This window comes from Luteibacter sp. Sphag1AF (assembly GCF_014192715.1).
GTDB lineage: Bacteria > Pseudomonadota > Gammaproteobacteria > Xanthomonadales > Rhodanobacteraceae > Luteibacter.
The window spans coordinates 619613-1517221 of the sequence record NZ_JACHYH010000001.1 but is presented as its reverse complement, the minus strand read 5'-3'; the positions used below and the strand labels follow the sequence as shown (position 1 = coordinate 1517221).

The window sequence follows — 897609 nt, the reverse complement described above, 5'->3', positions numbered from 1 at the left end:
GTCGCCCTCTGAACATTTCGTCCCGAGGTGAGCCGCCCATTCTATATCGTTTTTCGTTTCCGTCAACACCCTCGTGAATCTTTTTTTCGAGGTTGTCGCCGAAGCGATATAGCTGCCGTAGCGTTCGTCTTTCGACGTGGGCCGCTGCGGGAGGCGAATAATACCGATTCCTGAGACTCCCGCAACCCTTTTTGTGAATTATTTTTGAAAGCGATGTTAAATCAGGCGGATACGGGCGAAATTTCTTTTGCCGACCTGGAGCACACCTTCAAAACCGGCGTTGAAGACGCGCTGAGCATCTTCTGCAACTTCGCCATCAATCTTCACTGCACGCTCTTTGAGCTTCCGATTCGCTTCTGAATTGCTTGCCGTGATGCCTGCGGCAGTCAAAAGAGCGGGCAGACGAATGCCTTCTGCCGTCACCTGGATGTCGTTGAGCGGAAGAAGCGACGTATCGCCCTCCCCGGTGACCACGGCATGCCATCCCGCAATGGCCAGTTCGGCGGCCGCTGCATCATGGAAGCGGGTGGCAAGCTCGCGGGCCAGTTTCAGCTTCGCATCACGGGGATTGAGGGCACCGGAGGCGATGTCCACCTTCATCTGCGCCAGCTCATCCAGCGACACATCGAAGCTCAGCAGTTCGAACCAGCGCCACATGAGCTCGTCACCGATCTTCATCGTCTTGGTGACGATGTCGATGGCCGGTTCATTGATACCTATGTAGTTGCCCAACGACTTGGACATCTTGTTGACGCCATCCAGCCCCTCAAGCAAGGGCATGGTCAGCACGATCTGTGGTGCCTGGCCGTGATGTTCCTGCAGGGCACGCCCCATAAGAAGATTGAACTTCTGATCGGTGCCGCCCAGCTCCACGTCGCATTCCAGCGCTACAGAGTCGTAGCCCTGTACCAGCGGATAAAGGAACTCATGGATGGCGATCGGCTGCTGGCCGGCATAGCGCTTCGCGAAGTCGTCGCGTTCCAGCATGCGGGCCACTGTGTGCTGGGCAGCCAGGCGGATCATGTCCGAGGCGCCCATCTTGCCGAACCACTCAGAATTGAAGCGAAGTTCGGTACGGGTGCGGTCCAGCACCTTATAGACCTGCTCGGCATAGGTGTCGGCGTTGGCCAGCACGTCTTCACGGGTCAATGGCTTGCGGGTGACGTTCTTGCCCGTGGGATCGCCAATCATGCCGGTGAAGTCGCCAATCAGGAAGATGACCTGATGCCCCAGATCCTGGAACTGACGCATCTTGTTGAGCAGGACCGTATGGCCCAGATGCAAGTCCGGCGCCGTCGGATCAAAGCCAGCCTTGATGCGAAGGGGACGACCCAATTTGAGGCGCGCTTCCAGCTCTTCACGCTTGATGACTTCATCGGCGCCGCGCTCGATGATCGAAAGGGCCTGTTCCAGCTCGCTCATGCGTTCCTCTTATATATATGTACCGGACGCGCTCGACAGTACGTGATTGGCGCGTGGAGGTTAATTGTGCGTTAACCCAATGAATCGTTGCAAAGCCTTGATGTGAAAGGCGTTGACGCGCTTTGCACAAGGCCGCTATGGTACGCGACAACTCGGGGTAAGCGGGATTCTTGAAGCGATGGGTGATGTCAATCGGGTAGCGCACAGCGCACGTCGGCAAGCCATGCGCCGCAAGGCACAGCGAAGCCACTCTCACTTTTACGATCGCTGCGCTCACTGGTCCTTCAGTCGCACCGCCGGTGCCGAGCCCATCCGCTGGAATCGTGAACGCTGGATTCTCGCCGGCACCGCCTTTCTTATTGTTGTGCTGTCCGCCCTGGTGATTCCCGCCTGGGCCGGCGCCATGAAGAAACCCGGCTCGGTTCCTCTGGTCCATGCCGTTGTCCCGCTCACGCTTCCCAAGCTCGATCCGGAAACCGTCAAACCGCTGGTGGCGGCAGAAGACTGGCAGACGGTGCAGGTACAGCCGGGCCAGACGTTGTCCGACATCTTCCAGGGCCAGGGCCTTACGCTGACTGACCTGCAACACGCCATTGATGGCGCCGGCAACGCCCGTGCGTTTCATCAGATCAAGCCGGGCCAGGAATTCCAGTTCCTCCTGGGCGAGAACAAGTCCCTCCTGGGCGTCCGCTTTGACCAGGATGAAGCCAGCATCGCCACGCTTCGCCTCGATGGCGCAAAGCCGGAACTCACCACGCAATCGCGCGACGTTCAACGTCGCGAGCACATCGCCCATGGCGTCATCGACAGCTCACTGTTTGGCGCGGCCTCCAAGGCCGGCATGAGCAACGCGATGGTCCTGAAGCTGGCGGAAGTCTTCAAGTTCGACATCGACTTCGTGCAGGACTTGCGCGTCGGCGACAACTTCACGGTGATCTACGACGACATCTATCGCGACGGCGCCTACGCCCGCGAAGGCGACATCGTGGCTGCCGAGTTCATCAACCAGGGCAAGCGCTACACCGCCTATCGCTTCAAGAACAGCGACGGCAAGTACAGCTACTTCAGCGAGGAAGGCCGCCCGCTGACTGGCTCGTTCTTGCGCATCCCGGTTGACTTCACCCGCATCTCTTCGCAGTTCAGTGCCGGTCGCATGCATCCCATCCTTGGCAAGATGCGCGCACATAAGGGCGTGGACTACGCAGCACCGAGCGGCACCCCCATTCACGCGGCAGGCGACGGCGTGGTCAAGTTCCGTGGCTGGATGAATGGCTACGGCAACTTCGTGGTCATCCAGCACAACGCCACCATCAGCACCGCCTACGGTCACATGTCGCGCTTCGCCAATTTGCGCGTCGGCCAGCGTGTTACGCAGGGCAGCACCATCGGCTATGTGGGCATGACCGGTCTGGCCACCGGCCCGCACCTGCACTACGAGTTCCGCGTCAACAACGCGCAGCGCGATCCACAAACCGTCACTCTGCCCAAGCCTGAGCCGCTTCCGGCTGCTCAGCTGGCGAAGTTCAAGTCGGAAGTCGTGAAGCCGCAGCTGGCCCGCCTCACTCAGGTGGACAGCAGCGTGAAGCTGGCTCGCGCGAAGTCCGATACCCGCAGCGACGACTGACCGGGCATGTCGGATGTACCTGAGCTCTATCTCGGCCTGATCTCGGGCACCAGCGCTGACGGTATTGACGCTGCGCTGGTGCGCTTCGAAGACGAACAACCCTCCCTGGTCAGTGCGCTGACCTACCCCTGGCCCGCCGAATTGCGTGAGCGCATCCTCGTGGTGGCTCAGGACGAGGCTCGCCTCGATCTGGACGGTTACGGCCGCCTCGACGTAGCCATCGGCAGAACCTTCGCTAAAGCCGCTCAGGCAGCGCTGACGAAGGCCGGTGTAAAGCCGGGCGCCGTACGCGCCATTGGCTCACATGGCCAGACGATCCGACACCGGCCGGCCGGTGAACACCCTTTTACTCTTCAAATTGGCGATGCCTCAGTCATCGCTGAAGCCACGCGCATCGAGACCATTGCCGACTTCCGGCGAGCGGACGTCGCGGCGGGTGGTCAGGGCGCGCCGCTGGTACCTGCCTTTCACGCACACATCCTGACGCCGGGCCTTGGCCCACGCGTCGTTCTCAATCTGGGTGGCATCGCCAACGTGTCGGTGCTGGGCACCGATGGGTCGGTCACGGGCTTCGACACCGGCCCGGCCAACGGCCTGATGGATGCATGGTGCCAGCGCCAGCTGGCGCAGCCCTATGATGAGGGCGGCGCCTTCGCCGCCTCAGGCAAGGTAGACGAGCGCTTGCTCGCTGCGCTGTTGGCCGACCCCTACTTCGCGCTCCCGCCGCCGAAGAGCACGGGTCGGGAACACTTCCATCTGGCGTGGCTGGACACTCACCGCGAGTTGGGCGGGCTGCACCCGGCAGACGTTCAGGCCACGCTCCTGGCACTGAGCGCCATCACCATCACTCACGACATTTCCCGCTATGGGCGTGGCGCCCGGGAGGTCGTTGCGTGTGGCGGCGGCGTCCACAACGCCTCATTGATGGACGCCATCGAATCACGACTGGGCGGCCTGCAACTGCGGCAGAGCTCGGACTACGGCATCGACCCGGACTTCATGGAGGCCATGGCCTTCGCCTGGCTGGCGCGCCAGCGCGTACTGGGTCGACCGGGCAATCTGCCGGCCGTAACCGGCGCGTCCGGGCCACGCGTGCTGGGCGCCGTGTATCCGGCGCCACTTCTCTAAGCCACGTCGCCTGCGTCGGCACGCGTACGTGCCGCAGCGGCCAAAGACGACGGCGACGCTTGCGACAGTGCGTTAAGCGCTTCCTGGAAGGCTGCCTGCTCCTGGGCGTCGTAGGCGCCAGTCAGGTGCGCGATATCCCCGGGCTCAAGCAGCAGCTCGCTGAAGATATCGCCAGCCCCCATGCCCAGTCCGTAGCGCAAGGCATGAAGAATGACTTCATTGATCGACCAGCGTCGTTCGCGGGCAAGCGTTTTGATCCGCTCCGCCATCGCCTCGTCGATATGTCTGACCACTATATCCGGCACGTGCGTATCCTCCGTCGCGCGCATGCCCCCTGTGCTGCCGATTCTTGCACACAATCACGGCCGCGCGTGCCCCCTCCTGACGTCATAGACCGACAGTCAGGCAGGCGCCCGCAGGTCGGGGATGCGCCGCCACAACCAGGCCAGCGCCAGCAACGTCGGCACAATGGATACCGTGCTGATGATGAAAAGAGCCGGGTAGCCCAGGCCTGCCACGATGAAGCCGGACATTCCGCCGATCAGCTTGCCCGGCAGATTCGCCAGCGAGCTGAGCAACGCGTACTGCGTTGCCGTAAAGCTGCGGTTGACCAGTGACGACATGAAAGCAACCAGGACCGGCCCCGCGAATCCCTGTGCGAGATTGTCACCGGACAGCGTCAGTACGAAGCTCCAGGTCTGTCCCGGATGGCTCGCCATCACGATGTACAGCAGGTTGGACAACGCCACGCCCAGCGCGGACACCGCCAGCAGGCGACGGATGCCGAAGCGCGCCACGGCATACCCGCCCAGCAACGCACCCACAATGCCCACGATCACGCCGTAAACCTTGGAGACTTCCGCAACCTGCGTCTTGGAGAACCCCGAATCCAGATAGAACGGGTAAGCCATCACACCAAGCATCTGGTCAGGCAGACGGAACAGGCCGACGAACGCGATCAACCCCAAGGCCAGCGGAAAGCCATAGCGGGAAAAAAACTCACGGAATGGTCCGATGAAGCCCTCTTCCACGGCCACACGCATGGATACGCGCTCGCGGACGCGGTGCTCGGGCTCCCGGACGAGAAACACGGTGACCAGCGGCACGAGCAGAAGTGCACAGATGCCGATGTAGGCGCGCTGCCAGCCCAGCGAGTCGGCCATGATCAGAACGCCTGCGCCGCTTGCAATCAGGCCAAGGCGATATCCCAGCGTGTAAGTGGCAGCCAGTGCGCCCTGCGCTTCCGGCGGCGCAATCTCCACACGATAGGCATCCACCACGATGTCGATGGTGGCGCCCGCAAAGGCGGCCAGAAGGGTCATGCAGACGAAACGCGTCAGCGAGGCATCCGGTGGCATGGCTGCCATGCCCGCAAGTCCAGCGGCCAGCAGCATCAGCGCAAACAGCAGCCAGCCCCTGCGCTGCCCGAGTCGGCAGAACAGCGGCAGCCGGAAACGGTCAACCAGCGGCGCCCATACGAATTTGAAGTTGTAGCTGAAGGTGACGTAGCTCGCCAGGCCAATGGCACCGTAGTTGATGCCGGCCTCTTTCAGCCACGCCGACAGCGTGTTGCCCACAAGAAGAAAGGGCAGCCCCGACGCCAGGCCGAAAAACAGCATGGTGATCGCGCCCGGCTGCGCGAATGCACGAAGCGCACCGCGCGCGCCCTTGTAGGGCGAAGGGGACGTTGAGGTCACTCAGCGTAATCCACGATGTAAGGGGCGTGGTCAGAGAAGCGCTGGTCCCGGTAGATGGAGCAGCCTTTCAGCTTGTCCCGCAGTCCGGGGGTGGCCAACTGGTAGTCAATGCGCCAACCCACGTTGTTGGCGCGGGCTTGCCCGCGGTTGGACCACCAGGTGTATTCCACCGCATCCGGCTTGATCGCACGGAATGTGTCCACCCAGCCCATCTCGTTGAACAACAGATCCAGCCATGCGCGCTCTTCTGGCAGGCAGCCGGAGTTCTTCTGGTTCGAGGTCCAGTTCTTGATGTCGTTTTTCGTGTGGACGATGTTCCAGTCGCCGCACAGAACGTAGTCACGGCCGCTGGCAGCCCACTCCCGGAGAATCGGAGTCAGCCATTCCATAATCCGGAACTTGTATTGCTGACGCTCGTCGCCGGATGAGCCTGACGGGATATAGAACGACACCACGCTGAGATTGCCGTACCGCGCCTCGATGTAGCGTCCTTCGCAGTCGAAATCTTCGCGGCCCAGCGACGTGCGCACTTCGTCCGGCTCGCGCCGCGAGTAAATGGCGACGCCGCTGTAGCCCTTCTTGCTGCGCGCATCGTGATAGAAGCAATGATGGCCATCGGGACGGAACATCGCGTCCGTCAGCTGGCTCTCCTGCGCCTTGGTTTCCTGAAGGCATACGACGTCGGCGTTCTGCTCGCGCAGCCAGTCGAACACGCCCTTTGTCGCAGCGGAACGGATGCCGTTGGCGTTCAGGGAAATGATGCGCATGGAACCTTCTAGGAAAAATCGGAGACGCGGCATCATACCAAGCCGCGTGGACGGCCCGGGGATGGCCCACTACGATGGCGGCATGAAAGGCGTCTCGACGCCCGCAGGACGCATATCAACAGCGGCGTCCGCCCACCCTCTTTTCATCCACAGAGCCCTTGCCGTGCACGATTACCAGCGCGAATTCATCGAACTCACCCTTGCCCGCGATGTGCTGCGCTTCGGCCAGTTCACGCTGAAGTCCGGCCGCACCAGCCCGTATTTCTTCAATATGGGTCGTATTGACTCCGGTGCCGCACTGGCCCGCCTGGGTCGGGCATACGCCGCCGCCGCCGAGCGTTCAGGTCTCGCCTTCGACATGCTGTTCGGGCCGGCCTACAAGGGCATCGCCCTCGCGGCAGCTACAGGCATTGCCCTGGCTGACCACCACGGTCGCGACGTTCCCTGGGCCTACAACCGCAAGGAAGCCAAAGCCCACGGCGAAGGCGGCAATCTGGTCGGCGCACCGCTGAAGGGCCGCGTGCTGATCGTGGACGACGTCATGACGGCGGGCACCGCCGTGCGCGAGTCGCTGGAACTCATTCGAGCCAGTGGCGCCGAGCCGGCCGGCGTATTGATCGCACTGGACCGTCAGGAACGCGGTCAGGGTGAACTCTCTGCCGCACAGGAAGTGAGCGCGCAATTCGGCATTCCCGTAGTGGCCATCGCCACCCTCGCCGACGTGCTGACCTTTGCCGGCGAGCGCCCGGAACTCGCTGCCGAGCACGAACATCTGATCGCTTATCGCAATCAGTACGGCGTCAGCAGCATCTGAGAGCGGGCCGCTCACGCTGAAACGGCAACTGCGTCACGCCACGAGCCCGAGGCCCCCGCCAACCGGCTCGTGGTGGCTATACTCCGGCGCAGGAGGGGACATCATGCGATTCATGCTCTACATTGCCATCTGCGCCAGCCTTTATGCAGGCACCGCGGCGGCACAGAACAACACGAACGCCAACGCATTTCGCTACAAATGGAAGGACCCGCAGGGTCACATCTATTTCAGCGACAGCCTGTCGCCCGATGCCATCCAGTATGGTTATGACGTGGTCAATGCCAGCGGTGTCACCGTGAAGCACATTGATCGCGCCCTCACCCCTGAAGAACGCGTGGCCGCCAAAAAGCTGGCCGATCAACGCGCTGCCGACCAGCAGGATGCCCAGAACCGGCAGCGCGAAGACATGCAGATGCTCAACGCCTACCCGACGGAAGCCTCGTTCGCTGCCGCCAAGTCAGCCGAAGTGGAAACGTTTGAGCAGGCCGCCCGCACGACCCGTCTGAATTTGCAGGGTCAGGAGAAGTCCCTGGCCGACCTGCTGTCGCGAGCAGCAGACATGGAGCGCGCCAAGCAGCCGCTTCCGCCGTATCTCAGCGACGGCATTACCCAGCAGCGCAACACCGTGGCCGGCCTGCGCGCCACCCTGTTGCGCCAGCAGCAGGCAAAGGACGCCGCGCAGGCGAAGGCGACTGATCAGTTGAAGCATTACCGCGAGCTGCGTGCTGCCCAGTCGGCTAACGGCGGCTGATTCGGCCTGCCGGCCGATGCCCGGCACTGAAGTCATCGCATGAAGAAAGGGCCTGCCGGCGATGGCAGGCCCTTTTCTTTCAGAACGGCAAAGTAAGCGCGGGCTCAACGGCATGCAGCTGCTGCCGGAATACTTCCTTGATGCGCTCCAGCGCCTTGCCGTTGTCGGCATCGAAACGAAACACCAGCGCGGGCGTGGTGTTGGATGCGCGCACCAGCCCCCAGCCATCGTTCCAGTCGGCACGAATCCCGTCGATATGGGTGAGTCGGGCATCGCCGAAATTGGCTTTGGAGCGAAGCGCCTCGATGAAGCGCGGGGCGCCTCCTTCGCGCATCCCCACCTTGATCTCCGGCGTGGACACACTCTGCGGGATCGCTTCAAACAGATCCTCAGCGGCACCGCCCTCATCCACCTCCCGGCCCACGATTTCCAGCAGGCGGGCGGCAGCGTACATGCCGTCGTCGAAGCCGTACCAGCGGTTGTTGTCCGCAAAGAAGAAATGACCACTCATCTCGCCGGCCAGCGCAGCGCCGGTCTCGCGCATTTTTGCCTTTATCAGCGAATGGCCGGTACGCCACATCAGAGGAACACCGGCCGACTCCTGGATCACCTTGCGCAGATGGCCGGTGCATTTCACGTCATAGATAACCGTGGCGCCGGGGTTGCTACGCAGCACATCCTGAGCAAACAGCATCAGCAACCGATCGGCGTAGATGATCTGCCCATCGCGCGTGACCACACCCAGCCGATCACCGTCACCGTCGAAGGCCACGCCCAGGTGCGCACCCATTTTCTCGACCGAGAAGATGAGGTCCTGCAGGTTGCGGGGGTCAGAAGGGTCCGGATGGTGGTTCGGGAAGGTGCCGTCCACGTCGCAATACAGGGGAATGACTTCGCACCCGATGGCCTCAAGCACCTGCGGGGCAACCGCGCCCGCGATGCCGTTGCCGGCGTCTACCACGATTTTCAGATGACCGGCGACCTGCACATCCGAGGCAATGCGGTCCACGTAATCGGCGGTCAGGTCCTGCGAGCGCAGGGTTCCGCCACCGGTTGTATCCAGATTGCCGGACTGAATCCGGCGGCAGAGGTCCTGGATGCCGTCTTCGGAGAGCGTCTGTCCCGCGATCACCACCTTGAAGCCGTTGTATTCGGCTGGATTGTGGCTGCCCGTGACCGACACGCCGCAACCGGTGCCGAGCTTGAACGTGGCGAAGTACACCAACGGAGTAGGCGCGGCGCCAAGATCAATGACGTCGATACCCGCCGCGCGCAGGCCTTCGGTCAGGGCCGCAGAAAGCTCAGGCCCCGACAGCCTGCCGTCGCGTCCCACCACAATTTCGGTCAACTGGTGCTCGCGCATCACACTGCCGATGGCCTGCCCGATCAGGCGAGCCACACCGGTAGTCAAATCAGTACCCACGACGCCACGAATATCGTAAGCACGGAAAATACCCGGATTGACCGTGGTCTCTTCCAGAAGGGCGGGTTTGGCAGGCTCCGCCGCCTCAAGCGCGCGTACAGGACGCACGGGTTGCGGCCTGTCGCGCACCACGTCGGCGACCATAACGTCTTCGGGCTCCGGTTCCGCCACCACGCGCGGGCGCGACCGCATGTACAGCAGCGCCACGCCACCGCCGAGGCCGACGAGAGCAAGCACCAGCGCCAGCGGCCAGGAATGCGGCAATACGATGAATGCCTTGGGCAGAGCCGCGTACACAAATAGCGCGCTGCCCGGCACCCGCTTTCCTTCGTCTTCCAGCGTGGGCGACGTCGCACCCACACTCAGCAGTTGCAGGCTGGAGCCGCCGTCGCCCTGGCGCAGTTCAATGCGCCCGGCCGCCGGGTGCACCGCCTCGAAGCGCTGACGCACCGGTTCGAACGGGTATTGCAGCCACAGGTATGCGCGGACGGCACCCGGTGTGCCAATGGGCTCCACCACACTCAACTGTCGCTCGTTACCGGCAGCAAAGGACTGCACCGGCGGAATCTCGTCCGAACCGAGCGCCGCCATGAGCTGCGCGGCCTTCGCGTAACCGAACTCGCGATAGTTCGCGCGCACCACTTCGTCCAGCGTGCCGCTGTAAACCTCTATCAGCCGTGCGTCGGGCAATAACTGGTGCAACCGCTGGGCTGCGGCGACGTGATCGTCGATGACCCCTGACAGGGTCGGATCGGCCGCTGCACGCGTCACCTGCGTGTGTCGGGCGGCGATGACTTCGCCGACATCACGTACCGCCTGCTTTTGCGCCGTGCGCACACGTTCGGCCGCATCCGCCTCATCGGCGATCAGCCATGTCTGCCACGCACAGAAGAGCCCGCCCGCGATAAGCAAGGTCGCGCCAATCAGCGGCAGCAACCGGGCAACATCGATGCGAACACTCCCCAAGCCTCCCTTCATCCCCGCCATACGGTACCTCTCCCCTTGGAGACCTCAGCCCACCCCTGTTGAACCGAAGCCACCCTCACCGCGGTGCGACGGTGTAAACCCGTCCACCACGCGGAATCGCGCACGGCCAACGGGCACCAGCAATAATTGCGCGATACGGTCACCCGGCGCGATGGTGTAGTCGGCGTTTCCGCGATTCCAGCACGAAATCATCAGCGGCCCCTGGTAATCGGCGTCAATGACGCCCACCAGATTGCCCATGACCAACCCATGCTTGTGCCCCAACCCTGATCGCGGAACGATCAGCGCGCACCATGCCGGGTCCGCTATGTGAATGGCAAGCCCGCTGGGCACAAGGGCGCTTTCGCCGGGCGCAATGGTCAGTGGCTGTTCCAGCGCGGCCCGCAGATCCATGCCGGCGCTGCCGTCAGTGGCCGGTTCCGGGAGCGGAATGCTGTCACCGAGGCGGGGGTCGAGGATTTTCAGTTCAATGTCGATCAAGAGTTCGATTTCCGTGCATGGCGATAGCGCTCGGCGACCAGAGTCACCAGCTGGCGCGCCAGTTCTGTCTTGGGCATATCGGGCAGGACGGCGTCGCCGTCAGCCCAATACACATGAAGTGCGTTGTTGGTTTGCTCGAAGCCGCGCCCTGCGCTGACGTCATTGGCCGCGATCATGTCGAGGCCTTTGCGCTGGAGCTTGGCCTGGGCGTAATCCGCGACCGACTGAGTTTCAGCCGCAAACCCAACCAGGAACGGATGCGTCGGCATGGCCGCGAGTGATCCGATGATGTCCGGGTTCTCCGCCAACTCCAGCCGCAGGGGCTGTCCTTCCTGCTTCTTGAGCTTTTCAGACGCCGTGCTGTCGGGGCGGTAGTCGCCAACGGCCGCCGCGCCCACATAGATATCAGCGTTCTGCGACTGGCTGAGGACAGCCTCATGCATCTGCCGTGCACTGCGGACATCCACGCGATGTACGCCATAGGGAGTGGGCAACGAGACCGGGCCGGCAATCAGCGTGACGTCGGCTCCCGCCTCGCGGGCGGCAGCCGCCACAGCGAAACCCATCCGGCCCGAGCTGCGATTGCCGATAAAACGGACGGGGTCCAGGTCTTCGTAGGTAGGGCCCGCGCTCACCACGACGCGAGTACCCGCCAGCGTGCGGTTGTTGAAGGAAGCCATCAGCGCATCGCGCAGTTCATTGGGCTCCAGCAATCGGCCGGAGCCGATATCGCCACAGGCCTGGTCGCCATCGGCAGGACCCAGGATAGTGACGCCGCGCTGACGCAACGTGGCGACGTTGGCCTGCACTGCGGGATGCGCCCACATCTGCTGATTCATGGCTGGCGCCACAAACACGGGCGCTGCCGTCGCCAGAACAACCGTCGACAGCAAGTCATTGGCAAAGCCGTGGGCGAGGCGGGCAATGGTGTCGGCGCTGGCCGGCGCCACGATGACGCGTTCGGCCCAGCGTGCCAGTTCGATGTGGCCCATGGCCGCTTCGCCCGCTTCGTCCCACAAGCTGACGCGGACAGGCTGGCCTGAAAGGGCCTGGAACGTGGTGGGGGTCACGAAGTGCGTGGCGCCCTCGGTCATGACGACGCGCACCTCGACATCCCGATCACGCAGCCGGCGCACCAACTCGCAGATCTTGTAGGCGGCGATGCCACCGGTGACGCCCACCAGGATGCGGCGTTTGGCGGAATGCATGGAAGCGATGCCCAGAAGGAACGGGGAGATAGCTTAACGGATGTGTCCATCACGGGCAGGTCGACACAAGCCGCGGGCACGCCCCACGAACAGGCAGCCATCCGCCACGCGTCGCCCCGGGCGGAGCTCATAGGTCGTGTGGGTTCATCCCGGGAAAATAGCGGGATGAGCATCCAACAATGGCCCGAAGGGGAACGCCCCAGAGAACGCCTCCTCTCCCGAGGCGCACAGACCCTGACCGACGCCGAATTGCTGGCTGTCCTGCTGGGAAGCGGCACCCGTGGCCGCGACGCCGTGGCGGTGGCGCGTTCGCTGCTGGAGCAAGGCGGTGGTATCGGGCGGCTGCTTGCAACGCCCGAATCCATACCCTCCATGTCGGGCGTAGGTCCGGCCAAACGTGCGCGCCTGGTCGCCACACTCGAACTGGCCCGGCGCGCGCTGGCGCATCAGTTGCTGGAATTGCCGGTGCTCGCCAACCCCAAGGACAGCGCCGCCTACCTCAGCGCCCGCATGCGGCATCTGCCCTATGAGGTCTTTGTCTGTCTGTTTCTCGACAGCCGGCATCGGGTACTGGCCTGCGATGAACTCTTTCGGGGCACCATCGACGGCGCCAGCGTCTACCCGCGCGAAGTCATCCGTGCCTGCCTGAAACACAACGCCATTGCCGTCATCTTCGCCCACAACCATCCTTCCGGTGATCCTGAGCCCAGTGAGGCGGATCGGAACATCACCCGGCTTCTGCGCAAGGCGCTGGGACTGGTGGACATCCGGGTGCTGGACCACCTGGTGGTCGGGCACGGTGAGCCCGTGTCGATGGCTGCGCGGGGCATGTTGTAACGCCACCAAAGAAAAACGGCGCGGTTGCCGCACCGCGCCGTTATGGGTCATCTTTCGAGGGAGGGGTTCGATGACCCGTGTGCCCGTCGGCCGGGGAGACACCTGAGCACGGAGAGAAGTTTGGCCCCCGGCCATGACAGGCGAATGACGACTACAGGACGGTTTATTACCGTGCCCAAGCATCGGACGGGCCAGAAGGCCCTGGTGCGTGCCCTTTCCGGCCCATTTTGTGCCATCAATCCCAAAGTTATGCACATCAGAGAAATTTCTCACTTGCCCGTAACAGCTGCTGTCCACGGGCAGGTCAATGCGCTAAGCATATGATGCAATTAGCTTTAAGTTATGACGATACCGTGTCTTTACTGTGCTGGCGGCTGAAAGTCCACGGGGCTTGCATATTGCCCACAGAGTTATCCACAGGCTGGGGATAAACGGCCCCAGCACGACGGAACGGCTTGCGCCAGTCCCGCGCGCCCTGTCTGCTAGCATTGCCGGTCCTTTCCGCGCCCTGCCTCATTCAAGTGAAAGAAGATCTCCAACAACTGGTGCTTCTGGCCATCGCTTCTATGCGCCAGAACGGAAGCCTTCCCGCCGATGGCGATTCGCCGGCGTTTGTCATCGAACGCACGCGCAGCCGCGAGCACGGCGACTTCGCCACCAATGTGGCCATGCTGATGGCGCGCACGGCCGGCCGGAAGCCTCGCGAACTGGCTGAAATGCTGGTTGCGGCGCTTCCCGCCAGCGACAAGGTCGCCCGCGTGGAAATCGCAGGCCCGGGATTCATCAACTTCTTTCTGGCGCCCTCCGCGTACCACGCGCAGATGGCCCGCGCGCTGACCGAGGGCCCGGCTTACGGTCACAGCACCACGGGCGGCGGTCGCAAGGCGGGCGTGGAGTTCGTGTCGGCCAACCCGACTGGCCCTCTGCACGTGGGCCACGGCCGTGCGGCTGTCATCGGTGACTGCCTGGCCCGGCTTCTGGCCGCCACCGGCTGGGATGTGACGAAAGAGTTCTATTACAACGACGCCGGGGTCCAGATTGCCAACCTGGCCACCTCGACCCAGGCGCGTGCCCGTGGCGTCACTCCCGCCGATGACGCGTGGCCCGAGGCCGGCTATCGCGGCGACTACATCGCCGATGTGGCCCGCGCGTTCCTTGATCGCGACTCCGTCGAGGCCGACGGCCAGACGGTGACCGCCCACGGCGACGCCAATGACACCGACGATGTCCGCCGCTTCGCCGTGGCTTATCTGCGTCGCGAACAGGATCTGGACCTCAAGGCATTTGGCGTCAGCTTTGACGTGTACTTCCTTGAGTCCTCCCTCTACAGCGACGGCAAGGTCGAAGAGACCGTGCGTGAGCTTGTCGCCCACGGCCATACATACGAGGAAGGCGGTGCGCTGTGGCTGCGCTCTACCGACTTTGGTGACGACAAGGACCGCGTGATGCGCAAGTCCGACGGCACCTACACCTACTTCCTGCCCGATGTCGCCTACCACCTGTCCAAATGGCAGCGTGGTTATGAGCGCGCCATCACCGAACTGGGCTCCGATCACCACGGTTCGCTGGCGCGTGTACGGGCGGGCCTACAGGCGCTGGATGCGGGTATTCCGAAGGGCTGGCCCGAATACGTGCTGCACCAGATGGTCACCGTCATGCGCGGTGGCGAAGAGGTCAAGATTTCCAAGCGCGCCGGCTCTTACGTGACGCTGCGCGATCTGATCGACGAAGCCGGCCGCGACGCCACGCGCTACTTCCTCATTGCCCGCAAGGCGGATTCGCAGCTGGTCTTCGACATCGACCTGGCGCGTTCGCAAAGCAACGACAATCCGGTGTACTACATCCAGTACGCTCACGCCCGCGCCAGCCGCGTGTTCCGTGAACTGGCCGACCGTGGCCTGTCGTTCGACCAGGCTAACGGTGTGGCCCATCTGCATCGTCTCGATACGCCGCACGAGCAGGCGTTGATGGTCGAGGTCTCGCGTTTCCCGGAGGTGGTCGAGTCGGCCGCCGCCACGCTGGAACCACATATGGTCGCGCAGTATTTGCGGGATCTGGCAGGTGCGCTGCACAGCTATTATCACGAACACAAGTGGATCGTGGACGACACGAATCTGCGCGATGCCCGCCTTGCCCAGGTGGTCGCGACGCAGCAGGTACTCAAGAATGGTTTGGATCTGCTGGGCATCAGCGCCCCGGAGAGCATGTAATGGCAACACGCAAGAAGGGCAAAGGCCGCCAGGCTGTCCGTAACGATTCCCGCGGCATGCCCGCATGGAGCTGGGCACTGATCGGCATCCTCGCGGGCGCAATGCTCATGGCGTTTGCCATGCGCGGCACCTGGATGCCCATGATGAACAAGCACGACGGCCCCGAACCCAATCCGCAGGCCACGGCGCAGAAGGGCAGCGACCCGGGTGTGGCCGATCAGCCCGCAGAACCGGACAAGCCCAAGAAGCCGTCCTACGATTTCTACTCGGTGCTGTCGGAGAAGGAAGTGCGCATTCCCGATTCGGAGATCCGCGCACAGGCCAGCGCCGAAGCCCAGCAGCGCCAACAACAGCAGGTCGCCGCGCAGCAACAGGCCCAGCAGCAGGCAGCTGCCGCAGCCCAACAGCAACAGCAGCAACAGCAAAAGGCCGCGCAGGCCAACCTGCCGCAGGCCCAGACACAGACCGTCACGGCAGTGCCGGCAACGCCACTGCCGCAGAGCACCGGCGGCAGCGGCTATCTGTTGCAGGTCGGCGCCTTCCCCAGCGCGGGTGATGCCGAATCACTGAAGGCCAAGCTCGCCCTTCAAGGCTTTGTGGCCAACGTGCAATCGGTGAAGGTAGGCACGCAGACCTACAACCGCGTACGCCTCGGCCCCTTCAAGTCCGCGACGGAACTGGAAAGCACCAAACAGCGCCTGCAATCGGCCGGCATCAACGCCATTGCACTGAAAGAAGGCAGCTAAGGGGCAAACCCCCACGGACGGCGGCGCAACGCCGCCGTCCCGACTATCGTTCCACCCCGCTCCATTCGCTACACTTGCGACCCGCGCGGGCCTATAGCTCAATGGTTAGAGCAGAGGACTCATAATCCTTTGGTTCCAGGTTCGAGTCCTGGTGGGCCCACCATGCGATCTTCTGCGCACGGCATCAATGCGCGATCCACCATAGTTTGGCCGATTTGGCCAAACCTCGATGGACGTCCATCGAGTTTGTCCTCGCTGGCACGGCTGGAAATCAGGCGTACGTGCAGCCTGCAGCAATTTCGAATCCCACTCTCTCCTTTCTGGATGCTTACGCTCCCGGCTGAGGCATTGCGCCATCACCGTCATTCGCCCCGACACGCTCGTCGAGCGCAGCATGGATCCATGCCGGGAGGTCCATCACCTGCCCTGCCTTTCGCGCAGCATCTGCTGACCCGTCAATCATCACGGCGCCGACGTCGCGTCCATCGTGTGACCTCGCTGACCTCCCGATCAGACCTCTAGAGGGGCGGGTGCGGCAGGGCTTCCATGACGCCTGGCAGGAGTTCTTCGGGCCGGAAAGTAAAGGGAGCGCATTCAGAAGCGCGTCTCAACCCGACCAAGAGAAAGTTGCCGAGGCGTACATGGACGACCTGCCAAAGGTCGGGGATCTTCCGACGAGTGCTGCGCCGGGGATTGCCGCCCGCGCGTGGTTTGCCTGCTACCTGGACAAATTGGCCAAGGGTGATAAGGCAGGCGCCGAGCGAATCAGGGACACGTTCCGCTGAGGCCTCCGGCACGGGGTGACTCTGAGCGGTGCCCCGAGCGGGTATGCGTATCTCAGGATTCGAGACGGCCTTCCGGCATCGTCCTGGCATCACAGGAGGACGGCGATGGACGCGACATTCACGCAGGCGGTTCTGGCGCTCTCGGGCATTGTAGGCAGCGGCGCTCTCTGGGCTGGGCTGAAGGTCTTCATCGACTTCGTTACAAAAAACCGCGAATACAAGGGAGCGAAGGTCAATGCGTGGCGCCATCTTCTTGAGGGTCAGCGGTGGAAGACGGCTGCCCCCGCCTTACTCGAATCGACCTTTGCTGATGCCCACGGCTATCTGCTCGGCGACCGGGAAATCCGCTTCGGCCTGTCGCGACACAACACCACGGAATTTTTCCTTCGCCTGTCGCGGTGTCGGGTGATGCTTGAAGTCAACGCGGAAGGCTTGGGATTGACGCATCGTCGTGGACTGAAGTTCGCGCGCTGGGATTATCGTGTCCATGGCATCGGCGCCATGGTTGCTGCCTGCGTCCCGCTGCTGGGTCTCGCGCCGCTGGCAAAGCTCCTTGCCCACGTTCTTGAGCCCGCCGTGGTCGGCTGGCTGTTTGTACTCTCTGGGGCCTGGTTCTTCTTTCATTTTCTCGCCGCCCAGCGGTACGAAGCCGCTCACGTGGTCGTCAGTCGACTCGACCGGTTCTTCCCCGCCTGGTCCGATAGCCAGTCCGTTTTTGCGCCGGCCCCAGGATCCAGGTCGGTCACGCCTATCCGAGGAAGGAATGTTGGTGGCGAGGACAGGGATTTGGCGGCCGGGGGATAGCCTAGCGCTTCTTCTACCGGGCGACAGCTGTTGTATAACGACGCGGCCCCTTCTTTTTGGATGCAGCCCATGGACCGACCGCTGACCGATGATGAGCGTGTGACGCTTCATGCGAGTGACACGTTTGCGGAGAGGTTTGCCGGCGCTGCTGAACCCGTGCCACAACGGGCGCAGGAGAGCGATGACGACGCGTGGGTCGCCCTCCACAACGCCGGGCGCGTCAATTTGCTGGAGCGCTGCCGCAGTGCCCTCGACGGCCTCGACTGGGATGTTGCCTATCCATTCGGCCAGCGGATGGCGAGAGTGTTGCCCGCCCTGCAATCGAGTGCGATGGCGATGGCGGACTTTCTTGTCGCCGTCGAGGACACGCATCTTGGCATGGGCCTTGTTGCTCCGGCGGTGACGGCCTGGCTTCGTGCCAACGCAGATGTTTGCCAGGCGGTGACGCGCGCACCGGCTGAGCGCCATTTGCAGGCGCGTCTCTTCACCCTTGCACTCCAGGCACGAGGTACGCCCCAGGTCGCGCGGGATTGGCTTGGCGACGAGGCGAAGGAGGTCCGTGTGCAGGCGCTCGATGCGCTGTCGAACATGACGGATGATGCGGCCGGCGTCCGTGCGACCGTCGCCATCCTCCCGTCGTTGCTGGCTGAGGCGTCGGACGAGGAGCGCCTGCTGCTCATCAAGGTGGTCATCCACCTGACCGACCTCATGGAAAATGTTGATATTGCCGATGTGGTGACCGCCATCCTCAATGGAGGGGACGCGGCCTGTCTGCGCCAGGCGAGCTTGGGGCTTCGCATCTCGCCGGCCTTCATGACCTCGAACGCGCGGGAGCCGGTGGTTGATGCGCTCGGTGCTCTGGGCGCCGACGCGTCATCGGGGGATGTGACCGAGGTGGTCCGAAAGCTCGCCAGCGCCGGTCATGTGGATTCTGCGGTGCGCCTCTGCGAGATGGTCGGTACCAATGCAATCGTCGCGGTACTTCTCGACACGCTCGATGCTGACACCCGGTGCGATGTCGTCCTCGGCTGGTTGCGGCGTGATGATTTGCGGGTGCTCCCGGGAATGGCGCACTTTTTCACCATGCGTGCGATGGGTGGCGCCGACGACTTTTGTGTTCCATCGTCCTCGGTCGCGCCGATGGCCGACCGGCGATTGTTTGTCGGGATGAAGGCCGTCGCCTGGATGCTTCACGCGCCGCAGAGTGCCATGGCCGTTCTCCTTGCCCTGCTCGATGGCGCGGAAGAGGTCGCCCGCGCACCTTTGCTGACCCTGGTGCGTGATCTCCTGCGCGACGACCAGGGCCTTCGAGTCCCGGTCCAGGCAGCTGCTGATGTGCGGGGTGACGAGCGATTGCGGGAACTCGTACGTGAGCACGACGCGCATATGCACACGCTTGACGGCATGGCACCCTTGCCTGAGTTGCGGCCACCGCCGTCACACAGAGCCGTCATGGTCATGCTCAATCAGCGCGACATGCAGGCATCGTCCCGTGCGGCGGAAGCAGAATCGGCATTTTTGTCGTTTGTCACGCGAATCGAGGTGCTCCACGGGGCCGGCACACTGGGTTCGGTGTACGCACCGGACGGGGCGGCGCACTTCTCAAAAAACATGATGGCGACCATCAAGCGAGGCTATTTATTGCCATCGACAAGCGTCCTTGACCCGGTCGGATACGAAATGCGTCTTGTGACCTTTCGCCTCGCAGGAGTCGAGTGATGAAGGCACTCCTCCGTGAATACCTGACAACCCTCGGCGAGCGGGGTGGGCTCGACGTCCTCCTTCCTGACTTGCTTGCCGAGTCGGGCTTCCGGGTACTCTCCCGGCCGCAGGTGGGGACGACGCAAAAGGGCGTGGATGTCGCGGCTGTCGGTTCGTACAAGGGGACCGAGGCGATGTACCTCTTTTCCATCAAGCCTGGCGACTTGAAGCGTTCGGAGTGGGAGGGGGGCCCCCAGACTGTCGCACCATCGCTGCGCCAGTTTGCGACGTATCGCAGGAACCGGATTGCCCCGGAACACCAGCACCTCCCGGTCGTCGGCTGCCTCGTCACGGGCGGGCAGATGCATGAGACGTTGCACGACGACTGGACCAGGTTCGCGGAGGGCGAGGAACGGCGGGAGAACATCGCCTTTGTCCACTGGAACGGGGACTTGCTCGCCGACATGCTCCTGACCGGGCATCTGCGAGAGGAGGTCATGCCCCGGGAGATGCGCAGCATGCTGCAAAAGGCGGTCGCGATGGCCGACATTGCGGACGTGTCGGCGCACCATTTCGAAGAGCTGACGCATGCGCTCATCTCCCGCAACGAATCGGGGGACGTTGCCGAACGGATGACGGCCATCCGCCAGATCACGCTGGCCGCTTCCATCGTGCACAACTGGTGCCGGGAGATTGGCAATCTCGATGCCGCTTGGCAGGCCACCGCGCTCGCGGTGCTTTGTGCCTGGGAGCTCGCGCGCCAGGCGCTGGCCGACAAGCCGCGTCAACGCAAGAAAATCCTCGCCGCCGTCGCGCATGCCATTGACCTGCACCGGACGGTGGGGGAGGCGTACGTGACCCGACTCGGACGCCACGCCGATGTCCTCAACGCTCTTTCCTTCCAGGTCGCCTCGAAGGAATACCTCGACCGGAACCTTGCGCTGTTTGACGCGCTGGGGCGCGTGGCGATGACCGGACTCTGGTCGTTTCACCATGCCGCGCAGCCACCCATGGCGGAGGCGGCCGATGGGGACGTGTCTGATGGAGGCGCGATCGATGAGCAGGCGCACTCGGTCGAGGTGGTGGGGCTTTGCGTGAACACCGGTCTGGCGATGATTGCCGCCAATCCGGTGCTCTGGCTTCCCTGTCACGACGGCCAGGCCACCGACATCACGTTGTTTCTGCTGCTTTGCCAGTACACCGGCAACGGCGAGCATGTGCGCAGCTGGCTTTGCCGCATGGTCGAGCGCCTGGAATTTACCGTTGTCCGCCGTCAGCGCCATCCGGTGACATACACGGGTTACGAAGAGCTTGCGGCCCAAGGCAGTGGAATGTCTGACCAGGCGTTCCGGCAAGGCACCGGTTCGAGCACGCTGCTTCCTCTCCTTGGAGCCTGGCTGCATCTCCTCGGCGAGACCGCGTACTTCGACCGCCTGGCGCACCTTGTCGAGGCGAGGCTGCCGCATTGCGCGCTGCAGCTGTGGGTGCCGTCGACGGATTCCGACGAGCGGTTGTACACGCACGACCCCTCCCACGGGCTCGCCCTGATAGACGCAGGTCTCGGGAGGGGGGGTGAGCATCTGGTCAAGCACATCATCGCTGCTTGCGAGTTCGAGCCGTCGCTGCGCCAACTCTCTGCCGTAGTCCACCACAACTGGCCCATCGTCCTTACCGCGTGTCGCCGCCAGGGCCTGCCGGTGCCGCCGCATCTGTGGATACCGCCGGGTACCGATGGCGCCGACGGGACCAGCGAATACGGCCGACCCTGACGCCGGTGCATTCACAGGCGTACAGGATGCAGGAGTCGAAACAAAGCGAGCCAAAGGAGGACTTTGTAATGACCCAGCACTTCCTGCACAGGTCAGGCCGCTAAAGCATGAGCCTCAGCGGGTGTTTTCATCTTCAACGCCTGGTGCGGTCGCTGGTGGTTGTAGAAGTGGATCCAGTCGCCGATCGTGCGCATGAGGTGGGTCAGACTTTCGAACCGATGGCGATGCACGCATTGCTCTTTCAGCGTGCGGATCACCCGCTCGACCATGCCGTTTTGCTGCGGGCAATGCGGCGTGATGAACTCTTGCTGGCAGCCATAGCGTCGGACCAGGTGGGTGTATTTGCGGCGGGTAAACACCAAGCCGTTGTCCGATTGAAGCAGGAACGGCGTATCAACCCTCCCCAGCGTGCCGAAGCGACTGATCAGGGCTTGCTCCAGGGCACCCGCCGCCGTGCTTGCCTTGCCAATACGCGACAGGTGCCAGCCCAGTAGTTCGCGGGTATGGCAGTCAATCACCAGGGCCAGACTCAGCCATCCATCCCCCCCCCCCCCACACACGACAGAGGTCCGTCGACCCACGCTCGCTCGGCTGGGTAGCGACCGAGGGCAATGCCTGGATACGCAGACGTTGACCGAGGGGACGTTTGCGCACCTGCCAGCCCTTGAGCGGGAAGATGCGTTGGACCGTGTTCTTGTTCATGCCCAGCAGGCCAGCGACGGTTCGGCCTCGATCAGGGCCTTTACAGGCAAAGCGAGAGCCTCTTGCACCTTCGGCGGCGCCTTGGTCGGGCGGTAATAGATCGTCCGACGCGCCACGCCAAACCAGCGGCACAACTGGACCATGGAGACACCGAAGCCATCGGCAGGCAGTCCCTGCTGACGTGAGACCATCAGGTCTCGTCCTTGCCCAGCAGGGAGCTAAATTTTTTTCTTGCGCGCAACTCCAGCACAGCCTCGCCATAGGCTTCCTGCAGGTCCTTCAGCCGTCGCTCGTACTGCTCGCGCACATCTTCCGGATTGGCGCGTAGCGCGTTCTCCATGCCGCGCTTCGCGTCCTCGACCCAGCCTTCGATCTCAGAGGGGCGGCAAGTCGAACTGGCGACTGGCTTCCGATATCGACGTCTTGTCCTGAATCACTTCCAGGAACAATGCGGACTTGCGGCGGCACGTCCAACGTTTGATGTCTTCTTCCATCACGATACTCATGAGGATGCTCCTTTGGGAAAGTAACACCTGAGCAGGACTTCAGTGGGTCGTTACACGCTCGCATTGATGGGTGAGAGCCCCTTGTGCCGATACTTCGATGACGGCTCTCCCTTGTTGGATATGGTTAATGGCATTCAAAACTCCAATTAGGTAGTAGTACACTTATTCACAGGTCGCTATTAAACCAGCAGGAAGCGTAAGGATGGGGACGGAAAATAACACCGATACTGAATCGTCGCGCGCAGTACTGCGAGCAGCAATATTGCCAAGTCTTCGAAAGGGACAGAGGGCCGCGCTCGAAGCAGCCGACCGATATCTTAGTTCCAGCTCAGGCGACAAAGCATTTCTTATTTGCATGCCTACTGGTGCTGGGAAAACGGGGGTGATAGCGACGTTAGCCCAAACATCACAGGCCCGTCGTGTGTTGCTTATCAGTCCTAGGAAGGCTGTATGTGACCAGCTTCGTCGCGAAGTCGGTGGAGCATTTTTTGCCAAGATTCTTGGTGATCGACCTGCAGGGCTCAGTCGGGTCTCTTGGTTACACACGGTTGACTCAAAGGCCGAGATCCTTGTCTCGACGTTCCAAAAGCTAAGCTGCCTAAAAGAGACTGAGCTAGATCGACTGCAAGCGAGTATCGATCTTGTAATCGTCGATGAAGGTCACTCGGAGCCCGCACCAGTTTGGAATAAGTTGGCGCGCCGCTTTCGCTGTCACCGTTTCATTATAACAGCGACGCCGTATCGGAACGATCTGTTCCAGTTCGACATCGATACTTCGAATGCATATCTCTATACCTACAGCGCAGCGATCCATGATGGCGTTCTTGTAGCCCCGGTGTTTCAGCAGATCTTGCTCGCCGAACTTGTAGCAACCTTAAAAAAGGCAATCGGGGATCAGCCTGGATCAAAGTGCTTGGTTAAATGCAAGAGTTTTGATGACGTCGTTCGTTATAGAGAAGCATTGAAGTCTGGAGGCTTTCGTGTTGCTGCGGTCCACGAACGATTCAATTCCAACGAGCCAGGACTTCATACGGTCGTGCCACCGGATGTTGCTAATGGCGATATCGAGGTCTGGGTCTATCAGAGAAAGCTCGATGAAGGGATTGACATTCCATCAGCGAAAACGATGGTTTTCACATATCCGATAGCCAGCGGCAGAGAGCTAGTTCAAGCCGTAGGCCGCGTTGTTCGAACCAAAGACGACATGCAGGCGGTGGTATTAGACCTGGCCAATGGCGTCAATGAGAAGATGTGGCGCAACTATCAAGACTTCGATGAGTCCATTTCAACCTCTCAAGGGTGGAACAACTTTCTTAAGTCACTGGATCCTTTCCACCTCATTGATAGCTACTTGAGTGTCTTCCCTCGAGTTGGCTATTTCGGCGGTGGTTTCAAGAAGACGTTTGACATCAGCGAGTTGAGCCCTCCCGATGACCTGACCATTCCATCGGCATCTATCTGCTTCGTCGAAAAGGCAGATGAATTCTCGATAGATGGGTTCGTCGATGAGTTGTGGTGGCGTTACCATCGAAACGGAGAGTTGGTGAGACGCTTCAAGGCGGAAGAGTTCGAGGTGCTGGTTAGCATCCGATTTGAAAACTCTAAATTTCTCAAAGACAAGCTGTTCTTCCAGCCTTCCTTGGAAGTGCTTCTCGTTCGTGAGGTTGGCGGTCTATTGGCTATTTATGACAGTCGCTCTGTCGATCATAGTCAAAGCAAAGACCTCGGTACTCGGGCGTCCGTTCCCACAGATGCGATGTTGGCTCTGTCGGGCCGAGACGTACGTGCAAGGCCCAAGGAAGCGCACGCCGTTGCCGTAGGCACCACCCACAGGCGAGCAGAGCGAGTGTCCGCTGCAGGCAACTTGAGCCAAGTTACCGCAGGTCAGTCCAATTCCGCGTACGCGCTTTCTATGCTCCGAGTCGATAACCTTGGAGTTGCCGGGGCTGTTACTTCGAGCTACTACCTTGGAATTAATACTGGTCGAGTTTCCGACCAAAAACGAAAGAATTTTTCGCTGGCCGCATTGCGAGATTGGCTCGATGACATAACCGGCGTCATGACTTCAAGGTCAAATGGCGGAAACGACTTCATCCAATCGTTTGCTCAGCCGGTGAAGTACACGCCCCAGGAAGCTCCTAGCTCGGTAATTCTTGACTTGTCTGACCTTGACCAAGCTGTACCCATCAAGATTGACAATAAGAAATACTTGATGCCGGCCGACTTCATTTATCTAAAGAACAACGGCAAGAGTTTGATCGGCCACCATTTAGCTCTGACTATCAAACTTGACGATTCGAGAAGGATCGAGCTTGAAACTCCCCAGCAAATTGTGTTCGATCCTTCTGGTGAGGACTTCGTTGACTACTTGAACCGAGCGCCATTGAAGGCACTGTATAACGACGGCACCACCTACATCAATGGGCGTTTTTACCGTGTACTGCTGCCGTATCAGAGGGAAATAGATTTGAAGACAAGCGCATTCGCATCGTCAATGACGGGTGTGACTGAACTTGGTTCGAATGGCCTTACTGAAAAAGGGGTACTTCATAAGAATTCCTACTCGGGCACTCAACCAGACGCGTTTGATCCTGGTTCAATCTTTGCGTTGCTGGATCGTTTGCGACTGCCAAAAATTGCAAGTGATTCGCCAGGTCTTTTGGCCATGCGGAACTCGTTGCCAGGCATGGACATAAGCCTCTGCACGGACATGGGTACGGAGCCCGCTGATTTTGTTTTGGCGTCGCCGAGCAAAGTTTGCTTTGTGCACGTTAAATGCGGCACCGCGAATGCTCCAAAATCCGCAGCCGGTTCCTTAGTCGAGGTAGGTGGGCAGGCCCTAAAGAATATCTCCCACTTGATCTCCTTCGCAGAATTTTCCCCGGCCAACCTCTCCTGGCTCCAAGAGGCTTGGCCATCTAAGGCCGCGAAACACCAGCTAAAGCACAGAATTAGATTGTTCGACGGCCTATCAGCTGACGATTATTTGGCAACACATGGTGGTACGTCGTCAGACCTGTTGACTAAGGTATGCAGTGAGCTTAGCCAGCGAATCCGTTCCAATGCCGTAAGCAAGGAGATCTGGATCGTTGCGGGCCGCTCATTTTCCCTCTCGCACTTTTTTACGGAGATGGGAAAAGGTCCCAATGCTGCGCCTGAAACAGTCCAATCGTATCAACTCATCGATTCATGGCGGACGTCCGCTTCAGAATTCGACATCGGCTTGAGAATATTTGTCGCTGATTAACTCACGTCGCTGAGGTTTTCGAGCTGCTCAGATGGACATCCATTGGCGACTCTATCGCCTGGACGCCCGGACGGCGCATGGACCGTGTGTGGATGATGCGCGGTGACAAACTATGGCGGACCCGCATGGCCAAACTTTGTCGGATCGCGCATCAACGCGCAAGTGCTCGTAGCATGGCTGCATGAAATGCGCGACTTGGGGGAAACTCGTAAGAAACCTGTTTTCCCAGCAGCGTCCAAGGTCGCGAATCCGAAGCAGTCATCGTAGTACTAGGCGCCCCGCTCCTTGCACAAAATGGGGCCCGGCAGTGGGCAGGGCACCTGCCGAACCTGTTAAACGTCGCAGCCACGAGAGCCAAAGAAGCGATTTACATCGTTGGCAATCGCGATCATTGGGAAGGTGCGGGGTACTTCGGCGTGCTCAGCACGTACTTGCCCTGACCTTGCGCGCAACACGAAGCGGCGTCCCGATTGCACCCCATGGCACGCCAACGTGCGGGGATCGCGCGTGCGCCAACCAAAGCTTTTCGCGATAAGAAGGGCTTGGGGCCAACCCCGCCATTCTGCCAACCGAACTCCATCCCGGCGGCAAAACCTCCGTCGCCCGGAAACGCCAACCGGACGGCCCGCCCCTGCCCTCCGGCACCCGCCGCTGAATCCATTTGCCCGCCCGGCAGCATCCAAGCCTCTGAAGCATCCCGCAGCGGCCTTGACGGCCGGCGCGGGGCTGACGCAACACTGCGGCAGATGATGTGTGCATCTGCACACCAAGCCCACTCAATCTACGGACCACCTGGAGCGCGTTCATGGAATTCATTGCCATCCCCTTCTTCCTCACCCTGGCACCGGTGCTCATACTTTTCCTGACGTTTCGCTATCGCGCCGGGCAGACTCGGGAGCGCTACCAGACGATGTTGCAGTTGGCCGACAAGGGCGTGGAGCTACCCACCGCTTTGCTGGTGGAGCCGAGGTTGGCGTATAGCGAGCGCCGTCGGGCACTGGTGCTGATTGGTGGCGGCCTGGGATTGAGCGCCATGTTTTTTGCGCTGCCCGGCCATTTTGAGAACGGTCAGGCGGTCAGCGGTCTGTGGGGGTTCGGGCTTCTGCCGCTGATGACGGGTCTGGGTTACCTCGCCAGCTGGTGGCTCAACCAGCGCGAGGGTGCCCGTGGCTGATAGCGCTGCTGAGGCGCGCATAGATCAGGCGCTGGTTGCCCGCGTGCTCGCGGGCAATGATCGTCGGGCGTTCGAGCAGCTGCTGCGACGTCATCAGGGCCTCGTGCGTGCGCAACTGCGCCGGCTGGTGCACGGCGACCATGCCGCCGCGGACGATCTGGCTCAGGAAACGTTCCTGCTCGCCTGGCGGAAACTCGGGCAGTTCCGCGGCGACGCGCGATTCGCCACGTGGCTCTATCGCATCGCTTACTCCTGCTTTTTGCAGGCCTATCGAAAGAAGTCGTGGCACGAAGAAAGTGCAGACGATGAGATCATCCACCAGTTGACCGCGCCCTCGCACACGAACGATCTGCACGTTGATCTTGAGCGGGCCATGCAGCGCCTCTCGCCAGCCGAACAGACCGTTCTGCTGCATTGTGTGCAGTTGGGCCTCAGCCATGAGGAAGCGGCGTATGTGCTGACCATGCCGGTGGGCACTGTGAAAAGCCACGCATTGCGCGGAAAGGCAAAACTGAAACTGTGGCTCGCTCCCTGGAGCGATGCCGTCAATGAGGAGCAGGCATGAATCATTCAGACGATTCCATCGAGATGCTGCTGCGCAGGCAGTTTGAGGGCCATGTCGCGGACGACGGATTCACCGAGCGCGTGATGGAAAGCATCCCCGCCCGACGCCGCCGTGCGGCATGGCCGATATGGACTGGCGTGACACTCGGCATCGCGGCGTGTGGATGGTGCATCGCCGACCTGCCCCATACTCCATGGCGCAATGCACTTGATGGTGCGATGTCGACAGGCACCATGGCAGCGCTGTTCGCTGCGGCGGGCATCTCGCTGCTGGCATGCTGCTGGGCGCTTGCCGAGGCCGATGATCGCTGAGTTTGGCAGTGATCACGGCCTCACGCCGTAACCGTCACCTGCCCTGCCCGTCCGCCGCCTGGCGCAACACAGCGATATCCAGTTTTTTCATGTCCATCAGTGCATCGACCGTGCGGCGTCCACGTTCGCTGTCCGGATCGGAAAGCAACGCAAACAAAGCCACGGGCACCACCTGCCAGGACAGTCCAAACCGATCTTTCAGCCAGCCGCATTGCTGGGCCGCTGGATCGCCTCCTTCGGAAAGCCGGTTCCAGTAGTGGTCCACCTCTTCCTGCGTATCGCAGTTCACTACGAGTGAAATAGCCTCGGTGAAATGGAATGCCGGACCACCGTTCAAGGCAGTGAAACGCTGGCCGGCGAGATCAAAAGCCACCGTCATGACCGAGCCCTCACGTCGGCCCGATGCTTTTGCAGACTCTGCGCTGTAGCGCGTGGTGGTGACGATGCGCGCATCGTCGAAAACCCGGATGTAGAAATTGACGGCCTCTTCTGCGTTTTCGTCGAACCACAGAAACGGCGTGATGCGTTGAATGCGATCTTTCATGGCGCACTCCTTTTCGTCGTGTCGTTTGACGATGGACGGATCAGTGCAACATCGGCATGCGTCTACTCTTCTTCGTCCAGTGCATGCGACGGATCACCCGAGCCGGTCGTCACCGGTTCATCGGCCAGCTCCCGTTCGCGATGAGACGGATCACCGGACCCGGTCGTTTCTTCCCCGGGTCGAACGCGCGGCATCGTTGTGCTCGTCATGGCTGGCTCCTGTGAACTGGCCTGCCGACTCTACAACGGCGTCCATGATGCGCGGGTGGACGGGAACTCAGAACCAGAGGCGAAGGCCGGCGACCCATTGCAGATCGGTGATCCGGTCACCCCGGGCACGCGTGAAACGCGCGGTTTGACCGAAGTCATGGGTGATTTTCACCCCCACGTACGGCGCGAACGAGCGGGAAAACTCGTAGCGAAGCCGCAGTCCCAGTTGCGCGTCAGACAGCCCGCTACCGGTGGCGCGTGCCCTGTCTGCGTTGCCATAGGCGTTGAACTCCAACTCAGGCTCAAGAATCAGCCGCTGGGTGAACAGCAGTTCGTAGCTCGCCTTGAAGCGAGCAGCCGTACGACCCGAGGGCCCGGCATATGCCGTCGCCTCCAGCTCAAACCAGTACGGAGCCAACCCTTTGATTCCAAAGGCTGCCCACTGGCGAGCCGGGCCTTCGCCTGTATCGTGACGAACGCCCAGCTGTGTGTCCCAGAAGGTCGAAACGGCGTGGCTCCAAAGCAGCTCCACGTCTGCCTCATCCAGCGAGCCACGCGTGCGCTCGCCTTCCGTGCGAATCCACAGCTTGTCGACGTCGCCGCCATACCAGCCTTCCGCCTCCCAGCGCTGCCCCTGGCTGTCGCGGCCACTCCATGCTTCGAGCTGGTCGATCATCAGCGTGCCGCGCGTCGCCGCATCGTTCATGTCCATGGCTTGCATGGAACCGTGATGCAATCCGTCGGAATAGTCCGGATTGCGCGCATCGGCCGGTGCAGAGCCGCCCTGCATGGGCCCCATCGACATGCCATCCATATGCGCGTGGTCCATGTCCATGCCGTCCATCGCGCCGTGATTCATCGACGAATGATCCATGCCGCCGGGGTCCGCAGGCGTCGGGTCATCGCCGGCTTTGTCCGTCGGCGGCGGTGTGGCGGCGGGCATGTCCATGCCGTGCGACATGGATGAGTGGTCCATGCCTGCCATGCTGTCCTGCGCATGTGCGGTGCCAGCCAGCAGAAAGACAAAGGCGGCAACGTACGTCCTCACGACACCACCACTTCGCGAAACATGCCCGCTTCCATGTGGTAGAGCATGTGGCAATGAAAGGCCCAGCGCCCCGGCGTATCCGCGCTCACCAGCCACGTGATGCGCTGCGCCGGCTGCACATTGATGGTGTGCTTGCGCACCTGGAAAGCGCCTTCCGGCGACTCCATCTCGCTCCACATGCCGTGCAGATGGATCGGATGATTCATCATGGTGTCGTTCACCAGAATGAAGCGCACGCGCTCGCCGAGGTGAAGGTGAATCGGTTTGGCCTCGGAGAACTTCTGGCCGTCGAACGACCACATGAAACGCTCCATGTTGCCGGTGAGATGCAGTTCGATGTCCCGCGTGGGTGCCCGCGCATCGCGTGGACCGCCTACCGTGCGCAGGTCGGCATACGTGAGAACGCGTCGGCCGTTGTCGCGCAAACCGATGCCCGGGTCATCCAGGTTCACGCGTGGCATGTCCACACGCATATCCACGCCCACGCCGTACTCGGTGCGCGCGTGGTGGGCCATCGGGCCGTCGCCATCCATCGCACCCATCATGTCGTCCATGCTGAGCCATTCGCGCGCATCCACCGCGGGCACCGCAGCGGTCATACCGTGGCCCGGCGACAGCGTGCCGCGCGCGAAGCCGGAGCGGTCGATGGATTGGGCGAAGATCGTGTATGCCCGGTGTTCAGCCGGTTCGACCAGCACATCGTAGGTCTCCGCCGGGGCAACGCGCATCTCGTCAACATCCACCGGTTCAACGTTCTGTCCATCCGTGGCGATCACCGTCATTTTCAGGCCGGGAACGCGCAGGTCGAAGATGGTGGACGACGAGCCATTGATGACGCGCAGGCGGATCTTCTCGCCCGGAGTGAACGCTCCCGTCCAGTTTCCCCGGGGCGTCGTTCCGTTCATCAGATACGTGTACGTGGCGCCGGATACGTCGGACAGATCCGTAGGACTCATGCGCATGCGGTTCCACATGCCACGCTTCGCCATCGCGCCACGCACGCCATCGGCACGAATGTCGCGTACCACGTCGCCCACCGTCGGCTGGCCATAGTTGTACACGTCGCTGCGGGTCTTCAGCTTGCTGTAGACCCGCTCGGGATCTTCGTCTGTCCAGTCGCTCAGCAGCAGCACGTAGTCACGCTGCACGGGATGCGGCTCTTCGCCAGCCGGATCAATGATGATCGGCCCGTACAGTCCCACTTGTTCCTGAAAACGCGTGTGTGAGTGGTACCAGTAGGTGCCCGACTGACGCACGGGAAACCGATAGGTAAAGGTCTCGCCGGGCGCGATGCCATCGAAGCTCAATCCGGGTACGCCATCCTGGTCGGCGGGCAGAAGAATGCCGTGCCAGTGCAGTGATGTGGGGGTTTTCAGGCGATTGGTCACGCGGATGGTGACGGGCGTGCCTTCTTTCCAGCGCAGCAGTGGGCCGGGCACACCGCCGTTTACGGTGACTGCGCGACGCGCCTTGCCGGTGTAGTTGACCGGCGCCTCCACGATGTCGATGGCGTATTCGATACTTCCGGGGGTTTCGCCAGCAATGGGGCGAACCTGGGCGATGCTGTTTCCCGCGCGCCCCAGGCCTGCGCCCAGCACCAGTCCGCCCACGGCCAGGCCCCGGACAAAACGCCGGCGGGAAATATCCAGATCGCTGGGATGGGAAGACATGGCGCGTCCGTGTGTGCTCGGCCCGGCAGGTTACCGGGCGCCATGGTGACGGCTCAAGGTGGAGCAGGGTTCATGCGGCCTGCGCGACCTCGACCGCGGCTTCACCTGTGCAGTGCGATGGATAGTGCATGACGCTGGCCAACTACCGCCGAAAGCGTGACTTCAGCCGTACCCGGGAGCCCGCGCCCGACCATCCGGCACCGGCCGCTGCGCGCGCCATCTTCGTGGTGCAACTGCATCACGCCAGTCGACGTCATTTCGATTTTCGTCTGCAAGTGGGTGACACGCTGCGCAGTTGGGCCGTTCCCAAGGGCCCCAGTTTCGATCCCACGGTCAAGCGGCTCGCCGTGGAAGTGGAAGACCATCCGGTGGCTTATGCCGACTTTGAAGGCGATATCGAAGAAGGCTACGGCAAGGGTCATGTTGATCTGTTTGATCGCGGCGTCTGGTCCACACAGGGCGACGCAGAGGCTCAACTTCGCAAAGGCCACCTGCATTTCCACCTGGACGGGCAACGGCTGAAGGGCGGCTGGCATCTGGTGCGCAGCGGTAAAAAAGAGCGCCAGCCTGCATGGTTTCTCATCAAGGATGCGGATGCCTGGGCCAGCGACGTCGAGGCTGACGATCTGCTGGACGCAACGATGGTGCGCAGCACACGCAAGGCCGCACGCACGCCCAACGAAAAGAAGGCGGCCAGCAAGCTCTCCGTGGCGCGACGACCAACGAGGCCCGTCAAACGCCGGGCATCTGCGGCTAGTATGCGCAAGGCACTGGCGGCCATGCAGGGTGCTCGCGGAGCGGACGTACCATCCGGATTCTTTGCACCGGAACTGGCGAAGCTGCACGACACACCGCCCAACGGCCCGAACTGGTTGCACGAAGTGAAATGGGATGGCTACCGCCTGCTTGCTTCCATCACCGACGGCGAGGTGACCCTGTGGTCGCGCAATGGCCTTGCGTGGAACGACAAAGTGCCGGAAATCACGAGTGCGATCCGTGACCTGAAGCTGGATTCGGCCCGTCTGGACGGCGAGCTGATTGCACTGGACAGCCATGGCCGCAGCGATTTCAACGCATTGCAGCGCACGTTGTCTGGCGAGGCGCAGGCACCGCTGGTCTACATGCTGTTCGATATGCCCGCGCTGCTTGGTTACGACCTCACACGCGCGAGCTTGCTCGACCGCAAGGCGCTACTGAAGCGCGTCGTGGAACACACGCCCGCGCATCTGGGCTTCAGCGACCATCATCTGAACGATGGCGACGCCGTCTTTCAAATGGCGATGGACCAGCAGCTCGAAGGCATCATGTCCAAGCGGGTGGATTCCGGCTATCGCGCCGGACGCAGCGAGGACTGGCTGAAGATCAAGCGGCTGCAAAGCGACGAATTTGCCGTGATCGGTTACACGCCCGCCAAAGGGGCGCGACTGGCGTTCGGCTCGTTGCTTCTGGGGCGGCCCGGTGAAGGCGACCAGTGGACTTACATGGGCCGCGTCGGCACAGGTTTCACAGACGGACAATTGAAACAGCTCGGCGAAACACTCGCCACGAAAGGTACGCGCGAGCCACCCATCCGCCTCAACAACATCGACCCGTTGCTGAAAGGCGCGCTCTGGATCAAGCCGACGACGGTGGCGGAAGTGTGGTTCCGGGGCATCGGCAACCATGGTCTTCTGCGCCAGCCCAGCCTCAAGACGCTGCGGATGGACAAGCGCCCCATGGACCTTCGAGGAAACGAACCCATGCCAGATACTCCCCGAAAAATCGCCAAAAATAAGGGAAAAACGCGCTCACCGGTTGTCATCACCCATCCCGACCGCGTGGTCTTTCCCGAAGACAACATCACCAAGCAACAGGTTGCCGACTACTACCACACTGTGATGCCGTGGCTGCTTCCCGGCATCGTGAATCGTCCGACGTCGACCATCCGTTGTCCGGGCGGCATCGGCGAGCACTGCTTTTTTCAGAAGCATCTGATCGCAGGCCTGGAGTACGCAGGGGCAGCGAAAATAAAGGAAGAAACAGGCGCTACCGCAACATGGCTCTATCCGAAGAACGAAGAAAGCGTGATCGAGCTCGTGCAGTTTGGTGCCATCGAGTTCCATCCGTGGGGTTCCACCGTTGCAACACCGGACATCGCGGATCGCATCGTCTTCGATCTCGATCCTGGCGAAGGCGTGAGCTGGGCCCGTGTGGTTGCTGCGGCCAGACAAGTACGCACGCTGCTTACTGCCATCGGTCTCGTATCGTTCGTTCGCACCACGGGCGGAAAGGGCTTGCATGTGGTCGTGCCTTTGAATCCGGGATCGCCGTGGGACCTGGTGAAGTCATTCGCGCGGGGCTTCGCCGAAGCCCTGGCGGGCATGCACCCGCTCGAATTCGTGGCGACATCTGCCAAACGACTGCGCAACGGAAAGATCTATCTGGATTACCTGCGTAACGGGCGCGGCGCCACCAGCGTGGCGTCGTACTCTTTGCGCGCACGTGCTGGTGCGCCCGCATCGGTGCCGCTGCGATGGGAAGAGCTGGACAAGATCAAGAGCGGCAGCGCATTCAACATCCATACGCTACCGAAGCGATTGGCGCGCCTTCGCGCCGATCCATGGGAAGGTTTTGATGACGTGCGCCAGAGCCTCGAATCGCTCACGTTTCAGGCAGGGCAGGCGGATGCAACGTCGTGAAGCACCTTTGCCGACGTAAGAATTTTTCCTAAGCACACGCCGGCCCCTGTAACACCCATGAGACACCCGGCTTCGGCAAGCCGCATCACGGCTCAGTTGCGCAAGATAAATCGCTTTCGGCGCAGATACTTACGACACACCCAGACTCTTCCATCGCGGAGACTCGCGAGATAGCTTGCAGGTGGCCAGCGCCCGATGAACAGGGGGTCCCGCGCTGTCGCGATCACCTTCATGGGAGAAACTTTCATGCTCGCGAACTTCCGTCGTCATGCTCTGGCGGCTGCCCTTACGGCCGTTCTGTTGTCGTTCTCTTTCGCCGCTGCGGCGCGCGATAAAGGTCCCACGGTAGATCTTGGTTCGGCCGATCCGACGCAGACGCTTAACGTGACGCTGGTGCTGAAAGTTCAGCACCCCGAGGCACTGGAGCAATTCGTTTATCAGACCGCTACGCCGGGCAGTCCGCAATACGGACATTTCCTGTCGACGGCACAGTTCGCATCGCGCTTCGGGCCCAGCGACAATGACCTGAAGCAAATTAGCCAGTTCCTCCAGAAGAACGGCATCACGCAGGTGGAAGTGCTGCCCAGCCATCTGGCTATTCGTGCCACCGGCACGCTGGGCCAGTTCACCACCGCATTCCAGACCCCGGTGCATGACTACGAGCGCGACGGCCATCGTTTCCATCGGCCCAGCAAGCATCCCGTGCTTCCGGTAGCGCTGTCCGGCACGCTGGTTGTAGCGGCGGGCCTGAGCAACGAGCCGAGGTATCTTTCCCATCGCGTCAACAGCAACAAGGCCGGCACGCTCAGTTCCGCACCTGCCATTGCCACGCTCACAACGGCGTCGGGCAGTACAGCCACCAACACGCCCGGTGAGTACACCGTGGGCGACGTGGCGAATTTCTACAACATCAACCCGCTGTACAAGGCCGGTATCAACGGCAAGGGCTCCACCATCGGCATCGTGACTCTGGCGGGCTTCATTCCGCAGGACGCGTACGACTACTGGTCACTCATCGGCTTGCAGACCAAGCCCAACCGCATCACCCAGATCCATGTGGATGGCGGTGGCGTGATCAGTTCAGATGCGGGCAGCGGTGAAACATCGCTGGACGTTGAGCAGTCCGGCGGTCTTGCACCGTTCGCCGACCTTCGCGTGTACGACGCACCGAACACCAGCGGCGGTTTCCTTAGTGCGTTCTATCAGGCCGTGTCGGAAAACATCGCCGACAGCATTTCGGTCAGCTGGGGTGAACCGGAAGAGTTCTACTTCGACTCACCGTTGAGCGGTGGCGACTACACGGGTGAGCTCGTCGCGTTCCACCAGGTCTTCCTTGAAGCTGCCGCTCAGGGCATTTCGATGTTCGCCGCGACGGGCGATTCGGGCGCCTATGACACCGTCCGTGACCTGGGCAACACGGCCTTCAGCGCACCGCTGACTGTGGACGCGCCAGCCGCTGATCCGTTTATCACGGCAGCGGGTGGCACGACCGTGCCGTTTACCTTCAGCTTCTCCGGCGGCCCCACGGCGTCGATCGACCAGGAGCAGGTCTGGGGCTGGGACTACCTGCAAACCTACCTGGACAAGGTACGCCCGGGCGTGTACGACCTGTTTTCCGTCGGCGGTGGCGGCGGCGTCAGCGTGTTCTGGCCAACGCCGCTTTATCAGCTCTTCACCCCAGGCATCCGCAAGAGTGAGCCCGGGCAATCGCTGGTCGCCCAAAACCCCAGCCAGAGCCTTGAGGGTTACACCCAGACGACCCCGCTGACCCTGTTGAACCTGAAGGCGAATTTTGCCGGCCGCAACGTGCCCGACATCGCATTCAACGCCGATCCTGAAACCGGTTATCTGCTCATTTCCAGCACCGACGCGGAGGATGGCGTGGTGACAGGCGAGGGCGGTACCAGCTTCGTGGCACCGCAGCTCAACGGCGTGGCCGCCCTGTTGAAGCAAAACTCGGGACACCGGATCGGTTTCTGGAATCCCCAGCTGTATCTGCTTACTGACACGGTCAGGTACGGCAAATACTCGCCGTTTACTGACATCAAGGCAGGCGACAACTGGTTCTATCACGGCAAGGGCGGCTATGAGCCGGGCGCCGGCATCGGCACGCTGAATGTGGGTAACTATGCTCAGTTCCTGAAAGCGGGACTCTGACCGGGCACACGCCTGAAGCGTCAACCATCAGCGGGCGGGTCGTCACGACCCGCCCGCTTTGGCGTCAGGGCTGTCGCTTCGGGCCGTCAACCCGTTAGTCTTTGGGCCTTGCATCCCTATTTCTGGCCTCGCATGTTCGCTTCACTTCCTGCCTTTTTGCGCATTCCGCTGGTCTGCCTCCTGCTGGCCCTGAACATCGTCTGCCATATCACGCCGTTGTTCGCGCTTACTTTTGTGAAGCTGATCGTCCCGATCCGGGCCGTCCGACAGCTGTGCACGCGGGGACTGGTGGCGTTGGCAGAAAGCTGGATCGCCAGAAATTCGAAGCTGTTCGACGTGTTCACCCGCATCCAGTGGCGGGTGGACGGCCTTGAGCACCTGCAAAGCCGGGAGAACTTTCTCGTCATCTGCAATCACCAGAGCTGGGTGGACATCCCCGTTTTGCAGAAGCTGTTCAACCGGCGCATTCCGTTTTTCCGCTTCTTCCTCAAAAGCGAACTGATCTGGGTTCCGCTCCTGGGACCGGCATGGTGGGCTCTGGATTTCCCGTTCATGAAGCGCTACTCGCGGGAAAAGCTGGAAGCTCATCCGGAGTTGCGCGGTAAAGATCGCGAAGCCACGCGCCGGGCCTGTGAAAAATTCCGCAGCGTGCCGGTGTCAGTGATGAACTTCACCGAAGGCACCCGTTTCACGCCCGCCAAGCACGCCGCCCAGAAGTCGCCGTACACCCATCTGCTGCGCCCGAAAGCAGGCGGCGTTGCCTTCGTGATGGATGCGATGGGCGATGCCATGCGCTCCCTGCTGGACGTGACCATCGTGTATCCGCAGGGGCCGGGAAGCATGATGGACCTCATCGCCGGACGCATCCGCGAGATCCGCGTGCACGTGCGGCAGTTGCCGCTGCTCGCTGAGCTACGTGGCGATTACGAAGGCGACGCCGCCTTCCGCGAGCGCTTCCAGCTGTGGGTCAACGAGCTGTGGGCCGAGAAAGACGCCCGCATCGGCAGGATGCTGGCGTCGTAACGCACGCTGGCCTCAGTGGGCGGCGCGCTCCTTCGCGAGTCGCGCATCCAGCTTGCCCGTGGCCCAGACGGCATAAGCCTGGCAGGCATGCTTGTCTTCCAGCGATGCGTGCGCGTCCACCTTGCTCATCAGATCGACCACGTCGGGATGGGCCGTGATGAGAATGTCGCAAGGCAGGTTAGAAACCGTTTCAATTCCCTTGCGATAGGCGGCCAGCTTCTTCGCGTCTGCCGAGAAGCGATAGCCGTCCTTCGAGAAGGGCGTGAGGCTGTCGCCGTAAACGATGTTCAGGCAACGCTCTCCTTCGCACGAGCGCCACGTCCAGGTGGTGCCACCGAGCGTGTGTCCCGGCGTCGCATGCGAGGTCAGGGCAAGATCGCCCACATGCACGGTTTCGCCCGGGCTGAGTTCGTCCACCTCTTTCACAGGTGGAAACAGCGGTGCCTCACCGAATTGAGGATCATTCGGGTCGTTGCCGCCGAGGCGCAGTGCATGGGCGCTGGCGGGGCTGGCGCGCACTTCGGCACCACTGTCGCGGGCAATCGCCGCAATGGCGCCTGCATGATCAGCGTGTGCGTGCGAGTTGAGGATCACGCGGATGTCTTCCACCTTGAAGCCGAGCGCGCGCACGTTCGCCTCGATCATGGGGGCATTGACGTCTTCCGTTGCGTCGATCAGCACATGCCCCTTCGGTGAGGTCACGAGGATGGCGGATAACCCGCGCGAACCCACGTAGTACGTGTTGCCGTAGACCTTGAACGGGGCCTCGGGTTGAGTCCACTCGGGCTGCCCTGCATAAGCGGCGAAGGATGCAGCGGCCAGTGCGCTGGCGCAGAAAAGTCGGGCGATCAACATGGCGGGTTCCCGCTGAAAGTGGCCGCTATCTTAGAGGGCCACTTCTGGCGGGGAACAGACCGGTTCAGGGCGGTGCCGGGGCATCACCCTAAAGCGCGGCCGGGCGGGCGATTGCGGCGGGCGCGCCAGAAGAGAAAGCCGGTTACCAGCATGAACATCGGAAGCAGGCCGGTGAAGCTGGCCACCACGCGCCACAGCATGCCCCCCACGGCAGCCGAATGGATGGGGAACAGCGCGTTGGAAATACGCGAACCCGTGCCTGCACGCGTCGCATCCTCACCTCCCAGCACACGGGCGGCCGGCGCATCCATCCACAGCGTGCTGCGGCCCGTGGGATTCCATTCGCCGGGCCGGCGCAGGCGCACGACCAGTGCCGCGCCATCACGCGCAGGCAGGTTCAGGCGGCTGATCTGCGCATCCGGAGCCGCTTCCTGCGCCGCCACCAGCACGGCGCTCCAGTTCACGGGCTTCTCGACCCAGGGCACATCGGGCGGCCGCTGCGATGGCGGCTCGCCAAACAGGCTCATCAGCCCCGCACGCACCGATCCACGGTACGCCATGGTGGTGCCGGTTCCGATCATTACCAGCAACAGTGGCAACGCCATCACACCCACAAAGCGATGCCAGCTTGCCCAACGCTGGATGGGTGGCCGGGCATGCGGACGAAGATGGGTCAGCGCGCGGCGGCGGCCGGGCCAATAAAGCCATACGCCGGAGAGGATCATGAAAAGACCGGTCAGGGCGACACAGCCGAGCACGGTCTCGCCAATTTTTCCGGAGAGCAGATGCGTGTGCCAGTCCATCAACAGCAGCAGTGGGTCCGATGACCCGCTGCGGCGGAGAACGACCTCACCCGTCGTGCCATCAAAGTAGATTTTGCCGCGCCCGGGCAGCGCCCCCTCGAACACGGGAAAGTCATCGTCCGGCAAACTGATGCTGCGCAGCGACTTTCCTTCGGACGACGCCATGATCGTTTGCAGCGCTTTACCCTGCACGCCCAGATCGGGTGATGGACGATCAATCAGCTCCGGATGCATCGCTGCAACCAGCGGATCTTCAAACATCAGCACGCTGCCGGCCATGCAGACCAGCGACAGCACCACGCCAAGCGACAACCCCAGCCACAGGTGCAGGGTTTTCAGCAGAACGCGAACCCGTCGCGGTGAGCGCGATACATTCATGCCGCAGCCTCGCGCACGTGCACGCCATCACGGTGCATGAAAGGGCAGGAGCGTAAGAACATGCGGATCGCCTGGCAAAGGTATCGCGTCATGCTAAGTGCGAATCATTACCGGATCAACGTGGACCCGGGTCAATCCATCAGCGATGCCACGCCGAAGAACTCATAGCGCACGTCGGTCCATGGAATGCCCACCGCTTCCAGATGCACCCGCACCGCACGCATGAACGCCAGCGGGCCAAGCACGTAGACGTCCAATTGGCGCGTATCGGGCAACCATTCCCGCAGGCGCTCCCGGGTGAGCAAGCCTTCGGCGGCCGCGTCGTCCGCCTCCACGCGCTCGTAGCAATAGAACCGCCGCATCAAAGGATAGCTGACGGCCAGGTCATCCACGTGCTGACGGAATGCGTGCACGGCGCGCTCGCGTGCTGCGTGGATGAAGTTGATCGCACGCCCCGCACGCATGCCCGCCTCCAGCATCGCCATCATGGGCGTGATGCCCACACCCGCGCTGATGAGCGCCAGCGGTCGGTCGCTGTCCCGCAGCGTGAACTCGCCAGACGGCGGATAAAGTGACAGCACATCGCCCACGCCGATGTGATCGTGCAGATAGCCGGACACGCGACCTCCCGGCTCGCGCTTTACGCTGATGCGATACGTATGCCCGTTGGCAGCAGACGACAATGAGTAATTTCTCCTGAACTCTTCATCGTTGATCGTGACCGACAAGCCGATGTACTGGCCCGGCACGTGTTGCGACACCTCACCACCATCCAGCGGACGCAGACGCAGCGACACAATCTCCCTGCACTCCATCGTGCGCGACACCACGACGAACGGACGAAGTCCGCGCCATCCACCGGGTGCACGCTCCCGGCCGCCGTAAATCTGAAACTCCGCGCCAACAAGAATGCTGGCAAACTGCGCGTATGCAGCACTCCACGCGGCAATCAGCGCATCGGTAGCCGTACGCTCGCCGAGCACATCACGAATGGTCCGGATCAGACACGCGCCGACCATGGCATAGTGTTCGGGCTGCACGTATTTTGATACGTGCTTGCTGCAAATGGTGGATATCACAGGACCCAGTGTTTCCATGCGATCAATGTTTCGCGCATAGTGCAGCAGGCGATGCGACAGCGCCCGTGCCTGTTCACCATTGGCTTGCCGCACATTGTTGAACATGGATCGCATCGCTGGATGCTTGTCGAGAAGGAGACGGTAGAAGTGGTTTGTCAGTACTTCACCGTGCGCTTCCAGAAGAGGCACTGTGGCCTTTACGATGGCGATATGTTCGGCGGATAACATGCAGACCTCACAACAATGGACGTCGTCGCTCGCAGCGACAATCGTTACTGATGTGCAATCAGAATTCGTGCCATCGTAAGATGCGCAGAAAAGCAAGCTGTTACGTAAGGCTTGCGTCACTATGACTGTCAGCTTTTGCTGTCGAATGGACTCGACGTTGTCGCTATGACTCCCACATCATTGCTTTCCGGCATCCTGCCGCTGGTGGAAGACCTCACCCGGGAAATGGCTGACGACACGCGCTATGCGCGACTCGTCGGCGCACTGCGTGCCCACTTCCCCTGCGATGCGGCGGCACTGCTCCGCCTCGAAAACGACGTGCTCATTCCGCTGTGCGTCGACGGCCTCAGTGAAGACACACTCGGCCGACGATTCTCCATTCACGATCATCCGCGTTTGAAGATTTTCGTAGCCAGCGATGCGCCCACGCGCTTCCCGTACGATTGCGCGCTCCCCGATCCGTACGACGGATTGATCCCCAACCAGAAGGGACGCCTTCAGGTGCACGACTGCATGGGCGCACGCTTGCGTGTGGACGGACGCACGTGGGGCGTCATCACGCTGGATGCCCTCGACCCGGGCCGATTCGATGCGGTGGACATGACCTCACTGGCTTCCTTCGCCGCGCTGGCCGCCGCGACCGTCGTCGCCTCCGAGCGCATGACAGCCTTGCGCGTCTATGCCACGACAGAGCGCCGTCGCGCCGACGCGTTCCGCAAGGCCGCCACCGAACGGTCGCCGCGCGGGCTGATCGGCCGTAGCGACGCCTTCCTCCGCCTGATGGAAGAAGTGCGTGTTGTCGCGGCCAGCGATCTCAACGTGCTGATTCAGGGTGAAACCGGCACAGGCAAAGAGCTGGTGGCCCGCGCCATCCACGCAGGCTCGGCGCGTGCCGCGCGGCCGCTTGTGAGCATCAACTGCGCCGCGCTTCCCGAGAACCTGGTCGAAAGCGAGCTCTTCGGCCACGTGCGCGGTGCCTTTTCCGGTGCCATCGGCGAACGTCGCGGCAAATTTGAGGCAGCGGACAAGGGAACGCTGTTTCTGGACGAAGTAGGGGAGTTGAGCCCCAGCGTGCAGGCGAAGTTGCTGCGAGTGGTGCAGACCGGACATCTGCAACGCGTCGGCTCGGATCGCGAGCACACGGTCGACGTGCGCGTCATTGCCGCGACCAATCGCGATCTGGCGGAAGCCGTGAAGGACGGCAGCTATCGCGCCGACCTTTTCCATCGCCTCAGCGTGTATCCGCTGGTGGTGCCATCGCTGCGCGTGCGCGGACGCGACGTTCTGCTTCTGGCCGGCGCCTTTCTTGAAGAAGCGCGGTCGAGGGCGGGCATTGTCGGCATCCGGTTGTCTGGTGACGCGCGCGATGCCCTGGTCAAGCACAGCTGGCCTGGCAACGTGCGCGAGCTGGAACACCTGATCGGTCGCAGCGTACTGCGTGCGCTCGCATCACGGCCTGACCACGACGAGCCGGTGCTCACGCTCACCGCCGCCTCGCTCGATCTGTCGGACACCGCGCCCGGCGAGCTGGACATGCCCGCAGCCACCTACGACGTGCCCCGCGGCAGCCTGCGCACGATGCTGGCGTTCCATGAACGCCGCATCATCGAAACGCACCTGGAACAGCACGGCGGCAACTGGGCGGCGGCGGCGCGCTCACTGGGCATCGACCGGGCCAACCTGGCGCGCAGCGCGCGGCGCCTCGGGCTACGCTGACGACATGGCGTCCACCCCGCGTCTGCCAGCCTGCCGGCATCCCCTTGAGCGCGGAGCACCCGATGGCCACTCGTCGCACCCCCGGGCCACCCAAAGCTGGAAACATCCGCGCCGGCATGGGCGGCTGGACGTTCGCTCCGTGGCGCGACAACTTCTACCCGGGTGATCTCATCCAGCGCGAGGAGTTGAGCTGGGCCAGCCGACAGGTCACGAGCATCGAGATCAACGGCACCTACTACCGCGCTCAGAGCCAGGCCACCTACGAACGCTGGGCCAGCGAAACACCACCCGGCTTCGTGTTTTCGGTCAAGGCACCCAGGCGCATTGTCCAGACGAGGGCGCTCGACGATACCGGTGAGCAGGTCACCCGGTTCCTTCAAGGGCTGACGGCACTGGGCGACCGGCTTGGCCCCGTGCTGTGGCAATTCATGCCCACGCGCACCTTTGATCCGGACACCCTTCGCCGATTCTTCGATCTGCTGCCCGACGCGATCAACGGCCTGGCATTGCGCCACGCCATCGAGGTACGCCACGACAGCTTCCTATGCGATGAGTATCTGGCATTGGCCCGGACCCGCGGCGTGGCCACGGTGTTTACCGACTCGCCCGACTACCCATCGCTGGCCGACCTCACCGGTCCCTTCGTTTACGCACGGCTGATGCGCAGCGTGGCATCGCGAAAAACCGGATACACCGCCCCGGATCTGAAGCGCTGGGCTGACCGTGCGAAGGCCTGGGCGGCAGGGAAAGACCCCGCCGACCTGCCTCATGTGAGCGACGCCGCGCCGTCACACGGCCCGCGAGATGTGTTCGTCTATTTCATTTCGGCGGCGAAAGAACGCAATCCGGCGGCGGCCATGGCATTCCTTCAGCAACCTGGCATCGCGCACACCGCATAATTGCGCCATCTGTCCCTTACACGTCCAACCGGGAGCCCTATGGAACGGCTGATCCAGAACTATCTGCTCGACCTCTTCGCCGAGCACGGCATCGACCTTGATGAGCCCGAGCATGATGACGAGGGATGGCTGCTGACCGAGGATGACTATCCCGCCATCCGTGGCGCCTGGCAGGAGGGCAAAAATGGCCAGGTCGGACGTCTGGATATCGACGTAGTGATCGACGAAGACCGCCGGATCGAAGAAGTTTTCGCCGGAACGGGTGAGGGCAAGGCGGGTTGCCGTGACGCGCTGGACAACTTTGCGCGCAACGATTTCCACGTGATGCTGGCCGCCTGCTGGCACGTGGCCGACAAGTCGAAACTGGCTATCCAGCGCCTGTCCATTGCGGGCCTGCCGTGGGACGCCTATGTCGGCAACTTCACCCTGCGCGGTGACGATGTGGAACCGCTGGAAGTACCCGAAGAGGCCATGACCGCGCTTCAGGCCGTGATCGCCACAGCGCCCCTGACCCGCGAAGTGCACTGGATTCGTGTGTTCTACGGCAACGTGGGCGACGGCCGCACTCAGATCGAGGTGCTGCTGGACAACGAACCGTGGCCCGCTGGCGACAAGGCACTGGCGTCCGTCAGCTGGCCGCAGGCCGACCGCTACTACAGCCTGCGCAACTTCATTGCCCTGATGCCGGTGGACGACTGACCGCCACCGGGCGCCCTTACGCTCCCCACGCCTCGGGCACCAGCACGGCAAAGCCGTGCTCGCGCTCGGTGCGACGGGACAGGGAGAGCAGTTCGGCGTCGCGGCTGAACAGCAGTTCCGCACCGGCAGACACCGCCAGCTCGACAAACTTCTGGTCGTCCTCGTCACGACACTGCGGACGTACGGGGCCGCTCATGTCGCCCTGGTAAACCGAAACCCGCGCGTCGTAGGCGTCCAGAGCCCGCTGCTGCGCCGCGGCGTCGAGCTTGAGCCGCGGATAGCCCAGCACGTCGATCCATTCGGCGCGGCAGTCCTCGCGGGTCACGGCGATCACGGCGCGCGCATCCAGCGCGTGCCGCAAGGCGGCGCAGCGCGGGTCACCGAATACGAACAGGTCCAGACAGACGTTCGTATCCAGCACCACCCTGGGTGACGTCATGCCGCCTGGCGTCCGGCCAGCGCATCGCGGGCCTGGACAACCAGCTCGAACGAGCGCAGGCGGGCAGCGTGATCGTAGATCTGCGCCGTTACCATCAACTCGTCGGCGCCCGTGCGCCCGATGAAGTCGGCCAGTCCGGCGCGCACCGTCTCAGGCGAACCCACCACCGAGCAGCTCAGTGCGTGATCCACGCCTGCGCGCTCGATGGGCGTCCACACGCCATCCATCGAATGCACGGGGGGCGGCAACTGGCCCGGCGTACCACGGCGCAGATGCCAGAACTGCTGCTGAAGCGAGGTGAACAGGCGCTGCGCTTCTTCGTCGGTATCGGCAGCAAACACGTTGATACCCAACATGGCGTGCGGCTTGTCCAGCGCCTCAGACGGGCGGAACAGCGTGCGGTAGACCTCAAGGGCCTTCATCATCATGTCCGGCGCGAAGTGCGACGCAAAGGCGAACGGCAAGCCCATCTCGGCCGCCAGCCGGGCGCTGAAGAGACTGGAGCCCAGCAGCCACAGCGGCACTTGGGTGCCCATGCCTGGTACGGCACGCACCGACTGGCCGGGCTGCGCCGGGCCGAGGTAATGCTGAAGCTCCACCACGTCCTCGGGGAAACGATCGTCGCTTGGACCGAGCGTACGTCGAAGCGCACGGGCGGTGCCCTGATCGGTACCGGGAGCGCGGCCAAGGCCCAGATCAATGCGACCCGGATACAGCGAGGCCAGCGTGCCGAACTGCTCCGCGATGACCAGCGGCGCATGGTTGGGAAGCATCACGCCCCCGGAACCCACCCGGATGGTGGACGTGCCCTCGGCCACGTAGCCGATGACCACCGAGGTAGCTGCACTCGCGATACCGGCGAAATTGTGGTGCTCGGCAAGCCAGAAGCGCTTGTATCCCAAGCCCTCCACGTGACGGGCAAGGTCGCGCGTGTTGCGCAACGCGTCGCCGGGCGTAGCGCCACGGACGATGGGCGAAAGGTCCAGGACCGAAAATGGGATCATGCGGGGGAAGCCTTGGCTTTTGGCGATACCCCTTATATGCAGCGTCGTTGCGCCGATTCAACCGAACCGGCGCAACGTTTGCAGTTCAGAAATGCACGATCATGTCCATGACCGCCATCCACTGGGTGTGCTTCGTGCCGCCGTCGTAGGCCGCGACGTCGGACGCATGGTCGTAACGCACTTCCGGACGCACTTCCAGATCCGGCGTGATCCAGCGCGTGAGGCCAAGCGTGCTGGTCGTGTAATGAGTCTGATACCCCGAACGCTGCCCGTCGGCGTCGTAATAGAACTCGTTGCGGAATGACATCATCGTGCGCGGATTCAGCTCCACGTTGAAGTAATTGACGATGCCGTAGGCATGGGTGTCCTTTGTCTGCCCGGCAGGAAGGCTCGACAGCGCCACACTATTGACCGTGAGCTGATAAGCCTGCGTCAGCGTGTGCACGCGGCTGTTGAAGCGGTGCCCCCAGGTGACCACGTACTCCTGGAGATTGTTGTACGTCTGGCGCTTGTTGTTGTACGACTCGATGCACGGATACAGCATGTCGTTGTTGGATCTGGACACCCAGCGCACGCAGAGTTGCCCCGTAAGACGCGCATCCTTGTTCCACACGGCCACATCATCGCCGCCATGCAGGCCGACCTGAAGCGTCCACTGATCGTTGAGCTTGGTGGTCGTGAGAATGCCCATGTTGGTATAGGCATCCATCGTGTAGAGCACCGAATGGGTGACCAGATAGTTGTTTGGCGAGAACTGCGCTTCGATGTCCGGCAGCGACAGATAGCGACCAAAGATAACCTGCATGCCCTGCGCCACCCACGGAATGTAGATGTTTCCGTAGAAAATCATCGGGTCATAACCATTCACCCGATTGTTGTTCAGCAGCTGATTGCTGAAGACCCCCTTCATCGTGGTGTAGTGATAGTCGTAACCGTAAAGCTGGTCGATGTGGAAGCCCCAGTCGATGTGATCTGTCTGCACCGTGTCGGGCAGGCGCTCGACACGAAACAGGAACTGGTCGAATTCCACGCGGTTGGGACGACTCACATAGGACACCGGATAATTCGACTTGCCCGACGAACTGAGATTGATCGACGGCGCGATCCACCCGTAAACCTCGATACGATTCCGATCCAGCCACTGTCCCAGTGCGTTGCACGACAACGCCTTCTGCAACGGATAGCGCGCATTGGTATCGGGCACACCCACGTTGTTGTCCACCCCGCCCAGCTGCCACTCCGCCGATGGAAAGGGCGGTGAATCCAGCGGAGCATCCATGGCGCGGCGCGGCGGTGCATCCGAGGGCGCGGACGGCTGCGCGTCCTCACGATAGGCCGATGCCATGCGGGCAAAGAATCCGCGCTCGCAGTCCGAAGACGCGGCGGCCTGCGCGTGCGCCGGTGCGTTGAGGCAAATCGCGACCATGCCTGCCGCGATGGCGGCAAACCAGGGGTGTTTCATGAGCGTGAGTCTCCAGCCCGCGCTTGCGCGGGCGCGTAAAGGGATCGCGGTTGCCGGTCAGATGCCGGCGTAGCCGCCCAGTTCGTATTCGTCCCGATCTTGTGAACTCGTTACAGGGATCGGCGACGCGGTATCGCCCGTACGCATCGGAAAAAGACGGACCACGATGTCGCGGTGGTCCGGCGCCGGGTCCGAAAAGCTGGGGCGGTCGCTATAAGCGTCCATGACGTGTCTTCACTCGTTGGGGAACACCTCCATTGTGGGAAAGCGCACGAAAAAACGGGGTAGCGTTTCCCTGGCCAGGCGTATCGTTTCCGTAAAGAGTGTCGGAAAAGAAACAATCCGTTCCCCAGCCGGATGCTCCACGGCCGGGCGAGAAGCGGAAAATACGCTCCATCAACTACTTCCACGGAGCCAGACCATGATCGACGTGAAACGCTTTGCCAGCCTCGGCGGTGCCAACCACGGCTGGCTCGATGCGAAGCACCACTTTTCGTTCGCGTCTTATCACGACCCCAGGCGCATGGGCTGGGGCACCCTTCGCGTCTGGAACGACGATGTGATTGCCGCAGGCACGGGCTTTCCTCCCCATCCGCATTCGGACATGGAAATCATCACCTACGTCCGCGAAGGCGCCATCACCCATGAGGACAGCCTGGGCAACAAGGGCCGTACGGAAGCGGGCGATGTGCAGGTGATGAGCGCAGGCACCGGCATCCGTCACGCCGAATACAACGCGGAACCGGGTGAGACGCGGATCTTCCAGATCTGGATCATGCCCAACCGAACCGGCGAGAAGCCCGCCTGGGGTGCAAGGCCGTTTCCGAAGGGAGACCGCTCGGGTCGTTTTGTCACGCTGGCCAGTGGTATGGCCGGTGATGAGGACGCGCTGCCGATCCGCGCTGATGCCCGCGTTCTGGGCGCCACGCTGAAGGCCGGTGAGTCTGTGGAGTACGCACTGGGCGAAGGCCGTTTCGGCTATCTGGTGCCTGCCACGGGCTTGATCGAGATCAACGGTAAGCGCGTGGAAGCCCGCGATGGCGCGGCATTCACCGACGAGCCCAGTGTAACCATCACGGCGCTGGAAGACGCCGAACTGGTTCTGGTGGACGCCGACGCACTGTGACGCCGTGGTTACGAGGTGGGTATGCTGACGCGAAGGAGCGCGCATGAACCCCCTCGATAACCTGGTACTCAACACCGATAGCTACAAAGCCAGTCACTGGCTGCAGTATCCACCGCGTACCGACGGCACGTTCTTCTACGTCGAGTCACGCGGTGGCCTCTACGACAGCACCGTGTTCTTCGGCTTGCAGGCCATCCTCAAATCCTGGCTTGCCCGTCCCGTGACTCATGCGGACGTGGATGAAGCGCGCGACTTTTTCGCGGCACATGGCGAACCGTTCAACGAGGCCGGGTGGCGTCACATCGTAGACACCCATGCCGGCCGGCTGCCGTTGCGCATACGCGCGGTGGACGAGGGCAGCGTGGTGCCTGTCCATCAGGCGCTGGTGACCATCGAGTCCACCGATCCGGAGGCGTACTGGCTTCCTTCGTACCTGGAAACGCTGCTGTTGCGACTCTGGTATCCGGTCACGGTAGCCACCATCAGCTGGCAGGTGCGGCGCACCGTCGCGCAGTTCCTGGCTCAGACCTCGGACGATCCGGCCGGGCAGATCCCGTTCAAGCTGCACGACTTCGGCGCCCGTGGCGTGTCCAGCGCCGAGTCGGCCGGCCTTGGCGGCATGGCGCATCTGGTCAACTTCATGGGCACCGATACGGTGTCCGGCGTGCTGTATGCCCGCGCGTTCTACGGCGAGGCCATGGCGGGCTACTCGATCCCCGCGGCCGAGCACAGCACCATCACCAGTTGGGGCCGCGAGCACGAGGTCGATGCGTACCGCAACATGCTGCGCCAGTTCGCCAGACCCGGCAGTCTGGTAGCTGTGGTGTCAGACAGCTACGACATCTACGAGGCCATTCGCGAGCACTGGGGCAAGACACTGCGCGACGAGGTCATCGCGTCGGGCGCCACGGTCGTCATTCGCCCGGATTCGGGCGACCCGGTGGAGGTAGTGCACACCTGCCTCACGCTGCTGGACGACGCATTCGGCAGCGACATCAACGGCAAGGGCTACAAGGTCCTGAAGCATGTACGTGTGATCCAGGGCGACGGCATCAACCCGGAAAGCATCCGGGCGATCCTCGAACGGGCGGTGGGTGCGGGCTTTGCCGCAGACAACCTCACCTTCGGCATGGGCGGTGCGCTGCTGCAAAAGCTCACACGTGACACCCAGAAGTTCGCGCTCAAATGCTCCGCCGCGCGCGTGGACGGGCGCTGGGTCGACGTCTACAAAGATCCGGTGACCGATGCCGGCAAGACGTCCCGACGCGGCCGCATGACGCTTCTCCGGCACGCACAGACGGGCAGCTACCGCACCGTGCCGTTGCCGGACGATGCGCTGTCGCTGGATCCGTCGGCCATCGAAGCCGGCTGGGAGGAGGCGCTGTCCACCGTGTGGGAAGACGGCCGGTTGCTGCGCGATCAGAGCTTCGCCGACGTTCGCGAGCGCGCCGCGCGCTACGGGTGAGCGTGCGGCGGCGGTGGGCTTACTGCTTCGGCGGGGTGTACTTCATCAGCCCGTTGGTGAACAGGTACGACGCGATCTGGTAGTAACTGACCGCTGCCTCTTCATCTGCCTGGTCAATCCGGGGTTCCGGCACGGTGTCGCCGGTTTCCCGGTTCGGAATCACCTGCTTGACCGGCTCGCGCGGCACGATCGAGGTGAGCCGATCGCCGTGCATGTAGCCCAGTTCCTGGTAGGTGCTGATGAAAGCACGCTCACGACCTGGCTCGATGCGGAACAGGTCATAGCCGAAGAAACGGCTGGTGTAGCTGAAGTTGAGCATGCCAAGAATCGTCGGCGGGATGTCGATCTGGCTCATCAGGCGATCCACCCGTCCCGGCGCCACGTGCTTGGGCGAATAGATCAGCAGGGGGATGTGATAGCGGTCCACGGGCAGGCTGGTCTTGCCTGCGCTCGTGGCGCAATGGTCTGCCGTGATCACAAAGATCGTGTCATCGAACCAGGGCTTGGTCGCCGCGCGCTTGAGGAAATCGGCAATCGCCCAGTCGGTGTACTTCACCGCCGCGCGGCGGCTGCCCTGCGGCATATCCACCCGACCCTCCGGGAAGGTGAACGGACGATGGTTGGATGTCGTCATCACGTGGCCGAAGTACGGCTTGCCGGCGGCGTAGGACTTGTCGATCTGGCTGATGGTCAGCGTGAACAGGTCTTCGTCCGCCACGCCCCACACGTTTTCCGCATGGATGTCTTTCGCGTTGATGGCCTTGCGATCCACGGCCTCGTAGCCGTTGGTCGCAAAGAACTGGTTCATGTTGTCGAAATAGCCGTAGCCGCCGTATACGAACTGCGACGTATAGCCCTTGGCATTGAACACGGTCGCCAGCGAGAACAACCCTTCATTGCCCGGCCGCTTCACGATGGACTCGCCCGGGGTGGGCGGTACCGAGAGCGCCAGCGCTTCCAGGCCGCGTACCGTACGGGTGCCGTTGGCATAAAGCTGGGTGAAGAACAGGCTCTTGTCAGCCAGCGCATCCAGGTTCGGGGTCAGATGCTCATGCTTGCCTGTGCGGCCGGCCAGCGCTTCCATGTAATCGCCGGACAGGCTTTCCACGCTGATGAGCACAATGTTGAGCTTCTTCTCAGGCCCCTGCGCCGTCACCTGACGGGTCAGGTCGTGCGGGTCGTTGCTGACGAAGGTGGAATCGGGTGTTTTCAGAAGGCCGCGCAACGTGCGGAACGCTTCATCGTTGTCGATGGTCTTGTAGTACCGCGCGTAGTCCAGCTCGTTGTTACGGAAAGCCGCCACGAACTGGTAGATACCATTGCCCGCCAGCTCATTGACGTAATTGTTCTGCGCCTTGTCCTTCATGGAGGCATCGAAGGCGTAGGAAACGCCCACCGTCACCACCAGCCAGCCCAGCACCACGGCCGTGCGCCCCAGGAATCGCGACCCGTCGTCGCGCGCCTGAAGACGGCGTTGGGACAGCACGAAGATCACGACGGCGGCGATCAGCAGATAGATCGACCAGCGCACGATGGGGTAGGACTGCTGGATGTTGCCGACCACCTCATGCGTGTAGACCAGATAGTCCACGGCGATGAAGTTGAAGCGGGCACCGAACTCGTTCCAGAAGATCAGCTCCGAGGCGGCGATGTAGAGAATCGCGTAGATCAGGACGAAGCAGAACCCGAGGAAAATCGCATGCCCCACGCGAGACAGATAGGCACGTCGGGGCATCAGCCACAGCACCACCAGCATCGGCCAGCCGAAGTACACGAACGTGATGAGGTCATAGCCCAGCCCGACCCCGAAAACATAGAGCCACTGAAGTGGGTCATGGGGTACGTCCTTGCCGGTTTTGATTAACAGAACCAGTCGGGTCACGAAGGCAACAAGGACAAAAACGACACCCAGCCACACGAGAGGGGCGAAGCGCTGGCGCAGCGCACCGGGCTTGGAAGGAAGAGACGGCATGGAACCTCGCGTGGCGCGTGATGGGCGGTCTGGGACGTTCAGGTCCACTTGTGTAGCTCACTAGGTTCAGGCTGTCACCTTACGGCAACCTTTCCGGTTGGCTGACGCGTGCATTGCGTCTACGCCTTACCACGTTCACTGTGGCACCCTACACGACTTTACGAATGCGTTTGGAGCCATCAGGCCAGTGGAGCAGGAAAGGGGAGCGGCGGTTCCAACAAGTGACAGCGCGCTGGTTCGCCCGGCGGTGTTTGTAACCCTGCTGCGTAGGGCGGGAGGCCCGCTGCTGTCCGTCGTTCTGTTGTGCCTGGCGCTGTGGGCGCTGCACGCCATGGCGACCGAGGTCACCTACCGGCAGATCGCCGCCTACTTCCACGCGCTGCCCAACAACCAGATCGGCATCGCCGTGCTCCTTACCGCGCTGGGGTACGGGGTCATGACCCTGTACGACTGGTTTGGCCTGGACAGTGTGGGCAAGCGCCTGCCCATGCGGCGGGTGGGACTGATTTCGTTCATCAGCTATGCCTTCAGCAATGCGCTGGGCATGTCGCTGCTGGTGTCCGGTTCGATCCGCTACCGCTTCTACATCCAGGCTGGCCTGTCGACGGTCGAAGTCGCCAGGGTGGTGCTCTACACCACGCTGAGCTTCTGGCTGGGCCTGGCCGCCCTGACCGGCGTGACCCTGCTGCTGGTGCCGATCCCTGCCGACGTGCCGCTGGCCAGCCTGCGCGTGCCCCTGGCGCTGCTGCTGACGATGGTGCCGCTGGCCTGGTTCCTGGGTTCGCTGATGGTGAAGCGACCGCTCCGCATCTTCCGCTGGCGGGTCTCCCTGCCCGCGCCGAAGGTGGCGGCACGGCAGATTCTGATCGGCGCCCTGGACTGGGGCCTGGCAGCGGGCGTGCTCTACGTCCTGATGCCGGAAGAGATCGCCGGCGGATTTGGCCATTTCCTCGCCATCTTCGTCATCGCGCAGATGGCCGGCCTGATCAGTCACGTGCCCGGCGGCCTTGGCGTCTTTGAGGCCGTGATGCTGGCCGGCTTCGGCGCCACGGGCAATCACGGGCTGGAAGCGCCGATTCTCGGCTCGCTCGCTGCGTTCCGCATCGTGTACTACCTGTTGCCGCTGTGCGTGGCGACGGTCCTGGTGCTGTGGCGCGAAGCGCGCGGCCTGCGCCACGCAGCGCTGCTCACCCCGTGGTTCAACAGCCTGCTCCCGCCTTTCTTCGCCGGCCTGACCCTGGTGTGCGGTGCGGTATTGCTGTTCTCCGGCGCCACGCTGGCCATTCCCGGCCGCATGGAAATCCTCCGGGGGTTCATGCCGCTGCCGCTGGTGGAGGTATCGCACTTCCTGAGCAGCGTGGTCGGCATGCTGCTGCTGATCCTGGCTCGTGGCCTGCAACGCCGTCTGGACGCGGCCTACTGGCTGACGCTGGTGTTGCTGGTAGTGGGCGCGATCCTGTCGCTTCTAAAGGGCATCGACTACGAGGAAGCCACGCTGCTGACCTTGCTGGCCATAGGGCTGGCGCCTGCGCACAAGCATTTCTACCGGCGCGCCTCGCTGTTCCGGGCCACGTTCTCGCTGGGCTGGGTGCTTGCCATCGCCTCGGTGCTCGGCTGCGCCACCTGGCTTGTGATGTTCAGCTTCAAGCACGTCGAGTACAACAATAACCTGTGGTGGGAATTCAGCTTCCACCATGGTGGTGCGCCTCGCGCGCTGCGTGCGCTGGTGGGTGCGGCCGCCGTGGTGATGCTCTTCGCGCTGGCCAACCTGATCCGTCCGGCGCGCCCGCGTCGCTCACCGCCGGGACCTGCCGAGCTGGCCAGGGCACTGCCGCTGATCAAGACCTTCCCTTCGGCGCAGGCCCATCTCGCACTGGTGGGCGACAAGACGCTGCTCTTCGCGCCGGACGACCGCGCCTTCATCATGTATGACATCGAGGGCCGCAGCTGGGTGGCCATGGGCGATCCCGTAGGCGACGACGAAGACGCCCGGCGCGAGCTGGTCTGGCAGTTCCGCGAACAATGCGAACGTGCGGGAGGCTGGCCGCTGTTCTATCAGGTTCGTCCGGAAGATCTGGACCTTTACCTCGAAGTTGGCATGAATTTGCTGAAAATCGGCGAAGAAGCGCGGGTCCGGCTGGAAACGTTCAACCTCGATGGCAAGTCCAAGAAAACGCTGCGCGGCACGGTCAACAAACTGGCCCGCGATGGCTTGCGCCTGGAAATTTTCCCCGCCGAACAGGTACCTGCGCTACTTCCGCAGTTGAAGGTGATTTCCGATGCGTGGATGCGCGACAAGCGCGTACGCGAAAAGCGCTTCTCGCTCGGCCTGTTTGACGAGGCTTACCTGTCGCGTACGCCCATGGCGGTCGTCTGGCAGGGCGACCGGATGGTCGCGTTCGCCAATATCTTCACCAACGACACCCACGAGGAAGCATCGGTCGACCTGATGCGCCACTTGCCGGATGGGCCGTCGGGCATCATGGATTTCCTGTTCATCGAACTCATGGTGTGGGCGCGGGCCGAGGGCTATCGCTGGTTCAACCTGGGGATGGCGCCGCTGGCCGGGCTGCAAAATCGTCGTGCAGCGCCGCTGTGGAGCCGCTTCGGCGCCATGATCTTCGGTCGCGGGGAGCGCTTCTACAACTTCCGCGGCCTCCATCGTTACAAAGATAAATTCGACCCGGAATGGGAACCGCGCTATATCGCCGTTGCTGGCGGCATTGCGCTCCCGCTGGCGCTGGCCAACGTGGCAAGCCTGATCTCCGGTGGTCTCAGTGGTGTTGTCCGTCGATGAAAAAAGTTCTTCGCTATTGCCTGCTCGTGCTTGTCGTCCTGATCGCTCTGCTGGTGCTGCTGTGGCATCCCTGGGTGCGGACACCGATTGCCAAGGCCACCGTGGAAGTGCCGGCCGTGACGGCGCCTCCCGCCGGACACGAAGACCTGCTGACCGTGATTTATTCCGGTGATGGCGGCTGGGCAGACCTCGACCAGCGCCTGGGCAGCGTTTTTGCGACGCGCGGCATTCCGGTGGTGGGCGTCAGCGCCATGAAGTACTTCTGGCGGGAGCGGCCGCCCGAGGAAGCAGCGCACGATCTGGACACGCTGCTGGACAAATACACCGCACAGTGGGGCAAGCACCGCGTGCTGATGATCGGATACTCATTCGGCGCGGACGTGCTGCCGACGATTCTTGCGCACATCAGGCCCGACAACCGCGCGAAGATCGACCAGCTGGTGTTGCTCTCGGCGAGCCGCGACAGCAACTTCGAGATTGAACTCGAAGGCTACATGCACAAGAACCTGTGGACCACGACCACTCAGAATTTCCTGCAGTGGCTCAATCCCGTGCGCCATTACGACGCAATGCCACCGATTCTTGCGCTGGGCGGCAAGCCGCCGGTGGCCTGCTACTACGGCGTGGACGATGCCGACGACAGTGGCTGCACAGACCCCACGCTGCCGAAGTTCGTTACGGTCTACAAAAAGCCCGGCGATCATCATTTCGACTACGACTACGAAAAACTGGCTACCGAACTCATCGAACGGCTGCCGGCACCCGCGCCCAAGCCCTGAACGCACCTCGCGTTGACGCCTGGGTGCGCCATTTTCCGCGCGCCAGATGTCACAAAACGTTCACCGGTACGCCACTGAATTTTTCGCTCTGGCGGCTCACCCTCGACATCCGAGGGCCCAACCGGAGATGACCATGCAGCGAGAACCGCACAAACGCGACTACGGATCGTCTGATCCGGCCACGCTACGCAGCCTGGCAAGCAAGGGCGCCACCGCATCGCCCGTCAGCCGTTCGGCAACTACGCCCGCAAAGCGCGCCAGCAAGCCGTCCGGACACAAGTCAGCGGCCCGACCCACCGCCGGGTGATCTGAAACGACCGCGTGCGCCGGGAACGAGCGCCGCGCGGTCGGGCATGGCGGCGGCCTTGCCAACTAAGGCTTCAGGGCCTCTTCGGCGGTACGCGGTCGCCGCATCTGAAACATCGTGTCGCTGCCGACCGCCACGTAATCCGCCAGATAGCCGGCCCGCAGGATCGGCTGCGCCGCACCGGTATCGAACAATCCCTCTTTGAGAAATGTCTTGTCGATGTGCACGGCCACCACCTGACCGAACACGACCCAGGTGTCTGTGGACGCACCCGTGAGGTCTTCCAGAGGAAGGATACGCAGCAGTCGGCACTCCAGCGCAGCGGGTGATTCAGCGATGCGCGATGCCCGTACCTGCCTGCACGGTGCAGGCGTGAGGCCCACCGCGCGCATCTCGTCTTCGCCCTGCGGGAAGGGCGCAGCGCTTCGATTCATCTGCGCGGCCAGAGAACGCACGGCAAGATTGGCGACAAATTCGCCCGTTTCTTCGACATTGCGCACGCTGTCTTTATAACCAGAGCTCGCAAACGCCACGATGGGCGGCGCATCGCAAAACGCATTGAAGAAACTGTAGGGCGCCAGGTTGCCGCGACCCTGACAGTCCACGGTGGAAATCCAGCCGATGGGGCGGGGCGCGACGATGGCCTTGAACGGATCGTGCGGCAGGCCGTGGCCGTCGGCCACGTTATAGAAATGAGTGTCAGACATGGCGCCAACATAGCAGCCTCCATCGCCCACGAAGCTGCTGCGCCAGTTCCGTACGCATGTGTACGGCAATATCTGGCAAAAAAATAAGAATCTTCCTATTCCGGCGAAGCGCTCGCCTACGCAATATGCAGGTGTGCCCGAAGCGATTCTGTCAGGGCAACGCATTGCCGATGACCGATCTCGATGGCAGGACGCCGTCTCCCGCTTGCGGAAGATCGATCCCCCCTTCATCGGCATAGACGCCGCGTCGGCATTACGCCGGGCCGCGTGCGACGGGTCCCTGTCCCGTCATTACCAAGGAAGGCAAACATGGTCCCACGCGTGAGCGTGAGGACCATGTTTTTTGCGCGGTGATCCATCCTGCGGGAAGGGGTTCCGCTAAGGGACTGAGACTGCTGTGGGGCTAAACCTGTTGTCCCGTGCCGCAGTATCATTGCGCCATGGGTTGCCTTCCGTTGCCATTGTTTCTCCTGCTGGGCTTCGGCGTCGGCTATCTCGTGGACGGCCGCAACGGCTCGTTGTGGGGCAGCATCATCGGTCTGGCTATCGGACTGGCACTCGCAGGCTGGTTGCTCAGCGCCATGCGCCGCGCCAATCGCAAATAGCGCTTCAGCGCTTCCCGAAAAACACCGAGATGCCCAGGCCCGCGATGAAGCTGGCACCGTGGCCCGCGATGCGGTGCAGGGCATACGCATCGAACTGTACGTGATTGCCCAGCGTGTACGCGGCGCCGCCGCCCAACTGCAACGCGTTGCCGTCGTCGGCATCGTGGATGGCGTCGGTCTCTGCGTACATCATGAAGTTCGGGGTCAGCTTGAAATCGAACGTCGGCGCCAGGGTCCAGGTATTGCGCCCGCGCAGACGATCCACGTTGGCGTACAGCGTGGTGAAGTAGCTGTCGCTGGTATTCCATTGCCCGGTGACGCCCAGCGTGTACTGGCGTGCGCCGTTGCTGAAGTCCGCATCACCATTGGCGAAGGTGACCTGACCCAGCGCCGCCCACGAAAATTCGCCGGATGCCGCCGGAGCGAATTTCACGGCTGCACTGCTATCGCCGTGACCGACCGCATGACGGCGAACGCCCGCGCCACGCTCTTCCACCCGATTGAACGCGGAACCGCCGAGCTGAAACTCCACAGGGCCGCCTAGTCCGATGCGGATCAGGCTGTCGGCCGAATACTGGCGATCAAGCAGGCCATCGGAGCGCTCACGGGTATAGGTGGGCAACCCTTGCTCCAGCGCCAGCGTGCCGGCAGGCAGCACGCTGGTGGCAAAGCCCGCACCGGGCCGATCCAGATCAGGAGGATCGGCGCGGGCGGGGCTTACACATGCCAGAGTCAGAAGACCAAGAGCAAATCCGGTACGCATCGGCGTCATCCATGGAGGGCGCGCTATTGTGCCGATACCGCGTCGCGGATTTGTCATGACTCAGGGAAGAACGGACTCCGGCAGCTTCACGTCGGCATGGCCTTCGGTCTTGGTGGCAGACGAACCCACGCGAACATCGTACGTGCCCGCCGCCACGCGCCAGTGGTTCGCCTTGGCATCAAAGCGCGCCACGGTGAGCGGATCAGCCACGATTTCCACGCGACGGCTCTCGCCCGGCTTCAACCACACCTTGCGCCAGCCAGCCAGACGCGACGTTTCGCCAGGAGCGGTGACGTAGAGCTGCGCAACTTCTGCGCCTTCCGTCTTGCCCGTATTGCGCAGCGTGAAGCGTGCGGCCGGACGACCCGAGGCATCGACGGTCGTTTCGAAGTCGGAGTACGCGAAGTTGGTGTAGGTCAGACCGTAGCCGAACGGGAAGAGCGGCTGGAGCTTGCGCTTCTCGAACCAGCGATAGCCGACGTCTGCGCCTTCGATGTTGTAATCGACATGGGATGCTGGCGCTTCTTTCGAACCGAGGCCGCCGCCCTGGATGGTCTGGCGCGGAAGCTGCGACTCGTCCTTCGGCCAGGTGATCGGCAGGCGACCCGACGGGGATACCTCGCCGAAGAGCAGCCGGCCGATGGCCGCACCGCCACCGGAGCCCGGATACCAGGCTTCCATGACGCCAGCGACGCTGTCCAGCCAAGGCATGACCACCGGGCCGTTGGTTTCCAGCACCACGACGGTGCGCGGATTGGCTTTGGCTACGGCCGCGATCAGCGCGTCCTGCTTGCCGTCCAGCACCATGTGCGCGTTGTCCATCGACTCCGCAGCCCACTGCGTGGCGAACACCACGACCACGTCGGCATCCGCGGCGAGTTTCGCGGCGGCGTCCACGTCGGTGCCCGGGTCGAAGGTGACCTTGCCCTTGGCGAGGCTCTTGATCGTGTCCAGCGGCGCCGACGGGTGATAACGCATCGGACCCGGCCAGCCCTGCGGATCGAGGCCTTCGATGGGGCTGCCGTTGACGTCGGCAACCGCCGAAGATCCGCCGCCGGACAGCACGCCCTTGTCTGCGTGACCGCCGATGACGACGATGGACCGGGTGTTGCGCGCTATCGGCAGCACGTTGTTCTGGTTGCGCAGAAGCACGATGCCCGCTTCGGCCGCGCGCTGCGCCACCTTGCGGTCATCGGCATAGTGAACTTTGGAAGGAACGACAGGCGTATCAATCACGCCCTTGGCAAACATGCTGCGCAGAATGCGCCTGGCCATGTTGTCCAGACGCGACTGCGGCACTTCGCCCTTGGCGACCGCGGCACGCAGGGGCTTGTCGAAGTAGACCTCCTTGTCGAAGACCTCACCGGCCGACTGCTGGTCCAGACCCGCCATCACCGACGGGCCGGCGCTGTGCACGGAGCCCCAGTCGGACATCACGTAGCCCTTGTAACCCCATTCGCCCTTCAGGACGCCGTTGAGCAGCCACTCGTCTTCGCAGGTGTACTTGCCATTGAGCCGGTTGTACGAGCACATCACCGAACCCGGATCACCGGTGGCAATGGCGATCTGGAAGGCAAGCAGGTCCGACTCGCGCAGGGCGACCGGATCAATGTCGGAGCTGAGCGTATTGCGCCCGCTTTCCAGGTCGTTGAGCACGAAGTGCTTCACGGTGGAAATGACTTTCTTGCTCTGCACGCCACGCACGGCGTGGCCGGCCATGGTACCGGCCAGCAGCGGATCTTCGCCCACGTATTCAAAGTTGCGGCCTGCACGCGGATCACGCACGAGGTTCACGCCGCCAGCCAGCAGAACGTTGAAACCCTTTCCGCGCGCTTCGCCGCCCACCATGGCGCCGCCTGCGAAAGCGATATCCGGATCGAAGCTGCCCGCTGTGACGGTTCCGGCCGGCAGCGAAATCGTGCCGCTCTTGTCCGCACCCGGACGGGTCACGCCCAGGCTGGCATCCGTTTCCTGGATGGCCGGAATGCCCAGGCGCTCGATACCCGGCGTGTAGCCCGCAGAACCGAGCGCGCCTTCAGGCGGCGCAATGCCGTCGTGCTCCTGGCCGAAGTCGGCGCGGATGATCCGGAACTTCTCCTCCTGCGTCATCTGGGCGACCACGAGGTCAGCCCGCTGGTCCGGCGTGAGGGACGTATCCATCCACGGCTGTTTCGGCGTAGCGGCCGATGCCATCACAGGCAGAAGAAGGGAGGCGATGGACAGGGCCAGCGACGAGCGGCGCACGGATGCGGTCATGAACGGTCTCTTTCGTCCGCGAAGGGATCGGGCAGCGTGGGCCAGTAACGTTTTCATCGCAACCCGTGCGACCCCAAAGGTGTAGGGTGTGGCTTGCCACAGGACGCGTAAGCCCCCATCTAAGTGGTTCAATGAATTCACAAATGTCGATGCCTCTGTCCGCATTCCATCCCGCGGTATCTGCGTGGTTTGAAGGCGCGTTTCCGGCGCCCACACCTGCGCAGGTTGCAGCGTGGCCGGCCATCCGTTCCGGCCGGCATACGCTGGTGGCGGCACCGACCGGATCAGGCAAGACCCTCACGGCGTTCCTCTCGGCCATCGACACGCTGGTATGCGACGGCGTGCGCGACGGCATGCTGCCTGACCACACCACGGTCTTGTACGTCTCGCCCCTGAAGGCGCTGTCCAACGACATCCGCATCAATCTGGAAGCGCCTCTTGAGGGCATTCGTGCCGAACTCGCGCGCCAGGGGCTGCCGGATGTGGAAATCCGCACCGCCGTGCGCACGGGCGACACACCCGCCGGCGACCGCGACCGCATGCGCCGGCGGCCACCGCACATCCTCGTGACCACGCCTGAATCGCTTTACGTGCTGCTGGGTTCAGCGTCAGGCCGCGACATGCTGAGCCAGGTGCGTACGGTGATCGTCGATGAAATCCACGCCGTGGCTGCCAGCAAGCGCGGCAGCCATCTGACGCTGTCGCTGGAGCGGCTGGAGGCACTGGGCGGCCACCGTCTCACCCGCATCGGCCTGTCGGCCACGCAGAAGCCCATCGAGAAGGTGGCGCAGTTCCTGGCGGGAGGCGACGACTGCGCCATCATTGATATCGGTCACACCCGCGACCGTGACCTCGCCATCGACGTGCCGCCCGTGCCGCTGGAAGCGGTGATGTCCAATGATGTGTGGGAGCTGGTCTACAACCGGCTGGCCCATCTGATTGAACAACACCGCACCACGCTCATCTTCGTCAACACGCGACGCATGGCCGAACGGGTGTCGCGCCATCTGTCTGATCGACTTGGCAAAGCGGCCGTCACCGCGCATCACGGCAGCCTGTCCCGCGAGCAGCGACTGGATGCCGAGCAGCGTCTGAAAAAAGGCGAGCTGCGCGCCCTGGTGGCCACCGCCTCGCTGGAACTGGGCATCGACATCGGCGACGTGGACCTCGTGTGCCAACTGGCCTCGCCCCGATCCATCGCCGCCTTCCTGCAACGCGCCGGGCGTGCAGGTCACGCCGTGGACGGCAAGCCGAAGGCCCGCCTGTTTCCTTCTTCTCGCGATGATCTGATCGAGTGCGCGGCGCTGCTTGATTGCGTGCGGCGCGGCGAGTTGGACACGCTCATCATCCCGTCCCAGCCGCTGGACGTGCTGGCCCAGCAGATGGTTGCGGAAGTGGCCGCGCAGGAATGGGACGAGGACGGTCTCTTCCGGATGTTCCGCCGTGCGGCGCCCTATGCGGACCTCACGCGTGAACGTTTTGATGAAGTGGTCCGCATGCTGGCGGAGGGATACACCACGCGCGTGGGGCAGCGCGGTGCGTATGTGCACCGCGACGCCGTGAACCAGCGGCTCCGGGCTCGCCAGGGCGCGCGACTCACCGCCGTGACCTCCGGCGGCACCATTCCCGACACCGGCGATTATTCCGTGGTGCTGGAGCCGCAGTCGCACATCGTCGGCACGGTCAATGAAGACTTCGCCGTGGAAAGCCTCGCCGGCGATATCTTCCAGCTGGGCAATACCAGCTACCGCATCCTGCGGGTGGAGCGTGATCGCCTGCGCGTGGAAGATGCGCATGGCATGCCACCCAGCATTCCGTTCTGGCTGGGTGAGGCGCCGGGGCGCAGTGACGAACTTTCCATCGGTGTGGCGCGCCTGCGCGAAACCATCGCCACCCGGCTCGATGAAGGCGGCAGCGAAGCCGCGCTGCACTGGCTGGTCCAGGACGTTGGCATCCGCCGCGATGCTGCCGAACAGATAGTGGAATACCTGGCCCGTGCACGTGCGGCCCTTGGCGCGTTGCCTACCCGCGAAACGCTGGTGATGGAGCGCTTCTTCGATGAGTCCGGCGGCACCCAGCTCATCATCCATACTCCCTTCGGCAGCCGGATCAACCGTGCGTGGGGCCTGGCGCTGCGCAAGCGCTTCTGCCGCAAGTTCAACTTCGAACTGCAGGCAGCAGCGACCGAAGACGCCATCGTGCTGTCGCTGTCCACCAGTCACAGCTTCCCGCTGGAAGAAGTGGCGCGCTACCTGCATTCGGGTTCTGCCGAACACGTGCTGATCCAGGCGCTGCTCGATGCACCGCTGTTCGGCGTTCGCTGGCGCTGGAATGCCACCAGCGCACTCGCCCTGCCGCGCTTCACGGGCGGCAAGAAAGTGGCGCCGCAGTTGCAGCGGATGAAAAGCGAAGACCTGCTCGCCACGGTCTTCCCCGATCAGGTGGCCTGCGCGGAAAACCTCGTGGGCGAACGCGAAGTGCCCGACCATCCCCTGGTGGCGCAAACGCTGCACGACTGTCTTCACGAAGCCATGGACAGTGATGGCCTGCTGGCCATCCTGCGCGGTCTGGAGTCCGGTGCCATTCGCATGGTGGCACGCGATCTGGCCGCGCCGTCGCCGCTGGCCGCCGAGGTGCTGGGAGCCGCACCTTACGCCTTCCTTGACGATGCCCCCCTGGAAGAACGGCGCACCCTGGCGGTGCAGTCACGCCGCTGGAGCGACGCGCAAGGCGCCGATGATCTGGGCAGGCTGGATGCCGATGCCATCGCGTCAGTGCGCGCGGAAGCGTGGCCTGAGGCGCGTCATCCGGACGAAATGCATGAAGCGCTGATGCTCCTGGGTGGCGCCACCGACGCCGAAGCAAAGGCCAACGATCACTGGATCGCGCACCTGCGCGCGCTGGCAAAGGCAGGGCGTGCCACGCGCATTACCATGGCCGGGCACGCCATCTGGACGGCAACCGAACGACTCCCCACATGGCAGGCACTGCACGCCGATGCCGTTGCCGCGCCGCCTGTCGTTCCGCCAGACGAGTGTCTTGCGACCCCGTGGACGCGCGAGAGCGCGATGGTCGAATTGGTGCGGGGCCGGCTTGCCGCACTCGGGCCGGTTCCGGCGCGTGTGCTCGCCGATGCGCTTGGCGTGAGTGCCAGCGACATCGAGCTGGCGCTGGTGTCGCTGGAAACCGAAGGCTACGTGATGCGCGGGCAGTTCTCGCCCGGCGTCATCGACGTTCAATGGTGCGAACGTCATCTGCTCGCACGCATCCATCGCTACACCATCGGTCGACTGCGTCGCGAGATCGAACCGGTCGCGCCACGCGACTTCATGCGTTTCCTGATGGACTGGCAGCGCGTCACCCCGGCCACCCGCGTCAGCGGGCCGGATGCGCTCGCCGGGATCATCGCTCAACTGGAAGGCTACGAAGGCGCTGCCGCCTCGTGGGAATCCGAACTCCTTCCCGCCCGCGTCACCGACTACAGCATCGGCTGGCTGGACGACCTGTGCCGCGCGGGCCGCGTGGTATGGAGCCGTCTGCGGCAGGGTACGGGTAGCGCCGGCCCGGTGCGCGGCACACCCATCGTGCTGTTGCCGCGCCGCCAGCTCAGCCTCTGGTCGTCGCTTGCCGCCAACGGCAACGAAGCGGTGATGCTTTCGTCGCGCGCTGAAGCCGTCGCTGATGCGCTGCGCCAGGAGGGTGCGCTGTTCTTCGACGAGATCGCCTCAAGCACCCGCCTGTTGCGCACGGAACTGGAAGACGCGCTGGGCGAACTGGTCGCCGCCGGTCGCGTCACGTCCGACAGTTTCGCCGGCCTTCGCGCGCTGCTGATGCCCGCAGCCAGGCGCAACGGCAGCCGTCAGCGGCGCGTCCGTCGGCACATGCTCAACGGCATCGAAGACGCCGGGCGCTGGTCGCTCGCACGACGCGAGGGCGAACGCCGCGTGGATGCCGACCAGCTGGAACACATCGCTCGCACGCTGCTGCGCCGGTACGGCGTAGTGAGCTGGCGCATCCTCGAACGCGAAGCCGCGTGGCTCCCCAGCTGGCGCGAACTTCGTCGCGTTTATCACCGACTGGAGGCCCGTGGCGAGATTCGCGGCGGGCGCTTTGTTGAAAGCCTGGCAGGCGAGCAGTTCGCGCTGCCTGAGGCATTGGCCCAGCTGCGCCAGATCCGCCACCGCGAGCACGACGGTCACATCATCTGCATTGCCGGCAACGATCCGCTGAACCTGCTGGGCACGGTGCTTGCCGGCGCAAAGGTGCCTGCCGTGGTGGGCACGCGTATCGCCTTCCGCGACGGCGTGCCGCTGGCGGCCCTGGTGGCGGGCAAGATCGTGTCGATCACGCCTCTGGAGGGGGACGACGAACGCGATGCCCGCATGGCCTTGCAGCGGCGGGCAAAGATGGTCGCGGCAACCTGAGCGGTTGCCGCGACATCCCGGTCAAAGCAACTGCACGTCGCCCAGCACGCGGATGGTCTGTTCCGGCTTGCCGGTAAAGAACAGGCACAGATCATGCGTTCCGCTGACCGGAGCCAGCTTGCCGTGCAACGTAGTGGCGCCTTCCTTCGGCAGCGGCAGGGTCGCCAGACGCTCGCCGTCGCAGGTGTCCTTGCGGATTTCCAGTTCACCGTTGCGCGTGGCTGTCTTGCGGTCCACGATGCCAGCCGCATCCTTCCACAGCTGGTAATTGAACGGCAGGCGATCAATGCGCACGTCCACAGCCGTCTTGCCATCCAGCGCCGCCGCCTTCCACGTCCAGCACGTATTCATGATGTCGACGCGATAGACCGGACGCGGGCCACTCAACGGCTCGGGCGATTCGATGCGCAGCACCAGCTTGTCGGTGCAGGTGGCCAGCTCGTCGCTGCTGCGACGGGCAAGCGATGCCGCGTCGATGCTGCGATCACGCGGGCCAGCGAGACCAAAGCCGTTGGCAAAGGCATTCGCGCGAACAGTCGTCGGGAGCGGCACCTCAAACGGTGCGGTGTACGTCGGCGACTGCGGCATCGGCGCGCTGCCGTCCGTCGTGTAGTGGATGCTGCCGTAGCCACTCTGGTTGGCCAGCGTCACGGTGGCCTTGTCGCCTGCTGCGGCTGCCACGTTGATGCTCACTGCATAGGCGCTGTCCGCCGGCATGATGCCCGCCTCGCGATAGCGATCCATCTGCGCAGGCAGACGCTGGATGAAACTGTCCCAGTCCGCTTTCGTCGACCACGTGCGCTCGGCAATGGCCGCGATGCGCGGGAAGATAGCGTGCTGCGTGCGCTGCCATGTGGGCAGGTACTCGCTGAAGGCCGTGATCTGCGCACCCAGCACGTGGTCTGCCTTGTCAGCGGAAATATCGGCCGGCACCGGGTCGAAGTCATACACGGTACGCAACGACTGCACCTGCGGACGTCCGGGCTGCTCACTCGGCAGGTCGCTCTGCAGGTAGTCGGTATAGAGCGTGGGCGAGGGCGCAAGCACCACGTCGTGGCCGGCGTTGGCCGCCTTGATCGCCCCCTTCACACCGCGCCATGACATCACAGCCGCAGAGGTCGGTACATCGCCGTCGAGGATTTCGTCCCAACCGATCAGGCGGCGGTGATGCTCGTCCAGATACTTGCCAATGCGGGCGACAAACCAGCCCTGCAACTGCTCTTCATCGTGGAAGCCCAGCGACTTCATTTTTTCCTGCACGGCTCTGGACTGCTCCCACTGGTCCTTGGCCGCCTCATCGCCACCCACGTGGATGTACGTGGACGGGAAGACTGCCATGACCTCATCCATCACGTTGGTCATGAACGTAAAGGTCTTGTCGTCCGGATTGAATAGCCAGGTGTTGACGCCCCAATCGGTGGAGGGTTTCGTCTTCTTGCCGCTGGCACCAAATTCCGGATACGCCGCAATGGCTGCCTGCGCGTGGCCAGGCATTTCGATTTCCGGCACCACGGTGATGTGACGATCGGCCGCATACGCAACGATCTCGCGCGCCTGCGCCTGGGTATAGAAACCGCAATACGGTTTGTTCTTGCTTCCCGTCAGCGCGACATCGGGACCCACCGGCTCGCGACAGCCACCCACGCTGGTGAGCTTCGGATAGCGCTTGATCTCCAGACGCCAGCCCTGGTCGTCGGTGAGGTGCCAGTGGAACGTGTTGAGCTTGTGCAGCGCCATCTGGTCAAGCAGATGCTTGATGTCATCCGTTGACTGGAAATGTCGCGCCGAGTCGAGCATCACGCCGCGCCATGCAAACCGCGGTGCATCCGCAATGCGAACGGCAGGAATGCCTTCGCGCGCGGAAGGGTCGGTCGCAAGCTGCCACAGCGTCACCGCACCATAATAAAGACCGCGTACATCGCTGGCTGCAATGCGCACGCGCGCGCCATCCACGTCGATGGTGTACGCCTCGGCATTCTTGATCGACGGCTCCACCACCAGCGAAATCGCACCGGCTTCCGCGCCATCTTCCACAATGAGGACGGAGATGCCGCGTGCGCTGCGGATGAACTGTGCAAGCTGTTCGGCAACATGCTTTACATCAGGTCGACCTGACGGAACGACAATCCGCGTCGTGGACGACAGGGCGAACTGTCCTGCAATGCGCTCCAGTTTCGCCGGCTGGGGCAACAGCGCCAAGGGAGGGCCAACAGGCGCTTGAGGCGCCGCAGCGCGCTTCGGTTGATTGGCGCACGCCCCGAGGGCGAGGGTGGCAAGAAGCAAAACAAGTCGGGCTGACGAACCGTGGCGCATGCGTACACTCCGTGTTTGACGCCGCATGGTGTCACGAACAGCGCCAGGTAAAACAGTCACCTAAAAAAACGGGCCCGAGCAATGGGGTTCGGGCCCGAGGGGAATGAAATCAATGAATGAGGCGGGACCATCCATGGTCCCCGATCCGTTGAAGCGATGCGGCAATTACATGGCGAAGTGCACGGCGGCCATGTAACGGCGACCGGTGGTGTACTTGCCCGACGGCTGATCCGGCGAGCCGATGTACTGCACGTACTGCTCATTGGTGAGGTTCATGCCGGACAGCGAGAACGAGGTGATCTCGTTCAACTTGTAGCCCAGCGTGGCACCGAGTTCGCCATACGCCTTGGTCGTGCCCAGTGCCGCGCCAGCGATGTAACCACCGGCGAGATACGCGCTGCGCCAGTTGTACGTGACGCGGGCGCTGAACGGGCCCTTCTCGTAGAACGGGCTGACCGTGTAGGAGTTCTTCGAGTTGTACGGCAGACCACCGCCGGAATCGAGCGACGCCTTGGCGTAGGTGTAGTTGGCCGTCACACCGAAGCCCGTATCACCGAACGCCTGCTGGTAGCTGAGGCTGCCACCGCGCACCTTGCCCGAACCGGTGTTGGCCGGACGCGTGACCTGGTAGGTGCAGTAGCCATCAGCCGTGCACAGACCCGATGCAAGCTGGGCTGCAAAGATGTCAGGCGTGTTGATGCTGCCGGAGTTGAAGTGGATTTCCGGAGCCGTGGCCAGCGTGACGTAGTCGGCCAGCTTCTTGTAGAAGCCGGTGACTGCGAAGTACGACTGCGGCGCGAAGTACCACTCGCCAGACAACGAGAAGTTCGTCGACTTGTACGGGCTGAGGTTCGCGTTGCCGCCCGAGCCGGTCAGCGGCGTGTCGTTGAGGAACAGGTTGCTTGCGACCTGAAGGTTGTACGGCACGCGGGCAATGACCTTGGCCGCAGCGAAACGCAGCACCACATCTTCGGCGGCGTCATAGGCAACGTTGACCGACGGCAGCCAGTTCTTGCTGGTGTTGGAGTTGGTGACGAACGAGCCCGGCGGAGGCGGCAGCGACGTCAGGCCCGGCTCGAACGACGAACCATCGGTGACCGTGTGTGCGTAACGGACACCCACGTTGCCGTGGAAGTCGCCACCGGCGAAGTTCAGCTGCGCATAAGCAGCGTTGGTCTTCTCAACAACGTTGTACGTACCGTTGAGGTAGGTACCCGGATCTTCGTTGCCACCGTTGGTCGAGCGCACCCAGTTGTACAGGGCGTTCTGGTCCGGGATCAGGTGGTTGGAGGCGCCGGAGAGAATGCCACTGAAGCCTCCCAGCGTATCGCTGTAGCCGTCCGTACCGAGTCCCGCGAGCGAGATCGGCGCATTACCGCCGTAGACGTGCGCCTGCATGCCTTCTTCGTGGCGATTGAAGCGGTAGCCCACGAGCAGCTGATTGAAGAAGGAGTCGAAGTCCTTGCTGAAATCGAGCTGTGCGTAGGTGTCACGCGAGCGCGCCGAATACTGGCCGTAGTTGCCTGCCCAGCCGCCACCGTTGGGCGTGTCGCCCATGTGCCAGTTGGCCGGGTTGCGTGCGGCATCCGGGCTGTCGAAGGCGAAGCCCTTGTTGATGTCCCAAGTGTAGCCGCCGCTGTACTGCGGCTCCATGAAGGCCTGCGAGATGTCGTTGTTCACCGCCTTGCTGTAACCGGCGGCGCCACCGATCGACCAGCCGTCGCCACGGTACGTGGACTTCAGGTCAAAGGCGGACGTGCGCACGACGGAGTGACGTACCTGGCTGTCCAGCAGCGACGCAGCAGGACCTGCGCAGGTGGGGCTGTCGTTGCCGCAGGCATGACCACCGGTCACCACACCGTTGTTGGTCGTGACCGACGTGAAGTTGTTCGGCGTCGCGCCGAAGAACGGATACAGCGACTGGTTGAAGTTGTTGAAGTTCTCGCGGACAAACAGGCTGTTGAGATCAATGTCCCAGTTGCTTGTCGGATGAATCTGGATACCCAGCGTGGCCGTGTCGCGCTTGCGCTTCTGCTGGAACCAAGCCGAGTTGACCTCATCGGGAACGATCAGGTTCGGGCTCAGCGAGCCGTTCGCAAGACCAGCCGCGACACCGGGGCTGCCGGCGTACTTGGAGATCGGGCTGTAGGTGAAGATTTCGATGCCCTGGCGGTCGATCTTTTCTTCGTAGTGCTGGATGGAGCCCACGATACCGAACGTGTTGCTGTCGTTCTTCCAGCTGTACAGCGCCGATCCGGACGGACGCGTACCCGGCGATGCCTGGTCGTTGTAGTTCAGACCAAACGACGTGCGCACGGTGTTGGCCGGTAGATCCAGCGGGTTGAGCGTGTGCAGCAGAATCGTGCCGCCCAGGCTACCTTCCGGCAGACGCGCTTCGGGCGACTTGTACACTTCCAGACGACCCACGACCTCGGGGGCGAGCATCGTGAAATCGAAACCACGATTCGGCTGTGCGCCGTACTGCCACGGCGTCTGCGAGATCGGCTGGCCGTTGAGGAAGGTGAGGTTGAGGCTGGGGTCCGTGCCATCAATGCTGACACGGTCGCCCTGACCGAACAGGCGATCAATCGCCACGCCCGGAATCTGCGTCATCGCTTCGGCGACGTTGGTGTTCGGGAACTTGCCGATGTCTTCGGCCGTCACGGCTTCGACGACAGCGTCGGCATTGCGCTTGGTATCGAGCGACTTCTCAAGACTGGCGCGAATACCGGTGACGGTAATGCCTTCCAGCTGTTGGGCCTTTGCGGCGTCGGCCTTTTCCTGAGCGGTCTTGGGCTTCGCCGGCTGCTGTGTCGCATCCTGTGCGAGCACGCTTCCGGTGAAACAACAGAGTCCGGCGATGATGCTCGCCGCCAGCAGAGTTCTACGATGCGACATGATGTCCTCCCCTCAGAGGATGCCAGCGACGGTGGTTTCGCTCCCACACACGCTGTGTTGCGATCTGGGCGGATGCCCGGCTTTTGATGCAAAGGTCTTACGCGTCCTTCCTTCCTGCTCTTCAGTGAGCGGTCGGGCCGTGCAGGTAGAGACCGGCAGCGCCGATCACGCCAAGCTGGCCGTGGTCCATCAGACGAACGGGTACTTGCTGGAGAAAGGCGCGCATGACGCCCTTGTTGAAAAACCTTGCTGAAAAACTGCTGGTCAGCAGCACGTCGCGTACCTGGGGCAGGATGCCGCCGGCCAGATACACACCGCCGCGTGCGCCGTAAAGAAGTGCCAGGTCGCCGACAAAACTGCCAAGCAGACCGCAGAAGACATCCAGGGCCTCGACTGCCGCGTCATCGCTCTTTGCGAGTGCCGCACGGGTAACGTCGGCGGGCTCCACCAGCGTTGCCGGCGTGTCGCGCAGCGTGCTGATGGCCTGATAGAGGTTGACCAGACCGGGCCCGGAAAGGGCGGTCTCGTAGGAAACATAATCGCGTCCGCGCGACAGAATGCGCAGGATGTCCATCTCACGCTCGTTGCCCGGCGCGAGACAGATCTGACCTGCTTCGGTCGGCAGCACCGTGGCGTGCTGCTTACCCGGAAGCAGCACCGCCGAGCCAAGCCCCGTACCCGGTCCCATCACCAGCACCGGCCCCGGGGCTGGCGCGGCCGTGGTTTCGATCACGGGGGTGGTGTCGTCGGCGGACAGGAACTGCGTGGCGTACGCCACCGCTTCAAAATCGTTGACCACGGAAAGGTCGGCCAGGCCCAGCGTGCTGCGGATGTCGCCAATGGACACCGGCCACGGAAGGTTTTCATTGACGATGGCGTCGCCCAGCACGTAGCCCGCGCTGGCTACCGAGCAGTGCTCGATGTGCACGGTGACGTCCAGACGTCCAACGAAGTCCTGCAACACCGCCGTCAGGCTCGGCCAGTCGGCGCACGCGTAGCGTTCATAACGAAGCACGGTGATGGGAGCGGCATCACTGCCGCTACGGACGAGGCCGATGCGCGCATGCGTTCCACCGACGTCAGCGGCGAGGAACACGCCGGATGCCGACTTTGCATGCAACTGCTGTTTGGCCGATTCGCCCACTGACTGCTCCCCTGGAGATCCGATGCCGTCACATGAAAAATTTGTGACGCGCCAACTTCTGCCGAGTCTGCGAAAGCAATGACAACGTTGTCAACAGGACAAATTTCCTAGACAGCCCGATATCCATAGCGCGTTGCAACATCGCTCCGGATGGCGTCCCGCCGGGCGGCTGCCGGATTTGCATTTCTTGCCGTATTTATCGCGATCAAAGAGTTTTTCCGCGTCGCATCAATGCCATGACGCATCGCCACATCGAAAGTGCAAATGGGTTTTGGCCGTCCTCTGACCCGCAATGACTTCAATTGACAACGTTACGCTTCCGGGTCAATAAAGGGACATTCGGGGCGTACCGGCACGGCGCCGGTACCGACGCAAGAAGCCAAGAGCACTGGGGAGTCACCACATGTCAGCCACACCGGTCACCGTCGGGGAAACCCGGCATTCCACTCTCCTGCCGATGATCATCATCGGCGTGCTGTTCTTCATCTTCGGCTTCGTCACCTGGCTGAATGGACCACTCATCACCTTCGTGAAGCTGGCTTTCGACCTGAATGACGTCAACGCATTCCTGGTGCCGATGGCCTTCTATCTGTCTTATTTCTTCCTCGCCATTCCTGCCTCCTGGGTACTGAAGCGCACGGGCATGAAGAAGGGCATGGGTCTTGGCCTCTTCGTCATGGCCATCGGCGCGGCGATGTTCGGCCAGTTCATCACCATGCGGATTTATCCGGGCGGCCTGATCGGCCTGTTCGTCATCGGCGCAGGTCTTTCACTGTTGCAGACGGCATCCAACCCGTATATTTCGATCCTCGGCCCCATCGACAGCGCGGCACAGCGCATTGCCTTCATGGGCATCTGCAACAAGGTGGCCGGCGCACTTGCGCCGTTTGTTTTCGGCGCGCTGGTGATGAGCAATATCGGCACGTTCGACAAGCAGATTGCCGATGCCGCATCGCCCACAGAGCGCGATGCCCTTCTAAATGCTTTTGCCGCCAAAGTGCACATGCCTTACCTCGTAATGGCAGCGCTGCTCGTGCTGCTCGCAGTCTGGGTCGTGCGCTCATCGCTCCCGGAAATCAGGCCGTCCGGCGCCAACAGCGAGCGGGAAATCGGTCACACCAAGGGAGGCATCCTGAGCTTCCCGCACCTGTGGCTGGGCGTGCTGTGCCTGTTCCTGTACGTGGGTGTAGAAGTGATGGCGGGTGATGCCATCGGCACCTACGGCCAGGGCTTTGGCATGACGCCCGAAGACACCAAACATTTCACGTCCTACACGCTGTTCGCGATGCTCATCGGCTACATCGCCGGCTTGCTGCTGATCCCGCGCTTCGTCTCGCAACAGCGCTATCTGGCGATTTCCGCGGTACTGGGCGTCGTGTTCTCGGTAGGCAGCTACTTCACCACCGGCTACGCGTCGGTGGGATTCGTAGCCGCGCTGGGTTTCGCCAACGCCATGATGTGGCCTGCCATTTTCCCCTTGGCGATCAAGGGCCTGGGCACGCTTACCGAGCGCGGCTCGGCGCTGCTGGTCATGGGCATCGCTGGCGGCGCCATCGTTCCGCAGATCTTCGCGCACCTGAAGCAGCACTTCGATTTCCAGGCCGTGTTCCTCTGCGTGATGGTGCCTTGCTACCTGTATATCCTTTACTACGGCTGGGCAGGTCACGAAGTGGGGCAGCGCCGGATCGAGCGCTGATCCAGACCTGAAGAGCCGGCCCTGATGGCCGGCTCTTCGCTTGTGTCATGCGGCTCCAGTAAGATGGACCGCTAACCAGTCGAGGCCATCGTTTGCGCAGTCCCACCATCAAGGATGTTGCCGAACGGGCAGGCGTGTCGCTGAAGACCGTCTCGCGCGTCATCAACCATGAGCCGTCGGTCCATGCGCGCACCCGCGACAAGGTGCTGCGTGCCATCGAAGCACTGGATTACCAGCCGGACCAGGCCGCACGCAGCCTTCGCAGCGCGCGCACGTTTGCGCTTGGCCTTGTCTACGACAATCCCAACGCGCATTACGTCATCGCCATGCAGAACGGCGTCCTGTCGGTATGTCGCGAGCGCGGATTCGGTTTGCAGATTCATCCCTGCGATTCGTCAGCGCCGCGACTTGCCGAACAGCTGTGCGATCTGGTGCGACGTTCGCGTCTTGCAGGACTGGTACTTGCACCGCCCATGTCCGAGCAGCCCGATCTCATTCGCATGCTGGCGGAGCAGAACATTCCCTTCGTACGGATCATCTCTGCCCGGCAGGACCCGCAGGATGGTTATCCGTGTGTCTTCGTGGACGACCGTGACGCGGCCTATGCGATTACCGAACACCTGATCCAACTCGGTCATCACCGCATTGGTTTCCTGTGGGGCGGCAAAGAGCATCGTTCCAGTCCCGAACGATATCGCGGCTACGAAGATGCGCTGCGCGAATACGGTCTTCCACTGGACAAGAAGCTGGTGGTGGAGGGCGACTACTCGTTCGACGACGGTTTCCGCGGCGCCCGCAAGCTGCTTGCACTCAAAGAAGCGCCCACGGCGATCTTCGGCAGCAACGATGAAATCGCAGCAGGCGTATTGGCTGCTGCACGCTCCGGCGGCATTGATGTGCCGTGGGAGCTTTCCATTGCAGGTTTCGAGGACAGCCCGTTTTCCAAACAGTCCTGGCCCGCACTGACCACCGCACGCCAGGCGACGGAAGAAATTGGTCGTCATGCAGCGCAGCGGCTTATCGCCGAACTGCAACGCGATCAGGGTGACACCACGCCATCCATCGCCAACGAAGGCTTCAGTCCGGAGCTTGTCGTGCGCGGATCAACTGCACCCCGCAGGCTGTAAGAGGTTTCTTCACAGGGCCTGAATGAGGCCCTGTGTTACTATCGCCGGCTGATGTTCGTGTCGCGTCGTGCTTCGATGCCTTGTCAACGACATCCACGTGTCCTGTTAGGACCGTTCGAGCGACGCACCATCCCCCGCGTTGCGCACCCTTCCCAAAGGCGGCTTGTCGGCTTCGTGCCCGTGTGCCTGCCTGTAAGAACAGGAGCCTCCCATGCAGGATCAATCGGGGCACGATGCCCATTTCGGCTGGTTCAAACGCCGTCGTAAGCATCTTCAGCCGGACGACCTCACCATTGTCGACCAGAGCATGCTCAAGCGCGCCGTGGGTGCCGCTGCCCTGGGCAATGCGATGGAGTGGTTCGATTTCGGCGTGTACGGCTACATCGCGGTGACGCTTGGCCACGTGTTCTTTCCCGGCTCCAGCCCCACGGCGCAGATCATCGCGACGTTCGCGACATTCACCGTGGCGTTCCTGGTGCGGCCCATTGGCGGCGCCGTCTTCGGGCCGCTCGGCGACCGCTACGGTCGGCAGAAAGTGCTGGCTGCCACCATGATCATGATGGCCGCGGGCACCTTCGCCATCGGCCTGATTCCCAGCTACGCGACCATCGGCCTTTGGGCACCCGCATTGCTTCTTCTTGCGCGTCTTTTGCAGGGTTTCTCGACAGGTGGCGAGTACGGCGGAGCCGCTACGTTCATCGCGGAATATTCCACCGATGCACGACGCGGACAGATGGGAAGCTGGCTGGAGTTCGGCACGCTGGGCGGCTATATCGCAGGCGCGGGCGTGGTCACCGCGTTGACTGCATTGCTGAGCAAGCAGGCGATGCTCGACTGGGGATGGCGAGTGCCGTTTCTCATTGCAGGACCGCTCGGCCTGCTCGGTCTTTACATGCGCATGAAGCTGGAAGAAACACCTGCCTTCAAAGCGCATGCGGAAGCCATGGAAGCCAACGACAACACGCAGCGCATCGGCTTTCGAGAAATGGTCGCCGTGCATGGGCGGCAGTTGTTGAAGTGTATCGGCCTGGTGCTGGTGTTCAATGTCACCGACTACATGCTGCTGACGTATATGCCCAGTTACCTCACCGTGACGTTGGGATACTCCGAAGCCAAGGGCCTTCTGCTCATTCTCATCGTGATGATGGTGATGATGCCGTTGAACGTGGTGGGAGGCTTTTTCAGCGACCGCCTGGGACGCAAACCGATGATCATCGGCGCATGCATCGCGATGTTCGCGCTCGCCATTCCATGCATGCTGCTGATACGTACAGGCAATGATGCGCTGATCTTCCTTGGCTTGATGGGTCTTGGCGTGGCCCTGGTGTGCTTCACCAGCACGATGCCATCCACATTGCCCGCACTGTTCTACACGCCGGTTCGCTACAGCGCGTTGTCCATCGCATTCAACGTGTCGGTGTCGCTGTTTGGTGGCACCACACCACTCGTCACGGCGTGGCTGGTGGAGCGTACCGGTGACCCGATGGTGCCTGCGTACTACCTGATGGGCGCGGCGCTGATCGGCATTCTCACGATGGCGTTCGTCGCCGAGACAGCCGGCAAACCACTGCGTGGCTCACCGCCCGCCGTGGCAACGCATGCGGAAGCAAAGGCGCTGCTGGCCAGTGATGCACCGCTGACCGTGGATGAGGCGTTGCCGCCACTGGCGGCAACAACTGGCGAAGAAGCGCTGCCGGAAGGGCGTCCGGCGTAAGGGCATCAGGCCGTGGCGATAATCACAATCGCCACGACCGCCAGCACGATACCGGCGATGTTGAGCCTGCTGAGCCGCTCGCGAAACGCGAGCGCGCCCACCAGCGTGCCGAGCACCACCACGCCGATGTTCATGGACGAGAAAACCAGCGAGGGCTGCGACGCCACGGCCTGATGGCCCTTGATGTAGAACAGGATGTTCGCGAAATTTGCGCCACCCAGCACCACGCCCATGCCGATGTTTCGCCAGTGAATGGCCGAGTGGCCCGCCACCGCGCGGCAGATCACCGCCAACCAACAGAGCACTGCGGCGATCAGGAATGAGGCGAGCATGGCGCTCGGGAAGGGCGCGCCTGCCAGCGCAACACGCTTGAACAGGATGTCGATCACTCCGAAACCTGCGAACACGCCGAGCGGAAGCAGCCAGCCTGCACGGTCCTTCGCTTCAGAGCGCTCACTGCGCATCAGGATCAGCACCACAGCCACCACGCCAGCGGCGATGCCGGCGCCTTTGTGCCATGTGAGCGTGTCGCCGAAGAAGGCAAACGCGGCGATCAGAGGCAGGAAGAGGGAAAGGCGTTGCGCGACGTCGGAACGCACGATGCCTGCCCTGCGCACTGAATAGGCCAGCACCACGAAGATCGACGGAAGTAGGATACCGAGCAGACCCAGGGCGGCCAGCGGCGCATCAGGCGCCTTGAGCGCGTCCAGCGAGGGATGCAGCAATGCCACGGAAAGCGCGGAGGCCACGATGTAGTTCGTGGCAATGGCTTGCACCACATCCACGCCTGCGCGACGCGCCAGTTTCAGGAGAACCGATACCGTGACGCTGAAGGCCACAGCCAGAACAATGTAAAGCATGAGAAGAGCTGCGCCGGGATGGGGTGGCGGCATGGTAGCGCGTCGGGCGTGGACTTAAGCCGGGTGCGGGAATCGCGGGCAAGCCTGCTCCCACAACCCGGTGGGAGCAGGCTTGCGCGCGAATGGACTCAACGAAGCGCCGCAGCCTCGCGTGCCAGCGCTTCGATGGCCGCGTAGTCGCCCGAGGCAAGCAGCGCTGCCGGCGTGAGCCACGAGCCGCCCACGCACACCACGTTGGGCAGCGAGAGGAAGTCCCGCGCGTTGGCGAGGCTGATGCCGCCGGTGGGGCAGAAGGTGATCTGCGGCAACGGGCTGGCCCAGGCGCCAATCAGCTTCGGGCCGCCAGCCGGAACGGCCGGGAAGAACTTCTGGAAGCGATAACCGCGCTCCAGCAGATTCATCGCCTCGCTGGACGTCGCGGCGCCCGGCAGAAGCGGCAGCTCGGAATCGTCGGCTGCATCGAGCAGACGCGGCGCGCTGCCAGGCGACACGGCGAACTTCGCGCCCGCCTTGAAGGCATTCTCCAGATCACGCGCCGTCAGAACCGTGCCCACGCCCACGACAGCACCTTCCACTTCGGCAGCAATCGCGCGAACGGCATCCAGTGCAGCAGCCGTGCGCAGCGTGATCTCGATGGCAGGCACACCACCGGCGACCAGCGCGCGAGCCATGCCCACGGCGCTGGCGGCGTCGTCGATGATGACGACGGGCACAACAGGCGCGAGCCGCAGGGTGTCTTCGACCAGCTTCTGTTTCGCTTCGGTACTCATCGGATCGCTCCAGTTATCAAAATACGCCCGCACCGAGATCGGCGGTGACTGCCGACTGTCGGAACATGGCGAAAAGTTCGCGGCCCATACCGGTGTGGTGAATGGACAGGTCGGTGGTGGCGCACTCGCGCGCCGACCACTCATCAGCGGGAACCAGCACCTCGATGGTGCCGGCGTGTGCGTCCAGACGCACGAGGTCACCGGTACGGATGCGGCCAATGGGGCCACCCGCTTCGGCTTCCGGCGTTACGTGGATCGCTGCCGGCACACGACCGGAGGCACCGGACATGCGGCCATCCGTCAGCAGCGCGACACGACGGCCGCGGTCCTGAAGGATGCTGAGGGTGGGCGTGAGCTTGTGCAGTTCGGGCATGCCGCGCGCACGCGGACCCTGGAAGCGCACCACGGCGACAAAGTCCCGATCCAGTTCGCCGCGGTCAAAGGCGGCCTTCACATCATCCTGCTCGTCGAACACGATGGCCGGCGCCTCGATGACCATGCGGTCTTCGGGGACCGAAGAAATCTTGATGACGCCGCGACCCACGTTGCCCGAAAGCATGCGCAGACCACCGTCATGGCGGAACGGCTCGGAGACGGCCCGCAGTACGCCGCGGTTGCCGCTTTCCTTCGCGATAGGCGACCACACCAGCTTGCCATCGCGCAGTTCGGGCAGCTTGCGGTACGCGTCCATGCCCACGCCCATCACCGTGTTGACGTCGCCATGCAGCAGGCCGGCGTCGAGCAGCTGGTCGATGAGGAAAGTCATGCCGCCCGCATCGTGGAAGTGGTTCACGTCGGCATAGCCGTTGGGATACACGCGGGCCAGCAGCGGCACCACTGCCGAGAGCGCGTCGAAATCATCCCAGCGCAGCTCCACGCCCGCGGCGCGCGCAATGGCGACCAGATGCAGGAGGTGATTGGTCGAACCGCCCGTCGCGTGCAGACCGATCACGCCGTTGACGATCGAGCGCTCGTCCACGATGCGACCCACCGGCATGTATTGCGACCCCAGTGAACTGATGGCCACCATGCGCTCGACCGTAGCCGCCGTCATCGCGTCGCGCAGCGGCGTGTCCGGCGGAATGAAGCTCGCGCCAGGCATGTGCAGGCCCATGATCTCCATGAGCATCTGGTTGGAGTTGGCCGTACCGTAGAACGTGCACGTACCGGCGCTGTGGTACGAACGGGCTTCCGCTTCCAGCAGCTCAGCGCGCGTGGCCTTGCCTTCGGCATAAGCCTGACGAACCTTGGACTTCTCTTCGTTGGGAATGCCCGAAGGCATTGGACCCGACGGCACAAAGGCGCTGGCCAGGTGACCGAAGCTGAGTGCACCGATGAGCAGACCCGGTACGATCTTGTCGCAGATGCCCAAGTACAGCGCCGCTTCGTACATGTCGTGAGACAGCGACACGGCGGTGGCCATCGCAATGAGATCGCGGGAGAACAGCGACAGCTCCATGCCCGGACGACCCTGGGTCACGCCGTCGCACATGGCCGGCACGCCGCCAGCCACCTGCGCGGTGGCGCCGAGCTGGCGGGCCACACCACGGATGATTTCCGGGTAGCGCTCGTAGGGCTGGTGCGCCGAAAGCATATCGTTGTACGAGGTGACAATGGCGATGTTGGCGGCGTGGCCGTTGCGCAATGCGTCTTTGTCATCGCCGCATGCGGCAAAGCCGTGGGCAAGGTTGCCGCACGACAGGTGATGCCGCTTCGTGCCGTGGCTGCGGGCGGCTTCGATTTTCGCAAGGTAGGCGGCACGCGATGCGCGGCTGCGCTCGACAATGCGCTCGGTGACCTCGGCGATCACGGGATGAATGGTCATGGCGAACTCCTGAGCTTTGACCGGCGTACCGCGTGCGACCCCCGCGCGCGATATCCGAAGACACCGCCGGCAGGGCGATATCTGCGCCCGGCGCACATGCGCCAGGCGACTGATGGGCGATTCACATCGTCACGGACTGAAGAAGATGTCGAGCGGAGTGCGCGACTGCTTCAGCACGGCAGCGATGGGATAGTTCTTTTCGATGGCTTCGGAAAGAACGGTGTTCTTTTCGTCGCCTTCAATGTGCAGATACAGCGCACGCGTGGCGAGCACGCGCGGCAGGCTGAGCGTGATGCGCGGCTCGCCGGCACCTTGCGCACGCATGGAAACGACGCCGTGCCTGCCGTCCAGATCCAGCGCCTGGGCGAGATGGTCGCCACCGGGGAAGAACGACGCCGTGTGGCCGTCCGGGCCCATGCCCAGCAGCACCACGTCAAACGGCTGCGGCAGTGCGTCGATGCGTGCATTGACGCTGTCCAGCGCGTCCTCCGGCGTGGGCGCGGCTTCGTACAGCGGCACGAACACGGCCTGCTCGGCGTTCTGCTTCAACAGCATGTCGCGCACCAGGCGCGCGTTGGAGCGCTCGCTGTCTTCACCCACCCAGCGCTCATCAACCAGCGTAACGGTGACCTTCGACCAGTCGATATCTGCGCGGGCAAGCAGCGCAAAAAAGACCTTCGGGGTGCCGCCGCCGGAGACCGCGATGGTGGCGTGGCCGCGCGATTGAATCGCTTCGCGCAGCTGTCCTTCCACGCGGTGCGCAAGCGCGTCGGCAAGCGTCAGGCGGTCGGCGAAATCATGACGATGTACGGTAGCGTTCATCAGCTTGCGTCCTCGGCCCACGTGCGGCCATCGCGTTCGATAAGCGCCACGGCGGCGCTCGGACCCCACGTACCTGCGGTATAGGCCTTTGGCATTTCGCCGCTGGCTTCCCATGCTTCAAGAATCGGACCTGCCCAGTTCCAAGCCGCTTCCACTTCGTCGCGACGCATGAACAGGGTGGGATTGCCACGCACGACGTCCAGAATCAGACGCTCGTAGGCGTCCGGCTGCTGCACGCCAAAGGCGGTGGCAAAGCTCATGTCCAGCGGCACGTGGCGCAGGCGCAGACCGCCCGGGCCCGGGTGCTTGATGGTCAGCCACAGCTTCACACCCTCATCCGGCTGCAAGCGCAGCGTGAGGCGGTTGGGCAGCAGCGGGCCGCTGGCCGGATCGAAAATCGAGTGCGGCAGCTGGCGGAAGGTGACCACGATTTCCGACACCCGCGACGGGAGGCGCTTGCCGGTACGCAGATAGAACGGAACACCGGCCCAGCGCCAGTTGCCGATCTCCGCCTTGAGGGCGACGAAGGTTTCGGTACGGGACTGGTCGCTGCCCAGCTCATCGAAATAGCCCGGCACGCCCTGACCTTCGGCCGCACCGGCACGGTACTGGCCGCGCACGGTCAGCTGGCCGGCGTTGCTGGCATTGATCGGGCGCAGCGAGCGAAGCACTTTCAGTTTTTCGTCGCGCACCGCATCCGGGGACAGCGACGACGGCGGCTCCATGGCCACCATGCAGACCAGTTGCAGGATGTGGTTCTGCACCATGTCACGCAGCGCGCCCGCGCGGTCGTAGTAGCCGGCGCGATGGCCGACGCCGACGGTTTCCGCCACGGTGATCTGCACGTGGTCGATGTGCGAGGAATTCCACAGCGGCTCGAACAGGGCGTTGCCAAAGCGCAGCGCCAGCAGGTTCTGCACCGTTTCCTTACCGAGGTAATGGTCGATGCGATAGGTCTGCGATTCGTTGAACACGCGGGCCACGGCATCGTTGATCGCGTTGGCGCTGGCAAGGTCGCGGCCGATGGGCTTTTCCAGCACCACGCGCGAGCGCTCGCCATTGAGGCCATAGCTGCCCAGGCGCTCGCAGATGTCCACGAAGAGTTCGGGAGAGGTCGACAGATAGAACACGCGGATGTGGTCGGGATGTTCGCCGATCATCGACGCGAATTCGTCCCATCCGTCCGCCTTGCGCGCGTCCAGCGAGCGGTAGCCGATCATCGCGATGAAGGCGTCCAGCGTGGCCGGCACGATGTGCGGCACGGACTTCTCGACCGCCTCGCGCACCTGGTTGCGGTAACCGGCATCGTCCAGACCTTCGCGCGCCACGCCGATGATGCGGCTGGTGGTCGAGATCTGCCCGTCAACAAATCGGTGGTACATCGCAGGCAGCAGCTTGCGCACCGCCAGATCGCCGGTGCCGCCGAAAATCACCAGATCGAAGGGCTCGGTCGGCAGGAGAGAAGCAGTCACGGTGGTCACCTCAGTAGATCCGGGAGGGGGAGGGGGACGGCGCAGTCGATCATACCAGTGTCATACCAGGGCGAACCAGCCCCGTACCAGTGCTGCCGACAATTTACGATTTTCACCGCCATGATTATGAATGTAAGCGTTTACATTGGCCATTTAAATCGTGCAAACGGCCGTTTGAAAATCTGACTGCCCCGGGAAGGGGGCACATGCTTGCTCCAGTGGTCGCCAATTGGTATCTTCATTGGCATGGAAAGCGCTCTCGTCGCCGAGTATCAACGTCTGCAACACGACCCATCCGCACGCCTTCCCCTGGCGTACATGCGGCTGCGTCGTGCCATCCGCAACGTCATCGAAAACGGTGAGGTGCAGGTCGGCAACGCCCTGCCAAGCGAACGTGACCTGGCCCGCGCCCTCACGCTGTCCAGAGTCACCGTTCGCAAGGCCATTGGCGGCCTGGTGGAAGACGGCCTCCTGACCCAGCGCCATGGTGCCGGCACGTTCGTGTCAGAACGTATCGTCAAGCCGCTGTCGCGGATGACCAGCTTTACCGAAGACCTCCGGGCACGCGGTCTCAATCCCCGCTCGGAATTCTTCGAACGCGGCATTGGCGAGGTAACTCCCGAAGAATCCATGGCGATGAACCTGTCGCCGGGCACTCAGGTGGTCCGCCTGCACCGGCTGCGTTATGCCGGCGATGAGCCCCTGGCCATCGAGCGCAGCGCCGTGCCGCTTTCGCTGCTGCCCGATCCGTCGCTGGTGGAAGATTCCCTGTACGAAGCGCTGGACAAGCTCGGCTGCCGACCGCGACGCGCCTTGCAGCGCCTGCGTGCCGTGGTGCTTGGCCCCGCGCAGACGCGCCTGCTGCGTCTGAATGCCGGCAGTGCGGGCCTCAATATCGAGCGCCGAAGCTTCCTCGACGACGGACGCATCGTCGAATTCACCTGCTCCTGGTACCGCGGCGACATCTACGACTTCGTCGCGGAACTGCAAAGCGAATGAGACCATCCACATGACGATCCAGCCGCACGACACCCTGATGTTTCGCGAGGCGCACGAAACCGCCGACGTCGTCGAGCGCCAGCTCGCCGCCAACGAGGAAGTGGTCAGCAAGCTCGCCGCACATCTGCGCGCACACACCCCGCGCATGATCATCACCTGCGCCCGTGGCAGTTCCGACCACGCGGCCATGTACGCCAAGTACGTCTTTGAAACCCAGCTGGGCGTGGTCACCGCGTCCGCGTCGCCGTCGGTCACTTCGGTGTATCGCGCGCCGCAGCAGCTGGAAGGCGCGCTGTATATCGCGGTATCGCAGTCAGGCAAGAGTCCGGATCTGGTCCGCAACGCCCAGGCGGCGAAAAAGGCGGGGGCGTATGTCGTGGCCATGGTCAACGTGGTCGATTCGCCGCTGGCGGAAACCGCCGACGTGGTGATTCCACTCCATGCGGGCCCCGAAAAGAGCGTTGCGGCCACCAAGAGCTACCTCGGCGCACTGTTCGCCATCCTGCATCTGGCCGCCCGCTGGAGCGAAGATCCTGAGGCCAGTCAGGCACTCGTGGATCTTCCCGCCCAACTGCGCCAGGGCTGGGACGCGGACTGGAGTTCGCTGACCGACGGGCTGGTGGATGCACGCAATCTGTTCGTGGTGGGCCGAGGCTTCGGCTTTGCCGGTGCACTGGAAGCGGCATTGAAGTTCAAGGAAACCTGCGGCCTGCACGCGGAGGCTTTCAGCGCCGCCGAGGTGAAGCATGGTCCGATGGCGCTGGTCGGCCCGGAATTCCCGGTGCTGTTCTTTGCCCAGAACGATGACACGCTGCGCAGCGTGCTGGACGTCGCCGCCGAGTTCCGCAAGCGCGGCGCCAAGGTCTGGGTGGCCGCACCTGGCGCGACCGGTGACGACATCCTGCCACTGACCGCCACGGCGCCCATCGCCGCGCCGCTGGTCACCGTGCAGAGCTTCTATCGCGCCACGGCTGCCCTTGCCCTCCGCCGCGGGTTCAATCCCGACGTGCCGCCGCATCTCAACAAGGTCACCGAGACCGTCTGATCCGGAGTTCAGCATGACTATCGCCCTCGTCAACGGCCGCGTACTGACCGATCACGGCTTCCAGAGCGGCTTCGCCGTCCTCGTCGAGGGCGACAGAATCACTGGCCTCGCCCTGCCGTCCGACCCGCGCGTCCGCGCGGCGGAGCGTCACGACCTGGGCGGCCACACGCTGCTTCCGGGTTTCATCGACTGCCAGGTCAACGGCGGTGGCGGCGTGCTGTTCAACGAAGAACCCACGGTGGAAGCCATCGCGCGCATCGGACAGGCCCATCGCCAGTTCGGTACCACCGGCTTCCTGCCCACGCTGATCAGCGACGATGCGCAAGTGATGGAACGCGCCATTGATGCGGTGAACAAGGCCGTGGAGCAGGGCGTACCGGGCGTGCTTGGCATTCATCTGGAAGGCCCGTTCATCGCGCCGGAACGCAAGGGCGTGCACGACGCGACCAAGTTCCGTGTGGCCGGAGCGTCGGACGTGGCCATGCTCGCGCGCCGCCACGGCGGCGTTACCTTGCTGACGCTTGCTCCCGAACGCACCACGCCGGACGTGCTGACTCAACTGGTTGATAACGGCGTGATCGTCGCGGCGGGCCACACTGCTGCCGACTACGACACTACGCGTGCCGCCCTGGTGGCCGGTGTGCGCGGTTTCACCCATCTGTTCAACGCCATGACGCCCTTCACCAGCCGCGAGCCGGGCGTGGTGGGTGCCGCACTGGATGATGCCGGCAGCTGGTGCGGCCTGATCGTCGACGGTCACCACGTGCATCCCGCATCGCTGCGCGTCGCCATTGCCGCCAAGGCAAAGGAACGCATGATGCTGGTCACTGACGCCATGCCGCCGGTCGGTTCGGACAATCCGGACTTCGTGCTCAAAGGCGAAACGATCACCGCGCGCGATGGCATCTGCCAGACCGCCGACGGCACGCTCGCCGGTTCTGCGCTGGACATGGCCACGGCCGTGCGCAACACGGTGGAAATGGTGGGCATCCCGTTCGATGAAGCCGCACGCATGGCCTCGACATATCCGGCAGCATTCCTCGGACTTGAGAAAACCCACGGCCACATCGCCGCCGGCTATCGCGCCGATTTCGTGGTGATGGACGATAATTTCGGCGTCGTGGAAACCTGGATCGGCGGCAAGCTGAGCTGATTCCCCCGCTGAGCAAAAGCCCCGCAAAAAAAACCGGCGCTCCTGCGCCGGCTGATAACAGGGGAGTTGAAGTGCGCGCCCGGATACGCTGCCCGGGCGCGCCGTAGTACGGTTACAGCGAGAAGTCGTAGCGCACGCCGAACCGGAAATAGCGCGGGTTCTGGAATGCCAGCGGACGACGATAGTCCTCGCTGGCAATCGGCAGACCCGTCACCTGTGACACCGTTGCCGTTTCGCCCACGTCCACCTGGCTGACGACACGCTGGTTGCCCGCCACGTTGAACACCGCTGCCGTAAATGCCAGCGGCTGGCTCGCACCAGCCCACAACGGGCGATATTCAGCGTTCAGGTCCAGCTGCCACGTGTACGGCAAGCGACCGCGCGAGCCACGCGGTGCGGGCTTGAATCCGCATTCGAAGTACGAAGCGCCGTACTGAATCGCATCCACCGGGTCCAGGCCAATGCAGTTGGCCGGACGGCCCGATGCGATGGCCACATTCGTACCCAGCAACCATTCCTGCGTGGCCTGGAAGTAGCCGTACGCCTTGAACGCATGCGTGCGGTCGTTCGGCAGCGGACCATTGGTGAACTGCATGATTTCCGGCGCATCCCAATCCTGGGTCACCGACGGATCAAGCTGGCCAATGTCAGACTTCAACTGACCTTCGGAGTTGCCGTAGCTGCGCGAGAACGTGTACTCCGCGCGCCCGTACCAGCGCGTGTCGAAGTGGTGTTCCAGATACATGTTCAACGCGTAGTAGCTGCGTTTGAGCGGAGGGAAGCCCACGCCGGCATCCGTGACGAAGTCTTCCTTGGTTAGCGCGAACGGCACGAAGTTGCCCGCGCCATCCACGTCCACGAGGAACGTGTTCGACTTGCCCGGATTGAACAGGTAGCAACCCGGAATGCTGGCGTTGCTGATATCAATGCCATTGCGCGCGGCGTATTTTTCGAACGGACGCGAGTCGCAGAAGTCGTCGATGGAACTCTTCAGCTTGCGATAGGTGAACTTGGCGCCGAAGCTCCAGTCCGGATTGATCGCCTTGTCGAAGCCCAGGATGTATTCATCCTGGAAGTACGCATCAATGCCCTGCGCGGCCACGGTCTTCGGATTCGGCGTGGAGCCATCTTCGCCATTGAGATACGAACGGCTGCCGAGCTGCGTGAGGCCCGTGGGTTCGCCGTTCGGCGACACACCCGAATAGGTGTAGTACTCGCTGTAGTACATCGACGCGGATGCGCCGCGAATGGCCACGTTGGACGGAATGGCCAGGTGGTAACGACCCGCGTTGGCATAGACCTTGAAGCTGGAGTCACCGAACACATCCCAGGTCACACCCAGGCGCGGTGCGAGCTGGTGGCGCTGCTTCACATAGACATCGCCGGCGCCATTGAGGTTCTTGAACTGCTCATTGCGCAAGCCGATGTAGGCCATCCAGCGATCCGAAATCTGCCATTTGTCTTCGATGAACTGCGCTTCCTGCTCCACCTTGACTGTGGCGCCGGTCTGGAACAGACGCTTTTCAACGACGTACGCGGTGCCCGGCGGCGGCACAATGTCGGGGCGGCCGGTAACCCGGCCGGCATTGCGGTAGACCCAGCGGTAGCCGCCTTCGTAGATGTTGCCCGCCGTGGATTCCAGTGACTGGTTGTCCACACCCGCGCGCAGGTCGTGGTCGCCCAGCACGTATTCCACGTCGAGGCGCCAGCCGTGTGTCTTGTCCTTCGCGCCTTCGCCCAGCACGGTGCCGTTGACCAGGCCGCAGCCAACGATGGGGCTGGTGATGTTGCGGCGGCTGTCCGTGATCCACGGGCAATTCGGCGAGCCGGCGTAGTCCAGATCGCGCACGTGATTGGTGGTGGTGTGGCCGTACAGCGCGTTGATGGTCAGGTTGTCGGTGATGTAACCGGTGTACTTGCCGATGTACACATCACCACCTGGCGCCGAACCTGCGCCTGCATCGAAATTCTTGAGCTTGTCGCGACCGATGTAATTGCCCTGCGTGTTCGTGGCGTAGTTATACACATAGACGCCCCGATCCACGTTGGTCTTGTCGCCGATACCGGTGATTTCGAGCAGGTGGCTGTCGGTGATGTTCCAGTCGACCTTCGCCATCCACTTGGTGGCCTTGGAGGTCTGATGAGTCTTTTGCGGCGCAAGGATGTTGTTGACGAAGATGCTGTCGGAGCTGGTGAAGTCACCCGCGGCATACAGGAACAGCTTGTCCTTGATCAGCGGGCCGCTGATGTAGCCGGTGTACTGCATATCGGTGCTCTTGTTGTCGCCACGATACTGGTAAAGCACACCGTTGCTGCGATAGATGCTGCGCGGCGACTGGCGCAGATACTGCGGCGTCACGTACATGCCGACGCCAGCTTTCCAGTCGTTGCCGCCACGCTTGGTCACGATGTTGATCACGCCGCCCGTCGAGCGACCATATTCCGCGCCGTAGCCGCCCGTGAAGATCTGCTGCTGGTCGATGGCGTCGAACGGCAGGCTGGTGAAACCCAGGCCGGTGAGGGCGTTGGTCACCGAGTAACCGTTGATGTAGTACTGGTTTTCCGACGCCGAGGCGCCACCGAACGAGGCCACGTTGCCGTAACGGCTGTCGCCGCTCACCACGCCGGGCGCCAGCAGGGCAGCCGAGGTGACGTCACGCGCCAGCGGCAACTTCTGCAACTGCTGGGAGGTGAGCACGGTGCGCGAGTCGACCGACGACACGTCGATGGCCGGAAGCACGTTGCTGGTGACCTGCACGCCTTCCAGGTTCTGGGCACTGGTGGCCGTGGGCGCGCCGCCGAAGGACACATCCACGCCGCCGCCCAGTGCGACCTGCACCTCGTCACGGGTTTCGACGGTAGCGCCCCCGCGCTCCACCGACACCTTGTAGCGGCCCACGGGCAGTGAGCCCACGCGGTAGCGACCCTCCGAATCGACGCTCACATCGCGGGCGAAGCCCGTATCGAGGTTTTGCAGATGGACGGTGGCGCCGGCCGGGTCAGCCACGCGGCCGAAAACCACACCGGAGGCATTGGACTGCGCAAGGACCACGCCGCTGGAAAGACTCAACCCCAGGGCAAGACATAAGGCGGTACGACGCAGCACAGGGCTGCGGTAGATAGAACGCTGCATGTTGGCACTCCCCGAATTAACAGCCATAGAGGCAATGGCAAGCCGCCGTCGCACTCTTGTTCTGAGTTCGGTCCATCCATACCGCCGGGCCCATCGCCCCCTCCGGGCAATGCACAAACCGGTTGTATCCCCTGCCACCACGAGGCATCTCGTGACCGGACGCCGGACTCACCCCGACCCTATTCGCAAAAACTTGCGAAGGTCAAGAGATATCTCTCAGCCCATTGGAAGTTGTGACGCAAACACGTTCTTAACTTGCTCGCCGGGAGGGGGGCGGCTAGAGTGGCGCCGTTCGGGTGTCCCGAGGGCGTTCGCCCAAAGGATTAAACGGGAAGCCGGTGCGTCGCCCCATGGGGCTGACAAGGCCGGCACTGCCCCCGCAACGGTAAGTGAAGGGAGGCCGGTACGTCCGGTCTCCGGAAAGGGTGAGATGCCACTGCGCTTTATCGCGCGGGAAGGTGCCCGTTCCGATATGCCTCAAAGCATGTGATTCATGAGTCCGGAGACCGGCCCGATAGCTCGCATGCGTTCTCGCGTGCGCAGTTCCCATTTAAGTTCGTCTGGTTCGCGGAGGGCGAATCGGGAGCATCGTGCCCGGCCGCATTTTTCATGCGCGCGCCGGATCGTGTTCGTTGTTCGCCTTCCCGTGCCGGTCGTGTTGTCTGGCTGATTTCCGCACGTTTTGGGTGCGGCAAAGGAAGAAGAACGCATGAAGAAGACCCTGCTCGCGACCGCCCTGCTGTCGTGCATCGCCGTGGCTCACGCCGCCGACCGCAATGACGCGGACAAGCTTGACCCGGTGGTCGTCACCGCCACGCGTACGGCCATGCCGGTCGATGAAACGCTGGCGCCGGTCACCGTCATCACCCGCCAGGACATCGAGCGCCTGCAGCCGCAGTCCGTCACGGACCTGCTGAAGGGTCTTCCGGGCGTGGCCGTGGTCACCAGTGGCGGTATTGGCCAGCAGACCTCGCTGTTCATGCGCGGCTCCAACTCCAGCCACACGCTGCTGCTGATCGACGGCGTCCGCGTGGGCACCGTGGGTGCGGGCATCCCGGCTTACGAGCAGATCCCCGTTGAGCAGATCGAGCGCATCGAGATCGTGCGCGGCCCGCGCTCCAGCCTGTACGGCTCCGATGCCATCGGCGGCGTGATCCAGATCTTCACCCGCCACGGCCAGACAGGCGAGGCACCGACGCCGTCGCTGACCATGAGCGCAGGCAGCCATGGCCTGGTCAGCGGCCAGTTCGGCCTGTCCGGCGGCACCGCACACAGCTGGTACAACGCCAGCCTCGGCGGCCAGTACACCAGCGGCATCAACGCCTGCCGCGTGGGCGCCGCCGAAGCCTATGCAGGCTGCTTTGCCGACGAGCCGGATCACGACTCCTACCGTACGTACAACGGTTCGCTGAGCGGTGGCTACCGCTTCGACAACGGCACCGAGATCTCGGCCAACTGGCTGCGCAGCAAGGGCGACATCGAATACGACGGCACCTTCCAGAACTACACCCGTCGCACGCAGCAGGTCGCCGGTGCGAAGCTGGCCTTCAACGCCATGGACATCTGGCGCATGACGTTCAACGTGGGCCAGAACATCGACCGCGCGGACAACTACCTGAACGGCCCGCAGTTCGACTACCTGACCAACCTTCCGTTCAACGCCAATATGGAGCGCGCGGGCTACCTGTACTCGAAGCGCAATCAGGCCTCCTGGCAGAACGATTTCACGCTGGCCCCGGGCCAGATCCTGAGTGCCGGCGTGGACTACCAGCGCGAGCACCTGGACAGCGACACCGCCTACGCCCGTGATTCCCGCAACAATACCGGCGTGTTTGCCCTGTACCAGGGCGTGTTCGGCCCGCATGAAATCCAGCTGTCGGCCCGCCACGACCACAACACCCAGTTCGGCAACCACAGCACCGGCGCGGCCTCGTACGGCTTCCGCTTCGACAACGACGTGAAGATCACCGCGTCGTACGGCACCTCGTTCCATGCGCCGACGTTCAACGACGTCTATTACCCGTACGGCGTGCCGGTTCAGCTCAAGCCGGAAAAGGCCCGCAATGCGGAAGTCGGCGTGTCCGGCACGCCGGGCATCTGGACCTGGGCCGTCAACGCCTACCAGACGAACTACTCCGACCTGATCGGCTTCGACGCCAACTACCTGCCGATCAACGTGTCCAAGGCACGCGTCCGTGGCGTGGAAGGCCAGTTCGGTGCGGACATGGACGGCTGGCACCTGCGCACGTATCTCACCTGGCAGCAGCCGCGCAACCGTACGACCGGCGTGCAGGACGGCAACCGGCTCGCGCGTCGCCCGGATCAGATCGGTCGTATCGACCTGGACCGCGACCTTGGCCAGTTCTCGGTCGGCGGCACGCTGAACGGCGCAGGCAAGAGTTTCGACGACGCGGCCAACACCCGCCACCTCGGTGGGTACGCCACGACAGACCTGCGCGCCACCTGGCGTTTCCAGCCGGCATGGAGTCTCCAGGCCAAGGTCGCGAACGTGTTTGATCGTTCCTACGAAACGGCATCGTTCTACAACCAGCTGGGCCGCACGTTCTATCTCACCGTGCGGTACATGCCCGGCCAGTAAGTCGCCCGGCAAACCTCACTCCCGCCCCCTGCCTTCCGGCAGGGGAGCGACTTCAGGCACACGCAACCCCGCTCCACGACAGGCATAAAGGCTGTCGTGGGCGGTTATGCTTGCCGCGCTACAGGGAGTGTTCGTGAATATCTTTGCCCCATTTATCCGCAGACCCATCGGAACGTCGCTGCTTGCGATGGGCCTGACGCTTGCCGGCATGATTGCCTACGCCTTGCTGGGCGTGGCTGCGCTGCCGTCCATCGACGTGCCCGCCGTGTTCGTGTCGGCCCAGTTGCCAGGCGCCAACGCCCAGACGATGGCGTCCACAGTCATTGCACCGCTTGAGCGCCACCTGGGACAGATTCCCGGCGTCGACAAGCTTTATTCCAATAGCACCGAAGGCTCGGGCTTCGTGCAGGTCCGCTTCAACATGGATCGCAGCACCGAGAAGGCAGCACGCGACGTGCAGGCTGCCATCAACGCCGCCATGCCCGACCTTGCGCCCGGCATGCCTTCGCCGCCCCAGTATTTCAAGTTCGACACCAGTTCCATTCCCGTGCTGCTGGTGTCGATCACGTCCAAGTCGCTGCCGCCAGACAAGCTGTACGACACGGTCGACACGCTGCTGGCTCCCGCCGTGGCGCAGATTCCTGGCGTCTCCCGTGTCCAGGTATTCGGCGGCACGCCGCACGCGGTGCGCGTGGAACTGGACACCAAGGCGCTGGCGTCCAAGGGACTGACGGCCAACGATGTGTCCAATGCGCTGCATGCAGCCAACGTGACCTCGCCGCAGGGCATCATCAGCAACGGCGCAACCCAGATGACGGTGCTGGCCAACGACAGCCTGCACGAACCCAAAGACTTCGCCTCACTGCTGATCGCCGTGCGCAACACCGTGCCCGTGCGTCTGGGCGACATCGCCAAGGTGCAGAGCGGCCCCCAGGACGAGTACCAGGCCGCATGGTTCCAGGGCGAGCGCGCGGTCACGATGCAGATCCGCAAACGTCCCGAGGCCAACTCCATCGAGACCGCCGAGGCGATCCGCGAGGCGCTGCCGCGCTTTGCCAGTTCGCTGCCAGCCGACGCGGTGGTCACGCCGATCTTCGACCTCACCCAGACGACGCAGTCCGCACTTCATGAGGTGAAGATCGCGCTGCTGATCAGCATCATGATGGTCGTGGCGGTGATGATGGTGTTCCTGCGCCGCCTCGGCCCGACCATGATCGCCACGCTGTCCGTGCCGCTGTCGCTGGCGGGCGCGTTCGTGATGATGTGGACCCTCGGCTATACGCTGAACACGCTGTCCCTGATGGCGCTGGTGCTTTGTATTGGTTTCGTCGTGGACGATGCCATCGTGGTGATCGAGAACATCGTGCGGCACATGGAGAAGGGTGCCTCGCCGATGGAGGCCGCGCTGGAAGGCGTGCGCGAAATCGGGTTCACCGTCATCTCCATCACGCTGTCCCTTGTGGCGGTATTCGCGCCGCTACTGTTCGGCAACAACCTCATCATCAAGCTGTTGCGCGAGTTCTCGGTGACGCTGGCATCGGCGGTGCTGATCTCCGCAGTGGTGTCGCTCACGCTGACGCCGGCCTTGTGTGGCCGATACCTCAAGCATGAGGAGGCCGATCGCAAGGTGTCCCGATTCGAGCGCGCGCTCGAACGGTTCGACAACGGTTTGCAGCGCATTTACCAGAACGCCCTGGACTGGGCGCTCCGGCATCGCCGCCTGATGCGCTGGCAGCCGTTGCTGCTGCTGATTGCCACGGTGGGACTGGCGATGGGTGTGGTCAAAACCGCCGGCGGCGGATTCATGCCCGAGGAAGACACCGGCATGATGCAGGCGGATGTCACCGCAGACGCCAACATTTCACCGGATGAAATGGCCCGTCGCCTCAAGCGGGTGGGCGAAATCATGCAGAAGGACCCGGCCGTGCAGGACGTCACGACCATTCTGGGCAACGACAATGGCGGCGCTGTTGGCAACAGCGGCACGATGTTCGTGGACCTCAAACCATTCGGGCATCAGCCCGGCCAGCGAGAGGACAAGATGAAACAGGTGATGGAGCGCCTGGGCAAGTCGTACGAAAAACTGTCTGACGTGCAGGTCTTCCTGAGTCCCGTGCAGTTCCTGGGTGGGGGCGGCAACAGCAGCAACCGTGGCCAGTATTCGTTCCAGCTCATCAGTACCAACGGTGAGCCACTTCAGGAATGGGCGCTGAAAACGGTGCGCAAGCTTCGCACGATGAAGGAAATGCGCGACGTCGGCAGCGACTTCGATATCGTGGGCAAGCAGCAGATGCTGAAAGTGGATCGTGATACGGCCGGGCGTCTTGAGGTCGGCATGGGAGACATCGATTCGGCGCTGTACAACGCGTTCGGACAGCGTCAGGTGTCTATCATCTATTCGGACATCAACCAGTACTGGGTCGTGCTGACGGCAGCCTCTGCGCAGACGCTGAGTCCCGATGCCCTGCTCAATACCTTCGTGAAGAACGCCAAGGGCACGATGGTGCCGTTGTCAGCGGTGGCACATATCGAGCCGATTGCCGCGCCCAGCGCGGTGACCCACCAGAACCAGTTCGAGTCGGCCGACATCACCTACAACCTGGCGCCCGGCATTTCACCGGACAAGGGCAACGCGCTGGTGGAGCAGGCCATTGCGGAAATGCAGTTTCCGGAAGGCATCCGCATGGACTTCACGGGTGAGAACCAGCGCCTCAAGGATGCACAGTCCAACGGCATGGTGCTTCTCATCGCCGCGATTCTGGCGGTCTATATCGTGCTGGGCATTCTCTACGAAAGCCTGGGCCACCCGCTGACCATCATCTCCACGTTGCCAGCGGCTGGCGCAGGTGCCTTCCTCGCCATGCTGGTCACCCAGACCCAGCTCACGCTGATGGCCATCATCGCGGTGTTGCTGCTGATCGGTATCGTGAAGAAGAACGCGATCATGATGGTGGACTTTGCGCTGGTCGCCGAACGCGAACATGGCATGACGCCCGTGCAGGCCATCCGCGAAGCTGCGCTGGTGCGTTTCCGTCCGATCACCATGACCACGCTGGTGGCGATGGGAGCGGCGCTGCCGCTGGCCATCGGCTTTGGTGTGGGTTCGGAAATGCGTCGCCCGCTGGGTATCGCCATCGTAGGCGGCTTGCTCGTATCCCAATTGCTGACCCTGCTGAGCACGCCCGCCATCTATCTGTGGAATCACGACCGCAAGGAGCGCCGTGACGCCCGCCGCTACCGCCGCGAAGTTCGCCGCACAAACCGCGAACTCCGCGACCAGGGTGGCCTGCTCAGTCCTGAGGTGTGACCGTGAGGGCGGGCGCTCCGGCGCCCGTCGTCGGGGCCTGTTCCGCTGGCGGTGTCTGCTCTGGCAACAGCATGCGCGCCTTGCGCCAGTTGCCGAACCGGTAGTAACCGATGGCCAGCGTCACCGACACCAGCGAGCCGACCGGAAAGCTCCACCAGATGGCATCCGCGCCATAGCGCGGTTCCAGCAGGGCCGCGAACGGATAGCGCACAAGCCACATCGAGATCACCAGGATCACCAGCGGCGCCATCACGGCACCCGTGGCACGCACCACGCCAAACAGCACGAAGGTCACGCCGAAGAACAGGAACGACCAGACCACAATGGCGTTCAGATGCTGCGCAATGCTGATGGCGTCGCCATCGTCTGGCAGGAACAGGCCCAGTGCCGCACGGTTGAACAGGTAGATCAGCGCCACCAGCGCGCCGGTCAGCACAAAGTTGTACATCACGCCCACCCGGCCAATCGTCGTCACCCGATCCCACAGCCGTGCGCCGACGTTCTGCGCCACCATCGACGACACCGCCGAACCCACGGCCAGTACCGGCATCTGGATGTACGTCCAAAGCTGGGCGGCAGCGCCATAGGCTGCCGTGGTCTGCGAACCATGGCGATTGACCAGCGCGATCATCACGATGGCGGAGGATGAAATCACCACCATCTGCAAACCCATCGGCAAGCCTTTGACGATCAGCGACTTAAGAATCGCCGGGTCCGGGCGAAGCAGGCCGAGTTCGCCCCGCCGTATGCACAGGAAATGTTTGCGGTGGTACAGATGAAAGATCAGGCCGCCCAGCGACACCGTCTGCGCAATCAGCGTAGCGACGGCGGAACCTGCAATGCCCATTCGCGGAATCGGGCCGATACCGAAGATGAAAACCGGGTTCAACGCCACGTCCAGCACGACCGACAACAGCATGAACATGAAAGGCGTGCGCGAATCACCGGCGCCGCGCAGCGTCATCATCAGGAAGTTGTAGAAATACATCGGTGGCAGCGCCACGAAGATGATGCGCAGGTACGCGATGGCGTACGGTTGCGCGTCATCCGGTGTGCCCATCGCGCGCAGCAGCGACGGCGTGACAATGAAACCGAGCAATGCCACCAGTATCGACAGCAACGCGAAGAAACTGGTGCACGTACCCACCACACGACGTGCTTCGGCAATGTTGCCCGCGCCCGTGGTCTGGCCAACCAGAATGGTGGTGGCCATGCTGATGCCGAACACCACGCCCAACAGGAAAAAGAGAATGAGATTGGCGTTGGACGTTGCGGCGAACGCCGATTCCCCGAGGTAATGACCCACCCAGACCAGATTGATCGAAGCATTGAGGGACTGAAGCACGTTGCTGCCGAGGATCGGCAGCGCGAACATCAGGAGTGTGAGCGGGATGGGTCCCCGCGTCAGTAAATCCTTGCCAGCAGCAGGCGGTGCCATAAGGTTCCAGGGTCAGGGAGTGCGGCCGCGCGCAATGTCGGCGAGGTAAAGGATATGGTCGCGCACATCGGCCGGCCACGGTGCGATGAGGCGCTCGAAGGTGTCGCGATCCTGCCGGTTGAACGCACGCGACGCTTCTTCGTAGTCGGGCAGGTTGCCGCCGGTCGCATACATGAAGTTGTACACCGCATCGCGCGCAGCGCGCTGTGCATCGACCGGCGCCGAACCGCGACTGGCGTGCTCCACCAACCGGCGAAGCGCAACTGACGCGCCACCGGGCTGGCCAGCCAGCCAGTCCCAGTGACGGGGCAGCAGGGTGACTTCACGAGCGACGACGCCCAGACGCGGCCGACCCGGCCCGCGTCGCGCGGCCGCAGGCTCAGCGGGCTGTAGTCGTCCCAGCACGTCCTCGACACTGCCGCGGAAGTCGATATCCAGCGCCCGACCGGTCGCATCATCGAACAGCGACACGGTGGCGTCCGGACGTTCATCCAGAAGGCGCTTGCAGTGGCTGGCCACCTCGGCGAGGGGACCTGCGGCGAGGCGGCGCGTGCCTTCAAAGGCGATATAGGAGTGGGGCATGGGAGGGCACCATGTGACGTTGGCGCGATATTACCCGGGTTAAATAGAAGCCACAATATACCCGGGTATAAATTATTTCAGCGCGTGCTGGCGAGCTGCCGGGTCCCCAGCATGTCGGCCAGGCGGTCCAGCGGCACCGGCCGGGAAAACAGGAAACCCTGCATCCGGTCACAACCCGCTGCCAGCAGCCATTCGCGCTGGCGGTCGGTTTCCACGCCCTCGGCGATGACGCCCAGATGCAGGCTCTGCGCCATGAAAATGATCGAGCGGCAGATGGAGGCATCCACCTCGTCGTGCAGCAGCGCGGTGGTGAAGTGCCGGTCGATCTTGATGGTGTCCAGCGGAAGCCGGCTCAGATAAGTGAGGTTGGAATACCCCGTGCCGAAGTCATCCAGTGCGATGGAAACACCCATCGCGCGCAATTCGCGCAGCGTGCGGATGGCGCGATCCGGATCGGTGAGGAACGCGCTTTCGGTCAGTTCGAGTTCCAGACCATCCGCGCTGGCACCGGTGTCTGCCAGCGCCTCAGCAACCACGGCGACCAGGTCGGTATGCACCAACTGTTGCGCCGAGATGTTCACGGCCACGCGACAGGGGTGACCCACAGCCGCGGCAATCGCGCGCTGCTGCCGACACGCCTCGCGCAGCACCCACTTGCCGATGTGCACGATGGCACCGGTCTCTTCCAGAAGTGGCACGAGACGGTCGGCGCGCGACAGCTCCCCGGGGCCGGCAGGCCAGCGCAACAGCGCTTCCACGCCGATTACGCTGCCATCGGCGCCATGCTGCGACTGGTAATGCAGGGCCAGCTCGTGATCCAGCGACGTGCCGGACAAGCGCGACAGCACGGCCAGCCGCGCCATCGCCACATCGTGCATTTCAGACGAATAGCGACGCCATGTGTGCCTGCCCTTGCGCTTGGCGTCATACATGGCGGTGTCCGCATTGCGGATCAGCGTCTCGGCATCGTTGCCGTCGCGCGGTGCGAAGGCGACCCCGATGCTGCATTTGATGTGTTGCTCAGTGCCACCCACGATGAAAGGCGCTTCAATGGCTTGCTGGATGACGGGAAGCACATCGAGTGCGCGAGCGGGCGAACAGGAGAACGGAATCGCCGCCACGAATTCGTCGCCACCAAAGCGGCCGACGTAACTACGGTCGTCGATGGCATCGGTGAGTCGAAGCGTCACGTCCCGCAGCACTTCGTCGCCCAGCATGTGGCCCAGCGCATCGTTGATGAACTTGAAATGGTCCAGGTCGATGAACAGCAACATCAGGCCTGACTGGCTCGCCGCCGCCTCCATGATCATCTCGTCCAGATGCGCCTGAAGGGCGCGCCGATTGGGCAAACCCGTCAATTCGTCGTGCGTGGCCTGGTAGGCCAGACGCTCTTCGTAGCGGCGCTGATCGGTCATGTCACGCACGATGATCTGCGTGCCGCTGCCGCGTGCATCGTGATAATCGGAGAACGCCAGCTCTGCCTCGAACGGTGCGCCCTGATCGGGATTCAGCCATGCATTGATGTGCGTGCCGTGCGGCGCCAGGCCACGCGTAACGTTCAGCGCATCGCTGTCCATGAAGTCTGCGGCGGCGCGCGCGGTCAGCGTGCGACCGTCACGGCCAAGGCGTTCTTCCGCCTGACGGTTGGCGTAGACGATCTCGTCATTACGGACGATCAGCAGCGGCAGCGGCATCTGTTCCACCAGCAACCGGTACGCGGACTCGCGCTCTTCCAGCGCGCGGCGCGCCTGCATCTGAGCCGTCTGATCGCTGAGGCCGCCGACGGAACGTATGGCGTTCCCCTCTTCATCGCGAATGATGTATGCACGCGCCATTACGTCAACGTAGTCGCCCTGCTTGCGGCGCATGCGATAACCCATGCGCCAGGTGAGCGCCTTGCCGCGCACGGCGGCGGCGAAACCATCAACCACCTGCTGACGGTCGTCCGGATGCAGGCGCCCGAGCCACGCGGACAGACCGTTGTCTTCGTCGCGCGAATAACCGTAACGGATATAGAAGGCGTCGCTCCACCACACACTTTCCCCTTGCAGGTCGATGTCCCACACCGCATCGTTGGTGGCGCGCGCCAGCATGCGCAAGCGCGCTTCGCTGGCGGCGAGTTCACGCTCGGCCGTGAACTTGGCGGTGAAATCGAGGCCGACGATCAGGCGCGCCTGCTTCCCGAAGAAGTCGATATGAGCGCCCTGGCAACGCATGTAGATGAGATGGCCATCGCGATGCCGGTGCATCCACGTATGGGCCTCATCGAACGCCGTTCCGTCATCCAGCAGGCGTCGCAGACGCGGCTCTTGATCAGCAGCGTGCAGGTCGTTGATGGTCAGCTCGAGAAATGCGGCCCGCTCGTAACCGTAAGTGGCCAGGGCCGCTTCGTTGACCGCGAGAATCTTCTGCGTATGCGCATCGAAGATCCACGTAGGCAGAGGGCTGTGATCGAACAGGAACCGGTACTGTGCTTTCAGGCCATCCTGTTGCCGGTATGCGCGGCCCAGCCATACGGTGAATGCGACCAGCAGCAGGATGAGCGCGAGGGCGGCCAGCGCCGAGGGCATGGCCTGGCGCTGCCATGCAAGGGTGAGCGCACGCCGGTCCACGCCCACCAGAACAATGTAGGGATGGGTTTCAGAGGCGGCATAGCTGTAAAGGCGTCCCTGCGGCCCTTCCGTATCGAAGTGTCCGGTTTCCCCGGGCGCCGGGACGTGCCGGTCCCAGATGGTCGACTCGTCGCCATGGTTCGACACCAGCACGCGACCATGCCGTGAAAGCACGGCGATGGAGGCTCCCGGCGCGAGGCCGGTATGACGAAGACTCTCGCCGACACGAGCGCTGTCGATCTCGGCGGCAAAGGCCGAAGGCATGCGGATGCGCGAGCCCACAATCACCCGGATGGCGCGCGGGGCATCGTCGCCATTGCCGGCGGCCACCGCCACGCGAACGGGGACACCCAGCATTTCCTGGGGAGCGGTACGCAAAGAAGGCTGCCAGTCCACGGACAACGAGCCGGAACTGGCGACGACTTTCCCCTCGTCATCCAGCGCGACGAAGCTGGAAAGCTCAGGGTGGCGTGCACGCACTTCCGCCAGACGGGTGTGAAGCAGGCCAAGGTCGGGGGAATCCACGGCGTTGCGCAGCGCGATGAGCGGACCCAGGCTGGCGTCCACCTGCAAATCGACCACCCGCACGATGCCTCCGGCTACGCCTTCTGCCTGCTGGCGCGCGGCTGTGACCATGGACCCATAGCTGTCGATCAGGGACGCGCCCACCAGCACGATGATGCCGATGGACAACACCGACGCCACCGACCAGGTGGCACCCCGAAAGCGCCGCGTGCGCGCTCGCGAACCTACTGCGTCCTCCGCCGCTGCCACCACCTGGATTCATCTCCCCTATGCACCCGAGCGCGCGCCCAGACTATCCGGCGAATGTCGCCCGTCTCAAGCTATCGGCCGCAAAGGGGGGCGCTTGAGGGCTGGGCAGGCTAGGCGGAATGCGGGTTTCCGGACATTTTGCGACAAATCGGAAAAATAGTTGTCGTGGCCCCCTTTTTTCACAACCGGCAGACACCATTTACCGAACTATTCGGTTCACAAACAAAAATCTGCCAGGAAATAACGCTCCATGCGCCCGTCCAAACTTGCCCTCGGCCTTGTGGCCGCGCTGTCCTTCGCCGCCACCATCCCGGCAATTGCTCAAACCCATATCGAGGTCCAGGGTGGTCGCAGTTACATGGACGATCACGGCACGGCTGCCTTCTTCATCGAGTCGGTTTTCGCACCCAATCCCATGGGCAACAGCCGGTTTACCTGGTCCCCTGACGTGTCGCTGGGCTACATCAAGGGCCGCCAGATTGAACGCTACGCCAGTTCCAATCCGGGCGTGACCGATCACGTGCTGATCGGTGCCGCCGGTGCGCGCTTCCATTACGGCAGCGCAGGCGACTGGTATCAGCCGCTGTTCTTCAGCTTCCAGGTCGCTGGCCAGACCGGACGCACGCAGGCACTCAGCAGCGCTTACGAATTCGTCAGCACACTGGGCTGGCAGTACAAGAACGTAAGCCTGCAGGTTCGCCACATTTCCAACGGCAGCTTCAAGAAGCCGAACCGTGGCGAGACAATGGCGCTGGTGGGTCTGGGTTTCGATCTCTGACCGGTTTGCACTAAATAAGCCTCCTGCCGGCACGTCTGTTCCGGCAGGAGGTTTTTTTTGTGGCTTGCTGTTGGGGTTACGCGCGTTTCCCTGATGTCGGGGTGCAGTGATCGTCGCCTCGCGCTTCGCCGCACAACCCCATAATCACATCCGAGGGAATGAACTCGACCCGGCTGTAGCGGATCGCGTCAATCGCAGGCTTCGACTCTTCGATGAGCCGCTTCGCCATGCGGGCAGTACGCCGCCATACCGCAGGATTCATGTCGGCCTCGAACGTGTGAGAGAGCACGTCGAGCACATCTGTCGCATCGTTGAGCCGCCCGACAACAGCGCTGTGCAACTGGTCGTTGCTGAGTTCAACGTCGCTGTGGCACGACGGACATGAAAGGGTTTGGCGGGTCGGGTTCATGACGGTTCCTTTTGCCTCGATGAGTCCGCCCCTGCGTGTGCAGGTGGCGGACGTGTCGGGGTGGAAGACCGGTCCATTCGTTCTGTACCCGGTCAGGCGCGAGCCTGCCCGACACGCCCGCCGTAAGCACGTGCGCATAGAACACAGGCGGCGAACCGCCTGTGTGAACAATGGATACGGGCTTCCACACCCGGCCGCCGAGGATTCGGCGACGCGGGAAGCATCCCGACTCGCCGCAGGCGTAGCCATCCGATTATTCCGAAAAAATCGTCGGAATTATTTGAGAGCGCTGAATCGGCGATGCAACACGCATCGCTGGCATGCGATGAGTCAATTCGTAACCACACCGCATGCACGACAACACGATCCACAGAAAACGCCTACACAAGAAAACGCCGCCAAACCCTTGCGCTTAGCCGTTCCAGACGATTGCGTATGACACGCGCGGTCGTTCAACACGATGCACTGTGGCTAGACTCCGCACACCCAACAGGCACGGAGCGCCGCGCAAGTGAACTACCCATGGAAAGCTGTCTGCGCGATAGCGCTGCTTCTGGCGGCCATCGTCGCCGGCGCCTATGCGTCAGGCTATCTTCTGCTCGTTGTCATCAACGCAGACATACCGCTGACCTTCCGCGTCTGGTGGGATAGCTACCGGGACGCGCAACTTCCCGAATACAAACACTTCCGCCTGAAGGTCTACATCACGGGCATCGTGGGTTTCGGCTTGCCACTCTTTGCATGGGTGTGTTGCCTGATGCCGCTACTGAAGGCGAAGCCCCGCTCACTTCACGGTGACGCACGCTTCGCCGGTCTCCGGGATCTGAAGAAAAGCCGTCTGCTGGCCGAGTCGCCCAACGGCATCATCGTGGGCAAGTTCGGCCGCAAGCTGATTCGACTGAGCGGACAGCAGTTCGCCATCCTCGCCGCACCCACCCGTTCGGGAAAAGGCGTGGGCGTGGTGATTCCGAACCTGCTGGACTATCAGGAATCCGTCGTGGTGCTGGATATCAAGCAGGAGAACTTCCAGCTGACCAGCGGCTGGCGCAAAGCGCAGGGCCAGGAGGTGTATCTGTTCAACCCGTTCGCCGAAGACGGGCGCACCCATCGCTGGAATCCACTCAGCTACGCGTCGCCCGACCCATCGCTTCGCATCGCCGATATCCAGGCCATGGCCGCGATGCTGTATCCGGACGCAGGCGAGGCACAGAAATTCTGGGTCAACCAGGCACGCCATGCGTTCATGGCGTTCGCGCTCTATCTGTATGAAAGCTACGACAGGGAAATCACCCTGGCACTGCCCACCTCCACGCACCGGTTTCCGACACTGGGCGAGATCTATCGACTCTCCTCGGGAAATGGCAGCGACCTGCGCAAGCATATCGAAACCCTGCGCAACAGCGATTTTTTGAGTAAGGAGGCCAAAGGCGCCTTCAACAACCTGCTGTCGCAGGCCCGAGACACCTTTTCCTCCATCATGGGAAGTTTCAAGGCGCCGTTGAATGCCTGGATCAACCCGGCACTGGATGCCGCCACCAGCGGAAACCACTTCCGGCTCACCGACGTGCGCAGAAAGAAGATGACGATCTATATCGGCATCCAGCCCAACAAGCTCGCCGAAAGCCAGTTGATCGTCAACCTGTTCTTCAGCCAGCTCATCAACGAGAACACGCGCGAGCTTCCGCAAAACGACGCAACGCTGAAACATCAGTGCCTGCTGCTGATGGACGAGTTCACCTCCATCGGGAAGATCGACATCCTGGCCAGAGCCGTGTCCTACATGGCCGGCTACAACCTGCGCCTTCTGCCCATCATCCAGAGCATGGCCCAGCTGGATGCGACCTACGGCAAGGACATATCCCGCACCATCATCACCAACCACGCGCTACAGATCATCTACGCGCCCCGCGAACAGAACGACGCGAACGACTATTCCCAGATGCTCGGATACACCACCGTATCGAGAGACACGATCTCACGCGGCGAAGCAGGACCATCACGCACACGCACCGAAGAGCGTCGTGCGTTGATGCTGCCCCAGGAACTGAAAGCCCTGGGCACCGACAAGGAAGTGATTCTTTACGAAGGCATCGCCCACCCCGTGCGCTGCCAGAAGATTCGCTACTACCAGGACAAGCGATTCACCGCACGCCTGCTTCCCCCCGTGGAAGTGGCGGCACTCACCATGGAGAGGCCTATGCCCATCGGTAAAAAGACCATCGCCGTCGCTGCCGTCGCAGGACTGGCCGTGGCAGGGTTGTCAAAAGCATCAACGCCCCCCCCGGCACCGCCCGTCCCGGCTATTGAGGCCACGACGGAAACACCACCCCCGCCCTCAGCCAGTGACGTGGCCGAGCAAGCAGCGACGCGCTTTCTCGACTTTGTTGCGGGGTTGAGTCGTACGGCGGATATCACGCAGGCAGCGATGGAGCGTGCGTTCCACTTATCTTTGAGTGAAATTCGACCCGGCACGTACTTTGTCGAACAGAAGATCGGGGCCGGCTGGATTTACTCCGTCGCTTACCGAGCTCCCCGGCCTGATACAAAAGCTGGCTTCGCGTTCGATTTCTATCACCCAGACCGAACATCCGATCCAACGCTCATCTGCGTTATGGATCTGGAGCGAATCCGCTCTGCTCTCATTCCCCGTGGATTCAAAGAATGGACAAATCCTCGGCATCACGGAGGCATCAGCTCATGGAATTTCGAGAAAGAGGACTTGGTTGTCATGATTCTTTCCAGAGATTTTTCAACCGATAGCCATGGCAGGGAGTGTGTGCTGTTGGTGCAAACCCGCGACTTAAAATAAGCAAAGGGATTAACTATGCCAAGGACACATCAGGCGCTCGAAAGCGCCGCCATGCAACTCGCCAGACAGCGAGAGGTACATGCCAATGGGTAACAAAACAATCACCGCCGTCGCTATGGCAGCGATGGCAGTGGCAGGGCTTTCGCAAGCATCTACACCCATCTCTTCATCGCCCGTACTGGACAGTCGGGCCACGTCGAATACACCACCATATCCCCCTGCCAGTGACGTGGCCGAGCAAGCAGCGACGCGCTTTCTCGACTTTGTTGCTGGGTTGAGTAGTACAGCGGATATCACGCAGGCAGCGATGGAGCGGGCGTTCCACTTATCTTTGAGTGAAATTCGACCCGGCACGCACTATGCCAAACGGCAGATCGGGGCAGGCTGGATTTACTCCGTCGCGTACCGGGCACCCCAGCCAGATACAAAGCCCGGTTTCGCTTTGCGCTTCTACAACAAAGATCTCACTGCTGACCCAACGCCTGTCTGTGCATGGATCTGGATCGAATCCGCTCTGCACTCATTCCCCGTGGATTCAAAGAATGGATACAGCCCGAACATCATGAACGCATCAACTCATGGAACTTCGAGAAGTGAGACTTAATTGTCTTCGTCATGTCCACTGACTTTTCGATTGCGGCCAAAGACCGGGAATGCATTCTTCTAGTGCAAACCTTCGACTTAAAGTAACCAAAGGAAATCACTATGCCAAGGACAAATCAGGCACTCGATAGCGCGCTCACGCAGCTTGAGAACCAACCGAATGTGTCGCCCGGACAGATGGAACAATTCAGGTCGACGCTAAAAGCAGACAAGATCCTTCTTGGATTATTGAATGCCGCCGCTGCCTCCGGTGCGGTAAAGCACTTTGCCGTGCAGTCCGCTGACGGACAAGCCATTCCCACCGGGCACTTCAACCCCACGAGCGGTACAGTCACCCTGCCGGCAAGCTCGTTCACCCCTCCCACCACGCGGCCATCCGCCGACCTTCGGGCCGTGTTGCGCATCCAGTCGATGGTGGTCGCTCTCTCCTCGAGGCAGTACGAAGACGAGACAGAAACAAAGCGGCTGCCCTGTGCGGAAATGATCCATAACCTGCAAGACACGTTGAACAGCTCCCCTCATCTGGCCGCCGAGGTCAAAAGGGCCGCCACCACCTACGCACAAGACAACACCGCTCCCATGATCCTGGAGTCGTTCCAGATTCTGGGGCCCCGCGCCGGCGCTGGCGTCGGCGGAAGCTATGACAGTGAGCACCGTGCCCTGAACCTTCCGAGCGCCTCGCTTGTCGTCAAAGGACCCCATCACCCGCAGGGAAGTTACCGGCCCCATGACCTGACATTTGTGATCGGTCACGAGGCGCAGCATGGCTTCAACAGCGCCGCCACCGCCAGGGCGGTCAGAACGTTTGATAACGACGTTCACAAGGTCGCGTCCACCCGGGAAGAGGCACACGACTATACGCAGCCCGTCGGGCGCTTCATTCAGTCGAGCAGAGACGACGAGGCGAAAGCAGAAATTGCTGGATGGAATGCGCTTCATAGTCGTGTCCAGCAATCCCATCCGAATATGACGCTCGACGACATACTCAATGCAGCACACGACCGGGCAGAAGATTTCTTGATGCGAGTAGGTCAGGACAAGTCCTTACCCCGATCAAACATCCACCTCAACCCCGACCTGTCGATGCCCTTCACCCCCACCAACATCGCGGGCATGGGCGAAAACTATTTCAACCGCCCCAGCCCGTTGCACAAACAACCCGACGACACGCGGCAGGTGATGACGCTGGGCGCCAAAGGCATAGGCGACTATCCGGACTTTTACGGGAACTGGGCCGTGAAGATCATCGCAGAGGCGGAACAGAAGAGCCCGACCGTTCACGGCAAGAAACCGGAGGTGCAGATCAACATGGAGCACCTGGGCCTGCATGAAGATGTCATCGAGCCACTGGGCCTCGGCCTGCCCTCCAAGCGATCGCTTCCGTATGCCGATACCAGCCGGTCGCCCGCGTCACGGAGCCACTTCGATCACACGCTGGATGGCCCGCACCAGTTTTCGCATGTTCCCGAGTCACCCATCAACGCGCGACCCGCCCCGTTGATGAACTCCGCGCTGCACCGCGAACTCCGCGACGCCTTGCCCGCCGAGACCTCGCCCGACCGGCTGGCGCAAATTGCGTGGGCGGTAAAGAAAGGCGGCATCGAAGCAGGACATATCCGCACGATGGATATCGAAGGCGAAAGACTGATGCTCACCGGCCTCACCCCCGGCACCCACGCCGTCATCGACCTCAGTACGCCACCACCACCCGCGCTGGAAAGCGACAACCATTTCCATGCGCTCGTTGAGCGACAGATGCAGAGGGACCTGGAGCGGCAACACGAACTGAGCCAGGAGCTACGTGGCCCGTCCATGTCGCTTTGCCGGTAGGCACGTCTCGCGACGAGATGGCGCGGATGGTCCTGGCAAAAAAAAACCTGCTGTCGGGACATCTGTCCTGACAGCAGGTTTTTGGCTCTTCACGAGTGGATCAGTGACCGGCTGCTTCCGGGCCTGCTTTCGCGCCAAAGGGTGGCTTGGCCAGCCAGACGACGAAGACCAGTGCAATGAATATCCAGCCGAGGATGTGGAACACCTCGTTGAACGACAGCTGGAATCCCTGCTGGGTGATCATCTGGTTGATCTGGGCGGCCGCCAGTTGCGTATCGCCGTGTCCCATCTGCTGGATGGCGGCTTGCGCCGTGGGATCGAACGCCGTGATGTGTTCGGACAGTTGCGCGTGATGCACCACGGCTCGTCGCTCCCACAGATACGTGGTGAGTGACGCCGCAAAGCTGCCACCCAGCGTACGCAGGAAGGTGGCCAGGCCCGAACCGCTGGCAATCTCGTTCGGCTTCAGGTCGGACAGCAGGATGCTGAGCACCGGCATGAAGAACAGCGCGACACCCAGGCCCTGCAACAGCTGCACCATGGCCACGTGATAGAAGTCGACCTCAAGGTAGAACTCCGAGCGCAGGAAGCACGTGGCGCCCATCACGATGAACGCGCCGGAAGCCAGCACACGCAGATCGAACTTGTGCGCGTAACGACCCACGAAGGGCGTGAGGATCACAGGCAGGATGCCCAATGGCGCCGCCGCAAATCCCGCCCATGTGGAGGTGTATCCCACGTTGCGTTGCAACCACTGTGGCACCAGCAGACCGATGGCGAAGAACGCCGCGTACGCGAGCACCAGCGCCAGCGTGCCCATCGCGAAGTTGCGATGGCGGAACAGGCGAAGGTTCACGATCGGGTCCTTGTCGGTGAGTTCCCAGATCAGGAACACGGCAAGACCGATGGCGGCAATGATCGAGGTGATGACGATGAACTGCGAGGAGAACCAGTCTTCGTCGTTGCCCTTGTCCAGCACGATCTGCAAGGCGCCCACACCGATGATGAGGGTGATGAGACCGATGTAGTCGACCTTCGGACGCTCGGTGACTTCCGGACGCCCCTTCATCTGGTTGGCGACCACCATGCTGGCGAAGATGCCGATGGGGACGTTGATGAAGAAGATCCAGGGCCACGAGTAGTTGTCGGTGATAAGACCGCCAAGAATCGGGCCCGCAATGGGCGCGACGACGGTGACCATCGCCAGCAGGGCCAGGGCCATGCCTCGTTTGGCAGGTGGATAAATGGAGATCAGCAAGCTCTGCGTGATCGGATACATCGGGCCGGCAACCGCACCCTGGATCGCGCGGAACAGGATCAGCATGCTCATGCTCTGCGCGATACCGCACAGGAACGAGGCGAGCGAGAAGAGCAGCGTCGCCCACACGAACAGCTTCACTTCACCAAAACGGCGGGTGAGGAAGCCGGTGAGTGGCAACGCGATGGCATTGCTGACGGCGAACGACGTGATGACCCACGTGCTCTGGTTGGAGCTGACGCCAAGGTTGCCCGCGATGGTGGGCAACGATACGTTGGCGATGGTGGTGTCCAGCACCTGCATGAACGTGGCCAGCGAGAGGCCGACCGTCGCTAATGCAAGATTGGGTGGACGGAAGTTGGTGCTCATCGTATGGCCTGATCCGGAAGGGGTGACCGGGATGACCGGCGACGCCACGCTTTCACGTCACGTCGCCTGTCACTCCCACGGCTGGGGGTTCTTCCTTCGGTTACTTCGGCGCCTGCTGGCTCTCACCGGCCGCCACGTTTTCATGGATGATCTTTTCGATCTCGACGTCGGCATTCTTCAGCTGCGCGTCGTACACGGTCGTGCTGAAGGCGGGCTTGGTCGGCGCCTGCTGGGCAAGCAGCGCACCGTTCTGGTCATGCAGACCCACCGTTACCTTCGTGGACAGACCGAGGCGCAGCGGATTCTTTTCCAGCTGCTCCGGCTTGGTGAACACGACACGCACCGGCACGCGCTGCACGATCTTGATCCAGTTGCCCGTGGCGTTCTGTGCGGGAAGCAGCGAGAAGGCGCTGCCCGAGCCGATGCCAAGGCTCTGCACGCGCGCGTCGTACTTCACGCCGCTGCCGTAGACGTCTGCGGTAACTTCCACCGGCTGACCGATGCGCATGTGGCTGAGCTGGGTTTCCTTGAAGTTGGCGTCGATCCACACTTCATGAAGCGGAACCACGGCCATCAGCGGAGCGCCCGGCTGCACGCGCTGGCCAACCTGCACCGAACGCTTGGCGATGTAGCCGTCGACCGGTGCCACCAGCGTGGTGCGGATGTCGTCCAGATAGGCCGAGCGCAGCTTGGCGGCTGCCGCGCGAACATCAGGATGCGAGGCAACGACGGTATCGTCGACCAGCACCTTGCTGCTGTTGTACGACTGCTGCGAGGAAGCCAGCGCACTTTCGGCGGAGGTCAGCGTGTCCTGAGCGTGCGACAGTTCTTCGGCCGAAATCGCGCCGGACCTGGCAAGGTCACGACGACGGTTGAAGTCGGCACGAGCCTTGTCGACAGCGGTCTTGCGAACGGCGACGTCGGCCTGGGCGCTGGTCACATTGTTGTACAGGCCACGCACTTTACGCACGGTGTTGGCCAGGTTGGCGCGCGCGCTTTCCAGCGCCACGTCGGCATCGCTGGGATCGAGCTTCACCAGCGTGTCGCCCTGATGCACCAGGTCGCCATCATCGGCACCGATGCTGATGACCGTGCCGTTCACCTGCGGGGTGATCTGCACGATGTTGCCATTGACGTAGGCATCGTCGGTGTCCTCGTACCAGCGACCATCAACGAAGTACCACACCACCCAACCCGCGATGCCGAGAACGACAACGAGCATGAGCAGCTTGAGGAAGAAGCCGCGACGGCTCTTCGGGGGCGGCGCAACGACGGCGCCGGCCGGGGCGGAAGTTTCTTGTGACATCGGGGCAGCCTCGTTACTTAGTTATTGACTGGCGCAGCGCTGGCGACCGGCAGGTCACCTGCCTCGGGACGGAAACCGCCGCCGAGCGCCTGAATGAGTTGGACGGACAGATCGACCTGCTGCGCGCGGAGGGCAGCCATGCGCTGCTCAGCAATCAGAAGCTGCTGGCGCACGCTCAGCGATTCGAGATAGCTGCCCACGCCGGCCTTGTAACGCTGCTGCGACAGGTCGTATGCCTGCTGGGCTGCGTTCTGGGCGCGCTGCTGCGCGTCGATCTGCGTGGTCATGGAATCCAGGCCCGACAGATCGTCCGCCACTTCGTTGAGCGCGCCGACCAGCGTCTTGTTGTACTGGGCCACGGCCAGGTCGTACTCGGCATCCTTGCTCGCAAGATTGGAACGCAGACGTCCGCCGTCGAAGATCGGCAGGCTGACGGCCGGCGCCACTTCATAGAAGCGGTCGCGCGAGCTGAACAGGCCATTGGAACCGCCGCTCGCCAACGCCGCCATGGCACCGAGGCTGATGTTGGGCAGGAACTCGGTCTTGGCCGATGCGATGTCTTTGGACGCCGCTTCGACGCGCCAGCGTGCAGCGACCAGATCGGCACGACGGCCCAGCAGATCGGCCGGCACGGTGGACGGCACCGCGACGGCTGCCGGGTTCAGCGGGGCGGGGCGGGCGATGTCCAGACCGCGATCCGGCCCCTTGCCCAGCAACACCGACAGCGACGAGCGGGCGGAATCGATCGCGCGCTCTGCCACGGCCACTTCGCCTTCGGCGCTGGCGACTTCGCCGTCGCCCTGCTTTAGGGTGATCTGGTTGTCGACACCGGCGGCAACGCGCTGCCGGGTGAGGTCACGCGATGCCTTGCTGCGATCCAGTTCGGCCTGGGCCACATCGAGCTGGGCATAGGCATAGCCCAGCTGCGAGTAAGCGCGGGCCACATTGGCCGACAGCTCGATGCGCGCAGCGCGGGCGTCGATTTCGCTGGCATGCGCGGTGCCTACGGCCGCTTCCCAGGCGTCACGCTTGCCGCCCCATACGTCCAGATCCCACGAGAAGCTGGCATAGCCGTACTTCGCCCATGAGAAATGACCACCGACGGGCTCGGGGATCAGCGAATTGGGCAGGCGGGCACCGGCCACGCTGGCGCCCGCATTGAGCTTCGGGCTGCGTGCGGCGTCGGCCGAACCGGCTTGCGCCTGAGCCTGACGCGCGCGGGCATCGACCGAAGCCAGATCCGGGTTGTTCTTCAGCGCTTCGTCGATAAGGGCGTTGAGCTGACTGTCGCCAAGCCCCGTCCACCAATCAGCAGCGGGCCACGCTGCCGGCGTCACGCTGCCTTTGGAAAGGCTGCGTTCGGCGTGCAGTGAAGCGGGATCGGTCAGGGTGCCTTCGGGGTGCAGGCCGCCGCTGCTTGCGCAGCCGGCAAGAACCAACGCCAATCCGGTGGCCGCCACGAGTGTGTGCAGACGCATAAATAGTTGCCTGGGCAGAAGTTCAGTTCAGTCTTTCTCGCGAAGCGCACGGAGCACGCGTTCGAGGTAATCGTGCAAGCGGTCGCGCTCTTCCTGGTTCAGGTCGCGCTGTGCGCGTTCCAGGGTCGCGGCGTTGCTGTCGTACATGTGCTTCCACAACGCCTCGCCGGCCTCGGTCAGTTCGATGCGCAAGGCGCGTCGATCCTGTTCGTGAGGTGTACGTCGGAGGTAACCCTTTGTTTCCAGCTGGTCCAGCTGGCGAGTCATGGCGCCGCCATCGAGGTCGATGGCGCGGGCAAGCTCGGTAGCGGACTTCGGCCCACAGGTGGCCAGTTTCTTCAGCACCAGGAACTGCGTGAACCGCAGACCCACCCCCTGAGCGGCCAGCTCGGTCTCAAGCCGGCGCACGATCTCCGTACGAACCTGGCCCACGAGGGCGCCAAGTCTCTCCTGGTCGTCGATCGGGAAGCAGAGGGGGGTGTTCATGGCCGTGCATTTTATTGCTCAAAATATAGTTGTCAAGGCAAATAGATCAATAACATGTATTTTGAGTACTTTCTCAAAATCTAGTCAGCTATCAGCCAGAAACGGTCGCCAGTTCGTCGTTTACCAGGGCGGCCAGAGCGGGGTCCCGGATGGAGAACAAATCGAATGCACCCAAGGCTTTAAGCGTGGTCAGCTGGCCCACCAGGCGGCTCTCGTAGGTGCGACGGAGGGGCTCGGGCGTCATCGGATCGAGCATCGCCTGAGCGCAGACAACGAAGACAGTGAGGGCGTCGGAAGCGTCAGCGGTGCGCTCCACGATCTGTAATTGGGCAGGTCGATGCATCGGAATCTCCCGTGGGGATAGGGAAAGCCGGCCTCTGCGCTTGCGCGTGGGTTCGGTTGCCGGAGTCGGCGAGTCGCCATGTTAACCATGCGCAGCCGGGGCCTGATATCGTTATCTGGCCAACTTATGTCGAGATTCGGCCAATGCTCAACGAAGCCCTGCTACGCGCACTGGAAAGTGCGGAAGGTCCACCACTGGTGGCCTACAAAGCCGAACGCTCTATTCCACTGGCGGAATCGGACTGGCATTCGCACGTGCGCGGCCAGTTTTTCTATGTCGAGGAAGGGCTCTTTATCACCCAGACCGCCAAGGGTTCATGGCTGCTTCCGCCGCACCGCGCCGGCTGGCTGCCGCCCGGCGAAATGCACACGGTAAGCATCGCGGGTCCAAGTAGTGGCTGGGGCGTGTTCATTGCACCGGATGCGGCGCAGTGCCTGCCCAACTACGCATGCGTGGTGGGCGTGAATGACTTGCTGCGTTCCCTGGTGACCCGGGCCACCAGCTGGACGTTCGACGAGGAGCTGTCGGCCGAGCAGGAACGCATCATGGCCGTGCTGCTGGATGAAATCAGGCGCGCCCCCGTGGAGTCGCTGCATCTGCCGATGCCGGTGGACCGGCGCCTGCGCCGTGTGGCGATGGCCATGCTGGAACGCCCGGACGATAACCGCGGCATGGAAGAGTGGGCCACGTGGGCAGGGATGTCGTTGCGCACGATGAGCCGACTGTTCCGCCAGGAAACCCAATGCAGCATGGCGCAGTGGCGCCAGCAGGCGCGACTCACCCGGGCGCTGGAACGACTGGCCACGGGTGAAGCCGTGGCCAGTGTGGCCGATGCGCTGGGCTATGCCACGCCCAGCGCCTTCGTCGCAATGTTCCGCAAGGCTTTCGGTGAATCGCCAGGGCGCTACCTGAAGACCGTGGGAGCCCTCTGACGCGACTTACTGGCCCAGCTTCTGCTGGAACAGTTCGTCGATGCGGCGGTATTCGTCGTACCAGGAGTCTGGGTGAACGAAGCCGTGGCGCTCCATCGGGTACAGCGACATCCAGAAGTTCTTCTTGTGCAGTTCGATGAAGCGCTGGTACAGGCGGATGGAGTCGCTGGCCAGCACGTTGTCGTCGATGATGCCGTGCATGATCAGCAGCGGATCGGCGAGCTTGTCGGCGTATTCGATAGGCGAACTGGTGCGGTAGGCGGCCGGGTCGATCTGGGGATCGTTGAGGATGTTGGACGTGTACTCGTGGTTGTACGTGGTCCAGTCCGTTACCGGGCGCAGTGCGGCGCCCGCGGCGAATTCACCCGGCGCGCGCAGCAGCGACATCAGCGTCATGAAGCCGCCGTAGCTGCCGCCATAGATGCCCACGCGCTTCGGGTCCACGCCCTGGTTCTTCACCAGCCACGCCTTGCCATCGAGCAGGTCGTCCAGTTCCGGATGTCCCATGTCGCGATAGATCGCGGTGCGCCACGCGCGGCCGTAGCCTTCCGACGCGCGGTAGTCCATGTCCAGCACCACATAGCCGCGCTGCACCAGCAGGTTGTGGAACATCTGCTCGCGGAAGTACGCGGGATAGGACAGATGCACGTTCTGCAGATAGCCCGCACCGTGCACGAAGATCACAGCGGGACGGCCGGCCGCAGGCGCCGCTTCGGCGGATGCATAGAACTTCGACCATACCGTACCGGCGCCATGCGTCGAGGGCACGCCCACGATCTTCGGCGCGGTCCACGAACGGGCAGCGAAGTCCGGCTTGCGGGTATCGGTGAGATCACGCGGCGATGCACCGTCGCTGCCCTGCACAGCCAGTTGCGAGGGCACGTAGGCCGACGAATGCAACACGGCCAGCTGGGTGCCATCGGGCGACAGGGCGAAGTCGTCCATACCTTCGTAGTGAGTGACACGCTCGGCCGCGCCACCGGTCACCGCCACGCGATACACGTCGTAGCTGTAGGGCGCGGTCTGATTGCTGCGCAGGTAGAACCAGCGGCCGTCGCCGGAAAGCACCGGATGACTGACTTCGAACTGGCCGCGGGTCAACGCGACAGACGAGGCGCCCGCACGACGCGTGTACAGCTGCGAATAGCCCGATTCCTCGCTGAGGTACCAGAGCGTGGTGTTGTCCTTCAGCCAGCCGAAATCGTTGAAGTTCCAGTTGATCCAGGCGGCATCGGTGAGGCGGTGCTCGTTGACCAGGGCGTGCTTGCCAAGATCAATGGAGGCGATCCAGCGGTCCTTGTTGTCGACCGCGCGCAGTTGCACGGCGACATGGTGGCCGTCGTCGCTCCAGACGATGCCCGGGCTGTATTCGGCATTGATGGTCACCGGGCGTACGGCCGGTGCCTTCAGCGCATCGGCTTCGTCGTTCTTGCCAGCCTTGCGCAGCGCCGTGGCGCTCTCCGTGCGAAGCGCGGCAAGCGGGTCCTGGCTGATACCGGGCAACGCATCGGTCTTCAGCGCGAAGTGCTGGCGTGCGCGCACGTCCACCAGCAGCAGTGACTGCGGCGCGGGGTCCTTGCGCCCCACGTAGGTGCGCACGTCCTCCGATTCGGCGTAACCGGAATCGGTCACGTAGTGGGTCAGTTGGGGCGTCTTGCCACCATCCCGGTCCTTCGGCTCGGTAACCACGACCATCCAGCGACCGTCCGGGGACAGTTCGGTATCGACGATCCTGATGTCCTTGCCCAGATACACCGGCCGCGGTGCGCGGCTGGGGTCCGAGGCGGCGAGGTCGCGCTCGGCATCCCGCTTTGCGTTCTTGTCCGCCTTGATCTTGCGCAGGGTGCTGAAGAGTGCCTGCTGCCCGTCTTCCAGCGTGCTGGTGCTGGCCTCGTCCGGATCGTCGCCGACCTTCAGCACAGCCGCGGGCGCGGCAACGGCGGCGGCGATGTCATAGGTGAACCAGTCGTTGCCCACGCGGTACTGCAAGGCATGGCCGTCCGCCGAGAAGCGCGGCGAGGCCTCGTCTTCGCTGGTTCGGGTGACCTGAATCGTGCGGCCGCCATCGCGCAGGAACACGTCACCGTGGCGGATGAAAGCGGCGCGATGGCGATCTGCGTCGAACACGGCCGGGCCATCGGCACCCGCCACGGCGGCCGGGTCCAGGCGCTCGGGTTTGCCACCCGCCGCCGCCACGCGCCACAGATCACGCACGGAACTACCGTCGCGCTTCTGCGAGAAGTAGATGCTGCGACCGTCCACGCTCCAGTAGGGCGATTCCACCGCCGGCCCGATCCAGTCCGGATTGGCCATGATGGTTTCCATGTCGAGCCGGTCCACGGGGGCGGCAACGGCAGAGCCCGCGCCGAGAGCGGCGAACAGGGCAACGACAAGAGGACGCATGAGGGTTTTCCCTTGGGCAAATACTTTGAAGCATAGCGGAGCGGCCCGTGGCCGCAACCGCCAGGGGTCCCGCTGACGCGACGGCCGCGCGGAGTTACCCTCGGGGTTTCACCCCTGTGGAAGTGACGAACATGCGGTCCACCATTCCCTACATCTTTGCCGCCGCGCTCGCGCTGACTGGCACGGCGCATGGCGCCACTCCCGCCGCCCCGGCCACCCCGAAGCACGTGGTGTCTGAAACCCTGGCGGGCGTGCCGGTCAACGATCCGTATCGCTGGCTGGAAGATGCGAACTCCCCGGAAGTGAAAACCTGGATCGAGGCGCAGAACGCGTACACCGAGGCCACCATCGGCGCGATGCCGCATGGCAAGGAACTGGCAGCACGCATCCGCGAACTGGCCATCACCTCCACCACGCGCTCGTCCCCGACGCTGGCAGGCGGCACGCTGTTCTACATGCAGAACACGCCGCCCCAGCCGCAGCCCGTGCTGGTGGCGCAGAAGTGGCCCGACGGCCAGCCGCGCACGCTGGTGGATCTGAATGCCAACGGTGGCGGCACGGCCATCACCGAGTACTGGCCCTCGCCGAGCGGCCGTTACCTGGCCTACGGCACCGCCGAAGGTGGCAGCGAACTGACCACCATCCACGTGCTGGACACGAACACCGGCAAGGCACTCCCCGATTCGCTCCCGTATGCCGGCGGCGGCACCACGCCGCAGGGGCTGGCGTGGGACGCTGACGAGAAGGGCTTCACGTACGTGCGTTTTGACACGCCGGCGGCAGGTGCCGAGGTGAAGCAGTTTGACGCCACGCTGGCGCACCACCGTCTGGGCGATGCCCCGGTGACCGACACCACGGTGTTCGGCAAGGGCTACTCGAAGGTGGCCGAATACATCCTGCTGGAAGGCCCCGCAGGCAAGGACGTTGCCGTGCTCGCCAACGAAGGCGACGGTGGCCCGGCCGAGGTGTATTTCCGCCGCGACGGCAAATTCCAGCGCGTGCTGGGCCGTGATGCCGACGTGCGTTCGGCCAGTTGGATCAACGGCCGCCTGATCGTCGTGTCGTTTGCCGACGCGCCGCGCGGCAAGCTGATCGCCGTGGATGCCACGGGCAAGCGCACCGACGTGCTACCCCAGGGCGACACGGCCATCCAGCACGTATCGCCGATGGGTGATGGCTTCATCGTGACCCGCAGCGCCGGCCCCGACTGGTCGGCGGAGCAGTACGACGGCAACGGCAAGCTGGTGCGTCGCCTGCCGTTCCCGGCCACGGGCGTGGCGATCAACAGCGTCGCGTCGGAATCAGGCCAGGACAAGGCGCTGATCACCTATGCCGGCTGGACCACTCCGACCCGCTGGGTGGAATACGACGGCAAGAGCGGTGAACTGCGCACCGTGTTTGAAGTGAAGCCTGCGGCTGATTATTCAAAGGTCCGCGTGCACCGCATCGAGGGCGTGTCCAAGGATGGCAGCAAGATTCCGGTCACCGTGCTGTCCATGGATGGCGTGGAAGCCAACGGCAAGCGCCCGACCATTCTGTACAGCTACGGTGGCTTCGGCCTGCCGGTCACCCCGGGCTTCGTGGGTGCGAACCTGGCGTGGCTGGAACGTGGCGGCGTGCTGGCCTACGCCAACATCCGCGGCGGCAACGAGTTCGGCGAAGCCTGGCACGAACAGGGCCAGAAGCTGCAGAAGCAGAACGTCTTCGACGACTTCTACGCAGCCGCTCAGGCGCTGGTTGCCAGCAAGTGGACCGACACCAGCCACCTGGGCATTCTGGGTGGCAGCAACGGCGGCCTGCTGATGGGTGCCTCGCTGGTGCAGCATCCCGAGCAGTACCGCGCCGTGGTGGGCAGCGTCGGCATTTACGACGTGCCACGCCATGAAACCGCGTTCGCCAATGGTCCGTACAACGTGAGCGAGTACGGCACGGTGACCGATCCGGCACAGGCCCGCGCCACGCTGAAGTATTCGCCCCTGCACAACGTGAAGCCCGGCACCGCGTATCCGGCCGTGCTGCTCACGACCGGCGCGAATGATCCGCGCGTGGCACCGTGGCAGTCGCGCAAGTTCGCCGCCGCGCTGCAGGACGCCACCACGTCCGGCAAGCCGGTGCTGCTGCTGACACGCATGAATGCCGGCCACGGAATCGGCGCGCCGTTCAGTCAGCGGGTGGGCAATGCCGCGCTGTCCATGACGTTCTTCGCCAACGAACTGGGTCTGTGACAAACCCCCGTGGGAGCGAGGTCGCCCCCACGGGGACGTCATGGCGCTTGAGCCAATGAGCGAACGGACGGGCTACCATCCCCGTTCGTTCCTCTGACTCAAGCTCACCCCATGACCCTGCCTGTCGTCGAAACCGAAACCCGCGCGCAACCGACCCATTCGATCATCTGGCTGCATGGCCTCGGCGCGGACGGCAACGACTTCGCACCCATCGTGCCGGAGTTGGTGGACCCGCAATGGCCCGCCATCCGCTTTGTGTTTCCGCATGCGCCCGTGCGACCGGTCACGATCAACAACAACATGCCGATGCGGGCGTGGTACGACATCATGGGTTTCGGCCTGGAAGACCAGCAGGATGCCGACGGCATCCGCGAGTCCATCGCCCAGGTGCAGGCGCTGATCGCCCGCGAAGTGGAGCGGGGTGTCCCCGAATCGCGCATCGTGCTGGCAGGCTTCTCCCAGGGGGGCGCCATCGCCCTGGCCGCCGGCCTCTGCCACGCCACCCCGCTGGCCGGCATCGTCGCGCTGTCCACCTATGTGCCCATCCGCGATGTGGTGACGGCCGAGCGCAGCGCCAGCAATCAGAACATCGCCATTTTCTGGGGCCATGGCACCGCTGACCCGATCGTGCAGCTGGCACGGGGCACGGCTTCGCGCGACCTCCTGCAAACGCTGGGCTACACGGTGGACTGGCACACCTACCCGATGGCGCATCAGGTCTGCGCACAGGAAATTGCCGACCTGCGCACGTGGCTCGGACAGCGCTTCGCGGCATCCGCCAACGGGTGATCCAACGCACGATGGCCCCACGTGCCATCGTGCATACTCCGCCGCATGCCGACCCGCCGACCGACGCCAACCCGCACACGCGCCCACTCGGCCGATCTGCCCGACTTCTGCAGTCTCCCGGTACTTTTTGCGCTGCTGGTGGTGGGCGCGCTGACGGTGTCGCTGATGTGGCTGGCGCCGGGAAACCAGAGCAGCCTGCGCGGGTATTGCGTCGCCATGCTCTTCGTGGTGTTTGTGGCGATGCTGCTGACCGTGGCGCTGTGCAAACTGCGCCCTGCCATGCAGCGACTGGCAGGGCTCTGGCCCTACGCCGCCGTGTGGCTGGTGCTGGTCACGACCGTGGCGGTCTCAAGCACGGTCATTGGCTGGCTGGACCATGCGATGAGCACGGGCCTGACACCCGCGTCACTTGACGCGTTCGTTCGCGACAGCACGCTGGCGACCGGCCTTCTGGGCGCTGGCCTGCTGCGCTATTTCTACGTGGTGGCGCAGTGGCAGACCCGGCAGGCAGCCGCCGCGCACGCACAGGTTGCAGCGTTGCAGGCGCGGATTCGCCCCCATTTCCTCTTCAACAGCATGAACACCGTGGCGGCGCTGGTGCGCGTGGACCCGGATGCTGCCGAGCGCACGGTGCTGAATCTGGCCGAGCTGTTTCGCGCGGCACTGGGCAGCGACACCTCCACGACCGGTACGCTCGGCGAAGAATTGCTGCTGGTGGAGCGCTACCTGGACATCGAGCTGCTGCGCCTCGGCCAGCGGCTACGGATCGAGCGCGATCTGGATGTGCCGACGGATTTCCCGCTGCCGCGCATGCTGTTGCAGCCGCTGGTGGAAAACGCGATCCGCTACGGCATCCAGCCGCTGCGTGAGGGCGGTACAGTTCGCCTCAGCGGTCGGCGTGTGCCCGGCGGCATAGAGCTGGTGGTGGACAATCCGCTGCCCGATGCGCCGGCCACGGGTGGCACCGGCCACGGTCTGCATAGCGTGCGCGAACGGGTGGCGTACCACTTTGGAACGCAGTCGCTGGTGGACGTGAAAGACATCGGCGGCCGCTTCGTCGTCACGCTTTACCTTCCGGAGAACGCCATCCATGCGCGTGCTGATCGCTGACGACGAGCCGCTGGCCCGCGCGCGACTGGCGACCTTGCTCGCCGGTACCGCCGATGTGGAAGTGGTGGGCAGCGTGGCCGATGGCGAAGCGGTGCTGGCAGCCTGCGCGGATCGCCAGGTGGACCTCATTCTTCTGGACATCGAGATGCCCGGCATCACCGGCACAGCGCTGGCAAGGCGGATCGGCGTGATGTCGCAGGCGCCGCAGATCGTGTTCTGCACGGCATACGACCAGCACGCCGTGCACGCGTTTGAACTGGGCGCCACCGACTACCTGCTGAAACCCGTGCGTCCTGAACGACTGGCCGAAGCACTGGATCGCGTACGCGCCCGCCGCCTCACCCGGCCGAAGCCAGCACCCGCGTTTCTGCGAGCGCGTTCCGGCGCCGATGAAGTGCGTGTCGCACTGGACGATGTCCACTATCTGCTGGCTGACGAGAAGTACGTCGCCGTCCATCACGCGGGCGGCGCGTGGCTGATCGACGATTCCCTGCGCCAGCTGGAACAGGCGCACGGCGAACGGCTGGTCAGGCTGCACCGCAATTGTCTGGTGCCACGGCAGCGTTTGCTGGGCCTGAAGACGCTGGCTGATGGACGCGTGCTGGCGCGGCTGGCAGGGACGGAGGTGATGCCTGAAGTCAGCCGGCGCAATCTGGCCATCGTGCGCCAGATGCTGCGCACCACGGACCTGTGACGCCGAGTCGCGCTGCGTCAGCGCGCGAATTGCGGGACAATCGCTGACCGCCGTTCGCCCTCCCAGGAAAGTTTCCGATGATCCAGCCGCTGCGTATTGCCACCCGTAAGAGCGCACTGGCGCTCTGGCAGGCCGAGCACGTCGCCGCGCTGCTGCGCCAGGCTCATCCGGGACTGCGGGTCGAGCTGGTGCCGCTGTCCACACGCGGCGACGAAATCCTGGATCGGTCGCTGGCTGCCATCGGCGGCAAAGGCCTGTTCCTGAAGGAATTGGAAGTGGCCATGCATGAAGGCCGTGCCGACCTGGCCGTGCATTCGCTCAAAGACATGCCAGCCGAACTGGAGCCGGGCTTTGCCCTGTCCGCCGTGCTGCCTCGCGCGGATGCGGCGGATGGCTTCGTGAGCCTGCACTACGCCAATCTCGCCGAGTTGCCGCCCGGCGCCCGCGTGGGCACGTCGTCGCTACGCCGTCAGGCGCAGTTGAAAGCAGTGCGCCCGGATGTGCAGACGCTGGACCTGCGCGGCAACGTCAACACACGCCTGGCCAAACTGGATGCCGGTCAGTACGACGCGATCATGCTGGCGTGTGCTGGCCTGGAACGCCTGGGTCTGGCCGATCGCATCCGTTCGCGCCTGATGGCTCCCGACTGGCTGCCCGCAGCAGGACAAGCCGCCATCGCCGTGGAAACGCGCGCGGGCGACGCCCATGTGGCGGAGCTGATGGCGGCGCTGGACGATCCGGAAACGCGTCTGGCGGTAAGCGCCGAGCGCGCGATGAATGAGGCACTGGGCGGAAGCTGCTCGGTGCCCATTGGTGCGTGGTGCGTGGTGGCCGAACACGGCCTGACACTGCACGGCATGGTGGGCGACGCCAATACGGGTGAACTGCTGCATGCCCAGGCCGACAGCGCCACCGATGCGCCCCTGGAACTGGGGCGCATCGTGGCCAACATGCTGCTGGAACTTGGCGCGGGCGATTTCCTGACGCCGCGCAAGCTTTAACGCGGGTCGCTCAGAAGTTGTAGACGAGGTTCGTCGTCATCAGCTTGTCGGTGCTTACCGTACCCGGCTGCGTGTTGCTGTTGTAGCGGATCTGGTAACCCACCTTGAGCGCCATCTTGCGGGTCATGCTGACCGACAGGCCGATATCGTTCTGGTAGTACTGATTCTTGGAGCCTGCTTCGACCAGCAGCGTGTCTTCCAGCGCCGTATTGTCCGTCAGACGGTACTTGGCGTTGATGAGGCCACGGCCGACCACTTCGCTCTGCGCATCCGGCTTGTACGACTCGCTGATGGTCGCACCCGGGTTAGCCGGATCAGCCACTTCGCGCGTGCTGTTGGCGGCCTGGTAGCGCTTGAAACCGGGACCGATTTCGAACGACAGCTCAGCGCGCTCGTTCTTCAGGGCAATGTAGCCGTAGCCGATGGAGACGATGCCCTGCCAGAGGTTGGCGCCAAAATCGTCGTGCTCGTAACGCGCGGCAGTGACCACGTAGCTGCGCGGATCAAACTTGTAACCCACCGATGCGCCCGTGTCGTAACGGTTGGCCGTGGTGGTGAACTTGTCCACGGTGTTGCCGTTGCCATCTTCGACGTCCACGTTGCCCTTGGAGCGCAGGCCGTTGAGGTAGAAGTTGTTCTTCCACAGCTCGTTTTCCTGGCTGAGGCCGAGCTTCGCGTTGGCGTTCTCCGAACGCGAGTTGCCGCGGGCGGAGGCAAAGCCGAATTCACCCGAGCCGGACCAGCCACCATTGTTGGCAGCAGTGCCCGACGGCGGCGTGGCGGTCTGGTAGTCGTCGGCCATGGCAGCCAGAGGAAGGGCTGCCAGGATGAGAGCGGCGAGGGAAAGTTTGTTCATCATCGACCCGTGTTTTTAAAAAGAAAAGTTAAAGCGTTGCCCGAGCGCCATGACGAATCACGGCGCACACATTGGCCACATGGAAGGCCATCCCAGCGGGGAAGGGTAGAACGTAACGGCCGTTACGTCTTCGACCCGTTCAGGGCGAAGCCGTAGGCGTAACCGTACAGCCGCTGTTCGAGGCATTGACCGATAACGCAGCTTAACGCGGCCAGACCCGCCATGCTGGCGTGCATCACCCCGCCGTGGATCACCAGCAACAGGCAGGGCAGACCGACGGAAAGCGCCGCGGCCGCAAAGCGGCGACCCAGCAGCGAAAACGCGGTGCCGCCAGCATCCAGACGCACGATCGTACCCTGTTCTTCCGCCAGACGGCGCAGCGCCTGCCAGCGCGCGCCCTCCACGACCCCGAGCACCAGCGCCACGGCCAGCAGGGCCAGGCGCCACGGGCTCACCGGATCGACGGGCGAATCGGCCTGAAGGGCCACGCACAGCCAGAACCACAGGCCACCGGCAAATAGCGCCGAGACGGTGCGCCCCAGCGGCAGGGCGTTGGCGACCGAGGCGAGCGCAGTGGGCAGCCGCCGCGAAATACCCCGGGCGGAATACACCAGCGTGGCCAGACTGCACAGCATCAGGGCGGCGCCAGCCACGCGGGTAGCCCAGAAATCGTTGTCACCACGGGCAAGACCGGCCAGCGCCAGCATCGGAAGGTAATTGGCCATGGCGATCATGCCCTCGCCGGTGGGCATGGTCCGCTTCAGCGGGTTCCAGCCGTGCCAGTCCGGAGCGAAACGCAGGTGCAGACAGGCGGCCACCAGCCCAAGGCTGACCAGAACCAGCCCGAGCGTCAGGGGTGCCAGCACCTCCCCGCGACCGTCCGAGTACAGGCCCATGGCCAGTGCGGTGCCCAGCACCATCCACAGGCCGTAGCCCGTCGCCGTGGCCACCTGCAGGAGTACGCCGGCAAAGGAGAACAGGGATTGCGCCGGGGAAGCGTCGTCCTCACGCATACCGGCATGCTCGCCGGAGCGTGGTGCGTCTTTATTTTCCGCCATGACTTCGGAAGAGCGTCCTGGTGGCGAATGACAAAGGAAGCATTTTTGCGCCTATCGGCATATGACGCAAACTGGCCTTGTAGCCGCTTGCGGTTCGTTGAGGCCGAGCCCATGCTTGACGCCTGCGCGGTACGAAGACGTACATGTGCGCGTCACGCACCCGTGGACACACTTGCAGTACCACCTTCCGCGTTAACAGCCGGCGACATCCATGGACCGCTACGAGCGCATTCTCACCCTCCACCGCCTGCTGAAATCGGCTCATTACCCGGTTCCGCTCTCCCGCCTGATGGATGAGCTGGAGTGCTCGCGCGCCACGCTCTACCGCGATGTGGCGTTCCTGCGCGACGGCCTTGGCGCACCCGTGCAAAGCGTACCGGGAGAGCAGGCCTCGTTCCGCTACGAATCCGGCGAGGGCGACAGCTTTGAACTGCCGGGTCTGTGGCTGACCAGCGACGAACTGGCGGCCCTGATGGCCTTGAACGAACTCATCGGGCGCTCCGACCCGGGAGTTCTGGCCGGCGCCCTGGCGCCCTTCAAGGCACGCATCGAACGCCTGCTGTCCGACCACGGCAGCGGCCGGGCGTTGCCGGTGGATCGCATCCGGGTCATTTCCTGGGGCGCCCGCAAGATGGACCAGCAGGTGTTCCGCATCGTGGCCGGTGCCGTACTGGAACGTCGCCAGTTGCGCTTCCGCTATCGCGCTCGTACCACCAATTCGGATAGCGGCCGCATCGTGTCGCCCCAACGCCTGACCCATTACCGCGACAACTGGTATCTGGACGTGTGGGATCACGACCGCGAAGCGCTGCGCAGCTTCGCCGTGGACCGCATTGCCGAGCCGCAGGCGCTGGACTCCCCGGCCCGCGACGTCGAAGACGCTGAATTGAACGACATGCTGGCCTCCAGCTACGGCATCTTCGCCGGCAAGCCCAAGGCCTGGGCAACCATTCGTTTTTCCGCCCACGCCGCCCGCTGGGTGGCCGACGAGCACTGGCATTCGCAGCAGCGCGGCGAGTGGCTGCCCGACGGACGCTATGAGCTGAAGGTGCCTTACTCCAATTCCCGAGAGCTGCTGATGGATGTTCTGAAATACGGCCCGGACGCTGAAATCGTGGCGCCGCTGCCGCTTCGCGAAGAAATGAAGATCCTGCTCCAACTGGCCCTTACCGGCTACCAGCGCTCTCATTGAGGTTCGCGTCATGAGCGACTTCGATATTGCCGAAACCGGCGCCGTTCCGTCCGCGAGCGGATCGCCGCGCCGTCCGCGCGTGGCCCTGGCACTGGGCGCCGGCGGCGCCAAGGGCCTGGCTCACATTGGTGCGATTGAGGAACTGGAAGCCCACGGCTTCGAAATCGTCGCCATTGCCGGCACGTCCATGGGTGCGCTGATCGGCGGCATCTACGGCATGGGCAAGCTGGACATCTACCGCGACTGGGTTTCCACCCTGGCGCGCTTCGATGTGCTGAAGCTGGTGGACTGGAGCTTTTCCGGCGGCGGCTTCATCAAGGGCGATCGCATCATCGGCGCGCTTCGCGAGCTGATCGGTGAGGTGAACATCGAAGACTTGCCCATCGGGTATACAGCCGTGGCCACGGATATCGACCGCGAGCGCGAGGTGTGGCTGACCCGCGGGCCGCTGTTCGATGCCATTCGCGCATCCATCGCCATTCCAACGATCTTCCGCCCCCACGTGATCGGCGGTCGTCGGCTGGTCGATGGCGCATTGCTCAATCCGTTGCCGGTGATGCCCCTGATGCGCGAGGAGGCCGACTACGTGGTGGCCGTGAGCGTGGACGGCGCCGCCGAATTGCAGGTGCCGCCCGAGCGCGATGCATCCACTACGGACGAGTCGGGCGGCTATCGCCAGCGCATCGGCGCGTTTTTTGGCCGGGTGATGCCGCACAACGGGCACAAGCCGAAAGATCCGGGCGCGTTCGATCTGATGAATCAGGCCATGGACCTGATGCAATCGAACCTGTCACGCCTGCGCCTGGCGGCGTATCAGCCCGATTTGCTGGTCGAAATTCCGCGCAACGTGTCCACGATGTATGAGTTCTATCGCGCCCGCGAACTCATCGAGCTGGGGCGCGAGCGCACACGCAAATCACTGGCGGCATGGAATCCGGCGATGGAACTGGCCCAGTCCGGGCACCACTGAGCACCGCCCGGCGGTGCGTCAGTGAATTGCTGAAAGACTCAGAGTTCTTCCGTCTTCGTGACCTTGCCCCGGCGCATCAGCCAGGCAACACCGCGCAAATCGGCCAGACCGACCCACAGACGATCCAGCATGCCGTACTTGGACGTGCCTGCCGTTCGCGGACGATGGCCCACGGGCACGCTGGTGCTGGCAAACCCGGCGCGCTTCACCAGCGCGGGCAGATAGCGGTGCATGTGGTCGAAGTAGGGCAGGCGCAGGAAGACTTCACGCTCGAACAGCTTCAGACCGCAGCCCGTGTCAGGCGTGTTGTCGCGAAGCATGCGCGAACGCACCGCATTGGCGACTTTCGAGGAAATGCGCTTGTTGAAGCTGTCCCGGCGCGTGACGCGCCAGCCAGCGAACAGGCGCACATCCGCAGCGGCCGAATCGCGGGCGGCCAACAGTTTGGGAATGTCGGCCGGATCGTTCTGGCCGTCGCCATCCAGCGTGGCGATCCACGGTGCACGGGCCGCGCGCACGCCATTCCACACGGCGGTGCTCTGCCCGCTGCGGGTGATGTGGCGAATGACGCGCAACTCCGGATACTGCGCACGCGCAGCAGCGAGCACGGCGACGCTGTCGTCGGTGCTGTCGTCGTCGACGTAGATGATCTCGAAGTCGATCCGGCCGCGCAGGGCCGAGGCAATTTCGGCGAGAAGCGGCGGGATGTTGTCGCGCTCGTTGAAAACGGGCACGACCACGGCGAGCTGAGTCATCGCTTGGGGTCCGGAAGGGTGCAGGCGCGCATTATCGCCTATGAACCTGAGCGATGGGTCATTAAATGCTGGTCAGCGATGGACCGCCGGGTCCATCAATGGCCATGCGCCAGCCCGCCTCCGCCTGATCCAGGGCATCCGGCGAGGCATGCTGGGCCAGGACGACCAGCGTGCCGTCGTTGAGCGGGATTTCCCGCCCCGTCCATCCGCCCCGGCTGAAATGCTCCGGCTTGTCGGTCATCTTGCCGGGCATGTACAGCGCCACGACCGGCTGACCGTCGACCCGGCTGACCACGTGCACCGCCCGGTAAGGACCGACCTGACAGTCGTGAACATAGGTCACGTGCAGAGGCATCGGCCCGCGCATGGTGGTGCCACGCTCGGCGAAACCTTCGGTCACCATGCTGTCGGGAATAGCGGCGGTCAGTGCCAGCGCGGAGATCTCTTTGGGCATGTGCGCAACCGCCAGCACAGGCAGCGAATGGCTCTGCGCCTGACGCCACATCACCGTGCCACCACCCACCGCAATCAGAATGCTGGCCGCCACGGCCAGCCAGCCACGGCGGCGAACCATCTGGCGACGCCGGGCATCGGTGGCCTGGGCCAGCAGGATGCGGTCAGCAAGACCGGCAGGCACAGGTACGTCCATGGCCTGTTCCAGCTGATCTTCAAAGTGCTGTGTGCGCAGCCAGAACGCCTGGCATGCGGGACATTCCTCGCGGTGAGCAAGCAATTGGGGATCGTGCGAACGGGGCTCGGCCATCAACTGGCGGCGGAACTGGAGGCAGTCCATCACAGTGCTCCCTCGGCGGCGGCCCGGCCACCCAACAGGGATTTCAGCCGCTGACGCGCGCGGAACAGCTGCGTCATGACGGCACCGGGCTGTTGCTCGGTGGCGGCGGCGATCTCGTCGCAGCTCATGCCACCCAGCACCTGCATGGCGAGCGGCTCGCGGTATTTGTTGGGCAATTTCATCATTGCGTCGCGCACATGGGCGGCGTCCCCGCTGCGTTCCGGACTGGCCCAGGCCGTGTCTTCGGGAACGGTGTCGTCCAGTTCGACCGTGTCGAATCGTTTGCGCTCGTAAAGACGGGCGTGCTCGCGCCGCAGGATCGTGATGAGCCAGGGCTTGGCCAGCTCGGCATCGCGCAGCGCATCGAGGTTTTTCCAGGCGCGCAGGAAGGTTTCCTGCACCAGGTCCTGGGCCAGCGCTTCGTTGCGGCATAGCCAGAACGCGAACCGGTAAAGATCCGCGGACCATGCCCGCACCATGGCTTCGTATTGTCGCTGCTTCGAGTTCACATCCTTATGGACCGGAGGCATGGCCATTTCCTTTCAGTGGGTTCTAGCGAACCTTGCTGAGGATGCCGTCGAGCTCGTCGAGGCTGTGATAGTGAATCACCAGTTTGCCCTTGCCACCACGGCCCTGCGCCAGTTCCACGCGGGTGGCGAAACGCTCTGCCAGCTCGCGTTCGAGGTTGGCCACATTGGGATCGGGCATCGAGGTCTTTGCCTTGCCCTTGGGTGCCAGCTGGGCGCGGCGTGCCGCTTCTTCCAGCTCACGCACCGTCCAGCCGTTGCGGGCCGCTTCCAGCGCCAGCGGTTCGGCGATGGTGGAGGGCAGCGTCAGCAGGCAGCGGGCGTGACCCATTTCCAGCTTCGATTCGTCCAGCAGCTGCTTGATGGAGGCGGGCAGTTCCATCAGGCGCAGCAGGTTGGACACGGCAGCGCGCGAGCGACCCACCGCGTCAGCCGCCTGCTGATGGGTGAGGTCGAATTCGTCGATCAGCCGCTTGAGTGCCTGCGCCTCTTCCAGCGGGGTCAGTTCCTGACGCTGAATGTTTTCGATGAGCGCCATGGCCAGCACGGACTGCTCGGGAACATCCTTCACCAGCGCGGGAATGTCGCTCATCTGCGCGCGCTGCGCGGCGCGCCAGCGGCGTTCGCCGGCAATCAGTTCATAGCTGTTCTTGCCGATGGCACGCACGACCACCGGTTGAATGAGGCCCTGGGCCTTGATGGAAGCAGCCAGTTCGTCCAGCGCTTCTTCATTCCAGTGGCGACGCGGCTGATACTTGCCCGCCTGAATCTGGTGGATGGGCAACAAGCGCAGTTCACCTTCCTGCTCAACCACGGAAGGGCCGGCTTCACCGCCGCCAAGCAGGGCATCCAGACCGCGCCCGAGGCCACGTTTCTTCGCTGCTGCCATGAGAACTCCTAGTGGGTCGACGGCGTGGCGTCAGACGCCGCATCGTTCGCGGTGTCGTCGGACTCGCGTGCTTCTTCGGCTGCCTGGTTCCGCTCGCGGCGGATGATCTCGCCGGCCAGACCGATATAGGCGATGGCACCGCGCGATCCGCGGTCGTACAGATGGATGGGCTGACCGTGGCTGGGCGCTTCAGCCAGACGCACGTTGCGCGGAATGATCGAGCGCAGCACCTTGTCGCCAAAATGCTGGGTGAGCTGGGCCGATACTTCGTTGCCGAGATTGTTGCGCACGTCGTACATGGTGCGCAGCAGGCCTTCCACTTCCAGCTCCGGGTTGAGGCGCTGGCGCACCGCCTTGATGGTGTCCAGCAGGCTGGACAGACCTTCCAGCGCGAAATATTCGCACTGCACCGGAATCAGCACACCGTGCGCAGCCGTCAGCGCGTTGAGCGTGAGCAGGTGCAGCGACGGCGGGCAGTCGATCAGGATGGTGTGGTAACGGTCGGAAACCTTGGCCAGCTGTTCCTTCAGGCGATGCTCGCGGGCGAGCTGATCCATCAGTTTCAGCTCGGCGGCCGTCAGGTCGCCATTGCCCGGCAACAGGTCGAAGCCGGCTTCGGTCGTGACCAGCACGTCGGTGATGGACACTTCGTCCAGCAGCACTTCGCAGCCGTTGGGCTTGGTTTCGTGCTTGTCCACGCCCGACGCCATGGTGGCGTTGCCCTGCGGATCCAGGTCGACAAGCAGCACCTTGCGCTTCGCTGCGGCAAGCGCCGCGGCGAGGTTCACGGATGTGGTGGTCTTGCCGACGCCGCCTTTCTGATTGGCGACTGCGATGATGCGAGCCATGAAGTCGTCGATGCCGTACGCGGAAAGGGCGCTAGCGTAGCATCGACGGGGGGTGGCTCCCTAGCTTGAGTTGGCGGAACCTCGCGGATCAGCCCGTACGGCGGATCACCACGATGTGCCGCTCGGCATCCAGGCCGGGCACGCGGATGGCTTCAATGCGCTCGACGGTGAAGCCTTCGGGCACGCCATCGAGCTCTTCTTCCGGGTGCCGGCCCTTCATGGCCAGCCAGATGCCGTTGGGCGCCAGCAGATGGCCGCCCCAGCCCAGCATGTCTGCCAGGCTGGCAAAAGCGCGCGCCGTGATGCAGTCGAACGTGCCTTCCACCTCTTCCACCCGGCTTTGCACGGCGTGGGAGTGGGTCAGCTTCAGCGAACGGATGGCCTCCCGCAGGAAGCGGACCTTCTTGCCGTTGGAGTCCACCATCGTGATCTCGCGTTCGGGCGCCGCGATGGACAGCGGAATGCCGGGCAGTCCAGGGCCCGTGCCCAGGTCGGCCAGCGTGTCGCCTTTCACAAAGGGAATGATGGCCAACGAGTCGAGCAGGTGGCGCGTGATCATTTCCGCGGGGTCGCGCACGGCCGTCAGGTTGTAGGCGGCGTTCCAGCGCTGCAGCAGCGCCTGATAGTCCAGCAGACGGTCCACGGCGCCATCGGGCAGCTCGGTGCCCAGCGCGGCGATGCCGCGCTCAAGCTGTTTTTGCAGAATTTCGCGCCCGGACATGCGGCCACCTTGGATTGCGGGGCGGGAAGTATCGCGGCAGTGGCGGGCCTGACGCCAGCCGGATCAGGCGACGGCGTCGAGTTCGACGCGGGTGACCAGCATGCCGTTGTCCCGCAGCGAGCCGTTCATGACCTGCTTGAGCAGCTTGCCGGTGGCACTGCGATCCACGGCGTGGGCGACGGCATCGCGCATCGCGGCCTGGGCGCGCGTGCGGATCAGGTCGGTGGCGTGGTCGATCACGGCGTCAGCACGCTCCGGCTCCAGCACCTGCCAGTACACGGTGCCGCCGTCGAAGTGCAGGATCTGGCCATTGAGGTCGATCTTGTGCGACACGCGATCGATCACCGGCATCACAACGTGGGTACCGGCGCTCAACAGCGCAGCCGGACGACCCAGGCGACGCACGCTGTACACCTTGCCTTCGGGGATACGCTTCACCGACATCGCAACAAGGGCGATGGTGGCGAGGATCACGCTGATGAGGACAGAGAGGTGCATGTCGTTACAAATCAGTTAGTTACTGGATTTCGTTCAGCGGATGCCGTCTAAGTGACTGACATCTCAATGAATACGGCGTGGTTAATTGTATTTTAACGAACCTGGTTAACGCCAGCTTTACATACGCAGCTATTCAGTCAGCGGTCGGTTTGGTCAAAACTTGAGCAGGCGAAGAGCCCACCCGGCACCCTTTCGGCGAGCCGACCGTGCAGGCAGGCAAACGATGACCCCACGTGGGTTACATTGACCCCGCCTCAGCGAATGCTAATAATTATCAATTAGAAAACCTTCCCAGAGTTCCGGCGCCCATGAACCTCCTTGCCTGTGCGATGGCGTTCGTCGCCGTGACCCTGGTCTACCTGACGCTGCCCACTCAGCGGCTCCGGCAAAAGCCGTTGTCCCGGGCATGGCGCGTTGCTGGGGCCGCTCTGACCGTGCTTGCCGTGGCGTTCTGGGCTGCGGAAGAACGCGGGTTGCCCGGCTTCTTCGCCACACTCAGTGCCGCCATGTTGGCCGCCGTGGCGTTGCCCTACCTGGTCTGGTGGATTCGACCGGCAGCCAGCCGCGAACGGAGGCGCGCCTGATGCTCGCGCGTTGCTTCGCTGGCATCGTGCTCGGACTGCCGCTGTCCGTGCTTCTGATTTCCTGTGCCATCTGGGCATGGCCGGGCTCCAGTGCATCGGTGGTGATGCCATTCACCATTCTTGCGTTCTTTCCACTGTGGACCGGCATCATGGCCGCCACGTATCTGTTTCCCAGTGGTCTGCGTGCCTGGAGCTGGCTGGCCGTCGCCAATGTCGGCGCGTTCGCCCTCCTGTGGGCGCTGAAGCACACCCTCCCGGGCCTCTGATCCGATGAAAGCCGCCACGATCCGTACGTTCACCACCGTCCACACCTGGACGGGGCTTCTCGCGGGCTTTGCGCTTTTCATCGCGTTCTATGCCGGCGCACTGACCATGTTCCACGACGAAATCGACGTCTGGGCCGTGCCGCACTCCAGCGAAGCTGCTGCCGACACGATGGATCGGGCGCATCGCATGCTGGATGGCATCGTGGCCACGTCGCCGGCAGCGAAAGAACAGATTGGCGTCACGTTGCCCGGAAACCACCCCTCGCACCACATCGCTGCTTACTGGTTCGACAAGGAATGGAAGACGCAGTCGCTGACCGACGCCGCGCCGACATCCAGTGAAGATCACGAGCACGGCCTTGCCGACTTCGTTTACGAGCTGCACTACACGCTCGGCATTCCGGTGGCAGGCATCTACTTCATGGGTGTGATCAGCATCATTTATGGGCTGGCGCTGCTCACCGGACTGCTGATCCACCTGCCGCACCTGGTTCGCGAACTGGCGGCGCTGCGGCCGGGGCACAACCTCAAGCGCCTGTGGCAGGACGCCCACAACGTGATCGGCATTCTCAGTCTTCCGTTCCACATCATCTTTGCGGTAACCGGCGCGCTGCTGTGTCTGTCGCTGGTGACGCTGCTGGCGTTCGACAGGCTGGCCTTCGACGGCAAGCTGGCGCCCGCCAGCGAACAGATGACCAGCGCCATGCCGGACATCAAACCACTGGGTCGCCCGGCCGTGATGCTGTCGCCGCAGGAGTTGGCTGCGCGTGCGCGTCAGGCTGCACTGGCAGCTGGCGCGGCGGACTTCGAGCCCGATTACATGAGCTACAAACATTACGGCGATGCAGGCGCGGGCGCCGAAGTGCGCGGCACCTCCACCAAAACGCTGGGCGAGTACGGCATGGTGGCGCTGAGCGCCGTGGACGGCAAAGTGCTGGCGATCCAGGTGGCGGGCAAGCGCGATGCCAACCACGCCACGTATTCGGGCATGTTTGGCCTGCACTTCGGCACTTTTGGCAATGTGACCGTGCGCTGGCTCTATTTCCTGCTGGGCCTTGCCGGCGCGTTCCTCTTCTACTCGGGCAACCTTCTGTATATCGAGACCCGCCGCAAGCGCCGCCAGGCCGACCAGCCGCTGAAGGTGCGGGCCATGGCTACAGCCACTGTAGGCGTTTGTATCGGTTCGTGCCTGGCCATTTCCGCGGCCTTCGTCGCCAACGTGGTGTCCCCGTTCCTGGGCTCCCGTCCTGAAGCGGTGGTGCAGCCGGTTTGCTTCGGCGTGTTCGCGGCAGCCGTGGCCTGGACCCTCTTGCGCCGCCCGGCCCGCGCAGCGGTTGAGCTTCTATGGGCCACCGCCCTCCTGTCACTCGCCACGGCCGTTCTGGACATCACGCTGCACCACGATCGGCTGCTACGTTCCATGGCCGAAGGTGAGTGGGCCGTGGCTGGCGTGGATGCCGTCGCCATCGCCATGGCGGTTGGCTTCGGATGGCTGGCTGTGGCGACCCGCCGACGCACAATCGAAGGCGACCCGAATAGCGTATGGGCGGGATCTGGCCGTGCCCCGGAAAAGCTGGTCGAGCATGTTGCCTGACGTGGCAGCTTGTTCATGAAGTTGCACGCCGCACGAAATCGCGTGGTGCATCGCAGCATTTGAGAATTGCCTCGCAAGCTCTTGAGCTAAAATGATTTCTTAACGGGGTAATCTCATTTCACCCCTGTGCCAGGGGCATCCTTCCGCAGTGCAGCAAGCGGTTGATTTAGCACGCTTTACAAGTTCATGTGAAAACGTTTACGTTCCGCGCCGACAGCCCGGTTGGGCAGGGGTAAGGGCAGGCGTACCAGCGTGAGTGTCACCATCAAAGACGTCGCGAAGATGGCCAACGTATCGGTGGCCTCGGTGTCGCGCGCCCTGAATGGACACGGGGGTGTTACCCCGGAAACGCAGAAGCGTATCCGGGAAGTTGCCGCGCGCCTGCGCTACGTACCGCACAGCGCCGCCCGCAGCCTCATCACCCGTCGCACACAGACCATCGGCGCGCTTTTGCCCGATCTGCATGGCGCGTTCTTCTCCGAACTGATTCGCGGCATCGACATCGCCGCACGTGCGCGTGGCCTGTATTTGCTGGTGTCCAGCTCGCATGGCGACGCCACCGAGGCGGCCATTGCCCTGCGCGCCATGCAGGGCCGTGTCGATGGTCTGTTGGTGATGTCGCCCCACGCCGATCAGGTCTTCCTGGACGACAATCTGCCGATCCTCCTGCCCACCGTGCTGATGTACAGCCACGTGAAGTCGGATCGCCATGCCGTCCTCGATGTGGATGATTACGGCGGCGCCCGCACGATGGTCCGGCACTTCCTGGACCACGGCCGCCAGCGCATTGCGTTCATCGCCGGCCCCGAGGTCAACCACGACGTGCAGGAGCGCGCCCGCGGTTACCGCGACGAACTGAGTGCCGCGGGCAAGGCCGACACGATCTGTGTGCTCCCGGGCGACTTCACGGAGGAATCGGGCTACCACGCAGGTCAGCAGATTCTTGCGATGTCACCCCGCCCCGATGCGATTTTTGCTGCGAACGACATGATGGCCATCGGCTGTCTGTCCGCGCTGGAAGAAGCCGGCGTACATGTTCCAACGGATATTGGCGTATCCGGATTCGACGACATTCCCATGGCACGTTACGTGTCGCCCCCGCTGACGACCGTCCGCGTACGGATCGCCGAACTGGGGGCCAAGGCGCTGGATCGCCTGGCCGGAATCATCGAATCCCCCGACGAAGATGGCCCCATACCCCGCGAGACCGTAGGCACCGAACTGGTGATACGCGCCTCCTGCGGCGGCGGCGAACCCTCCAAGCGGCAACTCTGATTGAAAGACCGGCCGGCAAGGTATCGCCGGTCGGTGAAAACGTTTACAGGAAGGCAGTAGATCCAGGGACGCGCGACACCCGCTGTACCGCGACATGGGACGGCTTTGAGACACGGAAAAGAAAACAGCTTCACAAACAACGACAACGACGTCAGCACCCGTGCTCAGAGCCAGTCGCGTCGAAACAACATTTCAGAAACTTTTTGGGAGAGGGGAACAATGAGAGCCTCGATGCAGATCAAGAAGAAAGTCCTTGCCAGCGTGATCACTGCCAGCGTTGCCGCCGCTGCAATGACCTCGATGAGCGCCTTCGCACAGTCGGCTGACGCCAACCTGCGCGGTAAGGCAACGCCGTCCGCTTCGGTTACCGCCAAGAACGTTGCCACGGGCTCCACCCGTCGCACCACGGCCGGCGCCGATGGTTCCTACAGCATCATTGGCCTGTCTCCGGGTACGTACTCGGTCGACGCAGGCGCAGGCACCGAGAAGACGGTCACGCTGACGGTCGCATCGACCGCCACGCTGAACCTGACGCCCGAAGCCGCAGCTGCCTCGACGGCCAACGCCGCTGACGCCACCTCGCTGCAGGGCGTGACGGTTGCCGCCACCACGATGACCGAAGTGAAAACGCCGGAAGTGGGCCAGACCATCTCGCTGCACCAGATCGCCACGATCCCGCAGGCATCGCGCAACTTCCTCGAGTTCGCCGACACCGTGCCGGGCATGGTTTTCAACATCGACGCGAAGGGCAACACCTCGCTGCGCGGCGGTGCCCAGAACGACAGCTCGACCAACGTCTACATCGACGGCGTGGGCCAGAAGAGCTACGTGAAGGAAGGCGGCGTGTCCGGCCAGAACGCCAGCCAGGGCAACCCGTTCCCGCAGCTCGCCATCGGCGAGTACAAGGTCATCACCTCGAACTACAAGGCCGAATACGACCAGGTGTCGAGCGCGGCCATCACGGCCGAGACCAAGTCGGGCACGAACGAATTCCACGGTGAAGTGTTCGGCACCTACACCAACGACGCGTTCCGCGCGCCGACGGCGACCGAAGAATTCACCCGCAAGAAGACCCCTTCGTCCTCCAAGGAATACGGTTTCGCCGTCGGCGGCCCGATCATGAAGGACAAGATGCACTTCTTCCTCGCCTACGAAGAGAAGAAGTTCGACACGCCGATCTCGGTCGTCCCGAACCCGGTGAACAACGCCAACGTCACAGCCCTGCTGCCGCAGGACGTGCAGTCGCAGCTCGGTTCGTCGAACCTGCCGTTCAACGAGAAGCTGTACTTCGGCAAGATCGACTGGGAACTGACGGATCGTGACCGTATCGAAGTCAGCACCCAGGTGCGTCGCGAGACCCAGCGCCAGGGCATCGGCTCGGGCCTGACGGCATCGGCCGGCGTGGACAACAAGAACCACGACACGCGCGCCACCTTCAAGTGGCAGCACAGCGGTGACAGCTGGTTCAACGAACTGATGTTCTCGTACGAGAACGCCTTCGTGAAGCCGACGCCGATCAACGACACCAACGGCTTCAACTACACCTACCAGCCGCAGCAGGACGCCCTGATCATCTCGACGGGCTCGTCCGATCCGCGCGCGACGCAGAACAAGGCACAGGAAGGTCCCACGATCTCCGACACCTTCACGTTCAACGACCTGCAGTGGCAGGGCGATCACGTCGTGAAGCTGGGCTACAAGTTCAAGTCCATCGAACTGACCGCACAGGACGCTGCCGCCAACAACCCGCAGTTCTTCTATGACGTGAACCCGGGCGTCGGCGCTTCGACCACGCCGTGGAAGGTGTTCTACGCACAGAACCTGCCGGGCCAGACGGGCATCGCCCAGACGACCTCGCGCCAGTACGGCCTGTTTGCTCAGGACGACTGGGCAGTGAACGACCACCTGACGCTGAACCTCGGCGTTCGCTGGGACTACGAAGTCACCCCGTCGTACCTGAACTACGTGACCCCGCAGCGCGTCATCGACGCCCTGAATTCGCAGGACCCGTACGCAGGCGCGCCCGCTGGCCAGACCTACGCCGAGTCGCTGGCCAAGGGCGGCGTCAACGTGAACGACTACATCAGCACGGGCAACAACCGTAAGGCGTTCCGTGGTGAGTGGCAGCCGCGTCTGGGCTTCTCCTACGATCTGTTCGCCGATGAGGCGCACGTGATCCACGGTGGCGCCGGTCGTGCGTACGACCGCAACCTGTATGACTACCTGCAGGTCGAGCAGACCAAGCTCTCGCTGCCGCAGACCACGCTGTTCTTCAACACCCCGGGTCACCCGTGCGACACCGGCGCGTCGAACTGCATCCCCTGGAACCCGGCTTACCTCGGTGGCCAGCAGGTTCTGCAGGGTCTCTTCCAGGGCGGCAACTCCGGCCAGGAAGTGGACATGCTGAACAACAAGCTGAAGGCTCCGTATTCGGACCAGTTCAGCCTCGGCATGTCCAACACGGTTGGCGAGTGGCTCACCGACGCCACGGTCACCCGCGTACTGACCCGCGACGGCTTCGTGTTCACCCTGGGCAACCGCTACCCGAACGGCTCGTTCTTCAACGCATCCGGCAGCCAGCCCTGGGGTAACGGCGTACCGAACCTCGGCGGCCTGATCATCGGCAACAACGGTATCGCCACGCGCACCACCCAGGTCCTGCTGTCGGCCCAGAAGCCGTACACGAAGGATTCTGGCTGGAGCACCAGCCTGGCGTACACGTACTCGCACGCCAAGCAGAACCGCGCCATCGCCGAGCACTACTCGTTCGACGAAGCCTCGATCAACGACTATCCGTTCATCACCTCCGATGCCGTGGCGAAGCACCGCTTCGTGGCGACCGGCACGATGGACCTGCCGTGGGGCATCTCCGGCTCGCTGAAGCTGACCCTGGCGACCCCGCTGCCGAAGAATGACATCGCCTGCTACGGTGCAATCGACCCGAACACGGGCAGCGCCTGCCTGCCGGTGTCGGCCACGCCGCACGGTTCGAAGTTCCTGGTCGGTGGCGACATCTGGGGCTACCGCGATATCGACCTTCAGCTGACGAAGGACTTCGTGATCGACCAGGACACGAAGCTCTACGCCCGCTTCGATATCCTGAACGTGTTCAACTGGCACAACTACAGCGACTATCTGACCAACTGGGGCTCCAACGGCGTGCTGAACACCAACGGTGCGCAGTACAACACCGTCGGCAACATCACCTACCTGCCGCGTACGGCCCGCTTCACGGTCGGTCTGAAGTTCTGATGTAGCAACTGGTGGCTCCGGCGCTCCCCGGCGGAGCCACCAGGTAACACCCGTATCAAAGAAGGGCCCGCGAGGGCCCTTTATTCGCCCCTTCGGCGTAAACGTTTACGTGCGTGCCACGGCTGGCTCGCATACTCTTCCCTTCTGGAGGCTTCACCGCCGCGGCCCACTTAGATTGGGTTACGGCTCGCATCGTTTTTTAGGATCCATCCATGATCGCGAACAAGCTCAAGCATCTTTCCCTCGCCCTCGGCGCGCTGCTCGTCTGCGCAGTACCGCTGGTCGCCAACGCCAAGACACCGGCCAAAAAAGGAAAGGAGGTGGCTACGGCGTCGGCACTGAAAGAAGTGCATGCGGTTCCGCCGATGATCGACGATCTTGAGAAGCGGACGTTCCAGTGGTTCTGGGACAGTGCGAACACCTCCAATGGCCTTATTCCCGACCATTACCCGACCGACTCGTTCGCCTCCATCGCCTCGGTGGGCTTCGGCCTCACCGCGTATGGCGTGGGCGTTGAGCGCGGGTATGTCACGCGTGAGGCAGCGGCAAAACGCACGCTGACCACGTTGCGCTTCTTCAACGAATCGGCACAGAACGATTCGGAAGATGACGCCACCGGTTTCCACGGTTTCTACTATCACTTCCTGGACATGAAGACCGGCAAGCGCTTTGCGCGCTGGGTGGAAGTGTCCACAGTCGATACCACGCTGCTGCTTGGCGGCGTGCTGTTCGCACAAAGCTACTACGACCGCGACAACGCGCAGGAACAGGAAATCCGCAAACTCGCCGACGACATCTATCGTCGCGTGGAGTGGACCTGGGCACAGCAGCGCACGCCGCTCATCAGCATGGGCTGGACGCCGGGCGGCAAGTTCATCGAGCACGACTGGAAGGGCTACGACGAAGGCATGCTCGTCTACATCCTGGCGCTTGGCTCGCCGACGCATCCCATTGGCGATGACGCGTGGAGCGCCTGGTCGGCGACCTATTCAAAGACCTGGGGCGAGTTCTACGGCCAGACCCATCTTGGCTTCGCGCCGATGTTCGGTCACCAGTACAGCCACACGTGGGTCGACTTCCGCGGCATTCGCGATGCCTGGAGCCGTGAGCACAACCTGGACTACTTCGAGAACAGCCGTCGCGCGGCGTACTCGCAGCAGGCCTATGCGGTGGCCAATCCGGGCAAGTGGACGGGCTACGGCAAGAACGTGTGGGGCCTCACGGCCAGCAACGGCCCCGGCGGCCTGATCGTCAAGCAGGGCGACACCGAGCGCACGTTCCACGGTTACACCGCACGTGGCGCCGGCATCGACTACATCTCCGACGACGGCACCATCGTGCCCACGGCAGCGGGCGGCTCAATCGCATTCGCTCCGGAAATCGTGATTCCCGCGCTGGAAGAAATGAAGTCGAAGTACGGCAAGTACGCATTCACCAAGTACGGCTTCGTCGATGCGTTCAACCTGAGCTTCCACACGCAGACCGATCTGCGCACCGGTCGCCTGGTTCCCGATGTGGGCTGGTTCGACACCGTGCACCTGGGCATCGACCAGGGCCCGATCGTGCTGATGATCGAGAACTATCGTAGCGACTTCGTCTGGAACGTGATGAAGAAAAACCCGTATGTCCGCAAGGGCCTGGAGCGCGCGGGCTTCACCGGCGGCTGGCTTGAGAAGGGCGCCGACGCAAAATGAAAATGCGCCACGTTCGATCGAGCAGCATCATGGTGCTGGCCCTCACCGGCGCCATGATGCTTGCTGGATGCGCGAAAGAAGAAGACTCCACGCGCACGCTCAATTTCTGGACCATCGGCCGCGAAGGCCAGGCGGTGGAAAAGCTGCTGCCAGAATTTGAGCGCGAACACCCCGGGCTGCATGTCAGCGTGCAACAGTTGCCGCTGACTGCTGCCCACCAGAAGCTGCTTACTGCTTTTGCCGGCAACTCCACGCCAGACCTCACCCAGTTGGGCAATACCTGGGTTGCGGAGATGGCCGCGCTGGAGGCCATCGAGCCTTTGCAGTCGCGCGTGGATGCCTCGAAGATCATCCAGCCGGATGACTACTTCCCAAGCATCTGGGCTACCAACGTCATCGACGGCACGCTGTATGGCGTGCCCTGGTACGTGGATACGCGCCTGCTTTTCTATCGCAAGGATCTGCTCGCCAAAGCAGGCTACGACCATCCGCCGCGTGACTGGGCACAGTGGCGCACGATGATGGCCAGGCTCAGCCAGCCGGTTGGCACCACCTACGGTGTGCTTCTCCCGACCAACGAGTTTGAACAGTTGCTGTCGCTGGTGTTGCAGCAGGACGACGCGCCTCTGCGGGACAACAACCGCTACGGCAACTTCCGCAGCGCGGGGTTCAAGCGTGCGCTGACGTTCTATGTCGATACGTTCAAGCAGCATCAGGCCCCGCTGATTACCAACGTGGGCGTCGGCAATCCGTGGGCTGCGTTCGGCCAGGGTTATTACACGTTCTATCTGTCCGGTCCCTGGAACATTGGTGAGTTCCGCAAGCGCCTGCCGGCGGAACAGCAGAAAGACTGGTCGACCACGCCACTGCCGGGCCCCAATGGTCCGGGTGCATCCAATGCCGGTGGTTCCAGCCTTGTGATCTTCCGTGCGTCCAGGCACAAGGATGACGCATGGGCGCTGGTCGAGTTTCTTTCCCGTCCCGATATTCAGGCGCGCTTCTACGAGATTCTTGGCGACATGCCGCCACGTCGTTCGTCGTGGGAGAAAGATGCGCTGCGCAACGATCCGGAAGCCGCCGCATTCCGCGATCAGCTGGAGCGCGTGAAACCCACGCCACCCATTCCCGAGTGGGAACGCATCGTCACGGAAATGCAGCTGCTCGCCGCCGAAGCGGCCAGCGGCAAGATCTCCGTGGATGACGCCGCGACGGAACTGGATCGCCGCACCGACGCCATTCTTGAAAAGCGTCGCTGGATTCTCGATCACCCCCGGAGTAACGAAAAGTGACGACCACGCGCGCCGCCTGGCTGTTCCTGACGCCCGCGCTGATCGTGCTGGGCATGTTTTTCCTGCTGCCCGTACTTGCCGCGCTGCTGCTTAGCCTTACCGATTACGACCTCTATGCGCTGGCGGATATCCGCAACCTGCGCTTCATCGGCCTGGAGAACTACTGGACGCTGCTGCATCGTCCCCTGTTCTGGTCTGCGCTGGGTCATACCGTCTACTTCGTGGTGGTAGGCGTGCCGCTGTCGCTGGCGGCATCGCTGGGCGCAGCCATGCTGCTGAACTCGCCGCTTGCGCGCTTCAAGCCATTTTTCCGTACCGCGCTGTTTGCGCCCGTGGTCACCACCGTGGTCGCCGTTGCGGTGATCTGGCGGTATCTGTTCAACACGAAATACGGCCTGGTCAACGCCGCGCTGGACAGCATCGGCATCGCGCCCATCGACTGGCTGGGTGATCCGCACTGGTCCATGCCAACGATCATCCTGTTCGCCGTGTGGAAGAACTTCGGATACAACATGATCATCTTCATGGCCGGCCTTCAGGCGATTCCTGCGGACCTCTACGAAGCCGCGCGAATCGACGGTGCATCGGCGCTTCGCCAGTTCCAGCACATCACACTGCCCATGCTCAAACCCACCATGGTGATGGTGAGCATCCTCACGGTGTCCGGTTATTTCCAGCTGTTTGCCGAGCCGTACGTCATGACGGAAGGTGGCCCGCTGCAAAGCACCACCAGCGTGCTGTACCTGATGTACGAAGAAGGCTTCAAATGGTGGAACCTCGGCTCCGCATCGGCTGTGGCGTTCCTTCTTTTCATCATCATGTTCGCCGTCACAGCGGTGATGCTGCGCCTGTCCCGTCGCGGAGATGAAGCATGAACCCGCGCATGGCCAAGGCCATCATCAATGGCTTGCTGACCGCCGCCGCCGTCATCGCGCTGCTTCCGTTGATCTGGATGGTCTCCGTATCGTTCATGACACAGGGCGAAGCAAGCTCGCTTCCGGCTCCGCTGCTTCCACACCACGCCACGTGGGCGAACTACCGCGAGCTGTTCGCCAATGCGGGCATGGGCCGCTATCTCATCAACAGCCTTGTGGTGTCGACGGCCATCACCGCGATCTCGCTCGCATTCAACCTGATGGCCGGCTACGCCTTCGCGAAGCTGGAGTTCAGGGGGCGCGAGCGTCTCTTCCAGGGCCTGCTCGGTGCGCTGGTGATTCCCGCGCAGGTGGCCATGTTGCCGCTGTTCCTGCTGCTGAAGTATCTGGGTCTGGTGAACACGTACGGCGCCGTGATCGTTCCTGCGATGGCGACCATCTTCGGTATCTTCCTCGTGCGTCAGTACGCGCGCGGCATCCCCGATGACCTGATGGAAGCCGCACGCATCGACGGTGCGGGTGAAATGCGCATCTTCGTTACTATCGTGATGCCGCTTCTGAAGCCCATCATGGTGACGCTGGCCATCTTCACCTTTCTCGCCGCATGGAATGACTTCATGTGGCCGCTGATTGCACTGACCGGTCAGGAACATTACACGCTGCCCATCGCGCTGGCCTCACTGTCGCGCGAACACGTGCAGGACAGCGAGCTGATGATGGCGGGCTCTGTGGTCACCATTCTGCCGGTGCTGGTGCTGTTCCTCGCACTTCAGCGCTACTACCTCGAAGGCCTGCTGCTCGGCAGCGTCAAGGGATAAAACATGCTTCTTCGCTCCATGACCCTCACAGCCGCGCTCGCTGCCGGCTGTGTGTTTGGCTGCGCCCACGCATCCGCTCCGCGTGTCCATGTCATCGACAACTTCACCTCGGGTGGATGGACGGCTGAACATACCGATGATGTCAGCGCCACGCTTCGCAACGATCAGGGCAGCCTTTGCCTCGATTACAACTTCAACGGCGTGTCCGGCTCGGCGTCGATCCGACGCAAACTGCCCATCGACTTCCCGGCGAACTTCGCGCTGTCGTTCAATGTGCACGGATCGACGCAGCCAAACACGCTTCAGCTGAAGCTTATCGACGCAAGTGGTGACAACGTCTGGTGGCATCAGCGGCCCGGCTTTGTGGCAGGTGGTGGCGAACATATCGAAGCCCGTCGCAAGGACATCGAGTTTGCATGGGGTCCGACGAAGGATCGCACGCTGTCGCACACCGAATCTGTCGAGCTGATGGTCTACGCGGAGAAGGGTGGAAAGGGCGAACTGTGCTTCAGCCATCTGTCGTTGATACCACGCGATCCGGAGCCTGCGAACACAACGCCGATCACGGCATCCGCACCGCCGAATGTCTACTTCCAGAATCAGGCGCAGAAAGTGCGCCGCGGCCTGTATCCGCGCGGCTTCTCCGGTGAGCAGTCGTACTGGACTCTGGTTGGCGTGGATGGCGGCAGCGCCGATTCCGCGTTGATTTCCGAAGATGGTGCGGTCGAAGTACGCAAGAGCAGTTTCTCGATTGAGCCGTTTCTCGTGGACGGTGGCAAGCTCATCACGTGGGCAGACGTCGATACCACGCAGTCGCTTCTGGACGGCTATCTGCCGATTCCGTCCGTGGCATGGACGAAGGGCCCGTTGGCTCTGACGACCACGGTGTTCGCCGAGGGCGAGCCGGGCGCGTCGCGTACCGTGATGCGTTATCGCGTGCGCAATGATGGCGACGATGCGCGTGATGTCACGCTCGCACTGATGGCCCGACCGTTCCAGGTTAATCCGCCGACGCAGTTCCTCAACTCGCCAGGTGGAACCAGTCCCATTCACGATCTGTCGTGGGATGGCCGCCAGCTCACCGTCAACCAGTCACAGCAGGTGATTTCGCTCAGTAAGGCAGACGATTTCATCGGCAGCCGTGACGTCGATGGGTCACTCAGCGAACAACTGGATGGTGGAAAGGCGCCTTCAATCCGTTCGCTGCACGATGAGCGTGGATTCGCTCAGGGCGCGATGCTCTATCGTTTGCATGTGGCGGCCCACAGCTACGCCGATGTGGTTCTGGTGGCAGCCACGGAGAAAGCGCCAGCGCTGCCCACCTCCAGCAGCAACGCGTGGGCTGAGGCTGCGCTTCAACGCACGGCGGCTGAATGGCGCGAGAAGCTCAACCGCGTGCAGGTTCGTGTGCCGCCCGCGGGCCAGGCCATCGTCGACACGATGCGCAGCGGCGTGGCGCAGATTCTGATGTCACGGCAGGGGCCCGCGCTTCAGCCGGGCACGCGCTCGTATGGCCGCACCTGGGTGCGCGATGGCGCGATGATGATGGAAGGCCTGCTGCGCACCGGGCACGACGACGTCGCCGCCCAGTTTGTTCAATGGTATGCGCCACATCAGTTCTCCAACGGCAAAGTGCCGTGCTGCGTGGATGCGCGCGGATCGGATCCGGTGCCGGAGAACGACAGTCACGGTGAGCTGATTTTCAGCGTGGCGGAACTCTGGCGTTATACGCACAACCGCGCTCAGCTCGATGCGTTGTGGCCGCACGTGGAGCGAGCCGTTGCCTACATGGACATCCTGCGTCGCAGCGAACAGACCAACGCACAGCGCGGCACGCCGTTGTATGGCCTGATGCCGGCGTCGATCAGCCACGAAGGCTATTCCGCCAAGCCGATGCATTCGTACTGGGACGATTTCTGGGCAATGAAGGGCTACGACGACGCGGCGGAGCTTGCGGCTGTTGTGGGCAAGCCCGGACAGGCCTCGACGATGAGCGCGTCGCGGGATGCGTTCCGCACCGATCTGCACGCGTCCATTGCGGCAGCGGTGAAGGCTCAGCACATCGACTTCATTCCGGGTGCGGCGGAACTGGGCGACTTCGACGCCACCTCCACCACGATTGCCATTTCTCCCGGCGGCGAACAGGCGCGTCTGCCCGCCGCGCTGGTGCAACAGACGTTCGAGCGTTACTGGCAGGCCTTCGTGGCGCGCCGGGATGGCAAGCTCGAATGGGACGACTACACACCTTACGAATTGCGCACCGTGGCGACCTTCGTGCGGCTTGGCTGGCGGGATCGGACGCAGGAACTGCTGAGGTTCTTCTTTGCCGACCGCCGTCCGGCCGCATGGAACCAGTGGGCGGAAGTGGTGGGTCGTGATCCGCGCAAGCCGCGCTTCGTCGGCGACATGCCGCACGCGTGGATCGCGTCGGACTACGTGCGCTCGGCGCTTGATCTCTTCGCTTATGACCGCGCGGCAGACCATGCGTTCGTTCTCGCCGCGGGTGTGCCGGCCGCGTGGCTGGAAGGCGAGGGCATCATCGTGCGGGATATGCGTACGCCGTACGGGAAGCTCGGCTACACGCTGAAGCGCGTCGGAAAGGACGCGGTACTGACATTGAGTGGCGATGCGAAACCGCCGGGTGGATTTGTTCTGTCGCTACCGGCTGGGGACAAGGTCGTGCCGGGTGGCGTTACGACGCTGAAAGTCCCTCTCTGAATTCGATGCGGCGCTCCGCAGGCGTCGCAAGCAAGCTCGCTCCCACAGTGACCTGATTTCCAGGGGAGCGAGCTTGCCCGCGAATACCTCAATGGGTAGCGACCCGCGTCCGCAACAACGCATCCACTGACTGCTGCCATTCGGCCGAGCCCAGCTTCTGCTGCGGGGCTTCCTCGCCCAGTTTCGCCTGCACGGCAGAATCCCATTCCGGCGTGCCGGCCTTGGGACCGTGACCGTCATCGCTGATGGCCAGTGTCTTGTCGACCCACGCGTACCACTCGGGCGATCCCAGCGAGGGATTGGCCGGAGCCGTCTTGCCAGGGGCGGGCTCGGATGCCGAGGGAGACGACGACGCGCTGTCGGGAGAAGAGGGGGAACAGGCCGCGAGGATCGCGGCCAGAGCCAACGGGGCCAACGTGAACAGGTGACGCATAGGCGGGTCCTGTAAGAACAGATGTTCACAGCCTAGCGACGAAAGACACCCAAACGATTAACCCCACTTAACATTTGGATGTCAGTGGATGACAGCGTTCAGCTACGCGCCGCCACTTCATCAATGTGAAGCAGTAGGTCGGCCGGGTCGGCGAAGACCCGATAAGCGCCAGCGCGCTCCAGCTCATTTTCGCCGTAACCGCCTGATAGCAGACCAATTCCCAGGGCGCGCGCACGCTGTGCGGCAAGCATGTCCCAGATGCTGTCACCCAGGACCAGAGCGTCCCGGATGTCGACACCCAGGCGTTCAGCCGCCGTCACGAACAAATCGGGGTCCGGCTTGGCGTGGCGTACCTGATCGCGGGTGACGACCGGGATTTTTTCAGGATCGACGCCCAGCGCGGCAATATTGTGTGCGGCCGTCTCCATCCGTCCGCTGGTCGCAATGGCCCAGGGGATGCCCGCTTCCGTCAGCCACGCCAGCAACTCTTTGGCGCCTGGCAGCGGCCGCACCGCGCCAGCTTTAGCCAGTCGTCCATAGGCGGCGGCGTGATTCACGCGCAGGCGCTCGATGCGCTCAGGCGTAATCTCGGTACCGGTTTCTCGCAGAAGGATGTCGGTGAACAAGCCACCGCTCATGCCGATCTTGCGGTGAATGCGCCATACCGAAAGGTCGATACCCTCAAGATCGAGAGATTCCTTCCAGGCAAGGACGTGCTGGTAGACGCTGTCGACGAGGGTACCGTCGAGGTCGAAGAGAAACGCGTGTTTGGCTCGGGACATGCCTTGAAGGGTAAGGGCACAGCCCTACCCGTTCAATGCCGCCAGAAGCGAAGTTCGTTCGCTTCTGGCGTATCGGAACACGTTGTCCGTCAGAACTTGCCTGCGCGGAAGTCGGCGATGGCTTCGTGGATTTCAGCCGGCGTGTTCATCACAAACGGGCCGTAGCGGGCGACCGGCTCATTCAACGGCCGACCCGCCACGAACAACACGCGCGTGGGCTCATCAGCGGCGAACGTGACGCGATCTCCCCTGGAAAGCACTGCCAACTCGCTGCGCGTCAGAGTCTCGCCCGCCACTTCGGCCTGCTTGCCCTCGAACACGTACGCAAACGCGCTGTGGCCTTCCGGAACATCCAGATCGAAGCGCGCACCGGCATCCAGTGCGATATCCAGATACATCGGACGCGTCGCCACGCCGTCCACCGGCCCGCGGGTGCCGGCGATATCGCCCGCGACCACGCGTACGGTGACACCTGGCGCAGGTGAGGTCACCGGAATGTTTTCCGGCGGGATGTCCTGATAGCGCGGCGCGGTCATCTTGTCCGATGCAGGCAGGTTGACCCAGAGCTGGAAGCCCCACATCAGGCCTTCTTCCTGCTGCGGCATCTCGGAGTGCACGATCCCACGCCCGGCGGTCATCCACTGGACACTGCCTGCGGTCAGATCACCGCGATTGCCGTGGTTGTCACCGTGCAGCATGCGGCCGGCCAGCATGTAGGTCACGGTCTCGAAGCCGCGATGCGGGTGCTCGGGGAAGCCCGCGATGTAGTCGCCGGCCTGATCGGAGCGGAATTCGTCCAGCAGCAGGAACGGGTCCAGCATGTCGAGCGCCGGCTGGCCGATCACGCGCTTGAGCCTGACGCCCGCTCCATCGGACGTATCCATGCCGCGGACGCGGTGGGTAATGGTGCGGTCAGTCATGGGACGGTCCTCGGGTGAGAGGCCGTAAGGATGGTGCCTGGCCGGGTGGCCGCCAAGCACCGTACGGTGAACGCTGCGTTCCGCGAGGCGTCAGTGCACCCAGTGACCGCTGCGCTGACGCGGCGGATGGTCGTCGCCCTCGTCCGTGCGCGGCTTGGCCATGGCCTCGACCTCGGCCTGAGTCGGCGCATGGGTATGCCAGTAGTCGCCCACCGCGCCAAGTACCACGGGAACCTGCGCCAGGCAGTCGTCGTACTCGTCGTCGGTAAGCTTCTCGAACTCGGTATCGGCCGCGAGGATGCCCTCGTCCACGGCAAGGGCCATGATCGGCCCCAGGATTTCCATCAATGCCGGATCTTCGGCCAGACGGGTCTCCCACAGCACAGCGCGCATGTCGATGCCCCGGCTGAAACCTTCGCACCAGCCAGCGGCTGTCAGCATCGGACCCTGCTCGGTGTCGATTTCGCCGAGGATGGGCTCGTAGGCGTCCACCTCAAGCTCCGCCCCGATGGAGTCGTTGAGCTTGGCCAGCAGCGCCAGTATGCGATTGCCTTCTTCCTCGTCGGTAAAGGCATCATGCAGCACTTCCGGAAGCCACTCGTCAGGCAACACTTCCAGCGGACCCACCGCGATGGCAGACAGCAGACCATGGACGCCATCGAGCATCAGGTCGCCTTCGCCCCCGTGAGTTCGCAGGTAGCGGTCGAGTTCTTCCAGTTCCTTGTCGTCCAGCGAACTGGGCCAATCGGACTTTGGGGTATTCATGAAAGGGAAAGCTCCAGCGTCACCGGCGTGTGATCCGAGGGACGCTCCCAGGTCCGTGGGGTGCGGTCGATAACTGACGATGTCGCCGCTGATTTAAGCGCATCGCTGATCAAGATGAGGTCGATCCGCAAACCCATGTTGCGCCGGAAGGCTGCCTGACGGTAGTCCCACCAGCTGAAATGGCCGGCCTCGGCCTCGAAAAGACGGAAGCTGTCGTGCAGTCCCAGCGCCGTGATGGCGGCAAGACCGGCACGCTCAGGCGGCGAACACAGAATGTCCTCGCCCCAGGCCACCGGATCGTAGACATCACGGTCGTCCGGGCAAATATTGAAGTCGCCCAGTACCACCATGTTCGGATAGCGGGTGATTTCATCCGCAAGAAAATCACGGACACGGGCGAGCCAGTTCAGCTTGTAGGCGTACTTCTCATCGCCTACGGCTTTGCCGTTCACCACGTAGAGATTGACCACCCTGACGCCACCCACGGTGGCGACAAGAATGCGACGCTGTGGATCGTCCAGCCCCGGGATGTCCGTCATCACATCCGTGATTTCGCCGCGGGCAAGGATGGCAACACCGTTGTAGGTTTTCTGGCCCGAGAAGACGCAGCGATAACCAAGGGCGGCGATTTCGTCGGCCGGAAACTTGCTGTCTTCCAGCTTGGTTTCCTGCAGCGCCACCACATCGGGCTGGGCATCGGTGAGCCACTGCTGCAAATGCGGCAGGCGGACCTTCAGCGAATTGACGTTCCACGACGCGATTTTCATGGCGCCATTGTAGGCGAGGACGCCAGTAAACGCTGCGCCCATCCCGGTCAGGGGATGGGCGCGGCTGACGATCAGGCGAGGCCGTAACTGCGCAGCAGCGCGGCCGGCTGCGGCTCACGACCGCGGAATGCCACGAACGACTCCAGCGCCGGACGAGTCGCACCCACCGCGAGGATTTCGCGACGGAATGCGTCGCCAGTCGTGCGGTCCAGCACGCCCGCCGCCTCGAACCGCTCGAACGCGTCGGCCGAAAGCACCTCGGCCCACAGATAGCTGTAGTACCCGGCCGAATAGCCACCGGAGAACACATGGGTGAACGCGTGCGGGAAGCGCTGCCAGGCCGGCGGATGCATCACGGCGACGTCGTGCCGGACCTTTTCCAGCACATCCATCGGACGAGCCCCGCGCGCCGGGTCGTATTCCAGGTGCAGGCGGAAATCGAACAGCGCGAACTCCAGCTGACGCACGAGGAACAGGCCGGCGTGGTAGTGACGCGCGGCCAGCATGCGCTGATACATCTCCTCAGGCAGCACCTCGCCTGTCTGGTAGTGACGGGCGAACAGGTCCAGTGCCTTGCGGTCCCAGGCGAAGTTCTCCATGAACTGGCTGGGCAATTCCACGGCATCCCATTCCACGCCATCAATGCCGCCCACCGAAGGCAGGTCGACCTCCGTCAGGAGGTGGTGCAGGCCGTGGCCGAATTCATGGAAGAGGGTAACCACGTCGTCGTGGGTCAGCAGGGCGGGCTTGCCATCGCTGGGCGGCGCGAAGTTGCAGGTAAGAAAAGCCACCGGCAGTTGCAGGCTGTCGCCGTCACGGAAGCGGGCAACGCACACATCCATCCAAGCGCCGCCACGCTTGCCCGAGCGGGCATACAGATCCACGTAGGCGCCAGCAAATACGTTGCCCTCGGCATTCAGAACGTCGTAATAGGCAACGTCCGGATGCCAGGTATCCACGTCGGCGCGCTGCGCGAGCGTGATGCCGTAGAGGCGCTGCGTGACCGCAAACAGGCCCTCAATGACAGAGGGCAACGGGAAATAGGGCTTCAGCTGCTCTTCGTCCAGCGCATAGCGCAACTGACGAAGGCGCTCGGACGCGAAGCCGACGTCCCAGGGTTCCAGGTTGTCCAGCTTCAGATCTTCGCTGGCGAAGCGGCGCAGTTCCTTCAATTCTTCCTGTGCGACGGGGCGCGCGCGGCGGGCCAGATCACCAAGGAAATCCAGCACTTCCTGCGGCGAAGTCGCCATCTTGGTAGCCAGCGATTCCTCGGCTGCGTTGGCAAAGCCAAGCAGCTGGGCGGCTTCGTGGCGGAGCGCCATGATGGTTTCGATGCGCTCGGAGTTGTCGAACTTGCCGGCATTCGGACCCTGATCCGAGGCGCGGGTCTGGTAGGCCCAATACACACGTTCGCGCAGTTCGCGATTTTCTGCGTAGGTGAGAACCGCCTGCACGCTGGGCTGCCTGAGGGTGACGACGTAGCCCTCAAGGTCCATTTCCTTGGCGTATTCGCGCAGCACCGCACGGCCCGAGGGCGGAATGCCTGCCAGGTCGCGCTCGTCGGTGATGTGCTCGTGCCATGCTTCGGTGGCGTCCAGCACGGCATTGGAGAAATCGGTGCTGAGCCTGGACAGCTCCACGCCGATCTCGCGGAAACGGCTGCGCGCAGGCTCTTCGAGCGCGACGCCGGAAAGGCGGAAGTCGCGCAGCGCGTGCTCGATCGAGGCCTTTTCGGCTTTCGACAGCGACGCAAAGGCCGGGCTGTCGGCGACGGCCTGCACGGCGGTGTACAGCTCCCGGTTCTGGCCCATCTCGATGCCATGGTCGGTGAGCTTTTCTTCCGCCGCGCCGTGCGCCTTGCGCAAAGCTTCGGAATCGGCCACCGAATGCAGGTGGCTGACGGGTGCCCAACTGCGCGAAAGGCGCTGGCCCACACGTTCCTGCGCCAGCATCACATGGGCGAAATCGCGAGGCGCCCCAGGCGCGGCGATGGCCTCGATGGCGGCCTTTTCGGCGGCAATCAGGGCATCGACCGCCGGCTCGATGTGCTCCGGGCGGATGGCCGAGAAGGTGGGCAGGTCATTTTCGGCAAGCAGCGGATTGCTATCCATACTGGGTCTCCTTTAGACCGCCAAGCGTGGTGCTACGCAGGCGTCAAATCAAGCCGGATCGCCAAGTGTTTGTCATCTTGGCCTGCCAGCCTGACCGCATGCTTCTGCCTGCGGATGTGGACAACCTGCTCTGCCGATCCGCCGAATTCGCGGCGCTGGACCCGTTGGCGCGTGAGGCCATCCGGCGGCGGCTCGTCTGGCTGTCGCTTCCGGGTGGGTCAACGCTGTTCACAAGCGGGGAAATCTCCGATGGCCTGTATGTGGTGCGGAGCGGCTGTCTGGCGTCACTCACTGACCAGGGCGGCACGGATTACCTGATCCCTGCGGGCGGCATCGTCGGCGGCGTAGGTCAGATCACCGGCGATCCGCGGCGCAGAACGGTGCGCGCCGTGCGCGACACCGAACTGCTCTGGCTTCCCTCACGTCACTTCACGGAAGTGGCCGGACACCACGGCGCCATCATGCTCGCGACGGCGCAGGGCGCGATCCGCCAGTTGCGCGACACCTCCACCGACCGGCGCACCGGCCAGCCACGGACCTTTGCCGTACTGGCTCATGACCGCGGCGTGCCAGCACGCACGCTGGCAACACGGCTGGTGCAGGCGCTGTCGCGGCACGGCCGGGCGGCGCTGATCGGCCCGGAACATGGGGCAGGCCGCAGCGGTGCGTGGTTTGCCGAGCGCGAAGCGGAACTGGACTACACGGTCTATCTGGACACCGAGGGCGAGGGCGTCTGGCGCGCACGCTGCATCCGCCAGGCCGATTCGCTGCTTCTGCCGGTATTGGCCGCCCAACAGGCGACGCCGTGGCAGGGCATGGCGCCCGACCATCCCGACGACCGTCGTCCGCACCACCTGATCCTGATTCATCCGGGGCACGACGTACTTCAGGGCGCGGCCGCGCGCTGGCTGATGTGGCTGCCCCCGGGGGCGCGCCAGCATCACGTGCGATCCGGCGCGGATGTGGACCGCATCGCGCGACTGGTTTCCGGACACGGTCGTGGACTGGTGCTCGCAGGCGGCGGAGCGCGGGGCATGGCTCATCTGGGTGCGCTGAGGGCTTTCAGCGAAGCAGGCTTGGCCTTTGATGCCGTAGGTGGCACAAGCATTGGCGCCATCGTGGCCGCCGGAGTGGCCATGGGCTGGCCCGTGGAACGCATGGCCGACACGATGTGCGCCGGCTTCGTATCAGGACGTCCTCTATCTGATTGGACACTGCCGCTTGTCGCCCTGACGCGGGGACGTCGTGCCACGCGCATGCTTCGGCGGACCTTCGGCGCCGTGTCCATCGAGGACCTGCCGATTCCGTTCTTCTGCGTGTCGACCAACCTCAGCGGGGCGGGCAAGGCCGTGCATCGAAGCGGGCCCCTCTGGCAATGGCTGCGTGCAAGTAGCGCCATTCCCGGGGTGCTCCCACCGGTCACGCATGACGGCGGGGTCTTCGTGGACGGCGCGCTGGTGGATAACCTTCCCACCGACGTGATGCGGGCGGACGACATCGGCCATATCACCGCCGTGGACATCCGTGCGGGCACATCCCTGACAGCCAGTCTGGACGAAACGGCCAGTCCGCATCCGCTTCGGGTGTGGTTTCAGGGGCGGCGGGGCATCGTGCGGCCCTCGCTGGTATCTACGCTGGTGCGCGCGGCCATGGTGAACGCTGAAGTCGCCAGTGCAGAACGCCGCGCCCTGGCTGACCTTCTGCTGACCCCACCGCTTGAGCACGTGGGCATGCTGGACTGGAACGGCTGGCAGGCAGCGGTCGACGCGGGCTATGCGCACACAGCCCGCGTTCTCAAACGGGGCGCTTAGCCTTCGGCGAGGTAATCGTCTTTGACGCGAACGTAGGTGGCGGCCGAGTAATACAGCTGCTCCACCTGCGTATCGGTAAGCAGGCGGACCATCCGGGCCGGATTGCCCAGCCACAGTTCCCGCTCTCCGACCACCTTGCCCGGCGACACGACCGCGCCGGCACCGACAAAGCCGTTCTTCTTCACCGTGGCGCCATCGAGCACCGTGGCGTGCATGCCGATGAGACAGGCATCTTCAATGGTGCACGCATGAATGACCGCACCGTGACCGATGGTCACATCTTCGCCAATGATCGTGGGATAACCACCCGGCGAATACGGGCCGTCGTGAGTGACGTGGATGATCGCGCCATCCTGAAGGTTGGTGCGGGCGCCAATGCGGATGTAATGCACATCACCGCGTGCGACCGCACCCGGCCAGATGGATACGTCGTCGCCCAGCACCACATCGCCAATCAGCGTGGCGGCCGGGTCGACATAGCAGCGTGCGCCGAAGGTGGGCAGCACGCCTTTATAGGGTCGAACATTGTTCACATGAACTTCCCGCCGGTGATCCGGCCTTCTGCATCCAGTTGAGCGAAATAGCGGCTGTTGTCGTGGCGAAATTCGCGAGTGGCCATGGTGCCGGGCAGCACGAGCATGACGTCAGGGTAGGTCGCCTTGAACTGATCGGGTGTGGGATGCGTGGCGATGAAAGCATCAAAGGCAGTCATGTCGGTAACCGCTCCGGCTACAGGTCGGGTCGCGGCAGGATGTGCCGCATCGCAACCGGCCAATGACATGCCCGCGAGAGCAAGGGCCAGCAATACTGCGGAAGGACGAATCATGGAATGTCTCCTTGGAAGGTCCGCGTTACTGGAAATTGCCGCCGGTAATGCGGCCCTGGTCATCCAGCTGCGCCGAATAACGGCTGTTGTTCATGCGCATTTCCATGGTGGTGACCATGCCCGGTAGCACGAGTTGCACATCCGGATAAGCGGCGCGGAACTGGTCCGGCGTGGGATGCGTGGCGATGAAGGTATCAAACGCCTTCATGTCAGTGACAAAACCGGCCACGGGCTTGGGCTGCGCGCCCGCAGACGTGGTCTGGCAACCGGCAAGGCCTGCGACGGAGCAGGCCACGACGAAGGCTAAGAGGATAGTCGATCGCATGGGTCACGCCTTGATTGAGGTGTGACCCCATTATGACGCGACGGTCAAAGCGTGAACTGAATCCTGCGTCGCTGAACGCTGCGCACGGGCAGGCCATCGCGGGTGGCGGGAGAGAATTCCCAGCGCTTCACCGCACTTACCGCCGCCAGATCGAAGAGGTTGCGCGGGTCAGCATCGGCGACAGACGCCTGGCTCACGCGGCCGTCCGGCTCCACCGTGAAGCTGACTTCCACCCAGCCTTGACGCTTGAGCCGACGCGCATCGGCCGGATACGACGGAGACACTTCGCGCCGGAGGATCGGTGGCGTTTCGCTGCGGGTGGCGGCAGTTGTGACAGCCGGTGCCGCGGCAGCGGCGGCCGGAGCGGCGGGCGTGGGGGCGCTGCGCACCGGGTTGTGGACGGTCGTCGCGGGAGCGGTCGCCACCACGGGCGCAGCCACGGGTTCCGGCGCGCGGGTGGCGCGGGCAGGATTTGCATCGGCAGCGCGCATCATCGACGCGCGGGCTTCATCTTCAGCCGTGACCACGCGCTGTTGTGCATCGAGCTTCGCACCCAGAATCACCAGCGTGTAGTTGGTGGGATCGAAGTCGCGCAGCAGGGCGATTTCGCGCCGTGCCTCATCCAGTTCGCGCTGATTGATCAGGCGCTCCACTTCCGTGGACGCAAAAGGCAGCGTCTCGCGCAACGCATCCAGCGCCACTACGTTGTTCGGCTGGAGCTGCACCACACTGAGGTAATACTCGTAGGCGTTGTTGCCCTGCGGAGACACCAGCCGGTTGTCCTTCATGGCGTCACGCGCGAGGCCAAGCAGGATCTCCACCTCTCCGCCACCCTTCGCCTGAGTGCCGGCATCAGCCGTATCGTCGGAGGCCGCAACAACCTCACCACTTTCGCCGTGACTCTGATGAAGCGCGAAGACTGCGCCCGCACCCACGACAGCCAGTACAGCCACCGCGATGGCCGCGCGCCGTAGGAAGGAAACGTTCAAATGTGAAGACATGCAGGTGGCGCCAGGGCAATCCCGCATCCAGGACGTCCCCCTGTCGGACGTCCCCGGCGGGCGCGCCACGTTAACGGGATACTGTTGCAGCGGTGTGGCGGCGGGGTTCTGACGAGGGTGGGCGGGACCTGCGCTAGGCTCAGGTGCAGAACCTGTCCGATGCAGCCGGCGCTCGCATGTCAGGCTCGATGTACCGTTGCCGCGAAACATCCGTACTTCGCGTAATGCGCGTGAAGGTAGGCGACATCGTCGCGCGCCAGGAACGCAGCGATAGAGGCTTCCAATGCGCTGCCGTCTACAACGTCGGCCGTCACGATGTGATGGGTGGTGTTGAATGCGCGAAGTGAAATCAGACGTCGCTGCATGACAGCAGGCACCTGGGCTTCAAACCGAGCCGCCACCGTCGCACCTTCGCGTACAAAAATCGCGTGGCTGGATTGATAAGGCGTATTGGTCGGCTGGTGCACGTAGTTGAGCAACAGTAGCGATTCCCCCGGCTCCGCATCACGCAGCTCCACACGCTCGGGGAAACTGCGAGGCTCGTTTGCCACAACGCGACAAACCGCCTGACGCGTCAGTTCCTCGTCGGAAAGGCCATACAGGGAAAGGAATGGGGTGGGATCAACACCGGAAATGACAAAGGACATCGAAGTCGCACTCGCGTGGAAAGCATCAGGGTGAACCTGACCACGCGAGGGCTCCATCCGATTCTTGTGATACTGGCATTCAGCGGCACATTTATCGCATCGTCAGCGCAGGGCGGGCGTAGACGCTTTGCGCGAAAGTGGCCCGCCTGCTGCCTATCTGACGACTCGCGCCGCCTTCGGCGAAGACGGCTTCCCTGGCCAATCCGCAGCGAAATCCGCTCCCATAATGGGATAGGCGCCGAAACCACCGGAGGTAATACGGTAGATATCCGACCCGGGCATTTTGGCCAGGAACAGAAGATATGTCTTGTTCGCTTCACAGCATTCTGGCGTCATCTCGGGCATGTCACTGTCGTAACGAACCTCGATAAATGTTTCGGGATCGCCTTTAAGCACCGTCTCGACGTGCACACGAGCCACCAATTCACGGAAATGCAGGCGATCATCGTAAACACGCTGCATGACGACGGAACCGATAATCACTACGTCGGAATTCGCAACTTTCTGTTCAAGGGGCATATCCGCGCGTACGAAAGCCAATACATTACATACGGCGAGCAGGGAACCCAGTAGCAAAAATCGAACCCACTTTCTTTTCATGATTTGTTCCGCAAAAATTATGATTCTGCCGTGCATCCGATGCCTCTGATACTTCGGGCATTTGATTACCCCCGCCAGCAGATTAAGTTCCCGATCACAGGTTCGCTCGGGACGACGGAAAAGATCTCAGAACTACCCCTCGCCGATCGGCTCTCAATCACTACATACGCTTGGACGTCGAAAGCGCGATCGTTTCCTTTGTCCGAATCGTTCAAGGCGTTTCCGCGCCCCCCGAATGTGCCTTCTTTTCAACTCCGTAAGGAACAGGGAGTGAATAGCCCCAGGGCATGGCCTCTGTGGGGCCGGCCGAGGTAATTTCAGAAATTTTTCCGCCGGTGCGCAAGGCACCAAATGCCGAGACGTCTTCCGCTACCGCGTGATATCTGCCGACTATTTCAACGATCTGATGATCTGAATTTGTGAGTTTCCGGGCTAGCGCAGAGCTTTCAGGCAACACAATGCCGACGCCACTGGCTGCATCGGATGACAAAAACGCTTCTTTGGACACGAAGATCATCGGGTATTCGGCGTACGCAAAGTACCCCGTGACCATGACAATCTTGCCGTCAAACTCTTCTCCGCGGGTAATCAACGTAGTCAACGACACTGAACATATGCCTTCCCTGTCTGCTCCTGTTCGGAAGCAGGACTTCTGTGGACCAAGCGCAACAGCATCGAACGATAGAAAGAACAAGATGAAGAAAAGAACGCGCTTCATGGGTGGCCTTGACTGAAAAACATCAGGTACGGAACTCAGGCAAACGTGACTTGCTGCCGATCAATCCAGATATGGCGCTGCCGGTTCGGACACCTCCATATTCCCTCACGCCTGCTGCTTTCGCGCTGTACATTCCCCTCAGATAAACAATCCGAGGATAAACGCTGAGCGGGCGCTTCAAGAGCGCGGGGGCATCGGGAAATTTAATCATGACGCCTTCCACAGTATCGGATGACTTAAAAGCCTCCCATGGCGCGAGGAGCATCGGGATATCCCAGCTGACGAACGCTCCTTGGCCGATGGCGATCTTCCCATTGGAGTACTCGCTTCATATCAGTGACTGCCTCTTATCGTAAAAACGCTGTCGCCCAAAGCCTCTGGGCCGAAACGGTCTATACGGCTTCGCGTGGATTTGTAATGCCATCCATATATCCCCCCCATTGGGCAACGCCACCATGCCATTAATCCCTAAGGACCAATAGCGATTTAGATCGCCGCGATAGTTTGACCAACAGTTCTCACGTTGTGCTCCATGGGCATACCAAAAGCCGTCATCCCCGAAAAATTTTTATTTTCGGGATGTGTATGGATCTCTGCCACACGGTTGGGAGTATTGGCACTGCGGACGAAGTATGTATCTATACTATTGGTCTCGCCAAAGCTATAGGTTTCGGTGACGAAATATCCCAGCGCAGATCGAAAGAGTCGGATGTCAACCGCGGATACAGCACAATCCGGTACGTTCCGTTTTGGGGCCCGCGACAGCTCATGCTCATTGTTGTGGCGCTTTACGCATCACGCTCGTTATACGGCCGTGACATCGGGATGGGTAGCGACGTCTCAGGGGACCGTCTCGCGTTCCAGATCGGCGAGCCACGTCAGCGCATGAACTCGATCATTTCCACACATGGCAGGTTCGGGACGAAGGCCGCCGCATACCTTCGGGCGTGTGGGCTGATCAAATATGGCGCAGCGATTGTCGTCGGTGAGTTGCACGCAACGCACACCCGCGGGCTTGCCATGAGGCATGCCCGGAATGGGTGAGCTGATGGACGGTGCGATACAGCAGGCCCCGCAGCGGGCGCGGCAAACGAGGCCCACGGGTCAGCCGTAGCGCTGACGGAGTTCTGCGTAGACCGGATCGGTGTCCGGACGCTTGCCGTGCCAGCGCTCGAACGCGTCGGCTGCGGTTTCGATCAGCATGCCGAGGCCGTCGTGAATGTATTCCGCACCCGACGCCTTCGCCCAGCCAATGAACCCGGCAGCGGCCATGCCGTAGCAGAGGTCGTAGCAGAGGGCCCGATTGCCTACCAGGCCGGTCGGAAGATCGAGTCCGTTGCCCACCACGCCCGCCGAGGTGGCGTTGATGATGAGGTCGAAGCTGCCGAGGTCGGCCAGGTCTTCCCAGTAGCGCGTATGCGCGCGCGCCGGTTCGCCGATGGCATCTGCGAGTTCGTCGGCCTTTTCAGGTGAGCGGTTGACGATGGTCAGCGTGCCGACGCCAGCGTCCATAAGGGCCCAGGCCACGCCGCGTGCCGCGCCGCCCGCGCCCAGAAGCAGGGCATTGTGTCCGCGCAAGTCCAGCGAATGGCGCTCAGTGATGTCGCGGACCATGCCGTCGCCATCGGTGTTGTGGGCCTCGATGACGCCGCCAACCAGCGGGGTCAACACGTTGGCCGTGCCGCAGCGTGCCGCCATAGGCGTGTGCTGCTGGGCCAGCGCGAAGGCGCTGCCCTTGTGTGGCAGGGTGACGTTGGCACCCAGGCCGCCATCAGCGAAGAAGCGGCGGACGGCTTCAGGAAACTGCTCGGGGGTCGCGTCGATGGCTTCATAGCTCAGGTCGATACCGAACTGGGAAGCGAACGCCTGGTGGATCTCGGGGGACAGCGTGTGACCAATCGGATGACCGAACACGGCAAAACGGTGCGCAGCTGCGCTCATGCTTTCTCTCCTGGGGCGAACACCGGCGCGAACCAGCGTCCGGCATTGTAACGGGCTGCTCGTTCGGGAAGCAGCCTCCGCGTCAGCGTGCCCGAATGGCGATCAAGGTCGTGTCAGCGGTCGCGATCCCTGAGACGGGCACACGGGAGGATCAGTCCACACCCGGGAGGACCGACCATGATCGACCGCAACGATTCGCTTACCCCGCGCCGCGTACGTGCCCTGATCGCCCTTGGATGGCTGCTGGCGGGCGCCGCCGTATTGACGCTGACGCCTATGCCGCTGCACAGCGAAAGCCTGGGCTGGACACCCACGTTCTGGCTGGTTCTGGCACCGGCCAGCCTGCTCCTGGCACTGCGCCGGCGGGCCTGAGGCCCGGCCATCACTTGCCGATGCCAAGCCGCTTCAGTTCAAGCCGGCGGAGGAACTCCTGCATGATGCGGAGGTAGAGATCTTCGCCCAGGTAGGCATCTTCAACGCCCGCGTCGATGGACGGGTTGTCATTGACCTCGATGACCACCGGACGGTCACCGACCTGCTTCAGGTCAACGCCGTAGATGCCGTCGCCGATGTGCTGCGTGGCCTTGAGCGCCAGCTTCACCACTTCGCTGGGCGCCTCGCGCACGGGCACCGTGCGGAAGCCGCCCGACTTGGCAGTGCCTTTGGCGCCATGGTTGTAAATTTGCCAGTGGCCACGCGACATGAAGTACTGGCATGCGTAAAGCGCTTCGTGATTCAGCACGCCGATGCGCCAGTCGAATTCGGTGTACAGATATTCCTGCGCAATCAACAGCGCGCTGTGCCCGAAGAGTTCGGCGGCGGCCTTCTCCAGCGCCTCCTGCGTTTCCACCTTGACGACGCCGCGAGAGAACGAGCCGTCCGGAATCTTCAACACGATGGGCAAGCCCAAGCGTTCGGGAAGATCGCGCACGCGCCTGGGATCATCCTTGTACAAAATCTCGGTCAGCGGCGTGGCGAGCTTGCGCGACACCATCAGATCATTGAGGAAGATTTTGTTCGTGCAGCGCAGGATGGACGTCGGATCGTCCATCACCACCATGCCTTCCTTTTCGGCGCGATGCGCGAAACGGTAGGTGTGGTTGTTGCTGGCGGTGGTTTCGCGAATGAACAGGCCATCGTATTCGGCAAGACGCTGGTAATCGTTCTTGCCGATGGGATCGACTTCGATGCCCAGATGCTTGCCGGCCTCAATGAAATGCTTCAACGCCTTGCGGTTCGACGGCGGCATCGCTTCGTTGGGGTCAACCAGCATGGCGATGTCGTAGCGGAACCGGCGACGCATGCGCGGCTTGCGCCACAGCTTCTTGGAGAACTTGTCCAGCGCCTGGGCAAAGGCATCTTCCTGCGCGTCGTCCAGCGTGTGCAGTCCCACCGGCTTGATGGCCGACACTTGCCACACGCGGTCGCGCTCGAACTCGATGCGCATGAGTGGGCAGGGGAACGTTTCAAACACCTGCCTCGCAAGATCTTGCAGGTCGGGGTAGGCGGTTTCACCGAAGTACACCAGCACCCCGAAGTCGGTGGTGTCGCGGCCGCCTGCAGGAAGGAAGTTCGCCAACTTCTGGTTGAGGTCTTCGATGTCCAGGCCGTACAGCGAGCGACGGCGCAGGTCGTTCACGCTGCGCACTGAAGGGATCACCCGATGACCACGTGCTTCGGCCAGCAGGGACACGTAATAGCCCGTGCCCAGATACTTGTAGCTCCGGCACAGGTTGATGACGTGCGTGCGCTCGTCGTCACCGCTGACGGGCTCGCGGAGGTAGTCCATCGCTGTAACTACGTCGGTGGAGGGATAGTAGGAGCCCCAATCCGAGGCCTTCTCCACGACGATGACGAGCCGACTCATGTGACCTCAATGGGTGCAGGCGAATCACGTCTGAGGTCCGTCATGGACCCGCGTTTCGCCACTCATGCAGTGTGGCGTCGGCATCAGGCAACCACAAGGCCGTGCGCTGAAGGGCGCGTAAACAAAATTCGGCAAGAGACGTTGTAACCATGAGTCGTGAGGGCTAGAGTCCGCGCGTGTCACTACGATCCCCGGCTCGTCGCCGCCCCACATCGCGCCGGAGTTGATCCGCATGCGTCCACCCCCGGTCACCGCGCCGGTGCGAGTTCGTCGCGCCGAAGTGAGCGATCTCGATGATCTTGTCGCGCTGGAAGAAAGCTCCTTCGCGCACGACCGCCTGAGTCGCGCCCAATATCGCCGTCATCTGGACAGCGATTCCGCGCAGGTACTTATCGCCACAGCCAACCATCGCCGCTTCCTGGGCACCGCGGTCGTGTTTTTCCGTCGCGGCACGCAGGTCGCCCGGCTGTATTCAATTGCCACCAAGCCGGAAGCGCAGGGCAAAGGTGTCGGCTCCGCGCTCGTTGAGGCAGCAGAAGACCTCGCGCGGTCCCGTCGCTGCAATGCCCTCCGTCTTGAGGTGCGTACCGACAACGCTGTGGCCATCCGCCTGTACGAGCGCCTGGGCTACACACGAATCGGCAGCTATCCGGGCTATTACGCAGATGGAGCAGACGCCATCCGTTTCGAAAAGCGTCTCGCCTAGGCCATACTCCGGGGCGTACTCAGAGGATTCGAGCCATGCTCCGAACGATTCCGCTTTTCGCGTTGCTGATCGTCACGCTGACGCTTGCCGGTTGTGGCAACAAGGGACCGCTGGTTCCGGCACCGCCCAAGCCTGCCGCGCCCGGCGCCGCCACCACGGTGAAGCCCACGACCATCGCAGCGCCTGCGGCCAGCACCACCGCGCCGCTGTCGCCGTTCAACAATCACAACGTGCAGTAAGCCGGCCGTGAGCATCCGCTTTACCAAGATGCACGGGATCGGCAACGACTTCGTGGTGGTCGATTGGCGCGAAGACGCAAAGACGCCCAGCGCCGCCCGCATTGCTGCTCTGGCGGATCGCCACACGGGAATCGGCTTTGACCAGTTGCTGAGCATCGAGCCTGCCCGCGACCCATCCTGCGACTGGTACTACGGCATCTGGAATGCCGACGGCTCGCCCTCGGGGCAGTGCGGCAATGGCGTTCGCTGTGTGGCCGCCTGGCTGTATCGCGAAGGCGTTATCGCCCGCAATACGGACGTCAGACTGGAAAGCCCTTCGGGGCCGGTCACCGTCCGGGTGCTGGCAGCCGATCAGGTAATGGTCGACATGGGTGAGCCGGAGTTCAACCCGGAGCACCTGCCGTTTGATGCTCCGCAGGAAGCCGGCTCCTACATGCTCGATATAGATGGCCAGCCGGTCACCATCGGCGCGGTGTCCATGGGCAACCCCCATGCCGTGCTGGAAGTCAGCGACCTGCGTGACCCGCATCTTGAGGCCCTGGGTCCGGCCATTACTGGCCATCCCCGCTTCGCTCGCGGCGTGAACACAGGCTTTGCCCATCGCGTGGACCGCCGCCGCATCGACCTTCGCGTGCACGAGCGGGGCAGTGGCTGGACGCGGGCCTGCGGTACCGGCGCCTGCGCCGCTGCCGCCGTGTTACAGCGCAGGGGTCTCGTGGATGCGGTGGTGGACGTCGCGCTGCCGGGCGGCGTGCTGACCATCGAATGGCATGGTCCCGGACATACACTGTGGATGACCGGGCCTGCGGCGTTCGTGTTCGAGGGCGAAATCCGTCCCTGACTGCGCCGTCAGCCGGTTGTTTTCCTTAACTTTTGTCTGCATCAGGATGTGACCATGACCACTGACACCGCGCTCGACGGCGACCTGAAGCCTGCCATCGTGGCGTCCTGGCTCAGGCGTCATCCGGATTTTCTCGCCGACTATCCGGATCTGGCCAACGAACTGGTCATGCCACGCTCCAACGGCTCCGCCGCATCGCTGTCGGTCTATCAGTTGCAGACGCTTCGCGAGAAGAACGCCGCACTGGAAACCCGGCTCGCCGAACTGGCCGACATCGCCGGCGACAACGAACGGCTGATGCAGCGGGTGCACTCCCTCATGCTTGCCCTGTTGCAGGCAGACAGTGTGGAAGACACCGTCCGGCGCGTGGTCGCCCGCCTGGCTGATGACTTCCATTCGGAGCGCGTTCGCGTCCTGTTCTACGGAGATATGCACGGCTTGCCCGATGAAACCTGGCTGTTGCGCGAGCCGCGCGGGATCGCTGGGCTGCCGGAGTTCGAGAGCTTCCTCGCCCAGAACGACTCCATGGCGGGTCGTCTGGCTCAGCCGAAGTTGCAGCGCCTGTTTGGCGCCGAGGCGGACGACGTGCGCTCCGCAGCCCTCATGCGTATCGGGGATGACGCCATGCTGGCCATCGGCAGTGCTGACCCGGATCGGTTCCAGCCGGGTATGGGCACGCTGTTCCTCAAGATGATTTCCACCACCGTCGGTTCGGCCATCGAACGGGCGCGGAAGGTGGCGTGAGTCCGCGCGAGGCGCTGGAAGCGTTTCTCCGCCATTACGCGGCGGAACGTGCGCCGTCAGCGCACACGCTGTCGGCGTATCGGCGCGACCTGGAAAAGCTCGTCCGCTTCATGGAAGCCGAGGGGCTTGCCAGCTTCGATGGTCTGGCCCCTGACCGCCTGCGCGGCATGATTGCCCGCGAGCACCGTGGCGGCCTGGCGCCCAACAGCATTCAGCGCCTGCTGTCGGCCTGCCGCTCGCTGTTTCGCTACCTGACCCGGGAAGGGCACCTCGCACATGATCCGGCTGCCGGCGTGCGCGGCCCGAAGGTTCGCCGCAAGTTGCCGGAGGTGCTGGACGCAGATGAGGCCAAGGAGCTGGTCGAAACCGATGTGGGCGGATCGCTGGCTCCGCGTGACCGGGCCATGCTCGAGCTGTTCTATTCCAGTGGTCTTCGCCTGTCTGAGCTAGTGGGACTGCGCTGGGGCGATCTGGATCTGGCCGACGGCCAGGTACGGGTACTGGGCAAGGGCAACAAGATGCGCATCCTTCCCGTGGGACGCTTCGCCGTCGAAGCCCTGCGGGCATTGGCCGCACTGGGTGGCGCAAACCTCGAAGCTCCCGTGTTCAAGGGCAGGGGCGGGGCACCCATCAGTCCGCGCGCCGTGCAGGTGCGCATGAAGCACCTCGCACTGGCGCAGGGCATTGCCAAACGCATTCATCCGCACCTGCTGCGACATACGTTTGCCAGCCACATGCTGGAGTCCTCCGGCGATCTTCGCGCCGTGCAGGAACTGCTGGGCCATGCCGATATCGCCACCACGCAGATCTATACGCACCTGGATTTCCAGCATCTGGCCAAGGTGTATGACGGCGCGCACCCACGGGCGCGTCGCAAAACCTGACGCGACTCGCGACAGGCCCCGTCAAGCACACTCTTGGTCTGTCCGCCGACCATCCCCACATCGTGCGTTCTCCCCACAACGGATTTCTCCCGATATGGAATCGATGCACGCAACGACCATCTGCTGCGTCCGCCGCAACGGACAGGTCGTCATCGGAAGCGACGGTCAGGTGACGCTCGGAAACACCGTCATGAAGTCCAACGCGCGCAAAGTGCGACGTCTGGGCAAGGGCGACGTGCTGGCGGGCTTCGCCGGCGCCACGGCCGACGCGTTCACCCTTTTCGAGCTGTTTGACGAGAAGCTGATCAAGCACAGCGGCAACCTCACCCGCGCCGCCGTGGAGATGGCCAAGGAATGGCGCACCGACCGGCGCCTGGGCCGCCTGGAAGCCATGCTGGCGGTGGCCGACAAGGAAGCCTCGCTGCTGATTTCGGGTAATGGCGACGTGCTGGAGCCGGAACATGGCCTGATCGCCATCGGCTCAGGCGGCCCGTACGCCCAGTCGGCGGCGCTCGCGCTGATGGAAAATACGGAACTCGATGCGCGCACGATCGTGGAAAAAGCCCTCAAGATCGCTGGCGATATCTGCATTTACACCAATCACAACGTGTCGATCGAAGTGCTCTGAGCGCTTGAAGCGCCAGCCTCCGATCCCCCTGTCGCCACGAGAGTCCTGCCATGTCAGAACTGACCCCCCGCGAGATCGTCAACGAACTCGACCGTTTCATCATCGGCCAGAACGACGCCAAGCGCGCCGTTGCCATCGCGCTGCGCAACCGTTGGCGCCGGATGCAACTGGACCCGACCATGCGCGACGAAGTCACGCCCAAGAACATCCTCATGATTGGCCCCACGGGCGTCGGCAAGACCGAAATCGCGCGTCGTCTGGCCACGCTGGCCAATGCGCCGTTCGTGAAGGTGGAGGCCACCAAGTTCACGGAAGTGGGCTACGTGGGCAAGGACGTGGAGTCCATCATCCGCGACCTCGCTGACGTGTCGTACAAGCTGGTACGCGATCAGGCTAAAGCCCGCGTGCAAAGCCAGGCCGAAGATGCCGCCGAAGATCGTCTGCTTGACGCACTGCTTCCGCGTCGTCAGGCATCGGGCTGGGACGACAGCGCCAGCACCGCACCGGCCATCGAAAGCGACACGCGCCAGAAGCTGCGCAAGCAGCTGCGCGAAGGCGCGCTGGACGACCGCGAAATTGAGCTCGATTTCGCCGCCAACGTGGGCGTGGAAATCATGACGCCGCCCGGCATGGAGGAAATGAGCCAGCAGCTGGGCAAGATGTTCCAGAACCTCGGGGGCTCCAAGACCCAGAAGCGCCGCCTCACCATCCGTGCGGCCCGCCCGCTGCTGGTGGAGGAAGAAGCGGGCAAGCTGGTCAACGATGAAGAACTGCGCAGCCGCGCAGTGGATGCCGCCGAGCAGAACGGCATCGTGTTCATCGACGAAATCGACAAGGTGGCACAGCGTTCCGAATGGGGTGGCGCGGGCGTCAGCCGCGAGGGCGTACAGCGCGACCTGCTGCCGCTGGTGGAAGGTTCCACCGTTTCCACCAAGTACGGCGCCATCAAGACGGATCACATCCTGTTCATCGCCTCGGGCGCGTTCTCGCTGGCCAAGCCCTCGGACCTGATTCCCGAGCTCCAGGGCCGCCTGCCGATCCGCGTGGAGCTCTCCGCGCTATCGGTGGACGACTTCAAGCGCATCCTCCGCGAGCCGAACAATGCGCTTACGAAACAGTATGTTGCGCTCCTTCAGACGGAAGGTGTGGTTATCGACTTCAGCGATAGCGGTGTGGATCGTCTGGCCGAGGTGGCCTTCCAGGTCAACGAGCGCACCGAGAACATCGGCGCCCGACGCCTGCATACGGTGATGGAGCGGCTCCTGGAGAAAATCTCCTTCGAAGCTGCGGACAAGTCCGGCGAAAAGTATTCGATTGACGCCGAATATGTGGACAAAAACCTGGCTTCTCTGGTCAAGGACGAGGATCTCAGCCGTTACATCCTGTAAACATGACCATGCCCCCCTCCTGCTAAACTGTTGACGTATATGGGCAAGATTATTCAACTGAAAACCAACGGCCAGCGTGCGAGCCTGCGTGAAGCGCAGGAAACGCAGCAGCTGATCCGTCTGTGGCGCGGCGAACTCGAACACGGCAGCTTCTGCGGCTATGTGGGCGGAGTCGGCCGCGAGTTCTTCCTGCTCTGGGTCATCGGCGATGGCATCAGCTATGACGGCATGTACATCATGCGTCACCGCGATATCTCCGAACTGGAAGTACCTGACAAGCACCAGGAGTTCCTGCAAAAAGCCCTGGCGCTGAAGGGCATCGTGCCCACGCCGCCGGCGGACTTTCCGCTGGACGACATCGGGCAGGTCGTTGAAGCGGCCTCGAAGCACGCTCCCGTCATCGGCGTTCACGTCGACAGCGAGGACGAAGCCGAGGTCTGCTACATCGGCCGCCTTGTGAGTGTGGAAGAAGACGGCTTCAACATGCAGGAGATCACCCCCGACGCCGAATGGCTGCGCGAGCCGTCGTTCTTCTCGTGGGATGAGGTATCCACCGTCAGCCTTGAAGACGCCTACGCGCAGTCACTGCTGGCGGTCGCGGGCGATCCGCCGCCGCTTGAGCAGGGCGATGCGGGTGGTGGCGTCGGCCACGCCAACTGATCTTTGTGAACCGAACCCCTGCCGCCCGGCGGGGGTTCTGCTATTTATGGTGCTGACGTTTTCGCGCCTCACGGCGACAGGCAAAGGACGACCATGGCAAAGCGAATCATCGTGATCTACTACGTCGACCCCGATTCCTCCGAAGCCCGTGCGGCCGAGCAGGCCTCAGGCGTCGTCCGGGTCGGGCACATGTCCGATACGCGATCCATCCTCGTGGAACCCGCCCCCGGTGTGTCCTTCGATGATGCTCTGGCATCCATCCGCGCCCAGCCGGGCGTCAGCAACGCCGAGCCGGACACCAGCCTTCGCATCAACCCCGTACGAGCCCCCTCGATCCGACCGTGAAACCGCATCCCACCGATATCCTGCTGCACGCGCAGTCTCGCGTGCTTGAAGTGTCATTCGACAACGGCGAACGGTTCCACCTTCCGTGCGAATACCTGCGGGTGAATTCGCCCAGCGCGGAGGTGCAGGGCCATGGGCCGGGGCAGAAGGTCACGGTGGGCGGCAAGCGCACGGTCAACATCGCCGCCATTGAGCCCGTGGGCCATTACGGCGTGTTGCTGCGCTTTGACGATGGGCATGCGAGCGGTATTTTCGGCTGGGACACCTTGCTGGAACTGGGCCGCAACTACGACGTGATGTGGCCAGAATATCTTGCGCAATTGCAGGCCAAAGGCCTGTCCCGCGACTGACATCCCGGACGGGGAAAGCAGGCAGGTAAAAGCCCACGCCCCGGCGAAGGGTTTATCCTATCGGGCGTCCCGTCCGGATTCCCCTACGTACCGCACGGATGCCTTCCTTTGGTCTGGAGCAGTACATGGCGCGCATTGTCGTCGTCGGCAGCATCAACATGGATCTGGTCACTCTCGCGCCGCGTTTCGCGGGCCCGGGTGAAACCCTGATCGGAACCCGATTTCTCACCATCCCCGGCGGCAAAGGTGCCAACCAGGCCGTGGCTGCGGCGCGTCTTGGTGCGCACGTTGCCATGGTCGGTGCAGTGGGTGATGACGCATTCGGAAGCCAGCTCCATCAGGGTCTGGTGAGCGAAGGCATCGACGTCACGCACGTTGCGCGCATCCGTGATGAGGGCAGCGGCACCGCGTCCATTACCGTTGCTGGTGGCGAAAACCAGATTGTTGTGGTCCCCGCTGCCAACTCCCGCGTGACCCCGGCGCAGGTGGATGCCGCCGCGGCTCTGTTCGCCGAGGCCGACGTCGTGCTCGTGCAACTGGAAACGCCGCTGGACGCGGTGGAGGCAACGCTTCGTCTGGGCAAACGCGCTGGCGTGCCTGTCATTCTGAATCCGGCGCCCGCACAGCGGCTGCCGCCCGAATGGCTGTCGATGGTCCGCTACCTCACGCCCAATCAGCACGAACTCGCGACCGTGCTCAATGCTGACCCGGATGCCGACTTCCGCGAACTGATGCGACGCGCCCCGTGTCCGGTGGTGCTGACGCGCGGCGAAGAAGGTGCGTGGTTCACCGAAAACGGCGAAGCCGTGCATCAACCCGGCTTCAAGGTACAGGCCGTGGACAGCACCGGCGCAGGCGACACTTTCAATGCCGCGCTGGCCGTACATCTGTCCGAAGGACTGCCCACCGCAGTGCGAAAGGCATGCGCCACTGCTGCCATCGCCGTGTCGCGACTGGGCGCGCAGGGCGGTATGCCACGTGCCGACGAGGTAACCCGGTTTCTGGAGACGCAATCGTGAAACGACATGGACTTCAGCATGCCGAACTCAACCGCGTCATCGCCACGATGGGCCACACCGACACGCTGGTGATCGGTGATGTGGGCCTCCCGGTTCCGCCTGGCGTGCCGTGCATCGACCTGGCCGTGGTGCAGGGTACGCCGTCATTTCAGATCGTGTTTGACGCGGTGTTCGCAGAGCTGGCGGTAGAAAGCGTTACTTTCGCCAGCGAAATCCATGAACACAATCCTGAGATCGCAAAACTCGCTGAAAAGCTAAGCAACATGCGCGTGAAGGTGGACGAAGTGAGCCATGACGAATTCAAGCGGTTTACGGCGCGCGCCGTTGCCGTCGTGCGCACCGGCGAAGCCTCGCCTTACTCCAACGTCATTCTGCATGCGGGCGTAACCTTCTGATGAACGCACCGCTCATCCGGATGGAAGGCATACACAAGGCCTTCGGGCCGGTAAGCGTGCTGGAAGGCGTGGACTTCGAGCTGGTTGCCGGCGAAGTGCATGCGTTGATGGGCGAAAACGGCGCGGGCAAGTCCACGCTGATGAAGATTCTCACGGGAATCTACGCGCCGGATGCCGGGCGCATCGAAGTGGATGGCCAGCCGGTTTCCATTTCGACGCCCGCCGATGCAGAACGCTACGGCATCGCGATCATCCATCAGGAACTGAACCTGATTCCATCGCTGAATATTGCCGACAATCTTTTTCTCGGCCGCGAGATGCACCGCTTCGGCCTGCTGGATCGCAAAGCCATGCGCGAGCGCGCGAAGGAATGGCTTGCCCGCATCGGCCTGGATGCACTTGATCCTTCCACGCCCATCGAAAAACTTTCAGTGGGCCAGCAACAGATGGTCGAAATTGCGCGGGCTATTGGCCAGAACGCGCGAGTCATCATCATGGATGAACCGACGGCAGCCCTCACGGAACGCGAGACCGCCACGCTGTTCGCATTGATCCGCGAGCTGCGGACGCAAGGCCGCGGCATCGTCTATGTGTCGCATCGCATGGAAGAAATCTTTGCGCTGTGCGACCGCATCTCCGTACTTCGCGATGGCAAGTTCGTGGGAACCCGTCCGGTGCCGGGCCTCGACCTGGACGAAGTCGTCCGCATGATGGTCGGGCGCACGCTCGAAGCACGCTTTCCGAAGCGGACGTCGGTGCCGGGCGAGGTACGCCTCCAGGTAGAAAATATTGGCGACGCGGCCGTGCATGGCGTGAGTTTCGATTTGCGCGCGGGCGAAGTGCTTGGCGTTGCTGGCCTGATGGGCGCAGGACGTACGGAACTGGCGCGCCTGCTTTTCGGTATCGACAAGCCCTCGCAGGGCCGAGTGCTGCTGGACGGCAAGACGATCACGCCGCGTTCGCCCAGCGAAGCCATCCATGCAGGCTTTGGTTTTGTAACCGAAGACCGCAAGGCACTGGGCCTTGTTCTGGATATGAGTCTTCGCGAAAACGTCAGCTTGCCCAAAGTCCCCGCGCATGCGGGACTGGTGGACCGCAGCGGCGAAAAGAAGCAGACGCACGGCCTCATCGACCGCCTGAAGATTCGCACGCGCGACATGGAGCTGGACGTGCGTGCGCTCTCAGGCGGCAATCAGCAGAAAGTGGTGCTGGCCAAGTGGCTGGCACTGAAGCCACGCGTGCTCATTCTTGATGAGCCGACGCGTGGTGTGGACGTCGGCGGCAAGGCCGAGATTTATCACATCATCAATCAACTGGCGGAGCAGGGCGTGGCCATTCTCATGATTTCCTCGGAACTGCCGGAGGTGCTCGCCATGAGTGACCGCATCCTCGTCATGCATGAAGGGCATGCCACCGCTCTGCTGAATGCAGCAACGGCCACGCAGGAAACCATCATGCACGCCGCCACGGGAGGTAAGTGACATGACCGCGCGTCTTACGTGGAGTGATGCTGCCACGCTGATCCAGCGACTGGGCTCGGTCATCGGCCTGGCATTGCTGTTCATCGCGCTGTCGATCATGAGCCCGGACTTCCTGTCGGCAGGCAACTTGCTGACCGTGCTTCGTCAGGTGTCCATCAATGCCCTGATCGCCTTCGGCATGACGTTCGTGATTCTTGCCGGCGGCATCGATCTTTCCGTCGGTGCGATCCTCGCGCTGTCTGGCGCCATTGGCGCTGGCCTCATGGCGGCAGGCTACAGCATGTGGCTGGCGGTAGCCGCCGCACTCGGACTGGGTGCGCTGCTTGGCGTGGTCAACGGCGTGCTTGTGTCCTGGGGACGTGTAGCACCGTTTATCGCGACGCTCGGCACGATGACGTTGATTCGTGGCCTGACGCTGGTCTACACCGATGGGCGTCCCATTTCGGTAACCAACAATGCCTTCGCGCTGCTGGGCGATGGCTATGTGGCGCATCTCATTCCGATCCCTGTTGTGTTGATGTTCGTGGTGTTTGCCGTATTCGCGTTCCTGTTGCGTGGGACGGTGTTCGGCCGGCATGTCATCGCCATTGGTGGCAATGAGGAGGCATCGCGACTGTCCGGTGTGCGCATCGCGCCGATGAAGCTGGCGATCTACGGTGTCTCAGGACTTGCCTCGGCCTTTGCCGGCATTGTGCTCACATCCCGGCTTCACTCGGCGCAGGCTACGGCGGGCGCAGGATATGAACTGGATGCCATAGCAGCCGTGGTGCTCGGCGGTACAAGCCTCTCAGGCGGACGCGGATGGCTGTTTGGTACGTTGATCGGTGCGTTGCTCATCGGCTTCCTGAACAACGGCCTGAATCTTCTGGGTGTGTCCTCGTTCTACCAGCTGGTGGTCAAGGGCATCGTCATTCTTATCGCGGTACTGCTCGACCGGCGGTAATCGTCCGCCACCTTTTCGGGAGAACATCCATGCGCAAACTTGCCTTGATCGTCGCCGCATCACTTCTGGCAGCGTGCAGCCAGCAGGGACCGGGTGAATCGTCCACTGCATCCTCTTCAACCGCAGGTGGAGCGCCGGCCTCGGGCACGCCAACGATCGGCCTCGCGCTGTCTACGCAGGACAATCCGTTCTTCGTGGAGTTGAAGGACGGCGCACAGAAAGCGGCAAAGGATGCCAACGTGTCGCTGGTGGTCGTGGATGCGCAGAACGATCCTGCGCGGCAGATTTCCAGCGTGGAAGATCTCATCCAGAAGCGCGTGTCAGTGATCCTGCTCAATCCAACCGATTCGTCTGCGCTTGCTGGTGCGGTGCAGTCGGCCAATCGGGCAAACATTCCGGTCATCACGCTTGACCGCGCTGTTGATGGTGCAGATGTCGCTTCGCACATTGCTTCGGACAACATCGCCGGCGGCAAGATGGCGGCGGACTTTCTGGCCAGTAAACTCAACGGCAAAGGCAACATCATCGAATTGCAGGGTGTGGCGGGTACCTCTGCCGCACGTGATCGCGGCAAGGGCTTCGACGATCAGATCGCAAAGACGCCTGGCCTGAAGATCGTTGCACAGCAGCCGGCCAACTTTGATCGCGCACAGGGCATGTCGGTCAGCGAGAATCTGCTTCAGGCGAACAGCAACGTGCAGGCTGTGTTTGCGCAGAATGACGAGATGGCACTGGGTGCCGTTCGTGCACTGGATGGCGCCAAGCGCGGCAACGTGCTGATCGTTGGTTTCGATGGCACGCCTGCGGGCAAGGACGCCGTGCAGAGTGGTTCGATGGCTGCCACCGTTGCTCAGCAACCGGGCGACATCGGTCGTCTCGGTGTTGAAACGGCGAAGAAGCTGATCGACAAGCAGCCGGTGGAGAAGACCATTGCCGTACCGCTGAAGCTCCTGACGAAAGACGCTCCGTAAGCACGGCTATCTGTGGGGGCCAACTTGCTCACGATGGAATGACATCGCGAACAAGTTGGCTCCCACATGCGTTTTCAGTCCACGGGACCGGGCGCGATCACTTCGCGCTGACCGTTGATACCCATGGACGAGACGAGTCCCGCCGCTTCCATCGCTTCGACCAGGCGAGCGGCACGGTTGTAGCCGATGCGGAACTGACGCTGCACGAAGGAGATGGATGCACGACGTGAGCGCAGCACGAACGCTGCGGCTTCGTCATAGAGCGGGTCCAGTTCGGCATCCGTACCGTCTTCGGAAAACATGTCGCCGGAACCTTCCGAAGGCGGGCCTGCAAGAATCTCGTCCTTGTAGTCCGGTTCGCCAAACTGCTTGAGCCATGCGACCACACGATGCACTTCCTCGTCGGCGACAAACGCGCCGTGGATGCGTTGTGGGTAGCCAGTGCCTGGCGGAAGGAAAAGCATGTCGCCTGCACCGAGCAGACTCTCTGCGCCCATCTGGTCGAGAATGGTGCGGGAGTCGATCTTTGAAGACACCTGGAAAGCCACGCGCGTGGGAATGTTTGCCTTGATCAGTCCGGTGATCACATCGACCGACGGCCTTTGTGTCGCCAGGATCAGATGGATGCCTGCGGCACGTGCTTTCTGGGCAAGGCGTGCGATCAGTTCCTCGATCTTCTTGCCAGCCACCATCATCAGATCGGCCAGTTCGTCGATGATGACAACGATCATCGGCAGCGTGTCCAGATGCTCGGGCACTTCCGGATGCGCAGGGAACGGGTTGAACAGCGGCTTGCCCGCCGCGCGGGCTTCACGAACTTTCTGGTTGTAGCCCGCGAGATTGCGCACGCGAAGATCCGACATCACGCGGTAGCGATTCTCCATTTCGGCGACGCACCAGTTCAGCGCGTTGGCCGCGAGCTTCATGTCGGTCACCACCGGTGCCAGAAGATGCGGAATGCCTTCGTAGACAGAAAGCTCAAGCATCTTCGGGTCGATCATGATCATGCGCACGTCGTCAGGCGTGGCTTTGTACAACATCGACAGGATCATCGCGTTGACCGCAACCGACTTGCCGGAACCGGTGGTGCCCGCGACCAACATGTGGGGTGCTTTGGCCAGGTCGGCCACCACCGGCTCACCGGTGATGCCTTTGCCCATCGCCATGGTCAGCAGGGAATCGGACTGCCGATATTCGCCCGAGTCCAGAATCTCCGAAAGCGCGATCATCTGACGCTGTTCGTTCGGCAGTTCCAGACCCATGCAGGTCTTTCCGGGAATGGTTTCCACCACACGAATGGACGTCCGTCCGAGACCGCGTGCCAGATCCTTCATCAGCGCGACGATCTGGTTACCACGTACACCAACAGCCGGCTCCACTTCGAATCGCGTGATCACCGGGCCTGCGGATGCACCAACCACCGTTACCGGCACCTTGAACTCGCGCAGGCGCTGCTCGATGAGATCACCCGTCTCGACCAGCTGTGCTTCATCCAGCGGCGTAGCCGCTTCGTGCGCAGAAGCGGAGAGCAGCGACAGCGGCGGAATGCCCACGGGTGAGGGTACACGCGGAGTCACTGGTACCGCTGACTGCGCTGCTTCGGGAACGACTGGCAACAGTTCCTCATTGGCTGCCCGCCAACGCGCGGGTATGGCGGCTACGGGCGCAGGTGCGATCAGACGGCTAAACGGATCAGCTACTTCGGGCTCGGGTACCGGGACCTCAGGAATCATCTCTTCCACCGGGGTGACCGGCGCTTTCACTTCCGTCGCCACCGGAACGTCCACGGGCAGCACATGTGCTGGCTCGACCGGCGGCGGAGTGGCTGCGGTTGTCTGCGGCACCTCTGCGGCGGCGAGCGCCGATTCGTAACGATCCACCACACGGGATGTGGCGACGCCGTAGGAAACGATGGGTGCGGACGAGCGCGACGACATGTTGCCCGACGACGATGACGTCGCGATTGGCTCGGGTGCGGGGACGTTCCTGGGAGCAAGCCACGGCTCCCGAATCACGGTATCGCTGACCGCGGTGTGGCGGCGCGGCGGCGGAGGAGCCGACACGTCACGGCTGCGCACAGCAGCGGGACGGTGCGTGGACTGCGGTGTGGATTGCGTTTCCGGTACCGCGCGTCGGACCGCTGCCGCGTTGGGACGGCGGCGGGCGGCGGGTCGATCCGCGCGCCGCACGGCACCGGCCGCTTTGCGACCACGGCCACGGGCAAGCACGCGGCGGAAGAGCTGACTCACGCCTTCAATGGCCACAGCACCCATCGGCTCCAGCCCACGTGTGGCGCCAGAGAACGCCTGACGCCACGAAACGCCGATGTACCAGGGCAGCGCTGCCACCATGACGCCAAGCATCAGAGCCGTGGTCAGAACGCCCCCGAGCGCGTCGCCGAAGGCGTGACCCAGCACGCGGCACAGGTAGCCGCCCGCTGCCGGATCATCGGTGAAATGGCTTACGACGAGGCCTTCCAGTGTCGCGCTGGCGATGAGTACCAACAGCGCACCGGTCCAGAAGCGGATGGCACCCGGACCGCGAAGCACGTCCGAACCGCGCCTGAGCAACGCGCGGGCGACGCGCCAGAAGAGAGGAATCAGCCAGAGAACGGAAACGCCGAGGCCGCCGAAGACGAGAGTGAGCATGCGTGGATTCGACTATCGTGAGCGCACGGACATACATACATCCGTGCAAAGTCAGTCAGTTTAACGCACTTGCTGAGGGGCGACGGGGAGTAGTAACGCAACCTGTTGAGATAGCTGACATTTTGCCGACCACACGCCTAGGATACACGTAAGTCGTTCTTTTTAAATGCGGCCACGGGATTCTGTTCAAAATATTCTTTTGTTCTTGTTACATGAACATGCTAAATAATGAACATGCCCGGAGAATGCCATGTTCCCCTCAAACCTCCTGACCGACGCCATCGCAGCTGTAAGAGCCGCATCCCATGACACCGTCCGACTTTCAGTCGTGAGCGAAAGCGAGGGATTGCAGGACGCGACGCTGGCACTGGAACAGCCCGATGGCCCGCTATTCCTGAGGGCAGAGGTCAGGAGCAACGTCCGGGGGCCGGCAGCCGTATCGCAGGCCAGACAACTACGGGACAGACACGAGGGCGAGCCCTTTGTTCTTGTCACCCGCCACATGAGTCCGGCGGCAGCGCAGATGTGTCACCTCCTGGACGTCAACTATCTGGACGCCTCCGGAAATGTCTATCTCAAGTTCCCGGGCACCCTGGTCATGATCGAGGGTCGGAAAGCTCCGGCACTCACAACAGAAGCCCTGGACTACCGGGGAGGCACGAGTGCGAGCGCATTGCGCATGAACTTTGCGCTCGCGTGCCGGCCTGACCTGGCATCGGCGTCGTACAGAGACGTCGTCGAAGCCACAGGAGTTTCATTGGGCGCGGTAGGCAAAATATTTCATGACCTGGAGGTTCGGGAAATCCTCACTGCCAGAGACCGGCACGGCGAGCGACACTTTCTGGACCTTCCCCGTCTTCGCGATGAATGGGCAATCAACTATCCAAACAAGCTTCGACCGAAGCTTGCGGTAATGCGCTTTCGGGCGCTCGATCCGGATTGGTGGCAAGAGGCGAATCTTTCGAAGTTCGATATGTCCTGGGGCAGCGAAGTGGCCTGTTTTCGTTTGGACGGCTATCTGAAACCAGCCACGCAGACACTTTACGTCAACCCGGAACACGCACGTCGGAATGCGGGGGCGTTAGCCGGCACGCACGCCATGAGAGCAGATCCGCAGGGTCCGATCGAGATACTGAAGCGCTTCTGGCGTTTCGATGATGATTACGGCCGTCTTGGGCTCGTACCCCCGTTACTTGTATATGCCGACCTGCTTTCCATCATGGACCCGCGTGCGGCAGAAGCCGCTGCAATGATCAAGGAGCGTTATCTGAATGGCGATTCCGCTACGTGACGGCGCTCCGTTTCCCAAAGCATTTACCGATGTATTGAGTGCAGCGAAAGAAGCGGCCACCGACCTCGATATTCGGGTGACCATCGTGGGAGCCACAGCACGCGATATCGTTCTTTCGCACATCCACGGCGTGGATATCTATCGCGCCACCGCCGATGTGGACATTGCCCTGGCCGTCGCCGACTGGTCGGCGTTCAACGCCATGCTGGAACGGCTGGAACAACTCCCTCATGTCAGAAAGGTCGAGCAAACGCCAAACCGCCTCTGGTTTTCCTATGAAGCCGGAAGCTATCCACTGGACCTTCTTCCCTTTGGTGATTCGCTTGGCAGCCCGTACCTGTGGCCACAAGACACCGACAAGGAGATGAACGTGGCCGGATACGCCGATGCTGCGGCAAACGCCCTTGAGGTGGACCTCGGTCGCGGACTGGTCATGAACGTTGCCAGCCTTCCCGGGCTGACGCTGATGAAGCTGTTTGCGTGGATGGATCGGCGCAAGCAGCACAGTTACAAAGACGCCACCGATCTTGGCTTGCTGCTCCGTACCTACGTAGAAGCAGGCCACAGCACATCCATCTATGAGTCAGAGCCCGAACTGATGGATGCGGTTGACTGGAATCTTGATCGCGCGTCCCCGCGGCTGCTCGGCCGCCACACTGCCATGATCTGCAGCGACACGTCGTTCCGGCAGATCAGCCAGTTTCTCGGCGATGACGCTTCGCTGCGGGAACTGTCCCTGCGCATGTTTGATCGTGACATTGTGGTCATGCAAACGCAGGATGCAGCTCTTGATTCACTGACCGAGTTCTACGCCGGTTTCTCTGAAGCAAGGCGATGAGGGGTAAGGACTATTTCCCGATGCAGAACGAACTGAAGATCGCGCCGAGCAAATCGTCTGACGTATAGGTGCCGGTGATTTCACCGAGTTCCTGCTGCGCGTGGCGCAGTTCTTCGGCGGCCAGCTCGCCGGAACGTGTGGTCTGCAACACGTGATCGGTATGAACCAGATGTGCGGCGACGCGCTCCAGCGCGACCACGTGGCGACGACGTGCGCTGAACGCACCTTCGCCAGCGCCTGCTGTCGCCAGGGTTTTCAATCGTTCCCGCAGTCCGTCGACGCCGGCGCCGCTCTTTGCGGAAAGCCAGAGCCACGTCGCGCCATCGCGTGACTCGCTGTGTGCCGCGCTTCCCGCCACGTCGATCTTGTTGATGACTACCAGGCGTTCTGCGCTTTCTGAAAGTCCCTCAAACAGGGCGAGATCGGCTTCGGCATTTGCCGCATCCGTCACAAGCATGGCGACGTCGCAGCTTTCCAGTTGGGCGCGCGCACGACGTACACCTTCCTGTTCCACCACGTCGTCGGAGTCGCGAAGGCCTGCGGTATCGGCCAGTTCAAACGACACGCCGTCGATGGCGACCGACTCGCGCAACACATCGCGCGTGGTGCCGGGAATGTCGGTGACAATCGCGCGGTCAGTGCCGGACAACGCGTTCATGAGGCTGGACTTGCCGGCGTTTGGACGGCCAACGATGGCGACAGCTATGCCATCGTTGAGGCGTACGCCGCGTCGCGCTTCCACCAGAAGTGCTGCAAGTCGTTCGCGCAGCGACGACAGTTGTGCAGCGATGGCGGGGTCGGCGAGGAAATCAATTTCCTCTTCCGGAAAGTCGATGGCCGCTTCCACGTGAACACGCAATGCAATCAGGTCGCCCAGCAGATCATCCACGCGTGCCGAGAACACGCCTTCCATGGATCGAAGCGCCGCGCGCGCACCGGCTTCAGAACGTGCAGCCACAAGGTCGGCCACGGCCTCCGCCTGGGCCAGGTCGAGCTTTCCGTTGAGGAAAGCGCGTTCGGTAAATTCGCCAGGACGTGCCAGGCGCGCGCCCAGTTCAATGACGCGACGGAGCAGGGCGTCCAGCAGAACCGCGCTGCCGTGTCCCTGAAGTTCCAGGGTGTGTTCGCCGGTATAAGACGCGTTGCCCGGGAAAAACAGCAACAGTCCACGGTCGATCAGTTCGCCGGCGTCGTTGCGTAGCGCCGCGAAGTGCGCATGGCGAGGCGTTGGTTCGCGACCAAGCAACGTGGAAGCGATGGACGGAACGCGCGGACCGGAAACGCGCACGACGCCCACACCGGCGGCGCCGGCACCGGTGGCAATGGCAGCGATGGTGTCGTCGTGATGATTCAATTCAGAAGCCTCATAGCAAAGCGGCGCGTCTTTCGACGCGCCGCTTCAGGTATTACGTGGTGCGGAGTTTCTGATCCGCCCGCTCGACGCTTCGGGTAATCCACCACTGCTGCAGCAGGCTGGTGGCACCGTTCACCGTCCAGTAGAGCACCAGACCCGAGGGGAAGAAGGCGAAGAACACACCGAACAGAAGCGGCATGACCTTCATCATCTTGGCCTGAGTCGGGTCCATACCCGTCATCGGCGTCAGGCGCTGCGTGGCCAGCGTCACCAGCATGTAGAGCACCGGCAGCACGTAGTACGGATCAGACGCGGACAGATCGTGAATCCAGCCAAAGAACGGCGCATGACGCAGTTCGATGCTTTCCGACAACACGCGAAGCAGACCGATGAAGATGGGGAAGGTGATCAGGATGGGCAGGCAGCCTGCCATCGGATTGACCTTCTCCTTCTTGTACAGCTCCATCATCGCCTGCTGCATCTTCACCTTGTCGTCGCCATAGCGCTCTTTCAGAGCCTGCACGCGCGGCTGCAACTTGCGCATGCGGGCACCGGAGCGGAACTGCGCGTCGGTGAGTTTGAACAGCACGGCCTTGATCAGCAGCACCAGCAGGATGATCGCCACACCCCAGTTGCCGCTGATCGCGTGCAGCTGGGAAAGCAGCCAGTGCAGCGGCTGGGCAATGATCGTCAGCCAGCCGTAATTGCTGGTGAGCTCAAGGCCGGGAGCAATCGCGTCCAGCGTGCCCTGAAGCTTCGGACCGATGTACAGACGCGCGACGCTGTCCACGCTCTGGCCCGGTGCAGCCACCAGCGACGGACCGAACGCACGCACGATGTAGCGCGGGGTGGCCGTGTCCGGGTTGACGATGGTGGTGGTGTAGGTCACCGCTTCGGTCGACGGCGGAATCCACGCCACGAAGAAGTAGTGCTGAAGCATGCTGATCCAGCCACCGGTGATCTGGCGGTTGAGCGGCTTCTTGGGGAAATCGGCAAACAGCAGCTGATCGAACTTGGTGTCGGGGCTGTACCAGGCGGCACCGAAGAAGCTGTGCTGCGCCGGATCGGTATATGCCTTGAACCAGTTGACCTTCGCTGCCGGAACACGTTGCAGCTGCTGGTAGGCGTTGCCCGTCCAGGCGACCGAACTGCCGTTCTCGATGCGCTGGTCAAGGTCAACGATGTAGCTCGTGCGGCTCAGCGTGTAACGCTTCACCACCTTGATGCCGGACGCGTCGGTCCAGGTAAGGTTGACGCTTACCGTCTTCTCGCCATTGGCCAGCGTGTATTCGGTCTGGTCGGCGTGGAAGAGGGCGTTGTGGTCCGGTGCGGCGCCCGAACTGCTCACCAGGCCATCCTGCGCGGCGAAGAAGTGTGCGTCTTCGTCGTCCAGCAGGCGGACCGGAGCCGGGTCCGGATTCTTCTTCGTGCGCGGCTCGTTGGGATAAGCCAGCAGCTCGGAACGGACGACACTGCCACCGCGCGTGTTGATGGTCAGGCGCAGGACATCATTGGTGACCGTGATGAGCTGGGCCGGACCGGCCGGCGAAGCCGCTTCGCCAGGAACGCCGGCAGGCGTGGTGGCACCGGGGACGCTGCTGTCAGCAGGGTTGCTACCGGTGGTTTGCGCAGCAGGCGTCGGTGCGGGCGGCGGAGTGACGTAGTCTTTCTCCCATTCCATCCACAGCAGGTACGCCACGAGCATGAGCGCGAAGAAGAGGAACGTGCGCGTTTGATTCATTGCAGGGCCAGATCCGAATGGCATCGCGGCTTGTGGCCGCGGAAGGACGGTGGGTAGGAGAAGTTCAACGCGCGATTGTGCCGCTCGTGGAGTCCGGCTTCAACGGCCGAAGCTTTTTCCACAGGGCATCAAGTTCGGCGAGGAGTACGGTGCCGGACTCGGCGACCGCGATGTCGCGGGCGGTGACCAGTACGTCAACCATGGGAAGACCGGGCCGGGCGCGACGGAAAGATTCGCGCACGAGGCGCTTGATACGATTGCGGTCTACCGCACGTTTGGAGCAACGCTTGGAGATCGCCAGGCCCAGGCGGGCCGTGTCGGTCGGGTTGTTTCCGAAACGCAAAAGAAAGCAGCGGCCGCCGAGGCGACCGCTGACTTTACGTAGGGCGGCGAAATCGGCGGCGCGGCGGAGCCGCGCTTCACGCGGCATGGCTGCGGCACGCACGACGGCGAACCGCTTACGGGATCAGGCGCTTGCGACCCTTCGCGCGACGCGCGTTGAGGATCTTGCGACCATCCGCGGTCTTCATGCGTGCACGAAAGCCGTGGGTGCGGGCGCGCTTGAGCTTGCTTGGCTGGAAAGTCCGCTTCATGGCTCTTACATCCGAGTGAAGATTAAAAAATGGCTTAAAAGTATGCGGGCTTATTGGAGGTGTGTCAAATGGGGGTGATCACCCGGTTACCACACAGTCCCTCTGGGCGAGGGCCAAGACTGGTAGACTTCGTTGTCCACCCCGCGCGCAAGCGCCCCTTCTGTGGCAAGCATACCTAATGAGTGATCTTTGGCGGCGCTGTCTCGAGCGTCTGGAAGGCGAGTTGAGCGCCGAGGACGTGCATACCTGGCTGATGCCTTTACAGGCTCGCGAGGATGCATCGGGCCTCTATCTCTTCGCGCCCAATCCGTACACGTTGGATACGGTACGCGAGCAATACCTGGCGCAGATCGAAACGATCGTTGAGCATCTGCTCGGTCGTGCTGTGCCCGTGCATGTCGAGGTTGGCTCCAGCGGTGGACGTCCGCAGCCGCCACGCACGGTTGTGCCTTCCGCACAGCCGCAGCATCAACAACAGCCGACGTATCCGCCGCCGCAACATCAGCAGCAGCAATACGCCACGCCCTCGCGCATGCCTGATGTGCCGGCAGAAGCGGCTCATATCCACAACCTGGACCCCCACTACACGTTCGAAACCTTCGTTGAAGGCAAATCGAACCAGCTGGGTAAGGCCGCGGCCATGCAGGTCGCGATGAATCCGGGTCGTGCATACAACCCGCTCCTTCTTTATGGCGGCACTGGCCTCGGTAAAACGCATCTCATGCATGCGGCCGGCAACCTGATGATGGAGAACAACCCGGGCTTCAAGGTGCTTTACCTTCGCTCGGAGCAGTTCGTCAGCGGCATGGTGAAGGCGTTGCAGCAAAAGAACATGGACGAATTCAAGCGTCGCTTCCGGTCCGTGGACGCGCTGCTGATCGACGATATCCAGTTCTTCGCCGGCAAGGACACGACGCAGGAAGAGTTCTTCCACACGTTCAATGCTCTTTTCGAGGCGAAGCAGCAGATCATCCTGACCTGCGACCGCTATCCGAAGGAGCTGGACAAGCTGGAGCCGCGCCTGAAGTCGCGCCTCGGCTGGGGACTGTCGGTCGCCATCGAGCCGCCTGATTTCGAGACGCGCGCAGCGATCCTGCTGTCCAAGGCTCACGACAAAGGCATGGCGGTGTCGGAAGACGTGGCCATGCTGCTGGCACGCCGCATCCGCTCGAACGTGCGTGACCTGGAAGGCGCGCTCAACACGCTGGCGGCCCGGGCCAACTTCTATCGCAAGCCCATCACCACGGACTTCGCTGAAGAAACCCTGCGTGACCTGCTCAATACCCACGCGCAGGCCGTGACGGTGCCCAACATCCAGAAGCAGGTCGCTGACTACTATCAGGTACGTCTGTCTGATCTGCTCTCCAAACGCCGTGTGCGCTCCCTGGCGCGTCCCCGGCAGGTGGCCATGGCTCTGTCCAAGGAACTGACCGAGCACAGCCTTCCTGAGATCGGTGAAGCCTTCGGTGGTCGCGACCATACGACCGTGCTGCACGCCTGCCGCACGATCCGCGGTTTCTGCGAGAAAGACGTGCGGATGCGTCAGGACTGGGAGCAGTTGATCCGGATATTGACGGGCTGAGAACCTGTGGATAATAAGTGGATGATCTGAGGGCGCTTTCAGGACTCGAAGTTATCCACAAGGCACCCACACACAACTAACGTTTCACGATGATGGTTAATGAAAGCCAAGTGATTGATAATTAACAAGTTAAATGACTTGTCCAGTTATCCACCGGCCCTACAACCACCACTAATAAATCTTAAAAACTCTTAAAAGCAAAAGCAGGGGATTCGCATGCAATTCAGCATCCAACGGGAAGTACTGCTCAAACCCCTGCAGCAGGTGGTCGGCGTGGTGGAACGTCGACAGACGTTGCCTGTATTGGCAAACCTGCTCGTACGGGTAAAGGACGGAGAGGTGAAGTTCACCGGCACCGACCTCGAAGTCGAAATGGTTGCCACCACGGCCGCCGAATCCATGCAGGAAGGCGAAGTCACCATTCCTGCCAGAAAGCTGTTCGACATCGTTCGCGCCCTTCCTGATGGCGCACGCATTGATCTGAAGCAGAACGGTGAGCGCGTTGCATTGAACGCTGGCCGCAGCCGTTTCACGCTGGCCACGCTTCCGTCCACGGAATTCCCGACCATTGACGACATCGAACTCGTCGAGCGCGTCACTCTTCCGGAAGAGGTTTTGCGTGAACTGATGGAGCGGACCGCGTTTGCCATGGCAAACCAGGACGTTCGCTACTACCTCAACGGCATGCTGCTTGATCTGCAGGAACACACGCTGCGCTGCGTTGCCACCGATGGCCACCGTCTGGCGCTGAAGGAAACGCAGCTGGAAAGCTCTGTTTCCGCGCGTCGTCAGATCATCATTCCCCGTAAGGGCGTGAATGAGCTGGTCGGTCTGTTTGAAACCGGAGAAGGGCAGGTTGAGCTGGAATTCGGGCGCAATCATCTTCGCGTTCGCCGTGGAGGTGTCGTTTTCACCTCGAAGCTGATCGATGGCCGCTTCCCGGATTACGAAGCGGTTATCCCGCTCGGCGCAGACAAGTCGGCCACGATCGAACGGGACGTGCTCCGCGGTGCCCTGCAGCGCGCTGCCATTCTTTCGAACGAAAAGTATCGCGGCGTGAAGCTGGAACTCAGCCCGGGCAAGATGCGCATCGTGGCTCACAACCCGGAGCAGGAAGAAGCCGTGGAAGAAGTCGAAGCCGATACGGTGGTTTCTGATCTCGCCGTGGGCTTCAACGTGGGCTATCTGCTCGACGCGCTTGCCGCACTGCGCGGCGACAAGGTTCGTTTGAATCTGCGTGATGCCCAGTCCAGCTGTCTTCTCCAGGAAGAGGGCAATGACGAGGCTCGCCACGTCATCATGCCGCTGCGCCTCTGACACGTCGTAAACTCATAGTTCGGCTCTCGACGCCGGGGTTGTCTTCGACACCCCGGCGTCTTTGCGTTTTACGGGGTAACACGGGTCCATGAAGTTCGAATCGCTGCGAATTGCGGGTTTGCGTTGTCTCGACGACGTGGCGCTGTCGCTTGCCCCTGGCATTAACGTGTTCACCGGTCCGAACGGCGCTGGAAAAACCAGCGTGCTGGAGGCGGCCTATTTGCTCTCACATGGCCGGTCGTTTCGCAGTGGCTCCCGGGATGTACTTCTCCAGCGCGGCGCGTCGTCGTTATCCGTGTTCGCGGAACTCAGACGCGCCGATAATGGTGTGCATCGCCTGGGGCTTGGCCGGGAGAGCGGCCGTTGGCAGGCGAGGGTGGATGGTGAGAACGCCGCGAGCCTCGGCGCGTTGGTGCAAGCCTGTGCCGTGGTGTGTTTTGAGCCTGGCTCGCACGCCTTGATTGCCGGACCGTCCGAAGAACGCCGACGATTCCTCGATTGGGGTCTGTTCCACGTGGAACATTCTTTCTTGCTGGCGTGGCGGCGCTACCAGCGAGCCTTGAAGCAACGAAATGCGTTGCTTCGATCCGGCGCGGCCTTGACGGACGCTCTCTTCGGTCCGTGGGAAGTGGAACTTGCCCAATCGGGCGAAATTATCGACGTCCAGCGGAAGGCGTACGTTGCCGCGCTTACTCCCCACATCCAGCAACTCGCGGAAACGACGTTGCCCGAGCTGGGCGTGATGACCATCCGCTACAAGCGCGGCTGGGATGATGACGTCGATCTGGCGGAGATGTTGGTTGATCGCCGCCAACGAGATGCCGGGCGAGGGCATACGACCATCGGACCGCACCGGTCCGACTTTGTCGTGTCTTTCGAGCACGCGCCTTTGCGGGAACACCTCTCCAGAGGGCAGGAGAAGCTCTGTGCGCTTGCCTGCCTGCTGGGGCAGGCCTCCCAGCATGCCGAGGCCCGCGGGGAGTGGCCTGTGGTCTGCCTTGACGACCTTGCATCTGAGCTCGACCGTACCCATCAAGAGTGGGTAGTCAGCCAACTTCTCGACCGCGACATCCAGGTCCTCGTGACGGGTACCGAAATCCCTCACGCCTTTCTCAACGCCCCGAAGACTGTGTTCCACGTGGAACAAGGTCGCATAGCGGGCCTGCTATAATCGACCGACTGTCCCGACGCCTTATCGCGCCGTGCCGGGACCGCTGTTTGGCGCCACCATCGGGCATCGCATGAACGAACCTCTCGATCCGAACTCGTACGACTCAAGCAACATCAAGGTGCTGAAGGGCCTGGAAGCCGTTCGCAAGCGCCCGGGTATGTACATTGGCGACACCGATGACGGTACTGGCCTGCATCACATGGTTTTCGAGGTGGTAGATAACGCCATCGACGAAGCCCTGGCAGGCTTTTGCGACTACGTCACGGTCACCATCCACCAGGATGGCTCTGCCAGCGTTGCCGATAACGGCCGCGGCATTCCTGTCGACACTCACCCGGAAGAAGGGCGTTCCACCGCCGAAGTTGTCATGACCGTGCTCCACGCCGGCGGCAAGTTCGACGCAAACTCCTACAAAGTGTCGGGCGGCTTGCACGGCGTCGGCGTTTCCGTGGTCAACGCGCTCAGTGCGAAGCTGTGGCTGACCATCTGGCGCGACGGCAAGGAATATCGTCAGGAATACGCCCACGGCGAACCCCTGCATCCCATCGCCGTATCGGGTGACACGGGCCGTCGCGGCACCATGGTGCGTTTCCTGCCCAGCCAGGCCACGTTTACCAACAACATCGAATTCCACTACGACATCCTTGCAAAGCGCCTGCGCGAGCTGGCGTTCCTCAATTCGGGCGTGTCCATCGAGCTGATCGACGAGCGCAACGATCGCAAGGACGTTTTCGCTTACGAGGGCGGCATCCGCTCGTTCGTGCAGCATCTTTCCCAGCTGAAGACCGCGCTGCATCCCAGCGTGATCTCTTTCAGCTCGGAATCCGATGGCATCACGGTCGAAGTGGCGATGCAGTGGACCGACGCGTATCAGGAAACGATGTTCTGCTTCACGAACAACATTCCCCAGCGCGACGGTGGCACTCATCTGACGGGCTTCCGCGCCGCTCTGACGCGCACGCTGCAGAATTACATCGAAAGGGAAGGCCTCGCCCGCAACGCCAAGGTGGCGCTGTCTGGCGATGACATGCGCGAAGGCATGATTGCCGTGCTCTCGGTGAAGGTGCCTGATCCGAAGTTCTCCTCGCAGACCAAAGACAAACTGGTCTCCAGTGAAGTGAAGACGGTCGTTGAGCAGGTAGTGAACGACAAGTTCGCCGAATTCCTGCTTGAGCATCCGTCCGAGAGCAAGGCCATCGCTTCCAAGGTGGTGGACGCTGCCCGCGCCCGTGAAGCTGCGCGCAAGGCCCGCGAAATGACGCGCCGTAAAGGTGCGCTGGACATCGCCGGCCTGCCGGGCAAGCTTGCTGACTGCCAGGAGAAAGACCCGGCGCTGTCCGAACTGTTCCTGGTCGAGGGTGATTCGGCAGGTGGTTCGGCAAAGCAGGGCCGCAATCGCCGGACCCAGGCCGTGCTTCCGTTGAAGGGCAAAATTCTCAACGTGGAGAAGGCCCGCTTCGACAAGATGATTTCGTCGGCCGAAGTCGGCACGCTGATCACCGCGCTTGGCACGGGCATCGGCAAGGACGAATACAACCCGGACAAGCTGCGCTACCACCGCATCATCATCATGACCGATGCTGACGTGGACGGCTCCCACATCCGCACGCTGCTGCTCACGTTCTTCTACCGTCAGATGCCCGAGCTCATCGAGCGTGGCCATGTCTACATCGGCCTTCCGCCGCTGTACAAGGTGAAGCAGGGCAAGCAGGAGATGTACATCAAGGACGACAGCGTCCTCAATGATTACCTCATCTCCAGCGCGGTGGACAACGCCTCGCTGATGCCGGAAGAGGGCGCCGCCGGCATCAGCGGTGAAGTCCTGGAAAAGCTGCTGCATGACTATCAGACGGCGCTCGACCAGATCACTCGCCTGAACCACCGCTTTGACCCGGCAATGCTCACCTCGCTCATCGAGCACACGCCGATGGACGAGTCGCTGTGGACTGACGCCTCAGCCATGGAAGCCTGGCTGGCCGGCGTTGAGAAGCGCCTGAGTGCCAGCGGTCTGGGCAAGCCGACGTACAAGCTGCGCATGCGCCCGGCTATTGGCGACTCTTCGGCGGCTATCGAGCTGGAGCGTAACCAGCACGGCCTGAGCCACACCTGGATTCTCCCGCACGCGTTCTTCTCGGGCGTGGAATACAAGCCCATCCTCTCGATCTCGCAGCAGCTGCATCAGCTGAAGCTCGAGCCGGGTGCGGTGGTCCGCCGGGGCAATGGTTCGCGTGGCGTGCTCAGCTTCGCCGAAGTCCGCACCTGGCTTCTGGACGAGGCGAAGAAGGGCCGCACGATTCAGCGCTTCAAGGGTCTGGGTGAAATGAATCCGGAGCAGCTGTGGGAAACCACCGTCAATCCGGAGACGCGCCGCATGCTCCAGGTGGGTGTCGAGGACGCCGTGGCAGCCGACCAGATGTTCTCAATGCTGATGGGCGAGGCGGTCGAACCGCGTCGCGATTTCATTGAAGCGAATGCTCTGAAAGTGGCAAATCTGGATATTTAAGGGCATCCGCGGGCGGAAAAAAGGCCCGCCCGCGGACCCCCGTCAATACTCTCTTAACAAGTCATTGTTTTGACTATTCTTTTCTGTCGCACTGCGACTTGTTCTTAGGAATGAATTCAGGTTAACCTCTGTAGTCCCCCGGAGCACAGATGTGTGCGTCGACTCCTAACCAGAGGTCAGTCAATGAAACAGGGTTCCTTCATCAATATGGCGGCCGCGATTGCGCTCGCTCTGTCGTTGGCCAGCGGCGTAGCTGTGGCCAAGGACAGCAACGCTTCCAAGGACAAGAAGGAAGCGCTGTATCCGAATGCAACGCGCCAGGAACCCAAGCTCGACCTGACCAGCGAGAAAGACCAGAAGGCCCTCAACGAAGGCCTCGACGCTGCCAACAACGGCGAGAAGGACAAGGCCCTCGCTCTGCTCCAGCCGATTGCTGACGGCAGCAGCACCAAGAGCAAGTACGCTCAGGCGCTGGCCCTGCAGGGCATCGCCAACATGAAGTACAACGACGGCGACGTTAAGGGCGCCATCGCGACGCTCAAGCAGTCCCTCGATCTCGGCGTAATGCCGAACGACACGTACTTCCAGTTGAAGTACATGCTCGCGCAGTTCTACGTGGCTGACGAAGAATACGCACCGGCTCTGGCCACGCTGCAGTCCTGGCGTGCAGAGGGCAAGAAGGAAACGGCTGACTCCTACGGTCTGGAAGGCAACATCGACTACCGTCTGGAGAAGTACAAGGACGCGATTGCCGCCATCACCAAGGCGAAGTCGATGCCGGACGCCAAGCCGACCTCGATCGACGGCTGGAACCAGATCCTCGCTGCCAGCTACTCGGAAGACGGCCAGGGCGACAAGGCCGCGGATCTCGCCACCGAAGCTCTTGCAAAGAATCCGAACGACCCGACCGCGCTGAACAACGCTGCGTCGACGCTTCTGCAGGCTCAGAAGTATCCGGAAGCGATTGCTCTTCTTGAGAAGGGCCGCGCTGCGGGTGCATTCAAGGACGAGAAGCAGTACGTCAATCTCGCCAAGATCTATCTCGTTGACGGACAGGACCATACCGAACGTCAGACCTCGAATGCCGACACGTCCTTTGCGGTGCTCGAAGATGGTCTGGCCAAGGGCATCGTCAAGCCGTCTGCCGACGTCTACAAGCTTCAGGGTGATGCCGCGCTCACAGCGGGCAACAACTCCAAGGCTATTGCCGCTTACCAGAAGGCATTGCCCCTGGCTCAGGACGGCGAAACCGCTATTCGTGTGGCGCAATTGCAGCTCACGGAGAACAAGTTCGCAGACGCCAGAAAGTCTGCCAACGATGCCATCAGCAAGGGCGTGGCGCATAAAGGCAAAGCCTATATGGTCCTCGCGGAAGCCGAGCGTGGTTTGAAGAACAAGCCGGGTGCAATCGCCGCCATGAATAAGGCAGCGCAGGATCCGGAAACCGCAGCCAAGGCGAATGCCTGGCTGAAAAACGCAGGCGCCGGCAAGTAATTAAGTGGTTGTAAAGTGCCTGAAGTGCGGGTTTGATTACTTCGTAAATCTGCCCTTCAGGTCGCTATACAAACACCAAATGCTGGTGTACCTTGCATCTCTTTCCGCTTGCAGAAACCCGCGATTTCAGCTTATCCAGGCTGCAGTTGCTGGCCAGCAGTGCGGGCTTCACTTCCGCTTGATTAGCTCTTGATAGTGACTGATGGCCTCAAGTAACGAATCAACCGGCCAAGCGCCGTTTAGTTGGGGGCGTACCAGCGCGTTGGCAGTAGCCATCGCACTGCACTCGTTCGCCTTCCTGCTGCTGGCTGCGCCCATGGCGCCGCCGAAGTCGCAGGAAAAGGAGAAGGAGAAAATCGTGCAGGTGGACTTTATCGAGCCGCCGCCGCCGCCTCCCCCCCCGCCGCCGCCGCCGCCGGAACCTCCGAAGGCGCCGCCTCCGAAAATCATTCAACAGGTCAAGCCACCACCGACACCTCCGCCGCCGGCTCCGCCGCCGCCGGCCGTCGATGAGCCCTCGACCGCCGCGATTCCGGCTCCGCCGCCGGCGCCTCCCGCGCCGCCTGCTCCGCCGGCTGATATCGCGCCGAGTGAAAATCTGTCGTACCGTCAACGTAACCCGCCAAAGTATCCGCCGCAGGCGGTTCGCCAGCGACACGAGGGTACGGTGATACTTCTGGTCCTCGTTGGTGTTGACGGTTCGCCGAAAGACATTAAGGTGGATCAGTCCAGCGGTTTCCGTGAGTTGGATCGCGCTGCAGAAGATGCCGCAAGGAATTGGCGATTCAACCCGGGTAAGCGTGGCGGCCAGGCGGTCGAAGGCTATGCGCGTGTCCCCGTTACATTCAACCTAAATCAGCTGTAACTTCCTCATTACAGTTAATTTTTCACGCTTGACTTCCCAAGGGTAGCGTTATGTTGCAAGACACCTCCGCTCAGCCTGCTGCACCAGGCCTCAACTCCAACGCTGACGCGCTGAAGCAGATGGGTTTCGACCATCTGATTCACAACTTCGACCCGCTGGGTTGGATCGTCTTCGTCGTGCTGGTCATCATGTCGGTACTCTCGTGGTACTTCATCGTTGCCAACTTCATCCGCAACAGCTTTGTCCGCGCTCGCGCTGACAAGGTGATCCAGGGCTTCTGGAGCACGAGCTCCACCCAGGAAGCGATCCGCGTTCTTGAAGAACAGCCCAAGGGCGAACCGTTCTCGAAGATCGCGCTCGACGCTGCTTCGGCAGTGGCCCATCACCAGCAGGCTGCTGGCGGCCGTCTGGCCGAGACCCTGTCGCGTTCGGAATTCATCGACCGCGCCCTGCGTCAGGCAGTTGCTCGTGAGAGCCTGCGCCTTGAAGGTGGTCTGACCCTGCTTGCAACGGTCGGCTCGTCCGCTCCGTTCATCGGTCTGCTCGGTACGGTGTGGGGTATTTACCACGCTCTTATCGGTATCGCAGCCAGCGGCAGCGCCTCCATGGACAAGGTTGCCGGCCCCGTCGGTGAAGCTCTGATCATGACCGCGTTCGGTCTGTTCACCGCTATCCCGGCCGTTCTTGCCTACAACTTCTTCATGCGCTCCAACCGCCTGACGTACGCCCAGTTCGACGAATTCGCGCATGACCTGCACGACTTCTTCGCCACGGGTGCCCGCGTCGAAGGCACCGGTACGCCGGTCGTCACCGTCAAGAAGTGAGGAACTGACCCATGGCTATGAGTAGCGGGGGCAACAGCGGCGGTCCGATGTCGGAAATCAACGTCACGCCGCTCGTCGACGTGATGCTGGTTCTGCTGATCATCTTCATGATCACGGCTCCCCTGATGTCCCACCGGATCCAGATCGATCTGCCGAAGGCTAATCCGAACATTCCGGATGACACCCCGGTCGAACCGATGGATCTCGCGATCAAGCCGGACGGCACGTACTTCCTGAACGACGCTGAGGTCACGGAAGCTGAGCTCAAGAGTCAATTCTTGAGCAAGGCCCAGTTGTCGCCGCAGCCTGAGCTGCAGATCCGCGCCGATCGCACGACCGAATATAAGGTCGTGCGCAAGGTTCTTGGCGATGCCAAGGAAGCAGGCATGGTTCATGTCGGCTTCCTCACCACCGGCAAGGAGTGACACACCATGGCATTTAGTTCAGGTAATTCCGGTGGTCCGATGTCGGAAATCAACGTCACGCCGCTTGTCGACGTGATGCTGGTTCTCCTGATCATCTTCATGATCACGGCTCCGATGCTGTCGCATAAGATCAAGATTGATCTGCCGCAGCCGAATCCGAACGTTCAGAACCCCGATAATCCGCCCGACCCCATTCACCTTCAGATCCGTCAGGATGGTTCGCTTTACTGGAACGGTACGCCGGTTGACGAGCTGGGCCTCAAGGTCCAGATCGCAGACGTCGGCCGCCTGACGAACCAGCCGGAACTGCAGATTGATGCTGACGACGCGGTACAGTACGAAGTCGTGGCACGGGTTCTTTCCGATGCCAAGGGTCAGCGCCTGACCAAGATCAGTTTCGTCAATTCGAACTGATCTTTCTGGTCCGTCCCTCCGGTTCCAAGCAAAAACCCCGCTTTCGCGGGGTTTTTCTTGTTCTCAGGCCAGGATGCCCAGATACGCTCGGACCGTGTTGGCCATGCCCTGATACAACGCCTCGCTGATGAGCGCGTGCCCGATGGACACTTCGGCCAGTCCAGGAATCGCAGACTTGAACGTGCCGAGGTTGGCCTGACTGAGATCATGCCCGGCATTGACCGCCAGGCCAGCCCGCTGCGCGCGTTGCGCCGTTTCAGCGAACGATGCCAGTTCGGACCGGGCGTCTCCTTTCGCAAAAGCCTCGGCATACGGGCCGGTGTAAAGCTCGATGCGCTGGATGCCGATGGCTACCGCTTCTTCAAACCCCTGTCCGCCCGCATCCACGAAGACGCTGACACGGCAACCCATCTCGCGAAACGCCGCCACGATGGGCGTCAGCTTCGGCAGGTCGGTAGTGAGGTCAAAGCCGTGGTCTGACGTGAGCTGGCCATCGCCATCGGGTACCAGCGTGACCTGCGTGGGACGCACTTCACGGGCGAGTTCGATCAGGCCCGGATATGCGCCGCGTGCGGGTGCGAACGGGTTGCCCTCGATGTTGTATTCCACCCGCCCGCGCAGCAGGCCGGCCAGCGTACGTACGTCATCCGGGCGCACATGGCGCATGTCTGGTCGCGGATGCACGGTGAGACCGCCGCACCCTGCATCAATGCAGGTATTGGCAGCCGTGGCGATATCGGGTTCGTGTCCGCCACGCGAATTACGCAGGACGGCGATCTTGTTCAGATTAACGCTGAGAACGGTCATAGGACGCCTGAAAAAAAGCGCACGCCGAAAGCGGCGTGCGCAATGACTGTCGTCCCAGCATAACGCGCTACGTCCCTGTAGCGAACTTCCACGGCTTACAGAAATCAGACACAGTTCGCGAAGAAAAGGTTCAAGGCGCAGTTGTGAAGACGGCAGGCTCGCCGTTCATGAAGCGCACGGTTCGCGCAACGCCGCGCCAGGCCACCGATGCAACAAATCCGCGCCCCACTTCCAGCGAGCGCACGCACCATGCATCGGCCGGCGCAATTTCGCCGTCGAATTGTTCGGGAGCAGCGACGCCGCCTTCCATGCGAAACGATGCACGATGAAGGCCATAGGAAAGACCGCCGCCGTTTGCCTTCAGAACCGCTTCCTTGGCAGTCCACAAAGCAAGAAAACCGTCGAGTCGCTCCGGTTCATCGCGCGCGGAAAGCAGGACGAATTCGTCCGCTGAAAAGAATCGCTCGGCCAGTGCCAGCACGCGGGGTCGCGCACGCACCCGCTCGATGTCCACGCCCAGCTGAAACCCTGGTTCGCCCCGCCCCACCGCGAGTAATGCCTGGTCACCGCTATGCGACCAGCTGAAGGACAGATCATCGAACGGGGCTTCCAGCCAGGGCTTGCCGTGCGGTCCGCGTACGACGGAAAGCGAGGACGCATCGACAGATGCATAGGCCGCGAGCCAGGGACGAAACAACGCCTCGGCTGAAACGCCGTTCCATGGAACCTGCCAGATGTGTACGTCCGTGCCCAGCGAGGCAGCGGCAAGCGAAAGCGACGATGCGTCCATGGATGGGATGGTGAGGGGTGAGGCCTCGTCCGGCAAGACGTCCGTTGACGCACTAGAATGGATCGGGGACCACTGGGGAGCACCATGTGATTGCAGGCTGGCTACTGCTGCTCGTATCGCTTGTATATGTCGGACTGCTGTTCTGTGTCGCGTACGTCGGCGACCGCCGTCCGCTTTATCCCAGCAAGCCGCACCTGAGGCCCATCGTCTACAGCCTGGCGCTGGCCGTCTATTGCTCGTCCTGGACGTTCTACGGTGCGGTGGGCACGGCTGCGCGTGACGGCCTGGCGTATCTGCCCATTTATCTCGGCCCGCTGCTTCTGTTCGTGCTCGGGTTCGGACTCATCGAACGACTGGTCCTGGTTGCCCGACAGCGCAACATCACCTCCATCGCCGACTTCATCGCAGCACGCTTCGGCAAGTCACATGGGCTGGCCGCGCTCGTTGCCATCATTGCGGTGCTCGCCGTGGTGCCGTACATCGCGTTGCAGTTCAAGGCCGTGGCCATGTCATTCGGTGTGCTGGCCGATGTTGGTACGACGCACGCGTCATGGTGGCTTCGCGATACGGCGTTGTGGTGCGCTGCCCTCCTCGCCGTGTTTGCGATCCTCTTTGGTACGCGCACCATCGACGCCACTGAACATCATCACGGCATGATGCTGGCTGTCGCACTCGAATCGCTCATCAAACTTCTCGCGTTCGTAGCTATCGGTGTATACGCGTGGGTCAAAGGACCCGGCGCGGTTGAAACGCTGCGCGAGCCCCTGAATCAGATCGACCACGGCGGACTTCCGCCGGGTTTCATCGCGCAGACGCTGCTCGCCTTCTGTGCAATGTTCTGCCTTCCCAGGCAATTCCAGATCGGCGTCGTGGAGTGCGAAGACCCGCGAGATCTCCGCAAGGCGCGCTGGCTGTTTCCTGCCTACATGCTTCTGGTGATGCTCGCGGTGCTGCCCATTGTGAGTGCCGGCATGAGTATCCCGTCGGTTCGCAATGGCGCGGCGGATGCGTGGCTTCTGAATCTTCCACTCGCACTCGGCGACAACGCCGTCGCACTGCTCGCCTTTGTCGGCGGCTTCTCCGCAGCAACAGGCATGGTCATCGTCGCAGCTGTCGCGCTGTCCACGATGATAAGCAACGATCTGGTGATGCCCGCGCTGCTGCGCATTCGCGCGCTCAAACTTGAGCAACGCAGCGACGTTTCGCACATCGTGCTACGCGTACGGCGCGTGGCGATCATCGTGCTCGCAGCCATGGCGTATGCGTACTATCGCATCATCGCGGACGCGGAAAATCTGGCAGCCACAGGCCTTCTCGCATTCGCAGCCGTCGCGCAGTTCGCACCTGCCATTGTCTCGGCGCTGTACTGGCGTGGTGCGAGCCGCGTGGGTGTGTATGTTGGATTGCTGGCGGGTTTCACATGCTGGGCATATACGCTGCTTCTTCCGGCCATGACGCGTTCTGGATGGTTGCCTGGGACCTGGATGGAAGAAGGACCATTCGGGGCGTCGTGGCTCAAGCCGCAGGAGCTGTTTCATCTGAGCGGCTGGGACCCGGTCACGCACGGCACGTTCTGGTCACTGCTGCTCAACGTGGCGTGCCTCATCTTCATCTCGCTGCGTTTTCGTCCAAGCGTTGCCGAACGATTGCACGCTGCCATGTTCGTGGATCCTTATGTGCGTCTGGCATCCGGTGCGGGCGACTGGCGTGGTCGTGTGACGGTGCTTGATCTTGGCACCATCGCCGGGCGCATCGTCGGTGATCGCGTCACTGCCCGCGCGTTCGCCGAGTACGAACAGCGAAACACGGTCACGCTGCTTCCCAGCGATGCAGCCGATCGTCCCCTCATTCAATTCACCGAGCGTCTGCTTGCAAGTGCGGTGGGTGCAGCCAGTGCGCGCCGCATGCTGATGGGCGCACTGTCGGGAACCGGACTCGATATTGCTGAAGCCATGGCGCTGATGGACGAAGCATCGCAGGAGCTTCGCTTCAATCGCGAGTTGCTATCCACGACGCTTGAAAACGTGTCACAGGGCATCAGCGTGGTTGATGCAGACATGCGTCTGGTTGCATGGAACCGTCGCTATCTCGAACTGTTCGACTACCCCGAAGGCATGGTGTATGTCGGTCTTCCCGTTGCTGATCTGATTCGATGGAATGCCGAGCATGGGGAATGCGGTCCCGGTGAAGTGGACCAGCATGTGGAAAAGCGCATCGGCTACATGCGTGCTGGCTCGCCGCATCTGTTCCAGCGTATCCGCCCGGATGGCACGGTGATTGAAATGCGCGGTCGTGCGCTACCCGGTGGCGGATTCGTCACAACGTTCACGGACGTCACGGCGTACAAGCATGCGGAGCAGGCGCTCATCGATGCGAATGAAACGCTTGAGCAACGTGTTGACGTGCGCACCGCCGAACTCTCCGAAGCGCTGACCGCCACCGCGCTCGCCCGTCGCGAAGCCGAAGCGGCCAACGCGTCGAAGACGCGCTTTCTCGCCGCGGCGAGCCACGATCTTCTGCAACCGCTCAATGCCGCACGACTCTTTACGTCCGCGCTTCGTCAGCATCCTGGTCTGGATACCGAGGCTGCGCAGCTGGCTGAGCGTATCGACGCGTCGTTTCGCGCCGCGGAAGATTTGCTGGACGCACTGCTGGACGTGTCGCGACTGGATGCCGGCAGCTATCGCCCGGAAGTTTCTCCCTTCGCGCTGGCGGATTTGTTCGACTCGTTGAAACAGCAGTTTGCGGTAGTGGCGGAACAACGAGGTCTATCGCTTCGCGTTGTTGCCTGCGGCTTGTCCGTCCGAACCGACGCGCAGTTGCTTCGCCGCATTCTGCAAAACTTCATTTCCAACGCGCTTCGCTATACGCAATCAGGCGGCGTGCTACTCGGTGTCCGACGTGACGGAGGCCAACTTCGCATTGAAGTATGGGACAGCGGTCCAGGCATCGCGGACGAGCAGCAGGCACGCATCTTCGGCGAGTTCCAGCGACTGGAACGTCCCTCGCCGTGGGGCGAGAAAGGGCTCGGTCTGGGGTTGTCCATCTGTGAGCGACTGGCGGGAATTCTCGGTCACTCGCTGGGCCTGCGTTCTCACGTGGGGCACGGAAGCTGTTTCAGCATCACGGTTCCGCGCACTGCCAGCGTGGCGCGCAAGCGTGCGCAACCGATGGCGCGACCCGGCGGTGAACAGTTGCCACTGACGGTACTGTGCCTGGACAACGACGAGTCGATCCTGGAAGGCATGGCCGCGCTACTGGGCCGGTGGGGTGTCGATTGCCGCGTTGCACTGACCATCGACGATGCGCTGCATGTCCTCAACGAAACGAGCGTCGACCTCATCCTTGCCGACTATCATCTTGGCGAGGGCATGGATGGTCTTCAGGGACTTCAGTATCTGGCCTCACACGTCGCCTCCATGCCACCTGCCGCGATGGTCACAGCAGACGGAAGCTCGGAATTGAAGCAGCGCGCGCGGGCACTTGGTTACCCGTTGTTACACAAACCGGTCAGGCCCGCCGCACTGCGCGCCATGCTGGTCGCGTTGGTGAAACGATCCGGTGCCCCCGCAGCCTGAGTTCAGCCGGGCGGCAGCGTCATGCCTGGCAGCGCTTCCTTCTCCACATCCAGATGGCTGGCAGCCAGCGCGACCTGCGTGCGATTGGATACGCCGAGCTTTCGCATGATCGCGGTCATGTGTGCCTTGACCGTGGCTTCGGATACACCGAGATCGTAGGCGATCTGTTTGTTGAGCAAGCCTTCCGCGATCATGTTCAACACGCGGAACTGCTGGGGCGTGAGAGAAGCCACGCGCGCGGCAACGTTCGCTTCGTCGGCCACCAGTTCAATGTTGCCGCCGAGTAGCTGATGCGGCAGCCAGACATCACCATCCAGCACTGCACGCACGGCCTGCACGATGTCGTCGACTGCGGCGGACTTCGGAATATAGGCAGACGCGCCGTGCGCCAGGGCGCGTCGCGCCACCTGCGCCTCTTCATGGCCCGACACCACAATCGTCGGCAAACCCGGATACTGGCCTCGGATGTGAGCAAGCGCGGAATAGCCGCGCGCTCCGGGCATATGCAAATCCATCAGCAACAGATCAGCGTCTGGTTGCGCCTCCACCAGGGCAAGCAGCGCATTCACACTGTCTGCCGTGTGCACGGTAGCACCTGGCAATGCCGCGAGCACTGCGCGTTGCAGTGCATCGCGGAAAAGCGGATGGTCGTCGGCAATCAGTACGTCGGGCATGGCTTGAGTTTCGTCGTTACCACGTAAAGAAAATGCAGACGGATCGAGGTTTCAATCGTTTACTTGATCAGTCGCTCATCGACCAGATTCCTGACCACCGACGGGTCGGACAACGTGGAGATGTCGCCAAGCTGATCCGGCTGGTTCTCGGCGATCTTGCGCAGGATGCGGCGCATGATCTTTCCCGAGCGCGTCTTGGGAAGTCCCGGTGCCCACTGAAGGTGATCGGGTGCGGCAATGGGACCAATCTCCTTGCGCACACCGGCGATCAGTTCCTTCAGCAACGCCTCGTCACCCACCACGCCGGCAGTAAGTGTCACGAACGCATAGATGCCCTGACCCTTGATGTCGTGCGCGCAGCCGACCACAGCCGCCTCGGCGACTTTCGGATGTGCCACCAGAGCGCTTTCCACTTCGGCGGTGCCGATGCGATGACCTGACACATTGATGACGTCATCCACGCGACCGGTGATCCAGTAGTAGCCGTCTTCATCCCGCCGTGCGCCGTCTCCGGTGAAGTAGCTGCCCGGGTAGGTCTTGAAGTACGTGTCGATGAAGCGCTGGTGATCGCCATATACCGTTCGCATCTGCGCCGGCCAGGAATCGGTGATGATCAGATTGCCGCTGCACGCGCCGTCCTGCACCTTCCCCTCCGTATCTACAATGGCCGGCTTGATGCCGAAGAACGGCAGCGTGGCTGAGCCCGGCTTGGTGTCGATGGCGCCCGGCAGCGGCGAGATGAGTATGCCGCCGGTCTCGGTCTGCCACCACGTATCCACGATGGGGCAACGCTCGCCGCCGACCACACGCCAATACCAGTTCCAGGCCTCCGGATTGATCGGCTCGCCCACTGTGCCCAGCAGGCGAAGCGACGCGCGGGAGGTCTTTTTCACCGGCTCGTCGCCTTCGCGCATGAGGGCGCGGATGGCCGTAGGTGCCGTATAGAAAAGCGTGACCCTGTGCTTGTCCACCACCTGCCAGAACCGGCTGAAATCCGGATAGTTCGGCACGCCGTCGAACATCACTACCGTCGCGCCGTTGGCCAGCGGGCCATACACCACGTAGCTGTGGCCGGTGATCCAGCCCACATCGGCGGTGCACCAGTACACGTCGTCTTCGCGCAAGTCGAAAATCAGCTCATGCGTCAGGCTGGTATAAACCAGATAGCCGCCACTGGTATGCAGCACGCCCTTGGGCTGACCTGTTGAGCCCGATGTGTACAGCGTAAACAGCGGGTCCTCCGCGTTCATCGGTTCCGGCGGACAATCGGTGGACTGGCCTTCCATCAGGGTGTGATACCAGCGATCGCGCGGCTGCTGCATGCCGATGGCGCCACCGGTACGGCGCACGACCACCACCGTTTCCACGCTGTTGGTGCGCGGGCGTGTAAGTGATTCATCCACGTTGGCCTTCAGCGGAATCCGCTTGCCACCCCGGCACCCTTCATCGGCGGTGATGATGAGCTTGGCCCCGGAGTCAGCAATGCGGCCGGCCAGCGAGTCAGGAGAGAAGCCGCCAAATACCACCGAGTGAATGGCGCCGATGCGGGCGCACGCCAACATGGCGACGGCGGCCTCCGGAATCATCGGCAGGTACACGACAACGCGGTCGCCCTTGCAGACACCCAGGTTGCGCAGCGTGTTGGCGAACTGGCAGACCTCGGCGTGCAGTTCCTTATAGGAAATGCTGCGTGATTCACCCGGGTCGTCGCCCTCGAAGATGATGGCCGTCTTGTCGCCCCGCTCGGCGAGGTGACGGTCCAGGCAGTTCGCCGACACGTTGAGCACGCCGTCTTCAAACCAGCGGATGTGCAGGTCGTCCGGTGCGAACGACACATCCTTGATCCGGGTGGGCGCCTTGATCCAGTCCACCCGCTGGGCCATCTCCTTCCAGAAACCATCCGGATCACTCACCGACTGCGCATACATGCGCTGGTAGTCGTCTTTGCGGATACGCGCCTGGGCGGCGAAGGCGGGATCGACCGGGTGTTTCTCGGACATGCGGGCTCCTGCGAACTCTGATGCTGGGATGTGTTGAGGCGGCAATACGGCAGTGTAGCGTTGCCGCGTCGCGCGGAGGGTGTGCAAGGCTACGACTTTGGTCGAGGTTCGACCTTTGGCGAATGGTCTGGGCGGGCCCGCGTGGTCATGCTCGGCTCGCCAATGGTTGGGGAGACCATGATGAAGACGAACGCAGTCGGCGGCCGGAAGGCTATCGCCTTGAGTATCGCCTGTGCCTTGATGCTGCCACTGGCGGCCCACGCACAATCCACCAGCACCCGCGAAGCGCAACTGGAAACACGCGTCAATCAGCTGGAACAGCAGCTCGCTGAATTGAAGGCGATGATCCAGGAACAGAAAGCCGCCACCGCCCAGGCCACAGCCACGGCTCAGGCGGCGCAGACGCAGGCCCAGCAGACCCAGACGCGTGTCGACACGGTGGCGGCCACGCCAGCCTCCTCAAGCAAGCCTGTTTTCAGCAGTTCGCCGGGCGTATCGGTGGCACTGCATGGCTTCATCAATGCCACGGCCTTCAGCCAGAGCAAAAACTACACCTACGGCAACGGCCAGAACGCGCAGTACCCGATCCCGGGCAACACAGGCGCCGTCAACAATTCGCTGAGTGGCGTGGATGTGCGCAACACGCGTTTCTGGCTGGATTTCAGCGGCGCAAAGTTCGCCGGCGACTGGACCGGCGGCGGCCGTATCGAAATGGACTTCTTCGGCGGCTTCAATGGGACTGGTGCCTACGCGCAGCAGCAGCCCATCAATCGCCTGCGGCAGGCCTATATGGACCTGACCAACGCGGAGACCGGAAGCACCGTTCGCATTGGCCAGCAGTGGGATCTTCTGTTCCCCCTGGAAACGACTCCGACGTCACTGTCGCACGTGGCATTCCCGCTGGGTTACGGCACCGGCATCATCGGCTGGCGCTTCCCGGGTGTGGTGTGGATGCAGGACCTCAACCATGGCAGCGACGGCCCGAAATGGCGTCTGGACCTCGGTGCATTTGAAGGCTCATGGAATGGTCCGGGTCTGACCACCAATTATCTCACTGCGGGCAACGCTGGCTTCAAGCCGCAGATCGAAGCGCGGCTGGGTGTTCGCGACAAGACCTGGATGGTGTTCGCCGCCGCGCACTACAGCAAGGTGGACCTGCACGGTGTAGACGGCGAAACCGTGACGCCGATCGAAAGCAACATCAAGAGCACGGCATACGAAGTGGGCGGCATGTGGTCGCCCGGCCAGTGGGTATTCAAGGGCCTGGTGTACACCGGCACCGCCATTGGTCAGTTGTTTGGCGACCTTTCGCAGTTCGGCGACATCAAGGACAAGGGCGGATACCTGCAGGCGGGTTACAAGTTCACGCCGAACTGGAGCGCTTACGCCTTCTATTCGCAGAGCAAGCCCGATTCGGACGACGTGGTGCGCTGGTTGAACCGTGGCTCCACCGGGCTCCTGAAGAACCGCCAGGCGGCGTTGAGTCTGCAGTACTCGGCCGGCGCCTACGACTTCAGCGTGGAATGGATCCACGCCAACCTTACTTCCACCACCAACGGCATCAACCGTTCGAAGACGTCGGGTAACGAATTTACCCTCAACGGCAACTACAAGTTCTGAGCGAGGGGAAACGCATGTCCACGACCGTCAGCAGTTTGCCAGGCGCGAAGCCCATTGGCTCCAGCCACAAGCGCGTGATCTTCGCGTCCAGCCTCGGTACCGTCTTCGAATGGTATGACTTCTATCTTTACGGCTCGCTTGCCGCACTGATCGGCAAGCAGTTTTTTACCGGCCTCAATGAAACCAGCCAGTTCATCTTCGCGCTGCTGGCGTTCGCCGCGGGTTTTGCCGTGCGCCCGTTTGGTGCCATCGTCTTCGGGCGCGTGGGCGACCTGATCGGCCGCAAGTACACCTTCCTGGTCACCATTGTGATCATGGGCACCTCCACGTTCCTGGTGGGCGTGCTTCCCGGTTACAACACCATAGGCATGGCAGCGCCCGTGCTTCTGATTCTTCTGCGCTTGCTCCAGGGGCTGGCGCTTGGTGGCGAATATGGCGGTGCAGCCACTTATGTGGCCGAACACGCGCCTGCCGGCAAACGCGGCCTGTACACAAGCTTCATTCAGATCACCGCGACCTTTGGGCTGTTCCTTTCGCTATTGGTGATTCTGGGGTCGCGTCTTGGACTGGGTGATGAGGCCTTTCAGGCGTGGGGATGGCGCATTCCGTTCCTGATTTCTGCCGTACTGGTCGGCGTCTCGGTGTATATCCGCATGCAGTTGCACGAGTCGCCGGTGTTCCAGCAGATGAAGGCGGAGGGCAAGGGCTCCAAGGCGCCGCTGACTGAAGCATTTGGTCAGTGGAAGAACCTGAAGCTGGTGATCCTTGCGCTGTTTGGTGCGACGGCCGGGCAGGCGGTGGTCTGGTATACGGGGCAGTTTTACTCGTTGTACTTCCTGACCCAGAGCCTGAAGGTGGATGGCACCACAGCCAATCTGCTCATTGCGGTGGCCTTGCTGATCGGCACGCCCTTCTTCGTTTTCTTTGGCTGGCTTTCTGACCGCATTGGCCGCAAGACCGTGGTACTTGCCGGTTGCCTCCTGGCAGCGGCGACGTATTTCCCGATCTTCAAGGGACTGACGCATTACGGCAATCCCGCCATTGAAGCGGCCGCGGCTGCGGCGCCGGTCAAAGTCACCGCTGACCCGAACGCATGCAGCTTCCAGTTCGATCCGGTGGGCAAGAAGACCTTCACCAGCTCGTGCGACGTGGCCAAGAGCCTGCTGGCCAAAAAGGGCATCCCGTATTCCAATGTTGATGCACCTGCCGGCAGCATCGCCACCGTGACCATTGGCGACGAGGTGATCGAATCCTTTGAAGGTGGCTCGCTCGACAAGGCAACCTTCACGGCAACGAACAAGCAGTTCACCGACAAGGTGAATGCTCAGCTGACCACCGCGGGCTATCCGGAGAAAGCAGACCCGTCGAAATCCAACTACCCGATGCTGGTGATCCTGCTGGCCATCCTGGTGATCTACGTCACGATGGTCTACGGCCCTATTGCGGCCTGGCTGGTGGAAATGTTCCCCACCCGCATCCGTTACACCTCGATGAGCCTGCCGTATCACATCGGAAACGGATGGTTCGGCGGGTTCGTGCCCACCATCGGATTCATGCTGGTCGCCTGGAAAGGCGACATCTACTACGGCCTCTGGTATCCCATCGGCGTTGCCCTGATGACCTTCGTGATCGGCCTTCTCTTCGTGCGCGAAACCAAGGACGTGGCTATCGACCACTGAGCCTCAGGGAAGCACGAAATCACGCGGCTGGATGGGTGCCGGAAGATCGGTATCTCCCAGCAGCGAGAGCAGGTTGATCTCCACGTTGCGGCTCATGGCATCCAGGGGAAGATCGTTGGGCATCAGGTCGAAGGGATCTTCGATCTGATCGCCCAGCGCATCCAGTCCAAAGAACGTGTAAGCCAGCACACCCACCACCAGGGGCGTGGTCCAGCCCATCGTTCCGACCAGGCAGAACGGCAGCAGAAAACAGTAGATGTGCACTGTCCGGTGCAGCAGCAGAATGTACGCGTAGGGAATCGGCGTGCCCTGGATGCGCTCGCAGCCGCCAAGCACATACGACAATCGGCTGATCTGTGCGTCGATGGAAGCCAGCAGTATCGGGTCCACTGCCGTCTGTTTCGCGGTTCCCGTGTATGCGCGGCCCAGCTGACCCAGCACCGTGTTCGGCCGGTTGGGTGTCGCCAGCGCGTCTGCCGCTTCGTCCGCGCTGAGCCAGCGTGAAAGGTCATCGGTGGGGTCCGATCCACGCAGGTGATGGCGAAGGGCGTGGGTGAATGCGATCAGTCGATAGACGAGCTGGCGCCGCGTTGGCTCGTCCTGATCTGCCAGGAAGCCAAGCGTCTGCCGCGTGAGGTTTCGCGTCACGATGATCAGTTCGCCCCAGAGCGTGCGTGCATCCCACCAGCGTTGATATGCCACCGTGTTGCGGAAACCCAGGAAGATGGCCAGCGTAAGGCCCATCAGCGTGAGCGGCGCTGCACTGAGGCCGATGTGCAGGGAAAACGCGTAGCCATTGAGCACCACCACCAGCAGGGAAAACAGGATGGTGTAGAGCACGCGCGGCCAGATCACAGGGATGATTGACCCCTTCAGCGCGAAAAGCAGGGAGGCAACGGACGGCGTGCGGGTACGGGCGATCATGGCGGGCTCGCGGCTAACGATGTGGACATTCTACGCCCCGGCGATTCATCGAACCTGGCCGGTCAACGTCGGTAGGCAAGCCGTGGCGCCGTTCGCAGGACTTGAGACGCAGCCGGATTATGCTCGAGCCATGTCCGAGCCACTCCCCACCACGCGCGTCATCAAGGGCCGCGGCGCCGCCTCCAATCCGGAAGGCCGCTTCGAGCGCATTCGCCACCAGGCTGAAGACGACGGCTGGCTGCGCGAGCCAGCCGAACCCGTTCGCGTCGAAACCAGCGTGCGGGAAGAACGGGCGCGAAGCGTCATCAGCCGCAACGATTCGCCGGACATCCATTTCGATCAGGCACTTAACCCTTACCGGGGATGCGAGCACGGGTGCGTGTATTGCTTCGCCCGTCCATCGCACGCGTACCTCAACCTCTCGCCCGGTCTCGACTTCGAAACCAAGATCTACGCCAAGACGAATCTGGCCGAGGTGCTGCTGGGCGAGCTGACCAAGCCGTCTTATGTGTGCAAGCCGATCAACATCGGCAGCAACACCGATCCTTACCAGCCGGTGGAGAAGCACTGGCGCCTGACCCGTGCGGCGCTCCAGTTGCTGCACGATACCGGGCATCCGTGCACCATCGTGACCAAGAATGCGCTGGTGGAGCGCGACCTTGATCTGCTGGAGCCCATGGCTGCACGCAATCAGGTTCAGGTATTCGTTTCGATCAACTCGCTGGACAACCGCCTGGCGGCGCGCCTTGAACCCCGGGCCAGTGCACCACACCGTCGCATCCAGGCCATTCAGAACCTTGCCGACCATGGCATCCCGGTGGGCGTACTGGTGGCGCCCATCATTCCGGCGCTCAACGAGCGCGACATCGAAGCCATCCTTGAACAAGCCGCGCAGGCTGGCGCCCGTTCGGCGGGTTATACCGTCCTGCGTCTTCCGCATGAGCTCAAGGGCCTGTTCCGTGAATGGCTGGACGTCCATGTGCCCGACAAGGCATCGCACGTGATGAGTCTGGTGCAGCAAATGAACGGCGGGCGCGACTACGATTCCAACTTTGCCACGCGCATGCGCGGGCAGGGCGTCTTTGCCGACCTGCTGAAGAACCGCTTCGAAATCGCATCGCGCCGTTTCGGATTGAACCGCGCACGCGAAACGGTGCTGGACACCTCGATGTTCGTGCCGCCACGGGTGGCTTCGCCGCAAGGCGAATTGTTCTGAATAGCCGGACAGCGCGCTGCTGAGGTGCCCTGTCCGCGGACGATATACCTTGTCCGCGGACACGGATCTTGCGGACACATGCGCGTGTCGTTCCCTCTAAGTTATTGAAACAGAACAGTCCCGTGGACTACCGGGCGATGGCACGGAGCTTGCCAACGCCTTGCATGGGGGATGTCGGTTTCTGCTCGATATGAACGGGCGAGCGGCGGCGCCTGCGTTCATACAAGGAGCCCGATGGCATGTTTGGTTATTACCTGGAGCTCGCGCTGCGCAGTCTGAAGCGCAACAAGGTACTTACGACCTTGATGGTGCTGGCCATCTCGGTTGGTATCGGTACCAGCATGACCACGCTTACGGTCATGCATCTGCTGTCACGCGATCCGCTGCCGGGCCGCAGCGCGCAGATTTTTTATCCGCAGGTGAACCCGGATATCACGTATCCCAATCGGGTCAATCCTCCCGACGTCATGGACTACCGTTCGGCGATGGATCTGTGGAGTGCGCATCGCGCCGACAGGCAAACACTGATCGTCGACAGCGAACTGAAGGTGCGGGCACCGGAAACCACGCTTCCTCCCATGATGAAGAGCATGCTGTCCACGACGACGGACTTCTTCTCCATGTTCAATGTGCCGTTTCAATATGGCGGTGCGTGGAGCGAGGACGACGACACAAAGCACGCGCGCGTGGTGGTTATTTCCGCCGATCTGAACGGTAAGCTCTTCGCGGGTGCGAACAGTGTGGGCCGGACGATTCGCCTGCGTGACACCGACGTGCGCATCGTGGGCGTTCTGGCTCCCTGGCGGCCATCGCCGCTGTTCTACATGGTACGCGGCGGAAGCTTCGCTCATGGAGATACAGCGGACTTCTACAGCAAACCGCACGAGGTGATGACTCCACTTACCAGCGGCCTGGAGATCAACGACGGCCACTTCCAGCAGTACACCTGCTGGCGTGTGCCCGACACGCCGGGTCATCTGGTTAACTCGCCATGCGAGTGGGTGACGCTGTGGGTACAGATCAATGATCCGGCGAAGGTGAGCGCCTATCGCCAGTTTGTGGCCGACTACGCGCAACAACAGAAGACGATCGGACGCTTCAACAGCACGTTGACGCGCATGTTCAGCATGCCGGAGTGGATGGAGTACAACCGCATTGTGCCGAGCGATGTGCGTCTGCAAACATGGCTCGCCTTTGCCTTTCTCACCATCTGCCTGTTCAACACCGTGGGACTGCTTCTCGCGAAATTCCTGCGGCGCAGCGGCGAGATCACCGTGCGTCGGGCGCTTGGCGCAACACGGCGAGCCGTGATTGCGCAGTGTCTGGTCGAGGCGGGAATGATCGGACTGCTGGGCGGCCTGGGCGGCTGGGTGCTGACGTTGCTTGGTCTGTGGTGGGTGCGGCAGCAGCCGGTTGCCTATGCGGACCTCGCGCATCTGGATGTTTCGATGTTCGTGGTGACCTTTGTTCTTGCCGTTGTGGTGAGTCTCCTGGCCGGCGCCATACCTGCGGTGCGCGCGGGCGGTGTGGCTCCGGCCATGCATTTGAAGACGTTGTGACGGGACGCGACGACATGCAGATCAAACCCATTCTCTCGGCTCTGCGTCATCACCGCCTGGCCACCACGCTGATTGCACTCCAGATCGCTCTGGCCTGCGCCGTGTTGTGCAACGCATGTTTTCTGATCGCCAATCGCTGGCATGCCATGGAACTGAGCAGTGGTATCAACGAATCATCGTTGGCGCTACTAAGCATCACCGGGTACGACGAGACCCAGGCGAAAGATATCAATGCGCGCGTTATCGCAGGGCTACAGTCCATCCCGGGCATGAAGTCAGTGAGTGCCATCAATGCCGCGCCGTTTGCGAGGCAAGCGGGGGTGGCCGGTGTCACACTTGATCGCGAAGAGAAGCGTAACGGTGGCGTGGTGGACTTCTACGTATCCGGCCCCGGCACATGGGAGGCGCTGGGGCTGAAGCTGATCGCGGGCGAGGCGCCAAAGCCGGACGACTACGGCCCGATCGACAGCTTCGTGCCGGCGAACGCCAACGTTCTGGTGACCGGAACCCTTGCACAACATTTCTGGCCAGGCGCCAACCCGCTTGGCAAAGAATTCTGGGTCGACAAGTTTCACTTCCGGGTCACCGGAGTGGTCGAGCATCTGGCTACCGCACAGCCGGGCGGCCGGGGACCGGAAAGCGTGGACTGGTCCGTGTTCACGCCCGCACAGCCGGGGACGGCATTCTCGGGAACCTATCTCCTTCGTGCCGATCCTGCCGATATCTCGCGCGTGTTGCGCGACGCCAGCAATGCGATAGCAACCATTGTTCCTGAAGCCGTGCTTGATCGGGACAACACGAAAACCATCGCGGATTTCCGCCACGACTACTTTCGAAGTGATCGCGCGATGGCTCGCATTCTTGTCGGCGTGATCGTGTCGCTGCTATTGGTGACCGCACTGGGTATCGTTGGGCTGGCGAGCTTCTGGGTCGACCGACGCCGCAAGCAGATCGGTATTCGCCGCGCTATCGGTGCAACACGTGGAGACATCCTCCGCTACTTCCAGCTCGAAAATCTGCTGATCGTGACCTTTGGTGTCGTGCTGGGCGTGGCGGCTGCGTATGTGCTCAATGATGTGCTGATGCGCTACTACGAACTACCGCGCCTGCCGGTGGCGTACCTGGTGGCAGGTGCGTGTGTGCAGTGGATACTTGGCCAGCTCGCTGTCCTTGGCCCGGCCATTCGCGCAGCAGCCGTGCCGCCCGTGGTTGCAACACGATCCGTATGATCGCCATCACCACCGGGAGCGCAAGCTTCCGGTGGTGATGATGAGTCGCTATTCGCGGAAGTTCGTTTACAGTTCGTCGGTAGAGCGGAAGCCAAGCCTCTGCTTCACTCGCGCGGACGTGGTTGTTGCAGCCGTCGCGCCGATCACCCGGATATTCTGCGACAGCGCGTATTCGATGAACGCCTGCAAAGCACGTTGCCCGGCGCCGCGAATGGCCTGGGCTGAGTAGGGACGAAGCAGGCTGGCAGGGGCCGACACACTGAACTCGACTTCTGCACGTAGTGCGTTCTGGTAAACATTTGCCAGAAGTAGCGAAACGATTCTTCCACGGTGACGCACAGCAACGACGACGTGGGTATTCCTCCGATCGTTCAGGTCGAGATAAAAGTTTCGACTGATGCCCTCGCCATTGAGCCAGTCATTATTATCCGCCGTTCGCGGAACAACGTCCTGCTGCACCGGAAACCAGCTCAGAAGCTGACTCTGTATATCGGCGATCTGATCCGTCTGGAGATCCCGCATCACCTCTACAGTGAACGCATCGTCCGTCGGTTCCCAGTGGTCATTGGACCATGTTCGGGGGCGAACCTCCGGATAGGCTTCGCGAAAGCTGTCCACCGACATGCCAGAAAGCTGCATTTCGTATTCGCCGATGGCGTTGGCAGGATTCGGTGCCGGCAGCACTACGTCTGAGAAGGTCACTGATGCTGAATACAGAGACGATGCCGTGCGCAGATCCTGCTCAAGAGCATGCATGGCACGACCGCCGGCTTCGTTGGCCTGCTGCTGAGCGGACCTTACCGCGTTGATCAACTCGTTATGAACCTGATCGGTTCCACCCACGATTCCCGTGAAACCGCTGCGCAGAATATTCCGTATCACACGATTGAACACGGTCGGATTGAAGTCGTAATCCATCAGGATCAGATACGGCGTCAGCACGTCAAGGACCATGAAGACGCAATCATCTCCTGCCGACCGCTTCTTTCGATTTGAGAACACATTGCCGAGAGGCACATTGCACGAGACGCTGGCAGCGTGCCCGGCGTACGGATCTCTGCCGTGGGTCAGGGTCAGATTTGCCAGCGACCATTCAAGCTCTTTGGCTTCTGGCATGGAGATCCCTTTCCCGGTGCCAGCGCGACTTCCCTCGTCTCCGGCCACATGCGTAAGTACGTTCTTGATGAGGTCGCACGGTGTGTTCAACAGCTTGTTTGCAATGGCCATCAAGGGGAAAAGACACTCCAGCTGATAGCCGTGGATGGAACGCTTCCCGCGAAGTACCTCATTCTTCCGCATCGCGAACGACACCTGCCCGATACGCAGCGTGCCAAGATCAGCACGATTGTCGATGCTGAGAATATTGGGAAGATCTCCGGGGGAGGCGCCGGTGGCATCGCCGGAGGTGGCGGTGTAGATGGGACTGGACGTCACGTAGTTGTGGTCGCCATCGGTGCCGACCAGCTGGATGGAGTCTATGTTGTTTGACGTGACTTCAAATGCGACAGATACGTGAGCGACGCGATTGCCCCATGTCTCGGTGAAGAGTACGTCTCCCTCGGAGGCAGGATTCGCGGCGCGCCGCCGTATGGTCGCCTGGCCGTGGTCGAACGTTGCAACGAGGTGATCGTTGAGATCGAATGTGAATACGCGCTCGTCCTGCCGGGGAAACGACAAAGCGAATGTTTTTATATCGTCCGACTTCTTTGAATTGTCGTAAAGACGGTCGATAAACACGGTTTCTGTCGCCTTGATCTCGTGAAGGCCATCAAGTGCCTGGTGCGTTTTCGCGTATGCCGCAAACGAAGCGACAGCAACGCATGCGCCTGCCAGAAGGGCGGACAGGCGGCGTCGTGAAGCCGTAGGTCTTGTTGTGATGATGTCCATATCCCTCTCGTTCCGAATGATGTGATTGCATGGAAACACCATCGGAACCGTCATGGTTTCGATGGCGATAATCGCTAAAGCTCGTCTTCGTGCCTGAACCCGAAGCGGAATTTCACCTCAGCCGATACATGCGTCGCGGCATTTGTGGTGATCACGCGGGCGCCGTAACCCAGAGAGTGGTCAATGAACTGTTGAAGAGCCCGCTGGCCGCCGCCACGAATCGCTTCGGTCGTATAAGGCACTCGCAGGCTGGTGGGTGCAGAGACCGCGTAGTAAAGATGCGAGTACGGAGAACCGTTCGCGATGCCGCCCTGCAACAGGTTCACAATGCGTCCCTGGTAGCGAACGATCACAATCACATCGTTCTCGTCCGGAGTGTCCAGATCATTTTCCATGGCGTGCGCAATGCGTGATCCCGATAGAAGCAGCGAATTCTCACCCGTCAGGCCCCTGTCCAGCTGGATGGCGGGATACCAGTCACGGAGTGTGTTCTGCACCATCGTGATTTGATCGCGCGACGGGTTTCTCACCACCTCGGTTGTGAAGAAGTCATTCGCATGCACCCAACGCTGACCGTTCCAGGTTCGCGGCATCACTTCCGGGTACTGCGCGCGAAACTGTGCCTGCGTATAGGCGCCCAGTTGAAGTTCATAGGTACCCAATGCGTGAGACACCCCCGCCGGGGCGCTGGGAACCACCTCCTGAAACGTCAGGGTAGATGCGTGAAGAGTTGATGCCGTGCGGAGTTCCTCGGCCAGTTCACTTGCGGCACGACCCTGGCCAGCGCTGGCTCGGGCCTGTGCGGCAAAGACCGCGTCGATCAACTCGGTTTCGACATCGGGGTTCTGTACGTCCAGGCCAGTTGAGCGGGTCGCAAGAATGGTTTGCACGACCTGGCCGAATGTCTCCCTGTCAAAGTCGTAGTCCATGAGAATCAGGTACGGCGTGAGGACGTCGAATACCTCGAAGACGCAGTCGTTGTCCGGTGCGCGCTTTTTTCGGGTCGAGAACACGGCGCGTAGTGGTACATGGCATGACTCGCTCGCCGCGTATCCCACGTAAGGATCTCTTCCGTGCGTCAGCGTGAGATCCGTCAGCCGCCATTCGAGCTCCTTTCCGTCGAACGCTGGCTTCGGCGTATTCGTGCCACTGATGTTTTCGTTATAGCCGTGGACCGGCGTCAGCACTTCCTTGATGAGATTGCACGGTGTGTTCAGAAGCTTGTTGGCAATGGCAAGAAGCGGAACCAGACATTCCAGCTGATAGGCATGTAGCGACCGCGTGTTGCGAAGATGAACATTTGCACGGGTATCGAACGACACGCGATGAACCTGCAACGTGCCACGGTCGGCATCGTTGTCGATGGCCACAATGTTTGGCAGGTTGCCTGGCGTGTCGTGCCCTTGTGCGGCGGTGGCTACCGTGTAGATCGGACTTGCGTTTACATAGTTGTGCTGCTCGTCGGTTTCGATCAGCTGGATGGCGTTCACGTCATCGGGCATCACCTCAAAGGCGATGGCCGCCTGTGTGGCATGTTCGGATAGCCGAGCCTCGTAGAGCATCTGGCCTGCGACGTTGGTTCCGGCGTTGCGCCGGATGATGGCGGCTTTGCCCCGGTTGAACTTGGCGATCAGGTGATCGTTGAGTTCGAACGAAAAAACCCGGTCATCCTGCCGGTTGAACGAAAACACGAACGTCTTGATGTCGTCCGATTTTTTTGAGTTGTCGTAGACCTTGTCCACGTAAATGATCTTGCTGCCCGTAATGGCCAGGCTGCCGGAGCCGGCATCGCTCGTCTGTGCCAGGGCCAGCGGGCTTGCGAAGACAAGCGAAAGGGCCGCGAGGAAGATCGGGATGCGCTGGTTGCAGCGTGCCGGGCGAGAAGGTTTTGCGATATCCATATCGGAATTCCGTGTGGGAGAAGGCGACTGTTCGCTGCTGATCGGACGGGCTCCGGCCAGCGGTGTATGACGCTCTTTCCCACGCGGGATGTCTGTATGAATCCATTGCTTAATGCGGGGCGAAGATCGACAGTCTTCGTAAACGCATTCTGACGAGGAGCCTGTCCGCCAAGGACAGCAGGCTCGTTGCAAGGGTGAGTCTGCAAGCAGTCCGTGCGAAGCGCAGCTCTGACGCCTACCGGCAAGCATCCTGTCGCGAGCAAATCACTTCCACACATACGGGTATAAAAAAAGGCGCACGGATTGCTCCGTGCGCCTTTCGTGGTAGTGCGAGTCTTTCGACTTACTGGAACGTCTTCTCCAGACCGAACGTGACCGACTGGTTGTCGCGCGTGGTGTTGTCGAGCAGGTTCTGATATTCGAAGCGGATCAGCCAGCCGCGCAACATCTGCAACTGGATGCCGGCACCCAGCAGCATGTGGTTGTGCGACTGGTCCAGCAGGCTGGCGCGATACACCGGGCCGCTCAGCAGATCGGCATAGCGCATCGTGGCATCGCTGGAGCCCTGGAAGTCGTGCTGGTACTCGGCACGCAGCCTCGGCAACCAGATGCCGTAGTCGCGCTTGGCAGCCCACTCAAGACGCACGCCCAGGCTTCCCGTGGTGGTCTTCACCGTCTGGCCGTCGTAAGACAGCGCATACAGGTTGTCACCGTGTTCGGTGTACGGGTCCAGCGTGGCGTGAGCGATGTCCAGGCGCCCGTACGGCGACACCAGCATGTCATCGGCGCGGTGCTCGTAGCCCAGGGCAAACGATCCGAACCACTGCTTGCCATCGCGGCTGCCCTGCACGCGGCCACCGGTTTCGGTCACGTAGCGGCGGGCATCAAGCTGCAGCCACTGGTAACCGATCAGCGCATCGGCATACATCGAGCCGTTCGGGTGGTAGCTGCTGTAAAGAGCGACGTTGTAGCTGTCGATCTTGCTGCGGCTGCCGTTGCGGCCCACGTCGGTATTGTCGTGACCGTAGCCGACGCCACCACCCACCGTGAACTCGTTGCTCAGACGCTTGTCGGCGCCTACCGAGAGACCCGAGGTGGTGAAGTCCGTGCCGTTTGCGGACGTACCCGGCGTGCTGCGACCGAAGTTCACCGCACCGCCGGTCCAGATGGACAGGTCACCGGGCAGCGAACCATCGGCTGCGGTGCCGCTCTTTGCGCGGGCCAGCGAGGTGTCGTCCGGTTGCACCAGGTAGCGGCGGTTGTTGTCTTCCTTGTCGTTCTTCAGGGCCAGCATCGGATCGCGGGTATCACGTGCGCCCGCCGAGCTGAAGCTGATGCCGTTGTTGAACACGCCCATGGCGGCGCCGTCGTGCAGGCTTTCCAGGCGACGCTGGAAGTTGCTGATCTGACCCTGAGCCATGCGGCGCGTGCCGTCAGCCTGAGCCTCCAGGATACCCATCACTTCGGCGTCCTTGGTCGGATCAGGGCGTGAGATCACCGAGATCGACACCGTGCCCGGCGCCGAGGTGGCATACGCGTTGCTCAGCGTATAGGTCACCTGCGCAAGGCCACTGAACGTGGACGCGGCTGCAAAGTTCAGCGTGTAGCCGGTGGCACTGGCCTGCACCGTAGCCGTACCCGCATTGGCCGGCGAGACCGAGACCACGCTGGCGGCCGTGAACGGACCACCGTGCGCGGACGCGGTGAGGTCAACCTGCACCGAGGTACCTGCCTGCGCGCTCGCATTCAGCGGCGGAGCAACGGGCAGCGGGTTCACCGTGACGGTGACCGCGGCGGGCTGCGACACACCGAACGGATTGCTCAGCGTATAGCTGAAGGTCACCGGGCCCGATGCATCAGTGGCTGCGGTATAGACGATGTTCTGGCCACTGACCACCGCTGAGCCGGAGCTCGGGGCCGAGGACAAGGTCACCGCAGTGAACGGGCCGCCCGTCGCACCATCGGTGGCTGCGATCGTGGCCGACTTGCCGGCAAGGAGGGTGACAGTCTTCGGCTGAGCCACCGGTACGGCAGCGGGCGTCACGGTCACCGTGACGGAAGCGGCGGTAGACGTGCCGCCCGGACCGGTGGCCGTGTAGTTGAACGTGTCGGTGCCGAAGAAGTTCGTGGCCGGTGTGTAGATCGCATTGAGGCCGCTGACCGAGACGGTGCCATGGCCCGGTGCCTGGACCACGGTGACGCTGGTGATCGAGCCGGTGTCATTAGTGGTCACCGGGATGGTGACCGCCACATTGGCCTGGGTGGTTGCGGTATCCGCCACCGCCACCGGCGGCGCGAACGCAACCGTGCCCGAGTACGCCACCGTTCCCGTGAAGTTGAGGCTGTCCTTGGCCGTCACGGTGAAGGCATAGGGGCCCGCAGTGGTGGGCGTACCCGAAATCAGGCCGCTGCTGCTGACCGTGATGCCAGCCGGAGTGGCGCCGGAACTCACCGAATAGGTGGACGCGCCGATACCGCCGGAGGCGTTCAACTGTTCGGATACCGGCGAACCAACCACCAGGCTGGGCAGCGTGGCGGGTGTCACCACAATGTTGGGCCCGGCCACCGCGAGGGTGAAGTTGCCGGTGGACTGGTTCGGGCTGGTGGAGTCCGAATCGGTGACGGTGATGCTGAACGGGAACGTGCCCGACATGGTAGGCGTACCGGAAAGAACGCCCGTCGTCAGGTTGAGTGTCACGCCCGAGGGAAGCGCACCCGACGAGATCGCGAAATGGTAAGGCGCCACGCCACCGGAGACCGGGAAGGTATGGCTGTACGCCTGGCCCGCGGCACCAGCCGGAACCGGCGACGTATCGAACGTCATCGTGGAATGGTTCACGACGAAGGTGTAGCTCACCGAGCCCTGCGAACTGCCGGCATCCGTCGACGTGACGGTGAAGTTGTAGGTACCCGTGGCCGTGGGCGTGCCCGAAAGCGTGCCGCTCCCGGTGAACGACATGCCTGGCGGCAACGCGCCGCTGAGGATGTACGTGTACGGTTGCACGCCACCTGACGAGGCGAACGTGACCGGCGGATAGGCGTTGCCTGCGGTTGCCGGCACAAGCGTGGCGGGGGTGATCGCGATGACCACGTCGTCAATGTCCAGCGTATAAGCGCGGGTCATCGAGTACGGCCCCGAACCGGTGGACGAATCCGTGACCGTGACGGTGATCGGGAAACTTCCGTGCTGGGTGGTCGAGCCGTGCAGCCGGCCGCTGGAATCGAGCGTGATGCCGGTCGGCAGCGTTCCACCACTTAACTGGAACGAGTACGGCGCGGTGGCACCAGACGCGATCAGCGTCTGGTCATACGCGGCATAACGCGTGCCATTCGGAAGCGTGACCGGGGTGATGTTGAGGGCAGGCGCATTGACCCTGAGTTGCAGCGTCGTGTTACCCGTCAGCGAAGCGCTATCGGTAACCGTAAAGGACGGATTGAAGGTCCCGCCTGCCGTCGGCGTACCCGTGATCTGTCCATTGGCCGCAATGCTGAGGCCGGGGGGCAGGGCAGTGGCCGAGAAAGTGAGCGGTGCCGTGCCGCCGGTAGCGGCAACGGCGCCGTTGTAGGCAACACCCACCTGCGCATCGCCCAGCGAACTGGTCGTGATGACGGGAGCACCCGGGTCGATGACGACCGTGTAAGACCGCGAGGCGCTGAAGGGACCCGTGCCCGTCGTGCTGTCCGTAACAGCCACATTGAACGAGAACGTGCCGGCCTGAGTAGGCGTGCCGGAAAGCAGGCCGCTGGCTGGATTCAGAGACAGGCCGGTCGGAACCGTTCCGGAGTCGATGGAATAGGTATACGGCGCAGTGCCGCCCGACGCCGTCGTTCCCTGGCTGTAGGCCACGTCCTTGGTGCCATTGGGGAGTGTCGCCGGAGCGATGTTGATGATCGGCTGATTCGGCGTGACCGAGTAGGCCCGGCTGCCGGTGTTGCTCAGCGCATCCGTGGCACGAATGGTGAAGTTGGCCGGTGCCGTGGATGTCGGTGTGCCGGAGATGGTGTTGCCCGTAAGCGTCAGGCCGGCGGGAAGCGAGCCACTGATGACGGCGAACGCGTACGGCCCCGTGCCACCGGATGCCCCAAGCGTCTGGGTGTAGGAAGCGCCCACCTGCGGAGTGGTGATCGTCGTCGGCGTGACCGAGATCGGAGGCGCGGCCTGCACGGTCAGCGTGAAGCTCTGTGCGCCGAAATAGTGGCTCGTCGTGCTGTCCGTGGCCTTGATCGAGAACGTGAACTGCTGGCCCACGGCTGCCGTGGTCGTGCCGCTGACCGTGCCGTTGGCATTGAGCGTCAGGCCGGTGGGCAATGAACCGGAGTCGAGCGTGAAGGTATACGGACCCAGGCTACCCGACGCCGAGACCTGCTCGCTGTACGGAATGTTGATGGCCGGATTGGGCAACGTGGTGAGCGTGATGGTCGGGTTCGGAACGGTGAAGCTGTATGTTTTCGTCGTCGTCAGCGCAGGGGTGGCGCCATCAGTGACCGTGAAGGTCGACGTGAACGTGCCCTGTTTCGTCGGGATGCCGGTGATGGCGGTGCCGGTGAACGACAGACCATCGGGTAGCGTTCCCGACGTCAGGGTGAACGTGTAGGGATCGGTACCGCCCGTTGCGCCCAGCGCCACATTGACGGGGGTTCCCACCTGAACGGCCGGAGCCGACGCCGGGGAAACGACGATGGGCGAAGCGGCTGGCGCGATGGACACGAACACGTTGATGTGAGCGCCATGGTCGTCGGAGAAGACGAACTGGTCGCTCGTGGCGTTGTCGCCGGAGTGCGTGTACGTCACCGTGTCAGCGAACGGGTCGATGCTCACGTAACCATGCGCGGGGTTGGTGATGACGAGACCCAGGCCAAAACCGTTGTCGCAGGCCGTGGCATCAATGACGATTTTGCCGCCATTAGCCATGGGCGAGGTGGAGGGAGTGGTGTTCGCATCCGGCACATGGAAGTCAGGGCAGACCGCCAGGGCGGTGGCTGGCATCGCCAGCAGGGCCAGAAGTGTCAGTGCCGTCCGCGCTGCAAAGCGCCGGATCACAGAGCATGAAAAGCGCATCGCTGAGCGATGCGCCGAAGACGTATGTCGCATTTTTCCCTTCCCCCATGGCCCGCCGATGCCCCGGCAGGTCACTCGTTCCGTAGTTACCCTGGATGGAACGAGCTACCCATGATTGCGGTGCGAGCCCCGTCCCCTGTCATGCCGACGTCATTCAAAGCGTGCGGCACGTCACGCATTTTCGATCCTCCCGGTTGCTTGTCAAGCAACCGGGAGTACGCCAGAGTAGATAAGCACGATAGACCGTATCGATCTGTCGGCGAATCCAAGGGGGAATCCATGGCTGATCCATTTGTTGGACAGATCACACTCACAGCATTGAACTTCGTGCCCAGAAACTTTGCTGCCTGTAACGGCATGCTTTTGCCGATTACGCAGAATCAGGCTCTTTTTTCATTGGTCGGTACGTATTACGGCGGCAATGGAACGACAAACTTCCAACTTCCCGACCTGCGCGGTCGTACCCCGGTGGGCTTTAGCCAACAGCTGCCCCTGGGTACCCCCGGCGGTACGGAGACGGTGACACTGACCGTCCAGCAAATTCCGGCTCACGTGCATACCGCCACCGCCACCACGGCAACGGCCGATGCCCGCAGCCCGGACAAAGCTTACTTCGCCACGACGTCTGTGCCGATGTATGCGAAAGGCAACCCCGTTTCCATCGCCGCCATCGGCAATGCGGGTAGCAGCCTGCCGCATCCGAACATGCAGCCGTACAGCGTGCTCAACTTCTGCATTGCCCTCCAGGGCATCTATCCCTCGCGTAGCTGACGCCGCCCGGAGACAATCATGAGCTCACTTTTCATAGGCGAAATTCGCCTCTTTCCGTACAACTTTGCGCCGATCGGCTGGCTCGACTGCGACGGTGCGCTGCTTTCGATCAGCGACTACCAGACTCTGTATACCCTGCTGGGTACGACCTGGGGTGGCGATGGTGTACATACGTTCGCGTTGCCGGACCTTCGCGGTCGCGTTCCCCTGCACAACGGTTCCGATGCTACGGGCGTCAGCCCGCGTACGCTCGGTGAGATCGGCGGTACGGAATCGGTGACGCTGACCCAGGCCCAGCTTCCTGCTCACTCGCACACGTTTCAGGCCAGCACCGCAGCGGCTACGGATAAGTCGCCGAGCGCGACCAACATACCTGGTGTGGTCAGTGGCGACCTGCTTTACACCCAGGTGCTCAACGGGCTGACCCCCACGGCGCTCAATTCGAGCTCGCTGTCCATCTCTGGCCAAAGCCTGCCGCACAACAACGTCATGCCGACCCTGGCCACGCGCTTCTGTATCTGCTTTGAAGGCGTTTATCCGTCGCGTCCCTGATCCGCTTCGCCAACCATTCATTCACGCATTCCAGGGGAACGTCGCATGAGCGATCCATATACCGGTGAAATTCAGATCTTCGGCTTCAACTTTGCGCCTGTGAACTGGGCGTTTTGTGCGGGCCAAATCATGACAGTCCAGCAAAACACGGCTCTTTTTTCTCTGCTGGGTACGCAGTTCGGTGGCAATGGCACCTCGACTTTCGGTCTACCCAATTTCCAGAACAACGCAGCGTGCGGTCAGGGTCAGGGCCCGGGCCTGTCGCCGTGGGCTGTGGGTGAGCAGGCAGGTGAAGCGACCCACACGCTGCTTTCCAGCGAGATGCCAGCTCACACCCATCCGATCAATATCTATAACCAGCGCACTGCGGCTAACAAACACGCCACGCCCGCCAACAACGATTCCCTCACCGCTCCGGGCACGTTCGTGCCGTTTTCAGCGCAGTTGGTCAGTACGCCGTTCGCGAATGGCGTCCCCGGTATCGTCGGTGGCAACCAGTCGCACAACAACCAGCAGCCCTATCTGGCAGTGAACTTCTGCATCTGCCTGTATGGCGATTACCCGCAGCGTCCCTGATGCTGGCATCGGGCGAACTCAGCTTCCCCGTGGCGTCGCCCGATCCATGGATCGGTGCGGCGCTCGGGCAGTTCGGCCTGTCGCTCAGGCAGGCGTCGTCGGCTGATCTGCCATTTCTTCGGCGACTGTACGGCCAGGTGCGCGCGCCTGAGCTGGAGGCCGCCGGATGGCCGGTGGAGGCTCGCCAGCCCTTCGTGGACATGCAGTTCGCCCTGCAACACAAGCACTACGTGATGAAGTTTCCAAACGCTCATTTCCTGGTCGTGCATCAGCACGGCCAGGATATTGGGCGCATCTACGTCGATGTCGGTACACAGGCAATACACCTGATCGACATTGCCATACAGGTCGAGGCACGCGGGCACGGTGTGGGCCACGCGCTGATCGCATGGCTTCAGTCGATGGTGGGGCCTTTCGGGCCGCCCGCCGTCACGCTGTACGTGGAGATCAACAACACCGCCGCACGGCGCTTATACGAGGCGTGCGGTTTTTCGGCCGGCGCGGTCAATGGGCATCATTTACTGATGCGCTGGGCACCGGGCCGCGCGGATTAGTTGAATATCGCCTGGTAAATGAAGCCGGTGCGGTCGCGGGCGATGGGCACGATGAAGATGCCGAACTCGCCCAATGCGGCGTGTTTCATCGCGTAGGTTTTCTGCGGGAAAACGATGGCAGCCTCGTTGCGGAAAAGCAGCGAAAATGGGTCGCGAACGGCGTCGCGCAGGCGCGCTGCGCCCTCCAGCGGACGGGCTTCCACCAGAACGAATGGCGTATTGCCATCGTGATCCATGTTTACCGTGAACGTTTGATTCAACAGGTTCGCGAAATCACTCAAACTCAGAAACTGCATGCCGCCCCCCACTAGCGCTTGTCGAGGGCGGAAGTGTCGCATGCCGGGCGGTCATCTTGAATACAAAAGTGTCTGGTCCCCACCCATGTTGGTGGAGACGAACGGGCGCCGCGCGAGCAGATCGCTTTCCCCGGGGGCGCGTCCGGGAAACCATCGGTGATACAGCTCGATGAAGGCGAGCCGGCCATTATTCGGCGCGCCGCCCGGAAACGCTTCCTGAGGCTTGCCGGCAAGCTTCGCCATGGTCGACGGGTCATGGATGGACGTCAGCGAGAAATTCACCACGCGCTGCAACGCGCCGTCGCAGGCGTGGATGGCATCCACATGGTTGGCTTGCAGAATGGCCGCCAAGGGCACCAGTGCATCCAGCGCAAACAGGTGATAACTCAGCGCCTTCTTGCCACGCCCCACTTCAAGTGGCAGCGCGCCTTCCGGCGTAGCGCCACAGACAGCGTCGCGATACACACGTGCTGTGCCGTCGAGCAATGCCTGGTCGCCTGTTGCCACCGCGACGCTGGCGGTGCCGAGCGTGGCCCAGTACAGATGATTGTTGCGCGATCCGCGTAAACCCGATGTGCTGTCGAAGTACTGCGCACTCGCGCTGGCAAGTCCGTGCATCCACGAAAGGACGACCGAGGCACGAGGGTCGTCTTTGACGGCTGGCGCAATTTGCAACCATGCCAGTCCCAGCGCGGCCAGTGTGCTGCCGCGCTCAAATTCCGCATTGGCGTTCGTGGGGTGAGTGAGCGCGTTGGCTCCGGCCCATGCATGCAGCAGTGCCAGTGCGCAATCAGCATCGGCGAGGTGACCGCGACGCGTATAACGATTCGCGGCTGCCACGACGTTGCGCGCGTATGCCCGAACGGGCGCCATCTGCGCATCCTGCTCTGCCTCGGCGGCGGCATCTTCCGTGTCGCGTTGCGGACCATCCGAACCGTATCGCGACGTGACGGTCAGCTCGATGACGGGCGTGCCAGCGGACGGGCAGGTGATGTCAGAGGAGCCGGCACGCGGCGACGTGGGTGAAAACGGCACAGACATCGCGCTGGCCGCATGGCTTACCCATGGAACGAACATGGCCAGCAACGCAGTGGCAAGCATCGAAACACGGGACATGAGAAGCACCTTGAGACGCAGTGCTTCAGGATAGCGGGGAAACGGCATAACGTAAGCCAGGCATGGTGTCGAAAGAAATCGCCACGGAATCGTCTGCGTTGACAACGGCGGTGTCCGCCCTGTCCGCGCTGGCTTTGTCCGCGGACAACCGCCTGGCCACGTCATGCCGCATGATGGCTCATTTCAGCGGTGGCACGACGCTTGCAGCCATATTGGTAAAGACGTCTACAGGGACGAAGCATGTTCGGGTATTACCTCCAGCTCGGGTTTCGCAGCCTGCGCCGCAATCCGGTGCTCACGGCACTTATGGTGCTGGTCATCGGAGTGGGTGTGGCGGCGTCCATGACGACGTACTCGGTGTTTCGCGCCACCTCCGGCGATCCCATTCCGCAGAAGTCATCGCAGTTGTACATCGCGCAGCTGGACAACTACGGACCCGGGGAATCAGATAGCGAGCCCATGCCCTGGCTGACCTGGCGCGATTCGCTGGCGCTGATGAATGCGCACAGGGCCAAACGGCAGACGGCGCTCTATCCCATCGGTGCGTCGGTGGTAAGTGATGATCCGACCCAGCTTGCCTCACCGGTCAGGGGCTACGCCGCCTTCGCGGACATGTTCCCGATGTTTGACGTGCCGTTTCAGTACGGTGGCCCCTGGTCGGCTGAAGACGACGAGTCCCGTGCCCGCGTCATTGTTATAGGAAAGACATTGAATGACCGCCTGTTTCACGGTGAAAACAGTGTGGGGCGCGAGTTGGACCTGGATGGGGCGAAGTTCCGCATCGTGGGCGTGACGCAGCGCTGGGATGCGCGTCCGCGCTTCTTCGACCTGGATAATCATCGCGGCTTCGGTGATCTGGGCGAGCTCTACATGCCTTTCCACCGTGCCATCGACGATCACCGGATGCCTGAGGGTGGCAACGTGTGCAATCGCCCGTCCAAGCCGGGCTGGGACAATTTCATCCGTTCCGAATGCATCTTCGTCAGCCTCTGGGTGGAGTTACCTACTGCCGCAGCGGCGGCTGACTATAGGCGCTTCCTGCGTGACTACTCCAATCAGCAACGCGATGCCGGGCGCTTCACCTGGGAGCCCAACGTGCGTTTGCGCAACGTCATGGAATGGCTGGCATTCCGCCACGTCGTACCGCCCGAGGCGCGCATGAGTCTTTTGATTGCACTCGCATTTCTTGTCATTTGCCTGGTAAACGTCGTGGGCCTTCTGCTGGCCAAGTTCATGCGCCGCGCGCCAGAAATCGGCGTCCGTCGCGCGCTGGGAGCGTCCCGCCGCGACATCTATGCGCAATTCCTGGTGGAGGCCGCATCGGTGGGTTTGGCCGGTGGTGTGCTTGGTGTGCTGCTGACGGGTGTGGGTGTGCTGGGCATCGGGCTGGTGTTCGAGCCTGCCATTGCGAAACTGGCGCACCTCAGTATCTCGCTGTTGTGCCTCACCGTTGGTGTTGCCCTGGCCAGTACGTTGCTGGCCGCCTTCTATCCCACGTGGCGCGCTGCTCAGGTGCAGCCGGCGTGGCAATTGAAATCCAACTGACCGACGGCGGCCTCATGCAGATCAAACCGATTCTCGCCGCGCTGGGTCATCACAAGGCCGGCACCACACTGATTGCGATGCAGATTGCGTTGACGCTGGCCGTCGTCTGCAACGCGCTTTTCATCATTCACGCACGCATTGAGCGCCTGTCGCGTCCCACCGGCATCGACGAAAGCAGCCTCATCGTCGTCAACAACAAGTGGGTGGGCCCCATCGCGGATGTGCCCGCGCGCCAGGCTGCCGACGTATCGACGCTGCGCAGCCTGGCGGGCGTGGCGGACGTTTACCCCACCAACAATTTCCCGCTCATGGGCGGCGGCTGGCAAAGCGGCGTGCGCACGAAGCCAGATGTCGGAAACGGCGATCTGGCCACGGCGGTGTATTTCGTGGATGACCACGCCGTCAATACGCTGGGGCTTCGGCTGGTGGAAGGGCGCAACTTCCGCAGCGATGAAATCGGTTCGCTGGAAGAGAATGGCACTCCCGATGCGCCGGTGGTGATGGTGACGCGATCACTGGCAACGCGCCTGTTTCCGGAAGGGTCGGCGCTGGGCAAGGTGATGTACATCGGTAACTCGGCGGCACGACCCAGCACCATCATCGGCATCGTGGAGCATTTGCAGTCGGCTGAAACAAGCATTGATGAAGACGCCCGCTGGAAAGACGTGACGCTGGTACCCATGCATCTGACCTGGTCACAGGTATTTTTCGTCGTGCGGGCGCAGCCGGGCCAGCGTGATGCGTTGCTGAAAAGTGTGCCTGCCGCATTGAAGGCGATCAGCAGGCGTCGCGTCATTCCTGAGCCGCACGGAGTGATCGCCTTTACCGACATTCGCGAAGAGGCTTATCGAAGCGACCGTGGACTGGCATGGATGATGGGTGGCATCAGCCTCATTCTGCTCGGGGTGACTGCAGCGGGCATTGTGGGTCTGACCAGCTTCTGGGTAGGACAGCGGCGTCGGCAGATTGGTATTCGCCGTGCGCTGGGCGCGACGCGTCGCGACATTCTTTCCTACTTCCTCACCGAAAATCTTCTCATCAGCCTGGGGGGCGTCTCGGTGGGCGTGGTGCTCGCGGTGGTGATGAACCGCTGGCTGATGTCCCAGTTTGAAACCTCTGCGCTGGCGCTGAGCTACGTGGTGATCGGTGCGCTGATTCTGTTGCTGCTTGGACAACTGGCGGTGCTGGCGCCGGCGATGCGCGCGTCGAAAGTGCCGCCCGTGGAGGCTACGCGCACCGTTTGATGCAAGGAGGCGGGCGCACCGGCGGAATGGCCGGACACGGATTAGAACCGGATGGGGTGTCCGGTACGCCCACCAGAAACGACTGCCCGATCATCTTGGGCAGTCGCTCCGGCAGGGGGAATCAGAAAATTCTGAAAATTGGCGCTAAATTACCCGAGGGCCTATTTGGCGGCCGCTTCCAGTGCGGCGAAGTCGTCCTCGCTGAGTTCAAGCTGGGCCGCGCCCACGTTTTCCAGCAGGTGGTCCACGCTGCTCGTGCCGGGAATGGGCAGAATCACTTTCGAGCGCTTCAGCAGCCAGGCCAATGCGACCTGACCATTGCTGGCATGCAGTCGTGTGGCGATCTTGCTGAGCACTGAATCGGGCGACGCAAGTTTGCCCGCAGCCAGCGGATACCACGGGATGAAGCCGATGCCGTGCTTGTCGCAGTAGTCCAGCACTTCCTCGCTCTGGCGATTGGCGAGGTTGTAGAGGTTTTGCACGGTGACCACCTCGAAGTGCTTGCGCGCCGCTTCAATCTGCGACACATCGACTTCGCTCAGACCAACGTGACGGATCAGCCCTTCCTTCTGCATGTCGGCGATCACGCCAAACTGTTCCTCGGCGGGCACTTTGGGATCGACACGATGCAGCTGCCACAGGTCGATGCGTTCGACATTCAGGCGGCGCAGGCTCATCAGCACGCACTGACGCAGATATTCAGGACGGCCCACAGGCGCCCAGATATCCGGTCCATGGCGGGTGAGGCCGCCCTTGGTGGCAATCAGCGTGTTCTTGTAGGGATGCAGAACCTCGCGGATCAGATCTTCGCTGATATAGGGGCCGTAGCTGTCGGCCGTGTCGATCAGATTGACGCCGAGTTCGGGGAGTTTCGCGAGCGTTGCCCGCACACCGGAAGGGTTTTCCGGCTCGCCCCAGATACCTTTACCTACGATACGCATCGCACCGAAACCGAGGCGATTGACCTCGATGTCGCCGCCAATAAGGAATTGCCCGGATGCCGCCGCGTTCGCTTGCGTTGTCATGAGTTGGACCCTTGCGTGGAGGATAAGGTCTCAAAGACATCGGGACGTTGAGCCTCACCGACAAGGGGCTGTAGTCCTTCGCCGCATAAAAACGGTTTTTTTCAGAATTTGGCCCTGTTTTGCGTTTGGCTGTCTCGTGACCATGGCGCCTCCTACGCGCGGCTCTGCTGCCGTGCAAAACACTCTGGAGGTTCCATGTTCACGGTTCCCACACACGTGGGCGCGCCGCGGCGCGCGCTTGCGCTGGCTTTGGCCACGTTGCTGTTTCCCACCGTATCGGTCGCACAGGTTAATGCGGGCAGTGGACAGATCGTGTCGCCACCGCCAGGCAATTACTTCACGACAGGAGACGATGAGCATGGGTTCTGGGCGCACGACGGCGGCTTGATCAACTCCACGGGCGGTGCATTCATCAGCACCTCCGGCGCCGATGCCTATGGCGTGACCAGCGAAGGCCTCGACTCGACCATCACCGTGACAGGCGGTGACATTTTCACCTCGGGAGCCAATGCGTTCGGTGCCTCAGCGCAGGCGGGCGCGACCGTTGCCATCGCAGGCGTGGACAGCAGCAACCCCATGCGCATCCAGACCATGGGGCAGGGGGCGCACGCGGTGCGCGCCACGGGTGCGGGTTCCGTGGTCACCATTTCAAAGGCCGAAATCGAAACCATGGCCGACGACGTCTACGGCTTGCACGTGACGGATCAGGCCAGCGCCACGCTCAATGGCAATGTGGATGTGCTCACGCATGGCGCCGGATCACATGCCCTGGTTGGGGACGGCGCGCGCAGCCGCATCACGGTGCAGGGCGGGCGCATTGAAACCGAGGGCCAGGGCGCTGCAGGTGTGGCGATGCGCGATGGCGCGGTGGCCATCCTCGCGGGCTCCACGATCGTTACCGGAGGCGCAGATGCAGCCGGCATCACGGTCACCGGTGTGAGTTCACAGGCCACGCTGTCCAATGGCGGCATCCAGACGACGGGGGACGGTGCGCACGGCGTGGTTGCCGCGGCCGGTGCGCGCGCGAATCTTTCCAGTACCTCCGTCACCACGAATGGGAATGCCAGCGCCGTGTCGGCCAACGATGCCTCGGTGACGGTGGACAACACCCAGCTGCTCAGTCACGGCAATGCCCCGGCCATTCAGGCGCGTAATGGCGCGACGGTGACGGTGCAGAACCGCAGCAGCATTGCCGTGGACCGTGACGGCGCCGTCGCGCTTCAGGTGCACGGCGGCAGCATGGCGCCGACGGTCGTGAATGTGATCAACAGTGAGCTGACCAGCACCACGGGAACACTCATCACGGCGGGTAGCGGACGCAGCCATGTGCGTGCAGAAGATGCGCATCTGCACGGCGGCACCACCCTGCTGGACGCAGCGGCGGGTGCGGACATGACATTGCAGGTGATCCGCTCCTCTGCACTGGGTGACGCCCTCGTGGCGACGGGCGGAGCCGCCCGTATCTCGCTGGAAGACAATGCCCTGTGGACCGGACGTGGCATGGGGCTGGAATCGGTCAATGTCGACGGCAGCAGCGCGTGGGCGCTGACGGGTGACTCGTCCATCGGCGCCCTGGGGCTCGATGGCCTCGTGGCCTTCGAGGGCGAGCCCGATACCTGGTCGTCGCTGCGTGTAGCCAATGATCTTGGCGGCTCGGGCGGCGTCATTTCGATGCGGGCTCGTCTTGGCGACCCCCGCCGCCTGCCAGATATATCGGATCGGGTATTGATTGAAGGCAACGTCACCACGTCCGGCACCACGATGCTCGACGTCGAGGCGCAGGGTTCCGGCGCCCTCACCGACAGCAATCACAACGGCGTTATCGACGCCAGCGAGGGCATCTCGCTCGTGCAGGTCAGTGGCCAGTCGCGTGCTGACGCCTTCGCGCTTCTTCAAGGTTACGTGGCAGCCGGCCCGTTCCAGTACGAGTTGCAGGCCTTCGGTCCCGGCGAGGTTGATCCCACGCAGAGCGCTCTGGCGGGACCGTTGAACTGGGACTATCGACTCGGCAATCGCTACGTTTGTCAGGTTGAGCCTTGCGGCCCCTTGTTTCCGGGGCCCGACCCGGGCTCGGACCCTGGAGCGGGTTCAGGCTCGGGTGCGGGTCCAGGCCCCGGCGAGGGCTTGCCCGAAGGCATGCGTCCGGCCGTAGTGCCGCAGTTGCCGGCTTATCTGGTGACACCGCTGGCGCTGGGAGCGTATGGCGGTCGTTTGATGGACACGCTGCATCAGCGCCTGGGAGAAATCCGCCACGTGGTGCCGTCCGGCGATCTGGGGGGCGAAGTATTCGCGCGTTACGTTGGCGCCCGTCAGTCCTATCGCACGGACCTGAGCTTTGATCGCTTCGGTTACAACTTCCGCCAGCAGGACAACGCGTTGCAGCTGGGCGGCAGTCTTCTTGCGTTTGCTGCTGATACCTCTGTGCTGCGTGCCGGGTGGGCGCTGGACAAGGGCACGATCCACGTCACGCCTTCGGCGGCCGATGGCAACAGCCGTGCACGATACGACGCCAGCGGCGTGTCCGCATGGCTCACCTGGCAGGATGAAAGTGGCTTCTACGCTGACGCCATTGCCGGTGGCCGCCAGTTCCGCGGTGACGTGGGCACCGACCTGCGTGGCGAGAATGTGGCCAGAGTGCGCGGCTCCGACTCGTTTGTTTCCGTGGAGCTTGGACATCCCTTCGCCATGGGCGAGGGCTGGATGGTGGAACCACAGGTGCAGGCAAGCTGGCAGTCCCTGCGGACGCAGGCTTTCACCGATCGCGATGGTGTGGAAGTGGGCGCCACGCGTGTCGGACGGCTGACCCAGCGTGTGGGCATGCGTATCGGCCGCTTCGTGGACCCGACGTTCTCGCCCTATGCGCGCGTCGACGTGATCCGCAACGCAGGCGGTCGCGGTGCGCTGGTTGCCGGCGCCGGCACGTACCGCACGGCGTTCGACATGGGGCGCGCAGGCAATCAGTACCGCGTGGGTGTGGGCGCCACCTGGCGATTCGCGCGGAACTGGTCGCTGTATGGCGAAGGCGATTATCTTGCGCCCATCGGCAGCAACGGCTTCCGGGGTTACAACGCCACCCTTGGATTGCGCTGGAATATCTGACGCACGCTCAGGCGGGCAGTCCGGCATGTGCCGGCTGCCCGCCGCAGTGGTCAGGCAAACGGCGCGAGGTACACGGCCGGGTTGGCATTGAGACCCGCCTTCACGGCGCGGGCCGTGTCGTCAGCCAGCACTTCCTCGGTGCCGGCAGCGATGCCTTCCACGGTGCGCAGGGCCACTTCTTCGGGGCTGACCTTCGGAGCGTCCACGGCGCGGACCATGTCCGTGTCGATGTATCCGGCGTGTACGGCCACCACCAGCGTGCCCTGATCACGCAGCTCGTGGCGCAGCGCATTGGTCAGCGACCACGCGGCTGCCTTCGACACGGAGTAAGCCGGAATGCCGGGCACATGCGTCCAGCTGAGCGCCGAAAGCATGTTCACCAGCGCACCGCCGCCATTGCGGGCAAGAATAGGCGCAAACGCCTGCGCCACCCGCTGTACGCCGTAGAAGTTGGTTTCGAAAACATCCCGCAATGCGCGCTCGCCGTTGTCACTGGCCAGGCCCGAACCGTGACCGCTGATGCCGGCGTTGTTGATCACGATCTGCACATCGCCCAGCGCTGCGGCCGCGGCGGCCACGCTGGCCGGATCGGTAACGTCCAGTTGCACAGGCGTGAGCCCGACATCCCCGGGCACGCTGGCCGGATTGCGTGCTCCCGCATAAACCTTCGTCGCTCCCGCGGCGAGCAGCGCCTTGGCGAATGCCAGTCCCAATCCGCGATTGGCGCCGGTGACAAGTGCGACAGAGCCTTTGATATTCATGGTGATTCCCGGGTCTCGAAAGGAAAGAATGGCGTCGCCGCTGCTTTGCAATGACGACTGTCATCCAATATGATGACCATAATTTGAAAACGCAAGAGGCGGCCTGATCATGCGCTACGACAAAGGGCACAAAGAGCAAACGCGCCAACGCATCCTGGATGCGGCAGCGTCACGTTTCCGTGCTGAAGGCATCGAGGCGGTGGGCGTGGTCAGCCTGATGAACGACGTTGGCCTTACCCAGGGCGGCTTCTACAACCACTTTTCCTCCAAGGAGGATCTGGTGCGCGAAACGCTGACGGGTGGATTCTGCGCCGCCCGTGATGCGCTTCGCGCGCTGGTGGCGACGGGTGATGACGGTCTGGCCACCCTGGTAGACCATTACCTCAGCACGCAGCATCGCGATCACCCCGAAAGCGGGTGTGCCGCAGCGGCGCTGGCGCCGGAAATCGGCCGCCGCACGGCGGCCACGCGCGAGGTATTCACCGGCGGCGTGAAAGCCATGGTCGAGCTGATTGGTGACCAATTGCCTGAAGACCTCACGCGGGAGGCAAGGCAGGCCCGCGCGCTCGCGGTCTATGGCTCGCTGGTGGGCAGCCTTGCGCTGGCCCGTGCGGTAGACGATGAGGCTCTGTCTGAGCAGATGCTCAAGAGCGGTCGTCAGGCAGCCATGGCACTCGGCCGTCCGGCGGCGGGTTGATCAATGCGCTGGAGCAGGCAGCTGCCCCATGGCAGCGGTCTTCTCCGCGATCTTGGCGCGGATGGCGGGAATGGCAGCCAGCGCGGCGCGCTCACCTTCCAGGATGGCCACGTTCTTCTGATCGAAATCGGTGGGGCCGATGGTGCCGACCTTGGGACGAATGACGATGTCGGCGCGGCTCAGTTCCTGCTCGGCCAGCTTCTTGCCCATGATGGTGATCGACTGCCCGACGATGCCCATCATGCCGTCCGGATTGCTGCCGCTGGGTTTGGATGAGATATCCACCGCGATCACGATGTTCGCGCCCAGCTGGCGCGCCGCATCCACGGGAACCGGGCTGACGACGCCGCCATCCACGAAATGCTTGCCGCCGATGGCCACCGGTTCAAACACGCCAGGAATGCTGCTGGACGCCCGCACGGCCTGGCCAGTGTTGCCACGCACGAAGATGGCCCGTTCGCCGGTTTCCAGCTCGGTGGCCACGGCGGCGAACGGCATGCGCAGTTTTTCGATGGGCAGGTGGTGCACCAGTTCGTTGACGTAGTCTTCCAGCTTCTGTCCCTGCACGAGGCCGCCGGAGAACAGGCGCACGTCGCGGATCTTCGACTCATCCAGTGAAAACGCCTGCTGCTGCAACGCGAATGCATCCATGCCGCTGGCATACATCGCGCCCACGACGCTGCCCGCGCTGGTGCCCGAGACTACATCCACATGGATGCCGCTGGCCTCCAGCATCTTGATGACGCCGATGTGCGCAAAGCCCTTGGCCGCACCGCCGCCGAGCGCGAGGCCGATATGCGGCGTCGGGCTCAGTACCGGCAACGGGTTCGGCGGCGTGCTGGGCTTGGTGCCGAAGCAGCCGGCCAGCAGCGCGGTCGTCAAAATGATCAGGAGAGGGCGGGCGCGGCGCAGCGACATGGAAAGCCTTGGGGCAGGGCGTGATGATGCGTGATCGTCACCTGCGCGAGCGACAGGCCGGAGGCGACAATATGGCTTGGAAAGGGCGCGCCCCATCGGGCGCGCCCGGCGACGTCAGTCGCGCGTGTCGTCAGCTTCGGTGTGATACCGCGTGGCAATGGCAATTTCGTTCTTCGAGCCCAGGAACACCGGCACGCGCTGGTGCAGGGCGTTGGGCTGAAGATCCATGATGCGCTCGCGTCCGGTGGTGGCCGCACCGCCCGCCTGTTCCACGATGAAGGCCATGGGATTGGCTTCGTACATGAGGCGCAGCTTGCCGGTATCGCCCTTGGCTTTGATCTTCGCGTCGATCGGGTAAATGAACACGCCGCCGCGGGTCACGATGCGATGCACGTCGGCCACCATCGAGGCCACCCAGCGCATATTGAAATCACGACCGCGCGGGCCCGTGGTGCCGGCCAGCAGCTCGCCGATATAGCGCTGCACGGGTGCTTCCCAATGGCGCTGGTTCGACATGTTGATGGCGAATTCGCCGGTGTCCTCGGGAATTATCATGCCGCGCTTGGTCAGCACGAAGCTGCCGTGCTCGCGGTCGAGGGTGAACTCGTGCACGCCGTGTCCGAAGGTCAGCACCAGGATCGTGCTGGGACCATAAACCACATAGCCGGCCGCCACCTGAGCGGTGCCGGGCTGGAGGAAGTGCTCCACTTTGGGTTCGGTCACGTCATCCGGGCAACGCAGCACCGAGAAGATCGTACCCACCGACACGTTCACGTCGATGTTGGACGAACCGTCCAGCGGATCGAACAACAGCAGGTGGTTGCCCTTCGGGTACATGTCCGGAATGGGCTGCGGATCTTCCATTTCCTCCGACGCACAGGCCGCCAGATGGCCACCCCAGGCGTTCGCTTCGAGCAGGATCTCGTTGGAAATGACGTCGAGCTTCTTCTGCGCCTCGCCCTGCACGTTGTCGGTGCCGGCGTTTCCCAGCACGCCGCCGAGGGCGCCCTTGCCGGTCGCCACCGAAATGCGCTTGCACGCACGCGCGACCACTTCAATGAGAAGACTCAGCTGCGCATTGATGTGACCTGCGCGTTTTTCCTCGATCAGGAACTGGATCAGCGAAATAGGGCGTGACATGAGCGGGGCGGATTCCTGGCGCGAAAGACCGCATTGTCCGTGGGTCGCATGAACCGCGCCAGAGGGGCTGCTGACAGTACGTTGTCAGCAGGAGGGGAACACACTGGTGTCCACGGAATGGGAGAGGGGCACGGTGATGCGCGATGCAGTGTATTTCCTGATTTTCGACGGATTTGCCGACTGGCAGACGGCGTTGGCGCTCTACGAAATTCGTCGGCCATGCGATTGGCGGGTGAGGGTGATCGCGCAGACCATGACCCCGGTGCAGTCAGCCAGTGGCTTGCGGGTCACGCCGGATGAAACGCTCGATGCCCTGGAACCCGCGCACGCGGCGTTGATCGTGTTGCCGGGTGGCCATGCGTGGGAACGCGGTCGTCTGGACTACGCCGCACATGCCGCGCAGCGCGTCCACGATGCGGGAGGCACCGTCGCCGCCAGCGGCTCGGCCATGCTGGCCACCTCTCACCTGGCCGGCGGCTCACGTTATGTGTGCGCGCCCGAGCACGGAGGCTTGGAGTTTGCCCGCGGTGTCATCGCCGCCCTGGATCTGTACGAGCCCGGTGACCGCGAAAGCTGGTACCGGTTGTTCAAGCACGGCCACCCGGCAACTGCCTGAGGGACATTGAAAATGAACCGTTTTCTTGATCGTCTCGCCAAAGCGTATGCCCCGCTCGGTCAGCGCGGCCTCCTGTTTGATGGGCAGTATCAGTTCGCCGCGAAAGAGCCCGCACCTGAGGCTCCCGCCCTCGCGCCGGCCGACAAACGCGTGGCACGGCTCCGCTCCAGCACCGCGCGCACCCTTCGGCTTTATGCCCACCGGCCGCGTGGCGCGGCCCGCTGAAAGTGTGTTCGCAATGCTTCCCATGCACCCTGCCTTCCGGCGCTGGCGCCGGCCTGCTTCTTCCGCAAAGATCAATTCATGCGTCGAGCTGACCGTCTGTTCCTCATCATCAATGCCTTGCGCGGCAGGCGCACGGCGCTGCCAGCGCGTCAGCTGGCAGCCACGCTGGAGGTTTCGCTGCGCACGGTCTACCGCGATGTTGCCGACCTGCAATTGTCCGGCGTTCCTATCGAGGGTGAGGCGGGTGTCGGCTATGTGCTGCGCAAGGGCTCGGATATCCCTCCGCTGATGTTTTCCGCAGACGAACTGGAAGCACTGGTCGCCGGGACGCGTTTTGTCCGCGCGTTTGCAGGCGAGCGGCTGGCGCGCGAGGCGCAGTCCGCGCTCATCAAGATCGAGGCGGTGCTGCCCCCGGACCTGCGCGAGAAGTCGCGTCAGTCGCGCATTTATGCACCCATCTGGCGAGACGCAGAACAGTCCAAGGTGGCCGTGCTGCTCGATCAGCTGCACGCGGCCATCGCTACGCGGCACGTGCTCTGTCTGGATTATCGCGACGGTGAGGGCCGTACCAGCGTGCGCGAGGTCGAGCCGCTGTGCCTGTCGTTCTGGGGCGGGGCATGGACGCTGGGCAGCTGGTGCCGCATGCGGCAGCAGTTCCGCAATTTCCGGCCCGATCGCATCGCCGCCTGCCGTCTGCCGGGTGAAACGTTTGAACCCGTGGCCGGTCGGGACGTGGCGGCCTATCTGGCCATCATGCGCGGCGATTACGACGGCTTCGAGTAACCCGCCGGGGACTTTCGGCACCCCCCAGTCGCGCCCGTGAATGCGATCATCGATGCCTTCTTCTGCTTTTCCCGGACGTTACGCATGAATCGTTGGACCCGATGCCTGCTGCTGGCTGCCCTGGCCACCGGCGCGGCACATGCCACTGAGCCAGCAAGCACTTCCGCCGACGCCGCCTTCAGGAACATCTACACCACCGAGTGGGCGTGGCGGAATGGTCAGTCGGGTATCCAGTCATCGGGCGAATCCCAGCCGGGCAGTGGACGCCTGGATCAGGTCGACGCCGCCAGCCAGGAGCGCAAGCTCCGCTACTGGTCCGACGTGCTGGCGAAACTGGATCAGATGGATCCGAAGTCCCTGAGCCCGAATACGCAGATCGATTTCGCGATCTATCGCGCGCAGATCGCCAATTTCGTCGCGACGCAGCGCTTCGCGCAGTGGCAGATGCCCTTCAACAGCGACTCGGCCTTCTGGTCCGACATTGGCTATCAGCTGGGCGGCGATTCGCTGCACACCAAGGCCGACTATCAGCGCTATGTCACGCGGTTGCGCGACATTCCGGCGTATATCGACCAGGAAATCGCCAACATGCGCCTCGGGCTGGCGCGCGGTTTCACCGTTCCCCGCGAGGTTCTGAATGGGCGAGATGTGTCCATTGCCGCCGTGGCCAACCTCACCGCGCCCGAGAAAAGTGCGCTTTACGATCCTCTGACCTCCATGCCTGCCAGCATTCCGGCGGCCGATGCCGACGCGCTGCGTGCCGATGCCCGCCATGTCATCAGCAAACAGGTGATCCCGGCGTACGCGAAGCTGTTGCGTTTCTTCCGCGACGAGTACGTGCCGAAGGCGCGCACCACATTGGCTGCCGAGTCCTTGCCCGACGGCAAGGCGTACTACCAGCAGCAGATTCTGGAATACACGACGCTGACGCTCTCGCCCGATGACATCCACGCCATCGGCCTTCGCGAAGTAGCGAAGCTGCATGAGCAGATGGTGTCGACCATGAAGGAAACCGGCTTCAAGGGCAGCTTTCCGGAATTCCTGACCTTCCTGCGCACCGATCCTCAGTTCTACGCCAGGACGCCCGACGAGTTGCTGATGCGTACCGCCTGGGTTGCCAAGCAGGTGGACGCGAAGCTCGGCCGTTACTTCGGCCTGCTGCCCCGTCAGCGCTTTGCCATTGAGCCGGTACCGGCGGATATCGCGCCGTATTACACGTCCGGCCGCGGCGGCGCGGACGTGTATCTGGTCAACACCTACGATCTGCCGTCCCGTCCCCTGTTCAACATGCCGGCGCTTACGCTGCATGAGTCCATGCCTGGCCACGCGCTTCAGCTGGCTCTGAGCAACGAGCAGGTGGGACTGCCGGAATTCCGTCGTGACAGCTACATCTCGGCGTATGGCGAAGGCTGGGCGCTGTATAGCGAATACCTGGGTCAGGAGATGGGCATTTACCACACTCCTTACGAGCGATTCGGCTACCTTACCTATCAGATGTGGCGCGCTTGCCGCCTGGTGGTGGATACGGGCATTCACCACCTGGGCTGGACGCGTCAGCAGGCCATCGACTACCTCACCGTCAACACGGCGCTCAGCCAGCGCGAAATTGCCAACGAAGTGGACCGCTACATCAGCTGGCCGGGTCAGGCGCTGTCCTATGAGCTGGGCTATCTGAAAATCCGCGAGTTGCGCGAGCGCGCCGAGCGCGAACTTGGCGAGAAATTCGACCTTCGCGCGTTCCACGACACCGTGCTGGCGCTGGGGTCCGTGCCGTTGCCGGTGCTGGAGCAACAGGTGGATGCCTGGATTGCCGCGCGCCGCTAATCGTGAGGTCGCGCACGGAATCGCTGACTCGCAGCGCCTACGATTCCCTGCAAGCAGGAGCTTTCCCTATGGAGTATGATGTCGCTTAACTTCACAGGGAAAGCTCGCGATGCACGCAGTCGTTCACGGTGAAAGCCCTCCCGCAATGGCGGATCTGGGTGGCCCGGCCCTCCGCGCATTCTTCGCGCTGGCCGAGCGCTGGGATCTGCGTGTTGCCGAGCAGCGCACCCTGTTGGGTGATCCGCCCGAATCGACGTTCTACAAATGGAAACGCCAGCAGGACGGCACGCCGTCACGCGATGTGATCGAACGCATCAGTTATCTGCTGGGCATTTACAAGGACTTGCAGATTTTGTTCCCCGACTCCGATCAGGCTGACGCGTGGATTCGCAAGCCCAATGACGCCTCGCTGTTCGGCGGCGCGCCGGCACTGGCCCGCATGCTTTCGGGCAATGTGGCTGACCTGTATGTGGTGCGCCAATACCTGGACGCCCAGCGCGGCTGGAACGGATGAGCGAATCGCCGCCGATCCGGCGGATTCGCTGGGCGCGTGCCTGGCGGATTGTCGCCAGCCGGTTTCCGCCCGTGGGCGTGTTTGACCGGATTGCCGACCCGGCAGATATCGACGCCGTGCTGGCCGTCGAATCCCTGACTAACCCGCGACTGCGCGAAGAAATCGGCGCGCTGCGCCTGGTGCCGCCAGAGCGTCGGGTGTCGGGCCACGGCACCACGCCGATCATGGCCGCCTTTACTCACCTGAGCCCGGAAGGCAGCCGCTTTTCCGACGGCCATTGGGGTGTGTTCTACGCCGCGCATTCGCTGGCCACGGCCATCGAAGAAACCGTGTTCCACAGGCAGAACTTCCTTGCCGCCACCCACGAGCCGCCCACCGACATCGAAATGCGCTGCTACACGATGGGTATTCAGGGGCGCCTGCATGATCTGCGCGGAGGCTGGCCTGATGCTCACGACCCGGATAGCTACGCCCGCAGCGTGACGCTGGCTCGCCAGCTGCGCGCCGAGGGTTCCAACGGCATCGTGTACGACAGCGTGCGTGACCCCGGCGGCGTGTGCGTCGCCGCGTTCTTCCCCGACCTGATGTCGCCCTGCACGCAGGCCGAGCACCTCATCTACCGATGGGATGGCAAGCGCATTGCCGCCGTATTGAAGGTGCAGGCCGTGGAACGGACCAAAGAATCCAAGTCCCCAGCAAAAGGTAACTCATGAAACGACTGCTCATTGCCGCCGCCGCTCTTCTGCTGGCCGCTCCTGTCCTTGCCAGGGGGCCGGACCACAGCAAGTGGGAAACGGACATCCAGGCTTTCGAAACCCAGGACAAGGCCTCCGCTCCCGCCCCCGGGGCCGTGCTCTTCATCGGCAGTTCGTCCATCCGCTTCTGGAAAGATCTTTCCACGGACTTCCCCCGTTTTCGTGTCATCAACCGTGGTTTCGGCGGGTCTGACCTCGACGACGCCACTGCCTTTGCGGGTCGCATCGTGACGCCGTACAAGCCGGCCGCCATCGTGCTGTACGCCGGCGACAACGATCTGATGAACGGCGACACGCCCGAACAGGTGCGCGATGACTTCGTAGCCTTCGTTGGGCGCGTTCGCAAAGATCAGCCGCACGTTCCCGTGGCTTTCATTTCCATCAAGCCGAGCGTGTCGCGCCGCGCATTGCTACCCAACATTCTGAAGAGCAACGCACTTATTCGCGAATGGGCGTCCAGACAGAAGGACGTCTCGTTCATCGATATCGTTCCGCAGATGGTGGATGCCCACGGCGAGCCGCGTCCGGAGCTTTTCATCGAAGATGGCCTGCACATGAATCGCACGGGCTACGCCATTTGGACGGCCAAGGTCGAACCATGGCTGGAACTGCATGCAAAATCGGCTGAAGTTAAACAGACACCGAATAACGAAGGTCAGTGACACGGGAACTTCACGACTCGCCCCGTATCTATACACGCGATCGCTGCGAAGCGACCTGTTGGCAAGCGGGTTTTGTTGTTACCGATTGCCCCGGACCTGGCCAGTTCCCCTGCTGGCTCGGGTCCGACGTAAACCCCGGCGAATCCTCCCCTGGATGCCGGGGTTTTGTTTTTCCGGCGTTCTTCCCTGAACGAATGGCATCAACTTTCGTCTCCCGCGTTGAACTTCATCCGTGACGCCCTATCTAAGTCAGTGATCGCCGCGAGGGCGACCTGTTGGCAGACGTCGTGTTCCTTTGTCGTCTGTCCCGGGTCCCGCTGGTTCCCCTGCCAGCCTGGATCCGACACAAGGCCCCGGCATTTCCTCCCCTGGATGCCGGGGCATTTTTTTGGGTACGTTTTTTACCTGAACGAATGCCATCAAACGTCCTCGTCTCCTTGAACTTAGTCGCGCTCCCCTTATCTAAGTATTCGATCGCTGCGAAGCGACCTGTTGGCAATCGGCGTTTGTTGTTACCGATTGTCCCGGGCCCCGCCAGTTCCCCTGCTGGCCTGGGTCCGACTGCAACCCCGGCATCTCCTCCCCTGGATGCCGGGGTTTTATTTTTTCCGCTCCCGAAACGTAGCTACATCGTGCGCTGTCGTTTCTCATCACATGCCAAAACCGTGTAGTCCGCGTACGCGGATTGGCCGCGTTTGCGTAGGGCAAAAAAAACGCGCCTCGAGGGCGCGTTTTCTTGCGGGTGTTGATGTGGTCTCAGGAAAGGCGGTGGTACGGCTTGATGGAAGTGTCGAAGGCACGCCACACGCCATCGATGCCTTCAATGTTCAACACCACATTTGAGGTTTGCGTGGCTGCCTCAAGTCGACGGGCCTCGGTGATCGCGCATTCCAGCGCATCGTCACGCGAACAGAACTCCCCGTACTCCGACTCGTTTTTCTGCAGCAGCCAGAGACCGGGACCAACCGATTCAAAGGGAATGTCGAAGACAACCACGGTGCGCTCTTCAATGAGTGGGATTGCCTTCCATCCTACGGGGCTGATTGTTAGGCGGCCGTTGAGATGAGGTTCAGTTGTCCGCGTTTGTGGCCCAGCCTTCGCGATTTCCTGTGGTGAAAACATGATCAGTGGTCAGGATTTGACCAGCGGCGACGGGAGCCCGCTGGGTCAGACGCTCGTAAATGGGTGTGAAGTCCGGGCCGGTGGCGTCAAAAAGCTGCTCAAAGCTGTCGATCACGAAGTACGTCTGCTGGTAGGAATCAATCCTGTAGCGCGTGCTCATCACCCGCTCAAGGTCAAATCCGACGCGATTCGGAGAGGCCGAATCAATGGAATAGATGGACTCGCCCTTGGAGCTGACGATGCCTGCGCCGTAAATGCGCAAACCCGCATCCGTGCGGATCAGGCCGAATTCCACCGTGTACCAGTACAGGCGCGTCAGATTCATCAGCGCCTCCGGCCCGATGGCGTGAGCCTTCATGCCGCCCTTGCCGTACGCCTCCATGTAATCGGCGAACACGGGGTTCAGCAGCAGCGGCACATGGCCAAACAGGTCGTGGAACAGATCCGGCTCGGACAGGTAATCCAGCTGATCCGGCCGGCGGATCCACCAGCTCACCGGAAAGCGGCGATGGGCAAGATGGTCAAAAAACACCTCATCGGGCAGCAGCCCTTCCACGGCCACCACTTCCCAGCCGGTCGCCGCACGCAGCACCTTGTTCAGGTCGTCGAAGCGGGGAATGCCGCCGTCGCCCAGGCCAAAACGCTCTACGCCTTCCAGAAATTCCTTGCAGGCATACCCGGGCAGCATCTCTCGCTGGCGTTTGAAGAGCGTGTCCCACACCTCATGGTCGGTACGCGAGTAGCTGGACCACGGCTGCTCCACAGTTCCTGTGGCATACACGGGCACGTAGCCACGATCGGTCTGTTGGTGTTCGACGCGACGGGGGATGTCCATGGGGGCCTCCTTATAAGGCGCAGCTTGATCTGACATCCAGCGTAGCGCGGCAAACGCGCAATGAGTTTGCTTTGTTGCATGCCAGGGGTATGGTGGTGCAATAAAATTGTGTCAATGTGACTTTGAGGACATTAATCATGCAAGACCACGCCATGGATCGTATCGACCTGCGGATTCTGGCCGCCTTGCAGACCGACGGCCGCATGACTAACTCCGACTTGGCAAATGTCGTGAACCTGTCGGCGTCAGCCTGTCTGCGCCGGGTCCAGCGCCTGGAAGCGGACGGCGTCATTGCTGGCTACGGCGCGCGGGTGAATCCGCAGTCGGTGGGCCTCGGCCTCCAGGCCTTCGTGCGCGTGCAGTTGGCCAAACACGACGGAAGCTCCATCGAGGGATTTGTCGAGCGGGTCCGGGATTGGGAAGAAGTGGTGGCCTGCCATGCGCTTACCGGCGACATGGACTACCTTCTGCACGTCTATGTTGCGGATCTGGAAGGATTCTCGCGCTTCCTGCTCGATAAACTTCTCAATGCCGCAGGCGTGGCCGACGTCAACACAAGCTTTGTCTTGCGTACGGTCAAGGACTCGGGAAATCTACCGCTGTCGACGCGGTAATCGCGGGGCGACAGCGCCTTCGATAGCACGGGATTCTTGCATGCGTCTTAAGAAATTCCTTACTTCCCCTAGCGACGAAGCGCTGGCCTCGTTACTCTTGCACGCTTGATGGAAGCTACCACCGACACCTTGCCGCCTCGCGACCGCGTTCGTCCGCTACGTTATCTGTGGCGGGTGCCGCTGCTGTTGCTGCATATCGTATTCGGCATTTTCGTCTGCGCCTTCATTCTGAGCTGGGCTGGCGGCGTGATGCGCAACGGCCGCGAGCCACTGGCGCACCGGACCATCCGCTTCTGGTCGACCGGCCTGCTGCGAATTTTTGGATTCCGCAGCCGCCGTTTTGGTACGCCGCTGCCGGACCCGGTTCTGTTCGTGGCCAACCACACCTCGTGGCTGGACATCGAACTGGTGCATACCCAGCGCGCCGCCTGCTTCGTCGCCAAAGCCGAGATTGCCCGCTGGCCCCTGGTGGGCTGGATGGCCGCCCGTGGCGGCACGATCTTCCACCGTCGCGGCAACAACCATTCGCTGGCTTCGGTGATGGGCGTGATGGTCGAGCGGATGCGTGAAGGCCGATCCGTCGCCGTGTTCCCCGAGGGCGGCACCGGCCACAACGGTGTGTTGCGCGTTTTCCATGCCCGCATTTTCCAGGCCGCTCTGGATGCCGACGTCCCGGTTCAGCCCGTGGCGCTGCGTTTCGCGCGCAACGGTCGTCGCCTGATCGACATCGGTTTCCGCGAAGGCGAAAGCTTCCTCGGCAACATCATTCGCCTTCTGGGCGAAGCGCCGCTGGACGCTGAAGTGCATTTCCTCGAGCCCGTGCCGGCTACCCCGGACGCTCGCCGCCGCATGGCCGAAACCTCGCGGGAACGCATTGCCGCCGCGCTGGACGCCGATTCGTCGGTATGAGTCTTCCCAGCGGCGCCGACTTCCTTCCTCCGTGGCCACTGCGCAGTGGCCACATCCAGACCATGCTGTCGTCCAGTGGCGTGCGCCGGCAGCTGTTGCCTCGCCGGGCGCAACGCGTCCGTGAGGGTGCGCAGGATGTGCTGATCGACGTGGGTGGCGGTGACAGGCTGAGCGGCAAGTTCACGCCGCAGCACACCGGCGCTCCCAGTCGCGGGCTGGCTGTGCTGTTCCATGGCTGGGAGGGCAGTGTTGATTCGACCTATGTCCTGCAGACCGGCAGCCGTCTGCTGGAAGACGGGTGGGACATTTTTCGCCTGAACTTCCGCGATCACGGCGACAGCTATGGTCTGAACGAGGCGCTGTTCCACTCCTGCCGCATCGACGAAGTGGTGATCGCGCTTCGCGAGATCGCCCGCCTCTACCCGCAGCGCCCGATGGCGCTGGCCGGATTCTCGCTGGGCGGAAACTTTGCCTTGCGCGCCGCCATGCTGGCTGGCTCGCAGGGGCTTCCGCTGTCTTATGTGCTGGCGGTCTGCCCGATCATTGATCCGGGCGAAGGGCTGTTTTCGCTGGAAGAGCAGGCGCCATGGATTTACCAGGCGTACTTCATGAACAAGTGGCGCCGCTCATTGCGCCTCAAGCAGAAGGCCTTTCCGTCACGTGAGTATTTCGAGCTCACCGAGCTGAAACAGAGCCTGCGCGAACTTACCCGCTCGCTGGTGTTGCGGCACACGGATTTCGAGTCGCTGGAGGCGTATCTGGAAGGCTACTCGGTCGCAGGCGACCGGCTTATGGATCTGAAAATCCCGGCCACGATCCTCACCTCGCGGGACGATCCGGTCATTCCTGTCGACGCGTTCGAGCAATTACGCCTGCCTCCCCAAGTGGAACTGGATATCGCCACCTACGGTGGCCATTGCGGATTCATCCGCGATTTCAGCATGACCAGCTTCACCGACGACTACATCGCTGCCCGCTTCGCCGCCGTGGCGAACGCGCATACCTGACCTTCGCGTTCCTTCGTCCAGAATCCATCGTTTCCCCACGCGGCGCGCTTGTGCGCACCGTTAAGTGAAGTACGATCCGGCTTCCAGACACGGAGCACGATCCATGCGCCTTCCGCTGACCCTTGCCCTGGCCTTTCTGGCCACGCCCGCACTGGCTGCCACGCCGCCACTTGACTCGCTGACCCTGCCACCGGGCTTCCACATCTCGGTCTATTCCGATCAGGTGCCCAACGCACGCGAAATGGCGGTGGGTGCCAAAGGCACCGTCTTTGTGGGCTCCCGCGATGTGGGCAAGGTGTATGCACTGACCGACACGAACGGTGATGGCAAGGCCGACACGGTACGGACCATCGCGACCGGCCTGCAACTTCCCGTGGGTGTGGCGTTCCGCAATGGCGATCTGTATGTGTCGGCCGTCAGCAAGATCGTGGTGCTGCGCGATATCGAAAACCATCTCGACGCGCCTCCCCAGCCACAGGTTGTTTACGACAAGCTGCCCACCGAAACCCATCACGGCTGGCGCTTCATCGCCTTTGGTCCGGACAACAAGCTGTATGTGCCCATCGGCGCGCCTTGCAACGTTTGTGATCGCGAGGGGTTCGCCAAGCTCATCCGCATGAATCCGGATGGCACCGGGGTGGAAGACGTCGCCTTCGGTATTCGCAACACCGTGGGCTTTACGTGGCGCCCGGGCGACAAGACGCTGTGGTTTACCGATAACGGTCGCGACGAGATGGGTGATGACATGCCCAGCGACGAACTCAATCACATCACCCACAAGGGTGAGCATTTTGGCTTCCCCTATTGCCATCAGGGCGACACGCTTGATCCGGAGTTCGGCAAGGGCAAGTCGTGCAAAGACTATACGGCGCCGGTATACAAGCTTGGTGCGCACGTCGCCGCACTCGGCCTGCGCTTTTACGAAGGCACCATGTTCCCCGCCAGCTATCGCGACGCGCTCATCATTGCGCAGCACGGCTCGTGGAATCGTACGAAGAAATCCGGCTATCGCGTGATGGTTGCCCGCTTGAACGGCAACAAGGTGGTGAGCTACGAGCCGCTGATCGAGGGCTTCGTCAAAGATGAGAAAGCCACCGGACGGCCAGCCGATGTGCAGGTTTTGCCCGACGGCAGCCTGCTCGTCAGCGACGACCTCAACGGCGCCATCTATCGCGTAACGTATTCAAAGTAAGTAACAGGAGCGACCAGACATGCAGGTAAAAAGCGACAACTTCCAGAACGGCAAGCCGATTCCGCCGCGTTTCGCCTTCATGGCGCCGGGCGATCCGGTGTCGCCGTCCGACAATGCAACGCCGCATCTGGTCTGGACCGAAGTGCCTGCCACGGTCAAATCGTTTGCCATCGCCTGCATCGACACCGATGTACCGACGCGCCCCGACGATGTGAACGTGGAAGGTCGCACCGTTCCCGCCTCATTGAAGCGCGGTGAGTTCACGCACTGGCTGATGGCCAACATTCCGCTGGAATGTCGCGAACTGGGCGAAGGTGCGTGCGGCGAAGGCATCGTGCCGCGGGGCAAGAAGCATCCCGTGGGCCCGCCGGGCTCCGTGCAGGGGCTGAACGACTATACCGGCTGGTTCAAGGGCGATAAGGATATGGAAGGCCATTACCACGGCTACGATGGCCCGTGCCCGCCGTGGAACGATTCCATCGTCCATCACTACCACTTCCATGTTTATGCGCTGGATGTGGAAACCGTGCCGCTCGAAAATGGCTTCTCCCTTCAGGAGCTTCGTGACGTAATAAAGGGGCACGTGGTTGACGAAGCGACGATTACGGGCACTTACAGCCTGAATCCGAAGGTAAAGGCGTGACGAGCGGGTGAACGGACCAGCGCTGGCTGAACGCTCGGAAAGCAAGCTGTACGGAGCCATGCAGCGTTCACGTCGCATGCGCGCCACGCGGGTCTAAATGTTCGGGCGCCAGAGCAAATGTCTTCTCTGGTGAAACCGGCAGTCCTGGGAGACCCGTCATGCTGCACTATGCCCTCGTGTTCCTCGTCATCGCGATCATTGCTGCGGTACTCGGCTTTGGCGGCATTGCCGGCACGGCCGCTGGTATCGCCAAGATTCTGTTTGTCGTGTTTCTGATCCTTGCCATCATTTCGTTCTTCCGCGGTCGAAGCGTGTGATACCGGAAAGGACGGCTCACTGGCCGACCTGCCCACTAACGGACGCGCGGTGGGCGATCCCCACGGATCGCCTGCCGCGACATGTCCATATGGTTCCCATTGCTGCACACCGCCCTGATACGCATGCGCCGCCCTATCGTCCATCGGAGAATCGAGTTATGAACAAGTCCGTCGAATCCGCCGCCAATGCCGCGAATGCAGCCGCTAATGCTGCCACTGCCGCCGAGCGCATCGAGGCTCGTGCCGAGCGCGTCAAGCAGGCCACGTCCGACGCCGTCGACCATACGAAAGAAGCTGTAGACCGCGCCGCTGACCGTGTCGAAGCGGGCCTGCATCAGGCCACCGACAAGGCGGCGCAAGGTGCTACCCGCGCAGCCGAAAAGGCTGAAGAAGTGAAGCTTCGCGGCCAGGAGGTCTATGGGGATGCCGTGGACAAGGCGAACGACTGGCTCGACACCGCCCGTGAATATGTGCGCGAAAAGCCGGTACAGTCGCTGGCTATCGCGGTTGCCGCAGGCTGGCTCGCAGGCCGCATTTTCCGTAACTGATGCTGGTTAATCTGCGTCCAGGGGACGGGCATGCTTGAAGACGGTACCAACGCCAACACAGCTGATCCGGGCGACGGCGAACGCGCAACGGCCGGTTCTGACGGTGTCCCGTTCCAACGGCCGGAATGGCTCGGCGACGTAAGTCGCCTGGGCACCGGGCTGAAACATCTCTTCGCAGCGCAGTGGTCGTTGTTGCTGGCTGAGATTGGGCTTGCCCGCAGCGGCGTCGTGCTGATGCTGTTCATGGGTCTGGCTGCCATCGTGTTTGCGGTGGCGCTGGGCCTGACCCTGCTCGCACTCGCGGGGTGGGGTTTGGCGCAATGGTTTGGATCATGGGCCTGGGCGCTGGGTGCTTTGTCGGCCTTGCAGCTGATCCTGCTGATCGGGGCGATCCTGGTGTTTCGCCGTTGCATGCACTGGCTTACCCTTCCGGCCACACGCGCTGAACTGGCCACGCTGGCCCGCGATGCAGTAAAGCAGGGTCGGGCGGAAGGCGAACGCGAACAGGGGTAAGTAACATGGGAATTCTGAGCAACATGGCGGCGGTGACCGAAGCCCGGGCACGCATGGCGGTGGCGCGCGTGGAAACCACGGAGCCGGCAGCCGCGCTGGTGGCCAAGGGCTACGAACACCCTCTCACTGTCATGGGCATGGCCGCAGGCGTGGGATTTTTCCTCAGCAACGTCAAGATGAATCCGCTTGCCGTGCCGGGTGTAAGCACGCTGGTAGCCGGCGGCGCTTCAGATCTGGTGGGGCAGCTGGTTTCGCTGGCTGCGGGCAGCCTCTTCAATTCCTCCGGTGACACCGATCCATGAGTGACGCGCACAGTCCGCTTCCCACCCCTTTGCCGTCCACGGCGGCGCCGGGTATGGCGGTCACCACGCTGCAACCCAAATCACGACGCATCCCACGCAGCAGCCGCAGCACGCGGCGCATTTCGCGTCACCTGAAAGCCATTCGCATCTCACTCACCGGCATGATTCTGCTGGCGCTGATTTTCACGATCACGATTGGCAAATCACTCCTGATTCCCCTGGTGCTGGCCGCGTTCATCGGCCTGGCACTCAATCCCATCGTGGTAACTGCGGCGCGCTTTCGCGTGCCGCGCTGGCTCGCCGCGTGGGTGGTGATGGTGGCGCTGATCGGCGCGTTGGCCGGTGGCGTCGGCATGATTGCCACGCCGGCCATGAACTGGTTCCATCAGGCGCCGGAGGCCATCCGTACTTTCGCGCCCAAGATCAAACCGATGACGCAGCAGCTGGAGGCGGCCAGCCGCGCCACGCAGAATCTTGTCGGGGGTACGACGGGGCGCGGCGCAGCCAGCACAGGCACACCCGCCGTGTCGTTCACTGCGTGGGATGTGGTATCCAACGCACCGAAGGTGCTCGCCAGCGTGCTGACAGTGGCATTGCTGGTGTTCTTCTTTCTTGTATACGGCGACGAAATACTGCGGCGCGCCGTGGAGATATCGCCCACCTTTGCGTACAAGCGGCACACGGTGTCGATTGTGCGAAGTATCCAGGTAGAAATTTCCAGCTACCTGCTGCTGACGGCAGCCATCAACATGGCATTGGGCCTGCTGACGGCCTGCATGCTCTGGGCGTACAACGTGCCTGATCCCCTGCTGTGGGGCACCGTGGCCATGGTGGCCAACTTCATTCCTTACGTCGGTGCGATCACAACGACCACCATTCTGGCTGTGGTGGGCGTGCTTCACTTCCAGGAGCTGGGACCGGCGATTCTTCCTGCCATGACGTTCGCAGGCATGACGGCGGTCGAAGGCAATCTCATCACGCCGATGTTGCAGGGGCGGCGCATGCGTCTGTCTCCCGTGGCCATCCTTATCTGGCTGCTGGTATGGGGTTGGCTGTGGGGCATTCCTGGCGCGCTGCTGGCCGTGCCAATGCTGACATGCGCCAAACTCATCACCGCGAAACTGCGCGGCTGGGCATGGTTTGCGCACATGATCCAGCGCTGATCCGGTCAGTCGTACGACACGCGAACGGTGATGCTGGCGTTGCCCGGCCCTGATTTCAGTGGCAAGCCATCGCGCACGTAGCGCGCGCGGAAGTCGTAGGTTTGTCCTGCATCGCGCGGGGTGAAAACAATCGGCGTTGCGCCGGACGGGTCTGCCGGCGCATCCGGTCGCACGCTGCGCAACTCGATACCTACGCCGCCACTGCCTCCGGTGGCGGCGAACAGCGCGGGGTTCGCGGCGTCCTTCTGCGCTTCAAACCGCATGTTTACCTGGTTGACGTGCTGGCAACCGCCCGCCGCCAGGCGACCGTCGACCCAGTGGCTGTGACCCTCCCGCGCGATATCTTCGAGGTCGACCACTCCCAGAGGAAAAGCGAGGCTGGCAGAAAGAAATGTACAGGTGGGCAACGGCGCTTCGATGCGCACAGGTGCCAGCCGGACACTGAGCTGGTCGATGCCATCCACACCACCGTTTCCCACGATGCCACCCGCGATGGTGCCGCTGCGGATGTCGCCCGTCTTGATGAGCTGAACGCGGTAGCGGGCATTCTTGTAGACCGCCCACAGCGCACCGGACTGCGACTTGGAAAATGGCAGCACATCCCATGGCGTATTGTCGCCGCCAACATAGATGCGGATGCCGACGCCCGGCACTTCGGTAGCGAAGATGTTTGCTCCTGCCGCCGTGGGCGCTGCATAGGTCACAGGACGGAATGCCGATTGCGGGAAACGGCACCAGAAGCTCACCCGATACGAGGGTGACGATTCGCCCTGCGCAATGACCTCACCGACATTCAGCGTCATCGGTGGAGTCTGCGTGGTGAAGGTCAGTTGCTGTGGCTGTCCCTGCACGGGATAGTCGTCGCAGGACGCGCGGGCAGACAGCGTCACCATCCACCCGGTGGTCACGATGACCACGCCCATCCATGCTTTCATGTCCATGAGATCCGTCTTTACCCAGAGCCGCCACGATAGTCATCGGACGCGCGCGCGGCTCTAAGAGAAATCGGAAAAATGGCACGATTAATTCGTGGCGTGGGTCACCAGGCGATCCGCTGACGGTCGCGGAAGAAGGCGCCGTTGGCCGCTTGCCGGTCTGGCAGGGTCGCGGCCCACACGATGCCATCTGCACTCACTGTCGCGGCACGGCCACCACTTCCACCCATGTCCGTCGCCGTCCAGCCAGGACACACCGCATTGACCAGGATGCCGCTGCCGGTCAGTTCCTCGGCAAGAATCCGCGTATATACGTTCAAGGCGGCCTTTGACACGCGATAGGACGGGCACATGTCTCCGGCGGCCACATTGCTGGCGCAACCGCTGGACACGTTGACGATCCGGCCATACCCATGCAACTTCATCAACGGCACAACGCTTTCGCTCAAGCGCCACGCGCCCAGCAGGTTGGTGTCCAGCGCGGCACGCACTTCATTCATGTCGACGGTCGTGGCACGTTCGCCGTGCGTGTAATGGGCGCCGGCGTTGTTGACCAGAATATCCAGACGTCCATAGCGCGTGCGGATGGCTTCCACTGTCGCATCCACATCTTCCGGCCGCGTGATGTCCAGTCGAAGCGGCAAGAGATCGCCGCCTTCTTCGCGCAATGCACGGGCTGCCTTTTCGCCCCGTGACAGATCACGTGATCCCATCACTACAGTGACGCCAAGCGCTGCGAGTTGTCGCGCCACTTCGCGACCGATGCCACGATTGGCGCCGGTGACCAGAGCCACGCGCTGAGACAGCGGTGGCTCCGGAACGATGGCGCGGCGGCCCATGCGGGAAGGGAAGGGCCGGATATCCGCGCTGCGCGTGCTCATGGCGTTGCGGCCACCTGCGTGCAGCGCGCGTCACCGCACGCTTCCCAGCCGCCACCCAGCGCCTTGTACAAAGCCACTGCGCTGATGTTGATTGCGGCTTCCGCTTCGGCCAGCTGATCTTCAGCCGACAGTTGCGTGCGCTCTGCATCAAGCCATTCCAGATAGTCCGTCGCACCCGATTCATAGCGAATCTTTGCCAGTGCAGCCGCACGCTGACTGAAAGTGGCCTGCTCCATCAGCTTCTGCACGCGTGTGCGCTGCTGGTTGAATGACACCAGCGAGTTATCCACATCCTCCAGTGCGCGAAGCACGGTGCGCTGATAGTTGGCCAGGGCAGCATCCGCCCTTGCCTCGCTGGCTTTCACGCCTGAACGCACACGCTGCACATTCAGGCCCGACCAGGAAATGCTGGGAGCCAGCGACCAGGCACGCGTACCGGGACTGCCAAAATCATTACTCCTTCCCGCCAGAAATCCGATGAAGCCACCGAGCGACACATGTGGAAAGTAATCCGCCTTCGCTACGCCAATGCGCGCATTGGCGGCAGCCAGCTCGCGCTCGGCGACGCGAATGTCCGGACGACGTGACAGCACCTCATCAGCACCACCCATCGGCAGGCTGACATCAATGGGGCGGAACGTCGCCGGTGACAGGTCGATGTCCAGTTCACCCGGGCGCTCGCCCAGCAACACCGCCAGACGGAACGTATCGGCCTGCGCCTGCGTTTCCAGCAACGGGAGCTGCGCTTCCACCGCCGCAAGCCGCGCCTTCGCGCTTGCAACGTCCTGCTCCGATCCCGTGCCTACCTCGGCGCGTGCGTCGATCACCTTCAATGACGCGCGCTGGTTTTCGATGTCACGACGGGTGACCTCCACACGCAGTTGCGTACCGCGAAGGTCAAAGTAATTGCGCGCCACTTCGGCGAACAGGGTGACCTGCGCATCCTGCAATGATGCTGCACTCGCAGCGGCGTCCGCGCCGGCGGCTTCCACCGACCGACGCACACCACCGAACAGATCCACTTCCCAGGACGCATCGAAGCCTGCCTGATAGCTGGTCACCGTATTGCGCTGATCGGTGAAGCCGGGCTGCTGTTGACGGCTGCGCGAGTACGCCGCTTGCGTTTCAATGTCGGGAATCTGCTGCGACTTCGCGGTTCCAAGCAGTGCGCGCGCTTCATCCAGCCGCGCCACGGCAATCTTCAGATCCGGGCTGTTCTTCGCCGCACGACCGATCAGTGCATTCAGGGTGCTGTCGTTGAATTGCTCCCACCAGCGAGCCTGAAACGACGCGCTGTTCTGGTGAGCCGCATCCATGCCCTGAAGCGTGACCGGTGCTTCCACCGGAGCTTTGTAATCCGGCCCCACGCTGGCACAGCCAGCGAGGACCAGGGCCGCGAACAACGCGGTACTACGCCATACGATTGCCATCTCAATGCTCCTCGATCACGGGTGCGCCAAGACCCAGGCGCTCATGGCGAGCGCGGCGACGCGCGTCCATGCGTTCATTCATGCCGCGAATCAGCACGTAGAACAGCGGAGTGAAGATCAGGCCGAAGAAGGTAACGCCCAGCATGCCGGCAAACACCGCCACACCCATGGCGTGACGCATCTCTGCGCCCGCCCCATGCGATACCACCAGCGGTACCACACCCATGATGAAAGCGAACGACGTCATCAGGATCGGGCGAAGACGCAGGCGGGCCGCTTCCAGCACCGCATCCACGCGGCTCATGCCGTGGATTTCCGCTTCGCGTGCAAACTCGACGATCAGGATCGCGTTCTTGCAGGCCAGACCCACCAGAACGATGAGGCCGATCTGGGTGAAGATGTTGTTGTCGCCACCGGTGATCCATACGCCGAAGATCGCAGACAGCAGCACCATCGGCACAATGAGGATCACGGCCAGCGGCAGGCTCAGGCTTTCATACAGCGAGGCCAGCACCAGGAACACGAGCAGCACGCACAAGGGGAATACAAGCACGGCGGTGTTGCCGGCCAGAATCTGCTGATAGGTCAGTTCCGTCCATTCATACGTCATGCCGTTGGGCAGTTTCTCGGCAACAAGCTTTTCCATCGCTGCCTGCGCCTGACCGGTGCTGAAGCCCGGGGCGGCACCGCCGTTGATTTCCGCCGTCGGGTAACCGTTGTAGTGCATCACACGATCAGGGCCATTGGACTGGCGCACGGTGAGGAACGAACCCAGCGGCACAAGATCACCCGCCGCGTTGCGCGTCTTCAGGCCAAGAATGTCCTTGGCTTCATGACGGAACGACGGCTCAGCCGACACGTTCACCTGATAGGTGCGACCAAAGCGGTTGAAGTCGTTGACGTAAAGCGAACCGAGGAACGCCTGCATCGTCTGGAACACGTCGCTGAGGTTGATGCCTTCGGACTTGGCCTTCTCGCGGTCGATGTCGGCATCGATCTGCGGCACGCTCACCTGATAGCTGGTGAACAGGCCTGCGAGACCCGGCGTGGTGTTGCCTGCCTGCACGATGTTCTGCGTCTGCTTGTACAGCTCTTCAAAGCCCATGCCGGAACGATCTTCGATCTGCATGCGGAACCCGCCGATCGTGCCAAGGCCGTTGACCGGCGGAGGCGGGAACGTGGCGATATAGGCGTCCTGGATCGTGGCGAACTTCTGGTTCAGCGCACCGGCAATGGCACCGGCAGACAGATCATCGCTGCGACGTTCGTCAAATGACTTCAGCGCCACGAACACGATGCCCGAGTTGGTGCTGTTGGTGAAACCGTTGATCGACAGGCCAGGGAACGCGATGGCGTTTTCCACACCCGGCTGCTTGAGGGCAATGTCGCTCATGCGACGGATCACGTCTTCCGTGCGGTCAAGCGATGCAGCGTCCGGCAGCTGTGCGAAGGACACCAGATACTGTTTGTCCTGCGGCGGCACGAAGCCGGTTGGCACTTTGGCAAAGCCGAGCCACGCCAGACCGATCAAGCCGGCGTAAAGCACCAGCGCGATGGAACCGAAACGCAGGATCTTCTGCACCGTGCCAACGTAACGATTCGCACCGCTTTCAAACAGCCGGTTGAACGGACGGAACAGCCAGCCGAAGCCACGGTCGATGAGGATGCTGAGCTTGTCTTTGGGTGCGTCGCGGTCCTTCAGCAGGATGGCTGCCAGCGCGGGGCTGAGCGTCAGCGAGTTGAATGCCGAGATCACGGTCGAGATGGCGATGGTCAGTGCGAACTGGCGATAGAACTGGCCCGTCAGGCCGCTGATGAACGCAGCGGGCACAAACACCGCGCACAGCACCAGCGCCGTGGCCACGATGGGACCGGTGACTTCGGTCATGGCCTGACGCGTGGCGTCCTTCGGTGAGAGGCCATGTTCGATATGACGCTCGACGTTCTCCACCACGACGATGGCATCATCCACCACGATGCCGATGGCCAGCACCAGTCCGAACAGTGACAGCGCATTGAGCGAGAAGCCCACCACGTACATCACGGCAAACGTACCCACCAGCGACACCGGAACCGCCACCAGCGGAATGATCGACGCGCGCCAAGTCTGCAGGAACAGGATAACCACCAGCACCACGAGGACGATGGCTTCAAATAGCGTGTGCACCACCGCTTCGATAGAGCCGCGTACGAACACGGTCGGATCGTAGACGATGCTGTACTCGATGCCCTGCGGGAATTCCTTCTTCAGTTCGGCCATCGTGGCGCGTACTTCGTCGGAAATCTGGATCGCGTTGGAACCAGGACGCTGGAAGATCGGAATGGCCACCGCTTCCTGGTTGTTCAGCAGACTGCGCAGCGCGTAGTTGCTGGAGCCAAGTTCAACACGCGCCACGTCGCGCAGATGCGTGACCGAGCCACTGGCATCGCTGCGGACGATGATGTTGAGGAAGTCATCTTCCGTGACCAGGCGGCCACGCGTGTTGATGTTGAGCTGGAAAGCCGACGTGTTCGGACCCGGCGGTGCGTTCAGCGCACCAGCGGCCACTTCGATGTTCTGTTCGCGAATGGCGTTGAGCACGTCACCGGTCGTCAGGTCGCGTACGGCGAGCTTTTCCGGATTCATCCACACGCGCATGCTGTACTCACCCGCGCCAAACAGCTGCACGTCGCCAATGCCATCCAGGCGGGCGAGCTGGTCCTTGATGTGCAGGCGTGCGTAGTTCGACAGATACAGCATGTCGTACCGGTGTGAGGGCGAGGTCAGATGCACGACCATCGTGAGGTCAGGCGAACTCTTCTGCGTGGTGACGCCGAGTCGTTGCACCTCTTCGGGCAAGCGCGGCAACGCCTGCGACACACGGTTCTGCACCTGCACCTGGGCGTTGTCCAGGTTGGTGCCGAGCGCGAAGGTCACCGTGAGCGTCATCGCGCCATCGCTGGTGGCCTGCGAGGATGTGTACAGCATGCCCTCGACGCCATTGATCTGTTCTTCCAGCGGCGTGGCCACCGTTTCGGCGATGACTTCCGGGTTGGCACCCGGATAGCTGGCACGCACGACGACGGTCGGCGGAACCACTTCCGGATATTCGCTGATCGGCAGCTTGAACACCGCGACACCGCCGGCGATCAGGAACAACACCGACAGCACACCCGCGAGAATCGGGCGGTCGACGAAGTATTGAGCGATTTTCATGGATCAGTCCTGCGTATTGAGCGCGACGCTGCCTGCGTCGCGGGGCGTGCCGGCCACTTGCTTCGTGGCATCGGCGCCGCGAGTAGCCATGGCAACGCGCTTGGCGTTTACTTCCACACCGGGACGTACGTGCTGCAATCCGTTCACCACCACCACGTCTTCCGCGGTGAGGCCGTTGTCGACCACTCGAAGCCCATCCACCAGCGCACCGGTAGTGACGCGGCGATATTCGATCTTGCGATCCTTGCCGACGGTGTAGACGAACTTGTTGCCCAGATCAGTGCCGACCGCGCGGTCGTCGATCAGTGCGCGTGGCTGACGCTCGCCGCTACGCAGCTCCACACGCGCGAACAGGCCGGGCGTATAGGCGGAGTCCGCATTGGGAAACACGGCACGCAGGCGAATCGTGCCTGCTCCCGTGCGCAGCTGGTTGTCGATGAAGTCGATCTTGCCGGCGTGCGGATAGCCGTCTTCGTCAGCCAGACCCATGGCCACTTCGGGCGCACGGCCGTTCTGACGGCGCAGACGGTCCAGCTTGAGGAAGGTCTGCTCGTCCACGTCGAAGTAGACGTACATCGGGTCGACGCTCACCACGCTGGTCAGCACATCGGCGCTTGTCACCAGGTTGCCCGGGGTCACTACCGCGTTGCTGACGCGACCGTCGATGGGGGCGCGCACTTCGGTAAAATTGAGATTGAGCCTGGCGGCGTCCAGCGCCGCGCCGGTCGATGCCACCTGCGCACGCGCGCTGGCGGCTGCGGTGTTGAGGCGGTCGGCCTCTTCACGCGACACGGCGTGCTGTTCCACCAGCTTCGCGCCGCGCGCGGCGTTCGCTTCGGCCAGTGCCAGTTCCGAGCGCGCCTGGCTGAGGTTGGCGGCGAGGCGATCAGTCTCCGCACGGAAGGGGCGCGGGTCGATGGTGAAGAGCAACTGGCCCTTCTTCACCATGGCACCTTCGCGGAAATGCACCGTGTCCACGTAGCCACCCACGCGCGGGCGGATCTGGATGGTGTCCACCGCCTGGATGCGGCCTGTGAACGTGTTGGAATCGTCCACCGTGCGCAGCAGAACCTGCGCCACGGTCACTTCCGGGGCGGGCATGGGCTCGGCCGCGTGCGTGGGGGGCGGTCCCCCGGTCAGCCATAGCGCCGAGCCGATGGCCACGGCCAGTGCGGCGGTGCCGAACAGAAGTTTCTTCTTCATGGGGAGTCCCTGGAGGCAAGTCACGCCGGCATACCGGCTCAGGGTGCGCAATCTAGTCCTTGCCTGACAGGCTAAAAACAGGTTTAGAATCACTCCGCCTGTGACCCTGAGTCACTAATCGTTCCGTTGCCTTGTCACTGGAGACCCCCATGGAAGATTTTTCCGCGATCAGCGTGTTTGTCCGCGTGGTTGAGGCCAAGAGCTTTTCCTCGGCGGCCCAGCACCTGGAAATGACCCCTTCCGGCGTCAGCCGGGCCATCTCCCGGCTGGAAGAAGGCCTCGGCGCGCGGCTGTTTTTCCGCTCTACCCGCGCCTTGCGTTTAACCGACGATGGCGCCGCGTTCTATGCGCGTTGCAAGGAGATCCTCGCCGATCTGAGTGAGGCGACGGAGGCGCTCGGCTACGCCCGCACCAAGCCGGCGGGCAAGTTGAGGATCGCCGCATCCTCCGCGGTCGGACGGGCGGCGCTGATTCCGAACCTCGCCGATTTCGAGGAAAAATTTCCCGATATCCGTCTGGAAATGACGATGTGCGACTTCCCGTTTGATTTGAACGAGGAAGGTTTCGATTGCGCCATCCGGATGGGCGAGCTGGCCGACTCCAGCCTCATTGCTCGCAAGATCGGCTACTTCAGCAACGTGCTTTGTGCCTCCCCGTCTTATCTGGCCCGGCACGGTGCCCCGACCACGATCGACGATCTCAAGACCCACCGCTGCGTGAATTTTGTTCACCCGACCACAGGCAAGCCGTACCAGTGGCAGTTCGATACGCCAGGCGGTCGCGTGGGCGTGGATGTGGATGCCCACATGCTCATCAATGACGGCGAGTCGGTGATTCAGGCCGCCATTGCGGGCCTGGGCGTGATCCAGGTGCCCCATTGCCTGGCGGCCTGTGCGCTGGACAAGGGCATGCTGCAAATCGTCATGCAGGACACCATCTCCACCGGTTCGCCGCTGTGGATCGTGTATCCGCAGAAGCGTCACCTGTCCGCGCGCGTCCAGGCCTTCATCGAATGGACCAGCGAACTGTTCCAGCGCACCAGCACCCCGGCCTGCGTACTGGCCAAGGACGCGGCGCAGCGTGCGGCCATGAAGCCCGAGCGCAAGCTGGAAATGGTGGCCTGACGGGCGAAAACGGCCCCTTCAGAATTCTTCATCGGCGCATCAGGCACTTCAGATGCGCCAGTGGCCCACTGGATCTTCCACCACAGGGAGATCCTCGCCATGCGCTTCATCGTCGCGGCCCTTGCCGCCTGCCTCACCCTGCCGGCTCTCGCCGGTACGTATCGGATTCCCGAAAAACAGGCCGATGGATGGACCGTCGGGGACGCCCGCAAGCTGGGCTGGAACACCGAATTGCTGGCCAGCCTGAATGACCGGATGGCCGACGGCACGTACAAGAAAATCAGCAGTGTGCTGATCGTCGATCACGGGTCGCTCGTTTACGAAGGCTATTTCAACGACGGCAAGCCGGACCTGCTGAACGACGTACGCTCGGCCAGCAAGAGCGTGACCGCGATTCTGGCCGGAGCGGCCATCGACCGCGGACTGATTCCGAACGTGCAGGCCCCCGTCTACGCGTATTTCCCCGACCACCATCCGGCCAATCCGGACCCGCGCAAGGCCACGATCACGCTGGAAGATCTGCTGACCATGAGCTCGATGTGGGAGTGCGACGACGAGAACGAGTTCTCCAGCGGGCACGAAGAGCGCATGTACGTCTCCGAGCACTGGCTGGATTTCGCGCTGGGACTGCCCATCAAGGGTTTCGCACCGTGGATGACCCGGCCTGCCGACAGCCCCTACGGGCGCGCCTTTTCCTACTGCACGGCTGGCGCTTTCGTGGCTGGCGCGGTGGTGGAACGGGCGACCCGAATGTCGCTGCCGGCCTTTGCGGCGGAGGTGCTGGAGAAGCCGCTCGGCATCCGCCAGAGTCAGTGGAACAAGTCGCCCGAAGGCATCGGCATGGGCGGAGGCGGCACCCGTTACCGCTCGCGTGATCTCGCCAAAATCGGCCAGATGATCGCAGATGGTGGCCAATGGCAGGGAAAACGCGTGATCTCCGAGGCATGGGTCAAAGCCATGCTGACCCCGCATGCCCAGGCACGGGACGACGCTGACTACGGGTATCTGTGGTGGTGCTTCCACTTCCCGGTACACGGTGTGTCCACGGCGGTGTGGGCCATGAGCGGCAACGGCGGCAACTATGTTTTCGTGATTCCCGGGCAAAAGCTGGTGGTCGTCGTGACCAGTCAGGCGTTCAACCAGAAGATTGCCCACCCTCAATCGCAGGCGATCTTCCGCGACGTGGTGCTCAAGGCGTTGCCTTGAGTTCCGGGGGGCACCACGGTGCCTCCAGCACGCGTTGCCGCTCGGCGGCAACGCGTCGGTCGATGGCGGCCAGCGCGGCGTTGAACGCCGCATCGCCATGCAATCCGGCCAGCAATGGCGTGATGCGCAACCACGCGGCATCGCGATAGCCCAGATCCACCGCCGCCTGCACCGCTGCGGCGGCGGCTTCGCGATCACCCTTGGCCAGCGTCAGTACCGCCAGTTCCACGCGGGCTGGCGCCCATGCGTCGTTTTGAAGGCGGGCTTGGGTTTCCGAGATCCGGTGGCTGATCCACGTGGGGGAAGGCGGGACGGGGCCATACAGTCCGGCCAGCGTTTCGGCCATGGTGGATTCCGGACGCAGCGCGTGCGCACGGGCAAATGCCGTGGCGGCCGCTGCCCGATTGTTGTCCAGCAGGGCAAGCTCACCCGACAACTGCGCAAGCTCCGCACGTTGGGTGCCGTGCGATTCGGCGCTCTGAATGGCCGCCTGCGCCTCCGCGCCACGGCCCCGCGCGAACAGGAACGATGGCCATGCAATGTTGCCGAACACGTTGTCCGGGGTCAGCAGAAAGACGCGGCGCAGGCGGGCTTCGGCCGCGCCCGTGAAGCCCAGCAATTCCAGCTCGCGTGCTACCGCCACGTTGCGAAACCGGACCTTGGCCGGGTCGCCGCGCATGTCCAGATTCGTGCGCAGCGCGTCTGCGAGGCGGCCCTGCTCCTGATAAAGGTAGGCGGCCGACGCGCGGGTCGCATCGTCGGTGGGGTCCAGCACCATGGCGCGCTCGTAGCCTGCCAGCGCTCCGGGAAGGTCACCCAGGCAATCGTGCGCATAACCCGATGCCGACCATGCGGCGGCATCATTGGGCCGTGCACGCAAAACGCGCTCGGCCAGAACCTGCGCCTTCGTGGCCCATTCGGCGCCATCGTTATAAAGACAGGTGCGTGCGCTGTAAGCGCGGCTCAGTCCCAGCAGTGCCTGCGGATCATCAGGGGCATCGGCAAGCGCGTGCTCATACAGGTCGATGGCGCGGTTGTCGTTGTCGCGCTGGCCCATGCTGGCGTACCAGGCCGCGCGGTCCAGCATTTCCTGTGCGGCCGTCGGGGGTGCGGCTTGCGGCACGCGTGTGAGCGTCCACGCCAGCACACCACCCGCCAGAAGCACCACACCCGCCGCCATTCCCAGCCACGCACGGTGCGTCGGCCGATGCGCCATCTCGCCCACAGGCGCTGGCATGGCACCGAGCTGATAACCCTGCCCACGCACCGTCCGCACATAGCGGGGTCGCCTGGCATCGTCGCCCAGCGCCTGACGCAACAGACGCACGCGCTGCGTCACGGTTTCTTCGTTGACGATGGCCGGTGCCCACACCTGTTCGATCAGTTCATCGAACCGGACCACGCGCTGCCCCTGCGCCAGCAGATACGCCAGCAACTGGAAACTCAGACCACTGACGTCCAGGGCGACTCCGTCCCGTTCCACACGCTGACGCGGCAGATCGACGACAAGGTCCAGCAGACGATAGTGGTCTGTCACCGGTTTCAGCCACCCGCCGGAAGCAGCAGCAACAGCGCTGCGCCAAGCACGATGCGGTAGATCGCGAACGGCGTGAAGCGATGCGAGCGGATGTAGCCCAGCAACCACTTCACTGCCACGAACGCGGTGATCGTGGACACCACGAAGGCGATGACCAGCGCGGTCCAGTCCTCCTGCACCGCCCCGCCGTGGCGGAACTGCTTGAACAGCTCATAGGCGCTGGCGGCATACATGGTGGGGATGCCGACCAGAAAGGCGAACTCCGTTGCCGCCGCGCGGTTGCTGGTACCGGCGAGCATCGCGGTGAAAATGGTCGCGGCTGAGCGCGACGTGCCCGGGAACACGCCCGCCACAATCTGGGCCAGGCCCACCAGGATGGCCACGCGCCAGGTAACTTCGGTGCGGTCTGCCTGGCGGGCGGCCAGGCGTTCGGCGGCCAGCATCCACACGCCGCCGATCACCAGCGCCCACGCAATCGGGGTGATGTGGTCGGGAAGTTTGAAGCCCATCTTGGTGACGATAAGTCCAAGCGCTGCGGTGATGAGGAACGCGACGATCAGCTTCATCAGGTAGTCGCGGTTTTCCGGTCGGCGCCAGTTGACCAGCAGCTCCCAGATGCGCCCCCAGTAGATGAAGGTCACGGCCAGAATGGCGCCGGCCTGGATCACCACATTGAACAGGTCGCTGCGCGCGCCGAGCCAGCGTTCGGCGATCAGGAGATGGCCGGTGCTGGAGATGGGCAGAAATTCGGTGACGCCCTCAATGATGCCGAGGAGGATGGCGTTGAGAAAATCGGGCACGGTGCGCTTACATCCTTCAAGGGGCTGGGGCGCATAGCTTAAGTCAGCGCCCCGCCGCATGTTCCTGCGCTCACAAAATACGCACACCCTCCGTTGCTACCTTCGCCGCTTGCCGATCCGGAATCGCCATGCCGCAACTTTCATCGTGGCCCGGACGCGTGGCGGGCTGGTGTGTCCTCGCCGCGTGTCTTACCGCCTGCGCCCCTGACGTTCGCCCGCCGGCATTCGCGCCGCGCGAACAGGTGCCGCTGGCCGGACTTCCCACCGGCATGGCCGGCTGGCCCGAGCCGGAATGGTGGCATCGTTACCACGACCCCCAGCTTGACCGGATCATCGACCTGGCCATGCGCGGCTCCCCCGACATGGAGCAGGCCCAAGCGCGTTATCGGTCGGCACAACGGGCCGTGGAGGCCCAGAAGGCCGAGCTGATGCCGAAGGTCCAGGGCGTGGTCGGCGGCACCCATGGCTACAGCGACGTGACCGTGGCAGGCGGCATTCCGGGCGCATCGGGCAGCGCGCAGGGATTTGAACTAAGCCCTGGCAAAAGCTGGAGCAACAGCGGACTGGCCGGGGCACTGGCCACGTGGGATCTGGATCTTTGGGGCAAGCAGAAGGCTGCCGTTGCTTCCGCGGTGGGCCAGGCCAAAGCCGCCGAGGCAGAGCGTGCGGTGGCGGCCAGTTCGCTTCAGTACAACGTCGCCAACACGTATTTCGACTGGCAGGCGATGCAGGCTCGCCTCGTGATTGCCCGTCGTGCGGAACACGCCGCGTCGCAATACCGGGACCTCGTGGCGCTGCGCGTGCATGCGGGCGTGGAAGATCCGACCACGCTGGACAGCGCCGAGGTGCAACTGGCCCAGCAGCGGCGCAGCCTCGCCTCGGTGGAAGCGGGGGTGACGCTCGATCAGGTGCAACTGGCGGCCCTCGCCGGCGTGGCGCCGGCGGACCTCGGGCCGCTGGAACCGCGCCCGTTGCCCACGCCGGACACTGCCCTGCCACCCGACGCGCGACTGGGCCTGCTGGCGCGCCGGCCGGACATCGCCGCCGCGCGCTGGCAGATTGAAGCGTCGGCGCGTTCGATTGATCAGGCCCGCGCCTCGTACTACCCCGACGTGAGCCTCATGGCCCTGGGCGGCTTTCTGCGCACCTATCCAGACCTGGGCTCGGGCACACGCACGGACCTGGCCGTGGGCAGCATCGGTCCCTCCGTGTCGTTGCCGATCTTCAGCGGGGGACGGCTGGATGCGCAGTTCGAGAATGCGCAGGCGCAGCTTGATCTGGCCGTGGCGGGCTACAACCGCGCCATCGTGCAGGCGGCGCAGGATGTGGCCCAGCGCATTGTCGGCCTCACTCGCCTGGATGCCGAGCGGGTGCAGCAGGATCGACAGCTTGCCGCCACCGCCGCCTCCACCGGGCGGGTGAAGGATCGCCGTGACCGCGGCATCGACGACGACCGCAAGTACCTCAGCAGCCAGCTCCAGCTCATGCAGCAGCAGGACGGCCAGCTTCAGTTGCAGGGCCAGATGCTCTCGACCAACCTGGCCCTGATCCACGCACTGGGCGGCGGCTATCACGCCGACGACCTGCCGGCACTCCCGGCCCCCGCCGCGAAGGACACCACCCGATGACCGCCGAGAACGACGACCGCACACCGCCGGACAGCGAGCGTACGGCGCCATTGCCGTTCAAGTACCGCTTCAAGTATCTGCACAAGTACGGTGATGTGTCCCCGGCAGAGGGTGACCAGGCGCAGCACGCGCACGCCTCGCACAAGCACGAAGACGATGACGACGAGCAGAAAGAAGGGGACGAGCAGAAAGAAGGGGACGAGCAGAAAAAAGACAGCAACAAGAAGTCGCCCGAAGACGAACGCCGCGAGAAGCGCAAGCGCAACATCGTTCTCATCATCATCGCGGCCGTCTTCATCCTCGCCGGCCTCGCGTGGCTGCTCTACTACATCTTCGTGATGAGCCAGCGCGAGACCACGGACGATGCTTACGTCAAAGGCGACATGGTCACCATATCGTCGCGGGTGCAGGGCACCGTGGTGGAAGTGGCCGTGGAGGAAACAGAGCGCGTGCACGCGGGGCAGGTGTTGGTCCGGCTGGACCCGGTGGATGCCAAAGACAGCCTGATGAACGCCGAGGGCCAGCTCGCCCAGGCGGTACGTCAGGCCCAGCAGGCGCGTCATCAGGCGGCCGAGGCCGACGCGGCCATCCCGCAGCGTCGCGCGCAATACGAAATGCAGCGTGACGACTATGAGCGCCGGCGCCCGCTGCTGGCCAGCCGGGCGGCGGCCAAGGAAGAAGTGGACAGCGGCAAGCGGCAGATGGAAGCGGCCTACGCGGCGCTTCAGCAGGCCCAGAAACAGGCAGCGGCGGCCCATTCCCAGGTCGATGGCACAGACATCCATGATTTCCCCGCCGTGATTCAGGCGCGCTCGCAATTCCAGAATGCGTGGGTGAACAGTGGGCGCAACGCCATCGTCTCTCCCATCGAAGGTTATGCGGCGCGCCGGCAGGTCCAGGTGGGGCAGCGCGTGCAGCCGGGGCAGGATCTGCTGACCGTCGTTCCGCTGTCCGATCTGTGGGTGGACGCCAACTTCAAGGAAACCCAACTGGAGCACATCCGCATCGGCCAGCCGGTGAAGATCAAGACCGACATGTATTCGGACGTGACCTATCACGGCAAGGTCGTGGGTCTGAATGCGGGCACTGGAAGTGCGTTCTCGCTGCTGCCGGCCGAGAACGCGTCCGGCAACTGGATCAAGGTGATTCAGCGCGTGCCGGTGCGTGTGTCCCTGGACCCGCAGGACCTGAAGAAGTGGCCGCTGCGCATCGGCCTTTCCACGGACGTGACCGTCGACACGCACAACCGCGATGGTCGGGTGCTGGCGGAAACGCCACGGCAGAAACCCCTCGCCAGCACGGCGGTTTACGAGCAGGAGCTTGGCGAAGCGGACGCCCGCGCCGAGGCCATCATCAAGGCCAACATGGTGGATGACCCCACGCCACCCGTGAAGCGCGGTCGCTGAAATGGCGGCGAGCGGGCAAGGGGCCACCCCTGAGCCATTGCGCGGTGGCGCGCTGGCGCTGCTGACGGCGGGTGTGGCGCTGGCCACCTTCATGGAAGTGCTGGACCTGTCCATCGTCAACGTGTCGGTGCGTACCATCGCTGGCAACCTCGGCGTGAGCAGCACGGAAGGCACCATGGCCATCAGTGCTTATTCCATGGCCAGCGCCGTGATGCAGCCGCTGACCGGCTGGATCGCCCGCCGGTTCGGTGAGGTGCGCACTTTCAGCTTCTCCGTGCTGTTGTTCGTCGTGTTCTCCGTCTTGTGCGGCCTGTCCAACAGCATGACCATGCTGATCGTATTCCGGCTGCTGCAAGGCGCGGTATCCGGGCCGATGGTGCCGCTGTCGCAAACGTTGCTGCTCAACAACTATCCCGTGGCGCGCCGGCCGCTGGCGCTGGCGCTATGGGCCATGACCGTCGTGGTGGCGCCGGTATTCGGGCCCATTCTTGGTGGCTGGATCACCGACAACTATCACTGGTCGTGGATCTTCTTCATCAACATCCCGGTCGGCCTGTTCGCCATCATCATTACCTTCACGCTGCTGCGCGGGCGCGAATCGAAGACAGCCAAAGTGCCGGTAGACGCCGTGGGGCTGTTCCTGCTGGCCGTTGGGGTGGGCTCGCTGCAATTCATGCTGGACAACGGCAATGACAACGACTGGTTCTCCTCGCACCTGATCGTCGTGCTGGCCATCGTGGCACTCGTGTGCATCACGTTCCTTATTGCATGGGAACTGATGCACAAGAATCCGGTGGTAAACCTGCGCCTGCTCGGCCGGCGGAACTTCGCCATTGGCGTGCTGTGCCTGTCGCTGGGCATGTTCGCGTTCTTTGGTGGCACCGTGGTCATGCCTGCGTGGGTGCAGGAAGTGATGGGCTATACCGCGACCTGGGCAGGATTCGTCGTGGCGCCCATCGGCGTGCTGGCCATTTTCCTCTCACCCCTGGTCGGCGCCTTCCAGAACAAGTTCGATCTGCGCCTGCTCAACACCATCGGGTTCGCGATGTTCGCGGCGTGCTCGTTCTGGATGGCCGGCCTCAACACCACAGCGAGCTACTGGGACATGGCCCTGCCACGACTGGTGATGGGCGCGGGCGTCGCGCTGTTCTTTGTGCCGATCAACCAGATCATCCTTTCGGGCATTCCCGACTCCGAAGTGGCAAGCGCATCCGGGCTGTCCAACTTCTTCCGGACCCTGGCCGGCAGCATCGCCACGGCCGTCAGCACCACGCTGTACAGCCATCGCACCACGTACCACCACGCCATCCTGGCCCAGCACGTCGACAGCGGTCAGGTCACCACCGAATACCTCAACCAGATGCAGGCCTTCGGCGTCCAGGGCCCTCCGGCCAACGCAGCCCTCAACCAGATCGTCAATCTGCAGGCCGCGACGCTGGCGGTGAACGATGTCTTCTGGATCTTCGGCCTGATGTTCGGCCTGGCAATGATCGCCATCTGGTTCACCCGCCCGCCGTTTGCGTCCGGTGGTACGCCGGGGCACTGAGTCTCACTTGAGGCAGTAGACCCCGAGCTCAGGTAAGCGACATTACTCGCGACCGGGCGTCCGCCGCTCCACCAGTCTCACCGGACTACCTGACATAACGGGTGGCGCTTACCTTCGCTACCTGCTTGCCTGATGCCGGCCACATGAGGCCCGATTCATGATTGCGCCTCCCCATGGAATGGAAGGCCTCATGCACGGACTGACAGGAATCAGGTTTGCGTTCGCAACGTTGGCGCTGACCGGCATAGGCGCGGAATGACCGAAGGAAAGATCAGCCCCCACGCCGGGCGAGAGCTTTCGCTGATGTTGGCGGGTAAGAAGCCCGCTGCCATGTTCGGCTATGAGAAAGATTGTCCGATGGACGGCAGAGAAGGCGACGTCTTCTTTGCACATGTGCGCGCCGGCACGTTCGTGCACCGGTGGCATATTTGTCCGGCGTGGGGCGTCGAACACCATTATTTCTCATTGCCCGACGAAACCTGGCGAATCGCCGTGTTGCAGATGTTGGCCATCGACAAGTCCACCGACGGGCGCATGCTGAAATGGCTGGGAGCGGATGCGTTCTTCGGTCTGACAGGGCGGTTGCTTGGCTACAGCGCGCGGGACGTCGATGCTTATGTTGCGGGGCGCAACGGCCCTTGCTGACCCAAAGGAGATTAGCCGGGAGCAGCTTCCTCCCACAAAGAAAGGGGCCTTGCGGCCCCTTTCTCAAGGATGACCCATCGGGTCAGTTCTGCGCTTCGATCGCCCTGTTGATGCGCAGGGCCAGCAGCGTGCAGGCTGCGCCGGAGAGCAGGTACACGCTGACGGCTGCCAGGCCGAAGCGGGACGACAGGCTCAGGGCCACCAGCGGGGCGAATGCCGCGCCGATCAGCCAGGCGAAGTCGGAGGTCAGCGCGGCGCCCGTATAGCGGAAGCGGCGGGCGAAGTTGGCGGTCACGGTACCGGCGGCCTGGCCGTACGACAGGCCCAGAAGCGCGAAGCCCACGATGATGAAGGCGTCCTGCGCAATCCGGCCCCCGTCCAGCAGCCATGGCGTAATCAGCGCAAACAGGCCGATGAGGATGGCCAGCGTGCCCAGCGTGTTGCGACGGCCGATGCGGTCGGCGATGCGGCCCGACGCCACCGTGGCGATGATTCCGACCACCGCACCGATCATCTGGACCGTCAGCACGGCCGGGATGGACTGGGCCGAGTGCAGCGCAATCCACGACAGCGGGAAGATCGTGACCAGATGGAACAGCGCGTAGCTGGCCAGGGCCGCGAAAGCGCCAATGAACAGGTTGTAGCCCTGCGAGCGCACCATTTCGCCAAAGCCGATGGGCTCCAGCTGACGTTCTTCCAGAAGCTGGGTGTATTCCTCGGTTACCACCAGGCGCAGGCGGGCGAACAGCGCCACCACGTTGATGGCGAAGGCCACGAAGAACGGATAACGCCAGCCCCAGCCGAGGAAGTCCTCGCGAGACAGCTGCAGCCACAGATAAAGGAACAGGGCGCTGGCAATGAAGAAGCCGATGGGGGCGCCGAGCTGGCCTATCATGGCGTACCAGCCGCGCTTGTTCTTGGGCGCGTTCAGGGCAAGCAGCGACGGCAGGCCGTCCCATGAGCCGCCAAAAGCAATGCCCTGAAGGAAGCGCAGCACCGACAGGATCACGATGACCTTGGAGCCTGCCGTGGCGTATCCCGGCAGGAAGGCGATGCCGACCGTGGCGGTGCCCAGCAGGAACAGGGCGCCGGTCAGCTTGGTGCCCCGGCTCCAGCGGCGCTGGATGGCCATGAACAGCATGGTGCCGAACGGCCGGGCGATGAACGCGAAGGAGAAGATGGTGAAGGAGAGCAGCGTGCCGTCCAGCGGGCTCAGAAACGGAAAAAACACCGCCGGAAACACCAGCACCGAAGCGATGCCGTAAACAAAAAAGTCAAAGTATTCAGAGGCTCGTCCAATGACGACGCCTACGGCAATCTCGCCGGGAGCCACCGCCGCGTGAGCGGCGTGGAGGTTGCGAACATCACGTTCCGCTCCTGCGGAACCCCCGGTACCAGCATGTGCAATGGTCGTCATCGGTAACCCCGATTTTGGGTGTGAGCATCCAGTGACCCCAGCATCGCACCATAGACGTCAAAATTGCTACAAGGTCCCTGCCACAAAACGCCATCACAAAGCGATGAGACAAAATGTCCTATTCTCGAAACTGGGCTATAGGCGTACTTTTCCCCTCTTCCCACGGTTATGTCGTCAGGCAATGTCCATTAAGACTCTGCGCGGACTACTGATCCCGTTCGTTGCCCTCCTTCTCTCGGGCTGCAACGCCGTCCTGCTCTCCCCGGCAGGCGACGTGGCGGTACAGCAACGCAACCTGATCATTATTTCCACGGTGTTGATGCTCATCATCATCGTTCCGGTGATTTTCCTCACCCTGTTGTTTGCCTGGAAATACCGGGCCTCCAACAAGGACGCTGAGTACGATCCGGAATGGCACCACTCCACGGTGCTGGAACTGCTGATCTGGTCGGCTCCCCTGATCATCATCATCGCGCTGGGCGCGGTGACGTGGGTCAGCACCCATAAGCTCGACCCGTTCCGCCCGCTGGACCGCATCTCGGAGGGTCGTGAGATTCCTGCCGATGTGAAGCCACTGGTGATCGAAGTGGTCGCGCTGGACTGGAAGTGGCTGTTCCTCTATCCGGAACAGGGTATTGCCACGGTCAACGAAGTGGCTGCCCCGGTCGATCGCCCGATCCAGTTCAAGATCACCGCTTCCACGGTCATGAACTCGTTCTTCGTGCCGTCGCTGGCTGGCCAGATCTACGCCATGCCGGGCATGGAGACCCAGCTGCACGCCGTGATGAACAAGCCCGGTTCGTATGAAGGCTTCTCGGCCAACTACAGCGGTGCGGGCTTCTCGGGCATGCGCTTCAAGTTCCTGGGTGTCAGCGAGGGCGACTTCGACAAGTGGGTGGCCCAAGCCAAGGCCAGCCCCGACGCCCTGGACCGCGACAGCTACCTGAAGCTGGAACAGCCGAGCGAGAAAGACCCCGTGCACCGCTACGGCAGCGTGTCCGACGGCCTGTACAAGGCCATCGTCAACCGCTGTGTGGAAGCGAACCGCATGTGCGTCAGCGACATGATGGCCATGGACGCCCAGGGCGGTGCCGGCATCGTGGGTGCGTACAACGTCACCTCGCTGGACAGCGCCACGCGCAACCGCCTCGGTCTGGTCGACGCACCGGTCAAGTCTTACGTCGGCGCCCTGTGCGTTGGCCGGGACATCACCGGCTCCCCCGTTTCGCCGGCTGGCCGTCCTCTGTGACGGCCCCCCGGACAACACCTTCGTATTACCGGTCATGACCATGCCAGATCTAACCAAGCTGCTATTCGGCCGCCTCACCTGGGAGGCGATTCCGTTCCACGAGCCGATTCTCCTCGTGACCTTCTGTGCCGTCGCACTGGGTGGCGCTGCTCTTCTCGGTTTCCTGACGTACAAGCGTGCGTGGGGCTACCTGTGGAACGAGTGGTTCACCAGCATCGACCACAAGAAGATCGGCATCATGTACATGGTGCTGGGTATCGTGATGCTGCTTCGCGGCTTCTCCGATGCCATCATGATGCGTATCCAGCAGGCCATCTCGTTCGGTGATTCGGTGGGTTACCTCCCGCCGCACCACTACGACCAGGTGTTCACGGCGCATGGCGTGATCATGATCTTCTTCGTGGCCATGCCGCTGGTCACCGGCCTCATGAACTTCGTGGTGCCGCTGCAGATCGGCGCGCGCGACGTCGCGTTCCCCTTCCTCAACAACTTCAGCTTCTGGATGACCACCGCCGGTGCGGCTCTGGTCATGATGTCGTTGTTCGTGGGTGAGTTCGCGCGCACGGGCTGGCTGGCGTATCCGCCCTTGTCCGGTATCGCGCAAAGTCCCGACGTCGGTGTCGACTACTACATATGGTCGCTACAGATAGCGGGCGTGGGAACAACGCTCTCCGGCATCAACCTGATCGCAACCATCGTGAAGATGCGCGCGCCGGGCATGTCGCTGATGAAGATGCCGGTCTTCACCTGGACCGCGCTGTGCACCAACGTGCTGATCGTTGCCGCCTTCCCGGTGCTGACGGCCGTGCTCGTGCTGCTGGCGCTTGACCGCTATGTGGGCACCAACTTCTTCACGACGGAGTTTGGCGGCAACGCGATGATGTACGTGAACCTGATCTGGATCTGGGGCCATCCGGAGGTCTATATCCTGGTGCTGCCAGTGTTCGGCGTGTTCTCCGAAGTGGTGTCCACCTTCAGCCAGAAGCGCCTGTTCGGTTACGCCTCGATGGTTTACGCCACCGTCGTGATCACCGTGTTGTCGTACCTGGTGTGGCTGCATCACTTCTTCACGATGGGCTCCGGTGCCAGCGTGAACTCGTTCTTCGGCATCACCACGATGATCATCTCGATCCCGACGGGTGCGAAGATCTTCAACTGGCTGTTCACGATGTACCGCGGTCGCATCACGTTCGACGTGCCGATGCTGTGGACCGTGGGCTTCATGGTCACCTTCGTCATCGGCGGCATGACCGGCGTGATGCTGGCGATTCCGCCCGCCGACTTCGTGCTGCACAACAGCCTGTTCCTGATTGCGCATTTCCATAACGTGATCATCGGTGGCGTGCTGTTCGGCCTGATGGCCGGCATCACCTACTGGTTCCCGAAGGCGTTCGGTTACAAGCTCGATCCGTTCTGGGGCAAGTGCTCGTTCTGGTTCTGGCTGATCGGCTTCTACTTCGCGTTCATGCCGCTGTACGTGCTGGGCTTCATGGGCGTGACCCGTCGCATGAGCCACTTTGAAGACCCCTCGTTGCAGATCTGGTTCGAGATCGCTGCCTTCGGTGCGTTCCTCATTGCCATCGGCATTGCGTGCTTCCTGATCCAGCTGGTCGTCAGCTACCGTCGTCGCGAGCAGCTTCGCGATTACACCGGCGATCCGTGGAATGGCCGTACGCTTGAGTGGTCGACGTCCTCGCCGCCGCCGCCGTACAACTTCGCCTTCACTCCGATCATCCACGACGGCGACGCGTGGTATCAGATGAAGCAGCGCGGTCACGAGCGTCGTCTGGAAGGCTATCTGCCCATCCACATGCCGAAGAACACCTGGGCCGGTATCGTCCTGTCGGGTATCAGCCTGGTTATCGGTTTTGCCCTGATCTGGCACATGTGGCCGCTCGCCATCCTCGCTTTCGTCAGCCTGGTGGTGACCGCGATCGTGCATACGTTCAATTACAAGCGCGACTACTACATCCCGGCGGACGAAGTCGCCCGCGAGGAGGCAGCGCGTACGGAGCTGTTGGCCGCCCATGTCTGATACACACGCAATCGCCGCGAACGCCGCGGCCAATCCGGAAAAGCTCCAGTTCTGGATGACCGAGGATCATCACCCGGAAAACGGGACGCTCCTCGGCTTCTGGCTCTACCTGATGAGCGACTGCCTCATCTTCGCCACCCTGTTCGCCGTATACGGCGTGCTGGGTCGCAGCTATGCGGGCGGCCCTTCGGGTGCCGACCTGTTCGAGCTGCCGCTGGTTGCCGTGAATACGGCGATGCTGCTGCTGTCCTCGATCACGTATGGCTTCGCCGTGCTGGAGATGCAGCGCAACCGCAAGAGCCAGACGCTGTTGTGGCTGGCCATCACCGGCCTGTTCGGTGCCGCGTTCCTCGGCATCGAGCTCTGGGAGTTCTCGCACCTCATCCATGAGGGCGCGGGCCCGGGTCGCAGCGCATTCCTGTCGTCGTTCTTCACCCTGGTGGGCACGCACGGTCTGCACGTCACGTTCGGCATCATCTGGCTGATCACGTTGATGGTGCAGGTCGGCAAGAAGGGCCTCATCCATGAAAACCGTCGCCGCCTGATGTGCCTGTCGATGTTCTGGCACTTCCTGGACGTGGTCTGGGTCGGCGTCTTCAGCTTCGTTTACCTGATGGGAGTGCTGAAGTGAGCACCCACACCGACACAACGCACGGTCACGGCCATGATGATCACGGCCACGATCACGACAGCGGCCACAGCCCGAGCACGATGAAGGGTTACATGACGGGCTTCGTGCTCGCCGTGATCCTCACCGCCATCCCGTTCTGGGTGGTAATGGGCCATGTCTTCACCAGCAGCGCGACCACCGCTTCGGTGGTGCTCGGCCTTGCCGCCGTGCAGATCGTGGTGCACATGATCTACTTCCTGCACATGAACGCGCGCTCGGAAGGCGGCTGGAACATGCTGGCTCTGATCTTCACGCTGGTACTGGTGGTAATCACGCTGACCGGTTCCATCTGGGTCATGTACCACCTCAACGACAACATGATGCCCGGCATGATGCACGACGATGCCGCGGCCATGAAAAACATGCCTTGAGTCAGGCTGTGAACGACGAGGTTCAACGCGGGCCGCGCGGTCCCATGGCGCTAACCCTTCTTGGCCTCGTCGGCACACTGCTCTTTGCAGGCTTCATCGCTCTTGGCGCGTGGCAGATTTACCGCCTGGGCTGGAAGCACGATCTCATTGCCCGCGTGAATCAGCGGGTACATGACACGGCGGTCGAGGCACCCGGCCCCGACCGCTGGCCGTCCATCACGGCGGCCAGCGACGAATACCGCCACGTCCGCATTACCGGCACCCTCCATAACGATCAGCAAGCTCGCGTGCGGGCAAGCACCGAGCTTGGCAGCGGCTCGTGGGTGCTCACGCCGCTGACCACCGCCAACGGGCAGACCGTGCTTATCAACCGTGGCTTCGTCACCAGCGACTGGTGCGGCGTGAAGGGTGGTTGTGCGGCTGGCCCCACGGGCGAGGTGACCATCACGGGACTGCTGCGCATCAGCGAACCGCATGGCGCGATGCTGCAGAAGAACGATCCTGCGCAGGATCGCTGGGTGTCCCGCGACGTGCAGGCCATCGCCGCATCGCGTCATCTTGGCAACGTGGCGCCGTACTTCATCGACGCCGAGGCCGATGGGCATGCCGATCCGGCGAAGTCCCCGGTGGGTGGTCTCACGGTGATCTCATTCCCGGACAATCATCTGCAGTACGCCATCACCTGGTTCGTGCTGGCGCTGATGACGCTCGCAGGAGCGTGGTTCGTGGTGCGCGACGAACGCCGCGTGCGTCGTCAGGCCGTCACACGCACTGGCAAATGACCGCGTGGCGTCAGGCCACAATCAACCGGTTGGTATCGTTGTCGGCGATCACGCGATTGCGGCCCGTGCGCTTGGCGCGATAAAGCGCCGCATCGGCGTCGCGGCAAAGCTTCTGCAACTGGTAACCGGAAGCGCCTGTGCAGGCCAGGCCCACGCTGGCCGAGAACGACACCACATGACCGTCTTCCTCCACAGGCGTGGCTGCGATGGCCATGCGGATGCGGTCGGCAATGGCCACGCCTTCCTCGCGTGAGCAACCAATAAGCAGGATGCCGAACTCTTCACCGCCGAGACGTCCGAACAGGTCGGTACTGCGCAGATGGGTCTGGCAGGCCGACACGGTACGTCGCAGCACGGCATCGCCTACCGCATGTCCGTAGGTGTCGTTCACCTGCTTGAAATGGTCCAGGTCGATAGAAACGAGGCAGGCCATGCCGCCCTTCTTTTCCTTCGCGCGCAGCAGGCGTTCGGCTTCACTCATGAAGTGCTGGTGGTTGTGGATGCCCGTGAGCCCGTCGCGGCACGACAGTTCCCTGAAGCGCATCTGCGAGCGCTTCAGGCGGAACAGCAGTACGACGATGGACGCGAGGATCACCAGCAGCAGCGCAATGTACAGCCGGCTTGTTTCCACAGCCTTGGTGTCCAGTGCCTGTTGCAGTCGCAGGATGTTGTTCTGCTTGTTGAGTCGCTCGGTCTCGAACTTCTGCACCAGCATGTGTTGCTGTGCCACTTCGTACGCGAGCGCGCGTGCGCTCACGTCGTTGAGATAGCCCTTGTCCTGGGCAAGATATTTTTCGTAGTACGCCAGCGCGGCGTCCGCGTTACCACGTCGCTTCTCGATGCCGTACAGCACTTCGTACGCTTCTTTCAGCCATTCGCTGATCTCGACAGCGCTACTCATGCTTACCACTTCAAGCGCTGCTTTCCGTGCGCCTTCGTCGTCACCCAGCTGCGCGAGGCTCTGCGCGCGCTGCAAGTACAGCGATAAAAGGTGCGGGAAATACTGGTTGGTGCGGATGCTCGGAGCGATGCGATCTAGCAATGCCAGGGCCTTGGCGGGCTTTTTTTCCGCGATATACAGGCTGTCCAGCACCAGCCAGTTCGTGTTGGCCAGCACCGGCTGGTTGCCGGCGACGCAGGTATCAATGGCGCGCTGAATTTCCGCGCTGCTGGAGTTCAGTCGCCTGCCGTTGTAAAGCGCGGCCACCTGGAGCGAATGCGGATGGCAAAGTGTTTCGCCGGGGGCAAGCGCGTTCTCCAGCATGTGTGAGTACTGGATGGACAAATCGGTCTGGCCCGCCAGGTCCAGCATCTGCGACAGGTTCATCAGCAGCATGGAACGGGCGACGGGGTCCTTTACATCGGGCAACCCGGAAGTCAGGCGATTGGCCAGCGCGTACGCTTCCTCGTAGCGGCGGTTGGCACCCAGGTTGGTAAGCAGCAGGGCCGATGCCTTGGCGACGAGCACGGGATCGCCCGAGCGCTCGATCACTTCATGCAGCTGTGTTTCCGACTTCGGATAGTCGCCACTGAACATCACTTCCCACGCGGTCAGGTAGCGAAGATGCCACTGGACGCTGGGTGCGAGTTCGTCCGCGTGTGCCTGAACCTGTTCCAGCAGGCGCACGAAGCGTGGATGATCTTTGGTGCGGATGCTTTCCGCTTCGTTGAGCGTGGCCGCCGCATCAACCACAGGTGTCGTTGCATGACCGGTCTGCACGAGCACGCACAGAGCCATGCCCGCCAGAGCGGACAGTGCTTTGAATCGGCCCGGCAGCCGGCGCATGCGGGTGCGGTTTAGTGGACGCGCGAAGAAGCAAGTTTGTCGGGAGCCGGCGATTCAGTCGAATCGTTCTCTTCGTCCGGCTGACGCTCTTCTTCCTCGTGACCCGGAGACTGCGAGATCTGCGGAACGACCATCGGCTTGTGACCCAACTCGGCGCACAGCAGCGACGGATCACCGTGAGCGACGGCAGCGGTGAGTGCTTCGGAGGCCTGTGCGTTGGTGAGTGCCGCGGTCAGATCGTCCACAGATGCGTGACGCAGCGATGCGTCACGGCCGATGGCTTCCAGCAAATCAATCGTGTCTGTCATGTGTTTCCCCTGTTCCTGTAATCGTCATGCGATTGCCTGACGTGCCTGAAAAACTTTTGGCAATAAGGCCATCAGCCCGGCAGAGCAGGGTGACGGCCAGCGACGCCAGTTCTTGATAGTGCGTGTTGCGACTCGCCGTTGAAATCAGAACTCGATGAAGAACGTTTGAATGCTCTGTGGCACAAAGGTGTCCGATGCCCTGAATTCCCGTGCCAGTTCCGAAGTGTCGCCGGAAGCCACGGCCCTGGTAAGGGTGCCCGAGGCGTGGGCCTCGTCCAGCAGGATGCTCAGTGCGGCGGGTGATGCGTGGCGTAGCGATGCATCGCGGCCGATGGCCTCAAGCAACTCGATCGTGTCTGGCATGTGCTTCTCCTGGTCCTTAGATGGTCACGTAGCTTGCGGGTGACGCATGCCGATGCCGACCGGCATCGGCTTGATGAAAGTCGATCAGGCGATTTCGCCCTGTGCGTGTTGCTTGTCCAGTGCATCCAGTCGCGCGCGGATGGCCAGGTTCGGCTTCGGCGTGGATACCGGCGGAACGACGACGGTCTCTTCTGCCGTCATCTTCACTTCCGGCAGATCGCGAAGCGCCACGCGGATCACGCGCGGTTTCTCGATGGGCAGCGTGGCCGCGCGATACACGATGATCTCGTGATCCAGCGGATAGTCCTCTGCGAGCAGATCCACCAGCACCTGGCGATACGCCGAGCCGGTCTGGAAGCGCGCGAGCGACTGGTCGCCCACAAGACCCACCTGCCACAGCACCAGATAGCCGGTGGGGTCGATGCGGCGTTCAAACAGCAGCAACTGGCTGGCTTCGAAATGCTGGCAACCAAAGCGGCCCGGGTCGATGCCCAGATCCGCATAGAGGCAGTCTTCTGCCGAGACGCCCGGCTCCATGTGCGCATCAAAGCCTTCGGCACGCGCCACTTCGATGACCTTGTGCGGCGACCAGGCGAAGATGCCCGGATGGCCGTAGAACACGCCACACACGCGCTTGCCTGCACGAACCTCGTCCATCATCAGGTCAACCCACTGACGATACGTCTGCAGGCGCGACTTGCCTTCCTTGTAATAGGGCTGAAGGCTGCGCACATCATCGTTCATGCGCTTGAGCCAGATTTCGACGATGCCGTCGGAGAGTCCCGCGAACACGACGTCAGCCTGCTCGATATGGCTGCGCGACAGCGGCGTCAGATGCGAGCCGAGCGTCATGCCCATCCCCACGCAGGCAATGCTGCCGCGGGACGGTTTGGTGGACGGCGGAATAAGGGGCGTGGTCATGAATGGTCAGTCTGTATGTAGGGGTGTGGCGCTGCGGGATGTTGCAGCGCCTGCATTCTTGTGAGCGTTCGAGGCAGTTACTTCCGGTAACTGATGGCGGTGACCGTGCAACGTCAGAACGTAACTTGGGCGCCGTGCTGGACGAACATGTTGATCGCCGACGCGCGACAGGGCGACGCATCGCTACCGATGGCTTCGAGCAGTCTGATCGTGTCCAACATGCGCTTTCCCCCTGAAATGCCCGGATGTTGTTGTGCCCCCGCAGTCTCCGGTTTTGTCGCCGATACCGGGTATCCGGCATCGGGCGGCGGCGGCATGCTTCCAAAGCGCGCCCAAAGACTGCATATCGCGATAGTAGGGCAACTTCCGGTACGGGCGCACGCGGTTCCGGTGCGCTTGCCAGCGGGTCCATGCTGAGGCGATGGGGATCTGTGCCGCCGTGGTGCGTTTGCGCTCCTTATTGCGCCATATTGGTGCAACTGGTCACCGCAGCCAGGGCCGTCTATGATGCAAAGGCTTGATCCTGCTGGCATCCCCGCTTGGCACACGCCTTGCTAAAAGCATCCCGCCATCCACTGAGGTTTGTTCTATGTCCGCCGCCGCGAAAGTGCTGAACCTGATCCAGGACGAAGAAATCGAATTCGTCGATTTTCGTTTCGCCGACATCCTCGGCAAGCATCACCACGTCACGTTCCCCTCTCATCAGATTGATGAGTCCACGTTTGAAGACGGCAAGATGTTCGATGGTTCGTCCATCGCGGGCTGGAAGGGCATCAACGAGTCGGACATGGTCCTCATGCCCGATCCGGAAACGGCACATCTCGATCCGTTCAGCGCACACAAGCAGCTGATCCTGCATTGCGACGTGCTTGAGCCGAGCACCATGCAGGCTTATGGCCGCGATCCGCGTTCCATCGCGAAGCGCGCCGAAGCTTTCCTGAAGTCCACCGGCATTGCCGACACGGCGTTCTTTGGTCCGGAGCCCGAGTTCTTCATTTTCGACTCGGTGCGCTGGCAGAACGACATGGGCCGCGTGTTCTATGAAATCGGCTCCGAAGAAGCGGCCTGGTCGTCGCGCTACAAGTACGACGGCACCAATACCGGCCATCGTCCGGGCGTGAAGGGTGGCTATTTCCCGGTCAGCCCCGTGGACAGCCTGGGCGACCTGCGCGCCGACATGTGCAAGGTGCTTGAGTCGCTGGGTCAGGTGGTGGAAGTGCATCACCACGAAGTGGCGAACGCGGGCCAGTGCGAAATCGGTACGCGCTTCAACACGCTGGTGAAGAAGGCCGACGAACTGATGACGATGAAGTACGTCATCAAGAACGTGGCTCACCAGAACGGCAAGACCGTAACCTTCATGCCGAAGCCCATCGTTGGCGATAACGGCTCGGGCATGCACGTGCACCAGTCGCTGTCCAAGAACGGCGAGAACCTGTTTGCGGGTGATCTGTACGGCGGCCTGTCGCAGCTGGCGCTGTGGTACATCGGCGGCATCTTCAAGCACGCCAAGGCCATCAACGCGTTCGCCAACTCCACCACCAACAGCTACAAGCGTCTGGTGCCGGGCTTTGAAGCGCCGGTGATGCTTGCCTACTCGGCACGCAACCGTTCGGCCAGCTGCCGCATTCCGTATGTGTCCAGCCCGAAGGGTCGTCGCATCGAAATCCGCTTCCCGGACCCGATGCAGTCCGGCTACCTGACGTTCACCGTGCTGATGATGGCCGGCCTGGACGGCATCATCAACAAGATCGACCCGGGTGCACCGGCCGACAAGGATCTGTACGACCTGCCGCCGGAAGAAGAGAAGAACATCCCGCAGGTGTGCGCAAGCCTCGACGAAGCGCTGTCTGCGCTCGACAAGGATCGCGACTTCCTGAAGGCGGGCGGCGTGTTCACCGACGACTTCATCGACGGCTACATCGCGCTGAAGATGCAGGAAGTGACCCGCTACCGCGCAAGCACGCATCCGCTTGAGTTCCAGATGTACTACGCCATCTGATCGACCGCGGCGGGGTTCGCTCCGCCGCAACCGGAAAAGCCTCGCCCATTCGCGAGGCTTTTTTTGCGCCCGCTCCCGCAGGCGGATCAGCGGTGCAGGGAATCCCTGCTCGCCACGTACATCGTGGGCGCCATGCCCAGCTCCCGCTTGAACATGGCGGTGAAGGCACTTGGGCTGTCATAGCCAAATTCCATGGCGACCTCAGCAAGTGACGCACCTTCGGCGAGTCGTGGAAGACTCAGCAGAATGCACATGCGCCGCCGCCATGCGCTGACCGTCATGCCGAGTTCGCGCTCGAACAGTCGCGAGAGTGTGCGGCCGCTGACGTGGATGCGTGCCGCCAGTTCATCCAGCGAGGGTGCGTGAGCTGGCCGGGTGAGAAGGTGCTGGCATACCGCCATCAGGCGCGGATCTTTGGGAAACGCCACGTGCATGGACAGGCGTGGGGCCTGCTCCAGTTCATCCAGGATCAATTCCATGACACGGCTGTCGCGGCCTTCGCGGGCATAGTTCAGCGGAATATCCATCGCCGCGAGGATGGCTTCCCGCAACAGCGCCGACACACCGATGACCTCGCAGATCTTCGGCAGGCCCTCGCGCGCATCGTCGCGTACAAACACGGTGCGCATGCGCACATCACCCGCCATGCGTATCTGATGCGACATGCCTGCGGGCATCCAGACCGCCTTGCCGGCAGGCACCACCCAGCGACCGCCTGTCGAGGTGACAGTCATTGCGCCAGTCACGCTGTGAATGAGCTGCGCACGCCGATGACTGTGAGGCGAAACCTCTGCGCCGTGCGCATAGTCGTCGGCAAGTGCCGCTACGGGGCGATCACAGGCTTCGCAGGCTTCGAGAGTGCGCGGATTGTCCATTTCGCGACGATTGTGGTCTTACCGAAGCATGGATGACAAGTGATCGCCGTGGCCAAATGAGGGCCGTTCTCATTTCAGGCCTGTCCGATGGTGCGCCGATACATCGCGTTCCCCCTGTTGCTGCTTCTGCTCGGTGCCTGTGCGCGGACAGGCAGTGTCAGTGTTTCTGCCCGCACGCCGGAGAGCGGCAATGTACTGGTGAAGCCGTTGAACGGCGTGTCTTCCGACGCCCCGGTCGACGCCTGGTGGACGTTGTACGACGACCCGGTCCTGGTCCGCGTGGTGGACGATGCGCTGCGCGACAACCTTGATATCCGGGTGGCTGCCGCACGCGTCGCGCAAGCGCGCAGTGTGATCGACGAAAGTCGCCGTGCACGGCTGCCCAGCACGAGTGTGACGGCAGGTGCAGGCTACGGGAGCACCCTGGCCGATCAGGTGGGTGCCGCGCTCAACGACACGCCGATTCGCACCGGCATGCGTTACGACGCGGGTCTGGACTTCGCATGGGATACCGACATCCAGGGCCGCCAGAGCGCGACCATCCGCGCGGCGCGCGCCAGCGCGGCAGAAACGCAGGCGCACGCCGATGGTGTGCGTATCGACGTGGCGGCGGAAGCCGCGCGTGCCTACATCGACATCTGTGCGTTTGCCGTGCGTGCCACCGACGCGCAGCGATCCCTGGATTTGTTGAGCCGAAGCGCGGCGCTGCACGCAAAGATGCGGGCCATCGGCGCGGGCAATCAGCTGGACGTGGTGCGAACACAGGCGCTGGCCGAGGAAGCGGCCGCCGCGATTCCGCCGCTTCAGGCCGCTCACGACAACGCGATCTACGAGCTGGCATTGCTGATGGGCACGTCGGCGACGACGCTCCCGGACGATGTGACGTCCTGTCACGCCGTTCCCCGTCTCACTTCCCCCCTGCCCACCGGGGACATCGCCGGCTTGCTGCGCCGTCGTCCCGACGTGCGTGCGGCGGACGAGCGACTGAAGGTCAGCACGGCGGGCATTGATGTCGCCACGTCGCAGTTGTATCCGTCGATATCGCTTGGCGCAGGTTTGTTGAGTTCAGCGCCGACTATCGGTGGACTGGATCAGCGTTCGTCGACTGTCTGGCGCGTGGGTCCGCTGTTGTCGTGGAGCTTTCCGAATCTCAGCGTGGCGCGTGCGCGTATTGCGGGTGCACACGCCGACCAGCAGGCGACGCTGGCGTTGTTCGACAAGACCATCCTGCACGCCATCGCAGACGTCCGTATGGCGCTGACGAGCTACGCCGCCGCACAGCAGCACTACGCAGCGCTGCAACGTGCAAGCGACCAGGCCAGCGAAGCGCTGCGACTGGCACAAATCGGCCATTCGCTCGGTGCATCCACCGCCATCGACCTGCTGGATGCCGAACGCAGTGACGTGGCGGCGCGCCAGGCCGTTTCTGCCTCCCATGCGGATGTCGCCGTTGCGCAGGTGGGTCTGTTTCGCGCGCTGGGTGGGGGCTGGCAACGCGCCGACACCACAGCGTCGATCCTCCTATCCGGCACATCACACTGATTCCAGGAATATCCATGATCAACCGAAATGCTCCTCACGTGATCGTCGGCGAAGCCGGCTCCTGGGCGCGCAGAAAGCCGCTGGCCGTGCTCGCGATGGCGGCGGGCGTCGTGGTCCTTGTTGCCGCGCTGATGTACTGGTGGATCGTCGCGCGCTATCACGAGAGCACGGACGACGCATACGTGCGAGCCGATATTGTGAGTGTGAGTCCGCGTGTATCCGGCTACGTCGCTACCGTGCTGGTGCAGGACAACCAGGAAGTGAAGGCCGGTGATGTGCTGGCACACATCGACGACCGCGACTACGCCGCTCACGTGGCGTTCGCAACCAGCAACGTGGCCGCAGCCAAAGCAGATATCGCAGGTCGGGAGGCCGCCATCACCCATCTGGATGCGCAGGCCGCCGAGCAGACGAGCCAGATTGCCGCCGCTGAAGCCGAGCTGGAAGCGCGTGAGGCAGCGGCGCGCAAGGCGTCGCTGGAGATGGATCGGCAGAAGTCGCTGCGACGCGAACAGATCGCCAGCGAGCAACAATGGGAAGCCGCGCAGGCGGATGCCGCCATGAGCGCGTCCGCGACCGCTGCCGCGCGCGCACGCCTTTCGGCGGCACGGCAGGCTCTGACCTCGCTGCGTACGGATCGTGTTCGTGCACAGGCGGCACTGGATGGGGCGCACGCGGAGCTGGCCAAGGCGCAGGCATCCTTTGATCTGGCCAGCCTCGACCTTGCACACACCGAGATCCGTGCACCCGCTGCTGGCATGGTCGGGCAGCGCAGCCTCCGCGCTGGTCAATATGTGGCCGTGGGCACGCCATTGCTGGCCATCGTGCCGCGACAGACGTATGTGGTGGCGAACTTCAAGGAGACCCAGCTCGGCCGCGTACAGCGCGGACAGCCGGTAGATGTGGAAGTGGATGCGTTGGGCGGGCGTGTGGTGCACGGCCATGTGGAAAGCTTCGCACCGGCCTCCGGCGCGGAGTTCGCGCTGCTGCCGCCGGACAACGCTACGGGCAACTTCACCAAGGTGGTACAGCGCATGCCGCTGCGCATCGCGCTGGATGGCGACAGCGCAGCGCTGTTGCGTCCGGGCATGTCCGTGGTCACTACCATCGACACACATTCACGATGAGCGCGTCCAGCGAAGACACCGTCTCGCTGCGAACCTGGGTCGCGGTCATTGGCGGGGCAGTGGGCTGTTTCATGGCAGGCATGAATGTCCACGTGACCAACGCGTCGCTGCCGGACATCCGCGGTTCGCTGGGTGCCACATTCGAAGAAGGATCGTGGATCAGCACGGCCTATCTTGTGGCTGAAATCATCGTCATTCCGTTGTCAGCGTGGCTGGCCAGCGTATTTTCGATGCGCCGCGTATTGATGACGGGAACATTGGGCTTTGTCGTCTTCTCCATCCTGTGTTCGGTTGCGCCCAACATCGGCACGATGATTTTCGCGCGTACCTTGCAGGGTGCCTTTGGCGGCGTGCTGATTCCGCTGTCGTTCCAGCTGATCGTCACGGAGTTGCCCCGATCAAAGCACGCGCTGGGCATGGCGCTCTTTGCGGTGTCCAACAACGTGGCTCAGGCGGCTGGCCCGTCGCTGGGCGGCTGGCTCACCGACATGTATTCGTGGCGGTACATCTTCTACCTGCAGATTCCGCCGGGTCTCGCGTTGCTGGCGGCCATCGGCTGGTCCATCCGCGCAAAGCCGCTGGAACTGGCGCGTCTGAAGCATGGCGACTGGGGTGGCATCGCGGCGATGGCGCTGGGTTTGTCGGCGTTGCAGATCATGCTGGAAGAAGGCGGACGCAAGGACTGGCTTTCATCTTCCTTCATCGTGTCGGCAGCCATGGCGGCGGCACTGGGGCTTGTGGCGTTTGTGTGGATCGAGTTGCGCCGCAAGGAACCTTTCATCAATCTGCGCCTGCTGGGCAGCTACAACTTCGGTCTGGCCAGCCTCATGCAGTTCCTGTTCGGGGCCGTGGTGTTTGGCGTGGTGTTTCTCGTGCCGAACTACTTCGCCGATGTGCAGGGCTTCAACGCGAGGGATATCGGCGTGGTGATGATTCCCTACGGCGTCGTGCAATTCATCATGTCGTTCGCCACGCCGCCGCTCATGCGGCGGACCAGTCCACGCATCGCCATCGTGCTGGGCTTTTCCATCATGGCGGTGGGTTGTCTTATGAACATGCATCTCAGCCAGGAATCAGCGCAGAACACAATCGTGCCGTCGTTGATCGTGCGTGGCATTGGCCAGTCGCTGATCGTGGTGGCGCTGGGTGTGATGTCCATCGAGGGCATGAGCAAGTCGGACCTCGGCTCGGCATCCGGCGTGTTCTCCATGGTACGAAACGTGGGTGGCGCCATCGGCATCGCCATTGCCAGTCAGTGGGTGGTGGAGCGCGAGAAGTTCCACGCCATGCGTATTGGCGAGCACGTGACGCCGTTTGCGGAAGCATATCGGGATCGCATCGTTGCACTGGTCAGTCGCTTCGCAGGGCATGCGGTGGCACCTGACGATGCGCTTCAGGGCGCTGCCTTTGCGACATTGCGGCAGCGGGCGCTGGGGCAGATACAGCAGGTGATTCACAAGCAGGCATTACTTCAGGCCTATAGCGATGTGTTCCTGATGGCGGGGGTCATCATGCTGGTATGCGCGGCTGGCGCGCTGCTGCTTCGCGGGCCTCGGAAGAGCATCAAGTCTCTGGACGAAAAGATGGAAACCATGGGAGCCACGACGGAAGTGGCCTGATCAGTGAATCAGGCCTTGCGTGTGGTATCCCGTGTGGCGCGGCCCGCGCGCGATCTGATTGAGGACGGTTCGGGCGCTGGTTTGCGGCAGGCAGGATCGGCGATGGTCACCCGCTCGCTGAAGAAATCAATGAAGGCGCGCAGGCGTGGCGTCAGATGTCGGCTTGATGGCCACAGCACATTCAGCGGGATCGTGCGTTCCATGAAATCGTCCAGCACCGTTACCAGCGTGCCATCGGCCAGCGCATTGCCCACGGCAAAGTCGGGCAGGCAGGCGATGCCCACGCCGCGCTGAGCGAAGCAGAGTCGCGTCTCGATGTTGTTGCACACCATGGAAATGGGGATGCACGGCTCCGGGGTGCCGGGCTCCGTCCGCAGCGGCCAGAGTTCGAGCCGCCCGCTGGTGGGAAAGCGATAGTGCAGACACAGGTGGGTGGCCAGTTCGGCCGGGGTGTGCGGCGTGCCTGCGCGTTCGAAATACCGGGGCGAGCCGACCAGCCGCAGGCGGAACGACCCAACCTGCCGTGCTGTCAGACGCGAGTCGGCGGGCTTGCCGGTACGAACGACGGCATCGAACCCTTCCTCGACGACGTCCACCAGTCTGTCGCTGAAATCGAGATCCAGCTGCACGTCGGGGTAGGCCAGCATGAAGTCGGCCAGCAGAGGCAGCACCAGGCTGCTGACCAGCGGCAGGCTGATGCGCAGGCGTCCCTTCGGCCGGCTGGTGGTGGCCGTGAGCTCGGCCTCCATATCGTCCACTTCCGCGAAGATGCGACGGCATCGCTCCAGCAGGTATTGGCCTTCGGTCGTGAGGGCGATGCTTCGGGTGCTGCGATGGAACAGCCTCACGCCCAGGCGATCTTCCAGGCGCGAGATGCTTTTGCCCACAGCCGAAGCCGATATGCCGAGTGCCCGCCCGGCCGCGACGAAGCTGCGGGTTTCGGCCACGCGGGCGAATACCCGGAAGCTGGCGAACTGGTCCATGAGACCTCCATTGCGGACGATGTTGTCCGTACTCTAGCGAACATCATCCCGCTTTTTCCTCAATAGGGTCGTTTCTATCGTGAGGCTCCTTTTTGCGGAGTCTCATCCATGTCTGCCATCCCACTCCTCCGGCGCGCCATCGACACGCGTGCTGTGGAACACCTGATCGACCGCACTATCGCGGAGGGCCGCCTTGCCGGGGCCGTGGTGCTGGCTGTCTATCGCGGCCAGCCGCTGTTTGCCAAGGCGGCCGGTGTTGCAGACAGGGAGCGCGACGTTCCCATGCAGCAGGACACCCTGTTTCGCCTGGCGTCCGTCAGCAAGCCGCTGGTAACGGCGACCGCGATGGCATTGGTCGGTCGCGGCGCGCTTGAGCTGGATCAACCGATTCATCGGTGGCTAGCTGAATTCCGGCCGAGGCTTGCCGATGGCCGGACGCCCGATATCACGCTACGCCAGTTGCTGACTCACACGGCCGGGCTCGGATATCGTTTTCTGGAGGAGGACACGGAAGGTCCATTTGCGCGGGCGGGTGTATCCGACGGCATGGACGACAGCGCCATCGACCTTAAGGAAAACCTTCGACGCATCGCCTCGGTGCCGTTGCTCTTTGAACCGGGTACATCGTGGCGCTACTCCATCGCGGTGGATGTCGTGGGTGGGCTGATTGAAGCGGCGACCGGCATGGCCTTGCCGGAGGCGGTTCGTCAGCTGATCGCCACGCCCATCGGCATCGTGGATACGGACTTCCATGCGGTCGATGCAACGCGCCTTGCTCAACCCTACGTACTGGACAACGAAGGCCTTCGTCTTCTGCGCGAAGGTGATGTCGTGACGCCGTTCGAAGGTGCGGTCGGCATCATGTATTCGCCCGCGCGCGCTACGACGCCCTCAGCGTTTCCTTCCGGCGGCGCGGGCATGGTGGGTACAGCTCCCGATATGCTGCGTTTTCTTGAGGCGCTGCGCCAGGAAAAGCATCCGGGCCTTTCCCCGATGCTGATCGCGGAGATGGCACGCAACCAGGTGGGCCAGAACGGGCCGCCGGATGCACCCGGCTTTGGCTTCGGGCTTGGCTTCTCGGTCCTGCGCGATGCCGAGGTTGCGCAGACCCCCGAGGCCGCAGGTACATGGCGCTGGGGCGGAGCCTATGGCCACTCGTGGTTCGTGGACGTGGCCCGTCAACTTACCGTCGTCGCATTCACCAACACGCTGTACGAGGGCATGTCGGGCCGCTTCGTGAGCGAACTGCGTGATGTGATCTATGCGGCTATCGACGCAGAGCGTGCGTCATGACCCGCCTGGATCTGGATGCCGCGCCGTTGAACACGGTGGCGTCATCCGCGCGATTGCCGTGGTCTGCGTTGCTTGCGCTTGCCACGGGGGGATTCATCACGATTCTTACGGAAGCGCTTCCTGCCGGCGTGCTCGTGCCAATGGGGAAGGGCTTGCAGGTTTCCTCTGCGTTGGTTGGCCAGTTGGTAACGTTTTATGCATTGGGTTCGTTGCTTGCCGCCATCCCTGTGGTGGCGATGACGCGCGGCTGGCGCCGTCGCCCGCTGCTGATGCTGGCGGTGGCGGGCTTTGCCGTATCGAACATCGTGACGGCGTTGTCGCCCGTTTACTACGTCACGCTGCTGGCTCGCTTCGCCGCGGGCGTGAGCGCGGGAATCCTGTGGTCGCTGCTTGCGGGCATGGCAAGTCGGATGGTGACGCCAGAGCTTCAGGGCAAAGCGATTGCTGTTGCCATGCTAGGTACCCCACTGGCGCTCGCATTGGGGCTTCCGGCCGGTGCCTGGCTCGGGGCTGCAGTGGGCTGGCGATGGACCTTTGGCATCGTGTCGATCATGGCCGCGCTGTTGCTGGTGTGGATGCGCTGGGCAGTGGCTGACATGGCAGCGGCACCGGTGGCGAAGCGACGCAGCGTGTTTTCCGTGCTGGCACGTGCCGGCGTGCGTCAGGTACTACTCACGCTGATCCTGTTCGTGCTTGCCCACAACATTCTCTATACCTACCTCGAACCGTTGCTACAGGCAGCGAAGATCGGGAAGCAGCTGGGTGCGGCGCTGCTTTTGTTCGGCGGGGCGTCACTTCTGGGCATCTGGGTCGCGGGTACGCTTGTTGACCGGCATTTGCGCCAACTCGTGTTGTTGAGCACGGCTTTGTTCCTGTCTGCGATGCTGGGTCTTGTCGTTGCGGGGGCCATACCCTGGGTTGTGTACGTCGCCGTCGGGGTATGGGGTGTGGCGTTCGGCGGATCGGCCACGCTGTTTCAGACTGCGGCGGCGAAAGCCGCCACGGACGAAGCCGACGCTGCACAATCCATGCTGGTTACCGCATGGAACCTCGCCATTGCCGGTGGTGGTCTGGCGGGCGGCATCTGGCTGGACTGGGGCGGTGCGTCCACACTGCCCTGGCTTGCGGTGGTGTTGCTTGTTGCCGGGTGGTACGTGGCATGGAACGCCCGGTCGCATGGGTTCCCGGCGAGCTGAGCCGCGATTTTATGCGGTTGAAAATACCATGACGCTCAAGAAGTTGAATTTCCGGTCGCTATTTAATGCGATAAATAGCCTGCGGGCGTGCCGTCGCCTGCTTCCCGGGGATTTGAATTATGTACAAGCGCCTTCCGGTGCTCGTTTTGTCGTTGGTGGCGTGCACGTCGCTGCACGCCACCAATGGCCCTTATGACTTCAGCAGCAACTGGCCCACGCACTATGTGTTCGCCGACGGAACCGACCTCGGTGTTTCCGTGAAATACCAATACGATGTGGACCGCTTCTCCAGCGATAGAGGCGCATTCGAGGACAGCCAGACCAACCGGCGCAAGGAGTTCGGCGTCTTCGTCCGCAAGAAGGACGTGTACGAAGCGACGGCGGTTTTCGACTTTCAGGCAAGAACCTGGCTCGATGTGTACGCCCGCGTGCAGACCAGGCCGTGGCTTGGTGCGGACTACGGCTCGCTTCGCGTGGGCTACGACAAGACCTTTGTGGGCTTCGAGGGCGTTACCGGCACCGGCTCCACGACCTTCATGGAGACGGCTCTGCCGGTGCAGGCCATCTACGCGGGGCGTCGCATAGGCGTGGACTGGGCGCTGCTGCGTCCGCATTTCGTCCTGAATGTTGGCTATTACTCGGGAGGCGATCTTCAGGGTGACGCAGACGGACGCATGTGGGCCGCGCGTGCTGCCTGGGTTCCATTGAATGCAGCGGGCAACGTGCTGCACCTGGGTGTTTCGGCGTCCCGTGAAGAGCCCGAGGGCACCACCGATGGCCGCGGCGTGTATCACCCGCCGTCTGCGCGTTTACGGGCCCGCCCTGAGGCGGGCCTTCTCAATCAGCGCCTGATTGATTCCGGGGCGCTTACGCCCACCACTCACGTGGATCGGCGTGGTTTTGAATCGCTTTGGATTCGCGGTCCCTGGTCGGTGCAGGGCGAATATCTTAGTGCGAAGGTCAAACTCGACGACGGCCGCCCTGCCTATCACGCGCAAGGCTTTTACGTGTTTGGAAGCTGGGTGCTGACCGGCGAATCACGCGGCTACAGCGGCGGCAACGTGGCCGACCTGAAGCCGAAGGGCGCTTACGGAGCGGTGGAGCTGGCCATTCGTTACAGCCAGCTTGATCTGGACGATGGTCCGATCCTGGGCGGCACCGAGCGTGACTGGACGTTCGGCATCAACTGGTACATCAACCGTTACCTGAAGTTGCAGGGAAACTACGTTCACGCCAACAGCGACCGGCGTGGCGTACGTATCGACCCGAATGTCGTGCAGGTGCGCGCGCAGATCATGTTCTGACGGGGGTGTGCGCCGGCATGCTGCATCCCGGCGCACACGCTCACTCAGAAGTCGCTGGCCCAGCGTGCTGCGTGCTGGGCTCGCAGCGCCTTGATGCGCTGTTCCGTGGCGGCAGAAGACCGCCCGTTTCGACCCTGGCCAAATACCACCGCGTTGCAAGAAGAGAATTTGTGCTCCGGTGTCTTGCCCGTGAGCAGATAGGTTGCCGCACCCTGTTCCACGCACGGTGTGTCGGAGTCGGAGAAAATGCCGTGGCCGGACATGCCGCGCGCCACGATCATGCTGGCGTTGCCCAGTGCATTCCAGGCTATGGACGCATTGGACAGCGGCGTGAAATCGTCGTATTCCGCATGCACCATCAGGATCGGCGGTGCCGCATGCAGCGGCTCCAGCGATGGACGACGGGTGACACGCTTGCCCCAGTAACCGCAAAGATTGAAGGCCTCGTTACGGCTGCCACCCGGATACAGCCGGGCATGGGTTTGTGCCAGCGCGTTCCAGTAGGCCGGATCAGTGGGTCTTTCCGTGTCGTTGCAGTTCACCGCCAGATATACCGACAGGGCGCTGCCACCGGCCATGTAGGAAGGTTCGTTCACGTCACCAAAATAACGCGCGACCAGATGTCGCGCGAACGACCGGATGCCGGCATCGATCCCCAGAACGTGGCTGAACGTCTGCGTTTCGACGCGCTCGGTCAGTTCCTTCTCCGTGATGAAAGGGTGTGCGCGAACCCAGTCGGCCATTACAAGCGCGGCCGTCAACGCTTCGGCACTCGTGATGTGCGTTGCCCATTCGGCCAGCGCGCGCTGCGGCATATTTCGGAAACGGGCGAGGATGGCCTCCTCATCGGTTCCCAGTCCATACAGCGCTGGCTGGGCGATGGCGGGCTTCAGTGCCAGTCGCACGAACCGGCGATGGCGCTCCTGAGCCGTTGCCGTGGCGGCGTCCGCGAAGTTCGCGGTGAAGTTCATGCTCGAATCAAGCAGCATGCGTCCCACGTTCTGCGGGAACATCGCGCCGTACCACGCGCCCACCCACGTGCCGTAAGACACACCGTAGAAGTTGAGCTTGTCTTCGTGCAATGCGCGCCGTGCAAGGTCCATGTCGTAAGCGACCTGTTCAGTGCTCACATAGGCGTGGAATGAATCGCGCGTGCAATGGAAGCCAAGATCACGCGCGGCTTCGTCCGCAGCATGAAGGTTTTCCTTGCTGCGATCAGATGCCAGCACGTGGAAGGTGGAAAGCACAGGAGAGCAGTCGAAGATTCTTCCACCGGGGAGTCCGCGATGAACAACGGCCACGAGGTCATATCGGTCGGCCAGTTCGCGCTGGCCGCCGTGAATGGGATCAGCCGCATCGGTGATGCTCCACAGCTCCGCGAGTTCGATGAGCGGGCCGGATGGTTCTGAACCCGGTCCACCGGGATGGTAGAAAATCGTGCCCTCACGGCGTTGGGGGTCTGCCGCCGTCACCCGGATCAACCCCACGTCGATCGTGCCCACTTCCGGGCGAAGATGATCTACGGGTGCCTCCATGTGCCCACATTGCAGCCGGGCCCCCAGAGCATCAACGGACTGGCCTTGCACGTGTGGGCCACACGTTCCCCAGGAGATGACGGGCGGTGTGGACGGTGCGCCCGGTGTGGCGAATGCGGTGGCCGTGATGGCTACAGAGCAGCCGATGCCAATCAGCCATGTAAAGAAAAAGCCGGCGGGATGTCCGCCGGCATGAAGTGAAGGTACGCGCATCGTTCGTCCATGATCGGAAAAACGAGCACTCTAGCTTTCGGTCGGCCAGATGCGCGTCAGCGAAGACCATCGCGATGGGTAGTCTGCTGACGGAAACCTACTGGCGAAAGCCGGGCCGCCACCCGTTGAATCCTCGTGAGCGCAGCAGATATTCGCGAAGGGTTTTTGCCAGCAAGGGATCGCTATAGCCCGAAGGCAACGGACTCGAACCGGGGGATGGCAACGCGATCTGGCAGTTGGTCAGACGATCCGCCGGTTTGATGCCGTCAAGCAGGAACGAAGCTACTACGCGCTCAATGCATGCCGTCTCCGTGTGGCCAAAAAAGCCGTGCTCATCGGCACCTCTTGCCACGATCATGTGAGCAGAAGGTGTCGCTTCGAATGATCGCATCGCGCTGGTCAGCGGCGTCACCACGTCGTACTCGGAATGGATCATCAGTATGTCCGGCACGTTCACCAGCGCCTGCAATGTTGGCTGGACGGTCTGAGGGCCGCCCCAAAGGGCGCAGTGATAGAACAGATGATCGCCCACCGCGGCCGGGTAGCGATGCGAGTAGTCGGCGATGGTGTTTTGCCACCACGTCGTGTCGCGAACGGTGGGGCTGTCGTTGCACGTCGTGGACAACAGTACGGAGTACGCCGGCGTCAGCGAAATCCGGTTGGCAGCATTGTTGGGCAGGAAATATGACGAAACCATCCTTCGCGCTTCCGCTTGCGCACGCTCATTCACCTGCGGATCGGTGCTGAATACATACGAGGACGCGATACTTTTCATATCGTCGGAACCGAGATCAGGATTCGTGGTAAGCCATTCGGATGCGGCAACTGCGGCGAGTACGCTTTCCGGGTAGCGGTAGTCCGATGCCCATGCTTCACGTACACGCGGTGACAGGGCTCGAATGCGCGCAATGATCGCATCCCGGGTGTTGCCCATGCCGTAGCGTGTCGACGCAGCCGCCATGGGATCTGCCACGGTGCGATTGAAGCGAGCCTGCTGCTCGGGTGCAGAAGCGAGCAGGTTGGTTTCCATCGTACCGGTCCAGTCCATGCTGGAATCCAGAAGCATCCGGCCAGTGGACGCCGGATAGAGGGACGCGTACCAGATACCCATCCACGTACCGTATGAAATGCCGAAGTAGTTGAGTTTCGCTTCGCCGAGTGAACGCCGCACCAGGTCGAGATCAAAGACGTTCTGTTCCGTGGTGATGTACGGGCGGAATGGATGGTCCTTGCACGCAGCGACGTAGCGGCGTACGGCCAGATCCACGGCGGCGATATTGGCGGGACTACGATCCGCTATCACGTCGTTGAAGGCGACATCGGCCTCGGGGGACTGACACGAATACGTGGTACCTCCATTCAGGCCACGCGGCACGACTCCGATGAGGTCGTACTTCTCACCCACCTCCCGTGTAAGCCCATGAATGGGATCACCCGGCGTGATGTTGCTCCAGAGCCAGGCGTAAAGCGGAAGCACGCTCATGGGGCTGCTGCCCGGGCCGCCCGGATTGAAGAAGATCGAACCACGGCGTTCTGCAGGGTTACCGGCGGCAATGCGGACGAGTGCGACGGTGAGGGTTCTGCCATCCGGATTGTGGTGATCCAGCGGCACGTCCAGCTGCCCGCATTGAACGCGACTTTTCAGTGTTTCCGGCGCCGCAACCAGCGAGGAACTGCATTCACCCCACGTGATCGTGGTGGCGGGCACCGACGGAACGGGGCGGGGTAGCGGCTGTGTTTCAGTGGCGGCGACCGATAGCGGCCCTACCATCAGGAGCGCGGAGATCCATTGGCGCAATGTGTGTGTCTTCACTGTCAGGTCCTTCCGTGGAAAAGACCCAACGTTAGTGATCCGGGCGCGCGAGCGAAGTAAGCGAGTCGCCTGCGGAGTGCGGGTCGTCGCCCTAGTTCATCGACCAGCCGTGGCTCACGGTAAGCGACTGCCCGGTCAGCGCGGCAGACCCGAACCCTGCCAGGAAGAGAGCAACATCAGCGATGTCTTCCAGCGTCGTGAACTCACCATCCACCGTATCCTTCAACATGACCTGACGAATCACCTCCTCTTCGGAGATGCCCAGCTCGCGCGCCTGTTCGGGTATCTGCTTCTCCACCAGCGGCGTGCGGACGAACCCCGGGCAGATGACGTTTGCGCGGATGCGATGTTCAGCGCCTTCTTTCGCGATAGTGCGGGCAAGCCCCAACAGGCCATGCTTCGCGGTGACGTAAGGCGCCTTGAATTTCGATGCGACGTGGGAGTGTGCCGAGCCCATCAGGATGATCGAGCCACCATTGCCCGCAGCGGTCATCTGGCGCATGGCGGCGCGCGTGGTCAGGAACGCGCCGTCCAGATGGATGGCCAGCATGCGCTTCCAGTCGGCGTACGCTAAGTCCACGATGGGCGAGATGATCTGGACGCCGGCATTGCTGACAAGAATGTCGACAGGGCCCCACTCGTCGGCAACGCGTGCGAAGCCATCATTCACCTGGTCTTCGTCGGTGACGTCCATCGCGATGCCGAGGGCCGTGCCTCCTGCGTCCTGCAATGCACGGGCTGCTGCCTGGGCGGCGTCAGCTTGTATGTCTGCGATGACGATCTTCGCGCCAGCCTTGGCGTACGCTTCGGCGATGGCGCGGCCGATACCGCTGGCAGCGCCTGTAACGACTGCAACCTTGTTGCGAAGGTCATGCATGAGGACATCTCCCGGAAGTGACTCGCGCCATTATGCGCGGTCGTTCGGGATGACGGCATGAAACACGCGCAGCCCTGCGGCGCACCGGATCAGGTCCATGTCGGGCCTGATCCGGCGGCAATGGATCAAGCCAGCAGCGTGAAATCTGCCGCTTCGCCCTGCGCCGACGAGCCGGCCACCCACACGTGGAACGTGCCTGGCTCTGCGGCGAACGTGCCGTCACGCAGCGTGAACGCCACATCGTGGCGGGTGAGTTCAAAGCTGACCTCCTGAGATTCGCCCGGTGCCAGGTGGATCTTGCGGAAGGCCTTCAGTTCTTTCACCGGGCGCACGCGGCTTGCAACGCGGTCGTGCACGTAAAGCTGCACCACTTCTTCGCCCGCGACCGTGCCGGTGTTGGTGACTGTGGTGCTGATGGTCAGCGTGTCGTCCCAGCCGAGGCTTGCCGTGCTGAGGCGCGGTGCGCTGTAGCCAAACGTGGTGTAGCTCAGGCCATGACCAAACGGATACAGCGCTTCGTGGGTGATCTCGCGCCAGCGCGACTTGAACGCCGGCGGCTGGTCTGCCAGTTCCGGACGGCCGGTGCGCAGGTGGTTGTAGAAGAACGGCTGCTGGCCGGCATCCTGCGGGAAGCTGATCGGCAGGCGGCCTGCGGGGTTGTAGTCGCCAAACACCACGTCGGCGATACCCGGGCCGGTCTGGCTGCCGAGGAACCACGTGACCAGGATGGCGTTAGCGGCGCGAACCGCGCCGGTCAGGGCCAGCGCACGACCATTCTTGAGGAGGATGACGTACGGGGTGCCGGTAGCGGCCACGGCTTCCACCAGCGCCTGCTGAGCAGGCGGCACGATGATCTGCGTGCGCGACTGTGCTTCGCCGGAATAGACCTGGGGCTCGCCCACGGCAAGCAGTACGACGTCGGCGTTTTTCGCAGCGGCCACGGCCGCGTCGATACCGCCCTCGATGGGTTCTTCAATGCCCGAACCCGGGACGACGACGATGTCCGGCGCGGCGGCACGCAGGCCGGTGGCGATGTCCACGTGGCGGGTCTTGTCGCCGAACAGTGTCCAGCAACCTTCGAGGTTGTCCTGATCTTCGGCAAACGGGCCGATCAGCGCGATGCGCTGGCCCGTCTTGCGAAGCGGGAGCACGCCATCGTTCTTCAGCATCACGATGGAGCGGCGTGCGGCGTCGCGCGCCAGTTCGCTGTGCGCCTGACGCAGCGAATCGTCCGCTTCGCGGGCCGGATCAAGCGAGCGGTACGGGTTGTCGAACAGGCCAATGGCCGACTTGACCGAGAGGACGCGGCGCACGCTCTCGTCCAGCATTTCCATCGACACCTCGCCCTTTTCGAGCAGGTCGGGCAGGTGGGCGGCATACAGGCCGCTCTGCATGCTCATGTCCACGCCGGCAATGAACGAGAGGCGGGCTGCGTCGCGCTCGTCGGCAGCATAGCCGTGTGCGATGAGTTCGAAGTCAGCCGTGTAGTCGGATACGACAAAGCCCTTGAATGCCCACTCACCACGAAGGATGTCGGTCATCAGCTCGCGATTGGCTGAGGCCGGCACGCCGTTGATGTCGTTGAAGGCGCTCATCACAGTGAGGGCGCCCGCATCGAACGCGGCCTTGAACGGCGGCAGGTGAACGTCGCGCAGGGTCTGCTCGGAGATGTCGACCGTGTTGTATTCCATGCCGCCCGCGACCGCACCGTAAGCGGCGAAGTGCTTGGGCGTGGACAGTAGCGAATCGTTGGATGTGAGGTCGCTGCCCTGGAAGCCGCGAACGCGGGCGGCAGCGAAAGCGCTGCCCAGCACCACGTCTTCACCGGCGCCTTCGGCACCACGGCCCCAGCGCTGGTCGCGCGCGATGTCCACGGCCGGCGCGTAGGTCCAGTGAATGCCGGCAGCCGTTGCTTCCACTGCCGTGACGCGTGCGGTGCGCTCGGCCAGATCCGGCTCGAAGCTGGCCGCTTCACCCAGCGGAATCGGAAACACGGTACGCATGCCGTGAATCACGTCTGCGCCCAGAATCAGCGGAATGCCCAGACGGCTTTCCTCGACCGCCACGCGCTGCGCTTCGCGACCTTCCAGAGCGCCCACGCCGTTGAACAGTGCACCCACCAGGCCGGCACGAATCTGGTCCAGCACCTCGTTGGCACCCCGGGCATTCACTTCCGGATTGATGTCGGGGGCGAACGGACGCACCGCATCGGCGAATACGCCCAACTGGCCGACCTTTTCTTCGACGGTCATGCGGGCGATCAGGTCTTCGATGCGGGGATCACGGGTCATGGGCAAACACTCTTGCTGCGATGGGGGATGGCGGCCCGAAGGTCGGACTCAGCGCTTGAGAAGCCGCAAAGCATACCGGGATAAAGCCGCTTCGGGGCCATGTAACGCGCGTTACGTGAAAACGATTACGTCGTTGTGCCGCAAAGGTTACAACGGATCGGCCCGGAGGGCGTGTGCGGGGTGTCCCGAAGGGGCGTGAGACTGCCGGAATCGGGCATGCGAGGCCTGCCGGAGCCGCCCGACATGTTGGAAAGCAGCGCCCGCGTTGCGCGGGCACGCGGCTCAGGCTGTGTGCGCCCCGGGGATAAGCGAGGCCATCGTTGTTACGAGCAGTTCCGAGCCATAAGGCTTGGACAATACCGCCGTACGCGCCCCCGCTTCGACGCCCGCGACATTCGCATGCCCGGTGGCAAAGATCACCACCAGTTCCGGGTGTTGTGTCCGCAGCGTGCGTGCCAGTTCCACGCCGGACATGCCGGGCAGGCTCACGTCGGTAATGAGTACGTCGGCCGGCATCTGCGAGTGCAGGGCAAGGGCGGCCAGCGCATCGCCAGCCTCACGCACGTCGTGGCCTTTCATCTGCAACATTTCGACCACCGTCGCACGAATGAGCCAGTCGTCCTCGCACACGATGATGCGCGCGGGCTGTAGCGTCTGTGCTGGCGCAACCTTCGCATCGGCATGCGCGGGAACGCGCCGCTGGGCCTGATTTGCCAGCACCTGACGCAGGCGTCGGGCCAGCATTTCGCGCGTGTACGGCTTGCTGAGCAATTCGACGCCTTCATCCAGGCGACCGCCATGAACGATGGAGTTTTCGGTGTAGCCGGAGGTGAACAGTACGGCGATGTTGGGCAGGCGTTCGCGCGCCTGACGCGCCACTTCCGGGCTTTTCAGCGGGCCCGGCATCACCACGTCGGTAAACAGCAGGTCGATGGGCACGCCACTTTCGATGATCGACATGGCGCTCTGTGCATCCCGGGCTTTGAGCACGCGGTAGCCCAGATCGCCAAGCATCGCCACCACGGTATCGCGCACGGCATCGTCGTCCTCGGCCACCAGAATGGTCTCGGTGCCGCCCGTAACGGGGCCGGTGTCGACGTCAACGATGAGGTCTTCGCTTTGCGTGGAACGCGGCAGGTAAAGCTTGATGGTGGTGCCGTGGCCGGGTTCGCTGTAGATCTTGATGTGGCCGCCGGATTGCTTGACGAAGCCGTACACCATCGAAAGCCCCAGGCCCGTACCGCGGCCCTCTGGTTTTGTCGTGAAGAATGGCTCGAACACTTTGTCGACCACGTCCGGCGGCATGCCGGTTCCGGTATCGGTGACCGCCAGCAACACGTACTGGCCTGCGGTCACGTCTTCATGGGCGTCCACGTATGCGGCATCGAGAAAGGCATTGCCTGCCTCGATGGTCAGGCGTCCCTGGCCATTCATCGCGTCGCGTGCGTTGATTGCCAGGTTTAGCAGTGCGTTTTCCACATTGCTCGGGTCGATCAGCGTGTTCCAGAGGCCGCCCGCGATCACGGTTTCCACTTCGATGGCTTCACCCAGTGCACGACGAAGCAGGTCGTCCATGTCGCGGATGAAGCGCCCGATATTCACCACTTTGGGCGCCAGCGGCTGACGACGTCCGAAGGCAAGCAGCTGCGTGGCAAGTTTGGACCCGCGCGCCACACCGGACATCGCATTGGCCACGCGCCGCTCGGCACGCTCGTTGCCGGCGATATCGGCACTCAGCAATTGCAGGTTGCCGCTGATGACCTGCAACAGATTATTGAAGTCGTGCGCCACGCCACCGGTAAGGTTGCCCAGCGATTCCATTTTCTGGCTTTGCCGGAGGGCATCCTGGGTGCGCAGCAGTTCTCCGGTGCGCTGGGCAACGCGGTCTTCCAGCGTTGCTGCAAGGTTGGATAGTGCGGCTTCCGCCGCTTTTTGATCTTCGATGTCGGTGTTCGTGCCAATCCAGCGGTCAATGCGGCCATCGCTGTCACGTTGCGGTACGGCACGCACGATATGCCAGCGCCATTCACCGTCGTGTCGGCGGATGCGGAATTCGGTTTCGTAGTTCTGCCCGCGTGCAATCGCATCGACCCACGCGCGGGCCGCTTCCTCGCGTTCTTCCGGATGCACCAGCGTGGCCCAGGCCTCGCCATCCAGCGTGCCGTGGGGAACGCCCGCGTAGGTGTAAACCCGCTCGTTGAACCAGTCCAGCAGGCCGTCCGGGCGTGACGTCCAGACGTGGTTGGGCATGGACTGCGCCATGCTGCGGAATCGCTCGGCGCTTTCGGCAATAACCCGTTCGCTGGCCTTGCGCAACGAGATATCCACAAAGAGCACGGCGAAGCGATCACCGCCGGCAGGGCGCACACGCGCCTCGAACCAGCGATCCTCCAGCGCAGCGACCTGCAGTTCGAATTCGTCGGGGACACCGGTCGCAAGGACTTTGGCGTAGCGCTGCATCAGTTCGACGGGTGTGCCGGGCAGTACTTCGCTCAGCGGCCGGCCCATGGCGAGTGAAATCTCCACGCCGGTCTGTTGCTCGAACGCGGGGTTGAGCTCGACGAACACGAAGTCGATCATCTGGCCTCGCTCGTCGCGGACAGCTTCGCCGATGAAGAAGCCTTCTTGCATTTGCTCAAACAGGTTGCGCCAGCGCGACTCACTTTCCCGCACCGCCTGTTCGGCAAGCTTGCGGTCGGTGATGTCCATGGCAATGCCGAGGTAGCGGCTACGCGCATGTTCGGGGCCCGCGATGACCTCGCCACGGCGTGCTATCCAGCGGATGCTGCCGGTAACAGGGTCCAGTCGCCGATACTCGGCGTAGTCCAGCGGATTGGGGCGGTCCAGGCGATTCGTGCCTGCCGCGTGGCGGTCGTCCGGATGCACCAGGCCAACCAGCAGGGATTCGGTGACGGCGACATCGCCTTCCAGCCCCCAGATCCGGCGGTACTCGTCCGACACTTCCAGCCGGCCGTCTTCGGGGAACCACTCAAAGGTGCCTACGCCGCCCGCCTGCTGGGCAATGCGCAGGCGCTGCTCCACCTGGACCCGCTTGGTCGTGTCTTTAACAAGCGTCATCACGGCGACCGGCGTCCCGTCGTCGTCGACGATGGGGCTGTAGTCGATGTGCAGCCAGATGTCTTCGGGCTTGTCGGATCGCAGGATCACCAGATGCTCGTCGCGGTAGGCAAGCGTACCTCCGGCCAGCACTTCATCAATGACGCGGGCGTTGAACGACGCCAGTTCCGGCCATGCCTCCAGCACGCTGACACCCAGCACCTCCGGGTGGCGGGCACCGGCGATGTCGCGGTATGCGTCGTTGTAAATCATGTGGCCTGCCCGTCCCCAGAAAATCACCATGGGAACTTTGGCGCGAAGCATCAGGGCGACCGTGTGACGCAGGTAGGCGGGCCATTCGTCCAGTGCGCCGAGTGGCGTGGCTGCCCAGTTCAGGGCTGCAATCATCGAGCCCAGTTCGCCGCCGCGGGCGAGAAAGGTGGGCGTGGAGACGCTTTGCTCGGCATTCATGGACGGCAGGCGAATCGTTTCGGCGGCGCGTGACCGGGAGCGGGATGGTAGCGCGTCCGTTGGCCCGCAACACTTATCGGTTGGGGTTGCCCGGGATCAGGGCTGGATGCCCAATTGCAGGAACGTTGCTTTTACCTGCGGGCAGGTGGCCTGCTTCGCTTCGTCGATTTCCGTCGGCGACCGCGTCAGCACAGCAGCAATCTGCCCATTGGCCGTGGTCGTGGACGCGTCGTATGCCTGCTGGCCACCCGGCGTTGCGGTGATCACGGCCCGCACGTGGGTGTCATAAGCGGCCAGGTCATCCGCATCCATGCCGCAAAGCTGCCCGGCCATCGCGCGGATGGTGGCGTAGTGCTTCACGATGCCAATGCCTTCCACGCGCGTATCGGATTCCACGCTTTGGGCGGATGCGGTGCCGCACACGAAAAGCATGACGACGAAGGCAAGTCGAAGTACGGGCACGGGCGTGCAGTTCCAGGGTTGGACCGCGGATGCGGCCATCCAGCATACCGGAGCCGGGGGCGCATTCACCACGAATACTTGCGAATTCGCTCAGGAAACCAGCGGGCGCAGATACGGCGCAGTCCGGCTTGATGGGCAGGCGGCGACCTCGGCAGGAGGTCCGCTGACCACAATTTTTCCGCCCTCGTCGCCCGCGCCGGGGCCCACATCCATGACCCAGTCGCTGCCGGCCACGACACGCAGGTCGTGCTCCACCACCACGACCGTGTGGCCCTGATCCACCAGCCGCTGCAATTGCGCGACGAGCTTCTCCACGTCAAAGGGGTGCAAGCCGGTGGTGGGCTCGTCCAGCACATACACCGCATGTCCGCGTTGCGTGCGTTGCAGTTCGGTGGCCAGCTTGATGCGTTGGGCTTCGCCCCCGGACAGTTCGGTGGCCGGTTGGCCAAGCCGCAGATAGCCGAGGCCAATTTGCATCAGAAGCGACAGCGGACGCAGGAGTGCGGTCTCGTCGGCGAAGAACGCGTGGGCTTCTTCCACGGTCATGCCCAGTACCTCGGCAATCGATTTGCCGTTCCAGGTGATCTTGAGGGTCTGCTCGTTGTAACGCGCACCGTGGCAGGTAGGGCAGGGCGCATAAACACTGGGCATGAACAGCAGTTCCACGCTGACAAAGCCTTCGCCCTCACAGGTGTCGCAGCGCCCCTTGGCCACGTTGAAGGAAAAGCGCCCCGCGTCGTAGCGTTTGGCTTTTGCCGCAGGCGTACCCGCGAACAGCTTGCGCACGTGGTCGAACAGGCCGGTGTAGGTGGCCAGGTTGGAGCGCGGTGTCCGCCCGATGGGCTTCTGGTCCACGCGGATGAGCCGCTTGACCTGATCGGCACCCGACGCGATGCGGCCGCCCGTCGTGGCCAGAATGACCGGTTCGCCGTCGTCCGCGTCGGCGCTGTCCGGTTCCTCGTCGTCGTGTCCCAGATGCTGCCCCAGCAGTTCGACCAGAGCCTGGCTGATGAGGCTGGATTTGCCCGAACCGGAAATGCCGGTCACGGCCACGAACACCCCCAGCGGAATGCGCGCATCCAGTTGGCGCAGGTTGTTGCGGGTGATGCCTTTGAGCTCGAGCCAGCCCGATGGCTGGCGCGGCTCGCGCGGCGCGGGAGGTGTGAGGTTGAACAGGTAGCGTGCCGTGCGCGATTCGGCGACCTCGCGCAAGCCGGCAGGCGGCCCGCTGTAGAGGACGCGGCCGCCCCGTTCGCCAGCGTCCGGGCCCACGTCCACCAGCCAGTCGGCGCGGCGCATGGTGTCCAGATCATGTTCCACCACGAAGATCGAGTTTCCGGACTGGCGCAGGGACTCCAGCGCCGCAAGCAGCGCGTTGCCGTCGGCCGGATGCAGGCCGGCGGTAGGCTCGTCCAGCACGTACACCACGCCGAAGAGATTGGAGCGGATCTGTGTAGCCAGCCGCAGCCGCTGAAGTTCGCCCGGCGACAGCGTCGGCGTGCTGCGCTCCATCGACAGGTAACCCAGCCCGAGCGACTGCATGGTTTCGATGCGGCCGACCAGATCATGGGCAATGCGCTGTGCCGCGATACGCTTCTCTTCAGACAGATTGGGCGTGCGGCGCACATCGGACGAACCCACATGCGCGGCCCCGCCTTTTGCCTTGCGCTTCGCGGCATCGCTGATGCCATCGGCGCGGCTGCGGGTCGCAACCTCGCGCGCCTCGTCAAAACGGCCTTCGGCGGCGGGGCGCAGCACCTCCAGCAGCCGATCAAAAGGAAGTTGTGACAATGCGCCGATGTCCAGCCCGGCGAACGTCACCGACAGGGACTCAGGTTTCAGCCGCTTGCCGTCGCACTTCGGGCACACGCTGCCGCGCATGTAGCGCGAAACGCGCTTTTTCATCATGGCGCTTTGTGTCGTGGTGAAGGTATGCAGCACGTAGCGGCGTGCACCCATGTACGTGCCCTGGTAGCTGGGCTCTGTCTTGCGGCGCAGCGCTGCCCGTGTTTCAGCAGGGGTGAAGCCCGCATAGACGGGGACGACCGGCTGCTCTTCAGTGAAAAGGATCCATTCCCGGTCCTTCTTCGGCAGATCGCGCCAGGGAATGTCGACGTCATAGCCCAGAGTGACCAGGATGTCGCGCAGGTTCTGCCCATGCCAGGCCGGAGGCCAGGACGCGATGGCGCGCTCGCGGATCGTCAGCGACGGATCGGGCACCATCGTCTCTTCGGTCACTTCATAGACCTTGCCCAGACCCTGACAATGCGGGCACGCCCCCTGCGGTGTGTTGGGCGAGAAGTCCTCGGCAAACAGCATCGGCTGCTTTGCCGGGTATTCGCCAGCGCGTGAATAGAGCATGCGCACGAAGCTGGACAGCGTGGTCACGCTGCCGACCGAGGATCGTGCACCGGGCGTGCCGCGTGCCTGCTGCAAAGCCACCGCCGGCGGCAGTCCTTCGATGTCGTCCACGTCGGGAACGCCTACCTGGTCGATCAGGCGGCGCGCATAGGGCGCGACAGATTCGAAGTAGCGACGCTGGGCTTCGGCGTACAGCGTGCCGAACGCCAGCGAGGATTTGCCGGAGCCGGAGACGCCGGTGAACACCACCAGCGCATCGCGCGGCACGTCGACGTCGACGTTCTTCAGGTTGTGCTCGCGCGCCCCACGGACGCGCACGAAGCCGGATTTGTCACGGGTGGTGGTCATCGCGCAAGGATAGAACGTCCCTGTCTGTCCCGCGTCGACGAGCCGTCATGGCGGATCAGCCCTGAAGCGCCGCGACGAAGCCCATCCACAGGTCGCAGTCACCATCGCTCATCACGTCCACCATCAGCGCCAGCACCGATGCGCTACCGAAAGCGCGCGCCAGTGCGGCGACTGACGAAGCGGTATCGCGTGCGCCCCGGCCGAGAAAGCGGCCGATGCGGCGCACGAAGCCCAGTCGCTTTACCGCGCTTTCCACTTCGCTGATCACCTCGGCATCGGCCTCTCTGGAGGTGCGGGCCAGGATGCGGGCCAGAAAATCCACGCGGCCGCGGTAATGCTTGCCCATGCCGGCGGCGAACAGAATCCAGTCGCGGGCCTGCGCCTGAGGCAGCGACATCACCTCGCCGGGATCATCTTCAAAGTCGATGAAGCCCACGCCGTTCGGGCCCACGGTGATGTTGCGGGCAAATGCCTGACCCAGATAACCGCCGCGCGCGTGCAGGTCGCCGATGGCACGTGCCGTTTGCTCCACCAGTTCATCGCGCTGACTGGCGGGCAGTTTTTTCAGTTGCGAGGCAAGGGTGGGGCCCATGTCGCTGAGGATCAGGCTGGCAGGGCCTTCGCCGAGAATGTCGGGCACGGTCGCACCGCAGGCACGCAATACCTCAATGCGACGATGTTCGATGATCTTGGCGTCCTCGCCCACATAACGGGGCGGTGAGCGCAGCGGCGTGATGCCGAGCCGGGTGACCAGCGCATTCCACACGCGTACAAGGAGCCGGCGCGAGGCGCCATCGGCCTCATAGCGCTTCAGCCACGCAATGTGGCCACCGAGGGAAAACTGCTGAACCATGACGCTGCTCCGCGCACACATCCGCCGGATTTCCCCCAACGCCGGCGTTGCGTGCGTGTCAATGAGACGGCGCCCATGCGCCGTCGTGTCTCCCGTGCCTCATTTTAGGGCGAATTATCCTGTTTCAACCGCGGCGAAGCGCCGCATCCGCTACATGTGCAGCTTTGCCTCCACCATGAAGGTGCGCGACGGATACGGGTAGTACACGTAATAGCGCCGGTCAGTGAGGTTATCCACACCAACACCGAGGTCCAACTGGTCGGTGGGCCTGTAGACGAATTTCGCATCCCAGGTGAGGAATGCGCTGGCGCCGCCGAACGTGTCCGGATTAATGTCGCTGTGATCAAGCGTGTTGTACTGGCGTCCGGAGTAACGTCCGGCCACCGTCAGAAGGGTGCGCGCGGAGGTGTGCCAGGTGGTGATCAGGTTGGCGCGCCAGCGGGGGATGCGATAGAACTGCTTGCCCACAGACGCTGGATTCTGATCGTTGCGTACCGTTGTCGCCTGCGTGTACGTCGCGTTTGCCGTCACGTCCAGCCAGCTAAATCCCACTCCCTGACCGTCGTAGCTGACTTCCGCCCCGCGTGTGCGCACAAGACCCACGTTCTGCACATTGGTCACGGTGGGGAAAACCGTGGTGTTGGTCTGGCTGAAAAGCGTGTTGCGCGTGTCGCTTCGATACAGCGACACGCGGGTGACGCCGTGGCCGCGATACCACTGGGCTGACAGCTCACGGGAGAGATCGTTTTCAGGCTTCAGGTTCGGATTGTTGTTGATGAGCGCCAGGCCATTGAAACTTCCCTGGAACAGTTCGTTGACGGTGGGAAACCGGTAGGCGCGCGCGGCGGAAAGGCGCAGGACCAGTTCGTCAGCGGCCTGCCAGCTCAGGGACGCCTTGGGCGAGGTATGCGTTTCCTTGCGTCCGGGGTAGCCGATGGAAGCGGTTGCCGTCGAACGTGTGCCGTCGAATGCGCGCCATTGTTCGAAGCGGGCGCCCGTCGTCAGTTGCCAGCGGTCGGTCAGCTGCCAGGCGTCCTGCACGTACAGGGCCTGGGTTTGCGTCGAGCCGGTGTTGCCACCGAGATCCGCCGTGGCGCTACCCGTACGCCATTGCGCCAGCGAGGCGACATCATTGGCCAGCGCATAGCCGTCGTAGTGATAACCGAAGCTCAGCCAGTGCGTGTTGGGCGCGATTGCGTCGGGCCGGTAGCTGGCGCGAAGGTCGAATGTGCGCCAGCGGCTGCCGTCGCCTGCGGTGAGCTGGCCCGCGCCGTTGTACGTATAGGCCGAGGCCACCCGGTCGCGGTTCTGGTCCATGTCGAAGTACGAGGCGTTTGCCTCGATGTTCCAGCCCGACGCCCGATGCGTGCCCAGCGATACGCCGTACAGATAGTTGCGGCTTTGCCGCGTGCTGGGTGCGAAGAAATTCGCCGGCAGCGTGTACTGCTTGCCCGCGATGCTCACCACGCCGGCATACACCGGGTTGCCGGCCGCATCACGCAGCGCGCTCTGCGTGCGGTGGGACATGTCCTGTTGCCAGTAATCGGCGCTGATGCCGGCTTGCAGCGTCGGCGTGATGTCGTAGGTGACCTTGAGCTTCGCCTCGTTCTGGCTCGTCGCTTCCTGTCCTTCGGAGTTGATGCCCAGCACCTGGCGGGGAAGCCCCGTGGTGCCGGTATCCCCGATGGCGCCGCTCACCGGCCGCGTGCTGCCCGTGATGGCCGACGCGTTCTGCGTCGCGTACACCAGCGGCTGACCGTTGGACTGAAGGTGCGAGACGCCCAGCAGGAACGACACCTTGCCCACGCGATCGCCGTAGGTCACCGACTGGCGGCTGCCGCCGTAATTGCGATTCACGCCGTAGGTATCCACGTGCTGGGTGAAGCCCTGCATTTCGGCGGTGATTTCGCGTCGGGTGGGCATCCGCGTGGTCATGACGACCGTCGCGCCGATGGCATTGCCCGGATACAACGCGGAATACGCGCCATAGATCACATCGACACGGGCGAGGTTGTCGGGAAACGCCATCGACCAGCGTGGCGGATTGGCCCAGTTGTTGCCCAGAAGATTGCTCAGCAACAAGCCATCCAGATATACGAGCCCACGGGCGCTTTGCTGATTGCTGGTGCCGCGCACTGAGAACGTGGCGTTTTCGTCGCCGATGAAGCGCTTGCGGATACCGAAGGCCGGCATGTACTTCACGGCATCCTCCACGTTCACCACGTTGAGGCGAGCCAGCTTCTCCGCCGTGACGCTTTCCACCGGCGCCGGCATGTTGGGGTCCACGGCGGGTGCGTTACCCAGCGCGGACACGCGGATTTCCTGAAGGGTTTGCGTGCGTTGCGGCTCGTCGGCATAGGCCGGGGAGATCAGCGCGCAGGCGATGGCGACGGCCAGAGGCCCGCCTTCGTAAAGCGAACGAATCGACATGCAGTCAGTCCAGTAGGTTTAAGAAAACTTCCAATCGAAGCGATCAGGCGTTCTTGAAACCAGGTGGTCCGCGAGCAGGGGCGTGACGCGCAAACGGTGTATCCGTCGCTTGCAGTGACGGCAGGGGGGCGGCAATGAAACCGCTGACAGGTACGAAGGGCGCTACGAAGGCAACGCTGCCGAGCCCGGGTTGCTGGGCCAGCAGCGTGCAGTAGCCACAGGCATCCATGTGCCCGATGTCGTGTGAGTCCTCGGCATGCGACGGTGGGTGGTCGACGAGCCCGGCGCGTCCTTCGCACCAGGCTCCCATGGTGTCCAACGCGTCCGCTGCCGGCATGACCCTGGAGGCCACCGGCGCCAGGATGGCCAGCCAGAGGGCGAACATCGCCATCCCTGTCAGCCACCGGCTTTGCGTCACGTTGCGATGCACCAGCATCCCCTTGAAACTCATACCCTGGACCCGGGTCCAGAGATGATCGCACGACCGCGCCGAAGGGGTTCTGCGGCAAACCGCCGCGCGATGCCCGCGCCATGGCGTGGGCGGGTCCCCCGGTTACTATCGCCACTCACGCTGAAGGAAGCCAAGCCATGCGCCGACCTGTTCCCCGTCTGCTCTTCGCCGTCGTTCTCGCGACGGCAGCGGTCACGGCATCGGCCGGCGATCTGGTGGTATCAGCGGCCTCCAGCCTTACGGACGCCTTCCAGGCCGTGGGCAAGGCCTACGAAGCAAAGCACCCTGACACACATGTCGTGCTGAACTTTGCCGCCTCGGACATCCTGCTCCGGCAGATTTCCCAGGGCGCGCCCGCTGATGTCTTCGCTTCCGCGGATCAGACGGCGATGGACAAGGCCGTCAGTGCGAAGGCCGTGGACCCGGCCACGCGCCGCGACTTTGCCACCAACGCGCTGGTCCTCATCGTACCGGCGGCGGGCAAGCTGTCGATCACGGGCCCGGCGGATCTGATCCATGCGGACGTGCATCGCGTGGCGTACGGCGATCCCGGCTCCGTGCCCGTGGGCCGCTACACGCAGGCAGCGCTGGAAGCCTCCGGCCTGTGGAAGGGCGTTTCGGCCAAGGGTGTGCTCGCCCAGAACGTGCGGCAGAGTCTTGACTACGTGGCGCGTGGCGAAGTGGACGCGGGCTTCGTGTTTGCGACCGATGCCTCTGTAATGAAAGACAAGGTCAGGGTCGTGGCGGTTGTGCCGACACCCAGGCCGATCAGCTACCCGCTTGCCGTTGTCGCCGGGTCGAAACAGCAGGCCGACGCCCGCGCGTTCGGGGACTTCGTGCTCTCGGCACAAGGTCAGTCGATCCTGCGGACCTTCGGTTTCCGCGCGCCCTGATCGGCCGCCATGGGCGAGATCTGGATTCCCCTCGCGCTGTCGCTGAAGGTCGCGCTATGGGCCACGGGCATCAACCTCGTGCTGGGCGTGGCGGTGGCGTACGGCTTGTCGCGCTGGCGCCATCCCGTCCGCGAGCTTGTCGACGCCATCCTGACGCTGCCGCTGGTGCTGCCGCCCACCGTGCTGGGCTATTACCTGCTTGTGCTGCTTGGAACGCACGGCGTCGTTGGGGAGTGGCTGGACCGGCATGGCATCCGCTTCGTGTTCACCTGGCAGGGCGCGGTCGTCGCTTCCACGCTGGTGGCCTTTCCACTGGTGCAGAAGGCGGCACGCGCCGCCTTTGAAAATGTTGATCCTCAACTGGAAAACGCCGCGCGCGTGCTGGGGCTGCGCGAGCTGCCTGTGTTTTTCCGGGTGTCGTTGCCGCTGGCGGCGCGCGGGATCACTGCCGGCGCGCTGCTCGCCTTCGCCCGCGCGATGGGCGAGTTCGGTGCCACGCTGATGATTGCCGGCAATTTGCCGGGGCGTACGCAGACCCTTTCCGTCGCCATCTACGCCGCCGTGGGTGCGGGCCACGACGAGGTGGCCGGGCTGATGGTGATCGTCACCTCGGTCACCTGCGTGGTGGCGCTGTTGCTTGCCGCGTGGCTGGCGCCCGGACATGCACCGGTACGGCGGCTCGATTCATGAGCGTCGACGTCGCCATCTCCCGACAGCTCACGGCCGACGACCGGCGTTTTTCGCTGGACGTGGCCTTCTCATCGGATAGTCGCCGCATTGTGCTGTTCGGCCCTTCCGGCGCCGGCAAGAGCCTCACCCTGCGGGCCATCGCGGGCCTGTTGACGCCCGATGCCGGGCATATCCGGGTGGGCGGGCGAACGCTCTACGACGCGCGGGCGGGTATCAATCTTCCGGCGCGTGATCGCCAGGTGGCGTATCTGTTTCAGGATTACGCGCTGTTTCCGCATCTGACCGTGGCTCAGAACATCGGCTTCGGGCTCACCCGTGGCGTGCTCAACCCGCCGCGTCGGCGCATGTCGCCCGTGGTCGCTCACTGGCTGGAGATGTTCGAGTTGGGCGCGGTGGCTCACAGCTATCCGGCGCGCATCTCCGGAGGCCAGCGTCAGCGCGTGGCGCTGGCACGTGCGCTGGCCGCCGAGCCGGGTATCGTGTTGCTGGACGAGCCATTTGCGGCGCTTGATCCGGCGCTTCGCGAACGCATGCGCAGCGAGTTGCTTCAATGGCAGGCGCGCCTGGATCTGCAATTGATGGTCATCACGCACGATCCGGCTGACGTGGTTGCGCTGGAGGGTCACACGATCGAAATCCGCGATGGACGATTGTGGGAAGATGCGCGATCCACGACATCAGCCGCGCCACCAACGCGCATGGACAGCGACCTCCCGTGACCCGCCGCAACGACGCACCCCGGCCCCGCCGCGCCTGGCTCGGCCCCGTCATTCACTATGCCCTGGCGATTTTCGTCGTGGCTGCCGCCGCGTGGGTGCTCGACAAATACATCTCGAAGATGTCGTGGCGCGACGTGCTGGCTGCACTGGAACGCACGCCCCGCTGGCATGTCGTCGGTTCCGTGGCGGCCACGCTGGTGAGCTGGGCAGCACTCGCCACATACGACCTGTTCGCGGTGCGCACGGTGGTGCCGGGGCAAGTGTCCACGCGGATGGCGCTGTTCTCGGGCACGACGTCGCACGCCATCTGCAACGCGCTGGGCTTCCATGCCATTACCGGCACGGCGCTGCGTTATCGCCTTCTGTCGACGCGCGGCGTCACGGCACCGGATGTGGCGCGCATTGTCGGGCTGGTGGGCTTCAGTGTCGCGATGGGTTTTGCTGCCATCACGTGCATTGCGTTGATGCTGGAGCCATCGATCACGCATGGCTGGGGGCGTTGGCCGGGCGTGGTGCTGATTCTCGCGTTCGCCATTTTGTTGAAATGGTTGTCGGGCAAGCACACCGATCTTCGCATCGGCAAATTCTCCACCCCCGTGCCGTCGGCTCGTTCGGCGGGTGCGCAGATCGTGATCGGCACGGTGGAAATGACCGCCGCCATCGCCGCGATGTATCTGCTTCTGCCCCCCGAGCTGGCAGGCAGCTTTATTGATTTCATACCCATTTACATGGGCGCGGTGATCGCGGGCATTGTCAGCAACGCGCCCGGTGGCATAGGTGCTTTTGAAGCGTTGACGCTTGCCTCGTTTCCGGAAGAAGCGCGACCGCAGGTGTTGGCCGCGTTGCTGGCGTATCGGGTGATCTACGGATTGTTCCCCTTCGTGGTGTCATCGCTGGCCCTGGTGGCGTTCGAAATCCGGCGCCGCTCGCGTGTGCGGCGCGGGGTCAGCGTATCGGCGCACTGAGCGCCCGGCCGGTATAGTCGCGCCATGTCATTCCTGCGCTTTTTTGTTATCGCCACGCTTGGCCTCTGCGCCGCCTGCGCGTCCACACCTCACGCCCGTCGCACCGATGTGCTGTTCTGGAATCAGCCGGATCGCGAAGCCCATTTCCGCGCGATGGAAACCCAGTACGCCAGCAATCGCGTGCCTCACGGGTCCATCGTGCATGCGTTGGTGCCCGGCACCCCCCTTGTGCCGCGCTGGACGGACGGCACCACACTGGACAGCTACATGGCCGCGCACCACGTGGCCGGCATCATGGTGTTGCAGGACGGGAAGGTCCGGCTGGAACGTTACGGGCTGGGGTTTGGCCCGGGGCAACGCTGGACCTCGTTCTCTGTCGCCAAATCGTTCACCTCCACGCTGGTGGGCGCGGCGTTGCGTGACGGGTCCATCCATGATCTGGATGACCCGGTCACCCGCTACATTCCCGAACTGAGTGGCAGCGGCTACCAACACGTCACTGTGCGGCAGCTGCTCAGCATGACGTCGGGTGTGCGCTGGAATGAGGATTACGCCGATCCCGCATCGGATGTGGCGCAGATGTACGAGGGGGTGCGTCAGCCGGGTACGCCGTTGCTGGTGTCGTACATGGCACGTTTGCCAGCTGAGTCCGCGCCGGGCTCGAAGTGGGTCTACAAAACGGGCGAAACCGATCTGATCGGCATCCTTGTGAATCGCGCCACCGGTCGCACGCTGGCGGACTACCTCTCGGCAACCATCTGGAAGCCGTATGGCATGGCCAGCGACGCGTTGTGGCTGAAGGACCCTGTGGATGGCGTGGAAGCCGGTGGCTCGGGCGTGTCCGCTACCCTGGCTGACTATGCGCGCATGGGGCAGTTCCTGCTTGATGGCGGCGTCGCCCAGGGGAAACCGGTTCTGGCGGATGGCTGGCTTGCCGATGCCACGCGCAGCCATGCCGATATCGGTCTGCCGGGGCGAGGCTATGGTTACCAGTGGTGGACGTTTGATGGCGGCCGCTACGCGGGAATCGGCATTTTTGGTCAGCTGCTTTGGGTGGACCCGGCGCGCCGTCTCGTGATCGTGCAGCTAGCGGCATGGCCCGTGGCGACGGATGCGGTGCAGGCGCGTGACCGCCAGGCGTTTGTTGATGCGGTAACGGCGGCGGCTGCGCAGTAGCAGGCCCGCCATCGCACAATGTCGGGGTCTGCACGAACGGATCGCTACCTCGTCCCGCCCGGAGGGCCTAAAATGCCGGTTCCTCTACCCGAAAGACGCTGGAATCCCGTATGGCCCTCACTTGGGACGATCTGATCTGCAAGCCCGACGCTGACGCGATCGCGGCATTGGCCAAGGCCTGGGAATGGCGAGTCGGTACCGCATTCACCCCGCTGCTGTTCTCCGCGCTGGGCGACATGTTCTACGAGGCGGACGAGGGCGGCGTCTACTGGCTCAACACCGGTACGGGTGAGAACGACAAGGTTGCCGGGACGGTGCCTGAGTTCAACGAGCTGCTGCGCGATACCGAAGTGCAGGACGACTGGCTGCTGCCGGGTCTGATCGAAGCACTGCATGAGCAGGGCAAGGTGCTGGCGCCGGGCGAGTGCTACACGTACGACACGCTGCCGATCTTCGCCGATGGCCTGTACGAGCCGGAAAACCTGCGTCCCGTCACCGCGATTCAGCATTTCAGCGAAACCGGTGAGATGATCGAGGCCATCCAGGGGCTTGCTGACGGTACGGACATCGAATTTGAAGTGCCGGACGCTCCCGAGCGTCCGCACTGAGTTCACCCGTTCAGGCCGTCTGCGCACATCCGGGCACGCGCGGTGAGCAGTTGCTGCTCGCGCGCATTGCGGGTGAGCGAGGCTGCGCGATGAAACTCATCGCGCGCTTCCGCCAGCCGGCCCAACCGGAACAGCAGATCGCCGTGGACGCTGGGCAGCAGGTGGTAATGCTTCAGCGCGGGTTCGTCCATCAATGGCTCAACCAGAGCCAGGGCCGCTTCCGGGCCCTCTGCCATAAGCACGGCAACCGCGCGGTTCAGCTCGATCACGGGCGAAGGCGTGAGGTGCTGCAACTCGTCGTAGAGCATGGCAATGCGCTGCCAGTCCGTCTGTTCCGGGGCGAGTGCCCGGGCGTGACACGCCGCGATGGCAGCCTGCAAAGCATAGGGTCCCGGCTCATCGGTCAGTTGCCCGGCGCGCGCCAGTGCAGCCAGGCCGCGCCGGATCAGCAAATGGTCCCAGCGTGAGCGATCCTGTTCCAGCAGCAGCACCGGATTGCCGTGCGCGTCGGTGCGCGCCGCCGAGCGGGATGACTGAATTTCCATCAGCGCGACCAGCGCATGCACTTCCGGATCGCGTGGCATCAGGCCGACAAGCACGCGGCCCAGGCGCATCGCCTCCTCACACAGCGATGGGCGCATCCAGTCGTCGCCCGCCGTGGCCGCATAACCTTCGTTGAAGATGAGGTAGATCACCCGCAGCACGGCGTCCAGCCGCGCCTGCCGCTCGTTGGCGCCCGGCACTTCGAAGGTCACGCCCGCATCGGACAGGCTGCGTTTGGCGCGCACGATGCGTTGCGCCATGGTGGCTTCGGGCACCAGGAAGGCGCGGGCAATTTCCCCGGTCGTCAGGCCGCCCAGCAGACGCAGCGTGAGCGCCAGCTGTGCGTCGATGGACAGCACCGGGTGGCACGCCACGAACAGCAGTCGAAGAAGATCGTCGCCGATGTCGTCATCAAGCGCATCCATGAGGGCATCTGCGGGCAGTTCGCCCAGCGCATCGGCTTCGTACGCCAGCGCTTCCATCTTGCGGCCCGCCATGCGTTCGCGCCGGATGCGGTCGATGGCGCGATGTTTCGCGGTGGTCATCAACCACGCACCCGGGCGGTCGGGCACGCCTTGTGCCGTCCACTGCTCCAGCGCAGCCACGAGGGCGTCCTGGGCGAGCTCTTCGGCAAGCCCCACATCGCGAACCATGCGCGCGATACCGGCAATCAGCCGCGGCGATTCGATCCGCCAGAGTTCATTGATGGTGCGATGGACGTCGGTCGCGGTCATGACCGGGGATCACATCATCGGCACCGAGCAGGTGCAAGGCACGCCGCCGCAAAGGCGGCGTGCCTTGCCGTGACACGTCAGGTGGCAGTTGCCATCAGTTCCGCCAGTTCGAACAGCGGACGGATTTCCACCGTGGCCGACTCACGACGCGGATAGGGGAAGGTTTTCACCCAGGCTACCGCGTCTTCCATGGAGGCCATCCGCACGATCCAGAAGCCCGCCACCAGCTCCTTCATCTCGGCAAACGGCCCGTCGATGAGAGTGGCCTCGCCCCGGGTGAAGCGGACACGCCGGGCGCTGGCACTGGATTTGAGACCTTCGCCAGCCAGCAGGAAGCCCGCCTCGACGCCCTGCCGATTGGCGCGCTCCATGGCCGAAAGCACGGCGCTCCCGGGATTCACGTCCCGCTCGCTGGCTTCGTCGGCTTTCAGCAGGATGGCGAAGCGTGTCGTGGAGGTGTCATCGTCCACGTCCGTCACTGCAATGCCGGCAAGTCCCCCAGGGCAGCCCGCGCTGCGAATGTCGATGCAGACGTTGCCGCCGGCATCGGCCATGGGCCATTCGCGCACCCATTCGGTAGCGTGATCCAGCGAGTCGGCTTCAATCAGGCTGAAGCCGGCCACGAGTTCATGGGTTTCAGCGAATGGCCCCTCCGTCACCGTGATCTCGTCGCCCGCAAAGCGGACCCGGACGCCATGCCGGCTGGCTTTCAGGCCTTCGCCACCGTGCAGGCGGCCTTCGGCCGCCAGGGTGTCGTGGTGCTGGGCCATGGCCACCAGCAGTTCATGGCTGGGGGCCTCGCCCGCTTCGGTGGCGGCATCTGCCTTGCGAACAATCAGGAAGCGCATCGGGACTTCTCAGCGTTCCGGCCCGTTGACCATCCAGGGCACGCCAAACTTGTCTTCAAACATGCCAAAGCCTTCCGACCAGAACGTGGGCGCAAAAGGCATCTCGATCTTGCCGCCCTCGGACAGTGCCTTGTAGACGCGCTCGGCCTCGGCGACGTCGTTGAAGCCCAGCGCCACGCTGCACCCCTGAATGCCTTTGTATCCGAAGCGCGGATGGACGTCGGAGCCCATGAGGGTCTGGCCTTTCACCACGATGCGCATGTGCATGATCCGGTCGAGGAACTCCGGCGGAATCGGCCCCGGCCCCTCACCACCGCCGCCTTCCTCCTGCGGCATGTCGCCATAGCGGGAAAGCATGGTGATCTCGCCCGAAAGTGCCTTCTGATAGAAGTTGAAGGCCTCTTCGCAGTTACCGTTGAACATCAGGTAGGGATTGAGTTTCATCAATGTGTTCCTTGGGTGGGTGAGGGGCGGTCAGTGCTGGGCAGACAGGTGGACGCGGATGCGCTCTTCCTGCTCGCGGGCTTCGGGCGTGAATTCGTTGCCGAACTCCTCCGGCTCAAAGACCTGGCGGATTTCGAGGACCGAGTCGTCCATCGGGCAGCGCTTGACCCATTCAATGGCCTCGGCCATCGAGCCCACCTGGATCATCCAGAAGCCGCAGATCAGTTCCTTCGCTTCAGCAAACGGCCCGTCGATCACTTCGCGCTGGCTGCCGCTGAAGCGGACGCGGGCACCCCGCGACGAAGGGTGCAAGCCATCGGCCGCCAGAAGGATGCCGGCCTTTACCAGCGACTCGTTGTAATGGCCCATCTGCGTCAGCAGGTCAGTGCTGGGCATGACGCCCGCTTCGGTATCGGGACTGGCTTTGACGATCACCATGAATCGCATGTTTTTGCTCCTTGAAGGTCGGTGGCAGGACGCGGGAAATCCGCGTTCTCGTCATGACGTCGAACGAGAGGACCGCGAATCGACATGGGATCAGAAATAATTTTTCTTTTTTTGATCCTCACTCCCGAGCATGCCCCAGCCAACGGGCAGCGGATGCAGAAAAACTCACGCGCGCCGGCGTCGTGCGCCACTGTGGCGCGGCACGATGGGCGCTTCAAACCGGCACTCCAGGCCGTCCGGGGCGAAGCGGACTTCGGCCGTCCCGCCCACCTGGTTAGCCAGCACCCGTTCGATGAAGCGGGTACCAAACCCCCGCTGGGTGGGTGCGATCACGGGTGGGCCGCCGCGCTCCTTCCAGTTCACCGTCAGGATGGGCGGCGAGGCATCATCAATCGTCCAGGACACAGTGACCGTGCCGACCGCGTTGGACAGCGCGCCGTACTTGGTCGCGTTGGTGAATAGCTCATGCAAGGCCATCGCCACGGACACGGCCGTTTCCGGCCGCAGCATGACATTGGGGCCGTGCGTTACGACCCGCGCGCCACCCGGATCGTGAGGCGCTACCGCGGCCTCGATAATGCGTTGCAGGGGAAGGTCCTCCCACGAGCGGGCCACCAGCAGATCGTGCGCATCGGCCATCGCCCGGAGGCGCGCCTCGAAGATCGACAGCGAATCGTCGGGCTGCCGCTCGCTGCGGAAGGTCTGGCTCGCCATCGCCTGCACGATGGCCAGGGTGTTCTTCACCCGATGGTTGAGCTCGTTGATAAGAATGCGCTGGGCGCGGGTGGACTCCCGATGATGGGAGACGTCCACGCAGCTGCCCATGTAGCCGGCGAACTCGCCGTTCCGGCTGAAGGGCGTGCCGTTGTCCAGCAGCCAGACGTATTCGCCATCGGCGCGGCGCAACCGGTACTCCATGGAGAAGGGCTGGCGGGCATCGAAGGAGGCGTTGTAGGTGTCGACGCAGCGGTCCAGGTCATCCGGGTGCACGCCTTCGGCCCAGCCATAGCCAAGTTCCTCGTCCATGCTGCGGCCGGTGAACCGCAGCCAGGACTGATTGAACCAGTCGCACCGCTTGTCCTTGCCCGCTCGCCAGATCATCACGGGCGCGAAGTCGGCCAATTCCCGAAGCTCCGTGTCACGGATACCGGCTGCGCTGGGAAAGTGGCTTCCGGCGTCTTCGTTCATGGATTCACCCTGACGATGCAGCCCCGATCCCCAGACCCGGGCGTCGAACCTTATCCTAGCGCCGCTGTGCAGCCTGTGCACAAGCGGACGCTCATATTTGTCGCTGCCTGTACCACGGTGCAAACCGCTATGCTGACAGGGTCGAAACAGGTGGGCGTGAAGGGGCAATGGAACCGGGCATAGCGCAAGATATCGAGGCAGTGGCTCGCATTGCTGCGGTTCCTGCCATTCTGGAAGTGGTGGCGCATACCACGGGCATGCGATTCGCGGCTGTGGCGCGCGTGACCGAACAATCCTGGGTGGCCTGCGCCGTCAAGGACAACATCGAGTTCGGACTGAAACCCGGCGAAGCGCTGGACCTCCAGTCCACCATCTGCAACGAAATCCGCCAGCATCGCCAGCCCGTGATCTTCGGACACGCGAGCGTCATGCCGGAGTTCGCCGGGCATCCCACGCCCAGGCGCTATGGGTTTGAAAGCTATATCTCCATTCCCATCGTACGTGTCGACGGCACCTTTTTCGGCACCCTGTGCGCCCTTGATCCGCGCCCGCTGTCGCTGGATGAAAAGGTCGTCGTGCCGACCGTGACCCTGCTGGCGCAATTGATCGCCACCCAGCTGGACCTGGAAGAACGCCTTCAGGCCAGCGACACGGCCCTGGCCGATGCGCACTCGGTTGCCGTCCTGCGCGAGCAGTTCATTGCCGTGGTGGGACATGATCTGCGCAGTCCGCTGCATGCCATCCGTCTTGGCACCGAATCACTGGAAGCCATGGCTCTGGATGCCCGTGCCCGGCGTACGGTGTCAGCCATGCGCCGCAGCTGCGACCGCATGTCTGATCTGATCGACAACGTGCTGGACTTCGCCCGTGGCCGTCTGGGCGGAGGCATTCCGCTGGCACTCCGGGCCAGCCACGACCTGGCCGACGACCTGAGGCACGTGGTCGAAGAGAGTCAGGCCAGCCACCCGGCGCGCGCGCTGGACGTCAACATCGCCATCGACCGGCCGGTGACCTGCGATCCGCGACGGGTGGCGCAGCTTCTGTCCAACCTGCTCAACAATGCGCTCGCTCATGGCGATCCCGAGCTGCCCGTGCGAGTGGATGCGAGTGTCATCGGCAGCCAGTTCGTGCTGTCGGTGTCCAATGGTGGCAGGGTCATTCCGCCGCACCTGCTGGCCCGGATGTTCCAGCCGTTCTCGCGCAAGGGAACCAGCCGTCCGCAGCCGGGACTCGGGCTTGGCCTGTACATCGCCTCGGAAATTGCGCGCGCCCACGGCGGCACGCTGGACGTGGCGTCCAGCCCTGAACTCACGCGCTTCACCTTTCGGGTACCCTGCGGCGCATGAGCCCCTACCGCATTCCCGAGCCCACTCTGGCCGCACGCCTCGTGGGCTGGCTACCGTGGATTGCGCTGACCATCGTGGCGCTGGTGCTGCTCGTGTACTTCCTCATGCGCCCGCCGGGAGAGTCCTACGATGAATGCCGGGCACGTCTGGCAACGGCCGACATGACGGCTGAGCAGCGCGTGGCCAACGCCAAGGCGTGTGGGTATGCACCTACCCGGGCCACACTTTCGCCGATCGAGCGTTAAGCGCATTCGCGCACGGTGATGCTGCCAGCACTGTGTCAGAATTCCGGCGCCCTCGTGCCACGACTGGGTGGCAGGCTTTGATGGGGATCAACAATCAGACTCACCGTCCGTCCGCGGCCCGCTCCGCAGGACGGCGCGAGCGTACACGGCCAAGACAGTAAGGATCGGAAGGGACTATGGATCTGCTGCGTTTTATCGCCACGCTGCCCCTGCGCCTCGTGCGCGGGTTGTTCTGGTTACTCGGACGGATCCTGCGCCCGATATTCGGCCAGATGTCCTGGAATGCACCTGGCTGGGTGTCAGCCGCAGGCAACCAGGCTCGCCAGCATCCTGTCCGTTCCTCGGGCATCATCGCCGCCGTGTTCGTGCTGGTGGCCGGTGGCTGGTTTGGCTGGCACTGGTACGAGAACCGCCCCAGGCCGGTTGAGCCCCACCTGGTGACCTTCGACGTCACCTCGCCCCCGCCCAGCGCGTACGAGCAGACGCCGGTCATCATCCATCCGCTGTATGTCCGCTTCTCCGGTTCGGCAGCGCGCATTGAAAGCCTGCAAAAGCCCGTGACCGAAGGCATCGTCATGAACCCGAAGCTGGGGGGCCAGTGGACGTGGGAAGACGACCGCACCCTGAAGTTCGTGCCGGCCGAGGATTGGCCCGTGGGCCGTCACGTCGAGGTCTCTTTCGACAAGGCGAAGGTGTTTGCGCCGCACGTGCCGATGAATTCGGACAAGTTCACGTTCGACACGGCCGCGTTCACCGCGCGCATCGTGCGTGGCGAGTTCTACCAGGACCCCGAAAATCCCACCATGAAGAAGGCGATCGTGCAGGTCGGCTTCAACTACCCGGTGGACGCCGCGCAGTTCGAGAAGCGCGTGCACGCCAGCATGCTCAACCGCGCAGGCAAGCCGCAGGATGATCTGAAATTCAGCGTCACCTACGACGAGCGTCGCCTCAATGCGTTCGTGCATACCCAGCCGCTGGACCTCCCGCGTGACGACGGCGCCGTGGGCGTGTCGCTTGATTCAGGCCTGCGCAGCTCGCGCGGCGGTGATGGCACGCCGAAGGAACTGACCACCTCCGTGCGCGTGCCTGGCCTCTACAGCCTGAGCATCTCGGAGATTTCGGCCACGCTGGTCGACAACGCGCGTTTCGAGCCCGAGCAGGTGATGGTGCTCAACGCCACCGGTGCCGTCAGCGACAGCGATCTTGCGAAGAAAGTGCATGCCTGGCTTCTGCCCGCCACCGGCCCGAATGGTTCCGGTGGTGGTGACGATGGCTATTACCCCTGGTCCGACTCCCAGGTCAGCGACGACGTGTTGCGTCGCTCCACTATCCTCAAGCTCGATGTGGTGCCGACGGAAAACGCCTATTCCCAGATGCAGAGCATCCGTTACCAGGCGCAGCCCGGTCAGCGCGTGTATGTTCGCGTCGAAAAGGGCCTGACGTCGTTTGGTGGCTACATCATGGGCGCGCCGCACGCGCAGACGCTGACGGTTCCGGACTATCCGAAGCTGCTCCGCTTCATGGCGGATGGTTCGCTGCTGTCGATGAGCGGGTCCAGGCGCATCTCGGTCGTTTCCCGCAACATGCCGGGCATGACGCTTGAAATCGGTCGCGTGCAGCCGGACCAGTTGCAGCATCTTGTGTCGATGAACAGCGGCACGACGACGCGTCCGCAGATGTATGGCCTGACCTCCGACCACATCGTTGACCGCTTCGAGCAGAAGATTTCCTTCCCCACCGACGCGCCGGGCAAGGCGCATTACGAAGGTGTGGATCTGGGCAAATACCTCGCGTCCGGCAAGCGCGGCGTGTTCCTGCTGCGCCTGAGTGGTTACGACGAAAAAGCCGAAAAGAAAGCCGCCGCTGAAAAAGCAAAAGTCGACCGTGAACTCGCCGCGCAGCAGGCAGGCGGCACGCCGGAAGAAGTCGCCGCTTCGGCGGACAGCAGCAGTCAGGCCAATGGCGACGAAGAAGGCGACGGTGACGACGAGGAAGGTTCGTCGTCCAACCGCTATACCGGCGATTGGCCAACCGACGACCGCCTGGTTGTCATCACCGACCTGGGCGTGCTCGCCAAGCGCTCTGTCGATGGCAGTCAGGATGTGTTCGTGCAATCCATCCGCACGGGCTCGCCGGTCTCCGGGGCCACGGTGTCCGTGATCGCGAAGAACGGCAGCACGCTGTTCACCCAGACCACTGGCGCGGACGGCACGGTGCATTTCTCCAGCCTCAAGGGTTTCGACAAGGAGAAAACGCCGGAGATGTATGTGGTGCGTCAGGGCGAGGACTTGTCCTTCCTGCCGCTGGGCGCCTACGACCGCGTGCTGGACTACTCGCGCTTCGATATCGGTGGCGAACCCAACGCGCGCAGCCAGGGCCAGTTGTCCGCGTATCTGTTCTCCGACCGTGGCATCTACCGCCCGGGCGATCTTTTCCACATTGGCATGATCGTGCGTGCGTCCAGTTGGACGCGCAGCGTGGCAGGCATGCCGCTGGTCGCCGAAATCGTCGATCCGCGCGGCACCGCCGTGCGACAGCAGCCGGTGTCCATGGATGAATCCGGGTTTGCGGAACTGAGCTACACCCCGGCGGAGACCGCGCCGACCGGCAACTGGACGGTCAATCTCTACATCGCGAAGGACGGCAAGCCGGCGTCGCAGATCGGCAGCACCACGGTGCAGGTGAAGGAATTTCAGCCCGACCGCATGAAGGTCGTGGCACGCCTGTCCGATCAGGTAGCCGAAGGCTGGGTCAAGCCGGCGGACCTGAAAGCGCTGGTGGATGTGCAGAACCTCTTCGGCACGCCAGCGGCCAATCGCCGTGTGGAAGGTTCGCTGACGCTGCGTCCTGCGTATCCGGCATTCCGCAGCTACCGCGACTATCACTTCTACGACGTGCGCCGCGCGAAGGAAGGCTTCGAGGAATCGCTGGAAGATGCCACTACCGACGACAAGGGCCATGCGGAATTCCGCCTGGACCTGACCAAGTACGCCGACGCCACCTACCAGCTGTACTTCCTGGCCAAGGCCTATGAAGCCGATGGAGGCCGTGGTGTCGCTGCGGCAACCCAGGGCATGGTGTCGTCCAACGACTGGCTGGTCGGTTACCGCGCGGCAGACAACCTCGACTACGTGGCGCGCGACGCAAAACGCACCGTCAACCTCATCGCCATTGATCCGAAGGCGAAGAAGATCGACCTCAATGGCATGAAGCAGGCTATTGTGGAAACCCGCTACGTGTCGGTGCTGACCAAGCAGGACTCCGGTGTCTACAAGTACGAATCCAAGGCCCGCGAAACCACGGTAAGCGAAAGCGCGCTGACCATTCCGGCAGCGGGTCTGGATGTGACGCTACCCACCGACAAGCCCGGCAACTTCGCGCTGGTGGTGAAGAATGGCGACGGCAAGGAAGTGAATCGCGTCGCGTATTCGGTGGCCGGCGAAGGCAACGTGTCGCGTTCGCTGGAACGCAATGCCGAGCTTCAGCTCACGCTGTCGAAAAAGGACTATGCGCCGGGTGAAGCGGTCGATATCGCCATCCGCGCGCCGTACGCGGGCAGTGGCCTCATTACCATCGAGCGCGACAAGGTGTACGCGCATGCATGGTTCCATGCCGACTCCACCAGCAGCGTGCAGCACATCACCGTGCCCGCCGGCTTTGAAGGCAACGGTTACATCAACGTGCAGTACATCCGCGATCCGTCGTCGGATGAAATCTTCATGAGTCCGTTGAGCTTCGGTGTGGTGCCGTTCTCGGTCAACCGCGATGCACGTCGCAACGCCATCAACGTGGAATCGCCCGCGCTCGTGAAGCCGGGCGAGGAAGTCACCTTCCATGTCACCGCGCCGACGCCCACGCGCATGGTGGTGTTCGCGATTGACGAAGGCATTCTTCAGGTCGCGCGCTACAAACTGGGCGATCCGCTCGACTTCTTCTTCCGCAAGCGCATGCTGGAAGTGGGTACGTCGCAGATTCTTGACCTCATCATTCCGGACATCGAAAAGGTGATGTCCATGGCAGCGCCCGGCGGCGATGCGGACGGTGGCATCGGCCGCCAGCTCAACCCGTTCAAGCGCAAGCGTGACAAGCCCGTGGCCTACTGGTCGGGCATCGTGGACGTGGATGGCAGCAAGGACCTGAGTTATCGCGTGCCCGATTACTTCAACGGCAAGCTGCGCGTGATGGCCATCAGCGTGTCGCCGGACAAGATCGGCACGTTTGAAGGTTCCACCACCGTGCGAGGCGACTTCGTGCTTTCGCCCAACGTGCCCACCACGGTGGCGCCGGGCGACGAAGTGGAAGTCAGCGTGGGCGTGGCCAACAACCTTACGGGTCTGGGCGGCAAGGAAGTGCCGGTCAGCGTGCAGTTGAAGACCGGCCCTCAGCTTCAGGTCGTGGGCGATGCCAGCCAGAAGCTAAGCCTCGGCGAAATGCGCGAAGGTGTGGCCATCTTCCGCGTACGCGCCACCGACACGCTGGGTTCGGGCAACTTCACCTTTACCGCCAGCTACGGCGACAAGTCGGCGAAGCAGAGCGTGGACCTGTCGGTTCGCCCTGCGTCGCCGTACATGTCGCAGATGAGCTTCGGCAAGGTGGACGCGCACGGCAAGGCGGATGTGACGGATGTACGCTCGATGTACGACGCGTATGCACGCCGTGACGTCTCCCTCTCCACTGTTCCGGTGGTGCTGGCGCGCGGTCTGGCAGCGTACCTGGTCGACTTCCAGCATTACTGCACGGAGCAGGTCGTGTCGGCGGCCATGCCGGCGCTGATTCTTGGCAAGCGGCCGGAGTTCGGCCACATCAATCCGGCGCTCACCGCAGACGGCACCCCGGTAACCGATCCGGTGGCGGCGTTGTTCGACACGTTGCACGGACGCCAGAACGGGCAGGGCGGTTTTGGCCTGTGGGTTGCCACGCCGGACACTGATGCGTTCGTGACCGACTACGCCACGCACTACCTGATCGAAGCGCGTGAGCGCGGCGTGGCCGTTCCGCAGGACATGCTGGAATCGGCCAACGGCGCCCTCCGCCAGATTGCGGCAGACGACAGCGGCAACACGCTCGATTCGCTGCGCGAACGCGCATACGCCATTTATCTGCTGACCCGCCAGGGCAACGTTACCACCAACGACCTGGCCTCCGTGCAGCGCCGCCTGGACGAAGTGTTGCCCAAGGCATGGCACGGCGATCTGGCGGCCGCGTGGCTTGCCGCATCGTTCAAGCTGCTGCATCAGGATCAGCAGGCCAATGCGCTGATTGCCGATTTGCAGAAGCAGCTCGTGCGTACCAACAGCGATGAGCCGTACAACTACGCGCGCTACTACGATCCGGTGATCCGCGATGCCACCACGCTGTACATCCTGGCCAGGCATTTCCCCGAGCGTGCGAAGAGCCTGCCGCCGCAGGTTGTGCAGAACCTCGTGGGCCCGCTGGGCAAGGGTCACTACAACACGCTGTCCTCCGGCATGCTGATCCTGGCGCTTGATGCATGGGCTTCCCAGGCGGCTGATGATGTCAACCAGCTGGCCATCAACGAAGTGGCGGCCAATGGCGCGCTGAAAGCCATCGGCTCGGCCGCAGGCGTGACGCAGCAAGGCCACTGGTCGCCATCGGCTGCACGTTTGCGACTGGTCAACGATTCGGCCAACACCGCGTGGTATGGCGTGGCGCAGAGCGGCTACGACCGCAAGGCACCCATGACGGCGCTGAAGCAGGGCCTGGAAGTGACCCGCGACTACACCGACACCAACGGCAAGTCGCTGGGCACGGTCACCGTGGGTCAGGAGATCGACGTGCACGTGCGCATCCGCACCACGGACAACGCGTCGCAGAGTGTCGCCATCACCGATCTTCTGCCCGGCGGCTTCGAGCCGGTGATCAATCCGCCCCCGGTGGCCGACGACAGCTCCACGGCGGACGCGTCCAGTCCGGACGATTCAGAAGGCGCATCAGAATCCGAAGACGATGGTGCTCCGGCACCGACGCCGACCTGGCGTTCGCCGATCGGCCAGCCGGGCTCGTCGTGGGCGCTGGAGTACGCCGACATCCGCGAGGATCGCGTGGTCATCTACGGCGTGGCGAACAGCAACGTGCAGGAGTTCGTGTATCGCATCAAGGCTACCAACGCGGGCAAGTTCATCATTCCGCCGGCCTTCGGTGAAGCGCTCTACGACCGCCAGGTGCAGGCGCGTTCCGTGGGTGGCACGTACATGAACGTCGAACGGAAGAAGTGATGCCGAAGGCGCGCCACCCCGGTGGGTGGCGCGTCTCCTGAGCGTTTCTCATGAAGTCGCCCCGCCTCATTCTTGCGCGCATCGCGCGCATCCGCTGGCACAACGCACTGGTGGCATTGCTGCTTGTGGCGGCCGTGCCGCTGGCGATGCGCCTGTGGCCGCACGAGCCGCTTCGCGCGTGGCTGCCGTCGTCCACGGCGGTCTACGATGCGGATGGTCGCCTGCTGCGCCTTACGCTGGCGTCCGATCAGCGCTATCGCCTGTGGGTGCCGCTGGAGGACATCTCGCCCGCCGTGACCGAAGGTGTACTGCTGCATGAAGATCGCTGGTTCCGCTGGCATCCCGGTTTCAATCCCTACGGCCTGATGCGCGGTGCGTGGGTCACCTATGTCCGTGGAGGTCATCCACAGGGTGGCTCCACCATCACGATGCAGCTCGCACGCCTGCTGTGGAAGCTGGACACGCGAACACCCGGCGGCAAGCTTCGGCAGATGGCGCGCGCCATGGAACTGGAGCTGCGCTATTCCAAGCACGACATCCTGGAGGCTTACCTCAACGCGGCGCCGTACGGCCGGAACGTGGAAGGTGTGGGCGCGGCGAGTCTCGCCTACTTCGGCAAGGCGCCCGGTCGGCTGAGCCTGCCCGAAGCGTTGACGCTGGCCGTGATCCCGCAGGACCCGTCCCGTCGCCTGCAAAGCGACAGCGATGCCGGTGACGCGGTGATTGGGCCATGGCTGGCTGCGTCGCGCAACCGGTTGTTCGAGCGCTGGATTGCACGTCACCCGGCCGATGCGTCGGCCCGACCCCTGTTCGATCTCCCGCTGCGCCTGCGGCCCCTGTCGCGACTGCCGTTTGAAGCGCCGCATTTTGTGGAGCAGATCCTGGCCGCGCGCCGCCTGGAAGGCGGCGGCGACATGCGCGTGACCACCACGCTCGATCTGCGCCTTCAACACAGCCTTGAGCGCCAGGTGCATCAGTACATCGCGCACGCAGGTGATCGCGGCATCCGCAATGCCGCCGCCTTGCTGATCGATACGCGCGACATGGGCATCAAGGCGATGGTCGGTTCGGCGGATTATTTCGATTCGTCCATTGCCGGCCAGGTCAACGGCACGCAGGCAAAGCGTTCGCCCGGTTCCACGCTGAAGCCCTTCATTTATGCACTGGGTTTCGATCAGGGCGTGTTGCATCCGCAGACGGTGCTGCGCGACGTGCCGACGTCGTTCGGGCCGTACTCGCCGGAAAACTTCGACGGTCATTTCCTCGGCCCCATCACGGCCACCCAGGCGCTGATCCGCAGCCGGAACATTCCGGCGGTATATGTGGCATCGCGTCTGGCCAGCCCGAACCTGTATCAGTTCCTGCACGACGCCGGCGTCAGCCGCATGGCGGGCGAGCAGCATTACGGCCTGGCGCTGGTGCTGGGCGGCGGTGAAGTCACCATGCAGGAACTGGGTGGCCTTTACGCGATGCTGGCCAATCGCGGCAACCTGAAGCCGTTGCGCACGCTGGCCAGTGATCCGCAGACCGCGGGCACGCGCATGCTGAGCGACGAGGCCAGCTTCATGACCATGGACATGCTGCGCCAGAACCCGAGGCCAGATGATGCCGTGGCTGCGCAACCGTCGCGCATGCCGGTCTACTGGAAAACCGGCACGTCATGGAGCTTCCGTGACGCATGGACGGCGGGAAGCTTTGGCCCCTATGTGCTGGTGGTGTGGATCGGCAACTTCGATGGCACCGGCAACCCCGCGTTTGTCGGTGTGGATGCAGCCGCGCCTCTGTTCTTCCGCATCGCTGACGCGCTGCGCGCCGAGCGGCCGGGCCTTGCCGAACCGGTACGCCGCAATCCGGCCAATGTGCGGCGCGTGTCGATATGCCTCGCCAGTGGCGATCTGCCAAACGCGTGGTGCCCGCAGCTTGGCACCACGTGGTTCATCCCGGGCAAGTCGCCGATCAAGGTCAGCACCGTGCATCGCCCGGTGATTGTCGACATCGCAACGGGCAAACCGGCGTGCCCGCCTTTTGATCCGGAACACACGCGCACCGAGGTCTACGAATACTGGCCGTCCGATCTGCAACGCGTATTCGCGCAGGCTGGCATGGCGCGCCGCACGCCTCCCGCGTTGCCCGATTGCCAGGGCGGGGCAGTGGCGGTGGGCGATCCGCCGCGCATCACTTCCCCGTTGCGCGGCAGCACTTACACGATGCGTGCATCGCGCATCGGCGAGCAGCGCATCGCATTCACAGCTACCACCGATGCAAGCAGCCGCCAGCTCTACTGGTTTGTTGACGATGCGTACCTCGGCAGCACACCCGCTGGCCAGACGTTGATGTGGCAACCGGAACGCACCGGCAAATTTGTGGTGCGTGTGGTGGATGACCGTGGGCGCAGCGATTCCAGGCCGTTGTCGATTTCTGCGGACCTGTAGGCATTCTGGTGTGATGGCGGGCAGGGATTGGCCGTTATTTTCAGACTCGTCTGATAGCGCTTGGTACGAAAATGCCAATCGAAACATGTACTTTGACACGTGGCTCAAACGTGACTAACGTCTGGGGCGGTCGCGCTTCCGGCGCCCCTTCACGCACCGCCATTCAGGAGCAACAGGTGATGGATCACAACCGTGCGGAGCGAACGTCACTGCGTCGCCACGCCGCCCCGTACTCCCCGTCCCCCGGTGAGTTGCGCACGCGGGCATTTCATTTGCCGTACTACCTGATTGAACTGGCAGCCATTGCCGGACGTACCGTGTCCGAGGAAGAAGTGGGTTCGCTTGAAGATGCGCAGCGGATGCGCCGGTGTCTGCTGCATCCGCCGCGCCAGGAACACATGGCATGCAACATCCCGTTTGACGAACGTCTGCATTCCCGATTCGCACGATTTATCGGACGGCTGTACGAAGTGGAATCGTCGCCGGTGTACGTGTGGACCGAAAACACCTACCGCTGCGGCACGTTTCAGTTGCCATCGTTGCTCGATATACATGCAGGCTTCGCCTTTGACGCGACGGCCAATCTTTATTCGCTGTCGACGCCCGACTTTCGCAACACATTGTTTCTTGTGCCCGAGTGGGTGCGCGGACGCGGTGAGCGACTGGAATGCATCACGCGTGGCGAGCGCTGGGCATCCATTCGCTATTGACCATGCACTTGACGTTGCCCTTCGTGCGCACGTCATACTTGGCATTCATCACAAGGAATGCCGGCATGACACGTTTTGCGGTGGGGATGGGCGCGTTTCTGGTAGCGGGACTGGCTATCGCCGGGGGGCCGGCGGCGGTGAGAAAGCAGATTGAAGCCAGCATGGTCGTTACCGGCTCCGTGGATGTGTCGCCCGAAGGCGCCGTCACGAAGTACGTAGTCGACCAGCCGGAAAAGATTCCCGCCGACGTGGTCTCGCTGATTCAGCGCAGCGCGGCGCAGTGGCGTTTCAAGCCGGTGCTGCTGGACGGCAAGCCGGTGAACGCACACGCAACCATGAGCCTGCGCGTGGTCGCCTCGCCGAACGGCGATGGCACCTATGTGGCTCGCGTGAAGGGTGCCAACTTTGGCGAAGGCACGCCCAGCGATTCGGTCACCTACGTTGATCACAAGCCGCCGACGTACCCGGAGCTTGCCGTGCGCGCGCGCGTTCCTGCGGCCGTATATCTGCTGCTGCGCGTGGGCCGGGATGGCCACGTCATGAATGTGGACGCCGAGCAGATCAACCTGGAAGCGGTGGCAGCCGAGCCAGACATGCGCGCGTTGCGCCGCATGTTCGCCACCGCCTCGGTGGCCGCTGCCCGCAAGTGGACGTTTGCGCTGCCCACGACCGGTTCGCACATCAGCGACGACTCGTGGGTCGTGCGCGTCCCTATCCTGTTCCGTCTCAACCAGGACGGTGTCGCGAAGCAGGCCGGTTACGGCCAGTGGGAAGCCTATGTTCCGGGTCCGAAGGAGCACATCGCCTGGCTGGATGCTGTGCCGAAGGCGAAAGACGAAAGTGCGGGCGCAGCGGATGCACTGCCCGAAGGCGGCCTGTACCTGGTGGGTAGCGGCCTGACCCTGCTCACGCCGACCGATCACTCCTGACCGGATGGCACAGCACATGAAGCAGGCGGCGGGGTTGCTCCTCGCCGTTCTGGCGCCTGTTGCCGGCATGGCACACGCGGACGAACGCACGCTCATGCCCGCCGTGTATGAAGCGGGCCACTTCTACGTCACGCCCACGCTGCCCGATGGCCGCACGCTGCGCCTGCTGGTCGACACGGGCGGACCTGGCGGTGGCAACGGCCTGTTCCCGTTGTACCGCCACGCAGCCGATGCGCACCAGCTCGCCGTGTCGCCTTGCGGCCATGGCGATGAAGCGATGAACGTCGCGGGCGCGGGCGTCTTCGGCGGCGATGCCCGCATTCCGCTGGTGGCAGGCACGCCCTGCGGCGCGGCGGCGTTCGTGCTCGACAAGGGCATCCTGGTGGACGGCGAGGACGGCATTCTGGGTGCGGGTTATCTTCCCCGTTTCACCTGGACGCTGGACTATCCCGCCAAAAAGATGTGGCGCGAACCGGTCCACTGGAAAGCCACAGAGTCCAGCACGAACCATCGCGCGGACCTGGGTTTGCAACGCAATGGCGCGGGCCATGTGGCCGGGCTCGTGCGCATCGACATGCGGGTGGATGGGCAGGTCATTCCCATGCTGCTGGATACGGGCGCCACAGCCCGCCCGACGCCGGCCGGCGCGAAGGCGTCGGGAACGCCGACGGTGCGTGGGGTCGGGGTCACCAGTTATGTCATCACGAGCACGCTGGATCGCTGGCACGCCGCGCATCCTGAGTGGCGCATCGTCACCGATGGCGACAACCTGCTGGGCCATGGCACGCGCCTGATCGAGGTGCCGCAGGTCAACGTCGCCGGCTGGACCGTCGGGCCGGTATGGTTCACGGAGCGTCCCGACAGCGCCTTTCGCGCGCTGGATGATTACGTGGATCGCCCGCTCCAGGGCGCCATGGGCGGCAACGTGTTTGGGCATTTTGTCCTGACGCTGGACTACGCCCACGCCGCCGCGTGGTTTCGCTGCGCCTCCGGCTGCCAGCCCACTACAGGGCGATAAGTCGGCGTGGCGGGGCAGGGCATGCGAAAATGCGTCTTTCGCGCACTTCTGAAGTCCCCCCGCCATGCTTCGACTCACCGACATCCAGCTCCCGCTCGATCACGACGATGACGCCATCGGCCAGGCGATTCTGGCCAGGCTTGGCATCGGCGCGTCCGCGCTGCGGGGCTATACGGTGTTTCGCCGGGGCTACGACGCGCGCAAGCGCGGCGCCATCAAGCTGATCTACACACTGGATGTGGACGTTGCCGACGAGTCCGGGCTGCTGGCCCGTCACGCCGACGACAAGCACGTGCAGCCCACGCCGGACACCAGCTACCACTTTGTGGCTCAGGCGCCGGCGGGTCTTTCCCATCGTCCCGTGGTGATCGGCACGGGTCCGTGCGGCCTGTTTGCCGGCCTGCTGCTGGCGCAGATGGGCTATCGCCCGATCATCCTTGACCGGGGCAAGGCCGTGCGCGAGCGCACCGTCGATACCTGGGGCCTGTGGCGCAAGCGCGAGCTCAACCCCGAGTCCAACGTGCAGTTTGGCGAGGGCGGCGCAGGCACGTTCTCCGACGGCAAGCTCTACAGCCAGATTTCCGATCCGCTGCACCATGGCCGCAAGGTACTGGTTGAATTCGTGAAGGCCGGCGCGCCCGAAGAAATCATGTACGTGAGCAAGCCGCACATCGGCACCTTCCGTCTGGTGACGATGGTGGAGAACATGCGCGCGACCATCGAGTCGCAGGGCGGCGAAATCCGTTTCAGCAGCCGCGTGGAGGACGTGCTGGTGGAAACCGATGCGGCCGGCGAGCGTCACGTGCGTGGCGTCACTCTGGCCAGCGGCGAAGAAATCCGCGCCGATCACGTGGTGCTGGCTATCGGTCACAGCGCGCGCGACACCTTTGAAATGCTGCACGGACGCGGCGTCTACATGGAGGCGAAGCCATTCTCCATCGGCTTCCGCGTGGAGCATCCGCAGTCGGTGATCGACAAGGCGCGCTTCGGCCCGCAGGCCGGGCACCCCATTCTTGGCGCCGCCGACTACAAGCTGGTGCATCACGGCAAGGGCGGCCGCTCGGTCTACAGCTTCTGCATGTGTCCGGGTGGTACCGTCGTGGCTGCCACGTCGGAGCCGGGTCGCGTGGTCACCAATGGCATGAGCCAGTACTCGCGAAACGAGCGCAACGCCAATGCCGCCATCGTGGTCGGCATCGACCCCGCTGACTTCGCGCCGTACGACAACAGTGGCAGCCCGCTGGCGGGTATCGCCTTGCAGCGCCATTGGGAATCGCGTGCCTACGAACTGGGTGGTGGTGAATATCAGGCGCCCGCGCAGCTGATCGGCGACTTCCTCGCGGGCAAGCCGTCCACGGCGTTCGGCGACGTGCAGCCTTCGTACAAGCCGGGCGTGCGTCTGGGTGACCTGGCCAGCGCGCTTCCGGATTACGCCATCGCCGCCATTCGCGAGGCGTTGCCCGCGTTTGAGCGCCAGGTGCGAGGTTACGCGATGCACGATGCGATCCTCACCGCCGTGGAAACCCGCACGTCGTCGCCGCTGCGCATCAAACGAAACCAGCGCTTCCAGAGCCTCAACACGCATGGTCTGTATCCGGCCGGCGAAGGCGCGGGCTACGCAGGCGGCATTCTGTCGGCGGCCGTCGATGGCATTCGCGTGGCCGAGGCGGTGGCGTTGCAGATCAACGACAACGCCGCCTGATCTTACGACCTGCCGGAAGTCTGCCTTCACCCCGGCCGCGTGTCGGGTTAGGCTCACCGATCATCTGTATTTTCTGACCTCACAGGACTGCCATCCGCCCATGAATGCGCGCCGACCCTTTGCGATGATTCGCGAGTTCCATCTCGCCGACTGGTTCACGCTGGGAAATGCCGCGGCGGGTGTCAGCGCGCTGTTTTCGATGATGTCCTATCTCCAGTATGGCGAGGTCTGGCACATCTATCTGGCCTGCTCACTGGTTGTGGTGGCGCTGGTTTTCGACATCCTGGACGGGCGTGTCGCCCGCTGGCGTCAGAAAAGCTCTGCGCTGGGCCGTGAGCTCGACTCACTGGCCGACGTCATCTCGTTCGGCGTAGTGCCCGCCGCCATCGCTTACGGATGCGGCATGCAGGGTTCGCTGGATCGCGTAGTGCTCGTGGCGTTCGTCGCCTGTGGCGTATCGCGTCTGGCCCGCTACAACGTCACGGCCGAAGCCATGTCGGCCGGTGGCGACAAGGTCAAATATTTCGAGGGAACGCCGATCCCGACCACGCTGATCCTGGTCGCGATGCTGGCCGTGGCGGCGTTCTACGGTGCCCTGGGCGACAGCCTGTGGGGTGGCACGCTGTCTTTCGGTCGGCTCGAACTGCATCCGCTGGTGCTGCTTTTTGCAGGTTCCGGGGCGCTGATGATCAGCCGCATCCGCATTCCGAAGCTTTGACCTGCACGGTTTGCCACGATCCAACCAGCATGCTCGCTACGCAGAATCGGCATGGCTTCACATGGTCTTGACGCTCATTTTTTAACTCATTGATTTGGCGAGGTTTATGTGGCGCGCGGGCGGCCGTCCGGCGTTCAAGCCCCTCATCACAGGGCCGATAACCGACCTCAAGGCGAAGTCCGGAGCATGAGTCCGGGCCGGACCTGTGGGTGGGGGAGGAATGACCGTGACAATGACGATGCTGGCCGGCCTGACGTCGGTCTTCAAACGGGCAGGAGGCCGCACGCGCACGGATGTACGTAGCCAGATGGACGCCTTGAACCGGACCCAGGCGGTCATCGAGTTCCGCGTCGACGGCACGGTGCTCACGGCCAACCAGTTGTTCCTCGACACCTTCGGTTACGAGTTGAAGGACATCGTGGGCAGACACCACCGCATGTTCATGGACCCCGCCGAAGCCGAACTGCCCGCTTACGCGGAGTTCTGGAAAAACCTTGCAGCGGGACGGGCCGATTCGGCCATGTACCGGCGCCTTGCCTCCGACGGGCGCGAGGTCTGGATTCAGGCCAGCTACAACCCTGTGCTGGGGCGCGACGGCAAACCCTATAAAGTGGTGAAGTGCGCGACCGACGTCACCGCGCGACGTCTCCAGATTGCCGACATGGAAGGCCGCCTCGCCGCCATCGACAAGGCCCAGGCCGTCATCAGCTTCACGCTGGACGGCATCATCCTGGAGGCCAACGACAACTTCCTGCAAACCATGGGTTACACCCGTGAGGAAGTGATCGGCCAGCATCACCGGATGTTCGTGGACCCCAAAGAGCGCGAAAGCGCGGAGTATCTCGCCTTCTGGGAAAAGCTCGGTCGGGGCGAATACGACGCATCGCTGTACCGTCGCGTGGATCGCGCCGGCCGGGAAATCTGGATTCAGGGCACCTACAACCCGATCTTCGACATGGCCGGTCGCCCGTTCAAAGTGGTGAAGTACGCCACCGACGTCACGGCGCAGACGCGCGCCACGCGCACGCTGCATACCTCGCTGGCCGATCTTGCCGACACCGTGCCGGCCATCGCGAAGCAGGCGCGCGCGACCAATGATCTGGCTACCGAAGCCAGCCGTTCGGCTGCCGATGGCGGCGAGATGGTCAACGCCGTGATCGCCACGATGGCGGCCATCCATGAAGGTGCGCGCGACATCGCGGAAATCGTCAGCATGATCGACAGCATCGCCTTCCAGACCAACATCCTGTCGTTGAATGCCGCCATCGAGGCGGCGCGCTCCGGTGCGCACGGTCGCGGCTTTGCGGTCGTGGCTCAGGAAGTCCGCCTGCTGTCGCAACGAAGTGCCGAGTCGGCGCGGGAAATCCGCACGCTCATCGAGAAGACGCTGCTGCGCGTGGAAGAAGGAAGCGCGCGCAGTACGGATGCCAGCGCCGCCATGCGGGACATCCTCACCTCGGTGTCTGCCGTGCGCGAGCGGGTGGCAGACGTGGCCCACGCGACCGATGCGCAGGCCGGCGGCATTGACGTGGTGCGCCGCGCGGTGGCGGAACTCGCCTGAGCGCCAACTTCGGCGTAAGTTGCTTCCAACTTACGCCGGAGAACGCCATGTCAACGGGCAGTACGATCATTCCGTGCCTGCGCTATCGCGACGCGCATGCCGCCATCGCTTTCCTCTGCAAGGCCTTTGGCTTCACCCAACAAGCCGTTTACGAAGACGCTCAGGGCCAGGTGGAACATGCCCAGCTGACTTACGGCTCCGGCATGGTCATGCTGGGCAGCGTGCGCGACGACACGCCGTTCGGCCAGCTGATGATGCAGCCGGACGAGGCGGGCGGCAGACAGACCCAGTGCTCATGCATCACGGTCACCCATTGCCGCGCGCACTACGACAACGCCGTGGCAGCAGGCGCGATCATCGTCGATGCCTATTCGGAGAAAGAGTATGGCGGGGCTGGTTACAGCGCGCGCGACCCTGAAGGCCATCTCTGGTACATCGGAAGTTACGACCCCTGGAAGGGGCCGTAACTTCCGTTGTTTTACTTAGGCTTGCGGAACCGATAGACGAACTGGTCGGTCTTCCCGCGAATCTTCGGATCGAAGACTTTCAGCGTGTGATCGTCGGCCGGGTTGCGCAGTACATTGCTTTCGCCGTCGAACACGAAGCCAGCCGCCTCCACCTGCTTGCGCACGATGGCCGGGTCGATGCGATGCAGCGTGTTGGTGTCGCGCAGGCCGGAGCCAGCCTCCGCCACGTGGTCGATCACCACGAACGTGCCGCCGGGCTTCAGCGCGTCGAATACCTGCTTGTCGAACCTGGCCAGGTCCACCTTGCCCATGAAGGGGTCGGGGTAGTCGTGGTAGTTCTGCGAAGTGAATACCACGTCGGCCTTCTCGGGAAGGCTGACGGCAGCAGCCGGCTGCACCAGCACCACGACGTTGTTGTAATGCGGATCGGCAGCCAGCGCGCGCGATCCCTTGACGTCCGACTCCGCTTCCTTCGCGTACTCGGTGGGCCACACGGCAAACACGCGTCCCTTCGGGCCCACGATCTGACTGAACACCCGGGTGAAATAGCCGCTGCCGGGGATCAGGTCGACCACGCGCTGACCCGGCTGCACACCGGCGAACGTGGCCAGTTCGGTGATCTTGCGGCGAGAGTCATTGACGGCATCGGCCTGCCGGGCAGGGTCGTTCACCGCCGCCGTGACGGCGGCCGGAACGGCGCCGGGCGTGGTCGCCTGATCCGCCAGTGCGGCGGCAGGCAGTGAGGCGGCAAGCAACAAAGCAAGAACGTTCAAGCGCATGAGGAAGCTCCATGACGGTGAGTTGCCGCTGCATTGTGCGCGCAATGCAGCCCTCAGGTCAGGCCCCGTTCGCACATTCTCAAACGGATTTCGTCATTGGCGATGGCAGCCAGTGCACGCAGCCCGCGTTCCTGCACCGGGTCCAGAGTGCGAGGCTTGCGGTCCAGCACGCATAGCGTGCCAATCGCGTGTCCGTCCGGAGCGCGTACCGCGTACCCGGCGTAGAAGCGCACGTGCTGTTCGCCGATGACCAGCGGGTTGTCGCGGAAGCGCTCGTCCTCGCACGCGTCTTCCACGACCAGCACGCCGTCGGCAAGGATCGCGTGGTTGCAGAACGCCCATTCGCGCGGCGTCTCCACCATGTCGGTGCCCTGGCGCGACTTGAACCACTGGCGCCTCGCGGTCAGCACGGTCAACAGCGATACCGGTGTGCCTACGATCAGGCTGGCCAGCCAGGTGATCCGGTCAAATGCAGGATCAGCGTGAGAATCCACAAGGCCGGTGCGTGCCGTCGAGCGGAGCCGGGCGTCTTCGTCTGCGGGAGTGACATAGCCTGGCTCGCGCAACGGCTGCATCTCGGCGGCCGTTTCGCCAATTAGATGACGCGCGCCAGTAGACCGCGATCCACCGGCCGTGCGCTGGTCCAGCAAACCAAGCACCGCACTGCGTCGCACGCGACGATGTCCACCGGGCGTTTTCCAGGACGCAAGCTCTCCACTTTCAATCCATTTCTGCGCGGTACTCACCGAAACCCCCAAAAGATTCGCAGCGTCCCGCGTGGTCAGCGTGGGATCGTCGTCGGGAGATAGATCGTTTTTGCTTTGGGTGGCCAAATGGAAGTTCGAGCAGAAGAGGATCAGCCAAACTAACACAGCATCTACGGCACAGTGCTTATGATTTTTTGTGTCGCTGCCGATGATCCCTCCGGGGCACGTGACGTCAGCGTTACGATGTGCAATTGCGATCCATTCTCACAAAGTCGTCACTTTGATCACTTCGCTTTTCCCGAGGAATTGTCCAGGCATGAGCGCGTTCGCGACCTATCCCAGTCTCATCGACAAAGTCGTTCTGATTACCGGAGGCGCCAGTGGCATCGGCGCTTCGTTCGTCGAGCATTTCGCGCGCCAGGGCGCTAAAGTAGGGTTTCTCGATCTGGATCAGCCAGGCGGCGAGCGACTGGCAGCAACGCTGGCCGACGCCATGCATCCACCGCGCTTCGTGCCATGCGATTTGTCCGACCCCGCCGCGCTGGACCGGGCCGTGACCGAGGTGCGTTCGGCGTTCGGCCCCATCGGAGTGCTGATCAACAACGCCGCCAACGACGTGCGCCATCAGTTCGCCGACACGACGCCAGCCGCGTTTGATCAAAGCGTGGCCACGAATCTTCGTCATCAATATTTTGCGACGCAGGCAGTGCTCGCCGACATGCAGTCGTTGGGTGGTGGCTCCGTCATATGTCTTGGTTCCACAGGATGGATGCGCAAGAACGCGGGCTACCCGATGTACGCGATGGCCAAGGCCGCCATCAGCGGATTCGTCAACGGCATGGCCCGCGAACTGGGTCAGCAGCGCATCCGTATCAACTGCCTCGTTCCCGGCTGGGTCATCACCGAGAAGCAGCAGCGCCTTTGGCTGGACGAGGAAGGCGAAGCAGAGATCAGGCGAGTGCAGTGCATGCCCGGACATCTTCTCCCGGAAGACCTGGCACGTGCCGCCCTCTTCCTCGCCGCTGATGACAGCCGCATGTGCACCGGCCAGAACTTCATCGTGGATGGTGGCTGGGCATAGCCCGATCCCTGGCTCGCAATACCCGTGCGGCATGAATCGCAGATGAGGACTAACGCCATGCGCACTTGCTGATGACAGCAAGAACACATGCCACGGCATTCAATTTTCCCCTTCTCACGCTGGGGAATCACCCATGGATGCTCAAGTCAAAGCTGCCACCGTTCCGCCTGAGGTACGCGGAGCGGTGTTCACCACCTGTGTACTGGCTGCCCTCGCTGGCCTGATGTTCGGCCTCGACATCGGCGTGATCTCCGGCGCCACCCAGTTCATCCAGGCGGAATTCAAAGTCTCTGATCACATGATCGAGGCCATCGTCAGCAGCATGATGGGCGGTGCAGCGGTGGGTGCGGTCGGGGCAGGCTGGATGTCTGCCGTCCTGGGACGGAAGCGTTCGCTTTTGCTTGCCGGCGTGCTGTTCGTGGCGGGCTCGCTGTTCTGTGCAGCCGCCTGGTCACCGGAAAGTCTGATCGTTGCACGCTTCGTGCTGGGTCTGGCCATCGGCGTGGCGACGTTCACGGCGCCCCTGTATCTGGCGGAGGTTGCGCCAGAGCACATTCGCGGCGCGATGATTTCCGTCTATCAGTTGATGATCACCACGGGCATTCTGGTGGCATTCCTTTCCGATACCGCCTTCAGTTCGTCAGGCAACTGGCGCTGGATGCTCGGCGTGATCGCGGTGCCGGGTGTGCTGTTTCTCGTGGGTCTGTTCTTCCTTCCCGATAGCCCGCGCTGGCTGCTGATGAGGGGAAGAAAGGATGAAGCCCAGGTGGTTCTGAAGAAGCTGCGCGGCGACGACACCGTGATCGCCCGTGAAATATCCGACATCGAAGAGCAGTTGAAGACGCGTCAGCATGGCCTGAGCCTGTTCCTCGGAAACAGCAACTTCCGTCGCTCCGTGGGACTGGGCGTGTTGTTGCAGGTTGTCCAGCAGTTCACCGGCATGAATGTGGTGATGTACTACGCTCCGCGCATTTTCAAGGACATGGGATACGACACGCATGCGCAGATGTGGTTTACCGCTGCGGTGGGTCTGACCAATGTGCTCGCCACGCTGATCGCGTTCGCGTTCGTTGATCGTCTGGGTCGAAAGCCCATTCTGTATGCGGGCTTCGCCATCATGGCCACGGGGCTGGGCGTGGTGGGCACGATGATGCATCTGGGCATCCAGTCGCACGGCGAGCAGATTTTCACCGTCGCGATGCTGCTGGTTTTCATTGTTGGTTTCGCGATGTCGGCGGGCCCGTTGATCTGGACGCTGTGTTCGGAAGTGCAACCGCTGAAGGGACGCGATTTCGGCATCGCCTGTTCCACCTTTACCAACTGGGCGGCCAACGCCATTGTGGGCGCCACGTTCCTGTCGCTGCTGAGCGGTATCGGCAATGCGCAGACGTTCTGGCTTTATGGCGCGCTCAATGCGCTGTTCATCCTCATCACGTTCTGGCTGGTGCCGGAAACCAAGGGCGTGACGCTGGAGCAGATCGAGCGAAAGCTGATGCACGGCGAACGCCTGCGCAATATCGGTCGCTGATGCAGCGAGGGCCGTCTCGCCTGTATGGCGGTACGGCCTTCGGTCATATTGACTGGAGCGTGGGTCGATCAGACGTCGCGCAGTGGCAGTCAAAACGACGTCGAACGGTCTAAGTGGTTGTTCCGACCGTGTCATCCTTGCTGGCACGGTCGTTGATGTTGTCTGCGGACACCATCGAAGGATCAACCATGCTATCTCCCGAACATCGTGCCATCGTCCGCGCCACCGTGCCACTGCTGGAGACGGGCAGTGAGGTGCTTGCCCGGCACTTCTACCGCACGCTGCTGGCAGAGAATCCACAGGTGCGTGCGTACTTCAATCCCTCCCACCAGCACAGCGGCGCGCAGCAGCGTGCCCTTGCGCGCGCCGTGCTGGCGTATGCGCGCCACATCGACCAGCTTGACGTGCTTGCGGACCTGGTTCGCGTGATCGTGTGCAAACACGTGGCCATGCAGGTACCGGCTTCGTTGTATCCGGTAGTTGGCGCCACCTTGCTGCGTTCCATTCGCGAGGTGCTGGGGCACGAGGTGGCTACCGACGCCGTGCTCGATGCCTGGGGTGCCGCGTACGGACAACTGGCGGCCCTGCTGGTGGAAGAGGAGCGGAAGATCTACGACAGCGTGGCGAAGAAGCCCGGCGGCTGGCGTGGCGCCCGTCAGTTTGTGGTGGTGGCCAAGACCCGCGAAAGCAGCGAGGTAACCTCGCTGACCTTCGCACCGGACGACAACGGCCCGGTGATGCTGCACGAGCCGGGGCAGCACATCGGTCTGCGTGTGGATATTGACGGCGTGGAGACACGGCGCAACTACGCCATCTCATCGTTGACCAATGGTTCCACGTATCGCATCAGTGTGAAACGGCAGCCCGGTGGCGTGGTCTCCGGCTATCTGCATGATCGCGTGAACCTCGGCGATACGCTCGAGCTATTCCCGCCGTCGGGAGACTTCGTGCTTCAGAGCAGCGGTCGGCCGCTGGTGCTTATCAGCGGCGGAATCGGGATCACCGCAACGTTGCCGATGCTGGAATCTGCACTGGCAGAACAACGCCCCGTGCATTTCATCCACGCGGCGCGCCACGCATGTGCGCACGCCTTCCGCATCGACGTGGAAATGCTGGCCAGTGAGCACGCCCATCTGAAGCATTACACCTGCTATGAATTACACGACCAGCCGGACAACCCGCCGGATGCCACCGGTCTTGTCGACAGCGCGCTGCTCGCCGCGTGGATGCCGGCGACACGCGACGTGGATGTGTACGTGCTGGGCCCCATCGCCTTCATGAAGGCGATGAAGGCCGGCATGGATGAGCTGGGCATACCGGCGGAGCGCACGCGTTACGGCTTTTATGGTCCGGCCACCGCGCTCGACTGAACTTCAGCTACCGGCGCAACAGCATGGTGTGTACGCGCGCCAGCAAATCGTCGATGGCATACGGCTTGATGACCATGTCCATGCCTGCGCCGAGAAACGCGTCGCGATCCAGCGCGTTCTCGGCGTATCCGGTCATGAACAGCACGGGCAGGCGCGGGCGCCAGGCTCGGGCGATATCCACCAGCGCGCGGCCGTCCATATCCGGCATGCCCACATCGGTCAGTAGCAGGTCGATGGCGGTATCACCTCTTAGCAACACAAGCGCGGCGTCTACGTCGGCCACGTGCGTGCAGCGATAGCCTGCGTCAGTCAGCAGCTCAGCGGTGAGCACGCGGACGGTCGTGGTGTCTTCCACCAGCAGGATGTGCTGCCCGGTGCCCCGGGTGACTTTGATTGCTGCGACGGGCTCTTCGACGTCCGGTGCTTCCGTGGCGGGAAGGATCAGTGTGACCTCGGTGCCGCGCCCCGGCCAGCTGCGAATCAGTGCTTCACCGCCAGACTGTCGTGCAAATCCGTAAATCATCGAGAGGCCAAGCCCCGTGCCACGACCCAGCGGTTTGGTGGTGAAGAACGGATCGAACACTTTGTCGAGAATGTCCGGCTCAATGCCGGTGCCGTTGTCGCGCACCGACAGCGAGATGTACTCGCCGCCGAGGAGTTCCGCATGGTTGCGCACTTCCAGCCGGCTGGTCGCCACGATGATGCGGCCACCATTGGGTAAAGCATCGCGCGCGTTGATGACCAGATTGATGACGGCATTTTCGAGCTGATTGGGGTCCACGCGCGCATAGGCGCCGTCCACCAGCGCCTCCATGTCGAGCTGGATGGTTTCACCGATGGTTCGCCGGAGCATGTCGCCCAGCGAACGCACGTGCTGGCTCACATCCACCGGACGGGCATCCAGCGGCTGCTGGCGGGCGAAGGCGAGCAGGCGATGTGTCAGCGCTGCGGCACGGCGTGCCGAGCCAAGCACGGCATCGGCGAAGCGCTGCACGCCTTCGTGACGCCCCTCCGATATGCGCTGATTCATGATCTCCACCCCCGTGATGATGCTGGTGAGCAGATTATTGAAGTCGTGCGCGATGCCGCCAGTGAGCTTGCCCAGCGCGTCCATTTTTTGCGCCTGGAACAATTGTGCTTCCGTACGTGCGTGTTCTTCGACCTCGCGTGCGAGCTGCGTGGTGGTCGTGTCCAGTTCGGCCATCTGCTCGCGTTCGCGCTGGCGCTGCTCGGTGATGTCATCCACATAGATGATGCCGGTGCCCAGCGTGCGGTAAGGCGCAACACGCCATTCGGTTTCGCGCACGCCACGACGGGTGCTCAGCAGGATCGTGCCATGCCAGCGGTCACCGCGGGCAAGGTGCTCGCCGAGTTCGGTGAGGGTCGCGTCTTGCCCTTCGACGATGCGTTCGGCCAGTGCAGGCCCTGTGCCCTTGTCGTCAAGAAGGCGTGCGAAAGCCTGATTGCTTTCGTGCACGCAAAGCGTGGCACTCACCACGGCCACGGGGGCGGCAACGTTGTCGAAGATTTCGCGGAAGCGCGCCTCGCTCTCGCGTAGCGCCAGTTCGGCGTCACGCACGCGAAGCAGCGTGCGCAGGGTTGCCAGCAACACGTCCGGATCGACCGGATGAATCAGGTAAGCATCCGCGCCGGCATCCAGCCCGGTGATGAGGTCACCGGTTTCAATGGAGGCGGCGGACACATGGATCACGGGAAGCAGGGCGGTACGATTCTCTGCGCGCAACTTGCGCACGATATCGAAGCCGCTCATGTCGGGCAGGTTTACGTCCAGCACGAGCGCATCCACGCGTGAGTGTTCCAGAAGGACCAGCCCATCGGTGCCTGTGCCTGCTTCCTCGACGTGGTAGCCATGGCGTTCCAGCACGCGTCGCATCGCGTACCGCGTGGCTGCGTTGTCGTCAACGATCAGCAGATGAATGTCAAGCGCCATCGGAGGTCTCCTGCGGTAGCGCCACGGGGACGATCACGAAGAAAACCGAACCCTGGCCCGGCACGCTGGTGGCCCCCACTTTTCCACCCAGCAGGGCGGCGAAGCGGCGGCAGAGCGAAAGGCCCAGACCCGTGCCGCGCCAGCGCTTCTGCAACGGTGAATCCACCTGCGTGAAATCATCGAACAGGCTGTCCATGGATTCCGGCGGAATGCCGATCCCTGTATCGCTGACCGAGAAGCAGACCTCGTGCTCGTTTTCCATGCGCGCGCAAACGCGGATTTCGCCGTGCTGGGTGAACTTGAGCGCGTTGGAAATGTAATTGCGCAGAATCTGCGCCAGCTTCTTGTCATCGGTGAAGAGGCGCGGAATGCCCTCGGGATCTTCAAAGATGAGGTCCGCCGTCGTGGCATCCCCGATGGGGCGGAACATGCCGCGCAGCGCCGCGAACAGATCCAGCATGTCGAACCAGGCAGGCGAAATGGTGATGCGTCCTGCCTCGATCTTGGCCAGGTCAAGCAGATCGTCCACCATGTCGCTGAGCTCGCGGGCGGCGCCACTGACAAACTGGATCTGCTTGTGCTGTTCGTCGTTCAGCGGGCCATCCAGCTCATCGCTGAGCAGTCGCGTGATGCTCAGGATCGAGCCCAGCGGCGTGCGGAATTCGTGGCTCATGTACGACAGGAAGCGGCTTTTCAGATCCGACGCCTGGCGCAGCTCTTCGGCCTGCATGTCCAGTTCGGCGTACAGCGCGACCACCCCGTGATTGGTCTCTTCCAGTTCGGAACGAAGCGCTTCGTTCTCGCGGCGGAGGGCGTCGATGGCAGTTGCGTCGTTATCAGCCACGCGGGGCCTCCAGTGCGATGACCAGAACGGTGACGTCGTCACGACCCCGGCTAAAATCCCGATGAAGCACGGCGGAAATCACCGCCGGATGCCTGTGCCACAGACCGGGGTAGTCCGTGAGCCGCCAGCGGGATTGCAGGCCGTCGCTGTGCATGACGAGCAGTTGCCCTCCCGATTGGGGAAAGTCGAAGGTGTGGGCTCGTCTGAACTGTACGCCAACTATGCCCGGATGCGATGCGAGACCCCGCGAGCTGTCTGGCCCCAGCAGAGTGGCAGAGATGTTGCCGATGCCGCTGAACCGCAGTCGGCCATTCTGGCGCTCATGGCGTGCAATGGCCACGGCGCCGCCGCGCGTGCCGGTCATTGCACTATGCGCATCGGCCAACGTTTCGGAAGGGTCGCCAAACGGGCTCGCGAGGAACGCGGCGATGGCGGCGTGTGCGGCTACCTGAGCATCAGGTCCATGGCCCAGCCCATCCACGACCATGCAGGCAAGCGCGTCGCCGTTGCAGGTGAGGGCCCAGCTGTCGCCGCAGGCGGGATCGTCGTGCAGCGACTGCTGTACCGCGCCGAAGCGGTGGTCTTGCTCCTTGAGCACACGGGGATACAAGCGCGCCAGCAGCACCGAACCGCGTTCATCGGAGTAATGGTCGAATACCTGTGCCTGACGCATGACCGAGCCAAGCCCGATGCCCTGCGTGCCGCGACTGGATACGCCATCGGGCAGGCACTGGGCGAGGTCGAAGCCAGGACCGCGATCCACGGCGAGAATCTCGACTCCCACCGCATCGCGGCCGGGAACGCAGCGCAGGTAAACGGCGCCGTGCCGCCCATGCTTCAACAGATTGCTGGCAAGTTCGGTTGCCACCAGCGCAACGCGTCCGGCGTCCGTTTCATCAAAACCTGCGCCTTCGGCCAACTGCTGCGCAGTGCGCCGCGCCTGACCGACCTGGCTGATCTCTTCAACGGCTACGACGTGCGCAGGCGTGCCTGCAATTCTCATGTCCATCGCGCAATGGTGATGCGCGTCCCCACGCCAGGCCGGCTGTCGATGTCGAAGTCGCCCACCAGGCGTTTCGCACCGGTAAGACCAAGGCCAAGGCCGTTGCCCGAAGTCCAGCCGTCGGTCATGGCCAGCTTCATGTCTGCAATGCCCGGGCCTTCGTCGCGGAACACAAGGCGCAGACCGTGGCGGGCGCCATCCTCAAGAATCTCCCAGTCCATGTCGCCACCACCGCCGTAGACGACGGTGTTGCGCGCCAGCTCGCTGGCGGCAGTGACGATCTTGGTCTGGTCGATCAGTCGAAGACCGCACTCCACGGCAAGCCGGCGCACGGTGTGGCGCGCCAGCACCACGTCCTGCTCGATGCGAACGGGTTGGGTGCCACTGTCGCGAACGATCATTGGTGGTCCAGGCGTGCGCGCAGCAACGTCATGCCGCGTTCCACATTCAAGGCGGTGATGACGCCGGGCAACGTGAGGCCAAGTTCCACCAGCGTGATGGCGACTGCGGGCTGCATGCCCACCAGCACGGTGTCGGCATCCATGATTTTCGACAGGCCCGAGATGTTGCCGATCATGCGACCGATAAACGAGTCGACCATGTCCAGCGCCGAGATGTCGATCAGCACACCCTTGGAGGAACAGGCACTGATGCGTTCGGAGAGGTCGTCCTGCAAGGTCAGCGCGAGCTGATCGTGCATGTCGACCTGGATCGTCACCAGAAGGAACTCACCCATCCTGAGGATCGGGATACGGTCCATGGTGTCAGGATGCCTTGACGACGGTGAGTCCCGAGCGGCGCAGTGCGAGCGCCAGTGCGTCAGCGAGGTTGGCCTTGGTGACGATGCCTTGCAGGTCCAGACCCAGATGCACGATGGTCTGCGCAATCTGCGGACGCACGCCGCTGATGATGCAGTCGGCGCCCATCAGGCGGATGGCGGTGACCGTCTTCAGCAGATGCTGTGCCACCAGCGTGTCGACCGTGGGTACACCCGTGATGTCGATGATGGCGATTTCCGAACCGGTATCCACGATGCGCTGAAGCAGCGACTCCATGACCACCTGCGTGCGCTGCGAATCCAGGGTGCCGATCATGGGCAATGCCAGCACACCGTCCCACAGCTTGACCACGGGCGTCGACAGCTCCAGCAGTTCTTCCTGCTGACGCTTGATGACTTCTTCGCGCGACTTCTGGAAGGTACGGGTCGTATGCATGCCGAGCTGGTCGAGCAGTTCGGTGGTTGCCCACATCTGATCGGCGAGCGTGGCAGGGTCCGTGGCATACGTGCGCTGAAGCAGCGCGAACAGCGGACGCTTCAGCGAAAAGATGAAGTTGGCCGTGTGGTGGGATTCAAAACCCTGCGTGGCGCGCGTGCGCGACAGTTTTTCGAGGAACTGTCTGGCGCTGTCCCAATCGGCTCCGGAGATGTTGGATGCATCGCCGTTTACTGCGCAGGTAATGACCAAGCCCAGAAACTCGGCCGTTTGCCGGGCAAGCTCTTCCGGGCTCAGGCCGCGGGCGGCACCGCTTGCTTCAAGATTGGCTCGCCACTCGGCCAGCAGTGCTGCTTCGTGGGAACCCATTGCGTCCGTCGTTTGCCGGGCAAGTGCCGCCATCGTTGAATCCCCAATATAAAGAAGGTTGATTCTGGCGTGCGGCGCCGGGCAATGGAATAGCCACCCGGACACTATTTTTCACACGGATGTTGACGCTTTCTTCACGTCATTCGCGCATGACGTGGCGTTGCAATTACCACATCAAATCGTCAGGCACCTGGAACTGTTTGTAGTAATCATCTTCGTCATCGGCACTGGGCTGCCCAGGGGTGCCGTGATCCAGCACGATATACGACGCGTCGCGTGCATGAACCTTGTCGGCTGCGGCACGCGGAATCAGCGCATACCCATCGCCATCGCGGGCGATCACCAGCACGCCGCGCGACAACTGGGTGCGAAGCAGTTCGTTGACCAGGATGGACTTGATGCGGTCGCCGTCGGTGAAGCGATAGTCCAGTTCGCCTTCGCGCTTGACGGTGTTGGTCTGGATGATCTGCCGAATCTGCGCGCGGATCTCGCCGGCCTGGGCTGCTGCCTTGCGTTCCGCTTCGATGGCGCGGTCACGTTCGGCTTTCTCGGCCTTCAGTCGTGCGGCATCCACCTTGTCGGCGGACGGCGGTGCCGGGGCTTTGCCCTGCCGCTGTTTGGTCTGCTCGCGAACCGCCTGGGAGACCTTCGATTTTGTCGTGAGGCCGGCTTTAAGTAGTTGTTCCTGGAGAGGGTTGCGCATGATGTCGGTACGTCAGATCAGCAGAGTCAGGTCGATTGTAGCGGCAGCAGCGTCACCCGGCGTGAGCCGATTTTGGAATGCGCACCCGCACCCGGAGCCCCTGGCCGTGGGGTGAATCCAGCAGTTCGATGGTTGCGCCATGAAACCAGGCGGCGCGCTGCACGATGGAAAGGCCAAGCCCCAGCCCGTCACCGCCTGAACCCGGTTCCCGGTGGAAGCGCGTAAACACGTGCTCACGGCGCTCCGGCGCGATGCCCGGACCATCGTCGACGACTTCCAGCGTGACGGTATCGGCATCCTGGGTGACAGACAGTCCGACGTGGCCGCCAGCAGGCACATGGCGCAGCGCGTTCTCCAGCAGATTGCGCAGCATCGCGCCCAGTGCGGCGCCATAGCCGACAAGCGGCACGTGGTCGGGCAGGGAGGTCACGCTGAGTTCCACGTGGCCGGTGGCGATCAGCGGCGTGATGTCGTCCAGCGTGTCGCGCACGACGTCCACCATGTCCAGCGCCACGCGCGGGCCGGCCGCGGCGCCAGACTCCAGTCGCGCCAGCGCCAGCAGCTGCTCCGTACGCCGGGCCAGCGATTCCAGGCATTCGTGCGCGGAGCGGATGGCGAGGTCAGCTTCCGCGCCCTTCGCCAGTGCCATCGCGTTTTCGAGGTTGATCATGGTGGACGCGAGCGGCGTGCGCAGTTCGTGCGCCACGTCGGCGCTGAAGCGGCGTTCGCGTTCCAGGGCGTTCTCGATGCTGGCGATCTGCGTGTTCAGCGCATTCACCACGGGGGCAATTTCACGCGGTGCATCGTCCAGCACAATCAATTCGCGACTGCCCGGCTCGCGTGCGGACAGCGCATTGGTCAGCGTTTCCAGCGGACGCAACCCGCGCCGCACTGCCCAGCCGATCAACAGGGCCAGCAGCGGAAGCAGCAGCAGCGGAGGCAGGCCATGTTCGATCCACAGGGCATGGGTGATGTCGTGGCGACTGTCGTAGCGCTCACCCACGCGAATGGTCACGCCCGCGTCGGTATCGGTCAGCATGTAAACGCGCCACAGGTGCCTGCCGGCCTGCACGTCGTGAAATGTTTCCGCGTCCCCGGCACCGGCAGGTGGCGGCAGTGCGGCCATGTTTTCGGTCGCAAGAATCGTGCTTCCGTGGGCATCGAACACCTGATAGCCCACCTCCGATTCGTACGTGTGCCCCTGAACCGTGAGTGCATTATTGCGCACCGCGTTGATGGGAACGCTCAGGTGTTCGTCCGATCCGCGCGCCAGCGCGGCGATGCCCACGTGCTGTACCAGCACGTCCAGCGTACGCGCGGCCTGGGCCAGGCGCCCATCGGACAGCTCGTCAATTTCGTTGAGTGTCTTCCTGAAACTGAAGATGCCCAGCGGCACCAGGATGAGCAGCATCAGGCCGATGATCAGCCAGCGAAGGCGCGAAAGGATGCTTCGGGAGGTCATCGGGGATCACGCGGAATCATGTAGCCAAAACCACGCACCGTCTGGATGGCGGTGGCGCTGAGCTTGCGGCGCACGCCGTGGACCAGCACTTCGAGCGCGTTCGCGCTCATCGCGTTGTCCAGGCCGTAAATGGAGTTTTCCAGCGCATCACGGCGCACGAGGCGACCCGCGCGCTCCAGCAGCATCTGCACCAGTGAAAACTCGCGACGGGTCAGCTCCACCCGGTTGCCATGCCAGGTCACGTCGGACGTGGCGAGGTTCATCGACAGGGCACCGGCTTCCACCAGATTGTCGGCCAGCCCCTGAGCACGGCGGGTCAGCGAGCGGATGCGCGCGGCCAGTTCGTCCAGGTGAAACGGCTTGACCAGATAGTCGTCGGCTCCGGCGTCCAGCCCCTGAATGCGCGATTCCACGGAATCACGCGCCGTCATCACGATGACCGGGGTGCCGACGCGCGCCCTGCGCGCTTCCACCAGCACGTCCAGGCCGTCTTTACCGGGCAGGCCCAGGTCCAGCAGGATCAGGTCGGCTGTCTGGTCGCGCAGGGCTATCAGTGCCTCGGTGCCGTTGCGCAGCCAGGACACGGTGTAGGTCAGGCGTTCCAGGGCAGCCTGAATGGCCGTTCCCAACGGAATGTCATCTTCGACCACGATGATATGCACCCATCGTCTCCTTCAGCAGTACCGGGCAGACGAGACCATAGCTCAGCGGGTGTCCCGATGCTTCTTCCTAAGCTTTCGATAAGAATCGGGGCACACACTGGCCGGGCAGGCCCGGCGACGGGCCCCCATGCTGACGGAGTGAGGCCACCTTGTTCTCCCGAGTGATCCGATCGTTTCGCCGTGCCCGCGCGATGAAGGCGGCAGCGGCGCTATGCAGTCATGGTCGTCGCGTGGACGCCGTCAATGGTGTGTGGGCGCATTACCAGAAGGACCCGGCACTTGCCCGGGTACTGGAAGCGGCGGGTGGCGATCGCGCCACGCTCAGCCGGATTGTGGTCTCGATGGAGCTTTCCGGCGCCGGTGTGTCCTTGCGTGGTCATTACGTGCCGGTATCGGCGTTGTTTTTCGCCGACACGCTTACCTACTGCCTGCGCAGCCTGGCCGGTCAGGTCGATCCGGCCCACTGCGCGCGCGAACTGATGTGCTATTTCGCCAGCGGTGCCATTGATTTCTCGCCGGAGCGCAGCGTGCGCACCGGCAAGACCGAGTCGTCACGTTTCGCCGCCACGCCCTGAAAGCCGGATTACAGCCCCCTCGCCAGACGCAGGGCGTTGGCCAGATCTTCCAGCCCGTAGGGTTTGCGCAATAGCGGGAACCGCTCCAGATCCTCGGCACCGATCACCGATTCGTAGCCGCTGGTGAGCAGCACGGGCAGCGTGGGTTGCCGCAGGCGAACCTCGCGCGCCAGCTCCACGCCGTTCATCGAGCCGGGCATCATTACATCGGAAAACACCACGTCCACTGGTCGCCCGTTGGCCAGTGCGCCCAGCGCCGCCTCCGCGCTGCTTACGTGCAGCACGTCGTAACCCAGCTGACGCACCATTTCGACAGCCAGTGCAGCCACCCGTTCGTCGTCTTCCACCACGAGCGCGATGCCCTGGGAGTCCGGCGGCGGCTGGTCGTAACGGAACGTGCACGGCGCCTGCCGCTTCGTGGGTATGCCATGTGTGCGCGGGAAGATCATGGCGACTGTCGTGCCCACACCCGGCCGGCTGTCGACATGAATGGCGCCGCCTGACCCGCGCACGAATCCGTAGGTCTGCGCGAGCCCCAGGCCGGAGCCCTTGCCCATGCCCTTGGTGGTGAAGAAGGGTTCAAAGACACGCCGCAACACCTCGGCGCTCATGCCGCTGCCGGTATCGGTAATGGTCAGGTGAACCAGGTCACCGGGCAGTTCCGCGCGTTCGTCACCTGAGGTGTTGTTCGCCTCAATGACCAGCTTGCCGCCCTCGGGCATGGCATCGCGTGCGTTGACCGAAAGATTGAGGATGGCCAGTTCCAGTTCGCCGGCATCCACTTCGATGGGCCATGTGTCTTCGGCCACCCGGATGGACACCTCGATGTCCCCGCGCAGGCTGCGCTCCAGAAGTTCGCGCATGCCGCCAATCTGGGTGGCCAGGTCGATCGGTTCGGGGCGTAGTTGCTGCCGTCGTGAGAACGCCAGCAACTGGCGGCTGAGGCCGGCGCCGCGTTCCACCGCCTGGCGCATGGCGCCGAGCATGCGCTGGCGCCGTTCTTCGGGCATGGGCTGGTCGATCATGTCCAGGCCGCCAGCCACCACGGTCAGCAAGTTGTTGAAATCGTGCGCCACGCCGCCCGTGAGCTGGCCCAGCGCTTCGATTTTCTGGGTTTGCCGGATGCGGTCCTCCGCTTCCAGCAGGCGTGCTTCGTCCATCACTTGCCGGGTCGCATCGCGCGCGATGACGTAGGCACCCAGTTGCCGTCCATCCGGTGCACGCATGGCACTGAATCTGGCGTCGTAGATGATTTGCTCGCCCTGCGGGTCTTCGTACTGTTCGCGAATGGCGAAGTCTTCGCCGCCGAGCACGCGCGTCCAGTGTTTGCTGATGCGCGCCTGGGCTTCAGGGAACGCATCCAGTATGCGAAGCAGATGGTCGCCGGGCTGAGGGCGCATGCCAAACAGGCGCTCGAAGCTGTCCGCGTGCGCGTGATTGGCGGCAAGGATGCGGAAATCCATGTCCAGTACCTGGATCATGTCATCGGTGGCTTCGACTACGTCGGCGAGGACATCACGTTCGGCCACGGCGGTGGCGAACCGGCGCTCCATGGTTTCCGCGCGCGCCTCGTGGCGCTGCTTCTCCAGTACGAACTCGGTGGTCTCGGCGCACACGACAAGTACACCACCCACGCCGTTGCCTGCCGTCACTTCGTTGATCGGGCTGAAGCTGTAGGTCCAGCAGACGTCTTCAAGCACGCCGTGCCGCAGGATCGGAACGATCTGGTTTTCGTTCCAGGTGGAGCCGCGATTGTCCATGACCTGTTCGATCTGCGGCCCGATGATGGGCCAGATGTGCGCCCAGCATTCACGGCCACGCGCCCCGAGCGCGCTCGGGTGTTGCTCCGGGCCCAGCGAGCGGGCATAAGCGTCGTTGTAAAACTGGATGAGCTCATCGCCCCACCATATGAACATGGGATGCTGCGTGCCCAGCAACAGGCGCGTAGCCGTTTTCAGGCCTTGCGGCCATTGCCCGGGTGGACCCAGCGGAGTGGCGGCCCAGTCGAACGCCCGAGTGCGGCGGCCCATGTCGCCGCCACCGATCAGAAAGTCAAAATCGTGGAGTCGCTTCGCCGCGTCGGTCATCTCTGCGTCCCTTCATCCTCGTGACACCCCGATCTTTCACTTTGTGACCCTGCCCCTGTGGCGCATCTTAGCCAAAGGAATGGGGGCGGATGCGCGAACAGGTACGCACGATCGCAATGCGCCGTGCGCTAAGCTGCGTGTTCACCAGAGCGAACGATCATGACTGAAGACATCAGCTTTTCCCCCGAAGACGAAAACCAGGCCGTGCTCGACCAGATGGTTGAACAGGGCGACGACCTCTCGATTCCGCGTGAATTCGATTTCTCCGTGATCTTCACCTCGGAGGAAAATGCGCTGGAGTTCGCGGTGCATCTGCTGCGCAGCGACATGAAAGTGTCGTTCTCGGAATACGAAGAAAGCGAGGAGTTTCCGTGGCAGGTACAGGTTCACCCATACATGCTGCCGACCATCGAGAACATCACGGGGTTTGAAACCCTGCTGGCTGAAGGCGCCCATCCGCTGGGCGGCGAAAACGACGGCTGGGGCTGCGAATCGCAGGGCTGAGCAGTCATGTTATCCATTCGCACGGGGCCTGCGCCCCGTGCGAATGACAGGCCCGGTCAAGCCTTGCTGTGCTGCTCCAGCGCATCCATCACGCGCGCCGAATACACCAGCGCGGCGCCTGCATTGAGTGCAATGGCCACGCCCAGCGCCTCGGTGATTTCCTCCTTCGTGGCGCCGTGTTTCAGCGCCTCGCCCGTGTGCACCGTGATACATCCATCGCAGCGCGTGGTGACAGCCACGGCCAGGCCAATGAGCTCGCGGGTTTTCGCATCCAGATGATTGGTTTTCTGTCCGGCTTTGGACAGAGTCATGTATCCGGCGATGGTATCGGGACTCAATTTGCCGATTTCGCTGATTCGGCCGCCGAGTTCCTTGCGGTATTCAAGCCAGTCGAGCATGGGATGTCTCCTTCAGGTGGGTAGGTGTGCCCACTATGGACCCGCGCCGGCTGGCTGGCACCCCACGTGACGCTATACATTGGGGGGATGGCGCGAGCGCAGGCGTGGCGTCATGGAAGGATCAACGGCTTCGTCACGATGGCCCCCGCATCCTTCGCCGGCCGCCAGACCTTTTTCGGGGAACCGCTTCACGATGACTGCCACTGCTTCCGAGCGTGACGAATTGAATGGCCTGCTCGTCCGCACGGGACGGGGCGATCAGGCATCCTTTGCCGAGCTTTATCGCCGTGCGGCGCCGAAGCTGTATGGCGTGTGCCTGCGCATGGCGCGGGATCGGGGCGATGCCGACGAGGTGCTCCAGGAAACATTCATCACCGTCTGGCATCGCGCCGCCACGTTCGATCCGGGCAAGGCCAGCGCCATGACCTGGCTGACGACGCTGGCGCGCAACAAGGGCATCGACCGGCTGAGGCAGCACCGCGAAGAAACCCTGGGCGACCCGGATCACCTCAATACCCTTGTGGATGAAGACCCTACGCCGGCCGCCGGCGCCGAGGCCAGTCAGGAGTACGGACGACTCGCCCGTTGCCTGGAGGCGCTGGAGCCGCAACAAAAACGCTCGGTGCGTGAAGCCTTTTTCTCCGGCGCTACGTATAAGGAATTGGCGGCCCGGCTGGATGTGCCGCTCGGAACCATGAAAAGCTGGATCCGTCGCGGCCTCCTTCAACTACGTGCGTGCCTGGACTCATGACAACCCCCGACGAACGCAACGAGCTTCGCTACGCCGAATACGTCCTCGGGGTGCTGGATGCCGACGCCCGTGCCGAGGTGGCACGCGAAATCCAGACGCTGCCTGAAGCCGCCACGGCCGTGGCGCTGTGGGAACAGCGGCTGGCCCCACTGACCGGCTCCATCAGGGAAGTGCCCCCGCCGCCGTATCTGTGGGCCCGCATCCGCGAGGCCCTGCAACTGGACATTCAGGCTCGTAGCCGACCAACGCCCTCGATCTGGGACAGCCTGCGCCTGTGGCGATGGGTTGGCGTTGGCGCGATAGCGGTGGCTGCCGCCCTGGCGCTGGTCGTGTCCGTACCTGGCCTGATCCATCCTGCGGCGCCGGTCGGAGAGGCCGCGGGCTACATGGCGTCCACCATTCAGCAGGACAACGGCGCCACGGGCTGGACGGCGACCATGGACCTGAAGAACGCACGCATGATCGTGGTGCCGGGTACGCCGGTTGCCCTGGAGGCCGGCCGGGCGCCCGAACTGTGGCTCATTCCGCAGGGCGGCAAGCCCATATCGGTGGGCATGATCGAGCGCGACAAGCCCACCACCCTCGCGCTGGACCGCGCCATGCTGGCCCGCCTCGGACCCACGGCTGCCCTGGCCGTGTCCGTGGAACCGCTGGGTGGCTCGCCTACCGGCCAGCCGACTGGCGCCGTGATCGCCAGGGGTGCGATCACCGGAGCCCCTGAATCTACCGGGCCGCACACGGCAAGTGTGATCGCCGGCCGGACGGATCGCCCCACCGCCTGAGTTCCCTGCCATGCATCCGGCCGCCACTTTCGTGGCGGCCGGATCGGCTGTATTGAAAATGATTGCCGTCTGCGTGCATCCGGATACGGGTTTTGTCCGTACCTAGCTATGACACGTGCAAAGGCAACGCTCATGGCTTCGTCCAACCCCACCGCGACCCTCCCCACCGCCCGGCCGAACCTGGCGGTGCGCGTGCGCCGCTGGTTCGACAGTGCGGCCGCCGAGGAAGTGGACGCGTCGCGTGAGGACCGTATCGACTGGCTGCGTGCCGCCCCGTTTGTCGCCCTGCATGTGGCCTGCGTGTGCGTGATCTGGGTCGGCGTGTCGCCCATTGCCCTGATCGTTGCGGGTGTCCTGTACGCCGTGCGCATGTTCGCGCTGACCGGTTTTTATCACCGCTACTTCTCACACCGGACCTTCCAGGTGTCGCGGACGGTGCAGTTCGTGTTTGCCGTGATCGGCGCCTCGTGCGTCCAGCGCGGTCCCCTGTGGTGGGCGGCGCACCATCGTCATCACCATCGGGTCACCGACACGCCGGACGACCCGCATTCGCCAAAGATCCATGGGTTTCTCTGGAGTCATATCGGCTGGTTCCTGACGCCACGCAACTTCCGCACCGATCTGTCCCGCGTGCCCGATCTGGCGAAGTTTCCCGAACTGCGCTGGCTGGACCGCTACGACACGCTGGTGCCGGTGCTGCTGGCCGCCGCACTCTTCGGCCTGGGCGTGCTGTTGCAACGCGTGGCGCCAGGCCTGCATACCTCCGGTGCGCAGATGCTGGTATGGGGCTTTGTGGTGTCCACCATCGTGCTGTTCCACGCCACGGTGACCATCAATTCGCTGGCCCATCGTTTTGGCAGCCGTCGTTACGACACCAAGGACGACAGTCGCAACAACCTCTGGCTGGCACTGCTGACCTTCGGCGAGGGCTGGCACAACAATCATCATTTCTTTCCCGGTTCCAGTCGCCAGGGCTTCCGCTGGTGGGAAGTGGACCTGACCTGGTATGGCCTCAAGGCGATGTCGGCCCTTGGACTCGTTCGGGGTCTCAAACCCGTGCCCGCCTGGGTACTGCAACGGGCGAGGAGCTGACGGTCATGCGTATTGCCGTGGTGGGATCAGGCATTGCGGGGCTGGCGTCGGCGTGGCTGCTGTCGCGCATTCACGAGGTCACGCTTTACGAAGCATCGGGCTATTTCGGCGGACACACCCACACGCACGATGTGGTGCAGGCGGGGAAGCGCTATAGCGTGGATAGCGGGTTCATCGTGCACAACCCCGCGCACTATCCGCTGTTGACGCGATTGTTCGCGCAGCTGGGTGTGGCATCTCAGCCCACCACCATGAGCTTTTCGGTGCACAACGAAGCCAGTGGCCTGGAGTACAACGCCGCGACGCTGGACACGTTGTTCTGCCAGCGCAGCAATCTCTTCTCGCCGCGCTTTCACGGCATGGTGCGCGACCTGATGCGCTTCTACCGCGAGGCGCCTGCCGTGCTGGCGCTGCCTGACGATGGCATGACGCTGGGTGACTATCTCGAACGTGGCCGCTACGGCGCCGCCTTCCGTGATGAGCACCTGATTCCGATGGCGTCCGCCCTGTGGTCATCGCCTGCGCAGCAGATTCTCCGGTTTCCCGTGCGCTATCTGATCCGCTTCATGGCGAACCATCAGATGCTGCAAATCAGTGGCCGGCCGCAGTGGCGCGTAGTGACCGGTGGTTCGGCTACCTATGTGCGGGCCATGCGGGCCGGCTGGTCAGTGCGAGAGCGCCTGAACTGTGCGGTGCACGCTGTGCGTCGTCATGTGAACGGCGTCAGCATTGAAAGCGATGGTGGCACGGACCATTTTGATCGCGTGGTGCTTGCCTGCCACAGCGATCAGGCGCTGGCGCTGCTGGATGACGCCAGTGACCGGGAGCGCGACATCCTGGGCGCCATGCCCTATCAGGCCAACGACACTGTGCTGCACACCGATGCGCGGCTGCTGCCCCGTCGTCGCAAGGCATGGGCCGCGTGGAATGCGTGGTTGCCGCGCGATCCGGGTGAAGCATGCACGGTCAGTTACTGCATGAACCTGTTGCAGGGCATCGAGTCACCTGAGCCGTTCGTGGTGACGCTCAATCGCACGGCCGCGATTGATCCGGATCGCGTGCTGGCGCGCATGCGTTACCACCATCCCGTGTACTCCACCGCATCTGTGGCGGCGCAGGCACGCAAGGACGAAATTCAGGGCCAGCGGCATACCTGGTTTGCAGGGGCGTACTGGGGATGGGGCTTTCACGAAGACGGCATGCGCAGTGCCGTGGAAGTGGCCACCGCGCTGGGTGCCGCGTGGCCAATGAATGCATCGGCGCGACAGCCACCGGCGATGCGCGGAGTGGCAGCATGAACACGCCCTGGCGAAGCGCCGTCTATGAAGGGCGCGTACGCCACCGTCGTCATGCGCCACATGCGCATGCGTTCGAATACACCATGGCGCAGCTTTGTCTCGATCTGGACGAAGTGGACGCCGTGTTTGCAAAGCGCTGGCTGTGGTCGGCCGAGCGACCCAATGTCGCCTCGTTCCGGCGCAGCGATTATCTGGGGCCTGGCGATATGCCGCTGGGTGAAGCCGTGCGCCAGCGCGTGCACGAAGCGACCGGCCATCGCCCGGAAGGTCCGGTGCATTTGCTGACGCACCTGCGTTATGCGGGACTCGTTTTCAACCCGGTGAGCTTCTACTACTGCTACGCAGCGGACGGACAGACGCTGGAGAGCGTCGTCGCCGAAATCACCAACACGCCATGGCGCGAACGGCACGCGTATGTCCTTCCTGTGGACACGGCGACCCGTCATGGGCGTGCATGGCATTGGGATTTCCCGAAGACCTTCCACGTGTCGCCCTTCATGCCCATGGACTGCGAATACAGCTGGCGCTTTACGGCACCGGGCGATGATCTGCATGTGCACATGGACGTGATTCGCGAGGGGCAGCGCGCATTCGATGCCACGCTGTCGCTGCACCGCAGGGAACTGGACGCCGCATCGCTCGCGCGCGTTCTGTGGCGTTATCCGCTGATGACCGCCAAGGTCGTCGGCGCCATTCACTGGCAGGCGTTCCGGCTCTGGCTGAAGCGGAATCCTGTCCACGACCATCCGGCACTGCATCGGGACTCCCCATGAACGACATCGCCGCCGCCGTTGCTCCCGCTCCGGGCAGCCTGGACCGCCTGCTGCGCGGACAGCTTCTTTCCACCCTTGGTCAACTGGATCACGGCCAGGTCGTGATCGAGGATGCGCTGGGCCGTCATACCTTCGGCGCTTCCACCCCGGGCGATCTGCCACTGATCCACATGGATGTGCGTGATCCGGCGTTCTATCGCGCGGTAGCAACGCATGGCAGCGTGGGTGCTGGTGAGGCATACATGGATGGACTTTGGCGTTGCGACAACCTGGTCAGCCTGATCCGTCTGCTGGTGCGCAATCGCGACATGCTCGATGGCATGGAAACCGGTCTGGCGCGCGTGGGTGGCATCGCGATGCGCGCATGGCACGCGCTGCGCCGGAACACGGTCGCCGGCAGCCGGCGCAACATCGCCGCCCACTATGACCTGGGCAACGACTTCTTTGGTCTGTTCCTCTCGAACGACCTCATGTATTCCTCCGCCCTCTGGACCCGTCCGGACGACACGCTGGAGGACGCTTCGTTCGCCAAGCTTGAAAGCATCTGTCGCAAGCTGGAACTGGCGCCCACGGATCGCGTAATCGAGATCGGCACAGGCTGGGGCGGCTTCGCCATCCATGCGGCAAAGCACTACGGTTGCCATGTCACCACCACGACGATCTCCCGCGAACAGCATGCGCTGGCCAGTCAGCGCGTTGCCGAGGCGGGATTGCAGGATCGGGTGACGCTGCTGCTCAAGGACTATCGCGAACTGGATGGTCAGTACGACAAGCTGGTGTCCATCGAGATGGTGGAAGCTATCGGCGCGTCCTACCTGGATACGTACTTTGCGACTATCGGCCGGTTGCTGCATCGCGATGGGCTGGCGCTGGTGCAGGCCATCACGATTGAAGATCACCGCTATGCCCAGGCACTGCGCTCGGTGGACTTCATCAAGCGCCACGTATTCCCGGGCAGCTTCATTCCCTCGGTGCAGGCACTGATAAGCGCCAAGTCACGTGCGAGCGATCTTGCGCTGGTGCATATGGAAGACTTCGGCGAGTCGTACGCGCGCACGCTTGAGGCATGGCGCACGCGCTTCATGGCCCGGCTGGCCGACGTGCGCGCGCAGGGCTTCGACGAACGCTTCATCCGCATGTGGGAGTTTTACCTCGCGTATTGCGAAGGCGGCTTCCGTGAGCGATCGATCGGCGTGGCGCACCTGCTGATGGCACGCCCCGGCAACCGACGTCCGTCATCGCTGCCCGAGCGGCAGCAGGTGATGTGAGCATGTCACCGTGGCTTGCCCTTGCGGGAGTGTGGCTGCTGGCCATTGTGGTGATGAGCGCTGGCTGGGCATGGCAGCGCGCGCACCAGAACGCCGGCATCGTGGACGTGTTGTGGGCCAGCTGCGTCGGCGCGTCTGCCGTGTGGCTGGCCATCGTGGGTGATGGGGCCCCGACACCGAGGATCGCCCTCACGATCCTTGGTGGCCTGTGGGGCGCCCGGCTGGCGTGGCATCTGGCGCGTCGTGTCCTCGGCGAGGATGAGGATGGCCGCTACCGCAATCTGCGCGAGCATTGGCAGGGAAATCAGTGGAAGTTCTTCGCATTCTTCCAGTTCCAGGCGTGGCTGGTGATGCTGTTCGCGCTGCCGTTCGTCAGCGTGGCGACCAATCCGGAAACACGCATGCCGCTGGTGGTGCTGGCTGTGCTTGTCTGGCTTCTGGGAGTACTGGGCGAAGCGGTGGCGGATGCCCAATTGGCGCACTTTCGCGCGGTGCCGGCCCATCGCGGGCGCACGTGTCGCGACGGACTGTGGCGCTACTCGCGCCACCCGAACTATTTCTTCGAATGGCTGCACTGGTTCGCTTATGTACTGCTGGCCGCGGGGTCTCCGCTCTGGTGGCTGGCGTGGTCCGGGCCGGTGGTCATGTTTGTCTTCCTGCGCTGGCTGAGCGGTATCCCTTTTACAGAGAAGCGCGCACTGCAATCGCGCGGCGATGACTATCGCGCCTACCAGCGCAGCACCCCGATGTTGTTTCCGTGGTTTCCGAAGAAGGAACGCTCATGAGCACGACCGAACTGTACGCAGCCGAATCAGTGGGCAACCGCCCCTCGGAAGGGTTGTCCGGCCTGGCCGAGCGCGGCTTCATTCCTGATGCGCTGCTGCGCCTCGGCATCCGCCGGCTGTGCGCGCAGCGTCTGCGCGAAGAACGCCAGGGCGGGCTGGACGAGCAGGCTGACCGGTTCCGTGCGCGCATCGAGATGCTTCGTACCAGCCCGGTGGCCATTCATACCGATGCGGCCAACGCGCAGCATTACGAGCTGCCACCGGAGTTCTTCCAGCTTTGCCTTGGCAAGCGCCTGAAGTATTCGGGGTGCTATTACCCGTTCGGCAATGAAACGCTGGAGCAGGCGGAAGAGGCCATGCTGGAGCTGTACGGCGAACGCGCACAGCTGGCCGATGGTCAGGAGATTCTGGAGCTTGGCTGCGGCTGGGGATCTTTGACGCTGTGGATGGCGGCACGCTATCCCAGCGCGCGCATCGTCGCGGTATCCAATTCGTCGCCGCAGCGCGAATTCATCGAGGGACGTTGCCGCGAACTGGGACTGGCCAACGTACGGGTCATCACCCAGGACGTGAACCGCCTCCAGCTGGACGCGCCGAAGTTTGATCGATGCGTGTCCATCGAGATGTTCGAGCACATGCGCAACTACGACACGCTCCTTCGCAACATCGCCGGCTGGCTGAAGCCAGGCGGAAAGCTGTTCGTGCACATCTTCGCTCACCGCACGCTCATGTATCCCTTTGAAACCGAGGGTGACGACAACTGGATGGGCCGGTTTTTCTTTACCGGCGGACTGATGCCCTCGTCGGACACGCTGTTGTGGTTCCAGCGCGATCTGGACATCGAGAAGCGCTGGCACGTGGATGGCCGCCACTACGAGCGCACCGCCAACCACTGGCTGGCCAATCAGGATGCGCATCGCGATGAGGTGATGCGTGCGCTGGTGAAGGCCTATGGTGCGGACGCAGCCCCGCTTTGGTTTCAGCGCTGGCGGATGTTCTGGATGGCATGCGCCGAATTGTTCGGCTACGACGACGGCCAGGAATGGCTGGTTGCCCATTACCGCTTCGTGCGGCCGTAAGGAGACGACAGATGCACCGCATTCCATTTTTTCTTCGCGCAATCGGCCTGTATGTGGCGACCGCCGCTTCATCGGCGATTGCCATGCCTCCGGTCAAACCGGTGGATCAGGTCGATCTGCCGCGCTTCATGGGCAGCTGGTACGTCATTGCGACGATTCCCAGCGTCTTCGAGAAGAACGCAGTCAATGCCGTGGAGACCTACAAACTCTCACCCGACGGTACCATCGCCACGGATTACCGCTATCGCAAGCGGTCGCTCGATGCGCCGGTGAAACATATCGGTTCCACGGGATTCGTCCGCGAGGGCACCAACAATGCGGTATGGGGTGTGCGTATCGTGTGGCCGGTGAAGGCACAGTACGTGATTGCGTACCTGTCGCCCGATTATCAGCAGACGATCATCGCCCGCGATGCGCGCGACTACGTATGGATCATGGCGCGCACACCCACGATCAGCCAGCCGGATTACGACGCGCTGGTCGCGCGGGTCCGCGACCTGGGATACAAGGTCGCGGACATCCAGAAAGTGCAGCAGGTGTGGCCGGAGCCCGAAGGTGGCGGTCTCTGACGCGGCAACTTAACGGCGGCGACGCCTGCGACGCGATACCACAGACACGATCAGCCAGATCACCAGCAGGGCCACCACGACGCCGCCACCCATCAACCACGGCGTCAGGCGGATCAGCAGCGGCCTGGGGCCGCCTGCACGGATTTGTGCCACGCCGGCAGCGTCGATGCGGGCATCCGGGTTACCGAAGTGTGCGGTCACGTAGTTGGTGACCGCCGCGACCTGCTCGTCGTTCATGTCGCGACCGAACGCAGGCATCAGCACATGCGCATCGGCGCCCTGGCGTTCAATACCGTGCAGGATGGTCATCACGACGTTGTCCGGAGAACTCATTCCCGTGGCGCTGTTGTGGCTGAGCGATGGGAAGTACTGGTTCTCGGTGCCCTTGCCGCCCGGCTGATGGCAACTTGCACAGGCGCCGCTGTAGAGCACGGTGCCATCGGTGGTTGAAACGTCGCGCATCGCATCGGGGTTGGCGCTGTTGTCCGGACGCTGCGGCTCCAGTTCGCTGATGGAGGGCAACGGCGAACCGCCGGCGTACTCGTATGCCGCCTTGCTGTCCTTCGGATCGCGTACAGGCTTTACGGTTTTCAGGTACGTGGCGATGGCCGTGAGGTCATCGTCGCTGAGGTATCGCAGGCTTTGCTCCACGGCTTCGGCCATGCCGCCGCCCGCCTGGCCCTTGCCATCCACGTGGCCGTTTTTCAGGTACCGGGCGATCTCGTCGGTGCTCCAGCCGCCAATGCCGCTGACCGGGTCGCTGGTGATGTTGGGGGCAATCCAGCCGTCGATCTTCGCACCTGCGAGGTAGGCACCTGACTGCTCGGCCATCAGGAGATTGCGCGGCGAATGGCAGGAACTGCAATGGCCCAGCGTGTCGACGAGATAGTGGCCGCGGTTGACTGCCGCCGATGCGGTGTCACTGGCCTTGAAGCTGCCGCTGTCCAGATACAGCGTGTTCCAGAAGAACATGACGCCACGCATGCCGTAAGGAAACGGCAGCTTCGTCTTCTGAACAGCATTGTCGACGGGCTGCACGCCCTGCATGAAATACACATACAGCGCATGCATGTCTTCATCGCTAAGGCCGCGGTATGCCGTGTAAGGCATGGCCGGATACAGATGCTGTCCCTTTGCGTTCACGCCTTTACGCAACGCATCGGCGAACTGCTGTTCGGTGTATCCACCGATGCCGTTGGTCGCCGACGGTGTGATGTTGGAGGCATAGATGTTGCCCATCGGCGAGCCGATGGGCCGGCCCCCGGCGAAGGGCTTGCCGCCTGCGTTGGTGTGGCAGGCGGCGCAATCGCCGGCCAGCGACACGTAGCGGCCCTGTTCGATCAGCTTCGGATCGGCCTGTTGTGCATGGGCGGCAGACAGGGCGCCCAGCGCCATCAGGGAGGAAAAGATCGCCCCACGGAACAATGAAAAGGACATGGCGTTCTCAGAGCTCCCTGTGGATGGTGTCGGCGATGCGGATGCTCAACGCCACGCCGGTCAGCGTGGGGTTGATGACGCCCGATGCAGGAATCACCCCGGTGGTGGCCAGGAACAGGTTGTCGTGATCGAACGTGCGGCACTCGCTGTTGACCACCGAGTCCTTCGCGTCAGAGCCCATGATGACCGAGCCCATGATGTGGTCGCGATTCTGCCAGCCGGTTTCGTCTTCGATGACTTCGGCGTTGAGGATCTTTGCGAACTTCGCATAGTCCTGTTTCGCGATGACCTTGCCGGCCTTGGTGTAGTCACCGACGTCGTAGTTCACCCGCAGCATCGGGATACCGAGGGCATCCTTCTTGTCGCTGGGTGTCACGCGGTTGCCGGCTTCGGGAAGCATTTCAAACACGGTGCCCACATCGACCCAGCGCGCGGCGTCGTGGCGAATGCGCTCGTCAAGCTCCGGGCCGACAACGCCTTTGTGCAACAGGCGATTGGTCACGGCAAGATTCGGCACCGCGTTGGCCATGGAATGCTTCACCGCCGAGTGCTGCTTGCGGAAATCACCATCGCGCCAGTTGAAGATGCCGCCCTGCTGCACGGCGCCGCGACCCGGCCACAGGGGTTCGTCGGCAATCATCGTCAGACCGATACCGGTGTGATCCATGAGGTTGCGGCCCACCTGGTCGGACGAGTTGGCGACCCCGGAGATCAGCAGCAGCTTGGGTGTTTCCAGGCCGTGCGCAGCGACCACGAAGTAGCGCGCGGTGATGCGGATGTCCTCGCCCGTGGGTTTCTTGTAGTGCACGGCCACGATGCGCCCGCCGGCGCCTTTTTCCAGCTTGTACGCGGTGGATTCGGTGAGCAGCTTCACACCTGCCTTCTCGGCATGCGTGGCGTGCATGTCGCCGCTGTACATCGCGCCAATCGGGCATACCGGCATGCAGTTGTTGTTGCCGCAGCAGGCAGGGCGCCCGTCGTACGGGCGGGTGACCCGGCCGTTGGGCTCGTGGATGTAGTGGTAGCCCTCTTTGGCCAGCCGCTCGTTGAGCCGCTGGTTCATGTACGTGGTGGCTTCCGGCGGGAGCGGATAGGGCCTGGAGCGCGGCGGCCAGGGTTTGCCTGCCTGACCACTCTGGTCTTCGTCACCGTTGCCGCTGACGCCGAGCGCCTCCTCGGCGCGCTGGTAGTACGGCTCCAGCTCCGAATATTCGATGGGCCAGTCGCGGCCCACGCCGTAGAGCGTCTTGAGCTTCATGTCGTTGGGCAGGTAGCGCCAGCAGGCGGCGGCCCAGTGCCAGGTGGTGCCACCCACCAGCTTCAGCATGCCGGGCTTGAAGTTGAATGAGCCGGTGTTCTCGATGTAGTCCGGATCGTAGGAGGTATGTGCCCACGGCTCATTCGGATAGGGATCGTTGAAGTTGCTCTTGCGCGAGGACGTGCGGAAGTTCTCCACGATCTTCCAGCGCGGGATGCGCGAGCCGGCTTCCAGCATGATGACGGAGCGGCCTAGCTTGGCGAGCTCATAGGCAGCGTTGCTGCCCAGTGCGCCGGAGCCGATAACGATGACGTCGGCGTCGTATTGGGGATTCATGGGGGTATGGCCTTGAAGGAGGCAGGGCGGCGCAGGTGCGGCCAGCCGTTGTGTCGATGTCGTCGATCAGTCGGTAGCGATGCTGGCGGGCGGATGGGCCCAGTAGTCGGTACCTGCGCGCGCATACGTCGGAATCACCGTCACGTCGCGGGTGGGCGCGAACATTAGGGCTTCCGTATAGGTGATGAAGCGCGTGTCATCGACCGATGTGAGCGACTTCGGCGTACCCGTGTATCCGTGATACCAGGCCGAAACGATCAGCACGACCAGCGCTTTGCTGTCCGGGTCTTTATCGACGGCCGAATCCTTGAACGCCTTCATGTCGGTGATGCCTGCACGGCCCAGGGCATCGGCAAGCGAACGCACTTTGAAACCGAAGTTGCGGTCTCCGTCGGCCAGTGCCACGAAGACCCGCTGCGAAAGAGCCGCGTCCAGATGCGGCCGTGAGGTCAGGAGACAGGACAGTGCGAGGAATCCGGCCAGCTCCGCAGGACTGGCCTGAGCGGGCGACTGCGCATAGGCCATGCGCGACCAGGGAAGCAGCGCGGCGCCGGCGGCAACCAGGCTGGCAGAAACGATCAGCCGGCGACGTGACGGACTGGATGGCGCGTCGGCGGGCGACGGCGCGGGGGGCACATGCATGCGGCACCTCTGGCGATGGCTGGAGTGGCGGCGGGGCGTCATCGCGCAATGGCAATGGTGCGGCGCACAAAGCTGCACGAGTGTAGCTACGGCGGTTGAGGTAAAACCCTCAGCCTTCTCCGCAGGATCGGGAAATTTGCGGCAAATTCGCGTGAAGAACCACGCTCACGGGGTAGGGACGCGTCACCGGCCGCGCCGCTCGCCCGAAGCTCGCAAGAACATGCTGCATGGCTTCAGCGGCCTGAGCCCCGGGGTTTTGCTCCAGCACGACGTCCATGGCACGGCGTGCCAGCAAATCTGTGTTGCTGCGCGTCAGATCGTGGCCAATGAAAAAAGGGCGCACGCCCGTATGGCGGCTCAGCGTCGCGGCCACTCCCTCGTCGCCCACCGAGATGTTGTAGATGCCGCGCAGGTCCGCCCGTGCGTTGAGTGCCGCTTCCACCACGGTCACGGTGGAAAGTGGGTCTTCATGGCTCATCGCGGTGGGCAGCACCTCGATGCCGGCAAACCCGGCGATGGTCTGGCGGAACCCGTCTTCCCGTTCGGCATGGCCGAGGAATCCCCGTGATCCCGTGATGACCAGAACGGTCCCGGGCTCACGGCCGATGAATCGACCCATCAACTCGCCTGCCACGCGGCCTGCGGCCAGGTTGTCGGAGCCGACGTAAGCCAGTCGGCCGCTGTCCGGAATGTCGGACGCCAGTGTCACGACGGGCATGCGGGCTGCGATATCGGCGATGGCCTCGTTCACGAGAGGGTGCTGATAGGCCACCGTAATCAATGCATCGGCATGCGTTGACGCTTCACGCAGTGCCGCCGCTACGACCGCCGGCTCAAGTGATGGATAGAACGACATGCCGCAGCGCACGTGCTGCGCTTCCAGCGAAAGCTCCAGCGCTTCGAAAGATTCTGCGAGTTCGGCATAGAAGTGGATCGTCGGCGCCTGCATCAGCACAGCCACGCGCAGCCAGCGCCCGGGCGTGGCGTGCAATACGCGGTCGATCTTCAGGCGCCGGGCGGCTTCAAGCACGCGTACATGCACGCTTTCACTCACGCCACCGCGTGCGTTGAGCACGCGATCCACGGTCGCCATGCTCACCCCTGCTGCGGCGGCGACATCGGCAATACGGGTCTTGGACTTGCTCATCGCACCGATTATCGCAGGCGGGCATGCCTGGACAGGGTGCGACGCATTGTCTCGGGCGGCCCCCTTGGAGGCTTGCTGCGATGGGAGTGCCAGCCCCATCGCAGACAGTCAAAACTCAATGCCCGGAACGCGGCACCACGGTAATCGTGATCTTCGACGGATGTTCTGCGTCGTGATGCACGGCATTGCGGGCGATTACCCACGCCGTTTCATCTACGTTGTTGCCGCCGGTATTGAGGTTGCGGTCAAAGCGCGGGAAGTTGCTGCTGGAAACGGCAACGCGCAGTTTGTGCCCCGGCTTGAAGAAATAGCTGGTGTCGATGGGCTGGAAGGTCACTTTGTAAACCTCGCCATCCTTCATCCATACCGGCGGCTTCTCGTATCCCTCGCGGTAACGCATGCGCTGGATGTTCTCGGTGATGTTGAAGGCCTTGCCGTCCGGCATCACGTCCATCACCTTGAAGGTGAAGTCGGTGTCTTTCGCGCTGGACGATACGTACAGCGTCACCGTCACCGGGCCGCTGACCTCGGTGCCTTCACTGAAAGGCGTGGAGTCGTAAACGAGGATGTCGTTGCGGGCGAGCTGCGGATTCTGGTCGAACGAACCGAACTTCACCGAAGGCCCCTGGCAGCAACCGCCACCTCCCAGCGTGGGAACCGGATTGGCCGGGTCATAAATGAAGGTATCCGGATGGTCGCTGCCACCGGCCGCCTCTACCAGCTTGCCGTCGCCGTACAACGTGTTGGCCTTGCCTTCGCTGGTGAAGTACAGGTCGCGCGTGACGGCGCCAGCGGGAGGCCAGCTGGGTGAGTCATGCCATTTGTTCTCGCCCATCACGTAGTACATGACCTTGGACTGCTTGTTCAGGGCCGGGCTGTCTTCGCCCTTCAGGAAGTGATCGAACCAGCCGTAGACCAGGGCGTCGTAGTCGAACCGCGAGTCGCCCACGTCAAGATCGCCGATCATCGTGTGTTCCGTGGCGCGGGTGTAACCGCAGTGGAGCGAGGGCGCAATGATCGCGTACTGCTGATCGGCAACGGCCTTGGGCGCGGTGGCGCGCACGTGATTGTAGGCCGCGAGATTCGGAGACACCGACACGTCGAACCAGCTCATGAACCACAGGCCGGGCTTCTTGATCGACATGGTGTCGTGCCACAGGCCGCCCTTGTACCAGTCCGGACTGTTGGGCGTGCGGGCAATCATGTTGCCGCCGGTCGGCACATCCATGGCGTCGGCGTAAATGCCGCGTGGCGCATCTACCGACTTCATGATGTCGCGCACCGGAAGATGCCAGAACGCCTTTTCCCAATCGACAGGCGGCATGGCCGGGTCGAGGTCGAACGCTTTGGATGCACGGATGAGGTCGGCCTGGGTGGTGTTGGCCGGGAACATCGGCCGCACCTGGTTCTGCTCACCGTAAAGCCAGTCGATGAAGAGCATCTGCACGGCACCACCGCGATACCAGTTGCCCTGCTCGTAATACGGTCCCACACGACCCACGCCCGCACCGAAGCCCTGAACGTTGAAGGTGGCGAAGCCAGGCTCGTCCTGCGCGACCACCGCCATCTGCCATTCCGCGGTGGACGAGCAGCCGGTGGTGCCGACCTTGCCGTTCGACCACGGCTGCGTGCTCAGCCAGCGCACGGCGTCCACGCCATCGCTGACTGGCGCGCCGAGAATTTCGTAGTTGCCTTCGGAGAAGTAGTGGCCGCGCTCGTTCATCTCCACGTATGCGTAGCCATGTTTCACGGCCGCCAGCTCGCGGGACATGTCGCGCGGGGCGCCGTTCTTTACGTCCCAGAAATTGAAGTTGTAGGGTGTGCGCGAAAAGATGACCGGCACTTTGCCTGTTGCATTCTTCGGTCGGTATACGTCGGCGGCCATGCGTTTGCCGTCACGCATTTTCACCATCACCTTGCGGTCGATGATGGCGATGTCTTCAAGCTGCTTCTCAAGATCGTTGCGCCTGGCCACGAGCGCCTTCTGTTCGGCCGTCTGGACGGCCTGTGCCGTGGACGCACCTGAGAAAGCGGAGAGGGCGGTAAGTATGCCAAGTGACAATGCGGTGCTGACGGACGAAGGGGCAGGGCGCATCGGTCGCATGGCGTGTCTCGCTTGAATGATCGCCCGAGTCTGGCACGGCCCATGGCCGTACGAAGCATGACTGATGGCACAGTCAACCGGTATGGCGGTGGCCGGTTGGCAACTGCGCCGGGGAATGTACCGTGTCGAGCGAGGTGCCGAGCATGAGAGGGTGCGCGATGGGTCATCACGCGGTGTCGGCCAGCCTCCTACGCACAGGCAGTTGATTTCTGATCGAATTGGAGAGAACGCCTCCAGGCATGTGGTGTGTCAATGCAAATAATCACCCGTTGCGGCTCCCCCAGTTATCCCGACTGACGCAATGAGGAAAAAAATGAAAACGACACGTCTTCGCCAGTCATTGATGGCTTTCGCCATCGCCATGACGTTAATTGCGGCACAGGGCGCACAGTCCTCGGTCGTGACGGAACAGCACGAGTCCACGGTTGCTCCGTCATTCGTCCAGCTTTTCGACCGTCGTGTGGCCGAAGGACTTCCCCAGTCCATCTCGCTGAGTCCTTCGCGTCATCACCGTAATGCAGTGGCACCCAGTGAGCTGACCATAACCTCCGAGCTTCCCGTGCATGTTGTATTTCCCGACGATACGGGCGGCCAGATGTTTACGGGAACGTGGAATGACGCTCCCGTCGTCGTCACGCGAAGCGGCGACCGGATCGACATTGTGGAGAAGGACACATCAGGCATCCGGGTCAGGGTGATTACCGAGGAAAGCAACGACGTCGAGGAAAACTGGTTCGCCGCGCCGCCATCTGCGGGCATGCCCGATGATGTCGAACCGGCACCCTCTCCCATCACCGCGGGTGGGGGCACCGGAAGGTCAGGGTCCCTGGGCGATATCACCGACATCGCGCTCAATGGAAAGCCGTTGATGCGCTTCTGGATATTCACGCACGACGATACGGGGGCCGACATGTACCGGACGTTGCAGAACAATTATGTGTCCTGGTGGGTTGCCGATCTCGCCAGGAACGTCCTTCCGTACAAAGTCATTCACGTCATTTATCGTCGCAATATTAAAGGCGTGACTAACATGTCCTACGGAGACGAGGACAGTCTGGACAGGTGGGACAACGTCGTGGATCGTTTCGTGTCGCGCGAAGGCCTCGCACGCACGGGCCACCGACGGTTCCTGCTCTTTACGCAGCATTCTCCCAATGGGAAAAGTTCTGGCGTGGCTTATGAATATGGCGACGCTGCCCTGGCTTCTGCGGTTGGACCATACAGCGTGATCGCGCATGAATTCGGACACACCATCGGTGGCCTTCATGGTCTTGCCCATACGGACTTCACCTGGTGGCTTTGCCGTACCAACATGGCAGCCGATTCGAACGCACTGCTTGCCAATTGCGGTTACTACAGCCGTGCGAACATAGAGAAGATCCGGGCTTTCCTCCCGGAGGTGAAGCCGTGAGCGGGCCGGGCCATCGCCAGGCGAAGCGCAGCATGCTTGGCGTCGCCTGGCGAGCAAATCAATGTTTCGACAGGAAAAATTCTACGGGCACCAGTACGTCTACCGGGTCGCCCGGAATCTGTGCGGGAGGCGGCGGTACAGGGCTGGCGCGCTGGGCGGTCTCTACGCTTTCTTCGTCCAGCAGGGTGTAGCCGCTGCTTCGCTCCACGCGCGGCCCGATGACATCGCCCTGCCGGGTAACAGCAAAGCGGACATACGCCACGCCGCTCTGGCGTGCGCGCTCGGCCATGCGTGGATAGCGGCGGAAGCGCTTCAGATGACCAAGCAGCATCCCTTGCCAGGTGACTTCGGCCTGACTGTGTACCGCTGCGGAGGTGACTGGTGCTGCCAGTCTCGCCGCCACCGCAGCCTCCACGTGCGGCGGCGCGGTGGATTGATCCACCGCTTGCGACGCCACGGCAGACGCCTCTGCCTGCCCGACCTCTTCGCTCTGTGCTGGCGCATGCTGTGCGGGCAGGGGTGAGGGTGTTGGGGGAACCTTCGCGGGGCGGGATGCTCTCGCGGCAGAGGCAGCCTGAGCCCGTCGTGGCGGGCCGGGAGGCAGCTCCATGGCGGGGGCGGGTGGCGCCGCAGGGATCATGTCCATGTCGATGCGTACAACCTGCAATGCGGCTGTCGGGGTAACGGGCGGTTCGTCCCGGCGCGCCGCCAGCAGCACAGCGAGGGCAAGCGCGTGCGCAACCGTCACGCAGGCCATGCCTGCCACGCGCGGCCAGCGCTCATCCCGCTGCATGCTGCGCAGGGTCCGCATCAGAACTGATGCTCAAGCTTGAAGTTAACGACACGACGATCGTAGGAGTACAGCCAGTCCACATTGCTGCGCACGTGGTTCCATTGAAGACTGAGGCTCGGTGTCAGTCCGGCGAAAGCGAACTTCGGCATTCCCAGAATGAGAATGACATTGCGCTCATGATCGCGACGGCGCGCTTCCAGCAACTCGCTCCATGCGCCGTAGTTGCGCGAGCGCAATGACGTGGACAGGTACGCGTTGAAGCCAGGGCCAAGCGGACGGGTCACGCCAAGGCGCAATCCGCGCTGGGTGTATGCATTGGTGTCGTCGCGGGCTTGCTTGTCGATGTAATCCACCCCACCAAAGACAGTCCACTGGCCGGGAAGCGCGTGCCACACGGTGGCAAACACGTCGCTGAAGCGGCCGGTGAAGTCGTGATACGCGCGCTGCCGGTAGCGCATCTGCCGTACGTCACCTTCCAGGCGAACCATCGTCTGCGGCGACAGGTTGCGAATCCATTCGCCATGCAGACCCCATGCGGTATAGAGAATGCCTGTGCCGAAGGTGCCGGTATCGAACGTGGGCGCCACCGCGTAACTGCCGCGCGCCGTACGCACGTCGTAACCCATCTGCGTGGTGATGGTGCTCTGGTTGTACTGGGTCTTGCTGTCGTAGACATCGCCATACGCCACGCTGCGCAGATACACGCCGCCGTGGCCGGCCAGCGGGATGCGCCGGTTGAGCGTGGCCTCGTAGTCGAGGCCGCGTGCGGATTCCGGGCCGGGAATGGTCCGGTTGATGAAACACAGGCCGTCCATGGCGAGCAGGCAGGTTTCGCTCGCCGAGGTCTGGTTGAGGTTGTCGTTGAATCCGGGGCCCAGCGCGAATGAGCCCTGCCAGGCGCGCCGCCGTTCCAGCGCGGCGATGAACGTGGCCACCGACTTGCGCACACCCGTCGTCTTCGGATCGTGGCTGTCGAGGGATGCCTCGATGCGGCGAAACAGGGCCAGCGCTTCGCGGTCGGATTGATTCTCGAACAGCACGCGTGCCAGCTCCAGCTGGCCGGGTAGAAAGTCCGATTGCAGGTCAAGCAGGTCGCGGAAGTTTTTCTCCGCGTCGTCCAGCTTGCCGTCCTCGCGCGCGAGCGCACCCCGCGCATACAGCACCAGCATCGGATCGCGCTCGGGCATCGCTTCGTACATCGCGAAGAAGCGGCGAACGTCGGGCCATTGCCTGCGGACGATCGACACGTAAAGTGCCTCCCCCACGTCGCTGACGTTGTGGGCTACTTCGTAGCGCGTTCCGTCGATCACCAGAGCATCGGGGCCTGACGCGTCCGCGTCTTTCACGCGATCTTTTTCGTCGTCCGCTGCCTTCAGTTCAATGCCCTGGTCCAGGCGAAGGCGCGTATCCTGCGCCGATTGCGCGTGTGCCCCTGTCGCGGCCCACACCAGGACAAGCGAAAACAGGAGCCTGCAAGCAGGCCCCTGTCCGTGGTGGCGCGGGTGACGGACTGTCACCATGCGTGCATCACTGCTTCGTACCGCCAAACGAGGCGTTGTACTGGCGAGCGTTCGCGAACGATGCGATACCGGCCAGCGAGGCGGCGTTGGCACCGAAGAAGCGACCGTTGACGGCACCGCCCGTGGCGACGTTGGCGCCGCCGACGCTTGCCGTGGCGCCGTTGCCCGTGAACACGGCGCCGCTGATGAGCGCGGTGCCGATGTTTACGGCGTACGAACCGTTGGTCACGCTGCCGGTGAGGGTGTGCGCGCCGAAGTTCGCGTTGAAGGTACCGGCGAGTGCGCCCTTGTTGGCGTAATCGCTGATGCCCTGCACGGCATAAGTTGCGGTGCCGGTGGTCGGCACGGTCGTGCCGGTCGTGTCACCCGCGAAATAGGTGGCGTGCGTGCCATCGGTCGCGCTGACCGTCTGCGACCATTCGCCGTAATACACGTTGGCGCCGCTGACCTTGGCGAAGTGGAAGAAGCCGAGGCTGGAGTGGTCGGGCGGCGAACCTTCCGGCGGGGTCGGGCTGGCGAAATTCAGGGTGGTGACGCCCTTCGCATCCGTCACGCCATAGGCGGTAAGGCCAGCAAAATCGACGCGCTGGTCGATGCCGGTGGACGGAACGCCGATGCCGGGCAGGCCAGCGTGGTGCGGCCCGCCGTTGACGACGGACGCGCCGGCCGTGATGTTCGTGTTGCTGGACGCGCCGACAACCTGTGCCTGCGTGGCGCCAGCAAAGGCGAAGGCGGACAGTGATACGAGGCCGAAGGCCTTCATGGTGAGACGTTTCATGGTACTTCTCCAACAATGAGGGGATTGATCAGTACTGGAACGTTGCCGCGTCCCTGCGGCCCATCCTTGAACTCCATGGATAGGTTCAGAAGCTGGCGGTCACGCTCATGCGCAACGTGCGGCCGGGCGCAGGCATCAGCGAGCGCGTGAGCGGGTCGACGTAGTAGCGGTTGCTGAGGTTGGTGCCGGCCAGTTCGAAGGTGAGGCCGTTTTTCAGCTTGTAGTCGGCGTATGCGTCGTACGTGACGATGGTTCCCCACGTGTAGGGGACGTTGAGGCCGTAGCCGCTTATCTTGTCTTTCTCGACGAACTGCGTGAGTTGCGGGTTGTCGTAGGCGCGGTAGTAGACGCCTCGTGCACCGATTTCCAGTGCTTCATTGAAGAACCGCGCGCCCAGCGTCCAGTTGACGGAGAGCTTCGGTGAGGCCTGCGTCAGCAGGTAGCTGCCGATGAAGCCGTAATTGACGCAGGACGGAACGCGGCCAAAGTTCGGGTCAAGAAGGATGGCGACGCTTTCGTCGCAGGCTTTGTTCTTCAGCGTTTTCGCCACGCCGATATCGGTGAAGAAACGGCCGTTGTCGTAACGCGCCTGGAATTCCAGCCCCTGGATGACCTGCTTGTCCAGATTGGTGAATTGCAGATTGTTGCCGCGTTCGATCACGTCCGTGGTCTTGTTGCGGAAGTAGGTCAGCTTGACGTCGGCGCGGTGGTCGTCGGTGAGGCTGAAGACGTCGCGCAGGTCGTGGATGTACGCCACTTCCCAGGTTCGCGCATGCTCCGGCCGCAGTTCGTTCAGAGGGTTGATCGACGCAGAGAATCCGATGGTGCTTTCGAACATGCTGGGGAAGCGGTATGCCTCGGCATAACGGATGTATGCGCGGCTGTTGCGGGTGAAGTTGAATGTGGCCGAGAGCATGGGCGCCCAGGCATGTCCACGCCGCGTGCGCGGTGAACCGGTTACGAGGTCGTACTTGCCGCCTGTGGTGACCATGCAGGTGTCTGCCACATAGTTGGGCAGGTTCTTCACCGTGCCGTTCACGCAGGGATCGGCGCCACGGCTGTACTTGCCCTTGCTGTCCGGCAGCCACGGCACCGTGTTGGTCAGCTGATAGGTCTGCCCTTCGTATATCTGGCGAACGATGTCTTCCCACGCGGCGATGTCTTCCGGCGTGGAGCCTGCTTCCACCAGGCTGGGTCGGTAAGCCTTGATGAAGGCTTCAGGCGAGGTTTCCATGGTGTCGTAAGAGAACTCGCGGCTACTCTGAGCCACCACGCCGAACTGCGATCCCTTTCCTGCGCGCACTTGCGATGCAAGGAAATCATCGTGTGCGCGGTATGCGGAATAGCGCATGCCCGCGTCCAGCGTGAGGAACGACAGCGGTCGCCACTGTGCGGCAAAGTTGATGTTGTATTCGTCGCGGCGGCCGGCGCGCGGATATTGGCGCCATCCGTCCACCACGCCGTTGTACACGTCGCTGGAGCTCAGCTTTTCATGCTGCATGTCGCCGCCGATCGTCAGATCGACGTTTTCGCCGAAGTGCATCTTGTTGCTGACGGTGAAGCCGACGCGGTTGTTCTGCGAGTTGGCCAGTGCCGTGTTGTAGATGATCGGGTTGTCCGGGCCCTGCGCGTAGTTGGGGAAGCCGCCGGAGGTATACGTGTGGCTGGCCGTGCGCGTGGTCCACACGTTCGCGTGCAGATTGATGTACGGGCTGTTGTCGGGATTCCAGCGATATTTGAGGTTGTATGCCTTCGCATCAACCTTGCTTTCAGGCCACTGGATCGCGCCAATGTCGTTGACGCCCGACACGAAGATGCGCGACGGCATGATTTCGCCGTAATGGGACAGGCTGTCGCGAAGGCCGAGTTCCAGGCTCTGGTCGTCCGTGATGTGCCAGGTCGTCTTGAACAGCCACGACTGCATCTTGCTTGAGGTGTTGGGGATTTCGTCGCCCGGGCGATAGTCGTTTGCCAGTCGGCGGATCAGCGTCTGCGTGTTCTGGGGCAAGCCTTCCTGCTCGTAGTACTGCGCATCGTTGCGGCCGGAGTAGTAGTTGCCGCGGTTGCGGTACGCGTACGCGCCCAGGAGGTCGAAGTCACCGGTTTTGCCCGCGATGGCCGCGCGCCACGCGCGATCACCCATCGACAGCGTCTTGTTGTCGCGGTCGGTTTTCAGCTTCTCGCGAAGGGTGGGGTCGGTGTAGGGGGCATTGGGCGACGACCATGCGGCGCTGCCGGTATTGCCTGGAAAACCCGGGACGTTGCGGTAGTCCTGTCCGGTGAGCAGTGTTGGCAGGCGTGGGGACGTTGAATTGTTGGCGCCTTCAGCTTTCACTTCGATGCCGAAGTTCTTGCCGGGCTTCACGATGTCATCGACGCTGAGCGTCTTCACCACTACCGCACCGCCCACCGAACTGTTGACGTCGCGGGTGATGCCCGGCCCTTTCAGCACCTGGATGCCACCGATCAGGCTGGGGTCGATGTAGCTGCGGTTGTTGGCGCCGTTATAGCCACGCCATACGGTCAGTGCCTGTTCCGTGCCATCAATGATGACCGGCACGCGGCCGGGGCCTTCGATACCGCGCACGTTGGGGTCCAGTGCACCGCCGTTGCGCATGTCGCCGCTGAAGACGTTGACCATGCCTTTGAGCGCGTCTGCCGGTTGCGTGCCGCGATAGTGTTCAAGCTCGGCCTTTCCCTTGTAGACACTGGAGAAGTCGTTGTCGAAAACATCGTTGGCTCCGCGCATGTCACGGCTGTCGCCGCCCGGCGCGGCGTCGCCTGCGCCCACGGGCAGCGAGTCGGTGACAACGGTGCCGGCGGCGGGGAGGTTGTACAGCTGCACGTTCACCCGCGCGCCATTGTTGCTGACGCGCTGGCGATAGCCCACGCCGCTGCCCGCCAGCAAGGCTTCCAGGCCGCCGAGTGCGGTGTAGTTGCCTTCCATAGCCTGGCTCTGGCGGCCTGCCAGCGCGGCGTCGTCCACGTAAACGTCGATGCCTGCCTGGCGTGCATACGCCAGTACGGCTTGCGAGAGCGGCTGCGCAGGCACGTTGATCACGTGCATGTTTTCGCTCGCGCCCGCAGAAGCGGCCTGCGTTTGTGCATGCGCCGCGCTGTGGATGGCAACGGCAATGGCCAGGCCGAGCAGCACCCGGCGGTGTGTACTGTGTTTCCTCACGCGCAAACCCCAACCATCATCGAGCGATGCAAATGCGCATCGTTCTCATTGACGGGTGGGGTGAGGCAAGCGAGTAAAAAAATCCGCGGAGGACGATGCTCGCGCGTCGGCTGGGGTCACCGCACAGCGGAAAGCTCAGTAAATGACCGTGACCTTCCCCACACTGCGAACCTTCAATCCCAGGCCACGCCCCAGCGTCGTCACGGCCTCGTCCAGGTTGTCGATATGAAACAGTGCGCTCACCGGCCGCTGTCCGGCCGATGTATTGGCCAGCACCACCCAGCCGCGGCGGTAGTGATTGAGGCGCTCAACCACCTGCGACAGCGGCACCCTGTCGAACTGCAACGTGCCTTGGGTCCAGTCCGCCGCCAGCTCCGGTTCAATGTCCGAGCGAACCACGCCCGCCGCGCTGTACACCGCGCTTTCCCCCTCACCGAGCGTCATTTGCGAGGTGGCGGGCGCGGGTGTCTCGTCCACGCGCACCTCCACGGTGTGCTCCAGCACACCCACCCAGGTGTTGCCGTTACTTTGCCGCTGCACAAGAAAGCGCGTGCCCAGTGCCGTGGTGTGGCCATCGGCCGTATCGACGATGAAGCGGCGATGTTCGTTGCCGGTGCGCGGCAGTGGCGCAAACGCCGCTTCGCCGCGAAGCAACTGAACGCGACGCACATGGTTGTCGTAGTGCACGGCCAGTGCACTGTCACTGCCCAGCGTGACGTGGCTGCCATCAGGCAGCGACACGTCGCGAATGTCGCCGGTGCCAGTGATGTAATCGGCACGCAGAGAGGTCAAGGGATGCAAGGCGGCCACTGCCAGCCATACAAAAGCGATGGTGGCCGCCACGCCGGCCCAGCGCACTGGCATGAGCGGCTGCCACTGAAACAGACCGCGCATGAAAGCGCCCATCGACCAGGGCCGCGCACGCGGCACAGCCTGCGCAAAGGGCGGCGCATCACGCAGCGCGCCTGCGATATCCCATGCGGACTCCGCGCGGGCGAGCCATTGGGCGTGCACCGGATCGGCGGCAAGCCACTGGCTCAGTGCGTGCAGCTGGTCATCGGAAAGCGTTTCCATGCGCACTGTGACGGCCCACCGGCTGGCCTGGAGGCGTTGATGTGCATGGCTGGCGGGTGTGCTGGCGGACATGGTTGCGGCTCCGGCTTCCTGTTGGCTCACGACGAGGCTGGCTCACATGGGTAAGAACGGATGGGACATGCCAACAAGGTAAAGTTGTTCGTGCAGGTCACGCGTCACGCTCCGGTGCATTGAGCGTTTCGGTGATGAAGCGCAGCGCGAGCGCAAGATGCTTCTGCACCGAACTGACCGAGATGCCCAGATGACGCGCTGCCTGCGGATAGGTCATGTGCTGAAGGCGGCACAGCTGAAACACATGACGTGTGCGCACGGGAAGTTCGGCCATCGCTTTGCGCAGGGTTCGGAGACGGTGCGCGGTCTCGGCGGTGGCGTCCGGTCCAGGTGCCGCGTCATGGATGTCGTGGAGATCTTCGATAGGCACAGACGCGGTTCGGGATTGCTGGTGGTTGCGGCGGTGATCAATCAGCAGATGCGTGGCGACGGTGTACAGATACGCCAGCACGTTGTCCGGCACGCCATCGCGCAGGCGAACGATCAGGCGTGCAAAGCATTCCTGCAGAATGTCCGCGCTGAGTTCGGGCTCACCGGTGCGCGCGAGCAGAAACCGGCGCACGCGTTCGGCATGCGCCTCGTACAGGCGGCCTGGGTCGTTCTCTGGCACCACCGCTAACCCTGAAGGTCAGGCGGGCATGCGCCACGGGCAATAGTCATGGGTGTATCCGGCAGGTAGAGATGAGTTACCTGGCGGAGCGCTTCGATGAGCGGCTGGCTGGGTGGGGACGACGTGGCATCCCGCATGAAGTTGCGGCCGGGATCATAGCGAGAGGGGCCCCTGTGCGTCCATCGCGCAACAGCCCCCGATCACCGCCCTGGGCGCCGGAAGCCGGATGCTTTCGACGTCCAGGGGGGAGAGGAACCGGTTGAGGGCCCGGTTCCTCCACTCCCTTGAACGTCAGAAGTCGAAGTTGGCCGACAGCAAGTACGTGCGGGGTGCACCCTGCGTCAGGTAGCCACCAGTTGCCGAGGCCCAGTAACCCTTGTTGGTGAGGTTCTGTACCGTGAGGCGGAAGGTCACAGGCACGCCTTCCAGCGTGCTGGAAACGCGTGCGCCCAGGTCGAACGTCGTCCACGCCGGAATCTTCAGCGTGTTGTCGGTGTTGACGTACTGCTGGCCCGTGCGCACGGCACGGGCGCTCAGCGTCAGGTTGGTTGTGTTCGGCACGTCCCACTCCACGCCGGCATTGGCCTGGAAACGCGGCACGCCCACCGCTTCGTTGCCGTTGTCTGTACCGTTCTGGGTCTTGGTGAGGGTGGCCTGGATGTAGTTGGCACCGCCCAGCAGGCGAATGCCCGTGACCGGTTCACCGAAGAAACTCCACTCCACGCCACGGTTTCGCTGCTCGCCGTTGACCACGTAGGTGTTGCTGGCCGGATCCACCAGGCCGCTCGGGCGCTTGATCTGGAACAGGCCGAGGCTGCTGCCCATGCTGCCGCCATCCCACTTCACGCCCACTTCGTTCTGGCGCGACTTGTAAGGGGCGAACACCTGACCTGCGTTGGTCACCGGAGCATTGTTGAAGGTGGCGGGAGCCGTGTCCCCTTCGGTCAGCGCCTCGATGTGATTGGCGTAGATGGAGAACTGGTCGCTGAGGCGATAGTTGATGCCCAGCATCGGGCTGGTCGAATACTTCAGGTATTCCGCCGTCTTCGCACCGTCCACGCCATTGACCGAATAGGCGTAGCCCAGCACGTGCAGTTTCTGGCGACGCGCGCCTGCGGTGACCTGCAAGGCATCGTCGAAGAAGCCCAGGGTGTCGGACAGCGACACGCTGCGAAGCTGCGTGCGGCCGGTGATGCCCGGGTTGCTGATCGGGCCCACGTCATAGATGTACGAGGGCAGTGGCACGGCAACCGGGTTGTAGATGTTGGTATTGAACGTGGCAGAGCCAGCGTAGCCCGCGGCCTTGTTGGTCGATAGCGCCGAGAAGCCCACATTTACCTTATGGGTGACCGGGCCGGTGTCGAAGTGCGCATTGAGGCCTGCTTCGCCCGTGCCTGTGTCTGCGACGTAGGGCACCGTGAAGCGCGATTCGGTCGCGTCGCCTGCGGCGTTGATGACCGACGGGCTGACGTAGTCGCCGAATTCGTGTCCGTGATGCGCGCCTGCCGCCACGTAGCCGGTGAGCCAGGGCGTGAAGTCGAACTCCGCGCGGACGACGCCGAAGGTGTCTTCCAGCGACGAGCCGGACCAGGGCTGCGTGTAGTTGGTGGTGGCCGACGGCACTTTCGGCACCACGTCAGTGACGTACACCACCGAGCGGCCGCCGCTGATGACCTGCTTCTGATAGCCCAGATCGGCGGTCAGGCGGAAACGCTCGCCCGTATAGTCGAAGCCGACGGAAAGGGCGTTGACGCGACGATTCTCGCCGTCGATTGCGGTGCTGCCATCACGCGACACCGCATTGATGCGCAGGCCGAACGCATCCCCAGCACCGAAGCGACGACCGATGTCCACGCTTGCGCCCACCTGGCCATCGCTGCCGTAATCCACGCCGACGCTGGTAATCGGTGCGGCAGTGGCGTGCTTCGGTGCCACGTTGATGCTGCCGCCCACACCGGAACCACCCGGCGACACGCCATTGAGGAACGCGCTGGCGCCTTTGAACACTTCCACGCGGCTGACCAGCTCCGGCGCGATCAGCTGGCGAGGCAGCAGGCCGTAAAGGCCGTCGAACGAAATGTCGTCGCTGTCCAGCTGGAAGCCGCGGATGACGAACGTCTGCGAATAGTTGCCGTAGCCGAAGCCCGTGCGCACGGCCGGATCATTCGACACCACATCGCCCAGCGTGTGCGCCTGCTGATCGCGGATCAGCTTGTCGGTGTAGCTGGTCATGCTGAAAGGAACATTCATCAGGTCCTGGTTGCCCAGCACGCCGAAACGTCCGCCCTGTGCCACCTGACCGCCCGCATACGCGGCGGTGGGAGCGGCCACGTCGGCGCGCACCTGGATGCCGGAGAGCGACGTCGCGTTGTCTTCGCGCTTCTTCGCGGTATCGGCTGCGGCCGCATCATCGGAGGCGAAAGCCGGACCTGCGATCAGGGCCGCGGTGACGAGGGCCGTCCGGATGGACAGGACGAGGAGGCGACGGAACTGCGGCGAAGACAACACGGGCGGTCCTTGAAAGGCGATATAATGAATGCGAATTACTCGCATTATCGTCCTGTCAGGGCTGTTTCGTCTATCTGGCAATTACTTACGACAATCACTTGCCGTATTTGTATCACTCAAGGCTCTCGGCATTCATGAGCTGTCGATATAACGGCAAGCGATTTGCCCCTCTGACTGGAAGGACGCCACCGCCGTAGCATGGGGTGTTCTGCCGACCCGCTGGCCCATCACGCATCCGGAGCTTTCCCATGAAAACGTTTGGTTACGCCGCTCAGTCGACCACCTCGCCGCTCGCCCCCTTCACCTTCGAGCGCCGTGCCCTGCGCGCCAACGACGTGGCGATGGACATTCTCTACTGTGGCGTCTGCCACTCCGACCTGCACACCGCGCGCAACGATTGGGGCTGGACCACCTATCCGGTGGTTCCCGGGCACGAAATCGTTGGCCGCGTCACCCAGGTGGGGCCGGACGTCACCCGTTACAAAGTGGGCGATCACGTGGCCGTGGGCTGCATGGTCGACAGCTGCATGCATTGCGATCAATGCCGCAAGGGCGAAGAGCAGCTTTGTCGCGAAGGCATGACGGGCACCTATAGTGGCGTGGATCGCATCACGAAGGAGCCGACGCATGGTGGCTATTCCAAGCATCTGGTAGTGCGCGAGGAATTCGTGCTGCGCGTTCCCGATGCCCTGGACCTCTCCCGCGTCGCGCCCCTTCTGTGCGCAGGCATCACGACCTATTCGCCGCTGCGCACGTGGAATGTTGGCCCGGGCAGCCGCGTTGCCGTGATCGGTCTGGGCGGCCTTGGCCATATGGCGGTGAAGCTTGCCGCTGGCCTGGGCGCTGACGTAACCGTGATCAGCCGCTCGCCGGACAAGAAGGCGGATGCGCTCTCGCTGGGCGCGGATCACCTGCTGCTGTCCACTGACGACAAGGCGATGGCTGGCGCCGCGTCGCACTTCGATCTCATCATCGACACCGTTCCGGTGAAGCACGACCTCAATGCGTACCTGCCGTTGCTTGATGTGGACGGCACGCTGGTGATCGTGGGGCAGGTGGGCCCGATGGCCGAGTACAACACCGTGCCGCTGCTTCTCGGCCGCCGTCGCGTGGCGGGCTCGCCGATTGGCGGTATTCGCGAAACGCAGGAGATGCTGGATTTCTGCGCGAAGAAAAACATTCTTCCCGAATGCGAAATGATCCGCATGGATGAAATCAACGGGGCTTACGACCGCATGGAACGTTCCGACGTGCGCTATCGCTTCGTGATCGACATGGCATCGCTTGATACACCCAAGGCCTGAGCCGGGTCGTGAGCGGAGAACTCATCATGCACAAACGCAAGCTCGGCAACACGGGGCTTGAGGTATCGGCCATTGGCCTCGGATGTATGGGCCTCAGCTTTGGCTATGGTCCGGCAGTGGAGCAGCAGGCCGGCATCGCACTGATTCGTCGCGCGTTTGAACTGGGCGTCACGTTCTTCGACACGGCCGAGGCCTATGGGCCAGGCGCGAACGAAGAGTTGCTTGGTGCAGCCGTGCAGCCGTTCCGCGATCAGGTGGTCATTGCCACGAAGTTCGGCTTCGTGGACGGCGTGCCCACCAAGGGTGTGGACAGTCGGCCGGAGACGATTCGCGCGGTGGCCGATGCATCGCTGAAGCGGCTGAAGACCGATCACATTGATCTGTTCTATCAGCACCGGGTTGACCCCGACGTGCCGATGGAAGAGGTGGCAGGTACCGTCAAGCGGCTGATTGAAGAGGGCAAGGTCAGGCACTTCGGGCTTTCTGAAGCGGGCGAACAATCCATTCGCCGCGCGCATGCCGTGCATCCGGTGGCTGCGTTGCAGAGCGAGTACTCGCTTTGGTGGCGTGAGCCGGAACACAAGGTGTTCCCCACGCTGGACGAACTGGGCATTGGCTTCGTTCCGTTCAGCCCGCTGGGCAAGGGCTTCCTCACCGGTGCCATCGACAAGGACACATCGTTCGACAGCAGCGATTTCCGCAACGTGGTGCCGCGTTTCTCGGAAGAAAATCGCAAGGCTAACGCCGGGCTGGTGGAGGTGCTGGGCAGCATCGCAGATGGAAAGGGCGCCACGCGGGCCCAGATCGCCATCGCGTGGCTGCTGGCGCAGAAGCCTTCGATTGCACCGATTCCTGGCACGACGAAAATCAGTCGTCTTGAGGAGAACCTGGGTGCGGCTGCGATTTCACTGAGTGCCGACGACCTGACGGCTATCGAGGCGGCGCTTGCCCAGATCACCATTGTGGGTGAGCGGTATCCGGCGCATTTGCAGCAGCGCGTGGACAAGTAATTTCATCGCCGGCCGCAGGCAAGCTCGCTCCCACACGAAAGGCGGGAGTGAGCTTGCTCACGATGGGGTGCCAGCGACTCAGCGGCGCCCTTCGACGGGATATCCCGGATCGGTATAGCCGTGTGTGGAGGTATGTCCCGGACGCACCAGCGAATCTACCAGGGCCTCATCCTCGTCATTCAACTCCAGCGACAGCGCAGCCATGTAACTGTCCCACTGCGCCTGTGTTCTTGGCCCGGCAATGGCCGCACTCACATGCCTGTTGCGAAGTACCCATGCCAGCGCAAATGCAATGGACGTGGTTCCGCGCTTCGCAGCGTGTTCCGCGATAGTCTGCGCGATCTTCAATGATTCGGGCCGCCATTCGGTCTGCTGAATGCGTTTGTCACCCCGGCCAGCGCGCGAGTCCGGGTCAGGCGCGGCGCCTACTGCGTATTTTCCGCTCAACACACCTCGTGCCAGCGGACTGTACGGAACCACCCCCAGCCCGAAGTGCGCAGCGGCAGGAAGCTGTTCCACCTCGGCGCTGCGATCCACCAGGTTGTACAGCGGCTCGCTGACCGTCGGGCGCTGGATATTCAACTGGTCGGCAATGCGCACGATGTCCGCAATTCGCCAGCCGTGAAAATTGGAGACGCCGTAGTAGCGAATCTTTCCCTGAGCAATCAGGTCGCCAATGGCGCGCACACCCTCTTCAAGGGGTGCGTCCGTCAACGCGCGATGGAAATACAGGATGTCCAGGTAGTCGGTGCCCAGGCGTTTCAGGCTCTCGTTCACCGACTGCACGATCCACTTGCGTGACTGTCCCTGCGTGTTCGGCTCCTGCCGTCCGGGAAAGCCGAACTTGGTGGCCAGGACCCAGCTGTCGCGACGTGCAGCCACGGCGCGGCCGACCACTTCTTCGGACTTGCCAAGGTGATACACGTCGGCCGTATCGAGAAAGTTGACGCCTTGATCAAAGGCCATATCAATGATGCGCCGGGACGTGGCTTCGTCGGTCTCGCCACCGAACATCATGGTGCCAAGGCACAGCGGCGATACTTTGAGCGCACTGCGCCCGAGATAGCGGTAATTCATGGAATACAGACTCCGGTCAAAGTCCGCGCTGCCTGAACACGTCTTTTGCGATGTTCAGTGCGGTCATGGCGGTGGGCCAGCCTGAGTAGAAGGCCAGGTGCGTGATGATTTCGATGACTTCGTCACGGGTGACGCCGTTGTCGAGCGCACGGCCGATGTGAAAAGGCATTTCGTTGGTGCGGTAAAGGGAGATGAGGCTGGTGATGGTCACCAGGCTGCGGTCGCGCGGCGAGAGTCCGTCGCCGGCCCACACGTCGCCAAACAGCACCTTGTCGCTGATTTCGGCGAGCTTCGGTGCGACCTCGCCAAATGACTCACGCGCGGCGGTCGGTTCTTGCGTCATCGGGGTGTCCTCATGGCTGAAAACCCATGCTAAGCCCGCGCCGTTCATGGATAAATCCCATATGGCCGCAAGGTCCTATATGTAGAATTCATCAATCGACCGGTGATGCGAGCCGCGTTTGCCTGATGCACGCACTGCTACGATCAACGCGGGCTTATGAATGAGGGGCATCAATCATGCGGAAGGATGTGTACGACCTGATGGCCTTCCTCGCCGTGGCCCGCGAGCGCAGCTTCACCCGTGCCGCCGCGCGGCTGGGCACGTCGCAGTCGGCGTTAAGTCACACCATTCGCGCGCTGGAAGCGCGGCTGGGGGTGCGTTTGCTGACGCGCACGACGCGCAGCGTGTCGCCCACGGAGGCAGGCGAGCGTCTTTTGCAGAGTGTGGGCCCACGGTTCGAGGAAATCGAAGCGGAGCTGGCCTCGCTGAGCGACCTTCGTGATCGCCCCGCCGGCACCATCCGCATCACGACGGCGCAGCACGCCGTAGACACCATTCTGTGGCCGGCACTGGAAACGTTCCTTCCGCAGTATCCGGATATCCAGGTGGAAATCGCCATCGACTACGGCCTGGTGGATATCGTGGCTGAGCGCTACGACGTGGGCATACGAATTGGCGAGCAGGTCGCGAAGGACATGATTGCCGTGCCCATCGGTCCACCGCTGCGCATGGCCGTCGTGGGCACTCCCGCTTACTTCGCCGGCCGCAAGCGTCCCAAAACGCCGCAAGACCTCACCGGTCACAACTGCATCAACCTGCGCGTGCCAACGCGTGGCGGGCTGTACGTGTGGGAGTTTGAAAAGAACGGTCGCGAAGTCCGCGTTCGCGTGGAAGGCCAGCTGGTGCTCAACGGTTTCACTCAGATCCTGCACGCAGCGCGGGCGGGATTGGGACTCGCATGGATTCCCGAAGACGCAGTGCTGAAAGACGTTGAAGACGGGCGGCTCGTGCGCGTGCTGGAGAACTGGTGCGAACCGTTTGCTGGTTATCACCTGTATTACCCCAACCGCAGGCAGGCAGCGCCGGCACTGAAACTTTTCGTCGAGGCTCTTCGTTACACGCCGTGAAACGCAGTGGCGTCCGCCAGGTTCTGAACGATGGCGGGGCGCGCTCGGATTCGGTACGACCTGGCGTCACGAACGTCAGGCGGTGGCGTTGCCCGCGGCAAGCATCAGTTCGGCCACGACGCGCGCTGCGCGCTGCGATAGCGGCCACTCCGAGCGGCGCACGATCCACAGCGTGTCGCGCACGGGCGCACCGCAGATCAGGACTTTGATCGCCGCCGTGTTGGTGAAGGCGCGGCGCGCATATTGCGGAATGACGGTGAAACCGAGGCCTCGTGCCACCGGCTCCAGAATGAGGCCGATCTGGTTGGTGAAGCCGTGCTGCGGCAGCGAGCGAACGCCCTTGTTGCCGGGGAACATGCGCGCAAGCAGGCGCGTGGCCATCGCGACGCCGTCGGGATGATCAATGAAGCCGAGCGCTTCCAGATCACTCCATGCTTTCACCGAACGGCCGGCAGGGACGACAAGTTCGAGCGCGTCTTCCGCAAGATGCGTGGCGTGCAGGCGCTCGTCGTTCGGCCGCGTGGTGACCACTCCGATTTCAGAGCGCCCGGCCAGCACGTCTTCCAGCACGCCGGGATCGGGTGCGAAGCGATGGCGGATGGCGAGGCCCGGATGAGCTTGCTGAAGCGACAGCAGCACGGGATACGCCCATAGCCCGACACTGCCCGGCGTGACCACGGTGACCTCGCCCTTCAGTTCATCGGTGTCGCCCAGGCGTTGGGCGAGGCGGGCTCCCGCCAGATCCATCTCGCTGGCGTAGGCCAGCAGCGCGTGGCCACCCGGGGTCAGTTCAATGCCGCGCGAGCGGCGAATCACCACTGGGCCGAACTGGTCTTCCAGGCGCCGCACATGCTGGCTGATGGCGGCCTGGGTGACGCCCAGCCGCTCGGCCGCGCGGGTGAAGTTGCCCACGTGGGCCAGGGTGGCGAAGCTTTTTAGCCAGGCGGGATTGACCATAACGATACGTTATCAAGTCCATAAGTCATTATGCCTTTTGATTATAGTGGCCTCGCCCAACCTTGGCTGGCTTGCCTGATTCGGAAGTCGTCCCATGTCCTCGCTGTTTACCCCGTTCAAACTTAAAGATGTCACCCTGCGCAACCGCATTTCCGTGCCTCCGATGTGCCAGTACAGCGCCGTTGATGGCGTGACCAGCGACTGGCACGCCGTGCACTACGCGGGTATCGCGCGTGGCGGCGCAGGTCTGGTGATCGTGGAGGCCACGGCGGTGTCGCCGGAAGGTCGCATCACCCCGTCGTGTGCCGGTCTGTGGGACGACGGTCAGGCCGAAGGCATGGCGCGCATTGCAGCGGCCATCAAATCGGCAGGCGCCGTGCCTGGCATCCAGCTTGCCCATGCGGGTCGCAAAGCCAACGCGAACTCTCCGTGGGAAGGCGACGATCACATCGCGCCGGACGACGCGCGCGCATGGGAAACGATTGCTCCCTCAGCGATAGCCTTCGGCGGCGGCTTGCCGCGCGTGCCGCGTGCGATGACGCTGGACGATATTGAACGTGTGAAGGCTGACTTCGTTTCCGCGGCAATCCGCGCGCGCGACGCCGGCTTTGAATGGCTGGAACTGCACTTCGCACATGGCTATCTCGCGCAGACGTTCTTCTCCGCGCACACCAATCAGCGCACCGACGGCTACGGCGGCGACTTCGCCCGGCGCAGCCGCTTCCTGCTGGAAACGCTGTCTGCCGTGCGCGCCGTGTGGCCCGAAAGTCTGCCGTTGACGGCCCGTTTCGGCGTCCTCGAATACGACGGTCGCGACGAAGAAACGCTGAGCGAGTCCATCGCTATCACCCGCCACTTTGTCGAGCGCGGTCTGGACATGCTGAACGTGAGCGTGGGCTTCACCATCGCGGAAACCCGCATCCCGTGGGGCTCCGCGTTCCTGGAGCCGATTGCCGCCCGCGTGCGCCGCGAAGCCGGCCTGCCGGTCGCGTCGTCCTGGGGCATGGATGATCCGGCTGTGGCCGAACGCGTGATCGCCAACGGCTCGATGGATCTGGTGATGGTTGGCCGCGCCCACCTGGCCGACCCGCACTGGACCTATAAAGCCGCACAGCAACTGGGTGTGGAGAAGCCGTCGTGGGTGCTTCCCGCGCCCTATGCGCACTGGCTGGAGCGTTATCAGGTACAGCGCCGCACGGCGGCCTGAGCCGAATAGGCCTTATCATCGGCTCACCCTCTTCGGGAGCCGAAGCCTCATGTCCCCTCGCTGGATCTGGCAACAGCCTGATTGGCCTCAATTTCATTGGCAAGCTGACGAGCTGGCTCCCCTTCTGCGTGCCTGCCAGCAGGCGCAGGGGCGATTGCTGGGCATGGCGGGCGCCGCGGCAGACGATTTTCAATCGCCACGTGCGCGTCGGCTGCCTTCGGGGCAATGAGCCGATGCAGGTCGTATCCGGTCGCATGGATCGTCCGGTTGTGCACTTTGAAGCACCTCTGCGCGATGGGCTGGAAAGTGAGGTCGATGCGTTCCTTCAGTGGTTTGACCGCAGCCGCCGTGACGTTGCACTTGATCCGCTGCTACGGGCAGGGGTGGCGCATTTCTGGCTGGGGACGTTGCATCCGTTCGATGATGGCAACGGTCGCCTGACGCGTGCCCTGACCGATCTGGCGCTTGCGCAGGCCGAGCATCAGGCCATTCGTTTCTATGCGATGTCGGCGAGCATCCTCGCGGATCGCGCAGGCTATTACCGCGTGCTGGAATCCAGTCAGAAGGCCGGTTTGGATATCACTCACTGGCTGCGCTGGTTTCTGCAAACGCTGCACGACAGCCTGCTTCATGCACTGGAGCGCATCGAACGGGTGCTGATGAACGCGCGGTTCTGGCAGGTCCATCGACAGATCGCGCTATCGACCGAGCAGACGCGTGTACTGAACCGGTTGCTCGATGGTGGCGAGCGTGGATTCGCCCACGGCATCAGTGCTGCGCACTATCAGGTAGTGGCAAAGGTGTCGAAGGCGACGGCGACGCGTCACCTTGCAGACCTTGTTGAAAAGGGATGTCTCGTGCGCTTGCCCGGTGGCGGGCGCAGCACGCGCTATCAGATACCCGTGTTGGTTGAAGCCTTAGGGGCTGGCGCTACGCGCGTTCATGCCGGATGATCCGCGCCTGGGGATGGCAGCGCACGCGCTGCCGTAGCGTGAAAGAACAGGGAGCAGGGATGGAACATATCTGGGGCATCGTCATCCTGGCGGGCATGGCGTCGATGGTGCTGGCGCAGGGCATCGCGGGCGTGATGTCGTTTGTGATGGACCCCATGAAGGCGATGCTGTGCTTTGTGATCCCGGGCTTCATGTTCTGCGTGATCAATCGCACCCGCATGTACCGGCCGATGTTGGGCCTGTGGCTGGGCGGCGCCCTGGCCATCTTTGCCGGAGCCATTGCGCTGGCCGCCTGACGACCTCGCCTTCCATCATCCCGAATTTGTCAGAAATTAAGCCCCGATTATTCGTGAGGCGTCCCTATGATGCCGCCACGCCACTCAACCTGAGTACCAAGGACGATTCATGAAAGCCGCGTTTCGCATGCAGTATTCCGCTCTCGCACTGCTGTTTGCCACCGTGGGTGCCCACGCTGCCTCCGTGCAGGTGTTGAGCGCCACCGTAAAGGACCAGGTCATTCCTGGCGCCACCGTCATTCTTCAGAAGAATGGCGAGGCATCCGCCTCGGCGCTCAGTGACGCGCAGGGCAAGGCGCAGCTGGCCCCGGGCTTTCCGGACAATGGCGAAACGCTGATCATCCTGAAGAAAGACGGTTACTCCAACCTCGTGGCCAAGTGCCCGTGCGAAGGCATGACCTATGCCATGAGCCCGGTGATGCGCAACCTCGACGGCATGCGCATCGTGCTGACCTGGGGCGCGAATCCGCGCGATCTGGATTCGCACATCGTATATCCGGGCAACAACATCTATTACGCTTCCAAGCGTGGCACGGACGCCAATCTGGACGTTGACGACACCGACAGCTTCGGCCCGGAAACGATCACGCTGGAGCGCAAGCACGAAGGCGAAACGTATGTTTACGCCGTGCACGATTACACGCATCGCGGTTCGCCCAGCTCCACTGATCTGTCTGCAAGCGAAGCGAAAGTGTTCGTGTATGTGGGTCAGTCGCTGGTGCGCACGTACTACGTGCCGACCGGCAAGGTGGGTAACCTGTGGACGGTGTTCCGCATCACGGGTGAAGGCGAGTTCCAGGACATCAACACGGTGCGCGGCGTCAACACCGATTCGCAGAACGTGATCGGTCAGGTGTCCAGCTACACCAACGAGCAGACGGCCGTGGTTGCCGCCAACGAAGGCCCGGCAAACCCGGTGCGCTCTAAGGCGCAGAACCTCGCTGGCGAATCGGCGTACCACGCCGGTCGTCTGGATGACGCCATCGCGCTGTTCCAGAGCGCCATCGAGCTCAACCCGAACAACGGTCAGGCGTACAGCAACCTTGGCCTGTCGTATCAGAAGGCGGGTCGCGCAGCCGAAGCCATCTGGGCAGACCGCAAGGCAATTGCGCTGGCATCGGGCCCCAACGCCGCGACCATCCGCGCCAGCTCGTACTTCAACATCGCCAAGCTGTATGAAGACGCCGGTCAGAACGAAGACGCGCTGAACAACTACAAGTCGGCCCGTCGCGAGAAGGCGAACCCGGTATACGACAAGGCCATCCAGCGCCTTGGCGGCACCCCGTAACTCCTTACGTTTCATGCGTGACAACAAGGCACCCACCGGGTGCCTTGTTTCTTATAAGGAACGAGACATGATCAAGCCATTCGTTATTGGTGTACTTCTGTTGATGAGCGCTCCGGCCTTCGCCGTGGGCCCCAGCGCGGTGGCTGCGCCCGATCGCACCCTCTGGCCGGACAGTGTGGACAGTACTGCCGCCTTCGATCGCGCGTCGCGCGCTGAAATGCTGGTGTTCGGACACGAGCTGGCGGAAAGCGAAAAGCTCAGTGACGACGATCTGATGGCGCTGCTGAAGATCAAGCAGGTGGATCACGCTTCGGTGGAAACCATCCGCAGCAAATACTGGAAGCGCCTCGCCACAGGCTACGCGCTGGCTTCTGCCCGCTGCGCAGGTGACGAGCCGTTCTGCCCGAAGGCCAGCGACGAGACATCGTTCCGCAAGGCCGCGATGGCATTCGCGTCAGCACCGTCCGCACGCTACGACGCCTGGTTCGCCAACGCGCGCGAATTTCATCGCGTCTATCTGAACGAGTTGCTGCGTCTGGGTGCGCTCTTCCCACACATCAGCAGCGAAGTGGACACGTTCTCTGCGAAGGAACTCAGCGGCAATGAACCGGCCGACCGCACCTTCCTCCTGACCTTCGACGATGGTCCGACCCGCGCGGATGGCACCACCGACAAGACGCAGGCCATGCTTCGCAACGCGCATCTGAACGCAACGTTCTTCGTGCTGGGCGGCAATCTGGAGGCGCGCCTGAAGCAGACGCCCGCAGCACAGCTCGCGCAGAACTATGCAGGCATGTGCGTGGGTGCCCATGGCTGGGAACACAAGTCGCACAGCTCATGGGTGGACTGGCAAAGCTCGGTGACGCGCACCACCGCGCTGGTGCACGACACCATGCCGGCAAGCTACCAGCCGCTGTTCCGTCCGCCCTATGGCCAGCGTCGCGCAGACAGTGGCGAGTTCTTCGACGCCCAGGGCATTCGCGTGATGCTGTGGAACATCGACTCGCAGGACTGGAACAACAAGGTCAATGCGGATCAGGTGAAGCAGCGCGTGCTCACATTGATGCTGCTGTGGCGCCACGGCGTGATCCTGTTCCATGACATTCATCCCAAGGCGCTGGTCGCCGTACCCTGGATTCTGGATCAGACGCGCGGTTCCGGCGTGACCTTCATGGATTGCCACTCGCCGCTGTAATTACGACGCGTGCGGCCTGACCGAATGCAGGAGTGTCGGGCCGCACCGCTTCCCCTATGCTGGCGCCGTTGCCCCGAAGCTGACGTCTGCCGCCATGACTTCCACCGATACCTTCAAGTTCGTTCTCATCCTGCTGGTTGCCATCGTGGCGCTGGAGCTGATCGCGCGGCGCCTGCGCCTGCCGACCGCCGCCGCGTTGCTGGCAGGCGGCATCGGCATCGCCTTTCTGCCGGGTGTGCCGCCGGTCACCTTTGATCCGGAACTGGTGCTGGTGGTCTTCCTGCCACCGCTGCTGATGGACGGTGCGTTCTATACCGTGTGGGCGGACTTTCGGCGTTATCTGGGCGGCATCCTGTGGCTGGCCGTCGGTGCGGTGATCTTCACCACGCTGGTGGTGGGCGCCACGGTGCACTGGGTGCTGCCGTCGTTGCCCTGGGCTGCGTGTTTTGCGCTGGGCGCGGTCGTGTCGCCGCCCGACGCCGTGGCCGCCAAGGCGGTGCTGGGCAAGGTCAGGCTGCCGCGCCGGCTGATGGTGCTGCTGGAAGGCGAGAGCCTGCTCAACGACGCAACGGGCCTGGTCCTGTTCCGCTTTGCGGTGGCTGCGGCGTTGACTGGTGCCTTCAGCGCACAGGAAGCGGTGATGAGTTTCGGCTTGCTCGCACTGGGCGGCATCGCGGTGGGTGCCGTCATCGGGTTCGCGGTGGTGCAGGTGCTGAAGCGGATCGACCACATGTTCCTGGCCATCACCGTGGCCTGCCTGTCGCCATGGGCGGCGTACATCGGCGGCGAGTCGGTGCATGTGTCCGGCGTGATGTCGGTGGTCACGGCGGGCATCATCTTCGGCTGGTTCCAGCATGAAATCTTCTCCGCGAACGTGCGTGTCCGCGCAACGTCGTTCTGGGGAGTGATGATCTTCCTGCTCGAGGCTCTGGTCTTCATCCTGATTGGCTTCTCCCTGCGCGGTGTGGTGCAGCGCCTGGGCGGTTTGGGCGATGCGCTGCATGCGCTGGGCTATCCCATTCTTGCCGTGCTGGCGGCCGTCATCGTGTCCCGCTTTCTCTGGGTCTACGCCACGGACTATCTGCGCGTGTCCCTCGGCCGCCTCGTTGGGCGCAGACCCGCGCCGCCGTCACCCAGGGGATCATTCCTGCTCAGCTGGGCGGGCATGCGCGGCGTGGTGACGCTGGCGATTGCGCTGTCGCTGCCCGAAGCCATGCCCGGCCGCGACCTGACCCTGGCGGCCGCATTCGCCGTGATCCTCGTCACCGTGGTGGTGCAGGGCGGCACCATGGCCCCGATCATTCGCTGGCTGGGACTGGATCGCCTGAGCGAAAGCGACGCGGGCCACTTGAACGAAGGGCAGGCGGGCTTGCTCATCGACAAGGCGCAACTGGCGGTCATCCATGCACACGCGCACGACAGCGAGGGCCGCGTGATCCATCCGCGCCTGCTGGAGCAATACAGCTATCGGGTGAAGATCGGCGAGGAATACAACCTGGCACCCGCCAATTTTGCGGGTGGCCGCGAAGCGCACTACACGCTCATTCTGGAAGCGATCCGTGCAGGCCGCGCTGAACTGCTGCGGTTGCATCGCAGCGGTCAAATCCATGACGAACTACTGCACTACTTCGAACGCGATCTGGATTTGCAGCAGATCAGTGCGGAGAATGATCGGGCGGGTGTTTAAGCGCATGCAGCGGCCTGGTGCAATGTCGCGTTTCCCCTCGCGGCATTGCGTCCGGTAATCGCGGACACTATTCCTCGATTTCCCCGCCCACCGAGCGCAGGTGCTGGCGGAATGTGAGGCTGGGATTCGCGCGTCGCGCGGCAAGAAACGCATCGAAGCGGGTCTGCTCGCGCAGCGACGTACCCATGAGCATCAGCGCAGCCTGGCTCCGTTCGGTGTCACGAATGGTAGCGGCAACCTCAGCCACTTCGCTTGCGCGAGCGAGCGGAATGAAAAGCACGCCATCGCTGTCGCCGACGACGACGTCGTCGGCAGTGACGCGGTGCGGGCCGCACAACGCGCAGGCAAGCGCATCGTCTTCCTGACGGTCCAGCCGCTGTGGCCCGACGGGAAGCGTTCCCGTGCTGAAGACGGGCAGACGAATGGTCTTCAGGTCAGTGGTGTCGCGATGAAGACCCCAGATAACGATCCCCGAGATGCCCGCGCGACTCGCCTCCAGTGCCACCAGATCGCCCACACAGGCCTCGTCCTGCCGGTTGCCGTTGTCGATGACCAGCACATCCCCGGGCGACGCATGGCTGATGGCTTCGAGAAACACATCGACGCTTCCGTAATGCCGTGCCGGCCGCGCACGCCCAACCACCCGCGCGTTCTCCCACAGCGGCCGCATGCCTGCTGGCGCAAAGCGAACGGGGATGCCCAGTCGCATGCAGGCATCGGCGATGTGCGGGGTGGTCAGGTCGAGGAAGGTGCGGCGAAGCTGGACTGCGTTCATGTGTTGTCCCGTGGAGTCGGCAAAATGCACATGCGGCGTCGGCGGGTGAGGCTGTCGCGGAGGCGACTATCTCACAACAGGGAAGCGCGTTCTTTTCGCGCCGTGCGCATCGCCACGATCAGAGACACACGGGCAGCCAGCCGCTCCGGGCCCCAGACAGCGAGTCGACCGGGAATCCACAGCACCAGGGCCCCGAGCGCCAGAACGAATGGGAGTAAGGGCTGCTTCCGATCTCTGGCTGCGCTGAGATGTTCTATAGAACAGCTACCACCGACTGATGAATCAATTGGTTACACGTGAGGTCAGAGTTTTGCGTATTCTGTGCATTCGGAGGAAGGAGGCACGAAAATGTCGAAGAATGGCGAGATAAAATCTGAAGGTCAGAAATCGTTCGCAGCTTTCCGGAATGCTAAGGACGGCGGCGTTTCCACGGATAGGAAAAAGCTTCACGAAAGTCCCGAATACAAGCGTCAGGTATCTGCCCTCGCTGAACTCTCCAGGCAGATGGCCGCCAGGAAGTCTTAATCCATAGTCGCATGAGTTATTCCGGGCGGGTCGCTCGCACCTGGGAAGCGTTTCAAGGATGAATAGCACGACTTATGCATTGCTCATTCTTGCGGCAGGATACCTTCTTGCGCGTCGGAGCTTGATGTGGCGGCCCCACGTTTTCCGCAGTGATGGGCACGCTCTGTATTTTCTAGTAGTAATCGCCGCATTGGCGATGGCGGCATTTAGCGCGTTTACGGTGCACGAGGTATTCCTGGCACCTATTGCTGGCTCGTTCTTCCAGGGCTGCATTGCACGACTACTTAAGGCGTTCGGAAGCGATGCAGGCTCGAGCTCATTAGGTTCGGTGGCAGTTGCATCTGTTCCCTTGGCTATAGCCCTCGCCTGGGTATTAAACTTTCCCCTCATCTTATGCAAATCCTTACGGGTCGCGTTATTGATGCGGTTAAGCTGCCTAAGTGAGCTCGAGGAATTCCTTTGGGCCACGAGCCCGTAAACTTCCTGTGATGCTCACGATGGCCTCCGGAAAGGTGTACGTCGGCTACGCGATTGACACCTCAACCAACCGCGGCGAGCGTGAATGGGTTCGAATTGAACCATTTCTATCAGGCTATCGAACTGAGAGGCACCAATTCGAACCAGTCACCGACTACTCGTGGTTGCACGCCGGGTCGGCTGACCCAGATCAGCGCCCTATCGAGGATTTCGACATCCTGCTTCCTGCGGAAGAGATCCGGTCGGTGCACGCATTCGATATGCCAACTTACTTGTTGAAGTTCAAGCAGAGCGAGGTGTTCGAAGGGCCGCTAATGCCACTGCGCGACAGGAGGGATGTTCAGGCCGGCCCAAGCAAAGCTGAGTGCTTTTACTTTGCTTATGCGTTCTTGGTGTTTGCCGTTCCGGCTTTCTCGTTGTTTGGAGGCGCATGGGGTCTCATCCTCGTACTTATTGGGGTATTGATCACTGGTTGGGCGGCTTCACTGGACGAAATTTCTGCTACTGAAATGGCTGATTGACTCGACTGCCGTCCAAACTCCACGGCCGGACCTGGAGTGCTCCGTGCAAAAGATCGGCCTGCCGACAAATCCTAAAACTTACGAGTCGTAGGCGCGTTCCAAGGAAGGGCCTTCTGAGCACCGTGCTTGATCATCGTCGGAAAAACGATCAGCGCTCTCTGAAACAGATGTCCAGTCGCAGGAGCGACTGCAGCGCTTCGAATTCCAATCGGGCGAATCCCAGCCGGAGGGCTTGAAGCCACGGCAATTGCCAAATTCCGGAGCATTGTGATTCCCATAGTTGGTACGCTGCAATTCTCATAGTTGGTGCAGCGACATCGCGGCCTTCGGCGCCACGGGATGGTCGGCAGGCATCACACAACTCTGCAGATTCGGACAGGTGCCGGCCCGGCCTTGATGAAGCGTGGCCGAGACCGCGCACTGGCTGGCTACCGGTTGCCGATGCAAGGCGAGGCGCCGGCGAGACGCTGCCTAAAGCATTGCGACTACAGCCGCCGCTCAAGCCTGGACCCTGGTCCAGCTGATGGCCTGGTCTTGCCGTAAGCATCCAGGCGCGGCACCGTGCCACAGAGCCTTGGACGCACGCCACAGGCATCATGTCCGTGCGGCCGTCCGCCGCCAGGGGATCCATGCGCACTCGCAACCGCCCATATCAGCGTATCTTCGTCTGGCTCGCCTTCGTGGCGATGGGCCTGGCGTCGCTGATGCCTGTGGTTTCGCAGCTGAACATGGCGCACGCCATGCCGGCAGCCAAAGTCATGCAGGGCATCGGTGGCATGCCCGACATGGGCCCGGATTGCTCCGGCCACATGGCTCACGCGATCGTTCCCGCGGCCCAAGCCCCGACTCATCCCAACCAGCACGTTGCTGCGCCACTGGACGCCTGCGGCTACTGCAGCTTCCTGGCTCACTTTGCCGGGATGCCGCCGCTGCCCGTCATGGTCATGCGTCCGCCGCTGCCTGCCGCCGAGACACCGCTCGCTGCCTTCTCCACCCGCGCGCGCATGGCGCCGTGGCTGCTCGACGCCGCGCCCCGGGGCCCACCCAATCAGGCCTGACCCGCTTCGCTCCGGCCTAGATGGCCGGCGTTCTCACGTCAGGACCTATTTATGAATTCGCATCCTCGCGCGGCTTGCCCGTGCGCATCCGCTCGCCTTCAAGGCTGGGCGCGTCGCCCTTTGCCCTTTGTTTTCGCCTTCGCGTTCCCCGCCTTTGCGGGAGCCACAGCTGTGCCATCCATGGATGCCGAAACGCCAGCCGTGCAAGCCTCGGCGGGGAAACCGTTGACGATAGCCTCAGCCCAATCCATCGCCGGAAAGCCCAGCTGGACCAGCTCGCCGGTGGTGGTGACGGCCAACGCCGATAGCTACGCCGCGCCTAATACCAGTGCAGCCACCCGCACGGATACCCCGATCATCGAGGTACCGCAGTCCGTACAGGTGCTTACCCGATCACTGCTCGACGAGCAGGACCGCCGTACCCTCGGCGAGGCCCTGGTCAATGTCTCGGGTGTGACGCCCACGCGTTCGGATGAAGTCCTGTTTATCCCCCCGATCGTGCGCGGCTTCCCGGCCGAGGTTTACGTGGATGGCCTGGCGCTCTTCGCGGGCAACCAGCAGGCCTACGACCCCAACGGGCTGGTGGGCGTCGCGCGAATCGAGGTGCTCAAGGGGCCAAGTGCCACGCTGTACGGTGGCGGCCTCGGCTCCCCACTCGGCGGCGTCATCAACCTCACCACCGAGCGCCCTGACGATGCGTTGGGCGGCTATGTGGGCCTGCGCGCAGGCAGCTTCTCGACGTGGAGTCCCTCGGCGGACATCAATGTGCCGCTGGCACCGGGCATCGCCGCGCGCATCGCCGCCGACTACCAGAGCAACGACAGCTGGATCGACAGGGTCCACGGCAATCGCCGCTCCGTGCAGCCCGGGCTCGCGTTCCAGATCGACGATGCTACTGACCTTCTGCTCCAGGGCCAATTCAATCGCCGCAATAGCCTCGAATACTCCGGCTTACCGGCCGATGAGGCGCTGGCCGGCCGGCTCGACCGCTGGGCCTTGCCCGGCTCGCCGATCGACCAGCCCCTGACCGAGATCGATAGCCGCATGGGCACGGCCACCCTGCGGCACACTTTCTCCGATAACGTGAAGCTGACCGTCATCGGACGGTATTACCGGAGCACGGTCGACGAGAGCGGAAGCTTCGTCTATCCAGGCCTGGTCCCGTCCGACGCCATGCCTCCGGTCTATGACGTGTTCCCCATCACGATGGCGACGCGGACCCGGGAAACCACCTTTGATGCCAATCTGGCCGCCAAGACCGAGATGCTTGGAGGAACCCACGAATGGCTAGGCGGGGTCAGCTATGACCGGACCCGCTTTTACAGCGCCATGGGTTTGTTCGTCAGCGATAGCCCGTCGGGCACCATCAACCTCGCCGACCCGAGCTACAACCTGAGGTACACCGCCCAGACGCCGGTGAATTCGTACACCGATGATCGATATGAGACCACCGCGGCGTATGTGCAGGATCAGGCCACCTACGGCCCGCTGCACGTGACCGCCGGCGCGAGACTGACTTCGCTGAAATTCGTCGAGCACAGCGATTTCGGCGTTGCCAACGACTCGACGTACAGGCACGTCTCCCCGCGCCTTGGCGCGACGGTTGACATTGTGAGCGGTATCGCTTTGTTCGCCGATTATGCGACGTCTTTCCGCGCGCCCTTTGGCTTCATCGGGCGGCAGGCGCCGAAGCCGGAAACCTCGCGCAACATCGAGGGTGGTCTCAAGCTGGCCGTCCCCGAAACGCACGTCTCCGGCACGCTTGCGCTATTTCGCCAGACTCACCAGAACGTGGTCACCTCCGATCCCGACAACGTCGGCTTCTACCTCCAGAGTGGCCGTCAGCGGGCACGGGGCGCAGAAGCCGACGTCGTGTGGGAGCCGACGCCCGCCTTCTCGCTCCTGGCCAACTACGCATTTACGCAGACCCGCGACGACGGCGTCGCACCCGATGACACGCTCGCGCGGGTGCCCACGCGTAGCGGCCGGATCGCCGCGCGCTACCGAATCCTCAACGGGCCTGCCAAGGGGCTTTCCTTCGGGGCAGGCATGACTGCCTTCAGCGCGCGCGAACTGACGCTGCCCAACACCATTTCGGTGCCCGGCTATGGGGTCATTGATGCGCAGGCGGCCTATGAGATCGGGCGATTCACGCTCGGTGTCTCAGTGAGTAACCTGGCTGGTCGTCGAACCTGGGACCCCTACTCGTACATGGGCTACCCGGTCGTGGCGCCAAGCCAGGAGCGATCCGGGTATGTCACCCTCAAGGTGAGGCTCTGATCATGGCTATGTTCGCGAAGCATGTTGCGGCCATGGCGGGCCTAGCGCTGGTGGCAGCGGGGATGCCGATCGCGGTGGCCGCCCAGGCGGATAGGGGTGGCACGATCATTCCCCTGTACGCGAGGGGTGCCGTTGGTTCGCTCGGCGTTCCGGAAAGCCGTGATCGCATGGGCGATTCGGGCGAGACGATGATCTTCAACGTCAGCGATCCCACGCTTGAATTGTTCCGCCCCACGCCCGGGCGCGCCAATGGCACCGCCGTGATCATCGCGCCTGGTGGCGGGTTCGTCGGGCTGGCCTACGAGCACGCCGGCACGGCCATCGCGCGGCAGCTGGCCCAGCGCGGCGTCACCGCGCTGGTGCTGAAATACCGCACGATCCGTAGTCCGGATACGGCGATGCACATGCCCGAAGTCCACATGACGGAGATGGACGAGATCATGGCCCGTGCAAAGAGTGGCACACCCGTAGAGATGCCACGCTTCGCCGGGGAGCCGCACGCGGTGGAAGATGGTATGCGCGCCATGATGATCGTGCGTGGCCATGCTGCGGAATGGGGCATCGATGCGCGGCGGGTCGGTGTCATCGGCTTCTCGTCCGGCGCCTTTCTTGCCGCAGACCTTGCCATTGGCGACAAGGCGACCCGTCCGGATTTCGTCGGCCTGATCTATGGCGGGCTCCGCACGCCCGTGCCGGGCGATGCGCCCCCTGCCTTCATCGCAGCGGCGGCGGACGATGAATATGTGCCGGCCGACGGAGTGCAACTATTCACGGCGTGGCGAAAGGCTGGTGTCCCTGCCGAACTCCACATCTATGAGCGGGGCGGACACGGCTTTGACCTCACGCCGAAAGGGGTGACAAGCGACCACTGGTTCGACGAACTGGTCTGGTGGATGCAGTCACGCGGCCTCATGAAGGCGGCCGTCGATCACGCCCCTACGACGGGGGTGACGCCATGAATCGCTCATCCCGGTCACGGCTCAACGCACTTGCCTGGGCCCCGGTGCTCCTGCTCGCCCTGAACTCGGCTCACGCGCAGACCAGTCTGAAGCTGCGGCGCCCGCAGCCCAGTGCAGCTGCCTCAACTATGGGAATCCGTCCAGTCGGGCTCTGACGTTCCGATTGCGCCGCTCTCGGGTGCGCCCTACATTGGTGCAATGAATGCACCCACCTCGCTCGACCTCACAACGCTCATGGGCACGGGTTTGGCCGTGGTGGACGGGGCGTTGCGGGTGGTCTGGCTGAATCCTGCGTTGGGGGAGATTCTCGATGTGGGGCCGCGTACGGCCCTGGGGCAGGAGGTCAGTGGGTTGATGCGGGAGCCTTCGTTGCCTGGGCAACTGGGGCGGGCGCTGGCGGAGCAGCGGGCGTTTCATTTGCGCAACGTCACGCTGGGGATCACACGGGGGCGGGAGTTGGTGGCCGATCTGGCGGTGCAGCCGTTGGACAACGGGCTTCTGTTGCTGGAGCTGCATCCCCTGGCGGCGGGGTTGGATGCGGCGTCAACGCCGTTGTCGGCCACGCTGCGGGGCTTTGCACATGAAGTGAAGAATCCGCTGGCGGGTTTGCGCGGAGCTGCGCAGTTGTTGCAGCGGCGCGTTGTCGAAGCGGATCTGAAGCAGCTCGCTGCGATGGTCATTGCGGAGGCTGACCGGCTTGCTGCATTGGCCGACGGTCTGCTGCGGCACGGTGGCGCGGCGCGGATTGAAGCGGTGAATGTGCACGAGCTGCTGGAGCGTCTTGAGGCGCTGGTGGAGGCGCAGCCGGATGCGCCGCGTATTCGGCATGACTTTGATCCGAGTCTTCCTGATTCGCTGGGCGATCCCGACCGCCTGTTGCAGGTACTGCTGAATCTGGCGCGTAACGCGACGGAGGCAGGTGCAGCGTCGATTCTTCTGCGCACGCGTGTGGAGCATGGTGCGCGCCTTGGCGAGCGCACGGTGCGCAGCGCCTTGCGTATTGATGTCGTGGACGATGGTCCGGGCGTGCCGGACGCATTGCGCGACACGTTGTTTCAACCGTTGGTATCGGGCCGGCCCGATGGCACGGGGCTTGGCCTGGCGCTGTCCCGCGAAATTGCGCGTGAGCATGGCGGTGAGCTGCGCTTTACCAGTCGCCCGGGCGAGACCGTGTTCTCGCTATTCCTTCCCATGGAGCGTCACCATGACTGATATCTGGATCGCCGACGATGATCGCGGCGTGCGCTTCGTGCTGGCCGAAGCGCTGCGCGATGCAGGTCATGGCGTGCGGGAGTTTGGCTCGGCGGACGCGGTGCGTGCTGCGCTTGATGAAGATCGCCCCGCGTTGCTGCTGACAGATGTGCGGATGCCTGGCGAAGATGGTCTGCGTTTGCTGGAAGACCTGAACGCGCGCGGCATTGGCCCTGTAATCGTCATGAGCGCGTTCACCGACGTGGCCACAACGGCGGCTGCGTATCGGGCGGGTGCGGCGGATTACATCGCCAAGCCATTTGACCTCGATCAGGCGGTGGAAGCGGTGGAGCGCGCACTCGCCAGTGTGGTGACGACAGATATCGCACCCGCGCCCGAGCCTGATGCGCATGCGTTGCTGGGCGAAAGCCCCGCGATGCGCGAAGTATTCCGGCTCATTGGTCGCGTTGCGGCGAGTGATCTGAATGTGTTGATCACCGGCGAAACCGGAACGGGCAAAGAGCTTGTGGCGCGTGCTCTGCACGAAGAGAGTGCGCGCCACGGTCACCCGTACGTCGCATTGAATACAGCCGCCATTCCGTCTGAGTTGCTTGAGAGCGAACTGTTCGGACACGAGGCGGGCGCTTTCACGGGAGCAACGCGCCGACATGCTGGTCGCTTCGAGCAGGCCAACGGCGGCACGCTGTTCCTCGATGAAATCGGCGACATGCCGATTGCCTTGCAGACGCGCCTGCTACGTGTTCTGGCCGGTGGCGAGTTCTATCGTGTGGGCGGGCGCGAGTTGATGCGCGGCAACGTGCGCATCATCGCTGCCACGCATCAGGATCTGGATGCGCGCGTGGCAAGTGGTCTTTTCCGCGCGGATTTGAAGCATCGTCTGGACGTGGTGCGCATCGCGCTTCCATCATTGCGCGAGCGGCGTGCGGATATTCCACTGCTTGCGAAACACTTCCTCGCGACGGCTGCTGTCGAGCTTAAGCTACCGCCGAAGCGCTTCTCGCGTGGCGCAATGAAGTTGATGGAGCAGCGCGACTATCCGGGCAACGTTCGCGAACTGGAAAATCTTTGCCGCCGGCTAGCAGTGATTGCGCCCGGGCAGGAAATCCTGGCAGCGGATCTTGGCGATGTGTCGGCGAGCAGCACGCGTGATGCTGATTGGACAGATGCACTGCGCCGCTGGGCTGAAGAGGCGTTGGCACGCGGCGACGAAGACGTTCATGCGCACGCGCGCGATGCACTGGATCGCACCCTGCTTCAGGCCGCGCTGATCGCCAATGACGGTCACCGCCAGCATGCGGCGGCGGCACTCGGCGTGGGCCGCAACACGCTTACCCGAAAGCTTGGCGCCTCGCGCAAGCGTCGCACTTCGACATGAGAACCGCCCCGTGACCATGGCCTGGCTTCTCCGTATCTATTGACACGCCGCGTCGCTGGCTGAACATTGCTCGTCGCCGGAACGAAGCCCGGCTCCGCATGTTGTTTCAGAACACTTCATGCCCACAGGGGATTGAGAGGTGCGCTGTGAATGCCGTCGATGACAATACGTTTGATTCCATCGTGGACACTGACCATCCGGTTCTGGTTGTGTTCGGCAACAAGAACAATAGTTCGTGTACGAGCATGCTCTCGCAGATAGATGGGATCAGATCCGATTACTCGAATATCACCTTCAATTTTTGTGATGCGGCAGAGGATGTTTCCTACGACTATTACATCGGCGTTTATGCCAGCTCTTTAAGCCTGGTGATGTTCAAGGGTGGTAAGAATGTCGATTGACGCGAAGTAAATAGCTCTGACGCTGGGGTTCTCGATTGTGTGAAATCGTTATGCGGCAAGTGGAATCAGCCGCCCTGATGCCAGGGCTCCCGTCGCGTTGCATCATCGTCTGTCGATTTGAGGGGCTATCGCGACATGAAGAGCGAACTTCCGGCTAAGCCCCTTTTTTCTGTTGTGATTCCCACGTTCAATCGGCCCGACATGCTCGTGAGGGCGATAACGAGCGTGATGAGCCAGACTTGTGATGACTTCGAAATCATCGTTGTGGATGATGGTTCGGATGTGGATGTGCGTGTCGCTGACCACGCAGGCTGGGGAAAGAAGGTCATCGTGATCCGCAGCCAGTGCAATATGGGCGTGGCACACGCAAGAAATACAGGCATTCGCCAGGCGCGCGGCACATACGTATCATTTCTGGATGACGATGACGAGTTTGCTACTGATTTTCTTGAAAAAACCGCAGCAGCTCTTGCTTATACGCCGACGTCGATTGGTTTCAGCTGGACCCATGTGGCGTACGTTTGCTACTCGCGATTTGGTGGGCTGACGCGACGAAGGGAATTCGCGGGCCGATATGCCGACGACGAAGATCTTCTTTGTGATGCAGCATTCATCGGAACGGGTTTCGGTGTCACGATAAAGAGGGCATGTTTTGAACGTGTTGGCTGCTTTGACGCTTCACTGCAATTCGTCGAGGACACGGATTTTTTCGTGCGTTTGCTCGCGGCCGGCTTCCGCCCGGTGCTCGTGGATACCTTTGGCGTGCGCGTGCACAATCATCACATGCGCCGTCTTACAGCGCCCGAGCACTATCCTCAGCGGTTGATTGAATGCGACCTTCTGATGAAACGTCATGAGGTCTTCATCAATAACCACCCGCGCGTACTGGCGAGGTTTTCCGAGTCAACGGAGTTGATTCGTCGGAGGATGGCGAGGCGTTTGGAGCAGGGGCGTTGATTGCATCGATAGCGCACTGGCGATGCCCTCATCGAGTACACGCTGCCCCAGGTAGTGTTGCTCACTAACCTGCGGCGCTCTCCTGCGGAACAAACGATAGTCATGAGCACGATGCGTAAGCGCGCATCTCACCGGAATAAGCCCAACGATGGGCGTCTGGCCGCGGCAGGCATCCTGTGTGCCATGCATCTATTGACACTCGTGGCCACCCGCCGAACATTAGTAGCCGCAGGATCGCGACATCATTCCGCTTTTTGGACGGAAATTCAGAGCATCACCCATCGGTGAGGAGTGTGTCGTGGACACTGTTAACGACAGCAATTTTGATGCGACGCTGAATTCAAATCATATCGTGCTGGTGGTCTTCGGCGACCAATACAACAATTTCTGTACGAGGCTGGTGTCGGGTATCGACAGCAGCGCCAACCAATACCCGAACCTGGCCTTCAGATTTTGCGATATGGATGAGGCGATTGCATCTGATTACTACACAACCGTGTACTCGAACGACGCGGCAATCGTGATATTCAAGGATGGCGCCGACGTTGACGATATTGACGTGGATGCCACCGCAGCCGACAGCCTGTATGACGTGGCGGATTTGTGTGCGAAATGGAATTCATCGAGCTGACGTGTCACGTCGGCATGTCCTCGGTGGCCCGGAGTAGGGCCCCGGCGTGAGCGCCTGAAGGGCACACGGGCGTCCTCTCTGTGTGGCGGTGGAGCAACCGGGCCGACTTTTCGAGACTCTGAGGATATGCATAATCATTGTCCAGATCGTCCGGTTTTCTCCATTATCATCCCCACGCTCAATCGCCCCGACATGCTCCGGCGCGCTTTGCGAAGCGTGATGAACCAGACGTACCAGGCGTTCGAGGTCATTGTTGTGGACGACGGCTCTGAGCTTGAACTACGCGCCGCTGACCTGATCGACCCGGGCTGGCGGCAGAAGGTCACTATCGTCAGGAATGAGCGCAGTCTCGGTGCGGCGGCGGCCCGGAACAGGGGAATTCGTGCGGCATGCGGCGAGTACGTATCCTTTCTTGATGACGACGATGAGTTCTTTCCCGATTTCCTCGAAAAAACAGCCATGGTCCTTTCGGGCACGCCAGAATCCATCGGATTCAGCTGGACCAATGTGAAGTTCATTAACGACGCGGGGTCGCGTTCTGTCATGCGTGGAAAGGAGTTCCGGGAAGACTATGCAAGCGACGAGGAGCTTGTTTTCGAGGCGACGTCCATCGGCACGGGCTTCGGCGTCACGGTCAAAAGGGCGTGTTTTGCAAAAGTCGGCTATTTCGATCCCTCGCTTCGATTTGTCGAGGACACCGAGTTCTTCATACGTCTGCTCGCCAGCGGGCTACGCCCGGTTCTGGTAAAGACGTTCGGGGTTTGCATTCACAACCATGACCTGGACCGTCTTACCTCGACGGAAAAGTATCCTCAACGGTTGGTCGAATGTGACTTGCTTATGGAGAAGCACGAAGACTTTTTGAACCGCCATCAGCGCGTGCTGGCCCGCTTGTCGATGGTCAAGACGGCCATCCATCGCCGGATAGTAAGGACCCGGCAACGGGAGGCTGTTCGGCAGAGGTGGGGCACCGGCTGAGGGAGAGATGTCGTGGGGCCGCCCGGCTCTGGGCGCCAGGAGATACACTTCATCGCATGCGGTTTGCCTCGTTGTGTCCATCCCCTCGGGTGCGCCGCTGGGATGCGGTCGCAGCGCTCGCGCCTGCCGCCCTGCCTTTCCCTGAAAAACAGGTGCGCCGTGGAAGCGGCGCGCCACGCGGAGTGAACCGATCGTCATGAACACCATTCACATCCGTCGGGCCGAAGTGCTCGACGCAGCGCACATCGCCCGCTGGAACGCCGCGATGGCGTGGGAAACGGAAGAAAAACGTCTCGATGACGACGTGCTGGCGCGCGGTGTGGCCGCGATCTTTGATGAGCCGCGGCGAGGCTTCTATCTGATCGCGGAACTGGACGGCGTGCCGGTCGGTTGCCTGATGGTGACTTACGAGTGGAGCGACTGGCGCAATGGCGACTTCTGGTGGATTCAAAGTGTTTACGTCGTACCCGAGGCACGTCGCGCCGGTGTGTTCCGGGAGATGTATGTGCACGTGAAGTCGATGGCCGATGGTGCCGGTGCGGTGGGTATTCGCCTGTACGTTGAGACGGAAAACGAACGCGCCCAGGCTACCTATGCGGGCCTGGGGATGGAGCGTTGCCATTACTACATGTACGAGGCGATGCTTTAGGCGTCACGTCGGAGCAACGGGGTTGCCCGTGTCGATGGCGGCGATACGGGCCTCGAAGTCCTTCGCGGATACCGCCTTGCCGAAAAGAAAGCCCTGCATTTGCGGGCACCCGGCTTCGCCGAGCAGCGTGGCTTGCTCCATGGTTTCCACGCCTTCGGCCAGCACCTGTTTGTTGAGGCTTTGTGCCATGGCGATGATGGCGCTGGTGATGGCGGCGCTGTCGGGGTCCAATGCGATGTCGCGAATGAAGGCGCGGTCGATCTTCAGGGTGTCGATGGGAAACTGCTTCAGGTACGACAGGCTGCAATAGCCTGTGCCGAAGTCGTCCAGGCTGAGTACGACGCCCAGCTCCTTGATGCGTCGGAGCAAATGGGCGATATGGTCGCCGCCTTCCATCACCATGCGTTCGGTGAGTTCCAGCTCCAGCAGGGTGGGTGGCAGGCCGCTTTCTTCCAGCGCATCACGCAAGGTTTCGTAGAAGCGGGTTTGCTGAAATTGCAGGGGTGATACGTTGACCGACACCGAGATGGGCCGGTAAGTCCGTGCCCATGCTTCCGTTTGCCTGCATGCCTCGCGCAGTGCCCATTCGCCAATGGGGATGATGAGTCCGCAATCTTCGGCGACCGGGATGAATTGCTCTGGCGTATAGATGTCCACGCCATCCACCTGCCAGCGCAGGAGCGCTTCGGCGCCCACAATGCTGCCAAGGCGTATGTCGATCTTCGGCTGGTAGTGCAGGCACAGTTCGTTTCGTGCGAGTGCCTTGCGCAAGTCCACTTCGATGCGTACGCGCGCAGCGTTGCGCTCGTTCATGGCAGCGTTGAAGAACCGGAAGCCGTTGCGTCCCTGCATCTTCGCTTCATACATCGCCGTGTCGGCGTTGCGCAGCAGCGACTCCGCGTCGCTGGCGTCGTCGGGAAACAGGCTGATGCCGATGCTGAAACTGATGGCCAGCTCGGAGCCTTCCACGGCCACCGCCTGGCTGCACACCTCCAGTACCTTTTCCGCCACCGCAGATGCGTCGCGCTGCGATTCAATATGGGGCAGAAGTACCACGAACTCATCGCCGCCCAGGCGACTGACGGTGTCTTCCCCGCGTACGCTCATGCGGATGCGTCGCGCCACTTCCTGAAGCATGGCGTCGCCTGCGGCGTGGCCCAGGCTGTCGTTGATCTGCTTGAAGTGGTCGATATCCACGAACAGCACCGCGGCGCGCTGGACACGACGTCTGGCCACGGTCACGGCAAGCTCGATGCGTGATTGCAAAAGTGCGCGATTGGGCAGGCCGGTCAGTGTGTCGTGGTGCGCCAGATGCGCCATTTTCAGGGCAAGTGCGCGGGTTTCGCTCACGTCATGAAACACCACGACACCACCTACCACGTTGCCTGCGTGGTCGTGAATGGGGGCGGCGGAATCTTCAATCGGGCTGTCGAATCCGTTGCGATGGACCAGGATGGCATCCGTGGTCAGGCCCACAATGGCATTTTTTGCGACTGCCGCGAGCAACGGATTGGGAATCGGCTGCCGCGTCAGTGGATCGCGCAGATGGAAGATCTCATCCATCGGCCGACCGACGGCTTCGTGGCTGGGCCACCCCGTCATCGCTTCGGCAATGGGATTGAGCGAGGTCACGATCATGTGCGGGTCGGTGGTGATGACCGCATCGCCGATGGATTTCAGGGTGACTTCCGCCAGTTCGCGCTCGCGGAACAGGGCGTCTTCAAAGGCCTTGCGTGCGGTGATGTCCTGCAACTGGGAGACGAAATACAGTGGCTGATGATTTTCATCGCGCACCAGTGACACGCTGAGCAGCGAATGCACCACGTGACCATCGCGATGGATGTAGCGCTTTTCCATGTGGAATGACGGGATCTCGCCGTCCAGCAACTTCTTCACCTGCGCCAGGTCTGCCGCGAGGTCGTCCGGATGGGTGATGTCCTGGAATGCGGAGGACAGCAATTCGTCGGTGCTGTAGCCCAGCATGTCGCAGACGGCGCTGTTGACCTGGAGCCAGCGGCCATCCGGTCGCACCAGTGCCATGCCGATGGCCGCATATTGGAATGCCTGCGAGAAACGCTTTTCGCTTTCGAGCAGGCGCATTTCCAGATGGCGGCGCTCGGTGATGTCGGCCACCGCGATGATGACGCCGCGCACGGTGCCGTCGGGTGCAAAGTCGGGGTTGAACGTGGCCTGCGCGTAGCGGATGTTGTCGCCGCTGCCGAGCTCCCGATCAGACACGACTTGCTCACCGCCCAGTGCGGCGATCAGCCACGGCTCGATATCCGTGTACAGGTCGGGGGCCATCACGTCGGACAACCGTGCGCCTACGGCGGAGACGGCATCCACGCCCATCCATTCAAAGTAGCGGGCATTGGCGTACTGGTAGCGGAGTGTGGCGTCGACATACGCGGCCAGCGCAGGGGCGCGCGCCAGAACGTAGGCAGGCCAGCCTTCTTCGGGCTCGGGGTAGATGTCGGCCGGGTCGCGCATGAGTGAGCCATCGGGGCGATGGCCCACTCTAATCGGTGGCGGGGCGGTCGTATATCCATACAAACCGGCCACGCGTGAAGGCGTGGCGCGCCTTCAGTGCAGGGCGGGCGCCGGAGCCGTGAGCGTCGCGTTGTCATCCAGCAGAACGCGGCCAAGCGCGTGAACATCGGTGTCGCAATCGTACCGGGTGGCCAGGGCGTCCAGCATGGGGCCAAGCGCATCCGGTGCCAGCGGGTAGCCGTGAGCCAGGACGTTGGGGCGGCCCGGGGCAGGCTGCGCCACGGTGATGGCCACGATGCCCAGGCCCGCGGCCTCATGGGCGAACAGCTGCGGACGGGGAAGCGAGGCGTCAGCCTCGGCCAGCGCTTCGATCAGATAGCCCGCCGTCTGGGCCGGGGCGCCTTCCAGATGCAGCGGTACATGGTGGGCTGCCAGAAGGGCGGCGTACTGACGCAACTCGAACAGGGTGCCTGCGAATTCGTGGTCGGGGCGCTCGCGACGGGCGCCGGAGGCGGCGAACCAGGTGGCCGGGCCGGGGATGCCTATGCGGCCTTCCGCGTAACGCAGGGGCAGGCCGCGTGAGCCCAGCGCCGTTTCCTCCCGATACGGCGTGAGCAGCGCGGCTTCCAGCACCGTCCACAGGGGCGCGAGGTTCACATGCTCGTACTGCACGCACGTCAGCGCCAACAGGTCGTCGCGGCTTAGATAGCGCGCGTGCTCCAGGCGGACACCGAGGGTGCGCATGATGAAGTCGGCGGTGGCCGCACCGGCTTCGCCGCGGCCTACCAGCTCGATTTCCATGCGTTCAGTCAGCGATTCGGCAAGATCCGCCGGTGCCAGCAGCATCCAGGGCATCAGACGCATGGGGCCGTCGGCATACATCGCGTCGGGAACCAGCGGTTGTGCCGGCATGTGGCCTTCGTGGGTGCCAAATGAGACAACGCCGCCCGCGGTAGTGACGCGGGGGACGCGCCGGGCCAGTTCTTCCAGCGTGGCGTACACGGGGAACCCGGGGCGCAGCAGCTCCACGCCATCAAACAGGGCGCCGGCCAGGGCAAAGCGGGATGCTTCCACGCCGGGCAGCAGGGCCCGCAGGTCATCGGCGATCAGGGCGCCCAGCGTCTGGGCTTCGTCGCGGGTCAATTCCAGTCGCGAGGGCCGTTCGCCCTCCGCCAGTTCCAGCGCCAGTACGGCGGGGCAGGCAATCAGGGGCTGGTTCACGAAGGGCAATCCGAACGGTAAAGGAACGTAAGTCTAGCATCCGGCCAATCAGGGCTTTCGCCACGGGGTGATGCGGGTTAGCCTTGCTGACACGCGTTCGTCGGCGATCTTCGCCGTCTGCGCTCCTTTTGGCCGGTATCGGCTCTCCCTTGGTTTCGGATTGTCCTTGAGCATGGAAAAGACGCAAAAGCGTGTAGGTGTGGTCGGCGGCGTCCGCATCCCTTTCTGTCGCAACAACACGGCTTACGCCGACGTCGGCAACTTCGGCATGTCGGTCAAGGTGCTGGGATCGCTGGTCGAGAAGTTCGGGCTGCACGGCGTGGAACTGGGCGAAGTCGCCATGGGCGCCGTCATCAAGCATTCCTCGGAGTGGAACCTCGCCCGTGAAGCCCTGCTGTCGTCGGGCCTGGCGCCCACCACGCCGGGCATCACCACCGCGCGCGCCTGCGGCACCTCGCTGGACAACGCGATCATCATTGCCAACAAGATCGCCACGGGGCAGATCGACGCGGGCATCGCCGGCGGCTCGGACACCACCAGTGACGTGCCCATCGTGTATGGCCAGCGCCTGCGCAAGCGCCTCCTGGCGATGAACCGCGCCAAGACATTCAAAGAGAAGTTCACGGCCGCCACGCGGGGCTTCTCGTTCAAGGAACTGAAGCCCTCGTTCCCGGGCGTGGCCGAGCCACGCACGGGCAAGTCCATGGGTGACCACTGCGAAATGATGGCAAAGCAGTGGCACATTTCCCGTCAGGCGCAGGACCAGCTGGCGATGGAAAGCCACCACAAGCTGGGTGCCGCGTATGACTCGGGCTTCTTCGATGATCTGGTGGTGCCGTTCCGTGGCCTGAAGCGCGATGGCTTCCTGCGTCCGGATTCCACGATGGAAAAGCTGGCTTCGCTGAAGCCGGCCTTCGACAAGACCTCGGGGCAGGGCACGCTGACTGCCGGCAACTCCACGGGCCTGTCCGATGGTGCCGCCGCCGTGCTGCTGGCCAGCGATGAGTGGGCTGCCGAGCGCGGTCTTACCATCCAGGCGTACCTCACCCACGCCCAGGTATCGGCGGTGGACTTCGTGCATGGCGAGGGCTTGCTGATGGCGCCGACGGTCGCCGTGCCGCGCATGTTGAAGCAGGCGGGCCTCACCTTGCAGGATTTCGACTTCTACGAGATCCACGAAGCCTTCGCGGCGCAGGTGCTCTGCACATTGCGTGCATGGGAGTCGGCAGATTATTGCCGCGACCGCCTTGGTCTGGATGCCCCTCTGGGCAGCATCGACCCGGCAAAGCTCAATGTGCTCGGCTCCAGTCTCGCCACGGGTCACCCGTTTGCGGCGACAGGTGCGCGCATTGTGGCCACGCTGGCCAAGATGCTGGAACAGAAGGGCTCCGGCCGTGGTCTCATTTCCATCTGCACGGCAGGTGGCATGGGTGTGACCGCCATTCTCGAACGCCCGTAACACCGGCTTGTCGAATCGGCGCCTCACGCGTTCGCGCGTGGGGCGTCTTTGTTTACAGAGGTTTTTGATGGTTTCCATGCGCAGTACCACGGCCCTCAGCCTGATGGCACTGATCGTCGGCATTGCCGGCACCACCTGGCTCACGGCGCTGACGTATGATCGCGGGCCGCTGGCGCGCCGCGCCGTGGGCACGCTTCCGTCGCGTCCCGCCATGGACGTGGCCACGGCCATGCGTCCCATCCCCCGGGATGAGGTGGCGACCGTCGATGCCAGTGTTTCGCAGCCGCGCCGCGTGGAGCCGCCTGCTCCGGCGCTGGTGCCGGTGTACATGCCGTCGCCCCGCTACCCGATGTCAGCGTTGCGCGCTCAGCGCGAAGGCAAGGTGGTGCTCAGCGTGACGGTGACGCCGCACGGTGATGTGTCCAACGTGGCTGTCGGTCGATCCAGTGGCGATGTGGAACTGGATCGGGCGGCGCAGCAGGCCGTTCGCACCTGGCGATTCGCGCAGGTGGAGCATCGGTTCACGTCGTATACGGCCGAATTGCCGGTACGGTTCGAGCTGACTCGGGGCCTCTGAGGCCCCCAGTCGTCCGTCAGAGAATGCCTGCGGCGGACGAGCCGAAGGCGGTAATCATGCGGGTGTAGATCAGCTTCAGCGAGACGTCCACTTCCGGGAAGTCACCCACCGGCGTGTAGCACTCGAAGAACTTCTCGTCGGTCCAGCGCATCGGGATGCACCCCGGTTTCAGGTCGTAGCTGGTGGCGTAACGGAATGGCCACAGATCGAAGAAGGGCAGGCGTTCGGAAACATTGCCGATGGCTTCGTTGATCTGTGACAGCACTCCGAGGGTTTTTTCGCGCGGCCCGATGACCCAGGCGCGGTCAGGGCCGGTGTCCTGCATGATCGACTGGCGCAGCCGATCCGCGAAGCGCTTGTCGTAGATGATGACGCCCGACTCGGTGTTGTAGTGATCCGAACGCGGGTCGAAGTTGTGCGAGCCCACCATCGCGAACGTGTCGTCGATGACGATGGACTTGGCGTGCAAGCCGATGCGCACGCCTTCCGTCAGCAGTGGCGCCGGCCGGTTGCGGGCGCCACGACGCGACCGGCGACCCGCGGCCAGCAGGCCACTGCTCTCGCTGGGCGCGCTCAGCGTCTCTGTGCGGCGGTCGCGGCCGCCGCTTCCACTACCGCTGCCCATCGTGGCCAGATACGGCGGAGGCGCGCTTGCAGCGCCGTCAGCGGTGTCGCCATCGCTGCTGACCGGATGCGGCTTCATCTCGTAAATCTCGAACCCGTACGAGTCCAGGTAACGCTTGCGATGCTTGTACGACATCGCGTACACGGCGAAGGCGTCGGTGGAGGCCAGTGAGTTGGTGGACACGATGACGCGGGGCGGCTGAGCCCGGTCGTGAATGTCCTTGAACACTTTGCGCGCGGGCTTGCTCAACACCAGATACGGTGTTTGCAGCACGATTTCCGTCCTGGCATTGCGCATCAGGCCCATCAGGTGACGGGTGAGTGCGCGTGCCTCGCGAAGCTTGGGCTCTTCCGTTTTGCCGGGCAGGTCGGACTGATATTCCACGCGGTTCATACGCAGGGCATCGCGTGCGATGTGGGTGTCCAGCCAGTCTTTGTCGTCCGACTCCTGCAGCAGGCGGGTTACGCGTGCCGGGTTCTCGTAAATCGGGGGCGTCCAGCGTAACTGGCCCTCGTCGTCCGAGGTGATGGCGCGGTTGACGTCGCGCAGATGCGTCAGCGGCACCGAGCGCGGGTGTTCCCAGAACAGATTGAAGCTCGCGGCCATGCTCTGGGCAACCGGGCCGCCGACCATGACGTCGCGGTCGATGTAATCGAAGCTGCCGTCCCAGTCGAAGTAGCGATCTTCGTAGTTCCGGCCGCCGGTGATGCCCACCAGACTGTCCACCAGAAATAGCTTGTTGTGCATGCGCTGGTTGAATTTGTAGAAGCAGCACAGGATGCCCGCGGCAAATTCCAGCGGCGGGGTGCGCGCGCTTTGAAACGTGGGGTTGTACAGGCGGATCTGCATGTTGTCGCTGGCGCGTGCCAGCCTGGCCAGCAGGGTGGCATCGCGGAACGAGAACAGCTGGTCGGCGAGGATGCGCACCTGCACGCCGCGCCTTGCGGCCTTGATGAGTTCGTCCAGCACCAGATTGCCGGCGTCGTCCTGTTCCCAGATGTAGGTCTGCACGTCGATGGAGCGGCGGGCGGCGTGAATCAGGTTGACGCGGGCGGCCAGCGCGGTTTCGCCATCTTCCAGCAACACAGCCAGATGCACGGGGCGTTCGGTGGTGGAGGCGGACACCGCTTCTTCGGCGCCGGCGATCAGCGGAGACGGTGTGGCGCAGTGGTCCGGCTGGTCGCAGGTCTGTTCGCGGTCCACGGTCTGGCCCACGACGACGTCCGCCCGATGGATTTGCGCGCGCGACAGCGAGCACCCTCCGAGAAGCGCGGCGGTGACAAGGACAAAAACAATAACGAGTTGTCGCATCGCCGCATGATAGGGGACAGCGAGGGCAATCAGGGAGTTGGATTCGTGACCGGCAACGTCACGACGATCACCATGCCGAGGTTGACGCGGTCGGACAGCGCGCCCCTGCGTCCCTGCATGCCGAAACGCGTGCGGTCGATGATGCCCTGAACCTGGATGGTGCACTCACGCATGGTCGCCGGGTCGCAGGGGCTTGCGATCAGGCGGAAGTCCACTTCGTGGGTGATGCCGCGAATGGTGAGGTTGCCGTGCAATGTGCCGCCATGGATCAGCGATTCCAGTGGCGTGGGTGCGGAGACGAAAAGAATTTGCGGGTAATGCACCGCATCGAAGAATTCGGGCGCCAGAACCCAGCGGCGCAGTCGCGCCGATTCCATGCGAATGCTTTCAGCGTCAATGACGGCGTTGACGATGGCGGTTTCTTTCGTGTGGTCGACCGAGACATCACCGCGGATGTTGTCGAACACGCCGGAGACGGTACTTACCCAGAGCAGTCGCACACCGAACTCGGCGTGTGACTTGTCCGGATCAATGCGCAGGTCGGCGGCGCATAGCGCCACCGACCACATCAGCAGAACCGCCGGGACGAGATGGCGGATGACCCGTTTCAAGGCGACCAGAACGCGTCCAGTGTGGCGACGCCGGGTTCGATCGAGCCTTTCTTGTGGATCGTTAGCCGGGCCAGGCCGCCGGGCGGCATGCCTCGGTAGTCTTCCGAGCGGCCGTCCACCAGCAGGGCGACGAGTTGTTCGATACCGGGGTTGTGACCCACCAGAACAACGCGGCCGACGCCATGGTGCTTGTCGAGCACGGCCATCAGGTCGCCGGGGGTGGCGTCATAAATATCGTCGACCAGTTCGGCCTCGCTGTGTGGGAGGGCGAGGATGGCGGTTTCGCGGGTGCGTGTGGCCGGGGAGCACAGCACGCGGTCAATCTGCACATGGTGTTTGACCAGCCAGTCATGGGCTGCGCGGGCTTCTTTCTTGCCGTGCTCGGTCAGTTTTCGCGAGCGGTCGTCTTTGCCCTCCGGGGGCTCGGCCTCGGCGTGACGCAACAGGATGAGTTCGTGCATGGTGTTGCCTCCTGCAAGCCGCGCGGGCGCGGCGGAATCGTGTCGCGCGGGTTCGGAGCATAGGCCTCAACCATGACGCTTTATCCAGCGCAGCAGTTTGGCCCAGTCCTCCTGATGTCCGCGCACCTGTTCGGAGTGATAGTCGAAGATGCCTTTACCGAGCCCTGTGAGCAAGACGTACGCCTGAGAATCGCGTAGTTCCGCAACCACAGGGAAGGGGGCGCGCTCCGCAAGCTCTGTCAGGGAATTCTGGCTGGCGTTCGTCCAGGGCTTCAGGCGGTTGCCTACCAGCCCGACGGGCAGCTTCCCGCGCTTGATGCGGCCGATGCCGCGCAGCATGTGGAGGAAGTCGAGTGTGGCCTCCAGATCGAAGCCGGATGGCAGCACGGGCACCAACAGGACGTCGGCTTTGTCGAGGTAAGGTTCCAGATCGCGCTCGGTGACGCCGGCAGGCGTATCGACGATGACGCGTTCGGTGTTGTCGGGCACGCGGTCGAACGCTTTGCGGCTGCCTTCGACGGCGGCCACGGATGGGCTGTTCTCAGGGCGTCTTCCGGCCCAGCGCAGGCTGGACTGCTGCCTGTCGGCATCCACGATGGCGGTGCGTTTGCCAGCCTGGGACCAATAGGAGGCCATCTGGGTCACCAGTGTGGACTTGCCACAACCACCCTTGCTGCTTGCTACCACCGTCGTGAGCATCGGCTGTCACCTTCCCCGAACGATGGTCCAAGGCTAACCCACCCGTGCGGCCGATGGCGAGGTGGAAACGACGCTGCGGCGTTATGGCCGCAGCGTCGCCAGGCGATCAGCTTTCTGCTTTGGCCGGTTCCCAGCCAGCAGGCGCTTCGGCAGGGATGCCGTACGCGCGAAGAGCGGAAAGGACCACGCTCATTTCGGTGCCACCCGTACGGGCGAGCGCCAGGAGCTTCTGTGCGGTGACCTTGTCGCCCTGGCCCTGCATGGTGAGCTGGGCAAAGCGCTGCATCTGCCACACGAGGTTCTGGCGAGCGACTCTGGCGCCCTGCTGCTGAGCGGCGTCGGTGGACAGCGTTTCACGCAAATGCAGGCCCAGCGAGCGGCCGAGCGGGCTGCTGCCCCATTCCAGTACCTTGGCCAGCTTCAGGCAGTCGGCCGTAACGCCGTCGTCGGACTTGTTGTCTTCACAGAAGCGCGCGGTGACCTGGAAGCCGGGCATGGGCTGAGCGGCGCCCAGGCCGTACACCAGCACCATCTGTACGCCAGCGGCGCCCGCGCCCTGCAACGGGCTGAAGGTGTCCGCAGGTGGGGGCAGCTGACTCACCGAATTGGCGAGCGCTTTCAGGCTGTTGCCCATGTAGTCATCGTAGAGTTTGGCGCTGGCCGCGCGGGTCAGGTCAGCGCGGACGCTGTCCTTGTTGCCCGCGTGGTCGTCAACGGCAAGCTTCAGAAGCCACACGGCGGCGTTGTCCGGGGCCTGCTGCTCCAGCTTGGCCAGGGCGTCGGTATTGGGGCAGTCACCGCTCTTGTTGCTGCAATCGGCCAGCTGCGCCCAGGTGACGGCCGGGCCGGCGTCCTCGTTGCGCGAGGCACGCTCAAGCAGGGCGTGGTAGCTGAGTACTTCCGGAGTGCCGGTCAGAGGGCGGGCCAGCAGTGCTGCGGCCAGCAGGGGCTCCGCATCCGTGCGCAGGGCAATGACCGACGCAAGATCGCGCTGGAACTGCAGCAGCGCCTTGGTCTGGTCTTTGGCCGGAGCCTTGGAGGTTGCCGGCGCCGCCTTGGGCGTTGCGGCAAATACGGGAAGCGATAACGCGGCCATCAGGGCCAGAGTTGCAACGCGCCATCCGCGCATGGGGCCATCTCCGTCACAAAAGGGTAAGGATACGGCTATCGCATGAACGGAACGTGGGTGACGAACCGTGCGATGTCGTAACGTCTTGCTACTATCGGCGTTCACGTCGGGGGACGTGCAGCCTTGGCCGACCCCGCGCTCATATCAATCCTGCGACAGAACAGGAGAACACGATGGAACAATTAGCGCTGATCGCCAGCGACCGGGGTGGCTGGCTTGCTGGCTGGGGCACGTTGATGTTGGTCAACGCGGGCCTGGCACAGGGCAAGAATCGTAGCGGGCTGGTGTGGTTTCTGCTGTCAGCTTTGCTCGGGCCAATCGCTACGCTGATTCTGGTCGTGCTGCCCAGGGTACGGGCCAAGATGTTCTGATCGGCCGTTGCGCCGCCGCGAAGGGATGGCGCACATGCGGGTTTCCATGGAAAAACCGCCCCATGCGGGGCGGTTTTTCTGCTGCGCGGGGGCTTATTCGCCCAGCGCTTCGCGCATGAACTCAGGCTGCGCAAGCGCGCCCTTGTGGATGTCGGCGTTGTAGTAGCGGGTCGGGAAGTTCTTGCTGAGGGCACCGCGCTCGCGGAAGCCGGACAGGTCGCCACCCTTGCGTGCCATGGTGCAGCTCCACCAGCCGGTGGGGTAGCACGGCTGCGGGAAAGGCAGGGTTTTCACCGCCTGGAATCCCGAGGTGCGCATGGCCGAACGCATCGCCTTGATCAGTTCGACGTGGGCCAGCGGTGATTCGGACTGCTGCACGAGGATGCCGCCGTGGCGCAGGGCCTTGTAGCAGCTGGCGTAGAACGCGGCGTTGAACAGGCCTTCGGCAGGACCGACCGGGTCGGTGGAGTCCACGATGATCAGGTCGAGCGATTCCGGCTCGGCGTCCGCCATGTACTTGATGCCGTCGATGAACAGCAGCTCGGCGCGCGGGTCGTTGTTGGAGTCGCACAGTTCCGGGAAGTACTGCTCGGCGAGGCGGGTCACGCGCTCGTCAATCTCGACCTGCACGGCCGATTCCACTTCCTCGTGCTTGAGCACTTCACGCAGCGTGCCGCAGTCGCCGCCACCGATGATGACGACGCGCTTGGCGCGGGCGTGGGTGAACAGCGCCGGGTGGGTCATCATTTCGTGGTACAGGAAGTTGTCCCGGCCGGTCAGCATCACGCAGCCGTCGATGACCATCAGGTTGCCCCAATCGGTCGTCTGGTAGATCTCAATCGTCTGGAACGGCGTTTTTTCAGCATGCAGCAGGCGCTCGACGCGGAAACCAATGGAGGAGCCGGAGGCCTGAAAGGCTTCGGTGAACCAGCTGAGCTGCGACATGACGCTGTTCCTGGGGATCGTGTAGGGACGGAATTGTCTGATTGTACCGGCTATCGGGCGCGTACGCCGTTCCCGGCGATACCTGTTCTTTGAGCGGCTACCCGTACGGGGTGCTACGCACCCGTCATCATCGGCTATTACAATAGGCGGTCTGTCAGGCGCTCCGGCGCCGACGGGCCCTGTCTGGTTGGCCCCGCGGCGTGCGAGGCTCCCGGCCGCCAGACACGCTTCAGGTCAAGGTTCGCCGCTGCGACTGCTTCTGGCCCCCAGGGGGCACGACCATTTTGCAAGGAGATCGGACGCTTATGGCGACCTGGAACATCGAACGCGCGCGACAGACCTACGCGATTCCCCACTGGAGCAACGGCTACGTAGACGTTGCCGCCAATGGCAATCTTCTGATGCGCCCGCGCGGCGAAGAGGGTCCGTCACTGGATCTCTCGGACATCGTGAACGAGGCGAAGGCCCAGGGTTTGCGCCTTCCGCTGCTTGTGCGGTTCCCTGACATCCTGGCCGACCGGCTGGCCCGCCTGCAGCAGGCGTTTGCCAAGGCGATCGACGATATCGAGTACGCCGGCAGCTACACGGCCATCTACCCGATCAAGGTGAATCAGCAGCGCGGCGTCGTCAGCGAGCTGGTGGCTGCCGGCGAGCAGGGATTCGGTCTTGAAGCCGGCTCCAAGCCGGAGCTGATGGCGGTGCTGGCGCATGCCCGCCCGGGCAGCATGGTGGTGTGCAACGGCTACAAGGACCGCGAATACGTGCGTCTGGCCCTGATCGGCCTGAAGCTGGGCCTGCGCGTGCACATCGTGATCGAGAAGCTTTCGGAGCTGGATCATGTGTTTGCCGAGGCCAAGGCGCTCAACGTCGAGCCGCTGCTCGGCGTGCGCGTGCGTCTGGCTTCCATCGGTGCCGGCAAGTGGCAGAACACGGGCGGGGACAAGGGCAAGTTCGGCCTCAGCCCCGGTCAGGTGCTGGAACTGATTTCCCGCCTGGATGCCGCCGGCCTCAAGCACACGCTGAAGCTACAGCACTTCCACATGGGTTCGCAGATTTCCAACGTGCGCGACATCGCCGCAGGCATGCGCGAAGCCGTGCGCTACTTCGTTGAACTGCACCGCCTCGGCGTCGGTATTGAAGTGGTGGACGTGGGCGGCGGCCTGGGAGTGGATTACGAAGGCACCCGTTCGCGCAGCTACAACTCCATCAATTACAGCCTCGGCCAGTACGCTGCCAGCATCGTTCAGCCGCTGGCTGAGGCGGTGGCCGAGTACGGCATGCCCGCACCGGTGATCTTCACCGAGTCCGGCCGCGCCATGACCGCGCATCACGCCGTGATGGTGGTCAACGTCAGCGAAGTGGAAGCCGTGCCCGCGGGCGCCATTCCGCCGGAACGCGATGGCGAGCCCACCGTGCTTCGCCACCTGCGCGAAACCCACGCGGAACTGGACTCGCGTCCGCCGCTGGAGCTGTTCCACGAAGCGCAACATCACTTTGCCGAAGGTCAGGCGCTGTATGCGCTGGGCCAACTGGATCTGGAAGACCGCGCGCGCCTGGACGACCTGTTCTATGCCATCGCCAATGCGGTGCGTCCGCGCCTGCTGCCGGCGGAGCGTGCGCATCGCCAGGCACTGGATGATCTGGACGAGAAGCTGGTCGACAAGTACTTCGTGAACTTCTCGGTCTTTGAGTCGGTGCCGGACATCTGGGCCATCGACCAGATCTTCCCGATTGCGCCGATCAACCGCCTGAACGAAGAACCCACGCGTCGCGGTGTCATCGCCGACCTGACCTGCGATTCGGACGGCCGTATCGACCACTACGTGGACGCCGAGGGCGTGGACGTGAGCCTGCCGTTGCATGAGCTGCGCGCCAACGAGTCGTATCGCCTTGGCATCTTCATGGTGGGCGCCTATCAGGAAACACTGGGCGACATTCACAACCTGTTCGGCGACACGGATGCGGTGAACGTGCGTGCGACTGACGAGGGCTATGAGTTTGCCCATATCCGTCGCGGTGACACGACCGACCTGATGCTGGACTACGTGGGTTACGACCTGAAGGCACTTCGCCAGTCGTACGCCGACCGCCTCGCCGCCGCTGGCATTGGGGGCACGGAAGGCGAGCAGCTGTACGCTGCACTGGACGCCGGGCTTACGGGTTACACCTACCTCGCCGAACATACCGGCCCCTGACCGCGGACAAGTACATGACCATCAAAGCAGCCTTTATCGGCCTGGGCGCCATGGGTGCGCACATGGCTGGCCATCTGAACGATAAGGGCCTGCTGGCCGCCGTTGGCAACCGGACGCAGTCCAAAGCCGATGACCTCGCCGCGCAATGGCAGGTGGCTGCGCCCGATGCGGCAGGCATTGCCGCATCGTGTGACGTGATTGCACTTTGCGTGAGTGCGGACGCCGATGTGATCGGTGTGGTGGATGCGCTGGCGCCCTCGTTGAGGAAGGGCGCCATCGTGATTGATCACTCGACGGTGGCGCCTGCTACGGCAAAGCGCGTGGCGCGGCGTCTCGCGGAAGTCGGCGCCCACTTCCTCGATGCGCCGGTCTCCGGCGGTGTGGAAGGCGCGAAGAACGGAAAGCTTTCCGTGATGGTGGGTGGCGACGCCGATGTTCTTGAACGGGCCATGCCGGTGCTGGAAGCCTATGGTGCGCGTATCACCCACATGGGCCCGGTGGGTGCAGGGCAGGCCACCAAGGCCGTGAATCAGGTACTGGTGGCCGGCATTGCGCAGGCGGTGACCGAAGGCCTCGCACTCGGCGAAGCCCTGGGTCTGGAAGCGGATCGCCTGATTCCCACGCTGGCCGCTGGCGCTGCGGGCAACTGGTTCCTCGACAGGCGTGGCGCCACGATGCTGCGCAACGAGTTCTCGGTGGGCTTCAAGCTGGCGTTGCTGCACAAGGATCTGGGCATTGTCCGTGGCATCGCGGACGAAGCCGGCACTGATCGCAGCGTCATCGAGAAATCGCTGGCCGACTTTGCCGAACTGAAGGCGCAGGGCTATGGCGATGACGATATCTCTGCACTCATTCGGTTGAAGCGCACTCACTGATCGTCAATACCGATCGTTGATGGGCAGCCTCAGGGGCGTGCGGACGACGATGGCAGCGGCGATGCGTTCAAAGTACTCCGTGAATCGCCCGTTGTAAGTGGCGCGGATTTCGTCCGGCGACGCATGACGGGAGCCCATCCATTCGTGCACGCCGTTGTTCACGCAATACAGAAACATGCGGCCGCTGCGGAGTTTGAGCAGGGCAATGGCATGGCATCTTTGTTCAAACTGAAGAATCAGGATCGTCGCCACGTTGTGTGGTGAGCGCAGCGCGCGGGCGAGATGTTTCGGGGGTTCTTCATACGTGGTGAAGCAGTGGGATGAGCGAAGACTCCACTCCACCACCGACGCGCCGTACTTCCACGGATTGACGTCGAACGTCCACACGCGGTCGTAGTGCCGCTGATACACCGCGGCGCGACGCGCTGCCACCACATCCAGATGCCGCACGGCGCCGGACATGATGTCGGTCACCCAATGCACTGCGCCACCCATGCACATCCCCCTCTCCACGTGATGCACCATTTTCATCAGCGCAGTGATGTGCTGGTGCGCATCGTTGTTTTCCACGACAGGACGGAACATGTCAGGCGATGCCGTTGATGGGGAGGGTGTTGCGCGTCGTGCAGATGATGCCCTCCGTGACGGTGCGGAATTCCTGCCGGGAAAGCTCGTTGTACTCGCGCATCAGGTCCCGCACCGAGTTGGCGGGTGAGCAGACCCATTCGTGCACACCTACGTTGATGCAGTAGAGGAAGCGACGACCGCTGCTCGTTCGCATCAGCGCAACCGAATGGCTGGATTTGCTGTTGGCGAACCCCAGAAGAGCGCCTGTGTTGCCGGGCATGTAAAGCGCGGCATCCATGGCCGGTACCGCTGTTTCAAACGTTGTTGTGCAGCCATAGGGCATGAGGAAGTGCTGCACGGCGCGGTAGACGCTGCGAATGCCCTTCGATGGCGGGGCGATGTTTTCGTAGTACGCCTGGTAGTGGATGGCGCGTAAGGCGGTGACAAGTTCGAAGGTGTCTGTCTTGCCGCACATCAGGTCCATGAGCCAGTGCGCCGTGGCACCCAGGCACGCACCTTTCAGGCCCCGTGACATGACCCTGTCCATAAGATGCACGCGATACATGCGTGGTGGTATTTGAATTGGCTTGAACATCGTTCGCTCCGTGAACATGGGCGCGTGAGAATAGGCTCAGCGGTCCTGATGCAATGCGGAGGGCGTCACGTTCTGTGTTGAGCAAATTCGTAGTGCACGCCTGTCACGTGCGGGCTGGCCAGAATGTCACACAAAAAACGCCCGCTTTCGCGGGCGTTGTTCTTGTCTGCCTTGTCGAAACCGATCAGTCGATATCGAGGAACGAGCGCAGGGTTTCCGAGCGGCTGGGGTGACGCAGCTTGCGCAGGGCCTTGGCTTCGATCTGGCGGATGCGCTCGCGGGTGACGTCGAACTGCTTGCCGACTTCTTCCAGCGTGTGATCCGTATTCATGTCGATGCCGAAGCGCATGCGCAGCACCTTGGCTTCACGCGGGGTGAGGCCGGCGAGCACGTCGCGCACGGTTTCCATCAGGCCGGTTTCCGTGGCCGACTCGATGGGCGAGCTGGCGTTGGTGTCTTCGATGAAGTCGCCAAGATGCGAATCTTCGTCGTCGCCGATCGGGGTTTCCATGGAGATCGGCTCCTTCGCGATCTTCAGGACCTTGCGGATCTTGTCTTCCGGCATCTCCATTTCCTTCGCCAGTTCTTCCGGCGTCGGCTCGCGGCCGAACTGCTGGAGCATCTGGCGGGAGATGCGGTTGAGCTTGTTGATCGTCTCGATCATGTGCACCGGAATGCGGATGGTGCGGGCCTGATCGGCGATGGAGCGCGTGATGGCCTGGCGAATCCACCACGTGGCGTACGTGGAGAACTTGTAGCCGCGGCGGTATTCGAACTTGTCCACGGCCTTCATCAGGCCGATGTTGCCTTCCTGGATGAGGTCGAGGAACTGCAAGCCGCGGTTGGTGTACTTCTTGGCGATGGAGATGACCAGGCGCAGGTTGGCCTCGACCATTTCCTTCTTCGCGCGACGGGCCTTCGCCTCGCCGACCGACATGGCGCGGTTGATTTCCTTGATGTCGGTGAGCGGCAGGTACAGCGTGCGCTCGATCTGGGCCAGCTTTTCCTGCTCGCCGTCGATGACTTCGCGGAAGTTCTTGATGTTCGGCGACCACTTCTGACGCTTGCGCGACAATTCGGCAGCCCACTCGAGGTTGCCCTCGTTGCTCGGGAACGTTTTCAGGAACTCGGCACGCGGCATCTTCACCTGCTTGACGAAGATGTCCATGAGCAGGCGCTCGTGGTGACGGATGTCGTTCACCACTTCGCGCAGCTTGCGCACGAAGCTGTCGATGAGGGCCGACGGGAGCTTGAGCTTGAGGAATGCTTCCGACATCTGCTCGCGAACTTTCGCGACCTTCTTGTCGTTGATTTCAGCCTTCGGTGCGGACTTCTGGAATTTCTGGTGGAGCGCGCGCAGTTCTTCCATGCGGCGCTTCACTTCTTCCGGGTCCGGGCCGCTGGGGCCGGCTTCTTCTTCGTCGCCTGCCGCCTCGGTGTCGTCTTCGTCTTCCACATCTGCGTCATCGGCAGGCGGGAGTTCGGCGGCGGCTGCCTGGGCAGCGTCAGCGGCTTCTTCCAGGTCGGCAAAGCCGGCCAGGATTTCGCTCAGGCGGCGCTTGCCCTCGACGTGCTGGTCGTACTCTTCAAGCAGCAGCTGGATGGTCAGCGGGAAGCTGGCCAGGGCGGTCTGAACCTGGTTCAGGCCTTCCTCGATGCGCTTGGCGATGGCGATTTCGCCTTCGCGGGTCAGCAGTTCAACCGTGCCCATCTCGCGCATGTACATGCGGACGGGGTCGGTGGTGCGGCCGACTTCCGCGTCGACAGCGGACAGCAGCGCCACGGCTTCTTCAGCTGCCGACTCGTCGTCGGTGCTGGTGCCGGGTGCCGCGCCATCTGCGATGGTGTCGGTGTCAGGGGCGGAGTCGTGCACTTCAATGCCGACGCCCTTGAGCACCGCCATGATGTCTTCGATCTGCTCCGGGTCGACGATGTCGTCCGGAAGGTGGTCGTTGATCTCGGCATAGGTCAGGTAGCCCTGCTCCAAACCCTTGGAGATGAGCTGTTTGATTTCCGACTGCTGCTCGTGAGCTTTATTAGTCATGCCGACCGCCGCGGGTTACAGGAACCGATCAGTATAGTCATTTGATGATTTTTTGACCAGTTTTCAAGTGGATCGGCCTCCGCGCACCAACGCAAGAATCGCGCCAGATGGCCGCATGTGGCCGGACGCGCCACGTGGGCGGGAGGGGAAAGGGTGGCTTGCCTGCCATGCATGGTTCAACGCACTTCCAGACGGAAAGTGACGGGGCCGTCGTTGACCAGGTGAACTTTCATATGGGCACCGAACTGGCCGATTTCCACCCCCGGGTGGGCCTGGCGGGCCAATTCCACCAGTCGATCGAACCACCGGCGGCCGTGTTCGGGCGGTGCCGCAGAGGTAAAGCTCGGGCGCATGCCCTTGCGGGTGTCGGCCGCCAGGGTGAACTGGCTGACCAGCAGCAGGCCGCCACCGGTCTGGCCGAGGCTGAGGTTCATGCGGCCTTCTGTGTCCGAGAACACCCGATAGCCCAGCAGCCGCTCCAGCATGCGGACGCACTGGGTCTGGCCATCGTCGGGCTCGACTGCCACAAGGGCAAGCAAGCCCGGGCCAATGGCCCCCACCGTCTGGTTTTCTACATCGACGCGCGCGGAGTCGACCCGCTGGATCAGTGCAATCATGGGGTGCTGTAACGGCGAGGTGGCCCACAGCTTAACGGAAGGGCGCGCGCGGGGAAGGGGGATCTGTCGCGCATGCCCTAAACTGTGTGGATGCGTCCGGACATCTACCTCGTTTATCTCCTTCTGCGGCTCGTGAGCCTGACCCCTTTGCGCACCGTTCATGCCGTCGGTGCGGCTATCGGGCGGTTTTCGCTGCGTCGTGGCACCCGCGCCTCGCGGTACACGGCGGTCAATCTCCGGCTCACCCGCCCCGACCTCACCGACACTGCGCAGCAGGAATTGCTGACGCGGACGATGGAGGAAAGCGGCAAGTCCGTGACGGAGATGGCCAGTATCTGGGGCGCCGGCGCCCCACGTGCGCTGAAGCTGATCCGCGACGTGCGTGGCGTGGAACTGTTTGATGCGGCGCTGGCCTCCGGGAAGGGAGTCATCATCGCCGCGCCGCACCTGGGCTGCTGGGAATTGCTCAACTACTGGCTGTGCAGCCGCACGCCGATGGCCATCCTGTATCGGCCGCCCCGCATCGCCGCCATTGAAGCCCTGTTGCGCAAGGTGCGTGGAGCGCTGGCGCCGGAGCAGGTGCGGGCTGAGGGTGCGGGCGTGCGGGCGTTGTACAAGCGTCTGGCGGCCGGCGGGTCGGTGGGCATTCTTCCGGACCAGAAACCCCGCGAAGGCGAGGGCGAGTTCGCGCCGTTCTTCGGCGTGGACGCGCTCACTGGCGTTCTCCTGCCCCGCCTGGCAGCCAGGACGGGGGCGACTGTTCTGTTCAGCTTTGCCGAGCGGCTGCCTGACGGGGCGGGTTACCGCATTCACATCCTGCCCGCGCCGGAAGGACTGGCCAGCAACGATCTGAAGGTGGCGTGCGCTGCGCTGAACCGTGGTGTGGAGGCGTGCGTGGAGCGGGCTTTTCCGCAGTACCAGTGGCACTACAAGCGCTACACGGCGGGCGACCGGCCGAGCCCGTATCGCTGATCCGGTGTCCGGCTTGCGGTTACTGGCCAGGAAGCCGACGCAGGAACACGGTCATTTCTTTCTCGGCCTGCTTGTCGCCGCGGCGTACCGCCGCTTCGATGCCTGAGGTCCAGGCGGCGGCAGCGCCGGGTTCGTCGTTTGCCGCCAGCAACGCTTTGCCCAGCAGCTTCCACGCGGCCGAGTACGTCGGGTCGAAGCGCAGGGCTTCGCGAAATTCGTCCGCCGCCTCGGCATAACGGCTGAGTCCCAGCAGCGTGTTGGCGATGGAGAACCGCAACAGGGCGCCATCGCGGACGCCGCCGGTCTGGGCGCGAAGCCGGTCGAGCATGTCGTCGTTCAACGCACCACCTTGTAGCGCCAGTAGTCGGTGGGATACATGAGCGTGGGCTGCCTCGGGTCAGGCGGCACCCGGCCTGCGCGGAGCGCTGCCAGGGTGCGCGCGTCCCAGATCAGCAGCCAGCTGGAAAACGCCGGTTGGACCAGGCGCGCGTAGCGCAGGTCGGTCGGGGTCAGTTTGCTGGCGTAGGAGACGACGACGCCATTGGGGCTCTTGCGTGCAAATTCGTACAGGCTGTCGCCATTGTGCGGCGTGTTGTCGTCATCGTCGTCGTCAGGCGCATCGTTTGATGCGTTGCCGCTTTCGTTGATACGCACGATGGGATGCATCAGCCGCCCGGCGAAGTGGTACTGGCCGTTGTAACCGCGACCAAGGTTCGCGATGGGCTGGCCTGCCGCGTCGGCTGCGCTGAGGTAGCGTGCCGCCGGGTGGAAGTCGTAGTTGTGCCAGGCGCCCAGCGTCCACAGGGCATTGATGGCCACGGTGCCGATCAGGCCGGCGAAGGCCAGACGTCGCATTTCGCCGCGTCCGTGCAGAAGCAGGAGTGCGCCCAGCACGACGAACACCACGGCGAAGAAGCGCGCGTAGGGCGCGAGGTCCACGACCCATACGCCGGTCAGGTGTCCATGCGCCACCAGGGTGGGCATGGCGAACAGGGCCGCTGCCAGGACAAATCCGCCCACGGCGAGCGGCCAGGTGCCCAGCAGATAGCGCGAGGCCATCCGGGGGTGGTGTTCGCGCAGGTGAGCCACGCCTGCCGCGATCAGCATGACGGCGCCCCCGAATTCCGGCAGCACGTAGTAAGCCTGCTTGCCGGTAATCAGCGAGAAGACCAGCAGGGTGGGCAGCAGCCAGCACAGCAGCATGCGCACACCCGGCTCAAGCGGCTGGCCAAGCAGGGCGATGAACAGCGGCAGGATGAATGCGATGACCAGTATCTGGGGCAGCCCGTTGGGCACACTCAGGTGAGCCAGGCCAATCACAAGCAGGGCGACGCCGGATATCGCCGACAGGGCGAGCGCGGGCGCGACCAGGCGGTTCCACGGGCGCTGGAACAGCATGCCGGGAACACCGACGACGGCACGCAGCCAGCCGATGGCCGGGAACAGGAGGGCCGGCAGCCACAGCAGGTAAGTCCAGGCCGGGCGCGCGTGATTCTGCAATGCGTGAGCGTGTGCACCATCCACAACCCGACCGGCGGTCTGGGTGAAGAAGAGGCGCTGACGGTATTCATCGCCCCCCGCGAAGCCGGCCGGGATGGCCCATGCAAGCAGCAGGGCGAGGCCAAGGAGGATGCCCAGCAGGCCAAAGCCGTACCAGCGCGCCTTGTTCTGACGTGCCCAGTCGTTCCACAGCGGCCCCAGAAGAAGGGGGAATACCACGTGGACCAGCATCACCGGTCCCTTGGTGAGCAGGCCCGCGCCCACCAGCAGGCCGAACAGCCACCAGCGCGGTTCAGCCCGACGGCGTGTGGGCGTCAGGCACAAAATGGCGCCCAGCACCCAGACGGACAGCAGCACCTCATACATGATCTGCTGGCCGAACAGAAAGGCGTACGACAGCGACATCAGCAACCAGGGCGTAGCGCGAGCCACCCACGGACGGGTGGGGAACATGCGCGCCGCGAGCACGGTAGCCAGCACAAGCTGGATGCCGCCAAACAGCACTTCGAGCACGCGCGGCCAGATGTCGTTGACGCCGAAGACGAACCAGCCCGCATGGATGAACCAGAACAGCAGCGGCACCTTCTCGCTGTACGGGGCGCCGTTGATGTAGGGCACCAGCCAGTGACCGTGCGCCCACATTTCCCATGCCACGGCGAGCGTCCGCGTGGAGAACATCGGCATCGGGCCATGCGAGAAAATGGCCAGAAGGGACATCGCGGCCCACAAAGGCAGCCAGGGCCAGAGGGCGCGAAGGTGTTCGGAGCGGGTAAAGGCGCTGGCGGGCAAGGGTCTCGTCACCGTTTTCTAGTGTGGGTCAGTCTAAACGCTTGAAGGTGCATATCGCTTACGACGTGCAACTGCGTACCGCGGCGGCCGTCAATGGACGGTGCAGGGGTTCAGGCCGGGCCCCAGTAACCGATGCGGCGACGGATCTTGAGCTTGCGCCAGAAATTCATGGGCTTGCGTTTGCGGCTGCGCCCGCCAGCCGCGATGAACCGGTCGATGGCGTCCAGCACCCGCTCACTCGAATGGCCATCCCGGTAGGGGTGGATCGAATCGGCGTAGTCGCGGATGGCCTTCATCAGCTCGGGCGGACGGGAAAGTGCTTTCTCAATTGCCGGCTCGAACTGCGCCGGATCGTCGATGTCGATCAGCTGCGGACCCGGCCGGCGATTCTTGAAGGTGACCACGGGCTTGCCCGTGAGCAGGAATTCGTTGAGTGCCGAGGAGGTGTCCGAGCACATCATGTCGACCTGACCGAACAGATCCAGGATGTTGTCGTCGTCGGCGAAGCGCAGGTGCTCGTTTTGCAGCGCGCGGAATTTCGCCGTGGTTTCCGGGTTCATCTTCGGATGGAAGGTCACGATCCAGCGATAGCGGCCATCGCGGGACATCTGCCGGACCTTGTCGTACAGGATTTCAGCCGCGCTCCACGAGGGCGAGAACGTGGAGTGGTACAGGATCACCGGCGGCTGGCGCACGGGCGGCACCGGCCCTTCGCCGATTTCCTTCATGAAGGGATCGAGCTTCGGCCAGCCGGTTTCCATCACCGTGAAGTGCCCCACCTTGCTGGCGATGTCGCCGAAGGCCTTCGTGTCGCGGGGGCCCGTGGTGCAGTACAGGTCGAAGAAACCACGGATATAGATATGCCGGGGCTTGCCGGCATCGAAACCATGGAAGGTCTCAACCTTCACACCCGGGAAGAAATGCGGCACCGCATTGCTGGAAGTGACCACGGCGATGGGGTTGAAATGCCGGACCTCTTCGGTCGTGCGCAGCCAGGTTTCGCCAGCCACCAGGTCTTCGCCACCGGGGCCGTCGAAGAACCACGCCGCCTCATCACCGCGCGCCCGGATGGCCTCCTGAAGCGGGCGAAGAATCGCCAGCGCGTAGCGCTCCGAGCCATAAAGGAGGTAATGCTTCTTTTTATCCGGCATGAGTCAGCGATCAATCTTGTGGCGGGTGAGGGCGGCCTTGGCCATGCGTACCGAATCGGGGTTGTTGCGCATTTCGTAGTAGCGCATGCGCTTGTACAGGGCATAGCTGGCCGCGGTCTGCGCGATCATGAAGCCGCGCCAGCCGTCCAGAAAGGCCAGTCGGAACAGATAGTCCTTGATAAAGGCCAGGAAGAAAACAAACGGCGCCTGCCACATGCGAACCGGCTTGCCCTTGTCCAGCCAGTCGATGCACTTGAGCTCCGAGTAGCGAAGCACCTTGAGCTGCTTGTGCACGAGAGTGGGGTTATTGGCGTGGTTGAACGGTGTTTTCATCACCGGCGCCGAGCCTTCGTAGCGCAGCGACTCATGCACCCGCACATCCGCCCAGCGGGCGCGGGCACGGTGGTAGATGCGCGCCATCTTTTCGCCCATGGCGGGCCGGTACCAGCGCATGGGGCGGCCCATGTACACAGTGCTGCGGCGAAGGATGATGGCGGGGCTGTTGCCCGCCATCAGGGCCGGAAGCTTTTCGGCGAGCTCCGCGGCCAGGCCCGGAGACAGGTATTCGTCAGCGTCCAGCGCCAGAATCCAGTCGTGGGTGCAGTGCGTGGCGGCCGCGTTGCGCTGGGGGCCGAAGCCCAGCCAGTCCTGATGAACCACCCGGGCACCATGCGCCTGCGCTACGGCTACCGTGTCGTCCTCGCTGCCGCTGTCGATCACGAGTTTTTCCGCCGCGAACGGCACGCTGTCCAGGCAACGGGCGATGTTCTCGGCCTCGTTGTGGGTGATGACGACGAGGGTGATGGGGAGCGTGGGCATGTCGTGTATTCTAGCTACAGGGCATCCCGAATGTGATTTAGTGGATTGAATTCGTGGCAGGTTTTCGTGGTCGGCTGGTTTTCAGGTCAGATCCCGCAGTATGTGCGCCGCAATATCCACTTTAAAATGAGCCACTTGATCTACGGAGTTGAGCGTCGGGAATGTCTGTCCGTATGAGTGATCCGGTTCCTTCGCCGCAGGGAGTCAAGCGCGACCTGGCGGACGCGCAAGGGACGACGCGCATTTCAGGCACGACCGTCGCCGACATGCTGACCTCGCTCCGTCGCGATCCATGGCGTTTCGTGCTCGGTTTTGGCGTGCTGTGGCTCCTGCTCGGCATGGTCGTCATGCCCGCTGGCGCGTCGTTCAATCCGGGCAAGGCCTATCAGGGCAGCCTGATTGTGCTGATGTACCTGCCAGCGCTTTGCCTGGCCTTTGCGCATCGTGGCCGCCTCTGGCGCCGTCTCTGGCCCCTGCCGCTGTTTCGCGTGTTCCTGCTGATGCTTGCGTGGGCAACGGTGTCGCTGGCGTGGGCCGCCCTGCGCCGACCCGGTGATGAGCTAGGGCGTCTGCTCAGCGTGATGACCTTTGTGCTGGCCTGGCAGATATGGGACGCCGACACCGACGACTACCCCAATGCGCTGCTTTTCGTGGGCGGCATGGGCGTGGCGCTGTGTGCGGGTTTCTATTGCGTGCTTTTCCTGCTGCACCCGGACCCGTCCGAGCGCATCTCGGGCGACGGGACCATCGCCACTACGAATTACGCCGCTGCGCTGATGGGCGCGGTGGTCATCTGGCTGACCCAGCTGCGCCTGCCGATGCGCACGCTGTCCGCGCTGCGCTGGCTTGCCATCCTCGCGCTGCTGGCCTTTGTGGGCATGACCCATACCCGCGGCGTGTGGCTGGCGCTGGGTGCCTGTGTGGTGCTGGCGCCTCTGTGGCAGTCGATGCGGCTGCGTCACTGGCTGATCGCCATCGGTCTTCTGGTGCTGGCCGTAGCCATCGCGATTCCCACGCACCTGCTGACCGAGCGCGGCACGTCGCTGCGCCCGCAGTTGCTGGAGCAATCGCTGCTGCAAATCGCGCAGCACCCCTGGCTGGGTCAGGGGCAGGGCACGCCCATCTCGCTCTGGGTCGCCGGCCAGGTCTATACGCACAGTCATAACGTGCTGAGCCAGGTGCTGCTGGAACTGGGCATTCCCGGGCTGGCACTCACCCTCGCGCTGTGGTTCCTGACAGGCTGGCAGGGCTGGCGTCAGCGTCACGAATTCCGGGGCAGAATCCTGCTGGGCCTCTGGGTGTATGCCTCGGTCGTTCTGCAGTTCGACATGCCGCAGTTGCTGGACAGCCCCCGGCCGGGCTGGATTCTCGTCTGGCTTCCGGTGTCCCTTGCCGTGGCTCTCGCTCTTCGCAAGCGCGAAGCGGGCAGCCCGGATATCATTCCCGGTAATTAACAACCCGCCGTGTTCGCTCACGGCTTCGAGATGGTGTAATGAGCAGAGTTCTTGTGACCGGTGGTGCCGGCTTTCTTGGGTCGCACCTGTGTGATCGACTGATCCGTGATGGCCACGAAGTGCTGTGCGTCGACAATTTCTATACGGGCAGCAAGCAGAACATCGCTCACCTGCTGGGCCATAGCCAGTTCGAGATGATGCGCCACGACGTCACGTTCCCGCTGTACGTCGAAGTGGACCGCATCTTCAATCTGGCCTGCCCCGCATCGCCTGTTCACTACCAGTACGATCCGGTTCAGACGACCAAGACCAGCGTGCATGGCGCCATCAACATGCTGGGTCTGGCCAAGCGGCTGAATGCCCGGATCCTTCAGGCGTCTACCAGCGAAGTGTACGGTGACCCGGAAGTCCACCCGCAGCAGGAAGGTTACTGGGGCCGCGTCAATCCGATCGGCATCCGCAGCTGCTACGACGAAGGCAAGCGCTGCGCCGAAACGCTGTTCTTCGATTATTACCGTCAGCACGCGCTGGCGATCAAGGTCGTGCGCATCTTCAACACCTACGGCCCGCGCATGCATCCCAATGACGGGCGCGTGGTCAGCAACTTCATCGTGCAGGCGCTGAAGGGCGAAGACATCACCATCTACGGTGATGGTCAGCAGACGCGCAGCTTCTGCTATGTGGACGATCTGATCGACGCGATGACGCTCATGATGGAGACCGACCCCGACTTCCCCGGCCCGGTAAACATCGGCAATCCGCACGAGCACACCATCCGCGAGCTGGCTGAAAAAGTCATCGCGATGGTCGGCGGCAAGTCGAAGCTCATCTTCCAGCCGCTGCCGCAGGACGATCCGCGTCAGCGTCAGCCTGATATCTCTCTGGCCCGCGAAAAGCTGGGCTGGGAGCCGAAAGTGCACATTGACGATGGCCTGCGCGAAACCATCGGCTATTTCCGCCATATGCTGAGCCAGTGACATGGCGCAACTGACGTTCTCGGTTGTCGTTACCAATTACAACTACCGCGACTTCGTCGTTGAGGCAGTCAACAGTGCACTGGCCCAGAGCCGCGCGCCACTGGAAGTGATTGTTGTCGACGATGGTTCGACGGATGGCTCGCTCGAACTGCTTGGCGAGCACTATGGGAACGATGCGCGCGTTCGCCTGATCACTGGCCCCAATGGTGGCCAGCTAGCCGCATTTCAGCGGGGATTGGCGCAGGCTGCTGGCGACGTCGTGTGCTTCCTGGACGCGGACGATCGCTGGAGTACCCACTATCTGCGCGAGCTGGCAGCGGTTTTCGACACCCGTGCAGACATCGACTTCGTGTTCTCGGACGTGCAGCTGATTGGCAACGAGAGCGGTCGCCAGGGATATGCCGACGAAGCGCAGGACATCGGGTATACCGTGCTTGCCACCTGGGTGCGCGGACACTGGTACGGTGCTCCCACCTCCGCGCTGGCGTTGCGTCGCACGCTGGCCAATCGCGTGCTGGATCTGCCGCCGGACTTCGTGGCGCAGTGGCGTATTTCCGCCGACAACTGTCTGGTGTTTGGTGCAAGCGTGCTGGGCGCGAAGAAATATTTTCTTCCGACCGGACAGGTCGATTACCGCATTCACGGGCGTAACGGCTGGTGGCACGATCAGAAGAAAGCGGGCGAGTTTCTTGCGAAATTCCGTTCGCGCAGCCTGATCAACTTCTACGCTGACCGCATGCATCTGGACGTCCATACGCTGGATCTGGTCAAGCAGGAGTTCAAGTCCCGGGCGCGCCCTGACTGGAAGGAAGCCTGCATGTATGCCGACATTGCACTGCGTGGCCCTGCCACCTGCTGGAAGCGTCTGCAGCGTGCGGTGGCGATTCTTGCCCATGGCATGCGCGGTGGAAAGAAGTAAGCCCGCATGAAAGTCAGCCTCGTCGTCCTTACCTACAACTGGCCCGATGCGCTTCGTGTCGTGCTTGACAGCGTGGCGGCGCAAAGCACGCTGCCGGACGAGGTGATTGTGGCCGACGACGGCTCAGCCGCGCAGACGGCCGAGCTGGTAGCAGGCTTTGCTGCACGCTTCCCCGTACCGCTTCGCCATGTGTGGCAGGAAGACGCCGGCTTCCGTGCAGCGCGTGCGCGAAACCGCGGGTTCGCTGCTGCGCGGGGCGATTACGTGATCCTCATCGACGGCGACATGCTTCTGCATCGCGACTTCGTCGCCGATCATCTGATGCTGGCTGAGCGTGGCCATTTTCTTCAGGGTGGTCGCCTGAAGGTCACGGATGCAGAGACGGCGCGACTGTTGTCCGGTGGCAAGCCCGTGTTTGCGCCGTGGATTCCCGCTGATTTCAACGTCTTCGATGGAACCCGTCGCCTGTACGCGTTCCATCAGCCGATGCTTGCGCGCTGGAAGGCACGCAAGCGCAATGGCGGCCGCGTGATGAGTTGCAACATGAGCTTCTGGCGCGACGATCTTCTGCGTGTGAACGGCTTCGACGAGCGCATGGAAGGCTACGGCGCGGAAGATCGTGAGCTGGCGGCGCGCCTTGGTAACGCGGGTGTGAAGCGGCGTCAGCTCAAGTGGGCGGCGCTGGCGCTGCATCTTGAGCACGCATCGCGTGCCCAGCCCGATGTCAACGACATGAGTCTGTCGAACAACAGGCTGTTTCGTGACACGGTGGAGCAGCATATCGTTCGCTGCGAACGCGGCATCGACGGACATCTGGCCGAGTTTGGCGCGGCACGCTGAGTCATTGCCGGGTGTCAGTTCAGTGCGACAAGCGCTTCCTGCAAACGTGCGGGGAATGAGGCGCGATTGTCTTCAAACCATTGCCTGGCTGCCTGCCCCAGTGCGGCGGTGGTTTGCTCGTCCATGGACAGGCAGTGCTCAATGGCTGCTTCCATGGATGCATCGTCGAACGCATAAAGCGTGGCCAGATCCTGCGTACCGCCCTGGCGTGCGGCAACCAGCACCCCTCGCTCTGGTGTGACCAGTTCATTCATCGGGGCGGCGTCAAGCGTGATCACCACGGCACCGCAGCTCATTGCCTCGGCGATGTAGTGTCCATAGCCCTCGGTTTGCGAAGGACACAGGTGGAAACGGTGTTCGTTTTGCATGCGGCGATAATCGTCGTCGCTGATGTGTTCGCGTAGCAGCGTGACGTTGGGCGGGACGGTATCGAGGTTTACGCGTTTGCGTCGCCACACGACGTTAAGCATGGGCCATTCAGGATGCTTCGCCCACAGCCGGAGCAGCGCCTGTGTGCCTTTATTGCCACTGCGCCCGGGGCCATGGAAAAAGGCGTGCTTTCGTGGCACGTCCAGGCGCTGGCGATCTTCACTGTCAAAGCCAATGAAGTGCGTTTCGACGCCGAGCGCTTCAAACAGATGAGCCGCGTGACGCGTCTTTACCCACACCGCATTCATGTCCTTGAGCGCAGCGCGGTCCTCCGGACGAAAGTATTCGGGGTTGGGTATGAGCACATTGCGCATCGCGGCCCGCAGGTACTCGGGGCGAATGCGCTCCAGCATCAGGTTCAGGTCGAATGCGGGCGCGCGACGACTCCATGCCAGCCGCGTCATCCATTCGGCAAGGCGGCCCCGGTGTGGAAGTCCAAGCGGAGTGGCTTCGTTTCCGCAAGCACGCAGGGCATCGGCTATGCGTAGAACATCACGACTCAGTCCTGCGCCATTGTCTCGCGCGATCAGCTGGCACCGCTTGTTAGTCGGGATCATCCGGATTCGTAGGCTGGTTGTCGTCTTTGGCGGGCGTGCAGCCAGGCACGACGGCATCAGATCGGAAGAGCCACCATTGGCGCCGGTTAGCGTAGCCCAGATCAATAGCCTTGTCGCGGCGGATGCATTCGCCCAGCGCACCATCCTGTCCGAACAGCCAGCGCGTGTCCGGCGCTTGCGCCTGCCATTGCGTACCGGCGGTGAACTGCTTTCGCGTGGACTGTTTGATGCCAAAATCGACAGCGGGTCGGCCCAGCATGAGGAGGTTCTGTTCGGTCCAGTCGATCAGACCGATATCGTCACCGGGTGCCAGATGCGAGCGCACGTCACGCATCATCCCGGCGGATGAACTGGAGTCATTGAGCAGTGGGGACGCCCACAGTCCCCATGCAAGCCAGAGCACGGCCATGCCGCTGACCAGGGCCCACACGGCATGACGCACGCGGAAGATGGCTGCGAGCACCAGTTGCGCCGCGCCCACCGTGATGCACATCCACCACATGGAATGTTCGCCGCCGCTCAGTCCCCGAGACGTGGCGAGAGTGGCAGCAAATCCGGGATGTCCCACCAGTGACCACACTCCCACCACCAGCATGGCGGTGCCGAGCAGGGCGATGAACGCGAGGCCTGCGGTACGTAGCCAGCGCGTGGCGAGCAGTTCGTTGAGATAGGGGGCCGTGATCAGGGCCAGCATGGGCACGGCAGGAAGAATGTACACATCGCGCTTGCCAGGCGATGCGCTGAAGAAAATCAGGATCAGCACGATCCATGCGAGCGGCAGAAGAATGCGCGCATCTTTGGCCTTCAGTGCCTGCCACCAGCGTGGCACCGTGCCCGGATACACCAGCGACAGCGGCAGCCAGCTGAAGAGAATGACGGGAATGAAATAGAACGTCGACTGCGCATGCTGCCACGGATGGGCATAGCGCCCGGCCGTCTGGCGGAACAGGATGTCGTTGACGTACGCGGTGTATTCCGGATTCGTCTGGGCGTGCGCCCGCGCGGCGAGCAGCATGGGAACGAGCCACAGCGAGATGGCGAGCAGCATGGCGGGAAGGCCCAGCAGCCAGCGCCACCATGCGCCACGGCCCATGACCGGCACACCGTTCCAGCGCCACCGTGCCGCTATGGCATACGGGATCAGCATCAGCAGCGCAAGAACGCCAACGCCCTTGGTGATGACGCCGAGGCCTGCGCAGAAGCAGCCGAACCAGTACATGCGCCAGTTGGGGCCGAGCAGCGTATGCCGCAGCAAGCCGTAGTTGGCTGCGGTAATCAGGAAGCCCACCAGCGGATCAATCTGCGCGCGCTTTGCCTGATACACGAACTGAAAACACATCAGCATCGCCATGCCCGCGTACACGCCAGCCTGGCGATTCCACAGTCGGCGGCCGAGGTCGTACACCAGCAGCACGCTGCCCAGCGTGGCGAGCAGCGACGGCAACAGGAATGCAATGCGCCAGTCACGCACCAGCAGATAACTGGTGGCCTCAAGCCACATCAGCATCGGTGGCTTGTCCGAATACAGTTCCGAGCCGCGGTGCGGGAATAGCCAGTCCCCGCTCTCGATCATGTAGTGAGCCACCAGTGCGAAGCGCGGTTCGTCCGATGGCCAGGGATCGCGCAGGCCGATACCTGCGCCGATCACAACCAGCGCAAACAAGAACATCAGCCAGAAGGCGCGACGGTCAGCCGGAGTGGCGGGCGTGGACGAATGCATGGAGTCGAGCAGTCTCTTGATGCGAAGCCGGGGATGGGTACGACTTTTCAGGGTCGTGCTTCGAGCAGTCAGACCCCTATGGTACACAGTGCGACGCTGATCGCTCTTAGTGGAGACTTAGCAGCGACGAAAGTTGTGCGCAAGAGCACAACGCAGCGCACGACACGACGTGGTGTCGTGCAAATGCACTCAGAGCTTTTCGATTACCGCGAAATACATGCCGTCCAGATCGCCGTTGCCGGGCAGAATCTGCCAGCCCACGGCGGCGGCTTGTCCGACAGGCAGCGTGATGTCGACAGCGCGCGCGTCGCTTCGTGTTGAGAGCCAGTGCAGCACGATGGCTTCGTTCTCTGCTCGCAGTAGCGAGCAGGTGACGTAGACCAGCCGGCCACCGGTAGCCAGCGTGGGCCAGAGGCCATCGAGAATGCGGTATTGCTGTGCATTGAGTGCGGCAATGTCATTCGGGCGACGGTGCAGCCGAACGTCGGGACGACGGCGAATGACGCCCGTAGCCGAGCAGGGCGCGTCGATCAGGATGCGATCAAACGGAACACCATCCCACCAGGCATCTGGAGCGCCAGCGTCGCCAATGATGATGCTCGCGCGGAGGCCGAGACGATCAAGATTTTGCTGAATGCGTGACGCGCGCGATGCTTCGAATTCGACGGCGGTCAGCGTGACATCCGCGCGTTCAAGCACGTGACATGCCTTGCCGCCGGGAGCCGCGCACGCATCAAGCACGCGCTGGCCATCGCGAACGTCGAGCAGATCGACGGGCACCTGGGCGGCGCCATCCTGCACGGCGAAATGGCCTTCTGCAAAACCCGGCAAACGGGTGACATCCGTGCTGTGCGGCAGCACCAGCGCGTCGGTCAGCCAGGGATGAAGGGCAACGTTCTGGCCGGAAACGCGCAACGCCTCGGCCACTTCTTCACGGTCGGCGCGGTGGCGATTCACCCGGAGCATCAGCGATGGCTCCTGGTTGTTGGTGGCGAAAATGTCTTCGGCGTGGCCGGGCCAGTCGCTGGATATCGCTTTGGCCAGCCATGCCGGATGGGCGTGGCGGGTTGCCGGCGTGGCGTCCAGTGCGGTTATCAGGGTGTCCCGTTCGCGCTGCCAGCGGCGCAGCACCGCGTTGACCAGGCCGGCCAGTCGCGGGCGGCGCAGTTCGCGCGCGGCCTCCACCGTGGCGGCCACGGCCGCGTAGCCAGGCAGTTCCAGCACTTCAAGCTGAATGATGCCGAGGACCAGCAGGGCGTGGATGGTCGGCTCGTTGCGGCGCAGGGGCTTGTCGAGCAGGCGATCAATGGCGGCGTCATAGCGCGGCCACCAGCGGGCACCTTCGCTCAACAACGCCATGAGCAGCGCGCGGTCACGGGCGTCGGGGATCTTTTTTGACGTGCGGTCGATGACTTCGCGCAGCGAGTGGCCGGCCAGCGCCACATCGGCCATGGCCTCGGCCGCCAGGGCGCGGGTCGACAGCGTGGTCACGCGCGGGCCTGGCGAAGCTCGGGCCGCGCATTGAGGTAATCCGCAGCACCGATGCGGCGGCCGCCGGAGCGCTGGAGCGAGAGGATGCGCAGCGCGCCCTCGGCGCAGGCGACGTCAATGCCGTGCTTGCTGGCGGCGATGACCGAGCCGGGCGTCGCACCCGCCGCGCCTTGTACCGGGACGGCAGCCCAGATGCGTACGCGCTCCCCGGCCAGATCGGCTTCAGCCACCGGCCACGGGTCGAACGCGCGGACTTTGCGTGCCGCGTGGTCGGCGGGTAACGCGAAATCAATGAGCGCCTCGGCCTTGTCCAGTTTGTGCGCATAGGCGACGCCTTCTTCCGGCTGCGGCCGGGGTATCAGCGTTTCGCCTGCCATTACCCGGCGCAGGCCTTCAAGAAGCGCATCGGCGCCGAGCGCTGAAAGGCGGTCATGCAGCGTGCCGCCGGTTTCCTCGCCCGAAATGGGCGTGCGGCGCTCAATCAGCACGGGACCGGTATCCAGCCCCGCTTCCATCTGCATGAGGTCGACGCCCGACTCGGCATCGCCCGCCAGAATGGCTCGCTGGATGGGGGCGGCGCCGCGCCAGCGCGGCAGCAGTGACGCATGGACGTTCCAGCAACCCAGTTGCGGGATGGCCAGCACCTTGCGGGGCAGGATCAGGCCATAGGCCACGACGACCATCAGGTCCGGCTCGTAAGCGGCCAGCGTATCGCGGTCGGTATCTGCCTTGAACGATTCGGGCTGCTCCACCGGGATGCCGGCGGCCAGGGCCGCTTCTTTCACCGGGCTGGCCGTGAGCTTGCGGCCACGGCCGGCCGGGCGATCCGGCTGGGTGTAAACGGCGACCACATTCGCGCCAGAGGCGCGGCAGGCTTCAAGGCAGGGAACGGCAAATTCCGGCGTTCCCGCAAAAACGACGCGCAAGGGGCTGGTCATGGGGTCAGGCACTGGCCCGACGCTGTTTTTCCATGCGCTTCAACAGAAGGCTGCGCTTGAGCGGCGACAGGTGGTCCACGAACACCTTGCCGGCCAGATGATCCATCTCATGCTGGATACATACGGCGAGCGGGCCTTCGGCGTCCACCACGATCTCCTTGCCGGTGACGTCCTGCGCGCGGACCTTGACGCTGAGCGCGCGTGTCACGTCGGCGTAGATGCCCGGGAACGACAGGCAGCCTTCCTGGTAGACCTGGCTGCCATCCTTTTCGAGGATTTCGGGGTTGATCAGGACCAGCGCCCCGCTGCGGTCGTCGCTCATGTCGGCCACCAGCACGCGCTGGTGAACGTTGACCTGAGTGGCGGCAAGACCCACGCCGTTGGCGGCGTACATGGTCTCGTACATGTCGTCGACGAACTGCTTCAGGTCGGCGTCGAACACGGTCACGGGAGCCGCAACGGTGCGCAGGCGCGGATCGGGAAATTCGATGATGGTCAGGACGGACACGGTGATACCTGCTTCGGTCTCGGATCGGTGTGGGCGATGTGCTCGATTTGCGGGCAAATCGGCGAAATCCAATCATCACGACCCGGTAGGATGGCCGCGTATTCTACGCCGGCCCGGCAGGCCGGGCGAGCACGGCAACGTATTGTGCCCTTTAACGATTCAGTTACACTCGCGACAGCACCGGGGAAGGGGGAAATCCCGCATGATCAAGAAGTTCGCCATGCTGCTGGGCGGCATGTTCTTTACTGTGGCCGTTTACGCAGCCGCAGCCCAGCTCCGCCCCGATCACCCGGACACCTACACGGTGCGCAAGGGTGACACGCTGTGGGGCATTTCGGCACGCTTCCTCAGCAAACCCTGGCTCTGGCCGGAAATCTGGCAGGCGAATCCCCAGGTCAGCAACCCGCACAAGATTTATCCGGGCGACGTGCTCAATCTGTCGATGTCGGGCAACAGCCCGCATCTGGGTCTGCAGCCGCGCGTACGTGAAGAGGGCGAGCCCATCACGGCCATTCCGCTGAACGAACTGCGCATGTTCCTCAAGGACACCCGCGTTCTGGACCCGGATGCTGTTGAGCAGTCGCCGTACGTGGTCGGCTTCGAGGAGGGCCGTCTGCGCGCCGCGCCGGGCCAGAAGATTTACGCCCGTGACCTCGATGCCCAGCCTGGCCAGCGTTTCGCCATTGTTCGCCCGACCCATCGTTTCCGCTCCTTCAAGGATGTGGGCACCATGGATCGCGGCAGCTTCGTCGCCGATCCGCTGGACAGCGACGTGTCGATGTCCAACAGCCCCTGGCACGAGGATTCGACCAACAACGGCCACTTCGGCAGGGGTGATTCGCGCGGCCTGGAAGTGACGGTGGTGGGCACGGCAGAGACGCTGCGTGCAGGCGATACCGCATCGCTCATCCTCGTTGATTCCACCCTTGAGATCCGCAAGGGCGACCGTCTGCTTCCTGTGGATGACGCGCCGTACGATCCGTATTTCTACCCGCACGCACCGAAGTCCATGCCGTCCGATCCGCGGGTCATCGCGTTCTCCGACGCGCTGGATGCCGTGGGCAGCCGCCAGGTCATCGCCATCTCGGCCGGTTCGGCGGACGGCATCGACAACGGCACCACGTTCACCGTGATGTCGGCGGGTGAAACCATTCCCGACGACGTCGCCAGCAACAGCGAGCGTCGCGGCACGGGTCGCAGTGTGAAGCTGCCGGATGAGTTTGGCGGCCACGTGATGGTGTTCCGCACCTTCGAGCACGTGAGCTACGCACTGGTGATGGACAGCCTGCGCCCGCTGCACAAGGGGGACCGCGTGGTCGCGCCGGAGTAACTCCCGGTCGATCAGGTGGCGCCAGACCCCGGTCCCAGACCGGGGTTTTTTTTGCAGGCCATGGGCCAGCACCGAGTCGCTGCTGACGTTGTCTGGCCAGCGCTACAGCGGCCCGCGTTCCATCCCGTCTCCTCGTCGCGGGCGGATCCCATGCCGCGCCGAACCAGTTCAGACCCTACACTGCCGGGATGACCAACACCGAAGACCGCGACTGGCTCGTTCTTTTGCGTACCCCGCATCTCGCTCCGCAGGCCCTGCGCGAGGCGTTGGTCGCCACGCGGCGGGCTACCGGCGCGCTGGAGCGTCTGCGTCGGCACCCGGGGGTGCTTCCCGATGAAGCGCGCGCCTGGCTGGATGCCCCGGACGAGACGCTGCTTGAGCGCGACCTGGCCTGGCTGGCCGAGCCGGGGCACCGGCTGCTGCGCTGTACGGAAGAGGATTTCCCGCCACAACTGGAGTCCATTCCCCAGCCACCGGCCGCGCTGTTCGTGGTGGGCGACGCGTCGCTCCTGCTTCGCCCACAGGTGGCCATCGTAGGGTCACGGGCAGCCACGGCGCCCGCGCTGGCCAATGCGCGCTGGTTCGCCGCGGAACTCGCCAGCGCGGGCCTGATCGTCACCAGCGGCATGGCCGACGGCATTGATGGCGCCGCCCACGAAGCCGCACTCGACGCGGGCGCACCCACCATTGCCGTCACGGGTACAGGGCCGGACAGGGTCTATCCCCGTCAACATCACGCATTGGCCCGCAGAATCGCCGAACAGGGCGCGATCGTCACCGAACATCCGCCAGGTACGGGTGCGAAGCCCTACCACTTTCCGCGTCGCAACCGGATCATCGCGGGTTTGAGTCTGGGCGTGCTCGTCGCCGAGGCCGGTTTGCGCTCCGGCTCGCTCATCACGGCCCGCCAGGCGGGCGAGCAGGGCCGGGAGGTCTTTGCGCTGCCCGGGTCCATTCACAACCCGCTGTCGGAGGGCTGCCACGAGCTGATTGGCGAAGGTGCCAGGCTGGTTCAGCGTCCGCACGATATCGTCGAGGCCCTGGCCCCCGCGGCCAGGGAACTGGGGGCTGAGCTGGCTGCCCGGCTGGGGCTGTCACCCCAGAAAGCGGGACGTGGGCGTCATTCCCAGCCTTTCGACTGGCGGTCTGATCCTGAATATCGCCGCCTGCTCGACGCCATGGGTTACGATCCCGCCCCGCTGGACACACTGGTTCAAGCCACGGGCTTTGCTCCCGGTGCACTCTCCTCCATGCTGATGATGCTTGAGCTGGAAGGTCAGGTCGCAGGCGTGGGTGGTAACCGTTACCAAAGGCTTCCTGAATCCCCTGTCGCTTGACAGTTATCACGGCGCTGTGTCTCTAACTAGATATATAGAAGAGTGAAGCCGTCCCGCCGTGGACGGGAGATCTCCTCCCGCTTCCCCACAATTCGTCAAACAAAAACCGGCTGTTCGCCGCGGCCTTGCCGGGTGGACCAGGAAACGCGTTATCCATGGCAAAAAACCTGCTCATCGTCGAATCGCCGGCCAAGGCCAAGACGATCAACAAATATCTGGGAACCGATTTCCAGGTATTGGCATCGTATGGCCACGTCCGCGACCTGCGCCCCAAGGAGGGCGCTGTCGATCCGGACCACGGCTTCGCCATGGCATACGAGGTCATCGACCGTAACGAAAAGCATGTGGATGCCATAGCGAAAGCGGCAAAGCAGGCCAGCACCATCTATCTGGCAACCGACTTGGATCGCGAAGGTGAAGCCATTTCCTGGCACATCAGCGAGATCCTGAAAGAGCGCGGCCTGCTTGAAGGCAAGGAAGTGGTACGCGTGGTCTTCAGCGAAATCACGCCCAAGGCTATCAAGGAAGCGGTGGCCAATCCGCGCAAGCTGTCGCACGACCTCGTGGATGCGCAGCAGGCACGTCGTGCGCTGGATTACCTGGTGGGTTTCAATCTGTCGCCGGTGCTGTGGCGCAAGGTTCAGCGCGGTCTTTCCGCCGGTCGCGTGCAGTCGCCCGCGCTGCGCATGATTGTCGAGCGCGAGGAAGAAATCGAAGCCTTCAAGGCGCGCGAATACTGGACGATCGAAGCGGCGCTGGGACACACCGACGGTGCGTTTACGGCAAAACTCACGAAGCTGCACGGCAAGAAGTTCGAGCAGTTCGACCTGACCAACGAAGCCGACGCGATGGCCGCGCGCTCGTCGCTTGAGAAAGCAGCCGCCGGCAAGTTCACCGTCAGCGAAGTGACCAGTCGCGAGCGCAAGCGTCGCCCGGCACCGCCCTTCACCACATCCACGTTGCAGCAGGAAGCCGCGCGCAAGCTTGGCTTCACCACCAGTCGCACCATGCGCATCGCGCAGGGCCTTTACGAAGGTGTGTCGCTGGGCAGCGAAGGCAATGTGGGTCTGATCACGTATATGCGTACGGACGCCACGGCGTTGTCGAACGATGCGGTGGCAGAGCTTCGCGAGCTGATCGCCCGCGACTACGGCACGCATGCGCTGCCCGATGGTCCGCAGGTCTACAAGTCCAAATCGAAGAATGCGCAGGAAGCGCATGAAGCCGTGCGCCCGACGTCCGCGATGCTGACGCCGCGCAGCGTGGCCGCGTACCTCAACGACGACCAGCGCAAGCTCTACGAACTGATCTGGAAGCGCACCGTCGCCTGCCAGATGATTCACGCCACGCTGAACACGGTATCCGTGGAGTTTGCCGTGGCCGATTCCTCGTTCCGTTCTACCGGCACGACGGTGATCGACCCGGGCTTCCTCGCCGTGTACGAGGAAGGCCGCGATCAGAAGAGCGACGACGAAGACGATCAGCGTCGCCTGCCGCGTCTGGCTGAAGGCGATGTCGTGGATGTGACCGGCATCGCAGCCGACCAGCACTTCACCGAGCCGCCGCCGCGCTACTCCGAAGCCAGCCTGGTGAAGACGCTGGAAGAATTCGGCATTGGCCGACCGTCGACGTATGCCAGCATCATTCAGGTGTTGCTCAATCGCGAGTACGTGTTGCTGGACAGTCGCCGCTTCAAGCCCACCGATGTGGGTCGCGCGGTCAGCAACTTCCTCTCCGGGCACTTCACCCGCTACGTCGATTACGACTTCACCGCGAAGCTCGAAGACGAACTGGATGCCGTGAGCCGTGGCGAAGAGAAGTGGGTGCCGTTGCTTGAGCGTTTCTGGCAGCCGTTCAAGACGCTGGTAGACGACAAGACCGAAAGCGTGGATCGCAGCGAAGCTACCGGTGCGCGCGAACTCGGCGCAGACCCGAAGTCGGGCAAGCCGGTATCGGTACGCCTGGGCCGCTACGGCGCATACGCGCAGATCGGCAGCAAGGACGACGAAGATAAGCCGACCTACGCCAGCCTGCGTCCGGGTCAGAGCATGCACACCATCACGCTGGAAGAGGCGATGGAACTGTTCAAGCTGCCGCGCAATCTCGGCCAGTCTGAAGCGGGCGAAGACGTGACGGTGGGCATCGGCCGCTTCGGACCCTTCGTGAAGCAGGGCAGCGTGTATGCGTCGCTGAAACCGGAAGACGATCCGTACGTGATCGAACTGCCGCGCGCCTTGCAGCTGGTGCAGGAAAAACTCGAAGCTATCGCGAACCGCATCATTCAGGACTTCGGCAACGACGTACAGGTGTTGAACGGCCGTTACGGCCCGTACATCACCGACGGCGAGAAGAACGCTCGCATTCCGAAGGATCGCGATCCGAAGACCCTCACCGAGGCCGAGTGCCTTGAGCTGCTTGCTGCCGCTCCGGTGAAAAAGCCGCGCGGTGGACGTGCTGCGAAGAAGACAGCGACCAAGAAAGCTGCTGCGAAGAAAACTGCCGTGAAGAAGGCCCCGGCGAAGAAGGCAGCAGTCAAGAAGACGGTGGCCAAGAAGACGGCGACCAAGAAAACGGCCGTAAAGAAGGCGGCAGCCAAAAAGACCGCAGCCGGCAAAACCGCCGTGAAGAAAACGGCTGCCAAGAGCGCCGCAACAAAGACAGCAGCAAAATCGGCGTCGTGACGTGAAGCGCTTTGATCTGACTGACGTGGATGCCGCCGCCGCGCTAATGCGCGAGGGCGGTGTGCTGGCGTATCCGACCGAGGCCGTGTTTGGTCTGGGCTGCGATCCGCATAATCTCGTGGCCTTCGAGCGAGTGTTCGCACTGAAGGGCCGCCCTGCCACGCAGGGCGTGCTGCTGATCGCCGCCGATGTGGCGCAGATTGAGCCGTACGTCGACATGGCAGCTGTACCGTCGGCCGTGCTTGATGAGGTCTATCGTTCCTGGCCGGGCCCGAATACCTGGATCTTTCCGCGTACCGCCCGCGTTCCGTCGTGGGTCGCCGGTGCGCATGCGGGCATCGCGCTGCGCGTCACGGCGCATGAACCTGCGGCGGCGCTTTGCAGGGCCTTCGGAGGGGCCATCGTTTCCACCAGCGCCAACCCTCATGGCGTGCCGCCGGCACGGGATACCGGTCCACTGGCAGGCTGGTTCGGCGATGCGCTCGATGGCGTGCTCGATGGCCCCACAGGTGGCCTGGCCTCACCTACCATCATTCGCGACGCGCTCAGCGGCGCTATCATTCGCGCCTGATCCTGGAGCTGAAGCACGTGTCGATCGTTTGTGAAACTGCGGGGCAGGAACCGCATGCTGCACTGAGCCTTCTGGCAGGCCCCGCACATCGTGTCGTCGCATGGCGCCACGGCCATCCGGTTACCGCCGCGCAGTTCCTGCATCACGTCAGGACGGTTGCCGCGCAGCTTCCCGAGGCTCCCGCCGCGGTCAATCTCTGCGAGGACCGCTACGCGTTCCTGGTGGGTTTCTGTGCACTGGTGTCGCGCCGACAGGTCAATCTTCTTCCACCGTCACGCGCACCGCGCGCCGTGGACGAAGTGATGCAGGCGCATGCAGGCTGCTACGCACTGGGTGAGCAGGCATTGGAGCCGGCGCCGGTAGGCTATGTGCGGATGATGCTCGACGATGGCGCAGTCGATCCCGCTGCGGATTTCTCGCCGCCGCATGTTCCCCGTTCCCAGATTGTCGCGGTGGGCTATACGTCCGGTTCCACCGGCAAGCCCAAGCCGAATGTGAAAACATGGGGCAGCTTCCATGCCAGCAACCTGGGCAACGTGGAACGCATGACCGGCATTGCCGGTGGCCCGTTCCACGTGGTGGCCACGGTGCCGCCGCAGCACATGTACGGCATGGAAATGTCGGTGGTGATGCCGCTCTTCAGCGACGTGTCGGTCCATGCTGACCGGCCGTTCTTCCCTGCGGATGTGGCGCAGGCGCTTGCCAGCGTTCCGTCGCCGCGCATTCTGGTGACTACGCCGGTTCATCTGCGCGCTCTGGTGGAATCGGATATCCAGTTGCCGGAACTGGCGGCTTTTGTATCAGCCACCGCACCTATGCCGGTGGAGCTTGCCCGTGCGGCCGAGCAGCGCTTTGGTGCGCCGTTGCACGAAGTGTTTGGTTCCACGGAGACCTGCGTGTTCGCCAGTCGCCGTACGTCCATCGAGGACGACTGGGCGATTTACGACGGTGTTCATCTGCACCCGCAACCCGATGGCACGCTGGTGGAAGCACCGCAGCTCGACGAGCCCATCGCGCTGGCCGATATCGTGACGCTGCACGACAACGGGCGCCGTTTCCGCCTTTGCGGCCGCAACACCGACCTGCTGGAAATTGCGGGCAAGCGTGCCTCGCTGGGCGATTTGAACCGTCGCCTGCTCGCCATTCCCGGCGTGCAGGACGGTGTGATTTTCCAGCTCGATGACACGGACATCATCGGCGTGCGTCGCATTGCCGCGCTGGTGGTGGCGCCGGACCTGGACGAACACGCCATCATCAGCGCGCTGCGCGCGTCGATTGACCCGGTGTTCCTGCCGCGTCCATTGCGGCGGGTGGCTGCGCTGCCGCGCAACGAGACCGGCAAGCTGCCCCGTGGGCAGCTGCTGGACATGATCGGTCGCGGTCAGGGCTGAACCGGCGGAATCGCACCTTCCGCCGCCAGCACGCGCTTGGTGATGAGTACGCGCTGGGTGCCATCGGAAGAGGGCTTCAGATCCATGTTCGCGGCGAAGAACCAGCGGCGTCCCTTCGCTTCCACCCAGCCGACGTACCAGCCAATGCCGTCTGCCTTGTGACCCTTGCTGCCGTTCTGCGCAGCCTCGGGCAACCAGCCGGTCTTTGCGTGCAAAACGTATTCGGGCTGCGATTCGGTGATGGAAATACGGCGCACGGCCTCCTGCGCACGTTCTGAAAAGGGCAGCTTGCCGTCCGCCAGCCTGCGCAGGAAAGCGACCTGTTCCTCGGCCGAAATGCGCAGCGTGTCATTCAGCCAGAACTGGTCGATGCCGCCTTCCAGGGTTTCGTTGCCATAGCCCACCCGATGCAGCCAGTCGTGCATGCGCGGTTCGCCGGCGCGACGTGCGACTTCCTGGAAGAACCACACGGTTGAATAGCGCATGCCGCTGGCCAGCGAGTTGGGCCGATTCCATTCGACCTTTGGCGCGCCACCCATCATGCGCACCTTGCCGTCCCAGGGAATGACGTCGAACTCGTCCGTCACGGCACCTGTGTCCAATGCCACCATCGCGTTGAACAGCTTGAAGGTGGAGGCTGGCGAGTAGCGCTGTTTGGCACGGGCTGCGTCAAACACGTCCATGCGATCGGCCTGCTCGTCGTAGACGACGATGGTGCCGCGGGTCTTCGCGTCATCAAAAATCGCGGCCCACTCGGGACGCTCTTTGATGGTCGTGGCCTGTGCCTGGAACGCGGCCAGGGGCAGGAGAAGGGCTGGAACGAAATAGAGCCATGAGCGCATGACGGTGCTCCTCGGGGTGGAATGGCGCGAGTCTGCCCCGACGTTGCGACCCCCGGTGGGCGGGAAAATGGCGATACCCGGGCATGCCCCCGGTACAATATGGTGTTACGCCTTCGTTGGCGCGCCCCTATTCCCGGAGCAAAAGCATGAAAGTCCTCGTCATCGGCAGCGGCGGTCGTGAGCACGCCCTCGCATGGAAGCTCAGCCAGTCCCCCCGCGTTACTGACGTGATTGTGGCGCCCGGCAACGCTGGCACGGCGCGGGAGCCGGGACTGCGCAACGCCGCCGTGGCGGTCACCGACATCGATGGTTTGCTGAAACTTGCCCAGGAGGAGGGCGTTGAGCTGACCGTGGTCGGTCCCGAGGTGCCGCTTGTGGCTGGCGTGGTGGACCGCTTCACTGATGCCGGCCTGCGTTGCTTTGGACCGCGCGCCCACGCGGCGCAGCTTGAGGGCAGCAAAGCCTATGCGAAGGCATTCCTTGAGCGCCACGGCATTCCCACAGCGCACTACGCCGTGTTTACCGAACTGGCGCCCGCGCTCGCTCATGTGCGTGAAAAGGGTGCGCCCATTGTCATCAAGGCGGACGGTCTGGCGGCGGGCAAGGGCGTGGTCGTCGCCATGACGCTTGCCGAGGCCGAAGACGCGCTCAACGACATGCTGGGCCAGCAGGCGTTCGGGGACGCCTCGTCGCGCGTGGTGATCGAACAATTCCTGGAAGGCGAGGAAGCAAGCTTCATCGTGATTGCCGACGGCAAACAGGCGCTGCCGATGGCCACCAGCCAGGACCACAAGCGTCGCGATGATGGCGACCAGGGTCCCAATACCGGCGGCATGGGCGCTTATTCGCCTGCACCGGTCGTCACCCAGGACATTTCCGACCGGGTGATGCGCGAAATCATCCAGCCGACGCTCGATGGCATGGCGAAAGATGGCGCGCCGTTTACGGGCTTTCTCTACGCCGGCCTGATGATCGACGCTTCCGGTGCGCCGCGCGTCATCGAGTTCAATGTGCGCTTCGGTGACCCGGAAACGCAGCCCATCATGCTGCGTCTGAAATCGGATCTCGTGGCGCTGATCGAAGCGGCACTGGACGGCGATATCACCCGCGTCGATGCCGAATGGGACCCGCGTCCGTCGCTGGGCGTGGTGCTCGCGGCAGGCGGCTATCCGGGCAAGGTGCGCAACGGCGACCTCATTGAAGGTGCCGATGCCGACTTCGGCCCGGACGTGAAGGTGTTCCACGCGGGCACCGCACAAAATGCAGAAGGCCTCGCTGTGTCGGCGGGTGGTCGCGTGCTGACGGTTTGCGCGTTGGGTGATGATCTTGCCCAAGCACGGGCCCGTGCGTACGAGGCGCTGACCCACGTGGGCTTCGCCGACGCGTTCTACCGTCACGACATCGCGCACCGCGCGCTGCGCTGAGGCGCACACGGGCGGCGATGTTGCCGCCGCCCGTCGCGAAAACGTAAACCACGCCTGGATCATTTCCAGTTACGCTGGGCGCCACCATTCCGCCATGAAGGCCTTATGAGCCAGTTCAGCCTGCTTGGAAAGCGCCGTTTTGCCCCGTTCTTCTGGACGCAGGCCCTGGGTGCGTTCAACGACAACGCGTTCCGCAGCGCGATGGTCATGCTCGTAGCCTTCCAGATGGCACTGGATGCAAACACGGTTTCGCTCTACACCAACCTCGCGCCAGCCCTGTTCATCCTTCCGTATTTCCTGTTCTCCGCCACGGCCGGGCAGCTGGCGGAGAAGTTTGAAAAGACACGCATCATCCGTTACGTGAAGCTCTTCGAGATCGTGGCGATGATGATCGCGGCCATCGGATTCTTCACGCATCACGTGTCGCTGCTTCTGGTCGTGCTGTTCCTGATGGGCGTCCATTCGACGGTGTTCGGTCCCATCAAATATTCCATTCTTCCGCAGGCGCTCAGTCGATCCGAACTGGTAGGCGGAAACGGGCTGGTGGAAACCGGCACGCAGCTGGCGGTGCTGATCGGCATCATCGTGGGCAATTCGCTGATGCTCATTGCGGGATATGGGCCTCTGGCTTCATCGGTCACGACCATACTTGTTGCCGTGGTCGGTTACTTCGTGAGCCGTTCCATTCCTGTTGCTCCGGCGACTGCGCCAGATCTTCGCTTCAACTGGAACCCGCTCACGGAAACCATGCGCGTGCTACGCATCACACGCGAAGACCGCGCTGTGTTCAACGCGGTGCTGGGTATTTCGTGGTTCTGGTTTTTCGGCACCGTAATGATTGCGCAACTGCCCAGTTACACGCTGCTTCACCTGGGCGGCGACGGTTCGGTAAGCACGCTGGTGCTGGCGCTGTTCTCGCTGGGTACGGGTGTGGGTTCGCTGCTCTGCGAACGGCTGTCGGGGCGTCGCGTTGAAATTGGCCTGGTGCCTATGGGTGCCTTTGGCCTCACCGTGTTTGCGGTGGACCTGTACTTCGCGCGTACGGGATTTGCCACGGTCACGAAACTGGACTGGCACGGATTCCTTGCATCAGCGGGTGCCTGGCGCGTGGCACTGGACCTCACGATGATCGGTGTGTTTGCCGGCTTCTACGTGGTGCCGCTGTTCGCGTTTGTGCAGAGCCGTGCGCCAGCTGATCGCCTGTCGCGCGTGATTGCCGGCAACAACATCGTGAATGCGCTGCTGATCTGCATGGCGTCGGGCTTCGGTATCGCTCTCACACGCTGGGGCTTCACGGTGCCGCAGATTTTCCTGGCGGTGGGCCTTATCAACGTGCTGGTGGCGATCTACATCTTCACGCTGGTGCCCGAGTTCATGATGCGGTTCATCACCTGGATGCTGGTGAATACGCTTTATCGCGTGCGCGTGGATGGTCTGCGCAACATTCCGGAAGAGGGTGCGGCGTTGCTCGTGTGCAACCACGTGAGCTTCATGGACCCGCTGATCCTGATGGCCAGCGTGCGGCGCCCCGTGCGTTTCGTCATGTACTACAGGATCTTCAACATTCCGGTGCTGCGTTTCGTGTTCCGCACGGCCAGGGCGATTCCCATCGCGGGGCGCAAGGAAGATGAGGCGCTGATGGAAGCAGCGTTCGAGCGCATCGACGAAGCGCTGGCCGATGGCGAACTGGTCTGCATCTTCCCCGAGGGGGCATTGACCCGCGATGGTGCCATCGCTCCTTTCCGCCCGGGCGTGGATCGCATTCTGGCGCGTCGACCGGTGCCTGTGGTGCCGCTGGCGCTGCGCGGCATGTGGGGCAGCATCTTCAGTCGCCGCGACACCGCGCTGCATCGCATGCGTGTGCCAAGGCGATTCTGGTCGCGCATTGAGCTGGTGGGCGGCGAACCGGTGCCGGCTGATCAGGCGAATGCAAGCACGTTGGAAACGCGCGTGGCCGCGTTGCGCGGTGACCACGCGTAATCACGGGGTGGGTCAGGCGAACCAGCCGCCCACCACGATCACGGCCACCACCGCCAGCCACACGATCAACACGCGACGAATGACGCGGCGCGCATCGCTGAGCTCTGCAATCGGGTCGCTGACGTCTTCCACGTAGCCATCGCCGGCTTCGACGTCGGCATCTACGCTGGCACGTGCGACGGCGCCGAGGAAGTCTGGGTCCAGGCGTGTGCGCGGGCTTCCCGAATGGTGATGCCAGTGGCGCCACGAGCCCACCACCGCATCGAAGTCCGAGACCAGCGCCATGGCGAACACCATCAGGTGCGCGGGCACCCAGTCCAGCGCGTCAGCCACGCGTTGTGCGACGACGCGGGTGGCGTCATCCAGTCGCGAGGCCAGGTCGCGGCCCATCAACTGGACCAGCCTGTACGCCAGCGCGCCGCATGGGCCCAGCAGGAAAAACCAGAACAGCACGCCGAAGCGGCGACGCAGGGCAGCAAAGAAAGCGGCTTCCACAAGCGCCGGCGCGAACCAGCGCAGGGGCTCGTCGCCTGCACGCAGTTGCTGAATGGCTTCATCGCGGCGCAGCGTGTCGGGTGCTTTCAGGATCGCGTCGATGTCGCTTTCGACTTCGCGCGGTCCCAGTGCGTAGACCAGTACGATGACGGCGAAGGCGAGCCACGCCAGATCGAAGAAGGGCAGGGTGCCGAGAATAGCCCCGAATACGGCGCAAAGCAGCACGGGAACCAGGATGGTCACGGCGACGCGTGCGGCACCTGAGCCGTCTCCGAGTCGATTCACCCATGCGCGGAACCAGCGGTCGTCTCGCCAGCGGGCCAGCTGTGGCAATCCGTAGGCCAGAAGCAGGGCGATGAGGGCGGCGAGAAGTCTTAGAGCCATGGGTGCGATCCGAAGGGGACGCGCCGATTGTAGCCAACCCCGCGGGGTTGGCTACGCCTGTTTGTGGCCAGTCAGCTCGCCGAGGTCAACGCCGCGCAATGCCAGCCAGTGTTCGATCAGCCTGTAGGACACTGACAGTGGCGGCGGCACCGCCAGCGTGCCGCTTTTCATGCCATCGACAATCTGCTGCGCGGTGAACCAGCGGGCGTCTTCCAGCTCATCGTCGCGCAGGCGGATATCGGTGGTGCGCGCTGTGGCGGTGAAGCCCACCATCAGCGACGCGGGCAACGGCCATGGCTGCGAGGAGTGGTAGGTGGCATGCGCCACTTCCACGCCGGACTCTTCGCGGACTTCGCGGCGCACCGCGTCTTCCAGCGATTCGCCCGGCTCGATAAAGCCGGCCAGCGTGGAATAGCGACCCTTGGGCCAGCCGCGCTGGCGGCCGAGCAGACACGCATCGCCATGTTCCACGATGACGATGATTGCGGCGTCGGTGCGCGGGAAATGCATGTGCGCACAGTCGGCGTTGGTGCACTGGGCGCGATGTCCTGACGCCACCAGAAGTACGGGCGACCCGCACGAGCTACAGAAGCGCGTCTGTCTCTGCCAGTGCGTGATGCCCTTTGCGTACGCGAAAAGGCCCGCCTCGAACGTGGGGAACAGCAGGCCGGCATCGCGCAATCCGACGCGGCGTGCATGGGAAAGCGCGGTGAAGATTTCTGCGTGAACTTCGTCGACCACCAGCGTGAAGTACGCGCGGCCGTTGGCGATGCCCAGCAGCGTGGCGGGCACATCGCCGAAGCGTTCGGAGCGCATGGCCGGTGTCATCCATGCGATGCGCTCGTCGTCCGGTGCACTGAAGGCCATGCCCTCGCTGTCCAGCACGAGAAAGTGCGAATCAGCACTCGCTTCCAGTTCGTCGACCCAGAGGCGGTCGTCGCGGCGTTCGGCCATCCGATCCATGTCGATGCCGGCAAACACATTTTGCCGCGCTCGACCTGCGACGGCGCGGTCGCGTTCCTGTTCGACGCTCATCGGGAAGTCACTCAGGCGCTGAAGGAGGAGCCGCAACCACAGGTCGTCTTCGCGTTGGGATTGCGAATGACAAACTGCGAGCTGCTGAACGATTCCGCGTAGTCGATTTCCGCGCCCGTGAGGTATTGCAGGGACAGCGGGTCAACCACCAGCGTGACGCCATTGCGCGACACGGCGAAGTCGTCTTCGGCCTGATCTTCGTCAAACGTGAATCCGTACTGGAATCCCGAGCAGCCACCACCGCTGATATATACGCGCAGCTTGAGGCTGGTGTTGCCTTCCTCTTCAATCAGCTCGCGCACCTTGCTGGCGGCGGCTTCGGTGAAAACGAGCGGCGCACCGCTGCTACGGTAGTCGGGGGCCATGGGAAACGGATTATTCATGCTGACCATAATGGCGCCGATTGGCTGGAGGTCAAGCCTCGGCGAGTTCGGGAACAGCGTCGGCGACCGGCCCTTCGAGATGGCGCGGGGCTTCCGGGCTGCGATGAGCCATCTTTCCGTTGACCTGGGCGCCGGCGGCCATTTCCAGCACCTGGTAGCGCACGTCGCCCTCCACCCGGGCCTGTGCTGCCAGTTCCAGGCGGTCAAAAACCTCGATATCACCCACCACGTGGCCATTGACGACCGCATGCGGCACATGAATCTGGCCATTGACCCGCCCCGTCTCACTGATGGTGAGTACGCTGTGGTCGCCGGCGTCGGAATGGATCGAGCCCTCAATGACGCCATCCAGGTGCAGCGTGCCGCTGAAGCGCACGTCGCCGCGGATGGTCATGCCACGCGAAATAAGGCTGGTATCGGACGCGCTGACGCTGGGGCCCTGGTTCTTGCGATTACCGTTGAACATCGCTTTCCTTTTCGCCTTGAGTGACCTCGGCCCACGCAAGGCTGCGTGTCACCGGAGTGCTGCCGTCGGCGGTCACCGTGATCCGCAGGCGGGTGGGTTTGAAGTCCGCGGGAAGCACAAAGCTGCCGTGGACCTGCTGGAAATATTTGAACGAGAACGCGAGGCCGTCACCCTGGCCGGTTTCCCCCAGCGCGCTGCCTTCGAGCGTCACGACCTTGTCGCCCCGGATGCCCTCGATGGCGAGCGTCGCCTTGCCCTTGATGTCGTCGCCGCGCCGGGCGTTCTGCGTAAGTGTCAGCACGATATTCCAGGCCCGTGGCGTGCCTGTGACGGCGGATACCCGGGTGTCCTGAATCTGCAGACCTTCCCGCTGTGCGCCTCCCCCTACCAGGCGTGAGTAGAAGGCGAGGTCGGTGCGCAGTCCGCTGATTTCCTCGTCGCGCTCCGCCAGGTTGCGTTTGAGTTCTTTGGTGGCGATGTCGCTGACCTGGCCGGAGCGCTGCACATTGGCCAGCTGCTGCAGCAACTCGTCGTTCCGGGCGGTGAGCTTCGCGATCTGTCCGCGATGGGACGAAAGCGCGGGCGTGTGGGCGGTAAGCGCCCAGGTGATGAGGCAGGCAACCAGCAGGCTTGTCGCCCAGGCTCCGGCCAGAAGCAGCCGCGTACGGCGCTGACGGCCGACATCGTCGGCCGTGCGCACAACAAAGCGGGGCGGCGGCGTAGAGGCCATGGACGATTCCGTGCAGGCGGCGTGAAGGTATACCCGCAGCTTTCGGCGCCCGTCAAGAAAAGAGGCCCCGCTTTGCAGCGGGGCCTCTCAAACCGTGGATCAGCTCTCGATCTTGCCGACCTTGCTGAGCATGTAGCGCTCCGGACCAATGTCCTTGATGACGCTGAACTGCGTTTCCAGCCAGTCGATATGCTCTTCTTCCTCGGCCAGGATGTGGCGGAAGAGGTCACGGCTGACGAAATCGTGGATGCCTTCGCTGTAGGCAATGGCCTCGCGCAGGTCCTTCGTGGCAACCATTTCCAGATCGAGATCGCCCTGAAGGGCTTCGACCACGTTCTCGCCGATACGCAACTTGCCGAGGTGCTGCAGGTTGGGCAGGCCATCCAGGAACAGAATGCGCTCGATAAGCTTATCGGCGTGCTTCATTTCCTCGATCGACTCTTTGTACTCGTGGTCAGCCAGCTCGTTGTAGCCCCAGTCCTTGAACATCCTGTAATGCAGGAAGTACTGGTTGATGGCGGCCAGCTCGTTGTAGAGGACCTTGTTGAGGAATTCGATAACCTTCGCGTCGCCCTTCATGAGGGATCTCCCTGATAGCTCAGGCCAGACTATACGCAAGAGAAAAAGGAGAGGGCGAAACGAGAATGAACATGGTTCGCTTGTGCGAGCCGGTGCTCAGCAAGCGGCCTGGATCAGGCTGTGACGTGGACGAATGACAGGGAGGCCCGGACTTCGCTCACCGCATCGGACAGGCACTGGCGTGCCTCGGACTCGCAGGTGCCACAGCAGTCGGAACAGCCGGTGCGCGCCTGGAGATCGGCAAACGAATGGACTCCGTCAGCCGCGGCGCGGCGGATGGCGTGGTCGGTGACGGCATTGCACATGCAGATGTACATGGGGGCGGATTTTGAACGCGAATGCGAACGATTGTCAACCGCGCAAATGTGAACGGGCGGGCTCAGCCGGCAGCACGTTCCGGAGGGGCTGACTGCGGGCAGTTGCCCACGCTGACAGAGCAGACCGTTTCCACCATCGGGGCAAACTGGCGCAATGCGCGTTCATAGACCTGGCGCTTGAAGTTCACCACATGGTTGGCCGGGTACCAGAAATCCACCCAGCGCCACAGGTCGAATTCCGGCTTTTCACAGGCATCCAGTTTCAGGGCGTCTTCGCTGCCGGTGAGGCGCAGCAGGAACCACACCTGCTTCTGGCCAATGCAGGTGGGGCGCTGATGGTGGCGGACAAACCGGCTGGGCAGCCGATAGCGCAGCCAGCCGCGGGTTGCGGCCAGCACTTCCACGTGATGGGCCGAAAGGCCGGTCTCTTCCTCCAGTTCGCGATACATGGCTTCCAGCGGGGTTTCGTCGCTGCGCATGCCGCCCTGGGGGAACTGCCAGCCGTCGCGATTCACGCGGCGCGCCCAGAACAGGCGGCCATCCGCGTTCAGCAGCACGATCCCCACATTCGGTCGATAGCCATCAGCGTCGATCATCTCGCCTCCTCACCCGGAGCCATGCGGCCAGGGAAGTGTCCCTAAGGTCGCGGCAGCGTGTGCTCGCAGCCCGATTCAACCATAGCCTACAAAGAACCGGCAAGGCGCTACTTGAACGGAACCGATACCCCGATTAAACTGCCCGGCCTCCCTGAGCCGAAAGGCCCATGGCGACCAGGTTCCACGGCTAGGTAGCTCAGCTGGTCAGAGCGCGGCACTCATAATGCTGAGGTCGGCGGTTCGAGCCCGCCTCTAGCCACCATATAGCGATACCGCGCCGGGCTTGCCCGGCCAAAAAAAACCGCGCTTCGGCGCGGTTTTTTTGTTCGTGAATCCGTATTGCCGTCAGACGGTCATGGCTGCCGAGGCGGTGGGTTGTGCGTTCAGGCCGGTGTCCAGAACGGCCCTGGTCAGCTCAACCACGTTGTGTACGCGCAGCTTGGCCATCAGGTTGGCACGATGCAGCTCAACGGTTTTCTGGCTGATGTTGAGCTCGCCGGCGATCACCTTGTTGAGCTTGCCGCGCATGATGCCGTCCAGTACCTGCGTTTCCCGGGGCGTGAGCGACACATCGGGGCGCAGTGCTGTCAGGGCCTCGCGGGCCCGGTCGTAACCCAGCGGGGGCTCCTCGGGCAGCGGTTGCAGGAATACGGCATGGAAGATGGTGGGCGACAGGTCTACCGTCTGCCGGGTCACCCGGTAACGGCCGCGAGGTGCGCCTCCTGCCAAATATGTGCATTCGCCATCGTCGCCGGAAGGCTGCATGCAGTCGGAAAGCCACGCCGGTCCAGCCTGGCCCTGGCCCACACCGAACTCCCGCTCGAATGCCGCGTTGACCATCACGGCATCGCCTGCGTCGCTGCGCCATACAAGGCAAGGTAGCGGCGAGGCGGCAAACACTTCTTCTGCCAATCCACATGTGTGTTGTGACGGCGGACCAGGCAGCGCGTTAATTGTCAGGCACATCGAAGCCTCCGTGGCGGCGAGACACCGGGAACTTACGAGAGTCGCAGAAGATTGCGGAAGATACCACTGCATCCCGATCCGTGCGAAAAGTCCATAACTTCGCGCCATGAATGGCGGAAATTGAGAACTGTGTTGTGAATACCACTTAGGAATTTTTCCTAGGTCGTCGCCCGGTACAATAGGCGCTGTTTTCCGTAAGCCATTGCGAACCCATGCGCATCTTCAAGATTTTCCACGTCGAGGCAGCGCACCGCCTGCCAAACGTCCCCGAGGGCCACAAGTGCTCCCGGCTGCACGGCCATTCCTTCAAGATCGAACTACACGTGGAAGGTGGTGTTGATCCGCATTTCGGCTGGGTGATGGACTTCTCCGAGCTGAAGGCCCGCTTCGCCCCGCTGTACGACCGCCTGGATCACCACTACCTCAACGACATCGAGGGCCTGGAAAATCCCACGAGCGAGAATCTGTGCCGATGGATTTTCGAGCGTCTGCGCGTGGACGTGCCGGGCCTGGTAAAGGTCGTGGTCCACGAGACCTGCACTTCGGGCGCCGAATTCGGTATCGCCGACCTCTGAGTGGCTGTGTGCCGGAAGGCGGATGGTGCGCCGCAGCAGCAGTCGTTACACTCGGGCACCTTCTGCCCTCGGGTTGATCCATGACTTTCGCTGATACCCGTTCGTTTGCCGCATTCGTTGAGCAGGCAGCTCAGGCTCAGGCTGTGGCGTGGCGGGGTCTGGAGCGCATGACCGACCTGCAGTTGCAGGCCATTGAGGATCAGGCGCGATCGGTGGCCGGCCTCTTTGCCGACGCCGTGGTGTGTCAGGACGCGGATGCGTTGCGTGCGGTGTGGGAGAAGGGAAGTGACTGCCAGCGTGATGGCGTGGCTCGCGCCACTGCCGCTGCCGGCGAAATTTTCGATGTGGCCCGGCAGACTGCCGGTACATTGACCGCCATGGTGGTGCCCACGCCCGGCGCGTGAGTTTTCCACCCCGATGTGCCCCGTCCGGCGCGATCTTCGTCACGCCGCCGTGTCTTGTCGCCACCCGGCAGCTTGTCCGCAAGTTTGCGGCACTGGTATACTTTTCCAGATTAGACCGTGGCCCGTTGAACCATCTGGTGCCGCCTTTGAGCGAAACCTCACGGGAGCCTCGCGTTGCTGAACAGTCTTGCCGCAAGTCGTCGTTTAGCCATGCGCGTTGTATTCGCGCAGCTGGTGGTGGCCGTGTTGGTGGGCATCGCATTCTTACTGCAGGGACGGTCGGCTGGTCTGGCCGCCTTTGCGGGCGCCTTGATAGTTGCTTTGGGTAACGCGCTGTTCGCCGCGCGATTCTTCAGCACACTGGGCAGTGCGACAGTTGCGACGGGGAGGTTGCTGATGGGGATGTTCCTGAAATGGATCATCTACATTGGTGGCATTCTGCTGGTCCTGGCTTACTGGAAGTTGCCGCCGCTTGCTGCCTTGACCGGGCTCGCGGCTGCCTTCGCGGTCAATGTATTTGCATTCAGATTCAAGGGTTGAGGCATGGTGAGCGAACCGCAGGGCGGTCTGACCGAATACATCCAGCATCACCTGAACCACATGGTGATCAACTTCCGTCCGGACGCAGGTGCGTTCTGGAACGTGCGTGTCGACTCGATCGTCGTCTCGTTCGTCCTGGGCGCGTTGTTCTGCCTGTGGTTCTGGCTGTATGCCCGCAAGGCCACGTCGGGTGTCCCTTCCAAGGGTCAGGCTTTCGTTGAAATCATCGTCGAGTTCGTCGACACCCAGGTGAAAGACACCTTCCACGGCGACCGTCGCACGGTTACGCCGCTGGCGCTGTCCATCTTCATGTGGGTGTTCTTCATGAATGCAATGGACCTCCTGCCGGTGGATCTGGCGGGCTGGGTCGTGCACATGGTTGGCGGCCCCGAGACGGCGCACCACACGTTCTTCCGCATGGTGCCCACCGCAGACATCAACACCACCGTCGGCCTGTCGGTCGCCGTGCTGTTCATCGTCATTGGTCACGGCATCAAGGCCAAGGGCGGCTTCGGCTTCGGCAAGGAACTGGTGACCGCACCGTTCCACGCGGAAAACCCGGTGTTCAAGGCTATCCTCGTACTGCCCAACTTCTTTCTCAACGTCGTCGAAACTCTGTCGAAGCCTGTGTCGCTCGCCATGCGACTGTTCGGCAACATGTACGGTGGCGAACTGGTGTTCATGCTGATTGCCGGTCTGATGGTTAGCTGGATCAGCTTTGTTCCTGGCGTCGTGTTCAACACGGCGTGGGCGATCTTCCACATCCTGATCATCGCCTTGCAGGCGTTCATCTTCATGATGCTGACGATCGTCTACATCGCCACGGCGCGTGAACACCACTAACACCGCAGCACTGACGTTAGACCCTTTAGTCCCATTCTGTTTCGTTTAGTCCACCTTTAATAATTACGCATCGCAGGAGAACACCATGGAACTCATCGCACACGTGCAGGGCCTGACCGCCATTGCCATCGGCATCATCATCGGCCTCGGCGCGCTGGGCGCCTGTCTCGGTATCGCGCTCATGGGTGCGAAGTTCCTCGAGTCGGCCGCTCGTCAGCCGGAACTGGTTCCGCTGCTGCAGGGTCGCATGTTCCTGCTCGCCGGTCTGATCGACGCCGCGTTCATTATCGGTCTGGCCGTCGCCCTGCTGTTCGCCTTCTCGAACCCGCTGATCAGCGTGCTCCAGGCTGCCCTGGCTCACTAATAGTGTGATCGCCGTTGCCGTGGCGTTTCGCCACGGCAACCGTTCGTCCAAACGCGTTCGGAGTAAACGGAGAGATCATGGAAATCAACATGACCTTCCTGGGCCAGATGATCTCTTTTGCGATCCTGGTCTGGTTCACCACCAAGTTCATCTGGCCCCAGATCAGCGGTGCCATCGAAGAGCGTCAGAAGAAGGTTGCCGATGGCCTCGCCGCCGCCGAGCGTGCCCGCGCGGAACTCAAGGACGCGGACGCCAAGGTCGCCGTTGAGATCAAGCAGGCTCGTCTGCAGGCTACCGAGATCATCGACAAGGCCCAGCAGCAGGGTAACCAGCTGCTTGAGAAGGCCCGTGCCGAAGCTACGGAAGAGATCAACCGTCTGAAGGCCCAGGCCCAGGACGAGATCGCTTCGATGGCTCAGCGTGCGCGTGAGCAGCTTCGCGAACAGGTGGGTGCACTTGCCATCAAGGGCGCCGAGAAGATCGTCCAGCGCGAAATCGATCCGGCGGCCCACAAGGCGCTTCTCGACCAGCTTGCTGCCGAGATCTGATCATGGCCCAGGCTCTCACCCTTGCCCGCCCCTACGCACGTGCCGCCTTTGAAGTGGCGCATGCGTCGGGTTCGCTGGCCGACTGGTCCCGTGCCCTTGGCTTCGCTGCCGCTGTGGCGGCGGACGTCCGGGTGGCCGGCCTGATTAACGACCCGCGCGTGCTTCCGGCACAGCTGGTCGCGCTGCATCTTCCCGAAGGCATGGGTAACGACGCTCCGTTCGCGCGGTTCCTTGAGGAACTGGCCGAGAACGGTCGCCTGCACCTGATGCCGGAAATCGCCGCGCTGTTCGACGAACTGAAGCTTGAGTCCGAGTCGACCATGAAGGTCCGGGTCACCAGTGCCCTGGATCTCGATGCCGCCCAGACCGAGTCGCTGCGTGCCTCGCTCAAGCGCCGCTTCAAGCGCGAGATCGAGCTCGACACGCATGTGGACGCGGCGCTGCTTGGCGGTGTTGTCATCGACACGGGCGAGCAGGTCATCGACGGCTCTGCGCGCGGTCGCCTTCAGCGGCTCGCCAGCGCGCTGACGCACTAACCAGATTCTCATAGCACCGGGCGCCGCTAGCGCGGCTCAACCCAAGGAACCGACCATGTCCAGCACCACACTGAATCCGTCCGAGATCAGCGAGCTGATCAAGACCCGCATCGAGCAGTTCAAGCTCGGCGCCGAGGCACGCAACGAAGGCACGATCATCAGCGTGTCCGACGGCATCGTGCGCATCCACGGCCTGGCCGATGTGATGCAGGGCGAAATGATCGAACTGCCGAACAACACCTTCGCGCTGGCGCTGAACCTCGAGCGTGACTCGGTGGGTGCGGTGGTGCTGGGTGAGTACACCCACCTGCGCGAAGGCGATGCCGCCAAGACCACCGGCCGCATCCTCGAAGTGCCGGTCGGCCCGGGCCTGCTTGGCCGCGTCGTTGACGCGCTGGGTAACCCGATCGACGGCAAGGGTCCGATCGACGCCGTGGGCACCAGCCCCATCGAGAAGGTTGCGCCGGGCGTCATCTGGCGTAAGTCGGTCGATGAGCCGATGCAGACGGGCTACAAGTCCATCGACTCGATGATCCCCATCGGTCGTGGCCAGCGCGAGCTGATCATCGGTGACCGTCAGACGGGCAAGACCGCCGTCGCCATCGACGCGATCATCAACCAGAAGAACTCCGGCATTAAGTGCATCTACGTCGCCATCGGCCAGAAGCGCTCGTCGATTGCCAACGTCGTGCGCAAGCTCGAAGAGAACGGCGCGCTGGCAAACACCATCGTTGTCGTGGCGTCGGCATCGGAAGCGGCTGCCCTGCAGTACGTCGCACCGTATTCCGGTTGCGCCATGGGCGAGTACTTCCGCGACCGCGGCGAAGACGCACTGATCGTTTATGACGATCTGTCCAAGCAGGCTGTGGCTTACCGCCAGATTTCGCTGCTGCTGAAGCGTCCTCCGGGTCGCGAAGCCTACCCCGGCGACGTTTTCTATCTCCACTCCCGCCTGCTTGAGCGCGCTTCGCGCGTCAGCGAGGAATATGTGGAGAAGATGACCAACGGTGAAGTGAAGGGCAAGACCGGTTCGCTGACGGCCCTGCCGATCATCGAAACGCAGGCCGGCGACGTCTCCGCGTTCGTTCCGACCAACGTGATCTCGATCACCGACGGCCAGATCTTCCTGGAAACCGACCTCTTCAACGCAGGTATCCGTCCGCCCGTGAACGCCGGTATCTCGGTGTCCCGCGTCGGTGGTGCCGCGCAGACGAAGATCATCAAGAAGCTCTCCGGCGGCGTGAAGCTGTCGCTCGCCCAGTACCGTGAGCTGGCCGCATTCGCCCAGTTCGCCTCGGACCTCGACGCCGCCACGCGCGCGCAGCTTGACCGTGGCCAGCGCGTGACCGAGCTGATGAAGCAGTCGCAGTACTCGCCGCTGTCCATCGCCGAGCTCGGCGTGTCGGTCTATGCCGCTGAAAAGGGCTATCTGGACGACCTGCCGGTCAACAAGGTGCTCGCGTTCGAGAAGGGTCTGCACGCATTCATGCGTTCGAACCACGGCGAACTGATGAGCAAGATCGACAAGTCCGGCGACTGGAACAACGACATCGAGGCCACCTTCAAGGCCGCCGCTGACGAGTTCAAGAAGACGGGCAGCTGGTAAGGGTGTAACCGTCACCTGAGGTTGCCCGGCACTGCCGGGCAACGTGACGGATTCACGCTGTACGACCCGACGAATCACCAACTGCGAGTACGAGATGGCAAGCGGACGCGAAATCAAAACCAAGATCAAGAGCACGCAGAACATGCGCAAGGTGACGCGCGCGCTCGAAATGGTCTCGGCCTCGAAGATTCGCAAGGCGCAGGACATGATGAAGGCGTCGCGTCCTTACGCGCGCCTGATGCGCAAGGTCATCGCACACGTGGCCCAGGCAAGCACCGACTTCACGCATCCGTTCCTGACGGAACGTGCGAACGTTGCGCGCGTGGGTTTTCTCGTGGTGTCGACCGATCGCGGTCTGGCCGGTGGCCTCAACTCCAACCTTTTCCGCCGCACGCTCACTTCGATACGTGAGTGGCAGGGCAAGGGCGTCGAAGTCGATATCGTCGCCGTGGGCCAGAAGGCTGTTCAGTTCTTCCGCCGCATCAAGGGCGTGAATCTGATCGGCAGCGCCACGCATCTGGGCGACCGTCCGAAGCTGGAAGACCTGATCGGCGTCATCAAGGTGGTGCTTGACGCATACACCGAGAACCGCCTGGATCGCGTGTTCCTCGTTTACAACGACTTCGTGAACACCATCGTGCAGAAGCCGACCGTCCACGCCCTGCTGCCGCTGCAGCTGGTGGCGACGGAAATGGAAAAGGCCGAAGGTGCCGGTGCCGATAACGTCAAGGTCGAGCAGACGCACGACTGGGACTACATCTACGAACCGGATGCCCGCACGGTGCTTGAGCACGTGATGGGTCGTTACATCGAGTCGGTCGTGTACCAGGCTGCGCTGGAAAACCTCGCCAGCGAACATGCTGCGCGCATGGTTGCCATGAAGGCAGCGTCGGACAACGCGAACAAGGTGATCGACGAACTGACGCTGGTCTACAACAAGGCCCGTCAGGCAGCGATTACCCAGGAAATCTCGGAAATCGTCGGCGGCGCTGCCGCAGTCTGATCCACTCCATCGTTGGCGACGTTTCGGCGGCGCCGCAACACATACCTTAGAAAGATTCATCCGGAGCTATACCCATGAGCCAGGGCAAAGTTGTTCAGATCATCGGTGCGGTGGTTGACGTTGAATTTCCGCGTGACCAGGTGCCGAATGTTTACGACGCACTGAAGATCGACGGAACCGAAATCACGCTCGAAGTCCAGCAGCAGCTGGGCGACGGCATCGTCCGCACGATTGCCCTCGGTTCGACCGACGGTCTGCGCCGCAACCTTCTCGCCCGCAACACGGGTGAAGGCATCAAGGTGCCGGTCGGCGTCAAGACGCTCGGTCGCATCATGGACGTGCTGGGCAATCCCATCGACGAAGCCGGCCCGATCGGCGAAGACACCCGCTGGGTCATCCATCGCGAAGCCCCGTCGTACGACGACCAGGCTGCCGCGAACGAACTGCTGGAAACAGGCATCAAGGTCATCGACCTGATGTGCCCGTTCGCCAAGGGCGGCAAGGTCGGCCTGTTCGGCGGCGCCGGCGTGGGCAAGACAGTCAACATGATGGAGCTCATCAACAACATCGCCAAGGCGCACTCGGGTCTTTCCGTGTTTGCCGGCGTGGGTGAGCGTACGCGTGAAGGCAACGACTTCTATCACGAGATGAAGGACTCCAACGTCCTTGATAAGGTCGCGATGGTCTACGGCCAGATGAACGAGCCGCCGGGCAACCGTCTGCGCGTGGCACTGACCGGCCTGACCATGGCTGAGTACTTCCGCGACGAGAAGGACGAGTCGGGCAAGGGCAAGGACGTCCTGCTGTTCGTCGACAACATCTACCGCTACACGCTGGCCGGTACCGAAGTGTCCGCGCTGCTCGGCCGTATGCCGTCGGCCGTGGGTTACCAGCCGACGCTCGCCGAAGAAATGGGCGTGCTGCAGGAGCGCATCACCTCGACGAAGACCGGGTCGATCACCTCGATCCAGGCCGTTTACGTTCCCGCCGATGACCTTACCGATCCGTCGCCGGCCACCACGTTCGCGCATCTTGATGCGACCGTGACCCTGAGCCGTAACATCGCGTCGCTGGGTATCTACCCGGCCGTGGATCCGCTCGATTCCAGCAGCCGCCAGCTTGACCCGGCCGTGATTGGCCAGGAGCACTACGACGTTGCCCGTCGCGTTCAGGGCACGCTGCAGCGCTACAAGGAACTGAAGGACATCATCGCCATCCTCGGTATGGACGAGCTGTCGCAGGAAGACAAGGAATCGGTGTCGCGTGCCCGCAAGATCGAGCGCTTCTTCTCGCAGCCGTTCCACGTGGCCGAAGTCTTCACCGGCTCGCCGGGCAAGTACGTGCCGCTGAAGGACACGATCCGCGGCTTCAAGATGATTCTCGACGGCGAAGTCGATCACCTGCCGGAGCAGGCGTTCTACATGGTCGGCGGCATCGACGAAGCCATCAAGAAGGGCGAGGACATGGGCGCCAAGAAGGCCGCCTGAGGTCATCGGACGGACGGCGCCGCATAGCGGTGCCTCCCGCCGGCCCCGGACACCTTCTTACCCCGATACCTCCTCGTTTACGGAAACATGCCCATGAACCACACCATTCGTGTCGACATCGTCAGCGCCGAAGCCGAGATCTTCTCGGGCGACGCCACGCTGGTGGTCGCCACCGGTGAACTCGGTGAGCTGGGTATCGCACCCCGGCATGCGCCGCTGATCACCCGCCTGAAGCCCGGCCACGTTGACGTGGTGCTTGCCAGTGGCGAACGCCAGCAGTTCTACGTGTCTGGCGGCATTCTTGAAGTGCAGCCGCAGGTGGTCACCATCCTCGCCGATACCGCGGCGCGCGCCGCGGACCTGGACGAGGCTGCTGCCCTGGCTGCCAAGAAGGAAGCCGAGGACGCCCTGGCCAACCGTGGCGACACGCTGGACGTTGCCGAGGCACAGGCCAAGCTGGCCGAAGCCCTGGCACAGTTGCAGGCGCTGGAGCGCCTGCGCAAGACGCTCAAGCACTAAGTCGCGGTTACCCGCGTTTCTGCGAAAAGCCGGCCTTGCGCCGGCTTTTCGTTTTTTCCGGCGTTCGTCTTCATCTTGCGACCACCGTCGTCCTGCGACGCTTCGCGCCATGAAGACCCGTTACCGCCGCAGCCTGTGGATCCTGGGCATCGTTGCCGTCGTACTGATTGCGGCGCGCATTGCCCTGCCCTATGTGGTGCTGAACTACCTCAACGGTCGGATGGCCAGCATGGGCTCGTACTCGGGCCATATGGCTGATATCGACATCCATCTGTGGCGCGGCTCTTACAGCATCAACCAGCTGGTCATCACCAAGGTGGACGGCAAGGTGCCGGTACCTCTGTTCAATGCGCAGCGAACCGATATCGCATTGAGCTGGCGTGCTCTCACGCGCGGTCGCGTGCGCGGCAAGGTCGACTTCTTCCATCCCGAACTCAACTTCGTGGACGGCAAGGGCGAGGGCGACACGCAGACCGGCAAGGGTGTGGACTGGCGCGAACAGTTGAAGGCGCTGTCGCCCATTCGCCTCGACGAAGTGAATGTGAGCGATGGCGTGGTCACGTTCCACAACTTCGTATCCAGCCCGAAGGTCGATCTCAAGATGACCGACGTCAACGGAACGGCTACCAATCTGACCAACGTGGACAGCCAGGCGGGCTCACGCGTGGCCCGGCTGCACGTGACAGCCAGGGTGCTGGGCGATGCGCCGCTGGAAGCCACGGCGACGTTTGATCCGCTGGAGCGGCTGGGCGATTTCAAGTATTCGCTGACCGTGCGCAACATCAAGCTGGTGAAGGCCAACGATCTGGCACGCGCTTATTCAGGTCTCGACTTCGCGGGTGGTGAGGGTGATTTCGTCATGGAGCTGGAAGCCCGCGACCGTAATTTGAATGGCTACGCCAAGCCGCTGTTTCACGGGTTGAAGATCTTCAGCTGGAAGCAGGATGTGGAGCAGGACAGGAAGGGGCCGCTCAAGATTGCCTACGAAGCGGTGGCTGAAGGCGTGGTGCAGATTTTCAAGAACCACGAGAAGGACCAGTTCGCCACGCGCGTGCCCATCAGCGGCCACATTGACGAAAAGAACCTCGATACGTTCGCTGCCATCGTGGGCATTCTTCGTAATGCATTCGTGCAGGCATACAAGCCCAACCTGGAACACCTGACTGCCAGGCCGGAGAAGGAATAAGCCGCCATACTTGGCACGCCTGCCAAAACCGGCGAAAGTGGCGCCCTGTCACCGAAACATCGAATCTGCCCATGACTCCCGCTCCCGTCCACGTCGTCATCCTCGCCGCTGGCGAAGGCAAGCGCATGAAGTCTGCGTCGGCAAAGGTGTTGATGCCCCTCGCAGGCCGTCCTCTGTTGCAGCACGTGATTGATGCAGCGCGCACGCTGAACCCTGCCGGTATCCACGTCGTGCACGGGCACCGGGGTGACAAGGTGCTTGCCGCTTTCGCGCATGACTCCAGCCTGGACTGGATCGAGCAGACGGAACGTCTGGGCACTGGCCACGCGGTACGCACCGCGCTGGAGCACCTGCGCGAGCGGGGCGTTCTGGAAGGCCGTGTACTGGTGCTCTACGGTGATGTTCCGCTGATTCGCGGTGACACGCTCGCACGTCTGGTCACGGCCGATGAGCCGCTGGCCATGCTGGCCACCCGCCTGGATCAGCCCAAGGGCTACGGCCGCGTGATTCTTGATGCCAGCGGCCACGTGCGCGCTGTGGTCGAAGAAAAAGATGCCACTGCTGCGCAGCGCGCCGTGGATCTCATCAATACGGGTATCGTGGCCGGCGATGCAGCGCAGCTGCTGGCCTGGACATCGCATCTGAACAACAGCAATGCGCAGGGCGAGTACTACCTCACCGACGTGTTCGCCATGGCGGCAGACGAAAACGTTCCTGCGCTGTGCGTTGATTGCGACGAGGTGGAAGCCGCCGGTGCGAACGACCCGTGGCAACTCGCGGGCCTGGAAGCGATGTATCGCGAGCGCATGGCACGCGAACTCGCGCTGGCGGGCGTGCGCCTGGCGGATCCATCACGTTTGGACGTCCGTGGAAGCGTCACGGCGGGAAGCGATGTCGAGATCGACGTCAACGTCATTCTGGAAGGTGTGGTCACCCTGGGTGATGACGTTCGTATCGGGCCATTCACCCGCATCCGCAACGCGCAGCTTGCGTCGGGTACGGTGGTGCTGGCGCATTGCGATATCGACGGCGTAGTCACGCATGGCCCCTGCACCATCGGCCCGTTTGCGCGCCTGCGTCCGGGCACCGTGCTGGCATCCGGCGTGCACGTCGGCAACTTTGTTGAAACCAAACAGACGTCCATAGGGGAGGGCAGCAAGGCCAACCACCTGACATACCTGGGCGATGCCGTGATCGGCAAGGGCGTGAATATCGGCGCCGGCACGATCACCTGCAACTACGATGGCGCGAACAAGAGCACCACCACCATCGAAGACCACGTTTTCGTGGGTTCCAACAGTTCTCTGGTGGCCCCCGTCACCCTGCACGAAGGCGCGACCATCGGTGCCGGTGCGGTCATCACCCGTAATGCGCCTGCTCATGCGTTGACCGTGGCCCGCGTGCGGCAGTCGTCCATCGAGGGCTGGCACCGACCGGTGAAGAAAAAGTAAGGCCGCGGGTTTCTGCCATCCGATCCCTCCCGCTGCGCGAGGCACGCAGATACACTGCGCGCCATCACAGGGGCCAAAGGGATTTCCATGTTTCGCTACGTGCACAGGCCGCTTCTCGCGGTCGCGCTGCTTCTCATCAGTGGCCTGGTTGTGGCGGCCACACGCGAGAACACGCTGGGCGGCCCGCCATTCCGCGACCCGTCCGTGCAGGGCGAGGACTATCGACTGGTTCCGGCTGTCGCGAAGGACGCCACAGGGAAAGTCATTCCTGGCGTTACCGTGCAGCGCATTCTGCTCAAAGACATGGAAGGGGAGTGGGAGTCGGCTGACGAAAAACTCCCGCCCTTCAAGAGCACCCTGACCCCGGACGTCCTGGCGCGCGTCCAGCTCTTCTTTGCGAGCGGCGGTGGCTGGATGGTCACGCCACGCGGCTGGAAAGTGTATGCCGCCGGCTTCGGCGTCGACGGCACCAGCTCGTTCCTGTTCACGGCGGCCAGCGGTCCCGCGCAGGGTTGGTTGTCGACCTATGACATCCCCGCATGCCTTGGCTGCATCTACGATGCCGCCGACATGTTCTTTCCGCAGGTGCACGCCATGCGCGAGGACATGGTAGGCCCCACACCCCGGCCGGCCATCCTGCCCAGGCCTAAGTCGATGACCCGCCCGGACAAGTGCACGGTATTGCTTCGCTACGACACGCCTGATTCGCCGCCGGTTCGGGAAGCGGCGACTTTCGATGCGTCCGGTGATCCGTTCTGGCACAGCATTGACGTGGCGATTCCTGATGCGGATGCGGCGCTGGCCGATGCGTTGATGCTCTATTACCGCCAGCAGGTGCCACGCTGCGGCACGAGGTGATGCCTCAGGTGCGGTAGCGCCAGCCGTCGATTTCCACCAGCAGGTCGTCGCGGCAGATATCGCCATGAAGCAGCAGTGCCGGTGCATCGGGCAGGCGTTGAGCGAGAAAGGCGCGCACGCGTGCCTCGTGTTCCCTGTGGCGCACGTACACCTTCAGCGGTGCGCGTGCGTCGAAGCTACGGGGCAGTGCGCTGGCGGTTAGCAGCGTTTCCAGATTGACCAGTGTTTCGTCCAGCTGGGCGTCAAGGTTGCCGGCATGCGCAGATGCATGCCCCACGACAGACGCGGTGCCGGAAATGGCAAGCACGTCGCCCGCAGGCAGAAGCGTGGCCCGTGCAAAACTGGGCGGAGTGCGGCCGTACTGACGCGGGTACTGCCATGCGCTGACCTGGCGCGGATTCTCGATGCGCGTGCCCGGCTGGCTGCTGGCCAGCAGGTACACCTGCAGACGATGCGCGGTGGCGTGGTGACCGATGGCCGTGGCAGCCGGAAATCCGTGGGCAAAGATGTCTCCCATGCCTTCCATGCGACCCTGGCAGAAGTGCTTGTAGCGCTCATCGTCACCCTGGCCCTGATTGATGGCGCCGAGGTAATTCCAGATGCGCTGGACATGGCGCTCCGGTGAGGCGGCCACAAATTCGGACAGCGCAGCATACGCAAGGCGGGCTGTTTCTTCGGCACCGCCGTGGCGGCCTTCATCCAGTTCAATGGCAGCGAACAGCCAGCCACCGCCACGCGACCACTGCAGGGCACCGTCAGTGCCGGATATGACCGGGCCGGTGACATGCCATTCTTCTGCGACAGCGGTTCCCAGAGGCTCCAGGGCCACGTTGAAACGGCGCGGGTCAGCGGAGCTCAAAGCCGTGGCTCCAAAACCCAGCGAGGCGAGGACGCCCTGGGTCAGCGGCTGGTCGTGCTTTACATAGCGGACGTCGGGCGCGGCATGGGCTGCGGTCGGATCACATTCCCTTAGTTCACTGCCGGATGTCATCAATTCTTCCGTTCTTCAAGCCTGGCGTCCATCATATAACGTCAGGTATCCCTGACGACGCAGGCTACTGATAATTGACGCTTTTCACGTCTGTGAATCCGCCCGCCAACGGGGCCGCATGCTACACTCCGCGGCCGCTGCCATCCGGGGGGAGGCAGATCTTGGGGATTTGGAACGAGCATGGCAGAACAGACCGCAGCAGAACACGAACTGGCTACCCTCATTGTGAGTAGTCTTAATCTTGAAGGTACCGAGCCGGGGCAGATTGACCCCGATGCACCGTTGTTCGGCGGTGATCTCGGCCTCGACTCCATCGACGCCCTGGAAATCGCCCTGGCGGTCTCCAAGCGCTATGGCTTCCAGTTGCGCTCGGACAATCCGGACAACCGCCGGATCTTCACCAGCCTGCGCACGCTGTCCGAGCACATCGAGCAGCACCGGGCACCCTGATGCCGCCGCGATGAGCGTCACGCGCGCTCGTCCGGCGATGATCGTGTGCATCGGCGTATACGCCGTGCTCGCCCTTGTTGGCGCGACGACCCATCGCTCGTGGATGTCCCTTGTGGCCATGCTTGCGCTGCTGACGGCACTGCTGTTGCCGGCGCTCGTCGCCCGCCGTGCGTATGCCTTCGTTGCATGGCCCGTGCTGGCCCTTGCGCTGGTGGCCCTGGCGTCGTCTGGCTGGCTGGGCGTCCTGATGGACGCGCTGCCTGCGGTCATCAACGGTGCCATCGCGTGGTTCTTCGGTCGCACGCTGATGCGGGGGCGTCAGCCACTGATCGCGTATTTCATCGCCACCATTGAAGGCCGGGACCGGCTCGAACTGCCCGGTGTGGCGCGTTACGCGCGATGGTTGACAGCTTTCTGGGCGGTTCTGCTGGCCGTTCAGGCGTCGCTCCTGGCCCTCGTGTTTTGCTTCGCCGTGCCGGGTGGCCTGCTGGTCGCCCTTGGCATCGAGTCGTCCATCCGGTTGGGAGGAAGCTTCTACATGGCGTATGCCCATATCGGCTGCTACCTGGTGATAGCGGCGGCCTTTATCCTGGAATATCCCGTGCGCCGACTGATACTTCGGGGTGTGCCGCATTCCGATCCCGTGGCCATGGCTGCGCAGATCGCGTTGCGCTGGCCCGACCTGCTGCGCAACTGGCATCGGGGTGGTCCATGAGCACGCCTGCCGAAATCACCCGCGGCATACATTTCCCGGCCGATCATCCCAGCTTCCGGGGACATTTCCCGGGGCGTCCGATCGTGGCGGGGGTGTTGCTGATGGAACAGGTCGCCACGGCATTGCGCGAGTGGCGTGGCCTTCGTCTCAAGGCGATTGTGGACGCAAAATTCGTGGCGCCCCTGCTGCCTGGGCAGGACGCAACGCTCACCCTCACTGAAATCGCGGAACATCGCATGCGCTTTACGATCGTTCATGCCGGCACCACGCTGGCACGCGGCACCGTCGAAGGATCGACATGACCGAACACTGGCAAAATCAACGGGAAGGTGGCGGCCGTTTCGCCATCTGGCTCATCCGCGCCATCGCCCTGCATGTGGGGCGTCCCGCCGCACGGTTGCTGCTGCATCCCATCGCCTTCTATTTCTATCTTCGACGCCGCCCTGAGCGGGAAGCGTCGAAGGCGTATCTGCGGCGGGTTCTCCATCGCGAACCCACTCCCGCCGAAGTGATTCGCCACTTTCACTGCTTCGCGGCGACACTGCTGGATCGCATTTTTCTGCTGGCAGACGGTGAAAAGCGCTTCCAGATCGATACCGAAGGCCTCGACGTGCTCGACGCGCGCATTGCCATGGGCAAGGGCGTGCTGCTCATCGGATCGCATCAGGGCAGCTTTGAAGCGCTGCGTGCGCTGGGCGCGCGCCGGCCGGACGTTCCCCTGCGCGTGGTGCTCGACAAACAGAAGACGCCCGCACTGACCATGCTTCTGGAAGCCCTCGCGCCGGATGTGGGTGAGCGCGTGATTGATGCGTCGCTGGACGGCACCTCCATTACGCTGGCCATGGCTGAGGCCACCCAGGCCGGCGGCATGGTCGCACTGCTGGCGGATCGTGGCCGCGCTCACGAAGCGCTCCGGCATGCGCCGCTGCTGGGCTCTCCCGCACCGTTTCCCGTGGGCCCCTGGCTCGTCGCATCCGCGTTGCAGGTGCCCGTGGTGCTGTGCATGGGCCTGTATGAGGGCGGCAACCGCTACCGGCTGGTCTTCGAGTCGCTGAGTGATCGCGTGGACATCCCCCGGCAGAGTCGTCAGCAGGCACTGGACGACATCATTACCCGGTACGCTCAGCGTTTAGAACATTACGCGCGCCTGGCCCCCTACAACTGGTTCAACTTCTATGACTTCTGGCAAGACACTGGCGCTGATCCTGGCTCTGACGCCGCTCACCTCGGTCATCGCGCAGACGCCTCAGGCTGATGACGCGCACACGCTGATTGCCACGCTGAAGCGCCCCGCGCCCGCGCGCACGCCGTTTGCCGAAGCGCGCTTCATGCGCGTGCTGGACAAGCCGCTGGTTGTATCCGGCGAGCTGTCGTGGCTGGGCGGTGATCGTCTGGAACGTCGTGTGGACCTGCCCACCAAAGAGACGGCAACCATCGCCGATGGCCAGGTGACTCAGCAACGCGAGGGCAGGAAGCCGCGCAGTTTTTCACTGGAACGCGCGCCCCAGCTCAAGGTGCTGCTCGACAGCTTCGTTGCTCTGCTGGGTGGTGACCCGTCCCGTCTGGCCGATTCGTTCGATGTCACCGTGGCCCATGCGGGTTCGCAGTGGACGTTGACGCTCAAGCCGCGCGATCCGCGCGTGGCCAAACAGATTGCGTCCATCCGCGTCGATGGTGCCGGTACCGAGGCGCGCTGCATGCGCATGGAAGAGCCCGACGGTGATGTGACCATGGATCTGCTGGGCGACCTGGCCACGAAGATGCCGGATGCCCCCACGCGTGATGCCATTGCTGCGCTCTGCGGCGGTACGCCGTGACGGTGGCTTGCTGAATGCGGGGCGGCGCACGTTTCGCCTTGCTGCTTGGCTGGTTGCTGGTGCTTGCGGCGCTGGGTCTGTTGATCTCGCAGCGCCTGGTCATCAGCACGGACCTGCGCAGCTTCATGCCGGCTCCCACTACGCCTGACCAGACACTGCTGATGGAGCAGGTGGGCGAGGGTCCCGGCTCGCGATTGCTGCTTGTTGCCATTGACGGTTTGCCTGTGGAGCAGCTGGCGCAGTTGAGCCGGTCGTTGCGCACCAGTCTCGTGAATGACAGCCAGTTCACCCAGGTGGTGAATGGCGACTTCGACATGGGCGTGCTCGATGACAGGCTGTTGCCTTACCGGTATCTGCTTTCGCCCACGCTGGATACGCAGGCGCTGGACGAGGACTATCTGTCCGACCAGTTGCAACAGCGTCTGGACGATCTGAGTTCGCCTGCCGGTACCTTGCTCAAAGGCCTGTTGCCGCGTGACCCCACGCTGGAAGTGCTGAAGCTTGCAGAGCTCTGGACGCCCGTACGTTCACCCGAGGTGCGTGACGGTGTGTGGTTCTCGTCCCGCCACGAAGCGCTGATGCTCGTGCAGACGCGCGCTGCCGGTTTTGATCCTGAAGCACAGGGCGTTGCCATCGACCACCTTCGCAGCGCATTCGCTGCGTTGCCGGGCAGCGCGGGAGCGCACCTGACGTTGAGTGGCCCCGGCTACTTCAGCGTGCTGGTCAATGCGCAGACCCGTGAAGAAGCGGATTGGATCGGACGCATTTCCACCATGGGCTTCATCATCCTGTTGCTGCTGGCCTATCGCAGCGTGCGCAGTCTGTTGCTGGGCGCGTTGCCGGTGGTCAGTGGTGGCCTGGCAGGCATTGCAGTGATGACGCTGGCCTTCCCGCAGGTGCATGGCATCACGTTGGCGTTCGGCTTCACGCTGCTGGGTGTTGCGCAGGAATATCCCATCCGGCTGCTGAGTCATCGTCGTGCGGGTGAGTCGGCTGTTGAAAGCGTGCGTGGTCTGTGGCCATTGTTGCTCACGGCCATCGCGTCGGCCTGTATCGCGTACCTTGCGTTTTATGCATCCGGCGTGGGTGGGCTGAAGCAGTTGGCCGTGTTCACCATTACCGGCTTGCTTGCCGCGGGCCTCACCACGCGTTACGCGTTGCCCTATCTGCTGCCGGACACTGTGCGCGACGTGGAAAGTACGCCCGGTCTGGGCGCGTTCCGTCGGTGGCTGGACAACCTTCCGCGTCCTCGCTGGTTGCCCATTCCCATCGCGCTGGTTGCAGTGGGCATGCTTGTGTTCGCGCCGGGTCCGTTCTGGCAGAACGACCTCTCCGCGTTGACGCCGCTGCCTCGCGACCTGCTGATGACGGATGCGCGTCTGCGCGGCGAACTGGGTGCGCCGGATGTGCGCTACCTGCTGGTGATGCAGGGCAAGACGGCTGACGATGTCATTGCGTTATCGCAGTCCGTTCAGCCGCGCATGCAGGCGCTTGTGTCTTCCAAAGCGCTGGACGCGTTTGAGCTTCCGTCGACCTATCTGCCCAGCGAAGCCGTGCAGCGTGCGCGTCAGGCAAAACTGCCCGATCAGGCGACACTGGACGCGGCACTGACCGCTGCTCTGTCCGGCATGCCTTTTCGCAAGGATCTGTTCGCGCCCTTCGTACACGACGTGGAGGCAGCACGCACTGCGCCGCTGCTGACCCCGGAGCTGTTTGCCCAATCCGCACTGGGTCAGCGACTGGCCGCTATGCTGGTGAAGCGTGGCGACCATTGGGTCGGACTTGCCACGTTGAGTGGCGTGCGTGACCCCGAGGCCATTTCGGCGCTGGCGCCGCAGTTTGGTGGTCAGTTGCGTTTGCTTGACCTGAAAGAGGCGTCCGAGTCACTGGTGGCGGAATACCGCACGCGCATCCTTCATGCGCTGCTGGCTGCCACGGCGCTGCTTCTGGTAACGATCACGCTGGCGCTTCGCAGTGTGCGTCGTGCCTGGCACGTGCTGGCACCGATGACGCTGGCTACGTTCCTCGTGCTTGCGGTGGAGCGCGTGGCAGGTATTCCGCTGTCACTGTTTCATCTGGTGGCGCTGATTCTTGCCGCCGGCCTTGGCTTGCACTACGCGCTGTTCTTCGAGCGCGACACGGGCGACCCTGCCGAACAGAGGCGCACGCTGCACGCCACGGTCGTTTGTGTGGTGTCTGCACTGTTGGTGTTCGGCATGCTCGGCTGGTCATCCATACCGGTATTGCGCGCCATCGGGCTCACCGTGAGTCTCGGTGTCGCATTCCATTTCTGCCTGTCCATTCTCATGGCTCCCCATGCTCGACAAGACTGACTGGATCGACCTGATCCCGCATGCCGCTGACATGTGCCTGGTGGACACGGTGCTGTCTTGGGATGAGCGCGTGATCCACGGGCAAAGCACCAACCACACATCGCCCACGCATCCGCTGCGCGGCAGCGGTGGCCTCCATGCGGTGCATCTTGCTGAGTACGGCGCACAGGCCACGGCGGTACATGGCGCGCTGCGCGCACGCGCGGCCGGCGAGGGCGCCGCGCGTCCCGGCATGCTGGTAAGCCTTCGTGGTGTGGAACTGACCGTGGAATATGTCGATGCGCTGACTGGCCCGCTGGACATTCATGCGGAATGTCTTTACGCCGACACGTCAGGTGCGCAGTACACCTTCCGCATCGAACACGCTGGCGTGCTGCTCGCCAGCGGCCGGGCTGCTGTCATTCATCCCTGACGATCACGCCACTTCTGCAAAGAGGTCGGTGCGTTCGGCGGCGGGTGTGACCAAGTGCGATGCGCCGTCAAGCAATGTGGGTTCGTGCGCTGCGGCGCGTTCCACAATCGTGGCTGCAAGTGAGCGGAGCAGTTCCACGTTGTCGCGCAGGCGTGCCATCAACGCGCCATCATCCAGCACATCGTGCAGCGTGCGATTCATTTCCGAGAACCAGGCCAGTTCGCGCTGATCGAGCATGGCCTTCGGATTGCGCCCGCGCGATACGCCGTGCCAGCGACGGAAGAACGCCTGCATGTCTTCGTTGAGCACCTTCGCCACTTCCAGCTCGGGCGCCAGGCTGGCGATCAGCGCGGTGTCGCCCAGTCGCTTCTGGAACACCAGCTGGCAAAGGACGCCCCAGTAATAGGCGTAATCCCAGATGACCTTGATGGGAAGCACCTCGGCATCGCCAAACAGCGGGTACTGGTGCCGGTACATTTGCAGCGTGTTTTCGTAGAACGACATGAACAGCCGCTCGTAGATGCGTGCATACGGAGCCAGCGGTTCGCCGCGCAGGTCCAGGTCGACCAGCATGCAGATATACGTGTTGGAGATGGCGATGAAATCGCTTCCGGGCGAATAGAAAGGGTCGAGGAATGCGCCGGCCTCACCGGTCAGTGCCCAGCGGTCGGCGGAGTACATTCGCGAGCATCCGTACGAGAAGTGCCGGAAGAAGGCGAAATCCAGCAGCTTGTCGCGGCGCTTGTCGATTTCCCGATAGACCACCGGCTGGTGGATCTTCATCCATTCCATCGCCTTGTCGAAGTCGCGCATTGTTTCGATGGGGTGCATCTGCGCATCGGCCACGATGCCCACCGAGTGAGCGCCCGAGGACAGCGGAATGAGCCACAGCCAGTAGCCGGGGCCACAAAGGTGATTGGTGGAGCGCCAGCGTTCCGGCGGCGTGCAGCGGCTTTTCCATACGGTGTCGTCGCACCAGCCGTCGATTTCGAGGCGGTCGTTGATGCGGAACCACACAGCGTTGGCGTGATGGCCGTTGTCGCGGGTCAGGTCCAGCTTGCGCCGGATGAAGGCCGTGCGGCCGGATGCGTCCAGAAGCCAGCGGCAGGACAGGTGATGGGTCGCTCCCTGCGCGTCGGTGTAGCGCACTGTGTGTTCGTCGTCACCGTGACCGATGTCGAACGCCTTCACGTTGGCACCATCGCGGAAGTCGATGCCGCGCCGAAGCGCCTCTTCGCCGAGAAAGTTTTCGAGGATGCCGCGGTCAAGCTGATAGCTGGGTGTGGGAAGCACCTGACTGACGCCCAGTTCGGTCACATCGCCCAGATCGTTGCGGCCTTCGGAGAAGAAGAACCGGAAACCGAACTTGCGGATGTGATCTTTTTCAAGGTGCTCGCGTAGCCCCAACGTGTGTGCGAAGTAATGCGCGGCGATTTCCACCGTGGACTCGCCGACCTTGTGTGCTGCCACGGGCAGGGGATGCTCGCGCCGCTCCAGGACCACGATGTCCAGCTCCGGGTGCTGAGCCCTCAGCTGCATGGCGAGGGTAAGCCCGGCGAGGCCGCCGCCAAGAATCACGATGTCGTGCCGGACAGACGTAGCCATTGGTTCGTTCATGCAGATCCCCGTTTTGATCCGCCATTCACGCACGGAACATGTCTGTGAAACATCAAGATCCCGCTATGCGTTCCTGTCGGCGTGTGGCCTGCGCTTCCGTGGGACGACGCTTCATGAACCACATAAGCATTGGCGTGGTCATCACCGTGGTGACGATGGCCATGACCAGCAGCATAGTGAACATTTCCTGGCCGATGACGCCAGCATCCAGGCCGACGCGGATCACGATCAATTCCATCAGCCCCCGTGCATTCATCAGTGAACCGATGGCGAAGGAATCCCGCCAGCTTTGCCCGGCCCAACGGGCGCCGGCCATGCCGCCGAGTACCTTCCCGGCGATGGCCACCAGCAGGATCAGGAGCAGGGCGAGGCCTGCCCCGCCGGCAAAGGCGTCCCGGCTGGTGTTGAGGCCTGCCAGGGCGAAGAAGACAGGAAGCAGCAACAGCACGGCCACATGTTCGATGCGCTCGGTGAGCGTGGCGAGCAGGCGGTCATCGCGGGGCAGGCATGCGCCAAACAGGAAGGCGCCAAATACGGCGTGCAGGTTCAGCCATTCGGTGGCGGCAGCACAGGCCAGCGCACCCACGAGCAACACGACCAACGTGCCGCCATGCGGCCGACCGTCGGCTGCATGGCGGGCCAGCATGCGGGTCAGGAGAGGACGGAACAGCCCGAAGCACAGGGCCGCCAGGCCGAGCATGCCGCCAAGCGTCTGCCAGAACGGAACCCAGTTGCCATGCGCCGAGATCAGCGCGACGACCATGGCCAGAGCCACCCAGGCCAGTGCGTCGGCCACGGCGGCCGAGGCCAGCGCAAGCCGTCCCGGTTCGCTTTGCGTGAGCTGACGTTCTTTGAGGATGCGCGCCATCACGGGCAATGCGGTGATGGCGACGGCGGTGGCAAGAAACAGGGCGAACGGCCAGAACGCCACGCCCTCCGGTGCAAAACGCGGGTAGAGGGCGGGGGCGGCGGCGACGCCCAGCAGCATGGGCAGGGCGACTGCCAGCACGCCGACGCGCGTGGCATGCCCAAGCTGACGCCTCGCGCCACCAGGCATGCGCAGTTCGGCCCCCACCACGAACATGAAGAGCACGAGCCCCAGGGTGCTGAGGCTTTGCAGGGCCGGCAGGCTGGCTTTGGTGAACAGTGCGGCCTGGGTATCCGGCGCAATGGCTCCGAACACGAGAGGCCCCAATGCCAGGCCCGCGATCATTTCGCCGATGACCGGCGGCTGGCCGAACCATCGAAGCACCCAGGCAAGCGCCCGCGCCGTAAGCAGGATGACCACCAACTGCACGAGCAACAGGGCAGCGCCCATGGCCTTCTCCGATGATTACGTTTGCGGAATATCCACAATGGTGGGGGGGCGGGCGCGTGAACGGCGGTAGCTGGCCATGACGTTACCGTAGTGGAATGCACGGCCCACGGTATAGACGGTGATGCGCGTCACGTCGCGAACGGGGCTGAAGTGGCTCAGGCGAAACTCGCCCTGATAGCGCGAGGGAATAGGCACGGAAACGACCTCCATGCCCAGTTCACGGGATGCGCTGATCAGTAGTGCAGCCTCGAAGACGAAGTGTTCGACAGGCAGGTCGACCAGCGCCAGCGCTGCACGCGGATAAAGGCGCTGTCCGCTCTGCGTATCGGCGATGGGCTGGGCGCACGCGCATGAAATGCCCCAGTCAGCCACCGCGTTTGCGCGACGCCGCCCCTTGGGTTGCTGATCCCGGTCGAGCAGGCGGGCGCCCACCACGATGGCACCGGGGTGCCGGGCGGACGCGGCAAGCATGCGCGGGATGTCAGAGGCCTGATGCTGTCCGTCGCCATCCATCGTCAGCACCGCGTCATAGCCCTCGGCCAATGCGTGGCGAAAGCCGGTGCGCAATGCACCGCCCTTGCCTTGCCGCGATGCGTGACGAAGCAGGGTGACAGGAAGCTCGCTGACTATGTCCGGTGTGCGGTCGTCCGAGCCGTCGTCCACCACGATGACGGGTAGCCCCAGGGCCACCGCTGATTCGACGACTCCGCGTATGGCCTTCTCTTCGTTGAGACAGGGAATCAGTATGCATACTCGCGTCGTCGTCTGGTTCACCGGAGTGACTCCATATCCACGTGCAGGTCGAGGTTGCCTGCCGCAGCGATCCGCACGGCCTGTGGCGCACCGCGCGCCAGAGCTTCCATCAGCGGAAGTCCCAGGGCGGAGGGATTGCTGCGAGCGATGGGAGCAAGCACAGACACGTCGCCCGGTCCTGCCGCGATGTTGCCGGCAACCAGAGACACGTCTACGCGGATGGCGCCGGGCTCCTCATGCGGACTGAGCACCAGGCTGGCGGCGAAGGCACCCGTCGAGCGGGTCATTTCGCCGAGCAGGCCTGTTCCTGCAATGTCGTACGCCACGAACAGCACGTCGCGATCATCGGCAACGGCCAGCGTGGCCGCTTCCAGAAGGCCGGCACCAAAGCTGAAGTCAGCGGCCGACACAGCGCTCGACGCTGCGTGGCAATGCGTGGCGATGGTCCAGTAGCCCGCCGGCGCGTTATGCACGGAATTGTGGAAGCGGATGGGGGACAGCTCCGTCGGAGCCGTTGCCAGCGTTTCGCACATGTAGTCGGTGATGGTCTGATCGCCGTGGCCGGACACAAACACGCACGGCAGGTCGGCGGCGGAACGTCCGCTCATCGTTACGGCCTGTCCTGCGGCGGCGGCGGCAAGCAACACGCTTTCCGGCGCACGGCGACGCTCGTTCGGCGGCAGTGCATCGGCGAGCGGGCGGGTCACTTCGCCAGGCGTCGCGTTGCCACGAACCACGTCGCAAAACTGCGACCAGTCAGCGATGCCCGGAGCCCACAGGCCCATGCCTTTTACCCAGAGGGTCAGTGCGGCGCTCATGCCAGACGCTCCGCGGCAGCGAAGGCGAGGCAGGCGTTATTGCCGCCAAAGCCGAACGAGTTGCTCAGTGCCACGCGGACGGGACGCTGTTCGCGCGTCCATGCCATCTGCGGGCCACACTGCGGATCGGGCGTGTCCGCATGGATGTTCGCGGGCACCTGGCTGTCGCGCATCGCCAGCAGCGTGATCACCGCTTCCAGAATGCCGGCGGCACCCAGCGTGTGACCGGTGAAACCTTTGGTCGAGCTGGCACGTGTGCTTTCCCGGAAGCGTCGTGTGACAAGCGCGGCCTCCACTTCGTCGTTCTTCAGGCTGGCCGTGCCATGCAGGTTGATGTAGTCGATGTCGGTGGGGGAAAGTCCTGCGCGGGCCAGTGCATCGTTGAGCGCAAGCTCCGCGCCCAGACCTTCCGGATGCGGGGTGGACATGTGGTGCGCATCGCTTGATTCGCCATAGCCCACGAAACGCGGCGCGTCGGGCGCGGCCTCGATGCGTTCCAGCAGGGCAAACCCGGCCGCTTCACCGATGGAGATGCCCCGGCGTGCCGCATCAAACGGACGGCAGGGTTCGGGCGACACCAGCTCAAGCGAGTTGAAACCAAACAGCACGCTGTCGCAGAGCGTATCCACGCCCCCTACGACAGCCGCGTCGACCAGACCCAGGCGAATCAACCGTTCTGCCGTGGCAAACACTTTGGCGCTGGACGAGCACGCCGTGGCCACGGTGATGCAGGGGCCTTCCAGTTCCATCGCCGTCGCCACGAAGCCAGCCAGCGAATGCGGGGTGTGCAGGTTTGCGAACGCCATGTCACGGGGCAGCCGGCCGTCTTCCTTGCGACGATAGCCTTCTTCTGTGGCGCCGATGCTGGAGGTGGACGTACCAAGAAGCACGGCGACGCGCGAGGCACCGTAGGTTTCCCGGGCCGTGCGCACGGCATCCATGAAGTTGTCCTGCGCGAGGCCGGCCCATGCAAGGCGGTTGTTGCGACAGTCCCAGGAGGTGAAGTCGTCGGGCAACGGTTCGTTTTCCAGTCCGTCGACGCGTCCGATCCAGCAATCCAGGGGAGCGGAGCTGAAATCATTGCGGCGCAGGCCGGTCTGGCTGGCGGCAAGTGCAGCCGCATGGGCGTCAACACCGCGGCCGAGTGCGGAAGTTGCAGTAAATGCGCGTATGGCAAGAGGAGGCATGGAATGAGGCATGCAGGCGAGCCTAGCGGGCGCCTTCGCACTTGCCTAGCACAGCGGTGTGAAAAGGCAGCCATCGTTCAGGCATTGCGCATCGGGTCGCCGCTGCGCAGACTTTCGTTATTGCCCGCTTCCGTCCCTTCGATGACCCGACTTCTGAAGCCGTTCCGCCGTGGCGTATGGCGATATCTGTCCGATACCGACATCCTCCACGCGGGCCTCGTCACCCTGGTGGCCGTGCTGGCCAGCGGCGGGCTGGTGTACGTGGGGTATCTGATACACGTATGGCGCATGGCGTCGCGCAGCGCGATTGTGCCGCCCTCGGCCATGGTGCTGCTGGTCTTCGGCCGGCGGCTGGAGGATGACCTTCCCGAACACGACTACCAGGGCAGGCTGCGCCGTGGGCTGCTCTCGGCGCGGATGGGCCGCGCTGGCCGCGTGCTGCTGCTGGGCGGCATAAGCAGCGGCCATGTCTCCGAGGCCGAGGCGGGGCGGCGCTGGCTGGTCACGCAGGACTGGCCGGGCGACGTGCCGCTGGAACTGGAAGAGGCTTCCATTGATTCGCTGGAAAACCTGCGCCACGCGCGCAACATGCTGCGCACGGGTGAAGGGGCGCTGCCGCCCGTCGCACTGATCACGAGTCGTTATCATCTTGCCCGCTGCATGCTGCTGGCCCGCAGGCTGGGTTTCGACGCCATGCCCATCGCTGCGGAGTCGCGTTTGCCCCTCTCGCGACGATACGTCGCACGTATAGCGATGGAGGCCGGCTACATCATGTGGACCGACATCGGCCTGCGCTGGGCCGCGCTTATTGGCAATCGCCGCATGGGCGAGCGCATTTCCTGAGAACGGTCCCGGCTCCCCCGCGACTGCCTGCCGCAGGGACGCGCGTCGCCTCCTTGCTAAGCTTCTCCACGAACTCAACGACCAAGAACCGAAGTCATGTCCGAGCAAGCCGACGTTGCCGAATCGTTCCTTCGGGAACTGCAGGACCGCATCTGCGCCGCCATCGAAAAGGTGGATGGCTCAGCCCGTTTTGAGGAAGACGCATGGACTCGCGCTGCCGGCGGCGGTGGTCGCACGCGCGTGCTGCGCGATGGCGCTGTGTTTGAACAGGCGGGCGTCAACTTTTCCCGCGTTTACGGCACGCAGCTTCCCCCCAGCGCCACGGCACATCGTCCGGACCTCGCCGGTGGCAGTTTCGTGGCAACCGGCGTGTCGCTGGTGCTGCATCCGCGCAATCCGCATGTGCCGACCACGCACGCCAACGTCCGTTACTTTGAAGCGTCCAAAGAGGGCGTGGAGCCGGTGTGGTGGTTCGGCGGCGGGTTCGATCTCACGCCCTTCTATCCGGTGGATGAGGACATCACCCACTGGCACACGGTGGCACGCGACCTGTGCGCGCCTTATGGCGACGACGTATACGCTGACTACAAGCGCTGGTGCGATGAATACTTCTACCTGAAGCATCGCCATGAAACGCGCGGTGTCGGCGGACTCTTCTACGATGATCTGAACGCCGGTGGCTTTGACCGCTGCTTCGCACTGACGCGCGATGTGGGCCAGGGTTTTCTGGACGGCTATCTGCCTATCGTGGAACGCCGCAAGAACACGCCGTACACCGAGCGCGAGCGGGAGTTCCAGCTTTATCGGCGCGGCCGGTATGTCGAATTCAACCTGGTTTACGACCGCGGCACACTGTTCGGGCTGCAGTCGGGCGGCCGTACCGAGTCGATCCTGATGAGCCTGCCTCCGCGCGTGCGCTTTGAATACGCGTACGCACCGGAGGAAGGCAGTCCGGAAGCGCGGCTCAACGATTACCTCAAGCCGCGCAACTGGGTGTGATGCGTTACGGCGTGGCGCCGGAGAATTTGACCGGCGTGGCGCCCGTCACGGGGCCAATGGTGGCCTTGTCGCTGACGTGCAGTTCCACGTCGCGGCGGAATTCCAGGGGGCCCTGAACCACGGCGTTGGGGCCGATCACCACGCGCGGCAGGCGGCTGGACGAGCTGAACCAGCTGGGCTTCTTGACCAGAATGCCGCCCTCGACGCGCGAGTTGGCGCCCACGTCGATATCGCCATTGACCGTCTCCAGGCCACCACCCACGTGGGCAGCCTCAAGCACGATTGAGCCGTTGACGTTGGACGCGCGGCCGCGCACGTCCGCGCCCTGATTCAGATGAATGCCGCCGTTGACCGTTTCCACGGTGGTGGCGACCTGGGCTTTGGCGCCCATCGAGATGGCGCCATTGACCGTTTCCAGCGCGTTGGCCGTAGCGCTGTCGCCGAGGTTCACGGAACCGTTGACGGTATCGGCCTTTTTCACATGTGCGCCCGCTTCCACCTGCACCGATCCATTGACCGTGCTGACGTCGCCAGCGGTCTGGCCGGCCTCGACGCGCGCAGCGCCATTGACCTTGCTGACGTCGGTGTCCCCGGCAAACGCGGAGGCAGAAAGGGTAGCGGCGACCAGAAGGGACAGCAGTTGGCGATGCATGGGTGACTCCGCGGCGTTGAATGTGACGCTAGGATGCGCCAGATCCGCGCTTCGTTTAGCGTGACCTTCGGCAGGGGCGCCAAGTTGACGGCCCGCACCCGAGGTTCCAACATCTCCGTTTTAGCCCTCAAGCTGACGTTGCCATGTACAAACTCGTGATGATCCGCCACGGTCAGTCGACCTGGAACCTCGAAAACCGCTTCAGCGGCTGGGCCGATATCGACCTCAGCGAGCAGGGCGTCGAGGAAGCAAAGGAAGCCGGCCGCCTGCTCAGGGAAGCCGGTTACACGTTCGACGTCGCGCACACGTCGTATCTGAAGCGTGCCGTCCGCACGTTGTGGCACGTGCAGGACGTGATGGACCTGATGTGGATTCCGGTGGTTACCGACTGGCGCCTCAACGAACGTCATTACGGTGGCCTCACCGGCCTGAACAAGGCTGAGACGGCAGCGCAGTACGGCGAAGATCAGGTCAAGGTCTGGCGCCGCAGCTACGACATTCCGCCGCCGGCCCAGGCCGAAGCCGACGAGCCGGCTGATCTGCGCTACCAGCGCCAGGGCATTGCCGTGCCGCTGACCGAATGCCTCAAGGACACCGTCGAGCGCGTGCTGCCGTACTGGCACGAAGTGCTGGCTCCGGCCATCAAGTCTGGCCAGAACGTGCTGATGGCGGCCCACGGCAATTCCATGCGTGCCCTGGTCAAATTCCTCGATGGCATCTCCGATGACGACATCACGGAACTCAACATCCCCAATGGCATCCCGCTCGTCTATGAGTTCGACGAGAACATGAAGCCGGTCAGGCACTACTACCTCGGCAACGCCGAGGAGATCGCGGCGAAGATGGCCGCCGTGGCCAATCAGGGCAAAGCGAAGTAATCGCGTTCCCTTGCGGGTGTCTGCCCTGGCTTTGTGGCGGGCATGACACCCGTCACGCGCGATGGATGGCGCCCGACAGTCGGAAGGCCTGGGGCCGCCAGCTAAAGTGAACCCACTTACCAGTCAGGGGCACACATCATGCATTTCGATTTCGGAACCTACGCGCCGTTTCTTTTTGCCCCGCTGATCGTCCTGATGCTCTACCGGCGCCTGCGCAGCCACTTCGGCCAGCAGCCCATCCGGGTCAGGCGAATGACGACCCGACTGGTCATTTTCTCCATGATTGCCTGCGCCATGCTGTCATCCGTCCTTCAGGACGTGCGTCTGGGCGAGGGTGCGGCAGGCGGGCTCATCCTCGGAGCGGCGCTCGGTCTGGTGGGGCTGCGGTTCACCAGATTCGGACGCAATGAAGCGGGCGATACCTACACGCCCAATCCGTGGATCGGTGGCGCGCTGTCGATGCTGTTGATCGGTCGCCTCATCTGGCGCTTCGCCGCTCTGGCTCCGGTGTTTGCCGGTGCGGAGCATGCGGCCCAGGTCCACGGCCCGGCGCCGGGCAACAGCCCGCTGACCATGCTGGTCATTGGCCTGAACATTGGTTACTACATCGCTTACCTGGCTGGCGTGCTGCTGCGTCACCGCCAGCATCGCCTGGCCGCTTCGGCGGCCTGAGGCCTACAGGGCGTCGTTGTCCAGCTCGCCCGTACGGATACGGATGACCTGCTCCAGCGAGCTGACAAAGATCTTGCCGTCGCCAATCTTGCCCGTGCGGGCGGCGGCTGAAATAGCCTCAAGCACGCGCTCCAGCATATCGTCGGCGACCGCCACTTCCAGCTTGATCTTCGGCAGGAAGTCCACGACGTATTCCGCGCCGCGATACAGCTCCGTATGGCCCTTCTGCCGGCCAAATCCCTTGACTTCCGTGACCGTGACGCCCTGCACGCCGACATCGGCCAGTGCCTCACGGACGTCGTCCAGCTTGAACGGCTTGATGATGGCCACCACGAGCTTCATTGCTTCACTCCCATGGGGCGCGCCACATGCGCACACCCTGACGGGGCATTGTGCCACCTGAACGCGACGCCGTCCCGGCCCACCATCACGGGGAGGACTTTTGTAGGAAAAACCCTACACTACACAGCGGCGAGCGCCTATGGCAGCTTTCTGTGACTCATCTAGAATTTTCACTACGACATCGGGGTGCGCAAGATGGATGTGCAGGGTATCGATCAACTCGCACAGCGGTTGGCATCGTTGGTTCCGCCAGGATTGGCGCAAGCGCGTGAGGATCTGCACGCCAACTTCAAAGATATTCTGGCGCAAGGTTTGCGCCGCCTCGATCTCGTAACCAGAGAAGAATTCGATGTCCAGAGCCAGGTACTGGCTCGGACACGTGAGAAGCTGGAACAGCTGGAAAAGCGCCTCGCCGAGCTCGAAGCCGGTGCAGCAGCTCGCGGACAGTAGCCTGTTCGCCACCTCCCGGGAGCCGCCCCCGATTCGTCACCCTCACCCCGAGAGCGGTCGGGGGCGGTTATTTATCCAATGACGCAAGGAGCGCGTATGTCAGCCAGATCGACGTTCGGTCAGGCAGGCTCGAAGCTCCCATGAGCCTTGCGGTCACTCTGTCGCGTGCCCAGCAGGGCGTTTCCGCGCCACAGGTGGTCGTGGAAGTTCACCTGTCAGGTGGCCTCCCCAGCACGTCCATTGTCGGTTTGCCCGACTCCGCGGTGCGCGAAGCGCGCGACCGGGTCCGCGTGGCCATTCAGAACACCGCGTTTGAATACCCCAACCGTCGCGTCACCGTAAATCTCGCCCCTGCTGAATTGCCCAAAGATGGTGGTCGCTTCGACCTGGCCATTGCGCTGGGCATCCTTGCGGCTGGCTCGCAGGTTCCCAGGGAGCGGCTGGATGACTGTGAATTCCTCGGTGAGCTGGCGCTCTCCGGCGCCCTGCGTCCGGTACCCGGCATCCTGCCTGCCTTGCTCCGTGCCCGTGCACGTGGTCGCAGGGTCGTCGTTCCCCGGGCCAACGCCGCCGAAGCCGCCCTGGTCGGCCCGGCAGACATCCTCCTGGCTGACAGTCTCGCGGAAGTCTGTGCGTGGCTTCGCGGGGTAGGGGAGCTGGCGTCGCCGGAGGCATGCGACCTTGACCACCCGCCGTTCGCTGGCCCGGACATGCGCGACGTCCGCGGGCAGTGGCAAGCGCGGCGCGCGCTGGAAATAGCCGCCGCCGGCGGCCATCACCTGTTGCTGATGGGGCCGCCAGGCACGGGCAAGACCATGCTGGCCGAGCGACTGCCCGGCATTCTGCCGCCGATGACGGAAACCGAAGCGCTCGAAAGCTGTGCGCTGCGCTCATTGAGTGGTGAGGTCATTGATCCTTCCCGCTGGCGCCACCGCCCGTTTCGCGCTCCGCACCACACGGCGTCAGGCGCTGCGCTGGTGGGTGGCGGTTCATCGCCGCGGCCAGGCGAAATTTCGCTTGCCCACAACGGTGTCCTCTTTCTTGATGAGCTGCCCGAATTCAGCCGCCACGTGCTGGAAGTGCTGCGCGAGCCGCTGGAGTCCGGCGAAATCGTCATCTCCCGCGCCGCACGTCAGTGCACATTCCCCGCCGAGTTCCAACTGGTCGCGGCGATGAATCCCTGCCCCTGCGGTTACACCGACGACAGTCGCCAATCCTGCCGATGTACCCCGGACCAGGTGCAGCGCTACCGCTCGCGCATCTCCGGCCCGCTGATGGATCGCATCGACATGTGCGTGGACGTGCCGCGCGTGCCGTTATCGGCACTCAGCGCCCCCCCGGGACCCGGCGATGACGACACCGCCACCGTCCGCGCCCGTGTCATTCGCGCAAGAGAAAAAGCCCTGCTTCGCGCAGGTCAGCCCAACGCCAACCTCAGCGTCGTCAATCTTGAGCGCGACTGCGCGCTACCGCCCACCGAACGTCGCTGGTTCGAACAATCGCTGGAAAAACTGGGTTGCTCCGCCCGCGCCTATCACCGCGTGCTGCGCGTAGCACGGACCATCGCCGACATCGAGGGTGGCACCGGGTGCGTGGAGAAAAATCATCTGGCCGAAGCGTTGATGTACAGGCGGGGCTGACCGGCAACGGATCACCATTCATCCGTCCACGCCACCGTCCATCCGCTCTGTGGCGTTACTGGTACAGAACGCGCCACATCCCACCGACACCTGATTGAACAATGGGCTCCGTCATTCAACGGAGTCGTTTGCTCATGTCCGACATCTTTTCGTCCTCAGCGGTATTGGCCGGGGCGTCTGCGCGGCCTGCACGGCCCAGAATCTCTCGTGCCAGCCGGGTGCTCAGGATCGCTGCCACGGCGTGGGTGAGCATGGCGGGAGCGAGTCAGCTGGTGTTTGCCAGTTACGTGGTGCTTTTCTATGGGCGCGCGCAACTGGCATCGCAGCCGCAGCGCTGGAACGAAATCATGAATCGCGGATACGTCAAGGGCGACGTGGTGTTCAATGCGGTGCTCGGTCTGCATCTGGCGATGGCGGTAGCCATCATGCTGGGGGGATTTCTTCAGCTGATGCCGCGATGGCGGCAACTGGCGCCTGGATTTCACCGCTGGAATGGGCGTATCTACATGTTGCTGGCGCTTGGCATGGGTGTCGGCGGCCTTTCCCTGATATGGATTCGCGGTGGCGCTGCGGGCGACCTGTCGCAACATCTGGGTACGAGCTTCAATGCTGTTCTGATCATTGCGTTTGCCGGAGCGGCATGGCGACACGCCCGCGCCCGTCGCTTCGATGCGCATCGTCGTGCTGCGTTGAGATTGTTTCTGGTAGTGAGCGGTGTGTGGTTCTTCAGGGTGGGGCTGATGCTCTGGCTGGTGGTGAATCAGGGGCCGGTGGGGTTCGATCCCAGGACGTTCACCGGCCCCTTCCTGACGCTACTGGCCTTCGCGCAGACGCTGTTGCCACTGGCTGTGCTTGAGGCGTGGCTACGTGCAACCAAAGAAACCCGTCCCGTCATTCAGTGGGCCACGGCCGGCATGCTGATCGTTTGCGGTCTGGCCACGCTTGTCGGCTCGGCCGCCGCCGCGGCGATCATGTGGTGGCCCAACATGCTGCCCACCGCCGGCTAACCGGGCCCATCGAGCGGCCACCCGTTCTTTGGCTATGCTTGGCTTTCACTGCACCCGAGGCGTCCATGCCGTTGTCGCAAACACTGCCATCGCCGCTGAGCATCCGGCGTCTGCTGACAGTGGCAGCCCTGTGCGCCGTTTTCGGTGCTCTTGTGTCGCTAAGTTGGGATCACTGGATGCAGGCAGTCGTACGGGTGTTTGCACTGGGCTTTTCTGCGTTGCTGGTGTTCGCCGCGTTCGAGCGCTGGCCGCGTCGCCTTCCATCCTGGATCGCGCGCTGGGTGCTTCAGGTGGTGGGTGTGGCAATCATCATCCCGCTGGTGGCTCTGATTATCTATATCGCGTCGACAAAGTCGGGAGCGCCGCCGTTCTGGCACGATGGCGACCGTATGAGCGGCTTCTGGACTCTGAGTGTCGGTGGCGTACTGGTCGCTCCGTGGATCGCGTTGACGGCACTGGTGAGGCAGAAAGACGCGCTGGCGCGCTATCAGGCTCTGGAACTCGACCTTCAGCGTACTCAGCTTGACCGTGTGGCGGCTGATGCGAAGCTGCAACTCATGCAACGTCAGGTTGCACCGCACTTCCTTTTCAATACGCTGGCCAACATCCAGGCGCTTATCGACTCAGGTTCGCCAAAATCGGCGGAGGTAATGCGCAACCTTGTTGCCTATCTGCGTGCGGCTGTGCCGCGCCTGCACACCCCTTTGGTTCCTCTGGCCGACGAGCTTGCTCTGGTCCGCGCCTATCTGGCGCTCATGCACATGCGCATGCCTGATCGACTTACGTATAGCGTGGATGCCGAGGGCGATACGGCTACGCCATGCTGTCCGGGCCTGACCTTGCTCACGCTGGTGGAAAATGCAGTGAAGCACGGCATTGATCCCAACGAAGAAGGTGGCCGGATCACAGTCACCGCGCGATCTGATGCGGGGCGATGGTGTCTGCGGGTGGACGACACGGGGGCGCAGGTCGCGACGGCTTCGCCGGGCCTGGGGACCGGATTGAACACGTTGCGGGACCGGCTCTTTCTCGAGTTCGGGAACGAGGCCCAATTGCGCATGGAGCCCCTTCAGCCACGTGGCATGCGCGCCGAAGTGTTCGTGCCCGTACGGGAGGTGACATGACAAATACGAGGCCCACCGCGCTGGTGGCAGACGACGAGCCGCTGCTTCGTGAAGCGCTGATTCGTCAGCTCGGCGTGGCATGGCCCGATCTGCGCATCGTGGCAGAAGCGCGCAATGGCAAGGACGCGATACGCCTCTTTGACCTGCATCATCCGGACGTCTGTTTTCTGGATATCCGGATGCCGGGCCTGTCGGGCATCGATGTGGCACAGGCTGTTCAGGGGCGCTCGCATGTCGTGTTCGTTACTGCCTACGACGACTATGCTGTGCAGGCGTTCGCGCACGCCGTGCTCGACTATCTGGTGAAGCCGGTGGAATTGTCCCGGCTGATCGACACCGTCGCGCGCGTGAAGGCCCGGCTTGGCTCAACCTCGGTGACCGTCGACATGGCCGAACAGTTGCGTCAATTGAGCGTCCGCCTGGACGCTGCCACGCGCCCTGCCGAAGCACCACTGAAGTGGCTGAGCGCGCAGATTGGCCAGACGTTGAAGATGATTCCGGTGGAATCCATCGACTATCTTCGTTCAGACGCCCGATACACGCGCGTGGCCTGGCACGATGATGCGGGCCATCCGCGCGAGGCCATTCTGACTATGTCGCTGAAGGAACTTGCCGCGAAGCTCGATCCCACGCGATTCCTGCAAGTGCATCGCTCGGTGCTCGTCAATGTGCACGCGGTGTCACACGTTGTTCGCGCTGGAAACGAAACGGCCGAGATTCATTTGCGCAGCAGGCAGGAAATCTTGCCGGTCAGTCGAGCGCATGTGCATCTGTTTCGGGCGATGTAGTCGGGTTGCCATGTTCAGTCATCGTACTCTTGGCCTTGTATTGCCATACCTGCGGCCCGCGCACTCTGCGCAATGAGGCTTCCGCACAGGGACCGTTGTCTCGGTTGGGGCAGGTTGTTGCGTCGTCCGTCATGCTCTCCACGATGATGGTGCGCTGGTAAGCCAGCGATATGGGCACCGTGAAACCCTCGATGGCGAGCGTATTCTCGTCTTGCACCATTTCATCACCGGCGATGAGCGCGCTCGCCATCTTTGCGCTGCCCAGATCCGCATCGGTGAAGTCAGCACCCAGCAGGCAGGCGCCGGTAAGTATCGCCTGCTGCAGCGAAACGCCCTTGAAGTTGCAGTTGACCAGACAGGTCCCGGCAAAGTTCACCCCTGCCATCGACTTCAACTTTGCCCCGCTGAAATCCACAGCGGCCAGATAGGCTCCCGTGAACACGGCTCGTGTAAGCGTGGCGTCCGCCATCGTCCCGCTGAAACGTACGAGACTGAGGTTCGCACCCAGTGAATCCGGAGATCCATTGAGGTAGGCGCCCTTGAAGTTGGTTTCAGTCAGTCTGGCCTGGCTCAAGTCCGCAACCAGCGATGCCCCCGCGCGCTCACCGGGCTTCGAATCAAGACGCGCCCCATTGAACATGGCGTAGGACAGTTCCGAGCCCGACAGATTTACGCCATGCATGATGGCGTTCGTGAAGATAGTGCGCCAGATGACGCAGCTGGCCATCTTCGCACTGGTCAGATCTGCTCCCGTGAAGTCAGGGAAGGTTTCGGGCTTGCCCGACACAGCGGTTGCTTTCGCACCGCTCAGTCGTGCGCCGCGCAACCGTGCACCCACGAATTTCGCTCCGGTCAGGTCGATGCCGTCCGCAAAACTATAGTTGTCAGGAAGGATGGCGTAATGCCCCTGGAAATTCCTGAGTGTTTTCAGCGACCCATGAATCGTTGCACCGGTCAGGTCGAGCATGCGCCAGTTCGTCTCGCCGATGACGGCCAGGGGCACCTGGGCGCTTTTGAATCTGGCATAGTTCGTTGAGCTATCCGGTGAGGGTGCGTCGCTTCTGTGAAATGCAGGACGTCCGACAATCGTTGCCATTCGCAGATCGCAACCACTGAAATCGATGTGGTACAGCGTTGCGCTCGTGAAATCCACGAGCGGCGAGCCGGCCGGCAGGTCGAGCGAGGCATTTTCAAATGACGCGTCGGTAAGCGTGCTCGCCTTGAATGTGCTGCCACCGATTCTGGTTTTGCGGAACGTGGCTCCGGTCAGGTTGGCGTTCTTGAAAAGGGCTCCGGCGGCATTGGCCTCATCGAATGCGACGCGCGCAGCGCTTGCGTCCGTGAAGTCTGCATGGAGAAGATCGGCTTTCTTGAAGCTCGCTTCGTCGAGCGTGGCTCCCGTGAAACAGACCTTGCCAAGACTGCATCCATCAAGAACAGCCTTGGTGAGCACGGCTTTCTCGAAGCGGGTATCGAACATCGCGTAGGTGCGATCAAAACTCTTTGCAGAGAACTTCGCACCGGGAAATTTCGCACCCCGTGCGTCAACGCCGCTGAAAATGGCATCGGTGAGGTTGGCGCCCGTGAAGTCCGCACCGGCCAGGTCGGCATTGTTGAATGCCGTTCCCACGCAGCTGGCGCCGTTGAACCTGGCATTCCCCAGGAAGGCTGACGTGAAGCTTGCGTAATCAAGCTTCGTTCCCTTGAACGACTGCCCCGAATGAATCCTGTGACGCAGCCCGAGGACATAACTCAGGTCGGCATTGTCCATGGGGCCGTCGCGCCACTCCTGCACGGCGTCCAGTCGCCATGGTGCATCGTCGAACTGATTCTGAGGAGCTAGCCAGAACGTGGGGCTGCCTCCCGTCGCGCGTACGGTAAGGCGGCGGTTGCGGCGCCGATGCATCAGTCGAAGTTCGCCCGGCCCACGCGGTTCGGTGATGAATTGCGTGGCCTGGTGATAGTCGAACATATTCATGCCGCTTACGGCGTCGCTATCTCCCATGATGACGACAAAGCCACCAGACATGGGCAGCGTCAGATTTCCAGGCATCGCCTGGAGTACGACGACGTTTTTTGTTCCATCCGGAAAGCGTAAGTCATACAGGGCGAACAGCATCGCTTCGGTCGCGTTGGTGGTCAGTGCCACTTCCGCACTGTTGTTCTTTCCGGCAAGAAAGTAGCGATGGGGTGCGACCTCCATCGACAGCCTGTACTTGCCGCGAAAGAGCAGGTCGAAATCGGCCCCGCCTCCGGAGCCGATGTGTTTGTCGAGCGATTTGTGCACAGATGTTTCCATCAACTGGCAGAAGGCGCGGGGGGAATCCACAGACTGACGGAAGGCTCCGGACGCCCGTCCTTGCCGTAGATGACCTCGTAGTTCAGCGAGAACATGTTGCGCAAAAGATCAACCGTGATCTTGTCCGCCGTCACCCTCGGTGTGGACGTCAGGAACGTGCCATCGGGCTGATAGAGGTCAACCATGTAGTTCTCCGGCCTGACCGGGCTCCGGCAGCGCAGTACGTACAGATACCCCTTGGCCTCGACGGCTAGGTCCAGATACGTTGAGTTCTCCGAATCCCTGAGCGCCATGATCGATGTCTTCTGACCGCTTTTCGCATCCTTGAAATACGCGACAGGCTTTCCCTGAAGATCGAATGCCTGAATGCGATTGTTGCCGCTCTCCAGAATCAGCACGCGACCATCCAGGCCGGTGGCAATGGCACGCGGCCCGCTGAGCATTCCCTCGCGAAGCCCTTCGCCCGATGCCATTGTCGCCAGCGGTGCCTTGTCATCAGTGGTATGGGCGGTCGGCAATTGCAGGATGTAGATCTTGTGCGTGGAGTAGTTGATACCGATTACCGCACCCTGCGGATGCAGGATGTAGCGATCCATCGCCATCGGGAAGCGCCCCCAGCTTTCATTGCTTCGTGTCTTGAATGCGGGTGGCTGGCCCCGGTAAGTCAGCGCAACGCGGCGGATGTGCATGCCACCGGCGGGGTTTCGTACGGCGTCGAAGTCGCCGCGCGTGGAGTCGGCGAAGAAGTTGCGGCCGGTGCCGTTCTGCGGGCTGGCAACGTCATAGAACACGCCCGGAGGACTGTTGAAGCCGACGGCCGGCGTGGCATAGGCGCTATCGGGATCTTCCAGTGTCGACAGATTCTGCAGCGTATACATCGACTGATTGACTGGCGTCGCGGACGCGTCATCCAGGGGAACGTTGAGCCCCGTGGCCTGCCACGCATAAGCCATCATGGCCGGACGTTGCGCGGTGGTGATCGACATCAGCCGCTGAATGGACTTTTTCGGGTCCGTTGGCGCAGTGGCCGAGGTGGCATCCGGGGACACCTTCACAGCATGCCAGTAGTGTCCGCCACGGGCCTGGTCGTAAGCGATTTTCGATGCGTGCGTGTAGACCGAGTCTTTCGTCAACGGCACTTCGTTGGTGGTGATCTCCAGGCCATTGATGACGAGGGTGGCATCCTTTGTGCCGCGCGCGTCGATCCAGCCCGATTCGCCCTGGCCCGCCTGCCAGCCGTTGGCCGCGTAGAAGAACACGTAGACCTTCAGGCGTCCGCCTGCCGGAATGTCCTTGAACATCACCTTGATCGGTTTGCTCCACGGCGGCCCGTTGCGCAGCTGGAATTCCTGCTTGGGCAATGTGGCGCCCTTGTCGTACACCACGGCTACCGAGTAGCTGGTGGCAACGTCCGGGAAACGATGGAAGTTGTGATCCGGAACAAGCGTCACATCCAGGTCAATCGCTCGGGTAATCTCGGCGTTGAACACCCATGGCGATGATGCGACTTCGATACTGGTCTGCGCCAGCTGGGCCGCCGTGACGGCACCGCTGACCACGGTGGTCAGCACGTTGAGGAAGGGAACCGCGCGCGCGGCCATGCCGGCGGCGTATTCCTTCAGCAGATATTGGCCAAGTGCAGTCGCGGGCGACAGCAGCATCGGTCCCAGCGTAATCGCGCAATTTTTCACCGCGATCATCGGGTCCTGTGACGTGCCGATATATGCCGCAGAGCCTCCCGCCACCAGGAAGGCCGCGACGGTGCACACGGCGAACAGGACTTCCGTATTGGCCACAAGTTCAACCACGGTCTTGGAGTTGGTCACCGCCGTGCCGGCCACCAGAAGTATCATGGGGACGGCCATCTCCATCACTACCGTCAGCGCGAAGCCGACCGGACACACTGCACCGTCATAGCTGCCGCCGCTTCCCAGACCCCCGAAATAGATCTGCACCGACCGCGCGTCTGCTGGAACCGGAATGGAAATCCGCGTCGGATCAGGCGGTACAGGAATGGCAAATACCGTGCGTACCGGCGGCACCAGGTCCAGGAACTTTGTGTTGTCGTCCTGTTGAAACAGCGAGCGCAGGCCGCTGGGAATCTTCTCGGACCAGTTCGTGGGAGTGATGACTTTTCCGCTTTCATCCAGATAGCGCACGCATGCAGAAAGGTGGCGAAGCCATTCGTTCGTGCAGGTGAGCGTCAGCGTGCCATACGCGCTGTCATCTGCAATTGGAAACGGGCGAACGTCTTTATCGCGCTGGCCAGGAATGCCGATACCCAGCATGCCCGTGGGCGAGGGGCCCAGTTCCCTGGCCGCAATGCTGAAGGTGAGCGCCGTGCGCAGGTCGTTGAGCTTGAACCGCCCTGTCGCGCTGGCCTTGCTGGATACCGGAGGCACGGCGGCATCGCCGCTGAATACGGCATCGAATTCCACTTCCTTGCCGTCGACAACCGGGCCCCTGGGCAGAAGTTGCGCACGCAATATGCCGCTGGGATGCTCCGGCGTGCACAACGAAACAAACATGCCGCCAGCCAGAAGTTCCTTCACTGCTTCGGGGCTAAGCGCGGCCTTTCCTGGCTCGGAGTTCAGCCAGATGTCCGTCGTGTTGAAGACCTTCTGCTGAGTGGCAGGCTTGAATTCCAGCGACGGATTGACCGACAGGCCGGAGCCCGGCGTGCGATTGGCCAGCGACCACTTATAGGGACCGGCGGCCACCGCGCTGCTATCGCTGGCCAGGAGCGCCTGATGCGGGGCGAGGCCATCGTCGGCAGAAGCGCCATAGGTATCGGTGGTGGTGCCGTACTGCAAGCTCCACTTCACATCGCGCAGAACGTTGTCGCTCTTGATGAGCTTGATTGCATAGGCGAGCGGGGCACGCAGCGCGGCTTGCACTTCGGGATGCAGCACGCGCGTGTAGACCGGGTTGCCCGCTGCGTCCACCAGCGGTTTGTCGTCCGGACCCTTCGCGACCTGGGTATCCACCCAGTCATCCCCCAGCATGCTGATGATTTCGATCAGCTCGCCCGTCCGCATCAATGCTTTGCGGATGCAGCGCTCCATGATGTAGCCGGGCTTGTCGTCGGTGCCGTTCTTGGCATCGAGATAGATGATGTCCGGATGCTGGAAAAGCAGCGAGGCGGCGCACTCGTAAGGCGTCTGCCACAGAGCGAGATCCTCCGGCTCTGCGTCATCGACGTGCGCGTCATTCGCCAGCAGCTTCGCCAGCCGGATGAGTTTCGGATGGCTTTCCATCTCCGTGCCGGGTTGCTCACGAATGGTCTGCACCGCATTGCGCAGACCACTTCTGGGAAGGTGGATGCCCAGATGCACGGTCTTTTCGGCGGGCAGGCCATTGACCAGAACGACCCGGGTCACCTCCATCAGCGCAACCGCGTCTCCGGGCAGTTCCACTTCGATGTAGTGGGTCAGGTCATCATTCGTGGCGTGGCGCAGAAAGCCATGTTTTGCGCGCGCCGCGAGTCGCGTCGCTTCGGTATGCGGCTTCAGCGGGAAGCGTTGCAGGCACACGTTCAGTGTGAGCTCGTGCGATTCCTCGACCTTCGGCAGGCTGAAGTGCAGAAGGTGGGATTCTTTCGGCCGTGACTGCCATGCGACGCTCATGCTGACTTCCCCTGTTTGAATGACGTTCTGTTCCCCGGGTAAACGCATCCGGGGCCTCAGTCCGCGCGAGCATATGGCAAGGAGGAGGGCCCCGGCTTCCGCCAGAACAAAAGTGAGACGCACGGTTAAGAGGGCGCCCTGGCACCCTCACAACGAGGCTGAATTTGCATACTGATCTGAGATAGCATCGCCCTTTCAGGGCGATCCGCTCCCACACCGTTTCACCACGTCAGCAAACGCATATGGGGCAACCCACTCCCCCCATCCGGGCGTACTCCGAGGCCGTTCTTCAGGCCATGTCTGCCCGTTACCTGAGGCACACGCGCATGGCTTCCGGCGACGCAGGGTCCACGCTCATCCGTGAGCAGTTTTCCGTGGCCAATGAGCGGGTGGATTTGCAGATGCTGGCGTGGAGCGATTACGTCGGTCGCATCCTCGACGTGCCGATCTCCCGTGCCCATGTGAAGCGCGGTTTCGACGGGCAGATCGAGACATTTGTGCTGGATGGCCTGATCTATCTGGACAGCCGAACCGACCCTGTATCGCAGGAACGCACCCTCGCGCGGATTTCCACCGACAACATGACGGACTTCTGTTTTCATGTGGCCGTGGAAGGCATTGCCGATACCCAGACCCTGTCGTCCCATCAGCGCAAGTCGACCCAGTACGTGCCGGGTATTCTCGCGCTGGACATGAGTCAGCCGATGCTGATGAAGCGCCCGACCCGTGCGCGCGTTCTTGCATTCTTCTTTCCGCGCAGCGTGGTGAATGCAGCCATTCCCGAGGCTGAGTCGATTCACGGGCAGGTGCTTGGTTACACGTCCCCGCTGACGATGCTGTTGCGGCAGTCGTTGCTTGACCTGTGTGACGAGCTTCCAGGCATGGCGCCCGCTGAAGCCGAACGGGCACTGCGCACCTGTGCCGGGCTGATTCTTGCGGCATTCGGCAAGCAGGCACGCGCCAGCGGCCAGGTGAGGGCGGCGGCACGCGATGCGATGCTCGGGCGCATCAAGCACTACATCCATGGGAACCTTCATCGCCGTGATCTGACGCCGGATAACGTGCTCAGCATGTTCCCTCTTGCCCGCCCGACGCTCTATCGCATGTTCGAGCACGAGGGCGGCCTGCACGCGTACATCCGCAATTCGCGTTTGCGTCAGGCGGCAGACGAGCTGGCGCAGACGGCGCCCGTTCCCATTGCGCAGATCGCCTCGCGTCTGGGCTTTCGCTATGCCTCCGATTTCACCCGCGCCTTCCGCCGCGCCTATGGCATGGCGCCGGCAGAATTCGGTGCCATGAAGCTGGAATGGCTCACCCTCTGAGGCGCCGTGTGTTCAGAACCTGAACACCCCGCGTGCTACACCCGGGATGCCACAAGGCCGAAGCGGGCGTTGTCAAAGGTCCAATACCCAATCCGTGCCCATGCGCTCCCAATAGGGCGACAACACATCGTGAGAGGGCTCCATGGACACCACGCACCGCACCTCCCTCTTGCCGCCAGACGTGCTCGACGGCAAGTTGTTTACAGGCCAATGGACGAAGGGCGCCCTCGGCGCTGCTGACGTCGTAGAGCCCGCCACCGGTGAGATCCTCGCAAAGATCGGCATGGCTGATGCCAGCCAGGTCAACCAGTCTGCCCGTACCGCGTCCGTGGCGCAGATCGCATGGGCAGCGCTTGCTTATGATGAGCGGAGTGCCACGTTGCGCCGCGCGGCATCCTTCGCCGAGGCGCATCAAGCAGAGATGGTCGAATGGCTTGTGCGCGAAAGCGGCTCTACCCGCCTGAAGGCGCAGTTTGAAGTGGCAGTATCCATCAAGGTGCTGCATGAAGCGTCGGCCCTGCCGTCCAGAAGCGTAGGCGAGGTGCTTCCGTCCAACGCAGGACGCATCAGTCTCGCGCGTCGACGCCCGCTGGGTGTGGTGGGCGTAATCTCACCCTTCAATTTCCCGCTGTACCTCGCCATCCGCGCGGTTGCGCCTGCGTTGGCCCTGGGCAACGCGGTGGTGTTGAAACCCGATCCGCGCACGTCCATCTGCGGGGGTTTCGTCATCGCCCGGCTGTTTGAACTGGCTGGGTTGCCCGAGGGTGTGCTTCATGTCCTGCCGGGTGACGGCGCGGCGGGTGCGGCACTGACCAGTGCACCTGAAGTGGCCATGATCCAGTTCACCGGTTCCACGGCAGCTGGACGGAAGGTGGGTGAAGCGGCGAGCCGCAATCTCAAGAAAGTATCGCTGGAACTGGGCGGCAAGAACTCGCTCATCATTCTGGACGACGCCGACCTCGACCTGGCGATCGCCAATACGGCCTGGGGTGTTTACCTGCATCAGGGGCAGATATGCATGGCGACGGGCAGGGTGCTTGTGCAGCGTGGCATTTACGACCGCTTCCTTGCGGCGTTGGTCGCAAAGGCAGGCAGTCTGGTCGTGGGCGACCCTGCCAGGGGTGACGTCGCCATCGGGCCGCTCATCAACGCCGCACAGCGTGACCATGCTGCCCGCGTGGTTGCGGCAGCGAAAGCCGCAGGTGCCACGGTCGAAACGGGTGGCAACTACAGCGAGCTTTTCTTCGAGCCCACGGTGCTGAGCGGCGTGACGCGGGAAAACCCGGCGTTCCACGAAGAGATCTTTGCACCCGTGGCGGTGTTGGTGCCATTCGACACTGACGAAGAAGCGGTGGAGCTTGCCAACGATACCGAGTACGGCCTGTCGATGGGTGTGATGTCGCGCGATGTGGGGCGTGCGTTGAAGCTGGGCGAGCGGTTGCGTACCGGCTTGCTGCATATCAACGATCAGACCGTTAACGATGAAGTCATCAACCCGTTCGGCGGCGTGGGCGCATCGGGTAACGGAACGAGCATCGGTGGCCCGGCCAACGGGGAAGAATTCACCCAGTGGCAGTGGCTGACCATCAAGAGCGACGCACCCGCGTACCCGATCTGAACATTAGGAGGAAACCCATGACAGCTTCTCAGGCATTGCGCGACATCACGGTTGCCGTCGTCCGCTCCAAAGGCGCTCCGTTCACCATCGAGAAGGCGCGCATCCGTGCCCCGAAAGACGATGAAGTGCTTGTTCGTGTCGTAGCAACAGGGCTTTGCCACACCGATCTGATCGTGCGCGATCAGTACTATCCCGTGCCGCTTCCGGCCGTGCTTGGTCATGAAGGCTCGGGTGTGGTCGAGGCGGTCGGTCCCGGTGTAACCACACTGGCCGTGGGCGATCACGTCGTGCTGACCTACGGCGCGTGTGGTCACTGCAACCCATGCAGCGGTGGGCATGGCGCATATTGCCGCGATTTCTTTGGCCTCAATTTCAGCGGCGCCGACCTGCATGGCGATACCGCCATCCAGGACCCGGATGGCCATGCGTTGCACGACCACTTCTTCGCGCAGTCGTCTTTCGCCACCTATGCGATCAGCCGGCAGAACAACGCGATCAAGGTTCCCACCGATGCGCCGCTCGAACTGCTTGGTCCGTTGGGCTGTGGCATTCAGACCGGTGCCGGTGCGGTGATGAATTCGATGAAGGTGCGCGCCGGAAGCAGCTTTGCCAGCTTCGGCGCAGGGGCCGTGGGCCTCAGTGCCGTGATGGCGGCGCGCGCTGTGGGCGCGACGACGATCATCGCCGTAGACGTTGTGCCTTCACGGCTGGAACTTGCCATCTCGCTGGGTGCGACGCACACGATCAATAGTCGTGAGGTTGATCCGCTGGAGGTCATTCGTGAGATCACGGGAGGCGGTGTGGATTTCGCCCTTGAATCGACGGGGCGCCCGGACGTGCTTGCGGTGGGCATCGAAGCGCTGGGCGGCCTGGGCGTCATGGGGGTTGTCGGTGCGCCGCCACTGGGCACGAAGGCCGAGTTCGACGTCAATAATCTTCTGTTGGGTGGCAAGAGCATTCGCGGCATCGTGGAGGGTGACAGCGTGCCGCAGATATTCATCCCGCAATTGGTCGCTCTGTATCAGCAGGGAAAGTTCCCGTTTGACCGGCTGGTGAAGTTCTATCCGCTGTCCGAGATCAATCAGGCCGCCGAAGACAGCACGCGTGGCGTGACGCTGAAGCCCATTCTGAAGATCGGCTGAGATCGCTGGCGGAGGGGTTTTCTGCGCGGGTGTATTCTTGTGAGGGACGGCGCCGGGTCCGGCGCTGTCCCTGACTTGCTGCCTGCGGTGACGCGAACGATGGGAAACTCCTTTCAGTCGAAACAGCCTGATCTGACAACGGCGCGTCAGCGCTTTGCGGAAGGTGATTCCTTGCCCGCCCAGCTTCTTCCCGAGCCCGTGCGCAGATCATGGGAGCGCTCACGCTCAGCGGGCGTGCGGCCTTCGGATTCCCCGGTGTTTGGCTACGCGTCGCGCAGCGTTGATGCGGAAATTTTCGAGGGTGAGCGCTACTTCATGCAGAGCGTTCGCGATGAAGTGGAGCAGCTTTGGGGTAGCTTCGGCGGCCCTGAATGGACCATTTTCTGTGTCAATCCGCGTGGTGTGATCGTGCATGCGCGCCACAGTGGTGTTTCGGTGCCTGCCGGTCTGCGCGCCATCCGTAATGGATGCCGGCTTCTGGAGGCGGATGTCGGAACCACGGCGCCGGCATGCGCACTGGCCGAAGGCGCGACGGTCACGGTGCTAGGCAGTCAGCATTACCTTACTGAATTCGAATCCATCTTCTGCCTGTCCACACCATTTCGTGACGTGGATGGCGAGGTGGCCGGCGCGCTGGATATCACGGGCGTCGGCGAGCGCGACATGGATCTTCTGGGCGGCTATTTCCGCCAGGCTGCCTTTGCCATCGAGAACGCGATGTTTGCCCGGCTGCATGGTTGTTACCTCGTGGCCATTCAGCACGACATGCGCTGGCTCAACACGCCACTACAGGGCCTGATCGCCATCAGCGAAGGAGGGCGCCTGCGTGCGGCCAACAGCATCGGTCGCCGTTTGCTGGGTCTGGCCCCGACAGGAAGTGTTGAAGGCGTGACGCTGGCATCCCTCTTCCCGCACGCGTCTCCTGCCCAGCGGCGTCGGCTGCTTCAGTCGGCAAGCATCCCCGGACGTTTGCCGTTGCCTGACCGCTCGCACGTGTTCACTCACGTAATTCGTGGCCCGCTTGCGTCGACCGACCGTCGCAACAGCCTGCGGTGGCGCCCGGCTTTGACCGGAGGGCGCACCGACAGCGTGCGTGAGCACGAGCCCGGGGTGCTGACGGCGCCGCCGCTGCGCGAGCAGGTGAGGGATGCAGTTACCCACGCGCTTGAGGCCAATGGCGGCAATGTTGCGTTGACGGCTCGCCAGCTCGGCATCTCACGCACCACGCTGTACAAGCGGTTGGGCAGGGGCCGCCCGGCTGTCCGGGAACTGCCGACGGAAAAGGGCGAATAGCCTCACGCTTCTGGTGGGTGCTCCCATAGCGCAGGCTCTATTTCTGTACTTGGTAGTTGACGAATAGCCAGGGCGCGCGGATAATCTGTACCGGGCAGTTCTTTAATGTACTGCCCCGCCCGCCCCGGTATCGGATCCCCTCCCTCCCCCGCTTCGATACCGGGGCTCGGCCTTTCTTCACGGCCGCCTGCCTACTATCTTTCCCTTTGCGTCGGCCCGGCCGACACACCTGACAGGGAAATGCCGCATGGGACTTGAACCCGGATTGGTCCTGATCCTGATGCTTGTCGTTGGCTTCGCTTGCCAATGGCTTGCCTGGCGCGTCCGTCTTCCGGCCATTCTCTTTCTGCTGGTGGCAGGCATTGGCCTGGGGCCCGTCAGCGGTGTGCTGATACCCGACAAGCTGATGGGCGATCTGCTCTTCCCGGTGGTGTCGCTTGCCGTGGCGATCATCCTTTTCGAGGGCAGCCTCACGTTGCGGTTCTCCGAGCTGTCAGGCATCGGGAATGCGGTGCGCGGGCTGGTCTCCTACGGCGCTGTACTTGCGCTGCTTTTGCTTGCCGTCGCCGCCCACGTGATCGCGGGGCTCAGTTGGGAGTTATCGTTGCTGTTCGGTGCGCTTACGTGCGTCACCGGCCCGACGGTGATTGCGCCCATGCTCAGAACGGTTCGTCCTAACGCGCGCATCGCCAACGTGCTGCGCTGGGAAGGCATCGTCATCGACCCGATTGGTGCGCTGTTCGCGGTGCTGGTTTACGAGGCCATCGTGTCGCGCCGGGAAGGGCATTCGATACAGGTGTTTCTGGGCACCATCGCCTGTGGCGTGCTTGTCGGGGCCATCGCGGCATTTGTCCTCGGGCGCCTGCTGCGGCGTCAGAGCATTCCGGAATATTTGCAGAACTACGGCACGCTCGCTGCTGTACTCGGTGCGTTCGGAGTGTCCAATTACGTGGCGCACGAGTCCGGCCTGCTCGCCGTCACGATCATGGGCATTGCGCTGGGAAACATGCGTGGCGTCCACGTCGACGACATCATGGACTTCAAGGAACACCTCACCACGCTGCTGGTGTCATCGCTGTTCATCATGCTGGCCGCGCGTCTTGGCTGGCCATTGCCGCCAGGCATCCTGTTTGCCGGTATCGCCATTTTCCTCGTGGCGCAGTTCCTCATCCGCCCCCTTTCCGTAGTGATTTCGAGCGTCGGCAGCGGCCTCACGTGGCGCGAGCGCGCCCTGATTGCATGGGTCGCACCACGCGGCATCGTCGCGGCATCCGTGTCGGCGCTGTTCGCGCTGCGTCTGGAGAAAGCGGGCATGGCCGGAGCCGATCGACTGGTGCCGCTGGTGTTCCTGCTGATTATCGGAACCGTGGTTTTTCAAAGCGCTACCGCCCGCCCCATCGCGCGCTGGCTCGGTGTGGCTGAGCCGGAGCCGCGGGGCGTACTGATTTTTGGTGCCGATGAAGTGGCATTGGAAATCGCCCGCGCGCTGCAACAGGCAGGTGACTTCCGCGTGGTGGTGGCCGACGACGACTGGAACGGCATTCGCCGGGCGCGCATGGATGGCATCACCACCTTCTTCGGCAATCCCGCGTCGCAGGCAGCGGATCGCAAACTCGATCTCACCGGGGTGGGGCATCTGCTGGCGATGTCGACCCACCGCGAACTCAACTCGCTGGTCAGCGTGCATTATCGCGAGACATTTGGCCGGGACAAAGTGTATCGCCTGCGCAATCTCTCGCCGGAAGAAAGCCACGGCAGGGCATCCCTCGCGGGCAGCCTGCTGGCGCCCGCGCTTTTCGCCGAGGACATGACCCACGCGCGCTTCGGCGAATTGCTACATGAGGGCTGGCACATCAAATCCACGCGCCTCACCGAGACATTCGACTGGCCGCACTTCATCGAACAGTACGGTTCTCGAACGGTGCTGCTGTTCGGTGTGGATGACAAGCAGCAGCTGCGTATCGCAGGCGGCATGCATGACCTCGAGCCGCGACCTTCCTGGACCGTGATTGCGCTGGTTCCGCCTTCCGAAAACGACGGCGCGCGCTGAATTCCTTTCAGCACGCGCCGGTGATGCTGCCGCAGAGGTTACGCCGCGGACGCGTGGAACTGTTCTTCTTCGGTTGAACCACTGAGTGCCGACAGCGAACTGAGCGAACCGGCGATCACCTGATTCACCTGGTCGAAGTAGCCGGTGCCTACTTCGCGCTGATGCTTCGCCGCCGTGTAGCCGTACTTCTCGGCAGCGAACTCGGCTTCCTGAAGTTCCACGTAAGCGGCCATCTGGCGTTCCTTGTAGCCGCGCGCCAGCTCGAACATCGAATAGTTCAGCGCATGGAATCCTGCCAGCGTGATGAACTGGAAGGCGTAGCCCATCGCCCCCAGTTCCTTCTGGAAACTGGCAATGGTCTTCTCGTCGAGATTCTTCTTCCAGTTGAAGCTCGGCGAACAGTTGTAAGCCAGCATCTTGCCGGGATACTTGCTGCGAATTGCCTGCGCGAACTGACGGGCCTGTGCCATGTCGGGCGTGGAGGTTTCACACCAGATGAGGTCGGCATACGGCGCATAGGCCAGGCCGCGGCTGATGGCCTGGTCAATGCCCTGCCTGGCTTCGTAGAAGCCCTCCACCGTGCGCTTGCCGGTAAGGAAGGGCTTGTCATGGTCGTCCACATCGGACGTCACCAGGCCTGCGCCCATCGCGTCGGTGCGCGCAACGATGAGTGTCGGCACGCCTGCGACGTCGGCGGCCAGGCGTGCGGCGATCAGCTTTTGTACGGCTTCCTGCGTGGGGACCAGCACCTTGCCGCCCATGTGACCGCACTTCTTGGCGCTTGCCAGCTGATCTTCAAAGTGCACGCCCGCCGCACCGGCCTCGATCATGTGGGCCATCAGCTCGTAGGCATTGAGGACACCACCGAAGCCGGCTTCCGCATCCGCCACAATCGGAACAAGCCAGTCCACACCATCCTTGCCTTCGGCATGATGGATCTGATCGGCGCGCAGCAGCGTCTTGTTGATCTTGCGGACCACGTTGGGCACCGAGTCCACCGGATACAGCGACTGGTCGGGATACATTGTGCCAGCGGTGTTCGCGTCAGCCGCGACCTGCCAGCCCGACAGATAGATCGCCTGGAGGCCGGCTTTCACCTGCTGCATGGCCTGATTACCAGTGAGAGCGCCCAGTGCGTTGACGTAAGGCTGCTCGTGCAGCGAATGCCACAGGCGTTCTGCACCCCGGCGTGCGAGCGAGTGTTCCACCTGCACCGTACCACGCAGGCGGACGACGTCCTCTGCGGTATAGGGCCGCTGTACATTGTTCCAGCGATCATTGTTCTTCCAGTCCAGCGTGATCTGTTCGGGGGTCTGCGTCTTCATGATGAATCTCCGTCAGAGTGGTCGGTATCAGGCCAGCTGGTCGTAGGCGGGCAGGGTGAGGAAATCGCGCAGCTGATCGGCGTGTGTCAGCATGGAAATCAATGAGGCCGCTTGTTCCGCGCGCTGATGGCCGGGATGCTTGCTGTGCTTCAGTCGATAGGCGTGGGCGGCAAGCGCCTGGTCAAAAAGGGCGCCAGTGATCTGCGCGTGGTCGCTGAATTCCACGGGCCCGTGATGCAGCCACTGCCAGATTTGTGCGCGTGCAATTTCAGCGGTCGCCGCGTCTTCCATGAGGTTATGGATAGGTACGCATCCCAACCCGTCGAGCCACGCGGCTGTGTAGCGCAGGCAAACTTCCACCGCGTTGTCGAAGCCTCCACGGGTCACGGTGCCGATGGCCGGGGCAATCAGTTGATCCCGCGTCACACTGACGTCTTCGCGCAATACATGAAGCTGATTGGGTGAAGGCATGTGTTCGTCGAAGATACTGCGGGCGATGGGCACCAGCGCCGGGTGGGCCACCCACGTGCCGTCGTGGCCTGCGGTGACTTCACGCAGCTTGTCGGCGCGAACTTTGGCCATCGCCGCCTCGTTGGCTTCATCGTCGCCACGAATGGGAATCTGTGCAGCCATTCCTCCCATCGCAAAAGCGCCGCGTCGATGGCAGGTGCGAATCAGAAGCTCGGAATATGCCTTCAGGAAGGGCACCGTCATGACGACCTGTCCACGTTCCGGAAGCAGGCGGTCTGCGTGCGCGCGGAAGGTTTTCAGGTAGGAGAAGATGTAGTCCCAGCGGCCGCAGTTCAGTCCGACCACGCGGCGACGCAGCGCGTGCAGGATTTCGTCCATCTGGAAGACGGCGGGCAGCGTCTCGATCAGCACCGTTGCCTTCATGGTGCCGCGGGGGAGGCTGAGCTCCTGCTCGGCGAACGTCATCACGTCTTCCCACAGCGCGGCCTCTTCCATGCTCTGCAACTTGGGCAGGTAGAAGTAGGGGCCCAGGTCGTCGGCGTGCAGGGTCGCGGCGTTGTGAAACGCGAAAAGTCCGAAGTCCAGCAGGGCACCGGCCAGCGTCTCGCCATCGACCGATACGTGGCGCTCGGGGAGATGCCAGCCACGCGGGCGGACCACGAGTACGGCCGGATCAACGCCGACGCGGTAGGTCTTCCCCTCCGGACTGGTGTACTCAATGGACCCGTCAACGGCGTCGCGCAGATTCCGCTGCCCATCCAGCTGATTGGTCCAGGTCGGCGCGCTGGAGTCCTCGAAGTCGGCCATGAATACACGCGCGCCCGAGTTCAGCGCATTGATGATCATCTTGCGCTCGACCGGCCCGGTGATTTCCACGCGACGGTCCTGCAAGGCCTCGGGGATGGGTGCCACCTTCCACTGGCCTTCGCGGATATCCACGGTGTCGGCCCGGAAATCCGGAAGGGCACCGCTGTCCCACGCCGCCTGGCGCGCCTCGCGCTCGCTCAGGAGCTGTCGGCGACGCGTGTCGAAGCGGCGGTGGAGCGCACCAATGAAGGCCAGGGCGGCGGGGCTCAGGATGTCCGCGTAGGTGTCGCGGCCGGTCGGGCGGACGACGATGCCTGCCGTCGGGTCAATCAGATCTCTGGGTACGGCCATGAGCTGCTCTCCGGGAAGTCCTGGATTGCAAGCTAGGCCTGTGCATGCCATGTTGACAAAGCAAATGTTTCAATTGGTTTAATTAACTAAGTTAATGATGGATGTATTTCACTGTTTGGCCTGGGAATTTCCTGTGGTTCGTAAGCTGAATACTCCCGCATCGACGCGCCCCGCACGCTCCGCGCAGCCCCGTATCGCCACGCGGCGGGAGGGCTCGCCCCCCGAAAGCATCGAGCGCTTCTACTACAAGGGAAACCGGCTCAAGCAGTTGCGGGCGTTCGTCTATACCGTGCGGCTTGGCACGCTTACCCGGGCGGCGGAGGCGCTGTATCTGTCCCAGCCCTCCATCAGCCTCCAGTTGAAAGCGCTTGAGCGCGAACTGGGCATGCCCTTGCTTGAGCGCACCCGTCGCCGCATCACACTGACGGATGCGGGCGAGACGCTCTACGACATGGCACGCCCGCTCGTCGAAGGCTGGGAAAACCTGGATAAGGAGTTCCACGCGAAAGCCAGGGGTGCCCAGACCGGCCGACTCACCATTGCCGCCGGCTCATCCACCATCCAGTACCTGCTGCCAGAACTGGTGAAGGCCTACCGCGAACGCTACCCGGACGTACAACTCCAGTTGGCCAACGTCACCGGCAAGGACGGGCTGGCGCTATTGCGGGCCGACGAAGCTGATATCGCTGTGGGATCCATGATTGATGTGCCCAATGACATTGCGTGGGCGCCCTTCCAGCAATACGACCCGATGCTCATCATGCCGCCGGATCATCCGCTGGCGGAACGGGCCGGGCTACGCCTGGAAGACCTTTCACCCTACGGTCTGATTCTTCCGCCCCAGCGACTGACGACCTATCGCCTGGTGGACATGGTGTTCCAGCAACGCCAGGTGCCTTATACCGTTGCCATCGAGGTAGGCGGCTGGGACGTCATCAAGCAGTACGTCGCGATGGGGCTGGGCATTTCCATCGTCACCGGCATCTGCATCACGCCCGCCGACCGCGAGCGCCTCGTGGTGCGCAACATGCGCCAGTACTTTCCTCAACGCAGCTACGGCGTGGTGATGCGCAAGGGAAAATTTCTGAGTCCCGAAGCACGGGCATTCATTGATCTCATCAAGCCGGGCCTGCTGACGCACCGCGATTACGATGAGTCGGGGCATTCGGAGCGTTGAAGCGCAATAGTGCGCTTCGTGCCGCGTGTTGCGGGTGCGCGCGTTGTCGCACACCCGCAGTGACACCCGTGTCGATACTAGCACCGCGATAGATTTTGTATTCGCTATCAGCCTATGCCGTGACTATAGGCGACTTCAAAATCTACAGATCGCGTCCACGAGTTGTAGGTGACAATTCGATACGTACCTGCCCCTACCATCGGCAGGTACGTATTTGTGCCCGTAGCCTGGCTGTCCGCGATCGTCCGCCAGTTGTTGCCGCTCAGTTCCTGAAGCCGGAAATGCACGGCACTACCGGTGACGCGTACATTGACGAATCCCTCGCAACTCGTGCTCCAGCGATACGACTCCATTTCTTCCCGGTTACCCAGCTTGCCGGTGGCTCTGCCGTTATGTATCCGAAACGGGCAGCCGCGTTCTGCGATCGAATGGTTGACCTCGACGCTACGAGGGCTTCTGGTGTCAGGGGTGGTCTGATCTTGTGCGATCGCGCTCATCACGAAGGCGGAAGTCAGAAAGCCAATCAAAAATCTCGAGTGAGTCATCACCATCACATCTCCTGGTGCGCTTTATCGCGCCGCATAAACATAGACAATCCGATTGCCATCCTGGATGGGGATCACACGCGTCAATGGATTCGCTTACGTGTTCTCTTTCAGGATGCCCACGCGTCAGAAATTGGCGGTCATGACAGGCCGGAAAGCGGGCAGCGCTGCGCGGCGTTTTCCGGGTGGAAGGAGGCTCGCGATGTACCAGAGTGGCCAGACAACTCTCTTCGCAGGATGCGCCGCATGGATGTGCCACCGATTCACCGTCCTTCTTATGACTCGTACGGCAAGAAGTACCTTGCGATCGAACCAAGCCTGCGTGGTTACGTCGACAATCCTCTGGAGTTCGCACCAGCGAGAAAGGCGCTTGCGGGTATGCCCGAGTCAACGCGGGAATATTTGAAGGCCGTGGACCTTCATCATATTCGTCCCAAAGATCTCGCACAGGTGATGGGGCGCCTCTTCGACGAAGGCCATCTGTCCAGTCGATCCTCGGGAACGTTCTTTGTCCTTCCCGCCGATGGCAACGAGCCCATTGACGCGGTGGCATTCATGGCTGAGGCGGCTCGCTTCTGGAGCAAGGATTTTTCGCGATATGGGCCCGAGACGGCCAGGGAATATGCGTGCGCTTCCCGCGCGACCACGCAGCTGAAGGAGGTTATTGATTTGCTCCGGTTGCAGCCGCGCATTGACGTATTCGCATGAGACGCAGGCGGATGGCGCCTCTACGTGTAAGTTACGCGCCGCGGTGTTTTCCGCGATACGGCGCGTACATTGACCTTATGGCCGCCATGTCGGCTTCGTCATTGCCTGTGGGATGGAACAGGGCGCCCAGGGTGAATGTCTTGCTGGGATAGTCGAAGAAAATTGGCAGGATGGGCACGCCTGCGCCGCGGGCGATGCGCAGGAAGCCTGACTTCCATGTGGTCACGCGCTTGCGGGTGCCTTCCGGGGCAATACCCAGCCACATGCGGTCCTGCTGATGGAACCGCTCGATCATCTGACCCACCACGTCGGTGGCGGCTTTGCGATCAATGGGCACCATGCCCAGGCGGCGCACGATGGGGCCGAATGGGCCGTTCAATACTTCGCGCTTGATCATCACACCGATGTCGATGCCGACACCGGATTTCATCATCAATCCCCACACTCCATCCCAATACGAGGAATGCGGAGCGCCGATTGCCACGAGCTTGGGCACGTTGGGCAATTCGCCGGCAAGGCGCCAGCCGCTTCGCTCGATGACCCAGCGGCAAAGCCGCATCCAGAGCGAGGGCGGCAGCGAGGGGGCAAGCGGTGGGGGTGCGTCAGGCAGCGCGCTCACTCACGTCCCCAGTCTTTGCTGCGATTGCTCTTGATGGTGCCGCGCTTCTGTTTGCCCACGAGCCGCCGTTCCTTCGATGCGCGGGTAGGTTTGGTCGCCACGCGCTTGCGAGCCACGACGGTGGCTTCGCGGATGATGTCGACGAGACGGTCGCGGGCATCTTCGCGATTGCGGCCCTGATCCCGGAACCGGCGCGCCTGGATGACAAGAATGCCCGCGTCGGTCATGCGTCGGTCGCGGCGTGCCAGCAGGCGTTCGCGAACTGCATCGGACAGCGACGGTGAGGAGGCAACGTCGAAACGCAGCTCCACAGCGCTTTCCGTGCGATTGACATGCTGGCCACCCGGGCCGTCGGCACGCAGGAAGCGCTCGACCAGCTCGTTCTCGGGAATGGCGATGGATGTCGTGACGACTAGCATGATGGCGACGATTCTAGCAGTCGTCAGTCAATGCAGATGTAAGCGCGTCACTCCAGGTAAAGCGGTCCAGCAGGCGATTCCAGGTGTCATCCAGACCGGCCTCGATGGCCAGCGGCTGGCCGGAGACGGGATGCAGGATGTCCAGGCGCAGCGCATGGAGCAACAGCCGGTGCGACGAGAAATGCTGTTTGAACAGGCGATTGTGGTCGCCGCGACCGTGCTGGCTGTCGCCAATCAACGGATGGTGTATGTGGGCGAAGTGCTTGCGAATCTGGCGGAAGCGTCCCGTGCGCGGCTCAGCCAGCACGAGGCTGTAGCGCTGGCGCTCATACCGGCCCAGCGCAATTTCCACTTCGGTGGTGGCCAGCGTGCGGTAGTCGGTGCTCGCTTCGCGTCGTGGGCCTGTGTCGCGCGATCCAGGCAGCGCGTAGTCGATGACCCCTTCACCGGGATCTGGCCAGCCGCGTGCCACTGCCAGATAGCGCTTGCGTACCGTGCGCCCCATGAACTGCTCACCGAGCGCAGCCGCTACTTCTGGCGATCGTGCAATCAGCAGGACACCTGACGTGGCGCGGTCCAGCCGATGGGCCAGATGCACGCGTCCGTCGACCTGTTCGCGGACCATGTCGACGAGAAACGCATCGTCGGGACCCACGAACTTCGACCGGTGCACGGCAAGGTTGGCCGGTTTGTTGACGGCGACGATGTCGTCGTCCTGATAGAGAATTTCCAGCATCGACAGTTCAGCGCGCGCTGCGCGGCCAGCCAGCGAGAAACGCCAGGGCGCCCGCTGCGGCCGTCAGCCCTGCCGGCCAGTGGCCATGGGGCAACAATGTGGCAAACAGAACGGCACATACAAGCAGCGCGCTGCCCAGCATCGAGCAGGCCAGCAGGCGGCGGGTGCGCCGGGCATCGTCGCGGGCGAGCGCAAGCGCTGCCGGATCAGCCACCTGGCGGAACTCACCGCTACCCACGCGACGCAGGGCATCGCGAACCAGCTCGGGTACCTGTGGCGCCATCTGAATCCATTCCGGTGCGCGGCGACGGAACTCGCGCAGTGTGGCGCGGGGGCTGTAGCGTTCGCGGAGAATTCGCTTCAGTACCGGATGCGCCACGGCCCAGATGTCGATTTCCGGGTCGAGCATGCGGCCGACGCCTTCGATGTTCAGAAGGGTTTTCTGCAGCAGGATCAGCTGCGGCTGCAGCGTGAGCTGGAAGCGGCGCGCTGTCTGGAACAGTTTGACGACCAGCTCGGCAATCGAAATCTGTGCCAGCGGTCGCGTGAAGTAGGGTTCGCAGACTGTGCGTACAGCAGCTTCCAGCTCGTCGATGCGCACGGTACCGGGCATCCACCCGGCAGCGACGTGCAATTGGGCGATGCGTGCGTAGTCGCGCTCGAACAGCGCAATGAAATTCTCTGCCAGCCAGTACTGATCGGCCTCGGGAAGCGATCCCATGATGCCGAAGTCCAGCGCGATGAAGCGCGGCTCATCCACGCGCCTGACATCCACCCAGATGTTGCCCGGGTGGGCGTCGGCGTGGAAGAAGTTGTCGCGGAATACCTGTTCGTAGAAGAGCCGCACGCCCTTCGCGGCCAGCCGTTTGCGATCAATGCCTGCGGCTTCGATGGCCGTGACGTCATCGGCGCTGACACCATAGACGCGCTCCAGTGTGAGCACGCGTTCGGTGCTGTAGTCCCAGAAGATTTCCGGCACATACAAGTCGACGCCGCTGGCGAAATTGCGTCGCAGCAGGCTGGCGCTGGCGCCTTCGCGCTGGAGATCCAGCTCGTTAGCCAGCATTTTTTCCACTTCCGCCACGACATCCATCGGGCGAATCTTGTCGGCATTGGGATGCCAGCGTTGAGCGAGCGTGCCCAGCGCATGCAGCAGATCCACATCACGGGCGATGCGCTGGTCGATGCCGGGGCGAAGCACCTTGACCACGACGTCGCGCCCGTCATGCAGCGTGGCTGCATGTACTTGCGCGATGGAGGCGGAGGCCAGGGCGTTCTCGTCGAACTGCGCGAACAGCGTGCTTACCGGTGCGCGCAGCTGACTTTCCACAATGGCGCGCGCTTCGGCACCCGGAAAGGGCGGAACCTGGTCCTGCAACAGGGCAAGCTCGTCCGCGACGTCGGCGGGCACAAGGTCGCGTCGCGTGGACAGAACCTGGCCGGCCTTCACGAAAATGGGCCCCAACTCGTTCAGTGCCAAGCGCAGGCGGGCGCCGCGCGGCATGGTGCGCACCTCGGCCGTTGGCTTGGGCAGGAATACCCGCACAATTTTCAGCGGGCGGAACAGGTGTGCACCGTCGACCAGGTCGTCCAACTGGTAGCGCAGAAGAATGGCAGCGACGCGCAGAAGGCGCGGCGCCAGGCGCAGAGGCGTCATGCGCGATGTCCCTTGAGAGTACGTTCCAGGCGCGCGAGGCGCGCTTCGAGGCGTTCGGTGCGTTCGCGGGCGGCGTCCACGCCGTCGAGGTAGCCGTCCATTTCACCGGGGGCCACGGCAACGCGGCCTTCGTCGCGCAACCAGTCGGCGCCGTCTTCGGTCAGGTGAGTGGCCGTCGTGCGTGCGTGGGCGAGCGCTTCACGAAGAGCGCGGGCCAGCGGCACGCCGATCACATCGCCAAAGCGTTGCGAAAAAGCCTCTTCCACGTCCGGCGCGTACTGACGAGCCAGTCGTTCCAGACGACGGGCCAGTTCGGCGTCACCGGCAATGTCCACGGAGCCGGGGGCCACGCCGTCATCGTCCCGGCGCAGTGCCATGGCCAGAAGGCTTCCTGGCGACGCGGCGACGCGCAAGTTGCTGCCATCTTCTTCAGCCGGGCCCACGCGCAGACGGCCTTTCTCCACGCTGATGCGGAGCGCGAGTTCGGGGCCTCGCAGATGAATCTGGATGCTGCGGCCGTCCAGCGCGTCGAGGCGCTGGCGGGTTTCGACGTCAAGATCGACGGCGCGGTTCAGTACCGATTCGAGCGCGCGCCCGGCCAGGACGCGCAGCGGTCGGGGTAGAAACCGCGAGGGGCCGGCATCGGCCGTGGGGCGTGAAGGAGTCATCGCCCGATTGTAGCGTGGGCGCCCGTTTTCATGGTCGTCAGGACGCCGCACCTTCAAAGCCGAATTGCCGCCAGGCTTCAAAGACGGCGATAGCGACAGTGTTGGACAGGTTCAGGCTGCGGCTGCCCGGACGCATGGGGAGCCTCAGGCGCTGATCTTCCGGCAGCGCGTCCAGTACAGCATCGGGCAGGCCTGCGGTCTCGCAGCCGAAGAGCAGGGCGTCACCGCGAACGAACCGGGCATTGGTGAGGCCGACGCGGCCTCGCGTGGAGAAGGCAAACACCCGTGGCTGGTCCAGCGCGGCGAGGCAGGTATCCAGGTCGTCGTGTACGGCCAGTGTGGCGTACTCGTGGTAATCGAGGCCGGCACGGCGCAGGCGCGCATCATCCAGCTCGAAACCGAGTGGTCGTATCAGATGCAGCGCTGCGCCGGTATTGGCGCACAGGCGAATGACATTGCCCGTGTTGGGCGGAATTTCGGGACGGAAGAGGATGACGTTGAGCATCCCCGCATTATGAGCGTACCCGCGGGCAGATGACGCCATCGGGAAGTACGGCGCAGCCACCCTTGGCGAAACCGACCGCGGCACCGGTGCTGCCATGGCTGGCAAGCTGAATGGCGGTGTAGGGCGAAACCAGCATGTTGCCGAGGATCAGCCCGCAAACCAGCAGCGAGGCGACAAGCAGGCCGCGAAGCATCAGCAGTTCGTATTTCATGACCATATCCGTATCTCCAGAAAGTGAGGTTGTCGGTTCCGACAGGGCTAGTAAGGCAAACGCCATGCCACAAAACCACGCACTGCAATAAGCTGATTTACATGATGTTTGTCAGGTGATGCCCCGTTGGTGCGGCGTCCGCGGACACCGGACGCGGTCACCCGGACACTTGCCGCTTTCTGCCCATGGGCAATTGCTTCGTGTGAGTGAGGCGGGCTAGCCTCAGGGGAGTGCCGCCATCAGGGCCGGTAAGGAAACCCGCATGAAAAAAACCATCGTGTTGCTTGCCGCGAGTCTCGTGGCCTTCACTGGCTTGTCCGTGGCGTGGGCGGCTCCGTCCGCGCAGGTCGTTCCCGACATCCCTTTCTCGCGCTTCACCCTCCCCAACGGATTGACGGTAGTGGTGCATGAGGACCACAAGGCGCCCGTGGTCGCCGTCAGCGTCTGGTATCACGTGGGCTCGGCCGACGAGCCGAAGGGCAAGACAGGCTTCGCTCACCTGTTTGAACACCTGATGTTTTCCGGCTCGGAGAACCACAAGGGCACGTTCTTCCAGCCATTCGAGCTGGCGGGCGCTACCGACTTGAACGGCACCACGTCCTACGACCGCACGAACTACTTTGAAACGGTGCCGACCACGGCGCTGGACATGGCGTTGTGGATGGAATCGGATCGCATGGGCCATCTGCTCGGCGCCATCGGCCAGAAGGAACTGGATACTCAGCGCGGCGTTGTCCAGAACGAAAAGCGCCAGCGCGAAAACGTGCCGTATGGCCGCACGGTCGAGAACATCCTGCTCAACACCTTCCCTGCGAATCACCCGTACCACCACACGGTGATCGGCTCGATGGCGGACCTGGACGCCGCCTCGCTGGCTGACGTGAAGGGCTGGTTCCACGACTACTACGGCGCGGCCAACACCACACTGGTGCTCGCGGGCGACATCACGGTGGCCCAGGCGCGCGCCAAGGTCGAAAAGTACTTCGGCGACATCCCGTCGGGGCCGCCGGTGCCCCGCCAGCAGCCGTGGACCACCCCGCTGACCACCTCAACCCGGGGTGTTCAGCACGATCAGGTCGCGCAAACGCGTATCGAGCGCACGTGGGTCATCCCCGGTGCAGGAACGGACGACAGCGTGCAGCTTGATCTGGCCTCCACCGTGCTGGGTGGCGGCAAGACCTCACGCCTGTATCAGCGTTTGGTCTACCAGGACCAGCTGGCTGACGACGTGTCGGTCAGCATTGCTCCCTACGCCCTGGCCGGTCAGTTCGATCTGACGGTGGACGTCAAGGAAGGTGTGGATCCAAAGAAGGTCGAGGCAGTTGTCGCTGAAGAATGGAAGCGCTTCCTTGCCGATGGCCCGACGGCCGACGAGCTGGAGCGCGCGAAGGTGACCAACCGTGCAGGTTTCGTGCGCGGGTTGGAGAAGGTGGGCGACAAGGCGTCGTTGCTCGCCAGCGGTCAGGTGTACCGGAATGATCCGTCCGCCTACAAGAAGGATATTCAGCGCTCTGACGATGCCACCATCGCGACGGTACTGGCGGCTTCGCGCAAATGGCTGACGAAGGGTGATTACACGCTGACGATTCTGCCGGCCAGTGAGGGTTTTGATCCGGTCGCAGAAGACAAGGCGGTCAAGGGTCTTGGTGTGGCACCGGACAGGCCCGCGCCGATTCGTCCGGCGGCTCAGGCCTACACGGTGACGCCGAGCCAGGTGGATCGCTCGAAGGGCCTGCCTACCGTCGATTCGTTCCCGTCGCTGACCTTCCCGGCGCTACAGCGCGGCAAGCTGAAGAACGGTATCGAAGTTGTGCTGGCAGAGCGTCACACCGTGCCGGTCACCCAGATCAAGCTGCTGTTCGATGGGGGTTATGCGGCAGATGAGGGCCGCAAACCCGGCACCGCGAGCTTCACTGCCGCGATGATGAACGAAAGCACCACCAGTCTCGACTCGGTGGAAATCACCCGCCAGAAAGAGCGCCTGGGCGCGATTATCAGCGCGTATTGCTCGCTGGATACCTGCTCGGCCGGCCTCAACGCGTTGAATGCGGACTTCAAGCCGTCGCTCCAGCTGTTTGCCGACGTGGTCCGCCACCCGGCCTTCAAGGCTGACGACATCGAACGCGTTCGCCGGCTGTGGGTGGCGGGCATTGCCCAGGAAAAAACCGAGCCTACGACGCTCGCCCTCCGTGCGCTGCCGCCGCTGCTTTATGGCAAAGATCATGCGTATGGCATTCCGCTCACCGGATCGGGCAACGAAGAGGCCATCCGCTCGCTCACGGTGGCAGATCTGAAGGCGTTCCAGACCGATATCCTGCGTCCCGACAACGCCCGCATTCTGGTCGCGGGCGATACGACGCTCGCGCAGATCCTGCCGGAACTGGAAGCGGCCTTCGGTGACTGGAAGGCACCCGCTTCGCCCATCCCGGCACGCAACATCGGCAAGGTAGCCGTACAGCCGAAGCCGCGTGTGTTTCTCATCAACCGCACGGATGCCCAGCAGTCCCTGATTCTGGCCGGCTTCCTGGCGCCCTCCACCGAAGCGAAGGATGCGCTGGCGCTGGGTCTTGCCAATGATGCGTTCGGTGGTTCGTTCACGTCGCGGCTGAACATGAATCTTCGTGAGGAAAAACGTTGGGCGTATGGCGCCAACAGCTTCCTGATCGACGCGAAGGGTCAGCGTCCGATGCTGCTCTACGCACCGGTGCAGACCGACAAGACTGCCGATTCGGCGGCAGAAATTCTCAAGGAAGTGCAGGGCGTTGTAGGCAATCGTCCGCTCACCGAGGATGAAATCAGCAAGGTGCGTGCGCAAAGCGTTCGCGCCTTGCCCGGCAGCTACGAGACTATCAGCGAAGTGCTTTCCTCGATGGGTGGCATCGTCGTGTACGGCCGCCCGGATGACTACGTGCAGACCCTTGTGCCGCAGATTGAAGCCGTGCACCAGAAGAGCGCGCAATCGGCACTGGCCGGCGTGGTTTCCCCCAGTGCGTTGACCTGGGTGATCGTGGGTGACCTGCGCAAGATCGAAGCCCCTGTACGTGCGTTGAAGCTGGGTGACGTGCAGATCATCGACGCTGACGGGAAGCCCGTGCATTAACGGACACGATGGCGCGGCCCTCATGGGGCCGCGCCATCGGCTACGATAGCGGCGTCCGCACGTTCATGGAGCCTTACATGCGCAAGATCCTCGTCCTTTTCGTTCCCGTTGTCCTGTCCGCCTGCACGTGGGGCATCAAGCTCGACGATGACGCCAGGAGCGTTCGCACCGCATGGAATGGCGATGTTTCCAGTTGCCAGGAATTGGGCAAGGTCACCGTTCAGGTCATGAATCGCGTGGGTCCGGTGGACCGCAACGACCTCAAGGTGCGCGACGAGCTGGAAGTGCTGGCCCGCAACGAAGCGGCCAAGATGCACGCCGACACCATCAAGCCGCTGTCCGAACCCTCCGAAGGCTCGCAGCCCTGGGGCGCGTATACCTGTGGTGCCCGTGGCCCGGCTCCGGGTCGCAGCAACGCTCCTGCACCGACCCCGCCGCCGTCGGGCGCTGCACCGCAGGGTGGTTTCGAGACCGTTCCGCTCAAGAACTGAGTCGGGTGTAGTCTGGCACCCGGTCAGCTCCGGGGTTCAGGCCCCGGAGACGTATTGTGTCGGCGGGGGCGGACGATGGGCGGAATCAGTCAATTGCATGTGTCGGGCTACGCGCCGCGTTCCATCATGGATGCGCACGAGCACGATGAGGCGTGGCTTTGTCTGGTCCTGGAAGGAAGCTACGAAGAGCGCATCCGTTCCCGTACGCACGAGCACCGTGCCGGTGATCTTCTGTATTGCCCGGAATTGACCACGCATCAGCAGAGCTTCGGTGACGACGGTGCGCGCAAGGTGCTGTTCGCCCCGGACGACAGCCTGCAAGACGTGTTGTCAGAGGGCGGCGTGCGCCTTGCCGATGCACCCTTCGTGCGAGGCTCCCGCCCTTTGCTGGCCCTGGGCCATCGTCTGGCCACCGAACTCGAACTGGCCGATCCCTTCTCGCAGATGGCGGCGCAGGGCATCGCGCTGGAACTCATTGCCACATGGGCCCGGGCGCGACGCGAGGCCCGCCGTGAACCGCCTGTGTGGTTGCGCCGGTTGCGCGACGTGCTGCACGAAGATCCTTCCGCTGCGCTGTCGCAGGAAGCATGGGCTGCGGTGGCCGGGCGGCACCCGGTCCACGTGTCCCGCGCATTCCGCGCGGCATATGGCGTGCCTATGGGTGAATACGTGCGCCAGCTTCGCGTGGAGAGCGCCGCGCGCCTGCTGCGCGAGACGCGTCAGTCGGTGCTGGATATTGCACTGGGCTGTGGATTCACCGGGGCGGCGCAATTTTCGCGCTCGTTCCGCGCCGTGATGGGATGTTCGCCGTCGCAATTCCGGGCATCGTCGCGCTAGACGGACGCAAACACGCTAACCGGTGCAAAGCCTCGCGCGTGCAGATCGCGCAGCATAGAGCGCTATCCACAGGGAGCGGCGCATATGCGTTTGATCGGGAAACTCGCGTTGGCTGGCGCGCTTGCGGCCGCCATGACCACGGCCATCGCGCAAGACGTGCACATCGACCAGACGGCGTACTTCGCCAGCCCGGCTGCTGAAGCCACGGATCGTGCCGCGCTCATCGCGAAGATGACGGGTGAGGCCATGCCACAGGCGCCTTCGCCGCGCGAACTGCTTGATGCACTGCACGGGGTGGAATCGCTTCTGGCTGCCTCGCAGCGCCATGTCGCCTGGCTGCACCTGCGCTCTGCACTGGACATCGACGACCACGCCACCGCCGACGCGCTGTCGTCGGTCAGCAGCGCCCAGAGCCAACTGGTCGACAAGGTGCTCGCTTGGCTGCGCGCACTTGGCAAGCCCGGATTTGATGCCGCCGCACAGCGCGAGCCGGCACTCAGGGGGTACGCATACCTGCTGGATCGCGCTGTCCGCGGTTTGCCACATGAGCTTCCAGCGGCCGAACAAAAGGTGCTCGATGAGGTTGGAGACACGGCATCAGACGCCCTGTGGAGCACGTATCAGAAGACCCGGCGCAGCGCCCAATTCGGAAAGATCACCACGGCGGCAGGCGAGAGGGACATTGGAAAGGACGCCGACGCGCTGGCTGCTGATCCCGACCGGGCCGTTCGCGAAAAGGCATGGACGGGCCGCTGGGACGCCTATGCGCGACAGGGTGATATTTACGCCAGCCTGCTTCTGGGCGTGGTGCGGTTGAACGATCAGTCTGCGCGGCTGCGTCATTTTCCGGATGCACCCTCTGCTGCCTATTTCGGCCGACGCTTCAATCGCGCTGACGTAGATGCTGCGACGCACGCTCTCGAAGCACGCGCCGACGCATGGCAGGACTACCAGCGCCTTCGCGCATCGCACGCCGCGAAGATGATGGGCGTGGCGCAGGCGCACTCGTGGGATATGGACTTGCCTCACGGCGCTACGCCGCCGAAGTTCACCTACGACACCATGCGCACATCCATCCTTCATGCGCTGCGTCCCCTGGGCCCGTCCTACGTGGCGAGCTTCGCGTCGCTGCTTGATCCGACGGCGCACCGCACGGATCTGGCCAAAAATGTCGGCAATCGCGTCAGCGACAACTTTTCCATTGCTGCACCCGGCGTGCCGTCCGGTCTGTTCGTGTCGACCTATAGTGGAAGCGTGCGTAACACCAGTGTTGTAGCCCACGAGGGTGGCCACGCCATTCACTCGCAATGGATGAACGATCACGGCGTGTCGCCATTCTTCAATCACGGCCCTTCCTGGATGCACGAAGGTTTCGCCATCCTCAACGAGATGCTGTTCTACGAAGACCTCTATCAGTCCACCCGCGATCCTGCGCTGCGCGCGTTCTATCTGGAAACCCAGCTCGAAGAGATGACTTTCGAGATTTACGGCTCGGCGGAAGAGGGCGAACTGGAGCAGTCCATCTACGACGGCGTGGTCGCCGGCAAGATCAGCAACGCCGCCGATCTGGACGCACTGACCCTCGCCACAACACGCCGCTTTGAAATCTGGCCCGACCGCGATCCGCAGCTGGCTCATGTGTGGATGACCAAGCGGCTGATGTACCAGGACCCGCTATACCTGGTGAATTACCTCTACGCGGGGCTGCTGGCCACCAGCCTGTTCGACAGCGCGGTACGCGACCCGAAGGAATTCGCTTCCCGCTACGACCGTCTGCTGGCTGGCGGCTTCGATGCGCCACCCGAGAATGTGCTGGCCCGGTTCTACGGCAAGCCGGTGAAACCGGTGGATTTCGTGGACGCCGACGTCGCCGTGATCCGCGCCAAGACGAAAGAACTTGCGGCTCTCTATCGGCAAATTGAGGAAAAACAATAAGATATAAAGTCATGGCGGGCTTGAAAGTTATCCATATATTGATAATTCAGAACTGAACTATATACTGGTCGTGTAATTCATCCGGACACCGTCCCATGGCCAGTTTTGCCCCGACCGAACAACGCCTGGATGTCACCCTGGGCAAATACCCCGCCTTTCCGCGTCAGCCGGCGGCGCTCGTGCGTCTGGTCAAGCATCTGTACAAACAGATTCACGACGAAGCCAATGCGATGCTGCGCCCCTACGGGCTCAACCATCCTGAGTACAACATCCTGATGATGATGTACGGCACGCCGGACACCGCCATGAATCCGTCCCAGCTGACTGAGGCGGCGGGGGAGAAATCGGCCAACGTCACCCGGCTGACCAACGAGCTGTGCCAGAAGGGGCTGATTGCACGCACTGGCAGCGACGGCGACCGCCGCAAGGTCACGTTGACGTTGACTCCGGCCGCCATTGCGCTGATCGAGAGCTTCCTTCCCGATATCACGGCTTTGTTGAAGCGACAGACCGGTCACCTCGACAGCACCGAGCAGGCCGATCTGGAGCGTCTGCTGAAGAAAATGGTGGAGGGCTTCCCGGCCTGATAGCCGGCGACCGTCATGTCCACCGTCGACATCGAAAATCAGGCCCCGGCGACGCGCCAGATCGTCGTCGACACGCTGCGTGAGCAGGCGTCGGTATGGCTGTTTGTCTTCAAGACCATGCTGGCCTTTTTCCTGACCGGCTGGATTGCGATGCGCCTGTCGCTGCCGGCACCGGCTACCGCGATGCTCACCACGATCATCGTGGCCAACCGTCAGTCCGGCATGGTGCTGGCGAAGAGCTTTTATCGTGCCATCGGCACGCTGGGTGGCGCCGTGGTGGCGTTCATCATCGTTGCGGCCTTCCCGCAGCAGCGGGACATGTTTTTGGTTGCGTTGTCGCTCTGGCTCGGCATCTGTTCCGGTGGCGCCACGCTGTACCGCAACTTCAAGTCGTATGCGTTTGTTCTGGGCGGCTATACGGCAGCCATCATTGCCATTCCGGTGATCGACAATCCGCCCGGCGTGTTTGATTCCGCGACGTCGCGCATCAGCGAAGTGCTGCTCGGTTTGCTGGTCAGTGGCGTCGTTAACGACGTGGTGTTTCCCAGCCGCATGCGTGATGTGCTTCGTCGCACTGCCCGCGAGCAGTTCGCCCACTTCGTGGAATTCGTGCGCGCGGCCACCTCCGGTTCGCAGCCGCGCGGCACCATCGAGCGCGCCCACCTTCGCTTCGTGCGTGCGGCCGTCACGCTGGAAGATCTGCGCAGTTCCGTGATCTTTGAAGACGCTGAAGCGCGTGCACGCAGCGGTCATCTGCAGGAGTTCAACCAGCGCTTCATGGCGGCGTCCACCAGTTTCCAGTCGCTGCATCATCTGGTGAATCGCCTGAAGCGCGCGCGCCGTGACGCCACCAGTGAAGCGTTGATCGAGCTCTACACCCCGCTGAGTGTGGCGCTGGATGCCCCCATTGAGGCCGGCGCCGCTGCTCGGGTGCTGTTGCCGCGACTGATTGACGCCCGCCGCATCATGGCGGCTGACAGCAGCAGGCTGCGCTCTCGTCTCAGCGATCCGCAGGACGTGCGCGACTTCGACACGGGCGCCGCGCTTCTGCGTCGCTTCTCTGATGAGCTGTACGCGTATGTGGACAGTGCGGCCACGCTACAGGCGCCGCGCATCACGGCTGCCTCCGCCGAGCGCGTACGCTTTGCGCGTGGCAATGATTATGCAGGCGCGTTGCTGGCCACGTTCCGCACCACGCTGACCATGCTGGCGCTGGGTACTTTCTGGATACTGAGCGCGTGGCCCATGGGGTCCAGCGCGATGCTGCTGGCGACGATCTTCGCAGGCCTGTTTGCCGCGGCACCCAATCCCACGCGCGTCACCGGCGTTGTCACCATCGGATATCTCGTCGGCATGGTGATGGGGTTCATCTGCGTGTTCTTCGTGCTCACCCAGGTGGATGGCTATCCGTTGATGGTGATGGGCATCGCGCCCTTCCTCATGATCGGGCTAGCCATGATGATGAGCAGCACGTGGGGCAGCGTGGGCCTCGGTTATTCCATGGGTTTTGCGTACATCCTGGCCCTGAAGAATCCGATGGTTTACGACCCGGTGCACTTCATCAATGATGCCATCGCGCAGATCGTCGGTCTGAGCGCCGCGGCCATCGCCTTTGTTTTTGTGCCGACCATCATCGGCAGCCGCTGGCTGCGTACCCGTCAACTCGCGCGACTGCGCGGCCAAGTGGCGCTTGCTGCCGAAGCGCCGCTCCCGGGTCTGCGCCATCGCTTTGAAAGCGTGAACCACGATCTGGTCAGCCAGGTGGTGTCGCACACGGAGCCGGGTAGCGCGGACTCGCGTACGTTGCTGGCCTGGGCGCTGGCGGTGCATGAAACCGGCCGCGCGCTGATCGCGCTGCGCCATGACCTCGCCCGTGGAGAGGCGTCACCCGAGGTGCGCAGCTACGTCACCACGGCCATCGCTGCGCTGGCTCGTTTCTACGAGTCTCCCGATGCTGCGAAATATCTTCTGGCGCGCGACGCCACCGCCACGGCCATTGCCGCGGCCAGCGAGCAGGAATCCTCACAATTCCTGCTTGAACATCTTCATCTGATCCGCATGGCGCTGCTGGACGGCGAATCGGTCCTGGCCGCGTACATGCCCACGGCTCCACTTTCGAGGGAGGTGTCCAATGCCCCGTGAAATCGCGCTCGGTGACGCACTGGTCCCCGGCATTCTCGTGCTGTTCGTCCTGACCCTGGCCATCCTGTGGCTCCTGGACTGGCTGGCTGGCCGCTACGGTCTGTACCGGCTTGTGTGGCATCCGCCGCTTTTCCGTCTTGCGCTGTTTGTGTGCGTCTTTGGCGCCATCGCCTTCACCCTGTTCTGAGTCCATCCCATGAAACTCCCGACCCTCATCCGTTTTGCCGTTACCGCGGTGGTTGTCATCGTCGCGGCACTCATCGGTCATGCGCTCTGGAAGCACTACATGTACTCGCCATGGACGCGGGACGGTCGCGTGCGCGCGGAAGTGGTGCGCATCGCACCGGACGTCGCCGGGCTGGTGACCGAAGTGCGGGTGGTCGACAACCAGGCGGTGAAAAAGGGCGACCTGCTCTTCGTGGTAGATCCAGCGCGCTACCAGAATGCCGTCGCTCAGGCACAGGCCAACCTCAACGCAGCGGAAGCCGCCGCGCGTGCGGCTGGCGCCACCATCAATGCAGCCACCGCCGGCATCGCGCAGAGCCGTACCAACTTCGAGATGTACGAAGCGCAGGCCGAGCGCCGTCAGAAACTCATCAACAACGTGATTTCCGCCGAAGACAAGGCCAACGCCGTTGCGGTGGCCAACGCGGCTCGTGCTGGCTGGCAGCAGGCTCAGGCCAGTCAGAAGCAGGCCAGCGCCTCGCAGGAACAGGCGCTGGCAGCTGTGGCGCAGGCTCAGGTCGAAGTGGCCGCAGCACAACTGAATCTGGATCGCACGCAGGTGCGTGCGCCCGTGGACGGCTATGTCACCAACCTGGACGTACGCGTGGGTGATTACGCCAACGCGGGCACGGCACGACTGGCGCTGATCGACAGTCATTCGTACTGGATCTACGGCTATTTCGAAGAAACCAAGCTCCCCAGCCTGCGCGTGGGCGATCCGGTGGACATTCGCCTGATGAGCGGCGGCGTGCATCTGAAGGGCACCGTGGAGAGCATCGCGCGCGGCATTACCGATGCCGACAATCCCACCGGCTCGGACCTGCTGGCAGATGTGAATCCCACGTTCAACTGGGTGCGTCTGGCGCAGCGGGTGCCGGTGCGCGTGAAGATCGACCCCGAGCACCTTCCCAAGGGCGTGGTGCTGGCTGCCGGCATGACCGCGACCCTGGTGGTGCACCCCAGCGGCGACCCCACCACGACGCCCTGAGGGGCGTCAGGTCAGGCGCGACAGGCGCAGTTGCAGCCAGCGATTCACGTCGGTCCATTCGGTGGCCAGGATGCTGAAGCAGACCGTGTCGCGCAGGCTGCCGTCCGGGCGCCTTTTGTGGGCACGCAGCGTGCCCTCGCGTTTCGCGCCCAGGCGCTCGATGGCGCGCTGGGAGTCGAAGTTGTAAGCGTCCGTGTGGAATTCGACGGCGACCAGGCCAAGGTTTTCAAAGGCGTTGGCCAGCAAGAGATGCTTGCAGGCGGTATTGAGATGGCTTTTCTGCCAGCGCTTCGCGTACCAGGTGTAGCCGATGGCCGCCCGGGCCGGATCCGGCACGATGTCGTAGTAGCGCGTGGTGCCCGCAATCTGGCCGGTGGTCTTTTCGCGGATGGCGAAAGGGCGCATCAGGCCCTCGTCCTGGCCCCTGAGCGCCTTGTCCACGTAATCGCTCATGCCGCCGGGAAAGGGGACGGAGGTGAACCACAGATTCCACAGTTCGCCGTCGGCGGCGGCGTTTTCCAGCTCCTGGATGTGGGCCCGGGTCAGCGGCTCCAGAACGGCGTGGGCATTTTCCAGGGGTTCGGAAGGCGTCATTCAGGCATCCAGATCGGGGATCAGCCGGCTTTCGATCCGGGCGATCGTGTCTTTGAGCAGCAATTTGCGTTTTTTGAGGCGCGTGAGCTGAAGCTCATCCCGACCAATGCTGGCGGCCAGCTGGTCGATGGCCGAATCGAGGTCGCGGTGTTCCACCTTCAATTCCGCAAGGCGTTGAGCGAGCTGGGCTGGATCCTGAACCTGCATGGCAATGGCCGGCGCGGCTGGAGAAGATCCTGAGTGTACCTCGCCGGGCGGGGGCTTCGGCAGCGGCTACAATGGGGGGCCCTCTTCCTGTTTCCGAGCCCATGTCCGCCCGTCCTGAAATTCAACGCAAGCAGTCCTACGAGGCCGGCAAGCTGGCCAAGCGGCTGCGCCATCAGGTCGGCCAGGCCATTGCTGACTTTGGCATGATCGAAGATGGCGACAAGATCATGGTGTGCCTGTCCGGCGGCAAGGATTCCTACACGCTCCTGGACATGCTGCTGTCGCTTCAGGCCAAAGCGCCGGTCAGGTTCGAGCTGATTGCCGTCAATCTCGACCAGAAGCAGCCTGATTTCCCCGCGCACGTGCTTCCGGAATATCTCAGCGAGCGCGGTGTGCCGTTCCACATCATCGAGCAGGACACCTACAGCGTCGTCACGCGGGTGATTCCGCAGGGCAAGACGATGTGCAGCCTGTGTTCGCGCATGCGGCGCGGCGCGCTTTACCAGTGGGCCGCAGATAACGGCATCACCAAGATTGCGCTGGGTCATCACCGCGACGATATTCTTGGTACGTTTTTCCTCAACATGTTCTATCAGGGCAGCCTGAAGGCCATGCCTCCGAAATTGCAGTCCGACGATGGACGCCACGTGGTGATACGCCCCCTTGCGTATTGCCGCGAAGACGACATTGCCGCGTATGCGCAGTCACGTGCCTTCCCCATCATTCCGTGCAACCTTTGCGGGTCGCAGGAAAACATGCAGCGCAAGGTCGTCAAGCGCATGCTTGAGGATTGGGAAAAATCCCACCCCGGCCGCAGTGAGACCATCTTCCGCGCCATGGGCAACATCGCACCGTCGCAACTGGTTGATCGCCAGTTGTTCGATTTTGCGTCGCTGGGAGCCCGCGAGGGCGCTGCCCGTGCAGATGCGCATGCGTGGCTTGCCGGTGGTGACACCAGCGACGAACCTTCTTCCGAACCGTAACCGGCATACCGACCATGACTCTCTTCTCTTCCGTCGAACTCGCCCCGCGCGATCCGATCCTCGGCCTGAACGAAGCTTTCGGTGCAGATTCGCGTGCCGATAAAGTCAATCTTGGCGTGGGCGTCTACTACGACGATAACGGCCACGTGCCTCTGCTGCGCGCCGTGCGCCAGGCCGAAGAAGCGCGTCTGAAAGCGCAGTTGCCGCGAGGCTATCTGCCCATTGACGGCATCGCCCTGTATGACCTGGCCGTGCAGCAGCTGCTGTTCGGCGCTTCCTCGCCGCTGATTGCCGAACGCCGCGTCGTCACCGCGCAGGCGCTGGGTGGCACGGGTGCGCTGCGCGTGGGTGCAGATTTCCTGTATCGCCTGAACCCGGGCGTGCCGGTCGCCATCAGCGATCCCAGCTGGGAAAACCATCGTGCCCTGTTCGAAGCAGCGGGTTTCGAGGTGGTGCAATACCCGTACTACGACGCGTCCACGCACGGCGTGAACGTAGACGGCATGATTTCCGGCCTTGAAGCGTTGCCCGCCGGTTCGGTCGTGGTGCTGCACGCGTGCTGCCACAATCCCACGGGCGTCGATCTGACCGACGCGGACTGGAAGCGGGTCATCGCAACGGTCAAGGCGCGTTCGCTGACGCCGTTCCTGGACATCGCTTATCAGGGCTTTGGCGACGGCATCGACGCCGATGCGTCGGCGGTACGTCTGTTCGCTGAGTCGGGCTTGCCGTTCTTCGTGGCAAGTTCGTTCTCCAAGTCGTTCTCGCTGTACGGCGAGCGCGTTGGCGCATTGTCCATCGTGACGGCGAGCCATGACGAAGCGGTGCGTGTGCAGTCGCAGGTCAAGCGCGTGATCCGCACCAACTATTCCAACCCGCCCACGCACGGCGCGGCGGTGGTGTCGGCAGTGCTCAATCACGCGGAGCTGCGCAGCACGTGGGAAGCCGAGCTCGGTGAAATGCGCGAGCGCATCCGCGCGATGCGCCGTGGTCTGGTCGAGCGTCTGGCAGTTCACCACGCGCAGGGCGACTACAGCTTCATTGAGGCGCAGCGCGGCATGTTCTCCTACTCGGGCCTCACGGCCACGCAGGTGGAGCGTCTGCGCAGCGAGTTTGGCATCTACGCCGTGAGCACGGGGCGCATTTGTGTCGCGGCACTCAATCACGGCAACCTTGATCGCGTGGCCGAAGCCATCGCGCAGGTCAGCCGCTGATTCTTCGATCTCCCGCCTTGAGGGAGGTCTTTCCCGAGCGGGCGCACGGCGCCCGTTCCGGTCACCTATTTGAACGAGATCCGTCCACGCATGTTTTTTCGTAATCTGACGCTCTTCCGTTTTTCTGCCCCTGTTGCCACCGATCTGCAGCGCCTCGACGAAGTGCTTCCCGAGCACCGCCTGCGCCCCGTAGGCCCGCTTGAGATGGGCACGAAGGGATTCATCTCGCCGCTGGGCCGTCAGGAAGAAGCGCTGACGCATAATGTCAGCCACAACACGATGATCACCGTGGGTGGCGAGGACAAGCTGCTGCCTGCTGCCGTCGTCAACGACGAGATCTTCCGCCGCGTGCAGAAAATTGCTGACGAAGAGGGCCGCAAGGTCAGCGGTCGTGAGCGCAAGCGCATGAAAGACGACATCATGAACGAGCTGCTGCCGCGCGCGTTCGTGCGCAGCTCACGCATGTCGCTTTACGCGGACAAGAAGCATGGCTGGCTGGTGCTCGACACCTCCAGCCGCAAGTCGGCCGAGAACGCCCTGACCCAGGTCCGCGAGGCCCTGGGCAGCTTCCCCGCCGTGCCGCTGGCGCCGGAGGAATCCCCCCGCGTGCTCATGACCGACTGGGTGTCCTCGGGCAACCTTCCGGCCGGGCTGGCCCTGGGCGATGAGTGCGAATTGCGCGACCCCGCGACCGCCACGGGCGCCATTGCCCGCTGCCGCCGCCAGGATCTCGACACGGATGAGATTCGAGAGCATCTGCGCAACGGCAAGCAGGTATTCCAGCTGGGTCTGGTGTTTGACGACCGCATCACTTTCACGCTCGGCGAAGACCTGATCCTGCGTAAAATCAAGTTCACGGACGTGGTGCTGGACGAGCAGGGCGACAGCCACGAGTCGCAGGCCGCGGAAATGGATGCCAATTTCGCCCTGATGGCGCTGGAGTTCGAGCGCCTTCTGGGCAAACTGGAAGAGTGGTTCAAGCTGCCTCGTCCGGAATAAGCCCCGCCGGGTGTCGCGGTCGCTGAGATGGGGTTGTGGGATGTTCGTCGGGACGACTACGAGACGGGCCGCATGACGTACGAACAAGGCGAATGGCTGGAACTGGCGACGCCGACGGGAGGCACCATCCGGGTGCTGAAGTCGGCGCACCCGCGCGCGCGCCGCCTGCGTCTCACGGTCACCCCCAAGGGCGCACGGCTCACCTATCCCAACGGTACGCACACGGCGCAGATGACGGCCTTCCTGCGCCATCACGCGGACTGGCTGGAGCGCAAGCTGGGTGAGTTCAACCTGGACGCCGAGCCGCTTCCCCCCCTGAAGGTCGGCCACGACACCTCGTTCCCGCTGCGTGGCGAGGCCGTGGAGCTCGACTGGGCGGAAGGCGCTTATCCCAAGGTGGAACATCACGGTAACCGGCTCACGCTGGTGCTGCCGCGTCCACACACGCGGGCGCTGATGGTCGCACGTGGCCTGTTGGCCACATTCTTCGAAATGCAGATTCGTCGCGACGTGTCGCGCTGGTTGCCGATCTATGTGCCGCTGATCAACGCGGCACCGACGGCGTTGCGCATCCGTCCGCTGAAAAGCCTCTGGGGCAGCCTGGACACGCGCGATCGCATCAATCTGGATCTTGCCCTGGCGCTGGCGCCGCCGGCCGCGCTGCGCTACGTGCTGGTGCACGAGCTGTGTCACCTGAAGGTGCGCAACCACTCGCCGCGCTTCTGGAACTGGGTGGGCAGCATTCTGCCTGACTACAAGGAACAGCGAGACTGGCTGAGGGTCAACGGCAGTGGCATGAAAGCACAGCTGGACCGTCTGGTGGCAGACGTCGCCGACTGAAGCCTGTTGCCCGCATATGTGCAGGCAACAGGCCAGTCATCACTCAGTGAGCGATGGCGAAACCGGTAAGAATCTGCGCGGTCTCGGTGGGGCGTTCCATCATCGGCATATGGTTGCAGCCGCTCAGTACCGTGGCGCCGATGGACGGCGACGACTTCAGGCCGTTGCGCAGCGTATCCAGTGCCGACACGTCGATGATCTTGTCGTCGTGGCACCACACGCCCAGCACGGGCATGGTGAGCTTGCCGATCACCGGATCAAGTGCGAGGAACTGCGACTTATCATTGAGCTGAGCAAACGTGCGCTCGATGAAGGCGCGGTTGTCCTGGTTCTCGGTAATCAGCGCATCTTCCAGACGACCCGGAATCTTGCGCGGATGCAGGAACGCAAGTTCGGAAGCCTTCTCGAAGCCCGCGCGGTCGTCAAAGATGAAAGGGTTCTTGCCCGCCAGTGCTTCGCGGGCGAAGTCGTTTTCCTTGAACGTGAGGCCCAGCGAATCCATCAGCACGAGGCTGCTGAGACGATCGGGGTGTTCCGCCGCGAAAACGCCGGCAATGGCGCCGCCCATCGAATGGCCCACCAGCACGAAGCCCTTCATGTTGAGCGTGCTGAAGAAGGTCTCAAGGCGATCCGCCTGCGCGTTGATGTTGTAGTTGCCATCAGCGACGCGTGAGGACTCACCCCAGCCGGGAAGGTCCGGGATGATGACGTGGAAATGATTGGTGAGGTCTTTGGCCGATTCCAGCCAGACCTCCTTGCGCGCTGCAAAACCATGCAGCAGCACGAGAGTGGGGCCTTCGCCGCCTTCGTAATACGACCACTGGGTGTCGCCGGCCTGGACGGTGTGTTTTTCCAGATGCGCGGCCATGGCCATGCGCGCGTAGTCCGCCTTGATCAGCAGGCGCGGCGCGAACATGTAAACACCGCCAAAGCCAACGCCAAGCAGGATGGCCACCACGGCCAGAAACTTCAGGCGACGGTAAAGGAGGCGCTTCCAGAGCGGGCGCGTGTCGGTCTTGCCGACGGTGATGGATTTGGGCTTGGCCATGGTTGAGCGTCTTGTGTGATGTGCCTGACAGATGCGGGAGAAGGGCGGCGCTTTTCAAGCACCGCCCTTACCGTGTTTACTTCGCGGCCGGCTTCTTTGCCTTCGCGAAAATGCGCTCAACCGCTTCCTGCGTCATGGGGTGATAGCCCGACCTGGCCTTGGCATAGATGCCTTCGGCAAACGCGAGGCCTTCCGGCGTTCTGGCAAAAGCACGGTAGACCGGGGTGGTCAGGTACAGGCGGCCGATGCGGGTCATGTGCTCACCGGCAGCGTTCCACACGTCCTTGTCGCCCGCGGCAATGGCGTGCACGTACCAGCGCATGCCGATCTCGGCATTGGGCGTACCGGTCAGATGCCAGGCAGCGTCGATTTCCCGGATCTTGTCCAGCGGCGTCACGTCCGGCAGGCGATCAAGGAAGAACATCCATTCCTGGGTGTTCCACGTTTTCGCGTCCAGCTTGTCGGCGGCGAGCTTGCCGGCGAGGAAATCCGCGCGCTCCTTGTCGATGCCGTCAAAGCGTGCCGACTGAGGCAACGGCGCATCCTTCGGAATGCCCGGCTGCCAGATCCACTGGCGTGCTTCGGCTTCGCTCATCTTGCCCGGGTACTTGTCGAGCAGATTGGCCTTCAGGTACGCAAACATCGTGTCGGTGTCGATGCTCTGGAACGCGAAGTGCGCGAAGTAGCCGCGCAGGTAAGCGTCAAAGGTTTCGCGACCGAAGCGCTGTTCCAGCGTGCGCAGGAACCAGGAGCCCTTGTCGTATGCGACGGCAGACAGTGAATCGTCGGCACCGACGCCACGCGGGTCGGGCGTGAGCTTCTGCGAGTTGGCCGACATCTGGCCAATGGACTTCTGCAACGCACGCGCAGACAGCAGATCTTCTTCGTCAGCCAGCGTCTTGCCGTACACCGCCTCGGTGATGCGCCCCTGCACGTACGTGGTGAAACCTTCGTTCAACCAGATGTCGCGCCAGGCAGCACTGGTGACCAGGTTGCCGGACCACGAATGCGCAAGCTCATGCGATACCAGCGACACGAGGCTCTTGTCGCCCACCAGCACCGTCGGCGTGGCGAACGTCATGTTCGGGTTTTCCATGCCGCCATAGGGGAACGACGGCGGCAGCACGAGAATGTCGTAGCGGCCCCATGCGTAAGGCCCGTAAAGCTTCTCGGTGGTGGTGATCAGCTTTTCCGTGTCTTCGAACTCGTGCGCTGCCTTCGCCACCACGCTTGGCTCGGCATACACCGCGCTGCGCGGGCCGGTTTCGCGAACGTCGATGCCACCGGCCGCGATGGCCAGGAGGTAGGACGGAATGGGATGCGGCTGCGAGAAGCTGAAGTCGCCGTTGAGCGGATGCTTTGCGTCGTTCAGCGCGCTCATCACGACGCGAACGTCCTTCGGTGCGGTGACGTGCGCGTTATAGGTGAAACGGATGGCCGGCGAGTCCTGCAGCGGAACCCACGAGCGCGCGTGAATCGACTCGGACTGCGAGAACATGAAGGGCAGCTTCTTGTCGGCCGTCTGTTCCGGCGGCAGCCACTGCAGGCCCGAGGCCTCAGGCACCGTGGTGTAGACGATGCGTACCTGTGCCGGGTGCTGCGGCGCCTGGATGGTCAGCTTGCTGCCCAGTTCCTTGTCGCGCGGAGCCAGAGCGAACTTCAGCGGCTGGGTTTTGCCGTCAGCGCCCACGGCGTCAACGCTGGCGATCTTCAGATCACGCGTATCGAGGACGAGGGACTGGGCCTTGGGATCTTTCCAGTCGAGCTTGAGCGTGGCGCCGCCGTCCAGCTGACGCTGGGCGAAGTCGACTTTCAGGTCCAGGTCCAGGTGCGTGACACGCACCTGGGCGGGCTGTGCGTAGCTGTGCGGGTCAGCGGCGAATGCCACGACGGGGAAGGCCAGGGTCAGGCCGAGCAGCGGAAACAGGCGCATCGATTCGATCCGATGGGGAGGACAGCCCCCAGTATGCCATCGCGGGGATAGCCGGACCCGTGCTGGACGTCGTTGCGCGGCCCGGGTGGGCCGCGCGGGCTTTCAGAGCTTGTAGGCCCTGTGAATGGCCACGACACCGCTGGTGAGGTTGCGCACTTCCACATGGCCAAAACCGGCATTCAGCATCATGCCCTTCAGCGTTTCCTGGTCCGGATGCTTGCGGATGGACTCGGCAAGGTACTGGTAGCTGTCGGCGTCACCGGCGAAGAGGCTGCCCAGTTTGGGAAGGATCTTGAATGAGTGCACGTCGTACAGCTTGCTGAAGAGCGGGCTGGTCACCTTGGAGAACTCCAGGACCAGCGCACGACCGCCCGGCTTCAGGATGCGGTGCATGTCCGCCAGCGCCTTGTCCTTGTCGGTGACGTTGCGCAGGCCGAAGGCGATGGTGACCGCATCAAAGCTGGCGTCCGGGAACGGCAGGGCTTCGGCATTCATCTGCGCCCAGCGCAGACCCGACACGAGGCCGCGATCCGTGAGGCGATCACGACCCACGCCAAGCATGGCCGCGTTGATATCGCCCACCACCACTTCGCCTTCGGTACCGACCACCGGCTTGAGCAGTGCGGCGATGTCGCCGGTACCGCCGGCCAGGTCCAGCACACGATCACCGCGACGAACGCCGCTGACTGCGACGAAATGACGCTTCCAGAGACGATGGATGCCAAAGGACATCAAGTCGTTCATCAGGTCGTAATTGCGCGCGACGGACGTGAACACCTGGCCGACAAGTTTCTGCTTGTCAGCCAGGGGAACGTCGCGGAAGCCGAAATGGGTGGTTTTTTCGTTGTCCATGCCCGCGATGTTACTCGGGTTGGCGGGTATGGGCGAGGTCAGGGAGACGCCTGGGGAGGCGTCATGGTCCGGTAACCCAGCTTGAACTCGCTGGCATTCAGGACCACGTCCGGCCGCACCCGGCTTCGGGATGGAGACAGCGGAGCGTAGGCATTCGTCGGCGCCGGCTGCGTGGCCCGGATGACGAACTCCTTCGGGCCACGGTTGGTCACCGTGTAGAGGTTGAATTCGTAGGTGCCATCGAAGCGCTGCCGGTTGCGCAACTGGGTCATGTCGATCTCCACATACGCGCCTGCCATGGTGTCCACGCGACTCTCGGAGAAGCTGGAGGTGCGCCGCCGGCCACGCATGAGGGTGACAATGTCCCGCGACGGGCTGGTCGGATCAAGCGTCATGACGTGCACGCCTGCCGGGCCGCCTGCGCTCGGTTGCGACTGGCGCAACGACAGCGGGTGTCCCTTGAATTCGTCCAGCCGGCGGGGTGTCGTGTAGTGCCATACCGTGGAAGGCCAGCGACTGCGTTCCAGCTTTACCAGCTTGTAACTGCTGCTCTCTGGTGAAGTGGGAGGCGAGGGGGTGAGGTCGGGGCTGCCGAAGCGCACCTCGTCCAGGGCAGCCTCCCAGCGTCGGGCAAAGGTGGCGCTGGTGGGCAGGTCGTGCGTGCGGTCGTAGATCAGCCGCTTGGCGGTGGCATCCAGAAGGCCGTCGCTCTTCAGCTTGCGTACCAGCCGTTGCATGGACGCCTCGGAGAGGCCGGCTGTCTCGGTGCTGAGGCTTCGATATTCCCGAAGGACCTCCAGGGCATCCTTGTCGCTGAGGTCCGGGCGACGGCCGCCGCCCAGAAGGCCAACGGAACGGTTGTGGCTCCAGTATCCGTGGGCATCGCGGATTACCGGCGCGCCGTAATCACTGGCGGCATGCTGTGGTTTACGCAATCGCCAGGTGCCGTTGGCCCGATCAAACTGTGCGCCGTACAGCGCGCCGCCATGCTGGATGTAGAACTGGTCGTTCACCGTCAGAATCCCGGGGCCCGCCGCGCGCGCATCTTTCAGGCGCACGCCCGTGGCCAGATAACGGGCGTCGAAGATGCGCTCCGTGTCGGGCAGGCGCGACGGCGTACTCACCAGTGCCCGTGTACGCCCAAGCCGGGCCAGCCCCACACGGCCGATGGCATGCTTGAACGAGTGCTGGCTCATGAGCGATGTGGCTGAGGCGAACGCGCTGATGAAATCTTCCACCGCTTCGATCCGCGTGCCGTGAGCGACGTTGCGCGCGCCTTCCCACACCGACCACAGGGCCTGAGCTCCCGCCACGGCCAGGCTCACGCGCATCGGGGCAAAACCTGAGGCGGTGCGCAGTGCAAGCACGCCAAACGACTGCGCTTTCTCAAGGTCGGCAACAACGGTCGAACGGCTCAATCGCTCCGCATCGAGCCCCAGCTGGGCCAGTGCCGTGTCGTAGGACGAAAGAAAGACGTCGTTGGTGATGACTTCGTCGGCGAAGCGCGCCTGCGTGGTGTCGATCGCCTCGTCCTGCGTGGGAAGGCGTGCACGGAGGTAATCTGCAAAATCGGGGTGGTTGAAGAACTGTTGTGTAGCCGTCTGCCTGTCCGCGAATTCGCGAAAGTGGCGGTGATCCGGTGCATCTGGCGTATACAGCACGATGCGCGGCACGCTTTCCTCGTTCTGCGCTCCGATGGAAAGCACGTCCTTCATGCGCATGCCGTTGAGCAGAATATGTCGTGCTGTCACGATATGGCCGTCCGTACGCGGACGGTCAGACATCTTCGGCGCGTCTGTGACCGACTTCACCCAGTGGTAGCCGCGCTCCGCGCGATCGTCGAGAAAGGCGGGCGTTTCTTCCGCGATGTAATTGGCAGCGCGCGCATCTTCCAGCTCGAAACGCATGCGGCTTTGAAGCAACCGGCTCATGGCTGAACGTGCGACCTGGCCTTCCGGCGAGGTTTTCATGCGTTGGGAAAGATAGCGCTGATAGCGATTGCGCAGATCGAGGTCGCGGATCATGCCGATCACATCGTCCCGTCGTAGCTGCAGAAGGAATCGACCGTTCACCGTCTTTGCCTGGATGGCGCGAAGGTCGATGAAGCCGAAGTTCTGCCGTGCCAGTTCGATGATTGGCAGGATTTCGACATCCGTACCCGTGTAGCCATTGGACGGCACGACCGTCGTGGCATAGATCTCGATGTTGATGTCCGCGGGGTCTTCCATGACGCCCAGGGACTGAAGCCGGATGGCCAGCTCGCGGCGGGCGAACTGATCCAGTGACTCCACATCATTGAAGCCGCTGGCTTCCAGGATGGTCTGCGTGTCTTCCCGATCCCGGGCATAGTGGGTCAGCGCATCGAGCCAGCTGGCGCGCAGCATCACGGGAAGCTTTTCCAGGCGCCATTGACTGGCCGTGGTCAGCAACCGTGCCTGGCGACTCAACAGCATGGACGGAACGTCCAGCAAGGCATCGGGCGACATGGCCTCCTGAATGCGATCGGCCTTGCGCGACGCATGTCCTTCGCTGCGGTCAAGCACGCCCCATGCGTCGTTCACTTTGCGCCGCTGCACATCAATCATCTGGCGTACCAGCGCATCCATGACGTTGCCGGTCAGCGCATCGGACGAGACCTCCAGCGATGCTTCCAGTCCTTCCATGTCGTCATCGGACAAGCCGGGAAGCTGCTGCGTCGTTGCAAGCGCTTCGCGCATGCGTTCTTCAAACTCATCGTGAAGTGCATCCAGATGGCTGAATTCCTCCCATCCCCGGCCTGGTGTGAAAAGCAGGGCGAGATCCCCTGCCTGGCTGTCTTCCAGTACCAGCGCGCCAGCGTAGGTGGCGGACCCGGCGCGCAGCGCTCGGGCGGTGAGATGGCTGGGGAGAATATGGCCGTGCGCGGCGGTGAGTGCATGCACTGCATCGTTTGCACGTGCACTCAGGAAGCCGTCGGCGGCAAGCAGGCTGGCGTTGTCGCGCATCACGGCACTGAGGCGAAGGGCCAGCGCCGCAGCACGGGCGACGTTTGGGCCATCCGACGAGACAGGAGCACGCCAGTACGCCGCCAGTTCGTCCATGAACAAGGGCTGCCGCGACATGTCGCCATCGGTGGGTGGCAAGGGGAGATACTGTTGTTGATCGGAAAGCCACTGATGACTTTCGCCCAACCGGTCGATGAGGGCGGCGGCGTCATCCGCCGTGGTGCGGGTCAGCGCCGGCGGCGCTTGCGGGGGTGCCATATCCATGGGCGGGAAGCGTCCTTTGGAAACAAGGAGCGCATTCTAGGCAGGGGATGGCGCCTGCTCTGATGTCACGGTGCCGGTATTTCCCGCACGGTGCTGTGCCGATTTCCTGCACGTTGCGATGGGGTCGCAGGGTTCAGGGCGCTGATTCCGCATGGCACGCGTCGCTGCGCGTGAGGATCGGCGGCCTGTGCTTCGGGGCGTTGATGCGCGGCAAAAAAGGCGCGGTTCCTACATGTGGCGGCGGCGCGGGTTGCGCGCCGCCGCTCGTATCGCTTTCGTCAGTGCTTTGCGTGACGCGTCTGCTCGTTGGCGACGTGACGATCATGCAGTGAGTCGCCAGCCGACGAGCCGTCAGGATCGACCGGAGGGCGCGCGTCGAGGTCACGGTCGCCCTTGTCACCCGGCGTGATCTTCAGGATGGAATGACGCACTTCACGCGCCAGGATGACGCGGGCATCGCGCACCATGTCTTCGAGCACCGCGTCGAAATCGAGTTTGCCTTCCTCATCCGTCCACACGATCCGTGCTTCACGAAGCTTCTGGATGAAGCCGCGGAAGAGGGCCTTGTCGAAGAACTCCGGTGCAGACAATTCGTTGAGCAGGCTCAGACGCTGGGCCGTGAGCGTGCACGCGTTTTCAAGCTCCGCCGAACTCATGGTGTGCGGACCATTTTTCACCAGCGCTGCGATGGCGATGTAGTAGCGCTCGAATGCCTGCAACATGCTGCGTGCGATGACGCGCAGCTGATAGGCACCGTCATCCTGTCCAGGGCCGCGCTCCAGCAGGCGACCGTCGCCCGTGGATTCGAGGATGCCGCGGCGCACGAAGAAATCGATGGTGTCCTGCACCTGCTGCGCGAAGCCTTCCCCGTCCCACGGCAGGAACAGTTCGCCCTGGATGAAGGGATAAATGATGCGGCCAAGGCGCAACACCGACGAGCGAGACATGCGGCGGTTGTTGAGGAAGCACGTGGCAACCCATGCGGCGCTGGCGTTGAGATGCAGCACGTTGTTGCGGAAGTACGACAGCAGTACGGCCTGCTCACCTTCGGCGACGAGAACATCGCCCAGCGGATGACGCACGCGGCGAATCCAGCCCATCTGTTCGCCGTAAGCGATGATGCCCGCGGGATTCATCGATGTGACAGTCACGCGGTCGGAATACGGCAGCTCGATGAGCATCGCCTTGGTCAGCTCAAGCTGTGCCAGCAGGTCGCTTTCGGCCATGGCGTGCTTGGGCGTGGCCAGGAGCGCCAGCGCCAGCAGGTTGATCGGATTGACGTCGGCGGCGCGGTTGATGTTGATCTGGATGCGGTCAGCCAGATCGTCCACCACCCGGTTGAGCCACTCCGGTTTCGCATCGGCATCGCCGGTGACATCGCGCCAGTCGGGCGAGGCCACTTCCAGCATCGGGGTCAGCGCGATGGGCTCGCCGAAGTTGATGGTCACGTGGCCGTAGCGCTGGCGCAGCACCTTCAGGCCGCGAATCAGGCCGAGCAGAGATTCCTTTTCTTTTGCCTTGCCGGACAGCTCGCCCGCATAGGACTTGCCTTCCATGAGCTTCTCGTAGCCGATGTATACCGGCTGGAAGAGCACCGGGCGACGGGGCGCGCGCAGGAAGGCGCGCACCGTCATCACCAGCATGCCGGCGCGGGGCGCCAGCAGGCGGCCGGTTCGCGAGCGGCCACCTTCAATGAAGTATTCCAGCGGCACGCCGCGGTCCACGAGCTGAGCCAGGTATTCGTTGAACACCACCGAATACATCGCATTGCCCTTGAAGCTGCGGCGCAGGAAAAACGCGCCGCCGCGACGGAGAATGGGGCCGATGCCTGGCAGGTTCAGGTTCACGCCCGCCGCGATGTGCGGTGAAACCACACCGGAGTAATGCAGCTGATAGGACAGCAGCAGGTAGTCGGCGTGGCTGCGATGGCACGGCACGTACACCACTTCGTGTCCCGGCGCCGCAGCGCGGGCCTTGTCGAAATGATGCATCGCGATGCCGTCGTACAGCTTGTTCCAGAAATTGGACAGGAGGAACGACATCGAACGAACCACCGGATGCGAGTAATCCGCGGCGATTTCCAACGCGAAGTCACGTGCACGGCGCTGCGCCTTCGCGAGCGGGATGTTCTCTTTGGTGGCGGTGGATGCGATGGCGGCACGCACGGGCTCGGCATTGAGCACGGCATCGACCACGGTGCGGCGATGAGACAGATCCGGCCCGACCACGGCCGCGCGAATGCGGCGGAAGTGTGTGCGCAGCACGCGGGCAATCTTGCGGGTGAGGCGCTCGGGCGTCAGACCATTGGATTCGGTCATCACACTGCGCAACGACACTGGTGCCGAAAAGTGCACCACGGTATCGCGGCCGTTGAGCAGCAGCGCGATCATCCGGCGGAAGCGGCCGACCACGATCCAGTTCTCAGCGAACAGCACACTGAACCAGCCGCTCTCGCGGTTGGGTGCGCGACCCACGTAGATCGACACGGGCACGACCTGGATATCGCGCTCCGGCGCATCTTCCAGCGCCTGGATGAGCTGGCCGATGGGTTCCTTGGGGCCGCGCGCATCGGTGCGACCGAACAGCCAGCCATCGCGGCGGCTCAGCGAAAACACGGAGCGCCTGCGGCGACCGGGCAGGTTAAGGATCTGCATCGGGCTGGGCAGGCCAGCCTCGCGGCAGGCCCGCTCAAGAATGAGGGCATCGGAGACGCCATCTCGCTCGATGGCGTAGCAGACCGCCGTCTGTCCGGCGAGCAGGGTGGCGGGTTCCGCGGGTTCGCGCTTGATGCGCACCCAGGGTTCGAGCAGCTTTCCCAGCAGGTTGAACCACCAGGGGGATCGCGCGCGGTGGACGCGCTGGTCCGGAGTCATAGGCATATCAGGCATTCGCGCATTGTAAGGCCTCAGCGGCGAGGTGCATCGGCGACCGGTGCGCTGACCGGGCTGGCCACCGTCGCAGCGGGCGCCGGCACGGTGGCCGGCGCGGCAGGAGCGGGCGGATTCAGGCGTGCGTGCTGGTCGCGCACCCGTTGCAGTACATCACTGTCGTACCAGTGCCCGTCCAGAAGCACCATCGTCGCGTCGGTCTCCATGGGCTTGTCCAGCAGCGTGTAGCGGATTTTCAGATGGGCCGAGCCGTCGCTGGTCTCCAGCGTTTCGATTTCCACGGAGTCGAAGCTCTTATCCAGCGAGAGGCCATACACGTTCAGCGCGCGCTTGATGCCGTCCCAGCCGATGGCGTAGCGGGCCATGCTGGTGTCGTAATCCAGGCTGCGCAGCGCTTCGGGAGTGGACAGATCCAGCTTGCGCGCTGTTTCGGTCAGGATGGCGATGACCGCTTTGGCACGCGCCTGGTCGCCCCAGGGCACGGTCTGCGCCCACGGATTGATGATCGTCATCGCTTCGCGAAGCTGGCGTTTCTGGGAGAGCGAGAGGTCTTTGGCCTGGTCGATGGCGGTGAGCGCCACAGACTGGAACACGCCAAGGATGAGAATCATCTGATCCTTGTATTCCTTGTCGTAGGACACGAGCTTCGGGCGAATATCGGCGAACAGCTTCTTTTCGGCGTCCGGATCAGTCAGCCGCTTCACGCCGGCAATGAAGCGCTCACGCTCCTCGGTCGTGACCGGATCGGTGGCCATCTCGCGATGCGGCCAGTCGGCCTTGAGGTTGCGATAGTCCGCAGGCGGCAGCGAATGGCGCCAGTACGCGTCGAACTGGCCATCGCGCAGCATCAGCAAAGAGGCGCGTACGGCTTCCTCGGGCGAGCCGGGGGAGGCGACAGCGGGGGCTTCTTTTTTGCCGCAGGCAATGACGAGGGCGATGATGAGCAACGGCGCGAACCACAGGGAACGCAAAAGCAGTCGGCGGCGCATGGCGGAATCTCGACAGGCGTCCGGGACGCATGGGGTCAGTCAGCGTACGCGGGCGACGGGGCGCCATACAACAGGCAAAGAAAAACCCCGGAGGCGCAAGGCCTCACGGGGCTATCCGGCCCGAAGCCGGTAAGGGAAATGGCCTCGCCCGCGTGGATTTGCGGATCAGCGGGTTTCGGCGAGTGCGATGATAGTTGGGAGACATAGCTAAAGCAATGCTTTAGCTATGTCTGTGTAACCTGTTGTTTTTGTTATTTGACGCGAAGGGCGTCAATCTTCTTCTGGCGGCGATCTTCACGCGGCGCCGTGTAGTCGTTGTCGAACAGGGCCGGCTCCCACGCGCCGTAGGTCGGGTTCGGCAGCATGAACCAGCGCTGGCCAAACCAGGCACGGTACGGTGCGATCGACTTTTCACGGCCTTCGTCGTTGTTGGCCAGCACGTTGACGAAGTCACCGATCTGATCGCCGAACTGCATCAGCACGCGGTACTGGCTGGCGACGCGCTGGCGACGGCAACCCTTCTCGGTGCCCACCTGCTCGCAGTCTTCCACGAACGTGCCCAGGCCCAGGAACGCATCGGGTCCGGAGACCGGGAAGCCGGCGCTGCGCAGATTGGCCAGCGTGGCCTGATCCAGATCCTTGGCGCGGTTGGAGATGTAGATCACGGCGACGCCATGGTCAGCCGCAAACTTCGTGAATTCAACGGCGCCGGGCAGGGGACGGGCGACCGCTTCCTTGCACCAGGCCGCCCAGTCAGCTTCGTTGAACTCGCCGCCGGAGCGGATCAGGCGTGCCTGATAGGGCGAGTTGTCGAGCACGGTTTCGTCGATGTCCAGGACGATGGCGGGCTTCAAGCCCTTCAGGTCCTTGTGAATGGCGCGATCATCTTTTGCCAGGGCGTCCCAGGTCGAGTCTTTCTTTGCGATGAGAAGGCGTTCCTGGGCCTGGCGATAAACCTCCGAGTAGATGAGGTCGTGCTCGACGGCGCGCTGCGACCAGATCACGGCATTGAGGTTGTCGTCACCGGCCGGACCCTTGGGAGCGGCCGCCTTTTCTGTCGCTACAGGCGCGGCATCAGCGTGTTTCGGCGGATTGGCCGGCGCAGAAGCGCAGCCAGCGAGGACGAGGGCGGACGCCAGTGCGAGCGCCTGGAACTTGTACGACATAGATGGGGAACCCTGATTTTTTTAGCCGACCGATGATGCGGGGAGTTTACGACAGCGGCAAGACATCGCCGCATGCCCGGGGCGCGAGGTCATCGCCCCCACTGGTTCCCGGGCATGGCACCTGCCAGACTCGGTGCTCCTGTTTTTGCGGTGTGTCCCATGGGTGTCGAAAAGAAGCCGTCGAACGCTGTACGCATTGCCAGTTATATCGGAGCCGCCGCCGGTCTCTTTCTCGTACTTTATCTGCGCCTTTTGCCTGCCTTGCTCGCGGGGCTGCTGGTCTACGAGGTGGTGGTCTCTGTTGCGCCCCTGATGGGCCGGCGGCTGGCGGGTGACCGTGCCCGCGTGCTGGCCGTGGCACTGATTGGCGTGATCGTCGTGGGGCTGTTGATCGCGTTGATCCTCGGCGCCATCAGCTTCTTCCGCAACGAAGTGGGCAACCCGGAAGACCTTTACCAGAACAAGCTCATGCCGCTGGTGGAGCGTGCACGTGCCCAGTTGCCGCAATCCATCGTGGCTCATTTGCCCGACAGCGTGGACGATCTTCGCCTGACCGCACTGGAGTGGACGCGTTCGCACGCGGTTGCCCTGCAACTGGCCGGCAAGGAAGCGGCGCGCGTGTTCGTGCACATCATCATCGGTCTGGTGCTGGGCGCCATCGTTGCACTGAGCCGCGCCCGTCCGGCGCATCAGGTGGGGCCGTTTGCCGCGGCTTTGAGCCTGCGTGCCGCGCGTCTGGCCGATGCGTTTCACAACATCGTGTTCGCGCAGATCAAGATATCGCTGGTCAATACGCTGTTTACCGCGATTTTCCTCGTGGTGGTGCTGCCCATGTTCGGTGTGCACATGCCTCTGACCAAGACCCTCATCGTTATCACCTTCATCGTCGGACTGCTGCCGGTGATCGGCAATCTGCTGTCGAACACGGCCATCACCATTGCTGGCCTGTCGGTGTCGCTGTACGTGGGCATTGCGGCGCTGGGCTTCCTCATCCTGATCCACAAGCTCGAATACTTCCTCAATGCGCGCATCGTGGGTACACAGATCCGCGCCCGTGCGTGGGAGCTTCTGGTGGCCATGCTGGCCTTCGAGGCGGCGTTCGGCTTGCCCGGTCTGGTGGCTGCGCCCATCTACTACGCCTACCTCAAGAGTGAGCTGGAAGCGGAGCGATTGATCTAGGATTCATCCGGTGGCTGCTGAAATGCCGCCACCACGCCCGCCGGGCGTTGATGCCGGAAGGACTGCATGATCGCCACGCCCGCGGACGCCCGCATGGTTCGACTTGCCAGCTACGTGCTGGCCGCGCTCGCCCTCTGGGGCGTGCTGATGCTGCATCTGGTGTCCGCGCTGCTGGCCGGACTGCTGGTCTATGAGGTGGTGGAGTCGCTGACCCCGCTGCTTCGCCGCTTCCTGCCGGGCGAGCGGCAACGTCTGATTGCCGTGGGGTTCGTCAGCGTGATCGTGGTGGGCGCCATCATCCTGATCGTCGCGGGCGGGCTTGGCTTCTACCGCCGGGATCTCGGCAATCCCGACGAACTGTGGAACACCAAGCTCCTGCCGCTGCTGACCAAGGCGCATGAGCAGCTTCCCGTTTTTCTCACCTCGCATCTTCCCGACAGCCTCGGCGACATGCGTGAGCGGGGAATGAACTGGGCCAAGAACCATGCCGTAGACCTGCGACTGGTCGGCACGACGGCGGCGCGCGTCTTCGCGCACATCCTTATCGGCCTAGTGCTGGGCGCCATTGTGGCGTTGAGCCACGGGTCGGCCGGGCGTCCCACCCGTCCGCTGGCCTTTGAACTGTCCACCCGTACCAAGCGGCTGGCGCAGGCGTTCCACAACATCATTTTTGCCCAGCTGAAGATTTCCGCGATCAACACCGTGCTCGCTGCGCTGTTCCTGCTGGTGGCATTGCCGCTGTGCGGCATTGAAGTGCCGCTGGCCAAAACGCTGGTGATCCTGACGTTCGTGGTCGGCTTGCTGCCGGTGGTGGGCAACCTCATTTCCAACACGCTCATCACCATAGCCGGGTTGTCGGTATCGCTGTGGGTGGGCGTGGCGGCGCTGGGCTTCCTGATCGTGGTGCACAAGCTCGAATACTTTCTCAACGCCCGCATCGTGGGTGGTCAGATTCGTGCGCGCACCTGGGAGCTTCTGGTTGCCATGCTGGTCTTCGAGGCCGCGTTCGGGATCGCCGGCCTGGTGGCCGGCCCCATTTACTACGCTTATCTGAAAAGCGAGCTGGAAGCGCAGCGCCTGATCTGATCAGGCGCCACCACCGGCAAGCATCGCCTTGATCCGCGCCATGTGCGTGGCGGCGGTTTCGCGCACCACCTCCGCGTCGGCTTCCGGGTCCTTGCCGTCCCAATGCAGGTCGTCCTGCGGCAGTTCCTGAAGGAACCGGCTGGGATCATTGGAAAGTACCTCGCCGTACTTGCGGGTGCGTGCGGCAAAGGACAGCGTCAGCAATTCCTTGGCGCGCGTGATGCCCACATACATCAGGCGACGTTCTTCATCGAGGCGCCCCTCGTCCAGCGCGCCTTCGTGCGGCAGCGTGCCGTCTTCGCAGCCGACGATGAATACGAAGCGGAACTCCAGCCCTTTCGCTGAATGCAGCGTCATCATGCGTAGCGCATTGCCAGGATCGTCGCGATCAGCGTGACTGAGCAGCGCAAGCTGCGCCGTGAGATCGCCTGTGCGACCGCCATCCTTGCCCATGGCGCGGAACCAGTCGGACAGTTCGCGCAGATTGCCCAGCTTGCGGTCGCGCAGCGTGGGGTCGGCTACCGTGGCGGCAATCTGTGCGGCGTAACCGGTGCGATCAAGCACGGTGTCCACCAGATCGGCAGCGGTCTGGTGAATCGACGCGCTGCGCAGTTCATCCATCAGGCGCGAGAACGACGCCAGCGCGGACGCCGAGCGCGGTGCGATGGTTTTCAGCACGGCATCGCTGCGCGCCGCTTCCAGAAGCGATGCGTTGCGCGTCTGAGCCATGGTGCCCAGACGTTCCAGCGTGGTCGCACCGATTTCACGCTTCGGCACGTTGACGACGCGCAGAAACGCCGCGTCGTCGGTGGGATTGGTGAGAAGCCGCAGATAGCACAGGATGTCTTTGACTTCCGCACGGTCCAGGAACGACAGCGCGCCGCTGAGGTGATACGGCACGCGCGCCAGGCGCAGTGCTTTTTCCAGTGCGCGGGCCTGGAAATTGCCGCGGTACAGGATGCAGAAGTCGCTCCAGCGGACTTTGTCTTTGTACTTCTCGTGCAGGCTGGCCGCGATGGAAGCGACGCGTTCGGCTTCGTGTTCGTTGTCCTTGCATTCCAGCACGCGGATTGGCGGGCCTTCGGCGTGATCGCTCCACAGGCGCTTTTCATGCACGTGGGGATTGTTGGCGATCAGGTGATTCGCGGCGCGCAGGATGCGTTTGGCGCAGCGATAGTTCTGCTCCAGCTTGATGACGCGAAGCTCGGGGAAGTCCTTGCCCAGCTGGTCGATGTTTTCCGGGTTGGCGCCGCGCCAGGCGTAGATACTCTGGTCATCGTCGCCCACGCAGGTGAAGCGCCCTTTGGTGCCGGTCAGCGTGCGCAGCAGACGGTACTGGGCATCGTTGGTGTCCTGGTACTCGTCCACCAGCAAATAGCGCAGGCGTTCCTGCCAGATGGCGCGGGCTTCTTCATCGGCTTCCAGAATGCGTAGCGGCAGGCGGATCAGATCGTCGAAATCCACCGCGTTGAACGCCGCCAGGCGCGTCTGGTACATGTCGTAAATCTGCGCCGCTTCCAGTTCGCGCGGGCTGCGCGCGGCGGCCATCGCCTCGTCGGGCGTGAGCCCGGCATTCTTCGCGCGGCCCACGAGGTTGCGGATGCCGTGCAAGACGTCGGGCTTGATGCCCTTGGGCGACAGTTCCTTGATCATGTTGCCGCTGTCGTCCGCATCCAGCACCGAGAAGCCGCGGCGCAGTTGCGCGCGGTCGTGCTCGATCTGCAGGAATTTCAGGCCCAGCGCGTGGAACGTGCAGACCGTCACTGCCTTGGACGCATCATCGGAAATGAGCTTCCCGACTCGCTCGCGCATTTCCTTCGCCGCTTTGTTGGTGAAGGTGATGGCCGCGATTTTCTCGGGCGCCAGATGTCGCCGGGTGATCAGGTGCGAGATTTTCTCGGTGATCACGCGTGTCTTGCCGGAGCCGGCGCCAGCCAGCACGAGAAGCGGGCCGTCGCAATATTCGACCGCCGCGTGTTGTTGCGGATTGAGCATGGAGTGGGCGCCGTCGGGCGTGAATGGGGTCAGGCGGGGGCCGATGGTAGCAGAGCCGGGGATCGCGTCCCGTGGGACCGCCGGCACGGCCGTTTCGTGCCTTGGGGGCTCGCGGGTTACCATGCGCGGTCACGTTCGGGGCGCAACCATGGCCAAGCTGTATTTCTACTATTCGGCGATGAATGCCGGCAAGACCACCACGCTGCTGCAAAGCGCTCACAACTACCATGAGCGGGGCATGCGCACGCTCATCCTCACCCCGGCGCTGGATAACCGCTATGGCGAGGGGATGGTGGCGTCGCGGATCGGGCTGAAGGCCCGCGCGGTGCGCTTTTCCGGGGAGGAAGACATCTACTCCACCGTGGAAACAGACATCGCCACCCGCGGCCTGCTCAATTGCGTGCTGGTGGATGAGGCCCAGTTCCTCACCAAGGCACAGGTATGGCAGCTCACCGATGTGGTGGATCGCCTGAACATTCCGGTGCTGGCCTATGGCCTGCGCACGGACTTTCGCGGTGAACTGTTCGAGGGCAGCCAGTACCTCCTGGCCTGGGCCGACAATCTTGATGAAATCAAGACGATCTGCCACTCCGGGCGCAAGGCCACCATGGTTGTGCGCGTTGATGAACACGGCCGCGCCGTGACCCAGGGACCGCAGGTTGAGATTGGTGGCAACGACCGCTATGTCTCCGTGAGCCGAGCCGAGTTCAAGACCATCACTGCGGGCGAAGGCCGAATCGAGCTGCAACAACCCGTTCTCCCGCTGGGCGAAGCCTGAAGCGACCTGAAAGGAATTTCGCGTGACTGACACCACCAACGAAGCGCAATGGCCCCGTCCCTACTGGCAGGAATCCAACGAGGAAGGGCTGCTGCTGTTCTTCGTATTCGGCGCGTTTCCTGAAGACCTGGTCATTCCCACCTCAAAATACGGTAGCCCGGGCTTGCCCGACGGCGTGGAAATGCAGCGTTTCCAGAACACCGTGCTGGCGCGTTGGGAAGGCTATCCGCTGGCCGGTGCGCTGGGCGAACTGCTGAAGGAAGACAATCCGGAAGCCTGGGCGGCCGCCAAGGCCGCACCGCACGTGATGGCCATTCGTGGACGCTTTCCGGACAGCCCCCAGCTCGACTATCTGCGCGACACACTGGGCGTGATCGCCGGGTTGACCGACATTGGTGGCAAGGTCGTGATCGACCCGCAGATCCTCACCCTGTTCGATGCGCCGTCGTGGCGCGAACACTATCTGGTGCCCGGTGGCGCGCCTCCGCGTCATCATGTGCTGATCCTGTGCAGCCCCGAGGAAGTGCGTGGCCGTTCCTGGGTGCGCACGCGCGGCATGCGCAAGTTCGGTCGCCCGGACATCAGCCTGTCCAATGTCCCGGATCGGGAGATTGATCGTGCCGGTGCGCTGGCCGAAAACCTTGTGGAACTGCAGGCACTGGGCGCTCGCTTTGACGACGGGCAGTCAGTTGAAGTCGACGGCATCGCCGGCGGCCTGACGGTGAAACTGGGCGGTGACGAAAGTGATCCCCGCTACAACAACAGCCACGCGGACATGCGCTGGCCGGACTGACGCCGTCCCAGCCCGCCATCAGCGGCTTGATGCCGCTGATGGCGGTACAACAGTGACGTACGAGATGCTGCCGTCCAGACCGTTGCGATAGTGCACCGTCAGCTCAATGTCCTCCGTGCGCAGCGAACGGTTGAACGATGGGATGATCGCCGTCCGGTTGTCCAGGTCACGAAGCACGCGCACGACCGCGTAATCGTCCTTTGTGGACGCCTGGGGTGAGTCGAAAACAGTGAATTCGGTGCCGGCCGGCACATTGGTCACTGTGGCCGAACGCGCCTGATCATTCTCGCAGCCACGCCGGTCACTGCTCTTCATGCTGATGCCCGTGGCCATCCGGCCAGGCACGCCGCACACTGGCGTGCCCGTCGCATCGCGTCCTTTGTAGAGAACGATGCCGCCCTGGCGAATCACGCCTGCCAGTTCAAACGCGTCACCCTGCTCGTAGTAGTCGATGGCCAGATAGTTCGGCACGCGACCCGCTGCATCCATGCAATGCCCGTACACGCGATCGCGCAGGACGTCGTAACGATTGTCCACTCCCGCATGGAAGTACTCGCTGAGCGCGTGAAAGTGATTCATTACGAAGAGCCGCTGCCACGTCTTTCCCTCAAAGGCCACGGGTGCCGGACCCAGGCCGACATCCGGCCAGCGCGAGCGGCAGCCGTTGTCGTGCGTCAACGTGGTTTTTCCCAGTTCCCAGAAATTTTCACTGGTACCGTCCTGACTTGCCAGGATGGTCGCGGTTCCGTCCAGCAAGGGATAGTCCCCCGCATTTTCCCTGTTCAAATCGAAGATGACGAGGCGCTGATGGCGCGCAATCATTTCGCGCAGCGTCGGCCATTCCGTCGAACTCCATCGTTGCGGATCGAACGTCAGCGCACCAAGTCCGGGCACCCTCAGCAACTCGCTGTGAAGCTCCCTGCGCGTGGAATGATCTTCCAGGTGCAGCGTCAGTACGGCTTCCGGGTTGCGTGCAAGGAACGGAATGATGTGCTGGTTGAGATAGTTCGACAGCGGGTAGCCTCCCAGCAGGCAGCTGGCGTGACATACCCACACGCCGCCCTGATGCTCATGCAGATCGAGCATCAGGGCTCGCACGCCATCGTTCAGTTGCCGGGTGATGTTGCGGCTCTGATTGGGTACGGGTGACAGCCACGTGTTGAACGCGTTGTGCGTAGTCACCCATGTGTACTGATCGAAGCGCCTGTCCAGATCGTGCACGTAAGGGCGTGGAGCAACCTGTGCCTCGCCCGTGCCGGATGCGAGCAGCGCGAGCAACGTCGCAATGATTCCTGCCTTCATGAGCCAGTCCTTCCGTGGACAATGGGTGGATGTCTACTTGCCGGGATCAATGTTTCCGTTATTGATGCCTTCCACAAAGCGCATGCCGTCGCCGAGGTTGTAGTAATCCAGCGCAACGAAATTGGGTTTGCGACCGGCGGCCGGATAGCAGTAATCGTTCAGGCGCTCGGTCAGGGTGTTTAGGCGGTTGTCGTGGTGGGCGTCGCTGAGCAGCGAGATGCCGTGAAAATGATTCATCACGAATACGCGTGACCACGCTTTTCCTTGCCACGACACGTTGGCGGTGGTTAACGGCAAGCCGGGTTTCCACCGACTGACGCAGCTGTAGTCATGCGAAAAGCGGGTCAGTCCCAGACTCCAGTAATTCTCGACCGTGCCGGCGGTGCTTGCCATAACGCGCACCGCACCTTCCGGCGTGTTGTACCGGCGTGCCGTCGGGTGATCGAGCTCATAGCTGAAAATGAGCAACCGCTGGCCACGATCAATCATGTCGCGCAGAGTGGGCCATTCCGCTGTGTCCCACGTATCCGGATCGAATACCAGCGGTGCGAGGCCCAGTGAGTTGTCCAGTTCCCTGTTGAGCACTTCGGCGCTGACGTGGTCGTCGAGGAAAATGGTCACCACGGCGTCGGGGGTGAGCTGCAGGAAGGGAATGACTTCCCGGTTGAGCAGGTCAGCCAGAAACTCGCCCCGCGTCACGCGGGTGTGGCGAACGACGGCGCGACCATCCTGATCGTAAATGTCGATCATGAGGCCGCGGACGCCATCGGCCAGCTGACGGGAGATCGACTGGTCCTGATTGCCACCTGTGCCTACGTTGAACGAGTTGTGCGTCGTCAACCACGCTACCTGGTCGAAGCGGCGGTCGAGAAGCGGAGGTGATGCCTCATGGGCCGCCGTATGTGCCATGAGCAGCATTGCGCTGCCCATGGCGAAGACTTTTCCGAAGAACATCACGGGGGCGGGGTCCCTGCGTGCTTCGCCGTGGTGGGCACAATGACGCGAGCGTACGACACTTTGCCATCCAGACCGTTGCGTCTACCCGCAAGTACGACGACGTCTTCGTTCATATACGAGCGCTCAAACGAAGGGATGGTCACTTTACGACCTGTGAGATCACGCACTACCTTAACGCTGAAGTAGTCGTCATTCCCGCTGGCGGAGGGAGAGTCATAAAGCTGGAAGATGGTTCCTGCCGGCACGTTCTCGATGGTGGCAGAACGAGCTTCGTCGTTCTCGCAGCCGCGACGGTCGCTCTGGTTGAAGCTGAAGTTCGCGGCCATGCGGCCGGGAATGCCGCACACCACATTCTGCGAGGCGTTGTTTCCTTCATAAAGAACGATGCCGCCCTGCATCAACACGCCGGCAAGCTCGAAGGCGTCGCCTTTTTCAAAATGGTCGATCACCAGATAGTTGGGTGCGCGTTTTGCTTCAGCTTTGCAGGTGCCATCGACGCGCGCGCCCAGCACGTCATAGCGGTTGTCGTAGCCCGAATGCGAACTTTCCGCGCCTCCATGGAAGTGGTTCATCACAAACGGACGAGTCCAGGTCTTGCCAGCGAACGCCACCGGTGACGGCGCCAGGGGGATGCCTGACCAGCGACGCTTGCATGACCAGTCGTGCTCGAAGATGGTCTTGCCCATTTCCCAGTGATTCTCGGTGGTGCCGGCATTGCCGGCCAGAATGGTCGCGGTGCCATCGGGAAGCGAATAGTCGCCGGCGTTCTCGGGCTTTTGCACATCGAAGAACACAATGCGCTGGTTGGCATCGACCATCTGCCGGAGAGTAGGCCATGTGGTGGTGTTCCACGTGTTGGGTTTGAACGTGATGCGCCCGAGGCCAGGTATCCGGCTGAGTTCGCGTTGCAGGGCGGTGCGCGATACGTAGTCTTCCAGAAAGATGGTCAGCACGGCGTAGGGTTCCTTTGTGAGGAACGGCATCACCGACTCATTGAAGTATTCCGATAACGGCTTGCCACCGGCCAGGCATGAGCCGTGACATGCATAAACACGGCCTCCCACCTCGTGGATGTCGAAGCCGAGGCCGCGAACGCCGCTGTCCAGTTGCGCGCGCACGCCAAGAAGCTGGCTGGGCAGTGGCGAAAACCATGTGTTGTACGAGTTGTGGGTCGTGACCCAGGTGTACTTGTCGAACGGCTGATTCATGTCATGGATGTAAGGCCGCTTTGCAGCCTGAGCGTAAGCGCCGCTGCTTGCGGCCAGTGCGAGACTCACCCATATGGACGTCCATTTCTTCTTCATGCGTGCCTCCGTTCCGTGGAGGCACTAGCGTAGGCTTACGCTCTTTTTTTTCGATTCAGGGAATAACGGGTTCGCGGATCGGGCGACGCCGACTCTTTGTGTGGGTCAGCGCTGACAGGTGGGGCAGAAGAATGACGCGCGTTGTCCGAGGGCGACGGAGCGTATGGGGCTGGCACACACCTTACAGGCCTCGCCTGCGCGTCCGTACACAAACAGTTCCTGATAGAAGTAGCCAGGCAGGCCATCCGGGCTCAGGAAGTCACGCAGCGTCGTACCGCCGCGCGCGATGGCGTGCGCCAGGATGCGTTTCACTTCCTGCGCAAGCGCACCATAACGTGCGCGCGACACCTTGCCCGCCGGGCGGCGCGGGTCGATGCCCGCGGCAAACAGCGCTTCGCTGGCGTAGATGTTTCCCACGCCCACGACGATGGCATTGTCCATGAGGAAGGTCTTTACCGGTGCGCTGCGACCGCGCGAAAGATGCCACAGCAGGTCGCCGTCAAAATCGTCGGTCAGCGGTTCCGGGCCCAGGCTGGTCAGCAAGGTGTGCGTTTCGCCTTCGGCCTGCCACAGCACCGAACCGAACCGGCGCGGATCGGTGTAGCGCAGCAGCTGGCCGGAATCGAGAAGAATGTCGACATGGTCGTGCTTGCCGGCGGGTACGTCGGGCGACAGCACGCGCAGCACGCCAGTCATGCCCAGATGGACCAGTGCGCTTCCGATGGCGGTTCGCAGCAGCAGGTACTTCGCCCGGCGCCCCACGGCGTCAATGCGTTGACCGGGCAGGTCGCTGGTGATTTCGGGCGGAATCGGCCAGCGCAGATCGGCGCGGCGCAACACCACGCCGCTGACGCGGCGTCCGACGACGTGAGGCTCGATGCCCCTGCGGGTAGTTTCGACTTCGGGAAGCTCAGGCATGAGCCACAAGATGGAGGCAGGCGCGGCGGGAAGCAATTGCCCCGTACGCTCACGCGGGATCAGGGGGCGTTGGTGGCCGTGGGTAGCGAGGCGGTGCGGGGTGCGCGGGGCAGGGCCTGTGCGGGTACGAATGCGATGCGCTCGCCCACGCGGGCATAGCGTTGCTTGCCCAGCGCCGTCATTTCGCCGAACTCCACGCGCTGATCGTTCAGTACCAGAATGGCCGAGGGCGGCGCCAGGCCGATGCGCGCGGGCACGAAGTCGCTGGCAGGTTGCCAGTGATCCACGGGCGTAGCGGCCAGCGACGCCAGCTCCTCAATGCGGCCCAGATCCTCCGGGCTGTGCGCATCGCCAGACCAGCGGCCCTCACGGCGCTCGAAGTGCTCCGGTGGGTGGCCCTGAAGCGTGACCTCGATCCTGTCCACTGCCTCAGGCTCCAGTGGGAGAAGCGTGTAGGCGCGCATGTCCGCGATGTCTTCATGGAACTGCCACGCCACGCCGCCAAGCAGCGTGGCCAATACCAGGGCGCCGATAACGCGACGTCGCAGCATGCGGGACATCAGCGTTTGCGCCTGCGCCAGGCGATCAGTGTGCCGGCGATGATCAGCGCCAGTGGCAGCGCGAGGAGCCCGAATGTCAGCGCGTTGAGCGTTGTCTGGGTCAGAGGCACGACACGGTCGGGTGCGCCGCGCGACGGCATGTCGATCAGCACGTCGTCGCCAAGCAGCCAGTTGATCATGCGCTCGCCCAGCGCCCGGTTGCCGCCGTTGCCGAGGAACGTGTTGGAGAGGAAGTCGCCGTCGCCCACTACCATCGCACGTTGTTCGCTGCGATCCGGGCGCGGGGAAAGACGATTCAGTGCGAAGCCGAAGTCCAGCGGGCCTTTCAGTTCACCGGCTGCGGCGTCGAAGCGGATGGTGGAGGGCTTGTCATTGTCGATACCGTGGAATGCTGTCCAGCTGCGATCCCCCGAGCGGAGGAACGGTACGACGGCCCAGTCGTGATCCGACACCTGGGCCAGTGCGGCCACTTGCGGGAACAGGGTCGTGAGGCGGAAGCCCCGGGTCACGGCATGGAACGGATAGTCGCCCAGTGTGATGAGGCGCGGGTCCTGCAAGCCGAGCGCGGCGCCCTGGCCATCGACAAGCACACCCGGAAGCACGCGTACGCCCAGCACTTCGGCCAGGGGACCGGTGCCCAGATCTTCATCGCCCGGTTCGGTCAGCCAGAGTAGGTTGCCGCCACCGCGCACGTAGTCCACGAGCGCCTGCACGGCGCCCGGAGGCAATGGCGCGGATGGGCTGGCGAGCACGACCAGATCGGTGTGTTCGGGAACGCCCATCACCTGGGTGAAGTTGAGTGGCACCGCGCGCAGACCGCGGCGCTCCATGTCGCTCATGAACTGGCCAAGGTCGGCATTGGCCTTGCCGTCCGGCTGACGTTCGCCATCGCCGGTGACAAACGCGACGATGCGCTCGCCGCCACGTGTCAGGCGTTCCAGCGCATTACTGATGCTGCGTTCGTTGACATCGCTTTCCACGCGTTCTTCGCGCGTGCCATGACGCACGAGAATTGCGCCGTTGCCCGTGATGCCCAGCTGACGTGATGCGGCGGGGTCGAGGTCGGGATCGACGAAGCTCAGCTTCAGATCCGGTTTCTCACGCGTGTAGCGTTCCATGACGGCGGCGATCTGTTCGCGCAGTGGGCCAGCAGGCGAGAGATAGGCGACCACATCGACTGGGCCGTCGAGTTTCTTCAGTACCGCGACACTTTCGGGCGCAAGGCTGGCGCGCGCGCCGCGCGTCCAGTCGGCGACCCAGACATGGCGCGTGCTGAGGTAACCGATGCAGCCGGTGCCAATGATGAGCGCAAGAAGGACGAGCCAGCGATCAAGGCGACGCATCAGTGACGCTCCCGGTCGGCCGACAGTCGTCGGGTGGCCAGTACCAGCGACAGCGCGATGGCCAGCGCAAACCAGATCAGGTCACTGCTGACCACAAGGCCGCGCTGCAGGTTGTGCAGGTGCGTGTCGAGGCTCAGCCATTGAAGGAATCCGCCACTGGCACCCGCCATCTGCGCACCGCGATCCACGGCCCACAACGCCAGCGTGATCACGAGCGTGAGTGCCGCCGCGATGGCCGGATAGCTGGTAGCCGCGGAGCAGGCCATGCCGATGGCGGCGACGGTAGCCAGCGTCAGTGCCGTGCCCAGCGTGGCGGCGGCCAGCTTGCCCCAGTCGGGTGTGCTGGATGCGGCCAATACCAGCGGCATGGCCAGCGTGACCAGCAGCCAAAGCATGAGCCACGCCAGCACGGCGAGATATTTGCCCGTTACCAGTTTCCACGGCGCGATGCCGGTGGAGACCAGCAGCGGCAGCGTGCCAGCACGTCGTTCGCCGGCCAGTGTCGACATCGTCAGCAGTGGCACGACAAGCAGCGACATGCCCACCAGGGCGGCCAGTAGCGGGATCGACACGTAGTCGGTGAATCCACCTGCATCCGGGCTGGCAGCGAGCTTTACCTGGATGGCCAGGAAGGTGCCGAGCGACAGCGTGAATGTCCACGCCAGCCACGCGATGGTGAGGGCGGCCAGGCCCCAGGCGAGCGGGCGCACCCACAGGCGCCGGAGTTCCAGGCGGGTAACAGCGGTGAGGCTCATGCGGCGGCCGCTCCCGTCGCGATGGAGAAGAAAGTGGTTTCCAGGGCGTGCCCGTCCGCGTCGTGGCGCAGCGGCGCATCGTGACGCAGTTGCCCCTCATGAAGAATGACGGCGCGATCGCACACGGCCGTGACTTCGCTCAACACATGCGTGGACAGGATCACGCCACAACCGGCGGCGGCCTTCTCCCGGATGAGCTTGCGCAGTTCGCCCACTTGCACCGGATCGAGCGCGTTAGCCGGCTCGTCCAGGATGATGAGGGCGGGGGAGTGGACCAGGGCGCAGGCCAGGCCGAGGCGCTGACGCTGCCCGTGGGAGAGCACACCCGCCAGCCGGTGACGCAGATCGCCCAGCTGAAGCCGGGCGATGATGGTGTCGGCGGCCGTGCGCGCGTCTTTTCGGGACGATCCGCGAAGGGTCGAGAACGCTACCAGGTGCTCGTGTACGGTCAGCTCGTGCCATAGCGGCGCCGCTTCCGGCAGCCAGCCGATCAGCGTGCGTGCCAGTTCCGGGCGCGTCATGAAGTCGCGCCCGTCCAGCAGAATGCTGCCCGAATCAGGCGCCAGGGCTCCGGCAAGCATCGACAGCGTGGTCGATTTGCCCGCGCCATTGACGCCAAGCAGCCCCAGCACTTCGCCGCGATTCAGGCTGAAGGTGAGGTTGGCCACGGCCTGACGACCGGCACGGCGGCGGGAAACGGCCGTAATATTCAGCAAAGCAGCGCCGGTCATGCGGCTACGTCGGCGAACGACGGTAAACGTGCAAGCATCAGGAGCGCATCCACAAGGGCGGGACGGGCAAGCTGAACGAGGTGGCATCGGGTCATGTGGCGATTGTCGCGGGCGCCCCCATTTCATACAACCGACCCCTTCACAAATAGGCCCGCCACCGTGCTGGTGGGTATGGAGTGGTACGGCTAGACTGACATTGCACGACTCCTTCACTTGCCGCGTGGTTATCGCCTACATGCTCGATTCCATTCTCGATTTCCTGGCCAATGGCCTTACCCGCGCAAGCTGGGTGGGGATGCTGGTCTATTTGCTCGTGGTGACGCAGCTCACGATCTTTACCGTGACGCTCTACTACCACCGTAGCCAGACCCATCGTGGCGTCGACTTTCACTGGACCCTCAACGGTTTCTTCCGTTTCTGGGGCTGGCTGACGACGGGCATGGTGGTGCGCGAGTGGGTGGCCATCCATCGCAAGCATCACGCCAAGGTGGAAACCGAGGAAGACCCGCACAGCCCGCAGATCTACGGCATCAAGAAGGTGTTCTGGGACGGCGTGTCGCTTTACCGTGAGGCCAGCTACAACAAGGCCGACATGGAGAAGTACGGCCGCGGCACCCCGGGCGACTGGATCGAGCGCAAGTTGCTCGGCGGTCATCCGTACTGGGGTCCGACCCTCATGGCCATCATTGATCTGTCCCTGTTCGGCGCCGCTGGCCTGGCGATCTGGGCTGTGCAGATGATCTGGATTCCGTTCTGGGCCGCAGGCTTCGTCAATGGCATCGGCCACTGGTGGGGCTACCGCAACTTCGAAAGCTCCGACACCGCGACGAACATCTCGCCGTGGGGCTTCTGGATTGGCGGCGAAGAATTGCACAACAACCATCACGCGTTCCCCAGCTCGGCGAAGTTTGCGCTGCGCAAGTGGGAGTTCGATATTGGCTGGGCAGTGATTTGCGGTTTGCGCGCCGTGGGTCTGGCCAAGGTGTTGCGTGTGGCTCCCACGCTCGACATTCGCCCCAATGTGCATCTTCCGGATGCCGAAACCCTCAAGGGTGTGCTGGCGCTGCGTTTCCAGGCCACCACGGACTACTACCGTGACGTGATCCTGCCGACGCTGCGCGAAGAAGTGGGTCACGCCGGCGAGAACATGAAGGCCGTGCCGCGTCGCATGCGTCGTGCGCTGGCTGATGGTGGCCGCTGGCTCGACAGCGAAGGTCGTGAGCGCCTGCAGGCCGTGATGGCCAAGCGCCCGACGCTGACCACCGTGTGCGAGTTCCGCGCCCGTCTGGTCGCCCTGATGGAGCAGCGTGGTGCCGACAACGCACTGAAGGCGCTTCAGCAGTGGATCGTGGAAGCCGAAGAAAGCGGCATCCGCTCGCTTCAGCAGTTCGCTCAGCGCCTGAAGGGTTATTCGGCGGTCGGCGCTGCATAAGCGGCTTCGCAAGTTATGGAGAAGCCCGCTTCGGCGGGCTTTTTTTTGGTCTTCGCGAAAGGCTCCGGTGGGCGCGCTGATCAAGCCGCGGAGCAACCGATCCGGGCGGAGCGCGGACCCCCAGGGCTGTCTCACCGATCACACAGGCAAAAAAAAACCCGCCTTGCGGCGGGTTTCTTCAATTACTTGATCTTTGCTTCTTTGTAGGGGACGTGCTTGCGGATGACGGGGTCATATTTCATGAACTCCATCTTTTCCGGCATGTTCTTCTTGTTCTTGTCCGTGGTGTAGAAGTGTCCCGTACCCGCGGTAGAAACCAGGCGATGCTTATCACGCTTACCAGCCATGTCTCATGCTCCTCAGATTTTCTCGCCACGGGCACGCAGGTCGGCGATCACAGCCTCGATGCCCTTCTTGTCAATCGTGCGCAGCGCGTGGTTGGAAACGCGCAGCTTGATCCAGCGGTTTTCGCTGGCGACCCAGAAGCGGCGCTCGTGCAGGTTCGGCAACCAGCGGCGACGGGTCTTGTTGTTTGCGTGCGACACGTTGTTACCGGTCTGCACACCCTTGTTGGTGACTTGGCATCTACGGGCCATGATGACCTCCGTAATTCGTTGGACCGCCCTTTGGCCAGGACGGCATCGGCCCAGCGGCGAAAAGGATCGCCACGCGATGGCTGGAGGGGGTAAAGCAGTCCTGTCCGTAAGGCCCGCATCGCGTGGCGGACTTGCCCGAAGAATCGGGTCGGCATAGGGAAGCCGGGCATTCTCTCAGAATTGCCCGTCCTGACGCAACCCGGGGCTGTGCGGGGCTGCGGGTTCTATGAAACAATCGACCCCTTTCGTGTATCCGTCTTTCATTCATCAAAAGCTTCCATTCCGAAGGGGTTAAGCGCATGGCAGAGATCAACGCAAACGGCCAGGCAGGCCAGCCGCAGCTCGTGCTGCAGAAGATCTACGTAAAGGACGCGTCGTTCGAGGCGCCCAACGCGCCTCAGATCTTCCAGGAAATGGGCGATAACGAGCAGCAGCCGCAGGTCCAGCTGAACCTCGGTCACAAGGCCACCGATATCGGCGGCGACATGTACGAAGTGGTGCTCAGCCTCACGCTGACCTGCAACCTCGGCGAGCGCACTGCATATCTGGCGGAAGTCCACCAGGCAGGCATCTTCGGCATCGCCGGCTTCAGCGATGAAGACCGCGACGGCATCCTCGGCAGCTACTGCCCGAACCTGCTGTTCCCGTACGGCCGCCAGATGGTGTCCTCGATGATCCAGGAAGGCGGTTTCCCCCCGTTCCTGCTTCAGCCGATCAACTTCGACGCCCTGTATGCCGAACAGCAGCGCACCCAGGCCGTTGGCGGCAGCGAAGAACCGCGCACGCTCAACAGCTGATCCATGACCACCGCCGCTCATCCCGTCGTCGCCGTTCTCGGCGCCGGCTCGTGGGGGACCGCGCTCGCCGCCTTGCTGGCACGTAACAACGTGCCAACGAGGCTGTGGGGGCGCGATGCCGCAGCGTTGGCCGCGATGGCAGAAACCGGCCGAAATGCCCGGTATTTGCCGGATCTGGACCTGCCGCCCGAGCTGACTTACGAGCCGGACCTGGCCAAGGCACTTCGCGGTGCCGGCGTGGTGCTCATCGTCGTTCCCAGTCACGCCTTCGCGTCCATGCTGGACGAGATTGCGCCCTTGCTGGACGAAGGTGCTTCCATCTCGTGGGCCACCAAGGGTTTCGAGACGGGCACGGGCCGCTTCCTGCACGAAGTGGTGCACGAGAAACTGCCGGGTCGCGCGGCCGCCGTGGTCACGGGGCCGTCGTTTGCGCGGGAAGTGGCAGCAGGACTGCCCAGTGCGGTGACCGTGCATTCGGACGAATCCGACTTCGCTCACCAGCTCGCCACCATGCTGCATGCGCCGAATTTCCGCGCTTACACGGGCAGCGACATCCTGGGAGCGGAGCTCGGTGGCGCAATGAAAAACGTGCTTGCGGTCGCCACGGGCGTGGCTGATGGCATGGAGCTTGGGCTTAATGCACGTGCGGGTCTCATCACGCGTGGAATGAACGAGATGCTGCGCCTCGGCGTGGCTCTCGGTGCCCGGGCGGAAACGTTGATGGGCCTGGCCGGTCTCGGTGATCTGGTCCTGACCTGCACGGGCGACCTGTCGCGAAACCGCCGCCTGGGCCTCGCCCTCGGTCGGGGCATTCCCATGGATCAGGCCGTCCGCGAGATCGGTCAGGTCGTGGAAAGCGTGGTTACGGCTGACGAGGTGGCCCGTCTGGCCGCCAAGCACCAGCTGGATCTGCCCATCGCCGCTGGCGTCCGCTCCGTGCTGCACGGAGACGTCACCCCGGTGGAGGGGCTGCGTACCCTCATGGCGCGTGAGCGCAAGCCTGAATATCCGGTCGATCTGTTCGGATCGTCCCGCTCCTGAGGCCTTCAGCGACGCCGGACGAGCTCCGGCGTCGCTGAACCTTTCCGTTCCGGAAGGGCCAAAACAGGAAATAGTCCTACAAGTCTTCGAGCTCGCCCCTGCTAAGCTTCCTGTTTTGGTCGCGCAGGCGGATCGAAACGGATGCACCAGCCGGACGACAAACGGAGTCGGTTTGATGCCTCGGCCGGACAGGCGGAATCTCTGCCTGCGGCCTGGCGAAAGGCATTGGAAGCGCCGACGGCTGCTCGCGTGGCCGACAGGGTGGTGCTGGGGTTCTTCCTGGAGGCGGTCAACGACGACCACGAGCCATCGGCTCACCTCGATGTAGCGCCCGTCCTGCTGACCGTCGCGGGCGAAGGCCGCTATACGCGACCGACGCCGCTGGACAGCAAGCATCTGCTCCAGTCCCTGCTGACCCCCATTGAACAGCGCCTCGCCGCCACGGTGCTGGGGCTGCCGCAGACCCTGCGCAAAAGCCGGACCTACGCCCGTTTTGCGGGAGCACTGGGCGACTCGCTGCTGACCGAAATTCTCGACACCGCGCCCTGCTTCTTTGGCGGAGTGGCCGGCCTGCATCTGTCGCACGGCAAGGCGCATGCGCTGAGCTGGCGCTGGAATCTGGAAAAGGACGGCAGCCAGAAGCTGGTGCCTGTGGTGCCGGCCAGTCAGCGCCTGCTTCGCGTGGGTGCTCTGTGGTTTCTGGACGCCGAACATGCCGAAGTCGGTCAGCTGGACGGCGCGCCGGAAGAAAGTGAGTGGCTGGACCTCCCCGCGCTACCGCCGGAAAACAGCGGCATCTTCCGCAGCACGCTGGCGCGCACGGCACTGTCCGAGCGCATGCCGGCGCCTCAGGTGTTCGAGGACATGCGCCGCGCTGAGCTTTCGCCGCGTCCGGTGTTGGTGCTGCACGCATTGACCCGTCACGCGCGCCTGGCGGCAGGCACGCCGCCACTGGCCTATGGGCGGCTGGCCTTCGATTACGCAGGCGAGCGCCTGCCCGGTCGCGGGGGCGAGCCGCTGGTGCGCCGCGTGCGCAACGGCACGCTGCATGAAATCACCCGCCGTCGCGCCGAAGAACTGGCGTCGATGGAGCATCTGGAATCCGCCGGCCTCAATCCCGCCGTGGATACCGAGGGCCTTCCCTGGGACATGGCCGATACGCTTCCCGACGATGCGTGGTTGTTTCCTGGCAAAGGCTATGCCGGTGCGCTGGAAGTGAACACGCCCGCCCGGTGGCTGGCACTGCGTCCGAAGCTGGAAGCGGACGGCTTTGTGCTGGAGTACGCGCCGAGTTTTCCGTTCGAAGTGCTGGAAGGTCCTGTTCACTGGTACGGACGCGCGGCGGAGGACGACAAGGATCAGGCGTTCGATCTGGAAATCGGCATCGAGGTCGAAGGGCAGCGGGTCAACCTTTTGCCCGCCGTGGCGCAGGCTTTGGCTGAGCACCAGCTCAGTCTCAGTCCCGCCCCCAACGAGGCGGAAGACTCCGTCTGGTATGCCCCGGTCGATGAGCGTCGCCGCGTACCCGTGCGCCTGAAAGAGCTTCGCGGCCTGCTGGCGCCGCTGGCCGAGTATCTGGAAAAGCCGCGTCAGCAACTGCATCTGCCGCGTGTACAGGCAGGCCGCCTGGAAGAACTCGCCCAGGCTCTGCCTTCGGGCGGTTCATTCGAAGCGCCCGAGCGGCTGCGTGGTTTCACCCGCCGCTTGCGCGAAGCGGCCGAGCGCGCCAGTGACGCGGTGCCCGCCGGCCTGCGCGCCGAATTGCGCCCGTATCAGCGCGACGGCCTTCGCTGGATGAATGCTCTGGCCGAAGCCGGCACGGGCGGTGTCCTGGCGGACGACATGGGCCTGGGCAAAACGCTCCAGCTCATCACGCATTTGCTGGCCCTGAAAGAAAGCGGTTCGCTCAATGCGCCTGCACTGGTCGTTGTGCCTACCAGCCTCGTACCCAACTGGGTTGCCGAAGTGGCGCGCTTTGCCCCGGACCTGCGCCTGCTGGCGCTGCATGGTCCGCAGCGCGCAGAAACCTTTGCGCGCATCGCCGAACACGACGTCATCCTCACCACGTACGCGTTGCTCCCGCGCGATGTGGAGGCACTGAAAAAGCAGCCGTTCTCGCTGGTCGTGCTGGACGAGGCGCAACAGGTGAAGAATCCGCGCACGCAGGCACGGCGCGCGCTGCTTGCGTTGCAGGCGCCGCGTTGCCTCTGCCTCACTGGCACACCGCTGGAAAATCATCTGGGCGAACTTTGGTCACAGGTCGATCTGGCCGTGCCCGGTTTGCTGGGCGACGAGGGTGCATTCCGCCGCCATTACCGCATTCCCATCGAGCGTCAGCAGGATGTGGAGTGCCAGGAGCGCCTCAACCGGCGCATCGCGCCGTTCATCCTTCGTCGCACGAAGGGGCAGGTGGCTTCGGAGCTCCCGGCAAAAACTGAAATTACCCGCCGTGTGGTCATGGAGCCGCGTCAGCGCGACCTCTACGAAAGCCTGCGGTTGTCCCTGGCTGAAGAATTGCGCGAGGTTATTGCCCAGCGCGGCATCGCGCACAGCGGCATCGTGGTGCTGGATGCACTGCTGAAGCTCCGTCAGGTCTGCTGTGATCCGCGCCTGGTGAAGCTTGAAGCGGCGCGCGGTGTGCGCGAGTCGGCGAAGTTCGAATTGCTGATGGACATGCTGCCCGCCCTGCTGGCCGAAGGCCGTCGCGTGCTGCTGTTCAGTCAGTTCACCGAAATGCTGAAGTTGATTGCCTCCGAACTGGATCGCCGTCGCCTGAGCTACGTGATGCTGACCGGCGAAACGCGTGATCGCGCCGAGCCGGTTGAGCGCTTCCAGAATGGCGACGTGCCGATGTTCCTGCTGTCGCTGAAAGCCGGTGGCGTGGGCCTCAACCTTACTGCCGCCGATACCGTGATCCACTACGACCCGTGGTGGAATCCGGCCGCAGAAGCGCAGGCCAGCGACCGCGCGCATCGCATCGGTCAGGACAAGCCGGTGTTTGTGTATCGCCTGATTACGGCGGGCACGGTCGAGGAGCGCATCGAAGAACTGAAAGCGCGCAAGGCGGAGCTTGCCGAAGCCGTGCTGGAAGGCGGCGGAAGCCGCGAAAAACTCAGCTTCGACGAAAACGATCTGGACGCCTTGCTGGCGCCTGCGCAATAAGCGATTCGTTCGTATGACCGAAGGATCGCGTCGCGATGGCGACGCGATCCTGAAAGATCCGGCTTAGCGCTTCAGCAGCGACCGACCCGATTCAACCACCGCCAGTGCAGCGCCGCCCACCAAGCCCGGTTCCGGATTCATGATGGCTTGCGTCGGCACTTTCTCCATCGTGTCGCGGAAGCGGCCCTTGGCTTCGAAGCGTTCACGGAAGTGACCGCGCTCCAGCCACGGCAGCAGGATGGGAATCATGCCGCCGGTGAGGTACACGCCGTCCCAGGCGCCAAGCGTCAGCACGAGGTCGCCTGCCACGCTGCCAAAGATACCCGCGAAGGTTTCAACGGCGCGCACGCACATGGCGCAGGACTCATCCTTCGCACGATCAGTCACATCTTCCGGCGTCAGCGTTTCCGCCTTCTGGCCGGCAATCTGGCAGATGGACTCATACAGGTTCACGAGGCCCTGACCGCAGATCAGGCGCTCATTCGAGACGCGGCCGTAGCGCAGGTTCAGGACTTTCAGAATCTCGATGTCTTCGGCGGTATGCGCCGCGAAGCCGGCATGGCCACCCTCGGTCTGCAACACGCTGACCTTGTCGCCACGGATCAGCAGGCCACCGACGCCCAGACCCGTGCCCGGGCCCACGACCACAAAGGTCTGTTCGTCCGTCGCGCCAATGCGCGGAACGGGCGGGGAGCCGACCTGGATGAGGTCCGTGCCGCCCTGGTCCTGACCCTTCAGCAGCATCACGGCCATGCTCTGGGCCGCGAAATCGTTGACCAGATGGACCCATTCCAGGTCCAGCTCAGCCGCCGTCTTCTTTGCCGAGATGGCCCACGGATTGTTGGTGACCTTGACCGTCTCACCGTCGTCGATACGACCTGCGGCCGCGATGATGGCGCGATCGGCGTTGTGGCCGGTTTCCTTGAAATACTCGCGCGCAGCGTGCGTCAGCGACTCGTAGTCCTTCACGCGATAGCGCTTCACAGTGTCGAGCAGAAGCGGCTGATCGAGGGACGGATCGGCGATGCCGAAGCGAACGTTGGTGCCGCCTAGATCGGCGAGCAGGGTCTTCGCCGAAGCGCTACCGTTAGCCATTATCAAGAACCTGTCATGTCACTGAGCCCGCAAGGGTGCCTCGCGCGGGGGCTGACGTCTAGTGACAGTTTCCGGTGGCGCATCTTTGCGGGTCCGAGGGCCGCTTCAAAGAACGATTGCTGGAGCCAGCACTTGGACGTAAACGATTACATCGGCAGAATACCGGATTGTCCCGGCAAAGGGCAGGTCTTCCATGGCCCGCCATCCACGGGTTGACGATTGATCAATGGCGTTGCGCAGCGCGCGCGTCCACGGAGAAGAAAATGGCTGGTGTTCGGCTCGACAAGGTACGCAAGGTTTACCCGAACGGGCACGTCGCCGTCGCCGAGGCCAGCTTCGAGATCGCCGATGGCGAACTGCTTGTGCTCGTCGGACCCTCCGGCTGTGGCAAGACCACATTGCTGCGCATGATCGCTGGCCTTGAATCCATCTCCGGTGGCGAACTGAGCATTGGTGACCGCGTGGTGAACGATGTGGCACCGAAGGATCGCGATATCGCGATGGTGTTCCAGAATTACGCGCTGTATCCGCACATGACGGTGCGTGAAAACCTCGGCTTCGGTCTTCGCCTGCGCGGTCAGCCCAAGGAAGAAATCGACCGTCGCGTGGCTGAAGCCTCCGAGATGCTGGGCCTCAACGAGCGCCTGACGTCGAAGCCGGCCGCGCTTTCTGGCGGCCAGCGTCAGCGCGTGGCGTTGGGACGCGCGATGGTGCGTGATCCGGCGGTGTTTCTGCTGGACGAACCGCTGTCGAACCTGGACGCCAAACTGCGTCTTTCCACGCGTGTGGAAATTGCGCGCATTCATCGCCGCGTCGGGGCCACGATGATCTACGTCACCCACGACCAGATCGAGGCGATGACACTCGGCCAGCGTATTGTCGTGTTGAATGGCGGCGTGATCCAGCAGCTGGATACGCCGATGAATCTGTACAACAAGCCGGCAAATCTGTTCGTTGCAGGTTTCCTTGGCAGCCCGGCGATGAACCTCTTCCGAGGTACGCTGCGTCGCGCCGACGGCCTGGTGCTGGAGATGGCCGAAGGCACCGTGAAGCTCGGCACGGAAGCGGACGCTCTGGCCGCATGGATCAACAAGCCGATCATTGCGGGCATTCGTCCGGAAGATCTTCTGCTCGCCGGTGCGGGCGACGTGGAAAGCCGCCTGCACGCGCATCTGGAAGTGGTCGAGCCGGTGGGCAACGAGATCTTCCTCAACATGCGTTATGCCGGTGGTGAACTGGTGTCGCGCGCGCCGCCGCATTCGGTGGTGCATCCGGGCACCGATGTGTCTTTGGGTTTCGCGCCGGAACGTCTGCATTTCTTCGATCCGGAAAGCACGCGTCGCATCGACGTGTAACAAGTGCGTCGCCGGGACGGTTGTAAATAGGAATGGTTCTCAATACCATGTGAGGGCGGCGTCCACGAAAGTGAAGACGCCTGTCCCCATCACCGGTCGCCAGCCCGGAGGCCAGACCTCCTTCGCAAGCCCCGATGCGCGCCATATGAGCGCGCGCCTGAAAATGCGAAGGAAGTACCGTGTTCCAGAAAACCTCTCTCGCCGCGCTCATCTGCGCGGCGCTCGGATGCGCCGTATCCGCGCACGCGGCCGATGTTGCCGTTGCTTCCGCGCCTGCCGCGCCGTCCACTGACGACACCCAGCAGCTCCCGCGCGTCACCGTTACCGCCATTGGTTCGGCCTTCCGCTTCGATGTGCCGGCCACCGTGTCGGTCATCGACCGGGAGACGATGGATCGCCATCTGGTTACCGACATTCGTGATCTGGTGCGCTATGAGCCCGGCGTATCTGCCGTGGGTACGGCAGGGCGCTGGGGTCTCGATGGCTTCAGCATCCGTGGCCTGGACGGCAATCGCGTCAATATTCAGACCGACGGCGTGTCGGCGGCGAACTCCTTTGGCTTCTCCACCACCGGCATGCGCGCCGGTCGCGACTTCGTGGATCTGGACTCGGTAAAGAGTGTGGAAATCGTGCGCGGCCCGGCCTCCGCACTGGACCCGTCCGACGCACTTGCAGGCACCGTGCGCTATGTGACGCGCGATCCCATCGACTATCTGCACGACGGTCGCGACACCTATGTGTCGGTGAAAGAGCAGTACAACAGCGCCGACCGCGGGCTCGGCACGTCGCTGACGCTGGCCGGTGGCGACAAGACCAACGGTGTGGTGTTCGTGGCCAATCATCGCGAAGCCAACGCGCTGAACAACAAGGGTGATGTCGACACCACCAATTATCTGCGCACGCGTCCGGACCCGATGACGTCTACCACCAACAGCGTGCTCGGCAAGTACGTGCACACCGCGGCATCCGGTCGCGAAGACCGCTTCACCGTCGACCTTTTTCGCAACGAGAACAACACGCACATCTACAGCGCGATGAACCAGGCGGGCGGTACCACCAGGCTGCTTGATGACCGTGCGCAAGACCGTGCCTCGCGCATTCGCGCGTCGTTCGAACAACGCTACAAGAATCTGGACACCGCGCTCGCCGACCGCATCGAGTGGAACGTGTACTGGCAGAAGACGGAAACCGAGTCGCAGACGCGCACGCTGGCCTATGTGCCGTCGCGGGCCGCAACTTACGACCGCCTGTATCTGAGCAATCTTGACGAGCGCCTTTTCGGCGGCAAGCTCAGTGTCTTCAAGTCACTGACCGGCGGATCTGTCGAGCACACCATCGCCTACGGCGTGGAAGTGTCACGCACCACGCCCACGGGTCAGCTTGGCGGTGAAGGACGCAACATTGCTACCGGCATGGTGTCCAGCAGTACGCCGTACATGCCCGAAAATTATCCGCTGAACTTCTTCCCCAGGAATGACACCGATCGCTACGCGATCTTCGCGCAGGACGAGATGGCGTTCATGGATGGACGTCTTCGCGTGACGCCGGGCGTTCGCATGGACCGCTATACGTTCAAGCCCGACGCCAACGATCCGTACTACAACAATTCGTTCGCGCAGAGCGGTCTGGGTGACGTCCGGCACAGCCGCATCTCGCCGAAGCTCGGTGTCGAATATGCGGTTACTGATGGCCTGAGCGCTTACGCTCAGTATTCGCAGGGCTTCCGTCCGCCGCTGTACAGCGAGCTGGCCGTGGCCTGGGGTACGCCGCGTGCGTACGGCATCGTTCCCAATCCGCAGTTGAAGCCGGAAACCAGCCGCGGCGTCGAACTTGGCCTGCGCGGCACGGGTGACATCGGCTACTTCACGGCCAATGTCTACTACACGCGCTACAAGGACTTCATCTACGGCGGTTACACCCTGGACCGTTCGCAGTGGCCGCAGTGGGCCATCCAGCAGAACCTGTTCATCGTCATGCAGGCCGTGAATTTTCCGAAGGTCACCATCAAGGGCGCCGAGGCGACCGGTGGTCTGAACCTCGGCTCGCTGAACGACTCGCTTGCCGGCTGGAAGCTGGAAGGCAGCCTCAGCACGTCGAAGGGCGACAAGCAGGTCTACGGCACCGCCGGCTGGTCGCCGCTGAACAGCGTGGACCCGGGCTCGGCCGTGCTGGGCATTTCATATGACGCCAGGAACTGGGGCGTGGAGCTGATCGGCAAGGGCGTCCGGCGCAAAGATCGCCTGGATAACCCGACCGCATTCTCCGCACCGGGCTACGCGACGCTGGACTTCTACGCGCACTGGACGCCGCTGCCTGCACTGGAGCTTTCTGCCGGCGTCAGCAACATCGCTGATCGCCGCTACTGGGATTGGGGCAGCCTGCACGGCGGTGTGCTCGCCAATGTCGCCACGGGCGGCGGTGTGGACGACGTGCAGCAGGCGTCCGCACAGATTCAACGCCTGACCATGCCGGGACGCTCTGTCAGCGTATCGGCCCGCTACAGCTTCTGAGGAGACGAAGCCATGCTTGAGAATACGAATTCCCAGCCGACCCCCGTTGATATCCCCGCCCTCCGGATGGGTTGGAAGCAGTTGCGCGAGGACGAGCCCATGCTGCGCGCACGCGACGTGGCCACGCGCCTGGGCGTGAGCGAGGCTGAGTTGGTGGCAAGTCGCTGTGGCGATGGCGTGATTCGCCTGGATGGCGAATTTGCCGACCTTCTGCGCGAGCTTCCCACGCTGGGTCGCGTGATGGCGCTGACCCGCAACGACTACTGCGTGCACGAAAAGAAAGGGCGCTACGAGAACATCGACATCACCGGCCCGATGGGCATCGTGCTGGCCCACGACATCGACCTGCGCCTGTTCATGCGCCACTGGCATTTCGGATTCGCGGTGCGCGAAACATCGCGTGGCCGCGAATTGGAAAGCCTGCAGTTCTTCGATGGCGACGGTCGCGCCGTGCACAAGATCTACCTCACGGACGACACGGATCGTTCCGGCTGGCGTGCGCTGGTGCATCGTTTCACCGCCGCCGTGCAGTCGCCGTTGATCGACCTGAAAGAAGTAGCCGATCCGTTGCCCGCCGCGCTGGCCGATGACGCCATTGATGTGGAATCGCTGCGCGCGGGCTGGCGTGCGCTGCGCGATCCGCACGATTTCTTTGCACTGCTCAAGCGTCACAAGACCACCCGCATGCAGGCGGTGCGTCTGGTTGGCACCGAGTTTGCCGAACGCGTGAGCAACGCGGCGATGCGCACGATGTTGGAAAACGCCGCAGCGAAAGAAGTACCGCTGATGATCTTCGTCGGCTCGCCGGGCGTGGTGCAGATTCATACCGGGCTGGTAGTGAACATCAAGGTCGCAGGTCCGTGGCTGAATGTGCTGGACCCGGGTTTCAATCTGCATCTTCGCGAAGAGCTGATCGTTGAATCGTGGGTCGTGCGCAAGCCTGTGCCCGAGGGCGTGGTGACATCGCTGGAGCTCTACGCCGGGGACGGCACGCAGATCGTCCAGGTGTTCGGCAAGCGCAAGCCCGGCATCCCGGAGCGTGATGACTGGCGTGCACTGCTCGCTGATCTGGAGCGTGCACCGTGAAGCGCCTGGTCCTTGCTCTCGCCCTGATGGCCGCAACGGCCAGCGCCACCGCCGCGACACGTTTCGTGTCGCTGGGCGGCGACATCACGGAAACCGTGTACGCGCTGCACGCCGAGGACGGCCTGCTGGCGGTCGACACCACCAGCCAGTACCCGGCAGCGGCAACCAGACTGCCTTCGGTAGGTTACGTGCGTCAGTTGAGTGCCGAAGGTGTGCTCGCGCTGCATCCGGAGCTGATTCTGGCCACGCACGACGCGGGCCCGGCCACGGCCATCGCACAGTTGCACGATGCCGGCGTCCGCATGGAAACCATGCCCGCGTCGCGTACGGCGGCTGATGTGTCGGCGAAGATCCGCCAGATCGGCAAGGCACTCGGTCGCGAGAAGGATGCCGAGACCCTTGCCAGCGACGTGGACGCCCGCTTTGCCGCGCTGGCCAGATCCGTGGCCGCCATGCCGACGCATCCGCGTGCCGTGTTCCTGATGTCCACCGGCACCGGGAGCCCGATGGCGGCTGGTCGTGAAACGGCGGCGGATCGTGCACTGGCACTGGCTGGCGGCCGCAACGCGGTAGACAGCTTCCCGGGCTACAAGGCCATTTCGGCGGAAGCGCTGGTGGCGCTGGCACCTGACGTGATCGTGCTGATGCGCGAGAGCGAGAAGGCCGTGGGCGGTGTGGATGGCGTGCTGGCCATGCCCGGTGTCGCGCAGACGCCTGCGGGCCGTGCGCGTCGCATCGAGTTCGTGGATGGGCAGGCACTGCTTGGCTTCGGCCCGCGCATGGCCACCACCGCGCAGGCGCTGCAATCGACCTGGGCTTCCTTCAAGCCATGAACGCGATCCCGCTGCCCGGCGTGATGCGACGGAGTGGGCGCCGGTGGAGTTTGCCGGCGCTCTGGCTGTTGCTGTTGGGCGCTGCGCTGTGGAGCCTCACCACGGGCGCGATGGACGTGCCGGCCAGCGAGGTGGCGGGCGCCATCGGCCGCTGGCTGACGGGGCACGAAGCGGTGGGAGATGACCACGTGGTGCTGATGCTGCGACTGCCGCGCCTGCTGCTTGGGGTGCTGGTTGGCTCGGCACTCGCCACCAGTGGCGCCACCATGCAGGGATTGTTTCGCAATCCGCTCGCCGATCCGGGATTGATCGGTGTTTCAGCAGGCGCCGCGCTGGGCGCGGTGGCAGCCATCGTGCTGGGAGGTTCGGGTCACACGGCTGCCAGCGCATTGAGCATCGCCGCGTCGGCGTTTGTGGGTGGCCTGCTCACCACGGGCATCGTTTACGGCATCGGCCGTCGACGTCCGGGCGTGGCCAATCTGCTGCTGGCTGGCGTGGCGATCAACGCCATCGCCATGGCGGGAGTGGGCTTGCTGACCTTCCTCGCGAACGAAAACCAGCTGCGTGACCTGACGTTCTGGTCGCTGGGCAGTCTGGGTGGCGCCGACTGGAAGCGTCTGGGAGTAGTCGCGCCGTGGATCATCATTCCGCTGGTTCTGCTTCCGCGCGTGGCTCGCGCGCTCAATGCTCTGCTGCTGGGCGAAAACGAAGCGTCGCTACTTGGCTTCCGCCCGGATCGACTGCAACCGATGCTCATCTCGCTGGTGGCGCTCGCGGTGGGCGCATCGGTCGCCACGACCGGTGTGGTCGGGTTCGTCGGCCTCGTCGTGCCGCATCTGCTGCGCATGATCTGGGGTCCGGATCATCGTCTGCTGCTTCCCGCCTCGGCAGTGGCTGGCGCCACCCTGCTCGTCGCTGCCGACACGCTGGCACGCACCATCGTGGCGCCTGCGGAGCTGCCTATCGGGGTGCTCACGGCCATCGTGGGCGGCCCGTTCTTCCTGTGGCTGCTGTTGCGCAGCCGGGTCGGGGAGGGCGTGCGATGAGCGCAACGTTCCTGCCGAAGGGCAGTCTGGTCTGCCACAGCGTGGACGTGGTGCGTGGCACGAAGCACGTGATCGCCGACGCCAGCCTCGTTGCACAGCCGGGGAGGGTACTGGTGCTGGTCGGCCCCAATGGCGCGGGCAAGAGCACGCTGCTGAGTGCGATGGCGGGGCTGCTTCCGCTTGCAGCGGGGCAAGTGTCACTGGATGGCGTGGCGTTGACCGCCCTGCCGCCGCAGGCGCTGGCACGCCGTCGCGCCATGCTGTCGCAGCGCGTGCAGCTCACCTTCGGCTTCTCGGTCGACGAAGTGGTGGCGCTCGGGCGCAGCCCGCATCCGCAAGACGCCAGGCGTGATCCGGAGATCGTGGATGCGGCCCTTCGCGCCGCTCATGCGTGGGCGTTCCGGGGCCGGAACTTCCTTGAGCTTTCCGGCGGCGAGCAGCAGCGTGTGCAACTGGCGCGCGTGCTGGCGCAGATATGGGACGCCGCTGCCGATGGCGCGTGGCTGTTGCTGGACGAGCCGGAAGCCGGGCTGGATATCGCCCATCAGCATTTCATCCTGCGACGTGCCCGCGAACTGGCCGCCACGGGTTTCGGCGTGATCGCCGTCCTGCATGACCTGGACCTCGCCGCCCGCTACGCCGACGACATCGCCGTGGTGGCCGGGGGCCGCATCGTCCGGCATGGCACCCCGGAGCAGGCACTGGACGCGCCCATGCTGTCGGAGGTCTACGGTATTGCTCTGGAGCGGCAGACATACAGCGCAGGCGGCTGGGCCATCGTGCCCCGCTGACCTGCGACGCCCTGCCACCCTCGCTGGCGGCGGGGCAGGAGTAAAATGGCGGGATTGTTTCCCTCAAGGCTCCTGCCCATGACCTTTCCTGCCGTCCGTATGCGCCGCATGCGTCGTGATGCCTTCTCCCGCGCGCTCATGCGCGAGAACGTGCTCACGACCTCCGATCTGATCATGGTCGCGTTCGTGGTGGAGGGTGAGGGCGTGCGTCAGCCGGTGGCCTCGATGCCGGGTGTGGATCGTCTTTCCATTGACGAACTGCTGAAACTTGCGCAGGAGTGCGTTGATCTGCGCATCCCCGCGCTGGCGCTGTTCCCGTCGGTGGACGACAGCGTGAAGACCGAGGACGCCCGCGAGGCGTGGAATCCGCAGGGCCTGTTCCAGCGCGCCACGCGCGCCCTGAAAGAGCGCTTCCCGGACCTTGGCCTCATTGGTGACGTGGCGCTCGATCCATACACCACACACGGCCAGGATGGACTCATCGACGAAACGGGCTACGTGATGAACGAGCCCACTGTCGAGGCGCTCATCAAGATGTCGCTCGCGCAGGCCGAAGCCGGCATGGACTTCGTGGCTCCCTCGGACATGATGGACGGCCGCATCGGCGCCATCCGCGAAGCGCTGGAAGATGCGGGTTACATCCACACCCGCATCCTTGCGTACTCGGCAAAGTACGCGTCCAGTTTCTACGGCCCGTTCCGCGATGCGGTGGGTTCGTCGGGCAACCTCGGCAAGGGCAACAAGCACAACTACCAGATGGACATCGGCAACAGCGACGAAGCATTGCGCGAAGTGGAGCTGGACATCGCCGAAGGCGCCGACGCGGTGATGGTGAAGCCGGGCCTTCCGTATCTGGATGTGGTGCGCCGCGTGAAGGACAGCTTCGGCGTGCCGACCTTCGTGTACCAGGTCAGCGGCGAGTACGCGATGATCAAGGCCGCCGCACAGAATGGCTGGCTGGATGAGCGCGCGGTGGTGATGGAATCGCTGCTGGCCATGAAGCGTGCCGGTGCCGATGCGATCCTCACCTATTTCGCCATCGACGTGGCCCGCTGGCTCAGGGAATGACCGCGACGGCGGTTTTCCCCCAAACCTGACATACCCCACGTGACATAATCCCGGGCGATCATCCGGGAGCGCGTGGATGGAAAACCATGAATTCTTGAAGACGGCCGTCGTCTTCCTGTTGGCGACGGTTGTCGCAGTACCGCTGACCAAGCGTTTTCGTCTTGGGGCGGTGCTGGGCTATCTGCTGGCAGGCGTTGCCATCGGGCCGTCTGCGCTGGGCCTTGTTGCCGATACGGAAGGCGTCGCCGCCATCTCCGATTTCGGCGTCGTGCTGATGCTGTTCGTCATTGGCCTGGAATTGTCGCCATCGCGCCTGTGGGTGATGCGTCGGGCCGTGTTTGGCAGCGGCTCGTTGCAAGTGGTGGTTTGCGCCACGGCGCTGGGCGCGGTCGGGTATCTCCTTTTCGGTCTCACTTGGAAGGCGGCCGTCATCGTCGGCGGCAGCCTCGCGCTGTCTTCCACGGCCTTTGGTTTGCAGATTCTTGCCGAGCGCAAGGAAGCCGGCTCGGTCTACGGTCGCCAGGCCTTCGCCATCCTGCTGTTTCAGGATCTGGCGGCCATTCCGCTCATCGCGGCCGTACCGTTGCTGGGTGCGGGCGCAGCCAAAGGCGCGCATCCGGTCGACCTGATGGGTGTGTTGCAGGTGGTCGGCGTGATCGTTGCGGTGATCGTCGGCGGCCGCGTCGTATTGCGCCACGTGTTCCGTTTTGTGGCGCGCGCCAAAAGCGTTGAAGTCTTCACTGCCACCGCCTTGCTGGTGGTGATGGGCACGGCATGGCTGATGGAAATTGCTGGTGTGTCCACTACGCTGGGCGCATTCCTCGCCGGTTTGCTGCTTGCCGATTCCGAATACCGTCACGAGCTCGAATCGAACATCGAGCCGTTCAAGGGCCTGCTGCTGGGCCTGTTCTTCGTCAGCGTGGGCATGTCCGTGGACCTGGCCCTGCTCGCGTCCAAGCCACTGCTGGTATTGGGCATGGTGGGCCTGTTGCTGGCGGTCAAAGCCTTCCTCATCTGGCCCCTCGGGCGCGTGGTGGGCTCGCTGACCAACGGCGACTCGTTGCGACTGGCGGCTATCCTTGCCAGTGGCGGTGAGTTTGCTTTCGTCCTCCTCAACCTTGCGTTGCAGAACCGTCTCATCAACGGCAGCCAGCGCAATCTGATGGTAATGGCCATTTCGCTGTCCATGGCGTTCACGCCGCTGCTGGTCATTGCCGCCTCGAAAATCGTCAACGAGAAGGCAAAAAAGCCCGACCGGGAATTCGACGAAATCCAGGTCGATGCACCGCGCGTCATCATCGCGGGCTTCGGTCGCATGGGTCAGATCGTGGCCCGTCTTCTACGCGCCCAGGGCATTCAGTTCGTGGCACTGGAAAGCTCGGTGGAGCAGGTGGAAACCTCACGCCGCTTCGGAGGCACGTCGCTGTTTTTCGGTGATCCGGCGCGACCGGAAATGCTGCGCGCTGCGCAGGCCGACAAGGCAGAAGTGTTCGTGCTGGCCACCGACGATCCGGAAGCCAACATCCGCACCGCCCGACTGGTGCGCCGCCAGTATCCGCATCTGAAGATCGTGTCGCGCGCGCGCAACCGCCAGCACGTGTTCCGCCTGATGGATATCGGCGTGGAAGAACCGGTGCGTGAGACCTTCCATTCCAGTCTGAAGATGACCCGGCAGGTGTTGCAGTCGCTGGGCTTCTCAGAGGACGTGGCGCGTGCGCGCGTCGAACGCTTCCGCAAGCACGACGAACAACTGCTGCGCTCGCAGTATCTGGTGTACGACGACGAAGCGGCGCTGGTGCAGTCTTCGAAGGACGCACTGGTCGATCTGCAACAGCTGTTTGAGGCCGACTCGGCGGAAGAGCGCGAGCGCGCCAACTGATGTTCTTTCGTTACATAAGAAAGGGAGCGATGATCGCTCCCTTTCTTAATGTCGCTCATTCCGACGGATGGGCCGGTTGTCGCAGCGTTTGCCGCACGCTGGGAATGGCCGTGTTGCGGGCGCCCAGTTCGTGCGCGATGTCCACGAAGCCCAGGTGACGCGCAACGTCAGAGGCGGTGCGGCCGAAGGCATCGGCGGCGTTGCGGTCGGCGCCGCGCGTCAGCAGTACACGTGCGGGCGGAAGCAGGGCGTGCATGGCGCAGGCGTGCAACGCGCTGACGCCGCGCTGGTCGGCGTGCTCGATGCGCGCGCCGGCATCCAGCATGGCGGGAAGCAGGGCACCCAGATGCGTGGCATCGGCTGCGCTACCCGGCCGCATGTGCGCCCCCAGCAGCAGAAGCAGCGGCGTCTTGCCTTCGCGGTCCACCTTGTTCACATCAGCGCCGTGACGGATCAGCACGTCGAGAAGACGGCGTGCTCGCAGGCTGTCGGTGCTGCCAAAACAGTACTGGGCAGCGGCATGCAGCGCGGAGTGTCCGTGTGCGTCTTCTGCGTTGGCATCGGCGCCTGCATCCAGCAGTGCCTCCACCATTTCCGGGAATCCGAGCGTCGCAGCCACCATCAGTGCCGTGGCATCGCCGGGCAGTCGCTGATCCACCGGGACCTTGTGTCCGATGAGCAGGGCGGCCACGGCTTCGCGCCGTGCGTTGACCGCAGCGGCCAGCGGCGTGATGCCGCTGCTGGCCGTGGTCGTGGCATCGGCGCCCGCAGCCAGCAGATGGGCCGCCACGTCGGTCTGTCCGGCGCCGCAGGCGCGCAGCAGCGCTGTTGCGCCCTGCGGGTCGCGCGTGTCGATGGCGAAGCCGAGTTCAAGCATGCGGTCAACGGCGTGCGTGTCGCCTGCGGCCGCGGCGGCGGGCAGGTCGTCCGGGCGCAGTGCACGGCGCGGCAACTGCCACTGCGGCCAGGTCAGCCAGCGCTCGACATCGCCATGGCCGATACCGAGGCCAAATGGCGTTTCGCCATTGACGTCAGAGGCTTCCGGATCAGCGCCGTGCGACACCAGCAGACGCACCAGCGGCAGGCTGTCGCCGCCCTGTTCCAGCGCAGCGTGCAGCGGCGTGCGGCCGCCCATGTCGCGTACGTTCGGATTGACGCCGCGCGACAGAAGGGCGCTCAGGAGATTGGCGCGGCCGGTGGCGGCAGCCATGTGCAGCGGCGTGCGCCCGCGGGCATCGGTGCCAAACGGGTCGGCGCCGGCTTCCAGCATCGCCAGCGTCAGGGGTTCGTCGGTGTTGCCTTCCATCCGGCTGATTGCCAGAGCGAGCAGGCCCGCGCCTGACGGGCTGGCCCCTGCACGCATCAGCTGGGTCGCGGCATCGGCGGCGTTGGGCAGCTGGGTAAGCACAGCATCGAAAAGACGGCGCCCGGCGAGCAGTGTGGGAGCGTCTTCCTCGGCTGCAATGGTCGCGAGACGCGCTTCCGGCTGCAGGCCATGGTCGAGCAGCCAGCGGCGCGCCCCTTCCAGGCCGCTGCCGCAAAGGTCGATATACATGGCGGCCAGCTCGTGCTGCGGCCACTCCCGTACGCGACCGGCAAAGGTCGACGCCACGGCCCAATGACCGAAGCGCAGCGCGTCCACCAGGTGCTCCGGGGAATCGGCGCCTGCCTCGGGCATCACGGCCTCGCTGAGCGAGGTGGGCAGTGGTGTGTCCGGGTCCAGTAGCGCGACGAGGTCCCAGCGACCCGTCGAAGCCGCGTGGTCGAGCGGGCTGCGCCCGTCCGGGCCGGCGTCCTTCGGCTGGGCACCGAGCGCGAGCAGTGCGCGGATGGTGGCCGGCTGGGCGCGGGAAGACTGGCAGGCCAGGATCAGTGCATCCCGGCCGTGACTGTCACGGGCGCGCGCATTGGCCTGGGCTTCCGCGAGCAACTGCACGATGCCGTGCGCGCCCGCGCGGGCGGCTTCCATCAACGGCGTGGTGCCATTGCGATCAGCAATGTTGGGATCGGCGTGGGCGACGCACAACGCGCGCACGATCTGCTCGTGACCTTCGCCAGCGGCCACCAGGAGCGCTGTGCGGCCCTCGGCATTCGTGGCGTTGATCGGCGCCTTGTGGCGCAGCAGCAGTTTCACGCCTTCGGCGTCGTCATCCGGAATGCCGGCAGCGGCAACCAGGGCCGGCTCGGCATCCGCCACGGCGGCGCGTGCCCCGTGTTCCAGCAGGAAACGCAGCAGCGTCCAGTTGGCGGCGCGGCAGGCCACGCCAAGCGGCGTGACGCCGGCAGCGTTGACGGCGCTGATTGGAGCGCCTGCATCCAGAAGCATGGCAGCCACGATGGGTTCGGCACTGAGTACGGCGCCGTGCAGCGGCGTGTTGCCTTCGGCATCGGCCAGAGCCGCGTCGGCACCATTGGCCAGCAGCGTCATGACCGCATCCGGTCGGCCGTGCCAGCTGTCGCGCGTGGCGGCCAGCAACGCCGTGATGCCGCCGTGGGAGCGATTGATGTCCGCGCCCCGCGTAATCAGTGCGCGCAGAAGGCGCGTATCCGGCAAAAGAGCGGCCAGAGTCAGTACCGGTCGCTGGTCGCGGTCGCCGGTTTCTGCCGAGGTGTTCGGGTCGGCCCCGGCTTCCACCAGGGCGATGGCGCGCTCGATGTCGCCCGCGCGGACAGCGGCAAGCAGCTCGGCCTCGCGCTGTCCCGGCTGGGTTTCTTCTGCCGTCAGCACCGGGATCTCCCGGGCAACGACCGGCCTGGGTGCTTCAGCCTGCGCTGCGGGCGTGCTGGCCGGTACGAGCGCCGGGCGGATGTGGCCACGGCGGTCGCACAGCAGCGCGCGCAGGGTGCGATTGGCAATGACCATGCAGGCCAGGGGCAGCAGCACCACGCCATAAATGGCGAGCGCGGCAATGCGCATTTCGGCGGGCAACACGCCGTACAGGCCGCTCAGTGCCACGGCACAGAAGGCCAGCACCAGCAGGCTGAGCGCCGCAGGAATGAAGTGCGAGAAGAAGCGGTCTTCTTTCGACAGGTGGCGCCCGAACGCGACGCTGCGGGCCACGGCGGTGAAAATCCAGGAGCCCTCGCCGCTGTGTTCCGGGTAGGCGTCGTCCCACAGGAACAGCAGGCCAAAAGCAGGCCACACACGCCACAGCGATGCGAGCGCCACCACCAGCATGCCGGCGAGCATCAGCGCATAGCCGAGGCTGGGCGTCTGGGTCAGCTTCAACAGAGGCCAGGCCACCAGTACGAACACGGCAAACGTGTAACCGGTGAACAGGACAACGTGGGCCGAGCCCCTGCGCAGAACGGTGCGGATGAAACTCGGTTCCGGATCAAACCCTATGGCATGGCAGACCGCTCCCATCGCCAGCGCATTGGCCAGCAGGAGTGGGATCAGCGCAAGCGGATGAGCGGAAAACCCCGCACACGCCACGGCGGCGATAGCGGGAAGGAACCAGAGCAGCGCTTTGTGCAGCGGCGGACGTCGACGTTTGGGATTGGCCATACGCCGCAGTATACGGAGCGCGAAACGCCTGCGCGGTAACGTCGTGTTAACCGACGCTACACACAGCACATAGGAACCGGTTCCGGGTCAGATGCGGGCGACGTCTTCGTCGATGTTCAGTTCGCGGTTGTGGTTGGGCTGATTGCAGACGCTCAGCGTTTCATTGGGGGGCGACTGCAGATACCAGCCGTTCTGACCCAGGGTTTCAAGCACCCGCTCGGTGTCCTCATGTGGCAGCTTTCGCTGCGGAGTGAGATTTACCTCAAGGATGAAGCGCAGGTCGCCGAGCAGCAGGGCCAGGGGCTCGGGCAGCAGATCGTAGCCCTCGCGACGCGAGAGCCATACGTATGTGTCGGGTTTTCGCTGGCTGGCATAGACATAGCACTGCATAAGCGTCGTCTCGCAGGCGGCTCGGCAGGTCATCTTACCAACACTACATGTGAGGGTGGCGCGCGTTCGACAACAACATTTCGGCTTTGTTGCACCAGCACTTGCAAAATCGCTGTCAATCCCGTCAGAGTTCCACGCCAAGATGTTAAACGCGCGTATGAATGCGGTGAGAATTTCGCTGCGTCGTCACGCCCAGCCCGAAGAAACGCAGGAGCCTAATCGCATGCAGCCGAATTTCCTCAGCCGTACCCGTCCGCTGGTACTTGCAGCTCTTACCGTCGCCATCGCTGGTGCCCTGATTGCCCCGCACGCTGCACATGCGAGCGCTTTCCAGCTGAAAGAGAACAGCGCCAAGGCGCTCGGCCGCGCATTCGCCGGCTCCACGACCGCGGGTGACGACGCCTCGGCCATCGTGAACAACCCGGCAGCGATGACCCTCCTGAAGGGCAACGTCTTCCAGGCTGACATCACGGGCATCAACTTCAGCACCAAGTTCCACGGCACGGGCACCGACGCCCAGGGCCGTCCGCTCACCGGTGGCAACGGCGGCGACGCCGGCACGACCATCCCGGTTCCGGCCATCTACTTCGCGACCCAGTTCGCCGACAAGTGGCACGCGGGTGTGGGCTTCACCGCCCCGTTCGGCTTCAAGACCGAATATGACTCCAACTGGGTTGGCCGCTACAACGGCGTGAAGTCCGACTTCAAGTCGCTGGACGCTACCCTGTCGCTGTCCTACGACGTGACGGACGACTTCTCGCTCGGCGTCAGTGCCATCGCACAGAAGACCAGCGCCGAACTGACCAGCGCCATCAACTTCAACAGCGTCGGCCTGGGTCTCATCCAGCAGGCTGCAGCCTCCGGCCAGATCCCGGCCGCGCAGGCCCGCGCTCTGGCCACCACCTGGGCCACCGTGGTCCCGCCGGGCAGCGACGGTACCGCCCGCATCAAGGGTGACGACTGGGCTTACGGCTGGCAGCTCGGCGGTCTGTGGAAGCTGACCGCGAACGATCGCATTGCTCTGAACTACCGCTCGAAGATCGACCACACGCTGGAAGGCACCGCCAACTACACCGTGCCGGTCAACGTCAGCGCCGTTCTGTCGAACCCGGCCATCGGTTCGCTGCTGGGTTCGGGCCAGGCCCCGTTCACCCACACCACCGGTACCGCGGGCTTCACCACCCCGGCCGTGGCAACCGCCAGCTTCTGGCATCAGGACGTGAAGTTCGGTCTCGGTATGGACCTGTCGTGGACGAAGTGGGATTCCTTCAAGGAACTGCGCGTCAACTACGGCAACCCGTCGCAGCCGGCCAGCGTCGAAGTCTACAACTGGCGCAACAGCTGGTTCGCATCGGTCGGTGGCGAGTACTACGTCAACGACAAGCTGACCCTGCGCGCCGGTGTGGCCATCGACAGCACCCCGACCTACGACGACACCCGCTCGCCGCGCGTGCCTGACTCCACCCGTCAGTGGATCTCGTTCGGTGTCGGCTACAAGGCCTCCGAGAAGTTTGAACTCAACGCCGGCTTTGCTCACATCTTCGTGAACAGCGCACACATCGGCGGCGCGAAGAGCGCCACCAACGACCTGCTGGTCGGCGAGAACGATGACAAGGGCAACCTGCTCAGCTTCTCGGCGAAGTACGCGTTCTAAGCGTCGCTTCCTCGTAAAAGCAAAAAACCTCCCCGGCGACGGGGAGGTTTTTTTTTGCAACCAGGCAAATGGTGTTGCCTGCTTTGTGTGCCGGCGGCGAGGTTACCCGGCGCCGCAGCACTTCTTGTATTTTTTGCCGCTGCCGCAAGTGCACAGGTCGTTGCGGCCAACCTTGTCGCCCTCGTGGCGGATGGTGCCGGGATGGGCGGCGCGTACACGTCGACGGTGAAATGCCGACAGGTAATGCGGGATGACGTTGAGCAGCGTCATGCGCTCCTTGAAGGAGGGCAGCTTTGCGCCATCTTCGTCGACTCCTGAGGGTGCCTGATCGCTGGACAGCGTGGTCACGATGCCCAGGAACTGGCTGGTCTCGTCATCTTCCAGCTCCGACCACTCGCTGACCCACTCCTTTACGCCCATGCGGAAACCGACGGCCCAGTCGCTGGCAATCGGGAAGTCGCCCTTGTACTGGTCGATATCGTCCAGTTCTTCAAACTCGATGGGCATGTCGAGCAGCGGCATGGCCTCGTCTTCCAGGTCGTCCGGGTCGCGGCTGACGCGCCAGGCGATCATTTTCCAAAGCGCCTCCAGCAGAGCGTGGGCTTCCCGTTCGTCGGCCGCCGATGCCCAGGGCTTGACGCTGTCGGCGTCCAGGATGGCGATGCAATCTTCCAGCTGCGCTTCGGCGGGGCCTGTAATCGCTGCGCTGAAGAGGCCATCAATGGTCTCGATGGAAAAGCGATCAGTGCTGGACAGCAGGGCGTCCAGCCGCTCCAGTTTTTCCTCGGAAAGCATCATGGAAAAAGTCTTCTTTATCAGTAAGCGAATTCACGGAAAACCGGGTCGACGCTGCCGGCCCATTCTCCGTGGAAAAGTTCGAGCTTGCGCTCGGCGGGCGTCTGGTTAGCCAGCGCGAATTCAAAAAGCGGATCAATGTAGACCGACTCGTCAGCGCCCTTGCTGTTGATGCGTGCGCGGCGCTGTAGTCCGCCCTTCGCGATCTTCAGCGCTTCCAGCGCGAGCTCGCGCACGGTGTGTTGGCGGAAGCGCAGCTTGAGGGCATGCTTCGGAACGCCGTCGCGCAGCGCATGACGTTCTTCGCGGGAGAAGTCCTTCACCAGGTCCCACGCAGCATCCAGTGCTTCGTCGTCGTACAGCAGGCCGACCCAGAAGGCGGGCAGCGCGCACAGTCGATTCCACGGGCCGCCGTCAGCACCACGCATTTCCAGGTACTGCTTGAGGCGTACTTCGGGGAAGGCGGTGGTCAGGTGGTCTGCCCAATCCTTCATGGTGGCCTTCACGCCGGGCAGGGCGGGAAGTTCGCCCTTCATGAAGCGCTTGAAGTCCTGGCCCGACAGGTCGACGTACTTGCCATCGCGATACGTGAAGTACATCGGTACGTCGAGGATGTAGTCCACGTACCGCTCGTAACCGAAGCCGTCCTCGAACACAAAATCGAGCATGCCCGTGCGGTCATTGTCGGTATCCGTCCACACATGTGAGCGATACGACAGATAGCCGTTGGGCTTGCCCTCGGTGAATGGCGAATCGGCAAAAAGTGCGGTGGCGATGGGCTGAAGCGCCAGGCCAACGCGGAACTTCTTGACCATGTCCGCTTCGGAGGCGAAATCGAGGTTCACCTGCACGGTGCAGGTGCGCGTCATCATGTCCAGACCGAGCGAGCCGACCTTGGGCATGTATTCGCGCATGATCTTGTAGCGGCCCTTGGGCATCCACGGCATCTCGTCGCGGCGCCACTTTGGCTGGAAGCCCATGCCGAGGAAGCCGATGCCCATCGGGTCGGCCACGGATCGCACTTCGTCCAGGTGGGTCATCACTTCCACGCAGGTGTCGTGGATCGTCTCCAGGGGAGCGCCGGAGAGTTCCAGCTGGCCCGCCGGTTCCAGTGTGATGTTGGCCTTGCCGCGGGTCAGGGCGACGGGCGTTTCGCCTTCACGTGCGATATCCCAGCCGTAGCGCGAGGCCACGCCTTCAAGAATCGCCCGGATGCCGCGCTCGCCTTCAAAGGTGGGCGGCCGCAGGTTGTCGGTGTGAAAACCGAACTTCTCGTGCTCCGTGCCAATACGCCACGCGTCGCGTGGCTTCTCTCCCTGCGCCAGGTAGTCGACCAGTTCATTGCGGTCGCCAATCGGCGTGCTCTTTGCGGCGGAGGGAATGGACACGGGTACTTCCTTGACGATGGCTGGCCTTCAGGAGCGCCCTCAATGGGGGCGACCGGGCGACTTCAAAAGGCACGACGGAGCGCAGCGTATCGCCTGCCGGTGGCAATGGAAACCATTGCTGTACCGGGAGGCCCCGGCAGTAAAGAGAGCGGGATGTGAAGGAGGGTGCCCACGACGAGCCGCAGACAAAAAAAGGCCGCCCGGAGGCGGCCCTTTCTTCATGAATCGCCGGATCAGCGCTTCATCGAGGCGAAGAACTCGTCGTTCGACTTGGTGTTCTTCATGCGCTCAAGCATGAACTCCATGGCGCCCAGTTCGTCCATCGGGTGCAGGAGCTTGCGAAGGATCCAGATCTTCGCGAGGAGGTCCGGCTCAATGAGCAGGTCTTCGCGGCGCGTGCCCGAACGGTTGATGTCGATGGCCGGATAGACGCGCTTCTCGGAGATGCGGCGGGACAGGTGCACTTCCATGTTGCCCGTGCCCTTGAACTCCTCGTAGATCACCTCGTCCATCTTTGAACCCGTGTCGGTCAGCGCCGTGGCGATGATCGTCAGGCTGCCGCCTTCCTCGACGTTGCGCGCGGCACCGAAGAAGCGCTTGGGGCGCTGCAGTGCGTTGGCATCCACACCGCCGGTCAGCACCTTGCCGGAGCTGGGAACCACGGTGTTGTAGGCGCGGGCGAGGCGGGTGATGGAGTCGAGCAGGATCACCACGTCCTTCTTGTGCTCAACCAGGCGCTTGGCGCGCTCGATGACCATTTCGGCAACCTGCACGTGGCGCACTGCCGGCTCGTCGAACGTGGAGCTGATGACTTCGGCGCGAACGGTGCGGGCAATTTCCGTCACTTCCTCAGGGCGTTCATCAATCAGAAGCATGATCAGATGGACGTCCGGATGGTTGTACTGGATCGCCTGTGCGACGTTCTGCAGCATCATCGTCTTACCGGACTTCGGCTGCGAGACGATCAGGCCGCGCTGGCCGCGACCAATCGGCGCCACCAGGTCCAGAATGCGGCCGGTGATGTCCTCGGTCGAACCGTTGCCGCGTTCCAGCTTGAATGCCTTGCGCGGGAACAGCGGGGTCAGGTTTTCAAAAAGCAGCTTGTTCTTCGACGCTTCCGGCGGATCGCCGTTGATGTCGTCGACCTTCAGCATGGCGAAGTAACGCTCGCCCTCCTTCGGGTGACGCACGCGTCCGGTGATGTAGTCGCCGGTGCGCAGGTTGAAGCGGCGAATCTGGCTGGGCGACACGTAGATGTCGTCGGGGCCGGCGAGATAGGACTCATCGGCCGAGCGCAGGAAGCCGAAGCCGTCCTGCAGGATTTCCAGCACGCCTTCCGCCCAGATGCCGCCGCCGGAGCGGGCATGCGCCTTCAGGATATTGAAGACCACATCCTGCTTGCGCTGGCGGGCCACACCTTCACGGACACCCAGCGACTCGGCAAAGTCCAGAAGCTGGACCGAGTTCATGCGCTTGAGTTCGGTAAGGTTGATCAGGCGATCGTTGCTGCCAGCGTCGGCGTTCTCGTCGTCATCGACGGGATAGCCGTTGTTGTTGCGCGGGTGATTGTTGCCACCACCCTGACGCTGCTGGTTATTGTTGTTGCTGCCACGCTCATTGCGGCGACGACGGCCACGGCCATCGCGACCTTCGCGCTGCTCGTTGCGGTTGTTCTGCTGCTGATTCTGGCCGCCACCCTGATTGTTCGGGTTCGGGCTGTTGTTCTGAGCCTGACCGCTGCCCTGGCCCTGCGGCTGGGGAGCGCTGCCATTGCCGTTGCCTTCGCGAGGCTCCGGCGGGCGGGTCTGAACGTTGCCGTCCTGCGAGCCGCCGCCGAGCGCGAGCTCAGCCTGCGGCGCGGGTGCCGGAGCGGGTGCCGGTGCCGGTGCCGGTGCTGGGGGAGCGGGCGGACGAGCGACGACCTTCGGCTCAGCCGGAGCCGCCGGAGTGGCGTCCGCGCTGCGTGCCGGAGCATCCACAGCGGCTTTCGCCCTGCTGCGGGTCGCGCGGGGGCGCGGTTCGGCCGCAGGCGGGGTGCCGGCGCTGGTGGCGTCGTTGGAATTCTTGGTTTCGATATCGGACACGGGCAAACCTCACGGGGCGCCGTTGGAAGAAAAAGGAGGGGGTTCGCCCAGAAGGGAGGACAGAACAGTCCTGGCGAACCAGAAAGAGCCTAGCACCGGGTGAGGCGCCCCGTAAAGCGCCTCACCGCGGAATCGGTGGTCAGACCACCTTTTTGATCAGTTCCTGCAACGCGCCCTTGCCGACGGCGCCAATCTGCGTGCCTTCCACCTTGCCGCCCTTGAATACCATCAGGGTGGGGATGCCACGCACGCCGAACTGGCGCGGGGTCTGCTGGTTCTGGTCGATGTTGATCTTCACGACCTTCAGCTTGCCCTGATACTCGGCCGCCAATTCGTCGAGGATCGGGGCGATCGACTTGCAGGGACCACACCATTCCGCCCAGAAATCGAGCAGGACGGGGGTCTCGGAATCGAGGACGTGGCGCTGGAAGGCCTCGTCGCTCACATGGGTGATCAGATCGCTCACCGCGTTCTCCAGATAGTTGTTAAGAGGGGTTGACGACCGCGCGGCCTGCTTCGGCTACACTTATGGAACCTTGTTGCGCGGTTTGAACCGGGACGGAAGCCTTTGGCCATTGCGGCCCTGTGCTTCATTCCAACGCAACTCGGGGCGCGATTCAAGCGATTCAAGGGCGCCGGCGGACGGTTTCCGTTGACATAGGTGAGGTGGCTCGCGGGCGTTCAGCCTGCGGACGAAGCCTCCTGACCTATGCCAGCGGGAACTGTCGGGTCGGGCGCCAAGCGCCGCCCGCCTCCGGCCTGATGCCAGGAGCGTGTCGCCGGCAGGCGAAGCCAACCGGGCTTTGCCGCCGCCACCTCCCGACGTTGTCGTCGGATCACCCCACCGTCCCTGGCCCTCCTGGCCCCATGGGACCGGCGCCCGCCTTCGCGGCCGCCCGATCCGGTCATTACCTACCCATGTCCCAAACCGTTCTTACTGACATCTTTTACGAAAACCTCGATCTTCATCCCCTGCTTCAGCAGGGTCTCGCCGATGCCGGCTTCACCCGCTGCACGCCCATTCAGGCGCTGACGTTGCCCGTCGCCCTCACCGGTCGTGACGTGGCGGGTCAGGCCCAGACTGGCACGGGCAAGACCTGCGCGTTCCTCGTGGCATTGATGAATCGCCTGCTGAGCACGCCGGCCCACGTTGACCGCAAGGACAGCGACCCCCGCGCCCTGGTCATCGCCCCGACCCGCGAGCTGGCGATCCAGATCGAGAAAGACGCCAAGGCCATTGGCGCCCACACCGGCCTGCGCACCGCGCTGATTTACGGCGGCGTCGATTACGACAAGCAGCGCCAGCAGCTGCGTGACGGCTGCGACATCATCATTGCCACGCCGGGTCGCCTGCTCGATTACTACAAGCAGGACGTCTTCAGCTTCGGCAGCGTCGAAGTCATGGTCATCGACGAAGCCGACCGTATGTTCGACCTTGGCTTCATCAAGGACGTGCGCTTCATCTTCCGCCGTTTGCCGGCGCGTGAAGCCCGCCAGGTGCTGCTGTTCTCCGCCACCCTCAGCCACCGCGTGCTGGAGCTGGCTTACGAGCACATGCACAACGCCGAAAAGCTGGTCGTGGAGACGGAAAACGTCACCGCCGACCGCGTTCGTCAGGTCATCTACTTCCCGTCCAAGGAAGAAAAGATGCCGCTGCTGCTCAACCTGCTGGAGCGCACCGGCGTCGATCGCAGCATCATCTTCGTCAACACGAAGGCCGCCGCCGAGCGCATCACGGATCGCCTGAAGCGTCACAACTATCGCGTGGGTGCGATCTCCGGTGACGTGCCGCAGGTGAAGCGTCAGAAGCTGCTCCAGCGTTTCCAGGACGGCCAGATCGACATGCTGGTGGCCACCGATGTGGCCGCGCGCGGCCTGCACATCCCGGCCGTCAGCCACGTATTCAACTACGACCTCCCGCAGGACGCCGAAGATTACGTGCACCGTATCGGCCGTACAGCCCGTCTGGGTGCGGAAGGCGACGCCATCAGCTTCGCGTGCGACCTGTACGCGATGGCGCTGCCGGACATCGAAACCTACATCAACCAGAAAATTCCCACGGCGTCGATCGACGCCGAACTCCTGGTGATGCCCGCTCCGCGTCCGCGTGCCGATGGCCTGCAGGACGAAGTGGAAGACAACGACAATGGCGGCCACATCCCCACCCGCGGCGCGCCGCCGGAGAAGGGTGGTCGCGGTGCGTCGGCGGGTGGTCGTGGCGGTCGTCCGGGCGAGCGCTCGCGTGGCCCCCGCACCCCGCGTCCGCCCCGTGAAGACAAGCCGGCTGCATCGACCGAAGTGCCGGTCACCACGGTCGTTGTCGCCGAGACCGTGGCTGATCTTCCCGCCGCTGCCGCCGCCGTTGCTGCTGAGGGTGCTGCCCCGCGCAAGCGTCGTCGCCGGCGTGGTGGCAAGGGCCGGGGTGGCCAGGAAGGCGCAACGGGCGAGAACAGCGCACCGCGCAATGCCGAAGCGCGTCCGCACGGCGAGCGTGAACAGCGTCCTCGCCGTGACAACGCGCAGGGCAGCGAGCAGAAGCGTCCGTCGCGTCACGTCGCTGCCGTTCCTGCTCGTCCGTCGCAGTCGGCGCCGGCTGTAGAGAAGGTCGGCTTCTTCAAGCGCCTGGGTCGTCTGTTCGGCGGCAAGTAAGCTCGAGCCCGGCCATCCGGTCGGTTCCATGAGGCCCGGTAAGCCCCGCTCACGCGGAGGCTTGCCGGGCCTCATGTCGTTCAGGTGGTCGCACGTCGTGGCCGTTGCCGCTTATGTGCCGTTCCCCCAAGGCCTGTCTGCATCCCGTATGCTTCGCGCTGGTGCTGCGCATGGGTGATTCGGTGATCGGTTTCGATCTGGTAAGCAAGCGATACGAGGGCAACCATCAGGCCCTGAGCGATGTGTCGTTCAAGGTCGAGGCCGGCGAAATGGCGTTCGTCACCGGTCATTCCGGTGCGGGCAAAAGCACCCTGCTCAAGTTGCTGGCGCTGATTGAGCGCCCGACCAACGGCATCGTGACGCTGGACGGCCAGAATCTCTCGACCGTTCGCCCCGGCGATGTCCCCAGGCTGCGCCGCAAACTCGGCATGGTGTTCCAGGATCACCGTCTGCTGCTGGACCGCACCGTGTTTGCCAACGTGGAGTTGCCGCTGGTCATCTCCGGCGTGGCTCCCGCTGATCGCGGTCGTCGCGTGCGTGCCGCCCTGGAAAAAGTCGGTTTGCTCAGCTACGAGAAGCAGTTGCCGTCCGCACTTTCCACGGGTGAGCAGCAGCGCGTGGGTATCGCCCGCGCCATTGTGGCCAAACCTTCCGTGTTGATCGCCGACGAACCCACCGGCAACCTCGACCCGCAGTTGGCCATGGAGATCATGGGCCTGTTCGCCGAATTCCAGCAGGTAGGCACAGCCGTTCTTGTGGCCAGCCATGACCTGATGTTGATCAAGCGGATGAAGAAGCGCGTGGTCGTTCTCGATCACGGCCGCCTGATGGCCGACGTGCCCGCGACGGAGATCGTATGAACGCGACCCGCGAACCTCGCCGTGCCGAACCTGCGCCGAGCAAGCGCAGCGGCCCGCAGCATTTTTCTGCCTGGCGCGAGCACCACCTGTGGAGCCTCGCTTCCAGCTTCAAGCGTCTGCGGGCCCGCCCGCTGGGTACCGCGCTGACCATCGCCGTGATGGGCTTCGCGCTGGCCCTGCCTCTGGCGTTCTATCTGTTGCTGGGCAACGTCCAGCGCATGAGCGACACGCTGGGTCGGAACCAGTCGATCAGCGTTTTCCTCAAGTCCAGCCAGAATGCAGGCGGCGCCGAGACGGCCGCCGCCGCGCTGCGCGAACGTCCGGACGTGGCCGAGGTCACCATCAAGACGCCCAAGGACGGCATGGACGAACTGAGCCAGATGCAGGGCTTCTCCGGCGCCATGCAGGCGCTGGACAGCAATCCCTTGCCGTTTGTTCTCCAGGTCCAGCCCAGGCCCGGCCAGTCGGCGGAGGCTGTCGATGCGCTGATCAAAGCCATGCACGACATGCCGGGCGTGGATCTCGTGCAGGACAGCGGCTCCTGGCGTCAGCGCCTTGATGCACTGATGAGCGTCGGCACGCGCGCCGTGTCGGTGCTGGCCATACTGCTGTCCATCGCGGCGCTCCTGGTCGTGGGCAACACCATTCGCGTCGACATCCAGAGTCGCTCGGAAGAAATTGGCGTGCTGTTGCTGATCGGCGGAAGCCGGTCGTTCGTGCGGCGCCCGTATCTGTATGCAGGCATCTGGCTCGGCCTGTTCGCGGGCGTGCTCGCCGTTGCGCTGGCGGTATTGCTCGAACTTGCGATGGCCGGCCCGGTTGCGCGACTCGCGGCCGCGTACGATGGCAGTGTTACGTTCGGCGGTCTGCCGGCATGGTTGCTTCTGGTGGTTCCGCTGGTCTCGGCCGTGCTGGGCTGGCTGGGAGCGCGTCTGGTCAGCGCCCGTCAGTTACGCCGCGCGGCCGCGGCCTGAAGTTGGGGGAGGGGGAATGGATCGTCAGATTGGCTCGCGTGCTGCGGGGGCGGCGCCGAGAATCCTTGTGGTCGACGGATCCCGGGTCGTCCGCCAGCTGATTACCCGCGTGGTTACTGCCGAAATGCCCGACGTCGAAGTCATCGGCTGTGGCACCGGCGCCGAAGCGCAGATCGAATTGCAGCGTGGAGTGATGGACTTCGTGACCATCGCGTTGCGCCTGCCCGACATGGACGGTCTGGAGCTGGCGCGCTTCGTGCGTGAATCCGCGCCGCAGATCTACATGCCCATCGTCGTGGTGTCCGGCGACGTGGAGGCGCGCCTGCACCGGCGTGAACTGGGCGAGTTCGTCACGGATTACTTCGACAAGTCGCTGGGATTCGGCGCGCTGGCGGAGTTCATCCGGGGCTACGTCCGTCCTGAGGGCGGCGCCGAAGGCGAGGTGCTCTATGTGGAAGATAGTCGCGTCGTCGCCCTGGCCACCCGTCGGATGATGGAGAAATATGGCCTCACCGTGCACCACGTCATCAGCGCGGAAGACGCCATCACCCGCCTGACTGAATCGCGCCACAAGGGCGAGGTGGGGGCGGACATCGTGCTGACCGATGTCAGTCTCAAGGGCGAGCTTACCGGCGGCGATCTCGTCGAATGCATCCGTACTGAATTTGGCTATGGCAAGGGCCGCCTGCCCGTTCTGATCATGACCGGCGACGAAAATCCGGCCAACCAGGCAGCGCTGTTGCGCGCCGGGGCCAATGATCTGGTGGAAAAGCCGATTGAAGAAAAACTGCTCATCACCAAGCTCTTGTTCCAGCTTCGCGTCGCGCTGCACCTGCGCGAACACAGGGCCGCATCCGAATGAGTGATCGGGTGAAACTGGAGCCTTCGTGGAAGGCGAGGATCGGCGACTATCTGGATCGCCCCGACATGCGCTCTCTGGGCGATTTCCTTCGTGAGGAAAAGCGTTCGGGCAAAACCATCTTCCCGCCCGGCCCCGACATCTTTGCCGCTTTCGACCGCACGCCCTTCGACAGGGTGCGGGTCGTGATCCTGGGGCAGGATCCCTATCACGGGGCAGGGCAGGCCCACGGCCTGTGCTTTTCAGTGCGCCCCGGCGTGCGGACGCCGCCGTCGCTGGTCAACATCTATAAGGAGATCGACCGCGACCTCGGTTTTCCTCCGCCTCGCCACGGCTGCCTCACTGCCTGGGCCGACCGCGGCGTGCTGCTGCTCAATGCCGTGCTGACGGTGGAAGAGGGCAAAGCCAACGCCCATCAGGGCAAAGGTTGGGAGGGCTTCACCGATGCCGCCATCGAAGCGCTGAATCGGGAGCGCGAGGGCATCGTCTTCATGCTGTGGGGTTCCTACGCACAGAAGAAAGGCCAGCTCATCGACCGCAGGAAGCATTGCGTGCTGACATCGGTCCATCCGTCGCCCCTGTCGGCCCATCGGGGATTCATTGGCTGCGGGCATTTCAGCAAGGCCAACGAATACCTCGTGGCACATGGCGAAGAGCCCATCGACTGGTCGCTGCCTGCCACGATGTGAGTGGGGTTCGCGCGGTCAGCCCGCCGCCCCTTTGAAATCCGGGGCTTAGCCCCCAACTTTGATCCATGAGCAGGCCGACTTCCTGCTCTCTCCTGAATGGCCGTGGGCTCCCTCTGGACACCGGCAGGGTATTTCTGTACCATTGCGTACAGTTAACCGATGAACCTTTATCGGACTTAGCACTCTCACATTGACAGTGCTAACCTGCAGCAGACTTTTCAGGAGGTTCCAAGATGTCCCAAGCCCTCGCCACCCGTAATTTCGGTGTCCCGAGTGTCGTTGGCAGCCTGGATTCCTACATCTCGGCGGTTCACCGCATCCCGGTGCTCAGTCTGGACGAGGAACAGGCGCTGGCGCGTCGTTTCCACGAGAAGACCGATCTCGACGCCGCCAAGCAGCTCGTCATGTCGCACTTGCGCTTTGTCGTCCATGTGGCCCGCGGCTACAACGGCTATGGCCTGCAGCTGTCGGACCTCATCCAGGAAGGCAACATCGGCCTCATGAAGGCGGTGAAGCGCTTCGACCCGGATCAGGGCGTGCGCCTGGTCAGTTTTGCAGTGCACTGGATTCGCGCCGAAATGCACGAGTTCATCCTGCGCAACTGGCGCATCGTCAAGGTTGCAACCACCAAGGCTCAGCGCAAGCTGTTCTTCAACCTGCGCAAGAGCAAGAAGCGCCTGGGCTGGATGAACGCCGAAGAAGTGCGCGTGGTTGCCCAGGATCTGGGTGTTCCCGAAGCCACCGTCCGCGAGATGGAATCGCGCCTGTCCGGTCGCGACATCGGTTTTGAGGCCCCGGCCGACGCTGATGACGACGACAAGCCGGCGCCGGCCGCCTTCCTCGTTGACGAGGGCGCCGACCCGTACGACAACGTGGCTGATGAAGACGCCAGCAACAGCCAGATGGGTGCGCTGTCCTCGGCACTGAGCAACCTGGACGACCGCTCGCGCGACATCATCCAGCGCCGCTGGCTGGCAGAAGACAACAAGGCCACCCTGCAGGATCTGGCCGACGAATATGGCGTCTCCGCTGAGCGTATCCGTCAGATTGAAGCCAATGCCATGAAGAAGATGCGCGTCGCTATTGCGGCTTGATCGGCCTCAAGGCGTAAGATGACAAACGGCCCCCACGCGGGGCCGTTTCGTTTTTCCCTGATCTGATGGGTTGGAGTGCAGATGGCACGGGTGCTGGTCATAGAGGACGACGAGGTCACCGCACGCGAAATCGTGACGGAGCTGGCGTCGCATGGCATGAATGCCGATTGGGTCGCCGACGGCCGCGAAGGCCTGACCCGCGCCCTCAACGATGGCTACGACATCATCACGCTCGACCGTCTGTTGCCGGGCATGGATGGCATCGACGTGGTTGCCGCCTTGCGCGACCGGGGCAACGACACTCCTGTTCTGATGATCAGCGCCCTCAGCGATGTGGACGACCGTGTCCGCGGCCTGCGGGCAGGTGGGGACGATTACCTGACCAAGCCTTTCGCACCGGACGAAATGGCCGCGCGCGCCGAAGTGCTGCTGCGCCGCCGCCAGCCCAATGCCGAGTCCAACCGGCTGCGCGTGGGTGAGCTGGAGCTGGACCTGATGCGTCACGTTGCCAATCGCAACGGTCAGCCGCTGACGCTGCTTCCCACCGAATTCCGGCTGCTCGAATACCTCATGCGCAATGCGGGTCAGGTGCTCACCCGCACGATGATTTTTGAGCAGGTCTGGGGCTTCCACTTCGATCCGGGCACCAACGTGATCGACGTTCACATCGGCCGGCTGCGTCGCAAGATCGACGGGCCGGGGCAATCGCCGCTCATCCGTACCGTGCGCGGCTCGGGGTACTCCCTTGCGCCCGCTGATTGACGTCTGGCGTTCCGCCACCTCGCGACTCATCCTCATTTATGGCGCGCTGTTCGCCATCTGGTCGGTCATCCTGCTCGGCGTTGTGCAGTGGGAGACCTCCCGCTACCTGGTCCGCGTCATCGACCAGATGCTGCTCCAGCGCATTCATTACCTTGAAGTCTCCGATCCACGACGCCTTCAGGCCACGGTGGAAGCGGCAAGCATCATCGACCCGAAGGGCATCATGTGGGTCGGGCTGTTCGACGCGAACGGCAAGCCCCTGGCAGGCAACATCACCCGTTTGCCGCACGAGCTTGTGGAAGACGGCGTGGTGTATCCGTTGCGTGCCAGCCTTGCTGACCCGGATGCCAGGCGGCCAGCGCGCGCACGCGGTGTGGCCGCTCATCTGTCCAATGGCCAGCGCCTGGTGGTGGCCAAGGAAAGCAACACCATCGACGGCGTGGGCACGATCATACGCCGTGGGTTGTTGTGGGGTTTGTCGCTGACGCTGTTGCCCGGTTTGCTCGGCGGCATCCTCATTGCACGCGGGCCCGCACGTCGCATCCGTGAAATTCAGGAGGCCACCGCTCCCATTCGCGAGGGGGACCTCACCAGGCGCCTCCCGGTGAGTCGCCGCGGCGATGAACTGGATCTGCTGGCGGGCATCGTCAATGCCATGCTCGGTGAAATCGAACGACTGCTCGGTGAAGTGAAGGGCGTGTGCGACAACATTGCGCACGATCTGCGCACACCGCTTACGCGCCTGCGCACGCGCCTGTATCGCACGCAACAGCAGATTGGTGATCGTCCCGAGGCAGCGCTGCTGGATGCCTGCGTGGAAGACATCGACACGGTGCTCACCCGCTTCCGTGCGTTGATGCGCGTGTCTGAGCTGGAAGACCGCCAGCGCAGCGCCTGCTTCGCTGATATGGATCTCTCGCAGGTGATTCGCGACGTGCACGAGTTCTACGCGCCACTGGCCGAAGACCGCGGGCTGCACTTTGATCTGGACATCCGCGAGCTTCCGTCGCTGCGTGGTGACTCGCAATTGCTGTTTGAGGCACTGGCGAATCTGGTCGGCAACGCCATCAAATTCACGCCGCGCGGCGGCACCGTGGGGCTGCGCGCTGGCGTGGATGCCACGGGCAATGCACGCATCGACATCTCCGATTCGGGCCCGGGCATTCCCGCCGACGAGCGTGAAGCCGTGCTGCGGCGCTTCTATCGCGGTGACAACACGCGTGCGCAGCCGGGTTCAGGCCTTGGCCTCAGCATCGTCAACGCCATCGTGAAACTGCATGGTTATTCACTGGAAATTGGCGGTGACGATCATGGCGCGCAGTTCACGGTCATCTGCTATCCGAAGGCCGCCTGATTGCCGTATTCGCGGTGACGTGAGCCTTTTTAAAACCAGCATGAATTATTCTTCACTACGCTGAACAGGTATTCAGGGGCAAAATTTGCGCGTCGCACCATCGCGCACGGAACCCGTCCTCATGCTTGGCATTGTCCGGATCGCTCTCACGCGACCGTATACATTCGTCGTCCTCGCCCTGCTGATCCTGATCGTAGGCCCGCTCTCGGCATTTCGCACTCCGACCGACATTTTCCCGGACATCAAGATTCCGGTGATTGCGGTGGTCTGGCAGTACACGGGCCTTCCTCCCGACCAGATGGCCGGACGCGTGTCCTCGCCGTTCCAGCGCGTGCTGACCACGACGGTGAACGACGTGGAGCACATCGAAGCGCAGTCCATCGCAGGCTTCGGTGTCATCAAGATTTTCTTCCAGCCCACTGTCGATATCCGCACGGCGAATGCACAGGTCACCGCCGTCGCGCAGACCCTGCTCAAGCAGTTGCCGCCGGGCACGACGCCGCCGCTGATCCTCAACTACAACGCGTCCACGGTGCCGATCATCCAGCTGGCGTTGTCCGGTAAAGGTCTCACCGAGCAAAACCTCGGCGATCTTGGCCTGAATGCCGTGCGTCCGAACCTGACCTCCGTGGCGGGTGCCTCGATACCGCTGCCGTTTGGTGGCAAGACGCGTCAGGTGCAGATCGACATTGATCCGGCCGCCTTGCAGGCGCGCGGATTATCGGCGCAGGACGTGGCCAATGCACTGGCGTCGCAGAACCTCATCACGCCTGTCGGTACGCAGAAGATCGGATCGATTGAGTACACGCTTCAGTTGAATAACGCACCGTCGGACATTCAGGAGCTGGGCAATCTGCCGGTGAAGAGCGTGCGCGGTGCGATGGTCTATGTGCGCGACGTGGCCAACGTGCGCGACGGCAATCCTCCGCAGACCAACATCGTGCACGTGGACGGCAACCGTTCGGTGCTGATGACCGTGCTGAAGAATGGTTCCGCATCCACACTGGCCATCATCTCCGGCATCAAGGAGCGCGTGGCGGCGATGAAAGACTCGCTGCCCGACACGCTGCAGATCGCGCCCATCGGTGACCAGTCGCTGTTCGTCAGCGCGGCAATCACGGGCGTAGCGCGCGAGGGCATCATTGCTGCCGCGCTTACCAGTCTGATGATCCTGCTGTTCCTTGGCAGCTGGCGCTCCACCGTCATCATCGCGACGTCAATTCCGCTTGCCATTCTCGGCTCCATCGCGGCCCTGTCTGCCGTGGGTGAAACGCTCAACATCATGACGCTGGGTGGTCTTGCGCTGGCCGTGGGCATCCTCGTGGACGATGCCACGGTCACCATCGAGAACATCAACTGGCATCTCGAGAACGGCAAGGATGTGGAGACGGCGATTCTCGATGGCGCAGCGCAGATCGTGACGCCTGCCTTCGTGTCGCTGCTGTGCATCTGCATCGTGTTCGTGCCGATGTTCTTCCTTGATGGTGTGGCGCGCTTCCTCTTCGTGCCGATGGCCGAGGCGGTGATGTTCGCGATGATCGCGTCGTTCATCCTGTCTCGCACGCTTGTGCCGACCATGGCGAAGTATCTTCTTCATCCGCACGAACCGCACACCGATGAACACGGAACCGGCGTCGGCAAACCGCGCTCGCGCAATCCGCTGGTACGTTTCCAGCAGGCTTTCGAGCGTGGATTCGAGCGCGTGCGTGCGACCTACAACGATCTGCTGATCATGGCGCTGGAACACCGTCGCGTGTTCGTCATCGGTTTCATGAGCTTCGTGATTCTTTCCTTTGCCCTGCTGCCGATGCTCGGGCGCAACTTCTTCCCCTCGGTTGACTCGGGCCAGATCCTGATGCACGTCCGTGCGCCAGTCGGCACCCGCGTGGAAGAAAGCGCACGCATTTTTGCGCAGGTTCAGGAGTCGATCCGCCGCGTCATTCCCGCAGACGAACTGGGCACCGTGGTCGACAACATCGGTCTGTCTGCCAGCGGCATCAACACGGCGTACAACAACACCGGCACCATCGGTGCGCAGGACGGCGACATCCAGGTGTCGTTGAAGGAAGGCCACGCGCCGACGGCTGACTACGTGCGCACGTTGCGCGAAAAACTGCCGCGCGAATTCCCGGGTACGACGTTCTCGTTCCCGCCAGCCGACATCATCAGCCAGATCCTGAACTTCGGTTCGCCCGCGCCTATCGACCTGCAGATTCGTGGCTCGAACCTGCCTGCCAACTTTGCCTACGCGAACCGTCTGCTTCGGGAAATCCGTCGCATCCCCGGTGTGGCCGATGCGCGCATCCAGCAGTCGCAGGCCAATCCTGGCTTCAACGTGGACGTGGATCGCTCGCGTGCCCAGCAGGTCGGGATCACCGAACGTGACGTCACCAATAGCCTGGGTGTGAACCTGGCCGGCTCCAGTCAGGTGGCTCCAACCTTCTGGCTGAATCCGCTGAACAACATCTCCTACCCGATCGTGATGCAGACGCCGCAGTACGCGCTGGACTCGCTGCCGGCGCTGGAGAACCTGCCGATCAGCTCGACCTCCGGCGGCACCACCCAGGTGCTGGGTGGTCTGGCAACCATCACGCGCCAGATGAGCAATGCCGTTGTCAGCCAGTACAACATCCAGCCGATGGTCGAAATCTTTGCCTCGACGCAGGATCGCGATCTGGGTGCGGTAGCGGCGGATATCCAGAAGGTCGTGGATGCCAACAGACAGTTCCTGCCGAAAGCCTCGACCACTGCGTTGCTGGGTCAGGTGCAGACGATGAACAAGGCATTTTCCGGCCTGATCTTCGGCCTGCTCGGCGCCATCGTGCTCATCTACCTGCTGATCGTCGTCAACTTCCAGTCGTGGAGCGATCCATTCGTGATCGTGACCGCGCTGCCGGCCGCCGTTGCAGGCATCGTGTGGATGCTGTTTGCCACGCATACCACGCTGTCGGTGCCCGCACTGACCGGCGCCATCATGTGCATGGGCGTGGCCACCGCCAACTCGATTCTGGTCGTGAGCTTCTGCCGCGAAAAGCTTGCCGAGCATGGTGACGCCACGCGCGCTGCCATCGAAGCCGGTTTCGTGCGCTTCCGCCCGGTGCTGATGACCGCGCTTGCCATGATTATCGGCATGGCGCCCATGGCGCTGGGGTTGGGCGAAGGTGGTGAGCAGAATGCGCCGCTCGGCCGTGCCGTCGTGGGTGGCCTTATCTTCGCCACCGTCGCCACGCTCATGTTTGTTCCCGTCGTTTTCAGCATCATCCACGCGCGGCATGGCCGCGCTTCATCACCGGCGCCCGCTTCCGGAGAGCCCGTCCATGTCGTCTGATTCGTTCCAATCCCCGTCCCCGACCCCGCGCCGCCGCTTGCGCGTGGCGGGCATCATCGCTGCCATCGTCATCCTGGCCATCGTGGTGGCAGGTGTGGCCACGCGCGCCAACGATGCCCGCACCATCAGCAAGTGGACCGACGAGCAGGCCACGCCCACGGTCGCCGTGGTGGAGCCTGAAAGTGGTGACAAGGGCCATGACCTCCAGCTACCCGGTCGTCTGGAGGCCTATGCCCGTGCACCGATCTATGCGCGTGTGAGTGGTTATCTGAAGTCCTGGAGTGCCGACATCGGTGCGAAGGTGAAGGCTGGCCAGTTGCTCGCGGAAATTGAAACGCCGGACCTCGATCAGCAACTCCTTCAGGCACGCGCTGATCTGGCCAGTGCCCAGGCGAACGCTGCGCTGGCAGGCACCACGGCGAAGCGCTGGGAAGGGATGCGTGACTCCGACTCCGTATCCAAACAGGAAGTGGATGAGAAGACCGGCGACTTCACGGCCAAGCAGGCGCTCGCGCGTTCGGCGCAGGCCAATGTGGATCGCATCATGGCGCTGAAGAGTTTCACGCGAATCGTTGCGCCGTTCGATGGCGTGGTGACGGCGCGCGAGACCGACGTCGGCGCGCTCATCAATGCTGGCGGCGGTGGCCAGGAGCTGTTCGTGGTATCGGACACGCATACGCTGCGCATGTACGTGAACGTGCCGCAGAACTACGCGCCGTCCATTCGCGAAGGCGCCAGCGCCACGCTGAGCGTGCCGGAATATCCGGGCCAGACGTTCACCGGCAAGGTCGAGGCATCGGCAAACGCCATCAATGCGGCGACGGGCACGACGCTGGTGCAGGTCGCTGTGGATAACCGCGATGGCAAGCTGCTTCCGGGCAGCTACGCCAGCGTCAAGTTCGATCTTCCCTCCGACGCGGGTTCGTTGCGCGTGCCGGCCAGCGCGCTGGTGTTCGACGACAAGGGTCTGCGTGTTGCCGTGGTGGACGCGCAGAACAAGGTTGCGTTCAAGCAGGTGACCATCACGCGCGACTATGGCAAGAGCGTGCAACTCGGTTCGGGCATCGCGGCCGGCGACCGCGTGATCGAAAGCCCGCCCGATGGTCTGGCGGATGGTGACACGGTACGGATTGCGGCTCCGGACAAAGCGAAGGCAACCCATGCGAAAGCTTGAACTCGTGGCGGTGCTGGCGATTGGCCTGTCCGGCTGCTCGCTTGCACCCACCTATAAAGCGCCGGAGGTACCGGCTGCCCCCGAATATGCGGGTGCCCAGACGCCGTGGACAGATGCCCGGCCTGCCGATCATCTGGATCGCGACGGCTGGTGGAAGCTCTACGGTGATGGACGTCTGAATGAGCTTCAGGCGCAGCTTGTGGCGAACAACGCCGACCTCGCTGCTGCGTTCGCGCACTATCGCCAGGCGGAAGCATTCACCTCGCAGGTGCGTGCCGGGCTGTTCCCGCAGGTAAGCCTCAATGGCAACGGACAGCGTGATCGCCAGTCCGATACCAAGCCGCTTCGTGGCACATCGCCTGCGATGTACGACTCGTACACCCTTGGTGGCGAAGTTGATTACGAGGTGGATCTGTGGGGCCGCGTGCGTGACACCGTGGCAGCAGGCACGGCCGAACAGGTGGCTTCGGCGGCCGACCTGGCTTCGGCACGGCTGAGCCTTCAGGCGCAGCTTGCTGACAACTATCTCGCGCTCAATGGTCTGGACCGGCAGGTGAAACTGTTGCAGGAGAGCATCAACGCCTTCGAGAAGGCGTTGCAGCTCACCCAGACGCGGCACACGGGTGGCATTGCGTCCGGCCTGGATGTTGCGCGTGCACAGACCCAGGTGTCGTCGGCACGCTCGCAGTTGCAGCAGGCACAGGCGCAACGCGCACTGGTTGAACATGCCATTGCGGTGCTGGTGGGCGCGTCGCCATCGTCGTTCCATGTGCCGGTGCAGACAGACATCGTCGCGGTACCGACCATTCCGCTGGATGTACCGTCAACCTTGCTTCAGCGCCGTCCGGATATCGCGGCCGCCGAGCGGCGCACGGCGGAGGCCAACGCGCGCGTGGGTGTGGCGCGTGCGGCGTTCTTCCCGCAGGTGACGCTGACCGCGCAGGGCGGATATCAGAGCAGCGCCTGGGGCGGCATCATCGACGCACCCAATCGCTTCTGGGCCATCGGCCCCAGTCTGCTGTTGAACGTGTTCGATGGCGGTCGTCGCAAGGCGGGCGTGGAAGCCGCGAAGGCGGCTACGGATGAGGCGGGCGCGAAGTATCGCGGCGTGGTGCTTTCCGCATTCCAGCAGGTGGAAGACAACCTCACGCTTATCAGGGATCTGGGTTCGGCACTCACCGATCAGAAGGCGGCAGCGGACGCGGCGCAGCGTTCGGTGGATCTGTCGATGGATCGTTATCGTGCGGGTGCGATTGGCTATCTGGATGTAGTGCAGGCACAGACGGCGTCGCTGGATGCACAGCGCAGTGTGCTTGATTTGCAGACCCGCCAGCTTCGGGCGAGTGTGCAGCTGATCCGTGCACTGGGTGGTGGCTGGTCCGCGACGGGCGCCTGAATCCTTGCGTGGGCGTTGAAAAAGAAGGCCGCGTGAGCGGCCTTCTTTTATCAGCATTTGCAGCAGATCAGAGCTTCGCGCCCAGCAGCGCTTCCAGCTTGCGCTGGTCAACCGCGAACTTGCGAATGCCGTCAGCCAGCTTGTCGGTGGCCATCGCGTTCTCGTTATGGCCCCAGCGGAACTTGGCTTCCGACAGGCGCTCACCCGGCTCTTCCTTCTTGCCGCCGTCTTTCAGCGCAACCGGCAGATCGTTGGTGTTCGCTTCCAGCTCGCCCAGCAGTTCCGGGCTGATGGTCAGGCGGTCGCAGCCGGCAAGGGCCTGAATCTGGCCGATGTTGCGGAAGCTCGCACCCATCACCACGGTCTCGTAGCCGTGCAGCTTGTAGTAGTCGTAAATCTTGCGCACCGACTGCACGCCCGGATCTTCTTCCGGTGCATAGATCTTCTTGTCGGTGTTGGCGACGTACCAGTCGAAGATGCGGCCGACGAACGGCGAGATCAGAAACACGCCCGCTTCGGCACAGGCCACCGCCTGTTCAAAGCTGAAGAGCAGCGTGCAATTGCACTTGATGCCCTTCTTTTCCAGCTTCTCGGCGGCACGGATGCCTTCCCACGTGGAAGCGGTCTTGATGAGGATGCGGTCTTTCGAGATGCCGGCATCGGCGTACATGCCGATCAGGCGCTCGGCCTTGGTGACTGTGGCATCGGTATCGAAGGACAGGCGGGCGTCCACTTCGGTCGACACACGGCCGGGCACCACGTCCAGAATCTTCCTGCCCACCAGCACCGACAATTTGTCGCCTGCGTCCACCAGCTGCTGTGCGCGGTCGTTGCCCTGGGATTTGGCCCATGCAATGGCTTCGTCCAGCAGCGGCGCATACGCCGGGATGCTGGCTGCCTTCAGCAGCAGCGACGGGTTGGTGGTCGCATCGACGGGCTTGTACTTCGCGATGGCTTCGATATCGCCGGTGTCGGCGACGACGGTGGTGATCTTGCGCAGTTGTTCGAGCTGGTTCGTCACGAGAGCGGTTCCTGTGCCGGTAAGACCCCCATTGTCGCGCCGATCGGCGGTCGGGGGTAAGCACCCATAGGTTGGGGGTAGAGCATGTCCAGACAATGTCGAGACACGGTTATTTCATCGTGGTGGGTCGTCACGACTGATGGCTCCCTGCACGATGCGCGCATGGCGCTGATAGGTCCAGTAGGACGATGCCCAATCCATCAGCACGACCAGCCGGTTGCGGAAGCCGATCAGGAAGTACACGTGGGCAATCAGCCAGACCCACCAGGCCACGATGCCGGAAAGCTTCACTTTGCCAAACTGCGCCACGGCGGCCATGCGGCCGATGGTGGCCAGCGAGCCATCGTCCTTGTAGCGGAATGGGGCGCGCGGCAACTTGCCCTGCACGCGGTCAGCGATGACTTCGCCAGCATAGGCGCCCATTTGCTTGGCTGCGGGGGCAACGCCTGGCACGGGCTTGCCGTCAGTCGATACGCTGGCAAGGTCGCCAATCACGAATACGTGGGGGTCATCGGGAATGGTGAGATCGGGGTTCACCTGCACACGGCCGGCGCGGTCCAGCGGTACGCCGAGCAGCGCGCCCAGCGGTGAGGCGGCTACGCCCGCAGCCCACAGCACGGTGCGCGCGACCAGGCGTTCCTCACCCAGTTCCACACCGTGCGCATCAATGGACGTGACGGCCTGACCCGTACGCACCTGCACTCCCAGCTTTGCCAGTTGCTTGCGGGCTTTCTCGGAGAGGTCCTGATCGAACGCCGGCAATACCCGCGGCCCTGCTTCCACGAGCAGAATGTTGGCGTTGCGCGGCTCGCTGTTGCGGAATTCGCGGGGAAGCGTGTGCCGGGCGATTTCGGCGAGCGTGCCGGACAGTTCCACCCCGGTCGCGCCGCCGCCCACGATCACGAAGTTCAGCCATGCCTGGCGCTTCACCGGATCGGTTTCGCGCTCGGCATTCTCGAAGGCAAGGAGGATGCGCCGACGAATGTGGAAGGCGTCTTCCAGTGTCTTCAGGCCGGGAGCGTACTTTTCCCACTCATCGTGCCCGAAGTACGCGTGGCCGGCGCCCGTGGCCACGATCAGCGTGTCGTACTCGCGTTCGCCGTGGGCGAAGCGCACCACGCGCCGGGTGCGGTCGATTTCCAGGGCCTCGTCCATGTAGACGAAGGCATTGGCTTGCTCACGAAGGATGAAGCGCAGTGGCGCCGCAATCGACGGGGCCGACAGACCTGCCGTGGCCACCTGATAAAGCAGCGGCTGAAAGAGGTGGTGGTTGCGGCGGTCCACCAGCGTGACATCGACCGGGGCGCGGGCCAGTGCACGGGCGGCGGACAGGCCACCGAACCCGCCGCCAATAATTAGGACACGGTGTCTGGGCGCTCGCGTTGCATCGTCGTTCTGCATGGAAGCTCCGGCCGTTGGAGGGATTCAATAGAGGTCGATGGGGTCCACGTCGAGCGACCACCTTACCTTGCGCGCTGTAGGCAGCGCGTTTAGTGCGGTCTGCCAGGGGCGCAGGAACGCGTGCAGGCGCGCCCGCGTGGTCGCCTCGATCAGCAGCTGGGCGCGGTGGCGTCCGGCCCTGAGCGGCATGGGAGCGGGCATGGGGCCCGCCACGCGCAGGTCGCCCGGATCGCCCGTGGCCTCGTGCGCCTGCGCCATGAAGGCGTCCACCTCGCGGCGGTCATGGGCATCCGCGCGCAGCAGCACCTGATGAGCGAACGGCGGCAGTTCAATCATCTTGCGCTCGGCCAGCAGCGACCTTGCCACGGCGCCATACCCGGACTTCAGCAGCGTGTGCAGCAGCGGGTGATCCGGGTGGTGGGTTTGCAGCAGCACGCTGCCGGGCTTGCGGGCCCGGCCGGCCCGGCCGGCGACCTGCACCACCAACTGGGCCAGGCGTTCGCTGGCCCGGAAATCAATGCTGTGCAGTCCTTCGTCCACGCCGACGATGGCTACCAGGGTGAGATTGGGCAGGTCGTGGCCTTTGGCCAGCATCTGCGTGCCCACAAGGATGGCGGGCTTGTCCTCGCGCAAACTGGCCAGCAGCTGATCGAACGCATCGCGGCGCTGCGTGGTCTCCCGGTCCACCCGGATGACGGGCGTATCCGGGAATCGTGCGATCAGCGCTTCTTCCAGCCGCTCGGTGCCCTGGCCCTGGGGGCTGATGTTGGCGGACTTGCACTGCGGGCAGGCCTCGGGAACCGACGCGGTGTATTCGCAGTGGTGGCAAATGAGCCGGCGGCGCCCGGCATGCAGCGTCAGCGGCTTGTCGCAGCGCGGGCAGTCGGCGTGCCAGCCGCAGTCGTAGCAAAGCAGTACCGGCGCGTAGCCACGGCGATTGCGGAACACCAGTGCCTGCTCGCCGCGCCCGATGCATTCGGTGACGGCCGCCAGCAGCGTGGGCGACAGGCCGTGATCCAGTCGCTGCGCGCGCATGTCCACGATACGCACCTGCGTGGGCTGGGAGGCGCCCGGGCGTCCCTTCAGGGAAACCCGTTCGTAGCGTCCGGAATCCACGTTGGCGAGTGATTCCAGCGACGGCGTGGCCGAGCCGAGCACAACGGGTACGCCGTGCGCCCGGGCACGAACGAGGGCGAGATCGCGCGCGTGGTAGCGGAACCCTTCCTGCTGTTTGTAAGAAGGGTCGTGCTCTTCATCCACGATGATGAGGCCGGCCTTCGGCAGCGGCGTGAATACCGCCGACCGCGTGCCGAGCACGACCCGCGCCGTGCCATTGCGGGCTCTCAGCCATGCGCGGGCACGGTCGCCTTCTGCAAGGTTGGAGTGCAACACCTCGATGGCGACGCCAAGGCGTTCGCGCAGTCGGCGCACCGTCTGCGGTGCCAGGCCGATTTCCGGCACGAGCAGAAGGGTCTGTCGTCCCTGCGCCAGTGCCTGTTCGATCAGCGCGAGGTAAACCTCGGTCTTGCCGCTGCCAGTCACCCCGTCCAGCAGGAAGGGCTGGAACCGGCCGAGGGCCGCGGCCACGGTGTCCACGGCCAACTGCTGTTCGTCACTGAGGGCGGGGCCTGGCGCGGGGGAGGGCGGAAGGGCCACTTCTTCCAGATCCATCTTCTCTACCAGGCCGCCTTCGGCCAGTCGACGGGCGGCGGCGCGCCAGCCGGGGAGTGTGTCGTGCAGTTCGTCGGCGGCCCGTGGGCCGTCTGCGAGCGCGGCCAGTAGCGCAGCGCTTCCTGCCTTGCGGCTGCGGGCGTCGTGGGCGCTGCGCCCTGCAAGAGTCATCGCCCAGACTTCCCGGCCTGTCGCAGGAAGCTGGCGCGGTTCACGCAGGGCCAGCGGCAGCGCATTGGAAAACGCCTCGCCCGGTGCTCCGGCCCAATACTCAGCCGCCCAACTGAGGGTGGTGAGCAATTCGGCATCCAGCAAGGGTGCGTCATCCAGCACTTCCAGGGCGCGCTTCAGGCGCCCTTTGCCGACCGCCGTTTCGGCGGCCGGGTCGATCACGATGCCGACCATTTCTCCCCGGCCAAAGGGCACACGCACACGCGACCCAGCCGCTGCGACGCCCACCTCAGGGGGCAGGTAGTCGAACAGGGTGAGCAGGGGTACGGGAAGGGCTACACGAAGGACGGCGGACATGGCCTGCAAGTGTACCTGTGGTCACCTGTCGGGCTGGTCAATCTTTGACCAATCCTTTGCGGGCACGATCATGGGGTTGCCGTGGGATGACGCGGCGTTCCGCAGGAGTCGGAGGTAAGTGCCCGCCCGTATGGAGGTTTAAGAGTTATCCACAAGTCCTGTGGATAAGTCTGTGGATGAGCATCGTATGGGGGCCATCCAAGGCGCATGGTTAGGCCCTTCGAGTCAGCTTGGGTACATTTTAACCAGACTGAAATATAATCTGAAATCAATGACTTAAAAAATTGCCGGGATCGCCTGAGATCCGATGTTGCCGAGATATTGACATCTTCGAAGACACCACGCTGCCTGTGCACAACCTCGTTTCGCTAGGAAAAAATCCTATCCGTCAATGGGCAAGTGAGATGACCACGGCGATGCAGAGGGCGGCCATAAGCAACCAGAAATAAATACTGCCCACCAGCCAGAATTTGATCACCGTCATGGGCCATCCCTGCCGGTAAATCCGCTTCTGCATGATCAGCAGATAGATGGGTATCCACAGGAACATCACGAGCTGGATCAGCCCCAGGGCCGAGGCCAGAGGGGCAACATGGGGTTTCGCCCAGCCGGCGAGCATCCCCAGCACCGACAGCAGCAACAGGGACAGGAACATGAACGCATGGCTGTGCAGGCAGGCGATGAAATGCTCCATGTAGAGCCGCCGCCTGAAGACGTAGAACAGCTTCAGGATCAGGGCGAAAATCGGCAGCAGCACGAACATCACCTGGGGCAGGACGCCAAACACGCCATCCAGAATCCGTCGGGCTGCCTCTTTCTGCTTCGGCCCGCCGTTCTTCACCAGGATGATGTTGGCCTTCATGTGCGCCATGCCCTCGCTCAACCGCTCGTTGACGGCGTCAGGCAGCCAGCTGACGTGCACAGTTACCGGAAACGTCGACATGTCACTGTCGTGGCCGTTGCCGGGCAGGGCGTCGGGCGGTGGAAGCGCCTCGGCCTTCATGGCGATCAGGCGCTCGTTGGCCGATTTCCACAGCATCGTCTGCCCGGCCTCCATGCCCATCCGGGCGATGGTCGGCAGCTCTTCATTGTCCGCCGCGTTGCGCATTTCTTCCGAACGCGCCGCGTAGATGCTGCGCACTTCCTCGGGCGTTGTTGCCGCGGCAAACGCGGCGGCGGCGTCTTTGGGCCGGGTGGCGGAGTCGCCGGTGCTCTCGGCGGAGGGGGCGTTACGCTCGTGTACGGCAACATCCTTGCTCACATTCATCGCCATGTGGCTGAAGAAGAACGCGAGCAGACAGAACACGAACATCAGGCGGAACGGCGCGATGTAGCGCACGCGGCGGCCTGCAAAGTATTCGAGGGTCAGGAAGCCCGGACGGAAGTACAGGGCAGGCAGCGTGTGGATCACGCGCTCGTCCAGATGGAACAGCAGGTCGCCCACGTCTTCCATCATGTGCGAGACAGGACGCAGCACGCTTTTCACTGACTGGCCGCAGTGAAAACAATATTCCCCCTGGAGCTCCGTGGCACAGTTGGCGCACAGCAGCGCCGGTGACGGCTTCAGCTCGTTCATTTGCTACGTGTCCCCCGACATGAGTGGGAATGATGGCATGGCGCGGACACAGGCGGGAGGTACACTAGCGTGCCGACCCTCTGAGCCAGTCCATGTCCATCGACCGTGCCCGCGCCAGGCGCGACATTGGCGCCACCCTCCGGCTGGCATTGCCGATGGTGATTGCCCAGTTGAGCGCGATCGGCACCAACGTGGTGGACGCGGTACTTGCCGGCCACTTGAACGCACACACCCAGGCGGCCGTCGTCACCGGCGCCAGCATCTGGGCGCTGGCCATCGTGGCCGGCATCGGCACCATGATGTCTGTGCCACCGACAGTCGCTCAGCTCGATGGCGCAGGTCGTCGTGGCGAAGTGGGTGCCGTGTTCCATCAGGCGTTGTGGATTGCCTGGGGTCTTGGCGTGCTGCTCTGGTTTGGCGTGCGCCATGCGGCGCCACTGATGAGCGCGTTCGGCGTGGTGCCTTCGCTGCGTCCGGACGTAACCGGCTTCCTGCATGCCATCAGTTGGGCTGCGCCCGCGCTCACCACGTATTTCGCGTTGCGCGGCCTGTCCGAGGGTCTGTCGATGCCGCGCCCTTCGATGTATTTCAGCTTCGGCGGCCTCATGGTGCTGGCGCCACTGGGCTACGTGCTGATGTACGGAAAGCTGGGCTTTCCTCCGATGGGTGCACGTGGCAGCGGCATAGCCACGGCCATTGTGCTGTGGCTGGAGATGATCGGCTTTGGCATCTACGTGCTGAAGCACCGGAACTACCGCGATCTGAATCTGCGCCAGCGTTTCGTTGGCCCGCGGCGCGAACCGATCGGCAAGCTGCTGCACATCGGCGTGCCCATGGCGGTGACGCTGCTGATGGAGGGTGGCCTGTTTGTCGCCGTGGCCCTGTTGATCGGACGCCTCGGTGAAACGGTCACGGCCAGTCACCACGTGGCTCTGAACGTGGCCTCGGTCGCCTTCATGATTCCACTGGGCCTGTCCATGGCGATCACGGTTCGCGTGGGCAATGCCGCCGGTCGCGGCGATGCGCTGGGAGTTCGCTATGCGGGATTCTGCGGCATCGCGTTGATCCTGGTGACCCAGCTGGTGTCGTCCGGCGTGATGCTGGCCATCCCCGGACACATCGCGCGGTTGTACACCGGTGACCCGGCCGTTATCGCCATGGCATCGCAATTGTTGATCCTGGCGGGCTTCTTCCAGTTCTCAGACGGCATCCAGGTGGCGTCGAACGGTGCGCTGCGTGGCCTGAAAGACACCCGCGTGCCGATGGTCATCACCATGTTCGCTTACTGGGTGGTGGGCATGCCCGTCGGCTGGTGGCTGGCCTTCGTGCATGACATGGGCGCGCGCGGCATGTGGATCGGCCTGATTGCCGGTCTGTCGATGGCGGCCGTGCTGCTTTTCGCAAGATTCTGCCGGATCAGCGCCACCGAACGCTGGCGGCAGAATGTGGACTCATCCGCGCCTGTGTCCTTCCACACGTGATGCTGACCTCCTGACACGTTACGCTGCACACAACTTCACGAGGAACGCCCCATGACGGATCGCCACGATGCCCTCCCGCCGCCCTTGCCGCGCGCTGCACCACCGCCGCGTCGCCGCGGGTTTTTCGGGGTGCTGGCCGGTATTGGCCGCGGCATCAATGTGGTGCGGCTCATCGTTATCAACGTCATCTTCTTCGGCCTGCTGCTGATTTTTGCCATCGGCATCTGGGCGGGTGGCAAGGCCACCAGTATCGAAGACAAAACGGTGCTCGTGCTGGCGCCCGAAGGGCAGCTGGTCGAGCAGTACAGCATCGACGCATTGTCCCGCGCGATGAGCCGCCTTTCCGGTGAGCAGCCCAAGCAGACGCAGGTGCGCGACCTTGTGGGCGCCATCGACGCTGCCGCGAAAGACAATCGCATCAGTCGCATTCTGCTGAAGCCTGACCAGCTGGAGGCAGGCGGTTTCGCCGGCCTGCGCGAAGTGGGCGAGGCGCTTGATCGCTTCCGCAAGAGTGGCAAGAAGGTGCTGGTGTGGGGCGTGAATCTGGACCAGGGCCAGTATTACCTCGCCTCGCACGCCGACAAGATTCTCATCGACCCGCAGGGCGGCGTGCTTCCCACCGGTCTGGCCAATTACCGCCTGTTCTACAAGGATCTGCTCGACCGTCTGGGCGTGCAGGTGCACCTGTTCCGCGTGGGGCAGTTCAAATCGGCCGCCGAGCCCTTCATCCTCGACCACGCATCGGACGAATCGAAGCAGGCGGATGCCTTCTGGCTGGGCGGCCTGTGGACCACGTGGATCGACGAAGTGGCCAGGCGCCGCAACATCGACCCGGCGGTGCTGCGCGCCGACGTGGATCAGTTGCCTGACCGCATCAGGTCGACCAACGGCGACCTCGCGCAGCTGGCCATGGACGAGCACCTGGTCGATGGCATCGCCACCGAGCAGCAGCTCGTCGACATGCTGCGCAAGGACGGCGTGCCTGCCGGGCGCCGCGATCAGCCTTTCCGTGCCGTGGGACTGACGGGTTACCTGGCCGACCGCAATGTGGGCGCCGATCCGCTGTCGACCACGCCAGGTGTGGCCATTGTGGTTGCCGAAGGCGAAATCGTCGGCGGCAAGCAGGGCCCGGGCAAGATCGGCGGTGAGTCCATCGCGCTGCTGATCCGCCAGGCGCGCAACGACAAGAAAACCAGCGCTCTCGTGCTTCGCGTGAATTCACCGGGCGGCGAAGTGTATGCCGCCGAACAGATCCGTCGCGAAGTGGAGCTGACCCGCGAGGCCGGCATTCCCGTGGTGGTGTCGATGGGTGACACCGCGGCGAGCGGTGGCTACTGGATCTCGATGAATGCCGATCGCATCTACGCCGAACCGAACACGATCACCGGTTCCATCGGCATCTTCGGCATGTTCTTCACCGTGCCTGACACCTTGCAGAAGGTGGGCGTGAAATCCGATGGCGTGGGCACCGGCCCGCTGGCTGGCGCATTCGACATCACCCGCCCGCTGGACCCGAAAGTCGGCGTGCTGATCCAGAGCATCATCGACAAGGGTTATCGCGACTTCGTCGGCAACGTGGCGAAGGCGCGCAACAAGGACTTCGCCGCCATTGATGCGATTGCGCAGGGTCGCGTGTGGACCGGGCAGCAGGCGCTGGATCGCGGCCTGGTGGATCAGCTAGGCAACCTGACCGACGCAGTCAACGATGCGGCGTCGCGGGCAAAGCTCGGCAAGGACTTTACCGTTCGCTACGTCGAACCGCCGATGGGCGCGTTCGAGCGCCTGGTGGCCAGCGTGGGCAGCAGCTCGTCGGCACAGATTGCGCTGGCCTATGGCGTGCGTCTGCCGTCGTGGGTTGCCCGTCTGCCGCAGATGGCGCCCGAGCTTGAACTGTTCCGTGAAGCGGTTCCGGGCAAGCCCAACGTCTACGTTTACTGCTTCTGCTCGCCGCGCTAAGTACCTCCAGGCACCCATCGGCAACGATGGGTGCCTACTGAGTCTGCTGTTCGACCGCGTCACGCTGGCGCTTCGCCTGTTCGTCGACGGTCTTCTGCACATCCTGTGCGCGCTTCTTGTCTGCTTCCAGTGCATCCCACGGTGTGGCAACGCGCGGCACGGAGGCGGCGGCCACCGGCGCGGGGGCCTGTGGCTCGGGTGGCTTGGAGCAGCCTGCGCACGCAAGCGTGAGCACGGCGATGCCAATAGACATGCGGATCATGGCGCAGCCCTCCCTTCCATTCGTCCGCAGTCTAGCGTAGCCGCGCCGCATAGAATGCGTCGTCGGTATCAACGGCGATATCCCAGTCGAACAAGGTCGAAAGGCGTTCGTCGCGAAGCAGGCGCACTTTGGGGCCCTGATCGAAAAGCGAGCCGTTGCGCAGCATCACCACGTGGTCGATCTCCGGCACGATTTCCTCGATGTGATGGGTCACCAGGATCAGCGTGGTGCCTTGGTGGGCGAGTGCGCGCAGATGGTCGAGGAACCGCCGCCGGGTTCCCGGATCCAGTCCTGCGCAGGGCTCGTCCAGCAGCAATGCGCGGGGACGGTGTACCAGCGCACGCGCGATGAGCACGCGCCGTGCTTCGCCCGTGGACAGCGTGGCCACTTCGCGATCAGCAAGCCCCGCCGCGTCCACACGTTCCAGCGCAAGCATCGCTTCGCGCCGCATGTCATCGGTTACCTCGTGATCCAGCCCGAGCGTCAGCGATGCAAAAAAGCCGGAGAGCACCGCGTCGCGTGCATTCTGCTGCATGCCTTCGAACTCGCGCCGGAGGTCCGATGACACCACGCCCAGCAGGCTGCGCAGTTCCAGCACGTTCCAGCGGTCACGACCAAAGACGCGCACCACTGGCGTGCCATCATCGTGAACCAGCGGGTAGATGCGTCGTTCGATCAGCTTCACCAGGGTGGATTTTCCCGACCCGTTGGGACCGAGGATCGCCGTGTGCTGGCCGGCTTCGATGCGCAGCGAAAGGTTGTCGAGTAAGGCGTGGCGGTCGCGCACGACGGTGGCGCGGTCGATGTCCAGCAAGGGTTCGGCGGCTTCCAAAACACGTCTCCGGCAATGGCATGGCGTCAGGCATCTTCGCACGTTGTACGATGCGTGCATCACGACGGAGACTCACCATGCATCCACGAATCGCCAGCTGGCGACTGGACGGCCGGACGGCCATGGTTACCGGTGCGAGCAAGGGCATCGGCTATGCCTGCGCGCGCGAACTGGCTGCGCTGGGCGCGGACATTCTGCTGGTGGCGCGCGATGAGCTTGCGCTGGAACAGGTGCGCAGCGATCTTCAGGACGAATGCCCTGACGTCAGCGTACTGGCTTTCGCAGCAGACCTCGCCGACCAGGAAGACCGCCTTGCGGTGTTCGACTGGGTGGCCGACCTGGATACCAATCTGTCGCTGCTCGTCAACAACGTGGGTGGCAACGTGCCGCGCGCCACGCTCGACTACGCGGAAGACGACTATCGGCGGCTGTTCGAACTGAACGTGTTTTCCGCCTTTGAAATGTGCCGCCTGGGTTACCCGCACCTGGTGCAGCACGCTCATGCTGCCATCGTGAACGTTGGCTCGGTATCGGGCATCACGCACGTGCGCACCGGTTCGCCATACGGCATGACCAAGGCAGCGCTACATCAGCTCACCCGCAACCTCGCCTGTGAATGGGCTAAAGATGGCATCCGCGTCAACGCCGTAGCACCCTGGTATATCCGTACGCAGCGTTCCGAGCCCGCACTGGCTGATGCCGAATATCTGGAGGAGGTGCTGGATCGCACGCCGATGCGCCGCATCGGTGAGCCTGCAGAAGTGGCGGGCGCCGTGGCATTCCTCTGCCTGCCGGCATCCAGTTATGTCACCGGCGAAATCATTGCCGTGGACGGCGGATTTCTGCGTTACGGGTTCTGACCGCAGCCGGCCATGCGTGACTTCAGGCGCGCAGCTTCCTGTTCGAAAGGGGGCTGCTGGCTCTTGAATGCGTTGCGCAGTTTGCGGTCGTTCTGCTCGTACTCATCGCGCAGCGCGCTGCATGCCTCGGCGGGGGTCAGCTCGCGGCACTGATCCTGTACCCAGACATAGTTGTTGGCCACCAGGGTGGAGGTCACCTGGCCCCGGTTGAATTCGGGCGCCGATCCGCCACCACCGTTCGCTCCGCCATAGACATCCGCGAGGGGCTGCTGCACCGCGCCCAGCATGCCAAAGGGAGCGAGATACGGATCGGGATGGCCGTTGGCGCTGGTATAGGGCTTTCCGTCGGTTGCGCGGATGCAGCCATAAACACGCGGAGGGGGTACGTCGGGAGGCACCGGCTGAAATGTGGCTGGTGCAGGTTCCTCGCGCGGCTTGGCGGGCGCTGTCGGGAGAGCCGCAGTTGGGGCCGGAACGTCGGCCACGGGCGCCGCGTCGTTCAACTCGATGGTCTGCTGCTTCTGCCCGCGTGCGCAGGGCTGCTGCTGGTAAATGGTCTGCCCCTCAGGGCCCGCGCACTTGTACACGGTGGATGCCGTGGCAGGTGCGCTTAGAGCCAGCGCCAGCCAGAGGGCGGCCGCGCCGGCCTTCATGTGAAGTCGGCCACGTGATCTTCAGAAGCGAATCCGAGGGTCAATGCGCCTTCACCGACATTCACCATGCCGGTGATGCTCATCGGGCTTTCCATGAGTTCCACACCCGCATCGCCGCAGGCGCGGGTCAGCGCGTGGTAGCCGACAAGGTTGCGCATTTCGTCCAGATCGCCGCCGTAGCTCAGGGACAGCGAAGGCACCAGCAAGCCGGCCTGCACGCGCCTGGCTGCGTAGTCGAAGAGGGTCTGCGCTCCCTGCTCAAAGCCACGGACCTTGCCCACAGGCGCCGTTTCCCCGCGATGCGCACGCAGGATCGGCTTGATATCCAGTGCGGAACCCAGCATGGCGCTGAACGCGCTGACGCTGCGGTCGCCCTTTTTCTTGGCGCGGGCACGCAGGTAATGCAGATCGCGCGGCATCATGTAGCCGTACGAATGGTTGGCGATGTGCGCCACCCGTTCTCGCAACTGCTGCGGTGGCTGATTGGTCTGGATCAGGCGCACGGCTTCAGCCACTGCAGGCCCGGACCCCGCAAACACGCTGCGCGTGTCGACCACGCGCATGAGAAACGGCCCCGTGATGCCAGCGGCTTCGCGGATCGGCCGGTAGTTTTTCAGGATGGCGAAGCTTGCCTTGATGACGTTGTCGTGGATCGGGCTGCGGGTGGCCATGATGGTCAGGCAGATCACGCAGTCGTACTCCTTCACCATCCGGTCAAGGAACAGGTTCTGCACGTCTTCGACGGTGCTGGGCTCGGTTTCCGCCGAATGGCCCCGGCTGCCCAGCTTGCGGTCAATGAATCGCTGGATTTCAACCGGGTCCCGGGCGTCCTTGAACACCTCACCGTCCACCCGCACCGTAATGGGCATCACGGCGATACGATTGCGCTCCATGAACTCCTGCGGCACATCGCAGGCCGCGTCGATTGCCACGCCAATCCGCATCAAACTACCCCTTCTCTCATGCCCGCAGGCGGCGGCAAGGCAGTGAGAAGCTCATGCTCCGCTTCGTCTGCCCCTGTGAGCCGGATGCTACACTTGCGCAAATACTTTGGCACCTCGCCGGCGTGGCGTCGCCGGTAACCCAAGGCCGTCCCACTCTCCATCCGGTCATGCCGTGGTGCTGCGGGCGTCTTCAAGCCCATCGTGATCCCCATGAAAACCAAGAATGAAATCGTTTCCAACTGGCTGCCGCGTTACACGGGCACCCCGCTGGAGGCTTTCGGCGAGCACATCCTGCTTACCAACTTCGGCCATTACGTCGAGCGCTTTGCAGAAGAGCATGGGGTCCCGGTCAATGGCCGCGACCGTCCCATGCCCAATGCCACGGCCGATGGCATCACCCTGATCAACTTCGGCATGGGCAGCCCCAACGCCGCCACGGTCATGGACCTGCTGGGTGCCATCTCGCCCAAGGCCGTGCTGTTCCTCGGCAAGTGTGGTGGCGTGAAGAAGAAGAACGCCATCGGCGACCTGGTGCTTCCCATCGCGGCCATTCGCGGCGAAGGCACGTCCAACGACTACCTGCCGCCCGAAGTGCCTGCGCTGCCGGCGTTTCAGTTGCAGCGTGCCGTTTCGACGATGGTGCGCGACCTCGGCCACGATTACTGGACCGGTACGGTGTACACCACCAACCGCCGCGTCTGGGAGCACGACGAAGCGTTCAAGGAATACCTGCGTCGCACGCGTTGCATGGCCGTGGACATGGAAACCGCCACGATCTTCGCTGCTGGCTTCGCCAACCACATTCCCTGCGGTGCGCTGCTCCTCGTATCCGATCAGCCGATGATTCCCGAGGGCGTGAAGACCGAGCTCAGCGACAAGAGCGTGACCGCCAACTTTGTGGAGCGGCACATCAAGGTCGGCGTTGAAGCACTGAAGCTCGTGCGTCGTCACGGCCGCAGTGTGAAGCACCTGCGCTTTGAAGACGAAGGCGACGGCGAGTAAGTCGTGGCAGATGCGTGCGCCCGCTTCAGTCCGAGGCGGGTGACTTCGCATCCATGATGATGTATTTCGGCTCATCGGGTAAATGCGGGATGGACGGAATCGTCCATTCCCGCGCGACATGAACGCGCATGTTGCGTTCGTTCTTCGCCGAGTACCGATAGCAATTGGCGCGCAGCACGCTGGTGACCGGGATCATGTTGGTTTCGCAGGGCCATCCTGATGCGTATCGCACTTCGGCATCGTCGTGCACAGCGGCGAGGGTGTGTCCGAATTCGTGGGCGATCACCGAATAGCGGCCATTGAGGGATGCCATGGCCTGTTCACCGCCCTGCCACGCCTGGCCTGACGTGCCCGGCGCTGTCCTGTCCCGTGTGATCAGCATGAACTTGAAGTCCAGTGTGGCCGAAGGCCGGGGCGTCCGTTCGCGGGTGTTCCAGGAGTCGATGGCGTCCGTCCAGTCCTGCAAGGCCAGCGTGTGGCCGTACGGTATGTCGGTGACACCGGCGATCTGCTGACTGTAGATCGCCCACAGGCGATGGCTGGGGAGCACTTTTGCCAGGTCTGCAATCCACCAGGCCACGTAGCGGGCATGGATGTGCTGGCGATCCACGTCCAGTACGTCGTCGTGAAGAAACATCCAGAACGTGATCTGCGGTAGCGAAGACGCCCGAGGGTTCATGGCACGCGACGTTGAAGGGGAGGCGGGTGGCGCCGTTGTCTGTCGCTGGCCCTTGTCGAAAGTCAGCGATGTATCAACGTGATGGGGCACATCACTTTCATTGTCGAACCCGGTCACAACGACGCCCTCGGCAGCCGGCACGCTGATGTCCAGATGATCGCCCGAGCGCGTCACGACAGCATGCTGGCCCTGCCAGGTCGCGACGTACATCTTGCCTGGCACGTCACCGGGAAATCGCAGGCCGACGTCCAGCTCGGACTCGATCACCAATTCGCCATCGTCCTTCGCATGGCGTGCGTGATGTTTTGTCGTGGGTAGACGCATGCTTCGTGGAAGCCCGGCAGACACCGCGTCGTCGAACGACGTGACGACATGCGCAGCGGGTCGGAACCGCTTTTCGCCTGCAAACGAAAGCATCGAAAAAAATGCGGAAAGAAGCAGGACGAACAAACACGAAGTGACGCGAAGCATGGCCATCAGCCCTCCATGGCTGGTTCTTGCAACGTCGGCTGCAAGTGATGGCGAAGGAGTCTAGGCGCTTACCCGTGCTGCGGAATCGCCGGGACGCGTGCGGAGACAAAGTCCTACGGGCTCATCGGCACAATCGTCGCTGAACCCGTGCGCATCACCATTCGGCAACGCTGCCGTCCTTGTGGCGCCAGAGCGGATTGCGCCAGTCGGCCGCATCTTTTGCGCGCTCGAGGATCATGGCTTCATCCAGTTCGATGCCAAGACCAGGCTTCGTCGGCGGCAGCGCGTAGCCACCATCGTCCAGCTTGAACACCTCCTTGTTCACTACATAGTCGAGCAGGTCACCGCCCTTGTTGTAGTGAATGCCGAGGCTCTGTTCCTGCAACGTGGCGTTCCAGCTCACGAAGTCCACGTGCAGGCACGCGGCGAGTGCGATCGGGCCCAGCGGACAGTGCGGTGCCAGCGCCACGTCGTACGCTTCGGCCATGCCGGCGATCTTCAGGCATTCGGTGATGCCGCCTGCGTGCGACAGGTCCGGCTGAAGGATGGCGATGCCGCCCTGTTCCAGCACGCGCTTGAACTCGAAGCGCGAGAACATCCGCTCACCCGCTGCGAGAGGGATGTGTGTCTGCGCCGCCAGGCGGGGGTAGTACTCGGCCTGCTCGGCAAGCACGGGCTCCTCGATGAACAGCGGCCGATACGGTTCCAGCTCACGGATAAGCACCCTGGCCATGGGCGCCGAGACGCGGCCGTGGAAGTCCAGGCCGAACTCGATGTCGTTGCCGAACGCCTGGCGGATTTCGGCCACGCGCGCCACGGCAGCATCCACCGCCTTGCTCGAATCAATGATGCCCATCTCTTCGCAGCCGTTCATCTTGAACGTGTCGAAACCAACGGACATGCGTTGACGGATATGTTCGATGACATCGGCCGGGCGATCACCGCCCACCCAGCAGTACGTCTTCATGCGGTCACGCACGCGGCCGCCCAGCAGTTCGTAAACGGGCGCGTTGAGCACCTTGCCCTTGATGTCCCACAGCGCCTGGTCGATACCGGCGATGGCGCTCATGAACACGGCGCCGCCGCGATAAAATCCGCCGCGATACATCGCCTGCCAGAGGTCGTTGATGCGCGCCGGGTCCTGCCCGATGATGAACTCACTGAGTTCATGCACGGCCGCTTCCACGGTTTTTGCGCGCCCTTCCACAACAGGCTCGCCCCAGCCAGTAACGCCTTCGTCAGTTTCTACCTTGACGAACATCCAGCGCGGCGGAACGCGATAAGTGGTGACTCGGGTGATCTTCATGGGTGGCAGCTACGGTAGGCGTGGATGAAAGCGTCAGCGCGTTCGCGGGTGACTTCGGGAGACTGGCCCGGCTTGTACAGGTCGCTGCCCAGTCCCGCGCCAATGCAGCCGGCAGCGATGAACTCATGCAGGTTCTCCGGCGTGACGCCTCCGACGGCCAGCAAGGGCACGTCCTTCGGAAGCACGGCGCGAATGGCCTTGATGTATGCCGGGCCGTAGATCGTGGCCGGAAACAGCTTCAGTGACTGCGCACCCGCTTTCAGCGCAGCAAACGCCTCGCTGGGCGTGGAGAAGCCGATGGCGGTGTACATGCCGCAATCACGGGCCTGGGCGATCACGGCAGGATCGGTGTTGGGCGTCACCATGAGTTTGCCGCCCAGGCTTGCCACCGCCATGGCGTCTTCCGGGGTCAGTACCGTGCCCGCGCCAATCAGCGCCTTGTCGCCAAAGCGGGCCACGGCGGCAGAGATGCTGAGGCTCCAGTCGGGCGAGTTGAGCGGGATTTCGATGGCATCGAACCCGGCATCCATCAGCGCGCCAACGTGGGCCAGCGTCTCTGGCGGCGTGATGCCGCGCAAAATGGCGATAAGAGGAAGGGCAGTGGGCCAGGTCATCTCGGTCACTCGTGGTAGAGCTGTGATCGGCCGCCATCAATGAGGATGTCGGTGGCGTTGATGAAGCGTGCTTCGTCGCTGGCCAGGAAGAGGGCGGTATAGGCCACTTCGTCCGGCTCACCGATGCGTTTGGTCGGAAGGATGTCTGCCTGGCGCTTCTTCTCGGCGGCCGGATCGGCTGCGGCGGCAAAGCCGGCCTCGGCGATGGCCGTGAGGATGAGACCCGGCGAAATGGAATTCACCCGCACGCCCTGCGCCGCGTACTGGATACCCAGCGCGCGCGTGAGGCCGATCAGCCCATGTTTGGCGACCGGATACGGGAAACAGTTGGGGATGATCTTGTGACCGTGCACGGAGGCGATGTTGACGATGCTGCCTGCCTTGCCCGCGAGCATGTGCGGCAGCACCGCTTTGGCGCAGTTCCATGCACCCTTGAGGTCCACCTCAAAACAACGCGACCACTCATCGTCGCTCAGCGCCAGGGGATCGTTGAAGACATTGATGCCTGCGTTGTTCACCAGCACGTCGGGCGGGCCGAATCGCTGCACGGTGGCGTCCACCATGCGGGCGATGGCAGCCGTATCGGTCACGTCTGCCTGAAAAAGCATGGCATCAGCTGTGCCGATGGCGTCCAGTGTTTCACGCGCGGCGGCGTTGTCTTCCAGCACGTTGATGACGACCTTCGCGCCATGCGCGGCAAACAGGCGGGCTGTCGCCGCGCCGATGCCCTGCGCTGCGCCGGTGACGATGGCCACCTTGCCTGCGAGCCTCGGCAGCGGGGTGATGCGCGGGTCCGCGCGATGAGCCGATGCGGTCATGCGTGCGAGGCCTGTGACGCGTGGCCGTAGCGACTTTCACGGAGGCCCCGTCCCGTCGGCGCCTTGCCAAGAAACACGGCGCCGTGCAGCGGATGGGACGAAAGCTCCAGATCTTCCAGGCCCTGACGCGCAGACGTGATGGCAAGCTGATCGAGTTCGTGGCCTACGAAGGCGACGCAACTCGGCTGGCGCGCATCCACGTGCACGACGGTATCCATGCGGCCATCAGGTGCGTAGCGCACCACGCGCGATGCGCCCCACTGGGCATTCCACAGGAAGCCGTCGGCATCCACGGTGGAGCCATCGGGCTCACCACCCAGTGTGGGGTCCAGTTCGGCGAATCCACGGATGCGGTCGATGTCGCCCGTGCGTCCGTCGTAGTCGCAGGCCATGATGCGCAGCGTCGGCGAATCGGTGAAGTACATCGTTTCGCCATCCGGGCTGAAGCAGATGCTGTTGGTGATGGCGGCCTTGGGCAACGCAAGCCGGCTCAGCACGCCCTGCGCGCTGTAGCGGTAGAACGAGGCGATCTTGTCGCTGCCGCCTTCGTTGAGCGTGCCGAACACGAGATTGCCTGAGCGGTCGCAGCGACCATCGTTGGCACGGGTGAACGGCACTTCCGGCTCGATGTCTTCAAGCACCACGAGCTGACCTGTCGCGGTGTCGAAACGGGCGAGCTGGTTCTCCAGCGCGAGCAGAAGATGACCGGGGCGATGAGTCAGGGCAAAGCAGGCCAGGCGCGCGGGAAGCGCCCAGTCGCGGCTCTCGCCCGTTGCCGGATCAAACTGCCACAGACGGGAAGCGTGGATGTCCGTCCAGCGGATAACGCCACACAGGTCGTCCCAGAGCACGCCTTCGGCGAGCGCGTGGCGGGAAGGGCCGAGTGGATGAAACGGAGAGGTTTGATTCATTAGCGGGACTGCCGGCGATTCTTGAGCTGGTCGACCAGCACGGCGATCAGGAGGATCGTGCCGCGCACGAGGTACTGATAGAACGCATCAATGTTCATCAGACTCATCGCATTCTGCACAGTTCCCATGATGAGAACGCCAACGAGCACGCCGCTGATGCTGGCCCGGCCACCCATCAGGGACACGCCGCCCAGCACGCATGCGGAGATCACGTTCAGCTCGAAGCCTTCACCCGCATTGGGCTGGCCGCTGGTCATGCGCGACGCGAGGATGATGCCGGCGAGCGCGGCCACCGCGCCCTGGATCAGGAAGATCATGATGCGCGTGCGGTCCACCGATACGCCCGCCAGCCGGGCCGCATCCGGATTGCCGCCGATGGCCAGCGTGTTGCGACCGTAGATCGTCTTGTTGAGCAATACGCCAAACAGCACGAAGCAGGCGAGCGTGACCCATACCGGCGCAGGAAGACCGAAAAGGATGGCGCTGCCGATGCTGAAGAATGCTTCGTTTGATACACCGACTGCCTGGCCCTGCGACGAGATGAACGCGAGACCGCGTACGATCTCCATGGTGGCCAGCGTGGTGATGAGGGCATTGATCTTCAGCTTGGCGATCACCGTGCCGTTCACGAAGCCAATCACGGCGCCTGCCACCAGCGCCGCGGCTATGCCGAGCGTCACGCTGCCGGTGGCATTGGACACGATGGCACAGAGCACGCCGGCAAACGCCACCGTCGATCCTACCGACAGGTCGAAATCACGCGAGGCCAGGCAGAACATCATCGTGCAGGCGACCATGCCGATCTGCGACACGGAAAGCGCGAGGCCAACGACGTTGTCCCACGAGAAGAAATATTCCACCGTGCAGCTCAGTACGGCGAACAGGGCAACGAAAATGAGAATCAGGCTGTAGTCATCGACGAACTGCCAGAGGGCAGCGTTGCGGCGCGCGGGCTGGCTACCTGCCGCAGGGTCCAGGGCCGTGGCGGTGTTGCGGTCAGTCATGGTCAGGCGGTCCTCGTGGAATGCATGCTCGGTTGCGCCGCGCCTTCGGGCAGCGCCCGGCCGAGCACCGCTTCTTCGTTGGCTTCGTGGCGCGCAAACTGGCCGGTGATGCGACCACCACACATCACGATGACACGGTCGGACACACCCAGTACTTCGGGCAGTTCGCTCGATACCATCACGATGGCTACGCCGCGTTCGGCCAGTTCGTACAGCACGTTGTAGATTTCGTTTTTTGCGCCCACGTCGATGCCGCGTGTGGGTTCGTCCACGATCAGCACGCGGAGGTCTTTCTCCGCCAGCCAGCGGGAGAGCACGGCTTTCTGCTGATTGCCGCCCGACAGAAGACGGATCTCCTGGCGACGGTGCGGCGTACGGATGCGCAGGCGCTGGATGAAGCTGTCGGCTGTGCGGGCTTCGTTGGCATCATTGACGAACAGGCCCGCGCGAAGGTGATTGCGACGCGCGCTGATGTTGATGTTCTCTGCAACCGAGCGCACACCGATGATGCCGTCTTCCTTGCGGTCTTCCGGGCAGAACATCAGTCCGGAACGGATGGATGAACGGATGTCCGACGGGCGCAGCGTCGTGCCGTCGATGGCTACCGTGCCACTTTCGCGGCGGTCGGCACCGTACACCAGGCGCATCGCTTCGCTGCGACCCGCGCCCACCAGTCCGAAGAAGCCAACGATTTCGCCAGCGCGCACGTCGAAGCTGACCGGCTCCTTCACCGCGTGACCGGTCAGATTGCGCACGGCCAGCCGCACGTCGCCCTGTGCGCGTTCGCGGTAACCGAAAATGTCGGAGATTTCGCGGCCTACCATGCGCTGAACCAGCATGTCGCGGGTAACGCCTTCCAGCGTGTCGAAGTCGGCGACTTTACGGCCGTCGCGGAAGATCGTGGCGGCGTCGCACAGCTCGAAGATTTCATCCAGGCGGTGCGAAATGTAGATCATGGCCTTGCCCTGCGCCTTCAGGTCGCGGACGAGGCGGAACAGCACGTCGGTTTCACGGTGTGACAGTGAGCTGGTCGGTTCGTCCAGTGCGAGGATCTTTGCATCGCGCAGCACGGCCTTGCAGATTTCGACCATCTGGCGCTGTCCGATGGACAACTGCTTCAGTCGCGTCCGGGGATCAAGATCGACGCCGAGGGCATCCAGTTTCTCACGCGTCCACGCCAGCGCGCGGCCACGATCCACGAGGCCAAAGCGCGTGGGGAGGCGGCCGAGAAGCAGATTCTCCATGACCGTCAGTTCGGGAACGTATTGCAGTTCCTGGTGAATGATCGCCACACCTGCGTCGATGGCGTCAGCGGCGGAGCGGAACGCGCGGGGCTGGCCATCAATGACCAGCTGGCCCTCATTGGGAATGTATTCGCCGCCCAGGATTTTCATCATGGTCGACTTGCCCGCGCCATTCTCGCCGAGCAGGCCGTGCACGCCTCCGGCGCGCACGGCGAAGCTCACGTCCGACAGCGCACGTACGCCGGGGAACGTCTTGCCAATACCCTGGAACTGAAGAAACGACATCAGAGGCCCATTTCCTTGCGCACTTCGGTGGCGTTGTCGCGCGTGACCAGCTTGCCGGTGGTGAGGGTGAGCATCGGCGGCGCCTTGTTGCTGGTGATCCAGTTGTACATGTTCATCGAGGTCTCGTAGCCGTGACGCTTCGGGCTGATGAGCACGCTGCCGAAGAAGCCGGTGGGCTGCGCCTTGGCAAACTCGTTCAGTGCCGAGCGGCTGCCACCGATACCGACACCGATCACGTTGTCCGCACGGAAACCACGACCTTCCGCCGCACGTACCGCGCCGAGCACGGCTTCGTCGTTCAGGCCGAAGGCGACCCAATGCTTGAAGTTCGGATGCTGGGTGATGGCGATGTTCGCGGCGTTGAATGCGTTTTCTGTGTCGGTTTTGGCTTCCGGCGCGGTGACCACATTGGCTTTCGGGAAGCCGGCGGCGGTCAGCGCCGCAACGGCACCATCGGTGCGGTCACGGGCCGTGGGCAACTGGTCGTACGAAATGCGCAGCGCACCGGTTTCTTCCGGTTTCCAGCCGCGTTTTTTCATTTCAGCGGCGATGGCCTCGCCTACCTGTTCGCCGATCTTGCTTGCGGAGATACCCATGTGCGGCACGGCCTCGATGGGCTTGCCGGAACCATCCACGAGCCGGTCATCGACCGTCATCAGCTTGAGATTGTTGATCTTCGCCTTCGCGACGATGGACGGGCCGAGCTTCACGTCGGGCGTGCAGATGATGAAGCCCTGGGCATGCTGGGCCTTCAGGTTGTCGATGGCGGTCAGCACCTGGTCGCCGCTGGGCGCGCCAATCTTCACCAGAGTGAAGCCTTTCTCTTTGGCTGCCTGTTCGGCGTACTTCCATTCGTCCTGGAACCAGGGTTCCTCGGGCTGCTTGACCACGAAGCCGATTTTCACGGTGTCGGCAGCAAAGGCGGGAGCACTGGCCATGGCCAGGGCGACGGCGAGTGCGCGCATTGCAAGAGCGAATCGGATTTTCATACTTCCTCCCTCGTAGGATCGTTCGTCACGCTAAGCCGGGCATCAGCCAGGCGCGTGCTCATGGGGTGCGACCAGACCACGTGCGCGGGCGACGGCGATGACGCCATGACCTGCGAGGTCGCGCTGTTCGTCGTCGCTCAATACGGTGACGGCGCCGGAGAAGAAATCGTCGCCTTCCACCAGCAGCGCGATGGCTTCGCGCAGGATGGGTTTGCCACTCACCACGAAGCGCGTACCGGGGCTCATGCGGATGGCGCTGGAATTCTTCAGCGTGAGAAGATCAGAGCCGAGCACTGCACCCAGCAAGAAGTTGGCGCGTGCGTTGGCGTCGTACACCGCGAACTGGTCAAGAATGCGTACGCTGAAGCAGGCGCGTCCGAGCCCGATCTGCCTGGCAGAACGGGCACCGGTCAGAAGCATCTCTTTGTCGATGCGCTTGGCGAAACCATCTTTCAGCGAGCTGGCGAGAATCGTGTCGTGCGAAATCACATGAAGCAGTTCGCCTGCCAGGGTGGTGACGCAGCCGGCGATGCGTTGCGATCCGTCGATACTCACGAATTTGGAGTGCGACCCCGGAAGCACGATCACGGCGGGTTCGCGGATGTCGAGCCGCTGCACGAGCGCAAAGGACTCGACCTCCTCGCCGCGCATCATGTCCATGGCCTCGCAGTTGTGCAGGCCGATGTGTTCCACGTTGTTGCGCACGCCGGGAACGAACCAGATGGGCCGCTTCCATACGCCGGGAATGATCGACTCGCGCATGCCGCTGGCCAGTGCATCCAGACTGACAGGGGCGGTGACATGGGGAATTTCGCACAGGCCCATGTTCGAGGTAATCATGCCGGACGCGAGCACCAGCTCCACCTCGTCCTCGTGAACGCCTGCGTTCGCCAGCGCCTCTTCGATGGTCGCGCGTACCGCGCCTTCCAGCTTGTCGCGGTTGCCGGTGATGGCGGTGTCGCGAACGCCAACCTGGCGAGCCGCGTTGGCCACAACCTGACCGTTGTGCCAGAGACAGACCCGGGTGTTCGTCGTGCCGGTGTCGATGGTGAGGATGTTCATGCGCTGTCCGCTATGTATCGCGGCGGATTGTTGGCAGCGGCGTCAGGCGTGGCAAACTAGATTTCGTCGGGGGCTTCCCCAAGTTTTTCTTAATGAGTATGCGATGAAGCGTTCGCTTCCCCTCAATGCGCTGCGTGTGTTTGAGCTTGCAGCGCAGCATTTGAGCTTCACCAAAGCCGGGGAAGAGTTGTCGCTGACCGCCGCTGCTGTGAGTCAGCAAGTGAAGTTGCTCGAATCGTGGCTTGGTATGCCGCTGTTTGTGCGAAGCAACAACAGGCTGTCACTGACGCCGGCCGGTGAAAATTATTTTCCCCGCATCCGCGAAGGATTTCGTGCGTTGCAACACGCGACCGACCAGCTTCTGGATCACCAGAACGCGTCGTTGCGGGTGTTGGTGCCCCCGACATTTGGCACGAAGTGGCTCGTGCCGCGTCTGTTCCGCTTCTTCGATCGCTACCCGGACATCGGCGTGGAAGTGGTCACGGACGGTCAGCCAGATGCCTCAGGGTGGGATATCGCCATTGATGACCGGCTCTCCGAAGGCAGCGATCAGGTGCTTTTGGTCAGTACGGGATACACGCCTGTGTGCAGCCCCGCGCTCGCCGGGGGATTGCACGGCCCCTCCGATCTGGCCGCCCATACGCTGCTGCACGAACGGCAGAATCGTCGCGCCGCTCCGTCGCCCGGTTGGGATCAGTGGCTTGCGCGCGGCGGCATGGATCTCGGTGACGTGTCACGTGAGATGGGATTTGGCGACGGCACCATGATGTTGCAGGCCGCCATTGAAGGGCAGGGCGTGGCGCTGGCGCAGGAGTTGCTGGTGGCCTACGACGTGGCCGCAGGGCGTCTTGTGCAACCGTTCCAGATGGATGTCCCGCTGCGTCACGCCTATTACCTGTGCGTGGCGCGGGATGCGCAGGGGCGTCCGGAAACGGACATCTTCCGTGAGTGGCTGTTCGCCGAAGTGGCTTAGCTGCCGGGCTACACAGGGTCAGTCTCACGGCCGTGGCCGTGGGACTGACCCTGCGCCGGTTATCAGAACATGCGACGCATGCCGGCGGAGGCCACGGCGGCCTGCACGTCACCGCGCGCAGCCTTGGCGTCCACATTCAGATACCAGCTCCAGTGGTCGCTGAATTCAGTATTCATGCCGACGCCAACCCATGCAGAGCGTCGTGGCATGTTCACGCCTGACGCCACGAAGCTGGCGTCCGGCGTGCCTTCGAACGATGCATTGAACGTCAGCGCGTTGCCGGTGGCGATCTGCTGATACAGGGCATAGGCGTGCCAGGTGGTGTCGCCACCGCGCCAGGACCACACACGCGACATACGCACGCCGACCTGTGCCGTGAGCTGGCCATACGATGCACTGGCGGCCTGAATGCCGAGATCGCCTGCGCCTTCTTCACGGAAAGCATCCCGCTTCAGGCGGTCGTAGTTCAGCGCGATGAACGGCATCCAGATGGTGTGTCCGGCATAGCCGCGCAGACCGCTTTCGATGCGGGCGGAGCCCAGCGTATCGGTGCGCGAGCTGTTCGTGTGCAGCGTCAGCGTGCCGACGTCTGGAACACGCGTGGCGCTGGTGTCGGCGTCGATGCTGGCACCGCCTGCGGTCGCCGTGGCATACCAGGTTTCGCCTTCCAGCTTGCCGTAAACCGTGGCGCCTGTGCTCTTGGCCTTGGCGCGCCCGGGCAAATGGTCGAAATCGGCGGACGAGCTGTCGGCCTGAACAACGATGCCGACGAGGCCGTTTTCGCCCACCTGCATGTCTGCACCGATCATCAGGCCGTGGGCGTTGTAGCTGCCCTTGTCGTAGCCACGTTTTTCGAGGTCGCCGCTGCCATCCGTGAGCCCAGCCCACACACCGCCACCATCAGCAGGCGTGATCGCGGTCAGGCGATCGGAAATCGTGTGCTGGGTGCGTTCGGCCTGATCCAGAACCAGTGCCTGAGACGAAACGTGAATCTCGGCCGGAGAGGTCTGTGCTCTTGCTGCGCCGGCCGTGAAGGCCAGTGCCACACACATCGCTGCCGCCAGCTCGCGTCGATGCGAGCATTCCATGAACACCATTGCAGTCCCCTGTCATTCCTTCCATCGAGCGCCGCGCCGCAGGCGGGCCGCCATTCCGGCGCCGATGGTCGCACAAATGGCCGGGGTGACGAAGTGGCGGGCCCGGACATCCGTCACAGGATGGAAGGTTGTGAGCGCCGCGAAAGAGTCATGAGGCGGGGTAATACCAGCGGATCAGCCGGGTAAGCATCTTTTCGTCCATCTGGGGCACCCTCGCGGGGGCATGGATGGCTTCATCCAGTTTCGTGCGCTCGAAGGACCAGGAGCCGTCGGCGAAAAACTTGTTGACCGCAATGGATGCATTGATGGCTTGATCGATATCGGACACGGGTGCGCCAAACGTTACCCGCACGCCTGCGTGTCGTCCGACAAGCTGAAGCATCCGAAGCGTGCTCAGCAGTTTTCCGGTCGATGAATGAAACACCTCGAAGGCGTAGCCCTGATCGTCGCGCTGACTGAGCGCCACCGCATCGGCTATCACCTGATCCACGGGTACGAGGTCAGGGTGACCCTCCAGTGACAGATCCAGTTGCAGGGAGTGGTGGCCTGCCTTGCCTGCCTCCACGATAGCGGAGGCAAACATGTAAAAGGCATAGTCATTGCGCACGCACCATCCCGTGCGCGCGTGTCCCACGACCGCTGTGGGACGGAACAGCGTCACGGGCACGCGGGGCGCTGCATGCATGCTGCGAAGCATGTGCTCCGCACCCCACTTGGTCATCTGGTACGCATTGAAGCAGGGATTGGAGGCGGCGAGCTTCTCGGGTACCACCGGCACGTTCGCGCCTACGGTGTACGCGGTGGACATGTGATAGAAGCGCTTGCAGGCGGGCGCTTCCGTGTTGACTCTGTCATAGAGGATCGCCGTGTCTGCGACATTGGTGTCGAACGACGCCTGGATATGGCGGAACGAATAGCGCATGTCGGCCGCACAATGCCACACGAGGTTCACCTTGCGCAGTGTGCTGTCGTCCACGGCATCGGGCAGTCGTTGATCCGCAGCATTGATCACTGTAAGTCGCGCCATCGCCTCGTCGTTCGCAGGAAGCTCGAAACCCGCGATGGCTTCGGCGATGGCATCGCGCGTGCGTTGCCCGTCTGGATCGTTGCGCGACACGGCCACAACGTGATCGCCGGCATGCAGCATGGATGCCGCCAGTGCGCTTCCCACAAAGCCCGTGGCGCCGGTAACAAGTATCGTCTGCATGGCCGGTGGCTCATCTGGCACGATGGCATCCGATACTAGGCGCCGCACGAGGGCGGGCGTATATGGCGTTGGTTGTAGGTGCGCCTGGCGCGGGTCAGCAGCAGTTCTTTTTCTTCTTGCTGCGCCACCAGAGCACGCTGATCACAACGACCAGTACGGCCAGCCCGATCCACAGACTGGTTTGCCCGCGCTTGATCCACGTGGTCAGCCATTCATGATTGTTGGCACCGAAATAACCCAGATACACCCAGATGGGCACGCTGATCAGTGCAGCGAAGCCATCGAGGACGAAAAAGCGCAGGAATGTCACCCGGTGCGTCGCGCCTGCGGTGATGTACACAGCCGTACGCATGCCAGGCAAGAAGCGGGCGAAGAACATGAGGCGATTGCCGTAGCGCTCGAACTTCTCCTGCACCTTCGCGTAGCGCGCCGGGGTGAGCAGTCGTGCGACAAACCTCAGCTTGAGAATGCGCGAGCCGTAGTGGCGGCCAAGCAGGAACATGGTTGAGTCGCCCAGGAGCACGCCCACCATCGCAATGGCCACCATCGTGTGCACGTTGCCGTAACCTAAGCCCGTGATGATGCCGCCGGCCACCAGCGTGATGTCTTCAGGCAGCGGCGCTCCCGCGCCACACAGCATCAGGGCGAGGAAGACGGCCGCATAGCCGTTCTCGCCAAAAATCTCTACGAGTCGTTGAAGCAGATCCATCAGCGTCGCTCGTGCCCTGTGCTTGCCGGGCCATTATCAGGTTCGGTGGGCGATGATCCCACGGAATGCATTACGAGCGCGCACCCGAGCGTCATTCTTCAACAGTCCTGACCACACGTGCTGCCAGCAATACCCGCAGCTCGGCCTTCTCCGTGTCATCGAGTACGCTTTCGCGGCTCTTGGCGATCAACGCCTCGCGGCGCTGCACCACGGCCTGATGCTGCATCTGGCGCAGTGCGTCCATGAATTCCACCTTCTGCATCTCCGCTTCGCCGATGACATCAGCGTGAGCGAGCTTTTGCAGGGAGGCGTACTCGGGGCGGTCCACGAACTGCTCCACCAGCAGGGCAGGATTGATGCCGGGGCGCGCACGGGCGATGTCGATCAATTCGGCAAGCAATGGCACGCCAGGTTTGTCCAGGCGCAGGAACGGGTAGGGCGTTTCCACTTCTTCGGCCATGGCCGGCTGCGCGAGCAGCAGCGTGATGGCGGTGCGGACAAGGCTGCGCTGCACGGCCGCGTTGCGTGGGGCGTGGCGGACGGGCTTCTCAGGTTCCAGCACGGCGCGGGCGCCGGTGCGGCGTTCCAGTTCCTGCGCCATCAGATCGCGGAAGGCGCCATCGGGGAATTTGGCAATCAGGGGGCGTGCGCGCTCGGCAAGGCGTGCACGTCCGTCCAGGCGGGTGACATCGACGTCGCGCGCCAGTTCCTCGAAGAAGTACTCCGACAGCGGCATGGCGTCCTTCATGCGCTTCTCGAAGCCGTCTTTGCCCTCCTTGCGCACCAGCGTGTCCGGATCTTCGCCGTCGGGCAAAAACAGGAAGAACGCCTGGCGTCCGTCGCGCATGCGCGGAAGCACGGATTCCAGCGCGCGCCACGCTGCGGCTTTGCCTGCACGGTCGCCGTCGAAGCAGAAGAACACGTCGGGGGCCGCACGGAACAGCACTTCGGCGTGATCGGGCGTGGTCGCCGTGCCCAGTGTGGCGACGGCGATGGGAAGTCCTGCCTGATGCAGCGCGATGACGTCCATGTAGCCTTCCACCACCATGATGCGAGTGAGGGTCTGGTTGGCCTGCTTGACCTGCCACAGCGCGAAAAGCTCGCGGCCTTTGTGAAACAGCGGCGTCTCGGGTGAATTGAGATATTTCGGACTCTGCTCGGCCGACAGCACGCGTCCGCCAAAAGCGATCACGCGTCCGCGCCGGTCCAAGATGGGAAACATGACCCGTTCGCGGAAGCGGTCGTAGCGCGAGCCGCGCTCATTGCTGGCGACCATGCCCGCTTCGTTGAGCAGCTGGCGACGACGGTCGTTGGTGCCCAGCGCCTTCATCACGCCGTCAAAACCGGCGGGAGCCCAGCCAATGCGGAAGCGCTTGATGGTCTCAGGATCGAGCCCACGGCGGTCCACGTAGGCGGTTGCCTCCGGACTGTTGCCCAGTTCCTTCTGATAGAAGGTCGCGCAATCGTCCAGCAGGCCGTAGAGATCGGTCTTGTCTTCCCTTGGCGCGTTGTCGCGACCGCCCTCGTAAGGGACTTTCAGGCCCGCCGACTGGGCCAGTTCCTCGATGGCGTCCGGAAATTCCAGGCGCTCGTAGTCCATCAGGAATTTGATGGCGCTGCCGTGGGCCCCGCAGCCGAAGCAGTGGAAGAACTGCTTCTGGGGGCTGACGTAGAACGAGGGCGAGCGCTCATTGTGGAACGGGCAGCACGCCGTCCATTCGCGGCCCGCCTTTTTCAGCGGGACGCGCCGTTCGATCACGTCGACGATGTCGACGCGGGCGAGCAGTTCGTCAATGAAGCTGTCAGGAATTCGGCCACGCATAAGACGACTAGGATGCCATGCGGTGCACCCGATGGGAGCACCGCATGGCGCCCCCGTCAGAATGCGAGGTGGAGCACTCCGAAGATCGCCAGCAGGGCAATCAGGAAGAGGATCAGGAAGATGGCAAAGCAGATTTTGGCAATCGTGGCTGCCGCGCCGGAGATCCGGCCGAAGCCGAGAGCGCCGGTAATGAGCGCGATAAGACCGAAGATGATGGCGAACTTGAGCATGGGTTCCTCCTTTTGGAAGCGGAGGATGCGCAGGCTTCCGTGCCGATGCCGTGAAGTAGTGGGGGGGATGCCGCCGTCAGCCAGGGCCCGAGGCGGCATCCCGGCCATGCGTCAGGCGAGCTTTGCCTTCACTTTTTGCGCGACCGTGCCCATGTCGGCGCGGCCGGCGGCCTTTTCCTTCACCAGGGCGACGACCTTGCCCATGTCGCGCGCCGAGGTGGCGCCCGATTCGGTGATCGCGGTCGCAATGACCGCATCCAGCTCGTCGTCGGAGAGCTTGGCGGGCAGGTAAGCGTCGATCACGCTCATTTCGAAGCGCTCGATATCGGCGAGATCGCTGCGGTTGGCCTTGTCGAACTGGTCGATGGAGTCGCGGCGCTGCTTCTGCATCTTTTCGAGCACGGTGAGCACGTCGGTGTCGGTCAGCTCAATGCGCTCGTCCACTTCGCGACGCTTGATTTCCGCCTGCACAAGGCGGATGACGCCCAGCCGCGGCTTGTCGCCGCTACGCATGGCGTTCTTCATGTCATCGGTAAGCTGTTGTTTCAGGGACATAATATTCTCCGGAACGACGAAAAGCCGGCTTTGCCATGGGCAAAGCCGGCTCGGGAGTTCGCCATGCGTACGGCGGCCGCGTTACCGCGCCTGCCGTTGGTCACACCTGCCCTGTAAGATAGGGCAGACGGGATCAGTACATGCGGGTCCGACGCGTGGTATCACGCGAAAGGCGACGCAGGTGACGCTTCACAGCAGCGGCGCGCTTGCGCTTACGCTCCTGAGTGGGCTTTTCGTAAAATTCGCGCTTGCGCGTTTCGGCCAGCACGCCAGCCTTTTCGCACGTACGCTTGAAGCGGCGAAGGGCAAGCTCAAACGGCTCGTTCTCGCGGACTTTAACGCTCGGCATGGAAACTCCACTAATGTTTAAACTGACCCGTGAGATCGGGCGAGCCGTGGATTATAACGTGACCGAACAGAATTTTTCAAAGCCCATATTGGGAATCGAGACCTCCTGCGATGAAACAGGGGTCGCCTTGCTGCGCTGGGACCCTGAAAAACCCGGTCGCGGGCTGCTTTCCCATGCGCTTTTCAGCCAGATTGCGCTGCACGCCCAGTACGGCGGCGTGGTGCCGGAACTGGCCAGTCGCGACCATGTCCGCAAGCTGTTGCCGCTGGTCAGGGAGGCCTTGAAGGAGGCCGGGCTGACCACGGCGGACCTGGGCGGCGTGGCCTATACGGCCGGCCCCGGCCTGGTCGGGGCCCTTCTGGTCGGCGCCTCGGCGGCCCGTGCCATGGCGTGGGCGCTGGGTGTGCCGGCCATCGGCGTGCACCATATGGAAGGGCATCTGCTGGCCCCGCTGCTGGAAGACGACCCGCCGGAAACGCCCTTTGTGGCGCTGCTGGTGTCGGGTGGCCACTCCATGCTGGTGGAAGTGAAGGCCATCGGCGAGTACCGCATCCTCGGTGACACCCTGGATGACGCTGCGGGCGAAGCCTTCGACAAGACCGCCAAGATGATGGGCCTGCCGTACCCCGGCGGCCCCGCCCTCGCGAAGCTGGCCGAGCAGGGCACGCCGGGCAAATTCCGCTTCTCGCGCCCGATGACCGACCGTCCCGGCCTGGATTTCAGCTTCTCTGGCCTGAAAACGCAGGTGCTGCTGGCCTGGCAGGCCAGTGATGGCAGCGACCAGACCCGCGCGGATATCGCCCGTGGCTTCCAGGAAGCCATTGTCGACACCCTGGCCATCAAGTGCCGTCGCGCCCTTGCTGCCACGGGAGCGCAGCGCCTCGTGATCGCCGGTGGCGTGGGTGCCAACAAGCGCCTGCGCGAGCAACTGGCGCAGGCCGCCAGTGAGGACGGTTTCAAGGTGTATTTCCCGCGTCTGGCGTTCTGCACGGACAACGGCGCGATGATCGCCCTGGCGGGAGCCATTCGTCTGGCCGCCGGCCAGCATCAGGACGAAACCATCGAGGTGCATCCGCGCTGGAGCCTCGAATCGCTGCCTGCCGCCTGAAAAAGCGGCACGCGCTCTTGCGAAACGGGTCGGCCTCGCCGACCCTGTAGGACTCCGGATTTCAGACAAAGCCATCCCATGGATATCGTCTTCATCGAAGACCTGCGCATCGACGCCGTCATCGGCATTTACGACTGGGAACGCCGCATTCGCCAGACGCTCTCGTTCGATCTGGAAATGGCGTTCGACAACACCCGTCCCGCTGCCACTGACGACATTTCCGACACACTCAACTACAAGTCGGTATCCAAGCGTCTTCAGTCGTACGTGGAGGCATCCAGCTTCGGCCTGGTCGAAACGCTGGCCGAACGCTGCGCCGCTATCGTGCTCGAAGAGTTTGGAGTCAGCTGGGTCAGGCTGAAGCTGTCCAAGCCCGGCGCCGTACGTGGCGCGAAAGCGGTAGGTGTTCGTATCGAGCGCGGCGTGCGACCGGCCTGATGGGACGCGCCTACCTGAGCCTTGGTTCCAATGTTGAACCCCACCGTTACCTCCGGGCGGCGCTGGAGGAATTGCGTGCGCGCTTCGGCGAGCTGACCGTGTCGCCGGCCTATCGCAGCGTGGCAGTGGGATTCGACGGCCCCGACTTCGTCAATCTTGCCGTGGGTATCAACAGCGACCTCGCGCCCGAAGCACTGAACGACTGGCTGCACGCGCTGGAAGATCGCCACGGCCGTGTTCGCGGCGGCCCGCGCTTTTCTGACCGCACGCTCGACGTAGACATCGTGCTGTACGACGACCTGGTGCTGACCGGCGACGGACATCTGGAAATTCCCCGTGGCGAATTGCGCCACGCGTTCGTCCTGCGACCGATGGCAGACATTGCACCGCAACTGCGGCATCCAGTCAGTGGCGCCACCATGGCCGAACTCTGGTCTGCATTTCCTTCTGCCAGCGAGCCCATGCAGGAAGAGTCGCTTGACCATTGAAGCCATGCCAGTTTCATCGGTTGAACTGCCGCGCGTTGCGTGCGGACGTCTATAAGTCCATTTCATCAGAGGATGCGGGATGCGTCATTCAGCGGTTTTCGGCTTGCTTGTGGCAACCATGCTGTTCACGGGATGCGGAAAACAGGTCGATCCGGCCGTGTCTTCTGATTCCACGCAGGCACTCCTGGCCCCGCCGTCGCGCAACGCTGATATCAATGCATGGCGCAGCTTCCTCAGTACCGTGGTTCTCTCCCAGACTCACGACGAAACGGTGCGTCCCTATTCGTTTGTCGTTCCGGCGGGGCATGGCCGTGATGCTGAAGAGAGTCGCGCCGCCATGGTTGATGCCATCCGGGGACTGCTGACCAACACGGCCCTTCCCCACCACATGATCGTACTCACCGGCCCCGACTCGACCGAGGTGACTGACGTCATCGTGGAGGCCTTCAGGGATCTTCCTGAAAAGTCCGGGGCGGGCTTGACGGTGGTTTATGTCGGAGTGGCGGGTGCATCGGCTCGCGCTCGTGAAGCGGCCGTTGCAAACGGCGCGCAATTTCGCCTTACGGCGATTCGCGAGCCGGCTTAGTCGGGCGACTTCGAGGGGGGGGCCTCACCCGTGTTCAGCGAAATGGATTGCAGGAATGCAATGAGTGAGGCGCGCTCTGATACGGTCAGGGAAATGGGATGCCCACTCGAAAGGCTTCGCCAGTAGATCTCCTGATCTACGGCAGCCTCCAGCGTTGGAACGCTGCCATCGTGCATGTAAGGTGCGGTGTCCGCGACATAGCGTAGCGACGGCGTGCGAAAGAGGCCGAGGTCGGACGGTTCGTGGGTGACCGAAAAGCGCCCGGTGGCAGCCAGATCGGGACGCTCCGCAATCAGCCGTCCGATGGCACCGGGATCCGTGGATCCCGTCACAACATCCTTCGCCAGCAAGGGCAGCTGGCCATCAAGCGTCTGCAAGCCTGTTCCTGTGGGATGAAATGTGTGGTCAGTGAACTGAACCGGCTTGCCGGACAGCTTATGGCATGAATCACAACCCGCCTTCCCCGTGAAGAGCCGAAAGCCCTCCCTGGCTTCCCTGCTGAGAGAGGACGGGTTCTTGTCCTCGACATAGCGGTCGAACGGTACCGGCGGGCGAGGAAGATTTCGGATGTATGCAGACAGTGCCCGGGACACGGTTTCCCTGCCAGGGGCCCCGGCGCTTCCCGTGCCGAATGCCCGGGCGAAAGCCGCCCTATACGACGGAGAACTCAGGGCCGCGATGATCTCGTTTTCATCCGAATGTCCCATCTCTCTGGGGTGAATCAGTGGATCGAAGGAAGCGGCTTCAAGCGTGCTTCGTCGTCCGTCCCAAAACAGGGGCGCCTCGTCCGTAAGTGCGAGGAGGCTGGGAGTGTTCCTTGTGCCGATGCGACCAAACGCGCCTCGGGCGGTAGCGCGGCTATCCGCGAATGCGTGTTCTGGCTGATGGCAAGCGGCACAGCGGGTCTGTCCGTCCGAGCTGAGCGAGGCGTCGAAAAACAGCCGCTCCCCCAGAGAAATCATTTCCGCATTACGCGTCTCGGGGCGCTCTCCCTTTGCCCACAGTCCGGTACTAACGAAAATTGCGATAAGCAAAATCGGCAATATGGCTACGCAGATCATCAAGCGCGTCTTGCGAAAATCCATGACTAGAAACATCCCCTGATCAATGCCGAAGCGGTAACGCATCGCAATAACGATGTGCGCTTGACAATTACTTTCGCAATCTCGAATTATTGTACGAGAGAAAGCAGGGTGTCGTGGCAGGGATATCTCCTTGCCGCTCGAAGCGACTCGACAGGGGCGGGAAATGCACAGGGATGTAAACGGAGCAGTTCGCTCCGGGGCGCATGCGCGCCAATCGGTTGTCTGGTGGCGACTCGCGCGATCAGCCGTCGCCCTATTGATGCTTCTGTTTGCTGCTGCCCTGCCTGTCGCGCGTGCGCAGACATATGCCTATGACGGTAACGGCCGCGTGGTGGCCGCGACGCTTGCTTCCGGTGAAAGCGTTCGCTACGTCTACGACGACCTCGGGAATTTGCTGCAGGTGGTTGGCGTCCCGGGCAATCAGCTCACCATTTTCTCTCTCCTGCCGAATCATGGTTCACCAGGTGTTCCCGTAACGATTCAGGGCCGCGGTTTCGCGACACCCTTCAGCTCCAATACCGTCAACTTCAATGGAGCGCCCGCGCCAGTCACGTCGGGAACCGCGACGACGCTTTCCGTGACGGTTCCTGCCGGAGCCATAACGGGTCCTGTATCCGTCACCGCGAACGGCCAGACGGTTGCCAGTGACGAGTCCTTTATCGTGGACGGTTCCGGGCTGCCCCCGGTGATCTCGTCCATTGCACCGACGATTGTTGATGTCGGTTCAAGTGTGCTTGTAAGCGGTTCGCATCTTGCTCCTGTGGTCGGGCAAACCCGCGTAGCCATAAACCAGCAAACCATCGTCACGAGCGCCCTCAGCGACGAGTCCATCGGCTTCGTTGCGCCAGCCAGCGTGGGATCGGGAAAGGTTATCGTCCAGACACCCTTCGGCGTCGCAATCAGCGACTCGGAACTGGTCATTCCGCCTGCCAACGTTAAAGCCGCGAATATCGGTCCTGTAGTCCGGATGGCTCCAGGCGCTCCGCAGTCGATAGTCATTCCCGCCACAAAGACTGGCGTGTTCCTGTTTGATGGCGATTCCACGGCAGAAACCCAGTGGATCAGCCTGCAGGAGCGCGCACTATCAGGTGCATCATCCGCGACTTACACGGTCTACGATCCTCGCAATCGCGTCGTGGTAGCAGGAACGCTCTCGCCAGCCGCACCCTCGATTCATCTGCCAAAATTGATCGTTCCCGGCACCTATGGCATTTACATCCTGGCGGGTACCTCGCAGCCATTGAGCATCACGATGGCCATGGAGGCCGCTCCCACATTGATGGTTGATGATGCGAATGCGGTTCCTGCCGTGGGCGTGGTTGCCAATGAATCGAAGCGATTCGTTTTCCGTGCACGCCCCCGCATTGCGGCGATTCTTCCCTCGATTCTCAGTTCGCCGACGGGCGGTACGGTCTCCGTTGCTGTAACCGATGAAAGCGGTGCGTCGATGGGCTCCTCTTCGGGAACAGCAAACGCAGCTCTGAACCTGCCATCCCTCGCTGATGGGCGCATCTATCAAGCTATCGTCAAGCCAGCGTCGGGTTATACAGAGAACGCCTCGATCCGCATTTCCACGCAGCCGGGAGGCGTGATTGCCATAGACGGCCCATCGGTTGGGATAAGCGCTACGGCGGGCGTCAATGCGACGTTCAACTTTACAGCGTCGGCGGGCGACAACCTTGAGTTCGCACTAAGCGGTATTGCGATGGCCGGCGGACGCTACACACAAGCCAACGTATCGGTCTACGACTCACGTAACACGTACATCGCCGGAACCATTTTCTGCACAGCGATCAATGATGGCGCGTCATGTCGAGTACCGTTGCCGAATCTTGCTGGCGGTTCATACTCAATTACCGTCGCGTCGGGTGATCGTGGCCCCATGGCGTTCCAGGCCACGCTTACGCGTGATGTCACCGGATCACTGGTGCCTGGACAACCCCTTGTTCTTTCTTACGGTCGACCGGGGCAGTCCGGAAGGTTGACGTTCGACGCGTCCGCGGGCGACACGTTGGCTCTGGGTTTAAGCAATATCACCACGATACCCAGCGCGAAAGCCGTGCAGATCAGTGTTGTCCGACCGGATGGCGTGACCCTCGTGGACAGCACCTCGTTTACGGCACCGGGTGCGGTAAACCTGCAAAATTTGCCCGCCTCGGGACGCTATACCGTGCTGGTGAGGCAGTCCTATGGTTTGCCTATGTCGCTCCAACTGGTGCTGGCGCCTCAGGCAGGTGGCTCTCTGACCGTGGACGGGCCATCTCAGCAGCCCGCACCCATTCCCGGGCAGGTCAGCTACTTCACGTTTAGCGCGGCAGCGGCGGACAACCTGGAGCTTGCTGTCACGGGCATAACGCTACGAAGTGGCTGTTCGTCGGCAACGGTCTCGGTCTACGATTCTAAAAACACCTACGTGGGCGGTGGAACAGCGAACACGGGCCGCCTTGGCGTCCATTTGTGGGCGCTGGCGGGTGGCGGCTATTCCGTCGTGATTTCAAACTGCATGACGTCCGGATCGGTAACGCTGACCCGCAACGTCACCGGTTCGATCGACTTCGGCCAAACTCAATCTTTCAATCTGACCCGCGAGGGTCAGGCGCTTCGGCTGAACTTCAGCGGGACATCCGGGCAAACGCTTGCCGTAGGAGCTACGGCATTTACAACCACGCCTTCGGCAACCACGGTCACCACGTCCGTTTACGCTCCCGATGGCACGCGTCTGGCCACGTCTGACGTCGCGACGGCGGGACTTCTCAACGTCCGAAATCTCGCGGCCAGCGGCACCTATACCGTCGTCATCAGTCCAGACAACGGGGCGATCGCTTCCGGGCAAGTGAGCCTGCTGCCGCAGGCAGGGGGGAAGCTTGTCGCTGACGGTCCCAGTTTGTCTCCTGCCGCAGGCTTGGGACAGAACGTCTACTACACCTTTGATACATCGGTTGGGGACAACCTGGAACTTGGATTTGGTGCTCTTTCGATGAGCACGCCTTCGACCGGTATCAACTACTACGTCTACAACCCGAGCGGTTCGTTGTTGACAAGCGGATCCCTGGATAAGTCAGCAAGCGCGGGCGCGAGCAGAGTTTCGCTCTCGGGACTGGCGGCGGCAACGTACTCGGTTGTCGTTTCCTCCTATCCGGGGGCGGCATCCTTCACCGCTGCTGCGACGCTGACCAGAGACGTAACCGGGACCCTGGCGTTCGGTAACTCACTGGGAGTGAACCTTCCTCGTCAGGGACAGGTGGCGCGACTGACGTTCGGTGGAACGGCGGGGCAGGTGGTTTCGATCAACCTTTCCAACTACGTGAGCACGCCTTCCGGGCAAGGCATGGCCGTATCGGTCTACCAGCCAAGTGGCGCGCGTATCGCATCCACGTCCATGACGTCGGGCAAGTACACGCTGCCGAGCCTGCCAGTGACTGGTACTTACACGGTGACGCTGGCTCCCAACAACGGCGTTCCCGCGACGATGACAATTTCGCTCCAGTAGCTTTGCCCAACGAATGCATGTTTATCGACAGGCCGTTCAGTGCGGCCCGTTCGCAGAAGCACTAAAGGACTTTGAATGATCGGGCTGAAGGATGGTTTCCGGATTACGGCGCTGGGCTTGGGCGTTGCGGCGCTCGCTGGCCTAAGCATAGGTTCCGTCGTCGCTGGCAAGTTGCCTCTGGGGCCCGATCTGGTTGTGTCTCCGGAAGACCTGGATGGTATGGCGAGCCAGGCGCAGTCCGTGCTGCTACCGGATGGGCGTTCCCTGAGCGTCGATTCCCGTCACGTTTTCATGCGTCGTGCGAATTCCAGTGAGCGACAGGCGATTCCCTTGCCGGAACGCAGAATGGGCGCGGCTTCTGTCGTTTTGCCCGATGGAAAAGTCCTCATTTGGGGTGGCGCCGACAATGATGGCCGTCTATTTGATGAGGGGCTTTGGTTCGATCCAGAATCGGGCACCTTCGATCCGGCCGTTATTCCCGAGCTTTCCTCTGGCCTGGGATTACGTTTCACGGTTCTGACCGATGGGCGCGTGCTTGTCACGGGCGGCTGGAACAGAACACAGCGATTGTTTGAGCAGGCAAGCGTCTGGGACCCTGTCGGACGCCGGAGGATCAATATTGCGACATCCGCTCAGCCGCGCTTTCTTCAGTCCAGCGAACTCCAGGCTGATGGAAGCGTTCTTGTGTGGGGTGGCTTTGATGCCAGCCTCCACGCGATTCAGGAGGCCCAGCGGTTCGATGCCGTATCCAACACGTTCGCCGACAGCGCAACGGTCGTATCCGATCCGGCGTCGCTGTCGCTTGTAGCTTCCTCTCCTGCGCGAGATGCCTCCGGTGTGGAGGTCGGGCGAACAGTAGGCTTGCGTTTCAGTACCGACCTGGACCCAGCAACCGCGTCACGAGCAACCATTTCCCTGGTCGGACCTGCCGGTCCCGTTGATGCAACGGTTGTCGGTGTTCAGGGGCGGCTGGCATTTGTAACGCCCAAGGCGGACCTTCTACCCGGGACGCATTACACGGTAGCCATTGCGGGTGTTCGGGGCCTCGCAAAGCAGCAACTTCCCTTTACTGCATTTGGCTTCACCACCGAATTCATCGGTTATGCAAATGGTGATGTCTCCGATGCCCGCGCGGCGTCTTCCGCCGCTTCGGCTTCCGCTGCCGTGCGCGGAGCAGGATCGACAGCGCCTGCCGCCATGACCCTTTATCGAAGCACTGGCGATGGAGCACAGGAACGCGGCGACGGCTCTCACGTGTGTACCAAGGGCGCGCGCGGAACAATCCGTTTATGTCGGGACAAGAGCTACTTCGCCGATGGCGCCTGGTATCCGGGTCAGGACAACGCTGGCGCGCCGGATGGCGGACATTGGCGTGTAAACGTGCCCGATATGGCAGCCGGCGATGTGGTTCGCGCACTACCCAAGCGCCAGCAGAAAGTCGCAAAAGCGCTGTTATCGGCCGACGTCTCCTCCGTTTCGGGCCAGGTTCGTCTGGTTGACGGCCGTCCCATGGCCGGTGCGCGCATCAGCGCGGGTAAGGCTTCCACGTTTACCATGGCAGACGGCACATTCCTTCTTTCGGGTGTTCCCGTGGGTGACGCGACGTTGTTCGTGGACGGTAGCTCCGCGAATGACGCGAGCCATCGTTACGGACAGTTCGAGGTCAGCGTCAATGTCGTGACGGGTGGGACAACATTGCCATTCCGCATGTACATGCCGCGGATATTGGAACGGGATCGTATCGAACTCCCTTCGCCCACCATTCACGACATGGTCGTCACCCATCCGGACATGCCCGGCCTGGAAGTGCATATTCCGGCAGGCACGGTATTCCGGGATCGGAATGGAAAAGTTGTCAGTGAAATCGCCATTGTTCCCATGCCAACCGATCGGGCTCCCTACCCGACTCCCGTCAATTTCGCGGTGTACTTCAGTCTGCAGCCTGGCGGCGGGGCGGTTCAGAACGTAAGGTCTGATCAGCCTCAGGGAATTACGCTTACGTATCCGAATTACGGTCATGTGCCTGCGGGTCACGTTGCCAGTTTTATTGCCTATAGCCCGACGGATGGGTGGCGTGCGTACGGAAAGGGCGAAGTCACGTCAGATGGAACTCAACTGAAAGCAGAGGCGGGCGTGCATCTGGCGACGCTCACCGCCGCGAGCTGGGACATGAGCAACCAGCATCCGGGGGATGCCGACGCGGCGAAGCCCGGCGGTGCGTGCTGTGGTGATCCGGTTGACCTGCTGAGCGGCACGCTTGTGGAAAACGTGACGGACGTGGCGATCAAGGACGTCATCCCCATCGGCATCACCCGCACGTGGCACTCCATAGGCAACTCCGCGCTCAAGGACGCAAGCGCCGTTCAGGACCGACGCGGCTTTGGCAGCTGGCGCTCCAACTTCGACACCTATGTAAACGGCGTCTGGACCAACACGGGTGTACGCCTGCCTGACGGCACATTGCTTTCCCCGCTTACTGCCGTACCGCCAAATCCAGGCGGCGACGGAAGCTGGGTATACACGGGTAACGTCAAGGCCTATGCGGGAACCACCATGGACGCGCGACTTACTCCCGCGCAATGTGGCCCTACCATTACCGAGTGCTACGTCGTAAACACACCCGACGGCATGCACTACTTTTTCAATCCCTTCACTGGTCTTTACGAGATCAGGGACAACTTCGACAACCGGGTACAGATCATTCGCGTGGGCGGCCTTATCCAGCAAGTGATTTCGCCGAGTGGTCGCTTTCTGAGCTTCACGTACAACAGCGACAACAATATTGCTTCCATTTCCGACAATATCGGACGCACCTGGACGTATAGCTACCACAAGACCAACTTTCCGGTCGCTGGATGGTCGGCGGGTGGCGCGGGGAGTTCTCCTGTGTCGACGCCCATGTACTTTCTGGACACGGTCACCTATCCCGATCAGACCACGACACGGTACAAATACAACGAAGATTTCAGCTTGCCCACGGCAAGTACAGGTGGCTGCGCCAGTCCTGTGCCGAGCACGATTTCCAGCATAGTGGATCGAAATGGGACCACTGTCGCCGCGAATACCTATTGTGGCGTGCAGGTCGTCAAGCAGGTTGGCGCCGGCGGTGCGGCGCTACAGTTCAGCTATCCGGCAAGCGGGTCCGAAACCGACGTTACCGATGCGCTGGGTCACGTACGAAAAGTTGTCTTCGATGCGTCCGGGTATCCGGCGACCGAAACGGCCGCTGCGGGCAAGCCACTTGAGGCCACCACCAGCTACACCCATGATGCCAATGGCCTCGTGTTGTCGCGAACTGATCCGCTCGGTCGAACGACGAGCTTTACCTGGGACGAGCGCGGCAATCCGCTGTCGATCACGCAACTATCAGGCACGCCGAATGCCGTGACCCGCCGTTTCACCTGGACGGATGACAATCATCCATTGAGTTCGGAGGACGAGCTTGGGCGGGTCACGCGATATACGTATCTGGACGGCTGCCTTCGCAGCGTCATGGACCCGCTGGGACGCAGCACCAGCATTACCTGCAATACAAGCGGGCAGCCGGTGCTGATCACCGATTTCGCCGGGCGTCAGACGCGCTTCGAATATCTGCTGGGTGATCTTCGCAGCATCGTAGATTCGCTGGGCCGGAAGACGCTTCTGTCAACCGACAGCCTGGGTCGAATGACGTCGGTGACGGATCCGCTGGGCAACTACTCGCTTCGACGCTACGACACCAACGACCGTCTTCTGACCTCCACGGATGCGCGTGGCAAGGTCACGCAGCTTGCATACGACGGGGAAGGGCATGTCATGCAGGTGACCTTGCCCGGTGGCGGGAGCATTCAGTACGCCTACGATGCCGCCTACCGTCTCATCCAGAGGACCGATGCGCTCCATCAGTCGGAGCGCTGGTCCTATGACACGGCAGGAAACCCGCTTTCCCACACGGACAGAAAAGGCCAGGTAGCGCAGTTCGATGCCGTGGATGCGCTGAACCGCTTCACGCGGGTGACTTACGCGGACGGAAGCACCGTGTCCGTGGATGGCTACGACGCCGCCGGACGTCCCACCCAGGTCAGCGACTCCACCTATGGCGTCATCACCCGCGCCTACGACGGACTGGACCGGGTAGTCAGTGAATCCTCGCCCCAGGGCGCCGTAGCCTATGCGTACTTCGCCAACGGCCTGCGCAAAAGCATGCAGGTCGGCACGCTGCCGGTGGTGACGTACGGATACGACACAAACAACCAGGTCAAGACCATTGATCAGGGCGCAGCGCACGTTGCATACGACTACGACACCGTCGACCGTCTGGCGACGTTCACGCTCCCCAACGGCATCATCAAGTCGTACGCATACGACGATGCGAACCAACTGACGGCCATCCGCTACGTCGACAAGAACGGCACGACCTTGGGCGACATGGGCTATGGGTACGACGCAAGTGGCAACCGGACAGCGCAGACAGGTAGCTTCGCGCCCAACGTCCTCACTAACCCGACGAGTTCCCTCGCCACATTCGATGCGAACAACAGGGAGACATCGTTCAACGGACGAAATATTTCCTATGACACCAACGGAAATGTCCTCAACGACGGCATTCGCTCATACACGTGGGACGCCAGAAACCGGCTGCTGCAAGTGACGCAGGGCACGCAGACCCTGGCGACATTTACCTACGATCCGTTCGGCCGCCGCGTGTCAAAGACCACCGATGGCATCAAGACCATCTACCTGTACGACGGACTGAATTCCGTGATGGAAACCAAGCCGGGCATGACCACCACATTCTTGAACGGCCTGGGCGTGGACGAGCGCATTGCACGCACGGACGGCCAGTCGACCAGTTATTTCATGACGGATGCTTTGGGGAGCGTGCTCGCACTTGCAGATTCAAGTGGCGCCCTGACGCAGCGCTACTCGTATGACGCTTATGGCAATGGTCACTCGATACTGTCGGCAGACAATGGCTATCAGTACACCGCCCGAGAGAATGATGGGACGGGGCTCTACTATTACCGTGCGCGGTATTACGATCCGGAGCGGGCGCAGTTTATCAGTGAGGATCCCATTCAGCTTGGGGGTGGGCTGAATAGTTATCAATATGTCGGGGCAGCGCCGATTTCGTCCCGAGATAGTATGGGTTTGGCGGCTACAGTAAATGTGAAAGGGAATATTGTGACTATTACGTTGCCAATCACCTACGTAGGTCTAAATGGTATCTCTGTAAGTCAGCAAAAAATTTCCGCTTGGAATAGCAAGATTGAATCTCAGTGGTCAGGAACATGGGGTGGATACGATGTCAGGACTAAAGTTGTTCCTGGCGGACCCGGTGTTAAGGATTCAAACACCATCACTGTTATGCCCGGAAAGGGTACGTCGAAAGTGAGTGAGGTGGGTGGCAATACCGGTATATGGTATGAAGATGGACAGGACTGGGTCGTCTCGCATGAGGCCGGTCATCTAATGGGGCTGCGCGATCATTACATTGAATTCTGTGATGGTGGAGTCCGAGAAACCCAGCCGGCCCCGGGCTGGGAGGGCGACATCATGGGCGACTTCAATGGCACGGTGTCTCCTAGGGATGTAAAGGCAATCATTCAAGCTCATAAACGGTGGTGGCAGCGATGAGGTTAATGAAGGCACTCTCGATATTGATCGTTCCTTTGGCAATGTCCAGCGCCGCGACTGCGAGCGAGGCGTGGTTACCCGAATCTAAGGGTTTCTTCAACGCGCAAGAAGTGCCAGCTGCACTCTATATTGATCTCGGCGATGATCCGGAAGCGCTGGATCGGTTGACGAAAAGTCTTTTTGTGATTGATGATCCTGAAGTTGCAAGATCTGAATCGCTGGTTTGTCCAAAACCGTATAAAAAATACTTAATTAGATCAATTTTTCTGGGAAGATCAACAGCTACTGTCTATCAAGAGCCGCACCGGTTGCTCATTAGTACAGGATCATTCGGATCGCCTCGTGAGCCGGGTAAAGGCGCTGTTGCTATTTGTTTGCTGGCGGCGCCAGAAGTGATTGAAGGTGCGACTAGTTTCTTGAAGTAGGGTCTCGTTGTTTAGATATGATTGCCCAATGGTGCGAATTGGTACTGCGGAATCTACATGGCACACCTGGATTTTGGACAGGATTTGCGTAGGCGCAGGTGCGCTATTGCTCAATGGGTTCATCGCTGAACTGGAAGATCGAAGAAGTGGCAAAAAACGCGGGAACTAGTGTGCACATGCTGCTTGTCCGTAAGTTCGAGCATGCGCTTTCCCTGCCAGTACTACGATGTCGAGAGCGGGGTGAGCTACAACATTCACCGCTACTACGAATCGGCACCAGGTCGATATATTCAGAGTGATCTGATTGGACTCAACTGCGGTCCAGTCACCTATGCCTATGTCGGTGGAAACCCGCTGAGTGCGACCGATCCATTGGGGTTGTGTCCAGCACGTGATTGCAGCACCTATTGGGATCGCTATTTGGACTTCGTGTCGGATCACGCAATCAATGTGGGCCCTGCAGCTGTTGCGCTTGCAGGTGGCGTGATGCCGAAATCCTTTGCCCCTGCTGGTGGCTTTCGCGGTCCCCTCTTGGGATCAAGGAACGTTCTGACCAGTGTCGCGCGCGGCTTTGGGGTGCCTGGCGGAAGCTCCGCAGCAGTGCAAGGAACTGCTGCTGTTATCGGTCTTGCCACTGTTGCAATCGGAATGTACGACGCCACCATTGAACTGGAGGGCTTCATCTATGCAGCAAAGAATGCCCCGCCTTCGGATTCCAAATGCGAATGTGGTAACTAGCGATGACAAACGCCGAGACATTGATCGCAATAGTTCTGGTCGTAACCATGTCCTACTTCGTAGGCCGTTATTGGTCGCGCTGGAAGCTCCTGCGAGGAAGGCACGCGATGGCGATTTCGGAGATTGTTAGAGAGCTTCCGGATGGTGTTGATCATCGTCAAGCTGAAGAAGTTCTGCGTGCGATAGGTCTGTCGTATGGGCTAAAGCCAGAAAATCTAAGGCTGGATGACCCTCTTTCCAGCCTCGAGGCGATTGACTCTTGGGCTCTTGGGAAAGGGCAGGAAGCGCTTGCGAAATGGTTGAAGACCAATGGCATTGACTCTCTTCAGAACGCGCCCGAAACGATTGGCGACCTGATGATTTCCGTTCTTCCTCTGAAGAGAGTGTCACGATTTTCATCTTAGTTTCTGGTTATCTATCACCATCGCCGCACTTGCCTTGCTCATTAACGGCTTTGTTGCAGAGTGGGGAGATCGATCTAGGTAGTGTGGATATATACGCCAATTTGGCCGGTGATCTGCTCAACGCAATCGATCCGCTTGGTTTTGTGTCCGGAGGATAGAATGGCCAGTTGACCAGCTATTTCATGACGGACGCTTTGGAGAGCGTGTTGGCGCTTGCAGACTCAAGTGGCAGTCCGACCCAGCGCTACTCGTAATGATTCTTATGGTAGTGGTCATTCGGTGGTGTCGGCGGACAATGGCTACCGATACACGGGCAGGGAGAATGATGGGAGGGGGCTCTATTATTACCGGGCGCGGTATTACGCTCCGGAGCGGGCTCAGATCGTCAGTGAGTATCGGGCTCAACTTTGGGGAGGGTTGAATAGCTATGCCTATGTGGACGGCAATCCGCTGAGCTTCGTTGACCCGCTTGGGCTGGAAGCAATTGGGTCGTGGACATTTGCACCGGGCCCGCAGCGTGATGAGTATGATGCGCTGAAGAAGTCATACCTGAAGTTCGATTTCGCTGCGTTCGCTGACTTCGTTGAGCAGAATCGATTCGATCCTGTTGCAGTTGCAGGAACCTAAGCTTGACGCTTGGTGTTGGCACCACGCCGAAGGTTTCATCGGAGCTTCGAGGGCTTGGCGTCTCTGTTGATCAGTTGAATCCTTATACGAGCCAGCTCAGTCGTTGGTCGGGTCGTTTTGGAACGCGCTCGCTGCGAATGCTTGGAAGGACGCCGCTCGGTATGGCAGCCGGAGTTTTTGCTACCGGAGCTACAATCTTTGAGGGTTTTTACGATCTCAGCATTGAAGCGCAGGCTATGTACCATGCAGTTTCTTATGAGAATTGCGGGTGCGAAAGGTGATGGATATGGATGCTTTTGAGTCGGAGATTCGGCTTTACTCGCTGCGCCGCATCGCATTGATCTTCTCTATGCCGGTTGAGAAGATTCAGCCGGAATGGAAGTTTGGTGTTGATCTGGAAGCAAGCTCCCGATCGGACTTCAGTCGAAATGAGCTTGATTGTGTGAATGACGATATTCACGATGTTGCTGACCGGGCGACATTGCGTTTATTTGAGCAAGGAAAGCTCGTCGTATCCACGGTGGATGATTACTGCAACCTAATGATTGACCGGGGCAAGACTGATCCTTCGGTGGTCAGAGAAACTCTTCTCATGGGCAAGGACCGTCATTAAGCCAGAGGTGCGCGGCATGCGGACACAGGTACAGCGGGATCACGTTTGGGCTTGGTAATTTGCAAGACGTGAGAGACCTCATGGGCATTGATGGCGGAATAGACCCTTGTTCGGTCGCGTGCCGATATAGCCATATCGCAGGCGAGATCGAAGGCGCTGCAGCTTTAGGAGGGTCGCTGCCATCGAAATCGTTTGTTCCTTGTGGCTGGACGAACAGCAATAGGTACTTGCGTGTCGGTTACGGCAGGAACGGCGGTGCTAAAGTTTTCCGCGTGGCAGGACAATTGGAGAAAGCCGTTACAGGTGATGCACACTTTGATTTCTGGAATGCGGGTAAATGGTGATGACTAGCTTCTCCGAAAGATGCATTGCTGCTCTCGCCAAAGAGATGGCCTTGCGCCGTCTGCAACCTATTCAGTTTGAGTTGGTGCGTGGAAAGCATGAGGTGTACGAATACGCAAAAGTTGTCCAGAGAGATTTATTGGTCGAGCTCTATGTATATACGGATGAAGCCGGTTGCACATTGAACGAACGCGACTGGAAGATATTTGAAAAATGGGACTTCTCTGACGATAACGATCTGATTCGATCATTTGTCGCTTACGTGATCAAGGTGCTTACTACTGGGCCAGGCATCAAAGAAGAGCACCGCGGATGGCTCGATTCCTTGATAAAGCCTCAAACTAGCTAGGTGCTCGTGTTTATGCAGAACGCGGATCGCGTTATCACTCTTGCAATCCTTGGCACACCGAGCAACGCAATCAAGCGTTACGATCCTAACGCTCCGGTGGGACGAGAATCGGTCACTGTCCTTAGAAAGGGATGCCCAAGAAAGGGACGCCATGAACAAGTCACCCTCTTTGCTGTGCTTGGTTTTTATCTTCGTCACCATGGGGGCTTGTAGCGCGCAGCCGGCTCCTCAGACATCCGGCGGCACCAAGTTAAGCGCCACCGCCATCTGTGCCGAGATGAAGAAGGACCAGAGCCATGAGGTGACGTACATCACTGGTTCGATTGAAGACCCGCTCATCAATCAGAAGATTGTCGATATTTTGGAAGGCACTAGACCTGCCTTCGACAAGCGTGATGCAAAGTACCTAAGTTAAGTTGTACGTGGTGCAACACTCTTGCTGGAAAACATCTGCCTTTTTGATGTTTTTTCTGGAATTGGCCGACTGCCGCAATCCCCGACATCGTGCTACAAACGTCGCCACTCGACAGGGGGAGTGTTGGTATGACTGGAAAGTTTGCCCGTAGCTGGGGCCTGATCAAGGTCAGTGCGCAGGTGCTTCAGCAGGACAAGGTGTTGGCGCTGTTTCCGCTGCTTTCGGGCATCTGCTCGATCATTGTGGCGGCAACGTTTTTTGTGCCTTTCCTTGGCTATGGTGAAGGACGAGGTCTGCATGGGGAGCATTTTTCGCCCGTGGCATTCGTTGCGCTGATGCTGTTTTACCTCGTGCAGTACACGATCATTTTTTTCTTCAACACGGCGCTGGTTTCTTCGGCGCTGGTGCGATTGCGTGGCGGCACGCCCACGTTGAAGGATGGCCTGGATGCGGCATGGGCGCGGCTACCGGCGATCATCGGATATGCACTGATTTCTGCCACGGTCGGCGTGCTGCTGCGCGCCGCGCAGGAGCGGATGGGAATCGTTGGGCGTCTGGTGGCGGGCCTTCTGGGGCTTGGGTGGACGGTGGCGTCGTTTCTCGTGGTGCCCGTGCTTGCCAGTCAGAATATTGGTCCGGTGGATGCGTTGAAGCGCAGCGTTGAACTGCTGCGTAAAACGTGGGGCGAAAATCTTATCGGCAACGGTGGCCTGGGCCTGGCTTTTGGCTTGGTCACGTTCGGTATCTTCGTCACGTTTGGTGGCATGTTTCTGCTGCTGGTGTCGATGGAGTGGATGAAGCTGGCCTATGTGGTGGGATTCGCCACATGCCTGGCCTTGCTGGCGGCATCGCTGATCCAGGCTGCATTGCAGGGCATCTATTCCGCGGCGCTGTATCGCTACGCGCAAGAGGGACGCGCGGGCGGCGGCTTCGATACGCTTCTGCTGGAAGGTGCGTTTCGCTCGAAGGTGTGAGGCATGGGTGAGACGGATCTCAAGATTGCATCGACGTGTGGCGCCTAAGATTCGCCTGTCGATGGAGCGATCGTTTCGATGAAGGTGTGGGGACGCACAACCAGCACGAAACTGTCCCGCAAGGACCTGAGAGGGAGCCAGGATGGCTCCCTTTTTTTATGTGTGCCGACGTACGGCGAGGTCTTTGGGCGGCGCGGCCTTGAATGAATGAGGCTAGCGTCCTGTAGCGGTCAAGCTCGCAGATACAGGTTTCGGTAAACCTGATGCACGCAGCTTACTGTGTCAGATCATCAATGCCCGGCCGCCATCCACACGCACGGTCTGGCCCGTGGTGTATTTCGCATCAAACAGCAGCCAGCGCACGGCCTCGGCCACTTCATCGGTCTGTCCCAAGCGACCCAGCGGTGTCTTTTCCATCAGCGCTGCTGCGGCGGCGGCATCCTTGCCCGACTCTGGCCAGAGGATCGCACCCGGTGCCACCGCGTTAACGCGCACGTCGGGAGCGAGGTCTTTGGCAAGCGCCTGCGTCAGCATGCCAAGCGCGGCTTTTGCCATCGAATAGATCGCGTGTCCGGCGAGTGGGCGCTCGCCGTAGATATCCACCATGTTCACGATGCTGCCATGCGCGGCGCGCAACGCGGGTGCTGCAGCCTGGGCCAGGAAAAACGGCGCACGCGCATTTGCCGCGAAAACATCGTCCCACTGGGCCTGTGTCGCCGTGTCGATGGGCGTGGGGTAAAACGATGAGGCGTTGTTGACCAGGCCATCCAGTTGCCCGAAATGCGCCAGCACCTGATCCATCATCTGCCGTGGTGCCTCGGGCGTGGACAAATCCGCGCGGAAGGTGGTCACGCTGCCCGCGCGTCGCGAAGACAGTTCCTCTGCCAGCGCGGCTGCCTCCACGTCGGAGCGAAGGTAGTGCAGCGCGATGTCGCAGCCTGTTTCGTGCAGTCGCCGCACGATGGCGGCGCCCACGCGACGTCCTCCTCCGGTAACCAGTACGACTCGCTTCGCATTCATGGGGCTCTCCCTGTCAGTCATGAAGCGGGAGCTTGCCGGAATCACGCGTGAAGGTCACTGGCTGGCCGCGGGCCGGCGGGCGACGGATTTCTTCGTCGCCTTGCTGGCTGTCGTTTTCTTCGTGGCAGTTTTGCGCGGCGTGGCGGATTTCTTCGCCGCGGCAGTCTTGCCTGCCGCCTTTTTTTGTACGGACGGCTTCTTCGCTGTCGCGGGGCGGGCGGCGGACTTTGCCGCCTTCTTTTTCACCGGCGATTTGGCCGCAACCTTCTTCCGGGCGACCGTGGTCACGGCAGCGGCGGGCGCCTTATTGTTGGCAGCGGCCGCCTTACGCGATTTTTTTGCCGGGGCGGGTGCCTCCCCGTCACCGTCTTCAACGTGGATGTCACCGCTGAAGAGGTCGATCGCCGTCTTCGCTACCTGTCCCGTGTCGTAATACGCATAAGCGCCCACGCCCAGCGCGCCCACAATGGGCAGCCAGCGCGAAATGCCCTTGCCTACGGCACGCTTGGACACGCTGACGCCGATGCGCTGGGCAAGCCGCTGCAGGACGCTGGTAGCCGTGGTGCGGAAGATGAGGCGGTCACCCACGCGAATGGCCACGTCGCGGAAGGCCTGGGCGGCCGTATGCCGGAAAAGGCACCAGAGCATCTGTTCGCGGCCGAGTTTGGGTGTTTTTCCGAACGCCGCGGCGATATCACTGACCATCTGACCCTGAATCCGCCAGATGGCGACGAGTTCGGGCAAGACAGTCAGCCAGCCCAACGGACCCGGCGGCAAGGCCAGTGAGCCCGCAGTAAGTGCGGCGCGGTTGGCGGCGGCACTGGCGATATTTCGGCAAGTTTCTGCGGCATCAGCGCTGCGCGGAACCTCGCTTTCAGGAATGCGACTCACAAATTCCAGTATGGCGCGCGCTACCGGGCTCTCTTCGTGCATCGGGCGTGCAGCCACAATTTCTTTCGACCCGGAGGTCTGTGTGTCTTTCGGCATCATGTTCTCCGCCATGGCGTCTGCGACCATGGTGTCGGCAGCTTTGTGAGCCCTGAATGAAGCGAAAGCCGGACGAAAGGAACCGATCCGGATACTAATGAAACATTATAACATTCAGCTCCATCGTCCCCGACCTCAGAAGAAGACGCTCATGAAGAATGCTCGCCTGGCTTTGGCCATCGCTGTCGCACTTGCTGGCCTGCCTGCTGTTTCCGCCCTTGCGCAGGACGCAACGCCCGCTCCTCAGAAAGCCACCAATCTGAGTGCGGTGGACGTGAGCGCGCGACTGGACGAGGCGCGCAACAGCCTGTCGCCGGACACCGGAAGCAGCCAGTACGTCATGGATCGCCAGACGATCCAGGCATTGCCGCTGGGCGATTCCACACCGCTGAATCAGGTGGTGTTGCAGGCGCCCGGCGTTGTGCAGGATTCATACGGCCAGCTGCACGTACGCGGCGATCACGCCAATTTGCAGTACCGCATCAACGGCGTGCTGATTCCGGAAAGTATCGGTGGTTTCGGTCAGACGCTGGACGCGCGCCTGATCGACAACGTGAAGCTCCTGACGGGTGCGTTGCCCGCACAGTACGGCGAGCGCACAGCCGCCATCGTGGACATCACCACGCGCACGGGCAAAGACGGCACGGGCGGCAGCGTCGGCATGACCGGTGGCAGCTTCGGCACGCTGAACCCCAACGCGACCATCTTCGGGCGCGAAGGCAACTGGAGCTGGTTTGCCACCGCCAATTACCTGACCAGTGACGTGGGCATCGAAAATCCCACGTCCAGCCGCAAGCCGATTCACGACCACACCAATCAGGTGAAGGCGTTCGGTGATGTGTCGTATCTGATCAACAACGATACGCGCATCAGCTTCATGTTCGGCGCGACCAATAATCGCTTTGAAATCCCCAACAATCCGGGGCAGGACGTGAAGTTCGGTTACCTGGATGTCACCCATTTCGACTCCGCCAGCCTCAACGAACAGCAGCAGGAAAAGACCCGCTTCGGCATCCTGTCGTTGCAGGGAAAGATGGGCGAAACCGCGTATCAGGTGTCAGTGGGTGAGCGTTACAGCGGCCTCACATTCACGCCCGACGACATCGGCGATCTGATGTTCAACGGCGTGGCATCGGATGTGCGCCGCAGCAACCGTGCCACCACGCTGCAAGCCGATTTCTCGACGCCGCTGGGCGACAACCACACGCTGCGTTACGGCGCGTATGGCTCGTACGAGAACGCACGCTCCACCAACAACTCGCTGGTTTTCCCGGCAGACGATGCTGGCAATCAGACCAGCACCGTGCCCTTCAACATTCTGGATACCAGCCGCGTTCTGGCGCGCACGTATGCGCTTTACGCGCAGGACGAATGGAGCATCGGCGATCACTGGACGGTGAATTATGGTGTGCGTGCCGACAAGTACGATGCGTTCCGTACCGAAAGCCAGCTGAGTCCGCGCATCGGTGCCATCTGGCAGCCGAACGACAGCACCACGGTGCACGCGGGCTATTCGCGCTACTTCACGCCCCCGGCCACCGAGGCCATCACCACGGCATCCATCGAGAAGTTCGCAAACACGACGAACGCGCTTCCGGCCAACGGCGACAACACGCCGTTGAGCGAGCGCTCCAACTACTACGACGTGGGTGTGTCGCAGAAGCTGGGAAGCCAGTGGACGGTGGGTCTGGATGCCTACTATCGCCGCGTGGCGCGCATCCAGGATGAAGGCCAGTTCGGTGCGGCCGTAGTGTATTCCACGTTCAACTACGATCAGGGTCGCATCCAGGGCACCGAGTTCACACTGAACTACGACGGTGGTCCGCTCACCGCGTACTTCAACTTTGCGTACAACCGTTCGCTGGGCAAGAACATCATCACCGGCCAGTACAACTTCTCGCCGGAAGATCTCGCTTACATCGCATACAACTACATCCATCTCGACCACGACCAGAAGTACACCTCGTCGGGCGGCATCAATTACGCCATTGATTCCAGCACGAAGATCGGTGCGGACTACCTCTTCGGCTCGGGCCTTCGTCGTGATGGCACGGTGCCCAATGGCGCCACCATGCCTGCCTACTTCCAGCTGAATCTGAGCATCGCCCACGACTTCAACTTCGATCACATGGGTGCCCTGCACACCCAGTTGGCCGTCCTGAACGTGCTGGATCGTACCTACGAGCTGCGTGACGGTTCGGGCATTGGCGTGGGTGCGCCGCAGTTTGGTCCACGCCGTGGTGTGTACCTTTCGGTGCAGAAGGACTTCTGAAGCCCTTCCGGCGCGGGTTCAGGCGATCCGTTATCCTTTGCACTGGCCCAACACGTCCGTGCCCTGAATGACTGCCCGATTGCCTGAACCCAGCGCCGACGAGCGCGCCCATTCCGATCACCTGCTGGCGATGATGCGCGAAGACATCGCCGTCAATGGCCCGATGCCTTTCTCCCGTTTCATGGAGCGCGCGCTGTATACGCCGGGCCTTGGCTACTACAGCGCGGGCAAGGCCAAGTTTGGCGCGGAAGGCGATTTCGTCACGGCGCCCGAGCTGGGTCCGCTGTTTGCACAGTGCGTGGTCCGATCGTTGAAGCCCATCCTGGCCAGCCTGGGTGACGAGGCTGAGTTCCTCGAACTGGGTGGTGGAAGCGGTTCCTTTGCCGAGGTGGCCATTGGCGCCATGCAGCGCGAGGGCGTGCTTCCGCGTCGTTACATGATTCTTGAACCCAGCGCCGACCTGCGCGAACGCCAGCGCGAACGCCTGGCTCTCGCACTGGCTCCAGATGTCTTCGCGCGCGTGGTGTGGCTGGATGCGCCGCCTGAAGAAAGTTGGGCTGGCGTGCTGTTCGCCAACGAGGTGATCGATGCACTTCCGACCACGCGTTTCACCATGCGCGACGGCGAGGTGTACGAAGAATACGTGGTACTGGATGGCGATGGCCGCCTTGGGATTACCTATCGCCCTGCGGATGCGCTGGTGGGTGGCGCCGTGCGCCACGTGGAGCGCGATCTCGGGCGCGACTTCGAGGCCGGTTACCGCACCGAAATTCTTCCGCAGCTTCCCTATTGGATGCAGGCGGTCGCGGGCACGCTGGAGAAGGGCGCGATGCTCTTCATCGACTACGGTTACCCGCGTTCGGAGTTCTATCTGCCCGAGCGCACAGACGGTACGCTGCGTGCGTTCTATCGGCATTACATGCATGCTGATGCGCTGCATGCGCCGGGTCTTCAGGACATCACGGCGTCGGTGGATTTCACGGCGTTGGCGGAGGCGGGCAACAATGCCGGCTTCGGTGTGGCGGCGTACGTGCCGCAGGCGCAGTTCCTCATTGCCTCGGGTCTTCAGGAATTTTTTGAAGAGGGCTATATGGGTACCGAGGATGAGGCTACCCGTTATCGACTCGCCCAGCAGGTGAAAAAGCTCACAATGCCCGACGAAATGGGCGAGCGCTTTCAGGCCATGCTTTTCGCGCGTGGCCTGAATGCCGTGGTGCTGCCTGCCGAACTTATGCTCGAAGACCGCGGCTCGCGCCTGTAAGCGCTCGCACAGTGTCAGGCCGGTTTGGGTACCGATGCGATGGCTTTTACGCGTGCACGGTCCAGCGCTTCGCCGATGGCGGGGCCCACGAGGCCTTTCTCGACGAAAGGCTGTGACGACACGGCGGCGGCTGCGTCACGAGCGGCACGCAGGTAGTTGGCCTGGGGATACGCAGCATCCTCGCTGCCCAGCCTTCCGCGCTTGTCCGCTTCGCACGCATGCAGAAACGTTTCCAGGCGCTCCGGGCGGCGCAACGCGCCCAACGCATCCAGCAGCTTCAGTATCGTGCCTGGCTTCAGCTCGAACGCCATATGCGCGTTGAGGTGATAGCGGCATACAGCACTGGCCATGGCGGCGAAATCATTCGGCACCTTCAGGCGCTGTGACATTTCCTGCACGGGCGCGATCCCGCGCTGCTCGTGCATTACATGGCGCGGCAGCACGTCGGCCGGCGTAAGCGCCTTGCCGAGGTCATGGGTCAGCGCGCAGTAGCCCACCAGCGCATCGCCGGGCGCAATGCGTGCAGCCATGTCCAGCACCATCTCCACGTGAATGCCGCAGTCGATCTCGGGGTGATATTCGGCGCGCTGCGGCACGCCATACAGCGCATCCACTTCGGGAAACAGCACGGCAAGCGCATGACTTTCGCGCAGCACCCGAAGGAACGCGGAAGGCTGCGGCTCGGCCAGTGCCTTGCGCGTTTCCGCCCACACGCGTTCGGGCACCAGATGGTCGATCTCGCCATCGGCGACCATCTGCTGCATGAGGGTCATCGTTTCGTCTGCAACGGTGAAGCCCAGCGGGGCATAACGCGCCGCAAAGCGCGCAACACGGAGGAGGCGAACCGGGTCTTCCACGAATGCGGCAGACACATGGCGCAACACGCGCTGCTCAATATCTCGCACGCCTCCGTAAGGATCGACCAGCGTGCCGTCTTCCGCCTCGGCGATGGCATTGATCGTCAGATCGCGGCGTTCCAGATCTTCTTCCAGCGTCACCGACGCGTCGGCCTGGAATGAGAACCCGTGATAGCCACGCCCGGTCTTGCGTTCCGTACGTGCCAGCGCATATTCCTCGCCCGTCCCGGGCTCAAGGAATACGGGGAAGTCTTTGCCCACCGGCTTGTAGCCGGCCGCGATCATCTCGGGCGGCGAGGCGCCTACCACCACGAAATCGCGGTCAACCACCGCACGGCCCAGGAGTTTGTCGCGGACGGCGCCGCCAACCAGATAACGTTTCATGCCGCGATATTAACGGCGCATGCTCCGCGCGTCGTCCAGTCGACGCTGGCGCACTGGTTTGCCCAGCAGGCGTGGCAGCCACGCGGTGAACGATTGGGGCTGGATGCCCAGCATGGCCAGGCCATCCGTCTTGCCCACCGAGTCGGTGCGCAGCGAGCGGAAATTGTCCGGGGTGAACGGTTTGCCGGGCATCCATTGCGCCACTTCGGCCTGGAGCATGCCCAGGCTGTCCGGAAGCGGCAGCACCACACGCTTCAGGCCGGCCGCATCGCGGATGTGGCGCACGATATCCAGCAGCGTCAGCGTCTCGCGTCCGTACAGCTCGAAACTGCGATTCAGCGATACTGCTGGATTGGCGATACATCGGCGCATTGCTTCCGCGACGTCGCCCACGTATACCGGCGCCATCTTTGCGCGCGGCCTGGCCAGCGGCATGACGGGAAGGGTTTTCAGCAATCCGGCAAAGCGTGTGACCAGCCCGTCACCCGGGCCAAAAATGGTGCTGGGCTCATAAAGCGTCCAGTCCAGGCCAGAGTGCTTGATCAGCGATTCGGCCTCGCCGCGGGTCTTCAGATATTTCGACAGACCCTGGCCGGCTTTCAGCGAGCTCATCTGATGCAGACGACGCACGCCGGTATCGCGGCAGGTATTGATCACCGTCTGGGTCAGCTCTACGTGCGCGCGCTGAAAGGTATCTGATCCGCTCTCGTTGAGAATGCCCACCAGGTTGATCACGGTGTCTGCATCGGCGAAATAAGGACGTAACGCGGCGGCGTCGTAGATGTCGGCCGTATGCAGCATCACGCCGGGAGCGACGGAGTGCTGACGGCGCGCCTGCCGGTTGCGCGACAGCAGCACGATTTGATGCCCTTCCGCAGCGAGACGAGGCACCAGCGTGCTACCCACGAATCCCGTGCCGCCCAGTATCACGATACGCTGCGGTTTCATGTGCTGCCTTCAGGGTTGGGCGAGGGTCGGGTCGACATCCAGCATGATTTTGCCAATATGACTGCCATCTTCCATCAATGCATGTGCCGCCGCAGCATCACTTAACAGGAACGTGGCATGGATGATCGGGCGGAAGGTGCCCGCTTCGATCAGGGGCCACACCTTCGCGAGCAGCGAGGCACCGATATGCGCCTTGCGGGCAGGCGGCAGGGCGCGCAGGCCCGAGCCGGTAACGGTAAGGCGGCGGAAGATGATCTTGCCCAGATCCAGCTCCGCCTGGCGGCCATGGGGCAGGGCAATCATGACGAGCCGTCCATCCATGGCCAGCGCATTGATGTTGCGTGGCGCATAGTCGCCGCCGACCATGTCGAGGATTACATCGACGCCTGCACCATCGGTCAGGGACTTCACCACGGCAACGAAGTCTTCATCGCGGTAATTGATGGCGCGTTCGGCGCCCAGCGCAAGGCAGGCATCAGCCTTCGCCTTCGTGCCCACCGTGGTGAATACGCGCGCGCCCAATGCGCGGGCCAGTGGAATGGCCGTGGTGCCGATGCCGCTGCTGCCGCCGTGCACGAGGAACGTTTCTCCCGCGATGAGGCGTGCGCGATCAAACACGTTGGTCCACACCGTGAAGCAGGTTTCCGGGAGGGCAGCCGCTTCGATCCAGTTGAGCCCTTTGGGCACCGGCAGGCACTGGCCAGCCGGTACCGCCACGTATTGGGCGTACCCGCCCCCATCGACGAGCGCACATACGGCATCGCCCACTTTCCAGTCGCCCGCGTCCGCGCCCATGGCGACGATGCGGCCCGACACTTCCAGTCCGGGAAGGTCAGAGGCGCCCGGCGGTGGCGGATAGGTGCCGGCGCGTTGTCCGGTGTCGGCGCGGTTGATGCCGGCGGCCGCCACGCGAATCAGCACGTCGCCCGGGCGCAGCGAAGGCACGGGGCGATCCACCAGCGTCAGCACGTCGGGCGGGCCGGGCCGGGAAATCTCCACGGCTTTCATGGTCGACGGCAGAAGGCTCATGGCTGCTCTCCCACCGACGAAGCCGATGCGGCATCCGGCGCCGACTGCTGCACGGCAGGTACGCTGGGCGGGGCAGGTTTGCTGACGGCTGGTGCGGGGCAGGTGACCTGACGACGGAGCGTGCCAGCGGTGGGCAACGTGTAGGTCTGGCCGATGGCCGTCATGCGCGAGCTGAGCGGTATGGCGCTGCCGTTGACGCGCCAGTCGTAGATGACGGCGAATGCCATCACGCGGGCCACGTATTCGCGGGTTTCCTTGTAGGGAATGCTGACCACGAAGAGGTCCGGGTCCAGCGTGCCGCGCGCAGCAAGCCACTGGTCCACCTTGCCGGGGCCGGCGTTGTACGCGGCGCTGGCCAGCCAGGGTGCGCCGTTGTAGCGCGCGGCCATCTGCGCGAGGTAGCGTGTGCCCAACTGAATGTTGGTCGGCGGATCGTAGAGGCTTTCGCCGCCATTCCACGGCAGCCCGTTACGGCGTGCGACGTTGGATGCGGTATCCGGCAGCAACTGCATCAGGCCGCGCGCATCGGCGCCTGAGCGTGCGTCGCTCATCCATGCGCTTTCAGCGCGAATGATGGCGTAAGCCCAGGACGGTTCGATGCCCGCCTGGCTCGACTGCTCGATGACGCCATCCTGACGGGCCAGCGGGAAACGCTGCTCGTAAAGGCGCAATGCATCACCGGAGCTGAGGGTGAACACCGCGCGGTCGTACCAGCCCTGACGGTAGGCCAGGTCAGCGGCAAGGCGCTGGGTGTCGGGCGTGGCGCCGCTCATGGCCTGGTTCCACTCACGACGGGCCAGCTTTTGCAGGCCCACGGCGTAGAGCTCAAACGCACGGTCCAGTGACGGGTCGGCCAGCAGCGCCCGTTCGCGCGACGGATCGGTGGCGATGGACGACGGGCAGATGGCGTACGCCGTATTCAGGCGGTCGGAGGCGAGGAAGCCGAAGTAGGTGGCCTCCTGGGATACCGACTGATACATCGACTGCGACTCGCTGTTGCGGCCAAGCTTGCCGTAGACCACCGCACGAAAATAACGCCACTCGCCGTCCTGCTTCTGCGATTCACTCAGGGCATCCAGCGCGGCGAGAGCGGCTGTCCAGTCCTGGCGCGCCAGCGCGACGCGTACGCGCCACTCGCGGGTAGCGTCGGTCTGTGCGCCGGGCGGCAGCGCGGCCAGGCGATCCAGTGCGCTTTCGTCGAAGTCGGTGGCGTGAAACAGCGCCAGTGTGTTGAGCACGGCGCCGCGCTGCTGATCGTCCAGGCGGAAGCGCGGTGACAGCGACGTCCAGGCGGCGTCGGCCGCGATGGACTGCCGGCGCGCGAGGCGCTGTACGGCAAGCACCACGGCCTGCCGGTGCCGGGGTGTGTCGGGCCAGTTGGCGGCGTCGGCTACGGCGCGGGTCGGGTCGGTCATCGCCAGCGCAATATTGCGGGCGGCGCTGGCATCGGTCGGTGGCAACCACGGTGCCAGAGAAGCGACGGTGCCCCCTTTGCCAGCATCGGTGGCGATCTGGATGCGCGACCACAACCGATCAGGCGTCAGCAGGCCCTGATCGTGGGCAGCGGCAATCACCGGATCGCATGCGTTGGGCAGGCTGGCCTTTTTCCAGAGGTCTGCGAGGTCGCGATTGAAATCCAGCGGCTCCCCGCGTGCCAGTTTGGCCTGCAGGGCAAAGCAGGTAAGGCTGTCGCCCAGGCCCGGCTGGTACATCGAGGCGAATGTGGTCCAGTCCTTGCGCCGGGCCAGTTCGCCCAGGTAATCGCGGCGCAGGTCGTTCGCCGGGATCATGTTGGGGTAGCGGGCCAGATAGGCGTCCACGGGGGCGCGGTCGAGCTGGCGCAGGTCGTGTTCGAGAGCGGCCGCTTCCAGGTAGGGATAGATCGAATAGCTCTCCAGGCCTTGAGCTTGCGCACGCCAGGCGTCGCCCCCTTGTTGGGCGGCGGCATAGGCCTGACGAAAGCGGGCTCGCTGCGAGTCAGTGCCGACAGCCTGCGCCTGGGCGGCGAGCAGGCAGGCGCCCACAAACAGCATGGCGTGACGGCCGAGGCGGCGCAGTGGGGAGACTGGGCGTCGCGATGCCGGGTGTGCGGGCATGTGCCTTTCCTTCGATAGCTTTCGGGGTCCCGTCCGATTGTAGTTCATGAGTCCGCGCAGACCGGATGAATCTGCGGGGCTTCGCCACGCGCCCTCCTGCCGCTAAGCTTGCCGGGCTTATCGTTTACCAGGACCCGCATGTCGCCCCACACCCCTCTTGCGCGTCTCGCGCGACCGCTCGCATGGATTGTGCTTGTACTGTGCGCGCTGGCTGGCGCCGCTTATTGGTGGGCACTCGGCCGTCCGGTAGACCTTCCCGAAGCGCCCACGTCGCGCATCGCCTGCGTGTCCTATGCACCGTTCCGGCTAAAGGGCGAGACACCGTTCGATGTGTACGCAGTGATTCCGCCGGAGCGGATCGACGCTGATCTCAAGGCGCTCTCCGCCCGTTTTGATTGCGTTCGCACTTACTCGATGGGGCATGGTCTGGACGTCGTTCCGGAAATCGCCGGCCGCTATGGCATGAAAGTGCTGATGGGCATCTGGCTTGCGCGCGATCCGGCCGTCAACGAAAGCGAAATTGCTCACGGCCTGGAAGTGGCCAAGCGCCAGCACGCCAATCTGCGCGGCATCATTGTGGGCAACGAGGTACTGCTGCGTGGCGAACTGACGCCGCGTCAGCTGATGGGGTATATCGAGCGGGTGCGCTCGCACACCAGCGTCCCTGTCACCTACGCCGACGTGTGGGAGTTCTGGCTGCGCAATCCGCAGGTTGCCAAGGCGGTGGACTACCTCACGATCCACATCCTTCCTTACTGGGAAGACGAGCCGGTGGCGCCGGAGCGCGCCGTGGCCCATGTGGCTGGCGTGTATGCGCATATGCAGGCGCAATTCCCCGGCAGGGAAATCATGATTGGCGAAACCGGCTGGCCCAGTCAGGGGCGTACCCGTCAGTACGCCAGCGCGAGCCTGGTCAACGAAGCGCGCTATCTGCGTGAGTTCCTGGCTTACGCCGCCTCCGTGCACATGCCTTACAACGTGATCGAAGCGTTCGATCAACCGTGGAAGCGCGACCTGGAAGGCACGGTAGGTGGCTACTGGGGCATTTTCGATGTAGATGCGAAACCCAAGTTCCCCATGCAGGGCCCGGTGGTGGAAGAGCCGCGCTGGCTGTGGGCGATGGGTGCGGGCGGTGTCGGCTCGCTGCTGTTCCTGGCCGCGGGCTGCGTGCGCCGTCGCTGGCGTGGTGCAGCGGGGGCGCTGGCGCTGCTGCTGGCCGGCTTTGCGACGGGCACGGCGCTGGCTGCGCATGTGCGCTTGCTGTCGTATGCGTGCCGCAACAACACGGAGTGGCTCGTCGGTATCGCTGCGGGCGCGATCGCCCTGCTGACGGCGCTGACGCTGGCCCGTGCGATTGCCACCCGTCTGGCAAGCGTGCGCATCGTGGAAAGCGCCATGCAGGTCACCGCAGCGACGGTCACGGCCCGTCGCTGGACGGTGGATGTATTCACCACGCAGCGCTTCTTCTGGATGTTTGTGCTGACGCTGTACGGGTTGCTGCTGGTGTTCAGCGGCCGCTACCGCGACTTTCCCATTGGCCTTTTCGCCGTGCCGTGCATGGGTTTCGCGTTGCTGGGGCTGCTGCGCACATCCATGGATCGCAGTCTTCCGTTGGTGGAAGAGCGCCTGATGGCTGTCTGGATTCCGGTGCTGGGCGCGTCGATGGTGGTGCAGGAGATGGGCGTCAATCTGGTCAGCTGGACGTGGCTCGTGTTGAACCTTGCGCTGGCATTGCCGGTGCTGCGGGCCTGGTGGCTGGGGCGGCGTGCGGCGGCATCCGAGCCGGCCAGGGTTTGACCTTGCGGAAGTGATCCGGCGAGCGCTTCAGGTGAAGGGCCGGGATGCAGGCATCGGGCGAGTGCCCGGGCGTTAGCGGGCTCACTCCCCAAGAGGAGCGCCGGGCTGGCGGAGCGTCAGGCTGCGGCGGGTGCCGCGCTAGCCGGTTGCGACTGCACGCGTACAAGGCGCAGGGCGCCAATCAGAAGGGCGAGGGCGCCCGCTTCAAAGCAGTAAAGCTGAAGCGCCAGCAGGCCCAGGCCAGCGGCCAGCGCGGCCGGGAACGGATGGCGCCACACCAGTGACAACAGCGCGGCTGCGACAGCGGCGTAGCCGTAGCCATTGGTCAGAAAGCCCACGACAACCGCCTGGCGGTACGAACACCACCACATCGCCACGCCTTCCTCGCACGCGTGCTGCATGTACTGCGGCTCCACCACGTAGAAGCGCAGGACGACGCCAATGGCCCCGATGACGATGGCGGCGATCCAGGGCGCCGCAAGGCGCAGGCGGGTCTTCATGAGCGGGTGTTTCCTTTCGGGGACGCAGCGGCCTCCGCCAGCATGGCTGGAAGACGGATTTCAGCAGCAATCGGCAGATGATCGGAGAATGCGCGGGGCAATGTCCACGTGCGATCCAGCTTGATGTCGGCCGAGGTCAGAATGTGGTCAAGCGCGCGCTTGGGCTTCCAGCTGGGAAACGTGGGCGTGTGCACGGCAGGCATCTGCAACGACGTTTTTTCGAACAATCGCTGCATTTCCGGACTTTCCGGCACGGTGTTGAGGTCGCCCATCAGCACGGCGTGCGGATGATTGGCCAGCAGCTCGGCAATAAACGCCAGCTGGCCCACGCGGGCGGCGGCGCCCAGCGACAGATGGGCGATGACGACCACGAGTGAGGCCGGGCCCTCGCCAAAGCGCACGAACAACGCGCCACGACCGCGGATACGGCCCGGCAGCGGATAGTCGATGACTTCGGTGGGCTCGATGCGGCTGATGAGGCCATTGGCCGAATGCGCAACGCGGGCCATGGGCCGGTTGGGCTGGTGGCTCCAGAACGGCATGCCGGCGGCTTCTGCCAGGTAGCGGGTCTGGTTGAGAAAACCGGAGCGAAGGCTGCCGGCGTCGGCTTCCTGCAAGCCCACGACGTCAAATTCGTGGAGCAGGCTGGCCAGGGAGTCGAGGTTGTCCAGCTTGCTGCGACCCGGCAGCACGGCGTTGACGCTGCGGGTGACGTAGTCGCTGTAACGCTGCACGCTGGCGCCCGCGAGGATGTTGCAGCTCAGCAGTCTCAGCGTGCGCTCGGGAGCGGCATGGGAGACAGCGGCGGGGCGGGGCGTCTCGGGGCGATTCATGGCGTGACTGACAATGCGGACGGGCCTTGGGTGACGAGCATGCCGGGCGCCGTGTGAACGACGGGCATCCGGCGAGGGCCCGCGCGGCGTGTGCCAGCGCGGGCCTTCGAGCTTACTTGCCGCCCGCCAGTTCCTTCTTCACGAGGAAGAGGGTCAGGGCATTCAGGTCGTCCCAGTCCTTGAAGTTGGTGGCGCGGTACTTGCCGTCAACCACGATGGACGGGGTGCCATCGACGCCCCAGGCCTGGATCAGGCGGGTGTCCGCCAGAATCTGTGCCTTGGTGGCGTCGCTGTTGGCTTCGCGCAGGAACGCGGCCTGATCGACGCCCGCCTGGGTGTGATACCAGGCAGCGAGTTCTTCCAGCGTGTGCAGCGGGTAGTTGTCGTTGAATTTCGCCTTGAACAGCGCAGCGTGGGTCTTTTCGAGCACGCCGAGCTTCTTGGCGGCATAGAACGCCTGAGCGTACGGCAGCCATGCGTCGTTGAAGGCAGCCGGGATGGCGCGGAAGGTCACGCCAGCGGGCAGGCTCTTCTGCAGCGCTTCAGCGCTCTGTTCATAGTGGGCGCAATGGATGCAGCCGTAGGAAAACACTTCCACGACTTCAACCTTGCCCTGCTTGCCAGCACGCTCTGGAGCCTTGATGGCTACGTAGTTGGTGTCCTGGGCGTAAGCCGCTGCAGCTGCGCCGGAGTTGTCGGCCGGGCCGGCGGTGCAGGCCGTGGCGAGCAGGGCGCCGCAGACGAGTAGTGCGAGACGTTGGAACATGGGATCTCCAGGAAAAACGGATGTAAGGCGGGTTACTTGCCCGCGGCTTCCTTGCTGACGAGCCACTGCGTGAGCTCGACCGCCTGCGGATAGCCACCAGCGGTAATGGGAGTGAGACGGTATTTGCCGTTCACAACGATGGTCGGCGTGCTTTCGACTCCGTAGGCGCGAATCAGTTCATCCGCGCGCTTCATCTTCGTGTTGATCGTGAACGAGTTGGCCGTGGCCACGAATTCATCCGCGTTCACGCCGTACTTTGCGTAGAACTTCGCCACGTCGTTGATGGTGGGCCATGCCGACTGCGGCTTCGGCTTGCTGGTCTTGGTGTCCATCATGCCCAGTTCGCCGCTGGTGAACACGGCATCGAACATGGCGTCGTGTGCCTTGTCGGCCACGCCAAAAGCCTGCGCGGTGACGTAGGCGCGCTGCAGCAGCGGCCAGTTTTCGTCAGGGCGGAACGAGGCCGGCGTGTAGGTCATGACCGCGCCGTCAGGCAGATTCTTCGCCATTTCATCAACGATGCCGTGGAACTGGAAGCAGGCAGGGCAACCGTAGGAGAAGACTTCGGTGACTTCGATCTTGCCCGGCGTGCTGGTGGGCTGCGACGGCTCGATGCGGAAGTAGTGCTTGCCTTCCTCCCACTTGCCGTTGTCCACGAACGGGGCGGCGGCCACCTTCGGCGCTGCGGGAGTGGGCTCTGGCGCTGCCGGGGCCTGCGTTGCGGCGGCGGCGGTGCCAGCGGTGGCCGGCGCGGCGGCGGTTGCCGGTGCTGCCGGAGCCGTGGCGGCAGGTGCGGGTGCCGGGGCAGACGCGGCGGGCGTCGGCGTGGTTGCCGAAGACGACGAATCGGACTGGCCTGAGCACGCCGCGAGGGCGAGCAGGGAAACGCAAAGTAACGGCAGATGCTTGAGCATGGGGAGTCCTGTGGTCCTTTAACAGGAACGGGCCACTGGGGCCCGTTCGGTATTACTCGGCGGAATGCAGCCCTTCAATGTAGCTGGCGAGCGCCGCGATGTCCTTGTCATCCAGTTTCTGGGCGATGGGCGGCATGATTTTGGCGTGGGCATCGGTGCCCCATGCGCCGCCGTCGTGCCAGGCCTTGAGCGTGGCCTGGATGTAGTTGGCGTGCTGGCTGGTGAGTTGCGGATACATCGCGCCCGGATTGCCGCGTCCATCGGGGCCGTGGCAGGCCATGCATGCGGGAATGCCGCGGGCGACATCGCCTGAGCGGAAGAGCGTCTGGCCCTGCTCGACCAGCGCCTGGTCGGCGACGCCGGGCAACGGCTTCTTCGTGGCGAAGTAGGCGCCGATGTCGTGCATGTCCTGCGGACTGAGCGGAGCGGCGAAGCCCGCCATGATCGGGTTGGAGCGGGTGCCCGCCTTGAAGTCGGTGAGCTGGCGAACGATGTAGGCCTCGCTCTGGCCGGCAAGTTTCGGGTACTGCGGATCGGTGGAGTTGCCATCCATCCCGTGGCAGGCGCCGCAGACGGCAGCTTTGCCTTGTCCCTGCGCGGCATCGCCCGGCTTCACTGCGGCGGTGGCGTCATGAGCGGTGGCGGGAGCGGTGGGCATCCCCGGAGTGGCCGGATCGGCGGCCGGATTGGCACCTGGTTTGGCGGCGCTGGTCGCGGCGGCAGGAGCTGTGCCTGCCTTGGCGGGTGTGGCGGTCTGTGCAGCAGCGGTACTCATCATGACGAGTACAACGGTTATGGCAGCGGCGGCGTGCCGAAACTTCATACACTCTCTCCAAAGGGGGTGCTGCTGGATCGACCGTGTGCGCACACACGTCGCAACCGAAGAATTATTCCTTTTCACACAGGGGGCGGTCAAACGCACGCCGGGGGCAGCATCGCATACACTGCCCGCCCATCCTCAAGCTTTCCGTCGCCGTCTTCGGCTGACGCATGTGCCTCTTATGCCTCCGATCCATAACGTATTGAATGGCGCCACCTTTGTGCTGGCCGCCCACGAGATCACCCAGCTCCCCTACGACGCGGGCGCCGAAGTGGCATTTGCCGGCCGCTCCAACGCCGGTAAATCCAGCGCGCTCAATGCGTTGACGGGACACAACGGTCTGGCGCGCACGTCCAAGACGCCGGGTCGCACCCAGCAGATGGTGGTGTTTGATCTGCCGCCGCTGAAGGGCGAGGAGGGCACGGCGCCGCTGGTGGCGCGCCTGATCGACCTTCCGGGCTATGGCTACGCGAAGGTGCCTGAGGCCATGCGCATGCACTGGCGTGGTGAGATCGACGCCTACCTGAAAATGCGCCGCAGCCTGCGTGGTGTGGTGTTGATCGTGGACATCCGCCATCCGCTCAAGGATTTCGACCGGATGATGCTCGGGTTCTGCGCCGACACCGAATTGCCCTGCCACGTGCTGCTGACCAAGGCGGACAAGATTTCCCGCGGCCAGGCATCCGCCGCCCTGGAAGCACTGCGCAAGCAGATGCGCACCGATGGCGTCCCCGGTACGGCGCAGGTGTTCTCTTCGTCGGCGAAAACGGGCGTGGACGAAGCCCGCGCCCGCATCATCGAGCTACTGAAGACTCCGCGCGCTCACGAACTGTAAGGGCGCGCCGCGCCGATCAGGCCACGCTGGTCATGAACACGCGGCAGAGTTCTTCCATGCCAGCGCGGTCTTCATCGTCGAAGCGACCCACCGACGGGCTGTCCACGTCCCAGACGCCCAGCAGCGTGCCGTCGGCCCTGACCAGCGGCACCACGATTTCCGACTGCGAAGCCGCGTCGCAGGCGATGTGACCCTCGAACTGGTGGACGTCGACCACCAGCTGGGTTTCACGGGTGCTGGCGGCCGCGCCACATACCCCGCGACCCAGTGCGATGCGCACGCAGGCGGGTTTGCCCTGGAACGGGCCGACCACCAGCTCCGTGCCGTCGAACAGGTAGAAGCCCGACCAGTTGATGTCCGGCAGCGCGTTGAACACCAGGGCGGCGAAGTTGGCGGCATTGGCCACCAGATTCGTTTCGCCGGCAAGAATGCCGGAAGCCTGCTGTGCCAACTCCTTGTAGAGCGTGGCTTTGTCGTCGGTGCGGATCGTGGTCGTCTCGAACATGGGACACTGCAGGTTGTCGGGTGAGGCCACCTCTATGGTGGTTTCCTATCCATTGTGCAAGCCCGGAGTCCCATGAATTCCAGTCTTTTTGTCGCCGGCACCGATACCGGCATCGGTAAGACCCACGTCGCGTGTGCCCTGATTCACGCCCTCGCAGCGCGGGGGCAGCGCGTCACCGGCATGAAGCCGGTGGCCAGTGGCTGCGAGCTCACGCCGGACGGGCTGCGCAACGAAGATGCGCTGGCGCTGCAAGCCGCCAGCCATCCGCATCCGGACTACGCGCTGGTGAATCCGCTGGCGCTGGAGCCAGCCGTGGCGCCGCACCTGGCTGCCCGTCAGGCGGGCGTGGTCATCGACCTGCCGTCCCTGATGCCCGCCTTCGATGGCCTGTCTGCCCGCTACGACCGCGTGGTAGTGGAGGGCGTAGGCGGCTGGATGGTGCCGTTGTCGCCCACCCTGTGCGCCAGCGACATTCCGCGTGCATGGGGCTTGCCGGTGGTGCTGGTGGTCGGCTTGCGGCTGGGTTGCATCAGTCATGCGCAATTGACGGCGCGTGCCATCCTGGCGGACGGCTGCCCACTGGTCGGATGGATCGGCAACGCCATCGACCCGGACATGGCGCTGCGCGAGGACAACATTCAGACCCTTCGGGAGCTGCTGCCTGCGCCGTGCCTGGGCATCGTCCCGCATGGCATGTCGTCGAAAGAGGCGGCGTCGTTGATCGACGTGTCCGTGTTCGCCTGACGATTCACGCTCCCACAACGTCCACTGGCTAAGCTCATCCAATGGCTACCACTCACCGTTACTACCTTTCCGTCGCCGATCTGCCCGGCGCACGCGGCAGCGAGCCGTCACTGGCCTTCGAGGGCATTGGCCCGGAAAAGCTGGCCGCCGATCTCGCCGATGCACTCCGCAACGACGCGCTGTTCCAGCGCTGGAAGGCGATGCAGCCAGACCCGGACGAAGTGAGTCCGGCACTGGGTGTCACCGACCCGTCTGCCAGCGCTACCGGCAAGCAGGGCAGTGATCGCGCCGATATCGAACTGGTTACCACGCTGCCGATGAGCATCGTCAGGCAGCGGCTGACCTGGCTGATCGGGCCGAACTGGCAGCTTCGCGACATGCGCTGAGCCCGGAGCACCGCCGGGGGCATGACCGACGGCGGTTGTTGGCGCGGCCGGGCGACGCTAGAGTCGTCGCTTTGCCGTCCGAACAGGGAAATGCGCCACATGCTCCGGATCCGTACTCTCGTGATCGCCTCTTCGCTTGCGCTGGGCGCATGCTCTCAGTCCTCTGAACCTGCCGACAAGGCCGCTCCCGCACCGGCCAGCACTGCACCCGCAGCGCCTGCGTCGGCCGCCACCACGGCAGCGAAACCGATGTCCGAGAACCCGTTCTTCGCCCAGAGCACGCTGCCGTTCCAGGCACCGCCTTTCGACAAGATCCACGATGCCGACTACCAGCCCGCGCTGGAAGAAGGCATGAAGCAGCATCTGGTGGAAGTCGAGGCCATCGCCAACCAGACCGAAGCGCCCACGTTCGAGAACACGCTGGTCGCCCTGGAGAAGTCCGGCGCGCTGCTGACGCGCGTGGTGCTGGCCTTCAGCGCCGTAACCGCTGCCAACACCAACGACACGCTGCAGAAGGTGGAAGAGGAAGAGTCGCCGCGCCTCACCGAACACAGCGATGCCATTCGCCTCAACGACAAGCTCTTCAAGCGCATCGAAACGCTCTACAACGAGCGCGCCACGCTGAAGCTCGATCCGGAATCGGAGCGTCTGCTTGAGTACTACTACAACGATTTCGTGCACGCTGGCGCGCGTCTGTCCGATGCAGACAAGACGAAGCTGAAAGAGCTCAACAAGGAAGAGTCGGCGCTCAGCACCCAGTTCACCAACCGCCTGCTTGCTGCCACGAAGAGTGGTGCGCTGTTGGTGGACGACAAGGCGAAGCTCGACGGCCTCTCCGATGGCGATATCAATGCAGCCGTCAAGGCCGCTGCCGATCGCAAGCTGGACGGCAAGTACGTCATCACGCTGCAGAACACCACGCAGCAGCCGGCCCTGAAAGATCTGAACGACCGTGACACCCGCGAGAAGCTGTTCAAGGCCTCGTGGGATCGCGCTGAACATGGCGATGCCAACGACACGCGCGAGCTGGTGTCGCGCATCGCCCAGCTTCGCGCTGACCAGGCCAAGCTGCTTGGCTTCCCGAGCTACGCCGCATGGAAGCTGGACGACCAGATGGCCAAGACGCCGCAGACGGCCGAGAAGTTCATGGAGCGTCTGGTGCCCGCCGCTGTCGCCCGCGCCACGGTGGAAGCGAAAGACATCCAGAGCGTGATCGACAAGGAAAAGGGTGGCTTCAAGGCCGAGGCATGGGATTGGGATCACTATGCGGAGAAGGTCCGCAAGGCCCGCTATGACCTCGACGAAGCGCAGATCAAGCCGTACTTCGAGCTGGACAGTGTGCTGCAGAACGGCGTGTTCTTCGCCGCCAACCAGCTCTACGGCCTGACCTTCAAGGAGCGCAAGGATATCCCGGTCTATCAGCCGGACGTCCGCGTGTTTGAAGTGTTCGACAAGGACGGCACGTCCATGGCGCTGTTCTACGCTGACTACTTCAAGCGTGACAACAAGGGCGGCGGTGCATGGATGAGCAACTTCGTGCAACAGTCGAAGCTGTTCGGCACCAAGCCGGTCATCTACAACGTGGCCAACTTCACCAAGCCGGCTGATGGACAGCCTGCGCTGCTGTCGTTCGACGACGTGGTCACGATGTTCCATGAGTTTGGCCACGGCCTGCACGGCATCTTCGCGAACCAGCAGTACCCGATCCTGTCGGGCACCAGTACGGCGCGCGACTTCGTGGAATTCCCGTCCCAGTTCAACGAGCACTGGGCTTCCGATCCGAAGGTGTTCGCCAACTACGCGAAGCACTACAAGACGGGCGAGCCGATGCCTGCCGAACTGGTCGAGAAGATCAAGAAGGCTGGCAGCTTCAACCAGGGCTATGCGATGAGCGAGCTCATCTCGGCGGCACTGCTCGACATGCAGTGGCACATGCTGCCCGCCGGCGCTCCGAAGCAGGACGTCGACGCGTTTGAAACCCAGGCACTGAAGAAGGCCGGCTTCACGATGGCGCAGGTTCCGCCGCGCTACCGCAGCAGCTACTTCCAGCACATCTGGGGTAACGGCTACGCCGCTGGCTACTACGCTTACCTGTGGACGCAGATGCTCGATGCAGATGCGTTCCAGTGGTTCACCGAGCACGGCGGCCTGACCCGCGAGAACGGCCAGATCTTCCGCGACAAGATCCTGTCGCGTGGCAACACGGTCGAACTGGGCAAGCTGTACCGCGACTTCCGCGGCAAGGAGCCGAGCATCGAGCCGATGCTCAAGGATCGTGGGTTGAAGTAAGGCAGTTGTTGATGCCTAGAGAGAAGCCGCCCTCGGGCGGCTTTTTTCGTTCTGGCAAGAGGGATCTTGCTCGCGGTGCTTTCCTAGCGCAAAAGCCGGGACGCCAGATTCTTGAATAGACGTCCATATGGCGGCGCCAGCATCTTTGCTCCATTGAGCCGCGCCTGGCGTAGTACCGGCTTCCTGTGAGAAAACCGCTGAAACCCGGCCTCGCCGTGATAGCTCCCCATGCCCGACGGCCCGATGCCACCAAACGGCAAATGATGCTGCGCGATGTGGAACAGCGTGTCGTTGACGGTCACGCCGCCGGCATGCGTGCGCTCCAGCACGTTGCGCACGTTGGTGTCGTTGTCGTCAAAAACATACAGCGCCAGCGGGCGATCATGCCGGTTGATATATGCAATGGCTTCATCCAGCGTGTCATAGGCCACCACAGGAAGAAGTGGCCCGAACAGTTCCTCGCGCATGATGCGCATGCTGTCACTCACGCCGGTTACCAGCGTGGGGGCAAATGCGGCATCTCGCACCGTTGCCACGGTGTGGATGGTGGCGCCCTGTTGTTTCGCGTCATCCAGTACGGCTGCCAGGCGCTCGCGGTGTCGTGATGAAATGATGCTCGCGTACTGCGAGTTGTTGCGCAGGTCGGGATACGACGCGGTAATGGCAGCGGTGGCTTGCTGCACGAATTCATCCACCCGCTCACGTGGTACCAGCGCGTAGTCTGGTGCAATGCAGGTCTGGCCAGCGTTCACCAGCTTCCCATACACGATGCGTTGAACGGCGTTGTCGAAGCGGGCGCCCGGCCCGACGATGGCAGGCGACTTGCCGCCCAGTTCCAGCGTGACGGGGGTCAGGTGCTCTGCTGCCGCCCGCATCACTTCCCGTCCCACGGCGGTCGAGCCGGTAAACAGCAAATGATCGAAAGGCAGGGCAGAGAACGCCTTGCCCACCTCGGCGTCGCCTTGCACGACCGCGACTTCATCGTCGGCGAAATAGCGTGATACCAGTTCGGCGAAGCGCGCGGAGAACGCGGGCGTAAGCTCGGACATCTTCAGCATCACGCGGTTGCCCGCCGCCAGCGCGTCGGTCAGCGGCCCCACCGCCAGATACAGCGGATAGTTCCACGGCACAATCACGCCCACCACGCCCACAGGCTGCGGCGTCAGTGTGGTGCGCGCTGGCAGGAACATGAGGTTGGCCCATTGCCGCTTTGGTTTCATCCAGCGACGGGTGTGCTTCAGGGCATAGTCGATGCCGGAAAGGCTGGGGAAGATCTCCAGCAGATCCGTTTCCTCACGTGGACGACCTGCGAAGTCGGCGTCGATGGCCGCTCCGATGGCATCGCGGTTCTCTATCAGCAGGGCGCGCAACTGACGAAGCCGGCGCTGCCGGGTCACCCAGTGCGGGAGGGGTTCGGCGAGTGCAGCGGCGCGCTGACGCTGGAGAAGGCTCATGAGATCGGTCATGAGCCGCATCCTAGCGCGAGCGCCGTCGCGGATGCGTCAGGAGCCTGCGCGCAGCGATACCGCAGGAAGCGGCGGCGTAAAAAAGCCGCGCCCCTTGCGGAGCGCGGCTCTGGAGGTTGCCCTGACGCGGTATTACTCGCCGATCGTCAGCAGCGAGGCGTTGCCGCCGGCTGCCGTGGTGTTGATCGTGAGCGTGCGTTCGCCGGCAAAGCGGAACAGGTAGTGCGGGCCGCCAGCCTTCGGGCCGGTGCCGGACAGGCCTTCGCCGCCGAACGGCTGCACACCGACGACCGCGCCAATCTGGTTGCGGTTGACGTAGCAGTTGCCCACGCGCGCGCGGCTCTGGATGTGCTCGATGGTGTCGTCGATGCGGCTGTGGATGCCGAGCGTCAGGCCGTAACCGGTGGCGTTGATCTCGTTGATCACCTTGTCCAGCTCGTCGGCCTTCCAGCGGATCACATGCAGCACGGGGCCGAAGATTTCGCGGGTCAGCGTGGACAGGCCCGGGATTTCGTAGGCGCGCGGCGCGAAGAACGTGCCGTGAGCGGTTTCGTCGGTGAGCTTCACTTCGCCGATCTTCTTCGCTTCGCGGTCCATGCGTGCGGCGTGGTCCACCAGGATCTGGCGGGCGTCTTCATCAATGACCGGACCCACGTCGGTGGACAGCAGGCCCGGATCGCCGACTTTCAGTTCGGCCATGGCACCGGCAAGCATCGACACGACCTTGTCGGCGATGTCTTCCTGCACGAACAGCACGCGTGCTGCCGAGCAGCGCTGGCCGGCCGACTGGAAGGCGGACGCCACGACGTCCTTCACGATCTGCTCGGGCAGCGCGGAGGAGTCGGCGATCATCGCGTTCTGGCCACCGGTTTCGGCGATCAGTGCGGCGATGGGAGCGTTACGGGCCGCCAGGGCGCGGTTGATCGCCCATGCCGTTTCAGTGGAGCCGGTGAAGGCCACGCCGGCCACGCGCGGATCGCGGGTGAGCGCGGCGCCTACCGTGGCACCATCGCCCGGCAGGTACTGCAGCACGTCGGCGGGCACACCAGCGGTGTGCAGCAGCTTCACGGCGGCGAAGCCGATCAGCGAGGTCTGCTCGGCGGGCTTGGCGACCACGGCGTTGCCCGCTGCCAGTGCAGCGGCGACCTGGCCGAGGAAGATGGCCAGCGGGAAGTTCCACGGGCTGATGCAGACAAAGACACCACGGCCGTTGAGGAACAGCTGGTTGCTTTCGCCGGTCGGCCCCGGAAGCTGCTCCGGCTGTGCGAAGTGGCGGCGCGCCATGGTGGCGTAGTAACGCAGGAAATCGGCTGCTTCGCGGATTTCAGCGATGGCGTCCGGCAGGCTCTTGCCCGCTTCACGCACGCACATGGCGATGAATTCAGCGCGGTTGTGCTCAAGCTGCTCAGCGGCGTGCTCAAGGATGGCGGCGCGGCTGGCGGCCGGCAGGCGATCCCAGGCGGGCTGGGCGGCCACGCCGTTGGCGAGCGCGCGCTCCACCAGCGACGGGTCGGCCAGCTCCACCGTGCCGACGACGCGGCGACGGTCGGACGGATCGGTCACTTCCACCTTCGTACCGGCGCTGGACGCACCAGCGACGAGGGGAGCGGCGTGCCACGGGCCGCTGTGACGGTTGACGGACTCCGCGAGCTCGCGCAGTTCGTTGTCGTTGGCAAAGTTCATACCCATGGAATTCTTCCGAAGTTCGCCGTAGAGATTGACCGGCAGGGGGATACGGGGGTGGGGGATCGAAGCAAAGGCGCGGACGGTTTCGCACGGGTCGGCGACGAGGTCGCGCACCGGCACGCTTTCATCGACCACGCGATTGACGAAGCTGGTGTTCGCGCCGTTTTCCAGCAGGCGACGCACGAGGTACGGCAGCAGGTCTTCATGGCTGCCGACCGGTGCATACACGCGGCACGGCACATTGAGCTTGTCTTTGCCGATGACCTCGGCGTAAAGATCGGCACCCATGCCGTGCAGGCGCTGGTTCTCGTATGCGCGGCCCTGTGCGATGTGGTTGATCGCGGCGATGGTGTGCGCGTTGTGCGTGGCGAACTGCGGATACACCGCATCCGCACCGGCCGCAAACAGGCGACGCGCACAGGCGAGGTAGGACACGTCGGTATTCGGCTTGCGCGTGTACACCGGGTAGCCGGGCAGACCGTTTTCCTGCGCGCGCTTGACCTCGGCATCCCAGTAGGCGCCCTTGACCAGGCGCACGTACCAGCGACGGCCGGTTTCGCGTGCCTTCTCGGTTACCCAGTCGATGACGAACGGAGCACGCTTCTGGTACGCCTGAATGACGATGCCCAGGCCGTTCCAGCCTTCCAGCGACGGGTGCGCGAACACATCACCGATGATGTCCAGCGACAGTTCCAGGCGGTCGGCTTCTTCGGCATCGACAGACAGCGCAATGCCGTTCTTCATGGCCAGCTGCGACAGTTCAAGCAGCTTGGCGCCCAGCTCGGCGCGCGCACGTGCGCGGTTGGCTACTTCATAGCGCGGATGCAGCGCCGAGAGCTTCACCGAGATGGACGGTGCGTCCAGATTATTGGCGAACGGACCACGCGCACCCAGCGCGTTGATGGCGTCGCGGTAGTCCTGCTGGTAACGCTCGGCGGTTTCCTGGGTGAGCGCCGATTCGCCCAGCATGTCGTACGAATAGCGATAGACCGCGTGCTCTTTTTCGGCGGAACGATCCAGCGCTTCCTTGATGGTGCGCCCCATCACGAACTGGTGGCCCATGATGCGCATGGCCTGACGTACGGCCAGACGCACCACCGGCTCACCCGCGCGACCCACCAGGCGACGCAGCGCGCTGGCGAAGTCGTGGCGGGTTTCTTCGGCAAGGTTCACCAGGTGACCGGTGAGCATCAGGCCCCAGGTGGATGCATTGACGAAGAGCGACTCGCTCTGGCCCAGGTGCTTTTTCCAGTCCGCTTCACCCAGCTTGTCGCGGATGAGCTTGTCGGCCGTGACCTTGTCGGGAATGCGCAGCAGCGCTTCGGCCACGCACATGAGCAGCACGCCTTCCTCGCTGGAAAGATCGTACTGGCGCATGAAGGACTCCACCGCGCTCTGATCCTTGGCGCGCACGCGTACACGCGAGACCAGGCCCGCAGCCACGTCGATCACATGTTCGCGCTCGGTGGGGGGCAGGGTGGCCTGCGCCAGCAGATCGTTGACGGCTTCGGTTTCGTCGCGCAGCCACGCGGATGTGATGCGTGCCCGCGCCGGCTCGCTGCCGGTCGGGAGTTCGGGACTGAGGATGCTTGGGTTCACGGTGGGGCTCGGGTGGACCTGGGGGAATGGATAATTGTACGTGAGGGACGGGAGCCGGGGGTGGGGTGCCTGCGACAACCTGTCATGCCTGTCCTTGCCCGTTCCTCCGGTCACCCCTATCATCCGGGTGTTCCAGGCACGCGGGACTCCCAGTGATCGTGCTTCGACCGACCGTCGCGGGTCATCCGCGCGTGATGTGGCTCCGGCCCAATCGCGCGCTCAGCCGGCGCGGCCTTCGTCGACTCGTTGGGGGGCTTGCTGCGATGGCGTTGACCACGGCAGGGCTTGGGGCGTGGCAGGGGAATGTATTTGCTCCCGTGTTTGCGCTCGTTGAGTGCTTTCTGGTGGCGTTTGCTCTTGGCGCAGCCTGGCGGGCTGGCGGCCGGGGCGAGCGTCTTGTCATCGGCCCGGATACGTTAGAGGTCCGCACGCTTCCAGGTCACCGGACGCGACGGTTCCAGTCACACTGGGTGCGGGTCATGCTCGCACCGGGCAATGGGCGTCACCGCCTGCTGCTCACGTCGCACGGGAACGAGCTGGAAATCGGCGCGTTTCTCGGTGAAGAGGAAAGGGTCGAGCTGTCAAAGAAACTCATGGTGCTGCTGGCAGATGCAAAGGGCCAGACGCGCAGGTAGGTTCATAAAAGGTGCAAGACATGACATCTGGCGTCATCAGGCGATCGGTTACGGCATGGGCGGCAGTCGCCTTTGCGACGTTCGGTACGGCGGCATGGGGCAATCCCGAGCCAAACCAGCTGAACATGACCAAGGGCGTCAGTGAGTGGTCTCCTTATGCGTTGCATATGGTTGGCCTCTGGGTCTGCGTCGCTATCGGCATCCTCGTTTTTGGCGCGATGTTCATCGCCATGTTCCGCTTCCGCAAGTCCCGCGGCGCTGTCGCCGAGAAGTGGACGCACTCCACGAAGCTGGAAATCGTCTGGACGGTCGTCCCCGTCATCATTCTCATCGTGCTGGCACGCCTTGCGACCGGCGGCCTCACGTCGTTCGCCGATACCACCGGCTCGGAAATGACCATCAAGGTCACCGGCTACCAGTGGAAATGGCGCTACGACTATGTCGACTACAAGGGCAAAGCCGTTGAGCAGGTGGGCTTTGTGTCGAGGCTGGAAGAATCCAGCGACCGCACCCGTCAGCTGAAGTCGAACCTCGACCCGGAAAAGATCAAGGTCGACGGCTACAACACCTATCTTCTCGATGTGGACAAGCCGCTCGTCGTGCCCATCCACACCAAGATCCGTTTCGTGATCGTCGGCGGTGACGTCATCCACTCCTGGTGGGTGCCTGCACTGGGCTGGAAGATGGACGCCATCCCCGGCATCGCCAATGCGGCGTGGACGAATATCAAGGAGCCCGGCGTCTACCGAGGGCAGTGCGCTGAGCTGTGCGGACAGGACCACGGCTTCATGCCGATTGTGGTCAAGGCCGTGCCCAAGGCGGAATTCGAGCAATGGCTGGCCACCCAGCAGGAAGAAGCGAAGGCCGCCAAGGCTCAGCAGACCGCGCAGACCGCTCCCGCCCCGGCCAACCAGGGCTAACCGAACACGTATCGCAGGCAGAGGTTCAAGGCTATGGCGCACGCAGCCACCCACGACCATCACGATCACCATGGAGCCCCACAAAGCTTCATTCAGCGCTGGCTCCTGTCCACGAACCACAAGGACATCGGCACGCTTTATCTGATCTTCTCGCTCACGATGTTCTTCATTGGCGGCGCGTTCGCCATGGTTATCCGGGCGGAACTGTTCAAGCCCGGCATGCAGCTCGTGCAGCCGTATTTCTTCAACGAAATGACCACCATGCACGCGCTGGTGATGATCTTCGGCGCGATCATGCCGGCGTTCGTCGGCCTGGCCAACTGGATGGTTCCGTTGATGGTGGGGGCGCCGGACATGGCGTTGCCGCGCATGAACAACCTGTCGTTCTGGATTCTCCCGTTCGCCTTCATCATGCTGCTGTCCACATTGTTCATGCCCGGCGGTGGTCCTGCCGGTGGCTGGACGATGTATCCGCCGCTCTCGCTACAGGGTGAGTCGGTTGCCTATGTGATCTTCGCGATCCACCTGATGGGCATCAGTTCGATCATGGGTGCGATCAACATCATCGCCACCATCCTCAACATGCGTGCCCCGGGCATGGACCTGCTGAAGATGCCGGTGTTCGTGTGGAGCTGGCTGATCACCGCCTTCCTGCTGATTGCAGTGATGCCGGTGCTGGCAGGCGCCGTGACCATGCTGCTGACCGACAAGTACTTCGGCACAAACTTCTTCAATGCCGCTGGCGGCGGCGACCCGGTGCTTTACCAGCACATCTTCTGGTTCTTCGGGCATCCCGAGGTCTACATCATGATCCTGCCCGCGTTCGGGATCATCTCGGAAATCATCCCCACCTTCTCGCGCAAGCCGATCTTCGGTTACCGCGCGATGGTGTTCGCCATTGCTTCCATCGCCTTCCTCTCGTTCATCGTCTGGGCTCACCACATGTTCGCGGTGGGTCTGCCGATGGGTGCCGAGATGTTCTTCATGTACGCCACGATGCTGATCGCGGTGCCCACTGGCGTGAAGGTGTTCAACTGGGTGTCCACGATGTGGGGCGGCTCGATGACCTTCGAAACGCCGATGCTGTTCTCCATCGCGTTCGTCATCCTGTTCACCATCGGCGGCTTCTCCGGCCTGATGCTGGCGCTGGCTCCGGCTGACTTCCAGTACCACGACACGTACTTCGTGGTGGCGCACTTCCACTACGTGCTGGTAACCGGTGCGGCGTTCTCGATCATGGCCGCAGCGTATTACTGGCTGCCGAAGTGGTCAGGCAACATGTACAGCGAGACCTGGGGCAAGATCCATTTCTGGTCCAGTGTCATTTCGGTCAACGTGCTGTTCTTCCCGCAGCACTTCCTGGGTCTGGCCGGCATGCCGCGCCGCATCCCGGATTACAACGTGGCCTTCGCCAACTTCAACATGATCAGCTCGATCGGCGGCTTCTGGTTCGGTGCCTCGCAGCTCATCTTCCTCGGCGTGATCATCCACTGCGTGTACTTCGCGAAGAAGAAGGCAGCTGACCGTTCGTGGGAAGGCGCAAAGGGGCTGGAGTGGACGGTGCCGTCGCCGGCTCCGCACCACACGTTCGATGTGCCGCCCGTCATTCATGACGACGAGCTGGCTCACGGCCACACGGACCACTGAGCGTGCACATGAGTCAGACGCTGCAGGATCAGGACATGGCGGCGCGCAAGAAGCGCGCCCGCCGTACCGCGCTCATCATGGCATGCGTCGCCATTGCGATTTTCGTACTGTCCATCGTGCAGATGCTCCACGTCTGATTCCGGGCAACAGAAACAAGACATCCACGGGAACGTCACCATGGGTCACCAGCAAGACGCTTACTTCGTACCGAGCAAGAGCCAGTGGCCGATCATTGCCGCCGTCTCCATGTTCGTCACCGTATTCGGTGCCGCGCACTGGCTGAATGCACAGCCGGGGCAAGCCCTGTTCGGCAAGAGCCTGTTCTACGTGGGCATTGCGATGATCCTGGGCATGTTCTTCGGGTGGTTCCGCTCGGTCATCCGCGAATCGCTGGCGGGCAGCTACAACGACCAGGTGGATCGCTCGTTCCGCATGGGCATGATGTGGTTCATCTTCTCCGAAGTGATGTTCTTCGGTGCCTTCTTCGGTGCGCTGTTCTACGCACGCATGTTCGCCATTCCCTGGCTGGGCGGCGAAGGTCACGGTGTGTTGACCCATCAGTTTGTGTGGGACAGCTACACCGCATCCTGGGGTGCCAGCGGTGGCGGTGGTCCACAGAAGATCGGCGGTTTCTTCCAGACGATTCCGGCCTGGGGCCTGCCGCTTCTCAATACGCTGATCCTGCTGTCGTCGGGCGTCACGATCACCATCGCGCATCACGCCCTGAAATCGGGCCATCGTGCGCGCCTGCTGGTTGGCCTGGGTGCCACCGTGGTGCTGGGCAGCCTGTTCCTGTGGTTCCAGGCCCATGAGTACATGGAGGCCTATACCCACTTCAACCTGACGCTGCGCAGCGGCGTTTACGGTGCCACGTTCTTCATGCTCACCGGCTTCCACGGCATGCACGTGACGCTGGGCACGATCATGCTGGCGGTGATCTGGTTCCGTTGCGCAAAGGGCCACTTCACGAAGGACAACCACTTCGGCTTTGAGGCCGTGGCGTGGTACTGGCACTTCGTGGACGTGGTATGGCTGGCGCTGTTCCTGTTTGTATACGTGCTTTAAGTTCAATTAGTCCTTCTAAAAAAACCGCTTTATCAGCCTGTGTCAAACGCCTTTGAAAGGTTTTGATACACGCGGATAAAGCGGTTTTTTTATTCATTGATTATGGGCACGTCGAAGTTGATTGCTTCGAATACCGAATATCAATGCGTAAGCCGTAACGGTAATGCACCGAATTTACTTATAGAAACCACGAGTGTGCACGGTGATGAAAACGCGTTACGTGCGTAGCATCGGTCGGTCGCACCTTTGACGTGCGATCTACGTAACGGCTAACGAGGAGTTGTAATGGCTACTGTGGACTACCGCTCGGACCCGGGCATCAGCGAGAAGTGGAAGAAGCGTTTCGCGTTTTTCGACCAGTACGGCGCGCCGAATGCCCCCGCATACAAGGACGAGCTGAAGAAGCTGCCGTTCGGTGAAAAGATCCTGATCAACGCAAACGTCTGGTCGTTTTTCTTCGGCCCGCTTGCCATTGCCATCATGGGCCCGTGGCGCAAGGCGCTGTCGCTGCTCGGCATCATCATTGCGGTGAGCATCGTGCTGGCCGTAGTCGGTGCGCCGCCGGCCGCATCGCGTGGACTGGGCGTAGGCTTCAATTTCCTGTGTGCCATCTGCACGAACTACGCGGTGTACCTCAAGAAGGTGAAGGGCCAGGACGGCTGGAACCCGTTTGAAGGCATGCGCTTGTGAGGAAGTAACCCAGCTGCGCAGATATCGCCACGCGATATCACGCGCGCCAGGACAACCTCAAGCCCAGTTCCGGTCGTTGCCGGGGCTGGGCTTTTTTGTTGTTGGTCGTGTATGGCCGGAAGGCTGGCGGTTGTTCCCGGGAATGCGTAAGGAGTTTTGTGCATTGCTCGCGCGCGCCAGATGCATGGACGAGTGTCAGATAAGCTGCGCCCCACGAGTGGACGAGCCCAACTTGCGCCGCGCTGATCGCTTTACGTCGCGCCACCTCACGAGGACAGCAGGGGTGACGCGTCGAAGGCACATTCCCAAAGCCGATAGGGCAAACATTGAGGGAGCGTGTCATGAAGGTCACCACAGCAGGTTTCCGCCCGGTGCGTCGGGGGCGTGTGCGAGCACTGGCGCTCACCGTGCTTATGGGAATCGCTTGCGCAGTGAGTGCACAGGATCAGCCCGACTATAAGGACTATCTGGGCACCCGCGATATCAGCACGCTTGGCCTGGAAGAGCGCGCGTCACTGGACGCGAAGCTCACGTTGCTTCTCAACGCGGATCTAAACAGATATCGATATTTTCCGGATCAGATCGGGCCCATTGAGGTGACGGCGAAGGTGGACCTCACTCGGGGGTTGGTTGTAGTCGATCTGGGCGAGGTCTACGGGCCGAAAGCCCTGGAATTGGAGATGGAACGTGTCCAGTCGGATCTGGAAAACGCCATATTCGATTGGATACAACAGACGCCGGGAGTCGGCGGCGTCGACTTCCTCTACGGCGGCAAGGAGCTATACCACTGGTTCCCTGAAGAGCGCGGGCCGGAGCCTGTGTCGTCATCCGGCGCTTTTGAAACGGCCCTGGTATCGGCAGCGCATGGTTTCTATTTCGACCACGGATCTGGCGCCTGGCGGCAACAGGGCAACGCACATTCCGGTGCGATTGAAGACGACATCACCCAGGACTTTGCCAGCGAACTGGATGCGCTCCTTCGTTCCGAAAGCCTCGTGTTCGTACATCTGGCTCGCTCGTTGAAGCCGGGCGGCGAGGGAAATGTGCACGCGGCAAGCGGAAAGCCGTGGTGGAAGATTGCCGCGCGCTACTGGCTTCAGCTTGAGCACCCGGATGCACCTGAGGTGTGGAACTCTCTACCCGGATCGACCGCGCCGGACAGGGAGCGGCGTGAGGATGCGCGCAGCCGTCCGCTGGTGGCGAATCACATTGGCGCGGTGGTCGCTTTTCATCTTCATGCGGACACACATGCCGATACCTCGACGCGTGGTATTCGTGTGTACCACCAGGTTGGGCGCGATGCGGACGAAATGCTTGGTGACTGTGTGCTTCGCCACATGCAGAAGCAGATTGCTGCATCGTCAGCAACGTATCGGTCGTATCCGGTGGCACGCCATTCCATGGCTGTGAATCGCACCGAGAACCGGCTGGCGAACATGCCATCGGTCACCATTTCGGTCGGCTCCCTCAGCAACGCCGATGACGTTGCTGCAGCGCACGATCCGTTGTTTCAGGCAGCGGCCATGAGCGGCGTGGAGCAGGGCTTCCGCGCGTTCCGCGAAGGTGGGCAGTGCGCCGATGCCCCACGACCGTGATGCGTCGCGCTTCGGCCATGCCCTATGGCACGGGGGCGGACGGGGCATTCCGTGACAACCTGCCGCAGGTCCCGCCGTGGCGGGCGGCGCGGGTTAGAATTGGCCCACGCCGTGAGGGTGCAGCCAGCCCATGAAGATGCCCAGCGCCACCATGGCAATGAGCAGCAACGACAGGCCGATGCGACGGGTCAACGCCCAGACGGTGCGTTTGCTCTGGCCCTTGTCGGTCATCATGAAGAACAGCGCCTGGCCGAGATTGAACAGAACGACCAGCAGCAATATCACCAGCGCCCACTTGTAGATGGTTTCCACGTGATCGTTCCCTCCCAATGGCATGGCCGGAGTATAGCGGCCGATCCCCGGTGTCTGGCGTGAGCTGGCTACGTCGTCCCACACCCTTTGCCGTGCTGTTGACGGTCGCCGGAGCCTTGGCATTCGTGGGGTTGGGCGTCTGGCAGCTCCATCGCGCGGACGAAAAGGAAGCGCTTCTGCGGCGGTATGCCACATCGGTCAATGCGCCGCAGGAACCGCTGTCCTCGGTGGAGGGTGGGGCGCCCGCTGACCGCTATCCCCGCCTTGCTGTCACGGGCGAGTTCGTCCGTAACCGGGTGTATATCCTGGACGATCAGACCCACGCGGGTCAGGTCGGAATCCACGTTTATGTGCCCTTTCTTCCGGAACATTCGGAGAAGGCGCTGCTGGTGGATCTGGGTTTCCTGCCGAAAGGCAGTGGCGCCATGCCGGCGTTGCCGCCTTTGGCGGAAGGCATGCAGTCGATCCATGGTCTTTATGTGCCGTCGCCCGGCGTCGGCATTCGCATGGGTGGCGACGCGCTGCTGCGCCAGACGGGGGCCAGCAAGACCGTGGTCTACGTGGACCTCGACGAGATCGGTTCCGACTTCGGCCACACGCTGTATCCTCGCGTGCTGTTGCTGGACGCCGATCCGGCCAGCATCTACACGCGCGAATGGACCCCGGGCGTCATGCCTCCGGCCCGTCACCGCGCTTACGCCTTTCAGTGGTTCACCTTTGCCCTCGCGGCCGTGGTGATCTTCGTTCTCCTGCATCGCAAACGACGCCCGACACGGCCCTCATCACCATGACCGAACCGAACGTCTCGCAGCCCGCGCCCGCCTCCCGTGGCCGGCTGAAGCTCATCCTCATCATGCTGGTTTTCCTGGCACCCATTGTCGCGGCGGGCGTGCTGACGCTCAGCGGCTGGCAGCCCACGGGCAAGGGCAATGGTCAGCCCATCCAGCCGCAGCGAAGCTTTGCTGATGTGCGCATTGATCTTGCGAAGGGCGGCACGTACGCGTGGCGCGACAGCGAGCCACGCCTCACGCTGGTGGCGCTTCCGGGCCCGGATTGCAGCACGTCGTGCATCAGCACACTGGAGCTGATGCGCAACGCACGCATCACGCTCAATCGCAACGCGGATCGCCTGCGACTGCTCTACGTCGGCAAGCCGCCCGCCACCCAGCCAGTGGTGATGAACGACTGGACCGTGGGTGCGGACGTTGCCGGCAAGCTGGAGACCTTCCGCCCCACGCAGCCAGATACCGTGTCGGCCGTGTTGGTGGAATCCAATACCACCGCATTGTCGTTGTACCCGGCGGGCTTCGATCCTTCGGGCCTGCGCAAGGACATGCAGAAGGTGATCCGCTGATGTCGGCACGTACGCTGAAAATTCTTCGCACGCTGGGTTTGCTGGCGGCGGTGTTTGCTTTTTGCATTGTGATGTTCGGCGCGTTCGTGCGCCTGTCCAACGCCGGACTGTCGTGTCCGGACTGGCCCACCTGCTACGGCAAGGCCACGTGGCCGGGGCATGCGCAGGACATCGCGCAGGCCAACGAGGCCTTCCCGGATCGCCCGTACGAAAACCACAAGGCATGGCGCGAGCAGGTGCACCGTTTCCTTGCCGGTGGCCTCGGCATGATGACGCTGGCCATGGCGCTGATCGCCGCATGGCGCCGCCGTTGGGCGGTGGCCACGCTGGCGGCTGCTGCGGTGTTCGCCGCCGTGGGTGTGGTCATGTACATGCGGGGCGAGCACATGATTTCCTCTGCGTTGTCCGCGCTCGCCATCGCGTTGCCGCTGATTGTGGCAGCGCGGCTGGATCGTCCGGGCGCGTGGAAGGTCAGCGTGGTTGCGCTGGCGGTCATCATTTTTCAAGCCATGCTTGGCATGTGGACGGTCACGCTGCTGCTCAAGCCCATCGTGGTGATGGGGCATCTGCTGGGTGGTCTGGCCACGTTCGGGCTGCTTGCGTGGGCCGCGTTGCGTTACGCGGGTGTCGGTACGCGTGACGACGCGCTGCGCGCGCTCCGTGCGCCCATCGCTGTGGGCATCGTGGTGCTGGTGATCCAGATTGCGCTGGGCGGCTGGACCAGTTCCAACTACGCGGCGCTGGCTTGCGGTACGGATTTCCCGAAGTGTCTGGGCGCTTGGTGGCCTGATACGGATTTCCATGAAGCGTTCATTCTGTGGCGCGGCGTGGGCGTGAATTACGAAGGCGGCGTGCTGGACATGAGTGCGCGCAGTGCGATCCAGATCACCCACCGCATCGGCGCGCTGGTGGTCTTTTGCTACCTCGGCTGGCTGTCGCACCGCCTCGCGCGGGCGGGGCTGCGCAAGCTGGGCATCGCGGTGGGCGTGGTGCTCGTGGCGCAGATCGTGCTCGGCATCGGCAACGTTCACCTGGGGCTTCCGCTGCCGGTGGCAACGGCACACAACGGTGTGGCCGCGCTGTTGCTGTTCACGCTGCTGGCCGCGCTTGCGCGTGTGCAGCGGCTGCCATCCCTACAACTTGCCTTGACGGCGGGACGCTGACGATGAGCAAGTTCAAGGAATACATGGAACTGACCAAGCCGCGCGTGGTGGCGCTGCTGGTGTTCTGCGCGGTCATCGGCATGTTTCTCGCCGTGGATTCCAACGGCGTGCGTGTGCTGCCCACATGGCATGCCGCGCTGTTTGGCACCATCGGCATCTGGATGGCATCGGCTTCGGCAGCGGCATTCAATCACCTGATTGATCAGCGCATCGACAAGGTCATGGCGCGTACGGCGCACCGTCCGCTGGCCACCGGCAATCTGACGTCGCGCCAGGTGTTCGTGTTTGCGATGTCGCTGGGCATCCTCGCCATGCTGGTGCTGGTGTTCCTGGTGAACATGCTGACCGCGGTGCTCACGTTCTTCTCGCTGATCGGCTATGCCGTGATCTATACGGCTTACCTGAAGCGTGCCACGCCACAGAACATCGTGATCGGTGGCCTTGCCGGTGCCGCGCCGCCCGTGCTGGGATGGGTCGCGGTCACCAATTCGCTGCATCCGTACGCATTGCAGCTGCTGCTCATCATCTTCGTGTGGACGCCGCCGCACTTCTGGGCGCTGGCCATTTTCCGCCGTGACGATTACGCACGTGCCCAGGTGCCGATGCTGCCGGTGACCCATGGCGTCGTGTACACGCGCTGGCACATCCTGTTTTACACCGTGCTGCTTTTCCTGGTGACGCTGCTGCCGTACTTCACAGGCATGAGCGGGCTCATTTACCTGTTTGGTGCCGTGGTGCTGGGCGTTGGTTTTCTCTACTACGCCATCCGCCTGTTCAACCCGCCGGACGAACTGTTTGCAATGAAGGCGTTCAACTATTCCATCGTGTACCTGATGGTGTTGTTCGCGTTCCTGCTGGCGGATCACTGGCTGGTGCAGCCAGTGATCCATCCGGCTTTCAGTCTCGACCCGGTGGTCTGACCTCAGGCGAATGCCAGCGCCCAGGCAGCGACAGCGTCCGGGTGCTCCAGGTGCAGGTGATGTCCGCCGTCCATGGTCTGGACGCGGATGTCTTCGACGCAGTCGATGCGCACCTGCATGGCTTCCGGTTCCAGGTACGGCGCATGCGGCCGCGCCAGCAGCAGGGCAGTGGGCGCGGCAAGACCAAGCAGCAGCGCCATCACCTGTGTTTCCGCAAAGCGGATCACGGTCTGCCCGGACAGGCGCGGATCGCTTCGCCAGCTGAAGCCGCCGGGCACCTCGCGCAGGCCGCGTTCCACAATGAGGCGGGCCAGATGTTCTGCAAGACCTCCGACGGCGACGCGCGCCGCGACGGCAGTGTCGATGTCCGGGAAGACGCGCAGGTTGCGGTCCTGGCGCGGTGGTGCGGACAGCGCGTCGCGGAAGCGGTCCAGCGTGCGCGAGCCATCATCGCCAAGTGGCCCCAGGCCTTCGATCAGCAGCAGGCGTCGCACCCGTTCGGGAGCGGCCACGGCCAGCAGCGTGGCCACACCCGCGCCCAGCGAATGCCCCAGCAGATGAAAGCGCGGAAGACCCAGCGCGTCGACAGCCGCGAGCGCGCCACGTACGTAGTCGATGTAGTGGTAGTCCACACCTGCTGGCAGATGGTCCGAATGGCCGTGGCCGGGGAGATCCAGCGCAATGACGCGAAAGCGCGTTGCCAGCAAGGGCGCCAGCAGGTCGAAGCTGGACGCGTTGTCGAGCCAGCCATGCAGCATCACCAGCGGCTCGCCATCCGGGTTGCCCCATTCGCGTGCGCCGAGGGTCAGGAACGGGGTCTTGATGGTCAGGTCACGCACGGCTCTGCACCTCGCGGGCGCACTGGCGCGAGGCTGCCAGCCGGGTAGCAACCGCAGCGTTGTCGTAGTCCTGGGCGAACTCCGGCCAGCCCTGGGTGTGGCGCAGTACCAGGTCGCCAAGCACATTGACGTGGGCGGCACCGGCATTGAGGCAGGGGATGTAGCTGAGCGTTTCGCCGCCGGCCTCGCGGAAGAATTCGGCGTTCTGCATCGCGATTTCTTCCAGGGTTTCCAGGCAGTCAACGGCAAATCCGGGGCTCACCACGTCAATCCGGCGAACACCTGCCGCGCCCAGTTCGCGCACGGTTTCGTCGGTGTACGGGTGCAGCCACCGCTCGCGACCCACGCGCGACTGGAAGCTGAAAAGCGCTTCCGCTTCGCTGAGCCCCAGCGCTTCGCGCAACAGGCGTGCCGTGGCGTGGCAGTGGCAGAAATAAGGATCACCCGCGCGCACGTAGCGTTCGGGGATGCCGTGGAAGCTCATCAGCAGTTTTTCGCCGCGGCCATGCGTGGCCCAGTGCGCGCGGATGCTGTCGGCCAGCGCGGTGATGTAGGCCGGTTCGTCGTGATAATCGTTGATCGTGCGCAGTTCGGGCGGCCAGCGCATCGTCTTGATCGTGTCAGCCACGGCGTCCAGCACGGTGCCGGTGGACGTTGCCGAGTACTGCGGGTACAGCGGCAGCACCAGCAGGCGTCGCACGCCTTCGTTCTGCAACTGGCGGATCGTGTCGGCGATGGCCGGACGGCCATAGCGCATGGCCAGCGCCACGCGAATCGGGCCGGATCGACGGCGGCCGAGCTCGGCCTGCAAACCCGCGGCCAGCGCTTCGCTGCCGACGCGCAGCGGCGAGCCTTCCGGTGTCCATACCCGCGAATAGGCGTGCGCCGAGCGGGCCGGCCGGACGCGCAGGATGATGCCGTGCAGAATCAGCTTCCACAGCCAGCGCGGATACTCGATCACCCGCGGATCGCCCAGGAACTGCGCGAGGTACGGGCGCACGGCGGCGGCGGTAGGTGCCTCAGGTGTACCAAGATTAACCAGCAGGACGGCTGCCTGCGCCGGCACGTCATGGGAATACCCGGCAAGGCCGGTATAGTTCGGGGTACCTGGCATTTTCGACTTCACAAGCGGTCTGAAGCTTAAGAGTCTGCCACAAGGCTGCAGCCCCACCATGTGGTGGCGATGCCGCAGTCGCCAACGAACCTGAAACTCAAGGAGCTTCTTCGATGACCTATCGCCTGCATCGCCTGCTGATTCTTGGCCTGCTCGCTTTCGTGCCCGCCATGGCGGCCCACGCCGAAGACCCGCCGCTTGTGCGCGCGAAAAACGCGGTGCAGGTGTTGAACGACATGGTCAACGATGCGCCGGACAAGGCCATCCCCAGCGACCTGCTGAAAAACGCCCGTGCCATTGCCGTGGTGCCGGATATGGTCAAGGCCAGCTTTGTCTTCGGCGGCCGCCGGGGTGAGGGCCTCATTTCGGTGAAGGGGCCGGACGGCACCTGGTCCAACCCCAGCTTCATGAGCATCACGGGCGCCAGCGTGGGCTTCCAGATCGGCATTTCGTCCACCGACCTGATTCTGGTGTTCCGCACCGAACGGGGTGTGGATTCGATCGTCAACGGAAAATTCACCCTTGGTGCCGATGCCTCGGCCGCCGCCGGTCCCGTGGGCCGCACGGCCACCGCGTCCACCGATGGCCAGCTGAAGGCTGAGATTTACTCCTATTCGCGCTCCAAGGGCCTGTTTGCGGGCATTGCGCTGGACGGCGCCTCCCTGCGCATCGACAACGACGCCAACGAGGCCATCTATGGCAGCGGCGTGACGCCCCGGCGTATCTTTGAAGGTGGCGTCCAGAACGTGCCGAGCCAGGTCGTCGACTTCCGCGACCGCCTGGAGGAGTACACTCAGCGGTAACACCGTCCAATCCTGCGGTAGCCCGGTAAAGCGATTTTGCCGGGCGAGCGCATCGAGGCCCCTATGAGCATCACCCATATCGTTCTTCTGTTACTCGTCGTCGTACTCATTTTTGGTACGAAGAAGCTGCGCAACATCGGATCTGACCTTGGCGGCGCCATGCGCGACTTCAAGAAGGGCATGGATGGCGGCGACGAAGAGGCAAAGGGCGAGCGTGAGCGTCAGGATGCCGAGCACCTGCGCGCCGACCCGCCGCCGGTCAATCCCGTTCCTCCGTCCAGCGCCGACAACAACGCTACGCCGCGCGACCGCGGCAACTGATCCACCCCGCTCATGATCGAGATCAGCTTCGGCAAACTGCTGCTGCTGGCGATTGTGGCTCTGGTGGTGCTGGGCCCCGAGAAACTTCCCGGGGCCGCACGCACGGCTGGCGCCCTGATACGTCGCATGCGCAACGGCTGGGACAGCGTTCGTGCGGAAGTGGAGCGCGAAATCCAGGCTGAGGAAATCCGCCGAACGCTGCGGGAGACGGCAGAGACGGCACGCCAGGCCCAGGACAGTGTCCGCGACGGCATCCGGGGTACGGCGGAACAGTGGCAGGGTGAGGTCAAATCGGCCCACGACAGCGTTCGTGAGGTGATCGCCGACGCGCGCATTACCTCGACGCCCCAGCCAGCGCCCGACCCGAACGAGCACATGTTGCCGCTGAACAAGGTCCCCACGCCGGTGGATGCGGCGCCCGAACCCGAAACGGATGTCAGGAATTCAACGCATGACCGTGGCTGATCCCGATCCGTCGCCTCAGGACGTGCTTGAGGAAGGACTGTTTTCCCACCTGATCGAGCTGCGCTCCCGCCTGCTGCGCGCGATTGTCACCCTGTTGCTTGTGTTGCTGGCGCTGGTGCCTGTTGCCAACTGGCTGTACGCCGAGCTGGCGCTGCCGCTGGTGGAGAAGATGCCAGCCGGCGCGCATCTGATTGCGACCGAGGTGGCCAGTCCTTTCGTCACGCCGCTGAAACTGGCGTTCTATGTGGCACTGTTCATAAGCATGCCGATGATTCTGTATCAGCTGTGGGCGTTCGTCAGTCCCGGCCTGTACCGGCACGAGAAGCGGCTCGCGCGCCCGCTACTGGTGGCTGCGCTCTTTCTGTTCTACGCGGGCTGCGCATTCGCGTACTACGTGGTGATGCCCGCGGCCTTCAAATTCCTGACAGCCGTGACACCGCAGGGTGTGCAGATGATGACCGACATCACGCACTACCTCGACTTCGTCACGTTGATGTTCTTTGCGTTCGGGCTGTGTTTTGAGGTGCCCGTGGCTGTGGTGATTCTCGCGGCGGTAGGTGTGGTCGATGCGGCCAAGCTCAGCAAGGGGCGCCCTTACGCCATCGTGGGCGCGTTTGCGATTTCCGCCTTCATCACGCCGCCTGACCTCCTGTCCATGGTGATGCTGGCCATTCCGATGTGCCTGCTTTACGAGGTTGGCCTGCTGGCCGTGCGCTTCCTGCTCAAGCCAACACCTGCCACTGATCTGGTTCCCTGACCCACGCGTGCTGCGCTTTGCAGCGCAGTGCGATCATCCACCATGGGCTGGCCGATGATCGCATCTGCAACAGGGCTTCACTGGCACCGGCAGATGCCATGAGCCAGTCAGCCGTCTTTCTGGTTCTTCTCGATGTAGCCGGCGGCGTCGTCAATCGTGGCGAATGACTTCACGTTCAATGTCACGCCGTAGATGCCTTCCAGCTTCTTCACCACAGAGTCGAGCGAACCGGACTCTTCGATGATTCGGACTTCCGTTTCAGGCTTCAGGTCGCGGCATTTCTCGCTTCGCTGAACCGTGTCTCCCAGCTTGAAAATCTGGCTGAGAATCTGTGCTTTGGTCTGCTTGGCCATGGCTTTCTTCCTGTGGTGAGAGGGTGGGTGCGACGATCCACTCAAGCGGATCGCGCGGCCATCCTGCTATCCACAACACTTCGGTGCCATCAGGCATCGGTTGTAGGCAGTGTGCATTTCCATGGCTTGAAACTTGCGTTGCGCGCGTGCGTGCGGGTGCGCCGCGCGCTGTCCAGCGCAGTGCGATCATCCGCCATGGGCTGGCTGATGATCGCACCTGCAAACACGGCTTCAACGGCACGCGCAGATGCCACGAGCCAGTCAGCCGCCTTTGGTCTGGTTCTTCTCGATATAGCTGGCGGCGTCATCAATCGTGGCGAATGATTTCATGTCCAGTTTCACGCCGTAGATGCCTTCCACCTTCGTCACCACGGAGTCGAGCGAACCGGACTCAGAGATGTAGTCGATCTCCGTTTCCGGCTTCAGGTCGCGGCATTTCTCGCTTCGCTGAACCGCGTCTCCCAGTTTGAAAATCTGGCTGAGAATCTGTGCTTTGGTCTGCTTGGCCATGGCTTTCTTCCTGTGGTGAGATGGGGGCAGCGATCCGCTCAAGCGGATCGCGCGACCATCCTGCTATCCACACCATCCCGGTGCCATCAGGCATCGGTTGTAGGTAGCGTCCATTTCCATGGCTTGAAAATTGCGTCGCGAACGTGCCGGGATCAAGGCGGTATGCGTTTGTTACTTCGCGGCTGTGGTGGGGCGGTTCAGCGCCATGCCGCGAAGCACATTCAGCGCCTGCGAGAGGGCATAGTCTTCCATCGCAAGCTTGCCCTCATCGTCACCGGTGGATTGCTCATCGACCGTGGCTTTCTCGTTGACCAGATGATTGGGCAGGTCGGCTTCCGAACCGATGAGCTGCGGCGGCGTGTCTGCCTTGTTCACGGCAAGGTCGGCCAGCGGAATGTCCGGCTTGATGCCCTCGGCCTGAATCGACGTGCCGTTGGGCGTGTAGTAGCGCGCCGTGGTGATCTTCACCGCATGCTCGTCGTCCAGCGGAAGCACCGTTTGCACAACGCCCTTGCCGAACGTGCGACGACCCATGGTGAGCGCGCGGTGGTTGTCTTTCAGTGCGCCAGACACGATTTCCGCAGCCGATGCCGTGCCGTTGTCGGTGAGGATGATCATCGGCGCGCCGTGCAGCAGATCGCCAGGATGGGCATCGAAGCGCAGGTTCGCGTCGGGGAGGCGGCCCTTCGTCGTGACGATGTTGCCGGAGTCCAGGAACGCATCACTGACGCCCACCGCTGCCGTCAGCAGGCCGCCGGGATTGGAACGCAGGTCGAGCACTGCGCCCTTCTGTGCACCGTTCTTCGCGATGAGCTCACCAAGCTTCTTGTCCAGATCGCTGGTGGTGTCTTCCTGGAACTGGCTGATGCGGATGTATGCAAAACCCGGAACCAGTTCGCGCACTTTCACACTGGTGATGGCGATGCGCTCGCGCACCAATGGCATGTCCACGGGCTTGTCGGTTTTCTCGTGAAGGATGGTCAGCGTGATCTTGCTGCCCGGCTCGCCGCGCAGCTTCTTGAACGACTCGTCGATGTTTTGCGCATCAATCAGCTTGCCGTCGATTTTCAGGATCGTGTCGCCCGGCTTGATGCCGGCGCGGGAGGCGGGCGTGTCGTCGATGGGCGACACGATTTTCAGCAGCCCGTCGACCTGCAGCACTTCGATACCCAGGCCGCCGTACTGGCCCGTGGTGTCTTCGTCCAACTCGTCCAGACCTTCCTTGTCCAGGTACTCGCTGTGCGGGTCCAGGCCCGAAAGCATGCCGCTGATGGCCGCTTTCATGATGGTCTTGTTGTCGAGTTTCTCGACGTACGCCTGCCGTACGATCTGGTAAACGCGCGTGAAGTTGCGAATGTCGTCGAGGCTGACCGGTTCGTCGGCCTTGCTGGCTATCGCGGCCGCCGTGGTCGCCGATGCAGCGGGTGCGTCAGGCTGCTTCAGCGCCTGGGCATGCGAGGGCAGGCTGGTGGCAACCAGCCCGAGGGCGATTGCCGTGCAAAGTGCCGTGCTCAAGGGGTTAGGACGCATGCCAGTCTCCGGTACTGCCTTGTGGGGTGTGGGTATCCGCGTTACTTGCGACGGCTCAGCCAGGCTTTGGGATCGACCGGCTTGCCGTTTTGTCTCAGCTCAAAATACACGCCGCTGTTGGTGCCTGCTGACGGGGCGGCGGTACCTACCGATTCACCCGCTTCCACCATGTCGCCAACGTTGTGCAGCAGTGTTTCATTGTTGCCGTAAAGGCTCATCCAGCCATTGCCGTGGTTCACGATGATCATCATGCCGTAGCCACGCAGAAAGTTGGCGAAAACCACGCGGCCGCGCGACACGGCGTGCACCTGCTCGCCGCGCGGGGCGCCGATGAGCACGCCGGCACCGAATGCGTGCACGGGGCCTGATGCCGGCCAGGGAAGGTCGCCGCGCAGGTTGGCGGTGGGCGTGCCGGCGGGCTCCCCCTTCGGGGCGCTGGGCGCGGCGGCCCTGGGCGCCTCGTCGATCACCTTCTGGAGCTTGGCCACCAGCGCATTCATCGCCTCGGCGTCCTGCTTCAGTGCGGCAAGGCGCTGGCCCTGGTCTTTATATCTGGAATCTGCGTCTGCCACTGCCTTCTGCTGCTTCGACCGCTGGACTTCGAGATCGCGCGCGCGCTTTTCCCGTTCCGCCAGAGTCGCCTGCAGCGCATCCTGCTCTGCCACGATGGCAGCTTCGACCTCTTCAAGCCGGGAAAGATCCGCCAGCAGCGAACGAATGCGCGCTACGCGGTTTTCCTGGAAGTAGCGCGAATAAGCCAGCGCACGGGAAATTCTTGCGATGTCTTCGTCGCCCAGAAGCAGTTGGAGGTCAGAACTTCGGCCCAGCGTATAGGTCGCGCGAAGCAGGTCGTTGAGCGCTCCCTTCTGTTTGTCCAGCCCCGATTGCAGGCCGTCACGCTGCTGGCCCAGCTGTTGAAGGTCCTGGCGGTGGGCGGCCAGCTGGGCGTCGGTGTCCCTTACGGCCTTTGCCGCAGCGGACACCTGCTCGGCCTGGCGGGCCAGTTCGGCGTTGGCGCTGTCGCGCGCATTGGCGGTGTCGCGCTGTTCGCGGGTCAGGGCGTCGATGTTCTTGCGAACGTCGTCCAGCTTTTGCCGGGTCTCAGCCTGCTCCGAGCGCGCCTTGGCCTCCTGCGCGGCGGCGGGGAGGGCGGTGGCGAAAGTCATGGCGAGGCAAAGGACGAGGAATCGGGTGCGTGGGTGCATCCGGGGATTATTACCCATGCGGCAGGGCCTGGGGTGGGGATATCCGGCGTTCCTGGCCGCCGATGACGACCGCGCCGCCTGTGCGCTGGTATGTCCCGCGGCCCACGTCGTGACGCCACTCCTGGCCAGTGGTCTGCGCGGACGGCGGGTAAGAATTTCGTTGGCTTCGTGTTGCCATCACGTTTGGACGTCCAGACGTTTTGACGCGCCGCGGCAAATGTGCGTAAAGTGAGGCGCATGTCCGGATCGCTTCACAGTGTGGCGGAACTTTCGCCGCGCGGGGAAGCTGCGCTCCGGACGCCCAGCAAAACCTAATGCCAGGAGGAGGCGGATGGTGAAGCAAGGCATTCCGCGCCTCTATGATGAGGCGTTTGAACACGACAGCTGCGGCTTCGGCATCGTGGCGCAGATAGACGGCCGTGCGAGCGCCGCACTGGTCGATACGGCATTCGCGGCGCTCGCAAAGCTTTCCCATCGCGGCGGGGTCAACGCAGATGGCGTAAGTGGCGATGGTTGCGGCGTACTGATACGCCGTCCGGTGGACTGGCTGCGCGCATTGGCGGCCGGGGCAGACATTGGTCCTGCTGAACGGTTTGCCGCTGGCGTCGTATTTCTTGATCCGGCCGGTGGTGATGACGCGGCGGCGACGCTCGATCAGCACCTTGCCGAGGCCGGTCTTCATGTGGCCGGGTGGCGCGATGTGCCGGTGAATCCCGAGGCGTGCGGCCCCCTTGCGGCATCTGCAATGCCCCGCGTGCGCCAGGTGTTCGTGGATGCCGCAGCAGGCATGGACGAGGCGGCGTTCGAGGTTGCCCTGTTCCGCGCGCGTCGCCGTGCCGAGCAGGCGCTGGCGGACGATGAGCATTTCTATGTGGTGTCTCTGTCAGCTCAGGTCATTGGCTACAAAGCCATGGCGGCTCCGGGGCATCTGCGTGAGGTGTACGGTGACCTCACGCATCCGGCGCTCGTGGCCGATGCGGTGGTATTCCACCAGCGCTTTTCCACCAACACATCACCGCAGTGGCGATTGGCCCAGCCATTCCGCCTGCTCGCGCACAATGGCGAGATCAACACCATTCGCGCCAACCGGCGCTGGATGCAGGCGCGTCAGGCGGTGATGCGTTCGCCACGCGTCGATCTCTCGGACATCGGGCCGCTGGTGCGTCAGAAGGGCTCCGATTCCGAAAGTCTCGACAACGCGCTGGAAGTGCTGCTCGTGGGCGGCATGGATCTGCTCACGGCCATGCGCGTGCTTGTGCCGCCCGCTTATGCGGCGCGCGAAGACATCGACGAGGACCTCGCCGCGTTCTACGAATATTACGCGCTGCACAGCGAGCCCTGGGATGGTCCGGCCGGACTGGTGATGTGCGACGGTCACTATGCGGCGTGCACGCTGGACCGCAACGGCCTGCGTCCTGCCCGCTGGGCACTGTCCGATGACAATCATCTGATTGTCGCCTCGGAGGCAGGGTTGTGGGACGTGCCTTCCTCCCGCGTGGTGGCGAAGGGGCGGCTGGCGCCGGGTGAAATGATCGCGGTGGATTTTCGCGAACATCGTCTGCTGCGCGATGGCGACATTGACGCCATCAACCGTGCGCGCGCGCCGTTCCGCGACTGGCTGCGTGCTGGCGTCAGCTATCTGGAGTCGGATCTCATCGACCCCAGTCTGGCTGCGGAACCGTTGCCCGCTGATGAACTCAAGCGCTATCAGAAGCTCTATGGCCTCTCGCGGGAAGAATGCGAGTCGGTTCTGAAAGTGCTGGCCGAGAGCGAGGCGGAAGCCACCGGTTCGATGGGTGACGACACGCCGATGGCCGTGCTGTCGCGGCAGATTCGTCCGCTGTTTGACCGCTTCCGTCAGGGCTTCGCTCAGGTGACCAATCCGCCCATCGACCCGTTGCGCGAGCGGCTGGTGATGTCGCTGGTGACGCAGATTGGTCAGGAGCGGAACATCTTCGACCTGGGTCCTGAGAACGCGAAACAGATCCTGCTCAATTCGCCGGTGTTGTCGCAGCGCAAACTGCGCCAGATCATGGCTCAGGAGGAATACGCTGATACGCCGCGTTTTGACTTGATGTATGGCGCGGATGAAACATTGAAGTCCGCCTTGCTGCGCATCTGCGACGAGGTGGAGGCGGCGGTTCGCGCAGGCGTGCGCATCGTGTTCCTCAGTGATCGCTATCCGCGCCGCGACCTGCTGCCCATTCACTCCTTGCTGGCTGTGGGTGCGGTGCATGCGCGCCTGATCGACAAGGGCCTTCGCTGTCAATGCAACATCATGGTGGAAACAGCGACACCGCGTGACCCGCACCACTTTGCCTGCCTCCTCGGTTTCGGTGCCACGGCGATCTATCCCTGGCTTGCCTACCAGAGCCTGTTCGACATGGGCCGTAGCGGATACATCCGCAATGGCGAAGGCGCGCCGCGCGAAATCGGCCGCAACTATCGTCGTGGCATTCGCAAGGGCCTGCTGAAAATCCTGTCGAAGATGGGTATTTCCACCGTGGCGGGTTATCGCGGTGCGCAGTTGTTTGAAATCGTGGGACTGGCGCCGGATGTCGTTGAGGTCTGTTTTCCGGGCACGCCGTCGCGCATTGGCGGTTCGACCTTTGCCGATCTGGAGCAGGAGCAGCGTCTGCTTGCGGCCGAAGCGTGGGATGAGGCGCAGAGCCTGCGTGCAGGCGGCCTGTACAAGTACGTTCACGGTGGCGAGTTCCACATGTACAACCCGGATGTGATCGCCAGCCTTCAGGTGGCGGTGCGCACGGGCGCGTGGTCCGACTACCTTCGTTATGCCCAGCACGTGGACACGCGTCCTCCGTCCGCACTGCGCGACCTGCTGGTACCTCGCGAAGGTACGGCGATTCCGCTGGATGAGGTGGAGCCGGTTGAAGCCATCCTGAAGCGTTTCGATTCGGCAGGCATGTCGTTGGGAGCGCTGTCGCCTGAGGCCCATGAAGCATTGGCCATTGCCATGAATCGCCTTGGCGCGCGCAGCAATTCCGGTGAAGGTGGCGAAGATCCGGCGCGTTACGGCACCGAGAAGGCGTCGAAGATCAAGCAGGTTGCGTCAGGTCGTTTCGGTGTCACACCGTCGTATCTGGTCAGCGCCGAAGTGCTTCAGATCAAGGTGGCACAGGGCGCGAAGCCTGGCGAAGGTGGCCAGCTTCCCGGCCACAAAGTGGATGCGACCATCGCGCGGCTGCGTTACGCAAAGCCCGGCATCGGCCTGATCTCACCGCCTCCGCATCACGACATCTATTCGATTGAAGATCTGGCGCAGTTGATTCACGACCTCAAGGAGGTCAACCCGCAGGCGCTCGTGTCGGTGAAGCTTGTGTCGCACGCAGGCGTGGGCACCGTGGCTGCCGGGGTGGTCAAGGCGGGGGCTGATCTGATTACCGTATCCGGCCACGATGGCGGCACAGGTGCCAGTCCGCTCACCTCCATCAAATATGCCGGGACGCCGTGGGAACTGGGTCTGGCTGAAACCCAGCAGACCCTGCGCCTGAACGACCTGCGCGGTCGCGTGCGCCTGCAAACCGATGGCGGGCTGAAGACCGGCCTCGATGTCATCAAGGCGGCGATGCTCGGTGCTGAAAGCTTCGGCTTCGGCACCGGCCCGATGGTCGCACTGGGCTGCAAATACCTGCGTATCTGCCATCTGAACAACTGCGCTACCGGCGTGGCTACGCAGCACCCGGTGCTGCGTCAGAAGCACTTCCTTGGCCTGCCCGAGATGGTGATGAACTACTTCCGCTTCGTCGCGGAAGACGTGCGTCAGCACCTTGCGCGCCTGGGCGTGCGTTCGCTGGGCGAACTGATCGGCCAGAGCGGGCGGCTGGAACAGCGCCATGGTGTCACGCCCGTACAGGATCAACTGGACCTTGCACCGCTGATTTCCGAAGACGCGCTCGGCGAAACGGTGGACTTCGCCTGCACGCTGGCGCGCAATCCCATGCGCGATCCGGCTGCTCTGGCGAACCGCATTTCTGCCGATACCCGTCAGGTGATTGCCGACGGTCTTGGCGGCACGTTCCGTTATGCCATTGCCAATACCGACCGCGCGATTGGTGCGCGGTTGTCGGGCGACGTCGCCCGTCGTTGGGGTGACGCAGGCATGAGCGGAAATCCGGTAGCGCTGCATCTGGAAGGCTCGGCGGGTCAAAGCCTGGGCGCGTGGAACGCGGGGGGCGTGCACATCGACCTGATCGGCGAAGCCAATGACGGCGTGGGCAAGGGCATGGCCGGTGGCCGTATCGTGGTTCGTCCGCCCGCCGATTCGCCGTTCGCCAGTCAGGACGCCTCGATCATTGGCAACACGTGTCTGTATGGCGCCACGGGCGGCGAGCTGTACGCGGCAGGGCAGGCGGGCGAGCGCTTTGCCGTGCGCAACTCCGGCGCGCTGGCGGTGGTGGAAGGCGCGGGCGATCACTGCTGCGAGTACATGACTGGCGGGATCGTCGCGGTACTCGGCGGGACCGGCCTCAACTTCGGCGCGGGCATGACCGGTGGTTTCGCCTATGTGCTGGATCTCGAACGTGACTTCGTGGACTGCTACAACCACGAACTCGTGGACATCGTGCGCATCTCTCCCGAAGGCATGGAGCACTACATGCAGCACCTGCGCCAGTTGATCGCCCGGCACGTCGAGCTGACCCAGAGCGCCTGGGGACGTCGTGTGCTGGGTGACTTCCGCGGCCTGTTGCAGCGCTTCTGGCTGGTCAAGCCCAAGGCCGCCAGCCTGGATGCGCTGGCCGAAGAATTGAGGAGCGCGGCATGAGTTCCAAAGACTTCCGCTTTCTCGACGTACCGAGGCAACCGCCGCGCACCGTTCCTGTGGCTGTGCGTGTGCTGGGTTATGGCGAAATATCCGGCGAATTCGCGCCATCGGAAGCGGCATCGCAGTCCGAGCGCTGCATTGACTGCGGCAACCCGTACTGCGAACACGCTTGCCCCGTCCACAACTACATTCCGAACTGGCTGAAGCTTGTGCAGGATGGACGTCTGTTCGAGGCGGCCACATTGATGCACGAAACCAATCCTCTGCCGGAAATCTGCGGTCGCGTCTGCCCGCAGGATCGCCTTTGCGAAGGGGCATGCACGCTCGAGCAGGGCGAGTTCGGCGCGGTGACCATCGGCAGTGTGGAGCGCTGGATTACGGATGAAGCCATTCGTCAGGGCTGGCGTCCGGACTTGTCGCACGTGAAGGAAACCGGCTCGCGCGTTGCCATCGTGGGCGCAGGCCCTGCGGGTCTTGCCTGTGCGGATCGCCTTCGCCGTGCAGGCATCGAAGCCCATGTGTTCGACCGGCAGCACGAAATCGGCGGTCTTCTTACTTTTGGCATTCCGCCCTTCAAGCTCGACAAGAACGTGGTGCGTACCCGCCGCATGGTGCTTGAGGGCATGGGTGTCGTGTTCCACCTCGGCGTCACCATCGGTCGTGATATCGACTTCGCGGAGGTTCTGGCCGAATACGACGCCGTGTTTGTCGGTACCGGCGCGTACACCTATGTGGATGGCCAACTGGAAGGGCGCGATCTTGGTGGCGTGCATGATGCGCTTCCGTTTCTCATCGCCAATACCGAGCGCCTGCTCAACGAACGCGAACCCTCGCCGGAATACGATCTGGCGGGCAAGCACGTGGTGGTGCTGGGTGGCGGCGACACAGGTATGGACTGCAACCGTACGGCGATCCGCCTGGGCGCTGCATCGGTGACCTGCGTGTACCGCCGTGATGAGGCGAGCATGCCCGGGTCCGTTCGTGAGGTGGGTTACAGCAAAGAGGAGGGTGTGCGTTTTCTCTTCCAGCGTCAGCCGATGGCATTGATCGGTGAAGCGGGCCGCGTGCGCGCTGTCAAGGTTGTGCAGACGCAGCTGGTTGACGAGGGCGATGGGCGCCCACGTCCGCGCAACGTGCCTGGCAGCGAAACCGAACTGCGCGCCGACGTCGTGATCCAGGCCTTTGGTTTTCAGCCCAGTCCGCCTGACTGGTGCGAGGGCCACGGCGTGCAACTGGACAGCAGTGGTCGCATTCTTGTTGGCCAGGACGGAGCGCTTCCGTTGCAGACCAGCCACCCGCAGATTTTTGCCGGTGGCGACAATGTGCGTGGAGCCGACCTCGTGGTCCGCGCCGTGTTTGACGGTCGCGAAGCAGCGGGTTCCATCGTGCGGATGCTCGCTGGCAAGAAGCAGGCGGTGGCGGCAGTCGCCTGAGGTGAAGAGGCGGGTCCGAGCCGCCTCTTCACGCGCCGAGACTGGCCGAGTGCGTGGCTTGGGCGCACAATGGCGCAATGGCTTCGTTACAAAAACGGCGGCATCCATGTGCCTGATCGCATTCGCCTGGAAGGCGCATCCGCGCTGGCGGCTGTTGATGCTTGGCAATCGCGACGAGTTTCACGTGCGTCCGACCGCGCCACTTGCGCGATGGGACGAGGCTCCGGCCATTGTGGCCGGGCGCGATCTTGAAGCCGGTGGTACGTGGATGGGTGTGGCCGATCACGGTCGCGCATGCGTCATCACCAACGTACGCGATCCGGCGGCCGACCACAGTGGGCTGTCCCGCGGATTGCTGGCGGCAGATTATCTGGACGCGTCGATTCCCGCGCGCGATCACGCGCAGGAACTCGGAGCCACGGCCCATCGGTACCGGCCTTTCAACTTTCTGACGTTTGACGCGAACGACGCGTTCTTCATGGGCAACCATCCGGACACGCGCGTCCAGGCGGTTCCCGATGGCATTCACGGCCTTTCCAACGCTGACTTCAATGCTCCGTGGCCCAAAACGCATGCGCTGACTGAGCGTCTTTCGCTGTGGATCGAGAAGGGCGGCGTCGATGAGACGGAGGCGTTGTTCGACATGCTGTCCGACCGGCAGCGCTGGCCGGATGGTTTGCTTCCCGATACCGGTATCGGCGTGGAGCGCGAGCGCTTCCTGTCCAGCGCATTCATCGCCGGTGAGAGCTACGGCACACGTGCCAGCACGATCATCATGATCGACTACGAGGACAACGCCACCATCATCGAACGCCGCTTCGGGCCTGATGGCGTTTTCCTCGGACAGACGCGGGTCGATACCGCCGACGATGTCGCCTGATCCTTTCCCTGGAGGAAAAGGTTCTTTGCGTTTGTCGCCATTGATTCACCTGTGCAACGCCCCGACGCTATGAGTTCCCGTTGTTCACTCATTCCGGACCTGTCATGCATATCAATCTCGCATCACGTCGCGCCATCGTTACCGGTTCCACCGCTGGTATCGGACTGGCCATCGCTCAGGGGCTGGCACGCGCTGGCGCGGAGGTCGTGGTAACCGGACGCACCCAGGCCCGCGTGGATGCCGCCATCGCGCACATCCGCAGCGATGTGGCCCAGGCCCGCCTTATCGGTGTTGCCGGCGATCTGGGTACCCGCGAGGGCGCGGAGCACCTGATTGCTCAAGTGCGTGACGCGGACATCCTGGTCAACAATCTGGGCATCTTCGAGCCCAAGGCATTTGCGGACATTTCCGACGACGAGTGGCTGCACTACTTCGACGTCAACGTACTTTCCGGCGTGCGTCTGTCGCGCCACTACGCCCGTGGCATGGCCGAGCGCGGCTGGGGTCGCATCCAGTTCATCTCCAGCGAGTCAGGTGTCCAGATCCCGGCGGAGATGGTGCATTACGGTGTGACGAAGACGGCGCAGCTGGGTGTGTCACGTGGCCTTGCGGAGACGCTGGCTGGCACAGGCGTCACCGTCAACGCGATCCTGCCCGGCCCCACTCGCTCCGAAGGCGTGGGCGACTTCTTCGGAAAGATTGCCGTGGAGAAGGGCGTGTCGCTGGAGCAGGTGGAGAAAGACTTCATCGCCGACCATCGGCCGTCGTCCCTCATCAAGCGGCTGGCCACCGTGGATGAGGTGGCGAACATGTCGGTGTATCTGGCGTCGGAACAGGCGTCTGCCACCACGGGTGCTGCGGTGCGCGTGGACGGGGGTGTGGTCCGCTCCATCGTGTAACCGTCATGCTCGCCTTAAGCGATATCCCCGTCCACATAGAACCACTGTCCGTTCTCGCGCACGAAACGACTGGTTTCATGCAGTCGTTCGGCGCGACCACCACCGTGGCGCAAGCGTGCAACGAACTCGACGACAGCCGAGTCCGTGCCTGTGACAGTGTGGCGTTTGACGTCCAGTCCTAGCCAGGTGGGTTTCGGTGACTGGATGGCAAGGTCGAGTGACGCGGGGCGTGTATCTGCATGCCACGTTGCCAGCAGATAAGGCTCGTTGCCCAGTACATAGGCGCTATAGCGCGAGCGCATCAACGCTTCGGCAGTGGCTGCCGCTATGCCTTCATGCAGTGGCGCGCAGCATGCGGCGAAGGTTTTTCCGGAACCGCAGGGACAGGTGCTGGCAGTCACTCGACGGTGCCCGAGATGATAAGAGGGGTGAGATCGTAGCCCATCCCTACTGCCCGGGTTTTCAATGTGTCGAATGTGGCGCGGTCGAGCGACGGTTCACGCGACAGTATCCACAGGTATTTCTGCCCCGGCTGGCCGACCATGGCCCAGCGGTAGTGATCGTCAAGGGCGATTACCCAGTAGTCAGCCCACACGAACGGGAGCCAGCTGAGCCAGCGGGGTGCGAAGCGCACCTGAAGCCGTGAGGACGGTCCTTTGGGATCGGCCAGGCGCGCCACCCCATCGGAGGCGATGGAACTGCCATCTTTCTTTACGCAGGCGTTGTGCACCCCGATGGTGCCATCCGCATGAGGTGTATAGGTGGCCGTGACGTTGCGGTCGCACTGACGCTGGAAGTACATCGGCAGGCGCGCTATCTCATGCCATTGTCCGGCGTAACGGGCCAGATCCACGTGGGGCACGGCGGTGACCGTGCCAGCATGGGATACAGTGATGGCCATCAGGCTGACCATGGCAGCAGCAAGTCGCATGAGTAACGCTCCGGGTGGTGAGGCCTGCCATCAACGCCCGGAGCGCGTGAATCGCGCGTCAAGCCACGTGCGCGACGATGGCGAGAGCACCCTCGCCCAGGCGGATGGCCGCTTCGGTGGTGGGGCGCCATGAGTCGCCCGGCTGGAGCAGCACGCCGTCGACGTGGGCTTCCCCGACGACAAGATAGGCCAGCGCGATGGAATCGCTGGCGGACAGCGTCACGTTGCCTGCGCACACGGCGACAAAGCCGCGTGCGTGGGGGCGGCGCGTCATCAGGTTGAAGTCCTGTGTGGGACCGCCGGCCAGTTCGATGTCCACGCGTGATTCGCCCGCGAACTCGAAGGGCTCGTAAGGCGTGGTCAGTGCATGGCGCTCCTTGCCATCCAGCGTCATGTGAAAGCCCGCGCCATTGAGCAGCACGATGGTGCGATCAATACCGGGGAACACCGAGAACGGCGAGGCCGTATCGACCTGGGCAATGCTGACCCGCCAGTGGAAGTCATCCAGCGTGGCGTTCTCGCGGTCGGTGGCAATGACGCGCGTGGTACCGCCGCCGTTTTTCCACGGCACGCTGACCAGGGATTCGGCACGGATGATGGTCATGCGGCACGCTCGATGTCACGGGCGAAGGGCGGTAGGGCGCGGAGGATGCCCGGCCCGTAACGTTTGACGATGACGCGGCGGTCAAGCAGCACGATGCGTCCTGTGTCGGTTTCGGTTCGGATGAGGCGACCGCAGTACTGCGTCAGCAGGCGCGTGGCGTCGGGGATGCTCACTTCGATGAACGGATTGCGGCCGCGTGACTCCAGCCATTCGGCATAGGTGGCACCCACCGGATCGGTAGGCACCGCGAAGGGCAGTTGGGTGACGACAACGGTTTCGCACAGCTTGCCGGGGAGGTCGAGACCTTCGCCGAACGAGGCCAGACCAAACAGGGTGCTGCCCTTGCCGGCCTCGATGTCTTCGCGGTGTTCCGCAATGAGCTGAGCCTTCGACAGTGATCCCTGCGCACGGACTTTGCGCACGTGTTCGATGGGCAACACCTGCAACACGCGGTCGAGTTTCGCGCGCGAGGTGAACAGCACCAGATTGCCCGCCGCCCAGTCCAGATTTGCGGCCAGCCATTCGGACACTTCGCGCGCATGACCTTCGCGGTCGTCCGGCATGGTGTTCATCGCGGGAACGGCCAGCGTGGCCTGCTTCTCCAGATCAAACGGCGATGGCAGGCTGACGGTGACCGCCTCATTGGGCAGGCCCACGGAATCTGCGAAACCGCGGAAATTGCCGCCCGCGCTGAGGGTGGCCGAGGTCATCACTACCGCCGATGCGTTGTCCCACAACACGTTGCGCAGCAGGCCGCCCGCAGACACGGCAGAGGCGTGGCAGACCAGTTGTTGCTCCGGCGTGAGCGTGACCCAGCGGGCCAGCGGCGGGCTGTTCTCGCGGTCGTCGGCAGACCAGGCGTACCAGGTGCGCACCTGGCGCTCCATGCGCTCCAGCGCGATGCCCAGCTCGCGTGACAGCGCATCCTGCGTGGGGCCACCCGCTTCCATCTCCACGACAGTGCGGCGCACGGTGCGCAGCCAGCGCTGGATGTCGCGGGTAAGCAGATGCAGGCTTTGTGCGTGAATTTTCCAGTTGTCCGGAAGCTGCCCCAGCGAGGCGCGGAATACCGGCTCCAGCTCGTTGGACGAGGGCGTCCAGCTCATGCGGATTTCGCGTTCGATTTCTTCCAGCGACGCGGACAGTTCTGCCAGCTTCTCGTCACCAGCATCCAGCGACAGGTTGCCGATGCTTTCCTTGTCGGTCAGCGAATAGGCGGCATGCACCTGGTTTTGCAGGCGACCGATGCGGCGCACGGCCACGGCCAGATGAACATCCGACGCGCCCCGGTCAATCGCCTTGGACGGCACGTGATGCGCTTCGTCGAAAATATAGAGAGTGTCTTCCGGCTTGGGCAGGATCACGCCGCCGAAGGTGTCTTCGTCACGCGGCATGGTGAGGTCGGCCAGCACCAGATCCTGGTTGGCCACCACAATGTCTGCCTCGCCGATGGCGCGGCGTGCGGTAAAGAACGGACACACGGCAAATGAACCGCACTTGCGCCCGGTGCAGCCGCCCGCGCTGGTGGTGACCATGCCCCGCACCAGATCAGAAAGAGGCTCCGGGCTGGTGTCTATGTCGCCATTCCACGCGTGGGACTGAAACGCCTCGGTCAGTTTGTCGATGGCCTGGGTGTCGCGTGCGGCAGGGGGCTTCGCCCAGATGGCCAGTTCGGCGTCAAAACCGAAGCCCGCCTGAGCGGCGGGCTCGGCGCGGGCCATGGCCAGATTGCGCGGGCACAGGTAGCGCTGCCGGCCCTTGGCCAGCGCGATTTTTGCCTCGACGCCGCACAACGACAGGTACTGGGGAATGTCGCGCTGAACCAGCTGTTCCTGCAATGCCACGGTGGCCGTGGCAATCAGCAGCTTTTTCTTCTGCGACCGCGCCACCTCCAGCCCGGCGATGAGATAGGCCATGGATTTGCCGGTGCCGGTCGGCGCCTCGATAACGGCGGCGCCCGCCGGTTCGGCCAGCGCGCGGGCCACTTCGGCAATCATGCGAAGCTGGGACGTGCGCCCACGAAAGCCCGTCAGGCCGTCCTTCAGCCGTCCGTAGGAGGCCCGGATCGCGGTCTTGGTGTCTTCGGTGAGCATGGGCATTCAGATCGGTACGGCAACCCTGTAAGGGTAGCTGAAACCGGTCTCCGGACCCCGGGCCCGTTCATGAAGCTGAGGTCAGCGCGCCGCGCCGTGATGGTTGCCCGGCAAGGGCGGGCTGGCCTGATTAACCAGCCCGGCAGCCACGAACGTGTGTTCCAGCCACGCGCCATCCGCCTGTTGCACGTGGATTTTGACAGGACGGCCCAGGCTTGCCGATAGCGGAGGCGCGAGGGCTTCCGCAGCTTCGATAGCCTGGGCCTGAGACGAATAGCGACCGAGGGGCATCGAGGCGCGCTGGACAATCCATGGCCCTTGCGTGGCGTCGCAGTGGGGAATGAAAAGCTGTGCGGAGCTCGAAGCCATGACGTCCTCGCTCTTGATGTGCCCTGTGAGGACCCACGCTACGCCCGGGTCGGGTAGAAAATCGTTAACCGGTCACGGCGCCACTTCGCGACGACGGAAACAGGTGTTCTCGTGGTCGTTCACCAGGCCGGTTGCCTGCATCCACGCGTAGACGATGACCGGCCCTACGAACTTGAATCCGAGTTTTTTCAGTGCCTTGGACATGGCGACGGAGGCCTCGGTCTGGGTGGGGCGCGGGCCCCGCGTCTGCACCGGCTTGCCGTTGACGAAACTCCAGCAGAACTTACTGAAGTCCTGTCCGGCCGCCTGCATGGCCAGGTAGGCGCGGGCGTTGCCAATGGTGGCCTCGATTTTGGAGCGGGAGCGGATGATGCCCGCGTCGCCCATGAGGCGTTCCACGTCCTTTGCCGTGAAGGCGGCGATCTTCACCGGATCGAAGCCTTTGAATGCGCGGCGAAAGCCCTCGCGGCGCAGCAGGATGGTGCGCCAGGACAGGCCAGCCTGGAATCCGTCGAGAATGAGCTTTTCCCAAAGCGCGCGGCCATCGTATTCAGGCACACCCCATTCCTCATCGTGGTACGCACGCATGGTGTCGTCGGTATCGCACCATGCGCAACGCTTCACGCGCGGCGTACCTGGGTCATGGGCCTGCGTCATGCGGGTATTCCTCGGTGTGATCGTTCCAAGGCTAGTGGCGCCGATGGCCCTGCGGCAAGGCTTCAGGTGCATCCCGCGACAGAGGGCGTCAGGTGGGTCTACCATCGCCCACAGCTGAATTCCCCAAGGACCGGTTTCCCCATGCCAGTGATCGAATCACGGCCGGATGCTGCGCCATCCGCCGAAGCCATCGTTTCCATACGTGGCGTGTCCAAAACCTACAAGAGTGGATTCCAGGCGCTGAAGCGCGTTGATCTGGATATTCGTCGCGGCGAAATTTTTGCGCTGCTGGGCCCCAACGGCGCAGGCAAGACCACGCTGATCAGCATCGTATGCGGCATCGTCACCGGCAGCGAAGGCAATGTGCTGGTGGACGGTCATGACATCGCGCACGACTTCCGTTCGGCGCGAAGCCTCATCGGTCTGGTGCCGCAGGAACTGTCCACCGATGCTTTTGAAAGCGTGTGGGCCACGGTGAAGTTCAGTCGCGGCCTGTTTGGCCGCGCGCCGGACCCGGCGTATCTGGAGCGCGTGTTGCGCGACCTGTCGCTCTGGGAAAAGCGTGATGCGAAAATCATGACGCTGTCCGGTGGCATGAAACGCCGTGTACTGATCGCCAAGGCGCTGGCGCACGAGCCGCGCGTGCTGTTCCTCGACGAGCCCACCGCAGGTGTGGACGTGGAGCTTCGGCACGACATGTGGCAGATGGTGCACAAGCTTCGCGAGGCCGGTGTCACTATCATCCTGACCACGCACTACATCGAAGAAGCGGAGGAGATGGCTGATCGCATCGGTGTCATCAGCCGTGGCGAGCTGATCGTGGTGGAAGAAAAAACCACGCTCATGCGTAAGCTGGGCAAGAAGCAGCTCTCACTGCAATTGCAGTCGCCCCTGAGCGCCATTCCGGCCGACCTGGCCGATTTGCCCCTGGAGCTGTCTGCTGATGGCCAGCAGCTGGTGTACACCTTTGATACCCAGACGGAAGAAACCGGTATCGCTCCGTTGCTGCGTCGCCTGAGCGAACTGGGCATCGACTTCAAGGATCTGCATTCCAGTGAGAGTTCACTCGAAGACATTTTCGTCAGCCTCGTGAGGTCGCGCGCATGAACATCCACGCGATCAGGGCCATCTACCGTTTTGAAATGGCGCGCACCTTCCGCACGCTGATGCAGAGCATCGCCTCCCCGGTGCTTTCCACCTCGCTGTATTTCGTGGTGTTCGGTGCCGCCATCGGCTCGCGCATGGGCGAAGTGGATGGTGTGTCGTACGGCGCGTTCATCATTCCCGGCCTCATCATGCTGTCGTTGCTCAACGAGAGCATCTCCAACGCGGCCTTCGGCATCTACATGCCCAAGTGGGCGGGCACGATCTACGAGCTTCTGTCGGCGCCCGTGTCGTATGTGGAAGTGGTCATCGGCTATGTGGGTGCCGCCGCGACCAAGTCGATCGTGCTCGGTCTGCTGATTCTGGTGACCGCACGTTTCTTCGTGGCATATCACATCGAACATCCGTTCTGGATGATCGGCTTTCTGGTGCTTACCGCCGTCACGTTCAGCCTGTTCGGCTTCATCATCGGTCTGTGGGCTGACGACTTCCAGAAGCTTCAGGTGGTGCCGTTGATGATCATGACGCCGCTTACCTTCCTGGGTGGCAGCTTCTATTCGATCAGCATGCTGCCGCCCATCTGGCAGAAGATCACGCTGTTCAACCCGGTGGTCTATCTGGTCTCGGGCTTCCGCTGGAGCTTCTACGGCAAGGCCGACGTGGATGTGGTGGTCAGTGCCGGCATGACACTGGGCTTCATGGCGCTGTGCCTGATTGCGGTGTGGTGGATCTTCCGCACGGGCTGGAAACTGAAAGCCTGATGCTGAAAGGGAGGTGGGTCATCCACCTCCCTTTCTTTGCGTGCTTACGGCTTGCCGATGAAGTCGGACTTGCCGAGCACCACGCCGACGCCACGCAGGATGGCGTACGCGGTGGTGCAGTGGAAGTACACGTTGGGCAGCACGAAGCCCAGCAGGTAATCCTGTCCCTTGAAGTGCATGTCGCCGGTGCGCATGTTCAGGACGATGTCGCGGTCTTCACTGCCGTCGATCTGCTCGGGCGTGAAGCTCTGAAGCAGTGCAACCACGGTGTCGATGCGCGCGTACAGCTCGGCGAACGTGGTTTCGTTGTCGTCAAGGCGGATCGGCTCGACGCCGGCAAGACGCGCCACGGCACCCTTGGCCATGTCGGTGGCGATCTGCACCTGGCGGATCAGCGGGAACATGTCCGGCGTGATGCGCGTATTGAGCAGTACTTCCGGCGCGATCTTGCGATCCGTGGCGTGGGTTTCGCCTTTTTTCAGAACGGCGGAAAGGGCGTTGAGCGCGCGGACAAGGCCGGGCACTGTGGCGTGATACATCGTGATGGACATCGAAGATCTCACTGGTGGGGTGGGAAGCGGGCCGTTGCCGGGCGCTGAACTCCCGCTATTGTGCGGCCAGTCGGCCTGTCGGGGAATCAGCGCGATACCATGGGGCATTACTCCGGGAGGAGTGGTTGAGGATCATCTTTCGATGACACACAACGAGCGCACCCGCAGCCCCCGCCGTTCGGCGGCCGCTTACAGGATGCTGCGGCTGGACCGGGCAGAGCAGGCGCTAGATTACCTGTTCCGCTCCATGCCCATCGGCCATCGGGTGCTGAAAGGCCTGCTGATGGGCATTCAGGCAGTGCTGGCGTCTCTCACCGCCTACGGCATCGGCCTGCTGCTGCACACCCATCAGGCCTTCTGGGCTGCCATCACGGCCATTGCCGTCACCCAGCTCAACTACACCGATACGCGCACTTCTTCCCGTGACCAGTGCATTGGCGCGGCGCTGGGCGCCGTGGCCGGTCTGCTGGGCCTGTATCTGGATGTCGGGCAGATCTATTCCTACGTGGCGGCGGTCTTCCTTGTCATCGTGGTCTGCTGGATGCTCAACGCTGGCGCCTCGGCCCGGCTGGGCGCGATCACCGCGACCATCATTCTCCTCGTGCCTTCCACCGGGCCCGCCTGGCAGCTGGCCTTCGTCCGGGTGGGCGAGGTGGCGCTGGGCACGGCATGCGCGCTCACGGTGAGCTGGCTGACCGCGCGCGTGCAGGCACGCTTCATCGACCAACAGACCCGGGAAGAGGACGCATGAGGCGCCATTACGAACACCACCGCACCGGCCGGATGGCCTGGTTGCGCGCAGCTGTGCTTGGGGCAAACGACGGCATCCTTTCTACGGCCAGCCTGATGATTGGCGTGGCGTCGGCTGAAGCGGGAGCGGGCGGTGTGCTGGTGGCGGGTGTGGCCGGACTTGTGGCTGGTGCCATGTCGATGGCGGCCGGTGAGTATGTGTCCGTGTCGTCGCAGGCTGACAGTGAACGTGCCGAACTGGAGCTTGAGTCCTGGGAGCTGGCCAATGATCCGACGGGAGAGCACAAGGAACTGACCGAAATCTATGTGATGCGCGGTCTTTCCCGCGAGCTTGCCCACGAGGTAGCCGAGCAGCTGATGAAGCACGATGCCTTGCAGGCCCACGCCCGCGACGAACTGGGCATGCACGACAGCACCGCCGCCCGGCCTTTGCAGGCGTCGGCCGCCTCCGCACTCAGTTTTGCCAGTGGCGCGCTGCTTCCGTTGCTGGCCGCATGGCTTGCACCTGCGGCTTATCTGGCCGCCGCTGTCATTGTGGTTGCCCTGCTGGCGTTGCTGGGGCTGGGTGCCATGTCGGCGAAACTTGGAGGTGCGAATATGATCAGGGGTGCCTGGCGTATCGGCTTCTGGGGGGCGGCGGCCATGGCAGCCAGTTCTGCGGTGGGTTATCTGTTCGGCGTGGCCTGAATCGTGAGGCTGTGTAGGTGAGCAGCCACGCCGGGCAGCGGAGACAGGAAGGGCGTAAAGGGCGCGAAGCTCATGGTGTGCCTGCGCCCACTCTCAAGAAAATGGCTTGCCCTCCGACATTGGAGAGAGTGGCCCGCATGCGAGGAGCAATGACATGAAGCAGCGATATTTCGTACTGCTGGTGATGGCCTGGTTCTTTGGCCTGTCGTTGTCGATGGCCCGCATGGACGAACACGTGGCGCCTTCAGCGGCCCTGTTGCGCGCAGCGAAGGCGCCGGTACATCAACACGACGCAGGCGTCCTGGACGATTGCGTTCATCTTGAGGCTGCCGGGCACAGCTTCCAGAGCGATCAGGCTCCCGCGCATGATCGCGACAGGTTTGTGGAGCGGCAGCGCTTCTGCTGACCGGCGGCGTCAGCCCACCACGCAACGGTTACGGCCGCCGTTCTTGGCCGTGTAAAGCGCCAGGTCGGCGCGTTCGAACACCGAGCGGGGATTGTCGCCGGGCAGGAAACGCGCCACACCGATGGATGCGGTGACCCGCACGGGCTGCCTGCTGGCATGGAAGGACAGGTGCTGAATCTTCCCGCGCAGTCGCTCGCAGACCAGCAGCGACTCTTCTTCATCGGCGTCATCGAAGATCACGATGAATTCTTCGCCGCCATAGCGCGCTACGAAATCGCAGGGGCGTACGTGCTTTACCAGCGCCTGGCCGATGACTCGCAGCACCGCGTCACCTGCCGTGTGGCCGTAGGTGTCGTTGATGCTCTTGAAGTGGTCGATGTCGATGGCGGCAATGGCGAGGTTGCGGCCTGTTGCCTGCCAGTTTTCAAACGCTGCTTCGATGCGCTTTTCGTAGGCGAGCCGGTTTGGCATGCCAATCATCGTGTCGGTCTGGGCCAGTTCGTGCTCGCGTTCCAGTGAACGTTGCAGGGTGGCCCGTTCGGTTTCCAATTGCTCGATGCGCTGGCGCATCGTTTCCGCGCGCTCGCGGTACGCGGTGAGGCGGTTGTCTTCACGTTCGCGAAATTCGCGGAAGCATTCGCCGATGGCATCAAGCCGCTCGTTCACCTGCACGCGCAGGTCGGCGATGTCTTCCAGTTCCACGGCTGCTTCGCCAAGCAGGCGCAGTTCATTGGCGACGCTGGCTTCCAGCGCATGGCCGTGGGATTGCCCTGTCGACTGATCGTTCAGCTCCCGGGACATGTACTGGGTCATCTCATCCAGACGGCCGGTGACGTGGCGCAGGATCGACTGAAGTGCGTCGATTTCCTTTTGCAGGGCCAGTCGCTGTTCGTTGATGAGGTCAGTCAGCTTCTCGCCGCAGGCCGCCAGCGATACAAGGCTGCCCGCGTTGGCGACGTCCCGGCGCAGAGCGGCAGCGCGTTCCGCGAGGCGGGGTACCACGAGAAGGCGATCCAGCAACCTGCTCAAGGCCGACTGGACGGAGGAGCCGCTTTCGTTGAGGCCACCGCGTGATGCCGCTGAAGATCCTTCAGGGGAGGCCCGGGGGCGCCGCAAGGCAGCAACCGCGTCGCTCAGGCCGCTGACAAGAGGAGTGAGGATCGAAACGTCGTAGATGCCGCGGATGGCATGTTCCACGCCATCCAGATGCGGCTCAAGTTCCTCGTGGGTGCCGCGCGCGACCTGACCCAGGCTGCCCACCAGCTGACGCAACAGCACTTCGACCGAGCGCCATTGGCTGGCCTCCCGATCCATGCGCTCAAGCGCCGCGTGGTATTTGCTTTCCCAGAGCTGGTTGTCCAAACGCACGTCCCCGACCGTCGCGTTGTCCTGCGAAGAGTCACATCTTACGAGAATGCCGACAGGGTCGCATTATTCTTGCGGCGGTTGTACAAGTTCGCGCGCATTAAGAAAACCGTCATGATTCCGGTCCAGCTTATGGAACTGCCGGATCAGGTTGCGCTGGAAGTCTTCCAGTCGCACCGGCCGGGCGCCCGGGCGCATGGGACCGTCGCTGGCGTCCAGCACGCCATCGCCATTGACGTCCATGCGCCGGAAGCCTTCGCTCATGTACTGAACGTATTCCGCCTCGCTCACCTTGCCATCGCCGTTGCTGTCCATGCGTTTGAGATACTCGCCGGGACTGCCGGGAAGTGCCTGGGCGCACAGGCCGCCCGCCGCAAACAGCAGGGCGATGGCGATGGCAGAGCGGATCACGCCGTTTCTCCCGCCGTTTCCGGGCGGCGGCGCAGCACGGCCAGTGGCTGCGCCCAGGTGGCACCGGGACGGCGCTTGCTGGTGACCAGGGTAATTTCGGACGGCTGAAACACGTTGACGTTATGCGTGGCCGGCGTCGTCAGGATGTACTGCGCGCTGGTGGTTTTCAGGAACGCACCGACCTTGTCGATGTTGAAGATGTCCAGATGCGCGAACGGCTCGTCGATGAACACGAAACCGCCGGGACGATCTTCGTCGCGCATCAGCGCCACGAGCAGCAGCAATGATTTCATCACCTGCTGGCCGCCCGACGCCTCGCCATCATCCATGCCGATCCAGCCTTTCTTGTCGAACTCGAAGCGGACGTTGAGCGCGGCTGACGCCAGCGCCAGATCGTCGTTGCTGAGTTCGGGGAGGTCCACTTCCACGCCGATGCCAGCCAGCTCTGCCAGTACCTTCAGGTTCTTGGCATAGCGGCGCACGGTATTGCGCAGCACCTGGATGTAGGCACCGCGCGCTTCATTGGTGATGCGCGAGGCGCGTTCCAGATGCACGCGGCGACGCTCCAGATCGTGTTTCAGGCCTTCGTGGTCGGCGCTGAGCTTGTCGCGCAACGGCACGCAGCTGGCGTCGGTTTCCCAATGGCCTTCTTCCAGACGGCGCTCGATGCGTTCGATTTCGCGGCGCACGGCGGCGGGCGATTCATAGCGTTCGCGCAGGGCAGCCATGGCCTTGGGCGTGCGCTGGTCAATGCGCACGTGTTCACGGCGCGCGCGGATCGCCTTCAGGCGTTCGATCTGTTCCGTGCGGCCCTGGGCGTACATGCGCACGCTGTCGGCCAACTGGTTCTGCACCTGACGATGATCGCGCGCTTCGTTGTCGCGCGCCCGCGAGTTGTTGACCCGGCGTTCGCGCACGGCTTCGTAATGGGCTTCGGCGGCTGCATAGCTGTCGGCACAGCGCTGCATGTCTTCACGCAGACCCGCTTGCTGGGCGTGAGCTTCGGCAAACTCGTCCGCACGGTCGGCCAGCTGGCCGCTGGCGTTGGCGCCGCGCAGCACGCTTTCGGCATCGCCGGCTTTTCGCTGCCATTCCTTGCGGGCATCAGCGAACGCGCGCAGATCCTTTTCGATGGACTGCAGGCGCGCTTCGCCATCAGCCAACTGGCGCTCGCGCGCGGCGGCGCCGAAGTACACATCGTCCACGCCCAGGTGACGACCGCCTCGGCGTTCGCGGAAGTAGCCCTGCGGCGTGATCCAGTCCTGGTCCTTCGCGACGCGCGCGCCGTCGGCCACGTCGTCCACGCGCTGGATGCGATCAAGCTGGCGCAGCAGCCATTCGGGTGCGGCGGCGGTGAAGTCCACCACTTCCAGCAGCGAGCCGCGCGTGACCTTGCCGGTGGCGGGCGCGCGATCGGCGACGACGAAATGCTTGTAACGATGGGTTTCGCCCAGCGACCAGGCTTTGTCGCGATCACGCGGATCGTCCAGCAGTACCACGTGGCGGAAGCCCGCCAGCACGGCTTCGACCGCAGCCTGCCAGCGCGGCTCGGTGATCTCCACGATCTCGCTGAGCATGCTGTGGCGGATGCCTGCATCGTCCAGCGCACGGCGGAACGATTGCTCGAACTCCGGCGTGTAGCGGCGGCCACTGCGCCATGCAGACAGCTGCGAGGTCAGCGTGGCCAGTTCGTTGCGCAGCCGGGCTTCGTCGGTTTGCAGCATCGCGAGCTTTGCGCGCGATTCCACCAATACGTTGGCCAGCTGCTCGTGATCGGCGCCACCCTGCGCGGCGACCTGCTCACGCAGGCGGGTCTCCTGACGAAGCAGCAGGTCGTTTTCGGTGAGAGATGCGCGAGCTTCGTCCAGACTCTTGCGAGCGGCCTGACGGGCGATATCGGCCGTGTTCTGTTCGCTGCGCAGCGTCTGTTCGGCGAGGTCGAGTTCGCCCAGTTTCGCCTCGATGTCGCGGTCGCGCTTCTCCAGCTCGTCGCGCTTGCGCTTCAGGCCGATCAGTTGCGGACGCGCGCCACGGATGCCGCCATGCAGTTCGGCGAATTCGGTGCGCGGCAACACGTCGGCCACCAGGTCGACGCGCTCGCGCTTCAGTGCGTTCCACTCCTGGAAAGAGCGGGTGCGGCCGTCCACTTCCTGCAGGCTGACGCCAATCAGTGAAAGCTGGTGTTCGAGGTCGTGCTGTTCGCGGTCGGCTTCAAACTGTTCGTTGCGCGCGCGCTGGTAGTCTTCCAGCACCACTTTGTCGCCAAACACGTCGAAGACCAGATCCAGCAGCGCCTTGGGCGGCATCTGGCAGAGTTTGTCTGTTGCGCCCTGTTCCAGCGTGAGCACGCGACGGATGGCCTGCGACAGGCCGGCGCCTTCCAGGCGCACGCGATACTCGCGAAGGCCCAGCCATTCGCCACGTGCCTCGATGTCATCAATGCTGACGTCGCCACCCATGACCGCGTACTGGCGTTGCCACTCGCCACCCTTTTTCTGGATGCGGCAGGCGAGGGTGACTTCGCGATCCATCAGCGGGAAGAACGGACGCTCACCGCTGGGGCCCGGCGTGTTCCCCACGCGGGCGCGCAGCCATGCGAACGGCTTGCCGTTGTGGCGCAGGTAGCTCTTGTAGTCGCGGTTGCCGGCACAGTCGATGGTCAGCAGCGTGCGCAGCGCGTCGAGCAGCGTGGTCTTGCCCGAGCCATTGGGGCCGACCACGGTAACGATGTTGGTATCCAGCGGCAGGCTGAAGCGCTGCCAGTAGTCCCAATGCACGACTTCCAGGCTGCGGATATCAAACATCGTGCACTTCCTCGTCGGTCGTCTCGGTCAGGTCGTCGAGGTCGTCCATGTCGTCGGCGGTGTCGTGCCGTGTGTCACGGGGCACGGTGTTGGCCAGCAGATCGCCCAGTGCGCCATCCAGAATGCGGCGTGCAGTGCGGTCGTAGTCGAAGGCCAGGTCCAGCAGCGGCCCTTCGGACACTTCGCCCTTGCGCCGCTGCACAAAGCCCAGGCGCGCCAGCATGCCGAGGTTGACGTTGATGCGCATCTTGCCGCCCAGCTTGTCGCCGAAATCGGCCAGCAGCGTGCGTTCGGCAATCACAGGCGCAATGGCCGGATCGCGCGGAATGGGTTTGCCTTCAGCGAACATCTGCGTCTGCGATGCGTCGGCTTCTGCCTGCTGGCGTTCCAGCTGGCGCTGGCGCTTGGGCAGCACGATCAACGCCCAGATCACCACCAGCAACGCGACGGCATCGCGATCCAGTTGCAGCGTGTTGGAAATCCAGCTGTCGCTGCCTCCGAATACGGCGCGTTCGCTGCTGCGCGCAACGGCCAGGCCGATATAGGCGGCATAGGGGTGCTCGCGCAGTTCCAGGCCCACCGATGCGAGGCGGCGGTCCAGTTCTTCGCGGAAAGTGTCGTCCAGCAACGCGCGGCGTGCCTGCACGTCTTCGCGCGGCAGCCAGCGCTGCGCCAGAAGGCGCGTCACCAGGGTGGCGGTTTCGTCATGCATCGGTCTTTTTTCCGTTTGGCGCGCGCGGCACGAGGCGTCCGGCGCTGACCAGCGCGATCCGGGGGAGATCGACGTCGATGAGATGAGGTTCAATGTCGAGTGCGAGCGGGAGGCGCGCAAGCTCCGCGGTGCCACCTTCCAGTGCGGCCGATTCCGGATCGCCCAGCAGGCCCAGCAGCGACAGGCGATACGCACTCAGTGCGTAATCGTCGCCGACCAGCGTGGATTCCAGTGTGACCGGAGCCGTGATGGCCGCCAGTTGGGCATGCCACGATTCCAGATGACGCAGGTCTTCGTCGTCCATGGGTAGGTCGGCGGTGTCCGGGGTGGACTCCGCATCCGGCAGCGCCGTGATTTCAGCGGCGACGCGCTCGCGCTCCAGCAGTTCGAACTCGGCAACGTCCAGCGCGATCTGATCGTGGATGAATGGCGCGGGCAACGGCATCAGCGACTGGCCGTCGGCGTGTGCCGCCAGCGCTTCCACATCCAGCGAGCGCAGCCAGCCAACCAGGTCGGACGAGGACAGGCCGGTGCGACCCAGGTGCACGCGATGCTGGTCGATCTTGTTGAGTTCACGCTGGAACGTGCCCGCCTGCCGCAGCAGCGCACTTTGCGCGCGACCCACCGCCTGGGCAAGACGATGAGCGGCAGGATCAATGTCTTCCTGCTCGCCGATGCGCGACACGATTTCGGTGCCTTTCTCCACCCACGTCCACACCGAATCCAGCCGTTCGGCAGCGCGCCGGATACGGTGTTCGGAGCCGGAAAGCACCGCGCGGTCGAAGTCGTCTTTCAGTTCCGACAGTCGCGATAGCAGATGGCCCAGCTCATCGACGGAGATGCGACCCACGGCCTGACCGGCGGCCAGCTGCGCGGTGAGATAGCCCAGGCCATCGTCATCGTCGCGCTCGAATTCCAGCATGGTGGCCAGCGCGGCGAGCGCCTTGCGGCCCAGTTGACCCAGGCGATAGCGCAGGGTTTCGCTGTCCCAGACCAGGAGTTCGTGGTCCTTCAGGCGCTGAACGACGGTGTCGAGCTTGACCGGATCCACGAAGGCGAGTGCTTCGCGGATTTCCGGGGGTGCCCATTCGGGCGCATGAGAACGGTTGCCCAGCGTACGCAACACCAGAAGGCGCAGCAGCACCTGCGCTTCGCTGCCATGGAACAGTGCGCTGAACGCACGCAGCAGCGCACGTCCGCGCAGCAGCGGGAAGGCGCTGGGCAGGTCTTCAGCGACGATGCCGTCGCGGAAGAGATCCTGCAGACGTTCGTCGGTGGGCGAGTGGTCGGTAGCGTCGGCCAAGGTCAGCGACGATCGACGCCGACGAACCGCAGGAACTCACTGCGGGTACGCGGGTCTTCACGGAAGCTGCCCAGCATCTGGCTGGTGACCATCGACACGCCACGCTTGTGCACGCCGCGGGTGGTCATGCATTCGTGGCTTGCGTCAATCACGACGCCGACGCCACGGGGACGCAGGGTGTCGTCTATGCAATGGGCGATCTGAGCGGTGAGCTTTTCCTGTACCTGGAAACGACGGGCGAAGCCGTCGACCACGCGGGCAAGCTTGCTGATGCCCACGACGCGGTCGGTGGGGATGTAGCCCACGTGCGCGCGGCCGATGATCGGCGCCATGTGGTGTTCGCAATGGCTTTCAAATTCGATGTCGCGCAGCACGACCATTTCGTCGTAGCCGGCCACTTCCTCGAAGGTGCGGCGCAGGTACTCGGCCGGGTCGACGGCGTAGCCCGCGAACCAGTCGCCATAGGCTTTGACAACCCGCTTGGGGGTATCGAGAAGGCCTTCACGGGAAGGATCTTCGCCGGCCCATACCAGCAGGGTGCGAACCGCTTCCTCGGCCTGCTCGCGGGTCACGCTGCCTTTCTTGGCGTCGTCGCTCATCGAGGCAATCCTCAGGGAAAATAAACGGGCATTGTACCTGTCGTGGCTGGAATTTTGGCCCTCAGCTGGACTCGTCGCCATCGTCAGGGACTTCCGGGCTGGCCTCATCGTCCAGTCCGGGCAGCAGGGCCAGGGCGGCCTGGCTGTCGTCGGCACTGAGCGATTCCACGCCCTTCAGGCGGCGCTCGATCTGGCGGGTGCGGACGCCCGCGCTGTCGATGCTGTTGCGCACGGTGTCCAGTTGCTTGCGGGTTTTTTCCAGCACCGTGCCGAACTTGCCGAACTCGCTCTTCACCGCAGCCAGCACCTGCCAGACCTCGCTGGAGCGCTTTTCGATGGCCAGCGTCCGGAAGCCCATCTGCAGGCTGTTGAGCAGGGCGGTCAGCGTGGTGGGGCCGGCGATGGTGACCCGGTAGTCGCGCTGAAGCTGATCGGACAGGCCCGGTCGGCGGATCGCCTCGGCGTAGAGGCCTTCGGTCGGCAGGAACAGGATCGCGAAGTCGGTGGTGTGGGGCGGCGAAACATATTTGCCGCGAATGCGTTTGGCTTCCTCGCGCAGGCGCAGCTCCAGTGCCTTGCCGGCCACCAGAGCGCCGTCAACATCGGCGGCGTCCTGGGCATCGAGCAGGCGCTGGTAATCCTCGATGGGATATTTGGCGTCGATCGGCAGCCACACCGGCTCGCCATCGGTGGTGCCGGGCAGGCGGATGGCGTATTCCACGCGCTCGGCGGAGCCCGGGATGGTGGCGACGTTGGCGGCGTATTGTTCGGCCACCAGAATCTGCTCCAGCAGGGCGCCGAGCTGCACTTCGCCGAAGGTGCCGCGCGTTTTCACGTTGGTCAGCACACGCTTGAGGTCACCTACGCCGGCGGCCAGCGTCTGCATTTCGCCGAGGCCGCGCTGCACGGCTTCAAGGCGGTCGGAAACCAGCTTGAACGACTGGCCCAGACGGGTTTCCAGCGTGGACTGGAGTTTTTCGTCCACGGTGGCCCGCATCTGTTCGAGCTTGCTGGCGTTGTCCTGCTGGATGGCGGTGAGGCGCGTTTCGATGGTGGTGCGCATGTCCGTCAGGCGCTTTTCGTTTTCGGCGCCCAGCGCGGTGAAGCGGTTGTCCAGCAGTTCGCCAAAGTGCTTGAGGGTGAGCGCCGATTCCTCGCGGGTTTTGCGGGAGTCGTCCGCCAGCCCCAGGCGCAGCGATTGCAGGCCGTTGTCGGTGCGCTCGGTCAGCTGGTCGAGGCGGCGGCCGAAGCCTTCGATGCGCTCCTGCTGCTGCTGCGACATGGCGGTGAGCTGTTCCTGCATGTGGCCCCGGAACTGGGCGAAGGTCTGGCCCAGTTCGCCGCGGCCCGCACGCTGTTCTTCGCGCAGTGCGGCTTCCAGCCGGCGGTTGTCTTCTCGCATGGCTTCCAGGCGCTCGACCAGTGCGCCGTCGTTGCGGCCCCGGCCGACCAAAATGACCAGCAGGCCGACGCAGGCAAGTGCGATCAGGAGAGTGAGGATGAGCAGCACAGTGGTAAGAGGCATGGGGCGATCCGTGTGACAGGCACACAGTCTACCCGCTGGCTTCTCAGGGCCTGAGAATTACTGGCGCGGTGCGGCGCCCCAATCGTTCGGCCCGAAGCGCAGATGCAGGACCGCATGCGTCGGGTCGTCGGCGGGCGGGTGGTAGTCGAGACTGGTGCAGCCCTGCGCGCGCTGGCGCTTGCCGGCCAGCGCCAGTGCCTTGCTCAGCTGGGTGGCGTAGCTTGCCGAGCCCGGCTGCGTCTTCAGCATCGCGCGGAAACCTTCCGGGCTGACGCCATCGGACATGTCCGAGGGAAGTGACTGGCCGGGCGCCAGTACCTGGAGATCGAACGAGCGGCCACACGTACCCACGCTGACGATGTCCACGCCGTTGACCACGTCGCGAATGAAGCCATCGGCCATGTCCGACAGCGAGTCCACGGCATCGACGGTCGTGGTCAGGCGGATTTTCAGGAAATAGAGCTTGCGGTAGAACAGGTACGTACGCGACGTGAGCATGTCGTTCTGCGCGTCGAACACCAGCGGCAGGAATCGCCCTGCCAGCTTGTCACCGCCGGTCAGCGGCGTGGCATAGTCCTCTTCCTGACCCCACCAGATGTTCCGGTAGATCGACTGGCGTTCGGCGTAGGCGATGGATTCGCGAAAATCTTCCACCGCCTGCTTCAGCATGCGCTTCGTGTCGCCCTGACCGGCTGGGTAGATGAAGACGTCGGCGATGATCCAGTCCGCGCCCGGAATGCGATAGCGCAGTGACACACCTGCGGCCAGATCGCCTTCGTCGGCGTAATTCTTGACGGCGGCAAGTGTGGCGTGAGGGAGGTTGCGTGGGGCGATGATCCAGCTTTCGTCGACCACGCCCTGGTGCGATGACGCATCGGGAAGCGCCAGCGGCACCGGGATCGGCGCCTCCTGTTGAGCGCGTGCAGGCACGGCTGTTGTGCCGGCCACGCCAAGCGCGCCGCACAGTATCAGTCGAGCTATGAATTGCCGCATGCCGCGCCTCTGCGCTGTCGTCGGTTGTCCCTTGGCCGTCACTATATCGGGGTCCGCTTTCGATGTGCGCCTGTTCCGGCACGAAGTCGCTTCTTGAGCCAGGCCAGTGTCAGTCGTTCCAGCTTGCGCGGGTAACGCGCGCTGTCTTCGGGAACACGTTTGTGCAAATCGCCGTCCAACCATCCGGCAAACACTTCCGGATGGATATACGACCTCCGACATACAGCCGGTGTATTACCCAGGACCTGCGCGACCTCCGCAACGGCCGAAGCCAGCGCCGAACGGATCGCCCGTTCGCCACCGGTCTGGGGAAGCGGTGTGCGCGCCAGTACGGCCACTGCCTGCACGGTACCGCCCCAGGTGCGGAAATCCTTGGCGGTGAATTCGCCCGTGGTGGCCTCGCGCAGGTAATCGTTGACCATGCCTGAGTCCACTGGCTGCCGGTGTCCTTCATCGTCAATGAACTGGAAGACGCGCTGGCCGGGCAGGTCCTGCACTTTGCGCACCGCTTTCACCAGCCGCGCATCGTCCAGCGCCACTTCCCGCCATTGGCCGCTTTTGCCACGGAAGCGGAATTCGATGCGGCCCCGGCGCACTTCCACGTGGCGCGAGCGTAGCGTGGTCAGGCCGAAGGAGTTGTTCTCGCGGGCGTAGGCATCGTTGCCGATACGGATCATCGTTTCTTCAAGCAGGCTCACGATCAGTGCGAGCACTTTGTCCCGTGGCAGGCCCGGCAGCGCCAGGTCGCGTTTCAGTCGTCGGCGCAGGGCGGGGAGTGCCTGACCAAACGCCAGAATGTGCTCGAACTTGCCCCGGTCGCGCTCACTGCGCCAGCGCACGTGATAGCGGTATTGCTTGCGCATGCGGGCATCACGGCCGGTGGCCTGGATATGTCCGCGTGCGCTGGGGCAGATCCAGACGCGGGTATAAGCTGGCGGAATGGCCAGTGCGCGGATGCGGGTCAGCACGTCGTCGTCGGTGATGCGTTTGCCGTCGGCATCCCGATACGAAAATCCCTTCCCCTGTCGACAGCGGGTGATGCCCTGGTCGGTATCGCAAACGTAGATCAGGCCCGCCGCTTTCGCGTGGGCCTGTTCTGCGCTGGCCATGACCTGCGCCTCGGCGGGTGGTTTCTTCGTCATGCCGGCAGTGTGTGCCGGCATGCGATCAAGAGCCGGTGAACGACCCGTCAGTCGACGCGGCAGAACACCGCCTTGAGGTACCGGCCTTCGGGCACGGTGCTCGATACCGGGTGATCGGCGCCGGCGCCGGCGCTTTGCAGGATCTGGATTTCGCGACCGGCATTGAGCGACACGCGGCGGATCATCTCCACGAAGTCGCCCTCGCTGACCAGGCCTGTGCACGAGCAGGTGAGCAGGATGCCGCCGGGAGCCACCACGTCCAGCGCGGTGCGGTTCATGGCGAAATACTTCTTCAGCGCAGCAACGACCTGGTTGCGGTCGCGGGTGAGCTTGGGCGGGTCCAGCACCACGGCATCGTAGGTCTCGCCACGGGCTACGGCAGCACGCAGCCATTCAAAGACGTCGCCCTGTTCAAACGTGGCCTGCACGTTGTTCAGTGCGGCGTTGGCGCGGGCCACTTCGAGGATGGCCGCGTCGGCGTCCACGCCGATGGCTTCGCGCGCGCCAGCCGCCATGGCGTGCACGGCGAATCCGCCGGCGTTGCAGCACAGGTCAAGCACGCGCTTGCCGCGCGCCAGTTCGGCGAAGCGGCGGCGGTTGTCGCGCTGGTCGGCAAAGAAGCCAGTCTTGTGGCCAAGACCCGGTGCCGCGTGGAAACGCAGGCCATGCTCGTGGACTTCCACGGCATCGGGTGCGTCGCCGGAGCGTACGTCGAACGATTCCTGGCGCTGGACGTGCTGCTCAGCGAACCAGTACAGCGAGCTGCCCGGGAAATGGCGCAGCAGTTCGGCGTGGATGGTTTCGCGGAAACGCCACATGCCGGCCGCGAAATATTCCACCACCAGATGATTGGCGTAGCGGTCGACCACCAGGCCGGAAAGGCCATCACCCTCGCTGTGCACCACGCGCCATGCGTCGCTGTGCTCGTCCAGGCGCAGCATCGTGCGGCGCATGTCCACGGCACGCGCGATGCGCGCGGCGATCCAGGCGTCGTCGATGGCTTCGTCGGGCGACGTGGTCAGCACGCGCAGCGCGACGCGCGCGTGGCCATTCCAGAAACCGCGACCGACGAATCCGCCCTTCGATTGCACGATGTCGACAACGCTGCCGGGCGGCAGACGGTCGTCGGGCTTGATGACCTGTGCGGACCAGACCCAGGGATGACCCGGGGCGCGGTCGGTCTTGAGGCGGATGGTGGGGCGGGAATTAGGCGTGTTCATCCGGCAATTGTAGCGGTCTTAGCGGCTGAACCGCAGGATGAACACCGACGCCAGCGCCAGCAGGTTCACGCCGATATGCGATACCGAAGGCCCGTTGAACGCCAGCAGCCAGCCGTGTGTGGCTATGGACCAGTCAAAACCGGCACGCGGTGAGGACTGCAGCGTGAGGAACAGATTGGCGAAAGCGCCGCTGTTGAAGGCATAGCTGATCATGGGAGTGGCGAGCAGGGGCGTCTGCAACAGTTGTGCCCAGAAAGACAGCCGCTCGCCCAGCGCATCGCCGGCAATCAGAAGCACGCCGGCCACCATCACGAAGACGAAGGCAAGAAAGCCCAGCACGGCGATCACGGCATTGATGCCGCCAGCGCCGAGCACGCGATGGATCAGCGCGACCAGGCCAAACAGGCCGCCCGCGATTTGAAAGACACCGATGATGCGAAATAGCAGCGAACGCATGAACACTCCAGTACAGGTAAGGCGTCAGCCGAGGTCGTCGGCCATGTCGTGAAGATCGGCGATGTGTTGCTCCCACCAGCGCGCTTCAGCGGCGAAGGGAAACGCGGCGGGGAAGGCCGGATCATGCCAGCGTTGCGCGATCCAGCCCGCGTAATGCACCTGGCGCATCGCGCGCAGGGCGGGAATCAGGGCCAGTTCGGTGCGGTCGAAATCGCGGAATTGCTCGTAGCCGTCCAGCAGTGCATCCATGGCGGCGTCGTCGCCGGCAAGCATCCACAGGTCCTGCACGGCCGGGCCGGTGCGGGCGTCGTCCAGATCGACGAAATGGGGGCCGTTGTCGGTCCACAGCACGTTGCCCGGATGGCAATCGCCATGCAGCCGCAGGCGGGACACCGGGCCCACGGCATGGATTCGGGCGTCAATCGCATCGCCTGCGCGCTCGCTGGCACGCCGGTAGGCATCATGCAGATGCGGCGGCAGCAACGACGATGACAGGGCGGCCTGCACGGGGGCCGTGACCATGCTGGCGCGATCCAGCGTGCCGCGCGCCTCGAAGCGGGCGCGCGCGCCGATGCCATGCATGCGGGCCAGCAGGCGGCCGAGCCATTGCAGTTGCTCGGGTGACTCCAGCGATGGCGCGCGCCCCCCGCGACGCGGATACAGCGCGTAACGGAAGCCTTCGTGACGCAGCAGCGTGTGCCCGTCGAAAGCCATGGGCGCCACCATCGGGAGTTCCGCGCCGGCCAGTTCCAGCGCGAAGGCATGTTCCTCGCTGATGGCTTCATCGGTCCAGCGATCAGGCCGGTAGAACTTGGCGACGAGGAAGCCGCCATCTTCCAGGCCAATCTGGAAGACACGGTTCTCGTAGCTGTTCAAGGTGAGCAGGCGGCCGTCTGTCCAGGGGCCGGCGGCTTCCACCGCAGCCAGCACGACATCGGGCGACAGCGCCGCATAGGGCGCCCGCGCCGTCACGCGCGCAGGCTCGCCGGGATACCGCCGCGTGCCGCGATCACCGCCATGGTCAGGCGCGACAGGCAAACCAGCGCGCCTTCCTCGTTTTCAATGCGGATTTCCCACACCTGGGTCGTACGGCCCAGATGCACGGCACGGGCCGTGCCGGTGACCACGCCTGCGGTGACGCCGCGAATGTGGTTCGCGTTGATGTCCAGGCCCACGGCCAGTTCTTTCTCGATGTCCAGCGTCAGTAGCGCGGCCGTGCTGCCCAGGGTTTCGGCAAGTACCACCGAGGCGCCGCCATGCAGCAGGCCAAACGGCTGGCGCGTGCGCGGGTCCACGGGCATGGTGCCGCGCAGCCAGTCGTCGCCCACGTCGGTGAAGCGGATATCCAGCGTCTGCATCATGGTGTTGGCGCTCCACGCATTGATGCGTGCGAGCTCGGTCGATTGCTTCCAGATGGACATGCGCCGTGTGACTCCGGGGAAATGATCGGCCAAGTCTACGTGCGTGGCCGCCCGGCGTCAGGGCCTCCCTTGAGTCCGGGCCAGTTCGCCATCATTGTTCCTGGCCCCACCTCCCGCCACAATGCGTACGTGCCCACTGTTACCCTGAAATCGTCCGGCCGCCAGTTTGACGCCGCCGTGGACGAAACTGTGCTCGAAGCCGCTCAGCGCGCGGGTGTCGCACTGCCTTACTCCTGCCGTGGCGGCGTGTGTGGCAGTTGCAAGGCCACGCTGGTGGAAGGCGAGTGCGCCTATCCGCGCAATCCTCCCGTGGCGCTCAGTGCCGCCGCCCAGCGCCATCACGCCGTGCTGCTGTGTCAGGCGGTGCCTTGCGGCGACCTGGTGATCGAGGCCCGCGAGATCGCCTCCGTGGAGGACATTCCGCACCGTCGCGTAGAGGTGGCTGTTTCCGAGCGCCGCATGCTGGCACCGGATGTGGTGGGCGTGTGGCTTGTCCCCGTGGACGGAACGCGTGTGAACTGGCTGCCCGGGCAGTATCTGGACGTGATTCTGGAAGACGGCAAACACCGGCCTTTTTCGATTGCCGGCTGCCCCCGTGCGGATGGCGCCATCGAGCTTCACGTGCGCCACGTGGCCGGAGGCGGTTTCACGTCCTGGGTCTATGAATCCCTGAAAGTGGGCGACCGGCTCACTATTGAGGCCCCCCTGGGCACTTTCGTGCCGCGCGAGGATTCCGAGCGCCCCATCCTGATGATGGCCGGCGGCACCGGCTTTGCGCCGGTCAAGGCGCTGGTCGAGCACTTTCTGGCGCTGGGCACGCGCCGTCCCATCGACATTTACTGGGGCGCCCGCACGGCTGCCGACATTTATCTGCGCGACATGGCCACGCAATGGGCAACGGACATGCCGACGCTGCGCTTCATTCCGGTGATTTCAGATGCTCAGGAGGCCGCTGCAAGCGGCATGCGCGAGGGCCTGGTGCATGAGGCCCTGCTGGAAGACCACCCGGACCTCACGGACTTCGACGTCTACATGAGCGGGCCGCCCGCGATGATTTCGGCGGGCAAGGGGCTGTTCCTCGATGCGAACCTGCCGGAGGAGAGGCTGTACTTCGATTCGTTTGACTACGCGCCAGACGTGCTGTCGGCGATTCTTCAGGGCCGGGCGGGCATCCACGGGCTTTGACCCGTTGATGCCGCCGCGCCGCCAGCGATGCGGCGGCCTTACTTCTTGCCCTTGGCCACCGGCAGCTGAGCCGATTGCCAGGCGTACACGCCGCCGTCCAGCACGAACACCTTCTGGAAACCGGCCTTGATGAGGCGGTTGGCGGCCTTGCCGACGCTGCGGCCATCCTTGTCGACCAGCACGACAGGCAGTTCCTTCGCCTTGACCAGATCCTTGTTGTTTTCCGGATCAAACTGGCTGGGTGCCACGTGACGCGAGCCCGGGATGTGGGCCTTTTCAAAGTCGGCGTAGCTGGACATGTCGATGACCAGCGCGTTTTCGCGGTTGATCATCTGCGTGAGGCCAGCGGGCGTCACGGCCTTCCACTTGCGGAACAGGCGGCTGATTTCGTTCGCGATCAGCGCCGCAAGAATCACCACAAACAATGCCGCGAGCAGCATGTGGTTGGTGAGGAAGGTGGGCAGCTTGTGCAGTACGTCGTTCATTGCATCAGTCCGTGGACGCGCGCGCCCTGAAGGGTAAACGCGCGATTATAGCGGGTTACTGGGGGGTGACGTTGGGCAGGCCGGACACCAGCCACCACTGATTCTTTGCCGCGTCATAGCGCCAGACCTGGCGGTCGATGATCATGCGCTCGGCCTGGGTGTTCACGTTGGTCACGCCGATCTGGACGACCTGGGTCACTTCGTTCTCGCCGCTGGGCGTGGGGCCGTTGCCGTCGTCATACGCGGTGACCCGCAACTGCTGGTAACGGGACAGCTCCAGCGAGGTCAGCGGGTGTTCCTCGCGGTACTTGGGGTCCAGGAACATGGACGCCGTCTCGAAGTCGCCCCAGCGCACCGTGGAACCGTAGCGGTTCAGGGTGTTGGTCATGCCGTCGTTTTTCTTGCTGGTGGCGCAGCCGCCCAGAACCAGAAGCGCGGCGGCAAGAAGCAGTAAAAGGGAACGGGGCATGACGTGTCCTTTGCGATAGGTCGCGCGAATTCTGCCCGATTACGCTGCCCGCCGCTTGGCAACGAACACGGCATCGAGGCTGGCCAGCGGCTTGGCCTGGCCCGGCACGAAGCAGCGGAAGTGCGACCGGGCCCGGCCTCGCGCCGCCAGCGTGGCGAAAAAGGTCTTCCAGCTGGAATGCGGCGCCAGGCAGGCCTCCGCGCGAATGTCGTCCCAGACGGGCGCCAGATAGCGGACGGTCGACTCGCCGACGAACACGTCGCAGTCCTCGCCGCGCTCGCGGCAGGCCAGTTCGACCAGGGCCCAGCAGGCCAGGGTCATCACGCTGGCAAGGCTGCCGCCAAAGGCGCAGCCCTTGTCGTTGATATTCGGGCCAAGCGGCGCCGCCATGACCAGCCGGTCGCCATCGTAGGAGGCAATCGACAGATTCATGGAGCGGGCGAGGGGGATGCCGTTGAGAATGAAAGTCTCGAGAGCAGTGATAGCGTCGGTACGGTCGTTCATAGACCGCCGAGTCTGACCGACGCGCGGCGGCCACGGCAAGCCGGGGTAGACTGATTGGCGTATCAGCATATGCGAAGGAAGCGCCGTGAAGCCCGGTCGCCCGCTCCACAACGTGACCATTGTCGTCACCCGTCCCGCTGGAACAGCCTCGCCGCTGGTGCGTCGGGTGCGCTCGCTGGGCGGCGTGGCGATCACCGTGCCGGGGCTGTCGCTGCGCGCCGTGGATGACGCGGTCGCGACCGGTGAGCTTCTGGCTGCCGCTCTGACCGGCGACATCGTCCTGTTCACCAGTCCTGCCGCCGTGCGCTTTGCGGCCGCTGTGCACCCGCTGGCGACCTCGGCCCGGGTGCTCGCCGTGGGCTACGGCACGGCGCGCGCGCTGGAGCAGGCCGGCGTCTCCGGGGTCATCTGCCCCACGCAGTCGCAGGACAGCGAAGGCGTGCTGGCGCTGGAAGCCCTGCGGGAGATCGCCGGCAAGCGTGTGGCGCTGGTCGGTGCGCCGGGTGGACGGGGTCTCATCCGTGCGGAACTGAAGGCCCGGGGCGCGCAATTGAACGAAGTGCACGTCTACCACCGGGGCGCCCCGCGTTTGGACGGGCGCCACGTGAATCCCCTGCTCAAGCTTTCCCGGCGCGCGGCGGTCATGCTGTCCAGCGCCGATGCCCTCGATCATCTGCAACGGGCGCTGCCCGCGCCGGCATGGCGGCGGCTGGTGGCGTCGGTGGCCGTGGTCAGCAGCGAGCGCCTTGCGGAGGCTGCCCGCGCTGCGGGCTTCACCCGCATTGCCGTGGCCCGGTCGGTCCAGCCCGCCGATCTGGTGGCAGCGGCCGCCGCACTCGATTTCACCCGTATTTGACGTGCGTGAACCTCTCTCACATTTGCCCTGATAGCATGCCCCGATGACGACCGACTCCCCACAGACCGACTCCGTTCCGGCTACGCCGGCCCACGATGCCGCGCCGCGTGCAGCCGCCCCGGAACCCCGCCGCCCCGCACCTGCTGCGCGCCACGGCGGTGGCACGCTGGCCGTTGCCGTGCTGTTCGCGCTGGTTGCCCTGGGCGCAGCGGGATATGCCGGCTATCGCGTGTGGCAGCTTGAACAACGCGACGGTGAAAATGCACGCACTGTGGATACCCTGAAGGCTCAGGTTGCGACGCTCTCTGCCAGTGTGTCCACGATGGGCGACGAGCGTAATGTGCTGCGTCAACGCATGGGTGATTCGGACGCCGTGAACCGCTCGCTGCGCGAAGAAGTGCTGGGTGTGTCCGAGCGCACGCGCAATCTGGAAGATGCCGTGGCCAACCTGTCCGAGCAGAGTCTCTCCGGACATGACGCCATGCTGCTGGACGAAGCGGAGTCACTGCTGCGCATGGCCAAAGAGCGCTTTGCGCTGTTCGGCGATGCATCCGGCGCGCTGTCGGCCTATGAACTTGCAGACAAGACGCTGGCTGCCGTGAACGATGCGGCCTTCTCCGGCGTGCGCCAGAGCCTGGGTGCGGAGCGCGCCGCGCTCGCCGCCGTGCAGCCCATCGCGCGTGGTCATGATCTGGATACGCTGGCGGCGCTTCGTGCGCAGTTGCCGTCGCTTCCCCTGAAACCACTGGACAGCCCGCAGAATGATGCAGCCGCCACCGGGTTCTGGCAGCGCGCGAAGCAGGCGTTGAGCTCCGTGGTCAGCGTGCGTCGCGACGATTCCACGCCGCTGGCTGCCGCCGACGGGCGCATTGCGCGTGAACTGGCCATGCTGGACATTGCCCACGCCGAGGCCGCGATTCTTGCGTACGACGACGTGGCACGCGACGCATCGCTGAAGCGTGTAGCGGCCACGCTGGCCAGCCAGTTCGACACTTCGATGCCGGCCGTGCGCGAGGCGCAGGCAAGCATCACCGCACTGGTGAGAAGTTCGGCGAAAGGTGCGGCTCCGAAGCTTGGCAGCGCGCTGGATGAACTGCGCAACCTGCGTTCCGTGCATGCGCTGAAACCTGTGAAGGGTGGCACGGCTGCGCCGGCGTCGTCGGCATCGGCCCCGGCCCCGGCACATGCGGCCAGCATCGCCGCTGACGCGGCCAGGGGCACGCCATGAAGCTCTGGCGCTGGCTCCTTGCTCTTCTTCTGATTGCAGCGCTTGCCGCGTTTGGCTGGCATTGGGTGGCCGAAGATCCCGGTTATGTGCTGATCCGCATGCGCGGGTACATCGTCGAAACCTCGGTGATTGCCGGCGTCGCCATCCTGCTGGTGACCTGGGCGGTCATAAGTGCGGTGATCCGGCTTGTGCGCTGGCCGTTCGGTGCCATGAACCGCCGTCATCGCCGGCTCAGCCGCCGCCGTCTGGCGGACGGCCTGGTGCTGTTGATCGAGGGGCGTCATGGCGAAGCCGAGCGTGATCTGAATCGCGCGGCGCGCTATCCCTCCGTGCGTGGTCCGGCATTGCTCGCTGCCGCCGAAGCGGCGGAGCGTCATGGGGAAACCACCCGCGCGCTGGAAACGCTGGATCAGGCCGCGCAGGAAACGCCGCGCGCTGCGCGCATCCTTCGTGCGCGCTTGCTCCGTCGCTCCGGACGCGGTGCGGAAGCGCTGGCGTTGCTTTCGCCCGAAGCCGATAGTGGCGCACTGACGCCAGCGGGCTGGGTGGAATTCATTGAAGCCTCGCTGTGGGCGGGTGATGCGCGTGGCGCGAGCCGGGCGCTTGATCCGTTGCAGAAGAGTGGCGAACTGGGTCCGCGTGCGTTTGCCGACATCGAAGCCCGCGTCATTGCGGCACAGATCGAACAGACGCCGGATGGGGCTTCGCTGGCTGCGCTTTGGGCACAGCTGCCGAAAGGGCAGCGCCGTCTGCCGTTGGCCATTGATGCGTATGCGCGCCGGGCCGCCTCGTTTGGCCAGAGCATGGCGGCGATGGACGAGCTGGAATCCGCGTTGCGTCGCGAGTGGTCGCCGCTGCTCATCACCACGTACGGTTCGCTGGGCAGTGAAGATATCGAAGGTCGTTTGCGCCGCGCCGAAAGCTGGGTGGATGCGCACCCCAACGATGCAGCACTGCTGACGGCGCTGGGGCGCATGTGTGTTCGTGTGCGACTGTGGGGCAAGGCGCGCCCCTGGCTGGAACGTGCCATCGCCATCGAGCCGACGCCTGCGGCGTGGGAAGCATTGGGTGATGTGTATGTGGGCGAGGGCAATGCGGAGATGGCGCAGCGCTGCTATCGCAACGCACTGGCGCTCACCCGCGGTGACTTGACCGAGGTGTTGCCTGAGCATCGCAATGTCCGCATCGACACCCGGGTGACTGCGGTGGAAGAGCGCGACGAACATGGCGTGCCACGGCTATCGCCCTGAGGTCGTTCGTTGCCTCGCTGCGCAGGAATCGCGAGCTTGCCCGCGATGGACGCCTCTCATTTTATTTAGCCTGATTTTTGAGAATTTTCGTCTTCTACGACGTGACGACCGAAAGCAACAATGGAGTCCTTCAAGGATGCAGCGTCCGCGCCGCACAGAAGTTCTCCACACGGATGTGGACCCCATTCGGGCCCACACGCGTCAGTCAGCTTTCGGGTGATTCGTAGAGCCGCGTCAGGCGGGGTGAGGCCAGTAGCGCCGAGGGAAGCAGGTAATCGCCCGGTGTGAGCAAGGGCAGATTCATGTGCTCGAAGCGCACGCGCAGGTCTACACCACTGTCCTGATACGCGCGCCACACCAGTTCGGTGCAATAGGTGCCATCCGCTGTCACCCGAAACGGCGTTCCGCGCCGGGCCTGCGCATGGGCCACTGCCTCAAGGCGCTGTGATGGCGTGGCCTCCACGCGTACGACGGCCACGCGTCGCGCGCGGGCGTGCAGCAGGAAATCGTCCAGCGAATCGTCCACCACGCCGTCGATGCGATCCGGTTGTTCGGCCGGCACGGCATGCACGACCTGCCAGTGACCGGGCGATCCCAGCAGCATGCCTACGTGGCTGTACCCACCCATGTCGACGGCGCGAACGGCATCGCTGACCGGCTCGCGCCCTTCGCGGAAAATCAGGTCGCCCGCTTGCAGATCGTTTACGACCGGAGCGGGCAACACGATGGAGCCCGCTGTGGCCGAGGGGCCCAGATAACGCCACGCCGTCAGCGACGCAAGGGCAAGCACGCCCGCGGCGAGGATGGCGTGGCGCTTGCTCATCAACGCAGTTTGATCTTCCAGTGACCGTCTTCGCGCACCAGGTGCAGCGTGTCCTTCTTCTGCGAGCCATCGCCGAACTTCAGCGTGGAGGTGACGTTGGCGGTGTCGTCGTCCGGCTTCTGCACGTTGTCGATGTTCACCGAATCCAGACCCTTGGCGCCGGAAATCGTGGCCTGCATCTGGCCCACAATGACCGTGACCTTGCCGCGCGCGGTGGTCATCTCGGTGTCTTTCAGGTCGCCATAGGAGAACATGTCCACAGCCTTGTCCGTCTTGCCGTCAGCCACGTAGCCGTAGAAATCCTTCGCGGCGCTCTCCGGCTTGCCTGCGCCGCAGGCGACGAGCAGCGTAGTGAGTGACAGCAGCAGCGCGAGGCCAGCGAGTTTGAAGTGCTTCATGGTGTCTCCTTGTGATGAACAGGTGGCAGTGCGCGGCATGCGCGACTGTCGCGATCCAGTGCCAGCGCCTCGGGCGTGCCGGCGCGAGGACGCCATGATATCGGCCCGGCGAGCAAAGCCTGAACCTCGTTACAGCGTGTGGTCGTCACGGCGTCGGCAGGTGTTTCGCGGCGCAGCCATGCGCCTGCCGCAAAGGCGATCAGGCCAAGCGCCATCACGGCGGCCGCGCTGCGCATCAACCAGGCGGGCAGTTTGCGCTGACGCTGCGCCTTACGTGCAGGCGTGGTTCCCGGCGCAGGGGAGTAGCGATCCCGCCATTGTGCGATGCGCCCGGGAGGCAGATACAGGCTGAGGTACGCGGGGTAGCGTTCCGCCAGTGGCGCGAACCACGACCAGTCTCGCACCAGTCGCTCCGGCAGCGTGGCACCGCCGGCCGTATCGAGAAAGTGATTCCAGTCTTTGCGTGATGGTGCGACGTGGATGTCCCATTGCGTACGCTGACTCAGTACGGCATCCACCCAGGCGCCTTCGCGCCCGAGCGAGCGGGTGTGGCCAATTTCATCCCACACGAAAAGCTTTGCCGCGCAGTCGAACAGCATGACGCGATGTGCGATGGCCCCGCTTTCCAGCAGGCTCACCAGCCGGTGCTCGAACATGCCCGGTGCGTCGATGTATTGCAGCCGCAGTGCTGCCAGCGTGGACTCCAGCAAGGCAGGCAGCGCGGCTGGCGGTGTTCGCTGGGCGCGGGTGACGAAGCGTTCGATCAGCTCGCTGGCCAGGCACTCGGCCGTGCTGGCTTCGGGCGCCTCGGAGTTGTCGCGGTTGTCCCGTGCAGGCCCGCTGGCCGCAACTTCTTTCGATGCAACCTCGGCGGTCCAGCGACGCGCCTCATCGTAGGCCGTGCGCAGCCGGATGAAGTCTTCCGGGTCGGCCAGGGGGTCGATGCGGCGAAGCAGCGTGGCATAGGCATGGCGAACCGAGCGCTCGTCGGCCGAGTCCGGCAGTTGCAGCACATCAAGAAACCATGGCGTGTCCATCGGTCGTCCGTCGCGACCCCTGTGCCGCTATAACTTACGAGTCTACCCGACGGAGATGGCCCAGGTAATCACACCAGCGGCGGCCACGGTGAGCAGCAGCGCTGCGAGAAAGATGGTGTCGGCCAGCCGTTCCGTGATGCGCGAGCGGGATGCGCGCACGGTGCGCAGCGACCAATAGGAAAGAAAGCAGGCGGTCACGTAAAGCATGGCGTCGGCAGCCAGCATGTCGTCGGCGATGGTGTCCGTGCCGCGGATACTGATGACCACGCGGATGATGCCGATCACGGTGAGGCACACGCCCGTCATGGCCGCTGACGTCGTGAAGATGTGCACACACAGGTCCTCGTTGAGTGCGCTGCGCTCGTCCGGCTTCAGCCGGTCGCGGATGAATCGCTGAATCATGCGCGGGCTCCGTGGAATCAGGTGGTGGCCGGTGCATCCCTGCGCGGGTTCGCAGCAAGCATCTCGCGTAGCGTGGCCGCGTGTTGCGCGCTGGCAGCGCGGTCGCGCGCAGCCAGCGCATCGCCAAGCAGAAGCATAGCGCGGGCGAGGCGCGCGCGCGTGGGTTGTGGCAGCTCAGCCAGTGCGCGGCCGGCCTCCGTCAATAACATGCGATGTGGCACCGCGTGGCGGGCGGGTACGGTCCATGCGTCCAGTGCCACGCGACGCTCGGCGCTGTGCAGGTCGGACAAGCCTTCGCCTGCCAGAGGAATCCATTGACGTCCCTCGGCCCGCTCCATGCTGACCAGGCCATTCGCGTCATAGCTGAAGCGGATGTCCGTACCTTCGCCGTCTGCAAAGGGCAGGCGCACGCTGGTCACGGGCACGTTGTCTTCGCGCCGTCGGGATTCACCCTGGTAGAGATCCAGCGTGAGTGTCTGGCGGTCAGGAGGCGAGGGCAGCATGCGCCGGGTGTGGCTCGCAGGAATGACGGTGTTGCGTTCGATGGCGGGCGAGTACGTGCCGCCGCTGGTGTCCTCGATGCTGCCCAGTGTGTAGGCACAGACATCCGTGAGCGCGAATCGCGACAGGCCCACGTCGCCCGCAATCATTCCGGCCAGCATGGCCGCCCCGGCTGCCACCGCTTCCATGGCGGGAACACCCTCGACGGGTGGGCGGCCAAACAGCTGTTCGGCAAACGCGCGTACCTGCGGCAGCTGGCTGGTGCCACCGCTGATGATCACCGCGTTGAGGTCGGCGGCGCGCAGGCGTGCATCGCGCATGACGCGTTCGGCAGGACGCCACAATAGCGCCAGCCACGGGGTGAGCAGGGCTTCGAAGGTTTTTACGCCCACATGGACGGTATCGCTGCTGCGCGGAATGACCGGGAGGGTCACATCCCGGCCTGCCGACAATTCACGCTTGACGACTTCCGCGCGTAGCATCAGCCGGCGCATGAAGGCATCGTCCGCGCGCAGTTCCGCAGACGCATGGGCTTCGTCAAGCAGGTGACCGGCAAGCAGGCGCGTCACCGCGTCACCACTGGCCGAACGATCACCCGCGCATGCTTTCACTTCAACGATGCCGTCGAAGGTATCGACCGCCGCCACGTTGACGCCACCGCTGCCGAAGTCCATGACGAGGAAGCGGCTGTTGGTATCGGCACGAGGCTGCGCGTAATGCAGCGCCACTGCCGTGGACGCATTCAGAAGACGCAGCACGCGCACGCCAGCGAGCTTGCCCGCGTGCAGTACGGCGCGCCGTTCCGGATCGGTGAGTGCGCAGGGCACGGCGATCACAACGGCGGTGACTGGCGCGCCGAGAAAGGCGTGCGCATCGGCACACAGCGAGCGCAGGATCAGCGCGATCAACTCGTCCCGCCCCAGTTCGCGGTCACCATCGCGCAGCGGTGGTACTTCGTCGAAGCGGCCCTGCAACGGTCGGGACGTGAGATGCGGATGCGTGGCCCAACGCTCGAACGCGGGCCGTCCGATGGCCACGCTGCCGTCGTCTTCAATGCCAACATACGATGGCGTCAGCACGTCACCCAGCGCGTTGGGAATGAGGCGCGGACGGCCATCTTTCCACGCGGCAGCGAGACAGGTGGCCGTGCCGAGGTCGATGCCGACGATCATCCGTGCTGTCCTTTGCTTACAGTGCGGTCAGGTTCGCGTAAGCGTAGACCAGCCACTTGGTGCCCGCTTCCTCAAAATTGACCTGGATGCGCATGTGCGCGCCACTGCCTTCCGCACTGACAACCGTGCCTTCGCCAAACTTCGGATGCCCGACGCGCTGCCCCAGACGAACAGGCAGGGCTTCTTCGACGGGCGATGATTCCGTATAGCGACCTGCATAAGCCGGCCGGCTGATCTGCACACGGGGACGCAACTCGTCGATGAGTTCCGGAGGGATCTCGCCGAGAAAGCGCGATGGACGAGCCAGCATTTCCGTGCCATGCATGCGTCGCGATTCGGCGTGGCTCAGGAAAAGCCGCTGCCGCGCGCGCGTGATACCGACGTAGGCCAGGCGGCGCTCTTCTTCCAGCCGGTTGTCTTCTTCGGTGGAGCGCTGGCTGGGAAACAGGCCTTCTTCCATTCCGACGAGAAACACGACCGGAAACTCCAGGCCTTTGGCCGAGTGCAGCGTCATCAGCTGCACGCAGTCGTCCCAGGCTTCACCCTGACCTTCGCCCGCTTCAAGCGCCGCGTGCGACAGGAACGCGGGCAGTTCGGTAAGGCCTGCGTCGATGTCCTCGGGCGTCATTTCAAAGCGGCTGGCCACGTTGACCAGTTCGTCCAGGTTTTCCACGCGCGCTTCGCCGTTGCCACGACGGTCGTTTTCGTAGAAGTCGCGCAGGCCGGTGTGAACGATGGCGTGTTCCATCTGTTCGGCCAGGTCCAGCGCGGTTGGCGACTCGGCATCATTGGCGCGGCCGGAGAAGGTGCGCGCCAGATCGTCGATCAATGCCACGAACGCCTTGATCGCGTTCTTTGCGCGGCCAGCCAGCGAGCCGGTGGTGATCTCCGACAGCGACGCTTCCCACATCGAGGTATTTTCGCTGCGGGCGCGACGGCGCAGTTCGTCCAGCGTGCGGTCGCCAATGCCACGTGGCGGCGTGTTCACGGCGCGCTCGTATGCCGCGTCATCGTGACGGTTGGCGGCCAGGCGTAGATAGGCCAGCGCGTCCTTGATTTCGGCACGCTCGAAGAAGCGCTGGCCGCCATACACCCGGTACGGCAGATCACGCTGGATCAACTGTTCTTCGAAGTTGCGTGACTGTGCGTTGGAGCGGTAAAGAATGGCGCAATCGCGCGCATGGCCGTGCTCGGCGATGTGTTCGCGGATGCGTTCGATAACGAAGCGTGCTTCGTCCTGCTCGTTGTATGCGGCGTACAGCGCGATGCGTTCGCCCTCTTCGCCATCGGTCCAAAGCTGCTTGCCCAGCCGGCCGCCGTTGCGGGCGATGACGTGGTTGGCGGCTTTGAGGATGGTGGAGGTGGAGCGGTAGTTCTGTTCCAGGCGGATGGTCTTTGCACCGGGGAAATCGAGCAGGAACTGCTGCACGTTTTCCACCTTGGCGCCACGCCAGCCGTAAATGGCCTGGTCGTCGTCGCCCACGACGAACACCTGGCCGGTGGCGCCCGCCAGCACGCGAATCCACGCGTATTGCAGCGTGTTGGTGTCCTGAAATTCGTCGATCAGCAGGTAGCGCCAGCGTTCGCGATAGTGCGCGAGCACCTGGGGGTCTTTCAGCCACAACTCGTGGGCGCGCAGCAGCAGTTCGGCAAAGTCGACCAGGCCGCCGCGCTGGCAGGCTTCCTCGTAGGCCTTGTAGATTTCCACGAACGTGCGCGTGACCGGATGGTCGCGGTGTTCAATTTCGTGGGGGCGCTTGCCCTCGTCTTTCCAGTTGTTGATCTGCCAGCCGGCCTGACGCGGCGGAAATTTCGCCTCGTCCAGGCCCATGCCGGCCACCACACGCTTGATGAGGCGCTGCTGGTCGTCCGAGTCAAGAATCTGGAAGCCTTCCGGGAGGCCGGCCTCGCGCCAGTGGCGGCGCAGCAGGCGGTGAGCGATGCCGTGGAACGTGCCGACGGTAAGGCCCTGGGTGCCACCGGGGATCAGGCCATCGACGCGCGCGCGCATTTCGCCCGCGGCCTTGTTGGTGAAGGTGACGGCCAGGATCGACCACGGAGGCGCCCGTTCGACCTGGGTCAGCCAGCCAATGCGGTTGGTGAGTACGCGTGTCTTGCCGGAGCCTGCGCCGGCCAGCACGAGGTAATGCCCGGGCGGCGCGCTGACGGCTTCACGCTGGGCATCGTTGAGAGAGTCGAGAAGGTAGGAAACATCCATCTCCGGGATTGTACCGGAGGCATCGGCGGCGGCTTGCGTTCCGTGCAGGCCGCCGCCGGCTTCATCAGCGCTTGCGGGCGATGCCGCCCACGGCCACCAGGCCGCCGATCACGATGCCTGCGATGCCGACCCACTGGGGGATGGCCTTGTCGTGAGTCGCGGTGATTTTTGCCGAGCCGATCTGGGCGACGGTGTTGGTATCCCGATAGCTGCCGCCACCGACTGTGATCCAGATGCCCGCGGCGACCAGGATGAGGCCGACGACAATAAGTCCGATACGCATGGGTGGCTCCGTTGGATGGTGGGATCGGAGCATGCCGTCACAAACGTGAAGGGCGGGTCGGGAACAGACCAAAAAAAGCCCCGGAGGCCAGGGGGAGCCTTCGGGGCTGCGGAGACGAAACCCAGGGGTGAGGTTCGTCGTCCTGAGGTGGCTTCAGGGAGGTGAAGCCCACCGATGAGACGCCGTTGCGACGTCCGAATGATTAGAGGGGGAGGCTGGTCAAAAGTTGCTCAGGAATCTTGCGAAAGTCAGCTTCCGTTCATCCTGAGAATCCTCAGTGCGCCTCGTCCCAGTTCTTGCCGACGCCAATATCCACCACCAGCGGCACGTGGAGTTCGGCGGCCGTCGACATATGCTGGCGTACGCCCTCACGCACCGCCTCAACCGCATCCGCGCGGACCTCGAAGACCAGTTCATCGTGCACCTGCATCAGCATGCGCACGTCGTCACGGGGTTCGATCCACGCGGCCACTGCAATCATGGCGCGTTTGATGATGTCCGCTGCGGTGCCCTGCATGGGCGCATTAACGGCAGCGCGTTCGGCACCTGCGCGATGGGCCTGATTGCGGGAGGTGAGGTTTTCCAGATACAGGCGACGACCAAACAGGGTTTCCACGTAACCGTCGCGGTGGGCCTGGTCACGCGTGGCGTCCATGAACGCGCGGACGCCGGGATAGCGCGAAAAATAGCGGCCCATGTAGTCAGACGCTTCGCCACGGTCCACGCCCAGCTGGCGGGCGAGGCCGAAGGCACTCATGCCATACATCAGGCCAAAGTTGATGGCCTTGGCGGCACGGCGCTGGTCGGTGGTGACTTGGTCGGGGGTGACGCCGAACACCTCCGCTGCGGTGGCGCGGTGCACGTCGCCGCCTTCGCGGAACGCACGCATCAGGCCTTCGTCAGCGGACAGGTGCGCCATGATGCGAAGTTCGATCTGCGAATAGTCAGCGGCCATGACCACCCAGCCCTCGGGCGCGACGAAGGCCTGCCGGATGCGACGGCCTTCTTCGGTGCGCACCGGGATGTTCTGCAGATTGGGATCGGACGAGCTGATCCGGCCGGTAGCTACCGCGCCCTGGTGATAGCTGGTGTGCACGCGGCCGGTGCGCGGATTGACGATGCCTGCCAGCTTGTCGGTATAGGTGGAACGCAGTTTGGCCAGGCCGCGATAGTCCAGCAGGATGCGCGGCAGTTCGTGCGCGTCGGCGATGGCTTCCATCGCTTCTTCGTTGGTGGACGGCTGGCCGGTGGGTGTCTTCACCTTGACCGGGAGTTTCAGTTCATCGAACAGCACGGCCTGAAGCTGCTTGGGCGAGTCGAGATTGAACTCGTGCCCTGCGCTGGCGTATGCCTTGTGCTGCAATTCCACCATGCGCTTGCCCAGATGCTGGCTCTGCCGGCGCAGTTCGTCCGCGTCGATGAGGACACCACGGCGTTCCATGGCGGCCAGCACGGGAACGAGCGGCATCTCGATCTGCTCGTAAACGAAGCGCAGCTTCGGCTCGGCTTCCAGCTTCGGCCACAGGGCGTGGTGCAGGCGGAGGGTGATGTCGGCATCTTCCGCGGCATAGCGGCACGCGGTATCGCAATCCACATGCGAGAACGGAATCTGCTTGGCACCCTTGCCCGCGACCTGCTCGTACTTGATGGTCGTGTAACCGAGATAACGGCTGGCCAGCGAATCCATGTCGTGGCGCGTGGCGGTGGCGTTGAACACATACGACTCCAGCATGGAGTCATGTTTCAGCCCGCGCACGTCGATGCCGTAGTGGGACAGCACGTTGATGTCGTACTTGCCGTGCTGGCCGACCTTCGGGCGCGTGGGGTCTTCGAAGATGGGCTTCAGTGCCTGGAGCACTTCGTCGCGATCAAGCTGTTTGGGCGCGCCCGGATAATCGTGGCGCAGCGGCACGTAGCACGCCTTGCACGGCTCGACGCTCAGCGACAGTCCCACGATTTCAGCCTGCATGGCGTCGATGCTGGTGGTTTCGGTGTCGAACGCGATCAGCTCGGCAGTTTCCAGCCTGGCCAGCCATGCGGTGAGCTGGTCCATGGTGTAGACCAGTTCGTATTCTCCGTCAGCCGCCAGGGACGATTCCGGCGCCGCAGGCGCGGCAACCGCTGCCAGCTCTGGCGTGGCGGCGACGGGCGGTGCGGCAGCGGCATCCAGATCGCTGAGTGCTGCCTTGAAGCCGTAGCGCGCATACAGGGTACGCAGCGCATCAATGTCGCGTTCGCGCATGGTGAGGTCGGTGGGCGAGTGCTCCAGCGGCACATCGGTGCGGATGGTGACCAATTCGCGAGACAGGGGAAGGCGTGGCACGGCAGCGCGCAGGTTCTCGCCGATCTTGCCGCCGATCTTGTCTGCATTGGCCAGCAGCGCATCAAGGTTCGGGTATTCCGCCAGCCACTTGGCCGCTGTTTTCGGGCCGCACTTTTCCACGCCCGGCACGTTGTCGATGCTGTCGCCCATGAGGGTGAGGTAGTCGACGATCTGTTCAGGACGCACGCCGAACTTGTCGACGACGCCGCCGATGTCCATGCGCGTGTTGGTCATCGTGTTGATGAGCGTGATGTGCTCATCGACCAGCTGCGCGAAATCCTTGTCGCCGGTGGAAATGACGACGTGAATGCCCTGTGCCGCCGCCTGGGTGGCCAGCGTGCCGATCACGTCATCCGCTTCCACGCCGGGGACGCACAGGATGGGAAACCCCAGCGCGCCGACGATTTTCATCATCGGGTCGATCTGCGCGCGCAGATCGTCGGGCATCGACGGGCGGTTGGCCTTGTATTCGGGATACAGGTCATCGCGGAACGTGCGGCCCGGCGCGTCGCACACAAAGGCCACGTAATCGGAACCGGCCTTCATGGTGGTGCGCAGCATGTTGACGATGCCGAACAGCGCGCCGGTGGGTTCGCCCTCCGGATTCGTGAGCGGAGGCAACGCGTGGAACGCGCGATACAGATACGAAGATCCGTCGATAAGAGTAAGCATGGGCATGACCGGATTGTCGCATGGGGGAGCACGGCGGTCATGGAACGTATACGTTGACGCGGGTGTCACACCATCCGTTCTTTAGATGCTCATCGTGCGCTGTCGGGCACGGTCCCGGGTCCTGCCCCTGTTATCCTGATCGCCTGCACGGAGATCCCCATGAAACGCATTGCTACCGTTGTCGCCGTCGCGCTTGCCCTGGCCGCTGCCCTGCCGGCCGCCGCTCAGGACAGCAGCTCCCAGAAGCCGCAGTACGCACCGGGCCTGCCGCCGCCGGGACTGAACGATCCGGGCACCAAAGCCGGCGAGCCGGACAAGTCGGGTGCTGCGGATATCCCGCGTCCCGTGCCGTACGACAGTGCCGAGGCGGGCAAGACCACGCCGGCCACCACGGATGCCCAGCCCGAGCGCCGCTCGGGCACGGCCCTGCCGTCGATGACCGACGATGGCACGACCGACCAGCGTGGCCAGCAGCCTCCCCAGGTCACGGTGCGCCAGGAAGGCGACGACCGGGTTGAGGAATACCGCTCGGGCGGCAAATTGTTCATGGTCCGGGTCACGCCCAAGAACGGTGTGCCGCAGACCTACATGGCCGATTCCAGCGGCAAGCTGTACCACGATCCCAAAGATGGTCCGGTCAGCCCCGTGTATTACAAAGTGTACGAGTGGGGCGCCGCGCCCAAGCCGGCGGGCTCGGGTAACTGACACGCCCTCGCGCGCCGAACAGGACGCTCAGGCGTCCAGTTCGGCGTAATGGCGGAAAATGCCTGACTCGTTGAACGGCAACCGTCGCCCTGACGCAAGATACGCCGCTATGTGGGGCCGTTTCGCCACGCGTTCGGCCAGAGCCCGCAACCGCGGGATCTTCGGTGACATGGCCTTCATGGCCTTGGGGAACGCGTAATCCAGCCCGGCCAGTACCTGAAAAAGCGACAGATCCACGTAGGAATGTTCGCGCAATGGGTGCGTGCCGCCGCCGCGTTCCACGGCCTTCTCGAAATAGCTCAGATATTTCGGAATGCGGCTGCTGCGAAAGTCGGCCGAACGCCTCTTCGCCTCGGGTTTCTGGTCTTCGTAATACAGCCCTGACGCCACCGGGTGATGCGTGTCGTGCACCTCGGCGACCAGGTCCGTGATGGTCAGCTCCAGTTGATGGGCGTAGAGCTGCCGGGATTCGCTGGACGGGACCAGCCCGTGGCGAGGCCCCAGATAGTGAAGAATGTTCGCGACCTGCGCGATTACCAGTCGGCCTGACGTCAGGAAAGGCGGCGCGAAGGGCAGGGGGCCCTCGTGATCGCCGTTGAGCCATGGCTGCATGACGTCATCGCCTTCTTCCCGGGCGACGTCCACGTAGTCCGCGCCCGCATCTTCCAGGCACAGCCTCACGAATTCGCCGCGGCCCTGGATGCCCGTCCAGTAATAGAGCTTGTAAGTCATGAAGGTCTCCGGGCCGAATGATCCGCATCAACCTATCGGCGCTGCGTTCAATCTGACGTGAGGATGGTTGCTGCGCGTTGTGCGAGCCACGTCCAGATGGTTTCGGCGGGCGGACTCAGTGACCGCTGGCGACGCCGCGCAAGCACCACCTGGCGCTGGATGACAGGCGTGAGCTGCCGCGCGGCCAGGTCCGGGGTCAGGCCATCCAGCGACAACCCCGGCGTCACCGTGATGCCCAGGCCCGCAGACACCATGCGGAAGGCGGTCTGTGCGTGACCGACCTCAATGCCCACATGCGCGTCGATGCCGTGCGTGGCCAGCGCCTGGTCGATCAGGCGCCGGCTGCCGGAGGCGTGGTCCAGCAGAATCAGCGTCTCACCGCGCAGCCGTTTCCACGCGACCGCATGGCTGTCCGCCAGTGGGTGATTTGCCGGGCACACCAGCCAGAAGGGGTCCATCAACAGGTCGTGCGTATCAAACTCGTCATCTGGCGAGGGTTCGATGGCAAGGCCAAAGTCCACTTCGCCGCTGCGCACCGCTTCCAGCACCTGCGCCTGGTTCTGGTCGCGAAGCAGGATTTCCACGCTGGGATGCTCCCCGGCGCAGCGGGCGATGCACAAGGGCATGATGCTGGCCGACAGCGTGGGCACCGACGCGATGCGGACGCGGCCACGCAACGGGTCGCCTTGCTGCCGCGCGTGGGCGAGCACGGCGTCCAGATCATCCAGCGTGCGCGCCACGGCCTGTTCCAGATAGCGTCCCGTTTCGGTGGGTACCACTTCGCGGGTGGTGCGGTCGAAGAGGCGCACTTCCAGCTCGGCCTCCAGGTCCGCAATGAGGCGGCTGACGGCTGGCTGGGTCAGATGGATGCTGTCGGCGGCACGCCCGAAGTGTTGCTGGCGGGCCACGGCCAGAAAAGCCTTGAGCTGACGCAGGGTCACATTCATGCGATTAATGTATCACCGGATCAGATAAAGCGATTTGTCTTATCAAGCTCCCGGGTGTGCAATAGCAGTGTCCCGTCCGCTACCGACCCCGCCGCCATGCCTCTGCGCCGCTTTCTTCCTGATGGATTTACCTGTGCGCTGATTGCCACGGTGCTGTTGGCCAGCCTGCTGCCCTGCAAAGGCGTGGCCGCGCAGATATTCGAAATCGCGACGGATGTCGCCATCGGCCTCCTGTTCTTCCTGCACGGCGCCAAGCTGTCGCGCGATGCGGTGGTGGCCGGCATGACCAACTGGCGCCTGCACGTAACGGTGCTGGCCAGCACGTTTGCCCTGTTCCCGTTGCTGGGGCTGCTGCTCAAGCCGGTGCTGGCGCCGCTGGTCACGCCGGATCTTTATCTGGGCGTATTGTTCCTGTGCACGCTGCCGTCCACGGTGCAGTCGTCCATCGCCTTCACGTCCATTGCGCGGGGCAACGTGCCTGCCGCGATCTGCTCGGCTTCCGCATCGAGCCTGCTTGGCATCTTCATCACGCCGTTGCTGGTGGGTCTGGTCATCAGTTCGCACGGCGCGGGCGCGCCAATGTCGTGGGACTCGGTGGGCAAGATCGTGTTGCAGCTGTTGCTGCCCTTTGTCGCCGGTCAGATCGCGCAGCGCTGGATCGGCAGTTGGGTCGGCCGTCACATGCCGCTGCTGAGCATGGTGGATCGTGGTTCCATCCTGCTGGTTGTCTACACGGCTTTCAGCGCAGCGGTGTTGCAGGGTCTGTGGAAGCAGATGCCCTTGCCGGTGCTGGGCGGCTTGCTGGTGGTCAACGTGGTGTTGCTGGCGGCCGCCCTGATCGTTACGCGTTACGGATCGCGCGCGCTCGGCTTCAGTCGCGAAGACGAAATCACCATCGTGTTCTGTGGCTCGAAGAAAAGCCTGGCCAGCGGCGTGCCGATGGCGAAGGTGCTGTTTGCCGGACACCCGCTCGGCACCATCGTTCTGCCAATCATGCTGTTCCACCAGATTCAGTTGATGACCTGCGCGGTGCTGGCTCGCAAGTACGCGCAACGAGTGGAGCGCAAAGCGGGGCAGGCGGTGCGCGTGTCAGAGCCGTCCCGATAAAGCCGTCCAAATGAAAAGGGCCGTCCTCGCGGACGGCCCTTTTCATGCGTGAAACCTGGACTCAGTGACGGAAGTGGCGTACGCCCGTGAACACCATCGCCATGTCGTTTTCGTCGGCGGCGGCAATCACTTCGGCGTCGCGCATCGAACCGCCCGGCTGAATCACGGCACGGATGCCTGCTGCGGCGGCGGCGTCGATGCCGTCACGGAAGGGGAAGAACGCATCCGATGCCATGGCGCTGCCCGGCACGGTGAGACCGGCTTCTTCGGCCTTGAGGCCTGCGATTTTTGCGCTTATCACGCGACTCATCTGGCCCGCGCCCACACCGATGGTGCGGCCGTCCTTCGCGTAGACGATGGCGTTGGACTTGACCATCTTGGCCACGCGCCAGGCGAACAGCAGGTCATCGAGTTCAGCGGCGGTGGGCTGGCGCTTGCTGACCACTTTCAGCTCGTCGCGGGTGACTTCGCGATGATCGGCCGTCTGCATCAGCAGGCCTGAGCCCACGCGCTTCACGTCGATGGTATTGCGGCCTTCGCCCAGCGGAATTTCCAGTACACGCACGTTGGCTTTCGCTGCGGCGACCTCGACGGCGCCCGCGTCCACGCTGGGCGCAATCAGCACTTCCACAAACTGACGCTTCAGGATGGTGGCTGCGGTTGCTGCATCCAGCGGGCGGTTGAACGCGATGATGCCGCCAAATGCCGATGTCGGATCGGTGGCATAGGCCAGTTCGTAAGCCGCAAGCGGGTCGGCGGCCACAGCCACGCCGCAAGGGTTGGCGTGCTTCACGATCACGCAGGCGGGCGCGTCGAACTGGCGCACGCATTCCCATGCAGCATCGGCGTCGGCGATGTTGTTGAACGAGAGTTCCTTGCCCTGCAACTGGCGGAAGGTGGCCAGCGTGCCGGCGGCCGGGTAGAGGTCACGATAGAACGCGCCGGCCTGATGCGGGTTTTCACCGTAGCGCAGATCCATCATCTTCACGAAGCGGCCGTTGCTCTGCTCGGGGAACGTTGCATGCGCACCGATGGCCGTGTGCGTTGCATCGAGCGTGAGCCCGGAGAGGTAATCGCTGATCGCGGCGTCGTAGTTGGACACACGATTGAACGCGGCAACGCACAGCTTGAAGCGGGTAGCGCGGGAAAGGCCGCCGTGATTTTCGATTTCCGCCAGCGCGTCGTCGTACTGTGCCGGATCGGTCAGCACGCCGACATCGTTCCAGTTTTTTGCAGCGGCGCGAAGCATTGCCGGGCCGCCGATGTCGATGTTCTCGATCGCGTCGTCCAGCGTGGCATTGCCATCGGCAACCGTGCGCTCGAACGGGTACAGATTCAGTACCAGCAGGTCGATGGGAGCAATGCCGTGCTCGGCCATGACCGCGTCGTCCGTACCGCGACGACCCAGAAGTCCGCCGTGCACCAGCGGGTGCAGCGTCTTCACGCGGCCATCCATGATTTCCGGGAAGCCGGTGAGGTCGCCGACGTCACGCACCGCGATGCCGGCATCGCGCAGCGCGCGGGCCGAGCCACCGGTAGAGAGAATGTCGATACCGCGCGCAGCAAGGCGGCGGCCGAGTTCGATCAGGCCTTGCTTATCAGAAACGCTGACAAGCGCGCGGCGGACGGGAACGAGATCGGGCGTGGGCATGGCAGCATCCGGTACGAAAGCTTGCCATTATAGCCGCCCGGACGGCTGAGCCGGGGCTGGCGTGAAAAGCCTCAGACGAGGCCGTGAGCCGCCAGCTTCTTGCGCAGGGTGGCACGGTTGATGCCGAGGGCAGCCGCAGCGCGGCTCTGGTTGCCTTCGTGAAACGCAAGCACTTCACGCAGCAGCGGACCTTCCACTTCACGGATGACCAGGGCGTGCAGGCCTTCCGCGCATTCGGTGTCACCAATATCTGCCAGATAACGGCGCACGGTCAGGCTGACGCACTCACTGAGGGCGCTATGCATCGAGGTCTCGTTCGCGGCCTCGTTGGCAGGCAGTCTGACGGCGTTCAAGGCATTCCCCTCGTGACACAACGAAGCGGCGGGCGCTTCGGGGCTGGTTATCGTTATGGTTGCGGCGGGCGGGAGTGCCTCTCAAGGAAGAGGGTATCGGCTCGCGAAGGGATCGAGTGTACCCGTCCCGGTCGGCGAATTTAAGGCTTGCGAAATAAAAAAAGTGCAGCTTTATTCAAATGCAAACTCAAAAGCCACGGCCTTCTGGCCCGGGTCTTGCACTTCAAACACCATGGCTGACGTGGCCCCCGCACGCATGCCCCGTGAACGTGCCGACGCGTCGGTGACGTAATCGGCCGGGGCAAATCGCCGCATGGCCAGGCGCTTGCCGTCAGTGTCGGCCAGGGTAATCGTGACTGTCGGGTAGGGCTGGGCGAAGGGCGCGTCGTTGCGCACGCTTGCCGTGATGAGAAGCCCGTCCGGTACCGACGGATGCGCTTCCACATCGCGCGCCAGCATCCGCAGGCGGTGGATGTCGCTGACCAGTGGCAGATCACAGCCGAGGGTGTCGCAGGTCCATTGCAGCCACGGGCCGAACGTGGTGTCGGCAATCAGCGTGTCGCGCTTGGCCCAGGCCAGCTGACCACCGAGGCCCACCAGCAGTACCGTGCAGATGGCCGTCCACGTGAACGCCTGCCATGAGCGGCGCCGGCGTCGGGCAAATTTCGGCGTGAAGACCAGTTCGGAGAAATCCTCCGTGGGTTCATCTGCTGCTGGCACGGCGGCAACGGTGGGCTGTTCCACCGGCTCGGGCGCAGCGGGTTTGGGCCGGAACACGGCAATGTCCAGCGCCGGCGGCTCGCTGTCCAGATCGTGTACTGGCAGCAGGCTGAACGGCTCGGGCGGCAGCTGTTCGGCCAGCGTGCCCAGCGCATTGAACACGCCCGAGCAGTGACTGCAACGCACGCAGCCACAGGCCGGCACAAGAAGCGCGGCATCCAGCTTATAGACGGTGAGGCACTCGGGGCACTGGGTGTACATCCGGCGATTGTAGCCCGATGCCGGTGTCATGCTGGCTGCGCACCCGTGACAGGGTCGGTAGAATCGCAAGCTCAGCCGGTCATCTGTGTGACAGGCTCCCTCTCGATGGACCCGTCATGCCCTGGCTTGAACTCTCCCTTACCGTATCGCTCGAAGATCAGCCGAGTGTCGAATCAGCGCTTGAAGACCTGGGGGCTCTCTCGGTCACCTTGCAGGACGCTCATGCAGAAACGCCGGACGAAGAGGCGATCTTCGAGCCGGGCGTTGGTGAGCTGCCGTTGTGGAACGAGATCGTTCTCAATGCATTGTTTGAAGCGGGCACGGATCGCCGCGGCCTGAGCGAGGCGCTGTTGGACCTGCTGCCCGCCATCGACAGGTCACAGCTTGCCTTCCGTGATGTGGAAGACCAGGACTGGGAGCGCGTGTGGATGGATCAGTTCAAGCCGATGCCGTTTGGTCGCCGGCTGTGGGTCTATCCGTCGAACATCGAGCCACCGGCCGATGAAGACATCGTGGTAGTGCGCCTTGATCCGGGGCTGGCATTCGGCACGGGCACGCATCCCACGACCGACATGTGCCTGCAGTGGCTGGACGGCCAGGACGTGGCGGGCAAGACCGTGCTGGACTTCGGCTGCGGCTCGGGCATTCTGGCCATTGCGGCGCTGAAGCTCGGCGCGCGTCATGCCATTGGCATCGACAATGATCCGCAGGCGGTGATTGCCTCGCGCGACAATGCCGAACGCAATGGCGTCGAGGGCCGTCTGGACGTCTATATGCCGGGCGATGCACCGGATGAACTGGCCGATGTGCTGGTGGCCAATATTCTGGCCGGCCCACTGGGTGAGCTGGCGCCGACATTCGCCGCTTCCGTGAAGCCGGGCGCGCCGTTTGCGCTGTCGGGCATTCTGTTCGGCCAGCATGAAGAGCTGCTGGTGCGTTACGCGGAGTGGTTCACGGACCTGGAAATCGCCACGCTGGAAGACTGGGTTCGCATCAGCGGCGTTCGCCGCTGATCGCTCATCTTGCGGTGGGAGCCTGCTTCGCAGAAAAGAAAAAACCGCCGCTCGGGGGAGCGGCGGCTTTCTTGTAGCGGCAGCGGAGCGCTGAATCAGCCCTGCTGGGCCGCCTGTTCCTTCTGCTCGGCCATACGCTTTTCCAGATAGTGGATGTTCTGTCCACCCTGCTGGAAACCGACGTCCGCCATGATGCGCTGCTGAAGCGGAATGTTGCACTTCACGCCTTCGATCACCGTCTCGGCCAGAGCCATGCGCATGCGCGCAATGGCGGTGGCGCGGTCGGGGCCGTGCACGATCAGCTTGCCGATCATCGAATCGTAGTTCGGCGGGATGCGATAGCCGTCGTACAGATGTGTGTCGACACGCACGCCCGGGCCGCCCGGTGCCTCGAAGCGCTTGACCGTGCCGGGGCTCGGCATGAATGTGTCGGGATCTTCGGCGTTGATGCGGCACTCGATGGCGTGGCCATGAAGCACGATGTCTTCCTGGCGGATCGACAGCTTCTCACCGCCGGCAATCAGCAGCTGCTCACGCACGAGGTCGATGCCGGTCACCAACTCGGTCACGGGGTGCTCGACCTGGATGCGCGTGTTCATTTCGATGAAGTAGAAACGGCCTTCTTCGAACAGGAACTCGAACGTACCCGCGCCACGGTAACCGATGCGCAGGCAGGCATCCACGCAGACCTTGCCGATGGCAGCGCGCTGCTCCGGCGTGATGCCCGGTGCTGGCGCTTCTTCCACCACCTTCTGGTGACGGCGCTGCATGGAGCAATCGCGCTCACCGAGGTGGATGGCGTTGCCCTGGCCGTCGGCGAGCACCTGGATTTCCACGTGACGCGGATTTTCCAGGAACTTCTCCATGTACACCTGATCGTTGCTGAAAGCGGCCTTCGCTTCCTGCTTGGTCATGGTGATGGCGTTGGCCAGGTGGGCCTCGGTGCGCACGACGCGCATGCCGCGACCGCCGCCACCGCCCGCTGCCTTGATGATGACCGGGTAGCCGATCTCACGGGCAATGCGGATGTTCTCGTCGGTGTTGTCGTCCAGCGGGCCGCCGGAGCCCGGCACGCAGGGAACGCCTGCGGCCTTCATGGCCTTGATCGCTTCGACCTTGTCGCCCATGAGGCGAATGACGTCAGCGGTGGGACCAATGAAGATGAAGCCGGACTGCTCCACCTGCTCGGCGAAGTTGGCGTTTTCCGACAGGAAGCCGTACCCCGGGTGGATCGCGCCAGCGTCGGTGATTTCGGCGGCGGCGATGATCGCGGGAATGTTGAGGTAGCTTTCAGCCGAGGGACCCGGGCCGATGCACACCGACTCGTCGGCGAGGCCGACGTGTTTCAGGTTGCGGTCAACCGTGGAGTGCACCGCGACCGTCTTGATGCCCAGCGCGGCGCAGGCGCGCAGGACGCGCAGTGCGATTTCGCCGCGGTTGGCGATGACGACCTTCTCAAGCATGGCCACGGCCTCAGGCGATGACGAACATGGGTTCGTCGAATTCGACCGGCTGGCCGTTCTCGACCAGGATGGCAACGACAGTGCCCGACACATCGGCTTCGATCTGGTTGAACATCTTCATCGCTTCGATGATGCCCAGCGTCTCGCCGGCCTTCACCTGCTTGCCGATGGTCGCGAATGCCGGAGCACCCGGGGTCGACGAGGCATAGAAGGTGCCGACCATCGGTGCCTTCACGACGTGACCGGCGGGCAGCGCATTGGCAGCTTCAGCCGCCGGAGCGGCGGTCACGGGTGCCGGTGCGGCCATCGGAGCGGCAGCGACGGGTGCGGCGACCATCTGCGGGGCGGCGGCCATGGTGCCCTTGGGCACGCGGGACAGACGAACCACTTCTTCGCCTTCCTTGATTTCCAGCTCGGCCAGGTTCGATTCCTCGAGCAGGTCGATCAGCTTCTTGATTTTGCGCAGGTCCATGAGGCAAACCTTTCTAGGGGGTTGGGATCAGCGCGCATGCGCGCCAAGGAAAAATCGTGAGGTCAGGCGTTGACCGCCGCGACGGCGGGTTCCGCCAGCCGCGACAGGGACGCTTCGAGGGCCAGCCGGTAGCTGTCGCCACCGAAGCCGCAGATCACACCCAGCGCCTTGTCCGACAGGTACGAGTGGTGCCGGAACGGCTCACGCGCATGCGGGTTGGACAGGTGGATCTCGATAAAGGGGATGGCGACACCGGTCAGGGCATCACGCAGGGCAATGCTGGTATGCGTGAAAGCGGCCGGGTTGATCAGGATGACAGCCGTGCCCTCATCGCGCGCCTGGTGAATGCGGGCAATCAGCTCGTGCTCGGCATTGGACTGGAACCAGCTGAGGTCATGGCCCGCTGCCTGGGCGCGGGCGCCGAGCGAGGCATTGATGTCCGCCAGAGTCTCGCGGCCATAGACGTCCGGCTCGCGAACACCCAGCAGATTGAGGTTGGGTCCATGGAGGACGAGGATCTTTGCCACGGGTTACCTCAGGGCCAATGCCAGTCGAACCGGAACGCGGCGCAGTGTGCGCCTCGCCCGGAGGATTGTCCAGTTCGGCGCAGATCGCTGAAGTTCGCTGGAGATGGGCGAATTCCAGACGCGCGCGTATGGTCTCAACGATTCATCAGCTCGTCCCAGCCCGGCTTGCCGAGGCGGATGAGCGTGTCCATGTTTTTCTCGAAGATGCTCGCGGCGTCGGGGAAAGCGGCCACGGCGCGGTCGATGCTGTCTTCGCGAAGGAGGTGCAGGGTCGGGAAGGGCGAACGATTGCTGTAGTTGGTGATGTCCTCTGGCAGCGTGTCAGCGAACTGGTAGTCCGGATGGAAGCTGGCTACCTGGATTTCGCCCTCCAGTTTGAGGTCGGCCACGGCGTCATCGGCCACTTCCAGGAATTCGTTGTAGTCCAGGAAGTCGGTCAGCACTTGCGGGTGAATCAGCAGGGTGGTGTCCACGTCCACCGGTTCCGCGTCGCGCAGGAATTCCAGTTCCGCATTCAGGTCATCCAGCAGTGCCTCCGGTGTGGTGGCGTGACTGACCCGGAAGCGCACCTGTCCCTTCTGGGTTACGGCTTTGGCAAACGGGCAGAGATTCAGCCCGATGACGGCGCGCTCAAGCCATTGGCGGGTGGCCGCGATGGCCTCGTCGTCGGTGGGGTGGGTCATGCGATAAGGGCTCCGTAAACGCCAAGGATAAGACCTTGTGTGGGAGATGCCCGCATTGTGGTGGGGGAAGGGCGAGGTTACCGCGGCGGCGCGCCCAGCCATTCGTCCAGATCTTCCTGCGACAGCGGTCCCACCTTGCGGCGCAGAATGCGCCCGTCAGGCCCCAGCAGCACGCTGAAGGGGAGAAGGTGTTGGGCGTTGCCCATCGACTGCGACGACCCCGGCGCATCACTCGGGGCAAGCACGATGGGGTAGCTCACCGGAAAGTCGATCAGGTAGGCCCGCACGTCGGCCGCCGTGTCTTCGGCAATGCCGACGACCACCACGTTGCGGTCGGCCCAGGTTTTCGACGTGGCATCCAGCAATGGCATTTCCTGGCGGCACGGCGAGCACCACGTGGCCCAGAAATTCAGCAGCACGCGCTTCCCATTCCAGTTGGCCATCGGGTGCGGACGCCCGTTGACGTCCACGTAGGTGGCGTTCGGGCGCATGTCACCGATGCCCGCCACCGCCATGCCGGCAGCAGCGGGCACGGGCGCCGACATCCTGTGCTGCACGAAGGCCCCCGCTCCGGCAGCCACGATGGAGGCGATGACAAACCAGAAAGTGGGGCCGCGTGCCATCAGTGGGTCTGACCTTCCAGGGCGGCCTGGACTTTGTCGTACGTCAGCACGGTCGAAAGCTTGCGCCCGTCACTTCCGTCCTTCGGGTAGAACACATACAGCGGCACGCCGACGGAATGGTATTGCTCAAGGAAGGCCGCGATGGTGGCGTTGACGTCAGTCCAGTCGCCCTTCATGTAGACCGTGCCCGTGCGCTTGAGCAGGTCGCGGAATTCGTCGGTGTCCAGCACGGCTTTTTCGTTGGCCTTGCAGGTGATGCACCAGTCCGCCGTCATGTCGACGAACACGGGCGTGCCACTCTTGCGCAGTTCGGCGAGTTTCTCCGGCGAATACGCGACGGCATCACCTGCGACGGCAGCGGGCGTGGCCGCAGGCAGGTGATAGACGTACCAGAGCTGGCTGGCCACGCCGAGGCCCAGCAACAGCACCAGGGCGCGCGACCAGCCCGAGCGTCCGCGGCTGCGCTCGAACCACCACAGGGCCATCGACAGCAGCACGGCACCCACCAGTACGAGGCCGACAGCGTCGGCGCCACGCTGCTTCGCCAGCACCCACAGCAGCCAGACGGCAGTGAGGTACATGGGGAAGGCGAGTGCCTGCTTCAGCGTCTCCATCCAGCGACCCGGACGCGGGAGCAGCCGGGCTACCGCCGGCACGAAGCCGATGATGAGGAAGGGCAGCGCCAGGCCGAGGCCCAGCACGAGGAAGATCAGCAACGCCACGGCCATCGGGGCGGCGAACGCGTAAGCGATGGCCGAGCCCATGAAGGGCGCTGTGCAGGGACTGGCCACGACCACGGCAAGCACGCCGGTGAAGAAGTCGCCCGAGCGACCCGAGCGCGATGCCAGGCCGCTGCCGACGTTGCCCAGCGAGGCACCGAAATTCACCACGCCCGACAGCGAAAGGCCTACGGCGAGCATCACGTACACCAGCACGGCTACCAGCACGGGCTGCTGGAACTGTGCGCCCCAGTTGGCGGCATGGCCCGCCGCACGAATGCCGACCACCGCCAGACCTACAGCGGCAAAAGACACCAGTACCCCGGCCGTGTAATACAGCGCATGACGACGCGCTTGGGCAGGGCTCTCGCCGCTTTCCAGCACCGTGATGGCCTTCAGGGACAGCACGGGAAGGACGCACGGCATCAGGTTGAGAATGAGGCCACCCAGAAGGGCGAGGCCCAGCGCAGCTGCTATGCCAACGCTTGCTTCGCCGGCACCCGGGGGCGGAGGCGTGGGGGCCACCTCCTCGGTGGCTGCGGCGGGCGCAGCAGCCACGGCAGGACCGGATGATGGCGTGCTGACGTGGGCCGTGCCGGCTTCCAGATCCAGGCTGACCTCGCGGGTCATCACCGGATAGCAGATGCCATTTTCCAGGCAGCCCTGATACGAAACATCGAGCGTCAGCGTCCTGGCTTTATCGGCGCCATTGAGGGCAACCGGCAGTTCCACCTGGTCGAAATAGACGATGGTGTCGCCGAAGTGCTCGTCGTGATGAGCCACCCCGCTCGGCCAGTCCGGCTCGCCCAGCGTGACGCCGGGGGCGCCCTTGATCGTCAGCACCGTCTTGTCGCGATACAGGTAGTAGTCCCTGGGCATCGTCCAGCGCAGCAGCAAGCCGTCACGTCCTTTGACCAGGGTTTCAAAGCGGAACGCCTGATCGGCAGGCAGGGCCTGTGCCTCGGTGCCCGGCAGCGCGGCTGGCGCGCCAAGCAGGGCAGCGCCGCCTGTAGCGGAGGGCGTGGATGCCTGTGCTTCGGTGGTCACGGGCGTGCCGGCAGCAGGCGGGGCACCGATGGTCAGGTTCAGGTGTTCGGTGTTGGGCGGGTAGCAGATCTTCGGATCGACTTCGTGGCAACCCTGGTACTGGACAGAGAGCTTCAGCGTCTTGCTGGCCGCATCCGCCAGCGTATACGGCACGGTGGCTTCAATCTGCCCGTGGTAAATCTCCACGTCGCCGAGGTATTCGTCGTGCTTGCGGATGCCGTCAGGCAGCGAGGGTTCGCCCAGCGTCACGGCGGCCGGGTCTTCGGCCTTGATCTTGATCCGGCCCCGGTAGAGGTAATAGTCCGGCGCGATGGCCCAGTGCAGCTTCACCACCCCCGGCTGGCTGGCATCGGGCGTGAGATGGAAGGCATCGGTGACCGGCAGCAGGTCGTCGTCGCTCTGGGCCAGTGCCGGGAAGGCGAAGCCAAGGCAAACAAGGACAAACAGCGTCCGCACGAATCGTGAAACGAGGACCATGGCAACTCCGTGGTTCAGGGCGGCAGCGCGCAGGCGCGCAAGAGCATCAGTCATTATGACCGGCCTGCCCGCGGTTAGCTTGCAGGCGACGGGTCATCTCGACTGCCCTCGCGTAACCACGCCAGATACGGCGCGTGCGCGGCCTCGATGGGCAGGGCAATGATTTCCGGCACGTCATAGGGATGTCGCGCGACGATGAGATGCTCGATGGCAGTGAACGCCTCGCGGGTCGCCTTGATGACCAGAAGCTCTTCTGATTCCGTCACCACGACACCTTTCCAGCGATAGGTGGATGCGATGCCAGGCACGCGGCTGACGCAGGCGGCGAGTCCCGCCTCCACCAGCTCACGGGCCAGGTCATTTGCCACGGTGGCATCGGGGCAGGCGGTAAGAATGACGATGGCGGAAGTCATGAGGTGCTCGGGTGGTCGGATCAGGAAATCTACCCCGATTTCACCCTTGCCCCTTGAACCCCATCGCAGCGCCGCCATCTGTCCTCCGTGGCAGGCTCTTTCGCAGTGCGGATTCCTGGCGCTAAAATTCTGGCACTCACCCTGGCCAAGTGCTAACAGGGTGGATATTTTTCTTTTTACATCAACCACATGGTGAAATAGTCATGAGCAAACTGCGCCCGCTGCACGATCGCGTCATCGTCAAGCGTCTGGAAGAAGAGCGTGTTTCCGCCGGTGGCATCGTCATCCCGGATAGCGCCACCGAGAAGCCCACCCGTGGCAAGGTCATCGCCGCAGGCACCGGCCTCATCCTGACCGACGGCAAGACCCGTCCGATGGCTTTGAAGGAAGGCGACATCGTCCTGTTCGGCAAGTACGCCGGCCAGGAAATCAAGATCGACGGCGAAGATCTGGTCTTCATGAAGGAAGACGACATCGTGGCGGTTATCGAAGGCTGAGCATCGCTCGCCGCGTAACCCCCGATTCAAAACCTCAACTATTTAAGGATTTATCCCATGGCAGCTAAAGAAGTCCGCTTCGGCGAAGATGTACGTGCCCGCATGCTCAAGGGTGTGAACACCCTTGCCAACGCTGTGAAGGTCACGCTGGGTCCGAAGGGCCGCAACGTGGTTCTGGAAAAGAGCTTCGGCGCCCCGACGGTGACCAAGGACGGCGTGTCCGTCGCCAAGGAAATCGAGCTGGCCGACAAGTACGAGAACATCGGCGCCCAGATCGTGAAGGAAGCCGCTTCCAAGACCTCCGACGTGGCCGGTGACGGCACCACGACCGCGACGGTTCTGGCGCAGGCGTTCATCCAGGAAGGCCTCAAGGCTGTTGCCGCCGGCATCAACCCGATGGACCTCAAGCGTGGTATCGACCAGGCTGTCGCCGCCGCTGTTGGCGAGCTGAAGCTGCTGTCGAACCCGACCGCTGACGACAAGGCCATCGCCCAGGTCGGCACGATCTCGGCCAACTCCGATGCCAACATCGGTGACATCATCGCCACCGCGATGAAGAAGGTCGGCAAGGAAGGTGTGATCACGGTTGAAGAGGGCTCGGGTCTCGAGAACGAACTCGACGTCGTTGAAGGCATGCAGTTCGACCGCGGCTACCTGTCGCCGTACTTCATCAACAACCAGCAGTCGCAGCAGGTTGAACTGGACGACCCGTTCATCCTCATCCACGACAAGAAGGTCTCGAACGTCCGTGAGCTGCTCCCGGTCCTCGAAGCCGTCGCCAAGGCTGGCAAGCCGCTGCTGATCGTTGCCGAGGAAGTCGAGGGCGAAGCCCTGGCCACCCTCGTCGTCAACACGATCCGTGGCATCGTCAAGGTCGCCGCCGTCAAGGCGCCGGGCTTCGGCGATCGTCGCAAGGCCATCCTGGAAGACATCGCCGTGCTGACCAACGGCACCGTGATCTCCGAGGAAGTGGGTCTGCAGCTTGAGAAGGCCACGATCACCGATCTGGGCCGCGCCAAGCGCGTCGTCATCACCAAGGAAAACACCACGATCATCGACGGTGCTGGCGAAGCTGAGCTCATCCAGTCGCGCATCGGCATGATCAAGGCGCAGATCGAAGAGACCACTTCGGACTACGACCGCGAGAAGCTGCAGGAGCGTGTTGCCAAGCTTGCTGGCGGCGTTGCTGTCATCAAGGTCGGTGCTGCCACCGAAGTTGAAATGAAGGAAAAGAAGGCCCGCGTTGAAGACGCCCTGCACGCCACGCGCGCAGCCGTCGAAGAAGGCGTGGTCCCGGGTGGTGGTGTTGCCCTGATCCGCGCGCTGAAGGCTGTTGAGAACCTGAAGGGTCAGAACACCGACCAGGATCTCGGCATCGCCATCACGCGTCGCGCTCTGGAAGCTCCGCTGCGCGCCATCGTTGCCAACGCCGGTGAAGAGCCGTCGGTCGTCCTGAACAAGGTGAAGGAAGGCTCGGGCAACTTCGGCTACAACGCCGCCAACGGCGAATACGGCGACATGGTTGCCTTCGGCATCCTGGATCCGACCAAGGTCACCCGTTCGGCCCTGCAGTTCGCTGCCTCGGTCGCCGGCTCGATCATCACGACCGAAGCGGCCGTGACGGAAGTGCCGAAGAAGGACGACGGTGCAGGCCACGGTGCTCCGGGTGGCATGGGCGGCATGGGCGGTATGGACTTCTAAGAAGTCTTTACAGCTTCGCTGTTCTGAGAGGGCCCCGCTTCGGCGGGGCCTTTTTTTGTGTCCTGGGAAAAGCGGGATCTTTCGCGCCCGGTCGCGGCACGCACTTCAGGCAAGACGCAGATCGCGTCATGGCCGGGTTGATCTTCCGCGAGCGAGCCGAACACAGGCTGGGAGCGATGCGCCGCCCAGCCTTTGCCGTTGTTACTGGTGCGCGCCAGCCGCAACCGGATGGTTCGGCTCTTCTTCGTGCTGCGTGGCCAGTGAGCCGGTGTCCGGGAGTGCGAACTGAGCCAGCAGCGGGTCGAGGTGATTCTTGAATCGGAGCAGGGCCACGTTGCTCATCGCCGTGTCGGTGGTTTTCTGCACGGAGTCTTCGTTTGCTTCCGGCGCATCCGGCGCGCGGGTGAGTGCGGCCAGTTGCGGGGCGAGAACCTGGGTCAGTGCGAAGTAGGCGTCATCGTGCACACCTGCGCGCTCAAGCACGAAGCCGGGAAGCATCCATGCGGCGAGATCCTGGCGCTCGGGTGCCGGGCCGTCGCCGTGGGCGTCGTAGAGGATCCAGGGCACCGTCTGCGTGAGCATGCCTTCGCCGTTGGCGAAGCCAGCCTTGTTGTAGGTATCCACGAGCGCCGGCAGGTGATCGCCGTAGAAAAGCAGCAGGGTCGGGCGCTCGCGCTTCTTCAGCAGATCGGCAAGGCGACCCAGTTCTGCGTCGGCATGACGCATGTGATAGATGTAGTTTTGCAGCTGCAGCTTCGCACTGCCGTCGATGCCTGCGGGCACCGGAATGGCATCGCGTTCGTTGGCGTCGATGTTGATGGTCTTGTCGTAAGGACCATGCGCTTCCATGCTGATGGCGAAGACGAGGCGCGGCTCACCGGCATCGGGGAGCTGAGCCATGATCTCGTCGGTCATGGCGCTGTCGGCCATGTATTCGCCGTCTTTCTTATAGTCTTTCGGGAAGTCGGGAAGCGAAACGAAGCGGTCGAAGCCGATCGACTTGAATGCGGATGTGCGATTCCAGAAACCCGCATCGTTGCCGTGCACCGCTACGGTTTCATAGCCGTGCGAGCGCAGCGCGCGCACCATGCCGGGCACGACCTTGTTGTGCATCTGCAGATACGGGAACTGCATGTCCGCGAAGTAGCGCAGCGACAATCCGGTCAGCACTTCAAATTCCGTGCGGATGGTGCCGCCGCCGAACGTGGGAACGTGCAGGGAGCCGTGACTGGACTCGGCGGCCAGGCGATGCAGGTTGGGAGCGAAGTCTTCGTGCTCGTATCCACGAATGATCGACGGATCGAAGAACGACTCGCTTTGAATGATGACGATGTCTGGTGTCTGTCGCGTGTTGGTGGCGGCCTGCTGCATATGGTTGCGCAGCATTTCGTCGGCATCGCCCAGGAACTGCATGGCGGCGGCGGGATCGGCCTTCGGCTTCTTGCCGGTATTTTGCAGGCGGAACTGCATGAGGGTGGTCACCACGCCGTTGTGGCCAGCGTTGGCAGCGGCAGACCACGGCTCCATGCCCAGGCGATTATGGTCATACATCCTGGACCACGCAGGAACGCCGGCGAGCAGCGTGCCAATGAGGCCGATGAGTGCGACAGCGGGAACCAGTCGGCGCCCCTGGGTACGACGCGCGAACAGCGGCGGCTCGAAGCGGGCGAGCAACACCACGATGGCAATGCCGGCGGCCATCAGCAGATACGGTGTGACCTGGTGCGGCAGGTAGCCAGCCAGAAGCGCGAAGCCGCCGTTCTTGAACTGGCCGACCATGCGGAAGTCGGCCGGCATCAGCGGACTGCCGAGGTTCTTCATCTTGATGGCGCTGACCGCCAGCACGACGCCCTGTGCGAAAAATGCCAGTCCGAAGGACAGGATCGCGCGACGGGTGAGCACCAGCAGCAGCGAGGCCAGCATCAGGCCAGGCAGGGCGTTGGCAATCAGGTGGCCCGGACGGTCGCTCCAGCGATCAGCCGCCACGCCCGGATTGCCATCCAGGAAGCCGGTATACAGAACGAACGCGACAGCCAGCAGCAGCGGCAGTGCCACGCGCCGGCCAAGGTCGGCCCAGGTCTTTGATTCGTAAGCCATAAGATCCCAACTCTCGCGGCTGATATGCGATGAACTCCAGAATGTAACGCAGCTGACATGAACCGGTTGTCAGGTGACGTTGAGATGACCGCCCGGCCATCCCCCATTCCCGCACGACTCCGGCACAATGGCGTCTTCATGAATACCGCCCCTGCCCAGCGTCGAGAGAGCGAGGAGTTGCGCGCCCTCATCGACAGTCGTTATGCCGACGTGATGGCTGCCTGCCGTGCTGCCCGCGTTCCTCTTCACGATGATGCGGGCGTGGCCGAGCGCATACGACGCACGTTGCTGGCCAGCGATTTCGCATTCGACGTACTCCGTCGTCAGCCGAAGTTGTTGGCACCCGATGGTCTGGAGCGATTGCGCACCGCAGGTGATGCGGGCACGCGAAGTGCCACGCTGGCGCTGTCTTCGGATGAAGCCGAATGCATGGCCACGCTGCGCCGCTTCCGTCATGCCGAGGCGCTGAGGCTGGTATTCCGCGACGTCAACGATCTGGACAACGTGGGTGAAACGCTTGCTTCCACCAGCGCGCTGTACGAGGCCTTGCTGGAGATGGCGCTGCGCTGGTCGCAACACGCGATGGCCGAGCGTTACGGCAAGGCGCGCAGCCCCGAAGGCGTGGAGCAGCGCATGGTGGTGCTGGGCTTTGGCAAGCTCGGCGGAAACGAACTGAATTTCTCTTCCGACATCGACCTTGTGCTGGCGTACGGCTCGGGCGGCCAGAGCGATGGCCCGCGTTCTCTCGACAACGGCGAGTACTTCATTCGCGAAGCGCGGCAGCTTGTGCGCCTGCTGGCGGAAACCACCGCCGAAGGCATCTGTGCGCGCGTGGACCTGCGCCTTCGTCCGTTTGGCAACGCGGGGCGCCTGGCGCTTCCGTTTGCTGCGATGGAGCAGTACTACCAGCGCGAAGGCCGCGACTGGGAACGTTATGCGTGGATCAAGGCACGGCCTGTCGCCGGTGATCGCACAGCAGGCCGCGAGTTGCAGGACATGCTCCGGCCATTCGTGTATCGCCGTTATCTCGATTACACCGCATTCGCCGGACTGCGCGAGATGAAGTCGCTGATCGACGCCGAGGTGGCGCGCAAGGATCTGGCGGGGAATCTCAAGCTGGGCCCTGGCGGCATTCGCGAGATCGAATTCATTGTGCAGCTGACGCAGATGATTCGCGGTGGACGTGATCCGGCGTTGCGCGTGCGCGGCCTGTTGCCTGCGTTGCAGGTTTGTGAGGCGCGCGGTCACATTCCTGCGTCGCGCGCAAAGTTGCTGCGCGAGGCGTATCTGTTCCTGCGTCGTCTGGAGAATCGTGTGCAGATGCTGCGCGACGCGCAGACGCACGACATTCCCGATGATGAGCTGAGTCGCGAGCGCATTGCGCTGGGTCTGGGCTACGACGGCTGGAAGCCGCTGGAGGCCGAACTTGCGCGTCATCGTGATGCGGTGTCGGAGGAGTTCGCTGCCGTGCTCATGCCGCAGGGTGGCAACGCCACTGGCGCGCCTGCGGCCGACGTGGAGCTCTGGGCCGCGGCGCATGATGAATCGTTGTCGGCAGGCACGATGGAGGCGTCGGGATTCGTGCCCGGTGAAGAGGTCGCTGATGTCTTGCGCAAGTTGCCCCGCGCCAGTTCGGTGCGCGCGATGTCTGCGCGTTCGGGCGAGCGTCTTGAGCGGCTTGTGCCGCAACTGATCGCTGCTGCCCGTGGCAGTGTGGCACCTGTGCCTTCGCTGTTGCGTCTGGTGCGCCTGGTGCAGGCTGTGGCGCGACGCTCGTCGTATCTCGCGCTTCTGGATGAGCAGCCCAATGCGCGGCGCCGTCTCGCGGCAGTGTTTGCAGACAGTGCCTTCCTCGCGGAACGCGTCATTGCGCAGCCGCTTCTGCTGGATGATGTACTTGATCCGCGCATTGATCAGATTCCGCTGCGTCGCGCAGATATCTCGGCTGAAATCGTGCGCGTGCTTGGCGCGCTGGACGAGCGCGATGCGGAGCGCGAACTGGAGCGCATCAATGAATTCCGTTCCAGCATCGCTTTCCGTCTTGGTCTCGCGTTCAACGATGGCCGCGCAGATGCCACGACGACGGCGCGCCGTCTGGCTGGCCTGGCTGAAGCCGTGGTCGCAGCGGTGGTGGGGCTGGCCACGCGTGAGCTGACGGCACAGCACGGACGCCTGCCCGGCGCCGGTACCGGCTTTGCGGTGCTCGGTTATGGCAGCCTGGGCGGCGAAGAGCTGGGTTTCGCTTCCGATCTGGACCTGGTATTCGTTTACGACGGCACGCGCTCGTCGGTGATGAGCGATGGCGCGCGTCCGGTGGACGGCAATCGCTGGTATCAGCGGCTGGCCCAGCGTGTGATGCACTGGCTCAGTGCGCCGACGCACGCGGGCCGTCTGTATGAAGTGGACACGCGTCTGCGGCCGGATGGCTCCAAGGGGTTGCTCGTGGCAAGCCTGGATGCCTTCGACGCATACCAGCGCAGCCGCGCGTGGACCTGGGAGCATCAGGCCTTGCTGCGCGCACGTCTGGTCGCGGGAGATGCCCGGCTCGGTGATGCGCTGGGCAAGGTGCGCCGCGAGGTGCTGGGCGCCGAGCGCGATCCGGCACGTGTCTACGCCGAGGTGGGCAGCATGCGTGCACGCTGGCGCCAGGAGCGCGACCGCTCCGATGCCACGCACCTGGACCTCAAGCAGGGCCACGGCGGCCTGCTCGATATCGAATTCGTCTTGCAGGGCATGGTGCTGGCGCACGCGGCGCGTTTTCCCGCGCTGCTGGATACCACGGCGAACGCGAGCCTCATCGACGCGTTGCGCGACGTCGGCCTGCTGACGGTGGAGCAGGCCGACACCCTGCATGTTGCGCATGCGGACCTCCTGCAGGTGGCCCTGACCTGCACGCTGGACCTGCGCTCGCGCGTGGCAGAGCGGACGCCGGCGCTGGATGCCCTGTGCGCCGGGGTGGAGAAGGTGGTCCTGGATCTCGGCTTTTCGTTCCGGGCGGCCCCGGAGACTGTCTGAACGTCGCAGCCGGGCGTATGCTGTGCGGCCGATCAGAATTGATGTGGCCATGACCCGACCCTTGCTGCTTATCGACACCGATCCCGGCGTGGATGACGCCCTTGCCATCCTCATGGCACACGCCCATGCGGACGTTGCCGCGCTTACCGTGGCTGCGGGCAATGTTGGCCTGGAACATACGGTACGCAATGCGCGCAAGCTGGTGGAGCTGCTGAATGTGGCAACGCCCGTACACCCGGGCTGCCCGTCGCCCCTGGTGCGCGCTCCGGAAGAAGATGCCGCCTTCGTGCATGGCACCGATGGCTTTGGCGACGTGGGTTATCCCGAGCCGCGCCCGCAGGCGAGTGCAGAGCACGCCGCGCTGGCGCTGATACGCATGACCCACGAGAAGCCGGGCGAACTCACCTTGGTGGCGCTGGGTCCGCTCACGAACCTGGCGCTTGCCGTTCGCCTCGACCCGTCGCTGCCGTCGCGCGTGAAGCGCCTGGTCATCATGGGTGGCGCGGTGACCGGTCACGGCAACACGGGCAAGATTCCCGCCGAATTCAACATCGGGTTCGATCCGGAAGCCGCGCACGTGGTGTTCGAGGCCTTCCCGATGTTTGACCTGGTGGATTGGGAGGCGACGGTTCGCCACGCCTTCCCGGACGAGGTGTATGAGTCCTGGTCCGCTCACGGCGACGAGCGCGCTACCTTCTTCCATGCCATTTTTGGCACGGCGCGCCTTTTCAACGCAGAGCACGAGCGTGCAGGTTTCATTGCGGCCGATGCCCTGGCGATGGCCGTTGCCGTCGACCCGTCCATCGTGACTCGTGCCGAAACCCGCCATGTCGCCATCGAGCTGGATGGCCGTCTCACCCGCGGCGCCACCGTCGTGGACTGGCACGGCCGGCTGGGTGGCAAGCCGAACGCCCGGATTGTGCTTGACGTGGATCAGGCCCGCTTCGGCGAGCTGATCGCCCAGGCCCTTGGCGTTCCGGCCTGACCCCTTATGTTGCAGAGGGTGGGCAGGCGGGCTACAATGCCGCTCTTTTCACCCCGCCTTTCTCAGAGTCTGACATGAAAGAAAACATTCATCCGAAGTACCTGCCGGTGGTCTTTCAGGACCTGTCCTCCGATTTCAGTTTCCTCACCCGTTCGACGATGTCGAGCAAGGAAACCGTCGAGTGGACGGACGGCAACGAATATCCGGTGATCAAGCTGGATATCACCAGCCACTCGCACCCGTTCTATACCGGTAAGCAGAAGACGCTGGACGTCGGCGGTCGCGTCGACAAGTTCCGTCAGCGCTACGCCAAGAAAGCCTGATACCCATCCCGCGCGCCTGCGGGGTGCGTGCAAGGATGACAACACGGGGCGAGCCATGCTCGCCCCGTGTTTTTTTGCGTCTGAGAATCGACTTATATCTAACGGTCGTTTGATTCCACGGTGTGCGATAATGGGCAGATTCGGTCGCCAGGGCGGCCGGTACGCCGCCTCTCCCCGGGCGACGTTTTTCCCTAAATCGCAATGGCCGGAGCCTCTACCCCAGGGTCCGGCGCAGACTGAAGGAGCTCGCCGTGTCCGACGCCAAAACCGTCAAATTGGTTGATGAATCCAACGCGACCCAGAGCGAATTGCCGCTCATCAGCGGAACGCTGGGTCCTGCGTGTGTAGATATCGGCACCCTTTACAAGGACACGGGTCACTTTACGTATGACCCGGGCTACGGAAGCACCGCCAGCACCAAGAGTGCCATCACCTACATCGACGGTGACAAGGGCGTGCTGCTTTATCGCGGCTACCCCATCGAGCAGCTGGCCGAGAAGTCGAACTTCCTCGAAACCTCCTACCTGCTGCTGAACGGCGAGCTGCCGAACAAGACGCAGTTCGAGGCATTCGAGCACGACATCACGCATCACACGATGATCCCGGAGTCGCTGACCTCGTTCCTCAACGGCTTCCACCGCAACGCGCACCCGATGGCCATGCTGGCCGGTTCCATCGCGTCGCTTTCGGCGTTCTACCACGACGAACTGAACGTGGACGACCCGGCTGACCGCAAGCTGGCTGCCATCCGCCTCATCGCCAAGATGCCGACGATTGCCGCCGCTATCCACCGTTACTCGGTGGATCGTCAGCAGCGCTATCCGCGCAACAACCTCGAATACGTCACGCGCTTCCTGCACATGATGTTCGAAGTGCCCAGCGAGCCGCTTGAACTGAACCCGGTGGCTGCCAAGGCGCTGGATCTGCTGTTCATCCTGCACGCCGACCACGAACAGAACGCATCGACCTCGACGGTTCGCCTCGTCGGTTCCACTGGTGCCAACCCGTACGCGTCCATCGCGGCTGGTATCACGGCACTTTGGGGTCCGGCTCATGGCGGCGCCAACGAAGCCGTGCTCAAGCAGCTTGAAGAAATTGGTTCGCCGGACAACGTCGAGACGGCCGTCAAGCGTGCGAAGGACAAGAACGACAGCTTCCGCCTGATGGGCTTTGGTCACCGCGTCTACAAGAACTTCGACCCGCGCGCCAAGATCATTCGCGAAATGTGCCACAAGGTGCTGAACGAGCTGGGCGTGAAGGATCCGCTCCTGGACGTCGCGCTGAAGCTGGAAGAAGCCGCGCTGAAGGACGAGTACTTCGTCGAGCGCAAGCTGTACCCGAACGTCGATTTCTACTCCGGCCTGATCTACAAGGCTCTGGGTATCCCGACCGAGATGTTCACGGTGATGTTCGCCATCGCCCGCACCTCCGGCTGGATCGCTCACTGGATCGAACAGCACGAAACCCCGGGATCGCGCATCGGTCGCCCGCGCCAGATCTACACCGGCGCAGACGTCCGCGATTACACGGCTGCCGACAAGCGCTAAGTGATTGCCTGAGAAAAGAAAAACCCCGCTCCGGCGGGGTTTTTTTGCGCCATGAACTGAGGTTTCCTGTCGCCCATCACCCCTCGTGCAATGGGCCGTCCCACCCATCGAGATACTTCGGCAGGTCATCGACGACGTCAATGATGCGGTTGCGGTAATACAGGTGCATGGTGGGCTGCATGTCGGCCGCCAGTACGCCATCCGTGCTTCTGGCCAGCAGGCTGTTCGGCACGATGCGCATGTTCAGCCGGTTCTCGCCAAACACGGTTTCACCACATGCCACGCAGAAGGTTTGCGCGAGTTGCTTCGTGGGGTGAGGGAAGCGCGTGGTCGCGCCTTCGGTGACGTTGACCTGCTGCTCCGGCCACGCTGTGGCGGACAACATGCTGGTGCCGTAGAAATCCCGGCACGATCCGCAATGGCAGTTGGCGCGCGCAACCGGTTCGCCGGTCAGTTCGATGCGGACGGCGCCGCAGAAGCAGTTGGCGGTGAGGGGAGTGCTCATACCTTCCTTGATGATTGCGTTTGTCTGGTTTCGGCGGGCACCCATCGCGAGCTTGCTCCCACGCGTTGCGTGGGTCAGCGGGCTTTGTTGAATTCGTTGAGGTCTTCGTCCGTCAGCAGGGATTGCACCATGGCGATGGTGGCGCGGCGCATGGGGCGTTCGTCGACGCGATCCAGGGGGGCCTGGCGCATGGCGTCAATGGGCAGCACCGTGATGTCGAAAGGGATGCCGTCCGCACCGAACAGAAGCACGGGGTGCTCGGTCTGCTCGGCGTTGGACCAACGCAGGCGGCGTGACTGAGTTTCCAGGGGAATGCCCTGCTCGCGGAGGAACAGCGTGACCGCTTCCGGGTCATCGCTGAATACGTGGAGGCACACGGCAGAGTGTTCGTCGGCAGTACCTTCGAGCACGGCGCCTACCAGTCGCGCGTCAAAGCCACGCATGAACCGCATGGCCTCGATGGCTGCCTCGCGCCGCAGGCGCAGGGCGTGGGGTTGGCTGTCGGCCTGGAAAAGGCGCTGGTGTTCGCGCAGCGCGTCTTCGATTTCGTTGTTCCGGGGCAGCGCCTGGGCATCGAGGATTCCCAGGCGCTCGGCGGCTTTCAGCTTGGCGTGGTGGAAATCCCGAATGCCATGTTCGCTCATGAGGCGGGCTGCCTCCTGGGCGACGAGGACGCGGTTTCGCTGAGTCCGGTCCTGCGCGTGAATACGATGATGCTCGCCTCTTGCCATGACTCACCCCCTTAACTGGTGTTTTTGGCAGGTCACGAAAGGCGCCCGATGTGGGCGCCTCGTGTCAGAAGATATCGTAGGCGTGTTGCTGCTGATCCTCTTCCTGTTTTTGTGCCGCCTGCTGACGCAGACGATCCACATCTTCAACCTTCATGATTTCAGACATGCCACCGGGCGAGGGCATGCCCGACGCTGCGTCGATCTGGATGGTGCTGATGCCCGGCGGCATCGACAGGGTGTGCGAAGGCTTGTCCTTCAGCACGGCGCCCATGTAATCCATCCAGATGGGCAGTGCCGCCTTCGCGCCGAACTCACCACGACCCAGCGAGGTGAAGTCGTCAAAGCCGACCCATACGGCTGCCGACACGTCGCTGTTGAAGCCGACGAACCAGGCATCGCGGTGGTCGTTGGTCGAGCCGGTTTTGCCGGCAAGGTCGTCGCGACCGAGTTCGCGCGCCGCGGAGCCCGTGCCGCGCTTGATCACGTCCAGCATCAGCGAGGTCACCAGGTAGTCGTTGCGGACGTCGATGACGTGCGGTGCCAGGCGCGGTGCGCGCGTGGCATCCGCGTGCGCATCAGCGGGAAGCACGGCATCGCCCGTATCGCTGCCTGACGCGGTGCCCGCTACAGCGGGACGCGCAGCCGCAGCCGGCAGGGTGGCTGCGGGCGGCGGGCCAGCGGGAGCGGGATTCAGCAGGCGCTCCTGGCAATCGGCGCAGGCGCGTTCCGGATTGGCCAGATACACCGGCTTGCCGTCGCGGTCGTCAATTTCAGAAATGAAGTACGGCGTCACGAGGTATCCGCCATTGGCGAACACGGCATAACCACGGGCCATGCTCATGGGCGATACCGAGGCCGTGCCCAGAGCCAGTGAGAGGTTCTGCGGCAACGCATCGGGCGTGAAGCCGAAGCGCTGCATGTACTCGCGGGCGTAGCGCAGGCCAATGGCATCCAGCAGACGCACCGAGACCAGGTTTTTCGACTTCACCAGTGCCTCGCGCAGACGCATCGGGCCGTCGAACTTGTTGTCGTCGTTGGCCGGGGTCCACTGGCCATCGGGGCGCGACGGGTCCGGGAACACGACGGGCGCGTCGTTGACGATGGATGCCGGAGTGAAGCCGCGATCAAACGCCGCCGAATACAGGAACGGCTTGAAGCTGGAACCCGGCTGGCGTGCGGCCATCACCGCGCGGTTGAATTTGCTGCGCACGAAACTGAAGCCGCCGACCAGCGCACGTACCGCGCCGTCTTCGGGGTCCAGCGCCACCAGCGCGGCCTGCACGGCAGGGATCTGGGTGAGTTCCCACTCACCCTTCTCGCCACGCGAGAGGCGGATGATGTCGCCACGATGCAGCACTGAGTCCACCCCCTTCGGGGCGGCGCCGGCGCGAGCTTCGTTGACGTAGGGGCGCGCCCAGGCCACGGTTTCCAGGTCGAGCGTGACCGATTCACGGGCCGACAGGTACACCTTCGCCTCCTTCGGGCCGGTCTCCACCACGATGCCGGGCATCATGCCCGCGATGCTCGTGTAGCTGGCGAGAACGCGGTCGAAGTCTTCCGGGCCGGCCGTGGCAGGCAGTTCCTCATGGCCTTCCGGGCCACGGTAGCCGTGGCGGCGGTCGTAAGAGGCGAGGCGATTGCGCAGGGCCTCATTGGCGGCCTGCTGGCTGTCGCTGGGGACGGTCGTCTTGACCACGTAGCCTTCGGTGAGCGCGTCGTTGCCCAGTTTCTCAAGCACCTGCTGGCGCGCCATTTCGGCCAGATACGGCGCATCCACTTCGATCTGCTGCTCGTGCGGATAGGCGTCGTTGGCCTCGCTGATGGCCTCGTCGTACTCCGCCTTCGTGATGAATCGGTTGGACAGCATCTGGCCCAGGACGTAGTCACGGCGCGCGAGCATGCGCTTGGGGTTGTTCAGCGGGTTGACGACCGAGGGCAGCTGGAAGGTGCCGGCGAGGGTGGCGCTCTCGGCTACGGTCAGCTGGTCCAGCGTCTTGCCGTAGTAGTAAGACGCTGCGGCTGCCAGGCCGTAGGAGCGGTGGCCCAGGAACATCTTGTTGATGTAGAGCTCCAGGATCTGATCCTTGGTCAGCTCGTTTTCCATCCGCAGGGCGATGAAGACCTCGGTGAGCTTGCGCGAGTACAGCTTCTCGGGGCTCAGGAAGAAGTTTCGTGCCACCTGCTGGGTGATCGTGGAGCCGCCGGGGCCCTTGTCGCCACCGGACAGCACGACATGGATGCCGGCGCGGGCGATGCCATGCCAATCCACACCCGGATGGCTATAAAAATCAGCATCTTCGGCAGACAAAACGGCATTTTTGAGCCGTGCCGGCACGTCGGCGATGCGCACGGGGATGCGTCGGGTCTCGCCGAAAGATGCAATGAGTCGGCCGTCGGAGCTCAGGACGCGCAGCGGAACCTGCATATGGTAGTCGCGCAGAACCGCCACGGAGGGCAGGCGGGGGGCGATCAGCCAGTAGGCAACGCCCACGGCACCGACCACCAGCAAGACGCCCACGAGGGCCAGAATCAGCGCAATGCGCAGCAAACGCTTGAGAATTCGCATGGATGCGGAATCGGGTCTTTGACCGGAATGGAATCAGCCAGAGTATAGGGCACGCGCCGGTCCCGGGCGGGGGAGGGGACTTTCCGTCAGTTGTTAAGGGCCGTCGCTAACCCAGTGACTCAACTTGTGATTCAGTTCCTGAAAGGGGTCGTGCAAGCCGTTGCTAAACCGTTAAGTTTTAGATCTAATGCCTTCGCGCCGAAGACTCACATTCCGACAAGGCGCGGGGAAGGGGGACAACGTGGGGCTCTTTACACCCAAAGCGGCGCCGTTGATCGGCGTCGACATAAGTTCGACTGCCGTAAAACTGCTGCAGCTGAGTCAGACAGGCGGGCGCTATCGCGTCGAACACTACGCCGTTGAACCGTTGCCGCCGAATGCGGTTGTGGAAAAAAACATCGTCGAGGTCGAGGCAGTTGGCGAAGCTATTCGCCGTGCCTTGGCCCGATCCGGGGCCAAACTCAAGCACGCGGCGGCTGCCGTGGCTGGCTCCGCAGTCATCACCCGCGTCATTCCCATGTCTGCCGACCTGTCCGAGGATGATCTCGAAGGGCAGATTCAGGTGGAAGCTAACCAGTACATTCCCTACCCGATCGAGGAAGTAAGCCTCGATTTCGAGGTTTTGGGGCCGGTTCGCGACAACCCGGAAATGAACAACATTCTTCTGGCCGCTTCGCGGACGGAAAACGTGGACATGCGCATTGCCGCACTCGATCTGGGTGGCCTGACGGCCCGGGTGATCGACGTGGAGGCCTTCGCCATGGAAAACGCCTTTGGCATGGTGGCCGACCAGCTCTCGGTACCCCGTGACGCCCTGGTCGCTGTCGTGGACATCGGCGCGACCATGACGACCCTCGCGGTCCTGAAGAACCAGCGCACCATCTACTCGCGTGAACAGGTCTTCGGCGGCAAGCAGCTGACTGACGAGATCATGCGGCGTTATGGCCTCTCCTACGAGGAAGCCGGCCGGGCCAAGCGCAAGGGCGGCCTGCCGGAGTCCTACGAGATCGAGGCGCTGGAGCCGTTCAAGGAATCGCTCGTCCAGCAGGTCAGCCGTCTCCTGCAGTTCTTCTTCGCCGGCAGCGAGTACAGCCGCGTCGACCAGGTGGTACTGGCCGGTGGCTGCGCCTCCATCGAAGGCATCGGTGAACTGCTGGAACAGCAGCTGGGCATCCCTTGCATCGTGGCCAACCCGCTCGCACGCATGGCGCTTTCCAGCCGCGTGCAGGCGCAGACGCTCGCGCAGGACGCTCCCGCCTTGATGATCGCGGTAGGCCTGGCCATGAGGAGTTTCGACTGATGGCACGGATCAACCTGCTGCCGTGGCGTGCGGAGCGCCGCAAACAGCGCGAACGCGAGTTCTATATCCAGCTGGGTATGGCGTTCGCGGCCGCGCTGGTGGTGCTGATCGGCTGGAATCTCTGGATGACGGCCCGAATCGACAACCAGAATGACCGCAACAGTTATCTGACCAGCGAAATCGCCCAGCTGGACGTGCGGCTTGCCAAGATCAAGGACCTTGAAAAGGTTCGCGACGGCCTGCTGCAGCGCAAGCAGATCATTGAACAGCTTCAGGCCAACCGTTCGCAGATGGTCCATCTGTTCGACGAAATGGTGAAGACGATTCCGGGCAGCGCGCGCCTGACGGCCATGAAGCAGTCCGGTGATGCCCTGTCGCTTGATGGTGTGTCGCAGTCCAACACCAGCGTTGCCGACTACATGCGCAACGTCGAGACCAGTCCCTGGATGGGTCACGTCGATCTGCGCAAGACGGAAAACATGCACGATGCGTCGCGCATGCCGTATGTCTTCGGTCTGGATGTCCGCCTGCGCAAGCCGGCTGATTCCAGCGAGGCGACCGACACGCCCGCATCCGGAAATGCAGCTGTTGCACCGGCTGGCGCGTCAACCACGGCCACTGTTCCCACGGCGCTTTCCGGCCCCGTGGCTGACATGACCAAGGCGGCAGCAGCACCGACCGCCGTGACCGCGCCTGCCGGCGCAGCCCCGGCCGCCACATTGCCTGCGGCTACGCCCGTCAATGCACCGGCCGCGCCGCGTCCCACTCCTGCCACGACGGTCGGAGGCAAGCCATGAAGTTCCTGGATGATCTGCGCAATCTTGATCGGCACAACGTCGGCGCGTGGCCGAAGTCGGTCAAGGCCTTTTTCACCGGCTTGCTCTTCGTTGTCGTGATCGGCATCGGCTGGTATTTCGTCATCAGCAACCAGCAGGACGACCTCGCCCGCGTTGAAGGGCAGGAGGACGTGCTCAAGTCCGATTTCTCGCTCAAGCAGGCCAAGGCCGCCAATCTCGAAGCGCTTGAGCAGCAGCTGGCCGAAATGAAGGACATGCTGCGCACGCTCCTGCGTCAGTTGCCCAGCCGTACGGAAATGCCCGAACTGCTGGTCGACGTGTCGCAGACGGCGCTTGCGGCCGGCATCGAAGTGGAGCTGTTCCAGCCCGGCCCGGAAACGCCGAAAGACTTCTACGCTGAAAAGCCGATCACGCTGCGCATGGTGGGTACGTACCACCAGTTCGGCACGTTCATCAGTGGCGTGGCCTCGCTGCCGCGCGTGGTGATTCTCACGCTGCACGACGTGTCGTTGAGCCCGAAGATTACGAACGCCAAGGGTGGTGACCCTGTTCCGGGCGGCATGCTGATACTCCAGGGTACGGTCAAGACGTATCGCTATCTCGAAGACGATGAGGCTGCCGAAGCAGGCAAATCGGCAACGTCAGCCAAGGGGGGCAAGCCGTGATGAGCGTCAAGCATGCGGTGTTCCGTCCCTTGCTGCTGGTTGGCCTCAGCGCGCTTGCGCTGGCCGGCTGCACCCGCGGACAGTCGGACCTGCGCGACTGGGTCGCGCACGAAAAGAACAAGAAAGGCCAGCCCATCCCGCCGTTGCCGGTGATCCGTACGTTTGAAACCTTCGCTTACCAGGACCAGAACGAGCGTGACCCGTTCAGTCCGAGCTCGGCGGAAATGCAGACGTCCGGTTCCACCAACGGTCCCCGTCCGGACGAGAACCGTCCCAAGCAGCCGCTTGAGATGTTCTCGCTGGACAGCCTGAAAATGGTGGGCACGGTGGGTGCCGGCAGTTCAATGGAAGCGTTGGTCAAAGATCCGGGCGGGGTGATTCACCGCGTCCATCGCAACGAATACGTGGGCCAGAGCTATGGACGTATCACCACCGTCGCCGAGGATCGAATCGACCTCGTCGAACTGGTGCCCAACGGCACCGGCGGCTGGATGGAACGGCAGGCAAGCATTGCGGTCGGTGAAAAATGAACTCGGGGATGACGCACATGACCACCAATAAGAATCATCTGCCGGGTAGCGTGCGACGCGAACTGCGTCGCTGGATTCTCGGCCTGGCCCTCACCTGTTCGGCTGGCCTGTCCAGTGTGGCTGCGGCAGCGACCGCGCTGCAGAATGTGACTTACGACTCGCAGCCTGGCGGCCGCGTGGAGCTGAAGCTCACCTTCGGCGGCCCGGCACCGCAGCCCAGCGTCTTCACCACCAGCAACCCGCCGCGCATCGCCATTGATCTGGCCGACACGACCAACTCGTTCTCCACCCGTCACCTCGACGTGGGCAAGGGCGCGACGTCGGGCATTTCGGTGATTTCGGCGGGCGGCAAGACGCGCGTTGTGATCGAACTGTTCCGTGAGTCGGCCTACAAGACCCGCATTGATGGCAACAACCTGTATGTGACCGTCAACAACGGCCCGACCGGCGCCACCACAACGACGGCCGTGGTTTCCGATCCGACCAAGTCACTGCCCTCGGGCACGGGCGCGCCGATCTCCAACATCGACTTCCGTCGTGGTCCCAACGGCGAAGGCCGTGTGCTGGTCACGCTGGGCAGCACCGCAGCTTCCCCGGAAATGCATCGCGACGGCGATCATGTGATCGTGAGCCTCGGCGGTGCCAGTGTTCCGGCCAAGCTTGCACAGCGCCTGGACGTGCTTGATTTCGCCACGCCGGTCCAGTCCATCGACACCAAGGCGAATGGCCGTATGGACATCCGCACCAAGGGCGATGTCGATGTGTCGGCATACCAGAGCGGTGGCGATTACGTGGTGGAAGTTGCGCCGAAGAAGGTAGCTCCCGTTACTGGCAAGAATGCCAAGACACAGGAACAGACCTTCAGCGGCAGCCGCGTCACCTTCAACTTCCAGGACATTCCGGTTCGTTCGGCGCTGCAGCTGATTGCCGACATCTCCGGCCTGAACCTTGTGGCTTCCGACAGCGTGGGCGGCAGTGTCACCCTGCGCCTGGTCAATGTGCCCTGGGATCAGGCGCTGGACGTCGTGCTCCGTGCGAAGGGCCTGGACAAGCGCCGCAGTGGCAACGTCATCTGGATCGCGCCGCAGACCGAGCTGGCCAGCTACGAGCAGAGCCTTGCCGATGCCCGCGAGAAAGCCGAGAACTCGGCTGAACTCATCTCCGACTACATTCCCGTCAGCTACGGCAAGGCATCCGATATCGCCAAGCTGCTGACCCAGGGTGCGCTGCAGTCTGGCGGCGGTGGCGGTTCCTCGGGCACCGGTTCGCGTGGTTTCCTCTCGGCCCGCGGCAGCGTCTCGTTCGACGAGCGCACCAACACGCTGCTGGTCAATGACACGCCGGACAAGATCCGTGATCTGCGCGAACTCATCGGCACGCTGGATCGTCCGGTACAGCAGGTGCTGATCGAATCGCGCATTGTTGTGGCCACCGACAGCTTCACCCGTCAGCTGGGTGTGCGTTGGGGCGTCCAGGCAACCCAGACCAACTCCAGCGGCCAGATTATCGGCACGTCGCCGAACCTGAGCGGCGGTACGAACGGTACGGGTACGGCGGGACTGGTCACGGGGCTGCACAACAGCAACGTTGCCTACAATCAGGCCCTGAATCAGGCGGCGGCGGATCGTGCGGCAGCCATCGCGGCCGGTACGGCACCCTCCACGACCATCCCAGTCCCCGGTTCGGTCGAACTGCCCGGTGGCTACAACGTCAATCTGCCTGTTTCCAATCCGGCAGGCAGCATCGGCCTGGCCGTGCTGGGCGCCAACTATCTGGTCGATCTGGAGCTCTCCGCCGCGCAGTCCGAAGGTCGTGGCGAAGTGATCTCCAGCCCGCGCGTCATTACCGCCAACCAGCAGGAAGCGGTGATCAAGCAGGGTCAGCAGATCGGTTATGTGACCTACCAGGCCAGCTCCAGCGGCGGCGGTGCGCAGAACGCCACGGTCCAGTTCAAGGACGCCGTGCTCGAACTGCGCGTGACCCCGACGATCACGGCCGACAGCCGCGTGTATCTGAAGATCAACGTGAAGAAGGACGCGCTGGCAGCCATGGTCCCCGCGCCGGGTGGTGGCTCGGTACCGCAGATCGACACGCGTGAAATCAACACCTCGGTGCTCGTCGACAACGGTCAGACCGTGGTCCTCGGCGGTATCTACGAAATCACCAAGTCCAATGCCACCGACAAGGTGCCGGGTCTGGGTGATATCCCGGGTATCGGCGTCCTGTTCCGCCGTACGAACCGGACCAACAACAAGGCCGAACTGCTGATCTTCGTCACGCCGCGCATCCTCAGCGAAACGCTGCAGTAAGACCGGAGTTCCGCAGTCAGATGAAGGGCGACCCGCATGGGTCGCCCTTTTTTTTGTTTCGCCAGCAGGCGCCGCGCCCGGGTCGTGCCCCCTGCCGATCCCCGGGCTGCCATCCCCGCCGGATAAACTTCTGCGCTACCTTGTTGTCTTACCCTCGTTCCGCGAAGCCGAGATCCCCTATGTCCTCATCCGAAGTTGCCGCCACGCCCCTCCAGGACGCGTTTGTTCGCCTGCGTGACGAATTGGGGCGCAGCATCATCGGGCAGCCGCATCTGGTGGAGTGCCTGCTCATCGCGCTTCTGGCCGACGGTCATCTGCTGGTGGAAGGTGCGCCAGGCCTGGCCAAGACCACCGCCATCAAGGCGCTGGCCACGCGTATCGAGGCAGACTTCCACCGCGTCCAGTTCACTCCGGACCTGTTGCCTGCTGACCTGACCGGTACCGACATTTTTCGTCCGCAAACGGGCGCGTTCGAGTTCGAGCGGGGCCCGCTGTTTCACAACATCGTGCTGGCCGACGAGATCAATCGTGCGCCTGCCAAGGTGCAGTCCGCGTTGCTTGAGGCGATGGCCGAACGGCAGATCACCATCGGGCGCCGCACCTGGCCGTTGCCTGATCTGTTCATGGTCATGGCCACGCAGAACCCGATCGAACAGGAAGGTACGTTCGCTCTGCCTGAGGCGCAGCTCGATCGTTTCCTGATGCACGTGACCATCGGTTATCCGGATGCGGAAGCCGAGCTGGCCATTCTTCGCCTGGCCCGGCAGCAGGCTCGTGAAGCGATGCACCCGGTACCGCCGCCTGCGCATGTGTTGCGGCCGGAAGACGTGTTCGCGGCGCGCGATGCAGTGCTGTCTGTGCATGTGGCGCCCGCGCTTGAGGAATACATCACCCAGCTCGTGGTCGCGACGCGGCGTGCCGAACTCTACGGCCCCGAACTGAAGCGCTGGATCGCATGGGGCGCCAGTCCGCGTGCCAGTATCGCGCTGGATCGCTGCGCCCGTGCGCGCGCGTGGCTTGCCGGTCGTGAGTTTGCGCTGCCGGAAGACGTGCACGCCGTGGCCCACGAGGTGCTTCGTCATCGCGTGTTGCCAAGCTACGAAGCCGAAGCGGAGGGCGTGAAGATCGACACAGTGATCGACCGCCTGCTGGATCTCGTGCCGCTTCCGTGAACGCGGTCGTTTCCACGCCGGGCGACGGCGACGGCAAGGTCCGCGTCAATCTCGCCGAACTGATCGCGCTTCGCGCGCGGGTGGCGCGTGCGCCCACACCACCACGTCTTGCGCGCGCCGCTCGCAGTGGCCAGCAGCCCAGCCGGCTTCACGGTCGCGGCATGGACTATGCCGAGTCACGCATCTACCAGCCGGGCGATGATGTGCGCCGGATGGACTGGCGCCTTACGGCGCGCAGCGGAAGCCTGCATACCAAGCTGTTTCAGGAAGAACGCGAAGGCCGTCTGCTGGTTCTTCTGGACACGAATGCCGGCATGCGTTTCGGCACACGCGTCCGCTTCAAGTCAGTTCAGGCGGCGCGGGTTGCTGCGCTGGCGGCATGGTATGCCGTGCGCGGTGGAGACCGTGTCGGTGTGCTCTCCTTCGGCGCGCAACGGCATCTGTTGCGTCCGCAGGGTGGCGCACGCGGCGCGCTCGCTGCCCTGGGTGCCATCGCCGCGTGGGACGCGCTTCAGGACGACGCGGGGCTTGAATACCTTTCCGGTGCGCTACAGCGTGCGGGCCGGTTGATGCACGGTGCCAGTCGTGTGCTGCTCATCAGTGATGGCTTCAGTTGCGACGATCAGGCGCGCGGGCCGTTGCTGGATTTGCTGCGTCGCGCGGAGGTTGCCGTAGTCGCCGTCGCCGATCCTCTGGAACTGGCGGCGCCACCACCGGGCCGTTATCCCCTCGCGCACGAAGGTCGTCACTACGACGTGCTTCTGCACGCGGAACGGCAACGGAACGAATTTGCACAGGCGCTTGGCCGTGGTCATCGCGCTCTGGAAACCTTGGCGTCATCGCTGGGCATCGCGTCGCGCACGATCGACACCACGGCCGATCCGCTCGACGCGACGCTCGCGTTGCTTGGCGCGGCAGGGCGCAGGCGATGATGGCCCCGCCGAAAGATGGACCTGTGCTGCGCGACATTCACGTGCCCGACGTGAGCATGTGGTGGCCGCTTGCACCGGGCTGGTGGGGACTGATCGTCGTGGTGCTGGCTCTCATCACGTTCGTGGTGGTCGTGCTCGTACGCAGGCGCCGTCATCGCCGCTGGGTTCATGCCGCTCTGGCGGACCTGCGCGACGCGCAGCAGCGTCACGCCGCTGATGGCGATACATCTGCGTGGGTCGCAAAGGTGTCGCAGTTGCTGCGCCGGATTGCGCGACGCGCCCGTCCGGCATCGGTCAGTGAGCGGGGCGCGGCATGGCAGCGCACGTTGAGCGAGCTTGCACCGCGCATGGACGTTGGTCGCCTGGCAGGTCTGGATGAGGCTCTGTATGCACGTCAGGTTCGGGTGGACACCGACGCCATCGCGCGTGATGTGGAAACGTGGGCGGCGCAGGCGCTGAAGCATCCGGCACCGCGTCGCGCAGCCACCACGGAGGTGCCGCATGGTACTGCCTGAGTTTGCATGGCCGTGGATGTTCCTCGTGTTGCCGCTACCGTTTCTCGTGCGGCGATTCTGGCGTGCTGCTGCACCGTCGCAGGCATTGAATCTTCCGCACCCGGGCCTCGTGCTGGTACAGGCGGACAGGCCGCCTGCATCGCGTGGCATGGCGCTGCTGTACGCGCTGGCGTGGTGCTGCCTGGTGGTGGCGGCCGCACGTCCGCAAACCCTTGGGCCCCCTGAGCCGCAGGCGCGCAGCGGTCGCGCCACCATGCTGGCGGTTGATCTTTCCGGCAGCATGTCGCGTGAAGACATGCTGCTTGCAGGCCAGCTGGTGTCGCGCTTTGCTGCCGTCGAAGCCATTGCGGGCGACTTCATCAATCGTCGTGCTGGCGACGAAGTCGGTCTTATCCTGTTCGGTTCACAGGCTTACCTGGTCACGCCGCTCACCTACGATCTGGATGCCGTTCGCGCGCAGCTGGAAGGTTCCGTGGTGGGCTTGCCCGGCACGGAAACGGCCATCGGCGATGCGCTGGCGGTGGCAGTGAAGCGTCTGGCGGCGATGCCGGAACAGGCGCGTGTGGTCGTTCTGCTCACCGATGGCGTGAACAACGCGGGCTCCATTGCGCCACTGGAAGCCGCGAAGGCGGCGAAGGCGGCTGGTGTTCGCATCTACACCATCGGCATCGGTGCCACGCAATTGCGTGTGCCTGATTTCTTCGGCAGCCGCGTCGTCAATCCGTCGGCTGATCTGGATGTGGGCATGTTGACCGACATCGCCAATCAGACCGGTGGCCGTTTCTTCCGTGCCACCGACGCCAACGAGCTGGCTCAGGCCTATCGCGCCATTGACGCGCTGGAGCCCGTGCCGCAGTCCGGGCAGCCGTTGCGTCCTCGCTACGAGCTGTTCCGCTGGCCGCTGCTTGCCGGGCTCCTCATCATGGCGCTGGCTGCATTGCCGCGCATCGGCTGGCGGAGTGCGCGCGCATGAGCAGCTTCTTCACCGTTTTTCATTTCCTGCAACCGCACTGGCTTTGGTTGTTGCCGCTTGTGGTTGTCGTCACCTGGCTTACCGCACGGCGTTCGCCCGGCGAACGCGTGCTGGCGCGCCTGGCTGATCCGGCGCTGTTGCCTTATCTGCTGGATGGCACGCCGAGTCGTTCGCGTGCAGGGCCTGCGGCCGTCTTTGCCTCCGGTGTGCTGGTAACGCTGGCGCTCGCCGGGCCTTCGTGGGACCAGCAGTCACAGCCGCTGTTTACCGAACGGTCTGCACAGGTGGTGGCGCTGTCGATGTCCTCGCACATGCTGTCGCGTGACGTGGTACCTGACCGCCTGAGTCGCGCGAAGCTCAAGGTGCGCGATCTCTTCTCCGCGCATCACGATGGCATGAATGGCCTCATTGCCTATGCAGGAGAAGCATTCACCGTGGCTCCGCTGACCACGGATGCGCGCAGTGTGGATGACCTCCTGGAAGCGCTTTCGCCGGACACGATGCCGGTGGAAGGGGATGCACCGGGCAAGGCCATTGATCAGGCCGCCGATCTGATTCGTCATGCCGACGTGCCCGGTGGGTCCATCGTGCTGGTCACCGATCACGCGGATGCGGATGCCGTCGCAGCGGCCCGTCGTGCACGCGCGGCAGGTCGGCGTGTTTCCGTATTGGGCATCGGCACGCCGCAGGGCGCCCCCATCGCGACAGGCGATGGCGGCTTCGTCAAAGACGCTGGCGGCTCCATCATCATGGCGGGACGTGATGATGCTTCTCTCGCCGCGGTAGCGGCCGCAGGCGGCGGTCAATATGTCGCCATGTCGGTAGGGCACGACGACACGAACGCGCTGGCGGCTCTCGCCGATGCGCCCGATGACCGCGGCACGGAGATCAATGGCGCGAAGGCGGGCGAATGGCAGGATCGCGGCCCCTGGTTGCTACTTCCGCTGCTGCCTCTGTTCGCGCTGATCTTCCGTCGCGGATGGCTGTTGATCCTGGCACTGGCTGTCATGCCGCTGGCCCCCGAGCCTGCCCATGCCGGCGTGCTGGACGATCTGTTCCGCACGCGGGATCAGCAGGCGGCGCGTGCCCTGGCGAAGGGTGATGCAAAACAGGCGCAGGCGCTTGCAGACAACGACGCGCTGAAGGGCGCGGCGGCGTATCGCGCTGGTGACTATGCCGGCGCATCGTCGGCACTGTCTGCTCGCACTGATGCCACGTCGCAGTACAACCTTGGCAATGCCCTGGCAAAGCAGGGCAATTATCAGGAAGCACTCGCCGCTTACGGTCGCGCGATGAAAGCCGATCCGTCGATGGCCGATGCCAAGGCCAATCATCAGGCAGTGGAAGACTGGCTGAAGAAACAGAAAGACCAGCAGAAGCCTCAGGGCGACAAGGACAAGAAGGGCTCGAAAAAGCCGGACCAGCCGGGTCAGTCCGGCGAGCAGGGCGACAAGAGCGATTCGCAGAACGACCAGCAGGGCGGCCAGCCGCAAGACCCGAAGGAGGGTCAGAACGGTACGCCCGGTGACGACAAACAGGGCCAGTCCGGCAAAGACGGCAAGCAGGGCGATCAGAAATCCGACGGCAAGAGTGACGAAGGCAACGCCAGGCCTGCGGCTCCGCCCGAAGGCAATGCCCAGGCCAAGTCCGAAGCGCAGAAGGCCGAAGCGCAGCGTGCCCAGCAGGCGTTGAAGGAGCGGATGGACGCCGAGATGGCCAAAGGTGGCAAAGCCGACAAGCCTGCCAGCAACGACGTCCACGACCTCGGCGCCGATGCACCAGGCGATCCCACGAAAAACCTGCCACAGGACGTGCGCCAGGCATTGCAGCGCGTACCGGATGATCCGGGCGGGCTGCTGCGCAGGAAGTTCATGCTCGAATACCAGCGCCGTCACGGCGGCGTTCCGGAGGAATGATGTTGCACAGGACCGTTTTCTGGCTGGCGCTGCTGTGTGCGCCCCTGTCTGCCCTGGCGCAGGCGCCTTCATTGCGCGCCTCGCTGGATCGCACCGACATTGGCGCCAATGAAACGGTGACCCTCAACATCGAAGCCGACGCGTCCATTGATATCGACTCGCCGGATTTCTCGCCACTTGGTCGCGACTTCGTGGTTCTTGGTACGCAGGTCAGTCGTTCGCTCAGCATCGAGAACGGACAGCGTCGTGCGCGTGCCGTGCTCGGCATTGCACTGCGTCCACGTCACCCCGGGCATCTCGTCGTGCCCTCGCTGGATATCGGCGGCATCCGCACCGCGCCGCTGGATCTGCATGTAGCGGATGCGGCCAGCAGCACGACCACGCCGGACAACGCGCCCGTCGCGGTCGAAGTCAAAACGGACACCACGCACGCGTACGTGGGCCAGCAGATCGACTACACCGTACGGCTCTATTACAGCGTGCGTCTGGCCGAGGGTACGCTCAATGATCCTGTTGCCGACGGCGCGGACATTCGTCGCTCCAGCCCGGACGCCACGTTCCAGACGCAGCGGGGCGGCCGCACGTTCAATGTGATCGAGCGTCATTACGCAGTGTTCCCGCAGCGCGCGGGCACGCTCACCATTCAGCCGGCGTCCCTTCAGGGCACCGCAGTGGATGCGGAAGACCCCGGCGCGTTTTTTGGCACGGGCACGCCAGTCAGCGCCACCGGCCAGGTGCAGAAGATCGACGTGGTCGCACAACCGGCCGCCGCCGGGCAGGGCGCATGGCTGCCCGCGCGCGACGTCAGCCTGAAAGCCGGTGGATGGCCGGAGGACGGCAAGGGCCGCACCGGTCAGCCGATCACAGTGATTCTTCGCGTGCAGGCAACGGGCCTTCCGTTCGAGGTGCTGCCCGCGCTGTCCTTGCCGGCCATCGAAGGCGCGGACGTCTATCCGGACAAACCCAACACGGGAAGCTCGACCAGCGGGCCCTGGATCACGGGCTGGCGCGAGCAGAGTTTCGCCATCGTGCCCAACCGGCCCGGCAAGCTGCACATTCCCGAAACCACGCTGCGCTGGTGGAACGTGCAGACGGACAGCGCGGAGACGGCGACCATTCCGGCCCGGGACATCGAGGTCACGGGCGTGGCGACGGCCGCCACGGCACCGCCTGCGGCGGCTTCGTCATCAGCAGCGGTGGAAGCATCGGCAACGCCCGAAGCCCCCGCAGCTTCCGCTCCCTCGACGCCCTGGCGCGTTCTGTTCATGGCGGCGGCCGCGCTCTGGGTGCTCACGCTGGTTGCGGCGTACTTCCTCTGGCGGCGACGTGGCTCCTCTGCCACCGCACGCCGGTTTGCGAACCCCGCCCGTGATGGCGGCCGGAAAAAGGATGCCTTCATGGCCGCCGCGCAGCGCAATGACCTTGCGGCTACCGAGGCCGCCCTGCTTGGCTGGGCGCGCGTTTATCACCCGGCATTGCGAAATATCGGTGCGCTTCCGTCACTTCTTGGCGATGGCGCGCAGCGGGATGCAGTTGCTGCGCTGCAACGCGCACGCTTTGGTGGGGGGCAGGTGGACGGCGCTGCCCTGCGCGAGGCGTTCGCCCGGGGATTCATCTGGACGGCCGCATCCACGCAGGATTCTTCGGGACCGCTGCCGCCTCTGTACCCGCGTTGAGATCAGGCGCGCGCCTTGAGCGCGCGCCCGAAGGCCCGCGTCGCGTCCTCGCCAAACGTGCACAGGATCACCCGGGAAGGGCGCCACGGCGCATCCGTCAAGGTGTTCACGGCGATGTGTGCGGCCTCGTCCAGCGGATAGCCGAATACCCCGCAGCTGATGGCCGGAAACGCCATGGAGCTCACCCCATGCGTGAGGGCCAGCGCCAGGCTGTGCAGGTAGCAGTTGGCCAATAGCCCGGCTTCGCCGCGCGATCCGCCGTGCCACACCGGCCCGGTCGTATGAATGACGAACCGGGCAGGCAGGTCGAAACCTGGGGTGATGCGGGCTTCGCCGGTGGGGCAGCGGACGCCGGGGCGGATCTCCGGTAGTGCGCGGCAGGCCGCAAGAAGATGTGGCCCGGCGGCGCGATGGATGGCGCCGTCCACGCCTCCCCCGCCCAGAAGCGACTCATTCGCGGCATTCACAATCGCATCCACGTGCAGGAGGGTGATGTCGCGTTGCAACACTTCTATGCTCATCATTCACTCCGTGCTGTCGTGGCGCTCTCAATTGGCTACGATGGGGGTTGCCACGTCGCAGTTCTCACCGCCAGTATCGAAGGTTATGCCCGAGTCCCTTAAATCAGAAGACATGTCGTTCGGTTACCTCATCAACGACGTGACCCTCCTTTTCCGCAAACATTTCGACCGTCGCGCGGTGCGCTTCGGGCTGACCCGTGCCCAATGGCGCGCCCTGAAAGCATTGCATCGCCAGCCGGGGTTGCGACAGAACGAACTGGCCGAGCAGCTGGACATGGAGCCGATTGCGGTCGGCCGCGTCATTGATCGCCTGCAGGCGGCTGGATTTGTCGAGCGTCGCCCGGACCCGCGTGACCGTCGCGCCTGGCGTCTGCACGACACCGAGCAGGCGCGTGGTGTCATCGACGGCATGGACGAAATCGCTCGTGGCCTGCGGCTGGACGCCCATGCAGGCATATCGCACGCGGATCTGGTGCTGACGATGGACGTGCTCACCCGCATGAAGGACAACCTTCAGGCACTGGACAACCCGACCGACGAGCTTTGATTCTCGCCAGGTGCGCGCGTTCCCGCGTTCCGCCCGGATGCGTTCTTCTTCCCTATTCCCAAAGCGTGGGCAGGCACCGGATGAACTCCATCGGGTGTCGCCGGAGCAGACATGCAGCGTTCGTTACGGCAGAAACTACTGATCCTGGGGGCGTTGTTCGTGGTGGCCTCCCTCGTGCTCTACACATGGGGACATGTTGGCCATAAGGCGAAAGGCGCGGCAAAGGCCCCCGCAGACACCTCTGTCCCTGTCACGGTGGCCACCGCCAGCCAGGGCGACGTGGATCTGTCGCTGAAAGTGATTGGCCGTGCAGAAGCCTATTCGACGGTGAACATCCGTTCGCGCGTCAATGGCCAGTTGCAGACGCTGGCCTTCACGCCGGGAACTCTTGTACGCAAGGGTGCCGTGCTGGCGCAGGTCGATCCGCGTCCGCTCAAGGCAGCCCTGGAACAGGCCAGGGGCAATGTGGCCGGCGATGAGGCCCAGCTCGTCAAGGCACAGGCCGACCTGGCCCGCTATCAGAACATGTTGGCCAAAGGCTTCGTGTCCCGCGCCGATTACGATCTGTATCAGGCCAACCTCGGCGTGGCACGCGCTTCGCTGCAAAGCAATCGCGCTGCCGTGCAGGCCGCACAGGTGCAGCTGGACTTCGCCACCATCACGGCGCCGTTCGATGGCGTGACTGGCGCGCCGCTGGCATACCCGGGCGCGACGCTCACCGCCGACACCACAGACATCGTGGTGTTGAATGAAGTGGACCCGATCCGCGTGGCGTTCTCAGTCCCGGAAGACAGCCTTCCGGCCGTACGTGCGGCAGCAGCCCGCGGGCAGTTGCCGGTCAGTGCGCGCGTCACTGGCGACAAGGCTGGCCCTCTGTCCGGTGAGCTGGAATTCATCGACAACGCGGTGGACATCACCACCGGCACCATCGTATTGAAGGCCCGCTTCACCAACGCCGACCGCCGCCTGACCTCGGGCCAGTTCGTGGAAGTGACGCTGCCCACCACACGCATCGAGCAGGCCGTGAGTGTGCCGGTGGTCGCCTTGCAGAGTTCGACATCGGGCACGTTTGTCTTTGTGGTAAAGACGGGCGATGTGGTCGAGCAGCGCCCCGTGGTTACCGGTGCGACCAGCGGGGATCGCGTCGTCATCGACAAGGGACTGACCGCAGGCGAGCGCGTGGTGACGGAAGGCCAGATGCTGCTGGTCGACGGCGCCCGCGTGCGCGTCGCAAAAGGCTGATCGTCGGTGAACCTGCCCGAACTGTGCATCCGCCGTCCCGTGATGACTACGCTGCTGATGGCAGCGCTGGTCATATTCGGTATCGCCGCTTACCCGAAGCTGCCGGTCAACGAGCTTCCCAACGTCGATTTCCCGACGATCAACATCAGCGCGAACCTGCCGGGCGCATCGCCCGAGACCATGGCCTCGTCCGTGGCCACGCCACTGGAAGCGCAGCTTTCGACCATCGCTGGCATTGATTCGATGAGCTCGTCCAGTTCGCTTGGTTCGACGTCGATCACGGTGACTTTCACGCTCGACCGCAGTATCGACGCTGCTGCGCAGGATGTTCAGGCGGCCATTTCCGCCGCGCAGCGACAGTTGCCGCAGGACATGCCCACGCCGCCCACGTTCCGCAAGGTGAATCCGGCTGACGCGCCCATCCTGTTCCTGACCATGCAGTCCTCGACGTTGCCGCTGGCGACGGTCGATGACTATGCGGAAACCGAGCTTGCGCAGCGTCTGTCGATGGTGGACGGCGTGGCGCAGGTCAACGTCTACGGTTCGCAGAAGTACGCCGTACGCATCAACGTGGATCCTGACCGTCTTGCGGCCAACGGCATTGGTGTCGATCAGGTGACCTCGGCAGTCGCCGCGGCCAACGTCAACAAGGCCACCGGTTCGCTCAACGGAAGCCGCCAGTTGCTGTCCATCCGTTCGGATGGCCAGCTGATGCGCGCCGCCGACTACGGGCAGATCGTGGTCGCCTATCGCAACGGTGCACCTGTGCGGCTGGGTGACATCGCTTCACCGCGCGACAGCGTGCAGGACGACCAGAAAGCCAGCTGGTACAACGGCGTACGCGCGATCACGCTGGCCATCCAGCGTCAGCCGGGCGCCAACACGGTGCAGACGGTGGACAACATCCTCACCCTGTTGCCCGCGTTCACCGAATCACTGCCGCCGTCGGTCAAGCTGGACGTGATGTACGACCGCTCACAGTCCATCCGTGAATCGGTGCACGACGTGCAGTTCACTCTTGTGCTGGCCGGCGTGCTGGTCGTGCTGGTGATCTTCCTGTTTCTTGGCAATCTTTCCGCCACGCTGATCCCGGCCATCGCGCTGCCGATTTCCGTGTTGGGCACGTTCGGCGCGATGTTCGCGCTGGGCTACAGCCTGGACAACCTCTCGCTGCTGGCGCTGACCCTGGCCGTGGGCTTCGTGGTCGATGACGCCATCGTGATGCTGGAAAACATCATGCGGCACATCGAGGCGGGCGAGAAACCGTACGAAGCCGCCGTGAAGGGTTCAACGGAAATCGGCTTCACCATCTTCTCCATGACCTTGTCCCTGGTCGCCGTATTCATCCCGGTGATGTTCATGGGCGGCATCGTCGGCCGCTTGTTCCACGAGTTTGCCGTCGTCATCAGTGTGTCGATCCTGATCTCCGGCTTCGTGTCCATCACGCTCACCCCGATGCTGTGCAGCCGCTTCGTCAAGGCGCATGCGCATGACAAGCGCAGCCGCGTCGTCGTGTGGTTCGATCGCGGTTTCATGGCCGTGCAGAACGGCTACACGCGGTCGCTTGGCTGGTGCATGGGCCATCCGCGCTCGGTCGTGATGGTGTTTGTGTTGAGCCTCGTGGCGACAGGACTGCTGTTCTTCATCGTGCCCAAGGATTTCATTCCAGCCGGTGACAGCGGTCAGCTTCGCGTCACCACGGAAGGACCGACCGACATTTCCTATGCCGCCATGGCAGCGCGTCAGCAGGCGCTGGCCACCATCGCGCAGGACGATCCGAACATCGCGGGCACGATGTCCAGCGTGGGTGCGGGTGGCGCGCGTTCGACCGTGAACTCCGGTTCCCTTCTGCTTCGCCTCAAGCCTGCAAGCGAGCGCGACCTCACGCCTGACGAGATCATCCAGCAGCTGCGTCGCAAGTTCGCGACGGTGCCAGGCATCCGCACGTATATCCAGAATCCGCCGGCGATCCAGGTGGGCGGGCGCCAGTCCAAGGCGCAGTACCAGTACACCGTGCAGTCCACCGATCTCAAGGCGCTATATGACTGGTCGGGCAAGCTGATCACTGCGTTCCAGCAGCTTCCCGGTTTTCAGGATGTCACCAGCGATCTGGACCTCAACAGCCCGTCGCTTGTGGTGAACGTCAATCGCGAGAAGCTCGCGCCGCTGGGCCTGACGATGGATCAGGTGCAGACAGCTCTGGGTACGGCGTTCGGACAGGGCCAGATTTCGACCATCTACGGTGCGGCCACGCAGTACTGGGTGATCCTGCAGGTTGAGCGAAAAATGCAGGACGATCCGGATGTGCTGTCGAAACTGTATGTGACGTCCGACTCCGGCAAGCTCATTCCGCTGAGCACCGTGGCGCGCTTCGAGCGCAAGCCACAGGTGCTCACCGTGAACCACCAAGGCCAGCTGCCTGCCGTCACCGTGTCGTTCAATCTTGCTCCGGGCGTGTCACTCAGCACGGCGGTGGAAGAGATCACGGGTGCCACCACGAAGCTCGGTTTACCGGCCACGCTGAGTGGCAGCGTGCAGGGTACGGCGCAGGCTTTCCAGGATTCGGTGAAGGGCATGGGCATGCTGTTGCTGCTTGCCGTGTTCGTGATCTATCTCGTGCTGGGCATTCTGTACGAGAGCTTCATCCATCCGTTGACCATTCTTTCCGGCCTGCCCGCAGCGGCGGTGGGCGCACTGCTGACGCTGGTGCTGTTCAACGCTTCGCTGGATCTGTTCGCCTTCGTGGGCATCGTGATGCTGGTGGGCATCGTGAAGAAGAACGCGATCATGATGATCGACTTCGCGCTGGAGCGTCAGCGTGAGGAAGGCATGGAGGCGGCCAAGGCAATTTACGAAGCCTGCCGCGTGCGATTCCGCCCGATCATGATGACGACCATGGCGGCATTCGCCGGCACGTTGCCGATTGCGCTGGGCATTGGTGCGGGCGCGGAAACGCGTCGTCCGCTGGGTCTTGCGGTAGTGGGTGGCTTGGTCGTGTCGCAGATTCTGACGCTGTACCTCACGCCGGTGATCTACCTGTACATGAACCGCTTGCAGGATCGGCTGGGCAAGCCGCGCGAACTGGCTACCGCCTGATACCACGGGCACAAAAAAAGGAACCTGCCTCCCGACAGGTTCCTTTCCACTCCGGCGTTTAGTCGTGCGCGCCGTCGTTCGAGAAGGCGCCGGGTGCCGAGCCGAAGTCGCCGTTGGCCATGGCAGCCATGTACGAGAACACCGCATACACGGCAACGTTCTGTGCAAGATCGCCGCGGTTGATCTTGTCCAGCGTGTCGTTGGCGTTGTGGTGGTAGTCGAAATAATCGGTGCCGTCCTGGGTGAGCGACAGCGCCGCCATGCCCTTGCCGTGCATCTGCGACAGATCCGAACCACCGCCGCCGGGCTTCGTGGCGTCGTATGCCACGCCCAGCGGTGCGATGACCTTCGCGATCTGGTCGATGGCGCCACGTGCCTCGGGCTTCACGCTGGCCGTCATGCGCCAGATCTTGCCTGCGCCGAAATCCGATTCCGTGCCCAGCTGATGCTTGCCGACGTCTTTCGCATGCTGCTCTGCGTACGCGCGGCCGCCCCACAGGCCCATCTCTTCATTGGCGAAGGCGATGACGCGGATGGTGCGGTCAGGACGCTGTGGCATGTCCTTGATGAGCTTGGCAGCGCCCATGGCGATGGCCACGCCTGCACCGTCATCAATGGCGCCGGTGCCAAGATCCCACGAATCCAGGTGTCCGCCGATGGCGACGACCTGTTCCGGATGCTTTGCGCCGGTGATTTCGCCGATGACATTGGCGCCGGTATAGGTGCCATTGAAGCCGACATCCAGATCAAGTTTCAGCGTGACCGGCTTGCCCATGGCGACGATGCGCTCAAGCTGGTCGGCGTCGGGAAGCGACAATGCCGCTGCCGGGATGGCCTGCTTCGCATCGCGGAAGCCGGTCACGCCCGTGTGCGGCGTGCGGCTGTGCGCATCGGTGCCAGCGGAGCGGAGCAAAAAGGCGGCCGCACCCTTTTCCGCGGCAATCACCGGGCCGCGCGTACGCGTTGCCGAGCCCATGCCGTAGTCGTGGCCGTCTTTCTGCTGCGTCATGTGCGTGCTGACGTAGACGATCTTTCCCTTGATAGTGGAAGGATCGGCGTTCTTCAAACCGTCCAGATCGTTGAAGGCAACCACCTCGGCGGTGAGGCCGCCGGAGGGCGTGCCTGCGGAGTAGCCCAGCGCCGTGACAGCCAGCGGCTGCGGGAACGGAGCCACGATGGCGCCATGCTCGCTGCGACGCTCCCAGAGGGGATAGGTGACGGTTTCGGTGTAGACCTTGTCGAAGCCCAGCGACTTGAACTTGGCCACGGCCCAGTCACGTGCACGCTGATCGTTGGCGCTGCCGGCCACTCGCGGACCCACTTCCGTCGTCAGCGATTCGACAACCTCATAGGCGGTCTGGTCATTCACAGCGCGGTCGCGCAACTGCTCGGCAGCCGTCACCGCTTTGGCAGGAATGGTGGTGGCCTTGTCGGCAGCGTGTGCCGAGAGAGCCAGCGACAGGCCAAGGGCCAGGGCGTTGAAGCGAGCGAGACGATGCATGGGAGCCCCCCGGTGGGAAAGCCCCGATTATGTGGCCATTGCACACATGGGCCCGTAGGCCGAAGGTCACGGGTGAGCGTTTATTGTGGGAGCGCGCCAGCTCGCGAGCGAATACTTGCGACGTGCATCATCGCGAGCCAGCCCGCTCCCCCAAAGGCTGCTTTCACAAACCGCGTTACTTTGCCTGATCGGCTTTCAGCAGGTCGCGGATTTCCTGCAACAGCACCACGTCCGGCGGCGTGACCGGAGCGGCTTCTTCGCGGCGGGTCATCCGGTTGATGGCTTTGACCACCAGGAAGATGGCGAAGGCGATGATGACGAACTGGATCAGCACGTTGATGAATACGCCGTACTGGATGGCCACTTCGGCCGTTTTCGTTGTGGGGTCACCGGGTTTCAACACCCACTTCCAGTCCGAGAAATCTATGCCGCCGATCAGCCAGCCGATGGGCGGCATGATGATGTTGTCCACCAGCGACGTGACGATTTTGCCGAACGCAGCACCAATCACGACACCGACCGCCAGATCGACGACATTGCCGCGCAGCGCGAATTTTTTGAATTCCGCGATAAAACTCATCGTTGGGTTCTCCTCGTGTGCGTGGGGCGAAAAAGTAGCGATTCGGATGTGGGCGTAACGCGAAGCGTCAAACTACCTTACCGGAAAGCGTCGCAAAACCCACCAGCTCGGCCTCGTAGTGATCGCCACGGTGCAACGCTGACACACCGGCCGGCGTGCCGGTATAGATGAGGTCACCGGCTTTCAGCTCGAACAGCGTGGACAGCGCGGCGATGATGTGCGGCACGTCCAGCAGCATGTCGCCAAGCGTCGCCTTCTGGCGAACCTCGCCATTGATCTTCAGCGTCAGCACGGTATCGGCAGACGGCTGGCCGTCCGCCGCGCTACGCAGCGCGGAACAGGGCGCGGAATGATCGAATGCCTTGGCCACATCCCACGGCGCGCCCTTGGCCTTGGCCTGCGCCTGGAGATCGCGGCGGGTGAGGTCCAGGCCCACGCCGTAGCCCCAGATCAGCGCATTGGCATCGTCGACGGCGATATCCGAACCGCCTGCCTTCAACGCCACCACCATCTCCACTTCGTGGTGCAGATCCTGGGTGGCCGAGGGGTAGGGAAGGTCGGCACCGTCTGCCACCACCGCGTCGGCGGGCTTGCAGAAGAACATCGGGTTGGCGGTATCTACCGTGGCGCCCATCTCTTTGGCGTGATCGGCGTAGTTGCGGCCGATGCAGAAGATGCGGCGAACGGGAAAACGAAGGTCGCTGCCCTGGACGGGAAGCGTCGGAACGGCGGGGCTGGGGATGATCGTAGTCATGGGGGAAGGGTAGCGGGCCAGCGCGGCAGCGGGAAGCGCGCTGGCCGTCATGCCTGACATCTGTCATTCGCATGGGCTGATGCCTCGCAATATGTCACGGCAGACCGGCGGCGCATGCTTTCTCCGGGCGACAGGTGTCGCAAGGGGCGGGAAAGCACATGAGCAGCAATGCAGAACTCCTGAAACAGCTCAGGATCGAGAAGTCCCACCGGGAAGCCCCGGCCCGCAAGGCGGGCGGCGGCAAGGTGCTCGCCATCAGCGCCATCGCCGTGCTCGCCGTTGCCGTACTGGGTGCGGGCGGCTGGTACGTGCTGAGCCACCGGCCGATTCCGGTGCATACGGCCACCGCCGTGGCAGCGGCCACCCAGCCTGATGCGGGCGCGGTGCTGCAAGCCACCGGCTACGTGACAGCGCGTCGTCAGGCGACGGTGTCGGCCCAGATCACCGGCACGCTGACCGAGGTGCTGATCGAAGAGGGCGACCATGTGCGCAAGGGCCAGATTCTGGCCCGGCTGGAAGACAACGCCACGCGGGCCAGCCTGGCGGCTTACCGCGCCAGTGCAGCGGCTGGCCACGCGCAGGTGGCGCAGATGCAGGCGCAACTGGACCAGGCCTCCCGTGACGCGGATCGACAGGACGCGCTGGCCCGTCGTGGCCTCGTATCGGCGCAGTCTGCCGAGCAGGCGCGCACTCAGGTCACCACGATGCGCGCGCAGCTCACCACGGCGCGGCGCCAGGCGGAATCCAGCGACGCACAGGTCAGCGTGGCCGACGTCAATCTCGACTACACCGTGGTCCGCGCGCCCTTCGATGGCGTGATTACGGACAAGGCGGCGCAGGTGGGCGAGATCGTCTCGCCGCTGTCGGCTGGCGGCGGATTCACGCGAACCGGCGTGGGCACCATCGTGGACATGGATTCGCTGGAAGTGGATGTGGACGTCAACGAGGCCTACATCGGCCGCGTGAAGCCGGGCATGTCTGCCGAAACCGTGCTTGATGCCTATCCGGACTGGAACATTCCCGCGCACGTGATCGCTATCGTGCCTGCCGCTGATCGTGGCAAGGCCACCGTGAAAGTGCGTGTGGCGCTGGAGAACAAGGATGGCCGCATCGTGCCCGACATGGGCGCTCGTGTGTCGTTCCTGGAACACCGCACCGAACAGACGTCCATACCGCGAGGCGTCCTCATTCCTGCATCAGCCGTCATCTCTCACGACGGTCACGACAGCGTGTTCGTGATGGCCGATGGTCACGCAAGGCGCCGTGACGTGCGTCCTGCAAAGCAGGCCTATGGTGATCTGCGGTTGATTCCCGATGGCATCAGCACCGGCGACATCGTCGTGCTGTCGCCCCCTGCCAATCTCGACGACGGCTCGTCCGTCAGCATCCAGACCGCGCCCTGAAGCGCCGCCTTCCCAAGGAGTTCATGCGTCATGACCACGTTGATCGACATTGAAGATGTTTCCCGTGTGTACACGCGCGGCAAGCAGAGTGTGGAGGTGTTGCACGGCGTGAATCTGAAAATTGCCGAAGGTGATTTTCTCGCGCTGATGGGACCGTCCGGCTCGGGCAAGACCACGCTGCTGAACCTGATCGGCGGGCTGGACACGCCGACCGGTGGCAGCATCACCATTGCGGGCGAGCGTATCGACACGCTGGGCGGCGGTGCGCTGGCGCGTTGGCGCGCAGCGCACGTCGGCTTCGTGTTTCAGTTCTACAACCTGATGCCCATGCTGAGCGCGCAGCGAAACGTGGAGCTTCCGTTGTTGCTGACGAAGCTGTCGGCGGCACAGCGGCGGCAGAACGCATCCATCGCGCTTCAGCTGGTGGGCCTCCATGACCGCGCGTCGCATAAGCCCAGCGAGCTGTCTGGTGGCCAGCAGCAGCGTGTGGCGATTGCACGCGCCATCGTGTCCGATCCCACGCTGCTGGTATGCGATGAGCCAACCGGTGATCTGGACCGCCAGTCTGCACAGGACGTGCTCGGCCTGCTTCGCGAACTCAACCGCGAACACGGCAAGACCATCGTGATGGTGACGCACGATCCGAAGGCGGCCGAATATGCCGACCACACGCTGCATCTGGACAAGGGTTCCCTTGTCGAGCAAGTGCCGGCCTGAAGGAGCCACTTCCGATGAAATATCTTCATCTCATATGGGCGGCGCTGTTCCGGCGCAAATCACGCACCTTCCTGACCCTGGTGTCGATTCTTGCCGCGTTCCTGCTGTTCGGCATGCTGGATGCGGTGCGCACGGCGTTCACCTCCGGTGGTGACAGCGTCATGGGCGTGAACCGGCTGGTCGTGAGTTCGCGCTATTCCATCATCCAGTCGCTTCCGGCAAGCCTGGAAAACCGCATCCGTTCGATCCCCGGCGTGGAGTCGGTGGCGCGCACCAACTGGTTCGGCGGTATCTATCAGGACCCGAAGAACTTCGTTCTGAGTTTTGCGGTGAGTGACGATTACCTGGACATATACAAGGAAATCGAGCTTCCTGCCGACCAGCGCAAGGCATACGACAACACCCGCACAGGCGCCATCGTGGGAGCCGCACTGGCCAAGCGCTACGGCTGGAAGGTGGGCGACAAGATTCCGTTGCAGTCCACCATCTTTCCGCGCAAGAACGGTGACAAGACCTGGCCGTTCGACATCGTTGGCATCTACACGCCCGCGAAGGGCGCCGCCAACGGTACGGATCAGAGCTTCATTTTTCACTGGACGTATTTCGACGAAGCCAACGCATTCACCAAAGGAACCGTTGGCTGGTACATCGTCAAGCTGACCAATGCGAAGGATTCGGATCGGGTGGCATCCGCGATTGATGCACTGTCGGCCAATTCGGATCACGAGACCAAGAGTCAGAGCGAGCAGCAGTTCAATGCATCGTTTGCCAAGCAGCTGGGCAACATCGGCCTGATTGTCGGCGCCATCATGGGCGCGGTGTTTTTCACGCTGATCCTGCTGACGGCCAACACGATGGCACAGGCGGTGCGCGAACGGACAAGCGAGCTGGCTGTACTTAAGACCATCGGATTCTCCAGCACGAGCGTGCTGACGATGGTGCTGGCCGAGGCGATTTTCCTGCTGCTTCTCGGCGGCATGCTCGGCCTTGCCCTGGCTACCGTACTCGTGCCCATCGTCTCGCACGGAAGCGGGGGCATGTTGCAGCTTCCTCCCATTGGTCCCGGTACCTGGGCCTATGGCATCGGCCTCATGGTCCTCATTGGTGCGCTGGTCGGTGCGCTGCCCGCCGTGCGCGCCATGCGCCTGAACATCATCGACGCGCTTGCCGGTCGCTAAGGAAACCCTCCCATGAAAACGTTCCGGAAGTTTCTGTTTGGCCTCGGCATGCTGGCCGTCGTCGCGTTGTTTCTTGTGGTGTGGATTGCGTTGCCGTGGCAGGGCGTCGCCGGTCTGGTGGTTGTCGTTGCCCTCTGGATGCTGCTGACCCGCCGCGGACGGCAGACCGCTTCGGTCACGCGCGTTGGCTTGAGCACGCTGCGTGACCGTATCGGTTCGTCATCCGTGGTGGTGATCGGTATTGCAGGTGTGGTTGGTGTGCTGGTCGCCATGCTGGCGATGAGCGAGGGCTTCAGTGCCACGCTGCAATCGGCGGGCAATGATCGCAGCGCGATCGTGCTGCGCGGTGGCTCGCAGGCGGAGCTCAACTCCGTCATGGATCGCGACAGCGCCAACGTGGTGATGGAAGCCCCCGGTGTACGCAAGGACGCGCAGGGCAAGCCGCTGGCATCGGCAGAACTGGTAGTTGTCGCCAACCTGCCGCGCAAGGGCGAGCCGGGCAGTGACGCCAATGTGCCCATCCGTGGGGTAAGTACGGCGGTGTGGGGTCTGCGCGATCAGGTGCAGATCGTGGAAGGCCGCAAGTTCACGCCAGGCATGCATGAGCTGATTGTGGGCACAGGTGCACGTCATCAGTTTGAAGGGCTGGACGTGGGCAAGGAGATCCGTCTTGCCGGTCAGCGCTGGACCGTCGTTGGCGTGTTCCGCTCAGGAGACGTGCTGGAGTCGGAACTGTGGGGTGACACGCAGACCGTGGCATCGGCCTATCGGCGTGGCAGCAGCGTGCAGTCGGTGACGGTGATGCTGGATTCACCCGCTGCGTTCGACGCCTTCAAGGCCGCACTGGTCGGTGATCCGCGCATCAAGGTGGACGTCAGTACCACGAAGGAATACTTCAGCAAGCAGTCTGAAGGCCTGACCAAGGTGCTGCGCATCGTGGGCCTGGTGGTCGGCACCATCATGGCGATTGGTGCGGTGTTCGGTGCGTTGAACACGATGTTTTCCGCCATCGCGGCGCGGGGCCGTGAAATCGCGACGCTGCGCGCCATCGGCTTTCGCGGTACACCCGTGGTGATGTCGGTGATGCTCGAAACCATGTTGCTGGCGTTGCTGGGTGGCCTGGTGGGGGCGGGTGTCGTCTGGTTCGCCTTCAACGGCTACACCGCATCCACCCTGGGCGCCAACTTCAGCCAGGTGGTCTTTCAGTTCCGCGTGTCGCCCGAGCTTCTGTGGATGGGCGTGAAGTGGGCGCTGGCCATCGGCTTCATCGGCGGACTGTTTCCCGCCGTGCGCGCGGCACGCCTGCCGGTGACCACGGCATTGCGGGAACTGTGAGGAAAGCGGCTGCGGTGCGACTCAACGCACCGCAGCGCGCTGGCGCATCAGCGTGATGATGCCCACGCCCACCAGGATGATGGCCATGCCGGCGATATCGAACGGGCCCACATGCTCACCCGCAAAGGCCACACCGAACAGCACGGCGACGGGCGGATTCACATAGGCGTAGCTGGTGGCCACTGCCGGCCGCACCGTCTTGAGCACATACAGGTACGCGCTGAACGCGATCATCGAGCCGAATACCACCAGATAGGCGAGGGCGAGGGTGGCGCTCGTTTCAGGATGGGCAGGCAGCCGTTCGCCGCGCAGCAGCGCCACGATGACCAGCGCCACGCTGGCGCAAAGCATCTGCGCGGCCACGTTCATCGGGCCTTTGGGCATGTCCTGCCGCTTGCTCCACACCGAACCGAACGCCCATGCCGACGCGGCGCAGATGAGTGCGATGGCACCCAGTCGCGAACTGGAAAGGCCCGCACCCATGTTCAGCACGATGACGCCCACGAAGCCGAGCAGCAGGCCGATGGTCTCCTTGCGATGCGGCCACTCGCCGTACATGCCCGCAAACAGCGCGGCAAACAGCGGCATGCTGGCAACAGCAACCGCAGCGATGCCCGAGCTCACCGATTCTTCGGCAAAGCACACCAGTCCGTTTCCGCAAGCCAGCAGCAGAACGCCGGAGATCGCGGCGTTACGCCACTGCAACGCGGTAGGCAGGGTGGCGCCGCGCAGGCGCAGGAACCCGAACAGCAGCACGCCCGCAATCGCAAAGCGCATGCCGGCCAGAAGAAACGGCGGATAGCTGACCAGTGCGTAGCGAATCGCCAGATATGTCGAACCCCAGATGATGTACAGGGCGAACAGCGCAAGCGGCACCATCCAGCGCGGATCGGCCAGGGCAGTAACAGGAGTTGGAGCGGTCGTACAAGAGGCGCTGTCGTTCATGGAAGTCGTCCGTGGGCACCGCGTGGGGAGCGCGAACGTGAACGATATCGCTGTCACGCCGGCTGCGGTAGCGAAACCTTTCCGGGTCAGCCTTGAGCCTCGCTCATGGCGCGCTCGGCGGCCAGCAGGCGGTCTTTGCGACTGACGCCCCAGCGCCACCCGCCCAGCGTGCCGTCCTCGCGCACAATGCGATGGCACGGGACGATCAGGGCCAGCTTGTTGCTGCCACAGGCCCGGCCCACCGCGCGCGCGGCACGTGGCATGCCCAGTTCGGCGGCCAGTTGGCCGTAGCTCCATGTCTCGCCGCTGGGAATGCGGGTGAGGGCATCCCATACGCGCCATTGAAAGGCAGTAAAGGCGACGTCCAGCGGAGGAAGGGCGGGAGCCTGGCGGTCGCTCCAGCCGAGCTCGCAGGCCACGCGCGCAATAACGGCATCCAGCCATTCCTCGCGCCCCGCGTCCACGCGCTCCAGCGACGCCAGAGGAAATTCATCGCGCAGCCGTTGTTTCAGCGACGCATCGTCATCACCCAGGGTCACCGAGCAGATGCCGCGTTCCGTCGTTGCCACCAGCAGCGTTCCCAGCGGCGTGTCGGTGGTGGTGAAACGGATGCTGGCGCCCGCTCCGCCAGCGCGATAGCTGGCGGGCGTCATGCCCAGAAGGCGGTCGCTGTGTTCGTACACGCGGCTACCTGATCCGAAGCCTGCTTCGTACACGGCATCGGTCACGGCGCTGCCGTCGCGCAGCGCGGAGCGCAACTGGCCGAAGCGGCGGGCGCGTGCGTATTCCGCCGGGCTCACGCCGTAGCGACGACGGAACGCGCGCTGCAAGTGCGACGGGCTGAGTTCGGCAATGCGGGCCAGTTCGGTCAGGTTGGGCGCACGCTCTGAGGTATCCAGTGCGATGCGTACCTGTTCCAGCGGGTCACGGAGCGACCTGGCGGCCGATGATGTAGTCATGCGGGGTCTCCTTCGATGAAGACCAGACTAGGCGGCGGGCAATCCCTGCGCCATCCGCATCTTGTGCTCAGTGGTGGACCGGTCGGCCCTGCTGCTGGATGACCACGAACTCACCTTCCAGCACGTTGGAATCGTGCGGAGCAGCGGTGGTGTTGGCCCGTGCCGGCGGAATGACGCCAGCGGCACGCAGGCGGGCCAGCTTCCACTGCCGCCAGATCAGGAATGCAGCACCACCCACGGCGAGCACACCCAGCACCACGACGCCGAACACCAGCAGAACGCCGAGCACAGCCAGGCCGGCCAGCAGCGAGAGCACGCGAACCAGCGGGTTACGGGAGCGGCGGGGAGAGGGGAATGTGAAGCGCATTGGTTAAAAATCCGTATGGCACAATGACATGCATGCAGGCCTCTAACCTTGGGGCCAATTCCTTCAGGAGACAAGTGCCCATGGACATTTCATCCACGGCTGCCGTGCTTTGCCAATTGGACGACATTCCCGACGGCGGAGCCATCGAAGTTCAGGCCGTGGTCAATGGCGAGGACGAATCGCTGGTGGTCTGGCGTCGTGACGGCCAGGCCCGCGCGTACCTCAATATTTGCCCGCACGCCGGGCGCCGCCTGGACTGGGCGCCGGGCAAGTTTCTGGTGAAAAACGATGTGCTGGTCTGCGCCGCCCATGGCGCCAGCTTCGCCGCCGCAACGGGGGAATGCACCGCCGGGCCGTGCCGTGGCGACCGGCTGCGTGCCGTGCCGGTAGATGTGAGCGAGGGCCGCGTGGTACTCAGCGGTACATGAGATTGATGGTGACCAGGGTCAGCGCCAGCACCAGGATGGTGAGCGGAATGCCTACCCGCAGGAAGTCCTTGCCGCGATAGCCGCCGGGACCCGCCACCATCATCAGCGCCGGGTGGCCCGACGACAGCAGGAATGTGTTCGACGACGATACGGCCACAATCAGCGCGTAGGCCGACGGATTGCCACCCGTGCTCACCGCCACGCTGATGGCGATGGGCACCATCATGACGGTGGCGCCCACATTGGACATGACCTGCGAGAACATCAGCGTGAGCACCGCGATGGACAGTTGCAACGTCCACTGCGGCGCACCGCCCAGCACGTTCAGCACTTCCTGCGCGATCCACGAGGCGGTGCCCGTGGAATCCATCGACCAGCCCAGCGGAATGAGGCAGGCGGTAACGAAGATGGTTTTCCAGTTGATGGCCTTGTAGGCCTCGTCCATGTTCAGCACGCCGGTCAGCAGCATGCCCACGGCGCCGGTCATCATCGCGACCGACAGGTCCAAGTGGGTGAACAGCGCCAGGCACTTGGCCAGCACGAAGAAGCCCACGGCCTGCCAGATCTTGCCGGGGCGGGCTTCCTCTTTCGGAACGTCGGTCACGACCACGAAGTCGCGGTCTTCCTGGGCCTGCATCAGGTCGCGCCACTTGCTGTGCAGCACCAGCGTGTCACCCGCGCGCAGGGTGACCGCGCGGACGTCCTCGCGGAACACCTCGTCGCCTCGATTGACCGCCAGCACGGAAATGCCGAAACGCTTGCGCAGGCGAAGCTCGCCGACCGTCTGCTTGATGAAGCGCGAACTGGGCGGCACCACGGCTTCTGAAATACCCGCCTGAGTGGTATTGAACTGCTCGCCCAGCTGGCGCATGCGCGTGGAAACGCGGCAGAGCTGGTTGTTGGCGAAGGTGTTGATGGCGTCTTTGGGCGCCAGCACGCCGAGCACCGTGCCCACCCAGATCATCTGATCCGAAGGGGGCGCCACGCGGGATTCGTTGCCGTTCTTGATGGCCAGGATCAGCGGCGCGCCGTGAAGCTGCTCCACTTCGCCGATGCTCATGCCGACCAGCGGACTTTCCGCCGTGACCGTGAGTTCGGCCGTTTCACCGACGATGCCGTAGGTATCGGCGAAGTAGCTTTCCGTTCGGCCGGGTGTGACCTTGAGGCGGTCGTCCTCGCGCTCAGGCAGCAGCTTGCGGGTGAACAGGTAGAAGAAAAGCACGCCGGCTGCCGCGAGCACGAGACCGACCGGCGTGACGCTGAACAAGCCGAACTTCGGGATGGTGTGCGCGCCGGGAGGCAGGTTGCTGTTGGCGCTGGCGATCAGGTCGTTGAGGACGATCAGCGGCGAGTTGGCGATCAGCGTGGTGTTGGTTGCCGTGAGAATGCAGAACGCCATCGGCAGCAGCAGCCGTGACAGCGGCACGCCCGTTCGGGCGGACAGTCGGCTGGTCACCGGAATCATCAGGGCCGCCAGCGCCTGGCTGGGAATGACAGCGCTGAACAGGCTGGTGACGCTGTTGACCACCACGCCAAGGCGCGACTCGACACCCCGCGCCATGCGCATCACGAAAGCAGCGGTGAGGTTGAGGACACCCGCACGGTCCAGGCCCGCGCCCATGATCATGATGGCAATGATCGCGATGACGGCGTTACCGGCAAAGCCGTTGAACACCTGGTCACCGGGAATCAGCCCGGTCAGGCCAATGGTCACTACCACCAGCAACGCGACCATGTCGGCCCGGATCCATTCCAGCACGAGCATGACCATGGTGAAGCCCACCAGGCCAAGCACGAGGATCATTTCAGGCGTGAGGGTCAGAGCCACTAGCCGGCGTTCCTGGTCCGGTAGGTGTTGCGAATGCGTGGAGCTGTCGGCATCGTGCGGCCAGGGCAGCGGGTAATGCGTCAGGAGTATACGCTGCGACTGAGATGCGAGGTTGCGTGCGGGCTGAACGAGGGTGCAGGGGGCGGACTTTTTTCGTGTGCCGGAACGGCCTCAAGAACGGCGCTTCGCGGCGGAACGTGAGCAAGCCCTCTTCCCCATCAGGCAGCGCCGTTTTCTCCGCCGCCATCACCCGTCCGCTCTCACATCATTCTGGCCCGATTTTCGGAATGATCGGATAGCTACGCCTGCGGTGAGTCGGGATGCTTTCCGCGCTGCCGACTTCCTCGGCGGCCGGGCCTGGAAACCCGCACTGTTCAAGAAGTACGCAGGTGGCCTCCCTCCGTCCCGGCGCCGCACAGGCAGGCTTTGGGGCCCGCTTCGCTACGCATCACGAGCAAGCTGCGCTCCCACGCAGGACACTTGCCCGGCCGGCTTGCCCGCCTGAGGCGACCTGCGGGAGCGGGTCGCCTCATGTGTGCCGCCAGCGCAGCGATCGACCAGCCTGCGCTTCGCTCAGCGGCTCAGGTTGCTCAACGCCAGATCCACGATGGAATCGCCGCGTCCGCTCATCACGGCCCGCAACGCGTACAGGCTGAATCCCTTGACCTGCGCGGCGCTGATCTTCGGCGGCATCGACAGCTCAAGCCGGTTGCAGACGACATCCAGCAGCGCCGGGCCATCGTGGGTCAGCACTTCGGCGACAGCCGAGGGGAGGTCGCTGGCGCGGGTGACGCGGCGGCCGTGGATGCCCATGGCATTGGCCATGGCGGCGAAGTCGGGGTTGTCCAGTTGCACGCCGGTTTCCAGCAGCCCCGCCGTCTTCATCTCCATTTCCACAAAGCCCAGCGTGCCGTTATTGAAGACGATGACCTTCACCGGCAGACCCTGCTGCGCCAGCGTGATGAAGTCTCCCATCAGCATGGTGAACCCGCCGTCGCCCGATAGCGAAATGACCTGGCGATGCGGATACGCCGACTGCGCACCAATGGCCTGGGGCAGGGCATTGGCCATCGAGCCATGGACGAACGAGCCCAGCAGTCGACGCTCGCCATTCATGCGCAGATAGCGGGCGGCCCAGATCGTGGGCGTGCCTACGTCGCAGGTGAACACCGTATCGTCGTCGGCCAGTTCGCTGATGAGCCGCGCGACCTGTTGCGGATGAATCAACTCATGGCCCGGGTCGATGGCCGCCAGTTCGTCCAACTCGGCACGGCTGCGGTGGTAGTGCGCAAGGCAGCGGTCCAGATGGCCGCGCACCCGCTTCGCTTCAATGCGCGGCAGCAGCGCCGCGAGCGTGGCTTTCACGTCGCCCACCACGCCAAGGTCGAGTCGGCAGCGTCGGCCCAGATTCGCCGGACGCAGATCGACCTGCGCGATGGCTGCGTCTTCGGGATAGAACTGCCGATACGGAAAATCCGTACCCAGCATCAGCAGCGTGTCGCAGTCTTCCATGGCGTGATAGCCGGAGCTGAAACCGATCAGGCCCGTCATGCCCACGTCGTAAGGGTTGTCGTGCTCCACATGCTCCTTCCCGCCCAGCGCGTGCACGATCGGCGACTTGAGTGCCTCGGCCACCGCCATCAGTTCCTTGTGCGCGCCCGCGCAACCGCGCCCGCACAGCAGCGTGACGCGCTTGCCTGCATTCAGCAGGTTGGCCAGCGCATCCAGCTCGGCTTCGGCGGGAATGACGTGCGGCACCGGCGGAATCAGGCCCGCACGCGGCGTCGGCTTCTTCACCGGTGACTTCTTCATGGCCACATCGCCCGGAATGACGATGACCGCCACACCCTTCTGGCCGACCGCCGCACGGATGGCCGAATCCAGCACCTGCGGCATCTGCGCAGGGTCGGACACCATCTCGCAGTACACGCTGCATTCGCGGAACAGTTCGGTGGGATGGGTTTCCTGGAAATACCCGTTGCCAATCTCCGCGCTGGGAATATGCGCGGCAATGGCCAGCACCGGCACGCGCGTGCGGTGACAGTCGAACAGGCCATTGATGAGGTGCAGGTTGCCGGGACCGCAACTGCCTGCGCAGACGGCCAGCTCGCCGGTCAGTTGCGCTTCGCCACCGGCAGCGAAGGCCGCCACTTCTTCGTGGCGGACATGGACCCACTCGATCTGCTGGCGCTGGCGCAGTGATTCGGTGAAGGCGTTGAGGCTGTCGCCAACGATGCCGTAGATGCGCTTTACGCCTGCTTCCTGCAGCGTTTCGGCCATCAGGTCGGCCAGGTTTTCAATGGACATGGACGGGCAGCTCCGGGGGACGATAGCCCCCGCTTATGCCCGAGCGCAGGTTAAGGCGCCGTCGTCGTCCGCTCGTACAGGAAGTCCCACACGCCGTGGCCCAGGCGCGTGCCGCGACGCTCGAAGTGGGTCTCGATGCGCCAGTCAGGCTTGGGTGCGGACAGGCCCGGGCCCAAGCGGTTCGTCCAGCCGGGTGCGGCTTCCATCGTCTCGCGCATGTGCTCGGCGTAGGCTTCCCAATCGGTGGCCAGATGCAGCAGGCCACCCGGTGCCACGCGCGACGCCAGCAATTCCACGAACGCAGGCTGCACGAGGCGGCGCTTGTTGTGCTTCTTCTTGTGCCACGGGTCCGGGAACCAGATGCGCACTTCGGACAGGCTGCCCGGTGCGATTTCGTTCTCCAGCACTTCCACCGCGTCGTGCTTGTACACACGCACGTTGGCGGCCGCGCGATCAGCCAGCGCATTCATGACCCGGCCGACGCCAGGGCTGTGCACTTCCACGCCGATGTAGTCGCGATCAAGGTCGTTCTCGCTGGCCCAGGCCAGCGCTTCGCCGTTGCCGAAACCGATTTCAAGCACGCGCGGCGCATGACGGCCGAACGTGGCATCGAGGTCACGCGGCTGGCCGGTGTAATCCAGGCCAAAGCGCGCCCAGTGATCGTCAAACGCGCGCTGCTGTGCAGGCGTCATGCGGCCTTCGCGCAGCACGAAGCTGCGGATGCGGCGCAGGTACGGGGCGGTTGCCGGTTCGCTGGATTCGGGCGTGTTGTCGTCGTGAGTCATGATGCTTCGTTTCAGCCCACAAGGCCGTCAATGGGACTGGATGCGGAAGCGAAGCGCTTGCGCGGAATACGACCGGCGCGAAACGCGGCGCGGCCCGCCTCCACGGCGAGCTTCATGGCGTGAGCCATCAGCACGGGATCTTTGGCGCCGGCAATCGCGGTGTTCATCAGCACGCCGTCGCAACCCAGTTCCATCGCGATGGCCGCATCGGACGCGGTGCCCACGCCTGCGTCGACAATGACCGGAACCTTCGCGTTCTCCACGATTTCCAGCAGGTTGTAGCGATTCTGGATGCCCAGGCCCGAGCCGATGGGCGCGGCCAGCGGCATGATGGCCACGCAGCCGATCTCTTCGAGGCGGCGGGCAAGGATCGGATCGTCGGAGGTGTACACCATGACGTCGAAGCCGTCGGCCACCAGCTTTTCCGCGGCGGCCAGCGTCTGCACCACGTCCGGGTACAGCGTGCGCTCGTCACCCAGCACTTCCAGCTTCACCAGCGAATGGCCGTCCAGCAGCTCGCGCGCCAGACGGCAGGTGCGCACGGCGTCGTCGGCCGTGTAGCAGCCCGCCGTGTTCGGCAGCAGCGTGAAGCGATCCGGCGGCAGCGCGTCCAGCAGGTTGGGCTGGCCCGCATCCTGGCCGATATTCACGCGGCGAATGGCCAGCGTCACGATCTGCGCGCCTGCGGCATCCGTGGCACGGCGGGTTTCATCGAAGTCTTTGTACTTGCCCGTGCCCGTCAGCAGGCGGGAATGGAAGGTCTTGCCCGCAATGATGAGCGAGTCATCGCTGGTCTGCGCTGGGTGAGTCATGAGTTAAGACGTCCTGATGAATGCGGCGGTCAGCGGCTCAGCCGCCGCCCATGGCGTGCACGATCTCCACGCGGTCGCCATCGGCAAGCGCGTGCGTGACGTGCTGGCTGCGCGGCACGATGTCGAGATTGATCTCTACGGCGACACGCTTGCCGGCAAAACCGGCGTCGTCGAGCAGCTGGGCGAGGGTGGTGCCGGGCGCGCAGTCGCGCGGGCTACCGTTGAGCACGATTTGCATGCCCGGCATTGTAGCCGCTGAGGCCGGTCAGGAGGAGCGCGAGCCGGCGTGGCGAGGTTAATGCCCGGTGCCGGGCTGCCAGCCACCCGGCTGCATCCCGGTGCCAGGTTGTGGGCCGCGCGTTGCGGGCTGGCCCGTGCCGGGCTGCCAGTTTCCACGACCGCCGTTGCCCGGCTGGGAGGGGGCCGTTGTGAAGGGCGCGCCCGTGGACGGCGGCCGGGTTCCGGGAATGGGGCGCTGCACCGTCACCGGTCGACCCATATCCGGGCCGGGCCGACCGCCGGGGCCGTGATTGCCGTCGTGGTCGTGGTCGTGGTCATGGCCGTTGCCATAACCCGGCCGACCACGCCCGCCGCCCCAGCCGCTGAAGCCCGCGGCATAGCCGCTGGTGTAGCCGCCCGATGAGTAGGCGCCGTTACTTTCGCTGTAGTTGTTGTCCAGCACCTGATAGCCGTAGTTGCCATTGCCCGTGGAGACCGTGCGAGTCGCAGGCTGGGCGGGCATCGAGCGCAGATGCGGCGGCGTAGGCAACACGCCGGGGCGTGCGGCCGCCTGCACTTCATCCTGCGCGGAACTGGAAATGAAGCTCACGCCCGGCTTGGGCGAGCTGTTGCCCGGAACCGTCGATACCACCCGAGCGGGTGGATTCGCCGATTGCGCGAACGCCCACGGAGCCGCCATCGACGCGGCCGCCGCCAGGACGAAAAGAGCGAACGGTGCGTTACCCACGATCCTGGCCATGACAACGGACTCCCGAGACGATTTCCCCGCCCCGATTATGCGCGCCCCGACACCCCGCAAGACCCTGCGCCCACAGCCCGTTCAGCCAACCGCCAGCCGCCCCCGCTTCCTGCCACCGCCCACTCGTATTACCATCCAGCCCCACGCGGGTGTAGCTCAATGGTAGAGCTGTAGCTTCCCAAGCTACTGACGAGGGTTCGATTCCCTTCACCCGCTCCATTTCGCGCTTTGATTGCGCCAAGTGCGGTAACTGATCGACCAGGGGGCTGGGCGATGCCATCTATTTCCAACAGGTACCGGCTGCCATGTCGGTGGCTGCGGCTGTTTAGTGGCCAGATTACCGCCACGGTGTCGCTTATCCCTGCAACGTTGTCTGTATCAACCAAGAAAACTTGCCAGAAGCGCTTCAGGCTTCGCTTCCGCCATAAGCGTCGCCCTCAGCGCGTAAGCACGACGTGCGTCGCCAGCTCCATGGGTGTCGTCTCCGTTACCCGGTAGCCGAGGCCAGGCAGGTCAATGCCTGCGAACAGCGATTCACCGTTGCCCAGGACGACGGGTGAGAGTGCCAGGTGCAATTCGTCGATGGCTCCGGCTTGCAGGTATTGGCGAACCGTCGAAACGCCGCCGCCAATCTTCACGTCGAGGTTTCCCGCGGCGGCTTTGGCCTGGGCGAGGGCCGACTCGATTCCGTCGGTGACGAAATGGAAGGTTGTACCGCCTTCCATCACGATGGAATCCCTGGCGTGATGGGTGAGGATGAAGGTTGGCGCGTGATACGGGGGATTGTCGCCCCACCAACCCTTCCACGTGTCGTCGGGCCACTCGTCGCGGATGGGGCCGAACATGTTGCGACCGAGAATGAAGGCGCCGAAGCCTTTCATCGCGGCATCGGCGAAACGGTCATCGGTTCCGTCTGCTTGCCCCATCATGGATCGAAAGGCCCGGGTCGGAAAGAACCAGCTGAGCAACTCCGTGCCCCGTTTGCCGAGCGGATGCTCCAGGCTCTGGTCGGGGCCGGCCCCGAAACCGTCGATAGACACGCCAAAACCCGCTACGCGTACCTTGCCCATGGGGCCTCCGTCTGATGTGAGCGGCAACCCGTGGAGTCTTGCTACAGCCGATGCATATTGCAAGCGGATCGTTGGCAGAACTGCTATGGCTATCTGTTCTTGATGCAAACGGCTGCTGCTGTAAACCCGGCGCCTAAGCGCACGCTCATCTCATGGTTGGTCGAATACCCGGGATGGAGCCAGGGTGTCGCCTTATGAAAGCGAATGATTCGACAGAAGGTCAGGCAACCCGCCGATGGGTTAATGGTTTTGAGGGCCCGCACGTGCAAGCAGGAGCCACAGTCATGCGCGATTGAATGCAATGATTGGCCGTTCTGTCGCACGCATTTCGGTGCGAACGGCAAGTGGTTCAGTCAGATGACTGACTGAGTGTGACCCTGCGACATGTAAGAAGAATTCGTAGTTGACGCCGAGGGTGGCGCTAAGTAGCGTCGGCTTCCGGTAAGGGAATTGCCGATACGCGACTTAAGGAGTTCAGGGATGAGTGTGCGAATAGTTCGCTTTCTTTTTCTGCTGTTTTTCGCTGCTGTCGCGGCTACAGGTTGCAACAATCCAACTCCGAAAAAGAGTTTGATTGAAGGGCAGTATGAGCTCTTCAACGGCCTCATTCCCCATTCCAGAAGTGTCGTTCAGATCGACATCTACGCGGACTTTACTTGTGCCGCATGTCAACAATTCGCCATCGAAACAATGCCTTCTCTGGCTGCCAAGTTCGGTTCGCGGATTCAATTTCGCAAGCACTATCTCGTAGGTACGAAGTCCCCCGTGTTCGCGCAGATTTTTTATGAAGTTGCAGATGCGCGAGGCCGTGGGGAGGAGGCGGCGGAACGACTGTTCAAAGCTCGCCTGGATCATCGTGACGGTGCAAAAAATGCTCCGCTCATCGAGTCGCTCGCCCGGGATATGAATCTGGCAAGCGCGTATCAGTCTTCCCTTGCCAATCCGGACAACGAGGCGCGTATCCGCAAAGCATGGAATGTCGAAGGGTCCCACATAACCTTCTTCCCGAGTGTTGTTCTTGAGAACACGCTGTTGACCAATGGAAATCGGGAAAATCTCGAAACCATTGTCAGTAGCCTGCTTCAGATCCCGGAAGCCAGTTCGGCTGCCCGCGATCCGGCCGGGACAGAAGACGAGCAGGTCTGACGGATCATTCGTCGCTGCATGTGAGCCGAGTTGAAGATCGCATCATGGAAACATTGAGTTCGACGCAATGGAGCGTCGATGTAGCAAGGAGAGCTATATGAAAGTGAAGGCAATGAAGGTGGTCTTCGGTCTCGCCATTCTGGCAGTCGCGGGCTCAGCGTTCGCATATCGCGTGGTTTGCACAGGCTGCCATCCGACGGCCGAAGGTAATCACGTTTGCGAAGAGTGTCACTCGGAGTGAGTGAGGCGCCCATCCTTTGACGGGGTGGGCGTTTTTTACGCGGGATAGCGTGAGGCCTTGCCTGCATGGTTTATTTTCTGAGCCAGATATTCCTGGGCTTTCGCCGAAGCCCAGTGTTCTGCGTATTGATTGTGATCATTATTTCTATGGGGATTGCAGCGAGCACGTCGATGCTTGTAGTTCTTCGCACGCTCCACGCGAACCCGTTGCCGGGTATCAGTGACCGCCTCTTTCATCTGCAGATCGAGCCTTCAGTCGTTGGTCGACCGTCCACCCGGGGCAAGCTCCCGGATTCGCTGACGTGGGATGACGCAGCGGCGCTCCTCCGGGCTACACCTGGTAAGCGGAAGGCGTCCATTCTTGGCGCACAACTCACTTTCGTGCCGACAGAGGGTGTTGGCCATGCGCGATGGGTCAAGTCAACCCTGACGCAGAGCGCTTTCTTCCCCATGTTTCGCGCTCAGTTCGCTGACGGGGGCGCGTGGACAGCAGTGGACGACGATCAGGCCAGCCGCGTTGTCGTGATATCCGACGTTCTTTCCCGGTCGCTTTTCGGTAGTACGAAGACGACCGGGCGAATTATCCGGTTTGGCGATTTTGACTTTCGCGTTGTCGGCGTGTTGAAGCATTGGGCACCAAAGCCCCGGTTCTACGCGCTCAGCGAGGGCGCTTTTGCACCGCCGGAGGACGTATTCATGCCTTTGAGTACGGCAAGAGACATTCGTGCCGCTCTTTCTGTATCGCCCGACTGTTGGGGGTCAGGATTTCCCGATCTCGAAAGACCCGCTAAGGCACCCTGTAGCTGGGTGCCTTTCTGGGTGGAGCTGGATGTGGCAGGGGATGCGCCGGGCTATTTGAGGTTCCTTTCCGGGTATGTGAAAGAGCAGCAAGCGTTGGGGCGCTTTCAACGGGAATCCGTGGTGCAACTCCATAACGTGATGGAGTGGATCGAAGAAAAAAATGTGGTTCCCTCGGCTGCGCGTCTTCAGGCATTCATCGCGTATGGATTCCTGTTCATCTGCATCGGAAATGCTTCCGGCCTTCTGTTCATCATGTTTCTGGGGCGCCGCCGCGAGTTGGGGCTGCGGCGGGCGCTGGGAGCCACGCAGAGGCAGATTTTCAGGCATCTCGTTGCGGAAACAGCGGGCATCGGACTGATGTCGTGCGCGGGGGGGATTGCATTGACTATCGCTGCGATGGCGTTGCTACGGCAGCGACCGGAAGCCCACTACGCCGCAATCGAATTCGATCCGGCGGTCGTGTGCATTGGCGTGGCATTGACGCTCGTTGCGACAGCGGTCGCGACCTGCGTTCCTGCCTGGCATGTCGCGCGCAGCCATCCTTATCGCATGTTGAACTCATAGAGGCTGCTCATGCACCCGATCATCCGTGCGCTCGCACGCCACAAGCTGCCTGCCATGATCATCGTCGTTGAGGTGGCGATGGCATGCGCCGTTGTATCCAATACTCTCTATCTGCTGAGTACGTTCGCTTCGCGCGTGAACTTGAGCACAGGTATGGATGGCGATGATGTGTTGTGGCTGCGCAGCAGCGGACTGCCGACAACCGGAACTCCCACGAGCTCCGACGAGGCCGATGCGGTGGCCGTGCGCGGAGCCGCCCACGTCAGGCATGTCGCCCGCGTCAGCGCGTTGCCTCTGACCAATACGGCGTCTTATCGGTTCAAAGTCGGAGTCGATGGTGACGACGTGGACATCGCCGGTACGGCAGCTGGCATGTATCTGTGGGGTAAGGGAGCGGTGCAGGCGCTCGGAGTGCGTTTAATGAGCGGGCGCGATTTTCTGCCCGAGGAGTACGTGGAATTTTCGCCCTTCTCCGATGGACCTGCGCCAGCGTCGGTTCTGATCACCCGTGCACTGGCGGTAAGGTTGTTTGGTAGCGTGGACGCAGTGGGAAGGCGGTTACGGCTGCAACTGAATGGCCAGCCGTCGGCGACGGTGGTTGGCGTTATTGATGACTTGTTGTCGCCGTCGCTCCGTCACGGAGGAGATGATGCGAATCAGGTCATTCTGCCAGTGTTGCGCGTCCCGGGAGGGTTGCTGGTGGTCCGGGCGGAAAGGTCGCACGCTTCGCAGGCGCTGGATGCTGCGAAGCGCGCGCTCTTTGGGGTAAGTCACGCCAGAATTCTTACAAAGGCCGAGTTGTTCTCGCAGACAGAGCACGAATACTTCCGCGGAGACCGGAGCATGATCTGGACCCTGGCGATGATCAGCGCGTTCCTCACTCTTTTGACGGCGATCAGCATTGTTTCTATTTCGAATTACTGGCTGATCCAGCGACGCCGTTCCATCGGCATCCGGCGCGCTCTGGGCGCCCGCAGGAGCCAGATCATCGCGCACTTTCTTGCCGAGAACCTGGTTGTTGTTGCCAGCGGCGCAGCGCTGGGGCTGGCTGGGGCAGTGGTACTCAACACCGCGATGATGCGCTGGTTTGAAGTTGGCCGTATGCCCGCATCCTGGCTGATCTGGATCGTGTTGCTTCTTCTGGGTTTGGGCCAGGCGGCGGTAATCATGCCGGCGTGGCGCGCGAGCCGAATCCATCCCGGGGCGATTGCGGCGGGGGGCTGAACGTCAGAGGCCGCTCGCCAGCCGCCCCAGCACAACCGCCAAAGTCAGTTGAGCGGACGTAGCAACAAAAGCAGGCATAGCGTTGCCATGAATACGGCAATCAACCCGTCCAGAACGCGCCATGCGCGTGGATTGCGGAAGATGGGTTGCAGCAGTCGTGCGCCGTAACCGAGCGACGTGAACCAGGCCACGCTGGCCACGCAGGCTCCGGCCGCGAAGGCCCAGCGCGCGTCGCCAGGGTAGCGGGTGGAAAGGCTTCCCAGTAGGACCATCGTGTCGAGATAGACGTGGGGATTGAGGAAGGTGAAGGCGAGGCAGGCGAGCAGGATGCGGCGCCAGTGCACCTGTACCGACCCGGTTGCGGCCAGCGCGCCGGAACCGCGCCAGGCGCGCGTGGCGGCCATTACGGCATAGGCGCCAAGAAAGGCAGCGCCGCCGAAACGCAAGGCCTGAAGCAGCCACGGAAACTGTTGCACCAGTGCGCCAATGCCCGCCACGCCCAGCAGGATCAGCGCCATGTCGCTGAGTGCGCAAATGGCGACGATCATACTGACGTGCTCGCGCTTCAGGCCCTGTCGCAGCACGAAGGCATTCTGAGCGCCGATGGCGATGATGAGTCCGGCGCTGGCGACGAATCCGGCGAGGGCGGCGGTGAGAAGCATGAGGTGTTTCCAGGTAAAGGGCCGCACATGCTGTCGTCGGTCCAGTCATTAGCCAAGCTAAGAATTCTGTAGTCTATTAAGCGTAGCTAATGAGGAATCTTCCATGGACCTGCTTCATCCGCAATTGTCCGCGTTTGCGGCCGTCCTTGAGGAGGGTAGCTTCGAGGCAGCCGCGCGGCGTCTTTCGGTGACGTCGTCTGCCGTCTCTCAGCGCGTCAAGGCGCTGGAGGACAGGCTGGGGCAGGTTCTCGTCGTGCGCAAAGCACCCTGCGTTCCCACACCTGCGGGAGAGAGGTTGCTGCGCAGGGTTCGTCCCATGCAGGCGCTGGAGTCGGAGGCGTCGGCGGATTTTCTTCCGGCCGGAGCGCGCGTGGCTCGCGCGCGTCCCATGGCTATCGGGGTGAACGACGATTCCCTGCAGACGTGGTTTCTTGAAGCGCTTGGTCACCTTCACGCCCGTCACGGCTACCTGTTTGATGTGCGCGTGGACGATCAGGATCACACGCTTGATCTGCTGCGCGCGGGTACGGTGCTTGGGGCCGTGACCGCGGAGAAGTCGCCGTTGCAAGGCTGCAACGTGCACGCTCTGGGTGCCATGCGCTATTACGCCATCGCATCGCCAAAATTTATGGCGGAGTATTTCCCCGAAGGCTTTCATGCGACGTCGCTGGCACGTGCGCCCATGATCGTGTTCAACCGCAAGGACGAACTCCAGTGGCGTTTCGTGCGGCGGATAACCCGCGCCCGACTGACACCGCCCATGCACTACCTGCCAACATCGCTGGGCTTTGTTGACGCTGCGGCGCGTGGCCTGGGCTGGTGCCTGGCGCCGGAGTCGCTGATTGTCGATGCGCTGAAAGCGAAAACCATCGCGATCATCGACAGGGCGAGATGGCTGGACGTGCCTCTTTACTGGCAGTACGCCGCTGTTCGATCCAGCACGTTGCAGCACCTCAGCGACGCGTTGCGCGGAGCTGCGGCAGGCACGCTGCGCGGATGAGCAGCACCCGCGCAGCTGGCATGCCTAGCGCGGCGGCATGCGCTCGAAAGCGGGAAGTCCTTCCGGGATGTGATGGAACGGCTGGATGTCCACGGTATAGATGGCCATCTGCGGCCCGCCGTAAAGCGTGGGATCGTCGAGGGTGCCGATCTTCAGCACAATCGCGCCAAGATCCGGGCGTCGCGTGGTGATGTGCGTGCCGCACTCGGCGCAGAATTCGCGGATGACCGGTTGTTCGAGGTCGGTTCGCGAGAACGTCTTCGGTGTGCCCTTGGTATAGCGGAAGCTGCCCGGGGGCATCAGGACAAACAGATGGGGCGCGCCGCCGCTGAGGTACTGGCACTCGCGGCAATGGCACTGCGCTCTCAGCAGTGGTTCGCCGTCGGCCGCGTAGCGAAGCGCGCCGCAATAACATCCGCCCTCGAACTTCGTGCTCTGTTGCGCATTCACAGCGTTCATGCATCGGTCTCCATGGGGTCTTGAAGGCAGCAAGGCGAGTATTTCGCCACCTCTTCAGCGGGGCCGCAAGTGCAGTGGGGTTTGACGTGATATTTTTCAGGTTCGTGTCGGGTCGGGTGAGACCATCCATTGGAAGGGAGCAACACAATGAAGTACGCGCAGCGCAGGGAGCCGACATGAGCGAGTGGAAATGGAAACGCCTGACCCCGGGGTGGGCATTGGTCATCTCCTCGCTGATGGCGCCGATCGTCAGCGTGATCTGGATCATCGCCATTGCGTCGTTTCGCGTCGCAGGGGTGATGCCGCTGCTTGGTCTCGTGTTTCTGTTCGGTGCGCCGATATCCCTGGTTTTTTCGTGCGGCTTTGGCATGCCGCTGTTGCTGTTGCTGAAGAAGTGGCAACTGCTGACAGCACCCATTGTCTGCGCCAATTCCTTGCTACTCGGCGCGTTTTCCTTTTCCCTCGTGTCGTGGTGGGCTTTCGGAACATTCCTGCCTTCGATGGAGGACTGCCTAGCGGGGGCGGTGCTCGCACTCTCCGTTTCTGCCACGTTCTGCCTTCTCGCGGGCGTGCCGCTTCGTTCGCCTCGCCGGCATAATGGGGCCCTCACGCCTGGAGGCACGGAATGATGCGCGGTGGATCAAATTACGTTCGCCTTGCTGCGGCGGCGATGCTGGCCATCGTGGTTGCTTATCTTCTCTGGAAGAAGCACGGCTGAGGCGATGTTGGCGGAAATCGACTAGACGCGCCTACCTCAACCGCGCGGCAGTCCCCTACAACGATTGTCGGCTTCGCCCCTGATCGTGCGCGCGTTGTTGCCCCATCATGTCCGTCGACCATTGCCGTGCCTCGTGGAGGGGCAGGCTGGCCACAGGGCCCCATGGACGGGGCGGCACCGGCAAGGGAATGCTTCATGGATCACAGTCACGATGCCCGCTGTATCACCGGGCTGCTTTTGCATCACGAGCGGCGTGGGCGCGATGTCCGTTCGGATGCGCATGAACTGCTATGTCACCTGCGGGTGGAGTGGCTGTTGCGCACGGGGCTTCCCCTTCGTCTTGTCGTCCCTGTCCTTCCCCGGTTGAGCTGCGACGCCCACCGGGGACGGGTGCTCCTGTTTCTGGAGCATCTGGCGACTGAGCTGGTGGCAGTCTATCCGCCGGGCATTGTGCTGACCGTTTGCCTGGACTCGCGGGGGCCGCGACGCAAGGTCATGCGGGCCGCGGCAACGGAACTTGGGCTCGAGCGCGTGCGCTTCATTGACCTGAGTGGCGTGGACGTGGGCGGGGAGGCGTGGGGGCTGCTGATGGAAGATGTTCTGCACGAGTCTCTGCACCTCACATTGCACTGCCCGGAGGACGGGGGCGGCCCTGTGCTGCGCATTCATCCGGCAGAGGATGTCGGTGGTGTGGCTTCACGTCACATTGATGCAGGTGACGACCCACGTTGCGTCGTCACGCGCGCCAGTTGAATCCCGCTTCGTCCTTGGGCATGCTTTCATTACCGCGTCATCCCGAAGCGGCCTCCGGATCGAACCCCCGGTCCATATCCCGAAGCACACCGGCCGAGCGCGTCTTACTCATGGCGAATGTCATCACCCTCGGCTGGCGGGAACGTCTTGCGATTCCGCAATTCGGTATCGCCACGCTCAAAGCCAAGCTGGACACAGGCGCGCGCAGCTCGTCGCTGCACGTGGAATGGCTGGAAGTGGACGAACGCCCGGGAGGCACATGGCTGCGCTTCCAGGTGCGCACCACCCGCAAGGGCGGGTTGTCGCAGCCCTGCGAGGCTCTGGCTACCGGGCGCCGCACCGTCACCGATTCAGGCGGACACAGGACCGAGCGCTGGTTCATCCGCGCCGCCATTGAACTGGCTGGTCAGCGGTTTCCTGCCGACATAAATCTGACCGATCGCCGCCATATGCTTTTCCCGTTGCTGCTGGGGCGTACCGCGCTTGACGGACGTTTCCGGGTCGACCCCTCTTTGTCTTATTCGCAGTCGCCCGTCCGGCGCGCCGCTTCGGAATCTCAATGAAAATCGCCATCCTGTCGCGCAACGCGCGGCTGTATTCCACGCAGCGCCTGGTTGACGCTGCGCGTAAACGCAAGCACACCGTGAAGGTCGTGGACCCGCTGCGCTGCTACATGAGCATCGCGCCGCAGTCGTTCGCCATCCATTTCAAGGGCAAGCCGCTGGGTGCTGTGGATTGCGTCATTCCCCGCATTGGCGCATCCAGCACGTTCTACGGCACGGCCGTTTTGCGCCAGCTGGAGCTGATGGGCGTGTACACGCCCAATCCGTCCGATGCCGTGCTGCGCGCGCGCGACAAGCTGCGCTGCCTGCAATTGCTGGCGGCTCGTGGTGTGGACATGCCGATCACGGCCTTTGGCGATGCGCCGGACGACACCGCCGATCTTCTGGCGATGCTCGGCGAGCCCCCGCACATCATCAAGCTGAATGAGGGCACGCAGGGGCAGGGCGTGGTTTTGGCTGAAAAGCGTTCGGCATCCCGCAGCGTGATCGAGGCGTTCCGTGGCCTGTACGCCAACTTCCTGGTGCAGGAGTTCATCCGCGAGGCCAATGGCAGCGATCTGCGCTGTTTCGTCGTGGGCAACGAGGTGGTTGCCGCGATGGAGCGGTCCTCGGCACCAGGTGAATTCCGGGCCAATCTGCACCGTGGCGGTAGCGCCCGGTCGGTAGAACTCTCCGACGACGAGCGCGCGGTGGCCATTCATGCGGCCTCGGCGCTGGGCCTGGAAGTGGCGGGCGTCGATCTGCTGCGCTCCAGCCGTGGCCCCCTGCTGCTGGAAGTGAACGCGTCGCCGGGCCTGGAGGGCATCGAAAAGAGCACCGGCGTGGACGTGGCGGGCGCTATCGTGGCCCACTGCGAGGGTCGCCTTGCCGAGCGTCGGGCAGCCGAACCTAAACGCAAGCGGAAGGCTCGCACACCGCATTAACAGCGATTTAAACGACGCTGGTCTATAAGTGACGCGCTGTGAATCCGCGGCGCGGGCTTACGGTATCGGGGCAGTAGCTTGGGCCCAGGTCGGACACCATCCGGTCTGGGCCTTTTCTTTGCCACGGGAAAGCACAGGGGTGCGGCGGCAGAAAGCGTTACGACGCTATTCTCACTCTTCACACTAGACTCTATGCTCTCGACGCGGGGATGATCTCCGCGAGTTCAGGCCATCCACGGAGTGCCGCATGCGCGTACTGGTGATCGAAGACAACAGCGACATCGCGACCAACATTGGCGATTATCTTGAGGATCGTGGCCACGTCGTGGACTTTGCCGGCGACGGCGTCACGGGCCTGCATCTGGCCGTGGTCCATGACTTTGACGTCATCGTGCTGGACCTGACGCTGCCCGGCATGGACGGTCTGGATGTGGCCCGCAAGCTGCGCCACGAGGCACACAAGCAGACCCCCGTCCTCATGCTCACGGCGCGTGACGCGCTGGAACAGAAGCTCACCGGTTTTGAATCGGGCGCTGACGACTACATGACCAAGCCGTTCGCGCTGCAGGAACTGGCTGCGCGCCTTGAAGTGCTGGCGCGTCGCGGCAAGGGCCCGCAGAGCCGCGTGCTGAAGGTCGGCGGCCTCACATACAACCTGGACACCCTCACGGTTAACCGTGAAGGCAAGTCGATCCAGCTCAACCCCATCGGGCTGAAGCTGCTTCAGGCGCTGATGGAAGCCAGCCCCTCGGTGGTCACCCGCCAGGATCTGGAACAGCGCGTCTGGGGCGAAGAGCTGCCGGACAGCGACTCGCTTCGCGTCCACATTCATGGCCTCCGCGCGGCAATCGACAAGCCGTTCGAGAAGCCGCTGATCCACACGCGTCACGGTATTGGGTACCGAATGGTCGATCCGGATGCGGTCCAGGCGTAAGTTACGGTTTCGCCTCATCGTCTCGTTCGCGCTTTTCGGCTTCGGCCTGAGCGCGCTTTTCGCTGTAGCGGCACTCAACATCCGCGAGCGCGTCGGAGACCAGCTCGTCAACGCCAGCTTGCTGGACGATGCGCGGTACGCCAACGAGCAGGTGGTGGCGCACCCGGGTGAGCCCATCGGTTCGCATCTGCTCACGGCGTCCATGTATAGCGAGCGCTCGCTCTACAAGGCGCCGCTGGCCTGGCAGAAGCTTGAAACCGGCGTGCACGACATCTACGAGCCGGAAACGCAGACGGGGCCGAAGCGGCACTACAAGCTGGCGGTCTATCGCGACAAGGGGATCATCAGCTTCCTGCGCTACGACGCGTCCCGTGAGGAACTGGGCAAGCAGCAACTGCTCATCAGCGTCATTGGCGCGGTGTTCCTGTTTGGACTGTTGTCGCTGGCACTGGGTTTCTGGCTGTCGCGCAAGGTGCTCAAGCCGGTGACCGAGCTTGGCAAGCGTCTGCGCGAGTTCCGCAAGCTGGGCAAGGCGGAGCCGCTGGCGCCGCATTTTGCCGACGACGAAGTCGGGCAGCTGGCTCAGGCGCTGGATGAATACGCCACGCGCCTGACGGCCGTGGTAGACCGCGACCGCGAGTTCAATTCCGACGTCAGCCACGAATTGCGTACGCCGCTGGCAGTCATCGCCAGCACCACCGAGTTGTTGCAGGGAGCGCCCGATCTCACCGATAAATTGCGCGAACGCCTCAAGCGCATCGAGCGTGCGTCGCGTCAGGCGACCGAGCTGATTGAAGCGCTGCTGCTGCTTTCCCGTGCGGAGCGTCGTGGTCCCACGCGCGGCGAAAGCACCGATGTGGCACGGGTGGCGGCCGATGTCATCGAAAGCCAGCGTCCGCAGATGGGTGGCAAGCCCATAGAGATCGAGCTGATCGTCAACGACACGGTCACTGTCAATGCGCCGGCGTCCGTGCTGTCAGTGGCGCTTACCAACCTGATCGGCAATGCCATCAAGTACACGATGCAGGGCAAGGTCACGGTGCAGATTCTGGACGGCCGCATCGAAGTGCTGGACACCGGTCCCGGCATCAAGCCGGAAGATGCCGAGAAACTGTTCCAGCGCGGCATTCGAGGTGAGGGCGCCGCAGGCGGTGGTGCAGGTCTGGGCCTGGCCATCGTGCGACGTCTGTGTGAGCTGTACGACTGGGACGTTTCCCTGCGCCCGAGGCCGGAAATGGCCGGTGCGGTTTCCACCATCGACTTCCGCTAAACCCTCTGGAGGGCGGGAGCAAGCAAGCGCTCACTCCAGCCGCAGACAGCAAAACGGGGCGGTAGCCGGTTGCGGCTACCGCCCCGTTTTTTCGTCAGGTCAGAGCTTTTCCAGCCAGCCCCAGCGATCTGCCGTCTTACCGGTGAACAGGCCGAAGAACAGCTCCTGAAGACGACGCGTAATCGGGCCAGCCTTGCCGCTGCCGATCTGCTTGCCGTCCACCGAGCGAATCGGCGTCACTTCAGCGGCGGTGCCGCACATCAGGATTTCGTCGGCCAGATACAGGTACTCGCGCGGCAGGTCGCGCTCGACCACTTCCAGGCCTTCCTCGCGTGCCAGTGTCATCAGCGTGTGGCGCGTGATGCCGGTGAGGATGGATGCGCTGGCGGGCGTGGTGTGCAGGGCGCCGTCGAATACGAGGAACAGGTTTTCACCCGCGCCTTCGCTGAGCAGGCCCGTCGATGCCAGGGCAATGCCTTCGCCGAAGCCAAGGCGACGCGCTTCACGCGCGATCAGCTGGCCGGAAAGGTAGTTGCCGCCAGCCTTCGCGCCTGCCGGAATCGTGTTCGGAGCAAAGCGCTGCCAGCTCGACACGCAGGCGTCGATACCATTTTCCAGCGCCTCGGGACCGAGGTAGGGGCCCATGGGCCATGCGGCAACGGCCACATCGGTGGGGCATTCGGCCGACAGGCCAAAACCGCCCAGGCCGCGGAACGCTACCGGGCGCAGATAAGCCGCCAGCAGGTCGTTTTTCTTCACCACGTCGCGGCAGGCGGCAGCCAACTCGTCGATGGTGTACGGGATTTCGATGTCGTAGATCTTCGCCGACAGATACAGGCGCTTCAGATGGTCGGTAAGGCGGAAGATCGCGGCGCCGTCAGGCGTCTTGTAGCTGCGGATGCCCTCGAAAACCGAGGAACCGTAGTGGAGGGCGTGAGCCATGACGTGAGTGGTGGCGTCGCGCCACGGCTTGATCTCACCGTTTTGCCAGATCCATTCGGGGTAGTTCTGCGACATGTGGGGTCTCCAGGTGACCGCCCATGATAGCTCGCCACGTTCCGGTGGGCATCTTTAGTCCGGCGGTCGCAGCCAGAGACAGCCCGCCTGGCGGGTGATGCCGAAGCGGGTTTGCCGCGTTCCGCCCACGTCTGAGGTGGTCACCGCAATCTCGGATGCGGAATCGGCATCGTCACCCGCGCCGCTGACCGACAGCAGCGGACGCTTGAGCATTCCCGCAATCGTGAGGATGTCAGCCACGGCCCCTCGTGATCCCGAACCCTCCCACAGCACCACGCTGCCGATGCGGTTGGCATCGCGGGCGGCGAAGGCATCCACGACCACCTGGCGCAACTCGCTGACGTGTTTGGCGCACAAGGTGGGCACCGGGGGAGGGGCGTTGCTGGACGCGCTTGCCGGAGCGCCTGTGGGCGGTGGCACGGCATCGCTGGCATTCATGGCATTGCAGGGCTGGTCGGTAAAGACCGGCTGGCCATTGGCGCCAATGCAGCGGCGGATGGGGTTCTGGGCAGCGGCGAGTGCAGGTGCGCCGAGCAGAAGTACGGCGAGGGCTATGCGGAGCGGATGGATCACGGAGGTCTCGCCGAGGTTTGCCGGCTGAGCCTATCGGATCACCCGTTCAGGTCGCGCGCGCTGCGTCACGAATTCACCAGGTGGCCGCTCAGGAAAGCCTCTCCAGCACCGCAGTGGTCGAGCGCGCCCGATTGATCGTGTAGAAGTGCAGCCCTGGCGCGCCGCCATCCAGAAGGCGCTGGCACAGTTCGGCCACCACGTCGGCACCCAGCTCGCGCACGGCTTTGGCATCGTCGCCATGCGCCTGCATGCGCTTGACGATCCAGCGCGGAATTTCCGCACCGCAGGCCTCGGAGAACCGGCGCAGCTGGCTGAAGTTCGCGATGGGCATGATGCCCGGCACGATGGGAATGTTCACGCCAAGTTTCGTTGCGTCGTCCACGAAGCGGAAGTACGCGTCGGCATTGAAGAAATACTGGGTGATCGCACCATTGGCCCCCGCATCCACCTTCGACTTGAAGTGGCGGATGTCGTCCAGGGCATTTTCCGCCTGTGGATGGATTTCCGGGTAGGCCGCCACCTCCACGTGGAAGTAATCGCCGCTGTGCTCGCGGATGAAGCGCACCAGCTCGGCGGCATAGCGGAAGTCACCGGGCGAGGCCATGCCGGAGGGCAGGTCACCGCGCAGCGCGACGATGCGACGACAGCCGCTTTCCTTGTAGGTATCGAGCAGGTCGGCGATCTCGGCGCGCGTGCCGCCCATGCAGCTCAAATGGGGCGCCACGCTGAGGCCATGGCTCTTGCGAAGCCGGGTCACCGTCTCGCCGGTATAGCTGAGCGTGGAGCCGCCCGCGCCAAATGTGACCGACACGTAGTCCGGCGAATGCGGCTTCAGCTTCTTCACCGTGGTGTCGAGCTGCGCCTTTTGTTCATCGGTCTTCGGGGGGAAAAATTCGAAGCTGATCGCGGCCATGGACTCGGCTCCCGGAAATGATGAGCCGAGTATATATCTTTCCATCCAGATGGAAAGATGGCTGATGATTGAGCGAGGTTCAGGGGTTGAATTCTTTTCTGCGGGCCTCCTCGTCAATCAGGATGCCGTCGTCGATCAGACCCTGTACGCAGGCGTTTCGTTCCACTTGTGGCTTGCCGTCTGCGGAAAGGGAATAGCCCTCGAATTGCTCCACAAACTCTGCGTAGTCTTCGAGCATGCTGCTGGCACGGAATTCTTCTATCGTCAGGTAGCCATCGTTATTTTTGTCAGCAGCGTCGAACGGCTTCAGGAATTCGCTTTTGGTCTTCATGCTCCGACCTCCGTTTGGACAAGGGCAGAATGGTCGGGATAGATCGTTCCGGACGACTCCCGCCTCAGATCCATCCCCATCCAGCTTGCGCAACGACGATCCCGCTTTCCATACGTCGTCAGACGTAGGCGAATGCTGCGTATCGGACATTTCCGGCAGGGGGTTGCCGGGGGGTGACCTGGCCAGGCGGTGACACGGTGTCAGGCGTGGGTTGATGTCCGTCCAAAGATGCGAGTTAAACGGCGGAATGCGACACAAATGCCCAACAAAAAAACCTGGGTCCGGTGCAATGACCGGACCCAGGCTTTGGATGCCTTCGTTCTGATGGGTATCAGTTCAGAAGGTTGCAGCTTCCGTTGAGCGGATGACGCACGCTTAGTAGCGGTAGTGATCCGGCTTGTACGGGCCTTCCACCGGAACGCCGATGTAGTCGGCCTGTTCCTGGGTCAGCGTGGTGAGCTTCACGCCGATCTGCTCAAGGTGCAGGCGAGCCACTTCTTCGTCCAGCTTCTTCGGCAGGCGATAGACGGTTTTCTCGTACGTGTCCTTGTTGGCCCACAGGTCGATCTGCGCCAGCGTCTGGTTGGAGAAGCTGTTGGACATGACGAAGCTCGGGTGGCCGTGGGCGCAGCCGAGGTTCACCAGGCGGCCTTCGGCCAGCATGTAGATGCTGCGGCCCGATGCAAAGGTGTAGCGGTCGACCTGCGGCTTGATGGTTTCGCGGGTGACGTCCTTCGCGCCGTTCAGGCGGTCGATCTGGATTTCGTTGTCGAAGTGGCCGATGTTGCAGACCAGGGCGTTGTTTTTCATCGCCGCCATGTGCTCAAGCGTGATGATGTCCTTGTTGCCCGTGGTGGTGACATAGATGTCGCCGATGCCGAGGGTTTCTTCGATCGTGGTGACCTGGAAGCCTTCCATCGCAGCCTGGAGGGCGTTGATCGGATCAATTTCGGTCACGATCACGCGAGCGCCGAAGCCCTTGAGCGAATGCGCGCAACCCTTGCCCACGTCGCCATAACCGCAAACGACGGCCACCTTGCCGGCGACCATCAGGTCGGTGGCGCGCTTGATGCCATCGGCCAGCGATTCGCGGCAGCCGTAGAGGTTGTCGAACTTGCTCTTGGTGACCGAGTCGTTGACGTTGATGGCCGGAACCAGCAGCTTGCCCGCTTCGGCCAGCTGGTACAGGCGATGGACACCCGTGGTGGTTTCTTCGGACACACCGCGCCAGTCGGCGGCAACCTTCGTCCAGAAGCCCGGGCGCTCCTTCGCGACGCGCTTGAGCAGGTCCTTGATGACCTGTTCTTCGTGGTTGGCGCCGGGGCTGTTGACCCAGTCCGAGCCCTGCTCAAGCTCAAGACCCTTGTGGATCAGCAGCGTGGCGTCGCCGCCATCGTCCACGATCAGTTCGGGGCCGAGGTCGCCCGGGTGGGTCAGCATGTCGAGTGTGCAGTCCCAGTACTCTTCCAGCGACTCGCCCTTCCAGGCGAACACCGGCAGGCCGCCAGCGGCCAGCGCGGCAGCGACGTCGTCCTGGGTCGAGAAGATGTTGCACGACGCCCAGCGCACGGAAGCGCCCAGCTCACGCAGCGTCTCGGCGAGAACGGCGGTTTCCTTCGTTACATGCAGCGAACCGGAAAGACGCACGCCCTTGAGCGGCTGTTCTTTCGCGTAGCGTGCACGGATCTGCATCAGGCCCGGCATTTCCTCTTCCGCCATGCGGATGCGGCGGCGGCCGAGGGCGGCAAGCGAGATGTCACGGACGTTGAAGTCCTGGGTGCTGTCTTTGGTGACGGCGTTCATTGGCGTAGCTCCGGATGGTCACGGGGGCGCCGTTGTCGAACACGCCGCGCCGAGCCTGGCCGGTGGGAACCATGGCGGTTCCGGCGGTCGCAGCGCCCCTCGGCGGGCAAAACGGACGCCGATTATATCGCTTAATCGCCATGAGCGGATGAACGCACATTTGGGTACTCTCGGGGTTCGACCAGGCCAGACGAGTTCCCGATGGAAGCTTCACGCGATGCTGAATTCCTCCCTCACGATGGCCCGCTGCGCGAGGACGTGCGCCGACTGGGCGCCCTCGTGGGCCAGATGCTTGCCGAGCAGGGCGGCCAGGATTTTTACGAGCGCGTGGAGCACGTGCGCACCGCTGCCATTGGCCGCCGCCGCAGCGGTGAAGCCGTGGAGGCGCTGGCCAGGCCGCTGACGGGGCTGGACGCCGCCGAGGCCGAGGCACTGGCCCGTGGCTTCGCCACGTATTTCCAGGCAGTGAACACCGCCGAGCGCGTGCACCGCATCCGCCGCCGTCGCGACTATCAACGTGAAGGCTCCGCACCCCAGCCCGAATCCCTGGCAGACGTGCTTGGCCGCCTGAAGCGCGAGGGTGTCACATCCGACGAAATCGTTGCCCTGCTCAACCGCCTGGATGTGGAGCCGGTGTTCACGGCGCATCCCACCGAAGCGGTGCGGCGCTCGCTGCTCGAAAAGGAGCAGGAAATCGTCCGCGCGCTGGTCGATGAATTTGACCCCACGCGCACGCCCCAGGAATTGCGTGACGACGACGCGCGCATTCTCATGGCCCTGTCGGCAGGCTGGCAGACGGCGGAAGCGTCGCCTGTGCGTCCCAGCGTGCAGGACGAGTTCGATCACGTGGGTTTCTATATCGCACGGCCCATCTACCGCGTGCTTCCCGCGCTGTATGAATCGTTGCAGCAGGCGCTGGCGGAAACCTATGGCGAAGCCATCGTGCCACCGCGTCTGCTGCGTTTCGCCACGTGGGTGGGTGGTGACATGGACGGCAATCCGAATGTTGGTGCCGAGACCATTGCTGCCAGCCTTTCTGCGCAGCGTGCACTGGTGCTGGAGCGCTACGGTGAAGACCTGGCCGAACTCGCGCGTTTGCTCAGCCAGACAGAAGACCGCGTGCAGCTGGATGAAAAGCTGGAACGTCGCCTGGAAGACTACCGCGAGCGCCTGCCCGAAACGGCGGCACAGATTCGTCCGCGCCATGCCGACATGCCGTATCGCTGCTTCCTGGCCTTCGTGGGTGCGCGCATCGACGCCACGCGTCACGAACAAAGCGAAGCGTACGCCAACGCCAACGAATTCATTGATGACATCGCGCTGATCGAGCACAGCCTCGTGGTGCATGGCGGCAAGCACGCAGGTGCGTATGCGGTCAGCCGGCTGCTGTGGCGTGCGCGCACGTTCGGTTTTCATCTGGCGCGTCTTGATGTGCGCCAGGATGCGCGCGTGCATGATGAAGCATTGGCTGCGTTGCTGGGCGAAGATGACTGGGCGCAGCGTGAAACGGAACGTCGTGTGACCACGCTGCGTCCGTACGCCAGCGGTGACCGCTCGTTCGTGGCGGGCGACGACAACGAAGCGGCCACCATGCTTCGCGACGTGTTCGCCACACTGGCGGATTCGCGCAAGCGTTACGGCAGCGAAGCCACCGGCCTGTACATCATCAGCATGGCCGAGACGGCCGCAGACGTGCTGGCCGTGCTGGCGCTGGCGCGACGGGGCGGATTGCTGGAAGACGGTCGCGTACCGCTGGACGTGGCTCCGCTGTTCGAAACCATTGACGATCTGAAGGGCGGCCCCGACACGCTTCAGGCGCTGCTGGATGACCCGGTCTATCGCGACCATCTGAAAGCACGTGGTGACCGCCAGTGGGTAATGCTGGGCTATTCCGACAGCGGCAAGGATGGCGGCACGGTGGCGTCGCGCTGGAGTCTTCAGCGCGCGCAGGTCGAGATGCTGGAAGTGGCGCATGCCGCCGGCATCCGCCTTGCGTTCTTCCACGGCCGCGGCGGTTCTGCCAGCCGGGGTGGTTCGCGTATCACGCCCGCGCTGATGGCCTCGCCGCGCGGTTCGGTGGGCGGCGTGTTACGCGTGACGGAGCAGGGCGAAGTCATTCATCGCAAATACGGCATCCGTGCGCTGGCCGTGCGCAATCTGGAACAAACGCTGGGGGCGGTGATGCGCGCGTCGCTTCGGCCGCGCGTGGAAGAATCGCGCGAGGCAGCGTGGAAGGAGACGATGGCGACGCTCTCTGATCGCAGCCGCGTGGCCTATCGCGCGTTCGTCGACACCGATGGGTTCGTTGAATATTTCCGCGGCGCCACGCCCATTGATGTCATCGAGCGCATGACACTCGGCTCACGTCCCGCGCGCCGTCGCAGCATGAAGGGTGTGGAAGATCTCCGCGCCATTCCCTGGGTCTTCGCGTGGACGCAGTGCCGCGCGGTGCTGACGGGTTGGTATGGCCTGGGCAGCGCGCTGGATGACGTGGCCAGGACGTGCGGTGAAAACGCGCTGATTGAGATGGCCCATGACTGGCCGTTCTTCTCCACCATGCTTGATGATGTGGAGATGGTGCTGGCCAAGGCGGATCTCGCGATTGCGGAGGCTTTCTCGAAGCTGGCGGGGGATCGTCACGACACCTTCTTCCCGATGATCCGCGACGAGTTCGAGCGCACGGTGCGCTGGGTGCTGAAGCTGAAGGGTGCCGACGAGTTGCTGGCGGGTGATCCGCGACTGGCAACGTCCATTCGCCTGCGCAACCCATATGTCGACCCGATGAGTCTGTTGCAGGTTGATCTGCTCAAGCGCTGGCGCGCGACGGGTGGTGAGGATGATGGTCTGCTGCGCGCGCTGGTGGCATGCGTGAATGGTGTGTCGCAGGGTTTGCAGAACACTGGCTGATTGAATCGCGGGCAAGCTTGCTTCCACATGCATTGTGGGAGCGAGCTTGCCCGCGATGGTTATCCTCAACCGTTTTCCAGCTCTTCCCACCGCTTGTAAGCGGTCTCAAGCTCAGCCTGCACGCGCGCCAGTTCCTCGTTGTTGCGCGTGATGATGGCACTGTCCTGCTGGAAATAGCCCGGTGCATTCATCGCATCGGTGCGTGCGGCAATGTCCTTCTCCAGCGATTCGAGCTTCTCGGGCAGCAGGTCGAGCTCGCGCTGTTCCTTGAAGCTCAGCTTGCGCTTCGCCGCAGCAGGCGCTGCGGCAGCGGCAGGCGCCGAGACGGGCGGAAGCTGCGCCTTGGACGCACGTGCCATGGCGGCAGCGGCCGCCGGGCGCTGACGCACCCAGTCGTTGTAGCCACCAATGTATTCGCCCACCACGCCATCGCCTTCGAGCACCAGGGTGCTGGACACCACGTTGTCGATGAACGCGCGGTCATGCGACACCAGCAGCAGCGTGCCGCTGTATTCGCCAAGCAGCTCTTCCAGCAGTTCCAGCGTTTCCACGTCCAGGTCGTTGGTCGGTTCGTCCATCACCAGCAGGTTGGACGGCTGGGCGAACAGCTTGGCCAGCAGCAGGCGGTTGCGCTCACCACCGGACAGGCGCGTGATCGGTGCGCGGGCGCGCTCCGGCGAGAACAGGAAGTCCTGCAGATAGCCGATGATGTGCTTGCGCGTGCCGTTCAATTCGATGTATTCGCGGCCTTCGGCCACGTTGTCCAGCGCGTTCAGGCGGTCGTCCAGCATGGAGCGATGCTGATCGAAATAGGCGATTTCCAGGCCCGTGCCCAGCGTGACTTCACCCTGTTGCGGCTGAAGCTCGCCCAGCAGGATTTTCAGCAGCGTGGACTTGCCGGCGCCGTTGGGACCAATGATGCCGACGCGGTCGCCGCGCATGATCGTGGTGGACAGGTCGCGCAACAGCGTGCGTCCGCCGTATGCCTGGGTCACGTTCTTCGCATCCACGACCTTGCGGCCGCCGGACTGCGCGTTGGCCAGCGTGATCTTCGCGGTGCCGGTGGTCTCGCGGCGCTCGGCGCGCTCGTTGCGCAGCGCCTTGAGCGCACGCACCCGGCCTTCGTTGCGGGTGCGGCGGGCCTTGATGCCCTGGCGAATCCACACTTCTTCCTGAGCCAGCTTCTTGTCGAACAGCGCATTGGCCTGAGCCTCGGCGTGCAGGCGTTCTTCGCGGCGGCGCAGGTAGTTTTCGTAATCGCCCGGCCAGCTGGTGACGTTGCCACGGTCGATTTCGATGATGCGCGTGGCCAGCGAGCGCAGGAAGCTGCGGTCATGGGTGATGAAGATGATGCTGCCGCCAAAGTTCTTCAGGAAATCTTCCAGCCATGCGATGGCTTCGATATCCAGATGGTTGGTCGGCTCGTCGAGCAGCAGCAGGTCCGGCGCGCGGACCAGCGCCTGGCCCAGAAGCACTCGACGCTTCATGCCGCCGGAGAGGTCGGCGAAGTCGGCCGTCTCGGGGAGTTCAAGCTGCTCGACTACACGCTGCACGCGGGCGTCCAGATCCCACGCGTTCTGCGCTTCGATCTGGCTCTGCACGTCGCCCAGCGCGTCGAAGTCGCCTTCGGCCAGCAGGTGGTGATAACGGGCCAGCAGGTGGCCCAGTTCGCCCAGGCCTTCGGCCACAACGTCAAAGACGCTGCCGGTGGTGTCCTGGGGGACTTCCTGGGTCAGACGCGCAATGCGCGTACCGCCCTGAACACGGATTTCGCCGTCGTCCGGGTGAATCTCGCCTGCAATGAGCTTGAGCAGGGTCGATTTGCCGGCGCCATTGCGGCCGACAATACAGACCCGTTCATTGGTCTCGATGGAGAGATCGACCTGTTCGAGCAGGAGCGGGCCGCCGATGCTGTAGTCGGCTTTGATGAGCTGGATAAGAGACATTCCCCTAGTGTAACGGCTCCGCCCCTCAGCCGATCGAGATCCTGTAGCTCGTGGACTGCCGGTAGGTCTGTCCGGGCTTCAGGATGACCTCGCCTGAGCGGGGGCTGTTCACCTGGTTCGGGAAGGCCTGGGCCTCCAGTGCGAAGCCTGCAAACGCCTCGTACTGGCCACCTTCACGCCGCGCGGAGCCCGCCAGCTTCTGGCCCGTGTAGAACTGCAACCCCGCCTGATCGGTGGATACGGCAAGCTGGCGCCCGCTGGCCGGGTCGGTGACCAGCGCAACCTCGCGCAGTCCCTTGCCCGGGGCGTTGAGCACGTAGCAATGGTCGAAGCCGCCCGAGACCCTCAGCTGTTCATCCGGCCACAGCAGCCGGGCGCCCACGGGCGCGGCGGTGCGGAAGTCGAACGCGCTGCCCGCCACGCTGCGCAGGTCCACCGGGATGCCGGTGGCGTCGATGGCCAGGAACGCGTCAGCGTCGATGCGGATCATGTGGTCGCGGATGTCTCCGCGCCGGTCGTTCAGGTTGAAATACGGGTGCGAGGTGAGGCTCAGCGGGGTGGGAGCGTCGGTGCGCGCTTCGTAGTCGATCGACAGCGTGCCGTCGTCGGCCAGTGCGTAAGTCACCCGCACATGCACTTCGCCGGGAAAGCCGCTGTCTCCCTCGGGCGAGGTCAGGCTGACGATCAGCGCACCTTCGGAGGTTCCCACGTCCCACAGCTTGCGGTGGAAGCCATCGAAGCCGCCATGCAGGTGGTTGGGGCCGTCGTTGCGGTCCAGCTTGTGAATCACGCCATCGAGTTCGAAGCGGCCGTCACGGATGCGGTTGGCCCAGCGGCCCACCAGGGCGCCCATGAACGCGGTGGCCTTCAGGTAATCGTCCGGAGTGGCGTGTCCCAGAAGCACGTCGCCAAAGCGGCCCTGACGGTCGGGCACGTCCCAGGACAGCAGCGTGCCGCCGAGGTCGCTGATGGTTACAGCCATGCCCATGGCGTTGCGCAACGTCCAGCGATGCGCAGCACGGCCATCGGGCAACGAGCCCCAGGGCTGGGCGGAAAGAGAGGAATTCATGGATCGCGTCCGTGCTTCAGCTGGGCAGAGTCTGCCGGTGGGCTTCATGGTATTGGCGGGGTGTGCAGTCATATTCCCGACGGAATACCGCATACATGTATTGCAGGGATGTGAATCCACAACGCACGGCGATGTCCGCCAGCGGCGTGCTGGAGTGGGCCAGCAGCTCGCGTGCCGTTTCCAGCTTGTGTTGAAGAATGGCCTGGTGCACGGTCTGTTTCAGCTCGCGCTTGAAGTGTTCTTCCAGCACGGTGCGTGAAATGCCGACATAGTCGGCCACCTGTTCGGTCTTGATGCCCAGGCACGCGTACTGCCGGATGTAGTGGCTGGCACGCATCACATGAGGACTCTTCACCGGCTGGTGTTTGCTGGACGCCTGCACGTTGATGCCCACCGGTGGCACCAGTACGCGTGTGCCTGCACAACTGGCGCCGCGCAACATCTGGTGCAGCAGATGGGCGGCCGTACGACCCATTTCTTCCGCGCCCTGAATCACCGACGTGAGCGGAATGCGGGTCAGCAACTGCGCCATCGGATCATTATCAATGCCGACGATGGCCACCTGTTCCGGCACGGAAATTTCGCCAATGACGCAGGCCTGCAACAGTTGGCGCGCGCGGGCATCAGTGACCGCCACAATGCCGATGGGCTTGGGCAGCGCACGCAGCCATGCCACCAGTTCTTCCACTGCATGGCCCCAGCCGCCCGCGCTGGTGGGCGAGCCGCGGTACACGCTGCTTTCCATTCCGTCGGCGGCAAGAATGCGTTCAAACGCACCTTCACGTTCCTGTGCCCAGCGGCTGCGCGGATTCGGCGGCAAACCGTAAAACGCAAAGCGTTGCAGGCCCTGTTCAATCAGGTGATCGTAAGCAAGCCGCACCAGTTTCGCGTTATCGGTTGCGATGTATGGAATATCGGCAGGATAGGCGGCTGAATCGTGGTACGACCCACCCACAGCCACCACCGGAACGGTAAGGTTGGCCAGGGCGTCGGTGGCGTCCGGATCGTCGAAGTCGGCGATGATGCCGTCACCCTGCCAGCGATGAATGTCGCGCATGCGGCAGCGAAAATCCTCTTCCATGAAGAGGTCCCATTCCACCCGCGTGGAGTTCAGGTATTGGCCAATGCCCGCGATGACCTGCCGGTCGTACACCTTGTTGGCGTTGAACAACAGCGCGATGCGGTGAGGGGCCATGACGCTCGTATGGGAAGACCTGACGGCTTGCAGGTCGCTCACGCTAGCACGGCGTTCCCCAGGCCTCATGACGCAGCGCGGCAATGAAAAAGATCATTCGACTGGCGAATTTCGCAATTGCCCGCCCCGGGCCCCGTCGTCAGCATCTTCCCTTATTCGTCATAGCATCACGAGGAAACGCCATGTCTTATTTCGACGCCATCCCGAAGATCCGCTTCGAGGGTACCGAATCGGAGAATCCGCTCGCGTTCCGTCATTACGACCCGAACCGCAAGCTTCTGGGCAAGACCATGGCCGAGCACCTGCGCCTTGCCGTCTGCTACTGGCACACCTTCGTGTGGCCGGGCTCCGATGTGTTCGGCGCCGGCACGTTCGAGCGCCCCTGGCAGCAGGCTGGGGACCCGATGGGCCAGGCCCGTGCCAAGGCGGATGCTGCCTTTGATTTCTTCTCCCGCCTGGGCACGCCGTACTACACATTCCACGATACCGACGTGGCGCCGGAAGGCAACAGCCTCACCGATTACCGCAACAACATGGCCGCCATGATCGACGTGCTGGAAGCGAAGCAGGCCGAAACCGGCATGAAGCTTCTGTGGGGTACGGCCAATGTGTTCAGCCATCCGCGCTACGCGGCCGGTGCTTCGACCAATCCGCAGCCGGAAGTGTTCGCCTATGCGGCGACCCAGGTGCGCACCGCGATGGACGCGACGCTTCGCCTTGGTGGCGCAAACTACGTTCTGTGGGGTGGTCGTGAAGGTTACGACACGCTTCTCAATACCGATCTCAAACGCGAACGCGCGCAGCTCGGCAAATTCTTCCAGATGGTCATCGAGCACAAGCACAAGATCGGGTTTAAGGGTCTGATCCTCATTGAGCCGAAACCGCAGGAACCTACGAAACATCAGTACGACTACGACACCGCGACGGTCTATGGCTTCCTGAAGGATTTCGGCCTCGAAAACGAGGTGAAAACCAATTTGGAAGCCAACCACGCCACGCTGGCCGGACACTCGTTCCAGCACGAAGTGGCCACGTCCATTGCCCTTGGCCTGTTCGGCAGCATCGACGCCAACCGCGGTGATCCGCAAAACGGCTGGGACACCGACCAGTTCCCCAACAGCGTGGAAGAGCTGACGCTGGTGATCTACGAAATTCTGAAGGCCGGCGGTTTCACCTCCGGCGGCTTCAACTTCGATACCAAGGTCCGTCGTCAGAGCAGCGACGCAGCCGATCTGTTCCACGGCCACATCGGTGCCATTGATGCGCTGGCGCTGGGTCTGGAGCGTGCTGCAAAGATGGTTGAGCGCGACGCGCTGGCCGACTTCAAGGCGAAGCGTTACGCCGGCTGGGATGCCGACTTCGGTCGTAAGATTCTCGATGGCGGCTTCAGCCTGGAGTCCATTGCCGACGAAGCCGTTGCACGCAACATTCACCCGAAGCACATCTCGGGCGGCCAGGAACTGCTCGAAAACATCGTCAATCGCTACATCTATGGTTGATATGTATCTCGGGATCGACCTGGGCACCTCGTCCGTGAAAGCCGTCCTGATTGATCAGGACGGTGAGGTTGCCGTCACGGCCTCCAGTCCCCTTGAGGTCTCCCATCCCCACGCGCGCTGGTCCGAGCAGGACCCCGCGTCGTGGTGGAAGGCCACGGAAAACGCAGTGCAGGAAGTGCTTCGCGCGGCAGACCGTGCAGGCATCGACCGTCGCCGTGTCGCCGCCATCGGCCTCAGTGGGCAGATGCACGGCGCCACGCTGCTCGATAGCGCCGACCGCGTACTGCGACCGGCCATCCTCTGGAATGACGGACGCTCGGATGTGGAATGCGCCGAGCTGGAGCGCGTTCCTGACTTCCGCCGCATCACCGGCAACCTGGCCATGCCCGGCTTCACGGCGCCCAAGATCGCATGGGTCCGCAAGCATGAGCCGGAGATTTTCGAGCGCATCGCCAAGGTGCTTCTGCCGAAGGACTACCTGCGACTTCTGATGACGGGCGACTACGTCACGGATGCCTCCGATGCCGCCGGCACACTGTGGCTGGATGTGTCGAAGCGGCAGTGGAGCGACGCCATGCTCGCGGCCACGGGGCTGGATCGCTCGCACATGCCCGAGGTTCTTGAAGGCAGCCAGCCGGGCGGACGTCTGCGCCGTGACGTGGCAGAGCGCTGGGGTCTGAATACCGTGCCGGTGGCGGCGGGTGGTGGTGACAATGCGGCCGGCGCCGTGGGCGTGGGCATTGTGAGTCACGGTCAGGCCATGCTTTCTCTGGGCACGTCCGGTGTTTACTTCGCGGTATCGGACGGATTCCGCGCCAGCCCTGAAACGGCTGTGCACAGTTTCTGCCACGCCTTGCCCGACACCTGGCACCTGATGTCCGTGATGCTCAACGCGGCCAGCTGCCTGGATTTCACGGCCCGCCTTACCGGCTATGCCGATGTGCCGTCGCTGCTTGCCGATGGCGAAGCGGCAGGTCTGCGCGACGATGGTCCGGTGTTTCTTCCTTACCTGACCGGCGAGCGCACACCGCACAATGATGCACATGCCCGCGGTTCCTTCACGGGCCTGGGTCCTGCCACGTCGCGTGCAGATTTTGTGAACGCCACCCTGGAAGGCGTGGGTCTCGGCCTTCTGGATGGCCTTCTGGCGGTGGAGTCCACCGGCCTTGTTTCCAGCGATATCACGGTGATTGGCGGCGGTTCGCGCAGCGCGTACTGGACACAGATGCTGGCCGACATTCTCGGCAAGCCGCTGACCCTGCGCAGTGGTGGTGAAGTGGGGCCTGCGCTCGGTGCGGCACGCCTGGCACACCTGGCAGCAGAGCCTGGTGCTACGCTCCGGGACGTCTGCCCGATGCCTGCGCGCCTGGCCGTGCGTGAGCCCGATGCAGCGCGTCATGCTTATTTCCGCGAAAAACGCCACCCTCTGTTCCGTCGCCTGTACCAGCAGTTGAAGCCGATCTTTTCTGACGTCGTCAACGGCGCCGATATCCGCCCCTCCTGAAGGGCGAACCAGAAAGCTAAGGAGAGACCATGAAGCACAAGGCACTACACACGTTGCTGGCCGTATCCATGATTGCCGCGGGCGTGTTCGCCACGCCGCAGGCACATGCCAGCAAGGACAAGCCGGTTATCGGCTTCTCCATCGACGACCTGCGCGTCGAACGCTGGACCCGCGATCGTGATTACTTCAAGGCCGCCGCCGAAGCCAAGGGCGCCACCGTCACGGTCACCTCGGCCGACGGCAACGAACAGAAGCAGCAGTCGCAGATTGAAAACCTCATTGCCCAGAAAGTGGACGTGCTGGTGATCGTTCCCTTCAATGCCAAGACGCTGACCAATGTGGTCACCGAAGCGAAGAAGGCTGGCATCAAGGTGATTTCCTACGATCGCCTGATCCTCGGTGCCGATGTCGATGCATATATCTCCTTCGATAACGAGAAGGTTGGCGAGATGCAGGCGCAAGGTGTGGTCAACGCCGCGCCCAAGGGCAACTACTACCTGCTCGGTGGCGCACCCACCGACAACAACGCGAAGATTCTCCGCGACGGTCAGATGAAAGTGCTCCAGCCTCTGATCGACAAGGGCGACATCAAGATCGTGGGAAAACAGTGGACCAATGAGTGGCTGGCTTCCAACGCGCAGAAGATCATCGAGAACGCGCTGACTGCCAACAAGAACAACATCCAGGGCATCGTCGCTTCCAACGACGGTACGGCCGGCGGCGCCATCCAGGCGCTGGAAGGTCAGAAGCTGGCAGGCAAGGTCGCGGTGTCCGGCCAGGATGCGGATCTGGCCGGTGTGAAGCGTGTGATGGCCGGTACGCAGACGATGACCGTCTACAAGCCCATCAAGCAGATCGCCACCGATGCAGCTGACCTCTCGGTGCAGCTGGCCAAGGGCGAAACGCCCAAGTACACCAGCAAGCTCAACAACGGCAAGAAGGACGTCGATACCATCCTTCTCACTCCGACGCTGCTGACGAAGGCAAACGCCGATATCGTCGTGAAGGACGGTTTCTACACGCAGGCCCAGCTGAGCAAGTAAGCGCCCGGCGCACCATGGCATCACAGGCTGACCGGTGTGGTCAGGCTGAGCACCAAGTGAGAAGCCCCGCCGGGGAGGTGGGGCTTCTCCGTGACGAGGGATTGGGAGTGAGCGAATACCTGTTCGAGATGCGCGATATCGTCAAGGAATTTTCTGGCGTCCGCGCGCTCAATGGCATCAACCTGGCCGTGCGGCCAGGTGAATGCGTCGGCTTGTGTGGTGAAAACGGCGCGGGCAAATCCACGCTGATGAAAGTGCTCTCAGGTGTGTATCCCTATGGCACGTGGGAAGGCGAAATTCTGTGGGATGGCAAGCCGCTGCATGCGGCCTCGGTGCGCGACAGCGAAAAGGCCGGCATCGTCATCATCCACCAGGAACTGATGTTGGTGCCGCAGTTGTCGGTGGCCGAAAACATCTTCCTGGGCAACGAGATTCGCAAGATGGGCGGCGTGATGGATTACGACGCCATGTATGCCAAGGCAGAATCCCTGCTGGCGCGACTGAAGCTCAAGGGAGTGAATGTGGCGGCGCCCGTCAGCAACTATGGCGGCGGTTACCAGCAGTTGTTCGAGATCGCCAAGGCGCTTGCGAAGAACGCGCGCCTGCTGATTCTGGATGAGCCCTCCTCGTCGCTGACCTCGTCTGAAACCGACACGTTGCTTTCCATCATCGAAGACCTCAAGCGCGAAGGTGTCGCGTGCGTGTACATCTCGCACAAGCTCGAAGAAGTGGCTCGCGTGTGCGATACGGTTACCGTCATCCGTGACGGCAAGCACATCCTCACCAGGCCGATGAGCGAGATGACCACCCACTCGATCATCACGGCGATGGTCGGGCGCGAAATCGAAAACCTGTTCCCGAAGATCGAGCATCACGTCGGCGAGGTAATTTTCGAGGTACGGCATGTCACCTGCTGGGACGTGGCCAATCCCAATCGCAAGCGCGTGGACGATGTGTCGTTCGAGCTGCGCAAGGGCGAGATTCTTGGCATCGCCGGACTGGTCGGGGCGGGCCGCACCGAGCTGGTCTCTGCCATTTTTGGCGCGTATCCCGGCCGCTCCACCGCAGAGCTGGTGCTGGAAGGCAAGCCGATCAAGGTCAACTCGCCACAGCAGGCGATCCGTGCAGGCCTGTCGCTCGTTCCTGAAGACCGCAAGCGGCAGGGTATCGTTCCGCTGCTGGGCGTGGGTGACAACATAACCCTTGCCACGCTTGAACATTATTCGCACGCCGGTCGTATCGACCGGGCAGCCGAGCTGCACACAGTAGAAACCGAGATCAAGCGCCTGCGCGTAAAGACCGCGAGCCCCGAACTGGCCATTGCCGGCCTGTCCGGTGGCAATCAGCAGAAGGCTGTACTCACGAAGATGCTTCTACCCGCGCCCAAGGTCCTGATCCTCGACGAGCCCACCCGTGGCGTCGATGTCGGATCGAAGTTCGACATCTATACGCTGATGTTCGAGTTGGCCGCCAAGGGCGTGTCGATCATCATGGTGTCGTCGGAAATGCCCGAAGTGCTCGGTGTCAGCGACCGCGTGCTGGTGATGGGCGAGGGCAAACTGAAGGGCAACTTCCCGAATGTGGGATTGACCCAGGAGCAGGTGCTTGCTGCCGCTATCGACAGCTCTGTCGACACGCCACACGCCGCCTGACATCACAACAAGCATCCCACAACGCGTATTTCAGGGAACCGACATGCAAGCCCAGCAAGTGCAACAACTTTTCGTACGCTACAAGATCCTCGCGCTGCTGATCGCGGTTGCCGTGATCTGGACCTTCTTCCACGTCAAGACCGGTGGCATCTTCGTCACCTCCAACAACCTGTCGAACCTGTTCCGGCAGATGGCCATCACCGGCATGCTGGCATGCGGCATGGTGTTCGTGATCATTTCGGGCGAAATCGACCTCTCAGTGGGTTCATTGCTGGGATTGCTGGGTGGTGTGGTCGCCATTCTTGCGGTGAACCACGGCTGGGGGACATGGTCGGCCATCGGCGTTGTGCTGGTGCTGGGTCTGGCCATTGGCGCCTTCAACGGCTTCGTGGTCACCCGGCTGCGCGTACCGTCCTTCATTGTGGGCCTGGGCGGCATGCTCGCGTTTCGCGGCATCGTGCTCTATGTAACTGATAGCCAGACCATCGCGCCGGTGCCTGACAATCTGGTGACGCTGGGGCAGGGCTTCGTACCGCCCACGCTGTCCATCTATATCGGCGCCATCATCTTCCTGTCCATGGCTGCGCTGACCATCCGTCGTCGCATGCGTCGCGCGAAGCTTGGTCTGCATCAGGGCGCGCTCTGGATCGACGTCGTAAAGACGCTGGTCATCGGCCTGTTCATCGCCGCGTTCGTCTACATGATGAACGATGCTGAAGGCATCCCCATTCCGGTGATGATCCTGATCGCGTTGCTGGCGGTGTTTTCCTATGTCGCCACCCAGACGGTCTTCGGCCGGCACATCTACGCGGTGGGCGGCAACATGGAAGCCACGCGCCTGTCCGGCGTGAACGTGGCGGGCGTGAAACTGGCGGTGTTCGCCATCATGGGCCTGATGTGCGCCTTCGCCGGCATCATCACCGTGGCCCGCACCGGTTCCGGCTCGCCGTCGGCAGGCACGGGCGGTGAACTGGATGCCATCTCCGCGTGCTTCATCGGCGGCACGTCGATGCGCGGCGGTTCGGGCACCGTGTACGGTGCACTCATCGGCGCACTGGTCATGGCCAGCCTCGACAGCGGCATGCAGCTGATGGACGTGGACAACTCCTGGCAGATGATCATCAAGGGCGTGATCCTCGTGCTTGCCGTGTGGGTGGACGTGCTGTCCGGTTCCAACCGCAACGCCTGATTGCCCAGTTGCTGGAGAGAAAAGGCCGGGCTTTTGCCCGGCCTTTTCTTTTGCGCGCCCGACACAGGATCGCCAACCATGCCCGCCTTCGTATGTGGGCGAGTTGGCAGATTCTCGCGTCAATGGATGAGGCCAACTGCGAATTGCCCTTGCCTCCCCGTATATCCGGATAATCCGCGACGACGTCGGAAAGTCGCTTTCTGACCGCATGCAGGTTGTTCCATATCGCGCCCCGTCTGCATCACGGGCGCATTCGACATCCAGTGCAACTAACCGGAGTTATCAGGGATGAAGGGCTTCGATCTGGCAAGGCACAGCAGGGAATACCAGTACGATTACGTGACCCTGCTGGATGGGGTGATGTCGGCTGAAGTCTGCGCGGACCTTGCTCGGCGCATCAATTCCGTCATTGATGAAGGCGGTGTTTCGCTGGTGGATCATCATGGCGCGGGGACCCTGGCGGTTTCTGATCGGGGCGGAAGGTATCTGCACCACATCTTCCAGGGAGACGACGTGCGCCTCCATCTTCCCGAGATTGCGGTGCTTTATCGGGCTCTTCTGCCACTGGTCTGCGTCTTGACGAATCGCGAGGTGGTGCTGTCGCCGCATGCGCGTTCGGACATGAACGTGAAGATTTATCCACCGGGTGGCGGCACGCTCGGCGAACATTACGACAGTAACGGCATTACCGTCCTTCTGTTTCTGACGACCAACACGGAGGCGCCGCTTCGCATGCAGATTCCCCGCTCGCACCCGAGTCGCGAACCATGGACCGAGCGGCGGAGCATCTACGCACGGGCGGGCACGCTGCTTCTGATGCAGGGGCGCGAGGTGCTGCATGATTGCGAGGCAACGACGCATGAGCAGAAGCTCACGGTCGTGCTGAATTATTATGTGGAAGGTGATACCTGGCGCCACGAGGATTTTGACGACTTCGTGTATCACGGCCATGCTCCCACGGCCGCTGCCTGAGTCAGCGCTTCGCTTCCATACCTGCTACTGCAAGGACACGCATGAAACCGTTGGATCTGGCACTTGGCGTCCTTGTTGCGCTTATCTGGGGCTGCAATTTTTCAGTGATCGAGGTGGGTCTCCATGACCTCAGCCCCTTCCTGTTGACGGCGCTCCGATTCGCGTTCTCGGCGGTTCCGTTGATTTTCTTCGTGCGTCGCCCGCGTGGACGGCAGATGCTTGCCACGGCGGCTTATGGCGTGTTGTTTGGCGTGGGCCTGTGGTGGGTGGTGAACCTGGCGATGACGAAGGGCATGTCGCCAGGGCTTTCGTCACTGGTGCTTCAGTTCAGTGCGTTCTTTACCATCGTGCTGAGCTGGCTGTTTCTGCACGAACCGATCCGGCGACCGCAGATGGCCGGCATGATCATTTCGCTGGTCGGCCTCATCGGTGTCATTGCGTTTGCGGACGCGGTGACCACCGTGACCGGTTCGGTGCTGGTGCTGATTGCCGCGCTGAGCTGGAGCATCTGCAACATCATCGTGAAGAAGAGCCGGCCGGAAGACATGATCGCCTTCATTGCATGGTCAAGCGCCGTTGCGGCACCGGTGCTGTTCGCGCTGGCCTGGCTTGACGCAGGATCGGCTGCGTTCGTGGGGCTGGCGGACCACCTCACGGCCGGTGCGGTGTTCTCGGTGCTGTTCCAGGCGTATGTCACCACGGTATTCGGTTACATGGTGTGGAACCGGCTGATGAAGAAGTATCCCGCCGCGTCGGTGGCGCCGTTGTCGTTGCTGGTTCCGATCTCCGGATTGGTGACCTCCGCCATCTGGTTTGGTGAGGTGCTTTCCACGCGAAGCTGGATGGCGATTGCGGTCGTGCTGGCAGGCATCGCGGTGTTTGTGGTCAGCGGGGCAGTGGCGTTACGGCGCGCACCAGTGGCAGGCGCCGCCGGGTGATCGGGATGCAGCACCTCGCCAGCGCGCTCGCAGGCAAACAATCCATAAAAACGGGGCGCCCCGAGTGAACTGCATCCCTTAACTCTTGAGCTGACGCCTGCTTCTCTTATTGGGGCAGTGAGTCAATAGGAGGAGCCGGGGGATCAATCAGCATTCTCAAAGGCTGCTCGTCACTGGTCCCCGGGCAGTCCTTGGGCAGGTAGGCCGTGATGGTCTCGCCTTTATATGTGCCAGTGGTGAACGTCCCGGTGAGAGTGAGGACGGTGGCGCTATATTTATCGTTTTCGACGCTGACCGAGATCTTGTCAGCTTTGTCGTTCATGGTGAAAGGCGCGAAGGGAGAACTCGAGCGCTGAAGGCGGAGTTCGCCGGAGAACGTTGTCTTGCTGTCACAAGTGATGTTGCCGCTGCCTTTCAAGGAAAAGTAGTTCATGACCATGTTCTCGTCGCGCTCCCGAACAGGTTTTTTGAGATCCTGTTCAAAGCACATCATGGGTTTGGTCATATCAACCGGCGAATCGCCAGTTGCGATGCGAGGCACTGCAATATTTGATCTCTTAAAGATATTGCATTGCACAGACAGCTGCTTTGCTTCGGAAGCACCGTCCGTTACGAAGTGAGCTGCGGCGGGAGCACTCATCCCCAACGCGGTGGAAAGCACGAAAGCAACGAGCAGAACACGCTTTTGCAGGCGCATGTCGAATCTCCTTCTTCCTGGATGCCAGCCGCAACGCGTCTGGCGATTCGCAACCGTTTTTTCCGGCCGGCCGTGGTCGTCCCTGCACTGTGAATAAGTGAATGAGCGGCGCCACTGACGAGGCCACCTTAGGCCCGATGGCGCCGCGCTCACATTGCCCATCGGTTGTAGGTGCTGAAGGAGCCATCCCTCCGACCTTGGTAGCTATGCGGCTTCCACCGAAAGCTGGCCCAACCGGTTGGCTACCGGATAGGATGAGGCCCGGGGAGGGCTCATGACGGCTATGGAAATGGTGCCGGAACGTGGCACGCATACACTGCGCTACCGTTCGTCGCGCGCGGAGATCTGGCGGATGTACTGGCGCGTCTGGAGAAAAAAGCTCTGGGTGACCCATGTGATCGCGGCTGCCGGGGCTGCCTGGCTTTGCAGCAACAACACACTGATGTCGATGGCTGTGTGGTTCGCCGTATGGCTACCCATCGTCGTGGCATGCCTGGCGGCCTTTCCCCAGATCATGTTCAAGTCGCAGGAGCGCATGCTGGAGCTGACTCCGGATGGCTGGTCCAGCACGATCGGAAGCAGGTCCGGATCCATGTCCTGGAAGGCGATCCGTGGCTTGGCGGACACGCCCGAAGGCCTGGTTATTGTTAGCGCCAATGGAAATGCGATGGTGGTTCCGCAGCGGGCCTTCACCGATGTGTCGCATCGTGCCGCCGTGCTTGCGGATGTGAGGCGCTGGTTTACCGCGTCGCGGGCATAAAAAGAAAGGGCGCCCGGTGAACTGAGGCGCCCTTGTCTGTTTTGCTCGATGCTACCGCTTACTTGCGCTTCGATGCACCCAGGCCAGCTGCGTCGCGCAGCGCTTCGGCCTTGTCGGTCTTTTCCCACGAGAACGCGGTGAACGTGTTGCCGTTCGCATCGGTCATGTCGTAGGGCTTGCGACCGAAGTGACCGTTGGACGCGGTCGGCTGGTACATCGGGTGCACCAGATCCAGCATCTGGATGATGCCGTACGGGCGCAGGTCGAAGTGCTTGCGGATCAGCTTCTCGATCTTGTCGTCGGAGATCTTGCCGGTACCGAACGTGGTGACCGAGATCGACGTCGGCTCGGCCACGCCGATGGCGTAGCTGACCTGGATTTCGCAACGGTCGGCCAGGCCGGCAGCCACGATGTTCTTGGCGACGTAACGGGCAGCGTAAGCGGCCGAACGGTCAACCTTGGACGGGTCCTTGCCCGAGAACGCGCCACCACCATGACGGGCCCAGCCGCCGTAGGTGTCGACGATGATCTTGCGGCCGGTCAGGCCGCAGTCGCCCACGGGACCGCCGATCACGAACTTGCCGGTCGGGTTGATGTGGAACTTGGTGCCCTTGTGCAGGAGCTTCGCCGGCAGCACGGGCTTGAGGATCAGCTCGCGCACGCCTTCGATGAGGTCCTTCTGCTTCACGCCCGGATCGTGCTGGGTCGAGAGCACCACGGCGTCGATGGCGACAGCCTTGCCGTCTTCATAACGCAGGGTGACCTGGCTCTTCGCATCCGGACGCAGCCACGGCAGCGGCGAGTTCTTCTTCTTGCGGACCTTGGTCTGCTGCTCGACGAGGCGATGCGCGTAATGGATCGCCGCCGGCATGAATTCGGAGGTTTCGTTGGTGGCATAGCCGAACATCAGGCCCTGGTCGCCAGCGCCCTGTTCTTCAGGCTTCTTGCGATCCACGCCCTGGTTGATGTCCGGGGACTGCTTGCCGATCAGGTTCAGCACGCCGCAGGTCTCGCCGTCGAAGCCGACCTCGGAGCTGTCGTAACCGATATCGAGGATGACCTTGCGGGTCAGGGCTTCCAGGTCGATCCAGGCGCTGGTGGTGATCTCGCCGGCCACGATGGCCACGCCGGTCTTCACCAGCGTCTCGCAGGCCACGCGCGCGCGGGCATCCTGGGCCAGGATGGCGTCCAGTACGGCGTCGGAGATCTGGTCGGCGATTTTGTCCGGATGGCCTTCGGAGACCGACTCGGAGGTGAAGAGGTAGCTGCTCATCGCGAGGATATATCCTTCTTTACGGATAAAGAGATAAAAGGGGGCGAGCTATAATACACGCCCCCCGATCGATTTGCAGTCCCAGCCTACAGCGGCTGGCTTACGGTTGCGTGATATTCAGGCGGAAATGGCTCAGGCAGGTGCTTCCACGCGTTCACGCAACCTCGCTGCGGCCGCCACCATGGCGGTCAGGGCGGCCTCCACTTCGGGCCATCCCCGGGTTTTCAGCCCGCAATCGGGGTTGACCCAGAGCTGATCGGGCCGCAGCACGTCCAGCGCGCGGGTCAGCAGGAAGACCATTTCTTCCTCGCTGGGCACGCGTGGCGAATGGATGTCGTAGACGCCAGGGCCGATGCCGTTGGGATAGCGGAAGCGGGTGAAGGCATCGAGCAATTCCATCCTCGAGCGGCTGGTTTCGATGGAGATCACATCGGCGTCCATGGCTGCCACGGATTCAATGATGTCGTTGAACTCCGAGTAGCACATGTGGGTGTGGATCTGCGTGGCATCGCTGACACCGCCTGCGGCAATGCGGAACGCGTGCACGGCCCACGCCAGATAGGAAGCCCACTCGCCACGACGCAGCGGCAGACCTTCGCGCAGGGCGGGCTCGTCGATCTGGATGATGCCGATGCCGGCCGCTTCCAGGTCATGCACTTCATCGCGCAGGGCGAGCGCGATCTGCTGGCACACCTCTTCGCGCGGCAGGTCGTCGCGAACGAAGGACCATTGCAGCATGGTCACCGGGCCGGTCAGCATGCCCTTCATCGGACGCCGGGTAAGCGACTGCGCATAGGCTGACCAGCGCACGGTCATGGGCTCCGGCCGCGCCACGTCACCATAGATTACCGGCGGCTTCACGCAGCGCGAGCCGTAGCTCTGCACCCAGCCGTTGGCGGTGAAGGCGTAGCCATCCAGCTGTTCGCCGAAGTACTCGACCATGTCGTTGCGTTCCGGCTCGCCGTGCACCAGCACGTCGATGTCGATGGCTTCCTGGAAGCGCACGGCGCGCTCAATTTCTTCACGCAGCACGGTTTCGTAGCTTGCCGTGTCCAGTTTTCCGGCGCGGTGTGCCGAGCGCGCCTTACGCAGTTCATGCGTCTGCGGGAACGAGCCGATGGTGGTGGTGGGCAACTCGGGGAGGCCGAAGCGCTCGCGCTGGGCGACCACGCGGTTGGCGTAACCTGAGCGGCGCTGCGCTGCCTGCGGCGTGAGCTGACGCAAGCGGCTGCGCACATCGGCACGCACCACATCGCTGGAGCGGGCGCGCGCGGCGACGCGTTCGTGCTGTTCTGTCAGTGCCGTGAGCGCGCGGTCATCCCCTGCCAGGCCATCGGCATACAGGCGAAGCTCGCCGATCTTCTGCCGTGCGAACGACAGCCAGTCTCGCAGTGATCCGCGCAGGCCCTTCTCCCCGGTCAGGTCGATCGGCACGTGCAGCAGCGAGCAGGACGTGGAAATCCACAGACGATCATCGCGGATGAGGCTGGCCAGCGTACGCAGCTGGCTCATCACGCGGGAAGGATCGCTGAGCCAGATGTTGCGGCCGTCGATCACACCGGCCGAAAGCACGCGGTCGGCCGGCAGCGCGCTGGCCACCGCTTCCAGCTGAGCCGGTGCGCGCACCAGATCCACATGCAGGCCGGCGACGGGCAGCGATACCGCGAGGTCGAGGTTGTCATCCAGCGCAGCGAAATAGGTGGCCAGAAGCATGCGCGGCCCTGAAGCGGCGGCCAGCGCGGCAAACGCCGTGCGATAGGCCGCGCGCGCCGTGTCGTCCAGATCCAGTGCAAGGCAGGGCTCGTCGATCTGAACCCACTGCGCGCCTTCGGCGGCCAGCGCCTGAAGAATGGATGCGTAGACCGGGAGGATCGACGGCAGAAGCGCCAGCGCATCGCTGCCGTCCGTCGTTTTGGACAGACGCAGGAATGACACGGGGCCAAGGATGACCGGGCGTGCCGTATGACCCGCAGCGGTGGCTTCGCGATACTCGCCAAGCAGCTTGCCAGTACGCGCGGCGAACGACTGCTGCGCATCCAGCTCCGGCACCAGGTAGTGATAGTTCGTGTCGAACCACTTGGTCATTTCCAGCGCAGGCAGGTCCACCGTGTCTGTCTGCACACCCCGCGCCATGGCGAAATACGCGGCCAGGGGATCGGTGGCATTCAGTGCGCGGTAGCGCTCGGGGATCGCGTCCAGAAGCACGGCCGTGTCGAGCACGTGGTCGTATAGCGAGAAGTCGTTCACCGGCACGCTGTCTGCGCCTGCCTCGCGGGCAAGGTTCCAGTGGCGGTGACGCAGGTCGGTAGCCGTCGCCAGCAGTTCGGCGGCCGGGGTTTCACCGCTCCAGAAGCTTTCCAGCGCCCGTTTCAGTTCGCGGCGGCGGCCAATGCGGGGAAATCCAAGGTAGGTAACGTGTGGCATGAGTTGCATCCTCTTTGAAAGAAAGAGGAGGGAAGGGCGGCTGACCGTCATCGACACACAGCTACGCCCTGCCCGGTGAGGGCAAGACCCAAGTCGCATGCCATGGCGGTGTGACCGTCGACCTTCGCCCCCGCGGGCGAACCGGTAGTGCCCTCGGGTTGCAAGGCACGAACCCAGGTCGGACCAGAAGGCAACCGCCCATGACGGCAGCGGCCTTCTTCGGTCGGCGGCAGGTCTTCGGGCTCGTGGACACGGTGCTTAAGGGGGAAAGCACCACCTTACCCTGTCGCTTCCCGGACCCATGAAGGCCCAGTGCCGGGGAATAACCCCTGACAAGGTTCGTTTCCACATACCGCTGCGGGGCAGCGCCGGATTCCCACCGGCTTCCCTCTTAGCTTCATCTCTATATCCGAATATAGAGATGAAGACCGTCAACGCGGCGAAAGTTAGACCTCTGGACGTCCAAAGTCAAACGCTACGTAGACGTTTACCGTGCGAGGATCAGGCCTTTGTCGTAGTACGGGGCTCGCGTGGAATCTGCCCGGATTGTGGTTGTCACTGTGGGTTCTGAAGGGGATCTCTTTCCTTTTCTGGCCTTGGGTCAGCAGCTTGCGCGACGTGGCCATCGGGTCACTGTCGCCACTCATCCCGTGCATCAGGAGGCTGTCGAGCGGGCTGGCCTCACGTTTGCGCGCGCTACCGACGTGCCGATGCCCGAGGACCCGGAAGCTTTCTTTGCGCGGGCCTTCCATCCCCTTCGAGGGCCACGCTTTGTCGTGCGTGACCTGGCTGCGGACGATGTGGCGGCGAGTTACGCGTTGCTGTTGCCGGCCTGTCGGGACGCCGATATGGTGATTACTTCGACGCTGGCGTTTGCCGGGCACATTCTTGGGGAAACCCTGCCGGTGGCCTGGATGTCTGCCGCGCTGTCGCCCGCCGTGTTCATCTCTGCCTACGATCCGCCGGCCACGGGCATGCGCGTGCTCGACCATTTCTTCAGGGCATCCGTACGGCATGGCCAGTGGTTGCGCCGCACGGCAGAGCGCGTGACGGCGGCATGGACCGCACCCGTCCGCGCGTTCCGGCAGACACTTGGATTGCCGGCCGTGTCGGCATCGGGCGATCCGTTTCACGGCGGCCAGCATGCGCGCGATGGCGTGCTGGCCATGTACTCGCCCCTGCTGGGCTCGATTACACCGGATATGCCGGCCCACACGACGATCACCGGCTTCTGCCGCCGCACGGGCCTGCCTGCCGCCTTGCCCGCCGGGCTCGCACATTTTCTGGACGCGGGTTCGCCGCCACTGGTGTTCACCCTGGGCTCGGTCGCGGTGCATGCGGGCGAGCAGTTTCTGCGGGAAAGCCTCGGTGCGGCAAAGCGTCTGAAGCGTCGTGCGGTGCTGTTGACCGGGTCCGAAGCAATGACGGCGCGGCTGGGTGCACAGGCGGTCGATGTCTTCGTGACGGAGTACGCCCCTCACGCACCGCTGTTCTCGCGTGCCGCGGTGGTGATTCACCATGGTGGCGTGGGCACCTCCCAGGAGGCATTGCGCGCTGGTCGGCCGATGCTGGTTGTGCCGCACGGATTCGACCAGCCGGACAATGCAGCGAGGCTCGTCCGGCTGGGTGTGGCCGATGTGTTGCCTGCGCGCCGCTATCGGGCGTCACGCGTGGTGAAGAAACTTGGCCGGCTGCTGGACGACGAAGCGCTGACTCAGCGCGCGCATGCCTTCGCCCGGGTCATTCTTCGTGAAGAAGGTGCTTCGCACGCGGCTGACGCGGTGGAGTCGGTGCTGCGAAGGCGTCAGGTACGCGATTCGGCGATGGCGTGACGCACGGTGCCCAGCACGGCTTCGTCCACTTCGATGTCCACGGCACGCAGCCCGTTTTTCAACAGGCGCAGATCCTGCTGCCAGCCAAGCTGATCGGCAATACGGGTGAGCTTGCGGATGGAGGCGGGGGATTCGTTGACCCGCTCCACCTGCACGCCGCCGCGCTTGCGCAGCGTGTGAAGTGCCTGCAATTGCAACCGTTCGCGACGTACTCGGCGGCGCCAGTCGTGCACGAGCGCGGCGGTGCCTTCCTCTCTGGCCCGCTCCGCCGCGCGATGCACGCGCTTGGAGCTGTACGTCAGTGCGCTGCGTACATCTTTCTTCCTCACCTTCTTCCACGGCATGGCCGCGATGGCATCTGCGGCTCGCTGCACGCGTGCGATGCGCCGGCGAAACTCCGGGTCCAGGCGCAGCGACTCGGTCAGCATGCCGTCACGGCGTAGTTCGAGTGCCGTAATCGCGGCGTTCCAGGCGGCGCGCTCGGAGGGCTTCGCTTCGCCCACCAGCGTTTTTGCGGTAACGACGGCGACGTGTGCATCGCGCAACGTGGACAGCCCACGGCCCAGCGCGCGGAGGCTGCGGTCCACAGCGGTAGCGTGATCGTCGAAACGCTCCAGCCCGATATGCAGCACCGCACGCAACCTGCGTACTGCCTTGCGGGCTTCATGAATGGCCTTGTGCCTGTCACGTGAGCGACCCAGGTCGCGCGTAAGCGCGCGAGCCTCGCTGGCGGCGAGGTCGGCCAGCAAAGGGCCGATGTCGATTTTTTCGGTAGGCATGGCACCGATGGTAGGCGAAATGGAGAGGCGATGGGGAGCTATTGGAATCCCACTACGGCATGCGGCACGTACGGGCGTTCCAGCATCGCGGTTTCCTCAGGCGACAGCACGATGTCCAGCGAGGCCACCGCATCGTCAAGATGATGGGGTTTTGATGCGCCAATGATCGGCGCTGTGACCTCCGGCTTGTTCAGCACCCAGGCCAGGGCAATCTGCGCGCGGGGCACGCCACGATTGGCTGCCACTTTGGCCACCGCTTCAATCACCGCACGATCCGATGCCTCCGCCCCGTTGTAAAGCGTGCTGCCATAGTTGTCCGAGGTCTGCCGCGTGCTGCTGGCGTCCGCATCGCGCGTGAGCCGGCCGCGCGCCAGGGGGCTCCACGGAAGTACCGCGATGCCTTCGTCCTCGCAGAACGGCAGCATCTCCCGCTCTTCTTCACGCTGAATCAGGTTCAGGTGATCCTGCATGCTGACGAACTCCGTCCAGCCATGCAGTCGTGACGTGTAGACCATCTGCGCGAACTGCCAGGTAAACATCGACGACGCGCCGATGTAGCGCGCTTTGCCTGCCTTCACCACGTCGTGCAGTGCTTCAAGGGTTTCTTCAATCGGCGTGGTGTGGTCGTAGCGGTGTATCTGCAACAGGTCGACATAGTCGGTGCCAAGCCTGCCAAGGCTCGCATCCACCGAATGCATAATGGCCTTGCGCGACAGGCCACCGCCATTGGGACCCTTGCGCATCGGAAAGAACGTCTTCGTGGCGATAACCACTTCATCGCGGGGAGCGAAGTCCTTCAGGGCGCGACCGACGATCTCTTCGGAGGTGCCGTCGGAGTAGGAATTTGCCGTATCAAACGTGTTGATGCCCAGATCCAGCGCCTTGCGCAGAAAGGGCCGGCTGGTTGCCTCGTCCAGCGTCCAGGCGTGGTTTCCGCGATCCGGAACACCATAGGTCATGCAGCCAAGGACGATGCGCGACACGTCCAGTCCACTGCGGCCAAGCTTCGTGTATTCCATGGGAGCCGTCCTGATGGAGCGAGCGGGAAGGCAGGCATGATGGCTCCGCTGGTCGCGCAAATTCAAATGAAGGACGCCTTCATGTTGCTTCGATTTCGGCGGCAACAGGGTGGCAGGGCTCGTATTCATCGGTGCCACCGCCGACCACTGGCTGCGCGCCGTGGATGAAAGCACCGGCAAAGTCATCTGGCAGGCCCGTCTGCCGGCCGGTGGTCAGGCCAGCCCCATGTCCCGTCAGGTGAACGGCAAGCACTACGTGCCGATTGCCCTGGGTGGCCACAGCGGGCTGGGAATGAAGTCGGGCGGTTACGTGATGGCTTAATCGCTTCCCTAGGGGCGGGGTCTGTTAATTAAGTTGCATATTGCAACTACTAAAAAAGAGGCGTAGTCTTCGCCGCAACCCAAGGACCCGATATCCCCATGAGCCGCACGCTGCACATACTGATTCACCACGTATCGCCTGTTTCGCAGGCGCAGCGCGGGTGCGTGCGTCGGCGGCGGGGCGGTGACAACGGATAAATCTCCGTCGTCATCGGCCGTCCTTACTCAAAAGCACCCGCAAGGGTGCTTTTTTTTGTTCTTTTTCCCACCGGAGCACACGTGCCATGAAGACCTCCCGCGAGTCCCGCGGCTGATCGCGTACCCGCCAGGGGCAACGTGAAGGCCATCCGGGTTGATCTCGCTTTCCATTCGATTTGATCCGGCCCCTGGCGTCTTGTCACAGGAACGTTTTCACCATGAGTACCCGTCCCCTTATTCCCGTTGAACGTCGCCGCAACCTCGGCATCATCGCGCACGTCGACGCAGGCAAAACCACGCTGACCGAACGCCTTCTTTTCAAGGCGGGCGCGATTCACCGCACCGGCGAAGTACACGATGGCGCGACCACCACCGACCACATGGAACTGGAGCGCGAGCGCGGCATCACCATCGGCGCTGCCGCCGTGCAGGCCGAATGGACGCCCGTTGGCGGAAAGCCTCATCGGCTGACGCTGATCGACACCCCGGGGCATATCGACTTTGCCATTGAGGTAGAGCGTTCACTGCGCGTGCTGGATGGTGCCGTTGCCGTGTTCTCCGCGGTGGCCGGTGTGCAGCCACAATCGGAAACGGTGTGGCGCCAGGCACGTCGACACGGCGTGCCGCTGATGGCGTTCGTCAACAAGATGGACCGTCCTGGTGCCGACTACGACGCTGTGCTGGCGCAGATGCACGAGCGTCTGGGGGCAACGGTGTGGGCTGTCGCGCGTCCGGTGGTTGAGGACGAGCAGATGGTGGCACTCGTTGATCTGGTCGGTGAGCGCACGTGGCACTGGGATGCGGCCGGCAAGCCGCAGGTGTCTGCGTGGACGGCGGCCGCGCGCGAAGCGTACGGCGCGCAACGTCAGGCGCTCGTCGCATCGGTGGCCGAGCACGACGATGTGGTGCTGGACGCTTACGTGGAAGAGCGTCCCGTCGACGCCGCCATGCTGACGGCGGCGCTTCGTCGCGCCACGCTGGCTGGCAAGGGTTCGCCCGTGTTGCCCGGCTCCGCGTTCCGCAACATCGGTGTTGAGCCGTTGCTGGATGCGTTCGTCGCTTATCTGCCCTCACCTGCAGATCGGCCGGCGGTGGTTGCTCATGGTCAGGACGCTGACGAAACGGTGGCACCTGATGCGGATGCACCGCTGGCGGCGCTCGTCTTCAAGGTCGTCAATCAGGCGCATGGCCCGCTGGCGTTTGTCCGCCTGTATGCCGGACGGCTGCACGTGGGCGATCAGGTGTGGCGCAGCGGTACGGATCGCGTGCAGCGCATCGGGCGGCTGGCCGTGTTGCGTGCGGAAGACACCGAGGCCATCGAGGTGGCGGAGGCTGGCGACATCGTGGCCATTGCAGGCTGGAAGGATGTGGCCACGGGCGAAACGCTCACGGCCACCGATCACCGCCTGCGACTGGAAGCGATCGAAGCGCAGCCGGCGGTGCTGGCATGGCGTCTGTCACCGGAGCGGTCGTCCGATCTGCTTCGCCTTGGCAATGGACTGGCACGGCTGGCGCAGGAAGATCCGTCTTTCCGCGTGAGCACCGATCCGGATACCGGCGAAACGCTGGTATGGGGCATGGGTGAGCTGCATCTGGACGTGATGGTCGAGCGCCTGCGTCGTGAATGGGATGTGGCTGTGCGCACGGGCTCGCCGCGGGTGGCTTATCAGGAGACGCCCGCCCGTGACTCCGGCGCCGTGGAAGGCAAGGTAGCCAAGCAGACCGGTGGCAGTGGTCAGTTCGCGCGCGTGGTGTTGTCGGTGTCGCCGCATGCAGGCGAAGGTAGCGTGGTTGAAGACAAGACGACCGGTGGCGTCATTCCCAAGGCGTTCCAGGCAGCGGTGGAGAAGGGCATTCTCTCTGCGTTGCAGGATGGGCCGCGCGGGTATCCGGTGGTTGGCGTCAAGGTCACGGTGCTGGATGGTCAGGCGCATGCGGTGGACTCCAGCGAGATGGCGTTCCACCGTGCCGCTCAGCTTGGCGTGCGTGCGGCGCTGGAAGCGACCGGTACAGTGGTGCTGGAGCCTGTGATGCGGGTATCGGTCAGTGCTCCCGGCGTGGCAGTGGGCGACGTGCTGGGCGATCTGCAACGCCGTGGCGGTCAGGTGACGGGCCTTGCGGACGAAGCCGGCCGCACGGATATCGAGGCGGAGGTGCCGCTGGCGCAACTGGATGGTTACACCACATCCTTGCGTTCGTTGAGCCAGGGCCGCGCGTCGGCCACTGTGGCGTTTGCGGCGTACCGACCGGCGCAGGGTCAACCTGCTTTGGTGAGGAAGCAGGCGTAAGTAGTGGATGGGTGCTTGCCGTCTGGCAAGCACCCATCGCGGGCAAGCTCGCTGCCCTGACGTCTTTGCCGTGCCACATGCACAACAACCATCAGCCCGCGCTAATCTTGCGCCATGATCGACTACGCCACCGCTCTTTCCCTCCTGCTCGACATTGCGCCCACGCTGGAGGCGGAATGGGTTGATGTGGACGCGGCGTCAGGCCGCGTGCTCGCGACCGACGTGCGGAGCACGCTGGCGCTGCCGGGCTTCGACAATGCGGCCATGGATGGGGTGGCCTTGCGTCTGAGCAACGGGCCGGTGCCTGCCGGCACCCGCTATCGCGTGCACGGCATGCAGGCAGCTGGTGACGTCCGCACGCAGCGCGACGACACGGACGCCTGCGAAATCGCCACCGGCGCACGTCTGCCCGACGGCTTCAACACCGTTGTTCCGGTGGAACGCCTCGAATTCATCGCCGACGTATCGGAACATGCGGGTCGCACCATGGTGCTGCTGGACGATGCGCATCCGGGCCAGCACGTTCGTCGCCTCGGGGACGACATCACCGAAGGCCACATCGTGCTGCGTGCAGGCCGGCACGTTGACCCGTCTGCCATCATGCTGCTTGCTGCACAGGGCATCGCGCGCATTGATGTGCGCAGGCGTCCCCGTGTCGCCATCATCTGCACCGGCAGCGAACTCCGTGAGCCCGGCAGCGCATTGAGCCCTGGCGCCATCCACAATTCCAATGGGCCGTTTCTCCGCGCCAGTCTCCGGGCCTGGGGCGCGGAGGTCGTGCATTACGACTCGGTCAATGACGACGGCCATGCCTTCGCGCAGTCGCTGGATCGCGCGCAGCAGGCCGGCGCGCAGGTGATCGTCACGACGGGGGCGGTGTCCGCCGGCCGTTTCGACTTCATTCCTGCCGCCCTTGGCGCCGCAGGTGCACGCACGCTGTTCCACAAGGTGGCCATGCGGCCCGGCAAACCGCTTCTGGCGGCAACGCTTCCGTCGGGTCCGGTCGTCGTGGCGTTACCCGGCAATCCCATGGCTGTGGCGGTGGGGCTGCGGTTCTTCGTGGTTCCGCTCGTGCGGCGGATGTTGTGCATGAGCGACGAAGTACCGTTGCAGGTTGCGCTGGTCGATGTGCCCGATCTGCGCGAAGGGTTGCAGCATTTCGTTCTTGCGAACCTTGCCGGGGATGCAGCGGGGCACGTACATGCCCAGCCTGTGGGCAGGCAGACGGCCTATCGCGTACTGCCCTATACACAGGCGAGCGTGTGGCTAGCCATGACGTCCGGGGAGGGCGCCATCGCCTCGGTATTTCCTCTTGAAGCAGCGGCGGTGTCATGACGACAGGCATTCTTCTGGCGGGCGGCCGTTCCTCACGCATGGGGCGCGATAAAGCGTTGCTTGCCTGGCGCGGCAAACCACTGATCGAACACATGCATGACGTACTGGTAGCCGCAGGCGCCAGGCAGGTGGTGGTGAGTGGCAACCGGCCGGTCTGGGGCGGGGTGCCTGACGATGTACCTGATCTGGGTCCGGTGGGCGGCATCGCCAGTGCGGCAGCGGCGCTGCCGGATGGTGACGTCCTGATTGTTCCGGTCGACATGCCCCGGCTTCGGCCCGGCACGCTGAAAGCGCTGGCCGAATACGCGCCATGCGCGAGTTTCAGCGGTCATCCCCTGCCGATGTGCCTCAGGCTGGACGAGCGCAGTCGCGCCGCCCTGCATCAACTGATCGCCACGCCCGGCCACGAGTGTTCCGTGGCAGCGTTGATGAATCTGCTCGATGGTGTTCGTGTGACGCTCGACGGAGTCGACACACGCGAACTGGTCAACTGCAACACACCCGCCGAATGGCTTGAGGTCCAACCATGAAAGTACAGCTGCAAGGCCATACGGTTCGCCTGCGTATCGACGAGGACGAACTGTCCGAGTTGCTGAGCGGGGTCTCCATCATCGGTACCACGGCGTTTGGGTCGCTGTTCCTCATGCGCTATGCGCTTAGCCTTCACGCGCATCCGCATTGCCGGATTGGCGGACAGGCAGCGGACTGGCGCATTGATCTGCCCGAAGCAGAGGTCCGTGAATTTTCCACGCGCCTGCCCAGCAAGGAGGGCCTGATTTTCGACATGCCCACGGCAGGCGTGGATGCCATGCGTGTGCTGTTCGATGTGGATGTGAAAGACAGCGTGCGTCGACGTCGCGTCTAAAGGGTGACGCGCCCCTTGTCGCTGTAAACCACGAACCGCCCCGGACGCACGAAGCCCAGCAGCGTCAGTTCGCAGGAGCGGGCCAGATGCACCGCGAGCGCCGTTGGCGCCGAAATGGCCGCAAGAATGGTGATGCCAGCGACGGCCGCCTTGGTCACCATTTCGTAGCTGGCGCGACTGGTGATGAGTGCGAAGCCACTGGTGAGATCCACCTTGTCGCGGCGCAGTGATCCAATCAGCTTGTCCAGCGCATTGTGCCGGCCCACATCCTCGCGCACACGACGAATCTCGCCATGGCGATCCGCCCATGCCGCCGCGTGTACCGACCCCGTAACGCCGTTGATGGGCTGGCGCGCCCGCAGTTCCTCCAGCGCCCGCTCGATCATGATGGGCGTGACGGGCCCGCCGCCGGTCACCTGCACTGGGTGGCGCACCACGTCTTCCAGTTCGCGATGGCCACAGATGCCGCAGCCGCTGCGGCCTGGCATCTCGCGGGTGACCATCGGCGGCGGCGCGTCGCTTTGCACGTCGACGAAAATGCCTTCCAGCGTTTCGCTCACGTGCACATTGTCCACGCGCGCGATGCCGCGTTCGGTCAGCGCAAAACCATGTGCGAAGTCTTCAAGATCATCCGGCGTCGCCATCATCACGGCATAAGGCTGGCCGTTGAAGTGCATGGCTACCGGCACCTCTTCGGCGAGATGGTCTTCGGCGGTGCTCAGCAATCCTTGCTCGATGCGGATAACGGGGCGCAGCGCGCTGCCCCGGCGCTCAGACGTCACGCGCCACGCTCCGGGTACTGGGCGTGATGAGGACAGGCACCGACTTGTACGCTGGTGTGCCCGACTTGCGGTCGTGGGTTTCCAGGGCGATCAGCGCGTTGCCTTCCGGGTAATACATGGCAACGGCACCTTCCGCGATGTCGTAGGCGATGGCCACAAAGCCGCGTACCGAGCGCTCGCGTCCATCCTGTGCATTGGGGCCGGTGGCGACGATGTCGATGCGGTCTCCGTGCTTCAGGCCTCGCGCGGCAAGGTCGCTGGCGTGCATGAATACGACGTCGCGCCTGCCGGTGACGCCGCGATAGCGGTCGTTGAGGCCGTAGATCGTGGTGTTGTACTGATCGTGCGAGCGGATGGTGGTGAGCATGAGGTTGCCGACCTCAAGAGGCGTATCTTCTTCCAGCCCGCGTGCCAGCAGGAAATGTGCCTTCTTGTCCGGCGTGGCCCATTCGCGCTGGGACGCGGCAATATGCAGACGGAAGCCGCCCGGCGTGCGCACGCGCTCGTTGAAGCGCTCGAATATCGGGAACACGCTTTCGATGTCGTCGCGAATGAGGTCGTAGTTGGCGACCAGCTTGTCCCAGTTCACGCGGGTGGCAGGCAGCGTCGCCTTGGCCATGCCGGCCACAATCCACGGTTCGGAACGCAGGTGCTCCGATGCGGGTTTCAGGCTGCCTGCCGATGCGTGCACCATCGACATGGAGTCTTCCACGGTGACGGACTGGGGCACGCCATTCTGCTCATCCAGCTCGGTACGGCCCAGGCACGGCAGGATGATCGACTCCTTTGCCAGGATCAGGTGCGACCGGTTGAGCTTGGTGGCGATATGTACCGCAAGATCCAGACCGCGCATGGCCTGGAATGTCTCTTCGGTATCGGGCATGGCCACGGCGAGATTGCCGCCAAGGCAGATCAGCGCTTTGGAGCGACCATCGCGGATGGCGCGCACGGCTTCCACCGCATCGTGGCCATGGGCGGTGGGTGGCTCGAAACCATAGGTGCGACGGATGCCTTCGTTGAGCGCGTCGTTGGGTTTCTCCGTGATGCCGACGGTACGGTCGCCCTGCACATTGCTGTGACCGCGCAACGGGCAGATGCCCGCGCCTTCGCGGCCCATGTTTCCGCGCATCATCAACAGATTGGCAATTTGCTGGACGTTTTCGGTGCCATGCGCATGCTGGGTGATGCCCATGCCGTAGCAGACGATCACGCGTTTTGCGTGCGCGTAGATGGACGCCGCTTCTTCCACGTCGCTGCGGGACAGGCCGGATTTGCGCTCGATGGCTTCCCATTCCGTGGCTTCCACATCGGCACGCAGCGCGTCGAAGCCAAGCGTATGGGTGGCGATGAAGTCGGCGTCGATCACCCGTTCGGTGCCTGCCGCGATGGCGGCATCGTCAGCGGCGAGCAGTGCTTTCATCATGCCTTTCAGTACGGCGACGTCACCGCCGATCTTCAGCTTGTAATACGTCGAGGCGATGCGCACCGAACGACCGGTAAGCATTTCCACCGGGTGCTGCGGCGAGGTGAAGCGTTCAAGGCCACGTTCCGGCAGCGGGTTCAGCACCACGATGGGTACGTTGCGCAGCGATGCCTCGCGCAGCGTGGAAAGCATGCGCGGATGGTTGGTGCCCGGGTTGTGGCCGATGCAGAAGATCGCATCGCAGTGCTCGAAATCGTCCAGTGTCACCGTGCCCTTGCCCACACCGATGGAGGAGGGCAGGCCGACACTGGTGGCCTCATGGCACATGTTCGAGCAATCGGGAAAGTTGTTGGTGCCGAACTCACGCACGAACAACTGGTAAAGGAACGCCGCCTCATTGGACGCGCGTCCTGATGTATAAAACTCGGCCATGTCCGCATGAGGCAGTGCACGCAGCGCGGTGCCGATGCGCTGGAAAGCGTCTTCCCAGGCAATGGGCACATACGTGTCTGTGGCTGCGTCATACGCCATCGGGTGGGTGAGACGGCCCAGCCCTTCCAGGGCGTAGTCGGTCAGTTCCCAGAGGCGGGACACCGGATTCTTCGCGAAGAACTCCGGCCTGACCCGCTTTGCCGTGGCTTCCCAGGACACCGCCTTGGCGCCGTTCTCGCAGAACTCGAACGACGAGGTGTGCTTCGGATCGGGCCATGCGCAGCCCGGGCAGTCAAAGCCCGTGGGCTGGTTGACTTTGTGCAGGGCGACCGACTCACGGCCAATGGCCATCTGTCCGCTCAGCGCCCGGGCGACGGCGCCCAGGGCACCCCAGCCGCCTGCTGCCGCGTCGTAATCCTCAACGCCCGGAACCTTCGTTTCGTCACTCATGCCTGCTCCCACCCCGACGCCAGCTCACCGCCTGAATGGTAACCCCGTTGATGTGACGGTGCTTCACGGAACGCATGCGTCCGGATCGTCAGTCTTCGCGCCGCTGAGGACCCGCCCCGGGGTGCCTTGTGAGGTTCGCTGTGTCCGCCAATCCCCCTGTCTACGCTGCTGTTGGCGACCTGCGCGGTATGGCGCGCATCGCGCCTGACGCCACGCTGGTCGATCTGGTGCTCCATCGCGGAGCCGCGCGGCCGCGCGGCGACCGGCCGTTGCTGAATCTGCATATCGACGGGCAGGCACGCTGGTCTCAGGCCTACGTGCCGGGCACCAACGTCCTTGAAACCACCATTCACGCCGGCGACGGCGAATTGCAGATCGTGGACTTCATGCCCCTGGCCGAAGCGCGGGCGGGGCAGGGCGACAGCGTGGCGCGTGGTGCATTCATCCGGATTATCACGTGCACGGAAGGTTCGGTGTCCCTGCGGCTGGCGCATGGCATCGCCCCGGGCATCGCATTTTCCTGCTCGCGACCCGTGGCTTCCACGGGTGATGTGAGTACCACGGCGGCGCGCCTGTCGCGTGGCGAGAGTATCGCCGTGATGCTCTCGGGCACGGCAGAAACCGTTACGCTGCCGCAGGCACTGCACGACCTGGGCGACACCATGCATTACTGGTCCTGGTGGAGCGATCGCTGCCGATACACGGACGAGGATGCCTCGGAGCGTCTTCGCGAGGCACTTGGCCTCAAGCTCGCGATGGGCGCGAATGGCGAGGGCCTGTTGAACGACGATGGGCAGCCCGCGTCACCCGCGGAGCGTGCACGCGCGGCCTCCCTTTTCGCCGCGCTCGGCTTTCGCAACGAGGCTTCCCAGCTGGTTGACTCCGTGGCAGCAGAGCCGCCGTGCCTGCGGGGCGACGGCGCTCAGGTGCGCATGATGTCCGACAGTCCGCTGCGCTGACGCGCGACGATCAGGGAAAGTCGCGCTGGACCAGCGGCGACATGTTGCCCGCGGCATCCAGGCCAATGGCGCAGAATCGCTGGGGCCGTTCCGCCTTGTACAGCGTTTCCCACATCTTGATGGGAAGAAAATATCCGTCCATCACGTGGCAATCGGTGCTGGCGGCAGGCCCGTGCTTGACCCTCAGCCCCACGATTTCGCTGGGCCGCTTCTGGGCGTACACATACCAGGCCACGTCATTTTCCTTGTCCATGACAATGGCCGGCAGCTCCGTGGGCGGCGTCTCGTCGATTTCGTGCAGCACCACCGTGGCAAAAGCGTCCGGCTGCCACGCTGCTTCGTCGCTGGCCTTTCCTACGACACACAGCTTGTAGATGCCTTGTGCGCTGCCCACCGGCAGGCCGATGAGCGGCTGCGTTGCCGCATCGGTGGCGGGACCGTAGCCTGATGAGTCCGCGCAGTTCACCTGATCGGCCAGGCCACTCTTGTAGCGGATGGACAGGGTGCCTGCTTCCACACGCATCGCCCAGTTGACCGGACGGAGCGTTCCCTGCTCGTCGGCGATGCGGCTTTGGGTCATCCAGGACGGCCGCTCGCGCTTCAGTACCACGCCACGCCCGTTATCCAGCTGGCTGACGTCCAGCGTGCTGTCCGGCCGGATGGCCCGGGCGAGGTTGCTGACAGGAATGAAGTACGTGGCGCCGCTTCGGGAATAACCCACCGGTTGCGCGAGTTCGCAAGGGCGGTTCTCGCCGCAGCCGTTGAGCTCCGCGTCCACGACGGTATTCATTACGCCCACCACCTCGGATGCACCGTTGCGGACCAGTGGCGCACCCGACGAACCGCCGGCGACCTTCGCACAGTTGCTGGCGACCGCGTCGTTCCAGAGCCAGGGTGCGAGATCTTCGTAGACAACGTGGTGCGCGCCTGTCTCGCACACGGAGTGCCGCATGAAGCGCTCCTCGGTGGCGATGCCATTGACCGGGATGTGCGCCAGTTCAACGACGGTGCCCGGCGTCACGGGCACCACGCTGAAATGCAGCGGGGTGATGCCGAGGCGGGCCAGGTCGCCATAAGTTTCACGCAGGCGGAACACCGCGATATCCACGCCTTTCATGGTGGCGTAGAGCGTGCGCTCCACCACCAGCGGGTGATGGTTCGCCTGGTTGTCGTAGAAATAGTCTGGTGTGAAGGTCCACCCGTCCGGAGCGGGTGCGTCGACGGTCACGTCGTTCGCGCCAAACTTTCCGGCACAGTGTCCGGCCGCCAGGACGAGCGCGTGCGTCTGTGGCGATGGCGCGTCGGTGCCTGCGATCACGGTAGCCGAACAGCTCTTGTACGCTGCCAGTTTGCCCACCGCCCGGAATCGCTGGGCGCCCGGTGCCGTGGACGCGATGAGATCGCCGTTGTCACGTGCCGAGCGCGTTGCCTCACGCGGCGCCGCTGGCGAACAGACACCCGATGCGGCTGCGATGGCCATCGCCACCGATGCTGATACGACCCATGACTTGCGCATATGACATTCACCTGTTCGTGTTGGCTGCTTTTCGCATGACGTCGTGGGCAGGCGCACCTGCTGGCTACGGGAAGTCGCGATGGGCGGGCGGTGACGCATTGAGTGCGTTATCGAATCCAAGCGCACAGAACCGCCATGGCGCCTGTTCCTTGCGCAGCACTTCCCACGGCTTTCTCGACGTGAAATAGCCAGCAGGATCGTTGCAGTCCGTTGTATCGCGCGGGCCGAATTTGACCTTGACGCGCGTAATTTCGTTCGGGCTCTTGTAGCTGTTGACCTGCCACACGCTGCCGACTCCGTTGCCAAGAAGGGCAATGCCGGGAGGATGGGACGGTGGCGTGTCGTCGATCTGGTGCAGTACGACAGTTGCACGCGCTTCCGGCTGCCACGGCGCACTTGCGTCGGCCTGTCCAATGACGCAGAGCATGTAGATGCCTTCGTGCTCGGGCACCAGCAGCGTCGTGAGCGGTTGCGTGCCCGCATCAATCTGCGAGCTGTAACCGGCCGGATCTTCGCAGCGCAGCTGATCACCCAGACCGGTTTTGTAGCGGATGAAGCGCGTGCCATCTTCCACGCGTATCGACCAGGTGGCCCGATGCAGCACTCCTTGTGCATCGGGTATCTTGCTCTGCGTGATCCAGTCCTCGGTCTCACGCTTCAATACCACGTCGTGGCCGGTATCCAGCCGGCTCAGGTCCAGCTTGCTCTCCGGCGTGATGGCCCGGGCGATCTCGACGGCCGACACAAAATACTTGGCGCCGGCCTCGGAGTGGCCTGCCGGTTGAACCAGTTCGCATGGGCGCGAGAGGCCGCAGCCGTCCAGCGTGGTCGCGACCATCGTGTTCACGACGCCCACGATCTCCGACGCATCCTTCAGCACCAGCGGCGAGCCCGAAGTGCCTTGAGCCACGCGCGCGCAATCAATGGTTCCCGCATCCGGCCAGATCCACGGCGGATCATCCTCATAGATCCGGTGGTGCGCTCCCGCGTGACATACGGAGTGGCGCAGGTATAGCTCATCACCGGGAACGTCCATCACGGGGATGTGCGCCAGTTCGACGGTAACCTCGGGCACAGCGGCCGTCTGGCTGATGTGCATCGGCGTGATGCCCAGTTTTTCCATGTCGCCGTAGGTGCCGCGCAACTGGAGCACCGCGACGTCCACGCCTTTCATCGTGGCGTAGAGAATGCGGTCAACGGCGAAGGGATGATGCCGGTCCTTCGTGTCAAAAAAATAGGCAGGCGTAAATTGCCACCCGTTCGGAGCGGGTTGATCGACCATCACGTCATTGCCGCCGAATCGTGCCGCGCAGTGTCCGGCCGTCAGTACGAGTGCCGGCGTATCCGGTGACGGCGTTGCGGTGCCAGCCACAAGCGATGCCGTGCAGTGCAGGTGGCCGACCAGCTGGCCGACGGCACGGAATCGTTGGGCACCGGGTGCGGTCGACGCCAGAAGATCACCGTTATCGCGGCTGTTGGCTTTCCCCTGCACGTGCCGCGCGGGCGATGCGGTAGCAGTCCACACCGCGACGGCCAGCACGATGCACGCCGATACCCACCATGACTTGCCCATACAGCCTCCCTCTGCTCGTATGTATCCCTTCGCACGCCGCGTGGTCAGGGAAGCATGCACAGATGATCGTGCCGCGAGCGCAGACGGTAGACCGATTCTGCGTGGCTGGAACATACGTCTTCAGGTGTAGTCCTCGCGCGGCCGAAGATACGCTTTCATCGGTCATGCCCGGATATGAAGGAGCTAAGCCGCCAGCATCGCCCCTGCAGCCAGCGCAGCGAAATACTCGCGGGTCAGGCGCAGTTGTGTGTCGGCGGTGTCGGCGCGGTTGACGACGTCGCGGAAGGCTGCGTTTTCGGGGCGGTCTTTCGCGTACCAGCCCAGATGCTTGCGTGCGATGCGCACGCCCTGGCGCTCACCATAGAACGCATAGAGGTGTTCGAGGTGGCCGGTGAGGATGGTGCAGACTTCCATCGCGTCGGGTTCGGGCAGTGTTTCGCCCGTGGCGAGATAGTGTGCGATTTCGCGGAAGATCCACGGGCGGCCCTGTGCACCGCGGCCCACCATGACGGCGTCCGCGCCAGTCACCGCGAGTACGTGGCGTGCCTGCTCCGGCGTGGTCACGTCACCGTTGGCCATCACCGGAATGCGCACGGCAGCTTTCACGGCTGCGATGGTGTCGTATTCCGCGTGGCCTTCGTATTTGTCCGCGCGCGTGCGGCCGTGCACGGCAAGCGCCGCAATGCCTGCATCTTCAGCGATGCGCGCGATGGTCAGGGCGTTGCGGTTGTCCCGATCCCACCCTGTGCGGATTTTCAGCGTGACCGGTACGTCCACGGCATCGACCACCGCCTTGACGATGCGCGCGACCAGCGGCTCATCCTGAAGCAGGGCGGAGCCGGACCACACATTGCAGACCTTCTTCGCGGGGCAGCCCATGTTGATGTCGACAATCTGCGCACCGTTGTCCACGTTGTAGCGTGCGGCATCAGCCAGCATGCCCGGATCGTAGCCGGCAATCTGCACGCTGATGGGGTCCGGTTCGCCCGTGTGATCCATGCGATGCAGCGACTTGCGCGTTTGCCACAGGCGCGGATCGGCGGTGGTCATTTCCGAGACAGCCAGACCCGCGCCCATCTGCTTGCAGAGCAGGCGGAACGGTTTGTCGGTGACGCCAGCCATGGGAGCGAGCACCACGGCAGGGGAGATGGCATAAGGGCCGATGTGCATGGGGCGCATTTTAGAGCCCCGGAGCGGGCGGGGCCAGTGCGGCCGCCGCCCGTTCCTGAACGGTCAATTTTCCAGCGTGAGATCCGCCGCCAGCGGTACGTTGTTGGACGCGTTGCCCACGAAAATGCGGAATTTGCCCGGATCGACCTGCCAGTCATGTCGTTTCACGTCGTAATAGGCGAACGCACGGCGGTCCAGCTTGAGGGTGACATGGCCGGTCTGGCCGGGTGCCAGGCGCAGCTTTTGGAAGCCTTTCAGCTCACGAGCCGGGCGTGCCACGCGGGCGGACGGATCGCCGACGTAGACCTGCACGACCTCCGCGCCTTCACGCGGGCCGGTGTTGGTCACGTCCAGATCCACCGTGATCGTGTCTCCCACGTGCGCCTTGCTTGCAGACAACTTGAGGTTCGCGAGGCGGAAGGTGGTGTAGCTGAGGCCATAGCCAAAGGGATAAAGCGGCTGCGTCTTGCCAGGGTTGCTCACGTACCAGCGATACCCGAGGAACACGCCCTCACCATAGGACACCGTGGGATGCGTGCCGGCCGGGTGAGGCGGGGCGTCGTAGAAGTTGTGCACCGGGTTGTCCGCAAACTGGCGTTCAAAGCTGATCGGAAGTTTGCCTTCCGGCGAGCGTGCGCCGAAGAGCACCTCGGCGATGGCCTGACCGCCTTCCTGTCCCGGGTACCAGTTCTGCAACAGCGCAGGCACCTTGCCGAGCCAGCGATCGGTGGCGTACGCACCGCCCGAGGTCACGGTGACGATGGTCTTCGGGTTCGCGTGCGCTACCGCTTCGATCAGCGCTTCCTGTCCCCAGGGCAGGTCGAAGGTCCGGTCATACGCTTCGCTTTCGGAGCTTGGGTCGAAGCCCACCGCCACCACGGCGGCATCAGCCGATGCGGCGATACGGCGCGCGTCCTCGGAAATCAGATCCTGTAGTGAAACAACGCCCAGGCCCATGCGGCTGTAGCTCACGTCCGGTCGATAATCCAGGCGGATGTCCACGGGCTTGCCTGCGGTGAGTTCCAGCGTGGCATACAGCGGTGCCTGACCTTCGCGCTCCGGCTGCGTGGTGACCGGCTTGCCGTCCACGAACAGCGTATAGGTGTCCTTGCTGGCGGCAGCGGTCAGAAAGAGGAATTTGCCGCTGGTCTTTGGCACGAAGCGGCCACTCCAGCGGATGCTCTTTCGCTCAACGGCAGGCGTGGTCCAGAGCTCGGGCTTCCATTGGTCGACTTTCGAGTCAACAAGGCTTGCAGACGGCTTGCCGGAGAAATCCGGATTGTCGTACGACTCGCGGGTCAGTCCCGTTTTTCCATCAGCCGTGGTGAAAGCCTCCTGCTTGAATACCTGATCGGGCGAGGGCAGGCCGCGTGCGTACAGCACGCGTACCTTGTCGCCGAATTGATCGGAAATGCCGGTGAGAATGCTCTGGGTGCGCACCGTGTCGATGTGCGAGCTGCCGCCTGCGCTGGCGTTGCCTGGATGCGCAGCCGGGCCGATCACGGCAATCGTGCGCACTTTCGTGGCATCCAGTGGCAGCACGCCGTTGTTCTTCAGCAGCACCAGGGCTTCGCGTGCGGACTGCAATGCAACCTGATTGTTGTCGCGGTCGAACATGCCGATGGACAGGTCTTTCTGCTCGCGATCCAGGAAGCCGAAGCGTACGGCCGTGCGCAGCAGGCGGCGAATCTTGTCGTCCAGCACCGCTTCAGACAGGCGGCCATCGCGCAACGCCGGAAGAATGGTTTCCGGATTCATCGCGGTGGCCGCCGGCATTTCGATATCGAGGCCGGCATTGAACGCCTTGATGCCGTCGTGAGTAGCTTCCCAGTCGGACATCAGAAGCCCACGAAAGCCCCACTCGTCTTTAAGGATGCCGCGGCTGATGGGTTTGTTTTCCGAGAGGTAATCCCCGTTGACCAGGTTGTAGCTGGTCATCACCGCGCCCACGTGTGCATCCTTGACGGCCATTTCAAAGGCGGGCAGATACAGCTCGCGCAGCGTGCGCTCGTCGATGATCGTGTTGAGGTTGCGGCGGTCGAACTCGGAGTTGTTGGCCGCGAAGTGCTTCACGGTGGCGACCACGCCCTGGCCCTGCACACCGTTGATGAAGCCCGAAGCCATTTTGCCCGCCAGCAGCGGATCTTCACCGAAGTACTCCATGTTGCGGCCGTTCTGCGGTGCGCGATAAAGATTCACGCCCGGGCCCAGCAGGAAATGCACGCCACGGGCGCGTGCATCGCGGCCCAGGGCTTTGCCCACCTGTTCGGCCAGTGCCGGATCGAAGCTGGCCGCCAGGCCGATGCCTGCGGCGTACGCCGTGGACGGGCCCGGAGCGCGCACGCCGAAAGGACCGTCGACCATGGTGAGTCTGGGAAGGCCGATGGCGTCGATGGGACGCACATAGAAATTCTCGACACCGCCCAGCAACGAAACTTTCTGTTCAATCGTCAGTTTGCCCAGCAGCGCATCAACGCGTTGATCCACGGCCGGGTCATTCACGTCGGCAACCTGTGCGGATACGGCGCCGATGGTCAGGGCGGTGGCCAGCGCGGCGGCAAGTGCTTTCTTCAGCATGGAGCTTTCCTCTTAAAACGTGGACAGGCGAACGTGCAGCACCTGCGGCACATCGGTGAAATTGAGGCCGTAGTCGGTCTGATCGCCGTTCCAGATGCGATCGAAGATCCACTTGCCGTTCTCGTAGTGACCTTCCTCAACGCGGGCCATGATGAAGTTGCGCCCGGCGTGAGCCTTGCCGTTGCCGAAATTCACGCGCGCGTGGCGGCCGGTGACAAGAAATTCGTCCTTGCCAATTTGTCCGATGAGCACGCCGCCCTTCAGCTCAGTGTTGCCCGGTGCGGGGTCCACGCCGAATTGCGGCTGGCCGTAGCCCACGCGGGCGGACCATTCGCCCAGATCGAGATCCTGGGTATGGGTTTCTTCCGGCTCCGACGCACCCCACAGCTTGCCCTGCCACGAGAGGTCGGCCAGCACGTCGATGAACGGCGCGAGCAGCGCGTAGTTGGCTGCGAACGGTTCGAGCGCATCGGCGTCGATCTTGCGCGCACCCAGCGGGTAGTTGGAGTAACCGGTGAAGTCGATGCCGAATGGCGAGAAGCCCAGGCCGCGCTTTCCCAGTGCGGCAAAGACATAGCGCGCATAGGGCTTCGAGCTGCCGGTTTCGGCCACGAATAGTGCATTGTCGGGACGCGCATAACGGTCGATCACTGCCGTGTAGCGTGCGTAGTCGGGCATGTAGATGTCCGGCCCCAGTGTGGCGAGCGTGGGTGCGGCGGCCTTCCACACATCCAGCACGTTGTCGGTGGGGCCGCCACTTTCGTAGCCCCCAGCGGGGCCCGGCTTGAACGGATCACGCAGCGCCGCGTTCGCATACATCGGGATGTCGTAGACATCCTTGCCGGCTTTGGCGACCTGTTCGATGAAGTGAGCGACCGACCATGCATGGAAATATTCTCCGGCGTCGGCGCCATAAACCTGTTGCCAGTTGCCCGCGGACTTATGAGTGCGCTGGAGCAGGGCATCGGGTACCGGTCCCGCAAACAGCTTGTCGGCAGCCGGAGAGTGATCGCGGTCGGTGCCGTAGGTTCCCGCTTCGTTTTCCACCTGCATCATGATGACCGTGTGGCGGTCGCCGTCGATGGCGCGCAGGTGCTTCATCAGCGCGACGAATGCCTTGCGGTCGGCTTCCAGTGTCGCCGGGTTGTGTGGCGACAGCGAGCCGAGCTGCTTGCCGTCACGGTTGAGCACGCGCGGAAAGCGGGCATTGTCCAGTTTCACCCATTCAGGCGCGTAGCCAGGACCGTTGTTCTTCCACGTGGCGAACCACAGAAGCACCAGGCGAACCTTGTGTTCGCGAGCCTGTCCTACCAGCGAGTCCAGAAAGCTGAAATCGAACTGGCCTTCTTTCGGCTCGACCTGTTCCCACGCGATGGGCACCTGCACGGTATTGGCGTGCATGTATTCAACGGCGGGCCACACCTTTTCCATCGCGGAAGGCCACGCGCTGGAGTTGTTCACCTGCGCGCCAAGAATCAGGTAGGGCTTGCCATCCACCATCAGGGCATGACGGCCGTTCTCATTCACGACGCGAGGCGCTTCGGCTGCCAGGGTCATGGTCGGGATCAGGGCAAGCGCGAGCGCGCTGCTGAGCAAACGTGATTTCATCGCGCGCTTCCTGCGGTAGGGCCGTTGCTTCGGAACGGCGATGCAGGGATGCCATCAGCGTTCGTGAGGTTGGCTTTATCGGGATTGGATTGCCATGCGTAACGCACGGCCACGGGAGTGACTACATCGGTGCTTTGCACCACAACGCTGTTGCCCTGAATGTGAGCGGTTGCCGGGTGGAACCGGCCATCGCTGCCGGCCACTTCAAAACCGACCGGACCACCGCCGCCGCGAACCGCCAGCGTGCCGCCGTAGAGGTTGAAGTTCACGGTGGCCCGGCCGTTGGCAAACGTCGCATCGTGATAGCGCGGTCCAGACCAGACACCGCCATCGCCGAAAGCGACGTGGCGCATGGCCATCGCAAGCCGGTGGCCAACGTCCTGCTTGTTGGTCGGGTGGATGTTGTCCGGATTGCCGATGTCGATGATGACCGCTTCGCCCGTGGCGGGCAGCGCGAGGTTTGCTGACTGCGACTCGCGAAGCTCGGCCCACGGGCTGGATGATGGCGTGTCATTGCCAGCGGTCCAGTTGGCCAACTGCACCCAGACGAAGGGCAGCGCCGGCTGCTTCCACTCGCTACGCCACTGGCGGATGAGGCCGGCAAACTGGTCGCGATAGGCAAGCGCTTCGGCGCTGGTGGCGGCATTGCCCTCACCCTGATACCAGAGCACGCCGCGAATCGGCATGCCCAGCAACGGATGAATCATCTTGTTGTACAGCAACGTGGCGAGCTGATTTTTGCCATCGGTTCCCGATACGGTGACGTTGTCCGGGCGGAACAGCCAGGTGCCGTCGATGGGACGCTTTACGCCGCCATCGGGCTGTACGAACAGCAAATCGCTGTCTCCATGGATACCACCACCGGCACCCAGGTCAGTGACTTTCACGACGAGGCTGTTGGTGCCTGCATGCAGATGCGAGGCGGCCACGTGATAAGCGCGCACGCCGTTCCATTGTTCCTTCGTTTCGCCAATTTGTTCGCCGTTGACGAAGGTATTGTCGCTGTCGTCCACCATGGCCAGGCCTAGCGTGATGCCGCGCGTGGCCTCTCTGGCAGTCAGTGTGAACGTGGTGCGATACCACGCGATGCCGTCCATGCCGTAGTAACCCTGCGACTCCCAATAGCCTGGCACGGTGATGGGCACCCACTCTCTCGTGTCCAGATCAGGGGAAGACCATGGCAGGCCTGCGTGGGGGGTCGGATCATTCCAGCGGCTGAGGCGCTGGCGGGTTTCGTTGGTGGCAACCCGTTCCTTGTCGTCCATCTTTTTCATCGTGGCGACGATATCGGCGGGGTTCACACCGGCCGTTCTGGCGTTCATCCACGTTTCGATGCGGCTGCCGCCCCAGGTGCTGTTCATCAGTCCCTGCGGCACGCCGCTCTTGCGCTCCATCTCGCGTGCGAAGAACCAGCAGGCCGCGCTGAACGAGCCTACGGTAGCGGGCGTGGCGGCTTGCCACTCACCGCCTGCAAGGCGATCTTCGGGGGCGGGCGCCCAGGAGTTGGGAACCTTGAAATGGCGGATGGCGTTATCCGTGCCGTTGGCGATTTCCTTCGCGGCATCGCGGCCCTGCGACACCATGAACTCCATGTTCGACTGCCCGGAGCAGAGCCATACATCGCCTACCAGCACGTCGCTGACGCGGCGCTTGTCCGTGCCGTCGTCAAGTTCAAGGACGTATGGGCCGCCTGCGTGGTGCGCGGGCAGCGTGATGTCGAAGCGTCCATCCTTGCCGGCTTTTGCGCTGGCCTGCGCGCCGTCGAAGGTGGCCTGTACCGTCGCTCCGGGTGCTGACCAGCCCCAGATGTGCATGGGCTGATCGCGCTGAAGGACCGCGTGGTCGCTGTACATCAGGGGAAGCTCGATGTGCGCCTGGGCGGCGAAAGGCAACGTCAGAGCGACAAGCGCCGCAAGGGCTTTCGTTCGCGCCCACAGGGGCGGCAGAGGCTTATTGATTTGGATCACCATAGAAAATTCCTCTTCCTCCCGTGGCGAAGTACACGCGGCCGAAGACGCGCGGGTCGCCCGTAACGTGGCCGACGCGGCCGAACTGGTGCGCGTCGTCGTTGATTCGTGTCCAGCTCGCTCCGTTGTCGCTGGAGCGATAGATGCCGCGTTTTCCGTCGAGCTTGCCAGCGACGAACAGTGTCGCCACATCGCTGCCCGGAGCGGCTTTACCTATGCCCATGGAATCGGCCAGCGTGATGCCGCGCGCGCGGCCAAGCAGCGTGCCATCATCGCGTCCGTGCACCGCACCTGTCGCGGTCGCGATCCACAGTTCACCGGATCGGTGTGGCACGGCCAGCACGTCAGCCACGCCGATGCTCAGCGCATCGGCGAATGCACCGCTCATCGCGACAAAGGATTGGCCCGCGTTGTGGCTGACGTACAGACGTCCAGTTCCTGGCGACCACGCGTAGAAGCGGTGCGGGTCGACCCGGTCAGCCAGTACGCGTGCATCCGCGGGAACTCCGCTGGCCTGAATCCAGTGCTGGCCATGATCGCGGGTCACCCACGCGGCGCTGGCGCGCGTGGGCAACCAGAGAATGGCGCTGCCATCCGGAGCAATGGCGATGCTTCCCGCGCCACTGCCGTCGGTCGGTTCGCTCGCAAGGGCTTTCCAGCTGGCGCCTGCATCCTCCGACCATGCGGCGCGAACAGCTGTGGGTGTGCCACGGATGCGTCCGGCACGCACCGCGATGTGCGGCGCGAGGCCAGCGATGTCGATGCTTTCGGTATTCATGTAGCGCGGCGGCCCTGCCAGTTGCAGCGGCGCACGCGTCAGGTCGTCGTGGCGGAAACCATCCAGATCGCCCACCGCGCTGATGAGCGAAGGGCCGCGCGAAGGACTTGCGAGGCCCAGTGGCACGGTCTCTTCCAGACCGTCGTCCTGGAACCACCAGTTCACCCGCGCGCCTTTGTCGAACGCCTGGAGATTGCGCGACGCCCAGATCCCGTAGCCCGTGACGAACATCGCGTGATCGCTGTCATGCGGGTCGATGACTACCGTGGTCATCCAGTGTGGCGTGTGGTCACGCGTCCAGGCGGCCGAGGTGTGTTCGAAGTCAGAGCGCGCGAATAATTCCTGCCAGTGCGCACCACCATCTGTACTGCGAAACAGCAGGTCGCCTGCGGGAAGATAGTGTGCGTGCGTGCTGGCGAGAAGCCGCTCCGGATGGTGCGCGTCAACGGCGATGTCGCCCCAGCCAAAGCCGCTTGGCTTGCCGTTGCGAGGGATGGGCGTGATGTCTGTCCATGTGGCTGTCGCGGGCTGGTAATGCCAGATCGCACCATCATGCATGCTGTCCGGGCCCGGCTCGTCCGCGAAGGTCAGGTACCAGCCGCCGCGCCCATCATCTCGCATGTGCGTTGGGCGCAGACCGATGGGTTGTCCGGCAACGGCCTGCCATGTGAGGCCATCGTCCGTGGATTGAAACAGCGACGTATCGCGCGTGGACACGCCGGCATAAAGAATGTTTTTTCCATACACCGTGAACACGATGCCGATGGCCTGGCGTCGCCAGCTGTTTTCGGCCGTTGCGGCCGGAGACGTGGCGACGGATGGAAAGCGGCTGACGCGTTGCCACGTAACGCCACGGTTATCGCTTCGCCACAACCCTTCGCTGCGGGAGCCAAACATCAGACGCCGGCCATCCGCGGGGTTCACGGACAGGCGTTCGCCATTGCCGCGACCGAGTTCGTTGCCGCCAAGCTTGAAGGGAAGGTCGGTGCGCGCGAAGGTGGCGCCGCGATCGTCCGAGCGCAGGATCGCGCCGTTGCCGACCTTGTCGGTGGTGTACGTGCCTGCGGCGAGATAAAGGCGTTTCGGATCTGAAGGGTCGAGCGCGAAGCTGTCGATGCCGGCGAGATTGAAATCGTCCGCATCTATCCAGTCAGTGAGGGGTATCCAGCGGGAGGCATCTGCATCCCAGCGATAGGCACCACCCACATCCGTGCGGGCATAGCACAGCCCTTTCACCGCGCTGTGGCAGACGATGCCGCTGACGTAGCCACCGCCGCCGATTCGCACGCTGTTCCACGTATATGGCGTGGAAGAAGACGCCGCCAGCGTGGGGACCGACCAGGCAAGCAGCACGCTGGCCACGCATCGTTGTCGCAGGAATGTGCCCATCGTTTCCCCTTTCGAGCCCTGACATGCCGACGGCCCGCGCAAGGCGGGCCGTCGGTTGAACGATGAATCAGAAGCTGTACTGCGCTTTCAGATTGAACATGCGGTCGTTGATCTGCACATCGCGCGGACGGGTATCGAGGCCGAAGATCGTGGCACGCTTGGTGTTGGTGAGGTTCACCGCCGCGCCGGTCACCGAGAACTTGTCGTTGATGTGATAGGTGACCGAAGCATCCACCTGGCCGAACGCCTTGTCGTAGATCGGCAGGTTGCCCGTGCCGTTGCCTGCGGTGGTCTCTACCCACTGGCTGCGCCAGTTATAGGCAATGCGCGCGGAAATCGGGCCCTTTTCATACATCACGATGAAGTTGTAGCTGTTCTTGGACAGGCCTTCCAGCGGCACCTGGAGCGGGTTGCCCGAAGTATCCGTGGCGCTGGGGCTCGGGGCGCGGCTGTACACGTAGGTGTAGTTGGTCTGCACGCCAAGGCCCTTGAACGGGTCAGGCAGGAAATCGAAGAACGTCTGGTAGCCGACTTCCGCGCCCTTGATGATGCCGTTGTCGCCGTTCACCGGGCGGGTGATCTGGTACACCTGACCGTTGTAGGTTTCATTGGATACACCGTTGGCAATGAAGCCATCGACGTTCTTGAAGAACAGCGCTGCGTACACCATGCTGGTGGGCTGGTAGTACCACTCCAGCGACGTGTCGTACTGCTTTGCCTTCATCGGGCGCAGGTTGGGATTGCCCGCCGAGCCTGTAAACGTGTTGCCGCCGGAGGCATCCGGCGTGGACAGCGAGATGGTCGGGTTCATCTGGTCGAAGTTCGGACGCGTCAGGCCCTTGGACGCCGCAAAGCGCCACTGCAACGTATCGGTCAGATGGAAAGTCAGGTTGAGGCTGGGCAGGTACGAGTTGTACGTGCTGTCCACGTTGATTGCGTCGTACGTGCCGTTGCCCGTCGGGTTGGTCATGTAGCCGCTGGTGCCGACCTTCGTGCGAACCGCACGGATGCCGATGTTGCCGTCCACGGGGATGCTGCCCATGTGCCAGCCGAAGCGAAGCACGCCGTATGCGCCGTAGGTCTTCTCGGTCTGGTGGTTCGAGAGGTACGGGTTGTAGTTCAGCGGATCAGTGACGCCCAGGGCGGTCAGTGAGTTGGGATAGTCGGACAGCAGTGCCGGGTTCGGCGCGATCACGTCGCCGAAGGTGTTGGCGTTGCCGCGGAAGAAGTCATCAAAGGAGCTGACGACGTACTGGGACGACGGCAACGTGTTCAGCGGAATGCCGAAGTAGCTGAAGCGGTAGCCAGTGGTTTCCGTATCCGCCTTGCGGTCGGTGGTGCGTACGCCGAATTTCGCTGACTGGAAGAAGTCGCTGTCGAAGGTGTATTCGGCGTCGGCGCGCCATGCAAACTCGCGGCCCTTGCTGCGATCACGGTCATCCAGTGCGTAGCCCATCGTCTGGGTGTCCGGATTGGTCAGTGCGCCGTCGGGTACGGTCAGAATGGGAATGCCGCCGGAGATGTCCTGGTACATCGACGGCGACACGGTGTGCGTGTTGAGGATGTAACGGAAAGCATCCGTTGTGGCTTTGATGTACTGGAAATCCGTACTCAGCGTCAGCGAGTTGGTGGCGTTCCACGAACCGCCCCAGGAAATGTCGGTTGTCTTGGAGTGGCGCGTGGCAAGGCTGGAGTTGGCATCCACCGGAATGCCGGCGGTGTATGCGCCCGTGGACGCGTCGGTGGTGCCGCCGAAGGTGCCGCTCTGGAAATCACCGTTGGGCGCGAACGAGAACGGCGCCCCCGCCAGCGGCACCATGCCGTTGGCGCTGGAATAGCCGAACACCGAATAGTCTTTCCACTGGAACTTGTAGTCCGAACGCAGGCCTTGCAGATACAGTTCGGTGTCGTTGTTCGGGCGCCACTGCAGCGCAATGGATGTGCCCAGGCGCTTGCGGTCGCCGTAGGTTTCGCCGATGCCGCCGCCGTGCGGCACATTCAGGGTGCGCCCTTCGTAGCCCGGGTAGATCGTGTCCGGGCCACCTGAGCCTTCCTGCACCTGATAGAACGGTTCGGTTGAAACGACGTCCTGGCGAAACGAATGTTTCTGGTAGGCCACGTCGACCAGCACGCCGAACTCGCCCGCGTCGGTGTTCCAGCGGTCGCTGTACAGCGCTGAAGCGGACGGGTTGCCCTTGCTGATGAGGTCGCCGTAGTCGTATTCGCCAGTGACGGCGATCTTGCGGCCGGCGAAGTCGAACGGCTTGTGCGTGCGCAGGTTTACCGTACCGCCGAGGCCCCCTTCAATCACTTCGGCCGACGGGTTCTTGTACACGTCGATGCCTGCGAGCAGTTCGGACGGTACGTCCTCGAAGCTCAGCTGGCGGCCGCCGTTGGCGGTGAAGGCGTCCCGGCCGTTGATCTCGGTGCGCACCTGGGTCAGGCCGCGGATGGCGATGGAACTGCCCTCGCCATAGTTGCGGTCGATCTGGATGCCCGAGATGCGTTGCAGCGCTTCGGCCACGTTGCTGTCGGGCAGCTTGCCGATGTCTTCGGCGACGATGGAGTCGACGATCTGGTCGGCGTTCTGTTTGATGGACGCGGCAGATGCCATGGAGGCACGCACACCGGTAACCGTGACGCCGCCCAGTTCCGTGGCGGTCTGGTCGACGGGGCGGTTGGCCTCGGCTTTCTTCTCCGCGTCTGTCTTCTTCTTTGCCGGTGCGGGCGTGGCGGCCTGCGTGCCGGTGGTGCTGCTGTCCTGGGCGTGGACGGGTGCCTGCCACAGCGCAATGGCGATGGCGATGCCCGCCGAAAGGCGCGCGACGGTCAGGCGCTGTTCTGCGCGCTGGCCCGTGGTCAGTTCAGACCGGTGAATCATGTTTTGCTCTCCCCGAATGGTGTTCTTTCGTACCGGGAGGCGTTGCTCGCCGGACGTTATTCCGCAGTTGCCCCCGCTCGCGCTTCGCTGGCGGCGATGCGCTTGCCACTGTTGTTTCGCTTCGAAGCGGTGGCTTCGCAGACAGACGCCGGCCTCGATCCGGTGTCTTCCTCTACGCCCCTGACGCTCCACGGGGCTATCGCCCGGCTGGCGATGATTCCCCGACGAGCCACCCCCTGCTCCTGATCGACACACCCTTCGCCCCCGGGCAACGGTATGTGCATGACTGGGCTGCATGCTGGGGCGAGGCCCTTCCACACACAATTACGAAATTGCTCATCGTGTTTGACGTTTCTTCGTTTGCGTTTGCCGCAAAGCGGCCCGGAGGCGTGCCATCGCCTGTAGTTTTCACCATCACAGGCAAGCCAGAGTGCGGCTTCAAAGGGAGGGAGGGGGACTGATGGCCGAATCGGCTGGCGTGCATCGCATCGCACTTTTGTTCAATGCCAACAAGGTTTACGACCGCCAGGTCATTGCGGGAGTGGGTGCTTACCTCGCCTCGACGCGGGTGACCTGGGACCTGTTTCTCGAAGAGGATTTTCGCGCGCGCCTCCACGGCCTCAGTGACTGGGGCGGTGACGGGATCATCGCGGACTATGACGATCCCCAGGTTGCCGAGGCACTGGCCGGGGTGAACATCCCCGTGGTGGCGGTGGGTGGCTCGTACACCGACGCATCGCGTTATCCCGCCGCGTTGCCATACGTTGCGACGGACAATGCGCGGCTGATCCGCATGGGGTACGAACATCTGATGGGCCAGGGCCTGCGCAATTTCGCGCTGTATTCCCTGCCCGAATCACCGGCCAGCCGCTGGGCGCAGGAACGGGAGCGGATCTTTTCGGCCACCGTCAGCTACGACCAGATGCCGTCACGCATCTATCGCGGGCACGCCACCAGCGCGGCCGGCTGGAGTGAGGCGACCGAAGCGCTGATCGCCTGGCTTCGCGAATTGCCCAAGCCGGTGGGCCTGGTGGCCGTGACCGATGCGCGCGCGCGGCAGGTGATCCAGGCCTGCATGATGGCGGACATCGCGGTACCCGAAGAAATCGCCATCGTAGGCATCGACAGCGATCCGCTGGCGCGTACGCTTTGCCGCATTCCGCTGACCTCGATCCGCCAGGGCACCGTGCAGATGGGACGCACCGCTGCCGAATGGCTGCACGGCATGTTGCAGGGGCAGGACCGCCGCGAGGCACGCATCGTGGTGCCGCCCGATGGCATCGAAGTGGCCGCGTCCAGCCGTCACCAGCCGGTGCGCAGTCCGCACGTGATGCGCGCCCTGCAATACATCCGCCAGTACGGATGCCTTGGCATCAAGACCGAACAGGTCGCCGATTACGTCGGCGTATCGCGCTCACTGCTGGAAGAACACTTCCGCCTCGGGCTGAAACGCAGCGTTCACCAGGAAATCCTGCGGCACAAGATCGAGCGTGCCCAGGCCATGCTGGCATCCGGCGACGTGAACTACGCCGAGATCGCGCACCGCTGTGGCTTCACCTCCGTGCAATACCTTTACACCGTCTTTCGTCGCGAACTCGGCTGCACGCCGAAGGCCTATCAGGAAAAACAGCATGCGCTTGCCCGTCTCGGTCATTGATTCACTGCGCGCGGCCGTCGTGGCTTCGCTGCTGGTTGCAGGTGGTGCGCAGGCGCAGGCCACGGCGCCCACGGCAGGCAGGGTTGATCCGGCCAGCATGGATGCCACGTGGCAGAAGTCAGGGGCGCGATTTGATGCAGAGCGTCAGCGACTTCTCGCCCGGGTAGCCCAGGGCGCCGCGACGGGGCCGTTCCGTGCCAACTGGGCGTCGTTGCAGGGGTATCGCGCGCCGGGTTGGTACGAGGATGCGAAGTTCGGTATTTTCGTGCACTGGGGCATTTATACCGTGCCGGAGTTCGGCAACGAGTGGTACTCGCGCAACATGTACAAGCCGGGCACTCCGGAGTTCGCTCACCATGTGGCGACTTTCGGCACCCAGGACACGTTCGGCTACAAGGATCTGATTCCGCGTTTCACCGCGCCGCGCTTTGATCCGAAGGATTGGGCAAAGCTGTTCCATGACGCGGGTGCGCGCTATGTGGTTCCCGTGGCCGAGCATCACGATGGCTTTGCGATGTACGACAGCCAGCTGTCGGACTGGACGGCGGTGAAGATGGGGCCGCATCGTGACGTCGTCGGCGAGCTTGCGTCGGCCATCCGCGCGGAGGGCATGCATCTGGGTCTGTCGTCACACCGCGCGGAACACGACTGGTTTTTCGATAACGGACGCACCATCGCGTCGGACGTGAACGACCCGCGCTATGCGGATTTTTATGGGCCTGCGCACACCCATGTGGTGACGAAGGGCGATCTGGATCTGGCTTCCGACTGGACCTATGTGTCGCAGGCATGGCTCGACGACTGGACGGCGCGCACGGCGGAAATCGTGGAGCGCTACCACCCGGACCTGATCTACTTCGACTGGTGGATGGGGCATCCCACGTTCCGCAATTCTTTGCCGCCGTTGCTCGCGTACTACTACAACGATGGCGCGGCACGCGGTGGCGTGGTGCTGGATTACAAGCTGGGCGCGCTGCCGGAGGGAGCGGGCACGCTTGACGTGGAGCGTGGTCAGCTCGACGGCATCCATCCCACGCACTGGCAGACCGATACGTCCATCGGCAATGCCTCATGGAGCTACGTGGTGGGTGACACGTACAAGTCTCCCGAGACCATCGTGCATACCCTGGTGGATGTGGTTGCCAAGAACGGCAACCTGCTCCTCAACGTGGGGCCGAAGGCGGACGGCAGCATTTCAACGCAGGAGCGCGCAACGCTGCTCGCCATCGGCCAGTGGCTGAAGGTCAATGGAGATGCGATCTACGCATCGAAGCCCTGGCGCGTGTTCGGCGAAGGTCCCACGCAGAACGTGTCCGGCACCATGCAGGAGGGCAAGGCGAAACCGTTCACCGCGCAGGACATCCGTTTCACGGAGCGCGCTGGCGTGCTGTACGCCATTGCGCTGGGATGGCCTGCGGAAGGGAAGCTGGTCATCCACTCCATTCGCGCGGATGACCATGTGCGAAGCGTGACGATGCTGGCCGGAGGCAAGGCAGTGGACGCGCGACAGCAGGACGATGGCCTTCACCTGACGTTGCCCGCCAAAGCCTTGGGACAGTATGCGTACGTCTTCCGGCTGGATCGTTGACCGGTATGCGGGCACCGTCGCGCGGTGCTCGCATACCGGTGGCATCATCATCTCGTCGCGATACGTGCCTACCGGCAAAGCGACATGGACGGGCCACGTAGCTCCTGGCTCAGTTCGTGTTGCCGCTCCAGGTCCCTCTGCATCTGTCGTTCAACGAGCGCATGGAAATGGTTGTCGCTTTCCAGTGCGGGCGGTGGTGGCGTACTGAGGTCGATGACGGCGTGGGTGCCGGGGGTCAGGCCGGTGAGCATCAGTCTTTCGCCTTCGATATCCATCGTGCGGATATGTCCTGCTTCGATGCCGCCTTTCTTTACCGCCCACGCAATTTGCGCCAGGCGGTCGGGCGAGGTCTCGGCGGGCAAGGCGTCGCGGAGTTCGCGGTGCAGCGCGGAGTTCATCAACGGGGCGGGTCGCGGGCTGATGGGTGACTCGGGAACATGCGAAAACTGGTGCGGACCATCCAGCGTGTGATCGAAGTGGCTCCGCGACGCGGGCGACCGGCTGGTATCGGCATACGGAAGCGATCGCATCGAGGGGAGACCGAGGCCCAGTGGCTCGATGACATCTTCATGCAGGCCCAGGTGCTCCATGTTGATCTGCACCTCCGGTTTCTTGCCGTGAACGGTCGGGCTCTTCTGTTCCGCCTCCGCGATGATCTTCACGGCCCAGTTCCCGTAAAAGTCCGGATAGTCGCCTACGCCTTTGGTGCCCAGCGTCATCACCTGCCGCGTGTCGTCGGGTTGTTTGTGCAACGGGCTCGGGCGGTTGAAATAGTTTTCGCCCATGCCCGCGATGTTGGTGGGGGTGAAGGGCATCGACAGGTCGGGGTTGAGGTGGATGTTTGCTCGGGGAACGTAGTCGTCATTCTCTCCCTGCTTCAAGAAATCTTCCGCCCGACCGCGTGCCGAAACATATATGTCATTGAGTGTCGCGTCCGGGCTGGATTGCTGGACACGACTATGAAGCGCATTCCATCCAGCAATTTCTGCTTTCGCCTCGTCGTCTCTGCTCGACTGAATGAAGCGCCCGACGATCTGCGTATAGTCGTGTGCCTCTTCCCGGGTGGACGCGACCTTCTGAACGTCGTTACCAAACGTTCTGACTGCCCTGGCGGTGGCGGCGCTGTTGAAGCCATGCTGTACCTCGTGACCGATCACAAATGTCAGGTCATGGGGCCGGTAACTTCCCTGCCGGTGATGGGGTCCTTTGACGACAAGCGAGGCGCCCGGAAGGTTCAGGGCACGGTGCTCACTGTCATAGCTTCCGCCGACGCCGGCGCGGCGCCCCAGAATCTGGAACGACTCCAGGATCATGGGAGCGGTGTTGTCTTGTGCGTAGGTGGTGGCGGCCCTTTTGAGCTCGGCGGCCAGATGGGGAGAGCTGTTCAACGTGTCTTGCAGGTTATGGATCATTTCCGCACAGGGCAGCCGCTTTGTTTCTGTCTCGTCTTCGTACTGCCTTGAGGCGAGAGCGACCACCATCGACTGGATGCGCAACACGGCCCGAAGGTCGGCGGATGGCCGCGTGGTGGGAGGGGTGAACGAGCTTGCCGGCAGGGTGACTGTACCGCTCGTGAGGTCGAAGTACCCGGTGGGGATGGCTTGTCCGTCAGCGGACTGCACGGCAAAGTGCTTTACCGCACCGGAGGCTGCGGCGGCATTCAATGACGTAAGAAGGGCCTTGTCTGCTTTTAGCGTCGACCTGAATTGCTCCATCTGTCCGGGCGACACATTCGGTTGGTTCTCAAGCTGCGTGAGCGCGCTATCCAGCGCCTGATTTGTCCTTGGCATAGTGATTTCCTTTGTTTATTTCAAGTCGCGGGTTCGCACCAACAGCACACATTCCCTGCCATGGCTATCGGTTGAAAAATCTGTGGACAGGATCATGACAACCAAGTCCCCTTTTTCGAAGTTCCATGAGCTGATGCCTCCGTGATGTTCGGGCTCCGTCCACTCTTTGAATCCATGGGGGATGAGCGCAGAGCGGAATCGCTCCAGATCCATGACACAGACAGGCGCTGGATCGGCGGATGGCACATCATTGAAAAAGCCGAGGGTCACACCCGGTTTGGTTGTGGCGCTGGGAGGTTGATATCCAAGGGAGTATCTCCAGCTTCCTGGGTCGGTTAACGGATGAAGCGCGTAGTAACTGTCTTGATTGTTACGAATCAGTTTGACGCGAAATGTTTCTTCCACGGTGTCCTGCGTAATGTCGGCGGTGCCGTTCACTCCGGCAACAAAGCTCAGGAACTGGGCGACAATTTGCTCAGCCGTTTCTGCTCTTGCAGGGGCTTGAAGCATCACCGGCTTTGCGGAGACTTCCTGAGTCGTCTGGTCCGAGGCTGTCGCCAGTCCTGCGGCCGCCCATCCCTCCCTTTCTTCGCGCGCCCATGCCGCCATCGTTGCGATGGCCATCTCAGAGTCTTCTCCATGCCTGTTGAGTTGCAAGGAGGGACTATCGCGGGTTTTCACCAACAGTACACACTCCCTGTCATGGCTATCGGTTGAAAGATCCTTGGACAGGATCATGGCAACCAAACCCCCTTTTTCAAAGTTCCATGAGCTCAGTCCTCCTATCATCATAGGCTCCATCCATTCCCTGAATCCGCGGGGAATGAGTGCAGAGCGGATTCGATCCAGATCCATGACACAGACAGGCGTTGGGTCAGCAGTGAGATCTTTGTTGTAGAAGCGCAAAGCGAAACCGGGCTTTGTATCCATCTTGGGCGCTCGGTACGCGACGGTGTAAGTCCAGCCTTCACTCACCGCACGCTTGGCAAGGTACGTACCAGGTCGAACTTCATTCAGTGGAGAATCGAACGCACGCTCCATACCGGCCTGCGTGATATCCGCCGTACTACTCAACCCCGCAACAAAGTCGAGAAAGCGCGTCGCCGCTTGCTCGGCCACGTCACTGGCAGGGGGATATGGTGGTGTGTTCGACGTGGCCCGACTGTCCAGTACAGGCGGTGCAGGGATCTTTGTAGATGCTTGCGAAAGCCCTGCCACTGCCATCGCTGCCATAGCGACGGGGGTGATTGTTTTGTTATCCATTGGCATAGGCCTCTCCCTGTATGGCGAGTTGCAGGGAGGCGCTATCGAGCGCCTGATGTGTCCTTGGCATAGCGAATTCCTTTGATTACCTTACGTCGAAGGTTTGCACTAGAAGAATGCATTCCCGGTCGTTGGCATCAACCGTAAAGTCACTGGACATGATGGAGACAACGAGGTCTCCCTTCTCGAAGTTCCATGAGCTGATGCCTCCGTGATGCCGAGGCTCTGTCCATTCCTTGAATCCACGGGGAATGAGTGCAGAGCGGATTCGTTCCAGATCCAAGACACAGACAGGCGTTGGGTCAGTAGTGAGATCTTTGTTGTAGAAGCGCAAAGCGAAACCGGTTTTTGTATCCGTCTTGGGCGCTCGGTACGCGACGGTGTAAGTCCAGCCTTCACTCACCGCACGCTTGGCAAGGTACGTACCAGGTCGAACTTCGTTCAGTGGAGAATCGAACGCACGCTCCATCGCTGCCTGCGTGATATCCGCCGTACGACTCAACCCAGCAACAAAGTCGAGAAAGCGCGTCGCCGCTTGCTCGGCCACGTCACTGGCTGAGGGCGGGGGTGGTGTTTCCGTCGTGGCCTCAATAGCCGGGACGGGCGGTGCCGGGGGTTGCGTTGATGCTTTTGACAACCCTGCCACGGCCAGTCCTGCGACGGCGGCGACGGCGATGGTCTTTTTACCGATGGGCATAGGCCTCTCCATGGTGAGTGCCGCCACTTCTACGGGGGGAAGCAGGCGTGCGGTGAATCGCTTGTCCTGGTAGTAGCGAATCTTCTGGCAGCGCACGGGGTGGGCGATGCCTTCGTAAAGAATCACTTCCTTGTCGGTGCCCAGGGCTTTCAGTTCCTGGGGCAGCATCAACGCGCGGCGCTCTTCGGTGCGTGTGCGTGATGGTCCTGCTTCGCCGCGTGAGATCGTGTCTCTCGATACGGTGGTGTATCCGAGCATCTGGGAATAGTCGTTTGCGTCGTTCTGTTCGCGTGGCGCGTAGATGATCTGTAGCGCGTGGTTGGTGATGATGGTGCGGGATATGTCTTTGCCGTAGGTCGCATCCAGCTGGGCCATGCTCTGGATGATGGGCAGAAGGCGCAGGTTGTAGCCGGCCATGTAGGACACGGCTCTGGCCAGGATGTCGATCTTCCCGATGGAGGTGAACTCGTCCATCAGCAGCAGGCACTGATGTTTCAGCGTTGCGTCGTTTTGCGGAAGCTCGCGCGTGTTCTCGTTGATGAGCTGGCTGAAGAACAGGTTGACGATCAACTGGCTTTCGGCGAGCTTGTTGGGCTGGATGCCGATATAGATCGTCATCTTCTTTCTGCGCACGTCGGTGAGCCGGAAGTGGTTTCCGCTGGTGGCGGCATCCAGTGCCGGGTTGATCCAGGCATTCAACGGCGCCTTGAAACTTCCCATGATGGAGGAAAAGGTGTCTCGGGCCTGCGACAGCAGGTTGTTGAAGGCGCCTTGGGCCTCCTTGCTCAAAAAATCGCTGTTGCGCAGGGTTTCGATATGCTTGCGCAGGTCGCTGCCATTTCCCGAGGAGAGTCGATAGATCTCGCCCAGTGTCGGAAACCGGTGCGTGGAGGTGGGCAGTGCCAGGGTGATTTCCCTGTCGTAGCTTTCATACAGATAGAGCGCGAACGCCATGAACGCATTGCGTGCCTGGTTGACCCAGAATTTCTGTGCCTCGCCCGCGTCCGGATACAACATCGCGGCTATGGCCTGGATATCGGCGATGCGAAGCGATGGGTCCGGCGACGCGTAGCTGAGTGGATTCCAGCGATGGGTGCGCCCGTCTTCGGCGAACGGGTTGAACAGGTACACCTCATGGCCCTGCGCTTTGCGCCAGCCGCTGGTGAGCTGGAAGTTCTCCTGCTTGATATCCAGCACCACGACGGATTCCTGATAGTCCAGCAGGTTCGGAATCACCACGCCCACGCCTTTGCCCGAACGGGTGGGTGCGGCAAGGATGGCGAACTGCTGTCCGCTCAGTCGAATCAGCTTGCGACCGAACTTGCCCACGATGATGCCGTTGGGCGACTCGGCAAGCAGACGGCTTTTCTTCAGATCCCGAAGACCGGCGAAGCGTGCGTCACCGTGAAGTGAGCGGGGCCTGGCCTTCAGTAGCGGCATCAGGCAACACACCCATGCAAAGAGTGGCAAACCAAAACCCACGATGCCCGCGATGTAGACCTTCAGGCGGAAGTGTTTGTATTCGGGAAGTTGCGCGTCCCGGTAGCTATCCCACCAGACGCGGAAGGTCAGCGGTATGTCTGCGTTGATGACAACGAGCAGAAGATAGCCTGACGCATAGGCGCCGGCGACGATGGCCGCCAGAAGCAGCGCTATCGCGCAGACAGCTTTCCATGGGTAGTTCACTTGCGCGGCGCTCCGTGCCTGTTGGGTGTGCGGAGTCTAGCCACAGTGCATCGTGTTGAACGACCGCGCGTGTCATACGCAATCGTCTGGAACGGCTAAGCGCAAGGGTTTGGCGGCGTTTTCTTGTGTAGGTGTTTTCTGTTGATCGTGTTGTCGTGCGTGCGGTGTCGTTACGAATTGACTCATCGCATACCAGCGATGCGTGTTGCATCGCCGATTCAGCGCTCTCAAATAATTCCGACGATTTTTTCGGAATAATCGGATGGCTACGCCTGCGGCGAGTCGGGATGCTTCCCTCGTCGCCGAATCCTCGGCGGCCGGGCGTAGAAACCCGATTCGTACAACCACGCAGGCGGTTCGCCGCCTGCGTGCATGCGAACGCCTTTATGGCGGGCGTGTCGGGCAGGCCTCGTGCCTGGCCGGGTTTGGTTGTACGACCGGTTTTCTACCCCGACACGTCCGCCACCCTACATCGCAGGGGGCGGACCTTCGAGGTAATGGAGCCGCCATGAATCCGTCCGATCAGACCATCCCCTGTCCGTCGTGCCATAACGATGTGGAACTCAGCAACGACAAACTGCACGAGGCCATCTTCATGCGCCTCAGCGATGCGGTAGCGGTTCTCGACCTGATGTCGCATGCCGCTGAAGCGGACGTTGATCCGGCGACGTGGGCGCGCACCACGCACATGGTGCAGCGGCTGTTGAACGAATCGAGGCCGCCGATCACGGCCATCTGGCGCAGCAAGGTTCAGTTCATTCCGGCCGAAGCGCTGGCGATACTGAAGGCCGGCCCGTTCGGGAAGATGGGTTGCCCTGTTACGACCGAATCGCCAGCCAGCCCGCTTCCACACGATGTGCAGAAAGACCCGGCTTGAGGCCGCGGAATTATCCGCCGCAGGCAGCCATCAGTGCATGGCGGAAGGGGCCCGGTTCCACGAGGCGGGCGGCCAGGGTGCCTTTGAAGGTGTCGCCCAGTGCGCAGGCCTGTACGCGATAGCAGGGCAGGTCGTCGCCGCGCAGGTCCACGCCGTGCGACACCAGACATGCCCCGGCGTTGAGCGACACCACGACCGTGCCGGCGCATAGCCGGCGCGCGAGGGCGTTGATGGTGGTGTCGTCCATGCCGGTGACCGCTGTCGCGGCGATGTCGATATTGAGGAAGCGTGCGCACAGCGCGGTGAATTCATACACATCGGTCAGCAGCACATCGGTGCTGGACAGTTCGCGTACCGTGAGTTCCGCATGCAGGGGCCCGGCGTCCAGCATGCCAAGCAATCGGCGCGAGGCGGCCATGTCCAGCGCGGTGGCGACGGCGTCGATGTGAGTTTGCGTTGATACCAGCACCACGCGCGCCTGCGCGAACAGATCGTCCTGGGCTTGTACGAAGTCCGGCGTCAGAAGATCGCTGGCGCCCGGTGCCAGCGTGCGCAGCTCATGCCCGTGGCCATCCTGGATGACGGCGGCGCGCGCGGTATGCGCCCCCTGGCAAATCTGCCAGCGGGCAAGCACGTTGAAAGGGATGCCTTCCGGATCAATCAGGTCGTCGCCGATGGCGGCGATCAGACCGGTAGCGACGCCTGCGTGGGCTGCCGCTACCGCCTGATGGAATGCCTTGCCGCCAGGACGGCGGGCAAAGGCGGTGGCAAGGGTGGGCTCGCCAGGGTGGGGCAGGTCATTGGCCTGCCACACCTGTTCCTCGCTGTAGCCGCCAAGGACGACCAGCCGGACACCGGTCACGGATCAGAATCGTTCGAGCACGCCCGCGATGGTCGCGGTCATGAACGTGGCGATGGAGCCACCCAGCACAGCGCGCAGGCCAAGGCGGGCAAGGTCGGCGCGACGGTTCGGGGCCAGGCCACCAATGCCACCAATCTGGATGGCAATGGACGAGAAGTTGGCGAAGCCGCACAGCGCATACGTGGCGATCAGGCGGCTTTCCGGCAGCAGCTGGTCCAGATGCTTGGCCAGGTCCGCATAGGCCACGAATTCGTTGATGACGACCTTCTGGCCGATGAAGCTGCCCACGAGGGTCGCGTCCTGCCAGGGCACGCCGATCAGCCAGGCGATGGGCGAGAGCACCCAGCCGAAAATGGTTTCGAGGCTGAGGTGGACCTCATGGCCGGTCAGGCCGGTCAGCCAGTGGTTGATGCTGGCATCCGGGCCGCCGACCGTACCAAGCCACTGTACCGGGCCGTTGATGAGGGCGATCAGCGCGATGAAGGCCAGCAGCATGGCGCCCACGTTCATGGCGAGCTTCAGGCCATCGCCCGCGCCCGTGGCGGCGGCGTCGATGACGTTGGCGGTGGTGCGTTCCACGTCGATCTTCACGGTGCCGCGGGTCAGCGGTTCCTGGGTTTCCGGAACGAGGATCTTGGCCAGCACGATGGTTGCCGGGGCGGCCATGACGCTGGCCGTCAGCAGGTGCTTGGCGTAGAACATGCGCTGCACCGGGTCGTCACCGCCCAGCATGGCCACGTAAGCGGCCATCACGCTGCCGGCGATGTGCGCCATGCCGCCGATCATGACCGTCATGAGTTCGGCCTGGGTCATGCGCTCGATGTACGGCTTGATGGTCAGCGGGGCTTCGGTCTGGCCGATGAACACGCTGGCGCACACGCTGGTGGTCTCGGCACCGGACACGCGCATCACCTTGGTGATGACCCATGCCATGGCCTTGACGATCTGCTGCATCACGCCCAGGTGATAGAGCACACCGGTCAGCGAGGCGAAGAAGACGATGGTCGGCAGGACCTTCACGGCGAAGATCACGCCAAACTTCGAGCTGTCCAGCAGGCTGCCGAAGATGAAACGCGAGCCCACGTCCACGTAATCGAGCAGGCGCACGAAGCCGGTCGCAATGGCGTCGAAGACGTCACGGCCCAGCGGCACCTTGAGCACGACTGCCGCAAAGCAGATCTGAAGCGCAATACCCGTGGCGACCAGTTTCCAGTCGACGACGCGCTTGTTGTTCGAGAACAGGAACGCGATGCTCACGAGCACCGCCAAACCGAACAGGCCAAACAAAACGTGGCCTAGCAGACCCAGCATCAGAGAATCCCCATAGAAGGTCGGGGACAACCCCGTGACCGCTTAAATCGCGGCAGGTTAGAGGACCGGGCGGGGCCGGGCAAGGCGCACTGCGGCGAGATTCCGTCGGGTAAGACATTTACTCAATGTCATCAGACGGTTAGGCTTTCACTCCCCCGCCGGACCCTACCCATGAATCTCCTCCTCACCATCGCTGTTGTGCAGATCGTCGCTCTGGTCACGCCGGGCCCGGATTTCTTCTTCGTGTCGCAGCTGGCCGCCAGCCGGTCCCGGAAGGAGGCGATGTTCGGGGTGCTGGGCATCGCGCTGGGCGTGGCGGTATGGGCCGCTCTGGCGCTGCTGGGCCTTCAGCTCGTGCTTCACCGGCTGGTCTGGCTGGAGCGGACCATCACCATCTGCGGTGGTCTGTATCTTCTGTGGATGGCGTTCCAGATGCTGCGCGGCGCGCTGCGCGCCCCGGTCACCGCCGAGGCGCCGCGCGTGGATCTGCGCGGCTCAAGTCCCCTGGTGGCGCTGCGCCGTGGCCTCTTCACCAACCTGGCCAACCCGAAGGCGGCCGTGTACTTCGCCAGCATCTTCTCGGCGTTCCTGGGTGAGGGCGTGGATGCCACGATGCGCTGGGGCCTGTGGACCCTGGTGACGGTCGAAACCTTCCTCTGGTTCACCGTGGTGGCCGCCGTATTTGCGCTTCCCGCCATGCGCCGGGGCTATGTGCGGGCCAGCCGCTGGATCGACGGCGGCGCGGGCGTATTCTTCGGCCTGTTTGGCCTGCACCTGATTTTTGCGCGGCGCGCGATTTAAGCGATCAGCCAGCGCACCACCACAACCACCACGATGATGGCCGCGCCAATCATCAGGGTGTGGCGCAGATAGGGCATGCCCGAGGCGTTGCCGCCGTCATAGTCGGCATCGCTGAATTCATGCGATGCGTCGGGCGGACGGCGGGCATAGTGCAGGCGATGCCAGCGTCGTGGCTTCCGGACGGGCTCGGGTGTCGTCATGCAGGCAGCTTACCGTCAGGACGTGATGGCCGGGCGCACGATGCGTGAGGTCTGCTTCAATTCTTCAAGCACTTCGGGCCCGCGCACGTCCAGATGGTCGGGATTGTTGACGTAGAAGCGCACGAACGCCTCGCTGCTGTCGGCCGGTGGCGTCCAGGGTTTGGCCCAGACGAAGACGACGCAGTAGCCGCCCGAATCGGCAATGAGCTTGTCCAGCCGCGCGCGCAGCAACTTGCGCACGGGATAGGCCTCAATCAGCTTCTCGCCGAGGGTGATCGTCGGCTTCGCTTCCTTCTCGCCCATGCGGAAGGGGCGGGTGAAGCGGATGAAGTAGCCGTTTTCTTTCTTCAGCCGCTGCACGTACGCCGTGCCCCACCAGATGGCGCGCACGCCAGCCACGTCTTCGACTTTCTGCCGGTACACGTTGCGGAACACGGCCTCATAGGTGGACGTTTCTCCGCCGATGGCCACGGTTGCCTCGGCCAGCGTCTGGTCGCGGCGGTGTTCCAGGAACTTCTGCACGACGGACGACAGCCGGTAGTAGTGACTGGCCTGGGTACGCACGCCACCCGATGGTGCGCGGACGGCAGGCGCGCGCGTCGATGTGGCGACCGAGGGTGTGGTGGCGACCGGGCTGTTGAAATGGTCGGCGGGCCGCTCCAGCTCGAAGACATCCGCCGCTGGCGTCCGGGGGCCATCTTTCGAGGGACGCGCGCCGAGCAGCACCTCGCATTCGGCTGCGTGGTCCTCGATGCGGCGCGACCGGAAGTACGGGCGTACGCGAAGGGTCTGCGCGGGCTTGTCGATGCACGCGCAGATCAGCGGCGCCGTGCATTGGCTGCCCACGCAACGGAAGGTCGCCGATGCCGCCAGCAGGTCGGCCCAGAAGAGTTCATAGGCCCGCTCGGCGGTCATCCGCTCGTCGCGTTCCACATTGTGGGCTTCGTCGATCGACACGCGGCGCACCCTTCCCTGAAGTGTGCGGACACTCTAACCCGTGAGGTTGCTCCGTGGGCAGCCCGGGGCGGAAGTGTTCAGAAGGCGGCCCACCGGTGCTTCGGAGCCGGTTCGGCACCGGTACCGGCAAGGAACGCCAGCACGTCGTCATGGCGTCCGCTGGCTACCAGCGTCTGCGCGGTCAACTGGTCAAGTGATGCAATGGGGTCGTCGCGGTACCAGGCCAGTACGGCGTCCTTGTCCGGCTCGATGCGCGATGCAGCTTCAAGAACTTCCCAGGTGCGCGCAGTGTGCAGACGATCCGGTGACGGGGAGGGCGACGCTTTCGCGTGGTCCCGGGAACTGAGAACGGCCGTGGGCATGGGATCACCTCGTCGTGTGAGCTTGTTGCATGGAAGCCGGGCCAGAGTGCGGGGCCTTCTCTACAGCTAACGCGTCCCTTCCACGTGAAGTTGACCGCAGGTTTTTGCCGTGCGGGCAGCGATGTCGTTAATTTTCTACCGTAACCATCTGTCGTTTTCCTTTCGACTTTCTGACCATTTTCAAGTTCCGCTATTCATGCTTCCACGCACTGCGCCCGACGCCAGTGGCTGGGACTGGTGCCCACAAGGCGCCGAAACAGGTTGCACAGGTGGGCCTGATCGGAAAGGCCGCAGGCCAGGGCGATCTGGCTCAAGGGTTCGCGCGTGCTGCGCATCATGAGCTGGGCGCGCTCCACCCGGCGTCGCATGATGTACGCGTGCGGGGGCTCGCCGAAGCTGTCTTTGAAGGCGCGGCAGAAATAGCTGCTGCTGAGATTCACGAGTGTAGCCAGCTGATCGATGGTGATGGAAAAGCCCAGGTGTTCGTCCACGTGGGCGGCCACGCGGCTGGCCTGCCATGGCGCAAGGCCAGCCCCGGTACGGCGACGCTCGCGCGGCGACGAGGTGGCCCCGGGCGCGGCCGCCGCTTCATGGAGCAGTGCGGCCACCTGGGCCACGCAGGCCCGGGTCGTGGAAATGTCGTGGGTCACGGCATGCAGCGCACGTTCCAGCAGATGCGTGACATGAGGTGTGGCCGGGGCCGTGCAGGTGTCTTTCCGGGTGCCTGCAACAAGGGTCGTGTCATGACGCATGGTCCGAAAACTCCCGATAGTGGCTACGTGTTCCCCTTTCGATGAGCAGACTATGCCTGTTGGATGAAAAGCTGAATGCTACGAAAGGATGAGGTGGGCTCCCGGACGGGCTTGAACAACTCATCGGAAGGCATGAAAGTCGTGGGCCGTGCATGCGTGGCGTCAACCCCTGGCCCGCAGCGCATGTGACCGGTGTAGCTTTCCGGGGGCTCCCCTGTCTTCCGTAATTTTTCCCTTTGGCCGTCGTTCCGGAGGGCATCCATCGTCCTGAGCCGGACGTGTAACATCGGTGGCCTCGTCACCCGGATGTCATGCGTTACATATGAAGGCCACGCTTGAAGAACTGCTGGCATTCGTCACGGTCGTGGACAGCGGCTCGATGACGGCGGCAGCCGATCAATTGCAGCAGACCGTGTCGGCGGTCAGTCGGGCGCTGGGGCGGCTGGAAGAGAAGCTGGAAACCACCCTCATGCGGCGTACCACCCGTCGCCTTGAGTTGACCGAGGAAGGCGTGTTCTTCCTTGAGCGCGCACGCGCCGTGCTGCATGCGATGGATGAAGCGGAGCAGGAGATGTCTGCGCGCAGGCAGATGCCGGCCGGACGTCTGCGCATCGATGCCGCCGCGCCGTTCATGCTGCATGTGATCGTCCCCATCGTTGCCGGATTTCGCGAAGCGTTTCCGGGCATCGAACTGGAACTGGCCACCAGCGATCACGTGATCGACCTGCTGGAACACCGCACCGACGTGGCCATTCGTGTGGGGCCGTTGCGCGATTCCACATTGCATGCGCGCCCGCTGGGCGCCAGTCGGCTGCGCATTCTGGCCAGCCCTGGGTATCTGGCGGCACAGGGTACGCCGCAGGTGCCCGACGATTTGCGTTCGCACACGCTGCTTGGGTTCACCCAGCCCGATTCGCTCAACCGCTGGCCGATCCGTCAGGAACATGCGGACGAGTGGCACGTTCGGCCATCCATTGCAGCGTCCAGCGGTGAAACGATCCGCCAGCTGGCCATCGCGGGGCAGGGCATTGCGTGTCTGTCTGAGTGGATGTCGCGCGAGGACGTGACGCGTGGAATCCTCGTGCCGGTGTTGCCGGAACATACGGTGGACGTCCGTCAGCCGGTGCACGCGGTGTACTACCGCAACACCCAGCTGGCCTCGCGCATCACGCATTTTCTGGATTACGTGAGCGAGCGGCTGCGCGGCAAGTTATGACGCCGCTCGCGGGGTCGCGGGTGGGTTCCAGCCCATGACGTTGTAGAAACGGTAGCGCGCGATGCCGACGTATTCGTGCAGCGCCACGTCCGCCATCGCCATGTTGAACGGTTGGGGCAGCCAGTCGTAGCGGATGCCCAGATAGTCGGCACGCACCGGTTCCACGTTGATGGCGAAATGCGCGAAGTACAGCGTGGCCCGGCGCAGATGCGTGGCCGAGGACACCAGAACCACCTTGTCCGCTTGCAGGGCCGCCAGGAGCGGCTTGGTAAATTCGGCATTCTGGAAGGTGTTCATGCTGCGCGACTCGGCCAGCAGATCGGTATCGGTGACGCCCAGGGCAATCAGTGTCCGGCTGTAGACCGCGGCTTCCGATTGCTTGAGCCCGGCGGCGTCGCCGCCGCTGACTTCCAGCCTGCACACGGCGCCGGTTGCCTTGCAGGCGTGATAAAGCTCGGCCGCGCGGAGGATACGCGCGTTGGCCATGAGGCCCGGCTCCACCGTGCCCTGATCGCCGCGCTGGGTGCCAGCGCCCAGCAGGACGATGACGTTGTGCTGGCCCCATTGCGTGATTTCCTGCGGGAAACCCCGTTGAAGGTCGGTCAGCAACCCGTCGGCTACCGGCCCGCAGCCCACCGCGAACACCCATCCGAGGGACAGGATGAAAAAAGTGACAGCCGTGCGGCGACGGTGTGCCCACAGGCATGCGAGGCCGATGAGGAGAAGGATGAGGGCGAGGGTCAGGGTCATGCGCGGAGCCTACCGGCCGAACGTGTCGCTGGCGAGCATCAAGCGTCCGTTTCGTGAACAAAAAGACACAAACCTAACCTTTGCGACTTTATCCTCGGTCGTCGTATCGTTTTCCCCTATCCATCAAGGAGTCGCCTGTGAAGCTTTCTTTTCCCACTGCCGCACGGACGGCTGCCGCGTTCGGGCTGATGCTTGCCGCTTTCGCGCCTGTCGCTGCCTTCGCGCAGCAGGCTCCGGCAGCAGCGCCTGCTGCGTCGGCCAACCCGGCATCGGCCATTCCGGAGGCTGACCGCAAGGCCATTCAGAACTACAACCTCAACGACGATGTGTTCAACCGCATCATTGCGGTGTCCCGCGAAGCCAAGGCCAAAGGCATCAAGCCGGACCAGGGCAGCATGGACCCCAGCAAGATCCACAGCCTGGACGATCTGGCGGCGGCCGTTGTCGGTGCCGATTCGCGCATCGGGCCGTTGATCAAGGCGCACGGTTTCACCCCGCGCGAATTCCTGCTGGCCAACCTGGCGGTCACCAATGCCGTGATGGCCTCGCAGGCCAAGAATGATCCTGAGATGGCCAAGTACATCGACCCGTCCAAGGTCAACCAGGCCAACGTGGCATTCATCGACTCCCACAAGGCGCAGATCGAGGCGCTGATGAAGGAATCAGGCGGGCAGTAAGTTTCGTTTCAGCCTGCAATGAAAAACCTGGCCGAAAGGCCAGGTTTTTTTTTGGTCCTGTAGCGAAGAACGCTCGCTACCGCACTGGACGCATGCTCAGGCAATCACGGTGAAGCGCAGGAGCTGCGAGTTATGGTGCCCGCCTGCCATCGCGTATGAGCAAAGCACGCTGTGACCGATGAACAGGCTTATTTCATCGGCCGATGCGTTGTGTTCGTAGACCTCATTGGCCACTTTGGTGAAGAACCAGCTGGCAGCGATATTGGACGAATCGTTCGCGGTCACGCTGAGCAGGCTCGGGCCAGCGAACTCGCTGGCAGGCACGATCAGCGTGAGACCCCTGCCAGGGAGGGACGCCACGCTCACGGTGTCTCCATCCAATACCTGCGGGCTTTGCACCGCTGGCATGTCAACGATGAGATCGAGCGTGTCTTTGCCGGGCACAGGCGGACCTGATGACGTGCTCATGGACGTCTCCTGATGATGCGTCGTGTGTCTGCATGTTACGAGGCACGAGTCGCTGCGCAATCAGCCGTTGGACGTAGGCGTTCGCGCAAAAAAATACCCCGGATCGTGATCCGGGGTATGGCGACGATCAGTGCGTTACCGCACGTCGTCTTTCAAAGCGATTACGCCTTGTTGTGCAGCGCATGCTTCAGATCGCGCATCTGGTCATGGCCCGACTTCACCGAGATGAACAGTTCATTGACCAGCGAGCGCGTGCCTGCGGTCAGTTCGTTGTCTTTCAGTGCGTCTTCGTACTTGGCCTTGATGTGATCTTCGCCGCGCTCGACTTCGTCAACGATGGCGGTGTCGCCGGAGCTGATGCTCTTGCGCAGGCTCACAAACACGCGATGTGCCGAAGCCAGGATGGTGCCGTCATCTTCGGGCTTGCCGCCCAGCGACGAAACCTGCTGCTGAAGACGCTGTGCTACCTGACGACGCTCCGCGGCGCGCTGCTGGAAGGCGGCGGCAAAGCGGGTGTTTTCGGCATCTTTCGCGGCTTCGCCATAACCTTCGGCGCTGTCGATGGTCGTCTCGATCAGGCCGTTCATGATCTTGATGTCGTGGTCGTTGGCGCTCATGGGTTTGCTCCTTGGGATGGGCTCACGTTGAATCGAGCCGTTGGGGTAGGCGACCAGCATTCCGTCCGGGAAGAGATGGAGAGGTGAATGCGACGTGTGACGCGTCATGACGATGGGGTCCCCGTTCATGTCTGCGACATGCATACTTGGCCTCTGCCTCATAAGGAAGGATGTTCCTGCCATGACATCTACTACAACGCGTCGCGCTCTGATTACAGGTGCGTCGTCGGGAATTGGTGAAGCTTTCGCGCGTGAACTCGCCGCGCAGGGCTTCGCATTGGTATTGACCGCGCGTCGCGCTGATCGACTGGAAGCACTGGCAACCGAACTGCGCTCACGTCACGGCGTGGAAGCGGTGGTGGCACCGCTGGATCTGGCAAGGCCCGAAGCGGTGGAAGCACTGGTTGGCGCGTTGAATGCACAAGGCCTGACCATCGACGTGCTGATCAACAATGCAGGTTACGGCGTTACCAATTACCTGGACGACAATCCGTGGAAGACGCATGCGGATTTCATCCAGGTCATGACGACCGCGCCGGTTGAGCTGGCTTATCGGCTGTTGCCCGGCATGAAGCAGCGCGGATATGGACGCATCGTCAACATCGCGTCGGTGGCGGGCCTCATTCCTGGCTCGGCCGGGCATACGTTGTACAGCGCGTCCAAGTCGTTCCTGGTGCATTTCTCCCAGTCGCTTGCGCTGGAAACCGATGGCACAGGCATCAACGTAACGGCGCTCTGCCCGGGGTTCACCTATTCGGAGTTCCACGACGTCAACGGTTCGCGCGAGCTGGTCTCCAAAATGCCGAAAGCACTCTGGATGGATTCCCGTACCGTGGTTCGCCAAGGCTGGCAGGCTGTTCAGGCGGGTAAAGTCGTTTACGTGAACGGCTGGCCGAACAAGGTGGTGGTGGCGCTGTTCAAGCTGCTTCCCGCTGCCGTGGGGCTGGCCATGGTCCGCCGCGAGAGCCGGAAGTTCCGGCTCTCGCACGCCAAGGGGTGACCAATGGCATACGTTCCCGGCCCGTCCAGCCAGTAGCCTCGTTGGTTTGGCCAAAAGGGGACTTCAAGCGATGTCGACGATTCTCAACGCACGGCTGGCAGGTGCGCTGCTGCTGGGCCTGGCGTCTGCCGGCGCCTGCGCGCAGACCCTGACCACCCAGGACTATAAGCACGCCGAAAGCTTCCTCGGCAATCTGGCCGCCCCGCTGGTTGACCATGCCGTGGGCCGGGTTACGTGGGTCGATGACACGCATTTCTGGTATCGCGATCACGATCAGAGCGGCGATCACTTCCTGCTGGTGGATGCTGCCAGCGGCCAGGTGACGCCTGCGTTCGACCAGGACAAGGTCGCTGCGGCGCTGAGCACCGCGCTGGGCAAGAAGGTTGAGGCGAACAAGCTGCCGATCTCCGCGTTCAGTGCGCGCCCGGATGGCAGCTACGATGTGACCGCGCGCCGCAAGGAGCTGGTCTGTGCGGCCGATTTCGCCACCTGCGCCGAGGCGCCGGTCGCCAAGGACGCCGATGGCAAGCCGGTCGCGAAAGAGCCGGGTCTGGCCTCGCCGGACGGCAAGCAGGAAGCCTTCATCCGCAACTGGAACCTCTGGGTGCGTGATATCGCCTCGGGCGCCGAAACCCAGCTGACGACCGATGGCGTGGTCGATTACGGTTACGCCACAGACAATGCGGGCTGGAAGCACACGGACGAGGCCATCCTCGTCTGGTCGCCGGACTCGAAGAAGATCGCCACGTTCCAGCAGGACCAGCGCAAGACGGGCGAAATGACCCTCGTGCACACCAACGTGGGTCATCCCATCGTTGAGACCTGGAAGTATCCGCTGCCGGGCGATAAGGACGTGACCATGATCGAGCGCGTCGTTATCGACGTGCCGTCGCGCAAGACCGTGCGTTTCCAGATGCCGCCCGACCAGCACCGCTCCACGCTCTGCGACGACGTGTCGTGCAGCCCGGGCGAGTGGGACGACGTGCGCTGGGCCGCTGATGGCAAGAGCATCGCGTTCGTCTCGACCTCCCGCGATCACCGCGAAGAATGGTTCCGCGTGGCCAACCCGGAAACCGGCGCGGTGCGCGAAGTCTTTGGCGAGAAGGTGAAGACGTATTTCGAAAGCGGCAACGGCAAGGTCAACTGGCAGTACGTGCCGGAAACCGACGAAGTCATCTGGTTCAGCGAGCGCTCCAACTGGGGTCAGCTGTACATGTATGACCTGAAGACCGGCAAGCTCAAGCACGCCATCACCAAGGGCGACGGCAACGTCACCGAAGTGCTGCGCGTTGATCCGAAGTCCAGGACCATCTGGTTCCGTGGCGTGGGCAAGGAAAAGGGTCGCGACCCGTATTTCCAGCATTTCTACAAGGTGGGCTTTGACGGCAAGGGCCTGACCCTGCTGACGCCGGAAGATGCAGACCACACGGTGCAGCTGTCCAAAGACGGCACGTATTTTGTCGACTCGTATTCCACCGTCACCAACCCGCCGGTCACAGTGCTTCGCCGCGCTGATACCGGTGCGGTGGTCAAGGAAATTGCCCGTGCCGACATCACCCGCCTGAAGGCGACGGGCTGGGTACCGCCGACACCGATCACGGTGAAGGCTCGTGACGGCAAGACCGACCTGTACGGCCTGATGTGGAAACCGACGACGTTCGATCCGTCGAAGAAGTATCCGATCATCGACTACATCTATCCCGGCCCGCAGACCGGCTCGGTGCGCACGCGCAGCTTCATTGCCGCGCATGGCGACAACCAGGCACTGGCCGAGCTTGGCTTCATTGTCGTGGCCATCGACGGCATGGGCACGCCGTGGCGCACGAAGGCGTTCCATGATGCCTACTTCCAGAACATCGGCGACAACACGCTGCCCGATCAGGTCGCAGGCATCCGTGAACTGGGCAAGCGCTATTCGTGGATCGACATGGACAAGGTCGGCATCTGGGGTCACTCCGGTGGCGGCAACGCCACGGTGACGGCGATGTTCCGTTACGCAGACCTGTTCAAGGTTGGCATCGCGGAAAGCGGTAATCACGACAACCGCAACTACGAAGACGACTGGGCTGAGAAGTGGCAGGGGCTGCTGGTGAAGAAGCCGGACGGCACGTCCAACTATGACGACCAGGCCAATCAGGCGCACGCAGCAGGCCTCAAGGGTCACCTGATGCTCGCGCACGGCACGATGGACGACAACGTGCCGCCGTATGAAACGCTGCTGGTGGTTGATGCGCTGATCAAGGCCAACAAGGACTTCGATCTGATCCTGATCCCCAATGCGCACCACGGTTACGGTGAAGCCACGCAGTACATGACGCGTCGTCGCTGGGACTACTTCGTTCGCAATCTGATGGGTGGCACGCCGCCGAGGGAATATCAGATGGCCCCGATGACGCCGCCGGGCGGTTGAGTCTTTTCGAGACATGCCTTCGATCGGACTATTGCTGGTTTGTCTGGTCGGCGGCTGGCTCGTTTACCGATACCGCGACAGGGCAAACCTGCGCGGTATCACCCTGGCGGGCGAGAGGGTTCGCGTTGGCCAGGAGGAATGGTCGGGCGATGACGTAAAGGTTCTTTCCGTCATTCCCGGCGACGAGGGTGCGGTCACGCTGGTTTGCCGCGTGCCGGACGGTCGCTTCCTGCGCGGCGTGCGTTTGTCGGCCACGCGCGACTGGCGGTTCTATCTGATGTCTGACGAGGCCGCGCTCGAGGCGGTGAGAGGGTCGGTGCGGTCGCGCTAGCCGCGCCGGGCCATCTGTTGCGCTCACTTCTCCCCGTCACGCTCCAGCACGTACTTGCGACAGTGCTCCAGATACGCCCGTTCATGCTCGGCTACCAGACGAATGACGCTGCTCCATAGCCACGACGGCGCAGCCAGGTTGCGGGTGTGATTGCGACTGAGCTCTTTGCGCCACGCCGCACGCGTCGCCGCATCCATCTGGCGCGAATGCGCACGTCCCACCACCGTTGCCAGGAAGCGCGCCGTACGCGTTGCTTCCTTGCGACCGAAGTGCTCGACATCAACTTTCAAATCCTGGGGCAGCAGCTCCCGCACAAACACCGGCTTGTCCAGAAGGACGCCCGGGCGCATGCGGTTGCCCAGCGCGGGTGACAGATGCTGCGCCGCCTGCACCACACGCAGCGCGTTGTCGCGCGGCGTGCCGGTGCCAGGCACGCGAGGCGTCACAGCGGCGGCGGCTTCCTTGATATCAATCAGGCAAAGGTCTTCGCCTTCCACAGTGCCGCCGTCCACGTCCAGCAACACGGCATAGCGCAACAGCCCGAGTGAGCTGCATCCTTTGCGCCAGTAAGCCGCGTCGACCACGCTGACCTTCCCGGCATCACCGCGCCCGCGAATCTGTGTGGCCAGTTCGCCGAGTGCTGGCGTGCTGAAGAGTTGCCGCAGCGCCTTCTTCTCGCCACTGGCCAGTGGCCAGAAGCGCGTGCCCAGGGGAATGCTGGGTTCGATGTTTTCGATTCGATCCCGGGCCAGTGCTTTCCAGTCGCGCCGGATCGCCTTCTTCAGCACCGTGCGCACGGTATCGGGCACCTGCGGTTCGTCGTCCTCCACTTCCGGAAAGGCGGCTTCGTAGCCTTCCATCAGCGCTTCGATCATGCGCGCCGTGATGATGCCGGGCAGGTCGGAACCGCGCGCTGCGGTGGCCAGGGAAAGGCCCAGCCGGATGAGGTCGTACGAAGGATTACCGACAACGGCCTGATCGAAGTCGCGGATCTGCACATGCACACGGCCCTTGTCATCGGCGATGGGACCCATGTTGCCGGTGTGGCAGTCGCCGCATATCCAGATGGCTGGTCCTTCGGGAATGGCGCTGGCGCCTTTTTCACCCAGCCACTCGTAGAAACGCGCCGTCGCTCCGCGCACATAAGCGTGCGCGGAGGCGGCCATCTTCAGGTTCTTGTGTTCAAGCAGTGCGCTTTCGCGGTCGCGCGGACGGACGGGATCTCTCATGGGCGAAGTGTCGGCCCGCGAATGTGATGCTTATGCAGTCGCCGGTACAAAGCGCATGGCGCCCGCATTCATGCAGTAGCGCAGGCCGGTCGGCTGAGGACCATCGTCGAACACGTGGCCCAGGTGGGCATCACAGCGCGCACAGGAAACGGCCGTGCGCTCCATGAACATCGAGGAGTCCTCGTGTTCAACCACGTTCCGCTTTGACAGCGGCTGCCAGAAGCTGGGCCAGCCGGTGCCTGAATCGAACTTGGTGGCGGAGTCGTACAGGGCCGTGTCGCAGCAAATGCAGCGATACAGGCCATTGTCATGGCGATCCCAGCCGTCGCCCGTATAGGCCGGCTCGGTGCCGTCGTGACGGGTGATTTCCCAGGATTTGGTGCCGAGCTTCTTTTTCCATGCGTCGTCGGACATCACGACCTTCGGCTCAACGCACGTTCCCAGCGGCTTCTTGTTGGCCGCAAAACAGTCCAGTGTGACGTTTCCGGGAGCCGACGGGGCGTCAGCTGCCACGGCGGGCGAGATAGGGCGGGGCAGGCGCCAGGCAGCGGCAAGCGCAGCGGCACCGGCCAGGGTGCCAAGAAAGCGGCGGCGGGAGCGATCAGCGGTGCTCATGGGGACCTCGCGGAACTGACGTAAGGAGGCGCCCGGTAGGACGCCTCCTCATAAGACCGGCCCGCCCGGCGGTTCATTACGTGGGCAGCTCAGTCGTCCACGTAGTGACAGCGGCGCTCTGTCGTTGTGTAGCTGTTCTTGTCCTGGTTGTTCTTCTGGATGCGATTGCCGGCGTAACCGCCGCCCACGGCGCCCGCGACGGTGGCCAGCGTCTTGCCCTTGCCGCCGCCCACCTGATTGCCCAGCACACCGCCAGCCACGGCGCCGATGGCGGTGCCGGCAATCTGGTGGTTGTCCTTGGAATCGTTATGGCGAACCTGGACGTTCTCGCACACCTGGCGACGATGGCTGCTTTGTGCGCTGGCCGCAGGTACAGCCAGCGTGCTGCCTGCCAGGGCGAGCGCGGCAAACGCGATGAGTGGTTTGTTCATTGCCGTTCCTCCTTAGTGCCAGAGGATAGGGATACCCGCGGGTCCGTGACGGACGGGTCAACCTCAGCTGACGCACGAGTGCGCATCGACATGGCGTATGGCCGGGGTTTAATGGGGCTGCCGCGGGCCTCGGCCACCGCTTCGGTGAGTTCGGCGCCTAAAAGCAGGATAAGAGCGGAGTAATAGACCCAGACCAGCAGTACCACCACGCCACCGGCGGGCCCATACGGACCACCCACATTGCTGTGCTCCAGATAAACGCCGATGGCGTACTTGCCGATCACGAACAGCACGGCCGTCAGTACGGCGCCGATGAGTGCGTCGCGCCACTGGATCACCGCGTCGGGCAGCACTTTGAAAATGGCGGCAAAGATCACCACGAAAACACCCAGCGAGATCACCGCCTCGATGGCCTGCCATGCAGCGGTGCCGCCTCGCACGAACACGGCAATCATGGCGCTGGCAGAAAACGAGATGACCAGCAGGAAAGCCAGCGAGAGCAACAGGCCCAGGGCATGCATGCGTGCGCGTAGCCACCCCAGCACGGCCTGTCCCGGCCTCGGCTGGAGGTTCCAGACGCGATTCAGAGCGCCCTGCAACTGAGCGAACACGGCCGAGGCGCCTACCACGGTCACGCCCAGGCCGATGATGCCGGCCATGCTGCCGACCCCGGGCCGTTCCCTGGCGTTGTCGATGACCAACTGGACGGCACTGGCAGCACGCTGGCCTACCAGCCCGTTCAGGCTGTCCACCAGTTGCGACTGCCATTCAGGGCGCAGCGACGCGACGACCCATAGCAACAGCACCAGCAATGGCGCGAACGACAGGGCGGAATAGAAGGCCAGCGCGGCGGCGCGGGTCATCAGTTCGTCGTCACTGAATCCACTGGCGGTTGTTTTCACCACACGCCAGCTCATGCGGAAGTGTCGATGCATGCGGGTCTCCTTCACTGGTCGCAGGGTCGCGCGGCCAGTGCGAAGATCACGTCGTCATGCGGCGTCAGTCAATCGTTGAGGTCGCGTGCATGGTGGCGATGGCGGCCGGGATGCCTTCGGCGCCGGTCACTTCGATCACGCGCTCGTTCACCGCGAAATCGGTTTCGGTCTCGTGCGCCCAGGTGCTGTGATAAGGCATGAAGACGCCCCATCCACCCAGCGCGACCACGGGCGCGATGTCCGAGCGCAGCGAGTTGCCCACCATGGCGAAGTTGGACGGCTGCACGTCGAATTCGCGGAAGAGGCGTGCGTAGGCGGCCGGATCTTTCTCCGAAACGATCTCGATGCGATGGAACACATCGGCAAGGCCGCAGCGCGCGACCTTGTGCTCCTGGTGGAAGAGGTCACCCTTGGTGATGAGCACGATGCGGAAATCGCGCGCCACTTCTTCCACGGCCTGGCGGATGCCCGGCAGCAGTTCCACGGGATGGCTGAGTACATCTTTGCCGATTTTCACTATGCGATGGATGTCTTGCGCGCTGATCCGGCCCTCGGTGACCTGAATGGCCGACTCGATCATCGACAGCGTCATGCCTTTTGCGCCATAGCCGAACAGGGCGATGTTGCCGCGTTCGGTGGCCAGCAGGGCGTCGTGCAGGTTCGCGTTGGCCAGGTCGACGTATTGCCCGAGGATGGCTTCAAATTCGGCCTGGGCGCGGTCGTAGTAATCCTGGCTGTGCCAGAGAGTGTCGTCGCCGTCGAAACCAACCAGCTCGATCATGGCGCATGCTCCGCTATATGAGACGGGAAAGCCGCGTAGCATAACCGTTTCGTCTTTAGCGGGAGCGAGCACCATGCTGGATTTTGTCGATATCCATTGCCCGTATTGTGGCGAGTCCATCGAGATTGCAGTGGACACCTCGGCGGGTGGGCAGTCGTATGTCGAGGACTGCCAGGTGTGCTGCCGGCCGATGAATGTGCGGGTTACGGTAGACGAGGAGGAGGGCGTGAGCGTTTCGGTGTCTGCCGAGAACGAGGGCGGGTGATCCGTCGCCAGCAAGCTCGACCCCACATTATGTGGGAGCGAGCTTGCCCGCGATTGAAATCAGAACGCGATGCTTGTTTTCAGGCCAAGCACAAACGCATTGCTGTTCTGGCTGGTGCCACCCGGATGCAGGATGTATTGCAGGTTGGGGCGCAGGTTGATCGAGGCAATCGGCGACCAGTTGTAGAACACTTCCGCCACATACTCGTAGCCGTCATTCACGACGGTCGCCTGCGTGGGGTTGAGTTCGTTGAACAGGCGCTGGTAGTCGCCGTAACGACCATTCGCATGCGTGGCACCCACGGCCGCACCCACGAAGTCGTTCGGACGATCAAAGATGCCCTTGTACTCCATGCCCAGAGCGATCTGCCCATCCGTGGCCGAGGTATCACGATCTGCCTGCGACACATTGAGGAACACGGTGGTTCCCTTGCCGCCGGCCACACCGGAAACCTGCTGCTCGAAGTTGATGTAACCGCCATAGCGTGAATCACGCTGGAGCGGCTGGCCACCGGTCAACGCGATGGGTTCGCGATTGACGTCGAGGTAGAGGTCGTTGCCCTTGGAATTGTTGTACCAGCCGCCGATCTTGTAGCTGCCGGGCAATCCGTTGATCGACGGCGTGTAGCCGAACTCCAGCGGAATGAGTGCGCCGGTGGTGCCGCCAGGATTGTTGAGCTTCAAGCCGTTGTGGCGTGCGTAGGAGTCATCCACGTATTTCGGATTGACCTGATACGCACCGATCTGGATATACGTCTGATCGGTGGTGTTGAACTTGATGACGGTAGCCCACTGGCTGGTCGGCCAGTTGACCCAGTAGTCGCCCACGATGTTACCGGGCTGCGCGCCGCAGAACGTCAGGTTCTGGAAGTCGCACGAGAACGCGGCAAAGTCGCTGCCAACAGGCAGGCGGCCAAACTTCCAGTCAAGCCGGCCGTCAAAGAATTTCTGTTCCAGCGAGAACTCGGTGAGATGCCAGGTTTGTCCGCGACCGTAGACTTCCTGGATCAGCTGGTTGTTGCCGATGTGTGCGTCAGCACCCAGGTTGCGACCGTTACGGTCGGTAACCATGATGCGGAACGTGGCACCGTCCCATCCCCAGAGCTTGCCAAGATCAAGCGCGCTGCCGAGTTTCCACTGATCGGTGTAACGCGTGAGATGGCTGGTGCCGCCGGTGAAGTTGTGCGCCACTTCGCTGCCGTAGCCGAAGTCGAACGTGATGCCTTCATCGGCCAGCTTGGAGCGTGTCCCGTTCCAGTCGCCGAACAGATACTTGTCAGACGCATCCTGCGCGCTTGCCTGAGCGATGACGCCGAAGCTCAGGCCCAGAATGAGCGCTGCGGTCAGAGGCCGCCTTAACGTGTTGGTGATCATGAATCGGTCTCCCTGAAGTGACGCAATGTACGTGGTGGTTTTGGTCTATCAACTCTGTAGCAATCCCTGCGCGGTGCGATCCCCCCGTGCGTACAGCGATGTCATTTTAGTGTGTTGGCATGGCGAACTCCGCTCCGGTGCTTTGGTCGTGGTTCAGCCAACGCTGTGTAACGGCCTTTTGTCTTGTGTAAAAACGTACGGATTCCGGGCCATGGGCGTGGTGGTCACCCATGAGGCTTTTCTTCCATCCACCGAAACTGTGAAACGCCATCGGTACAGGAATTGGCACGTTTATGCCGATCATTCCGGCCTGAACACGATGCGCAAATTCGCGCGCGACCTGTCCATCCCGCGTGAAGATCGACGTACCGTTGCCATATTCATGTTCGTCCACAAGTTTCAGCGCCGTTGCGAAGTCGCGCACACGAACCACACAAAGCACGGGTCCGAAGATTTCTTCACGATAGATACGCATGTCGGGTGTGACGTGGTCGAACAACGTTCCGCCCACAAAAAATCCCTGTTCACAGCCGGGAACCTGGTATCCACGGCCGTCCACAATCAGAGTGGCGCCGCTCTTTTCACCGTCGTCGATGTAGCCGGTAATGCGGTCTTTGTGCTGTCCGGTGACTACCGGACCCATGTCGATATCGTCACCAAGGCCGCTGCCAATGCGAAGCGCACGCACGCGGGGCGCAAGTTTTTGCACAAGCGCGTCGGCGGTGGCGTCACCTACGGCAACGGCCACCGAAATGGCCATGCAGCGTTCACCCGCGGCGCCATAGCCCGCGCCCATCAGGGCATCAGCTGTTTTTTCGAGGTCAGCATCGGGCATGACGATCATATGATTCTTTGCCCCTCCCAATGCTTGTACACGTTTGCCCTGTGCGCTGGCACGCGAATAGATGTATTCGGCAATGGGCGTTGATCCGACAAAGCTCACGGCGCGCACCAGGGGATGATCCAGCAGTGCGTCGACGGCGACCTTGTCTCCCTGAACAACGTTAAAAATGCCATCCGGCAGGCCGGATTCCTTGAGAAGTCTCGCAAGCTCCAGCGAGAACGACGGATCACGTTCGGACGGCTTGAGCACAAAGGTGTTGCCGCAGGCGATGGCCATGGGGAACATCCACATGGGCACCATCGCGGGAAAGTTGAACGGCGTGATGCCGACGCACACGCCCAGCGGCTGGCGCATGGTCCAGGCGTCGATGCCGTTGGCGATCTGCTCGGTATATTCGCCTTTCAGAAGTTCCGGTATGCCGCAGGCGTATTCCACAACCTCCAGCCCGCGCACGATTTCACCCACCGCATCGGACAGAACTTTGCCGTGTTCGTGCACGATGATGCGCGCCAGGCGGTCCATGTCGCGCTCGATCAGCTCCTTGAAGCGGAACATCACGCGCGCACGCTTGAGTGGTGGCGTCTGCGACCAGGCAGCGAATGCCTCGTTGGCGGCCTGAACGGCAACGTCAACGTCGGAAGGGGAAGCGAGCGCCACGTGGGAGGTGATGTGGCCGTGCGCGGGATCGTACACGGGCGCCGTGCGCGTGCCATCACCTGCGTATGTCTTGCCTGCGATGAAATGGGCGGTGCGTTCGGTGGTGTCGTTTTCTACGGACATCTGGGCAGACATGTGCGATTAACCTCGTTGAAGCATCCATTCGTGGGCAGGGTCGTTGCGGAAGTGCCACTCACGTCGCGGCCCCGCCATGACATTCAGGTAGTAGCCCCGATAACCGTGCGGCATGACCACGGGGTGATAGCCGCGCGGCACCATCACCACGTCGTGATCGCCAACGGCCATCGACTCGTCGATGTCACGCTCGTCGGTGTAGACGCGCTGGAAGGCGAAGCCCTGCGGCGGATCAATGCGGTGGTAGTAGGTTTCTTCCAGCACGCTCTCTTCAGGCAGCGCGTCGGTGTCGTGCTTGTGCGGCGGATAGCTGGACGAATGCCCGGCGGGGGTCACGACCTCCACGACGAGCAGGGATTCGGCAAGTTCGGTTTCAGGGAGAATGTCGCAGACGTAGCGCGTGTTGCTGCCCTGGCCACGCACCGAGCGCTTCATGCGGGTGCCCTCGATCAGGCGTGCCGGATAACGGCCCGTCGCAGGCGCGCTGGCCAGCGCGAGTTCGGCATGGTCGTGGGCCTTGAGGTGAAAGACGCTTCCCGGAGGCGCGTACACGGCATCGGGCGCTACGTCATCAAACACACTCTGGCGCGTTCCCAACGCTGACCAGGTCATGGAGCCGACCGATACATCCACCGTGCCCTTGAGGATCACAAGGCAGCCCTCGCGGTCGGCTGGCAAGGCTATGTCAACCGACTGGGCCGCCTTCAGTGCGCTGGCGGCGAACCCGACATGAGTCCAGTGCGCGGACTCCGGCGTGACGGTCACGATATCCGCCTGGGCCGGATGGGCTTTCACAAGCAGACTCATGCGGCTTCTCCGACACGCTCGTCCAGCAGCGAACGCAACGTGTTGTAGCCCAGTTGGGCATAGGCATAACTCGGCGCGACGGATGGGTCCTGTTCGGCCTCCACCACAAGCCACCCCTGGTATCCGTGCTGCTTAAGCCGCTCGACGATGGCGTGGAAATGAATGATGCCGTCGCCTGGCACGGTGAAGACACCGTTGAGGACGGATTCCAGGAACGTCCATTGCCGGTTACGTGCAAGGCGGATCAGTTCGGGGCGAACGTCCTTGCAATGTACGTGGCAGATACGGTTGATGTGCTTGTTCAGTACGGTGAGAGGATCGCCTCCCCCGAAGTATGTGTGCCCGGTGTCGAACAGCAGGCCCGCTTCATCGCCGGTGCGTGCCATGAGCTGGTCGATGTCGTCGGGCGACTCCACATACGCCCCCATGTGATGGTGGTAGGCCAGACGCACACCATGCTTCAGCGTGTGACGCGCAAACTCTGTGACGCGGTCGCCGTAGCGCTTCCAGTCTTCCGGGCTGCGCATGCGCGGACGCTTGTACAGCGGCACGGGTTCGCCCTGAATGGCATCGGCCACTTCGCCGTATACCATCACCTTGCAACCGTTCTGGGCCAGCAGGTGCAGATGACGATCCACGGCTTCGATTTCCTCGGCCACACTGCGTGCGGCCAGCCGGCCGGAATACCAGCCGGAGACGACGGAAAGGTCGTAACCGGCCATCAGGTCGCGGAGCGCGGTGGCATCCTTCGGGAATTTGTTGCCAAGCTCGAACCCTTCGTAACCAATGGCCTTGCCTTCGGTGAGCGCCGTGGACAGCGGGATTTCCCCGCCCAGCGACGGAAGGTCATCGTTGCTCCATGAGATGGGATTGATGCCGATGCGGATCGTCGTGTCGCTCATGCTTTCACCTGGCCCTGGCGGCCTTTCAATGCGGATTCGTACGCGGCGCGCGCGTCGCGCACGTTGCTTCGCGCTGATACCTCGGGTACGGCCACTTCCCACCACGTGCCGCCTTCTTCGGTAGTTCGTGTGGCGTCGGTGTTGATGGCGATAAGATAGGTTCTGTCCGCCGCACGGGCGCGGACCATGGCGGCTTCCAGGCTGGTGATATCGGCAACGTGCTCGGCGATGGCGCCCAGTGCGCGGGCATGCGCGGCGAAGTCGATATGCGGCGCGCCGTGTTCGCCTTGCAGGCAATCGTCCAGCATGTTGTTGAACGGCGCGCCGCCACATGACTGTTGCAGGCGGTTGATGCAACCGTAGCCGCGGTTGTCCAGCACCACGATGATGAGCTTGGCGCCCAGCATCACCGAGGTGGCGATTTCGGAATTCATCATGAGGTAGCTGCCGTCGCCCACCATCACGATGACGTCGCGTTCGGGGCGGGCCATCTTCACCCCGAGCCCGCCTGCGATTTCGTAGCCCATGCACGAAAAGCCATATTCCATGTGGTAGCCGCCCGGCGTTTCGGTGCGCCACAGTTTTTCCAGTTCGGCGGGAAGCGTGCCTGCGGCGCACACCACGATGTCGTCGCGTGCGGAGGTGGCGGATGACCGCTGCACAGCGCCGATCACTTCGCCGTCGTAGGCAAGATGGCCCGGAGGTGGCGTTCGTGCGCCGGTAATCGTATCCACGCTGTGTCGCCACTGATTTGCTGCGTCGTGCGCGCGGTCGATCCAGGCCGGGGATGCTTTGTATCTGCCCACGGCGTGTGAAAGCGCAGGAAGAGCCTGCGCTGCGTCAGCGACGATCTGGCTGCCGTTGCCTTTGAGCGCGTCGTAACCGTTGACGTTGATGCTGAGGATCGGCACGTGCGCGAACAGCGAGCGCGAGCCGGTAGTGAAATCCTGGAGTCGCGTACCGACGGCAATAATCAGGTCGGCCTCGGCAAGCAACGCATTCGCGCCCGTGGCACCGCAGACGCCAGCCGGGCCCAGTTGCAACGGATGCGACCAGGGAAGAGCGCCCTTGCCGGCTTGCGTCTCGCATACAGGAATGGCGTGGTTCTGCGCGAAGTCGCGCAGTGCATCGGTGGCACGGCCGTAGATCACGCCACCGCCAGCGACGATGACCGGGCGCTGCGCATCGCGCAGGGCGGTGCCGGCTTCGCGCAGTTCGTCCGCCGCCGGGGAGGGCGCGCGGAAGTGGACGTCGCGTGGCTCGAAGAACGATGCCGGATAGTCGAATGCCTGTGTCTGCACATCCTGCGGCAGAGCAAGTGTGACCGGACCACACAGGGCAGCATCGGTCAGCACGCGAATGGCACGGGGCAGCGCGGTCAGCAGCTGGGCCGGTGACACGATGCGGTCGAAGTAGCGCGATACGGGGCGGAAGCAGTCGTTGACGGAGACGGTGCCGTCCTGGAAATCTTCCAGTTGCTGAAGCACCGGGTCGGGAGCGCGTGATACGAAGATGTCGCCCGGGAGGAGGAGGAGCGGGAGGCGGTTGACGTGCGCCAGCGCGGCAGCGGTCACCATGTTGGTGGCGCCGGGGCCGATGGAACTGGTCACGGCCATCATGCGACGCCGCGCATGGGCTTTCGCGTACGCGATGGCGGCGTGGGCCATCGCCTGTTCGTTGTGCGCGCGATAGGTGGGGATGCTGTCGCGATGGGCGTGCAGCGCTTCGCCAATACCGGCCACGTTGCCGTGCCCGAAGATGGCGAAAACGCCGCCAAACAACGGGACGCGCTCTCCCGTGTCGTCGTCCTGCGTGTGCAGCGCGGCGAGATAACGCACGAGCGCCTGTGCGCAGGTCAGTCGTACCGTTGCACTCATGCAGCGTATCCCTCCCGGAGGTTCGCCGGACGCGTGCGACGCGCGTGACGCCACAGGGAAATCATGCGCTCGAAGGCTTCGCGGGCCTGGTCGGTCAGCATGGCGTCGTCAATATCACCGCGAAGCCATGCGCTGGCTGGAGCGACAAACAGCGTGCGGCCCACGGCGAAGCCGCGGCAGGTGCGGCTTGCTGCGGCGGCCGCAAAGCCGGCGGCGAGTGCTTCGACGGGCGCGTTCAGGCCCAACAGCAGGACGCCCCGGCAGTGTGGATCGCGTTCTTCAATCAGGGCATCCACCGCTTCCCACGCGTCTTCGCCGGGTGGGCAGAGTTTCCACCATTCCGGGCGTATGCCCAGGTTGTACAGACGTTTCATCGAGCGCAGCACCTTGCTGTCGCGCTCGCCGGGCTCGTGCGGCCCGGGCGGAATGACTTCCAGAAGCAGTTCGTGGCCACTGATACGGGTGGCGTCATACAGCGAGAGCAACTGGGTTTCCTGCTCGATGCGGTGAGCCGGGCTGGCATCCGGATCGTAGGCAACCAGACACTTCACGACATGCTCGGCGGGCCACGCGATCAGCTGGGAGCCGATGGAACGTCCGCGCTCGAACTCCAGCGGGTCCGAGCCGGGCACTTCGACCGGACGGCCAATCCACCAGCCACGCCCGGTAGCGGCGTTCAGGGCGTTCTGACCATAGCGGTCATCGCATAGCAGGCCAATGTGGCCATGCAGTTTGTTGTGGCGCTCGGTGGAGGCTACCGCGTCCACCAGCAGCGATTTCAGGCGCGGAATGCGCGACTCGTCGGCACCGCAGGCGCGCGCCAGTTCAAAAAACGGAGTGCGATGGTCGAAGGCGAACACATGCAGATCGTCCCAGTGCCGGCGCGGCACGCTGACGCGATGCAGGTGGTTCAGTTCGTTGTCGCGGTCGGGACGGGTGATCTGGCCGTTGCTGCGCAGGAAAGCCTCCAGCTCGACCGTTCCGGGCATGGCGGGTGCGCACCCGTGCCGCGACACTACCAGGGCGCCGCATGCGTTGGCGCGCTGGCAGCAGCGTTCCAGTGACTCGTCGCGCAACCAGCCGGAGAGGAAGCCGGAGAGAAATGCATCGCCGGCACCCAGCACGTTCAGCACTTCCACGCGTGCGCCACGCCACGTGGGCGCATCGTCCAAAGACGTGGGCACGGGACCTTCGATGACGCTGCATCCCAGTGGGCCACGTTTCACCACCAGCATCGCGTTGCTGACGCCGCGCACGGCGCGCAAGGCAGCCAGCAGGTCACTGCTGCCGCCAGCGATATGAAATTCTTCTTCGGTGCCGACGATCACGTCGAACAACGGAAGGATGCCCTGCAAATGACGGGTCACATGATCGGCGGCCACGAAGCGTGTTTCACCATTGCCACGACCGGTCAGGCCCCACAGAACCGGGCGGTAGTCGATATCGAGCACGGTGCGCACGTCATGCTGACGGGCTGCCTCGGCGGCGCGCGTGCTGGCAGCATGTACGCCCGGCGTGGAGAAGTGCGTGCCGGTGATGACGAGTGCGCGGCTGCGGGCGATGAAGTCCGGGTCGATGTCGTCCACGCTCAGCGCCATGTCGGCACAGTTTTCGCGGTAGAACAGCAACGGGAAGGTCTCGGTGTCCTTGATGCCCAGCATGGCCAGGGCGGTCAGGCGTTCCGGATCGACGCGTACCTGACTGACGTCGCAGCCTTCGGCGCTCAGCGTTTCGGTGAGGAATCGGCCCATGTGGTCGTCACCGACGCGCGAGAGCATGGCGGACGCCAGACCAAGACGCGCCGAGCCAAACGCGATGTTGGCCGACGACCCGCCGAGGTACTTCGCAAAACTGGTGACATCCTCAAGGCGTGCACCGATCTGCTGGGCGTACAGGTCAACGGCGAGGCGGCCGAGGCACACCACGTCAATAGGGCGGGTGGAGGATCGCGGTGGGGGATTGGGCATGATGTCTGTTCCTGGGAAGGCGCGCTTCAGGCAGCGCGGCCTTCGAGTTCATCGACGAGGTTCTGGATCTCTGTGCCGCCGGCCATCATGTCGAGCACGGCTTCCTTGGTGATATCGCTCTTGGCGAACGTTCCCATCGACTGGCCTCGGTTGAGCACAGTGAAGCTGTCGGCAATCGGGTAGGCGTGATGCACGTTGTGCGTGATGAAGATCACCGAGATGCCGCGGGCGCGCGCCTTGTGGATCAGCTTGAGCACGTTGCACGACTGCTTCACGCCAAGCGCAGCGGTAGGCTCGTCCAGAATCAGGACCTTGGCGCCGAAGTGAATGGCGCGTGCGATGGCAAGGCACTGGCGCTCGCCGCCGGACATGGTGCCGACCGCCTGTCCTGCATCGCGCACGTTGATGCCCATCTCGGCCAGCTTCTCGCGGGCCACTTCGTTGGCGTACGGAATGTCGATGACGGGGATCACGCCGAACAGCTTCTTGCGAGGCTCGCGGCCGGCGAAGAAGTTGCGCGCCACGCTCATCAGCGGCACAAGTGCCAGGTCCTGATAGACGGTGGCAATGCCGCGATCCAGCGCTTCGCGCGGTGATGAGAACTTCACCGCTTCGCCCTCCACGCGATACGTGCCGCTGCTCGGTGGATGCACGCCGGCAAGGGTCTTGATGAGCGTGGACTTGCCGGCACCGTTGTCGCCGAGCAGGCAGTGCACCTCGCCGTGGCGCAAGCGCAAGGTCACGTCCTTGAGGGCAATGACGCTGCCGAAATAGCGGCTGACGTTGTCGAGTTCGAGAATGTATTCGCTGGACATGGCGCGCTCCTACTTGCTTGCCGTTGCGCGGCTTCGGATGTAGTGGTTGAACAGCACCGCCAGCAGCAACATGCCGCCCAGGAAGACGCGGTACCAGTCCGAATCAATGTTGGTGTAGGAGATGCCAATCTGCACCACACCGAAAATCACGGCGCCAAAGCACGCGCCGATCACCGAACCAAAGCCGCCGGTGAGCAGCGTGCCGCCGATGACCACGGCGATGATGGCTTCGAATTCTTTCTGCAATCCGCGATCCGCCGCCGCAGAACCGACGTCGGAGACCTGAAGCACGCCGAACAGGCAGGCACAGAACGCGGTGAGGACGAAAAGGGAGATTTTCACGCGGCGTACCGGTACGCCCACGTTCTTGGCAGCGTTGGAATCGCCGCCCACGAGGAAGATCCAGTTGCCGAAGCGGGTGCGGGCAAGCACGAATCCGGCAGCGATGGCGAGTACGGCCCACCAGACCAGCACCTTGGGAAGTCCGCCCACGACGGGCTCACCATTGGGCAGCTTGTCGATGAGGCCCATGCCGGCCAGGCCGCTGAAGAGCCAGTGTCCTGTCGTGCCCTGGAACAGCGTGGCGATGACCGGATCGCTACCGATCTTGTCGCCCACACCGCTGACGATGGTGCTGTTGGCGAAGTGGGTGGAGAGCACCAGCGTGAGGCCACGCAGGATGAACATGAAAGCGAGAGTGACGATGAATGAAGGCAGTTTCGTGCGAACGACCAGATAGCCGTTCAATGCGCCCAGCGCCATGGAGCCGCCGAAGGCAAAGAGCACCGCAGCCCATACGGGCCAGCCCAGATACATGGGTGGCACCGCCACCATGACGCCGGCGAAGCCGATCATCGAACCCATCGACAGATCGAATTCGCCGGCGATCATAAGCAGGCATGCGCCCACGGCGATGATGCCCAGATAGGCGGCCACCTGTGACCAGTTGATGATGCCATCGAGCGCGAACATGCCCGAGTCACCGGCGAAGATGCCGAACAACGCGAACACCAGGATGGTGCCCGCGATGGACCCGAGATCCGGACGGTCGAGCAGGATCTTCCAAAGAGAGAGGCGACGAACGCGTTCGTCACTGCTGGAGGGTTTTGGCGGCGCGGCAGCGCGGCTCCTGTCGATCATGGCGGTAATGTTCTCGTTGATGACGCTCATGGCATGGGTTCTCCGTCAGGTCAGCGGTACTGGCCTGCGTACTTCTCGACGGTGGCGACGTTGTCTTTGGTGACGAAGGCGGGGCCGGAGCTCACGCCCGTGGCGGTGTAGACGGGCTTGAGGTCGTATTCCTTCAGGCGCGCCTGGAACTTCGGATTGGCCTTGAGTACGGCGAGGATCTTCGCCGGGTCACTGGTCTTCTGATCGTGCGCAATCACGAGCGCAGCGATACCCATGTAACCCTGCAAATAAGGCTGCTGGTCGATGGCGAAGGTCACGGTGCCGCGCTTGATGCCATTGATGATCGCGGGCGACAGATCGAAGGTGGCGAAGTAGATCTTGCCGTTGAGGCCCATCTTCTCCAGCACCTGGATGGTGGGTTCGGCGGCGTTCGGTCCCAGTGCGAGTACGGCCTGGGTCTTGGGGTTGTTGCGAAGGTACGCGTTGACCTTGCTGGCAACGACGGTCGGGTCCATGCCGCTGTCGATCATCGACTTGCGCATGTCGGCTCCGATGGCATCTGCAAAGCCCTGGCAGCGCTGGAATGAGGCCTGGTTGGTGGCGTAGTGATTCACGCACACGAACGACTTGATGCCGGCGGCTTTCGCCTTCTCCCCGGCCGCCTTGCCAGCGTCGTACTCGGGCTGGCCAATGTGCATGATGGCCTTGAGTTTCTTGCTTTCCTCCTCGGTGCCCGAGTTGATGGTGACGATGGGAATGCCCTTGGCGCTGACCTTGGCGGCGGCGTTTTGCAGGACGTTGTAATCGGCGATATCGAAAGCTACGCCGCTGTAGTTGCGTGCGGCTGCCTGTTCGAGCAGGCGTGCCATGTCGGACAGGTCGCCATTGGGCGGATTGCGGTAGTCGACCTGCACGCCGAAGTCTTCGCTGGCCTGCTTGATCGAGTTCTTGATGGTGTTCCACCAGGAATCGGAATCGGCGGCGTGGGTGACCAGAACGTAGCGGTCGCCGGGGGCGGCGTGGATGGCGGGGGCCGCGAGGCCGACCAGAACGGCTGCCGTGAGCGCGTAGAACGTATTGAATCGCATAGTGCCTCCACATGTGACGAAGCCGTGGCAGCCCGTCGGGTGAGTGTCATCGCGACGCGGTCACAAGTTCTTTCGACCGCTTGCTGGTGAGAGCGAAGTGAGCATAGGCACGTGTGTTCCACGCTTGCAACTTGCATTGCACAATAAAAAGAAATGGAAAAAACATTCCATCACGTGCTTCAATGCCTTTCCTGAGGAAGGGAGGGAACATTGATGGCCAAGCGCAGTGACGCAGACGTCCTGATGCAGCGCATAGCGGATGAATTCGAGGCCTTGCCACGCCAGTTGCAGGGCGTGGCGCGCTATCTGGAGGAACACCGGACCAGCATCATGGTCCAGCGTGTGACTGAGATCGCCGAGGGCTGCGGGGTGCACGCGTCCGCCGTGGTGCGCTTCGCCCAGCGCTTTGGCTACTCCGGCTTCACCGAGATGCAGGCCGTTTTCCGTGACGCCTATACCGAACAGGCGGCGCCGGCCCGGAGCTACCAGCAGCGTATTCGCAGCGTCATCAAGGGACGCCCGGACAAGCTGCCCGCCGTGGAAATCGCTTCCCGCTTCATCGAGGCCAGCAAGGCTGGTCTGGATGAACTGGCCGCCGAACTCGACGAATCCCGCTTCCAGGCGGCCGTGGACATGCTGGCGAATGCCGAAAACATCTATGTGGTGGGCGTGCGCCGTTCGTTCGCGATTGCTTCCTACATTGCCTATGCGCTTCAGCACACGACCAAGCGCGTGCATCTGGTCAGCGGTCTGGGTGGCATGTACCGCGAGCAGCTTCGCAGCATCGGCAAGGGCGACGCGATGATCGCCATCAGTTTTCCGCCGTACGGCAAAGAAACGCTGTACGCGATGCGTGTCGCCCAACAGCACAAGGCGCACGTGCTTGCCATTACCGAAAGTGATCTTGGCCCGCTGGGCCGCCATGCCAGTGTGGTGCTGAAAGTGAAGGAGGGCAGCGCGTTCGCCTTCCGTGGGCTGACCAGCACCATGTGTCTGTGCCAGGCGCTGTTCGTTGCGCTGGCTTACAAGCTTGAACTGACCGTCGAAGAAACCCTTCCCCGAGGAGAATACGATGATTGATGTAGCTGTCTTTGGCGCCGGACGCATCGGCAAGATTCATGCGGGCAACGTCGCACGGCATCCTAACGCGCGGCTGCGCTGCGTGGTGGATGTCAACGACGCAGCCGCGCGTGAACTGGCCACCGCGCATGGCGCATCCGTGGCAAGCGTGGATGAGGTGATGAACGATGCGTCCATCGGCGCCGTGGTCATCGGCTCCAGTACGGACACGCACGCGGATCTGATGCAACGCGCCGCTGCTGCGGGCAAGGCCATCTTCTGCGAGAAGCCCGTGGATCTGGATCTTGAGCGTGCCCGTGCCTGCGCCGCCGCCGTGGAGAAGGCCGGCGTCGTATGCATGATCGGCTTCCAGCGCCGTTTCGATCCCACCTTTTCTGCGCTGAAGGCCCGCCTGGTGGCCGGCGAAATCGGTACGCCGGAAGTGCTTGTCGTGACCAGCCGTGACCCGGGCGCACCACCGGTCAGTTACATCAAGAGTTCCGGTGGCATCTTCAAGGATATGCTGATTCACGACTTCGACATCTTCCGCTGGATTCTCGACGATCAGGCCATCAGCATTCACGCCACCGGCAGTTGCCTGAGTGATCCGGCCATCGCCGAAGCGGGTGATATCGATACCACCGCTGTCACGATCCGCACAAAGAGCGGACGCCTTTGCCAGATCAACACATCGCGTCGTGCTGCCTACGGTTACGACCAGCGCTTTGAAGTGCTGGGCAGCGAAGGCATGTTGCAGGCAGGGCACGTGAAGCCGACTGAAGTCACCGCATTCACGGGCAAGGCCATCAGCACCGATCTTCCCGAGCACTTCTTCCTGCAACGCTATCGCGAAGCGTATGCGCTGGAAATCGCGCACTTCTTCGATGCATTGACGGAAGGCACGCCGGTACGCACCACGATTGCCGATGGCATCCGCGCGCTGGAACTGGCAGAGCTGGCAGCGCGTTCGTGGAAGGAAGGTCGTGCGCTGGAATGTGCGGTCTGACGGGGCGCCATCATGACGAACAAGACATTGCGCATCGGCCTGGCAGGCCTCGGACGGCTCGGCCGCCGTTACGCGGAAAACCTGGCGCGTGCGGTGCCGCGCGCGCAACTGGTGGCCGTGGTGAGCCCCGTGGATGCGGAGCGCGAATGGGCGCGTGAGGCGCTGGGTGATGCTCGTGTGTACGACGACTATGCGGCGATGCTGGCGGACGATGGCATCGACGCCGTATTCCTCGTGACGCCGACCTCGCTGCATCCCGCTCAGATTGAGGCGGCGCTGGACGCCGGAAAGCACGTGTTCTGCGAGAAGCCGCTGTCGCTTGATGTGGATGATTGCCGTCGCGTGGCAAAGCATGCCGCCAGCAGCCGTCATCGGGCGATGGTCGGTTTTGTGCGGCGTTTCGATGAAAGCTATCAACACGCGGCGCAACACATTCAGGCAGGCGGCATCGGCAGGCCGTTCCTCGTGTACTCGCAAACGACCGACCTCACCGATCCCTCCGGAGCATTTGTGCAGTTCGCGCCGACCAGCGGCGGCATCTTCCTGGATTGCAGCGTGCACGACATTGATCTGGCGCGCTGGCTCCTCGGTCGCCCTGCGGCAAAGCGTGTCTATGCGACAGGCACCGTGGCGATGTATCCGGCGCTCAAGCCCATGGGGGACGTCGACAACGGCATGGCGATCTGCGAGTTTGAAGACGGCCGGATGGCCATGTTCTACGCATCGCGCACCCAGGCACACGGACACGACACGCACACCGACGTGACGGGCACCGCCGGTAAAGTCAGTATCGGACGCAACCCGCGTGCAGATCGTGTGGAGATTTCGGATGCGGCCGGTGTGCGCAACACCGTGGTTCCGTCGTTCTATG

At 63.2% G+C, this 897609-nt stretch carries 781 protein-coding genes, 3 tRNA genes, 5 pseudogenes and 3 riboswitches (1 of these 792 running past the window's edge); of the genes and pseudogenes, 404 read left to right on the top strand and 385 right to left on the bottom strand.

Annotation, left to right across the window (positions count from 1 at the left end; all coding sequences use genetic code 11):
• Positions 1-216: 216 nt before the first annotated feature.
• Positions 217-1422: a tyrosine--tRNA ligase gene (gene tyrS, locus FHW69_RS06785; protein WP_183422207.1), complete on the bottom strand. Its 1206-nt coding sequence runs from the start codon at positions 1420-1422 to the stop codon at positions 217-219.
• 178 nt (positions 1423-1600) lie between these two features.
• Here tyrS and FHW69_RS06780 point away from each other — a divergent pair, with 178 nt between their 5' ends.
• Together FHW69_RS06780 and FHW69_RS06775 are read left to right on the top strand one after the other, a co-directional pair.
• Entirely contained in the window at positions 1601-3046 is a 1446-nt protein-coding gene (locus tag FHW69_RS06780; RefSeq protein WP_183422206.1) for a peptidoglycan DD-metalloendopeptidase family protein, read from the top strand.
• A gap of 6 nt (positions 3047-3052) precedes the next feature.
• The gene (locus FHW69_RS06775) at positions 3053-4174 is read left to right on the top strand and encodes an anhydro-N-acetylmuramic acid kinase (protein ID WP_183422205.1); all 1122 of its coding nucleotides are present in this window, start codon (positions 3053-3055) and stop codon (positions 4172-4174) included.
• Here the strand turns inward: FHW69_RS06775 and FHW69_RS06770 are convergent.
• The 3 genes from FHW69_RS06770 to FHW69_RS06760 all read right to left on the bottom strand — a co-directional run bounded on the left by FHW69_RS06770 (position 4171) and on the right by FHW69_RS06760 (position 6638).
• Positions 4171-4503, bottom strand: coding sequence for a hypothetical protein (locus FHW69_RS06770; protein WP_221195391.1), 333 nt, complete (start codon positions 4501-4503; stop codon positions 4171-4173). The genes FHW69_RS06775 and FHW69_RS06770 overlap by 4 nt on opposite strands.
• A gap of 72 nt (positions 4504-4575) precedes the next feature.
• Entirely contained in the window at positions 4576-5871 is a 1296-nt protein-coding gene (locus FHW69_RS06765; RefSeq protein ID WP_343203982.1) for an MFS transporter, read from the bottom strand.
• Positions 5868-6638 carry an exodeoxyribonuclease III gene (locus tag FHW69_RS06760; protein WP_183422204.1) on the bottom strand — a complete coding sequence of 257 codons (771 nt, stop codon included), beginning with the start codon at positions 6636-6638 and terminating at the stop codon, positions 5868-5870. Before FHW69_RS06760 ends, FHW69_RS06765 begins: the two co-directional genes overlap by 4 nt.
• 163 nt (positions 6639-6801) lie before the next feature.
• On the opposite strand from FHW69_RS06760, the gene pyrE reads away from it, so the two are divergent.
• Together pyrE and FHW69_RS06750 are read left to right on the top strand one after the other, a co-directional pair.
• Complete coding sequence (pyrE, locus tag FHW69_RS06755; protein ID WP_183422203.1) at positions 6802-7452, top strand: orotate phosphoribosyltransferase; 651 nt, start codon at positions 6802-6804, stop codon at positions 7450-7452.
• 103 nt (positions 7453-7555) lie between these two features.
• Positions 7556-8203, top strand: coding sequence for a DUF4124 domain-containing protein (locus FHW69_RS06750; protein ID WP_221195390.1), 648 nt, complete (start codon positions 7556-7558; stop codon positions 8201-8203).
• 79 nt (positions 8204-8282) lie between these two features.
• On the opposite strand, the gene FHW69_RS06745 is transcribed toward FHW69_RS06750, so the two are convergent.
• Genes FHW69_RS06745 through coaBC form a run of 3 tightly spaced genes read right to left on the bottom strand, consistent with a single transcriptional unit; the run spans position 8283 to position 12301 of the window.
• Positions 8283-10592 carry a phosphomannomutase/phosphoglucomutase gene (locus FHW69_RS06745; RefSeq protein ID WP_343203980.1) on the bottom strand — a complete coding sequence of 770 codons (2310 nt, stop codon included), beginning with the start codon at positions 10590-10592 and terminating at the stop codon, positions 8283-8285.
• Positions 10593-10637: 45 nt separating this feature from the next.
• Positions 10638-11093 (bottom strand): dUTP diphosphatase, encoded by a 456-nt coding sequence (dut, locus tag FHW69_RS06740; RefSeq protein WP_183422201.1) that lies wholly within the window; start codon positions 11091-11093, stop codon positions 10638-10640.
• Complete coding sequence (coaBC, locus tag FHW69_RS06735) at positions 11090-12301, bottom strand: bifunctional phosphopantothenoylcysteine decarboxylase/phosphopantothenate--cysteine ligase CoaBC (RefSeq protein WP_183422200.1); 1212 nt, start codon at positions 12299-12301, stop codon at positions 11090-11092. Before coaBC ends, dut begins: the two co-directional genes overlap by 4 nt.
• A gap of 165 nt (positions 12302-12466) precedes the next feature.
• Between coaBC and radC the strand changes: the two genes are divergently transcribed.
• The 7 genes from radC to FHW69_RS06700 all read left to right on the top strand — a co-directional run bounded on the left by radC (position 12467) and on the right by FHW69_RS06700 (position 21153).
• The gene (radC, locus tag FHW69_RS06730) at positions 12467-13138 is read left to right on the top strand and encodes a DNA repair protein RadC (protein ID WP_183422199.1); all 672 of its coding nucleotides are present in this window, start codon (positions 12467-12469) and stop codon (positions 13136-13138) included.
• A 521-nt stretch (positions 13139-13659) separates the two neighbouring features.
• On the top strand, positions 13660-15348 hold the full coding sequence (gene argS, locus FHW69_RS06725; RefSeq protein ID WP_183422198.1) for an arginine--tRNA ligase: 1689 nt from the start codon (positions 13660-13662) through the stop codon (positions 15346-15348).
• Positions 15348-16094 (top strand): SPOR domain-containing protein, encoded by a 747-nt coding sequence (locus tag FHW69_RS06720; protein WP_183422197.1) that lies wholly within the window; start codon positions 15348-15350, stop codon positions 16092-16094. The genes argS and FHW69_RS06720 overlap by 1 nt, the downstream gene beginning before the upstream one ends.
• Before the next feature lie 87 nt (positions 16095-16181).
• Positions 16182-16257 (top strand) — tRNA-Ile (locus FHW69_RS06715).
• Between the two features lie 727 nt (positions 16258-16984).
• Positions 16985-17683 (top strand): hypothetical protein, encoded by a 699-nt coding sequence (locus tag FHW69_RS06710; protein ID WP_183422196.1) that lies wholly within the window; start codon positions 16985-16987, stop codon positions 17681-17683.
• 69 nt (positions 17684-17752) lie between these two features.
• A complete protein-coding gene (locus tag FHW69_RS06705; RefSeq protein WP_183422195.1) occupies positions 17753-19402 on the top strand; it encodes a hypothetical protein in 1650 nt (549 codons plus the stop codon).
• Positions 19402-21153, top strand: a complete 1752-nt coding sequence (locus tag FHW69_RS06700; protein ID WP_183422194.1) for a hypothetical protein — start codon at positions 19402-19404, stop codon at positions 21151-21153. Before FHW69_RS06705 ends, FHW69_RS06700 begins: the two co-directional genes overlap by 1 nt.
• 92 nt (positions 21154-21245) lie before the next feature.
• On the opposite strand, the gene FHW69_RS18995 is transcribed toward FHW69_RS06700, so the two are convergent.
• The 3 genes and pseudogenes from FHW69_RS18995 to FHW69_RS19195 all read right to left on the bottom strand — a co-directional run bounded on the left by FHW69_RS18995 (position 21246) and on the right by FHW69_RS19195 (position 22361).
• Complete coding sequence (locus FHW69_RS18995) at positions 21246-21713, bottom strand: integrase core domain-containing protein (protein ID WP_343203988.1); 468 nt, start codon at positions 21711-21713, stop codon at positions 21246-21248.
• Between the two features lie 138 nt (positions 21714-21851).
• Positions 21852-22046 carry a hypothetical protein gene (locus FHW69_RS18990; protein WP_255494615.1) on the bottom strand — a complete coding sequence of 65 codons (195 nt, stop codon included), beginning with the start codon at positions 22044-22046 and terminating at the stop codon, positions 21852-21854.
• Positions 22046-22361: pseudogene (locus FHW69_RS19195) on the bottom strand (DUF1153 domain-containing protein). Before FHW69_RS19195 ends, FHW69_RS18990 begins: the two are co-directional and overlap by 1 nt.
• A 202-nt stretch (positions 22362-22563) precedes the next feature.
• On the opposite strand from FHW69_RS19195, the gene FHW69_RS06685 reads away from it, so the two are divergent.
• From FHW69_RS06685 to FHW69_RS06670, 4 genes are all read left to right on the top strand, one after another.
• A complete protein-coding gene (locus FHW69_RS06685) occupies positions 22564-25608 on the top strand; it encodes a DEAD/DEAH box helicase family protein (RefSeq protein WP_183422193.1) in 3045 nt (1014 codons plus the stop codon).
• An 805-nt stretch (positions 25609-26413) separates the two neighbouring features.
• Entirely contained in the window at positions 26414-26782 is a 369-nt protein-coding gene (locus FHW69_RS06680; protein WP_183422192.1) for a DUF6249 domain-containing protein, read from the top strand.
• Positions 26775-27347 carry a sigma-70 family RNA polymerase sigma factor gene (locus tag FHW69_RS06675; RefSeq protein ID WP_183422191.1) on the top strand — a complete coding sequence of 191 codons (573 nt, stop codon included), beginning with the start codon at positions 26775-26777 and terminating at the stop codon, positions 27345-27347. Before FHW69_RS06680 ends, FHW69_RS06675 begins: the two co-directional genes overlap by 8 nt.
• Positions 27344-27658 (top strand): hypothetical protein, encoded by a 315-nt coding sequence (locus FHW69_RS06670; protein ID WP_183422190.1) that lies wholly within the window; start codon positions 27344-27346, stop codon positions 27656-27658. Before FHW69_RS06675 ends, FHW69_RS06670 begins: the two co-directional genes overlap by 4 nt.
• 34 nt (positions 27659-27692) lie before the next feature.
• On the opposite strand, the gene FHW69_RS06665 is transcribed toward FHW69_RS06670, so the two are convergent.
• From FHW69_RS06665 to FHW69_RS06650, 4 genes are all read right to left on the bottom strand, one after another.
• Entirely contained in the window at positions 27693-28202 is a 510-nt protein-coding gene (locus FHW69_RS06665) for a VOC family protein (RefSeq protein WP_183422189.1), read from the bottom strand.
• A gap of 62 nt (positions 28203-28264) precedes the next feature.
• Positions 28265-28411, bottom strand: coding sequence for a hypothetical protein (locus tag FHW69_RS06660; protein WP_183422188.1), 147 nt, complete (start codon positions 28409-28411; stop codon positions 28265-28267).
• A gap of 67 nt (positions 28412-28478) precedes the next feature.
• Entirely contained in the window at positions 28479-29459 is a 981-nt protein-coding gene (locus FHW69_RS06655; protein WP_343203979.1) for a copper resistance protein B, read from the bottom strand.
• Complete coding sequence (locus FHW69_RS06650; protein ID WP_183422187.1) at positions 29456-31129, bottom strand: copper resistance system multicopper oxidase; 1674 nt, start codon at positions 31127-31129, stop codon at positions 29456-29458. The genes FHW69_RS06655 and FHW69_RS06650 overlap by 4 nt, the downstream gene beginning before the upstream one ends.
• 128 nt (positions 31130-31257) lie before the next feature.
• On the opposite strand from FHW69_RS06650, the gene ligD reads away from it, so the two are divergent.
• The 3 genes from ligD (at position 31258) to FHW69_RS06635 (ending at position 36987) form a co-directional block, all read left to right on the top strand.
• Positions 31258-33807 (top strand): DNA ligase D, encoded by a 2550-nt coding sequence (ligD, locus tag FHW69_RS06645; RefSeq protein WP_183422186.1) that lies wholly within the window; start codon positions 31258-31260, stop codon positions 33805-33807.
• 246 nt (positions 33808-34053) lie between these two features.
• Complete coding sequence (locus FHW69_RS06640) at positions 34054-35964, top strand: S53 family peptidase (protein WP_183422185.1); 1911 nt, start codon at positions 34054-34056, stop codon at positions 35962-35964.
• A 132-nt stretch (positions 35965-36096) separates the two neighbouring features.
• Positions 36097-36987 carry an acyltransferase gene (locus FHW69_RS06635; protein WP_183422184.1) on the top strand — a complete coding sequence of 297 codons (891 nt, stop codon included), beginning with the start codon at positions 36097-36099 and terminating at the stop codon, positions 36985-36987.
• 12 nt (positions 36988-36999) lie between these two features.
• On the opposite strand, the gene bla is transcribed toward FHW69_RS06635, so the two are convergent.
• The 3 genes from bla to hmpA (FHW69_RS06620) form a co-directional block, all read right to left on the bottom strand.
• On the bottom strand, positions 37000-37842 hold the full coding sequence (gene bla, locus FHW69_RS06630; protein ID WP_183422183.1) for a subclass B3 metallo-beta-lactamase: 843 nt from the start codon (positions 37840-37842) through the stop codon (positions 37000-37002).
• An 83-nt stretch (positions 37843-37925) separates the two neighbouring features.
• Positions 37926-39023, bottom strand: coding sequence for a PepSY-associated TM helix domain-containing protein (locus FHW69_RS06625; RefSeq protein ID WP_183422182.1), 1098 nt, complete (start codon positions 39021-39023; stop codon positions 37926-37928).
• A gap of 131 nt (positions 39024-39154) precedes the next feature.
• Entirely contained in the window at positions 39155-40330 is a 1176-nt protein-coding gene (gene hmpA / locus FHW69_RS06620) for an NO-inducible flavohemoprotein (protein WP_183422181.1), read from the bottom strand.
• Between the two features lie 165 nt (positions 40331-40495).
• Between hmpA (FHW69_RS06620) and norR the strand changes: the two genes are divergently transcribed.
• The 3 genes from norR to FHW69_RS06605 all read left to right on the top strand — a co-directional run bounded on the left by norR (position 40496) and on the right by FHW69_RS06605 (position 43644).
• The gene (norR, locus tag FHW69_RS06615) at positions 40496-42046 is read left to right on the top strand and encodes a nitric oxide reductase transcriptional regulator NorR (protein WP_183422180.1); all 1551 of its coding nucleotides are present in this window, start codon (positions 40496-40498) and stop codon (positions 42044-42046) included.
• Between the two features lie 62 nt (positions 42047-42108).
• On the top strand, positions 42109-42945 hold the full coding sequence (locus tag FHW69_RS06610) for a DUF72 domain-containing protein (RefSeq protein ID WP_183422179.1): 837 nt from the start codon (positions 42109-42111) through the stop codon (positions 42943-42945).
• A 39-nt stretch (positions 42946-42984) separates the two neighbouring features.
• The gene (locus tag FHW69_RS06605) at positions 42985-43644 is read left to right on the top strand and encodes a DUF6348 family protein (protein ID WP_183422178.1); all 660 of its coding nucleotides are present in this window, start codon (positions 42985-42987) and stop codon (positions 43642-43644) included.
• Between the two features lie 16 nt (positions 43645-43660).
• Here the strand turns inward: FHW69_RS06605 and FHW69_RS06600 are convergent, their stop codons facing one another.
• The 4 genes from FHW69_RS06600 to FHW69_RS06585 all read right to left on the bottom strand — a co-directional run bounded on the left by FHW69_RS06600 (position 43661) and on the right by FHW69_RS06585 (position 46774).
• The gene (locus FHW69_RS06600; protein ID WP_183422177.1) at positions 43661-44083 is read right to left on the bottom strand and encodes a putative toxin-antitoxin system toxin component, PIN family; all 423 of its coding nucleotides are present in this window, start codon (positions 44081-44083) and stop codon (positions 43661-43663) included.
• Positions 44080-45087, bottom strand: coding sequence for an LLM class flavin-dependent oxidoreductase (locus FHW69_RS06595; protein ID WP_183422176.1), 1008 nt, complete (start codon positions 45085-45087; stop codon positions 44080-44082). The genes FHW69_RS06600 and FHW69_RS06595 overlap by 4 nt, the downstream gene beginning before the upstream one ends.
• Before the next feature lie 85 nt (positions 45088-45172).
• Complete coding sequence (locus FHW69_RS06590) at positions 45173-46549, bottom strand: outer membrane beta-barrel protein (RefSeq protein WP_183422175.1); 1377 nt, start codon at positions 46547-46549, stop codon at positions 45173-45175.
• Between the two features lie 57 nt (positions 46550-46606).
• Positions 46607-46774 (bottom strand): hypothetical protein, encoded by a 168-nt coding sequence (locus FHW69_RS06585; protein WP_183422174.1) that lies wholly within the window; start codon positions 46772-46774, stop codon positions 46607-46609.
• Between the two features lie 196 nt (positions 46775-46970).
• On the opposite strand from FHW69_RS06585, the gene FHW69_RS06580 reads away from it, so the two are divergent.
• Together FHW69_RS06580 and FHW69_RS06575 are read left to right on the top strand one after the other, a co-directional pair.
• Entirely contained in the window at positions 46971-47675 is a 705-nt protein-coding gene (locus FHW69_RS06580) for a pirin family protein (RefSeq protein ID WP_183422173.1), read from the top strand.
• A 43-nt stretch (positions 47676-47718) separates the two neighbouring features.
• Positions 47719-49140 carry a nicotinate phosphoribosyltransferase gene (locus tag FHW69_RS06575; protein ID WP_183422172.1) on the top strand — a complete coding sequence of 474 codons (1422 nt, stop codon included), beginning with the start codon at positions 47719-47721 and terminating at the stop codon, positions 49138-49140.
• Between the two features lie 19 nt (positions 49141-49159).
• On the opposite strand, the gene FHW69_RS06570 is transcribed toward FHW69_RS06575, so the two are convergent.
• Positions 49160-51112, bottom strand: a complete 1953-nt coding sequence (locus FHW69_RS06570) for an alkaline phosphatase family protein (RefSeq protein WP_183422171.1) — start codon at positions 51110-51112, stop codon at positions 49160-49162.
• A gap of 247 nt (positions 51113-51359) precedes the next feature.
• On the opposite strand from FHW69_RS06570, the gene mprF reads away from it, so the two are divergent.
• The 3 genes from mprF to FHW69_RS06555 all read left to right on the top strand — a co-directional run bounded on the left by mprF (position 51360) and on the right by FHW69_RS06555 (position 54995).
• Entirely contained in the window at positions 51360-53909 is a 2550-nt protein-coding gene (gene mprF / locus FHW69_RS06565) for a bifunctional lysylphosphatidylglycerol flippase/synthetase MprF (protein ID WP_343203977.1), read from the top strand.
• On the top strand, positions 53906-54688 hold the full coding sequence (locus FHW69_RS06560; RefSeq protein WP_183422170.1) for an AcvB/VirJ family lysyl-phosphatidylglycerol hydrolase: 783 nt from the start codon (positions 53906-53908) through the stop codon (positions 54686-54688). The genes mprF and FHW69_RS06560 overlap by 4 nt, the downstream gene beginning before the upstream one ends.
• A 133-nt stretch (positions 54689-54821) precedes the next feature.
• Positions 54822-54995: a hypothetical protein gene (locus FHW69_RS06555; RefSeq protein ID WP_183422169.1), complete on the top strand. Its 174-nt coding sequence runs from the start codon at positions 54822-54824 to the stop codon at positions 54993-54995.
• 65 nt (positions 54996-55060) lie between these two features.
• On the opposite strand, the gene FHW69_RS06550 is transcribed toward FHW69_RS06555, so the two are convergent.
• Positions 55061-55702: a flavin reductase family protein gene (locus FHW69_RS06550; RefSeq protein ID WP_183422168.1), complete on the bottom strand. Its 642-nt coding sequence runs from the start codon at positions 55700-55702 to the stop codon at positions 55061-55063.
• A gap of 419 nt (positions 55703-56121) precedes the next feature.
• Between FHW69_RS06550 and FHW69_RS06545 the strand changes: the two genes are divergently transcribed.
• Complete coding sequence (locus FHW69_RS06545; RefSeq protein WP_183422317.1) at positions 56122-56307, top strand: hypothetical protein; 186 nt, start codon at positions 56122-56124, stop codon at positions 56305-56307.
• A gap of 4 nt (positions 56308-56311) precedes the next feature.
• On the opposite strand, the gene FHW69_RS06540 is transcribed toward FHW69_RS06545, so the two are convergent.
• Together FHW69_RS06540 and FHW69_RS06535 are read right to left on the bottom strand one after the other, a co-directional pair.
• Positions 56312-57070 (bottom strand): transporter, encoded by a 759-nt coding sequence (locus tag FHW69_RS06540; RefSeq protein ID WP_183422167.1) that lies wholly within the window; start codon positions 57068-57070, stop codon positions 56312-56314.
• Positions 57071-57130: 60 nt separating this feature from the next.
• The gene (locus tag FHW69_RS06535; protein WP_183422166.1) at positions 57131-59326 is read right to left on the bottom strand and encodes a glycoside hydrolase family 3 protein; all 2196 of its coding nucleotides are present in this window, start codon (positions 59324-59326) and stop codon (positions 57131-57133) included.
• Between the two features lie 143 nt (positions 59327-59469).
• On the opposite strand from FHW69_RS06535, the gene FHW69_RS06530 reads away from it, so the two are divergent.
• Positions 59470-63750 carry a DEAD/DEAH box helicase gene (locus tag FHW69_RS06530; protein ID WP_183422165.1) on the top strand — a complete coding sequence of 1427 codons (4281 nt, stop codon included), beginning with the start codon at positions 59470-59472 and terminating at the stop codon, positions 63748-63750.
• 21 nt (positions 63751-63771) lie between these two features.
• Here the strand turns inward: FHW69_RS06530 and FHW69_RS06525 are convergent, their stop codons facing one another.
• The 3 genes from FHW69_RS06525 to glk (FHW69_RS06515) form a co-directional block, all read right to left on the bottom strand.
• Entirely contained in the window at positions 63772-65949 is a 2178-nt protein-coding gene (locus FHW69_RS06525; protein ID WP_183422164.1) for a family 20 glycosylhydrolase, read from the bottom strand.
• 279 nt (positions 65950-66228) lie between these two features.
• The gene (locus FHW69_RS06520) at positions 66229-68961 is read right to left on the bottom strand and encodes a TonB-dependent receptor (protein ID WP_183422163.1); all 2733 of its coding nucleotides are present in this window, start codon (positions 68959-68961) and stop codon (positions 66229-66231) included.
• Positions 68962-69082: 121 nt separating this feature from the next.
• Positions 69083-70105 carry a glucokinase gene (gene glk, locus FHW69_RS06515; RefSeq protein ID WP_183422162.1) on the bottom strand — a complete coding sequence of 341 codons (1023 nt, stop codon included), beginning with the start codon at positions 70103-70105 and terminating at the stop codon, positions 69083-69085.
• 403 nt (positions 70106-70508) lie between these two features.
• On the opposite strand from glk (FHW69_RS06515), the gene FHW69_RS06510 reads away from it, so the two are divergent.
• From FHW69_RS06510 to proP, 3 genes are all read left to right on the top strand, one after another.
• Positions 70509-71801, top strand: coding sequence for a sugar MFS transporter (locus FHW69_RS06510; protein WP_183422161.1), 1293 nt, complete (start codon positions 70509-70511; stop codon positions 71799-71801).
• Positions 71802-71893: 92 nt separating this feature from the next.
• The gene (locus tag FHW69_RS06505) at positions 71894-72928 is read left to right on the top strand and encodes a LacI family DNA-binding transcriptional regulator (RefSeq protein WP_183422160.1); all 1035 of its coding nucleotides are present in this window, start codon (positions 71894-71896) and stop codon (positions 72926-72928) included.
• A 211-nt stretch (positions 72929-73139) separates the two neighbouring features.
• Positions 73140-74642 carry a glycine betaine/L-proline transporter ProP gene (gene proP / locus FHW69_RS06500; protein ID WP_183422159.1) on the top strand — a complete coding sequence of 501 codons (1503 nt, stop codon included), beginning with the start codon at positions 73140-73142 and terminating at the stop codon, positions 74640-74642.
• A gap of 5 nt (positions 74643-74647) precedes the next feature.
• On the opposite strand, the gene FHW69_RS06495 is transcribed toward proP, so the two are convergent.
• The 5 genes from FHW69_RS06495 to zwf all read right to left on the bottom strand — a co-directional run bounded on the left by FHW69_RS06495 (position 74648) and on the right by zwf (position 80391).
• Complete coding sequence (locus FHW69_RS06495) at positions 74648-75502, bottom strand: DMT family transporter (RefSeq protein ID WP_183422158.1); 855 nt, start codon at positions 75500-75502, stop codon at positions 74648-74650.
• A gap of 128 nt (positions 75503-75630) precedes the next feature.
• Positions 75631-76272, bottom strand: coding sequence for a bifunctional 4-hydroxy-2-oxoglutarate aldolase/2-dehydro-3-deoxy-phosphogluconate aldolase (gene eda / locus FHW69_RS06490; protein WP_183422157.1), 642 nt, complete (start codon positions 76270-76272; stop codon positions 75631-75633).
• A gap of 16 nt (positions 76273-76288) precedes the next feature.
• A complete protein-coding gene (edd, locus tag FHW69_RS06485) occupies positions 76289-78097 on the bottom strand; it encodes a phosphogluconate dehydratase (RefSeq protein ID WP_183422156.1) in 1809 nt (602 codons plus the stop codon).
• 129 nt (positions 78098-78226) lie between these two features.
• The gene (gene pgl, locus FHW69_RS06480) at positions 78227-78919 is read right to left on the bottom strand and encodes a 6-phosphogluconolactonase (RefSeq protein ID WP_183422155.1); all 693 of its coding nucleotides are present in this window, start codon (positions 78917-78919) and stop codon (positions 78227-78229) included.
• Positions 78919-80391 (bottom strand): glucose-6-phosphate dehydrogenase, encoded by a 1473-nt coding sequence (gene zwf / locus FHW69_RS06475; protein WP_183422154.1) that lies wholly within the window; start codon positions 80389-80391, stop codon positions 78919-78921. Before zwf ends, pgl begins: the two co-directional genes overlap by 1 nt.
• A gap of 246 nt (positions 80392-80637) precedes the next feature.
• Between zwf and FHW69_RS06470 the strand changes: the two genes are divergently transcribed.
• The 3 genes from FHW69_RS06470 to nagA are packed head-to-tail and all read left to right on the top strand — an operon-like array spanning position 80638 to position 83588.
• Positions 80638-81390, top strand: a complete 753-nt coding sequence (locus FHW69_RS06470) for a GntR family transcriptional regulator (RefSeq protein WP_183422153.1) — start codon at positions 80638-80640, stop codon at positions 81388-81390.
• A 10-nt stretch (positions 81391-81400) separates the two neighbouring features.
• The gene (locus FHW69_RS06465; RefSeq protein WP_183422152.1) at positions 81401-82435 is read left to right on the top strand and encodes an SIS domain-containing protein; all 1035 of its coding nucleotides are present in this window, start codon (positions 81401-81403) and stop codon (positions 82433-82435) included.
• A gap of 13 nt (positions 82436-82448) precedes the next feature.
• On the top strand, positions 82449-83588 hold the full coding sequence (nagA, locus tag FHW69_RS06460; RefSeq protein ID WP_183422151.1) for an N-acetylglucosamine-6-phosphate deacetylase: 1140 nt from the start codon (positions 82449-82451) through the stop codon (positions 83586-83588).
• Positions 83589-83700: 112 nt separating this feature from the next.
• On the opposite strand, the gene FHW69_RS06455 is transcribed toward nagA, so the two are convergent.
• A complete protein-coding gene (locus FHW69_RS06455) occupies positions 83701-86721 on the bottom strand; it encodes a carboxypeptidase regulatory-like domain-containing protein (protein ID WP_183422150.1) in 3021 nt (1006 codons plus the stop codon).
• A 277-nt stretch (positions 86722-86998) separates the two neighbouring features.
• A riboswitch (cobalamin riboswitch) is annotated at positions 86999-87251 on the top strand.
• 179 nt (positions 87252-87430) lie between these two features.
• Here FHW69_RS06455 and FHW69_RS06450 point away from each other — a divergent pair.
• Positions 87431-89320: a TonB-dependent receptor gene (locus FHW69_RS06450; protein ID WP_183422149.1), complete on the top strand. Its 1890-nt coding sequence runs from the start codon at positions 87431-87433 to the stop codon at positions 89318-89320.
• A gap of 133 nt (positions 89321-89453) precedes the next feature.
• A complete protein-coding gene (locus FHW69_RS06445) occupies positions 89454-92627 on the top strand; it encodes an efflux RND transporter permease subunit (RefSeq protein WP_183422148.1) in 3174 nt (1057 codons plus the stop codon).
• On the opposite strand, the gene FHW69_RS06440 is transcribed toward FHW69_RS06445, so the two are convergent.
• From FHW69_RS06440 to FHW69_RS06430, 3 genes are all read right to left on the bottom strand, one after another.
• The gene (locus FHW69_RS06440; RefSeq protein ID WP_183422147.1) at positions 92611-94065 is read right to left on the bottom strand and encodes an MATE family efflux transporter; all 1455 of its coding nucleotides are present in this window, start codon (positions 94063-94065) and stop codon (positions 92611-92613) included. The two genes, FHW69_RS06445 and FHW69_RS06440, sit on opposite strands and share 17 nt — an antisense overlap.
• A gap of 12 nt (positions 94066-94077) precedes the next feature.
• Positions 94078-94647 carry a DUF2239 family protein gene (locus tag FHW69_RS06435; protein WP_183422146.1) on the bottom strand — a complete coding sequence of 190 codons (570 nt, stop codon included), beginning with the start codon at positions 94645-94647 and terminating at the stop codon, positions 94078-94080.
• A gap of 77 nt (positions 94648-94724) precedes the next feature.
• The gene (locus tag FHW69_RS06430) at positions 94725-98033 is read right to left on the bottom strand and encodes an EAL domain-containing protein (protein ID WP_183422145.1); all 3309 of its coding nucleotides are present in this window, start codon (positions 98031-98033) and stop codon (positions 94725-94727) included.
• A gap of 250 nt (positions 98034-98283) precedes the next feature.
• On the opposite strand from FHW69_RS06430, the gene FHW69_RS06425 reads away from it, so the two are divergent.
• Entirely contained in the window at positions 98284-98811 is a 528-nt protein-coding gene (locus FHW69_RS06425; protein WP_183422144.1) for an acyloxyacyl hydrolase, read from the top strand.
• Positions 98812-98887: 76 nt separating this feature from the next.
• On the opposite strand, the gene FHW69_RS06420 is transcribed toward FHW69_RS06425, so the two are convergent.
• Positions 98888-99220, bottom strand: coding sequence for a hypothetical protein (locus FHW69_RS06420; protein WP_183422143.1), 333 nt, complete (start codon positions 99218-99220; stop codon positions 98888-98890).
• 511 nt (positions 99221-99731) lie between these two features.
• Here FHW69_RS06420 and FHW69_RS06415 point away from each other — a divergent pair.
• Positions 99732-101408, top strand: a pseudogene (locus FHW69_RS06415) (type IV secretory system conjugative DNA transfer family protein); the annotation flags it as partial.
• Positions 101409-102794: 1386 nt separating this feature from the next.
• Positions 102795-104462 carry a hypothetical protein gene (locus FHW69_RS06410; RefSeq protein WP_183422141.1) on the top strand — a complete coding sequence of 556 codons (1668 nt, stop codon included), beginning with the start codon at positions 102795-102797 and terminating at the stop codon, positions 104460-104462.
• 100 nt (positions 104463-104562) lie between these two features.
• Here FHW69_RS06410 and FHW69_RS06405 read toward each other — a convergent pair whose 3' ends face one another.
• The 5 genes from FHW69_RS06405 to FHW69_RS06385 all read right to left on the bottom strand — a co-directional run bounded on the left by FHW69_RS06405 (position 104563) and on the right by FHW69_RS06385 (position 109702).
• A complete protein-coding gene (locus FHW69_RS06405) occupies positions 104563-106089 on the bottom strand; it encodes a DHA2 family efflux MFS transporter permease subunit (protein ID WP_183422140.1) in 1527 nt (508 codons plus the stop codon).
• Between the two features lie 100 nt (positions 106090-106189).
• A complete protein-coding gene (locus FHW69_RS06400; RefSeq protein ID WP_183422139.1) occupies positions 106190-107395 on the bottom strand; it encodes an HlyD family efflux transporter periplasmic adaptor subunit in 1206 nt (401 codons plus the stop codon).
• Positions 107396-107412: 17 nt separating this feature from the next.
• Positions 107413-108873 carry an efflux transporter outer membrane subunit gene (locus FHW69_RS06395; protein ID WP_183422138.1) on the bottom strand — a complete coding sequence of 487 codons (1461 nt, stop codon included), beginning with the start codon at positions 108871-108873 and terminating at the stop codon, positions 107413-107415.
• 27 nt (positions 108874-108900) lie between these two features.
• The gene (locus tag FHW69_RS06390) at positions 108901-109359 is read right to left on the bottom strand and encodes a MarR family transcriptional regulator (RefSeq protein ID WP_183422137.1); all 459 of its coding nucleotides are present in this window, start codon (positions 109357-109359) and stop codon (positions 108901-108903) included.
• A 91-nt stretch (positions 109360-109450) separates the two neighbouring features.
• Complete coding sequence (locus FHW69_RS06385) at positions 109451-109702, bottom strand: hypothetical protein (protein ID WP_183422136.1); 252 nt, start codon at positions 109700-109702, stop codon at positions 109451-109453.
• A 143-nt stretch (positions 109703-109845) separates the two neighbouring features.
• Between FHW69_RS06385 and FHW69_RS06380 the strand changes: the two genes are divergently transcribed.
• Positions 109846-110634, top strand: coding sequence for a helix-turn-helix transcriptional regulator (locus tag FHW69_RS06380; RefSeq protein WP_183422135.1), 789 nt, complete (start codon positions 109846-109848; stop codon positions 110632-110634).
• Between the two features lie 6 nt (positions 110635-110640).
• On the opposite strand, the gene FHW69_RS06375 is transcribed toward FHW69_RS06380, so the two are convergent.
• Positions 110641-113037 (bottom strand): prolyl oligopeptidase family serine peptidase, encoded by a 2397-nt coding sequence (locus tag FHW69_RS06375; RefSeq protein ID WP_183422134.1) that lies wholly within the window; start codon positions 113035-113037, stop codon positions 110641-110643.
• Between the two features lie 131 nt (positions 113038-113168).
• On the opposite strand from FHW69_RS06375, the gene FHW69_RS06370 reads away from it, so the two are divergent.
• The 5 genes from FHW69_RS06370 (at position 113169) to hemC (ending at position 118856) form a co-directional block, all read left to right on the top strand.
• Positions 113169-115262: a prolyl oligopeptidase family serine peptidase gene (locus FHW69_RS06370; RefSeq protein ID WP_183422133.1), complete on the top strand. Its 2094-nt coding sequence runs from the start codon at positions 113169-113171 to the stop codon at positions 115260-115262.
• A 111-nt stretch (positions 115263-115373) separates the two neighbouring features.
• On the top strand, positions 115374-116051 hold the full coding sequence (locus FHW69_RS06365) for an alpha/beta fold hydrolase (RefSeq protein WP_183422132.1): 678 nt from the start codon (positions 115374-115376) through the stop codon (positions 116049-116051).
• A 45-nt stretch (positions 116052-116096) separates the two neighbouring features.
• Positions 116097-117161, top strand: coding sequence for a histidine kinase (locus FHW69_RS06360; protein WP_183422131.1), 1065 nt, complete (start codon positions 116097-116099; stop codon positions 117159-117161).
• Complete coding sequence (locus FHW69_RS06355) at positions 117142-117855, top strand: LytTR family DNA-binding domain-containing protein (protein ID WP_183422130.1); 714 nt, start codon at positions 117142-117144, stop codon at positions 117853-117855. Before FHW69_RS06360 ends, FHW69_RS06355 begins: the two co-directional genes overlap by 20 nt.
• Before the next feature lie 80 nt (positions 117856-117935).
• A complete protein-coding gene (gene hemC, locus FHW69_RS06350) occupies positions 117936-118856 on the top strand; it encodes a hydroxymethylbilane synthase (RefSeq protein WP_183422310.1) in 921 nt (306 codons plus the stop codon).
• 10 nt (positions 118857-118866) lie between these two features.
• Here hemC and FHW69_RS06345 read toward each other — a convergent pair whose 3' ends face one another.
• The gene (locus FHW69_RS06345; protein ID WP_183422129.1) at positions 118867-119712 is read right to left on the bottom strand and encodes a DUF481 domain-containing protein; all 846 of its coding nucleotides are present in this window, start codon (positions 119710-119712) and stop codon (positions 118867-118869) included.
• 122 nt (positions 119713-119834) lie between these two features.
• Positions 119835-120770, bottom strand: a complete 936-nt coding sequence (locus FHW69_RS06340; protein WP_183422128.1) for a hypothetical protein — start codon at positions 120768-120770, stop codon at positions 119835-119837.
• Between the two features lie 211 nt (positions 120771-120981).
• Between FHW69_RS06340 and FHW69_RS06335 the strand changes: the two genes are divergently transcribed.
• Together FHW69_RS06335 and FHW69_RS06330 are read left to right on the top strand one after the other, a co-directional pair.
• A complete protein-coding gene (locus FHW69_RS06335) occupies positions 120982-121962 on the top strand; it encodes a YafY family protein (RefSeq protein ID WP_183422127.1) in 981 nt (326 codons plus the stop codon).
• A 10-nt stretch (positions 121963-121972) separates the two neighbouring features.
• A complete protein-coding gene (locus FHW69_RS06330; RefSeq protein ID WP_183422126.1) occupies positions 121973-122932 on the top strand; it encodes a patatin-like phospholipase family protein in 960 nt (319 codons plus the stop codon).
• A gap of 38 nt (positions 122933-122970) precedes the next feature.
• On the opposite strand, the gene FHW69_RS06325 is transcribed toward FHW69_RS06330, so the two are convergent.
• The 7 genes from FHW69_RS06325 to FHW69_RS06295 form a co-directional block, all read right to left on the bottom strand.
• The gene (locus tag FHW69_RS06325; RefSeq protein WP_183422125.1) at positions 122971-123687 is read right to left on the bottom strand and encodes a glycosyltransferase; all 717 of its coding nucleotides are present in this window, start codon (positions 123685-123687) and stop codon (positions 122971-122973) included.
• Positions 123688-123748: 61 nt separating this feature from the next.
• Entirely contained in the window at positions 123749-124480 is a 732-nt protein-coding gene (locus tag FHW69_RS06320) for a DUF3379 family protein (RefSeq protein ID WP_183422124.1), read from the bottom strand.
• Positions 124480-125010, bottom strand: a complete 531-nt coding sequence (locus tag FHW69_RS06315; RefSeq protein ID WP_255494553.1) for a sigma-70 family RNA polymerase sigma factor — start codon at positions 125008-125010, stop codon at positions 124480-124482. The genes FHW69_RS06320 and FHW69_RS06315 overlap by 1 nt, the downstream gene beginning before the upstream one ends.
• A gap of 22 nt (positions 125011-125032) precedes the next feature.
• A complete protein-coding gene (locus FHW69_RS06310) occupies positions 125033-125896 on the bottom strand; it encodes a ParB/RepB/Spo0J family partition protein (protein ID WP_183422122.1) in 864 nt (287 codons plus the stop codon).
• 8 nt (positions 125897-125904) lie between these two features.
• The gene (locus FHW69_RS06305; RefSeq protein ID WP_183422121.1) at positions 125905-126744 is read right to left on the bottom strand and encodes a ParA family protein; all 840 of its coding nucleotides are present in this window, start codon (positions 126742-126744) and stop codon (positions 125905-125907) included.
• 88 nt (positions 126745-126832) lie between these two features.
• A complete protein-coding gene (gene rsmG / locus FHW69_RS06300; protein WP_183422120.1) occupies positions 126833-127465 on the bottom strand; it encodes a 16S rRNA (guanine(527)-N(7))-methyltransferase RsmG in 633 nt (210 codons plus the stop codon).
• 63 nt (positions 127466-127528) lie between these two features.
• The gene (locus tag FHW69_RS06295; protein ID WP_183422119.1) at positions 127529-127963 is read right to left on the bottom strand and encodes a hypothetical protein; all 435 of its coding nucleotides are present in this window, start codon (positions 127961-127963) and stop codon (positions 127529-127531) included.
• 308 nt (positions 127964-128271) lie between these two features.
• Between FHW69_RS06295 and FHW69_RS06290 the strand changes: the two genes are divergently transcribed.
• The 10 genes from FHW69_RS06290 to FHW69_RS06245 all read left to right on the top strand — a co-directional run bounded on the left by FHW69_RS06290 (position 128272) and on the right by FHW69_RS06245 (position 142328).
• On the top strand, positions 128272-128547 hold the full coding sequence (locus FHW69_RS06290; protein WP_183422118.1) for a hypothetical protein: 276 nt from the start codon (positions 128272-128274) through the stop codon (positions 128545-128547).
• On the top strand, positions 128547-128813 hold the full coding sequence (locus tag FHW69_RS06285; RefSeq protein WP_183422117.1) for a hypothetical protein: 267 nt from the start codon (positions 128547-128549) through the stop codon (positions 128811-128813). The genes FHW69_RS06290 and FHW69_RS06285 overlap by 1 nt, the downstream gene beginning before the upstream one ends.
• 4 nt (positions 128814-128817) lie before the next feature.
• On the top strand, positions 128818-130407 hold the full coding sequence (locus FHW69_RS06280) for a PepSY-associated TM helix domain-containing protein (RefSeq protein WP_183422116.1): 1590 nt from the start codon (positions 128818-128820) through the stop codon (positions 130405-130407).
• Positions 130408-130659: 252 nt separating this feature from the next.
• Positions 130660-131682 carry a LacI family DNA-binding transcriptional regulator gene (locus tag FHW69_RS06275; protein ID WP_343203974.1) on the top strand — a complete coding sequence of 341 codons (1023 nt, stop codon included), beginning with the start codon at positions 130660-130662 and terminating at the stop codon, positions 131680-131682.
• Between the two features lie 231 nt (positions 131683-131913).
• On the top strand, positions 131914-134934 hold the full coding sequence (locus tag FHW69_RS06270) for a TonB-dependent receptor (protein WP_255494549.1): 3021 nt from the start codon (positions 131914-131916) through the stop codon (positions 134932-134934).
• A 212-nt stretch (positions 134935-135146) separates the two neighbouring features.
• Entirely contained in the window at positions 135147-136628 is a 1482-nt protein-coding gene (locus FHW69_RS06265) for a glucoamylase family protein (RefSeq protein ID WP_183422114.1), read from the top strand.
• Between the two features lie 2 nt (positions 136629-136630).
• Positions 136631-137917, top strand: a complete 1287-nt coding sequence (locus tag FHW69_RS06260; RefSeq protein ID WP_183422113.1) for a sugar ABC transporter substrate-binding protein — start codon at positions 136631-136633, stop codon at positions 137915-137917.
• Between the two features lie 53 nt (positions 137918-137970).
• Positions 137971-138792, top strand: a complete 822-nt coding sequence (locus FHW69_RS06255) for a sugar ABC transporter permease (protein ID WP_183422308.1) — start codon at positions 137971-137973, stop codon at positions 138790-138792.
• Positions 138789-139610 (top strand): carbohydrate ABC transporter permease, encoded by an 822-nt coding sequence (locus FHW69_RS06250; protein WP_183422112.1) that lies wholly within the window; start codon positions 138789-138791, stop codon positions 139608-139610. Before FHW69_RS06255 ends, FHW69_RS06250 begins: the two co-directional genes overlap by 4 nt.
• A gap of 3 nt (positions 139611-139613) precedes the next feature.
• On the top strand, positions 139614-142328 hold the full coding sequence (locus FHW69_RS06245; RefSeq protein ID WP_183422111.1) for a discoidin domain-containing protein: 2715 nt from the start codon (positions 139614-139616) through the stop codon (positions 142326-142328).
• 88 nt (positions 142329-142416) lie between these two features.
• Here FHW69_RS06245 and FHW69_RS06240 read toward each other — a convergent pair whose 3' ends face one another.
• From FHW69_RS06240 to FHW69_RS06215, 6 genes are all read right to left on the bottom strand, one after another.
• Positions 142417-142761, bottom strand: coding sequence for a hypothetical protein (locus FHW69_RS06240; RefSeq protein ID WP_183422110.1), 345 nt, complete (start codon positions 142759-142761; stop codon positions 142417-142419).
• 98 nt (positions 142762-142859) lie between these two features.
• A complete protein-coding gene (locus FHW69_RS06235; RefSeq protein WP_183422109.1) occupies positions 142860-143543 on the bottom strand; it encodes an HAD family hydrolase in 684 nt (227 codons plus the stop codon).
• An 89-nt stretch (positions 143544-143632) separates the two neighbouring features.
• Positions 143633-144463: a pirin family protein gene (locus tag FHW69_RS06230; RefSeq protein ID WP_183422108.1), complete on the bottom strand. Its 831-nt coding sequence runs from the start codon at positions 144461-144463 to the stop codon at positions 143633-143635.
• Between the two features lie 90 nt (positions 144464-144553).
• A complete protein-coding gene (locus FHW69_RS06225) occupies positions 144554-145228 on the bottom strand; it encodes a YecA family protein (protein WP_183422107.1) in 675 nt (224 codons plus the stop codon).
• Positions 145225-145995: an exodeoxyribonuclease III gene (gene xth / locus FHW69_RS06220; protein WP_183422106.1), complete on the bottom strand. Its 771-nt coding sequence runs from the start codon at positions 145993-145995 to the stop codon at positions 145225-145227. Before xth ends, FHW69_RS06225 begins: the two co-directional genes overlap by 4 nt.
• A gap of 71 nt (positions 145996-146066) precedes the next feature.
• On the bottom strand, positions 146067-148106 hold the full coding sequence (locus FHW69_RS06215; RefSeq protein ID WP_183422105.1) for a M3 family metallopeptidase: 2040 nt from the start codon (positions 148104-148106) through the stop codon (positions 146067-146069).
• 65 nt (positions 148107-148171) lie between these two features.
• On the opposite strand from FHW69_RS06215, the gene FHW69_RS06210 reads away from it, so the two are divergent.
• Positions 148172-149917, top strand: a complete 1746-nt coding sequence (locus FHW69_RS06210) for a patatin-like phospholipase family protein (RefSeq protein ID WP_183422104.1) — start codon at positions 148172-148174, stop codon at positions 149915-149917.
• Here the strand turns inward: FHW69_RS06210 and FHW69_RS06205 are convergent.
• The 9 genes from FHW69_RS06205 to aroE all read right to left on the bottom strand — a co-directional run bounded on the left by FHW69_RS06205 (position 149914) and on the right by aroE (position 155975).
• Entirely contained in the window at positions 149914-150450 is a 537-nt protein-coding gene (locus FHW69_RS06205; RefSeq protein ID WP_183422103.1) for a gamma carbonic anhydrase family protein, read from the bottom strand. The genes FHW69_RS06210 and FHW69_RS06205 overlap by 4 nt on opposite strands.
• Positions 150447-150743 (bottom strand): hypothetical protein, encoded by a 297-nt coding sequence (locus tag FHW69_RS06200; RefSeq protein WP_255494543.1) that lies wholly within the window; start codon positions 150741-150743, stop codon positions 150447-150449. The genes FHW69_RS06205 and FHW69_RS06200 overlap by 4 nt, the downstream gene beginning before the upstream one ends.
• A 25-nt stretch (positions 150744-150768) precedes the next feature.
• Positions 150769-151068, bottom strand: coding sequence for a hypothetical protein (locus FHW69_RS06195; protein WP_183422102.1), 300 nt, complete (start codon positions 151066-151068; stop codon positions 150769-150771).
• A gap of 44 nt (positions 151069-151112) precedes the next feature.
• The gene (locus FHW69_RS06190; RefSeq protein ID WP_183422101.1) at positions 151113-152069 is read right to left on the bottom strand and encodes an energy transducer TonB; all 957 of its coding nucleotides are present in this window, start codon (positions 152067-152069) and stop codon (positions 151113-151115) included.
• A gap of 179 nt (positions 152070-152248) precedes the next feature.
• Positions 152249-152716: a DUF1203 domain-containing protein gene (locus FHW69_RS06185; protein WP_183422100.1), complete on the bottom strand. Its 468-nt coding sequence runs from the start codon at positions 152714-152716 to the stop codon at positions 152249-152251.
• Between the two features lie 153 nt (positions 152717-152869).
• Positions 152870-153316 carry a hypothetical protein gene (locus FHW69_RS06180; protein ID WP_183422099.1) on the bottom strand — a complete coding sequence of 149 codons (447 nt, stop codon included), beginning with the start codon at positions 153314-153316 and terminating at the stop codon, positions 152870-152872.
• 211 nt (positions 153317-153527) lie between these two features.
• Positions 153528-154034: a hypothetical protein gene (locus FHW69_RS06175; RefSeq protein ID WP_183422098.1), complete on the bottom strand. Its 507-nt coding sequence runs from the start codon at positions 154032-154034 to the stop codon at positions 153528-153530.
• A gap of 840 nt (positions 154035-154874) precedes the next feature.
• Positions 154875-155135, bottom strand: coding sequence for a YkgJ family cysteine cluster protein (locus FHW69_RS06170; protein WP_183422097.1), 261 nt, complete (start codon positions 155133-155135; stop codon positions 154875-154877).
• Between the two features lie 3 nt (positions 155136-155138).
• Positions 155139-155975: a shikimate dehydrogenase gene (gene aroE / locus FHW69_RS06165; protein WP_183422096.1), complete on the bottom strand. Its 837-nt coding sequence runs from the start codon at positions 155973-155975 to the stop codon at positions 155139-155141.
• Between the two features lie 177 nt (positions 155976-156152).
• On the opposite strand from aroE, the gene FHW69_RS06160 reads away from it, so the two are divergent.
• Entirely contained in the window at positions 156153-156347 is a 195-nt protein-coding gene (locus FHW69_RS06160; protein ID WP_183422095.1) for a hypothetical protein, read from the top strand.
• A 10-nt stretch (positions 156348-156357) separates the two neighbouring features.
• On the opposite strand, the gene FHW69_RS06155 is transcribed toward FHW69_RS06160, so the two are convergent.
• Positions 156358-157842 (bottom strand): RimK family protein, encoded by a 1485-nt coding sequence (locus FHW69_RS06155; protein WP_183422094.1) that lies wholly within the window; start codon positions 157840-157842, stop codon positions 156358-156360.
• Between the two features lie 232 nt (positions 157843-158074).
• Here FHW69_RS06155 and FHW69_RS06150 point away from each other — a divergent pair, with 232 nt between their 5' ends.
• The 15 genes from FHW69_RS06150 to rbsB all read left to right on the top strand — a co-directional run bounded on the left by FHW69_RS06150 (position 158075) and on the right by rbsB (position 169436).
• Complete coding sequence (locus tag FHW69_RS06150; protein ID WP_183422093.1) at positions 158075-158548, top strand: GNAT family N-acetyltransferase; 474 nt, start codon at positions 158075-158077, stop codon at positions 158546-158548.
• Between the two features lie 35 nt (positions 158549-158583).
• The gene (locus FHW69_RS06145; protein ID WP_183422092.1) at positions 158584-158787 is read left to right on the top strand and encodes a lipoprotein; all 204 of its coding nucleotides are present in this window, start codon (positions 158584-158586) and stop codon (positions 158785-158787) included.
• Positions 158788-158794: 7 nt separating this feature from the next.
• Positions 158795-159628 (top strand): diaminopimelate epimerase, encoded by an 834-nt coding sequence (gene dapF, locus FHW69_RS06140; RefSeq protein WP_183422091.1) that lies wholly within the window; start codon positions 158795-158797, stop codon positions 159626-159628.
• Between the two features lie 54 nt (positions 159629-159682).
• A complete protein-coding gene (locus FHW69_RS06135) occupies positions 159683-160372 on the top strand; it encodes a DUF484 family protein (protein ID WP_183422090.1) in 690 nt (229 codons plus the stop codon).
• A complete protein-coding gene (locus FHW69_RS06130) occupies positions 160369-161256 on the top strand; it encodes a tyrosine recombinase XerC (protein WP_183422089.1) in 888 nt (295 codons plus the stop codon). Before FHW69_RS06135 ends, FHW69_RS06130 begins: the two co-directional genes overlap by 4 nt.
• Positions 161257-161350: 94 nt before the next feature.
• On the top strand, positions 161351-161884 hold the full coding sequence (gene hslV, locus FHW69_RS06125) for an ATP-dependent protease subunit HslV (protein WP_183422088.1): 534 nt from the start codon (positions 161351-161353) through the stop codon (positions 161882-161884).
• Positions 161885-161934: 50 nt separating this feature from the next.
• Positions 161935-163272 (top strand): ATP-dependent protease ATPase subunit HslU, encoded by a 1338-nt coding sequence (hslU, locus tag FHW69_RS06120; protein ID WP_183422087.1) that lies wholly within the window; start codon positions 161935-161937, stop codon positions 163270-163272.
• A gap of 39 nt (positions 163273-163311) precedes the next feature.
• Entirely contained in the window at positions 163312-163932 is a 621-nt protein-coding gene (locus FHW69_RS06115) for a hypothetical protein (RefSeq protein WP_183422086.1), read from the top strand.
• 93 nt (positions 163933-164025) lie between these two features.
• Complete coding sequence (locus FHW69_RS06110) at positions 164026-164277, top strand: hypothetical protein (RefSeq protein ID WP_183422085.1); 252 nt, start codon at positions 164026-164028, stop codon at positions 164275-164277.
• On the top strand, positions 164274-164627 hold the full coding sequence (locus FHW69_RS06105; RefSeq protein ID WP_343203973.1) for a DUF971 domain-containing protein: 354 nt from the start codon (positions 164274-164276) through the stop codon (positions 164625-164627). The genes FHW69_RS06110 and FHW69_RS06105 overlap by 4 nt, the downstream gene beginning before the upstream one ends.
• Positions 164628-164752: 125 nt before the next feature.
• Positions 164753-165646, top strand: a complete 894-nt coding sequence (gene rbsK / locus FHW69_RS06100) for a ribokinase (RefSeq protein ID WP_183422084.1) — start codon at positions 164753-164755, stop codon at positions 165644-165646.
• Positions 165643-166041 (top strand): D-ribose pyranase, encoded by a 399-nt coding sequence (rbsD, locus tag FHW69_RS06095; RefSeq protein WP_183422083.1) that lies wholly within the window; start codon positions 165643-165645, stop codon positions 166039-166041. The genes rbsK and rbsD overlap by 4 nt, the downstream gene beginning before the upstream one ends.
• Positions 166041-167522, top strand: a complete 1482-nt coding sequence (locus FHW69_RS06090; protein ID WP_183422082.1) for a sugar ABC transporter ATP-binding protein — start codon at positions 166041-166043, stop codon at positions 167520-167522. Before rbsD ends, FHW69_RS06090 begins: the two co-directional genes overlap by 1 nt.
• Position 167523: 1 nt before the next feature.
• Positions 167524-168465, top strand: a complete 942-nt coding sequence (locus FHW69_RS06085) for a ribose ABC transporter permease (RefSeq protein ID WP_183422081.1) — start codon at positions 167524-167526, stop codon at positions 168463-168465.
• Positions 168466-168494: 29 nt separating this feature from the next.
• A complete protein-coding gene (rbsB, locus tag FHW69_RS06080; protein ID WP_183422080.1) occupies positions 168495-169436 on the top strand; it encodes a ribose ABC transporter substrate-binding protein RbsB in 942 nt (313 codons plus the stop codon).
• A 74-nt stretch (positions 169437-169510) separates the two neighbouring features.
• Here the strand turns inward: rbsB and FHW69_RS19155 are convergent, their stop codons facing one another.
• Entirely contained in the window at positions 169511-172084 is a 2574-nt protein-coding gene (locus FHW69_RS19155) for a DNA translocase FtsK 4TM domain-containing protein (protein ID WP_183422079.1), read from the bottom strand.
• Positions 172085-172334: 250 nt separating this feature from the next.
• On the opposite strand from FHW69_RS19155, the gene FHW69_RS06070 reads away from it, so the two are divergent.
• Both FHW69_RS06070 and FHW69_RS06065 read left to right on the top strand, forming a co-directional pair.
• Positions 172335-173375 carry a type IV toxin-antitoxin system AbiEi family antitoxin gene (locus FHW69_RS06070; protein WP_183422078.1) on the top strand — a complete coding sequence of 347 codons (1041 nt, stop codon included), beginning with the start codon at positions 172335-172337 and terminating at the stop codon, positions 173373-173375.
• Entirely contained in the window at positions 173356-174213 is an 858-nt protein-coding gene (locus tag FHW69_RS06065) for a nucleotidyl transferase AbiEii/AbiGii toxin family protein (RefSeq protein ID WP_183422077.1), read from the top strand. Before FHW69_RS06070 ends, FHW69_RS06065 begins: the two co-directional genes overlap by 20 nt.
• A gap of 10 nt (positions 174214-174223) precedes the next feature.
• Here the strand turns inward: FHW69_RS06065 and mnmE are convergent, their stop codons facing one another.
• The 4 genes from mnmE to rpmH all read right to left on the bottom strand — a co-directional run bounded on the left by mnmE (position 174224) and on the right by rpmH (position 177901).
• Complete coding sequence (gene mnmE, locus FHW69_RS06060) at positions 174224-175567, bottom strand: tRNA uridine-5-carboxymethylaminomethyl(34) synthesis GTPase MnmE (protein WP_183422076.1); 1344 nt, start codon at positions 175565-175567, stop codon at positions 174224-174226.
• Positions 175568-175619: 52 nt separating this feature from the next.
• On the bottom strand, positions 175620-177308 hold the full coding sequence (yidC, locus tag FHW69_RS06055; protein WP_183422075.1) for a membrane protein insertase YidC: 1689 nt from the start codon (positions 177306-177308) through the stop codon (positions 175620-175622).
• Between the two features lie 64 nt (positions 177309-177372).
• Positions 177373-177753, bottom strand: a complete 381-nt coding sequence (rnpA, locus tag FHW69_RS06050; protein WP_343203972.1) for a ribonuclease P protein component — start codon at positions 177751-177753, stop codon at positions 177373-177375.
• Positions 177754-177766: 13 nt separating this feature from the next.
• Entirely contained in the window at positions 177767-177901 is a 135-nt protein-coding gene (rpmH, locus tag FHW69_RS06045; protein ID WP_132145636.1) for a 50S ribosomal protein L34, read from the bottom strand.
• A 178-nt stretch (positions 177902-178079) separates the two neighbouring features.
• Between rpmH and dnaA the strand changes: the two genes are divergently transcribed.
• The 9 genes from dnaA to FHW69_RS06000 all read left to right on the top strand — a co-directional run bounded on the left by dnaA (position 178080) and on the right by FHW69_RS06000 (position 188496).
• Entirely contained in the window at positions 178080-179483 is a 1404-nt protein-coding gene (dnaA, locus tag FHW69_RS06040; RefSeq protein ID WP_183422074.1) for a chromosomal replication initiator protein DnaA, read from the top strand.
• A 216-nt stretch (positions 179484-179699) separates the two neighbouring features.
• Positions 179700-180800 carry a DNA polymerase III subunit beta gene (dnaN, locus tag FHW69_RS06035; protein ID WP_183422073.1) on the top strand — a complete coding sequence of 367 codons (1101 nt, stop codon included), beginning with the start codon at positions 179700-179702 and terminating at the stop codon, positions 180798-180800.
• Positions 180801-180888: 88 nt separating this feature from the next.
• A complete protein-coding gene (gene recF, locus FHW69_RS06030) occupies positions 180889-181971 on the top strand; it encodes a DNA replication/repair protein RecF (protein ID WP_183422072.1) in 1083 nt (360 codons plus the stop codon).
• Between the two features lie 70 nt (positions 181972-182041).
• On the top strand, positions 182042-184474 hold the full coding sequence (gyrB, locus tag FHW69_RS06025) for a DNA topoisomerase (ATP-hydrolyzing) subunit B (RefSeq protein WP_183422071.1): 2433 nt from the start codon (positions 182042-182044) through the stop codon (positions 184472-184474).
• A gap of 183 nt (positions 184475-184657) precedes the next feature.
• On the top strand, positions 184658-185968 hold the full coding sequence (locus tag FHW69_RS06020; protein WP_255494533.1) for a tetratricopeptide repeat protein: 1311 nt from the start codon (positions 184658-184660) through the stop codon (positions 185966-185968).
• Between the two features lie 202 nt (positions 185969-186170).
• On the top strand, positions 186171-186833 hold the full coding sequence (locus FHW69_RS06015) for an energy transducer TonB (RefSeq protein ID WP_183422070.1): 663 nt from the start codon (positions 186171-186173) through the stop codon (positions 186831-186833).
• 50 nt (positions 186834-186883) lie between these two features.
• Positions 186884-187657 carry a MotA/TolQ/ExbB proton channel family protein gene (locus FHW69_RS06010; RefSeq protein ID WP_183422069.1) on the top strand — a complete coding sequence of 258 codons (774 nt, stop codon included), beginning with the start codon at positions 186884-186886 and terminating at the stop codon, positions 187655-187657.
• A gap of 11 nt (positions 187658-187668) precedes the next feature.
• Positions 187669-188082, top strand: a complete 414-nt coding sequence (locus FHW69_RS06005) for a biopolymer transporter ExbD (RefSeq protein ID WP_183422068.1) — start codon at positions 187669-187671, stop codon at positions 188080-188082.
• Between the two features lie 6 nt (positions 188083-188088).
• On the top strand, positions 188089-188496 hold the full coding sequence (locus FHW69_RS06000) for a biopolymer transporter ExbD (protein ID WP_183422067.1): 408 nt from the start codon (positions 188089-188091) through the stop codon (positions 188494-188496).
• 63 nt (positions 188497-188559) lie between these two features.
• Here the strand turns inward: FHW69_RS06000 and FHW69_RS05995 are convergent, their stop codons facing one another.
• Positions 188560-189303, bottom strand: coding sequence for a pyridoxine 5'-phosphate synthase (locus tag FHW69_RS05995; protein ID WP_183422066.1), 744 nt, complete (start codon positions 189301-189303; stop codon positions 188560-188562).
• A 130-nt stretch (positions 189304-189433) separates the two neighbouring features.
• Positions 189434-190093 carry a 4'-phosphopantetheinyl transferase superfamily protein gene (locus FHW69_RS05990; RefSeq protein WP_183422065.1) on the bottom strand — a complete coding sequence of 220 codons (660 nt, stop codon included), beginning with the start codon at positions 190091-190093 and terminating at the stop codon, positions 189434-189436.
• Between the two features lie 86 nt (positions 190094-190179).
• On the opposite strand from FHW69_RS05990, the gene FHW69_RS05985 reads away from it, so the two are divergent.
• Entirely contained in the window at positions 190180-193671 is a 3492-nt protein-coding gene (locus tag FHW69_RS05985) for a PAS domain-containing hybrid sensor histidine kinase/response regulator (RefSeq protein WP_183422064.1), read from the top strand.
• 2 nt (positions 193672-193673) lie between these two features.
• On the opposite strand, the gene FHW69_RS05980 is transcribed toward FHW69_RS05985, so the two are convergent.
• Together FHW69_RS05980 and acs are read right to left on the bottom strand one after the other, a co-directional pair.
• Positions 193674-194345, bottom strand: a complete 672-nt coding sequence (locus tag FHW69_RS05980; RefSeq protein WP_183422063.1) for a response regulator transcription factor — start codon at positions 194343-194345, stop codon at positions 193674-193676.
• 59 nt (positions 194346-194404) lie between these two features.
• Positions 194405-196345 carry an acetate--CoA ligase gene (acs, locus tag FHW69_RS05975; RefSeq protein ID WP_183422062.1) on the bottom strand — a complete coding sequence of 647 codons (1941 nt, stop codon included), beginning with the start codon at positions 196343-196345 and terminating at the stop codon, positions 194405-194407.
• Between the two features lie 180 nt (positions 196346-196525).
• Between acs and FHW69_RS05970 the strand changes: the two genes are divergently transcribed.
• Both FHW69_RS05970 and FHW69_RS05965 read left to right on the top strand, forming a co-directional pair.
• Positions 196526-197965 (top strand): hypothetical protein, encoded by a 1440-nt coding sequence (locus FHW69_RS05970; RefSeq protein ID WP_255494532.1) that lies wholly within the window; start codon positions 196526-196528, stop codon positions 197963-197965.
• A gap of 14 nt (positions 197966-197979) precedes the next feature.
• Entirely contained in the window at positions 197980-199644 is a 1665-nt protein-coding gene (locus FHW69_RS05965; RefSeq protein WP_183422061.1) for an MFS transporter, read from the top strand.
• Positions 199645-199647: 3 nt separating this feature from the next.
• On the opposite strand, the gene FHW69_RS05960 is transcribed toward FHW69_RS05965, so the two are convergent.
• The gene (locus FHW69_RS05960; RefSeq protein ID WP_183422060.1) at positions 199648-200568 is read right to left on the bottom strand and encodes a bestrophin family protein; all 921 of its coding nucleotides are present in this window, start codon (positions 200566-200568) and stop codon (positions 199648-199650) included.
• A 130-nt stretch (positions 200569-200698) separates the two neighbouring features.
• Between FHW69_RS05960 and FHW69_RS05955 the strand changes: the two genes are divergently transcribed.
• The 3 genes from FHW69_RS05955 (at position 200699) to FHW69_RS05945 (ending at position 204572) form a co-directional block, all read left to right on the top strand.
• The gene (locus FHW69_RS05955; RefSeq protein ID WP_183422059.1) at positions 200699-201784 is read left to right on the top strand and encodes a PA0069 family radical SAM protein; all 1086 of its coding nucleotides are present in this window, start codon (positions 200699-200701) and stop codon (positions 201782-201784) included.
• Positions 201785-202023: 239 nt separating this feature from the next.
• Entirely contained in the window at positions 202024-203343 is a 1320-nt protein-coding gene (locus FHW69_RS05950) for an ABC transporter permease (protein ID WP_183422058.1), read from the top strand.
• 14 nt (positions 203344-203357) lie between these two features.
• A complete protein-coding gene (locus FHW69_RS05945; RefSeq protein ID WP_183422057.1) occupies positions 203358-204572 on the top strand; it encodes an FtsX-like permease family protein in 1215 nt (404 codons plus the stop codon).
• A gap of 66 nt (positions 204573-204638) precedes the next feature.
• Here the strand turns inward: FHW69_RS05945 and FHW69_RS05940 are convergent, their stop codons facing one another.
• From FHW69_RS05940 to FHW69_RS05930, 3 genes are all read right to left on the bottom strand, one after another.
• On the bottom strand, positions 204639-206459 hold the full coding sequence (locus FHW69_RS05940; protein WP_183422056.1) for a hypothetical protein: 1821 nt from the start codon (positions 206457-206459) through the stop codon (positions 204639-204641).
• Between the two features lie 74 nt (positions 206460-206533).
• A complete protein-coding gene (locus FHW69_RS05935) occupies positions 206534-208360 on the bottom strand; it encodes a hypothetical protein (RefSeq protein WP_183422055.1) in 1827 nt (608 codons plus the stop codon).
• A gap of 343 nt (positions 208361-208703) precedes the next feature.
• A complete protein-coding gene (locus FHW69_RS05930; RefSeq protein WP_255494530.1) occupies positions 208704-213347 on the bottom strand; it encodes a putative Ig domain-containing protein in 4644 nt (1547 codons plus the stop codon).
• Between the two features lie 351 nt (positions 213348-213698).
• Here FHW69_RS05930 and FHW69_RS05925 point away from each other — a divergent pair, with 351 nt between their 5' ends.
• Genes FHW69_RS05925 through FHW69_RS05910 form a run of 4 tightly spaced genes read left to right on the top strand, consistent with a single transcriptional unit; the run spans position 213699 to position 215872 of the window.
• Positions 213699-214190, top strand: a complete 492-nt coding sequence (locus FHW69_RS05925; protein ID WP_183422053.1) for a tail fiber protein — start codon at positions 213699-213701, stop codon at positions 214188-214190.
• Between the two features lie 18 nt (positions 214191-214208).
• The gene (locus FHW69_RS05920; protein ID WP_183422052.1) at positions 214209-214742 is read left to right on the top strand and encodes a tail fiber protein; all 534 of its coding nucleotides are present in this window, start codon (positions 214209-214211) and stop codon (positions 214740-214742) included.
• A gap of 45 nt (positions 214743-214787) precedes the next feature.
• The gene (locus FHW69_RS05915; RefSeq protein ID WP_183422051.1) at positions 214788-215318 is read left to right on the top strand and encodes a tail fiber protein; all 531 of its coding nucleotides are present in this window, start codon (positions 214788-214790) and stop codon (positions 215316-215318) included.
• Positions 215318-215872 (top strand): GNAT family N-acetyltransferase, encoded by a 555-nt coding sequence (locus FHW69_RS05910; protein ID WP_183422050.1) that lies wholly within the window; start codon positions 215318-215320, stop codon positions 215870-215872. Before FHW69_RS05915 ends, FHW69_RS05910 begins: the two co-directional genes overlap by 1 nt.
• On the opposite strand, the gene FHW69_RS05905 is transcribed toward FHW69_RS05910, so the two are convergent.
• Positions 215869-216168 carry a hypothetical protein gene (locus tag FHW69_RS05905; RefSeq protein WP_183422049.1) on the bottom strand — a complete coding sequence of 100 codons (300 nt, stop codon included), beginning with the start codon at positions 216166-216168 and terminating at the stop codon, positions 215869-215871. The two genes, FHW69_RS05910 and FHW69_RS05905, sit on opposite strands and share 4 nt — an antisense overlap.
• Before the next feature lie 51 nt (positions 216169-216219).
• Complete coding sequence (locus FHW69_RS05900; RefSeq protein ID WP_183422048.1) at positions 216220-217284, bottom strand: alginate lyase family protein; 1065 nt, start codon at positions 217282-217284, stop codon at positions 216220-216222.
• Positions 217285-217524: 240 nt separating this feature from the next.
• On the opposite strand from FHW69_RS05900, the gene FHW69_RS05895 reads away from it, so the two are divergent.
• Together FHW69_RS05895 and FHW69_RS05890 are read left to right on the top strand one after the other, a co-directional pair.
• The gene (locus FHW69_RS05895) at positions 217525-218829 is read left to right on the top strand and encodes an ABC transporter permease (protein WP_183422047.1); all 1305 of its coding nucleotides are present in this window, start codon (positions 217525-217527) and stop codon (positions 218827-218829) included.
• Entirely contained in the window at positions 218808-220073 is a 1266-nt protein-coding gene (locus FHW69_RS05890) for an FtsX-like permease family protein (RefSeq protein ID WP_343203971.1), read from the top strand. The genes FHW69_RS05895 and FHW69_RS05890 overlap by 22 nt, the downstream gene beginning before the upstream one ends.
• Positions 220074-220234: 161 nt before the next feature.
• On the opposite strand, the gene FHW69_RS05885 is transcribed toward FHW69_RS05890, so the two are convergent.
• Positions 220235-221098 (bottom strand): aldo/keto reductase, encoded by an 864-nt coding sequence (locus tag FHW69_RS05885; RefSeq protein WP_183422046.1) that lies wholly within the window; start codon positions 221096-221098, stop codon positions 220235-220237.
• A gap of 195 nt (positions 221099-221293) precedes the next feature.
• Between FHW69_RS05885 and FHW69_RS05880 the strand changes: the two genes are divergently transcribed.
• The gene (locus FHW69_RS05880) at positions 221294-224197 is read left to right on the top strand and encodes an autotransporter outer membrane beta-barrel domain-containing protein (protein WP_183422045.1); all 2904 of its coding nucleotides are present in this window, start codon (positions 221294-221296) and stop codon (positions 224195-224197) included.
• Positions 224198-224247: 50 nt separating this feature from the next.
• Here FHW69_RS05880 and FHW69_RS05875 read toward each other — a convergent pair whose 3' ends face one another.
• Positions 224248-224958, bottom strand: coding sequence for an SDR family oxidoreductase (locus tag FHW69_RS05875; protein ID WP_183422044.1), 711 nt, complete (start codon positions 224956-224958; stop codon positions 224248-224250).
• 109 nt (positions 224959-225067) lie between these two features.
• Between FHW69_RS05875 and FHW69_RS05870 the strand changes: the two genes are divergently transcribed.
• Complete coding sequence (locus FHW69_RS05870) at positions 225068-225655, top strand: TetR/AcrR family transcriptional regulator (protein WP_183422043.1); 588 nt, start codon at positions 225068-225070, stop codon at positions 225653-225655.
• On the opposite strand, the gene FHW69_RS05865 is transcribed toward FHW69_RS05870, so the two are convergent.
• The gene (locus FHW69_RS05865) at positions 225656-226573 is read right to left on the bottom strand and encodes a patatin-like phospholipase family protein (protein WP_183422042.1); all 918 of its coding nucleotides are present in this window, start codon (positions 226571-226573) and stop codon (positions 225656-225658) included.
• 114 nt (positions 226574-226687) lie between these two features.
• The gene (locus FHW69_RS05860) at positions 226688-227713 is read right to left on the bottom strand and encodes a class 1 fructose-bisphosphatase (protein ID WP_183422041.1); all 1026 of its coding nucleotides are present in this window, start codon (positions 227711-227713) and stop codon (positions 226688-226690) included.
• 106 nt (positions 227714-227819) lie between these two features.
• Between FHW69_RS05860 and FHW69_RS05855 the strand changes: the two genes are divergently transcribed.
• The 7 genes from FHW69_RS05855 to FHW69_RS05825 all read left to right on the top strand — a co-directional run bounded on the left by FHW69_RS05855 (position 227820) and on the right by FHW69_RS05825 (position 233092).
• Positions 227820-228329 carry a DJ-1/PfpI family protein gene (locus tag FHW69_RS05855; protein WP_343203970.1) on the top strand — a complete coding sequence of 170 codons (510 nt, stop codon included), beginning with the start codon at positions 227820-227822 and terminating at the stop codon, positions 228327-228329.
• Positions 228330-228341: 12 nt separating this feature from the next.
• Entirely contained in the window at positions 228342-228554 is a 213-nt protein-coding gene (locus FHW69_RS05850) for a hypothetical protein (protein WP_183422040.1), read from the top strand.
• 78 nt (positions 228555-228632) lie between these two features.
• Entirely contained in the window at positions 228633-229337 is a 705-nt protein-coding gene (locus FHW69_RS05845; protein WP_183422039.1) for a YafY family protein, read from the top strand.
• 84 nt (positions 229338-229421) lie between these two features.
• Positions 229422-231161: a DUF885 family protein gene (locus FHW69_RS05840; protein WP_183422038.1), complete on the top strand. Its 1740-nt coding sequence runs from the start codon at positions 229422-229424 to the stop codon at positions 231159-231161.
• 109 nt (positions 231162-231270) lie between these two features.
• Positions 231271-231675 carry an MbcA/ParS/Xre antitoxin family protein gene (locus FHW69_RS05835; RefSeq protein WP_183422037.1) on the top strand — a complete coding sequence of 135 codons (405 nt, stop codon included), beginning with the start codon at positions 231271-231273 and terminating at the stop codon, positions 231673-231675.
• Positions 231672-232388, top strand: a complete 717-nt coding sequence (locus FHW69_RS05830; RefSeq protein WP_183422036.1) for an RES family NAD+ phosphorylase — start codon at positions 231672-231674, stop codon at positions 232386-232388. Before FHW69_RS05835 ends, FHW69_RS05830 begins: the two co-directional genes overlap by 4 nt.
• On the top strand, positions 232385-233092 hold the full coding sequence (locus FHW69_RS05825; RefSeq protein WP_183422035.1) for an SGNH/GDSL hydrolase family protein: 708 nt from the start codon (positions 232385-232387) through the stop codon (positions 233090-233092). The genes FHW69_RS05830 and FHW69_RS05825 overlap by 4 nt, the downstream gene beginning before the upstream one ends.
• Positions 233093-233848: 756 nt before the next feature.
• On the opposite strand, the gene FHW69_RS05820 is transcribed toward FHW69_RS05825, so the two are convergent.
• Together FHW69_RS05820 and phhA are read right to left on the bottom strand one after the other, a co-directional pair.
• The gene (locus tag FHW69_RS05820; protein ID WP_183422034.1) at positions 233849-234088 is read right to left on the bottom strand and encodes a hypothetical protein; all 240 of its coding nucleotides are present in this window, start codon (positions 234086-234088) and stop codon (positions 233849-233851) included.
• A gap of 73 nt (positions 234089-234161) precedes the next feature.
• On the bottom strand, positions 234162-235049 hold the full coding sequence (gene phhA / locus FHW69_RS05815; protein ID WP_183422033.1) for a phenylalanine 4-monooxygenase: 888 nt from the start codon (positions 235047-235049) through the stop codon (positions 234162-234164).
• Positions 235050-235201: 152 nt separating this feature from the next.
• On the opposite strand from phhA, the gene FHW69_RS05810 reads away from it, so the two are divergent.
• From FHW69_RS05810 to FHW69_RS05765, 10 genes are all read left to right on the top strand, one after another.
• Entirely contained in the window at positions 235202-235663 is a 462-nt protein-coding gene (locus FHW69_RS05810; protein ID WP_255494526.1) for an Lrp/AsnC family transcriptional regulator, read from the top strand.
• Between the two features lie 108 nt (positions 235664-235771).
• The gene (locus FHW69_RS05805; protein WP_183422031.1) at positions 235772-236572 is read left to right on the top strand and encodes a lysophospholipid acyltransferase family protein; all 801 of its coding nucleotides are present in this window, start codon (positions 235772-235774) and stop codon (positions 236570-236572) included.
• A complete protein-coding gene (locus FHW69_RS05800; RefSeq protein ID WP_183422030.1) occupies positions 236569-237579 on the top strand; it encodes an alpha/beta fold hydrolase in 1011 nt (336 codons plus the stop codon). The genes FHW69_RS05805 and FHW69_RS05800 overlap by 4 nt, the downstream gene beginning before the upstream one ends.
• 103 nt (positions 237580-237682) lie before the next feature.
• Positions 237683-238771 carry a sorbosone dehydrogenase family protein gene (locus FHW69_RS05795; protein WP_183422029.1) on the top strand — a complete coding sequence of 363 codons (1089 nt, stop codon included), beginning with the start codon at positions 237683-237685 and terminating at the stop codon, positions 238769-238771.
• Positions 238772-238790: 19 nt separating this feature from the next.
• Entirely contained in the window at positions 238791-239414 is a 624-nt protein-coding gene (locus tag FHW69_RS05790) for a YbhB/YbcL family Raf kinase inhibitor-like protein (RefSeq protein WP_183422028.1), read from the top strand.
• Between the two features lie 158 nt (positions 239415-239572).
• Positions 239573-239731: a DUF1328 domain-containing protein gene (locus FHW69_RS05785; RefSeq protein WP_183422027.1), complete on the top strand. Its 159-nt coding sequence runs from the start codon at positions 239573-239575 to the stop codon at positions 239729-239731.
• A 158-nt stretch (positions 239732-239889) separates the two neighbouring features.
• Positions 239890-240279, top strand: coding sequence for a DUF883 family protein (locus FHW69_RS05780; protein ID WP_183422026.1), 390 nt, complete (start codon positions 239890-239892; stop codon positions 240277-240279).
• Between the two features lie 30 nt (positions 240280-240309).
• Positions 240310-240792 (top strand): ABC transporter ATP-binding protein, encoded by a 483-nt coding sequence (locus FHW69_RS05775; protein ID WP_183422025.1) that lies wholly within the window; start codon positions 240310-240312, stop codon positions 240790-240792.
• Positions 240793-240797: 5 nt separating this feature from the next.
• On the top strand, positions 240798-241094 hold the full coding sequence (locus FHW69_RS05770; protein ID WP_183422024.1) for a hypothetical protein: 297 nt from the start codon (positions 240798-240800) through the stop codon (positions 241092-241094).
• The gene (locus FHW69_RS05765) at positions 241091-242257 is read left to right on the top strand and encodes an AI-2E family transporter (RefSeq protein WP_183422023.1); all 1167 of its coding nucleotides are present in this window, start codon (positions 241091-241093) and stop codon (positions 242255-242257) included. The genes FHW69_RS05770 and FHW69_RS05765 overlap by 4 nt, the downstream gene beginning before the upstream one ends.
• A gap of 5 nt (positions 242258-242262) precedes the next feature.
• Here the strand turns inward: FHW69_RS05765 and FHW69_RS05760 are convergent, their stop codons facing one another.
• The 5 genes from FHW69_RS05760 to FHW69_RS05740 form a co-directional block, all read right to left on the bottom strand.
• A complete protein-coding gene (locus FHW69_RS05760; protein ID WP_183422022.1) occupies positions 242263-243192 on the bottom strand; it encodes a fimbrial protein in 930 nt (309 codons plus the stop codon).
• A gap of 104 nt (positions 243193-243296) precedes the next feature.
• Positions 243297-244073 carry an SDR family NAD(P)-dependent oxidoreductase gene (locus tag FHW69_RS05755; protein WP_255494525.1) on the bottom strand — a complete coding sequence of 259 codons (777 nt, stop codon included), beginning with the start codon at positions 244071-244073 and terminating at the stop codon, positions 243297-243299.
• Positions 244070-245503, bottom strand: a complete 1434-nt coding sequence (locus tag FHW69_RS05750; protein WP_183422021.1) for an efflux transporter outer membrane subunit — start codon at positions 245501-245503, stop codon at positions 244070-244072. Before FHW69_RS05750 ends, FHW69_RS05755 begins: the two co-directional genes overlap by 4 nt.
• 1 nt (position 245504) lies before the next feature.
• A complete protein-coding gene (locus FHW69_RS05745) occupies positions 245505-248699 on the bottom strand; it encodes an efflux RND transporter permease subunit (protein ID WP_183422020.1) in 3195 nt (1064 codons plus the stop codon).
• A 3-nt stretch (positions 248700-248702) separates the two neighbouring features.
• A complete protein-coding gene (locus FHW69_RS05740; protein WP_183422019.1) occupies positions 248703-249902 on the bottom strand; it encodes an efflux RND transporter periplasmic adaptor subunit in 1200 nt (399 codons plus the stop codon).
• A 149-nt stretch (positions 249903-250051) separates the two neighbouring features.
• Here FHW69_RS05740 and FHW69_RS05735 point away from each other — a divergent pair, with 149 nt between their 5' ends.
• The gene (locus FHW69_RS05735) at positions 250052-251026 is read left to right on the top strand and encodes a LysR family transcriptional regulator (RefSeq protein ID WP_183422018.1); all 975 of its coding nucleotides are present in this window, start codon (positions 250052-250054) and stop codon (positions 251024-251026) included.
• 255 nt (positions 251027-251281) lie between these two features.
• Positions 251282-252232 carry a serine hydrolase gene (locus FHW69_RS05730; protein WP_255494686.1) on the top strand — a complete coding sequence of 317 codons (951 nt, stop codon included), beginning with the start codon at positions 251282-251284 and terminating at the stop codon, positions 252230-252232.
• On the opposite strand, the gene FHW69_RS05725 is transcribed toward FHW69_RS05730, so the two are convergent.
• Together FHW69_RS05725 and FHW69_RS05720 are read right to left on the bottom strand one after the other, a co-directional pair.
• Positions 252216-253769: a winged helix-turn-helix transcriptional regulator gene (locus FHW69_RS05725; RefSeq protein WP_183422016.1), complete on the bottom strand. Its 1554-nt coding sequence runs from the start codon at positions 253767-253769 to the stop codon at positions 252216-252218. The two genes, FHW69_RS05730 and FHW69_RS05725, sit on opposite strands and share 17 nt — an antisense overlap.
• Before the next feature lie 5 nt (positions 253770-253774).
• The gene (locus tag FHW69_RS05720; RefSeq protein ID WP_343203969.1) at positions 253775-254569 is read right to left on the bottom strand and encodes an undecaprenyl-diphosphate phosphatase; all 795 of its coding nucleotides are present in this window, start codon (positions 254567-254569) and stop codon (positions 253775-253777) included.
• A gap of 128 nt (positions 254570-254697) precedes the next feature.
• Between FHW69_RS05720 and FHW69_RS05715 the strand changes: the two genes are divergently transcribed.
• From FHW69_RS05715 to FHW69_RS05700, 4 genes are all read left to right on the top strand, one after another.
• Positions 254698-256197 (top strand): efflux transporter outer membrane subunit, encoded by a 1500-nt coding sequence (locus FHW69_RS05715; RefSeq protein WP_183422014.1) that lies wholly within the window; start codon positions 254698-254700, stop codon positions 256195-256197.
• Positions 256194-257603, top strand: a complete 1410-nt coding sequence (locus FHW69_RS05710; RefSeq protein ID WP_183422013.1) for an efflux RND transporter periplasmic adaptor subunit — start codon at positions 256194-256196, stop codon at positions 257601-257603. Before FHW69_RS05715 ends, FHW69_RS05710 begins: the two co-directional genes overlap by 4 nt.
• A gap of 1 nt (position 257604) precedes the next feature.
• Positions 257605-259149, top strand: coding sequence for a DHA2 family efflux MFS transporter permease subunit (locus FHW69_RS05705; protein WP_183422012.1), 1545 nt, complete (start codon positions 257605-257607; stop codon positions 259147-259149).
• A 255-nt stretch (positions 259150-259404) separates the two neighbouring features.
• Positions 259405-259794, top strand: a complete 390-nt coding sequence (locus tag FHW69_RS05700; RefSeq protein WP_183422011.1) for a hypothetical protein — start codon at positions 259405-259407, stop codon at positions 259792-259794.
• A gap of 82 nt (positions 259795-259876) precedes the next feature.
• On the opposite strand, the gene FHW69_RS05695 is transcribed toward FHW69_RS05700, so the two are convergent.
• On the bottom strand, positions 259877-261211 hold the full coding sequence (locus FHW69_RS05695; protein WP_183422010.1) for an MFS transporter: 1335 nt from the start codon (positions 261209-261211) through the stop codon (positions 259877-259879).
• Between the two features lie 181 nt (positions 261212-261392).
• Here FHW69_RS05695 and cyoA point away from each other — a divergent pair, with 181 nt between their 5' ends.
• Genes cyoA through FHW69_RS05670 form a run of 5 tightly spaced genes read left to right on the top strand, consistent with a single transcriptional unit; the run spans position 261393 to position 266318 of the window.
• Positions 261393-262460: a ubiquinol oxidase subunit II gene (gene cyoA / locus FHW69_RS05690; RefSeq protein WP_183422009.1), complete on the top strand. Its 1068-nt coding sequence runs from the start codon at positions 261393-261395 to the stop codon at positions 262458-262460.
• 40 nt (positions 262461-262500) lie between these two features.
• Positions 262501-264495, top strand: a complete 1995-nt coding sequence (gene cyoB / locus FHW69_RS05685) for a cytochrome o ubiquinol oxidase subunit I (RefSeq protein WP_221195385.1) — start codon at positions 262501-262503, stop codon at positions 264493-264495.
• On the top strand, positions 264488-265126 hold the full coding sequence (cyoC, locus tag FHW69_RS05680; RefSeq protein ID WP_183422007.1) for a cytochrome o ubiquinol oxidase subunit III: 639 nt from the start codon (positions 264488-264490) through the stop codon (positions 265124-265126). Before cyoB ends, cyoC begins: the two co-directional genes overlap by 8 nt.
• Complete coding sequence (gene cyoD / locus FHW69_RS05675; protein WP_183422006.1) at positions 265123-265536, top strand: cytochrome o ubiquinol oxidase subunit IV; 414 nt, start codon at positions 265123-265125, stop codon at positions 265534-265536. Before cyoC ends, cyoD begins: the two co-directional genes overlap by 4 nt.
• Before the next feature lie 44 nt (positions 265537-265580).
• Positions 265581-266318, top strand: coding sequence for an SURF1 family protein (locus FHW69_RS05670; protein WP_183422005.1), 738 nt, complete (start codon positions 265581-265583; stop codon positions 266316-266318).
• Positions 266319-266328: 10 nt separating this feature from the next.
• On the opposite strand, the gene FHW69_RS05665 is transcribed toward FHW69_RS05670, so the two are convergent.
• The 4 genes from FHW69_RS05665 to FHW69_RS05650 all read right to left on the bottom strand — a co-directional run bounded on the left by FHW69_RS05665 (position 266329) and on the right by FHW69_RS05650 (position 269696).
• Positions 266329-268104: a GGDEF domain-containing protein gene (locus tag FHW69_RS05665; RefSeq protein ID WP_183422004.1), complete on the bottom strand. Its 1776-nt coding sequence runs from the start codon at positions 268102-268104 to the stop codon at positions 266329-266331.
• 11 nt (positions 268105-268115) lie between these two features.
• Positions 268116-268412: a hypothetical protein gene (locus FHW69_RS05660; protein ID WP_183422003.1), complete on the bottom strand. Its 297-nt coding sequence runs from the start codon at positions 268410-268412 to the stop codon at positions 268116-268118.
• A gap of 144 nt (positions 268413-268556) precedes the next feature.
• The gene (locus FHW69_RS05655; protein WP_183422002.1) at positions 268557-268775 is read right to left on the bottom strand and encodes a hypothetical protein; all 219 of its coding nucleotides are present in this window, start codon (positions 268773-268775) and stop codon (positions 268557-268559) included.
• 84 nt (positions 268776-268859) lie between these two features.
• Positions 268860-269696: an SAM-dependent methyltransferase gene (locus tag FHW69_RS05650; RefSeq protein ID WP_183422001.1), complete on the bottom strand. Its 837-nt coding sequence runs from the start codon at positions 269694-269696 to the stop codon at positions 268860-268862.
• 589 nt (positions 269697-270285) lie between these two features.
• Between FHW69_RS05650 and glnA the strand changes: the two genes are divergently transcribed.
• The gene (glnA, locus tag FHW69_RS05645; protein WP_183422000.1) at positions 270286-271698 is read left to right on the top strand and encodes a type I glutamate--ammonia ligase; all 1413 of its coding nucleotides are present in this window, start codon (positions 270286-270288) and stop codon (positions 271696-271698) included.
• An 86-nt stretch (positions 271699-271784) separates the two neighbouring features.
• Here glnA and FHW69_RS05640 read toward each other — a convergent pair whose 3' ends face one another.
• The gene (locus tag FHW69_RS05640) at positions 271785-272573 is read right to left on the bottom strand and encodes a helix-turn-helix transcriptional regulator (protein WP_183421999.1); all 789 of its coding nucleotides are present in this window, start codon (positions 272571-272573) and stop codon (positions 271785-271787) included.
• A gap of 87 nt (positions 272574-272660) precedes the next feature.
• Here FHW69_RS05640 and FHW69_RS05635 point away from each other — a divergent pair, with 87 nt between their 5' ends.
• From FHW69_RS05635 to FHW69_RS05625, 3 genes are read left to right on the top strand one after another with little or no spacing between them, the layout of a single operon-like run.
• Positions 272661-274115 (top strand): TolC family protein, encoded by a 1455-nt coding sequence (locus FHW69_RS05635; protein ID WP_183421998.1) that lies wholly within the window; start codon positions 272661-272663, stop codon positions 274113-274115.
• Between the two features lie 14 nt (positions 274116-274129).
• Complete coding sequence (locus tag FHW69_RS05630) at positions 274130-275242, top strand: HlyD family secretion protein (protein ID WP_221195384.1); 1113 nt, start codon at positions 274130-274132, stop codon at positions 275240-275242.
• A complete protein-coding gene (locus FHW69_RS05625) occupies positions 275239-276861 on the top strand; it encodes a DHA2 family efflux MFS transporter permease subunit (RefSeq protein WP_183421997.1) in 1623 nt (540 codons plus the stop codon). The genes FHW69_RS05630 and FHW69_RS05625 overlap by 4 nt, the downstream gene beginning before the upstream one ends.
• Before the next feature lie 8 nt (positions 276862-276869).
• Here the strand turns inward: FHW69_RS05625 and FHW69_RS05620 are convergent, their stop codons facing one another.
• Positions 276870-277844, bottom strand: coding sequence for a LysR family transcriptional regulator (locus tag FHW69_RS05620; protein WP_183421996.1), 975 nt, complete (start codon positions 277842-277844; stop codon positions 276870-276872).
• Positions 277845-277952: 108 nt separating this feature from the next.
• On the opposite strand from FHW69_RS05620, the gene FHW69_RS05615 reads away from it, so the two are divergent.
• From FHW69_RS05615 to FHW69_RS05605, 3 genes are all read left to right on the top strand, one after another.
• Positions 277953-279137, top strand: coding sequence for a serine hydrolase domain-containing protein (locus FHW69_RS05615; protein WP_183421995.1), 1185 nt, complete (start codon positions 277953-277955; stop codon positions 279135-279137).
• On the top strand, positions 279134-280333 hold the full coding sequence (locus FHW69_RS05610; RefSeq protein ID WP_183421994.1) for an MFS transporter: 1200 nt from the start codon (positions 279134-279136) through the stop codon (positions 280331-280333). The genes FHW69_RS05615 and FHW69_RS05610 overlap by 4 nt, the downstream gene beginning before the upstream one ends.
• Before the next feature lie 119 nt (positions 280334-280452).
• Complete coding sequence (locus FHW69_RS05605; RefSeq protein ID WP_183421993.1) at positions 280453-281637, top strand: porin; 1185 nt, start codon at positions 280453-280455, stop codon at positions 281635-281637.
• Between the two features lie 44 nt (positions 281638-281681).
• Here FHW69_RS05605 and FHW69_RS05600 read toward each other — a convergent pair whose 3' ends face one another.
• The 10 genes from FHW69_RS05600 to FHW69_RS05555 all read right to left on the bottom strand — a co-directional run bounded on the left by FHW69_RS05600 (position 281682) and on the right by FHW69_RS05555 (position 298799).
• A complete protein-coding gene (locus FHW69_RS05600; protein ID WP_183421992.1) occupies positions 281682-283172 on the bottom strand; it encodes an alpha/beta hydrolase in 1491 nt (496 codons plus the stop codon).
• A 310-nt stretch (positions 283173-283482) separates the two neighbouring features.
• The gene (locus FHW69_RS05595; RefSeq protein WP_183421991.1) at positions 283483-285198 is read right to left on the bottom strand and encodes an alpha/beta hydrolase; all 1716 of its coding nucleotides are present in this window, start codon (positions 285196-285198) and stop codon (positions 283483-283485) included.
• 91 nt (positions 285199-285289) lie between these two features.
• Positions 285290-286075, bottom strand: a complete 786-nt coding sequence (locus FHW69_RS05590; protein WP_183421990.1) for a 3-hydroxybutyrate dehydrogenase — start codon at positions 286073-286075, stop codon at positions 285290-285292.
• A gap of 125 nt (positions 286076-286200) precedes the next feature.
• Positions 286201-288366 (bottom strand): beta-glucosidase BglX, encoded by a 2166-nt coding sequence (gene bglX, locus FHW69_RS05585; RefSeq protein WP_183421989.1) that lies wholly within the window; start codon positions 288364-288366, stop codon positions 286201-286203.
• Positions 288367-288648: 282 nt separating this feature from the next.
• Positions 288649-291894 (bottom strand): PAS domain S-box protein, encoded by a 3246-nt coding sequence (locus FHW69_RS05580; RefSeq protein ID WP_221195383.1) that lies wholly within the window; start codon positions 291892-291894, stop codon positions 288649-288651.
• Positions 291895-291990: 96 nt separating this feature from the next.
• Positions 291991-292395 carry a hypothetical protein gene (locus FHW69_RS05575; protein ID WP_183421988.1) on the bottom strand — a complete coding sequence of 135 codons (405 nt, stop codon included), beginning with the start codon at positions 292393-292395 and terminating at the stop codon, positions 291991-291993.
• Positions 292396-292446: 51 nt separating this feature from the next.
• Positions 292447-295065: an excinuclease ABC subunit UvrA gene (locus FHW69_RS05570; protein ID WP_183421987.1), complete on the bottom strand. Its 2619-nt coding sequence runs from the start codon at positions 295063-295065 to the stop codon at positions 292447-292449.
• Between the two features lie 55 nt (positions 295066-295120).
• Positions 295121-295918, bottom strand: a complete 798-nt coding sequence (locus tag FHW69_RS05565) for a serine/threonine protein phosphatase (RefSeq protein ID WP_183421986.1) — start codon at positions 295916-295918, stop codon at positions 295121-295123.
• Between the two features lie 150 nt (positions 295919-296068).
• Positions 296069-298348 carry a TonB-dependent receptor gene (locus FHW69_RS05560; protein WP_183421985.1) on the bottom strand — a complete coding sequence of 760 codons (2280 nt, stop codon included), beginning with the start codon at positions 298346-298348 and terminating at the stop codon, positions 296069-296071.
• Between the two features lie 43 nt (positions 298349-298391).
• Complete coding sequence (locus tag FHW69_RS05555; protein ID WP_183421984.1) at positions 298392-298799, bottom strand: DUF2946 domain-containing protein; 408 nt, start codon at positions 298797-298799, stop codon at positions 298392-298394.
• 137 nt (positions 298800-298936) lie between these two features.
• Between FHW69_RS05555 and modA the strand changes: the two genes are divergently transcribed.
• From modA to FHW69_RS05525, 6 genes are all read left to right on the top strand, one after another.
• Entirely contained in the window at positions 298937-299692 is a 756-nt protein-coding gene (gene modA / locus FHW69_RS05550; protein WP_183421983.1) for a molybdate ABC transporter substrate-binding protein, read from the top strand.
• Positions 299693-299701: 9 nt separating this feature from the next.
• Positions 299702-300382 (top strand): molybdate ABC transporter permease subunit, encoded by a 681-nt coding sequence (gene modB / locus FHW69_RS05545; protein WP_183421982.1) that lies wholly within the window; start codon positions 299702-299704, stop codon positions 300380-300382.
• On the top strand, positions 300379-301101 hold the full coding sequence (locus FHW69_RS05540) for an ATP-binding cassette domain-containing protein (RefSeq protein ID WP_183421981.1): 723 nt from the start codon (positions 300379-300381) through the stop codon (positions 301099-301101). Before modB ends, FHW69_RS05540 begins: the two co-directional genes overlap by 4 nt.
• Positions 301098-302066: a YbhN family protein gene (locus FHW69_RS05535; RefSeq protein ID WP_183421980.1), complete on the top strand. Its 969-nt coding sequence runs from the start codon at positions 301098-301100 to the stop codon at positions 302064-302066. The genes FHW69_RS05540 and FHW69_RS05535 overlap by 4 nt, the downstream gene beginning before the upstream one ends.
• Before the next feature lie 24 nt (positions 302067-302090).
• Positions 302091-303242, top strand: a complete 1152-nt coding sequence (locus tag FHW69_RS05530) for a serine hydrolase domain-containing protein (protein WP_183421979.1) — start codon at positions 302091-302093, stop codon at positions 303240-303242.
• Positions 303243-303352: 110 nt separating this feature from the next.
• Complete coding sequence (locus FHW69_RS05525) at positions 303353-303850, top strand: T6SS immunity protein Tdi1 domain-containing protein (protein ID WP_183421978.1); 498 nt, start codon at positions 303353-303355, stop codon at positions 303848-303850.
• 2 nt (positions 303851-303852) lie between these two features.
• On the opposite strand, the gene FHW69_RS05520 is transcribed toward FHW69_RS05525, so the two are convergent.
• From FHW69_RS05520 to FHW69_RS05500, 5 genes are all read right to left on the bottom strand, one after another.
• On the bottom strand, positions 303853-305127 hold the full coding sequence (locus tag FHW69_RS05520) for a DUF6596 domain-containing protein (protein WP_183421977.1): 1275 nt from the start codon (positions 305125-305127) through the stop codon (positions 303853-303855).
• A 77-nt stretch (positions 305128-305204) separates the two neighbouring features.
• Positions 305205-305975, bottom strand: a complete 771-nt coding sequence (locus FHW69_RS05515; protein ID WP_183421976.1) for a YciI family protein — start codon at positions 305973-305975, stop codon at positions 305205-305207.
• A 9-nt stretch (positions 305976-305984) separates the two neighbouring features.
• Entirely contained in the window at positions 305985-306419 is a 435-nt protein-coding gene (locus tag FHW69_RS05510; RefSeq protein WP_183421975.1) for a VOC family protein, read from the bottom strand.
• Between the two features lie 30 nt (positions 306420-306449).
• Positions 306450-306866: a YciI family protein gene (locus FHW69_RS05505; RefSeq protein WP_183421974.1), complete on the bottom strand. Its 417-nt coding sequence runs from the start codon at positions 306864-306866 to the stop codon at positions 306450-306452.
• Positions 306867-307031: 165 nt separating this feature from the next.
• Positions 307032-308054: an HWE histidine kinase domain-containing protein gene (locus FHW69_RS05500; protein WP_183421973.1), complete on the bottom strand. Its 1023-nt coding sequence runs from the start codon at positions 308052-308054 to the stop codon at positions 307032-307034.
• Positions 308055-308221: 167 nt separating this feature from the next.
• On the opposite strand from FHW69_RS05500, the gene FHW69_RS05495 reads away from it, so the two are divergent.
• The 11 genes from FHW69_RS05495 to FHW69_RS05445 all read left to right on the top strand — a co-directional run bounded on the left by FHW69_RS05495 (position 308222) and on the right by FHW69_RS05445 (position 325418).
• Positions 308222-309400: a GAF domain-containing sensor histidine kinase gene (locus FHW69_RS05495; RefSeq protein WP_183421972.1), complete on the top strand. Its 1179-nt coding sequence runs from the start codon at positions 308222-308224 to the stop codon at positions 309398-309400.
• Positions 309397-309645 (top strand): hypothetical protein, encoded by a 249-nt coding sequence (locus tag FHW69_RS05490; RefSeq protein ID WP_183421971.1) that lies wholly within the window; start codon positions 309397-309399, stop codon positions 309643-309645. The genes FHW69_RS05495 and FHW69_RS05490 overlap by 4 nt, the downstream gene beginning before the upstream one ends.
• Before the next feature lie 176 nt (positions 309646-309821).
• Positions 309822-315881 (top strand): alpha-2-macroglobulin, encoded by a 6060-nt coding sequence (locus FHW69_RS05485; protein ID WP_183421970.1) that lies wholly within the window; start codon positions 309822-309824, stop codon positions 315879-315881.
• Positions 315882-315931: 50 nt separating this feature from the next.
• Positions 315932-318313, top strand: a complete 2382-nt coding sequence (pbpC, locus tag FHW69_RS05480) for a penicillin-binding protein 1C (RefSeq protein ID WP_183421969.1) — start codon at positions 315932-315934, stop codon at positions 318311-318313.
• 110 nt (positions 318314-318423) lie between these two features.
• Positions 318424-319023, top strand: a complete 600-nt coding sequence (locus tag FHW69_RS05475; protein ID WP_183421968.1) for a hypothetical protein — start codon at positions 318424-318426, stop codon at positions 319021-319023.
• A gap of 65 nt (positions 319024-319088) precedes the next feature.
• A complete protein-coding gene (locus tag FHW69_RS05470; protein ID WP_183421967.1) occupies positions 319089-319952 on the top strand; it encodes an energy transducer TonB in 864 nt (287 codons plus the stop codon).
• Between the two features lie 16 nt (positions 319953-319968).
• Entirely contained in the window at positions 319969-320970 is a 1002-nt protein-coding gene (locus tag FHW69_RS05465; protein WP_183421966.1) for a hypothetical protein, read from the top strand.
• A 64-nt stretch (positions 320971-321034) separates the two neighbouring features.
• Complete coding sequence (locus FHW69_RS05460) at positions 321035-322672, top strand: NAD(P)/FAD-dependent oxidoreductase (RefSeq protein ID WP_183421965.1); 1638 nt, start codon at positions 321035-321037, stop codon at positions 322670-322672.
• Positions 322673-322772: 100 nt separating this feature from the next.
• Positions 322773-323390, top strand: a complete 618-nt coding sequence (locus tag FHW69_RS05455; RefSeq protein WP_255494518.1) for a CDP-alcohol phosphatidyltransferase family protein — start codon at positions 322773-322775, stop codon at positions 323388-323390.
• Positions 323391-323622: 232 nt separating this feature from the next.
• Positions 323623-324951 (top strand): methyl-accepting chemotaxis protein, encoded by a 1329-nt coding sequence (locus FHW69_RS05450; protein ID WP_255494683.1) that lies wholly within the window; start codon positions 323623-323625, stop codon positions 324949-324951.
• Positions 324952-324998: 47 nt separating this feature from the next.
• The gene (locus FHW69_RS05445) at positions 324999-325418 is read left to right on the top strand and encodes a VOC family protein (RefSeq protein ID WP_183421963.1); all 420 of its coding nucleotides are present in this window, start codon (positions 324999-325001) and stop codon (positions 325416-325418) included.
• An 11-nt stretch (positions 325419-325429) separates the two neighbouring features.
• Here the strand turns inward: FHW69_RS05445 and FHW69_RS05440 are convergent, their stop codons facing one another.
• Both FHW69_RS05440 and FHW69_RS05435 read right to left on the bottom strand, forming a co-directional pair.
• Positions 325430-326197 carry a class I SAM-dependent methyltransferase gene (locus FHW69_RS05440; protein WP_183421962.1) on the bottom strand — a complete coding sequence of 256 codons (768 nt, stop codon included), beginning with the start codon at positions 326195-326197 and terminating at the stop codon, positions 325430-325432.
• A gap of 53 nt (positions 326198-326250) precedes the next feature.
• Complete coding sequence (locus FHW69_RS05435) at positions 326251-327069, bottom strand: excisionase family DNA-binding protein (RefSeq protein ID WP_343203967.1); 819 nt, start codon at positions 327067-327069, stop codon at positions 326251-326253.
• A gap of 151 nt (positions 327070-327220) precedes the next feature.
• On the opposite strand from FHW69_RS05435, the gene FHW69_RS05430 reads away from it, so the two are divergent.
• From FHW69_RS05430 to hmpA (FHW69_RS05420), 3 genes are all read left to right on the top strand, one after another.
• The gene (locus FHW69_RS05430) at positions 327221-327985 is read left to right on the top strand and encodes an SDR family oxidoreductase (protein WP_183421960.1); all 765 of its coding nucleotides are present in this window, start codon (positions 327221-327223) and stop codon (positions 327983-327985) included.
• A gap of 133 nt (positions 327986-328118) precedes the next feature.
• Positions 328119-329513 (top strand): sugar porter family MFS transporter, encoded by a 1395-nt coding sequence (locus tag FHW69_RS05425; protein ID WP_183421959.1) that lies wholly within the window; start codon positions 328119-328121, stop codon positions 329511-329513.
• 188 nt (positions 329514-329701) lie between these two features.
• Positions 329702-330883, top strand: a complete 1182-nt coding sequence (gene hmpA, locus FHW69_RS05420) for an NO-inducible flavohemoprotein (RefSeq protein ID WP_183421958.1) — start codon at positions 329702-329704, stop codon at positions 330881-330883.
• Positions 330884-330890: 7 nt separating this feature from the next.
• Here the strand turns inward: hmpA (FHW69_RS05420) and FHW69_RS05415 are convergent, their stop codons facing one another.
• The 9 genes from FHW69_RS05415 to FHW69_RS05375 all read right to left on the bottom strand — a co-directional run bounded on the left by FHW69_RS05415 (position 330891) and on the right by FHW69_RS05375 (position 339091).
• Positions 330891-332834 carry a response regulator gene (locus FHW69_RS05415; protein WP_183421957.1) on the bottom strand — a complete coding sequence of 648 codons (1944 nt, stop codon included), beginning with the start codon at positions 332832-332834 and terminating at the stop codon, positions 330891-330893.
• Entirely contained in the window at positions 332824-333678 is an 855-nt protein-coding gene (locus tag FHW69_RS05410; protein ID WP_183421956.1) for an ATP-binding protein, read from the bottom strand. The genes FHW69_RS05415 and FHW69_RS05410 overlap by 11 nt, the downstream gene beginning before the upstream one ends.
• Positions 333671-334687: an ATP-binding protein gene (locus tag FHW69_RS05405; RefSeq protein WP_221195381.1), complete on the bottom strand. Its 1017-nt coding sequence runs from the start codon at positions 334685-334687 to the stop codon at positions 333671-333673. Before FHW69_RS05405 ends, FHW69_RS05410 begins: the two co-directional genes overlap by 8 nt.
• Positions 334678-335082, bottom strand: a complete 405-nt coding sequence (locus FHW69_RS05400) for an anti-sigma regulatory factor (protein WP_183421954.1) — start codon at positions 335080-335082, stop codon at positions 334678-334680. Before FHW69_RS05400 ends, FHW69_RS05405 begins: the two co-directional genes overlap by 10 nt.
• Positions 335079-335441 carry an STAS domain-containing protein gene (locus tag FHW69_RS05395; protein ID WP_183421953.1) on the bottom strand — a complete coding sequence of 121 codons (363 nt, stop codon included), beginning with the start codon at positions 335439-335441 and terminating at the stop codon, positions 335079-335081. Before FHW69_RS05395 ends, FHW69_RS05400 begins: the two co-directional genes overlap by 4 nt.
• 4 nt (positions 335442-335445) lie before the next feature.
• Positions 335446-336297, bottom strand: coding sequence for an STAS domain-containing protein (locus tag FHW69_RS05390; RefSeq protein WP_183421952.1), 852 nt, complete (start codon positions 336295-336297; stop codon positions 335446-335448).
• 133 nt (positions 336298-336430) lie between these two features.
• Entirely contained in the window at positions 336431-336967 is a 537-nt protein-coding gene (locus FHW69_RS05385) for a DUF2058 domain-containing protein (protein ID WP_183421951.1), read from the bottom strand.
• Between the two features lie 52 nt (positions 336968-337019).
• Positions 337020-338429: an ATP-binding protein gene (locus FHW69_RS05380; protein ID WP_183421950.1), complete on the bottom strand. Its 1410-nt coding sequence runs from the start codon at positions 338427-338429 to the stop codon at positions 337020-337022.
• The gene (locus FHW69_RS05375; protein ID WP_183421949.1) at positions 338426-339091 is read right to left on the bottom strand and encodes a response regulator; all 666 of its coding nucleotides are present in this window, start codon (positions 339089-339091) and stop codon (positions 338426-338428) included. The genes FHW69_RS05380 and FHW69_RS05375 overlap by 4 nt, the downstream gene beginning before the upstream one ends.
• A gap of 161 nt (positions 339092-339252) precedes the next feature.
• On the opposite strand from FHW69_RS05375, the gene FHW69_RS05370 reads away from it, so the two are divergent.
• A complete protein-coding gene (locus tag FHW69_RS05370) occupies positions 339253-339666 on the top strand; it encodes a hypothetical protein (RefSeq protein WP_183421948.1) in 414 nt (137 codons plus the stop codon).
• Between the two features lie 8 nt (positions 339667-339674).
• Here FHW69_RS05370 and FHW69_RS05365 read toward each other — a convergent pair whose 3' ends face one another.
• Complete coding sequence (locus FHW69_RS05365) at positions 339675-341753, bottom strand: PAS domain-containing sensor histidine kinase (protein WP_183421947.1); 2079 nt, start codon at positions 341751-341753, stop codon at positions 339675-339677.
• A 159-nt stretch (positions 341754-341912) separates the two neighbouring features.
• Here FHW69_RS05365 and FHW69_RS05360 point away from each other — a divergent pair, with 159 nt between their 5' ends.
• On the top strand, positions 341913-342257 hold the full coding sequence (locus FHW69_RS05360) for a ribonuclease E inhibitor RraB (protein WP_183421946.1): 345 nt from the start codon (positions 341913-341915) through the stop codon (positions 342255-342257).
• A gap of 56 nt (positions 342258-342313) precedes the next feature.
• On the opposite strand, the gene FHW69_RS05355 is transcribed toward FHW69_RS05360, so the two are convergent.
• Positions 342314-342655, bottom strand: a complete 342-nt coding sequence (locus FHW69_RS05355) for a carboxymuconolactone decarboxylase family protein (RefSeq protein WP_183421945.1) — start codon at positions 342653-342655, stop codon at positions 342314-342316.
• A 193-nt stretch (positions 342656-342848) separates the two neighbouring features.
• Here FHW69_RS05355 and FHW69_RS05350 point away from each other — a divergent pair, with 193 nt between their 5' ends.
• From FHW69_RS05350 to FHW69_RS05310, 9 genes are all read left to right on the top strand, one after another.
• The gene (locus FHW69_RS05350; protein ID WP_183421944.1) at positions 342849-343406 is read left to right on the top strand and encodes a sigma-70 family RNA polymerase sigma factor; all 558 of its coding nucleotides are present in this window, start codon (positions 342849-342851) and stop codon (positions 343404-343406) included.
• Positions 343403-344188 (top strand): anti-sigma factor, encoded by a 786-nt coding sequence (locus FHW69_RS05345; RefSeq protein WP_183421943.1) that lies wholly within the window; start codon positions 343403-343405, stop codon positions 344186-344188. The genes FHW69_RS05350 and FHW69_RS05345 overlap by 4 nt, the downstream gene beginning before the upstream one ends.
• Positions 344189-344320: 132 nt before the next feature.
• Complete coding sequence (locus FHW69_RS05340; RefSeq protein ID WP_183421942.1) at positions 344321-345280, top strand: fatty acid desaturase; 960 nt, start codon at positions 344321-344323, stop codon at positions 345278-345280.
• A 5-nt stretch (positions 345281-345285) separates the two neighbouring features.
• A complete protein-coding gene (locus FHW69_RS05335; RefSeq protein ID WP_183421941.1) occupies positions 345286-346578 on the top strand; it encodes an FAD-dependent oxidoreductase in 1293 nt (430 codons plus the stop codon).
• A complete protein-coding gene (locus FHW69_RS05330; RefSeq protein WP_183421940.1) occupies positions 346575-347351 on the top strand; it encodes a DUF1365 domain-containing protein in 777 nt (258 codons plus the stop codon). Before FHW69_RS05335 ends, FHW69_RS05330 begins: the two co-directional genes overlap by 4 nt.
• Positions 347348-348619 carry a cyclopropane-fatty-acyl-phospholipid synthase family protein gene (locus FHW69_RS05325; protein ID WP_183421939.1) on the top strand — a complete coding sequence of 424 codons (1272 nt, stop codon included), beginning with the start codon at positions 347348-347350 and terminating at the stop codon, positions 348617-348619. The genes FHW69_RS05330 and FHW69_RS05325 overlap by 4 nt, the downstream gene beginning before the upstream one ends.
• 2 nt (positions 348620-348621) lie before the next feature.
• Positions 348622-349404 (top strand): DUF1295 domain-containing protein, encoded by a 783-nt coding sequence (locus FHW69_RS05320; protein WP_183421938.1) that lies wholly within the window; start codon positions 348622-348624, stop codon positions 349402-349404.
• On the top strand, positions 349401-350483 hold the full coding sequence (locus FHW69_RS05315; protein WP_183421937.1) for a cyclopropane-fatty-acyl-phospholipid synthase family protein: 1083 nt from the start codon (positions 349401-349403) through the stop codon (positions 350481-350483). Before FHW69_RS05320 ends, FHW69_RS05315 begins: the two co-directional genes overlap by 4 nt.
• An 11-nt stretch (positions 350484-350494) precedes the next feature.
• Positions 350495-351052, top strand: coding sequence for a lipocalin family protein (locus FHW69_RS05310; protein WP_221195380.1), 558 nt, complete (start codon positions 350495-350497; stop codon positions 351050-351052).
• 9 nt (positions 351053-351061) lie between these two features.
• Here the strand turns inward: FHW69_RS05310 and FHW69_RS05305 are convergent, their stop codons facing one another.
• The 5 genes from FHW69_RS05305 to FHW69_RS05285 all read right to left on the bottom strand — a co-directional run bounded on the left by FHW69_RS05305 (position 351062) and on the right by FHW69_RS05285 (position 357976).
• Entirely contained in the window at positions 351062-352489 is a 1428-nt protein-coding gene (locus FHW69_RS05305) for a cytochrome c (RefSeq protein WP_183421936.1), read from the bottom strand.
• Between the two features lie 7 nt (positions 352490-352496).
• Complete coding sequence (locus FHW69_RS05300; RefSeq protein ID WP_183421935.1) at positions 352497-354083, bottom strand: GMC family oxidoreductase; 1587 nt, start codon at positions 354081-354083, stop codon at positions 352497-352499.
• A gap of 66 nt (positions 354084-354149) precedes the next feature.
• Positions 354150-354725 carry a sugar dehydrogenase complex small subunit gene (locus FHW69_RS05295; RefSeq protein ID WP_183421934.1) on the bottom strand — a complete coding sequence of 192 codons (576 nt, stop codon included), beginning with the start codon at positions 354723-354725 and terminating at the stop codon, positions 354150-354152.
• Positions 354726-354834: 109 nt separating this feature from the next.
• Entirely contained in the window at positions 354835-355872 is a 1038-nt protein-coding gene (locus FHW69_RS05290) for a LacI family DNA-binding transcriptional regulator (protein ID WP_183421933.1), read from the bottom strand.
• 115 nt (positions 355873-355987) lie between these two features.
• The gene (locus tag FHW69_RS05285; RefSeq protein WP_221195379.1) at positions 355988-357976 is read right to left on the bottom strand and encodes a CocE/NonD family hydrolase; all 1989 of its coding nucleotides are present in this window, start codon (positions 357974-357976) and stop codon (positions 355988-355990) included.
• A 313-nt stretch (positions 357977-358289) separates the two neighbouring features.
• Here FHW69_RS05285 and FHW69_RS05280 point away from each other — a divergent pair, with 313 nt between their 5' ends.
• Positions 358290-359387, top strand: a complete 1098-nt coding sequence (locus tag FHW69_RS05280; protein ID WP_183421932.1) for a hypothetical protein — start codon at positions 358290-358292, stop codon at positions 359385-359387.
• Between the two features lie 58 nt (positions 359388-359445).
• Here FHW69_RS05280 and FHW69_RS05275 read toward each other — a convergent pair whose 3' ends face one another.
• The 7 genes from FHW69_RS05275 to FHW69_RS05245 form a co-directional block, all read right to left on the bottom strand.
• Positions 359446-360198, bottom strand: coding sequence for an energy transducer TonB (locus tag FHW69_RS05275; protein ID WP_255494516.1), 753 nt, complete (start codon positions 360196-360198; stop codon positions 359446-359448).
• Complete coding sequence (locus FHW69_RS05270; protein ID WP_183421931.1) at positions 360198-361700, bottom strand: surface lipoprotein assembly modifier; 1503 nt, start codon at positions 361698-361700, stop codon at positions 360198-360200. The genes FHW69_RS05275 and FHW69_RS05270 overlap by 1 nt, the downstream gene beginning before the upstream one ends.
• Before the next feature lie 7 nt (positions 361701-361707).
• On the bottom strand, positions 361708-362478 hold the full coding sequence (locus tag FHW69_RS05265) for a Slam-dependent surface lipoprotein (protein ID WP_221195378.1): 771 nt from the start codon (positions 362476-362478) through the stop codon (positions 361708-361710).
• An 85-nt stretch (positions 362479-362563) separates the two neighbouring features.
• Positions 362564-365659: a TonB-dependent receptor gene (locus FHW69_RS05260; RefSeq protein ID WP_343203965.1), complete on the bottom strand. Its 3096-nt coding sequence runs from the start codon at positions 365657-365659 to the stop codon at positions 362564-362566.
• 135 nt (positions 365660-365794) lie between these two features.
• Positions 365795-366805 (bottom strand): FecR domain-containing protein, encoded by a 1011-nt coding sequence (locus FHW69_RS05255; RefSeq protein WP_183421929.1) that lies wholly within the window; start codon positions 366803-366805, stop codon positions 365795-365797.
• A 97-nt stretch (positions 366806-366902) separates the two neighbouring features.
• Positions 366903-367415 (bottom strand): sigma-70 family RNA polymerase sigma factor, encoded by a 513-nt coding sequence (locus FHW69_RS05250; protein WP_221195377.1) that lies wholly within the window; start codon positions 367413-367415, stop codon positions 366903-366905.
• A gap of 291 nt (positions 367416-367706) precedes the next feature.
• The gene (locus tag FHW69_RS05245) at positions 367707-369923 is read right to left on the bottom strand and encodes a TonB-dependent siderophore receptor (protein ID WP_221195376.1); all 2217 of its coding nucleotides are present in this window, start codon (positions 369921-369923) and stop codon (positions 367707-367709) included.
• Between the two features lie 248 nt (positions 369924-370171).
• On the opposite strand from FHW69_RS05245, the gene FHW69_RS05240 reads away from it, so the two are divergent.
• Complete coding sequence (locus FHW69_RS05240) at positions 370172-371227, top strand: NAD(P)-dependent alcohol dehydrogenase (RefSeq protein ID WP_183421927.1); 1056 nt, start codon at positions 370172-370174, stop codon at positions 371225-371227.
• A gap of 26 nt (positions 371228-371253) precedes the next feature.
• Positions 371254-372237, top strand: coding sequence for an aldo/keto reductase (locus FHW69_RS05235; protein ID WP_183421926.1), 984 nt, complete (start codon positions 371254-371256; stop codon positions 372235-372237).
• 78 nt (positions 372238-372315) lie between these two features.
• On the opposite strand, the gene FHW69_RS05230 is transcribed toward FHW69_RS05235, so the two are convergent.
• Both FHW69_RS05230 and FHW69_RS05225 read right to left on the bottom strand, forming a co-directional pair.
• Entirely contained in the window at positions 372316-373314 is a 999-nt protein-coding gene (locus FHW69_RS05230) for an aldo/keto reductase (protein ID WP_183421925.1), read from the bottom strand.
• A gap of 16 nt (positions 373315-373330) precedes the next feature.
• Positions 373331-373705: a carboxymuconolactone decarboxylase family protein gene (locus tag FHW69_RS05225; protein ID WP_343203964.1), complete on the bottom strand. Its 375-nt coding sequence runs from the start codon at positions 373703-373705 to the stop codon at positions 373331-373333.
• Between the two features lie 128 nt (positions 373706-373833).
• Here FHW69_RS05225 and FHW69_RS05220 point away from each other — a divergent pair, with 128 nt between their 5' ends.
• The gene (locus tag FHW69_RS05220; protein WP_221195375.1) at positions 373834-374724 is read left to right on the top strand and encodes a LysR family transcriptional regulator; all 891 of its coding nucleotides are present in this window, start codon (positions 373834-373836) and stop codon (positions 374722-374724) included.
• A 75-nt stretch (positions 374725-374799) separates the two neighbouring features.
• Here FHW69_RS05220 and FHW69_RS05215 read toward each other — a convergent pair whose 3' ends face one another.
• Positions 374800-375681 carry a LysR family transcriptional regulator gene (locus FHW69_RS05215; RefSeq protein WP_183421924.1) on the bottom strand — a complete coding sequence of 294 codons (882 nt, stop codon included), beginning with the start codon at positions 375679-375681 and terminating at the stop codon, positions 374800-374802.
• Between the two features lie 94 nt (positions 375682-375775).
• Here FHW69_RS05215 and FHW69_RS05210 point away from each other — a divergent pair, with 94 nt between their 5' ends.
• From FHW69_RS05210 to FHW69_RS05185, 7 genes are all read left to right on the top strand, one after another.
• Positions 375776-376888: an NADH:flavin oxidoreductase/NADH oxidase gene (locus FHW69_RS05210; protein WP_183421923.1), complete on the top strand. Its 1113-nt coding sequence runs from the start codon at positions 375776-375778 to the stop codon at positions 376886-376888.
• Positions 376839-377117 carry a DUF4172 domain-containing protein gene (locus FHW69_RS19190; protein ID WP_343203963.1) on the top strand — a complete coding sequence of 93 codons (279 nt, stop codon included), beginning with the start codon at positions 376839-376841 and terminating at the stop codon, positions 377115-377117. The genes FHW69_RS05210 and FHW69_RS19190 overlap by 50 nt, the downstream gene beginning before the upstream one ends.
• A gap of 4 nt (positions 377118-377121) precedes the next feature.
• Entirely contained in the window at positions 377122-377841 is a 720-nt protein-coding gene (locus FHW69_RS05205; protein WP_255494514.1) for a Fic family protein, read from the top strand.
• A 59-nt stretch (positions 377842-377900) separates the two neighbouring features.
• Positions 377901-378137 (top strand): hypothetical protein, encoded by a 237-nt coding sequence (locus tag FHW69_RS05200; protein ID WP_183421922.1) that lies wholly within the window; start codon positions 377901-377903, stop codon positions 378135-378137.
• A gap of 109 nt (positions 378138-378246) precedes the next feature.
• A complete protein-coding gene (locus tag FHW69_RS05195) occupies positions 378247-379425 on the top strand; it encodes a tetratricopeptide repeat protein (protein ID WP_221195374.1) in 1179 nt (392 codons plus the stop codon).
• Positions 379426-379492: 67 nt separating this feature from the next.
• Complete coding sequence (locus FHW69_RS05190; protein ID WP_221195373.1) at positions 379493-380620, top strand: polysaccharide deacetylase family protein; 1128 nt, start codon at positions 379493-379495, stop codon at positions 380618-380620.
• Positions 380621-380714: 94 nt separating this feature from the next.
• Positions 380715-382307, top strand: a complete 1593-nt coding sequence (locus FHW69_RS05185; protein ID WP_183421921.1) for a Na+/H+ antiporter — start codon at positions 380715-380717, stop codon at positions 382305-382307.
• Between the two features lie 67 nt (positions 382308-382374).
• Here FHW69_RS05185 and FHW69_RS05180 read toward each other — a convergent pair whose 3' ends face one another.
• Positions 382375-383082, bottom strand: coding sequence for an RraA family protein (locus FHW69_RS05180; RefSeq protein WP_183421920.1), 708 nt, complete (start codon positions 383080-383082; stop codon positions 382375-382377).
• Between the two features lie 1022 nt (positions 383083-384104).
• Between FHW69_RS05180 and FHW69_RS05175 the strand changes: the two genes are divergently transcribed.
• From FHW69_RS05175 to FHW69_RS05125, 11 genes are all read left to right on the top strand, one after another.
• Positions 384105-384605, top strand: a complete 501-nt coding sequence (locus FHW69_RS05175; protein ID WP_183421919.1) for a hypothetical protein — start codon at positions 384105-384107, stop codon at positions 384603-384605.
• Between the two features lie 629 nt (positions 384606-385234).
• On the top strand, positions 385235-385663 hold the full coding sequence (locus FHW69_RS05170; RefSeq protein WP_183421918.1) for a DUF2946 domain-containing protein: 429 nt from the start codon (positions 385235-385237) through the stop codon (positions 385661-385663).
• Between the two features lie 180 nt (positions 385664-385843).
• A complete protein-coding gene (locus tag FHW69_RS05165; RefSeq protein WP_183421917.1) occupies positions 385844-387943 on the top strand; it encodes a TonB-dependent siderophore receptor in 2100 nt (699 codons plus the stop codon).
• Positions 387944-387945: 2 nt separating this feature from the next.
• Positions 387946-388902, top strand: coding sequence for an alpha/beta hydrolase (locus FHW69_RS05160; protein ID WP_221195372.1), 957 nt, complete (start codon positions 387946-387948; stop codon positions 388900-388902).
• A gap of 198 nt (positions 388903-389100) precedes the next feature.
• Positions 389101-390114, top strand: coding sequence for an ATP-binding protein (locus FHW69_RS05155; RefSeq protein ID WP_255494512.1), 1014 nt, complete (start codon positions 389101-389103; stop codon positions 390112-390114).
• Positions 390107-391489 carry a nitrogen regulation protein NR(I) gene (gene ntrC, locus FHW69_RS05150; RefSeq protein ID WP_183421916.1) on the top strand — a complete coding sequence of 461 codons (1383 nt, stop codon included), beginning with the start codon at positions 390107-390109 and terminating at the stop codon, positions 391487-391489. Before FHW69_RS05155 ends, ntrC begins: the two co-directional genes overlap by 8 nt.
• Before the next feature lie 146 nt (positions 391490-391635).
• A complete protein-coding gene (locus tag FHW69_RS05145; protein ID WP_183421915.1) occupies positions 391636-391890 on the top strand; it encodes a hypothetical protein in 255 nt (84 codons plus the stop codon).
• A gap of 135 nt (positions 391891-392025) precedes the next feature.
• Positions 392026-392847 (top strand): glycosyltransferase family 2 protein, encoded by an 822-nt coding sequence (locus tag FHW69_RS05140; RefSeq protein WP_183421914.1) that lies wholly within the window; start codon positions 392026-392028, stop codon positions 392845-392847.
• Between the two features lie 298 nt (positions 392848-393145).
• On the top strand, positions 393146-393478 hold the full coding sequence (locus tag FHW69_RS05135) for a hypothetical protein (protein WP_183421913.1): 333 nt from the start codon (positions 393146-393148) through the stop codon (positions 393476-393478).
• A gap of 126 nt (positions 393479-393604) precedes the next feature.
• Positions 393605-394456 carry a glycosyltransferase gene (locus tag FHW69_RS05130; protein WP_183421912.1) on the top strand — a complete coding sequence of 284 codons (852 nt, stop codon included), beginning with the start codon at positions 393605-393607 and terminating at the stop codon, positions 394454-394456.
• Positions 394457-394652: 196 nt separating this feature from the next.
• On the top strand, positions 394653-395105 hold the full coding sequence (locus tag FHW69_RS05125) for a GNAT family N-acetyltransferase (protein WP_183421911.1): 453 nt from the start codon (positions 394653-394655) through the stop codon (positions 395103-395105).
• A gap of 3 nt (positions 395106-395108) precedes the next feature.
• On the opposite strand, the gene FHW69_RS19150 is transcribed toward FHW69_RS05125, so the two are convergent.
• Positions 395109-397595, bottom strand: coding sequence for a GGDEF and EAL domain-containing protein (locus FHW69_RS19150; protein ID WP_183421910.1), 2487 nt, complete (start codon positions 397593-397595; stop codon positions 395109-395111).
• A 93-nt stretch (positions 397596-397688) separates the two neighbouring features.
• The gene (locus tag FHW69_RS05115; protein ID WP_183421909.1) at positions 397689-398816 is read right to left on the bottom strand and encodes a hypothetical protein; all 1128 of its coding nucleotides are present in this window, start codon (positions 398814-398816) and stop codon (positions 397689-397691) included.
• A gap of 172 nt (positions 398817-398988) precedes the next feature.
• On the opposite strand from FHW69_RS05115, the gene FHW69_RS05110 reads away from it, so the two are divergent.
• A complete protein-coding gene (locus FHW69_RS05110) occupies positions 398989-400275 on the top strand; it encodes an acetyl-CoA C-acetyltransferase (RefSeq protein WP_183421908.1) in 1287 nt (428 codons plus the stop codon).
• A gap of 76 nt (positions 400276-400351) precedes the next feature.
• A complete protein-coding gene (locus tag FHW69_RS05105) occupies positions 400352-400852 on the top strand; it encodes an energy transducer TonB (protein ID WP_183421907.1) in 501 nt (166 codons plus the stop codon).
• Between the two features lie 16 nt (positions 400853-400868).
• On the opposite strand, the gene FHW69_RS05100 is transcribed toward FHW69_RS05105, so the two are convergent.
• From FHW69_RS05100 to FHW69_RS05080, 5 genes are all read right to left on the bottom strand, one after another.
• A complete protein-coding gene (locus FHW69_RS05100; RefSeq protein ID WP_343203961.1) occupies positions 400869-402692 on the bottom strand; it encodes a phospholipase D family protein in 1824 nt (607 codons plus the stop codon).
• Positions 402693-402817: 125 nt separating this feature from the next.
• Entirely contained in the window at positions 402818-403399 is a 582-nt protein-coding gene (locus FHW69_RS05095) for a YceI family protein (protein ID WP_255494511.1), read from the bottom strand.
• Positions 403396-403860 (bottom strand): histidine phosphatase family protein, encoded by a 465-nt coding sequence (locus FHW69_RS05090; protein ID WP_183421905.1) that lies wholly within the window; start codon positions 403858-403860, stop codon positions 403396-403398. The genes FHW69_RS05095 and FHW69_RS05090 overlap by 4 nt, the downstream gene beginning before the upstream one ends.
• A 66-nt stretch (positions 403861-403926) precedes the next feature.
• Positions 403927-404559: a division plane positioning ATPase MipZ gene (locus FHW69_RS05085; RefSeq protein ID WP_183421904.1), complete on the bottom strand. Its 633-nt coding sequence runs from the start codon at positions 404557-404559 to the stop codon at positions 403927-403929.
• A 106-nt stretch (positions 404560-404665) separates the two neighbouring features.
• Positions 404666-405688, bottom strand: a complete 1023-nt coding sequence (locus FHW69_RS05080) for a hypothetical protein (RefSeq protein ID WP_183421903.1) — start codon at positions 405686-405688, stop codon at positions 404666-404668.
• A gap of 173 nt (positions 405689-405861) precedes the next feature.
• On the opposite strand from FHW69_RS05080, the gene FHW69_RS05075 reads away from it, so the two are divergent.
• Entirely contained in the window at positions 405862-406059 is a 198-nt protein-coding gene (locus FHW69_RS05075) for an antitermination protein NusB (RefSeq protein WP_183421902.1), read from the top strand.
• Positions 406060-406152: 93 nt separating this feature from the next.
• On the opposite strand, the gene speE is transcribed toward FHW69_RS05075, so the two are convergent.
• A complete protein-coding gene (gene speE / locus FHW69_RS05070; RefSeq protein WP_183421901.1) occupies positions 406153-407004 on the bottom strand; it encodes a polyamine aminopropyltransferase in 852 nt (283 codons plus the stop codon).
• Positions 407005-407309: 305 nt separating this feature from the next.
• Here speE and speA point away from each other — a divergent pair, with 305 nt between their 5' ends.
• Together speA and FHW69_RS05060 are read left to right on the top strand one after the other, a co-directional pair.
• Positions 407310-409199, top strand: coding sequence for an arginine decarboxylase (speA, locus tag FHW69_RS05065; RefSeq protein ID WP_183421900.1), 1890 nt, complete (start codon positions 407310-407312; stop codon positions 409197-409199).
• A gap of 14 nt (positions 409200-409213) precedes the next feature.
• The gene (locus FHW69_RS05060) at positions 409214-410074 is read left to right on the top strand and encodes an NAD(P)-dependent oxidoreductase (RefSeq protein WP_183421899.1); all 861 of its coding nucleotides are present in this window, start codon (positions 409214-409216) and stop codon (positions 410072-410074) included.
• Positions 410075-410077: 3 nt separating this feature from the next.
• Here the strand turns inward: FHW69_RS05060 and FHW69_RS05055 are convergent, their stop codons facing one another.
• The 4 genes from FHW69_RS05055 to dtd all read right to left on the bottom strand — a co-directional run bounded on the left by FHW69_RS05055 (position 410078) and on the right by dtd (position 413897).
• Positions 410078-410659 carry a hypothetical protein gene (locus FHW69_RS05055; RefSeq protein WP_183421898.1) on the bottom strand — a complete coding sequence of 194 codons (582 nt, stop codon included), beginning with the start codon at positions 410657-410659 and terminating at the stop codon, positions 410078-410080.
• A 1-nt stretch (position 410660) separates the two neighbouring features.
• Positions 410661-411176 (bottom strand): hypothetical protein, encoded by a 516-nt coding sequence (locus FHW69_RS05050; protein ID WP_183421897.1) that lies wholly within the window; start codon positions 411174-411176, stop codon positions 410661-410663.
• 244 nt (positions 411177-411420) lie between these two features.
• Positions 411421-413280 carry an RNA polymerase sigma factor RpoD gene (rpoD, locus tag FHW69_RS05045; RefSeq protein ID WP_183421896.1) on the bottom strand — a complete coding sequence of 620 codons (1860 nt, stop codon included), beginning with the start codon at positions 413278-413280 and terminating at the stop codon, positions 411421-411423.
• Positions 413281-413456: 176 nt separating this feature from the next.
• Entirely contained in the window at positions 413457-413897 is a 441-nt protein-coding gene (gene dtd, locus FHW69_RS05040) for a D-aminoacyl-tRNA deacylase (protein WP_183421895.1), read from the bottom strand.
• A gap of 90 nt (positions 413898-413987) precedes the next feature.
• Between dtd and FHW69_RS05035 the strand changes: the two genes are divergently transcribed.
• Positions 413988-414869, top strand: coding sequence for a lipid A biosynthesis acyltransferase (locus tag FHW69_RS05035; protein WP_183421894.1), 882 nt, complete (start codon positions 413988-413990; stop codon positions 414867-414869).
• 19 nt (positions 414870-414888) lie between these two features.
• Here FHW69_RS05035 and FHW69_RS05030 read toward each other — a convergent pair whose 3' ends face one another.
• The 4 genes from FHW69_RS05030 to FHW69_RS05015 form a co-directional block, all read right to left on the bottom strand.
• Positions 414889-415209, bottom strand: a complete 321-nt coding sequence (locus FHW69_RS05030; RefSeq protein ID WP_183421893.1) for a tetratricopeptide repeat protein — start codon at positions 415207-415209, stop codon at positions 414889-414891.
• On the bottom strand, positions 415206-417158 hold the full coding sequence (locus tag FHW69_RS05025; RefSeq protein WP_183421892.1) for a glycosyltransferase family 39 protein: 1953 nt from the start codon (positions 417156-417158) through the stop codon (positions 415206-415208). Before FHW69_RS05025 ends, FHW69_RS05030 begins: the two co-directional genes overlap by 4 nt.
• A 110-nt stretch (positions 417159-417268) precedes the next feature.
• Positions 417269-418309: a CDP-glycerol glycerophosphotransferase family protein gene (locus FHW69_RS05020; protein ID WP_183421891.1), complete on the bottom strand. Its 1041-nt coding sequence runs from the start codon at positions 418307-418309 to the stop codon at positions 417269-417271.
• A gap of 3 nt (positions 418310-418312) precedes the next feature.
• Positions 418313-419128, bottom strand: coding sequence for a glycosyltransferase family 2 protein (locus tag FHW69_RS05015; RefSeq protein WP_183421890.1), 816 nt, complete (start codon positions 419126-419128; stop codon positions 418313-418315).
• Between the two features lie 161 nt (positions 419129-419289).
• Here FHW69_RS05015 and FHW69_RS05010 point away from each other — a divergent pair, with 161 nt between their 5' ends.
• The 4 genes from FHW69_RS05010 to FHW69_RS04995 are packed head-to-tail and all read left to right on the top strand — an operon-like array spanning position 419290 to position 423318.
• Complete coding sequence (locus tag FHW69_RS05010) at positions 419290-420582, top strand: O-antigen ligase family protein (protein WP_183421889.1); 1293 nt, start codon at positions 419290-419292, stop codon at positions 420580-420582.
• Between the two features lie 38 nt (positions 420583-420620).
• Positions 420621-421559: a UDP-glucuronic acid decarboxylase family protein gene (locus FHW69_RS05005; protein ID WP_183421888.1), complete on the top strand. Its 939-nt coding sequence runs from the start codon at positions 420621-420623 to the stop codon at positions 421557-421559.
• A 1-nt stretch (position 421560) separates the two neighbouring features.
• Positions 421561-422478, top strand: coding sequence for a glycosyltransferase (locus FHW69_RS05000; protein ID WP_183421887.1), 918 nt, complete (start codon positions 421561-421563; stop codon positions 422476-422478).
• 6 nt (positions 422479-422484) lie between these two features.
• The gene (locus FHW69_RS04995) at positions 422485-423318 is read left to right on the top strand and encodes a glycosyltransferase family 2 protein (RefSeq protein WP_183421886.1); all 834 of its coding nucleotides are present in this window, start codon (positions 422485-422487) and stop codon (positions 423316-423318) included.
• A 14-nt stretch (positions 423319-423332) separates the two neighbouring features.
• Here the strand turns inward: FHW69_RS04995 and FHW69_RS04990 are convergent, their stop codons facing one another.
• The 5 genes from FHW69_RS04990 to def all read right to left on the bottom strand — a co-directional run bounded on the left by FHW69_RS04990 (position 423333) and on the right by def (position 428961).
• Complete coding sequence (locus tag FHW69_RS04990; protein WP_183421885.1) at positions 423333-424151, bottom strand: glycosyltransferase; 819 nt, start codon at positions 424149-424151, stop codon at positions 423333-423335.
• A gap of 139 nt (positions 424152-424290) precedes the next feature.
• Positions 424291-426024, bottom strand: coding sequence for a glycosyltransferase family 39 protein (locus FHW69_RS04985; RefSeq protein WP_183421884.1), 1734 nt, complete (start codon positions 426022-426024; stop codon positions 424291-424293).
• 189 nt (positions 426025-426213) lie between these two features.
• Positions 426214-427515: a 16S rRNA (cytosine(967)-C(5))-methyltransferase RsmB gene (rsmB, locus tag FHW69_RS04980; RefSeq protein ID WP_343203960.1), complete on the bottom strand. Its 1302-nt coding sequence runs from the start codon at positions 427513-427515 to the stop codon at positions 426214-426216.
• A complete protein-coding gene (gene fmt / locus FHW69_RS04975) occupies positions 427512-428453 on the bottom strand; it encodes a methionyl-tRNA formyltransferase (RefSeq protein WP_183421883.1) in 942 nt (313 codons plus the stop codon). The genes rsmB and fmt overlap by 4 nt, the downstream gene beginning before the upstream one ends.
• A gap of 4 nt (positions 428454-428457) precedes the next feature.
• Positions 428458-428961: a peptide deformylase gene (def, locus tag FHW69_RS04970; protein ID WP_183421882.1), complete on the bottom strand. Its 504-nt coding sequence runs from the start codon at positions 428959-428961 to the stop codon at positions 428458-428460.
• A 202-nt stretch (positions 428962-429163) separates the two neighbouring features.
• On the opposite strand from def, the gene FHW69_RS04965 reads away from it, so the two are divergent.
• The 5 genes from FHW69_RS04965 (at position 429164) to FHW69_RS04945 (ending at position 436271) form a co-directional block, all read left to right on the top strand.
• Positions 429164-430291, top strand: a complete 1128-nt coding sequence (locus tag FHW69_RS04965) for a LysM domain-containing protein (RefSeq protein WP_183421881.1) — start codon at positions 429164-429166, stop codon at positions 430289-430291.
• A gap of 188 nt (positions 430292-430479) precedes the next feature.
• On the top strand, positions 430480-431628 hold the full coding sequence (dprA, locus tag FHW69_RS04960; RefSeq protein WP_183421880.1) for a DNA-processing protein DprA: 1149 nt from the start codon (positions 430480-430482) through the stop codon (positions 431626-431628).
• Positions 431629-431783: 155 nt separating this feature from the next.
• Positions 431784-434309 (top strand): DNA topoisomerase I, encoded by a 2526-nt coding sequence (locus FHW69_RS04955; RefSeq protein ID WP_183421879.1) that lies wholly within the window; start codon positions 431784-431786, stop codon positions 434307-434309.
• A 46-nt stretch (positions 434310-434355) separates the two neighbouring features.
• Positions 434356-434880 (top strand): Sua5/YciO/YrdC/YwlC family protein, encoded by a 525-nt coding sequence (locus FHW69_RS04950; RefSeq protein WP_183422283.1) that lies wholly within the window; start codon positions 434356-434358, stop codon positions 434878-434880.
• Between the two features lie 71 nt (positions 434881-434951).
• Complete coding sequence (locus FHW69_RS04945; RefSeq protein ID WP_305067775.1) at positions 434952-436271, top strand: AMP-binding protein; 1320 nt, start codon at positions 434952-434954, stop codon at positions 436269-436271.
• Here the strand turns inward: FHW69_RS04945 and blaOXA are convergent.
• On the bottom strand, positions 436262-437113 hold the full coding sequence (gene blaOXA / locus FHW69_RS04940) for a class D beta-lactamase (protein ID WP_183421877.1): 852 nt from the start codon (positions 437111-437113) through the stop codon (positions 436262-436264). The genes FHW69_RS04945 and blaOXA overlap by 10 nt on opposite strands.
• 146 nt (positions 437114-437259) lie before the next feature.
• On the opposite strand from blaOXA, the gene purD reads away from it, so the two are divergent.
• On the top strand, positions 437260-438537 hold the full coding sequence (purD, locus tag FHW69_RS04935; protein ID WP_183421876.1) for a phosphoribosylamine--glycine ligase: 1278 nt from the start codon (positions 437260-437262) through the stop codon (positions 438535-438537).
• Positions 438538-438642: 105 nt separating this feature from the next.
• Positions 438643-440517 carry an MFS transporter gene (locus tag FHW69_RS04930; RefSeq protein ID WP_183421875.1) on the top strand — a complete coding sequence of 625 codons (1875 nt, stop codon included), beginning with the start codon at positions 438643-438645 and terminating at the stop codon, positions 440515-440517.
• A gap of 12 nt (positions 440518-440529) precedes the next feature.
• Here FHW69_RS04930 and FHW69_RS04925 read toward each other — a convergent pair whose 3' ends face one another.
• The 8 genes from FHW69_RS04925 to FHW69_RS04890 form a co-directional block, all read right to left on the bottom strand.
• Positions 440530-441396 (bottom strand): beta-lactamase induction protein, encoded by an 867-nt coding sequence (locus FHW69_RS04925; RefSeq protein ID WP_183421874.1) that lies wholly within the window; start codon positions 441394-441396, stop codon positions 440530-440532.
• Positions 441397-441447: 51 nt separating this feature from the next.
• Positions 441448-442431 carry an NAD(+) diphosphatase gene (gene nudC / locus FHW69_RS04920; RefSeq protein ID WP_183421873.1) on the bottom strand — a complete coding sequence of 328 codons (984 nt, stop codon included), beginning with the start codon at positions 442429-442431 and terminating at the stop codon, positions 441448-441450.
• An 11-nt stretch (positions 442432-442442) separates the two neighbouring features.
• Positions 442443-442814 (bottom strand): iron-sulfur cluster insertion protein ErpA, encoded by a 372-nt coding sequence (gene erpA / locus FHW69_RS04915; RefSeq protein ID WP_255494509.1) that lies wholly within the window; start codon positions 442812-442814, stop codon positions 442443-442445.
• Between the two features lie 31 nt (positions 442815-442845).
• Positions 442846-443280 carry a polymer-forming cytoskeletal protein gene (locus FHW69_RS04910; protein WP_183421871.1) on the bottom strand — a complete coding sequence of 145 codons (435 nt, stop codon included), beginning with the start codon at positions 443278-443280 and terminating at the stop codon, positions 442846-442848.
• Positions 443267-444010, bottom strand: coding sequence for a DUF6776 family protein (locus tag FHW69_RS04905; RefSeq protein ID WP_183421870.1), 744 nt, complete (start codon positions 444008-444010; stop codon positions 443267-443269). The genes FHW69_RS04910 and FHW69_RS04905 overlap by 14 nt, the downstream gene beginning before the upstream one ends.
• 99 nt (positions 444011-444109) lie before the next feature.
• Positions 444110-444589, bottom strand: a complete 480-nt coding sequence (bfr, locus tag FHW69_RS04900) for a bacterioferritin (protein ID WP_183421869.1) — start codon at positions 444587-444589, stop codon at positions 444110-444112.
• 113 nt (positions 444590-444702) lie between these two features.
• Positions 444703-444906 carry a (2Fe-2S)-binding protein gene (locus FHW69_RS04895; protein WP_183421868.1) on the bottom strand — a complete coding sequence of 68 codons (204 nt, stop codon included), beginning with the start codon at positions 444904-444906 and terminating at the stop codon, positions 444703-444705.
• Positions 444907-444968: 62 nt separating this feature from the next.
• Entirely contained in the window at positions 444969-445502 is a 534-nt protein-coding gene (locus FHW69_RS04890) for an RNA pyrophosphohydrolase (RefSeq protein WP_183421867.1), read from the bottom strand.
• Between the two features lie 185 nt (positions 445503-445687).
• On the opposite strand from FHW69_RS04890, the gene FHW69_RS04885 reads away from it, so the two are divergent.
• Positions 445688-445764: transfer RNA gene (locus FHW69_RS04885), tRNA-Met, on the top strand.
• 83 nt (positions 445765-445847) lie between these two features.
• Here the strand turns inward: FHW69_RS04885 and FHW69_RS19145 are convergent.
• Positions 445848-446468, bottom strand: coding sequence for a LuxR C-terminal-related transcriptional regulator (locus FHW69_RS19145; RefSeq protein WP_183421866.1), 621 nt, complete (start codon positions 446466-446468; stop codon positions 445848-445850).
• A gap of 212 nt (positions 446469-446680) precedes the next feature.
• Between FHW69_RS19145 and queD the strand changes: the two genes are divergently transcribed.
• From queD to FHW69_RS04810, 14 genes are all read left to right on the top strand, one after another.
• A complete protein-coding gene (gene queD / locus FHW69_RS04875) occupies positions 446681-447043 on the top strand; it encodes a 6-carboxytetrahydropterin synthase QueD (protein WP_183421865.1) in 363 nt (120 codons plus the stop codon).
• Positions 447044-447123: 80 nt separating this feature from the next.
• Complete coding sequence (locus tag FHW69_RS04870; protein ID WP_183421864.1) at positions 447124-447447, top strand: phasin family protein; 324 nt, start codon at positions 447124-447126, stop codon at positions 447445-447447.
• Between the two features lie 174 nt (positions 447448-447621).
• Positions 447622-447987 (top strand): ATP synthase subunit I, encoded by a 366-nt coding sequence (locus tag FHW69_RS04865; RefSeq protein ID WP_183421863.1) that lies wholly within the window; start codon positions 447622-447624, stop codon positions 447985-447987.
• Between the two features lie 3 nt (positions 447988-447990).
• Positions 447991-448830: a F0F1 ATP synthase subunit A gene (gene atpB / locus FHW69_RS04860; RefSeq protein ID WP_183421862.1), complete on the top strand. Its 840-nt coding sequence runs from the start codon at positions 447991-447993 to the stop codon at positions 448828-448830.
• An 85-nt stretch (positions 448831-448915) separates the two neighbouring features.
• On the top strand, positions 448916-449194 hold the full coding sequence (gene atpE, locus FHW69_RS04855) for a F0F1 ATP synthase subunit C (protein WP_183421861.1): 279 nt from the start codon (positions 448916-448918) through the stop codon (positions 449192-449194).
• A 77-nt stretch (positions 449195-449271) separates the two neighbouring features.
• Positions 449272-449742 (top strand): F0F1 ATP synthase subunit B, encoded by a 471-nt coding sequence (locus tag FHW69_RS04850; RefSeq protein WP_183421860.1) that lies wholly within the window; start codon positions 449272-449274, stop codon positions 449740-449742.
• A gap of 2 nt (positions 449743-449744) precedes the next feature.
• On the top strand, positions 449745-450278 hold the full coding sequence (locus FHW69_RS04845) for a F0F1 ATP synthase subunit delta (protein ID WP_183421859.1): 534 nt from the start codon (positions 449745-449747) through the stop codon (positions 450276-450278).
• A 55-nt stretch (positions 450279-450333) separates the two neighbouring features.
• On the top strand, positions 450334-451884 hold the full coding sequence (atpA, locus tag FHW69_RS04840) for a F0F1 ATP synthase subunit alpha (RefSeq protein ID WP_183421858.1): 1551 nt from the start codon (positions 450334-450336) through the stop codon (positions 451882-451884).
• 94 nt (positions 451885-451978) lie between these two features.
• Positions 451979-452887 carry a F0F1 ATP synthase subunit gamma gene (gene atpG / locus FHW69_RS04835; protein WP_183421857.1) on the top strand — a complete coding sequence of 303 codons (909 nt, stop codon included), beginning with the start codon at positions 451979-451981 and terminating at the stop codon, positions 452885-452887.
• 74 nt (positions 452888-452961) lie between these two features.
• Entirely contained in the window at positions 452962-454374 is a 1413-nt protein-coding gene (gene atpD, locus FHW69_RS04830) for a F0F1 ATP synthase subunit beta (RefSeq protein ID WP_183421856.1), read from the top strand.
• A gap of 93 nt (positions 454375-454467) precedes the next feature.
• Positions 454468-454893 carry a F0F1 ATP synthase subunit epsilon gene (locus tag FHW69_RS04825; RefSeq protein WP_183421855.1) on the top strand — a complete coding sequence of 142 codons (426 nt, stop codon included), beginning with the start codon at positions 454468-454470 and terminating at the stop codon, positions 454891-454893.
• A 109-nt stretch (positions 454894-455002) separates the two neighbouring features.
• Positions 455003-456079: a DUF748 domain-containing protein gene (locus FHW69_RS04820; protein WP_183421854.1), complete on the top strand. Its 1077-nt coding sequence runs from the start codon at positions 455003-455005 to the stop codon at positions 456077-456079.
• Between the two features lie 71 nt (positions 456080-456150).
• A complete protein-coding gene (gene glmU, locus FHW69_RS04815; RefSeq protein ID WP_183421853.1) occupies positions 456151-457530 on the top strand; it encodes a bifunctional UDP-N-acetylglucosamine diphosphorylase/glucosamine-1-phosphate N-acetyltransferase GlmU in 1380 nt (459 codons plus the stop codon).
• Positions 457531-457617: 87 nt separating this feature from the next.
• Entirely contained in the window at positions 457618-458388 is a 771-nt protein-coding gene (locus FHW69_RS04810) for a DUF4850 domain-containing protein (protein WP_183421852.1), read from the top strand.
• A gap of 4 nt (positions 458389-458392) precedes the next feature.
• Here the strand turns inward: FHW69_RS04810 and FHW69_RS04805 are convergent, their stop codons facing one another.
• Positions 458393-459379, bottom strand: a complete 987-nt coding sequence (locus tag FHW69_RS04805) for a pteridine-dependent deoxygenase (protein ID WP_255494508.1) — start codon at positions 459377-459379, stop codon at positions 458393-458395.
• Positions 459380-459559: 180 nt separating this feature from the next.
• On the opposite strand from FHW69_RS04805, the gene FHW69_RS04800 reads away from it, so the two are divergent.
• The 7 genes from FHW69_RS04800 to FHW69_RS04770 are packed head-to-tail and all read left to right on the top strand — an operon-like array spanning position 459560 to position 465106.
• Complete coding sequence (locus tag FHW69_RS04800; protein ID WP_183421851.1) at positions 459560-459829, top strand: phosphopantetheine-binding protein; 270 nt, start codon at positions 459560-459562, stop codon at positions 459827-459829.
• 10 nt (positions 459830-459839) lie between these two features.
• Positions 459840-460544, top strand: coding sequence for a xanthomonadin biosynthesis protein (locus FHW69_RS04795; RefSeq protein WP_183421850.1), 705 nt, complete (start codon positions 459840-459842; stop codon positions 460542-460544).
• Positions 460541-460846: a hydroxymyristoyl-ACP dehydratase gene (locus FHW69_RS04790; RefSeq protein WP_183421849.1), complete on the top strand. Its 306-nt coding sequence runs from the start codon at positions 460541-460543 to the stop codon at positions 460844-460846. The genes FHW69_RS04795 and FHW69_RS04790 overlap by 4 nt, the downstream gene beginning before the upstream one ends.
• The gene (locus tag FHW69_RS04785) at positions 460843-461799 is read left to right on the top strand and encodes an acyltransferase (protein ID WP_183421848.1); all 957 of its coding nucleotides are present in this window, start codon (positions 460843-460845) and stop codon (positions 461797-461799) included. The genes FHW69_RS04790 and FHW69_RS04785 overlap by 4 nt, the downstream gene beginning before the upstream one ends.
• Positions 461720-462361 carry a LolA-related protein gene (locus tag FHW69_RS04780; protein WP_221195369.1) on the top strand — a complete coding sequence of 214 codons (642 nt, stop codon included), beginning with the start codon at positions 461720-461722 and terminating at the stop codon, positions 462359-462361. The genes FHW69_RS04785 and FHW69_RS04780 overlap by 80 nt, the downstream gene beginning before the upstream one ends.
• Positions 462362-462375: 14 nt before the next feature.
• On the top strand, positions 462376-464694 hold the full coding sequence (locus FHW69_RS04775; RefSeq protein ID WP_183421847.1) for an MMPL family transporter: 2319 nt from the start codon (positions 462376-462378) through the stop codon (positions 464692-464694).
• On the top strand, positions 464678-465106 hold the full coding sequence (locus FHW69_RS04770; protein WP_183421846.1) for a phosphotransferase: 429 nt from the start codon (positions 464678-464680) through the stop codon (positions 465104-465106). The genes FHW69_RS04775 and FHW69_RS04770 overlap by 17 nt, the downstream gene beginning before the upstream one ends.
• A gap of 3 nt (positions 465107-465109) precedes the next feature.
• Here FHW69_RS04770 and FHW69_RS04765 read toward each other — a convergent pair whose 3' ends face one another.
• From FHW69_RS04765 to FHW69_RS04745, 5 genes are all read right to left on the bottom strand, one after another.
• Entirely contained in the window at positions 465110-466711 is a 1602-nt protein-coding gene (locus tag FHW69_RS04765) for a tryptophan 7-halogenase (protein ID WP_183421845.1), read from the bottom strand.
• A gap of 64 nt (positions 466712-466775) precedes the next feature.
• Complete coding sequence (locus FHW69_RS04760) at positions 466776-468041, bottom strand: cation:proton antiporter (RefSeq protein ID WP_183421844.1); 1266 nt, start codon at positions 468039-468041, stop codon at positions 466776-466778.
• A 15-nt stretch (positions 468042-468056) separates the two neighbouring features.
• Complete coding sequence (locus tag FHW69_RS04755) at positions 468057-468815, bottom strand: glycosyltransferase family 2 protein (RefSeq protein ID WP_183421843.1); 759 nt, start codon at positions 468813-468815, stop codon at positions 468057-468059.
• Entirely contained in the window at positions 468812-469612 is an 801-nt protein-coding gene (locus FHW69_RS04750) for a beta-ketoacyl synthase chain length factor (RefSeq protein WP_183421842.1), read from the bottom strand. The genes FHW69_RS04755 and FHW69_RS04750 overlap by 4 nt, the downstream gene beginning before the upstream one ends.
• The gene (locus FHW69_RS04745; protein WP_221195368.1) at positions 469609-470799 is read right to left on the bottom strand and encodes a beta-ketoacyl-[acyl-carrier-protein] synthase family protein; all 1191 of its coding nucleotides are present in this window, start codon (positions 470797-470799) and stop codon (positions 469609-469611) included. The genes FHW69_RS04750 and FHW69_RS04745 overlap by 4 nt, the downstream gene beginning before the upstream one ends.
• Positions 470800-470940: 141 nt before the next feature.
• On the opposite strand from FHW69_RS04745, the gene FHW69_RS04740 reads away from it, so the two are divergent.
• Both FHW69_RS04740 and hemF read left to right on the top strand, forming a co-directional pair.
• Positions 470941-471642: a YdcF family protein gene (locus FHW69_RS04740; protein WP_183421840.1), complete on the top strand. Its 702-nt coding sequence runs from the start codon at positions 470941-470943 to the stop codon at positions 471640-471642.
• A 96-nt stretch (positions 471643-471738) separates the two neighbouring features.
• A complete protein-coding gene (gene hemF, locus FHW69_RS04735; RefSeq protein ID WP_183421839.1) occupies positions 471739-472641 on the top strand; it encodes an oxygen-dependent coproporphyrinogen oxidase in 903 nt (300 codons plus the stop codon).
• A gap of 4 nt (positions 472642-472645) precedes the next feature.
• Here hemF and FHW69_RS04730 read toward each other — a convergent pair whose 3' ends face one another.
• Positions 472646-473293, bottom strand: a complete 648-nt coding sequence (locus FHW69_RS04730) for a hypothetical protein (RefSeq protein WP_183421838.1) — start codon at positions 473291-473293, stop codon at positions 472646-472648.
• 143 nt (positions 473294-473436) lie between these two features.
• Between FHW69_RS04730 and gpmA the strand changes: the two genes are divergently transcribed.
• The gene (gene gpmA / locus FHW69_RS04725; protein WP_183421837.1) at positions 473437-474171 is read left to right on the top strand and encodes a 2,3-diphosphoglycerate-dependent phosphoglycerate mutase; all 735 of its coding nucleotides are present in this window, start codon (positions 473437-473439) and stop codon (positions 474169-474171) included.
• A gap of 138 nt (positions 474172-474309) precedes the next feature.
• Positions 474310-474843 (top strand): DUF1453 domain-containing protein, encoded by a 534-nt coding sequence (locus tag FHW69_RS04720; RefSeq protein ID WP_183421836.1) that lies wholly within the window; start codon positions 474310-474312, stop codon positions 474841-474843.
• Between the two features lie 3 nt (positions 474844-474846).
• On the opposite strand, the gene glnK is transcribed toward FHW69_RS04720, so the two are convergent.
• Positions 474847-475185 carry a P-II family nitrogen regulator gene (gene glnK / locus FHW69_RS04715; RefSeq protein ID WP_183421835.1) on the bottom strand — a complete coding sequence of 113 codons (339 nt, stop codon included), beginning with the start codon at positions 475183-475185 and terminating at the stop codon, positions 474847-474849.
• Between the two features lie 195 nt (positions 475186-475380).
• On the opposite strand from glnK, the gene FHW69_RS04710 reads away from it, so the two are divergent.
• The 5 genes from FHW69_RS04710 to FHW69_RS04690 all read left to right on the top strand — a co-directional run bounded on the left by FHW69_RS04710 (position 475381) and on the right by FHW69_RS04690 (position 480194).
• Complete coding sequence (locus FHW69_RS04710; RefSeq protein ID WP_183422280.1) at positions 475381-475635, top strand: accessory factor UbiK family protein; 255 nt, start codon at positions 475381-475383, stop codon at positions 475633-475635.
• A 140-nt stretch (positions 475636-475775) separates the two neighbouring features.
• The gene (locus FHW69_RS04705) at positions 475776-477275 is read left to right on the top strand and encodes a YifB family Mg chelatase-like AAA ATPase (protein WP_183421834.1); all 1500 of its coding nucleotides are present in this window, start codon (positions 475776-475778) and stop codon (positions 477273-477275) included.
• 251 nt (positions 477276-477526) lie between these two features.
• A complete protein-coding gene (locus FHW69_RS04700; protein WP_255494507.1) occupies positions 477527-478282 on the top strand; it encodes a DUF2306 domain-containing protein in 756 nt (251 codons plus the stop codon).
• Positions 478283-478347: 65 nt separating this feature from the next.
• Positions 478348-479406 (top strand): histidine kinase, encoded by a 1059-nt coding sequence (locus FHW69_RS04695; RefSeq protein WP_183421832.1) that lies wholly within the window; start codon positions 478348-478350, stop codon positions 479404-479406.
• The gene (locus FHW69_RS04690; RefSeq protein ID WP_183421831.1) at positions 479403-480194 is read left to right on the top strand and encodes a LytTR family DNA-binding domain-containing protein; all 792 of its coding nucleotides are present in this window, start codon (positions 479403-479405) and stop codon (positions 480192-480194) included. Before FHW69_RS04695 ends, FHW69_RS04690 begins: the two co-directional genes overlap by 4 nt.
• Here FHW69_RS04690 and FHW69_RS04685 read toward each other — a convergent pair.
• Complete coding sequence (locus FHW69_RS04685; RefSeq protein WP_183421830.1) at positions 480157-482343, bottom strand: pentapeptide repeat-containing protein; 2187 nt, start codon at positions 482341-482343, stop codon at positions 480157-480159. The two genes, FHW69_RS04690 and FHW69_RS04685, sit on opposite strands and share 38 nt — an antisense overlap.
• Positions 482344-482492: 149 nt before the next feature.
• Complete coding sequence (locus tag FHW69_RS04680) at positions 482493-486119, bottom strand: hypothetical protein (RefSeq protein ID WP_183421829.1); 3627 nt, start codon at positions 486117-486119, stop codon at positions 482493-482495.
• Positions 486120-486445: 326 nt separating this feature from the next.
• Between FHW69_RS04680 and FHW69_RS04675 the strand changes: the two genes are divergently transcribed.
• From FHW69_RS04675 to FHW69_RS04655, 5 genes are all read left to right on the top strand, one after another.
• Positions 486446-487441 carry a helix-turn-helix domain-containing protein gene (locus tag FHW69_RS04675; protein WP_221195367.1) on the top strand — a complete coding sequence of 332 codons (996 nt, stop codon included), beginning with the start codon at positions 486446-486448 and terminating at the stop codon, positions 487439-487441.
• A gap of 142 nt (positions 487442-487583) precedes the next feature.
• Positions 487584-489059 carry a benzaldehyde dehydrogenase gene (locus tag FHW69_RS04670; RefSeq protein ID WP_183421828.1) on the top strand — a complete coding sequence of 492 codons (1476 nt, stop codon included), beginning with the start codon at positions 487584-487586 and terminating at the stop codon, positions 489057-489059.
• A 17-nt stretch (positions 489060-489076) separates the two neighbouring features.
• Positions 489077-490201: an NAD(P)-dependent alcohol dehydrogenase gene (locus tag FHW69_RS04665; RefSeq protein WP_183421827.1), complete on the top strand. Its 1125-nt coding sequence runs from the start codon at positions 489077-489079 to the stop codon at positions 490199-490201.
• A gap of 99 nt (positions 490202-490300) precedes the next feature.
• On the top strand, positions 490301-491494 hold the full coding sequence (locus FHW69_RS04660; protein ID WP_183421826.1) for a helix-turn-helix domain-containing protein: 1194 nt from the start codon (positions 490301-490303) through the stop codon (positions 491492-491494).
• Between the two features lie 247 nt (positions 491495-491741).
• On the top strand, positions 491742-493544 hold the full coding sequence (locus tag FHW69_RS04655) for a sodium:proton antiporter (RefSeq protein ID WP_183421825.1): 1803 nt from the start codon (positions 491742-491744) through the stop codon (positions 493542-493544).
• Between the two features lie 38 nt (positions 493545-493582).
• On the opposite strand, the gene aceA is transcribed toward FHW69_RS04655, so the two are convergent.
• Positions 493583-494869, bottom strand: coding sequence for an isocitrate lyase (aceA, locus tag FHW69_RS04650; RefSeq protein WP_183421824.1), 1287 nt, complete (start codon positions 494867-494869; stop codon positions 493583-493585).
• Between the two features lie 27 nt (positions 494870-494896).
• Positions 494897-496498, bottom strand: a complete 1602-nt coding sequence (gene aceB / locus FHW69_RS04645; protein WP_183421823.1) for a malate synthase A — start codon at positions 496496-496498, stop codon at positions 494897-494899.
• A gap of 229 nt (positions 496499-496727) precedes the next feature.
• Here aceB and FHW69_RS04640 point away from each other — a divergent pair, with 229 nt between their 5' ends.
• Positions 496728-497675 carry a LysR family transcriptional regulator gene (locus tag FHW69_RS04640; protein WP_343203987.1) on the top strand — a complete coding sequence of 316 codons (948 nt, stop codon included), beginning with the start codon at positions 496728-496730 and terminating at the stop codon, positions 497673-497675.
• Positions 497676-497782: 107 nt separating this feature from the next.
• Here FHW69_RS04640 and FHW69_RS04635 read toward each other — a convergent pair whose 3' ends face one another.
• On the bottom strand, positions 497783-498226 hold the full coding sequence (locus tag FHW69_RS04635; protein WP_183421821.1) for a hypothetical protein: 444 nt from the start codon (positions 498224-498226) through the stop codon (positions 497783-497785).
• A 240-nt stretch (positions 498227-498466) separates the two neighbouring features.
• Between FHW69_RS04635 and FHW69_RS04630 the strand changes: the two genes are divergently transcribed.
• Complete coding sequence (locus FHW69_RS04630) at positions 498467-498928, top strand: hypothetical protein (RefSeq protein ID WP_183421820.1); 462 nt, start codon at positions 498467-498469, stop codon at positions 498926-498928.
• Positions 498929-498959: 31 nt separating this feature from the next.
• Here the strand turns inward: FHW69_RS04630 and FHW69_RS04625 are convergent, their stop codons facing one another.
• Genes FHW69_RS04625 through FHW69_RS04595 form a run of 7 tightly spaced genes read right to left on the bottom strand, consistent with a single transcriptional unit; the run spans position 498960 to position 503743 of the window.
• Positions 498960-499547, bottom strand: a complete 588-nt coding sequence (locus FHW69_RS04625; RefSeq protein ID WP_343203959.1) for a 1-acyl-sn-glycerol-3-phosphate acyltransferase — start codon at positions 499545-499547, stop codon at positions 498960-498962.
• Entirely contained in the window at positions 499544-499966 is a 423-nt protein-coding gene (gene arfB, locus FHW69_RS04620) for an alternative ribosome rescue aminoacyl-tRNA hydrolase ArfB (RefSeq protein WP_183421819.1), read from the bottom strand. The genes FHW69_RS04625 and arfB overlap by 4 nt, the downstream gene beginning before the upstream one ends.
• A 13-nt stretch (positions 499967-499979) precedes the next feature.
• On the bottom strand, positions 499980-500702 hold the full coding sequence (locus tag FHW69_RS04615; RefSeq protein ID WP_183421818.1) for a pseudouridine synthase: 723 nt from the start codon (positions 500700-500702) through the stop codon (positions 499980-499982).
• Positions 500703-500709: 7 nt separating this feature from the next.
• Entirely contained in the window at positions 500710-502359 is a 1650-nt protein-coding gene (gene ubiB / locus FHW69_RS04610) for a ubiquinone biosynthesis regulatory protein kinase UbiB (protein ID WP_183421817.1), read from the bottom strand.
• Positions 502356-503027, bottom strand: coding sequence for an SCP2 sterol-binding domain-containing protein (locus tag FHW69_RS04605; protein WP_183421816.1), 672 nt, complete (start codon positions 503025-503027; stop codon positions 502356-502358). Before FHW69_RS04605 ends, ubiB begins: the two co-directional genes overlap by 4 nt.
• A gap of 37 nt (positions 503028-503064) precedes the next feature.
• Positions 503065-503532: a tRNA (cytidine(34)-2'-O)-methyltransferase gene (locus FHW69_RS04600; RefSeq protein ID WP_183421815.1), complete on the bottom strand. Its 468-nt coding sequence runs from the start codon at positions 503530-503532 to the stop codon at positions 503065-503067.
• A 7-nt stretch (positions 503533-503539) separates the two neighbouring features.
• Positions 503540-503743 carry a hypothetical protein gene (locus FHW69_RS04595; protein WP_183421814.1) on the bottom strand — a complete coding sequence of 68 codons (204 nt, stop codon included), beginning with the start codon at positions 503741-503743 and terminating at the stop codon, positions 503540-503542.
• Between the two features lie 262 nt (positions 503744-504005).
• Here FHW69_RS04595 and FHW69_RS04590 point away from each other — a divergent pair, with 262 nt between their 5' ends.
• From FHW69_RS04590 to FHW69_RS04555, 8 genes are all read left to right on the top strand, one after another.
• Positions 504006-506843: a pitrilysin family protein gene (locus FHW69_RS04590; RefSeq protein ID WP_183421813.1), complete on the top strand. Its 2838-nt coding sequence runs from the start codon at positions 504006-504008 to the stop codon at positions 506841-506843.
• A gap of 77 nt (positions 506844-506920) precedes the next feature.
• Complete coding sequence (locus FHW69_RS04585; RefSeq protein WP_183421812.1) at positions 506921-507334, top strand: DUF4156 domain-containing protein; 414 nt, start codon at positions 506921-506923, stop codon at positions 507332-507334.
• A gap of 75 nt (positions 507335-507409) precedes the next feature.
• Entirely contained in the window at positions 507410-508171 is a 762-nt protein-coding gene (locus tag FHW69_RS04580) for an AraC family transcriptional regulator (RefSeq protein ID WP_183421811.1), read from the top strand.
• Between the two features lie 84 nt (positions 508172-508255).
• A complete protein-coding gene (locus tag FHW69_RS04575) occupies positions 508256-510106 on the top strand; it encodes a M3 family metallopeptidase (protein ID WP_183421810.1) in 1851 nt (616 codons plus the stop codon).
• A gap of 95 nt (positions 510107-510201) precedes the next feature.
• Positions 510202-510693, top strand: a complete 492-nt coding sequence (locus tag FHW69_RS04570) for a MarR family transcriptional regulator (RefSeq protein ID WP_183421809.1) — start codon at positions 510202-510204, stop codon at positions 510691-510693.
• A 15-nt stretch (positions 510694-510708) separates the two neighbouring features.
• Positions 510709-512835, top strand: coding sequence for an FUSC family protein (locus FHW69_RS04565; RefSeq protein ID WP_183421808.1), 2127 nt, complete (start codon positions 510709-510711; stop codon positions 512833-512835).
• A complete protein-coding gene (locus FHW69_RS04560) occupies positions 512825-513022 on the top strand; it encodes a DUF1656 domain-containing protein (RefSeq protein WP_183421807.1) in 198 nt (65 codons plus the stop codon). Before FHW69_RS04565 ends, FHW69_RS04560 begins: the two co-directional genes overlap by 11 nt.
• Before the next feature lie 9 nt (positions 513023-513031).
• Positions 513032-514048, top strand: a complete 1017-nt coding sequence (locus FHW69_RS04555; protein ID WP_183421806.1) for an HlyD family secretion protein — start codon at positions 513032-513034, stop codon at positions 514046-514048.
• A 6-nt stretch (positions 514049-514054) separates the two neighbouring features.
• Here the strand turns inward: FHW69_RS04555 and FHW69_RS04550 are convergent, their stop codons facing one another.
• Positions 514055-514642, bottom strand: a complete 588-nt coding sequence (locus FHW69_RS04550) for a GNAT family protein (RefSeq protein WP_183421805.1) — start codon at positions 514640-514642, stop codon at positions 514055-514057.
• A complete protein-coding gene (locus tag FHW69_RS04545) occupies positions 514643-514849 on the bottom strand; it encodes a DUF465 domain-containing protein (RefSeq protein ID WP_183421804.1) in 207 nt (68 codons plus the stop codon).
• A gap of 101 nt (positions 514850-514950) precedes the next feature.
• Between FHW69_RS04545 and ttcA the strand changes: the two genes are divergently transcribed.
• From ttcA to FHW69_RS04525, 4 genes are all read left to right on the top strand, one after another.
• Positions 514951-515832 (top strand): tRNA 2-thiocytidine(32) synthetase TtcA, encoded by an 882-nt coding sequence (ttcA, locus tag FHW69_RS04540; RefSeq protein WP_183421803.1) that lies wholly within the window; start codon positions 514951-514953, stop codon positions 515830-515832.
• A 14-nt stretch (positions 515833-515846) separates the two neighbouring features.
• Positions 515847-517046 carry an amino acid aminotransferase gene (locus tag FHW69_RS04535; RefSeq protein WP_183421802.1) on the top strand — a complete coding sequence of 400 codons (1200 nt, stop codon included), beginning with the start codon at positions 515847-515849 and terminating at the stop codon, positions 517044-517046.
• A 90-nt stretch (positions 517047-517136) separates the two neighbouring features.
• A complete protein-coding gene (locus FHW69_RS04530; RefSeq protein ID WP_183421801.1) occupies positions 517137-518045 on the top strand; it encodes a recombination-associated protein RdgC in 909 nt (302 codons plus the stop codon).
• Between the two features lie 72 nt (positions 518046-518117).
• Positions 518118-518885 (top strand): YgjP-like metallopeptidase domain-containing protein, encoded by a 768-nt coding sequence (locus FHW69_RS04525; RefSeq protein ID WP_183421800.1) that lies wholly within the window; start codon positions 518118-518120, stop codon positions 518883-518885.
• A 43-nt stretch (positions 518886-518928) separates the two neighbouring features.
• On the opposite strand, the gene FHW69_RS04520 is transcribed toward FHW69_RS04525, so the two are convergent.
• The 7 genes from FHW69_RS04520 to FHW69_RS04490 all read right to left on the bottom strand — a co-directional run bounded on the left by FHW69_RS04520 (position 518929) and on the right by FHW69_RS04490 (position 531009).
• Positions 518929-519933, bottom strand: coding sequence for an alpha/beta fold hydrolase (locus FHW69_RS04520; RefSeq protein WP_183421799.1), 1005 nt, complete (start codon positions 519931-519933; stop codon positions 518929-518931).
• A 76-nt stretch (positions 519934-520009) separates the two neighbouring features.
• Positions 520010-521866 carry a M1 family metallopeptidase gene (locus FHW69_RS04515; protein WP_183421798.1) on the bottom strand — a complete coding sequence of 619 codons (1857 nt, stop codon included), beginning with the start codon at positions 521864-521866 and terminating at the stop codon, positions 520010-520012.
• 102 nt (positions 521867-521968) lie between these two features.
• Positions 521969-522718 carry a bifunctional demethylmenaquinone methyltransferase/2-methoxy-6-polyprenyl-1,4-benzoquinol methylase UbiE gene (gene ubiE, locus FHW69_RS04510; RefSeq protein WP_183421797.1) on the bottom strand — a complete coding sequence of 250 codons (750 nt, stop codon included), beginning with the start codon at positions 522716-522718 and terminating at the stop codon, positions 521969-521971.
• A gap of 38 nt (positions 522719-522756) precedes the next feature.
• Positions 522757-525966 (bottom strand): DUF6543 domain-containing protein, encoded by a 3210-nt coding sequence (locus FHW69_RS04505; RefSeq protein ID WP_183421796.1) that lies wholly within the window; start codon positions 525964-525966, stop codon positions 522757-522759.
• 278 nt (positions 525967-526244) lie between these two features.
• A complete protein-coding gene (gene plsB / locus FHW69_RS04500) occupies positions 526245-528845 on the bottom strand; it encodes a glycerol-3-phosphate 1-O-acyltransferase PlsB (protein ID WP_255494506.1) in 2601 nt (866 codons plus the stop codon).
• Between the two features lie 26 nt (positions 528846-528871).
• Positions 528872-529843, bottom strand: coding sequence for a hypothetical protein (locus FHW69_RS04495; RefSeq protein ID WP_183421795.1), 972 nt, complete (start codon positions 529841-529843; stop codon positions 528872-528874).
• Positions 529844-530094: 251 nt separating this feature from the next.
• Positions 530095-531009: an HAD family acid phosphatase gene (locus FHW69_RS04490; RefSeq protein ID WP_183421794.1), complete on the bottom strand. Its 915-nt coding sequence runs from the start codon at positions 531007-531009 to the stop codon at positions 530095-530097.
• Positions 531010-531168: 159 nt separating this feature from the next.
• Between FHW69_RS04490 and FHW69_RS04485 the strand changes: the two genes are divergently transcribed.
• Positions 531169-532188, top strand: coding sequence for a hypothetical protein (locus tag FHW69_RS04485; protein ID WP_183421793.1), 1020 nt, complete (start codon positions 531169-531171; stop codon positions 532186-532188).
• 66 nt (positions 532189-532254) lie between these two features.
• The gene (locus FHW69_RS04480) at positions 532255-533274 is read left to right on the top strand and encodes a hypothetical protein (RefSeq protein WP_255494505.1); all 1020 of its coding nucleotides are present in this window, start codon (positions 532255-532257) and stop codon (positions 533272-533274) included.
• Here the strand turns inward: FHW69_RS04480 and FHW69_RS04475 are convergent, their stop codons facing one another.
• The gene (locus tag FHW69_RS04475) at positions 533275-535269 is read right to left on the bottom strand and encodes a UvrD-helicase domain-containing protein (protein WP_183421792.1); all 1995 of its coding nucleotides are present in this window, start codon (positions 535267-535269) and stop codon (positions 533275-533277) included.
• A 148-nt stretch (positions 535270-535417) separates the two neighbouring features.
• Between FHW69_RS04475 and FHW69_RS04470 the strand changes: the two genes are divergently transcribed.
• Both FHW69_RS04470 and FHW69_RS04465 read left to right on the top strand, forming a co-directional pair.
• The gene (locus FHW69_RS04470) at positions 535418-536047 is read left to right on the top strand and encodes a thymidine kinase (RefSeq protein ID WP_183421791.1); all 630 of its coding nucleotides are present in this window, start codon (positions 535418-535420) and stop codon (positions 536045-536047) included.
• Positions 536048-536069: 22 nt separating this feature from the next.
• Positions 536070-536840, top strand: a complete 771-nt coding sequence (locus tag FHW69_RS04465; RefSeq protein WP_183421790.1) for a hypothetical protein — start codon at positions 536070-536072, stop codon at positions 536838-536840.
• A gap of 18 nt (positions 536841-536858) precedes the next feature.
• Here FHW69_RS04465 and FHW69_RS04460 read toward each other — a convergent pair whose 3' ends face one another.
• From FHW69_RS04460 to FHW69_RS04425, 8 genes are all read right to left on the bottom strand, one after another.
• On the bottom strand, positions 536859-538142 hold the full coding sequence (locus FHW69_RS04460; RefSeq protein ID WP_183421789.1) for a hypothetical protein: 1284 nt from the start codon (positions 538140-538142) through the stop codon (positions 536859-536861).
• 33 nt (positions 538143-538175) lie between these two features.
• A complete protein-coding gene (locus FHW69_RS04455; protein WP_183421788.1) occupies positions 538176-539096 on the bottom strand; it encodes a hypothetical protein in 921 nt (306 codons plus the stop codon).
• The gene (locus FHW69_RS04450) at positions 539096-540403 is read right to left on the bottom strand and encodes a hypothetical protein (protein WP_183421787.1); all 1308 of its coding nucleotides are present in this window, start codon (positions 540401-540403) and stop codon (positions 539096-539098) included. Before FHW69_RS04450 ends, FHW69_RS04455 begins: the two co-directional genes overlap by 1 nt.
• Positions 540404-540508: 105 nt before the next feature.
• On the bottom strand, positions 540509-541321 hold the full coding sequence (gene mutM / locus FHW69_RS04445) for a bifunctional DNA-formamidopyrimidine glycosylase/DNA-(apurinic or apyrimidinic site) lyase (RefSeq protein WP_183421786.1): 813 nt from the start codon (positions 541319-541321) through the stop codon (positions 540509-540511).
• 59 nt (positions 541322-541380) lie between these two features.
• Positions 541381-541881, bottom strand: coding sequence for a hypothetical protein (locus tag FHW69_RS04440; protein WP_183421785.1), 501 nt, complete (start codon positions 541879-541881; stop codon positions 541381-541383).
• Positions 541881-543224, bottom strand: coding sequence for a DUF4350 domain-containing protein (locus FHW69_RS04435; protein WP_183421784.1), 1344 nt, complete (start codon positions 543222-543224; stop codon positions 541881-541883). Before FHW69_RS04435 ends, FHW69_RS04440 begins: the two co-directional genes overlap by 1 nt.
• Positions 543224-543979: an ABC transporter permease gene (locus FHW69_RS04430; protein WP_183421783.1), complete on the bottom strand. Its 756-nt coding sequence runs from the start codon at positions 543977-543979 to the stop codon at positions 543224-543226. The genes FHW69_RS04435 and FHW69_RS04430 overlap by 1 nt, the downstream gene beginning before the upstream one ends.
• Positions 543976-544710, bottom strand: a complete 735-nt coding sequence (locus FHW69_RS04425) for an ABC transporter ATP-binding protein (protein ID WP_183421782.1) — start codon at positions 544708-544710, stop codon at positions 543976-543978. The genes FHW69_RS04430 and FHW69_RS04425 overlap by 4 nt, the downstream gene beginning before the upstream one ends.
• 235 nt (positions 544711-544945) lie before the next feature.
• On the opposite strand from FHW69_RS04425, the gene FHW69_RS04420 reads away from it, so the two are divergent.
• Positions 544946-546142, top strand: a complete 1197-nt coding sequence (locus FHW69_RS04420) for a fatty acid desaturase (RefSeq protein ID WP_183421781.1) — start codon at positions 544946-544948, stop codon at positions 546140-546142.
• Positions 546143-546324: 182 nt separating this feature from the next.
• On the opposite strand, the gene rpmG is transcribed toward FHW69_RS04420, so the two are convergent.
• Both rpmG and rpmB read right to left on the bottom strand, forming a co-directional pair.
• The gene (gene rpmG, locus FHW69_RS04415) at positions 546325-546489 is read right to left on the bottom strand and encodes a 50S ribosomal protein L33 (protein ID WP_183421780.1); all 165 of its coding nucleotides are present in this window, start codon (positions 546487-546489) and stop codon (positions 546325-546327) included.
• A gap of 12 nt (positions 546490-546501) precedes the next feature.
• Positions 546502-546738, bottom strand: coding sequence for a 50S ribosomal protein L28 (gene rpmB, locus FHW69_RS04410; RefSeq protein ID WP_183421779.1), 237 nt, complete (start codon positions 546736-546738; stop codon positions 546502-546504).
• A 299-nt stretch (positions 546739-547037) separates the two neighbouring features.
• Here rpmB and secB point away from each other — a divergent pair, with 299 nt between their 5' ends.
• The 3 genes from secB to FHW69_RS04395 all read left to right on the top strand — a co-directional run bounded on the left by secB (position 547038) and on the right by FHW69_RS04395 (position 551738).
• On the top strand, positions 547038-547535 hold the full coding sequence (gene secB / locus FHW69_RS04405) for a protein-export chaperone SecB (protein WP_183421778.1): 498 nt from the start codon (positions 547038-547040) through the stop codon (positions 547533-547535).
• A gap of 3 nt (positions 547536-547538) precedes the next feature.
• Positions 547539-548576, top strand: a complete 1038-nt coding sequence (locus FHW69_RS04400; protein WP_183421777.1) for an NAD(P)H-dependent glycerol-3-phosphate dehydrogenase — start codon at positions 547539-547541, stop codon at positions 548574-548576.
• Between the two features lie 141 nt (positions 548577-548717).
• Positions 548718-551738 carry a DEAD/DEAH box helicase gene (locus FHW69_RS04395; protein ID WP_183421776.1) on the top strand — a complete coding sequence of 1007 codons (3021 nt, stop codon included), beginning with the start codon at positions 548718-548720 and terminating at the stop codon, positions 551736-551738.
• Between the two features lie 63 nt (positions 551739-551801).
• On the opposite strand, the gene glk (FHW69_RS04390) is transcribed toward FHW69_RS04395, so the two are convergent.
• Positions 551802-552833, bottom strand: a complete 1032-nt coding sequence (gene glk, locus FHW69_RS04390) for a glucokinase (protein ID WP_183421775.1) — start codon at positions 552831-552833, stop codon at positions 551802-551804.
• Positions 552834-553096: 263 nt separating this feature from the next.
• On the opposite strand from glk (FHW69_RS04390), the gene ugpC reads away from it, so the two are divergent.
• The 8 genes from ugpC (at position 553097) to FHW69_RS04350 (ending at position 563401) form a co-directional block, all read left to right on the top strand.
• On the top strand, positions 553097-554188 hold the full coding sequence (ugpC, locus tag FHW69_RS04385; protein ID WP_183421774.1) for a sn-glycerol-3-phosphate ABC transporter ATP-binding protein UgpC: 1092 nt from the start codon (positions 553097-553099) through the stop codon (positions 554186-554188).
• Between the two features lie 179 nt (positions 554189-554367).
• Positions 554368-556698: a TonB-dependent hemoglobin/transferrin/lactoferrin family receptor gene (locus tag FHW69_RS04380; RefSeq protein ID WP_183421773.1), complete on the top strand. Its 2331-nt coding sequence runs from the start codon at positions 554368-554370 to the stop codon at positions 556696-556698.
• Positions 556699-556710: 12 nt separating this feature from the next.
• A complete protein-coding gene (locus tag FHW69_RS04375) occupies positions 556711-557784 on the top strand; it encodes a ChuX/HutX family heme-like substrate-binding protein (RefSeq protein ID WP_183421772.1) in 1074 nt (357 codons plus the stop codon).
• On the top strand, positions 557781-558617 hold the full coding sequence (locus tag FHW69_RS04370; RefSeq protein WP_183421771.1) for a hemin ABC transporter substrate-binding protein: 837 nt from the start codon (positions 557781-557783) through the stop codon (positions 558615-558617). Before FHW69_RS04375 ends, FHW69_RS04370 begins: the two co-directional genes overlap by 4 nt.
• Entirely contained in the window at positions 558614-559663 is a 1050-nt protein-coding gene (locus tag FHW69_RS04365) for an iron ABC transporter permease (RefSeq protein WP_255494503.1), read from the top strand. The genes FHW69_RS04370 and FHW69_RS04365 overlap by 4 nt, the downstream gene beginning before the upstream one ends.
• A complete protein-coding gene (locus FHW69_RS04360) occupies positions 559660-560454 on the top strand; it encodes a heme ABC transporter ATP-binding protein (protein WP_183421770.1) in 795 nt (264 codons plus the stop codon). The genes FHW69_RS04365 and FHW69_RS04360 overlap by 4 nt, the downstream gene beginning before the upstream one ends.
• A gap of 78 nt (positions 560455-560532) precedes the next feature.
• On the top strand, positions 560533-561522 hold the full coding sequence (gene hemB, locus FHW69_RS04355) for a porphobilinogen synthase (protein ID WP_183421769.1): 990 nt from the start codon (positions 560533-560535) through the stop codon (positions 561520-561522).
• A 76-nt stretch (positions 561523-561598) separates the two neighbouring features.
• Positions 561599-563401 carry a monovalent cation:proton antiporter-2 (CPA2) family protein gene (locus tag FHW69_RS04350; protein WP_183421768.1) on the top strand — a complete coding sequence of 601 codons (1803 nt, stop codon included), beginning with the start codon at positions 561599-561601 and terminating at the stop codon, positions 563399-563401.
• Between the two features lie 55 nt (positions 563402-563456).
• Here the strand turns inward: FHW69_RS04350 and FHW69_RS04345 are convergent, their stop codons facing one another.
• On the bottom strand, positions 563457-566909 hold the full coding sequence (locus tag FHW69_RS04345; RefSeq protein ID WP_183421767.1) for an ankyrin repeat domain-containing protein: 3453 nt from the start codon (positions 566907-566909) through the stop codon (positions 563457-563459).
• 87 nt (positions 566910-566996) lie between these two features.
• Positions 566997-567299 (bottom strand): YcgL domain-containing protein, encoded by a 303-nt coding sequence (locus FHW69_RS04340; RefSeq protein WP_183422274.1) that lies wholly within the window; start codon positions 567297-567299, stop codon positions 566997-566999.
• 223 nt (positions 567300-567522) lie between these two features.
• Between FHW69_RS04340 and FHW69_RS04335 the strand changes: the two genes are divergently transcribed.
• Positions 567523-568953, top strand: a complete 1431-nt coding sequence (locus FHW69_RS04335; RefSeq protein WP_183421766.1) for an outer membrane protein transport protein — start codon at positions 567523-567525, stop codon at positions 568951-568953.
• Positions 568954-569055: 102 nt separating this feature from the next.
• Here the strand turns inward: FHW69_RS04335 and FHW69_RS04330 are convergent, their stop codons facing one another.
• The 4 genes and pseudogenes from FHW69_RS04330 to trxA all read right to left on the bottom strand — a co-directional run.
• Positions 569056-569751, bottom strand: coding sequence for a UPF0149 family protein (locus FHW69_RS04330; RefSeq protein WP_183422273.1), 696 nt, complete (start codon positions 569749-569751; stop codon positions 569056-569058).
• A 17-nt stretch (positions 569752-569768) separates the two neighbouring features.
• Complete coding sequence (locus tag FHW69_RS04325) at positions 569769-571136, bottom strand: glutamate--cysteine ligase (RefSeq protein WP_183421765.1); 1368 nt, start codon at positions 571134-571136, stop codon at positions 569769-569771.
• A gap of 233 nt (positions 571137-571369) precedes the next feature.
• On the bottom strand, positions 571370-573220 hold the full coding sequence (rho, locus tag FHW69_RS04320) for a transcription termination factor Rho (protein WP_183421764.1): 1851 nt from the start codon (positions 573218-573220) through the stop codon (positions 571370-571372).
• Positions 573221-573359: 139 nt separating this feature from the next.
• A pseudogene (trxA, locus tag FHW69_RS04315) lies at positions 573360-573728 on the bottom strand (thioredoxin TrxA); the annotation flags it as partial.
• Between the two features lie 410 nt (positions 573729-574138).
• Between trxA and FHW69_RS04310 the strand changes: the two are divergent.
• The 11 genes from FHW69_RS04310 to FHW69_RS04260 all read left to right on the top strand — a co-directional run bounded on the left by FHW69_RS04310 (position 574139) and on the right by FHW69_RS04260 (position 588359).
• Entirely contained in the window at positions 574139-575869 is a 1731-nt protein-coding gene (locus tag FHW69_RS04310; RefSeq protein ID WP_183421763.1) for a DEAD/DEAH box helicase, read from the top strand.
• Between the two features lie 170 nt (positions 575870-576039).
• Positions 576040-576729, top strand: a complete 690-nt coding sequence (gene ftsE / locus FHW69_RS04305; protein ID WP_183421762.1) for a cell division ATP-binding protein FtsE — start codon at positions 576040-576042, stop codon at positions 576727-576729.
• Positions 576726-577703, top strand: coding sequence for a permease-like cell division protein FtsX (gene ftsX / locus FHW69_RS04300; RefSeq protein ID WP_183421761.1), 978 nt, complete (start codon positions 576726-576728; stop codon positions 577701-577703). Before ftsE ends, ftsX begins: the two co-directional genes overlap by 4 nt.
• 16 nt (positions 577704-577719) lie before the next feature.
• A complete protein-coding gene (locus FHW69_RS04295; protein WP_183421760.1) occupies positions 577720-578565 on the top strand; it encodes a response regulator in 846 nt (281 codons plus the stop codon).
• Positions 578562-579251, top strand: a complete 690-nt coding sequence (gene ung / locus FHW69_RS04290) for a uracil-DNA glycosylase (RefSeq protein WP_183421759.1) — start codon at positions 578562-578564, stop codon at positions 579249-579251. Before FHW69_RS04295 ends, ung begins: the two co-directional genes overlap by 4 nt.
• Before the next feature lie 233 nt (positions 579252-579484).
• Positions 579485-580345, top strand: a complete 861-nt coding sequence (gene rpoH / locus FHW69_RS04285; protein ID WP_183421758.1) for an RNA polymerase sigma factor RpoH — start codon at positions 579485-579487, stop codon at positions 580343-580345.
• Between the two features lie 81 nt (positions 580346-580426).
• Positions 580427-581107 (top strand): response regulator transcription factor, encoded by a 681-nt coding sequence (locus tag FHW69_RS04280; protein ID WP_183421757.1) that lies wholly within the window; start codon positions 580427-580429, stop codon positions 581105-581107.
• Positions 581091-582461: an ATP-binding protein gene (locus FHW69_RS04275; RefSeq protein WP_183421756.1), complete on the top strand. Its 1371-nt coding sequence runs from the start codon at positions 581091-581093 to the stop codon at positions 582459-582461. The genes FHW69_RS04280 and FHW69_RS04275 overlap by 17 nt, the downstream gene beginning before the upstream one ends.
• A gap of 121 nt (positions 582462-582582) precedes the next feature.
• Entirely contained in the window at positions 582583-585789 is a 3207-nt protein-coding gene (locus FHW69_RS04270) for an efflux RND transporter permease subunit (protein ID WP_183421755.1), read from the top strand.
• Entirely contained in the window at positions 585779-586963 is a 1185-nt protein-coding gene (locus tag FHW69_RS04265; protein WP_183421754.1) for an efflux RND transporter periplasmic adaptor subunit, read from the top strand. Before FHW69_RS04270 ends, FHW69_RS04265 begins: the two co-directional genes overlap by 11 nt.
• Positions 586950-588359, top strand: coding sequence for an efflux transporter outer membrane subunit (locus tag FHW69_RS04260; RefSeq protein WP_183421753.1), 1410 nt, complete (start codon positions 586950-586952; stop codon positions 588357-588359). Before FHW69_RS04265 ends, FHW69_RS04260 begins: the two co-directional genes overlap by 14 nt.
• Positions 588360-588426: 67 nt before the next feature.
• Here FHW69_RS04260 and tal read toward each other — a convergent pair whose 3' ends face one another.
• The 4 genes from tal to FHW69_RS04240 all read right to left on the bottom strand — a co-directional run bounded on the left by tal (position 588427) and on the right by FHW69_RS04240 (position 594433).
• Entirely contained in the window at positions 588427-589380 is a 954-nt protein-coding gene (gene tal, locus FHW69_RS04255; RefSeq protein WP_183421752.1) for a transaldolase, read from the bottom strand.
• A gap of 114 nt (positions 589381-589494) precedes the next feature.
• Complete coding sequence (locus FHW69_RS04250; RefSeq protein ID WP_221195364.1) at positions 589495-590781, bottom strand: NAD(P)/FAD-dependent oxidoreductase; 1287 nt, start codon at positions 590779-590781, stop codon at positions 589495-589497.
• A gap of 24 nt (positions 590782-590805) precedes the next feature.
• Positions 590806-592980, bottom strand: coding sequence for a primosomal protein N' (locus FHW69_RS04245; RefSeq protein WP_183421751.1), 2175 nt, complete (start codon positions 592978-592980; stop codon positions 590806-590808).
• A gap of 388 nt (positions 592981-593368) precedes the next feature.
• Entirely contained in the window at positions 593369-594433 is a 1065-nt protein-coding gene (locus FHW69_RS04240; RefSeq protein ID WP_255494666.1) for a DUF3667 domain-containing protein, read from the bottom strand.
• Between the two features lie 215 nt (positions 594434-594648).
• On the opposite strand from FHW69_RS04240, the gene FHW69_RS04235 reads away from it, so the two are divergent.
• Positions 594649-596037: an MATE family efflux transporter gene (locus tag FHW69_RS04235; protein ID WP_183421749.1), complete on the top strand. Its 1389-nt coding sequence runs from the start codon at positions 594649-594651 to the stop codon at positions 596035-596037.
• A 51-nt stretch (positions 596038-596088) separates the two neighbouring features.
• Positions 596089-597993 (top strand): signal peptide peptidase SppA, encoded by a 1905-nt coding sequence (gene sppA / locus FHW69_RS04230; protein ID WP_183421748.1) that lies wholly within the window; start codon positions 596089-596091, stop codon positions 597991-597993.
• A gap of 34 nt (positions 597994-598027) precedes the next feature.
• Here sppA and FHW69_RS04225 read toward each other — a convergent pair whose 3' ends face one another.
• Both FHW69_RS04225 and FHW69_RS04220 read right to left on the bottom strand, forming a co-directional pair.
• The gene (locus FHW69_RS04225; protein ID WP_183421747.1) at positions 598028-598255 is read right to left on the bottom strand and encodes a hypothetical protein; all 228 of its coding nucleotides are present in this window, start codon (positions 598253-598255) and stop codon (positions 598028-598030) included.
• 31 nt (positions 598256-598286) lie between these two features.
• Positions 598287-599087, bottom strand: coding sequence for an ATP-binding cassette domain-containing protein (locus tag FHW69_RS04220; protein ID WP_255494501.1), 801 nt, complete (start codon positions 599085-599087; stop codon positions 598287-598289).
• 77 nt (positions 599088-599164) lie between these two features.
• On the opposite strand from FHW69_RS04220, the gene FHW69_RS04215 reads away from it, so the two are divergent.
• Positions 599165-599947, top strand: coding sequence for an SDR family oxidoreductase (locus FHW69_RS04215; protein WP_183421746.1), 783 nt, complete (start codon positions 599165-599167; stop codon positions 599945-599947).
• Here FHW69_RS04215 and FHW69_RS04210 read toward each other — a convergent pair.
• Entirely contained in the window at positions 599935-600600 is a 666-nt protein-coding gene (locus FHW69_RS04210) for a DUF4124 domain-containing protein (RefSeq protein ID WP_183421745.1), read from the bottom strand. The genes FHW69_RS04215 and FHW69_RS04210 overlap by 13 nt on opposite strands.
• The gene (locus tag FHW69_RS04205) at positions 600597-601544 is read right to left on the bottom strand and encodes a DegV family protein (protein WP_183421744.1); all 948 of its coding nucleotides are present in this window, start codon (positions 601542-601544) and stop codon (positions 600597-600599) included. The genes FHW69_RS04210 and FHW69_RS04205 overlap by 4 nt, the downstream gene beginning before the upstream one ends.
• A gap of 210 nt (positions 601545-601754) precedes the next feature.
• Between FHW69_RS04205 and FHW69_RS04200 the strand changes: the two genes are divergently transcribed.
• Positions 601755-602546, top strand: coding sequence for an AMP nucleosidase (locus FHW69_RS04200; protein ID WP_183421743.1), 792 nt, complete (start codon positions 601755-601757; stop codon positions 602544-602546).
• A 25-nt stretch (positions 602547-602571) separates the two neighbouring features.
• Here FHW69_RS04200 and FHW69_RS04195 read toward each other — a convergent pair whose 3' ends face one another.
• From FHW69_RS04195 to FHW69_RS04155, 9 genes are all read right to left on the bottom strand, one after another.
• A complete protein-coding gene (locus FHW69_RS04195; protein ID WP_183421742.1) occupies positions 602572-603549 on the bottom strand; it encodes a hypothetical protein in 978 nt (325 codons plus the stop codon).
• Positions 603550-603850: 301 nt separating this feature from the next.
• On the bottom strand, positions 603851-605002 hold the full coding sequence (gene dgoD, locus FHW69_RS04190) for a galactonate dehydratase (RefSeq protein WP_183421741.1): 1152 nt from the start codon (positions 605000-605002) through the stop codon (positions 603851-603853).
• The gene (locus tag FHW69_RS04185; protein WP_183421740.1) at positions 604999-605616 is read right to left on the bottom strand and encodes a 2-dehydro-3-deoxy-6-phosphogalactonate aldolase; all 618 of its coding nucleotides are present in this window, start codon (positions 605614-605616) and stop codon (positions 604999-605001) included. The genes dgoD and FHW69_RS04185 overlap by 4 nt, the downstream gene beginning before the upstream one ends.
• 5 nt (positions 605617-605621) lie before the next feature.
• Positions 605622-606434: an SDR family oxidoreductase gene (locus tag FHW69_RS04180; RefSeq protein ID WP_183421739.1), complete on the bottom strand. Its 813-nt coding sequence runs from the start codon at positions 606432-606434 to the stop codon at positions 605622-605624.
• Positions 606431-607345 (bottom strand): SMP-30/gluconolactonase/LRE family protein, encoded by a 915-nt coding sequence (locus FHW69_RS04175; RefSeq protein WP_183421738.1) that lies wholly within the window; start codon positions 607343-607345, stop codon positions 606431-606433. Before FHW69_RS04175 ends, FHW69_RS04180 begins: the two co-directional genes overlap by 4 nt.
• On the bottom strand, positions 607345-608349 hold the full coding sequence (araH, locus tag FHW69_RS04170; protein WP_183421737.1) for an L-arabinose ABC transporter permease AraH: 1005 nt from the start codon (positions 608347-608349) through the stop codon (positions 607345-607347). The genes FHW69_RS04175 and araH overlap by 1 nt, the downstream gene beginning before the upstream one ends.
• 2 nt (positions 608350-608351) lie before the next feature.
• Positions 608352-609878: an L-arabinose ABC transporter ATP-binding protein AraG gene (gene araG / locus FHW69_RS04165; RefSeq protein WP_221195363.1), complete on the bottom strand. Its 1527-nt coding sequence runs from the start codon at positions 609876-609878 to the stop codon at positions 608352-608354.
• Positions 609878-610867: an arabinose ABC transporter substrate-binding protein gene (locus FHW69_RS04160; RefSeq protein WP_183421736.1), complete on the bottom strand. Its 990-nt coding sequence runs from the start codon at positions 610865-610867 to the stop codon at positions 609878-609880. The genes araG and FHW69_RS04160 overlap by 1 nt, the downstream gene beginning before the upstream one ends.
• 42 nt (positions 610868-610909) lie before the next feature.
• Positions 610910-611929, bottom strand: a complete 1020-nt coding sequence (locus FHW69_RS04155) for a 2-dehydro-3-deoxygalactonokinase (protein WP_183421735.1) — start codon at positions 611927-611929, stop codon at positions 610910-610912.
• A gap of 103 nt (positions 611930-612032) precedes the next feature.
• Between FHW69_RS04155 and FHW69_RS04150 the strand changes: the two genes are divergently transcribed.
• A complete protein-coding gene (locus tag FHW69_RS04150; protein ID WP_183421734.1) occupies positions 612033-612902 on the top strand; it encodes a LysR substrate-binding domain-containing protein in 870 nt (289 codons plus the stop codon).
• Between the two features lie 62 nt (positions 612903-612964).
• Here the strand turns inward: FHW69_RS04150 and FHW69_RS04145 are convergent, their stop codons facing one another.
• The 7 genes from FHW69_RS04145 to rpsU form a co-directional block, all read right to left on the bottom strand.
• Complete coding sequence (locus tag FHW69_RS04145) at positions 612965-613990, bottom strand: autotransporter outer membrane beta-barrel domain-containing protein (protein ID WP_183421733.1); 1026 nt, start codon at positions 613988-613990, stop codon at positions 612965-612967.
• Positions 613991-614147: 157 nt separating this feature from the next.
• Positions 614148-615206 carry an SDR family oxidoreductase gene (locus tag FHW69_RS04140; RefSeq protein ID WP_183421732.1) on the bottom strand — a complete coding sequence of 353 codons (1059 nt, stop codon included), beginning with the start codon at positions 615204-615206 and terminating at the stop codon, positions 614148-614150.
• A gap of 94 nt (positions 615207-615300) precedes the next feature.
• Entirely contained in the window at positions 615301-615915 is a 615-nt protein-coding gene (locus FHW69_RS04135; protein WP_183421731.1) for a DedA family protein, read from the bottom strand.
• A 91-nt stretch (positions 615916-616006) separates the two neighbouring features.
• Complete coding sequence (dnaG, locus tag FHW69_RS04130) at positions 616007-617737, bottom strand: DNA primase (protein ID WP_183421730.1); 1731 nt, start codon at positions 617735-617737, stop codon at positions 616007-616009.
• Positions 617738-617793: 56 nt separating this feature from the next.
• Entirely contained in the window at positions 617794-617967 is a 174-nt protein-coding gene (locus FHW69_RS04125) for a DUF1328 family protein (protein ID WP_183421729.1), read from the bottom strand.
• 111 nt (positions 617968-618078) lie between these two features.
• Complete coding sequence (locus tag FHW69_RS04120) at positions 618079-618522, bottom strand: GatB/YqeY domain-containing protein (RefSeq protein WP_183421728.1); 444 nt, start codon at positions 618520-618522, stop codon at positions 618079-618081.
• Positions 618523-618655: 133 nt separating this feature from the next.
• Complete coding sequence (gene rpsU / locus FHW69_RS04115) at positions 618656-618871, bottom strand: 30S ribosomal protein S21 (RefSeq protein ID WP_029213735.1); 216 nt, start codon at positions 618869-618871, stop codon at positions 618656-618658.
• Between the two features lie 85 nt (positions 618872-618956).
• Here rpsU and tsaD point away from each other — a divergent pair, with 85 nt between their 5' ends.
• The 4 genes from tsaD to FHW69_RS04095 all read left to right on the top strand — a co-directional run bounded on the left by tsaD (position 618957) and on the right by FHW69_RS04095 (position 621491).
• Positions 618957-619979: a tRNA (adenosine(37)-N6)-threonylcarbamoyltransferase complex transferase subunit TsaD gene (gene tsaD / locus FHW69_RS04110; RefSeq protein ID WP_343203986.1), complete on the top strand. Its 1023-nt coding sequence runs from the start codon at positions 618957-618959 to the stop codon at positions 619977-619979.
• A 78-nt stretch (positions 619980-620057) separates the two neighbouring features.
• Complete coding sequence (gene folB / locus FHW69_RS04105; RefSeq protein ID WP_183421726.1) at positions 620058-620417, top strand: dihydroneopterin aldolase; 360 nt, start codon at positions 620058-620060, stop codon at positions 620415-620417.
• Positions 620417-620905, top strand: coding sequence for a 2-amino-4-hydroxy-6-hydroxymethyldihydropteridine diphosphokinase (gene folK / locus FHW69_RS04100; protein ID WP_183421725.1), 489 nt, complete (start codon positions 620417-620419; stop codon positions 620903-620905). The genes folB and folK overlap by 1 nt, the downstream gene beginning before the upstream one ends.
• A 79-nt stretch (positions 620906-620984) precedes the next feature.
• The gene (locus FHW69_RS04095) at positions 620985-621491 is read left to right on the top strand and encodes a hypothetical protein (protein ID WP_183421724.1); all 507 of its coding nucleotides are present in this window, start codon (positions 620985-620987) and stop codon (positions 621489-621491) included.
• On the opposite strand, the gene FHW69_RS04090 is transcribed toward FHW69_RS04095, so the two are convergent.
• Positions 621488-622618, bottom strand: coding sequence for a cytochrome c peroxidase (locus tag FHW69_RS04090; protein ID WP_183421723.1), 1131 nt, complete (start codon positions 622616-622618; stop codon positions 621488-621490). The genes FHW69_RS04095 and FHW69_RS04090 overlap by 4 nt on opposite strands.
• 217 nt (positions 622619-622835) lie before the next feature.
• On the opposite strand from FHW69_RS04090, the gene FHW69_RS04085 reads away from it, so the two are divergent.
• The 10 genes from FHW69_RS04085 (at position 622836) to FHW69_RS04040 (ending at position 636569) form a co-directional block, all read left to right on the top strand.
• Complete coding sequence (locus FHW69_RS04085; RefSeq protein WP_183421722.1) at positions 622836-626066, top strand: IPT/TIG domain-containing protein; 3231 nt, start codon at positions 622836-622838, stop codon at positions 626064-626066.
• A 75-nt stretch (positions 626067-626141) separates the two neighbouring features.
• The gene (locus FHW69_RS04080) at positions 626142-631682 is read left to right on the top strand and encodes an RHS repeat-associated core domain-containing protein (RefSeq protein ID WP_183421721.1); all 5541 of its coding nucleotides are present in this window, start codon (positions 626142-626144) and stop codon (positions 631680-631682) included.
• Positions 631683-631687: 5 nt separating this feature from the next.
• The gene (locus tag FHW69_RS04075; protein WP_183421720.1) at positions 631688-632107 is read left to right on the top strand and encodes a hypothetical protein; all 420 of its coding nucleotides are present in this window, start codon (positions 631688-631690) and stop codon (positions 632105-632107) included.
• A gap of 201 nt (positions 632108-632308) precedes the next feature.
• A complete protein-coding gene (locus tag FHW69_RS04070) occupies positions 632309-632845 on the top strand; it encodes an RHS repeat-associated core domain-containing protein (protein ID WP_183421719.1) in 537 nt (178 codons plus the stop codon).
• Positions 632846-632952: 107 nt separating this feature from the next.
• The gene (locus tag FHW69_RS04065; RefSeq protein WP_183421718.1) at positions 632953-633249 is read left to right on the top strand and encodes a hypothetical protein; all 297 of its coding nucleotides are present in this window, start codon (positions 632953-632955) and stop codon (positions 633247-633249) included.
• Between the two features lie 225 nt (positions 633250-633474).
• Positions 633475-633876 carry an RHS repeat-associated core domain-containing protein gene (locus FHW69_RS04060; protein ID WP_221195362.1) on the top strand — a complete coding sequence of 134 codons (402 nt, stop codon included), beginning with the start codon at positions 633475-633477 and terminating at the stop codon, positions 633874-633876.
• 286 nt (positions 633877-634162) lie between these two features.
• Positions 634163-634489 (top strand): hypothetical protein, encoded by a 327-nt coding sequence (locus FHW69_RS04055; protein ID WP_183421716.1) that lies wholly within the window; start codon positions 634163-634165, stop codon positions 634487-634489.
• A gap of 343 nt (positions 634490-634832) precedes the next feature.
• Positions 634833-635180 (top strand): hypothetical protein, encoded by a 348-nt coding sequence (locus FHW69_RS04050; protein ID WP_183421715.1) that lies wholly within the window; start codon positions 634833-634835, stop codon positions 635178-635180.
• A gap of 151 nt (positions 635181-635331) precedes the next feature.
• Entirely contained in the window at positions 635332-635595 is a 264-nt protein-coding gene (locus FHW69_RS04045; RefSeq protein ID WP_183421714.1) for a hypothetical protein, read from the top strand.
• Positions 635596-635723: 128 nt separating this feature from the next.
• Positions 635724-636569, top strand: a complete 846-nt coding sequence (locus FHW69_RS04040) for a DUF6159 family protein (RefSeq protein WP_183421713.1) — start codon at positions 635724-635726, stop codon at positions 636567-636569.
• Positions 636570-636851: 282 nt separating this feature from the next.
• On the opposite strand, the gene FHW69_RS04035 is transcribed toward FHW69_RS04040, so the two are convergent.
• A complete protein-coding gene (locus tag FHW69_RS04035; RefSeq protein ID WP_183421712.1) occupies positions 636852-637589 on the bottom strand; it encodes a pteridine reductase in 738 nt (245 codons plus the stop codon).
• 54 nt (positions 637590-637643) lie between these two features.
• Positions 637644-638606 carry an EcsC family protein gene (locus tag FHW69_RS18940; RefSeq protein ID WP_255494500.1) on the bottom strand — a complete coding sequence of 321 codons (963 nt, stop codon included), beginning with the start codon at positions 638604-638606 and terminating at the stop codon, positions 637644-637646.
• A gap of 121 nt (positions 638607-638727) precedes the next feature.
• Between FHW69_RS18940 and FHW69_RS04025 the strand changes: the two genes are divergently transcribed.
• Together FHW69_RS04025 and FHW69_RS04020 are read left to right on the top strand one after the other, a co-directional pair.
• The gene (locus FHW69_RS04025; RefSeq protein ID WP_183421711.1) at positions 638728-640848 is read left to right on the top strand and encodes a TonB-dependent receptor; all 2121 of its coding nucleotides are present in this window, start codon (positions 638728-638730) and stop codon (positions 640846-640848) included.
• 67 nt (positions 640849-640915) lie between these two features.
• Positions 640916-642109: an SAM-dependent methyltransferase gene (locus FHW69_RS04020; protein WP_183421710.1), complete on the top strand. Its 1194-nt coding sequence runs from the start codon at positions 640916-640918 to the stop codon at positions 642107-642109.
• 14 nt (positions 642110-642123) lie between these two features.
• Here FHW69_RS04020 and FHW69_RS04015 read toward each other — a convergent pair whose 3' ends face one another.
• The 4 genes from FHW69_RS04015 to FHW69_RS04000 are packed head-to-tail and all read right to left on the bottom strand — an operon-like array spanning position 642124 to position 647423.
• Positions 642124-643350: a multifunctional CCA addition/repair protein gene (locus FHW69_RS04015; protein WP_183421709.1), complete on the bottom strand. Its 1227-nt coding sequence runs from the start codon at positions 643348-643350 to the stop codon at positions 642124-642126.
• A gap of 9 nt (positions 643351-643359) precedes the next feature.
• Positions 643360-644298 (bottom strand): complex I NDUFA9 subunit family protein, encoded by a 939-nt coding sequence (locus FHW69_RS04010; protein WP_183421708.1) that lies wholly within the window; start codon positions 644296-644298, stop codon positions 643360-643362.
• A gap of 9 nt (positions 644299-644307) precedes the next feature.
• A complete protein-coding gene (locus tag FHW69_RS04005) occupies positions 644308-645327 on the bottom strand; it encodes an NAD(P)H-quinone oxidoreductase (protein ID WP_255494499.1) in 1020 nt (339 codons plus the stop codon).
• Positions 645324-647423: a transglycosylase SLT domain-containing protein gene (locus tag FHW69_RS04000; protein WP_183421707.1), complete on the bottom strand. Its 2100-nt coding sequence runs from the start codon at positions 647421-647423 to the stop codon at positions 645324-645326. The genes FHW69_RS04005 and FHW69_RS04000 overlap by 4 nt, the downstream gene beginning before the upstream one ends.
• A 138-nt stretch (positions 647424-647561) precedes the next feature.
• On the opposite strand from FHW69_RS04000, the gene FHW69_RS03995 reads away from it, so the two are divergent.
• Positions 647562-649220, top strand: a complete 1659-nt coding sequence (locus FHW69_RS03995; RefSeq protein WP_183421706.1) for a glycosyl hydrolase family 17 protein — start codon at positions 647562-647564, stop codon at positions 649218-649220.
• Positions 649221-649336: 116 nt separating this feature from the next.
• On the opposite strand, the gene FHW69_RS03990 is transcribed toward FHW69_RS03995, so the two are convergent.
• The 5 genes from FHW69_RS03990 to FHW69_RS03970 form a co-directional block, all read right to left on the bottom strand.
• Entirely contained in the window at positions 649337-649720 is a 384-nt protein-coding gene (locus FHW69_RS03990; RefSeq protein WP_183421705.1) for a hypothetical protein, read from the bottom strand.
• Positions 649717-650553 (bottom strand): endonuclease/exonuclease/phosphatase family protein, encoded by an 837-nt coding sequence (locus FHW69_RS03985; RefSeq protein WP_183421704.1) that lies wholly within the window; start codon positions 650551-650553, stop codon positions 649717-649719. Before FHW69_RS03985 ends, FHW69_RS03990 begins: the two co-directional genes overlap by 4 nt.
• A gap of 112 nt (positions 650554-650665) precedes the next feature.
• On the bottom strand, positions 650666-651319 hold the full coding sequence (locus FHW69_RS03980; RefSeq protein ID WP_183421703.1) for a thiol:disulfide interchange protein DsbA/DsbL: 654 nt from the start codon (positions 651317-651319) through the stop codon (positions 650666-650668).
• A gap of 32 nt (positions 651320-651351) precedes the next feature.
• Positions 651352-652233 carry a thiol:disulfide interchange protein DsbA/DsbL gene (locus tag FHW69_RS03975; RefSeq protein ID WP_183421702.1) on the bottom strand — a complete coding sequence of 294 codons (882 nt, stop codon included), beginning with the start codon at positions 652231-652233 and terminating at the stop codon, positions 651352-651354.
• Positions 652234-652285: 52 nt separating this feature from the next.
• Positions 652286-653056, bottom strand: coding sequence for a c-type cytochrome (locus tag FHW69_RS03970; protein WP_255494498.1), 771 nt, complete (start codon positions 653054-653056; stop codon positions 652286-652288).
• 178 nt (positions 653057-653234) lie between these two features.
• Between FHW69_RS03970 and yihA the strand changes: the two genes are divergently transcribed.
• Entirely contained in the window at positions 653235-653888 is a 654-nt protein-coding gene (yihA, locus tag FHW69_RS03965) for a ribosome biogenesis GTP-binding protein YihA/YsxC (RefSeq protein ID WP_183421701.1), read from the top strand.
• Between the two features lie 16 nt (positions 653889-653904).
• Here the strand turns inward: yihA and FHW69_RS03960 are convergent, their stop codons facing one another.
• Positions 653905-654393: a GAF domain-containing protein gene (locus FHW69_RS03960; protein ID WP_183421700.1), complete on the bottom strand. Its 489-nt coding sequence runs from the start codon at positions 654391-654393 to the stop codon at positions 653905-653907.
• Between the two features lie 72 nt (positions 654394-654465).
• Here FHW69_RS03960 and bioD point away from each other — a divergent pair, with 72 nt between their 5' ends.
• The 3 genes from bioD to dcp all read left to right on the top strand — a co-directional run bounded on the left by bioD (position 654466) and on the right by dcp (position 657812).
• Complete coding sequence (bioD, locus tag FHW69_RS03955) at positions 654466-655137, top strand: dethiobiotin synthase (protein ID WP_183421699.1); 672 nt, start codon at positions 654466-654468, stop codon at positions 655135-655137.
• 41 nt (positions 655138-655178) lie between these two features.
• The gene (locus FHW69_RS03950; protein ID WP_183421698.1) at positions 655179-655523 is read left to right on the top strand and encodes a hypothetical protein; all 345 of its coding nucleotides are present in this window, start codon (positions 655179-655181) and stop codon (positions 655521-655523) included.
• Positions 655524-655622: 99 nt separating this feature from the next.
• Positions 655623-657812, top strand: coding sequence for a peptidyl-dipeptidase Dcp (dcp, locus tag FHW69_RS03945; RefSeq protein WP_183421697.1), 2190 nt, complete (start codon positions 655623-655625; stop codon positions 657810-657812).
• Positions 657813-657895: 83 nt separating this feature from the next.
• Here the strand turns inward: dcp and FHW69_RS03940 are convergent, their stop codons facing one another.
• Both FHW69_RS03940 and putA read right to left on the bottom strand, forming a co-directional pair.
• On the bottom strand, positions 657896-659278 hold the full coding sequence (locus FHW69_RS03940) for a coniferyl aldehyde dehydrogenase (protein WP_221195361.1): 1383 nt from the start codon (positions 659276-659278) through the stop codon (positions 657896-657898).
• 132 nt (positions 659279-659410) lie between these two features.
• A complete protein-coding gene (gene putA, locus FHW69_RS03935; protein WP_343203956.1) occupies positions 659411-662563 on the bottom strand; it encodes a bifunctional proline dehydrogenase/L-glutamate gamma-semialdehyde dehydrogenase PutA in 3153 nt (1050 codons plus the stop codon).
• A 194-nt stretch (positions 662564-662757) separates the two neighbouring features.
• Between putA and FHW69_RS03930 the strand changes: the two genes are divergently transcribed.
• The 7 genes from FHW69_RS03930 to FHW69_RS03905 all read left to right on the top strand — a co-directional run bounded on the left by FHW69_RS03930 (position 662758) and on the right by FHW69_RS03905 (position 669115).
• Positions 662758-663198 (top strand): DUF2244 domain-containing protein, encoded by a 441-nt coding sequence (locus FHW69_RS03930; RefSeq protein ID WP_183422266.1) that lies wholly within the window; start codon positions 662758-662760, stop codon positions 663196-663198.
• A 20-nt stretch (positions 663199-663218) separates the two neighbouring features.
• The gene (coxB, locus tag FHW69_RS03925; RefSeq protein ID WP_183421694.1) at positions 663219-664118 is read left to right on the top strand and encodes a cytochrome c oxidase subunit II; all 900 of its coding nucleotides are present in this window, start codon (positions 663219-663221) and stop codon (positions 664116-664118) included.
• 33 nt (positions 664119-664151) lie between these two features.
• Positions 664152-665765, top strand: coding sequence for a cytochrome c oxidase subunit I (gene ctaD / locus FHW69_RS03920; protein WP_183421693.1), 1614 nt, complete (start codon positions 664152-664154; stop codon positions 665763-665765).
• Positions 665766-665773: 8 nt separating this feature from the next.
• A complete protein-coding gene (locus tag FHW69_RS18935) occupies positions 665774-665902 on the top strand; it encodes a hypothetical protein (protein WP_255494497.1) in 129 nt (42 codons plus the stop codon).
• Positions 665903-665942: 40 nt separating this feature from the next.
• On the top strand, positions 665943-666830 hold the full coding sequence (locus FHW69_RS03915) for a cytochrome c oxidase subunit 3 (RefSeq protein ID WP_183421692.1): 888 nt from the start codon (positions 665943-665945) through the stop codon (positions 666828-666830).
• A 285-nt stretch (positions 666831-667115) separates the two neighbouring features.
• A complete protein-coding gene (locus FHW69_RS03910) occupies positions 667116-667520 on the top strand; it encodes a DUF2628 domain-containing protein (protein ID WP_183421691.1) in 405 nt (134 codons plus the stop codon).
• Positions 667521-667861: 341 nt separating this feature from the next.
• Positions 667862-669115, top strand: a complete 1254-nt coding sequence (locus FHW69_RS03905) for an N-acetylmuramoyl-L-alanine amidase (RefSeq protein ID WP_183421690.1) — start codon at positions 667862-667864, stop codon at positions 669113-669115.
• A gap of 93 nt (positions 669116-669208) precedes the next feature.
• Here FHW69_RS03905 and FHW69_RS03895 read toward each other — a convergent pair whose 3' ends face one another.
• Complete coding sequence (locus FHW69_RS03895; RefSeq protein ID WP_183421688.1) at positions 669209-669451, bottom strand: twin transmembrane helix small protein; 243 nt, start codon at positions 669449-669451, stop codon at positions 669209-669211.
• A gap of 35 nt (positions 669452-669486) precedes the next feature.
• Here FHW69_RS03895 and FHW69_RS03890 point away from each other — a divergent pair, with 35 nt between their 5' ends.
• From FHW69_RS03890 to cyoE, 4 genes are read left to right on the top strand one after another with little or no spacing between them, the layout of a single operon-like run.
• Positions 669487-670218, top strand: coding sequence for an SURF1 family protein (locus tag FHW69_RS03890; RefSeq protein WP_183421687.1), 732 nt, complete (start codon positions 669487-669489; stop codon positions 670216-670218).
• Positions 670215-670781 carry a hypothetical protein gene (locus FHW69_RS03885; RefSeq protein ID WP_183421686.1) on the top strand — a complete coding sequence of 189 codons (567 nt, stop codon included), beginning with the start codon at positions 670215-670217 and terminating at the stop codon, positions 670779-670781. Before FHW69_RS03890 ends, FHW69_RS03885 begins: the two co-directional genes overlap by 4 nt.
• Complete coding sequence (locus tag FHW69_RS03880; protein WP_183421685.1) at positions 670781-671944, top strand: COX15/CtaA family protein; 1164 nt, start codon at positions 670781-670783, stop codon at positions 671942-671944. The genes FHW69_RS03885 and FHW69_RS03880 overlap by 1 nt, the downstream gene beginning before the upstream one ends.
• A 2-nt stretch (positions 671945-671946) precedes the next feature.
• On the top strand, positions 671947-672864 hold the full coding sequence (gene cyoE, locus FHW69_RS03875; protein ID WP_183421684.1) for a heme o synthase: 918 nt from the start codon (positions 671947-671949) through the stop codon (positions 672862-672864).
• Between the two features lie 2 nt (positions 672865-672866).
• On the opposite strand, the gene FHW69_RS03870 is transcribed toward cyoE, so the two are convergent.
• A complete protein-coding gene (locus FHW69_RS03870) occupies positions 672867-673703 on the bottom strand; it encodes an alpha/beta hydrolase (RefSeq protein ID WP_343203955.1) in 837 nt (278 codons plus the stop codon).
• On the bottom strand, positions 673696-674817 hold the full coding sequence (gene hemH, locus FHW69_RS03865) for a ferrochelatase (RefSeq protein WP_183421683.1): 1122 nt from the start codon (positions 674815-674817) through the stop codon (positions 673696-673698). The genes FHW69_RS03870 and hemH overlap by 8 nt, the downstream gene beginning before the upstream one ends.
• A 113-nt stretch (positions 674818-674930) precedes the next feature.
• Between hemH and FHW69_RS03860 the strand changes: the two genes are divergently transcribed.
• The 4 genes from FHW69_RS03860 to tatC all read left to right on the top strand — a co-directional run bounded on the left by FHW69_RS03860 (position 674931) and on the right by tatC (position 677163).
• Complete coding sequence (locus FHW69_RS03860; RefSeq protein WP_183421682.1) at positions 674931-675620, top strand: lipid-binding SYLF domain-containing protein; 690 nt, start codon at positions 674931-674933, stop codon at positions 675618-675620.
• Between the two features lie 63 nt (positions 675621-675683).
• Positions 675684-675941 (top strand): twin-arginine translocase TatA/TatE family subunit, encoded by a 258-nt coding sequence (gene tatA, locus FHW69_RS03855; protein ID WP_183421681.1) that lies wholly within the window; start codon positions 675684-675686, stop codon positions 675939-675941.
• A gap of 12 nt (positions 675942-675953) precedes the next feature.
• Positions 675954-676406, top strand: a complete 453-nt coding sequence (gene tatB / locus FHW69_RS03850; protein WP_183421680.1) for a Sec-independent protein translocase protein TatB — start codon at positions 675954-675956, stop codon at positions 676404-676406.
• Complete coding sequence (gene tatC, locus FHW69_RS03845; RefSeq protein ID WP_183422264.1) at positions 676399-677163, top strand: twin-arginine translocase subunit TatC; 765 nt, start codon at positions 676399-676401, stop codon at positions 677161-677163. The genes tatB and tatC overlap by 8 nt, the downstream gene beginning before the upstream one ends.
• Before the next feature lie 107 nt (positions 677164-677270).
• On the opposite strand, the gene FHW69_RS03840 is transcribed toward tatC, so the two are convergent.
• The 5 genes from FHW69_RS03840 to FHW69_RS03820 form a co-directional block, all read right to left on the bottom strand.
• Positions 677271-677516: a hypothetical protein gene (locus FHW69_RS03840; protein WP_183421679.1), complete on the bottom strand. Its 246-nt coding sequence runs from the start codon at positions 677514-677516 to the stop codon at positions 677271-677273.
• An 89-nt stretch (positions 677517-677605) separates the two neighbouring features.
• Complete coding sequence (locus tag FHW69_RS03835) at positions 677606-677770, bottom strand: hypothetical protein (RefSeq protein ID WP_183421678.1); 165 nt, start codon at positions 677768-677770, stop codon at positions 677606-677608.
• A gap of 7 nt (positions 677771-677777) precedes the next feature.
• On the bottom strand, positions 677778-678026 hold the full coding sequence (locus FHW69_RS03830) for a hypothetical protein (RefSeq protein ID WP_183421677.1): 249 nt from the start codon (positions 678024-678026) through the stop codon (positions 677778-677780).
• A 171-nt stretch (positions 678027-678197) separates the two neighbouring features.
• On the bottom strand, positions 678198-679556 hold the full coding sequence (locus FHW69_RS03825) for a S41 family peptidase (RefSeq protein ID WP_183421676.1): 1359 nt from the start codon (positions 679554-679556) through the stop codon (positions 678198-678200).
• A 41-nt stretch (positions 679557-679597) separates the two neighbouring features.
• Complete coding sequence (locus FHW69_RS03820; RefSeq protein WP_255494496.1) at positions 679598-680722, bottom strand: peptidoglycan DD-metalloendopeptidase family protein; 1125 nt, start codon at positions 680720-680722, stop codon at positions 679598-679600.
• Positions 680723-681092: 370 nt separating this feature from the next.
• On the opposite strand from FHW69_RS03820, the gene gltB reads away from it, so the two are divergent.
• From gltB to FHW69_RS03800, 4 genes are all read left to right on the top strand, one after another.
• Positions 681093-685544 carry a glutamate synthase large subunit gene (gene gltB, locus FHW69_RS03815; RefSeq protein ID WP_183421674.1) on the top strand — a complete coding sequence of 1484 codons (4452 nt, stop codon included), beginning with the start codon at positions 681093-681095 and terminating at the stop codon, positions 685542-685544.
• Positions 685541-686977, top strand: a complete 1437-nt coding sequence (locus FHW69_RS03810; RefSeq protein ID WP_183421673.1) for an FAD-dependent oxidoreductase — start codon at positions 685541-685543, stop codon at positions 686975-686977. Before gltB ends, FHW69_RS03810 begins: the two co-directional genes overlap by 4 nt.
• Positions 686978-687083: 106 nt before the next feature.
• Positions 687084-687857 (top strand): NRDE family protein, encoded by a 774-nt coding sequence (locus FHW69_RS03805; protein WP_183421672.1) that lies wholly within the window; start codon positions 687084-687086, stop codon positions 687855-687857.
• Positions 687858-687961: 104 nt separating this feature from the next.
• Positions 687962-688756, top strand: a complete 795-nt coding sequence (locus FHW69_RS03800) for an SDR family oxidoreductase (protein WP_183421671.1) — start codon at positions 687962-687964, stop codon at positions 688754-688756.
• Positions 688757-688770: 14 nt separating this feature from the next.
• Here the strand turns inward: FHW69_RS03800 and FHW69_RS03795 are convergent, their stop codons facing one another.
• The 6 genes from FHW69_RS03795 to FHW69_RS03770 all read right to left on the bottom strand — a co-directional run bounded on the left by FHW69_RS03795 (position 688771) and on the right by FHW69_RS03770 (position 693410).
• A complete protein-coding gene (locus FHW69_RS03795) occupies positions 688771-689157 on the bottom strand; it encodes a YchJ family protein (RefSeq protein ID WP_343203954.1) in 387 nt (128 codons plus the stop codon).
• On the bottom strand, positions 689154-689687 hold the full coding sequence (locus tag FHW69_RS03790) for a lipocalin family protein (protein WP_183421670.1): 534 nt from the start codon (positions 689685-689687) through the stop codon (positions 689154-689156). The genes FHW69_RS03795 and FHW69_RS03790 overlap by 4 nt, the downstream gene beginning before the upstream one ends.
• Before the next feature lie 58 nt (positions 689688-689745).
• Positions 689746-690291: a HutD family protein gene (locus tag FHW69_RS03785; protein ID WP_183421669.1), complete on the bottom strand. Its 546-nt coding sequence runs from the start codon at positions 690289-690291 to the stop codon at positions 689746-689748.
• Complete coding sequence (dinG, locus tag FHW69_RS03780; RefSeq protein WP_183421668.1) at positions 690288-692384, bottom strand: ATP-dependent DNA helicase DinG; 2097 nt, start codon at positions 692382-692384, stop codon at positions 690288-690290. Before dinG ends, FHW69_RS03785 begins: the two co-directional genes overlap by 4 nt.
• A gap of 81 nt (positions 692385-692465) precedes the next feature.
• Positions 692466-692753: a DUF2188 domain-containing protein gene (locus FHW69_RS03775; RefSeq protein WP_183421667.1), complete on the bottom strand. Its 288-nt coding sequence runs from the start codon at positions 692751-692753 to the stop codon at positions 692466-692468.
• Between the two features lie 72 nt (positions 692754-692825).
• The gene (locus FHW69_RS03770) at positions 692826-693410 is read right to left on the bottom strand and encodes a DNA-3-methyladenine glycosylase I (RefSeq protein ID WP_183421666.1); all 585 of its coding nucleotides are present in this window, start codon (positions 693408-693410) and stop codon (positions 692826-692828) included.
• Positions 693411-693551: 141 nt separating this feature from the next.
• Here FHW69_RS03770 and FHW69_RS03765 point away from each other — a divergent pair, with 141 nt between their 5' ends.
• Together FHW69_RS03765 and FHW69_RS03760 are read left to right on the top strand one after the other, a co-directional pair.
• Positions 693552-694517: an ABC transporter ATP-binding protein gene (locus tag FHW69_RS03765; protein WP_183421665.1), complete on the top strand. Its 966-nt coding sequence runs from the start codon at positions 693552-693554 to the stop codon at positions 694515-694517.
• A complete protein-coding gene (locus FHW69_RS03760) occupies positions 694514-695275 on the top strand; it encodes an ABC transporter permease (RefSeq protein WP_183421664.1) in 762 nt (253 codons plus the stop codon). The genes FHW69_RS03765 and FHW69_RS03760 overlap by 4 nt, the downstream gene beginning before the upstream one ends.
• 44 nt (positions 695276-695319) lie before the next feature.
• On the opposite strand, the gene FHW69_RS03755 is transcribed toward FHW69_RS03760, so the two are convergent.
• On the bottom strand, positions 695320-695826 hold the full coding sequence (locus FHW69_RS03755; RefSeq protein ID WP_183421663.1) for a DUF1993 domain-containing protein: 507 nt from the start codon (positions 695824-695826) through the stop codon (positions 695320-695322).
• A gap of 142 nt (positions 695827-695968) precedes the next feature.
• Here FHW69_RS03755 and FHW69_RS03750 point away from each other — a divergent pair, with 142 nt between their 5' ends.
• The 3 genes from FHW69_RS03750 to FHW69_RS03740 all read left to right on the top strand — a co-directional run bounded on the left by FHW69_RS03750 (position 695969) and on the right by FHW69_RS03740 (position 697669).
• Positions 695969-696577 carry an FUSC family protein gene (locus FHW69_RS03750; RefSeq protein WP_183421662.1) on the top strand — a complete coding sequence of 203 codons (609 nt, stop codon included), beginning with the start codon at positions 695969-695971 and terminating at the stop codon, positions 696575-696577.
• Complete coding sequence (locus FHW69_RS03745) at positions 696574-697263, top strand: VIT family protein (RefSeq protein WP_183421661.1); 690 nt, start codon at positions 696574-696576, stop codon at positions 697261-697263. Before FHW69_RS03750 ends, FHW69_RS03745 begins: the two co-directional genes overlap by 4 nt.
• 154 nt (positions 697264-697417) lie before the next feature.
• Entirely contained in the window at positions 697418-697669 is a 252-nt protein-coding gene (locus FHW69_RS03740) for a hypothetical protein (protein ID WP_183421660.1), read from the top strand.
• A 9-nt stretch (positions 697670-697678) separates the two neighbouring features.
• Here the strand turns inward: FHW69_RS03740 and FHW69_RS03735 are convergent, their stop codons facing one another.
• The 13 genes from FHW69_RS03735 to FHW69_RS03675 all read right to left on the bottom strand — a co-directional run bounded on the left by FHW69_RS03735 (position 697679) and on the right by FHW69_RS03675 (position 711620).
• Entirely contained in the window at positions 697679-699037 is a 1359-nt protein-coding gene (locus tag FHW69_RS03735) for a GGDEF domain-containing protein (protein ID WP_183421659.1), read from the bottom strand.
• 63 nt (positions 699038-699100) lie between these two features.
• A complete protein-coding gene (locus FHW69_RS03730) occupies positions 699101-699445 on the bottom strand; it encodes a hypothetical protein (RefSeq protein WP_343203953.1) in 345 nt (114 codons plus the stop codon).
• Positions 699442-702249 carry an AAA family ATPase gene (locus FHW69_RS03725; protein WP_183421658.1) on the bottom strand — a complete coding sequence of 936 codons (2808 nt, stop codon included), beginning with the start codon at positions 702247-702249 and terminating at the stop codon, positions 699442-699444. The genes FHW69_RS03730 and FHW69_RS03725 overlap by 4 nt, the downstream gene beginning before the upstream one ends.
• A complete protein-coding gene (locus FHW69_RS03720; RefSeq protein WP_183421657.1) occupies positions 702242-702961 on the bottom strand; it encodes a hypothetical protein in 720 nt (239 codons plus the stop codon). Before FHW69_RS03720 ends, FHW69_RS03725 begins: the two co-directional genes overlap by 8 nt.
• Positions 702954-704264, bottom strand: coding sequence for a hypothetical protein (locus tag FHW69_RS03715; RefSeq protein ID WP_183421656.1), 1311 nt, complete (start codon positions 704262-704264; stop codon positions 702954-702956). The genes FHW69_RS03720 and FHW69_RS03715 overlap by 8 nt, the downstream gene beginning before the upstream one ends.
• Positions 704265-704266: 2 nt before the next feature.
• Positions 704267-704863, bottom strand: a complete 597-nt coding sequence (gene folE / locus FHW69_RS03710) for a GTP cyclohydrolase I FolE (protein WP_183421655.1) — start codon at positions 704861-704863, stop codon at positions 704267-704269.
• Positions 704864-704924: 61 nt separating this feature from the next.
• Positions 704925-706388, bottom strand: a complete 1464-nt coding sequence (gene rmuC / locus FHW69_RS03705; RefSeq protein WP_183421654.1) for a DNA recombination protein RmuC — start codon at positions 706386-706388, stop codon at positions 704925-704927.
• Between the two features lie 57 nt (positions 706389-706445).
• Positions 706446-707381 carry a hypothetical protein gene (locus FHW69_RS03700; protein ID WP_183421653.1) on the bottom strand — a complete coding sequence of 312 codons (936 nt, stop codon included), beginning with the start codon at positions 707379-707381 and terminating at the stop codon, positions 706446-706448.
• A 41-nt stretch (positions 707382-707422) separates the two neighbouring features.
• Positions 707423-708544, bottom strand: a complete 1122-nt coding sequence (locus tag FHW69_RS03695) for a DNA topoisomerase IB (RefSeq protein WP_183421652.1) — start codon at positions 708542-708544, stop codon at positions 707423-707425.
• A gap of 26 nt (positions 708545-708570) precedes the next feature.
• The gene (locus FHW69_RS03690) at positions 708571-709743 is read right to left on the bottom strand and encodes a class I SAM-dependent rRNA methyltransferase (RefSeq protein WP_183421651.1); all 1173 of its coding nucleotides are present in this window, start codon (positions 709741-709743) and stop codon (positions 708571-708573) included.
• Between the two features lie 18 nt (positions 709744-709761).
• On the bottom strand, positions 709762-710199 hold the full coding sequence (locus tag FHW69_RS03685) for a hypothetical protein (RefSeq protein ID WP_183421650.1): 438 nt from the start codon (positions 710197-710199) through the stop codon (positions 709762-709764).
• 24 nt (positions 710200-710223) lie between these two features.
• The gene (locus FHW69_RS03680) at positions 710224-711171 is read right to left on the bottom strand and encodes a serine/threonine protein kinase (protein WP_183422261.1); all 948 of its coding nucleotides are present in this window, start codon (positions 711169-711171) and stop codon (positions 710224-710226) included.
• Complete coding sequence (locus tag FHW69_RS03675) at positions 711168-711620, bottom strand: hotdog fold thioesterase (RefSeq protein WP_183421649.1); 453 nt, start codon at positions 711618-711620, stop codon at positions 711168-711170. Before FHW69_RS03675 ends, FHW69_RS03680 begins: the two co-directional genes overlap by 4 nt.
• A gap of 129 nt (positions 711621-711749) precedes the next feature.
• Here FHW69_RS03675 and FHW69_RS03670 point away from each other — a divergent pair, with 129 nt between their 5' ends.
• Positions 711750-712805: a 2Fe-2S iron-sulfur cluster-binding protein gene (locus FHW69_RS03670; protein WP_343203985.1), complete on the top strand. Its 1056-nt coding sequence runs from the start codon at positions 711750-711752 to the stop codon at positions 712803-712805.
• 38 nt (positions 712806-712843) lie between these two features.
• On the opposite strand, the gene FHW69_RS03665 is transcribed toward FHW69_RS03670, so the two are convergent.
• From FHW69_RS03665 to FHW69_RS03655, 3 genes are read right to left on the bottom strand one after another with little or no spacing between them, the layout of a single operon-like run.
• Complete coding sequence (locus FHW69_RS03665) at positions 712844-713290, bottom strand: rhodanese-like domain-containing protein (protein WP_183421647.1); 447 nt, start codon at positions 713288-713290, stop codon at positions 712844-712846.
• Positions 713291-713345: 55 nt separating this feature from the next.
• The gene (locus FHW69_RS03660) at positions 713346-713759 is read right to left on the bottom strand and encodes a hypothetical protein (protein ID WP_183421646.1); all 414 of its coding nucleotides are present in this window, start codon (positions 713757-713759) and stop codon (positions 713346-713348) included.
• A 39-nt stretch (positions 713760-713798) separates the two neighbouring features.
• Positions 713799-714263: a YiiD C-terminal domain-containing protein gene (locus FHW69_RS03655; RefSeq protein ID WP_183421645.1), complete on the bottom strand. Its 465-nt coding sequence runs from the start codon at positions 714261-714263 to the stop codon at positions 713799-713801.
• 85 nt (positions 714264-714348) lie between these two features.
• Here FHW69_RS03655 and FHW69_RS03650 point away from each other — a divergent pair, with 85 nt between their 5' ends.
• The 3 genes from FHW69_RS03650 to FHW69_RS03640 are packed head-to-tail and all read left to right on the top strand — an operon-like array spanning position 714349 to position 717597.
• Positions 714349-715119 (top strand): uroporphyrinogen-III synthase, encoded by a 771-nt coding sequence (locus FHW69_RS03650; RefSeq protein WP_183421644.1) that lies wholly within the window; start codon positions 714349-714351, stop codon positions 715117-715119.
• 43 nt (positions 715120-715162) lie between these two features.
• Positions 715163-716347 carry a uroporphyrinogen-III C-methyltransferase gene (locus FHW69_RS03645; protein WP_183421643.1) on the top strand — a complete coding sequence of 395 codons (1185 nt, stop codon included), beginning with the start codon at positions 715163-715165 and terminating at the stop codon, positions 716345-716347.
• Positions 716344-717597: a heme biosynthesis HemY N-terminal domain-containing protein gene (locus FHW69_RS03640; RefSeq protein WP_183421642.1), complete on the top strand. Its 1254-nt coding sequence runs from the start codon at positions 716344-716346 to the stop codon at positions 717595-717597. Before FHW69_RS03645 ends, FHW69_RS03640 begins: the two co-directional genes overlap by 4 nt.
• A gap of 205 nt (positions 717598-717802) precedes the next feature.
• On the opposite strand, the gene FHW69_RS03635 is transcribed toward FHW69_RS03640, so the two are convergent.
• The 8 genes from FHW69_RS03635 to polA form a co-directional block, all read right to left on the bottom strand.
• Complete coding sequence (locus FHW69_RS03635) at positions 717803-718420, bottom strand: YiiX/YebB-like N1pC/P60 family cysteine hydrolase (RefSeq protein WP_221195357.1); 618 nt, start codon at positions 718418-718420, stop codon at positions 717803-717805.
• Positions 718420-718818 (bottom strand): DUF4878 domain-containing protein, encoded by a 399-nt coding sequence (locus tag FHW69_RS03630; RefSeq protein ID WP_183421640.1) that lies wholly within the window; start codon positions 718816-718818, stop codon positions 718420-718422. Before FHW69_RS03630 ends, FHW69_RS03635 begins: the two co-directional genes overlap by 1 nt.
• Positions 718815-719855, bottom strand: a complete 1041-nt coding sequence (locus FHW69_RS03625) for a hypothetical protein (RefSeq protein WP_183421639.1) — start codon at positions 719853-719855, stop codon at positions 718815-718817. The genes FHW69_RS03630 and FHW69_RS03625 overlap by 4 nt, the downstream gene beginning before the upstream one ends.
• Before the next feature lie 42 nt (positions 719856-719897).
• The gene (locus tag FHW69_RS03620) at positions 719898-720257 is read right to left on the bottom strand and encodes a hypothetical protein (RefSeq protein ID WP_183421638.1); all 360 of its coding nucleotides are present in this window, start codon (positions 720255-720257) and stop codon (positions 719898-719900) included.
• A 17-nt stretch (positions 720258-720274) separates the two neighbouring features.
• Positions 720275-721930, bottom strand: a complete 1656-nt coding sequence (locus FHW69_RS03615; RefSeq protein ID WP_183421637.1) for an Hsp70 family protein — start codon at positions 721928-721930, stop codon at positions 720275-720277.
• A gap of 16 nt (positions 721931-721946) precedes the next feature.
• Positions 721947-724148 (bottom strand): DNA helicase II, encoded by a 2202-nt coding sequence (gene uvrD, locus FHW69_RS03610; protein ID WP_183421636.1) that lies wholly within the window; start codon positions 724146-724148, stop codon positions 721947-721949.
• A 64-nt stretch (positions 724149-724212) separates the two neighbouring features.
• Positions 724213-724431 (bottom strand): hypothetical protein, encoded by a 219-nt coding sequence (locus tag FHW69_RS03605; protein ID WP_183421635.1) that lies wholly within the window; start codon positions 724429-724431, stop codon positions 724213-724215.
• Between the two features lie 274 nt (positions 724432-724705).
• Positions 724706-727432, bottom strand: a complete 2727-nt coding sequence (gene polA / locus FHW69_RS03600) for a DNA polymerase I (protein ID WP_183421634.1) — start codon at positions 727430-727432, stop codon at positions 724706-724708.
• A 153-nt stretch (positions 727433-727585) separates the two neighbouring features.
• On the opposite strand from polA, the gene FHW69_RS03595 reads away from it, so the two are divergent.
• On the top strand, positions 727586-728131 hold the full coding sequence (locus tag FHW69_RS03595; protein ID WP_183421633.1) for a DUF2782 domain-containing protein: 546 nt from the start codon (positions 727586-727588) through the stop codon (positions 728129-728131).
• A 27-nt stretch (positions 728132-728158) separates the two neighbouring features.
• Here the strand turns inward: FHW69_RS03595 and FHW69_RS03590 are convergent, their stop codons facing one another.
• Together FHW69_RS03590 and FHW69_RS03585 are read right to left on the bottom strand one after the other, a co-directional pair.
• Positions 728159-728863: a glutathione S-transferase gene (locus FHW69_RS03590; protein ID WP_183421632.1), complete on the bottom strand. Its 705-nt coding sequence runs from the start codon at positions 728861-728863 to the stop codon at positions 728159-728161.
• A gap of 47 nt (positions 728864-728910) precedes the next feature.
• Positions 728911-729810 carry a LysR family transcriptional regulator gene (locus tag FHW69_RS03585; RefSeq protein WP_183421631.1) on the bottom strand — a complete coding sequence of 300 codons (900 nt, stop codon included), beginning with the start codon at positions 729808-729810 and terminating at the stop codon, positions 728911-728913.
• Between the two features lie 96 nt (positions 729811-729906).
• On the opposite strand from FHW69_RS03585, the gene FHW69_RS03580 reads away from it, so the two are divergent.
• On the top strand, positions 729907-730917 hold the full coding sequence (locus tag FHW69_RS03580) for a bile acid:sodium symporter family protein (RefSeq protein ID WP_183421630.1): 1011 nt from the start codon (positions 729907-729909) through the stop codon (positions 730915-730917).
• A gap of 61 nt (positions 730918-730978) precedes the next feature.
• Here the strand turns inward: FHW69_RS03580 and purH are convergent, their stop codons facing one another.
• From purH to FHW69_RS03565, 3 genes are all read right to left on the bottom strand, one after another.
• Positions 730979-732568, bottom strand: coding sequence for a bifunctional phosphoribosylaminoimidazolecarboxamide formyltransferase/IMP cyclohydrolase (gene purH, locus FHW69_RS03575; RefSeq protein WP_183421629.1), 1590 nt, complete (start codon positions 732566-732568; stop codon positions 730979-730981).
• Positions 732569-732639: 71 nt separating this feature from the next.
• A complete protein-coding gene (locus FHW69_RS03570) occupies positions 732640-732873 on the bottom strand; it encodes a helix-turn-helix domain-containing protein (protein ID WP_183422260.1) in 234 nt (77 codons plus the stop codon).
• Positions 732874-733092: 219 nt separating this feature from the next.
• The gene (locus tag FHW69_RS03565) at positions 733093-733932 is read right to left on the bottom strand and encodes a zinc-ribbon and DUF3426 domain-containing protein (protein ID WP_255494495.1); all 840 of its coding nucleotides are present in this window, start codon (positions 733930-733932) and stop codon (positions 733093-733095) included.
• Between the two features lie 86 nt (positions 733933-734018).
• Here FHW69_RS03565 and prmA point away from each other — a divergent pair, with 86 nt between their 5' ends.
• Entirely contained in the window at positions 734019-734915 is an 897-nt protein-coding gene (prmA, locus tag FHW69_RS03560) for a 50S ribosomal protein L11 methyltransferase (protein WP_183421628.1), read from the top strand.
• A 95-nt stretch (positions 734916-735010) separates the two neighbouring features.
• Here prmA and accC read toward each other — a convergent pair whose 3' ends face one another.
• The 7 genes from accC to cutA all read right to left on the bottom strand — a co-directional run bounded on the left by accC (position 735011) and on the right by cutA (position 741339).
• Positions 735011-736378, bottom strand: coding sequence for an acetyl-CoA carboxylase biotin carboxylase subunit (gene accC, locus FHW69_RS03555; RefSeq protein WP_183421627.1), 1368 nt, complete (start codon positions 736376-736378; stop codon positions 735011-735013).
• Between the two features lie 10 nt (positions 736379-736388).
• On the bottom strand, positions 736389-736850 hold the full coding sequence (gene accB, locus FHW69_RS03550; protein ID WP_183421626.1) for an acetyl-CoA carboxylase biotin carboxyl carrier protein: 462 nt from the start codon (positions 736848-736850) through the stop codon (positions 736389-736391).
• A 62-nt stretch (positions 736851-736912) separates the two neighbouring features.
• Positions 736913-737377: a type II 3-dehydroquinate dehydratase gene (gene aroQ / locus FHW69_RS03545; protein ID WP_183421625.1), complete on the bottom strand. Its 465-nt coding sequence runs from the start codon at positions 737375-737377 to the stop codon at positions 736913-736915.
• A 134-nt stretch (positions 737378-737511) separates the two neighbouring features.
• A complete protein-coding gene (locus FHW69_RS03540; RefSeq protein WP_183421624.1) occupies positions 737512-738060 on the bottom strand; it encodes a DUF1415 domain-containing protein in 549 nt (182 codons plus the stop codon).
• 77 nt (positions 738061-738137) lie between these two features.
• Entirely contained in the window at positions 738138-738683 is a 546-nt protein-coding gene (locus FHW69_RS03535) for a TlpA disulfide reductase family protein (RefSeq protein ID WP_183421623.1), read from the bottom strand.
• On the bottom strand, positions 738683-740980 hold the full coding sequence (locus FHW69_RS03530) for a protein-disulfide reductase DsbD (protein WP_255494493.1): 2298 nt from the start codon (positions 740978-740980) through the stop codon (positions 738683-738685). Before FHW69_RS03530 ends, FHW69_RS03535 begins: the two co-directional genes overlap by 1 nt.
• Before the next feature lie 20 nt (positions 740981-741000).
• Complete coding sequence (gene cutA, locus FHW69_RS03525) at positions 741001-741339, bottom strand: divalent-cation tolerance protein CutA (protein WP_183421622.1); 339 nt, start codon at positions 741337-741339, stop codon at positions 741001-741003.
• A 203-nt stretch (positions 741340-741542) separates the two neighbouring features.
• Between cutA and FHW69_RS03520 the strand changes: the two genes are divergently transcribed.
• Together FHW69_RS03520 and groL are read left to right on the top strand one after the other, a co-directional pair.
• Complete coding sequence (locus FHW69_RS03520; protein WP_183421621.1) at positions 741543-741836, top strand: co-chaperone GroES; 294 nt, start codon at positions 741543-741545, stop codon at positions 741834-741836.
• Positions 741837-741893: 57 nt separating this feature from the next.
• On the top strand, positions 741894-743537 hold the full coding sequence (gene groL, locus FHW69_RS03515) for a chaperonin GroEL (protein WP_183421620.1): 1644 nt from the start codon (positions 741894-741896) through the stop codon (positions 743535-743537).
• Between the two features lie 201 nt (positions 743538-743738).
• Here groL and FHW69_RS03510 read toward each other — a convergent pair whose 3' ends face one another.
• Positions 743739-745634 (bottom strand): LTA synthase family protein, encoded by a 1896-nt coding sequence (locus FHW69_RS03510; protein WP_183421619.1) that lies wholly within the window; start codon positions 745632-745634, stop codon positions 743739-743741.
• Positions 745635-745772: 138 nt separating this feature from the next.
• On the opposite strand from FHW69_RS03510, the gene glnE reads away from it, so the two are divergent.
• The 4 genes from glnE to FHW69_RS03490 all read left to right on the top strand — a co-directional run bounded on the left by glnE (position 745773) and on the right by FHW69_RS03490 (position 751504).
• Positions 745773-748649: a bifunctional [glutamate--ammonia ligase]-adenylyl-L-tyrosine phosphorylase/[glutamate--ammonia-ligase] adenylyltransferase gene (gene glnE / locus FHW69_RS03505; RefSeq protein WP_183421618.1), complete on the top strand. Its 2877-nt coding sequence runs from the start codon at positions 745773-745775 to the stop codon at positions 748647-748649.
• A 49-nt stretch (positions 748650-748698) separates the two neighbouring features.
• Positions 748699-749634 (top strand): nucleoside hydrolase, encoded by a 936-nt coding sequence (locus FHW69_RS03500; RefSeq protein ID WP_183421617.1) that lies wholly within the window; start codon positions 748699-748701, stop codon positions 749632-749634.
• Between the two features lie 74 nt (positions 749635-749708).
• Positions 749709-749957 (top strand): type B 50S ribosomal protein L31, encoded by a 249-nt coding sequence (locus FHW69_RS03495; protein WP_183421616.1) that lies wholly within the window; start codon positions 749709-749711, stop codon positions 749955-749957.
• Positions 749958-750208: 251 nt separating this feature from the next.
• Positions 750209-751504: a citrate synthase gene (locus FHW69_RS03490; RefSeq protein ID WP_183421615.1), complete on the top strand. Its 1296-nt coding sequence runs from the start codon at positions 750209-750211 to the stop codon at positions 751502-751504.
• 76 nt (positions 751505-751580) lie between these two features.
• Here the strand turns inward: FHW69_RS03490 and FHW69_RS03485 are convergent, their stop codons facing one another.
• From FHW69_RS03485 to FHW69_RS03475, 3 genes are all read right to left on the bottom strand, one after another.
• Positions 751581-752009, bottom strand: a complete 429-nt coding sequence (locus FHW69_RS03485) for a GFA family protein (RefSeq protein ID WP_183421614.1) — start codon at positions 752007-752009, stop codon at positions 751581-751583.
• A gap of 74 nt (positions 752010-752083) precedes the next feature.
• Positions 752084-752740 carry a hypothetical protein gene (locus FHW69_RS03480; protein WP_183421613.1) on the bottom strand — a complete coding sequence of 219 codons (657 nt, stop codon included), beginning with the start codon at positions 752738-752740 and terminating at the stop codon, positions 752084-752086.
• Positions 752741-752804: 64 nt separating this feature from the next.
• Positions 752805-755306: a penicillin-binding protein 1A gene (locus FHW69_RS03475; RefSeq protein ID WP_183421612.1), complete on the bottom strand. Its 2502-nt coding sequence runs from the start codon at positions 755304-755306 to the stop codon at positions 752805-752807.
• A 241-nt stretch (positions 755307-755547) separates the two neighbouring features.
• Between FHW69_RS03475 and FHW69_RS03470 the strand changes: the two genes are divergently transcribed.
• From FHW69_RS03470 to FHW69_RS03420, 11 genes are all read left to right on the top strand, one after another.
• The gene (locus tag FHW69_RS03470) at positions 755548-756606 is read left to right on the top strand and encodes a pilus assembly protein PilM (protein ID WP_183421611.1); all 1059 of its coding nucleotides are present in this window, start codon (positions 755548-755550) and stop codon (positions 756604-756606) included.
• Positions 756606-757403, top strand: a complete 798-nt coding sequence (locus FHW69_RS03465) for a PilN domain-containing protein (RefSeq protein ID WP_183421610.1) — start codon at positions 756606-756608, stop codon at positions 757401-757403. The genes FHW69_RS03470 and FHW69_RS03465 overlap by 1 nt, the downstream gene beginning before the upstream one ends.
• On the top strand, positions 757400-758068 hold the full coding sequence (gene pilO, locus FHW69_RS03460; protein WP_183421609.1) for a type 4a pilus biogenesis protein PilO: 669 nt from the start codon (positions 757400-757402) through the stop codon (positions 758066-758068). Before FHW69_RS03465 ends, pilO begins: the two co-directional genes overlap by 4 nt.
• Complete coding sequence (locus FHW69_RS03455) at positions 758068-758598, top strand: pilus assembly protein PilP (RefSeq protein WP_183421608.1); 531 nt, start codon at positions 758068-758070, stop codon at positions 758596-758598. Before pilO ends, FHW69_RS03455 begins: the two co-directional genes overlap by 1 nt.
• 17 nt (positions 758599-758615) lie before the next feature.
• Positions 758616-760907, top strand: a complete 2292-nt coding sequence (locus FHW69_RS03450; protein ID WP_183421607.1) for a type IV pilus secretin PilQ — start codon at positions 758616-758618, stop codon at positions 760905-760907.
• Positions 760908-761086: 179 nt separating this feature from the next.
• Positions 761087-762079 (top strand): MoxR family ATPase, encoded by a 993-nt coding sequence (locus FHW69_RS03445; RefSeq protein ID WP_183421606.1) that lies wholly within the window; start codon positions 761087-761089, stop codon positions 762077-762079.
• Positions 762076-763011 carry a DUF58 domain-containing protein gene (locus tag FHW69_RS03440; protein WP_183421605.1) on the top strand — a complete coding sequence of 312 codons (936 nt, stop codon included), beginning with the start codon at positions 762076-762078 and terminating at the stop codon, positions 763009-763011. The genes FHW69_RS03445 and FHW69_RS03440 overlap by 4 nt, the downstream gene beginning before the upstream one ends.
• A complete protein-coding gene (locus FHW69_RS03435) occupies positions 763011-763526 on the top strand; it encodes a DUF4381 domain-containing protein (protein ID WP_183421604.1) in 516 nt (171 codons plus the stop codon). The genes FHW69_RS03440 and FHW69_RS03435 overlap by 1 nt, the downstream gene beginning before the upstream one ends.
• The gene (locus FHW69_RS03430; protein ID WP_183422257.1) at positions 763519-764499 is read left to right on the top strand and encodes a VWA domain-containing protein; all 981 of its coding nucleotides are present in this window, start codon (positions 763519-763521) and stop codon (positions 764497-764499) included. Before FHW69_RS03435 ends, FHW69_RS03430 begins: the two co-directional genes overlap by 8 nt.
• On the top strand, positions 764496-766415 hold the full coding sequence (locus FHW69_RS03425; RefSeq protein WP_183421603.1) for a VWA domain-containing protein: 1920 nt from the start codon (positions 764496-764498) through the stop codon (positions 766413-766415). The genes FHW69_RS03430 and FHW69_RS03425 overlap by 4 nt, the downstream gene beginning before the upstream one ends.
• On the top strand, positions 766415-768091 hold the full coding sequence (locus tag FHW69_RS03420) for a BatD family protein (protein ID WP_183421602.1): 1677 nt from the start codon (positions 766415-766417) through the stop codon (positions 768089-768091). Before FHW69_RS03425 ends, FHW69_RS03420 begins: the two co-directional genes overlap by 1 nt.
• 2 nt (positions 768092-768093) lie before the next feature.
• Here the strand turns inward: FHW69_RS03420 and FHW69_RS03415 are convergent, their stop codons facing one another.
• Positions 768094-768612 carry an O-acetyl-ADP-ribose deacetylase gene (locus FHW69_RS03415; RefSeq protein ID WP_183421601.1) on the bottom strand — a complete coding sequence of 173 codons (519 nt, stop codon included), beginning with the start codon at positions 768610-768612 and terminating at the stop codon, positions 768094-768096.
• Between the two features lie 85 nt (positions 768613-768697).
• Between FHW69_RS03415 and FHW69_RS03410 the strand changes: the two genes are divergently transcribed.
• From FHW69_RS03410 to FHW69_RS03400, 3 genes are all read left to right on the top strand, one after another.
• The gene (locus tag FHW69_RS03410; protein ID WP_183421600.1) at positions 768698-769159 is read left to right on the top strand and encodes a MarR family transcriptional regulator; all 462 of its coding nucleotides are present in this window, start codon (positions 768698-768700) and stop codon (positions 769157-769159) included.
• Between the two features lie 111 nt (positions 769160-769270).
• Positions 769271-770401 carry an efflux RND transporter periplasmic adaptor subunit gene (locus tag FHW69_RS03405; protein WP_183421599.1) on the top strand — a complete coding sequence of 377 codons (1131 nt, stop codon included), beginning with the start codon at positions 769271-769273 and terminating at the stop codon, positions 770399-770401.
• Between the two features lie 6 nt (positions 770402-770407).
• Positions 770408-773497 carry an efflux RND transporter permease subunit gene (locus tag FHW69_RS03400; RefSeq protein WP_183421598.1) on the top strand — a complete coding sequence of 1030 codons (3090 nt, stop codon included), beginning with the start codon at positions 770408-770410 and terminating at the stop codon, positions 773495-773497.
• A gap of 58 nt (positions 773498-773555) precedes the next feature.
• Here the strand turns inward: FHW69_RS03400 and FHW69_RS03395 are convergent, their stop codons facing one another.
• The 3 genes from FHW69_RS03395 to FHW69_RS03385 form a co-directional block, all read right to left on the bottom strand.
• Entirely contained in the window at positions 773556-774998 is a 1443-nt protein-coding gene (locus FHW69_RS03395) for a M20/M25/M40 family metallo-hydrolase (RefSeq protein ID WP_183421597.1), read from the bottom strand.
• A 175-nt stretch (positions 774999-775173) separates the two neighbouring features.
• A complete protein-coding gene (gene mscL / locus FHW69_RS03390) occupies positions 775174-775578 on the bottom strand; it encodes a large-conductance mechanosensitive channel protein MscL (protein WP_183421596.1) in 405 nt (134 codons plus the stop codon).
• Positions 775579-775645: 67 nt separating this feature from the next.
• Positions 775646-776332 (bottom strand): fumarylacetoacetate hydrolase family protein, encoded by a 687-nt coding sequence (locus tag FHW69_RS03385; RefSeq protein WP_183422256.1) that lies wholly within the window; start codon positions 776330-776332, stop codon positions 775646-775648.
• Positions 776333-776490: 158 nt separating this feature from the next.
• On the opposite strand from FHW69_RS03385, the gene FHW69_RS03380 reads away from it, so the two are divergent.
• From FHW69_RS03380 to FHW69_RS03365, 4 genes are read left to right on the top strand one after another with little or no spacing between them, the layout of a single operon-like run.
• Positions 776491-777735: an efflux RND transporter periplasmic adaptor subunit gene (locus FHW69_RS03380; protein ID WP_183421595.1), complete on the top strand. Its 1245-nt coding sequence runs from the start codon at positions 776491-776493 to the stop codon at positions 777733-777735.
• A 30-nt stretch (positions 777736-777765) separates the two neighbouring features.
• Positions 777766-778452 carry an ABC transporter ATP-binding protein gene (locus FHW69_RS03375; RefSeq protein ID WP_183421594.1) on the top strand — a complete coding sequence of 229 codons (687 nt, stop codon included), beginning with the start codon at positions 777766-777768 and terminating at the stop codon, positions 778450-778452.
• 14 nt (positions 778453-778466) lie between these two features.
• The gene (locus tag FHW69_RS03370; protein WP_183421593.1) at positions 778467-779630 is read left to right on the top strand and encodes an ABC transporter permease; all 1164 of its coding nucleotides are present in this window, start codon (positions 778467-778469) and stop codon (positions 779628-779630) included.
• Positions 779631-779642: 12 nt separating this feature from the next.
• Complete coding sequence (locus tag FHW69_RS03365; protein ID WP_183421592.1) at positions 779643-780965, top strand: ABC transporter permease; 1323 nt, start codon at positions 779643-779645, stop codon at positions 780963-780965.
• 21 nt (positions 780966-780986) lie between these two features.
• Here FHW69_RS03365 and yedA read toward each other — a convergent pair whose 3' ends face one another.
• The 3 genes from yedA to FHW69_RS03350 all read right to left on the bottom strand — a co-directional run bounded on the left by yedA (position 780987) and on the right by FHW69_RS03350 (position 783236).
• Entirely contained in the window at positions 780987-781910 is a 924-nt protein-coding gene (yedA, locus tag FHW69_RS03360) for a drug/metabolite exporter YedA (protein WP_183421591.1), read from the bottom strand.
• Between the two features lie 86 nt (positions 781911-781996).
• On the bottom strand, positions 781997-782869 hold the full coding sequence (locus FHW69_RS03355; RefSeq protein WP_183421590.1) for a methylated-DNA--[protein]-cysteine S-methyltransferase: 873 nt from the start codon (positions 782867-782869) through the stop codon (positions 781997-781999).
• A gap of 67 nt (positions 782870-782936) precedes the next feature.
• The gene (locus FHW69_RS03350; RefSeq protein WP_183421589.1) at positions 782937-783236 is read right to left on the bottom strand and encodes a hypothetical protein; all 300 of its coding nucleotides are present in this window, start codon (positions 783234-783236) and stop codon (positions 782937-782939) included.
• An 80-nt stretch (positions 783237-783316) separates the two neighbouring features.
• On the opposite strand from FHW69_RS03350, the gene FHW69_RS03345 reads away from it, so the two are divergent.
• Positions 783317-783664 carry a Rieske 2Fe-2S domain-containing protein gene (locus tag FHW69_RS03345; protein WP_183421588.1) on the top strand — a complete coding sequence of 116 codons (348 nt, stop codon included), beginning with the start codon at positions 783317-783319 and terminating at the stop codon, positions 783662-783664.
• Here the strand turns inward: FHW69_RS03345 and FHW69_RS03340 are convergent.
• The 6 genes from FHW69_RS03340 to FHW69_RS03315 all read right to left on the bottom strand — a co-directional run bounded on the left by FHW69_RS03340 (position 783651) and on the right by FHW69_RS03315 (position 790375).
• Entirely contained in the window at positions 783651-785468 is a 1818-nt protein-coding gene (locus FHW69_RS03340) for an SLC13 family permease (RefSeq protein ID WP_183422255.1), read from the bottom strand. The genes FHW69_RS03345 and FHW69_RS03340 overlap by 14 nt on opposite strands.
• Positions 785469-786065: 597 nt before the next feature.
• Positions 786066-787784: a ubiquinone-dependent pyruvate dehydrogenase gene (poxB, locus tag FHW69_RS03335; RefSeq protein WP_221195423.1), complete on the bottom strand. Its 1719-nt coding sequence runs from the start codon at positions 787782-787784 to the stop codon at positions 786066-786068.
• Positions 787785-787849: 65 nt separating this feature from the next.
• Positions 787850-788584 (bottom strand): tRNA (guanosine(46)-N7)-methyltransferase TrmB, encoded by a 735-nt coding sequence (gene trmB / locus FHW69_RS03330; RefSeq protein ID WP_183421586.1) that lies wholly within the window; start codon positions 788582-788584, stop codon positions 787850-787852.
• 11 nt (positions 788585-788595) lie between these two features.
• Positions 788596-789396: a thiazole synthase gene (locus FHW69_RS03325; RefSeq protein WP_183421585.1), complete on the bottom strand. Its 801-nt coding sequence runs from the start codon at positions 789394-789396 to the stop codon at positions 788596-788598.
• 37 nt (positions 789397-789433) lie between these two features.
• Positions 789434-789634, bottom strand: a complete 201-nt coding sequence (gene thiS, locus FHW69_RS03320; protein WP_183421584.1) for a sulfur carrier protein ThiS — start codon at positions 789632-789634, stop codon at positions 789434-789436.
• Positions 789635-789691: 57 nt separating this feature from the next.
• Positions 789692-790375 (bottom strand): hypothetical protein, encoded by a 684-nt coding sequence (locus FHW69_RS03315; protein WP_183421583.1) that lies wholly within the window; start codon positions 790373-790375, stop codon positions 789692-789694.
• A gap of 145 nt (positions 790376-790520) precedes the next feature.
• On the opposite strand from FHW69_RS03315, the gene FHW69_RS03310 reads away from it, so the two are divergent.
• A tRNA-Gly gene (locus FHW69_RS03310) sits at positions 790521-790594 on the top strand.
• A gap of 218 nt (positions 790595-790812) precedes the next feature.
• Here FHW69_RS03310 and FHW69_RS03305 read toward each other — a convergent pair.
• Complete coding sequence (locus FHW69_RS03305) at positions 790813-791445, bottom strand: dihydrofolate reductase family protein (protein ID WP_183421582.1); 633 nt, start codon at positions 791443-791445, stop codon at positions 790813-790815.
• 480 nt (positions 791446-791925) lie between these two features.
• On the opposite strand from FHW69_RS03305, the gene FHW69_RS03300 reads away from it, so the two are divergent.
• The 3 genes from FHW69_RS03300 (at position 791926) to FHW69_RS03290 (ending at position 795420) form a co-directional block, all read left to right on the top strand.
• Positions 791926-792591 (top strand): hypothetical protein, encoded by a 666-nt coding sequence (locus FHW69_RS03300; protein ID WP_183421581.1) that lies wholly within the window; start codon positions 791926-791928, stop codon positions 792589-792591.
• Between the two features lie 306 nt (positions 792592-792897).
• Complete coding sequence (locus FHW69_RS03295; RefSeq protein WP_183421580.1) at positions 792898-794196, top strand: ABC transporter permease; 1299 nt, start codon at positions 792898-792900, stop codon at positions 794194-794196.
• Between the two features lie 9 nt (positions 794197-794205).
• The gene (locus FHW69_RS03290; RefSeq protein ID WP_183421579.1) at positions 794206-795420 is read left to right on the top strand and encodes an FtsX-like permease family protein; all 1215 of its coding nucleotides are present in this window, start codon (positions 794206-794208) and stop codon (positions 795418-795420) included.
• A 44-nt stretch (positions 795421-795464) separates the two neighbouring features.
• On the opposite strand, the gene FHW69_RS03285 is transcribed toward FHW69_RS03290, so the two are convergent.
• The gene (locus tag FHW69_RS03285) at positions 795465-796082 is read right to left on the bottom strand and encodes a LysE/ArgO family amino acid transporter (protein ID WP_183421578.1); all 618 of its coding nucleotides are present in this window, start codon (positions 796080-796082) and stop codon (positions 795465-795467) included.
• A 103-nt stretch (positions 796083-796185) separates the two neighbouring features.
• Here FHW69_RS03285 and FHW69_RS03280 point away from each other — a divergent pair, with 103 nt between their 5' ends.
• Complete coding sequence (locus FHW69_RS03280; protein WP_183421577.1) at positions 796186-797082, top strand: LysR family transcriptional regulator ArgP; 897 nt, start codon at positions 796186-796188, stop codon at positions 797080-797082.
• 24 nt (positions 797083-797106) lie between these two features.
• Here FHW69_RS03280 and FHW69_RS03275 read toward each other — a convergent pair whose 3' ends face one another.
• The gene (locus tag FHW69_RS03275) at positions 797107-797541 is read right to left on the bottom strand and encodes a GFA family protein (RefSeq protein ID WP_183421576.1); all 435 of its coding nucleotides are present in this window, start codon (positions 797539-797541) and stop codon (positions 797107-797109) included.
• 176 nt (positions 797542-797717) lie between these two features.
• Here FHW69_RS03275 and FHW69_RS03270 point away from each other — a divergent pair, with 176 nt between their 5' ends.
• The 6 genes from FHW69_RS03270 to FHW69_RS03245 all read left to right on the top strand — a co-directional run bounded on the left by FHW69_RS03270 (position 797718) and on the right by FHW69_RS03245 (position 802702).
• Positions 797718-798170, top strand: coding sequence for a hypothetical protein (locus FHW69_RS03270; RefSeq protein ID WP_183421575.1), 453 nt, complete (start codon positions 797718-797720; stop codon positions 798168-798170).
• A 284-nt stretch (positions 798171-798454) separates the two neighbouring features.
• Positions 798455-799012, top strand: a complete 558-nt coding sequence (locus tag FHW69_RS03265) for a hypothetical protein (RefSeq protein ID WP_183421574.1) — start codon at positions 798455-798457, stop codon at positions 799010-799012.
• Between the two features lie 110 nt (positions 799013-799122).
• Complete coding sequence (locus tag FHW69_RS03260) at positions 799123-799575, top strand: RimK/LysX family protein (protein ID WP_183421573.1); 453 nt, start codon at positions 799123-799125, stop codon at positions 799573-799575.
• Entirely contained in the window at positions 799572-800498 is a 927-nt protein-coding gene (rimK, locus tag FHW69_RS03255; RefSeq protein WP_183421572.1) for a 30S ribosomal protein S6--L-glutamate ligase, read from the top strand. Before FHW69_RS03260 ends, rimK begins: the two co-directional genes overlap by 4 nt.
• 247 nt (positions 800499-800745) lie before the next feature.
• Positions 800746-801432: a response regulator transcription factor gene (locus FHW69_RS03250; protein WP_183421571.1), complete on the top strand. Its 687-nt coding sequence runs from the start codon at positions 800746-800748 to the stop codon at positions 801430-801432.
• Positions 801416-802702 (top strand): HAMP domain-containing sensor histidine kinase, encoded by a 1287-nt coding sequence (locus tag FHW69_RS03245; protein WP_183421570.1) that lies wholly within the window; start codon positions 801416-801418, stop codon positions 802700-802702. The genes FHW69_RS03250 and FHW69_RS03245 overlap by 17 nt, the downstream gene beginning before the upstream one ends.
• 99 nt (positions 802703-802801) lie before the next feature.
• On the opposite strand, the gene FHW69_RS03240 is transcribed toward FHW69_RS03245, so the two are convergent.
• The 5 genes from FHW69_RS03240 to ahcY all read right to left on the bottom strand — a co-directional run bounded on the left by FHW69_RS03240 (position 802802) and on the right by ahcY (position 807339).
• A complete protein-coding gene (locus FHW69_RS03240) occupies positions 802802-803719 on the bottom strand; it encodes a branched-chain amino acid transaminase (RefSeq protein WP_183421569.1) in 918 nt (305 codons plus the stop codon).
• A gap of 54 nt (positions 803720-803773) precedes the next feature.
• Positions 803774-804292, bottom strand: a complete 519-nt coding sequence (locus FHW69_RS03235) for a DUF4124 domain-containing protein (RefSeq protein WP_343203952.1) — start codon at positions 804290-804292, stop codon at positions 803774-803776.
• A gap of 88 nt (positions 804293-804380) precedes the next feature.
• The gene (metF, locus tag FHW69_RS03230) at positions 804381-805205 is read right to left on the bottom strand and encodes a methylenetetrahydrofolate reductase [NAD(P)H] (protein ID WP_183421568.1); all 825 of its coding nucleotides are present in this window, start codon (positions 805203-805205) and stop codon (positions 804381-804383) included.
• A gap of 79 nt (positions 805206-805284) precedes the next feature.
• Complete coding sequence (locus tag FHW69_RS03225) at positions 805285-805536, bottom strand: hypothetical protein (RefSeq protein ID WP_183421567.1); 252 nt, start codon at positions 805534-805536, stop codon at positions 805285-805287.
• A 375-nt stretch (positions 805537-805911) separates the two neighbouring features.
• Positions 805912-807339, bottom strand: a complete 1428-nt coding sequence (ahcY, locus tag FHW69_RS03220) for an adenosylhomocysteinase (RefSeq protein ID WP_183421566.1) — start codon at positions 807337-807339, stop codon at positions 805912-805914.
• 17 nt (positions 807340-807356) lie between these two features.
• Positions 807357-807446, bottom strand: a riboswitch (S-adenosyl-L-homocysteine riboswitch).
• Between the two features lie 94 nt (positions 807447-807540).
• On the opposite strand from ahcY, the gene ppc reads away from it, so the two are divergent.
• On the top strand, positions 807541-810246 hold the full coding sequence (gene ppc, locus FHW69_RS03215) for a phosphoenolpyruvate carboxylase (RefSeq protein ID WP_183421565.1): 2706 nt from the start codon (positions 807541-807543) through the stop codon (positions 810244-810246).
• Positions 810247-810311: 65 nt separating this feature from the next.
• On the opposite strand, the gene FHW69_RS03210 is transcribed toward ppc, so the two are convergent.
• The 3 genes from FHW69_RS03210 to FHW69_RS03200 are packed head-to-tail and all read right to left on the bottom strand — an operon-like array spanning position 810312 to position 814456.
• Positions 810312-812192: an ATP-binding cassette domain-containing protein gene (locus FHW69_RS03210; protein ID WP_183421564.1), complete on the bottom strand. Its 1881-nt coding sequence runs from the start codon at positions 812190-812192 to the stop codon at positions 810312-810314.
• Between the two features lie 25 nt (positions 812193-812217).
• Positions 812218-813261 carry an aldose epimerase family protein gene (locus tag FHW69_RS03205; RefSeq protein ID WP_183421563.1) on the bottom strand — a complete coding sequence of 348 codons (1044 nt, stop codon included), beginning with the start codon at positions 813259-813261 and terminating at the stop codon, positions 812218-812220.
• A 16-nt stretch (positions 813262-813277) separates the two neighbouring features.
• Positions 813278-814456: a DNA-binding transcriptional regulator gene (locus FHW69_RS03200; protein WP_183421562.1), complete on the bottom strand. Its 1179-nt coding sequence runs from the start codon at positions 814454-814456 to the stop codon at positions 813278-813280.
• A gap of 182 nt (positions 814457-814638) precedes the next feature.
• Here FHW69_RS03200 and xylA point away from each other — a divergent pair, with 182 nt between their 5' ends.
• The 7 genes from xylA (at position 814639) to FHW69_RS03165 (ending at position 823253) form a co-directional block, all read left to right on the top strand.
• A complete protein-coding gene (xylA, locus tag FHW69_RS03195; protein WP_183421561.1) occupies positions 814639-815955 on the top strand; it encodes a xylose isomerase in 1317 nt (438 codons plus the stop codon).
• Position 815956: 1 nt separating this feature from the next.
• Positions 815957-817459, top strand: coding sequence for a xylulokinase (gene xylB, locus FHW69_RS03190; RefSeq protein ID WP_183421560.1), 1503 nt, complete (start codon positions 815957-815959; stop codon positions 817457-817459).
• A gap of 29 nt (positions 817460-817488) precedes the next feature.
• Positions 817489-818502, top strand: a complete 1014-nt coding sequence (gene xylF / locus FHW69_RS03185; protein WP_183421559.1) for a D-xylose ABC transporter substrate-binding protein — start codon at positions 817489-817491, stop codon at positions 818500-818502.
• Between the two features lie 107 nt (positions 818503-818609).
• Complete coding sequence (locus FHW69_RS03180; protein WP_183421558.1) at positions 818610-820154, top strand: xylose ABC transporter ATP-binding protein; 1545 nt, start codon at positions 818610-818612, stop codon at positions 820152-820154.
• 43 nt (positions 820155-820197) lie between these two features.
• Positions 820198-821343, top strand: coding sequence for a sugar ABC transporter permease (locus FHW69_RS03175; RefSeq protein WP_183421557.1), 1146 nt, complete (start codon positions 820198-820200; stop codon positions 821341-821343).
• Positions 821344-821631: 288 nt separating this feature from the next.
• Positions 821632-822315: a hypothetical protein gene (locus FHW69_RS03170; protein WP_183421556.1), complete on the top strand. Its 684-nt coding sequence runs from the start codon at positions 821632-821634 to the stop codon at positions 822313-822315.
• A 41-nt stretch (positions 822316-822356) separates the two neighbouring features.
• Positions 822357-823253: an EamA family transporter gene (locus FHW69_RS03165; protein WP_183421555.1), complete on the top strand. Its 897-nt coding sequence runs from the start codon at positions 822357-822359 to the stop codon at positions 823251-823253.
• A gap of 106 nt (positions 823254-823359) precedes the next feature.
• On the opposite strand, the gene FHW69_RS03160 is transcribed toward FHW69_RS03165, so the two are convergent.
• On the bottom strand, positions 823360-823950 hold the full coding sequence (locus FHW69_RS03160) for a hypothetical protein (RefSeq protein WP_183421554.1): 591 nt from the start codon (positions 823948-823950) through the stop codon (positions 823360-823362).
• Positions 823951-824224: 274 nt separating this feature from the next.
• Here FHW69_RS03160 and FHW69_RS03155 point away from each other — a divergent pair, with 274 nt between their 5' ends.
• Positions 824225-824710, top strand: coding sequence for a YcxB family protein (locus FHW69_RS03155; RefSeq protein ID WP_183421553.1), 486 nt, complete (start codon positions 824225-824227; stop codon positions 824708-824710).
• Between the two features lie 58 nt (positions 824711-824768).
• Here the strand turns inward: FHW69_RS03155 and metK are convergent, their stop codons facing one another.
• Together metK and metE are read right to left on the bottom strand one after the other, a co-directional pair.
• The gene (gene metK, locus FHW69_RS03150; RefSeq protein WP_183421552.1) at positions 824769-825983 is read right to left on the bottom strand and encodes a methionine adenosyltransferase; all 1215 of its coding nucleotides are present in this window, start codon (positions 825981-825983) and stop codon (positions 824769-824771) included.
• 132 nt (positions 825984-826115) lie between these two features.
• Complete coding sequence (gene metE / locus FHW69_RS03145; RefSeq protein ID WP_183421551.1) at positions 826116-828407, bottom strand: 5-methyltetrahydropteroyltriglutamate--homocysteine S-methyltransferase; 2292 nt, start codon at positions 828405-828407, stop codon at positions 826116-826118.
• A gap of 210 nt (positions 828408-828617) precedes the next feature.
• A riboswitch (cobalamin riboswitch) is annotated at positions 828618-828855 on the bottom strand.
• An 82-nt stretch (positions 828856-828937) separates the two neighbouring features.
• Here metE and FHW69_RS19185 point away from each other — a divergent pair.
• Positions 828938-830239: a glycosyltransferase gene (locus FHW69_RS19185; protein ID WP_183421550.1), complete on the top strand. Its 1302-nt coding sequence runs from the start codon at positions 828938-828940 to the stop codon at positions 830237-830239.
• Here FHW69_RS19185 and FHW69_RS03135 read toward each other — a convergent pair.
• Together FHW69_RS03135 and FHW69_RS03130 are read right to left on the bottom strand one after the other, a co-directional pair.
• Positions 830212-831018, bottom strand: coding sequence for a CHAD domain-containing protein (locus tag FHW69_RS03135; protein WP_183421549.1), 807 nt, complete (start codon positions 831016-831018; stop codon positions 830212-830214). The genes FHW69_RS19185 and FHW69_RS03135 overlap by 28 nt on opposite strands.
• A gap of 38 nt (positions 831019-831056) precedes the next feature.
• Positions 831057-832037 (bottom strand): aldo/keto reductase, encoded by a 981-nt coding sequence (locus FHW69_RS03130; protein WP_183421548.1) that lies wholly within the window; start codon positions 832035-832037, stop codon positions 831057-831059.
• Between the two features lie 109 nt (positions 832038-832146).
• Here FHW69_RS03130 and FHW69_RS03125 point away from each other — a divergent pair, with 109 nt between their 5' ends.
• From FHW69_RS03125 to FHW69_RS03105, 5 genes are all read left to right on the top strand, one after another.
• A complete protein-coding gene (locus tag FHW69_RS03125; protein WP_183421547.1) occupies positions 832147-832359 on the top strand; it encodes a PQQ-binding-like beta-propeller repeat protein in 213 nt (70 codons plus the stop codon).
• A 415-nt stretch (positions 832360-832774) separates the two neighbouring features.
• The gene (fusA, locus tag FHW69_RS03120; protein WP_183421546.1) at positions 832775-834844 is read left to right on the top strand and encodes an elongation factor G; all 2070 of its coding nucleotides are present in this window, start codon (positions 832775-832777) and stop codon (positions 834842-834844) included.
• A 114-nt stretch (positions 834845-834958) separates the two neighbouring features.
• Positions 834959-836179: a molybdopterin molybdotransferase MoeA gene (locus FHW69_RS03115; protein WP_183421545.1), complete on the top strand. Its 1221-nt coding sequence runs from the start codon at positions 834959-834961 to the stop codon at positions 836177-836179.
• Positions 836176-836709: a molybdenum cofactor guanylyltransferase gene (locus FHW69_RS03110; RefSeq protein ID WP_183421544.1), complete on the top strand. Its 534-nt coding sequence runs from the start codon at positions 836176-836178 to the stop codon at positions 836707-836709. Before FHW69_RS03115 ends, FHW69_RS03110 begins: the two co-directional genes overlap by 4 nt.
• On the top strand, positions 836706-837044 hold the full coding sequence (locus FHW69_RS03105) for a hypothetical protein (RefSeq protein WP_183421543.1): 339 nt from the start codon (positions 836706-836708) through the stop codon (positions 837042-837044). The genes FHW69_RS03110 and FHW69_RS03105 overlap by 4 nt, the downstream gene beginning before the upstream one ends.
• Here the strand turns inward: FHW69_RS03105 and fdhD are convergent.
• Both fdhD and FHW69_RS03095 read right to left on the bottom strand, forming a co-directional pair.
• Positions 837041-837826: a formate dehydrogenase accessory sulfurtransferase FdhD gene (gene fdhD / locus FHW69_RS03100; RefSeq protein WP_183421542.1), complete on the bottom strand. Its 786-nt coding sequence runs from the start codon at positions 837824-837826 to the stop codon at positions 837041-837043. The two genes, FHW69_RS03105 and fdhD, sit on opposite strands and share 4 nt — an antisense overlap.
• Positions 837816-840131 carry an FdhF/YdeP family oxidoreductase gene (locus tag FHW69_RS03095; protein WP_183421541.1) on the bottom strand — a complete coding sequence of 772 codons (2316 nt, stop codon included), beginning with the start codon at positions 840129-840131 and terminating at the stop codon, positions 837816-837818. Before FHW69_RS03095 ends, fdhD begins: the two co-directional genes overlap by 11 nt.
• A 140-nt stretch (positions 840132-840271) precedes the next feature.
• Between FHW69_RS03095 and FHW69_RS03090 the strand changes: the two genes are divergently transcribed.
• Positions 840272-841090 carry a hypothetical protein gene (locus FHW69_RS03090; RefSeq protein WP_183421540.1) on the top strand — a complete coding sequence of 273 codons (819 nt, stop codon included), beginning with the start codon at positions 840272-840274 and terminating at the stop codon, positions 841088-841090.
• A 10-nt stretch (positions 841091-841100) separates the two neighbouring features.
• Here the strand turns inward: FHW69_RS03090 and FHW69_RS03085 are convergent, their stop codons facing one another.
• The 8 genes from FHW69_RS03085 to FHW69_RS03050 form a co-directional block, all read right to left on the bottom strand.
• Positions 841101-842606 (bottom strand): trypsin, encoded by a 1506-nt coding sequence (locus tag FHW69_RS03085; RefSeq protein WP_183421539.1) that lies wholly within the window; start codon positions 842604-842606, stop codon positions 841101-841103.
• A gap of 64 nt (positions 842607-842670) precedes the next feature.
• Positions 842671-844179 carry a trypsin gene (locus FHW69_RS03080; RefSeq protein ID WP_183421538.1) on the bottom strand — a complete coding sequence of 503 codons (1509 nt, stop codon included), beginning with the start codon at positions 844177-844179 and terminating at the stop codon, positions 842671-842673.
• 183 nt (positions 844180-844362) lie between these two features.
• Positions 844363-845349: a tRNA dihydrouridine synthase DusB gene (gene dusB / locus FHW69_RS03075; protein WP_183422253.1), complete on the bottom strand. Its 987-nt coding sequence runs from the start codon at positions 845347-845349 to the stop codon at positions 844363-844365.
• Positions 845350-845412: 63 nt separating this feature from the next.
• Entirely contained in the window at positions 845413-847926 is a 2514-nt protein-coding gene (locus FHW69_RS03070) for a glycoside hydrolase family 3 C-terminal domain-containing protein (RefSeq protein WP_183421537.1), read from the bottom strand.
• 12 nt (positions 847927-847938) lie between these two features.
• Positions 847939-849483: a DUF5597 domain-containing protein gene (locus tag FHW69_RS03065; RefSeq protein WP_255494652.1), complete on the bottom strand. Its 1545-nt coding sequence runs from the start codon at positions 849481-849483 to the stop codon at positions 847939-847941.
• A 47-nt stretch (positions 849484-849530) separates the two neighbouring features.
• Positions 849531-851504 (bottom strand): sialate O-acetylesterase, encoded by a 1974-nt coding sequence (locus FHW69_RS03060; protein WP_183421535.1) that lies wholly within the window; start codon positions 851502-851504, stop codon positions 849531-849533.
• On the bottom strand, positions 851485-853668 hold the full coding sequence (locus FHW69_RS03055; RefSeq protein ID WP_255494491.1) for a cellulase: 2184 nt from the start codon (positions 853666-853668) through the stop codon (positions 851485-851487). Before FHW69_RS03055 ends, FHW69_RS03060 begins: the two co-directional genes overlap by 20 nt.
• 67 nt (positions 853669-853735) lie before the next feature.
• Complete coding sequence (locus FHW69_RS03050; RefSeq protein WP_183421534.1) at positions 853736-856549, bottom strand: TonB-dependent receptor; 2814 nt, start codon at positions 856547-856549, stop codon at positions 853736-853738.
• 460 nt (positions 856550-857009) lie between these two features.
• On the opposite strand from FHW69_RS03050, the gene FHW69_RS03045 reads away from it, so the two are divergent.
• Both FHW69_RS03045 and FHW69_RS03040 read left to right on the top strand, forming a co-directional pair.
• Positions 857010-858206: a DNA-binding transcriptional regulator gene (locus FHW69_RS03045; RefSeq protein WP_183421533.1), complete on the top strand. Its 1197-nt coding sequence runs from the start codon at positions 857010-857012 to the stop codon at positions 858204-858206.
• The gene (locus FHW69_RS03040; protein ID WP_183421532.1) at positions 858181-859794 is read left to right on the top strand and encodes an alpha-L-fucosidase; all 1614 of its coding nucleotides are present in this window, start codon (positions 858181-858183) and stop codon (positions 859792-859794) included. Before FHW69_RS03045 ends, FHW69_RS03040 begins: the two co-directional genes overlap by 26 nt.
• 68 nt (positions 859795-859862) lie before the next feature.
• On the opposite strand, the gene FHW69_RS03035 is transcribed toward FHW69_RS03040, so the two are convergent.
• The 3 genes and pseudogenes from FHW69_RS03035 to FHW69_RS03025 all read right to left on the bottom strand — a co-directional run.
• Positions 859863-861584 (bottom strand): hypothetical protein, encoded by a 1722-nt coding sequence (locus FHW69_RS03035; protein ID WP_183421531.1) that lies wholly within the window; start codon positions 861582-861584, stop codon positions 859863-859865.
• 15 nt (positions 861585-861599) lie between these two features.
• On the bottom strand, positions 861600-862847 hold the full coding sequence (locus FHW69_RS03030; protein WP_183421530.1) for a hypothetical protein: 1248 nt from the start codon (positions 862845-862847) through the stop codon (positions 861600-861602).
• 706 nt (positions 862848-863553) lie between these two features.
• Positions 863554-865230: pseudogene (locus FHW69_RS03025) on the bottom strand (type IV secretory system conjugative DNA transfer family protein); the annotation flags it as partial.
• A 508-nt stretch (positions 865231-865738) separates the two neighbouring features.
• Between FHW69_RS03025 and FHW69_RS03020 the strand changes: the two are divergent.
• The gene (locus FHW69_RS03020) at positions 865739-866107 is read left to right on the top strand and encodes a hypothetical protein (RefSeq protein WP_183421528.1); all 369 of its coding nucleotides are present in this window, start codon (positions 865739-865741) and stop codon (positions 866105-866107) included.
• 10 nt (positions 866108-866117) lie between these two features.
• Here FHW69_RS03020 and FHW69_RS03015 read toward each other — a convergent pair whose 3' ends face one another.
• Both FHW69_RS03015 and FHW69_RS03010 read right to left on the bottom strand, forming a co-directional pair.
• Positions 866118-866969 carry a PfkB family carbohydrate kinase gene (locus FHW69_RS03015; protein ID WP_183421527.1) on the bottom strand — a complete coding sequence of 284 codons (852 nt, stop codon included), beginning with the start codon at positions 866967-866969 and terminating at the stop codon, positions 866118-866120.
• 3 nt (positions 866970-866972) lie between these two features.
• Complete coding sequence (locus FHW69_RS03010) at positions 866973-868280, bottom strand: nucleoside transporter C-terminal domain-containing protein (protein WP_183421526.1); 1308 nt, start codon at positions 868278-868280, stop codon at positions 866973-866975.
• Positions 868281-868451: 171 nt separating this feature from the next.
• Between FHW69_RS03010 and FHW69_RS03005 the strand changes: the two genes are divergently transcribed.
• Entirely contained in the window at positions 868452-869081 is a 630-nt protein-coding gene (locus tag FHW69_RS03005; protein ID WP_183421525.1) for a homoserine/threonine efflux transporter, read from the top strand.
• Here the strand turns inward: FHW69_RS03005 and FHW69_RS03000 are convergent.
• The 4 genes from FHW69_RS03000 to FHW69_RS02985 form a co-directional block, all read right to left on the bottom strand.
• On the bottom strand, positions 869078-869281 hold the full coding sequence (locus tag FHW69_RS03000; RefSeq protein WP_183421524.1) for a hypothetical protein: 204 nt from the start codon (positions 869279-869281) through the stop codon (positions 869078-869080). The genes FHW69_RS03005 and FHW69_RS03000 overlap by 4 nt on opposite strands.
• 15 nt (positions 869282-869296) lie before the next feature.
• The gene (locus tag FHW69_RS02995; protein ID WP_183421523.1) at positions 869297-870238 is read right to left on the bottom strand and encodes a hypothetical protein; all 942 of its coding nucleotides are present in this window, start codon (positions 870236-870238) and stop codon (positions 869297-869299) included.
• A 77-nt stretch (positions 870239-870315) separates the two neighbouring features.
• Positions 870316-870600: a hypothetical protein gene (locus FHW69_RS02990; protein WP_183421522.1), complete on the bottom strand. Its 285-nt coding sequence runs from the start codon at positions 870598-870600 to the stop codon at positions 870316-870318.
• Between the two features lie 194 nt (positions 870601-870794).
• Positions 870795-871352: an AraC family transcriptional regulator gene (locus FHW69_RS02985; RefSeq protein WP_183421521.1), complete on the bottom strand. Its 558-nt coding sequence runs from the start codon at positions 871350-871352 to the stop codon at positions 870795-870797.
• 322 nt (positions 871353-871674) lie between these two features.
• Between FHW69_RS02985 and FHW69_RS02980 the strand changes: the two genes are divergently transcribed.
• Complete coding sequence (locus FHW69_RS02980) at positions 871675-872568, top strand: LysR family transcriptional regulator (RefSeq protein WP_183421520.1); 894 nt, start codon at positions 871675-871677, stop codon at positions 872566-872568.
• Here the strand turns inward: FHW69_RS02980 and FHW69_RS02975 are convergent.
• On the bottom strand, positions 872563-873312 hold the full coding sequence (locus tag FHW69_RS02975; protein WP_183422251.1) for a YdcF family protein: 750 nt from the start codon (positions 873310-873312) through the stop codon (positions 872563-872565). The two genes, FHW69_RS02980 and FHW69_RS02975, sit on opposite strands and share 6 nt — an antisense overlap.
• A 143-nt stretch (positions 873313-873455) precedes the next feature.
• Between FHW69_RS02975 and FHW69_RS02970 the strand changes: the two genes are divergently transcribed.
• Entirely contained in the window at positions 873456-873995 is a 540-nt protein-coding gene (locus tag FHW69_RS02970; protein WP_183421519.1) for a hypothetical protein, read from the top strand.
• A 96-nt stretch (positions 873996-874091) separates the two neighbouring features.
• Here the strand turns inward: FHW69_RS02970 and FHW69_RS02965 are convergent, their stop codons facing one another.
• Together FHW69_RS02965 and FHW69_RS02960 are read right to left on the bottom strand one after the other, a co-directional pair.
• The gene (locus tag FHW69_RS02965) at positions 874092-874463 is read right to left on the bottom strand and encodes a hypothetical protein (protein ID WP_183421518.1); all 372 of its coding nucleotides are present in this window, start codon (positions 874461-874463) and stop codon (positions 874092-874094) included.
• Positions 874464-874624: 161 nt separating this feature from the next.
• The gene (locus FHW69_RS02960) at positions 874625-875080 is read right to left on the bottom strand and encodes a PA2169 family four-helix-bundle protein (protein WP_183421517.1); all 456 of its coding nucleotides are present in this window, start codon (positions 875078-875080) and stop codon (positions 874625-874627) included.
• A 181-nt stretch (positions 875081-875261) separates the two neighbouring features.
• Here FHW69_RS02960 and FHW69_RS02955 point away from each other — a divergent pair, with 181 nt between their 5' ends.
• The 3 genes from FHW69_RS02955 (at position 875262) to FHW69_RS02945 (ending at position 878821) form a co-directional block, all read left to right on the top strand.
• Positions 875262-876080, top strand: a complete 819-nt coding sequence (locus tag FHW69_RS02955) for an SDR family oxidoreductase (RefSeq protein WP_183421516.1) — start codon at positions 875262-875264, stop codon at positions 876078-876080.
• Between the two features lie 70 nt (positions 876081-876150).
• Positions 876151-878490, top strand: a complete 2340-nt coding sequence (locus FHW69_RS02950) for a S9 family peptidase (RefSeq protein WP_183421515.1) — start codon at positions 876151-876153, stop codon at positions 878488-878490.
• Positions 878491-878503: 13 nt separating this feature from the next.
• On the top strand, positions 878504-878821 hold the full coding sequence (locus FHW69_RS02945) for a hypothetical protein (RefSeq protein WP_183421514.1): 318 nt from the start codon (positions 878504-878506) through the stop codon (positions 878819-878821).
• Positions 878822-878844: 23 nt separating this feature from the next.
• On the opposite strand, the pseudogene FHW69_RS02940 reads toward FHW69_RS02945, so the two are convergent.
• The 5 genes and pseudogenes from FHW69_RS02940 to FHW69_RS02920 form a co-directional block, all read right to left on the bottom strand.
• Positions 878845-880053, bottom strand: a pseudogene (locus FHW69_RS02940) (DUF2252 family protein); the annotation flags it as partial.
• Between the two features lie 27 nt (positions 880054-880080).
• Complete coding sequence (gene msrB / locus FHW69_RS02935; RefSeq protein WP_183421512.1) at positions 880081-880665, bottom strand: peptide-methionine (R)-S-oxide reductase MsrB; 585 nt, start codon at positions 880663-880665, stop codon at positions 880081-880083.
• 89 nt (positions 880666-880754) lie between these two features.
• Complete coding sequence (locus FHW69_RS02930; RefSeq protein ID WP_183421511.1) at positions 880755-881096, bottom strand: glycine zipper 2TM domain-containing protein; 342 nt, start codon at positions 881094-881096, stop codon at positions 880755-880757.
• Complete coding sequence (locus FHW69_RS02925) at positions 881093-882031, bottom strand: YihY/virulence factor BrkB family protein (RefSeq protein WP_183421510.1); 939 nt, start codon at positions 882029-882031, stop codon at positions 881093-881095. The genes FHW69_RS02930 and FHW69_RS02925 overlap by 4 nt, the downstream gene beginning before the upstream one ends.
• Positions 882032-882095: 64 nt before the next feature.
• Positions 882096-882812, bottom strand: a complete 717-nt coding sequence (locus FHW69_RS02920) for an HAD family hydrolase (protein ID WP_183421509.1) — start codon at positions 882810-882812, stop codon at positions 882096-882098.
• Positions 882813-882885: 73 nt separating this feature from the next.
• On the opposite strand from FHW69_RS02920, the gene FHW69_RS02915 reads away from it, so the two are divergent.
• Positions 882886-883077 carry a CPXCG motif-containing cysteine-rich protein gene (locus FHW69_RS02915; protein ID WP_183421508.1) on the top strand — a complete coding sequence of 64 codons (192 nt, stop codon included), beginning with the start codon at positions 882886-882888 and terminating at the stop codon, positions 883075-883077.
• Between the two features lie 59 nt (positions 883078-883136).
• On the opposite strand, the gene FHW69_RS02910 is transcribed toward FHW69_RS02915, so the two are convergent.
• The 9 genes from FHW69_RS02910 to FHW69_RS02870 form a co-directional block, all read right to left on the bottom strand.
• On the bottom strand, positions 883137-884450 hold the full coding sequence (locus FHW69_RS02910; RefSeq protein WP_183421507.1) for a carbohydrate porin: 1314 nt from the start codon (positions 884448-884450) through the stop codon (positions 883137-883139).
• 106 nt (positions 884451-884556) lie between these two features.
• The gene (locus FHW69_RS02905) at positions 884557-886086 is read right to left on the bottom strand and encodes a CoA-acylating methylmalonate-semialdehyde dehydrogenase (RefSeq protein ID WP_255494490.1); all 1530 of its coding nucleotides are present in this window, start codon (positions 886084-886086) and stop codon (positions 884557-884559) included.
• Positions 886087-886092: 6 nt separating this feature from the next.
• Complete coding sequence (iolB, locus tag FHW69_RS02900) at positions 886093-886893, bottom strand: 5-deoxy-glucuronate isomerase (protein WP_183421506.1); 801 nt, start codon at positions 886891-886893, stop codon at positions 886093-886095.
• A complete protein-coding gene (gene iolE, locus FHW69_RS02895) occupies positions 886890-887795 on the bottom strand; it encodes a myo-inosose-2 dehydratase (protein WP_183421505.1) in 906 nt (301 codons plus the stop codon). The genes iolB and iolE overlap by 4 nt, the downstream gene beginning before the upstream one ends.
• The gene (iolD, locus tag FHW69_RS02890; RefSeq protein WP_183421504.1) at positions 887792-889672 is read right to left on the bottom strand and encodes a 3D-(3,5/4)-trihydroxycyclohexane-1,2-dione acylhydrolase (decyclizing); all 1881 of its coding nucleotides are present in this window, start codon (positions 889670-889672) and stop codon (positions 887792-887794) included. Before iolD ends, iolE begins: the two co-directional genes overlap by 4 nt.
• Entirely contained in the window at positions 889669-891639 is a 1971-nt protein-coding gene (gene iolC / locus FHW69_RS02885; protein WP_183421503.1) for a 5-dehydro-2-deoxygluconokinase, read from the bottom strand. Before iolC ends, iolD begins: the two co-directional genes overlap by 4 nt.
• A gap of 26 nt (positions 891640-891665) precedes the next feature.
• The gene (locus FHW69_RS02880; protein WP_183421502.1) at positions 891666-892454 is read right to left on the bottom strand and encodes an ATP-binding cassette domain-containing protein; all 789 of its coding nucleotides are present in this window, start codon (positions 892452-892454) and stop codon (positions 891666-891668) included.
• Positions 892455-892463: 9 nt separating this feature from the next.
• Positions 892464-893624 carry an ABC transporter permease gene (locus FHW69_RS02875; protein WP_183421501.1) on the bottom strand — a complete coding sequence of 387 codons (1161 nt, stop codon included), beginning with the start codon at positions 893622-893624 and terminating at the stop codon, positions 892464-892466.
• A gap of 20 nt (positions 893625-893644) precedes the next feature.
• Positions 893645-894673 (bottom strand): substrate-binding domain-containing protein, encoded by a 1029-nt coding sequence (locus FHW69_RS02870; RefSeq protein WP_183421500.1) that lies wholly within the window; start codon positions 894671-894673, stop codon positions 893645-893647.
• 213 nt (positions 894674-894886) lie between these two features.
• Here FHW69_RS02870 and FHW69_RS02865 point away from each other — a divergent pair, with 213 nt between their 5' ends.
• The 3 genes in view from FHW69_RS02865 to FHW69_RS02855 are tightly spaced (at most 12 nt apart) and all read left to right on the top strand, a layout consistent with a single transcriptional unit that may run on beyond the window.
• Complete coding sequence (locus tag FHW69_RS02865; protein ID WP_183421499.1) at positions 894887-895753, top strand: MurR/RpiR family transcriptional regulator; 867 nt, start codon at positions 894887-894889, stop codon at positions 895751-895753.
• A complete protein-coding gene (iolG, locus tag FHW69_RS02860; RefSeq protein ID WP_183421498.1) occupies positions 895746-896738 on the top strand; it encodes an inositol 2-dehydrogenase in 993 nt (330 codons plus the stop codon). The genes FHW69_RS02865 and iolG overlap by 8 nt, the downstream gene beginning before the upstream one ends.
• A gap of 12 nt (positions 896739-896750) precedes the next feature.
• Positions 896751-897609: the 5' portion of a Gfo/Idh/MocA family oxidoreductase gene (locus FHW69_RS02855; RefSeq protein WP_183421497.1), read on the top strand. 161 nt of this gene lie beyond the right edge of the window; 859 of the gene's 1020 nt are visible here — the first part of the coding sequence; its start codon is at positions 896751-896753; its stop codon lies off the right edge, out of view.

Excerpts from the sequence above, each read along its gene's own strand:
- FHW69_RS05455 (WP_255494518.1), top strand. The coding sequence starts at position 322,773 with ATGAATGCGCGCCGACCCTTTGCGATGATTCGCGAGTTCCATCTCGCC.
- atpE (WP_183421861.1), top strand. The coding sequence starts at position 448,916 with ATGGAACTCATCGCACACGTGCAGGGCCTGACCGCCATTGCCATCGGC.
- FHW69_RS04845 (WP_183421859.1), top strand. The coding sequence starts at position 449,745 with ATGGCCCAGGCTCTCACCCTTGCCCGCCCCTACGCACGTGCCGCCTTT.
- bla (WP_183422183.1), bottom strand. The coding sequence starts at position 37,842 with ATGTTGATCGCCCGACTTTTCTGCGCCAGCGCACTGGCCGCTGCATCC.
- FHW69_RS04225 (WP_183421747.1), bottom strand. The coding sequence starts at position 598,255 with ATGATCCGCATGTCTATTGGCATCGCCGTGCTCACGCTTGCGTGCGCA.
- FHW69_RS03240 (WP_183421569.1), bottom strand. The coding sequence starts at position 803,719 with ATGTCGCAGAACTACCCCGAATGGATCTGGCAAAACGGTGAGATCAAG.
- FHW69_RS04695 (WP_183421832.1), top strand. The coding sequence starts at position 478,348 with ATGCCGTTGTCGCAAACACTGCCATCGCCGCTGAGCATCCGGCGTCTG.
- FHW69_RS05170 (WP_183421918.1), top strand. The coding sequence starts at position 385,235 with ATGCGCACTCGCAACCGCCCATATCAGCGTATCTTCGTCTGGCTCGCC.
- FHW69_RS05265 (WP_221195378.1), bottom strand. The coding sequence starts at position 362,478 with ATGAAACGTCTCACCATGAAGGCCTTCGGCCTCGTATCACTGTCCGCC.
- FHW69_RS04890 (WP_183421867.1), bottom strand. The coding sequence starts at position 445,502 with ATGATCGACGCTGATGGCTATCGACCGAATGTGGGGATCGTGCTGCTG.
- FHW69_RS06325 (WP_183422125.1), bottom strand. The coding sequence starts at position 123,687 with ATGACTCAGCTCGCCGTGGTCGTGCCCGTTTTCAACGAGCGCGACAAC.
- pilO (WP_183421609.1), top strand. The coding sequence starts at position 757,400 with ATGAAGTTCCTGGATGATCTGCGCAATCTTGATCGGCACAACGTCGGC.
- FHW69_RS03420 (WP_183421602.1), top strand. The coding sequence starts at position 766,415 with ATGTTGCACAGGACCGTTTTCTGGCTGGCGCTGCTGTGTGCGCCCCTG.
- FHW69_RS05235 (WP_183421926.1), top strand. The coding sequence starts at position 371,254 with ATGCACAAACGCAAGCTCGGCAACACGGGGCTTGAGGTATCGGCCATT.
- FHW69_RS04080 (WP_183421721.1), top strand. The coding sequence starts at position 626,142 with ATGATCGGGCTGAAGGATGGTTTCCGGATTACGGCGCTGGGCTTGGGC.
- FHW69_RS05350 (WP_183421944.1), top strand. The coding sequence starts at position 342,849 with ATGACTGCCACTGCTTCCGAGCGTGACGAATTGAATGGCCTGCTCGTC.
- plsB (WP_255494506.1), bottom strand. The coding sequence starts at position 528,845 with ATGCCTATGACTCCGGACCAGCGCGTCCACCGCGCGCGATCCCCCTGG.
- FHW69_RS03500 (WP_183421617.1), top strand. The coding sequence starts at position 748,699 with ATGACCCGACCCTTGCTGCTTATCGACACCGATCCCGGCGTGGATGAC.
- FHW69_RS03485 (WP_183421614.1), bottom strand. The coding sequence starts at position 752,009 with ATGAGCACTCCCCTCACCGCCAACTGCTTCTGCGGCGCCGTCCGCATC.
- FHW69_RS03630 (WP_183421640.1), bottom strand. The coding sequence starts at position 718,818 with ATGAAGCACTTCAAACTCGCTGGCCTCGCGCTGCTGCTGTCACTCACT.
- rsmG (WP_183422120.1), bottom strand. The coding sequence starts at position 127,465 with ATGTCCGGGCGCGAAATTCTGCAAAAACAGCTTGAGCGCGGCATCGCC.
- FHW69_RS06355 (WP_183422130.1), top strand. The coding sequence starts at position 117,142 with ATGCGCGTGCTGATCGCTGACGACGAGCCGCTGGCCCGCGCGCGACTG.
- FHW69_RS06255 (WP_183422308.1), top strand. The coding sequence starts at position 137,971 with ATGTTTTTCCTGCTGCCCGTACTTGCCGCGCTGCTGCTTAGCCTTACC.
- FHW69_RS03530 (WP_255494493.1), bottom strand. The coding sequence starts at position 740,980 with ATGACTGATGCTCTTGCGCGCCTGCGCGCTGCCGCCCTGAACCACGGA.
- FHW69_RS18935 (WP_255494497.1), top strand. The coding sequence starts at position 665,774 with ATGAGTCAGACGCTGCAGGATCAGGACATGGCGGCGCGCAAGAAGCGC.
- bfr (WP_183421869.1), bottom strand. The coding sequence starts at position 444,589 with ATGAAGGGCGACGCGAAGGTTATCGAATTCCTCAACAAGGTCCTCTAC.
- FHW69_RS04775 (WP_183421847.1), top strand. The coding sequence starts at position 462,376 with ATGCGGGGCGGCGCACGTTTCGCCTTGCTGCTTGGCTGGTTGCTGGTG.
- FHW69_RS05885 (WP_183422046.1), bottom strand. The coding sequence starts at position 221,098 with ATGACAACGCAAGCGAACGCGGCGGCATCCGGGCAATTCCTTATTGGC.
- FHW69_RS05800 (WP_183422030.1), top strand. The coding sequence starts at position 236,569 with ATGAGTCTTCCCAGCGGCGCCGACTTCCTTCCTCCGTGGCCACTGCGC.
- FHW69_RS05185 (WP_183421921.1), top strand. The coding sequence starts at position 380,715 with ATGACTTCCACCGATACCTTCAAGTTCGTTCTCATCCTGCTGGTTGCC.
- FHW69_RS06380 (WP_183422135.1), top strand. The coding sequence starts at position 109,846 with ATGCTCAACGAAGCCCTGCTACGCGCACTGGAAAGTGCGGAAGGTCCA.
- FHW69_RS04035 (WP_183421712.1), bottom strand. The coding sequence starts at position 637,589 with ATGAATGCGAAGCGAGTCGTACTGGTTACCGGAGGAGGACGTCGCGTG.
- FHW69_RS03300 (WP_183421581.1), top strand. The coding sequence starts at position 791,926 with ATGAGTGTGCGAATAGTTCGCTTTCTTTTTCTGCTGTTTTTCGCTGCT.
- FHW69_RS02875 (WP_183421501.1), bottom strand. The coding sequence starts at position 893,624 with ATGAGCGTCATCAACGAGAACATTACCGCCATGATCGACAGGAGCCGC.
- FHW69_RS02990 (WP_183421522.1), bottom strand. The coding sequence starts at position 870,600 with ATGCCCACGGCCGTTCTCAGTTCCCGGGACCACGCGAAAGCGTCGCCC.
- FHW69_RS06530 (WP_183422165.1), top strand. The coding sequence starts at position 59,470 with ATGTCGATGCCTCTGTCCGCATTCCATCCCGCGGTATCTGCGTGGTTT.
- FHW69_RS03035 (WP_183421531.1), bottom strand. The coding sequence starts at position 861,584 with ATGCCAAGGACAAATCAGGCGCTGGATAGCGCGCTCACGCAGCTTGAG.
- dinG (WP_183421668.1), bottom strand. The coding sequence starts at position 692,384 with ATGCTCACCGAAGACACCAAGACCGCGATCCGGGCCTCCTACGGACGG.
- FHW69_RS06020 (WP_255494533.1), top strand. The coding sequence starts at position 184,658 with ATGAAACAGGGTTCCTTCATCAATATGGCGGCCGCGATTGCGCTCGCT.
- FHW69_RS03345 (WP_183421588.1), top strand. The coding sequence starts at position 783,317 with ATGGACATTTCATCCACGGCTGCCGTGCTTTGCCAATTGGACGACATT.
- FHW69_RS03585 (WP_183421631.1), bottom strand. The coding sequence starts at position 729,810 with ATGAATGTGACCCTGCGTCAGCTCAAGGCTTTTCTGGCCGTGGCCCGC.
- FHW69_RS05215 (WP_183421924.1), bottom strand. The coding sequence starts at position 375,681 with ATGGTCAATCCCGCCTGGCTAAAAAGCTTCGCCACCCTGGCCCACGTG.
- FHW69_RS05365 (WP_183421947.1), bottom strand. The coding sequence starts at position 341,753 with ATGACCGACGCGGCGAAGCGACTCCACGATTTTGACTTTCTGATCGGT.
- FHW69_RS04630 (WP_183421820.1), top strand. The coding sequence starts at position 498,467 with ATGGATGTGCCACCGATTCACCGTCCTTCTTATGACTCGTACGGCAAG.
- FHW69_RS05390 (WP_183421952.1), bottom strand. The coding sequence starts at position 336,297 with ATGGCGGCACTTGCCCGGCAAACGACGGACGCAATGGGTTCCCACGAA.
- pbpC (WP_183421969.1), top strand. The coding sequence starts at position 315,932 with ATGAAGTCGCCCCGCCTCATTCTTGCGCGCATCGCGCGCATCCGCTGG.
- FHW69_RS04705 (WP_183421834.1), top strand. The coding sequence starts at position 475,776 with ATGAGCCTTGCGGTCACTCTGTCGCGTGCCCAGCAGGGCGTTTCCGCG.
- FHW69_RS05785 (WP_183422027.1), top strand. The coding sequence starts at position 239,573 with ATGCTGCACTATGCCCTCGTGTTCCTCGTCATCGCGATCATTGCTGCG.
- FHW69_RS06640 (WP_183422185.1), top strand. The coding sequence starts at position 34,054 with ATGCTCGCGAACTTCCGTCGTCATGCTCTGGCGGCTGCCCTTACGGCC.
- FHW69_RS04430 (WP_183421783.1), bottom strand. The coding sequence starts at position 543,979 with ATGAGCCTCACCGCTGTTACCCGCCTGGAACTCCGGCGCCTGTGGGTG.
- FHW69_RS06710 (WP_183422196.1), top strand. The coding sequence starts at position 16,985 with ATGGACGCGACATTCACGCAGGCGGTTCTGGCGCTCTCGGGCATTGTA.
- FHW69_RS05205 (WP_255494514.1), top strand. The coding sequence starts at position 377,122 with ATGCAGGTCGTATCCGGTCGCATGGATCGTCCGGTTGTGCACTTTGAA.
- FHW69_RS04435 (WP_183421784.1), bottom strand. The coding sequence starts at position 543,224 with ATGCGTCGCCTTGATCGCTGGCTCGTCCTTCTTGCGCTCATCATTGGC.
- xylB (WP_183421560.1), top strand. The coding sequence starts at position 815,957 with ATGTATCTCGGGATCGACCTGGGCACCTCGTCCGTGAAAGCCGTCCTG.
- FHW69_RS05395 (WP_183421953.1), bottom strand. The coding sequence starts at position 335,441 with ATGGACCGTATCCCGATCCTCAGGATGGGTGAGTTCCTTCTGGTGACG.
- FHW69_RS05425 (WP_183421959.1), top strand. The coding sequence starts at position 328,119 with ATGGATGCTCAAGTCAAAGCTGCCACCGTTCCGCCTGAGGTACGCGGA.
- iolB (WP_183421506.1), bottom strand. The coding sequence starts at position 886,893 with ATGAGTCTGCTTGTGAAAGCCCATCCGGCCCAGGCGGATATCGTGACC.
- FHW69_RS03105 (WP_183421543.1), top strand. The coding sequence starts at position 836,706 with ATGAAAGTACAGCTGCAAGGCCATACGGTTCGCCTGCGTATCGACGAG.
- FHW69_RS04600 (WP_183421815.1), bottom strand. The coding sequence starts at position 503,532 with ATGCTCAACGTCATCCTCTTCCGTCCCGAAATTCCGCCCAACACGGGC.
- FHW69_RS03840 (WP_183421679.1), bottom strand. The coding sequence starts at position 677,516 with ATGGCCAAGCAGACCAAAGCACAGATTCTCAGCCAGATTTTCAAGCTG.
- FHW69_RS06240 (WP_183422110.1), bottom strand. The coding sequence starts at position 142,761 with ATGCGTCACCTGTTCACGTTGGCCCCGTTGGCTCTGGCCGCGATCCTC.
- FHW69_RS05240 (WP_183421927.1), top strand. The coding sequence starts at position 370,172 with ATGAAAACGTTTGGTTACGCCGCTCAGTCGACCACCTCGCCGCTCGCC.
- FHW69_RS05335 (WP_183421941.1), top strand. The coding sequence starts at position 345,286 with ATGCGTATTGCCGTGGTGGGATCAGGCATTGCGGGGCTGGCGTCGGCG.
- FHW69_RS02955 (WP_183421516.1), top strand. The coding sequence starts at position 875,262 with ATGACATCTACTACAACGCGTCGCGCTCTGATTACAGGTGCGTCGTCG.
- FHW69_RS03695 (WP_183421652.1), bottom strand. The coding sequence starts at position 708,544 with ATGCCGGCACACACTGCCGGCATGACGAAGAAACCACCCGCCGAGGCG.
- FHW69_RS02910 (WP_183421507.1), bottom strand. The coding sequence starts at position 884,450 with ATGATCACCAACACGTTAAGGCGGCCTCTGACCGCAGCGCTCATTCTG.
- FHW69_RS06580 (WP_183422173.1), top strand. The coding sequence starts at position 46,971 with ATGATCGACGTGAAACGCTTTGCCAGCCTCGGCGGTGCCAACCACGGC.
- FHW69_RS04180 (WP_183421739.1), bottom strand. The coding sequence starts at position 606,434 with ATGACCGCATCGGCTCATCGCGCGGACCCGCGCATCACCCCGCTGCCG.
- FHW69_RS04615 (WP_183421818.1), bottom strand. The coding sequence starts at position 500,702 with ATGCTGGAAATTCTCTATCAGGACGACGACATCGTCGCCGTCAACAAA.
- FHW69_RS05060 (WP_183421899.1), top strand. The coding sequence starts at position 409,214 with ATGACCATCAAAGCAGCCTTTATCGGCCTGGGCGCCATGGGTGCGCAC.
- FHW69_RS05705 (WP_183422012.1), top strand. The coding sequence starts at position 257,605 with ATGGCGGCGAGCGGGCAAGGGGCCACCCCTGAGCCATTGCGCGGTGGC.
- FHW69_RS03800 (WP_183421671.1), top strand. The coding sequence starts at position 687,962 with ATGCATATCAATCTCGCATCACGTCGCGCCATCGTTACCGGTTCCACC.
- FHW69_RS04010 (WP_183421708.1), bottom strand. The coding sequence starts at position 644,298 with ATGAAACCGCAGCGTATCGTGATACTGGGCGGCACGGGATTCGTGGGT.
- FHW69_RS03915 (WP_183421692.1), top strand. The coding sequence starts at position 665,943 with ATGGGTCACCAGCAAGACGCTTACTTCGTACCGAGCAAGAGCCAGTGG.
- FHW69_RS06465 (WP_183422152.1), top strand. The coding sequence starts at position 81,401 with ATGACGATCCAGCCGCACGACACCCTGATGTTTCGCGAGGCGCACGAA.
- FHW69_RS03455 (WP_183421608.1), top strand. The coding sequence starts at position 758,068 with ATGAGCGTCAAGCATGCGGTGTTCCGTCCCTTGCTGCTGGTTGGCCTC.
- FHW69_RS03265 (WP_183421574.1), top strand. The coding sequence starts at position 798,455 with ATGGATCACAGTCACGATGCCCGCTGTATCACCGGGCTGCTTTTGCAT.
- eda (WP_183422157.1), bottom strand. The coding sequence starts at position 76,272 with ATGAGTACCGAAGCGAAACAGAAGCTGGTCGAAGACACCCTGCGGCTC.
- FHW69_RS06190 (WP_183422101.1), bottom strand. The coding sequence starts at position 152,069 with ATGTCTTCACATTTGAACGTTTCCTTCCTACGGCGCGCGGCCATCGCG.
- FHW69_RS05075 (WP_183421902.1), top strand. The coding sequence starts at position 405,862 with ATGGAACAATTAGCGCTGATCGCCAGCGACCGGGGTGGCTGGCTTGCT.
- FHW69_RS05945 (WP_183422057.1), top strand. The coding sequence starts at position 203,358 with ATGCAGATCAAACCCATTCTCTCGGCTCTGCGTCATCACCGCCTGGCC.
- FHW69_RS03305 (WP_183421582.1), bottom strand. The coding sequence starts at position 791,445 with ATGGGCAAGGTACGCGTAGCGGGTTTTGGCGTGTCTATCGACGGTTTC.
- FHW69_RS04965 (WP_183421881.1), top strand. The coding sequence starts at position 429,164 with ATGATCAAGAAGTTCGCCATGCTGCTGGGCGGCATGTTCTTTACTGTG.
- FHW69_RS03375 (WP_183421594.1), top strand. The coding sequence starts at position 777,766 with ATGACCACGTTGATCGACATTGAAGATGTTTCCCGTGTGTACACGCGC.
- trmB (WP_183421586.1), bottom strand. The coding sequence starts at position 788,584 with ATGACTCACGACGACAACACGCCCGAATCCAGCGAACCGGCAACCGCC.
- FHW69_RS05770 (WP_183422024.1), top strand. The coding sequence starts at position 240,798 with ATGGGAATTCTGAGCAACATGGCGGCGGTGACCGAAGCCCGGGCACGC.
- FHW69_RS03910 (WP_183421691.1), top strand. The coding sequence starts at position 667,116 with ATGGCTACTGTGGACTACCGCTCGGACCCGGGCATCAGCGAGAAGTGG.
- FHW69_RS19190 (WP_343203963.1), top strand. The coding sequence starts at position 376,839 with ATGCGCACTGGCTGGAGCGTTATCAGGTACAGCGCCGCACGGCGGCCT.
- FHW69_RS03395 (WP_183421597.1), bottom strand. The coding sequence starts at position 774,998 with ATGCATCGTCTCGCTCGCTTCAACGCCCTGGCCCTTGGCCTGTCGCTG.
- FHW69_RS06575 (WP_183422172.1), top strand. The coding sequence starts at position 47,719 with ATGAACCCCCTCGATAACCTGGTACTCAACACCGATAGCTACAAAGCC.
- rimK (WP_183421572.1), top strand. The coding sequence starts at position 799,572 with ATGAAAATCGCCATCCTGTCGCGCAACGCGCGGCTGTATTCCACGCAG.
- FHW69_RS05280 (WP_183421932.1), top strand. The coding sequence starts at position 358,290 with ATGAAAACGACACGTCTTCGCCAGTCATTGATGGCTTTCGCCATCGCC.
- FHW69_RS04800 (WP_183421851.1), top strand. The coding sequence starts at position 459,560 with ATGGCAGAACAGACCGCAGCAGAACACGAACTGGCTACCCTCATTGTG.
- FHW69_RS05330 (WP_183421940.1), top strand. The coding sequence starts at position 346,575 with ATGAACACGCCCTGGCGAAGCGCCGTCTATGAAGGGCGCGTACGCCAC.
- FHW69_RS06700 (WP_183422194.1), top strand. The coding sequence starts at position 19,402 with ATGAAGGCACTCCTCCGTGAATACCTGACAACCCTCGGCGAGCGGGGT.
- FHW69_RS03270 (WP_183421575.1), top strand. The coding sequence starts at position 797,718 with ATGAGCGAGTGGAAATGGAAACGCCTGACCCCGGGGTGGGCATTGGTC.
- FHW69_RS03245 (WP_183421570.1), top strand. The coding sequence starts at position 801,416 with ATGCGGTCCAGGCGTAAGTTACGGTTTCGCCTCATCGTCTCGTTCGCG.
- ahcY (WP_183421566.1), bottom strand. The coding sequence starts at position 807,339 with ATGAACGCCGTCACCAAAGACAGCACCCAGGACTTCAACGTCCGTGAC.
- FHW69_RS03535 (WP_183421623.1), bottom strand. The coding sequence starts at position 738,683 with ATGGCACGCGGCCCCACTTTCTGGTTTGTCATCGCCTCCATCGTGGCT.
- FHW69_RS03480 (WP_183421613.1), bottom strand. The coding sequence starts at position 752,740 with ATGGCAAGAGGCGAGCATCATCGTATTCACGCGCAGGACCGGACTCAG.
- FHW69_RS06595 (WP_183422176.1), bottom strand. The coding sequence starts at position 45,087 with ATGATCCCATTTTCGGTCCTGGACCTTTCGCCCATCGTCCGTGGCGCT.
- FHW69_RS06750 (WP_221195390.1), top strand. The coding sequence starts at position 7,556 with ATGCGATTCATGCTCTACATTGCCATCTGCGCCAGCCTTTATGCAGGC.
- FHW69_RS06320 (WP_183422124.1), bottom strand. The coding sequence starts at position 124,480 with ATGGACTGCCTCCAGTTCCGCCGCCAGTTGATGGCCGAGCCCCGTTCG.
- FHW69_RS04790 (WP_183421849.1), top strand. The coding sequence starts at position 460,541 with ATGAGCACGCCTGCCGAAATCACCCGCGGCATACATTTCCCGGCCGAT.
- FHW69_RS06010 (WP_183422069.1), top strand. The coding sequence starts at position 186,884 with ATGTTGCAAGACACCTCCGCTCAGCCTGCTGCACCAGGCCTCAACTCC.
- prmA (WP_183421628.1), top strand. The coding sequence starts at position 734,019 with ATGCCCTGGCTTGAACTCTCCCTTACCGTATCGCTCGAAGATCAGCCG.
- proP (WP_183422159.1), top strand. The coding sequence starts at position 73,140 with ATGCAGGATCAATCGGGGCACGATGCCCATTTCGGCTGGTTCAAACGC.
- FHW69_RS04200 (WP_183421743.1), top strand. The coding sequence starts at position 601,755 with ATGAAAACCAAGAATGAAATCGTTTCCAACTGGCTGCCGCGTTACACG.
- FHW69_RS03065 (WP_255494652.1), bottom strand. The coding sequence starts at position 849,483 with ATGACCCTGGCAGCCGAAGCGCCTCGCGTCGTGAATGAGAACGGCCGT.
- FHW69_RS05485 (WP_183421970.1), top strand. The coding sequence starts at position 309,822 with ATGGATCTGCTGCGTTTTATCGCCACGCTGCCCCTGCGCCTCGTGCGC.
- FHW69_RS02870 (WP_183421500.1), bottom strand. The coding sequence starts at position 894,673 with ATGCGATTCAATACGTTCTACGCGCTCACGGCAGCCGTTCTGGTCGGC.
- FHW69_RS06560 (WP_183422170.1), top strand. The coding sequence starts at position 53,906 with ATGAAAAAAGTTCTTCGCTATTGCCTGCTCGTGCTTGTCGTCCTGATC.
- FHW69_RS05810 (WP_255494526.1), top strand. The coding sequence starts at position 235,202 with ATGGATCGTATCGACCTGCGGATTCTGGCCGCCTTGCAGACCGACGGC.
- FHW69_RS05400 (WP_183421954.1), bottom strand. The coding sequence starts at position 335,082 with ATGATCGTTCGCGACAGTGGCACCCAACCCGTTCGCATCGAGCAGGAC.
- atpG (WP_183421857.1), top strand. The coding sequence starts at position 451,979 with ATGGCAAGCGGACGCGAAATCAAAACCAAGATCAAGAGCACGCAGAAC.
- FHW69_RS03960 (WP_183421700.1), bottom strand. The coding sequence starts at position 654,393 with ATGTTCGAGACGACCACGATCCGCACCGACGACAAAGCCACGCTCTAC.
- FHW69_RS05470 (WP_183421967.1), top strand. The coding sequence starts at position 319,089 with ATGACACGTTTTGCGGTGGGGATGGGCGCGTTTCTGGTAGCGGGACTG.
- FHW69_RS05195 (WP_221195374.1), top strand. The coding sequence starts at position 378,247 with ATGAAAGCCGCGTTTCGCATGCAGTATTCCGCTCTCGCACTGCTGTTT.
- tatA (WP_183421681.1), top strand. The coding sequence starts at position 675,684 with ATGAGCATCACCCATATCGTTCTTCTGTTACTCGTCGTCGTACTCATT.
- hmpA (WP_183421958.1), top strand. The coding sequence starts at position 329,702 with ATGCTATCTCCCGAACATCGTGCCATCGTCCGCGCCACCGTGCCACTG.
- FHW69_RS03290 (WP_183421579.1), top strand. The coding sequence starts at position 794,206 with ATGCACCCGATCATCCGTGCGCTCGCACGCCACAAGCTGCCTGCCATG.
- FHW69_RS05640 (WP_183421999.1), bottom strand. The coding sequence starts at position 272,573 with ATGGACAATCCGCGCACTCTCGAAGCCTGCGAAGCCTGTGATCGCCCC.
- FHW69_RS03445 (WP_183421606.1), top strand. The coding sequence starts at position 761,087 with ATGTCCTCATCCGAAGTTGCCGCCACGCCCCTCCAGGACGCGTTTGTT.
- iolC (WP_183421503.1), bottom strand. The coding sequence starts at position 891,639 with ATGCCCAATCCCCCACCGCGATCCTCCACCCGCCCTATTGACGTGGTG.
- FHW69_RS04990 (WP_183421885.1), bottom strand. The coding sequence starts at position 424,151 with ATGACGCGGCTGGCATGGAGTCGTCGCGCGCCCGCATTCGACCTGAAC.
- FHW69_RS06550 (WP_183422168.1), bottom strand. The coding sequence starts at position 55,702 with ATGTCTGACACTCATTTCTATAACGTGGCCGACGGCCACGGCCTGCCG.
- FHW69_RS05895 (WP_183422047.1), top strand. The coding sequence starts at position 217,525 with ATGTTCGGGTATTACCTCCAGCTCGGGTTTCGCAGCCTGCGCCGCAAT.
- atpB (WP_183421862.1), top strand. The coding sequence starts at position 447,991 with ATGGTGAGCGAACCGCAGGGCGGTCTGACCGAATACATCCAGCATCAC.
- nudC (WP_183421873.1), bottom strand. The coding sequence starts at position 442,431 with ATGAGCGTCGAACAGGAACGCGACCGCGCCGTCGCAGGTCGAGCGCGG.
- FHW69_RS05560 (WP_183421985.1), bottom strand. The coding sequence starts at position 298,348 with ATGTCGATTCGTTCGCTTTACGAAGGCGGGCCTCTGGCCGTCGCCATC.
- FHW69_RS06405 (WP_183422140.1), bottom strand. The coding sequence starts at position 106,089 with ATGAGCACCAACTTCCGTCCACCCAATCTTGCATTAGCGACGGTCGGC.
- FHW69_RS18940 (WP_255494500.1), bottom strand. The coding sequence starts at position 638,606 with ATGGTCGCAGACGCCATGGCGGAGAACATGATGCCGAAAGACACACAG.
- glnE (WP_183421618.1), top strand. The coding sequence starts at position 745,773 with ATGAATACCGCCCCTGCCCAGCGTCGAGAGAGCGAGGAGTTGCGCGCC.
- FHW69_RS04555 (WP_183421806.1), top strand. The coding sequence starts at position 513,032 with ATGAAACTCCCGACCCTCATCCGTTTTGCCGTTACCGCGGTGGTTGTC.
- FHW69_RS06375 (WP_183422134.1), bottom strand. The coding sequence starts at position 113,037 with ATGCGTCCTCTTGTCGTTGCCCTGTTCGCCGCTCTCGGCGCGGGCTCT.
- FHW69_RS05600 (WP_183421992.1), bottom strand. The coding sequence starts at position 283,172 with ATGGAGGCACCCGTAGATCATCTTCGCCCGGAAGTGGGCACGATCGAC.
- dtd (WP_183421895.1), bottom strand. The coding sequence starts at position 413,897 with ATGATTGCACTGATCCAGCGGGTCGACTCCGCGCGCGTCGATGTAGAA.
- FHW69_RS04665 (WP_183421827.1), top strand. The coding sequence starts at position 489,077 with ATGACAGCTTCTCAGGCATTGCGCGACATCACGGTTGCCGTCGTCCGC.
- FHW69_RS06180 (WP_183422099.1), bottom strand. The coding sequence starts at position 153,316 with ATGAAAAGAAAGTGGGTTCGATTTTTGCTACTGGGTTCCCTGCTCGCC.
- hemH (WP_183421683.1), bottom strand. The coding sequence starts at position 674,817 with ATGCCAGGTACCCCGAACTATACCGGCCTTGCCGGGTATTCCCATGAC.
- FHW69_RS06360 (WP_183422131.1), top strand. The coding sequence starts at position 116,097 with ATGCCGACCCGCCGACCGACGCCAACCCGCACACGCGCCCACTCGGCC.
- FHW69_RS03885 (WP_183421686.1), top strand. The coding sequence starts at position 670,215 with ATGACCGAACCGAACGTCTCGCAGCCCGCGCCCGCCTCCCGTGGCCGG.
- nagA (WP_183422151.1), top strand. The coding sequence starts at position 82,449 with ATGACTATCGCCCTCGTCAACGGCCGCGTACTGACCGATCACGGCTTC.
- FHW69_RS04635 (WP_183421821.1), bottom strand. The coding sequence starts at position 498,226 with ATGGTGATGACTCACTCGAGATTTTTGATTGGCTTTCTGACTTCCGCC.
- FHW69_RS05565 (WP_183421986.1), bottom strand. The coding sequence starts at position 295,918 with ATGGTTCAGCAGTTTTCCCTCGGTGGCCACATTGCGTGGCTGAAGCGC.
- FHW69_RS05510 (WP_183421975.1), bottom strand. The coding sequence starts at position 306,419 with ATGAAACTCAATCCCTACCTGATGTTCAACGGTAACTGCGAAGAGGCC.
- cyoE (WP_183421684.1), top strand. The coding sequence starts at position 671,947 with ATGAGCAAGTTCAAGGAATACATGGAACTGACCAAGCCGCGCGTGGTG.
- FHW69_RS04690 (WP_183421831.1), top strand. The coding sequence starts at position 479,403 with ATGACAAATACGAGGCCCACCGCGCTGGTGGCAGACGACGAGCCGCTG.
- mscL (WP_183421596.1), bottom strand. The coding sequence starts at position 775,578 with ATGAGTTTTATCGCGGAATTCAAAAAATTCGCGCTGCGCGGCAATGTC.
- FHW69_RS02865 (WP_183421499.1), top strand. The coding sequence starts at position 894,887 with ATGGCCAAGCGCAGTGACGCAGACGTCCTGATGCAGCGCATAGCGGAT.
- phhA (WP_183422033.1), bottom strand. The coding sequence starts at position 235,049 with ATGGACATCCCCCGTCGCGTCGAACACCAACAGACCGATCGTGGCTAC.
- FHW69_RS05165 (WP_183421917.1), top strand. The coding sequence starts at position 385,844 with ATGGATGCCGAAACGCCAGCCGTGCAAGCCTCGGCGGGGAAACCGTTG.
- rbsK (WP_183422084.1), top strand. The coding sequence starts at position 164,753 with ATGGCGCGCATTGTCGTCGTCGGCAGCATCAACATGGATCTGGTCACT.
- FHW69_RS03210 (WP_183421564.1), bottom strand. The coding sequence starts at position 812,192 with ATGTCTCTTATCCAGCTCATCAAAGCCGACTACAGCATCGGCGGCCCG.
- speA (WP_183421900.1), top strand. The coding sequence starts at position 407,310 with ATGGCGACCTGGAACATCGAACGCGCGCGACAGACCTACGCGATTCCC.
- FHW69_RS05730 (WP_255494686.1), top strand. The coding sequence starts at position 251,282 with ATGGCCGACGGCACGTACAAGAAAATCAGCAGTGTGCTGATCGTCGAT.
- FHW69_RS05290 (WP_183421933.1), bottom strand. The coding sequence starts at position 355,872 with ATGAGCAAGTCCAAGACCCGTATTGCCGATGTCGCCGCCGCAGCAGGG.
- FHW69_RS05990 (WP_183422065.1), bottom strand. The coding sequence starts at position 190,093 with ATGGACGCATCGTCGCTTTCGCTTGCCGCTGCCTCGCTGGGCACGGAC.
- FHW69_RS05405 (WP_221195381.1), bottom strand. The coding sequence starts at position 334,687 with ATGGACATGAGAATTGCAGGCACGCCTGCGCACGTCGTAGCCGTTGAA.
- FHW69_RS02920 (WP_183421509.1), bottom strand. The coding sequence starts at position 882,812 with ATGATCGAGCTGGTTGGTTTCGACGGCGACGACACTCTCTGGCACAGC.
- FHW69_RS03755 (WP_183421663.1), bottom strand. The coding sequence starts at position 695,826 with ATGTCCATCACGATGTATCACGCCACAGTGCCCGGCCTTGTCCGCGCG.
- FHW69_RS06085 (WP_183422081.1), top strand. The coding sequence starts at position 167,524 with ATGACCGCGCGTCTTACGTGGAGTGATGCTGCCACGCTGATCCAGCGA.
- FHW69_RS04930 (WP_183421875.1), top strand. The coding sequence starts at position 438,643 with ATGAGCCAGTTCAGCCTGCTTGGAAAGCGCCGTTTTGCCCCGTTCTTC.
- aceB (WP_183421823.1), bottom strand. The coding sequence starts at position 496,498 with ATGGCCGTACCCAGAGATCTGATTGACCCGACGGCAGGCATCGTCGTC.
- FHW69_RS03640 (WP_183421642.1), top strand. The coding sequence starts at position 716,344 with ATGAAGCTCTGGCGCTGGCTCCTTGCTCTTCTTCTGATTGCAGCGCTT.
- FHW69_RS05665 (WP_183422004.1), bottom strand. The coding sequence starts at position 268,104 with ATGCGCCGGCTGCCGGGCCGATTCAAAGCACTGTCCGCTCTGGCGGGC.
- FHW69_RS04870 (WP_183421864.1), top strand. The coding sequence starts at position 447,124 with ATGACTTTCGCTGATACCCGTTCGTTTGCCGCATTCGTTGAGCAGGCA.
- FHW69_RS04910 (WP_183421871.1), bottom strand. The coding sequence starts at position 443,280 with ATGTTCAACGGTAATCGCAAGAACCAGGGCCCCAGCGTCAGCGCGTCC.
- dnaN (WP_183422073.1), top strand. The coding sequence starts at position 179,700 with ATGCAATTCAGCATCCAACGGGAAGTACTGCTCAAACCCCTGCAGCAG.
- FHW69_RS03425 (WP_183421603.1), top strand. The coding sequence starts at position 764,496 with ATGAGCAGCTTCTTCACCGTTTTTCATTTCCTGCAACCGCACTGGCTT.
- FHW69_RS04240 (WP_255494666.1), bottom strand. The coding sequence starts at position 594,433 with ATGGAAGACGTGGGCGACCTGCTGTTCCATCTGGACGAGCGCGTGATC.
- FHW69_RS04740 (WP_183421840.1), top strand. The coding sequence starts at position 470,941 with ATGACCCGACTTCTGAAGCCGTTCCGCCGTGGCGTATGGCGATATCTG.
- FHW69_RS19145 (WP_183421866.1), bottom strand. The coding sequence starts at position 446,468 with ATGTGCCTGACAATTAACGCGCTGCCTGGTCCGCCGTCACAACACACA.
- hemF (WP_183421839.1), top strand. The coding sequence starts at position 471,739 with ATGTCCGAGCAAGCCGACGTTGCCGAATCGTTCCTTCGGGAACTGCAG.
- FHW69_RS05655 (WP_183422002.1), bottom strand. The coding sequence starts at position 268,775 with ATGCCAGACACGATCGAGTTGCTTGAGGCCATCGGCCGCGATGCATCG.
- FHW69_RS05710 (WP_183422013.1), top strand. The coding sequence starts at position 256,194 with ATGACCGCCGAGAACGACGACCGCACACCGCCGGACAGCGAGCGTACG.
- FHW69_RS03495 (WP_183421616.1), top strand. The coding sequence starts at position 749,709 with ATGAAAGAAAACATTCATCCGAAGTACCTGCCGGTGGTCTTTCAGGAC.
- FHW69_RS04580 (WP_183421811.1), top strand. The coding sequence starts at position 507,410 with ATGGGCGGAATCAGTCAATTGCATGTGTCGGGCTACGCGCCGCGTTCC.
- FHW69_RS03160 (WP_183421554.1), bottom strand. The coding sequence starts at position 823,950 with ATGCGCCTGCAAAAGCGTGTTCTGCTCGTTGCTTTCGTGCTTTCCACC.
- FHW69_RS04575 (WP_183421810.1), top strand. The coding sequence starts at position 508,256 with ATGCGTTTGATCGGGAAACTCGCGTTGGCTGGCGCGCTTGCGGCCGCC.
- FHW69_RS06600 (WP_183422177.1), bottom strand. The coding sequence starts at position 44,083 with ATGACGTCACCCAGGGTGGTGCTGGATACGAACGTCTGTCTGGACCTG.
- FHW69_RS05525 (WP_183421978.1), top strand. The coding sequence starts at position 303,353 with ATGGCCCTCACTTGGGACGATCTGATCTGCAAGCCCGACGCTGACGCG.
- FHW69_RS03940 (WP_221195361.1), bottom strand. The coding sequence starts at position 659,278 with ATGACCGATCTCATGAGCCTTCTCCAGCGTCAGCGCGCCGCTGCACTC.
- FHW69_RS05300 (WP_183421935.1), bottom strand. The coding sequence starts at position 354,083 with ATGAATCCCCAATACGACGCCGACGTCATCGTTATCGGCTCCGGCGCA.
- metE (WP_183421551.1), bottom strand. The coding sequence starts at position 828,407 with ATGCCACACGTTACCTACCTTGGATTTCCCCGCATTGGCCGCCGCCGC.
- FHW69_RS05775 (WP_183422025.1), top strand. The coding sequence starts at position 240,310 with ATGCTTGAAGACGGTACCAACGCCAACACAGCTGATCCGGGCGACGGC.
- FHW69_RS05295 (WP_183421934.1), bottom strand. The coding sequence starts at position 354,725 with ATGCATGTGCCCCCCGCGCCGTCGCCCGCCGACGCGCCATCCAGTCCG.
- FHW69_RS05500 (WP_183421973.1), bottom strand. The coding sequence starts at position 308,054 with ATGAACGAAGACGCCGGAAGCCACTTTCCCAGCGCAGCCGGTATCCGT.
- FHW69_RS03260 (WP_183421573.1), top strand. The coding sequence starts at position 799,123 with ATGGCGAATGTCATCACCCTCGGCTGGCGGGAACGTCTTGCGATTCCG.
- FHW69_RS03700 (WP_183421653.1), bottom strand. The coding sequence starts at position 707,381 with ATGCGGCAATTCATAGCTCGACTGATACTGTGCGGCGCGCTTGGCGTG.
- FHW69_RS05540 (WP_183421981.1), top strand. The coding sequence starts at position 300,379 with ATGAGCGTCGACGTCGCCATCTCCCGACAGCTCACGGCCGACGACCGG.
- FHW69_RS03540 (WP_183421624.1), bottom strand. The coding sequence starts at position 738,060 with ATGACCCACCCCACCGACGACGAGGCCATCGCGGCCACCCGCCAATGG.
- FHW69_RS04585 (WP_183421812.1), top strand. The coding sequence starts at position 506,921 with ATGCGCAAGATCCTCGTCCTTTTCGTTCCCGTTGTCCTGTCCGCCTGC.
- ctaD (WP_183421693.1), top strand. The coding sequence starts at position 664,152 with ATGGCGCACGCAGCCACCCACGACCATCACGATCACCATGGAGCCCCA.
- FHW69_RS06365 (WP_183422132.1), top strand. The coding sequence starts at position 115,374 with ATGACCCTGCCTGTCGTCGAAACCGAAACCCGCGCGCAACCGACCCAT.
- FHW69_RS05530 (WP_183421979.1), top strand. The coding sequence starts at position 302,091 with ATGTCATTCCTGCGCTTTTTTGTTATCGCCACGCTTGGCCTCTGCGCC.
- purD (WP_183421876.1), top strand. The coding sequence starts at position 437,260 with ATGAAAGTCCTCGTCATCGGCAGCGGCGGTCGTGAGCACGCCCTCGCA.
- FHW69_RS06555 (WP_183422169.1), top strand. The coding sequence starts at position 54,822 with ATGCAGCGAGAACCGCACAAACGCGACTACGGATCGTCTGATCCGGCC.
- FHW69_RS05005 (WP_183421888.1), top strand. The coding sequence starts at position 420,621 with ATGAGCAGAGTTCTTGTGACCGGTGGTGCCGGCTTTCTTGGGTCGCAC.
- FHW69_RS04365 (WP_255494503.1), top strand. The coding sequence starts at position 558,614 with ATGAACGCGATCCCGCTGCCCGGCGTGATGCGACGGAGTGGGCGCCGG.
- FHW69_RS04205 (WP_183421744.1), bottom strand. The coding sequence starts at position 601,544 with ATGCGGATTGGCGTGGCAATCGACGCGGCCTGCGATGTGCCGCAGGAG.
- FHW69_RS06370 (WP_183422133.1), top strand. The coding sequence starts at position 113,169 with ATGCGGTCCACCATTCCCTACATCTTTGCCGCCGCGCTCGCGCTGACT.
- FHW69_RS03095 (WP_183421541.1), bottom strand. The coding sequence starts at position 840,131 with ATGAGTGACGAAACGAAGGTTCCGGGCGTTGAGGATTACGACGCGGCA.
- FHW69_RS06110 (WP_183422085.1), top strand. The coding sequence starts at position 164,026 with ATGGCAAAGCGAATCATCGTGATCTACTACGTCGACCCCGATTCCTCC.
- FHW69_RS05955 (WP_183422059.1), top strand. The coding sequence starts at position 200,699 with ATGTCCGAGCCACTCCCCACCACGCGCGTCATCAAGGGCCGCGGCGCC.
- FHW69_RS03110 (WP_183421544.1), top strand. The coding sequence starts at position 836,176 with ATGACGACAGGCATTCTTCTGGCGGGCGGCCGTTCCTCACGCATGGGG.
- FHW69_RS03010 (WP_183421526.1), bottom strand. The coding sequence starts at position 868,280 with ATGCTGGGTCTGCTAGGCCACGTTTTGTTTGGCCTGTTCGGTTTGGCG.
- tyrS (WP_183422207.1), bottom strand. The coding sequence starts at position 1,422 with ATGAGCGAGCTGGAACAGGCCCTTTCGATCATCGAGCGCGGCGCCGAT.
- FHW69_RS05700 (WP_183422011.1), top strand. The coding sequence starts at position 259,405 with ATGACCGAAGGAAAGATCAGCCCCCACGCCGGGCGAGAGCTTTCGCTG.
- FHW69_RS04065 (WP_183421718.1), top strand. The coding sequence starts at position 632,953 with ATGGCGATTTCGGAGATTGTTAGAGAGCTTCCGGATGGTGTTGATCAT.
- FHW69_RS06760 (WP_183422204.1), bottom strand. The coding sequence starts at position 6,638 with ATGCGCATCATTTCCCTGAACGCCAACGGCATCCGTTCCGCTGCGACA.
- FHW69_RS06290 (WP_183422118.1), top strand. The coding sequence starts at position 128,272 with ATGAACCTCCTTGCCTGTGCGATGGCGTTCGTCGCCGTGACCCTGGTC.
- FHW69_RS05055 (WP_183421898.1), bottom strand. The coding sequence starts at position 410,659 with ATGTTCCGTCCTGTCGTGGAAAACAACGATGCGCACCAGCACATCACT.
- FHW69_RS03380 (WP_183421595.1), top strand. The coding sequence starts at position 776,491 with ATGAGCAGCAATGCAGAACTCCTGAAACAGCTCAGGATCGAGAAGTCC.
- FHW69_RS02880 (WP_183421502.1), bottom strand. The coding sequence starts at position 892,454 with ATGTCCAGCGAATACATTCTCGAACTCGACAACGTCAGCCGCTATTTC.
- FHW69_RS06135 (WP_183422090.1), top strand. The coding sequence starts at position 159,683 with ATGACCACTGACACCGCGCTCGACGGCGACCTGAAGCCTGCCATCGTG.
- yedA (WP_183421591.1), bottom strand. The coding sequence starts at position 781,910 with ATGAACGACAGCGCCTCTTGTACGACCGCTCCAACTCCTGTTACTGCC.
- FHW69_RS05220 (WP_221195375.1), top strand. The coding sequence starts at position 373,834 with ATGCGGAAGGATGTGTACGACCTGATGGCCTTCCTCGCCGTGGCCCGC.
- FHW69_RS03340 (WP_183422255.1), bottom strand. The coding sequence starts at position 785,468 with ATGATCCTCGTGCTTGGCCTGGTGGGCTTCACCATGGTCATGCTCGTG.
- FHW69_RS05870 (WP_183422043.1), top strand. The coding sequence starts at position 225,068 with ATGCGCTACGACAAAGGGCACAAAGAGCAAACGCGCCAACGCATCCTG.
- FHW69_RS04595 (WP_183421814.1), bottom strand. The coding sequence starts at position 503,743 with ATGAAATACGAACTGCTGATGCTTCGCGGCCTGCTTGTCGCCTCGCTG.
- FHW69_RS05635 (WP_183421998.1), top strand. The coding sequence starts at position 272,661 with ATGGTGCGCCGATACATCGCGTTCCCCCTGTTGCTGCTTCTGCTCGGT.
- FHW69_RS03385 (WP_183422256.1), bottom strand. The coding sequence starts at position 776,332 with ATGACTACGATCATCCCCAGCCCCGCCGTTCCGACGCTTCCCGTCCAG.
- FHW69_RS06650 (WP_183422187.1), bottom strand. The coding sequence starts at position 31,129 with ATGTCTTCCCATCCCAGCGATCTGGATATTTCCCGCCGGCGTTTTGTC.
- FHW69_RS06535 (WP_183422166.1), bottom strand. The coding sequence starts at position 59,326 with ATGACCGCATCCGTGCGCCGCTCGTCGCTGGCCCTGTCCATCGCCTCC.
- FHW69_RS03080 (WP_183421538.1), bottom strand. The coding sequence starts at position 844,179 with ATGGGCAAGTCATGGTGGGTATCGGCGTGCATCGTGCTGGCCGTCGCG.
- FHW69_RS04795 (WP_183421850.1), top strand. The coding sequence starts at position 459,840 with ATGAGCGTCACGCGCGCTCGTCCGGCGATGATCGTGTGCATCGGCGTA.
- FHW69_RS06335 (WP_183422127.1), top strand. The coding sequence starts at position 120,982 with ATGGACCGCTACGAGCGCATTCTCACCCTCCACCGCCTGCTGAAATCG.
- FHW69_RS05620 (WP_183421996.1), bottom strand. The coding sequence starts at position 277,844 with ATGGACCAGTTCGCCAGCTTCCGGGTATTCGCCCGCGTGGCCGAAACC.
- FHW69_RS06260 (WP_183422113.1), top strand. The coding sequence starts at position 136,631 with ATGCGCCACGTTCGATCGAGCAGCATCATGGTGCTGGCCCTCACCGGC.
- FHW69_RS04125 (WP_183421729.1), bottom strand. The coding sequence starts at position 617,967 with ATGCTCAAGTTCGCCATCATCTTCGGTCTTATCGCGCTCATTACCGGC.
- FHW69_RS06665 (WP_183422189.1), bottom strand. The coding sequence starts at position 28,202 with ATGAAAGATCGCATTCAACGCATCACGCCGTTTCTGTGGTTCGACGAA.
- cyoA (WP_183422009.1), top strand. The coding sequence starts at position 261,393 with ATGTCCATTAAGACTCTGCGCGGACTACTGATCCCGTTCGTTGCCCTC.
- iolG (WP_183421498.1), top strand. The coding sequence starts at position 895,746 with ATGATTGATGTAGCTGTCTTTGGCGCCGGACGCATCGGCAAGATTCAT.
- FHW69_RS03415 (WP_183421601.1), bottom strand. The coding sequence starts at position 768,612 with ATGAGCATAGAAGTGTTGCAACGCGACATCACCCTCCTGCACGTGGAT.
- FHW69_RS04670 (WP_183421828.1), top strand. The coding sequence starts at position 487,584 with ATGGACACCACGCACCGCACCTCCCTCTTGCCGCCAGACGTGCTCGAC.
- FHW69_RS05460 (WP_183421965.1), top strand. The coding sequence starts at position 321,035 with ATGCTTCGACTCACCGACATCCAGCTCCCGCTCGATCACGACGATGAC.
- acs (WP_183422062.1), bottom strand. The coding sequence starts at position 196,345 with ATGTCCGAGAAACACCCGGTCGATCCCGCCTTCGCCGCCCAGGCGCGT.
- FHW69_RS06150 (WP_183422093.1), top strand. The coding sequence starts at position 158,075 with ATGCGTCCACCCCCGGTCACCGCGCCGGTGCGAGTTCGTCGCGCCGAA.
- FHW69_RS04480 (WP_255494505.1), top strand. The coding sequence starts at position 532,255 with ATGATCGCCACGCCCGCGGACGCCCGCATGGTTCGACTTGCCAGCTAC.
- FHW69_RS05755 (WP_255494525.1), bottom strand. The coding sequence starts at position 244,073 with ATGAGCACGCGCAGCGCGGATATCCGGCCCTTCCCTTCCCGCATGGGC.
- FHW69_RS06245 (WP_183422111.1), top strand. The coding sequence starts at position 139,614 with ATGCTTCTTCGCTCCATGACCCTCACAGCCGCGCTCGCTGCCGGCTGT.
- FHW69_RS05050 (WP_183421897.1), bottom strand. The coding sequence starts at position 411,176 with ATGTCACGGGGCCTGAAAGGTGCGTGCCTGGGTGCCACGGCGCACTGG.
- FHW69_RS04280 (WP_183421757.1), top strand. The coding sequence starts at position 580,427 with ATGGCACGGGTGCTGGTCATAGAGGACGACGAGGTCACCGCACGCGAA.
- FHW69_RS03860 (WP_183421682.1), top strand. The coding sequence starts at position 674,931 with ATGACCTATCGCCTGCATCGCCTGCTGATTCTTGGCCTGCTCGCTTTC.
- FHW69_RS06425 (WP_183422144.1), top strand. The coding sequence starts at position 98,284 with ATGCGCCCGTCCAAACTTGCCCTCGGCCTTGTGGCCGCGCTGTCCTTC.
- purH (WP_183421629.1), bottom strand. The coding sequence starts at position 732,568 with ATGCCCACGCCCGATCTCGTTCCCGTCCGCCGCGCGCTTGTCAGCGTT.
- FHW69_RS04590 (WP_183421813.1), top strand. The coding sequence starts at position 504,006 with ATGAAAAAAACCATCGTGTTGCTTGCCGCGAGTCTCGTGGCCTTCACT.
- FHW69_RS05745 (WP_183422020.1), bottom strand. The coding sequence starts at position 248,699 with ATGAAAATCGCTCAATACTTCGTCGACCGCCCGATTCTCGCGGGTGTG.
- FHW69_RS03675 (WP_183421649.1), bottom strand. The coding sequence starts at position 711,620 with ATGTCCATCTGGAAGCAATCGACCGAGCTCGCACGCATCAATGCGTGG.
- erpA (WP_255494509.1), bottom strand. The coding sequence starts at position 442,814 with ATGAATAATCCGTTTCCCATGGCCCCCGACTACCGTAGCAGCGGTGCG.
- FHW69_RS05910 (WP_183422050.1), top strand. The coding sequence starts at position 215,318 with ATGCTGGCATCGGGCGAACTCAGCTTCCCCGTGGCGTCGCCCGATCCA.
- FHW69_RS05765 (WP_183422023.1), top strand. The coding sequence starts at position 241,091 with ATGAGTGACGCGCACAGTCCGCTTCCCACCCCTTTGCCGTCCACGGCG.
- FHW69_RS05925 (WP_183422053.1), top strand. The coding sequence starts at position 213,699 with ATGGCTGATCCATTTGTTGGACAGATCACACTCACAGCATTGAACTTC.
- FHW69_RS03765 (WP_183421665.1), top strand. The coding sequence starts at position 693,552 with ATGCCAGTGATCGAATCACGGCCGGATGCTGCGCCATCCGCCGAAGCC.
- FHW69_RS03365 (WP_183421592.1), top strand. The coding sequence starts at position 779,643 with ATGAAAACGTTCCGGAAGTTTCTGTTTGGCCTCGGCATGCTGGCCGTC.
- FHW69_RS06660 (WP_183422188.1), bottom strand. The coding sequence starts at position 28,411 with ATGACGAGCACAACGATGCCGCGCGTTCGACCCGGGGAAGAAACGACC.
- FHW69_RS06570 (WP_183422171.1), bottom strand. The coding sequence starts at position 51,112 with ATGCCGTCTCTTCCTTCCAAGCCCGGTGCGCTGCGCCAGCGCTTCGCC.
- FHW69_RS04475 (WP_183421792.1), bottom strand. The coding sequence starts at position 535,269 with ATGCTCAATCCGCAACAACACGCGGCGGTCGAATATTGCGACGGCCCG.
- mutM (WP_183421786.1), bottom strand. The coding sequence starts at position 541,321 with ATGCCTGAGCTTCCCGAAGTCGAAACTACCCGCAGGGGCATCGAGCCT.
- FHW69_RS06115 (WP_183422086.1), top strand. The coding sequence starts at position 163,312 with ATGGGCAAGATTATTCAACTGAAAACCAACGGCCAGCGTGCGAGCCTG.
- FHW69_RS03820 (WP_255494496.1), bottom strand. The coding sequence starts at position 680,722 with ATGACTTTCGCCACCGCCCTCCCCGCCGCCGCGCAGGAGGCCAAGGCG.
- FHW69_RS06420 (WP_183422143.1), bottom strand. The coding sequence starts at position 99,220 with ATGAACCCGACCCGCCAAACCCTTTCATGTCCGTCGTGCCACAGCGAC.
- FHW69_RS04985 (WP_183421884.1), bottom strand. The coding sequence starts at position 426,024 with ATGCATTCGTCCACGCCCGCCACTCCGGCTGACCGTCGCGCCTTCTGG.
- FHW69_RS04530 (WP_183421801.1), top strand. The coding sequence starts at position 517,137 with ATGTTTTTTCGTAATCTGACGCTCTTCCGTTTTTCTGCCCCTGTTGCC.
- FHW69_RS05310 (WP_221195380.1), top strand. The coding sequence starts at position 350,495 with ATGCACCGCATTCCATTTTTTCTTCGCGCAATCGGCCTGTATGTGGCG.
- hemB (WP_183421769.1), top strand. The coding sequence starts at position 560,533 with ATGACCTTTCCTGCCGTCCGTATGCGCCGCATGCGTCGTGATGCCTTC.
- bglX (WP_183421989.1), bottom strand. The coding sequence starts at position 288,366 with ATGACCCGTGATCCCCGCATCGAAGACCTGATCGCCCGCATGACCGTC.
- FHW69_RS04260 (WP_183421753.1), top strand. The coding sequence starts at position 586,950 with ATGCGAAAGCTTGAACTCGTGGCGGTGCTGGCGATTGGCCTGTCCGGC.
- FHW69_RS05445 (WP_183421963.1), top strand. The coding sequence starts at position 324,999 with ATGTCAACGGGCAGTACGATCATTCCGTGCCTGCGCTATCGCGACGCG.
- FHW69_RS04955 (WP_183421879.1), top strand. The coding sequence starts at position 431,784 with ATGGCAAAAAACCTGCTCATCGTCGAATCGCCGGCCAAGGCCAAGACG.
- recF (WP_183422072.1), top strand. The coding sequence starts at position 180,889 with ATGAAGTTCGAATCGCTGCGAATTGCGGGTTTGCGTTGTCTCGACGAC.
- FHW69_RS05515 (WP_183421976.1), bottom strand. The coding sequence starts at position 305,975 with ATGCGCTTCCTGATTGTTCGCAAGGCAGATGCCGCCACCGAAGCGGGC.
- hslV (WP_183422088.1), top strand. The coding sequence starts at position 161,351 with ATGGAATCGATGCACGCAACGACCATCTGCTGCGTCCGCCGCAACGGA.
- FHW69_RS06440 (WP_183422147.1), bottom strand. The coding sequence starts at position 94,065 with ATGGCACCGCCTGCTGCTGGCAAGGATTTACTGACGCGGGGACCCATC.
- FHW69_RS06495 (WP_183422158.1), bottom strand. The coding sequence starts at position 75,502 with ATGCTTTACATTGTTCTGGCTGTGGCCTTCAGCGTCACGGTATCGGTT.
- FHW69_RS06340 (WP_183422128.1), bottom strand. The coding sequence starts at position 120,770 with ATGGCGGAAAATAAAGACGCACCACGCTCCGGCGAGCATGCCGGTATG.
- FHW69_RS04550 (WP_183421805.1), bottom strand. The coding sequence starts at position 514,642 with ATGACGCCTTCCGAACCCCTGGAAAATGCCCACGCCGTTCTGGAGCCG.
- FHW69_RS06345 (WP_183422129.1), bottom strand. The coding sequence starts at position 119,712 with ATGAACAAACTTTCCCTCGCCGCTCTCATCCTGGCAGCCCTTCCTCTG.
- FHW69_RS06450 (WP_183422149.1), top strand. The coding sequence starts at position 87,431 with ATGAAGAAGACCCTGCTCGCGACCGCCCTGCTGTCGTGCATCGCCGTG.
- atpD (WP_183421856.1), top strand. The coding sequence starts at position 452,962 with ATGAGCCAGGGCAAAGTTGTTCAGATCATCGGTGCGGTGGTTGACGTT.
- FHW69_RS05155 (WP_255494512.1), top strand. The coding sequence starts at position 389,101 with ATGAATGCACCCACCTCGCTCGACCTCACAACGCTCATGGGCACGGGT.
- ttcA (WP_183421803.1), top strand. The coding sequence starts at position 514,951 with ATGTCCGCCCGTCCTGAAATTCAACGCAAGCAGTCCTACGAGGCCGGC.
- FHW69_RS04360 (WP_183421770.1), top strand. The coding sequence starts at position 559,660 with ATGAGCGCAACGTTCCTGCCGAAGGGCAGTCTGGTCTGCCACAGCGTG.
- FHW69_RS05995 (WP_183422066.1), bottom strand. The coding sequence starts at position 189,303 with ATGACCGTTCTCAGCGTTAATCTGAACAAGATCGCCGTCCTGCGTAAT.
- rpmG (WP_183421780.1), bottom strand. The coding sequence starts at position 546,489 with ATGGCTGGTAAGCGTGATAAGCATCGCCTGGTTTCTACCGCGGGTACG.
- FHW69_RS05360 (WP_183421946.1), top strand. The coding sequence starts at position 341,913 with ATGACTGAAGACATCAGCTTTTCCCCCGAAGACGAAAACCAGGCCGTG.
- FHW69_RS03175 (WP_183421557.1), top strand. The coding sequence starts at position 820,198 with ATGCAAGCCCAGCAAGTGCAACAACTTTTCGTACGCTACAAGATCCTC.
- polA (WP_183421634.1), bottom strand. The coding sequence starts at position 727,432 with ATGCCCATGCTTACTCTTATCGACGGATCTTCGTATCTGTATCGCGCG.
- atpA (WP_183421858.1), top strand. The coding sequence starts at position 450,334 with ATGTCCAGCACCACACTGAATCCGTCCGAGATCAGCGAGCTGATCAAG.
- FHW69_RS06155 (WP_183422094.1), bottom strand. The coding sequence starts at position 157,842 with ATGAGTCGGCTCGTCATCGTCGTGGAGAAGGCCTCGGATTGGGGCTCC.
- FHW69_RS05715 (WP_183422014.1), top strand. The coding sequence starts at position 254,698 with ATGCCGCAACTTTCATCGTGGCCCGGACGCGTGGCGGGCTGGTGTGTC.
- FHW69_RS03620 (WP_183421638.1), bottom strand. The coding sequence starts at position 720,257 with ATGATTCAGCGATTCATCCGCGACCGGCTGAAGCCGGACGAGCGCAGC.
- FHW69_RS04545 (WP_183421804.1), bottom strand. The coding sequence starts at position 514,849 with ATGCAGGTTCAGGATCCAGCCCAGCTCGCTCAACGCCTTGCGGAATTG.
- speE (WP_183421901.1), bottom strand. The coding sequence starts at position 407,004 with ATGTCGCAGCTCAGCTGGTTCACCGAAGCCTTTCAGGCCTCCGGCTCC.
- FHW69_RS06390 (WP_183422137.1), bottom strand. The coding sequence starts at position 109,359 with ATGAACACCCCCCTCTGCTTCCCGATCGACGACCAGGAGAGACTTGGC.
- queD (WP_183421865.1), top strand. The coding sequence starts at position 446,681 with ATGCGCATCTTCAAGATTTTCCACGTCGAGGCAGCGCACCGCCTGCCA.
- FHW69_RS06775 (WP_183422205.1), top strand. The coding sequence starts at position 3,053 with ATGTCGGATGTACCTGAGCTCTATCTCGGCCTGATCTCGGGCACCAGC.
- dnaA (WP_183422074.1), top strand. The coding sequence starts at position 178,080 with ATGAGTGATCTTTGGCGGCGCTGTCTCGAGCGTCTGGAAGGCGAGTTG.
- FHW69_RS05000 (WP_183421887.1), top strand. The coding sequence starts at position 421,561 with ATGGCGCAACTGACGTTCTCGGTTGTCGTTACCAATTACAACTACCGC.
- FHW69_RS06270 (WP_255494549.1), top strand. The coding sequence starts at position 131,914 with ATGCAGATCAAGAAGAAAGTCCTTGCCAGCGTGATCACTGCCAGCGTT.
- FHW69_RS03750 (WP_183421662.1), top strand. The coding sequence starts at position 695,969 with ATGACACACAACGAGCGCACCCGCAGCCCCCGCCGTTCGGCGGCCGCT.
- FHW69_RS03625 (WP_183421639.1), bottom strand. The coding sequence starts at position 719,855 with ATGGACACGCCATGGTTTCTTGATGTGCTGCAACTGCCGGACTCGGCC.
- FHW69_RS03720 (WP_183421657.1), bottom strand. The coding sequence starts at position 702,961 with ATGCATGACGAAACCGCCACCCTGGTGACGCGCCTTCTGGCGCAGCGC.
- aceA (WP_183421824.1), bottom strand. The coding sequence starts at position 494,869 with ATGAAGACGCAGACCCCCGAACAGATCACGCTGGACTGGAAGAACAAT.
- FHW69_RS18990 (WP_255494615.1), bottom strand. The coding sequence starts at position 22,046 with ATGGTCTCACGTCAGCAGGGACTGCCTGCCGATGGCTTCGGTGTCTCC.
- FHW69_RS04120 (WP_183421728.1), bottom strand. The coding sequence starts at position 618,522 with ATGTCCCTGAAACAACAGCTTACCGATGACATGAAGAACGCCATGCGT.
- FHW69_RS05490 (WP_183421971.1), top strand. The coding sequence starts at position 309,397 with ATGAGCCCCTACCGCATTCCCGAGCCCACTCTGGCCGCACGCCTCGTG.
- FHW69_RS04750 (WP_183421842.1), bottom strand. The coding sequence starts at position 469,612 with ATGAGCGCCGCACTGACCCTCTGGGTAAAAGGCATGGGCCTGTGGGCT.
- FHW69_RS05020 (WP_183421891.1), bottom strand. The coding sequence starts at position 418,309 with ATGCCGGATAAAAAGAAGCATTACCTCCTTTATGGCTCGGAGCGCTAC.
- FHW69_RS03285 (WP_183421578.1), bottom strand. The coding sequence starts at position 796,082 with ATGCTTCTCACCGCCGCCCTCGCCGGATTCGTCGCCAGCGCCGGACTC.
- blaOXA (WP_183421877.1), bottom strand. The coding sequence starts at position 437,113 with ATGCGCTCATGGCTCTATTTCGTTCCAGCCCTTCTCCTGCCCCTGGCC.
- FHW69_RS06175 (WP_183422098.1), bottom strand. The coding sequence starts at position 154,034 with ATGAAGCGCGTTCTTTTCTTCATCTTGTTCTTTCTATCGTTCGATGCT.
- FHW69_RS03170 (WP_183421556.1), top strand. The coding sequence starts at position 821,632 with ATGAAGGGCTTCGATCTGGCAAGGCACAGCAGGGAATACCAGTACGAT.
- folB (WP_183421726.1), top strand. The coding sequence starts at position 620,058 with ATGGATATCGTCTTCATCGAAGACCTGCGCATCGACGCCGTCATCGGC.
- FHW69_RS03475 (WP_183421612.1), bottom strand. The coding sequence starts at position 755,306 with ATGCGAATTCTCAAGCGTTTGCTGCGCATTGCGCTGATTCTGGCCCTC.
- FHW69_RS03905 (WP_183421690.1), top strand. The coding sequence starts at position 667,862 with ATGAAGGTCACCACAGCAGGTTTCCGCCCGGTGCGTCGGGGGCGTGTG.
- FHW69_RS05965 (WP_183422061.1), top strand. The coding sequence starts at position 197,980 with ATGTCCACGACCGTCAGCAGTTTGCCAGGCGCGAAGCCCATTGGCTCC.
- FHW69_RS02985 (WP_183421521.1), bottom strand. The coding sequence starts at position 871,352 with ATGCGTCATGACACGACCCTTGTTGCAGGCACCCGGAAAGACACCTGC.
- FHW69_RS03980 (WP_183421703.1), bottom strand. The coding sequence starts at position 651,319 with ATGTTCCAACGTCTCGCACTACTCGTCTGCGGCGCCCTGCTCGCCACG.
- FHW69_RS03690 (WP_183421651.1), bottom strand. The coding sequence starts at position 709,743 with ATGAACACGCCTAATTCCCGCCCCACCATCCGCCTCAAGACCGACCGC.
- rpoH (WP_183421758.1), top strand. The coding sequence starts at position 579,485 with ATGTCCCAAGCCCTCGCCACCCGTAATTTCGGTGTCCCGAGTGTCGTT.
- FHW69_RS03740 (WP_183421660.1), top strand. The coding sequence starts at position 697,418 with ATGAAGCAGCGATATTTCGTACTGCTGGTGATGGCCTGGTTCTTTGGC.
- FHW69_RS03775 (WP_183421667.1), bottom strand. The coding sequence starts at position 692,753 with ATGGCTTCGAGCTCCGCACAGCTTTTCATTCCCCACTGCGACGCCACG.
- FHW69_RS03660 (WP_183421646.1), bottom strand. The coding sequence starts at position 713,759 with ATGCCCCGTTCCCTTTTACTGCTTCTTGCCGCCGCGCTTCTGGTTCTG.
- FHW69_RS04350 (WP_183421768.1), top strand. The coding sequence starts at position 561,599 with ATGGAAAACCATGAATTCTTGAAGACGGCCGTCGTCTTCCTGTTGGCG.
- ubiE (WP_183421797.1), bottom strand. The coding sequence starts at position 522,718 with ATGGACAACGAAAAAACCACCCATTTCGGCTTCCGCGACGTTCCCCTG.
- FHW69_RS03810 (WP_183421673.1), top strand. The coding sequence starts at position 685,541 with ATGAGTTCCAAAGACTTCCGCTTTCTCGACGTACCGAGGCAACCGCCG.
- radC (WP_183422199.1), top strand. The coding sequence starts at position 12,467 with ATGAGCATCCAACAATGGCCCGAAGGGGAACGCCCCAGAGAACGCCTC.
- uvrD (WP_183421636.1), bottom strand. The coding sequence starts at position 724,148 with ATGGATGTTTCCTACCTTCTCGACTCTCTCAACGATGCCCAGCGTGAA.
- FHW69_RS04055 (WP_183421716.1), top strand. The coding sequence starts at position 634,163 with ATGGATGCTTTTGAGTCGGAGATTCGGCTTTACTCGCTGCGCCGCATC.
- bioD (WP_183421699.1), top strand. The coding sequence starts at position 654,466 with ATGAATTCCAGTCTTTTTGTCGCCGGCACCGATACCGGCATCGGTAAG.
- FHW69_RS02905 (WP_255494490.1), bottom strand. The coding sequence starts at position 886,086 with ATGTCTGCCCAGATGTCCGTAGAAAACGACACCACCGAACGCACCGCC.
- FHW69_RS04925 (WP_183421874.1), bottom strand. The coding sequence starts at position 441,396 with ATGGCTCTAAGACTTCTCGCCGCCCTCATCGCCCTGCTTCTGGCCTAC.
- FHW69_RS06065 (WP_183422077.1), top strand. The coding sequence starts at position 173,356 with ATGGCGATTCCGCTACGTGACGGCGCTCCGTTTCCCAAAGCATTTACC.
- FHW69_RS05160 (WP_221195372.1), top strand. The coding sequence starts at position 387,946 with ATGGCTATGTTCGCGAAGCATGTTGCGGCCATGGCGGGCCTAGCGCTG.
- FHW69_RS03995 (WP_183421706.1), top strand. The coding sequence starts at position 647,562 with ATGTCGCCCCACACCCCTCTTGCGCGTCTCGCGCGACCGCTCGCATGG.
- hslU (WP_183422087.1), top strand. The coding sequence starts at position 161,935 with ATGTCAGAACTGACCCCCCGCGAGATCGTCAACGAACTCGACCGTTTC.
- FHW69_RS05860 (WP_183422041.1), bottom strand. The coding sequence starts at position 227,713 with ATGTCACGCCCTATTTCGCTGATCCAGTTCCTGATCGAGGAAAAACGC.
- FHW69_RS06250 (WP_183422112.1), top strand. The coding sequence starts at position 138,789 with ATGAACCCGCGCATGGCCAAGGCCATCATCAATGGCTTGCTGACCGCC.
- FHW69_RS04770 (WP_183421846.1), top strand. The coding sequence starts at position 464,678 with ATGCTCGACAAGACTGACTGGATCGACCTGATCCCGCATGCCGCTGAC.
- FHW69_RS05010 (WP_183421889.1), top strand. The coding sequence starts at position 419,290 with ATGTCTGTCCGTATGAGTGATCCGGTTCCTTCGCCGCAGGGAGTCAAG.
- cutA (WP_183421622.1), bottom strand. The coding sequence starts at position 741,339 with ATGACTTCCGCCATCGTCATTCTTACCGCCTGCCCCGATGCCACCGTG.
- FHW69_RS05085 (WP_183421904.1), bottom strand. The coding sequence starts at position 404,559 with ATGCTCACGACGGTGGTAGCAAGCAGCAAGGGTGGTTGTGGCAAGTCC.
- ntrC (WP_183421916.1), top strand. The coding sequence starts at position 390,107 with ATGACTGATATCTGGATCGCCGACGATGATCGCGGCGTGCGCTTCGTG.
- FHW69_RS05285 (WP_221195379.1), bottom strand. The coding sequence starts at position 357,976 with ATGCGACCGATGCGCCCTGCCCCTTCGTCCGTCAGCACCGCATTGTCA.
- FHW69_RS05960 (WP_183422060.1), bottom strand. The coding sequence starts at position 200,568 with ATGATCGCCCGTACCCGCACGCCGTCCGTTGCCTCCCTGCTTTTCGCG.
- FHW69_RS05450 (WP_255494683.1), top strand. The coding sequence starts at position 323,623 with ATGACGATGCTGGCCGGCCTGACGTCGGTCTTCAAACGGGCAGGAGGC.
- FHW69_RS06200 (WP_255494543.1), bottom strand. The coding sequence starts at position 150,743 with ATGATTCGTCCTTCCGCAGTATTGCTGGCCCTTGCTCTCGCGGGCATG.
- FHW69_RS05970 (WP_255494532.1), top strand. The coding sequence starts at position 196,526 with ATGAAGACGAACGCAGTCGGCGGCCGGAAGGCTATCGCCTTGAGTATC.
- ubiB (WP_183421817.1), bottom strand. The coding sequence starts at position 502,359 with ATGACGCCTCTGCGCCTGGCGCCGCGCCTTCTGCGCGTCGCTGCCATT.
- aroE (WP_183422096.1), bottom strand. The coding sequence starts at position 155,975 with ATGAGCGCAGCTGCGCACCGTTTTGCCGTGTTCGGTCATCCGATTGGT.
- FHW69_RS05875 (WP_183422044.1), bottom strand. The coding sequence starts at position 224,958 with ATGAATATCAAAGGCTCTGTCGCACTTGTCACCGGCGCCAATCGCGGA.
- FHW69_RS03510 (WP_183421619.1), bottom strand. The coding sequence starts at position 745,634 with ATGGCTTACGAATCAAAGACCTGGGCCGACCTTGGCCGGCGCGTGGCA.
- FHW69_RS05780 (WP_183422026.1), top strand. The coding sequence starts at position 239,890 with ATGAACAAGTCCGTCGAATCCGCCGCCAATGCCGCGAATGCAGCCGCT.
- FHW69_RS03970 (WP_255494498.1), bottom strand. The coding sequence starts at position 653,056 with ATGAAGTTTCGGCACGCCGCCGCTGCCATAACCGTTGTACTCGTCATG.
- FHW69_RS05825 (WP_183422035.1), top strand. The coding sequence starts at position 232,385 with ATGAAACGACTGCTCATTGCCGCCGCCGCTCTTCTGCTGGCCGCTCCT.
- FHW69_RS06670 (WP_183422190.1), top strand. The coding sequence starts at position 27,344 with ATGAATCATTCAGACGATTCCATCGAGATGCTGCTGCGCAGGCAGTTT.
- FHW69_RS03950 (WP_183421698.1), top strand. The coding sequence starts at position 655,179 with ATGGCTACCACTCACCGTTACTACCTTTCCGTCGCCGATCTGCCCGGC.
- FHW69_RS05275 (WP_255494516.1), bottom strand. The coding sequence starts at position 360,198 with ATGCGGACCCTGCGCAGCATGCAGCGGGATGAGCGCTGGCCGCGCGTG.
- FHW69_RS03520 (WP_183421621.1), top strand. The coding sequence starts at position 741,543 with ATGAGCAAACTGCGCCCGCTGCACGATCGCGTCATCGTCAAGCGTCTG.
- FHW69_RS05610 (WP_183421994.1), top strand. The coding sequence starts at position 279,134 with ATGACCCGCCTGGATCTGGATGCCGCGCCGTTGAACACGGTGGCGTCA.
- FHW69_RS05670 (WP_183422005.1), top strand. The coding sequence starts at position 265,581 with ATGGCGCTAACCCTTCTTGGCCTCGTCGGCACACTGCTCTTTGCAGGC.
- accB (WP_183421626.1), bottom strand. The coding sequence starts at position 736,850 with ATGGACCTGCGCAAAATCAAGAAGCTGATCGACCTGCTCGAGGAATCG.
- FHW69_RS06540 (WP_183422167.1), bottom strand. The coding sequence starts at position 57,070 with ATGCGTACCGGATTTGCTCTTGGTCTTCTGACTCTGGCATGTGTAAGC.
- norR (WP_183422180.1), top strand. The coding sequence starts at position 40,496 with ATGACTCCCACATCATTGCTTTCCGGCATCCTGCCGCTGGTGGAAGAC.
- ligD (WP_183422186.1), top strand. The coding sequence starts at position 31,258 with ATGACGCTGGCCAACTACCGCCGAAAGCGTGACTTCAGCCGTACCCGG.
- FHW69_RS03595 (WP_183421633.1), top strand. The coding sequence starts at position 727,586 with ATGAAACGCATTGCTACCGTTGTCGCCGTCGCGCTTGCCCTGGCCGCT.
- FHW69_RS04185 (WP_183421740.1), bottom strand. The coding sequence starts at position 605,616 with ATGACCTGGCCCACTGCCCTTCCTCTTATCGCCATTTTGCGCGGCATC.
- FHW69_RS04490 (WP_183421794.1), bottom strand. The coding sequence starts at position 531,009 with ATGTCGTACAAGTTCCAGGCGCTCGCACTGGCGTCCGCCCTCGTCCTC.
- FHW69_RS05850 (WP_183422040.1), top strand. The coding sequence starts at position 228,342 with ATGAACCGTTTTCTTGATCGTCTCGCCAAAGCGTATGCCCCGCTCGGT.
- FHW69_RS03880 (WP_183421685.1), top strand. The coding sequence starts at position 670,781 with ATGTCGGCACGTACGCTGAAAATTCTTCGCACGCTGGGTTTGCTGGCG.
- FHW69_RS04560 (WP_183421807.1), top strand. The coding sequence starts at position 512,825 with ATGCCCCGTGAAATCGCGCTCGGTGACGCACTGGTCCCCGGCATTCTC.
- FHW69_RS03760 (WP_183421664.1), top strand. The coding sequence starts at position 694,514 with ATGAACATCCACGCGATCAGGGCCATCTACCGTTTTGAAATGGCGCGC.
- modB (WP_183421982.1), top strand. The coding sequence starts at position 299,702 with ATGGGCGAGATCTGGATTCCCCTCGCGCTGTCGCTGAAGGTCGCGCTA.
- FHW69_RS03435 (WP_183421604.1), top strand. The coding sequence starts at position 763,011 with ATGGCCCCGCCGAAAGATGGACCTGTGCTGCGCGACATTCACGTGCCC.
- FHW69_RS06005 (WP_183422068.1), top strand. The coding sequence starts at position 187,669 with ATGGCTATGAGTAGCGGGGGCAACAGCGGCGGTCCGATGTCGGAAATC.
- FHW69_RS06265 (WP_183422114.1), top strand. The coding sequence starts at position 135,147 with ATGATCGCGAACAAGCTCAAGCATCTTTCCCTCGCCCTCGGCGCGCTG.
- FHW69_RS04565 (WP_183421808.1), top strand. The coding sequence starts at position 510,709 with ATGTCCACCGTCGACATCGAAAATCAGGCCCCGGCGACGCGCCAGATC.
- FHW69_RS06610 (WP_183422179.1), top strand. The coding sequence starts at position 42,109 with ATGGCCACTCGTCGCACCCCCGGGCCACCCAAAGCTGGAAACATCCGC.
- FHW69_RS03565 (WP_255494495.1), bottom strand. The coding sequence starts at position 733,932 with ATGACACCGGCATCGGGCTACAATCGCCGGATGTACACCCAGTGCCCC.
- FHW69_RS03410 (WP_183421600.1), top strand. The coding sequence starts at position 768,698 with ATGCCCGAGTCCCTTAAATCAGAAGACATGTCGTTCGGTTACCTCATC.
- FHW69_RS06680 (WP_183422192.1), top strand. The coding sequence starts at position 26,414 with ATGGAATTCATTGCCATCCCCTTCTTCCTCACCCTGGCACCGGTGCTC.
- FHW69_RS03030 (WP_183421530.1), bottom strand. The coding sequence starts at position 862,847 with ATGGATAACAAAACAATCACCCCCGTCGCTATGGCAGCGATGGCAGTG.
- FHW69_RS04265 (WP_183421754.1), top strand. The coding sequence starts at position 585,779 with ATGTCGTCTGATTCGTTCCAATCCCCGTCCCCGACCCCGCGCCGCCGC.
- ugpC (WP_183421774.1), top strand. The coding sequence starts at position 553,097 with ATGGCTGGTGTTCGGCTCGACAAGGTACGCAAGGTTTACCCGAACGGG.
- FHW69_RS04850 (WP_183421860.1), top strand. The coding sequence starts at position 449,272 with ATGGAAATCAACATGACCTTCCTGGGCCAGATGATCTCTTTTGCGATC.
- FHW69_RS05605 (WP_183421993.1), top strand. The coding sequence starts at position 280,453 with ATGTACAAGCGCCTTCCGGTGCTCGTTTTGTCGTTGGTGGCGTGCACG.
- FHW69_RS04470 (WP_183421791.1), top strand. The coding sequence starts at position 535,418 with ATGGCCAAGCTGTATTTCTACTATTCGGCGATGAATGCCGGCAAGACC.
- FHW69_RS03155 (WP_183421553.1), top strand. The coding sequence starts at position 824,225 with ATGACGGCTATGGAAATGGTGCCGGAACGTGGCACGCATACACTGCGC.
- sppA (WP_183421748.1), top strand. The coding sequence starts at position 596,089 with ATGACGGATCGCCACGATGCCCTCCCGCCGCCCTTGCCGCGCGCTGCA.
- FHW69_RS04075 (WP_183421720.1), top strand. The coding sequence starts at position 631,688 with ATGAAGGCACTCTCGATATTGATCGTTCCTTTGGCAATGTCCAGCGCC.
- FHW69_RS06770 (WP_221195391.1), bottom strand. The coding sequence starts at position 4,503 with ATGCGCGCGACGGAGGATACGCACGTGCCGGATATAGTGGTCAGACAT.
- gltB (WP_183421674.1), top strand. The coding sequence starts at position 681,093 with ATGGTGAAGCAAGGCATTCCGCGCCTCTATGATGAGGCGTTTGAACAC.
- FHW69_RS04040 (WP_183421713.1), top strand. The coding sequence starts at position 635,724 with ATGACTGGAAAGTTTGCCCGTAGCTGGGGCCTGATCAAGGTCAGTGCG.
- FHW69_RS04785 (WP_183421848.1), top strand. The coding sequence starts at position 460,843 with ATGACCGAACACTGGCAAAATCAACGGGAAGGTGGCGGCCGTTTCGCC.
- xylA (WP_183421561.1), top strand. The coding sequence starts at position 814,639 with ATGTCTTATTTCGACGCCATCCCGAAGATCCGCTTCGAGGGTACCGAA.
- FHW69_RS04090 (WP_183421723.1), bottom strand. The coding sequence starts at position 622,618 with ATGCGTTACCGCTTCGGCATTGATCAGGGGATGTTTCTAGTCATGGAT.
- FHW69_RS06235 (WP_183422109.1), bottom strand. The coding sequence starts at position 143,543 with ATGTCCCGAGCCAAACACGCGTTTCTCTTCGACCTCGACGGTACCCTC.
- FHW69_RS04155 (WP_183421735.1), bottom strand. The coding sequence starts at position 611,929 with ATGAACATCCTCACCATCGACACCGGCACGACGAACACCCGGGTCTGT.
- folK (WP_183421725.1), top strand. The coding sequence starts at position 620,417 with ATGGGACGCGCCTACCTGAGCCTTGGTTCCAATGTTGAACCCCACCGT.
- msrB (WP_183421512.1), bottom strand. The coding sequence starts at position 880,665 with ATGAGCACCGCTGATCGCTCCCGCCGCCGCTTTCTTGGCACCCTGGCC.
- FHW69_RS05080 (WP_183421903.1), bottom strand. The coding sequence starts at position 405,688 with ATGCGCGGATGGCGCGTTGCAACTCTGGCCCTGATGGCCGCGTTATCG.
- FHW69_RS06470 (WP_183422153.1), top strand. The coding sequence starts at position 80,638 with ATGGAAAGCGCTCTCGTCGCCGAGTATCAACGTCTGCAACACGACCCA.
- FHW69_RS04085 (WP_183421722.1), top strand. The coding sequence starts at position 622,836 with ATGCTTCTGTTTGCTGCTGCCCTGCCTGTCGCGCGTGCGCAGACATAT.
- ftsE (WP_183421762.1), top strand. The coding sequence starts at position 576,040 with ATGGGTGATTCGGTGATCGGTTTCGATCTGGTAAGCAAGCGATACGAG.
- FHW69_RS04655 (WP_183421825.1), top strand. The coding sequence starts at position 491,742 with ATGGGACTTGAACCCGGATTGGTCCTGATCCTGATGCTTGTCGTTGGC.
- FHW69_RS05905 (WP_183422049.1), bottom strand. The coding sequence starts at position 216,168 with ATGCAGTTTCTGAGTTTGAGTGATTTCGCGAACCTGTTGAATCAAACG.
- dprA (WP_183421880.1), top strand. The coding sequence starts at position 430,480 with ATGACCAACACCGAAGACCGCGACTGGCTCGTTCTTTTGCGTACCCCG.
- FHW69_RS05915 (WP_183422051.1), top strand. The coding sequence starts at position 214,788 with ATGAGCGATCCATATACCGGTGAAATTCAGATCTTCGGCTTCAACTTT.
- FHW69_RS05385 (WP_183421951.1), bottom strand. The coding sequence starts at position 336,967 with ATGCGCAACCCTCTCCAGGAACAACTACTTAAAGCCGGCCTCACGACA.
- FHW69_RS03405 (WP_183421599.1), top strand. The coding sequence starts at position 769,271 with ATGCAGCGTTCGTTACGGCAGAAACTACTGATCCTGGGGGCGTTGTTC.
- FHW69_RS04095 (WP_183421724.1), top strand. The coding sequence starts at position 620,985 with ATGCGTCATTCAGCGGTTTTCGGCTTGCTTGTGGCAACCATGCTGTTC.
- FHW69_RS05940 (WP_183422056.1), bottom strand. The coding sequence starts at position 206,459 with ATGGACATCATCACAACAAGACCTACGGCTTCACGACGCCGCCTGTCC.
- FHW69_RS05805 (WP_183422031.1), top strand. The coding sequence starts at position 235,772 with ATGGAAGCTACCACCGACACCTTGCCGCCTCGCGACCGCGTTCGTCCG.
- FHW69_RS03135 (WP_183421549.1), bottom strand. The coding sequence starts at position 831,018 with ATGCCTACCGAAAAAATCGACATCGGCCCTTTGCTGGCCGACCTCGCC.
- FHW69_RS04160 (WP_183421736.1), bottom strand. The coding sequence starts at position 610,867 with ATGAAAATCCGATTCGCTCTTGCAATGCGCGCACTCGCCGTCGCCCTG.
- FHW69_RS05660 (WP_183422003.1), bottom strand. The coding sequence starts at position 268,412 with ATGACAGACACGATTGATTTGCTGGAAGCCATCGGCCGTGACGCATCG.
- FHW69_RS04375 (WP_183421772.1), top strand. The coding sequence starts at position 556,711 with ATGCTTGAGAATACGAATTCCCAGCCGACCCCCGTTGATATCCCCGCC.
- FHW69_RS03315 (WP_183421583.1), bottom strand. The coding sequence starts at position 790,375 with ATGGCCAGGATCGTGGGTAACGCACCGTTCGCTCTTTTCGTCCTGGCG.
- FHW69_RS05795 (WP_183422029.1), top strand. The coding sequence starts at position 237,683 with ATGCGCCTTCCGCTGACCCTTGCCCTGGCCTTTCTGGCCACGCCCGCA.
- FHW69_RS04820 (WP_183421854.1), top strand. The coding sequence starts at position 455,003 with ATGAAGACCCGTTACCGCCGCAGCCTGTGGATCCTGGGCATCGTTGCC.
- FHW69_RS05180 (WP_183421920.1), bottom strand. The coding sequence starts at position 383,082 with ATGAACGCAGTCCAGCTTCGCCGCACCTTCCTCGACCTGACCACCCCG.
- FHW69_RS04765 (WP_183421845.1), bottom strand. The coding sequence starts at position 466,711 with ATGGCTACGTCTGTCCGGCACGACATCGTGATTCTTGGCGGCGGCCTC.
- FHW69_RS03225 (WP_183421567.1), bottom strand. The coding sequence starts at position 805,536 with ATGAAGACCAAAAGCGAATTCCTGAAGCCGTTCGACGCTGCTGACAAA.
- FHW69_RS06195 (WP_183422102.1), bottom strand. The coding sequence starts at position 151,068 with ATGCGATCGACTATCCTCTTAGCCTTCGTCGTGGCCTGCTCCGTCGCA.
- FHW69_RS05430 (WP_183421960.1), top strand. The coding sequence starts at position 327,221 with ATGAGCGCGTTCGCGACCTATCCCAGTCTCATCGACAAAGTCGTTCTG.
- folE (WP_183421655.1), bottom strand. The coding sequence starts at position 704,863 with ATGAGCGACGACGCCAAGAAAGGCAGCGTGACCCGCGAGCAGGCCGAG.
- FHW69_RS04460 (WP_183421789.1), bottom strand. The coding sequence starts at position 538,142 with ATGAAGGCAGGAATCATTGCGACGTTGCTCGCGCTGCTCGCATCCGGC.
- FHW69_RS05580 (WP_221195383.1), bottom strand. The coding sequence starts at position 291,894 with ATGAATGCCGAGCAAAGCGTCTCCACGCCCACCTTTCTCGCCCGCGGC.
- metK (WP_183421552.1), bottom strand. The coding sequence starts at position 825,983 with ATGAGCAGCTACCTCTTCACCTCCGAGTCGGTCTCCGAAGGCCATCCG.
- FHW69_RS05305 (WP_183421936.1), bottom strand. The coding sequence starts at position 352,489 with ATGTCCTTTTCATTGTTCCGTGGGGCGATCTTTTCCTCCCTGATGGCG.
- FHW69_RS06685 (WP_183422193.1), top strand. The coding sequence starts at position 22,564 with ATGGGGACGGAAAATAACACCGATACTGAATCGTCGCGCGCAGTACTG.
- FHW69_RS03370 (WP_183421593.1), top strand. The coding sequence starts at position 778,467 with ATGAAATATCTTCATCTCATATGGGCGGCGCTGTTCCGGCGCAAATCA.
- FHW69_RS03655 (WP_183421645.1), bottom strand. The coding sequence starts at position 714,263 with ATGAACGACCGTACCGACGCTATCACTGCTCTCGAGACTTTCATTCTC.
- FHW69_RS03725 (WP_183421658.1), bottom strand. The coding sequence starts at position 702,249 with ATGTTTGATATCCGCAGCCTGGAAGTCGTGCATTGGGACTACTGGCAG.
- FHW69_RS03205 (WP_183421563.1), bottom strand. The coding sequence starts at position 813,261 with ATGAATTCCTCTCTTTCCGCCCAGCCCTGGGGCTCGTTGCCCGATGGC.
- FHW69_RS06000 (WP_183422067.1), top strand. The coding sequence starts at position 188,089 with ATGGCATTTAGTTCAGGTAATTCCGGTGGTCCGATGTCGGAAATCAAC.
- coaBC (WP_183422200.1), bottom strand. The coding sequence starts at position 12,301 with ATGCATTCCGCCAAACGCCGCATCCTGGTGGGCGTCACCGGTGGCATC.
- fusA (WP_183421546.1), top strand. The coding sequence starts at position 832,775 with ATGAGTACCCGTCCCCTTATTCCCGTTGAACGTCGCCGCAACCTCGGC.
- FHW69_RS05760 (WP_183422022.1), bottom strand. The coding sequence starts at position 243,192 with ATGAAAGCATGGATGGGCGTGGTCATCGTGACCACCGGGTGGATGGTG.
- FHW69_RS05345 (WP_183421943.1), top strand. The coding sequence starts at position 343,403 with ATGACAACCCCCGACGAACGCAACGAGCTTCGCTACGCCGAATACGTC.
- FHW69_RS05505 (WP_183421974.1), bottom strand. The coding sequence starts at position 306,866 with ATGCGATTCATGGTGATCGTCAAAGCCAGTCCCGATACCGAAGCGGGC.
- FHW69_RS04025 (WP_183421711.1), top strand. The coding sequence starts at position 638,728 with ATGAAGAATGCTCGCCTGGCTTTGGCCATCGCTGTCGCACTTGCTGGC.
- araG (WP_221195363.1), bottom strand. The coding sequence starts at position 609,878 with ATGTCGTTTCTTCAGTTCCAGGGTATTGGCAAGACGTTCCCCGGCGTA.
- FHW69_RS04440 (WP_183421785.1), bottom strand. The coding sequence starts at position 541,881 with ATGTCCCGCATGCTGCGACGTCGCGTTATCGGCGCCCTGGTATTGGCC.
- FHW69_RS06455 (WP_183422150.1), bottom strand. The coding sequence starts at position 86,721 with ATGCAGCGTTCTATCTACCGCAGCCCTGTGCTGCGTCGTACCGCCTTA.
- FHW69_RS03580 (WP_183421630.1), top strand. The coding sequence starts at position 729,907 with ATGCCTCTGCGCCGCTTTCTTCCTGATGGATTTACCTGTGCGCTGATT.
- FHW69_RS03590 (WP_183421632.1), bottom strand. The coding sequence starts at position 728,863 with ATGACTTACAAGCTCTATTACTGGACGGGCATCCAGGGCCGCGGCGAA.
- FHW69_RS05900 (WP_183422048.1), bottom strand. The coding sequence starts at position 217,284 with ATGTCCCGTGTTTCGATGCTTGCCACTGCGTTGCTGGCCATGTTCGTT.
- FHW69_RS06305 (WP_183422121.1), bottom strand. The coding sequence starts at position 126,744 with ATGGCTCGCATCATCGCAGTCGCCAATCAGAAAGGCGGCGTCGGCAAG.
- groL (WP_183421620.1), top strand. The coding sequence starts at position 741,894 with ATGGCAGCTAAAGAAGTCCGCTTCGGCGAAGATGTACGTGCCCGCATG.
- FHW69_RS05015 (WP_183421890.1), bottom strand. The coding sequence starts at position 419,128 with ATGCCCACGCTCCCCATCACCCTCGTCGTCATCACCCACAACGAGGCC.
- FHW69_RS05930 (WP_255494530.1), bottom strand. The coding sequence starts at position 213,347 with ATGCCAGCCACCGCCCTGGCGGTCTGCCCTGACTTCCATGTGCCGGAT.
- metF (WP_183421568.1), bottom strand. The coding sequence starts at position 805,205 with ATGGCCGCGATCAGCTTCGAATTTTTCCCCCCGAAGACCGATGAACAA.
- FHW69_RS04495 (WP_183421795.1), bottom strand. The coding sequence starts at position 529,843 with ATGCGCCGCCGACTGCTTTTGCGTTCCCTGTGGTTCGCGCCGTTGCTC.
- rpmH (WP_132145636.1), bottom strand. The coding sequence starts at position 177,901 with ATGAAGCGGACTTTCCAGCCAAGCAAGCTCAAGCGCGCCCGCACCCAC.
- FHW69_RS04210 (WP_183421745.1), bottom strand. The coding sequence starts at position 600,600 with ATGAAGGCCGGCGCGGCCGCCCTCTGGCTGGCGCTGGCTCTAAGCGCA.
- glnA (WP_183422000.1), top strand. The coding sequence starts at position 270,286 with ATGTCCGCCGCCGCGAAAGTGCTGAACCTGATCCAGGACGAAGAAATC.
- FHW69_RS05740 (WP_183422019.1), bottom strand. The coding sequence starts at position 249,902 with ATGAAGAAGAAACTTCTGTTCGGCACCGCCGCACTGGCCGTGGCCATC.
- FHW69_RS03450 (WP_183421607.1), top strand. The coding sequence starts at position 758,616 with ATGACCACCAATAAGAATCATCTGCCGGGTAGCGTGCGACGCGAACTG.
- FHW69_RS06070 (WP_183422078.1), top strand. The coding sequence starts at position 172,335 with ATGTTCCCCTCAAACCTCCTGACCGACGCCATCGCAGCTGTAAGAGCC.
- dcp (WP_183421697.1), top strand. The coding sequence starts at position 655,623 with ATGCTCCGGATCCGTACTCTCGTGATCGCCTCTTCGCTTGCGCTGGGC.
- FHW69_RS03785 (WP_183421669.1), bottom strand. The coding sequence starts at position 690,291 with ATGACCATCATCCGTGCCGAATCCCTGGTCAGCGTGCCGTGGAAAAAC.
- FHW69_RS04515 (WP_183421798.1), bottom strand. The coding sequence starts at position 521,866 with ATGCGCCTGTTTCCGCTGCTCGGCCTGACCCTGGCCTTCCCCGTCGTG.
- dgoD (WP_183421741.1), bottom strand. The coding sequence starts at position 605,002 with ATGAAGATCACCCGAGTCACCACTTATCGCGTTCCGCCGCGCTGGATG.
- FHW69_RS04330 (WP_183422273.1), bottom strand. The coding sequence starts at position 569,751 with ATGATGCTTTCCGAGGAAAAACTGGAGCGGCTGGACGCCCTGCTGTCC.
- FHW69_RS05590 (WP_183421990.1), bottom strand. The coding sequence starts at position 286,075 with ATGCATGACCTTCGCAACAAGGTTGCAGTCGTTACAGGCGCTGCCAGC.
- FHW69_RS03005 (WP_183421525.1), top strand. The coding sequence starts at position 868,452 with ATGAATCTCCTCCTCACCATCGCTGTTGTGCAGATCGTCGCTCTGGTC.
- FHW69_RS05175 (WP_183421919.1), top strand. The coding sequence starts at position 384,105 with ATGGCCTCCGGAAAGGTGTACGTCGGCTACGCGATTGACACCTCAACC.
- FHW69_RS04395 (WP_183421776.1), top strand. The coding sequence starts at position 548,718 with ATGCACCAGCCGGACGACAAACGGAGTCGGTTTGATGCCTCGGCCGGA.
- secB (WP_183421778.1), top strand. The coding sequence starts at position 547,038 with ATGGCAGAGATCAACGCAAACGGCCAGGCAGGCCAGCCGCAGCTCGTG.
- FHW69_RS05270 (WP_183421931.1), bottom strand. The coding sequence starts at position 361,700 with ATGGTGACAGTCCGTCACCCGCGCCACCACGGACAGGGGCCTGCTTGC.
- FHW69_RS04520 (WP_183421799.1), bottom strand. The coding sequence starts at position 519,933 with ATGGCCAAGCCCAAATCCATCACCGTCGGCAAGACCGACACGCGCCCG.
- FHW69_RS03130 (WP_183421548.1), bottom strand. The coding sequence starts at position 832,037 with ATGGAATACACGAAGCTTGGCCGCAGTGGACTGGACGTGTCGCGCATC.
- FHW69_RS05130 (WP_183421912.1), top strand. The coding sequence starts at position 393,605 with ATGCATAATCATTGTCCAGATCGTCCGGTTTTCTCCATTATCATCCCC.
- xylF (WP_183421559.1), top strand. The coding sequence starts at position 817,489 with ATGAAGCACAAGGCACTACACACGTTGCTGGCCGTATCCATGATTGCC.
- hmpA (WP_183422181.1), bottom strand. The coding sequence starts at position 40,330 with ATGTTATCCGCCGAACATATCGCCATCGTAAAGGCCACAGTGCCTCTT.
- FHW69_RS05575 (WP_183421988.1), bottom strand. The coding sequence starts at position 292,395 with ATGGCCGCATCCGCGGTCCAACCCTGGAACTGCACGCCCGTGCCCGTA.
- FHW69_RS03605 (WP_183421635.1), bottom strand. The coding sequence starts at position 724,431 with ATGCGTATCGGACTTATTGTCGTCGGCCTCATCCTGGTCGCCGCGGGC.
- FHW69_RS03790 (WP_183421670.1), bottom strand. The coding sequence starts at position 689,687 with ATGCGACTTGCTGCTGCCATGGTCAGCCTGATGGCCATCACTGTATCC.
- FHW69_RS05615 (WP_183421995.1), top strand. The coding sequence starts at position 277,953 with ATGTCTGCCATCCCACTCCTCCGGCGCGCCATCGACACGCGTGCTGTG.
- FHW69_RS06015 (WP_183422070.1), top strand. The coding sequence starts at position 186,171 with ATGGCCTCAAGTAACGAATCAACCGGCCAAGCGCCGTTTAGTTGGGGG.
- FHW69_RS06705 (WP_183422195.1), top strand. The coding sequence starts at position 17,753 with ATGGACCGACCGCTGACCGATGATGAGCGTGTGACGCTTCATGCGAGT.
- araH (WP_183421737.1), bottom strand. The coding sequence starts at position 608,349 with ATGACTGACCGCAACACCGCCACGGCCCTGGACCCTGCGGCAGGTAGC.
- FHW69_RS05650 (WP_183422001.1), bottom strand. The coding sequence starts at position 269,696 with ATGACCACGCCCCTTATTCCGCCGTCCACCAAACCGTCCCGCGGCAGC.
- cyoB (WP_221195385.1), top strand. The coding sequence starts at position 262,501 with ATGCCAGATCTAACCAAGCTGCTATTCGGCCGCCTCACCTGGGAGGCG.
- FHW69_RS04175 (WP_183421738.1), bottom strand. The coding sequence starts at position 607,345 with ATGAATCAAACCTCTCCGTTTCATCCACTCGGCCCTTCCCGCCACGCG.
- FHW69_RS03020 (WP_183421528.1), top strand. The coding sequence starts at position 865,739 with ATGAATCCGTCCGATCAGACCATCCCCTGTCCGTCGTGCCATAACGAT.
- FHW69_RS03045 (WP_183421533.1), top strand. The coding sequence starts at position 857,010 with ATGGCCGAATCGGCTGGCGTGCATCGCATCGCACTTTTGTTCAATGCC.
- FHW69_RS06225 (WP_183422107.1), bottom strand. The coding sequence starts at position 145,228 with ATGAATACCCCAAAGTCCGATTGGCCCAGTTCGCTGGACGACAAGGAA.
- FHW69_RS06090 (WP_183422082.1), top strand. The coding sequence starts at position 166,041 with ATGAACGCACCGCTCATCCGGATGGAAGGCATACACAAGGCCTTCGGG.
- FHW69_RS06385 (WP_183422136.1), bottom strand. The coding sequence starts at position 109,702 with ATGCATCGACCTGCCCAATTACAGATCGTGGAGCGCACCGCTGACGCT.
- FHW69_RS03745 (WP_183421661.1), top strand. The coding sequence starts at position 696,574 with ATGAGGCGCCATTACGAACACCACCGCACCGGCCGGATGGCCTGGTTG.
- FHW69_RS03570 (WP_183422260.1), bottom strand. The coding sequence starts at position 732,873 with ATGCATAGCGCCCTCAGTGAGTGCGTCAGCCTGACCGTGCGCCGTTAT.
- gyrB (WP_183422071.1), top strand. The coding sequence starts at position 182,042 with ATGAACGAACCTCTCGATCCGAACTCGTACGACTCAAGCAACATCAAG.
- FHW69_RS06280 (WP_183422116.1), top strand. The coding sequence starts at position 128,818 with ATGAAAGCCGCCACGATCCGTACGTTCACCACCGTCCACACCTGGACG.
- FHW69_RS06585 (WP_183422174.1), bottom strand. The coding sequence starts at position 46,774 with ATGGACGCTTATAGCGACCGCCCCAGCTTTTCGGACCCGGCGCCGGAC.
- FHW69_RS03295 (WP_183421580.1), top strand. The coding sequence starts at position 792,898 with ATGGTTTATTTTCTGAGCCAGATATTCCTGGGCTTTCGCCGAAGCCCA.
- FHW69_RS04420 (WP_183421781.1), top strand. The coding sequence starts at position 544,946 with ATGCTCGATTCCATTCTCGATTTCCTGGCCAATGGCCTTACCCGCGCA.
- FHW69_RS04400 (WP_183421777.1), top strand. The coding sequence starts at position 547,539 with ATGACCACCGCCGCTCATCCCGTCGTCGCCGTTCTCGGCGCCGGCTCG.
- FHW69_RS04730 (WP_183421838.1), bottom strand. The coding sequence starts at position 473,293 with ATGCATCGCCAACTGCTGTCCCTTCTGGTCGCCGCTACCCTTTCTGCC.
- FHW69_RS02930 (WP_183421511.1), bottom strand. The coding sequence starts at position 881,096 with ATGAACAAACCACTCATCGCGTTTGCCGCGCTCGCCCTGGCAGGCAGC.
- FHW69_RS19150 (WP_183421910.1), bottom strand. The coding sequence starts at position 397,595 with ATGCGCGACCCGGCCGACATCTACCCCGAGCCCGAAGAAGGCTGGCCT.
- FHW69_RS05415 (WP_183421957.1), bottom strand. The coding sequence starts at position 332,834 with ATGGCGCTTGACATTCATCTGCTGATCGTTGACGACAACGCAGCCACG.
- iolD (WP_183421504.1), bottom strand. The coding sequence starts at position 889,672 with ATGAGTGCAACGGTACGACTGACCTGCGCACAGGCGCTCGTGCGTTAT.
- FHW69_RS05845 (WP_183422039.1), top strand. The coding sequence starts at position 228,633 with ATGCGTCGAGCTGACCGTCTGTTCCTCATCATCAATGCCTTGCGCGGC.
- FHW69_RS03665 (WP_183421647.1), bottom strand. The coding sequence starts at position 713,290 with ATGAACGACGTACTGCACAAGCTGCCCACCTTCCTCACCAACCACATG.
- gpmA (WP_183421837.1), top strand. The coding sequence starts at position 473,437 with ATGTACAAACTCGTGATGATCCGCCACGGTCAGTCGACCTGGAACCTC.
- FHW69_RS03350 (WP_183421589.1), bottom strand. The coding sequence starts at position 783,236 with ATGCGCTTCACATTCCCCTCTCCCCGCCGCTCCCGTAACCCGCTGGTT.
- FHW69_RS05520 (WP_183421977.1), bottom strand. The coding sequence starts at position 305,127 with ATGACCGCGACCGACGTCCATCGCACCATCAATGAACTCTGGCGGATC.
- FHW69_RS05320 (WP_183421938.1), top strand. The coding sequence starts at position 348,622 with ATGTCACCGTGGCTTGCCCTTGCGGGAGTGTGGCTGCTGGCCATTGTG.
- FHW69_RS05830 (WP_183422036.1), top strand. The coding sequence starts at position 231,672 with ATGAGCGAATCGCCGCCGATCCGGCGGATTCGCTGGGCGCGTGCCTGG.
- FHW69_RS05355 (WP_183421945.1), bottom strand. The coding sequence starts at position 342,655 with ATGCTCGACTGGCTTGAATACCGCAAGGAACTCGGCGGCCGAATCAGC.
- FHW69_RS05090 (WP_183421905.1), bottom strand. The coding sequence starts at position 403,860 with ATGCACGAACTCATCCTGTTGCGTCACGCCGAGGCCGAGCCCCCGGAG.
- modA (WP_183421983.1), top strand. The coding sequence starts at position 298,937 with ATGCGCCGACCTGTTCCCCGTCTGCTCTTCGCCGTCGTTCTCGCGACG.
- FHW69_RS06435 (WP_183422146.1), bottom strand. The coding sequence starts at position 94,647 with ATGCCCCACTCCTATATCGCCTTTGAAGGCACGCGCCGCCTCGCCGCA.
- FHW69_RS04005 (WP_255494499.1), bottom strand. The coding sequence starts at position 645,327 with ATGAGCCTTCTGCCGTCGACCATGAAAGCCGTGGAGATTTCCCGGCCC.
- FHW69_RS06590 (WP_183422175.1), bottom strand. The coding sequence starts at position 46,549 with ATGAAACACCCCTGGTTTGCCGCCATCGCGGCAGGCATGGTCGCGATT.
- FHW69_RS04020 (WP_183421710.1), top strand. The coding sequence starts at position 640,916 with ATGACTGCCCGATTGCCTGAACCCAGCGCCGACGAGCGCGCCCATTCC.
- FHW69_RS06780 (WP_183422206.1), top strand. The coding sequence starts at position 1,601 with ATGGGTGATGTCAATCGGGTAGCGCACAGCGCACGTCGGCAAGCCATG.
- FHW69_RS03805 (WP_183421672.1), top strand. The coding sequence starts at position 687,084 with ATGTGCCTGATCGCATTCGCCTGGAAGGCGCATCCGCGCTGGCGGCTG.
- FHW69_RS03050 (WP_183421534.1), bottom strand. The coding sequence starts at position 856,549 with ATGATTCACCGGTCTGAACTGACCACGGGCCAGCGCGCAGAACAGCGC.
- FHW69_RS04345 (WP_183421767.1), bottom strand. The coding sequence starts at position 566,909 with ATGGCCAATCCCAAACGTCGACGTCCGCCGCTGCACAAAGCGCTGCTC.
- FHW69_RS03115 (WP_183421545.1), top strand. The coding sequence starts at position 834,959 with ATGATCGACTACGCCACCGCTCTTTCCCTCCTGCTCGACATTGCGCCC.
- FHW69_RS03930 (WP_183422266.1), top strand. The coding sequence starts at position 662,758 with ATGTGGCTCCGGCCCAATCGCGCGCTCAGCCGGCGCGGCCTTCGTCGA.
- FHW69_RS05210 (WP_183421923.1), top strand. The coding sequence starts at position 375,776 with ATGTCCTCGCTGTTTACCCCGTTCAAACTTAAAGATGTCACCCTGCGC.
- rbsB (WP_183422080.1), top strand. The coding sequence starts at position 168,495 with ATGCGCAAACTTGCCTTGATCGTCGCCGCATCACTTCTGGCAGCGTGC.
- FHW69_RS03085 (WP_183421539.1), bottom strand. The coding sequence starts at position 842,606 with ATGCGCAAGTCATGGGTCGTATCAGCATCGGTGGCGATGGCCATCGCA.
- FHW69_RS04245 (WP_183421751.1), bottom strand. The coding sequence starts at position 592,980 with ATGTCCGCCGTCCTTCGTGTAGCCCTTCCCGTACCCCTGCTCACCCTG.
- fmt (WP_183421883.1), bottom strand. The coding sequence starts at position 428,453 with ATGACCAGCCCCTTGCGCGTCGTTTTTGCGGGAACGCCGGAATTTGCC.
- FHW69_RS06185 (WP_183422100.1), bottom strand. The coding sequence starts at position 152,716 with ATGTCCTTTGTCATTTCCGGTGTTGATCCCACCCCATTCCTTTCCCTG.
- FHW69_RS05325 (WP_183421939.1), top strand. The coding sequence starts at position 347,348 with ATGAACGACATCGCCGCCGCCGTTGCTCCCGCTCCGGGCAGCCTGGAC.
- FHW69_RS03895 (WP_183421688.1), bottom strand. The coding sequence starts at position 669,451 with ATGCCATTGGGAGGGAACGATCACGTGGAAACCATCTACAAGTGGGCG.
- FHW69_RS03645 (WP_183421643.1), top strand. The coding sequence starts at position 715,163 with ATGACGACCGACTCCCCACAGACCGACTCCGTTCCGGCTACGCCGGCC.
- FHW69_RS04455 (WP_183421788.1), bottom strand. The coding sequence starts at position 539,096 with ATGTTCTTCGGAAAAGTCTTCGCCATGGGCAGCGCAATGCTGCTCATG.
- FHW69_RS04780 (WP_221195369.1), top strand. The coding sequence starts at position 461,720 with ATGACTTCTGGCAAGACACTGGCGCTGATCCTGGCTCTGACGCCGCTC.
- FHW69_RS05110 (WP_183421908.1), top strand. The coding sequence starts at position 398,989 with ATGGAAAAGACGCAAAAGCGTGTAGGTGTGGTCGGCGGCGTCCGCATC.
- FHW69_RS03685 (WP_183421650.1), bottom strand. The coding sequence starts at position 710,199 with ATGCGTTCGCTGCTATTTCGCATCATCGGTGTCTTTCAAATCGCGGGC.
- FHW69_RS04215 (WP_183421746.1), top strand. The coding sequence starts at position 599,165 with ATGCATCCACGAATCGCCAGCTGGCGACTGGACGGCCGGACGGCCATG.
- FHW69_RS05840 (WP_183422038.1), top strand. The coding sequence starts at position 229,422 with ATGAATCGTTGGACCCGATGCCTGCTGCTGGCTGCCCTGGCCACCGGC.
- arfB (WP_183421819.1), bottom strand. The coding sequence starts at position 499,966 with ATGCTAGTCGTCACGACATCCATCGCCATTCCCGAGAACGAGCTGGTC.
- rpsU (WP_029213735.1), bottom strand. The coding sequence starts at position 618,871 with ATGCCGAGCGTTAAAGTCCGCGAGAACGAGCCGTTTGAGCTTGCCCTT.
- FHW69_RS05750 (WP_183422021.1), bottom strand. The coding sequence starts at position 245,503 with ATGGCAATCGTATGGCGTAGTACCGCGTTGTTCGCGGCCCTGGTCCTC.
- FHW69_RS04505 (WP_183421796.1), bottom strand. The coding sequence starts at position 525,966 with ATGGATATGGCACCCCCGCAAGCGCCGCCGGCGCTGACCCGCACCACG.
- FHW69_RS02925 (WP_183421510.1), bottom strand. The coding sequence starts at position 882,031 with ATGCATCGACACTTCCGCATGAGCTGGCGTGTGGTGAAAACAACCGCC.
- FHW69_RS05950 (WP_183422058.1), top strand. The coding sequence starts at position 202,024 with ATGTTTGGTTATTACCTGGAGCTCGCGCTGCGCAGTCTGAAGCGCAAC.
- FHW69_RS05465 (WP_183421966.1), top strand. The coding sequence starts at position 319,969 with ATGAAGCAGGCGGCGGGGTTGCTCCTCGCCGTTCTGGCGCCTGTTGCC.
- FHW69_RS04720 (WP_183421836.1), top strand. The coding sequence starts at position 474,310 with ATGCATTTCGATTTCGGAACCTACGCGCCGTTTCTTTTTGCCCCGCTG.
- FHW69_RS05695 (WP_183422010.1), bottom strand. The coding sequence starts at position 261,211 with ATGACGACCATTGCACATGCTGGTACCGGGGGTTCCGCAGGAGCGGAA.
- tatB (WP_183421680.1), top strand. The coding sequence starts at position 675,954 with ATGATCGAGATCAGCTTCGGCAAACTGCTGCTGCTGGCGATTGTGGCT.
- FHW69_RS05570 (WP_183421987.1), bottom strand. The coding sequence starts at position 295,065 with ATGACCACCACCCGTGACAAATCCGGCTTCGTGCGCGTCCGTGGGGCG.
- FHW69_RS05555 (WP_183421984.1), bottom strand. The coding sequence starts at position 298,799 with ATGAGTTTCAAGGGGATGCTGGTGCATCGCAACGTGACGCAAAGCCGG.
- FHW69_RS04680 (WP_183421829.1), bottom strand. The coding sequence starts at position 486,119 with ATGAGCGTCGCATGGCAGTCACGGCCGAAAGAATCCCACCTTCTGCAC.
- FHW69_RS03200 (WP_183421562.1), bottom strand. The coding sequence starts at position 814,456 with ATGGCCCCTCACCGCATCGCGCTGTTGTTCAACGCCAACAAGGTGTAC.
- FHW69_RS05190 (WP_221195373.1), top strand. The coding sequence starts at position 379,493 with ATGATCAAGCCATTCGTTATTGGTGTACTTCTGTTGATGAGCGCTCCG.
- FHW69_RS03055 (WP_255494491.1), bottom strand. The coding sequence starts at position 853,668 with ATGGGCACATTCCTGCGACAACGATGCGTGGCCAGCGTGCTGCTTGCC.
- iolE (WP_183421505.1), bottom strand. The coding sequence starts at position 887,795 with ATGAGCGACACGACGATCCGCATCGGCATCAATCCCATCTCATGGAGC.
- FHW69_RS04675 (WP_221195367.1), top strand. The coding sequence starts at position 486,446 with ATGGCTTCCGGCGACGCAGGGTCCACGCTCATCCGTGAGCAGTTTTCC.
- FHW69_RS04295 (WP_183421760.1), top strand. The coding sequence starts at position 577,720 with ATGGATCGTCAGATTGGCTCGCGTGCTGCGGGGGCGGCGCCGAGAATC.
- FHW69_RS05625 (WP_183421997.1), top strand. The coding sequence starts at position 275,239 with ATGAGCGCGTCCAGCGAAGACACCGTCTCGCTGCGAACCTGGGTCGCG.
- edd (WP_183422156.1), bottom strand. The coding sequence starts at position 78,097 with ATGACCATTCATCCCGTGATCGCCGAGGTCACCGAGCGCATTGTCGAG.
- FHW69_RS05125 (WP_183421911.1), top strand. The coding sequence starts at position 394,653 with ATGAACACCATTCACATCCGTCGGGCCGAAGTGCTCGACGCAGCGCAC.
- FHW69_RS05035 (WP_183421894.1), top strand. The coding sequence starts at position 413,988 with ATGCGTCCGGACATCTACCTCGTTTATCTCCTTCTGCGGCTCGTGAGC.
- FHW69_RS04450 (WP_183421787.1), bottom strand. The coding sequence starts at position 540,403 with ATGAAGAAGAAATGGACGTCCATATGGGTGAGTCTCGCACTGGCCGCA.
- coxB (WP_183421694.1), top strand. The coding sequence starts at position 663,219 with ATGACATCTGGCGTCATCAGGCGATCGGTTACGGCATGGGCGGCAGTC.
- FHW69_RS04825 (WP_183421855.1), top strand. The coding sequence starts at position 454,468 with ATGAACCACACCATTCGTGTCGACATCGTCAGCGCCGAAGCCGAGATC.
- FHW69_RS04150 (WP_183421734.1), top strand. The coding sequence starts at position 612,033 with ATGAAGCGTTCGCTTCCCCTCAATGCGCTGCGTGTGTTTGAGCTTGCA.
- FHW69_RS02945 (WP_183421514.1), top strand. The coding sequence starts at position 878,504 with ATGCCTTCGATCGGACTATTGCTGGTTTGTCTGGTCGGCGGCTGGCTC.
- FHW69_RS05340 (WP_183421942.1), top strand. The coding sequence starts at position 344,321 with ATGGCTTCGTCCAACCCCACCGCGACCCTCCCCACCGCCCGGCCGAAC.
- FHW69_RS03280 (WP_183421577.1), top strand. The coding sequence starts at position 796,186 with ATGGACCTGCTTCATCCGCAATTGTCCGCGTTTGCGGCCGTCCTTGAG.
- dnaG (WP_183421730.1), bottom strand. The coding sequence starts at position 617,737 with ATGCGTGGCCGAATTCCTGACAGCTTCATTGACGAACTGCTCGCCCGC.
- FHW69_RS03615 (WP_183421637.1), bottom strand. The coding sequence starts at position 721,930 with ATGATCGTCGGCATCGACCTCGGCACGGCCACCTGTCTCGCTGCCGCG.
- FHW69_RS03165 (WP_183421555.1), top strand. The coding sequence starts at position 822,357 with ATGAAACCGTTGGATCTGGCACTTGGCGTCCTTGTTGCGCTTATCTGG.
- FHW69_RS04895 (WP_183421868.1), bottom strand. The coding sequence starts at position 444,906 with ATGTACATCTGCATGTGCAATGCCGTCACCGACCACGCCATCCGCCGC.
- yidC (WP_183422075.1), bottom strand. The coding sequence starts at position 177,308 with ATGAATCAAACGCGCACGTTCCTCTTCTTCGCGCTCATGCTCGTGGCG.
- FHW69_RS03000 (WP_183421524.1), bottom strand. The coding sequence starts at position 869,281 with ATGACGACACCCGAGCCCGTCCGGAAGCCACGACGCTGGCATCGCCTG.
- FHW69_RS02950 (WP_183421515.1), top strand. The coding sequence starts at position 876,151 with ATGTCGACGATTCTCAACGCACGGCTGGCAGGTGCGCTGCTGCTGGGC.
- yihA (WP_183421701.1), top strand. The coding sequence starts at position 653,235 with ATGCCTCCGATCCATAACGTATTGAATGGCGCCACCTTTGTGCTGGCC.
- FHW69_RS04950 (WP_183422283.1), top strand. The coding sequence starts at position 434,356 with ATGCGCGAGGGCGGTGTGCTGGCGTATCCGACCGAGGCCGTGTTTGGT.
- FHW69_RS04000 (WP_183421707.1), bottom strand. The coding sequence starts at position 647,423 with ATGCCCGCACACCCGGCATCGCGACGCCCAGTCTCCCCACTGCGCCGC.
- FHW69_RS03985 (WP_183421704.1), bottom strand. The coding sequence starts at position 650,553 with ATGAATCGCCCCGAGACGCCCCGCCCCGCCGCTGTCTCCCATGCCGCT.
- pgl (WP_183422155.1), bottom strand. The coding sequence starts at position 78,919 with ATGAACGCTACCGTACATCGTCATGATTTCGCCGACCGCCTGACGCTT.
- FHW69_RS04745 (WP_221195368.1), bottom strand. The coding sequence starts at position 470,799 with ATGCCTCCTCTTGCCATACGCGCATTTACTGCAACTTCCGCACTCGGC.
- FHW69_RS04250 (WP_221195364.1), bottom strand. The coding sequence starts at position 590,781 with ATGCAGAACGACGATGCAACGCGAGCGCCCAGACACCGTGTCCTAATT.
- FHW69_RS05935 (WP_183422055.1), bottom strand. The coding sequence starts at position 208,360 with ATGGATATCGCAAAACCTTCTCGCCCGGCACGCTGCAACCAGCGCATC.
- FHW69_RS06395 (WP_183422138.1), bottom strand. The coding sequence starts at position 108,873 with ATGCGTCTGCACACACTCGTGGCGGCCACCGGATTGGCGTTGGTTCTT.
- FHW69_RS02915 (WP_183421508.1), top strand. The coding sequence starts at position 882,886 with ATGCTGGATTTTGTCGATATCCATTGCCCGTATTGTGGCGAGTCCATC.
- FHW69_RS05735 (WP_183422018.1), top strand. The coding sequence starts at position 250,052 with ATGGAAGATTTTTCCGCGATCAGCGTGTTTGTCCGCGTGGTTGAGGCC.
- FHW69_RS04605 (WP_183421816.1), bottom strand. The coding sequence starts at position 503,027 with ATGACTCCTTCACGCCCCACGGCCGATGCCGGCCCCTCGCGGTTTCTA.
- FHW69_RS04710 (WP_183422280.1), top strand. The coding sequence starts at position 475,381 with ATGGATGTGCAGGGTATCGATCAACTCGCACAGCGGTTGGCATCGTTG.
- ftsX (WP_183421761.1), top strand. The coding sequence starts at position 576,726 with ATGAACGCGACCCGCGAACCTCGCCGTGCCGAACCTGCGCCGAGCAAG.
- glmU (WP_183421853.1), top strand. The coding sequence starts at position 456,151 with ATGACTCCCGCTCCCGTCCACGTCGTCATCCTCGCCGCTGGCGAAGGC.
- glk (WP_183421775.1), bottom strand. The coding sequence starts at position 552,833 with ATGGCTAACGGTAGCGCTTCGGCGAAGACCCTGCTCGCCGATCTAGGC.
- FHW69_RS06310 (WP_183422122.1), bottom strand. The coding sequence starts at position 125,896 with ATGGCAGCAGCGAAGAAACGTGGCCTCGGGCGCGGTCTGGATGCCCTG.
- glnK (WP_183421835.1), bottom strand. The coding sequence starts at position 475,185 with ATGAAGCTCGTGGTGGCCATCATCAAGCCGTTCAAGCTGGACGACGTC.
- FHW69_RS04235 (WP_183421749.1), top strand. The coding sequence starts at position 594,649 with ATGTCCATCGACCGTGCCCGCGCCAGGCGCGACATTGGCGCCACCCTC.
- FHW69_RS05230 (WP_183421925.1), bottom strand. The coding sequence starts at position 373,314 with ATGAATTACCGCTATCTCGGGCGCAGTGCGCTCAAAGTATCGCCGCTG.
- FHW69_RS04660 (WP_183421826.1), top strand. The coding sequence starts at position 490,301 with ATGGGAAACTCCTTTCAGTCGAAACAGCCTGATCTGACAACGGCGCGT.
- FHW69_RS03325 (WP_183421585.1), bottom strand. The coding sequence starts at position 789,396 with ATGACTCACCCAGCGCAGACCAGCGATGACTCGCTCATCATTGCGGGC.
- xth (WP_183422106.1), bottom strand. The coding sequence starts at position 145,995 with ATGAAAATCGCGTCGTGGAACGTCAATTCGCTGAAGGTCCGCCTGCCG.
- FHW69_RS04700 (WP_255494507.1), top strand. The coding sequence starts at position 477,527 with ATGGCGGGAGCGAGTCAGCTGGTGTTTGCCAGTTACGTGGTGCTTTTC.
- FHW69_RS04810 (WP_183421852.1), top strand. The coding sequence starts at position 457,618 with ATGTTTCGCTACGTGCACAGGCCGCTTCTCGCGGTCGCGCTGCTTCTC.
- FHW69_RS06295 (WP_183422119.1), bottom strand. The coding sequence starts at position 127,963 with ATGCACCTCTCTGTCCTCATCAGCGTGATCCTCGCCACCATCGCCCTT.
- FHW69_RS05255 (WP_183421929.1), bottom strand. The coding sequence starts at position 366,805 with ATGTCCGCCAGCACACCCGCCAGCCATGCACATCAACGCCTCCAGGCC.
- FHW69_RS06635 (WP_183422184.1), top strand. The coding sequence starts at position 36,097 with ATGTTCGCTTCACTTCCTGCCTTTTTGCGCATTCCGCTGGTCTGCCTC.
- FHW69_RS04310 (WP_183421763.1), top strand. The coding sequence starts at position 574,139 with ATGTCCCAAACCGTTCTTACTGACATCTTTTACGAAAACCTCGATCTT.
- FHW69_RS05865 (WP_183422042.1), bottom strand. The coding sequence starts at position 226,573 with ATGTCGCTGCGCCGCGCCCGCCCTCTCCTGATCATTTTGACGACCGCG.
- FHW69_RS03635 (WP_221195357.1), bottom strand. The coding sequence starts at position 718,420 with ATGAGCAAGCGCCACGCCATCCTCGCCGCGGGCGTGCTTGCCCTTGCG.
- FHW69_RS04760 (WP_183421844.1), bottom strand. The coding sequence starts at position 468,041 with ATGGGCGCTGCCCTGTTGCTCGTGCAGTTGGTGGTCATCCTGCTTACG.
- FHW69_RS06605 (WP_183422178.1), top strand. The coding sequence starts at position 42,985 with ATGGAACGGCTGATCCAGAACTATCTGCTCGACCTCTTCGCCGAGCAC.
- FHW69_RS04340 (WP_183422274.1), bottom strand. The coding sequence starts at position 567,299 with ATGCAGTGCTATGTCTATGCCAGCCAGCGAAAACCCGACACATACGTA.
- FHW69_RS06510 (WP_183422161.1), top strand. The coding sequence starts at position 70,509 with ATGTCAGCCACACCGGTCACCGTCGGGGAAACCCGGCATTCCACTCTC.
- FHW69_RS04905 (WP_183421870.1), bottom strand. The coding sequence starts at position 444,010 with ATGGCCTCTACGCCGCCGCCCCGCTTTGTTGTGCGCACGGCCGACGAT.
- accC (WP_183421627.1), bottom strand. The coding sequence starts at position 736,378 with ATGCTTGAGAAGGTCGTCATCGCCAACCGCGGCGAAATCGCACTGCGC.
- FHW69_RS06160 (WP_183422095.1), top strand. The coding sequence starts at position 156,153 with ATGATCGACCGCAACGATTCGCTTACCCCGCGCCGCGTACGTGCCCTG.
- FHW69_RS03250 (WP_183421571.1), top strand. The coding sequence starts at position 800,746 with ATGCGCGTACTGGTGATCGAAGACAACAGCGACATCGCGACCAACATT.
- FHW69_RS04140 (WP_183421732.1), bottom strand. The coding sequence starts at position 615,206 with ATGCAGACGATACTTGTTACCGGCGCCACGGGCTTTGTGGGAAGCGCA.
- FHW69_RS04335 (WP_183421766.1), top strand. The coding sequence starts at position 567,523 with ATGCAGCCGAATTTCCTCAGCCGTACCCGTCCGCTGGTACTTGCAGCT.
- FHW69_RS04270 (WP_183421755.1), top strand. The coding sequence starts at position 582,583 with ATGCTTGGCATTGTCCGGATCGCTCTCACGCGACCGTATACATTCGTC.
- FHW69_RS19155 (WP_183422079.1), bottom strand. The coding sequence starts at position 172,084 with ATGCTCACTCTCGTCTTCGGCGGCCTCGGCGTTTCCGTTCTCTGGCTG.
- FHW69_RS04570 (WP_183421809.1), top strand. The coding sequence starts at position 510,202 with ATGGCCAGTTTTGCCCCGACCGAACAACGCCTGGATGTCACCCTGGGC.
- thiS (WP_183421584.1), bottom strand. The coding sequence starts at position 789,634 with ATGCAAATCGTGCTCAACGGTAGCCCGCGCGACTGCGCGCCCGGCACC.
- FHW69_RS06230 (WP_183422108.1), bottom strand. The coding sequence starts at position 144,463 with ATGACTGACCGCACCATTACCCACCGCGTCCGCGGCATGGATACGTCC.
- FHW69_RS04015 (WP_183421709.1), bottom strand. The coding sequence starts at position 643,350 with ATGAAACGTTATCTGGTTGGCGGCGCCGTCCGCGACAAACTCCTGGGC.
- FHW69_RS06520 (WP_183422163.1), bottom strand. The coding sequence starts at position 68,961 with ATGTCGCATCGTAGAACTCTGCTGGCGGCGAGCATCATCGCCGGACTC.
- ppc (WP_183421565.1), top strand. The coding sequence starts at position 807,541 with ATGGAAGCTTCACGCGATGCTGAATTCCTCCCTCACGATGGCCCGCTG.
- rpoD (WP_183421896.1), bottom strand. The coding sequence starts at position 413,280 with ATGACTAATAAAGCTCACGAGCAGCAGTCGGAAATCAAACAGCTCATC.
- FHW69_RS04070 (WP_183421719.1), top strand. The coding sequence starts at position 632,309 with ATGCGCTTTCCCTGCCAGTACTACGATGTCGAGAGCGGGGTGAGCTAC.
- FHW69_RS03060 (WP_183421535.1), bottom strand. The coding sequence starts at position 851,504 with ATGGTGATCCAAATCAATAAGCCTCTGCCGCCCCTGTGGGCGCGAACG.
- FHW69_RS03770 (WP_183421666.1), bottom strand. The coding sequence starts at position 693,410 with ATGACGCAGGCCCATGACCCAGGTACGCCGCGCGTGAAGCGTTGCGCA.
- FHW69_RS06145 (WP_183422092.1), top strand. The coding sequence starts at position 158,584 with ATGCTCCGAACGATTCCGCTTTTCGCGTTGCTGATCGTCACGCTGACG.
- FHW69_RS05140 (WP_183421914.1), top strand. The coding sequence starts at position 392,026 with ATGAAGAGCGAACTTCCGGCTAAGCCCCTTTTTTCTGTTGTGATTCCC.
- FHW69_RS04995 (WP_183421886.1), top strand. The coding sequence starts at position 422,485 with ATGAAAGTCAGCCTCGTCGTCCTTACCTACAACTGGCCCGATGCGCTT.
- FHW69_RS04135 (WP_183421731.1), bottom strand. The coding sequence starts at position 615,915 with ATGGATCTGCTTCAACGACTCGTAGAGATTTTTGGCGAGAACGGCTAT.
- FHW69_RS06400 (WP_183422139.1), bottom strand. The coding sequence starts at position 107,395 with ATGTCACAAGAAACTTCCGCCCCGGCCGGCGCCGTCGTTGCGCCGCCC.
- FHW69_RS03825 (WP_183421676.1), bottom strand. The coding sequence starts at position 679,556 with ATGCGTCCTAACCCCTTGAGCACGGCACTTTGCACGGCAATCGCCCTC.
- FHW69_RS06720 (WP_183422197.1), top strand. The coding sequence starts at position 15,348 with ATGGCAACACGCAAGAAGGGCAAAGGCCGCCAGGCTGTCCGTAACGAT.
- FHW69_RS04425 (WP_183421782.1), bottom strand. The coding sequence starts at position 544,710 with ATGACCGGCGCTGCTTTGCTGAATATTACGGCCGTTTCCCGCCGCCGT.
- FHW69_RS06625 (WP_183422182.1), bottom strand. The coding sequence starts at position 39,023 with ATGAATGTATCGCGCTCACCGCGACGGGTTCGCGTTCTGCTGAAAACC.
- FHW69_RS03040 (WP_183421532.1), top strand. The coding sequence starts at position 858,181 with ATGCGCTTGCCCGTCTCGGTCATTGATTCACTGCGCGCGGCCGTCGTG.
- FHW69_RS03070 (WP_183421537.1), bottom strand. The coding sequence starts at position 847,926 with ATGCTGAAGAAAGCACTTGCCGCCGCGCTGGCCACCGCCCTGACCATC.
- FHW69_RS04195 (WP_183421742.1), bottom strand. The coding sequence starts at position 603,549 with ATGCGTCTACCCACGACAAAACATCACGCACGCCATGCGAAGGACGAT.
- FHW69_RS04805 (WP_255494508.1), bottom strand. The coding sequence starts at position 459,379 with ATGACATCCGGCAGTGAACTAAGGGAATGTGATCCGACCGCAGCCCAT.
- FHW69_RS05440 (WP_183421962.1), bottom strand. The coding sequence starts at position 326,197 with ATGCGCTTGAACGTTCTTGCTTTGTTGCTTGCCGCCTCACTGCCTGCC.
- FHW69_RS06215 (WP_183422105.1), bottom strand. The coding sequence starts at position 148,106 with ATGGATAGCAATCCGCTGCTTGCCGAAAATGACCTGCCCACCTTCTCG.
- rpmB (WP_183421779.1), bottom strand. The coding sequence starts at position 546,738 with ATGGCCCGTAGATGCCAAGTCACCAACAAGGGTGTGCAGACCGGTAAC.
- FHW69_RS06285 (WP_183422117.1), top strand. The coding sequence starts at position 128,547 with ATGCTCGCGCGTTGCTTCGCTGGCATCGTGCTCGGACTGCCGCTGTCC.
- FHW69_RS05315 (WP_183421937.1), top strand. The coding sequence starts at position 349,401 with ATGAGCACGACCGAACTGTACGCAGCCGAATCAGTGGGCAACCGCCCC.
- FHW69_RS03830 (WP_183421677.1), bottom strand. The coding sequence starts at position 678,026 with ATGGCCAAGCAGACCAAAGCACAGATTCTCAGCCAGATTTTCAAACTG.
- FHW69_RS06315 (WP_255494553.1), bottom strand. The coding sequence starts at position 125,010 with ATGCCTCCGGTCCATAAGGATGTGAACTCGAAGCAGCGACAATACGAA.
- FHW69_RS05105 (WP_183421907.1), top strand. The coding sequence starts at position 400,352 with ATGCGCAGTACCACGGCCCTCAGCCTGATGGCACTGATCGTCGGCATT.
- FHW69_RS05380 (WP_183421950.1), bottom strand. The coding sequence starts at position 338,429 with ATGACCTCCCGAAGCATCCTTTCGCGCCTTCGCTGGCTGATCATCGGC.
- FHW69_RS06330 (WP_183422126.1), top strand. The coding sequence starts at position 121,973 with ATGAGCGACTTCGATATTGCCGAAACCGGCGCCGTTCCGTCCGCGAGC.
- FHW69_RS03990 (WP_183421705.1), bottom strand. The coding sequence starts at position 649,720 with ATGAAGACCCGCCTGCGCCTTGCGGCGCCCTGGATCGCCGCCATCGTC.
- dusB (WP_183422253.1), bottom strand. The coding sequence starts at position 845,349 with ATGCACATCGGCCCTTATGCCATCTCCCCTGCCGTGGTGCTCGCTCCC.
- FHW69_RS05835 (WP_183422037.1), top strand. The coding sequence starts at position 231,271 with ATGCACGCAGTCGTTCACGGTGAAAGCCCTCCCGCAATGGCGGATCTG.
- FHW69_RS05920 (WP_183422052.1), top strand. The coding sequence starts at position 214,209 with ATGAGCTCACTTTTCATAGGCGAAATTCGCCTCTTTCCGTACAACTTT.
- FHW69_RS05880 (WP_183422045.1), top strand. The coding sequence starts at position 221,294 with ATGTTCACGGTTCCCACACACGTGGGCGCGCCGCGGCGCGCGCTTGCG.
- FHW69_RS02980 (WP_183421520.1), top strand. The coding sequence starts at position 871,675 with ATGAAGGCCACGCTTGAAGAACTGCTGGCATTCGTCACGGTCGTGGAC.
- FHW69_RS05980 (WP_183422063.1), bottom strand. The coding sequence starts at position 194,345 with ATGCCCGACGTACTGATTGCCGACGACCATCCGCTTTTCCGCGATGCA.
- FHW69_RS03465 (WP_183421610.1), top strand. The coding sequence starts at position 756,606 with ATGGCACGGATCAACCTGCTGCCGTGGCGTGCGGAGCGCCGCAAACAG.
- FHW69_RS03355 (WP_183421590.1), bottom strand. The coding sequence starts at position 782,869 with ATGACTACATCATCGGCCGCCAGGTCGCTCCGTGACCCGCTGGAACAG.
- FHW69_RS05630 (WP_221195384.1), top strand. The coding sequence starts at position 274,130 with ATGATCAACCGAAATGCTCCTCACGTGATCGTCGGCGAAGCCGGCTCC.
- FHW69_RS03275 (WP_183421576.1), bottom strand. The coding sequence starts at position 797,541 with ATGAACGCTGTGAATGCGCAACAGAGCACGAAGTTCGAGGGCGGATGT.
- FHW69_RS05790 (WP_183422028.1), top strand. The coding sequence starts at position 238,791 with ATGCAGGTAAAAAGCGACAACTTCCAGAACGGCAAGCCGATTCCGCCG.
- FHW69_RS03975 (WP_183421702.1), bottom strand. The coding sequence starts at position 652,233 with ATGCTCAAGCATCTGCCGTTACTTTGCGTTTCCCTGCTCGCCCTCGCG.
- FHW69_RS05495 (WP_183421972.1), top strand. The coding sequence starts at position 308,222 with ATGGAACCGGGCATAGCGCAAGATATCGAGGCAGTGGCTCGCATTGCT.
- FHW69_RS04535 (WP_183421802.1), top strand. The coding sequence starts at position 515,847 with ATGACTCTCTTCTCTTCCGTCGAACTCGCCCCGCGCGATCCGATCCTC.
- FHW69_RS04525 (WP_183421800.1), top strand. The coding sequence starts at position 518,118 with ATGACGTACGAACAAGGCGAATGGCTGGAACTGGCGACGCCGACGGGA.
- FHW69_RS04045 (WP_183421714.1), top strand. The coding sequence starts at position 635,332 with ATGAACAAGTCACCCTCTTTGCTGTGCTTGGTTTTTATCTTCGTCACC.
- FHW69_RS02965 (WP_183421518.1), bottom strand. The coding sequence starts at position 874,463 with ATGAGCACGTCATCAGGTCCGCCTGTGCCCGGCAAAGACACGCTCGAT.
- ung (WP_183421759.1), top strand. The coding sequence starts at position 578,562 with ATGAGTGATCGGGTGAAACTGGAGCCTTCGTGGAAGGCGAGGATCGGC.
- FHW69_RS04145 (WP_183421733.1), bottom strand. The coding sequence starts at position 613,990 with ATGGAATGCTCGCATCGACGCGAGCTGGCGGCAGCGATGTGTGTGGCA.
- FHW69_RS04050 (WP_183421715.1), top strand. The coding sequence starts at position 634,833 with ATGACTAGCTTCTCCGAAAGATGCATTGCTGCTCTCGCCAAAGAGATG.
- FHW69_RS05200 (WP_183421922.1), top strand. The coding sequence starts at position 377,901 with ATGGAACATATCTGGGGCATCGTCATCCTGGCGGGCATGGCGTCGATG.
- FHW69_RS05225 (WP_343203964.1), bottom strand. The coding sequence starts at position 373,705 with ATGAACGGCGCGGGCTTAGCATGGGTTTTCAGCCATGAGGACACCCCG.
- cyoC (WP_183422007.1), top strand. The coding sequence starts at position 264,488 with ATGTCTGATACACACGCAATCGCCGCGAACGCCGCGGCCAATCCGGAA.
- FHW69_RS04485 (WP_183421793.1), top strand. The coding sequence starts at position 531,169 with ATGGGTGTCGAAAAGAAGCCGTCGAACGCTGTACGCATTGCCAGTTAT.
- FHW69_RS02960 (WP_183421517.1), bottom strand. The coding sequence starts at position 875,080 with ATGAGCGCCAACGACCACGACATCAAGATCATGAACGGCCTGATCGAG.
- rmuC (WP_183421654.1), bottom strand. The coding sequence starts at position 706,388 with ATGCCTCTTACCACTGTGCTGCTCATCCTCACTCTCCTGATCGCACTT.